This window comes from Roseomonas sp. USHLN139, from assembly GCF_037145735.1.
Classification (GTDB): domain Bacteria; phylum Pseudomonadota; class Alphaproteobacteria; order Acetobacterales; family Acetobacteraceae; genus Pseudoroseomonas.
Map to the genome: position 1 here is coordinate 388,748 of NZ_JBBCWY010000001.1, position 885,535 is coordinate 1,274,282.

An 885,535-nucleotide genomic window follows, 5' to 3' on the forward strand; every position below is an offset into this window, starting at 1 on the left:
TTCTTCACCAGCCAGGAGCCCTGGGTCCCGGCATGCAGCGTGAATTTTTCCGCGCCCGCGTCGTATTCTGCCAGTGCCGCGCGGCCCTCCATGCTGGCGACGACGACGCGGTTGTTCACCACCTCGAGCTTCGTCACATGCGCGGCCTGCGCGAAGAGCGCGTCGGTCGCCGCCTTGTCGCCGGTCTCCCAGTCGAAGCACAGGTTGTTCGGCGCGGTGTCCCAGACCTGCGGCTGGCCGGGGTCGGTGGCCCGCGCCAGCTCGGTGCAGGCGGGCAGGATGTCATAGTCGATCATCACCGCCTCGGCCGCGTCGCGCGCCTGGCCCATGCTCTCGGCGACGATGAAGGCCACCGGGTCGCCGACATGCCGCACCTTGCCGGTCGCCAGCCCGTAGCGCGGCGTGTTGGCGCGCGGCGAGCCGTCGCGGTTCTTCATCGGGATGGCGCAGGGGATCTCGCCCAGCCCCTCATCCAGCCAGTCCTGGCCGGTCAGCACCGCATGCACGCCGGGCAGGGCGCGCGCCTCGGCGGTGTCGATCGACAGGATGGTGGCATGGGCATGCGGGCTGCGCAGCACATAGCCGTGCAGCTGGCCGGCCACCGCGATGTCATCGGTGTAGCGGCCGCGCCCCTGCAGCAGGCGAGGATCCTCGATGCGGCGGACCGCCTGGCTCAGGCCGAATTTGGCCATGGCTGTTCTCCCTTGGATGTTTCACGACCGTCCCGGGATGATCATGGGGTGGCCCGGGGCAGGCCCGCAAGCGGCAAGGCGATGACCCGGCCGGGACAAAACGGGGGATTGCCCTGCGGCGCCGCCGGGTTCAGCTTCCGCCGCCATGTGGTTCCCTGCCCCCCGCCCGCTGACGCCGCGGCTGCTCAGCCGCCTGCCCGACCGCCACCGCACGCCGCGCCGCACCGCCTGGTCGGATGCCAATCGCGGCGGCGCCCTGCTGCACAGCTTCCTCGAAGGCCCCTGCTTCGACGCCACCGGCGCGCTGCTGGTGGTCGACATCCCGAACGGCCGGGTGTTCCGCGTCGGCCCGCGCGAATGGGACCTGGTCGCCGAATATGACGGCTGGCCCAATGGCCTGGCCGCGGGCAGCGCCGGCAGCCTGCTGCTGGCCGACCACCGGCACGGGCTGCTCAGCCTGGACCCGGCGACCGGCAGCATCGCGCCGCTGCTGGAGACGGTGCATTCCGAGGGCTTCAAGGGGCTGAACGACGTGGCCGTGGGCCCCGAGGGGCAGATCCTCTTCACCGACCAGGGCCAGACCGGGCTGCAGGACCCCTCGGGGCGGCTGTGGCGGCTCTGGCCGGATGGCCGCGTCGAGAAGCTGATCGGCAACGGGCCCAGCCCGAACGGCATCGCCCTCGACCGCGCCGGCACCCATGCCTATGTCGCCATGACCCGTTCCTGCGAGGTCTGGCGCTTCGCGCTCCGCCAGGAACCCTTCGTCGGCAAGGCGCAGTGCTTCGTGCGGCTGCCGGGCGGCACCATGGGGCCGGATGGGCTGGCGCTGGACGCCCGGGACCGGCTCTTCGTCGCCAATCCGGGGCATGGCATGGTCTGGGGGACGGATCCGCACGGACGGCCCGTCTTCGCCATCGACTGCACATCCTTCGGGCGGCTGCCGACCAACCTCTGCTTCGGGCCGGATGGGACCACCCTGCTGATCACCGAGAGCGAGAGCGGCAGCATCCTCGCGGTCGATATTCCGCAGCAGTAAGCCAGCAAGGGCGGGGGAAGGTATTCCCCCGCGGCCCCCTTCTATTTCTGTCAGTTGGGAGCGCCGCCGGCGCGCCGCCGCTCGGCGAGGACGAACAGCGCGGTGCCCAGCAGCACGGCCACCGCCAGGAAGGCCATGGCGGGGCCCGGGCCGCCCATCCAGCCGCTCGCCGTCTGCAGCACCGCGCCGCCGAAGAAGAAGGAAAAATTGGCGGCGGCCAGGGCCTTGCCGGTTTCCTCCGGCCGCACCGCGGCCCGCGCCACGGCGAAGATCAGCGGCTGGATGGCGATCGACAGGCCGAAGCCGAACAGCAGCACGGCATCCCCGGCCGGCGGCAGCATCGGCACGCCCAGCAGGCGGCTGAGCCAGCCCTCGGGGCCCCCGCCGGCCACCGCCAGCAGCAGCAGCCCGGCCATCCCATGGCCGAGCGCCAGCAGCACCCGCCGGTGCCCGACCCGCCGGTCCAGCACCCCCGCCAGCGCGGGACCCACGATCAGCGCCAGGGTGGCAATGAACAGAAGATTGCCCGCCTCGATGCGGGGCAGGTGCTTCACCTCCATCAGCCAGGGCCCGCCCCAGAGGCCGCGCACGCCGATGATCACCGCGAAGGAGGCGAAGGCCAGCAGCATGCTGCCGCGCAACGCCCGGCTGCGGCCGAGGCGCAGCACCGCTCGCGTGTCCTCGGCCAGTGTCGGCTTCGGGCCGGGCGAGGGGGCGGGGCGCGGCACCAGCCAGGCGACCAGCGCCGCGACGGCCACCGCCATCGCCGCCGAGGCCCAGAAGCCGGCGCGCCAGCCGTGATGCTCGACCAGCCAGGCCAGGGGGCTCGCCGAGAGCAGCATGCCGAGATTGCCCACCGCCTGGATCAGCCCGGACCACAGCCCGAACTTCGCCGGGGTGAGCAGCCGCGCCGCCAGGGTCATCGGGCAGAGCAGCATGCCGCAGCTGCCGATCCCCAGCACCACCTGGGCCAGCAGGAAGCCGCCCGGCCCACCGACCAGCGCCGCGATCACCGCGCCGATGCCCACCGTCGCCAGCAAGGTCAGGGAGACCGGCCGCACGCCGAAGCGGTCGAGTGCGACGCCGAGCGGGATCTGCCCGGCAGCGAAGGCGAAGTGATAGGCGCCGGTCAGGCTGGCCAGCCCCTCGGCGGAGACGCCCAGATCACCGGCCAGCAGGTCGGCCGAGATCGCCGGCAGGGTGCGCAGCAGATTGGACAGCATATGGCCGCAGGCCAGCGCCAGCAGCGGCGCCACGAAGGCCGCCGAGGCCTCGCGCGTGTTCATCGACCGTTTCCCCACCCGTCTTTCGGCAAGGTGTGGACCGGATGCGGCGCCCGGCCAAGGGCGGCCGGCGCGGGTCAGCTCTTCAGGAAGCGGGGGCCGGTCGGGGCGCGGTGACCGCGACGCGGCACCAGATGGCCAGCGCCGCCATCAGCAGGCCGGCGACGCCGAAGGCCAGGCCATAGCCGCCGCGCGCCAGCAGCGCGCCGAAGCAGACCGAGCCCAGCCCCTGGCCGAGGAACAGCGCCATGGCGAAGGCCGAGACCGAGGTGGCGCGGGCTTCCGGCAGCGCCTCGGTGGCGCGGGCCTGCAGCACGCCGTGGAACATGAAGAAGAACAGGCCGGTGGCCGCCTGGATCGCCGCCACCGCCTGCCAGCTCGGCGCGATGGCCAGCAGCAGCAGCGACAGCGCCACCAGCAGCCCGCCGAGCAGCGCCAGCAGCGCCTCGCCGAGGCGCGGGATCAGCAGGCGCGCGATGCGGGTATAGAGCAGCGACCCCAGCCCGAAGCCGGCGACGACGAGGCCGGCATGCCAGGGCTCCAGGTGGAAGGACTGGATCAGGTAGGAGCCGATGAACGGAAAGGCGCCGCCGAACAGCAGCAGCCCGTCCAGGAAGGCGGCCAGCAGCAGCCGCCGCCCGGTCTGCCGCCGCAGCAGCAGGGCGTAGTTGGCGAAGCCCGAGCCGGTGGTGCCGGCCACCCCGGTCTGCCACAGCCGCCGGCCCAGCTTGAAGAAGATGGCCGCCGCCGCCGTCAGCGCCACGCCGCCGACCAGGATGAAGACGGCGCGCCAGCCGAAGACCTGGCCGATGCTGCCGGAGATCGGGCCGGTCAGCAGCTGCGCCATCACCATGCCGGTCATGAAGCGGCTGAGCGTCGCCTGGCGCTGCGCATAGGGGACATTGTCGCCGATCCAGGCCATGGCCAGCGGGATGATGGCGCCGCCGGCGGCGCCCGTCGCGGCGCGCAGCGCGATCAGCGGCGTCATGGCGCCGGCCAGCGCGCAGGAGGCCATCATCAGCCCGTAGAGGGTCAGGCCGATGGTCAGCACGCGCAGCTTGCCGAAGCGGTCGCCGAGCGGGCCCAGGATCACCTGGCACAGCCCATAGGGCAGGGCGAAGGCGGTGATCAGCACCGCGACCTCGGCCACCGTGACGCGCAGCTCGGCGGCGATCAGCGGCAGCACCGGGTCGAGCAGGCGCATGCCGCAGCCGGTGGCGAAGGCCGCCGCGGCGAGCAGCGGCAGGATGCGGACGGCGGAAGCCTCGGTGGCGGCGGGGGCGCTCATCCCGCCACCCGGCGGCGCGCGGTGCCGTGACGGGTGGGGGCCGTCCCGCCGCGCGGGATCACGCCGCGTCGGCCGCGGGCTTGAGGTGGGCGGCCAGCGCCGGCATCTCGGCGGCGGCATCGGAATTGCCGCGGCTGCGCTTCGCCCGCTCGCTCTCGGTCTTCAGCTGGCCGCAGGCGGCCAGGATGTCGCGCCCGCGCGGGGTGCGGATCGGCGAGGCATAGCCGGCATCCTGCACGATCCGCGCGAAGCGGTGGATCGCGTTGTTGGACGAGGTCTCGTAGGGGCTGCCGGGCCAGGGGTTGAAGGGGATCAGGTTGACCTTGGCGGGCAGGCCGTGGAGCAGGCGGACCAGCTCCCGCGCATCGGCCTCCGAGTCGTTGATGCCCTTCAGCATGACGTATTCGAAGGTGATCCGCCGCGCGTTGGAGGCGCCGGGATAGCGGCGGCAGGCCGCCATCAGCTCCTCGATCGGGTATTTCCGGTTCAGCGGCACGATCTCGTCGCGGATCTCGTCGCGCACCGCGTGCAGCGACACCGCCAGGCCGACGCCCAGCTCCTCGCCGCAGCGGTCCATCATCGGCACCACGCCGGAGGTGGAGAGGGTGATGCGCCGGCGCGACAGGCCGATGCCCTCGCCATCCATGATGATGCGCATCGCCTTGGCGACGTTCTCGTAGTTATAGAGCGGCTCGCCCATGCCCATGATGACGATGGTCGACAGCAGCCGCGGCGTGCCGTCGGTCGGGCTCGGCCATTCGCCGTAGGAATCGCGCGCCGCCATGAACTGGCCGACGATTTCGGCGGCGCCCAGGTTGCGCACCAGCTTCTGCGTGCCGGTGTGGCAGAACTTGCAGGAGAGCGTGCAGCCGACCTGGGTGGAGATGCAGACGGCGCCGCGATCCTCCTCCGGGTCGGGGATATAGACGGTCTCGACCTGCTGGTTGTCGCGGAAGCCGAACAGCCATTTCCGCGTGCCGTCGGTGCTGGTCTGCTCCAGGTTGACGCCGGGGCGGCCGATGACGAAGCGCTCGGCCAGCTTGTTCTGCAGCGGCCGCGCGATGGTCGACATCTTCGAGAAGTCGGTGGCGCCCTGGTGGTAGATCCAGTGCCAGAGCTGCTTGGCGCGGAAGGCCTTCTCGCCGATCGCCAGCATCTCGGCGACCAGCTCCTCGCGCGACAGACCGACCAGCTCGCGCCGGCCGTCCGGCAGGGTCGCCGGCGGCGGCGCGAACAGCGCGGCCTTGGCCATGATGCGGGCGCGCTCGGCCTCGTTGAGGTCCGGGCCGGCAGCAGGCGCGGCAGCGGGGCTGATCTGGTTCATGGCGTCCTGAAAAAATCCCTGGGCCCGGCGGCGGAGGGGCGGCGGCGGATCAGCGGCGGCCGGCCGGGCATTCCTTGCTGATGGCGTCATAGGCGGCGCTGAAGCCCGACAGCGAGAAGGTGTCGGTCGCCGTGCCGCGGCCCTGCGGCCCCTGGCCCTTGGCCACCGCCTGCGCGCCGCCGCGGAAGCTGGCCACCGCCTTGGCGCCCTCGCGGGCGAAGGCATTGTCCTGGGCGGTGTAGAAGTCGATCTCGGTGCTGCCCACCGACACCGAGACATCGGCGTTGCGGGCATAGGTGTAGCCGGCGCGCAGCGCGACCTGGTCGCGGCCCTGCGGGCGGTGCGTCACCGTCAGCATGACATTCTGCCGGGAACCGGCGCCTTCCGACTTGGAAGCGCGGGTGAAGGCGTAGCAGACCTTGCGGCCGCCCTCCATGTAGGTCGCCGCCGTCCATTCCTGGAAGGTGCCGAGCGCCTGCGGGCGCTGCTGGGCATGGGCAGGGGCGGCGAGGCCGGCCATCAGGCCGAGCGCGACGCCGAGCGACAGCAGGGGAGCGGGAAGCCGGGTCATGCGCGTCACATAAGGCTTCGGCCCCGGATGCTGCAACCGCGCAATTCCCCTGTCCGGCCTGCATTTTTGTCAGATGGCGCCTTCCGTTGTCAGGCGCCGGTATCGCCCGGGGCTACCGGGCCGGCGGCCACAGCACCTTGTCGCGGTAGTTGCACAGCTCGCGCGCCACGCAGTGCCAGCATTCCGGCGCGCGCGCCTTGCAGATGTAGCGCCCGTGCAGGATCAGCCAGTGATGCGCGTCGCGCAGCAGCTCGGCCGGCACGCGCTGCATCAGCGCATCCTCGACCGCCCGCGGGGTGCGGCCGGGGGCGAGGCCGGTGCGGTTGCCCAGGCGGAAGATATGGGTGTCGACCGCCATCGCCTCCTCGCCGAAGGCCACGTTCAACACCACGTTGGCGGTCTTCCGCCCGACCCCGGGCAGCGCCTCCAGCGCGGCGCGGTCGGCCGGCACCGCGCCGCCATGCCGCTCCAGCAGCAGCCGCGACAACGCCACCACGTTCTTCGCCTTCGACTTCCACAAGCCGATGCGGCGGATGTGCTCGGCCACGCCCTCCTCGCCCAGCGCCACCATCTTCTCCGGCGTGTCGGCCACCGGGAACAGCGTGGCCGTGGCCTTGTTGACCGAGACGTCGGTCGCCTGGGCGGAGAGCGCCACCGCCACCAGCAGCGTATAGGGCGAGGAGAATGCCAGCTCCGTCTCCGGCGCCGGATTGGCCGCGGCCAGGGCGCGCACGAAGGCCGCCGCCTGCTGGGCGTTCATCCGCCGGGCACGGCGCGGCGCCTCGGCCGTGCCATGCAGCGGTTTCTTCGCGACTCGGGCCGGCTTCGGCGCCGGCGCCACCGGGTCGGCGGCGGCAGCGCGCGGCAGCGGGGCCGGCTGTTTCGGGGGCAGCGTCATCAACTCACTCGGCGCATGGCAGGGGCCTCCGAAAAAACGGCTCGCCGGGCGGGGCGCCATCCTATGTTAGCCGGCGATGTCCGCCGTGCCACTCCCCGGGCCCGAGCCCGTGCCGCAGCCCGAGCCCATCCTCTTCGAGGCGGTCAGCACCCCGCATCGCAGCTTCCGCCCGCGCGGCTTCCTGGTCCTGGCCGGACTGGCGCTGGCCTGGGCGATCGGCGGCGGCGTGGTCTTCCTGACGCTCGGCGCCTGGCCGGTGGTGCCCTTCCTCGGGCTGGAGATCATTGGCGTGCTGGCCCTGGTGGTGCTGCACCACCGCGCCTCGGCCCGCGCCCGCGAGGTGGTCTCGCTCTCCGCCGGCCGGATCCGCGTCCGCCGCACCGATGCCCGCGGCCGGCGCGAGGAAGCCGCCCTCGATCCCTACTGGACCCGCGTCGCCTGGGACGAGCGGCAGGGGCTGGCGCTGGTGCAGCGCGGCCGCCGCGTCGCCATCGGCCGCTTCCTCTCCGAGGAGGAGCAGCAGGACCTGGCGGCGACGCTGCGCGAGGTGCTGCGCCGCTACCGCGAGCCGGTCTTCGACAACCCGCAGCTGCGCGAGCCTTCCTGATGTTTTTCTCAGGCATTTGGTTGTATGAAGCAACCAAATGCCTGGGAGATGCCGCGCCGTGGAGCCTTTCATCGAGCCGATTCGCGCCGCCTCGCGCCAGCTTGTGCGGGAGCTCGGCTTCCTGCGCCCTGGCCTGGCCGGCACCGCGCTGCCGCCTTCGGCGGTGCATGCGCTGATCGAGCTGGGCCGGGGCGAGGGGCTGACCGCCCAGCGCCTGGCCGGCCGGCTGGGGCTGGAGAAGTCCAGCATCAGCCGGATGCTGGGCAAGCTGGTCGCCGCCGGGCTGGTCGCCGAGACGCCCGATCCGGCCGATGCCCGCGCCAAGCGGCTGGCGTTGACCGCCGAGGGCGCGGCGCGGCTGGCGGCGATCCATGGCTTCGCCCGCCGCCAGGTGGCCGCCGCCCTGGCGCGGCTGCCGGAGGGCGCGGGCGACACGGTGCTGCAGGGGCTGTCGCGCTATGCCGAAGCCCTCGGCGCCGAGCGCCTCCGGCCGGCCCCGACAGAGATCCGCGCCGGCTGGCAGCCCGGGCTGCTGGGCCGGATGCTGTCGCTGCAGGCCGCCTTCTATGCCCGCCATCACGGCTTCGGCGCTGCCTTCGAAAGCGTCGTCGGCCGCGGCATGGCGGATTTCTGCGGCCGGCTGGGATCGGGGCGGTGCCAGCTCTGGGGCGCCTGGCAGCCGGGCCTGCCCGAGGCGCTGGGCGGCATCGCCATCGATGGCGAGGATCTGGGCGAGGGCCGCGCGCATCTGCGCTGGTTCATCCTGGCCGAGGCGGCGCGCGGCAGCGGCACCGGCCAGCGGCTGCTCGCCGAGGCCCTGGCCTTCGTCGATGCGGAAGGCTTTTCGGAGACCCGCCTCTGGACGCTGCGCGGCCTGGACGCCGCCCGCCGCCTCTACGAGGCCGCGGGCTTCTCCCTGGCGGAGGAATTCCAGGGCGACCAATGGGGCCGGGTGGTCACCGAGCAGGTCTGGGTCCGCCCGCGGCCCTAGGACAGCGCGTTCCGAAAGGCTGGCCGGGATCCCGCCCGGTGCCGCACATAAAAGCAGCGCGACCCGGAAGGTCGCGCTGCTGTCTGGCCGTTTCGCCCGTGGCCGCCACCTGGACACGGCAGTCTGGCAGAAAGAAGAAGGGGGTCTGGGGGAATTCTTCCCCCAGCCTTTTCCTGGTCTCGCCTCAGCCGAGACGCTCGCCATGCAGCGAGACGTCCAGGCCTTCGCGCTCTTCCTCTTCCGTCACGCGCAGGCCGACGATCAGGTCGACCACCTTCAGCAGGATCCAGCTGCCGATCGCCGTGAAGACGAAGGTCGCCACCACCGCGTAGACCTGCAGTAGGAACTGGTCGAAGGAGCCGACGATGCCCTCCGGCAGGGCCGGCGTCGCCGAGAGCGGCCCATAGGCGAAGATGCCGGTCAGCAGCGCGCCGACGATGCCGCAGATGCCGTGCACGCCGAAGGCGTCCAGGCTGTCATCATAGCCGCACCAGTGCTTCAGCGCGGTGGCGCCCCAGAAGCCGGCCAGGCCGGCGATCAGGCCGATGATCAGCGCCGGCACCGGCAGCACGAAGCCGGCGGCCGGGGTGATGGCGACCAGGCCGGCCACCGCGCCGGAGATGGCGCCGAGCACCGAGGGCTTGCCCTTGGTCAGCCATTCGGCGGCGACCCAGGCCAGCGTCGCGCCGGCGGCGGCGATCTGCGTCACCAGCATGGCCATGCCGGCGCGGCCGCCGGCGGTCGCGGCGGAGCCGGCGTTGAAGCCGAACCAGCCCACCCACAGCAGCGCCGCGCCGATCACGGCCAGGCCCAGGTTGAAGGGCGACATGTTCTCGGTGCCGAGGCCGGTGCGCTTGCCCAGCACCAGGGCGGCGACCAGGCCGGCGACGCCGGCATTGATGTGGACCACGGTGCCGCCCGCGAAGTCGAGCGCGCCCAGGGCGAAGATCCAGCCATTCGGGTGCCAGACCCAGTGGGCGACCGGGCTGTAGATCAGCAGCGACCACAGCACGGTGAACAGCGCCAGCGCGCTGAACTTCATGCGGTCGGCGACCGCGCCGGTGGCCAGCGCCGGGGTGATGATCGCGAACGTCATCTGGAACATGACGAAGATCGTCTCGGGCACCGTGAAGGCCACCGCGCCGTCGCCGCTGCCCAGCGTGAAGGGCTTGTCCCAGTTCTCGGCGATGCCCGAGAGGAAGATCTTCGACAGGTCGCCGATATAGGCGCCACCCTCGCCGAAGGCGAGGCTGTAGCCGGCCACCATCCAGATCACGCTGCACAGCGCGGCCAGGAAGAAGGACTGCATCATCGTGGCCAGCACGTTCTTCTTGCGGACCATGCCCGCATAGAACAGCGCCAGGCCCGGGATGGTCATCATCAGCACCAGGGCGGTGCTGGTCAGCATCCAGGCGGTGTCGCCCGCATTCACCGTCGCTTCCTCCTGCGCGAAGGCGGGCGCCGCCATCAGCAGGGTGGGGAGCAGCGCAGCCGCGCCGCGCGCCAGGATTCGCATATTCCTCGGTTCCATCGTCTTCTGGTTGGGGAGCGGCATCACAGCGCTGAGTCGTCGGTCTCGCCGGTGCGGATGCGCAGCGCGCGCTCCACGTCCAGCACGAAGATCTTGCCGTCGCCGATCTTGCCCGTGCGGGCGGTGGACGCGATCGCTTCCACCACCGCGTCGACCAGGTCGGCGGGCACCGCCACCTCGATCTTCAGCTTGGGCAGGAAGGACACGTGGTACTCCGCGCCGCGGTAGATCTCGGTCTGGCCCTTCTGCCGGCCAAACCCCTTCACCTCGGTCACGGTCAGCCCCTGCACGCCGAGCGGGGTGAGCGCCTCGCGCACCTCGTCCAGCTTGAAAGGCTTGATGACGGCCATCACCAGCTTCATGCGCTGCGGTCCCCTCAAGTTATTCCGCGTAGCTGCCGCTTCTGATGCGAGCGCCGTGCCACAGGCGGTTACACGGTGATTCCGCGGGCGGATCACCTGGCCCGCCTGCCGTTGCGGCGGATGCATGCTCAAATTTCAGGCAGTGCTGCCCTGGGCGCGCGCGGCCTTCCGGCGAGGCGCCCCAGGCGCCACAATGGCGGCATGACCGAAGCCGCCGAGACCCCGTCCCCTGCCACCCTGATCGAGGTGGCGGTCTGCATCATCGGCGCCGGCCCGGTGGGGGCGACGCTCGCCGCCCGCCTGGCCAGCGCCGGCCTGCCCACCGCCGTGGTGGACCATGCTGGCCTGCCGCCGATGGAGCTGCCGGAATTCGACGGCCGCGCCTATGCCATCGCGCTGTCCAGCCGCCGCCTGCTCGATGCCGCCGGAATCTGGGACCGGCTGCCCTGGGCGCCGGGCCCGATCACCCGCATCCGCTGCACCGACGGCGCGCCGGGCGAGGCCGCGAGCCGGCTCCGCCTGCATTTCGATGCCGCGGAAACCGGCACCGAGGCCTTCGGCTGGATGGTCGAGGCCCGCGCCCTGCGGATGGCGCTGAACGCGCGGATGCAGTCGCTGGCGCATCTGACCGTCCGCGCCCCGGCGAAGGCCGAGGTCACCCGCACGCCGGAGGGCGCCGAGATCCGCCTCTCCACCGGCGAGCTGATCCGCGCCCGCCTGGTGGTCGCCGCCGAGGGCCGCCGCAGCCGGCTGCGGGAGCAGGCCGGCATCGGCATCGCCACGCATGACTATGGCCAGCTCGGCCTGGTCGGCGCCGTCGCCCACGAGCTGCCGCACGGGATGATGGCGCTGGAGCATTTCCTCCCCCACGGCCCCTTCGCCCAGCTGCCGCTGGCGCCGACGCCCGAGCACCCCAACGCCTCGGCCATCGTCTGGTCGGAGAAGCGCGGCATCGCCGAGCGCATGCTGGCCCTGCCCGACGAGGAATACGGCCGCGAGATCCAGCGCCGCATGGGCGACCACCTGGGCAAGGTGACGCCGATCGGCCGCCGCTGGTCCTACCCGCTCTCGGCCATGCACGCGCTGCGCTACACCGACACGCGCCTGGCCCTGATCGGCGACGCGGCGCACGGCATCCATCCGATCGCCGGGCAGGGGCTCAACCTCGGCTTCCGCGATGTCTCGGCGCTGGCCGACCTGCTGCTGGGCTCGGGCGCCGATCCGGGCTCGCCGGAGTTGCTGGCGCAGTATCAGGCGGCGCGGCGACCGGACGCCCTGGTGATGATGGGCGCCACCCACGCGCTGGAAAAACTCTTCGGCAACCGCTTCCCGCCGCTGCGGCTGGCGCGGCGCCTCGGCATGGCGGCGGTCGACCGGATGCCAACGCTGAAGCGGGCCTTCGCTCAGCGGGCCATGGGCGTTACCGGGGCGCTGACACAGTAAAGCTCGGGGGCGCCGCCCCCGAACCCCCGCCGGGGGGATGGTATCCCCCCGGACCCCGCCGTCAGTCAGCCACCGCGGGCATGGTCAGGGTCGACGGCCCGCAACACGTATTCATCCAGGTTCGGCGAATACAGGTCCCACAGCCGCGACAGCGCGCCGATCGGGTCGGGGTCGTTGTCGATCCGCAGGTCGGCATAGGGAAACGACTCCTCGTGCACGATCAGCAGCACGGCGGAGACCAGCGGCCGGCCCTCGCCGCCGGCCGCCTCGCCGGCCTTCAGGGCGGCCAGCAGGCGGTCGCCCAGATGGCGCTCCGGCTCGGCCACGAAGGCGGCGACCATGGCGGCGGGGATCTGGTCGCTGACCAGGATATTGCCGATCGCCACGCAATCCGCCCCATGCGCGTCATTATGCGCCGGCTTCACCCGCGCGCCGTGGAAATGCGCGGTGCGGCCGGCGGCATCGATCGCCGCCAGCTGGCGATAGCCGTGATAGGGCGTGCTGGCCTCCAGCGCCGCGATCGTCTCCTGCGCGCTGCAGCCGCTGCGCAGCAGCTCCACCCCGCGCGGCCCGAGCCGCGGATCGGTGCGGTGCTGCGTCAGCACCCCGCCCACCTTGGGCGCCAGGAAGGGAACGCGGGAGCCGATGGACAGGCCGGAGGTGGTGGCCACGGCGCCGAACTGGCCGGTGCGCGCGCAACGGCCGATCAGGGAGAAGGTCATGGCGCGGCATTCAAGGGCCGCGGCGCCGGCTTGTCCATCCGCTGACCCGGCTTTGCCCTGGCGGCGGCTGTCGCCCCATGCCAGCATCGTTGCACGGTGGTGATGATCGATCCGGGGGGATCATGCCGCGGGGGGGATGGAAGTGGGGCCTGGCGATCGCCGCCCTGCTGGGGGTGGCGTCGGCCCGGTCGGAGGAGATCCCGGCCAGCGGCAGCGATTTCGGCGGCGCCGGCCTGCTGGAGATGCGCAATGCCCGATTCCGCGAGGACGGCACGCTGGAGGTCGGCGGCGCGCTGCGCCACCAGCGCCGCTTCTGGTTCGTCAATTTCCAGGCGCTGCCCTTCCTGGAGACCACCTTCCGCCTGACCGAGCGCCTGGACGGCACCACCGGCCAGGGCATGACCACCGACCGCGCCTTCGACCTGAAGCTGCGCCTGGTCGAGGAAAGCGAGACCTGGCCCGCCATCGCCATCGGGCTGCAGGATTTCATCGGCACCGGCCTCTATGCCGGCGAATACATCGTCGCCTCGAAGCGCTGGCACGGCTTCGACCTGACCGCCGGCCTGGGCTGGGGGCGGCTGGGGACGGGCGGCGAATGGACCAGCCCGCTGGCGCTGGGCGACAGCCGCTTCCGCACCCGCCCGCGCGATGTCGGCCGCGGCGGCAGCCTGCAGACCGGCCTGTTCCGCGGCGAGGATGTTTCTCCGTTCTTCGGTGTCGAATACTCGGTCCCAGCCATCCCGACCCCCTGGGGCGCTCTCGACGGGCTGAGGGCCAAGGTCGAATGGAGCGGCGACACCCTGCGCGACGAGCGCGGCGGCTATCCCGCCCGCCGCGCCCATCTGCGTGGCGAGGTCGACAGCCGGGTGAATTACGGCCTGCACTGGGCCAATGAGCATATCGAGGCCGGCATCGCCTGGCTGCACGGCACCGACTTCCTGTTCCGGCTGTCCTTCCGGCTGAACCCGGCCGACCCGCCCGCCGCGCCCCTGCCGCCGGCGCCGCCGATGCCCGCCCGCGCCCCCGCCGCGCCGCGCGACGAGGCCGCCACCGCCGAGGCCGTCTTCGCGGCCCTGCAGGAGGCCGGCTTCCTGCCGCTGGCCTATGCGGAGGAGGGCGGCACCGCGGAACTGGCGCTTGCCGGCGGCGACTATCGCGCGCTGTCGCAGGTGGCGTCGCGCGTGCTGCGGGCGGTGCAGCCGGCCCTGCCGCGCGACATCGAGATGCTGCGGCTGCGCTGGTGGCAGGCCGGCGTCGAGGTCGCCGTGCTGGAAATCCCCCGCGCCGCCCTGGAATCCGTCGCCCGCCACCGCGCCGCGCCCGAGGAAGCCTGGGCCACCGCCCGCCTGCTGCCCGCGACCGGCGCCATCACCCCGGGGGCGGTGGAGAACGAAGGCCCGTTCTGGAGCTGGCAGGCCGGGCCGCGGGTGAACCTTGCGCTCGGCGACCCGTCGCGGACGCTCCGCTGGCAGGCGGGCGTGGCGCTGGGCGGGCGGATCGAGCTCGGCGCTGGCTGGGCGCTGGCGGGATCGCTGCAGCAGGCGCTGCTGGGCAATCTGGAGGGCGGCCTGCCCTCCGACAGCCGGCTGCCGCATGTCCGCAGCGACTATGCCCGCTATGCCCGCGAGGGCGGCACCGCGCTCTCCACCCTCTATGCCGAGCGGCTCTGGAACGCCGGCCCCGACCTCTTCGCCCGCGCCAGCGCCGGCTATCTGGAGCCGATGTTCGCCGGGTTTTCCTCGGAGATCCTGTGGCGGCCGCAGGACAAGCCCTATGCGCTCGGCCTCGACCTGAACTGGGTGACGCAGCGTGCCTTCGACCAGAAGCTGGGCCTGCGCGACTATTCGGTCGTGACCGGCCATGCCAGCCTCTATGCCGAGCTGCCCTGGTGGAACCTCTACGGCATTCTCCGCGCCGGGCGGTATCTCGCCGGCGACTGGGGGGTGACGGTGGAGCTCGGCCGCCGCTTCGATTCGGGCATCGAGGTCGGCGGCTTCGCCACCTTCACCGACGTCTCCGCTGCACGTTTCGGCGAGGGCTCCTTCGACAAGGGGATCTATGTCCGCATCCCACTCGACCTGTTCGGCCGCGCCAGCTGGGCCCGCGGCACCGCGCTGATCCGCCCCGTGCAGCGCGATGGCGGCCAGCTTCTCTCGGTCGACAACCCGCTCTGGGAGGTCACCCGCGACGGCCGCGCCGATGCCCTGGCGCGCGGCATGGCCGGCTTCGGCCGCTGACATCCCCGCCGCCCGCATTCCCGCCATCGCCGCCGCGACGCTTGACCGCGCGGCCCGGCATCCCGACTCTAGCGGGCGACGCAATGCGCGCGGGCCGCTCCCGGCCGGGCGCGCCAGGAACCTGAAGCATGAGCGAACTCACCAAGGCTGTCAGCGACGAGAGCTTCAAGCAGGACGTGCTGGAGGCCTCTGGCCCCGTGCTGGTCGATTTCTGGGCCGAGTGGTGCGGCCCCTGCCGGATGGTGGCGCCGATCCTCGACGAGATCGCCGCCGAATATGCCGGCAAGCTGACCGTGGCCAAGGTCAATATCGACGAGAACCCGATGACCCCCAACGACTTCGCGGTCCGCGGCATCCCGACCATGATCCTGTTCAAGGACGGCAAGCCGGTCGAGACCAAGGTCGGCGCCATGCCGCGCAGCCAGATGAAGGACTGGATCGCCGGGGCCCTGGCCTGATCCTTTTGTCTGTTCGGGGCCGGTCGCTGCGCGCGGCCGGCCTCGCGCTTCTCCTGGGCCTGGGGCCGCCGGTGGCGGCCTGTGCCCAGGCGCCTTCGATGTCGTCGCCGCTGCCGCCGGGTCCGGTGCAGAGCGAGGCTGCCCGCTTCCGCCTGCAGCCCTTCGCGCAGGGCCTGGAGCACCCCTGGGGCGCCGCCTTCCTGCCCGATGGCAGCCTGCTGGTCACCGAGCGCCCCGGCCGCCTGCGCCTGGTCTCGCCCGAGGGCCGCGTCTCCCCGCCGATCTCGAATGTCCCTGCTGTCGCCGCCTCCGGCCAGGGCGGGCTGCTGGACATCCAGCTGGCCCCCGATTTCGCCACCACCCGCGAGCTGTATTTCTGCGCCGCCGCCCCGGCCGGTGGCGGCAGCCTGACCCGGCTCTACCGCGCCCGCCTGGCCGCCGATGCCCGCGCGCTCGACGCGGTGCAGCCGATCCTGGATGCCGGCCCGGCCCAGCCCGGCAACGGCCATTACGGCTGCCGCATCGCCTTCGACGCCGAGGGTCTTCTGTACCTCACCACCGGCGACCGGCAGCGCGTCTCGGAGCGCGCCCAGGACCTGGGGGACCTGGCCGGCAAGCTGCTGCGCCTCGACCGCGCGGGGAAGCCGGCGCCGGGCAATCCCTTCCTCGGCCGCGACGGCGTCCGGCCGGAGATCTACGCCTATGGCCTGCGCAGCCCGCAGGGGCTGGCGGTCAACCCGGCCACCGGCAGCCTGTTCGAGGTCGAGATGGGGCCGCGCGGCGGCGACGAGGTCAACCTGCCGCGCCCCGGCGCCAACCTCGGCTGGCCGGTGGTCGGCCACGGCCGGGCCTATAGCGGGTTGCCGATCCACGAGGCCGAGAGCCGCGAGGGGATGCAGGACCCCGAGCGCTTCTGGGTGCCCTCGATCAGCCCCTCGGGCGCCGGCTTCTACACCGGCGACGCCTTCCCGGCCTGGCGCGGCAACCTGTTCCTGGCGACGCTGAGCAGCGCCGGGCTGCTGCGCCTGACGCTCGATGGCGACCGCGTGGTCGCCGAGGAAAGGCTGCTCTGGGGCCAGATCCGGCTGCGCCACGTGCTGCAGGGGCCGGACGGCTTTCTCTACGTTCTGACCGACGAGGCGCGCGGCCGGGTGCTGCGGCTGGTCCCGGCCGAATAGCTACTTCAGCTGGCTGTCCTTGCTGCCGCGGCGGTTGATGCCGAAGGCGGCGGGACGGGCATCGCGCTCCGACTGGCAGGGGACGCAGGTGCGGGCATTGGGCAGCGCCCGCCGCCGCGCCTCGGGAATCTCCTCGCCGCACTCCTCGCAATGCAGGTTGCCGCCGCCGGGAACGGCCAGCCGGGCGCGGGCGCGCAGCACCGCGTCGCTGACCGTGTCGTCGATCTGGTCCTGCACCGCCCCGTCCGGGGCCCAGCCGCTGGCCATTTTCTTCAATCCTCCGGCACGGAATGTGGGGAGGGGGCTACTTCCGCACCACCCCCGCCACGAATTCCGTCACCGCCGCCACCGCCGCGGCGCGGGCCTGGGGGTGGCCGCCAACCTGTGGGCCGAGCTGCACGCAGGCATCGGTGTAGCTGAACACCGTCCCCGTCGCGGTGTTGATCAGCTGGCCCGGGGCGCGTTCCTCGATCGAGCAGTCGCGCACCGTCTGCGACTGCGGCGTCACCACCGCCGCGTCGGTCAGCGGCGTGTCGAAGCCGTGATGCGCGCCGGGATAGCTGGTCACCGTGATGTCGACGCCCGCTGCCTTCAGCCGCTCGGCCTGGGCGGCGCAGCTCCGCAGCGGGTTGTAGTCGTCGGCCTCGCCATGGATCAGGCGGATGGGCGCGGCGACCGGCTTCACGTCGTCGATGTAGCGGGTGGCGCAGTCGGGATAGAAGGGCACATAGGCGGCGAAGCCGATGCCGCTGCGGTTCCACATCTGATGGAAACGGGCGAGCGCGGCATAGAAGGCCGCCTGGCCGCCGCGCGAGAAGCCCAGCAGCACGATCCTCTGCGGATCGACGCGCGGGTGCTTCGCCAGGATCTCCAGCGAGCGGTAGATGTCGACGATCAGGTTCAGCCGGCCGAGCCGCGCCTGGTCGGCCGAGGTGCTGACCAGCCCGCGCCCGGTGAAGCCGTCGATGGCGAAGGTCGAGATGCCGCGCGCGGTGAACTGCGCCGACCACATCTCGATATTCGGCCCGATGCCGCCCGAGCCGTGCATCAGCACCACCACCGGCAGCCGCCCCGTGCCCTGCGCCACGCGCAACTCGCCGGCGACAGTGACCGGGGTGGCGCCGCCAGCATCGCCGGTGAGGAACTGGGCGTCGCTCAGCGTCAGCGAGGGGATCGGGTGCAGCTCCACCCGGCTGGCGATGGCGGCTTTGTCCTGCGCCGCGGCGGCGGTGGCGAGGCCGGCCGCCAGCAGCAGCCCGGCGGCGAGGGGGCGGAAAGCGCGCAGCATTCTGGTCGTCTCCCTGGACGGCGCCGGGGCTCGTTGCGGCCCCGGTCAGGCCGCCAGCAAAGCCTCTTTCCGGGACCGATGCCAGGGTGCCGCGATCATCCCCGCGCGATGGCGATGCCGCGCCCGGCGAAGAAGCGGTCGAAATCCTCGGGCGACAGCCGCGCATCCGCCTGCGCCGCCGCGTCATGGCCGGAGGGGTTGTGGAAGACGATCTCCTCCGGGGTCGCCGCGGTGACCAGCACCAGGTGGCCGCCACGGCTTTCGGGATGGCGCTCCGGCCAGCGGATGTCCTTGTGCACCGAGGCGATGAAGAATTCCTGCTCGGCCAGCAGGGCAGGGAGGTCGGCCGCGGTCAGGTCGAGGCGGATCTCGCCGGCGATCCCGAAGCGGTCGGCGATGAAGGGCAGCAGGGGGGCGTAGATCAGCCCCCGGATGCTGCCGTCCGGCTGCTCGACATAGCCGCCGGCCGCGGTCGCGCCGCGCGCGAGCTCCATCATGCGGGGCAGCGGGGAGACGCCGCGCGCCGCCAGGATCATGCGCAGGCAGGCCATGCCGCACAGATGCCCGGCCCAGCGGGCATAATCCTCGACCGTCGCCGCGCCGGAGCCGCGCCAGGCCGGGTCGCGCAGCAGGGCGCGCTCGGCGCCTTCCGCCACGACGGCCAGCGTCATGCCGGGGGTCTCCCACTGGCTGAAATAGGGGACGGGGCGATGGAGCGGGCGGTCGGGCATGGCGCCGAGAAAGACGCCGCCCGACCGCCCCGTCAAGGTTGCCGCCGCCCGGTCAGGCGGAAGCTGTGCGCCGCCGCGCCGCCAGCGCCCAGAGCCGCGGGCCGACCAGCCCGATCAGCGCCAGGATCAGGATGCAGAGCGAGACCGGCCGGGTGATGAAGGTCGACCAGTCGCCCTGGCTGATGGTCAGCGCCTGGCGCATCGCCTGCTCGGCCATCGGGCCCAGGATCATGCCGATCACCACCGGGGCGGTGGGGAAGTCGAAGCGGCGCATGAACATGGCGATGATGCCGATGCCGTAGAGCAGCACCAGGTCGACCACGCTGTTGCTGATGCCATAGGTGCCGATGGTGGCGAAGACCAGGATGCCGGCATAGAGCTGCGGCTGCGGGATCTTCAGGATGCGCGCCCAGAGCCCGACCAGCGGCAGGTTCAGCACCACCAGCATGATGTTGGCGACATAGAGCGAGGCGATCAGCGTCCAGACCAGCTCGGGCTGGCTGGTGAACAGCATCGGCCCCGGCTGGATGCCATAGGACTGGAAGGCCGAGAGCATGATCGCCGCCGTCGCCGAGGTCGGCAGGCCGAGGGTCAGCATCGGCACCAGCACGCCGGCGGCGGCGGCGTTGTTGGCCGCCTCCGGCCCGGCGACGCCCTCGATGGCGCCGGTCGTGCCGAACTCGTGCAGATGCTCCTTCTTCACCAGCTTCCGCTCGGCGAAGTAGCTCAGCATGGTCGGCATCTCGGTGCCGCCGGCCGGCATCACGCCGAAGGGGAAGCCCAGGCAGGCGCCGCGCATCCAGGGCCAGAAGCTGCGCTTCCAGTCCTGCCTCGACATCATCAGCCTGCCGACCTCGCGCACCTCCTGCTTGCCTTCGACATGGCGCCAGGCGAGGTAGAGCGTCTCGCCCACCGCGAAGAGCGCGACGGCGACCAGGACGACGTCGACGCCGTCCAGCAGCTCGGGGATGCCGAAGGTCAGGCGCGGCTGGCCGGTCTGCAGGTCGATGCCGATCAGCCCGATCAGCAGGCCGAGGCCGAGCGAGGTCAGCCCGCGCAGCGCCGAGCCGCCGAGCACCGCCGAGACGGTGACGAAGCACAGCACCATCAGCGAGAAATACTCGGCCGGCCCCAGCTTCAGTGCCAGTTCCACCACGATCGGCCCGAGGAAGGAAATCCCCAGCGTGCCGATGGTGCCGGCGACGAAGCTGCCCACCGCCGCCGTCACCAGCGCCGGCCCGGCGCGGCCGTGGCGCGCCATCTTGGCGCCTTCCAGGGCGGTGATGATCGAGCCGGATTCGCCCGGCGTGTTCAGCAGGATCGAGGTGGTCGAGCCGCCATACATGGCGCCGTAGAAGACGCCGCAGAACAGGATGAAGGCGCCGGTGGCCGAGACCTGGAAGGTGATCGGCAGCAGCAGCGCGATGGTCAGCGCCGGGCCGATGCCCGGCAGCACGCCGATCGCCGTGCCGAGGAAGCAGCCGAGCAGCGCCCAGCCGAGATTGGTCAGCGTCAGCGCATGGCCGAAGCCCATGCTGAGGCCGGCGAGGGAGTCCATCTCAGAGGATCCCTTCCAGGATGCCGGCGCCGATATTGACGCCGAGCAGCTTGTCGAAGGCCAGGAAGGCGCCGAGCGTCACCACCAGCCCGATGCCGAGGTCGCGCAGCGGCCGGCGGCTGCCGAAGGCGGCGGCAACCAGCACGAATTGCGCGGTGGCGGCGAAGACGAAGCCCAGGCTGTCGATCAGCACCAGATTGGCCAGCAGCCCGGCGCCGAGCAGGCCCAGCGCGCGCCAGTTGGTCGGCGGCGCGTCCTGCATCTCCTCGAGGTCTTGCGACCAGCCGCCGCGCAGCGCCTTCAGCGTCAGCCCGGCGCCGACCGCGACGACCAGCGTGCCCACTACATAGGGCATGAATTTCGGCCCGACCTGGGCATAGAGCGGGGTGACCGGGATGGCGACGGCCTGCCACAGGCAGAGCAGGCCGAGCGCCAGCACGAAGAGCCCGACGATCAGGTCGGGCCCGGCCGCCGGCCAGGAGAAACTCCCGGGGCGGCCCGCATGCGCGGCCATCAGATGAGGCCGACCTCGCGCAGCACCTCGGCGGTCGCCGCCTCGTCGCGCTTGAGGTATTCGGTGAAGGCGTCGCCGCCGAGGAAGGCGTCCTCCCAGCCCTGGCGTTCCATCATCTCCTTCCAGGCCGGCAGGGCGTGCAGGTCGGTGACGAAGCGCAGCAGCTCGGCCCGCGTCTCCGGCTTGATGCCGGGCGGGCCGAACACGCCGCGCCAGTTGCCCAGCGCGATGTCGATGCCGCTTTCCTTCAGCGTTGGCACGTCGGGCAGGCTGCGCGCCTCGCCGGAGGTCGCCAGCGCCCGCATGCGGCCGGCCTTGATCTGCTCGGCGAATTCGGAGACGCCGGAAATGCCGGCCTTGACCTGGGCGCCGAGGATCGCCGCCTGGGCCGGGCCGCCGCCGGCGAAGGCGACGTAGGAGGCGTCCTTGGCCGAGCGGCCCTGGCTCTTCAGCAGCAGGCCGAGCAGGATGTGGTCGATGCCGCCGGCGCTGCCGCCGGCCACCGAGGTGCCGCCCGGATTGCTCTTCAGCGCCTCCAGGAAGCCCTTGAGGTCCTTGATGTCGCTGCTGGCGGGCACCACGATGATGCCGGGCTCGGTGGTCATCCGGGCGATCGGCGTGACGTCCTTCAGCCCGACCGGCGACTTGTTGGCCAGCACCGAGCCGACCATGACGGCGCCGCCGATCATGATGCTGCCCTCGCGGCCGCGGCGCTGCTGGATGAAGCGCGGCAGGCCGACGGTGCCGCCGGCGCCGCCGACATTCTCGAACTGGAAGTTGCTGACCAGCCCGGCCTGGCGGGCCACCTGCTCGATGGCGCGGCCGAGCCCGTCCCAGCCGCCGCCGGGGCCGGCGGGGACGAAGACATGCAGGGAGGCGAAGCGCTGCTGCGCGCGGGCGGGGAGGGCGAGCCAGGGCAGGGTCAGGCCGGCGGCCGCCGCCGTCAGGATATTGCGACGCAACATGGGACGTTTCTCCGGTAGCATACGTTTCTGGAAACCAGCCTGTGCGATATCCGCGCCACGGCAAAGCGCAAAATGAACCGGCCCGGCCGGCCCCCGCTTGCACCGCAGCATCCCCCCCCGCATGCTGCCGCGAGGCCCGGGCGCGGCGCTGTCGCGGTGGCGGCGTCGGGCGCGCGGGCGAGGAATTCTCTGGATGCGGTTTCGCGTGGGGGTGGTGCTGGCCCTCCTCCTGGCACCATGGCAGGCCGCCACCCCGGCCTGGGCGCAGCGCGCCGCCTCCCCGCCGGCGGCGTCCGGCGGCGCCGCCAGCCAGGGCACCAACCAGGGCGCCAATCAGGGCAGCGGCCAGGGCAGCGCTCAGCAGCGCGCGGCGCAGGACCGCGAGGCGCTGATCGTCAACGAGCTGGGCCTCGGCCTGCGCGAGCTCTACATCGCCCCCGCCGGCAGCGTGGAGCCCGGGCCCGACCGGCTCGGCCAGGACACCCTGCCGACCGGTGCCTCGCTGCGCGTCGGCCTCGGCCGGCAGCGGCTCTGCCTGTTCGACGTGCGCGCCGTGCTGGCCGATGGCAGCGCCGAGGAGAAGCGCGGCGTCGACCTCTGCCGCAACAGCCGCGTCACCTTCGGCGACCCGACCGCACCGCTGCGCGAGGCGCAGGTGGTCAACGACACCGACCTGACGATGCGCGAATTCTACGCCATGCCCTCGGCCGTGCCGGGCCGGGGCGCGGCCAATCGCGGCCCCGACCGGCTGGGCGCCGACATGGTCGGGCCGGAGGCGACCTTCACGCTGCGGCTCGGCCGCGCCCGCGAATGCCTCTACGACATGACCGCCGTCTATGAGGACGACACGCTGGAGGAGAAGCGCCGCGTCGATCTCTGCCGGCGCAGCCGCGTGGTCTTCGGCGACAGCACCATCCCCTGGCGCGAGGTCGAGGTGGTGAACGGCACCCAGCGCACGCTGCGCAGCCTCTATGCCGCGCCGCTGCCGGCACCGGGCGCCGCGGCGCCGGCGCCGCCCGCCACGGCGGAGGAGCGCGAGGAGCGCTGGGGCCCCGACCGGCTCGGCCAGATCACCGTCGGCGCCGGCGAGACCTTCCGCCTGCGCCTGCGCCGGCAGAGCTGCCAGGCCGACCTCCGCGTCGTCTACAATGACGAGCAGGCCGAGGAGAAGAATGCCGTCGACCTCTGCAGCGGCGCCAAGGTGGTGTTCGACGGCGGCGGCATCCAGCGCCAGCCGGAACGCGCCTTCACCCTGGTCAACCGCCATGGCGCGCCGGTGCAGGAGCTCTACGCCTCCAGCGTCGACGACACCGACTGGGGCGACGACCGGCTGCCCGGCGGCCCGCTGGAGCGCGGCGGCCGTTTCGAGGTGACGCTCCGTGCCGGCTGCGAGGTCGACCTGCGGGTCGTCTTCGGCAATGGCGGGGCGGAAGAGCGTCGTGGCGTCAATATCTGCGACAACGGGCTGATCGTGGTGCGCCCCGGCTGGACGCTGGCCGAGCGCCTCGACCAGGGGGCCGGCGCCATCGAGCAGGGCCCGCCGCGCGAGGGCAGCGTGCGCTTCCGCAACAGCGGCCCGGCGCCGCTGGTCGAGCTCTATGTCGATGCCGCCGGTGCGCCGCGCGGCGCCGACCGGCTGGGGGCGACCGTGCTCGGCCGCGGCGAGACGCTGGACTTCCAGCCGCCCGAAGGGGTGGGCTGCACCGGTCATCTGCGCGCCGTCTTCCGCAACGGGCTGGAAATCGACCGGCCGGATTTCGCCCTGTGCAGCGGCACCGAGGTCCCCCTCCCATGATTCTTTTTTCTGGCAAGGGCCGCTCGATGGCGGCCCTTGGCGTCGCGCTGCTGGCCGGCCTCGGTTGCGTCCCGCCTGTTCATGCCCAGCCTGCCGCCGCGCCCACCGCGACCGCCCAGCCCGGCCTGCTGCCGGTGCCGACCGCGCTGCGCGGCGCCTGGTTCGACGGCGAGTGCACCGCGCCGCGCGCCATGCTGCAGGTCACCGCCCGTGCCGTGGTGCGGCTTCCCGCTGACGCGCCGGCCCGGCTGATCCGCTTCGGCGAGACGCGGCGCCAACAGGCCGGGGACCAGGCCGAGTGGCATGTCGGCATCGGCCGTGGCGCCGAGGCGCCGCGCATCCTGCTGCGCGGCGACGGCCAGGCGCTGCAGACCGCCGAGCCCGACGCCAAGCTGCGCGACGACCGCCTGCCCGGCGACACCCCGGTGCTGTCCTGGCACCGCTGCCCGAGCCCGCCGCCCGCCTTCGCCGCGCTGCATGGCGAGGGCCTGGCCTTCCTCGGCTCGCTCGAGGTGCTGGAGGCGGCCTGCGGCGGCGCCTCGGCCAGCCCGGCCGGCTGCGTCGCCGCCATCGTCGGCGAGGGCGACGTCTCCGGCGACAGGCTGCTGTCGGTGGCCGAGATCGCGCGGATGGTGCGCGGCATGACCTGGGTGCTGGCGGCGGCCGAGGATGCGGCGCCGGAAGGCGTCATGGCCGCCGGTGGTGGCGGGCTGCTGGCCGGCGTCGCCATCGCCCGCTTCGCCATGGAAAGCCTCGACTATGACGGCGACGGCAAGCTTTCCGCCGCCGAGCTCGGCCAGGACCGTGCCGGCTTCGCCCGCGCCCTGGGCAGCGAGGCCGGCCGGCCGCTGCGCCTGGAGGGCGTGCAGGAAGGCGTGACGCTGCTGCGCACGCTGCTCGACAGCACCATCCTCGGCCAGTAGCCGCGCTCAGTCCTTCGGTGGCTCCTGGCGGGCGCCGTCGAGCAGGGCGTTGCGCCGCGCCTCGGCCTCGGCGTCGCGGGCGCGCTCGGCCTTGCTGCGGCCGAACTTCTCGCGGTTGACGGCGGCCTGGCGCTCGGCCGCGGCGCGGGCCGCGGCTTTCCGCCGCTGGTTGAGGTTGACGATCTCTGCCATGCACGGAGGATAGGGCCGCACGCCGCTTCCGGGAATGGCCCGGACCCCGAGGAGAGTCGCATGCAGATCGAACTGGCCGCCGCCGACGGGCACCGGCTCTCCGCCTGGCGGCTGGGCCCGGACAGCGCCCGCTGCGGGCTGGTGGTGGTACAGGAGATCTTCGGCGTGAACCGCCACATGCGCCGGGTCTGCGAGCGATTCGCCCAGCAGGGCTATGCCGTCATCGCCCCGGCGCTGTTCGATCGCGCGCAGCCGGGGGTCGAGCTGGGCTATGCGCCGGAAGACGTGAAGCAGGGGCTGGCGCTGCGCGGCGCGATCGAGCCGGCCGCCACCCTGCTCGACATCGAGGCCGCCGCCGCCGCGCTGCGCGCCGGGCTGGGGCAGGGGGCGAGGCTCGGCATCATCGGCTATTGCTGGGGCGGCAGCGTCGCCTGGCATGGCGCGACCCGCTCCGAGGTGTTCGGTGCCGCGGTCGGCTATTATGGCGGCGGCATCGCCGCGGCGAGGGACGAGACGCCGCACTGCCCGGTGCAGCTGCATTTCGGCGAGGCCGACCAGGGCATCCCGATGGCGGATGTCGCCGCCATCCGCGCCGCCCAGCCGGAGGTCGAGGTCTTCACCTATCCGGGCGCGCCGCACGGCTTCGCCTGCGAGGAGCGCGGTGCCTACAGCCCGGCCGATGCGGCGCTGGCGGAACAGCGCGCGCTCGGCTTCCTGGCGCGCCATCTCGGCGGATGATCACCTATATCGTCACCGTGGTGGTGATCCTGGCGGCGCTGGCGGCGCTGCCGCTGTGGCATGCCCAGGGTTTCGACGCGCCGCCGGTCGCCATGTGGACGCTGCTGGCCGTCGCCGCGGTGGTGATGATCTTCAAGGGGCGCAAGGACTAGGCAGGGGCGGCAACGCCCTGCTGCCGCGCCCGGTGGGGGGGGGTGCCCTTCAAGCGGCCCAAGGAACAGAAAAAAGAAGGGGTCCAGGGGAATTCCTTCCCCTGGCCTGCCCTTTTCTTCTTTCTTTCTTACTCCGCCGGCGCCGCCGCGTTCGTCGCCCAGAGTTCCGGCTTCAGTTCTTCCTGGCGGTCCGGGAAGAATAGGGCGCAGACCAGGGTGATGCCGCCGAAGCCGGCCAGCACCAGGATGGTCAGGGCCAGGTTGCCGGTCGCCTCGTGCAGCAGCCCGACCACGGGGGCGGCGGCTGCGGCGCCGAGGAAGCCCACGAAGAAGCGGATCGAGTAGAGCTTCACCCGCAGCGCGGGGGCGATGTAGCGCGCCGTCATGGTCTCGTTCACCGTGACCTGGCCGAAGATCGAGGCGGCGAGCAGCGCCGCGATCGGCAGCACCATCCAGCCCTGGGCGAAGGCCAGGGCCAGCATGGCGGGCACCTGCACCATGGCCATCGGCAGGAAGACCCGCTTCAGCGTGCTGCGGTCGATCATCCGGCCGACGGTGAACTGGGTCAGCCCGCCGCAGAGGGTCACCAGGAAGGCCAGCGTGCCGATCACCGGCAGCAGGTCGGGGCTGCCGGCCAGGCGCTCCTCCATCAGCTTGGGCAGCAGCAGGGTGAAGGCGTTGAACACCAGGCCGGAGGCGGCGGCGATGGAGAGCAGCACGACCACCGCGCGCTTCACCACGGCCGGCGGGATGGCGGGGAAGGGCCGGGCCGGGCCGCGCGCATTGGCCATGTCGATGGCCGGCTCGCGCCAGTAGAGCAGGCCCAGCGCCATGCAGGCGACGCCCGGCACCAGGAAGGCCCAGCGCCAGCCGAAGGAGATCGCCAGGGCCGCCGTCAGCACCGGCGCCAGCGCCACGCCGAAATTGCCGAAGACGCCGTTCAGCCCGACGGCGCGGCCGACCTTGTCGCCGGCGGCCTCGACCAGCATGGCGGTGCCGATCGGGTGGTAGATGGCGGCAAACGCCCCCATCCCCGCCAGCGCCGCCGCCAGCAGGAAGGGCGTCGTGGTCAGGCCGGCCAGCGCCATGCAGGCGCCGGTGCCGAAGAAGAAGCCCAGCATCAGGCTGCGGCGGCCGAGCTTCTCGGCCAGCCAGCCCATCGGCAGGGCGCCGACGCCATAGACCACGAACATGGCGGTGCCGAGCGCCATGATCGGCCCGTATTCGGCACCGAAGCGGGTCGGGTCCTGCTGCACCATGCCGAGCACGGCGGTGGCCAGGATCAGCAGGCTGAAATGGGTGATGCTGTGGGCCGCGTTGATGAAGGCGATCTGACGCGTCGCGGGATGCAGGGCCATGGGGGCGCTTCCGGTCGGGAACGAGGGTCGGACGGCCATTTCGCTTGCCGTCGCGTCAGCCGAGGTTATCCTGACCCGGAAACGACATCCGGCCAGATCATGTCGCCACCCGGCCAAATGCCGCCGCATCCGGTGCTGAACCTGCCGCAGGAGGCGGTGGACCGCCCGCTGGCCGGCTTCCGCCGCGACTATGCCGATGGCGAGGGCGCCGCCCGCCACGCGCACCGCCGCGCCCAGCTGATCTATGCCAGCCACGGGGTGATGCGGATCGCCACCGACACGGCCGCCTTCGTGGTGCCGCCCGGTCGCGGGCTCTGGGTGCCGGCCGGGCTGCCGCATGCGGTGGCGATGCAGGGCCGCGTCGCCATGCGCGCGCTGTTCCTGCGCGAGGATGCCGCCCGCGCCGGGCCGGGCGGCGTCACCGTGCTGGTCGTCTCGCCGCTGCTGCGCGAGCTGATCCTGGCCGCCTGCGACGAGCCGCCGGACTGGGACCCGCAGGGCCGCGGCGGCCCGCTGGCGGCGCTGATCCTGGACGAGATCGCCCGCGCCGACCGCCTGCCGCTCGGCGTGCCGCAGCCGCGCGACCCGCGGCTGCTGCGGCTGGTGGCCGCCCTGCAGGCGCGGCCGGCCAGCGACCTGACGCTGGAGGGCTGGGCGGCGACGGTCGGCGCCAGCGCCCGCACCCTGACCCGCCGCTTCCGTGCCGAGACGGGGATGAGCTTCGGCGCCTGGCGGCAGCACTGGCGGCTGGCCGAGGCGGCGGCGCTGCTGGCCCAGGGTGCGACGCCGGCGCGGGCGGCGGCGGCGGTGGGCTATGCCAGCGCCTCGGCCTTCGGCGCCGCCTTCCGCGCGGCCTTCGGCGGCACGCCGGGGGGGAAGGGCGGCCTTCGGCCGCGCCCCGCCCCGCCGCAGGACGGCTGAGCTTCTGCGGCCCGGCCCCTTTCCCGCGGCGGGGCCAGGCGCCATTGTCGGCGGCATCATGCTGCGTCTGCTGGGCCTTCTCCTGCTGCTGTCGCTGCCGGCCGCGGCCGCCGCCGCGTCGGACCCGCCGCGCGCGGCGCCGGTCGCTGTTCAGGCTGCCGCGGGCCCCGCTGCGGGCCATGCCGGGCCGGTGCAGGCGCTGGCCGTGCTGCCGCAGGGCGGCGTGGTCTCCGGCGGCGCCGACGGGCTCCTCTACCTCTGGTCGGCCGACCTGGCCGTCGCCCGGCCGCTCGCACCCGCCGCCACGGCGCCGGTGCTGGCGCTGGCCGCGCTGCCCTCCGGCGGCTTCGCCAGCGGCGGCCAGGATGGCGCGCTGAGCCTCTGGGGCGACCCGCCCGGCGACCATCCCGCCCTCCGCCTGGAGGAGCATGCCGGCCCGCTGGTCGCGCTGGCCGCGCAGGCGGGGCTGCTGCTGTCGGCCTCGGCCGATGGCACCGCCCGGCTGTGGCAGCCCGGCCAGCCGCCGCGCCGGCTGGAGGGCCATCGCGGCCCGGTCACCGGCGCCGCCTTCCGCGCCGACGGCCTGCCGGTGACGGCGGGGGGCGATGGCCAGCTCCTGGGCTGGCCGGCGGGGGAGGCGGGCGGCGTGGCGCGGCCGGTGCTGCTGGCCAGCTTCGGCGTGCCGCTCTCCGCCGTGCTCGGCCTGCCGGGCGGGCTGCTGGTGGTCGCCGGCACCGACGGGCTGCTGCGGCTGCTCGCCATGCCGACGGCGGCGCCGGCCGCCGCCGCCCTGGCCTCCACCGGCCGCCATGTCGAGGCCGGGCGCGGCCCGCTGGCGGGGCTGGCGGCCAGCGCCGATGGCAGCCTGCTGGCGGCGGCCGGACCGGGCGGCGGCCTGTCGGTCTGGAGCCTGCCGGAGGGGCGGCTGCGGCACAGCCTGGCCTCGGGCGGCGTCGCGGTCGGCAGCCTGGCCTTCAGCCCCGACGCGGCGCTGCTCTATGCCGGCGGCGCCGATGGCCGGCTGCGCGCCATCGATCTGCAGCGCGGCGTCGTGCTCGGCCCGGCGGCGGCTGCCGGCAGCCCGCGCCCGGCCCGGCCGGCGGCGATCGACATGGAGGGGGCGCGGGTGTTCCGCGGCTGCGGCGGCTGCCACAGCCTGTCCGCCCCGCCCTCCGGCGCGGCCGAGCTGAAGGCCGGCCCGCATCTCGGCAAGCTCTTCGGGCGGCCGGTGGCGGGGGTGGCGGGCTATGCCTATTCCGGGGCCCTGGCCCGCAGCCAGGGCATCTGGACGAAGCAGGCGCTGGCCGATCTGCTCACCGGGGGCGCCGAGGCGCCGCCGGTCGCGCATCCCGCCCCCGCCCCTGCGGTGGAGGAGGCGGAGGATCTGGCGGCCCTGCTGCGCTTCCTGGAACAGGCGACGAAGGACTGAGCCCTCATGGGGAATGACGCGCCGCGGCAAGCGCTGGTCGAGGAAACGGGCGCGGCCATCGCCGCCGCCGGCTATGCGTCGCTGCCGGCGGCGCAGGCCGCCACGCTGTTCGGCGCCACGCCCGGCGGCGCCGACTGGCAGGCCTTCGCCGCCAGCTGGGGCGCGCTGGAGCCGGACCGGCACATGGCCGATGGCGGGCGCTACCGGCTGCGCCGCCATGCCGTCTTCGCGCTGCGGGCCGGCGACCCGGCGCTGACCCGCGCGCCCGACCAGCCGCATTACCAGGCGCGCGTCTTCAACCAGCTCAATGGCGGCATCGAGCGCTGGTTCGCCCCGGTGACGCCGGAGGTCTCGGCCGGCCCGGCGCTGGCCGCCCTGCTGTCCGGCGCCCGCGCCGTCTTCGACCAGGTGGCGCCGGGCGCCGACTGGCATGTCGAGATGCACCAGTTCCGCATCCAGGCGCGGCCCGACGAGGCCGGCAAGCCGACGCCCGAGGGGATGCACCGCGACGGCGTCGACTATGTGCTGGTCGCCATGGTCGGGCGCGAGAACGTCGCCGGCGGCGTCACCGGCATCCGCGTCGACGGCCAGCCCGGCGAGCAGAGTTTCACGCTGGAGAACCCGATGGACAGCGTGCTGCTGGACGACCGGCGGGTCTGGCACGGCGTGACGCCGATCGCGCCGCTCGATCCGGCCCGGCCCGGCCATCGCGACGTGCTGGTGCTGACCTTCCGCAAGGCCTGAGCCGCCGCCGGAACGCTTGCTTCCGGCGCGGCGATGGCCTAGACCGCGCCCCGCGCTGGCACCCCTGGAGGCCGGCGTCATCGCGTTTGGGCATTCGCCTGGCGCGGATTTTGGCAGGCGCCCCGGCCACAGGCCGCGCGGGCGCCACAGCAAGCGGAGCTTAGCATGGTCCAGACCATTCGGATCGAGGCCGAGGCGCGCGAGCGGGCCGGTAAGGGGGCGGCGCGCGCGACCCGGCGTGATGGGCGCGTGCCCGCCGTCATTTACGGCGCGAAGCAGGAGGCTGTCCTCCTCTCGCTCGACCCGCGCGACGTCATGAAGGAAATGCACAAGGGCGGCTGGCAGTCGCACCTCTATGAGGTGGCGGTGGCCGGCGGCGCGACCGAGCGCTGCCTGATGCGCGAAGTGCAGTTCCACCCCGTCAAGGACACCCCCGTCCACGTCGACTTCCAGCGCCTCGCCGCCGGTCAGATGATCCGCGTGAAGGTGCCGGTGGTGTTCCTGAACGAGGAGACCGCGCCGGGCGTCAAGGAAGGCGGCGTCGTCAACATCGTCCGCCGCGACCTGGAAGTCCTGTCCGACCCGGATCAGGTGCCCGACCAGTTCGAGATCGACCTGGCCGCCGCCGTGATCGGCGACAGCCTGCGCTGGTCGAACGTCGTCGACCACAAGGGCACCAAGCCGGTGATCGTCGGCCGTGACTTCGTCGTCGCCACCATCGCGCCGCCGACGGTCGAGGAGGAGGTGATCATCGCCGCCCCGGTCGCCGCGCCGGACGCCAAGGGCAAGAAGGGCGGCAAGGCTGCCGCCCCGGCCGCCGCCGCGAAGAAGAAGTAAGCAGGGTTCGTCGCGGTGCTGCTCTGGGTCGGCCTCGGCAATCCCGAACCGGGCCAGGCGCGGCACCGCCACAACATCGGCTTCATGGCGCTCGACGCCATCGCGCGCCGCCACGGCTTCACGCCGTGGCGGCAACGTTTCAAGGGGCTGGTCTCGGAAGGCGTCATCGGCGGGCAGAAGCTGCTGCTGCTGAAGCCGCAGACCTACATGAACCTCTCCGGCGAGGCGGTGCAGCCGGCCGCCGCCTTCCACAAGATTCCGCTCGACGGCATTACCGCCTTCCATGACGAGCTCGACCTCGCCCCCGGCAAGATCCGGGTGAAGAAGGGCGGCGGTGCGGCCGGCCATAACGGGCTGCGCGACATGGACCGGCGCCTCGGCGCGCCCGACTACTGGCGCATCCGCCTCGGCATCGGCCATCCGGGGATGAAGGAAAAGGTCACCGGCCATGTGCTGGGCAATTTCGCCAAGGTGGACACCTGGCTGGAACCCATGCTGGATGCGGTGGCGGAGGCCGCGCCCCTGCTCGTCCGTGGCGAGCCGGAAGCCTTCATGACCCGCGTGGCCCTGCTGACCCAGGAGAGCTGAGACAATGGCGATGGAAGACGCGGCGGCCGATCTGGCGGCGGAATTCGGCGGCCCCGGCCCCGAGGACATGGCCAATGGCGCCGCCGCCCTGGCCGCGGCCCTGCTGTCCCAGGCGCATGTCCTGGCCGGCACCGCCGCGGCGCTGGAAGCCAGCGACACCGGGCACAAGGGCGCCATCGAATCGGCGGCCAACCGCGCGGCGCTGGCGCTGGCCATCGCCCAGGCGCTGTCCGAGGCGCCGCGCCAGGCGCGGCCCGGACTGATCGCAGCCGCGGCCAAGTCGCTGGATGTCTCGGTTTCGGCCGCCATCACCCAGATCCGCGCGGCGGCCCTGGCGCTGCCGACCGACGATGCCTCGGCGCGCATCTCGGCGGCGCAGCTGGCGGCCGAGATCGCGGCGGCGCTGTAGGAGCAAAGGCTGGGGGAATGAATTCCCCCAGACCCCCATCTTTTTTCTATTCATTAGGCCGTTCAGGGACCTGCGCCCGACCAGGCCAGCATAACCCTGAGAGAATGCAACAATGGGCTTCAATTGCGGGATCGTCGGGCTGCCGAACGTGGGCAAGTCCACCCTGTTCAACGCGCTGACCCAGACGGCCGCGGCCCAGGCGGCCAACTACCCCTTCTGCACCATCGAGCCGAATGTCGGCCGCGTCGCCGTGCCCGACCCGCGCCTGCAGGTCATCGCCCGGATCGGCAAGAGCCAGAAGATCGTCCCCACCAGCCTGGAATTCGTCGACATCGCCGGCCTGGTGCGCGGCGCCTCGCGCGGCGAGGGGCTGGGCAACCAGTTCCTGGCGAACATCCGCGAGACCGACGCCATCGTCCACGTCCTGCGCTGCTTCGAGGATGGCGACGTCACCCATGTCGAAGGCTCGGTCGACCCGATCCGCGACGCCGACACCATCGAGACCGAGCTGATGCTCGCCGACATGGACAGCCTGGAGAAGCGCCTGACCGGCCTGGTCAAGCGCGCCCGCAGCGGCGACAAGGAGGCGACCGGCCAGGCCGCGCTGATCGAGCCGATCCTGGCCGGGCTGCGCGACGGCAAGCCCGCCCGCTTCTCGATCCCGAAGGGCGAGGAGGAGGCGGTGCGCCGCCTGCAGCTGCTGACCAGCAAGCCCGTCCTCTATGTCTGCAACGTCGAAGAGGCGAATGCGGCGACCGGCAATGCGCACAGCGCCAAGGTGTTCGAGCGCGCCAAGGCCGAGGGCGCCAAGGCGGTCATCGTCTCCGCCGCCATCGAGGCCGAGATCAGCCAGATGGACGAGGCCGACCGCGGCGAGTTCCTGGAGGGCCTGGGCCTGGCCGATTCCGGCCTGGATCGCGTCATCGCCGCCGGCTACGGCCTGCTCGGCCTGATCACCTACTTCACGGTCGGCCCCAAGGAGGCCCGCGCCTGGACCATCATCCGGGGCATGAAGGGGCCGCAGGCCGCCGGCGTCATCCATGGCGATTTCGAGCGCGGCTTCATCGCCGCCGAGACCATTGCCTATGACGACTACGTGGCGCTGGGCGGCGAGCAGGGCGCCAAGGAAGCCGGCAAGATGCGCATCGAGGGCAAGGAGTACGTGGTCAAGGACGGCGACATCATGCTGTTCCGTTTCAACGTCTGATTGCTCGGCGGCGCGGCGCAGTTACTTCGCCGTGCCACTGACTTCGCGCTAGGGCTGCCGCAAGGCTCTTGGTAGAAGAGGGGCCCGGTCCGCAAAGGACCGGGCTTTTTCCTTCCCGGCCACCAGAGCCATTTCCCAGAACCATTTCCTTGCGTCTCGACCCTGCGACCCTCCTGCTGGTCAGCACCCTGCTCAGCCTGCTGCTCGGCGGCCTGTGGATCGGATTGTCGGTCGACCGGCACCGGATCGGCGGCCTGCGCGAATGGGGGCTGTCGCTGCTCTGCTTCGGCCTCGGCACCGCGCTGCTCGGGCTGCGCGGCACGCTGCCCGACCGGATCTCCATCGACCTCGGCAACCTGGTCATCCTGGCCGCCATCGGCCTGGGCTGGCAGGGCGCCCGCCGCTTCGACGGCCTGGCCGCGCCGCACTGGCCGCTGCTGCTGGGCGGCCTGCTCTGGCTCGGCCTGCGCCAGGTGCCGGGACTGGCCGACGCCGTCGAGATGCGGGTCATCATCATGTCAGTGCTGGTCTCGCCGCTGCTGCTCGGCACCGCCTGGACCTTCTGGCGCGGCCGCGCCGACAGCCTGGTCTATCGCGGCTTCCTCGGCCTGGCCTTCGCCCTGCAGGGCGGGCTGACCCTGCTGCGCATTCCCGCCGCCCTGCTGCAGGATGGCTGGCATCTCACCCCCAGCCTGCCCGATGCCGCCTTCCCCAAGGTCATCGTGCTGCAGTCGATGATGCACGGCATCGCCACCAGCTTCGTGCTGCTCGCCATGTTCCGCGAGCGCGGCGAGCGCCGGGCGCTGGCCGCCGCCGCCGCCGCGCGTGAGGCCGCCGAGCAGGCCAGCCAGGCCAAGTCCCGCTTCCTGGCCCGCATGAGCCACGAGCTGCGCACGCCGCTGAACGGCGTGCTCGGCCTGTCGCAGCTGCTGGCCGCGCGTCCCGACCTGACGGCCGAGGCGCAGAGCCAGATCGCCGTCATCCACCGCGCCGGCCAGCATCTGCTGGCGCTGGTCAATGACGCGCTCGACCTGGCCCAGGTCGAGGCCGGCCGCCTGACCCTCTCGGCCGCGCCGGTGCCGCTGCGCGCCCTGGTCGATGGCGCCATCGCCCTGGTGCAGCCCGAGGCCGCCCGCAGGCGCCTGGCGCTGCGCGTCGACAGCGCCCCCGACACGCCGGCCGCGGTGCTGGGCGATGCCCGCCGGCTGCGCCAGGTGCTGCTGAACCTGCTGGGCAATGCGGTGAAGTTCACCCCCGCCGGCGGCACCGTGCAGCTGCGCCTGGCGCCGCTGCCCGGCCAGGGCCTGCGCCTCGAGGTGATCGACACCGGCCCGGGCATCCCCGCCGGCCAGCGCGCCCGGCTGTTCCAGGATTTCTCCCGCCTGCCGCAGGACCGCCCGCATGGCGAGACCGAAGGCACCGGCCTCGGCCTGGCGATCTCCGCCGGCCTGGTGCAGGCCATGGGCGGCCGCATCGGCGTCGCCGCCGGTCCCGGCGACAGCGGCAGCCGCTTCTGGGTCGAGGTGCCGCTGCCCGAGGCCGTCCTGCCGCCGCCCGCGCCGGTCCCCGCCGCCGCCGCCCGCCCGGTGACGCCGCGCCGCGTGCTGGTGGTCGACGATGTCGCGGTGAACCGCCTGGTCGCCCAGGCCCTGCTGGAGGCCGATGGCCACGCCGTGCTGCTGGCCGACAGCGGCGAGGCGGCGCTGGCCCTGCTGGAGGCCGGCGCCCAGGTCGAGGTGGTGCTGCTCGACCTGCAGATGCCCGGCCTGGACGGGCCGGAGACCGCCCGCCGCCTGCGCGCCCTGCCGCGCGCCGGCGCGCCGCTGGGCATCATCGCGGTCAGCGCCGCGGGCATGGCGGAACGCGCCGCCTCCCTGGCGGCGGGCATCCATGCCCATCTGCCGAAGCCGATCGACCGCCTGGCGCTGGCGGCGGCGCTGGCGGCATTGCCGGAAGCGGCGGAGTAGGGCGGGCGAGGGGGCCGTGTCCGTCGCGGCCTGCCGCCCTCCTGCCCTTTACGGCCCCCACTTCTGGAACGGGTCCTCCAGCCGCCGCCAGCCCTTCTCCCCCAGCGCCATTTCCGTCGCCGTCAGCAGGCAGGCCTCCAGCCCCGCGCGGAGCGCTGCCTCGTCGAGCTCGATGCCGATGAAGACCAGCTCCTGGCGGCGGTCGCCATGCGGCTCCTGCCAGTTGGCCTTGACCGCGGCGCGCCAGGCGGGGTCGGCGGGCCAGTCCTCCGGGGATGTCGCGGCCCACCAGTGGCCGGCGGGCTCGTGGCGGCCGATGCGGCCGGCGAGCTGCCAGCTGCCCGCCCAGCCCATCCGGCTGGCCAGCCAGAAGAAGCCCTTGGCGCGCAGCACGCCGGGCAGGTCGCTCTCGATGAAGGCCTTGAAGCGCGCCGGGTGCAGCGGGCGGCGGGCGCGCCAGACGAAGTGGCGGATGCCGAACTCTTCCGATTCGGGGAGGTGGTCGTGGCTGAGCGCCTGCGACCAGCCGGCCGCCTGGCTGGCCGCCGCGAAGTCGAAGCGGCCGGTGCCGAGCAGGCGTTCGATCGGCACCCGGCCCTGCTCGGCCAGGATCAGCTCGGCCTTCGGGTTCAACCCGCGCAGCAGCGCCAGCAGCCGGTGCCGGTCGTCGGCATCGATCAGGTCCAGCTTGTTGACGACGAGGCAGTCGGCGAACTCGACCTGCTCGACCAGGAGGTCGACCAGCAGGCGGCGGTCCTCGGGGCCGGCGGTCTCGCCCAGGCTCTCCAGGCTTGTCGCGCTGGCATAGCCGGCGAGGAAGGCGCCGGCATCGACCACGGTGACCATGCTGTCCAGCCGCGCGACATCGGCCAGCGAATGCCCCTGCTCGTCGCGGAAGTCGAAGGTGGCGGCGACCGGCATCGGCTCGGCGATGCCGGTGCTCTCGATCAGCAGCGCGTCGAAGCGGCCCTCGGCGGCCAGCCGCGCCACCTCCTGCATCAGGTCCTCGCGCAGCGTGCAGCAGATGCAGCCATTGGTCATCTCGACCAGTTTCTCCTCGGTGCGCGACAGGCGGCCGCCCTGCTCGACCAGCGCGGCATCGATGTTCACTTCCGACATGTCGTTGACGATGACGGCGACGCGCCGGCCCTCGCGATTGGCCAGGACGTGGTTCAGCAGCGTCGTCTTGCCGGCGCCAAGAAAGCCGGACAGCACGGTGACGGGCAGGAGCTTGCTCATGGGGCAGGGATCCTCAGGGGAGCGTCTCGAGGCGCAGCAGCAGGCGGGGCGGGCTGCCGGGCGAGGCGGACAGGGCAGGGGAGGGCGGCGGGCGCAGCTTCCAGGCGCCGCGCAGCAGCAGCACGCTGCCGGTCGCGGCCTGGCGGATCTCGGCGCCGGTGGCCTCCGGTGGGCCAGGGGCCAGCCATTGCGTCGCCGGGCCGCGATAGGTGCAGAGCAGGGTCAGCCCCGGCCCGCTGTCGCGGAATGCCGGGGCGGGCTCGGGGCAGGGGGCCTCCAGCCGGGCGCGCAGCTGCGGCCGGCCGGCGAATCCGGCGAGCAGCAGCGCCAGCCCGCCGAGCTCGGCCAGCCAGGCCTGCGGCAGCGGCGCCTGGGCGAGCAGCGAATCGAGCAGGGCGGTGGGTTCGCCCTCGGCTTCCAGGCGGGCGCCGGCCTGCAGCATTTCTCGCGCGCCGCGACGCAAGGGTGCGGGCAGCGGGCGGTCCCACAGCAGCAGCCCGACCTCGGGGCGCAGGAATTCGCCCAGCACGGCCGAATCGCGCCCGGCGACCACGCTGCGCCGCGGCAGGGAGACCCAGGAGGCTTCGCTGAACAGGCTCATAGGAAAGTAATAGTATAACATAACAGAACGGGCAAGCGGTGCCGCCTGGCCTCCCTGGCCCCGGAAAAGCCCCCCGGGCCACCCGGCGCAGCCCCGAATCGCAAGCCTCGCATGGCCTTGCGCTGCCTCGGCGATGGACATGGGACCGTCACGTTGCTACCACCCGCCCGTCCCTCGCCGGGCCTGACTTGCGCCCCGCCTTTGCGCCAGGGTCCCGCTGCCCGGAGATGCCTCGCCCCATGAAAATCGTCGCCTGCAACAGCAACCGCCCGCTCGCCGAGGCGGTCGCCGCCGCGCTGAACCTGCCGCTCACCCAGGCCTCCATCCGGCGCTTCGCCGATATGGAAGTCTTCGTGGAGATCCATGAGAACGTCCGCGGCGAGGACGTCTTCGTGGTGCAGAGCACCAGCTACCCGGCGAACGACAACCTGATGGAGCTGCTGATCACGCTGGACGCGCTGCGCCGCTCCAGCGCCAAGCGCATCACGGCGGTCATTCCCTATTTCGGCTATGCCCGGCAGGACCGTAAGTCCGGCAGCCGCACGCCGATCAGCGCCAAGCTGGTGGCCAACCTGATCACCGAGGCCGGCGCCGACCGCGTCCTGACGCTGGACCTGCATGCCGGCCAGATCCAGGGCTTCTTCGACATCCCGGTCGACAACCTCTTCGCCGCGCCGCTCTTCGCGCGCGACATCCTGGAGCAGTACAAGGGCCGCGACCTGATGGTCGTCTCCCCCGATGTCGGCGGCGTCGTCCGCGCCCGCGCCATCGCCGCCCGGCTGCACACCGACCTGGCCATCATCGACAAGCGCCGCCCGCGCGCCGGCGTCTCCGAGGTGATGAACGTCATCGGCGACGTGGAAGGCCGCGACTGCATCCTGGTCGACGACATCGTCGATTCGGGCGGCACCCTGTGCAACGCCGCGGAAGCCCTGCTGAAGAACGGCGCCAAGTCGGCCTCGGTCTATGTCACGCACGGCGTCTTCTCCGGCGGCGCGGTCGCCCGCATCGGCGCCGCGCCGATCGAGCGCATGGTGGTCACCGACAGCATCCAGGCGACCGAGGCGGTGCGCGTCTCCTCCAACATCCGGCAGCTGACCATCGCGCCGCTGCTGGCCGAGGCGATCCGCCGCATCACCGAGGAAAGCTCGGTCTCCAGCCTGTTCAACTGAGAAGGGGCGCGGCGCGATGGAGCTGATCCTGCGCGCCGCGACCGCGGCTGACCGCGAGGCCCTGGTCGAGCAGTTCCAGGGCCTCAACCGGCATGAGGCCGGGATCACCGGCGACCGCCTGGGCGACCGCGAGACGGCCATCGCCTCGCTCGAGGTGGCCGAGGCCAGGGTCGCCCGCAGCCAGGGCCATGCCCTGGTCGCCGAGCGGGAGGGCGCCGTCCTCGGCCACTGCTTCCTGACCTTCGAGCGCCACCCGCCCTATGTCACCGAGCGCGACTACGCCTATGTCGCCGAGCTCTACGTCCGGCCCGAGGCGCGCAGCCTCGGCATCGGCACCGCCCTGCTGGCCGAGGCCGAGCGCCTCTCCCGCGCCCGCGGCATGAAGCGGATGCTGATCGGCGTGGTGGTCGGCAATGACCGCGCCCAGGCCGCCTATCAGCGCTTCGGCTTCTCCCCCTATACCACCGAGCTGATCAAGCCGCTGGGCTGAGGCTGGCGCCGCGGCGCTGGCAGCGGTAACCATCCGCCCATCCCGCTGAGGTCAGGAGCCGCGCCCTTGCCCGACACCCCGGAACCGGTGCGCTACGTCGCCAAGAACATGCGCCTCGACCTGCGGCTGATCGCCGGGATGATCACCCCCGGCGCCCGCGTCCTCGACATCGGCTGCGGCGATGGCGCGCTGCTCGACCACCTGACCCGGGAGAAGCGCGCCGACGCCCGCGGCATCGAGATCGACATGGCCCAGGCCACCGCCGCGGTGGCCCAGGGCCTGGCGGTCATCCATGGCGACGCCGACAACGACCTGGCCTTCTACCCCGACGACGCCTTCGACTTCGTCGTGCTCTCCCGCACCATCCACGCCGTCGAGAAGCCGCGCGAGGTGCTGCGCCAGATGCTGCGCATCGGCCGCCACGCGGTCATCTCCTTCCCGAATTTCGGCCATTGGGAAGTGCGGCTGAAGCTGGTGCTGACCGGGCGGATGCCGATGACCGAGACCTGGGGACGGCCCTGGTACGAGACGCCCAACATCCACCCCTGCACCATCCTGGACTTCGTCGACCTCTGCGAGCGCGACGGCTACGCGATCGAGCAATGGCTGGCGGTCGACGAGAAGGGCGCGCGGGCGCCGTGGAAGAAGTCGGTCAGGCTGGCGAACTTCTTCGGGGAGCAGGCGCTGTTCCTGCTGAAGAAGAAGGATCAGGGGCTCCGCCCCTGAAACCCCGCCGGGGGCATTGAATGCCCCCGGACCCCCACATTCAGGCCATCGCGCCGCGGGCGGCGATGGGCCACAGACACTCCACGCGACCACCCCGCACGCCGACGAACCAGTCGTAGCGGTCGATCGTCGGGTCGCAATGGCCAGGGACCAGGCGCAGCTTCTCGCCCAACGCGGGTGCGGCGCCGTCTTCCACCCGCAGGTTGCCGTGCTCGTCGGAGGCGCCGACATAGCGCAGGCCGGGGCGCTGCCAGGGCCTGGCGAAGCCGCTGTCGGTGGGCAGCGCCTTGTGGCCGGCATCCAGCACGGCGAAATCGGCGCGCGGCCGGCTCATCACCTGGGCCAGCACGAAGAGCGCGTGGCGGAAGGGCGGCGCCTCCTCGTTCGCGGCATAATCGGCATCCATGAAGGCATAGGAGCCGGCCTGGATCTCGTTGTAGACGCCGCTGGCCGCCTCATGCCGGAAGGTGCCGGTGCCGGCACCGCCGATGATGGCGCAGTCCAGCCCCTGCTGGCGCAGCTGCTCCACCGTGCGCCGGGTCTGCTCGATGGCGCCGGCGATGGCCTCCGCCCGGCCGGCGGGGGTGCGGATATGCTGGGCGCTGCCGTGATAGGCCTGCAGCCCGCCAAAGATCAGATGCGGGCTGGCTGCGATGCGCTGGGCGAGCGCCACCGCCTCCGGCCCCGGTGGCACGCCGCAGCGGCCGGCGCCGACATCGATCTCCACCAGCACGGTCATGCGCAGGCCGGCGGCCTCGGCGGCCTGCTCGATCAGCGCGACGGCCTCATGGTTGTCGGCGCAGAGCGCCACCTTGCTGAGTCGCGACAGCGCGGCCAGGCGGGCTAGCTTGCGGGGCGAAACCACCTCGTTGCTGACCAGGATATCGGTGACGCCGCCCCAGGCCAGCGCCTCGGCCTCGGCGACCTTCTGCACGCATTGGCCGACGGCGCCGCGGCGCATCTGCTGCAGCGCCACGATCGGCGATTTGTGGGTCTTGGCATGGGCGCGGAGCTTCGTGCCCGTGGGCGCCAGGAAGCCGGCCATGGCGTCCAGATTGGCCTCGAAGGCGTCGAGGTCGAGGATCAGGGCCGGGGTATCGACCTCATCCTCGCGCATGCCGGGTTCGGCAGGGGGACGTTGCAGCATGGGAGGGGCCTCGCGCAAAGAAGCAAAGGCTAGCCCTGCTGCGCGCTGCCGACCACCCGCCCTTGAAGGCGGGGTCCGGGGGGATACCATCCCCCCGGCGGGGGTCCAGGGGGCAGAGCCCCCTGGCCTTGGCTTCAGTGCCCGGCGTTCTCGCCCGAGAAATCCGGTGCGGCCAGGCCCGAGGCCTCGACCTGCGCCGCAATATCCTTCTTCAGCCGCTCAAGCCCTTCCTCGGTCTTGGCCTCGGCGCGGGCCACCAGCACCGCCTGGGTGTTGGAGGCGCGCAGCAGCCACCAGCCATCCTCGGTCAGCACGCGGACGCCGTCGACGTCGTTGACCTTGGCGCCGGCCTTGGCCAGGCGTTCCTTGACCTCGGTGATGACGCCGAACTTGCGCTCGTCGGGGCAGTCGAAGCGCAGCTCCGGCGTGTTCAGCACCTGCGGCAGGCCGGCGCGCATCTCGGCCAGCGACTGGTCGGCGCGGGCGACGATGCCCAGCAGGCGGATCGCGCCGTAGAGCGCGTCGTCGAAGCCGTACCACTTGTCGGCGAAGAAGATATGGCCCGACATCTCGCCCGAGAGCGGCGCCTTGGTCTCGGCCATCTTCGCCTTGATCAGCGAATGCCCGGTCTTCCACATCAGCGGCGTGCCGCCGGCCTTGGCGACCTCGTCGAACAGCACCTGGCTGGCCTTGACGTCGGCGATGATGGTGCCGCCCGGATGCGCCTTCAGCACGTCGCGGGCCAGGACCACCAGCAGCTGGTCGCCGAACAGCATGTTGCCTTCGCCGTCGACCGCGCCGATGCGGTCGGCGTCGCCGTCGAAGGCGATGCCGAGGTCGGCGCCCTGCTTCTTCACCTCGGCGATGATCTGCGCCAGGTTCTTCAGCACGGTCGGGTCGGGGTGGTGCGCCGGGAAGGTGCCGTCGATCTCGCCGTTGATCACGGTATGCTCGCCGGGCAGCTTGGCGACCATGCGCTTGGTGACCTCGGCGCCCGAGCCATTGCCCGGATCCCAGACCACCTTCAGCGCGCGCTCGCCGCCGTCATAATCCTTCAGCAGGCGGGCCAGGTAGGCGTCGGCGACATCGACCTTGGTCGAGCTGCCCGAGGCTTCCGGCACCACGTCGCCGGCCTCGGCCATGCGGCCGATCTCCTGGATCTGCTGGCCGAAGAACGGCTTCTTGCCCAGCATCATCTTGAAGCCGTTGTAGTCCGGCGGGTTGTGACTGCCGGTGACCATGGCGGCGCCGTCGGCGCCCAGCTCATAGGCCGCGAAATACAGCATCGGCGTCGGGCCGCAGCCGATCCGCGCGACCTCGAGGCCGCAGGCGACCAGGCCGGCGACCAGCTGCGCCTCGAGCTCCGGCGAGGAGAGGCGGCCGTCATAGCCGACCGCGACCTTCTTGCCGCCCTGGCGGACGACGATGCTGCCGAAGCAGCGGCCGATGGCGAAGGCATCCGCCCCGGAGAGGGTTTTGCCGACGATGCCGCGGATATCGTATTCGCGCAGCGAGGTCGGGTGGAACGCGTGGTGGAAAGCAGACATCCAGTGTTCCTTTGGGAAATCAGGGGCGGCCGATGGAGGAATAGTCGAAGCCGGCCTCGCGCATCGCCTCGGGATCCCAGACGTTGCGCAGGTCGCAGACGACCTTGCCGGCCATGGCGGCGCGGAGCTTCTCGGGGGAGAGGGCGCGGAACTCGTTCCACTCGGTGATCAGCACCAGGGCGTCGGCGTCCCTGGCCGCGTCGAGCGCGCTGTCGGCCCAGTGCACGCCGCCCGGCAGCGATGGCTTGGCGTGGCTCGGCTGCGGGTCATAGGCGCGGACCGTGGCGCCGGCGGCGATCAGCGCCGGCAGGATGACCAGCGACGGCGCATCGCGCATGTCGTCGGTCTCCGGCTTGAAGGTGACGCCGAGCACGGCGATGGTCTTGCCGCCGACCGAGCCGCCGCAGGCGGCGATGACGCGCTCGGCCATCTGCGCCTTGCGCGCCTCGTTAGCGGCGATGGTCTGCTCGACGATGGTGGCCGGCGCGCCGAGCTCTTGCGCGGTGCGGGCCAGGGCCAGGGTGTCCTTCGGGAAGCAGGAGCCGCCATAGCCCGGGCCGGCATGCAGGAATTTCCTGCCGATGCGTCCGTCGAGCCCCATGCCGCGGGCCACGTCATGGACGTTGGCGCCCGCCTTCTCGCAGAGGTCGGCCATCTGGTTGATGAAGGTGATCTTCACCGCCAGGAAGGCGTTCGCCGCGTACTTGATCAGCTCGGCGGTCTCGATGGCGGTGGCCACGACCGGGGTCTCGATCAGGTAGAGCGGGCGATAGAGCTTCTTCAGCACCGTCAGCGCGCGGTCGGAATCGACGCCGACGACGACGCGGTCCGGCCGCATGAAGTCGCCGATGGCATTGCCCTCGCGCAGGAATTCCGGGTTCGAGGCGACCTCGATCTCCAGGTCCGGCCGCGCCTTGCGGACGATTTCCTTCACTTTGCGCCCGGTGCCGACGGGAACGGTCGACTTCGTCACCAGCACGATCGGGCCCTCGGCCGCCAGCGCCACCTGCTCGGCGGCGGCGAAGACATAGGACAGGTCGGCATGGCCGTCGCCGCGCCGGGTCGGCGTGCCGACAGCCAGGAAGACGGCCTCGGCGCCGCGGACGGCTTCCTTCAGGTCGGTGGTAAAGGTCAGCCGGCCATCGGCGACATTCTCGGCGACGAGCTTGTCGAGGCCGGGCTCATAGATGGGGATGCGGCCCTCGCGCAGCGCCTCGATCTTGCTGATCTCGGTATCGACCACGCAGACATCGGTGCCGAACTCGGCGAAGCAGGCTCCGGAGACCAGGCCGACATAGCCGGCCCCGATCATGGCGATGCGCATCGGGCCGCGTCCCTCAGACGTATTTCGGCAGGAAGTCGTGCACCGCCTGGGCCAGATCCGGGCGCTGCAGCGCGAAGGCGATCTGCGCCTCGAGATAGCCGATCTTGTCGCCGCAATCGAAGCGCCGGCCCTCGTAGCGCAGGCCGTGGAAGGGCTGGGTGCCGATCAGCTTGGCCATGGCATCGGTCAGCTGCACCTCGCCGCCGGCGCCCTTTTCCATCATCGCCAGGAAGGGCAGCACCTCCGGCATCAGCACGTAGCGGCCGATGACGGTCAGGTTGGAGGGGGCGACCTCGGGCTTCGGCTTCTCGACCAGGCCCTTGACCGAGACCAGCCGGCCCTTGTCCTCGGCCACGTCCAGCACGCCATACTTGTTGACGCGCTCCATCGGGACTTCCTCGATGGCCACGACATTGCCGCCGGTCTCGTAATAGGCCTCGGCCAGCTGCTGGGTGCAGGAGGTCTTGCACAGCATCAGGTCGTCGGGCAGCAGGATGGCGAAGGGGTCGTCGCCGATGAAGGAGCGGGCGCACCAGATGGCGTGGCCGAGGCCCATCGGCACCTGCTGGCGGACCGTGGTGATGCTGCCCGGCAGCTGCGACTGGCGGCGCAGGTCTTCCAGCACCTCCTGCTTGCCGCGCTCCTCGAGGGTGCGCTCCAGCTCGTAGGCGACGTCGAAATGCTCGACGATGGCGGTCTTGCCGCGGCCGGTGACGAAGCAGAACTGGTCGATGCCGGCGGCGCGCGCCTCTTCCACCGCATACTGGATCAGCGGCTTGTCGACGACCGGCAGCATCTCCTTCGCCAGCGCCTTGGTCGCGGGCAGGAACCGCGTACCCAGACCGGCAACGGGCAGCACGGCCTTCTTCAGGGGTTTGGTCACAGGGCAGGTCCTCCTGGCTAAGGTCGCGCCATCCCAGCATGGGGAAGCGGCGGAATCATGGCTGCTGCGCAGAATTGCCACGGCGTTAACACGGCGGCAATTCGCCGTTCCGCGCCAAAACGATGAACTTCGCCCGAGCAGAAGCTTGTCCGCAGTGCTTGGTTGCGCGAAGGCCTGAAAAAACCAGGGGATAACGCGCGCGGCGGGCAAAAGATCAGCGGTGTCGAAAACATTGCCGCGCGGATCGCGCGTCGATTCTGCGGCCCGCGAGCAGGATGATCCCCGAAAGCCTGGCTTCCGGGGATCATTGCTTCATTTGGGCTTAACCTAGTTTAAGTTCAGCCTCCTTCGACAGGGTTCAGGCCTGGGCCGAGGCCAGTGCCGTCAGGTTGGCGATGCCGCGCGCGGTGACGCTCGGCACCAGGACATGGATCGGCTTGGCCATGCCCAGCAGGATCGGGCCGAGCTGCAGGCCATCCGCCGCCGCCTTGACCAGGTTGTAGGCGATGTTCGCCGCGTCGAGATTCGGCATGACCAGCAGATTGGCCGATTCGGTCAGCGGGCTGTCATGCACCGCCTTGTCGCGGATCGCCGGCACCAGCGCCGCATCGGCATGCATCTCGCCATCCACCTCGAGATCGGGGGCGGCGGCCTGGATCAGCTTCAGCGCCTCGCGCATCTTCCGCGCCGAGGGGGCCTGGCTGGCCCCGAAGGAGGAATGCGACAGCAGCCCGACCTTGGGGGTCATGCCGAAGGCGCGCACCTGCTCGGCCGCCAGCAGCGTCATCTCCGCCACCTGCTCGGCGGTCGGATCGACCAGCAGATGGGTGTCGACGAAGAACAGCGTCCCCGCCGGCAGGATCACGCCGGTCAGCGCATAGACCCGGCTGGCCGAGGGATGCTTGCCGATGACGTCATAGGCCTGGTGCCAGGTGCGCATCCACTCGCCCTGGCCGCCGACCAGCGCGGCATCGACCTGGCCGGCTTCCAGCAGCAGGGCGGCGGCGACGCTGGGGCGGGTGCGGACGAAGCGCTCGCAGGCATCCGGCGGCACGCCGCGGCGCCCCACCTTGCCGCGGTAGATCTCCACCAGCGGCGCGAAGAGGGCATGGTCCTCGGTCGGGTCGACCACCCGGACGCTCTCGGAGAGGTCCATGCGCAGGCCCATGGCGCGCACCTTGGCCTCGATCACCGCGCGGCGGCCGACGAGGACCGGCTCGGCCATGCCGTCATCCAGCACGGTCTGCACGGCGCGCAGCACGCGCTCATCCTCGCCCTCGCCATAGGCCACGCGCTTCGGCGCCTTGCGGGCGGCATGGATCACCGGGCGCATCAGGTCGCCGGAGCGGTAGACGAAGCGCTCCAGCGTCTCGCGATAGGCCGGGAAATCGGTGATCGGCCGGGCGGCGACGCCGGAATCCATGGCGGCGCGGGCGACGGCCGGGGCGATCTCCAGGATCAGCCGCGGGTCGAAGGGCTTCGGGATGATGTAGTCGGGCCCGAAGACCGGCGCCTGGCCGCCATAGGCCGCGGCCACCACCTCGGAGGCCTCGACGCGGGCGAGGCGGGCGATCGCCTCGACGGCGGCGACCTTCATCTCCTCGTTGATCGTGGTCGCCCCGGCATCGAGGGCGCCGCGGAAGATGAAGGGGAAGCAGAGGACGTTGTTGACCTGGTTCGGATAGTCCGAGCGGCCGGTGGCGACGATCGCGTCCGGCCGGGCGGCGCGCACCGCCTCGGGCAGGATTTCCGGTTCCGGATTGGCGAGCGCCAGCACCAGCGGCTTCGGCGCCAGCAGCGGCAGCCATTCCGGCTTCAGCACGCGCGGCGCCGAGAGGCCGAGGAAGACATCGGCGCCGGGCAGGGCGTCGGCGAGCGTCCGCTGCTCGGTCTCGCGGGCGTAGCGGTCCTTGTAGGGGTCCATCAGCTCGTTGCGGCCGATATAGACGACGCCCTTGATGTCGGTGACCGTGATGTTCTCGCGCTTCGCGCCCATCGCCACCAGCAGGTCGAGGCAGGCCAGCGCCGCGGCGCCGCCGCCGGAGGTGACGATCTTCGCCTCGGCCAGCGCCTTGCCCTGCACCAGCAGCCCGTTGCGCACGGCGGCGGCGACGATGATGGCGGTGCCGTGCTGGTCGTCATGGAAGACCGGGATCTTCATCCGCTCGCGCAGCGTCTGCTCGATGATGAAGCACTCGGGGGCCTTGATGTCCTCGAGGTTGATCGCCCCGAAGGAGGGCTCGAGCACCGCGACCGCGTCGATGAATTTCTGGGGGTCGCGCTCCTCGACCTCGAGGTCGATGGAGTCGATGCCGGCGAACTTCTTGAAGAGGACCGCCTTGCCTTCCATCACCGGCTTCGAGGCCAGGGCGCCGATGGCGCCGAGGCCGAGCACGGCGGTGCCATTGGTGATCACTGCGACCATGTTGCCGCGGGTGGTCATCTCATAGGCGGCGCGGGGGTCCTCGGCGATCGCCTCGCAGGCGGCGGCGACACCGGGGGAATAGGCCAGGGCCAGGTCGCGCTGGGTCGCCATCCGCTTGGTGGCTTCGACGCTCAGCTTCCCGGGGCGGGGCAGCCGGTGATAGTCGAGCGCGGCTTTGCGAAAATCCTCGTCCATTGGCACCTCCGTGCCCCGGACGATGACGGAGCCGGCGGCGGGCCACAAGGGACCTGGACCGGATGGCAAGCGGGGCGATTAGGGGAAATATGCGGCCAAGAAGATTCGAACTTCCACGGGGTTGCCCCCACCAGCACCTCAAGCTGACGCGTCTACCATTCCGCCATGGCCGCACAATGGTAATGTATCGACAGGGACGGGCGTATAGCGAAGGAATGCCCGGTCGGCAACGCCCCGCGGCAAACTTCCGGTGGATATTTCGCCGGGATGTGGCATCTCCGCCGGCATGACGACCGAGATCCCGCTGGCCGCCGCCCTCGCCGCCGGGGCGGAACCGCCCGCCCTGCCGCCCGCCTCGCCCTTGGAATGGCGGGTGGAGGAGGGGCTGACCGACTATCCCGCCGCGCTCGGCGCCATGCAGGCGCGGGTCGCCGCGATCCGCGCCGGCACCGCGCCCGAGCAGGTCTGGCTGGTCGAGCACCCGCCCAGCTACACCGCCGGCACCTCGGCCAGCCCGGCCGACCTGGTCGATCCGCGCTTCCCCGTCTATGCGGCGGGACGCGGCGGGCAATGGACCTATCACGGTCCCGGCCAGCGCACCGGCTATGTCCTGCTCGACCTGCAGCGGCCGCATGGCCGCGTGCCGGCGCGCGACATCCGCGCTTATGTCGAGGGGCTGGAGGAGTGGATGATCCGCACCCTCGACCGCTTCAACGTCAAGGGCGAGCGGCGGGCGGGCAGGGTCGGCATCTGGGTGGCCGAGGGCGGCGGGCGCGAGAGCAAGATCGGCGCCATCGGCGTGCGGGTGACGCGCTGGGTCAGCTGGCACGGCATCGCGCTGAACGTCGAGCCGGAGCTGTCGCATTTCGCCGGCATCGTGCCCTGCGGCATCCGCCAGCATGGCGTGACCAGCCTCTGGGCGCTGGGCGTCACCGCCACCATGGCGGAGGTCGACATCGCGCTGCGCGCCTGCTGGGACGAGGTCTTCGGCGAGACGGTGGCCTGACGGCGCGGCGCGGCGGCCGGATCAGCCGTGCAGCAGCAGCCAGCCGATGACAGCGAGGCCGGTCCAGCTGGCGGCGAGAAGGCCCAGCAGCCCGGCCCAGTTGATGTCGCGGCCCGGATTGGCGAGGGCCGGACCGGGCAGTCTCGGGGTGTAAAGCGGCGAGGCGCTCATCCTGGACTTCCTTGGACCTGAAGGGGCAGGGCCAGCCTAGCGGCGCGATCGTCAAAATAATGAGAATTGCCGCGGCATTTCGATCCTCTTCGTCAAGTCGGCGTGGGGATCGGTCTCGTTATCCGGCCGCCGGGCCGGCCGGACCTGCTTCCGCCTGATGCGTTGCGACCCCCCAGGCCTCGTGCGATCATCCTACCTGTCCAAGAAACAGGAGATGTCCATGCCCCGCCTTGCCGCCCTCCCTCCGCGAGGCCGCACGGCATGAGCGCCGCCCCGCTGCCCGCCGAGGGCCCGGCCCTGCCGCGCTACGACCCCGCCGCGCTGCGGCAGGCCGGTGCCGCGATCTTCGTGGCGCAGGGGGTGCCGGCGGACAAGGCCGCGGTGATGGCCGAGGTGCTGGTCGAATCCGACCTGATGGGCCACATCACCCATGGCCTCGGCCTGATGCCGAAATACCTGGACGACCTGGCCGCCGGCCGCATGGCGACCGAGGGCGAGCCCGAGGTGGTCAGCGACCGCGGCGCCTGCCTGACCTGGAACGGCCGCGGCCTGCCCGGCGGCTGGCTGACCATGAAGGCGCTGGAGATCGGCATCGCCCGCGCCCGGCAGCACGGCACCGCCAGCATCGCCATCGGCAACAGCCACCATATCGGCTGCCTGGCGGTCTATCCGGCCCGCGCCGCCGCGCAGGGCATGATGTGCATCCTGCACAGCAGCGCCCCCGGCACCGCCAGCGTCGCCCCCTTCGGCGCGCGCCAGGGCGTGCTCGCCCCGGACCCGGTCTCGGCCGGCTTCCCGACCGGCGGCGTGCCGGTGGTGACCGATATCAGCGCCTCGATCACCACCAACAATATGAGCCTGCGGCTGATCGCCCAGGGCGGCCGCTTCCCGCAGAAATGGCTGCTCGACGCCGAGGGCACGCCCACCGACGACCCGGCCGCCATCACCCAGGGCGGCACCATCCTGCCCGCCGGCGGCATCGACCACGGCCAGAAGGGCTATGGCTGGGCGCTGATGACCGAGGCGCTGACCCAGGGCCTGGCCGGCTACGGCCGCGTCGAGAAGCCGGCCGGCATGATCGCCGGCGTCTTCCTGCAGGTGATCGACCCGGAGGCCTTCGCCGGGCTCGACGCCTTCACCCGGCAGACCGGGCACACCGCCGCCGCCTGCCGCGCCGCGGCGCCGCGGCCGGGGCTGCCGCCCGTCAGGCTGCCGGGAGAGAAGGGGCTGAAGCACCGGGACCAGGCCCTGAAGGAGGGCGTCGCCCTCGCCGCCGGGATCATGGAGGCGCTGAAGCCGATCGCCGCCAAGGCCGGCGTCACGCTGCCGGAGCCGATCTAGAAGTAAACAAGAAAGCGGCGGGGGGAGGTATCCCCCCGCTCCCCCTTCTATTTTCGTTAATTAAGAAAAGATCCAAGGAAGTTGCGGGAACATGTCGATCATCGATCTCTCGGCGAAGCGGCTGAACGGGCCCGTCATCCGCCTGCACCCGAATGACAACGTCGTCGTCGCCCGCATCCCGATCGAGGCCGGCACCTCCATCCCCGGCGAGAACATGCTGGCGCGCGAGGCGGTCACGCCCGGCTACAAGCTGGCCACCCGCTACCTGCGCAAGGGCGAGCCGATCCTGAAATACAACGTGACCATCGGCTTCGCGGCGGAAGACACCCCCGCCGGCACGATGATGCACGGCCACAACATCACCTTCACCGAATTCGACCGCGACTATGCCATCGGCGCCGACTACCAGCCGCTGGCCATGGTGCCGGAGGCCGAGCGCGCCACCTTCCAGGGCATCGTCCGCGAGGACGGAAGGGTGGCCACGCGCAACTACATCGGCATCGTCTCGACGGTGAACTGCTCGGCCACCGTGGTGCAGTCGATCTCCGACCACTTCAATGCCGAGCGCATGGCCGAATTCCCCAACGTGGATGGCGTCGCCGCCTTCACCCACCAGACCGGCTGCGGCATGGAGCTCTCGGGCGAGCCGATGCAGCTGCTGCGCCGGACCCTGGCCGGCTATATCCGCCATCCGAACATCTATGGCGTCATCGTCATCGGCCTGGGCTGCGAGCGCAACCAGATCGACGGGCTGATCAAGGAGCAGGGGCTGCAGGCCGGGCCGAAGCTGCGGCATTTCGCCATGCAGGATATCGGCGGCACGCGGAAGAGCATCGATGCCGGCATCGCCATGGTGCGCGAGATGCTGGCCGAGGCCAACCAGGTGACGCGCCAGCCGGTCTCGGCCAGCCATATCAGCGTCGGCCTGCAATGCGGCGGCTCGGACGGTTTCTCGTCGATCACGGCGAACCCGGCACTGGGCCATGCAATGGACATCCTGACCCGGCATGGCGGCACCGCCATCCTGTCGGAGACGCCGGAGATCTATGGCGTCGAGCACACCCTGACCCGCCGCGCCGTCAGCCAGGAAGTGGCCGAGAAGCTGATCGAGCGCATCCGCTGGTGGAAGGACGACTATGCGCTGGGCCGCGACACGCAGATCAACGGCGTGGTTAGCCCGGGCAACCAGGCCGGCGGGCTGGCGAACATCTTCGAGAAGTCGCTGGGCTCGTCGATGAAGGGCGGCACCGGGCCGCTGATGGAAGTCTATAAATACGCCGAGCCGGTGACGACCAAGGGCTTCGTCTTCATGGACAGCCCGGGCTTCGACCCGGTCTCGGCGACGGGGCAGATCGCGGGTGGGGCCAATGTGGTGTGCTTCACCACGGGGCGCGGCTCGATGTTCGGCTGCAAGCCGGTGCCTTCGGTGAAGCTGGCGACCAACACACCGATGTATCGCCGGCTGGAGGAGGACATGGACATCAATTGCGGCGAGATCCTGGACGGGACCGCGTCGCTGCAGGAGATGGGCCAGAAGATCTTCGAGCACATCCTGCGCGTGGCCTCGGGCGAGCCGACGAAGAGCGAGGAACTCGGCCTCGGCCGCCACGAGTTCGCGCCCTGGATCATCGGCATCACTGGCTGATCGAAGGCGGGGTCCGGGGGGATACTATCCCCCCGGCGGGGGTTCGGGGGCGGAGCCCCCGAGCTTTCTTTCTTAAAGAAGTTCTTCCAGCGTGTTGGTCAGCGTCGCGATGTCCTGGTCGCGCGACAGCCGGTGGTCGCCGTCCTTGATCAGGACGACCTTGGTGTCGTTGGACCCGATGTGGTCCGCGATCCTGATGGCCGTCTGCCACGGCACTTCCGCGTCGCGCATGCCCTGCAGTAGGCGGACCGGCCCGGCGAAGGGCAGGGGGGCGTTCAGCACGCGCTGCTGCTTGCCGTCCTCGATCAGCTGGCGGGTGATCGGCACCGGCGGGCCGTAGGGGCTGTCGAGGTGGATGATGCCGTCGCGCAGCAGGGCTTCCTGCTGGGCCGCGGAAAAATGCGGCCACATCAGGTCCTCGGTGAAGTCCGGCGCCGCGGCGATGCCGAGGATGGCCTGGATGCGGTCGGGCATGCGGCGGCTGAGCAGCAGGCTGATCCAGCCGCCCATCGAGGAGCCGACCAGGATGAGCGGCCCGGTGGTCAGCTTCTCCAGCAGGATGGCCGCATCTTCTGCCCAGCTGCCGATGCAGCCATTCTCGAAGGAATCGTCGCTGGCGCCGTGGCCGGCATAGTCGAAGCGCAGGAAGGCCTGGCCCTGGGCCGCGCACCAGTCGCGCAGGGCGAGGGCCTTGCTGCCCTCCATGTCGGAGCGGAAGCCGGCCAGGAAGACGACGGTCGGCCCGTCGCCCTCCAGCCGCGCCCAGGCCAGGTGGGTGCCGTCGCCGCGGTCGAGGCGGCCGGCGGTCTCGGCGTCGAGCAGCGGCTCGCTCATGCGCGCGGCAGGCCGCGGCGGGCGAGGTTGGTCATCAGCGCGCCGATGCCGAAGGTCCAGGGCGGGCATTCATCGGTGCGGCGGACGGTGTTGCTCAGCGCGCCGAGGCGCGGGCTGGCGATGCGCACCACGTCGCCCATGCGGTGGGTGAAGCCGGCGCCGGGCGCGCCGCGGTCCTTGGAGGGCGAGAAGGGGGTGCCGAGGAACAGCGCCGCGCCGTCCGGATACTGGTGGTGGGCGTTCAGCATCTGGCCGACCAGGTCGGTCGGGTCGCGGCTGATGCTGCCGACCAGGCCGCTCTCGTCCAGGGAGAAGCCGTCCTCGCCGGTGATGGTCAGGCGGATTTCTGCCTTCCGGATGTCCTCGATACCGAAGTCTTCCGCGAAGAGGCGGATCGCCGGGCCGATGGCGCAGGCGGCGTTGTTGTCCTTGGCGCGGCCGAGCAGCAGGGCGGAGCGCCCCTCGACGTCGCGCAGGTTGACGTCGTTGCCGAGCGCCGCGCCGACGATGGTGCCGGCCGCGTTGACCGCGAGGACCACCTCGGGCTCCGGGTTGTTCCAGTCGCTGCCGGGATGGATGCCGATCAGCGCGCCGGAGCCGACGGCGGAAAGCGACTGGCCCTTGGTGAAGACCTCCGCATCCGGGCCGATGCCGACCTCGAGATACTGGCTCCACCAGCCGCGGGCGATCAGGTTCTCCTTCAGGGCCATGGCCTCGGCGCTGCCGGGGCGGAGGGCGGCCAGGTCGTCGCCGATGATGCCGCGGATCTCGCCGCGCACCCGCTCGGCCTGGCTGGCATCGCCGCGGCAGCGTTCCTCGATCACCCGCTCCAGCATCGAGCGGGCATAGGTCACGCCGCAGGCCTTCAGCGCCTGCAGGTCGAAAGGGGCCAGCAGCCGGTAGGGGCCCTCGCCCGCCAGCAGCGCCGGCAGGTCGAGCGCCAGCGGCTCGCCCTCGGCGCCGATGGCGCTGACCGGGTCGGCGCCGTTCAGCCAGGTGCTGACGGTGCCATAGGCCGGGGTCATGTCCATCACCTGGCCGCCGGAGATGGCGAGCGCCAGCGGCCCCTCGGGCCCCTCGGCGCGCAGCGCGAAATGGCCGTCGCGCCAGTCGGACGGCAGAGCGGTGGGGGCGGCGGGGTCGGGCTGGGTCATGCGGCGATGTCCTCCATTTCCGGCTTTCTCGTAATCCTAACCGATGGCGCTTGCCATCCGCCCCGCGGCGATGAAAGCATAACATCACAACCGGCGAAGCCGGGACCGGGGAGGAGTATGACGATGTCCGAGTTCACGCGGCGCGATGCGCTTCGTGCCGGCCTTTTGGCCGTGCCTGTCCTTGCCGCGCCGCCGCTGGTGGCCCGGGTCGGCGCCCAGCAGGCCTTCGACTGGCAGCGCTTCAAGGGCGAGAAGGTCGAGGCCAGCCTGACCTCCAACCCGCGCTCCTCCCTGCTGATCCAGCACCAGCGGGAGTTCGAGGAACTGACCGGCATCAAGGTCGGCGCCGAGCAGATCCCGGAGCAGCAGCACCGGCAGAAATTCGCCATCGAATTCGCCTCCGGCCGGCCCTCCTTCGACGTGGTGGGCATCAGCCTGCACGTCAACAAGCGCCAGGTCGGCCGCGCCAAGTGGTGCGCCGACATCAAGCCGATGCTGCAGGATGCCACGCTGACGGCGCCGGATTTCGACTTCGCCGATTTCGGCGAGGGCGCGGTCGCCTATTCGACCCAGGCGGATGGCCGGATGGACACCCTGCCGGAGTTCACCGACTACTTCATCCTCTACTACAACAAGGACCTGCTGGCGGCGAAGAACATCGCCGTGCCGAAGACCTTCGATGAGCTCTACACCGCGGCCCGCGCGCTGACCGACCCGGCGAAGCAGCAATACGGCTTCGTCGGCCGCGGCCTGCGCAACGCCAATGTGGTGCTGTGGAGCTCCTTCCTGCTCGGCACCGCGCAGCGCGACACGGTCAGCGCCGACATGAAGCTGCTGACCGACACGCCGGACGCGGTCTGGGCCACGCAGATGTACCAGAAGCTGATGCGCGACTGCGCCCCGCCGGGCAATGTCGGCTTCAACTGGAACGAGTGCCAGACCACCTTCATGCAGGGCCGCGCCGCCTTCTGGATCGATGGCGTCGGCTTCGCGGCGCCGCTGGAGGACAAGACCCGCTCCCGCGTCGCCGGCAAGGTCGGCTATGCGGTGGTGCCGGCCGGCCCGGCGCACCACCATTGCGCGCTGTTCGGCACCGCCTTCGGCATCAGCGAGCAGAGCCGCCGCAAGGGCGCCGCCTGGTACTACCTGCAATGGGCCAGCGGCAAGGCGAACCAGCTGCGCTACCTGACCTCGGGCGCCGGCGCCCCGGCCCGGCGCAGCCCGTTCAGCAACGAGGAGGCGATCAGCAGCAGCCGCTTCCCGCGCGACTTCTTCACCACCCTGTCGGAGAGCGCCCGCATCGCCCGCCCCGGCCTGCCGGAGATCGTCCCGGTCACCGAGTTCCGCGATACCCTGGGCACCGCGCTGACCAACACCATCGGCGGGGCCGATCCGGCGGCCGAGCTGAAGCGCGCCACCGACGCCTTCCGCCCGGTGCTGGAGCAGTCGGAGCGCGCCACCTGATGGCTGACGGGGCCACCGCCCTGCCGGGAGGGGCGGCCACCGCGGCCGCCGCCCCGCGCCGCCGCAACTATGCCCGCCGCTATGGCTGGTTCATCGTCCCCGCCGGCATCGTGGTGCTGGCGGTCATCCTGTTTCCCTGGGCCTTCACCCTGTTCATGTCGGCGCATGAATGGAAGATCGGCGGCGGCCATCATTTCGTCGGGCTGGACAACTACCGCAAGCTGTTCACCGACGACCGCTTCCTCTGGTCGATCGCGCGGACGCTGTATTTCACGGCCCTCGCCGTGATCCTGCCGATGGTCTTCGGCGTGGTGGCGGCGCTGGTCTTCGCCCGCAACTTCCCGCTGCGTGGCCTGGCGCGGACCATCTTCATCCTGCCGATGATGGCGACGCCGGTGGCGGTGGCGCTGGTCTGGACGATGATGTTCCACCCGCAGCTCGGCGTGCTGAACTGGATCCTGACCCAGTTCGGCATCCCGCCCAGCATGTGGATCTACGACGCGAAGACCGTCATCCCGACGCTGGTCATGGTCGAGGTCTGGCACTGGACGCCGCTGGTCATGCTGATCGTGCTCGGCGGCCTGGCCTCGCTGCCGATCGACCCCTATGAGGCGGCCAAGATCGACGGCGCCAATGCCTGGCAGTCCTTCCGCCACATCACCTGGCCGCTGCTGCTGCCCTTCATCGTGGTGGCGCTGATCATCCGCACCATCGACGCGCTGAAGGCCTTCGACACCATCTATGTCATCACCCAGGGCGGCCCCGGCACCAGCAGCGAGACCATCAATATCTTTCTCTATCTGCAGGGCTTCGCCTACTACAACATGGGCTATGCCAGCGCCGTGGTGGTGGTGTTCTTCCTGCTCATCGTGTCCCTGGCGGCGTTGCTGCTCTGGACCCGCAACCGGGTGAAGGACGCGGCATGATGCGCATCCTGGAAAAGCTCGGCTTTGCCCTGACGGTGCTGATCCTGGTCTCGCCCGGCGCCATGGTCTTCCTCTGGATGCTGTCGCTGGCGCTGAAGACCGAGCTCGACAACACCGCCTGGCCGCCCGTCTTCATCCCCGACCCGCCGGTCTGGGACAACTTCTTGTCCGTTTTCGCCCGCAACGATTTTCTTCTCTATACCTGGAACAGCGTGGTGACGTCGTTCAGCGCCACCGGCCTGGCCCTGCTGATCGGCGTCCCCGCCGGCTACGGCATCGCCAAGATGCGCGCGACGAGGGCGGCCATGCTGATCCTGATCGCCCGCATCACCCCGGGCCTCTCCTACCTGATCCCGCTCTTCCTGCTGTTCCAGTGGCTGGGCCTGACCGGCACGCTGACGCCGATCATCATCACCCACCTGGTCATCACCGTGCCCATCGTGGTCTGGGTCATGATCGGCTTCTTCGAAGGCCTCCCCGCCGAGCTGGAGGAAGCCGCCCTGGTCGACGGTGCGACCATCTGGCAGGCCTTCCGCCACGTCGCCTTCCCGCTGGCCCGGCCGGGGATCACGGTGGCGACGATCCTCTCCTTCATCTTCTCCTGGAACAACTTCATCTTCGCCATGGTCCTGGCCGGGCGCGAAACCCGCACCCTCCCCGTGGCGGTGAACAACATGCTGACCTTCGAGCAGATCTCCTGGGGACCCCTCGCGGCGGCCGCCCTGCTGGTGACCCTGCCGGTGCTGCTGCTGACCCTCGCCGCGCAGAAGCAGATCATCGCGGGGCTCACGGCAGGGGGCGTCAAAGGCGGGTAGAAAGGTTCCGGGGGCATTGAATGCCCCCGGGCCCCCGCATCACCGGCCGTGACACGCGCAGCACCAAAGACTGCACCCCCGTCAGGGCAGCACGGCGGGACGACAGGCTGGTCAGGCACCCAGCCTGCCGGTATGCCAAAGCCCATGTCCACCAGGCCCGCCATCCTCCAGCTGCTGCCCGCCCTGAACAGCGGCGGCGTCGAACGCGGCACCCTGGAAATCGCCGAAGCCCAGGCCGCGGCCGGATACTACCCCATCGTCGCCTCCGCCGGCGGCCGCCTGGTGCCCGCCCTCGAAGCCCTCGGCGCCACCCACGTCACCCTGCCGCTGACCGGCAAGTCGCCCTTCGCCTGGGCCGCCAATGCCCGCGCCCTGCAGCGAGTGATCCGCAGCCACGGCATCCGCCTGGTCCATGCCCGCTCCCGCGCCCCCGCCTGGGCCGGCCTGTCGGCCGCGCGCCGCGAAAACATCCCCTTCGTCACCACCTATCACGGCGCCTACAACGAGAATTTCCCCGGCAAGCGCCTCTACAACTCGGTCATGGCCCGCGGCGACCGCGTCATCGCCATCAGCCATTTCATCGCCGATCTCATCCAGGCCCGCCACGGCACCGATCCGTCGCGCATCCGCATCATCCCGCGCGGCGTCGACCTGCGCCTCTTCGACCCGGCCATGGTGGCGCCGGACCGGATCGAGGCGCTGCGCCAGGAATGGGACATCCCGCGCGACCGTGCCGTCCTGCTGCTGCCCGCCCGCATCAGCCGCTGGAAAGGGCAGGGGGTCCTGCTCGACGCCCTCGCGACAATGGAAGAAAAGCCCTTCGCCATCCTGCTCGGCGACCATGGCCGCGGCGCCTATGCGGAAGAGCTGCGCCGCCGCATCGCGGCGCTGGGCCTGACGCGGGACGTCGCCATGCCCGGCCACACCGGCGACATGCCCGCCGCCCTGCTGCTGGCCGACCTGGTGCTGCACGCCTCCACCGACGCCGAGGCCTTCGGCCGTAGCGTCGTCGAGGCCCAGGCGATGCGCCGGCCGGTCATCGCCGCCGATCTCGGCGCCCCGCGCGAGACGGTGGCGCAGGGGATCACCGGCTGGCGCGTCCCGCCGGGCGACCCGGCCGCCCTGGCCGAGGCCATCCGCGCTGTCCTCGCCCTGCCCGAGGCCGCCCGCGCCGCCATCGGCGACGCCGCCCGCGCGGCGGTGCAGCGCGACTACACCACGGCGGCGATGCAGGCCTCGACCATCGCCGTCTATCGGGAGCTGCTCGGCGCATGACGACGCGCATCCTGGTCATCAAGCTGGCGGCGCTCGGCGACTTCGTGCAGGCCTTCGGTCCCTTCGCCGCCATCCGCGCCCACCATCCCGGCGCCGAGATCACCCTGCTGACCACCAGGCCCTTCGCGGCGCTGGCGGAAAAATCGCCCTGGTTCGACCGCGTCTGGGCCGATGGCCGGCCGTCCTGGGGCGACCTGCGCGGCGTCGCCTCGCTGGCATGGCGGCTGCGCCGGGCGGGCTTCGACCGGGTCTATGACCTGCAGACCTCCAGCCGCTCCTCGCGCTACCGATTGTTCGTCGGGGCGCGCGCCGAATGGTCGGGCATCGCCGCCGGCGCCAGTCACCCCCATGCCAATCCGCGGCGCGACGCGATGCACACCGTGGAGCGCCAGCGCGAACAGCTGGAGATGGCCGGGATTTCCGCCTTCCCGCCGCCCGCCCTGGACTGGCTGGCGGGCGACCTGTCGTCCTTCGCGCTGCCCGACGAATTCTTCCTGATGATCCCCGGCGCCTCGCCCGGCCGCCCCGGCAAGCGCTGGCCGGTCGGGCATTTCGGCGACCTCGCCGCAGCCTCCGACATCCCCGCGGTGATCCTGGGCGGGCCGGCGGAAAAGGAGCTGGCGGCGCGCATCGCGGCGGCCGCGCCCTCGGCCATCGACCTGACATCGCGCACCGACCTGACCCAGATCGGCGCGCTGGCCCGGGAGGCGCGCTACGCCATCGGCAACGACACCGGCCCGACCCATCTGGTGGCCGCCGCCGGCTGCCCGACCCTGGCGCTGTTCGGGCCGGAGAGCGACCCCGCCCTCTGCGCCCCGCGCGGCCCCGCGGTCGCCGTCGCCCGCGGCCTGCCCATGGCCGACCTCTCGGTCGAGGCGGTGCGCCGGGCGCTGGCCAGCCTCGGCGCCTGACCCGGCCTCAGGGCAGCGGCGAGATCGTCCGCTTCAGGCTGCGCAGCGCGAAGGCGGTGCGGGTGTGGCGCACGCCCGGCAGGCGGTAGAGCTTCTCGCGCAGCAGCGCCTCGTAGCCGGCGGTGCCGCCGACCGCCGCCTTGATCAGATAGTCGTATTCGCCGGTGGTGAGGTGGCATTCCAGCACCTCGGGCATGTCCTGCACCGCCTGCTCGAAGCGGGTCAGCGCCGCCTCGTCATGCTTCTCCACCATGATCTCGACGAAGACGGTGTCGGGCAGGCCGAGCTGCGCCTGGTCGAGCAGCGCCACATAGCCCTGGATCACCCCCGTCTGTTCCAGCCGCCGCACCCGGGTCCAGCAGGGCGAGGGTGACAGGCCGACCTCGGCGGCCAGCTCGGCATTGGTCAGCCGGGCGTTGCGTGCGAGCGCCCGCAGGATGCGGTGGTCGGTCTGGTCCATGGGCGAACTCTCGTCTCAGGCGGCGGGGCGTGCCGCGGGGCAGCGGGCGGAGGTCGTTGTCCGGCAACCTGGCAGGTCAGGCGCGAGTCTAGGACGGCGCCCGCCGGAAAGGGGGCAAATTTCTGCCACGTTCAGGCTATAGCCCGGTGCCAGGGCAGTGTCGGACCAACCAGCGGTTGTGATCGACACTGCAACATTGACAGCGGAGGTCATTTGCTCACAGCATCGGGAGGAGAGGGGACGGCAATGCGCCTGCATGGCTATCGCCGCTGTGTTGCAACCTGGCGCGTCCAGATCGCCCTCGCCCTGAAAGGGCTCGAGGTCGAGAAGCTGCTGCGCGACCCGTCCGACGAGATGCCTGCCGCCGGCCTGCCGCAGGGCCCGGCGCCGGTCCTGCAGCTGCCCGATGGCACCACGCTGCACAATGCCACCGCCATCCTGGAATGGCTGGAGGAGATCTGGCCCTCGCCGGCGCTGCTGCCGCCCGACCCGGCCACCCGCGCGCGGGTCCGCGCCTTCGCCCAGGCGGTTGCCGGCGAGGTGGAAATGCTGCACCACCCCCGCATGCTGGCCCGCCTGCGCGCCACCGGCGCTTCCGAGGGCCAGGCCCAGGGCTGGGCCCGCCAGGCCATCACCGAGGGGCTGGAGGCCGGCGAGGCCCTGCTCGACCATGCCGCCGGTCCCTTCTGCTTCGGCGACACCCCCGGGCTGGCCGACATCCACCTGGTGCCGCAGCTGCAGATGGCGCGCCGCTTCGGGGTGGAGCTCGTCTTCCCGCGCCTGATGGCCGCCGAGGCCGCCAGCCTGACCCTGCCGGCCTTCCACGCCATCCTGCGGGAGACGCAGCATGCCTGATCGCTTGGTCTGCAGCCTGCGGTTGTGCATGCGCCGCTTCTACGCGTCATCCGGCGCGGTGGCCAGCATCGGCTTCGCCATTCTGGCGAGTGCGCTGCCGGGCGCCCCGGCCCGGGCGCAGCAGCCGCTGCGCGCCATCGCCGTCCCCGCCGAGGCCGGCATCGTCATCCCGCCGCGCGGCCAGGACCGGCCGCGGCTGGTGGCCCCGCCCGCCGGCAGCGGCGCCGCGGCACCGGGCGGCAGTGCCGGTCACGGTGCGCTGGCAGGGGGCGTGCTGGCGGGTGGCGCGGTGGCCGAGGCGGCCGCGCCCGTCCTCCTGGCGCCGGCGACGGGCATCGGGCTGGCGGCGCCGCTCGGCATCGGCCTGCCGCTGGCGGCGGCGGCGCTGCTCGGCACCGGGGCGATCGGCGGCGGCTCGGGAGGTTCCTCGGGGGCGGCCACCGCCCCGTCCTCGGGCGGGGCGCCGGCCCGGACCAGCCGCTGATCCGGCGTGGCGGCCGGGCCAGGCGCGGCGGAATATTGGCCCTGGCGTGACCATGGCCGTTGACGGGGGGCGCGCCCCGTCGCATTGCCTGCTGCCAGCGCGCCGTGGCCATCCCTGATGCCGGGATCCACAACCACGGACCGGGAGAGGGAGTTCGGGGTGATGGCGACACGGGATGGCGCCCTGGCGCGGGCGGCGCGCTGCTTCGACGAGGGCGGCTTCGCGGCCCGGCTGGGCGCGCTGGTGGCGATCCCCTCGACCTCGCAGGAGGAGCAGCACGCGCCGGCGCTCGCCCGCTACCTGGCCGAGGGCATCGCCCCCTGGCTGGCCGAGATGGGCTTCTCCCATGCGATCCATGCCAATCCGGAGCCCGGCTTCGGCCCGATCCTGCTGGCCACCCGCATCGAGGATCCGGCGCTGCCGACCGTGCTGCTCTATGGCCATGGCGACACCGTCGCCGGGCTCGCGACGCAATGGTCCGACGGCATCCCTCCCTGGGCGGTGACCGATCGCGGCGACCGCTGGTACGGCCGCGGCACCGCTGACAACAAGGGGCAGCACGCCATCGACCTGGCCGCGCTGCAGGCGGTGCTGGAGGAGCGCGGCGGCCGGCTCGGCGCCAATGTCAAGCTGGTGCTGGAAACCGCCGAGGAGCGCGGCAGCAAGGGCCTGCGCGATTTCGTCGCCGCCCATGCGGCGGAGCTCTCGGCCGATGCGCTGATCGCCTCCGACGGGCCGCGCGTCGAGCCCGGCCTGCCGACCATCGCGACCGGCACCCGCGGCACCTGGCATTGCGACCTGGTGGTGCGGCTGCGCCAGGGCGGCGTGCATTCCGGCCATTGGGGCGGGCTGACCACCGATCCGGCGATCCTGCTGGCGCATGCGCTCTCCACCATCATGGACCGCAACGGCAAGATCCTGGTGCGCGGCTGGCTGCCAGGCGACGGGCTGGGCAGCGGCGTGCCGGCCGCGGTGCGCGCCGTGCTGGAAGGCTGCCCGGTCGGCGGCGGCGACGGCGCGGCGACCATCGACGAGGGCTGGGGCGAGCCCGGCCTGACCCCGGCCGAGAAGATCTACGGCTGGAACAGCTTCATCGTGCTGGCGATGACCAGCGGCGTGCCGGAGAACCCGGTCAATGCCGTGGCGCCCGATGCCCGCGCGCATTGCCAGATCCGCTACACCGTCGACAGCGATCCGGCCGAGTTCGGCGCGGCGCTGCGCCGCCACCTGGACCAGCACGGGCTGGAGGCGGTGGCCATCGAGAATGCCGCCATCCGCATGCCGGCCAGCCGCACCGCGCCCGACCATCCCTGGGTGCGCTGGGCCCAGGCCAGCATGCAGCGCAGCCTCGGCCAGCGGGTGCAGATCATCCCCAACAGCAGCGGCGGCCTGCCGGGCGACGTCTTCGTCGACCATCTGGGCGTGCCGCTGGTCTGGGTGCCGCACAGCTACAATGGCTGCAAGCAGCACGGCCCGGACGAGCACCTGCTGAAGGCCCCGGCGCGGGAGGGGCTGCTGGCCTTCGCCGGGCTGTGGTGGGACCTGGGCGAGGCCGGCACCCCGCCGCGCAGCTGATCAGTCGCCGAGCGCGGCCTCGGCCAGCAGCCAGTCCTGGAAGGACTGCAGCGCCGGGGTCATCGCCCGCGAGCGCAGCCGGGTCAGCCAGTAGCTGCCCAGCGCCACCTCCTGCGCGAAGGGCCGCACCAGCCGCCCCGAGCGCAGGTCGCGGGCAAACAGCCGCGCCGGCAGCAGCGCGACCCCCGCCCCCTGCGCCGCCGCCTCGGCCAGGGCCAGCGAGGAATCGAACAGGAAGCCGCGCAGCGCCGGGCAGGGCAGGTCCAGCGCGCCGAACCAGCGCGCCCATTCATCGGCGCGGTAGGAGCGCAGCAGCGTCTCGGCGGCGAGGTCTTCCGGCCGCCTGAGCCGCGGGGCCAGCGCCGGCGCGCAGGCCGGGGCGAGGGGGGCGGCAAACAGCTCCACCGCCTCCGTCCCGTGCCAGGCGCCGTCGCCGAAGCGGATGGCGCCGTCCAGCCCTTCGCCCGCCAGGTCGACCCGGTTGTTGTTGGTCTGCAGCCGCAGGTCGATGAAGGGATGCGCGGTCCGGAAGCGCTCCAGCCGCGGCAGCAGCCAGCCGACGGCGAAGCTGCTGACCACGCCGAGCGTCAGCACCTCGTGCAGCCGGCCGCCCTCGAAGCGGTCCAGCGTGCCGGCGATGCGGCGGAAGGCCTCGGCGATCTCGGGCAGCAGGGCGGCGCCCTCATCGGTCAGCGCCAGGCCGCGCGGCAGGCGGCGGAACAGCGCGACACCCAAATTTTCCTCAAGGCTCTTCACCTGATGGCTAATGGCGGCCTGGGTGACATGCAGCTCCAGCCCCGCCTTGGTGAAGCTGAGATGGCGGGAGGCCGCCTCGAAAGCCCTGAGCGCGTTCAGGGGCAGATGGGTGCGCATCGCTTCATGCCCAAATTTTTCTGAGGTTTCGCCCGAGATCTCCCCGTTTGTCGAGGGGGCTCGCGCCGGCCAGTTTGCCGCCGCACCGAACCGGAGGACGACCCGATGACCATCCCTCGCCGCAGCCTGCTCGCCGCCGGCCTGGCCCTCGCCACCAGCCCCGCCCTGGCGCAGCCCGCCACCCCCCTGGAACGGCGCCTGGCCCAGATCGAGGCGCGCAGCGGCGGCCGCCTCGGCGTCGCCATCCTGGTGGCCGGCACCAGCCGCCACGCCGGCCACCGTCTCGACGAGCGCTTTCCCCTCTGCAGCACCTTCAAGGCCCTGGCCGCCGCCGCCGTGCTGGCCCGCGTCGATGCCGGGCAGGAGCGGCTCGACCGCCCGGTGCGCTTCACCCGCGAGCAGGTGGTGGCCTATTCCCCCGGCACCGAGGCGGGCGCCGGCGGCCCCGGCCTGCCGATGCGCCATCTCTGCGAGGCCGCCGTCACGCTGAGCGACAACACCGCCGCCAACCTGATGCTGGACAGCCTGGGCGGCCCCGCCGGCCTGACCGCCTGGCTGCGCGGCCTGGGCGACGCCACCACCCGCCTCGACCGCATGGAGCCGGAACTGAACGAGGGCACCCCCGGCGATCCGCGCGACACCACGAGGCCGCTGGCGATGAGCCAGACCCTGGAGAAGCTGATCCTCGGCGAGGCCCTGAAGCCCGACAGCCGCGCCCTGCTGACCCGCTGGCTGGTCGAGAACAAGACCGGCGACGAGCGCCTGAAGGCACAGCTGCCGGCCGGCTGGCGCGCCGGCGAGAAGACCGGCACCGGGCCGCGCGGCAGCACCAACGATGCCGGGATCCTGTGGCCGGCGGACGGCTCGGCGCCGCTGCTGGTCTCGGCCTATCTGACGGGAACCTCAGCCCCCCTGGCTGCCCGCAACGCGGCTCTCGCCGAGGTGGGGAAGGCAGTGGCAGAGTTCTATAAAGCCGTTTGAAGGACAAGGAAGATTGGCAAGGTCGGGGGAATGAATTCCCCCGCGCAAACGTATACGTTTGCGCCCATCTTCTTTCTGTCAGACTGCCGTGTCCACGTGGGGACAGTAGGTGAAACGGCCCGGTGGCAGCGCGACCTGTGAGGGTGCGCTGATTTTGTATGACGGTGTCCCGCGACCCGTCATAAAGCGCTGCCCGTCAAACGGCCAACAGAACAGAAAAAAGAAGGGGTCCAGGGGAATTCATTCCCCTGGCCTGCCCCTGTCTTCTCTTACGACCCCTGTCTTCGCTTACGACCGTCGCAACACCAGCGCCGTGATGTCATCCGCCTGCGGCGCCCCGTTGACGAAGGCTTCGACGGCGTGGAGCAGCGCCTCGACCACGCTGGCCGCCGGCCGTGTGGCGCAGGGTTCGAGGGCGGCTTCCAGCCTTTCGCGGCCGAAGAAATCGCTGTGGGCGTCCTCGGCCTCGGTGACGCCGTCGCTGAACAGCAGCAGCGCCTCGCCGGCGGCCAGGGACAGCGGATCGCTGCCATAGGGGTAGTCTTCCAGCGCGCCCATGGCGGGCTGGCGGGTCAGGCCGGTGAGCGGCGCGATGCCGGTGGCGGAGAGGCGATAGGGCGCCTCGTGGCCGGCGACGCAGATGCGGCCCTCGCCGGTGGTGGCGTCGAGCACGGCGAGCGCGATGGTGACGAAGGTCAGGCTGTCATTGTCGCGCGCCAGGTCGTCATTGGCGCGGGTGATGATCGCGGCCGGGTCGGGGGTGGTGCCCCCGGCGGCGAGCAGCACGGCGGCGGCGCGGATCAGGCCCAGGCTGCGCGCCATGGTCAGGCCGGCCGGCGCGCCCTTGCCGGAGACGTCGGCGACCGTGATCAGCAGGGTGTTCGGGTCGATGCGGAAGGCGTCGTAGAGGTCGCCGCCGACCTGGCGCGCCGGCACCATGGCGGCGCAGAGGTCGAGGCCGGTGGGCGCGATGGCGCGGAAGTCGCGCGGCACCAGGGAGAGCTGCGCGGCGCGGGCGGATTCGAGCTCGGCCTCCAGCAGCGCCAGGCGCTGGTCGGCGAGGTCGCGCAGCCGCTTCTTCTCCAGCACCGCGCCGAGCCGGGCGCGCAGCAGCGGCAGGTCGAAGGATTTCGGCAGGTAGTCCTCGGCGCCGAGCTCGATGCAGCGGACGATCTTCTCCATCTCGGTCAGCGCCGAGATGACGATCACCGGGGGGGCGGCGCCGCGGGCGGCGTGCAGCTGCTCCAGCACCGCGATGCCGTCGAGCCTGGGCATCTCCAGGTCCAGCAGCACCACGTCGAAGCGCTGGCGCTCGATGGCGGCCAGGCCCTGCTCGCCATCCTCCGCCATGGTGATGTTGGCATAGCCCAGCTCGCCGAGGCGCCGCTTCAGCATCAGCCGGTTGAAGCTGCTGTCGTCGACGATCAGCAGGGCGACGTCGCCCTGACCCTCCAGCGTGGCGCTCATGCGCCCTGTCCTTGGATGCCTTGGCCGGCCATGCTTTCCACCGTGTTCCTTGTCTCGGTCGCCAGTTTCGCCAGGTCGATCATGGTCACGGTGATCTCCTCGGCCGCGGTCGCGTTGGACTGGCCGATCCGGGTCAGGGTGCCGACGCGCGCATGGATGTCGGTGACGGTGGCCTGCTGCTGCTCCATCGCCACCGCGATGGCGCCGGAGAGGCGGGCGCTCTCGGCCACCAGCCGCTCCAGCGCGTCCATGTCCTCGCCGACGGCCGCCGCCGTGCCGCTGCCCTCGCGGGTGCGGCGGCCGGCGATCAGCACCACGTCGGCGATCTCCTGCGCCAGGCTTTCGCTGCTGGCGGCCAGCGCCCGCACCTCCTCGGCGACGACGGCCAGGCCGCGGCCATGCTCGCCGGCGCGCGCCGCCTCGATCGCCGCGTTGATCGCCAGGATGTTGGTCTGCGTCGCGATCTTGGCGATGGTGCCGGCGATGCGCGTCACCCGCTCGGTGTCGTCGCCGACCGCGTCGACCAGCTCGATCAGGCTGCGCACCTTCACCAGGTTGATGCCCAGAAGGTCCTTCGCGTGCTGCGCCTGGTCGTTCGAATCGGCGGTGGTGCGCACCACCTCGCGGATGGCGCTGGCCGATTGCGACAGCGCCTCGGCCACCTGGCGCAGCTCGGAGAGCTGGGTCATCGAGCCGTCGCTGACCTGGCCGATGGCATCCGAGGCCTGGGCGGTGGCCACCGCGGTGCGGCGGGCGTTCTCGGCCGCCTGCTCGGACAGGCTGCGGCTGGCCTGCAGCCCCTGCTTGAAGACGACGACGGCGCGCGCCATCTCGCCCAGCTGGTCGGCGCGCGCGGTCTCCGGCACCGCCTGGTCCAGCCGGCCGCGCGCCAGCCCGTCCATGGCGCCGGCGATGCGGCTGAGCGGGCGGGCGATGAGGGCCACCAGCACCACCAGGATCAGCGCGCAGCCGGCGAGGCCGGCGATGCCGGCGGCCAGCACGATGCGGCGGGCCTGCTCGGCCAGCTCGCGGGCATCGTGCAGGCTGGCATCGCCGCGCTTCTGGACGAAGTCGCGCGCCGCATTGGCCACCCGCGTGTAGGTGGTCATGTAGTCCAGCCATTCCTCCTGCAGCGGGCCGAAGGCGGCGCGCTGGCGGCTGGCGAAGGCGCTGCGCACCTGCTCGACGAAGCCGGGCATGCGGGCGGCCATGTCGCGCCCGCCGCTCATCAGGATCGGGTCCAGCTCGGCGCCGAGCAGCTCGTTGACGCGGTTGAAGCTGGTCAGGATCCGCTCCGAGCCGCGCACCATGCGGGGTGCGGCCGGCACCGGCTGCAGCACGCCGGCGATGACGCTGGCGAAGCCGGCGGAGAAGTCGGCGACATGCTGGGTCAGTTCGTCGACGGCGGCATCGGCGCTGCGGTCGCGCACGCCGATCTGCTCGATGAAGGCGGCCTGGCGCTGGCCGGTGACCAGCGCCGTGCCGCTGAGCAGCAGCACCACCCCCAGCATCAGCGCGGCGACCAGCCCGGCGCGGGTGCCGATGCGCCCGGTCCAGGCGGCGAGCCGGCCGCGGCGCGCGCCGCCGCGCAGCGTCCCGCCGCGCGGCGGAGGGGCGGCAGGGGCGGGCAGGACCGGTTCGGCGGGCGGGGTCGCGGACATTCTGTTCCCGGACGGAAAGCAGGCCGCAGGCTACCGCCTCCACGGGGGGCGCGCCAAGCGGCGGGCGGCGGAAGTGATGCGCGGGCGGCGGCTTTGCGGGTTGCCGGGGGGCGCCACGGGGGCAAAGCTGGCCGGGTCCAAGCAAGAAACGGAGGGCCGATCATGGCCGATGCCGCCGCCTATCCCTTCACCGCCGCCGATCTGGAGGCGCTGCGCGCCTGGGACACGCCGACCATCTGCAATGCGCTGGAGCTGGTGGCGCCGGAGCGGCGCGGCCATGGCTACACGCTGCGCCCGCTGGTCGCCGCCGATGTCACCCTGAAGCCGGTCTGCGGCCTGGCGCGCACCGGCACCATCCGCGCCGCCGCCCCCTCCGGGCGCCTCGCCGAGGTCGATCGCGGCATCCGCACCGGCTGGTACGAATATGTGGCGCAGGCCGCCATGCCGACCGTCGTGGTGCTGCAGGACCTGGACGACACGCCGGGCTATGGCGCCTTCTGGGGCGAGGTGCACAGCGCCGTGCACAAGGCGCTGGGCGCGCAGGGCTGCGTCACCAATGGCTCGTTCCGCGACATCGACGCGCTGGCGCCCGACTTCCAGATCCTGGGCATCGTCAATCCGAGCCATGCCTATGTCCACATGGTCGGCTATGGCCAGGAGGTGTCGGTTCATGGCATGGCCTGCGCGCATGACGCCGTGGTGCATGCCGACCGGCACGGCGCCGTGGTGATTCCGCATGCGGTGGTGCGGCAATTGCCGGCGGCGATCGAGCTGGGCGCCCGGCGCGAGAAGGTCATCCTCGACCTGTGCCAATCCGACCGCTTTTCCGTGGCGGCGCTGAAGGAGGCGCTGTCGCGGGCCCAGGAGATCCACTGACCCCATGACGACCCCTGTCCGTCTTCCTGTCCTCCTGCTGGCACCGCTGGCCTTCGCAACGTCAGCCCTGGCGCAGGAGGATGGCTGGTCGCGCTTCCTGCCGGAGACCGCCCCCGGCATCGTGGCCTGCCTGGAAGGCGAGGCGGGGGCCGCCGCCACCGCCGCCCTGCCGATGAATCGCGGCCGGGTGCTGGTGCGGATCACCCGCCGGGACGGCGACCGGCTGGAATGCGTGGCCGAGCTGGGCGCCCCGGGGAGCCGCGCCCGGCGCGAGCAGAGCCGCAGCGTCGGCGCCGCCCCGCCGCTGCCGGGCGAGGACGCCCAGCGCCTGAGCCTGGCGCCGCTCTGCCCGGGTGCGGCGCCGGTGCCGCAGGCGGCGGGGCTTTTTCTGAATCCGCCTGGTTGCCGGTAAGGCCCGCCGCGCCCGGAAAGGGCGCGGCGGCACATGCCGAGAAATTATTGCGAAAACAAATGTTAACGGATGGACAGATTTGGCGGGGCCCGTTAGGACAGTCTGATAATAAAGATTTCTTCGCAGGGAAGTCCGGATGACTGGAATTTTGGACGCGATCGGCCGCCGCCACGGAACCGACAAGGCTTCCGACCGGAATGACTTTCTTCGTTTCTACGAACCCTTCGTGGCGCCGATGCGCGACCAGCCGGTCAAGGTGCTGGAGATCGGCGTGCTGGGCGGCGGCTCGGTGCGGATGTGGCGCGACTACTTCGCCAATGGCCAGGTGATCGGCGCCGACATCAACGAGGCGGTGCGCGCCTATGCCGGCGAGCGGCTGTCCATCGAGATCGCCGACCAGAGCAGCCTGGAGGACATGCGCCGCCTGGCGGCCATGGGGCCCTTCGACCTGATCATCGACGACGGCTCGCATGTCTGGAAGCACCAGATCGACAGCTTCAACACGCTGTTCCCCTCGCTGCGGCCCGGCGGGCTCTACATCATCGAGGACCTGGACACGAGCCATGGCCGCTACATCCCCGATTATTGCGGCGGCGGCGGCCCCTCCTGCATGCAGTACCTGCAGACGCTGAGCGACTGGGTGGTGGGCTGGCGCCAGATCGACGGCATCGAGGCCAATGAGGAGCTGCGCCGGCTCTGGCCGATGGTCGACTACACCGCCTTCTACCGCGGCACCGGCCTGATCCGCCGCAAGTACTGACGCGCGGCGGCCGCACCGCCTGCCGCCGTTCCCCAGGGCGCGCGGCTTGGCGGCCTGCCGCCGCTGCGCCAAGCTGGCCGCGGGCGGATGGGTCCGATCACGGGGTGGGCGAGGGGCGATGGACGGCAGGAACGGCGCTGCGGTGATGCAGGAAGCGGCGAGGGAAGCGGCGAGGGAGGCGATCGGTCCCGTCCGCCCCGAATGGACCGACCACTACGGCCACATGAACATGGCCTTCTACCTGGTGGCCTTCGACATGGCGACCGACCTGCTCTGGCCGCGGCTGGGGCTGGGGCCGGCCTTCCGCGCCCAGGGCCTTGGCACCTTCGCCGCCGAGAGCTGGGTCGCCTATCAGCGCGAGGTGCTGGAGGGCATGCCGCTGGCTGCCAGCAGCGAGGTGCTGGCGCATGACGCCAAGCGGCTGCTGCTGCGCCACCGGCTGTTCCATGCCGAGGAAGGCTGGCAGAGCGCCGAATGCGAGTTCCTGTTCCTCTGCGTCGACCTGGAGAAGCGGAAGGTCGCCGCCTGGCCCGAGGCGGTCCAGGCGGCCTTCGCGGCGCAGGCCGGCGGGGCACCGACGAAACGCCTGTCGCTGCAGCGGCCTTAACCCGGCGATAAGCCAGCCCCCCTAGCTTGCGCCGAAACCGCGGGCGGGGGGGCGATTCTCGGATGGTGGAGGCTGGGCCAGGACAGGCCGGCGGCGGGACGGCGGCACCGCCGGCACGGGCCGCCTTCGACGCCGCCACCCTGCCGCTCGACCGGCTGACCACGCCGCTCTGGGTCTATGACATCGACCGCGGCCGGGTGATCTGGGCGAATGCCGCCGCGCTGCTGCTCTGGCAGGCCGCGAGCCGGGAGGAGCTGGCGGCGCGCGACCTCGGCCGCGAGCTCTCCGCCGCCGTCTCCCGCAAGCTGCGCCAGTACCAGGAGGATTTCATCGCCTGCGACGCCAGCTTCGTCGAGGTCTGGACGCTCTATCCGAATGGCCGCCCGCGCCCGGTCACCGCCGCCTATCGCGGTCTGCGCCTGGCGGATGGTCGCATGGGCATGCTCTGCGAGGCGCTGGGCGATGTCGAGGCGCGCGCCGACACGCTGCGCAGCGCCGAGGCGCTGGTGCATACCTCGGTGATGATCGCCCTCTACGACCATGCGGGCGAGCTGCTCTACCGCAACCCCGCCGCCCGCGCCGCCCTGCCGCCCGGCGGCGCCAGCTTCGCCGCCCGCTTCCTCGACGGGGCGGCGCGCGAGGCGATGCAGGCGGCGCTCGACCAGGCCGGCGAGGCGCGCCTGGTGGCCCAGCTGCGCACCGCTGGCGGGCCGCGCTGGCACGACATGACGCTGCGCCGCTGCCGCGATTCGGCGACCGGCCGTCCGGCGCTGCTGGTCAGCGAGGTGGATATCTCCGAGCTCAAGGAGGCCGAGCGCAAGGCCGACTACCTGGCCACCCATGACAGCCTGACCGGCCTGCCCAATCGCGCCTCGCTGCAGCCGATCTTCGACCGGCTGCGGGCGCAGGCGGACCGGGAGGGCGGCGGCATCGCCCTGCTGTTCATCGACCTGGACGGCTTCAAGCCGGTCAACGACGTCTTCGGCCATCCGGTCGGCGACCGGCTGCTGGTGGTGGTGGCGCAGCGGCTGCGCGCCTGCCTGCGCGCCGGCGACGGCGTCGTCCGGCTCGGCGGCGACGAGTTCCTGCTGCTCATCCGCCGCCCACCGGAGGCCGGGCTGGCGGGCGGGCCGCAGGCGGGGATCGACGCGCTCGCCGGCCGCCTGCGCGAGGCGCTGTCGCAGCCGATCCAGCTGGCCGCGCACCGGCTGCAGGTGACGCCCTCGATCGGCATCAGCCTCTATCCCGAGCACGCCGCCGAGGTGGAGCTGCTGGCGCAGCAGGCCGATCTCGCCCTCTACGAGGCCAAGGCCGCCGGCCGCAACGTCTGGCGCTACTTCCTGCCGCAGATGGAGCAGCGCGCCCGCGACCGCCTGACCCTGGAGGAGCAGCTGCGCGCCGCCCTGCGGCAGGACGGGTTCTTCCTGCTCTTCCAGCCGCGGCTGTCGGTGCGGGAGGGGCGGGTGCTCGGCGCCCAGGCGGTGCTGCGCTGGCGCCACCCGCAGCGCGGCCCCATCGACCCCGAGGATCTGCTGCGCGTCTGTGCGGCGCCCGGCCTGCTCGACCCGCTGGGGCAGTGGCTGCTGCTGTCCGCGGCGCGGCAGCAGGCGCGCTGGGCCGCCCAGGGCTTCGGCGCGGTGCTGGCGGTGAAGCTCTATCCGCGGCTGTTCCGCGCCGCCGACGGGCTGGCCCTGCTGCAGCGCATCCTGGACGAGAGCGGCTGCGACCCGCGCCGCCTGGAGCTCGAGGTCACCGAGGCGATGCTGGCGGCCGAGCCCGCCGAGCGGGTCCGCGCCCGCCTGGTCGCGCTGCGCGCCATGGGCTTCCGCCTGGCGGTGGAGAGCTTCGGCAGCGGCCCGGCCAGCCCGGTGGCGCTGCGCAGCTTCCCGCTGGACCGGCTGAAGCTGGCGCCCGCCGGCCTGCCGCCGGAAGCGGCCGGGCTGGTGGCCTCGCTCGGCCGGCTGCTGGGGGTGCCGATGCTGGCGGAGGGGGTGGAAAGCCTGGAGCAGCTGGAATGGCTGCGCGCCGAAGGCATCGACGACTACCAGGGCGAGCTCTGCAGCCCGCCCTTGCCACCGGAGGAAATGGCCGCGCTGCTGCGGGCGGACCGGGAATGGGTGCTGCCGGTGGAGGAGAAGAGCCTGGGCAGGCCAGGAGAATGAATTCTCTTTCTGTTGGCCGTTGAATGCCCAGCCGCTGCACCACGGAGGGCATCACGTCGGGAAGCTATTTCAAAAAAATCAGCGCATCCCCAAAGGTCGCGCCGCCGATTGGCCGTTTCACGTCCTGTCCCCACGTGGACACGGCAGTCCGACAGAAAAAAGAAGGGGTCCAGGGGAATTCATTCCCCTGGCCTGCCAAAATCTTCCCTCAGTTCTTCTCGATATTCCAGAACACCATCACCGGCGCGTTCAGCACGCCGCTGATGTTGCTGCGCCGGGCATAGGGCTGGTCGAACTGCCCCAGCACGCGATAGGGCTGCGACGCCGCCAGCCTTGCGTGCAGCGCGTTCAGCGCCGCCTTGCGGCTGGCCTCATCCACCGCATCGACCACGGCGCCGCGCAGGCGTTCGGCCTCGGCGTCGCAGGGCCAGCCGGCCCAGGCGCGCTCGCAGGCGCTGTTGGTGCCGATATTGGTCACCGGCGACTGCATGGTGCCGCCCGAGGCCGTGGTGACGAACAGGTTCCAGCCGCCCTGGTCCGGCGGGTCGCGCCGCGGCTGCCGGCTGGTGACATTGCCCCAGTCGGCGAATTGCAGGTCGACGTTCAGGCCGATCTTCTGCAGCGAGGCGGCGGCGACCTCGGCCATGCGCCCGATCGCCGGGATGTCGTGCGAGGAGATCATCACCACCCGCTCGCCCTTGTAGCCGCTCTCGGCCAGCAGCTGGCGCGCGCGTTCCAGGTTCGGCGTGGCGTAGTCCGCCGTGCCCGCCTCGGTGCCGTTCGGGCCGCCGCAGATGAAGAAGCTGGCGCAGCGCTTCCACCATTGTTCGTCGCCATAGCCGGCGGCCATGAAGTCGCCCTGGTCGGTGGCATAGGCGAGCGCCAGGCGGGCGCGCGGGTCGTTGAAGGGCGGGTGCAGGTGGTTCGGCCGCAGCATCGCCTGGTTGGCCAGGCTGGCATAGCGCTCGACGGCGATGCCGCGGCTGCGGCTGATCACCGGGATCAGGTCCTGGCTGGGCTGTTCCCACAGGTCGATCTCGCCGGTCTGCAGGGCGGCGGCCGCCGTCGCCGGGTCGGGCATGATGTGCCACTCGACCCGGTCCAGCTTGACCACGCGGCCGCCGGCCAACCCGTTCGGCGGTTCGGCGCGGGGGACGTAATCCGGGTTGCGGTCGTAGACGATGCGGGCGCCGCTGCGCCATTCGGCGCGGTTGAAGCGGAAGGGGCCGCTGCCGATGGTCTCGGTCACCGGGCGGGTGGGGTCGGTGCTGGCGTCGCTCTCGCGCATGATCGCCGGGATCTGGCCGGTGGCCGAGCCCAGCGCGAAGGGCACCATGCCCATTGGCCGGTGCAGCCGCAGCGCGAAGCGGCGCTCGTCGATCACCTCCAGCGCCGCGGTGTATTCGGCCAGCTTCACGCCGACCGTGTCGCGCGCCATCCAGCGCTTCAGCGAGGCGACGACGTCGCGGCTGATGACCGGCTGGCCGTCATGGAACCGCAGCCCCTCGCGCAGGCGGAAGTTCCAGGTCAGGTTGTCGGCCGCGGTCTCCACCTGGTCGACCATCTGCGGCTGCGGGTTCAGCTGGCTGTCCCAGGCGAACAGCGTCTCGTAGAGCATCAGCCCGTGCATGCGGGTGATGGTGATCGAGGCGAAGACCGGATCGAGCGTGCGCAGATCGGCATGCGGCGCGACGCGCAGCACGCGGCTGGCCGGCGGCGGGGCGGTCTGCGCCGCGGCCGGGAGGCCCCAGGCCAGGGTTGCACCGGCCAGCAGCAGGCTTGCGAGGCGTGGGCTTTTCATCAGCGCGGATCCCGGACGTTCTGGGGCCGGAAGTGCAGCACCCGCGAGCGGTGGCTGGCAAGCCGCAGCGATCCGTCCGCCTGCAGCCACAGGCAGGGCCGGTGCCGCCAGGGCCCGTGCTTCAGGTCGGCCAGGGCGCGGCCGCCGGGCAGCGGCGTCAGCCGGCTTTCGGCGCCGAGCCCGCCCGGCCCGGGCATCCGCGCCGTGCCGTCCGCGCGGATCTCGATCCGGCTGCCGTAGTCAGGCTCTTCCCAGACTCCCACCAGCCGCGGGTCGAGCGGCGTGCCGGCCGGCATCTTCTCCAGCCGCCGCGCGACGCCGCCGATTCGCCCTTCCAGCCGCGTGTCGCCCTGCGCCTGGAGAGCGATGTCGAGATAGGCGGGGATGCTGCGCAGCATGCCGTCGCGGCCCTGCAGCAGCCGCTCGAAGCCGCCCATGACGCTGATCGAATCCGGCCCGAGCTCGGCCCAGAACGGGCCCTCCGCCTCGGCATAGAGGCCGGGTGTCAGCGCGGCCGGCACCGGCAGCGGCTCGCCCAGCAGCGCCGCCAGCACGGTCAGCGCCGGCCAGAGCGCATCCTCCTCGCGGTTGGTCAGCACCACCACGCCGACGCCCTGATCGGGCGCCATCAGGAGGTGGTTGCGATAGCCCGGCAGCGAGCCGCCATGCCCGATAATCCGCACCTGCCCCAGCCGCGTCTCCACCAGGCCGAGGCGATAGACGCTGTCGCTGCCATCGGCGAAAGGCCGCGGCGCGGTCAGCCGGTCGAGCATCCCGGCCAGCGGCCCGGCGCCCGACAGCAGCGCCGCGCCCCATTTCGCCAGGGTCGCGGCGCTGGCCACCAGCCCGCCCGATGGCGAGAAGTGCATGCCGTAGCGGCCGCGCCGCCAGGACAGACCGTCCCACCAGTAGCCGGTGGCCAGGTCGCGCAGCGGCTCGGTCTCGTCGGCCGGGAAGCCGATCCGCAGCCCCAGCGGCGCCAGCAGCCGCCGCTCCAGCGCCGCGCGATAGGGGGTGCCGCGCTGCGCCTCCAGCACCGCCTCGGCCAGCCGCCAGCCGGTGTTGGAATAGGCCATCTCCTGCCCCGGCGGCGCGCAGAGCCCGGGCAGGCGCTTCAGCAGCGCCATCACCTCCTCCCGCGCCAGGCTGGCGGTATAGGGAATGCCCTGTTGCCACAGCACCTCCATCATGTCCGGCAGCCCGCCGGTCATGTCGAGGGCCCGGCCCAGCGGCACCGTGCCCACCGCCTCCGGCAGGCCGTCGACCAGGCTGCCCAGCGGCGCCTGCATCGACAGGCCCTCCAGCAGCAGGGTCGCCGCCATGAAGTGCTTGCTGATCGAGGCCAGCCGGTTCTCGCTGTCCGGCGTGAAGGGCACCGACAGCTCGAGGCTGGCATAGCCGCCGGCGCTGGTGGCCTTGATGCCGGCGGCATCGAACAGGACGATGGCGCCGCCGGGGCCGCGCTCCTCCGACCATCGGCCGGCGATGGCGGCCGCTTCGGCGCTGGCACGGTTCCAGACCATGGACGTCCCTCCTGGCATTCCGCGAGGAGCGTCGCGCCGGGACGCGAGCAAGGCAAGGCTGGGGGCACCGCCCCCAGACCCCCGCCGGGGGGACCGTGTCCCCCCGGACCCCGCCATCAATCGGCAGGGGACAGGGCGCGCAGGCTCGTTAGGACCTCGCGGATCAAGGGCATGCCGACACGCTCCGGGTCGGTCATCAGCGATTCCGGGTGGAACTGCACGGCGGCCAGCGGCAGCGTGCGATGCTCGATCGCCATGATCACGCCATCCTCGGTCTCGGCGGTCGCCTCCAGCACGGCCGGCAGCGCCAGGCGCCGGGCCTGCAGCGAATGATAGCGACCGACGGTGAAGCGCGGCGGCAGGCCGGCCAGCAGCCGGCCGCCGGTGCGCCGCACCGGGGAAGGCTTGCCATGCATCGGCACCGCCAGCTGGTCCAGGCTGCCGCCGAAATACTCGACCATCCCCTGCAGGCCGAGGCAGACGCCGAAGCCCGGCAGCCCGCGTGCCAGCATCAGGTCGAGTGTCTCCGACATGGCGAAATCCGCCGGGCGCCCAGGCCCCGGGGAAAGCAGCACCAGGTCCGGCGCCGCCGCCTCGCGCAGCGCGGCGCGCGCCAGCTCCGGCCGCAGCGTGCGCAGTTCGGCCCCGGCCGCGCGGAAATAGCCGGCCAGGGTATGAACAAAACTGTCCTCGTGGTCGACCAGCAGCACGCGCGGGCCGGCGGCGCGCGGCGCGGCGGCGACGGCGGCCGTGGTGGCGGCCGGCGCGCCCTCGCCGCGGATGGCGGCGAACATGGCGCTGGCCTTCAGGCGGCATTCCGCCTCCTCCGAGGCCGGGTCGCTGTCATGCAGCAGCGTGGCCCCGGCGCGCACCTCGGCGATGCCGTCCTTCAGGCGGATGGTGCGCAGCGTCAGGCCGGTGTTCATCTGCCCGTCGAAGGTGAAGCGGCCGATGGCCCCGCCATACCAGCGGCGGGCCGAGCGTTCCTCCGCCTCGACATGGCGGATCGCCCAGGTCTTCGGCGCCCCGGTCACCGTCACCGCCCAGGCATGCGACAGGAAGCCGTCCAGCGCGTCGCGGCCGGGCAGCAGCCGGCCCTCCACATGGTCGACCGTGTGGATCAGCCGCGAATACATCTCGATCTGCCGGCGGCCGATGATGCGGACGCTGCCGGGGAGGCAGACGCGCGACTTGTCGTTGCGGTCGACGTCGGTGCACATGGTCAGCTCGCTCTCCTCCTTGCCAGAGTTGAGCAGGGTGCGGATGTTCTCGGCATCCTCCAGCGCGTCGCGACCGCGGCGGATGGTGCCGCTGATCGGGCAGGTCTCGATGCGGTCGCCCTCGACGCGCACGAACATCTCCGGCGAGGCCGCGACCAGGAACTCGCCCTCGCCCAGATTCATCAGCGCGCCATAGGGCGAGGGATTGACCCGCCGCAGCCGCTCGAAGACCGCGCTGGGCGCATCGGGGCAGGCGGCCGCGAAGGTCTGGCCGAGCACCACCTCGAACAGGTCGCCGCGCGCGAAGGCGGCCTGCGCGCGCTCGACCATGGCGGCGTATTCGCCGGGGCCATAGTCGCTCTCGGCCGGCGTGGCGTTGGACCCGGCGCGGAAGGGGTCGGCGGGCGTGGCGCGGGGCAGGGCGTCGGTCGCCGCGTCCCCCACGGAAAAATCGTAGCGGTGCAGCGTGGCGGCGCCGGCCAGGTGGTCCACCACCAGGATCTCGTCCGGCAGATAGAGGACGAGGTCGCGCTGGTCCCCGGCGCGCGGCAGGCGCAACTGCATTGGTTCGAACTGGAAGACCAGGTCATAGCCGAAGGCGCCATAGAGCCCGAGATGCGGGTCGGCCGCGCTGGCGAAGAGGTCGCGGATCGCCCGCAGCGCCGAGAAGACCGAGGGCAGGCGGGAGCGTTCTTCCTCCGGCAGCCGCTCGCTGGGGGTGCGGATGGTGAGCGTCACCGCCTCGGCGTCGGCAGCGAGGCTCTCCGTCTCCGGCAGGGCGCGCAGCGCGGCGGCGAGCGGGGGCAGCAGCAGCGCACCACGGGCGTTCAGCGCGGCGATCCGCATCGAGCGGCCGCGCGCGGTGACCATCAGCGGCGGGTCGCAGAAACCCAGGTCCCAGCGGGTGTAGCGCCCGGGAAATTCGAAGGAGGAGGACAGCAGCACGCCGCGCTGCCGGTCCAGCCGTTCGGCCAGGGCCTGGCGGCTGCCGGCATAATCGGCGGCGGTAGCGCTGTGCCGGACGGTGATGCCGCCGGCGGTGGTGAATTCGCGGGGGAAGGGGGCTTGAGGCACGGGGGGATCTCTCCGGAGGGGGCGCCTCGCGGGATCCAGGGGGGGCTTCGTGTCGTCAGTTCAGTCGCAAAAAAAGCCGCCCGGGGATCTCCGAGGCGGCTTGGAAACAGGAAAACGCGGCCGCCTTATGAGAGGGGCCACCACCAACGCTGCGCGGGGTTTCGCGTGTTCATGGGGCAAGCCTAGGCCCGGCGCGCGGCCGCCGGCAAGGGGACTCGTGCAGGGTCCCGGTGATTGCCAGGAAAACAATGGCTTGGAGGCAGGCTCCGAAAGGAGATTGATTCCCCCACCCCCAGCCGCTAGAACCCGCCGACCCAGGCCCTGCCTGGAGTCTCTCTGTCGGCACCTCCCGGTGAGGTCCGGCTCCGTCGCTCCCCGAAGGCTCGGGCAGCGGCGCATTTTGTTATGGGCGGGCGCCAGCCCGCAGGAAAGGAACACGACCGCCGATGTTCGAGGCGCTGTCGGGCAAGTTGAACGGGGTTTTCGACCGGCTGCGCCGCCGTGGCGCGCTGACCGAGGACAACGTGAACGAGGCGCTGCGGGAGGTCCGCATCGCGCTGCTCGAGGCCGACGTCGCCCTCCCGGTGGTCAAGGACCTGGTCAACAAGGTGCGCGAGCGCGCCGTCGGCCAGGAGGTCATCCGCTCGGTCTCGCCGGCCCAGCAGGTCATCAAGATCGTCAATGACTGCCTGGTCGAGGCGCTGGGCGGTGGCGAGGGCGTCGAGCACGTCCCCGGGCTGAACCTGAACGCCGCGGCGCCGGTCGCCATCCTGATGATCGGCCTGCAGGGCTCGGGCAAGACCACGACCTCGGGCAAGATCGCGCTGCGGCTGCGCGGGCGGGACAAGAAGAAGGTCCTGCTGGCCAGCCTGGACGTGCACCGCCCGGCCGCCCAGCTGCAGCTGGAGACGCTGGCGAAGCAGGCCGGCGTGACCTCGCTGCCGATCATCGCCGGCCAGACCCCGCTGCAGATCGCGGCCCGCGCCATGCAGGTCGCCCGCGGCGAGCTCTACGACGTCGTCATCCTCGACACCGCCGGCCGCCTGTCGATCGACGAGGCGCTGATGGCCGAGGTGGCCGAGGTCAAGGCCGCCACCAAGCCCCACGAGAGCCTGCTGGTCGTCGACGCGATGACCGGCCAGGACGCCGTCAACACCGCGCGCATCTTCAACGAGCGCGTGGGCCTGACCGGCATCGTCATGACCCGCGTCGACGGCGATGCCCGTGGCGGCGCGGCGCTGTCGATGCGTGCCGTCACCGGCGCGCCGATCAAGCTGCTGGGCGCCGGCGAGAAGCTGGACGCGCTCGAGGATTTCCATCCCGACCGCATCGCCGGCCGCATCCTCGGCATGGGCGACATCGTCTCCCTCGTCGAGCGCGCGGCGGAGACCATCGACAAGGCCGAAGCCGAGAAGCTGGCCGCGAAGATGCAGAAGGGTCAGTTCGACCTGGAAGACTATGCATCCCAGCTGAAGCAGATCGGCAAGATGGGCTCGCTGTCGGGCATCCTCGGCATGCTGCCCGGCATCGGCAAGATCAAGTCGCAGATCGAGGATGCCAACCTCGACAACACGGTGCTGAAGCGTCAGGCCGCCATCATCGGCAGCATGACGCCCAAGGAACGCCGCAACCCCGACCTGTTGAAGGCGAGCCGCAAGCGGCGCATCGCCGCCGGTTCGGGGACCACGGTGCAGGATGTCAACCGGCTGCTGAAGCAGTTCGAGGACATGTCCGCGATGATGAAGCGGATGAACAAGCTCGGCCAGAAGGGGCTGATGCGCGGCGGTTTGGGCGCGCTTCTCCCCGGTGCCGGGGGCAAACGCCCCTTCTGATCCACGCTCAAGACAAATAGGACTGACGACTTATGGGCCTGAAGATCCGTCTCGCTCGCGCCGGCGCCAAGAAGCGCCCCTACTACCACATCGTGGTCGCCGACAGCCGCTCGCCGCGCGACGGCCGCTTCATCGAGAAGGTCGGCAGCTACAACCCGATGCTGCCGGCCGACCATGCCGAGCGCGTCCGCCTGTTCGGCGAGCGCATCACGCATTGGCTGCAGCATGGCGCCGTCGCCACCGACCGCGTCGCCAAGTTCCTCGGCAAGGCCGAGCTGGCGCCGATGCCGGTGTTCCGCGAGCAGCCGAAGCAGTCCGCGCCGAAGAAGAAGGCGCAGGAGCGCGCCGCCGCCGCCGCGGCGGCCGGCTGAGCCGCACCGGGCAGGGGCCTGACGCGCCATGGCGGACAAGCGCATTCTGGTGGGGGAGATCGGCCGGCCGCACGGGGTCCGTGGGCTGGTCCGCGTCCAGTCCTTCACCGCCCAGGCGGCGGATATCGCCACCTATGGCCCGCTCTCGGACGAGAGCGGGGAGAAGCGCTATGCCCTGCAATGGCTGCCGGGGGGCCTCGCCCGGATCGAGGGCGTCAGCGACCGCGACGCCGCCGCGCGCCTGACCGGCACCCGCCTCTACGTGCCGCGTGACCGCCTGCCGGCGCCGGAGGAGGAGGAGTTCTACCTCGCCGACCTGGTCGGGCTGGCGGTGCGCGACCGCGAGGGCCGGGCGCTGGGCGCCGTGCGCAGCGTCGAGGATTTCGGCGCCGGCAGCTTCCTGACCATCGTCGACGAGCAGGGTCGCGAGACCCTGCTGCCCTTCACCCGCGCCGTGGTGCCGGTGATCGCCGTCGCCGAGGGTTATCTGCTGGTCGAGCCGCCGGCCGAGGGCCAGCTGCCGCCGGAGGTCATCGCCGCCGCGGAAGCCCGGCCCGCCGCCGATGGCGACGAGGCTGCCGTCCCCGTGGCCGGGGCCTCGGCGCCGCTGCACGCCCTGCCGCGCCGGCAGGACGCGCCGAAGCGCAGCGGCCCGCGCGGCCCGCGCGGCGGTGCCGCATGAGCTGGCACGCCACCGCCCTGACGCTGTTCCCGGAGATGTTCCCGGGCTCGCTCGGCCAGTCCCTGGCCGGCCGGGCGCTGCGCGAGGGGTTGTGGCGGCTGGACGCGCGGCAGATCCGCGACTTCGCCCTCGATAAGCACCGCACGGTGGACGACACCCCCTGCGGCGGCGGCGCCGGCATGGTGCTGCGGCCGGATGTGGTGGATGCCGCCTGCTTGGCGGCGCTGGCCGAGGGGGCGGATCGCCCCCTGGTCTACCTGACGCCGCGCGGAAAACTGCTCGACCAGGCGCTGGTGCGGGATCTGGTGGCGGGACCGGGGGTGATCCTGGTCTGCGGCCGCTACGAAGGTCTCGACCAGCGGGTGATCGAGGCGCGCGGCATGCGCGAGGTCTCGATCGGCGACTATGTGCTGTCCGGCGGCGAGCCGGCGGCGCTGGTGCTGCTCGATGCCTGCGTCCGGCTGCTGCCCGGGGTGATGGGGGGCGCGGAAAGCGCCGCCGAGGAAAGCTTCTCGGCCGGCGCCCCGCTGCTGGAATACCCGCAATACACGCGGCCGGTGGAGTGGCAGGGGCGGGCAGTGCCCGAGGTGCTGCTCTCCGGCCATCACGCGGCGGTGGCGCGGTGGCGCCGGGAGATGGCGGAGCGGGCGACGCGCGAGCGGCGCCCCGACCTCTGGGCCCGGCAGGGTGAGGGCGTGGCGGCCAAGGCTTCGGCCGGCTGAGGCTCTAGGGGCCCGGGCCGGTCTCGGATTTTCAGGATTGAACGGGTGGCCAGGCGCCGCCCACCAGGATTGTCGAGAGGACCATAACTATGAACCTGCTGCAGCAGTTCGATGCGGAACAGCGCACCCGCCTGCTCGAGGCCCGTGCCGTGCCGGAATTCGCCGCCGGCGACACCGTGCGCGTGATGGTCAAGGTCGTCGAGGGCGAGCGGACCCGCACCCAGGCCTATGAGGGCGTGGTGATCGCCCGCTCCAACAAGGGCCTGCACAGCAACTTCACGGTGCGCAAGCTGTCCTACGGCGAGGGCGTCGAGCGCGTCTTCCCGCTGTACAGCCCGAACGTCGCCGAGATCGCCGTGCTCCGCCGCGGCAAGGTGCGTCGCGCCAAGCTGTATTACCTGCGTGGCCGCACCGGCAAGTCGGCGCGCATCGCCGAGAAGGCCGCCCCGCGCGCCAAGGCTTAACTTCTACTGGGTTCCGGCGCCTCGATGGGGCGCCGGGGCCGGTCGAGGGTTGAGCCTTGCTCCGGTCGCAGGCCGGGACGGCCTGCGGCGAATGGCTCGCGCAGTTTCCTTGCGCGAGAAGCGCGCTATATATGGTTTTGTTGTGCGGTGACCCCTTGCAGGGGAAGCCGATGCGACGGAAAAGACAGGGGTCCGGAGCGCGCCGAGCGCCTCCCGGCCCTGTTTTTTCCAGGCTTACCGGCCGCGCCAGGGGATGCCTCCCCCTTCGCAGCGGGCTGCCCGGATAGAGATATCAGGGTTCCGGGGGATGCCTCCCCTCTGGACCATCGCGACCTCCGGGTGGCGCTGGGCCCCCAGCCCCACGGCCACGCGGATGAGTGAACCATCTGCCAAGAGGAATGCCGCCGATGTCGGCCACGAAGCCGCGCACGCTCTACGACAAGATCTTCGACGCCCATCTGGTCGAGACGCTTCCGGACGGCACCGCGCTTCTCTACATCGACCGGCACCTCGTGCATGAGGTGACCAGCCCGCAGGCCTTCGAGGGGCTGCGCCTGGCGAAGCGCCCGGTGCGCCGCCTGGACGGCACCATGGCCGTGGTCGACCACAACATCGCCACCGATGCCTCGCGCTATACCGGCATCGAGGATCCCGAGAGCCGCACCCAGGTCGAGACGCTCGAGAAGAACGTCGCCGAATTCAACGTCCCCTATATCCCGCTGACCGACGCCCGCCAGGGCATCGTCCATGTCATCGGGCCGGAGCAGGGGCTCTCCCTGCCGGGGATGACCATCGTCTGCGGCGACAGCCACACCTCGACGCATGGCGCGCTCGGCGCGCTGGCCTTCGGCATCGGCACCTCCGAGGTCGAGCACGTGCTGGCGACCCAGACCCTGCTGCAGAAGCGCGCCAAGAACATGCGCGTGACGGTGGAAGGCACCCTGCCGGTCGGCTGCACCGCCAAGGACATCGTGCTGGCGATCATCGGCAAGATCGGCACCGCCGGCGGCAATGGCCATGTCATCGAATTCGCGGGCTCGGCGATCCGCTCGCTCGACATGGCCGGCCGCTTCTCGGTCTGCAACATGTCGATCGAGGCCGGTGCCCGGGCCGGCATGATCGCCCCCGATCAGACCACCTTCGACTATGTGCGGGGTAGGCCCTTCGCGCCGAAGGAAGAAAGCTTCGACCGCGCGGTCGAATGGTGGAAGACCCTGCCCTCCGACGAGGGCGCGGTCTTCGACAAGGAGGTCTTTCTCGACGCCGCCGAGATCGTGCCGATGGTCTCCTGGGGCACCAGCCCCGAGGACGTGCTGCCGATCACCGCCGCCGTGCCCGACCCCGAGAGCGGCGCCGACGAGGCCCGCCGCGCCCAGCTGCGCCGCATGGTCGAGTATATGGGCCTGACCCCGGGCCAGAAGCTGACCGACCTCAAGGTCGACGTGGTCTTCATCGGCAGCTGCACCAACAGCCGCATCGAGGACATGCGCGCCGCCGCGCAGATCGCCCGCGGCCGCCGCGTGGCCGAGGGCGTGCGCGCCATGGTGGTGCCCGGCTCCGGCCTGGTGAAGCAGCAGGCCGAGCGCGAGGGGCTGGATGCCATCTTCCGCGAGGCCGGCTTCGAATGGCGCGAGGCGGGCTGCTCGATGTGCCTCGGCATGAACCCGGACAAGCTGACCCCGGGCCAGCGCTGCGCCTCGACCAGCAACCGCAATTTCGAGGGCCGCCAGGGTCCGGGCGGGCGCACCCATCTCTGCTCGCCGGCCATGGCCGCCGCCGCCGCGGTGACCGGCTTCCTGACCGACGTGCGGGAGATCGTGTGACATGGACGCCTTCACCACGCTGACCGGCATCGCCGCCCCGTTGCCGATGGCCAATGTCGACACCGACAAGATCATCCCGGCGCGCTTCCTGAAGACCATCGCCCGCACCGGGCTGGGCAAGTCGCTCTTCGCCAATCTCCGCTACAACGAGGATGGCAGCGAGAACCCGGATTTCGTGCTGAACCAGCCGCCCTACCGCCAGGCGGAGGTGCTGATCGCGCACGAGAATTTCGGCTGCGGCTCGTCGCGCGAGCACGCCCCCTGGGCGCTGCTCGACTTCGGCATCCGCTGCGTCATCGCCCCCGACTTCGCCGACATTTTTCATAATAACAGCTTCAAGAACGGCATTCTGCCGGTGAAGCTGCCGCGGGACGTCTGCGACCAGCTGATGGAAGATGCCAAGCTGGGCGCCAATGCGCGGATCACCATCGACCTGGAGCGGCAGGTTGTCGTCCGGCCCAATGGGGAAGAAATCCCCTTCGAGATCGATCCGCTGCGCCGTCACCTGCTGCTGAACGGCCTCGACGATATCGGCCAGACCATGCAGCAGGCCCCGGCGATCGACAGTTTCGAGGCGCGGCAGCGCGCGGCGCAGCCCTGGCTGTACCGCTGAGCCGACGGCGCAGGTCCCGGCGAGTTCCACGGAAGGAAGCGACTGACAGATGACGGCGAACAAGAGGCTGCTGGTTCTCCCCGGCGACGGCATCGGGCCGGAGGTGATGCGCGAGGTGCGCCGCGTCATCGAATGGATGGACCGCCGCCGCCATGTCAGCTTCTCGCTCGAGGAAGGCCTGGTCGGCGGTGCCGCCCTCGAGGCCGAGGGCTCGCCCTGCCCGGACAGCACGGTCGAGCGCGCCCTCTCGGCCGACGCCGTGCTGTTCGGCTCGGTCGGCGGCCCGAAGTGGGACACCCTGCCGTTCGACAAGCGCCCCGAGCTCGGCATCCTGCGGCTGCGCAAGGAGCTGGGGCTGTTTGCCAATCTGCGCCCGGCGCTGGTGCTGGAGCCGCTGGTCGATGCCTCCAGCCTGAAGCCCGAGATCGTCCGCGGCCTCGACCTGATGATCGTCCGCGAGAGCACCGGCGGCATCTATTTCGGTGAGCCGCGCGGCGTCGAGGTGATGCCCAACGGCAAGCGCCGCGGCATCGACACCGAGGTCTATACCGAGGACGAGATTGCCCGCGTCGCCCGCGTCGCCTTCGACCTGGCGAAGAAGCGCACCGGCAAGATGACCAGCGTCGAGAAGGCGAATGTCATGCAGTCCGGCCGCCTCTGGCGCGCCGTGGTCTCCGAGATCGGCCGCGCCGAATACCCGGAGGTCGAGCTGAGCCACATGTACGCCGACAACTGCGCCATGCAGCTCTGCGCCCGGCCGAAGCAGTTCGACGTCATCCTCGCCAGCAACATTTTTGGCGACCTGCTTTCCGACCTCGCGGCGGCTGCCACGGGATCGCTGGGCATGCTGCCCTCGGCCACGCTGGGCGCGGTGGATTCCTCGGGCCGCCGCCACGCGCTCTACGAGCCGATCCATGGCTCGGCGCCGGACATCGCCGGCAAGGGCATCGCCAATCCCTGCGCCCAGATGCTGTCCTTCGCCATGCTGCTGCGCTGGTCCTTCGGCATGGAGGAGGATGCGAAGATGGTGGAGACGGCGGTGGAGAAGGTGCTGGCCGGCGGGTTGCGTACCGCCGACATCATGGGCCCCGGCACCGCGCGGGTCGGTACCAGCGTGATGGGCGACGCCATCCTGCGCGAGCTGGACAAGATCGCCGCCTGATCCGCGGCCGGCCTGTCCGGATCCGCTGCCACGCTGAAGGGGCGGGAAGGGGGAAACCCCTTTCCGCCCTTTCTGCATTCCGCCGCAGGCCCGATCGTTGCGCGGGCGGCGGGCCCTGAAAAAAATGACAAAAAATCGCGGCGGGCCTGTTGCGTCCGCGCCGGCCGGCGGCTATTTCCCCGCCACTGGCCGGCGCCCGTAGCTCAGCTGGATAGAGCACCAGACTACGAATCTGGGGGTCAGGAGTTCGAATCTCTTCGGGCGCGCCAGTCACTCTTCGATGCGACAGCATCCGGAAAGGAGCTGAGGGATCAAACCCTCGGCTCCTTTTTTTTTATGGCTCGGCCGGCACGGGCCGCCGCTCAGCCATGCTTTGCATCGCGCCGCCGGACATGGTCGAGTGTGAAGCCATGTCTGTCTTCCTCAGCCTGATCAGCCTGGGTGGCGCCGTCGCGCTGCTGCTCTGGGGCACGCGCATGGTGCAGACCGGCGTGCAGCGCGCCTTCGGCGCCCGGCTGCGCGGCCTGCTGGCGCGCGCGCTGGGCACCCGCTTCCAGGCCTTCCTGGCCGGCATCGGCGTCACCGCCCTGCTGCAGAGCAGCACCGCCACCGGGCTGATGGTCACCGCCTTCGCCGCCGAGGGGCTGGTCGGGCTGATGCCGGCGCTCTCCGTCATGCTGGGCGCCAATCTCGGCACCACGCTGATCGTCCAGCTGCTCAGCTTCGACGTCACCGCGCTGTCGCCGGCGCTGATCCTGGCCGGCTTCCTGCTGTTCCGCCGCAATGCCGCCAGCCTGCTGCACGATCTGGGCCGCGCCATCATCGGCCTCGGCCTGATGCTGCTGGCGCTGCACCAGCTGCTGCTGCTCTTCGCGCCGGTCGAATCCGCCCCCGCCCTGCGGCTGCTGTTCCGCATGGTCGGCGAGGCGCCGGGCGTGGCGCTGCTGCTGGCCGCGGTGCTGGCCTGGGCGCTGCATTCCTCGGTCGCCGCCGTGCTGCTGGTGATGTCGCTGGCCGGCCATGGCGTGCTGCCGCTGCCGGCGGCGCTGGCCATGGTGGTCGGCGCCAATCTCGGCAGCGCGCTGAACCCGCTGCTGGAGGGGCTGGGCCGCGCCGACCCGGCCGGGCGCCGGCTGCCGCTGGGCAATCTGCTGAACCGGCTGCTCGGCCTGGCCCTGGCCATGCCGCTGCTCGGGCCGCTGGCGGCGCTGGTCGCCTGCGCCTCGCCCGATCCGGGGCGCGGCGTGGCGCTGTTCCACACCGGCTTCAACCTGGCGCTCGCCCTGCTCTTCCTGCCGCTGCTCGGCCCCTATGCGCGGCTGCTGCAGCGGCTGCTGCCGCCGCGCCAGGACCCGGACGATCCCTCCCGCCCGCGCTACCTGGACGGCGCGGCGCATGAGCTGCCGGCGGTGGCGCTGGCCGCCGCCGGGCGCGAGGCGCTGCGCCTGGCCGATCTGCTGGAGGAGATGCTGCGCAGCGCGCGCGCCGTGCTGGACCGGCCGGAGGCGCGCATCCCGCCCGGCCTGGCCGCGACGGAAGCCGCCATCGACCGGCTGAACGGCGCCATCAAGGCCTATCTGGCGCAGCTCGACGCCGAGGCGATGGATGCCGAGGACCATCGCCGGCTGCAGGCCGTGCTGCTCTTCGCGACGCATCTGGAGCAGGCGGCCGACATGGTGCAGCGCGGGCTGCTGCCGCATGCGGCGCGCCCGCGCAAGCGCGGCCTGCCGCTGCCCGCGCCGGCCCGGGCCGAGGTGTTGGGCTGGCTCGACCGGGTGCTGGGCAATCTGCGCATCGCCGGCGCCCTGCTGATCACCGAGGATGCCCGCGCCGCCCGCCAGCTGGCCGAGGAGAAGGCGGTGTTCCGCGACATGGAGGCCGCCGCCACCGGCGCGCATTTCGCCCGGCTGCGCGACGCCAGCCGGGTCGAGGCGGAGGCCAGCGCCCTGCAGCTCGACCTGCTGCGCGACCTGAAGCTGGTGAACAGCCACGTCGTCGCCGCCGCCGCCTATCCGCTGCTGGAACGCGACGGGACGTTGCTGTCCAGCCGGGTCGCCCTGGCCGCCGCGGACGAGTCCTGACCGGCCGGCCTCCGGCGCAGGTCAGGCCCGCGAAAATATCTCACGGCCATGCTCCGGCTCGACCAGGGCCGTGGATAACCGCGCCCAGGCCCGGAATCCCTGGGATTCGCCGGCAGCCCGGCCTGTGAATGAATCGGGCGTCAAAGAAAATCTGGGGGGAGGGGAGACAACCGACCCACCAGATATGGGTTGATGCCAGCGGCGGCCCGGTGCAAATCTGCCCCCCGCGCCCCCCGGCTGCTGTGCCCCTGCTTCCGCCTGTGCCTGCCCGATGCGCCCCCCTTACCGCCCACTGCCAGGGAATTTTCCGCCGTGCTCGATGCCGTTCAGCTTGCCGATGACATCCAGCTTGCCGGCCATGGCCAGGTGCGTGTCGACCGCTCGCGCGACGCGCTGCTGACCGATTTCGGCAAGGCGACGCTGGATGACCGCTATCTGCTGCCGGGCGAGTCCTACCAGGACCTCTTCGCCCGCGTGGCCAGCGCCTATTCGGACGACAGCGCGCATGCCCAGCGCATCTACGACTATATCTCCCGCCTCTGGTTCATGCCGGCGACGCCGGTGCTGTCCAATGGCGGCACGACGCGCGGCCTGCCGATCTCCTGCTTCCTGAACGAGGCGAATGACAGCCTGAACGGCATCGTCGACCTCTGGAACGAGAATGTCTGGCTGGCCTCCAAGGGCGGCGGCATCGGCTCCTACTGGGGCAACCTGCGCTCGATCGGCGAGAAGGTCGGCCAGAACGGCAAGACCAGCGGCATCATTCCCTTCATTCGCGTGATGGACAGCCTGACGCTGGCCATTTCCCAGGGTTCTCTCCGCCGTGGCTCGGCGGCGGTCTACCTGCCGGTCTCGCATCCCGAGATCGAGGAATTCATCGACCTGCGCCGGCCGACCGGCGGCGACCCGAACCGCAAGGCGCTGAACCTGCACCATGGCGTGCTGGTGCCCGATGCCTTCATGCGCGCGGTCGAGGCGGACGAGGAATGGGCGCTGACCTCGCCCAAGGATGGCGCGGTGGTGCGCAAGATCTCGGCGCGCTCCCTGTGGATCCGCATCCTGATGGCGCGCATCGAGCAGGGCGAGCCGTACATCATCTATTCGGACGCGGTGAACAACGCGCGGCCGGAGCACCACAAGCTGTCGGGCCTGGAGGTGAAGACCTCCAACCTCTGCTCCGAGATCACCCTGCCGACCGGGCGCGACCAGCATGGCAAGGAGCGGACCGCGGTCTGCTGCCTGTCCTCGCTGAACCTCGAGACCTGGTTCGCCTGGAAGGATGAGAAGCACTTCATCCCCGACGTGATGCGCTTCCTCGACAACGTGCTGCAGAGCTTCATCGACCTGGCTCCCGACAGCATGGCGCGCGCCAAGTACAGCGCGATGCGCGAGCGCTCGGTCGGCCTCGGCGTGATGGGCTTTCATTCCTTCCTGCAGGCGCAGAACGTGCCGTTCGAGAGCGTCATCGCCAAGGTCTGGAACAAGCGGATGTTCAAGCACATCCGCGAGCAGGCCGATGTCGCCAGCCGCCAGCTGGCCGAGGAGCGCGGGCCCTGCCCGGATGCCGCCGAATACGGCTTCATGGAGCGCTTCTCGAACAAGATGGCGATCGCGCCGACCGCGTCGATCAGCGTCATCTGCGGCGGCGCCTCGCCGGGCATCGAGCCGATCGCGGCCAATGTCTACAACCACAAGACGCTGTCGGGCAGCTTCATCGTCCGCAACCCGTATCTGAAGGCGCTGCTGCAGAAGCACGGCCGCGACGACGACGAGACCTGGACCAACATCACCGTCACCAAGGGCAGCGTGCAGCACCTGGACTTCCTGGACGAGCAGGAGAAGGCCGTCTTCAAGACCGCCTTCGAGCTCGACCAGCGCTGGGTGGTCGAGCATGCCGCCGACCGCACGCCCTTCATCTGCCAGAGCCAGTCGGTGAACCTGTTCCTGCCGGCCGACGTGCACAAGCGCGACCTGCACCAGATCCATTTCCAGGCCTGGAAGAAGGGCGTGAAGTCGCTCTACTACTGCCGCAGCCTCTCCATCCAGCGCGCCGACACGGTCAGCGAGAAGGTCTCGGTGCAGCCCGCCCTGGGCTTCGCCGCCGCCAACAGCGTCGAGGCGGTGCTGCCGATCCCGGTGGCCCGCACCCGCGCGGTGGCCGGCCAGGCCAGCTCGACCGATTACGAGGAATGCCTGGCCTGCCAGTAGCCTAAAGCCGGTCGCCTGAGGCGCGGCGGAACCGGCCAGCGGCCGGCGCCGCCACGGCTTTTTCTGCCGATCCGGGCGGGGCCGCTGCCGCGGGGATGAGCACTTCTTGCCGGGGGCCAGGCCCCGCGACCGAAGGGTGCGGCCTGCGCGTCCATGGCAGCGCCGGGCTTATCCGGCGCTCAGGCCGGGTGCGTCATCCGGCGCGGAGCGCAGCAGTGCCGGATAGCGCATCTCCAGCTCCGCCACCGCCGCCCGCTCACCCAGCTTCTGCCGCCCGGCCGCCAGGGCGAGATCGGCGTGGCGTTGCAGCCCCGCGCGGCGCGCCGGCGCCCGCTCCACCGTGGCCACGGTGCCGAGGATCTCCATCAGCCGCAGCAGCACGGCCGGCGAGCCCGCGCCATTCTGCCGGATCATGTGGAACATGGCGTCCAGCAGGCCATCATAATCCACCGCATGGCGGAACAGGACGACGCGCCCGTCGCGGAGCACGGCGCTGCCCGGCAGGTGGCGCTCCGTCATGCCGCAGAGCGCATCGCCGAAGCGGTCGAGCACCGCGATGGCCGTGAACGGGTCGTTGATGCCGGGTGACAGGGCCCGGACCGCGACCTCGGCCAGCTGCCGCACGGCGAATTCCAGGTCCTGCGCGGCGGCCCGCCGGTCGCCCAGGCTCATGGCGTCCTGCACCCGCTGCACCGCCCCTGCGGCCAGCGCCGGCGGCGACACCCGGGCCACGGTGGTGCCGGCGAAGACATAGTCGCCGGGGCGCACCAGCAGGGTCAGGGTGGCGCCCTGTTCCGCCGCCCAGTCCGCGAGGCCGTCCTCGCCCAGCGCCCGCAGATAGCCGCCAGCCCCGGCGGTGACCGCCTGTCCCTCCGGGCCGGGACCGACCGGCCCGGGATCCGGCTTGTCGAGGGTCAGCCGGGCGAGCGCCTCGCGCAGCTCCGCATGGACCGTGCCGATCACGGTCTCGACGTTGATGCCGGAGGCGATGTGGTGGACGAACCAGGTCAGCGTCCCGACGCAGAGCAGGGCGAGGAGAAGGGCGCCGGTGACCCCGAGATGCGGCACGAAGGTGCCTTCCTCGACGGCGCGCACCGTCCGCAGCACGACCAGGGCATAGACGAAGGTGCCCAGGAAGACGCCGAGCGCGACCTGGTTGCCGGCGTCGCGCACGAAGTTCCGCAGCAGCCGCGGCCCCATCTGGCCGGAAGCGAGGGAGAGCGCGGCCACCGTGATGGAGAAGGTGGTGCCGGCGACGCCGATCACCGAGGTGGCGATGGCGCCCAGCAGCGCCCGGGCGCCCGCTTCGCCGCCGGCATAGAGCCAGCTCTCGGGCAGCAGGGAGCGCGCCGCGTCCCACTGCTCGATCCAGACCGCCGTCTCGCCGAGCAGCAGGCCGAGGAGGGTGAGGAGCGCCGGCCGCAGCCAGAAGGCATCGCCCAGGGCTTCCAGCCGCTCGCGCAGGCTGGTGCTCATGGCACATGGCCTGGCGCCGGCCGCGGCTGCCGCGAGCCGGCGCCCTGCCGCGCCCCGGCGGATGCGAGAGCCGCCATGGCGATGTCGATCATCCTGTCGTCCTTCCCTGGCTGGCGGCGCCCGAGGCACCCTGGTCCCGCCCGCGTGCCGCGCCGTCGACGGGGCCGCCGCCGGCCGGCTGCACGCGCGCCATGCTCCCCGCCGGCCTGCCGCCCTGCAGGTCGCAACGGCGGGCCGCCACGAAAGTTGAAGGTTCGCCTGCCCGAAGGCGCCGGCCGCCCGGTCAGGCCGCGTCCGGCAGCGGCAGCCCGGCGAGGAAGGCCTGCAGCGCGCTGCGGCCGGCTTCGCTTTCCTCGAAGGCGAAGTGCAGGCCGGCGGCATCCTGGCGCAGCGCCCGGGCCGCCAGGTCGCAGGCCAGGCCGGGCACCCGCAGTCGCAGCACCTGGCCCGGGTGGACCCAGGGGGGCACCTCCAGGCAGCAGCCGCCGCCCAGCGAGAGGTTGGTCAGCCGCGCCGGGCCGCGCTGGCCCTCGGCCGTCAGCTCGACCGGCAGGGCCAGCGTGTGGCGCTGGTCGAGGCGCCGGTCGGCGTCCGGCGTGGCGGTGCGGACGATGCGCACCAGCACGCCCAGCATCTCGTCGATGGCGCCGCGCGCCCCGGCGGCCTCGTGGCGCATCGAATCGGCCTGCGCGCCGGCGCCGTCCATCGAGGCCGCCACGGCGCCGACCTCCCCGGCGACGCGGCGGGCGGCGCCGGCCGCGCGCTCCACGGTGGCGGCGATCTCCTGGGTGGCGGCGGATTGCTGCTCCACCGCGGCGGCGATGGCGGCGGAGGTGCCGCCGATCTCCGCCACCGCGCGGCACATGTCGCGCATGGTGGCCACGGCGACGCCGGTCGCCTGGCCGATCTCGCCGACCTGGCGGCTGATCTCCTCGGTCGCCCTGGCGGTCTGGCTGGCCAGGTTCTTCACCTCCGAGGCGACCACGGCGAAGCCCTTGCCGGCCTCGCCCGCCCGCGCCGCCTCGATCGTCGCGTTCAGCGCCAGCAGGTTGGTGCGGCTGGCGATGTCGGCGATCAGCCGCACCACCTCGTCGACCCGGCCGGCGGCATGGCTCAGCCCGTCCATCACCGCGCCGCTGGCCTGGCCGCGCTCGGCGGCGGTGCGGGCGATCGCCGAGGCGGCGGCGACCTGGCCGGAGATCTCGCGGATGGCGGCGGAGAGCTGCGCCGTCGCCTCGGCCACCGCATCGGTGCCGTGCAGCGCCTCGGCCGCCAGCCGGCTGACCGAGGCGCTGCGCCCGGCCACCTCGGCGGTGGTGGCGGCGACCGCCTCGGCCGCCTGCGACATGGCGCCGGCGCGGGCGCCGATCTGCCGCACGGTCTGCCCGGCCTCGGCCTCCACCCGCTCGGCCATGGCGCGCACCGCCTGGCGCTTGGCCTCCTCGGCGGCGCGGCGCTCCTGCTCCTGGGCCAGGCGCAGCTGCTCGGCCTCCCGCATGTGCTGGCGAAGGATGCCGACGGCCCGGGCCATGGCGCCGATCTCGTCGCGCCGGCCGCTTCCCTCGATCGCCGCGTCGGTGGCGCCGCGCGCCAGCTGGTGCATGGCCTCGCCCAGCCGCAGGATCGGCCGCGCCAGGCTGCCGCCGACCAGCAGGCTGAGCGGCAGCACCGCCAGCAGGGTGCCGCCCAGCACCAGCAGGCTCTTGCGCTCCAGCCGCAGGCTGGTGGCGAAGGCCTCCTCAGCCGGCACCCGCACCAGGCTGGACCAGCCGAGCCCGGGATAGCCCAGCGCGCCCTCGCCGCGGGCATAGCCGGTGACGCTGTCCTGCCGCAGGGTCCGGTCCTCGCCGACCAGGGCGCCGCGGCGGCCGGCCACCGCCTCGCGCGCCGCCGGCTCGCCCGCCTGCGCCAGGTCGCGCTGGCCGATCACGCTGAAATCCCGCTGGTAGGGGCCGGGCCGCCGCCGCGGGGCGAGGTCGACCAGCACGCGGCCCTGCGCGTCCAGCACGGTCAGCTCGGCGCGCGGCATGCCCTGGCCGGCGAGCCGCTGGTAGAAATCCTCGACGATGGTCTCCACCAGGTCGAAGCCGGCGAAATTGACCCAGACGCCCAGCAGCTCCCCGGCCAGGTTGCGCACCGGCGCGGCGAAGCGGAGGCTGTAGCCGTCCTCGCCCGGATAGGCCTGCTGCACCGGCGGGGCGCGGTCCGGCGCCTCCACCACCGTCCCGGTCAGGCCCTGCGGCCCCTCCAGGAAGCGCCCGGCCAGCGCGTCGCGCAGCCAGGCGGCGCCGGCGAAGGACTGGCGGTACAGCGCCTCGCTGGCGATCGGCTTGCCCTGCGCGTCATGCGCATTGACCGCGAGCACCTCGCCCTGCGGGCTGACCAGCAGGGTCAGCTTGTACAGCCCATAGGTCGCGACATACTGGTCCATGATGCGGACCAGCGGATTGGCATCGCCCGGCCGCCGCCAATGCGCCGGGTCGTGCGCCACCGGATTGAGGCCGAAGGCCTGCACGTCGCCGTAGCGCTCGAACAGGTTGCGGTCGACGATGTCGTTCAGCGTGACCGCCGCCTCCATCAGCCGGCTCATCGGCCCCTCGCGGATCGCCGCCTGCTCGCTCTGCAGGAAGCCGGCGAGCACGAGGCAGGGCACCAGCCCGAAGGCCAGCAGCAGCGCCATGATGCGGACGCGGATGGTGAGGCGGGGCAGGGACATCCGGCAGGGCCCTCCTGGTCACCCGCAGTCTCGCAGGCCTGCCTGGGGGAATCATTAGCGGCCAAGCCCGCGCCGGTGCCTCAGCCTCCCCCCTCGACGGCCGCCCCGCGCCGCTCCCTATTCGGCCGGGGCCGCCGCGGCCGCCTGGGCGCGGCCGAGCTGCAGGCGCTGGCGGCGGTGGCCGAGCTGCTGGTCGGCGACGACGCCGAGCAGGATGACGCCGCCCATCACCGCGAAGTTCAGCGAGGAGGGGATGCCCAGGATGTTCACCAGGTTCTGCAGGATCTGCAGCAGCACGGTGCCGAGCACGATGCCGAGGATGCTGCCCTCGCCGCCGCGCAGCGAGCAGCCGCCGAGCACCGCGGCGGCGATGGCATAGAGCTCGTAGAAATTGCCGAAGGAGGAGGGCGAGACCGAGGCGGTGTAGAAGACCAGCAGCACCCCGGACAGCCCGGCCAGGGCGCCGCCCAGCAGGTAGGCGCCGGTGATCACCTTGTTGGTGTCGATGCCGGAATGCCGCGCCGCCTCCTCGTTGCGGCCGACCGCGTAGAGGTAGCGGCCGAAGACGGTCCGGTGCAGCACCACCGCCATGATGCCGGCGACCACCAGCAGGATCAGGAAGGGGTGCGGGATGCCGAAGCTGCGGCCCGAGGCCAGCCAGGTGATGGTGTCGATGTCGCCGGCATAGCCGAAGCCGCTGGTCGAATCCTCGGTGTAGTAGCGGGCGATGCCGCGATAGATCAGCAGCCCGCAGAGGGTGACGACGAAGGGCTGCAGCCGGAGCCGCGTCACCAGCAGCCCGTGCACCAGGCCGAGCAGCAGCCCGAGCCCGATCACCGCCAGCACCGCCAGCGGCCAGGCCAGCTCGAAGTTGACCAGCAGGTCGACCAGCACCACGCCGAGCAGCGCGAACATCGAGCCGACGGACAGATCGATGCCGCCGGTGATGATGATCAGCCCCTGGCCGATGGCGAAGATGCCGAACAGGCCGATCAGGTTGGCCATGTTCAGCAGGTTGACGCCGGAGAGGAAGAGCGGGTTCAGCGCGGCGGTGATGCCGCCGATGACCACCAGCAGCACGGCCAGGCCGAGTTCCTTCTTGCTCATGCGGGCTCCCTTTCATGGCCGATGGCCAGCCGCAGCACCGCCTGCTCGCTGAAGGCGTCGCGGTCCAGCCCGCCGCTGATGCGGCCCTCATGCATCACCAGGATGCGGTCGCTGACGCCCAAGACCTCCTCCATGTCGGAGGAGATCATCAGGATGGCGACGCCGCGATCCGCCAGCGCCCGCATCAGCGCATAGATCTCGCCCTTGGCGCCGACATCGATGCCGCGGGTCGGCTCGTCGAACAGGATGACCTTCGGCGCCATGCTGAGCCACTTGCCCAGCACCACCTTCTGCTGGTTGCCGCCCGACAGCGTGCCGGCCCGCATCCGGCAATCCGGCACCTTGATGCGCAGCGCCGCGCGCTGCGCCTCGGCGGCCCGGCCCTCGGCGGCGCGGTCGATCAGCCCGGCATGGGCATAGCGCCCGGCGCTGGCGAGCGTGATGTTCTCGACGATCGGCATGTCGAGCACCAGCCCGTCCTGCTTGCGGTCCTCCGGCACCAGGTAGATCCCGGCCGCCACCGCGTCACCCGGCCGGCGGATCGACAGCGGCCGGCCGTCGAGGCGCAACTCGCCGGCCAGCGGCGGGTCGATGCCGAACAGCGCGCGGGCCAGCGAGGTGCGCCCGGCGCCGACCAGCCCGGCCAGGCCCAGGATCTCGCCGGGCCGCAGCTCGAGGTCGAGGCGGCAGCCGGGAAAGGCGCCGGTGACCAGGCCGCGCACTGCCAGCCCGCCGGGGCCGGGCGGGCCGGCGGGCGGCGTGTAGAGGGCGCGCAGCTCGCGGCCGATCATCAGCCGGATCATCGCCGCGTGGCTGATCTCCTCGCGCGCCAGGGCGCCCGCCAGGCGGCCGTCGCGCAGGCAGACGACGCGGTCGGCGACGTCGAGGATCTCGCCCAGCCGGTGGGTGATGTAGATCAGCCCGGTGCCACCGGCGCGGAGTTCCCGCAGCACGGTCAGCAGCCGCGCCGTCTCGGACAGCGTCAGCGAGGAGGTGGGCTCGTCCAGGATGATGATGCGCGCCTCGGCCGCCAGGGCGCGGGCGATCTCGACCAGCTGCCGCTGGGCGATCGACAGTTCCGCCAGCGGCGTGCCCGGGCCGAAATCGGCGCCGAGCCGGTCCAGGATGGGCTGCACCCGTTCATGCGAGGCCCGCCGGTCGACAATCGCGAGAGGTCCGAAGCGGCGCGGCTCGCGGCCGAACAGCACATTGGCGGCGACATCGAGATTGTCGAAGAGGCTGAGCTCCTGGTGGACGAAGGCGATGCCGGCGCGGGTCGCCTCGGCCACGTCCCAGCGGTCGCGGGGCTGGCCGTCGAGGCGGATCACCCCCTGGCTGGGCGGCACGACGCCGCCCAGGATCTTCATCAGCGTGGATTTCCCGGCGCCGTTCTCGCCGATCAGGCCGAGGATCTCGCCGGGGCCCAGGGCCAGGCTGACCTGGTCCAGCGCCCGCACCCCGGGATAGGTTTTTCCAATTCCCTCCAGCTCCAGCAAGGGCGCCATGCGTCAGGCTCCGCGCAGCAGGTCCCGCATCGACTTCTGGAAGTCGGCCACATTGGATTTGTCGATGATGCGGGTCGGGATGATGATCTGCTTGCTGGCCGGGATGAAGGACTTGTCGCCCGCCAGCACCTTCACCATGCCGACCATGCTCTGGTAGCCGAACTCGAAGGGCTGCTGCACCACGGTGCTCTCGATGGTGCCGTCGGCGACGCCGCGCAGCGTCAGCGCATCCTCGTCGAAGCCGACGATCTTGACCCGGCCCTCGCGCCCGGCGCCCTTCACCGCCTGGTAGATCTGCGGCGTGTTGTAGGCCCAGAGCCCGACCAGCAGGTTGATGTCGGCATAGCGGGCGAGCACGTCCTCGACATTCCGCTTGGCGCGGGCGATGTCGCTCTCGTCGGTGCGGATGTCGACGATGCCGATCTCGCTGCCCTGCAGCTCCTCGCGGATGCCCTGGACGCGCTCGCGGGCATTGTCGGCATCCATGGTGCCGACGAAGAGCATGGCCTTGCCGCCCTGCGGCAGCGCGCGCTTCATCTGCTTGCCGGCCTCGCGGCCCGCGGCCACGTTGTCGGTGCCGATATAGACCATGCGGTTGCTGGCCGGCGCGTCGCTGTCGCTGGTGAACAGGATCGACTGCGCCGCCACCCGGTTCAGCATCTCGGTCGAATTGGCCGGGTTGATCGGCGAGATGGCGATGCCGGCGACGCGGCGGGCCAGCAGCTCGTCGACGATGCGGCGCTGCTCGGCGGCGGAGGCCTGGCCGGGCACGATCATCTCCATGGCGAACTGGGGATGCTCGCGATTGGCCTTCTCGATGCCGCGCTTGCAGATGGTCCAGAAATCGGCCGAGACATTGACGATGAAGGCCAGGCTCTTCCTGTCCTGCGCCGTGGCCGGGCCGGCCAGGGAGCCGAGGGCGAGCGCGGCCGGTGCGGCCAGCAGGGTGCGCCGTTGCATCACTTCCGTTCCTCCCATCGGGCCACGTTGACTGGCCTCGATTTTCTCTCAGGTGGAAAACGCTAGCAGAGGCTTTGCTTCGTTGCGCGCACGAAGTGGAGAGCTTGCGCCGGATTCATGTCCAGCCGCCATCGACCACGAATTCCTGGGCGGAGCACATGGCGGAGGCGTCAGAACCCAGGAACAGCGCCATCTCGGCGATATGCTCGGGGCGGACGCGGCCGGCCAGCGCCTGGCCGGCATCGATCTCGCGCTCGGCCTCCGGCGTCACCCACAGCGTCAATTGCCGTTCGGTCATCACCCAGCCGGGGACCAGGGTGTTGACCCGGATGTTCTGCTTGCCGAAGTCGCGCGCCAGGCCCCGGGTCAGCCCCTGCATCGAGGCCTTGGCCATGGTGTAGGCCGGCATCCCCCCCTGGCGCAGCTTCCAGGAGACCGAGCCGAAATTGACGATCGAGCCGCCGCCGGCGCGCTGCATCATCGGGATCACCGCCTGGGCGGCGAAGAAGACCGGGCGCATGTTCACCGCGATGCGGTCGTCCCAGTATTCCGGGGTGACGCTCTCCACCGCATGGCGCTCGTCATGCGCCGCATTGTTCAGCAGCACGGTGATGTCGCCCTGGCGGGCCGCGGCTTCCGCCACCGCGGCGCGCAGCCGGCCGATGTCGCGCAGGTCGCCTTCGAGGAAGAGGGGGGTGTGCGGCACGCCCTCGGCGGCGATGGCATCGACCAGCGCCCGGCTGGCCTCGGCCGCGATATCGATGAAGGCGACGCGGGCGCCCTGCTGCGCGAAGGCGCGGGTCAGCGCCGCGCCGATGCCGCTGCCGCCGCCGGTGATGAACACGCTCCGGCCCGCGAGGTCCGGGTAGATCGCCTTGCGCTGCATCTCTTGTCGGTGCCTCCCTGCTTTCCAGGAAGACTGGGATCGCCGGCCCCGCTTGGCAATCGCGCTGGCGGACACGGCCGCGCGCGCGGGCAAAGATGGCGCCGTCTTCACCCGGCGGACAGCCTGGCTCAGGGGCCCGGCAGGCGGCGATGCCCTCACTCCAGCAGGATGCCGAGCTCCTTCGTGACCTTGCCCCATTTGTCGATCTCGGCGCCGACGAAAGCCGTGTAGTCGGCCGCGCCGCGCTGGCCGGGGGCATAGCCCGAGGCCGCGAAGCGCTCGACCAGGGCGGGCTCGCGCAGCGCCTCGGCCACCGCCGCCTCCAGCCGGGCGGCGATCGGGGCCGGCAGGCCGGCCGGACCCGAGAGGCCCATCCAGCCCTCGGCGGAGAAGCCGGGGAAGCCAGAGGCCGCGACGGTCGGCGCCTCCGGATAGAGCGGGGAGGCGGCCGTCCCGGTGGTGGCCAGCACCCGCAGCTTGCCGGCGCGGACATGCGGCAGGGCGACATCGACATTCAGCATGGCCACGCCGACCTGGCCGGCGATGACATCGGTGATGGCCGGCGCGGCGCCGCGATAGGGGATGTGCATCAGCTCCACCCCCGCCGCGCGCATCAGCATGGCCATGGCCAGGTGCCCGGAGGAGCCGCTGCCGGGGCTGGCGAAGCTGAGGCTGCCCGGCTTCTCGCGCGCCATGGCCAGCAGCTCGGGCAGGGTCCGCGCCGGGAAGTCGGCCGCGACCACCAGCGCATTGGGCACGCTGGCCAGCTGCGCGACATGGGTGAAGGAGGTGCGGGAATCATAGGGCATCGAGCGGTACAGCCCGTGATTCATCGCGTTCTGCCCGTTGCCGGAGACCAGCAGCGTATAGCCGTCCGGCGCCGCGCGGGCGACGGCCGCCGCGCCGATATTGCCGTTGGCGCCGGGGCGGTTCTCCACCACGAAGGGCTGGCCCAGGCTGCGCGACAGCGCCTGCGCCACCAGCCGGCCGACCACGTCGTTGCTGCCGCCGGGCGGGAAGGGGACGATGACGGTGACGGCGCGCTCCGGCCAGGTGGCGGCGCGCAGCGGCCGCACCAGGGCGCCGGCGGCGGCCGCGCCCAGGATGGCGCGCCGGGTGAGCTTCTTGGTCATGCTTGTTTCCTCCGGTTCAGGCGACGCAGCGGAAGGTCTCGGTGATCCAGGGGCGCAGCGCCTCGGCGTCGAGCTCGAGGCCGGTGCCGGGGGCGTCGGGCACGGCGATGCAGCCATCGGCCCCGATCGTCACCGCGCCGCCGAGGTCGAGCAGCGGGTTGGCCGAGGCATCGACCTCGATCCAGGGATAGGGGGCGAAGCCGCCGCCGCGCCGGGCCGGCAGGATGGCGGCGGCCTGCAGCGCGGCGCGCATGTTCACGCAGGTGCCGAAGACATGCGGCATCACCGGCAGGTCGTGGGCGCCGGCCAGCGCCGCGATGCGCTGGAAGCCGGTATAGCCGCCGCAGACCGTCAGGTCCGGCTGCAGCACGGCCAGCGCGCCCGCCGCCAGGAAGTCGCGGAAGGCGGCCGGGCTGGCCAGTGCCTCGCCGCCGGCGATGGGGGTGCCGGTGGCGCGGGCGACGGCGGCATACCCCGGAAAGTCTTCGGGCTGGACCGGCTCCTCGATCCAGAGCAGCCCGGCCTCCTCCATTCGGCGCGCCGAGGAGATGGCGGCGCTCGCCGTGTAGCCCTGGTTGATGTCGACCATCAGCGAGACCTCGGGCCCGACCTGCCGGCGCAGCGCCAGGGCCATGGTGCCATCCGCCCGCGGCGAGACGCCGGCGCGCGGCTTCACTGCGCGGAAGCCGCGGCGCAGGAGGCCCTCCACCTCGGCGGCATAATGGCCATAGGGATCGGCCGCCTCGGTGATGAAGGGGGCGCTGGCATAGGCCGGCAGGCGGCTGCGCAGCGCGCCGCCCAGCATCTCGGCGACGCTGATGCCCTGCGCCCGGGCGGCCAGGTCGTGCAGCGCCATGTCGACGGCCGAGATCGCCATCATCCCGGGGCCGCGCCGGTCATAGCCGAGCGTGCCCAGCATGGCGTCGTAGAGCCGGCCATGCTGCCGCGGCGACCGGCCCAGCAGGATCGGCGCCAGCCGGGTGCGGATCAGGGCCGCGGCGGCGGCCGGCGAGGCGAAGACCTCCCCCCATCCCCGCGCGCCGCTGTCGGCGATCAGCTCAACGAGCAGAAAATCGCGGCGGCGGATCATCCGGGTCGCATTGCCGATGGCCGGGCTGGGCGCGAAGCCCAGCAGATGGCCGCGGATTTCTGTCAGTTGCACGGCGGAGGGCGTCCTGGCGTTTCCGGTCCGGCTCTGCGGCCGGAACGCAGGGAGGTTGGCGTGGGCCGATCGATGTGCGCCAATGCCGTTTCGTACAGGGTTCATGCCGGCGGGTTATGATCTTCGACCTCAGGGAAATGGCGGTGTTCCGCCGGGTGATGGAGCTGGGCAGCGTCACCGCCGCCGCCGCCGCGCTGAACGTGTCGCAGCCGGCGGTCACCCGGATGCTGCAGAAGGCCGAGCAGCGCCTGGGTTTTTCTCTGTTTATCCGTGAGAAGCGGCGCCTGCGCCCGACCCCCGAGGCGCAGCTGATGTTCCCCGAAACGCTGGGCGCCTTCGCGGCGCTGGAGCAGGTGCAGCGCCTGGCCGGCGAGCTGCGCGCCGGGCGCGCCGGTATCCTGGCGATCTCCTGCATCCCGGCGCTGGCGGCCTCGCTGCTGGCGCCGGCGATCCAGCGCTTCCGGGCGCGCCGGCCGGAGGCCTCGGTCACGCTGCAGAGTTTTGGCGCGCATGAGGTCATCGAGAGAATAGCGGCGCAGAAGGACGACCTCGGCTTCATCATCGGCCCGGTCGGCCATGACGCGCTGCTGGTCGACGAGCTCGGCACCAGCGAGCTGACCTGCCTGCTGCCCCCTGACCACCCGCTGGCGCTGAAGAAGAGCCTGGGCCCGGCCGAGCTGGCGGGGCAGCCGCTGCTCTGCCCCGGCCGCCACCTGGTGCTGGGCGAGCAGCTGGCCCGCGCCTTCGCCGAGGCCAATTTCCCGTTCCGCATCGCGGTCGAGGTGTCGCAGGCCGAGGCCGTCTGCGCGCTGGTCCGGGCGGGGGCGGGAATCGGGCTGCTGAGCGGCTTCGGGCTGCGCGGGGCGAAGCCGGCGGACCTGGTGGCGCGGCCCTTCCGCCCGGCCATCGTCAGCACCGCGCGGCTGCTGCGGCCGCGGCTGCGGCCGCTGTCCCGCCTGGCCCAGGGCTTCGTCGAGGCGCTGGGCGAGGGTTAGCGCGTGAGGGGGCGGGGCAGAAGCGCCGAGCCGCCGGGACCCCGCGATCGGGCGCAGGGCAGGGCCGCCTTGGCCCGCTTCGCCGGAAGGCAAGGTGCCCTGGCGCAGCGGTCCTGCGCGGCTGTCATGCGCCCCCCCGCTGTTGCGTGGCACCGGCCGGGTTTGCTCTAAGCTGCCCGCATCGCTGGCCGCCCCCGGAGTCGCCTCCACGGTCGCGCCAGACCCTATTCGCCTGCCGGAGAGACCCACGCATGTCCGAGACCAGCGCCGCGCCCGAGAAGATGGACCTGCTGACCGCCAACCCGGTCTACAAGCCCTTCCGCTATCCCTGGGCCTACGAGGCCTGGATGACGCAGCAGCGCGTCCACTGGCTGCCGGAAGAAGTGCCGATGGCCGATGACGTGAAGGACTGGCAGAAGAACCTGACCGAGGCCGAGCGGAACCTGCTGACGCAGATCTTCCGCTTCTTCACCCAGGCCGATGTCGAGGTGAACAACTGCTACATGAAGCACTACAGCCAGGTCTTCAAGCCGACCGAAGTGCTGATGATGCTGTCCGCCTTCTCGAACATCGAGACGATCCACATCGCGGCCTATTCGCATCTCCTCGACACCATCGGCATGCCGGAAATCGAGTACACGGCATTCCTGAAGTACAAGGAGATGAAGGACAAGTACGACTACATGCAGTCCTTCTCGGTCGAGAACAAGACCGAGATCGCCAAGACGCTGGCCGCCTTCGGCGCCTTCACCGAGGGCCTGCAGCTCTTCGCCTCCTTCGCCATCCTGATGAACTTCCCGCGCTTCAACAAGATGAAGGGGATGGGGCAGATCGTCTCCTGGTCGGTGCGCGACGAGACGCTGCACTGCCTCTCCGTCATCCGGCTGTTCCGCACCTTCGTGCAGGAGAATCCGGAGATCTGGACGGAGCAGCTGAAGGCCGAGCTGGTGGGCATCTGCACCACCATCGTCGAGCACGAGGACGCCTTCATCGACCTGGCCTTCGAGCTGGGCGGCGTGCAGGGCATGACCGCCGAGGACGTGAAGCAGTATATCCGCTTCATCGCCGACCGCCGGCTGCAGCAGCTCGGCCTGGAGCCGCACTACAACACCGACAAGAACCCGCTGCCCTGGCTGGACGAGATCCTCAACGCCGTCGAGCACATGAACTTCTTCGAGGGCCGCGCCACCGAGTATTCCAAGGCCTCGACCGCCGGCACCTGGGAAGAGGCCTTCGCCGACGGCGTCTTCGTCGACAAGCAGCCGGAAGGCGAGATCTTCCGGTAACAGGCTGGCCTCCGGGCCTGTCGCTGCTAGGCTGGGGCCTTTCCAGGTCCCAGCCGACGCCGCCGATGCCCGAGACCTCCTGGAGCAGCTACGCCGATTTCTACCGGCGCTCCCCCTATGGCGTGTTCCCGCAGGAGCATCGCCGCTCGCCCGGGCAATTGCCCTGCCAGATGATCCTGGTGGAGCAGGGGCCGCATGCCTTCTCCGACCCCGAGCTCTCCGAGACGGTGCTGGCCCTGCCGCTGGCGGTGCCCGGGCGCTGCCGCTGGGCCTGGCGGATCGGCGCGCACCGCCAGGCGCAGCAGGCCGAGCCCGGCCGCATGCTGGTGGTCCCCGCCGATGTGGAAAGCCATTGGGAGGTCGATGGCAGCCGCCGCATCCTGATCCTCTCGGTGCCCAATGCCACGCTGCGCCGGCTGTTCGGCCGTGACTGCCCGGCCGATATCGGCCAGGCCTTCCGCAGCCTGTCGGAGGCCACCTGGGCCGACCCGCTGGTCGAGGCGCTGATGCGCCAGCTCTGGCAGGGGCTGGACGGCGAAAGCCCCGGCCAGGCCCGCGCTTACCTGGTCGATGGTCTGCTGACCGCGCTGCTCTCCCAGCTGCTGATCCGCGCGGGAACGCGCCTTGAAGCCCAGAAAGAAATCGCCCTGCCGCCCTGGCGGCTGCGCCGGGTGCGGCATTTCGCCGAGGCGCGGCTGGGCGAGAGCCTCAGCCTCGACGACCTGGCCGCGGCTGCCGGGCTTAGCCGCCGCCATTTCGCCCGCAGCTTCCACCAGGAGACCGGGCAGACGCCGCATCGCTGGCTGATGCAGCGCCGGCTGGAGGCGGCGCAGGCGCTGCTGCGCGACACCGCCGAGCCGATCGGCGCCATCGCCGAGCGCTGCGGCTTCTCCAGCCAGAGCCACCTGACGGCGGCGCTGCGCGCGGCCACCGGCCTGACCCCGCTGCGCTGGCGCCACCGCCTGGGCTGAGGCCTCAGCCCTTCTCGACGCCCCAGAAGGTCGGGAAGCCCTTGCCGACGCCCTTCAGCGAGGTCCGGTAGCTGGTGGCGAAGATGTACTGGCCGAGCGGAACGTAAGGAACATCCTGCAGTGCCTGGAGCTGGATCGCCTCGGCGACCTTCTGCTGCGCGCCCCGGTCGGGGGCGGCGATCCACTCGCTGCGCAGCGCCTCGATGCGCTCGCTGGTCGGCCAGCCGGGGGCGGCGGCGGCACCGTTGCTCCACAGCGTGGTGTTGGTCACCGGGCTGGCCTGGTCGAGGCCGCCGGTGAAATAGGCGGTGGCGTTCCAGCCGCCTTTGGCCACCGGCTCCTTGCTGGCGCGGCGCTGGATCAGCGTGCCGAAATCGGTCGCCACGTAATCCAGCTTGAAGCCCAGCTTGGTGAACAGGTCGGCGGCGACCAGGCCGATGGCGTTCAGGATCGGCAGGTCGGTCGCCGCCAGCAGGGTGACGGGGGCGCCGGCGAAGCCCGCCGCGGCGATCTCGGCCCGCGCCTTGTCCAGGTCGCGCGGGCCGGTGATCGCCTCGAGGCCGGCCGGGTTGGCCATCGGCGTCTCCGGGCTGAAGAAGCCCACCCCCTCGCGCCAGGCGCTGCGGTCGTCGCCGACGGCGGCCTGCATGAAATCAGCCTGGTTGACCGCCATCAGCAGGGCGCGCCGCACCCGCGCGTCGTTGAAGGGCGGGTGCAGGTGGTTCAGCCGCAGGATGCCGATATAGCCGTTGGGGTCCTGCACCTCGACCTTCAGCGCGCGGTCGCGCCGCAGGATCGGCAGCAGGTCGGGCGGCGGCAGCTCCCACCAGTCGATGCCGCCCGAGCGCAGCGCGCCAGCGGCCGCGGTCGGGTCCGGCATGGTGGTCCATTCCACCCGCTCGACCAGGGCCCGCTTCGGCCCGGCCATGAAGCTCGCCGTGCCCTGGCGCGGCACATAGCCGTCGAAGCGCTGGTAGAGGTTGCGGGCACCCGGCACCCGCTCCCCGGCCAGGAAGCGGAACGGGCCGGAGCCGACCATTTCCGTCACCTGCCTGAAGGGATCGGTCTCGGCCAGGCGCTGCGGCATGATGACGCAGAGATTGTTGGTGCCCTTGCCCAGCGCATCCGGCAGTTGCGGGAAGGGGGTCTTGAGGCGGAACAGGATGCTGCGGTCGTCAGGCGCCGATAGCTCGGCAGTCGCCGCCAGCAGCCGCTGGCCATAGCCGTCGCGCACGCCCCAGCGGCGGATGCTGGCCACCGCGTCGCGCGCCAGCACCGGGGTGTCGTCGTGGAAGCGAAGCCCCTCGCGCAGCGTCAGCTTCCACTGCAGCCCGTCGGCCGAGACCTCATGCCCCTCGACCATCTGCGGTTGCGGGACATAGCCGGCATCGTGGCCATAGAGCGTGTCGAAGACCAGCATGGCGTGGTTGCGGGTGACATAGGCCGTGGTCCAGACCGGATCGAGCACGGCGAGGTCGGCATTCGGCACGAAGCGCAGCAGGCGCGCCTCCTGGGCGAGGGCCAGGCGCGGCGCCGCGAGCGGCGCGGCGAGCGCCCCGGCGGCGAGGCTGCCCAGCAGCTGGCGGCGGGTGGTCATGGGTGGCGATCCTTGGCAGGGAAGACGGGTTAGAAGCGGTAGAGCCGCGCCGCATTGTCGTGCAGCAGGGCGCGCTGCTCGACCGCCGGCAGGCCGGCGATGCCCTGGCGGAACAGGGCGAGCGCCGCGGCATAGCTCGTGTCGCGCCGCGCCACCGGATAGTCGGAGCCCCAGAGGCAGCGCGCCGCGCCGAAGGCGGCGAGGCAGGGGTCCAGCACCTCATGCGCCGCGGAGGCCACCGGCGCGGACAGGTAGCGCGGAAAGTTCGACAGCTTCAGGTGGATGTTCGGCTGCTGCCCCATGGCGGCCAGCCCGTCGCGCCAGCGGGCGATCCCCGCCGCGTCGCGGTCCATCGGCGAGCCGCAGTGATTGACCACGATGGTGAGCCCCGGATGCCCGGCCGCCAGCCGCGCAACGTCCTGCGCCGCCCAGGGGTTCATCAGCAGCTCGAGCAGGAAGCCATGCCGGGGCAGCAGGGACAGGCCGCGCTGCCAGGCCTCGGTCTCCCAGTATTTCTCGGCGCTCCAGCGCTGCGCCGGGTCGGGATGCCAGCGCAGGGTCTGGCGGATGCCGGCCACCCGGCCATGCGCCGCCTGCGCCGCCAGGATCTCCCCGGCGCGCGGATCCTGCAGCCTGCAGCCGGCGACGCAGCGGGCGGCGATGCCGTCGCGCAGCGGCAGGCTGTCGAGCCAGGCGGTCTCCTCCACCGGGTCGCGCGCCGGGTCCCACAGCGCCTCGACATGCACGCTGCCGACCACGCCGCTGCCGGCGGCATCGCGCGCGAAATCGTCGACCAGGTAGTCGCGGCGGAGATAGGCCAGGTCGCCCAGCGCGGTCACCCCGCCGTCCGGCGCCAGCCAGGGATGGCGCCGCATCGACAGGTCCCAGAGATGGTGGTGGCTGTCGATCACCGGGCCGCCATCCGGCGGTGGCGCGGCGGTATCGGCGGTGGGCGTCTGGGCGGCGGCCATGGCGGGCACTCCTGCGGTCGGGCGGAGTATGCGACCCGGCCCGGGGGGCGGCTATGCGCGGCAGGCCACCGCTGTCACCGCCGTGCCATTTTTGCCCGGGGCCGGCAGGCCGCTGGCGCTTTGCTGACAGCCATGGCACGGCCGGGACAGCGCCGCCGCCGCCGCCGCGCTATGCAGGGCGCCCAGAGCCCGCAACCCGCCGATGGAGGCCCCCATGGATGCCGTGACCACCCCGCGCTGGGCGCAGCGCATGCGGCAGGTGCAGCCCAATGCCATCGGCGAGCTGCTGCGGCTGGGCGCGGCGCCGGGGGTGATGTCCTTCGGCGGCGGCTATCCCGATGCCGGGCTGTTCCCGCTGGCCGGGCTGGAGGCGGTGTTCCGCGAGGCCATCGCCGGCGACGGCGCCGCCACGCTGCAATACGCGACGCCCGAGGGCCAGCCGCGGCTGCGCGCCCAGATCGCCGCGCGGATGGCCGCCGACGGCACGCCCTGCGCGCCCGGGGAGGTGCTGGTGCTGCAGGGCGGCCAGCAGGGGCTGGACCTGGCCGGGCGGCTGCTGCTGGACCCGGGCGACGTGGTGGTGACCGAGGACCCGACCTTCCTGGGCGCGCTGATCGCCTTCGACCCCTGCCAGCCGCGCTATGCCGCCGTGCCGATGGATGCCGAGGGGATGGACACCGAGGCGCTGGAGGCGGTGCTGAAGGCGACGCCCAGAGCGCGGGTGATCTACACCATCCCGGATTTCCACAACCCGACCGGCGTGACGATGAGCCTGCCGCGCCGGCAGCGCCTGCTGGAACTCGCAGAAGAATTCGACCTGATGGTGATCGAGGACACGCCCTACCGGCCGCTGCGCTTCGCCGGCGAGGCCCTGCCGACGCTCAAAAGCCTGGATCGCAGCGGCCGGGTGATCTTCCTCGGCAGCTTCTCGAAGATCCTGGCGCCGGGGCTGCGGCTGGGCTGGGCGGTGGCCTCGCGCCCGGTGATCGAGCGGCTGACCCTGCTGAAGCTCGCCGCCGACACGCAATGCAGCACGCTGAACATGGCGGCGGTGTCCCTGTTCCTCGAGCGCTTCGACATCGAGGCCCATATCGCCACCCTCCGCAGCACCTATGCGGCGAAGAAGGAACGTATGCTGGGGGCGATCCGGCGGCACTTCCCGCAATCGGTGACCTGCACCGATCCGGAGGGCGGCCTGTTCACCTGGGCGACCTTCCCCGAGGGCTTCGACGCCACCGCCTTCATGCGCGACCACGCGCTGCCCGAGGCGCGCGTCGCCTATGTGCCGGGCGCCAGCTTCTTCCCCGTCGTCCCGCGGCCGAACCACGCCCGGCTGAGCTATTCCGCCCCTGACCCGGAGACCATCGAGCGCGGCATGGCGGCGCTCGGCGGGCTGCTGAAGCGGCACCTCTAGGGCGCCCGGCCTCCGGCCGAATGCCGGCAAGCCGCCCCGGCGGCTTGTTCGACCGCAGGCTGCGCGCCTTCCGGCAAACCCGCCGCCCGCCATCACGGGCCGGCGCGCGGCCGCGGCCAGGACAAAGCGTCCCCTTTCAAAGCCGCGCGCATCGGCTAAACGGGGCGTCATGCAACGTCTCGTCCGCGCCCTGGTCCTGGTCCTCATCCTCGGTCTCGCCGGCCTCTGGGGGGTGGCCTGGTTCGGCCGCCAGCCGGGCGAGCCGCTGGGCGATGCCTTCCTGCGCCAGCTGGCCGCGCTGACCGGCGGCGAGGCGCCGGTGCCGGTCTCGGCCGGCGGCATGCAGCTGCCCCAGGGGCTGGCGCTCGGCGGCGCCTGGTCGGCGGTCGACCAGGACGGCAAGCCGGTCACCCAGGCGAATTTCGACGACACGCTGATGGTCGCCTATTTCGGCTATTCCTTCTGCCCCGATGTCTGCCCGACCGAGCTCGGCTCGATCGCCGCCGCGATGGACAAGCTGACCGCGGCGGAGCAGGCGCGCGTCACCCCGGCCTTCTTCACCGTCGATCCGGAGCGCGACGACCCGGCGCAGATGAAGCTCTATGTCACCAACTTCCATCCCCGGATGGTCGGGCTGACCGGCAGCGTCACGCAGGTGGCGGAGACCGCCCGGCGCTTCCGCGTCTTCTATTCGAAGGTGAACCGGCCGGAGATGTCCGAATACCTGATGGACCACTCGTCCTTCATCTATCTGATCGGCCGGGAGGGGAGGGTGCGGGCGCTGCTGCGGCCGCAATCCAGCCCGGAAGCCATTGCCGAGGCGGTGCGCGGGCAGCTGGCCCAGCGCTGAGCCGGCGCGGGCCTGGCGGTAAGGTGTTACGCGCAGCTTCATGAACAAAATTAAGAACCTATTCACGGATCTGTGCATCATGCACAGGGTCGAGTAGGTTCACCGTTCAGCGAGTCGGCCCGGTCTTATGAAAAAGGCAGGTACTGTGGAATATCCCGGCGTGGCGGCAGCATGAGGAGCAACATGACGATGGCCGATGAATGGTCCGAGGTGCGGACCGTCGCGGAGACCCTGCGGCCTCCCCCTCAGGTTGCGCCCCGGCACACTCGCCGGCTGTCGGACAAGATCCTGATCGCCTTCCATCAGGCCTGCGACCAGAGTGACTTCGAGGTGGCGGAAGAGCTGCTGCGCATCCTGGAGACCATGGTGACGCGGCGTCCGAGCGTGCCGGACCAGAACCGCCGCAAGAACATGGAGACGCTGGTGGCGGCGCATGAGCGGCTCTGGCTGCTGCGCCATCCGGAGCCGGGCAACTAGGCCCGGCCAGGCGCGCCCGCTGCCGGGCGCCACACGGATTCCAGGGCCCGGGCAGCATTGCTCCGGGCCTTTTTTACGTCCCCATGATGTAAATATACCGCGAGGAACCGGCGGGGCGGGGCAATTGACACACGATCGGGATGCGTGATTTGCTGCCGGCACGGCCAGCGCAAGGTGAAGATCTCCCGATGACAACCACGATCGCCGACGGCTTCTGGGGCGCGGTGGGCAATACCCCGCTGATCCGGCTGAAGCGCGCCTCCGAGGAAACCGGCTGCGAGATCCTGGGCAAGGCCGAGTTCATGAATCCCGGCGGCTCGGTGAAGGATCGCGCGGCGCTCGGCATCCTGCAGGACGCGGTCGAGCGCGGGCTGCTGGTCCCCGGCCAGCCCGGCACCGTGGTCGAGGGCACCGCCGGCAATACCGGCATCGGCCTGGCGCTCGCCGCCAATGCGCGCGGCTGGAAGAGCGTCATCGTCGTGCCCGAGACGCAGAGCCGCGAGAAGCTCGATTTTCTCCGCATGATCGGCGCCGATCTGCGGCTGGTGCCGGCGCGGCCGTTCAGCGACCCGGGCAATTACGTGCATGTCTCGCGCCGGCTGGCCGAGGAGACCGGGGCGGTCTGGGCCAACCAGTTCGACAACCTGGCCAATGCCCGGGCGCACGAGGCCACCACCGGCCCGGAGATCTGGGCGCAGACCGGCGGTCGCATCGACGCCTTCACCTGCGCCTGCGGCACCGGCGGCACGCTGGCCGGCATCGCCCGGGCGCTCAAGGCGCAGGATGCGCGGGTCAGGATCGTGCTGGCCGATCCGGAGGGCAGCGCGCTGGCCCCCTGGGTGACCACCGGCACGGTCAAGGCCAGCCCGGGCAGCTCGATCACCGAGGGCATCGGCCAGGCCGCGCGCGTGCCCGGCAACCTGCAGGGCGCGCCGCTCGATGGCGCCGAGATCATCCCCGATGCCGAGGCGCTGCGCTGGGTCTTCTCGCTCCTCATCGAGGAGGGGCTGTCGGTCGGCGGCAGCGCCGGGCTGAACGTCGCCGCGGCGGTGCGCGTCGCCCGGGCGATGGGGCCGGGGCACACCATCGTCACCATCCTCTGCGACGGCGGCGCCCGCTACCAGTCGAAGCTGTTCAATCCCGACTTCCTGCGCGACAAGAACCTGCCGCTGCCGGCCTGGCTGGCCTGACCGCGAAAGCGGGCCGGGACCACGCCCTCCCGACTTTTTTGTCCGCCGTGATCGACAGGCGATACCCCCGGCCTTGGCCTGACCCGGCTTTGGCGGCAGGCTTCCGGCCATTCGCTGGATCCCGGCCGGCGCGGCGAGCGGCGCCGAGCGGGGTCCGGCTTGTGGCTTGAGCGGTATGCGCGCCTTCGGCGGGTCCGCCTCAGGCGATCACGCGCGAGGGAGAGACGCCGGTGAACGGAGCCGAAAGCCTGGTCCACACGCTGCTGAAGAGCGGCGTGGATGTCTGTTTTGCCAATCCTGGCACCAGCGAGATGCATTTCGTCGCCGCTCTCGACCGGATCCCCGGCATGCGCTGCGTGCTGGGGCTGCAGGAGAACATCGTCACCGGCATGGCCGATGGCTATTTCCGCATGGCCGAGAAGCCGGCGGCCACCCTGCTGCATTGCGGCCCCGGCCTGGCCAATGGCCTGGCCAATCTGCACAATGCCCGGCGCGCGCGCAGCGGCATCGTCAATGTCGTCGGCGACCAGGCGACCTATCACCGTCCCTTCGACGCGCAGCTGACCGCCGACACCGAGGGCTGGGCCCGCCCGGTTTCCGGCTGGACCCGCACCGCCGTCGATTCGAAGCAGGTCGGCGCCGATGCCGCGGTCGCCGTGCAGGCGGCGCGCAGCGCCCCGGGCCAGATCGCGACCCTGATCCTGCCGGCCGACACCGCCTGGAACGAGGGCGGCCAGCCGGCCGAGGCCCTGCCGGTGCCGCCGGCGACCGCGCCCGACCCGCATGCGGTGCGCAACGCCGCGCGGATCCTGCGCGAGAAGAAGAACGTGCTGATCCTGCTGGGCGGCATCGGGCTGCGCGCCGAGGCGCAGGCGCTGGCCTATCGCGCGGCGACCGCCACCAACCAGCGCGTGCTGGCCGAGATGTCGAATGCCCGCGTCCAGCGCGGCCGCGGCCGCATGCAGCTGGAGCGCGTGCCCTATCCGGTCGACATGGCGATCGACGCGCTGAAATGGGTCGAGCATCTGATCCTGGTGAACGCCAAGGCGCCGGTCGGCTTCTTCGCCTATCCGGGCAAGCCGAGCCGCCACTATCCCGAGACGGCCGAGGTGCATGTCCTCTCGCGCTACGAGGAGGATGGCATCGCCGCGCTGCAGGCGCTGGTCGACGAGCTCGGCGCCGCGCCGGCCGAGATCCCCGATCCCGGCCCGCGCCCCGAGGCGGCGAAGGGCGCCCCCACGCCCGAGGGCCTGGCGCGCACCATCGCCGCGCTGATGCCGGAAGGCACCATCATCGCCGATGAGAGCGTCTCCTTCGGCCGCGGCTTCTACAAGGAGACGCATGCGGCGCCGCCGCATGACTGGCTGTCGATCACCGGTGGCGCCATCGGCTGCGGCATGCCGCTGGCCACGGGTGCTGCGATCGGCGCCGGCGGGCAGCGCCGGGTGATCAACCTGCAGGCCGACGGCTCGGGCATGTACACGCTGCAGGCGCTGTGGACCCAGTCGCGCGAGAAGCTGCCGGTGACCACGATCATCCTGGCCAACCGCAAGTACCAGATCCTGCTCGGCGAGTACCAGAATGTCGGCGCCAATCCCGGCCCGACGGCGATGGGCATGCTCGACCTCAGCAACCCGACGCTGGACTGGGTGAAGCTGGCCAATGGCATGGGCGTCGAGGCGGCGCAGGCCACCTCGCTGGAGCAGATGGCCGACCTGCTGGCGCAGTCCTGCGCCCAGAACGCGCCCTTCCTGATCGAGCTGGTCATCTGACCGCCGCGCTCCGGCGCCGTCGCCAAGGCAGCGCCGGATTCGCAACTGGAATCGCAAGGGGAGGGCGCCTTCGGGCGCCCTTCCTGCGTTTGGAGGCCGGGCAGCGCGGCGAGTCGTGCCGGGAGGGGAATTTTTCTTTCCTTTTCCATCAATAGCTTGGCGGCGAGGCGCTCGGCAGGAGCGATCTTTTTTGCCGGTGCCCGCACATCGCGCTTGACGGCGGCCTCCTGCAGGTCTTAATTGCGAATAACTCGCAGTTGCAGACGAGCGCTGGCGGAGGGCGGTTCACTACCGTCCCACCGCAATCCGGATCCCGCATTCTCCCCGGGCCTCCGCCGGCGCTTTCGAACTTCTGCGGGACACCGGTCCTGGCCTGCAGGGGAGGCCATGACCGGGAGCGGACCGAGGGGATCGACCGCACTATGCGAACCGGTCGTTCCAGCCGCGCGGCGCCTGAAGGGGGACGCCGCCGGTTACTCAATTTGCACGCGGGCAGGGCGTGCAACCTCGGTCCGCGCCCCCTTCCTTCGATCCTCTTCGATGCGTTTTCCGGGCCGGGGCAGGGTGGCGCGGCGCGCGACAGCGTCTAGGCTGGCCGCGTCCAAGAACCGCTTGAGGAAATCCATGCCCTATCTGATCGAGACCTGGGACAAGCCCGACCATCAGGCGCTGCGCCAGGCGACGCGGGCCGAGCATCTCGACTATCTCGACGGCGTCGTCGACAAGCTGCTGGCCTGCGGCGCCAAGCTGAAGGATGACGGCAGCGATGCCGGCGGCGGCTTCTACATCGTCGATGTCGAGACCCGTGCCGAGGCCGAGGCGCTGATCGCCGCCGATCCCTTCGCCAAGGCCGGGCTGTTCGAGAAGGTGGTGATCAACCGCTGGCGCCGCGCCTATCTCGACCGCAAGAGCTACCTGCCGCCGCGGTAGCCCCTCAGGCCTCCTTCGCCGCCAGGCTGGTCACCCGGCGCCGGCCGGTATTGTCCAGCGTCGTGGCGCGCGCCTCCAGCGCCGCCGCCAGGGCCGGGTGATCGTGGCGGCGGGCGACCGCCGCCAGCGCCTGGTGCCAGCGCGGCGAGCGCGACCGCCGCCAGCGCAGCAGCGCCCGGAGCCCCGCCGCGTCCCGCGCCCAGACCCGGTCCAGCGCCTGCCGCAGCACCTGCGCCTGGCCGAGCAGGAAGATCGACTGGCCCTGCAGGAAGGGGGCGGCGACCAGGGCGGCGCCGGCGGCGGCCAGCAGCGGGCCATGCCCGGCCTCGGCGCTGCCCCAGGGGTCGTAGATGGCGGCGCTCCATTCCGCCAGGTCGCGGCGGTGCAGCCACATGTCGGGATGCAGCGCGGCCCTGAAGTGGCTGCGGTAGCGCCGGTCCCAGGGCACGGCCGCCGGATCGATGCTGGCCGGTGGCGAGACCGCCAGCGCCCGCTGCAGCCCGAGCCGCCGGCCATGCTTCAGCGCCGCGAAGCCGCCCATGCCATGGCCATAGCCGAGCCGTCGGCCGCGGCCGATCCCGGCCAGGGCGAGCGCGGCGCGGCGCAGGCTGGCGGTCGGGTACCAGTTCTCGCGCTTGGCGACGAAGCCCAGCGCGTCAAGGCCCAGCCGCTCCACCGCCGGCTGCGCCCAGAAGCGCCCGGGCTCCGGCCGCGTCGCCAGGCCGCCGAAGGTCACCAGCGTGTAGTCCGAGGCGCCGGGCCGGTAGAGCACCAGCATCTCGGCATCCTCGTAGACGAGTTCAGGGGAAACAGACTCAGGCGGCATGCCGGGTCCCAGCCAGACGATGGGCCGCAGCTTAGCCGCTCCGGCGGGCGGAGGGCAGGGCGCGGCGCTCCCCGCCAGGCAACTGCGGCGGGGGCGGCGCCGTTTCCTCCCGCGACAGCCGCCCCCGCCCCCGGGGCCGGCGACCGAAGGAGCAAGCCGCATGCGACTGACCCCCCTCCTGCTGGCCGCCTCGCTGATCGGCGGGACGGCCCTGGCCCAGACGGCGCCGACGCAGAGCACCCCGCCCGCCAGCCAGCCGATGCCCGCCACCCCCGCGCCCTCCGCAGCCCCGCGGACCGGCGAGGGCAGCGCCGAGACGCTGCGCAACAACGCGGCGACCCGGGCGCTGGACCGCGCCGCCGGCACCGATGTCTCCGGCGCCTATCCCGGGCAGCGCGACGGCACGCCGGCCAATCCGCCGGGCACCGCGGCCAGCCGCGCGCTCGACCGGGCGGCGGGCACCAACACCTCCGGCGCCTATCCGCAGCAGTCGGACGGCACGCCCGCCAATCCGCCCGGCACCGCGCTGGGCCGCGCCCTCGACCGCGCCGAGGGCGACAACAGGGCGGGCGGCGCGCCGGCGACGGCGCCCACCACGCCGCCGGCCCGCTGAGGGCTGGCGAAACCTGCGGCGCGCCGGGGACGGGTTCGCTCCAGGCGCCCGTGGGCGGAAATTCATCCCTGGCGGCTTGCTGATCGGCGCGGCTTTTCGTTACGGTTCCGGCGAACGCAACGGGAGTGCCGCGGATGTCCGACCAGCAACTGGCCGAGGGGCGCGAGGTGGCGCGGCTGGCCGGCCGCGTCGCCGAGCTCGAGGACCAGCTGGCCCGCATGGAGGCCATGCTGGCGCAGAAGCTGGACCGCCTCGCCAGCCGGCAGGAGGAGATCGGCGGCTTCCTGATCAAGCGCGCCAACCGGATGGCCGAGGCGCAGAGCCTCTATCTCGGCGACCACACGGCGATGACCTTCCTGGAGAGCGGGCATCGCATCTATGTCGACACCCGCAGCCGCGACATCGGCATCCACCTGCTGGCCTCGGGCCGCTGGGAGAGCCAGTACACCAAGCTGTTCCGCTCGCTGGTGAAGCGCGGCGACACCGTGCTCGACATCGGCGCCAATCACGGCTTCTACGCCATCCATGCGGCGACGCTGGTCGGCGCCACCGGCCGGGTCGAGGCCTTCGAGCCCAATCCGCATCTGGCGGGGCTGGCCACCGCCTCGCTGCGCACCAATGGCTTCCGCTGGGCCAAGCTGCACCCGGTCGCGGTCGGCGAGGCCAAGGGCCAGGCCGAGCTCACCTTCAACGTCGACATGCCGGGCGGCGGCAATATCCGCGCCCCCGGCGGCGCCGCGAAAGGCTCGGTCGCGACGGTCGAGGTGGTCGCGCTGGACCAGCTCTTCCCCGACCCGGCCTTCCGCGTCGACGTCATCAAGATGGATGTCGAGGGCTATGAGGGCCGGGCGCTGCGCGGCATGGAGGCGATCCTGCGCCGCTCGCCGCAGGTGAAGATCCTGATGGAATTCTCCCCCGTGCTGCTGGTGCGCGGCGGCATCGACGCGGCCGGCGTGGCGGAATTCCTGCAGGGGCTGGGCTTCCAGGCCTGGTCGATCGGGAATGACGGCCAGACCCAGCCGTTGCCCTGGGACACGCTGACGGCGAAGGGCACCAAGTCGCAGAACATCCTGGTCGCCCGCGGCCTCTGAGCCGCGGCGCCGGCGGCAGGCTGCCGGTCTTCAGGAAATCTTGGCGTCGTGCGGAGCATCGTGCCGGGGCTTCCGGCATGAAGGTCGACGATGCGCCTGTTCCTCAATCTCTCGGTCGGCGTGAAGATGGGCCTGGCGGCCGCCCTGGTGGTCGCCCTGCTGCTGGCCCAGGGCGTGCTGCTGCAGGGCCGCGTGGCCGAGCTGCGGCTGCGCGGCGCGCAGCAGGCCGCGACCGGCGAGATCAACGGCCTGCTGCACGCCGCGCTGGGCCAGGTGATGACCGCCGACCTGGCCGCGCTGCGGCTGCGCCTGGCGCAGACGCCGGCGCAGGCGGCGGCAGAGGGGGCGGCGGCGGCGGCGGCGCTGCAGGAGGCGCGGCAGCAGCTGGAGCGGGCGGTGCGCGACACGCCGGGCGCCGGCTCGCGCCAGGCCGGCGCGCCGCTGCCGGCGATGGTCGGCGACTATGCCACCGAGACCGGGCGGCTGGTGGCGCTGCGGCAGGCGCTGCTGCTTCTGCGCAACGACCGCCTGGTCGAGGCGGGGGGCGAGTTCGAGCGCCAGCATGAGGCGACGCTGGCCAATCTCACGCTCGACCTGCGCGATGCCGAGCTGCGCGAGGAGGTGCGCGGCCGGCTGATCACCTATGGCAATGCGGTGGCGCTGCTGCGCCGCGGCACCGAGCGCTATCTCAGCACCGAGACCGCCGAGGAGGCGCGGCTGCTGCGCCGGGGCATCGCCCAGCAGCGGGTCTATGGCCGCGGCCTGGGCGCGCTGCGCGGCCTGCCGCCGGCCTATGCCGAGGCGCTCGCCGCGCTGCTGCGCCAGGGCGAGCGGCTGGCCGGCGTGGCCGAGGCGGTGCTGGAGGCGAATGGCCGCATGGCCGGGCTGGTGGAGCAGGAGCTGGCGCCGCGCCGCGCCGCGCTGGAGGCGGCGCTGCACGCCTTCGACGACCGGCTGGACGCCGAGGAGGAGGAGGCGGTCGAGGCCGCCGCGGCGGCGCAGGCGGCGCTGGCCTTCTGGTCGCCGGTGCTGGGCGCCGCCATCGCCATGCTGCTGGTGCTGACCAGCCTGGCCACGACCCGCGCCATCGCCGTGCCGCTGCGCCGGCTGTCCGGGGTGCTGGCGCGCATCGCCCGGGGCGAGGCGGTGGCGGAAGCGGCGCTGGGGCGCCTGGCCACCCGGCGCGACGAGATCGGGCTGATCGCCGGCGCGGTGGAGCAGCTGCGCGGCACCGTTGCCGAGGCCTTCGAGCAGGGCCAGATGATCGGCCAGATGCCGCTGGCGGTGATGCGCGTGGCGCCGGTGGCGCCCTACCGCGTGACCTTCGCCAATCCCGAGATGCTGCGGCTGCTGGAGGCGCTGCGCCCGGTGCTGGCCTGTGCGCCGGAGGCGGTGGCCGGCCAGCCGGTGGCGGCGCTGCACCCCGAGGCCGGGGCGCGGATCGCCGCCCTGCTGGCCGAGCCGGCGCGGCTGCCGCTGCGCGAGCGGCTGCGGCTCGGCGGCGAGGTGATCGACCTCGAGGTCACGGCGATGCGCGACGCCCAGGGCGTCTACCGGGGGCCGATGCTGTTCTGGAAGCCGGCGACCGAGCAGATGCGGCTGGCCGATGCCTTCGAGCGCGATATCGGCAGCGCGGTGCAGGAGGTGGCCGGCGGCACCGCGGCGCTGCTCGCCTCCTCGCAGCAGCTGGCCGAGGCGGCGGCGGCCTCGGGGCGGGAATCCGGGATGGTGGCCGAGGCGGCGGAGCGCGCCCAGGCCGATGTGAACACGGTCGCCGCCGCGGCCGAGCAGATGGCCGCGGCGGTGCGCGAGATCGCCCGCCAGGTCGAGGAGGCCGCCGGCATTGCCGGCCGCGCCGTGCGCGAGACCCGCGCCACCGATGTCAGCGTGCGCGACCTGGCCGATTCCTCGCGCCGCATCGGCGACGTGATCGCACTGATCAGCAGCATCGCCGGGCAGACCAATCTGCTGGCGCTGAACGCGACGATCGAGGCGGCGCGGGCGGGCGAGGCCGGCAAGGGCTTCGCCGTGGTCGCCTCGGAGGTGAAGAACCTGGCCAGCCAGACCGCCCGCGCCACCGAGGAGATCGGCGCGCAGATCGCCGGCATGCAGCAATCGACCCGCCAGGCGGTGGAGGCGATCCGCGCCATCGCCGGCACGGTGGAGCGCACCAGCGAGATCGCCAATGCGATCGCCCAGGCGGTGCAGCAGCAGGACATCGCCACCCAGGAGATCGCCCGCAGCGCCGCCCAGGTGGCCGAGGCGACCGGCACGGTCGGCCGCCGCATCGGCCTGGTGCGCGCCGCCTCCGAGCAGACCGGCCAGGCGGCCGAGGGGATGCGCCGGGTGGTGCAGGGCGTCGCCCACCAGGCCGACGTGCTGCGCGAGCAGGCCGGGCAGTTCCTGCAGGCGGCGGTCCGCTAGATCGCTTGACGAGACTCGCAGAAACAAAAGCCTGGAGGGGCTGAAGTGCGCCAGGGCGAACGGAAACCGCTCCAGGGCGGCCCGTGGCGGCGGGCGGGGTTCAGCTGCGCAGGATCGTCGACATCGTCTCGTCGTTGACCATCACCGCCATGATCGGCAGGGCGATGAAGGCGTCGAGCGCGGCGTAATGGCGCGACAGCTCGACATCGAGCGCGGTGTTGCGCCAGTTCCTGCCCGGGTTCCGGGCATAGCGGGCGGGCAGGCCGCTCAGCGGCAGGCAGCGCTGCAGCAGCCGGCGCGCGCCGCGCGGCGAGACCGAGTAGAGGCCGAGCCCGGCGGCCGAGTGCAGCGGCACCAGCGCCGGCCGCTGGCGGCTGGCGCGGAACGGCGCCAGCCCCTCGCCCAGGATCAGCTTCGACAGCGGCGGCCCCTGCAGCACCACCGGCAGGCCGCCGATCGCCGGCACCAGGCCGACCGGCCAGTTGTCGTTGTGCGACCACAGCACGACGTCCCACTCCGGCAGCGCGGCCAGCGCCGCCGCGGCGACGGCGTGGAAATCCGGGCGGATGACCGCATCATCCTCGGCGATATGCATCACCCGCTCGTGCCGCATGCCTTGCTGCCACAGCGCCATGTGCGAGACGGCGCTGCCGCAGGCGCCGGCGCTGTAGCGCAGCCCCGGCGCGAACAGCCCCTCCGCCTCGCAGCGCGCGCGGTCGAGCAGGCGGCCGTCGCAGGCGGGCACGCGTTCATAGGCCAGGCCGGGATTGAGTTTCTCGAACAGGGCGAAGCGCTCGGGCGTGCGGTCGAGGCTGATCACCCGGATGGGCTGGTCCACGTCTGGCTCCGCGAAACGATGGTCACGTCGCGGCACTGATAGGCGGGATGGAGGGAATTTCATACCGGTCCCGCCAGGAAAATCCCGGCGGCCGGCGGGCGCTCACAGGCCGCGCAGCCGCGCCGCCAGCGTCGCCGCATAGTTGTCGGTCATGCCGGCGACGAAATCGACGGCGCAGCGGATGGTCTCGCTGGCCGTCATGGCCGGGCGCGGATGGTAGTCCTGCATCAGCGACAGCGCCTGGCGCGGCCGCAGCTTCATGCGGGCGATGTCCTTGTCCGGGCTCTGCGCATAGGCCAGGCAGGCCTCGAGGAAGACGGTCAGCGTCTTCTCCAGCGTGTCGCGGGCGCCGATCTCGAACTCCACCTTGCGGGCATGCAGGTAGAGCACCTCGCGGTTGGTGCGGCGGATGGCGTCGAAGGCTTTCGGCAATTCGCCGCCGCAGAGATCGAGCAGGCCTTTGCGCAGCGGCATCCCGCCCGCCAGGATCGCCGCGCGATGCTCGAGGAAGCAGGTCTTCAGCGCGCCGATCATCTGGCCCGCCGCCCGCGACCGCAGCAGCGCCAGCTTCTGCGGCACGCTGTCTTCCGCCTGCAGCCGCGCGCGGTCGATCCTGGCGACCGGCAGCACCAGCTGCTCGTACTGGTCGTAGGAAAGGATCTGCAGCTCGACCGCGTCCTCGAGATCGGCCAGGCCATAGGTGATGTCGTCCGCCGCCTCCATCAGCCAGACCGCCGGATGGCGGGGCAGCGGGCCGGCCAGGCCGCATCGGTCGGTCACCGCGGCGAAGGCGGCGGCCTCGGTGGCAAAGGCGTTGAACTTGACGCCGGGGCGGCCGTCGCGGGCGGCGCGCGGGTCCTGGCCGCTCCAGGGATACTTGATGAAGGCGGCCAGGCTGGCGAAGGTCAGCTGCAGCCCGCCGCGCTCGCGATAGCCGTCGGCCGCGGTCAGGATGCGGAAGCCCTGGGCATTGCCGTCGAAACAGGCCAGGTCGGCATCGAGCTCCAGCCCGCTGGCCGCCCCCGGTCCCGCCAGCCATCCGGCCATGAAATCCGCGATGACCTCCTCGCCGGCATGGCCGAAGGGCGGGTTGCCGATGTCATGCGCCAGGCACACCGCCTGCACCAGATAGCCCAGGTCGTCCGGCGTCTGCCCCGCCGCCGCCAGCTCGCCCCGCAGCTCGGAGCCGACGGCGAAGCCCAGCGAGCGGCCGATCGAGGCGACCTCCAGCGTGTGCAGCAGGCGGTTGCGCACATGCGGGTTGCTGATCAGCGGATGCACCTGGGTCTTCTGCTGCAGCCGGCGGAAGGGGCGGCTGAAGACGATGCGGTCCTGGTCGATCTGGAAAGGGTTTCTTCCAGTCGCAAGCCGCGGTTCCAACCCGGGAAAACGGCCGGCGTGGAACAGCGCCGGCCACTCCATGGCGGTCAGCCGCGCATCCGGGCGACGGTGGCGGTGGTGGAATTGCCCGGCAGCAGCGCCGCCAGCTTCACCACGCCGCCCCATTCCTGCACCAGCTCGCCGCCCACCACCTGGTCGACGCGGTAGTCGGCGCCCTTCACCAGCACGTCGGGGCGCAGCAGGTGGATCAGCTCGACCGGCGTGTCCTCCTCGAAGATGGTCACCAGGTCGACGGTGGCCAGCGAGGCCAGCACGGCGGCGCGCGCCGCCTCCGGCTGGATCGGCCGGGTCGGGCCCTTCAGGCGCTTGACGCTGGTATCGGCGTTCAGCCCGACCACCAGCCGGTCGCACCAGCTGCGCGCCTGCTCCAGCAGGTGCACATGCCCGGGATGCAGCAGGTCGAAGCAGCCATTGGTGAAGCCGACGCGCCAGCCGCGCTGGCGCCAGCGCTCCACCTGCTCCGCCGCCGCGGCGCGGCGCAGCACTTTTCTCAAGGCGCCGCGCTCGGGGGTCAGGGCCTCGAGCAGGTCGGATTCGCGGGCGACCGCCGTGCCGACCTTTCCGACGACCAGCCCACCGGCGATGTTGGCGATGCGCGCGGCCAGCGGCAGCGAGAGCCCCGCCGCCATGCCGGCAGCCAGCACGGCGACCGCGGTGTCGCCGGCGCCGGAGACGTCATGCACCTCCGGCGCCTCGGCCGGGAAATGATGCACCTCGTCGCCCTCGAGCAGGGTCATGCCGTCCTCGGAGCGGGTCACCAGCACGGCGCCGAAGCCATGCCGGGCCTGCAGCGCCCGGGCGGCCGCGACGATCTCCTCCTCCGAGTCGATCGGCAGGCCGCTGGCCAGCGCCAGCTCCGCCCGGTTCGGCGTGATGATGTCCGCCCCGGCATACCGAGAAAAGTCCTCGCCCTTGGGGTCGACCACGACGCGGCGGCCGGCCGCCTTGGCGGCGGCGATCAGCCGCTGCGGCACGTCGCCGGCGAGCACGCCCTTGCGGTAGTCGGACAGCACCATGACCGAGGTGGCGGCCACCGTGTCGGCGGCGATCCGCACCAGCCGGTCGGCCAGGCGCTGGTGGATCGGGCGCGCGATCTCATGGTCGGCGCGCAGCATCTGCTGGCCGGCGGCGATGAAGCGGGTCTTGGTGGTGGTGGCGCGGCCGCCCTGCACCAGCAGCCAGGGCTCGACGCCCGGCTGGCCGCCGACCAGGCCGGTCAGGTCGGAGCCCGCCTGGTCGTCGCCGACCACGGAGAGGAAGGCGACCGCGGCGCCGAGCGCGGTCAGGTTGCGCACCACATTGCCGGCGCCGCCCGGCATGGCGACCTCGCGTTCCACCGCCAGGACCGGGACCGGCGCCTCCGGGCTGATCCGCTTCACCGCGCCATAGACGTAGCGGTCGAGCATGGCGTCGCCCACCACCAGCACCGAGGCGCGCTTGAGCTGCTTCACCGCCTCGGCGAGGTCGGTATCGATCTCGGAGGCCGTCTCGCCAGCGGGTGTGGCGGCCGGACCGCTGGCGGTCTGGCCGGGGAGGGGAGCTTCCCCGGAGGCGGGCGCGGGCGCGCGGTCCGGAAGGGCGGCCCGGGGGCCGGAAGGGGGCACGGGGCCTTGCATTGGCATGGTGCCTAGCGCAGCGGAGCCGCCACGCGCAAGGCGCCGCCTCTATGCCGAGAGGAAACGCAGGCTTGCGGCCTCCAGCACCAGGCAGGTCAGCGGCCCGCCGGCGACCGCCCCGGTATCGATGCCGATGCGATTCGCCCGCCGCTCGGGCGCGCGGCAGGGGGTATGGCCATGCACGATGATGGCCGGCAGCGGCCGCGGCCAGGACAGGAAGGGTTCGCGGATCCAGAGCATGTCCTGGGCGCGCTGCGCCGCGATCGGCTTGCGCGGATCGATTCCGGCATGGACGAAAAGATAGTCGCCGGCCTGCCAGCTCAGCCGCAGCCCCTCCAGGAAGGCGCGGTGGGCGGCGGGCAGCGCCAGCCGGCCGCTGGCCGCCGCGCCATAGCTGTCCAGCGTGGCGTCGCCGCCATTCCACAGCCACAGCTCCTCGGCGGCCGAGCCGGGGCCTTCCTGCAGCGCCGCCCGCATCATCGCCTCGTGGTTGCCCATCAGGTCGATGCGCTCGGCCGCGGGCAGCGGGCCCGGGCCGGCCAGCGCCTCGATCACCGCGGCGCTGTCCGGGCCGCGATCGACATAGTCGCCGAGATGCAGCAGGGCGCAGCGCGCGGCGGGGCGGGCCCGCCAGTCCTCGGCAATGGCGGCGTGCAGGGCGAGCAGGCGGGTCGCGCAGCCATGCACGTCGCCGATCGCATAGACCCTCAGGCCTTCCGGCAGGCGGCCGGGGGCGGCGTATTCCATCGCATGCCTTCCGGCGGGATGCCGCTTCCAACGCGCCGGAGCGGCGGCGGTTGAGCCAACCCCTCCGCCGCTTCCGCTCAGATCTTCTGGCGCCGTGCCTGGTAGCGGGCCTGGGCCGCCATGCGCACGCCCGCATTGGGCGCGCCGAACTGCCGGTAGCCGCCGCGCCGCTCGACGATCTCGAAGAAGAAGCGATCGGCGAAGCTGGCGGTATAGGCATGGGTGAAGACCCCGCCCTCGGCATCCTGGTCGTGCAGCAGGTTCAGCGACTTCAGCTCGTCGAGGCGGGCCGGATCGAGGCCGAAGCGCGCCTCCAGGTCGTCATAGTAGTTCTCGGGGATCGGCAGCAGCGGCGCGCCGCGCGCGGCCAGCTGCCGGGCGGTGGCCGCCGCATCCTCGGTCAGGAAGGCGATGTGGTGGACGCCGGCGCCGGCGACGGCGGAGACGAAGCGGCCGGTCGCCGTCTCGCGCGCCTCGGAGACGTTCAGCGGCAGGCGCAGCGCCCGGTCCGGCGTCACCATGGCGCGGGAGCGCACCAGGCCGCGCGGATCCGGCAGCTCCCACAGCCCTTCCGGCTCCATGCCGAAGACGGCGCGGTAGAACAGCACGAAGCCGTCCATCTGCCCCGGCGTCAGCGCCTGCGCCACATGGTCGATCGAGAGCAGCCCCGGCCCGGCGGCATCGACGCCGGGAATCAGAAAGAAATCATCCTCCCAGAAGGAACGCTCGCCGGGGCGGTTCTCGACCAGGCAGACCAGCGAGCCGTCGGGGGCGCGCAGGGAGGGGATCGGCCGCTCGCCCTCGCCGCGCGGCTCGTACCAGGTGGAGCAGCGCAGCGCATCGGCCCGCGCCAGCGTCGCCTCGGCATCCGCCACCGCCAGCGCCATGGCGCAGACCGAGGCGCCATGCATCTCGAAATGCCCGGCCGCCGCGCTGTCCGGCTCGGCGTTCAGCACCAGGCTGACGCCGCCCTGGCGGTACAGCTCGACGGCCTTCGAGCGGTGCCGGCCCGCCAGCCGGAAGCCCAGCGTGCCGAGGAACTGGGCGAGCTCCTGCCGCACCGGCTCGTTGACGGCGAATTCCAGAAACTCGACGCCGCTGCAGGGAGAGACCGGGGGCAGGGCGGTGGCGGCGACCGTCGGCTGCGCCTCGCTCTCCACCAGGATCAGCGAGCGCAGCCCGTCGCGCGCCGTCTGCCGCACCGGGGCGGCGCGGAACTCGTCGTTGAAGATTTCCAGCGACAGCGGCCCGGCATAGCCGCTGTCCAGCACCGCACGGGTGAAGCCGGCGACATCGAGCTGGCCCTGGCCGGGGAAGTTGCGGAAGTGGCGGCTCCAGTTCAGCACGTCCATGTCCAGCCGCGGCGCATCCGCCAGCTGCACGAAGAAGATCTTTTCGCCCGGCACCTGCGCGATGCCGGACGGGTCGTCGTTGATCGACAGGGTGTGGAAGGAATCGACGATCAGCCCCAGCGCCGGATGGTCGGCGCGCTGCACCACATCCCAGGCCTGGGCCCAGCGGTTGATGTGCCGGCCCCAGGCCAGCGCCTCGAAGCCGACGCGCAACCCGCGGCGCTGCGCGCGCTCGGCCATCTCGTGCAGATCGGCCGCCGCCCGCGCCGGGTCGTCGATCGCGGCCGGCTGCACATTGCTGCAGACCAGCACCAGGTCGGTGCCCAGCGCCTGCATCACGTCGAACTTGCGCTCGGCCCGGTCCATGTTGCGCGCGCGCTGCGGCTCGGGCATCGCCTCGAAGTCGCGGAACGGCTGGAAGATCGGGATGCTCAGCCCAAGGTCGGCGGCCAGGCGGCGGATCTCGGCGGGCGAGCCGTTGAAGGTCAGCAGATCATTCTCGAAGATCTCGACGCCGTCGAAGCCGACCGCCGCCGCCGCCTCCAGCTTGTCCGGCAGATCGCCGCTCAGGCAGACCGTGGCAATGCAGCGGGACCGGGCCATCGACAAAAACCTCCTAAAAGCAAAGCAAGGCCGGGGGGAAGTATCCCCCCGGACCCCCTTCTATTTCTGTCAGGACGTCACCGCCGATGGCGGTGCCGCGCCCTACTCCAAAGTGATCCCGCGCGAGCGGATCACCTCGCCCCATTTGGCGCTTTCCGCCGAGAGATAGGCGGGCCAGGCGGCCGAACTGCCGAATTCCGGGAAGATGGAATTCTGCTTCAGCCGCTCCGTCACCTCGGAGGCCTTCATCGTCGCCTCGGTGGCCGCGGAAAGCCGGGCGATCACCTCGGCCGGGGTGCCGGCGGGCGCCAGGATGGCGAATTCGGAGGCGCATTCATAGCCGGGCAGCCCGGCCTCGGCGATGGTCGGCACCTCCGGCACCAGCGGGTTGCGGGTCTTGCTGGAAACGCCCAGCACCGTGACCTGCTTGGCGGCAATCAGCGGCAGCGCGGTCACCGCATCGACGAAGGCCATCTCCACCTCGCCGGCGATCAGCGCCTGCACCGCCGGCGCGCCGCCGCGATAGCTGACATTCTGCACCTCGATGCCGGTCTCGCGCAGGAACAGCTCGGTCGCCAGATGCGCCGAGGAGCCGGCGCCCGAGGAGGCATAGCTCATCTTGCCCGGCCGCGACTTGGCCAGCGCCACGAAGCCCGGAATGTCCTTCACGCCGAGATTGTTGTTGATGCACAGGAAGATCGGCGTGGTCGCCACCTTGCCGATGCCGGCGAAGCCCTTCTCGTCGTCATAGCCGCGGTTCGGGAAGAGGTGCCGCGCCATGGCGAAGGTGCTGTTGACGCCGAGCAGCAGCGTATAGCCATCGGCGCGCGCCCGGGCCACCGAGGCATGGCCGATCGTGCCGCTGGCGCCGGGGCGGTTCTCCACCACCACCTGCTGGCCCAGCTCCTTCGACAATTGCTGCGCCAGCACGCGGGCCACGAAGTCGGTGGAGCCGCCGGGGGCCCAGGCGACCACCAGCGTGATCGGGCGGGTCGGGAAATTCTGGGCCTGGGCCGCGCGCGGCAGCAGCGCGCCGCCGGTGGCCACCAGGCCGAGCGAGGCGGCCAGCCCCTGCGTCAGGCCACGACGGGTGAAGGTCATGCTTTCCTCCGGTGCTTCGGCACTTGCTTGGACGAATTGCTGTTGGAAGCGTACGTACCAGATAGTACATTAGCCTCGCAAGCTCAAAGCCGGTGCGGCCGGCTCCGGGACAACGAGGAAGCCAGCATGATCGCCCAGCCCGTCGCCGCCAATGATTCCTCGCCGCTGGCGGGGCTGCCGCCGGCCTTTCTGGTCGGGCTGATCGGCAGCGGCATCCAGGCCTCGCGCTCGCCGGCGCTGCATGAGCGGGAAGGGGCGGCGCAGGGCCTGCGCTACCTCTACCGCCTGTTCGACCTCGAGGTGCTGAAGCGCGGGCCCGAGGCGCTGCCCGAGCTGCTCGCCATGGCCGAGGCGCTGGGCTTCGCCGGGGTCAATGTCACCCATCCCTGCAAGCAGGCGGTGCTGCCGCTGCTGCACGAGGTCTCCGACGACGCCCGCGCGCTGGGCGCGGTGAACACGGTGGTGTTCAGGGACGGCCGCCGCATCGGCCACAACACCGACCATTCCGGCTTCGCCGAGGGCTTCCGCCGCGGCCTGCCCGATGCGGCGATGGGCGAGGTGGTGCAGCTCGGCGCCGGCGGGGCGGGGGCGGCGGTGGCGCATGCCGCCATGACGCTCGGCACCGGCCGGCTGACCCTGCTGGACATGGACCCGGCGCGCGCCGCGCAGTTGGCCGCCGCGCTGTGCGAGCGCTTCGGCCGCGGCCGCGCCGTGGCCTCGACCGACATCGATGCCGCCATGGCCCGCGCCCATGGCCTGATCCATGCGACGCCGACCGGCATGGCGAACTATCCCGGCCTGCCGCTGCCGGCTGGCCTGCTGCGCCCGGCGCTCTGGGTCGCCGAGGTGGTCTATGTGCCGCTCGAGACCGCGCTGCTGCGCGAGGCCCGCGCCCGTGGCTGCCGCACCGTCGATGGCGGCGGCATGGCGGTGTTCCAGGCGGTCGGCGCCTTCCGCCTGTTCACCGGGCGGGAGCCGGACGCGGCGCGCATGCTGGCGCATTTCCACGCGATGGTCTGATAAAAACTTTCTTCTCCTTGGCTTCAGACTTCGTAAACCCATTCCATGGCACCCAGGCGGGGGACGAGGCCGGCAGAACCCGCTCTCCCCGCCGCCCAGCCTTCTTTCCACCTTGCTAAAGGCATCGCTGGAAGCCTCCTCAACGGGTTGAGAGGTTCCCATGCTTCCCGTCTCCGCCGTCACCAGCCAGCAGGGCCTGATGGAATTCTGGGCGCAGCTGCGCGCCCGGGCCGAGCAGGCCGCCCAGACCGCCGGCGGCACCACCACCGACAGCACCGCCGATCCGGCGACCACCGCGCCCGGCACGGTGGTGGCCCCTGGCGTCGCCACCCCGGACAGCGCCACCCGCTACAGCGACGAGACCGAGGCGCTGCTGGTCGCGCTGCAGAGCGGGCCCGGCAGCGCGCCGCCCCCGGCGCCGCCCCCCGGTCCACCGCCAGCGCCGCCGCCGGGAGGGCCGCCACCCGCCGCCGCCGCTGACGGGGAGAACGCCACCGGCGCCATCGCCGCGCTGAAGGCCCTGCTGGAGGCGCTGCAGGCCCAGGCTGAGGAGGAGGCCCAGGCCGGGGCGGCCGGCGTGGAGAGCAGCCCCGGCGACGACGCCCTGGCAGAGGCTCAGGCCCGCAACGCCACCCCGCCCGAGGCCAGCCCGATCGGCCAGGTGCAGGGCCTGCTGCAGAGCATCGTCGGCCAGCTGCAGGCCGACCAGGCCAGCGGCGCCGAGCGCCGCGCCGAAGCGCCGCCGGAGCGGGAAGCGGATCCCGACCGCGGCTTCCGCCAGCGCGCCTTGGCGGAGGCCGCCCGCGCCTATGCCGCGCAGCAGGAGGAAGGCCCGGGCGCCACCGCCACCTCGATCTTCGTCTGAGGGCTCAGGCCGCGTCCGGCGTGACGGCCACGTAGCGCAGCACCGCCTCGGCGATCATCTGCCGCTGGCTGGCGGTGCGCGCGGCCGCCGAGAGGTCGACCCCGAAGATCGCCCCCAGCGTGTGCCGGTTGGCGACCCGGTGGAAGCAGCTGCCATTGATCAGGATGTGCAGGTCCAGCGGGTCGATCCCGGCGCGGAACAGCCCCGCCGCCTCGCCCCGCGCCAGCAGCCCGCGCAGCAGCCCGATCACCGCGTCGTTGCGGCCGCGCAGCGTCGGCGACTGGGCGATATGCGCCGCCGCATGGATATTCTCGACCGAGACCAGGCGGACGAATTCCGGATGCTCGGCATGGTAGTCGAAGGTGGTCTCGACCAGCCGGCGCAGCGCCTCCAGCGGCGGCAGGTCGTCGAGCCGCAGCCCGGCCTCGGCGGCGCGGATGCCGCCATACATCTCCTCCAGCACGGCGGCGAAGAGCTGCTCCTTGCTGCCGAAGTAGTAGTAGATCATCCGCTTGGTGGTCTGCGTCCGCGCGGCGATCTCGTCCACCCGGCCGCCGGACAGGCCCTTCTCGGAGAACTCGGCGATGGCGGCATCGAGGATGCCGCGCCGGGTCTGCTCCGCATCCCGCGGCCGCGGCGTGGTCTTCGCCATCTGCATTGCCTGCCCGTCCCCCTGAACTATCCGGTTCGGCCATAGCATGGGTGCGCCCTGCAGGTCGCGCCGTGGCTGGGCCGTTTCACGTCCTGTCGCCATGTGGAGGCGGCAGCATTTCCAGAAAAAAGAAGGGGTCCAGGGGAATTCATTCCCCTGGCCTGCCTCTGTCTTCGCGTCAGACCTTCTCGATCACCATCGCGATGCCCTGGCCCACGCCGATGCACATGGTGACCAGCGCATAGCGCCCGCCGCGGAGATGCAGCTCCTCCACCGCCGTCTGCACCAGCCGCGCGCCCGACATGCCGAGCGGGTGGCCGAGCGCGATGGCGCCGCCATTCGGGTTCACGTGCTCGGCGTCGTCGGGCAGGCCGAGGTCGCGGGTCACGGCGAGCGCCTGGGCGGCGAAGGCCTCGTTCAGCTCGATGACGTCCATCTGGCCGAGGGAGAGGCCGGTCTTCTCCAGCACGCGGCGGGTGGCGGGGGCCGGGCCGAAGCCCATGATGCGCGGCGGCACGCCGGCGGTGGCGCTGGCGACGATCCGGGCGCGCGGCGTCAGGCCGTGCCGGCGGGCGGCTTCCGCCGAGGCCAGCAGGATGGCGCAGGCGCCGTCATTGACGCCCGAGGCATTGCCGGCGGTGACCGACCCGCCTTCCTTGCGGAAGGGGGTGCCGAGCTTCGCCAGCGCCTCCAGCGTGGTGTCGGGGCGGAGGTGCTCGTCCTGCGAGACGATCACCGGCTCGCCCTTGCGGCGCTTGATCTCGACCGGGACGATCTCGCGCGCGAAGCGGCCGCTGTCCTGCGCCTTCTTCGCCCGCTGCTGGCTGCGGAACGCGAAGGCATCCTGGTCGGCGCGGCTGATCTGGAAGTCGGCGGCGACGTTCTCCGCCGTCTCCGGCATGGAATCGACACCGTATTGCGCCTTCATCAGCGGGTTGACGAAGCGCCAGCCGATGGTGGTGTCGTAGATCTCGGCCGCACGCCCGAAGGCCTCGGCCGACTTGCCCTGGACGAAGGGGGCGCGGGTCATGCTCTCGACGCCGCCGGCCAGCATCAGCTCGGCCTCGCCGGACTTGATGGCGCGGGCCGCGATGCCGGTGGCGTCCATGCCCGAGCCGCAGAGCCGGTTGACCGTGCTGCCCGGCACCGTGTCGGGCAGGCCGGAGAGCAGGCTGGCCATGCGGGCGACGTTGCGGTTGTCCTCGCCGGCCTGGTTGGCGCAGCCGAAGACCACGTCGTCCAGCGCCGACCAGTCGAGCTCCGGATGGCGCGCCATCAGGGCGACGATCGGCACGGCGGCCAGGTCGTCGGCGCGCACCGCGGCCAGCGCGCCGGCATAGCGGCCGATCGGCGTGCGGGCAGCGTCGCAGAGGAAGGCATCACGCATCAGGCAGTCTCTCCAGGCTCGGAACCAGGCTGGGCCATCCGCAGGGGCGCGTCGGTGCGCGCCTGCAGCTCTTCGAAGCTCAGGCCGGGCGCCATCTCCACCACCGCGAAGCCCTGGGGGGTGACGTCGAGCACGGCCAGGTTGGTATAGACGCGGCGCACCGCGCCCATGGCGGTCAGCGGATAGCCGCAGCGCTTCACCAGGCGCGGGGCGCCGTCCTTGGTGGTGTGCTCCATCACCACCCAGAGGCGCTTGGCGCCGGCCGCCAGGTCCATGGCGCCGCCGACCGCGGGCGCCGTGTCATTGGCCGAGGTCGCCCAGTTGGCGACGTCGCCATTCTCGGCCACCTCGAAGGCGCCGAGCACGCAGAGGTCGAGATGCCCGCCGCGGATCATGGCGAAGCTGTCGGCATGGTGGACATAGGCGCCGCCGCGCAGCAGCGTCACCTGCTGCTTGCCGGCATTGATGAGGTAGGGGTCGGCATCCTCGGGCGCCGGGGCCGGGCCCATGCCGAGCACGCCGTTCTCGGAATGGAACACCACCTCGCGGCTGGCGGGGACGTAGTCGGCGACCATGGTCGGGATGCCGATGCCGAGGTTGACGTACCAGCCCTCGGGAATGTCCTGCGCCACGCGGCGGGCCATGTCCTTGCGGGAGAGGGGGGCGAATTGGGTCTCGCTCATGGTTCTCGTCTCCTCAGGCGGCGGTGCGGGGCAGCTGGATGACGCGGTCGACGAAGATGCCGGGCGTGGCCACGGCCTCCGGGTCCAGCGTGCCGAGGGGCGCGATCTCATCCACCTCGACGATGGTCAGCTTGGCGGCCATGGCCATCACCGGGTTGAAGTTCCGCGCGCTGCGGCGATAGGTCAGGTTGCCCCAGCGATCGGCCATATGGGCCTGGACCAGCGCCACATCGCCGGGCAGGGCATTCTCCAGCACGCACATCTTGCCGCCGAACTCGGCCACGGGCTTGCCCTCGGTCAGCAGCGTGCCGTAGCCGGTCGGCGTGTAGAAGGCGGGCACCCCGGCGCCGGCGGCGCGCATGCGCTCGGCCAGCGTGCCCTGGGGGACGATCTCCAGCTCCAGCTTGCCGGCCTTGTAGAGCTCCTCGAAGACCACCGAGCCGGCGCTGCGCGGGAAGGAGCAGATGATCTTGCGCACCCGCCCGAGCTCCATCAGCCGCGCCAGGCCGACGCGCCCGGTGCCGGCATTGTTGGCGACGACGGTCAGGTCGGAGGCACCCTGCTCGATCAGCGCGTCGATCAGCGTGTCCGGCTGGCCGACCGAGCCGAAGCCGCCGACCAGGACGGTCGCGCCATCGGGGATGCCTTGCATCGCCTCGGCCATGTCTCGGACGATCTTGTTGATCATACGTTCCTCGCTGTTGCTTCGGGCGCGCCGCAGGCAGGGGCGGCGGGTTCTTGGGCGGCCGGACCGGGCCGCGGCACGACACTAGGTCCGGCCTTCCCCGGCCGGCAACGCCGTGCGCTATCCGCACATCGCAGCCGCCCGGCGGCAGGGCCAGGGGCCGACAGGGGCTTGACGCGGCTCTCACGTTCTCGTGATGATGAACTGTTGTCCATTCGTCACAATTGCGGCTGATTTGCCACAATTCGCCCCGATTTTGGCATGGCGCCGCCGGATGAGGGCGGCGTGCCCGCCTGCTCCGCACGCCGCCCCTGCCCGGGCGGCGGCGGCCCGCATCACGGGGCGGGCGGTGGGCGGAAACGGCGCCCTGCGCTACACACGGGCCGCAGGGCACCACAGGGACGCGCGCCGTTGCGCGCGGGGACAGGGGTTATTCGATGGCGTTGAATGCTTCCGGCGAGCGCTTCATTCCCGAGGCGTATCACGGCGAGATCGCAGTCGAGCATTATCATCGCTATCTTTTCGCCCGCGAATTCGTGGCCGGGCGCGACGTTCTCGATATCGCCTGCGGCGAGGGCTATGGCAGCGCCCTGCTGGCCGAGCTGGCCAGCCGCGTCACCGGCGTCGACATCGACCGCGAGGCGGTGCAGGCCGGGCAGCAGCGCTATCCGCGCGGCAATCTCGACTTCATGCTGGGCGACTGCCTGCGCATCCCGCTGCCGGATGCCAGCGTCGACGTGGTGGTCAGCTTCGAGACCATCGAGCATGTCGACGAGCACGAGGCGATGCTGGCCGAGCTGAAGCGCGTGCTGCGGCCGGGCGGGCTGCTGATCATGTCGAGCCCGGACAAGTACCGCTATTCGGAGCTGCCCCGGCACAGCAACCCGTTCCACGCGAAGGAACTCTACGCCCACGAATTCGCCGCGCTGATGAAGCGGCATTTCCGCAACCTGGCGATGGCCGGGCAGCGCTCGATGTTCGGCTCCGGCCTGTTCTTCGAGCAGGGCGTCGCCGCCGCGCTGAGCTTCGAGCGCGAGGCCGGCCGCTTCCAGCGCGCCGCCGGCATCCCGGCCGCCATGTACTGCATCGCCGTCGCCTCCGACGCGGCCCTGCCGCCGCTGTTCAACGGCGTGCTGATCGAGACGGTCACCGCCAGCGACGCCGTGGTCAATGTCGAGGCGAAGCTGCGCGAGCGCGAGGCGGAGCTGCAGGAACGCGCGGCGGAGCTGGCGGCGATGGCCGGCAGCGTCGGCGAGGCGCAGCAGCAGGGCGTGGCGCTGCAACGCGACATCGACCGGCTGCAGAAGGCGCTGGCCGAGCAGCGCCGCCTGGCGAATGCCGTCACCGCCCGGCTGGAGGCCGAGCGGCAGCGGGCCAGCGCCATCGAGGCCAGCACCTTCTGGCGCGCCAGCGCGCCGGTGCGCCGGCTGCTGGGCAAGATGCCCGGCCTGCGCCGCGTGGTGCGCAATGCGCTGCGCAGCCTCTACCATTCGCGCCGCACCCTGCGGCACCGCCGGATGACGCGCGCCCGCCAGGCCAGCTACCAGCCGCTGGTCACGGTGATCGTGCCCAACTTCAACCATGCCCGCTTCCTGCCGCAGCGCATCGACAGCATCCTGAAGCAGGGCTACCAGAATTTCGAGCTGCTGATCCTCGACGACGCCTCCACCGACGACAGCGCCGCGGTGATCGAGCGCTACCGCCAGGCGAATCCCGACAAGATCCGGGTGATCCGCAACGAGCAGAATTCCGGCAATGTCTTCCGCCAGTGGAAGCGCGGCATCGCCGAGGCGCGCGGCGAGCTGATCTGGATCTGCGAGAGCGACGATTTCGCCGAGCCCGACTTCCTCGAGAGCCTGGTGCCGGCCTTCCTCGACGAGAGCGTGATGATCGGCTTCGGCCGCATCCAGTTCGCCGACCGCGACGGCAAGCCCTATGCCGGGCTCGACGGCTATCGCGAGCGCGCCGAGCCGGGGATCTGGAACGCGCCGCTGGTGCGCCCGGCCAAGGCCTGGTTCGACCATGCCTTCGGCGTCAACAACGTCATTCCCAATGTCGGCGGCTGCCTGATCCGCAACCAGCCGATCGAGGAGGAGATCTGGCAGGAGGCCACCACCTACCGCATCCTCGGCGACTGGTATCTCTACGCCATGCTCGGCCGCGGCGGCCGGATGGCCTTCGAGCCGCAGGCGGTCACCTATTTCCGCCAGCATGGCGACAACACCTCGGTCAGCAGCTTCACCACCGCCGCCTACTACACCGAGCATGAGCGGCTGGTGCGGCTGCTGCGGCACCGCTGGGGCATCCCCGACGCGACGGTCGAGCGCTTCGCCAATGGCGTGCGGGCGCAGTTCGACTATGCCAAGGCGGCGGCCTCGCTCGGCGCGCTGGAGCGGGTCTTCGACACCGACCGCGCGCTGACCACGCCGCGCGGCCAGCGCCACGTGCTGATGGTCATCCTCGGCTTCTACCTGGGCGGCGGCGAGCTCTTCCCGATCTACCTGGCCAACCAGCTGGTGGCCGAAGGCCACACGGTCTCGGTGCTGGCGCTGCAGCCGCATGACTGGAATGCCGGCATCCGCAACCAGCTCGACCGCCGCATCGCCGTCTATGACGCGGCGACGGTGCGCAAGATCGGCCCGCGCCCCTTCATCGAGGAGATCGGCGCCGATGTCGTCCATTCGCATTTCGTCGGCGCCGAGGGGCTGTTCTTCAGCGAGGGCCAGGACGTGCCCGACGTGCCCTATGTCGTCACGCTGCACGGCTCCTACGAGGTCAGCAATCTCAGCGCCGAATTCGTCAGCACCGCGGCGCATCGCGTCAGCCACTGGGTCTATCTGACGCGCAAGAACCTCGACCACCTGCAGGTGCTCGATGCCGCCGAGCGGGCCCGCCTCTCCACCTCCTGCATCCCGAACGGCATGCCGCTCGACCCGCGGCCCTTCCCGCAGAGCCGCGCCGATCTCGGCATCGGCGAGGGCGACCTGGTCTTCGCCCTGGTCTCCCGCGCCATGAAGGAGAAGGGCTGGGAGCCGGCGATCCAGGCCCTGGCCCAGGCGCAGCAGCGGCTGGCGCGGCAGGGCAGCGCACGCCGGCTGCATCTGCTGCTCTGCGGCGCCGGGCCCGAGGCCGACCGGCTGAAGCCGCTCTATGCGCAGATGCCCAATGTGAAGTTCCTCGGCTTCCAGGACTGCATCCACGGCGTCTACCGCCTGTCGGATTGCGCCATCCTGCCGACCCGCTTCCAGGGCGAGAGCTTCCCGCTGACCCTGATCCAGGCGATGCAGGTGGCCCGCCCGGTGATCGGCAGCGATGTCGGCGAGATCAGCCGCATGCTGATCCGCGACGACCGGCAGGCCGGCATCGTGGTGGCGCCCGAGGCCGATGACGGGGCCTTCGTCGCCCTGCTCGCCGAGGCGATGGTCGCCATGGCCGACGACGCCGCCCGCGCCGCCTTCGGCCGGGATGCCGCCGAGCTGGGCGAGAGCTTCGGCATGGCGACGGTCTCGGCCGCCTATACCGCCTGCTACGAGGAGGCGATCGCCCGCCACGGCATGGTCGCCTCGCCTGTCGGCGCCAATGCCTGGCCGGCGGTCGCCTGATCTCTGTCGGGCGGCCGGCTTCGCGGGGCGGCGCTGGTCCCGGCACAGTGTCGGAAAGCGGCCTGGGGGGAACCTCCAGGCCGCTGCCGGTTCAGGCCCGCGGCGCCGCGCCGATCAGGGCATAGAGAAAAACCTGGTCGGCCAGGCGCTGGCGCTGCAGCCCGCTGCGCGCCAGCAGCGCCAGGCGGGGGCCGCGCGGCAGCTGCGGCAGCGGCCGCAGCCGGGCGACCAGGGCGCGGTTCTCGGGGGTCAGCAGCGGCGAGGCCGCCTCCAGCGCCGCCAGATGCGCGGCCAGCGTGGTGGCGAAGCGCGCCGCCCCGCGCTGCAGCGCTCCGCGCGCCCGGCCGAGCACCGAGCCGGCACTGCCGACGCTGTTGCCGCCATGTTGGCGGTAGAGGATGGCGGGCTGCGGATCGGCCATGATCGCGCCACCCGCGCCGGCGACCAGCAGGTGGCACCACCAGTCGTGCATCGAGGCCGCCGGCATCGGCGGCGCCGCCAGCACCAGCCGGCGGGCGGCGGCGTTCAGCATCACCGTGCAGCCGACCGCGATGTTCTCCACCAGCGCGTTGCGCAGCCCGGGCGGGCGGCGGAAGGCAGGCGACAGGCCGATCGGCCGCAGTTCCGCATCGACCAGCTGCTGCCGCGCGCAATAGAGCGCCGGGCGGTCCGGATCCTGCGCGGCGATCCAGGCCCAGGCGCGCGCCAGCTTCTCCGGCAGCCAGACATCGTCCTGGTCGCAGAAGGCAAGGGCCGGCGCGTCCCCGGGGGCGGCCGCCAGCAGCCGCATGAAGCTGCCGCCCGGGCCCTGGCGGCCGGCGCCGTCCTCCAGCCGCCGCGCGCCGCGGAAGGCCTCCAGCAGCGCGACGGTGCCATCGGTGGAACCGTCGTCGCGCCACAGCAGGCTCCAGGGCGGCGCGTCGCGCTGGGCGGCCAGGCTGTCCAGCTGGGCGGGCAGGAAGCGGGCGCCGTTGTAGGTGGCGAGCAGGATCGGCAGGGGCGTCATCGCCGCCAGCCATAGGCGGTGGGGCGGGGCAGGGGAAGCGTCAACCCGGGATGGTCCGGCGCAGCTCGGCCGCCGCCGCCAGCAGCGCCGGCAGCAGCTTCTGTTCCACCACCGCGTCGCTGGCGCGCGCCGTCTGCACGCCGATGTTCATCGCGGCGACGCAGCGGCCGCGCTGGTCGCGCACCGGCACGGCGAGCGAGCGCAGGCCGAGCTCCAGCTCCTCCTCGACCAGCGCATAGCCGCGGGCGCGCGCCTCGGCGACGGCGGCGCGGATGGCGGGGCGGGTGGTGCGGGTATGCGCGGTCAGCGCCTCGGGCGTCAGGCCGGCCAGCAGCTGCTCCATGCTGCCCTCGGGCAGGGCGGAGAGCAGGGCGCGGCCCAGCGCCGTGCAATGCGCCGGCAGCCGGCTGCCGACCGAGAGGCTGACCGACATGATCCGCCGCGTCGAGGCGCGGGCGACATAGACCACCTCGGCCCCATCCAGGATGGCGGCCGAGCAGCTTTCGCCAGTGGCCTCGCGCACCGCCTCCAGCTGCGGCTGCAGCAGCTCGGGCAGGCTGGCGCTGGACAGCCAGGCGCCGCCGAGCCGCAGCACCCGCGGCGTCAGCCGGAAGCCGCGCCCGTCGCTCTCGGCATAGCCGAGCGCGACCAGGGTCAGCAGGCAGCGCCGCGCGCTGGCCCGGGTCAGGCCGGTGGCGCGGGCGATCTCGGCGATGCTGGCGCGCGGGCGGCCGTGGTCGAAGGCCTCGATCACCGCCAGCCCGCGCGACAGCCCGCCCAGCAGGTCGCGCGGATCGGGTTTCTGCGCGGGAGGGCGCTTCATGCGCGCGACCTCGTCACCTCGGCGGCGACCTGGACCAGCTGGGCGCGCAGCCAGGCATGGCGCGGGTCCTGCTGGTCGCGGCGGTGCCAGGCCATGTAGAGCGGCAGCCGGTCCAGCGGTTCCTCGCCGGCGCCCGGCAGCGGCGGCAGCCTGACGCTGGCCAGCCCCGCCAGCCCGCCATGCCGCAGCAGCCCGGGCAGGGTCGCCAGCATCTCGCCGCCGCGCAGAAAGGAGAAAATCCCGGTGAAGCCGGGGACGCGCAGCGCGATGTCGCGGGCGATGCCCTCGGCTTCCAGCCGGCGGTCGAATTCCAGCGGCTCGCCCTCGGGGTGGAGGACGGTGATGTGGCGGGCGGCGAGATACTCCGCGGCGTCGCGCGGCGCGGCGCGGCAGGCCGGGTCGTAGAAACAGGCATAGCGGTCGGTCAGCAGCCGCTTCTGCAGGATGTCGGTGCCGGAAGGCGGGATCGGGGTGATGATCAGGTCGCAGCCGCGCTCGCGCAGCAGGGCGGCCGAGGGCGCGCCGGAGGGCACCACCAGCAGGCTGACCGAGGCCACCGCCGCGCGCAGCCGGGCGAAGAAGGCCGGCAGCAGCAGGTCGCGCTGGAAGTCGTTGGCGGCGATGGTCAGCGACAGCCGGGCGCTCTCGGGGCGGAAATCCGCCGGCCGCGCCAGCCCCTGCAGCCCGTCCAGCAGCGCCTGGGCCTGGCCCGCCAGGCTGCGGGCATGCGGCGTCGCGGTGATGCCGCGCCCCGATTTGACGAAGAGCGGGTCGCCCAGCAGGCCGCGCAGCCGGATCAGCCCGTGGCTCGCCGCCGACTGGCTGAGGCCGAGGCGGTTGGCCGCGCCGGTGACCGAGCCCTCTTCCAGCACCGCCAGGAACAGCCGCAGCGCATGGCCATCCAGCGCCAAAGCATCGATGCCATTCATGCATCATATGCTAGCAACCCGGTTCCTTCATGGAAACGCCCGGCGCAGACTGCCCGGCCCAGACTGGCGTCATGCGGGGCCCCTGCCCGCGGAGGAAACACGATGTCCCACACCACGCTGCCCGCGGGTGGCGGCTCCAATTTCGGCCCTGCCTCGGCGGGTGACGTGATCAAGCGCGATCGCGCGCTGCATGCGCCCGCCTTTACCCCCGGCTACAAGACCAGCGTGCTGCGCAGCCCGCGCTTCGCCCTGGTCTCGCTGGAGCCGGGACCGGGCGAGAATGCCGGCCCCCGGTTTGACGCGAAGATCCTGGCGCCGCTGGAGAACGACCTGATCCGCAACTACGCCAAGACCGGCGAGGCGGTGGGCGAGCGCATCATCGTCTTCGGCAAGGTGCTCGACGAGACCGGCCGCCCGGTGCGCAACACCCTGATCGAGGTGTGGCAGGCCAATGCCGGCGGCCGCTACCGGCACAAGAACGACGCCTACCTCGCCGCGCTGGACCCGAATTTCGGCGGCGCCGGCCGCTGCATGACCGATGACGACGGCAACTATTTTTTCAGGACGATCCGGCCGGGTCCCTATCCCTGGCGCAACCACGGCAGCGACTGGCGGCCGGCGCATATCCACTTTTCCCTGTTCGGCGACGCCTTCGCCCAGCGGCTGGTCAGCCAGCTGTATTTCGAGGGCGACCCGCTGGTGCCGCTCTGCCCGATCCTCGGCACCCTGCCGGACCAGGCGGCGCGCGACCGGCTGGTGGCCAGGCTCGACATGAAGATGAGCGTGCCCTTCGATTCGCTGGCCTACCGCTTCGACATCGTGCTGCGCGGGCGGCGGCAGACCTTCTTCGAGAACAAGCCGGAGGGGCACTGAGCCATGCCTGTGGAATACCTCAAGGAAACCCCGTCGCAGACCGGCGGCCCCTATGTCCATATCGGCACCATGCCGGCCTTCGCCGGGCTCGAGATCCGGCAGGACGAGCAGCAGCACGTCATCCCCGGCCCGGGCGAGCGGGTGAAGCTGGTCGGCGTGGTCTGGGACGGCTCCGGCCATCCGGTGCGCGACGCCATGCTGGAGCTCTGGCAGGCCGACAGCGCCGGCCGCCACAACGCGCCCGATTTCTCCGGCTGGGGGCGCGCCGCCGCCTCGTCGGAAACTGGCGAATGGGAATTCGACACCATCCGCCCCGGCATGGTGCCCTGGCGTGACGGCACGCCGCAGGCGCCGCATGTCTCGCTGCTGATCTTCGCCCGCGGCATCAACATCCACCTGCACACCCGCCTCTATTTCCCCGAGGATGCGGCGGCGCTGGCGGCCGACCCGGTGCTGCGCGCGGTGGAGCAGACCGGCCGCCGCGCCACCCTGGTGGCGCAGCGGGTCGAAGGGGGCGAGGTCCCCACCTATCGCTTCGACATCCGCCTGCAGGGCGAGGGCGAGACCGTTTTCTTCGACATGTGAGCTCGGCTAGCCTCTCCCGGAAAACCGGGAGGGGCGCATGCCGCGCAGGACGCAGGTAGGGATCATCGGCTGCGGCCCGGCCGGGCTGTTCCTGGCGCATCTGCTGGCGCGCGCCGGCATCGACAGCGTGATCCTCGAGGCCCGCTCGCGCGCCGCCATCGAGGGCACCATCCGCGCCGGTGTGCTGGAGCATGGCGTGGCGGCGCTGATGCAGGAGCTCGGCCTGGCGGAGCGCATGCTGCGCCAGGCGGACCGCCATGAGGGCATCACCCTGCAATGGCGCGGCCAGCGGCTGCACCTGGATCTCGCCGCGCTCACCGGCAAGGCGGTCACCGTCTATGCCCAGCACGAGGTGCTGAAGGACCTGGTGGCGGCGCGGCTGGCGGCGGCCCCCGGCTCGATCCTGTTCGACGCGCCGGCGCGGGCGGTGGAAGGGATCGAGGGCGACCACCCCGCCATCCTTTTCGAGACGCCGGAGGGCGGCGCTGAGCGGCTGGACTGCGACCATATCGTCGCTGCCGACGGTTTCCACGGCATCGGCCGCGCCGCCATCCCGGCGGCCCTGCGGCAGGAAGACGAGAAGCAGTATGGCGTCGGCTGGCTGGGGGTGCTGGTGGAGGCGCCGCGCTCCTGGCCCGAGCTGATCTATGCCAGCCAGGGCGACGGCTTCGCCCTGCTGTCCACCCGGTCGCCCACGGTGCAGCGGCTCTACCTGCAATGCGATCCGGCCGATCCGGTCGGGGCCTGGGACGATGCCCGCATCTGGCGCGAGCTCGATTCCCGCCTGGCGACCGATGGCTGGACGCTGACACGGGGAAAAATCTTCCAGAAATCGGTGATCCCGCTGCGCAGCTTCGTCTGCGCGCCGCTGCGGCATGGGCGGCTGTTCCTGGCCGGCGACGCCGCCCATATCGTGCCGCCGACCGGGGCCAAGGGGCTGAACCTGGCGGTGGCCGATGTGCTGCTGCTGTCGCGCGCCCTGGTCCGGGCGGTGCGGCGCGGCGATGCCCGGGGGCTGGACCGCTACAGCGACGCGGCCCTGGCCCGTGTCTGGCAGGTGCAGCGCTTCTCCGCCTTCATGACCCGGATGCTGCACCGCCTGCCGGGCGAGACGCCCTTCGACACCCGGCTGCGCGAGGCGCAGCTGGAACAGATCGCGCTCTCCCCCGCCGCCGCCACGGCGCTGGCGGAAAGCTATGTCGGGCTGCCGCTGCCGCCAGAGGAATGAGGCCAGAGGAATGAGGCCAGAGGAATGATGTCAGAGGAATGAGGTCAGAGGAATGAACGCGGCGGAATGAGCGGGCTCAGGCCCCGATCGCATTGTCCTCCGCCAGCAGGCGGCGGCGCGGCAGGGTCAGCCAGGCGCGGGCGCCGATGCCCTGCACCGCCTCGATGGTCAGCTCGCCCTCATGCGCGTGCAGCAGCTGGCGGGCGACCATCAGGCCGAGATTGAGGCCGCGGGTGCCCTGGCCGTCGCTGGCGGCGCCGAGATCCTCGGCGGCCAGGCCGGCGCCCTCATCCTCCACGGTGATCGCCACCGTCTCGGCGCTGCGCACCAGCTGCAGCACGATCGGGTCGCCCTCCCTGGTATGGCGCACGGCGCGCGTCAGCACCTGCACCAGGGCGCCGCGCAGCGCCCGCGGATCGGCCAGCAGCACGGCGTTGTCCAGCCCCTCGCCGATGCGGAACTCGCGGCGGCCGGGGGCGAGGGTGAGGGAGACCTGCTCGACCGCCTGGCGCAGCAGCGGCGCCAGCGGCGTCGGGCTGTCCCTGACCACGCGCGGCCCCGCCTGCTGGGCGGCGACGTCGTGCACATCGGCGGCCAGGCAGAGCAGGGCGCGGGCATGCGTCTCGATCTGCGGGTCGGGATGGGCGGTGGAGCGGCCCATCAGCGTCAGGCCGAGCCCGCGCAGCTCCTGGGCCACCAGGTTGAACTGCCGGCTGCGGTCGGAGAGCTCATGCGCCATGCGGGCGGCACGCGCCTCGGCGCGGTGGCGGCGGAAGGCCTGCCACAGCAGCAGCACGGCCAGCGGCGCCAGGAAGAGGGGGATCGAGAGCCAATAAGAAGACATGCGCTCATGCTGCGCGATGTCGCCTAAGGCTTCGTGAAGATGGCAACGCAAAACGCGCCGGACGGGTGTCCGGCGCGTTTCGAAATTCGTCGGCGGTGTACCACCCCCGGGGGGGCGCTACCGGAAGAGGTCAGGCGGCGGCGGGAACCGCGGCGGCCTTCTTCTCCTGCGCCTTCTGGATGCGGCGCTTCAGGGTCAGCGCCTCCGGCGGCAGGTTGCGGTTCGGCGTGCCGAGCAGGAAGGAGTCCAGGCCACCATTGTGCTCCACCGTGCGGATGCCGTTGGTGGAGATGCGGATCTGCACCGAGGTGCCGAGCACGTCGGAGAAGAACGAAGTCTCCTGCAGGTTCGGCAGGAACCGGCGACGGGACTTGTTGTTGGCGTGGCTGACGTTGTTGCCCGTCAGCACGCCCTTGCCGGTGATGCCGCAACGGCGAGCCATGGCGCTACCCTTCAAAAGACGATCGGGGTCGCGGCAGGCCGCGGACCCAATATGAAAAACAGACCGGGCGTATGGCCCGGCCCTGGGGGAGAGTCAAGGATTCGAGCCGCCCCGGCGGCGATCTTCCCCGGAAAATCCGGGGCGATCGTCAGGAATTCGGCACCGACTGGCGCATTTCCGCCAGCTCGCCGGATTCGACCGAAGCCAGCGCGCTGCGCAGCACATTGGCGATGGCCTCGTCGCGCATGCTGCGGGCCATCAGCCCGAGCGCGCCGCCGAGCAGGGCGGATGCCACCGAGATCGGCGCGATCTTCTGCTCCAGCATGTATTCGATGGCCTTGTCGACCACGGAGCCGGCATGGCTGAGGTCTTCGGGGGCCACCCCCTGGGGGTCGAGTTGCATCTGATGCCCTCCTGATACGGTCAGTCACACGCCGGGCAGCACATAGTCGCGCCACGGCCCCGGCAAAAGGCCCCGCCGCGCAGATCAGCCGCGCGGCCCGGCAGAAAGCCCCCGCCGCGCCCGGCGCGGCGGGGAAGGCAGAGGTCAGCGGCGCGGATCATGCGCCGGGGCGCGGCCCTCATCGGCCTCGACCCCGGCGGCGCGGGCGGCGGCCTGGGCGGCGGCGGCGGCCTCGGCGGCAGCGACCGCCTCGGACTGGCGGCGCCACATCTGGGCATAGAGGCCGCCCTTGGCCATCAGCTCGACATGGCCGCCGCGCTCGGCGATCTGGCCGTCCTGCAGCACGATGATCTCGTCGGCCTCGACCACGGTGGAGAGGCGATGGGCGATGACCAGCGTGGTGCGGCCGGTGGAGACCCGCTTCAGCGCCGCCTGGATCTCCTGCTCGGTGCGGGTGTCGAGGGCGCTGGTCGCCTCGTCCAGGATCAGCACGCGCGGATCCTTCAGGATGGTCCGCGCGATGGCCACCCGCTGCTTCTCGCCGCCGGACAGCTTCAGGCCGCGCTCGCCGACCCGGGTCTCGTAGCCCTCGGGCAGCTTCATCACGAAGTCATGCACCTGGGCCAGGCGGGCGGCGGCCTCGACCAGCTCGGGCTCGGCATCGGGCCGGCCATAGGCGATGTTGTAGCGGATGGTGTCGTTGAACAGGACGGTGTCCTGCGGCACCACGCCCACGGCCTGGCGCAGGCTCTCCTGGGTGATGCCGGCGATCGGCTCGCCATCCAGCAGGATGCGGCCCGATTGCGGGTCGTAGAAGCGGAACAGCAGGCGGGAGATGGTCGACTTGCCGGCGCCCGTCGGACCCACGATGGCCAGCGTCTTGCCGGCCGGCACGGTGAAGGAGACGCCCTTCAGGATGGTGCGGTCGGGGCGGTAGCCGAAGCGGACATCCTCGAAGACCAGCTCGCCGGGGCCGGATTTCAGCGGGGTGGCGTCGGCGGCGTCGGCCACCTCCTGCTTCTCCCGCATCAGGGTGAACATCTCTTCCATATCGACGAGCCCCTGCTTCAGCTCGCGATAGACAAAACCCAGGAAATTCAGCGGCAGGTAGAGCTGGATCAGGTAGGTGTTGACCAGCACGAAGTCGCCGACCGACATGCGGCCGGCGGCGACGCCCTGGGCCGCCATCAGCATCACCGCGGTAAGCCCGATGGCGATGATCGCCGCCTGGCCCATGTTCAGGTAGTTCAGCGTCACCTCGGAGCGGGTATAGGCCTGCTCGTAGCGCGCCAGCGTCGCGTCGTAGCGGCGCTCCTCATGCTTCTCGTTGCCGAAATACTTGACCGTCTCGTAGTTCAGCAGGCTGTCGATGGCCTTGGTATTGGCCTCCTGGTCCATGGCGTTCATCGCCCGGCGGAAGCGCAGCCGCCAGTCGGTGAAGATCAGGGTGAAGGCGATGTAGAGGCCGATGGTGCCCAGCGTCACCAGCGCGAAGGACAGCTCGAACATCCCCCAGAGGATGCCCGCCACCAGCAGGATCTCGATCAGGGTGGGGATGATGTTGAACAGCATGAAGTCGAGCACGAAGTTGATGCCGCGCGTGCCGCGCTCGATCACCCGGCTCATGCCGCCGGTCTGCCGGTCCAGATGGAAGCGCAGCGACAGCGCATGCAGGTGGCGGAAGACGTTCAGCGCGATCACCCGCCCGGCGCGCGCCTGCACCTTGGTGAAGATGGCGTCGCGCAGCTCGGCCATCCAGGAGCTGGTCACCCGCAGCAGGCCATAGCCCAGGATCAGCGCCACCGGCACGGTGACCATGGCCGCCGCCGTCCCCGCCTTGGGGCCGAGCGCGTCGACGGCGCGGGCATAGACGATGGGCACGATCACATTGGCGCCCTTGGCGGCCACCATCAGGATCAGGGCGATGACGACGCGGGCACGCAGCGCGGTCTGCCCGGGGGGCCAGAGATAGGGCGCGAGCGTCAGCAGCGTGGCGAAATGGCCACGCGGCCGCGCCGGCGCAGCAGGGGAAGCTGTCACGGGGGGTCGTCTCCAGTTGTCCCGGGTTACATGGCCGGACTTGCCGGGGCGGAAAACCCCGGTGTCATGACAACCCGGCCATGAAGCGCGCCCATGGCCAGGCCGTCGACCCGGCCATTGATCCCCTGGGCCGCCCCTTGCCTCGGCGCGGCGCCGGCGCGAGACAGGGGGCATGGATGGATTCGCCCGGCATATCGCCGCCTGCAACAACCTGGCCTCGCCGGCCGGCTATCTCCCGTTCCGCATCGGCGCCGAGCAGGTCGGCTGGCTGGAGCCCGACCTGGCGCGCTGGCTGGCCTATCGCCCGCGCGACTTCCATTTCGACGCCGAGGGGGTGTCGCTGCCGGCGCGGCTGCGCAGCCGGGCCGCGCGCGAATCGATCCTGGCCGATGCCGCCATGGGGCTGGAGAAGGCCGGCTACCTGAAGCTGCGCGACGAGCTGTTCGACGTCCGCGCCACGACCGACGGGCCGGTGCTGGCGACGCTGGACCGCGGCGCCATCCCGGCCTTCGGGGTGATCGCGCAGGGCGTCCACCTGAACGGGCTGGTGCGCCGCGCCGACGGGCTGCATCTCTGGCTGGGCAAGCGGTCGCGCGCCAAATCGGTCGCCCCCGGGCAATGGGACAATATCGTCGCCGGCGGCGCGCCGGCCGGGCTGACCATGGAGGAGACCCTGGTCAAGGAGGCCTCGGAGGAGGCCGGTCTGGCGCCCGAGCTGACCGCCCGGGCGCGGCGGGTCAGCGCCCTGTCCTATGTGATGAAGACGGCGGAGGGGATGCGGCGCGACACGCTGCATGTCTTCGACCTCGACCTGCCCGAGGATGTCGAGCCGGTGCCGCATGACGACGAGGTGGAGCGCTTCGAGCTCTGGCCGATCGCCCGCGTGCTGGAGCTGGTGCGCGACAGCGACCAGGTGAAGTTCAACGTCAATCTGGTGCTGATCGACCTGTTCCTGCGCGAGGGGCTGATCGACGCGGCGAGCCAGGAAGGCCGGGTGATGGCGGCGGCGCTGCGCGCCTGAGCGGCCTCACGCCGCCCGGATATCGCCCAGGAAAGCATCCATCCGGCCGCGCAGATCCTCGGCGCGGCGGGCCAGCTCGCCGGCGGCGGCGCGCACCTCGCCGGCGGCGCTGCCGGTGCGGCCGGCATCCTCGCTGACGCCCTCGGCATGGCGGGAGGCGGCCTGGGTGCCGCGCGCCGCCTCGGCCACCGCCCGGCCGATCTCCTGGGTGGCCTCCGCCTGCTGGCCGGCGGCCTCGGCCACATGCGCCGTCGCGGCGTTCAGCGCCTCGATGATGCGGGCGATGTCGCCGATCGCCTGCACGGTGCGCTGGGTCTCGGCCTGCATGGCGCCGATCTGCTGGCCGATTTCCTCGGTGGCGCGCGCCGTCTGGGTGGCGAGGTTCTTCACCTCGGAGGCCACCACGGCGAAGCCCTTGCCGGCCTCCCCGGCGCGCGCCGCCTCGATGGTGGCATTGAGGGCGAGCAGATTGGTCTGGCCGGCGATGCTGTTGATCAGCCCGACCACCTCGCCGATGCGGCCGCCCGCCTCGGCCAGGCCGCGCACGGTCTGCTCGGCGCGGCCGGCGGCCTCGGCGGCGGCGCGGGCCTGGCTGGCGCCGTCGCGCACCTGCCGCGCCACCTCGGCGATCGAGGCGGTCAGCTGCTCGGTCGCCGCCGCGACGGTCTGCACATTGCCGCTGGCCTGGCCGGCGGCGCCGGCCACCGCATCGGCATGGGCGCGCCCGTCGGCGGCGATGCCGGCCATGCCGGCGGCGGTGGCGTCGAGCTCGGTGGCGGCGGCGGCGACGACGCGCAGCACGCCGGCGGTGTCCTCCTCGAAGCGGGCCAGCAGGGCAGAGACCCGCTGCGCCCGCGCCAGCTCGGCGCGCTGGCCCTCCTGCTGCGCCGCCTGCATCTCCAGCCGCTGCTCGGAGCCCTGGCGCAGCGTCTCGACGGCGCGGGCCATGGCGCCGAGCTCGTCGCCGCGCTGCCGGCCGGGGATCTCCAGCGCCAGCTCCCCCTCCGCCAATCGGCCGAGCAGCCGGGTCAGCCCGTTGATCGGCCCGACCAGCCGGCGCAGCAGCAGCGCCAGGCTGCCCGCCGCGATGCCGAGGATCGCCAGCAGCATGGCGCAGGCGATCAGGAAGCCGGTCCGGGCCGCGCCGGCATGCTCGTCCGCGGTGCGCAGCGCGTCGTCCAGCGCCACGTCGCGCAGCGCCAGCAGCTCGGCCTGCATCGGCGTGGTCCAGCGGCGCATGGCGGCGAGCTCCTCCGGCCAGTCGGGCAGGCCGCCGGCCCAGGCGGGCAGCACGCGGTCCAGCAGGGCGCGCAGCCGCGGCAGCACCGTCTCCTGCATCAGCGCGACATGGCGGCGCAGCGCCGCCTGCAGCGCGGCATTGTCGGCCATCATGGCGGCGAGCCGCGTCGCCTGGGCGGCGGCGGCCTCGGCGCGGCCGAGCTGGCCCAGCACCGTCTCGTAGCCGGCGCGGTCGATCGGCCGGCCGGCGCGCCAGCCCAGGATGGCGGAGACGCTGCGGCCGACCTGGTCGCGCTGCTCCATCACCGCGGTGGCGAGCTCGATCGGCGGCAGCAGCTCGGGCTGCAGATCGGCCAGCCGGTTGGCCACCCGGGCGCCGAGCTGCGCCAGCCCGCCCACCAGGGCGACCCGCGCCTCGGCCAGGTCGGCGGGCAGGGCGGCGTCGCGGGCGGCCGGCGGCAGGGACCAGCCGGTCTCGGCGCGGCCGCGCAGCCCGGCGATCCGCGGGCCGACCTGGCGGGCCAGCGCCAGCTCCGGCGGGTCGCCGGGGGTGGCGGCGGGCAGGCCGGCCAGCAGGGCGGCCAGCAGCCGGTCGGTGACGGGGGTGGCCTGGCGCAGCGGCGCCAGGTCGGGCTGGGCGGCGAGGATGCTGGTGCTGAGCTGGCCGATCTCGACCGCCAGCGCGGTCTGCAGCCGCTGGGTCGTGCTGATCAGCGTGGCGTCCTGGTGGGCGCGGACCGCGTCATCCCAGGCGCCATAGGCCCGCGCCGCCAGCCAGGCGCTGGCGACGATGCCGGGCAGGCTGACCACGCCGAAACCGGCCAGGAACAATGTCCGGATGCGCATCGCCTGCCCCGCCCTGGAAAGAGCGGCAGGCAAGCACGGCGAAGCCTAAGGCTTCGTGAGCAACGGGCTCAGCGCAGCGGCGTGGCGGTCACCCCGCCGCTCGGCTGGTAGGCCGGCGGCGCCTGGTAGCCGGGCGTCTGGAAGCTGGACGAGGGCTGCTGCTGCGCCGGCGCCACCTGGGGCGCCACCTGGCCGCCGAAGCGCAGCAGCGCGCCGCGCAGCGGATCGGCGCCCGGGTTGTGCGCCGCCATGTCCACTACCAGCTGCCGGGCGCTGTAGTCCTGGCCGTAATAGGCGCGGTTGGCGTCGCTGCGGGCGCTGATCAGCGAGCCGTCGAGCGCGATGCCGGCATAGAGGCCGCGGGTCTTGGCGAAGGTGACGATGTCGGCGCCGACCGCCGCCGTGGTCGAGCCGGCGATGCCGCCGCCGATCGTCGCCACCGCGATCGAGGCATCGGCGCCGACCTTGAACTGGCTGTCCATCAGGGCGGAGAGGCCCTTGTCGGTCAGCACCATCATCATGACCATGGCGTCCTGCACGCCGATCTGGAAGCCGATGCTGCCGCTGCCCAGGCTGTAGAAGGCGGGCGACGACCAGGAGCCGGCGCCGTCGCGGGCCAGCAGCAGGCAGGAGCCGCCCTGGCCGCCCAGGATGAAGCCGGCGCGGAAGATGCGCGGGCAGACCATCACGGCGCGGGCCCGGCGCAGCAGGGTGATGGCGTCGTTGAAATGGGCGGCATTGCCGTCGCCGGCGCCGAGCATCTCCTGCACGGCCAGGGTCGAGCGGTCGACCAGCGCCTGCTCCTCGACCTGCGCCGCCGCCGGGCGGGCGAGGGCGAGCAGGGTGGCGCCGGCCAGGGCCAGGGCGCGGGCAGGGGCAGGGATCGAGGAAAAGATCGACCGGCGCATGAACGTCCTCCGCCAAGCTGTTGGGGAGACATGAACTCCCGGCCCGCCCAAGGCAAGCCCAACTTGTGCGGAGCGGGGGCGTCGCGGCGCCGGGTCAGCGATGAAATACTGGTGTGGAGGGGCGCGCTACCGAAAGCGCGCCGCCGCCAGCCAGGGTCAGGCCGGCAGGCCCGGCTCCTCATTGACCGACATCACCCGCCAATGCCCGTCCTGGTTCTCCAGCCGGGTGAGGGAGAGATTCTTCACCGAGAACTGGAAGGCCTGGTGCGGGTCGAGCCTCAGCGCATGGGCGATGGCGGCGCGGATCGAGCCGCCATGCGCCACGATCACCACGTCGCCGCCGGCATGGGCTTGCGTCATCTCCTCCAGCGCCGGGCCGATGCGGGCCACCACATCCTCGAGGCTCTCGCCGCCGGGCGGGCGCTCGAAGGCGCCATGCGGCCAGAAGGGATGCGGCGGGTCGCGCAGCATCGCCGTTATCGCCTCGTGGCTGAGGCCCTGCCACTGGCCGAGATGCTGCTCGGCGAAGCGCGGCTCGACGGTGAGCGGCGCCTCCGGATGGCCGGCGGCGAAGATGGCCGCCGCCGTGGCGCGGGTGCGCGACAGATGGGTGTGGAACCAGCGCGCGCCGGCGGGCAGCCGCCCGGCCAGCCAGCGATAGGTCGCCGCCTCCTGCGCCATGGCGAGGGCGCAGACGGCGACATCCATGTCGCCATACATGACGAGGCGCGCCGAGGGCTCGACGACGGCGTGGCGGATCAGGAAGAAGCGGGTCTGGGTCACGCCGCCGGCTGTAGCGGGTTTACCGCCGGGCGTGAATGGTGCCCCCCTCGCGTCTTCACCGGATCTTCACCCCTGGCCGGCAGAATGCCCCGGACGGCCCGGCGCGGGGTAGATCGAACCGCCTGCCGCCGCCACCCGCCCCAGGACGGGGCTGCAGGAGCGCAAGATGCCCAAGCCGCCGGAAATGCCGCGCCCGACGCCTGCCGAAACCCCCGCCGCGGAGCCGGCCCCACAGGGGGCGGGCGACGCCAGCTTCGCGCAGCACGGGCTGGAGCATCTGGGCGTCGCCGCGCTGGAGGGCGAGGGGCTGGCCCTGCCGGCCTGGGCCGACCATGCCGCCAGCCTGGCCTTCAGCATGCGCCTGCCCGGCTGGCCGGAAGCGCCGGAGCCCAATGCCCTGCTGTCGCTGGCCGCCACCATGGCGCTGCGGCTCAGCCTGCACGGCACCGGCGGCATCGGCTTCGACACCAGCGCCATCCTGAGCGAGGACGAGCCCTCCGCCGGGACGGTGCCGGGCGAGCCGCGCCCGCCCGGCGGCGAGCGCTTCTGGTTCGGCTGACGGAAAGGGGCGCGCGGCGGGGGGGCTATTCGCCCAGGTTGCTCAGCGCGCCGCTGCGCCGGGCGGCCTCGAACTGCCCGATGAAGACACGGCCGAGCAGCGCCAGCCAGACCGCGTCGAGGGCGAAGGCGGCCAGCAGATGGCCGGTATCGATCCGGCCTTCCAGCAGCACGGCGCGCATGCCCTCGAAGACATGCGCGGCGGGCAGGGCGCTGGCCAGCCATTGCAGCGGCACCGGCAGGGTGGCCATCGGGTAGAAGACGCAGGCGAAGGGCGTCAGGCCGAACAGCACCGACCAGGCCAGCGGCTCGGCCCCCGCCCCGTGGCGCAGGATCATGGCGGTGACGCCCAGCGCCACGGCCCAGCCCATCATCATCAGCGCGGCGAAGAATAGCACCACCACCGGGCCCAGCGCGAAGAGCCCGAAGCCGTAGAGCAGCCAGGCCAGCAGCACCGCCGGCAGAACGCCGAAGAGCATGCGCAGCGTGCTCATCGCGATCAGCCCGGCCACCAGCTCGCGCGGGCGCAGCGGGCTGACGAAGAGATGGCCCAGGTTGCGGCTCCAGACCTCCTCCAGGAAGGAGAGGGCGAAACCCATCTGGCTGCGCAGCGCCACCTCCCAGAGCAGCACGCCGCCCAGCAGGATGCCGGCGGCGACGCTGGCGGTGTTCTGCTGCACGCCGGCCAGGTAGGCGGTGACGAAGCCCCAGACCAGCATCTGCAGCACCGGCCAATAGGCCAGCTCCAGCAGCCGCGGCCAGGAGCGGCGGTAGAGCGCCAGATGCCGATAGACCAGGCCCCAGACCCGCCGCGCGGCGCCGCTCATGCCGAGGCCCTCCGATCACGGGCAATGTCCAGAAAAACATCCTCCAGGCTGTCGCGGCCGAAGCGGGCGACCAGCGCGGCCGGGCTGCCCTCGGCCACCAGCCGGCCGCGCTTGAGCATCAGCACATGGTCGCAGAGCCGCTCGACCTCGGCCATGTTGTGGCTGGCCAGCAGGATCGAGCAGCCGGAGGCGGCGCGGTAGCGTTCCAGCCAGCTGCGCACCCCGTCGCCGGTATCGGGGTCGAGGCTGGCGGTGGGCTCGTCCAGCAGCAGCAGCTCCGGCCGGTTGATCAGCGACTTCGCCAGCGCCACCCGGGTCTTCTGGCCGGCGGAGAGCTGCCCGGCCGGGCGGTCCAGGATGTCTGTCAGCTGCAGCTCCGCCGCCAGCTCGGCGATGCGGGCCTCGGCGTCGCGGACGTTGTAGAGATGGGCATAGACCCGCAGGTTCTCCGCCACGCTCAGCTTGGCCGGCAGCGCCACATAGGGCGACGAGAAATTCATCCGGGCGAGCGCCGCGAACCGGTCGCGCGCCATGTCGTGGCCGAGCACGGTGATGCGCCCCTCGCTCGGCACCAGCAGGCCGAGCAGCATGGCGATCGTCGTGCTCTTGCCCGCCCCGTTGCCGCCCAGCAGCCCCCAGGTGCTGCCGCGTGGCTGGGCGAAGCTCAGGCCCTCGACGGCGAGCGTTGCGTCATAGCGCTTGGTCAGGCCCTCGGCCCGGATCACGGCGTCCTGCATGCCCGTGCAGAATAGGATGGCGAAGCCGGAGTTTCCCAGGGCCGGCGCCGGGGCAGGGCGCGGCAGCCATGCGGGCGGGTGGCTTGGCCGGGCGCGCGGCCGCGTGGCATACCGGATTCCCTTATATTGCGTCGCACCACGCCGGGAGCCTGCCATGCCCCTCTCCCCGCCCGCCGCGCGCCGGCCGCTGCACCGGCGCGTCATCGAGATGCGCGGCTATGCCCGCGACGACGGGCTGTTCGACATCGAGGGGCATCTGGTCGACACCAAGGACCAGGGCTTCACCACGATCGACCGCGGCGTTGCCCCGGACGAGCCGCTGCACGGCATGCGCATCCGCCTGACCATCGACGACGAGATGCTGATCCATGCCTGCGAGGCGGTGACCGAGCAGAGCCCCTACCGCATGTGCCCCGATGCCGCGCCCAATTTCGCCCGGCTGGCGGGGCTGCGGATCGGTGGCGGCTTCAACCGCGCGGTGGCCGAGCGGGTCGGCGGCACGCTGGGCTGCACGCATCTGCGCGAGATGCTGGCGCAGCTGGCGACGGTGGCCTTCCAGACCACCTACGAGTCGCGGCGGGCGAAGCGCGGCGACTGGCGGCCGGGCGACAAGCGGCCGGCGCTGGTCGGCACCTGCCTGGCCTATGCCGAGGACAGCCGCATCACCGCCACCAACTGGCCCGGTTTTCTGCCAGTGCCGGCGAAGCCGTAGGGCCCTCCGGCGCCCCGCCGCCCCGCCCTGGCCCCGGCCGAGTGCCGGAACCAGCCTGGCCAAGCGAAGGCGGCAGCCCGAAAAAGAATCAATCGGCGGAAAAGAAGTCGCGGAGCCAGCGGCGGAAGGGGGAGAGGGGGGCCTGCTCCTCGGCCAGCAGCTCGGCCGAGGGCGGGCCCAGCCGCTTGTGGATCGCCTGCACCTTGGCGTCGTCCGGCAGCAGGGTGGCGGCCTGCATCGCCACCTTCTGCGCCGCCACCAGCTGGCCGCTGCGCTCCAGCGCGCGGGCCAGGCCGATGAAGGCGGGGCCGCTGTCGGGGGTCAGGCCAAGGACGCGGCGGAAGATCGGCTCGGCCTCGGCCGGCTCGCCGACATAGAGCAGCAGCTGGCCCAGCCACAGGCAGGTCTCGGCATCGACCTCGGGGTCTTCCAGCAGGCGGCGGGCCATGGCCACCGCCTCGGCGCGGTCGCCGCGGGCGGCCAGCACCTGGCTGAGGCCGAGCAGCGCCTTGGGATGCGTCGCCTCATGCTGCAGCACGGCGCGGAACTGGGTCTCGGCCTCGTCGGCACGGCCGGTGTTCAGCAGCAGCTGCGCCAGGTGCATGCGCAGCTTCAGGTCGGCGGGGATGACCTGCACGCCCTGCTGGCAGAGCGAGACCGCCTCGCCCAGCCGCTTCTGCCCGCCGAGGCAGAGGCTCAGCCCGATATAGGCGTTGCCCAGATCGGGCCGCAGCGCCAGGGCGGCGCGGAAGATCTTCTCCGCCTCGGGCAGGTCGGCGAGGGCGACCATCAGATGGCCGGCCCGCGCCATCAGCCCGGCATCCTGCGGCCAGGCCTTGGTCTGCAGCAGCACGATGTTGCGGGCGCGGCGCGGCAGCTTGCGGGCGCGCAGCTCGCCGACCCGCAGGGCCAGCTGGCGCTGCAGGTCGCCGCTCAGGATGCCGCGCGACAGGCCCAGCCGCCGGGCCCGCTTCCATAGCCGGTTGGCCAGCCGGACATGGCCGTGGCGGAAGGCGGCATTGGCGACGTGGCGGGACCAATGCGGGCTGACATGGCGGCGGGCGCGCATCACGGCGGCGAGCTGCGGCAGGTCGCGCGCCAGGATCAGCTGCAGCACCTGGCCGAGGAAGCGGCTGTCGACCAGCAGCCAGATCGCCGCATGGCTCATGAAGGGGGTGCGCAGCCAGTGCACCCCGGCATCGCGCACCAGCAGGCCGGACTGGCCATTGTCCTCGGCCATGTAGGGGTCGGCCAGCATGACGGCGAAATCGCCTGCCTCGCCGGGGGCGACGGCCATGCCGGCATGCAGCGCCGGGTCGAAAAAGCGGTGGAAGCGGGTGTCCCAGGGGCAGTCGGCCGGGTCGATGGTGGCCTGCGGGCAGACCGCCAGGCTCTGCCCGCAGCCTAGCCGCGCCGCATGCTTCAGCGCCGCATAGCCGCCCATGCTGTAGCCATAGGCGATGGCCGGGCCCTGGAAGGCGGCCCGCACCGCCGGCGCCGCCGCCTCGACCGAGGCCACCGGGAACCAGTTCTCGCGCTTCGCCACCAGGCCGATGGTGTTGAGGCCGAGCTTCTCCGCCGGCTCCTGCCCCCAGACGGCATCGCCGCGCGGGCGGAAGGTCAGGTCGGCGAAGGTGACCAGGGTCAGCGCGCTCTCGGCCGGCCGGTGCACCACGAGGATGTGCTCGTCCTCGTAGAGGATGATGCCGGGGACCGGCTCCTGCGCCGGTGCCGCGGGCCTGGGCGCGGCTTTTCCGGCCTCAACGGCCATCCGCCGCCTCCTCGGGCGTCAGCAGCCGCAGCGACAGGGCGTGCAGCCCGCCGGCGAATTCGGGGGCCAGGGCGGCATGCACGGCGCGCGAGCGTGCCACGCGGTTCATGCCGCGGAAATCGGGCGTCACCAGGCGCAGGCTGTAATGCGTCTCGCCGCCCGGCCGGGCGCCGGCATGGCCGGCATGCTGGTGGCTGTCGTCCTGCAGGACCGCCTCGGCGGCGGCGAAGGCGCTGAGCAGCAGGGTGTGGATGCGTTCGGCGCGTGTCGACATGGCTTCGGGGTTTTCCACGGCGGGCAACGCCTGCCAAGCGAAAGGTTTGCAATCTGCCGCCTTGCGGCCTCCGCGATCCGCGACCATAAACCTGCAAATGGCCCGCCGCGGCGAACGTCCCCGAACCGACAGCTCCACCCCCTTCAGGCCGTGCGATGCGCCCGGCTGCGAAGCGCCGGGCGAGTTCCGCGCACCGCGTGATCGTTCACGGCTGCGTGATTACCACCATTTCTGCCTGGAGCATGTCCGCGCCTACAACCAGGCCTGGGACTACTACAAGGGCATGAGCGCGGACGAGATCGAGGCCAATCTGCGCGAGGACACCAGCTGGCAGCGGCCGACCTGGCCGCTCGGCCGGCTCGGCGCCCAGCGCAAGCTGAACCCCGAGATGTTCCGCGACCCCCTCGGCCTGTTCGGCCAGGCGCCGCCGACGCCGCGCAAATCCGCCAAGGAGGCGCCGCCGGAGCTGCGTGCCGCGCTCGACATGCTGGGGCTCGGCTGGCCGCTGGAGAATGACGCGCTGCGCGCCCGTTACAAGGAGCTGGCCAAGCGCTACCATCCGGACACCAATGGCGGCGACAAATCCGCCGAGGACCGGCTGAAGGACATCAACCGCGCCTACAGCCTGCTGCGCAAGCGGCTGGCCAGCCAGACCGCCGAGGAGGGCCGCGAGGCCGCCCCCGGCGGCACCAGCCGCGCCGCCTGACGCAGCGCCGGCCCGAACGAGCGAGAGAACAGACCCGATCGCGTCAGCCCCGAGCCTGCGGTTTGCCGCCGCGGGGCGCGCCACGAGAGCCGAGAGCAAGAGAGCCCGAATGACCAAGGTCGCCACCCTTTCCGACGTCCGCCCCACCTCCTCCATCGACCTTCCGGACATCACCGTGAAGGTGCGCGAGGTGTTCGGCATCGACAGCGACCTGGAGGTGCCGGCCTATTCGATCCGCACCGAGCACGTGCCCGAGGCCGATCCGACCTACAAGTTCGACCGCGACACCACGCTGGCGATCCTGGCCGGCTTCGCCTTCAACCGCCGTGTCATGGTCCAGGGCTATCACGGCACCGGCAAGTCGACGCATATCGAGCAGGTCGCCTCGCGCCTCAACTGGCCCTGCATCCGCGTCAACCTGGACAGCCACATCAGCCGCATCGACCTGATCGGCAAGGACGCCATCGTCCTGAAGGACGGCAAGCAGGTCACCGAGTTCCGCGAGGGCATCCTGCCCTGGGCCCTGCAGCACCCCTGCGCCATGGTCTTCGACGAGTATGACGCGGGCCGCCCGGACGTCATGTTCGTCATCCAGCGCGTGCTGGAGGTCGAGGGCAAGCTGACCCTGCTCGACCAGAACCGCGTGATCCGGCCGCACCCGGCCTTCCGCCTCTTCGCCACGGCGAACACCGTGGGCCTGGGCGACACCACCGGCCTCTACCACGGCACCCAGCAGATCAATCAGGGCCAGATGGACCGCTGGAACATCGTCGCCACCCTGAACTACCTGCCGCATGCGCAGGAAAGCGCCATCGTCGCGGCGAAGATGAACATCGCCGAGGGCGACACCGCTGGCCGCAAGCGCATCGAGGCCATGGTGGCGCTGGCCGACCTGACGCGGGCCGGCTTCATCGCCGGCGACATCTCCACCGTCATGTCGCCGCGCACCGTCATCACCTGGGCCGAGAACGCCAAGATCTTCGGCGATGTCGGCTTCGCCTTCCGCCTCTCCTTCCTCAACAAGTGCGACGAGGCGGAGCGGTCGACGGTGGCCGAGTACTACCAGCGCTGCTTCAACGAGGAAGTGCCGACGGGGCTGCTCGTTCGCAAGAACTGACGCCGAGGCCAGGAGGGGCGCCGCCCCTCCTGGACCACCCCGCCGGGGTGACAGGATCACCCCGGACCCCGCCTTCTATCGGGAGCCCGTGCGCGCATGAGCGGCAGCAAAGACCTGACCCGTCAGGAAGAATTCAAGCGGGCGACCGCCGGCACCCTCCGCGCCATGGCGAACAGCGCCGAGGTGCAGGTGGCCTTCCAGCCCGGCCCCTCCGGCCTCGCCGGCAAGCGCGCCCGCCTGCCGCTGCCGACCCGCGCCCTGCCGCCGGCCGAGATGGCGCGCCTGCGCGGCGCCGCCGACGCCATCGCGCTGCGGCTGCGCCACCATGACGAGGCGGCCCATGCCGCCCGCACCCCCTCGCGCCGCGAGGCCAAGGAGGTGTTCGACGCCCTCGAGCAGGCCCGCGTCGAGGTGGTCGGCAGCCGCGCCATGCCCGGCGTCGCCGCCAATCTCTCCGCCCGCCTGGCCGAGACCTGCGAGGCCGAGGGCTACGACCGGATGACCCGCAAGGACCAGCTGCCGCTGCCGGCGGCGCTGTCCCTGCTGGCGCGCGAGCGCCTCTCCGGCGAGCCGGTGCCCGCCGCGGCGCAGCGCATCCTCGAGCTCTGGCGCGACACGCTGGGCGACAAGGCGGAAGGCGCGCTGAACGAGATGGCCGCCGCCTCCGACGACCAGGAAGGCTTCGCCCGCGCCGCCCGCAAGCTGCTGACCGCGCTCGACCTGGCCGAGGCCGAGGTGGAGGCCGAGGCCGAGGAGGACGAGGAAGGCGAGGAGGGCGCCGAGAGCGCCAGCCAGGAGCAGAACTCGGCCGAGGGCGAGAGCCAGAGCGAGGAATCCGACCCGACGCTGGGCGCCCAGCCCGAGACCATGCAGGGCGAGGGCGCCGAGGAGGAGGGCGAGTCGGAGGAGGAGGAAGGCGTCGCCGCCGAAGGCGAGGACCGCCCCGGCGGCCCGCAGCAGCGCCGCGAGACCCCGGCCGCCGACGATGCCAGCGTCTACCGCGCCTTCACCCGCAAGTTCGACGAGGAGGTCCTGGCCGAGGATCTCTGCGACGCCGAGGAACTGTCGCGGCTGCGCCAGCAGCTCGACCAGCAGCTCTCCCACCTGCAGGGCGTCGTCTCCAAGCTGGCCAACCGGCTGCAGCGCCGGCTGCTGGCGCAGCAGCAGCGCGCCTGGGAATTCGACCTCGAGGAAGGCCAGCTCGACGCCGCGCGGCTGGCCCGCATCGTCGTCAACCCGATGCTGTCGCTGTCCTACAAGCGCGAGCGCGAGGCGGATTTCCGCGACACCGTGGTCAGCCTTCTGATCGACAATTCGGGCTCGATGCGTGGCCGGCCGATCTCGGTCGCGGCCATGTGCTGCGACATCCTGGCCCGCACGCTGGAACGCTGCTCGGTCAAGGTGGAGATCCTGGGCTTCACCACCCGCGCCTGGAAGGGCGGGCAGAGCCGCGAGCGCTGGGTGCAGGAGGGCAAGCCGCGCAATCCGGGCCGCCTGAACGACCTGCGCCACGTGGTCTACAAGCCGGCCGACGCGCCCTGGCGCCGCGCCCGCAAGAATCTCGGCCTGATGCTGCGCGAGGGCCTGCTGAAGGAGAACATCGACGGCGAGGCGCTGGAATGGGCCTACAAGCGCCTGCTGGCCCGGCCGGAGAAGCGCCGCATCCTGATGGTGATCAGCGACGGCGCCCCGGTCGATGACAGCACGCTGTCGGTCAACCCGGGCAACTACCTGGAGCGGCACCTGCGCAAGGTGATCGGCGAGATCGAGGGCCGCCCCTTCGCCGAGCTGATCGCCATCGGCATCGGCCACGACGTCACCCGCTACTACCGCCGCGCCGTGACCATCGTCGATGCCGAGGAGCTGGGCGGCACCATGATGAAGAAGCTCGCCGAGCTGTTCGACGAGGATGCCGCCGCCGCCTTCCAGCGCGCGGCCACCGAGCGGGCACCCATCCTGGCGTGATCCACTTCAACCGCCGCAGCCTGCTCCTGGGCGCCTTGGGCCTGGGCGGGCTCGGCGCCTGGGGGGCGCGGGCGGTGATCCGCGGCCGCGCCCCGGCCGCCCGTCCCGTGCCCGCCCTGCCGCAGCCGGAGGGCAGCCCGCTGGTGGCCCGCGGCATGCTGCAGCTGAACAACGGCGCGCTGGGCTCGGGCGGCTGGTCCGGGCTGCATATCGGCGACGACCTGCAGCTCACCGCCATCAGCGACCTCGGCTACTGGCTGCAGGCCCGGCTGCTGCTGGCGGCGGACGGCATGCCGCAGGGGCTGGACCGGGTTCGCCACGGCGCGCTCGACGATGGCTTCATCGACAGCCCGCCCGGCCGGCTGACCAGCGATGCCGAATCCCTGGCCCGCCTGCCCGACGGCTCCTGGCTGATCGGCTTCGAGCGCTGGCACCACGTCACCCGCCATGAGCGCATCGATGCCCCCGGCACGCTCTGGCCGATGCCCGCCGACCTGCGCAACGCGCCGCTGAATGCCGGGCTGGAAAGCCTGGCGGTGCTGGCCGATGGCCGCGTGCTGGCGATCAGTGAGGGCCTCTGGACCGGCCCGCAGGGCTGGCCGCGCGCCTGGATCGGCGGCCCGGGCCATTGGCTGCCCGTCGGCTACCGCCCGCGCGACGGCTATGTGGCAACCGATGCCTGCGGCCTGCCGGATGGCAGCGTGCTGGTCACCGAACGCGCCTTCAACTACCGCCAGTTCTTCCGCGGCCGCCTGGTGCGCATCCCGGCGGCGATGATCGCGGCGGCGCAGGAAGACACCCTGCTGCAGGGCGAGCTGCTGACCGAGGAACTGCCGCACGAGAACTGGGAAGGCGTCACCAGCTTCCGCCACAACGGCCAGACCTGGATCGCGATGGTCACCGACGACAACGAAATGTTCTTCCAGGAAGGACTGCTGGCGTTTTTCACCCTCGAGGAAGGTGCCTGAAGGCAGGGGTAGGCCAGGGGAATGAATTCCCCTGGACCCCATCTTTTTTCTGTTCTGTTGGCCGTTCAGGGCCCGCGCCTCATCTGTCCTGTCGCCAGGGCATCACGGCGGGACGCCATTCCATGAAAGCAGCACAACCTGGCAGGTCGTGCTGCCGCTGGGCCGTTTCACCTGCCGTGATCACGTGGACACGGCAGTCTGACAGAAAAAAGAAGGGGGTCTGGGGGAATTCATTCCCCCAGCCTTCTTCCTTGTCTTCGCTTACCCCTGCGCCCCTTCCGACCGCAGCAGCGCCTCCACCAGGGCCGGATCCACGTCCCCCTTGGTGAAGGCCTGGCCCGGCCCGCGCAGCAGGACGAAGCGCAGCGCGCCGTCGCGCACCTTCTTGTCCTTGCGCATGCGGGCCATCAGCGCGGCGAGGGTGAAGCGGCGCGGCAGGTGGGACAGGCGGGCGGGCAGGCCGACCGCCGAGAGATGGGCTTCCACGCGCTCGGGCAGGCTGGCCTCGCAGAGGCCCAGGATCACCGAGAGGCGGGCGGCCAGGCCGAGGCCGATGGCGACGCCCTCGCCGTGCAGCAGGCTGCCGTCATAGCCGCATTCGGCCTCGATGGCATGGCCGAAGGTATGGCCGAGGTTGAGCAGGGCGCGGCCGCCCTCGGGGCTTTCCTCGCGCTCGTCGGCGGCGACCACGGCGGCCTTCAGGCGGCAGCTTTCGAGGACGGCGTGGCGCAGCGCCGCGGCGTCGCCGGCCACCGCCTTGGCGCCATGGGCCTCGCACCAGTCCCACAGCGCGCCCTGCAGCAGCCCGTGCTTGGCGACCTCGGCATAGCCGGCGCGCAGCTCGCGCGACGGCAGGGTGGTCAGCACGCCGGTATCGGCGAGGACGATGCGCGGCTGGTGGAAGGCGCCGGCCAGGTTCTTGCCGGCGCGCAGGTTGATGCCGGTCTTGCCGCCGACCGAGCTGTCGACCTGGGCCAGCAGCGTGGTCGGGATCTGCACGAAGGGCAGGCCGCGCAGCGCGCTCGCGGCCGCATAGCCGGCCAGGTCACCGACGACGCCGCCGCCGAGCGCCACCACCGCCGTCTGCCGGTCGATCCCGGCGGCGAGGAGATCCTCCATCAGCGTGCCGAACTGGGCAAAACTCTTGGAGGCCTCGCCGGGGGGGACGGTCAGGCTGGCGCGGATCTCGAAGCCGGCCTCGCGCAGCCCGGCTTCCAGCGTCGGCAGGTGCAGGGCAGCGACGCTGGCATCGCTGACGATGGCGACGCGGCGGGCCGGCAGGGCGGGCGCGATCAGCCCGCCGGCGCGGGCCAGCAGGCCGTCGCCGACCACCACCTCATAGGCGCGGCCCGACAGCGGCACGGGCAGGCGGGCAGGGGGGGTGTGGTCGTGCAAGGCAGCCTCGACGCGGTCGGTGGTGGTTTCGGGATTCTCGTCGAGGCAGTCGATCACCAGGTCGGCCTCGGCATAGAGCGGGTGGCGCGCGGCCATCAGCCGGGTCAGCACCTCTTCCGGGTCCTTGTTCAGGAACATCGGCCGCGTGGCGCGGCCGGAGACGCGCGGCAGCAGCACCGGCACGGTGCAGCGCAGCCAGACCGCCAGCGCGCCGGAGTCGCGGATGGCGCGGCGCGTCTCGGCATCGGCATAGGCGCCGCCGCCGGTGGCCAGGATCAATGGCGGGCCGGCGAGGAGGCGGCCGATGACGCGGCGCTCGCCCTCGCGGAAATGCGGCTCGCCATAGCGGGCGAAGATCTCGGTGATCGGCTGGCCGGCGGCGGCCTCGATCTCGGTGTCGGCGTCGCGGAAGGGCATGCCGAGCCGGGTCGCCAGCCGCTTGCCGATCGAGGACTTGCCGGAGCCGGGCATGCCGATCAGCACCACGGCGCGCGGCAGGGGGCGGCTAAATCGGTTGGCGGCGATCGGAAGCACCGCGGGCGCCGGCTCCATCAGGGGCGCGGCGGGCGGTTCGGGGGCCGTCGTTGCGGCGGGCGGAATGATGGCAAGGCCGAGGTTGCGTGACACAAGGGCGGAAGGTAGCACAAGATTCCACGCGCGCAGGATACCCCCGGGCACCATGTTTCGCCGTCCTTTGCTCCTCCTCGTCTCCGTTCTGGTCCTGGCGGCGCTCGCCGGCCTGCTGGTGCTGGGCGCCTTCCCGCCGCCGGTGAACCAGCAGGCGGTGGAGCGCACCCTGCCGAACGAGCGCTTCGGCACCCGCTGAGCCACGGCGGCGCCATGGACCGCCACCTCGAGGCCTTCCTGGAAATGCTGGCGGCCGAGCGTGGCGCCGCGCGCAACACGCTCGCCGCCTACCAGGCCGACCTCGAGGATTTTCTGTCGTTCGCCCGCCGCAAAGGCGGTGACCTGCTGGGCGCGCAGCCGGAGCTGCTGCGCGCCTATCTGGCCGGGCTGACCGATAGCGGGCTGTCGCCGCGCACCGCGGCGCGCCGGCTCTCGGCGCTGCGGCAGTTCTACCGCTTCCTGGCCGGCGAGGGGGTGCGCGCCGACGACCCGACCGAGCTGCTCGACCGGCCGCGCCAGCCGCGCTCGCTGCCCAAGGCGCTGCGCGCGGCCGAGGTCACGGCGCTGCTGGAGGCCGCCGGCACCCTGCCGGGCAAGCGCGGGCCGCTGGCGGTGGCGCTGCTCGAGCTGCTCTACTGCTCGGGGCTGCGCGCCTCGGAGCTGGTCGGCCTGCCGCGCCAGGCGCTGGCGGTGGACCAGCCGCTGATCCTGGTGCGCGGCAAGGGCAACAAGGAGCGGCTGGTGCCGATCTCCGGCCGGGCGCGGCGGGCGGCGCTGGCCCTGCAGGAGGCGAAGAAGCCCTCCAAATGGCTGTTCCCCTCGCATGGCGCCTCGGGGCACCTGACGCGGCAGAGCCTGCTGCTGGTGGTCAAGCAGGCGGCACTGGCGGCCGGGCTCGACCCGGCGCGGGTCAGCCCGCATGTGCTGCGCCATTCCTTCGCCAGCCACCTGCTGGAGGGCGGCGCCGACCTGCGCGCCCTGCAGATGCTGCTGGGCCATGCCGACATCGCCACCACCCAGATCTACACCCGGGTGCTGGAGGAACGGCTGAAGGCCCTGGTGGAGACCCACCATCCCCTGGCGGAAGTGGCCGAATCATAAGGCTCTGGTCTTGCCGGGCGGTCTGCGCTAGGGCAGCCCGGTTCCGCCGCCTCTTGTTGCGGTGCATGCACAGACGGGATCGCGATGCGTCACTTCCTGGACTTCGAGAAGCCGCTTGCCGAGCTTGAGGGCAAGATCGAGGAGCTGCGCCGCACCACCGATGCCGGCGGGATCGACGTGGCCGAGGAAGTCGGCCGCCTGTCGGACAAGGCGGAGAAGCTGCTGCAGGCAACCTATGCCAAGCTGACGCCCTGGCAGAAGACGCTGGTGGCCCGCCATCCCGACCGGCCGAAATGCCTGACCTATGTCGAGGCGCTGATCGAGGGCTTCGTGCCGCTGGCTGGCGACCGCGCCTTCGCCGACGACGCCGCGGTGATCGGCGGCATGGGGCGCTTCCGCGGCCGCGCCGTGATGGTGCTGGGCACCGAGAAGGGCACCGACACCGACAGCCGGGTGAAGCACAATTTCGGCATGGCCCGCCCCGAGGGCTACCGCAAGGCGCGACGGCTGATCGAGCTGGCCGGCCGCTTCGGCCTGCCGATCCTGTCCTTCGTCGACACCGCCGGCGCCTTCCCCGGCATCGAGGCCGAGGCGCGCGGCCAGGCCGAGGCCATCGCCCGCTCGATCGAGGCCTGCCTGGACGCTCCCGTCCCGGTGGTCGCGACCATCATCGGCGAGGGCGGCTCGGGCGGCGCCATCGCCCTGGCCGCCGCCGACCGCGTGCTGATGCTGGAGCATTCGATCTATTCGGTGATCAGCCCCGAGGGCTGCGCCTCGATCCTGTGGCGCGACGCGGCGCAGGCCAGCACCGCGGCCGATGCGCTGAAGCTGACGGCGCAGGACCTCTCGCGCCTGGCGTTGATCGACGCGGTGGTGGCCGAGCCGCTGGGCGGCGCGCATCGCGACGCGGCCGCGGCGATCGCCGCCGTCGGTGACAAGGTGGCGGAATGCCTGGAGCCGCTGCTGGCGCTCGATGGCGGCACGTTGCGCGCCCGCCGCCGCGACAAGTTCCTGGAAATGGGCCGCCACGGCGTGGCCTGAGGCGGTGTGGCCTGAGGGCAGCGTGGCCTGACGGGGGCCGCCGCCTCACTGCACCGGCAGGAGCAGGTCGCAGGCGGTGCCCTCCGGCGTCTGGCGGATCTCGAAGCTGGCTTCGAGCTGCGCGGCCAGCGTCTTGACGATCCGCAGGCCCAGGCTCTGCGTGGTCTCCAGGTCGAAGCCTGGCGGCAGGCCGGCGCCGTCATCCAGCACGGTGAGCTGGATCCTGTCCGGCGCCAGCTGGCGCAGGCTGATGGCAATCTTACCCTCTCCGCGATGCGCGAAGCCATGCTCCAGCGCGTTGGACACTAGCTCCATCAGGATCAGCGCCATCGGCACCGTCTGCTCCGGCGGCAGCAGCAGGCTGTCGGCCTGCAGCGTCACCTTGACGCCGGTGGCGCCGGCGGCGTGCAGCACGTCGTCGCACAGCTGGCCGAGGAAGGTGCCGAGCTGCACGCGCTGCCCCGAGGGGTCCTGCAGCCGGCGGTGGATGCGGCCGATCAGCTCCAGCCGGGTGGCGGCCTGGTCGATGATGCGGCGGGCCTGCTCGTCGCGCACGGCGCCGCGCTGCAGCGACATCAGCGCGCCGATCACCTGCAGGTTGTTGGAGACGCGGTGCTGCAGCTCCTGGAACATCACCTCGCGGCTTTCCGCCAGCTGCTGGCTCAGCTCCCGCTCGCGGGACTGGCGGGCACCCTCGGCGCGCAGGCGCAGCAGCGCCTCCTGCATCAGGTGGATCAGCAGCACGTCGACGCTGACGATGACGGCGTAGAAGCCCAGCGCCACCAGCGTGCTGTCGTCGACGCCGAAGCTGTAGAGCGGGGTGATGAAGAAGTACCAGGCGGCGATGCCGGAGGTGATGGCGGCGGCCACGCCCGGCCACAGGCCGGCGATGAAGGTGGTGATGATCACCGCCGGGAAGAAGGTGAGGAAGGGAAAGCCCGGCGGCAGCAGCGGCCCGATCTTCAGCCGGACCAGCAGCGCCACCAGGAAGGTCACGACCGTGAAGCCCCAGCGGAACAGGGCCGAGCGCGGGCGGATGCCAAATTCCAGCAGCTGGCGCAGGCGGTTCAGCATTGGCGGGTCCGGGGGCGCGGGGGAGAGGGCGGGTAGCCGCGGCGCAGGGCCCGTGGCGCCCGGCGGGCGGACGGGTCCTGGCACTTCCGCCCGCGCCGGCCGCCAGGGCGGCGGGGCGGGCGGGCGATCAGCTCCGGTAGGAGCCGTTGATGTCGATGTAGCCGTGCGTCAGGTCGCAGGTCCAGGCGGTGGCCTTGCCTTTGCCCAGGCCGATATCGACGGCGATCTCGATCTCGCGGCCCTTCATGTGCGCGACCACCGGGGCCTCGTCATAGCCGGGCACCACGCCGCCTTCCTTCGCCATCCAGGTGCCGCCGACGGCCACCGAGAGCAGGTCGCGGTCGGCCGGCTCGCCGGCCTTGCCGACGGCCATGACGATGCGGCCCCAATTGGCGTCCTCGCCGGCGATGGCGGTCTTCACCAGCGGCGAATTGGCGATCGCCATGGCGATCTTCTGCGCCGAGCGGCCGGTGGTGGCGCCGGTGACGTCGATGCGGATCAGCTTCTGCGCGCCCTCGCCATCGCGGACGACCTGCAGCGCCAGGTCCAGCAGCAGCTCGTTCAGCGCGCGGGCGAAGTCCTTCAGCATGGCGCCGCCCTCGGCGGGGACGCGCGGATGCTTCACCTGGCCGGTGGCGAAGACCAGCACCGTGTCGCTGGTCGAGGTGTCGGAATCCACCGTGGTGCGGTTGAAGCTGGCATCCGTGCCCTTCTTCAGCATCGCCTGCAGGGCGGCGGCCGGGATCTTGGCGTCGGTGGCGATGAAGCAGAGCATGGTCGCCATGTCGGGCGCGACCATCCCCGAGCCCTTGGCGATGCCGGCGATGGTGACCTCGGCCTCGCCGATCTTCGCCTTGCGGACGCAGCCCTTGGGGAAGGTGTCGGTGGTCATGATGCCGCGGGCGGCGCCGTCCCAGGCGTCTTCCGAGAGCTGGCCGTGCAGCGCCGGCAGGGCGGCGGTCAGCTTGGCATGCGGCAGGGTCTCGCCGATCACGCCGGTCGAGGCCAGGAAGACTTCCTTCGGCTTGCAGCCGAGCAGCGCCGCGGCGGCATCGGCGGTGGCCTGGACGGCCTCGCGGCCGGGCTTGCCGGTGAAGACGTTGGCGTTGCCGGCATTGACCACCAGGCCGCGTGCCTTGCCGCTCTTCAGCGCCGTCCGGCACCAGTCCACCGGGGCGCCCGGGCACTTGTTGCGGGTGAAGACGCCGGCGACCGTGGTGCCGGGCGCGAATTCCATGAAGGTGAGGTCGTTGCGGCCCTTGTAGCGGATCCCCGCCGCCGCGACGCCCAGCCTGACGCCGGCGATCGGCGGCATCGCGGGCATCGGCACCGCGAGGGGAGAGACGGGGAGATCCTTGCCGGCCATGGGGCGGTCCTTGTGTCGGTCGCGCAAGGGCGGCGGGGTGCCGCCCGGAACCCCGGAACAGGGGTCCTGGCCTTCTAAAGCAGAACGGCCGCGGGCGAAAACCCGCGGCCGTCCGTTTTCAGACTGTGTCCCGGTTCAGCGCCGGGCGGGGGGCGTCGCCGCCGGCGGCGAGGCGCCGTCCATCAGCGAGGGGGCGGCGGGCGTCGCGGCGCGCGGCGTGCCGTCCATGTTGAAGCGCTCGACCTTGGCGGCGGCCTGGATGCGCTCGACGGCGGCGTTCACCGCCTCCTCGAAGGCGGCCTGGCGCAGGCTCTCCAGGCTTTCCTGGAAAGTCGGCGCCGGGGCGGTGCGGCGCTCCTCCACCTTGATGATGTGCCAGCCGAAGGCGGTCTTCACCGGCTCGGCCGAGATCTCGCCGGGCTTCAGCGCGAAGGCCGCCTCGGCGAATTCAGGGACCATGTCGCCCTTCTTGAAGAAGCCCAGATCGCCGCCCTGCTCGGTGCCGGGGCCGGTCGAGAGGCGGCGGGCGAGGGCCGCGAAATCGGCGCCGGGCTTGCGCGCCTCGGCGAGCGCCGCGCGGGCATCGGCCTCGCTCGAGGTCAGGATGTGGCGCGCATGCACCTCCTCCTCGCCCGGCTTGCCGGCGATTTCCTTCTCGTAGCGGGCGCGCAGCGCCGCCTCGGTCAGGGCCGGGGCGATCTCGCGGCGCAGCAGGGCCTGCTGCAGCTGCTCGTCCTCGGCGCGGCGGATGGCGGCGCGCACCGCCTCGTCCTTGTCCAGGCCCTGGGCGCGGGCGGCGCTGACCAGCGCGCGCTGGGCGATCAGCTGGTCCAGCACCAGCGGGAAGAGCATCGGCATCGGCGCGGCGCGCAGCTCGGCCGGCAGCTCGGCCAGCGCCGCCTGCACGTCGGACAGCCGCAGCTCCTGCCCGTCGACCCGGGCCACCACCGGGTTGCCGGCCGGGACCGCGGCCTGGCCCGGCGCGGTGCCCGGGGCGGCGGCGGCCGGCGGCTGGGCCGGGGCGGCGGGGCTGGCCGGCGCCGGGCCTGGCGTCCCTGGAGCGGGCGTCCCGGGGGTTTGCGCCACCACAGCGACCGAGGCCAGCAGCAGGACGGAGAGGGAGGGGAGGAAAAAACGCATTCGGGGCATTTGCCTTCGCGGCTGGACGCTTCAAGGGCGGAAGCGCGCCAAAATGGCCGAAGCGGCGGGGTTCCACAATCGCGCGCCCCGTAACAGCTTCGCCGGACCGTTGCGGCCTGTAACCGGTCCCGTATCGGCCGGTCCGTTGTCTTTCGTGCAGCGCCAGCGCCGCCTTTCCAGGCTGTCATCCCGGCTTTCGTTGACCCGGTGCCGGGTGGCGCCTATCTGTTCCGACCAAAGCAGCCTGTTGCCCGCCCCCGGCGGGTCCGGAGGCCTTGCCCCCCTGCCGGATGGCCCGGCGGGCGGGGCCTCTCCGGCACAGCCCCGCACCGCCCGGTCCGGGATGCGGGGAAGTGCAAGCGGCCCTCGGAGAGTTTCGACACAGCATGTTCGCCCGCCTCGCCCGCGCCATCTTCGGCACCTCGAACGACCGCGTGCTGAAGCAGTTCAGCGCCCGGCTGCCCGCCATCGCGGCCCTGGAGCCGCAGATCTCGGCGCTGTCGGATGCCGATCTCCAGGCCCAGACGCCCAAGCTGCGGGCCCGGCTGGAGGCCGGCGAAAGCCTCGACGCCATCCTGCCGGAAGCCTTCGCCACGGTGCGCGAGGCCTCGAAGCGCACCCTCGGCATGCGGCATTTCGACGTGCAGCTGATCGGCGGCATGGTGCTGCATTCCGGCCGCATCGCCGAGATGAAGACCGGCGAGGGCAAGACCCTGGTCGCGACGCTGCCGGTCTACCTGAACGCCCTGGCCGGCAAGGGCGTGCATGTCGTCACGGTGAACGACTACCTGGCCAGCCGCGACAGCGCCCAGATGGGCCGGCTCTACGGCTTCCTCGGCCTCACCTGCGGCGTCATCGTGCACGGGCTGACCGATATCGAGCGGCGCGACGCCTATGCCTGCGACATCACCTACGGCACCAACAACGAGTTCGGCTTCGACTACCTGCGCGACAACATGAAGTACCGGCTGGACGAGATGGTCCAGCGCGACTTCAACTACGCCATCGTCGACGAGGTCGACAGCATCCTGGTGGACGAGGCGCGCACGCCCCTCATCATCTCGGGCCCGGCCGAGGATTCCTCCGACCTCTACCGCGCGGTCGACGCCGTCGTCCGCGAGATGGTGAAGGACAAGGAGACCTTCGAGAAGGACGAGAAGCTGCGCACCGCGGCGCTGACCGAGGGCGGCTCCGAGAAGGTCGAGCAGATGCTGCGCGACGCCGGGCTGCTGACCGAGGGCGAGCTCTACGACTTCCACAACGTCACCCTGGTGCATCACGTCAACCAGAGCCTGCGCGCCCATGTCCTCTTCGCGCGCGACGTCGACTACATCGTCAACCGCGAGGGCAAGCTCGTCATCATCGACGAGTTCACCGGCCGCATGATGGAAGGCCGCCGCTACTCGGAAGGCCTGCACCAGGCGCTGGAGGCCAAGGAAGGCGTCGAGGTCCAGCCCGAGAACCAGACGCTCGCCTCGATCACCTTCCAGAACTATTTTCGCCTCTATCCGAAGCTGTCCGGCATGACCGGCACGGCGTCCACCGAGGCCGACGAATTCGCCGAGATCTACAAGCTGGAAGTGGTCGAGATCCCGACCAACGTGCCGGTCTCGCGTATCGACAGCGACGACGAGGTCTATCGCTCGGCGGCCGAGAAATACGCCGCCGTCGCCACCCTGGTGAAGGAGGCGCAGGCGCGCCATCAGCCGGTCCTGGTCGGCACCACCAGCATCGAGAAGTCGGAGCTGATCTCCGAGCTGCTGAAGGCGCAGGGCGTGCCGCACCAGGTGCTGAACGCCCGCTACCACGAGCAGGAGGCCGGCATCATCGCCCAGGCCGGCCGGCCCGGGGCGGTCACGATCGCGACCAACATGGCCGGCCGCGGCACCGACATCAAGCTCGGCGGCAATGCCGAGATGCTGGCCGAGCAGGGCTTCCCCGAGCCGCATGAAGGCCCCGATTTCGAGGCGCACCTGGCCGATGTCCGCGCCCAGGTGAAGGCCGACGAGGCCATCGTCAAGCAGGCCGGCGGCCTCTTCGTCATCGGCACCGAGCGGCATGAATCGCGCCGCATCGACAACCAGCTGCGCGGCCGCTCCGGCCGTCAGGGCGATCCGGGCGCCAGCCGCTTCTTCCTGTCGCTGGAAGACGATTTGATGCGCATCTTCGGCTCCGAGCGGATGGGCGGGATGCTGCAGAAGCTGGGCCTGAAGGACGGCGAGGCGATCATCCATCCGTGGATCAACCGCGCGCTGGAGAAGGCCCAGAAGAAGGTCGAGGCGCGCAACTTCGACACCCGCAAGAACCTGCTCAAGTACGACGACGTCATGAACGACCAGCGCAAGGAGGTCTATGCCCAGCGCAAGACCTTCATGCAGGCCGCCGACGTCTCCGAGACCATCGAGGAGATGCGCCGCGAGACGGTGGCCGACATGGTCGCCCGCGCCATCCCCGAGAACGCCTATGCCGAGAACTGGGACCTGGTGGGCCTGCAGAACAAGGTGCTGACCGAGTTCGGCCTGGACCTGCCGATCGAGGCCTGGGGCAAGGAGGAGGGCATCGACGAGGTGCAGGTGCGCGAGCGCCTGGAAGCCGCCGTCGACCAGGCCGCCGCCGCCCGCGCTGCCAATATCGGCCCCGACCTGATGCGGATGGTCGAGAAGTCGCTGCTGCTGCAGGTCTTCGACGCGGTGTGGAAGGAGCACCTGCTCGCCCTCGACCACCTGCGCCAGGGCATCGGGCTCCGCGCCTATGGCCAGCGCGACCCGCTGAACGAGTACAAGTCGGAAGCCTTCGCCCTGTTCAACACCATGCTGCAGGATCTGCGGGAGCGCGTGACCTCCCTGCTGCTGCGCGTGGAGCTGAGCCCGAACGCGCCGCCGCCCTCGCCCGAGCCGGTGATGGTGACCGACATGCGCCACCCGGAGCCCGACGGCTTCGGCGGCCCGGCGGCCGGCTGGGACCACGCCCCGGCCGAGGCCGGCTTCGCCCCCGCCCTGCCGCGCGAGGTCGAGGGCGTCGATCCGCAGGACCCCGCCACCTGGCACCGCACCCCGCGCAACGCCGCCTGCCCCTGCGGCTCGGGGAAGAAGTACAAGCATTGCCATGGGCGGAACGGGTAAGCAGAGAAGGTCTTGAAGGCTGGGGGAATGAATTCCCCCTTTCTTTCAGACTGCCGTGTCCACGTGGCGACAGTACGTGAAACGGCCCGGCGACAGCGCGACCTTTGAGGTCGCGCTGTTTTCATATTCGGCGTCCGCCGCGATGCCCTGGTGTTGCCTGTGGTGCGGCGCCGGTCCTGCCACGGCCGATGAACAGAAAGAAGAAGGGGTCCAGGGGAATTCATTCCCCTGGCCTGCCATTCCCCTGGCCTGCCTCTGTCTTCTCTTCAACCGCTGTTCGCGATCCCCGCATGATGCTGTTCCAGCCAGCCATGGACGGCGCCTGTCAGGGCGCGCGCCACCTGGGCGCGGTAGGGGGCGCGGTTCAGGGCGGCCTCGTCGCGGCGGTCGCTGAGGAAGCCCATCTCGACCAGCACGCTGGGCACGTCGGGCGCCTTCAGCACCGCGAAGGAGGCCTGGCGGTGGGTGTTGGGCAGCAGGGTGATGCTCTGGCCCAGGTTGGACACCACGAAGCGCGCCATGCGGGCCGAGCCCACCTTGGTCTCCTGGCGGACCAGCGAATAGAGGATGCGCTGCACCTCGGGCGAGACGTCGGGGATGCGCAGGCCGCCGGCGGCATCCGCCCGGTTCTGGCTCTGCGCCAGCCGGGCCGAGAGCGCGTCGGAGGCGCGGTCGGCCAGGGTATAGACGCTGGCGCCGCGGGCGCCGGGGGCGCTGTCGGCGTGCAGCGACATGAACAGCGTGGCCTCGCGGCGGCGGGCGATGTCGACCCGGCCATCCAGCGGGATGAAGACGTCGCGCGAGCGGGTCAGCACGACGCGGCAGCGGCCGGCGGCTTCCAGCTGCTTCTTCAGCTCCAGCGCCGCGGCCAGGGTGATGCGTTTCTCATGCGTTCCGCCGACGCCGATGGTGCCGGGGTCCTTGCCGCCATGGCCGGGGTCGATGACGATCACGGGCAGGCTGCGGGCCGGCGCGCGGGCGGTGGCGGTGGCGCCCATCCGCCCCTGGGCGATGCGGCCCTGCGCCAGGCGGGCGAAGCCGGGGGCGGTGCCGGGGCCGAGCTCGACCACCAGCCGGCCATCGACGGTGGCGGCGTTGCGGATGGAGACCGGGCCGGACAGGTCGATCAGCAGGCGGCGGTTGGGCGCGTCCCAGCGGGCGCCGCGGGCCGGGCCGAGGCCGGGCAGGCGGGCCGGGCCGCGCCAGGTCACGCCGGGCAGGCTGACGATCAGCCGCATCGGCCGCTGCGTCGCGGAGAGGCGCCAGCTGGTGGCGCTGTCGGCTTCCAGGATCAGCCGGGTGCCGTCGGCGCTGCGCTCGAGCCGGGCGCCGGTGACGGCGGCCAGGGCCTCGCCGGGCAGGATCAGGGCCGGCAGGCCCAGGCCGATCAGGCCGAGGCCGGCGCGCAGCAGGCCGCGGCGGCCGGATGCCATGCCGTCGGCGTCGTCGGGCTGGTCAGGCATGATGGCTCTCCCCCTTCAGGCCAGGGGCGCTGCCGGCGGGCTTCCCCCTCCCGCTGGTGCGCCGGGGCAGGGACCGGCCGGCGCGGCGGGCGCGGCGATCGCCGGGCGGCTTGTGGAAAAAACCACCGCCACCGGGCCGGCCCCAAGGGACCGCAGGCTCCTGAGCGCAGCATCTATCACGCCAGAGCTTGGTGATCACGGCATTACTTCATGTAACATCTGAACGTTGCAATGCCTTGTGGAAGGGGAGGGTGGCGCCTATGGTGCCTTGCCCCGGCGGCTGGTGCTGTCCGGTGGAGGTTCCGGGCGCGGCCGTCCGGCCCGATTCTGCCCTTCGCCGCAGCATGGCGGGGCCTGACAGCGCGGTTTTCCGCGCCGCGGGACCCGGCTTTTGCAGGGAGGGGAGGGATCCGGCGCGGCCCATGGTTCCTGGCAAGGGTGGCCCGTCGAGGATGGGCCGGACCCGGCTTCGCCAGGTGCTGCATCCCGCTCCGCCGGTGCTGGCATGAAGGCGCGGAAGGATGGCGTGGCCCGAGGGCCAGCCGCCTGGCCGCGCGGCCGCTGGCCCGTTCCATGCCCGATGGGCGCCGTGTGGCGCCCGGGCATGCCCCGGGGCTCGCGCGCGGCGCGCTCAACAAGGGTCCCCCCTTTTCCGGGGCGCGGCCCGCCGAGACGAGAGGTCGGAACCAGAGCCGCATGGCCAGCTTGCCGCCCTGCCGCCTGTGCGACCCCGCTGCCTCGGGCCTGCCCACCCATTGCCGCCGCCGGCTGCGCGACCGCGCCGGCGGCCTGGAGCATCCCGGTTCATGACCAAGCGCATGCTGATCGATGCATCCCACGCCGAAGAGACTCGCGTGGTGGTGCTGGACGGCAACCGGCTCGAAGAATTCGATATCGAGACCGAGCACAAGCGCCCTCTCAAGGGCAATATCTACCTGGCCAAGGTGGTTCGCGTCGAACCCAGCCTGCAGGCCGCCTTCGTGGAATATGGCGGCAACCGCCACGGCTTCCTGGCCTTCGGCGAGATCCATCCCGACTATTACCAGCTGCCGGTCGCCGACCGTGAGCGGCTGAACGCCCTGCAGGCGGCCGAGGCCGCCGAGGAAGAGGACGAGGACGGCGAGGAGGTCTCCGAGGCCGAGGCCGACGCCATGGTCGCCGCCATCGAGAAGATGGCCGATGCGGACCAGGCGGAAGCCGCCGCGGCCCCGAAGGGTGAGGCCCCGGCTGGTGAGGCTCCCTCTGGCGAGCCGGAGGACGGTGCCGACGGCGCCACCCCGCGCGCCCAGCCGATGGCCGCCGAGGAGAGCCGCCAGGCCGCCCCGGCCGAGGCGCTGCTGGCCGGCGACGGCGCGGCCGGCCTCGAGGATGGCGAGATCACCGGCGAGGCCGGGTCCGAGACCGACGAGCCGGAGGAGGCCGAGGGCCGCGCCCCGCGCCAGAAGCCCGAGACCTTCAACGGCCGTGGCAGCAAGGGTGGCGAGGACGAGGAAGGCGGCCGCGAGGAGCGCCGCATCACCCCGCGCTTCCTGCGCCACTACAAGATCCAGGAAGTGATCCGCCGCCGGCAGATCATGCTGGTCCAGGTCGTCAAGGAGGAGCGCGGCAACAAGGGCGCGGCGCTGACCACCTATATCAGCCTGGCCGGCCGCTTCTCCGTGCTGATGCCGAACAGCCCGCGCGGCGGCGGCATCTCGCGCAAGATCACCTCGGTCGCCGACCGCAAGCGCCTGCGCGAGGTGATCGACGACCTGAACATGCCGCGCGGCATGAGCATCATCGTCCGCACCGCCGGCGCCGGCCAGCCGAAGCCCGAGATCCGGCGTGACGGCGAATACCTGCTGCGCCTGTGGGACGACATCCGCGAGCGGACGCTGCAGTCCACCGCGCCGGCGCTGATCTACGAGGAAGCCGACCTCATCAAGCGCTCGATCCGCGACGTCTTCGGCCGTGACATCGAGGAGATCCAGGTCGAGGGCGAGGACGCCTTCCGCCAGGCGCGCGACTTCATGCGCATGCTGATGCCGCAGAACGAGCGCAAGATCCGGCTCTACCGCGACCAGAACGTCTCGCTCTTCGCCCGGCACGGGGTGGATGCGCAGCTCGACGCCATGATGTCGCCGACGGTGCAGCTGAAGTCAGGCGGCTATATCGTCATCAACCAGACCGAGGCGCTGGTCGCCGTCGACGTGAACTCGGGCCGCTCGACGCGCGACCGGCACATCGAGGACACCGCGCTGCGCACCAACCTGGAGGCCGCCGACGAGGTCGCCCGCCAGGTGCGGCTGCGTGACCTGGCCGGGCTGATCGTGATCGACTTCATCGACATGGAATCGTCGCGCAACGACGCCCAGGTCGAGCGCCGCCTGAAGGAGGCGCTGAAGTTCGACCGCGCCCGCATCCAGGTCGGCCGCATCAGCCATTTCGGCCTGCTGGAGATGAGCCGCCAGCGGCTGCGCCCCAGCCTGACCGAGCATTCCTTCGTCACCTGCCCGCATTGCCAGGGCATGGGCCTGGTGCGCAGCCCGGAGAGCGCCGCGCTGCAGGTGCTGCGCCAGATCGAGGAGGAGGGCGCCAAGCGCCGCGCCGCCGAGATCCTGGTCGCGATCGCGCCGGACCTGGCGCTGCACATCCTGAACCGCCGCCGCGACCGGCTGTCGGCCATCGAGGCGCGCTACGGCATGGCCGTGGTCTTCGAGGGCGATGCCAAGCTGCACGGCTCGGCGATCCGGATCGAGCGCCTGCGCGCCCAGACCCAGGTGGAGCCGCCGACGGCGCCGGCCGCGCTGCGCATGGACTACGCGCCCGAGGCCGAGGAGATCGCCCCCGTCGCGGTCGCCGCCGTCCCCGTGGCCGCCGAGCCGCGTGCCGAGGTGGCGGGTGAGGCTGCCCGGGGCGAAGGCCGCCCCGAGCGGGCCGAGGCCGCGGGCGAGGAAGGCAATGGCAACCGCCGCCGCCGCCGCCGCCGCCGCCGTGGCGGTCGCCGCGAGGATGGCGCGCCGCTGAACGGTGCCCAGGGCGGTGCCGAGGGCGACGAGCAGGAGGCTGACGACGAGGCCGAGGCGGAGGCGCCCGAGGACGCCGCCGGCGAGGCCGCGCCGCTGGCCGCCGACACCGCCGGCGAGGCGGGCGGCGAGGCCGAGAGCGATGCCGAGCAGGACCTGCCGGCGCAGCTCGAGGCCGAGTTCCGCTCGCGCCGCCGGGGCCGCCGGGGCGGCCGTCGCCGCGACGGCGAGGCGCTGCCGCAGGATCGTCAGGACCGTCAGGACCGGCCGAGCCCCGCGCCGCGCCATGACGCGCCGGCGCCGCGCTATGCCGGCCCGACGCCCGCCGATCCCTTCGCGGGCACGCTGGACGACATCTTCGACGCCATGGCGGCGGCCGAGGAAGCGGCCCAGCGCGCCGCGGCTCCCCGCGTGCCGGCGCCGGTCGCGACGCCCGTCGCGCCGGTGGTGACGGTGGCCCCGGCCGCCGCGCCGGTGGCGGAGGTGCCGGTCGAGGCCGCGCCGGTCACGCCGGCCGTGGAGGCCGTCGTCGAGGCGGCGCCGGTGGAAGCGCCGGTGGAAGCCCTGGCGGAAGCCCCGGTGGAAACCGTGGCGGAAGCCCCGGCGGCCCCGGTCGAGGAAGCCGCGCCGGCCCCTGCCAAGCGCAGCCGCAGCCGCAAGAAGGCCGAGCCCGTCGAGGCCGTGCCGGAAGCGGTCGCCGCGCCGGTCGCGGAAGCGGTGGCCGAGCCGGCCGCCGAAGCCCCGGCCAAGCCGAAGCGCAGCCGCAAGAAGGCGGATGCCGCGGCCGTCGTGGCACCCGTGGAGGCCGCCCCCGCTGAGGCAGCCGCGACGGTTGCGGCAGCGCCGGTCGAGGCCGCCCCGGTCGAGGCGGCGCCCGCCGCCAAGGCCCCGGCCCGGCGCAGCCGCAAGAAGGCCGACGCCGCGCCGGCCGAGGCGGTGGCGGAAGCCGCTCCGGTGACCGCGGCGCCGCCCGCCGCAGCGCCTGTTGTCGAGGCGCCGGTCGTCGAGGCGCCGGCCGCCCCGGTGGCCGAACCGCCGGCGGCCGCGCCTGCGGCGGCCGAGCCGGTGGCCGCCGCCCCGGTGCAGCCGAAGCTGGTCGAGGCCGCCGCCGACGCGCCGAAGAAGCGCGGCTGGTGGAAGCGCTGATGCGTTCTCGGTCCCCGCGGCGGCGCGCGTCGCCGCCGCGGGGGCCGGCCCGCTCTCGCAACCCCCGCCTGGCTGCCCGCCCATGACCACCGAGCTGGATTTCGCCCCGCTGCGCACCGAGCGCCTGACGCTGCGCCCGCTGCGCGCCGAGGACGCCGCCGAGCTGCACCGGCTGATCAACGACTGGGAGGTCGTGCGCTGGCTGTCGCGCGTGCCCTTCCCCTATCCGCGCGAGCTGGCGGATGACTGGATCGCCTCCACCCACCGCCAGCTGGCCGAGGGCAGCGCCTGGCACCTGGCCATCGTCGGCCAGGATGGCGACACCGAGGTGCTGGTCGGCTGCGTCGGCCTGACGCGCGAGGCCGACAGCCGCCGCGCCGAGCTCGGCTACTGGGTCGGCCGCCGTTTCTGGGGCCATGGCGTCGCCGCCGAGGCCGCCGGCCGGCTGGCGCGCTGGGGCCTGGCGCATCTCGACCTGGACCGCATTTTTGCCCATGTCCTCGAAGAGAACCTTCGCTCCGGCGCCGTGCTGCAGCGGCTGGGGATGAAGGAGACCGGCCGCGCCGAGGCGCATTTCCTGGCGCGCAACGGCCGCCTGCCCGTGCTCTGCTTCGAGGGCGGGCGCGAGGACCTGACCGAATTCCCGCCCGCGGTCGAGCCGGTGGTCTCCGCCGCGGCCGCCGTGGCGGCGGATGCCAAGCCGATGCTGCTGGTCGCCGCCTGCGCCCTGGTCGATCCGGATGGCCGCGTGCTGCTGGCGCGTCGCCCGGAAGGCAAGCCGATGGCCGGCCTCTGGGAATTCCCGGGCGGCAAGCTGGAGGCCGGCGAGACGCCGGAGGACGCGCTGATCCGCGAGCTGCGCGAGGAGCTGGGCATCGACGTCTCGGCTGCCTGCCTGGCGCCCTTCACCTTCGCCAGCCACGATGCCGGACGCTTCCACCTGCTGATGCCGCTCTATCTCTGCCGCCGCTGGGAGGGCACGGTGACGGCGCGGGAAGGCCAGGCGCTGGCCTGGGTCCGCCCCAACAAGCTGTCCGACTACGCCATGCCGCCGGCCGACAAGCCGCTGGTCGCGCTGCTGCGGGATTTTCTCTAGGCCGGGACGGGCCGCCGGTCGCGGCCCCCCTTCCGCCGCGGCCCGATCGGCCTAGGATCGGCGCGACACCGACACGCGGAACGCGCCATGACCAATCCGACGGCCTGCCTGCTCATCATCGGCAACGAGGTGCTCTCGGGCCGCACCCAGGATGCCAACCTGAAGTTCCTGGCCACCCGGCTGGGCGAGATCGGCATCCCGCTGCGCGAGGTCCGCGTCATCCCCGACGTGCCCGAGACCATCATCGGCACCGTCAACGAGGTGCGGGCGAAGTTCGACCATGTCTTCACCACCGGCGGCATCGGGCCGACGCATGACGACATCACCGCCGAATGCATCGCCGCCGCCTTCGGCGTGCCCTGGGAGCCGCATCCCGAGGCCTGGGCCCGGCTCGAGCAGCACTATGCCCGGCAGACCCCGCCGGCCGAGTTCAACGCCGCCCGCCAGCGCATGGCGACCATGCCGCGCGGCGCCCGCCTGATCGACAACCCGGTCTCCATCGCGCCCGGCTTCATCATCGGCAATGTCCATGTCATGGCCGGCGTGCCGCGCATCATGCAGGCGATGTTCGAGGGCCTGGCGCCCAGCCTGCAGGGCGGCACCCCGGTGCAGTCGCGCAGCGTGCACGCCCGCGGCATGCTGGAAGGCGCCATTGCCGAGGGCCTCGGCCAGATCCAGAAGGATTTCCCGGAGCTCGACATCGGTTCCTACCCCTTCTACCGCCCGGAAGGCGGTGGCGTGGCGCTGGTCGCCAAGGGCACCGATGCCGCCCGCCTCGACGCGGCGGCGGCGGCGATCACGGCCTTCATCGCGGGGCTGGGGCATACGCCGGTGGTGGGCGAGCCTTCGTAAGGGAAGGGCTTGTCAGAGAAGCCATAGGCAGGCTGGGGGAATGAATTCCCCCCGCAAACGTATACGTTTGCGCCCATCTTTTTTCTGTTCTGTTGGCTGTTGAGAGCCCAGCCGCTTCACCAGATGCGACACCAGGGCATCATTCGGCGCATCCTTGCAGGTCGCGCCGTCGCCGGGCCGTTTCACGTCCTGTTTCCACGTGGACACGGCAGTCTGGCAGAAAAAAGAAGGGGTCCAGGGGAATTCATTCCCCTGGCCTGCCCAAAGCCTAAAGAAGAAACTCTGTCTTCGCTCTCTCGCAGATTCCCTTGATCTGCGCTGCCAGACTCCCTGGCACCGGGATGCCGAGATCCAGGCGGCGGGCGTGTTCCGCCTGTTCGGGATCACCCGGCACCAGCACGGGTTCGTCGGCCGAGGCCGGCGGCGTTGCGCGCATGATCGCGGCGAAGCTTTCGAGATCCGTGTTGAATTCGCCGGGTTCACGGAAGGCGGCCGGGTCGATGGCCAGGAAGACGTGGCCGACATTGTCGGGCTGGCCGGGCCGGGTGTCGCGCACCGGCAGGGCGCCGCCGGTCAGCGTGCCGGCCAGGATCTGCACCATCATCGCCAGGCCGTAGCCCTTGTGGCCGGCGGTCTCGGCGCGGCCGCCGAGCGGCGTCAGCCCGCCCTCGGCGCGGTGGAACAGGTACTGCATGCCCTCGGCCGCGTCGGTGACGGGGCGGCCGGCGCCATCGACCACCCAGCCTTCCGGCAGCGGCCAGCCGTTCAGGGCATAGACCTTCACCTTGTTGCCGGCGGCAGTGGTGCTGGACATGTCGAGCACGAAGGCCGGCTCGTTGCCCTGGCCGGGCGCGGCGACGGCCAGCGGGTTGGTGCCCAGCATCGGCTGCGCGCCGCGCGCCGGCACCGCCAGGATGCTGCGCGCGGTGGTCATCACCATGCCGATGGCGCCGCGGCGGGCGGCGCGGCGGGCGTAGCAGCCGGCGGCGCCGAAATGGTGCGAGTTGCGCACGCCGACCAGGCCGACGCCCTGGGCCAGCGCCTTGTCGGTGGCCAGGTCCATGCCCCAGGCGGCGACCGGATGGCCGAGCCCGGCGGCGCCGTCGAGCAGCGCGGTGCAGCCGTTCTCGCGCAGGACCCTCGGCGTGCCGTCGAGGCGCAGCACGCCCTCGGCGCGCAGCTTCTCGTACATCGGCAGCATCGACAGGCCGTGCGAATCGATGCCCATCAGGTCGCTCTCGACCATGAGGGCGGCGGTGGTGGCGCGGGGCCCGGGCGCCATGCCCCAGGCGGCGAGGATTTCCTCGATTTGACGCCGAAGGGTGGGCGCGGGACAGCGCGGCGCGTCGGTCTCGGGCATCTTCTTGTGCTTTGTTCAGTCGTCGAGGAAGCGGGCGAGGCGCACCGCGGTATGGCCGCGCATGGTCCGCGGCGAGGGCATCACCAGCAGGCAGTCGTCATGCGGCGTGCGGATCTCGGTCTCGCCGTCGAGGGCGAGCAGCGTGTTGCGCTCGGGGATGACGCTGCCGCCGCGGAAGTTCTGCACGAAGCCGAAGGAATGGGTGCCCGCGATGACGGTGCGGGTGACCTCGGCGGCGCGGGCGCGCGGATGCTCGATCGGGCCGCCCGGCAGCAGGCCGGTCTCGCGCAGCAGCGCGGTGGCGCAGGCCTCCAGCGTCGCCAGGGTGGCGGCTTCCCAGTGCTGCCCGGCCTCGACGAGGAGGGCAGTGCGCCGGCTGCCCTCGGCGGTGAAGGCGGCATGGTCGATCAGCCGGCGGCCGGTGCTGTGGCCGGTCTGGTCGGAGACCACCAGCGGCGGCACGCCGAGCTTCTGGCCGAGCTCCCGCGCCCGGCGGCTGCCGCCGGCCAGCATCAGCGGGTCGGAGGGCCAGAGCATCGAATGCAGGTCGAGCAGCACATCGATCCCGGCCAGCAGCGGCCGCAGCTCGCGGGCGCGCCTGAGCTCGGCGCTGTCGCGCGGGCCGTCCAGCACCTTGTCGCACCAGACCCGGTTCAGGTCCTCGTCGACGAAGCGGCTGAGCGTCGGGTCGGCCGGGTCGAAGCGGGCGAAGGCGGCGAGATTGGCCAGGATCAGCGTCAGCCGGCCGCGCGCCGGGCGCAGCCCCTGTTCCAGCCAGCGCGCCAGCAGCAGCCCGCCGGCGATCTCATTGCCATGGATCAGCCCGACCAGGGCGACATGCGGGCCCGGCTGATCGGATGCAAAGCTCCAGACGCCGGGCAGCAGGTTGCCGGCGGCCCAGGGGCGCAGGTCCGGCACCGGCAACTCGACCGGAAACTGCGGCAGGAAGGCGCGCGCCCCTGCTGTCACGTGTCGGCGGCGCCGCGCGCGCGATGGTTCGGCGAAGCGCCAGGCTGCGTCGGCAAGGCCGTCCCCCACTGCTGTCCCGCGGCAACTCTATACGCAGGTGCGGGATCGGCAACCGGGGGGAGGCGCGGTCCGGTTCAGCCCCCCTGGCGCGCTTCCTGCCGGGCCTGGGCGACCAGGCTCTGAAGGGTCGGCAGGTCGACGGCGCCGGGCACCAGGGTATGGCCGATGACCAGCGCCGGCGTGCCCTCGATGGCCAGCGCCCGCGCCAGGCCGAGATTGTGCTGCAGCCGCGCCAGGATCGCCGGGTCCTCCATGTCGCGCTTCACCCGCGCCCAGTCGATGCCGAGCTTCTGCGCCTCCGCCTGCAGCGCGGCTTCCGTCGGCTCGCCGCGCAGCTGCATCAGCGCGTCCTGGAAGGCGGCGTACTTGCCCTGGCGCTGCGCGGCGAGCAGGGCGCGGCTGGCGACCACGCTGGCGGGGCCCAGGATCGGCAGGTCCTTCATCACCACGCGGATCTGCGGATCGGCGCGCAGCAGGGCCTGCAGCGTCGGGTGCAGCGCCTTGCAGTAGCCGCAGCGGGCGTCGAAGAACTCGACGATGGTCAGGTTGCCCTGCGGATTGCCCTTCACCGGGTCGGCCGGGTCGGCCAGCAGCGCCTCGCGCTGGGCCAGGATGGCGCCGCGCTGCGCGGCCGAGCGGTCGCGGGTCTCCGCCTCCTGCATCGCCGCCAGCGCCTCGCGCAGGATCGAGGGGTCGCGCTTCAGCGCGTCGCGCAGCACCTCCACCACCTCGGCCCGCTGCAGCGGCGTCAGGCCCGGCGGGGATTGCCCCTGTCCCTGGGCGGCCAGCGGGGTGGCGAGGGCGGCGCAGGCGGCCAGGGCCAGGACGAGGCGGCGGGCCGCCGGAACAAGCATTATCACGCGCAGTCCATCTCCGCCTCGGGTGGGGTTTCCAGCGCCATCATCGGCCAGCCGGCGCGGCGGCGCCAGGATGCAGCCCCCCCTGCTTTGCGCACCCCCCCTGCTTTGCGCAGATGTGATCCGGCAGGCCGCCCGCCGCCGGATCGGGGCCATCGCGTGGTTGCCGCTCGCGGCGAAGGCGTCTATGGCGCGGCTTGCGGAATCGGCCGGCCTTCCCGCAGGGGTGCGACGGGCCGGCAGCAGCGGAGTATGATCGCCAGCATGAGCAGCATCGCGCGCAACCGGCCGGGCCGCCCGTCCAGCCTCGAAGCCCTTTCCCCGCGGCGCCGGCCGGGCGGGCGCCTGGCGCTCGTCGGCCTGCTGGCGCTGACCGGCTGCGGCACGGTGAACAACGTCCTCGGCAGCGTCGCCGGCGGCGGTGGCCCGGCCGAGGGCCAGCTCGGCTATGTGCAGGGCTTCCTGGGCGGCGCGGTGGCCGACGAGCCGCGCGCAGCGCTGGTCGCGCGCGACGTGCTCTCCAGCGGCGGCACCGCGGTCGATGCGGCGGTGGCGGCCGGGTTCACCCTGGCGGTGACGCTGCCGTCGCGCAGCGGCCTCGGCGGCGGCGGCGCCTGCCTGGTCTATACCCATGCCCGCAACGCCACCGAGGCGGTGCTGTTCCAGGGTGCCGCCACGACCGCCAGCGGCCCGCGCGCCGATCGCCCGGCCGCCGTGCCGATGCTGGCCCGCGGCCTGTTCGCGCTGCACACCCGCGCCGGCCGCCGCCCCTTCGAGGAGCTGGTGGTCCCCGCCGAGCAGCTGGCCCGCTTCGGCGCCTCCACCTCGCGCGCGCTGGCGCAGGACCTGGCCAGCGTCGCCGGCCCGCTGCTGGCCGATCCGGCCGCCCGCGCCGTCTTCGCGCCGGCCGGCACGCCGCTGCGCGAGGGCGAGACGCTGCTGCAGCCTGACCTGGCCACGACGCTGGCCAGCCTGCGCACCGCCGGCGTCGGCGACCTGCACCAGGGCGCGCTGGCCCGCCGGGTCGAGCAGCTCTCGGCCCAGGCCGGCGGCCCGATCCGCGTCGAGGAGCTGCGCGCCGCGCTGCCCGCCTTCGCCCCGCCGCTGCAGATGAGCGTCGGCAATGATCTGCTCTCCTTCCTGCCGCCGCCGGCCGATGGCGGCCTGGCCGCCGCCGTCGCCTTCAAGGCGCTGCAGGGCAATGCCAGCACAGAGGCCGCCGGGCAGCAGGGCCTGGCCGCCGCCATGGCCTGGCGCCAGGGTGGCCGCGACGCGGCGTCGCTGCTGGCCAGCCCGCCCGCGGGGGGCGCCGGCCTGCCGGTGCTGCCGGCCTCGGCCAGCCTGGTGACGCTGGACCGCGAGGGCAATGCGGTGACCTGCGCCTTCAGCCTGAACAACCTGTTCGGCACCGGCCGCGTGGTGCCGCAGCTGGGCTTCCTGCTGGCCGCCGCCCCGGCGCGCGGCCGGGTCGAGCCGCCGCTGCTCTCGGCGGTGCTGGCGCACAACGCCTCGCTGAAGGCCTTCCGCTATGCCGGCGCCGGCACCGGCCAGGCCGAGGCGCCGCTGGCCGCCGCGCTGCCGGCCGCCGCCCATCTGCTGGGCCGCCAGCCGGTCGCGGCCGCGGTCGCCGCGGTGCCCGAGCCGGGGCGGGCGAATGCCATCGGCTGCACCGCCTACATGCCCGGCCGACCCGACCAGTGCAGCGCCGCGGCCGATCCGCGCAGCGCCGGCCTGGCGGTGGCCGGCCAGCAGTAAGGCCGGCCCCGTGCTGAAGACCGGCCGCGGCGCCGAGGCGCCGCCCTTCCTGGTGATGGATGTCATCGCCGCGGCCAATGCGCGGGCCGCCGCCCTGCCGCCCGGCAGCCCCGCCGTGCTGCGCATGGAGGTCGGCCAGCCGGCCACCGGCGCGCCGCGCAGCGCGGTGGAGGCGGCGATGCGCGCCCTCTCGGCCGGCGAACCGATGGGCTATACGGAGGCCTTCGGCCTGCCCTCGCTGCGCGCCCGCATCGGCCGGCACTATGCCGACAAGTATGGCGCGGTGGTGCCGGCCGGGCGCGTCGCGGTCACCGTCGGCGCCTCGGGCGCCTTCCCGCTGGCCTTCCTGGCGGCCTTCGACCCGGGCGACCGGGTGGCCATGGCGGCGCCCTTCTACCCGCCCTATGCCAATATCCTGACCTCGCTCGGCATGGTGCCGCAGCTGCTGCCCTGCGACGCCTCGACCCGCTTCCAGCCGACCATCGCCATGCTGGAGGCGCTCGACCCGCGCCCCGAGGGGCTGATCGTCGCCTCGCCCTGCAACCCGGCCGGCACCATGCTGACGCCGCAGGAGCTGGAGGCGATCGCCCGCTGGTGCCATGCCAAGGGCGTGCGGCTGATCTCGGACGAGATCTATCACGGCCTGTCCTACGGCATGCCGGAGGCGACGGCGGCCAGCTACAGCGACAGCGCCATCGTGGTGAACAGCTTCTCCAAGTATTTCTCGATGACCGGCTGGCGGATCGGCTGGCTGGTGCTGCCGGAGGACCTGCTGCGCCCGGTCGAATGCCTGGCGCAGAACATGGTCATCAGCGCGCCGCACATCGCCCAGCTGACCGCCGAGGCCGCCTTCGACTGCGTCCCCGAGCTGGAGGCCAACAAGGCGCGCTATGGCCGCAACCGCGCCGCGTTGCTGGCCGGGCTGCCGGCGGCCGGCTTCAACCGGCTGGCCGAGGCGGATGGCGCCTTCTACCTCTGGGCCGATATCGGCCATCTCAGCAATGACAGCGTCGCCTTCGCCGCCCGCATGCTGGCCGAGGCCGGCATCGCCGCGACGCCGGGCGTCGATTTCGACCGCGATCGCGGCCGCCGCTTCCTGCGCTTCTCCTATTGCGGGGCGGAGGCGGCGATGGCCGAGGCGCCGGCGCGGCTCGCCGCCTGGCTGAAGCGGTAGCGCAACCAAGCGGGCCGGGCATCGTTCCCTCTGCCACAGCAGAGGAGGATGCGTCGCATGACCCCCAGCCCATCCCAGGGCCTGCCCGGCTTCCTGACCCGGCGACCCCTGTTGCGCGCCGTGCGCGAGGCCGTGGCGGCCACGCCGGCCGCCGGCGACGAGAAGAAATAGGCGGCCGCGCGACGCGGCCGGCGTTATTCGCTCTGCAGGAAGAAGCGCTGCACGCGGCCCATCAGCTCGCGCAGGTCGAAGGGCGGCGGCGGTTCGCCGCCCTGCTCGGGCGGCATCCGCGCGGCGAAGGCGGCCAGCGCCGCCGGCGTCTCGGCCAGCCGCAGCTCGCGCGGCGGCGCCTCGGCCGTTGCGGCGCCCAGCCCCAGCACCCGGATCAGCACCCGGTCGGCCCCGGCCAGCTCGGCCGCGGCGCGCGGCGAATCATCCGGCCGCGGCGCGCAGACCACGCTGCGGCCTTCCAGCGCGCAGGGCATCTCGAACATCGGGTGCGGCGGGAAGCGCAGCTGCACCGTCCCGGTCAGCGCCAGCAGCCCGCGCGCCGGGGTGTCGAGGCCGAGCTCGCGCGCGGTGACCACCGGCACCAGCCGGCCGCGCCGCGCCGAGACCTCCAGCGCCAGGGCGCCCTGGCCGGCGCTGGCCGGCTCCACCGGCGTCTCGTGCACCATGCGGCACTGCGCCTTGTCGGTCATCGGATCGGCGGTGCAGGACAGGATCCAGGGGCCATGGCTGTCGCTCGCCGCCGCCGCGGGCAGGGCGGCCAGCGGCACCAGCAGGGCAAGGATCCGCGGGGCGAGGGTGGCGGTGCGGCGCATGCCGCGCAATGTAGGAAGGCAAAGGGGAATCCGCCATGAACAGAATCGCCTTGCCGGATGGCACCACCGTTCCCGCGCTCGGCCAGGGCACCTGGAAGATGGGGGAGCGCGGCGCCGACCGCGCCGCCGAGGCGCGCAGCCTGCGGCTCGGCCTCGATCTCGGCCTGACGCTGATCGACACCGCCGAGATGTATGCCGATGGCGGCGCCGAGGAGGTGGTGGCCGAGGCCATCGCCGGCCGCCGCCAGGAGGCCTTCCTGGTCAGCAAGGCCTATCCGCAGAATGCCTCGCGCGCCCGGCTGCCGCGCGCCTGCGAGGCCAGCCTGAAGCGGCTGGGCACCGATGTCCTCGACCTCTACCTGCTCCACTGGCGCGGCAGCGTGCCGCTGGAAGAGACCGTGGAAGCGATGGAGAAGCTGGTCGCCCAGGGAAAGATCCGCCGCTGGGGCGTCTCCAACCTCGATGTCGAGGATCTGGAGGAACTGGGCGAGGGGCTGTCCGCCTGCGCCACCGACCAGGTGCTCTACAACCTCGAGGCGCGCGGCGTGGAATTCGACCTGCTGCCCTATGCGGCGCGGCTGAAGATGCCGGTGATGGCCTATTCGCCGGTGGGGCAGGGCGGCGCGCTGCTGCGCCACGCCGCGCTGCGGCGCATCGCCACGCGGCACGGCGCCAGCCCGGCGCAGATCGCCCTGGCCTGGACGCTGCGCGGCCCCGGCGTGATCAGCATCCCCAAGGCCAGCTCGGAAGCGCATCTGCGGGAGAATGCCGAGGTCTGGAAGATCGTGCTGACGCCGGAGGATCTGGCCGAGCTAGACACCGCCTTCCCGCCGCCGAAGCGGAAGCAGTCCTTGGCAATGCTCTGACGCGCCCTATCCTGCGGCCGTGACTGTTCAGCCCGCCCTGGCGCCCGCCCTGCTGCTCGGCCTGCTGCTGCTGGCGGCGCTGATGGCCCTCGCCATGCCGCTGCTGGCGCCGGCTCCCCGCCGGCGGCTGGGGCGGCTGGTGCCGGCCGGCTGCGGCGTGGCGGCGCTGGGGCTGGCCGGCTGCGCGGCCGCGGCGCTCGCCCTCGGCGCGCCGGAGCCGCTGCTGCTGCCCTTCGGCCCGCCCTGGGGCCCGATCAGCCTGGCGCTGGACGGGCTCTCGGCCTGGTTCCTGCTGCTGCTCGGCCTGTCGGGCGCCGCCTGCGCGGTCTTCGCCCTGCTGCGCGAGGCCGCGCTGCCGCCGCGCCAGGCGGCCGGCCTGCCGCTGCTGCTGGCCGGTCTCGCCCTGGCCCTACTCGCCGCCGACGGTTTTTCTCTGCTGCTCGGCCTCGGGCTGGCGGCGCTGGCACTCTGGCTGCCGCTGGCCGCCGGCGAGGCCGAGGACGCCGCCCCCCGTGTCGCCGCCGGCCTGGCCCTGGGATTTTCGCTGTTCGGCCTGGCCTGCCTGGCCACCGCCATCGGCCTGCTGGCCGGGACGGCGGGCGACCTGTCCTTCGCCGCGCTGCGCGCCGCGCCGCCGCAGGGCTGGCAGGCCGCCGCGGTCATGGCGCTGGTGATGCTGGGGGCGGGGGCCGGCGCCGGGCTGCTGCCGCTGCATGGCTGGCTGCCGCTGCTGCAGCCGCAGCTGCCGGCCTCGACCGCGGCGCTGCTCTCAGCCGTCGCCGGCAAGGTTTTTCTCTATGTGGCCGCGCGGCTGCTGCTGGATCTCGGCGGGCCGGCGCAGCCGCTGGGCTGGGGGGTGCCGCTGCTGGTTATGGGCGCGGCGACCGCCGTCTTCGGCGCGCTGCGGGCGACCCAGGAAGGCGATGCCCGCTCGATCCTGGCCTGCGCCGGGCTCGGCCATCTCGGCCTGGTGGCCATGGCCTTCGGCCTCTCGGCCAGCCTGCGCGCGGCCGATCTCGGCGCGCTTTCGGCGCTGGCCGCCGGGGCCGGGCTGCTGCACGCGCTGGGCCATGGGCTGTTCCAGACCCTGCTGACCCTGGTCGCCGGCGAGATCCAGCATGCGGCCGGCTCGCGCCGGCTCGACCGGCTCGGCGGCCTGATCCATGCCATGCCGGCGGTGGCGCTGGCCGCCATTGCCGGCTGCGCCGCCGCCGCCGCGCTGCCGCCGATGGCGGGTTTCGCCGGCAACTGGCTGCTGCTGCAGGCCCTGCTGGCCGCCTGGCGGGTCGGCGAGCTCGGCTTCCAGGTGCTGGTCGCCGCCGCCGTGGCCTCGGTCGGCGTCGCCGCCTCGCTCGGCGCGCTGGCCATGCTGCGCTTCTGGGCGCTGGCCTTCCTCGGCCGGCCGCGCGCGCCGCGCACGCTGGGGGCGCAGGAGCCGCCGCGACTGCTGCGGGCGCTGTTCTTCGCGCTGGCGGGGGCGGCCGGCGGCATTGGCATCCTGCCCGGCCCGCTGCTGCAGCTGGCGGCCCCGGCGCTCTCCCTGGTCAGCGGCCATCCCGGCCCGGCCGAGATCGGGGTCTGGTCGGTCAGCGCCGCCGCCGCCGCCTCCGACTACCGGCCGCTCGGCATTGCCCTCCTCCTGGCCTTCGCCTTCCTGGGCCTGGTCGCCCTGCTGCGGCAGATCTCGCCGCGTGCCACCGTGCGCGGGCCGGCCTGGGATGGCGGCTTCGCCGCGCCGCCGCCGCACCTGCCCTTCGGCGAGCCGCTGACCCAGCCCAGCGCCCTCGGCTTCGCCCAGCCGCTGCGCCGCATGCTGGCCCGCCGGCTGCTGGCGGCGCGCGAGACGATCACCTGGCCGCCGCCCGGCGACACCGCGCCGGCCCGGCTGGACAGCCATTTCCACGACCCGCTGCTGCCGGCCCTGCTGGCGCCGCTGCTGCGCGCCCGCGACGCCTGCGCGGCCCGGGCCGAGCGGCTGCGCGACCTGTCGATCCGCCACCTGCTCGGCCTGGTCTTCTTCCTGATCCTGGCCCTGTTGGCGCTGCTCGCCTGGTGGGGGGGCGGGGCATGACCTGGCTCGCCGGCCTGCTCGCCCAGCTGCTGCACCTGCTGCTGATGCTGGCGCTGGCCCCGCTGCTGCTCGGCTGCATCCGCATCCTCGAGGCGCGGCTGATGGGCCGGCGCGGGCCGCCGCTGCTGCAGCCCTGGCGCGACCTGCTGAAGCTGCTGAAGAAGCGGCCCGTTTTGGCCGAGAACGCCTCCGTGGTCTCCGCCGTCACCCCCTATGTCGGGCTGGCGGCGACGCTGGTGGCGGCCTGCCTGGTGCCCGGCTTCGCCCGCGACATGGCCCTCTCGCCGCTGGCCGATCTTCTGCTCGTCGTCGGGCTGCTGGCGATCGCGCGCTGCGCCCTGGCGCTGGCCGCGCTCGATATCGGCAGTGGGCTCGGCGGCCTGGGTGCCGCCCGCGCCATGTCCTTCGCCGCCTTCGCCGAGCCGGCCTTCCTGCTGGCGGTGATGGGCTTCGCCATGCTGGCCGGCAGCACCAACCTGGACGCCATCGGCCTCGCCCTGCAGGAGGGCGCGCCGGGGCCGCGCATCTCGCTGGGCCTCGCTTTGGTGGCGCTGCTGGCGGTGGCGCTGGTGGAGAATGGCCGCGTCCCCCTCGACCAGCCGCTGGACCATCCGGCCGGGGCGCCGGCCGTCACCCTGCTGCAGGGGGCGATGCTGCTGGAGGCCTCGGGCCGGCACCTGGCGCTGTGGCAGATGACCGCGGCGCTGCGGCTGACGCTCTGGCTGGCGCTGCTGGCCGCGCTCTTCCTGCCCTTCGGCATCGCGCCGGCCGATGCCGGGCCGCTGGCCTGGATGCTGGGCCTGGCGGTCTGGCTGCCCAAGCTGCTGCTGCTGGCGCTGCTGCTGGCCGTCTTCGAATCCGCCATCGCCCGGATGCGCGTCTTCCGCGTTCCCGAATTCCTCGGCGCCGCGCTGCTGCTGGCGCTGCTCGGGCTGGTCTTCCTGTTCCTCTCGACGGGGCTCGCATGAACGCCGGCGGCTGGCCCTATGACGTGGCGCATATGCTGGGCGGCGGCGTGCTGCTCTTCTCCTTCGTGCTGCTCTACCAGCGGCGGCTGGCGGCGCTGGTCTCCGGCTTCGCGACCCAGGGCGCGCTGCTGGCGCTCGCCATCGCCTGGCAGGGCTTCTTCCAGGACGCGCCGCTGCTGGTCGTGACGGCGATCATGTCCGGCGCGGTGAAGGCCGTCGCCATCCCGATCGCGCTGCGCCGGCTGCTGCGGCATCTCGGCCTGCAGCGCGAGCTGGAACCCGGCCTCGGCGTCGGGCCCAGCCTGGTCGCCGGCGTCGGGCTGGTGACGCTGGCCATCCTGGTGGTGCTGCCGGCCACCGCCGGCGCCGCCCCCCTGGCGCGCGAGGACCTGGCCATCTCGCTCTCGGTCGTGCTGCTGGGGATGCTGATGATGATCACCCGGCGCCATGCCATCAGCCAGGGCATCGGCCTGCTCAGCCTGCAGAACGGGCTGGTGCTGGCGGCGACCGGCGTGCCCGGCCTGCCGCTGGTGGTCGAGCTCTCCACCCTCGTCCTGGTCGGCGCCCTGGTCGCCGTCGCCGGCTTCTTCGCGCTGCGGCTGCGGCAGGATCTTGGCGCGCTCGACCTGTCGCGGCCACGGCCGCCGGGGGAGGCGACGGAATGACCTACGCCCCCCTGGTCCTGCTGCACCTGCTGGCGGCCCTCGTCCTCGGCTTCCTGCCGCGGCCGCGCTGGGCCGGCTTCGGCAATCTGGGCGTGACGGCCCTGGCCCTGGCCTCCGCGCTGGCGCTCTCGGCGGCGCCGCAGGAGGTGGACGGGCTGCTGCATCTCGATGCGCTGACCCTGTTCCTCTCGCCGCTGGTGGCGCTCGTCGGGCTCTCTGCCGCGGCCGCCTCGCTGGCGACGCTGCCGGCCGAGCGGCTCAGCCCGCGCGCCGGCCGCGCCTATTTCGCCGGCTTCCAGATCTTCCTGGGGGCGGCGCAGCTGGCGCTGCTGGCCGACAACCTCGTGCTGCTCTGGGCCGCGCTGCAGGCGGCGGTGATGGCGGCGGTGCTGCTCTCGGCCCTGAAGCGCGGCCCGGCGGCGGTGGGGGCGGCCTGGAAGCTGCTGATCCTGGGCGGCGTCGGCATCGCGCTGGCGCTGTTCGGCACCATCCTGCTGGCGCTGGCCGCGCAGCCCTATGCCGGCGGCGGCGAGGCGTCCCTGTCCTTCACCGCCCTGCTGCGCGTCGGGCGGGAGGCGGATGGCGGGCTGCTGACGCTGGCCTTCGTCTTCCTCCTCGTCGGCTATGGCAGCATCGCCGCCCTGGTGCCGCTGCAGGGCTGGCTGGCGGATGCCACCGCCGAGGCGCCCGCCGCCGTGCCGGCCCTGCTCAACACCGTGCTGCTGGTCGCCGCCCTGCACGCCATCCTGCGCGCCCGCGCCGTGGTGGCGCTGAACCCCGAGGTGGTGGCGCCGGGGACGCTGATGATGGCGCTGGGCCTGGCGACGCTGTGGCTCGCCGGCCTGTCGCTCTGGCGCCGGCGCGATGCCGGGCGCTGGCTGGCCTGGATCGGCATCGCGCAATCGGGGCTGGCCGCCTTCGCCTTCGGCCTGGGCGGGCCGGCCGCCATCGCCGGCATCCTGCTGCTGCTGGGCCAGGGGCTGCTGCTCGGCGGGCTGGCCCTGGCGCTGGCCGAGGCGCGGCTGATGCGCGGCGCGCAGCAGCTTGCCGCACTCGCTGGCCTCGCCGCCTCGCGGCCCTGGCTGGGGGCGGGGGTGGCGCTGGCGCTGCTCGGCCTGGCCGGCCTGCCGCCCTTCTCCGGCTTCGCCGCGCAGTTCCTGCTGCTGCAGCAGGTGGCGGCGCGGCTGCCCTGGCTGGCGCTGCCGCTGGTGCCGGGGCTGCTGCTGGTGGCGCTCGCCCTGGTCGCGCGGCTGCAGGCGCTGTGCTTCGGCCCGCCCGCGCCGGCCGCGCCGCCGCTGCTGCCGCCGCCGCCCGGCGAGCTCGCCGCGCCCTGGGCGATCGGCCTGCCGCTGGCGCTGCACCTGGCGCTGGCCCTGGCGCTCGGCCTGTTCCTGCCGCCGCCGCTGCGCGACGCCCTGGCCGCGGCGGCGAGGGTCGTGCAGTGAGCGGCCCGGCCTCCCGCCTGATCCTCTCGGCCGCGCCGCGCGGGGCGGGGCTCTTCACCCTCGACGCCGCCGCCTGGGCGGCGCTGCCCGCCGCCCTGCGGCAGGAGCCGGAGCTGGAGCTGATGGCGCTCTGGGCCGATGGCGCCTGGGTCCATGCCGCCTTCCGCAGCGCGGCCGCGCCGGCGCCGGTGGTCGCCAGCCTCATGGTCGAGGGCGATCGCTTCCCGGCGCTCTCCCCGGCCCGGCCCGGCGCCGCCTGGTTCGAGCGCGCCATCGCCGATCTCTGGGGCTGGCAGGCCGAGGGCGGTCGCGATGCCCGGCCCTGGCTGGACCATGGCCGTTGGGCGGTGCGCGCGCCGCTCTCGCCCGCGCCGCCGCCGCGCATCGGCGAGCCGCCGCAGCCGGTCTTCCTGCCGGCCGAGGGCGAGGGGGTGCACCAGTTCCCGCTCGGCCCCGTCATGGGCAGCCTGGGCGAGCCGGCGCATCACCGCTTCCAGGTTCTGGGCGAGGCGATCGTCCGGCTGGAGCTGCTGCTGGGCTATACCCACAAGGGCCTGCCGGCGCTGTGGCGCGGCCAGCCGCCGCTGCGCGCCGCGCCGCTGGTCGCCCGGCTGTCGGGCGATTCCACCCTGGCCCATTCCTGGGCTTTCGCTGGGGCCGTCGAGCGCGCGCTGGGCGTCGAGGTGCCGCCGCGCGCCGTGGCGCTGCGCGGCGTGCTGGCCGAACTGGAGCGGCTGGCCAACCATCTGCGCGACATCGGCGCGCTCAGCGGCGAGGCCGGCTTCGCCTGGCCGCAGGCGCGGCTGGGCGCGCTCTGCGAGGTGCTGCTGCGCGCCTCCCAGGCCGCCTTCGGTCACCGGCTGCTGATGGACCGCGTCATCCCCGGCGGGCTGGCCGCCGATATCGCGCCGGACGGGCGGGAGGGGCTGCGCGCCGCGCTGCGCCTGGTCGCCGCCGAGCTGCCGGCGATCCGCGACGTGCTGGAGGAGCATGCCAGCCTGCAGGACCGGATTTCCGGATGCGGCGTGCTGAAGCCGGAATGGGCTTCCCTGCTCGGCGCCGGGGGTGTTGTCGGGCGCGCGGCGGGGCGCGGCTTCGATGCGCGGCGCGACTTGGCCTATCCGCCCTATGACCGGCATCCGCCGGCGGTGCCCCAGGCCAGCGCCAGCGATGTCGAGGCGCGGCTGACGCTGCGCTGGGAGGAGATCCTGGTCGGTCTGCCGCTGATCGAGGCGCTGCTCGACAGTCTGCCGGCCGGCGAGGTCTGCGTGCCGCTGCCGGCCCGCGGCGGCGAGGCCTCCTTCACCGTCGAGGGCTTCCGGGGCGAGGTCTTCTGCTGGGTGGCGCTGGACGAGGCCGGGCTGGTCGCCGGCTGCTTCCCGCGCGATCCCTCCTGGCTGCTCTGGCCGCTGCTGGAGGCCGCCATGGAGAACAATATTCTGGCCGACCTGCCGCTGATCAGCCGCAGCTTCAACGCCTCGGTCAGCGGGGTGGACCTGTGACGCCGCGGGAGGAGTGACAGAAAATGCTATGGCCCCGCCTGGCGCGCAGCCTGCTGCGCCGCCCGCTGACCGATGCCGCCGTGCCGCCGCTGCCCGAGACGGTGGCGGCGCTGACCGAGCGGCTGGAGGCCGCCGCGCGCGGCCGCCTGGGCCGGAGCCTGGCCATCCGCGCCCTCAATGCCGGCTCCTGCAATGGCTGCGAGCTGGAGCTCGCGGCGCTGCAGGGCGTGGTCTACGACCTGGAGCGCTTCGGCCTGCGCTTCGTCGAAAGCCCGCGCCATGCCGATGTGCTGCTGGCCACCGGGCCGGCGGTGCGCAACATGAGCGAGGCGCTGCTGCGCGCCCATGCCTGCATGCCCGAGCCCGGCTGGGTGGTGGCGGTGGGCGATTGCGCGCTCGATGGCGGGCTGTTCCGCGACAGCTATGCGGTGGCGGGCGGGGTCGGCGCGGTGCTGCCGGTCGACCTGGTCATCCCCGGCTGCCCGCCCAGCCCGGCGCTGGTGCTGGAAGGCCTGCTGGCACTGGTCGAGGCCGAGGCCTGAGCAAAAAAAACGGCCAGGAGTCCTTCAGGACCCCTGGCCGTCGACCGCGCCGGGAGGACGCGGCCCCGACGACGCTCTGCCGGGAAACGAGCGCCGCCGAATGGCTTGTGGGAGGCCTCAGCCGGCCACGCGCGGGGTGCGGTGGCGGCGGGCCTGGGCGTGGCGGGTGCGGTGCTGGCCGCGCTTCGCCACATGGCGGCGATGATGCCGGGCGCTGGCCTGCTGCTCCGTCCGGGTGGAGGCGGCAGTGCGGGCCTCGGCAGGGCTGCTGAAGCTGGGCAGCGCCAGCGGGGCGGCCAGCACGGCAAGGGCGAACAGAAGGCGGAGCGGGCGGAGCATGATGCGTTTCCTGAAGGGAAGGGGAGAACTCCCCCTTCACCCGACAGGATCGCAGGCGCCGGCTGACGCCAGGATGGGCCCCTGCTGAATTAACGTTAATTCTTCGATTCGGTCGCTCAGGCGATGATTCGCCAGGGGAAAACCGGCGGCGGAATGCTGCGCCTGCTCAGAGCAGGCAGAGCGCCGTCAGCTCCTGCCGCAGCTTCTCCGGCAGCTCGTCGACGCCGGAGGAATCCGCCGCCCCGCTGCCGAGATCCGCCGGCGCCGCCTCGGCCGCCAGGTAGCGCCAGCCCTGGAACGGCCGCATGGCGCGGGCGGCCACCGCCACCAGCTCGGGGTCCAGGATCAGCGCGGCATGCGGCGTGCCGTCATTGCCGGCCTCGCTGCGGATGTCGAGGATGCGCTGCCGCACGCAGACATAGCCCGCCACCACCCAGTAGAGCGAGCCGCCGTCCAGGATCTCCTCGGCGCGCTTCGGATGCATCCGCGTCAGGTGGCGCAGCGGCGGGTCGAGCGCCAGCCGGCGCGCCTGGCCGGCGCGCAGCGAGGCAACGTCGCGAGGCCCGACGCAGAGCTTGATCATGTGCAGCACGCCGCCTCAATTGCCCCTGGCGGCGCCGTCCCGCAAGGCCCGTCCGGCGGGCGCGATGCGCAGGGCTGCCCTCCGCCGGCCGGCGGTGCCCGGGGGTAAGCCCAGGGGTGGGCCCAGGGGCGGGCCAGCCGGCAAAGTGGTTGCGCCGGGTTCGGCAAGGGCGGTAAGCCACGCCACTTTTCGCCGCGCCCGGCCGCGCCAGGCCCGCCGGCATCCACCGCCGGAACGAGGAATCACATCATGGGCTATCGGGTCGCGGTCGTCGGCGCCACCGGCAATGTGGGGCGCGAGATCCTCAAGACGCTGGCCGAGCGCAAGTTCCCGGTGGGCGAGGTGATCGCGCTGGCCTCCGGCCGCTCCGCCGGGCAGCAGGTCTCCTTCGGCGAGGACCAGGTGCTGAAGGTGCAGAACCTGGAGAAGTTCGACTTCGCCGGCACCCATATCGGCCTGTTCTCGCCCGGCGCCTCGGTCTCGGCGGTGCATGCGCCGCGCGCCGCCGCCGCCGGCTGCGTCGTCATCGACAACACCAGCCAGTTCCGCATGGACCACGACGTGCCGCTGGTGGTGCCGGAGGTGAACCCCGGCGCGCTGCGCGGCTTCCGCAAGCGCAACATCATCGCCAACCCGAACTGCTCGACCATCCAGATGGTGGTGGCGCTGAAGCCGCTGCACGACCTGGCGCGGATCAAGCGGGTCGTCGTCTCGACCTACCAGTCGGTCTCCGGCGCGGGGAAGGAGGCGATGGACGAGCTCTTCACCCAGACCCGCGGCATCTTCGTCAATGACGCGGCGACGCCCGAGGTCTTCACCAAGCCGATCGCCTTCAACTGCATCCCGCACATCGACAAGTTCATGGAGGACGGCTTCACCAAGGAAGAGTGGAAGATGGCCGTCGAGACCCGCAAGATCCTCGACCCCGACATCCAGGTCGTCGCTACCTGCGTCCGCGTCCCCGCCTTCATCGGCCATGGCGAGGCCGTCCACGTCGAGTTCGAGCGGCCGATCACCCCGCAGCAGGCCTGGGAGGCGCTGCGCGAGGCGCCGGGCATCACCGTGCTCGACCAGCGCGAGGATGGCGGCTACGCCACCCAGGTGGACATCGCCGGCGAGGACCCGGTCTTCGTCTCCCGCCTGCGCGCCGATCCCACCGTGCCGCACGGCCTGGCCTTCTGGTGCGTCGCCGACAACCTGCGCAAGGGCGCGGCGCTGAACGCGGTGCAGATCGCGGAAGAACTGGTGCGGCAGAACCTGCTGCTGCGCGAGCCGGCCTGACGGGAAGACAAGGGCAGGCGAGGGGAAGGAATTCCCCTCGACCCTTTCTTTTTTCTGTTCTTGGGCGCTGGTTTGTGGGGCTTTTCTCTCACGGGCCTGTGATGCCCTGCCTCGACTTGGCCATGGCAGCGCCGCATCTTTGTCCTGCATCCCGGCCAGGGTTACCGCGTTGTCATCCGGCAAGGAGGATTGAGCATGCGGAAGACCCTGATTCGCGTTGGACTTGTCGCCGGCATGGGGCTTGGCCTGGTGGCCTGCACCGATCCCTACAACCCGGGCCAGCGCGCCATCGGCGGCGGCCTGCTCGGCGCCGGCGCCGGTGCGGGTGTCGGCGCCCTGACCGGCGGCAATGCCGGCACCGGCGCGCTGATCGGCGGTGCGCTGGGCGCCGTGGGTGGCGCCGCGACCACGCCGCAGCGGCCCTATCACGGCTACTGACCGCAGGGTGGCCGCTGGCCACCGAGTCGGGAAGCTTAGGCATCCACCCATCGGCAAGGCCGATGGGTGGTTTTTGTTGTGCGGGGCCGGCCGGCCAGAGGGCTGGCCGGACCTGCCCACCGGGGCGCGGCGGCGAAAAGCGGCCCCCGGCGCTTAACCGATGCTTTTCCGGGCTGTGTCATGCAGGGTCGGCGCGTTGACGCTGCACGGCAGCGCACCATAAAAGGTCGTGCACCGCCCCTGTCCGGTCGCTGCCCAGGCCGGGCGCGGGGGCGTCTCAAAATGTGGCGGAGCGGGATCGGTCCATGTCGAGTATGAAAGACGCGCGCGAGGCGACCTATGTGGGCCGCCGTACCGACGGGACGCGCATCCAGCGGCCGATGTCGCCGCACCTGCAAGTCTACGACATGGTGCAGATCACCTCCGGCCTGTCGATCCTGAACCGCGCCACCGGCGTGGCCTGGACGGTGGGCTCGGTCTTCCTGGTGTGGTGGCTGATGGCCGCCGCCTCGGGGCCGCAGGCGCTGGGCAAGGCGCAGTGGTTCTTCAGCTCCTTCCTGGGGATGCTGGTGCTGGCCGGGATGACCGCCGTGGCCTGGTTCCACACCTTCGCCGGCCTCCGCCACCTGATGTGGGACGCCGGCCATGGCTTCGACATGCCGTCGACCTGGAAGTCGGGCAAGGTCCTGATGGTCGCGACCGGCGTCGCCACCGTGCTGACCTGGCTCATCGCCCTGATCTCCTGGTAAGCGGGACGCACCGACCATGAGCGAACAGAATCCCGTCCGGCTGCAGTCCCCGCTCGGCCGCGTGCGCGGCCTGGGCTCCGCCCGGGGCGGCACGCATCACTGGTGGATCCAGCGCGTCACCTCGATCGCGCTGCTGCCGCTGACCATCTGGTTCATCCTCTCCATCGCCCTGCACACCGGCTCGAGCCATGCGCAGGTCGTGGCCTGGATCGGCCACCCGCTGAACGCGGTGCTGCTGATCTCCTTCATCCTGATCTCCTTCCAGCATGCCGGGGCCGGCATGCAGGTGGTGCTGGAGGATTACGTGCGCGGCGAGATGCCGCGGATGCTGTCCATCCTGGCGGTGAAGGCCCTGTGCTGGCTGCTGGCCCTGCTGGCGGCGCTCTCCGTGCTGCGGATCGCCCTTTGATGGGCGCGGCCGGCCTGCCCGCCGGCCCTGCGGTGCCCGCTGGCACGGCGACGCCTTGCGCGATGCGGGAGCAGACCGATGTATGGGCGCCGCTGCTGGCGGCACCGCACCCGGCGGCTTCTGCCGCCATGATGAACTGCCCGGCGGCGCCTGCCGCAGCCATGAACTAACGGACGGATCGGGACGATGAACGCGATCACCATGCCCTCCTCGGGCGCCTACCGCGTGGTGGACCACACCTACGACGTGGTCGTGGTGGGAGCCGGCGGCGCCGGGCTCCGCGCGACCTTCGGCATGGGGGCGGCCGGCCTGAAAACCGCCTGCATCACCAAGGTCTTCCCCACCCGCAGCCACACCGTGGCGGCCCAGGGCGGCGTCGGCGCCGCGCTCGGCAACATGGGCGAGGACAACTGGCGCTGGCACATGTACGACACCGTCAAGGGGTCGGACTGGCTGGGCGACCAGGACGCCATCGAATACATGTGCCGCGAGGCGGTGCCGGCGATCATCGAGCTCGAGCATTTCGGCGTGCCCTTCTCGCGCACCGAGGACGGCAAGATCTACCAGCGGCCCTTCGGCGGCCACATGCAGAACTACGGCAAGACCCCGGCCATGCGCGCCTGCGCCGCGGCCGACCGCACGGGTCATGCCATCCTGCACACGCTGTACCAGCAGTCGCTGAAGCATAACTGCGAGTTCTTCGTCGAATACTTCGCCCTCGACCTGATCATGGACGAGGAAGGCGCCTGCCGCGGCGTGATGGCCTGGAACCTGGAAGACGGGACCATGCACCGCTTCCGCGCCCAGACCGTGGTGCTGGCCACCGGCGGCTATGGCCGCGCCTATTTCTCCTGCACCTCCGCCCATACCTGCACCGGCGATGGCGGCGGCATGGTGCTGCGCGCCGGCCTGCCGCTGCAGGACAATGAGTTCGTGCAGTTCCACCCGACCGGCATCTACGGCTCCGGCTGCCTGGTGACCGAGGGTGCCCGCGGCGAGGGCGGCTACCTGACCAACTCCGAGGGCGAGCGCTTCATGGAGCGCTATGCCCCGACGGCGAAGGACCTGGCGTCGCGCGACGTCGTCTCCCGCGCCATGTCGATGGAGATCCGCGAGGGCCGCGGCGTCGGCCCGCACAAGGATCACATCCACCTGCATCTGGAGCATCTCGGCGCCGAACTGCTGCATGAGCGGCTGCCGGGCATCTCCGAGACCGCGAAGATCTTCGCGGGCGTGGACGTGACCAAAGAGCCGATCCCGATGCTGCCCACCGTCCACTACAACATGGGCGGCATCCCGACGAACATCCATTGCGAGGTGCTGGCCGCGACCGGCACCGACCAGGATCGCGTGGTCCCCGGCCTGATGGCGGTGGGCGAGGCGGCCTCGGTCTCGGTGCATGGCGCCAACCGCCTGGGCACCAACTCGCTGCTGGATCTCGTGGTCTTCGGCCGCGCCGCGGCGCTGCGCGCCACCGCCACCCTGAAGCCGGGCGCCACCCAGGCGCCGCTGCCGGCCAAGGCCGGCGAGAAGGCGCTGGACCGTCTCGACAAGGTCCGCCACGCCAAGGGCAGCACCTCGGTCGCCGAGCTGCGGCTGACCATGCAGCGCACCATGCAAACGCATGCGGCAGTGTTCCGCACCTCGGAGCTGCTGAAGGAAGGCTGCGAGAAGATGGCGAAGGTGGCCGCCGGCTACAGCGACATCCGCATCGCCGACCGCTCGCTGATCTGGAACAGCGACCTGGCCGAGGCGATGGAGCTGGACAACCTGATCGGCAATGCGCTGACCACCGTGGTCGGCGGCGAGGCCCGGCACGAGAGCCGCGGCGCGCATGCCCATGAGGATTATCCTGAGCGCGACGACGCCAACTGGATGAAGCACACGCTCGCCCGCGTGGACGAGAACTACAAGGTGTCGCTGGATTATCGCGACGTGAAGATGCGGACCCTGACCAACGAGGTCCAGGTCTTCCCGCCCAAGCCGCGCGTGTACTGAGGAAGGAGCGGGACCATGGCCACTTTCACCCTGCCCAAGAACTCGACCATCGGCACCGGTCAGACCTACCGGGCCGAGGCCGGCGCCAAGAACGTCAAGTCGTTCAAGATCTACCGCTTCGACCCCGATACGGGGGAGAATCCGCGCTACGACACCTATGAGCTCGATCTCGACAAGTGCGGCCCGATGGTCCTGGACGCGCTGATCAAGATCAAGAACGAGGTCGACACGACGCTGACCTTCCGGCGCTCGTGCCGCGAGGGCATCTGCGGCTCCTGTGCGATGAACATCGACGGGATGAACACCCTGGCCTGCCTCAAGCCGATCGAGGAAGTGGCCAAGAAGGACGTGCGCATCACCCCGCTGCCGCATATGCCGGTGGTGAAGGACCTGGTGCCCGACCTGTCGCACATCTACGCCCAGCTGCGCTCGGTCGAGCCCTGGCTGAAGTCCGACACCCCGCCGCCGCCGGATGAGGAGCGCCGCCAGTCCAAGGAGGAGCGCGCCAAGCTCGACGGGCTGTGGGAGTGCATCCTGTGCTTCTGCTGCTCCACCGCCTGCCCGAGCTACTGGTGGAACGGCGACCGCTATCTCGGCCCGGCCGTGCTGCTGCAGGCCTATCGCTGGATCGCCGATTCGCGCGACGAGGCGACCGGCGAGCGGCTGGACAATCTGGAAGACCCGTTCCGGCTGTATCGCTGCCACACCATCATGAACTGCGCCGCGACCTGCCCGAAGGGCCTGAACCCGGCGGCGGCGATCGGCAAGATCAAGCAGATGATGGTCGAACGCCAAGGCTGACGAGGATGTGGGGGTCCGGGGGCATTAATGCCCCCGGCGGGGGTCAGGGGGCAGCGCCCCCTGGCCTTTTTTTATGTCTAGCTGCCGGTCACCGCCAACCCGGCCCCTGCCTCGGGCTCGTCCTGCAGGAGCGAGGTGGCCGCCGTATGGTTCATGATGGTCGACACCTTGCCGCCCTCGACATCGGCGACGGCGCTGAGCGGCAGGTATTTGTGCTGCCCGTCCGGCGAGGAGTCGCGGGTCAGCTTGATGAAGTCGCCGGCCAGGTGGTCGACCCGGCCCAGCGGGGTGCCGCAGGAGGCGACCACCTCGGCGTGTTCCTGGATCATGCTCCGGTCGATCATCGCAGGCTCTCCCTGGTGGTTGCTGTCACCAGGTAACGCCGCGACCGGCCGGAGGATGCGGCGGACCGGTTCCGCGCACATCCCCCATCGACGGCATGAAACCATCATTCTTTCCGTGGGTTGTGCTTTACAGTGAAGACGCGGTTGCCGCATCGGCCCTGACAGGCTATGCCGCAACGCGATGGATGGCCCCATGAAGCCGGGGGAGGCCGCTGGCCTCCCGTCCTACGCCGAAGGACCACTCCCCGCCTACCGTGCGAAGGTGGCGGCGGGTGAACTGCGTTCCGACCCCGCCCAGGCGTTTGCCGCCGAGACCCTGCAGGATCTCTGGCGCCGCACACGCGGCTACGAGCCGAAGCACGAGCCGCCCACCAAGGAGGGCGGCGGCTTCATGTCCCGCTTCCTGCGCCGCAAGCCGGTCGAGGAAGCCCCGGGCAACGCCCCCCAGGGACTCTATCTGGTTGGCGAGGTCGGCCGCGGCAAGTCCATGCTGATGGACCTGTTCTTCGCCTGTGCCGATGTGCCGCGGAAGAAGCGGATCCACTTCCACCAGTTCATGCAGCAGTCGCACCAGCGCATCCATGCCTGGAAGAAGCAGCATGGCGACACCCAGGACCCGATCCCGCCGCTGGCCGACAGCATCACCGCCGAGGCCTCGCTGCTCTGCTTCGACGAGTTCCAGGTGCATGACATCGCCGATGCGATGATTCTGGGCCGGCTGTTCGAGGCGCTGTTCGCCCGCGGCACGGTGATCGTCGCCACCTCGAACACCGCGCCGGACGACCTGTTCAAGGGCAAGCCGGGGCGTGACGCCTTCCTGCCCTTCATCGCCCTGATCAACAAGCATGTGGCGGTGCTGCAGCTGAAGTCGCAGCAGGATTATCGCCGCGACCGCATCCAGGGGCTGCCGACCTGGCACGCGCCGATCGATGGCCGCGCCGAGCGGGCGCTGGACGCCGCCTTCAAGGAGTTGACCGGCCGCCCGCATGGCGCGCCGGAGGAGATCGAGGTGCTCGGCCGCCGGGTGCGGGTGCCGCAGGCCGTGGGCGGCGTTGCCCGGGCCGATTTCGAGGATCTCTGCGGCCTGCCGCTCGGGCCGGCCGACTACCTGGCGCTGTCGACCCATTTCCACACCCTGGTGCTCGACGGCGTGCCCCGGCTGGGGCCGGACAATTTCGACCGGGCCCGGCGCTTCATCACCCTGGTCGACACCCTCTACGAGCATCGCTGCAAGCTGGTCGCCTCGGCCGCCGCGGTGCCGGACCAGCTCTACGAGCAGGGCGAGAACGCGGCGATGTTCCAACGCACCGCCTCCCGCCTGATGGAAATGCAAAGCCACGACTATCTGGGCCTGCCGCACCTCACCTGAGGCTGCGGCAGCGTGTCATAAGGAAGCTCGCATGCGATTGATCCCGCTCTGCCTCTTGGGCCTGCTGACCCTGGCGCTGGTGCCTGCCGCGCTGGTGCCGACGGCCGAAGCCGCCGGGGCGCGGACCGAACGCAATGCCGGCAAGGCGGGCAAGGCCAGCGGCAGCGCCGCGCGTGCCGCGGCGCCGGCCCGGCAGCAGGCCAGCGTCGCCCGTGGCAATACCCGCGCCGCCGTGGCGGCCGCCCCGGCCCGCGGCAGCCGCGCGGCCGTCAGCCGCGCCTCGGCCAAGCCGATGGCGCCGGCGCGGCGTGGGGCCGCCCTGCAGCGCACCGCCAGCCGCCAGCCGGCGGCGCGCGGCGGCCAGCGCGAGGCGGTCCGCCGCGTGGTCGGCCCGCGGCTGACCTCCTGGCAGGCCGGCCTGCCGACGGCGGCGGGCGAGCAGCGCGAATGCCCGGTCGGCACCATGTCGACCCTGGCGCGTGGCCATGATGATGTGGTGCGCTGCCTGCCGCTCTGAGCGGGTTTCTGGTCGTTCCCCGGGCCGGCGGCCCCCGGACGCCCTGTTTCGGCCCTGCGCGGCCGTGATCAGCCACCCGGCCGCGGCATAGCGGCCGGCCACCGCCCTGCACCCCGGACAGGGGCCAGGGCATCGGGAGGTCTCTGGCGGACTCCCCCGGCTCCCGGCCTGCGCCGCGGGGCAGGGGGCGGCCGCTTCGTCGCGGCTGCCTGAATCTGACACGCCACCGCCTTGTCGGGCGGGGTGTGGGGGAGTAGGTAGCCACGCAAGTTTCCAGATACCGCCTTCGCTTGAACGCTCGGGAAGGATGATCCTCATGGCCCGCAAGAAGATTGCGCTGGTTGGCGCCGGCAACATCGGTGGCACCCTCGCCCACCTGATCGGCCTCAAGGAACTGGGCGACGTCGTCCTGTTCGACGTCTTCGCCGGGGTTGCCGCCGGCAAGGCCCTCGACATCATGCAGTCGGGCCCGGTCGACGGCTTCGACAGCAAGATGGTCGGCGCGGCCGATTATGCCGCGATCGAGGGCGCCGACGTGGTGATCGTCACCGCCGGCTTCCCCCGCCTGCCGGGCATGACCCGCGATGACCTGCTGACCAAGAATGCCGAGGTCATCACCAAGGTGGCCGAGGGCATCAAGACCTATGCCCCCAACGCCTTCGTCATCTGCATCACCAACCCGCTCGACGTGATGGTGTGGGTGCTGCAGCAGAAGTCCGGCCTGCCGGCCGAGAAGGTCGTCGGCATGGCCGGCGTGCTCGACTCCGCCCGCTTCCGCATGTTCCTGGCCGAGGAGTTCGGGGTGTCGGTCGAGGACGTGACCGCCTTCGTGCTGGGTGGCCATGGCGACACCATGGTGCCGCTGACCCGCTACTCCACCGTCGCCGGCATCCCGGTGCCCGACCTGGTGAAGATGGGCTGGACCACCCAGGAGAAGATCGACGCCATCGTCACCCGCACCGCCAATGGCGGCGGCGAGATCGTCAAGCTGCTGGAGAAGGGCTCCGCCTTCTACGCCCCGGCCGCCTCGGCGATCGCCATGGCCGAGAGCTACCTGAAGGACAAGAAGCGCGTGCTGCCCTGCGCCGTGCTGCTGAGCGGCGAATACGGCATGAGCGACTTCTATGTCGGCGTGCCGGTGGTGATCGGCGACAAGGGCGTCGAGAAGATCGTCGAGGTCCAGTTCACGCCGGAAGAAAAGGCCGCCTTCGACAAGTCCTGCGACGCGGTGAAGAAGCTGATCGCGGACTTCAAGAAGCTCGGCGTCTGATTCCCCCTCGGGAGCGGGCCGCGGGGCCGGCTCCCGGGACCTAAATGTCGGGTCGGGGCAGCTCCCGGCCTGTTGGCCCATGCAGAGGGTGAACGGATGAACATCCACGAATACCAGGGCAAGGAGCTGCTGAAGCGCTACGGCGTGGCAGTTCTCGAGGGCCATGTCGCCTGGACCGCCGCCGAGGCGGAGGAAGCGGCGAAGAAGCTGCCCGGCCCCGTCTATGTGGTGAAGAGCCAGATCCATGCCGGTGGGCGTGGTGCCGGCCGCTTCAAGGAAGACCCGAACGGCAAGGGCGGCGTCCGCGTCGTCAAGTCGGTCGCCGACGTGAAGGCCGCCGCCGAGGCGATGATCGGCAAGACCCTGGTGACCAAGCAGACCGGCGAGGCCGGCAAGCAGGTCAGCCGCGTCTATGTCGAGGATGGCTGCGACATCAAGCGCGAGCTCTATCTCTCGCTGCTGGTCGACCGTGACACCTCGCGTATCGTCATCATGGCGTCCACCGAGGGCGGCATGGAGATCGAGGAGGTGGCCGAGAACCACCCCGAGAAGATCCTGAAGGCGGTGGTCGACCCGGCCTCGGGCGTCTCCGGCTTCCACTGCCGCAAGCTGGCCTTCGGGCTCGGCCTGGAAGGCAAGCAGGTCGCCTCCTTCACCAAGTTCGTCACGGCGATGTACACCGCCTTCGTCGAGCTGGACTGCGCCATCGTCGAGATCAACCCGCTGGTCGTGACCGGTGCCGGCGAGATCGTGGCGCTGGATGCCAAGGTGTCCTTCGACGACAACGCGCTGTTCCGCCACAAGGATCTCGAGGCGCTCCGTGACGACACGGAGATGGACCCGAAGGAGCTCGAGGCGGTCAAGCACGACCTGAACTATGTGGCGCTCGATGGCGAGATCGGCTGCATGGTGAACGGCGCCGGCCTGGCGATGTCGACCATGGACATCATCAAGCTCTACGGCTCCTCGCCCGCCAACTTCCTCGATGTCGGCGGCACCGCGACGGCCGAGCGCGTCACCGAGGCGTTCCGGATCATCACCTCCGACAGCAACGTCAAGGCGATCCTGGTCAACATCTTCGGCGGCATCGCCAAGTGCGACATGATCGCCAATGGCATCGTCGTCGCCGCCAAGAACCTGACCCTCTCGGTGCCGCTGGTCGTGCGCCTCGAGGGCACCAATGTGGACCTCGGCAAGAAGATCCTGGCCGAATCCGGCCTGGCGATCATCCCGGCCGACAATCTGGCCGACGCCGCCGAGAAGGTGGTCCGCGCCGTGAAGGGAGCCAAGTAAGATGGCCATCCTCGTCGACGCGAACACCAAGGTGATGACCCAGGGCTTCACTGGGTCGCAGGGCACCTTCCACGCCGAGCAGGGCATCGCCTATGGCTCGAAGTATGTGGGCGGCGTGACCCCGGGCAAGGGCGGCCAGACGCATCTCGGCCTGCCGGTGTTCAACACGGTCGCCGAATGCGTGGAAGCCACCGGCGCCAATGCCTCGGTCATCTACGTGCCGCCGCCGTTCGCCGCCGACTCCATCCTGGAGGCGATCGACGCCGAGGTGCCGCTGATCATCTGCATCACCGAGGGCATCCCGGTGATCGACATGATCAAGGTCAAGCGGGCGCTGTCCGGCTCCAAGTCGCGGCTGATCGGCCCGAACTGCCCGGGCGTCATCACCCCCGACGCCTGCAAGATCGGCATCATGCCGGGCCATATCCACAAGCGCGGCTCGGTCGGCATCGTCTCCCGCTCGGGGACGCTGACCTATGAGGCGGTGGCCCAGACGACAGCGGCCGGCCTCGGCCAGTCGACCTGCGTCGGCATCGGCGGCGACCCGGTCAAGGGCACCGACTTCACGGAAGTCCTGGAGATGTTCCTGGCCGACCCCGAGACCCAGTCGATCATCATGATCGGCGAGATCGGCGGCCAGTCGGAGATCCAGGCCGCCGAGTTCCTCGGCCGCGAGAACAAGCCGGGCTCCAAGGGCTACAAGCCCGTGGTCGGCTTCATCGCCGGTGCGACCGCCCCTCCGGGCCGCCGCATGGGCCATGCCGGCGCCGTCATCTCCGGCGGCAAGGACACCGCCGAGGCGAAGATGGCCGCCATGCGCGAGGCCGGGATCCATGTCGCCGAGAGCCCCGCGGCGCTCGGCTCGACCATGGTGAAGGCGCTGCGCGGCTGATGCCGGAGCGAGGCGCGCAAGGGGACGGCCAACGACGCGGGTCTGCCATGCAGGCCCGCGGCGGCGACCTGCAACTTGCCGCCTTTTACCATTATGTTATCCAGCGCCGTCCCTATATCCGGGGCGGCGTTGGCGTTTTCTGACGCCCCGCTGTGAGCTGACCGCCGTGCCCGAGGAAGGCGCGGGCGAGGAGGATAAGATGGCCGGTATCGACATCCTGGCAAGCGTGATGACGGGGGCGAATGCCACCTTCCTTGCCGATCTGTACGCGCGCTGGGTGGAGCGGCCGGACAGCGTGGACGCCTCCTTTCAGGAGCTCTTCGCGGCGCTGAACGACGACGCCAAGGCGGTGCTGCATGACGCCAGCGGCGCCTCCTGGGCGCCGCGGCCGAAGGGCGGCTTCGCCCCCGAGCCCGAGGCGCCGAAGGCCGATCCGAAGAAGGGCGGCAAGCCCGGCGCCCCCGCCGCGGCCGCTCCCGGGGTGGACCCGGCCGCCGCGCGGCAGCAGGCGCAGGACGCGATCCGCGCGCTGATGCTGATCCGCGCCTATCGCGTGCGCGGCCATCTGGAGGCGCAGCTCGACCCGCTGCACCTGCAGACGCCGAAGCCGCATCCGGAGCTGGACCCGAAGAGCTACGGCTTCAGCGAGGCCGATCTCGACCGGCCGATCTTCATCGACAAGGTGCTCGGCCGCGAGACGGCGACGCTGCGCGAGATCGTCGGCATCCTGCGGGCGACCTATTGCGGCCCGATCGGCGTCGAGTTCATGCATATCCAGGACCCCGAGCAGAAGTCCTGGATCCAGCAGAAGGTCGAGGGCGCGCCCTGGACCACCGCCTTCGACGCGGCGGCCAAGAAGCAGATCCTGCAGCAGCTGACCGAGGCCGAGGGCTTCGAGGCCTTCTGCGCCCGCAAGTATGTCGGCACCAAGCGCTTCGGCCTGGAGGGTGGCGAGGTCACCATCCCCGCCGTGCAGACGGTGATCGAGGCGGTGGCCGCCGAGGGCGTCGGCGAGATCGTCATCGGCATGGCGCATCGCGGCCGGCTGAACACGCTGGTCAACGTGGTGAAGAAGCCCTTCACCAAGGTCTTCGCCGAATTCAAGGGCATCTCGGCCAATCCGGACGACGTGCAGGGCTCGGGCGACGTCAAGTACCACCTGGGCACCTCCACCGACATCGAGATCGGCGGCCGGACGGTGCACCTGTCGCTGCAGCCGAACCCGTCGCATCTCGAGGTCATCGACCCGGTCGTGGTCGGCAAGGTGCGGGCGCGCCAGGACATGGCGGGCGACACCAAGGGCCGCCGCAGCGTCATGGGCATCCTGCTGCATGGCGACGCCGCCTTCGCCGGCCAGGGCGTGGTCTATGAGACCCTGGCGATGAGCCAGCTGATCGGCTACCGCACCGGCGGCACCGTCCACGTCATCACCAACAACCAGATCGGCTTCACCACCGTGCCGGCGCATGCCTATTCGGGCCTGTACTGCACGGATGTGGCGAAGTCGGTGCAGGCGCCGATCCTGCACGTCAATGGCGACGACCCGGAGGCGGTGGTCTTCGCCGCCCGCATGGCCGCCGAGTACCGCATGAAGTTCGGCGCCGACGTGGTGCTGGACATCGTCTGCTACCGCCGCCACGGCCATAACGAGACCGACGAGCCGGCCTTCACCCAGCCGATCATGTACGGCCGGATCAAGGAGCTGAAGACCACCCGCACGCTCTATGCCGAGCGTCTGGCGGCCTCCGGCGCGCTGCCGGCCGAGGACAGCAAGGCGATGCTGGACGCCTTCTACGCCCAGCTTGAGGAGGCCTACCAGGCCGCCCAGACCTTCAAGCCGAACAAGGCCGACTGGCTGGAAGGCCATTGGTCGGGGCTGAAGGCCGCCGGCTCGGATGACGAGGAGAAAGAGGACGGCACCGCCGTCGACCTCGAGACGCTGCGCGAGGTGGGCGCCGCCCTGTCCCGCGTGCCGGAGGGCTTCGCCGCCAATTCCAAGATCGTCCGCCAGCTCGAGGCGAAGAAGAACGCCATCGAGAGCGGCGAGGGCATCGACTGGGCGACCGGCGAGGCGCTGGCCTTCGGCAGCCTGCTGCTGGAAGGCCACCGCATCCGCCTCTCGGGCGAGGATGTGCAGCGCGGCACCTTCAGCCACCGCCACTGCGTCCTGGTCGACCAGAACAGCCAGGCGGAATACGTGCCGCTGAACAACATCCGCGACGGTCAGAAGCGGATGGAAGCCTTCAACTCGCTGCTCAGCGAGATGGGCGTGCTCGGCTTCGACTATGGCTATACGCTGGCCGATCCGAACACCCTGACGCTGTGGGAAGGCCAGTTCGGCGACTTCGCCAATGGCGCCCAGGTGGTGATCGACCAGTTCATCGCCTCGGCCGAGACCAAGTGGCTGCGCATGTCGGGCCTGGTGATGCTGCTGCCGCATGGCTATGAGGGCCAGGGTCCGGAGCATTCCTCGGCCCGCCTCGAGCGCTACCTGCAGCTCTGCGCCGAGCGCAACATGGCGGTCTGCAACTTCACGACCCCGGCCAATTACTATCATGCGCTGCGCCGGCAGCTGAAGCGCAACTACCGCAAGCCGCTGATCGTCATGACGCCGAAGTCGCTGCTGCGGCACAAGCTGGCGGTCAGCAGCCTGGCCGAGTTCGCCACCGGCAGCAGCTTCCAGACCGTGCTGCCCGAGGCGGATGCGATCGGCCCGGCCGACAAGGTGAAGCGCGTCGTGCTCTGCACCGGCAAGGTCTATTACGACCTGCTGCAGGAGCGCCGCGACAAGAAGATCGACGACATCGCCATCGTGCGGCTGGAGCAGATCTATCCCTTCCCGCGCCTGTCGCTGGCGCGCGTCCTGGGCGAGTACAGGAACGCCGAGATCGTCTGGTGCCAGGAGGAGCCCGAGAATATGGGCGCCTGGACCTTCGTCGACCGGCGCATCGAGAAGGTGCTGAAGGAGCTGGGCCACAAGACCCAGCGCCCCGCCTATGTCGGGCGCGAGGAGGCGGCGAGCCCCGCCACCGGCTCGGCCAAGGTGCATCAGCAGCAGCAGGAAACCCTGGTTCGCCAGGCTCTCGGCCTGGCATAAGCCGCTCCCATCAGGCGCGGGGCCCCGCTGCGGCGGCGCTCCGCGCCTCCGTTTTTTTCAGAAGCTGACCTTTAGCACCGGCAAAGAGGCGACGGCAGAATGACCGATATTGTGGTGCCCCCCCTGGGCGAGAGCGTCTCCACCGCGACCATCGCGAAGTGGATGAAGAAGGCCGGTGAGGCTGTCGCGGCCGACGAGCCGCTGGTGGAGCTGGAGACCGACAAGGTCACGGTCGAGGTCAATGCGCCCTCCGCCGGCGTGTTGGAATCGATCGTCGCCGAGGAAGGCGCCGAGGTCGAGCCGGGCGCGGTGCTGGGCGTGATCGCCGCCGGCGCCGGTGCCGCCGCGCCGAAGGCCGCGGCGCCCGCGCCGGCTGCCGCCCCCGCCGCCCCGAAGGTCGAGGCGCCGCGCGCCGAGACCGGCCCGGTCGCCCGCCCGGGCGCCCCCTCGGCGCATGCGCCGCTGCCGGCCGCCGCCAAGATGATGGCCGAGGCCAATGTCTCGGCCGAGCAGATCGGCGCCGGCACCGCCAAGGACGGCCGCATCAGCAAGGGCGACGTGCAGTCCTTCCTGGCGCAGCCGGCCCCGGCTGCCGCCAAGGCTGCCGCGCCCAAGGCGCCGCGCGCGCTGGAGAGCGGCGAGGAGCGGGTGAAGATGACCCGCCTGCGCAAGACCATCGCCGTCCGGCTGAAGGAGGCGCAGAACACCGCCGCCATGCTGACCACCTTCAACGAGGTGGACATGGGCGCGGTGATGGCGCTGCGGAACGAGTACAAGGACGTCTTCGAGAAGAAGCAGGGCGTGAAGCTCGGCTTCATGTCCTTCTTCGTGAAGGCCTGCGTCGCCGCGCTGAAGGAATTCCCGGCGGTCAATGCCGAGATCGACGGCGACGACCTGGTCTACAAGAACTTCGTCCACATGGGCATCGCGGTCGGCGGGCCCTCGGGCCTGGTCGTCCCCGTGCTGCGCAATGCCGACCAGATGTCGTTTGCCGGCATCGAGAAGGCCATCACCGGCTTCGGCAAGCGCGTCCGCGACGGCCAGCTGAAGCTCGAGGAGATGGCGGGCGGCAGCTTCACCATCACCAATGGCGGCATCTACGGCTCGATGATGTCGACGCCGATCCTCAACCCGCCGCAGTCGGGCATCCTCGGGATGCACTCGATCAAGGAGCGGGCGATGGTGGTCAACGGCAAGATCGAGATCCGGCCGATGATGTACCTGGCGCTGTCCTATGACCACCGGATCGTCGACGGCAAGGAAGCCGTCTCCTTCCTGGTGCGCGTCAAGGAGAGCATCGAGGATCCGCGCCGGCTGATGCTGGACGTCTGATCCCGCCCGGCTCCGGGAACGGGGTCGGAAACGGGGCCAGGGTCGCGCGAGCGGCCCTGGCCCTTTTTCGTGTCAGTCGATGCTGAGATTGAGCTTGGCCACCATGTCGCGCTCATAGGCGACGCGCTGCACGGTGAAGCTGCGATAGCTCTCGGTGTCCATGTAGGCGAGCGGCATGTCCCAGCGCTCGCGCACGGCGGTGTTCTCCGGGCTCATCAGCGCCGCCTTCATCGCGTCGTGCAGCGCCCGCACCACGCCCGGATCCATGCCCTTCGGCCCGACCAGCCCATAGGGCGAGGTCACCGCCATATCGATGCCCAGCTCCTTCAGCGTCGGCACATCGGGGAAGCGCCTGGCGCGCTCCGGCGACCAGACGCTGAGCAGGCGGAACTGCCCGGCCTCGACCTGCGGCACCCAGGCGGAGCTGTCGGCGATGCTGTCGATCTGGCTGCCGAGCAGCGCCGTGACGCCCTCGGTGCTGCCGCGGAACGGCACATGGGTCAGCTGGATGCCCAGCCTATTGCACAGATCCTCCATCGCGATGTGGTTGCTGGTGCCGATGCCGCTGGTCGAATAGGTCAGGTGGCCGGGCCGTGCCTTGGCCGCCGCGACGTAATCGGCCCAGGAGCGGATCGGGCTGTCGGAGCGCACCACCACGCCGAACAGCCAGCCGGTCAGCCCGATGATCTGGGTGAAATCCTCCACCGGATCCCAGGAGCGCGCCTTGGTCATGAAGGGGTGGCGCAAGACCGAGAGGTGCTGCTGCGCCAGGGTGTAGCCGTCGGGCTGGGCCTGCAGCAGCGCCTGCGCCGCCAGCAGGCCGCGCGCGCCGGAGCGGTTCTCCACCAGCACCGTCTGGCCCATCAGCTTGCCGGCCAGGTCAGCCAGGCTGCGCAGCTGCGCATCGGCCGAGCCGCCGGGCGGCCAGGGCACCATCAGCCGGATCGCCCGGGCCGGGTAGCCCTGGGCGATCGCCGGCCGGGCGAGGGGAGCCAGCAGCGCGGCGGGAAGCGCCAGCGCCGCGCGCCGCGGCCAGGCGCCGCGCGTCGGTCGGGTCATCGAGTATCCTCCCAATGCGGCGCCTGTGGCCGGCGCCGTCGCCGGGAAGGGTGGCAGAAGCCGCGGCGGGAATGCAATTTTTCCGGCAGCTGGCAGCGACGCGGCGCGTGTGCCAGGGGGGGCATGCCAGGCGGGCGTGCCAAGCTGGCGGCCGGGCCACGCGGCCGGTCCGACCCGCCTTCCTCCCGGCCCTGGGGCGGCTTGATCGCGCGGGCGAATGCCTGCCCGGCGCCGCGGCCCCTTGCGAGCCCGGCGCCGCCGCGCCAGTTTGCGGGCCATCCATTGCCAGGCAGGATCTTCGACCCATGTCCGACAGCTTCGACCTCATCGTCATCGGCGCCGGCCCCGGTGGCTATGTCTGCGCCATCCGGGCCGCGCAGCTCGGCATGAAGGTGGCCTGCGTCGAGAAGCGCGAGACGCTGGGCGGCACCTGCCTGAACGTCGGCTGCATCCCCTCCAAGGCGATGCTGCAATCCTCGGAAGCCTTCGAGGAGACCAAGCACAAGTTTGCCGACCACGGCATCCTGGTCGATGGCGTCAAGCTGGACCTGGCGCGCATGCAGGCGCGCAAGGGCGAGGTGGTCGGTGCCAACGTCAAGGGCGTCGAGTTCCTCTTCAAGAAGAACAAGATCACCTGGCTGAAGGGCGCTGGCAGGATCGTGGCCCCCGGCCAGGTCGAGGTCGCCGGCCAGACCTATGCCGCCAAGAACATCGTCATCGCCACCGGCTCGGACAGCGCGCCGCTGAAGGGCGTCGAGGTTGACGAGAAGCAGATCGTCACCTCGACCGGCGCGCTGGAGCTGGAGAAGGTCCCCGGCCACCTGGTGGTGATCGGCGGCGGCGTCATCGGCCTCGAGCTCGGCAGCGTCTGGAAGCGGCTCGGCGCCGAGGTCACCGTGGTCGAGTATCTCGACCGCCTGGCCCCCGGCATGGATGGCGAGACCGCCAAGCAGTTCGAGCGGGTGCTGACCAAGCAGGGCTTCAAGTTCAAGCTGAAGTCCAAGGTGACCGCCGCCGCCAAGACCGCCGAGGGCGTCACCCTGACGATCGAGCCCGCCGCCGGCGGCGCGGCCGAGGAGCTGAAGGCCGATGTGGTGCTGCTGGCCATCGGCCGCCGCGCCTATACGGAAGGCCTGGGCCTGGCCGAGGTCGGCGTCGCCCTGGACGAGCGCGGCCGGGTCAAGACCGATGGCCATTTCGCCACCAACGTCCCCGGCATCTACGCCATCGGCGATGTCATCGCCGGCGCCATGCTGGCCCACAAGGCCGAGGATGAGGGCGTTGCGCTGGCCGAGATCCTGGCCGGGCAGAAGGGCCATGTGAACTACGGCGTGATCCCGGCGATCGTCTATACCTGGCCCGAGATCGCCAGCGTCGGCGAGAGCGAGGACGAGCTGAAGGCGCGCGGCCAGGCCTATAAGGTCGGCAAGTTCCCGTTCCTGGCGAATGGCCGGGCGCGCGCCATGGGCGACACCGACGGCTTCGTGAAGATCCTGGCCGACAAGGAGACCGACCGCGTGCTGGGCTGCCACATCCTGGGCCCGGATGCCGGCACGCTGATCGCCGAGGTCGCCATCGCCATGGAATTCGGCGCCTCGGCCGAGGATGTGGCGCGCACCTGCCACGCCCATCCGACGCTGAACGAGGCGGTGAAGGAAGCGGCGCTGGCCGTCGACGGCCGCGCCCTGCACATCTGAGCCGACCGGGAAGGGGCGCCGCGCCCCTTCCCACCCCGCGAGGCGCCCATGTCGAAATCCACGCCCGCGACCCTCGCCGCCCAGAAGGCCGGCATCGCCTTCACCCTGCACGCCTATGACTACGACCCCGAGGCCGAGAGCATCGGCCTGCAGGCGGCCGAAGCCCTGGGCGAGCCCCCCCGCCGCGTCCTGAAGACCCTGATGACCGAGGTCGATGGCCGGCCGGTCTGTGTCGTGCTGCCCTCCGACCGCGAGGTCGCGATGAAGAAGCTGGCCGCCGCCGCCGCGGGCAAGTCGGCCGCCATGATGCGCGTCCCCGATGCCGAGCGGCTGACCGGCTACCGCGTCGGCGGCATCAGCCCCTTCGGCCAGAAGAAGCGCGTCGCCACCTTCGTCGAGAGCGCGGCACTGTCGGAACCCTATGTCTTCGTCAATGGCGGGCAGCGCGGGCTGCAGATCCGGCTGAGCCCGGCTGACCTGCTGGCGGCGCTGGGGGCGAAGGCGGCTGTGATCGCCGGGTGACACCCGACGGCTTTGTCACGCAGCGTTACGATCCTCTCTTTTCCGTGAGTTCTGCCTCGGTCATAGCGGCAGGACACCCTTCCGCCTGAAGGTCAGAATGGCCGGGCGCGCGGCGGTGCCAGTCACCCAGAGGCTCCCATGATGATGCTGCCCCGTTCTGCCGCCCGCCTGGCCCTGTTGGCCGGCCTGGCGCTGCTCTCCGCCTGCGGCGCCGCGCCCGGCACCGATTTCTCGACCCGCAGCCAGAAGATCACGCTGCAGACCGAGCCCGGCGGCGCGCAATGCAGCCTTCAGCGCAATGGCGAGGCGCTGGCCGAGATCAATCCGGCGCCGCAGCAGATCACCGTGACGCAGAGCCGCCGCGACATCGCCGTGCTGTGCCGTCACCCAGGCTACCGGGACACCGCTGCGGTCCTGGAATCGACCATGATCGACATCACGCCGGTGCATATGCTGGGGCTGGGAATGGCTGGGGTCATGGCGCATACCGCCGCCGGCAACTTCAACCGCTACCCCGAGGAGACGACGGTCGCGCTGCTGCCGCTGGCCTTCGCGGACACCGCCGCCCGCGACAGTTTCGTGGCGGCCCGCAAGGCCGAAATCGCCACCCGCGCGGCGGCCGCGGAACGCCGCATCGCCCGCAGCTGCACGACCCCGGATTTCTGCCGCCTGGAGCGCGAGAATGCCGAGGCCGACCAGCAGACCCGGCTGGCCAAGCTCGAGACCGAGATCGCGGCGATTCCGGTTCAGTAAGCCCGGCTCAGCAGGCAAGGCCAGGGGAAGGAATTCCCCTGGACCCCATCTTTTTTCTGTTCGATGGCCGCTGCCGGCGCTGCTCTACCCCGCCCGCGGATGCGCCTTCTGCCAGGTCTCCAGCAGCTTCGCCGAATCGACGCTGGTGTAGCGCTGGGTGGTCGACAGGCTGGCATGGCCCAGCAATTCCTGGATCGAGCGCAGATCGCCGCCCGCCCCCAGCAGATGGGTGGCGAAGGAGTGGCGCAGCGCATGCGGCGTCGCCGATTCCGGCAGCCCGGCCAGGCGGCGATAGGTGCGCAGCGCCCGCTGCGCCATGCCGGCATCCAGGCGGCCGCCGCGGGCGCCGAGGAACAGCGGCTGCTCTGGCGGCGGATGGCCGCGCGCAGCGAGATAGGCACTGACCGCCCGCTCGACCGCGGGCAGCACGGGGACCAGGCGCTGCTTGTCGCCCTTGCCGCGCACCTTCAGGCCGATGCCGGCACGCGGCGCCTGGCCGACATTGAGGTCCAGCGCCTCCGAGATGCGCAGCCCGCAGCCATAGAGCAGGGTGAAGAGGGCAGTGTCGCGCAGCGCCAGCAGGGAGGAGTTCTCGACGCTGCCGGCCTCCTCGATCACGTCGCGGGCCTGGTCGGGGGTCAGCGGGCGCGGCGCGGGCGGCGTCACCTTGGGGCCGCGCAGCCCGGCCAGCGCCAGCGGCTGCAGGCCGTGGTGGCGGGCGAGAAAACGGAGAAAGCCGCGGATCGCGGCCAGCTGGCGGGCGCGGGTGGCGGCGCTGACCCCGTCGCGGGTGGCGCGCTCGGCCATGAAGCTGCGCAGATCGGCGGGGCGCAGCGCCTGCAGGGCGGCCAGGTCCGGCTCGGCGCCCAGGTGGCGGGTCAGGAAGCCGAGGAAATCGGCCAGGTCGGCGCCATAGGCGGCGAGGGTGTGGCGGCTGGCGCGGCGCTCGCGCTCCAGCCAGTCGAGCCAGAGGCCGCGCGCGGCGATGCCCGTGAGGCGGGGATTGTTCATCGCAGCAGCGCCGCGGCCAAAGCACGCGCCAGGAACTGCAGATGCGGCGTGGCGCCGCGCGCCGGCAGGTCGCCGGGGTTGCGGGCGCCGAGCACCAGCAGGGCAGGGGCGCCGGGCAGCGGCAGCCGGGCCAGGGCGTCGCAGCAGACCAGCGGCGCGGCCTCGGCATGCAGCAGGGCCAGCTCGGTCGGCGTGGCGCGGCGCAGCGCGTCGCGGCCGGCCGGCAGCAGCCGGGCGACGCTGCCGGGCGGCAGGGTCAGCCGGTGGTCGGCGGGCGTGCCTTCGTCGGCGATGGCGCAATGCGCCAGGCCCAGCAGGTCCGGCCATTCCTGGCGGACGGTCTCGGGCGGGTCGCGGCTGGGGATCAAAGCAAGGACGGCGGCGCGGGTGCGGGCGGAGAAGCCGTCGCTCTCGCGGGCGGTATCGGCCAGGGCGCGGGAGGCCGCGCGCTCGGCGGCCAGCATCGCCGCCATGTGGTCGGCCAGCCCCTCGCCATGGATGCGGCGGGGCGGGCTGAGCATCCGGTAGAGCTCCGGCTGCTGGGCCAGGAAGTCGGGGTGCTTGCGCAGCCAGGCGGCAACCGTGTCGCCGTCCATCACGGTCTGTTCCAGAGGTGGCCGGGGCGAGAAACGCGCGCCCCGGCCCGTTCCTATCAGAGGATGCTCTGCCCCGTCTTCTTCCAATCGGCCAGGAAGGCTTCCAGGCCGCGATCGGTCAGCGGGTGCTTGATCAGCTGGCGGATCACCGCCGGCGGCAGGGTGGCGACATCGGCGCCGATCCGGGCGGCCTGGGCCATGTGCAGCGGGTGGCGGATCGAGGCGACCAGCACCTCGGTCTTCAGGTCCGGGTAGTTGCGGTAGATCTGCACGATGTCTTCGATCAGCTGCATGCCGTCCTGCGCCAGGTCGTCGAGCCGGCCGACGAAGGGCGAGATGTAGGTGGCGCCCGCCTTGGCGGCCAGCAGCGCCTGCACCGGCGAGAAGCACAGGGTGACGTTCACCGGGGTGCCTTCCTCGGTCAGGGTGCGGCAGGTGCGCAGGCCCGCCTCGGTCAGCGGCACCTTGACGCAGACATTCTCGGCGATGCCGCGCAGGAAGCGGCCCTCGGCCAGCATGCCCTCATAGTCGGTCGCGGTGACCTCGGCCGAGACATGGCCCGGGGTGACGGTGCAGATCTCGGCGATCACCTCGGCCATGTTGCGGCCGGACTTGGCGATCAGCGAGGGGTTGGTGGTCACGCCGTCGACCATGCCGAGCTCGGCAAGCGCGCGGATTTCGGACACCTCGGCGGTGTCGACGAAGAACTTCATGTCGGGATTCCCCTGCGGCGGCACGGCGCGGGCGCCGTGGCGATGACCTGCGAGGCCGCCCTTGTAGCGGAGAGAGGGTGTTGAACGAAAGGCCGTGCCGCCCGACAAAGGCGGCATGGCCCGTCTGCGTGTCCTGCTGCCCTTGCCGCTCGCCGGCGCCTATGACTACCGCGTCCCCGCCGGCTGGGCCGAGGCGCCGGTGGCCGGCAGCTTCGTCGAGGTGCCGCTGGCCGGGCGCAGCATGATCGGCGTGGTCTGGGATGGCGCGGCCGATCCCGACCTGCCGGAGAAGAAGCTGCGCGACATCCGGGCGGTGCTGGACGTCCCCCCGATGACGGCGAGTTTGAGAAAGTTCGTCGACTGGGTGGCGGCCTATACGCTGAACCCGCCCGGCGCGGTGCTGCGCATGGCGATGAGCGCGCCTTCGGCGCTGGAGCCGCCGGCCTCGAAGGCTGGCTGGCGCCTCTCGGCCGCCGGCCAGCGCGCCAAGCGGGGCGAGGGGAAGCTGACAGAGACCCGGCGCCGGGTGCTGGACGCGATCGAGCCGGGCGACGTGCAATCGGCCGCCGCCATCGCTGCCGAGGCCGGCGTCTCCTCCGGCGTGGTGCGCGGCATGGCCGAGGCCGGGCTGCTCGAATCGGCGCTGATGCCGGCGGGCGAGGCCTTCCCGACCCCCGACCTGACCCGCCCCGGCCCGCTGCTGGGCGGCGAGCAGCAGGGGGCGGCGGCGGCGCTGCGCCAGGCGACGGCGGCGCGGGCCTTCGGCGTGACGCTGCTGACCGGCGTCACCGGCTCGGGCAAGACCGAGGTCTATCTGGACGCGGTGGAGGAGTGCCTGAAGCTCGGCCGCCAAGCGCTGGTGCTGCTGCCGGAGATCGCGCTCTCCACGCAATGGCTGGAGCGCTTCGAGCGCCGCTTCGGCGTGCCGCCGGCGCTGTGGCATTCCGAGCTCGGCAGCCGGCGGCGGCGCGACACCTGGCGCGCGCTGGCCGAGGGCCGCATCCAGGTGCTGGTCGGCGCCCGCTCGGCGTTGTTCCTGCCCTATCCCGATCTCGGCCTGATCGTCGTCGACGAGGAGCACGAGACCGCCTTCAAGCAGGAGGAGGGCGTCGTCTACCACGCCCGCGACATGGCGGTGGTGCGCGCGCGGCTGTCGCAGGCGGCCTGCGTGCTGGTCTCGGCGACGCCGAGCCTCGAGACCCTGACCAATGCCGAGACCGGGCGCTATGCGGCGCTGCACCTGCCGGTGCGGCATGGCGGCGCCTCGATGCCGGCGGTCAGCCTGATCGACCAGCGGGCGACGCCGCCGGAGCGCGGCCGCTTCCTCAGCCCGCCGCTGGTCGAGGCGGTGAAGGCCACGCTGGCCGAGGGGCAGCAGGCGATGCTCTTCCTCAACCGCCGCGGCTATGCGCCGCTGACGCTCTGCCGCAGCTGCGGCCACCGCATGCGCTGCCCGAATTGCAGCGCCTGGCTGGTCGAGCACCGGGTGCGCCGCTGCCTGCAATGCCACCATTGCGGCCATGCCGAGCCGATCCCGCCGAACTGCCCGGAATGCCATGCCGAGGCCAGCCTGACCCCGCTCGGCCCCGGGGTGGAGCGGGTGCAGGAGGAGGCCGAGCTGCTGTTCCCCGAGGCCCGCCGGCTGGTCATGGCCTCCGACACCATCGCCGGGCCGGCGGCGGCGGCGGAGGCGGCGCGCGCCATCGCGGCGCGCGAGGTCGACCTGATCATCGGCACCCAGATCGTCGCCAAGGGCTGGCACTTCCCGCATCTGACCCTGGTCGGCGTGGTCGATGCCGATCTGGGCCTGGCCGGCGGCGACCTGCGGGCGGCCGAGCGCACCGTGCAGCTGCTGCACCAGGTGGCCGGCCGGGCGGGGCGCGCCGAGGCGCCTGGCCGCGTGCTGCTGCAGAGCTGGAGCCCCGACCACCCCGTGCTGGAGGCCCTCGTCGCCGGCGACCTGGACGGCTTCATGGCGGCGGAGGCCGAATCGCGCCGTCCCGGCCACTGGCCGCCCTTCGGCCGGCTGGCGGCGCTGATCGTCAGCGCCGAGGACGAGCGCGAGGCCGACCGGGTAGCGCGCGACCTCGGCCAGACCGGGCCGCAGGGGGAGGGGGTGCAGGTGCTGGGCCCGGCGCCGGCGCCGCTGGCGCTGCTGCGCGGAAAACACCGGCGGCGGCTGCTGCTGAAGGCGCGGCGCGACATCGCCGTGCAGCCGCTGCTGCGCGAATGGCTGGGGCGGGTGACGATCCCGGCCTCGGTCCGCGTCCAGGTTGACGTCGATCCGGTCAGTTTTCTCTAGGCGCCTGATTTCCGCCGGAATCGGGCTGCCGCGGTAGCGCTGGGCGATTTCTCGCTGGAGGCGGTTGAAAGCCCGGCGGGGCGGCCGAGATAGGGGTGCTGGCCAGAAAGCGGTTCCGGGCAACAAAATGTGCCCATCCGGTGAAACGCTGGTAACGAATCCGCCGCAGCCCCCGTTGCCGCCAAGCAATCCCCTGTGTTAATGCCGGGCCGCCGCAGCGGGCCTCGTCCGCTCGCGTCGAAATCATGTCCATCCGCCGCCAGACCGACGAGTCGGTCGCGCGCGCGGCAGGACGCCGGGAAAGCAAGAGAACGGGATCCTCCGTGGCCTCCGAAGCGACCAACGTCTCGCCGAACGCGACCCATCCCTCTGGCCTCGCCCAGCGCTATGCGCTGGCCCTGCTGGAGCTGGCGAAGGACAACAAGGCGGTCGACGCCGTCGCTGCCGAGCTGGACAAGCTCGGCGGGCTGCTCGCCCGCGACGCGGCCTTTGCCGCCTTCATCAATGACCCGCGGCTGGACAGCGTTGCGCAGAAGCGCGGCGCCTTCGCCGTGCTGGAGCGTGCCGGGGTGTCGGGCGATGTCCGCAACCTGGTCGGCGTGCTCATCGCCAATCGTCGCCTCGCGGCCCTGCCGCAGGTGCTGAACGCCTTCGGGCTGCTGCTCGCTGAACAGCGTGGCCAGCAGACCGCCGAGGTGACCACCGCCCATCCGCTGACCGACGTCCAGCGCACGCAGCTCGCGGCGCGCCTGACCGAGGCCGGCTATTCCAACGTGAAGCTGGTCGAGCGCCTCGATCCCACCCTGCTGGGTGGCCTGGTCGTCCGCCTCGGGTCCCGCCTCTACGACAGCTCGATCCAGTCCAAGCTGCAGCGTCTGCAGTACGCCATGAAGGGGGCCGCCTGATGGAAATCCGTCCCGCCGAGATCTCGGAGATCCTGAAGCAGCAGATCGCCGGCTTCGACGCCGAAGCGAATGTTGCCGAAGTCGGCACCGTCCTGACCGTTGGCGACGGCATTGCCCGCGTCTACGGCCTGCAGAATGTCATGGCCGGTGAGCTGGTGGAGTTCCCCTCCGCCGGCCTCAAGGGCATGGCGCTCAACCTCGAGACCGACAATGTCGGCGTCGTCATCTTCGGTGACGACAGCGGCATCCGCGAGGGCGACAGCGTCTCGCGCACCGGGGACATCGTCTCCGTGCCGGTCGGCAAGGGCCTGCTCGGCCGCGTGGTCGACGGCCTCGGCAACCCGATCGACGGCAAGGGCCCGCTGGTCGACGTGACCAGCACCCAGGTCGAGGTGAAGGCGCCGGGCATCATCCCGCGCAAGTCGGTGCATGAGCCGATGCAGACCGGCATCAAGGCGATCGACGCCCTGATCCCGATCGGCCGCGGCCAGCGCGAGCTGGTCATCGGCGACCGCCAGACGGGCAAGACGGCTGTCATCATCGACACCATCCTGAACCAGAAGGCGATCAACGCCGGCACCGACGAGAGCAAGAAGCTCTACTGCATCTACGTCGCAGTGGGTCAGAAGCGCTCGACGGTCGCCCAGCTGGTCCGCACCCTGGAAGAGAACGGCGCGCTCGAGTACTCGATCGTCGTCGCCGCCACGGCCTCCGACCCGGCGCCGATGCAGTTCCTGGCGCCCTACACCGGCTGCGCCATGGGCGAGTTCTTCCGCGACAGCGGCCGCCACGCCGTCATCTTCTACGACGATCTGTCGAAGCAGGCCGTGGCCTACCGCCAGATGTCGCTGCTGCTGCGCCGTCCGCCGGGCCGCGAGGCCTATCCGGGCGACGTCTTCTACCTGCACTCCCGCCTGCTCGAGCGCGCGGCGAAGATGGGTGAGGCCGCCGGCCTCGGCTCGCTGACCGCGCTGCCGGTCATCGAGACCCAGGCGGGCGACGTCTCCGCCTACATCCCGACCAACGTGATCTCGATCACCGACGGCCAGATCTTCCTGGAGACCGAGCTGTTCTTCAAGGGCATCCGCCCCGCGGTGAACGTCGGCCTCTCCGTTTCCCGCGTCGGCTCCGCCGCGCAGGTCAAGGCGATGAAGCAGGTCGCCGGCAAGATCAAGCTGGAGCTGGCGCAGTACCGCGAGATGGCGGCCTTCGCCCAGTTCGCTTCCGACCTCGACGCCTCGACCCAGGCCCTGCTGGCCCGCGGCGCGCGCCTGACGGAGCTGCTGAAGCAGCCCCAGTTCAAGCCCGTCTCGATCGAGGAGCAGGTGATCTCGCTCTTCGCCGGCGTGCGCGGCTACCTGGACAAGGTGCCCGTGAACAAGGTCGGTGCCTTCGAGGCGCAGCTGCTGTCGTCGATCCGCGCCAACGCGCCGGAGATCGCCGAGAGCATCCGCGACAAGAAGGAGATCACCAAGGAGAACGAGGCCAAGCTGGTGTCCTTCATGGACGGCTTCGCCAAGTCCTTCGCGGCCTGAAGGTAGGCTCAAGGGAGTAATCCATGGCCAACCTGAAGGAGCTCCGGGGGCGCATCAACAGCGTCAAGTCGACCCGGAAGATCACCCAGGCGATGAAGATGGTCGCGGCGGCGAAGCTCCGCCGCGCCCAGTCCCAGGCGGAGGCGGCACGCCCCTATGCCGAGCGGATGGCGCGCATGCTCGCCTCGCTCGGTCAGGCGGTGGCCGGCAACCCTGACGCGCCGAAGCTGCTGGTGGGCACCGGCTCCGACCAGGTCCATCTGCTGGTCGTGGTGACCGCCGATCGCGGCCTCGCCGGGCCCTTCAACACCAATGTGGGGCGCCATGCGCGCAACCACATCCGCAAGCTCGAAGCTGCCGGCAAGACGGTCAAGATCCTGACCGTCGGCCGCAAGGGCGCGACCTACCTGAAGCGCGAGTTCGCCAGCCGCATGGCTGGCGAGATCACCTTCCAGGGCAAGAAGCGCGTCGGCTTCGAGGATGCGAACGCCATCGCCGAGCGCCTGACCGGCATGCTCGAGGCCGGCGAGTTCGACGTCTGCACGCTGATCTACAACCGCTTCCGCAGCGTGATCAGCCAGATCCCGTCGGACCAGCAGCTGATCCCGGCCGAGCTGCCGGTGGCGGCGGCCGAGGCCCCGAGCGGCGAGGCGCAGGCCTGGTACGAGTACGAGCCGGACGAAGCCACGATCCTGGCGCAGCTGCTGCCGAAGAATCTCGCGATCCAGATCTATCGCGCGATCCTCGAGAGCGCCGCCGGCGAGCATGGTGCGCGGATGAACGCGATGGACAACGCGACCCGCAACGCCGGCGACATGATCAACAAGCTGACCCTGACCTACAACCGTACGCGTCAGGCGAACATCACCCGCGAGCTGATCGAGATCATCTCGGGTGCGGAAGCCCTCTGAGGGGAATGAGCACAGCCATGAAGAACAACGTTGGCAAGGTCACGCAGGTCCTCGGCGCTGTCGTGGACGTGCAGTTCCCCTCCGAACTGCCGCGCATGCAGAACGCCCTGCAGGTGAAGATCGGCGACCGCACCCTGGTGCTGGAAGTCGCGCAGCACCTCGGTGAGCGCACCGTGCGCACCATCGCCATGGACACCACCGACGGCCTGGTCCGCGGCGCCGAGGTGGTCGACACCGGGGCCGGCATCGCCGTGCCGGTCGGCGAGGGCACCCTCGGCCGCATCCTGAACGTCATCGGCGAGCCGATCGACGAGCGTGGCCCGGTGAAGGCCGAGAAGACCTACACCATCCACCGCCAGGCCCCGGCCTTCGAGGACCAGGCCACCTCGGCCGAGATCCTGGTCACGGGCATCAAGGTCGTCGACCTGATGTGCCCCTACCTGAAGGGCGGCAAGATCGGCCTGTTCGGCGGCGCCGGCGTCGGCAAGACCGTCACCATTCAGGAACTGATCAACAACATCGCCAAGGGCCATGGCGGCGTCTCCGTCTTCGCCGGCGTCGGCGAGCGGACCCGCGAGGGCAACGATCTCTACCACGAGATGATCGATGCCGGCGTCATCAAGCTCGGCGAGGACGGCTCGACCGAAGGCTCGAAGGTCGCCCTGGTCTATGGCCAGATGAACGAGCCGCCGGGTGCGCGCGCCCGCGTCGCCCTCTCGGGCCTGTCCATGGCGGAATACTTCCGCGATGAGCAGGGCCAGGACGTGCTCTTCTTCATCGACAACATCTTCCGGTTCACCCAGGCTGGCGCCGAGGTGTCGGCGCTGCTCGGCCGTATTCCTTCGGCCGTCGGCTATCAGCCGACGCTGGCGACGGACATGGGCGCGCTGCAGGAGCGCATCACCTCGACCAAGAAGGGCTCGATCACCTCGGTCCAGGCCATCTACGTCCCGGCCGACGATCTGACCGACCCGGCGCCCGCCACCTCCTTCGCCCACCTGGACGCGACCACCGTTCTGTCGCGCTCGATCGCCGAGCAGGCGATCTTCCCGGCCGTCGACCCGCTGGACTCCACCAGCCGTGCGATGGACCCGCGGATCCTGGGCGAGGAGCACTACAACACCGCCCGCGAGGTGCAGCGCATCCTGCAGACCTACAAGTCGCTGCAGGACATCATCGCCATCCTGGGCATGGACGAGCTGTCCGAGGACGACAAGCTGATCGTGGCGCGTGCGCGCAAGATCCAGCGCTTCCTCAGCCAGCCCTTCCACGTGGCCGAGGTCTTCACCGGCACCCCGGGCGTCTTCGTCAAGATCGAGGACACCGTCCGGTCGTTCGCCGCCATCTGCAAGGGCGAGTACGACCACCTGCCGGAAGCCGCCTTCTACATGGTCGGCACCATCGAGGACGCGGTGAAGAAGGCCGAAGGCCTCAAGGCCGCGGCCTGAGGCATCGATAGGGAGCTGACCCATGGCGACCTTCGACCTTGAGCTGGTGAGCCCGGAGAAGCTGCTGCTCTCCCGCCCCGTCGAGATGGCGATCATCCCGGCGGCGGAAGGCGAGATGGGCGTGCTGCCCGGCATGGCGCCGATGATCGTGGCCCTCAAGGGTGGCGTCATCCGCGTGCAGGAGAACGGCGCGATCACCGAGAAGCTGTTCGTCATGGGCGGCTTCGCGGAAATCACGCCGACCCGGGTGACGGTGCTGGCCGACGAGGCCACGCCGCTGGCCGAACTGTCGCGCGGCGAGGCCCAGGCGCGGGTGAAGAAGGCCGAGGCCGACTACAACGCCGCCGCCACCGCCGCGACGCCCGAGGAACGCGAGGCCGCCATGGACCGCCTCCTCGCCGCCCGCGAGATGGAGCAGGCCGCGGAAGCCGCCTGATCATCCTCCCGGCGATGGATTGAATGAGCCCCGGGCCGAAAGGTCCGGGGCTTTTTCGTCTCCAGGGGCATCGGCGTGCCAGGGCATCCTGACAGGAGGCGGTTCTGTGACGATGCGCTCACCCTTCTATGAAGGGTGCGAACGGTTCTCATTTGTTGCGGCAGGCGGGGCGGAACCGATAGCCTCGGCGCCTCGCCGCAGCATGCCGGAGGTTTTCCTGAACCCCAATTTCTCTCCCCGGCCATGGGGAGCCCCGGCGCTGGCCCGGCGCGGCCTGCTGCTGGCCGGCAGCGGCCTGGTCCTGGCCGGCGGACGGCGCGCCCAGGCGCAGGACCAGCGCCTGCCCGAGGCGATGCGGGCGATGACCGGGCTGGGCGAGGTCGCCCGCGCCCGCGGCATCAGCTTCGGCGCCGCCATGCTGACCCAGCTGCTGCAGCGCGATCCGGCCTATGAGGCGGCCTTCGCCACTGAGGCCGCGGTCATCGTCCCGGAATGGGAGGGCAAGTTCGCCGCCCTGCAGCCGGAGGAGGGGCGCTTCGACACCGCGCCGCTGGATGCGCAGCTGCACTGGGCGCAGCAGCGCGGGCGCACGCTGCGCGGCCATGCGCTGATCTGGCACGAGAGCCTGCCGGGCTGGGCCGAGCGGGCGCTGGCCGAGGGGCGCGACCGCGCCCTCGGTGTCATGGCGGCGCATTTCGACCGGGTGCTGAACCATGCCCGCGGCCAGATCCGCGACTGGGACGTGGTGAACGAGCCGATCGCCACCGCCGGCGACCGGCTGCGCGACACGCCCTGGCTGCGCGCGCTGGGGCCGGACTATATCGACATCGCCCTGAGGATGGCCCGCGAGCGTGACCCGACGCTGCGCCTCGTGCTGAACGAATACGGCTTCGAGGAGGAGGTGCCGGAGGCGTTGCTGAAGCGGCAGCAGCTGCTGGCCCTGCTGCGCGGCCTGCTGGAGCGCAAGGTGCCGCTTGATGCGCTGGGCATCCAGGGGCATCTGCACCTGTCGCGGCCGTTCAACGCCGCCTCCTTCGCCGGCTTCCTGGCCGAGGTGCGCGCGCTCGGGCTGCAGGTGCTGGTCACCGAGCTCGACATCCGCGAGACCTGGGACGCGCCGCAGGAGATCGCCGCGCGCGACGCGCTGGTGGCCGAGCGCACCTATGCCTTCGTCTCCACCGCGCTGGAGGGTGGGGCGCGGACGGTGCTCAGCTGGGGCCTGTCGGACCGGAATTCCTGGCTGGCCAGCACGCCCGCCGTGGCCATGGGGCAGGGGCGGGTGCATCGCGGCCTGCCGCTCGACGATCATGGGCAGCGCAAGCCGATGTGGCAGGCGCTGGCCCGCGCTTTCCGCGGCGGCAGCTGAACGGGCAAGGGGGGGCGACAGCGGCCGCCATCCGGTGTTTGCTCTGGCGGCGTTCAAAATGCCTGCTGGAGCCGTGATGGACCTCGCCTCTCTCGAAACCCCCGTGCCCGTGGTCGACCTCGATGTGGTCGAGGCGAACCTGAAGCGCATGCAGGACTATTGCAACCGGCATGGCCTGGCGCTGCGGCCGCATATCAAGACGCACAAGATCCCGGCGCTGGCCCAGCGCCAGGTCGAGCTCGGCGCGCAGGGCATCACCTGCCAGAAGCTGGGCGAGGCCGAGATCATGGTCGATGCCGGCCTGACCGATATCTTTATCAGTTATCCGCTGATGGGGGAGGCGAAGGCCAGGCGGCTGGCGGCGCTCGCCCCGCGGGCGAAGATGCGGGTGGCCATCGACAATCCGATCGCCCTGGCCACCGCGGCCAGCGCCGCGCAGCAGTCCGGCGCCGAGATCGGCGTGGTGATCGAGTTCGACAGCGGCGCGGCGCGCACCGGTGTCACCTCGGTCGATGCCATGCTGGACCTGGCCGAGGCGGTGCGCGCGACGCCGGGCCTGCGGCTGGACGGGCTGATGACCTATCCGCTGAGCACGGCCAGCGCCGATTTTTTGGCCGTCGCCCTGCCGCAGCTGGCGGCGCGCGGCATGGCCGCCCCGGTGCTGACCGGCGGCGGCACGCCCAATGCCTTCCATGCGCATGAGACCGCGCCGATCAACGAGCTGCGGGTCGGCACCTATATCTACAACGACCGCATGATGGTCGCCGCCGGCCATGCCGGCTGGGATGACTGCGCGCTGCACCTGCATGTCACGGTGATCAGCCGGCCGACCGAGGACCGCGCGGTGATCGACGGCGGCAGCAAGAGCTTCGCCGCCGACATCATGCCGGCGGGGGTGCAGGAGGGGTATGGCTATTTCCCCGACTATCCGGAAGCCAAGCTCGAGCGGCTGAGCGAGGAGCACGGCATGGTCGACCTGTCCGCCTGCGCCAGGAAGCCGGCGCTGGGCGAGCGGCTGCGCGTGGTGCCCAACCATGTCTGCCCGGTCAGCAACCTGCATGACCGCATCGCGCTGGTGCGCGGCGGCGAATTCCAGGGTTTCGTCGAGGTCGCCGCGCGCGGCCGCACCGTCTGAGGGAGGGAAGACCGATGAGCGATTCCGAGGCGCGCCTGGCGGCGCTGGGCCATGAACTGCCGGTGGTGGGCAAGCCGCTGTTCAACTACGTGCCCTTCAAGCGGGCCGGCGACGTCGCCTATCTCTCCGGCCAGGTGCCGCGCTTCGCCGATGGCAGCCTGACCACCGGCAAGGTGGGCGAGGCGCTGAGCCTGGAGGAGGCGCAGAAGGCCGCGGTGCTCTGCGGCTTGCACCTGCTGGCGGTGGCCAAGGCGGCGGCCGGCTCGCTGGAGAAGGTCGAGTTCCTGAAGCTCTTCGGCATGGTCTATGCCACGCCGGAATTCGGCCAGCAGCCGAAGGTGATCGACGCCTGCTCCGAGCTGCTGGTGCAGGTGCTGGGCGAGCGCGGCCGCCATGCGCGCTCGGCCATCGGCATGGGTTCGCTGCCGTCGAACGTGCCGGTCGAGATCGAGGCGGTGATCCGCATCCTCGACTGAGGCGGAGCGGGCCGGGGGGGACCAACCCCCCCCGGGGCCGGTCAGGCCTGCAGGTGGCTGGCCAGGAAGCGCAGCACGGCCTCGTAGACGGCCCGCTTGTTGTGGCGCTTGGTGAAGCCGTGGCCCTCGTCGGCGAAGGTCAGGTATTGCACCGCGATGCGGTTGGCCTGCAGGGCGGCGACGATCTGCTCGCTCTCGGAGGGCGGCACGCGCGGGTCGGTCAGGCCCTGCGCCACCAGCAGCGGGCAGCGGATGCGCGCCGCCTGGTGCAGCGGCGACAGGCGGTGCAGCAGCGCCGCATCCTCGACCGGATGGCCGTATTCGGCGGCGCGATGACCAATGCGCCAGGGGCCGGTGTTGCGGAAGAAGCTCTGCCAGTTGGCGATGCCGTAGAAATCGACGCCGCAGGCCCAGAGCTCGGGATATTCGGTGGTGGCGGCCAGCACCATCCAGCCGCCATAGCTCTGACCCATGATGCCGATGCGGGTGCCGTCGACCTCGGCCAGCGTCGCCAGATGCGCATGGGCGGCGGCCAGGTCGGCGACGCTGTCCAGCCGCTTCTCGCGGTCGTCCAGCGCGGCATAGCCGACGCCATAGCCGGTCGAGCCGCGCACATTCGGCACCAGCACGCCGATGCCCTGGGCCAGGATGCATTGCAGGTCGGCGCGCCAGTTGGGCAGCGCCTGCATCGCCGGGCCGCCATGCACCCAGACCAGCATCGGCCAGCCCTCGGCCGGCATCGTCCCCTCGGGCAGGGCGAGGAAGGCCGGGATCTGCCGGCCGTCGAAGGTGGGGAAGGCGATGGTCTGCCAGTCGCGCAGCCCCTCGGGCGGGGTGGCGCCGTGCAGCAGCCGGGCCGGCGCACTGTCCAGCCCCGCCGCATAGAGCGCCGAGGGTGCGCTGAACCGCGCCAGGTCGAAGACGATTTTTCCCCCGTCGGGCGACCAGGAGAGCTTGGTGATGACGCCGGCCGGATGCTCGGGCTCGGCCACCACCACGCCCTCGGCGTCGAGCAGGCGCAGCCGCGAATAGCCGCCCTCGTTCACCACCACGGCCAGATGCCGCTGGTCGGGCGAGACCTCCAGCTTCTCGACATCCGCCTCGGGGCCGTAGAGCAACTCGGGCGCGCTGCCCTCCCGCTGGACGGCCACCGCCAGGAAGTCGCGCCCGCGATCGGTGAGCAGCCAGTACCCGCTGCCATCCGCCCGGGCGCGCGGGTTCAGGTGGCGGGCATCGCCGTCATGCGGGGTCAGCTCCGCCACCGCGCCGCCCTCGACCGGCACCCGCAGCAGCGTCGCCTCGAAGCTGCGCGGCGCGGTGGCCAGCAGCAGGGCTTTCCCGTCCGCGCTCCAGCCGAGCAGCTCGTGCGGGCCCTGCCGCTCGGCGACGCAGCGGGCCGCGCCGGTGGCCAGATCCAATACCCAGGCATCGCTATGGGCAGGGTCGCGGCTGTTGGCCGTGTAGGCGATGCGCGTCCCGTCCGGCGAGACCGCGCCCCAGCCATGGATGGTGCGCGGATCGGCGGTCAGCGGCCGCGCCTCGCCCTCGGGTGGCAGGTGATAGAGCTGAAAGCGCTCGTCGCCGGCGCCGTCGCGGCCGAAGATCGCGCCGCCATCCGGCAGCCCGGCGACGAAGGCCACCGCATCGGCATGCGCCGTGCGCTGCCGCGGCCCGCCGCCCCCGGCGGCAAGCTCGAAGACCTGGGCGGAGCCGCCGCTGTCCTGCAGGAAATACAGCCGCCCGTCGCCGGCATGGGCGGGCAGGGTGGCGGCCGAGGTGGCGAGCAGGCGCTCGAGCAGCGAGGCGGTGTTCATGGCGGGGAGCCTGGACCCGAAATGCGCATCCGCCAAGCGGTGCACGCCATGGCCAGCGGGCGCTGCTCGGACTAGTCTCCGCGCGCCATGCGCTATGTCTCGACCCGGGGCCAGGCCCCAGCCCGCGATTTCGAAGGCGTCCTCCTGGCCGGTCTGGCCGAGGATGGCGGCCTGTTCATGCCCGAAACCTGGCCGGAGCTCTCGGCGGCCGAATGGCGCGCCCTGCGCGGCCGGCCCTATGCCGAGGTGGCGGCCCATCTGATGGCCCGCTTCACCGGCGAGTCGCTGCCGGAGGCCAAGCTGCTCGAGCTGGCCCACCGCGCCTATGCCGGCTTCGGCAGCGCGGCGACCGCCCCGCTGGTCCAGCTGGAGCCGCAGCTCTTCGCCCTCGAGCTGTTCCACGGCCCGACGCTCGCCTTCAAGGACATGGCGATGCAGATGCTCGGGCAGCTGTTCGACCATGTGCTGGCCAAGCGCGGCGAGCGGGTGACCATCGTCGGCGCGACCTCCGGCGACACCGGCTCGGCCGCCATCGAGGCCTGCCGCGACCGCGCCGCCATCGACGTCGTCATCCTGCACCCGGAGGGCCGCACCAGCGAGGTGCAGCGCCGGCAGATGACCACGGTGCTGTCGCCCAACATCCACAACATCGCCGTCCAGGGCAGCTTCGACGACTGCCAGGACCTGGTGAAGGCGATGTTCAACGACGCGCCCTTCCGCCAGGAGATGCAGCTCTCGGCGGTCAACTCGATCAACTGGGCGCGCATCGCGGCGCAGGTGCCCTACTACGCCTATGCCGCGCTCGCGCTCGGCGCTCCCGACCGGCCGGTGGCCGTCGCCGTCCCCACCGGCAATTTCGGCAATGTGCTGGCCGCCTGGGTCGCCCGCCGCATGGGCCTGCCGATCGAGCGGCTGATCATCGGCGCCAACCGCAACGACATCCTGGCCCGCTTCATCGCCGGCAACGACATGTCGATGCAGGCAGTGGCGCCCTCGCTCTCCCCCAGCATGGACATCCAGGTCTCGTCCAATTTCGAGCGCCTGCTGTTCGAGCTGCTCGGCCGTGATGCCGCGGCGACCGCGACCACCATGCAGCGCTTCCGCGCCGAGGGCCGCATGCCGGTGCCCGACGCCGCCTGGAAGCAGGCGACCAGCCTGATCCGCGGCTTCACCGTCAGCGACGAGGCGACGCTGGCGGAAATCCGGCGCCTGCACCGCGAGGGCGGCTATCTGGCCGATCCGCACACGGCGATCGGCATCGCCGCCGGCCGCGCCCACCTGCCGGAGGACAAGGGCATCCCGGTGATCGTGGCGGCCACCGCCCATCCGGCGAAGTTCCCCGACGCGGTGGAAAAGGCGACCGGCTTTCGCCCACCGCTGCCGCCGCGCATGGCCGACCTCTACGACCGCGAGGAACGTTTTTCCGTGTTGCCGAACGATCTGGGGCAGATCGAGGGTGCCGTGCGGGGGCATGTGCGGCGGAATACGTAAGAGAAGGCAGGGCTTAAGGTCGGGGGAATGAATTCCCCCGAACCCCCTTCTTTTTTCTTTCGGACTGCCGTGTCCACGTGGAGGCCACAGGCGAAACGGCCCAGCCACAGCGCGACCTGACAAGGTGTGCTGTTGGCGTCCCGCCGTGTCCAGGGGAATTCATTCCCCTGGCCTGCCCCTGTCTTTGCTGACCTACCCCGGCTGATCCGGAAGCCTCAACGGCGTCACCTCCACCATGGCGACGCCTTGCCGGAGCATCCCGAGCTGCGCGGCCGTCCCCGGGCTCAGGTCGATGACGCGGTTGCGCAGGTGGGGGCCGCGGTCTTCGATCGTCACCACGGCGGTGCGGCCGTTGGCGAGGTTCTTCACCCGGGCGACGGTGCCCAGCGGCAGGGTCCGGCTGGCGGCGACCGCGGCGTTGCGGTTGAAGCGGCGGCCATTGGCCATGCGTCGCCCGTGGAAGCGGTTGGCGTAGAAGGAGGCGCGGCCGCGCTGCACGCGGGGTGCCGCGTGGTGGTGGCGCTGGCTCTGGGCCTGGGCGTCGCGGCGCGGGCTCTTGCCCTCGGCGGCGGGCACGAGGCCCAGCATTCCAAGTCCCAGGGATAGCGCGGCCAAGGCAGCCGCGCGGCGGATGACACGCATGGCACTCCCCCTCTGTCGGTCCCGTCCTCTTCCTCAGATGGGGTGTCAGGGTCGTCCGCCAAAGGCCAGACGGATCAACAGCTTTGGCGCGAGGGATTGCGTTACCGTTTGCGGGCAGGGCAGCCTTGACCGCAATGCCCGGCAACGGGGTCGCAGAGCGCGGCTATAGCCCTTACATTGTTGCTCAACGACAGCAGCGCGCCCAACCTGCCGGGCGTGCCCCAGGGAATTCTGAACCATGTCTGATGCGGTGCGGCTGACGCGCCTTCCCAATGGACTGACCATCGTCTCCGAGGCCATGCCGCGGGTCGAGACCGTCTCCATCGGTGCCTATGTCCATGCCGGCACGCGCGACGAATCGGCCGCCGAGAACGGCGCGTCGCATTTCCTCGAGCACATGGCCTTCAAGGGCACCGCCAAGCGCGACGCCGCCGCCATCGCCCGCGAGATCGAGAATGTCGGCGGCCACCTGAACGCCTACACGGCGCGGGAGAACACCGCCTACTACGCCAAGGTGCTGAAGGAGGATACGGGCCTGGCCGCCGACATCATCGGCGACATCCTGACCCATTCGACCTTCACGCCCGAGGAGATGGAGCGCGAGCGCGGCGTCATCCTGCAGGAGATCGGCCAGGCCAACGACACGCCGGACGACATCGTCTTCGACCATTTCCAGGCGACCGCCTATCCCGACCAGCCGATGGGCCGCCCGACGCTGGGCACCGAGGCCAGCGTCAGCGGCATGGGCCGCGAGGTGCTGACCGAGTACATGCGCCGCCATTACGGGCCGAGCCGCATGGTGGTCGCCGCCGCCGGCGCGCTGGAGCACGACAAGCTGGTCGGCCTGGTCGAGAAGCACTTCGTCGACCTGCCGCTGGTGGCGCCGAGCCCGGCCGAGGTCGCCCGCTATGGCGGCGGCGAGTTCCGCGAGGAGCGCGAGCTCGACCAGGTGCATGTCGTGCTCGGCTTCGAGGCCGATGCGGTGGCGACGCCGATGCACTACCCGACCATGCTGCTCTCCACCCTGCTGGGCGGCGGCATGTCGTCGCGCCTGTTCCAGGAGATCCGCGAGAAGCGGGGCCTGGTCTATTCGATCTATTCCTTCGCCCAGCTGTTCCGCGACAACGGCCTCTTCGCCGTCTATGCCGGCACCGGCGAGGACCAGGCGGCCGAGCTGGTGCCGGTGGCGCTGGAGGAGCTGCGGCGCGTCCAGCACGACGTCACCGAGGAGGAGCTGGCCCGCGCCAAGGCGCAGCTGCGCGCCTCGGTGCTGATGTCGCTGGAATCCACCGGCAGCCGCTGCGAGCAGCTGGCCCGGCAGATCCAGGTGCATGGCCGCATCATCCCGGTCGAGGAGACCAAGGCCAAGATCGCCGCGGTGACGGTGGAGCAGGTGCAGGCGGCGGCGGCGAAGATCTTCCGCTCGCGCCCGACGCTGGCGGCGCTGGGTCCGGCCGGCAAGGTGCCGGGCCTGCCGAGCATCGCGGAGAAGCTCGCCGCATGAACCGGCTCGAGCGGCTCGAAACCCTGGTCGCCGCGGCCCGCGCCGCGGGGGCCGAGGCCGCCGATGCGCTGCTGATCAGCGGCACCTCGCTGGCCGTGCAGTGGCGCCTGGGCAAGCTCGAGCAGCTCGAGCGGTCGGAGGGGCTGGACCTCGGCCTGCGCGTGCTGGTGGGCAAGCAGCAGGCCATCGTCTCGGCCACCGACGCCGATCCGCGCGGTTTCCAGGCGCTGGCCGAGCGCGCCGTCGCCATGGCCCGCGCGGTGCCCGAGGACAGCTTTGGCGGATTGGGCGAGTTCCATGCCGCCCTGCCGCGCGACCTCGATTTGGCCGATGCGGCCGAGCCCGATGTCGAGGCGCTGATCGCCCGCGCCCGCACCGCCGAGGAGGCCGCGCTGGCCGTCGCCGGCGTCACCAACAGCGAGGGGGCGGACGCCAGCTATTCGCGCACCGGCATTGCCCTGGTCAGCTCGAACGGCTTCGCCGGCGACTATGCCCGCACCGGCCATTCGACCTCGGTGACGGCCCTGGCCGGCAGCGGCACCGGCATGGAGCGCGACTACGACCATTCCAGCGCCGTCCATCTGGAAGACCTGGAAGACCCCGCCAGCCTCGGCCGCAATGCCGGCGAGCGCGCCATCCGCCGGCTGAACGCCACCCGGCCGAAGACCGGCAAGCGCCATGTCATCTACGACCCGCGCGTCGCCGGCTCGCTGATCGGCCACCTGGCCTCGGCGCTGAACGGGGCGGCGGTGGCGCGCGGCACCTCCTTCCTGCGCGACCGCATGGGGCAGCGCGTGCTGTCCGAGGGTCTTTCCCTCCGCGACGACCCGCTGCGGGTGCGCGGGCTGCGCTCCCGCCCCTTCGACGGCGAGGGCATGCCCGGCGCCCCCCTGGCCCTGGTCGAGGACGGCATCCTGGCCAGCTGGGTGCTGGACTGGCGCAGCGCGCGGCAGCTCGGCCTGCGCTCCACCGGCCATGCCAGCCGCAGCATCTCCGGCCCGCCGGCGCCGGCGACCACCAATCTGTGGCTCGAGGGCGGCCAGGGCCCGGCCGCCGCGCTAATGGCCGATATCGACGACGGCATCTATGTCACCGAGATGATCGGCATGGGCGTCAACGGCGTCACCGGCGACTACAGCCGCGGCGCCGCCGGCTTCATGATCCGGGGCGGCCAGCTGGCCGAGGCGGTCTCCGGCATCACCATCGCCGGGAACCTGAAGGACATGTTCCTGCGCCTGCGCGCGGCGGGGGATCTGAGGTTCCGGCGGGGGACCGATGCGCCGACGCTGCGGGTGGATGACCTGACGGTCGCCGGAGCATAAGCGAAGGCCGGGGGAACTGAGTTCCCCCGGACCCCCACATTCATGGCGCCAGTTGATGGCGCGGGTCTGGGGGCGGCGCCCCCAGCTACTTCGCCCAGCCCTTGTACCGGCTGAACTCTGCGACCAGCCGCTCATAGATCGGCCTGCGGAAGGCCACCACGATCCCCGGCAGCTCCTCGAGATCCGCCCAGCGCCAGGCGTTGAACTCGGGATGCAGGTCGAGGTCCAGGCGGATGGCGCTGTCCTCCCCGGTGAAGCCGAGCGCGAACCAGCGCTGCTTCTGGCCGCGATACTTGCCGCGCAGGGCCTTGCCGATCAGCTCGGCGGGCAGGTCGTAGGTCAGCCAGTCCTCCACCTCGCCGAGGATGCGCGCCTCGGCGGTGCCGATCTCCTCGGCCAGCTCGCGCAGCACGGCATCCGCCGGGTCCTCGCCCTCGTCCAGCCCGCCCTGGGGCAGCTGCCAGGCATCGGCCGCGACATCGGCGCGGCGGGCGATCAGCACCTGTCCGGCGCGGTTGAACAGCACGGCGCCGACATTGCGGCGATAGGGCAGGTCGGACATCGGGCAGCGGCCTCACAGCGTGATGGCTTGAGGCGGAATCGCCGACAAGCCTGAATCACGCGATCAAACAAAGTGCTGGAGCGGATTGCCCGCGTCCTTCCGCGGGCCATCCGCTCTAGCGGGAGGCGGAGGGCGAAGGGCCGCGCAGCGCGGCGCTGGCCGGGGCCAGCACCAGGCCGCGCGCCTCGAGGCCGGCGGCCCAGGCGGCGATGCGGTCGACCAGCAGCGGGGCGGGCTCGGCGGCCAGGCCGATGGCGCTGCCGTTGCGGCGGGCGATCTGCTCGAGGGCGGCCAGGCGGCGCTCGACCTCGCCGCGGGTCAGCGGCTCGTCCAGCACCAGGTCGATGGTGGCGCCGGCGCCATCCAGCGGCGGCGCGGCGCCGGGACGGGCATCGAGATAGAACAGCCCGCGGGCCTGGACCTCCTCCTGCACCGCCTCCAGCTGGCCGGCCTCGGCGGCGAAGCGCTCGCCGCGCTGGTTGCCGAGCGCGCCGACGACACCGGCATAGCCGGCGATGCGGCCCATGGCGCGGTGCAGCAGCTCGAGATTCTCCCAGAGCTTCAGGCCGGGGCGCAGGCTGTGCTCGCCCGCCTCGCCATTGGCGGAATCCAGCGGCAGGCCGAGCAGCACCTCGCGGCCGCCGGCGCGGGCCTGGGCCAGCAGCAGGTCGGGGCGCATGGCGGCGGGGCTGAAGGCGGCGGTGACGGCCGGCGGCAGGCGGCGCAGCGCCTCCTCCGAGCGGGTCGGCGAATTGCCGAAGCCGCCGATGACGAGCGCGATGCGCGGCCGGCGCTCGGCCGCGTCGAAGGGGCGGGCATAGAGCTGGCGCGGCTCGCGGCCATCGGTGGTGACGCGCGGCAGGCCGCCGAAGGGCGAGGCTTCCAGCAGCGCCGGATCGGGGGCCGGGATGGCGACCGCCGGGCTGCTGTCGGCATGCGGGGCGAAGGGCGGCGGCGGCGGTGCGTCGGGCGGGGCGGCCAGCGGCTCGGCCGGGCTGGCGGGGGGCAGGGCGGCACTGACGATGCCGCTCTCCTCCGGGTCGGGCGGCGCCAGCGCGGCGGCCGGCGGCTCGGCCGGGATGGCGGCATTCGGCGGCGGCAGGGCAGCGGCGAAGGCGGGCGGCGGCGCGGCGCTGGCGGGCGGCGTCACCATGGTCACCGCGGCGGCGCCCTCCGGGTTCAAGGCGGTGGCAGCCGGGGCCGTGGCAGCCGGGGCGACGGCCCGCGGCGCGCGCTGCGGGGCGGTGGCGACCGGCGCGGGGGGCGGCAGCGGGGTGGCGGGCTGGGCGGGGGGCAGGCTCTGCATCGCGGCCAGGCTGCGGCTGGGGGCGGCGGGTTCCGGCGGGCCCAGGCGGTGCAGGGTGGCGATGGTGCAGGCGGCGCCGCCCAGCACCAGCAGCCAGAAGCCGCCCAGCGCGCGCCAGGCCAGGCGGTTGCCCGGGTCCGGCGCGGCGGTGGCAGGCAGGGGGGCGAGCGCCCGGCCGATATCCCGGCTGGGCGCCGCGCCGATGCGGCTGGAGGCGGCGGCGCCGGAAGCGGCTTCCCCGGAACGGTTCGAGGTCGCCATGGCGGCGTCGCCTTCCTTCTAGCCCGGGCCGGTCACCGCGCCGCGCGGCGCTGCGGGTCGGCGGCCGACCAGGCGCGCAGCAGGCCGGCGGCCTGCTGCAGCTGGAAGTCGGTCTCCGGCTTGGTCGGGTCGAAGGCCGGCGCGCCCTCGGGCGGCAGGCGGCTGACCTTGTCCTGCACGCCGGCCGGCAGGTTCAGCGGCGGCAGCGGCGGCGCCTCGGTGCTGCCATTGGTGCCGTTGTCGTTGCGCAGCGCGCGGCGCAGATCGGCCTCGCGGTCGCGCAGCGGGGCATTGCCTTCCTCGCGGGTGGCCAGCACCTCGATGTCGGGCGTGATGCCGGTCGCCTGGATCGAGCGGCCCGACGGCGTGTAGTAGCGCGCCGTGGTCAGGCGGATGGCGCCATTGCCGGGGATCGGCATGACGGTCTGCACCGAGCCCTTGCCGAAGGACTTGGTGCCCAGCAGCACGGCGCGGCGATGGTCCTGCAGGGCGCCGGCAACGATCTCGGAGGCCGAGGCGGAGCCGCCATTGATCAGCACGATGACCCGCAGCCCGTCGGCGATGTCGCCCGGCTTGGCGTTCCAGCGCTGCGCGTCGTCGGGGCGCCTCGCCCGTGTGGAGACAATCTCGCCGCGCTCCAAAAAGTCGTCCGAGACCTGCACGGCCTGGTCGAGCAGCCCGCCCGGATTGTTGCGTAGGTCGAGGATCAGCCCCTTCAGGTTGTTGCCGGCCTGCTGGCGCAGCGTGCTGACGGCACGGCGCAGCGCGCCCTCGGTCTGCTCGTTGAAGGAGGAGAGGCGGACATAGCCGACATCCTCGCCCTCCATGCGGAAGCGGGCGACCTGCGGGCGGATCACGTCGCGGGTCAGGCTGAGCTCGATCGGCGCCTCGGTGCCGGGGCGGCGGATGGTCAGCTTGATGCTGCTGCCGCGCTCGCCGCGCATCTGCTCGACCGCTTCCTGCAGGGTCAGGCCCTGGACGGAATTGCCGTTCAGATGGGTGATCAGGTCGCCCGGCTTGACGCCGGCCTTGGCGGCCGGGGTGTCGTCGATCGGCGAGATGACCTTGACGTAGCCGCCCTCCTGGCTGACCTCGATGCCGAGGCCGCCGAACTCGCCGCGGGTCTGCACCTGCATGTCGCGGAAGGAGCGCGCGTTCATGTAGCTGCTGTGCGGGTCGAGGCCCTGCAGCATGCCATTGATCGCGGATTCGATGACCTCGCGGTCGTTCACCGGCTCGACATACTCGGCGCGGACCCGCTCGAAGATATCGCCGAACAGGTTCAGCAGCCGGTAGGTCTCGGCGCGGTTGCCGGCCTCCTGGGCAAAGGCGGACACCACGGGCGGCATCACCACCGGGCCGAGCACGGTGCCGGCGACGAAAGCCGCCCCCACCACGCCGACCATGCGCATCTTAGGCTTCATGCGGTGACCCCTCATGCCGGTCAACGATCCTTCTGCCGCGAGCATTCGACGGCCTAGCGAGACACCTTAGAGCGGCTTCCTGTGCAAGGGGCAAATTGAAACCTTTTTCGACAATCCCGTGTGCCGCCCTTCGCCGCCGGGTGGCGCCTCTGCCTCTCCAAGATTGCCCCAGACTGCCAGAAATCCAGCATGGCCCGGCCTGCCGCCGGTCCGCATGACCTAAACTTAACCCGCCCGCCCTGCCTCCAGCCGCCTCAGCCCCGCGCGCGGAACCAGCCCTTGGGATCGACGGGGGTGCCGTTGCGGCGCAGCTCGACATAGAGCGAGGCGCGGCCATTCTCCTCGGCGGCGCCGAGCTGGCCGACCGGCTCGCCGGGCAGCACGCGGGCGCCGGTCTCGGCGTCCAGCCGGTCGAGGCCGGCGAGGACGAAATGCACGCCGCCGCCGCAATCGACGATCACCAGCTTGCCGTAGGAGCGGAACGGGCCGGCGAAGGCGACGCTGCCCTGGCAGGGGCTGACCACCCGGGCGCCGGCCGGCGCCGCATAGGTCAGGCCGCGCGCCGGGCCGCCGGCGCCGCTGTCGCCGAAATCGCGCGACAGCGTGCCTGCCACCGGCACGGCGCGGCCGCCGCTGGCGGAAGGGGCAGGACCGGGTGCGGGCAGTGCCGCCTGGCGGGCGGCCTCCAGCTGGCGGGCCTGCTCGCGCCGCTCGACCGCGGCCTGCTCGCGGGCCAGCGCCTCGCGCTGGGCGGCGTCGCGGGCGGCGCGCTGGCGGGCGGCCAGCGCCTCGGCCTCGCGCTCGGCCTGCAGGCGGGCGGCGCGCTCTGCGGCCAGGCGCTCCCGCTCGGCGCGGGCCTTGGCCTCGGCCTCGGCCCGCGCCCGGGCGCGCTCCAGCCGCTCCATCATCTCGCGCAGGTCGCCGGCGCGGGCGGCGGTGGTGGCGGCCTCGCGCGCCGCCTCCTTCTCCTCCTCGGCAAGCGCGCTGCGATGGGTGCGGGCCTGGGCCAGCGCCGCCTCCACCGCCGCCGCCGCGGCGCGCACCTCGGCGCGCGCCTCGGCCAGATGCGCGGCCTCGGCCTCCGCCTTGCGGCTGGCCTCGGTGGCGACCAGCTGGGCCTGGCGCAGCGCCTCGGCCTCAGCGGAGAGGTGGCGGGTCAGGCTGCGCAGCACCAGCGCGCCGCGCAGCGCATCCTCGGGCGAGCCGGGCACCGCCAGCAGCGTCTCGGAGGGATACTGGCTGAGCCGGCGCATCAGCGGGACCAGCGGGGCCAGCGCCTGGGCACGGCGGCTGAGATCGACGATGGCGGCGTCGCGCACCTTCGCCGCCTCGGCAGCGGCGGCCTCGGCGGCATCGGCGGCGCTGTCGGCGGCCACCGCCCGGCGGCCGGCCTCGGCGCGCTGCTGCGCCAGGGCGCGCTCGGCCTCGGCGGCGGCGCGGGTTGCCTCGGCGGCGGCACGGGCGGCGGCCTGCGCCTCCTGGGCACGGGCCTCAGCGTCGCGCAGGCTGCGTTCCGTCGGCGCGGCACGGTGCCCCTGGGCCAGGACCGGACCCGCCAGCAGCAGGGGGAGGAGCAGCGCCGCCCCCTGCCAGGCGCGGCCGCTGACCCGGGGCAGGGGCAGGCTCAGTCGATCAGGCTCCGCCCGGTCATCGCCGCCGGCTGCGCCAGGCCGAGCAGCTTCAGCAGGGTCGGCGCCACATCGGCCAGCCGGCCCTCGTGCAGCCGGGCCCCGGCCGGGCCGCCGACCAGCATCACCGGCACGACATTGGTGGTGTGCGCGGTATAGGGGCCGCCGGTCGCCGGGTCCTTCATCAGCTCGGCATTGCCGTGGTCGGCGGTGACCAGCAGGGCGCCGCCCTGGGCGGTGACGGCGGCCTCGATCCGCGCCAGCCCGGCATCGACCGCCTCGCAGGCGCGGATGGCGGCGTCGAGGCTGCCGGTATGCCCGACCATGTCGGCATTGGCGAAGTTCAGCACCACCAGGTCGAATTTTTCCGAGTTGATGGCGGCGACCGCCTTGGCGGTCAGCTCGGGCGCCGACATCTCCGGCTGCAGGTCGTAGGTGGCGACCTTGGGGGAGGGGACCATGATCCGCTCCTCGCCGGGATAGGGGGTCTCCTCGCCGCCGTTCAGGAAATAGGTGACGTGCGGGTATTTCTCGGTCTCGGCCATGCGCAGCTGGGTCAGGCCGGCCTTGGCGACCACCGCGCCCAGGATGTCCTGCATCGACTGCGGCGCGAAGAGGGTGGCCAGGTGCGGCGCCAGCGCGGTCGAATATTCGGTCATCATGGCGGCGCCGGCCAGGGCCGGGCGGCGCGCGACGAAGCCGTCGAAGCCCGGCAGCAGCAGCGCGCCCATGATCTGCCGCACCCGGTCGGCGCGGAAGTTGAAGCAGAGCAGCCCGTCGCCATCCCGCATCCCCGCATAGCCGCCGATGACGCTGGCCGGGATGAACTCGTCGGTCTTGCCGGCCTGGTGCGCGGCGGCGATGGCGGCGGCGGCCGTGTCGGCCCTGGCGCCGACGCCCTCGACCATGGCGTCATAGGCCTGGCGCACCCGCTCCCACCGCTTGTCGCGGTCCATGGCGAAGTAGCGGCCGGTGACGGTGGCGATGCGCGCGCCCGCCGGCAGCGCCGGCTCGAACTCGGCGAGATAGGCGGGGCTGGCCTCCGGCGGCGTGTCGCGCCCGTCGGTCCAGAGATGCAGCGCCACCGGCACGCCGGCGCCGGCGAAGGTCTTTGCCAGGGCCAGCGCATGCCGCTGGTGGCTGTGCACGCCGCCCGGCGAGAACAGCCCCATCAGGTGCAGCGTGCCGCCGCTGGCCTTGAGCTTGTCCACCAGCCCCGTCACCGCCGGCAGCGAGGAAATGCTGCCATCGGCGACCGCCGCGTCGATCCGCGGCAGGTCCTGCATCACCACCCGCCCGGCGCCGAGATTGAGATGCCCGACCTCGGAATTGCCCATCTGCCCGTCCGGCAGCCCGACATCATGCCCCGAGGTGTGCAGGAAGTTCCGCGGCGAGGTCGCCCACAACCGGTCGAAGCAGGGCGTCCTCGCCTGCCGCACCGCATTGTCGGCGCTGTCCTCGCGCCAGCCCCAGCCGTCCAGGATGACGAGCATGACGGGCTTGGGTCGGGACATGGCATCTCTCCGCGAGGTTTTGCCGAGGGATAGACCCTGCGGCGGCATTTGCGAAGGATCAGAAAGGCAGGAAGATCAAGGGTTGAAGGCTGGGGGAAAAATGAATTCTTCCCCCAGACCCCCATCATTCTTCTCTTTCAACGGCCGTCACGTGACCTGCTCTTCAACGAGAGCGGCACCAGGGCAACACGGCGGGACGCATTTTCATGAAAACGGCGCTCGCCTGCGGGTCGCGCTGACCTGTGGCCGTTTCACGTCCCGTCACCACGTGGACATGGCAATCAGACAGAAAAAAGATGGGGTCCAGGGGAATTCATTCCCCTGGCCTATCCAACTCTTCTCGTCAGGCCGGGATCTGCAGATCCGACGCCGGCGGCAGGAACTGCGGCAGGTACATCTCGCCGGCCTTCAGCTCGGTGGTGATGTTGAAGGCGCCGCGGATGGTCTCGATGGCGGCCTGGACCTGGGATTCCGGCAGGTTGCCGTAGCCGCCGGACAGCGCCTGGGGCGTGCGGATGAAGCCGAAATTGGCCATCATCCGGGCCTTCTCCACCTCGCGCGGGGTGGTGGCGTCGCGCTTCACCAGGGCGGCGATGGCGGCGTCGGGGTCCTTCCAGGCGGCGTCGTGGCCGCGGGCGATGGCGCGGATCATGCCGGTCACCACCTTCGGATTGGCTTCCGCATGGCTGCGCTTGCAGAGCAGCGCGGTGGAGAGCAGCGCCACGCCGGCATCCGAATAGCGCAGCGAGACCACGTCCGACTGCGGGATGCCCAGGCTGCGCAGGCTGAACACGCCGGAGACCTCGAAGCCGGTGATGGCATCGGCCTCGCCGCGCACCAGCATCGGCTCGCGCAGCTGCGGGGTGACGGTCAGCCAGTTGATGGTCGCGGCATCGATGCCGGCGGCCTTGGCATAGGCGGGGAACAGCTGGCGGGCCGAATCGCCCTCCGGCCCGGCCAGCTTGCGGCCTTCCAGCTGCTTCGCGGTGGTGATGCCGCTCTTCTTCAGGGTCATCACCGCCAGCGGGCTGCCCTGCTGGATGACCATGGTCGCCACCAGCTCCGGCGCCTGGCCGGACAGGCGCAGGCGGATGGCCGGCGACAGGTCGGCGATGCCGAACTCATAGGCGCCGCTGGCCACCTTCACCGGCGTGTCGCCGGAGCCGAAGCCGCGGTCCATGGTGACGTTGAGCCCTTCCTCGCGGAAGAAGCCGCGCTCCAGCGCCAGCAGGAAGGGCGCCTGCGGGCCCTGGAAGGCCCAGTCCAGGCAGAACTTCACCGGGGTCAGCGAGCCCTGGGCGCGCAGCACGGCGGGGCTGGCGAGCAGCAGGGCGGCGCCGGCCAGGCCGCGGCGGGTGAGGGTCATGGGTGTCGGTGCTCCCGGATCGGCGGTGCTTGCTGGAAGGGGCGCTTTATGGCGAGGCGGGACGGGCGGTTACAAGCGGGAAAGCTCTGCCAACAGAAAGGGCGCGGCTTGCGCCGCGCCCTGGTCCGTCCTGCCGGGTGCGAGGCCCGGGCGTCAGCCGGGCTGCTGGATCGCCGAGAGCTGCCAGGCGCCCTGGCCCTGGCGGCGGAAGGTCCAGTGCTCGACCGCCTGGCTGCGCCGGTCGGGGCTGCCCTCGACCACCCGGCCCTGGTTGTCCAGGGTGATGTCGATCAGGCTGAAGCGCATCGCCACGGTGGCGAAGTCGACGCCGTTCTCGCTCCAGGCTTCCGCCAGGTCGCCCTGCTCGAGCTTCACGTCGCGGGTCTCGTTGCGCCAGCCGCGGGCGTCGAGGTCGCGCAGATCCTGGGCGAAGAAGCCCGCCATCTCCGGCGTGGCCAGGCGCTGCAGCGTCGCCTCGTCGCGCCGCGACCAGGCGGCGTTGACGTCGTAGAGCATGCTCTCGAAGGCGTTGAAGTCCTGCGGCGTGACCTGCAGCGGCTGGGTGCGCGGGGCGGCACCGCCCATGGCGGGGCGGGCCTCCTGCTGCATGTCGCGCTGCATCGCGTTCGGGTTCGGGCCGCCGGCCATGGCCGGCTGCTGGCGGTTGCGGAACAGCTTCATGGCGAAGCGGACCAGCAGCACGACCAGCGCCACCTGGATCAGCAGGCCGAGCACGCCGCCCAGGCCCGAGATGCCGCCGAACAGCCCGTTGCCGAACAGCAGGCCGCCCAGGCCGACGCCGATCAGCCCGCCCAGCATGGCGCCGCCGAAGCCGCCGAACAGGCCGCCGCGCGCCGGCTGGGCCGGGGCGGCCATGCCGGGACGCGCCGCCTGCTGCTGCGGCGTCGTGGTGCGCTCCATCGGCCGCGCGCCTTCCGGGGCGGTGCGCGTCACGGGAGGCGGGGAATAGGTGCGGCTGCCGCGGCTGCCGGAGCTGGAGCCGCCGCCGGGGCGCGCTTCCGCCAGGGCAGGACCCAGGATCAGGGCAAGGGCAGCAAGGCCGGCGAGCAGGCGGGCTCGTCCGCGCATGAGGCGATTCCTCCGGGTCTTCATCATCGTCCGATCATATAGGCATTACCGGCGTGTAATCCATGGGGATGAATCGCGTCCTTCCGGCGGGCAGGCCAAAAGGACTCACGCCCCCGTGAGCAACGCCGGATCATGGCATGGGGATCCATCGGATGGGCAACGAAGCCGGGATTTTTTTGGGCCGCCCCCCGGCTGCGTCACAGCCGGCGTCACATCGCTCATCTGGGTATGCCGCGGCGCCGGGTCCAGGGCGGCGCGGCCTTCGATGCTGGCCAAAGCCGCGCCGATCGCGCATAGCGCCGGCGGCCGGCAGAACGGGCGCGGCAAAGGATACGGGACGGATGCAGCAGGGACCGGGGGCATGAAGCTGCGCTGGCGGCTGGAGGCCTGGGGGGCGCGTGCCGCCCTGGCGCTGGGACGCGCCCTGGGCATGCGGGCCGGCTCGGCGCTGGGCGGCGCGGTGACGCGGGCGATCGGGCCCTGGCTGCCGGTGTCGCGCGTTGGCCGGCGCAACCTGGCGCTGGCCTTCCCCGAGCGCGATGCCGCCTGGCGCGAGGCGGTGCTGAAGGATGCCTGGGAGAATCTGGGCCGCAGCATGATGGAGCTGCCGCATCTGCCCGGCCTGCCGCGGACGGAATCAGGCCCGGGCTGGGAGCTGGTCGGCGCCGAGAACATGCCGGCCGGGGCGCGGCAGCTGGTCTTCTTCTCGGCGCATATCGGCAATTGGGAGGTGCTGCCGCTGGCGGCGCAGGCCTTCGGCCTGACCATGGGCAGCCTCTACCGCGCGCCGGACAATCCGCTGGTCGATGCCGTGGTGCGGCAGATGCGCGAGGGCGGCGCCGAGCTGCCGCTGTTCCCGAAGGGCAGCCGCGGCGCCCGCCAGGCGCTGAAGCACCTGGCCGGCGGCCAGGCGCTGGGGCTGGTGGTCGACCAGAAGCTGAACGAGGGGATCGAGCTCGACTTCCTCGGCCAGCGGGCGATGACCGCGACCGCCCCGGCCGAGCTGGCGCTGCGCTTCGGCTGTCCGCTGATTCCGGTCCATGTGCAGCGGATCGAGAAGAACCGCTTCCGGGTGGTGGTGGAGCCGCCGCTGGCCTTCCCGGCCACCGGCGACAAGGCCGAGGACGTCCGCCTGCTGATGCAGCAGGTCAACGACCATATCGGCGCCTGGATCCGCGCCCGGCCGCAGGACTGGCTATGGCTGCACCGGCGCTTCCCGCGCGAGATCTACCGGACGAAGTAAGGCTGCGTCAGCCGACGACCAGGATGGCGCCGGCGGCGTAGAGCCGCTCGCGCAGGCCGGGATCGGGGGCCAGCACCACCACCCGCGGGGTGCGGTGGCGCCATTCGGTGGCGCTGACCCGCCGCGGCGCGGCGGAGGCCAGCTCGGCATCGTCGAACAGGGCAACCACCGGCGATTCGATGAGCCCGGCATTGCGCAGGGTGTCGTGCGGGGCCGAGGGGCGGGGCAGGGGCGCGGAAAGGGTCATGGCGGCGCTCCCCATGCCGCCCGCATGCTTACCGCTTGATGAAGGTGCCGCGGAATTTCGGTGGCGTTTCCGCAGGATGGATCTCTGGCCGCCGATTAGCCCTGCGGCGGCAGCAGCGGCTGCGGGTCCAGCGCGGTCGCCAGCCAGTTCATCCCCAGATGCAGATGCGGCCCGGTCACCCGGCCGGTGGCGCCGGTCTGGGCGATTCGCTGGCCGCGCCCGACGGTCGCGCCATTCGCCACCTCCAGCACCGAGAGATGGGCATAGAGGCTGACCACCCCATGCCCGTGGTCGAGCAGGATGGTGTTGCCGGTGAAATACAGGTCCTCGGCCAGGACGACGCGGCCGGCGCCCATGGCATGGCAGGGCGTGCCGGTCGGCACCGCGATGTCGAGCCCGAGATGCGGCGCCCGCGCCTCGCCGTTCAGGATGCGCTGGCTGCCATAGACGCCGCTGATGCGGCCGCGCGCCGGCCAGACGAAGCCCTCGGCGAAGTGGGGCAGGGCGCTGTCGATCTTGCGCACCACGGCGATGCGCTCGCGCTCGGCCTTGATGCGGGCCAGCTGCTGCGGGTTCGGGCTGACCATCGCCGGCGGCAGGCCGGTCAGGCGCTGGATGTCCCAGTCGCGCGTCCGGATGGCGAGCTCGCGGCTCTCCTGGCGGCCATCGGGGGCGATGGCGACCAGCCGGGCGGAAGGACCCGCATCGCGGCCGAAGCCGATGACGAACTGCCCGTCGGGGGCCACCGAGACGGCGCGGCCGTCCAGCGTCACCCGGCTGCCCGGCGGCACTTTTCCCAGCGCCATGCCGCCCTGGGTCAGGCCGTCATCGCCGAGGCTGAGCAGGCGGGAGACGGTCGGGCCGGCGGTGCGGGCCTCGCTGCGCTGCGCCTCGGCGCCTTCGCAGCCGGCCAGCAGCAGGGCAGGGGCAGCGGCCAGGAACAGGCGGCGCCTCACAGCAGCGACCCCTGGTCGGGCTTGGCCGCGGGCCGGCGCGGCTTCTTCGCGGCGGGGGTCTCGGGAAAGGTGTCGGCGGTGACCATGCGGTTGCCATCCTGCAGCGTCAGTTGCAGCCGGTCGCCCTCGGCGATCGCGGCGGCGGTGGTGACGGGCCGGCCATCCTCGTGCCGGACCAGCGCGAAGCCGCGCGCCAGCACCCCCTGGTAGGAGGCGCCCTCCAGCCGCGCGGCCAGGCCGGCCAGGCGCAGCGTCGCCTCGCGCAGCCGCGACTCGATGCGCGAGGCCGGGTCGGGCAGGCGGTGCAGCGCGTTCTGCCGCCGGTCCAGCAGCCGGCGCAGCGCGGCGCCGGCGCGGGCCTCGGCCAGGCCCAGCGCGTGGCGATGCGCGGCCAGCGTCTCGCGCGGATGCGGCAGGCGCGGGGCCAGGGCGTCGAGCTGCCGGCGCTTGGCGGCGAGGAAGGCGCGCGGCGCCAGCGACAGGCGCTCGCCACGGTCGTCGAGGCGCTGGCGGGCGGCGCCGACCAGGCCGGGCAGGTCGGGCATCCGCGCCTCGACGCGGGACAGCCGCAGCCGGGCGCGGTCGGTGGCCACCTGGCCCGATTGCAGCAGCCGCGCCGCCGTCTGCGCCAGGGCGGCCATCATCTCGGCCCGCGAGGGAACCGCCAGTTCCGCCGCGGCGGTGGGGGTGGGCGCGCGGCGATCGGAAACAAAATCGATCAGGGTGGTGTCGGTCTCGTGGCCGACGGCGGAGATCAGCGGGATCGGGCAGGCGGCGACGGCGCGCAGCACGGCCTCGTCGTTGAAGGCCATCAGGTCTTCCAGGCTGCCGCCGCCGCGCGCCACGATCAGCACCTCGGGCTGCGGCAGATGCGCCGGCAGCCGTGAAAAACCCTCGATGGCGGCGGCGATCTGCTCGGCGGCGCCCTGGCCCTGCACGGGGACCGGCCAGAGCAGGATCTGCCGCGGGAAGCGCCGCGCCACCGTGGTGCGGATGTCCTGGATCACCGCGCCCTTCTCGCTGGTGACCACGCCGATCACCTGCGGCAGCCGCGGGATGTCCTTCTTGCGGTCCTCGTCGAACAGGCCCTCGGCGGCGAGCTTCCTGCGCAGCGCGTCGATGCGGGCCAGCAGGGCGCCCTCGCCGGCATATTCCAGCCGGTCGATAATCAGCTGGTAGTCCGAGCGCTCGCCATAGGAAGAGACCTTGCCGGTGGCGACGACCTCGACGCCGTTCTCCGGCTTCAGCGACAGGCGCGGCACGGCATAGCGCCAGATGATGCCGCGAATCTTGGCGCCCTCGTCCTTCAGCGCCAGGTAGATATGGCCGGAGGGATAGGCCTTCAGCTCGGTGATCTCGCCGCGGATGCGGACGCGGGCGAACTCGCCCTCCAGCGTGCGCTTGATCGCGGTGCTGATCTCGCTGACCGAGAATTCCGGCGTGTTGCCGCGGGGGGGCGCTTCGGCGTCGCTGTCCATCAGGGCGGCAGACTAGACCCGGCGGCGGGCGGGGCCAAGACAGGGACCGCTGGCGCGGGCGTGACCGGCCGCCGGCTGGGCGCGCCCCGGTGCCCCGGCTAGCCTGCCGGCATGTCCGATGACGCCGTCCTGCGGGCGCTGCATGAAGGCCTGACCCGCCGGCCGATGCCGGAGACGGTGGCCGGCCGGCTGCTGGCGCTGTCCTGCATCCAGGCGGCGCCGGTGCTGGCCGGACAGCTGGCCGCGGTCGCGGCCAGCCGCCCGCGCTTCAGCTTCCTGCCCGATGACTGGGCCGAGCCGGTCGCCCCCGCCCGGCAGATCGCCAGGGCGCTCGAGCTGTTCCCCGGCGTCGAGGGCCTCTCCCCCGCCGAGCGCGACCCGGCGGCGATCGAGGCCTTCATCGCCCGCCTCTCCGCCGCCATCGCCAAGCCGCCGCGGCGGAACAGTGTCCGCCGCGACCGGCTGGACCGGGTCGGCCGGGCCGCGGCCGGGCTGCAGCTCGGCGCGCATGCCTATACCAAGCGCTTCCGCTTCCTGGCCCGGCTAGAGGCGCATTTTTCTGTCTATTGCCAGGAACGGCGGCGCCTGGCCTGGCGGCGGCTGGGCAAGCTCGGCCTGGTGGAGGGGATCGCTTTCGAGGGCTTCGCCGCCGGCCCGGCGGCGGCGGCCTTCATCGCCTATTACGCCGCCCGCCGCGGCTTGCGCAGCGCCTTCACCAGCGGCCCGCAGGTCCGGCCCTTCGACGAGCCCGCCGCCGCCCTGCTGCGCCTGGCCGAGGCCGACCCGGCCACCGACTGGGCGCTGGTCGCCCGCCTCCATCCCGCGCCCGAGGTGCTGGCCCGGCTCACCCCCGACCAGCGCGGCGCCCTGCTGGCCGAATGGACCGCCGCCCTGGCCGGCCTCGCGGAGGAACTGGAAAGAACCTGGCGCCGCAGCCGGTTCGACTTGAAGGACATGGTGGTGGGGCGGGGCGATGATTCCTCGACCTGGAACCTGCTGGCCCAGGCCTGGAACAGCGCCCGCGCCGCCTGGTTCTCCCTCCTGGAGGCCAGCGGCCAGGCAGGGCTGCTGGAGGCCTGCTGCCCCGGCAAGGTGATGCGGCTGATGGCGGCCGATGTCGCCGCCTGGCATCGGGCTGATGGCGGCGGGCTGCATCCCGACACGGTGGTCTGGCGCGCCCTGCCGCCGCCCTGGGCGGTGCTGCGCGGCGAGGCCTTCTGCCCGCGCGCCCAGGTCGAGGCCGCCTGCCACGCGGCCGGCATCGACGGCCAGGACTCCGGCTGGGTCGCCGCCCGCCTGCCGCCGGAGCCGGTGCCCTTCACCCCGACGCCCGAACTCGTGCACGGTGTCGAGGTGGGGGCGCCCGGCCTTGCCTTGCTGCTGCGCAAGCGCGGCGTATTCTCCGGCAAGGCGTCCCGCCCGGTGCCGCCCTCGGCACCACCCTGACGGATGGCGTAGCTCAGTGGCAGAGCGGCCGGCTCTCGGACCGGCTGGACGGAGGTTCGAGCCCTTCCGCCATCCACCCTTCCCATGCTAGCGGGCGCCGCGCGCAGCGAGGGGTATGCAGGCATGAAGGTTCTTCTGGTGGGCGGCGGCGGCCGCGAGCATGCCCTGGCCTGGGCGCTGACCGGCTCCGGCCTGCTGAGCAGGCTCTGGGTCGCGCCGGGCAATGCCGGGATCGCCGAGATCGCCGAATGCGTCGCCATCGGCGCCGAGGATGTTTCTGCTCTCGTCGCCTTCGCACAGCAGCAGGCGGTCGACCTGGTGGTCGTCGGCCCCGAGGCGCCGCTGACGCTGGGCCTGGCGGATGCCTGCGCCGCGGCCGGGCTGCGCTGCTTCGGCCCCTCGGCCGCGGCGGCGAAGCTGGAGGGCAGCAAGACCTTCACCCGCGAGGTCACCACCGCCGCCGGCGTCCCGGGCGCCGAATGGGCGCAGTTCACCGAGGCCGCGGCCGCCCGCGCCTATGTCCGCGAGAAGGGTGCGCCGATCGTGGTCAAGGCCGATGGCCTGGCCGCCGGCAAGGGCGTCGTCGTCGCCGCGACCGTCGAGGAGGCCGAACAGGCCATCACCGAGATCATGGAGGACCGCGTCCATGGCGCGGCCGGCGCCTCGATCCTCATCGAGGAATGCCTGCTCGGCCAGGAGATCTCCTTCTTCGCCCTCTGCGACGGGGAGACGGCGCTGCCGATGGCGGCGGCGCAGGACCACAAGCGGGTGGGCGATGGCGATGTGGGGCCGAACACCGGCGGCATGGGCGCCTATTCGCCGCCCCCCGCCTTCACCCCGGCGCTCGAGGCCGAGGTGATGGACCGCATCATCCGCCCGACGCTGAAGGAAATGGCGAAGCGCGGCACGCCGTTCCGCGGCGTGCTCTTCGCCGGGCTGATGCTGACCGAGGCCGGGCCGAAGCTGATCGAATACAATGTCCGCTTCGGCGACCCGGAATGCCAGGTGCTGATGCTGCGGCTGCAATCCGACCTGCTGGCGGCGCTGCTGGCCGCCTGCGACGGCGAGCTCGACCGCTTCACCCTGCGCTGGTCGGCCGAGGCCGCCATGGTCGTCGTCATGGCCGCGCGCGGCTATCCCGGCGCCTATGCCAAGGGCAGCGTCATCGAGGGGCTGGAGCAGGCGGCGCAGGTTCCCGGCGCCCAGCTCTTCCATGCCGGCACCGCCCGCAACGCGCAGGGCGACCTGGTGGCCAGCGGCGGCCGGGTGCTGGGCGTCGCCGCCAGCGGCGCCACGCTCGCCGCCGCCCGCGACGCCGCCTATGCGGCGGTCGAGGCAGTGCGCTGGCCCGAGGGCTTCTGCCGCCGCGACATCGGCTGGCGCGCGCTGGCGCATTGAGCCGGCCGCAGCGTCGATCCAGGGGGGCGACCCAGGGGACTGATCCACGGGACTGATCCCCGCGACTGATCCAAGGCGCCGGCGATCCGGCCGGCCCTTAACGCCCATTTCACCGCCCGCGGCGAGAATGGCATAGTGACGCCATGCCGCCGGGGCCAGAAGGCCATCCGGCGGGCAGGACGCAGGGGCCAGACATGCCGTACCGGGACAGGGCGACGTCCGACACGCCGGCAGGGACGAAGCCGGCCGGGATCCTGCGGCACCGCGCCGTGGCCGACGCCGCGGCGCTGGTCTTCGTCGCGGTCGTCCTCTCCTGGCTGGCGATCGGCTACGACGTCTTCGACACCGCGCATGACTATTCGCACCAGCACGAGGCGCTGCGGCTGGACGAGATCTTCGTCATCCTGGTGATCGCCGGCTGGTGCAGCTTCGTCTATGCCATCCGCCGCCTGCTCGACGTGCTGCGCGAGCGGCGCGAGCGGTTGCGCGCCGAGGGCGATGTCAGCTGGCTCGCCGTGCACGACCCGCTGACCCGCCTGCCCAACCGCCGCGGGCTGGAGCAGCGGCTGGAACGGCCCAGCCCGATCGTCGGCGGCGTCCTCTATATCGATCTCGACGGCTTCCGCGCCATCAACGAGCTGCATGGCCATGCGCTGGGCGATGCGCTGCTGGCCGAGATCGCGCTGCGGCTGCGCCAGCTCTTCCCCACCGGCTGGATCGGCCATCCGGGCGGCGATGAATTCGTCGTCGTGCTGGAGGGGGTGGCGCTGCCGGTGATGCAGCAGCATGCGGCGCGGGCGCTGCGCAGCCTGACCCGCCCGGCCCGGCTGCAGGGCCAGCGGGTCGAGGTCGGCGTCAGCATCGGCCTGGCCGCCCTGCCGCAGCATGGCGAGACGCTGCGCGCCGTCTTCGCCTGCGCCGAGACCGCCATGCAGGCCGCCAAGCAGGAGACCCGCAACGCGCTGCGCCTCTACGAGCCCTCGATGCGCGAGCGCCAGGCCAGCCGCGCCTGGATCGAGCTGGCGCTGCGCGAGGCGGTGCAGAACGAGGTGATCGCGCCGCGCTACCAGCCGCAGGTCGACCTGAAGACCGGGCATCTCGCCGGCTTCGAGGCGCTGGCCCGCTGGCGCGCCGAGGACGGCAAGATGGTGCCGCCCGATGTCTTCATCGCCACGGCCGAGCGGCTGGGCCTGATCGACCGGCTCAGCGAGCAGCTGCTGAAGCGCGCCTGCCGCGATGCCGCCGCCTGGCCGGCACCCCTGCGCCTGGCCTTCAACCTGTCGCCGCTGCAGCTCTCCGATCCGCGGCTGGCCGAGCGGATCATCGCCATCATCCACGAGGCCGGCCTGGCGCCGGAGCGGCTGGAGGTGGAGATCACCGAGGGCGCGCTGATCCGCGAGGCGGCGGTGGCGCAGGACACGCTGGACATGCTGCGCGCCGCCGGGGTGCGGGTCGCGCTGGATGATTTCGGCACCGGCTATGCCAGCCTGTCGCAGCTCGCCCGCTTCAGCTTCGACATGATCAAGATCGACCGCTCCTTCATCCGCCGCATGGTGGCGGAGGAGAAGCAGCTGAAGATCGTCAAGTCGATCCTCGGCCTCGGCCAGGGCCTGGGCATCGAGATCACCGCCGAGGGCGTCGAGGAGGCCGACCAGGCCGAGTTGCTGCGCAGCCTCGGCTGCCATATCGGCCAGGGCTATCTCTTCGGCGCCGCCATCACCCCGGAGGAGGCGGCGGCGCTGGCCGGCCGCAAGGGCGAGATCGTCCTGGCGGCCTGAGCCTCGGACCGAACCAGGGCGCGGGCCAAGCCGCGCCTCGGGCCAGGCTGAGCCTCAGGCCAGGCTGAGCTTCAGGCCGGCGCGGCCGGGGCCTCGCTGCGCAGCGCCGCCAGGAAGACCTCGAAGGCCAGCCGGGCGCCGGCCTCGGCAGCGGGCCAGCGGGCCGGGTCGGGCAGGGCGGCCTCCAGCCCGGCCAGGAAGCCCGGCCAGCCGCTGGCCGCCCCGGCCGGCTGGTGCGCCAGATAGGCGGCCGGCGCCGCCGCCGGCAGGCCGCGCCGCAGCATGGCATTGCCCAGCCGGGAGCCCTCCATCACATAGGCGGCGCCCAGCGCGGCGGCCTGGCGATCCGCGCCGGGCAGGGCGACGGGCAGCGGCGCCGGCGCCGCCTCGCCCAGCGCCGCCAGATCGGCCTGCAGCGCCGGCAGGCGGCGGCGCGCCGGCCAGTCCAGCCAGGCCGCCTCGCCCAGCGCGGCGCCGATCGCCGCCTCCAGCCCGGGCAGGGCGCGGGCATGGGCTCGCAGGAAGGCGGCATGGCCGGCGGCCGAGCCCAGGTCATGGGCGCTGCCCAGGGCGTCGGCCTCGGCATGCAGCGGGCCGGTGGCGGCGCGGAGCTGCCAGCGCAGCCCGGCCTTGCGCGGGTCGGCGGGCATCGGATCAGGGGTCATGCAGCGGGGATCATCCGGGACTGGCGGTCGTTCTGGGCGCCGGAACATGGGGTTGCGCGCCGCGCCACGCCAGACGCCGCGAATGCGGGGCAGGCCGGCGGCGGCGCCATGGCCTTGCGCGGCGCCCCCGCCGCCGGGTTATGCTGCGGCAGGTCCGGCCATAAGAGCCGGTCGCTGGAGGACGAATGACAGGAAAGACGACGCGTCGCGGGGCGCTGATGATGGGTGCTGGGCTGGCCTCGGCCGGTCTGGCATCGGCTGGTCTGGCCGGCGCCCTGGCCCGCCCCGCCCTGGCGCAGGGCCATTTCCCGGCGCGCCCGATCCGCATGCTGGTGCCCTGGGGTGCCGGCGGCACCACGGATGTGCAGATGCGCGCCTTCGCCGAGGGCGCCTCGCGCCGGCTGGGCCAGCCGGTGGTGGTGGAGAACCGCTCGGGCGCCGGCGGCATCCTCGGGCCGCAGGCGCTGCTGAACGAGAAGCCGGACGGCTACACCATCTCGCAGATGCCGATCAGCGTCTTCCGCTATCCGCACATGGCCGCCAAGCCGCCCTTCGACCCGGCCAAGGACTTCACCTGGATCAGCCACCTCACGGGCTATCTCTTCGGGGTGGTGGTGCGGGCCGACGCGCCCTGGAAGACCTTCGGCGAGTTCCTGGCGGATGCGAAGAAGAACCGCGGGAAGATCACCTACGGGACGCCCGGGGTGGGGACCTCGCTGCACATCACCATGGAGCAGATCGCCGGGCAGCAGGACATCGAATGGGTGCATGTCCCCTTCCGTGGCTATGCCGAGAATGCGACCGCCCTGCTCGGCGGCCAGATCGACGCGCTGGCCGACAGCTCCGGCTGGTCGGAGATGGTGCGCGACGGCAGGCTGCGCCTGCTGGTCACCTGGGGGCCGACGCGGGCCAAGCGCTTCCCCGACACCCCGACCCTGAAGGAGGTCGGCATCGACCTGGTCTCCACCTCGCCCTATGGGGTGGCCGGGCCGAAGGGGATGGACCCGGCCGTGGTGCGCGTGCTCGACGCCGCCTTCCGCGAGGCGGTGAACGACCCGCAGCATGTGGCGGTGCTCGACCGCTACGACATGCCGGTGATCTACATGAACCCGGATGAATACGCCGCCTTCGCGCTGAAGACCAACGAGGAGGAACGCGCGATGATCCAGAAGCTGGGGCTGAAGCTCTAGGCCCCGCCGTCACCCTGCCGCGGCGTTGCAGCATGGCCGCCGCGGCACCATCCTTCTGGTCGGTCTTCGCCGCCAGGAGCGACACGCATGGATATCCCGCAGCCCGAGCATCCGGTGCCGGAGGACGCAGCCTGGCGGCCGGAGGGCTGCCGGCGGGTGGCGCTGGTGCTGCAGGGCGGTGGCGCGCTCGGCGCCTACCAGGCCGGGGTCTATGAGGCGCTGCACGAGGCCGGCATCGCGCTGGACTGGATCGCCGGCGTCTCGATCGGCGCCATCAACGGCGCGCTGATCGCCGGCAACCCGCCCGAGCGCCGGATCGCGGCACTGCGCGCCTTCTGGGAGAAGATCACCGACAACCGGGTGGAGAACCAGCTCTGGGGCCCGCTGCCGGATGGCGACTGGTTCCGGCAATGGCGGCACGAGGCCTCGGCGGCGCTGACCATGCTGCAGGGCCAGCCCGGCTTCTTCACCCCGCAGGTGCCCAATGCCTGGTTCTCCGCCCCCGGCGCGAAGACGGCGACCAGCCTCTATGATTCGTCTCCCCTGAAGGCGACGCTGGAGGAGCTGGTCGATTTCGACCTGCTGAACGACCGGCGGATGCGCTTCGCGGTCGGCGCGGTGAATGTCGGCAGCGGCAATTTCGCCTATTTCGACAGCGGCCGGATGCGGCTGACGGTGGCGCATGTCATGGCCTCGGGCGCGCTGCCGCCGGCGCTGCCGATGGTGCCGGTCGGCACCGACTACTACTGGGATGGCGGGCTGGTCTCCAACACGCCGCTGCAGCACCTGCTGGAGAACCTGGAGAGCCGCAACACCCTGGCCTTCCAGGTCGACCTGTTCAGCGCCCGCGGCGCCGTGCCGCGCTCGATGCCCGGCGTCATGGCCCGCGAGAAGGACATCCGCTACAGCAGCCGCACCCGCGCGGTGACCGATTTCCACCGCCGCATCCGCGACCTGGAGGTCGAGCTGCAGCGCGCCCTCGACCAGATCCCGCCCGACCGGCTCGACGCCCGCCAGCAGGAACTGAAGAAGCGGCTGGAGCGGCTGCCGGAGGTGGTGATCCTGCAGCTGATCTACCGCCAGCAGGCGCATGAGGGGCAGGCCAAGGATTACGAATTCTCGGCCGCCACCATGCGCGCGCACTGGGCCAGCGGGCTGGCCGACACCCGCGCCACGCTGGAGCGCGGCCACTGGCTGGTCATGCCGCCGCCGGGCAGCGGCATCCAGGTCCATGACGTCCACCGCCCCTGAGCCGACCCAAGCCGAGAACCGGAAAAAAATGGCCTTCCTGCTGAACCTGCTCTGGAACATCCCCGGCCTGGGCTTCATCCCGGCGCTGATGTGGCTCTTCGCCTCGGTGCTGATGGCGCTGACCATCATCGGCATCCCCTGGGCCCGCGCCTGCCTGATGCTCGCCGGCTACAGTTTTCTGCCCTTCGGCCAGACCCTGGTCTCGCGGGATGAGCTGACGGGGCGGGGGTCGCTGGGCACCGGGCCGCTGGGGATGCTGGCGAACATCATCTGGTTCCTGGTCGCCGGCATCTGGCTCTGCGTCGCGCATCTGACGCTGGCGGCGGCGGCGGCCGTCACCATCATCGGCCTGCCCTTCGCCTGGGCGCATCTGAAGCTGGCCGCCGCCTCGCTGGCCCCGGTCGGCAAGCGCGTCGTCCCCGGCGAGGTGGCCGAGGCCATGGCGCTGCGCCGCGGCGGCGACAGGCTGGACCGCTGGCGCCGGTGAGCGATGTCGACATCCTCATCGTCGGCGCGGGCGCGGCCGGCATTGCCGCCGCCCGCGCCGCGCGGCAGGCCGGGCGCAGCGTCCTGCTGCTGGAGGCGCGCGACCGCGCCGGCGGCCGGGCGCGGACCGACCTGACGACGCTGGGCGCACCCTTCGACCTGGGCGCCACCTGGCTGCACGAAGCCGGCGCCAATCCGCTGACCCCGCTGGCGGCCGCCGCCGCCTCCGACCACGACGCCCCCTTCGACCATGACACGGTGCGCAGCCATCGCTGCCTCCTTGGCGACCGGATGGCGACGGCGGCGGAGATGGCCGAGTACGACGCCGCCTATGGCCGCTTCCATGCCCATCTGGCGGCGCGGCGGGCGCCCGGCCGCTCGGCCGGGGCGGTGGCGCCGCGCGGCGGGCCCTGGGATGCCACCATCGCCCATTGGGAGGGCGAGGTGATCTGCGCCGCCCCGCTGGCCGCCATGGACCTGGACGATTTCCTCGACACCCAGCTGTCGGGGCCGAACCTGCTGCTGCCCGGCGGGCTGGGGCCGCTGCTGCAGGGCCTGGCCGCCGGGCTGCCGATCCGCCTCGGCGCGGTGGTGCGGCGCATCGACTGGGGCGGGACGCGGATCGCGGTGGAGGGAGATTTCGGCCGGGTGACCGCCGGCGCCGTGGTGGTGACCATCCCGACCAGCCTGCTCGCCGCCGGGGCGATCCGCTTCGACCCGCCCTTGCCGGCCGAGACCCTGCAGGCGGCGCATGACCTGCCGCTCGGCCTGCTGTCGAAGATCGGGCTGAAGGCCAGCGGCGCCGACCGGCTGGACCTGCCGGATTTCGGCGGGCTGGAGCGCCGGGTGGACGACCCCGCCGAGCCCGCCATGAGCTTCGTCGCCTGGCCCTTCGGGCGCGACCACCTGATGGGCTTCCTGGGGGGCGAGGCAGCCTGGGCGCTGTCGGGACAGGGGAGCGCCGCGCTGCAGGCGCATGCCCTGGCCGAGCTGCGCCGCGCCTATGGCGGCCGGGCCGACCGGGCGATCCGCGCCGATCTGGCGGCGATGCATGACTGGGGTGCCGATCCCTTCGCCCGCGGCGCCTATTCCCACGCCCGGCCGGGGCGGGCCGCGGCCCGGGTGACGCTGGGGACGCCCTTGCAGGAGGGGCGGCTCTGCTTCGCTGGCGAGGCCTGCCACCCGCGCTATGCGGCGACGCTGGCCGGTGCCTGGGACAGCGGGTGCCAGGCGGCGGCAGCCGCCCTCGCTGCAACGGGTCCGGCAGCGGCCGCCTTCGCTGCAACAGAGCGTGTCAGCGGCGGGCTTTGATGCCCAAGGTTTCATGACGGCAGGCTGACTGGGGGTTAACGCGGCCCGGCCGCTGGCTTATTTCATCCGGTGCATGAGCGAGACGGCAGACCAGGCAACGGCCCCGGCGGGCTTCGACCGCGAGGGGGATATCCTGCGGCTGCGCGGCCCGCTGACCACGCGCGCCACCGGCCGGCTGTGGCAGCCGGTGCTGCGCGCGGCCGCGGGCGCGCGCCGGCTCGACCTCTCTGGCCTGACCGCGCTGGACAGCACCGGCGCCGCCCTGGTGCTGGAATGCGCCAGCGCCTGCACGGACCCGGAGATCCAGGGCGCCAGCCCGCCGGTCGCCGCCGTGCTGGACCGCGCCCGCAAGGCCCTGGCCGCCCCGCGGCCGCCCCGGCCCCCGCCGCGCCTGCCCTTCATCGCGGCGGTCGGCGCCTGGGGCGTCGGGCGATTGAAGGAAATACGTGCCGCCGCCGGCTTCCTGGGCGAGACGGCGGTGATGACGGCGGCCACCCTGCCGCGCCCGGCGCGCCTGCGCTGGGCCGACCTGCTGCGCCACCTGGACGAGGCCGGCTTCCGCGCCTTCCCGCTGACCCTGCTGCTCGGCGCGCTGATCGGCGTCATCCTGGCCTTCCAGTCCTCGATCCCGATGCGGCAATACGGGGCGGAGATCTACATCCCCTCGCTGGTCGGCATCTCCCTGATCCGCGAGCTCGGGCCGCTGATCGCCGCCGTCATCCTGGCCGGCCGCACCGGCAGCGCCTTCGCCGCCGAGCTCGGCACCATGACGGTGAACGAGGAGGTGGATGCGTTGCGCGTCATGGGCATCGACCCGATGGTCATGCTGGTGCTGCCGCGGCTGCTGGCGGCCATGCTGGTCATGCCGGTGCTGGCGCTGATGATGAACCTGGCCGGGCTGGTCGGCATGGGCGGGGTGATGAGCGCGCTCGGCTATCCGCCGCCGCTGGTGCTGAACCAGCTGGCGCAATGGCTGACGCTGGGCTCGCTGCTGGGCGGCCTCGGCAAGTCGGTGGTCTTCGGCATGGTGATCGCCGGCATCGGCTGCCGCGCCGGGCTGCAGGCCGGGCGCGGCCCGCGCGCCGTGGGTGACGCCGCCACCCAGGCGGTGGTCGGCGGCATCGTCGCCACCGTGGTGCTGGACGGTCTCTTCGCCATTCTCTTCTATCGGCTGGGCTGGTGAGCATGGCGGCTTTCCAGGATATCCAGCGGCGCCAGGTCGCCGACCCGGTGGTCGCCGCCGAGGGCGTCGCCATGGCCTTCGGCAGCAATGCCCTGTTCAGGGACGTCACCTTCAGCGTGGCGCGCGGGGAAGTCTTTGTCATCCTTGGCGGCTCGGGCTGCGGCAAGTCCACCCTGCTGAAGCTGCTGATCGGGCTGTACCGGCCAACCGCCGGAAAGATCGGCATCCTCGGCGAGCCGCTGATGCAGACCCAGGGCGCGGCGCGGCGGGAGCTGCTGACCCGGCTCGGCGTCATGTGGCAGTCGGGCGCGCTGTTCGGCTCGATGACCCTGCTGGAGAACGTCATGCTGCCGCTGGAGGCGCATACCGCGCTGCCGCGCGCCGCGCGCGAGCAGGTGGCGCGCGTCAAGCTCGGCCTGGTCGGGCTGTCGGATGCCGCCAACCGGCTGCCGGCGGAAATCTCCGGCGGCATGGCCAAGCGCGCCGGCATCGCCCGCGCCATGGCGCTCGACCCGCCCCTGCTGTTCCTCGACGAGCCCTCCGCCGGCCTCGACCCGATCACCTCGGCCGGGCTGGACCAGCTGATCAAGGAACTGGCCCGCGACCTCGGCACCACCTTCGTGGTGGTGACGCATGAGCTGCAGTCGATCCTGGCGATCGGCGACCGCTGCATCATGCTCGACAAGGCCGCCCGCGGCATGATTGCCGAGGGCGATCCGCGCGCTCTGCGCGACCACGCGACGCATCCCACGGTGCGCGCCTTCTTCCGCCGGGAGGCGCCCGCCGCATGACCAGCTCCACCAGCCTCTATGTCCGCGTCGGCGCCCTGATCCTGGTGGGTCTCGCCCTGGCCCTGGGCTTCGTCCTGTTCCTGACCGGCGGCCGGCTGACCCGCTCCACCCTGGTCTTCGAGACCTATCTGCAGGAGAGCGTCATCGGCCTCGAGGTCGGCGCCCCGGTGCGCTACCGCGGCGTGCAGATCGGCCAGGTCAGCCAGATCGGCCTGGTCAATGCCGAATACCCGCCCAGTAGCCGCAACCAGGCGATGGAGGCTTTCCAGCTGGTGCTGGTCCGGCTGGCGCTCGACCCGCAGAAGGCGACCATCGACACGCCGGAGCGGGCCGAGGCCTCGGTGCAGCGCGGGTTGCGCGCCCGGCTGTCCAGCCAGGGCATCACCGGCGTCGCCTATATCGAGCTCGACTTCGTCAGCCCGACCCGCTTCCCGGCGCGCGAGGACCTGCCCTGGCAGTCGGCCTATCCGGTGATCCCGGCCATGCCCTCCACCGTGGCGCAGGTGCAGAATGCCGCCGAGGCGATCCTGGCGCGCATCCAGAACGCGCCGCTGGAGGAGCTGATGGGCGACATCACCGAGATCGTCGCCCTGGTGAAGGGGCAGCTGCAGAATGGCGACGCGGCCAGGGTGCTGGCCGAGGCCTCGGCCACCATGTCCAGCCTGCGCCGCACTGCCGAGGGCACCGACCTGCCCGGGCTGGTGGCCGATCTGCGCGGCACGGTGACCGAGCTGCGCGGCCTGGTGGGCGGCCCCGAGGCGCGCGCCACCCTGGCCAATGTCAGCGGCGCGGCGGAGGAGATGCGGCGCAGCCTGTCCCGCCTGCCGCAGGCCATCACGGCGCTGGAGCAGACACTACGGACCGCCCGCAACACCACCCAGGACGCCAATGCCGACCTGGCGCCGCTGCTGCGCGACCTGCGGGCGGTTGCCGGCAATCTGCGCGATACCACCGAGGCGCTGCGCCGCGCGCCCGGCCAGGCGATCTTCGGCGCACCGCCGCCGGCGCCCAACTACCGCTGAGGAGGGCTCGTCCCATGAACCGCCGCTTCGCTCTGCTGGCCCTGCCGGCGCTGGCCGCCTGCAGCGTCCTGCCCGACCGCCCCTATGTCGAGGTGCGCCGCTTCCCGCTGGTCCCCGGCCGCGATCCGGCGGCGCCGATGCCGCCGCGCAGCGGCCGCCGCCGCGTGCTGCTGGTGCGGCTGATGCGCGCGGCCCCCGGCCAGGACAGCCGCGGGTTGCGCAGCCTGCGCGCCGATGGCACCGAATCGCTCGACTACTACGCCGAATGGAGCGCCCCGCCGGCCGAGCTGGCGGAGGAGGCGCTGCGCCGCTGGCTCTCCGCCGGCGGGCTGTTCGGCGCCGTGGTCGCGCCGGGCACGCGGGCGCGCGCCGATCTGGTGCTGGAGACCGAGCTGACCGCGCTGCTGGCCGATCTCGGCAGCGGCCAGGCGCGCGCCGGCCTCTCCGCCGTGCTGCTGCGGGAAGGCGAGGGGGGGCCGACCCTGGTGACCCAGCTGGCGGTAACCGGCACCGCGCCGATCCCGCCCGGCCCGCGCGGCCCCGAGGTGCTGGCGGCGGCGATGACCGACGCCTTCGCCGCGGCGCTCGGCGCGCTGGAGCGGGGCCTCGCCCCCTTCGCCTGATCGCGCGGGCGCCTGCTCCCGACAATTTTCGCGGGCTTCCCTGGCCGGCCGGAAGGCGGCGCCAGGGGAGGGCGGGAGCCTTTTTCCCCTTCTATCCGTTTGTAAAAAGAAGATTTCTGAGCGCTCGGCCTCGCGCGGCTGTGCTGCACATCCCTGCGAGGATTCTTGAGCGCCTGCTTCTTTCGCTCACGAATCCGTGTGGCCTTTTAACCAGGCGCTTACCTCTCATCGGGTAATTCTCACCGCGTGAGACAAGCCGAGGGCCTGGATAATTTCATGCGACAAGCCGGTCGTGCCGCCGATTGCTGGGACGAAGTCTGGGATGCCTACGAGGCCCGGAACCGCCCTTCTGCCAGCCCCGAGTCGGTGCCCGACCCGATCCATGCCGGCCCGGCGCGCCGGACCGGCCGGCCAGGGCGGATCGCAGCGCTCCTGCTGCTGCTGCCACTGCTCGGCCTCCTGCTGCTGGCCGGTCCGGCCCGGCCGGTCGCCGCCTTCGCCGGGCTGGTGCTGAACAACAGCCCCGCCGAGCTGCTGGCCGGGCTGCCCCTCGCGCCCGGCTTCCGCATCGCCGCCGAGCCGCGCCGCGCCGCGCCGGAAGGCGGCGACGCCTCCCGCTACATGGCCATGCTGTCGGAGGAGCTCTCGGCCGGCTGGCAGGACCCCGAGGCCCTGCGGCGCGTCGTCGAGGCGCGCCAGGCGCCGGCGCCGCTGCTGCGCGACGCCACGGTCGTCCCGCTGGAGCGGCTGCGGCAGCGGCAGCTCACCGGCCTCTACAGCGCCCGGCTGGAGCTCGCCCCGCGCGAGGGCGCCGGCAGCCTGGGGCTGGACCTGGCCTGGCGCGACGGCGCCTGGCGCGTCATCCGCATGGCCTGGCTGGGCTGAGCCGCCCGGCCGGCGACGCCGCCCCGGCAAAAAAAAGCCCCGGCCGATCCGGCCGGGGCGGTTGGCCTTCCCAGGGGAAGGGCGAGGCTCAGAAGCGGTAGCGGACCGCGGCACCCACGATCCAGGGATCCAGATCCGCCCGCGCCCCGATGGCGCCGCCATTGACCGAGACGTCGGGCCGCAGGAACAGCTTCTTGACGTCGAAATTGATGCCCCAGCTCGGGCTCACCTCGTAGTCGACGCCCATGTTCAGCGCCCAGCCCCAGCTGTTCTCCACATCGACCTTGGTCACCGGCGGCGTCCGCCCGCCGCCCTCGTTGTAGAACAGCGTGTAGTTGATGCCGGCGCCCACATAGGGGCTGACCCGCGACTGCGGCAGCGGATGGTACTGCAGGGTCAGGGTCGGCGGCAGCGCCCAGACCCGCCCCAGATCGACATCGCCCAGCGCCGAGCCGCGCACCCGCACGTCATGCCGCGACGTCGCCGCGATCAGGTTCAGCGCGATATTGGGCGTGACGAAATAGGTGACGTCGAGCTGCGGGGTCACCGTGTTCGACGCATCCGGCTTGCCGCCGATCGCATCCACCCGGCCGCCGCTCTGCGGCAGCACGCCGATGGCGCCGAACCCCACCACGATGTCGCCCGCCTGCTTGCCACGCAGCGGCTCCTGCGCCATCGCCGGCGCCGCCGCCATCGCCAGGACTGCCAGGGCGCCACAAACCGTCTTCTTCACGACCGCAAACCTTCCTTTCAACGTGGAAGGGGGTCTACCGCCGCCGGCAAGACGAGACCTTGATCTGGATCATTCGGAAGCAAGGCCGGGGAAAGAATTTCCCGGGCCCCTTCTTTTTTCTATTTCACAAGAAACGAATACATCATTCGGGCTTGATGCCGGCGACCTGGATCACCTGCCGCCAGCGCGCGATCTCCGCCTGCTGGAAGCGGGCATAGGCCTCCGGCGTGTTCGCCACGATGGTGAAGCCGATCTGCTCCAGCCGCGGCTTCACCTCCGGATGCTGCAGCGCCTCGGCGACGGCGGCGTGGATCTTCGCCTGCAGCGCGGGCGGCATGCCGGCCGGCGCCATCACCGCCTGCCAGCTGGTCACCACGAAGTCGGACAGCCCCGCCTCGGCCGAGGTCGGCACCTCGGGCAGGATCGGATGCCGCTGCGCATCGGTCACCATCAGCGCCTTCAGCCGGCCCGACTGGATATGCGCGGCCACCGTGCCGAGATTCTGGAACGACATCTGCACATTGCCGGCGATCAGGTCGGTCGCCGCCGCCGCCCCGCCGCGATAGGGGACATGCGCCACGTCGACGCCGACCCGCTGCTTGAACAGCTCGGCCGTCATCTGGTCCGAGGAGCCGACGCCGCTGGTCGAATAGCTGGCCTTGCCCGGATTGGCCTTCAGCCAGGCGATCAGCCCGGCCGTGTCGGTGGCCGGCACCCGCTCCGGATTGATCACCAGCACGTTGGGCGTCGTCACCGCCAGGGTGATCGGCGCGAAATCCTTGACCGGGTCGTAGCCGAGGTCGGGGCGCAGCGCGGCATTGATGGCATAGACGCCGATCGAGCCGACCATCAGCGTCTGCCCGTCCGGCTCGGCCCGCGCCAGCACGCGGCCGGCGATCTCGCCATTGGCGCCGGCCCGGTTCTCGGCCACCACCGTCTGGCCGATGGTCTGGCTCATCCGGGTCGCGATCGCCCGGGCGACGATGTCGCTGGGCCCGCCGGCGACGAAGGGCACCAGCATGGTGACGGGGCGGCTCGGCCACACGGCCGGTTGCGCCAGCGCGCCACGCGCCCCCGGAATCAGCGCGAGCGCGGCGGCGCCCAGCAAAGGACGACGGTTCATCGGACTTCTCTCCCGAACATTCTTATACTTGTCCGATAACATGACATGGACGGGAGGTGGCTTTCAATCCATGCCGGCCGCGCCGCCGGCCCTGTCTTGCCGCTCTCGCCGGGGGACGATAAGCCGGGCGGCGACCAACAGGGTGAGACCATGGCGACCGACCTCGACATCGCGCGCGCGGCCAAGCTGCTACCGATCCAGGAGATCGCCTCCCGCGCCGGCATCCCGGCCGAGGCGCTCGAGCCCTATGGCCGCTACAAGGCCAAGATCGGCCTCGACTTCCTGCGCGCGCAGGAGGGCAACAGGCAGGGCGCCCTGGTCCTGGTCACCGGCATCAACCCGACCGCCGCCGGCGAGGGCAAGACCACCACGACCGTCGGCCTGGGCGACGCGCTGAACCGCATCGGCACGCGCGCCATGATCGCGCTGCGCGAGCCCTCGCTCGGCCCCTGCTTCGGGGTCAAGGGCGGCGCCACCGGCGGCGGCTATGCCCAGGTGCTGCCGATGGAGGAGATCAACCTCCACTTCACCGGCGACTTCCACGCCATCACCGCCGCCAACAACCTGCTGGCGGCGATGATCGACAACCACATCTACTGGGGCAACGAGCTGGGCATCGATGCCCGCCGCATCTCCTGGCGCCGCGCCATCGACATGAACGACCGCGCGCTGCGCAGCGTGAATGCGGCGCTCGGCGGCGTTGCCAACGGCTTCCCGCGCGAGGACGGCTTCGACATCACCGTCGCCTCCGAGGTGATGGCCGTCTTCTGCCTGTCGAAGGATCTGGCCGATCTGCAGGAGCGGCTGGGCCGCATCATCGTGGCGCAGTCGCGCGACGGCCGCAGCATCACCGCACGCGACCTGAAGGCCGATGGCGCCATGGCCGCCCTGCTGCGCGACGCGCTGTCGCCCAACCTGGTGCAGACGCTGGAAGGCTCGCCGGCGCTCGTCCATGGCGGGCCCTTCGCCAACATCGCGCATGGCTGCAACAGCGTCATGGCGACGCGGCTGGCGCTGCAGCTGGCCGATGTCGTGGTCACCGAGGCCGGCTTCGGCGCCGATCTCGGCGCCGAGAAGTTCCTGGACATCAAGTGCCGCTCGGCCGGCCTCGCCCCCTCGGCCTGCGTCGTGGTCGCGACGGTCCGCGCGCTGAAGCTGCATGGCGGCGTCGCCAAGTCGGCGCTCGGCACCGAGGATGTCGCCGCCGTCGAGCGCGGCATCGCCAACCTCGCCCGCCATGTGCAGAACATGCAGAAGTTCGGCCTGCCTGTCGTCGTGGCCCTGAACAAGTTCACCTCCGACACCGACGCGGAAGTCGCGGCCGTCCGTGCCGCGATGGCGAAGCTCGGCACCGAAGCCATCCTCTGCACCCATTGGGCCGATGGCGCGACCGGCGCGGAGGAACTCGCCCATGCGGTGAAGCGGATCATCGCTTCCGGGGCCGCGAAGTTCGAGCCGCTCTACAACGATCACCTGTCGCTGACCGGCAAGATCGAGACCGTGGCGCGCGAGATCTACCATGCCGCCGGGGTGTCGATTCCCCCGCCCGTCGCGGCGAAACTGAAGAAATTCGAGGAGGCCGGCTTCGGCCATGTCCCGGTCTGCATCGCCAAGACGCAGTATTCCTTCAGCGCCGACCCGACGCTGATGGGCGCGCCGGAGGGCCATGTGCTGCCGCTGCGCGAGGTGCGGCTCTCGGCCGGCGCCGGCTTCGTCGTGGCGATCGCCGGCGATGTCATGACCATGCCCGGCCTGCCGCGCCGCCCGGCCGCCGAATCCATCGGCCTCGACGCCGAGGGCCGCATCGAGGGCCTGTTCTGAGCCTGCTGCAGCGGGCGAGCGCGCTGCACGCCGCCGGCGACCTGCCGGCGGCCGAGGCGCTCTATGCCCGCATCCTGGCGCAGGAGCCGGACGAGCCCAATGCGCTGAACCTGCTCGGCACCCTCAAGCGCCAACAGGGTTTTCTTTCGGTTGCCGTCCCGTTGGTCCGGCGGGCGCTCGCGCTGCGGCCGGGGGCGCCGGTCTTCCAGGCCTCGCTCGGCGCGCTGCTGGCCGAGACCGGCGCGCTGGAGGAGGCGGTTTCTCTCCTTCGCCAGGCCACGGCGCAGCGCCCGGATGACGCGCTCAGCCTGCGCAACCTGGGCCAGGCGCTCTGCGGGCTGGGCCAGGCGCGGGCGGCGCTGGCGCCGCTGCGCCGCGCGGTGAAGCTGCGCCCCGATGCCGCGGCGCAACTGGCCCTGGCCCATGCCTGCCGCGAGGCCGGCGCCCTGCCGGAAGCCCGTGCCGCCGCCGAGGCCGCCGCCCGTGACCCGGAATATGCCGAGCAGGCGCGCTTCCTGCTGGCCGCCCTCGGCGCCGCGGCGGCGCCCGACCGCGCGCCGGCCGGCTATGTGCGCGACCTCTTCGACCAGTATGCGCCACGCTTCGAGGAGGAGCTGACCGGGAAGCTCGGCTACCGCACGCCGGCCGCGCTCGCTGACCTTCTGCGCGAGGCCGGGGTGGCGGCGGACCGCAGCCTCGACGTGCTCGATCTCGGCTGCGGCACCGGCCTGTCGGGCCGCGCCCTGGCGCCTTTCGCGCGGCGGCTGGAGGGGCTCGACCTGTCGCCGCGCATGCTGGCCGCGGCCGCCGAGGCAGGCGGCTACGACGCGCTGCACGAGGCCGACCTGCTCGACTTCCTGCCCGCCCATCCGGCGCGCTTCGACCTAGTCGCGGCGGCCGATGTGCTGAACTACCTGGGCGCGCTGGACGGGGCGCTGGCCGCCATCGCCGGCGCCCTGAAGCCCGGCGGCCTCGCCGCCTTCAGCCTGGAGCTGGGCACGGTCGCGCCCTTCGCGCTGGGCGAGGGGCTGCGCTACCGCCATGCGCCGGCCGCCCTGGCGCCGCTCTGCGCCGCGGCCGGGCTGGTGCCGCTGGCCGAACGCCGCGCCGTGCTGCGCGAGGAGCGCGGGGCCCCGGTCGATGGCCTGCTGATGGTGCTGCGGCGCGCCGCGTAACACCTTACGCGGAATGCAATTTTTTGCCGCGGTCACGCCACCTATTTATGTGTTGTTAAAGAAAAGCACCTCAGATTGACGAGGCCAGCGCGGAATCTGGAGCCGGGAGAAAGGCTTCGGACCGGAGTTTCGGCGAAGCTTTTCGTTCGGGCGACCGGGTTTCCGAAGGATGCAAGACGGTGTCGACACTGGTGCTGGAATTGCGGCAGGGGGACCTGCTGGTGGTCAACGGGGCGCCGCTGCGCTTCCGCAACCGGGCGCGCATCGAGCTGACCAGCCGGGCCCGCTTCCTCTTCGGCAAGCAGATCATGACGCCGGAACTGGCCACCACCCCGGCCCGGCGGATCTATTTCGCCATCCAGACCGCCTATATCGGCAATGAGGAGGAGCGCGAGCGCGGCCTGGAGCTCGCCCGCGACCTGATCGCCGAGTTCCAGGAGGTCACCACCTCCGCCATGGTGCGGGAGGCGCTGGATTCCGCCCTGACCCTGGCCGAGCAGGATGAATGCTACCAGGCGCTGAAGCTGGTCCGCCGCATCATGCAGCACGAGGATGCGGTGCTGCGCAGCGCCGGCGGCCTGCCGGCGGCGGCGCCCGACCCGGCCGGCGTCGCGGCGGCCGGCCCCGGCGCCGCCTCCGGCGCGGTCGCCTGAGGCCTGCCGCCATGGCGACGCATGGCGATCCGTCTTTGCTGGTGGGCGCCGCGGCGGCGGGGGCCGGCACGGCTGGTGGCACCGCCACGCCGCTCTCCGCCCGTGCCGCCGAGGCCGCGGCCTTCGCCGATCTGGCGGAGGAACTGCGCGTGCTGCGCGACGGCCGCCACCCCGACCCGGCGGCCGCGCTGGCGCGGGCCGGCGCCCTGTGGCGCGCCGTGCTGCTGGCCTGCGGCGCCGAGGGGCCGCTGCCCGACAGCCTGCGCCAGGGCGTCGCCCGGCTGGCGCTGGCGATGCTGGTCGAGCTGGGCAAGCCCGCGCCCGACCTCGGGCTGATGCTCGGCATCGCCGAGACGCTGCAGGCCGGCCTGACCGACCTGAACTGAGGCTGGCGCCCCCCCCCGCCGCCCGACACCGGAGGGCGGCCCTGGAAAAAATCAGCTGGGCTGCCAGGCGAGGCGGCGCAGCAGCCATTCGCGATAGGCCAGCACCGCATCCGACGCCGGGCAGAGCGCGGCCATGATCGCCCGCGCCTCGGCGCCGACCAGGGCCGGGGAGGCGGCGCCCTCGGCCTGCGGGGTCTTCTCTTCCTCTTCCTGCCAGCGCAGCGCGGCGCGGCGCCAGGCGGCCACCGAATCCGCCGGCGTCAGCCCGGGCAGCATCAGCGCGGCGCGCAGCCGCAGCGCGGCGAAGCCGGCCTGGGCGGCGGCCAGCGCCGCCGGGCGCGTCGCGGCGCTGCTGGCCGGCAGCAGCTCGGGATGGTCGCGCCGGGCCGGGGTGTCGAGCTCCAGCCAGGGGGTCAGCCCGAACTGCCGGACGCGGGTCTGCGGCGTCGGATCGGCCATCACCAGGGCATCGGCCTCGCCACGGCCGATGGCGGCGGCGGCGGCGGTGCCCGAGAGGCCGAAGACCGGCACCGCCGGGAAGCCCAGCAGGTCGAGCGCCAGCAGCGCCGCCGCCTCCGGCGATTCGGGCCCGGCGAGCGCCAGCCGCAGCGGCTGCGCGGCGCGCGGCGGGATGAAGACGCCGCGCCCGGCCAGCACCGCGCCCTGCCAGGCGACGCAGAGCGGCAGCCAGGCTTCCGGCTCGTATTGCGCGCGGCTTTCGCCGACCAGGCGGGCATGCGCCGCCAGCCCCGGCAGCACCAGCAGGGTGCGCCCGTCGCCGGCCTCCAGGGTCGCGAAGCGGTTGGCCGCGGTGACGCCGTCCGGCCCGCCTAGCACGGTGGTGCGCAGGGCGACGGCATGCGGCAGGCCGCGCACCAGCCCGGCGGCCAGGCTGCGTGCCCAGACCGCGGCGGGCCCGCCCTCGGGACCGGGCAGCAGCAGGGTGGCGCTGTCCGGCAGCGGCGGGGCGGTGGCAAAGGCGGGCGCCTGCGCCGCTGCGGCGCGCGGCAGCCCCAGGCTGGCCAGCGTGCCGAGCGCCAGGGCGCGGCGGGAAAGCGGCGTCATGCCGGTGTCATGCCAGGGCGCCGCGGCGGGAAAAAGGCAGCGCAGGCCGCGCCGGTCATTCCCGCCCCCTCTCGCTCAGTCGTCGTAGGCGACAAGGGTTTCGACCGGCGCATCGATCCGGGCGCGGCCGTTCAGGAAGGTCAGCTCGATCAGCGTCGCGACCATCGGCACCTCGGCCCCGGCCTGGCGCAGCAGGGTGACGCCCGCCGCCATGGTGCCGCCGGTGGCCAGCAGGTCGTCCAGCAGCACGACGCGGTCGCCGGGCTTCACCGCATCGGCCTGCATCTCGATGCGGTCGGTGCCGTATTCGAGGTCGTAGTCATAGCCGATGGTGGCGCCGGGCAGCTTGCGCGGCTTGCGCAGCATGATGAAGCCGAGGCCGAGCTCCAGCGCCATCGGCGCCGCCATCAGGAAGCCGCGGCTCTCGATGCCGGCCAGCAGGGTCGGCCGGGCCGGGCGGATGCGCTCGGCCAGCAGGTCCATCGCCGCCTTCCAGGCCGGGCCGTGCCGCAGCAGGGTGGAGATGTCGTAGAACAGGATGCCCGGCTTCGGGAAATCCGGGATGCCGCGGATATGCGCCTTCAGGTCGAAGGCGGCATTGGCGGCGGGAGCAGGGGACGCAACAGAGGGCTGGCCGGGCATCGTGGTCTTTCGGTCAGGTCGGCGGGTCGGTCCCACGGGGTCGGTCCCAGGGGGTCGGTCCAGGGGGCCGGTCCCACAGGGTCGGTCCCACGGGGTCAGTCCCACGGGGTCGGGCACGCTGGCGCGGGCGCCGGGCGTGGAGGCGCGGGGGCGGGTTCGGGCGGACACTAGGCGTCCCGGCGCCGCGCTGCAACGCAACTCCGCCACGCGGCGGCTTGGCGAAAGCGGCGGGCCATGCGACAGGCTCGGCCCATGTCGCGCAAGTGGATCGCCCTCCTCGCCGCCCTGGTCGGCCTCAGCCTCTATCTCTGGGCCGTGCTCTGGCTGGGCGACCATGTGCAGCAGTGGCATTGGGCGCTGCAGATTCCCTTCTTCGTCACGGCCGGGATCGCCTGGGCCTTCCCGATCCGGCGGCTGATGTTCTGGGCCGCCGGGAAATAGGGGGACCCTTCCCGGATCCCCCGCCGCCCCCGATCAGAAGGCGCGGCTCAGCGTCGCCATGGCGCGGGAATCGCACAGCTTGGTGCCGGCGAAGCATTCGCTCTTCGACAGGTCGGTGTCGTAGTAGCCGACCGTCAGGGTGAAGCCGCCGACGATCTCGCGCGACACCGCCACCGACCAGTTGGCATAGTCCGGCGCGCCGTAGCGGGTGTTGCGGTCGATCCACTGGTAGCCGTAGCGGCCGGCCAGGGTGAAGCCGAAGGGCAGGGTGACGTCGGCGCCGCCCTCGAGATAGATGGCCGAGCCGCTCTCGTAATAGAAGTTCGGCGACCAGGCGGCGGTGGCGACCAGCTTCACCGGGTCGAGGGTGTAGCTCGCCTTGGCGATGGCCTCGACGTAGTTGTAGTCATAGCCGCCGGTCGGCGCGTCATAGCCGGGATAGGTGTAGTAGACGCCGCCCAGGTCGATGCTGGCGCCCGCCACCTCGAAGCGATAGCCGGCCAGCAGGTCGAGCTCCTGCCGGGCATTGCTGCCGGGGAAGGTCACGTTGCTGCCGAAGGCGCCGATATAGAGGCCGCTCTCATGCTGCGCGTCGAGCGTCAGCTGGATGGCCGGCCGGTTGCGGGTCTGGCTGATGCCGCGGAACAGGTAGTCGGTGCCGACGGCGGGCGTCACGGTCACGGTCGTGGCCAGGCTGTCGATCGTGGTCTGCGCCGCGGCGGGCAGGGCCAGCGGCAGAATGCTCAAGGACAGGGCAGAAGCAAGGACCAGAGATGGCTTCATGGCGGGGTTCCCTCCAGCCGTCGGCCTCGTGCCGCCGCTGGTGACCGGTCGCGAAGCAAGATCTGTGCAAGAAACCAACGACCCGGCCTGGCCGCGGCAATTTTTGGCGAAGCGCCGTCCGCCTGGGGCCCCTGAACGGAAAAACCCCGCCGGCCCGTGAGGGCGGCGGGGTTTTCGGAACCGGCCGGTTCAGTTGGTCGGAGCGAGAGGATTCGAACCTCCGGCCCCTGCGTCCCGAACACAGTGCTCTACCAGGCTGAGCTACGCTCCGTCGTCCCGGCCGATCCGCCCTCGGGGGTGATCCCCTTGGGCTGGGCCGGGCGTATAACCCCGCCTGAGAGGGTCGGCAAGGGCGCCCCTGCGCTTTTCTTTGAAGAATTCCGCGCCCGCAAGGAGATGCCGCGAAAACCGGCTGCCAAGCGGCGCGGCGCATGATCTTATCGCGGCACGCGCGGCCGCCTGCCTCCTGCCCCTGGGATGGCGTCGCCCGGGCGTCCGGGCGCCCCTGCCGGCGCCCGGCAGACGCTGGAGAATGCGGAAGAATGCGGATGACCCGAATCCTGCCGGCCAGGCGGTCCCTGGCCCGATGCGCGCTGGCCGGCGCCCTGGCGCTGGCGACCGTGCTGCCGGCCGCCCTGCCGCAGCCCGCCCAGGCTCAGGCCCAGGCTGACCCGATCGCCGAGCGCAAGGCCGGCTTCAAGCGGATGGGCGGCCATCTGGAGGCGATCAAGGCGCTGCTGGACAATCCGGCCGGGCTGCGCGCCGAGGCTGGCCGCGCCGCCGACATGCAGGCCTTCTTCACCGGCGTGCCGGCCCTGTTCCCGCCCGGCAGCGACCAGGGCGAGACCCGCGCCCTGCCGGCGATCTGGTCCGACCGCGCCGGCTTCGAGGCGGCGGCCGGCGGCGCTGCGGCGGCGGCGGCGAAGCTGCAGCAGGCGATGGCCGGCGGCGACACCAGCGCGGCGGCGGGCGCCTTTCGCGAGCTCGGCGCCAGCTGCGGCACCTGCCACCGCGGCTATCGCGGCCGCTGACCGCCGCCGGACCGGGGGGTGGGGGGCGGGGAAGGGCGGTGTCCTCCCCCGTCGCCGGCCAGGCTCAGCCCAGCCGCGACACCCCCCAGACGATCGCCGCCGCGAGGCCAGCGAACAGGGCGCCGCGCCAGAGCGGGGCGAAGCGCGGCGCGGCGGTGCCTTCCGGCAGGCGCTTGTTGCCGGTCACCATCGGCCGCACCAGGTCCTGCCGCTTGGCCAGGGCGTAGAGCAGCACCGCCGCTACGTGCAGCCCGACCAGCGCCAGGATCAGGTTGAAGTTCCAGCCATGCAGCGTGGTCAGGAAATAGCTGGTCTCGCCCGAGACGAAGCCGGCCAGCGGGCCGCGGGTGAGGATGTCGTCATCGGCGAAGAGGCCGCTGCCCGCCTGCAGCAGCAGCGCCGCCAGCAGCGCCAGCACCATCCAGCCGCCGGCGGCATTGTGGCCGATCTCGCGGTCCGGCTCGCGCCGGAACAGATGCCGCAGATGCCCGAGGGCGGCTGCCGGCGAGCGCAGGAAGCGGCCGAAGCGCGCCGTCTCGGAACCGAGGAAGCCCCAGGCGAGGCGGAACAGCAGCCAGGACAGGACCAGGTAGCCGCTGGTGACATGCAGCTCCATCCGCCCGGTCTCGGCGCTCCACCAGGACAGGCCGATCAGCCCGGCCACCAGCCAGTGGCCGGCGCGCACCCAGCCATCCCAGACCTTGACCTTCACCAGGGCCATCCCGCCGCTCCGTCCTCGTGATCCCGCGCCCGATCAGAGGCCGACGGGACACACTCGGCAAGCGCTTTCGCCGCGCCGTGAAACCGCTCTTGTCCTGCGGGGGCCACCGCGCCTAGTTACGAATCCATGATGGACCGTAAACGCATGGGATTGGCGGTGCTTTCCGTCGCGGGCGGCCTTGCCGCCATCGGCAGCACCGCCTGGTGGCTGACCGCCGGGGGCACCACCCCGGGCGCGGCGCCGCAGCCCCTGCCGCCGACGGTCCGGGCGCCCTCGACGGTGGCGCCGCCCGCTGCCGCCGCCGCCCCGGCGGCAGCGGCCCCTCCGGCGACCTCCCAGGCGGCCAGCGCCGCGGCCGGGGCGCCGGCCGCCGCCGCGACCGCGCGCGCCGTGGAACCCAGCTTCGACGTCGCCCGCATCGGCGCCCGCGGCAGCGCCGTGGTCGCCGGCCGCGCCAGCCCCGGCGCCGAGGTCTCGCTGCAGGATGGCAGCCAGGAGCTCGGCCGCGCGCGCGCCGATTCGCGCGGCGAATGGGTGATCCTGCCGGCCGAGCCGCTGCGCCCCGGCGCGCATGAGCTCTCCCTCAATGCCCGCACGCCCGAGGGCGAGCGGCGCGGCCGCGACACGGTGGTCGTCGTGGTGCCGGACACCGCGGCGCCGGCCGCCGTGGTGCCGGATACCGGGCCCGCCCGGCCGGCCGCCATCGCCGCCGCCGCGCCGCCGGTCCCCCCGCCCGCCGCCGGTCCTGCCCCCGATCCCGCTGCCGATCCCGCCCCCGGTCCGGTCGCCGTGCTGCTGCCCGCCCCGGGCGCGACGGCCGCCCCGCGCCTGCTGCAGGGCGAGATGCCGCTGCCGCGCCCGGTCGCCAGCAATGGCGCGCCGGCCGCCGCGGCGCCCGCCCGGCGCGGCCTCGGGCTCGATGTCGTCGACTACGAGGATGATGGCGACATGCGCTTCGCCGGCGCCGCCCCGCCGGGCGCCGTGGTGCGGCTCTATGTCGACCAGGCGCATGCGGGCGACGCCGCCGCCGATCCGGACGGCCGCTGGAGCCTGACGCCCGCCGAGGCCGCCCAGCCGCAGCCGGGCCTGCACACGCTGCGCCTGGACCAGATCGGCCCGCGCGGCCAGGTGACGGCGCGGCTCGAGCTGCCGTTCCAGCGCGAGGCCCGCCAGACGGTGGCCGCCGAGGGCCGCGTCACCGTGCAGCCCGGCAACAGCCTGTGGCGCATCGCCCGCGCCAGCTATGGCCGCGGCATGCGCTACACCGTCATCTACCGCGCCAACCGCGACCAGATCCGCGACCCGACGCGGATCTATCCCGGACAGGTCTTCGTCCTGCCGCCCAGCTGACGTCATCCCCCGGCGGAAACCGCCCGCCTTCCTGCCGCCGGCCGGCCGGTAGCGCGCGTCAGGGTTGTTTGCCGCCCCGCGACAGACCATAACCGCAGGCATCATGGCGCTCCTCGAAAGCCTTCGCATGGTCCTGGCCCCGCCGCATCCGGCGGGCCGGCCCTTCATCATCGGCGGCGCGGCGGTGGCCGTGGTCGGTCTCCTCGGCGGCGGTCTGGTCGGCGGCTCCTGGCTGTTCTGGCTGGGCCTCGGCTTCACCCTGTTCTGCCTCTACTTCTTCCGGGATCCGGAACGGGTGGTGCCGGACCGGCCGGTCTTCGTGGCCCCGGCCGACGGCCATGTGGTCAGCATCCGCCCCGCCGTGCCGCCGGCCGAGCTCGGCCTCGGCGACGCGCCGCGCTGGCGGGTGGCGATCTTCCTCTCCGTGCTCGACGTGCACGTGAACCGCAGCCCCTGCACCGCGACCGTCACCCGCATCGCCTACCATCACGGCAAGTTCCTCAGCGCCAACATGGACAAGGCCAGCACCGACAACGAGCGCAACGCGCTGGCCATGCGCCTGCCCGACGGGCGCGAGATCGCCGTGGTGCAGATCGCCGGGCTGATCGCGCGGCGCATCCTCTGCGACGTGCGCGAGGGCGACCAGCTGCGCGTCGGCGAGCGCTTCGGCATCATCCGCTTCGGCAGCCGCACCGACCTCTATCTGCCCGAGGGCGTCCGCCCGCTGGTGGTCGAGGGCCAGACCATGATCGGCGGCGAGACCGTCATCGCCGACCTGACCCCGCCGCCCGAGCCGCCGCCCGCCGCCCGCTTCGTCATGCCCGGCGAGCCCGCCTGATGCAGCGCCCGCCGCGCCCCCGCCGCTTCCGCTTCGCCGCGCGCCAGCGTCCGCGCTTCCAGGGCCAGTCCTTCAACCGGCTGATCCCCAACATCATGACGCTGCTCGGCCTCTGCGCCGGGTTGATGGCGATGCGCTTCGCGCTGGAGGCCCGGTGGGAGCCGGCGGCCGGCCTGATCATCCTGGCCGGCGCCATCGACGGGCTGGACGGCCGGCTGGCGCGGCTGCTGAAGGCCACCAGCCGCTTCGGCGCCGAGTTCGACAGCCTGGCCGACTTCCTGTCGTTCGGCGTCGCCCCGGCGATGATCTTGTATCTCTGGACCATGCATGACTACCGGGGCCTCGGCTTCGTGCCCTGCGTCATGTTCGCGGTCTGCATGTCGCTGCGTCTGGCCCGCTTCAACGCCACGCTGGATGCCGGCCCGGTGCCGCTGACCGGCCCGGCGCCGAAGCCGGCCTATGCGCAGAGCTTCTTCACCGGCGTCCCGGCGCCGGCCGGGGCGCTGCTCGGGATGTTCCCGATCTTCGCCTCGCTGGCCTTCTCCGGCTGGGGCTGGGACGGGCTGGCGGGCGCGGTGCGCCACCCGCTCTTCGTCGGCGGCGTGCTGATCGGCACCGCGCTGATGCTGGTCAGCACCTTCCCGACCTGGTCCTTCAAGAACTTCAAGGTGCGGCGCGAATACATCCTGCCGCTGCTGCTCTCGGTCGGTGCCTATGCCGCGCTGCTGGTCAGCGAGCCCTGGGCGGCGCTGGCCGCGGCCGGGCTGATCTATGTCTCGATGCTGCCCTTCTCGCTGCGCTCCTACATCCGGCTGAAGCGCGAGGCGGAAGCCATGATCGAGCCGGTGGCCGCGACCCCGGCCGAGCCGCCGCCCGCCGCCTGACGTGACCGGTGCGGCGCCGCGGACCGCTGCGCCGCGCCGCCGAACCGTCTATGCTCGGACGCGGCCGCGCGGAGCTGCCGGCGGCCGAGGGGAAGCAGGCGGTGGACCGGCCGGAGGCCTTGCAGCGAGATCTGCCTGACCGTGCAGGGCCCGGTCGTGGCCTGCTTGTGGCCGGCGATGCCTGACCCGGGCCGTCCCCGGCGCGGCCTGCGCGTCGTCTGGCGCCGCAACAGCCTGCCGGGGCTGGAACGGGTGGCGCTCGGCTACGGCCCGCCGCCACCGCCGGCCAATGACACCGGGCCGCTGCCACGCTGGCAGCCGCCGCCCGTCCTGCCGGTGCCGCCCGCTCCGGCGCCGCGCGGCCTGGGCCTGGATCTCGTCCTGGCGCTGATCGTCATCGCGGTGATGCTGCTGCTCGCCGGCCTGCGCTTCTGACCGGCCTGCGCTTCTGAGTGCCGGCGCCGGGCCGGTCTTGGCGGCACGCGGATTCAGCACTCGGTAAATCTCCTCTCCGTAACGTGAGTTCGACGGCGAGACCGGAAGGTCCGGGCATTGCCGCCGTGCCGGGAGAGGGATGCGGAAATGCGGGGTGCGGCCATCGGACGGCGGGCCTGGCTGGTGGGCGGGGCAGGGGCGCTGCTCTCGGCCTGCGCTGGCCCGGCGGCATGGGAGGCCCGCGGCACCCCGGCCGAGCGCATTGCCGCCACCGGCTTCGCCGTGCTGCAGCAGGAGGGTGCCGCGCGCGGCAGCGCCGTGGGCTTCGGCAGCGATGCCGTGCTGACCTGCGCCCATGTGCTGGGCCGCCAGGAGCAGGGCTTCTCGCTGCGCCGTGGCGACGGTGCCGAGGCGGCGGCCACGCTGGTCGGGCGCAGCGCGCGCATGGACCTGGCGGTGCTGCGCGTCGCCCCCGGCTTCCTCGACGCCCCGCCGGTCAGGCCCGGCCCGCTGCCGAGTGCCGGCGAGGCGGTCTGGGCCGCCGGCGCCCCCGGCTTCGGCGCCGCCATCGCCGCTGGCCGGGTCGAGGCGCCGGATGCCGAGATGCCCGGCTATGGCCGCGGCTTTACCGCCCGGCTGCCGGCGCTGATGGGCTATTCCGGCGGCCCGGTCGTCGACCGCCAGGGCCGCCTGCTGGGCCTGACCGCCGCCCTGCCGGAGGGCGGCCGGGCGGCGCTGCTGGCGCTGCTGACCGGGGCCGACCTGGACGGGATGCTGCGCCGCGACCGGCAGGTCTTCGTGCTCTCCATCCACCGCGCCCAGGCCGAGGCGGCGCGGCTGCTGGAGGGCCGCAAAGCGGCGTGATGCGGCACCGCGGCAGCGGCGATTAGGCTGGACTTCTTACGGCGCCGTCACGCAGGCTTCACCGCAATCAACCAGGGCGTGAAGCGGCTGCCGGCCGCTTCTCCCGCACAGGGAGGCGTGTTCATGACCATCGCCAGAATCCTGAACAGCAAGGGCTCGCAGGTCGTCTCCGTCGGCCCCGCCGACGATGCGGTGGCGGTGGCCCGCACCCTGGCGCAGCACCGCATCGGCGCCGTGCTGGTGCGCGATGCCGGCGGCCAGGTGCTGGGCATCGTCTCGGAGCGCGACATCGTCCGCGCCCTGGCCAGCCAGGGCGCCACCAGCACCGCGCTGCAGGCGCAGCAGCTGATGACGCGGGTGCTGCACACCATCACCCCCACCACCCAGATCGGCGAGGCGCTGGCGATGATGACCGATCGCCGCGTCCGCCACCTGCCGGTGCTCGAGCAGGGCGGCGGCCTGGCCGGCATGATCTCGATCGGCGACCTGGTGAAGGCCCGCATCGCCGAGGCCGAGCAGGAGGCGCAGGCGCTGCGCGAATTCGTCACCTCGACCGGGTGAGGCTTTGCCGCGGGGCGCGGCATGCCGCCCCGATCCGCTTGGCCGGAGGATCGCGGGCGCCGGCCCCGATGCGGCCTCTTGGCGCCGCTTGAGGCGTGCTTCCGCTGCAGCGGCTCGACCGGCTCGGTCCCTGGCCCCGGCCTCTCCCCTGCCTTTCCGATTCATGGCCGAAATTTCCTGCCCTCCGGCCGAGCGCCAGCACAACCTTGTGGCCTCGGTCGCGTTCATTGCGCACCAGTCATAGGGAGTGACCAGCATGCGACTGCAGATTCTCGGCGCCGCGGCGCTGTCCCTGGCCCTGGCGGCCTGCGGCACCAATGAACGCGATCGCGTCCAGGGTGGCGCGGCCGCGGGCGCCGCCACCGGCGCCGGCGTCGGCGCCTTCGGTGGGCCGGTGGGCGCGGCCGTTGGCGCGGTGGTCGGCGGCGGCGCCGGCGCGGTGACCGGCTACACCACCTCGCCCTCCGACGTGAACCTGGGCAAGCCGGTCTGGCGCAACCCGGAGGTCCGCACCCCGCTGGACGACAACCAGCGTGCCGGCCGCCGCAGCGCCACCACCCGGTCGAGCGCCACCCGCGCCAGCGCCCGCAGCAACAGCGACGGCGCCTATATGGGCGGCGGCATGGTGGTCGAGCAGGGCGGCACGCCCGCCAGCCCCAACCCCATGGGCAGCAGCCCGATGACCGGGCCGGCTGGCGGCACCGCGCCGACCCCGGTCAACCCAGCGCCGCGCAGCATGCCGTAACACGGCACGGGGGCCTCATCTGCAGGCCTTTGACCGACGCGGGGCTCGCGCCTGGCGTCCGCCTGGCCGCTCTGCACCGCCTTGCCGTGGTGCGGACGGCAACCGCCTGGCATCGACGTCGTTAGCGGGGCAGGCTGCAGCCTTGTCTCCCGGCGAGACCACTTGGCCTTGCCAGCAGGTTTCCCCGGCTTCGGGCCCGGGGCGGCCCGCCAGCAAAGGTCCGACCCTTATTCTGGCAGAAGCTGAGGAAAACCCGCGATGAAGCCTCCGATCCACGTCACCCGCCCCGCCTGGCTGACCGAGTTCCAGGCCTTCATCATGCGCGGCAGCGTGGTGGATCTGGCGGTGGGTATCGTGATCGGCGCGGCCTTCACCGGCATCGTCAACTCGCTGGTGCAGGACCTGATCAACCCGGTGATCGGCCTGCTGATCGGCGGCGTCGATTTCTCCAATGTCTTCGTGGTGCTGAGCGGCGAGCGCGGCCCCTCGCTGGAGGCGACGCGCCAGGGCGGCGCCGCGGTGCTGGCGGTGGGCAAGTTCATCAATGCCATCATCAGCTTCCTGATCGTCGCCATGGCGATCTTCTGGCTGCTGCGGGTGCTGACCAAGCTGCGGCTGCATGCCAGGGCCCAGGCCGCCGGCCCCAGCGCGCAGGAGAAGCTGCTGGCCGAGATCCGCGACCTGCTGCGCGACGGCCGCCCGGCCACGCCGGCAACCCCGCCGGCCGCGCCGCCGCCCACCCTGCCGCCGTCCAGCCTGCCGCCGCGCTGAGGCTCGCGGCCGGGCGAAGGGTCTGATAGAGGGCCGAGATGCGCTTCAACCATCCCCCTACCGTCGAGGATCTGCAGGAACTGGCGGAGACCGCCTTCGCGGCGATCCCGGAACAGCTGCGGGAGGCGGTGCGCGGCACCGCCATCCTGGTCGAGGAAGTGCCCGACGAGGCCACGCTGGAAGCGCTCGACCTGCAGCACCCCTGGGAGTTGACCGGCCTCTACCGCGGCACGCCGCTGACCGAGAAGAGCGTGCTCGGCGTCGCCGCCGAGCCCGACATGATCTTCCTCTACCGCGAGCCGATCCTGGTGGAATGGATCGAGACCGGCGAGGACCTGTTCCGCCTGGTCCGCAATGTGCTGATCCACGAGATCGCGCATCATTTCGGCTTCAGCGACGACGATATCGCGCGGCTCGAGGACGAGGGCTGAGGCGTCAGGCCGCCGGCCCGTCCGGGGGATCGAGCGCCGCCGCCACAGCTTCGCGCAGCGCCGGCAGCGCCTCCGCCTCGAACCAGGGCCGCGCCGCGGCCCAGACCCGCGTCCGCCAGGAGGGATGCGGCAGGGCGAAGAAGCCGCGGCGCCGCAGCGCCGCATGGTCCTGCACCGTGCCGGTCAGGTCCCGCGCCGCCGCCGGGCCGAGCCGGCTGGCAATGGCATGGCGGCCCAGCAGCAGGGTCAGCCGGATCTCCCGCAGCGGCGGCGCCAGGCGCGGATGCCAGAGCGGCGCGCATTCCGGTCGGGGCGGCGCGTCGCCGCCGCGCGGCAGCCGGCCCGGATAGCACAGCCCCATCGGCAGGATCGCCAGCGCCGGCCCGTAGAAGGCGTCGCGGTCCAGCCCGAGCCAGTTGCGCAGCCTGTCGCCCGCCTTGTCATTCCAGGGAATGCCGCTGTGATGCGCCTGGGTGCCCGGCGCCTGGCTGACCAGCAGCAGCCGCGCCCGCGGGTCCAGCTGGAAGATCGGCCGCGGCCCCAGCGGCAGATGCGGCGCGCAGAGCCGGCAGGCGCGTGCCGCCGCGGCGGCCTCGGCCAGCGCCGCCGCCGGCGTCAGGCCCATCGGGCCAGCAGTTCCTCGACCATCGCCGGCACCAGCGCCGTCGCCGGTCCCTGGCGGCTCTCGTCGAACAGATGGCTGCCCAGGCTGGGCTCCAGGTTCAGCTCGATCCGCTCGGCCCGGCCGCGCAGCGCGGCGACGAAGCCGGCCGCCGGATAGACCTGGCCGGAGGTGCCGATCGACAGGAACAGCCGGCAGCCCGCCATCGCCTGCTCGATGCGCGCCAGCCCGCGCGGCGTCTCGCCGAACCAGACGATGTCAGGCCGCAGCCGGCCGGTCACGGCGCAGGCCGGGCAGGGGGTCTCGACCGAGAGGTCGCCGCGCCAGGCCTGCTGCCGCCCGCAGGCGGTGCAGCGGATCCGGCCGAGCTCGCCATGCAGGTGCAGCAGCGCCGGCGAGCCGGGCATCGCCCGGTCGTGCAGGTCGTCGACATTCTGCGTCACCAGCAGCGCCGGCGCCGGCCAGGCGGCGAAGAGCCGCGCCAGCGCCAGGTGCGCGGCATTGGGCCGGATCGCCGGATCGGCCAGCTGGGCGCGGCGGGCATTGTAGAAGCGGTGCACCAGGACAGGGTCGGCGGCGAAGGCCTCCGGCGTCGCGAGTTCCTCGACGCGGTGGCGCTCCCAGAGGCCGTTCTTGTCGCGGAAGGTGGCCAGGCCGGATTCGGCGGAGATGCCGGCACCGGTCAGCACGATCAGGGGTGGGGCGGACATGGCCGGCAGGATCGCGGGCCGGGCCGGGCGCGGTCAAGCCGCCGGGGAGTTGCAGGGGAGCCGCGGGGAAGCCGGACCGCCCTGCCGTGCAGGGCGGTCCGGCGACCGGTCAGTGGTGGTGGCCGCCGGCCGCGCCGCCGGCGGGGCGGTAGCCCGCGGCCTCGACGGCCAGCTCCACCGTGACCTCGCCACCGCGGGCGAAGACCAGGGTGACGGGCACGCGCTGCCCCTGCACCAGCGCCTCCTTCAGCCCGATCAGCATCAGGTGGTAGCTGCCGGGGGTGAAGGCGATCTCGGCGCCGGGGGCGATCTCGACGCCGCCCTCGACCTCGCGCATGCGCATCACGTCGCCGTCGCGGACATGGCTGTGGATCTCCACCGCGCGGACGATGGCGGCGCGGGCGGCGACCAGGCGGTCGGGCGTGCTGCCGGTGTTCTTCAGCGTCATGAAGCCGGCGCCGGTGCCACGCGGCGGCGCGGCGCGGCTCCAGGGATGGCCGATGGCGATGTCGCCGACGGTATAGCCATGCGCGGCCGCGGCGCGCGGCAGCAGCGGGAGGAGGGCGGCGCCGGCAAGCATGCCGAGCAGCGGGCGGCGGGAGAGGGCCATGGTCTGGACGTCCTGGGAGGGCCGCGGCAGGCAGCAGCGCGGCCGTGAATGGAAAAGAAACGTAACGGCGGGATCGATCTCAGACGGCCATGGGCGGGGCACGGGCGGCGAAGGCGGCGACGCGGCCGGCGGCAGCCGGCAGGCCGGGCGGGGCCGGGGGGCGGGCGCCGGCGGCGAGCTGCCAGCGCGGCAGCGGCAGCCGCGGCGGATCGGGCAGCCAGGCCTGCGGCAGGGACTGGGCCGCCGCGCAGAAGCCGGGCTCGCCATGCTCCGCCGGGGCGGGCGTGTCGCCGGCGTCGCCGCGCAGGCCGTCCGGGGTGCAGATCGGCAGGGCGATGCCAAGCCGCGCCCAGCCTTGCGCCACCTCCGCCGCGAAGCCCGCGACGGCGCCGGCCGGCCGCGCCAGGCGCAGGCAATGCGCCGGCGCCGCGACGCTCTGCCCGAGCAGCGTCAGCGCGAAAAGGCTCAGCAGCAGGAGGCGCCAGGGATGTCGCCGCATCACGGGCGCTGGCCTAGACCAGGATGCCCCGGCTGGAAAGCGGGCATCCGGTCCGGCCGCGCGGCCTCAGAGGCCGGCAGCCCCCGCCGGCAGGCCCTCGGCGCCGCTGGGCGGCCGCGCCAGCGGATAGTCGACCTCCGCCTCGTAATGCGCCTGCTCCTTGCCGAGGCGGGAGGAGAACAGCGAGAAATGGTCGATCGGCACCGGCTCGGTGCGGAACAGGTTGTGCGCCTGGACGAAGCTGATCAGCTTGTCCGGCGCCGCCCGCTCCGTGCGCGCCAGCGTCACATGCGGGGCGAAGCGGCGCCGCTCCGGCGGCAGGCCGGCGCGCTGCAGCGCCGTCTCCACCTTGGATTGCAGGTGCAGCAGCCGCTCGCTGCGCTCGACCTTGAGGTGCAGCGAGGTGATCCGCCCGGCCTTCTCGAAGATGTCGAGCCCGGCCAGCGACAGCGCGAAGGGCTTGGCGCGCAGGCCGGCCAGCGCCTCGTCGACCTCGTCGGCCTGCCAGCCTTCGATCTCGCCGATGAAGCGCAGCGTCAGGTGGTAGTTCTCAGGCGCGACCCAGCGTGCGCCGGGAATGCCGCCGGCGAGATCCGCCAGCTGTTCCCGCAGGGGATCGGGCAGGGCCAGGGCGACGAACAGGCGTGGCATGGTGGCTCAACCTCCCTGCACCTTGGACAGAAGCGCCCGCATGGCGGGAAGCATGCGGCGTGCCACTTCCTGCACGCCGGCCGGGTTCGGATGGATGCGGTCGGCCTGGTTCAGCGCCGGGTCGCCGGCCACGCCGTCCAGCAGGAAGGGATAGAACACGGCCTCGGGGTGCTCGGCTGCCAGTTTCCTGAAGGTCTCCGAGAATTCACGTCCGTAATCGGCGCCCAGATTGGGCGGCGCCAGCATGCCGGCCAGCAGCGTGGGCAGGCCGCGTGCCTGCAGCCGCGCCAGGATATCGGCCAGATTGGCGTAGGATTCGGCAGGCGGCAGGCCGCGCAGCCCGTCATTGCCGCCGAGCGCCACCACCACCGCCTGCGGCTGGTCGGCCAGCGCCCATTCCAGCCGGGACTTGCCGCCGGCCGTGGTGTCGCCGGAGACGCCGGCCTCGATGACCGTGACGTTCAGCCCGGCCGCCTTCAGTGCCGCCTCGAGCTGCGCCGGCAGCGCCTCGGGCTTCGCTAGCCCATAGCCGGCGGTGATCGAATCACCCAGCATCAGCACCCGGATCGGGGTGCCCGCGGGGGCGGTCTGCGCCGCCGATCCCTGTGGCCAGGTGACAGCTGAGACAGAAAGAAACAATCCTAGGCCCAGAAATGCCCTTCGCACTGCGACGCGGCGGCCATATCTGCGGGTCATGCCGGACGTACCAGACGCCATCCTCTCCCCCGCGACAGCGCCCCGGACCGGGGCGGGTAGCGACCCCCGCCTGATCACGGCGCGGGGTCTGACCCTCAAGGTGGCGGCGGCGGGGGGGGAGGTCAACATCCTCCGCGGCCTTGATCTGGATGTGCAACGGGGCGAGGCGGTGGGCCTGGTCGGCCCCTCCGGCTCCGGCAAGACCTCCTTGCTGATGCTCCTCGCCGGGCTCGAAAAAGCCACGGGTGGCGAGCTGCATGTGGCGGGCGAGAACCTGGCCGCCCTCAACGAGGATGCGCTGGCGCGCTTCCGCCGCGACCATCTCGGCATCGTCTTCCAGGCCTTCCACCTGATCCCGACCATGTCGGCGCTGGAGAACGTCGCGGTGCCGCTGGAATTCTCCGGCCGTGCCGATGCCTTCGACCGTGCCCGGCTGGCGCTGCGCCGCGTCGGCCTCGGCCACCGGCTGGACCACTACCCCGGCCAGCTCTCGGGCGGCGAGCAGCAGCGCGTGGCGCTGGCCCGCGCCGTCGTCGGCGAGCCCAGCCTGCTGCTGGCCGACGAGCCCACCGGCAATCTGGACGGCGCCACCGGCCAGGCGGTGATGGACCTGCTGTTCGGGCTGCGCGACGAGCTCGGCACCACGCTGCTGCTGATCACCCATGACCCGCTGCTGGCCGCGCGCTGCAGCCGGCGCCTGCGCATGGCCGACGGGCTGCTGGTCGCGGACGACAGGACGTGAGCAGCACGGGCTATGGGGCCAGCCTCGCTCTCGGCGCCCGCTTCGCGCGGCGGGAGCTGCGCGGCGGCATCAAGGGCCTGCGCATCGTCCTCGCCTGCCTGGCGCTGGGCGTTGCCGCCATCGCCGCCGTCGGCACGCTGCGCGCGGCGACCGAGGCGGGGCTCGCCGCCGATGGCGCCCGCATCCTCGGCGGCGACGTGGCGGTGCGCATCGCTTCCCTGCCCATGCCCGAGGCGACGCAGGGCTGGATCCGCGACCAGGGCGCGACGCTGTCCTCGGTCGTCGAGATGCGCGCCATGGCCGTCGCCCCGTCCGGCGAGCGCAGCCTGGTCGAGCTCAAGGTGATCGACGGGCAGTATCCGATCTATGGCGCGCTGGAACTCGATCCGCCCCTGCCGGCCGGCCAGGGCCTGGCCGCCGGCGACGTCGCGCTGGAGCCGCTGGTGGCCGAGCGCCTCGGCCTCGCCCCCGGCGACCGGCTGCGCCTCGGCGAGGCCAGCTTCCGCCTGGCCGGGCTGATCCGCTCGGAGCCCGACAAGGTGGCCAGCCCCGCCATCCCCGGCCCGCGCGCCATGATCCCGATGGCCGACCTGCCGCGCACCGGCCTGATCCAGCCCGGCAGCCTGGTGCATTACGAATACCGCATCGGCCTGCCGCCCGGCGTGCCGGTCCAGACCTTCATCCGCGCGCTGCGCACCGCCGGCCAGGATGATGGCGGCTGGCGCATCCGCGCCGCCGGCGAGGCGGCGCCAGGGGTCAACCGCTTCCTCGACCGCGCCGCCTCCTTCCTGACGCTGGCCGGGCTGACCGCGCTGCTGGTCGGCGGCATCGGTGTTGCCACCGGCGTGCGCGCCTGGCTGGACCAGCGGGCCCGCACCATCGCGACCCTGCGCTGCCTCGGCGCGCCGTCGCGCGTCATCTTCCTGACCTACCTGATCCAGGTGGCGGCGCTGTCCGCCGTCGGCATCCTGGTCGGGCTGGTGGCGGGGCAGGGGCTGACCCTCCTCGGCGCCCAGGCCTTCGCCGATGCCCTGCCGGTGCCGCCGCAGCTCGGCATCTATCCCGGCCCGCTGGCCGAGGCCGCGCTCTACGGCGCGCTGACCGCGCTGGCCTTCGCCCTCTGGCCGCTGGCCCGCGCCCGCGAGATCCCCGGCGCGGCGCTGTTCCGCGACACCGTGCAGCGGACCGCGGTGCGGCCGCGGCTGAAGCTGCTGGCGGTCAATGTGCTGGCGGTGGTGGCGCTGGTCGCGCTGGTCATCGGCAGCGCCGAGCAGCCGGCCTTCGCCGCCGGCTTCTGCGCCGCCGCCGGCGCCACCCTGCTGCTGTTCCGCCTGGGCGCCACGCTGCTGATGCGGCTGGCGCGTGGCATGAAGGGCAGCGGCAACCCGGCCTGGCGGCTGGGCCTGGCCAATCTGCACCGCCCCGGCGCGCCGACCGCGCTGCTGCTGGTGGCGCTGGGCATCGGCCTGACCACGCTCTCGGCGGTCGCCATGATCGAGGGCAATCTGCGCCACCAGCTCAGCCAGCAGCTGCCGGGCGCGGCACCCAATTTCTATTTCATCGACATCCAGTCCGACCAGGCGGCGCGCTTCGACGCACTGGCCGCCAGCCTGCCGGGCGTCACCGAGGTGAAGCGCGTGCCCTCGCTGCGCGCCCGCATCACCGCCGTCATGGGCGTGCCGGTCGAGCAGATGCAGGTGGCCGAGGACAGCCGCTGGGCGCTGCGCGGCGACCGTGGCCTGACCTATGCGGCGACGCCGCCCGAGGGCACCCGGCTGGTCGGCGGCGAGTGGTGGCCGGCCGACTATCGCGGCCCGCCGCTGCTCTCGCTCGATGCCCGCCTGGCCGAGGGCTGGGGGGTGGCGATCGGCGACACGGTGCGGCTGAACGTGCTGGGCCGCGACCTCGACTTCCGCATCGCCAATCTGCGGCAGATCGAGTGGCAGGGGCTGGGGCTGAACTTCGTGCTCGTCGCCTCGCCGGGGCTGCTGGAGGCGGCGCCGCACACGCATATCGCAACGGTCCGTGGCGACGCGGCGCGCGACTCGGCGGTGCTGCGCGCCATCACCGACGCCTTCCCGAATGTCTCGGGTATCCGCGTGCGCGACGCGCTGCAGGCGGTGACCGGGCTGCTAGAGCGGCTGGGCGTCGCGCTCTCGGCGGTCTCCGGCCTGACCCTGGTGGCGGGCGGGCTGGTGCTGGCCGGCGCCATGGCGGCCGGGCAGCGCCGCCGCATCCGCGATGCCGTGGTGCTGAAGGTGATCGGCGCCAGTCGCGGCCAGATCCGCCGCGCCTGGATGGTCGAGTTCGGCCTGGTCGGGCTGACCGCCGGGCTAATCGCCGCCGCCTGCGGCACCGCGGCGAGCTGGGCGGTGGCGCATTACGTCATGCGCACCGACTGGACCTTCCTGCCGGGCACGCTGGCGGCCACCATCCTGGGCTGCACCGGCCTGACCCTGGTACTGGGCTATGCCGGCACCGCGCTGGCGCTGCGCGCCCGCGCTGCGCCCTTGCTGCGCAACGAGTGACAGGGCAGGAGAGACAGGCAGGCGACAGGGATAAAGAATCTGCAAGGGCGCCCGGCCTGGCTTGGGTTTGCCGTTGATCCAGATTACCGATAGTCCATATACATCACTGACCCGCGGATTCTCCGCGCTGGGAGGAGTTTCGAACGCTATGGCCTCTGGTCCCGACTATCGTTACACGACGGGCGCGCCCGGCTGGGGCCGCGTGGCGACGGCCGACGCGGCCGCCGTCGATGCCGGGCTGCGGTCCTACATGCTGCGCGTCTACAACTGGATGGCGTCGGGCTTGGTCCTGACCGGCATCGTCGCCTACCTGATCGCCAACACCGGCGCGGCGGACCTGTTCTACACGGTCGTCCGCACCTCGCGCGGCGTGGCGACCCAGCCGACCATCCTCGGCCTCGCCGCCATGTTCGCCCCGCTCGCCTTCGTGCTGGTCCTCTCCTTCGGCGTCAACCGGATGAGCAAGATCTCGGTGCAGGCGCTGTTCTGGGTGTTCTGTGCGGCGATGGGCGCCAGCATGGCGAACATCTTCCGCATCTATGTCGGCAGCTCGATCGCCAGCACCTTCTTCATCACCGCCGGCATGTTCGCGGCCGTCAGCCTCTACGGCTACACCACGAAGGCCGACCTGACGAAGCTCGGCGCCTTCATGATGATGGGCCTGATCGGCATCATCATCGCCAGCCTGGTGAACATGTTCATCGGCAGCGGCATGATGGCCTTCGTGATCAGCGTCATCGGCGTCGTGGTCTTCGTGGGCCTGACCGCCTACGACACGCAGCGCATCAAGGCGGACTACCTGGAGTTCGCCTATGCCGAGGGCACCGATGAAGCCGCCAAGCGCAGCGTCTTCGACGCGCTGGGCCTGTACCTGAACTTCATCAACCTGTTCCAGCTGCTGCTGCAGTTCATCGGCGTCCGCCAGCAGGATTGATCTGTCGGTTGATGGCGGGCGATGCCCGCCATCGGCGACCCGTTCGAAAAGAAACCCCGGAGGGCGCGGCCCTCCGGGGTTTTTTCGTCCCGAAGGCGCCCCGTCAGGGGCGCCCGGGCCCGTCAGCCCTGCTTCAGATGCTCCAGCAGCTTGGTCATGGCGGCGTTCTTGTCGCTGCCGTCGATCGCCGCGACCTCGGCCGCCAGCCGGTCCATGGCCAGCTCGTAGATCTGCCGCTCCGAGAAGGACTGGTCGGGCTGGCCGGCATTGCGGTGCAGGTCGCGCACCACCTCGGCGATCTGCACCGGGTCGCCGCTGTTGATCTTCTGCTCGTATTCCTGGGCGCGGCGCGACCACATGGTGCGCTTGATGCGGGCGCGGCCCTTCAGCGTCTCCAGCGCCTCGCCCATCATGTTGGTGCCGGCCAGCTTGCGCAGGCCCGAGGAGGCCGCCTTGTTCAGCGGCACCCGCAGCGTCATGCGGTTCTCCTCGAAGGTGACGATGATCACCTTCAGCTCGGTGCCGGCCACCGACATGGTGTCGATGCCCTGCACCTGGCCGACGCCATGCGTCGGATAGACCACGTGGTCGCCAGCCTTGAACTCGCTGCCTTGGTTGCCGAGCGGCTTGGGCGGCGGCACCGGGCGGGAGGGCCCGGCGGTCACGCCGCTGTCGGTGGGAGGGGGGGAGGAAGGGGTTTCAGCCATGCCAGGTCGACATCCGGGGTAATGACGGTGGAAGGATCGGCGGGAGGATCTGGGTTCGGCCGCAGCCGGGTCGGAGGGCGAAGGGGGTGGATCGCGCGCCGGCCGGTGGCTTCATCCGCTCTCAACTCCTGCGAGGCCAGGCCCGGCGCTGCGGCCGGGACAGGAAGCACCACCGCTGCCCCTCTCGCGGATCCCGTCGCCGGAGGCGGCCCATGACGCGCGGCACGCGATAGAAAGGGTGGGATCGTGCCGCGGAACGGCAAGCTTCCCTGTTGGGGAAGCTAGCAGAAAAAACCGCGCGCGTCACCCATGCCGGCCCGACGGGGCAGGCGGACAGCGCGCGGCGGCGGGCAGCGGGATCAGACGCTGCCGGGGTTGGGGTCGAAATACTGCTTCTTGTCGGGCTTGCCGTTCCATTCCTCGGCATCGGCCGGCGCGTCACCCTTGCGGGTGATGTTCGGCCATTGCTGGGAATAGGTGCGGTTCAGCTCGGCCCAGTCGGCGGCCTTGTCGTCGCTGTCGGGGAAGATTGCCTCGGCCGGGCATTCCGGCTCGCACACGCCGCAATCGATGCATTCGTCCGGATGGATGACCAGCATGTTCTCGCCCACGTAGAAGCAGTCCACCGGGCAGACTTCCACGCAATCCATGTACTTGCAGCGAATGCAGTTCTCGGCGACGACGTAGGCCACGATCCGGATCCCTCTGGCGCGACATTCGGGCGCCTGATCCCCAGGCGATGCGCGGCGCAGAGATGGCCCGATGCCACGCCAGGCGCAACCTTCTTTTCCGCACGCCCGGCCCGCGTCGGGGCCGGGCCCGGGCGCTCAGCCGGAAAGCGGCGGCGAGGGTGGCTCGGAGAGGTCCTCGTAGAGGCCGCGCGCCTCGGGGGCCGGGCCGCGCCGGGCGGCCAGGGCCAGGACGCGCCAGACCTTCAGCACGCCGTGCGGCCCGCCCAGCGCCAGGGTGATGACATCACCGGGGCGCAGCCGGGCATGCGCCTTGTCGACCGGCTGGCGGTTCAGCCGCAGCCGCCCCGCCTCGATCAGCCGGGCGCAATCCGCGCGGGTCTTGGCCACCCGCGCGCACCACAGCCATTTGTCGAGTCGCTGCCAGTCCCGGTCCTCGGCTTCCGCCATGGCCGGGCGCGCCTCAGTCCTTGCCCAGCTTCAGCCGGGCCAGCACCGCGAAGGGGCTGTCGGGATCCGGCCCCTTGCCCTTGGCGGGGCCGCTGTCGAAGGAGAAGGAGCGCGGCTCCTGCCCGCGATCGTCGCGGCCACGGCGGTCGCCGCGCGGCGGACCATCGCGGCGGTCACCCCGCGGGGGGCCATCGCGGCGGTCGCCGCGGGGCGGCCCATCGCGACGCTCGCCGCGCGGGGGACCATCGCGACGCTCGCCCTGCGGACGATCCCCCTGCGGACGATCGCCCTGGGGGCGCGGGCCGCGCGGCGGGCGCGGGCCACGGTCGGGACGCGGCGCTGCGGCCTCGCCCTCGGCCGGGGCGGCGGCACCCTCGGCGGGCGCCTCGCCGGTCGCCGAGGCGGCGTCGCGCGGCGGGCGCGGGCCGCGCTCGGGGCGGCGGTCGCCCTGCGGGCGGCGGTCACCGCGATGTTCACCCGGACGGTGGCGCGGGCCGCGCTCCTCGCGCCGGGCGCTGACCATGGTGGGGCCGGGCGGGCCGAAGGCGTCCTCGGCCAGCGGCTCGGCCGGCAGCAGGCGGAAGCCCAGCGTCTGCAGCACCGCCGGCAGGATGTCGGCCTTGACGCCGAGCCGGCTGGCGACATCCGTCGGCAGCATGGCGGGCGCCCGGCGGGTCAGGTGGCCGAGCTCGCCGGCGACGCGCTCGGCGACATCGAGCCGCAGCAGCACGGGACCGGCCGTGACCCAGCCCATGGTCTCGGCGAAGCCTTCCGGCCAGCCCTCGGGGGGCGGGACGGAGACCAGGCCGCCACCGGGGACGCTGGGGACGTCGCAATCGGCCTTCAGCGCCCAGAACTGGGCGCGCAGCGCCATCGGCCGGGGCTTCAGCACCTCGGGCAGGTAGAGCGCGAAGCGGCCGGCGCGGATGCCGATCGCCTTCAGCTTCTGCCGCAGCTCGGGGTTGACCTCGCCCTCGGTGCCACCGGGCACCAGGCCCAGGAACTCGCGCAGGCGGAAGGCCGGACCGCGCAGCGCGCCATCCTCGGCCGCCTTGGCCTCCACCGTGTCGAGCGCGGCGAATTCGCGCTTGATCATGGCCTCCAGCCAGGTGGCCAGCCGGGCGCGGATGCGCTCCTTCTGGGCCCCCTCCAGGAAGTCGGAGTCGAGCGCCTCCACCAGCGGCTTGTCCGGGGTGGGTCCGGGTCGCAGACGGGCGACCTCGGCACCGTTCCAGGTGATCCGATGGGAGGGCGTCAGGGCGAATGCGTCGTCGGACGCGGTTTCGATCTCAGTCACGCGCTTCGGCATCTCACTCTGCAGGGCACGGCGGGCGGCACGCAGGACAAGCTTGCGCTCCTCCCCATTACCCGCAGCGGCATCGGGTTCAAACATGAAACCCGTCACATGGCCAACCGGATGGCCTTCAACCACCACCTCACCCTGGCGGGTGACGGCGGACAGCAGCTCTTCGGCCGTGTCGTCGAGACGGCGGATCAGATGCGCGGCGCGCCGGTCCACGAAGCGGGCGGTCAGCCTTTCGTGCAGCGCGTCGCTCACCGCATCCTCGGCGGCACGGGCCTCGTTCTGGAATCGCAAGGCATCGCGCATCCAGTCGGCCCGTGCGGCAACATAGGTCCAGACGCGGATCGCCGATAGTCGCGCCATGAGCGTATCGAGGTCGCCCTCGGTATTTGCGCATTGGGCGATCTGGCCGGCCACCCAGTCGCCGGGCAGGTGCCCCTCCTTCGCCAGATGGGCGAAGACCCGGGCGCAGAAGCGGGTGTGGCTGTCATCCGACAGCTTGCGGAAGTCGGGGATCTGGCAGGCGTCCCAGAGCAGCCGCAGTCGGGCGCGGCCCTGGGCCAGTTTTCTCACTTCCGGATCGCGCGACAGCGCGGCCAGGGTGATGTGGTCGGTGGCGTCATTGCCCTTCGACAGGCCGGGGCGGGGCGGCGGCGCGGCCAGGCTGTCCAGCAGCGCGTCGATGCTGGTCATGTCGAGCGCCGCATTGCGCCAGGCCAGCGTCATCAGCGCCTCGAACTGGTGGCCCTCGATCTTGGCCACCATCTCGTCGGGCAGCGGCGGGCAGTCGGCGGTGACGCCGAAGCTGCCGTCGCGCATGCCGCGCCCGGCGCGGCCGGCGATCTGGGCGGCCTCCTGAGGCGTCAGGATGCGCGGGCGGTGGCCGTCGAACTTCTGCAGGTTGGCGAAGGCGACATGGTCCACATCCATGTTCAGCCCCATGCCGATGGCGTCCGTCGCCACCAGGAAATCGACCTCGCGGTTCTGGTAGAGCGCCACCTGGGCATTGCGGGTGCGCGGCGAGAGGCGCCCCATCACCACGGCGCAGCCGCCGCGCCGGCGCCGGATGGCCTCGGCGATGGCATAGACCTCGCTGGCGGAGAAGGCGACGACGGCCGAGCGCGGCGGCAGCCGGGTCAGCTTGGCCGGGCCGGCATAGGACAGTTCCGACAGCCGCGGCCGGGTCTCGATCTCGGCCTGCGGCACCAGGCGCTGCAGCAGCGGGCGGATGGTCTCGGCGCCGAGGAACATGGTCTCGACCAGGCCGCGGGCGTTCAGCAGCCGGTCGGTGAAGACATGGCCGCGATCCGGATCGGCGCAGAGCTGGATCTCGTCGACGGCGACGAATTCGGTGCGGCGGTCGAGCGGCATGGCCTCGACCGTGCAGGCGAACCATTTCGCCTCGGCCGGGATGATCTTCTCCTCGCCGGTGATGAGCGCGACGTGGCGCGGCCCCTTCACCGCGACCATGCGGTCGTAATTCTCCCGCGCCAGCAGCCGCAGCGGGAAGCCGATGATGCCGGAGGCATGCGCCAGCATCCGTGTGATCGCCAGATGCGTCTTGCCGGTGTTGGTCGGGCCGAGCACGGCCTTGACCCGCGCCGGGAACATCGCCGAGGCACCGTGGGCGGAAGCGTCATGGGAGGGGAGGCGAAGGGCCATCGCGCCCTTAAGTGACGCCTCGCGCCCCGCGTTGCAACCAGGGGGGCCGACGCGGCGCCGCAGGGCAGGGGCCGAATCGCCGCCCGCCCCATGGACTTCGCCCGCCGGCCGCGCCGAGAATGCGGCTCCTGCCGCAGCGGTTCCCGGCCATCCACGCTCTGCCCTACCTCGCGCTCTATGGCGCCATCTTCGCCGGCATCGGCGTGGTGCAGCCCTTCCTGCCGGCCTTCCTGGGATCGCGGGGGCTCACCGCCGAGCAGATCGCGCTGGCGCTGGCGCTCGGCTCCGGCGTGCGGCTGGTCGCCGGCCCCGCCGCCGGCCGCTGGGCCGACAGCCTGTCCGACCCGCGGCTGCTGCTCGGCCTGATGGCGCTGGTCGCCGCCGCCGCCGCCAGCGGCTTCCTGGTGGTGGCCGGCTTCCTCGGCTTCCTGGCCGCGCAGCTGCTGCTCAATGCCGCCAGCGCGCCGCTGGTGCCGCTGTCCGACACGCTCTGCCTGGCCGCCGCCCGCGACGGCCGCTTCGACTACGGCCCGGTGCGCGCCGGCGGCTCGGTCGCCTATATCCTGGCCGCCATCCTGGCCGGCTGGCTGGTCGGCCGGTCCGGCTATGGCATCGTGCCCTGGCTGATCGCCGCGCTGATGCTGGCCAGCCTGCTGGCCGCCATGCTGCTGCCGCGCCCCGTGGCCGCCGGCCCGCGCCGCGGCAGCGGCGGCTTCCGCGCCACGCTGCGCCTGCCCGGCTTCGCCCGGCTGCTGATCCTCTCCGGCCTGATCCAGAGCAGCCATGCCGCCTATTACGGCTTCGGCAGCATCCACTGGGCCGCCGCCGGCCATTCCGCCTCGACCATCGGCCTGCTCTGGGCCGAGGGCGTGGTCGGCGAGGTGATCCTCTTCTACCTGGGCCGCCACCTGGTCGGCCGCATCGGGCCGCGCGGCCTGGCGCTGCTGGCGGCCGGCAGCGGCGTGCTGCGCTGGACCATCCTGTCCAGCACGACCTGGCTGCCCGCCCTGGTTGCCACCCAGTGGCTGCACAGCTTCACCTTCGGCGCCCAGCACCTGGCGGCGATGCACCTGCTGTTGCGCCTGGTGCCGGCCAGCCAGACCGGCACCGCCCAGTCGCTGCACGCGGCGCTCGGCGTCGGGCTGATGACCGGCGCCATGACGCTCGCCTGCGGGCCGCTCTATCGCAGCTTCGGCGGCGGGATGTTCTGGGTGATGGCGGGGCTTTGTGCCCTGGCGATCCCCCTGGCCTTGTCGTTGCGGCTTCCAGAGAAGGGAGTGGCCAGGCTAGCGGAATGAATTCTTTTGAATTGCCATGTTCACGTGAAGATGGCGGGCGAAATGGCCCTGCGACAGAATGGCCTTCCGGCAGGCGCCGGTTTCGTGGAATGACGTCGGGCCGTGATGCCCTGGTGTCGTTTCTTGTGAGGCGGCTGGGCGCGCAACGGCCAACAGACAGAAAAAAGAAGGGGGTTCGGGGGAATTCATTCCCCCGACCTTACTCCGCCGCCTTCGCCTGCTCCGCCAGCACCTCCAGCGGCCAGGCGGGCGCGGCGGCGCTGATCCAGGCGGAGCCGCTCCAGCGGCGCGGCTCGATGCGGGCGTGGCCGTCCTGGATGATGATGCGGTTGTAGGCGTTGGATTCGCCGCGCAGGCGGGTGGAGATGGCCGAGCCGGCCTGGACCACCAGCAGTTCCGGCCGGTCATGGCCGCCGGGGCCGGTGGTGCGGCTGGTGCCACGGTGCAGCCGGACATAGCCGCGGTGCAGGTGGCCGGACAGGATCAGCCGCACGCCGGCGGCCTGCAGCTGTTCCAGGGCCGGGGCGGCGCGCTGCGCCAGCGGGGTGTCGGGCGCGTCTTCCGGGGCCAGGAAGGGGTGGTGGGCGACGACGATGCGGAACAGGCCGGGCGGCAGCTCGTCCAGGCGGCGCAGCAGGCGCTTCATGCGGCTGCGCTTGGCGCGGCCTTCCTCCCAGGACAGGTGCAGGCCGCCGCGCACCACGGTGTTCAGGCCAATCACCGCCATGTGGTCGTCGCGCCAGACCGGCTCTGTCTCGCCGCCGACGAAGCGGTGCCAGCGGCCGAAGGGGTGCAGGAAGCGCTCCCACGGCCAGTAGTTGGTGATGTCGTGGTTGCCGGGGACGACGATCTGCGGCGCCTTCAGCTGGCCCATGAAGCGGCAGGCCGCCTTGTACTCGCGCGAGCGGGCCCGCATGGTCAGGTCGCCGCTGATGACGATCAGGTCGGCCGGGTCGCTGTTCAGCGTCTCGATCAGGGCGTCGCAGACCTGCTGGTCCACCCGGCCGAAATGCAGGTCGGAGATATGGTCGATGCGGCGGGGCAGGGTCATGCCAGCGGCTCCTCCAGGGCAGGCGCGGCGCGCGGCGGGATGGCGGCGGCCGGCGCGGCCACCTCGGCCGGGGCCAGCACGCGCAGCGCGCCGGGGTGGATGCGGTAGCGCAGCGGGGTCTCGAGCAGCAGGGCCTCGCCATCATTCATCACCCGCAGATGGCGGCGGCGGCTGAGGATGGAAAGGGCCGGGGCGGTTTCGGTGATCAGGCCGGGGCGGTGGCGCCAGCGGCCGGCGGCCATGGCCAGCAGCAGGCGCAGCACCCACCAGACGCCGAACCCCTGCGCGACATGCAGGCTCAGGCGGCCGCCATCGAGGCGCGGGCGGTGGAACATGTGGCCCGGCGCATCGGCGTATTCGTTGCTGACCACCGACAGGGCCCGGGTCCAGGCGCGGCGTGGCGGGCCGTCGCCGAGCTGCCAGGCGAGGCGGAGCGGGGGGTGGTGCCAGAAGGCCCGCAGCGCCGCCACCGCCATGCGCCAGCGCGCCGCCAGCCGCCCGTCGCCGCGCAGGCGCTCGCGGTGCAGGCCGAGGCGGTTGGGCAGCCCGACGACCGACTGGCAGAGGAAGATCTCGCCATTCACCTCGGCCAGGTCGATGGCGCGGGTCTCGGCCTGGCCCAGGGCCAGGGCGGCCTCCACCGGGTCGAGCGGCAGGCCGAGGTCGCGCGCCAGCAGGTTCATGGTGCCGAGCGGCAGCACGCCGAGCGCGACGCCCGTGCCGGCCAGCCGCGCCGCAGCGCTGCGCAGCGTGCCGTCGCCGCCGCCGACGATCAGCACCGGCGCGCCCCCCGCCAGCGCCGCGTCGAGTCGCCCGGCGAGGTCGGGTGCCGCATCCTCGGCCACGGTGTCGAGGGTGAAGCCGGCCTGGCGCAGCGCCGCCACGATGCGCCCCGCAAGAGCCGGCTGGCCCAGCAGTGTGCCGGAGCGGGGATTGAGCAGCAGGGTCGCGCGCATGCCGGGCCTCGGTTGGTGCGCGGCTAATGCGGCGCGGTGGAGGCGGGTTGCGACGCTTCAGCCATCCTTCACATCTGCGGCATGACACTGCCGTTATCCGAAGGTGGAAAGGGGTGGGGATGCGCGCGCGCGGATCGGTGGTGTCACTGCTGGCGGCGGTGTTCGCCGTGCCGCTGCTGGGCTGCCTGGCGCTGGCCGGGCTGCTGCTGCAGGACTCCATCACCCGGCTGGGCGAGGCCCGCACCGCCGTGGCGGTGGCCGAGGTGGACCGCGTGCTGTTCCGCGCCAGCCAGCAGGTGCGGCTGCTGACCGGGCCGCTCGGCACCGCGCTGCTGTCGCAGGAGGACGCCCAGGGCGCGGTGCGCGACGGGCGGGCCGAGGCCGAGCGCTGGCTGGGCGCGGCGCGGGAGGCCGTCGCCTCGCTGGGCTGGGCCGAGCTGGCGCAACCGCTGGCCGCGCTGCAGGCGAGCGGCGAGGGGGTGAAGCGCAGCCTCGGCCTGGCCGAGCAGCTGGCGGCGCAGCCGCGCGCCGCCCGCAACCTGGCCACCCTGCAACCGCTGACCAGCGCCGTGGCCGATGCCGGGGAGAAGCTGACCGACCTCTCCCTTGTCGTCAGCACCCGGATGCGGCTGGTCGATGGCGGCTTCGCCGAGCTGGTGGGCATCCGCCAGCAGGCCTGGGCGGCGCGCTCCGCCTATGGGCGGCAATGCTCGCTGCTGCGGGCCAACATCGCCTCCAGCCAGCCGCTCAGCCCGGCGATGCAGAGCGAGCTGGTGTCGCTGCGCAGCCGGGCCATGGTCGGGCTGGACGGGCTGGAGGACCTGCTTGGCCGGCCCGGCGCCGATCCGGGGCTGGTGCGCGCGCTGGAGAGCGCCAAGACCGAGGTGACGGAGGCGACACGCTGGATGGATGGCGTGCTGGCCCGGCTGGATGGCAGCGGCCGCGCCGCCGCCCCGGCACAGGAATGGACGCAGCGCTGCAACGCGCCCTTCGCCACCATCGTGGGCATCGGCAATGCGGCGCTGGACGCCGCCGTGGCCCACGCGCAGGCGCTGGAGGGGGAAAGCTGGCGCCACATGGTGGTGGCGCTGGCGCTGATGGGCGGCACGCTGGCGGTGGGCGCGGTGGCGGTGCTGCTGCTGCTGCGCCGGCTGGCCCGCCCGGTGCTGTCGCTGCGCGAGGCGGTGGGGCGGCTGGCGCGGCAGGACTACGCCACCCCGGTGCCGCGGCCGCGCGCCGAGGATGAGTTCCGCCGCATGGCCGAGGCGCTGGAGGCGCTGCGCCTGGGCGCGCAGGAGGCCGAGGCGCTGCGCGCGCAGCAGCAGGAGCAGCAGCGCGCCGAGCTGACGCGGGCCGAGATGGTCTCCGGCCTCTGCACCGATTTCGAGGGCAGCGTGCGCACCGCGCTGGGCGAGCTGGGCGCCGCCGGCGGCAGCCTGCACGGCACCGCCGGCAGCCTGCGCGAGCAGGCCGGGCGCACCGGGGAGCAGGCGCGCGCCGCGGCGCATTCCGCCGACGGGGCGCTGGAGAACGTCAACACCGTTGCGGCGGCGACCGAGGAGCTGGGCGCCTCGATCCGCGAGATCGCCCAGCGGGTGCAGAACTCCGCCACCGCCACGCGCGAGGTCTCGGCGCAGACCGAGCGCACCGGCGCCGTGGTGCTGGAGCTGAAGAGCGCGGCCGAGCGCATCGGCGAGGTGGTGGAGCTGATCCGCCGCATCGCCGGCCAGACCAACCTGCTGGCGCTGAACGCCACCATCGAGGCGGCGCGGGCGGGCGAGGCCGGCAAGGGCTTCGCCGTGGTCGCCTCCGAGGTGAAGAACCTGGCCACCGAGACCGCCAAGGCGACGGATGGCATCGCCCAGCTGGTGACCGAGATCCAGGGCGCCACGGGCTCCGCGGTGGAGGCGATGCGCGCCATCGCCGATGGCGTCGCCGGCATCGACCAGTCGGCCAGCGCCATCGCCGCGGCGGTGGAGCAGCAGAGCGTCGCGACGCAGGAGATCGCCCGCAGCGTGCAGCTGGCCGCGCATGGCACGCAGGAGGTGACGCAGACCATCGCCGGGGTGGCGGAGGACAGCGCCGCCACCGGCAGCTCCGCCGCCACCGTCTTCGCCGCGGTGGAGGAGCTGCGCGCCGTCGGCGGCAAGCTGCAGCGGCAGGTGGACGGTTTTCTCTCCGCCGTGCGCGCGGTCTGAGCGGGGCGGGCAGGCGCGGCGCCGCCAGAGGATCTTGCCTATGCTCATCCCCCCGCAAACCCGGAGCCCTGCCAGCCGGCGGCACGAATTGCGCGCGCCGAAGGCATGAGTGGCGCGCGGCGGCACCGGCGGCAGGCGATCAAAATTTCTCGTGCTGTTTTCAGCGGTTGTTTACCAGCGCCGGCGAGGATGCCGCTGCCCGCCAGGAAGGAGGGCGCCCCATCCACGATCCAGGAAAGCCTCCTTCATGAGCTGGACCTTCGGCCGCCCGCTGACCGCTCGCAACACCTTCCGCGGCCTGATGGCCCTGCCCTGGGCGGCGCCGCTCTTTGGCAAGCTGCGGCTGCAGCGCCCGCAGAGCTGATCCCGGCCGGCGCGCGCCAGCGCCGGATCTCCCTGGCCATCCTCCAACGAAAAAGGGACGCCGCGGCCAGGCCGGGCGTCCCTTTCTCTGTTCAGCCGCGCCGGATCAGGCGGCCTTGGCCATGTTGCGCAGCACGTAGTGCAAGATGCCGCCGTTCTTGTAGTACTCGACCTCGTCGGCGGTATCGACGCGGCACAGCACCTGGGTCCGGGTCTCCGTCCCGTCGGGGCGGGTGATCACCATGTCCAGCAGCATGCGCGGCGCCAGCTTCTCGAGACCCTCGATGGCGATGGTCTCCTCGCCGGTTAGGCCGAGCGTCTCGCGGTTCTCGCCTTCCTTGAAGACCAGCGGCAGCACGCCCATGCCGACCAGGTTCGAGCGGTGGATGCGCTCGAAGCTCTCGCAGATCACCGCCTTGACGCCGAGCAGGAAGGTGCCCTTAGCCGCCCAGTCGCGCGACGAGCCGGTGCCGTATTCCTTGCCGCCGAAGATCACCAGCGGCACGCCCTCCGCCTTGTACTTCATGGCGACGTCGTAGATCGGCGCCACCTCGCCCGAGGGGTAGTGCTTGGAGATGCCGCCCTCGATGCCGGGCACCATTTCGTTCTTGATGCGGATATTGGCGAAGGTGCCGCGCATCATGACTTCATGGTTGCCGCGGCGCGAGCCGTAGCCGTTGAAGTCGGCCGGGCGGACCTGGTGCTCCATCAGGAACTCGCCGGCGGGCGACTTCGCGCGGATATTGCCGGCGGGCGAGATGTGGTCGGTGGTGATCGAGTCACCGAGCTTGGCCAGGATCCGCGCGCCCGAGAAGGAGGCGATCGGCGCCGGGGTCGGCTCCATGCCCTCGAAATAGGGCGGGTTCTGCACATAGGTGGAGCCGGAGTTCCACTTGTAGGTCTCCGAGCTGGCATCGACCCGAATCGCCTGCCACTGCGCCGGGCCCTTGAAGACGTCCGAATAGCGCTCCTGGAACATCTCGCGGGTGACCACGGCATGGACGGTGTCCTGCACCTCCTTGGTGGTCGGCCAGATGTCCTTCAGATAGACCGGCTGACCGTCCTTGCCGGTGCCGATCGGCTCCTTGGTCAGGTCCTTGGTGATGGTGCCGGCCAGCGCATAGGCCACCACCAGCGGCGGCGAGGCCAGGTAGTTGGCGCGGACATTGGCGTGGACGCGGCCCTCGAAATTGCGGTTGCCCGAGAGCACCGAGGCGCCGACCAGCTTGTTGTTCTCGATGGCGTCGACGATGGCGTCCGGCAGCGGGCCGGAATTGCCGATGCAGGTGGTGCAGCCATAGCCGACCGTCTGGAAGCCCAGCGCGTCCAGATGCGGCGTCAGGCCGGACTTGGCCAGATATTCGGTGACCACCTGCGAGCCGGGGGCCAGCGAGGTTTTCACCCACGGCTTGGTCGTCAGCCCCTTCTCGTTGGCCTTCTTGGCCACCAGCCCGGCGGCGACCAGCACATAGGGGTTGGAGGTGTTGGTGCAGGAGGTGATCGCCGCGATCACCACGTCGCCATGACCGAGGTCGAAATTGGCGCCAGCCACCGGCACGCGCAGATCGGCCTGGTCGCCCGGCACGCCCATGGTGCCGGCCGCCAGGTCCTTGGCGAAGGAGGCGGCGGCATTCGACAGCGCCACCCGGTCCTGCGGCCGCTTCGGCCCGGCCATCGAGGGCTCGACCGTCGACATGTCGAGCTCCAGGGTGTCGGTGAAGACCGGATCGGGGCTGTCGGCCTCGCGGAACATGCCCTGGGCCTTGAGGTAGTCGCGCGCCAGGTTGATGCGGTGCTCATCGCGGCCGGAGAGGCGCAGATAGTCGAGCGTGACGTCGTCGACCGGGAAGAAGCCGCAGGTCGCGCCGTATTCGGGCGCCATGTTGCCGATGGTGGCGCGGTCGGCCAGCGCCATCTCGGCCAGGCCCGGCCCGAAGAACTCGACGAACTTGCCGACCACGCCCTTCTTGCGCAGCATCTGGGTCACCGTCAGCACCAGGTCGGTGGCGGTGACGCCCTCGCGCAGCTTGCCATGCAGCTTGAAGCCGATGACGTCGGGGATCAGCATGGCAATCGGCTGGCCGAGCATCGCCGCCTCGGCCTCGATGCCGCCGACGCCCCAGCCCAGCACGCCCAACCCGTTGACCATGGTGGTGTGGCTGTCGGTGCCGTAGCAGCTGTCCGGATAGACGAAGGTCTCGCCGGCATCGGTCGCCGTCCAGGCCACCTGCGCCAGGTATTCCAGGTTCACCTGGTGGCAGATGCCGGTGCCGGGCGGCACGACGCGGAAATTGTTGAAGGCCTCCTGGCCCCAGCGCAGGAACTCGTAGCGTTCGCCGTTGCGCTCGAACTCGACCTCGACGTTCTTCTGCAGGGCGGTGGGGGTGGCCGAGAAGTCGACCATGACCGAGTGGTCGATGACCAGGTCGACGGGGACCAGCGGGTTCACCTTGCGCGGATCACCGCCCAGCTTGACGATGCCGTCCCGCATCGCCGCCAGATCGACCACGCCGGGGACGCCGGTGAAGTCCTGCATCAGGATGCGCGCCGGGCGGAACGGCACCTCCTTGCTGCTGCGGCCTTCCTTGACCCATTCGGCGATCGCCTCGGCGTCCTTCACCGAATAGGCGCGGCCGTCCTCGAAGCGGAGCACGTTCTCCAGCAGCACCTTCAGGCTGTAAGGCAGCCGGCTGAGGTCGCCGAGCTGCTTCGCCGCCTCGGGGAGGCTGAAATAGTGATAAGTCTTTCCGTCCACTGTCAGCGCCTGGCGCGCCTTGAGGCTGTCCTGCCCGATCATACGCATGGTCCGGGGTCCCTCACTTTTTGCTGCGAACTCTGCCGTTTATACATAGGGCGGCCCCCCGGTCTATCGGAGGGGAGAGGACAGGGTGCCCGTGCTGGAAGCCAAAGACATAGCCGTCCTGCGGGGAGAGCAAGTCGTCTTCCTTGGCCTGAGTTTCATCGTCTCGCCGGGCGAGGCAATTCTCCTGACGGGTGCCAATGGTGCCGGCAAGTCGACGCTGCTCCGCCTGCTGGCCGGGCTGATCCCGCTGGCCGAGGGTGATCTGACATGGGAAGGCCAGCCGGTCTTGTCCGATCCGGCCGCGCATGCGGCGCGGCTGCGCTACCTGGCGCATGCCGATGCGCTGAAGCCGAGCCTGAGCGTCGAGGAGAATCTGCGCTTCTGGGCGCAGCAGGGCGGCGGCGACATCGCCGAGGCGCTGGCGGCGGTCGACCTGCTGCCCCTGGCGGAGCTGCCCGCGCGGCTGCTCTCGGCCGGCCAGAAGCGCCGCCTGGCGCTGGCCCGGCTGGCGCTGGCCCCGGTGCCGCTCTGGCTGCTGGACGAGCCCTCGGTCGGGCTCGACACCGCCTCGATCGACCGCTTCGGCGCGCTGCTGGCGGCGCATCGGGCGCGCGGCGGCATGGTGCTGGCAGCCACCCATGTGGCACTGCCGCTGCCCGGCGCGCGCGAGCTGCGGCTGGGGAGGCCGGCATGATCGCCCTGCTGCGGCGCGAGCTGCTGCTCGCCGCCCGCCACCCGGCCGATACCCTGGCCGCATGCCTGTTCTTCCTGCTGGTCACGGCGCTGTTCCCCTTCGGCGTCGGCCCGGCGCCGGAGACGCTGGCGCGACTCGCCCCGGGCGCGCTGCTGGCCGCCGCGCTGCTGGCCGCCCTGCTGCCGCTCGACCGGCTGTTCGGCGCCGATGCCGAGGATGGCTCGCTCGACCAGCTGCTGCTCTCGGGCCTGTCCGGCACGCAGATCGCCGCGGTGAAGGCGCTGGCGCATTGGCTGACCACCGGGGCGCCGCTGCTGCTGGCCACCCCGGTGGCGGCGGCCATGCTGAGCCTGCCGGAGGCCGCCTGGGGCGTGGCGATGCTGGCGCTGGGGCTGGCGACGCTGATCCTCTCGCTGCTCGGCACCGCGGGCGCCGCGCTCACCCTGGGGGCGCGTCGCGGCGGCGTGCTCCTGCCGCTGCTGGTGCTGCCGCTGGCCATCCCGGCGATGATCTTCGGCGCGGCGGGGATCGAGGCGGCGGCCAGCGGGGTGAACTGGAAGCCGTTCCTGATGCTGCTCGGGGCCTTCGCCGCGGCGGCGGCGCCACTGGCGCCGCTGGCGGCAGGGGCGGCTCTTCGGGCGGACTGAAGAGAAGACAGAACAGAGAAGATTCCGGGGGGATAGTATCCCCCCGGACCCCGCCGTCAGTTGGCGCCAGGAGGCCCCAGGCGGGACGCAAAATGAATGTGGGGGTCTGGGGGCATTCAATGCCCCCAGATTCTTCCCTTAAATTTCTCTATTCTGCACTGCGCCTTGGCCTTCCCAGCAGCTCCCGCACCGCGCTCGGCACGTCGTGGCGCCCCGCCAGCAGCTCGCAGACCGCCGCGGTGATCGGCATGTCGACGCCGGCGGCCCGGGCGCGGGCCAGCAGGGCAGGGGCGGTGGCGACGCCCTCGGTCACGCTGTTCCGCGCCGCCAGAATATCGGCCAGCGTCTGCCCCTGCCCCAGGGCGAAGCCGAGGGAGAAGTTGCGGCTGCCGGGGCCGGTGCAGGTCAGCAGCAGGTCGCCCAGGCCCGACAGGCCGGCCACGGTGTCGGCGCGGCCGCCCAGCGCCTCGGCCAGGCGGGCGATTTCCGACAGGCCGCGGGTGACCAGGGCGGCGCGGGCGTTCTCGCCCAGGCCCGCGCCCATCACCGCGCCGGCGGCGATGGCGATGACGTTCTTGGCGGCGCCCCCGACCTGGGCGCCCACCGGGTCGTCCTGGCCATAGAGCCGGAAGGCGGGGGTGGCCAGGCGGGCGATGGCGGCCTCGCGCAGCGCCTCGTCGCGGCTGGCCACCACGGCGGCGGCGGGCAGGCCGGCGGCGACCTCGGCGGCGAAGTTGGGGCCGGAGAGGATGCCGGCCGTCACCTCGGGCCGGATCCGCGCCAGGCTTTCCAGCGGGAAGAGCAGCCCGTCGGCCGTCACCCCCTTGGCGGCGACCAAACTGGGCGGCAGCGGCGGAAAGCCAGCGAGCGTCGCGGCCAGGTGCTGGGCGGGGACCACCAGCAGGGCCAGGGTCGCGCCCGCCAGCGCCGCGGCCGGGTCGGCGGTGACCTCCAGCCCCTCGGGCAGCGGCACGCCGGGCAGGTGGGCGGCGTTCTCGCGCGCGCGCGCCATCTCGGCCGCGCGCCCCGGGTCGCGCGCCCAGAGGCGGACGGGGCCGCCGGCACGGGCGGCCTGGAGGACCAGCGCCGTGCCCCAGGCGCCCGCGCCGATCACCGCTATACGGTCCATGCCCGGCCTATTCCTCGGCGATGCGGGTGACGGCATAGCCCTGGCCGGGCTCGCCATCGCCGAGGCGGTCCAGCAGGGCGGCCAGGATGGCCTCCGCCTCCTCCTCGAACTTCCAGGGCGGGTTGACCACCACCAGGCCGCAGCCGTTCAGCCGCTGCGGGTCGGTGGGCTCGCGCAGCCAGAGCTCGAGCGCCAGGATGTCGCGCACGCCGCTCTCGGCCAGGGCGGTGTGGAAGGCGCGGACGGGGGTGCGGTGCTTGATCGGGTACCAATGCGCCTGCACGCCGGCGCGGAAGCGGTGGGCGACGGTGGCCAGCGCCTCGGCCATGCGGTCGAACTCGCCCTCCAGCTCGAAGGGCGGGTCGACCAGGACCAGGCCACGCTTCTCGGCGAAGGGGGTGAGGGCGGTCAGCGCCTCCCAGGCATCGCGCTTGTGCACCGCCGTCTGCGGATCGCCGCGGAACAGGGTGCGCAGGGTGGCATGGTCCTCCTCATGCAGCTCGCAGAGGACGAGGCGGTCGCGCGGCCGCAGCAGCATGCGCACCAGGCTGGGGCTGCCGGGGTAGCGCGGCGGGAAGCCGGCGCGCTTCAGCAGGGCGATCCAGTCGGCCAGCGGGCCTTCCGAGATGTCGAGCAGCCGGCCGACGCCGCGCTTCCATTCGCCGGTGCGCTCGGCCTCGCTGCCGGTCAGGTCGTAGCTGCCGATGCCGGCATGGCTGTCGAGCACGCGGAACGGGCTGTCCTTCGCCGCCAGCCGGCGGATCAGCGCGACGACCAGCGCGTGCTTCATGCAGTCGGCGAAATTGCCGGCATGGAAGGCGTGGCGATAGTTCATGCGGCCTGCACCCCGGTCAGCTCGGCGAGCGGCCAGCGCGGCCGCGGGGCGTGGTCCAGCGGCTCGGTCAGGCCGGCGCGCAGCCGTTCGATGCCGGCCCAGGCGATCATCACGGCATTGTCGGTGCAGAGCCGGATCGGCGGCGCGATCAGCGGCAGGTCAGCGCGCGCCGCCTCGGCCGTCAGCGCCGCGCGCACCCCCTGGTTGGCGGCGACGCCGCCGGCCACCACCATGGCGGTGGCGCCCGGCAGCATGGCCAGCGCGTTGTGGGCGCGGTCGGCGAGGACGGCGGCCACCACATACTGGAAGGCGGCGGCCAGGTCGGCGCGGTCCTGCTCGGTCTGCAGCTTCGGGATCGACTGCGCGACGGCCGTCTTCAAGCCACTGAAAGAGAAGTCGCAGCCGGGGCGGCCGAGCATCGGGCGGGGCAGGGGGAACTTCTTCGGGTCACCGGTCTGCGCCAGCTTCTCCAGCGCCGGGCCGCCGGGCCAGGGCAGGCCCATCAGCTTGGCGGATTTGTCGAAGGCCTCGCCGACCGCGTCGTCCAGCGTCGAGCCCAGGCGGCGGTAGCGGCCCAGCCCCTCGACGGCGACGCATTGGCAATGCCCGCCCGAGAGCAGCAGCAGCAGGTAGGGAAATTCGACGCCGCCCTCGACCAGGCCGGGGATCCGGGCGGTCAGGGCATGGCCCTCCAGGTGGTTCACGGCCACGAAGGGCAGGCCCTGCGCGATGGCCATGCCCTTGCCGAAGCTGGAGCCGACGATCAGCCCGCCGATCAGCCCGGGGCCGGCGGTGGCCGCGATCCCGCCCAGCTGGTCGGGCGAGACGCCGGCCTCCGCCATCACCGCGGCCGCCAGCGCCGGCAGATGCGCCAGATGGGCGCGGGCCGCGATCTCCGGCACCACGCCGCCGAAGGGGGTGTGCTCGGCCAGCTGGCTGCGCACCGCTTCCGCCAGGATGCGGCCATCCGGCGCCAGCAGCGCCGCCGCGGTTTCGTCGCAGCTCGCCTCCAAGCCCAGCACAGGTCCCTCGATAGCCGCCGATCGCATCCGTTCTTGCCTTCCCCATGCCGGGCGGTGGTTCTATGACGCCCGCATGTCCTTTGCCCACCCCGTCCTGCCGCTTGCCCCGGCGGGCGCCTTCGCCCTGTCCTGCGCCATGGCCCCGGCAGATCTGCGGGCCGGGGCGGGGCATGCCACCACCGCCGGCGCCCCGGCAAGGGGCGTCGCCTCCGGCGGGCCGGTGAAGCCGCATGCGCGCCGGCCGCTGCCGCTGCGCGTCGGCACCCGCGGCTCGCCGCTGGCGCTGTGGCAGACCCGCACCTTCCTCGACCTGGTGCTGCATTTCTGCCCCGTCCTGCGCAATGCCAAGGCCTTCGAGGAGCATGTGATCGCGACCTCGGGCGACCGCATCCAGGACCGGCGCCTGGCCGATATCGGCGGCAAGGGCCTCTTCGCCAAGGAGATCCACGAGGCGCTGCTGGACGGCCGCATCGATTTCGCCGTGCACAGCCTGAAGGACCTGGAGACCGAGCTGCCGCCCGGCATCGTGCTGGCCTGCACGCTGAAGCGGGAGGATGCGCGCGACGCGCTGGTGCTCGGCCCCGAGGCGCCGCAGAGCGAGCCCGGCGACCCCTTCGGCGCCATCCCCGCCGGGGCGCTGATCGGCACCGCCAGCCTGCGCCGCCAGGCGCAGCTGCTGCATGCCCGCCCCGACCTGAAGGTCGGCATGATCCGCGGCAATGTCGGCTCGCGCCTCGCCAAGCTGGCGGCCGGCGACTGCCAGGGCACGCTGCTGGCGCTGGCCGGGCTGAAGCGCCTCGGCCTTGAGGAACATGCCAGCGTGGTGCTGGACGCCGATGCCATGGTGCCGGCCGCCGGCCAGGGCATCGTCGGCGTCACCGTGCGCGAGACCGACACCGAGCTGCATGAGCTGCTCTCCGGCATCGAGGACCGCTCGGCCCGCGCCGTCTCCCGCGCCGAGCGGGCGATGCTGGCCGCGCTCGACGGCTCCTGCCGCACGCCGATCGGCGGCCATGCCCGCATCCTGCCGACCGGCGAGCTGCACCTGACCGGGCTGATCGCCCGCCCCGACGGCAGCTTCCTGCTGAAGCGCAGCCTGCATGGCGCGGCGGCCGATGCCGAGCGCCTGGGCCGCGAGCTGGGCGACAGCCTGCGCGCCGACAGCCCCGCCGACATCTTTTCCAGCTAGCCCGCGGGCAGGGTGGATCGGATGCGGGACAGGCCCGGCATCCTGGTGACCCGGCCGGAGCCGGGCAACGCCGAGACCGCCGCCGCGGTGGCGGCGCTGGGCTGGCAGCCGGTGCCGGCGCCGGCGCTGGTGCTGTCCCCGGTCCTGCCCGAGGGCTGGCGCGCGCCGCCCTGCCAGGCGCTGCTGCTGCCGAGCCGCGCCAGCGCCCGCGCGCTGGCCGGCCGGATCGACCCGGCGCTGCCGCTGCTGGCGGTCGGCCGCGGCACCGCCGCCGAGGCGCGCGCCGCCGGTTTCCTGTCCGTCATCGAGGCCGAGGGCGATGCCGTCTCGCTCGTGGCGCTGGCCGCCGAGCGGCTGGACCCCCGCCGCGGCGCCCTGCTGCTGGCGGCCGGCCGTGGCTACAGCCTGCCGCTGGCGGCCGCCCTGCGCGCCCGCGGCTTCGCCGTACAGCGGCGCGCCGTCTACGCAGCGGCCGCCGCGACCAGCCTGCCGCCGCCGACAATTCTCGCGCTCCAGGCCGGAATCGTCCACGGCGCCCTGTTTCTGTCGCCCCGTTCGGCCCAAGTGACGCAGGCCTTGCTGGGCCGCGCGGCCCTGGGCGAAACCGTGCGTGGCATGGTCGCGTTCGCGCTGTCGTCCCGGATCGCCGGGCGGCTGGCGGACATGCCATGGCAAGAGATCCGTGCTACGCGGGAGCCCGATCCCGCGGCGCTGCTGGCCCTGCTTGGCCCGGCGCCGCACCAGGCTTCCGGCCAGCCCGGCCCATTGACCGGAGAAGAGGGGCAGACGAGACGATGAGCGACACGCCGAAAGACAGCCCCCAGGGTGATCGTGGTGATCGTGATCAGGCGCGCGAGGCGAATCGCGACCGCACCCCGCCCGGCCGCAAGAACCCGACCGTCCCGCCGCGCGCGCTGAGCGCCGGGCTGGGCAGCCCCGCCCCGGCGGAGACGCCGAAGCCGGCGGCCCCTGCGACGCCGGGCCCCACCGCTTCGGCCGCCGCCGCGACGACCCCTGCCGCCTCGACCGCCCTCGCGACTCCTGCCGCATCCTCGGCGCCTGCGACGCCGGCCGCGCCGAGCGCCGCCACGCCGAGCCCTGCCACGCCGACCCCTGCCGCGCCGAGCCCTGCGGCACCGTCGCCGGCCGCTTCGCCGAGCCCCGCCGCCCCGCCGGCGCGCGAGCCCCTGCGTCCGGCGGCCGCGACCCCGGCCGCCACCCCGGCCGCCCCGGCGCCCCGTCCCGCCGCCTCCGGCCCGCCGGCCGGCGCCAGCCTGCCGCCTCGCCCGGCGACGCCGCCGGCCGCCGCCGCCGCCACCCCGCCGCAGCCGCCGCGCGCGGCGCCGCCGCAGCCCAGCACCCGCCAGCGGCTGGAGCACTGGGCCCTGCCGGTCGCCTGCCTGGCCGGCGTCTTCGCGCTGGTCGCGCTGGGCGTCGTGCTGTCGCGCGGCCCGGCCGAGCCCGGCGTTCCCCCGGGCCGGGTCGAGGCGCTGGAGCAGCGCCTGGCCCAGCTGCAGCCGCTGGCCGACCGCCTGGCCGCCAGCGAGGCCGCGCTGACCGAGATGCGCCAGGGGCTGCAGGCGCAGCAGGAGGCGGTGCAGGCCCAGCGTGCCGCCGCGCAGACGCAGCAGGCCGAGGCCGGCCAGGCGCTGCAGGCGCTGCGCAGCCAGGTCGAAGGGCAGCGCAGCGACCGCGAGGCGCTGGCCCGCGCCGCCGATGCCCGCATCGCCGAAGCCGAGAACGCGCTGTCGCAGCGCATCACCGGGGCCGAGGCGCAGCTGGCCCAGCGCGTCGCCGCCGCCGAGGCCGCGCTGAACCCGCGCTTCGCCGCGGTCGAGAGCGCCATGCAGCAGCGCATCGCCGCCGCCGAGGAAGCCGCCCGCCAGCGCATGGCCGAGCGTGACCGCCAGCTCGACGCCCGCTTCACCGTGGTCGAGCAGCGCGAATCCCGCCTGACCGCCGCCGAGCGCCGGCTGTCGCAGCTGGTCGCCACCACCGCGACGGCGACCGCGCTGCAGGCCGGCAAGCCGCTTGGCCAGGCGCTGTCCGGCCTGCCGGGCGAGGCGCCGGCCGCGCTCGCGCGCTATGCCACGGCGGTGCCGCCGACCGAGGCCTCGCTGCGCCTGTCCTTCGAGGAGGCCGCCCGCGCCGCCCGCGCCAAGGCCGAGCCCGCCACCGAGGGCCAGGGCCTGCTGGAGGCCGCCGCCACCCGCCTGGGCAACCTGGTCACCGTCCGCCGTGGCGAAACCGTGGTCTGGGGCGACGGCATCAGCGGCGAGCTGGAGATCGCCCGCCGCGCGCTCGACGCCGGCGACCTGCCCGCCGCGGTGCAGCGCGTCGAGGGCCTGCCCGAGCCGGTGCGCGCCGCCATGGCGCCCTGGCTCGACCAGGCGAAGGGCCTGATCGCCGCGCGCGGCGCGCTGGATGCGCTGCGCAGCGGGGGGCAGGGCTGATGCGTCGCGCCATCTGGCTGCTGCTGATCTGCCTGGTCACGGTCGGCGTCGCCTGGGGGCTGATGCGGCTCGGCGGCAATGTCGAGTTCCGCGTCGCCGACTACGAGGTCTATGTCTCGCTGCCGGTGCTGCTGATCCTGACCGTGGTCACCTTCCTGGTGCTGCACGGGCTGATCACCGGCTTCCGCAGCCTGGTGAACTGGCCGGCCCGGGCGCGCGCCCGCCGCGCCGCCCGCCGCCGCGAGCGTGGCGACGCCATGCTGACCCGCGCCCTGGTCTCGCTGGCCGCCGGCACCACGGAGGCCGCGCGCAGCGAGGTGCGCAAGGCGCGCGACCTGCTGGGCGACACGCCGCAGCTGCTGCTGCTGACCGCCGAGGCCGAGCGCATGGCCGGCAACGAGGCCGCCGCGACGCAGGCCTTCGAGGCGCTGGCGCAGCGCGACGATGCCCGCTTCCTCGGCCTGCGCGGGCTGCTGCGCCAGGCGATCCAGCGCGGCGACTGGCCCGCCGCGCAGCAGCTGGCGCGCGAGGCCGAGGCGGCCCAGCCCGGCGCCGCCTGGCTGCGCAGCGAGCGCGCCATCCTGGCCCAGCGCACCCAGGACTGGCGCGAGGCGCTGGCCCTGGCCTCGCCGGAGACGCCGCGCGCGCCGCTGGCCATGGCCGCCGCCACCCAGGAGCCCGACCCGGTGCGCGCCGCCGAGCTGGAGAAGCAGGCCTTCCAGGCCGATCCCGGCTTCGCCCCGGCGGTGCTGGCCCATGCCGCGCGGCTGCAGGCGAACAACAGCACCCGCAAGGCGCGCGCCGCGCTGGAGCTCGGCTGGGCCACCCAGCCGCAGCCGCAGATCGCCGAGGCCTATCTGGCTGGCGAGGCCGATCCGCTGGCCCGCGTCAAGCTGGCCGAGACGCTGGTGCACAAGAACCGCGAGCATCCGGAAAGCCGGCTGCTGCTGGCGCGGCAGTCGCTGCAGGCCGGGCTGACCGGCCGTGCCCGCACCGAGCTGGAGGCGCTGACCGCCGCCGGCACTGCCGATGCCCGCGCCTATCTGGCGCTGGTGGAGCTGGAGCAGCTCGAGCAGGGCGACACCGCCCTGGCGCGCGCCGCCGAGGCCAAGTGGCTGCGCGCCGCCACCGCGGCCCGGCCGGAGCCGCGCTGGCGCTGCGGCCAGTGCGGCACGGTGCATGAGCGGTGGATGCCGGTCTGCTCGTCCTGCAACACGGCGGGGCGGATCAGCTGGGGCTAGCAGCCCGGGGAGCAGTCTCCCCGGGGGCGCCCGCCCCAAGGCAGGCGAGGGGGCGGCAGGCGAGGGGGCGAAGGCCCCTGCAGCCTCTGGCGGATCGGCACGGGCCGGCCCGTGCCGGCCGCGGGCGCTGAGGCGGCGCTCCGGCACCGCCAGGGCACGGCGCCAGGGCCGTCCGGCCTGCCCAGGACGCCTTGCCCCTCAGTGAGTCCTGAAAGGATGCGCCAGCAGCAGCCCGCGCCGCCGGAAGGCCATGCCGACGGCCAGGCCGGGCACCATGGCGGCATGCGCGGCGCTGGTCGGCAGCAGGCGCAGGAAGCCGGCCAGGGCCTCGCGGCGCGGGCTGCGCTGGCTCAGCGCGAAGGCCAGGAGAAGACCGGGTTCCTCGCCGGTCAGCCGCGGCTGCAGCGGGTTGCCGAGGCCGAAATCGCCCAGGCGCAGCACCGCGTCGAGCCAGGGCGCGGCCTCGCCCAGATCCTCGGCGACCAGCGTCAGCCGGGCGGCGGCGAGCGCGGGACGGCCGCGCTGCGCCGCCTCGGACCAGCGGCGCATCGCATCCAGCAGCAGGGACTCGGCGGCCGGCAGGGTCTCCGTGCCGGCATCGGTCCAGGGCCAGGTGGGCAGGCCGTGCGTCGCCATGCAGGACTCTCCGAATAGGGACGGCCCAGGCTGCCGCATCTGAGAATCAGTCGCAAGTTATTCCGGGCGCCCTGATCCCGGAACCGTCTGGTGTCGGGCGGCCTCAGTGACCCATGGCCTCGTCGCGGTGATGTCCGTCCATGCCGACGGCCATGACCAGGTCGGCGCGGTCGATGGCATGGCTCTCCAGCAGCTCCGTCCAGTGGCCCAGGGTCACCGGGTCCATCTCGGTGGCATGGGCGTGGCGATAGACGGCGGCGACGAAGTCGCGGTCGCTCTCATCGGCATGGGCCAGCTGGTATTCGTCGCTGCGCAGGATGGCCTCGACCAGGCCGCGCGCATCGAGCTCGCCGCTGGCCAGCGCATGGCCCCAGCGCGCCAGGTCCCCGGCATCCGGCGGGCGGTCCAGCAGCGTGTCGCAGGCCAGGGCGATCAGCTGGTTGACCGCGGCGCCGGCGGGCAGCACCGGCTCGGTGATCGGCGGGGTGGTCAGCGGGCCGGTGATGTGCAGCTCGACCGGCATGTCGTCATCGGCCAGGCCGCCGGCCACCTGCTGCAGCATGTGCAGCAGCAGGCCGCCATCGCGCTGGGCCAGCGTCGCCTGGACCTCGCCATCGCCGAGCAGGCCGCGCAGCGCATCGGTCAGATCGACGCCATCGGCCATGCCGCCGGACCAGAGCAGCAGCACCGGCCCCTGGCCGGCATGGCCGGGCGCCGAGGCGTCGATATGCACCACCTCGCTGGCGCCCGCCATCTCCGGCAGGGTCAGCCGGCCGGAAGCCAGGTTCTGCTGGTCCTGCGGCGTCAGCCAGAGCAGCTCGCCGCTGGAGACCGAGACATGGGTATGGCCGAAGGCGTCGGTGACGTTGCGCTCGGCCTGCCAGGCCAGCTTCAGGCTGCCCAGCAGCGTGTCCGAGGCCTGGGCGACGAGATGCACCGCCGCCTCGGGCGGCGCCGGGACAGGGATGCCGCCGGCATCCGGCGCGCCGGGCCAGGGCGGGAGTGGAGGCGGGGTCACGGGGGTCTCCGGCAGGGTGACGACGGGGGGCGGGACGACCTCGGGCGGCACGGTGACGACCGGCGGGACGGGGGCGGGCGGGGAAGGTTGCTCTGGCGGCGATGGCGGCGGCGGCGCCGGGGTGGGGGCCGGGTCGACCCAGTCGGGCGGCACGTAGACGGCGGGCGGGGCGGCGACATCCTCCACCGAGCTGGTGTTCAGCACCTGCACGTTGAGGATGAAATTGGCTTCCTGCTTGCCGTCGGAGACCTCGATCATCACCGGGCGGGTGGTGCCGCCCTCGCGCAGCAGGTCGACGCCGTCGCGCAGCTTCAGGACATTGCCGTTGACCACCTCGAAATAGGCCTCGTCGGGCCAGAGCACGCGATAGGTCAGGTTGGCCTTGGGCGTGTCGCTGTCCTTGCCGAACAGGGTGCCGATGACGCCGCCGATATCGGTCTCCAGCACCGAGCCGCCGGCGGAGAAGCTGAGCTCGTAGGGCGGGTTGTCGTCGACGTTCAGCAGGGTGACGCCCCAGCTCTGGCCGCTGTCGATCCAGCCGGCGGCGGTCTTCACCTGCAGGCCGAAGGCGAAGACCGGGGCGGTGGCGAGGGAGAAGGCCTCGCGGTCGAGGGCGCCGACCGGCAGGATGGTGACCGAACCCGTGCCCGCATCGAGCACCGCCTCGAAGCGGTTGGCGCCGCTGCCGGTCAGCCTGACATCGATGATGCCGGTCAGGCCGGACAGCGCCAGCTTCGCCACCCAGTCGCCGGGACGCGCATTCTCGTAGATGGTGTCCGGGACCTCGCCCGAGACCAGCAAAGGCATCGGCCTGGCCGCCTCTCTTCCACTCGGCGGCGGCAGGATCGGCGGCGGGTGTTGCGCGAAGCCTAAGTGCTGGTGCCTCAGCCCCGCAGCAGGCGCAGGGCCAGCCCGGCCAGCACCAGGGCGTTCAGCCCGAAGAGCAGCGCGCTGGCCTGCCGCAGCCGGGGCCCGGCACGCCGGGCCAGGAAGCGGCCGAGCAGGGCCAGCGCGATCAGCGCCGGCATGGTGCCCAGGCAGAAGGCGGCCATGGCCAGCGCCCCGCCGGCGGCACTGCCCGCCGCCGCCGCCGCCGCCAGCGCGCCATAGAGCAGGCCGCAGGGCAGGCCCGCCAGCAGCAGGCCGAGGCCGAAGCCGCGCCAGCCCTGAGGCTCGGCCAGCAGGAAGCGCAGCAGCCTGGCGGGGGGGGCGAGGCCGGGAACCGCAGGCAGCGGCATGGGCAGTCCCAGCCGCGCCCCCGCTTGGCCCAGCATGGCCAGCGCCGCCAGCAGCAGCAGGGCGGCGGGCAGCCGGCCGCCAGTCTCCGGCAGCCGGCCCAGCAGGCCGCCGGCCAGGGCGCCGAGCGTCGCATAGCCGGCCAGCCGCCCGGCCTGGTAGGGCAGCAGCGCGGCGCCGGCCAGCCGGGCGACGATGCCGCCCTCGGCGCCACGGCCGGTCGCGGCCTGGGCCAGCACGAAGGGCGCGCACATGCCGGCGCAATGGGTCAGCCCGCCGGCCAGCCCGGCGAGCAGCAGGGCGAGCAGCAGGGCCGCGGCCTCCTCGGCCCCGGGCAGCGCCAGCGCATGCAGGCAGTCGGCGATCATGCCGGCCGGCTTAGGCGCTCCCCGGCCAGGCCGCCTTGCGCCAGATCAAGGGATGCGGCCGTCGATCCAGTCCTGCCGCCGCAGCCGGTAGAGCAGCTGGCGGCGCTTCGGATGGCCCTCGGGCAGGCGGGGATGCTCGAAGCTGCCGGCGCGGCGCATGGTCAGCCGCTCCATCAGCGCCCAGGAGCGGAGATTGTCCGGCACGGTGAAGGCGACGATCTCGGGGAAGCCGCGCGGGCCGAAGCCATGGGCGAGGGCGATGCGTGCCGCCTCCTCGGCCAGGCCCTGGCGCTGGTAGGCCGGGTTCAGCCGCCAGCCGATCTCCACCGGCGGGTCGGCGGGGTTTTCCCAGGGAATGTGGTCCCAGGAAATTCGCGCCAGGCCGCAAAGGCCGACCAGGCCGGGCCGGTCGTGCAGCTCCAACGCCCAGAAGCCGAAGCCATGGGTGGCGAAGTGATCCTGCAGCCGGGTCAGAAAGAGATCCGATTCCGCGCGCTCCAGCGGCGCCGCGAAGTATCGCATGACGATCGGGTCGGCGTTCATCGCGGCGAAGGCCTCGCGGTCCTCGTCGCGCCAGGGCCGCAGCCGCAGCCGCGGGCCGTTCAGGGTGGCGGGGGCAGGGGGCGATTCGGACATGACCGCCCCAGGCTAGACGGCTTCCCCGCCGCGCCGAAGGGGGTATGGTGGCGGCCAAGGAGGAGATCGAACATGACAGCAGCGCCGGTTGCCTGGCCATCCGTCGAGGAGCTTGCCGCCCGTATCCCGGATGGGGCGATGGTGGCGCTGCCGCCGGACAATTCCCTGCCCTCCGTCGCCCTGGCCAAGGCGCTGATCCGGCGCGGGGTGAAGGGGCTGCGGCTGCTCGGGGTGCCGGTCTCGGGCTTCGCCACCGACCTGCTGATCGGCGCCGGCTGCGTCGCCGAGGTGCAGACCAGCGCGGTCAGCCTGGGCGAGGCCGGCTTCGCGCCGCGCTTCACCGCGGCGCTGAAGGAAGGGCGGATCCGCGTCCGCGACGCCACCTGCCCCGCCATCCACACCATGCTGCAGGCGGCCGAGAAGGGCGTGCCCTTCATGCCGCTGCGCGGCCTGATCGGCAGCGACATCCTGGCCAACCGGCCGGACTGGCGCGTCATCGACAATCCCTTCGCCGAGGGCGGCGATCCGATCGTGCTGCTGCCCGCGCTGTCGCCGGATTTCTGCCTGTTCCATGCGGTGATGGCCGACCGCGAGGGCAATGTCTGGCTCGGCCGCCGGCGCGAATGCGCGACGCTGGCGCATGCCTCGCGCGAGGCGCTGGTCACCGTCGAGCGCTTCTTCGACGGCAATCTGCTGGAGGATGAGCGCTATGCCCCCGGCACCATCAGCGCCACCTATATCGGCGGCGTGGCGCTGGCCGAGCGCGGCGCCCAGCCGGTGGCGCTGCTCGACGAATACGGCTTCGATGCGGCTTACGTCGCGGGCTATGCCCGGGCGGCCAAGACGCAGGAAGGCTTTGACAATTGGCTGGCCGCCGAGCTGGCAGGCGCGGAGAAGGCAGCGTGATCCAGCCCGAGGAACGCCTGGCGGCGGCGCTGGCCGCGCTGATCCTGGACCCGGCCGCGCCGCCGGCCCGCCACATCGCGGTGGGGGCGGCCTCGCCGATCCCGGCGGCGGCCTGCTGGCTGGTGAAGAAGCAGGGCCATCCGGTGCGGCTGTCGCTGCTGCACAAGCGCAGCGGCAATCCCTTCACCGAAGGCTCGCGCGAGCTGTTCGACCTGACCGGGCAGGGCCGCATCGACCTGTTCTTCCTGGGCGGCGGGCAGATCGACGGGCAGGCGAACATCAACCTGATCGGCACCGGCGACTGGCCGGGGCAGGGTACCCGCTTCCCCGGCAGCTTCGGCAGCGCCTTCATGTATTTCATGACGCCGCGCACCATCCTGTTCCGCGAGGAGCATTCGCCGCGCGTGCTGGTGCCGCAGGTCGACAACATTTCGGCCCCTGGTGTCTCGGCCCCTGGTGTGTTCCGGCGCGGTACCGCCCAGGCGCTGGTCACCGGCAAGGGTATTTTTTCATTCGACCCGGCGAAGGCCCGCTTCTCGCTGGCCTCCGTTCATCCGGGCGAGGATGCCGCCAGCATCCGCGCCGCCACCGGCTTCGACTATGACGAGCCGTCCAGCGTGCCGCTCACCGCCGACCCGACGCCGGAGCAGCTTGCCCTGCTGCGCGGGCCGGTCTGCGACGAGATGCTGGAAACCTACCCCGAATTCTGTGCCCGCGTGTTTGCAAGGAAGGCTGCCGCATGACTGACGCTGTTCCCATGGCCGAGGGGAAGGGGCTGGCGCGCTCCGCCGGCGCGCTCGCCGGGCTGAAGGTAATCGATCTGACGCGGGTGCTGGGCGGCCCCTATTGCACGATGATCCTGTCCGACCACGGCGCCGAGGTGATCAAGGTCGAGCCGCCGCAGGGCGACGAGGTGCGCGAATGGGGCCCCCCGTTCCAGGGCGATGCGGCCAGCTATTTCATCGGCGTCAACCGCAACAAGCAGTCGATCGCCCTCGACCTGGGCAAGCCGGCGGGGCGCGAGGTGCTGCTGCGGCTGCTGGAAGACGCCGACGTGCTGGTCGAGAACTTCAAGCCCGGCTCGATGGAGAAATGGGGCCTGGGCTATGATGAAGTCCTGAGCAAGAAATTCCCGAAGCTGGTGCATTGCCGGGTCTCCGGCTTCGGCGCCACCGGGCCGCGCGGTGGCCTGCCGGGCTATGACGCCATCATCCAGGCGATGGTGGGGCTGATGTCAATCAACGGCACGCCGGAGACCAGCCCGGTGCGCATGGGCACGCCGATCGTCGACCTGGCGACGGGGCTGTATTCGTCGATCGGCATCCTGATGGCGCTGCAGGAGCGGGCGCGGTCGGGGCAGGGCCAGTATGTCGACATGACGCTGCATGATTGCGGCATGGCGCTGCTGCACCCGCAGGCCGCGAACTTCCTGCTGAACGACAAGCGGCCGAAGGCGACCGGCAACCCGCATCCGAACATTTCTCCCTATTCGGCGTTCAAGACGGCGAGCTGCGAGATCTTCGTGGCCTGCGGCAACGACCCGGCCTTCAAGAAGTTCTGCGCCTTCCTCGGCCTCGGCGGGCTGCCGGAGGATGCGCGGTTCCGCAGCAATGGCGACCGCGTCGTCAACCGCGACGCGCTGACCGAGATCCTCGAGGCGCGGCTGGCTTCCGAGGACGGGCATGATCTGTGCGACCGGCTGCTGGCTGCCGGTCTGCCTGCCGGCCCGGTGCTGAACGTGGACGAGGCCTTGTCGCAGCCGCACACGGCGCATCGCGAGATGGTCACCGAGCTCGGCGATTTCCGCGCGCTGGGCACGCCGATCAAGCTGTCGCGCACGCCGGGCGGCACCCGCGCCGCGCCGCCGGCCTTCAACCAGCATGGCGATGCCGTGCTGTCGCGCCACGGTTTCTCGGCGGATGAGATCGCGTCCCTGAAGGCCGATGGCATCCTGGTCGAGCGCCGCCGCTAAGCTTTTCTCTTTCCGGAAGAAAAAAGATGGGGGTCTGGGGGAATTCCTTCCCCCAGACTTTTTTTACTTTTGGGTGGTGCCAATGACGTCCCGCCAATGGATGCTGCTGCTGCTGTTGTCGCTGGCTTTCGGCGGCAGCTTCTTCTTCATGGCGGTGGCCGGTGCCGCCTGGCCCCCTTTCACGGTGGTCTTCGCGCGTGTCCTGCTGGCGGCGGGGATGCTGTGGCTGGTGCTGGCCGTCCGTGGCGAGCGCCTGCCCCCGACCGGCCCCGTGCTGCGCGCCTGCCTTGTCATGGCGCTGCTGAACAACCTGATCCCCTTCAGCCTGATCGTCTGGGCGCAGCAGAGCATCCCGAGCGGCCTGGCCAGCGTGGTCAATGCCGCGACCCCGGTCTTCACCGTGCTGGTGGCGCATCTGCTGACCAGCGACGAGAAGCTCAGCGGGATGCGGCTGGCGGGGGTGCTGGCGGGCGTCGCCGGGGTCGCGGTGCTGGCCGGGCCGGCGGCCTTCGGCGCGGGGGCGGAATTCTCTGCGATCCTGGCCGGGCTGGGGGCCTGCCTGTCCTATGCCTTTGCCGGCATCTATGGCCGGCGCTTCCGGCGGCTGCAGGTGGCGCCGCTGGCGGCGGCGGCGGGGCAGACCACCGCCAGCACGCTGCTGGCGCTGCCGCTGATGCTGTTCTGGGACCGGCCCTGGCTGCTGCCGATGCCGGGGCCGGGCGTCTGGCTGGCGGTGCTGGCGCTCGGCCTGGTCTCCACCGGCATCGCCTATGCGCTGTATTTCCGGCTGCTGGCCGAGGCGGGGGCGACCAATACCGCGCTGGTGACGCAGCTGGTGCCGGTGATGGCGATCCTGCTGGGCGTGGTCTTCCTGGGCGAGAGCCTGCTGCCGCGGCATCTGGCGGGGATGGCACTGATCGCCGTCGGCTTCTGCCTGATCGATGGCCGGCTGTTGCGGCGGGGCGCGGCCTGACACGCGGCCTCCGGTCAGCGCCGGGTGGCACTGACCGGGTGGCGCTGACCCTGTGGGCCGGCAGGCTGCCCGTGCCTCAGGCCGCCTGGATGCCCTTGAGGAAGCGGTCGACGCCGGAATTGAGCGAATCGGTGGTCTGGGCCACCTCGCTGGAGGCGGCCCGCAGCTGGTCGGCGGTGCGGCCGGTGGTCTCGGCGGCACCCTGCACCACGCTGGTCTCCCGCGAGACGGCGGCGGCGGCCTGGGCGGTGCCGGCGATGGTGCGGGCGATCTCCTGCGTCGCGGCGCCCTGCTGCTCGACGGCGGCGGCGATGGCGGCGGCGGTCTGGTCGATCTCGGAGACGACGCTGGCGATGCTGCGGATCGCCTCCACCGCCAGGCCCGTCGCGCCCTGGATGGCGCCGACCTGCTGGCCGATCTCCTCCGTCGCCTTGGCCGTCTGGCTGGCGAGGTTCTTCACTTCCGAGGCGACGACGGCGAAGCCCTTGCCGGCCTCGCCGGCGCGGGCCGCCTCAATGGTCGCGTTCAGCGCCAGCAGGTTGGTCTGGCCGGCGATGTCGGCGATCAGGCGGACGACGTCGCCGATGCGGTTGGCGGTGTCGGCCAGCTCGCGCATCGTGCGGTCGGTCCGCTCGGTCTCGCTGACGGCGTTGCGGGTGACCTCGGCGGCGCGTCCGACCTGGCGGGTGATCTCGCCGATCGAGGCGGTCAGCTCCTCGGTGGCCGCGGCCGCGGTCTGCGCGTTGGAGGAGACGCTCTGCGAGGCCTGGGAGAGGGTGGTGGTCAGGCGGGTGGCGTCCTCCGCGCTGCGGGTCATCTCGCTGGAGGTGCCGGCCAGGCGCTGGGCGGCGGCGTGCAGGGCGGAAAGGCCGCGCCTTGTCTCCTCGCCGAAGCTCCGCACCATGGCGTCGACGCGCTGGCCGCGCTCACGCCCCTGCTGGTCGCTGCGGGCCTGTTCGGCGGCCAGCCGCTCGGCCTCGCGCACCTTGGTGCGGAAGACTTCCAGCGCCTTGGCCATGGCGCCGATCTCGTCGGGGCGCTCGCGGTCGGCCGCGCCGATGGTGACATCCAGGTTGCCGCTGCTCATTGCTTCCATGCTGCCGGTCAGGCGCTGCACCGGCAGGCTGATGCCGCGCACCAGGCTGACCGCCAGCAGGCCGATCAGCAGCGTGCCCAGCAGCAGGGTGCCGCTGATCATCCAGAAGGCGCTGGAATAGGTGGCGCCGGCCAGTGCCGCGGCGGCTTGGCCGCCGTCGATGTTGAAGCGGCGCAGCGCCTGCAGGGCCTGGGCGAAGTTGCGGAAGCTGTTCTGGCCGGCGTTATCGATCATCCGGCTGGCGTTGGCCTGATCGCCGCTGCGGCTGGCTGCCAGGATGGGCCCGACATTGCGGAAGTATTCGCTCCAGCTGCGGTTGACGGTGTCGAAGAGTGCACGCTCCTCGGCGCCGGCGATCAGCGGCACATAATCGGCCAGCGCCTTCTCGACCTGCTGGCGCTCGGCCTCGATGTAGCGATCGGTCTCGGCTATGGCGGCGGCCTCGGTCTGCAGCACGTGGCGGACCACCAGCTGCCGCAGCCGCAGCGCCGTCTCGGTCGCCGTCGAGATCTGCGTCAGGCTGGGCAGCCAGTTGGTGGCCATGTCCGCCGCCGCCTCCTGCACGGTGCTGAGGCGCTGCAGAGCGAAGCCGCCAAGGCCGGCGAAGCTCAGCAGGATGACGGAGAGCGCAGCGATCAGGCGGGTCTTGAGGGTCATGGGACTCGGGCCAGGGATTGCTGCCCGAAGCCTGCCCGCAAACCGGTAAAAATCAGGTGCAGCGGCGGGGGCGCGGTGCCGCCGCTTGTGCCGGCGCCGCGGGTCCTCGCCGCGGCGCCGATCCGGCGGCCTCAGCCCAGGGTGCGGGCCAGCAGCTCGGCGGTGCGGCCATTGGCGATGGTGGCGGCGCGTCCGTCCCAGCTATGGCCGCCCATGCGGGCGAAGGCATGGTCAACGCCGGGATAGACATGCACCGCCGCCTCGGCCTTGCCGGCCAGGCCCTGCTGGATGGCGCTCCGCGCCTCGGCGGGCACGAAGCGGTCGAGCTCGGCGATGTGCATCAGCAGCGGGTTGCTGATGCGGTCGGCGCCGGCGACCAGCCCCTCGATGCCCACGCCATAATAGGAGATATTGCAGTCGGCGTCGGAGTCGGTGGCCATCATGAAGGCCAGCCTGCCGCCCAGGCAGAAGCCCATGGTGCCGGCCTTGCCATTGCAGCCGGGCATCACGCGGACGGCGGCCAGCGTCGCCTTCAGGTCCTCGACCCCCTTGGCCTGGTCGAAGCCGTTCATCAGCGCGAAGGCCTGGTCCCATTCCTCCTTGCTGCCATCGGTCAGCTGGATGCCGGGGGACTGGCGCCAGAACAGGTCGGGGCAGATGGCGATGAAGCCCATGTCGGCGACCCAGTCGGACAGCGCCCGCATGGCGTGGTTCACGCCGAAGATTTCCTGGATCATGACGACCGCGCCGGTCGGCACCGTCTTGGGCATCGCCAGATAGGCGGCGAAGCTGCCGCTGCCGTCGCTGGCCGGGATGGTGATCTCGGGCATTCTTGCGGTCCTTCCAGAGAGGCGGGCAGGATAGCCGGAAGCGGGCAGGGCGGAACCCCATCGCAGCATTGTCACGCAGCGGCATGACGGATGGCCTGTCACCGGGGGGCGTGCCATCATGCCCGCTTCCGCTGCTTGCAGAGAATGCCGATGCCCGTCTCCCGCCCCGATTTCCGCGAAGCCATGGCGCGCCTGGGCGCGGCGGTGAACGTCATCACCAGCAGCGGCCCGGCCGGCCGCGCCGGGCTGACCGCCAGCGCCGTCTGCTCGGTCACCGACGAGCCGGCGACGCTGCTGGTCTGCATCAACCGCAACAGCACGCAATATGCCGCCTTCAAGCAGAATGGCGTGCTCTGCGTGAACGTGCTGGCCGGCGGGCAGCAGGAGATTTCCAACCATTTCGCCGGCGCCACCGGTGCGGTGACGGCCGAGCAGCGCTTCCAGATCGGCGCCTGGAGCACGCTCGAGACCGGCGCCCCGGCGCTGGAGGGTGCCGCGGTGTCGCTCGACTGCGTGATCGACGAGGTGCTGGAGAAGGGGACGCATGGCGTGTTCTTCGCCGCCATCCGCGCCATCCGGTTGGGTGACAAGGCGCCGGCGCTGATCTGGTGGCAGCGCGACTACCACCACCTGCCGCACCCCGCCGCCTGATGCTTCTCTCGGTTGTGGCAGCCTCGGTGGGCTGCCACGGCCGGGCGCGGCGTCAGGCCTCGGCGATGATCTCGCGCACCAACGGATAGACCTCGTTGGCCCAGCGGCGGCCGCTGAAGACGCCGTAATGGCCGGCGCCGATCTGCAGGTGGTTGCGCTTCATGGTGTGGGGCAGGTTGCTGCAGAGGTCGAGCGCCGCCGCCGTCTGGCCGATGGCGCAGATGTCGTCGCGCTCGCCCTCGACGGTCAGCAGCCGGGTGCGGCGGATCGCCTCCGGCCGCACCGGCCGGCCGCGATGCGTCATCCGGCCAACCGCCAGCTCATGCTCCTGGAAGACGCTTTTCACCGTCTCCAGGAAGAACTCGGCGGGCAGGTCCATGACGGCGAGATATTCGTCGTAGAAGCGGCGATGCGCGTCGGCCAGCTCGGAATCGCCGCCGACCAGGTTGCGGAACTGCTCGAGATGCGCGTTGACGTGCCGGTTCATGTTCATCGACATGAAGGCGCTGAGCTGCAGCACCCCCGGATAGACCTTGCGCCCGCCGCCCTGCAGCCGCCAGGGCACGGTGTGGATCAGGTTCTTCTCGAACCAGTCGATCGGATGCTCCTGCGCCAGCGCATTGACCTTGGTCGGCAGGATCCGGGTGTCGATCGGCCCGGCCATCAGCGTCATGCTGTGCGGGGTGGCGGGGTTGCGGTCCTCCGACATCAGCGCCACCGCGGCCAGCACCGGCACCGCCGGCTGGCAGACCGCCAGCACATGGCCGCCCGGCCCAATCGCCTCCTGGAAGGCGATGACATGGTCGACGAACTCGTCCAGCCCGAAGCGGCCCGCCGACAGCGGCACGTCGCGGGCATTGATCCAGTCGGTGATGTAGACGTCGTTCTCGGGCAGCAGCACCTGCACCGTGCCGCGCAGCAGCGTCGCGAAATGGCCGGAGATCGGCGCCACCACCAGCACCTTCGGCTGCGGCACCTCGACCGCCTTACGGAAATGCAGCAGCCGGCCGAAGGGGGTGGCCAGCGCGACCTCCTCGGTCACCGCCACCTCCTCATTGCCGACGCGGACGGTGGTGAAGCCGAAGGGCGGCCGCTCATGCGTGACAGCGGCGGTGCCGAGCAGCTCGAGAGCGGCGGTGAGCTGCCGCAGGGCGAAGGTCTCGGGCCGCCCGGTGTCGAACTGCCGCAGCACCGCGCCGGTGCCCCGGGCGAACTGCCGGAAGGGAGCCATCAGGTCCTGCTGGGCCTGATACAGCTGGTACATCATCCGTGAGAAGCCTTTCCGCGCGCAATGGCCAAGCCGCAGTATTCCGGCCGGCTTCCTGCCGCCGCCTCGGCGAACGGTAACGAAAATGTTCCCTCGCCGCGAGGGGCATGTTGACCGGGCATAGATGACCATTTCGTCAATCGTAGAGCGCGCCTAAGGTTGCACCGTCATCGCGTGGGAGTGTTCCGTATGGCCGAGGCCCGCCTCCTGATCAGCAGTCGAAACTACTCCTCCTGGTCGCTGCGCGGCTACCTGCTCTGCCGCATGGCGGGGCTGACCTTCACCGTGGAGACCGCTCCCGCCGACGATCCTCAGGCCCGGGCCGAGTTGCTGTCGCGCAGCTCCACCTTCCGCCTGCCCTGCCTGGTGCGCGGGCCGGTGAAGATCTGGGACAGCCTGGCCATCGCCGAACAGCTGAACGAGGAATTCCCCGAGGCGCATCTGCTGCCCGAGGGGCGCGTCGCCCGCGCCCATTGCCGCTCGATCGCCGGCGAGATGCATGGCGGCTTCACCGCGCTGCGCGCCTCGCTGCCGCTGAACATGCGCGCCCGCCGCCCGGGCTTCCGCGTCTGGTCGGGCCCGGCCGCCGATATCCGCCATATCCAGGACATCTGGGAGGATGCCCTGGCCCGCTCCGGCGGCCCCTGGCTGTTCGGCGCGCGGCCCTCGATCGCCGATGCGATGTATGCCCCCGTCGCCAGCCGCTTCCTGACCTATGGCGTGACGCTGCCCGGCCCCGCCGCCGCCTATCAGGAGAAGCTGCTGGCCTGGGCGCCGATGGTCGAATGGATGGTCGAGGCCGAGCGCGAGCCGGAAGCGCTGGCGGAGATCGAGGGGGACTTCTGACGGCCCTTCCGCTGGCCGACGGGCTGCCGCCGGCGGCTGCGGCCCGCGCCGCCGCGCGCCGGGCCGGGCGGCAGCGCCGGGACCGGCGTCAGACCGACTCCCCCGCCGCCCAGCCGCTCGCCCAGGCCCACTGGAAATTATAGCCACCCAGCCAGCCGGTGACGTCCACCGCCTCGCCGATGACATGCAGCCCCGGCACCGCCTCGGCCGCCATGGTCCGCGAGGAGAGGGCGGCGGTGTCGACCCCGCCCAGCATCACCTCGGCCTTGGCATAGCCCTCGGTACCGGAGGGCGAGAGCGGCCAGTGCGACAGGGTCTGGCCGACCCGGCGCAGGTCGCGGTCGGTCTGCCGGGCCATCGGCGCATCGGGCAGCCAGGCGGCGGCCAGCGCCTGGGCCAGCCGGGCCGGCAGCACCTCGCCCAGCACGGTGCGCGGCTCCGCCTTGTGGCGGGACTGTTTTCTGTCGATCAGCAGCGCCTGGGCGTCCTGGCCGGGCAGCAGATCGAGGGAAATCGCCTCGCCCGGATTCCAGGCCGAGGAGACCTGCAGGATCGCCGGCCCTGACAGCCCGCGATGGGTGAACAGCACCGCCTCGGGGAAGCGGTGCCGACCGGCCCGGGCGATGGCGGGAACCGCCAGGCCCGAGAGCGGCCGCATCAGCTCCAGCAGCGCGCCGTCGAAGGTCAGCGGCACCAGGCCGGGGCGCGTCTCGGTCAGCGCCAGGCCGAAGCGGCGGGCGATGTCGAGCGACAGGCCGGTGGCGCCCATCTTGGGAATGGAGAGGCCGCCGGTCGCCAGCACCAGGGCGGGCGCCGCGAAGACGCCGCGGTCGGTGGTGACGGTGAAGGCATCGGCCCGGGCGACATCGGTGACGCGATGGCCGAGGCGGAGCTCGACGCCGGCGGCCGCGCATTCGGCCAGCAGCATGGCGACGATCTGCCGCGCCGAGCCGTCGCAGAACAGCTGGCCCAGCGTCTTCTCGTGCCAGGCGATGCGGTGCTTCTCCACCAGGGCGATGAAATCGGCTGGGGTGTAGCGGCGCAGCGCCGATTTGCAGAAATGCGGATTGGCGGAGAAGAACCGCTCCGGCGTGGTGCCGGTGTTGGTGAAGTTGCAGCGCCCGCCGCCGGAAATCAGGATCTTCGACCCCGCCTGCGGCGCATGGTCGAGCACCAGCACGCGCCGGCCGCGCTGCCCGGCGCGCATCGCCGCCATCAGCCCGGCCGCCCCGGCCCCGAGCACCACCACGTCATAGGTCTGCATGGCGCGGCTTTAGCGGATCGACCGGGGGGAGCGCCAGCAGAAGCCATCTCCCGGAAACTATCCCCAGAACAGGTGGACGAAGCTGGGGATAAGCCGCCGGACGGCATGGGGATGGCGGCGGAGCTTTCCTGAACCTTTGCGTCCGGGACAGGGGGTCCCTGGGAAGGCCCGCCGGCGATGTTGCGTTCCTGCACCATGCCCCGCCGGCGCCCCCTGCGCGGCGCGTGCGGGCGCCGCGCGGCCCGCTAGAAGAAGCCCTTCAGCCGGGCCATGGCGATGGCGGCCAGGCTGGGGGCGTCCACCAGCACGTCGTCGCGGATCATCGCTTCCACCTCGGCCAGCGGAAAGTGGCGGCAGACCAAGTCCTGCTCGGTGGCCTCGCGCTGGTGGTCCTGCTGGCTCAATTGCGTCGCCCAGAAGATATGCCCGCGTTGGTTGCAATACCCGGCGCCCTGCAGGATGCCGCCGATCCGCACCAGGCTCTGCGCGACCAGCCCGGTCTCCTCGCGCAGCTCGGCGGCGGCGAGCCGGGCCGGATCGGTATCGGGTGCCGTTTCCCAGGTGCCCATCGGCAGCTCCCACTGCCGCTGGCGGACCGGGTAACGATATTGTTCAACCAGCGTCAGCCCCCCATCGTGCCAGGGCAGCAGCACCACGAAGTCGCTGCGTTCGACCACGCCATAGAGCCCGTCGGTGCCGTCGGCGCGGCGGATCACGTCCTCCCGCACCCGCAGCCAGCGGTTCTCATAGGCGATCCGGCTGGAGACGGTCTCGATCTCACTCGTCATGCACTTCGATCCTTACGCAACCGGTTTCAGGAAACCTCTGCCCGCGCCATCGGTTGTCCTGCCGCACGAAGCGCAGCAAAGGAGAAACGCCAATGGCTGTCTATATCGGTACCGGCGGTGACGATCGTCTGGTCGGCACGAATTCCGATGACACCTTCGCGGGCGCCGCCGGCAACGACTTCATCGAAGCGCGCGGCGGCAACGACCTGATCGATCCCGGCTGGGGCAATGATCGCGTCGAAGGCGGCGACGGGCGTGACACCGTCAAGGTCATGGGCGACCAGCAGCAGTACGAGGTCTTCCGTTACGACAACGAAGGCGTTGTGCGTGGCCCTGACGGCGTCGACACCCTGCTCGATGTCGAGGCGGTGCAGTTCACCGGCGTCGGCGGCACGCTTGACCTCAAGGACGTGAACGAGTTCTTCTCGTACTCCTACATCGCCTCCTACACCGACCTGACCCAGGCTTTCGGCGCCAATGCCGGGGCCGGCTGGGCCCATTTCCGCGACAATGGCGCGGCCGAGGGGCGCAGCATCTCCTTCGACGGCAATTCCTATCTGGCCGCCAACACCGATGTGCTGGCCGGCTGGGGCGCCAATGCCGATGAGGCCGGCGCCAAGCACTTCCTGGAATTCGGCCGCTTCGAGGGGCGCGAGACCGAGTTCAAGGCGCTGTCCTACGTCGCCAGCTATGACGATCTGCGCCAGACCTTCGGCACCGACGATGCCGCGGCCGCGACGCAGCACTTCGTCCAGGACGGCTTCCGCGAAGGCCGCACGGTGACCTTCAGCGGCCTGGAATACGTCGCCTCGAACGTCGATCTGCGCGAGGCCTGGAACGGCCTCGACAAGATGGACATCGAGAATAACGGTGCCGCCCACTACATCGACTTCGGCATCACCGAGGGCCGCCAGACGACCTTCGACTCGCTGCAGTATCTGGCGAGCCATACCGACCTGATCGACGGCTACGGCCAGGCCGGCAATGCGGCGAAGATCGCCGACCTCGCCGCGCTGCACTACATCGACTTCGGCGCCGACGAGGGCCGCACCGAGGACCGCTTCAACGAGCAGTCCTATGTCGCCATCAACAAGGATCTGGCCGGCCTCGACGCCGACCAGCTGGCGCTGCACTGGATCCAGCACGGCATGGCCGAGGGCCGCACTGGCGCCTACGACCCCGTGATCGCCTGACGGCAGGCTGGCCCGGCTTCGGCCGGGCCGGATTTCTGCGCAGGGCGGAGCCTGTTCCGCCCGACCGCGCCCCGGCGAAAGCCGGGGCGTTTTTTCATGGCCACGACGCGGAGGGCCGTACCATCCCCAGCAGGCGTGCCCGAGCCGCCCTGGCTTGCTGCAACCTGCCGACCGCTTGCCCTGGCAAGGCTGACGGCATCAACCGTGCAAACGCCCCGCCCGATCCCGCCATGGCAGAACCCTGGCGACAGGCGATGTCAGCGCAATTTTTGATATGAAAGAAATGGTGCCCAGAGCCGGAATCGAACCAGCGACACTGCGATTTTCAGTCGCATGCTCTACCAACTGAGCTATCTGGGCCCATAGAGAAGCGCCTCGAGAGGCGCCGTCGGCAGATGGCGGGGAGATACCGGACGGCGCGGCGCCTGTCCAGCACCCAAAACCGATTGTTTTGCAGACGTGTGAAATGGCCGCGCCAGGGCTGCCGGATCAGGGCTGCTCCTCGGGTTCTTCCTCTTCGACGGGCCGGCCGGGGATGGCATAGCCGCCATTCAGCCAGCGGCCGAGATCGACCTGCTTGCAGCGGTCGGAGCAGAAGGGGCGGTGGGCCGGCTCGCTGGGGCGGCCGCAGACCGGGCAGCGCGGGCGGGGCTTCGGAGGGGCGGTGTCACTCGGCATGGACATGTTCCTGGCCGGGGGGGCAGAGCGGGTCGGCGCGCAGCGCCAGGGCGCCGGCGCGGTCGGTGAAATCGTCCAGGGCGCCGGTGGCCTCCGACAGGGCGGCCAGCACGGCGGGTGCGGCGGTCAGCGTCAGCCGCGCGCCCGGCCGGCGGGCGGCCTCGGCCACCCCGCGGCGCAGGGCGGCCAGGCCGCGGGTGAGCGGCGAGGGCGGCGCGCCCAGGATCTCGTGCAGCGGCGTGTGCACCCGGCGGCGCTGCAGCTCGATCAGGCCGAGGCCGGTCAGGCCGATCAGCTTCAGCGCCGGGTCGGCGGCGACCAGCGGCGCCAGGCCGGGCAGCAGCTCGCGGCGCCGGGCGATGGCCATGCCGGCCATGTCGACCAGGATGGCGCCGGCCAGGTGGCGCAGCCGGATCTGCCGCAGCGCCTCGGCCAGGGCGGCGGCGTTCAGCGCCCTGTGCGCTGTGGCGTCGCGCCCGCCGGCCAGGGCGCCGGCATCGATGTCGATGGCCAGCAGGGCCGGCGTCGGGTGCAGCGTCAGCCGCCCGCCGCCGGGCAGCGCCACGGCCATGCCGGCCAGTTCCTCGAATGCTTCCTCCAGCGCCTCGTCGAAGGCGGGGGTGGAGGAGAGCTGCACCCGCGCCGCGCCCAGCACCCCGCGCAGCCGCGCGGCGGTGGCGGCGTGGTCGGTAACCAGGGTCGCCTCGGGGTGCTGCGCGGCCAGGCGGATCGCCGTCTCCGGCCCGCGGGACAGCAGCCGGAGCGGACCGGTGACCGCCTCGGGGGCAGGGCGGGCGGCCAGGCGCGGGCCCTTGCCGCCCTGCGCCGCACGGGTGACGGCGACGCGCAGCCAGTCGCCCTCGCCACGCCCCTTGCCGCCCTCGGAATCGGGCAGGAAGCCGGTCTCGCCGCCGGCCATGGCCAGGAAGACGCCGCCCATGGCAGGGGCGCGGGCGGTGACGCGCGCGACATGGAGATCGCCCAGCCCCTCGGGCCGGTGCGGCCGCTCGACGAAGGCCGCCTCCAGCACGTCGCCCCGGCGCAGCGCCACACGCCGCTCGCCGGGGGAAACGGACAGGAAGATCAGGGGCGGAGCCACCCGATGCCCCGCAGCAGCTGGGCGGTCTCGTGCAGCGGCAGGCCGACCACGTTGGAATGGCTGCCGGAGAGGAAGCGCACGAAGGCCTCGGCCGATTCCTGGATGGTGTAGCCGCCGGCCTTGCCCTGCCATTCGCCGCTGGCGAGATAGGCCCGGGTCTGCGCCTCGGTCAGGCGCTGGAAGCTGACGACGCTTTCCACCACCCGGGTCAGCAGCCGACCATCGGGCAGGCCGAGCGCCACCCCGGTATAGACCCGGTGCCGCCGGCCGGAGAGCAGGGCCAGGCAGTCGCGCGCCTGTTCCTCGGTCTCGGCCTTGGGCAGGATGCGGCGGCCGACGCCCACCACCGTGTCGGCGGCCAGCACCAGGGCGGCCGGCTCGGCGGCCATGACGGCGCGGGCCTTGGCCTCGGACAGGCGGCCGGCCAGGCGGCGCGGCAGCTCCTGCTTCAGCGGCGTCTCGTCGATGTCGGGGGGGCAGACGCGCGCCGGCACGACGCCGATCCGCTTCAGCAGATCCAGGCGGCGCGGGCTGCCGCTGGCGAGCACCAGCGGCGGGCGGGCATCAAGCAATTCGGGGGCCGCGAGGCCCGCCACGGACATTACTTGAACCGGAAGGTGATGCGGCCCTTGGTCAGGTCGTAGGGCGTCATCTCGACATTGACGCGGTCGCCGGCCAGCACGCGGATGCGGTTCTTGCGCATCTTGCCGCTGGTATGGGCCAGGACCATGTGCTCGTTGTCGAGCTTCACCCGGAACATCGCGTTGGGCAGAAGTTCAACGACCTGGCCGCTGAACTCGATCATATCTTCTTTCGACATCAGACCTCTTCATTGCGGCAGGCGACGCGGGTTGCGCCGGACATCTCCGCTTCGGACGTGGGGGAACGGCCGCCGCAGAACCTGCGCCGGGGCATTCGTGGCGAGAACATGATGGTCCGGCCGCGGCTGGTCAAGGACGACCCGCGCGCGGCAGCCCAGGCCGCGACGCGGGGACGGTGCCGCGCCGCAACGACATCGCCTGTTCATCGCGTGACCTGCCGTCGGCCGTAGGCCGGCTGAGGCCGCGAAGGCGGCCCGCGCCGCATGGCGCGCCAGCCAACGCGCCGCATGGCGCGCCAGCCAAGCCCGCGGAGGCGGGCGCCGGCGCCTGAGGCCAATCAACCAAGCCGCAGGCTGATGCTGCGGGCATGGGCGGAGAGCCCTTCCGCCTCGGCCAGCGCCACCGCGGCCGGGCCGATGGCTTCCAGGCCGCGGCGCTCGGCGCTGATCCAGGTGGTCCGCTTCAGGAAGTCGAAGACGGACAGGCCGGAGGCGAAGCGGGCGGTGCGGCCGGTCGGCAGCACGTGGTTGGGCCCGGCGACGTAGTCGCCCAGCGCCTCCGGGCAATGCGTGCCCAGGAAGGCGGCGCCGGCATGGCGGATGCGGGCGAAGAGGGGGCCGGGCTCGGAGACCATGATCTCCAGATGCTCGGGCGCCAGGCGGTCGACCAGCCGCGCGCCTTCCTCCCAGTCATGCACCACGATGATGGCGCCGTGGCGGCGCCAGCTCTCGCTGGCGATGGCGGCGCGCGGCAGGGTCAGCAGGGCCTCCTGGACGGCATGCTCGACGGCATTGGCCATCTGGTGGCTGGTGGTGATCAGGATCGACTGGGCGCTCTCGTCATGCTCGGCCTGGGCCAGCAGGTCGATGGCGATCAGCGCCGGGTTCTGGCTGGCATCGGCCAGCACCACCACCTCGGAGGGGCCGGCGATGCTGTCGATGCCGACGCGGCCGAAGACCTGGCGCTTGGCCTCGGCGACATAGGCATTGCCCGGGCCGACGATGCGGTCGACCGGGGCGATGGTCGCGGTGCCCCAGGCCAGCGCGGCAATGGCCTGGGCGCCGCCAATTCGAAAAATCTCGGTCACCCCGGCCCGGTGGGCGGCGGCGAGGACCAGGTCGTTCAGCACGCCGTCCGGGGTGGGCACGCACATGGCGATGCGCGGCACGCCGGCGACGCGGGCCGGGATGGCGTTCATCAGCACGGAGGAGGGATAGGCCGCCTTGCCGCCCGGCACATAGAGGCCGACCGCGTCGATCGACCCCCAGCGCAGGCCCAGCGTCAGGCCGAGCGGATCGTCGAGCTCGACATCGCGCGGCAGCTGGGCGGTGTGGAAGCGCTCGATCCGGGTGGCGGCGAGATCCAGCGCGTCGAGCAGCTCGGGCGCGCAGCGGGCGCGGGCGGCGTCGATCTCGGCCTCGCTGACGCGCAAGGCCGCGGCGTCCGCCGGCTTCCAGCGGTCGAAGCGGCCGGTCAGGTCGAGCAGCGCGGCATCGCCCCCGGCGCGGACCTCGGCGATGATGCTGGAGACGGCGGCGTCGACCCTGGTCGTGGTCTCCCGCGCCTGGTCGAGCAGGGCGGCGAAGCCGGCCTCGAAGCCGGCATCGGCGGAATTGAGGCGGATCATGCGGCCACCTTGTCGAGCGCTGCGCGGAAGCGGGACAGCCAGTCGCCGATCGCCTCGGGCCGGGTCTTCAGCGCGGTGCGGTTGACGATCAGGCGGGAACTGATCTGGGCGATCACCTCGGTCTCGGCCAGGCCATTGGCCTTCAGCGTCGAGCCGGTCTGCACCAGATCGACGATCAGCCGGGCGAGGCCCAGCGAGGGGGCCAGCTCCATGGCGCCGTTCAGATGCACCACCTCGGCCTGGATGCCCTTGGTCGCGAAATGGCGGCGGGCGATGTTCGGATACTTGGTCGCCACCGCGATGCGGGAGCGGCGGCCGAGCGTCTCGGTCGCGGTCTCGCCCACCGGCTCGGCGACCGACACCCGGCAGCGGCCGATGCCGAGGTCGAGCGGCGCGTAGATCTCGGGATAGTCGAATTCCATCAGCACATCGGCGCCGCAGATGCCGATCTGGGCGGCGCCGAAGGCGACGAAGGTGGCGACGTCGAAGGAGCGGACGCGCACCACGTCGAGCGCCGGGTCGTTGGTCTCGAAGCGCAGGCGGCGGCTGGAGCCGTGGAAATCGGCGGCCGGCACGATGCCGGCGGCGCCGAGCAGGGGCGCCAGCTCGTCCAGGATGCGGCCCTTGGGCAGGGCCAGGACGAGAGGCTGGTCGCCGGCGAGGGTGCCCCGGTCGGGGCTGGCGAGGGGCTGGTCCATGGCGGGTTGTATCACCGGAAGGGGGCCGAAGCCATGTCAGTCGCCATGTCAGCCTGGCATGCGTTCGATGTCGGCGCCGACCGCGGCCAGCTTCTCCTCGATCCGCTCATAGCCGCGGTCGAGGTGGTAGACGCGGTTGACGATGGTCTCGCCCTCGGCGGCTAGCGCCGCGATGATCAGCGAGACCGAGGCGCGCAGGTCGGTGGCCATCACCGGGGCGCCGGACAGCTTGGCGACGCCACGGACGATGGCGGAGGAGCCGTGCGCGTTGATCCGCGCCCCCATCCGGGTCAGCTCGGGGACATGCATGAAGCGGTTCTCGAAGATCGTCTCGGTGATCATCGAGGCGCCGTCGGCCACCGCCATCAGCGCCATGAACTGCGCCTGCATGTCGGTGGCGAAGCCGGGGAAGGGCTCGGTCATCACGTCGACGCCGTGCAGCCCGTTCAGGCGGCGGCAGCGCACGCCATCGGCCTCCTGGATCATCTCGACGCCGGCCTCGCGCAGCGAGCGGGTGCAGGCGCCGAACAGCTCCAGCGTCATGCCCTCCAGCAGCAGCTCGCCGCCGGTGATGGCGCCGGCGCAGGCGAAGGTGCCGGCCTCGATGCGGTCGGGCAGGATGGCATGCGTCGTGCCGTGCAGGCTGTCGACGCCGTGCACGGTCAGGCGGTCGGTGCCCTCGCCCTCGATCTTCGCCCCCATCGAGACCAGGCATTTCACCAGGTCGGTGATCTCCGGCTCGCGGGCGGCGTTGACCAGCTGGGTGGTGCCCTCGGCCAGCGTCGCCGCCATCAGCAGGTTCTCGGTGGCGCCCACCGAGACCTGCGGGAAGATGATGCGGGCGCCCTTCAGGCGGCCTTCAACCTGGGCGTTGATATAGCCGGCCTCGAGGTCGATCACCGCGCCCATCTGCTCCAGCCCCTTCAGGTGCAGGTCGACGGGGCGGGTGCCGATGGCGCAGCCGCCGGGCAGCGAGACGCGGGCCTGGCCGAAGCGGGCCAGCAGCGGGCCAAGCACCAGGATCGAGGCGCGCATCTTGCGCACCAGGTCATAGGGCGCCTCGAACTGGGTCGCCGGCCCGTCCAGCAGGATCTGCCGCGTGGTAGTGTCATGCTCGACCGTCAGCCCGTGCTGCGCCAGCAGGTGGCCCATGGTGGCGACATCGGCCAGGGCCGGGGCGTTGGTGAGGACCACCGCCTGCTCGGTCAACAGGGAGGTGGCCATCAGCGGCAGGGCAGCGTTCTTGGCGCCGCCGATGGCGATGCGCCCCTCGAGCCGGCGGCCGCCCTGCAGACGAATGCGATCCATCGGAGCCGATCCTTACAGCCGCGGCAGCGCGACGCCGCGCTGGCCCATGTATTTGCCGCGCCGGTCGGCATAGGAGACCTCGGGCTCGCCGGCGCCCTGCAGGAACAGGAACTGGCAGATGCCCTCATTGGCGTAGATGCGCGCCGGCAGCGGCGTGGTGTTGCTGATCTCGATGGTGACCTGGCCTTCCCATTCCGGCTCCAGCGGGGTCACGTTGACGATCAGGCCGCAGCGCGCATAGGTCGACTTGCCCAGGCAGATCACCAGCACGTCGCGCGGGATGCGGAAGTATTCGACCGTGTGCGCCAGCACGAAGGAGTTCGGCGGGATGATGCAGGTCTCGCCCTTGCGGGTGACGAAGCTGTCATCGGAGAACTTCTTCGGGTCGACCAGGGCATTGTCGACATTGGTGAAGACCTTGAATTCGTCGGCGACGCGGGCGTCGTAGCCGTAGGAGGACAGGCCGAAGGAAATCACCCCCTCGCGGCGCTGGCTCTCGACGAAGGGCTCGATCATGCCGTGCTCCGTCGCCATGCGGCGGATCCAGCGGTCGGGCATGATGGGCATGAGGGCGTTCCGGACTGCGGCGTGGGGCGCCGGGATAGCCCAGCGGGTCCTGGCCGGCAACCAGAGCTTACGGAGAGGTATCCTGTGGCGCGGGCTTGGCCGCGGCGGCCTCTTCCTCGGCACGGCCGCGGCTCTGCGCCTTGCGGCGGCGCAGATTCTCCCGCAGCGCGGCGGCGCGGCGCGCCTCGCGCTCCTGCCGGGCGGCGCTGGCGGCGGAGGGGGCAGGGGTCTGGTCGTCGGGCGGGGCGGGGGCGTCGGTCGGCATGGGGGCTCGGGGCGCTGCGGGCAGGGCGCCAGGATAGCGCCGCCGCGCCGGCCGGCAAAGCGCCGCCCGGGGTGGCGCCCCCGACGGGCGCCCCAGGCAGGACATCCGGACCAGATGCCTGGACAAAATGCCTGGACAAAATGCCGCCCGGCGCCCCGATGACAGGCGCCGCGCAACCTTGCTAGTCTGGGAAGGTCATGTCCTCGCCCGCCCGGTCGCTGCTACGCCTGCTGGCCCTGCTGCTGTTGCTGCAGTGGGGGGCGGGGCTGTGGCCGCATCTGGGGGGGATGGCCGGCACCGCCCAGGCGGCCGAGACCATCGTCATCTGCACGCCGGACGGCTTCCACAACCTGCGCCTCGGCCCCGACGGCCAGGCGCTGCCGGAGGAGCCGTCCGGCCTGCCCAAGGCCGCCGGCTGCTGCCAGCTGTGCCAGGCGCCGCTGACCGGGGCCGATCTGGTGCCCGGCCCGGTGCTGCCGGCGCCGCGTCTGGTGGCCGGCCCCGCCATCGCCATGGCCGCCCAGGTCCGGGCGCTGAGCTTCGCGCCGCCGCCGGCGATCCGCCATTCGCGGGCGCCGCCCCGGGCCTGAAGACCCCCGACCCGTCCGGCGCCCGAGCGGCGCCGATCCGTCGTCCTCTTCAGGATCCGTTGCACCATGCCTGCCACCCCATCCCGGGAAGCCGGGGCCGCGCGCGCCAGCCAGGCCGCCGAGCTCAAGGCTTTCGTCACGCGGCTGCATTTCTATGTCGGCCTGTTCGTCGGCCCCTTCCTGCTGGTCGCCGCGCTGACCGGCGTTCTCTACGTCCTCACCCCGCAGCTCGAGGACCGGCTCTACCGCGATACGCTGACCGCGGCCGATCCCGGCCCGGCCCGGCCGCTGGCCGAGCAGGCCGCCGCCGCCCAGGCGGTCGCCGGGCCCGAGGCGCGGCTCTTCGCGCTGCGCCCCGCCACCGCCGAGGGGCGGACCACGCGGGTGATGTTCATCGTCCCGGGCCTCGGCGACTCCGAAAGCCGCGCCCTCTTCATCGATCCCGCCAGCCTGGCGGTGCGCGGCGACATGACCGTCTATGGCACCAGCGGCGTGCTGCCGCTGCGCACCGCCATCGACTACCTGCACCGCAACCTGATGCTGGGCGAGGCAGGGCGGCTCTACAGCGAGCTCGCCGCCTCCTGGCTCTGGCTGCTGGCGCTGGGCGGCGTGCTGATGTGGGCCTGGCGGCGCACCGGCCGCCTGGCCCGGCAGGCGCCGCAGAATGCCCGGCTGCGCACCCGCAACCGGCACGGCGTCACCGGCGTGGTGATCGCGCTGGGGCTGCTGTTCCTCTCGGCCACCGGCCTGACCTGGTCGCAAGGGGCAGGCGGGCGGATCGACGCGCTGCGCGGCGCGCTCGGCTGGGTGACGCCGGCGGTGACGCTGACCCTGGCCGAGGCCCCGGCTGCGGCGCCGGACCCGCATGCGCATCACCATGGCGGCGGCGCCCTGCCGGCGGCGCCCGCCGCACCGGACGCGGTGGCGCAGCTGGATGCCGTGCTGGCGGCCGCGCGCGCCGCCGGGATCGATTCCGCCTTCGTCGAGATCCGCCTGCCGCGGCCGGGGCGGGCCTGGCTGGTGCGGGAATACGACCGCTCCTGGCCGACCCAGGTCGATACCATCACCCTCGACCCGCGCGACCTCTCGGTGACGAGCCGGGCCGATTTCGCCACCTTCCCGATCGTGGCGAAGCTGATCCGCTGGGGGATAGACGCCCATATGGGGGTGCTGTTCGGCCTGCCGAACCAGCTGCTGATGGCGGCCATCGGCCTCGGCCTGATCGCCGCGACGCTCTACGGCTACCGCATCTGGTGGCAGAGCCGGCCGGCGCCGGGGGCGCTGCCGCGCAGCCTGACGCTCGCCTGGCTGCGGCTGTCCTGGCGCTGGCGCGGCACCGTCGCGCTGCTGGCGCTGGGCATCGGCTGGGCGCTGCCGATGGCGGGGCTCAGCCTGCTGCTGTTCTGGGGGGTGGATGCGGCCCGCTGGGCCCTGGCCCGCCGCCGCTTCGCCGTCTTGCCGGCCGAATAATCCGGTCGGGAAGGGGCGCGCCCGCGGGCGCGTCCCGCGGCCCCGCGCCGGGCGGCAGACACAAAAAAAGCCGCGGCGAGGCGCGACTTGCATCATTCATCAAGAAAGGGAGGCATCAAGAAAAGGGGGGTGGTGCTGCTAGAGAGGATTGAACTCTCGACCTCTCCCTTACCAAGGGAGTGCTCTACCACTGAGCTACAGCAGCTTACCGCCGTGGAAGCGAGGCGCTCTCTACGGGGCGGGCGGCGTCGGCGCAACCCCCTTTTTGCGCGGAGCGCGGAAAAGCACCCCGGAGCGGCGTGCCGGTCAGGGCTTGAAGCCGACTTCCTCCAGCGCCTCGCCGATGGCGAGGTAGCGGTCGGCGACGCGGTCGGCCTGCGGGGCGAGCTGCTGCGCCAGCAGGCCGGAGGCGGCGGAGATCAGCAGCAGCACCAGGAGCTGCAGCCGCAGCGCCACGCGGCGGATGCGGGCTCCCAGGCTGCGATGCGGGGTTGTTCTCGGCATGGCGCGGCAACGCGGGCCCCGGCCGGATCGTTGACCGGCCGGAGCGCACATCGCTGCGAGAAGGTGCCGCTCAGGCGCCGGGCTCGCCGAAGCGGCCGCCCTTGCGGAGCGCCTCCCACAGGCCGAGGGCGGCGATCGCCAGGTTGGGCAGCGCCGTCTGCAGCTCGGCCGAGACGCTGACGCCGAAGCCGGCGCTGAGCATCAGGAACAGCCCGCGCCAGGTGCTGGGCTGGGTGATCTGGGCGCGCAGCCAGCTTTCCATCGCCGCTCCTCCCTCAGCTGCCGGTGACGGTGACGGCCTCGGCCGGCACGGTGACGGTGCCGGGACCGGAGACGGCGGCGGTGGTGGCCAGCAGGCCATAGGCCAGCGCATTGCCGCCGGTCGCCGCGTCGTAGAGGCCGATATGGGTGAGGTTGCCGGCGGCGGCGCCAAAGACGAAGCGCACCGTCTCGACATTGCGCTGCTGGCCGGTGCCGGTGAAGGTCACCCGCTGCCGGGTATAGCCATTGCCGACCGGCTCGCCGGTCAGCCCGGCGGCGCCGCCGCCGGAGCCCAGCGCCAGGAAGATGGTGGTCGGCAGCGCCGGCGCCCGGCCGCAGAGCGCGCGGGCCAGGATGTTCTTCGCGTAGTCGGTCAGGACGGGCATGCGGGCTTGTTCCCTTTCGAGGAGGCGGGGGAGCGGCTCAGGGCGCCGAGAGCGCCTGGAGCATGGCGTCGGGCAGGCGCACCGGCCGGTAATCGAGCAGCGCCAGCTCGCCATTGGCGGCCTGGGTCAGGGCGGCATTGCCATGGCCGGCCAGCAGCCGGGTCAGGCCGGCGGGCAGCGCAGCCGTGGCCGTCTGCACCGCGCCGCCATTGAGGCAGAGGGCAAGCTCGGTGCCGGACCAGGCCAGCGCGGCGCGGAAGGCGGTGCCGGCGACCATCGTGCCGCCGGCCAGCGTCGCCAGCGTCGCGCCGCCGCCGATGGCCAGGGCCTGGATGGCGCTGCCACCGGCGGCGTTGCGCAGCACCAGCCGGTTGGTGTCGCTGCCATCGTCGAGCTGCAGCAGCCCGGCCGGCGTGCTGCCCGCCGGGCGCGGCAGCAGCGCCTGCAGCAGCAGCGTGCCCTCGGGGCCGAAGCCGCCGGCGGGCTGCCAGGCGGGCGCGTCGGCGGCACGGCTGGCGGCGGCCGGCGTCCCGGCCGCGGGCAGGATCGGCGAGGAGGCGAAACCCGCCTTCTCGAGCTGCGGCCAGCCCAGGCGGATGGTCAGGTCCACCACCTCGGCATTGGCGATGTTGGTGCGGAACAGCAGCAGCAGCCGCCCCGTGCTGGCGCTGGCCAGCGTCCGGGTGTGCGACCAGCGCTGGCCGCGCAGCGGGGCGCTGGTCACCGCCCGGATATCGGCGCCGCTTTCCGACAGGAAGCCGCCGACGGCGGTGTATTCGATCAGCAGGGCCTGCACGATGCCGGCCGGCAGCGCGCCGGCGGCGATCCGGGCGAAGAAGCTGCCGGTCCAGGTCTCGCCCTGGGCGGCCACCACCCGGGTGGCCGCCTCGAACTTCACCTGCACCTGGCCGGCCGCCGTCGCGGTGCCGGAGAGACGCCAGTCGGTGAAGGGGATGTTGTCCTCGACGCCGGTGCCGGCGAGGGCGAGCGACAGGCCGGCGCTGTTGAAGGTGGTCCAGGTGGTGGGCGGCGTGCCGGGGGTGCCGGCCACCGCGCCCTCGGCGCGCGGATTGCGCAGCAGGTTGCCACGCGCCTCCTCGACCAGCAGGCGGCGGGCCGGGCCCTGGAAGCGCGGCGTGTCGGCCGCTGCCGGCTGCCAGAGTCCGGCCGCGTCCTGCGCCAGGGCGGCGCCGGCACGGCTCACCGCCAGCCGCTCGGTGAAGCCGGGGCCGAGCAGGCGCAGCGCCGTCTCCGGCGTCACCGCACCGGCCATCGGGGTGTGCTGGAACATCAGGGCGCCCCCGCGCCGGTCAGGTGGCAGATGCGGGTGGTGCCGCCATCGGGCGAGTAGAGCAGCAGCGTCGCCACGCCGCCGGCGCGGATCCTGGTGAAGCCGTCGCTGTTGCTCGGCGTGCTGCCGGTGAAGCCCGACAGGGTGAGGCCGAGGTCGGCGCCGGTGCGGTTGACCACGCTGCAGGAGAAGCCGTCGCCGGTGCTGGCCCAGTTGATCGACAGCGTGGTGCCGGGATTGGCGATCAGCAGCCGGGCATTGTGGCTGGCCTGGTTCAGCGCGGTGGCGCCCGAGAGCAGCACGGTGGCCAGCCGCCGGTCGGTGAACTGCGCGTCGACATATTGCCGCGTCGCGGCGTGCAGCGCCGCGGTCGGGTCGGCGGCCAGCACCAGGGGGCCGGTCGCGACGGTCAGCGTGCCGTTGCTGGCCAGCCGCAGCCGCTCGGTGGCGGTGGTGCCGCTGCGGGTCTCCAGCAGCAGGTCATTGCCGGCCACGGTCAGCTGCGCCACCGGGTTGTTGGCGCTGTTGGCCAGCGTCACCTGCGCCCCGTCGCTGCCGCCGCGGCGGTGGATGTTCACCGCGCCGTCGGTATCGGCCGAGAGCCGCGTCTCGATCGCCGCCGAGGCGGAGACCGAGGCGAGCTCGACCCGGCCGGCGGCGATGCGCTGGGTGGTCGGGCTTGCCGGCACCGGCCGGTTGCCCAGCAGCTGCAGCCGCTGCATCGCCGCCGCATTGTCGGCGGTGAAGGTGACCGCGCTGGTGTCGCAGCCATTGACGATCAGGCTGCCGGTGCTGGCGCCCAGATGGATCGCGCTGATCGAGACATTGCTGGTGCCGGGCGCGCCGGTGAAGTCGCAGCCGACGAAGGAGAGCTGGCCGCTCAGCACCTCGGCGATGCGGCGGGCGCCGCCGGTGACATCGACGCCGATGATCTCGTGCTGCTCGGTGCCGGTGGTGCTGACCTGCACCGAGCAGCCCTTCGACGAGATGAAGCCGCCGACGACCTTGTTGCGCAGCGAGGTACCGGCGATGCGGATGCCGATGGTGGTCGGGTCCGCCATGTCGTTCCAGCCATCGGTGCCGATGTTGTTGAAGTGCCCGGCATGCACGGCGTTGCGGATGTCGAAGCCGATCTCGTGGCCGTATTCGAAGCAGTTCTCGAAGCTCGCCATGTCGGCGTCGTTGACCACGAAGGCGATGCCGAGGCGGCGGTTCGGGTTGATGTAGACCGCGCCGCCCGAGCTCCAGGCGCCGGCGAAGGCGCTGCCCTGCAGGTCGAGCCGGCTGCCGTCCACCACGGTGACGATCCAGCGGCCGTAGCAGGCCGGCGCGCCGCTGCTGCGCACCTCGGCCACGTTGATCATGTCGCCGGTGGCGAGGCCGTGCGGGCTGGCGGTGGTCAGGCGGAACAGGCCGCTGCCGTTGTTCTCGACGGCCGCGATCGGCAGGCGGGTGTTCGACCAGCTGCGCGCGGTGGTCAGCAGCGGGTGCCAGTTCACCTCGCTGACGCGCGAGACGTCGAAGGAGCGGCCGAGATAGAGGCCGTTGGTGCAGTCGCCCAGGATGTCGCTGATCCGCACGCGGGCATTGCCGTCGCTGTAGATGCCCCATTCGAAGCCGAGGATCAGCAGCCGGCTGAGCGAGCTGTCGGCACCGTTGCCGGCGCTGGCGCCGGCGGCGCCATTGCCGAGGGTGACGGCGGTGCCGGCGAAGGCGGCGGCCTCGTCCAGCCCCTGGCGCAGCGTCGTCGCCCGGTTCATGCCGGTGCGCAGGATGGCGACGCCGTGCACGCCGCCATTGCGCTGCACCCGGATGGTATAGGCCGGGTTCAGCAGGATGGCGTAGCGGAGCGTGGCGTAGTCGCTGTTCATGCGGAAGCCGCCCTGGTGCGGCTGGCCCTGCAGGATGACGTTCTCCCGCACCAGCAGCTCGCCGCTGTTCACCAGGTAGCGGCGCGGCCCCAGCATGACGGTGCCGCCGCCGAGCGCGGCGGCGGCGGCGATCGCCGCGTTGATCGCGGCGGTGTCGTCGGTGCTGCCGTCGCCGACGGCGCCGAATTCACGCACATGCAGCGGCCGCTCGGCCAGGATGCCGCTGCGCAGCTGGGCGATGGTGGTGCGGCGGGTCTCGCCGGAGACCAGGCCGCCCTGCACCACGGGGGCGATGTCCTGGTCGGAGATGCTGCCGACCACGGGCAGCTCGGTGATCTTCTTGTCGGCCATCGTCGGAGGGATCCTTGGCGCGAGCGCGGGGAGGGCGGCGACGGAAGGGGGGCGGGGCGCGTGGTCAGCTCACAGCAGCAGCTCGCCGCCCTCGCTGCCGACCAGGCTCAGCCCGGCCTCGGTCAGCAGCGCATAGGGCTCGGTCACCACGAAGGAGGACGAGGTCTGCGTCGCCAGCGGCTCGGCCGCGTCGGCCACCCGGATGCGATAGCCGCTGCCGGGCGAGGGGGCGGTAAAGTCGATGCTGGCGCTGCCGGCCGAGACGGCGACCGTGGTCGGTCCCGCGATCGCCGTGCCGGCGGCGTTGAGCAGGCTGAAGATCACCGAGCTGACCGGGCCGCTGGTCCTGGCCGCGGCGGTGAAGACGCGGCCGACATAGAGGCCGCTCGGCAGCGGATCGAGCGCGACGCTGCGGGTCTGCGCGGTGACCGCCTCGATCGTCATCTCGAACAGCAGCGCCACCTCGACATTGATGCGGATCGGCGCGGCGGTGGCGCTCAGGACCAGGCCGTTGCCGACATTGCCATTGGCCAGCACCGGCATCAGCACGATGGCGTCGGCCGCTTCCAGCAGGATCACATGGCCGGGCTTCAGGCGGCTGATCGCCGCGGTGAAATAGCCTGGGGCCAGCACCGCGGCGCGGGTGTCGGTGGTGATGTAGAGCCAGAGGGTGAAGCTGTCGGTGTTGGCGAGCGCGGTGAGGCCGCGGGCATCGAAGGGCATGCGCGTCTCCTGCTGGATCGGCGGACCGAAGGCCCCGGACGCGAAAAGCCCGGCACTGCGGGGGCAGGGCCGGGCTCGGTCGCCAGGGCGGGGGGAGGGATGGGTCGGGTGGGCGGGCAGGCGGCAGGCGCAGTTCGCCCGCTGACGGATTAGGAATTAAATACGTTGCTGGATGAAGTCAAGAAAAAAATCCTATAACGGCCAGGATGACGCCGGGGCTCTGCTTGGCCCGTGGACCGCCGGGCGGACGGCGCGTAGGTTTCCTGCCTCCGGCGCCGCCGCCCCTCCAGCCCGCAGGAATGACCGCATGCTTCGCCGCCTGCTCGCCGCCGCTCTTCTGGCGGCCCCCTTCCTGGCCCTGCAGCCCGGCGGCACCGCCGCCCAGCAGCCCGGCGGCGCCGCCGCCCAGCAGGCCGGCCCGCCCGCCGCGCCGGCGTCGGGACAGACCGTGCTGAACGTCTACAACTGGTCGGACTATATCGACCCCTATGCCATCGCCCGCTTCCAGCGCGAGACCGGCATCCGCGTCCGCTACGACGTCTTCGACAGCCTGGAGACGCTGGAGGGCAAGCTCTCGGCCGGACGCTCCGGCTATGACGTGGTGGTGCCGACCAGCGAGCCGAGTTTCTCCCGGCTGGTCCGGGCCGGCGCCCTGCGGCCGCTGGATCGGGCGGCGATCCCCAACTGGGGCAACCAGGACCCGACCCTGCTGCGCCAGGTGGAAAGCTCCGACCCCGGCAACCGGCATGGCGCCATCTATCTCTACGGCACCATCGGGCTGGGCATCCGGCCGGACAAGCTGCGGGAGTTCGCCCCCGATGCGCCGCTCGACAGCCTGGACCTGCTGCTGAAGCCGGAGAATGCGCGGCGCCTGGCGCGCTGCGGCATCGCGGTGATGGATTCGGCGATCGACGTGATGCCCAGCGTGCTGCGCTGGCTGGGCCGCGACCCCAACACCGCCGAGCCGCGCGACCTGCGCGCCGCCGAGGACGCGCTGCTGGCGATCCGCCCGCAGATCCGCGCCATCACCGCCAGCGGCAACCTGATGGACGCCCTGGCCAATGGCGAATACTGCGTCGTGCTGACCTATAGCGGCGACGTCATCCAGGCCCAGGCGCGCGCCCGCGAGGCCGGCCGCGGCGTGCAGATCGGCTATGTGGCGCCGAAGGAGGGCGCGCAGCTCTGGTTCGACATGCTGGCCATCCCGGCCGATGCGCCGAACCCGGAAGCGGCGCAGCGCTTCATCGACTTCCTGCTGCAGCCCGACGTGATGGCCGGCATCACCAACCAGGTGCGCTACCCCAATGCCGTCCCGGCCTCGCGCCCGATGGTGGAGGCGGCGGTGCGCGACGACCCGAATGTCTATCCGACCGCCGAGGCGCTGACCCGCACCTTCACCGTCAATGCCCTGGCGCCGGCGGCCGAGCGGGCGCGCAGCCGCAGCTGGGGCCGCTTCAAGGCCGGCCGCTGACGTGCTGCTGGCGCTGCAGGGGCTGAGCAAGCGCTTCGGCGCGACGCTGGCGCTGGATGATCTCGACCTCGCCGTCTCGGGCGGCGAGTTCCTGACGCTGCTCGGCGGCTCGGGGTCGGGGAAGTCGACCCTGCTGCGGGTGATCGCCGGCTTCGAGGCCGCGGATGCCGGGCGGATCCTGCTGGAAGGCCGCGATTTGGCGCCGCTGCCGCCGCATGCGCGGCCGCTGAACATGATGTTCCAGTCCTATGCGCTGTTCCCGCATCTGAGCGTCGCGGAAAACGTCGCCTACGGCCTGAAGCGCGACGGCGTTGCCAGGCCCGAACGCGCCCGCCGGGTCGAGCAGGCCCTGGCCATGGTGGGATTGGAGGGCTTCGGCGGACGGATTCCGCAAAAGCTGTCGGGCGGGCAGAAGCAGCGCGTCGCCCTGGCGCGCGCCCTGGTCAAGCGGCCGCGGCTGCTGCTGCTGGACGAGCCGCTGGGCGCGCTCGACGCCAATCTGCGCGAGCGCACCGGCTTCGAGCTGCGCGCGCTGCAGCGCGAGACCGGGGCCGCCTTCATCATGGTCACCCATGACCAGCAGGAGGCGCTGGCGCTGGCCGACCGTGTTGCCGTGCTGGAGGGCGGGCGGCTGGTGCAGCTCGGCCCGCCGCGCGCCGTCTATGACCGGCCCGCCACCCGCTTCGTCGCCGGCTTCCTGGGCGGCGCCAATGTGCTGGAGGGGGCGCCGGACGGGCAGGGCGGCTTCGACTGCCCCGGGCTCGGCATGACGCTGCATCCGGCGGCCGCCATCCCGGCCGGTTGCCGCGCCTGCGCGCTGCGGCCGGAGCGCATCGCCCATCTCGCCGCCGCCGGCCGCCCCAACAGCTTCGAGGGCCTCGTCGAGGAGGTGGCCTTCCGCGGCGATGACAGCCTGCTGCTGGTGCGCGCCCCCGGCGGCGCCCTGCTGCGCGTCGGCCATGCCGAGGAGGACGGCCCGCCGCCCGACCGCGGCAGCCGCATCGCGCTGGGCTGGGAGGCGGCGGCGCTGGTGCCGCTGGCCGGCTGATGCGGCGCCTGCTGCCACAATTGTTGCCATGGACGGCCGGCGCCTGGCTGGCCGCCTTCGTCGCCGCCCCGCTGCTGGTGGTGCTGGTCCTGGCCCTCTCCACCGCCGCCGAGGGCGTGCCGCCCTTCGCGCTGCCCTGGGTCGGGGGCCTCAGCCTCGACGCCTTCACCCTGGTGCTGACCGACCCCTTCTATGTCGAGTCGCTGGGCGGCGCGCTGCTGGTGGCCGGGGGGGCGGCGACGCTCTGCCTGCTGCTGGCCTTCCCGATGGCGCTGGGCCTGGCGCGGGCGCGGCCCTCCTGGCGCGGGCCGCTGCTCTTCGCCCTGCTGCTGCCCTTCTGGACCGGCTTCCTGCCGCGCATCGGCGCCTGGATCGGCCTGCTGCGCGACGAGGGCTGGGTCAATGGCGTGCTGCAGACTCTCGGCCTGATCGAGGCGCCGCTGCCGCTGCTCTATTCCTGGCCGGCGCTGTTCCTCGGCATGCTGCACGCCTATCTGCCCTTTGCCGTGCTGCCGCTCTATGCCTCGCTGTCGCGGCGCGACACGGCGCTGGAGGAGGCGGCGGCCGATCTCGGCGCCACCCCGGCGCGGGTCTTCGCCAGCATCACCCTGCCGCTGGCGATCCCCGGCGCGGCCGCGGCCTTTCTGCTGGTCTTCATTCCGGCCGCCGGGGAATACGTCATCCCCGAGCTGCTCGGCCCGCCCGGCACGCCGATGGTCGGCCGCGTGCTGTGGCAGGAATTCTTCCAGAACCGCGACTGGCCGACGGCGGCGGCGCTGGCCGTGCTGCTGCTGGCGCTGCTGCTGGCGCCGATCCGCCTCTTCCAGCGCCTGGGCACCGGCCGGTGAGAAGCGGCAGGCTGGCCGCCGCCTTCCTGGCCCTCGGCCTCGGCTTCGTGTGGCTGCCGGTGCTGCTGCTGGCCCTCTATGCCTTCAGCGCCGACCGGATTCCCTTCCAGTGGGGCGGTTTTTCCCTCCACTGGTTCCGCGTGCTGGCCGCCAATGACCGCCTGGTCGAGGCGGCGCTGCTGTCGCTGCGCGTCGCCTTCGGCGCGGCGACGCTGGCGGTGCTGCTGGGCGGCAGCTTCGGCCTGGTGCTGGCGCGGCGCGGGCCGTTCCGCGGACGGGCGATCTTCGGCGCGCTGGCCGGGGCGCCGCTGGTGCTGCCCGACGTGGTGATCGGCCTGGCGCTGCTGCTGTTCTTCGTGCTGCTGCAGGGGGCGCTGGGCTGGCCGGCCGAGCGCGGCGCCAGCACCATCCTGCTGGCGCATGCGACGATCGGCGCCGCCTATGCCGCCGTGCTGGTCCAGGCCCGCCTGGCCGAGCTGGCGCCGGAGCTGGAGGAGGCCGCCCGCGACCTGGGCGCGACGCCGGCCACCGCCTTCCGCACCGTCACCCTGCCGCTAATGGCGCCGTCGCTGGCGGCCGGCTGGCTGCTGGCCTTCACCCTGTCGCTGGACGACGTCGTGGTGGCCAGCTTCGTCTCCGGCCCCGCCGGCACCACCCTGCCGATGCAGGTCTTCTCCATGCTGCGTCTCGGCCTGACGCCGGAGGTCAATGCGCTGGCCTGCGTCATCCTCGCGCTGGGGGCAGGGGCGCTGGCGGCGGCGCTGCTGCTGCAGGCCGGCTTCCGCCGCCGCACCCGCGCGGAGTAGGGCCCGGCGGCGCGCCCCCGCCCGGCGGGTTCCCTGGCCGGGCGGCGTTCAATTCGGTCAGCGACAGGTTGTCGCGCCGCGGACAGGGGCGTAGGGTCCGGCCGTCTTTTTTGTGACCGGATCGCCATCGCCATGTCCCTGACCGCCGAGCGGCTCGACCGCATCTCGCCCTCGCAGACCATTGCCATCTCCGCCAAGGCGCGCGCGCTGAAGGCCGAGGGCCGCAACATCATCAGCCTCTCGGCTGGCGAGCCGGATTTCGAGACCCCGCGCAACATCAAGGACGCGGCCATCGCGGCCATGGAGCGGGGCGAGACGCGCTACACCGACGTCTCCGGCACCAAGGCGCTGCGCGAGGCGGCCGCCGCCTATTTCAAGCGCGAGCACGGCATCGACTACTCGGCCGAGGAGATCGTCGTCTCCACCGGCGGCAAGCAGGTGATCTTCAACGCCATGCTGGCGACGATGAACGCCGGCGACGAGGCGATCATCCCCGCCCCCTGCTGGGTCTCCTACCCGGACATCGTGGCGCTGGCCGATGGCAAGCCGGTGATCGTCCCGGCCGGGCAGAACCAGGGCTTCAAGATCACGCCCGAGCAGCTCGAGGCGGCGATCACGCCGAAGACCAAGTGGCTGATCCTCAACAACCCGTCCAACCCGACCGGCGCGGCCTATAGCGCGGCCGAGCTGAAGGCGCTGGCCGAGGTGCTGCTGCGCCACCCGCAGGTCTGGGTCTTCACCGACGACATCTACGAGAAGCTGGTCTATGGCGGCTTCAAGTGCAGCACCATCGTCGAGGTGGAGCCGGCGCTGCGCGACCGCACCATCACCATGAACGGCTGCTCCAAGGCCTGGGCGATGACCGGCTGGCGCATCGGCTTCGCCGGCGCGCCGCTGAAGCTGGCCAAGGCGATGGACAAGCTGCAGAGCCAGTCGACCTCCTCGACCTCCTCGATCAGCCAGGCCGCCGCGGTCGAGGCGCTGAACGGCCCGCAGGATTCGGTCGAGACCATGCGCGTCGCCTATGAGCGCCGCCGCGACCTGGTGGTCGGCCTGCTGAACCAGGCGCCGGGCATCCACTGCCTGACGCCCGAGGGCGCCTTCTACGTCTTCCCCTCGATCCATGGCTGCCTGGGCAAGACCAGCGCCGGCGGCCGCCGGATCGAGACGGACGAGGATTTCGTCACCGCGCTGCTGGAGGAAGAGGGCGTCGCCGCCGTGCACGGCTCGGCCTTCATGTTCCCCGGCCATTTCCGCATCAGCTACGCGACCGACGACGCCTCGCTGACCGAGGCCTGCACGCGCATCCAGCGCTTCTGCGCCGGCCTCAAGTAAGGTGACGACCCCGGAGGGGCGGGATCTCCCGCCCTTCCGCTTCCAGCCGGCGGCGGAGGCGGATTTCGAGCGGCTGCTCGACCTCTCGGTCCGCACCATGCGGCCGCAGCTGGAAGCCATCGGCCGCTGGGACCCCGCCCGCCGCCGCGCCCGCATGCGCGCGGCCTTCCGCCCCGCGGCGACCCGCCTGATCGAGGCCCCCGATGGCAGGCTGCTGGGCTGCGTCACGGTCGACGACCATGCCGACCACCGCGAGGTCTCGCAGCTCTACCTGGAGCCCGACGCGCAGGGCGCCGGCCTCGGCCGCGCCGTGATGCTGGCGATCATGCGGGAGCGCGACCACCTGCCGCTGCGGCTCGAGGTGCTGAAGGGCAGCCGGGCGCGTGCCTTCTATGCGCGGCTGGGCTTCGTCACCACCGCCGAGCAGGAATTCGACTGGGCGATGGAGCTGCCGCCGCGACGCTGAGCGCCCTCAGCGGATCAGCAGCATGCCCACCACGGCGCCGTCGCGCATGTCGAAGCGCGGCACGGCGCCATCCTCATGGCCGTAGAGCAGGCCGCGCACGCCGCCCTGCAGCGCCACCTCGCGCGCCGGCGGGCCGTGTCGGCGCAGCACGCTGCTCGCCGTCTGGGTCGGCCGCACCCCGCCCAGCCTGCCGGCGAAGCCCTCCTCCAGCAGCAGGCCGCGCACCACGCCCGCGCGGTCCAGATAGGCGGTGACGCCGGGGCCGAGCGGCAGCCGCGCCTGCAGCGGCGAGGCCTCGGGCGCGCCCTCCAGCGGCTCGGGCCGGTCCGCGAGGCCGAGGCGGGCGCGCAGCGCCTCGCCCGTCTCGCCCAGCGCGGCGGGGGCGCCCTCGAGCTGCCAGGGCGGCGGGCCGGGCTGCGCCGGCCCGGTGCCGAAGCGTTCCTCCCGCGCCGCCTGGATGATGTCGGCCAAGTCGCGGTCGCGCAGCGCCTGTTCAGCGAGATCCTGCATCAGGCTGCGGGAGGCTGCCGCGCTGCAGGCCGGCGGCGTCGCCGAGCGCGCGCCGTTGCCGGCGGCGGCGACCTCGGCGCGCTCGGCCTCGGAGAGCCAGGCCGGCAGCGGCGCCACCGCCAGCCAGGCATGGCGGTGGCAGAGCGTGGCATAGGCGATGTGCTCCTCGGTCTGTGCCCGCAGCCGCCGGGAGACCGTCAGGAACTCGTCGCGCAGCACCACCTCGTCGAGGATCGGGCGGCGGGCGCTGGCGGCCAGGCGGGCGCGCTCCGCCTGGCTCAGCCCGGCGGCCGGGTCCGGCGCCGGCGGCCCGAGCAGCGCCGCCTGGAGGCGGTCCAGCGACAGGATCTCGGCCGAGACGGCGGCCTGGAACAGGCAGAGCGGCAGGGCAAGCAGCGCCAGCGCTAGGCGGGGCGTCCGGCGCGGCCGCTCGCGCAGGATACCGACGGCCAGGCCGAGGCCGGCCAGCGCCATGGCCAGCCCGCCCAGGTTGAAGCGGCTGCCGCCGACCAGCTCGCCATTGACCCGCAGCTCGTTGCTGGCGCCGAGGAACAGCCAGAAGGGCAGCAGCGCCAGGGCGATGGCCAGCAGGGGGCGGCGCAGGTCGCGCCAGGATGTCTTGGTCAAGAGTCCGCCTCGCTCTCGGTTGGCGCTGGCTGATACAGCCGGTAGCGCGGCCGGCCTCAGCCTTCCGCCGGCGGCTCGCAGAAGCGCAGCGAATTGCCGAAGGGATCGCCGACGGTGAGCATGCGGCCCCAGGGCAGCGTCTCCAGCCCCGGCCGGGCATGGCGATACTGGCGGGCGGTCAGCTCGGCGTGGAAGGCCTCGATGCCGGCCATGCGGATGAAGACCGTGGCGCCCGGGCAGGCATCGCCGTGATGCTCGGTCAGGTGCAGCAGCAGGGCGCCGCGGCGGATCTGGACATAGAGCGGCAGGTCGGGGGCGAAGCGGTGTTCCCAGTCGAGGCTGAAGCCCAGGAAGTCCAGGTAGAATTCCCGCGCCTTGGCCTCGTCGAAGCTGCGCAGGACCGGGATGGTGGCCAGGAAGGCCGGATCGGTGCTCATGGCCCGCATTCTGGCCCGGCCGCCGGCGCGGGAAAGCGCTTTCTGCCGCGGCCCGCGGTGAAAGCAGGCCGGTTCTGCGCTTTGCACCCGCCGGGTGGCCTTGGCGCGGCGGTCAAGCCTCTCTAGGCTGCGCCACCGCCGAAGTTCCCGGAGAAGTCTGAGCCATGCCTGCCCTTGCTGGTCGCCTGAAGGATATCGCCGTTTCCGCATCCGTCGTCATGGGCACCCGCGCCCGTGAGCTGGCGGCCGAGGGCAAGAAGGTGATCAGCCTCGCCGCTGGCGAGCCGGACTTCGCCACCCCCGCCCATGCCATCGAGGCGGCGCACCAGGCGGCGCTGGCTGGCGACACCAAGTACCCGCCGACCGATGGCACCAAGGCGCTGAAGCAGGCGATCCAGAAGAAGTTCAAGCGCGACAACAACCTCGACTACGCGCTGGACGAGATCCTGGTCGCCAATGGCGGCAAGCAGATCATCATGGACGCGCTGCTGGCCACCTGCGACGCCGGCGACGAGGTGCTGATCCCCGCCCCCTACTGGGTCAGCTACGCCGACATGGCGAAGCTCGCCACCGCCACGCCGACCTTCGTCAACTGCCCGCAGAACAACGGCTTCAAGCTGCGGCCGGAGGATCTGGAAGCGGCGATCACGCCGAAGACCAAGTGGCTGCTGCTGAACTTCCCGTCCAACCCGACCGGCGCCAGCTGCTCGCGTGCCGAGATGCGCGCCATCGCCGACGTCATGCTGAAGCATCCCGACGTCTGGATCCTGACCGACGACATGTACGAGCACCTCGTCTATGACGGTGGCTTCTGCACCATCGCCGAGATCGAGCCGGCGCTGAAGGACCGGGTGCTGACCGTCAACGGCGCGTCCAAGTCCTATGCCATGACCGGCTGGCGCGTCGGCTTCGCCGGCGGCCCGAAGCCGCTGATCAAGGCGATGGCGAACATGCAGGGCCAGCTGACCAGCGGCATCAGCACGATCAGCCAGGCGGCGACCGTCGCCGCCCTGGAAGGCCCGCAGGACCTGCTGGCCGAGCGCGCCGCCATCTACCGCGAGCGCCGCGACCTGGTGGTCGAGATGCTGGCCGAGGCGCCGGGTCTGTCCTGCCACAAGCCGGAAGGCGCCTTCTACGTCTATCCGAACATCGCCGGCTGCATCGGCAAGACCAGCCCGGGCGGCCGCAAGATCGAGACCGACACCGACTTCGCCCTCGCGCTCCTGGAGGAGAAGCTGGTCGCCACCGTGCAGGGCACGGCCTATGGCATGAGCCCCTATATCCGCATCTCCTACGCGACGGACACCGAGAGCCTGCGCGAGGCCTGCACGCGGATCCAGGAGTTCTGCCGGGCGCTTTCGTGAACAAGCCGATCGGCACGGCGCGGCCGGCGGCGGAAATCCGCGCCGGCCGGGACGAGGATGCGGCGGATTACATCCGCCTCATCGGCGACGCCTGGGGCGAATATCCGAACTGCATCCTGGACGTCGATGGTGAGGTGCCGGAGCTGCGCGCGCTGGCCAGCCATTTCGAGGCCTCGGGCGGCGCGGTCTGGGTGGCGGAGCGGGGCGGCCGGGTGACCGGCATGGTCGCGACCCGGCCGCTCGGCTCGGACGATGCCTGGGAGATCTGCAAGATGTATGTCGAGCAGGCGGAGCGGGGCAGCGGCCTCGCCCATGTCCTGCTGGGCGGCGCCGAGAACTATGCCCAGGCGCAGGGCGCGCAGCGCATCGTGCTGTGGACCGACACCCGCTTCGACGCGGCGCACCGCTTCTACGAGAAGCGCGGCTATGTCCGGGCCGGGTCGATCCGCATCCTCGACGACCTCTCGCATTCGCTGGAATTCCGCTACGCCAAGCCGGCGCATGGGCTGGTGATCGAGGCGCTGGACGCCGCCGCCGCCGCCAGCGCCGAGCGCAACCTGGCCGATATCCTGGCGGCCTGCGTCGCCGATGGCGCCAGCGTCGCCTACCAGGCGCCGCTCTCGCCGGAGACGGCGCGCAGCTTCTGGCGCAAGACCTCGGGCGATGTCGCCATGGGCAACCGGCTGCTGCTGGTCGCCTGGCTGGACGGGCGGATGGCGGGGACGGCGCAGCTGAACCTGGCCATGGCCGAGAACCAGACGCACCGCGCCGTGGTCGACATGCTGCTGGTGCATCCGGAGTATCGCCGCCGTGGCGTCGGCCGCGCGCTGATGCGGCGGGCGGAGCAGGCGGCGCGCGGCATCGGCCGGTCGCTGCTGACGCTCGACACCCGCGCCGGCGACGAGGCCGAGCGGCTGTACCGCAGCCTGGGCTGGGTCGAGGCCGGGCGCATCCCCGCCTTCGCCCGCAATGCCGACGGCACCTTCGGCGACCAGCTTTTCTTCTACAGGTCGCTGTGACGTCTCCTGCCTTCTGCCGGATGATGGCGGCCTACAACAGCGCGATGAACCGGCGCTTCTACGCCGCCGCCGCGGGGCTTTCCGAGGCGCAGCGGCGGGAGGAGCGCGGCGCCTTCTTCGGCTCGCTGCAGGGGACGCTGTGCCACCTGGCCTGGGCCGACACGATCTGGCTGCACCGCTTCACCGGCAGCCCGCCGCCGCCGGTCGGCATCGCGCAGAGCGCCTCGATGATCGGGGATTTCGCGGCGCTGCGCCGCGAGCGCGAACGGCTGGACGGGGTGATCGAGGGCTGGGCCGCCGGGCTGACGCCGGCGATGCTGGAGGGCGACCTCGTCTATTACAGCGGCGCCCTGGGGCGGGAGATCCGCCGGCCGATGGCGCTGCTGGCGGCGCATCTGTTCAACCACCAGACGCATCACCGCGGCCAGGCGCATGCGCTGCTGACCGGCTTCGGCGCGGCCACCGGCGACACCGACCTGCCGGCGATTGTGCCGCAGGGCCTGGAACCCTAGGCCGGTCCAGGCGGTTCCTTCGGCGACACCGCAGAAGGAGAGACCCATGCCTGCCATCAAGGAAGCGAAGATCCTGATCCTGGCCACCGACGGTTTCGAGGAATCGGAGCTGATGGTGCCGCTGGAGAAGCTGCGCGCGCAGGGTGCGGCGGTGCATGTCGCCGCCCCGGCCAAGACCCGCGCCCCCGGCCAGATCACCGCCTGGGACGGGATGAAGGAGCCGGAGGACTGGGGGCGGTCGGTACCCGTCGACCGTCCGCTGGCCGAGGTGAAGGCCGATGACTACGACGCCATCGTGCTGCCGGGCGGCGTGCTGAACCCCGACCACCTGCGGGTGGATGCCCAGGCCATCGCGCTGGTGCAGGACTTCGCCGCCAAGGGCAAGGTGGTCGCCTCGATCTGCCACGGTCCCTGGATCCTGGTCGAGGCCGGGCTGGCCAAGGGGCGCAAGATGACGTCCTTCAGCTCGATCAAGACCGATGTGCAGAATGCCGGCGCCACCTGGCTGGACCAGGCGGTGGTGACCGACAAGGGCATTGTCACCAGCCGCTCGCCGGACGATCTGGATGCCTTCGTGGCGAAGATCGTGGAAGAGGTGCAGGAGGGCAGCCACGGCGCCCGCCGCGCCGCTTAACGATCAGAAAAAAGAAGGGGTTCCAGGGGAATTCATTCCCCTGGCCTCGCTTACTTTTCGAAGAACCCCATCGCCGCCTCCAGCACCTCGCCGGGCGCTTCCTCCGCCAGATAGTGCCCCGAACGGATGGCGTGCCCGGCCACCCTGCCCGAGGTGTAGCGCTGCCAGAGCTCCACCGGCGCATACCACTGGCCGATCTTGCCTTTCGCCCCCCAGAGCACCAGCATCGGACAGGCCACCTTCTCGCCGGCCGCGCGGCTGGCGCGGTCATGCTCGAGGTCGATGCTGATGGCGGCGCGGTAGTCCTCGCAGATGCTGACGACGGTGCCGGGCTGGCGCAGGGCGGCGAGATAGTCGGCGCGGGCCTCGGGATGGAAGAAGCTGCGGTCCTTGGGCTCGCGGCTGGTGTGCAGGTCGAACCAGTCCTCCACGTCGCGCAGGATCAGCCGTTCCGGCAGGTCATGCGGCTGGGCCAGCCAGAACCAGTGGTAGTAGCCCAGCGCGAAGGCCATGTCGGTGCGCTCGAAATGCTCGATGGTGGGCACGATGTCGAGCACCGCCAGGCGCTGCACGGCTTCCGGCGCGTCGAGCGCCAGGCGGTGCGCGACCCGTGCGCCGCGGTCATGCGCCAGCACCTGGAAGCGCTCATGCCCGAGGTCCTGCATCAGCTGCAGCAGCTGCCGCGCCATCGCCCGCTTCGAATGCGCCGCATGGTCGGCAGAAGGCAGCGGCGACTGGGAAAAGCCGTAGCCGCGCAGATCGGGGCAGATGACGGTGAAGCGCTCGGCAAGCGCCGGCGCCACCTTGTGCCACATCGCATGGGTCTGCGGATTGCCGTGCAGCAGCAGCAGGGGCGGGCCCTTGCCGCCGCGGCGCAGGCGGACGGTCTCGCCCGCCACCTGCCGTTCCTCGAGGGTGAAGCCGGGGAAGAACATGGCCGTCTCCTTGATGGGCATCAGACCTCGGCGGCGGCCGTCAGAATTCCAGGCCCAGAACGGTCCAGACGCCGAGCAGGATGCCGAGCGCCGAGAGCAGCATCGACAGGCCGGGCCAGATGGCCTTGGGGCCGCGCGCCGCGAGCAGCACGTTGAAGGCCAGCGACAGGCCGAAGCCGAGCAGCACCGTCAGCAGCGGCCGCTGGTAGGCGCCCCAGAGCAGCAGGCCGATCCAGAGATAGAAGGCCAGGCGCGACAGCAGCCGCCAGGCCAAATCGGCGGCCTCCGAAGCCGGGCGCAGCTCGGGGACATTGGCGCGCGTGTTGATGAAGGCGCCCCCCGACAGCAGCATCAGAGCAGGAAGGAAGGTGTCCATGGCTGCGGCGGTAGCCCGCGGCCGGCGGCTTGCCAAGACCGAAAGCGCAACGGTGCCGGGCGGCCGGCCGGCGTCAGCCGTCGCTGCAGCAGGGCTCGCTGGGGCCGGCGCAACGGCCGCCGCGCAGCAGCAGCGGGCAATAGGGGCATTCCTGGCGGTCGGGCAGGCGGTAGAGCAGGCAGCAGGTCTTGCGCCAGCGCTGCGGCCCGGCGGGGCCGTCCACCGTCTGCATCGGGTCGTGCAGCGGATTGGCGCTGCCATCGGGCAGGTGGGTGGCCTCGACCATGACCTGGCCGGCAAAGGCCGCCTCCGGGTCGATGCCGGGCGTGGTGGCGGCCTCGCGCACGATCCAGGCGAAATAGCCCGCCGCATTGGCCCAGAGCACCTTGGCCGAGACCCTGCCCTCGGCGGCCCAGTGGGCGATCAGCGGCGCCAGGTGGTCGCGCAGCAGCGGCGCGAAGCGGTCGAAGGGCTCGCGCGGCGCCGCGCAGCGCTCGCCGGCATGCGGCAGCGCCACCGCCGAGGGCAGGCCATCGGGCTTCAGCAGCACGGCCCCCTGGTCGGCGGCCAGTGGCAGGCGGCGATGCGCCAGCATCAGCGTCAGCACCACCGGCGGGATCAGGGTGTAGAAATAGTAGCGGCTCCAGAGCGAGAGCATGGCACGGCGGTCCGGCGCGGCGCTGTCGCCGCCCTTCGGCGATGCCATGCCGCCGACCAGCCGGTCCACGGCGCCGCGCGCCAGCAGGCTGGCAAGCGGGATGCCGTCCTGGCCCGGCGCGCCGAGCGGGACCAGGCCGGTGCCGCCGCGGGCGAGCTCGCCGGTCAGGAAGGGGAAGGGGGTCACGCCGCGGCCTGCCGGGACGGCGGGACGGTGCGGCAGGCGGGCACAGGGAGGGCCAGGCAGCGTGTCACGGCCCCGAGCTAGCTCAGATGATAATGCCTCGCAATAGCGAAAATACCGCGGCGGGGCCGGGCGTGCCGCGGCCGGCCGCCGGGCTAGAGGATGACCTTCCGCTTGGCCCGGCGCAGCAGCCAGCCCTGCAGGCCCGGGGCGCGGTCGATGGCATCGGTCAGGGCCTTGAGCGCCGCTTCCGCCCGCCCCCGGGCCAGCACCGCCTCCACGGCCTGGCCGCGGGCGACCATCCGCTCCTCCTCCAGCGTGGCGAGGCGGCGGGCGAGGACGGCGCCGCCCTCTCCCTGCTTCTGCAGCAGTTCCTGCAGCAGGGCGCGGGCTTCCTCCGCCTCGCGGCGCAGCCGGTCGAGTTCGCCTGCATGGGCCGCCGGCGCCTCGGCGGGGCGCTGCGCTGCGCGCTGGCCACGGGACTTCGGCATGCTCCTGGAACGGCCACGACCCATGCGAATGCTCTCCCCCTGCGGCATCGGGCGGGCCTAGCGGGTGGGGGAGGGGGTGGAAAGGCGAAGGTGCCTCAAAGGGTCGAGAGGCGCGGGCAGTAGCCGGCGAGTGGCCGGCCGCGGCATTTTCCTCCTGCGCATGACGGCATGAAAGCCGCCATGCGCAGGGTTGTCGCCGGTTACCGGCTGGCGGGCGCCGCCGGCGCTGCCGGGGCCGCCGTGGCGACCGGCACCTGGGAGGCCGACAGCGTCGGCGGCAGCAGGGCAGGGGCGGCGGGGGAGCCCGGCTGCAGCGGCACCATCGTGATGTTCACCGGCGTGTCGTACTTGTTGTCGGCGCCGGACATGCTGTCGATCGCCCAGCCGATGCCGCCGCCCAGCAGGATGTTGCCGACGGTGGCGCCGGCGACCCCGGACTTGTTGAAATGCGAGGCCTGCTGATAGCCGTTCATGACGCAGAGAATGGTGATGTCGTGCTTGCTCTTCTGAACGAGCACCGAACCCGGGGTGGCGGCGATGGTGCCGATGTTGATGTTTTCCCGGTAGAGGCCGCAGGTGGCACCGGCCGGATTGGTATTCACCATGATGTTCTGCGACGTGCCATCCACGATGGACGAGCAGCCAGCCAAGGTCACCATCAGTCCCAGTGCAGCAAGAACGCGCATCGCCATCTCCATGACGATGCCGCAATGATGACATCGTCACTATTCCGTAAATAGTGCGCGTCATGCAAATTTCTGCCGTGGCCCTGCCGGTGTGGCCGCTGTGCCACTCCTGCGATGGGCAGCCATTTGGCCAAAAAAAAGGCCGCCAGCCCGAGGGCAGCGGCCAAGTCATACAGGGAGGCTTCACGTCTGGGAGACGAAGGATCCAAAGACCCTTTCCGACCTAGTCGCCGGATGCCCCTTATTTAGTCCTCCCTTGGCCATGCGCCCAGGCGCAAAAAGGCCAGTCACCCATGCGAATGACGCATGGTTAAGATTCGCGGTCAGCTGGAATGCTGCAGGGCCGCCAGTTCCGAGACCAGGAAGTCGCGGAACACGCCGACGCGCTTTGAATGCCGCATCTCCTCCGGATAGACGAAATAGGCGTCGATCCGCGGGGATTTCAGGTCGGCCAGCACCGGCACCAGGTCGCGCAGGTCGTCGCCCATGTAGTCGGGCAGGGCGGCGATGCCGAGGCCGGAGCGCACCGCATGCAGCATGGCCGGCAGCGAATTCACCTCGACCGCGGCGCGGCGCGGGCTGCCGGGGCGGCGGCCAGCTTCCAGCAGCCAGTTGATGCTCTCCACCGGCGGGCGGTAGTCGCCATAGACGATCAGCCGGTGCGCATCGAGATCCTCGGCGCGCTGCGGGATGCCGGCGCCCTTCAGGTATTCGGCCGAGCCGACGATGCGCCAGCCGAAGGTCGCCACATGCCGCTGGATCAGGTCCGGCTGCTTCGGCGGATGCATGCGGATGGCGACATCGGCCTCGCGCATGGCGAGATCGAGGTCGGCATCGTCGAGCAGCAGGGTGACGGTGACGTCGCCATGCAGCCCCATGAACTTGCGCAGCCGCGGCGCCAGCCAGGTGGTGCCGAAGCCGGTGGTGGTGGTCACCTTCAGGCGCCCCGCGGCACGCTCGCGGCTCTCCGTCAGCAGCGCTTCGGTCATGGCCAGCTTGGCGAAGACCTCCCGCACCGTGCGGTTCAGCGTCTCCCCCTGCTCGGTCAGGATCAGGCCGCGCGCATGGCGGTGGAACAGCGGAACCTGCAGCGCCTCCTCCAGCGCCTGGATCTGGCGCGAGACGGCGGACTGGCTGAGGTTCAGGGATTCGCCGGCATGCGTGAAGCTGCCGGCCTCGGCGACCGCGTGGAAGACGCGGAGCTTGTCCCAGTCGAGCGGCATGGCGTCAGGCTGCCTGTTCTTGGGTGTCGGCCTCGTGGAGCGCCAGGAATTTCTCGGCCTCCAGCGCGGCCATGCAGCCGGTGCCGGCCGCGGTCACCGCCTGGCGGTAGATGCGGTCCTGGACATCGCCGGCGGCATAGACGCCCTCCAGGCTGGTCCGCGTCGAATCGGGTGCCGTCACCAGGTAGCCCTCCGCATCCATCTCCAACTGCCCCTTGAACAGGCTGGTGGCCGGGGCGTGGCCGATGGCGACGAACACCCCGTCCACCGCCAGCTCCCGCGCCTCGCCGCTCTGACGGTCGCGCAGCGCCAGCGCCCGCGCAACCGGTGTCCGGCCGCTGCTGTCCGCCAGCACCGATTCGGTGAGAGTATTCCACAGGATCGTGACATTCGGCTTGGCGAACAGCCGCTGCTGCAGGATCCGCTCGGCGCGCAGGCTGTCGCGGCGGTGGATCAGCGTCACCTGGGCGGCGAGGTTCGACAGGTAGAGCGCCTCCTCCACCGCCGAATTGCCGCCGCCGATCACCGCGACATGCTTGCCGCGATAGAAGAAGCCGTCGCAGGTGGCGCAGGCCGAGACGCCGAAGCCCGAGAGCTCCTTCTCGCCCGGGATGCCCAGCCACTTGGCCTGGGCGCCGGTGGCGATGACCACGGCCTCGGCCTCGTAGCGGTCGCCCGAATCGCCGAGCGCGACGAAGGGGCGCTTCGACAGGTCGATGCTGGTGATCAGGTCGTAATGCAGCTTGGCGCCGACATGCTCGGCCTGCTCGCGCATCTGCTCCATCAGCCAGGGGCCCTGCACCGGCTGGGCGAAGCCGGGATAGTTCTCGACCTCGGTGGTGATGGTCAGCTGGCCGCCCGGCTGCATGCCGGCGACGATCATCGGTGACAGGCCGGCACGCGCGGCATAGATCGCCGCGGTGTACCCGGCAGGGCCGGCACCGAGGATCAACAGGCGGGTGCGGTGCAGTTCGGGCAAGGGCTTGGTCCTGAAAACGCTCTGGTCGGGCAGGATATCGGAAAGATCGGCTTTTCCCGCAAGGCGATGCCTTGAACAGAGTGGCTCGTGCAAGGATATTGCGCCTAGAACGCCGCGCGAGCAACGAAACGGTTCCGATGAAGCCCGAAACGACCGATAACCTGGATGCGGTGGACCGGCAGATCCTGGCGGAGCTGCAGGAAGACGGCAGGATGACGAATGTGGAGCTGGCCCGCCGGGTCGAGCTCTCCGCCCCGCCCTGCCTGCGCCGTGTCCGCCGGCTGGAAGAATCCGGGATCATCCGCGGCTACCATGCCGATATCGACCCGGTGGCGCTGGGCTGGGAAATCACCTTCTTCGCGCTGGTCGGCCTGGAATCCCAGAAGCACGCCATCCTCTCCGCCTTCGAGCAGGACGTGATGTCCTGGCCGGAAGTGCGCGAATGCCACATGATCCGCGGCGGCGGCGACTTCCTGCTGCGCCTAGTGGCGCGCGACACCGCCCATGAGAACGCCCTGACCAACCGCCTGACCGCGGCGCCGAATGTCGGCCGGGTCAGCACGCTGCAGACCATCCACACCGCCAAGGACGTTCCCGGGGTGCCGCTGGAAGGCGTGAAGCCAGGGCAGGGGTAGCTGAAGACAGGGGCAGGCCAGGGGAATGAATTCCCCTGGATTTTTCTGTCTGTTGGCCGTTTAGCGCCCAGCCGCATCACCAAAGGCGATATGCGGGCAGCGCGGCGGGACGCCGTCTCATAAAATGGCGCAGCCTCGCAGGTCGCGCTTCGGCTGGGCCGTTTCACGCACTGTCACCACGTGGACACGGCAGTCACCGCAGAAAGAAGAAGGGGGTCCAGGGGGAATTCATTTCCCCTGGCCTTAACCTTGTCTTCTCTTCAGCCCCGCCTGACCACGTAATCCCCGGCTTCCATCGCCGCGATGATGGCGTTGCCCTGGGCGGCGTCGCGCACCTCGATCATCAGCTCCAGCTCGGTCGACTGCACGGTCGGCGCGCCGAACAGCTGCTGGTGCTTCACCTCGATGACATTGCCGCCGGCATCGGAGATCCGCTTCGAGATATCCGCCAGCACGCCCGGCCGGTCGGGGATGTCGAAGGTCAGGCGCAGGATGCGGCCGTCGCGCAGCAGCTGGCGCAGCAGCACGTTGGACAGCGCGCGGGCATCGATATTGCCGCCGCAGACCGGCGTGCCGACGCGCCGGCCAGCGAAGCGGGCCGGGTGGGTCAGCAGCGCGGCGACGCCGGCGGCGCCGGCGCCCTCGGCCACCACCTTGGCGCCCTCGGCCAGCAGGGCGACCGCCTGCTCGACGGCGCGCTCGGGCACCACCAGCACCTCGATGCCGAGCTGCTTCAGCAGGGCATAGGGGCGCTCGCCGACGTCGCGCACCGCGATGCCCTCGGCGATGGTCGGGCCGCCGACGGCGACCGGCTGGCCGGCCAGGCGCTGCGCCATGGCGGGATAGCCCTCGACCTCGACGCCATAGACCTTGAGGCCCGGATTCAGCTCCAGCGCCGCGGCGGCGCAGCCGGCCAGCAGCCCGCCGCCGCCGACCGGGAAGACCAGCGTGTCGAGGCCGGGCACGTCCTCCAGCATCTCGATCGCCATGGTGCCCTGGCCCGCCATCACCCCGGGATCGTCATAGGGGTGGATGAAGGTCAGCCCGTCGCGGAGCGCCAGGGCATGGGCATGGGCGGCGGCCTCGGCCAGGGTCTCGCCGTGCAGCACCACCTCGGCGCCCCAGCTCTCGGTGCGGACGACCTTGGTGGCGGGGGTGAAGCGCGGCATGACGATGGTGGCGCGGATGCCCAGCAGCTGGGCATGGCGGGCCACCGCCTGGGCATGGTTGCCGGCCGACATGGCGATGACGCCGGTCGCCTTCTCGCGCGGCGTCAGCAGCGCGAGGCGGTTGGCCGCGCCGCGCTCCTTGAAGGCGCCGGTGGCCTGCAGGTTGTCGAGCTTCAGCCAGGCCTCGCAGCCGGTCGCGCGGCCGATGACCGGCGCCGGCACCGTCGGCGTGCGCAGCACCGCGCCCTTGATGCGGGCGGCGGCGTCGCGGATGTCGGCAAGACGGATGGTCGGCGGCGGCGGCAGCTCGGCTGCCAGACCGGCGACGGGCGACGACACGCCGCCCAGACCACGGCTGGTCATCTTAGTGGAAGCGGACCTTGGCGATCTCATAGGCGCGGGCGCCGCCGGGCGCCGGCACCTCGACCGAATCGCCGACCTTCTTGCCGAGCAGCGCCTTGGCCAGCGGCGAGGAGATCGAGACCGAGCCCTGCTTCGTGTCCGCCTCATGGGCGCCGACGATGCGGTAGGTCTTCTCCTCCTCGGACTCCTCGTCGATGATCGTGACATAGGCGCCGAAGCGGACCTGGTCGCCGGCCAGCTTGGAGATGTCCATCACCTCGACCGAGGGGACGACCGATTCGAGCTCGGCGATGCGGCCTTCGATAAAGGACTGGCGCTCGCGGGCGGCGTGGTACTCGGCGTTCTCGGACAGGTCACCATGTTCGCGCGCCTCGGCAATCGCCCGGATGACGGCGGGGCGTTCTTCCGACTTCAAATGCCGCAGCTCGTCCTCCAGCTTGGCGAGGCCCTCGGCGGTCATCGGGAACTTCTGCACGGCAGTCCCTTCCTTCATACGCGGCAAAGCCGCCGGACGATGCGCCCGGCGGCATGGCGGCGCCGGGAATCCGGCACCGGATGGAAAACCAGAATCGGGCGAGGCCCGCTGGAAAGAGCGGCCCCCGGCCCGCCAGGCCAAAGATTAGGCCCGGCTCTCGACCGAGGGGAAGAAGAGCAGCGGGCGGGACAAGGTTTCCCCGTCCCGCCCCGCCCTTCTCTCAGAACGAAGGGGGAAAATAGGCCTGGAGCGGCGCCACATCAAGGGTTCCGGCCTTCAGCGCCGCGATCGCATGCACCGCCGCCCGGGCGCCGGCCATGGTCGTGTAGTGCGGAATGCCGTGAGTCAGTGCGCCGCGGCGGATGTCGAAGCTGTCGGCGACGGCCTGGCCGGTGCCGGTGGTGTTGATCACCATCTGGATCTCGCCGTTGCGGATGGCATCCACGCAGTGCGGCCGGCCTTCCATCACCTTGTTCACCACCGAGACGGCAAGACCCGCCTCGCGCAGCGCCGCCGCGGTGCCGCGGGTGGCCAGCACCTGGAAGCCCATGTCGATCAGCCGGCGGGTGAAGGAAATGGCGGCCTTCTTGTCGCCCTCCTTGACCGAGACGAAGACCGTGCCGCTCTCCGGCAGCTTGACGCCGGCGCCGAGCTGCGACTTGGCGAAGGCGCGCTCGAAGGAGGCGTCGAGGCCCATCACCTCGCCGGTCGACTTCATCTCCGGGCCGAGGATGACGTCGACATTGGGGAAGCGGTTGAAGGGGAAGACCGCTTCCTTGACCGCGACGTGGCGGCTGATCGCCTCGTCATCCAGCTTGAACTCGGAGAGCTTCGCGCCGGCCATGACGCGCGCGCCGATCTTGGCCACCGGCACGCCGGTCGCCTTGGCGACGAAGGGCACCGTGCGCGAGGCGCGCGGGTTCACTTCGAGGACAAAGATCTCGCCGTCCTTGACGGCGTACTGGACGTTCATCAGGCCGCGCACCTTCAGTGCCTTGGCCATCGCCTCGGTCTCGGCCTTCAGCTCGGTGATGACCGAGGGCGGCAGCGAATAGGGCGGCAGCGAGCAGGCGCTGTCGCCGGAATGGATGCCGGCTTCCTCGATATGCTCCATGACGCCGGCGACATAGACCTCACCCGCCTCGTCGCAGATGCAGTCGACATCGACCTCGATCGCGTCCTGCAGATACTGGTCGATCAGGATCGGGTTCTCGCCGGAGACCTTCACCGCCTCCTGGCCGAAGCGCAGCAGCTGCTCCTTGTTGTAGGCGATCTCCATGGCGCGGCCGCCGAGCACGTAGGAGGGGCGGACGACGACCGGGTAGCCGATGCGCTCGGCCTCGACCACCGCCTCGTCCAGGGTGCGGACGATGCCGTTCTGCGGCTGCTTCAGGCCGAGGCCCTTCAGCAGCTGCTGGAAGCGCTCGCGGTCCTCGGCGATGTCGATCGCCTCGGCGCTGGTGCCGAGGATCGGAATGCCGGCCTTGTGCAGCGCCTGGCTCAGCTTCAGCGGGGTCTGGCCGCCATACTGCACGATGCAGCCCAGGATCTCGCCCTTCTCCTGCTCCTTGCGGATCAGGCTGACGACATCCTCGGCGGTCAGCGGCTCGAAATACAGGCGGTCGGAGGTGTCGTAGTCGGTCGACACGGTCTCCGGGTTGCAGTTGACCATGATGGTCTCGAAGCCCGCCTCGTTCAGCGCGTAGCAGGCATGGACGCAGCAATAGTCGAACTCGATGCCCTGGCCGATGCGGTTCGGCCCGCCACCCAGGATGACGATTTTTTTCGAGTCTGTCGGACGCGACTCACATTCCGGCGTGCCGAAGCCACCTTCATAGGTCGAGTACATGTAGGGCGTGTCGGAGGAGAACTCGGCGGCGCAGGTGTCGATGCGCTTGTAGACCGGCAGCACGCCGAGGCTCAGGCGCTGCGCCATCACCGCGCCCTCGCTCTGCCCGGTCAGCGCGGCCAGGCGCTTGTCGGCGAAGCCCATCGCCTTCAGGCGGCGGAAGCCGGTGGCATCCTTCGGCAGGCCCTCGGCGCGCACGGCTTCCTCGGCCTGCACGATCTTCTCGATCTCGCGCAGGAACCAGGGCTCGAAGCGGCAGGCCTCGTGGATCTCCTCCACCGTCAGCCCGGCGCGGAAGGCCTGCGCCACGTTCAGCACGCGGTCCGGCTTCGGCGTGGCCAGCGAGGCGATATGCGCCTCCTTCGAGCCATCGCCCGGCGGCGGCAGGTCGTCCAGGCCCGACAGACCCGTCTCCAGGCTGCGCAGGCCCTTCTGCAGCGCCTCGTTGAAGGAGCGGCCAATCGCCATGGCCTCGCCCACCGACTTCATCGAGGTGGTCAGCGTCGCCGGCGTGCCCGGGAACTTCTCGAAGGTGAAGCGGGGAATCTTCACCACGACATAGTCGATGGTCGGCTCGAAGGCGGCCGGCGTGACCATGGTGATGTCGTTCTTCAGCTCGTCCAGCGTGTAGCCGACGGCGAGCTTGGCGGCGATCTTGGCGATCGGGAAGCCGGTCGCCTTCGAGGCGAGCGCCGAGCTCCGCGAGACGCGCGGGTTCATCTCGATGACGACCATGCGGCCATCGACCGGGTTGATGCCGAACTGCACATTGGAGCCGCCGGTATCGACGCCGATCTCGCGCAGGCAGGCGATGCTGGCATCGCGCATGCGCTGATACTCTTTGTCGGTCAGCGTCAGCGCCGGCGCCACGGTCACCGAGTCACCGGTGTGCACGCCCATCGGGTCCAGGTTCTCGATCGAGCAGACGATGATGCAGTTGTCCGCGGTGTCGCGGACCACCTCCATCTCGAATTCCTTCCAGCCCAGCACCGACTCCTCGATCAGCACTTCGCTGGTCATCGAGGCGCTGAGCCCGGCGGTGACGATCTGCTCGAACTCCTCGCGGTTATAGGCGATGCCGCCGCCGGTGCCGCCGAGCGTGAAGGAGGGGCGGATGACGCAGGGCAGCTTGACCTGCTCGAGGCCGGCGCGGGCTTCCTCCATCGTGTGGGCGATGTGGCTGCGCGGGCTCTCGATGCCGATCTTGGTCATCGCGTCGCGGAACTTCAGCCGGTCCTCGGCCTTGTCGATGACCTCGGCCTTGGCGCCGATCAGCTCGCAGCCATACTTCTCAAGGACACCGGCCTCGGCCAGCTTCAGGGAAGTGTTCAGCGCGGTCTGGCCGCCCATGGTCGGCAGCAGCGCGTCCGGCCGCTCCTTGGCGATGATCTTTTCCACCATCTCGACCGTGATCGGCTCGATGTAGGTGGCGTCGGCCAGGCCCGGGTCGGTCATGATGGTGGCCGGGTTCGAGTTCACCAGGATCACCCGGTAACCTTCCGCCCGCAGCGCCTTGCAGGCCTGGGCGCCGGAATAGTCGAACTCGCAGGCCTGGCCGATGACGATCGGGCCGGCGCCGATGATCAGGATGGATTTGATGTCGGTGCGCTTCGGCATGTCGGGTCGCTCATTCGGTTGGGCGGGCCGGGGTGTGAAGCCGGCCGGCGGGCCGCGAAGGAAATCAGGTCGGGAAGGCGGAACCAGGGAAACCAGGGCTAGAAAGTCATCGCTTGCTCTGCAGGGCGAGGCTGACGGCCAGCCCGCCCAGCACGCCGCCCATGATCCAGCGCTGCAGCGCCGCCCAGCGCGGGCGGCCGGAGAAGAAGCGGGCGACCCCGCCGGCGCCGACCACCAGGGCGGCATCGGCGAGGGTGGCGACGGTGATCTGCACCAGCCCCAGCGTGACCCCCTGCCAGAACAGCGAGCCCAGCGCCGGGTCCATGAAGGGCGGCATGACGGCGACGTAGAAGATCGCCACCTTGGGGTTCAGCAGGGCGGTGGCCATGCCGACGGCGAAGAGCCTGCCGTCGCGTTCCGGCGGCAGGGGACGCGGCGCGAAGAGCGGCTGGCCGCCCGGCCGCAGGCTCTGCCAGGCGAGCCAGCCGAGATAGGCTGCCCCGCCCAGCCGCAGCACGTCATAGGCGTAGGGAATGGCCAGCAGCGCCGCGGTGACGCCCGCCGCCGCACCCAGCATGATCACCAGGCTGCCGGCCTGGCAGCCGGCCAGCGAGACCAGCCCGGCCCGCGGCCCCTGCGCCACCGAGCGCGACACCAGGTAGAGCATGTTCGGCCCCGGCGTGATCGCCAGGCCGAGCGCCAGGACCGAGAAGGTCAGCAGGGTGGCGGCGGACAGCATCGCGACGCCTCAGCCGTGCACCGACAGGCCGCCATCCACCGGGATGGCGGTGCCGGTGATGAAGACGCTGGCGTCGCTGGCCAGGAAGGCGGCGATGCCGGCGAAATCGGTGGGCTGGCCCCAGCGCTTCTGCGGCGTGCGCGCCAGGACATGGGCGTTCAACTGCGGCATATCAGGAGCTCTTGCGGTTTGCGGGTGGCCAGACCTGGTTGACCATGTGGAGCAGCAGAAGGCAGGGCAGCTGAGACAAGGCCGTTAAACCAATCAAAAAGGCCGATGCTTTATCATTGTTGAGCGGGACTGAGCCCATGCGATAGGTCGCTACCGCTGAAAGCGTGAGGGCAACAGAAAGTGCCATCCCAGTCGGCAAAAGCCTACGCAGACCCACGAAAAGCAGCCCCAGGCAAACTCCGTAAGGCACACCCAGAAACATGATGGCCGTCAGAATCATCAAACTGAGCCACAAAAAGGCCGCAGCAAGTTCGTCAGCGGGGATGCCGCTGATCAGAAAGGCAATGAACATCAGTGAGCCCAGGACGTAGGGTAGGCAGGCGTCGAGACGTGCAGGCCACCCAGTGCGGAGCTTGGGCGGCATCGGCGTCCGATCAACTGTGTCCCTGATGTCCTGCATGGCCGCGCGGTCAGCCGTGCACCGACAGGCCGCCATCCACCGGGATGGCGGTGCCGGTGATGAAGGCGCTGGCGTCGCTGGCCAGGAAGGCGGCGATGCCGGCGAAATCGGCGGGCTGGCCCCAGCGCTTCTGCGGGGTGCGGGCCAGCACGCTGTCGTTCAGCTGTGGCATGTCACGCTTGGCGCCCGCCGTCAGCTCGGTCTCGATCCAGCCGGGCAGCAGGGCATTCGCCGTGATGCCATCCTGGCCCCAGGCGACCGCCAGGCTGCGCACATACTGCACGATGCCGCCCTTGCTGGCGCCATAGGCCGGCGACAGCGGCAGGCCGAAGATCGACATCATCGAGCCGATGCAGATCACCCGCCCATGCCCGCTGGCCTTCAGCGCCGGATAGGCGGCCCGCGTCAGCCGCATCACGCTGGTCAGGTTGGTGTCGAGGACGGTCGCCCAATCCTCGTCCGTCACCTCCTGCGGCAGGCGGCGGAGATTGGTCCCGGCATTGTTGACCAGGATGTCGAGCTGCCCGCCGGTCCGTTCGAGAATCTCGGCCAGGGCGCGGGCAGGGGCCTCGGGTGGCGTCAGGTCGGCGATGACGGAAAAGGAGTCGCCGCCCAGCTCCGCCACCGCGGCCGCATTCTTGGCCGCGTTGCGGCCGACCACGGCGATGCGCGCGCCGGCCGCGGCCAGGCCGCGCGCCATGCCGAGGCCGATGCCGCCATTGCCGCCGGTGACGAGCGCGACGCGCCCGGTCAGGTCGAACATCCCAGCCATCCGTGTCTCTCCCTTCGCCTGGCGGCTGCTGGAGGATCAGGCCGCCTTGTGCTTCTCGATCATCTCGACAAAGCGGTGGAAGAGATAGTGGCTGTCGGAGGGGCCCGGGCTGGCTTCCGGGTGGTACTGCACCGAGAAGGCCGGGCGGTCGGTGGCCGCGATCCCCTCGTTCGAGCCGTCGAACAGCGAGACATGGGTGACGGTCACATTCGCCGGCAGCGACTTCTCGTCGACGGCGAAGCCGTGGTTCTGGCTGGTGATCTCGACCCGGCCGGTGGTCAGGTCCTTCACCGGCTGGTTGGCGCCACGATGGCCGCGCTCCAGCTTGAAGGTCTTGCCGCCGAGCGCGAGGGCCAGCAGCTGGTGGCCCAGGCAGATGCCGAAGACCGGCTTGCCGGCGTCCAGCACACCCTGGATGGCGGGAACGGCATAGACACCCGTCGCCGCCGGGTCGCCGGGGCCGTTCGACAGGAAGACGCCATCCGGGTTCTGCGCCAGGATCTGCTCGGCGGTGGCCTCGGCCGGCAGCACCGTCACCTCGCAGCCGGCATCCGCCAGGCAGCGCAGGATGTTGCGCTTGGCGCCGTAGTCGACGGCAACGACCTTGTGCTTCTTCGCCGGCGCCAGGTCATAGCCCTGGCCCCAGGACCACAGCCCCTCGCTCCAGCCATAGGACTGGCGGCAGGTCACTTCCTTGGCCAGGTCCATGCCCTCGAGCCCCGGCCAGCCGGCGGCCTGCGCCTTCAGGGCGGGGATGTCGAAGCGGCCATCGGCGGGGAAGCACAGCACGCCGTTCGGCGCGCCGCCGTCGCGGATGCGCGCGGTCAGCGCGCGGGTGTCGACGCCGGCGATGCCGGGGATGCCGAAGCTCTTCAGCCAGGCGTCGAGATGCTTGGTGGCGCGGTAATTGGCCGGCTCGGTCACGTCCAGCTTCACCACCAGGCCGCGCGCGGCCGGGGTGATGCTCTCCAGGTCTTCCTGGTTGGCGCCGACATTGCCGATATGCGGGAAGGTGAAGGTGATGATCTGCCCGGCATAGGACGGATCGGTCAGGGTCTCCTGGTACCCCGTCATGCCGGTGTTGAAGCAGATCTCGCCGGTGCCCTTCTCGCTGCCCGGGGTGGTGTGCGCGCCGAAGCCGCGGCCCCAGAAGACGCGGCCATCGGCCAGCACCAGGGCGGCGGTGGCGCCGGCGGGCGGCTGCTCGGCGTCGGTGGGGGTGGCGGCGGGGGCCATGCGCGTCTCCGGGCTGGGGTCGGGCTGCGGGGTGGAGGGGGTGGGGCTGAGCGCCGCCAGCGACAGGCCGGTGGCGGCGATGATCGCCGGCCAGTGCTTGGCGGGAATGGCGCGCGCCTGGCGCCATTTGCGCACCGCCTCGGTGCCGACGCCGCAGCGCTCGGCCACTGCCTCGGGGCCGCCCATCAGGGCGATGATGTCTTCCACGGACCGCATGCCCGCCTTATGTGGGAAAAAATTTCCGGACGCCACCGGATTTCGCCAAGCCGGTGGGAAATTTCTTCCCAGGCTGCCAACTCGCGCCGGCGGCCGGGCCGCGATATATGTCCGCGCAAGAGACATGGAGATCCCCACATGAGCCTGCGCCAGCGCTTCACCGAGGAAATGAAGGCCTCCATGATCGCCAAGGATGCCCCGCGCACCTCGGCCATCCGCATGATCATCGCCAAGCTCAAGGACACCGACATCGCCGCCCGCCCGGCCGTCGAGCAGGTGCCGGAGGAGCAGATCATCGCCATGCTCCGCTCCATGGTGAAAAGCCGCCGCGAGAGCGTCGAGATGTACACCCAGGGCGGCCGCCAGGAGCTGGCCGACAAGGAAAGCGCCGAGATCGCCGTGATCGAGAGCTTCCTGCCGCAGCAGATGGACGACGCCGCCATGCAGGAAGCCGTCGCCGCCGCGGTCGCCGAGAGCGGCGCGACCTCGATCAAGGACATGGGCAAGGTCATGGCGGTGCTGAAGGGCAAATATGCCGCCACCCTCGACATGGCCAAGGCAGGGCCGATGGTGAAGGCGGCGCTCAACTAACGGCTTATGAGAGGGGCTCTGCCCCTCTCAAACTCTCCCCGCCAGGAACCTGAGGTTCCTGGACCTCCCACGGAGAAAACACGGCTTGTCGCTGCCGCCGAACTTCCTCGACGAGCTCAGGCTGCGAACGCCCCTCGCGCCTCTCATCGGCCGTGCCACCAAGCTGACCCGCGCCGGCCGCCAGTGGCGCGGCTGCTGCCCCTTCCACGGGGAGAAGTCGCCGTCCTTCTACGTCTATGACGACCACTACCACTGCTTCGGCTGCGGCGCGCATGGCGACGCCATCGCCTTCGTCATGCAGAACCAGGGCGCCAGCTTCCCCGAGGCGGTGGAGCGCCTGGCCGCCGAGGCCGGGCTCGAAGTGCCCAAGGCCACCCCGCAGCAGGCCCGGCGCGAAGCCAAGCAGCGCGACCTGCACGGCGTCCTGGACGCCGCCGCCGAGGCCTTCCAGCGCCGCCTGCGCCTGCCCGAAGGCCGCCCGGCGCTCGACTACCTGCTGCGCCGCGGCCTGACCGAGGAAACCATCAAGAAATTCGGCCTGGGCTGGTCGGGCGGCGGCCGCGGCGTGCTGGCGGCCGACCTGAAGCCGCTCGGCATCGAGCCGCGCCAGCTGATCGAGGCCGGGCTGATGCGCGAGAACGAGGGCGACGCGCCGCCCACCGACCTCTACTTCAACCGCGTGATGTTCCCGATCCGCGACCGCCGCGGCCGCATCATCTCCTTCGGCGGCCGCATCCTCGGCGACGGCCAGCCGAAATACGTCAACGGCCCGGAGACCGAGCTCTTCTCCAAGCGCCGCAACCTCTATGGCGTCGAGCTCGCCCGCGACGCTGCCTTCCGCGGCGCCCCCGTGCTGGTGGTCGAAGGCTACATGGACGTCATCGCGCTGCACCAGGCGGGCTTCGGCGGTGCCGTGGCGCCGCTCGGCACCGCGCTGACCGAGGACCAGCTGGCCGAGCTCTGGCGCCTGGCGCCGCAGCCCCTCCTCTGCTTCGACGGTGATACCGCCGGCGCCAAGGCGGCCGCCCGCGCCGCCGAGCTGGCCCTGCCGCTGCTGGCGCCCGAGCGCAGCCTGTCCTTCGTCAGCCTGCCCGCCGGCGAGGACCCCGACACCCTGGTCAAGCGCGGCGGCCCGCCGGCCTTCCGCGCCGTGCTCGACGCCGCCAAGCCGCTTTCCGACGTGCTCTACGGCATGGTCGCCCGGAAATTCCCCGGCACCACCCCGGAGGCCCGCGCCGCGCTGCGCCACGAGCTGGAAGCCTCGGCCGCCCGCATCCCGGACAAGCTGCTGGCCGGCGAATACCGCCGCGCGCTGCTCGACCAGTTCTTCGCCGCCAACCGCCGGCCGGCCCCCGCCTTCGCCCCGCGCGGCGAATGGAAGGGCAGGGGCGGCAAGGCCGCGCCACGCCCGGGCATCCCCGGCTTCACCCCGCCGCGTGATCCGGTCGACCTGTCGCAGGTCCGTCAGGAGCAGGCGCGCTGCCTGCTGGCCATCACGCTCGCCCATCCCTGGCTGCTGCCCGAGGTGGAGGAGGCCTTCGCCGCCCTCGAGCTGCCCGACGGTCTGCCCGCCCGGCTGCAGCAGGCGCTGCTCGCATGGCACCATGCCGGCCACCTGCCGCATGGCCATCAGGGCGACCAGGGCGCCGGCCCGCTTGACGCCGCGGAGCTCGCGCGCCACCTGGAGGAGGTCGAAGCCGAGGGCCTGGCCTGGCTGCGGCAATCCGCGCGGCTGCTGCCGGCGGCGGCGGCGCCGGAGGCCCTGCCGAAGCTGGTCGCCGACAGCTGGTGGTATTTCTTCGGCCGCTTCCGTGGCGAGGCCGCCCTCCAGGCCGAGCGCCAGGCGGCGCTGCAGGACCTGGCCACCACCGGCAATCCGGCAGCGCAGACCCGGCTGATCCGGCTGAACGAGCTGATCGCCGCGCAGCGCCGCGGCGAGTTCGAGGATGCCGGCGGCGAGGACGCCCTCTGACCGCGGCGCCGGGCCGGCCGCGTTGCCGGTCGGGGAGGGTCTGGGACCGATATCGCCGGCCTGTGGCGGGGATGGTCTCCTCGCCGGGCTTGGCGGTTGGGAAAGGGCTTTGCTCTAGAGGCAGCGGGAAGGCGCGCGGCGCAGGGCTTTCGGGCTTTCGCCCCGCCGCTCTTGTCTTGGCGGGGGGCGGGGCGTTATGGCCGCTCTCTGTCATGTCGGCCCCCTGCATTGCTTACGGTGGGCGGGGCCGCTAGGACCAGGATGGCATAACCGGCAAAAACCGGTCCCGGCGAGCACTTGCCGGGCGGCGTCAGACGGAGCGGATCGGCATGGCGAGCAAGGTCGCGAACGGCACCGACACTGTCGAGAACCGCGATGAGGCGGTGGAAGGGGCGCTGCTCGATACCCAGTCCGCGGCGTTCAAGAAGCTGATCGCCCGCGGCAAGGAACGCGGCTACGTCACCTATGATGAACTGAACCAGGCGCTCCCCACCGAGCAGCTGTCCTCCGAGACGATCGAGGACAACATGGCCATGCTCAACGACCTCGGCATCAACGTGGTCGAGGCCGAGGAGAACGAGGAGGCCGAGGGCAAGGCGACCCCGGCCAAGGCCGAGGGCTCCGAGGAAGAGGAAGAGGAAGAGAGTTCCGGCAATGTGGACGAGGAGAGCCTCGGCCGCACCGATGACCCCGTCCGCATGTACCTGCGCGAGATGGGCAGCGTCGAGCTGCTCTCGCGCGAGGGCGAGATCGCCATCGCCAAGCGCATCGAGGCCGGGCGCGACATGATGATCGGCGGGCTCTGCGAGAGCCCGCTGACCTTCCAGGCCATCCTCACCTGGCATGACGCGGTCAAGGAAGGCCGCATGCTGCTGCGCGACGTCATCGACCTGGAGGCGACGGCCGCGGCCGACAGCCCCGACGTGCCGCCGCCGAGCGAGGCCGAGGAATTCGAGGAGGGCGAGGAGGGCGAGGGCGTCGGCCTGTCGCTGTCCGCCCTCGAGGAGAAGCTCAAGCCCGAGGCGCTGGTCGCCTTCGAGGCGATCGAGGATCTCTATGGCAAGCTGCAGAAGCTGCAGGCCAAGCGCATGGAGGCCTATGCGGCGGGCGAGGAATTCGCCGTCCGCACCGAGAAGACCTATGAGAAGCACCGCCTCGAGCTGGTCGCGCTGGTCGAGAAGGTGCAGCTGCACAACAACCGCATCGAGGAGCTGGTCGACCAGCTGAAGGGCCTGAACCGGCGCATCACCGGCTTCGAGGGCCAGGTGCTGCGGCTCGCCGAGGCCAGCCGCGTCAAGCGCGAGGACTTCCTGCAGCACTGGCGCGGGGCGGAGATCGACCCGGCCTGGTTCGACCGGATCTCCGGGCTCACCGCCAAGTCCTGGAAGAACTTCATCGAGCGCTCGCGCGACGATGTCGAGCAGATCCGCACCCAGCTGGCCAACACCGCCGCGCTGACCGGCCTGCCGGTCGACGAGTTCAAGCGGGTCTATTCCACGGTCAGCCGCGGCGAGCGCGACATGACCCAGGCGAAGAAGGAGATGATCGAGGCCAACCTGCGCCTCGTGATCTCCATCGCCAAGAAATACACCAACCGGGGCCTGCAGTTCCTGGACCTGATCCAGGAGGGCAATATCGGCCTGATGAAGGCGGTCGATAAGTTCGAATACCGCCGCGGCTACAAGTTCTCGACCTATGCGACGTGGTGGATCCGGCAGGCGATCACCCGCTCGATCGCCGACCAGGCGCGGACCATCCGCATCCCGGTCCACATGATCGAGACCATCAACAAGCTGGTCCGCACCAGCCGCCAGATGCTGCACGAGATCGGCCGCGAGCCGCAGCCGGAGGAACTGGCCGAGAAGCTCGGCATGCCGCTGGAGAAGGTCAGGAAGGTCCTGAAGATCGCCAAGGAGCCGATCTCCCTCGAGACGCCGATCGGCGACGAGGAGGACAGCCATCTCGGCGACTTCATCGAGGACAAGGCGGCGATCATCCCGCTGGATGCCGCCATCCAGTCGAACCTGCGCGAGGCGACGACCCGCGTGCTGGCCAGCCTGACGCCGCGCGAGGAGCGGGTGCTGCGCATGCGCTTCGGCATCGGCATGAACACCGACCACACGCTGGAAGAGGTCGGCCAGCAGTTCAACGTGACGCGCGAGCGCATCCGCCAGATCGAGGCCAAGGCGCTGCGCAAGCTCAAGCACCCCAGCCGCTCGCGCAAGCTGCGCAGCTTCCTGGACAACTGACATGGCGCTCTCGCTGGTCGAGCCCGCCATCCGGGTGGTGGTGGATGTCACCTTCCTGCGGATGGCGGCGCCGCCCGGCGATCCAGCCCCGCCGCTGCCGGCCGGGCTGCGCCTGGTGCGGCTTGGCCACTGCACCGTGCCCTTCTACCGCTACCTCTACAACACGGTGGGGCAGGACTATGTCTGGTGGCTGCGCCGCGCCGCCGGCGATGCCGAGCTCGCCGCCATCCTGGGCGACCCGGCGGTCAGCATCCACGTGCTCTACAGCGATGGCGAGCCCGCCGGCTTCTTCGAGCTGGAGCGCCGCGCCGCCACGGCGACCACCAACATCGCCTATTTCGGCCTGATGCCGCACATGGTGGGCAAGGGGGCGGGGGCCGCCTTCCTGCGCGCCGCCGTCGACCTGGCCTGGGACGGCGCCAGCCTGGTGACGGTGAACACTTGCACCGCCGATCATCCGCGCGCCCTGCCGAACTACCTGGCCGCCGGCTTCACCAAGCTGCGCACCGTGCGCGAGGTCTGGCCGGTGCCGGTCCGCCTGGGGCTGAACGTGCCGCCGCGGCTGCTGGCCTGACCAGGCCGGCGGGCCGGGGCTCCTAAGCCTCCGCTAACCGCGCCCGGGCCATCCTTGCGGACCGCCGCCGCCGATCGGCGGCTGTCCGGAGGCGCCTCCTTGCCCGCAGACCTTTCCGCTTCCGGCCGCCCCGTCGCGGCCGCGCCCCGCACCGCCTCCCGCCGCGGCCTGCCGCTGCCCTGGCGGCTGGCGGCCATCGCCCTGCTGGCCCTGCTGGCGCTCGGCGCCCTGGCGGGCCTCGCCGCGCGTCGCCAGTCGGCCGTGCTGGAGGAGGGGCGGGTGGCGCTGCTGCGCGCCGTGGTCGACAGCGTGCTGGCCATCGCCGCGCGCGAGGCGGCGGAGGAGCAGGCCGGCCGGCAGAGCCGCGCCGAGGCCCAGGCCGCCACGCTGCGGGCGGTGCGGGCGCTGCGCTACCGCGGCGAGGAATATGTCTTCATCACCGACATGACGCCCCGGGTGGTGCTGCATCCGATCCGCCCGGCGCTGGAGGGGCAGGAGGTCGGCGCCACCCGCGACCCGACCGGCTTCCCGCTGTTCCAGGCCTTCGTCGACGTGGTCCGCGGCTCCGGCCAGGGGCTGGTGCCCTATCTCTGGCCGCGCCCCGGCGCCGAGCAGCCGGTGGAGAAGCTCAGCTTCGTGCAGGGCTTCGCGCCCTGGGGCTGGGTGGTCGGCACCGGCATCTATGTCGACGACCTGCGCGCGGCGCAGCGCGAGCAGCTCTATGCGCTGGGCGGCCTGGCGCTGGGCGTCGGCCTGGCGCTGCTGCTGCTGGCGCTGCTGATCGGCCGCGGCATCACCCGGCCGCTCGCGGCGCTGGAGCGGCGGATGCGCGGCCTGGCCGCCGGCGAGCATGACACGGCGGTGCCCGGCCTCGGCCGGGGCGACGAGATCGGCCGCATGGCCGAGAGCGTCGAGGTCTTCCGGGCCGCGCTGCTGGACGGCGAGCGGCTGCGCGCCGAGCGTGAGGCAGGCCGCCACCAGGCGGAGGCGCTGCGCCAGGCCGCGCAGCAGGGCATGGCGCAGGAGGTGGAGGCGGCGCTGGGCAGCGTCGCCGCCGCCCTGGCGCAATCGGCGGCCAGCCTCAGCGCGGCGACCGGCAGCATGGCGCGCAGCCGCGACCAGGTCGCTGGCGAGCTGGCCGGCGCGGGCGATGCGGCGGGCCGCACCGGCACGCATGTCGAAGCGGTGGCGGCGGCGGCCGACCGGCTGGCGCAGTCGGTCTCGGCCATCGCCGCGCGGGTGACGGAAAGCGCCCAGGCGGCCGGCCGCGCCACCGCCGAGGCGCGCGCCGCCGACGAGACCGTCGGCAGCCTGGCGGAGATGGCCCGGCGCATCGGCGACGTGGTGAAGCTGATCAGCGACATCGCCGGCCAGACCAATCTGCTGGCGCTGAACGCGACGATCGAGGCGGCGCGCGCCGGTGAGGCGGGGCGCGGCTTCGCCGTGGTCGCCAACGAGGTGAAGGGGCTGGCCGGCCAGACCGCCCGCGCCACCGAGGAGATCGGCGCGCAGATCGGCGCCATGCAGCGCGCCACCGCCCAGGTGGTCGGCGCCATCCGCAATGTCGGTGGCGCCATCGAGCAGGCCAATGCGATCGGCGAGGCGATCGCCGCCGCCGCGGCCGAGCAGGGCCAGGCGACCGGCGCCATCCTGCGCCATGTCGCCGAGGCGGGCGAGGGCACCGACAAGGCGGTGGCGCGCATGGCGGCGGTGGACCGCTGCATGGCGGCCGATGCGGCGGCGCTGGAGGGAGTGCGCCAGGCCGGCGCCGCCGTGGCGGCCCAGGGCGAGGCGCTGCAGATGGCGCTGAGCGGGTTGCTGCTGCGGCTGCAGGCCGGCGGCCCCGCCGCGGCTTCCCCGCGCGGTGCCCGCGCGGCCTGAGGCCTCAGCCGGCGGCCGGCTTGTCGGGGGCGGAAGGCGGGGCGGCGGGCGCCGCCGCCATGGCCGCGCGCGCCTCGGCGACCGTCCTTTCCAGGAAGTCGAGCAGCGCGGCGCGATCGGCGGTGGCGGCGCGCACCGTCTCGATCTCCTTCGGCACGGGCAGGCCGAGATGGCGCATCAGCCCGCAATACATCAGCACCCGGTCGTCGGAGTCGAGTTTCTGGCGCCCCAGCGCGCGCTCCACATCCAGCTCGATGCGCTCGAGACGGGCCGCCGGGTCGCGCTCGGTGGAGCGCAGGATCTGCCGGATGAAGGAGGAGCCGGGACCGTTGATGAAGCGCGGGTGCTCGTGGCGGAAGGCGGCGGTCAGCGTCGGGTCCGCCTTCAGCACGCTGTGCAGCAGCTGCTGGTCGCCCGGCGTGTCGTACCATTTCTCCGCCTGGCGCAGCTTCTCGAGCTTCACCGTCTCCAGCTTGGCCAGCCAGGCGCGGGCGATCGTCCGGGTGTGCGGATGTGCGCAATTGGCGAAGAAGACGCCGTCATTGACGTCCCAGGGCGCCTCGGTCGCGCCATGGGTGAAGACGAAGGAGGTCTCCGCGCAGCTCTGCAGATAGGCGCGGATATCGTAGCGCGGGTCGACGACATAGGCGTCGGAATCGAGGTGCAGGTACCAGCCCTCGAATCCCAGATCCAGCATGTCGTTCAGCAGCAGGATGCGGTTGTAGCAGGCATGCCAGGCGTGGAAGCCGCGCATGATGCCATGGAAGCAGGTGTAGCGGATATCGTGCCGCAGGCAGAAGGCACGGTTCAGCTTCGCCGTGCTGCGCAGCATGGTGAAGTAGTTCACCGGGTCGGCCGACTGGAACAGGACGATGTCCTGCTCGGGCTTGAGCTTCAGCATGGCTGTCCCCCGGCGACACGCCGCCGGGGGACAGCGTCCCCCGGCAACGGACGGGAATTACTTGGCGGCGGCGATCTGGCGGGCCAGGATCTCGGCGGCCTGGGTGGCGTTGCCCCAGCCCTTCACCTTTACCCACTTGCCCGGCTCCAGGTCCTTGTAGCGGGTGAAGAAGTGCTCGATGGCGTCGCGCGTGATCTTCGGCAGCTCGTCCACTTCCTTCACGTCGGTGAAGGCGGTGTGGATCTTGTCATGCGGCACGCAGACCAGCTTCTCGTCCTGGCCGCTCTCGTCTTCCATGAACAGCACGCCGATCGGGCGGGCGCGGATCACGGCGCCGGGCACCACCGGGGCCGGGGCCAGCACCAGCGCGTCGGACGGGTCGCCATCATCGGCCAGCGTGCCGGGGATGAAGCCATAGGCGGCCGGATAGGCCATCGGGGTGAACAGGAAGCGGTCGACGAAGATCGCGCCGCTCTCCTTGTCGACCTCGTACTTCACCTGGCTGCCTTGCGGGATCTCGATCACGACATTGATGTCGTGCGGCGGGTTCTTGCCGGTGGAAAGCTTGGTCACGTCCATGGTGGCGGCGTCCGTTTCGTGGCGAGGTGGCTGAGGCTGTTAGCAAAGCCCGGGCCCAGCGGCAATTCGCCCGCCGCGCGGCCGGCCCGGCGTCGCTCCCCCTTGCCGGCCGCCCCCCGGCCCGCGCACCATGGGCCCGCCGGCGCCGGGGACCACCACCCGGGGCGAGGCGCCGCCGAGGGGGGAAAGCTGCATGACCACGCGCCGTTCGCTGCTGGCCACGGGCCTCGCGGCCCCGCTGCTGCTGTCCGCGGGCATCACGCCGCTGCGGGCGCAGGGCGCTTCCGCCCTCGGCCTGGTCGAGCGCCGGGAATTCGCCTTCCAGGCCTACCAGACCCGCGGCGGCGCCAGCCTGCCGGCGGTGCGCACCGGCTACCAGACCGCCGGCACGCTGAACGCCGCCGGCGACAATGCCGTGCTGATCACCCATTTCTTCAGCGGCAATGGCCAGGCCTTCGGCCAGGCGGCCGCCAATGCGCCGCCCGGCTGGTGGGATTCGATCATCGGCCCGGGCAAGCCGATCGACACCGGCCGGTTCTTCGTGGTGGCCAGCGACAGCATGGCCAATCTGAATGCGCCCGACCGCTGGACGGTGACCACCGGCCCGGCCTCGACCAATCCCTCGACCGGGCGGCCCTGGGGCATGGGCTTCCCCGTCGTCTCGATCCGCGACTTCGTCGAGGTGCAGAAGCGGCTGCTGGACAGCCTGGGCGTGAAGAAGCTGGCCCTGGTCGCCGGCCCCAGCATGGGGGCGCTGCAGGCGATCGAATGGGCGGCCGCCTATCCGCAGATGGTCGAGCGCGTCATGCCGGTCATCGGCACCGGCGAGATCGATGCCTGGCTGGGCGGCTGGCTCGACCTCTGGGCGGCGCCGATCCGCCAGGACCCGGCCTGGCGCGGCGGCGACTATTACGGCCAGGGGCGCGAGGCGCCGCTGCGCGGCCTGACCGAGGCGCTGAAGCTGGTCACGCTGCATTCGCGCGACCGCGGCTGGGCGGCGCAGTTCACCCGCCGGGCCGCCGAGGGCCAGGATCCGGCCCGGCGCCTGCAGGACCGCTTCGCCCTCGACGCCGCGCTGGAGACGGCCGCCGCCGCCCGCGCCCGCCAGTCGGACGCCAATTCCTTCCTCTATCTGGTGCGCGCCAACCAGCTTTTCCTCAATGAATATGACAGCCTCGACGCGGCGCTGGCGCGCAGCCAGGCCCGCTGGCTGCTGCTGCCCAGCCAGGGCGACCGGCTCTTCACCGCCGACTACGCCGCCGAGCTGCTGGCAGCGCTGCGCCGCGCCGGCCGCCCCGTCGCCGAGCAGCGCCTGACCGGCGAGCAGGGCCATCTGGAGGGCGTCACCGGCATTGCCCAGGCGTCGGAGGCCATCCGCGGCTTTCTCGCCTGAGAGTTTTTCGCCGCGGCACATTTCAAAGCCGGGCCCGATGCTTTAACTGGGGCTGGAGGCCGGGATCGCGGCCTCCCCCTTCGGATGCGCCTGTAGCTCAATGGTTAGAGCGGGCCGCTCATAACGGCTTGGTTGCGGGTTCAAGTCCTGCCGGGCGCATGTCTTTCCTGGAGGCGGCGGGCCTCGCGGCCGGCGGGCTGCGAACCCCTTTGCATCCGGCCTCAAATTTGCGAGAGATGGCGGCAGTGTCCCAGCACCCTTCCTGAACGGGGGGTGCCGTCCTGGAGTCGCCGTGTCCGCCAGCCTGCCGCTGCCGCGCCCTGATCCTCTTTTCGGCAGCCTGCGTCCGAACGGTTTCCGCGTCGAAGGCCGTGCCGCGCGCCGCGACGAGTCCGGCTGCCCCGCCTGGGCCCGCGGCCGGTCGCTCGGCTTCTGGCTGGGCGCCAACCTGGCGGTCATGCTGGCCTATCTGGCACTGGGCTGGGCGGTCGGCCGCTTCTTCGCCGCCTTCGGCCTGTTCCCGGCGCCGATCTGGCTGCCGGCCGGCCTGGCCGCGACCGCCGCCATGCTGGGCGGCTGGCGCCTGCTGCCGGGCATCTTCCTGGGCTCCTTCGCGGTCAATGCGGCGGTCTTCGAGGGCGGCGCGGCGCTGGCGGCGGTCATCTCGCTGGGCAATGCGCTGGGGCCGCTGGCCGGCGCCCGGCTGACCCGCGCCTTCCGCCCGGCCACCGGCCTGTTCACCCGCTTCCGCGGCGTCACCGCCTTCCTGGCCGGCGCCGTGCTGCTGCATGCCATGCTGACCGCGACCATCGGCAGCCTCGGCCTCTGGTGGCTGCAGGGCGCGGCCCCGGCGGAACTGCCGGCGCAGTGGAGCCGCTGGCTGCTCTGCGATGCCGGCGGCACCTTCTATTTCGCCCCCTCGCTGCTGCTCTGGCTGCAGGTGGAGCGCACCCCGGATGGCGGCCCCGGCCGGCTGCCGCTGCTGGATGGCGCCGTCTGGCTCGGCACCGCGCTGCTCGGCGCCGGCCTCTTCGCGCTGAAGCTGCCGCCCGGCCTGCCGGCGGCGCAGCTGGTCTTCCTGCTGGCCGTGCCGCTGTCCTGGATCGCGCTGCGCATCTCGCTGCGCGCCGCCTATACCCTGCTGACCCTGCTCTGCGTCATCGCCTCGGCCGGCACCGTCGCCGGCTTCGGCCCGTTCCAGAATGGCGGCGGCGGCAACCCGATGCTCTCGGTCGGCATGCTGATCGTGCTCTGCGCCATGAACGTGCTGACCCTGCAGGCCCTGGTCAGCGAGCGCCGCGAGGCCGAGGCGGCGCTGGCCGCGGCCAATCAGGGGCTGGAGGCGCGGGTCGCCGAGCGCACCGCCGCGCTGCGCCGCCAGGCCGAGACCGACGGGCTGACCGGCATCGCCAACCGCCGCAGCTTCCTCGACCAGGCGGCCTCCGCCTTGCGGCGGGAGCAGGCGGGGCAGGGCGCCTTCGCCCTGGTCGCCTTCGACCTCGACCACTTCAAGGCGGTCAATGACGGCGCCGGCCATGCCGCCGGCGATGCCGTGCTGCGCCTGGCGGCCGAGCGCAGCGCCCGGCGGCTGGGCGAGGGGGCGCTGTTCGGCCGGCTGGGCGGCGAGGAATTCGCCGTCGCCCTGCCGGGCGCCGGGCTGGCCGCGGCCGTGGCCGTGGCCGAGCGGCTGCGCGGCGCCCTGGCCGGCATCGCCCTGCCGGCGGCCAGCCTGTCGGAGCCGATCCCGGGCAGCGGGCAGCTCACCGCGAGCTTCGGCGTGGTCGAGGCGCGGCCGGGCGAGACCTCGCTGGAGGCGCTGCTGAAGCGCGCCGACCTCGCCCTCTACGCCGCCAAGGCGGCCGGCCGCGACCAGGTGCGGCTGGGCTGATCCGCCGTCGCGGACGCCCGGCGCAGGGGAGCCGCGCAACCCTGACGCTTGGCGCGCGGCCCGGCGCTGGGTAGAACGGCCCCCAAACTCGATTCCGACGCCCATACCTTCTGCCCGGGGATCCCGCTGCCATGGCCGCTCACCAGTACGTCTACGTGATGAAGGATCTCACCAAGTCCTACCCGGGCGGGCGCGAGATCTTCAAAGGCATCACCCTCTCCTTCCTGCCCACCGCCAAGATCGGCGTGCTCGGCCCGAACGGCGCCGGCAAGTCGACCCTGATGCGGATCATGGCGGGGCAGGACAAGGAGTTCGGCGGCGAGGCCTGGGCGGCCGAGGGCGTCAAGATCGGCTATCTGAGCCAGGAGCCGCAGCTCGACCCGACCAAGACCGTCGGCGAGAACGTCATGGAGGCCTTCGGCGACCTGAAGGCGCAGCTCGACCGCTTCAACGAGATCTCCATGGCCTTCGGCGAGGAGATGACCGAGGAGCAGATGAACGCGCTGCTGGCCGAGCAGGCCGAGCTGCAGGAGAAGATCGACGCCGCCGAGGGCTGGGACCTCGACCGCACCATCGACATCGCCCTCGACGCGCTGCGCGCGCCGACCGCCGACAGCGGCGTGACGACGCTGTCGGGCGGCGAGCGCCGCCGCGTCGCGCTGTGCAAGCTGCTGCTCGAGAAGCCCGACCTGCTGCTGCTCGACGAGCCGACCAACCACCTCGACGCCGAGAGCGTGTCCTGGCTGGAGAAGACGCTGCGCGAGTTCCAGGGCGCCGTGCTGATCGTCACCCATGACCGCTACTTCCTCGACAACGTCACCAACTGGATCCTCGAGGTCGATCGCGGCCGCGGCATCCCCTATGAGGGCAACTACTCCGCCTACCTGAACGCCAAGCGCAAGCGCCTGCAGCAGGAGGAGAAGGAGGAGAGCTCCCGCCAGCGGCAGCTGGCCGAGGAGCAGGAGTGGATCGGCCGCAGCCCGGCCGCGCGCATGTCCAAGTCGAAGGCGCGCATCGCCGCCTATGAGGAACTGCTGGCCAAGAGCCAGGAGCGCGCGCCCGACCCGACCGAGATCCAGATCCCGCCGGCCCCGCGCCTGGGCAATACCGTCATCGAGGCGGAGGGGCTGCGCAAGGGCTTCGGCAACGAGCTGCTGATCGACAACCTGTCCTTCAAGCTGCCGCCCGGTGGCATCGTCGGCGTCATCGGCCCGAACGGCGCCGGCAAGTCGACGCTGTTCAAGATGATCACCGGCAAGGAGACGCCGGATGCCGGCACGCTGAAGGTCGGCGAGACCGTCAGCCTGGGCTATGTCGACCAGAGCCGCGACACGCTCGACGACAAGCGCACCGTCTGGCAGGAAATCTCCGACGGCCAGGACATGATCATGATGGGCAAGCGCGCGGTGCCGAGCCGCGCCTATGCCGCCGCCTTCAACTTCAAGGGCGGCGACCAGCAGAAGCCGGTCGGCGTGCTGTCGGGCGGCGAGCGCAACCGCGTGCACCTGGCCAAGATGCTGCGCGACCCGCACAACGTCATCCTGCTCGACGAGCCGACCAACGACCTCGACGTCGACACGCTCCGCGCGCTGGAAGAGGCGCTGGTCGAGTTCGCCGGCTGCGCCGTGATCATCTCGCATGATCGCTGGTTCCTCGACCGGCTGGCGACCCACATCCTCTCCTTCGAGGGCGACAGCCACGTCGAATGGTTCGAGGGCAACTATCAGGCCTATGAGGCGGACCGACGTCGACGCCTTGGCGCGGCGGCCGATCAGCCGCACCGGATCAAGTACCGGCCGCTCACCCGGTAAGCGGATGGACGGCCTTGCGCGGGTGGAATCCCCGCAGACGGTGCGCACGTCGCGGCTGACGCTGCGCCCCGTCGGCCCGGCCCATCTGGCCGATCTCATTGCGCTGAAAGGCGACGAGGCCGCCTTCGGGCTGATGCTGAACGGCATCCGTCCGCCGGAGGCCGTCGCCCGCGAGCTGGAGGCGGAGATGGCCGCCTGGGCGCGGCACGGCTATGGCACCTGGGCGGTGCACCGGGCGGAGGATGAGGCCTTCCTCGGCATCGTCGCCCTGGAAGAGCGGCCGGATGGCCGCGGCATCGCCCTCCGCTTCGCGCTCTGGCCGCATACCCGCGGCCGTGGCTATGCGCGCGAGGCCGCCCGGGCCGCCCTGGCCTTCGGCCATGGCAGCGCCGCCCTGCCGCGCATCGTCGCCATCGCCCGCGAGGACAACCTCGCTTCGCGCGCGGTGCTGGAGGATCTCGGCCTGCGGGCGGTGGAGGACTTCCCGCGCGGTGGGGTGCGCATGCTGGTCTATGAAAGCCTGCACCCCGCCGGCCAGGCTGCCCCATTTCCGCCGTAATAAGACGCCGCGCTCAAGCCTGAGCGCGGCGTCTCCATTTGTGTCCAGTGGGTTACAAGGAATGACGAAGGGATAAGAATAAGGCAGGTCTGCCTTATTTGTGTTGAAGCCAGGGCGGGCTTGGCGGTATCGACCGCGCAGGGAAGGCGAACGGGCCAGGGTTATCGAGGAGGCCCGGATGATTCTGTCGCGATATTTCGGTCTGGTAGTGGCCGGCCTGCTGGCGCTCGGCGCCGCGCCCGCCCAGGCACAGGACGCGCCGGGCTATTCGCTGCGCGCGGCCTTCGGCGGCGCCGTGCCCTTCGCCCGCAAGGATTCCTACGTCGTGGCCAATCTCGCCGGCGAGAAGGGCGGCAAGCTCGCGCTGGCCAGCAGCCTGCCGCTGGCCAGCCTGCGCAGCCCGATCTTCGACGCCCGCCCGCAATACGTGCTGGGCGGCGATCTCGCGCTCGGCGATTTCGGGCCGGGCCGGCTGTCGCTCGACGGACAGATCGCCGCCGGGGCGGAGAAGGTGCCGGACGAGCCGCGGCCGCTGCTGGGGCTGGCGCGGCTGCGGTTGGTGTTCTGATGGCGCGCCGGCGCCACAGGCGGGACGCCACATGAATGTGGGGGTCTGGGGGCATTCAATGCCCCCAGAATCTTCCCTTCAGATCCCTCTTTTCTTCCGCATCAGCCGCATCCCCAGCAGCGCCCCGCCGATGACCAGGAAGGACAGTGCCGTGGAGACGGTGCCGAGCGCGTAGAGCACCGGCGTCGTCACCGTCGTGGTCATGCCGAGGATTTCCAGCGGCAGGGTGTTGCCGCTGCCGGCGGTCAGCAGCGTGCGGGCGAATTCATCGAAGGACAGGGTGAAGCCGAACAGCGCGATGCCGACGACACTCGGCGCGATGATCGGCAGCACGACGTGCCAGAAGGACTGCCAGGGGGTGGCCCCCATGTCGCGGGCGGCTTCCTCCCAGGAGCGGTCGAAGCGGTTGAAGACGGCGAACATGATCAGCAGGCCGAAGGGCAGGGTCCAGGTCAGCTGCGCGCCGAAGGCCGAGGAATACCAGGCCGGTTCCCATTCCATCAGGTTGAACATCAGCCCGATGCCCAGGCCGACCAGCAGCGAGGGCACGATCAGGCTGGCGATGGTCAGGTAGAACAGCAGGGTGCTGCCGGCGAAGCGGCGGCGGAAGGCCATGCCGGCGGCCAGCGACACTACCACGGTGGTGGCCGTCACCATGGCGGCCAAGATCAGCGTCCGGGTCATGGCGGCGCCGAGGTCGCCCACCGCCTGCGGCTGGAACAGCCGGCCGAACCAGTGCAGCGAGACGCCGTTCATCGGGAAGGTCAGTCCGCCATCCGGTCCCTGGAAGGACAGGATGGTGATCGTCAGCGTGGGGCCGTAGAGGAACAGCATGAAGGCGCCGAACAGGGCGCCGAGCAGCAGGCGGGCGACGCGGCCGGGCATGGCGTCAGAGCTCCCGCCGGATGTCGACGATGCGCAGCATGGCGGCGACCACCAGCAGGACCATCAGCAGCAGGCCGACGGCATTGGCGGCGGCGGCCGGATACTGCATGGCGCCGTACTGGTTGCTGATCATCAGCCCGACCGAGGCGCTCTGGCCGCCGCTCATCAGCCGCACGGTGGCGAAGTCGCCCATCACCAGCACGACGACGAACAGGCTGCCGATGCCGATGCCGGGCTTGGCCAGCGGCAGGATGACGCACCACAGCGTCTGCCAGAAGCCGGCGCCCATGTCGCGCGCCGCCTCCAGCAGGCGGCGGTCGATGCGCATCATGCTGTTGAAGATCGGTACCACCATGAACAGCGTGTAGAGGTGGACGAAGGCCAGGATCACCGAGAAGTCCGAGAACAGCAGGAATTCCAGCGGCTGCTCGATGGCGCCGATGCCGATCAGCGTGCTGTTCAGGATGCCGTTGCGGCCCAGGAAGGGCACCCAGGCGATCATGCGGATCAGGTTAGAGGTCCAGAAGGGCACGGTGCAGAGGATGAACAGCACCATGCGCAGCGTCGCGCTCTGCACCACGAAGGCCAGGTAATAGGCGATCCAGAAGCCGATCCCCAGCGTCACCGCCCAGGTGATGCCGGCGAACCAGACCGTCTTCAGATAGGTCTGCCAGGTGACCGGGGAGGTGAACAGCTCCTGGTAGTTGGTCAGCACGAAGGCCGGGATCAGGCTGAAGGCGTCGTAGTCGTAGAAGCTGACGACCACCAGCATGCCCACCGGCACCAGCAGGAAGACGGCCAGCACCAGGGCCAGGGGCGCGGTCTGGATCCAGGGGAAGAGGCGGGTCATCGGCGCTCCGGGCCAGCAGAAGAACGGGCGGAGGCGACGGCCCCCGCCCGCGGGCTTATCGCCCTCAGGCGGCGATGAACTCGTTCCATTTCTGGACCATGTAGCGGTCCTCGCCCATCACCGAGTTCCAGCAGACCACGCGGCCCATGCGCTCCTGGAAGGAACCGCCGTCGCGCACCGCGCCGGCCTTCTCCATCACCTTGCCATCGGGGGCGATGATGTCGCTGGAGGCCGGCTTGCCCTCCATCCAGTAGCCCCACTCGTTCTCGGTCATGAAGGTCTTCGCCGTGTCGAGGACCGCCGAATAGTAGCCCTGGCGGTTGAGGAAGGCGCCGACCCAGCCGGAGAGGTACCAGTTCAGGTATTCATAGGCCGCGTCCAGCTGCAGCCCCGACAGGTGGCGCATCAGCCCGAGGCCGGAGCCCCAGGCGCGGTAGCCCTCGGCCAGCGGCTGGTAGGTGCAGGGGATGCCGCGCGAGCGCACCGCGGTCACCGCCGGCGACCACATCGACTGGATCACCACCTCGCCCGAGGCCATCAGGTTGACGCTCTCGTCGAAGGTCTTCCAGAAGGCGCGGAACTGGCCGGCGCGCTTAGCCTCGATCAGGAAGGCGACGGTCTTGTCGATCTCCGCCCGGGTCATGTTGCCCTTGTCGGCGTATTTCACCAGGCCGGCGCTCTCGGCGACCATGGCGGCGTCCATGATGCCGATGCCCGGGATGTTCAGGATGCTGGCCTTGCCCTTGAAGGCGGGGTCCAGCAGGTCCTTCCAGTGGGTGATCGGCCGGCCGACCAGGTCGGGGCGGATGCCCAGCGTGTCGGCATTGTAGATGGTCGGCAGCAGGGTCATCAGCGGCGTGCGCTGGCTGGCGAAGCTCTTGGCGGTGGCGTTCTCGACGAAGCCCACCGAATAGGGGCTGGTGCCCTGGGCCACGGCGCTCTGCGGGGTCAGCTTCCCCGTGGTGAAGATCGGCACGATCTTGTCGGCCAGCTTGATCTTCGTGGTGTCGATCGGCTGCATCACGCCGGTCGGATAGACCTTCTTGATGCTGAAATACTCGATGTCGGCGATGTCGAAGCTGCGCGACTGGGTGGCCGCGCGCTGCGCCACCGCATCGGTGTCGGTCACCGTCAGCTGCAGGGTGAAGCCGAGGTCCTTCTTCACCTGCTCGGCGATCGGGTTCAGGCCGGAGACGCCGGTGCCGAGCTGGCGCAGCGTGATGTTGCGGATGTTCTGCGCCCAGATGGTCGGGAAGCCGGTGACGGCCCCGCTGCCCAGCGCGGCACCCGCCAGGGCGAGCGCGCCACGGCGGGTGAGGGAGGTCTGCTTGCTCTCGGTCATCGTGGACGCGCTCCTGTCGGGAGGACGGGGTGGGGTTCTTCAGGCGTCCTCGGGCAGGGGATGCGCGTCCTGCGCCTCCCAGCCGAGGGAGGCGGCATCGCCGGGGGCGACGGGCGCCGCGTGGTAGCGGGCATCGGGCAGCAGCGCCTCGGCCGGCTGGCCATCGGCCAGGGCCAGGACGACGCGCACCGCCGCACCCTGGTACTCGACCGCGGTGACGCGGCCGGGCAGGCCGGGGGCGCCCTCGCCGGGGGCCAGCCAGCTGCGGTCGGTGCGCACGGCGTAGCGGCCGGAATCGAGGCGGATCACGTTGTGGCCGCCGATGAAGCGGGCGACGAAGGCGCTGGCCGGGCGCTCGAAGATCTCGCGCGGCGGGCCGGCCTGGGCGATGCGGCCATGATCCATGACGACAGCGATGTCGGACAGCGCCATCGCCTCCTCCTGGCCATGCGTCACATGGATGAAGGTGATGCCGAGCTCGCGCTGCAGCCGCTTCAGCTCCTCGCGCATCTGGCCGCGCAGGAAGGGGTCGAGCGCCGAGAGCGGCTCGTCCAGCAGCAGCACCTTGGGCCGGGTGATCAGCGCACGGGCCAGGGCGACCCGCTGCTGCTGCCCGCCCGAGAGCTGCGCCGGCAGCCGGTCGGCCATCTTCTCCAGTTGCACCAGGCGGAGATACTCGCCGGCCTTGGCCAGCCGCTCGGCCTTGGCCACCCCGCGCATGCGCAGGCCGAAAGCGATATTCTCCAGCGCGCTCAGGTGCGGGAACAGGGCGTAGGACTGGAACATCATCGCCGTGCCGCGCTCGACCGGGGCCAGGTCGGTGACATTGCGCCCGGCCAGCAGGATGTCGCCGGCCGAGATGCTCTCATGCCCGGCGATCATCCGCAGCGTGCTGGTCTTGCCGCAGCCGGAGGGGCCGAGCAGGCAGCAGTAGCTGGCCGGCGGGATCGCCAGCGAAATCCCGTCCACCGCGATGGCCGTGCCATACCGCTTGGTGACGCTGATCAGTTCGACATCCGCGCGCAATCGCCTGGCCTCGTCCCGGGTCGTTTCCTGGACGCAGTATGCAAGCAGCGCACCAGCCACCGGCAATCCCGCTTTTCGGAACCTTTTGGCTTGGCCGGGAAGCCGCTGCCTGCGGCGGGGGCAACCGCGGCCGGCGCTGCCTTCGCGGACGGCATTCCTGCCACATGATGGGAATCCGTCGCCTTGTACGACGTATTATCCCCTATTCTGATGATGCTCTTGCCCCTGGGACCGGCTGCAATCACAGCAAGGAGAGCGCATCATGCCGGACGCGACGCTGACCACAGGGCCTGGGGCTCATCTGGATCTGTCGGATCGCCAGGGCCTGAACGAGGTGCTGGACGAGCTGGTGGAGCAGGCCTGGGAACCGGGTTGGGCCCCTGCCGTGCTGCGGCGGCTGGTGGAGCTCTGCGCCCGGCTGCACGCCGCCCACGACGTCACCGGCTGGGCCGAGACCTGTGCCCTGCTGCGCGCCCATCCGGTGCAGCGGCTGATGCTGGAAGACCCGCTGATCGCGGAAAGCCAGGGCGCCTATGGCCCGCAGACCGCAATCGGACCGCATCCCACCGTGCTGGACCTGCTGCTGGAGCATGAGCAGGCGGCGGGCCTGCTCGGCCGGCTGTCGCGCGCCGGGCGCGACCTGTTCACCGCCACCAGCGAGCTGGGCTATCCGGCGGCGCTCCGGGCGCAGACCCGCTTCCTGGCCCGCGTCGTCGACGGCATGGCGGAGCGGCGGCCGCAGCTCGAGGTGCTGACGCTCGGCGCCCAGCATCTGCGCGAGGCCGGCTTGGTCACCAGCGGCCATGCCCTGGCGCGCTGGGTGGCGCAGGAGGCCGAGGCCGAGACGCTGGGCCGGCTGCGCCGCGGCCTGCCGCCCGGGCTGCCGGTGCGCGGCCTGCGCTGCGGCCTGGCCTATTTCGTCCGCCGTCCCTATCTGCGCGGCTGCTTCGACCTGATCATGCTGCCCGAGATGCCGGCCGCGCCGACGCCGGAGGCGCTGGTCGACGCCGCCTTCGCCGCGCTGAAGCCGGGCGGCGTGCTGCTGGTCGGCAGTGCCGCCACGGCGCCGGTCGAGGCGGCCTGGATGGAGGTCTATCTCGGCTGGCAGCCGCATTGGCGCGGCACCGAGGAGATGGAGGCGCTGCTGGCCGTGCCGCCCGCCCGCGACCTGGCGCGCGGCCAGGTCTTCCACAGCCTCGACGGGCGGCGGGTCTATGCCCGTCTGGAACGCCGCCGCTGACCATGCTGCCCTTTCCATGAAAAAGGCCGGCCCCGCGCGGGGACCGGCCTTTTCCTTGAGCGGAGAGCGGAGGGCCTAGCGGCCTTCGCGCGCGGCCAGCTGGGCGATCTGGTTGCGCATGGCATCCAGCAGCGGCGCCACCTTGCCGCCATTGCGGCTGATGACGGCCGAATACTCGCTGCGCTGGGTCAGCCGCAGCGAGGTGCCCTCGGCGATCACATCCACCACCTTGGGCTGGCCGCCGACATCGCCGACCCGCCAGTCCAGGCTGAAGGCGGCCGAGTTCGGCCGCTCGATGATGGTGTTGACCAGCGCGTCGTCCTCGGTGCGCTGCTGGCTGCGGCCCAGGCTGAAGCGCACACCCTCATACTCGCCGAAGCGGGCGGAGAGGTTGCGGATCAGCGTCTCCTCGAACAGCTTCATGTATTCCTGCTGCTCGGCCGGCGAGGCGGTGCGCCACCAGCGGCCCAGGATGAAGCGGCCGACGCCCTCGACATCCACGGCCTTGCGCAGCACGGCGGCGACGCGCTGGCGGCGCTGCGCCACGGCCTGGTTGGCGTTGATGACGGAGACCAGCTCCTGGCCGGTCGTCTCGATGAAGCCGGCGGCGCGGGTGATGTCCATCTCGGCCCGGGCCGGACGGGCGCCGAGGGCGAGGAGGGCAGGGGTAGCCAGCGCGGTGGCCAGCAGGGAACGGCGAAGCATCCTGTTCTGTCTCTTCTCAAGGGGCCGGTCGCCGGCTGCCCCGGGCCGCCGGCCGGCACGGTCCGACATCAGTTGCGCGGCGGCGCCTGCACCCCGGCGCCAGCACCGAAGCCGGTGCCGGTGGCATTGGCCGGGGCCGGCCGGTCGCCGCCATTGCGGATTTCCTGCGCGCGGCGCTGGCGATAGGCGCTGCGCAGCGTCGCATAGGGGTCGAGGCTGGTCTCGTTGACGGCGTCGATGGCGTCCAGCAGCCCCTCACGCGTGTCGACGATGGTCAGACCCGTCTGCACCCAGCCCAGCGTCTCCAGCGTGTTGTCGCCATTGGCCACCACCCAGGTCACCGGGTTGGCTGCGATGTCCACACCAAACCCCAGAAGGTCGCGCGGGTTGCTCGGCCCCAGCACCGGGATGAAGAGGAAGGGCCCTTCGCCCAGCCCCCAGACCGCCAGCGTCTGGCCGAAATCCTCGGAATGCGGCGGCAGGCCGAAATCCTTGGCGACGTCGAACAGGCCGCCGATGCCCAGCGTGGTGTTCAGCAGGAAGCGGCCCAGCGTTTCGCCGAAGCGCTGCGTCTCGCCCTGCAGGCCGTCATTCAGCAGGATGACGGGGCTGCGCAGATTGGCCAGCACGTTGCGGATGCCGCCGCGCACCGGCTGCGGCAGGACGAACCGATAGGCCTGGGCCACCGGGCGCAGCACCACGGTGTCGATGCCGGTATGCACCGAGTACATCGCGCGGTTGAACGGCTCGGCCGGGTCGTTGGTCTGCTCGTATTCGGCCACGGCCTCCGGCTCGTCAGCCGGCGGCCGGGTGGCGCAGGCGGACAGGGCCAGGAAGCCCAGCATCAGGAGGAGCGGGCGGCGAAGGGAGGTCATGGGCGCGACGTTCCTGGGGGCGGCGAGGGGGACGGGCTGGAGGCGGCGTGAAGGCGGATCGAGAACTGGCGTGCCCAAGGTTGGGCGGCAAGAGGCCGGACGGCAAGCACGCCGCCGCGTTCCCGGCGGGGACTGGCGGTCACATCCGGGGCAGCAGAACGGCTGATAGCATAGCTGATCGCAGGGCTGATAACATACATGCAGGGATGAATGTAAGGGACGGCCAAAGGCCAAGCTTGGGAGACAACGCGGCCTGGGCCGTTTGGATGCCTGATCCCATTCATTTCCGCACCGAGGTGAAGTAAGGGTGACGCCATGAACCACCTTGCCGACCATGCCGCTGCCGGCGGCGCGCCCCAGGGCAACGCCACGGGCACCCTGCAGCGCTGGCTGACCGGCCCGCGCGTGGCCGGCCTGCCGGTGCCCACCGAGCTGCCGCCGCCCGCCCTGTCCTTCGAATTCTTCCCGCCGCGGACCGAGGCGCTGGAGCAGCAGCTCTGGACCAATATCCGCCGGCTGGAGCCGCTGGCGCCGCGCTTCGTCTCGGTGACCTATGGCGCCGGCGGCACCACCCAGGAGCGCACCCACGCGACGGTGGCCCGCCTGGTGCGCGAGACCAGCCTGACGCCGGCCGCCCACCTGACCTGCGTCGGCGCCAGCCGGGACGAGGTGGACGAGGTCGCCCGGCAGTACTGGGATGCCGGGGTGAAGCACATCGTCGCGCTGCGCGGCGACGCGCCAGCCGGCGAGGCGGGCTATACCCCGCATCCGCAGGGCTATGCCTATGCCGCCGACCTGGTGGCCGGGCTGAAGCGGATCGGCGATTTCGAGATCTCGGTCGCCGCCTATCCGGAGACGCATCCGGCCGCCAGCTCGGCCGAGAGCGACCTCGACAACCTGAAGCGCAAGATCGACGCCGGCGCCACCCGCGCCATCACCCAGTATTTCTTCGATACCGAGGTCTTCCTGCGCTTCCTCGACCGGGCGCATGCGGCAGGGATCACCGTGCCGATCGTCCCGGGCATCCTGCCGGTGTCAAATTTCAACCAGGTGAAGAAGTTCTCGGCGATGTGCGGCACCTCGGTGCCGGGCTGGATGGGCAAGCTGTTCGAGGGCCTGGACGAGGATCCCGACACCCGCCGCATGGTGGCCGCGGCCCTGGCCGCCGAGCAGGTCCGCCTGCTGCAGGCCAATGGCGTCGACGAATTCCATTTCTACACGCTGAACCGCGCCGACCTGACCTTCGCCATCGCGCATATCCTGGGCGCGCGGCCGAAGCCGGTCTGACGCGGGGCGTCCCACGCTGCCACGGCCCGCGGCAGCATGAATGGAAAGAGAAGAAGTGGGTTTGGGGGAATTCATTCCCCCAAGCTTGCTTTTTCTTCCCTCAGGCAATCCGCCGGTAGATCGGCTTCAGCAGGAACGGGCTGAGGAACAGCGGAAACTGGCACAGCGCGAAGAACAGCAGGATTCGCGCATCCGTCGTGGCCGGCAGCACGGCAAGGTAGAGGGCCATGTTGCGGTTGCCCGAGAGCAGCCCCGCCGAGAGCGCCAGCCCGCGCCCGGCCGGCGCCAGGGCCAGGGCGGTGACCAGGTTCAGCCCGGCGCTGCCGGCAAAGGCCAGGAGGATGCCGCCCATGACGAAGGCGGGCTCGGCCAGCAGGCGGGCCAGCACCCCGTCCATCACCCCGAAGCCGTAGAGCACCACCAGCAGCACCACGGCGCCATCCACCGCGCGGCCCCAGCGGCGCAGGCGCTCGGGCCCGGCCAGCCGGCGGATCGCCAGCGAGAGCAGCAGCGGCAGGCCGACCACCAGGGCGAGCCGCCCCATCAGCGCGGCCACCGACAGCGACAGGTCGATGCCGAGCAGGCCCAGCGCCAGCGGCGGCGCGGTGAAGGGCACCAGCAGGGTGGAGAGCAGCGAGGCGACCAGGGCGATCTCGCCGTCGAGTCCCACCAGCCGGGCGAAGGCGGGGGAGGAGGTGGCGGCGCAGCCGGTCGCCATGATCACCAGCGCGGCGCCGAGCGGCCCCTCGAGGCCGGTGGCCAGCCCGACGGCGCGCACCCCCGCATAGGCCAGCAGCGGGCAGGCCAGCAGCAGCCAGGCGAGCAGGGCGATGATCATCAGCGGCCGCCGCAGATAGGACAGCACCTGGGCGAAATCGACGCGCAGCAGGATCAGCGTCATCAGCAGGGCGACGGTCGGCGTCACCACGTCGCGCAGGGCGCTGGCCAGCGGCGGCAGCAGCAGGCCGGCGAAGATGCTGACGGCGAGCAGGGTGCCACCCTGGCGCGCGGCGCCTTCGAGGAGGCGGATCGGCAGGCTCAGGATGGCGGCATCCCCCGACAGGATGGGCGGCCGAAGGTTGGCCGCGTTCGCTCATCGTTCTATATGCCAGGGGTGACGCCGCCAATCCCACGCCCCCTCCGGTCCCTCTCCCTGGTGCTGCTGCCGCTGCTGGCCGCCGCGGCGCTGCTGACGGCCGGGCCGGCGGGGGCGGCCTGCAACGACCCTGCCGCCGCCCGCGTCGACTGGCGCCGCTGCCTGCAGGACGGGCAGGACCTGTCGGGCGCCGACCTGTCGGGGGCGGTGCTGCGCGATGCCAGCTTCGCCCGCGGCAGGCTGGTCGGCGCGAATCTCAGCGGGGCGGAGGCGCCGGATGCGCGCTTCACCTCGGCCGATGCCCAGGGCGCCGATTTCTCCCGCGCCGTGCTGCGCGGGGCGGATTTCACCCGCACCCGGCTGGTCGATGCGACATTCATCGGCGCCGACCTGCGCAACGCCCGCTTCTTCCGCGCCGACCTGACCGGCGCCAAGCTGACCGGCGCCCTGCTCGCCGGTTCCGACCTTTCCACCGCCACCCTGGACGGCGCGCTCTGGGTGGACGGGCAGAAGCGCTGCGCCGCCGGTTCCGTGGGGGCCTGCCAATGACCGACCTGTCGATGACCACCCCGCCGCCGCCGGGCGACTATCTGGACCGGCTGAACCCCGAGCAGCGCGCCGCCGTCGAGACGGTGGACGGCCCGCTGCTGGTGCTGGCCGGCGCCGGGACCGGCAAGACGCGGGTGCTGACCACCCGCTTCGCGCATATCCTGATGACCCGCCGCGCCTTCCCCAACCAGGTGCTGGCGGTGACCTTCACCAACAAGGCGGCGCGCGAGATGCGGGAGCGCGTCTCCTCCATCCTCGGCCATCCGGCGGAGGGGCTGTGGCTCGGCACCTTCCACGCGCTCTGCGCCCGCATGCTGCGCCGCCATGCCGAGCTGGCCGGGCTGACCAGCAATTTCTCCATCCTCGACACCGACGACCAGATGCGCCTGCTGAAGCAGGTGATGGAGGCCGGCGGCATCGACATGAAGCGCTGGCCGCCGCAGGGGCTGATGGCGGTCATCCAGCGCTGGAAGGATCGCGGCCTGACGCCGGCGCGGATCACCGCCGAGGAGGATTCGGACTTCGCCGGCAACAAGGCGCGCGCCCTCTATGCCGGCTACCAGGAGCGGCTGAAGCAACTGAACGCCGCCGATTTCGGCGACCTGATGCTGCATGTGGTCGAGGTGCTGCGCGGCCACCCCGAGGTGCTGGCGCAGTATCACCGCATGTTCCGCTACATCCTGGTCGACGAGTACCAGGACACCAATACGGTGCAGTATCTCTGGCTGCGGCTGCTGGCGCAGCGCCCGGCACCGACGCCCAGCAACATCTGCTGCGTCGGCGACGATGACCAGTCGATCTATTCCTGGCGCGGCGCCGAGATCGAGAACATTCTTCGATTTGAGAAGGATTTTCCGGGCGCGGCGATCGTGCGGCTGGAATCCAACTACCGCTCCACGGCGCCGATCCTGGCGGCGGCGTCCGGACTGATCGCCAAGAACAGCGGCCGGCTGGGCAAGACGCTGCGCCCCGGCCGCAAGGATTCCCGCGGCGACAAGGTGCAGGTGGTCTCGCTCTGGGACTCGGTGGAGGAGGCCCGGATGGTGGGCTCCCGCATCGAGGCGCTGCGCCGCGACGGGCACGACCTGGCGGAGATCGCCATCCTGGTGCGCGCCGGCTCGCAGACCCGCGCCTTCGAGGAGCGGCTGATCACGCTCGGCATCCCCTATCGCGTGGTCGGCGGCCAGAAATTCTACGAGCGGGCCGAGATCCGCGACGCCATGGCCTATCTGCGCGTGGTCAACCAGCCGGCCGACGACCTGGCCTTCGAGCGCATCGTCAACACGCCGAAGCGCGGGTTGGGCGACACCACGATGCGGCAGATGCACGAGCTGGCGCGCGATGCCGGCATTCCGCTGCTGGCCGCCGCGCATCGCCTGGTGGAGGAGGGGGCCATGCGCCCGAAGCCGCGCCAGGCGCTCGGCGAGCTGCTGACCGGCTTCGGCCGCTGGCGCGAGATGCTGCCCGGCGAGGGCCATGTGGTGATGGCCGGCACCATGCTGGACGAGTCGGGCTATACCGACATGTGGAAGCAGGACAAGACGCCCGAGGCGCCGGGCCGGCTCGACAACCTCAAGGAGCTGCAGCGCGCGCTGGGCGAGTTCGAGACGCTGGCCGGCTTCCTCGAGCATGTCGCGCTGGTCATGGAGAATGACGAGCAGGCGGAGACGCGCCGCGTCAGCCTGATGACGCTGCATGCCGCCAAGGGGCTGGAATTCGACACCGTCTTCCTGCCCGGCTGGGAGGAGGGGCTGTTTCCCAACCAGCGCGCCCTCGACGAAGGCGGCGAGAAGTCGTTGGAGGAGGAACGGCGCCTCGCCTATGTCGGCATCACCCGGGCGCGCAAGCGCTGCATCATCAGCCATGCGGCGAACCGGCAGCTCTACGGCAACTGGTCCAGCGCCATCCCCAGCCGCTTCCTGGAGGAGCTGCCGCCCGACCATGTCGAGCAGGAGGGCAATGTCAGCCGCCGCCAGCCGATGGCCGCCATGCCCTCGGCCTTCTCCGGCCAGTTCCCGCTGATGGCGCGCCGCCCGCCGCGGGTGATCGAGGCCGGCGCCTGGGAGGTGTCGGAGCGCCCGGCAAAAACCGCCGCGATGGCGGTCGGCACGCGGGTGTTCCACCAGAAATTCGGCTATGGGCGCGTTGTGGCCGCGGATGACAACAAGCTGGACGTCGAATTCGACAAGGCGGGGCGTAAACGCGTGCTGGACAGTTTCGTGGAAAAGGCCTGATGAACCGCCGCCATCCCCCCCTGCTCGAGACCCTGACCATCGACGGCCTGCCGGAAGAGGCGGTGCCCTTGTTCGAAGCGGCGCTGCAGAGCGTCTGCCCGACGGTCGGCTACTTCAAGGACGACCCCACCGACACCTGGGGCCTGGAAGCGGTGCGCGAGCTGAACCAGGGCGACGAGGAGCTGCTGCCGGCCCTCGTCCTGGCGGCGGCGCTGGCCGGCATCGAGCTGCCCGAGCTGAAGCGCGCCCCGGTCGAGGCCGATGGCTGGCTGGCCCGCACCGTGCAGGCCTTCCCGGAGCAGGAGATTGGCGGCCGCGTGCTGATCCGCCCGACCCATGTGCCGGACCGCCCGACCTATGGCCGCACCGTGCTCAAGCTGGATGCCGGCCTGGCCTTCGGCTCGGGCGAGCATGGCTCGACCCGCGGCTGCCTGATCGGCTTCGAGGGCATGGCGCATCGCCGGCCGCGCGCGATCCTCGACATCGGCACCGGCTCCGGCATCCTGGCCATGGCGGCCGCCAAGCAGCTGAAGCGCCGGGTCCAGGCCACCGATATCGAGCCCTGGAGCGTGCGCATCGCCCATGACAACGCGGTGATGAACGGGCTGCGCAACCTGCTGCAGTCGCGCCTGGCGGATGGCTGGAAGCACCGCGCCGTGCGCGCCGGCTGCTACGACCTGGTCTTCGCCAATATCCTGGCCCGCCCGCTCTGCAGCATGGCCAAGCAGCTTGCCGACCACCTGAACCCGCGCGGCACGGCGATCCTGGCCGGGCTGCTGGGCACCCAGGTGCGCATGGTGCTGGCGGCGCATCGCCGCGCCGGCCTGGTGCTGGAGCGCCGCATCGACCAGGGCCACTGGTCGGCGCTCGTCCTGCGCAAGCGCTGAGCCTTCCCGACCCCTGGAATCAGAACCGCCCTGCACCGGGGGAAGGGGTGCAGGGCGGTCTGGAACGAACCGACGCCGGGGGGAGGGGGGGGAGGAAGCGCCGGTCCGTGTAGTCTCTGTGCCATACAACCCGGAAATCGGCGGGTGGTTGCGGCGGGTCGCATTTTTTTCCTTGCCTGCGGCTTTGACGCCGCAGTTAGCCGTGTGTCATCTGGGTCGGGATGTGCAGCGGGGGCGATCCGATGGACCGCCCCCGCGCCAGATCAGTCAGTCAGCCAGGCCAGGGCATTGCCCCGGCCCTGCCCGCCTTCAGGCGGCGGCGGCGCGGCCCTGCGGCATGCTGTTCGCGGCCAGCTTAGCGCGGGCCTCGAACTTCTCCTCGAAGACGCGCGGGATGTCGCCGCGGTTCAGGCCGATATCGGCCAGCTCGCGGTCGCTCAGCAGCGACAGCTCGTCATAGATGCGGCGGCGACGGGGAAATTCCACGACGGCGCGGAAGGCGGCGGTCGCGGCCTTGCGGATCCACTGGCCGATCGCCTCATCCCGGACCTGCATCGCCTCCAGGGCGATGGTCTGCGCCGAGCTCATGCTCATGGCGGCGGCGGGGATGGCGGAGTCGAACTCCGGCTTGGTGATGCGGGCGTCCATTGTCTAGCGTTCCAACACTACGCGCCGGGGCGGTCCGTGGGACTGGCTCTTGCCGTCGACCACCCGCCCCTCTGCGGTGGCCATGATGTAGTCTGCGGCGGGACCGAACAGCAGCGCTCAGCTAGAAGCCTAGCCATGCGCTGTTCGCATCGGTACCTATGGAAACATGTTCTTAACGGGATGCTCATCCAAGTGACACACGCCGTTGCCCCGACCGAGACGCAACCCTGGGACGGCCGCCGCCTGCAGGCCCTGCGGCGCGAGCTGCTGCGCGCCGGCGTGGACGGCTTCCTGGTGCCGCGCAGCGACGAATATCTCGGCGAATACGTGCCGCCGAGCGGCGAGCGGCTGGCCTGGATCAGCGGCTTCACCGGCAGCGCCGGCCTGGCCATCGTCACGGCGTCCCAGGCGGTGCTGTTCACCGATGGCCGCTACACCACCCAGGCGGCGGCGCAGCTGGACGCGGCCTCCTGGCAGATCCGCCACCTGACCGAGGAACCGCCGCAGGACTGGCTGGCCGAGCATGCCGCCGGGCTGCGCATCGGCTTCGACCCCTGGCTGCACCCGCAATCGGCGATCGACAAGCTGGGCACGGGGGCGACCCTGGTGCCGCTGGTGGCCAATCCGCTGGACGCCGCCTGGACCGACCGTCCGGCGCCGCCGCTGGCCCCGGCGGTGCCGCAGCCGGCCGAATTCGCCGGCCGCGATTCCGGCGACAAGCGGGCCGAGGCGGCGGCGGCCCTGCGCGCCGCCGGCGAGGCCGCGGCGGTGCTGGCCGATCCGCATTCCCTGGCCTGGCTGCTGAACATCCGCGGTGGCGACCTCGACCACACGCCGCTGGCGCTGGGCTTCGCCCTGCTGCGCGACGACGCCTCGGTCGAGCTGTTCATGGCGCCCGAGAAGCTGGACGAGGCGGTGCGCCGGCATCTCGGCAATGCGGTGGCCACGCATCCGCCGGCGGCGCTGGCCGGGCAGCTGGCGAAGCTGGCCGGCCAGCGGGTGCGCATCGATCCGGACATCACCCCGGTCTGGTTCGCCGCCACCCTGACCGAGGCCGGCGCCCGGGTGCAGCATGGCGAGGATCCCTGCCGCCTGCCGCGCGCCTGCAAGAACCCGGTCGAGCAGGAGGGGGCCCGCCAGGCGCATCGCCGCGACGCCCAGGCGCTGGCCCGCTTCCTGGCCTGGTTCGACGCCCAGGCGGTCGGCCAGACGGAAATGCGCGCCGCCGAGGTGCTGCTCGGCTTCCGCCAAGCCCTGCCGCGCTTCCGGGCGGAGAGCTTCCCCGCCATCTCCGGCGCCGGCGAGAATGGCGCCATCATCCACTACCGCGCGACCGCGGCCACCGACCGGGCGATCAAACCGGACGAGGCCTATCTGATCGACAGCGGCGGGCAGTTCACCGACGGCACCACCGATGTCACCCGCACGCTGTGGACCGGCCCCGGCCCGGCGCCCGAGGCGCTGCGGCAGCGCTATACCCGGGTGCTGCAGGGACATATCTCGCTGGCAGTCCTGCGTTTCCCGCATGGCATCGCCGGCAACCATATCGATGCCGTGGCGCGGGCGCCGCTGTGGCAGGCGGGGCTCGACTATGACCATGGCACCGGCCATGGCATCGGCAGTTTCCTGTCGGTCCATGAGGGGCCGGTGAGCATCAGCCGGGCGGCCAGGCCGGTCGCCATCCAGCCGGGCATGATTCTCTCCGACGAGCCCGGCTACTACCTGCCGGGGGCCTATGGCATCCGCATCGAGAACCTGCTGCTGGTGCAGGAGGCCGCGCCCCAGCCCGACCAGAAGAAGCGGTTCCTCCAGTTCGAGACGCTGACCCTGGCGCCCTATGACCGCCGGCTGATCGCGCTGCCGCTGCTGTCCCCGGCGGAGATCCGCTGGATCGACGCCTATCACGCCCGCGTCCTGGCCGAGGTCGGGCCGGCGCTGGAGGCAGAGACCGCCGCCTGGCTGCGCGCCGCCTGTGCGCCGCTGCAGGGCTGAGGCCGGTGGCCACGGCGCTGGGCGGCCAGCGGGTGCTGCTGGCCTATGGTCTGCTGGGCGAGGGCATGGTGCGGCTCGGCCTCGACTACATGGCCGGCCAGCTGCGCTGGCTGCAGGCCAGCGGCGCCGAGGCCAGCGTCGTCGCCCTGCCCACCACCGCCCGCATCGCCGACAATGCGGGCCGGATCGCCGCCGCGCTGCAGGCGGACGAGCGGCCGGCGCTGCTGGTGGCGCACAGCAAGGGCGGGCTGGAGGCCCTGGCCGCCCTGCTGGACCCGGGCGTGGCGCGGCACTGCCGCGGGCTGCTGACGCTGCAATCGCCCTTCTACGGCTCGCCGGTGGCCGATGCGGTGCTGGCGCGGCCCTGGCTGCAGCGCGGGCTGGCGAGGCTGGTGCGGCTGGCGGGGCTCGGCGCCGGCGAGGGGCTGGACGACCTCTCCACCGCCGCCCGGCATCGCTGGATGCAGGAGAATGCCGCGGCGGTGGCGGCGCTGACCGCGCATCTGCCGGTGCTCAGCATCGCCTCGGCGGTGGGGGAGGAGGCGGTGGGCCCCGACCGCCGCTACCTGGCGCTGGCCCGCTGGATGGCGGGCGAGGGGCAGGGGCCGAATGACGGGCTGGTCTCGGTGGCCTCTGCCCTGCTGCCCGGGGCGCGGCACCGGGTGGTGCGCGCCGGGCATCGCGGGCTGGTCTCGGCCGGGCGGGGGCGCGACCCGATCGGGGTGCTGGAGTCCGGCCTGACGGCGCTGCTCAGCCCGGCGTCCCTTCCTGAGGTTCTTCCGGGGCCGCTTCCGGCATAGGCGGCAGCCCGGCCATCTCCCGCCAGGCCGCCTCGGTCAGCGTGGCGACGCCGAGCTCCGCCGCCTTCTTCGCCTTCGACCCGGCATCGGCGCCGACAATGACGAAGTCGGTCTTCTTCGAGACGCTCTTGGTCACCTTGGCGCCGAGCCGCTCGGCGACGGCCTCGGCCTCGTCGCGCGAGGTGGCGGCGAGCGTCCCGGTGAAGACCAGCACCTTGCCGGCGAAGGGACTGTCGCTGGCGGAGAAATCCTCGGCATCCTCCGGCGTCACCTGCCCGGCCAGATCGGCCAGCGCGTCGCGGTTGTGCTTCTCGGCGAAGAAATCGGCGAGCTCGGTGGCGATGGCCGGGCCGATGCCCTGGATCGAGCCCAGCTCCTCCCGCGCCTCGGAGCCGACCACCGTGGCCGCCAGCATCTTCTCCCGCCACTGCGCCAGCGAATGGTAGTGGCGCGCCAGCAGCTTGGCGTTCTGCTCGCCGATGCGGCGGATGCCGAGGGCGAAGATGAAGCGCTCCAGCGGCACCCTTCTGCGGGTCTCGATGGCGGCCAGCAGGTTGGCGACCTTCTTGCTGGCCGCGCCCTTGGCGGATTTGCCCCAGCCTTCCCAGCCGCGCATCTGCTCGGCATGCTCGGCAAGCCTGAAGATATCGGCGGGGCTTTTCACGAGTCCTGCCTCGTGAAGGGTGAGAATATTCTCCTCGCCCAGCCCCTCGATATCCATGGCGTTGCGGGCGACGAAGTGCTTCAGGCGCTCGACGGTCTGGGCCGGGCAGATCAGCCCGCCGGTGCAGCGGCGCACCACCTCGCCCTCCGGCCGCACCGCGTGGCTGCCGCAGGCTGGGCAGGTGTCGGGGAAGACGAAGGGCTGGCTGTCGGCCGGCCGCTTCTCCGGTACCACGCTGACGATCTGCGGGATGACGTCGCCGGCGCGCTGCAGCACCACGGTGTCGCCGATCCGCACATCCTTGCGGGCGATCTCGTCCTCATTGTGCAGCGTCGCGTGCTGCACCATGACGCCGCCGACATTGACCGGCTGCATCACCGCGCGCGGCGTCAGCGCGCCGGTGCGGCCGACCTGGATCTGGATCTCCAGCAGGGTGGTGGTGGCCTGCTCGGCCGGGAACTTCCAGGCGATGGCCCAGCGCGGCGCGCGGCCGACGAAGCCTAAGCGGCTCTGCCAGTCCAGCCGGTCCAGCTTGTAGACCACGCCGTCGATGTCATAGGGCAGGCCGGCGCGCTTTTCGCCGAGTTCCACCTGGAAGCTTTCCGCGGCGGTTTCATCGTCCAGCAGGCGGGACAGCGGATTGACCGAGAAACCCCATTCCGTCAGCCGCGCCAGGTAGCCGGAATGGGTCTCCGCGACCGGCTCGCTGGATTCGCCCTGGGCATAGACGAAGAGCTGCAGCGGGCGGCTGCGGGTGATCTCCGGATTCAGCTGCCGCAGCGAGCCGGCGGCGGCGTTGCGCGGATTGACCGGGATGCGGATCGCCTCGCCGACCTTCTCGCCGCGCGCGCGGCGCTGCTCGCGCTCTTCGTGCAGCCGGCTTTGCTCGGCGTGGAACGACAAAAAGTCGGCCTTCGACATGAAGACCTCGCCGCGGATTTCGATGCGGTCGGGGAAGGGCGCCTTCAGCTTCCGCGGCAGGATACCTTCGTCGAAGGTCTCGAGATTGCGCGTGATGTCCTCGCCGACGGTGCCGTCGCCGCGGGTGGCGCCGCGGGTGAAGACGCCGTTTTCGTAGAGGAGATTGACCGAGAGCCCGTCGATCTTCGGTTCGGCCGCGAAGGCGAGCACTTCCTCGGCCGGCAGCTTCAGGAACCGCCGGATGCTCTTGGCGAATTCCGAAAAATCCTCGGCGGAGAAGGCATTGTCCAGGCTCAGCATCGGCGTGCCATGCCGGGCCTTGGCGAAGCCGGCGGCCGGCTCGGCGCCGGGGGTGGCCTCGCTCGGGCTGTCGGCCCGCTTCAGCGCCGGGAAGCGCGCCTCGATCGCCGCGTTGCGCCGGCGCAGCGCATCGTATTCGGCATCCGCCATCACCGGCTGGTCCTGCTGGTGATAGGCGATGTCGGCGGTGGCGATCAGCTCGGCCAGGCGCGCCAGCTCGGTGGCCGCCTCGGCCTCGGTGATCGTCTCGACCGGGATGAGGTCCGGGGGCAGGGTGTCGGTGGGGCGCGCGGCGGTCATGCTGCCTCCCCTAACGCAGCGGCCGGCCCGCTGGAAGCAGGCGACAGGCGCGGGCAAGAATTGCACGAATTATTGCTGGTCAGCGGCGGAATGTTGTGCTTCCTGCGCCGTCTACGCAAGATCCAGACCACGGAAACGCCCCATGCGCCGTCGCGCCCTGTTCCGCCAAGCCGGCTTCGCCGGTGCCGCCACCGCCGCCTCGGCGACGCTCGCCATGCCGGCCATCGCCCAGTCCAGCCCGGCGCTGCGCTGGCGGATGACCTCCTCCTATCCGAAGTCGCTGGAGACCATCTACGGCACCGGCGAGGTCTTCGCCCGCATCGTCGCCGAGCTGACCGACAACCAGTTCCGCATCAGCGTCTTCGGCGCCGGCGAGATCACGCCGCCGCTGCAGGCGCTGGACGCGGTGCAGGCCGGCACCATCGAATGCGCGCACACCACCAGCTTCTTCTACACCGGCAAGAACGAGGCCTTCGCCATCGCCACCGGCCTGCCCTTCGGCCTGAACACCCGGCAGCAGGAGGCCTGGCTGTACCAGGGCGGCGGTATCGAACTGCTGAACGCCTTCTTCGCCAAGTACAACGTCTTCGGCCTGCCGCTGGGCTCGACGGGGGCGCAGATGGGCGGCTGGTTCCGCAAGGAGGTGCCGACGGCGGCCGACCTCAAGGGCCTGAAGATGCGCATCGGCGGCCTGGCCGGCCAGGTGCTGGAGCGCCAGGGCGGCGTGCCGCAGCAGCTGGCGGGCGGCGACATCTATCCGGCGCTGGAGCGCGGCACGATCGATGCCGTCGAATGGCTCGGCCCGGTGGATGACGAGAAGCTGGGCTTCGTCCGCGTCGCCCCCTTCTACTACTACCCCGCCTGGTGGGAGGGCGCGGCCAATACCCAGTTCTTCTGCAACCTCGACCAGTACAATTCGCTGCCGAAGCACTACCAGGCGGCGATCCGCTCGGCCTGTTCGGAAGCGACCAAGTGGATGGTGGCGCGCTACGACACCAACCACCCGGCGGCGCTGCGCCGGCTGGTGGCGCAGGGCGCCAAGCTGCGCGGCTTCTCCCGCGACATGCTCGACAGCTGCGCCCGCACCTGGGAGACGCTGGAGGCCGAGATCGTCGCCCGTAACCCGGATTTCGCCGCGATCCATGCCAGCTGGGCCAAGGGCCGCGACGACATGCGGCTGTGGCACCGGATTTCCGAGCTGACCTTCGACAACTACATGGCGCAGCTCTCGGCGCGCCGCTGAACCAGACCGGGGAGGGCGACCTCCCCGGTTCAGGCGGTCTTCAGCGCAGCAGCGAATCCGCCGCCGCCCGCGCCGCCTCGGTCACCGTCTCGCCGGCCAGCATGCGGGCCAGCTCCTCGCGGCGGGCGGCGGGGTCCAGCGCCTCGACCCGCGTCTCGGCGCGGTCGCCGCGGACGCCCTTGGCGACCCGCCAGTGCTGCGCGCCGCGCGCGGCGACCTGCGGGGAATGCGTCACCACCAGCACCTGCAGCCGCTCGGCGACGCGGGCCAGGCGCTCGCCCACCGCCGCGGCGGTGGCGCCGCCGATGCCACTGTCGACCTCGTCGAAGACCAGGGTCGGCACCGGCGAGCCACGGGCCAGCACCACCTTCAGTGCCAGCATCAGCCGCGACAGCTCGCCGCCCGAGGCGATTTTTTCCAATTGTCCCGGCTTCTGGCCAGGATTGGTCGAGACCAGGAAGGTGACCCGGTCCTGGCCATCGGCCGCCCAGGCGCGCTCCTCGCGCGGCTCCAGCGCGATATGCAGCCGGGCGCGCTCCAGCTTCAGCGGCGCCAGCTCGCCGGCCACCGCCTTCTCCAGCCGGCCGGCGGCGGTGCTGCGCGCCGCGGTCAGGGCCTGCGCCTCGCGCACATAGGCGTCGCGCGCGGCGGTGGCGGCGGCCTCCAGGGCGGCGGCGCGCTCGGCGCCGGCATCCAGCGCCGCCAGCCGGGCCGAGAGATCCTGCAGCAGGCCCGGCAGCTCGACCACGGCGACGGCATGCTTGCGCGAGGCGGCGCGCAGCGCGAACAGCCGCTCCTCCACCTGCTCCAGCCGGCGCGGATCGGGGCCGAGCTCGCTGGTCAGCCGCTCCAGCAGGCCCTCCGCCTCGGCCAGCGCGTCCTGCGCCTGACCCAGCGCGGCCAGGATCGGGGTGGCTTCCTCGTTGGGGGCGGGCAGGCGCTCCAGCGCGCGGGCGGCGGCGCGCAGCGCGGCGGCCGGGCCGGTGCTGCCGCGGCGGTCGCGCGGCTGCAGCTCGGAGAGGGCCGAGGCCACCGCCTCGGCGCGGCGCTCGCCCTGCTGCATGGTCTGGCGCTCGGCCGCCAGCGCGTCCTCCTCGCCCTCGACAGGCGCCAGGAGGGAAAGCTCCTCGACGGCGTGGCGCAGCCATTCCTCGTCGCGCTGGGCCTGGGCGATGGCCTCCTGGGCCTCGCGCAGCGCCCGGTCGGCGGCGCGCCAGCCGCGGAAGGCCTCGGCCACCTTGCCGCGGCGCGACTCGAGCCCGCCGAAGGCATCCAGCAGGCTGGCATGGGTGGCGGGATCGGCGAGGCCCACCTGGTCGTGCTGGCCCTGCACCTCGACCAGCAGCGCGCCCAGCCGCTTCAGCAGGGTGACGCCCACCGGCTCGTCATTGGCGAAGGCGCGGGAGCGGCCATCGGCCTGGACGACGCGGCGCAGCACCAGCTCGTCCTCGGCGCCGATGCCCTGCTCGGTCAGCAGCAGGCGGGCGGGATGCTCGGGCGGCAGGTGGAAGCAGGCGGCGACCGAGGCCTGCGCCTGGCCGCTGCGCACCATGCCGGCCTCGGCGCGCTGGCCGAGGGCCAGGCCCAGGCTGTCGAGCAGGATCGACTTGCCCGCCCCGGTCTCGCCGGTCAGCACGGTGAGGCCGGCGCCGAGGGAGAGGTCCAGCCGCTCGATCAACACGACGTCGCGAATGGCGAGCGAGGTCAGCATGGCGGCTGGCGGTCAGTTCGGTCCGCGGCTCAGAACACCGAGTTCCAGGCACGCGAGAGGAAGCCCGGCCGCTCGTCACCCGGCGCCGGCGGGGCGCCATCGACCAGCAGCGCGTAGGAATCCTGGTACCAGCGGCTGCCCGGGTAGTTGTGGCCGAGCACGCTGGCGGTGCGCTTCGCCTCCTCGGTCAGGCCGAGGGCCAGGTAGATCTCGGTCAGGCGGTGCAGCGCCTCGGGCGTGTGGTTGGTGGTCTGGAAATCGTCGACCACGCGGCGGAAGCGGCCGATGGCGGCGGAATAGAGGCCGCGCGCCTGGTAGAAGCGGCCGATGTTCATCTCGCGCCCGGCCAGGTGGTCGCGCGCCAGGTCCATCTTCAGCCGGGCATCGCGGGCATAGGCGCTGTCGGGAAAGCGGTTGACCACGTCCTGCAGCTGCGCCAGCGCCGTCTCGGTGCCGCGCTGGTCGCGCTCGGCATCGACGATCTGCTCGTAGTAGCTGAGCGCGCGGAGATAGTAGGCATAGGCGATGTCGCGGTGTGCCGGGTGGAGCTGGATGAAGCGGTCCAGCCCGCCGATGGCCTCGGTGTAGCGGTTGCGCATGTAGTCCGAATAGGCCGACATCAGCTTCGCGCTGGTCGCCCAGGTGGAGTAGGGATGCTCCCGCTCCACCGCGTCGAACATCTCGCCCGCCTGCTGGTAGCGTTCCTGTCGCAGGGCATCGATGCCGGCGGCATAGATCGCCTCAGGCGACTGGTTGGCCACGGCGGTGGCCGAGCTGGGACGCAGCGAAGCGTCCTTGCCGTCCCATGCGCTGCAGGCGCCCGCCAGGAGCGGCGCGGCCAGCAGCAGGGACAGGCGGAGGGTCCGGTTCAGACGGGTGCGCATTGCGCTGGCTCTATACCACGGGGCGGGGGCAGGGCGGCAAGGGGGCGGCCTCACCTTAGCGTTCACCGAGTGTTGCCCAGGCCGCCATCGGCCGGCCACGCGGCATCCGTAAACGGAAAAACCGGCGCGGGGGGAGCCGCGCCGGTTTCGGGGGGCTGGCCCGGGGGAGGGCCAGCACGGGGGAAGCATCGCCCTGCCGCGGCACAGGCCCGCGGCGGCGCCAGTGGCTCAGGCGGCGACCGGCTCGGCCTGGCGGCGGGCGGGGGCGCGGGTGGAGAAGGCCGGCACCAGCGCCTCGTCGGCCCAGCGCCAGGCGGCGGCATCGGCGAAGAGCGCGCGCAGCAGCCGGTTGTTCAGCGCATGGCCCGAGCGGCTGCCGCTGAAGCGGGCCGAGAGCGGCGCGCCGGCGAGCGCCAGATCGCCCACCACGTCCAGCAGCTTGTGGCGGACGCATTCATCGGCATGGCGCAGCCCGCCCGGGTTCAGCACCAGCGGCCCGTCGACGACGACCGCATTGTCCAGGCTGCCGCCCTGGGCCAGGCCGGCGGCGCGCAGCCGCGCCACGTCCTCGGCCAGGGTGAAGGTGCGCGAATCCGCGAGCGTCGCGCGGAAGGAGGCCTCGGTGACGCGCAGGGTGAGCTGCTGGCGGCCGATGGCGCTGGAGGGGAAATCGATCTCCAGCGCGGCCTCGAAGCCCGGAGTGGCGATCGGCTCGAGCTGCGCCCAGGCGGCGCCCGGCGCCTCGCTCTCCTGCACGCGGACGGTCTTCAGCACCTCGATGCTGCGGCGGGGCAGCATCGAGCTCACCACGCCGGCGCAGTCGATCAGGAACAGGAAGGGCGCCGCCGAGCCGTCCAGGATCGGCACTTCCGGCCCGTCCACCTCGATCACCGCATCGTCGATGCCGCAGGCGGCCAGCGCCGCCATGACATGCTCGATGGTGCCGAGGCGGGCCTGCGGCTGCCCCGGCAGCATGATCGCGGTGCAGAGGCGGGTGTCGAAGACCAGGTCGTAGCGCGCCGGGATCTCCAGGCCGAGATCGCTGCGGCGGAAGACGATGCCGTCACCGGCAGCGGCGGGATGCAGGGTCAAGCTGGCGCGGCGGCCGGAATGCAGGCCGACACCGACGCAGCCGATCGGCGCCTTGAGCGTCCTGCGCCGTTCCATGCCTGCCGCCAGAAAACCGTCCATCATTGCCCCGATACGATCTGCTTCGGAAACGCATCGTCGGGCGGGAAGGCTGCCGGATGGTTCCGTCAGCATCTAGATGACACCGCCTTCCGGCCCCGGCGAGTCAACGCTTATTTCCGATTATTTCCCGCGAAGTATTCTTCCTATTGCGCTGATTGAAAGAGCTTTTTTGCGATGCAGCAGGGGCTGCAGGGCGAGAAATCCAGAGGCCTTGTGACAGCGGCGCCTGAAGCAGCCGTGAAGCCAGGCGGGCATGAAAAAACCCCGGACCTGGCGGTCCGGGGTTGTCTCTCCTGCTACCGCGACAGCGTCGCGGCCAGGCCCAGGGCCTGCTCAGTTGCTCTGGCGGCGCAGGAAGGTCGGGATGTCCAGACCCATCTCCTCGGCCGGCGGCTGCGCCGGGGCGGCCGGCGCCGGGCGCGGGGCGGGGGCCGGCGCGGCCTGGCGCGGCGCGGCGGCCGGGCCGCTGTCGCCCTCGGCACCCAGGCTGCGGCGCATCAGCCCGGTGGCCATGCGGAACAGACCGCCACCGGCGCGCGGCGCGGAGACCGGCGGCGGGGCCGAGGGACGCGGCGCGGCGGAGGGGGGGCGCATCGACTCGCCGTGATGCGCCAGCGGCGCCGGCATGTCCTCGGGCGAGGGGGCGTCGACCGGCTGGGCCGCGGGCGCCTCGAAGGAGACCGGCGGATTGACCGGCGCGGCCGGCGCCGGGGCGGCGGCGGGCCCGCCCTGGACCGGCGCGGCCTGGCGCAGCTGCGGCGGCATGCCGGCCGGCAGGCGCGGCGCGGTGGCCTGGGCACCGGCGCGGACCGGCTGCGGCATGGCCGGGCGGGCGGTCGGCGCGCCGGGCACGCCGCGCGGCGCGGCGGCGGCCGGGACCTGGGCGCTGGCGACGGCCTGCACCGGGGCACCGCCGCCGACGGCGACCAGCTTCGGCCGCTCGGCGGCACCGGCTTCCGGCAGGGCGTCTATACCGGTGGCGACCACCGAGACGCGGAGCCGGCCGTTCATGTCCTCGTCGACCGAGGAGCCGAAGATGATGTTGGCTTCCTCATCGACCTCGCGGCGGATGCGATTCGCCGCCTCGTCGACCTCGAACAGCGTCATGTCGTAGCCGCCGGTGATGTTGATCAGCACACCCTTGGCGCCGAGCATCGAGGTGTCCTCGAGCAGCGGGTTGTTGATCGCGGCCTCGGCGGCCTTGACGGCGCGGTCCTCGCCCTCGGCCTCGCCGGTGCCCATCATCGCCTTGCCCATCTCGGCCATGACGGTGCGGATGTCGGCGAAGTCGAGGTTCACCAGGCCCGGATTGACCATCAGGTCGGTGACGCCGCGCACGCCCATGTGCAGCACGTCATCGGCCATCTTGAAGGCCTCGGCGAAGGTGGTGCGCTCGTTCGCCTTGCGGAAAAGGTTCTGGTTCGGAATGACGATCAGCGTGTCGACATAGGTCTGCAGCTCTTCCAGACCCGCTTCCGCCGCGCGCTTGCGCTTCGGTCCCTCGAAGTCGAAGGGACGCGTCACCACGCCCACCGTCAGGATGCCCCGCTCGCGCGCCATGCGCGCGATGACCGGTGCCGCGCCCGTGCCCGTGCCGCCGCCCATGCCCGCCGTGATGAAGACCATGTGCATGCCTTCGAGATGGCGCGCCAGATCCTCGGTCGCCTCTTCCGCGGCGGCGCGGCCGATCTCGGGCTTGGCGCCGGCGCCGAGGCCCTGCGTCAGATGCGGCCCGAGCTGCACGCGGCGTTCCGCGCGGCTGTGCACCAGTGCCTGCGCATCGGTGTTGGCGACCAGGAACTCGACGCCGTCGAGTCCCATGGCAATCATGTTGTTGACAGCATTGCAGCCGGCGCCGCCGACACCGACCACCGTGATTCGCGGGCTGAAATCCGTGTGCTGCTGGCGCGGGATGGTCAGGTTCAGCGTCATGGCAGCGTGTCTCCTCGGGGTGCGGGCATAGGGTGTCGCGGGCAGGGCATAGTTTGCCTCAGACGCGATCGCGAAGCCAGTTGACGAAGCGGGCAAATCGACCGTTTCCGCGATCAGGCCCGGGATCGATGTCGAGCAGGGGACGGCCTTCGCCGGTTCCCCAGGCAACGAGCCCGAGCGTCGTCGCAAAATCGGGCCCTTGGGCGGATTCGGGCAGGCCGCGAATGGGCGCGGGGCGTCCGAGCCGCACCGGTCTGTCCAGGATCTGCGCGGCAAGTTCGCGCAATCCGACAAGCTGGCTGGCGCCGCCGGTCAGCACGACTCGCGCGCCGGCATCGCGGCCGAGTGCCGCGGCATCCAGGCGATCGCGCACCAGCTCCAGCGTCTCCTCGATTCGCGGCCGGATGATGTTGATCACCGTGCTGCGCGGGATGCTGACGAGATGGTCCTCGTCCTCGCCCACCTGCGGCACCATCACCATGGCCTTGGCATCGTCGCCGCCATCGAGCGCGCTGCCATCGAGGATCTTGATGCGCTCGGCATGGGCGATCGGCGTCGCCAGGCCGCGCGCCAGATCATTGGTCACCTGCCAGCCGCCCACCGGGATCTGCGCGGTGTGCAGCAGATGGCCCTCGCCATAGACGGCGATGCTGGTGGTGCCGCCGCCCATGTCGACGACGGTGGCGCCGAGCTGACGCTCGTCCTCGACCAGCACCGACAGCGCCGCGGCATAGGGGGCGGAGACCAGCTCCTCCACCTCGAGGTCGCAGCCATGCAGGCAGACGCCAAGGTTGCGCAGCGAGGCCGAGGCCGAATCGACCAGGTGCAGCTGCGCCCCCAGCGTCTCGCAGATCATGCCGCGCGGATCCTCGACGCCAGGCGTCGCGTCGATGACGAAGCCGAGCGTCGCGGCATGCACCGTCTCGCGCCCTTCATCGGCGGCGCGGCGGCGGCTCTCGTTCAGCACGGCGCGCAGATCGACATCGGTGACGCCGCGCCCGCCGATCGGCCACTGGATCGTCATCAGCCGCGAATCCGGCTGGCCGCAGCTGAGGTTGACGATCGCGCCGGTCAGCTTGATCTCCGCGGCTTCCTCGGCCTGGGCGACGGCGGCGCGGATGCACTGCTCCGCCTCCTGCATGTCGACGATGTTGCCGCCCTTGATGCCGCGGGCGCGCTGCCAGCCGCAGCCGAGCACGCGCGGCTGGCCGTCGCCCTCGTTGCGGGCGATCAGGCAGACGATCTTGCTGCTGCCGATATCCAGCACGCCATAGGGGCCGCTGCGCGCGCGGCGCCGGCGGGCCGCGGCGGCGGGCGGGTTCTCGGCGGGCGGGGCGACGCGCAGCAGCTTGCTCATCCGCGCGAGCTCCCGCGGCGGCCGCGCGGCTCGGCGGCCGCCGGCTCCGGCACGCTCTGCTGGCGCACCACCAGGCGATCCGGCAGGCGCAGGTCGATGGCGGCAACCGGGCGGTCCATCAGCGCGCTCGAGCGCTGCAGCTCCGCCAGCCGCTTCACCGCCGCATCCTCATGCGCCTCGGGCAGCAGCACGTCGGTGCCGTTGTGCAGGCGGAGATTCCAGCGCCGCTCGCCGATCAGCACCAGCGCCTGGACGCGGCGCTGCACCTCGGGCTCGCTCTTCAGCGCGTCGTAGAGCGCCGCACCCTGGCGGTGCGCGCCGTCGCCGACCAGCAGCGGCAGCGGGCCGAAGGCGTCCAGCGTGTCGGCCGAGACGACGCGGCCATCGCGGTCGACCACGGCGAACTCGCCATTGTGCTGCCAGATGGCGAAGGGCTTGCGCTCATGGATGGTGATCTGGATATGGCCGGAGAGGTTGCGCTGCACCTCGGCCTGTTCAATCCAGGCGATGCTTTCCAGCCGCGCCTTGGCCTGGCTCGGCGAGAAAGCCAGCAGCGGGTCGCCGTTGCGCACGCCGATGGCGGCGCGGATCAGCTCGCGCGGCGTGTTCTGCTGGCCGCGCACGACGATCTCGGTGACGGTCAGCCCGGCATTGCCGGCGATCTCCGAGACATTCTCGGCCAGGAAGGAGAAGCGCCCCGCCGGGTCGAGGGCGCTGACCACCACCGCGCCGGCGCCGAGGGCCGCGAGGCCGGCCAGGCCGAACAGCGCCGGGCGCAGCATGGGCCGCTGCCGGCGCAGCCAGAGGCGCAGGCTGCTCGGCCGCTGCGGCGCGGCGCGGCTCGGCCGGCCGCCGTCGCTGGAGAGGCGGGTGCGGTCCTCGGGACGGAGCCGGGCGTTACGGGCCATGTCGTGCCTCCCGCACCAGCCAGGCGCAGAGCTCGGGGAAGTTGATGCCGACATGCGCGGCCTGCTCGGGCACCAGGCTGGTGCGCGTCATGCCGGGCTGGGTATTGACCTCGAGCAGCGCCAGCCGCCCGCTCGCGTCGTCGTAGCGGAAATCGGCGCGGCTGACGCCGCGGCAGCCCAGCGCCTGGTGCGCGCGCAGCGCCGCCGCCATGGCCGCCTCGGCGATGTCGGCGGGCACGCGGGCCGGGATGGTGTGCTGGCTGCCGCCATCGGCATATTTCGCGTCATAGTCGTAGAAGGCGTGGCCGGTGCCGATCTCGGTCACCGCCAGCGGCCGGTCGCCCATCACGGCGACGGTCAGCTCGCGGCCGGCGATGAATTCCTCGGTCATGATGCGGTCGCCGAAGCGCCAGGCGCGGGCGATCTCGGCGCGGCGGTTGTCGCCTTCCTTCAGGATCTCGACCCCGACCGAGGAGCCCTCGTTCACCGGCTTGACCACATAGGGGCGGTCGAGCGGATCGGCGGCCTCCAGCTCGGCCGGGCTCACCACGCGGTGCTCGGCCAGCGGCAGGCCATGCGCGGCGAAGACCGCCTTGGCCGCCGCCTTGTCCATGGCGACCGAGGAGGCGCGCACGCCGGAATGGGTATAGGGGATGCCGAGCCAGTCGAGCACGCCCTGCACGCAGCCATCCTCGCCGAAGCGGCCATGCAGCGCGTTGAACACCGCGTCCGGCTTCGCCGCCTGCAGCGCCGCGATCAGCACAGGCAGGTCGCCGCCGACCTCGACCGGCGTCACGCGGAAGCCGGCCTCCTGAAGCGCGGCGATGACCTGGGCGCCGGTCGCGAGCGAGACCTCGCGCTCGGTGGAGATGCCGCCGAAGAGAACCGCGACGTGGTTCATGCCGGGAACTCCCCGATGCGCTTGATTTCCCATTCCAGCGTCACCCCGCTCTGCGCCGCGACCCGGGCGCGGACGGTCTCGCCCAGGCTTTCCAGATCGGCGGCCGTGGCACTGCCGAGGTTGAGCAGGAAGTTGCAGTGCTTTTCCGACACCTGCGCGTCGCCTTCACGCAGGCCGCGGCAGCCGGCGGCATCGACCAGCGCCCAGGCCTTGTGGCCCTCGGGGTTCTTGAAGGTCGAGCCGCCGGTGCGGGCGCGCACCGGCTGGCTTTCCTCGCGCGCGGCGCGGATGGCGTTCATCGTCCGGGCGATCGCCGCGGCCTCGCCGGGGACGGCGCGAAAGCGGGCGCGCACCACGATACCGTCCTGCGGCAGGGCGGAATGGCGATAGGTGAAGCCGAGTTCCTGCGCCGTCAGCCGGACCAGGCCGGCAGGCGTCGCCACCTCGGCCCAGTCGAGGACGTCCTTGATCTCGGCCCCGTAGGCGCCGGCATTCATCGCGACCGCGCCACCAATGGCGCCGGGAATGCCGCAGAGGAATTCGAGGCCGGCCAGGCCGGCGGCGGCGGCGTGCTCGGCGACCGTCGCATCCAGCGCCGCGGCACCGGCGATCATCCCCTCGCCATCGACCAGGATGTCGGAGAAGCCGCGCGCCAGCTTGACCACGATGCCGCGCACCCCGCCATCGCGCACCAGCAGGTTGGAGGCGGCGCCGATCACGGTCAGCTTCAGGTCGCGCGGCCGGTCGCGCAGCAGCAGGAGAAGATCATCGACATCCGCCGGGCGCACCAGCAGCTCGGCCGGGCCGCCGGTGCGGAACCAGGTCAGCGGCGCCAGCGGCGCCTCCTGCTGGACGCGGCCGCGCAGCGGCGGCAGGGCTGCGGGCGACAGGTCCTGCATGGCGCGGGTCACCGGCTCCCCCCGGCGGCGCGCGGGCCGCGCGGCTGCAGCGCCGTCAGCTTCTCCGGCAGGGCATGCGCCCAGGCAGTGATGTTGCCGGCGCCGAGGCAAATCACGTAGTCGCCCGGCTTGGCGATGGCGTTGATCATCTCCGGCAGGCTGTCGGGGCCGGGGAGCGGCACGACGCTGCGATGGCCGTGGCTGCGCAGCCCGTCGACCAGGCTGTCGCGGTCGGCGCCGGGGATCGGCTGCTCGCCGGCGGCATAGACATCGGCGACGATCACCGTGCCGGCGTCATTCATGCACTGGCAGAATTCCTCGAAGAGCTGCTTCAGCCGCGAATAGCGGTGCGGCTGCACGACGGCGATGACGTCGCGCGCGCCGGCCTGGCGGGCGGCCTTCAGGACGGCGGCGATCTCCACCGGGTGGTGGCCGTAATCATCGATGATCTGCACGCCATTGGCCTCGCCCACCCGGGTGAAGCGGCGCTTGACGCCCTTGAAGCCGGCCAGCGCCGAGCGGATCGTGCCCTCGTCGATGTCCATCTCGATGCCGACCGCGATGGCGGCCAGGGCGTTCTGCACATTGTGCTGGCCGAGCATCGGCAGGCGCATCGGCTTCAGGCTGCGGCTGCGGCCCGTGGCGCGGTCCTGCACGGTGACCTCGAAGGTCGCACCCATGCGGTCGGTGATCAGCCGCTCGGCCCGCACATCGGCCTGCGGCGAGAAGCCGTAGGTAATCATGCGGCGGTCCACATGCGGGATCATCGCCTGGACATTCGGGTGGTCAGCGCAGAGCACCGCGAAGCCGTAGAAAGGAATATTGCCGACGAACTGGGCGTAGCCCTGCTTCATCGCCTCCTCGGTGCCCCAGTGGTCGAGATGCTCGGCATCCATGTTGGTGACCACTGCGGCGACCGCCGGCAGGCGCAGGAAGGAACCGTCGCTCTCATCCGCCTCGACCACCATCCAGTCGCCCTCGCCGAGGCGGGTGTTGGTGCCATAGGCGTTGATGATGCCGCCATTGATGACGGTGGGGTCGAGCTTGGCGGCCTCCAGCACGGTGGCGACCAGCGAGGTGGTGGTGGTCTTGCCATGCGTGCCGCCGATGGCGATGCCCCATTTCAGGCGCATCAGCTCGGCCAGCATCTCGGCGCGGCGGACGACGGGGATCAGCCGCTGGCGCGCGGCGACCACTTCCGGATTGTCGCGCTTGACCGCGGTCGAGGTGACGACGACCTGCGCCGCGCCCAGATTCTGCGCGTCATGCCCGACATTGACGGAAATCCCGGCGGCGCGCAGCCGCTCGACATTGTAGCCCTCGGCGATGTCGCTGCCCTGGACGCTGTAGCCGAGATTGTGCAGCACCTCGGCGATGCCCGACATGCCGATGCCGCCAATGCCGACGAAGTGGATAGGACCGATATTGAGCGGCAGGGCGCGCATGCTACTGGACTTCCTGAAGTCGGCGCTGGTCGGCGCGGGCAAGGACGAGATCGGCGAGCCGCGCCGCGGCATCGGGTGCGGCGAGAGCGGCCGCGGCGGCCGCGGCGCGGGCCAGGGCTGCGGGGGACTCAAGCAGATCGGCGAGGCGTTCCGCCAGGGCCTGCGGCGAACAATCGGCCTGCGGCATGACGATGGCCGCGCCATTGGCCGCCAGCGCGCGCGCATTGGCGCTCTGGTGGTCATCGATCGCACTCGGCAGCGGCACCAGGATGGCGCCGCGCCCGGCGCAGGCCAGCTCGGCGACGGTCGAGGCGCCGGCGCGGGCGACGACCAGATGCGCCGTGCCATAGAGGCCGGCGACATCGCCGAAGAAGGGGGCGAGTTCCGCCGGCACGCCGAGCGCCTCATAGGCGGCGCGCACGCGCGGCAGGTCCTCGACGCGGCATTGCTGGACCACGGACAGCCGCTGGCGCAGCGGCGCCGGCAGCAGGCCGATCGCTTCCGGCACGACATCGGAGAAGATCCGCGCGCCCAGGCTGCCGCCCAGCACGAAGAGCCGCATCGGGCCCTGCGGCGTGGTGAAGCCCTGGCCGGCGAGCGCCGCCAATGCCGGGCGCACCGGATTGCCGACGATGGCGGTGGTGGTGCCGGCGGGGATGCGGCTGGTCTCGGCGAAGGCCAGGGCCAGCACATCGGCGCCGCGCGCCAGCAGCCGGTTGGCGCGGCCGAGCACGGCGTTCTGCTCGTGCAGGATGGTGGCCGGGCGCTGCCCCAGGCTGCGCGCCGCCAGCAGCGGCGGCACGCAGGGATAGCCGCCGAAGCCGACGACGGCGGCCGGGCGCAGCCGCTGCAGCAGGCGGCGGGCCTGCAGGGTGCCGGCGGCCAGCGCCATGGCGCCGCGCGCGGCGCGGGCGAGGCCGCGGCCGGCGAGGCCCGCGCCCTGCAGCACGAAGCGCTCGGCATCGGCGAAGGCGGGGCTGGAATAATCGGCGCTGCGCGCATCGGTCATCAGCGCGATGCGGTGGCCGCGGCGCTGCAGCTCCGCCGCCAGCGCTTCCGCCGGGAAGAAATGCCCGCCGGTGCCGCCGGCGGCGATGACGATGGTGCGGGAGGCCGAGGTCATTCCTCCTCCATCCGCGCCAGGCGCCGGCGGGTCAGCGCCAGCAGCATGCCCATGCCGAGCGCCACCGCCACGACCGAGGAGCCGCCATAGGAGATGAAGGGCAGCGTCATGCCCTTGGTCGGGATCAGGTGCAGGGCAGAGGCCATGTTGATGAAGGCCTGCAGGCCGAACTGCGTCAGCAGGCCGGTGGCGCCGAGGATGATGAACATGTCCTTCTCGCCGAGCAGGCGCAGCAGCCCGCGCAGCACGACGAAGCCGAAGACGGTCAGGATCAGCAGGCAGATGGCCAGGCCGAATTCCTCGCCGGCGACGGCGAAGACGAAATCGGCATGGGCGTCGGGCAGCATGCCCTTCAGCCGCCCCTCGCCGGGGCCGACGCCGAGCAGCCCGCCATGGCCGAAGGCCTCCATGGCGACGGTGACCTGGTAGGTGTCGCCGGCGGCGGGGTCGAGGAAGCGGTCGATGCGCGACTGGAAGTGCGGCAGCACGAAATAGGCGCCGATGCCGCCGACCACGCCGAGCACGCCGCAGAGGCCGACGATGAACAGGTTGACGCCGGCGACGAAAAGCTGGGCGAAGAACACCGAGGCGACGACCATCAGCATGCCCATGTCCGGCTGCTTGGCCAGCACGCCGGCGACCAGCAGGAACAGGGTGCAGGCGGCGGCCGTCGCGCGGATGCCGAGCGTCTTGCCCTCGGCCAGCAGCCAGGCGGCGACCACGGCGAAGCAGGGCTTGAGGAATTCCGAGGGCTGCAGCGTCATGCCCGGCAGATGCAGCCAGCGGCGCGCGCCCTTGATCTCGACGCCAATCGAGAGCGTCGCCAGGGTCATCAGCAGGGCGCCGGCGAAGCCCAGCAAGGCCAGGCGCCGCACCATCTTGATCGGCAGCAGCGAGATGGACACCATCACCCCGGTGGCGATGGCGAGAAAGAAGACCTGCTTCAGGATGAAGAGGTCGCGCGAGGAGGCGCCGATGCGCTCGGCGACGCCCGGGCTCGCGGCCAGCAGCATGACATAGCCGAAGCCGACCAGCGCCAGCAGGGCGGCGAGCGTCCAGCGGTCGACCGTCCACCACCAGCGGCCGAGGACGGAGGTATCGGCGCGCGAGAGGGCCATCACACGGTCTCCGGCAAGGCGGCGACCAGGGCGCGGAAGGCGTCGCCCCTGGCATCGAAGCCGCTGAACTGGTCGAAACTGGCGCAGGCGGGGGAGAGCAGGACAACCCCCACCCCCTCGGCGCGGGCGGCCGCGAGCGCGGCCGGCACCGCCGCCGCCAGCGTGCCGAGGATCGCGTGCGGCACGCCATGCGCGGCCAGCGTCGCGGCAAACTCCGGCGCGCACTGGCCGATCAGCAGGGCGCGGGCGATGCGCGGGAAGAGCGGCGCGAGCGGCTCGATGCCGCCCTGCTTCGGCACGCCGCCGGCGATCCAGACCAGCCGGTCGTAGCTGGCCAGCGCCGGCGCGGTGCTCTCGGCGTTGGTCGCCTTGCTGTCATTGACGAAGAGCACGCCATCGCGCGTGCCGACCCGCTCCTGCCGGTGCGGCAGGCCCGGATAGGTCCGGAGGCCGGCGGCAATCTCGTCCCGGGTCAGGCCGAGCGCCAGCGCCGCGGCCGCGGCAGCGGCGGCGTTCTGCGCATTGTGCGGGCCGGGCAGGGCGGGCGCGGCGTCGAGATCGGCGATGACGCCGGCCGCGTCGCGCAGCGCGCGGCCCTCGGCCCAGACGCCACCGGGCTGGGCGGCCTTGCCCGAGATCGGCACGACCCGCGCCACGCGGCGCGCGGCGAAGCGCGGGCCGGATTCGTCATCCATGCCGATGACCGCGACGTCGTCCGGGTTCTGGTTGTCGAAGACATGCGCCTTGGCGGCGGCATAGCCGGCCATGTCGCCATGCCGGTCGATATGGTCCGGCGTCAGGTTCAGCTGGATGGCGATGTCGAAGCGCAGCCGCTCGGTGCGCTCCAGCATGTAGCTCGACATTTCCAGCACATAGGTGCCGTCGTCGCCGAGCAGCGGCAGGCCGAGCGCCGCCGGCCCCAGATTGCCGCCGACCTCGGTGGCGAAGCCTGCCTCGCGCAGCAGGTGGTGCAGCAGCGCGGTGGTGGTCGACTTGCCGTTGGTGCCGGTGACGCCGACGAAGCGCGCCTTGCTGCCGGCGGCGCGGACGGCGCGGTAGAGCAGCTCGGCATCGCAGAGCACCGGCACGCCGGCGGCACGCGCCGCGACGGCGGCCGGATGCGCCTTCGGGCGGATGTGCGGGATGCCGGGCGAGAGCAGCAGCGCGTCAAAGGGAAAGCCCTCGGCCTCCGCCGGATTGCCGACCGGCAGGCCGGCGGCGACCGCCGCCTCCCGGCTGGCGGCATTGTCGTCCCAGCACAGGACGGAAGCGCCCCAGCCGATCAGGCGGTGGGCGGAGGGCAGCCCGGCGCGGCCGAGCCCGACCACCGCCAGCCGCTGGCCGGCGAAGGGCTGGAAATCAGGCGCGTTGCGGCGGGCTGCGGCGTTCATCTCAGCGGATCTTCAGCGTGCTGAGGCCGACGAGGGCCAGGATCATGGCGATGATCCAGAAGCGGATGACGATGGTGGGCTCGGCCCAGCCCTTCTTCTCGAAATGATGGTGCAGCGGCGCCATCAGGAAGACGCGGCGGCCGGTGCGCTTGAACCAGAAGACCTGGATGATCACCGAGACGGTCTCGACGACGAAAAGGCCGCCGACGATGGCCAGCACCACCTCGTGTTTGGTGGCCACCGCCACGGCGCCGAGCGCGCCGCCCAGCGACAGGCTGCCGGTGTCGCCCATGAAGACCTTGGCCGGCGGCGCGTTGAACCACAGGAAGCCGAGGCCGGCGCCGACCAGGGCCGAGCAGAAGACGGCGAGCTCGGCGGTGCCGGCGACCGGGTTCAGCTGCAGGTAGTCGGCGAAGATGCGGTTGCCGACCAGGTAGGAGATCAGGCCGAAGACCGCGGCGGCCAGCATCACCGGCACCGTGGCCAGGCCATCCAGCCCGTCGGTCAGGTTCACCGCATTGGAGGCGCCCATCATCACCAGCATGCCGACCAGCGGGAACAGCAGGCCGAAATTGATCAGCGCCTCCTTGAACACCGGCATGGCCAGCTTGTCGGCCAGCGCGCCCGGCATCAGCGAGGTGATCCAGATGGCGGCGACCAGGCCGACGCCGGCCTGCACCACCAGCTTGGTGCGGCCGGAGACGCCCTTGGTGTTGCGCTTGGTGACCTTCAGCCAGTCGTCCCAGAAGCCCAGCGCGCCATAGCCCAGCGTCACCAGCAGCACCGCCCAGACGAAGCCGTTGCGCAGATCAGTCCAGATCAGCGTCGAGGCGGTCAGCGCCACCAGCATGAGCATGCCGCCCATGGTGGGCGTGCCCTTCTTGGTCAGCAGGTGCGAATCCGGCCCGTCGGTGCGGATCGGCTGGCCGCCATTCTGGAAGCTCTTCAGCCAGCGGATCATGGCGGGGCCGAAGAACAGGCTGATGAACAGCGCCGTCATGCAGGCCGCGCCGGCCCGGAAGGTGACGTAGCGGAACAGGTTGAACAGGATGAACCCGTCCGCCGACTGGGACAGGAAAGTGAAGATCATGACTGCGCCCCTTCGCGCGCCGCCGGCGCGGAACCGGGCAGCGCCGATGTCAGGGCCCGGACCACCACCGCCATGCGGCTGCCCAGGGACCCCTTCACCAGAATGACATCGCCCGGACGCACGGCCTGCCGCACCAGCGGGGCCAGTTCATCGCTGCTGTCCCGATGCGCGGCCCGCCGGTTCTCCGGCAGGGCGTCAAACAGGCCGCGCATCAGTGCACCGCAGCAAAATACCATATCCGCCGCGGCCAGCACATCTGGCAGCAGGGATGCATGCAGCGCGGGGCCGTGCTCGCCGAGCTCCCGCATGTCGCCCAGGACAGCAATGCGGCGCCCGCCGGGGCCAGGATGCTGGCTGCCCAGCACGCCGAGGCCGGCGCGCATCGCCGGCGGCTGGCCATTATAGCTGTCATCGATCAGCAGGGCCGATCCACCGTCGAGCGCGAGGCTCACGCGCCCGCCGCGCCCGGCGCCCGGACGAAATTCCGTTAATGCGGCCAGAAAGCCAGCGCGGTCGGCGCCCAGCGCCTCGGCCACCGCGACGGCGGCCAGGGCATTGATCGCCAGGTGCCGGCCGGGGGCGGCCAGCGGCAGGCGCGCCTCGCTGCCGCGCAGCGACAGCAGGGCCTCGCCGGATTCGGGGGCGCCGCGATAGTCGAGCAGGCGGTAATCGGCGGCGGCATCGGCGCCGAAGGTGATGACGGTCAGCCCGGCCTCGGTCGCGCGGCGGGCGAGGTGGGGGAAGCTGGCCGAATCGCGCGGCAGCACCACCGGCGCGCCGGGCGCGAGGCCCTGCATGATGTCGGCCTTCTCCTCGGCGATTTCTTCCAGAGAGCCGAGATGGCCGATATGTGCGGCCTCCACCGTGGTGATGGCGGCGACATGCGGCGCAGCGAGGCGGGCCAGCGGCGCGATCTCGCCGCGGTGGTTCATGCCGATCTCCAGCACGCCATAGGCGGCGTCGCGCGGCATGCGGGCCAGCGTCAGCGGCAGGCCCCAATGGTTGTTGTAGCTGGCCACCGCCGCATGGGTCGGCGCCAGCGCCGCGAGGCCGTGCCGCAGCATCTCCTTCGTCGTGGTCTTGCCGACGCTGCCGGTGATGGCGGCGATGCGTGCCCGGCTGCGGGCCCGGCCGGCGGCGCCCAGCGCGCGCAGGCCTGCCAGCGTCTCGCCCACGCGCAGCAGCGGCGCATCGGCGGCGACCCCTGGCGGGTCGCGGTCGACCAGGGCAGCGGCGGCACCGCGCGCCAGGGCATCGGCGACGAAGTCATGGCCGTCGCGGGCGTCGCGCAGCGCGACGAAAAGCTCGCCCGGGCCGGTGGCGCGGCTGTCGATGCCGACGGCCTGGATCGCCAGCCCGTCCGGGCAGCGGCCGCCGGTCGCCGCGCGCAGCTCGTCCGAGGTCCAGAGCGGGAGGGTGGTCATGCCGCCGCCCCCAGCACCTGGCGCACCGCGGTGGCATCGTCGAAGGGATGCGTCACGCCGCCGATGGTCTGGCCGGGCTCGTGCCCCTTGCCGGCGACCACCAGCACGTCGCCCGGGCCCAGCGCCTCGATCGCTGCGGCGATGGCGGCGGCGCGATCGCCGATCTCGGTGACATCGACCGCCGCCGCCATGCCGGCGCGGATGGCGGCGCGGATCGCCGCCGGCTGTTCGCTGCGCGGATTGTCGTCGGTGACGATGGCATGGTCGGCCAGGCGCGCGGCGATCTCGCCCATCAGCGGGCGCTTGCCGGTGTCGCGGTCGCCGCCGGCGCCGAAGACGACATGCAGCCGGCCCTCGGCATGCGGGCGCAGCGCGGTCAGCAGCCGCTCCAGCGCGTCTGGGGTATGGGCATAGTCGACATAGACGGCCGCGCCGTTCGGCAGGCGGGCGGCCAGCTCCATCCGCCCGCGCACGCCCGCGAGCCGCGGCAGCAGCGCCACCACCTGGTCGGCGGCCATGCCGGCGGCGACGGCCAGGCCCGCCGCCAGCAGCACATTGTCGGCCTGGAAGCGGCCGGGCAGCGGCAGGGCCAGCTCGACGGGACGCCCGAAGACGGAGAGCGCCAGATGCTGCCCGTCGGGGCGCGGCATGTAGGAGAGCAGGCGCAGCGCCTCGCCGGCCTCGCCCACGGTCAGCAGCCGCAGATGGCGGCGGCGCGCGACGGCCTGCAGCGCCTGCAGCATCTCCGGCGCCATGTCGGCATTGACCACGGCGCCATCGCCCTGGTCGAGCAGCGTGTCGAACAGCCGCAGCTTGGCCGCCGCATAGCCGGCCATGCCGCCGTGATAATCCAGGTGGTCGCGGGTCAGGTTGGAGAAGCCGGCGGCGGTCAGCAGCAGCCCGTCCAGCCGGCGCTGCTCGAGACCGTGCGACGAGGCCTCCAGCGCGACCCGCTGCACGCCGGCCTGGGCGAGCTCGGCCAGCATGGCATGCAGCGCGACCGGGTCGGGGGTGGTCTGCGACGGCGTCGCCGGGAAGCCCGGCGCCACCAGCCCCAGCGTGCCGAGCGAGGCCGCCTTGCAGCCCGCCAGCGTCCAGATCTGGCGCAGGAAATCGACCGTGCTGGTCTTGCCGTTGGTCCCCGTCACCGCGACGGCGATGCCCGGCTGCTGCGCGTAGAAGGCGCCGGCCATGCGGGCCAGCGCCCGGCGCGGATCGGCATCCAGCAGCAGCGGCCGCGGCGGCACGCCGGGCGGCCAGTCGGTGCCCTCGGGCGCCAGCACGGCGCCGGCGCCGCGCGCCACCGCCTCGGCGATATAGGCGCGGCCATCGGCGCGCACGCCCGGCAGGGCGGCGAAGAGGAAGCCGGGCGTCACCGCCCGGCTGTCCGCGGTCAGCCCGGCGATCTCGATGGCCGGGGCGGCGCCGATGCTCGGATGGGTTCCGGGCGAGCGGCGCATCAGGTCACCGAGCCGCATCGATCCGCTCCACCTGCCGCTGCAGGGCAGGGTCGAGCGCGGTCAGCCGCAGCGGCACCGGCGGCGGCAGGTTGCCGGGGCGGGTCGGGATCGGCACGGCGCCGCGCGGCACCACCGGCGGCGCCGCATCGCCGCGCGGCGCGGCGGTCGGCTGCTGCGGCGTCGCCGCACCACGGCCTGGGGCGGTGCCCGGGGCACTGCCGGGCCGGCTGGCGGCCGGCGCGACGCTGCCGGCATTGCCGCCGCCGGCGGTCGCCGTGCCCGGGGTGGCGCGCGGCCGGCCCGGCTGCAGCGGGATCGAGGTGGCGGCGATGATCGCCGGATTGGCCGGGTCCTCGGGCACCAGGCCCAGGATCGGCGCGATGCGGGTCAGCACGCGGCCGGCGGCCGGCGCCGCGACCCAGCCGGCCGTCGCATAGCCATGGCTCGAGGCATTGGCCGAGGGCTCGTCGACCATGATGTACATGGCGTAGCGCGGGCTGGGCATCGGGAAGGCGCCGACGAAGGCGGCGATGCGCTTGTTCATCAGGTAGCCGCCGCGCGGGCCGGTCTTCTGCGCCGTGCCGGTCTTGCCGCCGAGGAAATAGCCCGGCACCTCGGCGCTCTTGGCGGAGCCGTCGGTGACGACGAGGCGCATCAGCCGGCGCATGATCTCGCTGGTGCGCTCGCTGATGATGCGGGTGCCCTCGCGCTGCGTGCCGGGCGGCACCGCCATCAGCGTCGGCTGGCGCAGGATGCCGCCATTGGCGATGGCGGAGACGCCGGTCACCACATGCAGCGGGGTCACGCTGATGCCGTGGCCGAAGGAGATCGTGTACATGTTGATGTCGCGCCAGGCATTGGCCGGCGGCACCAGCGGCAGGGCGGTCTCCGGCAGCTCGACCTGCTGGCGCGACAGCATCCCCGCGCGGCCCAGGAACTCACGCTGCCGCTGCGGCCCGAAGGTCTCCGCCATGTGGGCGGCGCCGAGATTGGACGAATAGGCCAGCATCTCGGGGAAGGTGATCCAGCGGTTCTTGCCCTTGTAGTCGCTGATCGTGAAGCGGCCGTAGCGGATCGGCCGCGAGGCGTCGAAGCTCGAGGTATAGACATTGGCCGTGCCGTATTCGAGCGCGGCGGCGGCGGTGAACAGCTTGAAGGTCGAGCCCGGCTCGTAGACGCCGACGGTGACGCGGTTGAAGCGCTGGTCGGGGGTCGCGCCCCCGACATCGCTGGCGTCGTAATCCGGCAGGCTGACCATGGCGACGACTTCGCCGGTGTTGACGTCGAGCACCACGCCGGCGCCGCCGATGCCGGTGAAGTCGCTGATCGCCTGGCTGACCGCGTCGCGCAGCGCCAGCTGCACGCGGACGTCGATCGACAGCCGCAGCGGATCGCCGCGGTTGGTGCGCAGCTGCTCGTCGAAGCGGCGCTCGACGCCGGAGATGCCGTTGCCGTCGACATCGACATTGCCGAGCACGTGCACGGCGGCGCGGCCCTGCGGATAGTAGCGGCGCTCCGCCTCCTCGAAGTCGAGGCCGGCGATGCCGAGGTTGATCACGCCCTGCTGCTCGCGCGGGGTCAGCGCGCGGGCGACATAGACGAAGCCGCGGTCGCCGGAGAGCCGCTCGATCAGCTTCTCGCGGTCGAGCTGCGGCAGCACGGTGCGCAGCTTGTCGGCGACCTCGACCGGGTTCGGGATGACGCGCGGATTGGCCACCAGCGCGGTCACCGGCAGCGAGATCGCCAGGATCTCGCCGTTGCGGTCGGTGACCGGGGCGCGGCTGGCGACATGCGCCGCCGGCGGCTGCATGGCGCGCACCGCGGCGTTCAGTCGCTTCGGCTCGGCCGGTGCGATCACGGTGGACCATGTGGCCTTCATGGCGACGGCCAGGAACAGCGCGCCGAAGCCCAGCGCCGCCACCACCAGCCGGCCGCGGCTGCGCTCCAGCTGGGCGCGGCGGGCCAGGTCGGGCTGGGTGACGCGCACGGTCACCGCCGGCGAGGGCGTCGGCTCCAGCAGCTCGGGCGCGCCGGCATGCAGGCGGCGCAGCGGCGGCGAATCGGGCGAGGGCGGCGGCAGGTGGGTCATGGCCGGCTCACTGGTTCCAGGCGCCGCGGACCGGCACGGGCGCGGCCAGCGGCACCGGCGGCGCCAGGCTGCTGCCGCCGGCCATACCAAGCGCCGAGCCGCCATTCGGGATCGTCGCCGCGTTCGCCCGGCCGATCGGCAGATGCGCGGCGGTGCGCAGCAGGCCGGGCTCGGGGCGCGGCTCGGGGCGCGGGGTGGCGCGGGCCTCGGCGATCATCGGCACGGGCGCCGGGCGCGGCGCGGCCAGCGAGACGGTGGCGCGCGGCTCGGGACGCGACTCGGGGCGCTCGACCGCGCGGGCTTCCTGCCGGGGCTCCGGGCGCGGCGCCGGGGCATGCACCACCCGCGGCTCGGCGCGGGCGACGCGCACCGGCTCGGGGCGGGACTCGGCATGCTGCGCGGCGGCGGCGACGGCGCGGGCCGCCGGCATGGCGACGGCGACCGCGGCCGGCGCGGCGATCGCGGCGCCGGCGACCAGCGCCTGCACCGCGTGGCCGCCCGGCGTGGCATTGGCCACCGCCGTGTCGGGCGCCGAGCCGAACAGGCTGACCGGCCCGGCGAAGGCGACCGCCTGCGGCAGGCGGCGCTCCAGATCGCCCATGCGCAGGAACTGGGCCGGCGCCATGGTCTCCAGCGGCAGGTGCTGCTGGGTCACCTGGCGCAGCCGCTCCGGCTCGTTCAGCAGGGCCCATTCGGCGCGCAGCACCTGGCTGCGCTCGCGCGCCACCTCGATGCGCTTGTTCACGTCGCGCAGCTCGCGGTCCAGCTGGGTCGCGACCTCCTCGGCCCGGTAGACGTGCCAGCCGACCAGGCTGAAGGCGGCGATCGCAAGCACGGTCAGGGGGCGGAACATCAGGCCGTCTCCAGTTTCTCAAGCGCCCGAAGCCGGGCGGAGCGGGCGCGCGGATTGACCGAGAGCTCGGCCTCCCCGGGACGCTGGGCATTGTTGGTAACAAGGCGGAAGCCGGCCTGGCGGTGGCCGCCGAGCAGCGCCGAGGGATCGTGGCGCGAGGTGCCGGGGGCGCGGCCGGCGGCGGCCTGCATGAAGCGCTTGACGATGCGGTCTTCCAGCGAATGGAAGGCGACCACCACCAGCCGCCCGCCGGGCGCCAGCAGCGAGGCGGCGGCGGCCAGGCCGCGCTCGACCTCGCCGAGCTCGTCATTGACCTTCAGCCGCAGCGCCTGGAAGGAGCGGGTGGCGCTGTCGATGCCGGACGGGTCGCGCGGCATCACCGAATGGATCACCGAGCGCAGCCGGCCGGTGGTCTCGATCGCCGATTCCCTGCGGGCGGCGACGATGGCGCGGGCGATCCGGCGCGAATGCCGTTCCTCGCCGAGCTCCCAGAGGATGGTGGCGATCTCGGCCTCGGGCAGGCGGTTCACCAGGTCGGCGGCGGAAGGCCCGGCCTTCTCCATCCGCATGTCGAGCGGGCCGTCGAAGCGGAAGGAGAAGCCGCGCTCGGCCTGGTCGAGCTGGAAGGAGGAGACGCCGAGGTCGAGCACCACGCCGTCGAGCTGCGCGACGCCGCGCTCGGCCATCAGCTCGACCATCTCGCCGAAGCGGCCCTCGACCAGCCGCAGCCGCGGCGCGAAGGCCGCGACCAGCGCCGCGCCGCGGGCGATGGCGTCCGGGTCGCGGTCGGTGGCGTAGAGAGTGCAGCCGGCCGCCTGCAGGATGGCGCGGGCATAGCCGCCGCCACCGAAGGTGCCGTCGAGATAGGTGGCGCCGTCGCGCGGGGCGAGGGCGTGCAGCACCTCGGCCAGCATCACCGGCACATGGCCGGGGTTGGGGCCGGGATCGGCGGCCATGGCGGGCGCCAGGGACTCGGTCATTCGCCGGCTCCCGCGCGCTGCGGTGCGGCACCCATGGCGCCACCCGGCAGGGTCAGGCCGCGCTCGCGGGCGCGGGCGCGCGCCTCCTCGGTGCGGCGCTTGGCCGCCGCCGGCTCCCAGAGCTGGAAGATGCGGCCAAGGCCGACGAAGGCGATGGTCTCGCCCAGCCCGGCATGGGCGATGAGCTCCTCGGGCAGCATGATCCGGCCTTCACCATCGGGACGCATCGGCCAGGCATCGGCGAAGAGGGCCGCCGCCATGTCGTCCTGCGCGTCAGAAAAAATGTCGTAGTTGTCGAGGCCGCCGCTCATCGCCTCGAAGGCCGGCAGCGGCCAGGCCTCGATGCAGGCCATGCGATGGGACGGCCGCAGGACCACCTCCTCGGTGCCCAGCCGGGTCAACTCCGCACGGAAGGGCGCCGGGACGGAGACCCGCCCCTTGCGATCCAGCCGATTGGTGTGAGTTCCCATAAACCGGGTCATCGATGCCGCCCTGGCCCCCCTGCGGCGGTGATCAAGCAAACGATCAGGGAAGCGGCCGGCGGGGCCCCCCGACCCCGCCAGCTCACCCGACCATCCCCTAAACCAATCCTTCGCCCCCCCGAGCTCCGGATCGTTCATGGGATGCCATGGGATATCATGGGTTCTCTCTGGGCAGCAAGGGTAAAACCCCGTTAAAGGCCCAGGCCAAAAGCAAAGAAAACAGGAAACTAGAGCGTGGAGTGCCACAGCGATGTCATCACTGTTGGCATTGTGAGGGAATTGGGAAAAAGCGTCAGACGGCCTGTAAGCCGGGTTCAGTCCACCCTGTCGGCAATGCCGGCAGGATGGGGCGACCATTCCTCTGGGACATGCCTCGCGGCATGCCTCTCGCGGCCAACCCGGGTGACAGGACGGGAAACGTCCCCGCGGTCGAGTCCCTCGCGGGACTTCCGCTGGCCACCCCTATTCGGCCTTGCTCCCGGTGGGGTTTACCGTGCCGCCCCTGTTGCCAGGGGCGCGGTGCGCTCTTACCGCACCGTTTCACCCTTACCAGCGCGGCAAGCCGGGCTGGCGGTCTGATTTCTGTGGCACTTTCCCTGAGGTCGCCCTCGCTGGCCGTTGACCAGCACCGTATTCCCGTGGAGCCCGGACTTTCCTCCAGCCCTGGAACCAGTCCAGGACCAGCGGCCGCCCGGCCGTCTGACGCGACGCGCCATGTGCGCTGCCGGCCGGGGCGCGTCAATGGGAAAATTCAAGCTTTTCAGGGAAGAGAAGAATTGGCAGGGCGGGGGAAGAATGAATTCTTCCCCCGGACCCCCATCATTCTTTTCTGTTAACGGCCGTTGCCGGAACAGCGCCATTACTGGCATCGGTACCAGGGCAGCAGCGCGGGACGATGGTTTTTACTCAGCGGCGATTCGCGCCGGTGGCTGGCGCGGCAGCACTGTCAGAAAGAAGAAGGGGTCCAGGGAAATTCATTCCCCTGGCCTGGCTTACTTCTCCGCCATTTCCGCCACGGCCTCGAGCCGCAGCAGTGTGCCCGAATCCGCCCGGCCGGTGATGGCTTCCTGGCGCCAGTGGCGCTGGAAGGCGGTCAGCACGGTCGCCAGCGCCACGCCCTCCAGCGGGAAGCCGATTCGCCCCAGCAGCGCCGCCGCGCGGGCCTCGCCGCCGGGAACGGCGGAGAGGTCGCGGCCGTCCACCTCGGGCCAGAGGCCGATGCCCAGCGCCGCCAGCCCCTGCCAGTCGAACAGCTCGCCCGGGTCCTCCTTGCGGTCGGGGGCGATGTCGCTATGCGCCACCACGTTGCGGGCCGGGATCGGATGGCGGCCGAGGATCTCCAGGCAGATCTCGGCGACGGCGGCCATCTGCAGCGCCGGGAAGGGGCGGTAGCCCCATTCATGGCCGGGATTGACGATCTCGATGCCGATGCTGCGGGCGTTCAGCAGGTTGTGGCCGCGCCAGAAGGAGGCGCCGGCATGCCAGGCCCGCCGTTCCTCCGGCACCAGCCGCCAGACCAGCCCGTCCTCCTCGACCAAATAGTGGCAGGAGACCGGGCGCAGCGGCGCCGGCGGGGCGGGGTCGCAGAGCCGGTCCAGCGCCGCGGCGGCCGAGGTCATGCCGGTGTAGTGCAGCACCAGCGTGTCGACCGGCGTGCCCTCCGGCCGGGCGTCGTGGTTCGGGCTGGGGCGCTCGCGGCAGGGCAGGGCGGGCGGCATGCCGGGACGGCCGCCGGCGGCTGCCGTCACAACCCGCGCTCGCGCTTGATGCGGTCCCAGGCGGCGTTGATCTCGGCGACCCGGGTCGAGGCGCGGCGCATCAGCGCCTCGGGCACGCCACGGGCGGCCAGGCTGTCCGGGTGGTGCTCGCGCATCAGCTTGCGCCAGGCCAGCCGCACCTCCTCGTCGGTCGAGCCGGGGGCGACGCCGAGCACGGCATAGGCATCCGGCGTCGCCGGCTGCGGCGGCGGCATGCTGCGGCCGCTGCTGGCGCGCTCGCCGCTGGCCTCGTCCAGGCGGAAGGCCTGGCGGGTCTTGGCCAGGAAGACCGCCTCGCCGCGGGTCAGCGGCCCGTCGGCGCGGGCGATGTGGTGCAGGGCGGAGAGCACCTCCTCCAGCATCGGCCGGTTGTCGTTGAAGGCCTCGCCCATGCGGGCGGCGAAGGGCTCGTAGCCGGTGCTGTCCTCGCGCGCCTTGTCGAACAGCAGCCCGACCTCGCGCTGGTTCTCGACCGGGATGCGGAAGGCGCGCTTGAAGGCGTCGATCTCCTCCCGCTTCACCGGCCCGTCGCACTTGGCCAGCTTGGCGGAGAGCACGATGACGCCGATCGAGAAGAGCTGGTCCTTGTTGGTGATGCGCGCCAGCGCCTCCGGCCGGGCGTCGATCTCCGGTGCCTGGGTGCTGCCCTCGTCGGCGGCATGGCCGAGCGCGGCCCCCACCACGGCGCCGAAGGGCCCGCCCATGGCGAAGCCGGTCATGCCGCCCAGAATCTTGCCCCAGATGCTCAAAGGCGCTCCGTCTTCCCGGCCCCGCGCCGCCGCGGAAGGCACGTTGTCCAGCATGGCAGATGGCGGGGTGCTTGTCGCGCGCCAGCCTCGCGGCCGGGCGATTGATAGGCGGCGCACCCTGACGATACAATGACCATCATGCTCCCCGCCGCAGGAGGCCGCCCTGGCCGTCGCGCCTGACGACGCGCTGGCCGCCGCGGCGGCATCCGGCGCGGTCCTGGCAAGGCTTTTCGACACCCCGGCGCTGGTCGACGGCACCGCCTGCCGGCAGCGCCGGCTGCCCGATCATGTGCTGGATTTCTTCCCCGGCGGCCCTTCGCTGGTGGTGGTCTTCGAGGATGCGCGCGGGCCGGTGCTGAAGCCCGATCCGCTGCGCGACGTCCCCGGCGCCCGCTTCCTGCGCAAGGAGGGGCATTCGGTGCTGGCGGTGAAGACGCTGCGGCGCGACTGGTTCCGCGCCGCCGCGCTCTGGGCGGCGATGCGGGCGCTGGTGGCGGCGGGCTTCTTCGCCGGCTTCGGCCGCGTCGTCTTCCACGGCTCCAGCATGGGCGGCTATGGCGCCCTGGTGTTCTCCGCCCTGGTGCCGGGTTCGCTGGTGCTGGCCTATGCGCCGCAGACCACGCTGGACCTCCGGCGGGTGCCCTGGGACCGGCGCTATCCGGTCGGCAGCGCCGAGGACTGGTCCGATCCGCTGAGCGACGCGGCGGTGGCCGCGGCCGCCGCGGCCCGGGTGGTGGTGGTCTATGATCCGTTCGAGCCGAGCGATGCGCGGCATGTGGCGCGGCTCGGCACCGGCAATCTGCTGGCGCTGCGGCTGCCCTTCTGCGGCCATCTGCCGGCGGCCATGCTGCAGGGCTGCGGCCAGCTGCGCCCGGTCTGGCGCGCCTTCCTGGCCGGCACGCTGGATGCCGCCGGCTTCGCCCGGCTGGCGCGCGGCCGCCGCGGCCTGGCCAGTTACTGGCTGCATTTCGGCCAGGCGGCGCGCTGGCCGGCGGTGAAGGCCGCCTGCCTGGCCCGGTTCGAGGCGATCGAGCCGGCCACCGCCGAGGCGCTGCTGCTGCGCGCCGAGGTGGCGCTGGCGGCCGGCGATGCCGCGGCGGCCGAGGCGGCGGCGCGCCAGGGCCTGGCGCTGCAGCCGGGGCTGCGCCCGCTGGCCGAGCGGCTGCTGGCCGCGCTGGAGCACCAGGGCCGCCTCGACGAGGCCCTGGCGGTGGCGCTGGCGGCGCTGGCCCGCGCCCCCGGCCAGGGGTCGCTGGTGCTGGCGGCGGCGCGGCTGCACCTGGCGCTGGGCGAGCCGGCGGCGGCGCAAGCGCTGGCCCGGGCCGCGCTGGCGGCACAGCCGGGGCAGGAGCGGCTGCGCCAGCTGGTCCGGCAGCTCGACGCCGCGGATCACGGCCGCGAACCGCCGCTGGTTGCGCGGCTGGTCATCCCGCGGTGATAAGCCAGGCCCAGGGTGTTCGGCCCCGGCTGTCCGCGGACGGGGCGGGGACGGGGGCGGTGCGGCGGCGCATCGTTGACGCTTGATCGACAAATAGCCCATGTCGGGTGGCGCGGGATTCGAGAGGTTGAAGGATCATGGCGGGCTGGCAGTTCCGGATCGATCGCGGCGTCGCCACGCCGGGCCCCGAAACGGTCTGCGGCGGCAGCGGCGCCCCGGCGGTGCAGACCGCATGAGCAATCCGGAGATCCTCAAGCCGCGCGATCCGGGGCGGCCGGCCCGCGCGGTGCGCGGCGCCGGGGCCGCCGGCGGCCCAGGCCAAGCGGAGAGTCGCGCAGCTTGAGCCCGCCGCCCGCCGATCCGGCAAGCCCGACCGAGTCCCGCCGGCCCTCGCGCCTGCTGCGGGCGGGCGTCGTCGCCCTGCTGCTGCTGCCGGTGCTGCTGCTGGCCGCCCTGTGGTACGGGCCGCGCTTCACCGACTGGAACGAGCACCGCGACCGGCTGGCGATCCTGGCTGCCGGGCGCCTCGGCCAGCGCGTCACCCTGGCCGGGCCGGTGCAGCTGACCCTGCTGCCGCAGCCGATGCTGGAGGCCGGCGGCGTCACCATCGGCGGCCCCGACGACGATATCTCCATCAAGGCCCGCGCGCTGCGGCTGCGGCTGGACCTGCCGGCGCTGCTCGGGCTGCGGCTGGAGCCGCGCGAGGTGGCCCTCGTCGGCGCCGAGGTGCGGCTGCCCTGGCCGCCGGTGCCGGCCGGCGGCCAGCCCTTCCGCCCGCCGCCCTGGCTGACCGGGCTGCAGGGCCGCATCCAGGATTCGCGCATCGTCATCGGCCAGGTGGTGCTGGAGCGGGTCGATGCCGACCTGGCCGCCGTCACCGCCAGCGAGGCGCTGCGCATCCAGGGCCGCTTCCGCTGGCGCGCCACCGACGTCAATTTCGACACCACCCTGGGCCGCGCCGGCTGGGACGGCGTCGCGCCGCTGGCGCTGACCCTCTCGGCCGCGCGCGCTTCCGCCTCGGCCAGCGGCGTGCTGCTGCCGGAAGGCGGCTTCGAGGGCACGGTGCAGGGCGGCGGCAGCGACCTCGCCGCGCTGCTGCCCGCCCCCTCCGGCAGCTTCCGGCTGCGCGGGCGCCTCTCCGTCACCGCCGACCTGCTGACCGCCGACGAGCTGACCCTGGACCTGGCCGGCAGCCCGGCGCGCGGCGCGGCGACGCTGCGGCTGGTGCCGGCGCCGCGGCTCGACCTGGCGCTGGTCACCGGCAAGCTGGAGCTCGACCCCTGGGTCGCGGCGCTGCGCGGCGCCGGCAGCCTGCCGCTGCCCTTCGGCCTCGACCTCTCGGCCGAGGCGGCGGGCTTCCGCGGCCTGACGCTGCGCCGGCTGCGCGGCGCCGCCTTCCTGGAAGGCGACCGGCTGACGCTGACCGATATCGGCGCCGTGCTGCCGGGCGAGACCGAGATCGAGCTCTCCGGCACCACCACCACCATCCGGCCCGCCGCGCCGGCCAATGGCGCGCCGGCCGTGGCCGGCCAAGCCGCCGCCCCGCCGGCGCCCGCCGCCGCGCCGGGGGGCCGGCTGGAGGCGGCGCTGCGCTTCCGCGGCGCCACGCTGCGCGCCACGCTGCAGGCGCTCGGCCTGCCGATGGAGGGGATCGAGCCGACCCGGCTGCGCGCGGGCGAGGGCCGGCTGCGGCTGACGCTGGACGACAACCAGCTGGCGGTGCCGGAATTCACCGGCGTCATCGATGGCGGCCGCATCTCCGGCGCCGGCGTGCTGCGCTTCGGCGCCCGTCCGGCGCTGGGCCTCGGCCTCAACATCGAGAAGCTGCCGCTGGATGGCTGGATGCCGCCGGGGACGCTGGCGCAGCTCGGCTGGGCCGGGCTGGCGCAGCGGCTGGCCGGGATCGATGCCAATCTGCGCCTCTCGGCCGAGCAGGCGAGCTGGCAGGGGCTGGCGATCCAGGGGCTGTCCGCCGATGCGGCGCTGGAGAATGGCCGGCTGACCGCCCGCCGCCTGTCGGGCCGCCTGGCCGAGACCGAGATGGCGCTGTCCGGCGTCGCCCAGCTCGGCGCCACCCCGCGGCTGACCGACCTGGCGCTGGAGCTCTCCGCCCCCAGCGCGGCGCCGCTGCTGGCGCTGCTGCCGGGCAGCTGGCCGGGCAACCTGCCGATCGCCCAGGCCGGGATCTCGCTGCGGCTGGCGGGCAGCGGGCCGGCCAATGCGGTGGCGCTGCGCGGCGGCTTCGACCTTGGCGACCTGAAGGCGGAGCTGGCGGGCAGCCTGGATCTCGGCCTGCCGCGCTATGCCGGCACGCTGACGCTGCGCCATCCCGGCGCGCCGCGGCTGCTGACCGAGGCCAGCGGCCTGACCCCGCCCGCCTGGCTGGGCGAGGGCTCGCTGTCGCTGATCAGCACCCTGGCGCTGACCCCGCAGGACCTGTCGGCCGAGAGCTTCGACCTGGTCGCCGCCGGGCTGCGGATCGGCGGGCAGCTGTCGCTGACCCGGCGGGGCGGCCTGCCGCGCGTCACCGGCAGGCTGGCGGCGGAGCGGCTGCCGCTGCCCGGGCTGGACCTGGCCTCGCGCGAGCCTTTGCCGCTCGAGGCGCTGGGCGCGCTGGAGGCGGAGCTGGCGCTCTCCGCCCAGTTCCTGGAGCCGGCCGGCCTGCCCGACCTGTCCCAGGCGGCGGCGACGCTGCGGCTGCGCAACCGGGTGCTGGAGATCGAGGGGCTGGAGGCGCAGCTGCAGGGCGGCCGGCTGCAGGCCTCGCTGCGGCTGGACAGCGCCGCCAGCCCGCCCTCGCTGGCGCTGGAGGGCAAGCTGGCCGGTGTCGCGGTCAATGCGCCGCTGGCCGGCCTGCCGCTCGACCTGACCGCCGGCCGCCTCGAGGGCGAGACCGCGCTGCGCGCCAGCGGCCACAGCGCCGCGGCGCTGCGCGCGACGCTGGAGGGGCAGGCGCGGCTGGCGCTGCGCGACGGCGTGCTGGCCGGGGTCGATCTGCGCGGCGCCTATGCCGCCGCCGAGCGCGACCTCTCGCCGGCCGCCGAGGCGGCGCTGCGCGCGGCGCTGCTGGGCGGCGCCACCGCCTTCGAGGCGGCCGATCTCCAGCTGCGCCTGCAGGCCGGGCGCGCGGTGCTGGAGCAGGGGCGGATGGCCATGGCGGAAACCCCGGGGGCCAGCCTGTCGGGCGAGCTGGACCTGGCGCGTGGCGGGCTGGACCTGCGCCTGGCGCTGGTCGAGGCCGATCCGCAGGCGCCCTCGATCGGGCTGCGGCTCAGCGGGCCGCTGCAGGCGCCGCGCCGGGTGGTGGAACTGGCCGACTGGCTGCGCTGGCGCGCCGACCGCTAGCGGGTGGCCGCCACCGTCAGGACGCTGCGGCTCTCACCGGTCATCTGGCCCGTCTGGCAGGCAGTCGGCCGCTAACCCTGGCTGCGGCGCAGCGCCTCGACCCGCAGCGCGCTGGCCAGCGGCAGGTCGGGCTCGGCACGGCCGGCGTCGATGCGCTGGACCAGCGCCGAGAGGGTCAGGCCGTCGGCCTGCGCCAGGCGTTCCAGCGCGGTCCAGAAAGGCGCTTCCAGCGCCACGCTGGTGCGGTGTCCCGCCAGGGTGAAGGAGCGCTTCAGCAGATGTCGTCCTGTCATCCTACCCCCTTTGGCAATCCCCTGGGCCGGGCCTCGCCGGCGGCGACCACCCTGTCGGCAGCCTTGATGCCGCAGGATCATGGCGCAGCTTTGGTAACGACAAGGCTTCACGAAGGCGGGGCGGGGCGCCTTCCGGTGCTCGCCGGCCGGGATGACGGCATGAAAAAGGGCCGGGGAAGCAGCTTCCCCGACCCGCAGGCTGGCTCGGACGCGCCGAGGGCGGGCTGGGCTTACCAGCCGTAGCCGTAGCCATAATACCGGCGCGGCGGCGGCGGCGGCGCGTAATAGGCCACCGGCGGCGGCGCGTAATAGGCGACGGGCGGCGGCGGCGGCGCATAGACGACCGGCGGCGGCGGGGCGTAATAGGCCACAGGAGGCGGCGGCGGCGGCGCGTAATAGGCGGGCGGCTGCGAGGCGATGGCGCCGCCGACCAGCGCACCGACCGCCAGGCCGCCGATGATGCCGGCCGCGACCGCGCCGCCGCCGCCACCACCATGGCGGTGCCAGTCGCCGGCCTGGGCGGCGGGGGAAGCAAGGCCCAGCGTCGCCGTGGCGGCGCCAGCCAGGACCAGCATGCGGATCGAATTCTTCATGTCGCCCTCCGGGCTTGATGACCCGGATTATAGCACCGATCGTCGCCAGATTATGGCAGAGACGCGGTAGGATCGTGGCCGCACCGACCGGGGCACCGGGCCGCGAGCGTCATCAAAACATTGATAAAAAACAAACAAATTCGGCGCGGGATACCGTCCCGCGCCGGGGTCGCGCCGGCTCAGGCGCGGGCGCCGTAGGTGGCCAGCTCGATCAGATTTCCGTCAGGGTCGCGGCAATAGACCGAGGTGATCGGGCCGAGCGCGCCGGCCTTGGCCACCGGCCCCTGCTCGATGGTGACGCCGCATTCATGCAGGTGGGCCACCACGTCCTGGGCGGTGACGGCGACGACGAAGCAGAGGTCCTGGCTGCCCGGCGCCGCGGCCGGGCCGGTGAACCATTCCTCCTGCGTCGCCGTGACCGGGCGCAGGTTGATCTTCTGGCCGCCGAACTTCAGGGCGGTGCGGCGGCCCTCGCCGAAGGTGTCGCGGTCCATGCCGAGGACGCGCTGGAACCAGGAGGCGGTGATCTCCACGTCCCGGCAGGTGATCACCAGATGGTCCAGCCGGTCTACCGCGAAGCGCATCAATCCTGTCTCCCGGAATAGGCGGCCCCGGCGCCGATGCGCGCGGTGACCTCGATCTCGATCCGCATGGCGTCGGTCTGCAGCCCGGCATGGATCAGGGTCGATGCCGGCCGCGCATTGCCCAGGCAGCGGCGCGTCACCGGCCAGCAGGGCTCCCAGTCCTCGCGCCGCGGCACGATGTAGGTGACCCGCACCACATCCTCCATGCTGGCGCCGGCTTCCGCCAGCGCCGCCTGGATGTTGCGGAAGGCCTGCTCGCACTGCTCGGCCACGCCCTCGGCGATGGTCATGCTGGCGTAGTCATAGCCGGTGGTGCCGGCGACATAGACCGTGTCGCCGACCAGCACCGCGCGGGAATAGCCGATCTCCGCCTCGAAGCGGCTGCCGGACGAGATCAGGCGTTTCTGCATCGCCGCTCACTCCAGCCCGTCATAGAAGTCGTTGCCCTTGTCATCGACGACGATGAAGGCCGGGAAATCCTCGACCTCGATCTTCCAGACCGCCTCCATGCCGAGTTCGGGGTATTCCAGCACCTCGACCTTGCGGATGCAGTCCTGGGCAAGGCGCGCCGCCGGGCCGCCGACCGAGCCGAGGTAGAAGCCGCCATGCGCCTTGCAGGCATTGGTCACCGCCTTCGAGCGGTTGCCCTTGGCCAGCATCACCAGGCTGCCGCCCGCCGCCTGGAAGGCCGCGACATAGCTGTCCATGCGCCCCGCCGTGGTCGGGCCGAAGGAGCCGGTCGGCATGCCTTCCGGCGTCTTGGCCGGGCCGGCGTAATAGACCGGGTGGTCCTTCAGGTATTGCGGCAGGCCCTGGCCGGCATCGAGCCTCTCCTGCAGCTTGGCATGGGCGATGTCGCGGGCGACGACGATGGTGCCGGTCAGCGAGACGCGGGTCTTCACCGGATGCTTCGACAGCTCGGCGCGGATTTCGTCCATGGGGCGGTTGAGGTCGAGCTTCACCACCTCGCCGCCCAGGATCTCGTCTGTGGTCTCGGGCAGGAAGCGGGCCGGGTCGTGCTCCAGCGCCTCCAGGAACACGCCCTCCGGCGTGATCTTCGCCTTGATCTGCCGGTCGGCCGAGCAGGAGACGCCGATGCCGATCGGCAGGCTGGCGCCATGCCGCGGCAGCCGGATTACCCGGACATCGTGGCAGAAATACTTGCCGCCGAACTGGGCGCCGATGCCGAGATTCTGCGTCAGCTTGTGGACTTCCTGCTCCAGCTCGCGGTCGCGCAGGCCGTGGCCGGAGCGGTCGCCGCTGGCCGGCAGCTCGTCGAGATAGCGGGTGGAGGCGAGCTTCACCGTCTTCAGCGTGGTCTCGGCCGAGGTGCCGCCGATGACGATCGCCAGGTGGTAGGGCGGGCAGGCCGAGGTGCCCAGCGTCCTGATCTTCTCCTCGAGGAACTTCAGCAGCTTGTCCTTGTTCAGCACGGCGCGGGTCTGCTGGAACAGGAAGGTCTTGTTGGCCGAGCCGCCGCCCTTGAGGACGAACATCATGTGGAACTCGTCGGCCTTGTAGTCGCCGGGCGAGGCATAGATGTCGAACTGGACGGGCAGGTTGTTGCCGGTGTTCACCTCCTCGTACATCGAGAGCGGCGCCATCTGCGAATAGCGCAGATTGGTCTCGGTGTAGGTGCGGTGGACGCCGTAGGAGAGCGCCTCCTCCTCGTCGCCCTCGACCCAGACGCGCTGGCCCTTCTTGCCGAAGACGATGGCGGTGCCGGTGTCCTGGCACATCGGCAGCACGCCGCCGGCGGCGATCGAGGCGTTCTTCAGCAGGTCGAGCGCCACGAAGCGGTCATTGGCGCTGGCCTCCGGGTCCTTCAGGATCTTGGCCAGCTGCTCCAGGTGCCCGGGGCGCAGGAAGTGGGACACTTCCTTGCAGGCGGTGAAGGCCAGTTCCTCCAGCGCCTTCGGCGAGACCTTCAGGACGGTCCTGCCCTCCACCTGGATGGTGCGGACGCCCTCGATCTCCAGCTTGCGGTAGGCCGTCTTCTCCGGCCCCAGCGGCAGCATCGGGCTGTAGCGGAAGCTCTCCGGCCGCTGCGAGACCGGCATGCCGGCATCGGTATCGGCCAGCGGCGTGTCGGCCAGCGGACCGGCGGCGGCGGGCATGCAGGAGTCAGGGGCAGAGGTCATCGGGCGCGCTCCGGCAGGGGGCGGATTCGGGCAGCATCGATGTCGGCGAGATCGGCATCGGGCAGGACGGGAACAGAAGGCCCGGCGCCGCGGACCGCCGGGCAGCAGGCCGGCCGGCAGCGACGTCGATGGCGCAGCAGGTAGCGCAGCGCCCGGCCGAAGCCAACCGCAAAGGGGGCGCCGACCGCCGGTGCCCGCCAGGGGAGCGCCGTTGCCGGCGCCCCCGCCGCCCCGTCCGGGCCGGTTCAGGCGGCGCGCAGCCCTTCCAGGAAGCGCATCACCTGCTGGCGCAGCTCGCCGGCCTGGCCGGACAGCGCCCCGGCGGCGCCGGTGATCTGGCCGGAGACCTGGCCGGTGCGCTCGGCCGAGTTGTTGACCGTGGCGATGGTGGCGGAGACCTCCGCCGTGCCGGTCGCCAGCTGCTGCACGCTGCGGGCGATCTCGGCGGTGGTGGCGCCCTGCTGCTCGACCGCGGCGGCGATGGCGGCGGAGGCGCCGTTCAGGTGGTCGATGGTGCCGGCGACGCCGGTGATGGCCTGCGCCACGCCGTCGGTCGCCTGGCGCACGGCGGCGATCCGGCTGGTGATCTCCTCCGTCGCCTTGGCGGTCTGGCTGGCCAGGGTCTTCACCTCGGAGGCGACGACGGCGAAGCCCTTGCCGGCCTCGCCGGCGCGCGCCGCCTCGATCGTGGCGTTCAGCGCCAGGAGATTGGTCTGCCCGGCGATGTCGCTGATCAGCTTGACCACGTCGCCGATGCGGCGGACGTCCTCGACCAGGCTGGCCACCACCGTGGTCGCGCCGCGCGCCTGGCCCATCGCGGTGCCGGTGGCGTCGGTCGAGCGCATCACCTGCTGGCTGATCTCGCGGATCGAGGCGGCGACCTGCTCGGTGGCGCTGGCGACGGTCTGCACATTGCCGCTGGCGGTGGCGGCGGCGGCAGCGACGCTGACCGATTGCTGGCTGGTCTCGCCGGCGGCGGCGTCCATGTTGCGGGCATCCTGCTGCAGCTGCTCGGCGGCGCCGGCCAGGCTGGCGACGACGCCCAGCACCTCGGTCTCGAAGGCGGCGGCCAGGCGGGTGCGGGTGGCCTGCTGCTCGGCCTCGGCCTGGCGCACGGCATGGATGTCGACCAGCGAGCCGCAGGCGCGGCGCGGCTTGCCCTGGCGGTCCATCATCACGCCGCCGGTGGCGCGGAACCAGCGCCAGCTGCCATCCTTCACCTTCAGCCGGTAGACCACGTCATAGCTGTCGCCGCTGGCCAGCGCCTTGCCGAAGGCGGCGAAGGTCGGCGCCGCATCCTCCGGATGCAGCCGGTCCGACCAGGACTGCATCACATTGGGGAATTCGGCCTCGCTGGCGAAGCCGCAGAGCCGGCGGAATTCCGGCGACCAGGTCCAGCGCGCCTTGGGGTGCGTGGCATCGCCCTCATGCAGGATGGCGTCCCACAGCCCGACGCCGGCATGATTCGCCAGCACGTCCAGCCATTCGCTCTTCTCGACCATCGCGGCCTTGTTGGAACGCAGGAAAGCCATGCCGCAACCTCGGATCTACAGCGCGACCGCCCTGGAACGGGATTGTCCGGGGGCATCCGTCACGGGAGGGGAGGGGTCCTGGCGGCCTGATCGTGCCTGTCGGCGACTCGGCCAGGTCTGCGGACCCGTGCCGCGGAACGTGTCCGGTAAATCTTGCCGTGTTATGACCGGCCGCGCGGCAGGCGTTCCGGCGGGGCGGTGTCCGGGAGACAGGTGTTCCGGAGAAGGGCGCCCCCGAGGGGGCGCCCTGGGGGAGGCGCCCGGCCGCGCTCAGTCGCGGGCGGGGCGGCGGCGGAAGGCGTCGAGGCTGACCACCTGCGCCGGACCCTCGGGCTCGGGGCGCTCGGCCTCGGGCTCCGGCGTGGCGGGCAGCAGGGTGGCCGCCGATTCCGCCTCGCCATTGGCGGCCATCGGCTCGGTCTCGGCCGAGGGGAAGCGCAGCCCGACCCGCACATAGGGGTCCCAGAAGGCGGTGATCGCCGAGATCGGGATCACCAGCGTCGCCGGCACGCCGCCGAAGGACAGGCCGGCGGTGATGAAGTCCTTCTCGCGGTTGACCTTCAGGTCCCAGAACTGGTGCTGCAGGACGATGGTCATCTCTTCCGGGTAGCGCACCTTCAGGTGGTTCGGAATCGCCACCCCCGGGCGGTCGGTGCGGAAGGTGACGTAGAAATGGTGCTCGCCCGGCAGGCCGTGCTCGCCGGCATGTTCGAGGGCGCGCAGCGCGACCTCGCGCATCGCCTCTTCGGTCCAGCGGTCGTAGGGGAGCAGGCTCTCGACCTGCTTGGTGTCATCGGTCATCAGCTTACCCCGGCCGGACGCCGCAGGGCGGGCGTCCCAATTGGCGGGCATCTACCGGTTCCCGCACAGCACCGCAGAGCAATACCGGATGCGGCCCCCGGACGGAAAGTGGCCAGCCGATAAATTATACCCGGTCTGGACGGGAAACAGTCCGCTAACCGGACCAGATGGCTGGGCAAAGTGGGGGGATTCTGTTGCCCGGTTCCCCCCGGACCGCGCTTACCTATTGTTAGGCAGCGAGCGCCACGGTCTCGCGACCGTTATCGTTGGCACTTGTGATATAGCCCGATGACGGCGGTACAATGCCGGGCAAAAGACATGGCTTTACCACGCGCGTCGAGCCTGTTTCGTCCCCGCAAGCGCCGCCCCACGATCCGGGGTCGGTAGATGCTGGTGGAGACGCCGGGCACTGCCCCCGGGTCCGCAACGCTTATTCCACATGCCGTTTATCGCCATAGTCATCCGAGGATGACACCGCAGATATAGGCCGGCTCCCGGCGGAAATCCAGGGGCCGGCAGGCCAGCTTGCTACAAGGCGCGGCCGATCGCGTCGCCGGCCTTCAGCGCCGCGACCACCGCGGCCGGGCTGACCGGGTAGGGGGCGTTGTGGATGGTCTCGCCCTCGGCGCAGGCGGCGGTGGCGACCTCCAGCAGCTCGGCATCGGTCACCGCGGCCAGGCCGATGCCGGCCAGCGTGGTGGGCAGGCCGACCGCGGCGCAGAAGCCATAGACCTCCTCCACCAGCGCCGGCGGGCGGCCGCCCAGGATGGTCAGCGCCTGGGTGCCGATGGCGACCTTCTCGCCATGCCAGAAGCCATGCGTGCCGTGCAGCCGGGTCAGCCCGTTATGGATGGCATGCGCGGCCGAGAGCCCGCCGCTCTCGAAGCCCAGGCCGGAGAGCAGGGTATTGGCCTCGATGATGCGCTCCAGCGCCGGGGTGACGACCTGGCGCTCGCAGGCCCTGAGCGCCTGCTCGCCATATTCGAGCAGGGTGTCGTAGCAGAGCCGGGCCAGGGCATGGGCCGTGGCGCCGCCGGGGCGGCCGGTCATGTTGCCGGCGCCCTTGACCCGGGCATCCTCGGCCTCGAACCAGGTGGAGAGCGCGTCGCCCATGCCAGCCACCAGGAAGCGGGCCGGGGCGGCGGCGATCAGCGCGCTGTCGACCAGCACCACCTGGGGGTTCTGCGGCAGGAAGAGATAGCGCTGGAAGGCGCCCTCCGGCGTGTAGATGACCGAGAGCGCGCTGCAGGGCGCATCGGTCGAGGCCAGCGTCGGCACGATGATGACCGGGACCCGCAGCGCATGGGCCAGCGCCTTGGCGGTGTCGAGCGCCTTGCCGCCGCCGATGCCGATGATCAGGTCGCTGCCCTTGGCCTCGGCGATCGCCTGCAGGCGGGCGATCTCCGGGTCGCAGCATTCGCCGCCGAAGGTCTCTCGGGCGATGGCCAGGGTGGTGATGGCCTCCAGCCGGGGGGAGACGAGGGAGGCGATGGCGCGATCGATCAAGGCGAGGGGGGCCTTGCCGAGGCGGGCGGCCTCCTCGCCCAGCAGGTCGAGGGCGCCGGCGCCCTGGACGTAGCGGCCCGGGAAGATCGAGGTGGTGATCATGTTCTTGGCCCTTCGCTGAATGACGATTCCTTCATGCGCCCCCCGGCGGGGCGCCGGCCTTGAGACAGATCATGCCCTGGGGAAATTCGGGATCACGGCGGTGCGAGGTGCGCTGCTGGGCTGCGTCGGAGGGCATCGACCGAGGGGGGTTCACCCGCTAAACCCGTCGCCGCATGCAGACTGAGGGCGAGCACCGATGGCATTGACCGACGCGCAGAGGCTGGAACTGGCAGAGGCGCAGTCGGCCCGTGCCGAGACCCGCCGGCCGACCGTGCCGGCGCTGGAGAAGATGCTGTTCGAGGCGCTGCCGGTGCTCGACCACGGCTTCGTCCGGGTGATCGACTACATGGGTGACGACGCGGCGGTGGTGCAGGCCGCCCGTGTCTCCTATGGCCGCGGCACCCGCGCCGCCAACGAGGACCGCGGCCTGATCCGCTACCTGATGCGGCACTGGCACTCGACGCCGTTCGAGATGTGCGAGGTCAAGTTCCACGTCAAGCTGCCGATCTTCGTGGCGCGGCAGTGGATCCGGCACCGCACCGCCAACGTCAACGAATACTCGGCGCGCTACTCGATCATGGACCGGGAATTCTACATCCCGGCGCCGGAGCAGCTGGCGGCGCAGTCGGCCAGCAACCGGCAGGGCCGCGGCGCGGTGCTGCAGGGCGCCGAGGCGGCCGAGGTGCTGGACCTGCTGCGGCGCGACGCCAGCCAGACCTATGACCACTACGCGCAGATGCTGAACGAGGGCGAGGACGGCCAGCCGGCCGATCCGTCGCGCCAGGGGCTGGCGCGCGAGCTGGCGCGGATGAACCTGACGCTGAACACCTACACCCAGTGGTACTGGAAGACCGACCTGCACAACCTGCTGCATTTCCTGCGGCTGCGGGCGGATGCGCATGCGCAGTACGAGATCCGCGTCTATGCCGAGGCGATGATGCAGGTGCTGGAGGCCTGGGTGCCGACGGTGGCCGAGGCCTTCCGCGACTACCGCCTGGGCGCGGTGACGCTGTCGGCGCAGATGCTGGAGGTGACCCGGCGCATCCTGGCCGGCGAGGCGGTGGAGCAGACCGGCAGCGGGCTGTCCAAGCGCGAATGGCGCGAGCTGATGGAGATGCTCGGCCGCCCGGTCTGAGCGCCGAGGTTCCGAGCCGCCCCGCCGATGGCCACGCCACCCGCCGCGCGCCCGAAGCCGCCTGCCGCCCGGCCCGCCGCCGGACGGGGCGGGGCGGGGCGTCCCGGCGGCAGGGTGGCCCGGCGCAGCCTGCGGCAATTCTTGCGCGACTTCCCCTGGCGGCGGTGGCTGGCCGTCCTCATCTGCGTGGCGGTGCTGCTGGTGGGCGTGCCGCTGGCGGTGGCGCTGGTGGGCGACCTGGGCGCGCTGCTGCTGCTGGTGGGGGTAGGCGGTTTCGCGCTCGGCCGCGCCACGGCGCCGCGGCCGCGGCCGCTGCCGGCCGCGCCGCGCAAGAAGGGGAAGGGGTGAGCCATGTTGTGGCTGCTGCTGATCGTGCTGCTGGTCTTCGGCTTTCCGATGATGCTGCTGTTGGCGGCGCTGTCGGTCAGCCTGTGGCTGGTGGGTGCCGTGCTGGGCCTGGTCTGGGCGGTGCTGACCTTCCTGCTGCATGACGCCGCCGTGGCCCTGCTGGTCGTGGCCGCGTTGTATCTCGGCTACCGCATGGGCCAGAAGCGCCAAGCCGAGCAGCGCCGCCTGTCCTGATTTTCTGTCTGACAGAAAAAGATGATGGGGGTCTGGGGGAAGAATTCATTCTTCCCCCAGCCTTGCTTATTGGGCGCCCCGTATCCGGCTGAGATCGAACCGCTTCATCAGCTCCGTCAGCACATTGGCATCCGCCAGCCCTTCGCCTTCCAGCTTGATCAGCGTGCTGCCGCTGACCAGGGTGATGGCCCCTGACTTCTGCTCGGTGTCGAAGCGCAGCAGGGCGGTCTCGCCGCCGATGCGGATGCGGCGGTCGCCCGGCTGCATCATCATCGGGTTGGTCACCATCGCCGCCATGCCCTGGACCATTGGCGAATCGGCCATGATCTGCGCGGTGATCTGGGAATCGACCTCGCCGACCGTCCGCGTGTAGCGGCACTCGACCATGACGCCGCCGCCCATCATCTGGGCGGCCAGCGCCGCGCCGGCGCTGTCGGTCTCCGCCTCCTCCAGGGTCCAGCCTTCGGGGGCGGCGGGGAAGAAGGCCTGGAAGGCCGCGCGGCGGCGCAGGTCGACCTCGCGCAGCGCATAGACCAGCTCGTTCGAGGCGCCCTTCAGGTCGCCGGCGGCATAGAGCTGGCGGGCGCGGTCGATAGCGTCGGTGGTGTCGTCGGCGCGGGCCGGAAGGGTGGCGAGCAGCAGCATCGCGGGCAGCAGCAGGCGGCGCATCATGGCGGGGCGTTTTCTCCGGGGTGGCGGGCGGCCGCAGGCTGGCCGCGCCGCCCGCCCCGGGGAAGGGCCGGAACCGTCACGCTTGCGAGACGGCGATCACTCCACGACGAAGCGCGGGGCGGGGGCCGGGCGGCGGTGGCCCAGCTTCTCGCGCAGCCGCGCCGCGATCTGGCGGTAGGTGGCGGCCTCGTGGCTGTCGGGGCGGGCGCCGACGACCGGGGTGCCGGCGTCGGAGAGCTCGCGGATCTCCAGCTTCAGCGGCAGCTCGCCCAGGAATTCCACGCCCATCCGCTCGGCCTCGGCGCGCGCCCCGCCATGGCCGAAGGGCTCGCTGCGATGGCCGCATTGCGGGCAGCAGAAGAAGGACATGTTTTCCACCAGCCCCAGCACGGGGACCTGCACCTTCTCGAACATGCGGATGCCGCGGCGGGCGTCGATCAGCGCCACGTCCTGCGGCGTCGAGACGATGACGGCGCCGGCCAGCGGCACGCGCTGGCTCATGGTCAGCTGGGCGTCGCCGGTGCCGGGCGGCATGTCGACCACCAGCACGTCGAGCTTCCCCCAGTCGACCTGGCCCAGCATCTGCTCCAGCGCGCCCATCACCATCGGGCCGCGCCAGATCATCGGCGTCTCCTGTTCCACCAGGAAGCCGATCGACATGGCCTTCAGCCCCCAGGCCTCGATCGGCTGGATGCGGCCTTCCGACGAGCGGGGGCGGGCGCTGGTGCCGAGCATCTGCGGCAGCGAGGGGCCGTAGATGTCGGCGTCCAGCAGGCCGACCGCCAGGCCCGAGGCGGCCAGGGCGACGGCCAGGTTCACCGCCGTGGTCGACTTGCCGACGCCGCCCTTGCCGGAGGCGACCGCCAGCACCGCGCCGACATCGGGCAGCAGCATCTGGCCCTGGCCGGGGGTGGGGCGGGTGGCCCGTGCCGTGCCCGGGGCCGGGCCGGCGGCCGGGCCATGGCTGTGCCCGGGGCCATGGGAATGTTGTCCTTGCGCTGGCCCCGTCTGGATGTCGCGATGGGCGGTCAGCACGCAGGTGGCGGAGAGCACGCCGGGCACCGCGCCGGCCGCCTTTTCCGCCGCGGCGCGCAGCGGCTCGAGGGCGCGGGCGCGCTCGCGCGGCACCTGCAGCGCGAACTGAACCAGGCCGTCACGGGCGGAAAGCCCCTGCAGCATGCCGTTGGAGACCACGTCCAGGCCCGTCTCGGGGTCGCGCACCCCCGCCAGGGCCTGGCGCACGGCAGCGGCCAGAGTGTCGGACATCGCTTGAAAACCCCCTTCAGCCGGACAATATCGGCCCCGCCCCCGCTGATTACGCTTTGCTCATGCATTGCGTCCGGCCTGGACAGGGCGACATATGGTCCGGCCCTGTTCGCCCATGCACGTCCCGTGCGCAAGCGCCCTTGGCCGGAAGCACGAGAGAGACGGGAGCGCACCGAGACGATGCCGTGGAATACGAATGGCGGATCCGGCCAAGGAGGCAGCCCATGGGGCAATCCACGCCCCGGCGGGCCTTGGGGCCAGCCGCCTCAGGGGGGTGGCGGTGGCCGCGGACCCGGCGGCGGTTCGGGCGGTCCTGACCTCGACGAGGCGATGCGCCGCGCCCAGGAGGCGTGGCGGCAATACGGGCCCGGCGGCGGCAGCGGCCGCTGGATCGGGCTGGGCCTGGCCGCGCTCCTGGTCGCCTGGGCCGCCAGCGGCATCTATCGCGTGCAGCCGGACGAGCAGGGCGTGGTGATGCGCTTCGGCGCCTTCAACCGCACCGAGCCCTCGGGCCTGCGCTACCGGCTGCCCTGGCCGGTGGAGAGCGTGACCACGCCGCGCGTCACCCGCATCAACCGCATCGACATCGGCTTCCGCGCGGCGAACGACACGCCGCTGACCCGGCCCGTCTCCGCCCGCGACGTGCTGGAGGAGAGCCTGATGCTGACCGGTGACGAGAACATCATCGACATCGACTTCGCGGTGTTCTGGCAGATCCGCGACGCCGGCGAATACCTGTTCAACACCCGCAACCCGGACCAGACGGTCAAGTCGGCGGCCGAGAGCGTGATGCGCGAGGTGGTCGGCCAGACGCCGATCCAGCCGGCGCTGACCGAGGCGCGCGCCGATATCGAGCAGCGGGTGCGCACCGGCGTGCAGTTCATCCTGGACCAGTACAAGTCCGGCATCGAGCTGACCCAGGTGCAGCTGCTGAAGGTCGATCCGCCCTCCGAGGTGATCGACACCTTCCGCGACGTGCAGCGCGCCAATGCCGATCGCGAGCGGCTGCGCAACGAGGCCGAGGCCTACCGCAACGACATCATCCCGCGCGCCCGCGGCGAGGGCCAGCGGATGATCCAGGAGGCCGAGGGCTTCAAGGAAAGCCAGATCGCCCGCGCCCGCGGCGAGGCGTCGCGCTTCACCAGCGTGCTCTCCGCCTACCAGGTGGCGAAGGACGTCACCGTGCGCCGGCTCTACCTGGAGACCATGGAAGAGATCCTGCGCCACAACCCGAAGCTGGTGATCGACGACCGGCTGCAGGGGGTGGTGCCCTATCTGCCGCTGGACGGCGCCCGTCCGGCCGCGCCGGCCGCCGCGGCCCGTCCGCCGGTGCCGCCGCAGCAGCTGACGCCGCAGCCGGCTGCCCCGGCGCCACGCCCGGTGCCGCAGGGAGGCGCCCGATGAACCGCCTGATGCTGCTGGGGGGCGCTGCCGTCATCGCGCTGGCCGCCGCCGCCTCCTCGCTGTTCACCGTCTACCAGACCGAGCAGGTGCTGGTGACCCGCTTCGGCCAGCCGGTGCGGGTGATCAACGACCCCGGCCTGCACGTGAAGATCCCCTTCGTCGACACGGTGATCAGCTTCGATCGCCGGCTGCTCGACTTTGACGCCGGCGGCGAGGAGGTCATCCTCGGCGACCAGCGCCGGCTGATCATGGACAGCTTCACCCGCTTCCGCATCACCGACCCGCTGCTGTTCTTCCAGACGGTCGGCGCGCAGGAGGCGGGGATCCGCGCCCGGCTGTCCTCGATCGTGGTCTCGTCGCTGCGCCGCGTGCTGGGCAATGAAAGCCTGCTGGCGGTGCTGTCCTCGGACCGCGCCCGGATCATGACCGAGATCCGCCGCCAGGTGAACGACGAGGCGCTGCGCTTCGGCGTGGCCGTGGAGGATGTCCGCATCCGCCGCGCCGACCTGCCGGAGGAGAACACCCAGGCGATCCTGTCGCGGATGCAGTCGGAGCGCGAGCGCGTGGCCCGCGAGGCGCGCGCCGAGGGCGCCGAGGTCGCCGCCCGGGTGCGTGCCGGCGCCGACCGCGAGCGCACGGTCATCCTGGCCGAAAGCCAGGCCCAGGCCGACACGCTGCGCGGCCAGGGCGAGCAGGAGGCGATCCGCCTCTTCGCCGACGCCTTCCAGCGGGATCCGGAGTTCTACAGCTTCTACCGCTCGATGCAGGCCTATCGTCAGGCCTTCTCGGAAGGCGAGACGCGGCTGGTGCTGACGCCGGATTCGGAATTCTTCCGGTATTTCCGGCAGAGCCAGCCGGGCACCCCGCTGCCGGGCCTGACGGTGACGCCGGCCCTGCCGGGCGGCGCCCCCGCGACGGCGCCGGCCGGGACGCCGGCGGCGGCCGTGCCGGCGCCGGCACCGGTGCGGCCGGTCACCCCGGCGCCCGAGCCGCCGGCCGCCGCGCCGACCCCTGCGCCTGGCCCTGCGCCGAGTTCGGCGCCGGCCGCCGCGCCGGCCCCGGTCAACTGACGGCAGAGGCCCGGGCGGGACATCCCCGCCCGGGCCGCTTTCCCGCATGACCCTGTTGCAGCTTCTCGCCGGTGCCTGCGCCTTCCTGGCGTTGGAGGGCCTGCTCTACGCCGCCTTCCCGGTGGCGATGCGGCGGATGCTGGCCTCGACCCTCGCCTTGCCGCCCGAGCGGCTGCGGCTGGTCGGCCTGGTCGTCGCCGCCTTCGGCATCGGCGTGGCCACCCTGCTAACCCGCTGATCCCCCCGGCAGGCCGCCGGCGGGCCGCCGCCACATGGCGCTGCCGTCATGAAAGGTCACGAAAGCTGCAGGGAGGCTTTTTGACACAGGTTTTCCCGCGCCCGGCCCGGCTGCTCCCCTTCCTGTCATGCCGGCGCGGCCTTATGTCGGAACCACCGCCGTGCGGCTCCCCGCCCGGATCCTGTTCGCTGCAAGCGAGGTTTGCCCGATGCGTCTCGCCACCCTCCTACTGAGCGCCACCGTGCTGACGGCGCCGCTCGCCCTTTCCGGGGCGGCTCTGGCGCAGTCCTCCCCGGCCGCGCCGCCGGCCGCGACCCCGGCGCAGCCGCCGACCCCGGCGCCGAACGCGGCGCCCGCCCCGGTCGCGGCGACGCCGGAAAGCTTCGCGCCGCTGGCCCGCCGGCTGCTGCCCTCGGTGGTCAATATCCAGACCAGCCAGACGCTGCAGGCGCGCGGCGGCCGGCCGGATGCGCCGGAAATGCCGCAGGCCCCGCCGGGCAGCCCCTTCGAGGAGCTGTTCCGCGACTTCTTCGAGCGCAACCGGCCGCCCGGCGGCGGCAATGCCCGCCCCGGCCAGCCGCCGCGCCGGGCGCAGAGCCAGGGCTCGGGCTTCATCATCGACGCCTCCGGCATCATCGTGACGAACAACCACGTCATCGACGGCGCCGACGAGATCAACGTGGTGCTGCAGGACAACACCACGCTGCGGGCCGAGCTGGTGGGCGTCGATCCGCGCACCGACCTGGCCGTGCTGCGGGTGAAGTCGGAGAAGCCGCTGCCGGTGGTGCCCTTCGGCGATTCCGACCATGCCGAGGTCGGCGACTGGGTGCTGGCGATCGGCAATCCGCTCGGCTTCGGCGGCTCGGTCACCTCGGGCATCGTCTCGGCGCGCGGCCGCAACATCAATGCCGGCCCCTATGACGACTTCATCCAGACCGATGCCGCCATCAACCGCGGCAATTCCGGCGGCCCGCTGTTCAATGTCCGCGGCGAGGTGATCGGCATCAACACCGCCATCGTCTCGCCCTCCGGCGGCTCGATCGGCATCGGCTTCGCCATCCCGTCGAACCTGGCGAAGAACGTGGTGGCGCAGCTGCGCGACGGCGGCCGGGTGCGGCGCGGCTGGGTCGGCGTCAACATCCAGCAGGTCACCGACGAGATCGCCGAGAGCCTGGGCCTGCAGGGCGGCACCCGCGGCGCGCTGGTCGCCCGCGCCCAGGAGGACGGGCCGGCGGCCAAGGCCGGCATCCAGAACGGCGACGTCATCCTGCGCTTCAACAACCAGGATGTGCGGGAGATGCGCAACCTGCCGCGCATCGTCGCCGAGACCGCGGTCGGCACCAAGGCGCCGGTCACCGTCTGGCGCGGCGGCCGCGAGCACCAGCTCGAGATCACGGTGGCCGAGCTGCCGAACGAGCCGCAGCAGGCCTCCGCCCCGGCCGCCACGCCCTCGCGCCCCGGCGCGGTGGTGGAGCTCTCGGGCCTCGGTCTGAAGGTCGCAGCCATCTCGGCCGAGACCAAGGAGCGCTTCAGCCTGCGCGACGATGCCCGCGGCGTGGTGGTGACCGAGGTGACGCCGGGCAGCAATGCGGCCGAGCGCGGCATCGCCGCCGGCGACATGATCGTCGAGGTGCAGCAGAACCGCGTCACCAACCCGCAGGAAGTGCAGGAGCAGCTGACGCGGCTGCGCCGGCAGAACCGCCCGAGCGCGCTGATGCTGATCGAGAACGGCCAGGGCCAGCGCTTCGTGCCGCTGCGCATCACGCCGGAGCGCGGCAACAGCCCGGGCTGACCGGCCTGCGATCGCCAGGAACAGGGAAGGGGGCCTCGCGGCCCCCTTTTTCGTGGGTCGCGGCTTTACGAGACGAATTCGGCCGCGCGATACCCCTGGGCGAAGAGAAGAGCCCGAAGGTCGTTATGATCCACCCGCACCCGCGCGGCGGCCGCCACGATCGGCTTGGCGTGATAGGCGACGCCGAGGCCGGCCGCGCCGATCATCGCCAGGTCGTTGGCGCCATCGCCCACCGCGACCGCCGCCGAGAGCGGCAGGCCGAGCTCGGCGCAGAGCCGCTTCAGCGTGGTCAGCTTGGCGTCGCGGTCAAAGACCGGCTCGGTGACGGTGCCGAGCAGCACCGTGCCGTCGTCCTCCAGCACATTGGCGTGGTGGCTGCTGAAGCCGAGCTTCTCCGCGACCCGGCCGGTGAACCAGGTGAAGCCGCCGCTGGCCAGGGCGCAATGCGCGCCATTCGCCCGCATGGTGCGGACCAGCTCGGCCGCGCCCGGCATCGGATGGGTCTGCGCCCAGGTGGCCTCCAGCGCCTCCAGGGAAAGGCCCTTCAGCATGGCCACCCGCTCGCGCAGCGCCGTGGAGAAATCGATCTCGCCATTCATGCTGCGCCGGGTGATGGCGGCGACCTGCTCGCCGAAGCCGGCATAGGCGGCCAGCTCGTCCAGCGTCTCGCTGGTGACGATGGTGCTGTCCATGTCGGCGATCAGCAGCCGCTTGCGGCGGCCTTCCACCGCCTGCGCCACCGTGTCGACGGCGGCGCCGTCGAGCGCCGCGCGGGCGGCGGCCTCGGCCTGCTCGGCGGCCAGGCCCTCGAAGGGCAGGTCGACGGCGCTGTCCTCGGCCAGCCAGTCGGCCGGGCCCAGCGAGGCGCCAAGGGCGGTCAGCGCGTCGCGGACGCGGGTGACGGGGGACGCCGGCAGTTCGCCTGCGGGCGCGATCAGGGTGAGGACATGCTGCATGCGGGGCGGAAGATGCCCGCGGCCGCATGACGGATCAACCTTTCGCCCTGTTCGTCGCCGGCCCCACCGCCAGCGGCAAGTCGGCCCTCGCTTTGGGCCTGGCCGAGCGCCTCGGCGGCGTGGTGATCAACACCGACAGCATGCAGGTCTATGCCGGGCTGGCAGTGCTGACGGCGCAGCCCTCGGCCGCCGAGCAGGCCGCCATCCCGCACCGTCTCTATGGCGAGCGCGACCCGGGACAGCCGGCCAGCGCCGCCTGGTGGCGCGGCCGGGCGCTGGAAGAGATGGTGGCAGCGAAGGCGGCCGGGAAGCTGCCGATCCTTTGCGGCGGGACGGGGATGTATTTCCGCATCCTCGCCGAGGGCCTGGCCGAGGTGCCGCCGATCCCGCCCGAGGCCCGGGCTGAGGCGCGCGGGCTGCTGGCCGAAGAGGGCCCGGCGGCGCTGCATGCCCGGCTGGCCGCCGTGGACCCGGAAACGGCCGCGCGGCTGCGCCCCTCCGACAGCCAGCGCCTGGCCCGCGCCTACGAGGTCTGGCGGGGCACCGGGAAGGGCCTGTCGGCCTGGCAGGCGGAATCGGGCGGCGCCCCGGCGCCCTGGCGGTTTGCCGCGATCCGGCTGGACCCGCCGCGCGACGCCCTGCGGGAGGCGATCGCGCAGCGCTGGGCGGCGATGATCGAGGCGGGCGCGGTGGCCGAGGTCGAGGCGCTGCGGGCGAGGGGGCTCGACCCCGCTTTGCCGGCGATGCGCGCGCATGGCGTGCCGGAGCTCTTGGCCATGCTGGCGGGCACCATCGACCTGGCCGAGGCGGGACGCCGCGCCTGCCTGGTCACCGGCCAGTACACCAAGCGGCAGGCGACCTGGTTCCGGCATCAGACCCTGGTCCCCGGCGATGATGCCCCCCGCCAGACGCATACGATCCATGCGCGGGTGCGTGATCTGGAGCAATTTTCAGAAAGTCAGAGGCAGGAAATTTTCGCTTTTGTTTGTTCGCGCGTTGACGCGGCGGGTGAGCGCGCGTAGATCGGGGGCCGGAACCGCCGGGTGCGGACAGGCATGGCAGCATGCCGCCGCTCCGCCCGGCCAGCACAAACAGGAAGCCAGGCATCATCATGTCCTCCGCCACCCTTCCCGCCGCATCCGACACCCAGTCCCTGACGGGTGCCGAGATCGTCCTGCGCGCGCTGAAGGAGCAGGGCGTCGAGGTTATCTTCGGCTATCCGGGCGGCGCCGTCCTTCCCATCTACGACGCCATCTTCAACCAGAACGCCATCCGCCACATCCTGGTCCGCCACGAGCAGGCGGCGGTGCATGCGGCCGAGGGCTATGCCCGCTCGACCGGCAAGGTGGGCTGCGTGCTGGTGACCTCCGGCCCCGGCGCTACCAATGCGGTGACCGGGCTGGTCGACGCGCTGCTGGACAGCATCCCGCTGGTCTGCCTGACCGGCCAGGTGCCGACCCATCTGATCGGCAACGACGCCTTCCAGGAGGCCGACACCACCGGCATCACCCGGCCCGCCACCAAGCACAACTACCTGGTCAAGCAGATCGACAAGCTGGCCGAGACGGTGCACGAGGCCTTCTACGTGGCGCGCTCCGGCCGCCCGGGCCCGGTGGTGATCGACCTGCCGAAGGACATCCTGATCGGGAAGGGCAGCTACAAGCCGGCGCCCGAGACCGTGCACCGCTCCTACCGCCCGCAGGTCGAGCCGGAGGCGGCGCAGATCGCCAAGGCCGTCGCCCTGCTGAAGGGCGCCAAGCGCCCGGTGGTCTATGCCGGCGGCGGCGTGATCAATGCGGGCCCCGAGGCCTCGGCGCTGCTGACCAGGTTCACCCGCATGGCCGGGCTGCCGATCACCAACACGCTGATGGGGCTGGGCTGCTACCCGGCGAGCGACCCGCAGTTCCTGGGCATGCTGGGCATGCACGGCACCTACGAGGCGAATCTCGCCATGCACGGGTGCGACGTGATGTTCAACATCGGTGCCCGCTTCGACGACCGGGTGACCGGGCGGCTGAACGCCTTCGCGCCGAACTCGCTGAAGATCCACGCCGATATCGACCCCTCCTCGATCAACAAGAACGTCAAGGTCGAGGTGCCGATCGTCGGTGACGCCGCTGCCATCCTGCGCGCGCTGATCGCCGCCTGGGAGGCTGACCGCGCCGAGCAGGACCGCGCCGCGCTGGCCGCCTGGTGGCGCCAGATCGACGAATGGCGCGGCCAGAAGTGCCTGGCCTATGTCCAGGAAGGCAGCATCATCAAGCCGCAGCACGCGGTGAAGCGGCTCTACGAGCTGACCCAGGCCTCCGGCAAGGAGACCTTCATCTCCACCGAGGTCGGCCAGCACCAGATGTGGGCGGCGCAGTATTTCGGCTTTGAGAAGCCGAACCGCTGGATGACCTCGGGCGGGCTCGGCACCATGGGCTATGGCCTGCCGGCGGCGATGGGCGTGCAGGTCGCGCATCCGGACGCGCTGTGCATCGACATCGCCGGCGAGGCCTCGATCCTGATGAACATCCAGGAGATGGCGACGCTGGCCCAGTACCGCCTGCCGGTGAAGGTGTTCATCCTGAACAACCAGTACATGGGCATGGTGCGGCAGTGGCAGGAGCTGCTGCATGGCGGCCGCTATTCCGAGAGCTACTCGGCGGCGCTGCCCGATTTCGTCAAGCTGGCCGAGAGCTTCCACGGCGTCGGCCTGCGCGCCGAGAAGGCCGACGACCTCGACCGGGTGATCCGCGAGATGATCGCCATCGACCGCCCGGTGATCGTCGATGTCGCGGTCGACGAGAAGGAGAACGTCTTCCCGATGATCCCGTCGGGGGCGGCGCATAACGAGATGCTGCTGGCCTCCAACCAGATCTCCGGCGGACGCGGCGTGACCGATGAGGGGACGGCGCTGGTCTGACGGCCGCGCCAACCGCCTCGCCTTCCGCCACGCCCACGCGCTTTCCGCAGGACTTCCCATGCCCGACGCTTCCGACATGACGCAGCGCGCCGCGACCATCGCGGTGCTGGTGGAGAACGAGGCCGGCGTCCTCGCCCGCGTCATCGGCCTGTTCTCCGGCCGCGGCTACAACATCGACAGCCTGACCGTGGCCCCGGTCGACGCCGAGGGGCGCCTGTCGCGCATCACCGTCGTCACCTCGGGCACCGAGATGGTGATCGAGCAGATCAAGGCGCAGCTCGACCGGCTGGTGCCCGTCCACAAGGTCGCCGACCTGACCCTGGAAGGCCCGCACCTGAACCGCGAGCTGGCGCTGATCAAGGTGGTGGGCAGCGGCTCCGCCCGGCAGGAGGCGCTGCGCCTGGCCGATGCCTTCCGCGCCCGCGTGGTCGATGCCACCACCGAGAGCTTCGTCTTCGAGATGACCGGCAGCGGCGAGAAGCTGGATGCCTTCATCAACCTGATGCGCCCGATCGGCCTGGCCGAGGTTTCCCGCACCGGTGCCGTGGCGATCGCCCGCGGCACCTCGAGCCTGACCGCCTGACCTGACGGGAGGGGCCCTAGCGCCCCTTCCGCCGCGTGATTGTCCAACCCAACCGGGGGAGTGCGCCAGAGATGCGCGTCTATTACGACCGTGATGCCGATGTGGGCCTGATCAAGGGCAAGAAGGTCGCCGTCATCGGCTTCGGCAGCCAGGGCCACGCCCATGCGATGAACATGCGCGATTCCGGCGTGGCCGAGGTCGTCATCGGCCTGCGCCCGGGCGCCTCGCAGAAGAAGGCCGAGGCCGCCGGCTTCAAGGTGCTCTCCCCGGCCGAGGCCGCGAAGTGGGCCGATCTGGTCATGGTGCTGACCCCGGATGAGGGCCAGGGCGACCTGTATCGCGACCACCTGCACGCCAACATGAAGGAAGGCGCTGCTCTGGCCTTCGCGCATGGCCTGAACGTGCACTTCAACCTGATCGAGCCGCGCGCCGACATCGACGTGTTCATGATCGCGCCGAAGGGCCCCGGCCACACGGTGCGCGGCGAGTACCAGAAGGGCGGCGGCGTGCCCTGCCTGGTGGCCGTCCACCAGAACCCCTCGGGCAATGCGCTGGAGATCGCGCTCTCCTACGCCTCCGCCGTCGGCGGCGGCCGCTCGGGCATCATCGAGACGACCTTCAAGGAAGAGTGCGAGACCGACCTGTTCGGCGAGCAGGTCGTGCTCTGCGGCGGTCTGGTCGAGCTGATCAAGGCCGGCTTCGAGACGCTGGTCGAGGCGGGCTATGCCCCCGAGATGGCCTATTTCGAGTGCCTGCACGAGGTGAAGCTGATCGTCGACCTCATCTATGAGGGCGGCATCGCCAACATGAACTACTCGATCTCGAACACCGCCGAGTATGGCGAGTACGTGACGGGTCCGCGCATCATCACCGCCGAGACCAAGGCCGAGATGAAGCGCGTCCTGAATGACATCCAGTCGGGCAAGTTCACCCGCGACTGGATGCTGGAGAACAAGGTCAACCAGGCCTCGTTCAAGGCGACCCGCCGCCGCCTGGCTGAGCACCCGATCGAGGAAGTCGGCACCAAGCTGCGCGGCATGATGCCCTGGATCACCAAGGGCGCGCTGGTCGACAAGACCAAGAACTGATTTTCTTTCAGAACAGAAAGAAGATGGGGGTCCGGGGGAATTCATTCCCCCGGCCTTTTTTTATACGGTGGGGAGAAGCGCGATGCAGCTGGGCTACACCATCCTCTATGTTGCCGACGTGGAGGCGACGCTGTCCTTCTACGAGCGCGCCTTCGGCCTGACGCGGCGCTTCCTGCATGAGAGCGGCCTGTATGGCGAGCTCGACACCGGCGCCACCACGCTCGCCTTCGCCGGCGAGGCGATGGCCGCCCTGAACGGCGCCGAGATCCGCCCCAACCGTGCCGCCGAGCCCGCCGCGGGTTTCGAGGTGGCCTTCGTCACCGCGGACCCCGCCGCCGCTTATGCGACGGCCCTGGCTGCCGGCGCCACCGGCGTCACGCCGCCGTCGCAGAAGCCCTAGGGCCAGGTGGTCGGCCATGTCCGCGACCTGAATGGCTGCCTGGTCGAGCTCTGCTCGCCCATCCCGCGCTGAGGCCTGCAACTGCCGGCCCCGCAGCCCGTTCCAGCAGGGCTCGAGCATAGCGGGGAAGTCATGCGGCTGTTCGGTTGCGAGGTCTGCGGCCAGCTTTTGTATTTCGAGAACACGCAATGCGTGCGCTGCGGCGCCACGCTGGGCTACCTGCCGGCGCGAAACCGGCTGACCGCGCTCGATCCCGACGAGGCCGGGGAGGGGATGCCGGGGACCCCCACGCCGGAGGGTGCCCTGGCGCAATCCGTCGGTGCCGCGACCGAGGCCGAGGATGCCGCCGACGCCCCGGAGCCGGACACGCTGTGGCGCCCGCGCGCCGCGCCGGAGGCGCTGCACCGCTTCTGCGACAATGCCCGGCACAAGGCCTGCAACTGGCTGGTACCCGCCGAGTCGGCGGCGCGCTTCTGCGAGGCCTGCCGGCACAACCGCACCATTCCCGACCTGTCCGATCCCGGGAACCTGGCGCATTGGCAGAAGATCGAGGCGGCCAAGCGCCGCGCCTTCTACAGCTTCCTGCGGCTCGGCCTGCCGCTGGTGGACCGCGTCGAGGATCCGGAGAACGGCCTGGCCTTCGACTTCCTGGCCGATGCGCCGGATGGCAGCGAGAAGGTCATGACCGGCCATGACAACGGGCTGATCACCCTGGCCCTGGCCGAGGCGGACGATGCCGAGCGCACCCGCCGCCGCACCGCGATGGGCGAGCCCTACCGCACGCTGCTCGGCCATTTCCGCCATGAATCCGGCCATTACTTCTGGGATCGGCTGGTGCGCGACGGCGGCCGGCTGGAGGAATGCCGCGCCGTCTTCGGCGACGACAGCCAGGATTATGGCGCCGCCCTGCAGCGCCATTACGAGCAGGGCCCGCCGGCGGACTGGCAGGAGAATTTCGTCAGCACCTATGCCACTGCCCACCCCTGGGAAGACTTCGCCGAGACCTGGGCGCATTACCTGCACATCGTCGACACGCTGGAGATGGCGCGCGCCTTCGGCATCGGCATCGACCCGGCGGTGGACCGCCGCGACGAGCTGACCGCCGAGGTCGATTTCGACCCCTACCGCGCCACCCGCATCGAGCCGGTGATGGAGGCCTGGGTGCCGCTGACCGCCGCGGTGAACAGCCTGAACCGCTGCATGGGCACGCCCGACCTCTACCCCTTCGTCCTCTCGCCGGCGGTGGTGGCGAAGCTGGCCTTCATCCAGTCGCTGGTGCACCCGCCGAAGGCGTGACGCGCCGATTGACCCGGAGGGCGGGGGCGCGGCAGGCTCATGGCCATGAGCAAGCTCGCCCCCGACAGCGGCTATCCGCGTGACTTCCTGGGCTATGGCCCGACGCCCCCGAACCCGCGCTGGCCGGGCGGGGCGAAGCTGGCCCTGTCCTTCGTGCTGAACTACGAGGAGGGCGGCGAGAACACCGTCCTCAACGGCGATGCCGGCAGCGAGATCTTTCTCAATGAGACCCCCGGGGGGAACCCTGTCCTGGGGATGCGCGACATCGGCAAGGAGAGCCAGTTCGACTATGGCGCCCGCGCCGGCGTCTGGCGCGTGCTGCGCCTCTTCGCCGAGCGGAACATGAAGCTGACCGTCTATGGCGTCGGCCGCGCCCTCGAGCTCAATCCCACTGCCGCCCGCGCCTTCGTCGAGGCCGGGCATGAGGTGGCCAGCCATGGCTGGCGCTGGATCAACTACCAGCATGTCGACGAGGCCACCGAGCGCACCCATATCGCCGAGACGGTGGCCACCATCGACCGCCTGACCGGCCGCCCGCCGGTCGGCTGGTACACCGGCCGCATCAGCGAGCAGACCCGCCGCCTAGTCGCCGAGCATGGCGGTTTCCTCTACGACAGCGACGCCTATGACGACGATCTGCCCTACTACGTGCCGGTGAACGGCAAGCCGATGCTGGTGATCCCCTATACGCTCGACAACAACGACATGAAGTTCGCGGTGCCGCCCGGCTTCACCAGCAATGACGGCTTCGAGCAGCACCTGACCGATGCCTTCGATTTCCTGATGAAGGAGGGCGAGACGGCGCCGAAGATGATGAGCGTCGGCCTGCATTGCCGCCTGGTCGGCCGCCCCGCCCGTGCCGCGGCCCTGGCGCGGTTCATGGACCATGTCGCCAGGCGCGACGACGTCTGGGTGGCGACGCGGGAAGAGATCGCGAAGCATTGGTGGAAGGTGCATCCGCCGCAGCAAGGCTAGGCGGAGGAAGGTTGGGGGAATGAATTCCCCCAAACCCCCATCTTTTTTCTGTTCATCGGCCATGGGCAGACCAGCGCCGATCGACACGCTTCGCGAATGTTTCCGGGCGGGGCGCATTTTCATAATTTAATCACTCGGTCACCGGTCGCGCTGTTGCAGGGCTTTCACGACCCTCGTCACCACCGGCCGGCGGCAGCCTGACAGAAAAAAAAAGGGGTCCAGGGGAATTCCTTCCCCTGGCCTGCCCAGACCCCCTTGCTTCACGCAGCGCAACACGCCTAACGTCCTTCCTATGAACGCCCCCGCGCGCATCACTGGCCTGCAGAACGGCTCCGCCGCTGCCAGCCTGCGCGCGCTTTCTGGCCTCCTTCTCCTTCGACTTAGCCGCCCCTGGGCGTGACGCCCGGCTGACCAGGCCGGCATCGCTCAGGGGGAACCCCTGGCGCCGCGCGCGCCTGTGACGGAAACGGTAGAGTCAGAACGAAGGAACGCCCCTCATGGCCATCAATCACCCCAGCTTCGGCACCATCGACGACAAGCGCGTCATCGTCTTCGACACCACGCTGCGCGATGGCGAGCAGTCGCCCGGCTTCTCCATGAACCTGGAGGAGAAGCTGCGCATGGCCGAGGCCCTGGCCGAGCTGGGCATCGACGTCATGGAGGCCGGCTTCCCGATCGCCAGCCAGGGCGATTTCGACAGCGTGCTGTCCATCGCCCAGCGCTTCGCCAAGGACGGTCCGGTGGTCTGCGGCCTGTCGCGCTCGGCGCCCGGCGACATCCTGCGCGCGGTCGAGGCGGTGAAGCCCGCCGCCCGCCAGCGCATCCACACCTTCCTGTCCACCTCCGACCTGCACATGCGCGTCAAGCTGCGCATGAGCCGCGAGGAAGTGCTGGAGGCGATCCAGAAGTCGGTCTCGCTGGCCCGCAATCACGTCGCCGATGTCGAGTGGTCGGCCGAGGATGGCAGCCGCACCGACCCGGAATTCCTGTGCCGCTGCGTCGAGACCGCGATCAAGGCGGGGGCGACCACGATCAATGTGCCCGACACCGTGGGCTATGCCGTGCCGGCCGATCTGGCGCGCATCTTCGCCATGCTGCGCGAGCGGGTGCCGGGCGCCGATGGCGTGATCTTCTCGACCCACAACCATGACGACCTGGGCCTGGCGGTGGCCAATACCCTGGCCGCGCTGGATGCCGGCGCCCGCCAGGTGGAAGCTACCATCAACGGCATCGGCGAGCGCGCCGGCAATGCCAGCCTGGAGGAGGTGGCGATGGCGCTGCGCACCCGCGCCGACGTCATGCCGTATTCCACCAACATCGTCACCACGAACATCCTGAAGACCAGCCGCCTGCTGGCCACCATCACCGGCTTCGACGTGCAGCCGAACAAGGCGATCGTCGGCCGCAATGCCTTCGCCCATGAGTCCGGCATCCACCAGGACGGCGTGCTGAAGGACAAGACCACCTACGAGATCATGACGCCGGAATCGGTGGGCTGGGCGACCAACTCGCTGGTGCTGGGCAAGCATTCCGGCCGCGCCGCCTTCCGCGACAAGCTGGCGACGCTGGGCTACAGCCTGGGCGACAACCAGCTGAACGACGCCTTCCGCCGCTTCAAGGACCTGGCCGACCGCAAGAAGACCGTCTTCGACGAGGACATCACTGCCCTGGTCGATGACGAGGTGGTGCGCGCCCAGGACCGCATGAAGCTGCTGGCGCTGACGGTCGCCACCGGCATGGGCACCCGCCCGACCGCCTCGCTGGCGGTCGAGATCGACGGCGAGAAGGTCGAGGCGGTGGCCGGCGGCGACGGCGCCGTGGATGCCACCTTCAACGCCCTGCAGCAGGTGGTGCCGCACAGCGCGGTGCTGAAGCTCTATGCCGTGCAGTCGGTCACCGGCGGCACCGATGCCCAGGCCCGCGTGACGGTGCGCCTGGAGGAGGGCGGCAAGCTGGTCGATGGCCAGGGCGCCGACACCGACACCATCATCGCCTCGGCCCGCGCCTATGTGCATGCGCTGAACAAGCTGCTGGCCAAGCGCGCCCGCACCGCGCCGCCCGAGATCATGCGGGCGTAGTTCTGCCAGTCGGGGCCGCCCTCGGTAGGGCGGCCCCGGCCGGATCGCGGCCTCAGGCCGCCTGGCGCAGCCAGTCCATGCTGGTGCCGAACAGGTAGCGCATCAGCCCGACCGTCAGCCGCGCCGTGCGGTGCTGCTGGTCCAGCGCCGGATTGACCTCGACGATGTCGAGGCTGAGCATCCGGCCGCTGGCAGACACCATCGACAGCGCCTCCGCCGCCTCGGAAGGCTCCAGCCCGCCGGCCACCGGCGTGCCCGTGCCCGGTGCATGCGCCGGGTCGACCACGTCGATGTCGAAGCTGACATGCAGCAGCCCGTCCTCGGCCGCGACGCGGTCCAGGAAGCCGGCCAGCGCCGCCATCCCGTCCCGCCGCATCGCCGTGACCGACACCGCCTGCACGCCGCGGGACGCCATCAGGGCGGCCTCCTCCGCGTCCAGGTCGCGCGCGCCCAGCACCATGACGCGGCTCGGCTCGACCAGGGCCGGGGCGTCCTCGCCCCAGACGGCGCCGAGGCCGGGCTCGCCGCAGAGCGCGGCCAGGCTCATCCCGTGCACATTGCCGGTGCCGCTGGTCGCCGGCGTGTTGAAGTCGCCATGCGCGTCCATCCACAGCACGAAGAGCGGACGGCTGAGCCGCGCCGCATGGTCGGCCGCCGCCGCCACCGAGCCCATCGGCAGGCTGTGGTCGCCGCCCAGCAGCACGGGCATGCCGCCCTCGGCCAGGATCGCCACCGCCTGGGCGCGCACCGCCTGCACCCAGCCGGCGATCACCGGCAGGGAATGCGCGGCGTGCCCCCTGTCGGCGCCGGCCACGGCCAGCACCTCGGCGGGGGTCACGTCGCCGCGGTCCACGGCGCCCTGGCCCAGGGCGGCCAGCAGGCCGGCGCCGCGCAGCGCCAGCGGGCCGCCGGCCGCGCCCCGGCGGCTCGCCCCCAGATCCATGGTCGCGCCGAAGCTCATCGGCTGCGCCGGGGAAACCTGCCAGGCAGGGATACGAACAGTGTTCACCATATCGTCCTCCATCCAGCCCGTTTCCGGGGGAGCGGGAATATGATGGACGAGGTGTTCAGCTTACAGCCAGAATTTTGCGCAAACGGGCCGGTCGATCGCGCAAAGTGATGTGTCACATTGCGCGAATCGTCAGCCCTTGCGGCGGGCGAGCAGGAGATTGCTCTCGCTGTTCGCCACCCCCTCGATCTGGCGGATCTCGCGCAGCGCCGCGTCGAAGGCCTCCAGGCTGGCCACCTCCAGCTCCAGCACCAGGTCCCAGCGGCCATTGGTGGCATGGATGGCGGTCACCGAGGGCAGGCCCTGCAGCCGGCGGGTGATGCGGTCGGTCGAATTGCCGTCGATCTCGACCATGGTGATGGCGCGGATCGGCGCGATCTCCGCCTCTGGCCGCAGCACCACGGTGAAGCCCTGGATCACCCCACGCTCCAGCAGCTTGTCGATGCGCGCCTTCACGGTGGCGCGCGACAGGTCCAGCGCCGCCGCCAGGCTGGTCAGCGGCTGGCGGGCATCGGCGCGCAGCAGGGCGAGCAGCGCGCGGTCGGTCTCATCGAGGACGGTCATGCCCTGCCAGGATAGCGGCCGCCCGCGGCTTGGCGGAAGCCCGGGCCCGCCATAGGCTCCCGCCCGATCAAGGGAGACCGACGAAGAATGACCCTGCTGCTCGAAGCCGTCGATGCCCGCGGCGTCGCCACCCTGACGCTGAACCGCCCGGACCGGCACAACGCCTTCGACGATGCGCTGATCGCCGCGCTGAACGACAGCCTGGCTCGGCTGGCGGCCGATCCGAAGGTGCGCGTCGTGGTGCTGGCCAGCACGGGGGGCAGCTTCTCCGCCGGCGCCGATCTCGGCTGGATGAAGCGCATGGCCAGCCAGAGCCAGGCGGAGAACGAGGCCGATGCCGCGCTGATGGCGGCGATGCTGCATGCCCTCGACCGCCTGCCGAAGCCGACCATCGCGCTGGTGCAGGGCAGCGCCTATGGCGGCGGCGTCGGGCTGGTCGCCTGCTGCGACATCGCCATCGGCACGCCGGCGGCGCGCTTCTGCCTGAGCGAGGTCAAGCTCGGCCTGACGCCGGCGACCATCAGCCCCTATGTCATCGCCGCGATCGGCCCGCGCCAGGCCCGCCGCCTGTTCATGACGGCGGAGGTCTTCTCCGCCGAGACCGCGCAGTCGATCGGCCTGCTGCACCAGGTGGTGCCCGAGGCGGAGCTCGCCGCGACTGGCGAGGGGGTGGTGGCCAGCCTGCTGCGCAATGCTCCTGGCGCGGTGGCGGCGGCCAAGGAGCTGGTCTTCCTGGCCGAGGGCCGCCCGGTGGATGCGCCGCTGTCGGCCGAGACCAGCCGTCGCATCGCCGAGCGTCGGGCATCGGAAGAGGGCAGGGAGGGAATTGCCGCCTTCCTGGAAAAGAGGAAGGCCCCCTGGTTCGTCTGAAGGTCGCGCCGGCGATGGGCTGTTTTAAGGGCCGTCTTCACCTGGACACGGCAGTCCGAAAGAAAAAAGAAGGGGTCCAGGGGAATTCATTCGCCTGGTCTTTCCTGTTTTACTTTCTTTATCGCCCTGCGATATTCCTCTGATCTCAAGCAAATGCTTGTCACGCCCCCGTGACGCAGGCATAGACACCGCTGGGAGAAAAAAGCCGGTCCCTGCCATCAGAAGGAAGACCCCCATGCTGCGACGCAGCCTCTTGCAGGGCCTCGGGGCCGCTGCCCTGGCGCCGGCCGTGGTTCGGGCCCAGTCGGCCACCACGCTGCGCTTCATCCCCCAGCTGGACCTGGCCTATCTCGACCCGGTTTTTTCCACCGCCTATGTCAGCCGCAACCACGGCTACCTGGTCTTCGACACGCTCTATGGCGTCGACCAGAACTTCGCCGCGCATCCGCAGATGGTCGCCGGCCATGTCGTCGAGAATGACGGGCTGCTGTGGAAGCTGACGCTGCGCGACGGGCTGGTCTGGCATGACGGCGAGCGCGTGCTGGCGCGCGACTGCGTCGCCTCGATCCGCCGCTTCGCCAGGCGGGATTCCTTCGGCGAGGCGCTGATGGCGGCGACCGAGGCGCTTTCGGCCCCCGACGACCGCACCATCCAGTTCCGGCTGAAGAAGCCTTTCCCGCTGCTGCCGCTGGCGCTGGGCAAGCCGGGCTCGCCGATGCCGGCGATGATGCCGGCGCGGCTCGCCGAGACCGACCCCTTCAAGCAGGTCACCGAGATGGTGGGCTCTGGCCCCTTCCGCTACCTGGCGGAGGAGCGGGTGCCCGGCGCGCGCAATGCCTACGCGAAGTTCGACCGCTACCAGCCGCGCGCCGATGGCCCGCTGGGCTGGACCGCGGGGCCAAAGGTCGCGCATTACGACCGCCTGGTCTGGACCACCCAGCCCGATGCCGGCACGGCCGCCAATGCGCTGCTGACCGGCGAGCAGGACTGGATGGAATATGCCTATCACGACGTGCTGCCGCTGCTGACGCGCAACCGGCAGATCCGCGTGACCACGCCGGACCCGACCGGCTTCGTCACCATGCTGCGGATCAACCACCTGCAGCCGCCCTTCGACAATCCGGCGATCCGCCGCGCGCTGTTCGGCGCCGTCGACCAGCGCAGCTTCATGGAGGCGGTGGTCGGCAACGACACGGCGATGTACCGCACGCCGCTCGGCTTCTTCGCCCCCGGCACGCCGATGGCGACCACCGAGGGGCTTGGCCCGCTGCAGGGCCCCCGCGACTACGACAAGGTCAGGAAGGAGATCCTGGCAGCCGGCTACAAGGGCGAGAAGGTGGTGCTGCTGGTGCCGGCCGACTCCGTCGGGCTGAAGGCACAGGGCGATGTCGCCGCCGACATGATGACGCGGGCCGGGCTGAACGTGGACTATCTGGCCACCGACTGGGGCACGCTGCTGGCCCGCCGCAACCGCAAGGACGCGCCCGAGGCCGGCGGCTGGAACGCCTTCGTCAGCTCCTGGGCCGGGGCCGACTGGCTGAATCCGGCGGTGCATCTGGCGCTGCGCGGCAACGGCACCTCCTATCCCGGCTGGTCGGTCAGCCCGCGCACCGAGGCGCTGCGCCAGCAGTGGTTCGAGGCCGCCGACCTGGTCGCGCAGCAGGCGATCTGCCGCGAGATCCAGAAGGTGAGCATGGAGGAGGTACCCTACTACCCGCTCGGCAACTACATCCAGCCGACGGCGCATCGCGCCAGCGTCACCGGCGTGCTGCCCGGCTTCGCCACCTTCTGGAATGTCCGGCCCTCCTGAACCGGCGGCCCTGAAACGACGAAAGCCGGAACCTGGGTCCCGGCTTTGCCGAAGGCGCGACGAAAGGCTATGTCTGTCGCGCCTCTCCGCGATGACTCAGCGCCAGGCGGGACGGCCGAGATTGACCGTGTTCGGGCCGGTCACGGCGCCACCGAGCGCGCCGGCCGCACCGCCGATCAGCGCGCCGGCACCGGCATTGCCGGAGAGCGAGCCGACAGCGGCGCCGGCGCCGGCACCAAGCAGGCCGCCGGAGGCGGCGCGGTCACCGGTGGAATAGCCGCAGGCGCCCAGGCCGATGCTCGCCAGGGCCAGGAGGGCAATGGAGGTCTTGCGCATGGGTGATATCCTCGGGTTCGAAAGCTGCGTGCACCTGTAACGCGGCCGGGCTGTGAAGGTTGCGTCACCGGCGGCACCCCGCGCCGGATTGGCGCTTGAGCGGGAGGGCCGGGGAAGGTAATCCACGGCGCCTTCGCTCCGCCCACCTGCCTGGGCGCGCGCCGGTGCCTCAACGGCTGCTGACTCCTGGAAGGTTCGCTGCATGTTCTCTCGCCTGTTCGGCTTCCTCTCCGCCGACATGGCCATCGACCTCGGCACGGCCAACACGCTGGTCTATGTCAAGGGTCGTGGCATCGTGCTGAACGAGCCTTCGGTCGTCGCCATCGCCGATATCCGCGGCCGCAAGCAGGTGCTGGCGGTGGGGGAGGAGGCCAAGCTGATGCTCGGCCGCACTCCCGGGAACATCGCCGCGATCCGGCCGCTGCGCGACGGCGTCATCGCCGATTTCGAGGTGGCGGAGGAAATGATCAAGCATTTCATCCGCAAGGTGCACAACCGGCGCTCCTTCGCCTCGCCGATGATCATCGTCTGCGTGCCCTCCGGCTCCACCGCCGTCGAGCGCCGCGCCATCCAGGAATCCGCTGAATCCGCCGGCGCCCGCAAGGTGCTGCTGATCGAGGAGCCGATGGCGGCGGCGATCGGCGCCGGCCTGCCGGTGACCGAGCCCTCCGGCAGCATGATCGTCGATATCGGCGGCGGCACCACGGAAGTGGCGGTCATCTCGCTCGGTGGAATCGTCTATGCGCGCTCGGTGCGCGTCGGCGGCGACAAGCTGGACGAGGCGATCATCAGCTACATCCGCCGCCAGTTTAACCTGCTGATCGGCGAGAGCACGGCGGAGCGGATCAAGATGGAGATCGGCGCCGCCGCCATGCCGGATTACGGCGAGGAAGGCCCGCTGACCGAGGTCAAGGGCCGCGACCTGATGAACGGCGTGCCGCGCGAGGTGGTGGTCAGCCAGCGCCAGATCGCCGAGTCGCTGGCCGAGCCGGTGACCCAGATCGTCGAGGCGGTGAAGGTGGCGCTGGAGAACACGCCGCCCGAGCTCGCCGCCGACATCGTCGACAAGGGCATCGTGCTGACCGGCGGCGGCGCCCTGCTGCAGCGGCTCGACCAGGTGCTGCGCGAAGCGACAGGCCTGCCCGTTTCCGTGGCAGAGGAGGCGCTGGCCTGCGTGGCGCTGGGCACCGGGCGGGCACTTGACGAGATGAAGCGGCTTCGCCACGTCCTCTCCTCCATGTATTAAAGGCCTTCGCCCGGCCGGTCCGGGCGGATGGAGGCTGCGTGATCCGTCTCAGCATTCCTCTGCGTCAGGCGCTGTCGCGCCTGACCATGCCGGTGCTCATCGCCGCCGCCTTCGGCACCATGCTGCTGGGCAAGGCCGACACCGTGCTGGTCGAGCGCGGCCGCATGGCGCTGGCCGATACCCTGGCGCCGATCTATGCCGTGGTGGCCGAGCCGATGGGCGCGCTGCGCGACGCGGTGCAGGACCTGCGCTACCTGGCCTCGATGCGCGCCGAGAATGTCCGCCTGCGCGAGGAGAATGAGCGGCTGCACCGCTGGCAGGCGGCGGCGCTGGCGATGGAGGCCGAGAACGGCCTGCTGCGCCGGCAGCTGCACTACATGCCCGAGGCGCAGGCCAGCTTCCACACCGCCCGCGTCGTCGCCGATGCCGGCGGCACCTATGCGCGCGCCGTGCTGCTCTCGGTCAATCCTGGCGTCAGCCTGCGCAAGGGCCAGGTGGCGCTGGACGAGCGGGGCCTGGCCGGCCGCGTCACCGAGGTCGGCAACCGCTCGGCCCGCGTGCTGCTGGTCACCGACATGAACAGCCGCATCCCGGTGGTGCTGGAGGGCAGCCGGTCGCGCGCCATGCTGGCCGGCACCAATGGCCAGCGGCCGCGGCTGCAGCACTGGCCGGAGGGCCAGCCGCCGCAGAATGGCGAGCGCGTCGTCACCAGCGCCGAGGCCGGCGTCTTCCCGGCGGGGCTCCCGGTCGGCGTGGTGCGCTGGAGCGAGGGCGGCGCGCCGGAGGTCGAGCTCTATGCCCGGCTCGACAGGCTGGACCTGCTGCGGATCTTCGATTTCGGCCTGACCGGCATCCTGCCGCCCGAGGCGGTGGCCCGGCCGGAGCCGCGGCCGCGGCGCTGAGCCGCGCCCGACCGCGTCAGGCGACAGCATGCAGGAGCAGCGCAGGGTGAAGGGGCGGCCGCAGCCGCCCATGGGGCTGCTGCGGCGGCTGGATGCCATCGCCCGTGCCGCCTTCCCCGCGGTGACCACCGTGCTGCTGATGGTGCTGACCTCGACGCCGGTCGGCCTGCCCTCGGCGTTGCCGGCGGTGACGCTGGGCTGCGTCTTCTTCTGGTCAGTGTTCCGCCCCGCCGCCATGTCGCCGCCCATCTGCTTCGGCATGGGGCTGTTGCAGGATCTGCTGGGCTTCGCGCCGCTCGGCACCGGTATCCTGACCCTGTTGCTGGTGCACGGCCTGGCGCTGCGCTTCCGCCGCTTCCTGGTCCGCCAGTCCTTCCTGCTGGTCTGGCTGATTTTTTCTGGTTTTGCCGCCGGCACCGCGGCGCTGGGCTTCGTCCTGGTGACGGTGCTGAACCTGCGGCTGCCCGCGGTGGCGCCGGCGCTGGTGCAGTTCGCACTGAGCGCCGGCTTCTATCCGGCGATCGCGGCGCTGCTGACCCGGCTGCACCGGGCGATGCGCCGGGCCGAGGATCTGGCCTAGCTCCGTTTCCGGCGGCAGAAGCCGGCCGCTTCGGGTAACATCTTGTTTTCTGTGTTCTTGTCCCGATCTGGCGGACAGGACGGGGTTGGGTTCTGGCGATGGCCTTCGGGGGACAGCGGTGAGCAAGCGGGACGAGGAGCGGCGTTCGAGCATCTTCACGCGGCGCGCCCTGCTGCTGGGGGCGGGGCAGCTCGGGCTGTTCGGCTTCCTGGGCTTCCGGCTGCAGAAGCTGCAGCTGGAGGAGGGCGAGCGCTACGCCACCCTGGCCGAGGAGAACCGCGTCTCCACCCGGCTGCTGGCGCCGCCGCGCGGCCGGGTGCTGGACCGCGCCGGACGGGTGGTCGCCGCCAACGACCTGAACTGGCGCGTGCTGCTGACCGCCGAGCAAACCCAGGACGTCTCCGCCACGCTGGAGACGCTGAGCCGCCTGCTGCCGATGTCGGAGGCCGAGCGCGCCCGCATCGAGCGCGACATCCGCCGCCGCCGCCGCTTCGTCCCGGTCGTCGTGCGGGAATTCCTCTCCTGGGAGGAGATGGCGAAGATCGAGGTCAATGCCCCCGACCTCCCGGGGATCAGCGTCGATGTCGGCACCACCCGCTTCTACCCCTATACCGAGCACCTGGCGCATGTGGTCGGCTATGTCGCGCCGCCGGCCGAGCGCGACATCGATGGCGACCCGCTGCTGGCGCTGCCCGGCATCCGGGTCGGCCGCTCCGGCATCGAGCGGCACCATGACAAGCTGCTGCGCGGCCGCGCCGGCACCGTGCAGATGGAGGTCAATGCCGTTGGCCGCGTCATCCGCGAGCTCGACCGGCGCGAGGGCGTGCGCGGCCAGGACCTGCAGATCTCGATCGATGCCGAGCTGCAGAAGGTGGTGCGCGAGCGGATCGAGGAAGGCACCAGCGTCGTCGTCATGGACGCGCGCAATGGCGAGGTGCTGGCCATGGCCAGCCAACCCAGCTTCGACCCCAACCTGTTCAGCTCCGGCATCTCCAACGCGCAATGGCGCGAATGGACCCGCAACCGCGCGACGCCGCTGATCAACAAGACCACCAACGGCCTCTATGCGCCGGGCTCCACCTTCAAGATGATCGTGGGCCTGGCCGCGCTGGACGCGAAGACCGTCACCCCGGGCGAGCGGGTCTTCTGCCCCGGCCATTACGACCTGGGCGACAGCCGCTTCCACTGCCACAACCGCTATGGCCATGGCAGCCAGGACCTGCGCGGCGCGCTGAAGCATTCCTGCGACGTCTATTTCTACGAGGTCGCCAAGCGCACCGGCATCGACCGCATCTCCGCCATGGCGCGGCGCTTCGGGCTCGGCGTCGACCTGGAGATCGAGCTGCCGGGCACCCGCAGCGGCTTCGTGCCCACCCGGCAATGGCGCATCGACCAGGGCAAGCCGTGGAATCTCGGCGACACGGTGGTGCATGGCATCGGCCAGGGCTTCTACCAGATGACGCCGCTGTCGCTCGCCACCATGACGGCGCGGCTGGCGACCGGCCGCGCCGTGCAGCCGCATCTGACGCGCGCCCTGGATGGCCGGACGCAGCGCGGCATCCGCGCCGAGGACTGGCCGAGCCTGGGCATCCCCGAGCGCGACCTGAAGCTGGTGCGCGAGGGCATGTGGGCGGTGGTCAACGAGGAGGGCGGCACCGGCAGGACCGCCAAGATCCCGGGCAATCTCGGCGTGCTGGCCGGCAAGACCGGCTCGGTGCAGGTGCGCCGCGTCTCCCGCGAGCAGCGCGAGAGGGGCTTCCGCGTCGAGAACCAGCCGCGCGAATGGCGGCCGCATGCGCTCTTCGTCGCCTTCGCCCCCTATGACAATCCGCAATACGCCATCTCGGTGGTGGTCGAGCACGGCACCAGCGGCTCCGGCGCCGCGGCGCCGCTGGCGCGCGACGTGATGGTCGAGGTGATGAACCGGCTGCGCCCGCCGCCTGCCACCCCGCCCGCCACGCCGCCCGCCGCCACGCCGCCCGCCGCGCCCCAGGCCAATGGCCTGCCGCCGGCCCGCACCACCGAGGCGCTGCGTAGCCCGCAGCAGCTTGCCGAGGGCGCCCGGCCGCCCGCCGGTCCGCCGGAGACGCCCCGCCGATGATGGTGCCCGCCCGATGATGGTCTTCGAACGCCGCCTGCTGACCCGCGACCGCGGCGCCGGCGTGCTGGAGAAGCTCTGGCTGATCCCCTGGAGCTTCGTCTTGCTGCTCTGCGCGGTCGCCGCGGTGGGCTATGTGGCGCTCTATTCGGCGGGCGGCGGTGCGGCCGAGCCCTATGCCAGCCGCCACGCCCTGCGCTTCGGCTTCTGCCTGGTGATGATGCTCTCCATCGCCATGATCGACATCCGGGTGATCGCCAAGCTGTCCTGGGCCGGCTGGCTGGCGGGCCTCGGCCTGCTGGTGCTGGTCGCGGTGCATGGCCAGGTGGGGAAGGGGGCGCAGCGCTGGATCGAGCTCGGCCCGATCCAGCTGCAGCCATCCGAGCTGATGAAGATCATGCTGATCCTGGCGCTGGCCCACTGGTTCCACCGCGCCAGCTGGGAGCGGGTCGGCAACCCGCTGTTCCTGATCCCGCCGGTGGTGGCGGCGCTGATCCCGGTCGGGCTGATCCTGAAGCAGCCGAATCTGGGCACCGGGCTGATCACCCTGATGGTGGGCGGCGCCATCTTCTGGGCGGCCGGCGTGCGCTGGTGGAAATTCGCCATCCTGATCGGCGCCGCGGCCGGCATCGCGCCGATCGCCTACGAGCACCTGCACGACTACCAGCGCGCCCGCATCCAGACCTTCCTGGACCCGGAGAGCGACCCGCTCGGCGCCGGCTACAACATCATCCAGTCGAAGATCGCGCTGGGCTCGGGCGGCATCTGGGGCAAGGGCTTCCTGCAGGGCACCCAGGGCCACCTGAACTTCCTGCCCGAGAAGCAGACCGACTTCATCTTCACCATGCTGGCCGAGGAATTCGGCCTGGTCGGCGCCATGTCGACGCTGGCGCTGCTGGCGCTGGTGGTGGGCTTCGCGCTGCTGGTGGCGCTGCGCTGCCGGCACCAGTACGGGCGGCTGGTGGCCATCGGCCTCGGCGTCAATTTCTTCCTCTATGTCTTCGTCAACATCGCCATGGTCACCGGCAGCATTCCGGTCGGCGGCGTGCCGCTGCCGCTGATCAGCCATGGCGGCTCGGCCATGCTGACCACCATGCTGGGCTTCGGCCTGCTGATGTCGGTCTGGGTGCATCGCAATGCAGAATTCAGCGCGGCACGCGACTGAGGGGCTTGCGCTTGGCCAGGGATCGGGTAAAAGCCCGCCTCACCTGAGCGGGGCGGCCGACCGAGCCCCGCAGCGGTGGGGCGCATAGCTCAGTTGGTAGAGCAGCTGACTCTTAATCAGCGGGTCCTAGGTTCGAGCCCTAGTGCGCCCACCAACCCACCTCAGAACCGGTCAAGCCGTGAAGGCGCCTTCGGGTTCCCTCAAGGCTGGGGCGCATAGCTCAGTTGGTAGAGCAGCTGACTCTTAATCAGCGGGTCCTAGGTTCGAGCCCTAGTGCGCCCACCAACCCAGTCCCTCCCTTTTCCCTGTCGATCCAGAACGCAGCCGAGTGGCAGCGCGATCAGAGCGCGCGCGCTTCGGCGGCCTCGATCCGTTCATCCCATTCCTGGGCGCGCAGCAGCGCATCGGCCCGCGCCTGGCGCAGCGAGGAATAGGGGCGGCCTGCCTGTCCATCGACCTCCAGCGTATAGGGCTGGGCACGGCCGATATGCAGGCGGATCCGGATCGGATAGCCGCTGAGGCAGAGGGTGAGGTCGGACACCTTGGTGATCCAGGCACGGGGGTGACGAGGATCCGCGGTGCCGCCGGGGGGGAGACATCCGTTCACCCGCGTATTCCAGCAGGCCCGCTGCGCCCGGTGCAAGTGAAGACCGCAAGGCGCAAGCCCGCCGCCCGACCGCGTCCAGGGCACCGCCCCGCGCGCTAAGCCGCTCGCATCGCTCTGCAATCGCCGTGATATCCAGGCAGGCCGCGCCGCCGGGTCGCGTGGATATGATCGGGAGGTTCTGATCCCCTGCGAGCGACAGCCGCTCCCGACTGCAACAGGCCGCCTAGGGCCAGGTTCCCGCAGCAGCGCAAGGGGCAGAGGAAAAAGCGATCCTGGGCGCCGTTCAGCTGGCGCGGCGCATGGCCGGCATGCGGCTCTCGATCAGGGCCGCCTGCACGCGCTGCTGCAGCCCGGGCAGGGCAGCGAAGAGCTGGCCCTCGGCGGCCCGCGCAGCCGGATCGGTGGCAATGAAGCGCCAGCCCCCGTCCTGGGTGACCGCGACGCCAATGAAACGGCCGTCGATGACGACGGGCCGGGATCTGATCATGACACAAGATTTCCTGGGGCTCTCCTGGAAGACCAGAAGGGGCCGGGGGTGGGTCGGCAAGGCTGTCTGAAGGCGCCGCGAGGCCGGGAAGGGCCGAAGGGCGGCGGTGAGATGCCCCTTCCATACACCGGAAGCAAGCAGCGGCGGCAGGAATAAACCGAATGTGTACCATGCCGGCAACGAGGCTCTGGTGCAGAGCGCGGCAACAATTGTGCAACGCAAAATAAAGCCGGCAGCAGATCCAGGGCGTTGCAGTATAGGGCCCGCCCGGATCACCGCATGACGGCTGGATCGAGAAGCGGGAGCAACGGCCCGACAGCGACGGGCGCGGCCTGGGCGGCCCGGCAGGTGCTGCCAGCCAGGCCTGGAGATCAGGCGGCCGGGCCGCGGGGCCTGCCTGCCCGGTGCGGACCGGGCAGGGCCGATAGTCGGTCCTGGGTTCAGGCGGGGAAGGCGGTCGAGGACGCGCCAGCTGGCGCTAGATCTCCACCCACTGGCGCAGCAGGTTGTGGTAGGCGGCCGTCATGCCGAGCACGCCGGGATGGCTGTCCGGCAGGTCGGCGCGGATCTTCATGATTGACTGGTCCATCTCGAACAGCAGCCGGCGCTGGCTGTCCTCCTTGATCATCGACTGGGTCCAGAAGAAGGAGGACCAGCGGCTGCCGCGCGTCACCGGCTCGACCCGGTGCAGGCTGGTGGCCGGATAGAGCACCATATGGCCGGCCGGCAGCTTCACCCGCTGCGTGCCATAGGTGTCCTCGATCACCAGCTCGCCGCCGTCATAGTCTTCCGGATCGGTCAGGAACAGCGTCGAGGAGACGTCGGTGCGGATGCGCATATTGGCGCCGGGCACGAAGCGGATGGCGTTGTCGACATGCGCGTGGAAGGTCATGCCGACGTCGTAGCGGTTGAACAGCGGCGGGAAGACCCGGAGCGGCAGCGCCGCGCTGGTGAACATCGGGTTCAGCCCCAGCGCCTGCAGGATGATGTCGCCGAGCTCGCGCGCCTGGCGGGAATTCTCCGGCACCTGCAGGTTCAGCTTGGCCTTGCCGGACTGCTCGCCGGCGGTGACGCGGCCATCCACCCATTCGGCCGCCTCCAGCACGCGGCGGCAATGGGCGACCTGCTCGGGGGTCAGGACATTCGGGATATGCACCAGCATGGGCGGGCTCGCTCTGGCGAAGGGGTCGGTTGATGCGGCAAAGGGGAGCCGCGTTGCGGCTCCCCCCTGGTCAGGCCGGCGAAAGGCGGCCCGGTGTCAGAACTCGGCGGCCACCGTGAACAGCACGGTGCGTCCGGCGGAGGGGATGACGCGGCTGCCGAAGACGGCGTCGTAGTTCAGCGCGTCGCCCAGGTTGTAGCCGTTCACCTGCACCCGGAGCCGGTCGTTGATCCGGTGCGAGACCATGGCGTCGACCGAGAAGTTCGACGGCGCCTCGGCGGTGTTGGCGGCATTCAGGAAGACCTGGTCGCGCCAGGTGATGCCGCCGCCGATGGTCAGGTTCCAGGGCAGGCCCTTGTTGATCTCATAGGTGGTCCAGACGGCGGCCGCGTTCTCCGGCACATACTGCACGCGCTTGCCGACATTCGCCGCCGTGTTGGACTTGCGGGTCTCGCTGTCCATCCAGGTGTAGTTGGCGATGATGTTCCAGGCCGGCGTGATCTGGCCGGTGATGCCGATCTCGACGCCCTGGTTGCGCTGCTCGTCGCTGCTCTGGATGATGTTGCCGCTGACCGGATCGGTGCCATTGGCGTTCGACTTCTCGATCCGGTACAGCGCGCCGTACAGGCCGAGGCGGTTGTCGAAGAAGCCCAGCTTGGCGCCCAGCTCCCACAAAGTGTTGCGCTCGGGGTCGAGGCTCGGCTGGAAGTTGGTGACCGTGCTGTTCTGCGTGGTGAACAGCGCGCCCGGCGGCGTCGTCGAGGTCGAGTAGGTGGCGTAGAAGGTCTGCGCCGGGGTCGGCTGCCAGACGATCGAGGCGCGCGGATCGACCACCGTGTGGTCGGCATTGATGTCGTTGCGGACGCCGGTCGCCAGCGTCACCGCCTCGTGGTCGACCTCGAAGCGGCTGACGCGGACGCCGCCGATCAGCGACAGCTCCGGGGTCAGCCACAGCCGCTCGTTCAGGAAGCCGGCATAGGTGGTGATGCCGGTCTCGCGCGTGTTGCTGGCCGCGCCGCGCGTCAGGTTCAGGTCGCTGTCGCCGCCGAAGATCGAGGCGGTGCCGCGGCTGGTCAGATAGCCATAGCCGGTGCGGTCGACATTCTCGTAGGAGACGTCGATGCCGGCGACCAGCTCGTGGCGGAAGGCGCCGGTGGTGAAGCGCGCCGTCGCCTGCGCCACGTTCTGGATCGCCCAGCTTTCCTGGTGATAGGGCGCGCTGGCACCGCTGATCGTCGCCGTGGCGGGCTGGCGCGTGCGGAAATTGCCGATGCAGGTCACGTCGCAGCTGGGGATCGAATAGGCGAAGTCACGGTCGATCAGGCTGAGGCGCGTGTCGTTGCTCAGCGTCAGCCAGTCATTCGCCTTGTGCGACAGCCGGGCGGTCAGCATGTCCAGCTGCACCTTGTCGCGGTCGCTGTCGGTGCCGTACCAGGTGCCGCGCGGCAGGCCGTATTCGGTCGCCGGCCGGCCGATCGTCGTGCCGCGCGGCGTCACCACCGGCACGCCCGCATCGGTCGTGTTGTTGTACTGGTAGTGCTGGTAGTGCAGCGAGAAGGTGGTGTCGGTGCCGAGGCCGAAGGCGATCGACGGCGCGATGCCGAAGCGCCGGCTGTCGACGTCGCTGCGCCCGACCGTGCTGCTGTACTGCCCCATCAGGTTCAGCCGGATCGCGCTGGTCTCGCCGATCTGCTGGTTGATGTCGAGCGTGCCGCGGGCGAAGGGCCCCATGCCGCCGGTCGCCGTCATGCCGTAGCTGTTGCCGAGCTGCGGCAGCCGCGTGTTCACCGCGACGCCGCCGCCGACCGAGCCGGTGCCCAGCGCGAAGCCCGACGGCCCCTTGATGACCGAGACGTCCTCATAGGTGAAGGCGTCGCGCGTATAGGCGCCGAAGTCGCGCAGCCCATCGACATAGATGTCGTTCTGCGCCGCGAAGCCGCGGATGCGGAACTGGTCGCCGTTGACGCCGCCATTGCCCTCGCCGATCGAGGCGGTGATGCCGGGGACGTTGCGCAGCGCCTGTTCCAGCGTGGTGACGTTCTGCTGCTCCAGGATCTCGCGCGGCACCACGTTGATGGTCTGCGGCGTGTCCTGGACGGTGCCCTGCAGCCGGCCGACCGGGGCCTGGCGCTGCAGCGTGTTGGCGGGGGCGGAGCCCTGCACGTCGACGGCGGGCAGCGCGGTGGCGCCGGGCAGGCTGCCGGGGGCGGTGCCGGCGCTGCCCTGCGCCAGCGCCGCGCCCGGCAGGCCCAGCGCCATGCCGGCCATCCAGGCAGCCGTCGAGGCGGCCGTCGAGACGGAATGCCGCGAAGCGGAAGAGGTGCTCATCGGGAATCCTGCGAATGAGAATGCTTCTCATCTCTTATGTATCGCCTGGTAACCGGTCAATGGCCTTTGGCGCCGCCCGGCCCCAAACTTGCAAATGCGACTTTTTTGCAATACTTCAGAGCCCGCGCCGTGCAGGGCAGGGTGGCGGCCCCTCTGTCGCCCAGCCACCTCGGAAAGCAACCACAGGAGCACCGCCCGATGCAGCGCCGCAGCCTGGCCGCCGGCCTCTTCCTTGCCCCGCTGATGGCGCCGCTCCTGTCCGGTCGCGCCCTGGCCCAGGGCACCGCCCCCGAGCAGCGCGCTGTGCGCCGTTTCTACGCCGATCTCGGCCAGGCCATGTTCGAGGATGCGGTCGCCGCCGCGAGGCAGCTGCAGGCGGCGGTGGCCCGCTTCCTGGCCGCCCCCTCCGAGGCCGGGCTGGCCGAGGCCCGCCGCGCCTGGATCGCCGCGCGCGAGCCCTACATGCCGACCGAGGCGCTGCGCTTCGGCAACCCCGAGATGGACGAGCGCGAGGGAAAGGTGAACGCCTGGCCGCTCGACGAGGGGCTGATCGACTATGTCGATCCCCGCTACGGCACCGAGTCCGACGAGAACCCTCTCTATGCGGCGAACATCATCGCCTCGCGCAGCCTGAAATTCGGCGACGAGACCCGCGACCTCTCCACCCTGACGCCCGAGCTGATCGAGGGCCTGCACGAGGCCGCCGGCGTCGAGGCCAATGTCACCATCGGCTACCACGCCATCGAGTTCCTGCTCTGGGGCCAGGACCTGAACGGCACCGGCCCGGGCGCCGGCGACCGCAAGTTCACCGACTACACCACCGCCGACCATGCCGACCGCCGCGGCCAGTATCTTAAGATCGTCTGCGACCTGCTGCTGCGCGACCTGCAGGACATGCTCGACCAATGGCTGCCCGGCGGCGCGGTCCGCCAGCGCCTGGCCGCCAGCGCGCCGGCCCAGGTGCTGACCGTCATGCTGACCGGCATCGGCAGCCTCTCCTACGGCGAGCTGGCCGGCGAGCGCATGAAGCTCGGCCTGATGCTGCACGACCCGGAGGAGGAGCATGACTGCTTCTCCGACAACACCCACGCCAGCCATCGCGGCAATATCCGCGGCATGGTCGCCGTCTGGCGCGGCGAATACCGGCGCCTCGACGGCTCGACCATTCGCGGCGCCAGCCTGCGCAACCTGGTCGACCGCACCGACCGCCGCCTGCGCGAGGAGATGGACGCCCGTTTCGCCGCGACCGAGGCCGCCTTCGACGCCATCGTCCGGCGCGCGGAGACGAAGGAGGCCTACGACCAGATGCTCGCGGAGGGGAACAGGGAAGGCAACGCCACCCTCCAGGCCGGCATCGACGCCCTGCTGGCCCAGACCCGCAGCATCGAACGCGTCGTCGCCGCCATGAAGCTGCCCGCCATCAGCCTGGAAGGCTCGGACAGCCTCGATGAACCGGGCAAGGTCTTCCGGTAGGAAGGCCAGGGGGAATGAATTCCCCCTGGAACCCCCTTCTTTTTTCTGATGCACGGCCGTTTCACGACCATCGCGGCCATGGCCGCCGCAGCCTGGCTGCTCGGTGGGACGCCGGCAGGCGGCCAGGACCTGCGCAACAGTTACCGCCAGCCGGCAGCCCCGCAGGGACTCGACTTCCGGCTGGGCGACAGCATCTTCCGCAAACTCTGGGTCCAGGCGCCCAGCTCGACCAGATCCTCGGACGGGCTGGGGCCGCTCTACAACGCTCGCTCCTGCGCCGCCTGCCACACCCGCAACGGCCGCGGCCCGCTGCCGCAGGGGGAGGAGCCGCCGCTCTCTCTGCTGTTCCGCACCTCCATCCCGCCGCAAGGCGCCAGCGGCCCCACGCCGGAACCCACCTACGGCCTGCAGATCCAGCCCCTCTCGGTGGCCGGCCTGCGCGGCGAGGGCAGGGTGGTCACCACCTGGCAGGAAACCCCCGTCACCCTGGCCGATGGCAGCAGCGTCAGCCTGCGCAGCCCCAGCTACCGCTTCACCGACCCGGCCTATGGCGCCCCCCACCCGGGCATGGAGCTTTCCCCCCGCCAGGCCCCGTCGCTGATCGGCCTGGGCCTGCTGGAGCGCGTCCCCGAAGCAGCCATCCTGGCGCCGCGCGACAACCGCGACGGCATCCGCGGCCGGCCGAACCATGTCTGGAGCCCGTCGCGCCAGGAGATGATTCTGGGCCGCTTCGGCTGGAAGGCTGCCGAGCCGACGCTGGACGACCAGGTGGCCACCGCCTTCGCCAATGACCTCGGCCTGTCGACGCCGCTGCGGCCCGCCCCCTGGGGCGACTGCACCGCGCGCCAGCCGGAATGCCGCGCCGCCCCGCACGGCCTGGCCCCCGGCGAGGCCAGCGAGGTCGCGCCCGCCCTCTTCGACCTGGTGCTGGCCTATCTCCGCAACCTTGCCGTGCCGCCCCGCCGCGACGCGGACAATCCCCAGGTCCGGGCGGGCGAAGCCGTCTTCGGCGCGATCGGCTGCGCCGCCTGCCACCGCCCCGCGCTGGCGCCGGGCGTCGCCGCCTATACCGACCTGCTGCTGCACGACATGGGGCCGGGCCTCGCCGATGGCCGCCCCGACGGGCGGGCGGGCGGCCAGGACTGGCGCACCGCCCCGCTCTGGGGTCTCGGCCTGGCGGCGGCCGTCGCCGGCGGGCCGGTCGGCTATCTGCATGACGGCCGCGCCCGGTCGCCGCTCGAGGCCATTCTGTGGCATGGTGGCACCGCGCAACCGGCCCGCGACCGCGTCCTCGGCCTCTCGCCCGCCGATCGCGCGGCTCTCCTGGCCTTCCTGGATTCCCTGTGATGTCCCTTTCGCGCCGCTCCCTCCTGCTCCTCGCGGCCCCGATCCTGGCGATCCAGGCCCCGCTGCCCGCCATGGCGGCCCCGGACGAGGCCGGCTTCCGCGCGCTCAACCGCGCCGCGGTCGAGCAGGTGCTGCTGCCCGCCTATCGCCGCTTCGCCGAGGCCACCGCCAACCTGGCCGCCCGCCTCGACACCCTGGCCCGCACCCCGGCCGAGCAGGCGGCGCTGCTCGCCGCGCGCCAGGGCTTCGCCGAGGCCTTGCTGGCCTGGGAGGCGGTGCAGCACCTGCGCTTCGGCCCCGCCGAGCTGTTCAGCCGGCAGGAGCGCATCCAGTTCTGGCCCGACCCGCGCAATGCCATCGGCCGGGATCTCGCCGCTGCCATCGCCGCCCGCGATCCCGCGGCGCTGGAGGCCCGCGCCAATTCCCTGGGCCAGGTCACCACCCAGGGCCTGCCCGCGCTGGAGCGGCTGATCCAGGGCGAGGAGGCGGTGGCGCGGCTGCGCGCCGGCGACGCCGAGGCCGGCTACCGCGCTGCCCTGCTGCGCGCCATCGGCGGCAATCTGGCGACCCTGGCCCAGGACCTGCTGGCCGGCTGGACCGGCGGCGAGCAGCCCTTCGCCCGCGTCCTGGCCGAGCCGCGCAGCCCCTATGCCACGCCGCGCGAGGCGACGCTGGAACTGTTCAAGGCGCTCTATGCCGCGGTGGAGCTGGTGGCCGACCGCAAGCTCAGCCGGCCGCTGGGCAGCAGCCCCTCGACCAGCCGGATGCAGCTGCTGGAGGCCTGGCGCAGCGGCCTCTCCGGCCAGGCGATCCAGGCCAACCTGGCCGCCGCCCGCGCGCTCTGGGGCACCGCCTTCGCCCCCGCCGTGCAGGGTGTCGACGCCGAGCTGGCCGGCTTGCTGACCCGCGCCTTCGACCAGGTGAACGCCACGGCGGCGGCGCTGCCGCTGCCCCTGGAGGAGGATTTCGGCATCCAGGGCCGGCGCGATGCCGCGCTGCAGCTGCAGAAGGAGGCGGCGGCGCTGAAGCTGCTGCTCGCCACCCGCCTGCCGCCGGCGCTCGACATCCCGCTCGGCTTCAACGCCCTGGACGGGGACTGACCGGCATGCGCCGCCGCGACCTGGTGCTCGGCGCGCTGCTCGCCGGCCTGCCGCTGACGGCGCGGGCGGAGGCCGAGGGCCTGGTGCTCGGCGCCTGGCGCGACGCTGCCGGCACCGACCATGCCGGCGGCTTCCTGCCGCAGGATGGCCGCACGCCGCTCGACCTGCGGCTGGCCGCCCGCGCGCATGGCTTCGCCGCGCATCCGACGCGGCCGCAGGTCGTCGTCTTCGGCCGCCGCCCGGGCTGGGAGGCGCTGGTGGCCGATCTCGCCCGCGGTACGCTGACCCACAGCTTCGCGCCGCCCGAGGGCCGGCATTTCAACGGCCATGGCCTCTTCGCGCCGGATGGCCGGCTGCTCTACGCCACCGAGACCCGCTTCGAGGACGGCGCCGGGCTGATCGGCGTCTATGACGCGGCCGACGGCTTCCGCCGCGTCGCCGCCTTCGAGACCGGCGGCCGCGACCCGCACGACATGCGCCTGAGCCCGGATGGCAGCGCCCTGGTCGTCGCCAATGGCGGCATCCTGACCCATCCCGACGCGCCGCGCGCCAATCTCGACCCGGCCGGGATGGACCCGTCGCTGGTGCATCTCGACCCCCGCAGCGGCCGGCCGCTGCACGCCGCCCGCTTCGGCCCCGACATGAACCGGCTGTCCATTCGCCACCTCGCGCCGGTTCCCGGCGGCACCGCGGTCGCCATGCAGTATGAGGGCGAGGAGACGGCCCGGATGCCGCTGCTGGCGCTGCAGCGCGGGGCAGGGGGGCTGCAGCCGCTCGACCTGCCGGAGGCGCTGCGGGCCGCCTGCCGCAACTACATCGGCAGCGTGGCGACCGACAGCGCCGGCCAAGTGGTCGCGGCCACCAGCCCGCGCGGCGGCCTGGCCCTGTTCTGGGATCTCGACGACGCGCGCGCCCTCGGCGCGGTGCGGCTGGAGGATGTCTGCGGCGTGGCGCCCTCCGGCCGGCCGGGCGGCTTCATCCTCTCCGGCGGCCGCGGCGCCCTGGTGGCGGTCGATGCCCGCCGCCTGGCCTGCCAGCCGATCGCCGGGCCGCGCGGCGCCTGGGACAATCATTTGTTTCGGGTCGGTTAAAGAAGCGACAGGGTGGCGCCGGGTTCTCGCGGCTATGCCGTGAAAACCCTGTGCAAAAGCCTGGGGGAACCCTAAATGCCCCGCTTATGAGCGAAGACCTGCCGTCCCCCCCGTCCTCCGACATCCTGGCCGATCTGTTCGACGGCTACCGCCGCTTCCGCGCCGAGGTCTGGCCGGAGCGCCGCCGCCTGTTCCAGTCGCTGGCCCGCGACGGGCAGAGCCCCAAGGCCCTGGTCATCGCCTGCTCGGACAGCCGCGTCGATCCGGGCATGGTGTTCAATGCCGCGCCCGGCGAGCTCTTCATCGTCCGCAACGTCGCCAACCTGGTGCCGCCCTACAATCCCGATGGCGACTATCACGGCACCTCCGCCGCGCTGGAATTCGCCGTCTGCGTGCTGCAGGTGCCGCGCATCGTGGTGCTGGGCCATGCCATGTGCGGCGGCGTGCAGGCGCTGCTGCGCGGCTTCCCCGTCGGGGCGCAGGATTTCGTCGAGCCCTGGATGAACGGCATCGCCGCCGAGGCGCGCGCCCGCACCCTGCAATGCGTCGCCGCCGATGCCGAGGAGGCGCAGGCGCAATGCGAGCTGGAGACGGTGAAGCTGTCGCTGCGCAACCTGATGAGCTTCCCCTGGGTGGCCAGCCGGGTGCGCGATGGCAGCCTGACCCTGCATGGCGGGTCCTTCGACATCCGCAGCGGGATCCTGTCACATCTGTCTGATGACGGCAGCTTTAAGCCCCTGAATTGATTGTAAGGCCGGAATTCGGACGTAATCCCCCCGCCTGATGGAAGGCGGCCAGCGTTAGCGCGGCAGGGTGAAACCCTGTCATTCCTCGCGCGTTCGCTGGTCGCCGCCGAAGGGGGAGTGCCTGCCGTGAACCGCCGCGACGCCTTGCTTGCAGCCTTGTCGCTGTCCACCGTCTTCCTGGCGGAGGAGACAGCCCATTTTTCCGAAGCCCAGGCGGCCGCGCCCGATGAGACGCGCTTCGACCCCGGCACGGTGCGGGAACAGGCCCGCGCCATGGCGCAGCAGCCCTTCAAGGCGCCGCCCGAGAGCCTGCCCGGCCCGCTGGCCGACCTGACCTACGACCAGTACCGCGACATCCGCTACCGCCCGGCCCAGGCGCTGTGGCGCGCGGAGGGCCTGCCCTTCCAGATGCAGATGTTCCACCGTGGCTTCCTCTACAAGCCGCGGATCGACATGTTCGAGGTCTCCGGCGGCATGGCGCGGCCGATCCGCTACAACACGGAAATGTTCGACTTCCAGAACATGCCGCGCCCGGCGCAGGAGGATATGGGCTTCGCCGGCTTCCGCTTGCACGGCCCGATCAACCGCAACGACTATTACGACGAGATCGTCGCCTTCCTCGGCGCCAGCTACTTCCGGGCGGTCGCCCGTGGCCAGATCTATGGTCTTTCCGCCCGCGGCCTCGCGGTGGGGACGGGCGATCCCAAGGGGGAAGAGTTCCCGGTCTTCCGCGCCTTCTGGATCGAGCGCCCGCGCGAAGGCGTCAACTACATCACCGTGCACGCCCTGCTGGACAGCCCCTCCTGCACCGCGGCCTTTCGCTTCGGCATCCGTCCCGGCCGCAGCACGGTCTTCGACGTCGAGGCGACGATCTTCCCGCGCACCGACATGGCCACCGTCGGCATCGCGCCGCTGACCAGCATGTTCTGGTTCTCGCCGCTGAACCGCACCGGTCGCGACGACTGGCGCCCGGCGGTGCATGACAGCGACGGGCTGCTGATGTTCACCGGCCGTGGCGAGCGCCTGTGGCGGCCGCTGAACAATCCGCGCGACCTGCAGATGTCGGCCTTCGGCGACGTCAATCCGCGCGGCTTCGGCCTGATCCAGCGCCGCCGCGACTTCGCCAGCTACCAGGATCTCGAGGCGCGCTACGAGAAGCGGCCGAGCCTCTGGATCGAGCCGATCGGCGACTGGGGCGAGGGCGCGGTGCAGCTGGTCGAGATCCCGACCACCGGCGAGATCCACGACAACATCGTCGCCTTCTGGCGCCCGAAGGAGCCGCTGAAGGCCAAGGGCGAATACCGCTACACCTTCCGCCTGCACTGGACCGACGAGGCCCCGGGCAACCCGGAGATCGGCCGGCTGATGGCGACCCGCTCCGGCGCCTCCTGGACCCAGGGCGGCCGGCTCTTCGTCATCGACGCCCAGGGCGGCGCGCTGGACAACCTGGCGGCCGATGCCAAGCCGGAGCTGATCGTCACCGCCAACCGCGGCGAGGTCCGCAACCCGGTCGCCCAGCGCAACCCGGAAAGCGGCGGCTGGCGCCTGAGCTTCGATCTCTTCCCCGGTGACGCGCGCGAGGTCGAGTTGCGCGCCGACCTCAAGGTAGCCGGGGAGGCAGTGGCCGAGACGCTGCTCTATCGTTGGACGGCGTGAGCCAGGCGGGCGCCCCCGCCGCGGCCTCGGCCGCTGCCCCAGGGGGCAACCCCGGGGCCGCCCCGGGGGGCGTGATGGCCGAGGGCTGGCACGCCCTGCCGCCCGAGGCGCCGCTGGCCATGCCGGTGCAGTCGCTGAAGGCCCGGCCGCAGAAGCGGACGGGCGGCATTCCCTCCCGCCCGATGGCCAGCGGGCTCAGGCGCCTGCTGGTCATCGGCGGCGCCATCCTGCTGACGGCCTTCGCGACGCGCGAGATGTGGCTGGTGCTGAACAGCGGCAGGCCGACGCCGCTGCAGGCCTTCGTGCTGCTGCTCTTCGTCGTGCTCTTCGCCTGGATCGCGCTGTCCTTCACCAGCGCCTGCGCCGGCTTCCTGCGGTTGATCGCGGGACCCGACCGGCGGCTGGGGATCGCGCCCGATGGCCCGCCGCCGATGCCCGGCGTCAAGACCGCGCTCCTGATGCCGACCTACAACGAGGATCCGGCGCGCATCATGGCCGGGCTGCAGGCGATCCATGAATCGCTCGCCGCCGCCGGCGCCACCGACCGCTTCGACATCTTCATCCTCAGCGACAGCACGCAGGCGGAGGCCTGGATCGCCGAGGAAGCCGCCTATCTGGCGCTGCGCGCCCGGCTGGGCGAGCCGCCGAACCTGTTCTATCGCCGCCGCCCGAAGAACACGGAGAGGAAGGCCGGCAACATCGCCGAATGGGTGCGGCGCTGGGGCGGCGCCTATCCGCAGATGCTGGTGCTCGACGCCGACAGCGTGATGGAGGCCGACACCGTGCTGCGCCTGGCCGATGCCATGGAGCGCCACGCGGATGTCGGCCTGATCCAGACCCTGCCGATCATCGCCGGCGGCAACACGCTCTTCGCGCGGATGCAGCAATTCGCCGGCCGGGTCTATGGCCCGCTGATCGCCGAGGGCATCGCCTGGTGGCATGGCGCGGAGGGCAACTACTGGGGCCACAACGCCATCATCCGGACGGAAGCCTTCGCCAGCGCGGCCGGCCTGCCCGACCTGCCGGGGAGAAAGCCATTCGGCGGCCACATCATGAGCCACGACTTCGTCGAGGCGGCGCTGCTGCGCCGGGCCGGCTGGGCGGTGCACATGGTGCCCTGGCTGCGCGGCACCTATGAGGAAAGCCCGCCCTCGCTGATGGACCTCGCCATCCGCGACCGCCGCTGGTGCCAGGGCAATCTGCAGCACGCCGCCGTGCTGCCGGCGCGCGGGCTGCACTGGGTCAGCCGGCTGCACCTGCTGACCGGCATCGGCAGCTACATCACCGCGCCGATCTGGCTGGTCTTCCTGGTGGCCGGCGTGCTGCTGGCCATCCAGGCGCGTTTCATCCGGCCGGAATACTTCCCCGCTGGCCCCAGCCTGTTCCCGGCCTGGCCGGTGGTCGATCCGGTGCGCGCCATGTGGGTCTTCATCGGCACCATGGCGCTGCTGCTGGCGCCGAAGCTGATGGCCTGGATCGCCCTGCTGTTCCATGCCCGCGACCGTCGCGGCGCCGGCGGCATGGTCCGCGCCTTCCTGTCGATGATCGTCGAGACCCTGGTCGCCGGCCTGCTGGCGCCGGTCACCATGCTGACCCAGTCGGTCGACGTCATCGCCATCCTGATGGGTCGCGATTCCGGCTGGAACGCGCAGAAGCGCGACGATGGCAGCGTGCCCTTCGGCCAGGTGGTGCGGCTCTACTGGAAGCACACCCTGTTCGGCCTGGTCTTCGGCTTCGCCGCCTGGCTGGTCTCGCCCTATCTGGCGCTGTGGATGTCGCCGGTGGTGATCGGCCTGGCGCTGGCCATCCCGCTGGCCGCCTTCACCGCCCGCCGCGGCCTCGGCGTCGGGCTGCGCCGCCTCGGCCTGCTGCTGACGCCGGAGGAGCATGACACCCCCGCCGTGCTGATCCGCGCCCGCGCGATCCATGCCGGGCTGCAGGAGATCCCGGCGACCCCGGTGCGCGGGCTGTTCAGCGATGCGGCGCTGCTCGCCGCGCATCGCCGCATGCTGCCGCCGCCGCGCCGGCCGGGGCAGGACCCCTTCGACGCCAACCTGCTGGTCGGGCTGGCCCGGCTGGAGGAGGTGGCCTCGCTGGACGAGGCGCTGCGCCAGCTGCCGAAGCAGGAGCTTGCCGCGGTCCTGGCCGACCGGCGGGGCGTCGACAAGCTGGAGGCGCTCAGCCGCGCCTGAGGCGAGGGGGGCCAGTTTCCTGGCCCCCCTCCGCGCCCGGTCCCGTCGCTGGCGGGGCGCCGCTCAGCCGTGGCGCTTGAGCACCGCGACCCCCGCCAAGGCCGCCGGCCAGAGCAGCAACCGGTAGGAATCCTCGCCGGCCAGGCCATCCTCGCTGAGACGGTCCAGGCCGCGGCACAGCAGCCGCACCCGCAGCGGCCCCGCCGGCACCGGCAGCCGCGCCGCGGTCGGCAGGTAGTCGGTGCCGCCGGCCAGGATCAGCATGCCGCGGCTCTCCAGCGAGGCCTCCACCGCATGGTCCACGCCGCCGAGGTCGAGCGCCGGCTCGGCCGGCAGCAGCTCGGCTGCGACCGGGACCTGCATGTTGCGCGCGGTGGCGAAGGCCAGCAGCCCGGGCATCGCCACCACCCCATCGGCCAGGGTGGCCTCGTCCCAGGGCGGGGCCGGGCGCTCGCGCAGCGCGGCGTCCTGCAGCAGGAACTGGAAATAATCGGCGAAGATCGGTCCGTCGTGCAGCAGCGTCATGCCCGCATGAAAGGCCGGATCAGGGCAGCGGATCCACCGAGCGGTCCATCAGCATCTCGTCATAATAGGTGCTGCCCAGCTTCAGCCCGCGCCGCTCCAGCCCGTACTGGCGAAAGCCGGCCGCCTGATAGACCCGGATCGCCGCCTGGTTGCTGGCGACCACGGTCAGGCGGATCGCCTCGACCTGGCCGCGGGCGGCGAGCACCACCTGCTGCACCAGCGCCGCCGCCAGCCCGCTGCCGCGCGCATCCGGCCGGACATACATCCCCCAGAGCACGCCGCGATGCCGCTGCTTCGCCGCCGGCGGCACCATGAAGCCGGCGACCCCGTCCAGCCCGGCGCCGAAGACCGAGCCGCCGATGATCGTGTTGGCCTCCAGGCGGCGGGCGAACCAGTCGAGCGGCTTGTCGGCCTCGTCCTCCCAGGCGGCGGCGAAGGCCTCCGGGTGGCATTCCAGCCCCTCCAGCCGCAGCTCGCGATAGGCGGCGGCATCGGCCGGCAGCAGGCGGCGCAGCGCGACGGCAGGGCGCATCGCCGCGCTCAGCCCAGCCGGTCGATCGTCGTCCGGGACATCTCGTCGGTGGTCTTCAGCACCGCGAGATTGGCCTCGTAGGCGCGCTGCGCCAGCATCAGGTTGACCTGGTCGGCGACCGGGTCCGACCCGCCGTCGAGCGCGACCACCGGCACCTCTGGCAGGGCATCGCCGGTCACCACCGCCTGGGTGGCGCCATAGGAGGCGATGTTCTGGGCGGTCTGCGCGACGCTCTGCTCGGCGCGGCGGGCGCCGCCGAGGGCGGAAAGGCTGGCGCCGGACAGGCCTGAACCAGGCAGGCCGGACGGGCCGAGGGGGGAGAGGGACATGGTCTCGTCCTAGGGCACAAAAGCTTGCAAGTGGTTAAGAACGGGCCGCCGGATATCGACAAGGCGGCGCGCTGGACGCACCCTGCCGGTCGCATACTGCCGCATCCTGCCACCCCTTGTCTTGCCTATCCGGCGCGGAGACCGTCCATGCAGAATACCCAAGAAATCTGGCGCCTGGTCGAGGACCATCAGGACGACCTGATCGGCCTCAGCGACCGCGTCTGGGAGATGCCGGAGCTGGCCTATGCCGAGCACCGCTCCGCTGCCGAGCACCGCAGGATGCTGGAGGAGAAGGGCTTCCGCATCACCGACAATGTCGCCGGCATCCCGACCGCGCTGATGGGCGAGGCCGGCGAGGACGGCCCGGTGATCGCCATCCTCGGTGAATACGACGCGCTGCCCGGCCTCAGCCAGGAGGCCGGCATCGCCGAGCACCGGCCGGTCGAGGGCCAGGGCGGCGCCGGCCATGGCTGCGGCCACAACCTGCTGGGCGCCGGCGCGCTGCTGGCGGCGACGGCGGTGAAGGACTTCCTGGCGAAGAACGGGTTGAAGGGTCGCGTCCGCTACTATGGCTGCCCGGCGGAAGAGGGCGGCGCCGCCAAGGCCTTCATGGTGCGCGACGGTGCCTTCAAGGATGTCGACATCGCCATCTCCTGGCACCCGGCGCCGTTTGCCGCGGTGAACGAGGCGAAGTCGCTGGCCAATTGCCGCATCGACTTCTCCTTCGTCGGCCGGTCCAGCCATGCGGCGGCGGCGCCGCATCTGGGCCGCTCGGCGCTGGATGCGGTCGAGCTGATGAATGTCGGCGTCAACTACATGCGCGAGCACATGCCCTCCGACGCGCGCATCCACTATGCCTATCTGGATGCCGGCGGCATCGCGCCGAACGTGGTGCAGGGCACCGCCAAGGTGCGCTACCTGATCCGCGCCACCGACCTGCCGGGGCTGCAGCAGCTGATCACCCGGGTCCGCAAGATCGCCGATGGCGCCGCGCTGATGACCGAGACGACGGTGACCACCAAGACCGTCTCGGCCGTTTCCAACCTGCTGGGCAACACGCCGCTCGAGCGCAGCATGCAGGACCAGCTGGAGCGGCTCGGCCCGCCGCCCTTCGACGAGGCCGACCGGGCGCTGGCCGCCGAGTTCCAGAAGACGCTGTCGGACGAGGACATCGCCAGCGCCTTCCGCCGCATGGGCGTGCCGGTGCGGCGCGGCGTGCCGCTGGCCGATGAGATCATCCCGCTCGAGGCCAAGGGCGCGGCGATGGTCGGCTCGACCGATGTCGGCGACGTCTCCTGGGTGGTGCCGACGGTGCAGGCGCGCGGTGCCACCTATGCCATCGGCACGCCGGGCCACAGCTGGCAGCTGACCGCGCAGGGCAAGTCGGCGCTGGCCCACAAGGGCATGGTGCATGTGGCCAAGGTGATGGCGGGTGTCGCGGTGGATGCGCTGCAGGACCCGCAGCTGATCGCCAAGGCCAAGGCCGACCTGGCCGCCCGCACCGCGGTCGACCCCTATGTCTGCCCGCTGCCCGACGACCTGGTGCCGCCGATCAAGATGGCGATGCCCAACTGACAGAAATAGAAGGGGGTCCGGGGGGATACCTCCCCCCGGCCTTGCCTAAAGAATCTTCGCCTCAAACGGCGGCAACAGGTCCGGCGCCTCGAATTCAAGAACCCAGAGATCCGGGTCCCGCTTCACCTGCCGCGCCACATAGGCCTCGGCCTCGGGTTCCGGCACCGGGTCCTTGCCGGTCCCGCGCATCCAGGCCGCCCGGCCTTCGCCGTCGCGCACCTGGGACAGCACCATGCAGCCCGCGCGTCCGCGCAGCACGCAGAGGATGCCGCCCGAATCCGGGTCGCCCTTGCGCAACACCATGCCGGGCTGGCCGGCGATATCGGCCAGCCGCAGGGCCATCTGGGCCCAGAGCCCGGCCTTCACTTTCGCTTCCATCCCCCTAGCCTGACGCCGGCGGAGCGGGATGCAAGCCCTGGTTCGCACGGGCCCCGCTTCTGCCGGACGCGGGCGGCAAAATGCGCTTGCGATCCTGGCGCCGGCGCGGCAAGCACCCGCTGGCTGGGATCGATGCGGGGGTTTTCGAGCGATGGCGGTTCAGGTGCAGGAACGGGCGAAGATGACCGAGGGTCAGCGCGCCTATGAGGCGAAGCGCGCGGCCAAGGCCGGCGTCAGCCTGGAGAAGTGGCTGTCGATGAAGGTGCAGGAGCGCGAGCAGCTGGTGGCCAAGGCGACCGCCGCGACCGCGCCGGCCAAGAAGCCCGGCTTCTTCGCCCGGCTGATGGAGCGCGCCACCAAGCCGATCGGCTGAGCCATCGCGGAGCGGGCGGTGCACCCTGCCGGCCAGGCGGCCGGCGGCCACCGCGCGCTCACAGCATCCGCCGCAGCGTGTCGTCGCCGCGGCGGCGATGGTGCCAGAGCGCGGCGGCGGCGTGCAGCGCCACCAGCCCGCCCAGCGCCAGCGCCATCCAGCCGTGCAGGGCGGTCAGCCGCGGCGCCAGCGCCTCGTCCGGGCCGATCGGGCTGGGGATCGGCAGGATGCCATATGCGGTCAGCGGGAAGCCCCAGGCATTGGTGGCCAGCAGCCCGACCACCGGCATCGCCAGCAGCAGGGCGTAGAGCGCCGCATGGGTGGCCCAGGCCACGCGGTGCAAGGGCGCCGGCAGGGCCGGGGTGATCGGCGGCGGCGGATGCCGCAGCCGCCAGAACAGCCGCAGCAGGGTGACCGGCAGCAGGGTCAGCCCGATGCTTTCATGCAGGTTGTACAGAAGCAGCTTGAAGGCCTCGTCCTCGGGGGCCGCCCAGCCCAGCCAGAGGCCGAGAAGACCCACCAGGATGAGCGCCAGCACCGTCGCCCAGTGCAGCAGCCGGGCCAGGGCGGTATAGCGGGACGCAGGCGGGGCAGGGGTGCGCATGCGGGGTCCTCCGTTGACGGATGATGCACCGATGATCGCGGCGCATGCGGATTGGAGCATCGATCCGCGCAAGCGCTGGGTCAGCATTGCGCGACGGCGGCGCAAGCCCCGCGGCGGCGTCGAATGGCGCGCCGAGGCGCCCCGGCCGGTGGGCGACCCCGCCGTGCTGACCGCCGGGCTGCTGGCCGAGGGGGTGGCGCTGGCCTTCGGCCTCGACCTGCCGCTGGGCCTGCCGCGCGGCTTCTGCGCCGGCCGCCGGGAGGCGGATTTCCCGGACTTCCTGCGCGGGCTGGTGGCGCGGCCCGATTTCTTCCTGGTCAGCCCGACGCTGGAGACCGTCTCGCCCGAGCGCCCCTTCTATCCGTCGCGCGGGGTGAAGGGGATGACGCGGCTGGCGCATGCGGCGGCGCTGGGGCTGGAGGATGCGTCGGCGCTCAGCCGGCTCTGCGACCGCGCGACGATGGAGCGGCCGGCCGGCGCCCCGGTGTTCTGGACGCTGGGCGCCAACCAGACGGGGAAGGGGGCGATCGGCGCCTGGCGGGACTGGCTGGCGCCGGCGCTGGCGGGCGGCGCGCCGCTGGCGCTCTGGCCGTTCCAGGGCGGGCTGCACGCGCTGCTGGCGCCGGGCCGGGCGGTGCTGGCCGAGGTCTATCCGGCGGAGGCGATGCGCCATCTCGGCGTGACGCTGCCGGGCAGCAAGCGGCTGCCCTCGGCGCGGCGGGCGGCGGAAGGCGCGCTGGGCGCGGCGATGGCGCGGCTCGGGGTGCGGCCATCCGCGGCGCTGAAGCAGGCGATGGCGGCGGGGTTCGGGATGGATGCCGCCGGCGAGGACCGGTTCGACAGCCAGCTCGGCCTGCTCTGCCTGATCGCGGTGCTGGAGGGCGCGCGGCCCGACTTCATCCCCGACGATCCCTGGGTGCGGCGCTGGGAAGGCTGGGTGCTGGGGCAGACGGCGCTGCCGCGCCCGGGACCGGGCGGGACGCCGGCGGCAGGATAGCCGCCAGCGTCACGTCACCGCGTCAGGCGCGGCCGTAGGTGTCCTCGAAGCGGACGATGTCGTCCTCGCCGAGATAGGAGCCGGACTGCACCTCGATCAGGGTCAGCGGGATCATGCCCGGATTCTCCATGCGGTGGACGCAGCCGAGCGGCAGGTAGATCGACTCGTTCTCGCGCAGCATGATGCGCTCGGCATCGCGCTCGACGATGGCGGTGCCGGCGACCACCACCCAGTGCTCGGCGCGGTGGAAGTGCTTCTGCAGGGAGAGCTTCTCGCCCGGCTTGACCGAGATCTTCTTCACCTGGAAGCGGTCGCCCTTGATCAGCCCCTCGTAATGGCCCCAGGGGCGGTACATGCGGCGATGCTCGCTGGCCTGCGGATGGCCCTCGGCCTTCAGCTGCTCCAGCAGCTTCTTGACGTCCTGGGCGCGGTCGCGGTGCATGGCCAGCACGGCGTCGTCGGTGACGACGAGCACCGCATCCTCCAGCCCGACGACGCCGGCCAGGATCCCCTCGCTGCGCACGTAGCAGTTCTTCGCGTCATAGAGGGCGACCGGGCCCTTGGTGGCGTTGCCGGCGGCGTCCTTCGGCGAGACCTCCCACAGCGCCGCCCAGGAGCCGACATCGGACCAGCCGAGATCGGCCGGCACCACGGCGGCATGGGCGGTCTTCTCCATCACCGCATAGTCGATCGAGATGTCTGGGGCGGCGGCGAAGGCCGCCGGGTCGAGGCGGATGAAGTCGAGGTCGCGGGTCGCGCCCTCCACCGCGCTGCGGACGGCGGCCAGCAGCTCGGGGGCCAGGCGCTCCAGCTCGGCCAGCAGGGTGGCGGCGGTCGCCACGAACATGCCGGAGTTCCAGAGATGCCGGCCCTCGGCCAGGAAGCGGGCGGCGGTCGCGGGATCGGGCTTCTCGACGAAGCGGGCGATGGCGGCGACGCCCTCCAGCCCGTCCAGCGCCGGCCCGGCCTCGATATAGCCGTAGCCGGTCTCGGGGGCGGTGGGCTTCATGCCGAAGGCGACGATGCGGCCGGCGCGGGCGGCGGCGGCGGCGCGGGCCAGCGCCTCGTGCAGCGCCGGCGTGTCGCTGATCGCCGCATCGGCGGCCATCAGCCAGAGCACGTCATGCGGATCGGCTTCCTGCGCCAGCAAGGCGGCGGCGGCGATGGCGGGGGCGCTGTTGCGCGCCACCGGCTCGAGCACGATGCGGGCGTCCTTGACGCCGGCCTCGCGCAGCTGCTCGGCGACCAGGAAGCGGTGCGCCTGGTTGCTGATCACCAGCGGCTCGGCGAAGCGGGCGCCGGTGGCGCGGGCGACAGTGTCCTGCAGCATGGTCCGCTGCGACAGCAGCGGCCAGAACTGTTTCGGGAAGGCCTCGCGCGATAGCGGCCACAGCCGGCTGCCGGTGCCTCCGCACAGGATTACCGGAACGATGCGGCGCTGCGCATGATCAGCCATCAACCCACTCCATGCCCGAATAGCGCAAGCATACGCCAAGCCGGCCAAAAGAAAAGCCGCCCCGGTTTTTCAACCGGAGCGGCTTCATGACAATTGCGGCAGAGGTAACCGGCGGTCAGCCCGCCATCGCCGCTTCCTTCTTCTTGCGCAGGCCGGGCAGCAGCATCAGGCCGAGCGCCAGGGCGGCGACCACCAGCAGGGTGGCGCTGATCGGGCGCTGCATGAAGATCATCGGGTCGCCACGCGACAGCAGCATGGCGCGGCGCAGATGCTCCTCCATCATCGGGCCAAGGACGAAGCCGACCAGCAGCGGCGCCGGCTCCATCTTGATCTTGGCGAAGACGTAGCCGAGGACCGCGAAGAACACCGTCTGGTAGACGTCGAAGACGCTGTTGTTGATCGAGTAGACGCCGATTGCGCAGAAGGTGAGAATCGCCGGGTACATGTACTTGTACGGCACCTGCAGCAGCTTCACCCACATGCCGATCATCGGCAGGTTGATGACCAGCAGCATGACGTTGCCGATCCACATGGAGCAGATCAGGCCCCAGAACAGGTCGGGCTGCGCCTCGACCATGCGCGGGCCCGGCTGGATGCCCTGGATGATCAGCGCGCCGACCATCAGCGCCATCACGGCGTTGGAGGGGATGCCCAGCGTCAGCAGCGGGATGAAGCTGGTCTGCGCGGCCGCGTTGTTGGCGGCTTCCGGACCGGCCACGCCCTCGATGGCGCCGTTGCCGAACTCGTTGCGGCCCTTCGACATCTTCCGCTCCATCATATAGGAGCCGAAGGAGGCGAGGGACGCGCCGCCGCCCGGCAGGATGCCGAGGACGGAGCCGATGACGGTGCCGCGGATCACCGAGGGGGTGGCGCGCTTCCACTCTTCCTTGGTCAGGAACAGCGAGCCCACCTTGGTCGAGAGCACGCTGCGGACCTCGGGGTTCTCGAGGTTCAGGATGATCTCGGAGATGCCGAAGACGCCCATGGCGATGGCGGCGAAGTTCAGCCCGTCGGACAGCTCGGGGATGCCGAAGGTGAAGCGCTGCTGGCCGGTCTGCACGTCGGTGCCGACCAGGCCGAGCGCCACGCCCAGCACCACCATGCCGACCGACTTGATCACCGAGCCCTGCGCCAGCACGGCCGAGATGATCAGGCCGAGCAGCATCAGCGCGAAGTAGTCGGCCGGGCCGAAGGAGAGGGCGACCTCGGTGAGCAGCGGGCCGGAGGCGGCGACCAGGATGGTGGCCACCGAGCCGGCGAAGAAGGAGCCCAGCGCCGAGATGGCCAGCGCCGCGCCGGCGCGGCCGTTGCGCGCCATCTTGTAGCCCTCCAGCGTGGTCACCACGGAGGAGACCTCGCCGGGCAGGTTCAGCAGGATGGCGGTGGTCGAGCCGCCATACTGCGCGCCGTAGTAGATGCCGGCGAGCATGATGATGGCGGTGGTCGCCGGCTGCCCGAAGGTGATGGGCAGCAGGAGGGAGATGGTGGCGACCGGGCCGATGCCCGGCAGCACGCCGATGGCGGTGCCGATCAGCGCGCCGAGCAGGGCGAAGAGAAGGTTATCAAAGCTGAGCGCGACGCCGAAGCCGTGCGCCAGATTGGCAAGAAGCAGTTCCATGGTGTCTTCGCGCCCTCAGAAGACCGGCCAGACATTCACGCGGATGTCGAGCTCGTAGATGAAGACCCACCAGCACAGCGCCAGCAGGAACACCACGCAGGCGGCGACGCCGAGCGGCCGGTGCGTCGGGTCGGCAAAGGCGGAGACGACCACGAGCGCGGTGATGGCCAGCATCAGGCCGCCCTGTTCCAGCAGCACGCCGAAGATGCACATGGCCAGCAGGATCATCGCCAGCGGGCGCCAGGCCGGGCTGATCGCCAGCACGGCGAAGCCGATGCTCAGGGCGATGCCCAGCGCATACCAGTTGGCCTGCAGCGCCGGCATGGCGGCCAGCAGCGGATAGGCCACGAGCGTCACGCCCATGCCGACGAACAGCGTGACGAAGTCGATCTTCGTCCACTTCTCCAGCGGGTCGGAGCCGCCGAAGAGGGAAGTGCCGAGCACGATGGCACCCAGGCCGAATTCCAGCCAGAACACGAGCATCGGCATGTAGCCGGGGCCCATGCGTCGCGCCGAGCCTAGTGTGTGCTCGGTGTTCAGCCACAGGCCGATGACCGCCAGAGCCAGCAACAAGATGCCGGAGGCAAGGTCTTTTGCGTTGATCCTCATGCCGATTCCTTCTTGAACCCCACGCGCGGCAGGCACGCGCCCGTCATCGTCACCATGCGAAAGGCCACGGCACCGCGCCGCAGCCGCCTGGCCTTGCGGCCAGCCGAGATCGAGGGCCCCGCGCCGAGGCGCAGGACCGGTCGAGGTCAGAATGCAGGCTGTGCGTCAGGTGACACGCCACCAAGGACCGGAAGCGACCAACAGGCCTCCTGGTCCGGAATCACTGCCAGACCGGCCGATCCGGAATCGCTCCAGATCCGGATTAACGGTGCCGGCACCCAATTCCACCCCTCCCCCCGATGCGGATTGCGGGGCAACCTATGGCACGGAAATGTGCGGCGGCAAGGCGCCATCCATTCATTAACAAAAGTTCACGTTCGCTGCGACGCAACAAACGATACCGCTGCCCTGCCGCCTCTCGCTGAAACGGGAAGTTCTCCACGATGACAAACGAATTTCTGTTCAATGACCCCGCCGGCCCCTTGCGCGAGGCGGCGGCGACCCTGGCGCCGCAGCTGATCGCGCTGCGCCGCGACATCCACGCGCATCCGGAACTGGCCTTCGAGGAAGTGCGCACCGCCGGGCTGGTCGCCGCCGAGCTGTCGCGGCTGGGAATCGCCCACCGCACCGGCATCGGCCGCACCGGCGTGCTGGGACTGATCGAGGGCGGCCAGCCGGGGCCGACGCTGGCGATCCGCGCCGACATGGACGCGCTGCCGATCCATGAGGAGACCGGGCTGCCCTTCGCCTCGTCGGTGGACGGCAAGATGCATGCCTGCGGCCACGACATCCACACCGTCACCCTGCTCGGCGTCGCCGCCATCCTGAAGGAGCTGGCGCCGCGCCTGGCCGGCCGCGTCGTGCTGGTCTTCCAGCCGGCGGAAGAAACCCTGCAGGGGGCGGCGGCGATGATCGCCGATGGCGCGGCCGAGGGCATCGACATGGCGCTCGGCTTCCACAACCAGCCGGAATACGCAGTCGGCCGATTCGCCTATGTGCGCGGCGCCTGCCTGGCGGCCTCCGACCTGTTCGACCTGACGCTGCGCGGCCGCTCGGGCCATGCGGCGCATCCCTATGCCGCGGTCGATCCGATCGTGGCGGCGGCGCATTTCGTGACCCAGGCGCAAACCGTCGTGTCGCGCGAGGTGAAGCCGCTGCATCCGGCGGTGGTCACCATCGGCCAGTCGGTGGGCGGCACCACCTATAACATCATCCCCGAGCGGGTGTCGCTGAAGGGCACGGTGCGCACCCTGCACACCGAGGCGCGCGACCTGGCCGAGGCGGCGCTGCGCCGGCTGATCGCCGGCATCGAGACCGGCATGCGCGTCTCGGCGACGCTGGAATACCGCCGCATGGTGCCGCCGCTGGTCAATGCCGACAGCGTGCTGGAGCCCGCGCTGGCCTCGCTGAACGCGCAGTTCGGCGCCGAGGCGGTGTCCGAGGGCCAGCCCAGCATGGGCTCCGAGGATTTTTCCGCCTTTGCCGAGCGCGTCCCTTCGGTGCAGCTGTCGATCGGCTCCGGCACCGCGGGCCGCGACGACCGCCTGCACAATGCGGACTACCAGCCGGACGAGGGCTGCATTCCGGCCGGCGTCGAGGCGCTGTCCCGGGTGGCGCTCGATCTCCTGACGCGCCGCTGAGGATCAGAAAAAAGATGGGGGTCCGGGGGAATTCCTTCCCCCGGCCTTTTTCTTTTCTTGAGTAGGACGGGTGACATGAAGATTTGCGTATTCGGTGCCGGTGCGATCGGCGGTCATGTGGCGGCCCGCCTGGCCTTGGGCGGTGCCGAGACCTCGGTCGTCGCCCGCGGCGCGCAGCTGGCCGCCATCCAGGCGGACGGCCTGACCGTCGAGGCCCCCGACGGCACCCACAATCTGCGCGTCGCGGCCGGAAGTGCCGCCGAGCTCGGCCCGCAGGATGCGGTGATCGTGACGGTGAAGGCGCCGGCGCTGCCGCAGGTGGCCGAGGCGATCGCGCCGCTGCTGGGGCCCGACACCACGGTGGCCTTCGTGATGAACGGCATCCCCTGGTGGTATTTCGACCGCCATGGCGGCCCGCTTGACGGCCGCCGCCTGCCGGTGGTCGATCCGGGCGAGGCGCTGCGCCGGGCGGTCGGCATCGAGCGGACGCTGGGCGGCGTGGTCTATTCGGCCTGCACGGTGACCCGCCCCGGCGTCATCAAGGCCGAGCACGCCAACAACCGGGTCATCCTGGGCGAGATCGACGGCCGCGATTCGCCGCGCGCCCGGGCGATCGCGGCCTTCCTGACCAAGGGCGGCATTTCCGGCGAGGTGACGGGCGAGATCCGCCGCGAGATCTGGATGAAGCTGATGGGCAACCTGGCGCAGGGGCCCTTCACCATCTTGTCGCGCCAGGGCATGGCGGGGACGCTGGCCGATCCGGCGGTGCGCGCCGCCATCCGCCGCGCGATGGAGGAGGCGATGGCGGTGGCCGCCGGCCTCGGCCAGGGCTTCGAGTTCGAGCTGGACAAGCGGCTGGCCGGCTCGGCCAAGCTGGCGCACAAGCCGTCCATCCTGCAGGACCTGGAGCTGGGGCGGCCGATGGAGATCGACGCGCTGTTCCGCGTGCCGCTGGAGCTGGCGCGGCTGGCCGGGGTCGAGACGCCGACGCTGGACCTCTCGGTCGCGCTGGCCACCCAGGCGGCGACGGCGGCCGGGCTCTACACCCCCGCCGCGGCCTGAGGGGCGAGCGCCATGGCCCGGACGGCGTCCGGGCTGTGGCCGGCCTCGCGCAGCGCGGCCAGGGTTGGGGCCCTGTCGCGCTTCGACAGCCGCCTGCCATCGGCGCCGAGCAGCAGCGGATGGTGGGCACAGCGCGGCGCCGGCCAGCCCATCAGGTGCTGCAGCAGCCGGTGCAGGTCGGTGGCCGGCAGCAGGTCCACGGCGCGGGTGATGCAGGTGACGCCCTGCAGCGCATCGTCATGGGTGACGCAGAGATGGTAGCTGGCCGGCGTGTCCTTCCGCGCCAGCACCACGTCGCCGAAGCGGGCAGGGTCGCAGCGCCGGCGCTGCCCGTGCTCCAGGAAGGCGAGGGGGCCGCGCGTCCGGGCCAGCGCCGCCGCCATGTCGAGGCGGAGCGCATAGGCATCCCCCGAGGCGATCCGGTCGGCCCGTTCGGCGGGCGACAGCCGCCGGCAGGTGCCGGGATACAGAAGACCATCGGGGCCGTGCGGGGCATGGCCGATGGCGGCGACCTCGCGGGCGATGTCGGCGCGGGTGCAGAAGCAGGGATAGAGCAGGCCCTCGCCCGAGAGCCTTTCCAGCACGGCGCGATACTCGGCAAAATGCTCGGACTGGATGCGGACGGGGCCGTCCCAGTCGATGCCCAGCCAGGCCAGGTCCTGCAGGATGCCGGTGGTGAATTCGGGGCGGCAGCGGACCGGGTCGATATCCTCGATCCGGAGAAGGAAGCGGCCGCCGGCCTCGCGCGCGGCGCGCCAGCCCCGCAGGGCGCTGTGCGCATGCCCCAGATGGAGCGCGCCGGTGGGGCTCGGGGCGAAGCGCGTGACGAAGGTTGCGGCCATCACCGATCGCGCGTAGCGGATGCGGCCTGACCGCAGCAAGGGGGGCGCCGCATGGCCGCATTGGATGGATTGCGCTGGGGACCGGCCTCGGGCGGCGCGCCGAAGCTGATCGTCTTCCTGCTGCACGGCTATGGCGCCGATGCCAACGACCTGATCGACCTGGCCCCCGGCTGGGGGCGAAGCGTGCCCGAGGCCCTGTTCATCGCCCCGCACGCGCCGCTGCCCTGCGAGGCCGGGCCCTATGGCCGGCAATGGTTCAGCCTGCAGGACCGCAGCCCGGCCCGGCTGCTGGCCGGCATCCAGGTCGCCCGCCCGCTGCTGGACCGCGCCATCGCCGCGGAATGCGCCGCCGCCGGACTGCCGGAATCCGCCGTCGTGCTGATGGGCTTCAGCCAGGGGGCGATGATGGCCCTCGACACCGGGCTGCGCCGCGCCGTGCCGCCGGCCGCCATCCTCGCCTATTCCGGCCGGCTGATCGCGGAAGACCTGCTGGCGGCCGAGCTCAGGGGCCGCCCGGAGGTGCTGCTGGTCCATGGCGAGGCCGACGAGGTGGTGCCCGTCCAGGCCAGCCGCTCGGCCGAGGCGGTGCTGCGCGCGGCAGAGGTGCCGGTCGAGGCGCTCTACGTGCCGCGGCTCGGCCATGGCATCGACGATGCCGGCCTGTCCTTCGGCGGCCTGGCGCTGCAGCGCGCCGCGGCCGGGCTGGAGGCGCCTTCCGCCTCCTGAAGCGCCCGCCTGGGTGACAGCCCCGTGAAACCCGCGCGGCCGGATGTTGCACCGGCTGCCGGGGGCTGGCATGACTCCATCGCACACCGGCGGCGCCACGACATCTGGGGCCTGCCCGCCCGGTCCGGCCCCAGGGGTTGAGGCGCGCAGCTTGAAAGGAGCGGCGCTTGCCTGACGGGTTGGCTGTTTCCGGCCAGGGTGGGACTGTCCCGCCCGGCCAGGGTGGAGGTCCGGGTGCCGCCTTCGGCAGCTTCCCGGCGCTGGTGCTGAACGCCGATTTCCGGCCGCTCTCCTATTTCCCGCTATCGCTCTGGTCCTGGCAGGATGCGGTGAAGGCGGTCTATCTCGATCGCGTCTCGGTGCTCTCCGAATACGACACCATGGTGCGCTCGCCGCGCCATGCCGTGCGCCTGCCCAGCGTCATCGCGCTGCGCGAATACATCCCCTCGGCCCGGCGCCCGGCCTTCACCCGCTTCAACGTCTTCCTGCGCGACAGCTTCTCCTGCGTCTATTGCGGCGAGGAGCGGCCGACCCAGGAACTGACCTTCGACCACGTCATCCCGCGCAGCCGCGGCGGCCGCACCAGCTGGGAGAACGTCGTCACCGCCTGCGGGCCCTGCAACCTGCGCAAGGGCTCCAGGCTGCCGGCCGAGATCCGCATGTTCCCGCGCCGCGAGCCGCGCCAGCCGACCGGCTGGGAACTGCAGGACAACGGGCGGATGTTCCCGCCGAACTACCTGCATGAGAGCTGGCGGGATTATCTGTACTGGGATACCGAGCTCGAAGGCTGAGAAAGCAAGGCCAGGGGAAGGAATTCCCCTGGACCCCTTCTTCTTTCTGTCGGTGCTGCCGCGCGCGACAGCTCAGGCGCGGGGCAGACGGCGCAGCAGCTCGGGGGGCAGCTGCTGTTCCTCGGGGGCTTGCGCGGGAGGGACGGCGGCGGGCTCGGCGGGCAGGCCGAGCAGGCTCTCGATCGCCTTGCCGCCGAATTCGGCGACCACCCGCTGCACCAGCTCCAGCTGGTCGGGGCGGTGGCCGGTCACCATCTGCACCCGCACCACCTGGCCCTGCAGCCCCGTCGCGCAGGTCAGGTTGCGCAGCACGCTGTCCCGGCCCAGCAGGCGGATGTCGACGCAGCGCAGCAGCGGCTGCCCGCCCTGCCGCCCGATCGAGAAATCGCTGCCGCGCTCGGCGCGGATCTGCGGCAGGTTGCCGGCGAAGCCGAACATCGCCGTCGCCTCGGCATTCAGCACCGCCCGCACATCCAGGGAATCGGGCGTGTCGGTCAGCCCCTGCACCGCCGGGCGCGGCTGCACCGTCACCCGGATCAGCGGGCCCTCGCTGCCGCCGGCGCGATAGGCCCGCGCCAGCATGCCGGCCGGCGGCGCCGGCGAGGCCTCCGCCGGGACGGCGACGAAATCATTGATCCGCCCGGGAAGCTGGTCGAGCAGCGCCTGCCGCGGCTGCGCCGCCTCCCGCCCGGCGCAGGCGGCGGTCAGCAGCAGGAGCAGCAGCGCAATCGGGCGGAAGGGCATGGGCCGGGTCCAGGCAGAGGCCCAGGCATCATGCGCCAGCGAAGCGCCCCCGTCAGCGTCCTTCGGCACCGCCGCCGGCGCGCCGCGTCGCGAACCACAGCGTCAGCCCGCCGAGGCCGAGCGCATAGAGCAGGTTCATCGCCGCCATCGACAGCGGCAGGCCGGGGATCAGGAAGGTCGGCTCGTCACAGGGCTTGGCCGGAGCGGCGGCCAGGCTGTTCATCATCTCCTCCACCGTCCGCGCGGCGCCGGCATGCGGCGCCGCGCAGCCGGGCAGGGGGGAGGGCCACCATTTGAATTCGACGCCGACATGCACCGCGGCGACCACGGCCGAGGCCAGCACGGCGATGCCGGCGAGTCCTGTCAGCACCCGGGCCAGCTTCGGCTGGCGCATCGCCATCACCGCCATCAGGGCGAGCAGCGCCGCGACCCAGTAGGGGCCGCGCTGCCAGAGGCAGAGCAGGCAGGGGTTCAGCCCGCCCCAGCGCTCGGTGGCCATGGCCAGCAGCGGGGCGGCGGCGGCGAGCAGCGCCACCAGCAGCGAGAGCGGCATCAATCCTCGTTCGGGTCCAGCAGCTGGTCCATGGCGCGCGACGGCTCGGCGCAGGCCTGGCCGACCACCCGCGCCGGCACGCCCGCGACGGTCGAGCCCGCCGGCACCGGCTTCAGCACCACCGAGCCGGCGGCGATGCGGGCGCAATGCCCGACCTCGATATTGCCCAGCACCTTGGCGCCGGCGCCGACCAGCACGCCCTGGCGGATCTTCGGATGGCGGTCGCCGCTCTCCTTGCCGGTGCCGCCGAGCGTGACACCCTGCAGGATCGAGACATTGTCCTCGATCACCGCGGTCTCGCCGACCACCAGCCCGGTGGCGTGGTCGAGGAAGATGCCGCGGCCGATCCGCACCGCCGGGTGGATGTCGGTCTGGAACACCACGGAGCTGCGCGACTGCAGCCAGAGCGCCAGGTCGCGCCGCCCCTCGACCCAGAGCGCATGTGCCAGGCGATGCGCGCAGAGCGCGTGGAAGCCCTTGTAGTAGAGCAGCGGCTCCAGCGCCCGGCTGGTCGCCGGGTCGCGGTCGACCACCGCCATGATGTCGCTGCGCACCGCCTCGCGCAGCGCCGGGTCCTCCTCCAGCGCGCGCTCCAGGCTGCGGCGCAGCAGGGTGCCGGGCAGGTCGGCATGGTCCAGCCGGTCGGCGACGCGGCTGGAGAGCGACGATTCCAGCGTGCCATGCTGCAGCACGGCGGCGTGCAGGAAGCCGGCCAGCTCCGGCTCGCGCAGCGCCGCGGCCTCGGCCTCCTGGCGGATCCGCGACCAGACCGGGTCGAGCATGCCAGGGGCCTCGCGAAGTCCGTCGCGATCACCATCCGGCGGCGTCGGGGTGGGCAGAACCTGGTTCATGCAGAAGCTCCTGACGCGGCGCGCCCCGCCCGCTCCGCACCGGAGACGCCAGGACGGGCCGCCGCAAGGGTCGCGGGGCCTTTGACCGGAACCTTGTCCCGTCCGGCCGCCGGGTCAAGCGCCAGGGCGGCTGGACCGTGCGGCGCCGCACGCATAGCGTGTCGCCGATCTCTGGCAGGAGTCCAGCATGCCCATTCTCTGGGGCCGTCCCAACAGCAGCAACGTGATGAAGGTGATGTGGCTCTGCACCGAGCTCGGCCTGGCGCATGAGCGGCGCGATGCCGGCGGCGCCTTCGGCCTGACCGCGGAGCCGGCCTTCCGGGCGATGAACCCGAACAGCCTGGTGCCGGTCTGGCAGGAGGATGACGGCTGGGCGCTGTGGGAGAGCAACACCATCCTGCGCCACCTGGCCGCCACCCGCCCGGGCGGCGCGGCGCTCTACCCGGCCGATGCCCGCCGCCGCGCCGCGATCGAGCGCTGGATGGACTGGCAGCTGGCGCATCTGGCCGCGCCGATGACGACGATCTTCTTCACCCATGTCCGCATCCCGGAGGCCGAGCGCGACTGGCCGGCGACGGAGGCGGCGCGGGTCCGGGCCGCTGGCCTGTGGCAGATGGTCGAGCGGCAGCTGGAAGGACGCGACTTCCTGGAGGGCGACTTCAGCCTGGCCGATATCGCCCTCGGCATCTTCGCGCATCGCTGGTTCGCCCTGCCGATCGAGCGGCCGGACCTGCCGAATCTGCGCGCCTGGTACGACCGGCTGCGGCAGCGCCCGGGCTATGCCCCGGTCCTGGCGCCGATGACCTGAAGCGGGCCTCCGGCGACGGCGCGGCTTCCGCCGTCCCGTGCAGATCAGGCCCAGCTGCCCCCGTGACGGAGGCTTCCGCATCGGCTATTGCGGAAGCACCGCGCGGGTGTGGTGAAATGGTAGACGCGCCGGACTCAAAATCCGGTTCCGAAAGGAGTGTCGGTTCGAGTCCGACCACCCGCACCACCCGCCTTCCGCACCGCCTGTGTTGCGGAACCGGCCTGCCACCTTGCCAGCGCCGGCGTGGCCCCCGGCAAAGGCCGGACCGGATCGGTCACCCTTTGGCACCCTCTCCTCGCTGAAGGCGCCGCCCTATGGCGGCCTCCCCCTCAGCGATCGGTCAGCCGCAGCTCGATGCGGCGGTTGCGCGCCAGGGCCTCCGGCGAATCGCCGGCCTCCAGCGGCTGGTATTCCGCGAAGGCGGTGGCGGCGACGCGGTTGGCCGGCAGGCCCTCGCCGATCAGCAGCTGCGCCACGGCGATGGCGCGCGCCGAGGACAGCTCCCAGTTGCTGGCGAAGCGGCCGCCACCGCGGATCGGGCTGCGATCGGCATGGCCGTCGACCCGCAGCACCCAGGCGAGCTCGGGCGGGAACTGCCGGCTGATCTCCAGCAGCACCTGCGCCAGGGCGCGCAGCTGTTGCTGGCCGCTGGCGGAGAGATCGGCGCTGCCGACCGGAAACAGCACCTCGCTCTGGAAGACGAAGCGGTCGCCGACGATGCGCACTTCCGGGCGGTCGCCCAGCACGCTGCGCAGCTTGCCGAAGAAGTCCGAGCGGTAGCGCTGCAGCTCCTCGACGCGCGCGGCGAGCGCGGCGTTCAGCCGCTGGCCCAGCGCGCTGATCTGCGCGTCCTTGTCGCGGCCGGCGGCCTCCTGCGCGTCGAGCAGCCCGGCGACGCGCGACAACTCGGCGCGCAGCTCGGCCAGGCGCTGGGTCAGCAGGGCGACCTGGGCGCGGGCGCTCTCGGCCAGGCGGGCATGCTCGCCGCCCTCGGCCTCGGCGCGGCGCTGTGCCTCGCCGGCGGTGGTGGCGGCGGTCTCGGCGCGGCGCTGGGCCGCGGTGGCGCTGGCGGCGGCGGCTTCGGCGGCGCTGCGGCGGGCGGCCTCGGCGGTGGCCAGCGCCTCGGCGGCGCTGCGGGCCTGCTCCTGCTCGCCGGCCCGGGCGAGGGCGGCGGCGGCGCGCTTCTCCAGCTCGTCGCGCAACGCGGTCAGCTGCTGCACCTGCAGGGTCAGCCGGGCGACGTCGGCCAGCCGCGCCTCGATGGTGGCGCGGTCGGCGGTCACCGTCTGGTTGATCGTCTCCAGCTCGCGCCGCAGCATCGCCAGCGCCGCCTGGGCGGCGGCGAGCTGGGCGCGGGTGTCGGCCAGCTGCGCCAGATTGCCGTCGCGCGCCGTCTCGGCGCTGCCGGCGCGGGACTGGGCGGCGGCCAGCTGGCTGCGCGCCTCGGCCAGCGCGGCGCGCTCGGCCTCGAGCGCGCGGCGCGTCTCGGACAGGTCGCGCAGGGCCTGGGCGCTGCCGCCGCCGATCGCCTCGGCGCGGGACTGCGCCTCGGCCAGGCGCTGCTCCAGCGCGGCGATGCGGGCGGCGGCGCCGCCGGCCGAGAGGTCGAGATCGGCCAGCCGCGCGGCCAGCCGGTCGCGCTCGCCGCGCAGCGCGTCGCGCTCGGCGCCCTGGCGGTCGCGCTCCTCGCGCAGGCCGGTGAGCTGGGAGAGGGCGGTGTCGCGCGCCGCGGCGGCGCCGCGCAGTTCTTCCGTCAGCCGCGCCAGATTGCCGCGCAGTTCCTCGCCCTGGCCGCGTTCGAGGGCCAGCAGCTCGGCCAGCTCGGAAACCTGCCGGTTCAGCCGGTCCAGCGCCTGGTCGCGCGACGACAGCGCGACCGACAGAAATCCCTGAGCAAGCACGAAGACGAGAAGAACAAAAATGATGACCATCAGCAGGGTGGACAGGGCGTCCACATAGCCGGGCCAGGCATTCGGCTGCTCCCGCTGGCCGCGGCGTCCGAGGGCCATGGGTCAGGCTTTCCCGACGGAGAGGCACCGCATCAGCGCGGGCCTTCCTCGGCCAGCGCCGCGATGGTGCGAGCCAGGATCTTGATCTCGCCGCGGATCTCGGCGGTGGACTGGGCGCGGCCCTGGGCCACGTCCTCGCTCATCCGCGCCAGATAGACCTCGATGTTGCGCAGATGCGCGCGCGAAGCATCGTCGATCGCCGGGGCGGCATGGGCGGCGACATGGGCGGCCTGCGCCTGCGCCTCGGTCAGCCGCGCGATGGCGGGCGCCAGGCCAGACTGGGCTTCCGCCATGCGCTGCATCAGCACCTGGTTGGCGCGCATCTGGTCGGCCATGATCGACAGCCGGTCGGTCAGCGTGTGCAGCGCCTGGGAGGAGGCGGCACGCCCTTCCTCGCCGCGCGCCATGATGCGCTGCAGGTTCTCGAGATTCTCCGCGGTCTGCTCCAGCAGCGCCTGGACATAGGCGGGGATCGAGCCGCCGGCCTCGCCATCGCCGCCGAGCACGCCGGAGGAGAGGCGGGTGACGCCGGCCAGCCATTCCTCCAGCTCGGAATAGAAGCGGCTCTGCGCCTGGCCGGCGGTGAGGTCGAGGAAGCCCAGCACCAGCGCGCCGGCGAGGCCGAGCATCGAGGAGGAGAAGGCGATGCCCATGCCGGAGAGCGGCTGCGCCAGGCCGGATTTCAGCTGGTTGAACAGCTGGTTCAGGTCGCCCGAGCCGACCGACATCGAGTTGATTACATCGGCGACCGCGCCGATGGTCATGATCAGGCCCCAGAAGGTGCCGAGCAGGCCGAGGAAGATCGACAGCCCGGTCATGTAGCGCGACAGCTCGCGGCTCTCGTCCAGGCGGGAGGCGATGCCATCCAGCAGGCTGCGCATCACCGGGGCCGAGATCGACAGCCGGTCGCCGCGCCGCGCCGCGATCATCGAGGCCATCGGCGCCAGCAGCCGCGGCTCGGGGCGGGCGGCGGCGCCGGGCTTGGGGGCGCGGAAGCCCTCCAGCCACTCGACCTCCGGCTTCAGGCTGAGCACCTGGCGGATGTTCCAGCCCACCCCCAGCAGCAGCACCACCAGGATCACCGCGTTGAGCAGCGGGTTGGCGGCGAAGGCATTGGCCAGCTCGGCCGAGAGCATGGCGCAGAGCGCCAGCACGGCGGCGAGGAAGACCAGCATCCGCAGCAGGTAGTGGGTCGGGCGGGTCATGGGCGGCTCGGGCTCTGGTTCTGGGAGGCGCTGGAAGCACGGCGGCCGCTGGGTGGCAGCAGCTCGATGGCGTCGCGGGCGTCGACGGTGCGGCCGAGCGGGCGGATGTCGATGCGCGTGCCGTCCAGCCCGCCCTGCTCGAGGATGCGGCGGATCGCCTGGCCATGCGCCAGCGAGTCGCGGCGCGCCAGCGAGACGTCCTCCTCCGGCCGGGCCACCTGGGCGATGATGGTGACGCGGCCCTCGGTATGCTCGGCCAGCCAGCGGGCGATGCCGGTCAGCGCATTCTGCACCGCCGCATCGGCCTGGCCGCGGGCGAGGCCGCCGGTCAGCCGCCAGCCGCCGGCGGGCAGCGCCTCGATGCCGCGCGCCAGCGGCAGGCTGGGCTGCGGCAGCGGCTCGGCGGGACGCGGCGGCTGATTCAGGTCGGGCGGCTGGGGGGCGGCGGCCGGCGGATCGGGCGGCAGCGGCGGCTCCGGCATCGCTGCCGTGGCGGCGCCGTTGCCATTGCCCGGGACGGCCTGCGCCTGGGCCTGCACGGCCGGCAGGACGACGAGCAGGCCGGCCAGGACCAGGAAGGGAAGAGGGGGAAGAGCGCGCATTCTGCGCGGCACCCTAGACCACAACCCCGGTCGCGGGAAACGCGGCGCGGCCACCAGAATCGCGGCCGGCCGCGGATTTCCGGCGGCTTTCGCCAGCGAGGTGCGGGATCAGCCCTCGGCGCGGGCGCGCTGGATGGCGGCGATGCCCTCGTTGACCACCTCGCGCAGCTTCGGCTGCAGCAGCGGGTTGCCGGCGATGACATTGCCCGAAGGGTAGGGGTCGGCGCCGTCCATGTCGGTCGCCCAGCCGCCGGCCTCCTTCAGGATGATCAGCCCGGCGGCGATGTCCCACTTGTTGAGGCCGAGCTCCCAGTAGCCCTCGTAGCGGCCGGCCGCGGTCCAGGCCAGGTCGAGCGCGGCGGCGCCCATGCGGCGGACGCCGGCGACCTGCGGCATCACCTTGGCGAGGATGGCGCTGAACTCGGCCTTGCGCGGGATCTTGGCGAAGGGGATGCCGGTGGCGAAGACCGCCTGGATCATGTCGCGGCGGCCGGAGACGCGCAGGCGCCGGTCGTTCAGGAAGGCGCCGACGCCCTTCTCGGCCCAGAACAGCTCATCGGCGGCGGGGTTGTAGATGACGCCGGCGACGATCTCGCTGGTGGTCTCGGTCAGCCGCTTCTCGATGCCGATGGAGACGGCCCAGTGCGGGATGCCGTGCAGGAAGTTGGTGGTGCCGTCCAGCGGGTCGATGACCCAGCGCCATTCCCAGTCGGCGCTGCCGCTCTCGCCCTGCTCCTCGCCGAGGAAGGCGAAGTTCGGCCGGGCGCGGCCGAGCTCGGCGCGCAGCGTCTCCTCGGCGCGCAGATCGGCCTGGCTGACGAAGTCGCCCGGGCCCTTCATGCTGACCTGGAGCTGCTCGACCTCGCCGAAATCCCGCAGCAGGCGCTTGCCGGCCTTCTGCGCGGCGGCGACGACGACGTTGAGGGCGGGCGAGAGGCGGGCAGAAGGGGCCACGGCGGGGCACTCCGGAAGCGGGGGATCGGGTCGTCTGAAACAACGGGGAGGGTCGGGGGGCAGCCAGGGGGGCCTGAAGGGCCCCCCGCAGTCAACGAGGCGCTGAGCCTCAGCCCTTGGCGCGCTCGACGTAGGAGGCGTCCTCGGTCTTCACCACGATGCGCTCGCCGGCGGTGATGAAGGGCGGCACCATGGTCTTCACGCCGTTCGACAGCACGGCCGGCTTGTAGGAGGAGGAGGCGGTCTGCCCCTTCACCACCGGATCGGCCTCGACGATCTCGAGGGTGACGTGCTGCGGCAGCTCCATCGCCACCGGCTCGCCCTCGATCAGGCGGGCGGAGACGGTCATGTTCTCGGCCAGGAAGGGCAGGCGGTCACCCAGGATGGCCGAGGGGACCAGCGTCTGCTCGAAGGTCTCGGGATCCATCAGCACCAGGTTGTCGCCGTCGGCGTAGGAGTAGGTGAACTCCTTGTCCTCGGTCATCAGGCGCTCGACGGTGTCGGCGGTGCGCCAGCGATCATCCTTCTTGGTGCCGGTCTTGATGTCGCGCATCTCGACCTGGATGAAGGCGCCGCCCTTGCCCGGGGTGATGATCTGGATCTTGAGCACCGTCCAGCGCCGGCCCTCGTATTCGATGACCTGACCGGGGCGCATCTGATTGGCCTGCTGCTTCATGGGCGGGGCACCTGTCTCTGGCGGAGGCTTGAAGGAACGAACGGCCGCCCCGACAGAAGAGCGCTGCAGGGAAGCCGCTTCAGCCCCGGACCCTGGCGGGCACGGGGGCGCGAATGGGCCGGGGGTTTAGCCTGCCCGGGGGGGGCGCGGCAATGGGGCCGCGGCACGGCGCGGCAGGCATGCAGCCCCCGCAAGGCCTGCGCTCCGACCGGCCGAGGCGGCGCTCGCGCCGATGTGCGGCGGCGGCGGAGCGGCCGACGGGCCGGGCACGCAGCGGTGACCGGGCAGGGCCTCGACGGCCCGTCCCGGCTGCCGCCATGGTCGGGGTCCGAGGCGGAACCACCCGGGGGAGAGAGTGAACGGTCGATGCGACGCGCCCTGAGGCGCCGGCCTGCCGCGCTGGCGCTGCTGCTGCCCCTGCTCGGCGCCGGCTGCGACGACGCGCCCTCGGGGCCGATGCCGCTGGCGGAATGGCAGCGCAGCGGCGTGGCGCGGCGGCCGCTGCCGACCGGTCAGGGCGTCACCCTGCAGGTGCCCGAGCTGCCGGGGATGGGCTGCCTCAGCACCGCGCCGCCCGAGGCCATGGCGATCTGCCAGTTCCGCCTCGACGAGCGCAGCGGCCGGCTGCTGCCGCCCGGCCGCGCCGAGGCCGAGGCGCTGCAGGTGACCATGCTGTTCCTGCCCGGCTTCTACCGCACGCACCGGCTGTTCTCCCGCGCTGCGCCGCAGGACTGGGCACCGCTGCCCGGGGAGTCGTCGCAGGCCGCGGTGCAGGGGGCGCTGGAGGGGATGGCGGCCGGCCGCCGCTATGCCGTCGGCTGCTGGCAGCGCGAGGCGACGGCGCCGCTGGGCCCCTTCGCCTGCGCCCTGGCGGTGGAGGGGCTGCGCATCGGCTCCAGCCTGGTCGAGTTCGCCGCGCCGCCACCGGCCGAGCCGCAGCGGCGCGCGGCCGAGGCCGCCACCGACCCGCGGGCCGGCCAGGCGATGCTGATCGACCGCGCCCGGGTCGAGCGGCTGGTCGGCCTGGTCGCCGCCATCGACCGCAGCTTCGAATGACGCCGGCTCAGCTGGCGACGTGGCCGAAGATCGCCCGCATCAGCGCATAGAGCGCGCCGCCGACCAGGAAGCCGACCAGGGTGCCGTTGATGCGGACATATTGCAGGTCGCGTCCCACCCGCAGCTCGATCTTCTCGACCACCGTGGCGGTGTCCCAGCGGGCGACCACGCCGGCGATGAAGTCCGACAATTGCGCCTGGGCCGAGGGCAGGGCGGCGCGCGCGGCGCGGGTGGCGAAGCCGTTCAGCCGGTCTCTCGCCGCGGCATCCTCGGCCAGCAGGGTGCCGAGATTGGCGAAGAGGCCGGCGACCAGCGCGGCGCCGCGCCCCTCCGGCGCGCCGGCATCGGCGGCGACCATCGCCTTCAGCCGGCCCCAGAGATCCATCAGCCAGGCGCTGACCGTCGGATGCGCTACCGCCTCGCGCAGCGCGCGGCCGATCGCGGCGGCGCGCTCGGGGTCGGTCTCCAGGCGCTCGATCTCGGCTGAGAGCCAGGTCTCGAAGGCCTGGCGCAGCGTGCTGTCGCCCGGCTCGACCTTCTCCAGCTCCTGGTTGATGGCGGTCAGGATGCGGCGCGCGACGGTGCCGCCGGCCAGCCAGCCGACGAAGGCGCCGCCCTCGGCGCGGACGCGGGCCTGGATGGCGGCGCGCAGATCCTCCTCCTTCGCTGCCAGCAGCGCCTTCATCTGCTCCAGCGCCAGGCCGAACACCGCCTGGTGCTGGCCGCCGGCCATCAGCGCGCGCAAGGCGCGGGCCAGCAGCCGGGCCGAGCCGGGGCCGGAGACCAGCCGCGGCAGCAGGCGGCTCAGCAGGCGCCGCGCCCGGCCATCCTCCAGGCTGTTCAGCAGGGCGGGCAGGCTGGCGGCCAGCGCCTCGGCGGCGGGGCGGCAATTCTCCGGGTCGGAGAGATAGCGGCGCAGCAGCCCGGCCAGGTCGATGCGGGCCATCACCCGGTCGAGCTCGGCCTCGGTGAAGACGTGGTTGGCGACGAAGCGGCCGAGGCCGCGGCCCAGCCTTTCCTTCTGCCGCGGGATGATGGCGGTGTGCGGGATCGGCAGGCCCATCGGCCGGCGGAACAGCGCGGTGACGGCGAACCAGTCGGCCAAGCCGCCGACCAGCCCGGCCTTGGCCGAGGCCTGCAGCAGCGACGTCCAGTAGCCGGGCGGCAGGGCGTAGGCGCCGAGCATCAGCCCGCCCATGCCGGCCAGCAGGCCGGTGGCCAGGCGGCGGTGCCCGGCCAGCCGGCGGCGCAGCTCGGCCTCGGAATCGGCGAGGGGGCCAGGGGGCGTACCAGGGGCAAGGCCTGGCGGCAGGGGCGCGGATCCATCCATCGTCGCGGAAGGTAGTGTCGGCATGGCCCCGGCGGGAGGCGCCCCCGGCTGACTTTCCCTCCATCGCGGCCGAGCCATGCGCGGGCGAGGCTTGTCCTGCCCTGGGGAAATGTTATCTCGTAACAGCATGAGCCTCTCGCCCCGTCCTCTGTTCGCCGATCCCCTGGCGCTGTCCGCCGGCACGCCCGCGCGGCTGGCGCTGGCCGCGCTGCTGCTGGCGCTGCTCTGGGGCGGCGTGGCCTGGGCGCTGCTGGCATGAGCTTCGAGATCTCCCTGTCCGACCTGACGCTGACGCATGGGCGCCGGGCGGCGGTGCACCACTGCTCGGGCCGCTTCGCGCCGGGCAGCCTGACCGCCATCGTCGGGCCGAACGGGGCCGGCAAGTCGACGCTGCTGCGCGCCATCGCCGGGCTGCATGCCGGCATGGAAGGCCGGCTGCAGGCGCCGCCGGCAGGGATCGCCCTGCTGCCGCAGGCGGCGGCGCTGGACCGGCAGTTCCCGATCTCCTGCCTGGACGTCGTGCTGTTCGGGCACTGGTCGCGGGCCGGGGCCTTCCGCGCGCTGACCCGCGCCGAGAAGCAGGCGGCGCAGGACGCCCTGGCCGCGGTCGGCCTGGCGGGCTTCGAGTCGCGGCTGGTCGGCAGCCTGTCGGTCGGGCAGTTCCAGCGGGTGCTGTTCGCGCGGCTGCTGGTGCAGGACGCGCCGGTGATCCTGCTGGACGAGCCGTTCAACGCCGTCGATGCCCGCACCGCCCATGACCTGATCGGCCTGGTGCGGCGCTGGCATGGCGAGGGGCGCACCATCCTGGCGGTGCTGCACGACCTGGAGCTGGTGCGCGCCGAATTCCCCGAGACGCTGCTGCTGGCGCGCGAGCCGGTGGCCTGGGGCCCGACCGCCGAGGTGCTGACGGCCGCCAACCGCATGAAGGCGCGGATGATGGCCGAGGCCTGGGATGCCGAGGCCGAGGCCTGCCGGCGCGACGCCGCCTAGCGTCAGGATATGTTCGACCTCTCCCTCGCCGATCTGCTCTGGGCGCCCTTCGCCGAGTTCGGCTTCCTGCGCCGCGCGCTGGTGGGCTGCCTGGCGCTGTCGCTGGCGGCGCCGCCGCTCGGCGTCTTCCTGGTGCTGCGGCGGATGAGCCTGACGGCCGATGTGCTGGCGCATGGCATCCTGCCGGGCATCGCGGCGGGGTTCCTGGTCGCCGGGCTCTCGGTCACCGCCATGTCGATCGGCGGGTTGGTGGCCGGGCTGGTGGTGGCGCTGGGGGCAGGGGCGATCAGCCGCGCGACCAATGGCCGGGAGGATGCGGCGCTGGCCGCGCTCTACCTGGTGGCGCTGGCACTGGGCGTCACGCTGATCTCGACGCGGGCCGGATCGGTCGAGCTGTCGCATCTGCTGTTCGGCAGCGTGCTCGGGGTGGATGACCCGGCGCTGTTCATGATGGCGGGGATCGCCAGCCTGACGCTGGTGGTGCTGGCCTTCGCCTGGCGGCCGCTGGTGCTGGAATGCTTCGACCCGGGCTTCGCCGCCGCCGCGCGGGCCAGGGGCGGGCTGTGGCACATGGTCTTCCTGGGCCTGCTGGTGCTGAACGTGCTGGCCGCCTTCCAGGCGCTGGGCACGCTGATGGCCGTGGGGCTGATGATGCTGCCGGCGGTGGCGGCGCGCTACTGGGCGCGCAGCGTCGGCGGGCTGGCCTATGTGGCGGCCGCCGTGGCGCTGGTCTCGAGCTATCTGGGCCTGCTGCTGTCCTACCATCTGGACCTGCCGAGCGGCCCGGCGATCGTGCTGGTCTCGGGCGGCTTCTGGGTGGTCTCGGTGCTGTGTGGCCGCGTCGACGGCCTGGTCTTCCGTTTCGTGCGCCGCCGCCACCTGGCGGCTTAAGGAACAGAAAAAAGATGGGGGTCCGGGGGAATTCCTTCCCCCGGCCTTTCCTCTAGGCTGCCGGAGTCTTTGGTCGGGAGCTTTGTTCGATGACCCTTCCCATTCTCCGTCTCGCCGAGGAGCAGCGCCTGTCCGGCGCCACCGTGGCGAATGGCTTCGTCTTCCTGGCCGGCCAGGTGGCCGATGACGACAGCCTGGATGCCGAGGGCCAGACCGCCGACATCCTGGCACAGATCGATGCGCTGCTGGCCGCGGCCGGGGTCGACAAGCGGTCGCTGCTGCAGATCCAGATCGTGCTGGCCGACATTGCCGATGCGCCGGCGATGAACCGCGCCTGGGATGCCTGGCTGGACCCGGCGCACAAGCCGGCGCGAATGACGATCCAGGCGCCGCTGGTGAACCCGAAGTGGAAGGTGGAAATCACCGGCGTGGCGCTGGCGAAGGCCTGACATCCAGCGGGTGGCGGGGATTTAACCCCGCGTTCAGAAAGCCCGCAGGGTCTTGTATAAGAGAGCGTTTTTGCCCCCTGGCCCAGCGGCCAGGGGGTTTTCGCAGGGTGGCCGAGCATGACGCGGCCCGGGCAGCGGCGTTAGGCGTGCCGCAGGCCGTGGCCCGGCGGTTCCGGGGCGGCCGGCGGGACGTCCTCCAAAGCAGCAATGATTTCCGGTCCAGAATGCCCCGCGGCGCAGGTCGCGCGGGCGGCCAGGGCGGAGCCTGCGCGCTTTCCGGGGGATGTCCGCGACCAGGTAGCGAAGGACTGGAACGATGCTGAGGCGCTGGCTTGGCCTGCTCTATGTGCAGGTGCTGATCGCGATCGTGCTGGGCGTGCTGGTGGGCGCGCTCTATCCGGCGACGGGGGCTTCGCTGAAGCCGCTGGGCGACGCCTTCGTCAAGCTGATCAAGGTGGTGATCGCGCCGGTGGTGTTCTGCACCGTGGTGCATGGCATCGCCAGCGTGCGCGACGCCAGCAAGGTCGGCCGCGTCGGGCTGAAGGCGATCCTGTATTTCGAGGTGGTCTCCACCTTCGCCCTGGTCATCGGCCTGATCGTGGCCAAGGTGCTGAAGACCGGGTCGGGCTTCAACATCGACCCGGCGCAGATGGACGCCCGCGCGATCCAGGGCTTCACCCAGCGGGCGCAGAGCGACAGCGTCGTCGCGCATCTGATGAACATCATCCCGGACACCTTCTTCGGCGCCTTCGTCAATGGCGACCTGCTGCAGGTGCTGTTCCTGGCGGTGATCACCGGCTTCGCCATCAACGCCCTGCCGGAGAAGATGCGGGTGCCGGTGGCGCATGCCATCGACCATCTCTCGGCGATCTTCTTCGGCATCGTGAAGATCGTGGTGAAGGCGGCCCCGCTCGGCGCCTTCGGCGCCATGGCCTTCACCATCGGGCAATACGGCATCGCCTCGCTGCTGCGCCTGGGCGAGCTGGTGGCGACCTTCTACCTGACCTCGATCCTCTTCGTGCTGCTGGTGCTGGGCAGCATCGCCCGGCTCTGCGGCTTCTCGATCCTGCGCTTCCTGAACTACATCCGCGAGGAGCTGCTGATCGTGCTCGGCACCTCGAGCAGCGAGAGCGTGCTGCCGCAGGTGATGCGCAAGATGGAGCGGCTGGGCTGCGCGCCGAACGTCGTCGGCCTGACCGTGCCGCTGGGCTACAGCTTCAACCTGGACGGCACCAATATCTACATGACCCTGGCGACGATGTTTCTGGCATACGCCACCAACACGCCGCTGACGCTCGGACAGGAGCTGACCATTCTTCTCGTCGCCATGCTGACCTCGAAGGGGGCGTCGGGCGTGACGGGGGCGGGGTTCATCACCCTGGCGGCGACGCTGTCGGTGATCCCGGACATTCCCATCGCGGCGCTCGCCGTGCTGATCGGCATCGACAAGTTCATGAGCGAGTGCCGGGCGCTGACCAACCTGGTCGGCAATGGCGTCGCCTGCGTCGCCATCAGCCGCTGGGAAGGCGAGCTGGACCGCGACCGTCTGACGCAGGAGCTGGCTGCCGGGCCGCAGCCGGAAGAGGCCAAGGCCGCCGCCTGACCAGCCGCTTCCTCTGCCACCCAGGGACCGGTCTCAGGCCGGGGAGGACAGCCTCCCCGGCCTTTTTTCTTGTTGTTTTTCAACCTGCGAAAGAAATCTCGCGGGCTCGTGATCGGTGCTTCCGTTGGGGACGCGAAGCGGGCATGCTCGCCCCGGCACGGCCCCGCCTTGGCCGCGCTTCCGCCGCAATGCCGGGACAGCCTGACGCCTTCACGAGAGATCCTGCCACCCCGATGCCCGCTTCCGAGCTGCCCCCGAGCAAGAGTACCTCCTGGCAAGGCAAGCGCGTCCTGGTCACCGGCGGCGCCGGCTTCCTGGGCAGCGGGCTGTGCCACGCCCTGCAGGGCCTCGGCGCCGAGGTCACCGCGCTGGATGCCATGCTGCCGGAGGGCGGCGCCAACCGCGCCAACCTGGCCGGCAGCGGCATCCGCCTGGTCGAGGCCGATCTGCGCGAGGCCGAGCTGGCGCCGCTGGCCGAGGGGCTGGACGCCGTCTTCAACCTGGCCGCCCAGACCAGCCATGCCGGCTCGATGCAGGACCCGCTGGGGGATCTCGCGACCAATGGCATGGCGCAGCTGCGGCTGATCGCGGCACTCCGCGCCGGCTCGCCGCAGGCGGTGGTGGTGCATGCCTCCACCCGGCAGTTCTATGGCCGTCCGCGCTACCTGCCGGTCGACGAGAAGCACCCGATCAATCCGCCCGACGCCAATGGCGTCTCCAAGCTGGCCGGCGAGCAGTACTGGCTGATGGAAGGCCGCGTGCATGGCCGGCCGGTGGTCTCGCTGCGGCTGACCAATTGCTACGGCCCGCGGCTGCGTATCCGCGACGCCCGCCAGACCTTCCTGGGCATCTGGTTCCGCCGCCTGCTCGAAGGCGAGGCTTTCGAGGTCTGGGGCGGCGAGCAGCTGCGCGACCTGGCCTATCTCGACGATGTCGTCGCCGCCTTCCTGGCCGCCGCCGAGACCCCTGGCTGCGCCGGCCAGGCCTTCAACATCGGCGGCGCGCCGCCCGTGTCGCTGCGGCAGCTGGCCGAGGCCGCGGTCGCCGCGCATGGCGGCGGGAATTTCGTCACCAGGGAATTCCCCGCCGACCGCGCGCCGATCGACATCGGCAGCTTCCACGCCGATGACAGCGCCTTCCGCGCCGCCACCAGCTGGGCCCCGAGAATTCCGCTGGCGGAGGGGCTGCGCCGCAGCCTCGACTGGTTCCGCCCGCGGCTCGCCGACTACGCGTGACAACCACCAGCCAGCGCGCCCGAAATGGCGACAGGTACCGAGGAGATGGGCAGATGGACATGCCCGTGATCACCGTCCCCCAGGCCGACCCCGGCGCCGCCTACCGCGCCCATCAGCCGGCCATCGACGCCGCGCTGCAGCGGGCGCTGAGCTCCGGCTGGTACATCCTGGGGGCGGAGGGCGCCGCCTTCGAGCGTGAATTCGCCGAATGGCTGGGCCTGCCGCGCGCCGTCGGCTGCGCCAATGGCACCGATGCGCTGATGCTGGTGTTGCGCGGCCTGGGCATCGGCCCGGGCATGACGGTCGCCACCGTCTCGCACACCGCGGTCGCGACGGTCGCCGCCATCGAGATGGTGGGTGCCACGCCGCTGCTGCTCGACATCGATCCCGACACCTACACCATGGACCCGGACGAGCTGGCCGCCGTGCTGGAAGACCCGCCGCCGGGCCTGCCGCCGATCCGCGCCGTGATCCCGGTGCATCTCTATGGCCAGGCCTGCGCCATGGGCCCGATCATGGAGGCCTGCCGCGCCGCCGGCGTCTTCGTCATCGAGGACTGTGCCCAGGCGCATGGCGCCACCATCGACGGCCGCGTCGTCGGCACGATGGGCGATGCCGCCGCCTTCAGCCTGTATCCGACCAAGAACCTGGGCGCGCTGGGCGATGCCGGCATCCTGGCCTGTGCCGATCCGGAACTCGCCGACCGCATCGCCGCCATCCGCCAGTATGGCTGGAAGCACCGCTACCTCTCCGACAGCATCGGCGTGAACAGCCGGCTGGACGAGGTGCAGGCCGCCGTGCTGCGCGTCCGCCTGCCGTTGCTGGCCGCCGGCAATGCCCGTCGCGCCGCCATCGCCGACGCCTATGACGCGGCGCTGGCCGGCAGCCGCATCGCGCCGCCGGTCCGCCGCGCCGGCGCCGGCCATGTCTTCCACCAGTATGTCATCCGCAGCGACGACCGCGACGAGATGGCCGCCCGCTTGCGTGCGCTGGGGGTCGGCTCGGGCATCCACTACCCGGTGCCGGTTCACCTGCAGGGCGCCTATGTCGGCCGCACCCCCGTCGGCCCCGCCGGCTGCGCGGAGACCGAGGTCGCCAGCCGCGAAGTGCTGAGCCTGCCGATCTTCCCGGAACTCTCCGACGCCCAGGTGGAGACGGTCTGCTCGGCGTTGCGGATCGTGGCAGGCTGAAGCAAAGCGATCGGGTTAGGTCGGGGGAATGAATTCCCCCGAACCCCCATCTTTTTTCTGATCATCGGCTGTGGAGCGACCGGCGCTTCATCCGAGCCCACGCCAGGGCATCACGGCGGGACGCTGTTTTCATGAACGGCCCTCGCCGACAGGTCGTGCTGCAGCGTGGCCGTTTCGCCTGCCGTCCCCACGTGGACATGGCAATTAGACAGGAAGAAGAAGGGGTCCAGGGGAATTCATTCCCCTGGCCTTTGCCTTGCCTTCCTGTCTATACGGCCCGCCATCGCTCACCCTGGTGGATAGAAACCTCCCGATGCTGCGACTGCACGAATTGAAGCTGCCTCTGGACCATGCGCCGGAGGCTCTGCGGCAGGCCGTTCTCGACCGTCTCGGCATTGCCGAGGCCGAGCTGCTCGACCACCATGTCTTCCGCCGCGGCTATGATGCGCGGAAGAAGCACGCGATCCTGCTGATCTACACGCTGGACGTCACCCTGCGCGACGAGGCGCCGGTGCTGGCGCGCTTTGCCCGCGACCCGCATGTCGGGCCGACGCCGGACACCAGCTACCGCTTCGTCGGCCGCGCGCCGGCGGGCGAGACGCGGCGGCCGCTGGTCATCGGCGCCGGGCCCTGCGGCCTGCTGGCCGGGCTGGTGCTGGCGCAGATGGGCTTCCGGCCGATCATCCTGGAGCGCGGCAAGGAGGTGCGGGAACGCACCAAGGACACCTGGGGCCTGTGGCGCCGGTCGGAGCTCAACCCGGAATCCAACGTGCAGTTCGGGGAGGGGGGCGCGGGCACCTTCTCGGACGGCAAGCTCTACAGCCAGATCAAGGACCCGCAGCACCACGGCCGCAAGGTGCTGGAGGAATTCGTCCGCGCCGGCGCGCCGGAGGAGATCCTGTTCCTCTCCAAGCCGCATATCGGCACCTTCCGCCTGGTGCAGATGGTCGAGCACATGCGCGCCGAGATCGAGAGCCTGGGCGGCGAATACCGCTTCGGCACCCGGGTGACCGACTTCCTGGTCGAGACCGCGGCCGATGGCGCGCGGCAGATCCGCGGCGTGGCGCTGGCCGATGGCGGCACCATCGAATCCGACCATGTGGTCCTGGCGATCGGCCACAGCGCGCGTGACACCTTCGAGGCGCTGCTGGCCAGCGGCGTCTATATGGAGGCCAAGCCCTTCTCGGTCGGCTTCCGCATCGAGCACCCGCAGCGCATGGTCAACGAGTGCCGCTTCGGGCCTTCCGCCGGCAACAAGCTGCTGGGGGCGGCCGACTACAAGCTGGTGCACCATGGCAGCGACAACCGCTCGGTCTACAGCTTCTGCATGTGCCCGGGCGGCACGGTGGTCGCCGCCACCAGCGAGCCCGGCCGCGTCGTCACCAACGGCATGAGCCAGTATCAGCGCGCCGAGCGCAACGCCAATGCCGCCATCGTCGTCGGCATCGAGCCGGAGCGCGACTATCCGGGCCATGTGCTGGCCGGCGTCGACTTCCAGCGCCGGCTGGAGGAGGCGGCCTTCGTCGCCGGCGGCGGCGACTACCGCGCGCCGGCCCAGACGGTGGGCGACTTCCTGGCCGGGCGGCCCTCCACCAGCCTCGGCGACGTCGAGCCCAGCTACAAGCCGGGGGTGACGCCGACCGACCTGGCCTCCTTCATGCCGCCCTTCGTGATCGCCGCCATCCGCGAGGCGCTGCCGGCCTTCGACCGCCAGATCAAGGGCTTCGCCCGGCCGGACGCGGTGATGACGGGGGTGGAGACGCGCACCTCCTCGCCGGTGCGGATCAAGCGCGGCGCCGACGGGCAGAGCCTGAACACCCGCGGCCTGTTCCCGGCGGGCGAGGGCGCGGGCTATGCCGGCGGCATCCTCTCGGCCGGGGTGGATGGCATCAAGATGGCCGAGGCGGTGGCGCGCAGCATGCTGGGGCTGGACAGCGGCCTGAAAAGCGCCGCCTGACGCGGTTTTCCCCGCGGGAAGGCGGGGCGAAAAGCGAAGGAAACGGTGGCTTCGCCCTCGCTTCGGCACCGCTTTTGCCGCATTCTCACCAAAATGCGAGGTGAGCCTCGCCGGGTCAGGGCGGCTGCTGCCGCCGCCGGCCGAGAGTGAGGGGGGTATCGCTTGAGCTTCAGCTTCCCAGGGGCGCCGCAGGAGCTGGCGCCCGGCCGTCCGCGGCTGAGCGCCGAGCTGCGCCGCACCGCCCTCTGCCTCGGCATCGTCGCCGCCTGCCTGGGCATGGTGCTCTTCGCCCTGCTGCGCACGCCGATGAAGGACGACCTGGCCTGGCTGCTCTGGGTCGCCGGCCAGTGGCTGCGCGGCCAGGAGCTGTATATCGACCTGGTCGAGGTCAATCCGCCGCTGATCATCTGGCTCAGCGCCATCCCGGTGATGCTGGCCGATCTGACCGGGCTGACCGCCAAGCAGGTGGCGCTGCCGATGATCGCCGCTGGCGCCCTGGCCTCGGCCTGGACGGTGGCCGGGCTGCTGCGCGGCACCTCGCCGGTCTTCGACCGCCGCCCCGCCACCTTCGCCGCCATCGCCAGCGTGCTGCTGGTCATGCCCGGCGTCGAGTTCGGCCAGCGCGAGCACCTGATGGTCATCGCCGTGCTGCCGCACCTGGCGCTGCTGATCCGCACGCTGGAGGGGCAGAAATCCTCGCTGGGCCTGTCGCTCGGCGCCGGGGTGCTGGCCGGGCTCGGTGTCGCGCTGAAGCCGCGCTACGTCATCTGCCTGGGCGCGGTGGAGCTGGCGGGCTGGCTGCATCGCGGCTTCCGCATCCGCCTGGCGCCGCTGGTGGCCGGGCTGGCGGGCCTGCTCTATCTGGCCAGCATCGTCTGGTTCGTCCCCGCCTTCATCGAGCGCGCCGTCCCCCTGGCGCTGACCCTCTATGGCGGCACCGACACCGGCCCGCTGCAGCTCGCCCGCGAATCCTGGGTGCTGCTGCTGGGCCTGGCCACCTGCCTGGTGCTGACCTGGCGCACCGATCGCGGCGGCGCCGCCTCCGGCGTCATGCTGGTGCTGACCGCCTTCGCCGCGGCCGCCACCATCGCCATGTTCATGGACGGCAAGAACTGGTTCTACCACCGCATCCCGGCGCTGATGGCGGTGACCTTCGCGCTGGTCTTCTGGTGCGCCGACGTGGCCCTTCGCCGCGGCCCGGCGCTGCGCTTCCGCTGGGCGCTGCTGGCGCTGGCCATGCTGCCGCTGACCCTCTACGTGCAGCAGACCTCCGGCCGCATCTATGAGCGCCTGGTCCTGGCCGTCGAGCCCGACCAGACCACCGAGGTCCGCCTGGAGCGCCTGATCCGCCGCGAGAAGGTGCGCAGCTACATGGCCTTCTCCGAGTGGATCGGGCTGGGCTTCCCGGTGGTGAACAACACCAATGTCACCTGGGCCTCGCGCTTCGACTCGATGTGGGCGCTGCGCGGCGAGATCTGGCGCGCCCGCCAGGATGGCGGCGTGGCGCCGGATGAATGGCCGATCCGCCACTGGGTGGTGCAGGACTTCATGGAAGGCTGCCCGGACCTGGTCGTCGTCGACCGCCGCGGCGAGGCGATGAACTACCCCGCCATCCTGTCCCAGGCCAATGCCGGCTTCGCGGCGATCTGGGCGCGCTACCGGCAGATCGCGACCGTCGATGGCCTGCAGGTCTATCGGCGACAGGGCGAGGGCTGCGGGGATGCGGCGGGGCTGGGGTGACGGGAAGACAGGGGCAGGCCAGGGGAATGAATTCCCCTGGACCCCTTCTTTTCTCTGTTCACCGGCCGTGACCTGACCTGCGCCTCACCGGCGCCGTTGCCCGAGCATCACGGCGGGACGCCGTTTTACAAAACAGGTCGCGCTGCCGCTGGGCCGTTTCACGTCCTGTCTTCACGTGGACACGGCAGTCACCCCAGGAAAAAGAAGGGGGTCTGGGGGAATTCATTCCCCCAGACTTCCGCCTGTCTTCTCTTCAGATCCCGGCGCTATCCAGCTTCAGGATCGCCCGCGCCAGCGCCTGGGCGCGCGGCACGAAGGAAGCGACTTCCAGGTATTCCTCCGGGCTGTGCGCCTTGCCGCCGACAGGCCCGACGGCGCAGAGGGTGGGCGCGCCCACGGCGGCGGTGAAGCCGCTGTCGGCGCAGCCGCCGGCGAATTCGCCCATGGTCTCGAAGCCGCTCTCGGCGGCGGCGGCCTTGTACAGGCCGAAGACGGCGTCGGTGCCGGGGTTCTGCGCCAGCGGCAGGAACTCGCCGCGGATGGTCAGCGTCGCGCGGGTGCCGGGGACATGGGCCTTGTCCACGATGGCGTGGATGCGGCCCATGATGTCGTCGCGGTCCTCGGGGTGGATGTAGCGCAGGTCGATCTGCCCCTGCGCCCAGGGCGCGACGGTGTTCACCGACTGGCCACCGGAGACCAGGCCGACATTGAGCGTGATGCCGCGCGGAATGTCGGTCAGCGCGTGGATCGCCTGGATCTTGCGGGCCAGCTCCTCGATGGCGCTGATGCCGGCCTCGAAATTGCCGCCGGAATGGGCCGCCTTGCCCTCGATGTCGACCACCATGAAGACGCCGCCCTTGCGGCCGGTGACCACCGCGCCGGAGGGGCGGCCGGGCTCGGAGTTGAACACCACGCGGGCGGTGCGGGCGGTGGCCTCGATGACGGGCCGGCCCTCGGGGGAGCCGATCTCCTCGTCGCCGGTGAACAGGCCGACCAGCGGGCCGGGGGCGCCGCCGAACTGCGCGAAGGCGGCCATGACGAACAGGTTCTGCACCAGCCCGGCCTTCATGTCGCAGACGCCGGGGCCGGTGGCGATGCCGTTCTCGACCTTGAAGGGGCGGCGCTCCGGCTCGCCCTTGGGGAAGACGGTGTCGCGGTGGCCCATCAGCACGATGTTCTGGCGGGCATTGCCGCTGGCGGTCGCGTCGCCGCCGGCGACCGTGGCGCGCAGGCAGTCGCCGTGCTTCGCGCCGGCGATGGTCTCGACCGGGATGCCGTAGCGCTCGCAGAAGGCCTTCACCCGGGCGCCGACCGCATCGACGCCGGCCTTGTCGTAGCTGCCGCCGTCGATGTTCACCATCGCCTCGAGCTCGGCCAGCATGGCGTCCTGCTGGCTGGCCAGCCATTCGGTGATCTGGGTCTCGGTGCTCATGCGGCCGCGTCTCCATGGCGTTCGGGGCGCGCAGGGTGACCGCTTTCGCCCCGGCCGTGAAGCCGGCGGCGGCGAGAAAGCCCGGCATGGCGTGGCGGGACGGCGCGCGGTATGCAGCGAGGCGGGGAGCGGGGGAGAGCGGAGCGGGATGATGCGAGGGAAGCCGTGGCCGCTGCTGGCCGCCGCCCTGGTGGTGCTGGCGGTCTCGCTCGGCCTGCTGGTCGCCAGCCAGGTTTCTGCGCAGCTCCACGCCAATCGCCAGGCGGTCTGGCACAGCTTCCGGGTGGCCGATGTGACGCGGGCGCTGCTCTCCGCGGTGCAGGACGCCGAGACCGGGCAGCGCGGCTATATCCTGACCGAGCGCGAGAGCTATCTCGGCCCCTACGAGGCGGCGGAAAGCCAGGTGCCGGAGCTGCAGCGGCAGCTGCTGGAGCTGCTGGCCGGCAATACCGCGCAGCGCTTGCGGGCCGAGCGGCTGCAGGTCCTGGTCGACGACAAGATGGCCGAGCTGGCGGAGAGCCTGACGCTCAGCCGCAACCAGGGCTTCGCCGCCGGCCGGGCGCTGGTGCAGACCGACCGCGGGCGCGAGCTGATGTTCTCGATCCGCGGCGCGGTGGAGTCGATCCTGGCCGAGCAGCAGGCGGCGCTGGGCCAGCAGGTCGAGGCGGCGGACCGGACCCAGGATGCCAGCCTGCGGGCGGCGCTGGGCGGGATCGCGCTGTCGCTGGGGGCGATCCTGGCGGGGACGCTGCTGCTGCTGCGCAACAACACGCGGCTGAAGCGCACCGAGGCCGCGCTGGCCGAGCAGGGCGCGGTGCTGCAGGCGACGCTGGACCATATCCAGGATGGCGTCGCCGCCTTCGATGCCGGCGGCGCCCTGGCGGCCTGCAACCGGCAGTTCTTCACGCTGCTCGACTTCCCGCAGGCCTTGATGCGGATCGGCACGCCCTTCTCGGCCTTCCTGGCGATCGACCGGCGGCGCGACACGCCGGTGCTGGCGGCGCCCGACCGGATGCGCGGGCCGGCCGGCAGTGGACAGCAGCTGTCGCTGTCGCAGGCGGGGCGGGAGCTCGAGATCTATCGCAATGCCATGCCGGAGGGCGGCTTCGTCATCTCCTGCATCGACGTCACGCGCCGCGCCCAGGCCGAGGCGATCCTGCGGCAGACCCAGAAGATGGAGGCGATCGGCCAGCTGACCGGCGGGGTCGCGCACGATTTCAACAACATGCTGCAGGTGGTCAGCGCCAATCTGGAGATGCTGGGCCGGGCGCTCGGGCCGGAGCATCCCGGCCGGCGGCATCTGGGCCATGCGGTCTCGGGCGTCATGCGCGGGGCGCGGCTGACCGCGCAGCTGCTGGCCTTCGCGCGGCGGCAGCCGCTGGACCCCCGGGTGATCCAGCCCGGCCGGCTGGTGCGGGAGATGGCCGACCTGCTGCAGCGGACGCTCGGCGAGCGGATCGCGGTGGAGGCGGTGGTCGCGGGCGGGCTGTGGAACACCCAGGTCGATCCCGGCCAGCTCGAGAATGCGCTGCTGAACCTGGCGCTGAACGCGCGCGACGCCATGCCGGAGGGCGGCAAGCTGACCATCGAGGTCGCCAATGCTGCGCTCGACGAGGCCTATGCCGCCGGCCATCTGGAGGTGGAGCCGGGCCAGTATGTGATGCTGGCGGTCAGCGACAGCGGGGCCGGCATGGCGCCGGCGGTGATGGCCCGCGTCTTCGAGCCCTTCTTCAGCACCAAGGAGGAGGGGCAGGGCACCGGCCTCGGGCTCAGCCAGGTCTATGGCTTCGTCAAGCAGTCGGGCGGGCATGTGAAGCTCTACAGCGAGCCCGGCCAGGGCACGGTGGTCAAGCTCTATCTGCCACGCTCGCGCCGGATGGAGGACCAGCTGGGCCCCGGCGCGGCCGGGCCGGTGGTGGGCGGCAGCGAGACCATCCTGGTGGTGGAGGACGATGCCGAGCTGCGCGAGGCGGTGGTGGAGATGCTGCAGGGCCTGGGCTATCGCGTGCTGCGGGCCGAGCATGCGGAGGCGGCGCTGACCGTGCTGTCCAGCGGCGTGCAGGTCGACCTGCTGTTCACCGATGTGGTGATGCCGGGGCCGGTGAAGACGCGGGAGCTGGCGCGGCGGGCACAGGACATGATGCCGGGCCTTAAAGTGATCTACACGAGCGGCTATACTGCCAATGCCATCATTCACGACGGACGGCTGGACGAGGATGTACAATTGCTGAGCAAGCCTTATCGCCGGGAAGACCTGGCCCGCCATCTGCGCCGCGCACTGGGCACGGCCGCGCCCGAGCCCGCGCTGCTGGCCGCGGCGGCGATGGGCGGCGGCGGCGAGGCGGCCGGGGCGGCCGGCGAGACGGCGATCGGCTGGCCCGAGGGCACGGTCGCCCTGGTGGTCGAGGACGACCCGCTGATCCGCATGAACCTGGTGCAGATGGTCGAGATCATGGGCCTCGCCCCGGCCGAGGCCGGCAAGGCCGAGACGGCGCTGGCCTGGCTCGACCGCAACCCGCGGCCCGCGCTGCTGATCACCGACCTGACGCTGCCGGGGATGGACGGCATCGCGCTGGCGGCCGAGGCGCGCCGCCGGCATCCCGGCCTGCCGGTGCTGCTGGCCACCGGCCATGCCGAGGGCTCCCTGGCGATCCCGCCGGAGCTGTCGGAGGGCCTGGGCTTCCTGGGCAAGCCCTTCGCGATGCTGCAGCTGGAGCGGGCGCTGAAGGCGCTCTGGGCCAAGACCCGCTGAGGGCCAAGACCCGCTGACCGCGGCGGGCGGCGGAGCGCCGCCCGCTTCCCCGGCTAGTGGTGATGGTGCTGGCAGCCCTCCGGCCGGGCCACCGGCACCGCCGCCGCCTTCTCGATCACCCGCGCCGCGCGCAGGCAGAGGTCGTCCTTGTGCTGCGCCGCCGCCAGCTGCACGCCGCGCGGCATGCCCGCCTCGTCGAGGCCGAGCGGCACGGTGATGGCCGGCTGCCGGGTCAGGTTGAAGGTGAAGGTCCAGGGCGCCCATTGCTGCCACAGCGCCTCGGTGGGGTTCAGCGTCGGCGCATCGGCGGCGAAGGCGGCGGTCGGCGTGGTCGGGCAGAGCACCAGGTCGTAATCCTGGTGGAAGGCGGCCATGGCATGGGCCGCCTCGGTGCGCAGCGCCTCGGCGCCCAGATAGTCGATGGCGGACATGCCGCCCTCGCGCGCCGCGACCTCCTCCAGCCCGCTGTCGAGCAGGGCGCGCTGGCCGGGCTCCATGGTGGTGACCAGCCGGGCCAGCGCCACGCCCCAGACGCGGCCGAAGATGGCGCGGGTGTCGGGCAGCACGGGGTCGGCCTCTTCGACGATGGCGCCCTGCTCGGCCAGGATGCGGGCGGCCGCCTGCACCGCGGCCTCGCCCTCGGCATCGACGGGCGGCGCGAAGCCCAGGCGGCGGACCACGGCCACGCGCAGCCCGGCGACCCCCGTCTCGATCTCGGCGCGCCAGTCGCGCGGGTCGTCGGGCAGGCAATAGGGGTCGCGGCTATCGGCGCGGGCCATGGCCGAGAGCATCAGCGCCGCATCGCGCACGCTGCGCGTCATCGGCCCGGCGCAGGAGACCTGGCCGAAGGCGGAATGCGGCCATTGCGGGATGCGGCCATAGCTGGGCTTCAGCCCGACCAGCCCGCAATAGGCCGCCGGGATGCGGATCGAGCCGCCGGCATCTGTCCCCACATGCAGCGGCCCGAAGCCGGCCGCCCCCGCCGCGCCCGCGCCGGAGGAGGAGCCGCCCACCGTGCGCTCCGGGTTCCAGGCATTGCGGCTGATGCCGTGCAGCGGGCAGTCGCCGGGGGTCTTCCAGCCGAATTCGGTGGTGGTGGTCTTGCCCAGGATGACGGCGCCGGCGGTGCGCAGGCCGATGACGGCGGGGGCGTCCTCCGCGGCCGGGGCGCTGGAGGTGGTCTTGCTGCCGCGGCGGGTGGGCAGGCCCTGGACGTTGAGCAGGTCCTTGATCGTCACCGGCACGCCGTCCAGCGGGCCGATCGGCCGGCCGGCGGCCCAGCGGGTGGCGGATTCGCCGGCCTGCTTCAGCGCGCGCGGGTTCAGCGTGGCGAAGGCATTGACCCAGGGGTTGTAGCGCGCCACGCGCTCCAGCACCGCCTGCAGCGCCTCGACCGGGGAGAGGCGGCGGCTGGCATAGAGGGACAGAAGCTGCTCGGCCGACATCAGGGCCGGATCGGTATCGGACATGCGCGCTCTCAAGGGATTGGTTGGGCGCAAGATGGCGCCGCGGGCCGCCCGAGGAAAGGGCGGCTGCCCCGCTTGGCGCGCTGTCCGTCAGGGCGCAGAGTGCGCCCCCTTCGCCGACAGGAGACCCGCATGGCCGATCAACCCGCCGCCCAAAAGCCCTGGGAATGGGACGAGCCCACCTGGCGCAAGATCGTCGGCCGCGCCTATGGCGGGCGCAGCCTGCAGCCGCAGGCCTGGCCGAACGGCGCGCGCTGCGCGGTCGCGCTGTCCTTCGACGCCGACCATGAGACCATCCCGCTGCGGGATTCCGACGAGAGCCCGATGCGCATCAGCCAGGGCCAGTATGGCGCGCGCCAGGGCGTGCCGCGCATCCGCCGGCTGCTGGACCGGCACGGCGCCAAGGCGACCTTCTTCTACCCCGCCGTCTCGGCGCTGCTGCATCCGGAAGAGGTGCGGGCGGTGGCCGAGGAAGGCCATGAGATCGGCATCCATTCCTGGATCCACGAGGCCAACACGACGCTGCCGCCTGGCGTCGAGCGCGAGCTGACGCTGCGCGCCGCCGAGACATTGGAGAAAGTCTCCGGCCAGCGCCCGGTCGGCATCCGCACGGCGAGCTGGGATTTCTCGGTCGACACCATGTCGATCATCCGCGAGATGGGGCTGCTCTATGACAGCTCGCTGATGGCCGATGACGAGCCCTATGAGTTGACCGTCGATGGCCAGCCCACCGGCATCGTCGAGCTGCCGCCGGAATGGATCCGCGACGACGCGGTCTATTTCAACATGGTGCGCTTCTCGGCGCTGCGGCCCTACACGCCGCCCTCCGCCGTGGAGGAGATCTTCAAGGCCGAGTTCGACGGCGCCTATGCCGAGGGCGGCCTGTTCCTGCTGACCATGCACCCGCATGTCATCGGCCATCGCAGCCGCATTTCCCTGCTCGACCGCGTGGTCGAGTACATCAAGGGGCATGAGGGCGTCTGGTTCGCGACCCATAAGGAGATCGCGGCCTGGTGCAAGCAGCAGGGCGGGCTCTGATCCCGTGACCGACCCCGGATTCCGCTTCCAGCCCAACCCCCGGCATGGCGTGCCAGGGATCGTGGTGCTGCCGGAATCCGGGTTCCGCCGGGCCTCGGCGGCGATCGCCTCCTGGGCGGCGCCGGCCGATGCGGCGGCCTCGACCATCGATCCCTGGATCGCCGCCGCCCATGCGGTGACGCGGCTGCTGGCGGCGGAACTCGCCCGGCGTGGCGAGGTGCTGGCGGCGGCGCCGGCCGGGCTGCTGGCGGGGGCGCATGCCAGGGCGCTGGCCGGCGTCACCGTCGCGCTCGCCGGCAGCGAGGCCTTCCGAACAGCGGCGGCCGAGGCAGTGCGGCGCTGCGGGGCGACGAGCCGCACGGTGCCGGCCGGGGAGGACCATCCGCTGCTTCTGGCCGATACCGCCTGGACCGGCTTCACCGAGCCGCCGCGCGACGTCATGCAGGCGCAGCGCTGGCAGGTGGCGCAGTGCCTTGCCGACGACGTGCCTGACCTTCTGGTGGTGGCCGATGGGGCAGGGGGCCTGGCCGCCGCCGCCGCCGTGCAGATCCGCGCGCAGAGGCTGCCGACGCGGCTGGTGGTGGCGCAGCCCGCCGGGCGCGCCTGGCTGGCCGACGCGCTCGCCGCCGGCACGCTGCCCGACCTGCCGCCGGGTGAGGCCAGCCTGCTCGCCTGGCAGGAGCTGGAGCGCAGCGCCTTCGCGGCCGTCGTGGTGCCGCCGGCCAGCGATTCCCTGGCCCCTGCCGCCGCGCGCTGGCTCGAGACCGGCGCGCTGCCCGGGCTGCAGCCCGGCGGAAGGACGTGGGCCCTCGGCTGAACAGCGCGCTGTCTCCCGACTGTCATGCAACCGTAAAGCCGCTGTGATGCAGCGCCGCTAATCCCCGCCGCGATCCGGCCGGCCGAACCGGCCTGCCATCCTTTGGGGGTTCGCATGAAGTTCACGATCGCGGCGCTCGTCGCCGGCCTGGCGCTGTCCGTCGGCGCGCAGGACGCCGAGGCCCAGACCCGCACCCGCTTCACCTGGTGGTACGGGCTGAGCGGCCAGCTCGGCGAGGTGATGGAGAACTACTGCAAGAACTTCAACGCGGCGCAGAACGAGTACGAGATCGTCTGCACCAACCAGAACAGCTACGACCGCGCCCTGCAGAACACCATCGCCGCCTTCCGCGCCGGCGAGCACCCGACCATGGTGCAGGTCTATGACGTCGGCACCACCGACCTGATGCTGTCCGGCCAGTATCTGCCGGCCCGCCAGCTGATGAGCGAGAACGGCTACAGCGTCCAGTGGGACAACTACATCTCCTCGGTCGGCAACTACTACGCCACCAGCAAGGGCGAGATGCTGTCCTTCCCCTTCAACAGCTCGACCGCGGTGATGTACTGGAACGCCGGCGCCTATCGCGCCGTCGGCCAGGAGAAGCCGCCCGAGACCTGGGAAGAGGTCGAGAAGGCGGCCCGCGCGCTGAAGGCGCAAGGCCATGCCTGCCCGATTGCCATCGACTTCGACAGCTGGCAGCACTGGGAACAGTTCAACGCCATCCACAACCTGCCGATGGCGACGCAGCAGAACGGCTTCGGCGGGCTGAACGCCGAGGTGCAGATCGCGCCGCTGTTCCGCCGCCATGCCAACAACCTGATGGCCTGGCAGAAGGAAGGGCTGGTGCAGATCCGCACGCCGCAGGGCGGCCGCGGCCTGGCCGACAGCTTCGCCCAGGGCGAATGCGCGATGATGATGGCCTCCATCGCCAACCACGTGGCGATCGGCCGCACGGCCAAGCAGGGGCTGGAATGGAATGTCGGCATGCTGCCGCTCTATGCCGGCCATGCCCGCACCAACAGCATGGTCGGTGGCGCCAGCCTCTGGGTGCTGAAGGGCCGCCCGGCGTCCGAGTACAAGGGCGCCGCCGCCTTCCTGGCCTTCATCGCCAAGCCGGAGCAGGAGCAGTTCATGGTCTCCAACACCGGCTATATCCCGGTGACGCGGACCGGCTTCGAGAGCATCAAGGCCAGCGGCTTCTACGACCAGCCGCAGAATCGCGGCCGCGAGGTCGCGATGACCTCGCTGCTGGTGACCGAGCCCACCGAGAATTCGCGCGGCCTGCGCCTCGGCAACTTCACCCAGATCCGCGCCCTCTACGCCAATGAGATGGCCGCCGCCTTCTCCGGCCAGAAGAGCATGGACCAGGCGCTGAACGACCTGCAGGCCGAGAGCAACCGCCTGCTGCGCCGCTTCGAGCAGACCTATCGCGGCCGCCAGCTGCCCTGATCGGACATCGCTGCACCGCCCCGCGCGCCATTCCCGGCGCGCGGGGTTCTCGCTGCCCTGAACAGGGAAAAGAGCTTTGGAACGCCGCGCCACCTTCCGCACGCCGCTGCTGCCCTGGCTGCTGGTCCTGCCCCAGCTGCTGATTATTTTCGTGTTTTTCTACTGGCCGACGGGGGAAGCCTTCGTCTGGGCCTTCACGCTGGAGCAGCCCTGGGGCGGCGGCCGTGAATGGGTCGGCTGGCAGAATTTTTTCGAGGTCTTCAACAGCGCGCATTACTGGTCGTCGGTGAAGGTCAGCATCGTCTATGCGCTCGGCACCTCGATCCTGGCGATCGGCGCCGCGCTGCTGCTGGCGCTGTTCGTCGACCGCGAGGTGCGCGGCAGCCGGCATTGGCGGGTGGCGCTGATCTGGCCCTATGCCATCGCCGCCCCCGCCATCGGCATGATCTTCCGCTTCGTCTTCGACGCGCGCGCCGGCATCTTCAGCGTGCTCAACACGATCTCGCCCAATGCCTGGGATCCGTCGCTGAACGGGACGCACGCCATGCTGATGCTGATCCTGGCGGGCGCCTGGCAGCTGGTCGCCTATAATTTCGTCTTCTTCCTGGCCGGGCTTCAGTCCATTCCGCGCGCCTTGACGGAAGCGGCGGCGATGGACGGCGCGGGCCCGATGCGGCGGATGCGCGACATCCAGGTGCCGCTGCTGGCGCCGACCTTCTTCTTCCTGCTGGTCATCAACCTGACCGACAGCTTCACCAACAGCTTCGGCCTGGTCGACATCATGACCGCCGGCGGCCCGGCGCGGGCCACCGACCTGATGGTCTACAAGATCTATGCCGACGGCTTCAAAGGCCTCGATTACTCCGGCGCCGCGGCGCAGAGCATCGTGCTGATGGGGCTGATGGTCCTCCTCACCTTCATCCAGTTCCGCTTCGTCGAGCGGAAGATGCATTACCGCTGAGGACCCGCCGCCATGGTCGAACGCCGTCCGCTGCTGGACCTCTTCACCCATATCCTTCTGTTGCTCTCGGCTGTCGCCCTGCTGGTGCCGGTGTGGCTGGCCTTCGTCGCCGCGACGCATGACATCGCCGGCGTCAACCGCGTCCCCATCAACTGGCTGCCGGGCCCGTACTTCCTCGACAACCTGTCGGAGGCCTGGACCCGCGGCGGCTTCGCCTCGCGCTTCACCACCAGCCTGGTGGTGGCGCTTGGCGTGACCGCCGGCAAGATCATCCTCGCCATGCTGGCCGCCTTCGCCATCGTCTTCTTCCACTGGCGCCTGCGGCTGGTGGTCTTCTGGCTGATCTTCATCACCCTGATGCTGCCGCTCGAGGTCCGCATCGTCCCTACCTATGCGGTGGCGGCGAATGCGCTGCGCCCCTTCCAGGCGATCCTCGACGTCACCGGCCTGACCGCGCTGATCCAGATGATCAGCGGCATCCAGATCGACCTGCAATGGCGCCTGCTGAACAGCACCGCCGGGCTGATCCTGCCGCTGATCGCAACGGCGACCGGCACCTTCCTCTACCGCCAGTTCTTCCTGACCATCCCGGAGGAGCTGGTCGAGGCCGCCAAGATGGACGGCGCCGGGCCGCTGCGCTTCCTGCGCGACGTGCTGGTGCCGCTGTCGGGCACCACCATGGCGGCGCTGGCCACCATCCTCTTCGTCTATGCCTGGAACCAGTATCTCTGGCCGCTGCTGGTGACCACCGAGCCCGAGCGCGCCACCGTCATGGTGCAGCTCTCCCGCATGGTGCCGCGCGGCGACGGCGCCCCCGAATGGAACATCGTCATGGCCGGCGCCCTGCTGGCCATGCTGCCCCCCCTCGCCATCGTCATCCTGATGCAGCGCTGGTTCGTGCGCGGCCTGGTGCAGACGGAGAAATGAGCATGCACGCCATCGAGTTCAGCGCCGCCCGCAAGGTCTATGGCAGCAGCACCGCCATCCACGATGTCGACCTGGCGCTGCCGGAAGGCGCCTTCATCGTCATCCTCGGCCCCTCGGGCTGCGGCAAGTCGACGCTGCTGCGCATGATCGCCGGGCTGGAGACCATCTCCGGCGGCGAGCTGCGCATCCACGGCGCCCGCATGAACGAGCGCGAGCCGAAGGATCGTGGCTGCGCCATGGTCTTCCAGAACTACGCGCTCTATCCGCATATGACGGTGGCCGAGAACATCGCCTATCCGCTGAAGGTTGCGGGCCTCGGCAAGGCCGAGCGCCAGGCGCGGCTGGCCGAGGTGGCCAATGCGCTGGAGCTCTCCGCGCTGCTCGACCGCCGCCCGGGCCAACTCTCCGGCGGCCAGCGCCAGCGCGTCGCCATGGGCCGCGCCATGGTCCGCCGCCCTAAGGTCTTTCTGTACGACGAGCCGCTGTCGAACCTCGATGCCAAGTTGCGGGTGCAGATGCGGCTTGAGCTGCGCCGTCTGCACGAGCAGCTCGGCGCCACCTCTGTCCTGGTCACGCATGACCAGCAGGAGGCGATGACCTTGGCCGATCACCTCGTCGTGATGAATGCCGGCCGCGTCGAGCAGACCGGCACCCCGCGCGCCGTCTATGAGCGCCCGGCCTCGCTCTTCGTCGCCGGCTTCCTCGGCGCCCCCGCCATGAACCTGATCCCCGCCGAGCTGATGCCGGGCGGCGAGGTGGTGAAGCTCGCCGGCGGGCCGCTGCTCCGCCTCGCTGGCCGCATCGTCCATCGCAATGCGGCGGTGACGCTGGGCATCCGCCCGGAACATGTCACCGGCGGCCCGATCGAGGCGGAAGTGACCATGGTCGAGGATCTTGGCAGTTCGGCGCTGGTTCATGCCCGATTGCCGGGTGGCACCGGCATCGCCTGCCATGTGGCGGCCGAGGCGGCGCCGGGGCGCGGCAGCCGGATCGGCCTGGAGATGCCGGCCAACCGCCTGCATCTTTTCGACACGGTCAGCGGCGAGCGGCTGGAGCTGGAGAGCCTGCGCCCCGCTGAAACATCGCCGGGGCTGGACTTTGCCCCCAGCGCAGCACGATAAAGCGGCCAGGAACGTAACCTGGGAATGACATGATGCTCATGAATCGCCGCAAGCTGTTTGTCGCCGGTGCCGGCCTCGCTGCCCCGGCCCTGCTGCCCTCCGGCTTGCGCGCGCAGGGCTCCTGGCCGAGCCAGCCGATCCGGCTGGTCGTGCCCTTCTCGGCCGGCGGCCCGACCGACATCCCGGCCCGCCTGATCGCCGATGAGCTGTCGAAGATGCTGCCGCAGCGCGTGATCGTCGAGAACCGCACCGGCGCGGGCACGGTGGTCGGCGCCGATGCGGTGGCCAAGGCGCCGAAGGACGGCCACACCCTGCTCTACACCACGATCGCCCAGGCGGCGATCCGCGCCATCTATCCGAGCCTGCCCTTCGACCCGGTCACCGACTTCACCCCGGTGGCGCTGGCCGGCACCATCCCGATGCTGCTGATGGTCAACAAGAACGTGCCCGTCAACAGCCTTGCCGAGCTGATCGAGCTCTTCAAGAAGAACCCGGGCAAGTACGACTATGCCAGCACCGGCAATGGCGCCGCGCTGCACCTGGCCAGCGAGCTGTTCCTGCGCCAGGCCGGCGGTCTGAAGGTCAACCACGTGCCCTATCGCGGCTCGGCCGCCGCCATGCCCGACCTGCTGAACGGCACCGTCACCATGATGCTGGACGTGGCCAACAGCGCGCTGCCCTTCGTCCAGCGCGGCGAGGTCAAGGGCCTGGCGATCTCCTCGGCGCAGCGCATGCCGCAGCTGCCCAACCTGCCGACCTTCCAGGAGGCGGGCGTGCCCGGCTACGAGGCCTATACCTGGCACATGATCCTGGCGCCCGCCGGCACGCCGGAGCCGATCGTGACCAAGATGAACCAGGCGGTGAACCAGGTGCTGGCGATGCAGTCGGTGCAGACCAAGCTGGCCGACCTGACCATGACGACGCGCAGCGACAGCACGCCGGAATCGGCCAGGAAGTACCTGACCGACGAGATCGCCAAGTGGGAGCCGATCATCCGCGACGCCGGCATCAAGGCCGATTGATTTCAACGCTGCCGCCGTCTTGTGGAGATGGCGGGTGCGGCACTCGGCGAGGGGCGCGACCTTCGGGGTCGCGCCCTTCTGCGTTCAGAGCGAGGGCAGGGGGGTGGCCACCGCCGCCGTGTCCGGGAAGATGGTGACCAGCCGGCCGCCCTGCCACTGCGCCAGCACCGGCTGCGGCGCCAGGTTCTGGCCGTTCTCGTCGAAATCGGCCGGCCAGCCCAGCGGCGCGGCCTGCGCGTCGAGCTCGAGGCCGATCACCGCGGCGCGGATCTTCTCGCGCTCCAGCGAGCCGGCGCGGTGCAGCGCCTCGAGGAACAGCCGGGCGCCGGCGGCATTGGCCAGGCTGTGGCCGGAGCGCGGATCATGCCCGTATTTGGCGCGATAGGCCTCGGCCAGGGCGCGCGCCTCGGCCCCCATGCGGCCGGCGACGGCATAGGGCGGGAAGTCGACCGTCATGACCCCCTCGAAGGCGGGGCCCAGCGCCTGCGCGGTGTCGGCCAGGCTGTAGCCGCCGCCGGCGCCGAGCACCATGCGCGGCCGCCAGCCGGCCTCGCGCATCGCCCGGAACAGCAGCATCACCTCCGAGGCGTGGCCGGCATGCAGCAGGATCTGCGCATCCGCCGTGCGCAGCCGCTGGACCAGCGCCGGGATGTCCTGCCCGCCGGGCGCATAGCCGAAGCGCCCCAGGAAGCCCGCCTGGCCCTGCAGCCCGGCCTCCTGCGGTCCGGCGACGCTCTGCCCATAGGCGGCGTCCTCGTGCAGGATGGCGATGCGCAGCCCCGCCAGCGGCGTCTGCCACAGCGCCGGCAGCAGCCAGCGGGTGGCGCGCAGGCTGAGCGCCGCGAAGTCGCTGCCGCGCGGGCAGGAGCGGAACAGGTAGCGGAAGCCGCGCGTGGTGATCGAATCGCCGATGGCGCCGAGCTCGAAATAGGGCAGGCCGGTCAGCTCAGCGGCCTGGCTGGCCGCCAGCGACAGCGGCGAGGCGCAGGTGCCGAAGACCGCCGCCACCCGCTCGGCCGGGCGCTCGGCCTGCACCAGCCGCCGCACCGCCTCGCCGGCCTGGGCCGGGTCGGTCGCCTCGGCCTTGACCAGGCGCAGCGGCCGGCCCTGCACGCCGCCGGCCTCGTTGCGCGCCTCGACCGCCAGCTCCAGCCCGCGGAAGCTCTCGTCGCCGAGCAGCGCCAGGGGGCCGGCAAAGGGATAGACCGCGCCGAGGCGCAGCTCGGCCGCGCCGGCGCTGCGCGGCGACTGCGCCAGCGCCGGCCGCGCCAGCCCGGTCATGGCCAGCCCGGTCATGGCCAGCCCCGCCGTTGCCAGACCGGTCGCCGTCAGGGCCGCGCCCTGCAGCAGGCGGCGGCGCTCCAGCGGCGCCGGCGTGGCACCGGAACCCTCGCCGGCCTGCCTCGCCGGCCATCCCGTCGCGCGACCGGGCGGATGCATCATCGTGACATGCTCGTGCTTGGCTTGACGGGAGGCGGCCGGGCGCCGACCCTCGCGACCCTGCCACACCCATGGCCGCAAGGAAACGACCCAGCATGACGACCCTGCCGCAGGAGATGACCTTTATCGCCCATGGTGAGGGTGGCGGGCCCGAGGTGCTGGTGCCGGCGCGCGGCCCGGTGCCGTCGCCCCAGCCGGACGAGGTGCTGATCCGCGTGCTCGCCACCGGCGTCAACCGCCCCGATGTGCAGCAGCGCAAGGGCGCCTATCCGCCGCCGCCCGGCGCCAGCCCCGTCATCGGCCTGGAGACGGCGGGCGAGGTCGCCGCGGTCGGCGCGGCGGTGACGCGCTACAAGGTCGGCGACAAGGTCTGCGCGCTGACCAATGGCGGCGCCTATGCCGAGTATTGCACCGCTCCCGAGGCGCAGACGCTGCCCTGGCCGGCCGGCTTCGACGCGCTGCAGGCGGCCGCCCTGCCGGAGACCTTCTTCACCGTCTGGGCCAATGTCTTCGGCCATGGCCGCCTGGCCGCGGGCGAGACGCTGCTGGTGCATGGCGGCACCTCCGGCATCGGCGTCACCGCCATCCAGCTGGCCAAGGCCTTCGGCGCGACGGTCTATGCCACCGCCGGCAGCGCGGAGAAGTGCCAGGCCATGCTGGATCTCGGCGCCGATGCCGCGATCAACTACAAGACCCAGGATTTCGCCGCCGAGGTGAAGACGCTGACCGGCGGCCGCGGCGTCGACGTGCTGCTCGACATGGTCGGCGCCGATTATTTCCAGCGCAACCTGCGCTGCATGGCGAAGGACGGGCGGCTGGTGCTGATCGCCTTCCTGCAAGGCCACGAGGCGGAGAAGGTCGACCTGCGGCCGATCATGCTGAAGCGGCTGACGGTGACCGGCAGCACCATGCGGCCGCGCACCACCGCCGAGAAGGGCGCCATCGCCGCCGAGCTGGAGGCCAAGGCCTGGCCGCTGCTGGCCGAAGGGCGCTGCAAGCCGGTGATCCATTCGGTCTTCCCGCTCGACCAGGCCGCTGCCGCGCATGCGCTGATGGAAAGCAGCACGCATATCGGCAAGATCCTGCTCGATCTGTCGAAATAACCACCCGCAACACCTGGCCGAGTCTGCCCACCCCTGATGCTGAAACTGGCCGACCTGCGCCTGCTGCTGATCGCCGTGACCCTGTTCGGCGGTGCCTGGCCCGTGACCAAGGCGGCGCTGGCCGATGCCACGCCGCTGTGGTTCGCCGTCTCCCGCACCCTGCTGGGGGCGCTGGTGTCCGGGATCGGGCTGGCGGCCATGCGCCAGCTCAGCTTCCCGTCGCGGCAGGACTGGCCAGCCGTGCTCGGCGTCGGGCTGCTGCAGCTGGGCTGCTTCTTCGCCCTGACCCACCTGGCGGTGGCGCTCGTCCCCGCCGGGCGCACCGCGGTGCTGGCCAATGTCACCATCTACTGGCTGGTGCCGATGTCGGTGCTGTTCATGGGCGAGAAGATCTCGCCCCGGCGCTGGGCTGCGGCGGGGCTGGGTCTCGCCGGCGTCGCGGCGCTGTCGGGCCCCTGGGCGGTGGACTGGCGCGATCCCGACATCCTGCTCGGCCACGCCATGCTGCTGCTGGCGGCGCTGCTCTGGTCCTGCGCCATCATCGTCACCCGCCGCTTCCCGCCGCGCACGACGATGCTGGCCAACCTGCCCTGGTGCTTCCTGCTCGGCGGGCTGGTGCTGGTGCCGATGGCCATCGCCATGGAACCCACCGGCGGCATCGGCCCGGGCGCCTACTGGCATGCCGCGCTGATCGGCTGCATCGTGGCGCCGATCGGCACCTGGGCCGTCATCGAGGCCGGGCGCCGGCTGCCCGGCGCCGTCTCCTCGGTCGGCTTCCTGCTGGCGCCGGCGATCGGCGTCTTCGTCTCCACCCTCTGGCTGGGCGAGCCGGTAGGCTGGGACGTCATCATCGGCGGTGCGCTGATCGGCGCCAGCGTCGTCGTCGCCACCCGCGGCTAGGAGGGCCTTCCCGCATGCAGCTCCGCGCCGTCGAGATGGGCGAAGGCCGCCCCCTGGTCCTGCTGCACGGCCTGTTCGGCCAGGCGCAGAATTTTTCGGCCGTGCAGAAGACCCTGGCCGCGAACGGCCGCCGGGTGATCGCGCTCGACCTGCGCAACCACGGCCAGTCGCCGCATGACGCCGTCATGGACTATCCGGCCATGGCCGCCGACGTGGCCGAGACGCTCGACGCCCTGCTCGGCGACCAGCCCGTCGACCTGCTCGGCCATTCGATGGGCGGCAAGGTGGCCATGACGCTCGCGCTGTCGCGGTCCGCCCGCGTCGCCCGTCTGGTGGTCGCCGACATCGCCCCCGTCGACTACCCACCCGCCTTCCGCCCCTATGCCGCCGCCATGCAGGCCATCCCCCTGCATGACGGCCTGACCCGCCGCGAAGCCGATGCTGCCCTGGCCGAGGCCGTCCCCAACCCCGGCGTTCGCGGTTTCCTGCTGCAGGGCCTGCGCTTCGACCCGCCTGGCTGGCGCATCGGCCTGGACGCGATCGCCGCTGGCCTGCCGGCGATAGAGGCCGCGCCGCCCTTCGCCGCCGGTGCCCGCTTCGACGGCCCGGTGCTGGCGCTGGGCGGGGAGAAATCGGACTACATCCGGGACGAGACGCGCCCGGTGTTTCGTGAATACTTCCCGGCGGTCCGCTTCGGGACGGTCAAGGGCGCCGGGCACTGGCTGCACGCCGAGCAGCCGGAAGGCTTCGTGGCGGCGGTGGAGATGTTTCTCAAGTAAGAAAGGCTAAGGCCAGGGGAAGGAATTCCCCTGGACCCCTTCTTTTTTCTGTCAGATTGCCATGTCCACGTGGTGACGGGACGTGGCCCGGCCCAGCCTCCAAACGGCCAACAGAACAGAAAAAAGAAGGGCGCAAACGTGTACGTTTGCGGGGGGAATTCATTCCCCCAACCTTCAGATCGCCGCAGGCGCCTTGAACCTGTTCTCCTTGGCCAGGTCGGCGGCCCGCCACAGGTACCAGGCCGCCGCCGAGCGGAAGGGGGCCCAGGCCTCCCCGATCGCCGCCAGCGCCTTGGGCTTCGGCTGGGCCTCGAGGCCCGCCGCCACGCGGTAGCCTTCGCGGACGCCGAAATCGTCGACCGGCAGAACATCGCCGCGGCCGAGGGTGAAGATCAGCAGCATCTCCACCGTCCAGCGGCCGACGCCGCGGATGGCGACCAGGCGCTGGATCAGCTCCTCGTCCGGCAGGCGGGTGGCGGCGCGGCGGGTGGGGACCAGGCCGCCCACCGATTTCAGCGCGATGTCACGGATGGCGGCGCATTTGGCGCCGGAGAAGCCGCAGCCGCGCAGGGCTTCCTCGGGCAGCGCCAGGATGCCCTCGGCATGCGGGAAGTCCTGGCCGGGGAAGAGGGCGATCAGGCGGGTCAGCATGGCCTCGGCGGCGCGGCCGTGGACCTGCTGGTGGGCGATGGCGCGGACCAGGGCCTCGTAGGGCTCGCGGGTCAGCGGCTTCAGCGTCATGGCGCCGACCTGGCGCACCACGGGGCCGAGCACCGGATCGGCGGCGAGATGGGCGCGGGCGGCGCGCGGGCTCAGGCCGTTGGCGGCGGGGCGGGAGGGGGCAAGCATGGGCCGGCATGCTGCGGCGCGGGCGGCAGCGCGGCAAGGGGCGTCAGGCCGGGTCCCCGGCGAACTCAGCGGCGGCCTGGCGCAGCTGGCGGATGAAGTCGCGCGCGGCGGGGGCGGCCTCGTTGCGGCGATAGGCGGCGGCGATGTCGGCCAGGATCGGCGCACCGGAGAGCGGCCGGTAGCACAGGCCCGGCAGCTGCACGCAGGCGCGCAGCGAGGCCGGCACCACGGCGACGCCGAGGCCGAGCCCCACCAGGCTGGCCACCGCCACCAGGTCGCGCCCGCGATGCGCCAGACGAGGCGTGAAGCCGCCGCGGGCGCCGAGCTGCTCGGTGAAATGGTGGAAGCCGGCGCGCTCGGGGTCGGGGGCGATGAAATCTTCTTCCGCCAGCGCATCGGCGGCGATGGCGGGGAGCGCCGCCAGGGCGTGGCTGTCGGGCAGCGCGATCAGCAGCGTCTCGCGCAGCAGGCGCAGCGCGGTGACGCCGGGCGGCGCGATGAAGGGCGGGCGGATGAAGGCGACATCCATCTCTCCGGCGGCGACGGCCTCGACCTGGGGGACGGTCTCCATTTCCTGCAGGCGCAGCAGCACCTCGGGATGCGCCCGGCGCCAGTCGCGGATGCAGGCGGCCAGCACGCCGGAGAAGGCGGCGGAGGCCGCGAAGCCGATGGTGACGATGCCGCGCTCGCCGCGCCCGGCCTGACGGCCGACGCGCTCGGCGCGCTCGAGCTGGCGCAGCGCCGGGACGGCCTCGGCCAGGAACAGGGTGCCGGCATCGGTCAGCGCCACCTCGCGCTTGCTGCGGCGGAACAGGCGGGCGCCGAGATGACGCTCCAGCGCCTGGATCTGCTCGGTCAGCGAGGGGGCCGAGACGCCGAGCCGTTCCGCCGCGCGGGCGAAATGCAGGGTCTCGGCGACGGCGAGGAAGGCGCGGAGATGGCGCAGCTCCAAGGGGCAGGCTCCGGAGGGAAGTTGGGCAGCGCCGAAGCATCCTGCCGGCCGGCGCCGGGCGGCAGACTAGCACGGCACGTGCCAGCTGCCGCGCGGCGGGAGGGCGCCGGTCAGATGCCGCCCTTGCGCTCCGGCAGGGCGCCGGTGCCGCCCTGGGCCGGCTTCTGCTCCTTCGGGTCGACCGGGCGCCCGGCGGGCGGCGTGCCCATCTCGCGGAACGGTGCTTCGGTGCCGGTCGTGTCGGATTGCGGATTCTTGTCTTCGGCCATGGCGGCAATGCTCCAAGCTGTGCGCTGGAGCAACGGGCGGCGCGGCACAGGGTTCCGCGCGCCAGGCAGGAGGGCAGGGAGATGCAGTACCAGGGCGGCTGCCATTGCGGGGCGATCCGCTATGTCGCGACCGGCGAGCCCTACAACGCCACGGCCTGCCACTGCCTGGATTGCCGCCGCTCCAGTGGCGCGCCCTTCATGGCCTGGTTCAGCATGGCGACACGGGACTTCGCGGTGACGCAGGGGGAGATGGCGCTCTATGCCTCCAGCCCCGGGGTGCAGCGCGGCTTCTGCGGCGCCTGCGGCACCAGCCTGACCTATCTGAACCCGGCGCTGGGCGAGGTCGATGTCAGCACCGCGACGCTGGACGACCCCTCCGCGCCGGCGCCGCGCGACCATATCTGGGTGCAGAGCCGCATCCCCTGGGTCGAGCTCGGCACCACCCTGCCGGCGCATGCCCGCAACCGCGACGGTTCCGGCTGATCAGCCGCGCGGCGCCAGCAGGATGATCCCGGCGCCGACCAGGCAGAGCGCGGCGCCGGCCAGGTCGAAGCGGTCAGGCCGCATGCCCTCGACCAGCCAGAGCCAGGCCAGCGAGGCGGCGATATAGATCCCGCCATAGGCGGCATAGGCGCGGCCGGCCGCCGCGCTGTCGACCAGGGTCAGAAGATATGCAAAGGCGATCAGCGAGAGAAAACCGGGCAGCAGCCACCAGGGGCTGCGGCCCAGTTTCAGCACCGCCCAGAAGGCGAAGCAGCCGGTGATTTCCGCCAGGGCGGCCGCGCCGTAGAGGATCGCGAGCCGCCCCATGGCGTTTCCCTCAGCCGTGCTTGATGGCGATGGTCTTCAGCGAGGCGAAGCCGGCCAGGGCGGCAAAACCCTTCTCGCGGCCATGGCCGGAGCGCTTCACGCCACCGAAGGGCAGTTCCACGCCGCCGCCGGCGCCGTAGTTGTTGACGAAGACCTGGCCGACCTTGATCGCCTTGGACAGCCGCATCGCCCGGCCGATATCGGCGGTCCAGACGCCGGCCACCAGGCCGAACTGGGTGCCGTTGGCGATGGCCAGCGCCTCGGCCTCGTCGGTGAAGCGGATCGCCGTCAGGACCGGGCCGAAGACCTCTTCCTGGGCCAGGCGGTGGGTCGGCGCCACATCGGCCAGCAGGGTCGGCTTGACGTAGAAGCCGCCCTCCGGGGCGTTGGAGGCAATGCGGCCCTGGCCGGCGAAGCGCAGCCCGTCGCCCTTGGCGAAGTCGAGGAAGGCATTGACCCGCTTCTGCTGGTCGGCGTTGACCACCGGGCCCAGGTCCATGTCGCGCTCGGCGGGGCCGGCTTCCAGCCGGTCGAAGCGGCCGGCCAGCTCGCCGACGAAGCGGTCGAAGACCGAGGCCTGCACCAGCACCCGGCTGCCGGCCGAGCAGGTCTGGCCGGCATTCTGGATGATGCCCGCCATTACGGTGGTGGCCGCCGTGTCCAGGTCGGCATCCTGGAACACCAGCTGCGGGCTCTTGCCGCCGAGCTCCAGGGTGACCGGGATGGTGTTCTTCGCCGCCGCCGTCTGCACCAGCGTCCCGACCTCCGGGCTGCCGGTGAAGGAGAGATGGCTGATCGCCTTGTGCGAGGTCAGCGCGGCGCCGGCCTCCTCGCCCAGGCCCGTCACCACGTTCAGCGCGCCTTCCGGGAAGCCCGCCTCGGCGGCCAGCTCCGCCAGCATCAGCGAGGAGAGCGAGGCGTCCTCGGCCGGCTTCAGGATGCAGGCATTGCCCATCGCCAGCGCCGCGCCGACCGAGCGGCCGACGATCTGCATCGGATAGTTCCAGGGCACGATATGGCCGGTGATGCCATGCGGCTCCCAGACCGTCATGACCGTCATCCCCTCGGCATAGGGGATGGTGTCGCCATGCATCTTGTCGGCGCTGCCGCCGTAGAACTCGAAATAGCGGGCGCAGGCGACGGCGTCCTGGCGGGCCTGGCGGATCGGCTTGCCGACGTCGCGGCTCTCGGCCTGGGCCAGCGCCTCGGCGTCGCGCAGGATCAGCACGGCCAGCTTGTTCAGCAGGCGGCCGCGTTCGGTGGCCGACATCCGGCCCCAGGCGCCGTCCAGCGCGCCCTGGGCGGCGGCCACGGCGGCGTCGATCTCGGCCTGGCCGCCACGGGCGATGCGGGCGAAGACGCCGCCGTCGGAGGGGTTGATCACCGGCAGGTGCTGCTCGGCCGCGACGCTGCGGCCGCCGATCCAATGCCCGTAGGTCTGCATGGCGGAAATCTCCTGGCTCGTTCGGCGCGTGGTCTAGGCCAGAACGCGCAGCCGGGAAATCCGTCCGGCGCCCGGATCGGCGTGATATCCTGTCAAGAATGACGCCATCGGCGACCGGATCTACCGCGGCAGGGCCAGCTCGATCGCCAGCGTCGCCCAGCCGATCAGCAGCACGGCGAGGATCGAGGGCAGCAGCAGCCGCCAGACGGCGCCCGGCCGGGCGCTGCCGCCGGCCAGGCTGCAGACCATGGCGGTGACCGCGAAGCTCATCCCCGCCGCCGCCGCGCCGGCGAAATTGTGCAGCCCGGCGGCGAGCGCCAGCGGCAGCCCCGCCGCCTGGCCAAGCGCCGCCTGCACCGGCATCAGCGCCGCGTTGGAGCCGACATTGCTGCCGGTCACCGCCCCCGAGACCAGGCCGAGCACCGGCATGGCATAGGCCGCCGCCGGTCCCATGGCGGCGGCGGCGGCCTCTGCCAGGCTGGCGGCGATGCCGGCGCCGGCCAGCCAGCGCCCAAGCAGCACGTAGAGCAGCATCGCCAGCGCCGGCCGCCGCGCCCGCCCCATGGCGCCCGCGAAGGCGCTGACGGCCCCCGGCCGCAGCAGGAGCAGCAACAGGGAGAAGACCCAGAGGACGACGGCGACATGGGTGATCGGGAAGGCCGGCAACTCGGCGAAGGGCCGCACCGCCGGCGCCCCCTGCCAGGAGCGCGCCAGCAGCAGCGCCGCCGTCAGCCCGGCCCAGGGGGCGAGCGAGGCCAGCGCCCGCCGCCAGGCGGCCGGCCCGCGCGGCGGGTCCAGCCGCCAGAGGACATACAGAAGGGGAACCCCGGTGCCGATGATGCCGGCCACCTCGAAGGGCAGGAAGAGATTCACCGCCAGCAGCAGGGCGGCCATCAGCGCCATCATGCCGAGCTGCGCCAGCCTCTCTGGCATCGGCACCGCGATCCCGGCCGCCCGGCACAGCCGCCACAGGACGGGCGCCAGGCAGAGCAGCCAGGCGGCCTGCGGCCAGGCGGTGGCCAATGCCACCTGCTGCGCCGGCAGCCCGATCAGCGCCGCGCCCAGCGCCGTGCCCGGCCCCAGCCCGCCCCAGGGCACCATGACCAGGGCCAGCAGTGCCATCGCCGCCGCCGGCGCGCCGCCCAGCCCCATCCGCCGCAGCTGGGCGAGCGCGAATACCGCGCCCACCGCGAAGCCGGTGACGCTCTCGACGAAGGCGCCGCCCAGCAGGGTGGCGGCGAAGATGCGGCGCGGCGTGGCCTCCGCCGGCGCCTGGCCGGCCGGGGCCAGCCGGGTGACGGCGGCGTGGAAGATCAGCCCGCCGGCCAGCACGCCGATCGGCTGCAGCGCCAGGAAGGTGGCGCGCAGGCTCTCCATCCCGAGGAAGCCCGCCAGCTCGTGGCCCGCCGGCAGGGTCAGGGCGATGGCGGGCAGGCTGGCGGCCAGGGCGGCCAGGCAGGCCGGCACCGGCCCGGCGCGGCCGGAGAGCAGGAGCGCGAGCAGCAGCAGCAGCGGCGCGGATTGCAGCAGCAGGAGCATGGTGGCTGCATCCTTCCTGAGCAATGCGGTCGGCGCCAGGGGGGAAGGGCGGGGCAGGGCCCGCCAATCCCCCTGGCCTCGCTGCCGGAATGGCCGCAGCATCGCGGGCCATGAGCCTGTTCCTCCTGAAGCGCCTGGGCGCCGCGCTGCTGGCCATGTGGGTGATGAGCCTGCTGGTCTTCATCGGCGTCTTCGCCATCGGCAATCCGATCGACGTGCTGATCAACCCGGCGGCCGACCAGCGCATCATCGCCGAGACCATCGCCCGCTACGGCTTCGACCAGCCGCTCTGGGCGCAGTATCTGCGCTTCCTGAACGGGCTGCTGCACGGCGATCTCGGCCGCAGCTTCGTCTTCAACGAGCCGGCCCTCGCCCTGATCGCCGGCAAGCTGCCGGCGACCCTGGAGCTGGCGCTGAGCGCCATGCTGATCGCGGTCGTGTTCGGCCTGCCGCTCGGCCTCTATGCCGGGCTGCGGCCGCGCGACCTGCCGGCGCAGGGCATCATGGCGGGCTCGATCCTCGGCTTCTCGCTGCCGACCTTCTGGGTCGGGCTGATGCTGATCCTGGTGTTCAGCGTCGAGCTCGGCTGGCTGCCCTCGGGCGGCCGCGGCGAGACGGTGCGGGTGCTCGGCATCGAATGGAGTTTTCTCACCGTCGACGGGCTGTATCACCTGATCCTGCCGGCGACGAACCTGGCGCTGTTCAAGCTGTCGCTGATCATCCGCCTGACGCGCGCCGGCATCCGCGAGACCATGCTGCAGGACTACGTCAAGTTCGCCCGCGCCAAGGGCGTGCGGCCGGCCCGCATCGTCGTGGTCCACGCGCTGCGCAACATCCTGATCCCGATCGTCACCGTCATCGGCCTGGAATTCGGCAGCGTCGTCGCCTTCGCCGTGGTGACCGAGACGATCTTCTCCTGGCCCGGCATGGGGCGGCTGATCATCGAGAGCATCCAGACGCTCGACCGGCCGGTCATGGTGGCCTACCTGATGCTGGTGGTGGCGATGTTCATCCTGATCAACCTGGCCGTGGACGTGCTGAACAGGCTGCTCGACCCGCGGCTGAGGCAGCGCTGATGTCGGGCCTCGCCAGGCCGGTCTCGCCGGCGCGGATGTTCTGGCGCGAGTTTGCCGAATCGCGGCTGGCGCTGCTCGGCCTGGCGCTGGTGGCGGTCATCGTGCTGGCCGCCGTCACCGCGCCCTGGATCGCGCCGCAGGACCCCTATGACCAGGCCGGGCTGTCGCTGCTCGACGCCCGCCTGCCACCGGGCAGCGAGGGCTCGGGCGGCTATGTCCACTGGCTCGGCACCGACGCGGCCGGGCGCGACGTGCTCTCGGCCATCCTCTACGGGCTGCGCACCTCGATCTTCGTCGCCGTCGCCGCCGGGGCGGTGGCGCTCTGCCTCGGCACCCTGGCCGGCCTCTTCGCCGCCTGGCGCGGCGGCTTCGCCGAGCAGCTGGTGATGCGCCTGGTCGACCTGCAGCTGTCGCTGCCGGCCATCCTGCTGGCGCTCGTCCTGGTCGCCGCGCTGGGGCAGGGGACGCAGCAGGTGGTGATCGCCCTGGTCGCCGCGCAATACGCCTATTTTGCCCGCACCGCGCATGGCGCGGCCAGCGCCGAGCGCCACCGCGACTACATGGACGCCGCCCGCGTCCTGGCGCTGCCGCCGGCGCGGCAGATGCTGCGCCACCTGCTGCCCAATGTGCTGCCGCCGCTGATCGTCGTCGCCACCGTCCAGGTGGCCAATGCCATCGCCATCGAGGCCACCCTGTCCTTCCTCGGCGTCGGCATGCCGGTGACCGAGCCCTCGCTCGGCACGCTGATCGCCAACGGCTTCCAGTTCATGCTCTCCGGCCGCTACTGGATCAGCGTCTATCCCGGCCTGGCCTTGCTGGCGCTGATCATCGGCATCAATCTGGTCGGCGACCAACTGCGCGACGTGCTCAACCCGCGGCTCCGCAAGTGATGTGAGAAGGCCGCCGGCGTCGTGCCTGATGAAGGGAGACGACGCCGCATGGCCGCATCGAACACCGTTTCACTGGTAGCCCCCCGCAAGATCCTGGTGGGCGGGGGCGCGCTGCAGCAGCTGCCGGCGCTGCTGCGCGAGCTCGGCCTGGCGCGGCCGCTGGTGGTGACCGACCCCTGGATCGTCTCCTCCGGCATGATCGACCGGGTCTTGGCGCCGCTGGCCGAGGCCGGCATCGGCGCCCGCGTCTTCTCCGAGACCGTCGCCGACCCGACCGACACCGTGGTCGAGGCGGGCCTGGCCATGCTGAAGCGCGGCGGCTTCGACTGCCTGGTGGGCTTCGGCGGCGGCAGCCCGATGGACACGGCGAAGGCCATCGGCATCCTCGCCGCCGCCGGGCCCGGCCAGCATCTGCGCGACTTCAAGGTGCCGGCCAGCGCCGACCGCGCCGCCCTGCCGCTGGTCTGCATCCCGACCACGGGGGGCACCGGCAGCGAGGCCACCCGCTTCACCGTCATCACCGACACGGCGCATGACGAGAAGATGCTGATCGCCGGCCTCGGCGCCCTGCCGACCGCGGCGCTGGTCGATTACGAGCTGACCTTCAGCGTGCCGCCGCGCATCACCGCCGATACCGGCATCGACAGCCTGACCCATGCGCTGGAGGCCTTCGTCTCCCGCCGCGCCAATCCGCTGGCCGATCTCTACGCCACCGCCGCCATGCGCCTGATCAGCGGCAACCTGCGCAAGGCCTATGCCGCGCCCCGCGACGCCGTGGCCCGGGCCGGGATGATGGAGGGCGCGATGCTGGCGGGGCTCGCCTTCTCCAACAGCTCGGTGGCGCTGGTGCATGGCATGTCGCGGCCGCTGGGCGCGCATTTCCACGTGCCCCACGGCCTGTCCAACGCCATGCTGCTGCCCGCCGTCACCCGCTTCAGCCTGCAGGCCGCCCAGTCCCGCTATGCCGAGGCGGCGCGCATCATGGGCCTCTCCACCGGCGACGACGCGACCGCCGCCGCCGCCCTGCTGGCCGAGCTGGAAGCGCTGAACCGGGAACTGGGCGTGCCGAGCCCGCGGCAGTTCGGCATCGACGAGGCCGATTTCCGCCGGCTTCTGCCCAGGATGGCCGAGCAGGCGCTCGCCTCGGGCAGCCCGGGCAACAATCCGCGGCAGCCGGAGGCGTCGGAGATCATCGGGCTGTATGAGGAAGCCTTCGGGTAAAAGAAGAAAGGCCAGGGGAAGGAATTCCCCTGGACCCCATCTTTTTTCTATCCATTCAGGTGGCGGTGCGTCCAATGCCGGGTACTGGCCCAGGTCGGCAGCGCCGCCGCCGTCAGCGGCCGGCTGATCGCATAGCCCTGCGCATTGTCCACGCCGGCCGCGGCGACGGCGCGCCACAGCCGGCTGTCGCTGACGCCCTCGGCGGTCACGGTCATGCCCTGGGCATGGGCGCGGCGCACCAGCATGGCCACCTCGGCCCGCGCCCGGTGGCTCTCCGGCATCGCCGCCACCAGCGAGCGGTCCAGCTTGATCCCGGCAAACGGCAGGTCCAGCAGCGCCACCCGCTCGTCCCGCAGCCCCATGTCGTCGACCAGCACCGGCAGTCCCAGCGCCCGGCAGCGATGCAGCGCCCGGCGCAGCGCGCTGCGGTCGCGCACCGGCGTCGTCTCGGTCAGCTCCACCATCAGCGCATCGGCCGGGAAACGCGCCGCATCGCGCAGCGCGCAGAGCCGCTCCGGCATCCGCCGGTCCAGCAGCAGGTCGAGCGGCAGGTTCAGGCTGAGCGCCGCACCCAGGCGGCGGATGATCGGGCCGAGCTCGGCGAAGGCCGCCCGTGCCACGGCGACCGACAGCGCCCGCGCCTGGCCGCTGCGCTCGGCCAGCGGCACGAAGCTGTCCGGCCCCAGCGGCACGTCGCCCTTCGGCTGCCAGCGCGCCAGCCCCTCGACCAGCACCGGCCGCTCATCGGCGACGCGCAGCACCGGCTGGTAGCGCACGCTGATCTCGCCCCGGGCCAGGCCGCGCGCCAGCACCATCGGATCGGTGACCGGCGCCGGGCCGGGGGCGGGGATGGCGCGCAGCGCCGCGGCCAGATCCGAGGCCCGCGCCGGCACGCCCGGTCCGCAGGCATCCTCCTGCACCACGATCAGCCCGGTGGCGACGAAGGGGTCCTGGGCGGTGGCCATCAGCGCCGGCCAGGCCTTGCCGGCCGCCGAGGGCTGGCAGACCAGGTGCCGCGCTGGATCCTCGGCGGTAAACAGGTGGCGCAGCGCCTCGCGCCCGGAGGCAAGCTGCCGCGGCGGACCGCCGGCCATGCCGTGCAGCGCCTGCAGCACCGCCGGGTCGCGCGCAAGCAGCAGCGTATGCTCTGCTCGGCCGAGGACCGGGGTGGCTTGCGGAGGCATGCGGATTCCTTCCGGCATTCACGCCGTCGCAATCTACTTAGACCGGAGCCGACAAAATGCCAAGATTTGTCTTAATATTAGGACATTCTCTCGGAAGCTGGGTATTCTGCAACCACAGATGGTCCTGAAAACGTTTCCGGCCGGCCCTTGCAGGGGCCGGCCGGAATGCTTTCTCGCCGGAATCGGCGAATGTCAGCCGATCGGGACCAATCCTCTTGGCCTTGTGATCAGCCGGCGCCTTTGCCGGCGGTGATCGGCTTGGCGACCGGCGCCTCGACGCCCCGGCGCAGCTTGTTCTCGCCCAGGTGCAGCAGGATCGGCGCGGCGATGAAGATCGAGGACGAGGTCGAGGCGACGATGCCGAAGACCATGGTCCAGGCGAAGCCGGCCAGGGCGTCGCCGCCGAACAGCGCCAGCGGCAGGGCCGAGAGCAGCAGCGTCATCGAGGTGCCCAGCGTCCGGTTCATGGTCTCGTTGATCGACCGGTCGATCAGCGCCTCCAGTGGCATCGCCTTGTACTTGCGCAGGTTCTCCCGCACCCGGTCATAGACCACGACCTTGTCGTTGACCGAGAAGCCGATGATGGTCAGCACCGCGGCCACCGTCGTCAGGTTGAACTCGATCCGGGTCACCGCCAGGAAGCCCACCACCTTGGTGGTCTCCAGCAGCAGGGTGACGATGGCGCCGATGGCGAACTGCCATTCGAAGCGGAACCAGATATAGGCCATCATCGCCAGCATCGAGACGCCCAGCGCGATCAGGCTGCCGGTGAAGAGCTCTGCGCTGACCCGGTTGCCCACCGCCTCGGTGCGCAGCAGCCTGGTGCCCGGCGTGATCTGCTCCAGCGTGGCGCGGATGCGGTTGACGGCGTTCTGCGTCGCCGCCTCGTCGCCCTGCACCGGCAGGCGCAGCAGCACGGTGGAGGCGTCGCCGAACTCCTGCACGCCGACATCGCCGAGGTCGAGGCCGGAGACGCCGCTGCGGATGGCGGCCAGGTTGGCGGCGGCCGGCGTGCGGACCTCCATGATGATGCCGCCGCGGAAGTCGATGCCCTTCTCCATCCCCGGATAGAAGGCCAGCACCAGCGACAGCACCGACAGGATGATGGAGAAGGCGATGCCGAAGCGGCGCCCCCGCATGAAGGGGATCTTGCTGTCATCCGGGAACAGGCGGAACAGCGGACGGGACAGGAACATGGGTCGTATCCCCTCTCAGACCGGCAGCGTCTTGGGACGGCGGGCGCGGTACCAGGTGGCGACGAACAGCCGCACCAGGGTGGTCGCGGTCCACATCTGCACGATGGTGCCGATGGCGACCGTCACCGCGAAGCCGCGCACCGGCCCCGAGCCGAAGCCGTAGAGGCAGGCCATGGCGATCAGGTTGGTCAGGTTGCTGTCCAGGATGGTGCCGGACGCCTTGCTGAAGCCGAGCTCCAGCGCATTGACCGGCGGCTTGCCCTGCCGGGCCTCCTCGCGGATGCGCTCGTTGATCAGGATGTTGGCGTCGAGCGCGGTGCCCAGCGTCAGCACCACGCCGGCGATGCCGGGCAGGGTGATGGTCGCCTGCAGCACCGACAGCGCCGCCAGCATCAGCAGCAGGTTCACGAACAGCGCGATATTGGCGAACCAGCCGAGCAGGCCATAGGCCAGGCCCATGTAGAGGAAGACGAAGGAGGCGCCGACCGCCAGGCTGATCAGCCCGGCCCGGATCGCATCCGCGCCGAGCTCGGGGCCGACGGTGCGCTCCTCGACCACGGTCAGCGGGGCGGGCAGGGCGCCGGCGCGCAGCAGCACCGCCAGGTCATTGGCCGAGGCCGCGGTGAAATTGCCGCTGATCTGGCCGCGCCCGCCGGTGATCGGCTCGTTGATCCGCGGCGCGGTGATCACCTTGTTGTCCAGCACCACCGCGAAGGGGCGGCCGGTATTCTGCCGGGTGATCTCGGCGAAGCGGCGGGTGCCGACCGAATCGAAGCTGAAATTCACCACCCACTGGCCGTTGCGCCCGTCCTGGCCGGCGCGCGCGTCGGTCAGGTTGGCGCCGTCCACCTCGATGCGGCGGCGCACGGCATAGCGCTCGCCAGGCGATTCGCCGGGCAGGAACTCGACCCCCGGCGGCGGCACGGCGGCCGAGGTATTGGCGGTGTCGTCGACCAGGCGGAAGGTCATCCGCGCGGTACGGCCCAGCAGCTCCTTGATCCGGTTCGGATCCTCGAGGCCGGGCAGCTGCACCAGGATGCGGCTCGACCCCTGGCGGGCGATCTGCGCCTCGGAGACGCCGGTCTCGTCGATGCGGCGGCGGACGATCTCCACCGACTGCTCCACCGCGCCGCTGGCCCGGGCGCGCATGGCGGCCTCGGAGAGCGTCGCGGTGATGCTGCCATCCGGCTGGGCGGCAATCTCGACATCCGGGGCGGTGGCGCCGGCGCCGACCGGCACCGGATTGGCCAGCTCCCGCAGCGCGGCCAGCGCCGCCTGCTGCTGGCCGGCATCGCGCAGCCGCAGCACCAGGCGGTTCGCTGCCGGCTCCGGCTGCAGCGCCACATAGCCGATATTGGCCTGGCGCAGCCGGGTCCGGGCGCCATCCGCCAGACCCTCCAGCCGCTCCCGCGCCACCGCGCTCAGATCGACCTCGAGCAGCAGGTAGGACCCGCCCCGCAGGTCGAGGCCGAGCGAGACCTGCCGCGCCGGCAGCCAGGACGGAATGGCGGCGCGCGGGAACAGGTTGGGCAAGGACAGCAGCACGCCAAGCAGGATGACGCCAAGGATGGCGGCGACCTTCCACCGCGCGAAATACAGCATGGCCGAAGAGGCCCCCCGATCTAGAGGGTGCGGAAAATGCTGGGTCGCGCCCCCCGATGCAACCCACCATGCATCGTCCGAGACTCTCTGCTACATGCGCCGCACCATTCCACCGGACGGGACAGGGTCATGCGGCTGAAGCTTGGCATTCTGGGGGCGGGGCATTTCGGCCGGTTCCACAGCCTGAAGGCGGCCCGCGCCGCCCAGGGCGAGGGGCGGGTCGAGTTCCTGGGCCTGGCCGATCCGGACCCCGCCCGCGCCGCGCTGGTCGCCGGCGAGGCCGGCTGCCGCGCCTGGGACAGCGCCCAATCCCTGATGCAGGCGGCCGATGCGGTGATCATCGCCGCGCCCACCGCCTTCCACCACGACCTGGCCGCCCAGGCGCTGGCCGCCGGCTGCCATGTCTTCGTCGAGAAGCCGATCGCCGCCAGCCGCGCGCAGGCCGACGCCCTGGTCGCCCAGGCCGCCGCCGCCGGCAAGGTCCTGCAGGTCGGCCATGTCGAGCGCTTCGGCGCCGGGCTGATGACGCTGCAGGGCAGCGCCGGCGTCGGCCGGCCGCTCTATATGGAGGCGGTGCGCATCGCCCCCTTCCGGCCGCGCAGCCTGGACGTGACCGTCATCCTGGACCTGATGATCCACGACCTGGACCTGGTCCTCTCGCTTGCCCGATCCGAGCTGGTCGCCGTCGAGGCGGTGGGCACCGCCGTGGTCTCCCCCACCATCGATATCGCCAATGCCCGGCTGCGCTTCGCCAATGGCGCCCAGGCCACCATCACCGCCAGCCGCGCCAGCCTGAAGATGGAGCGCCGCCTCCGCGTCTTCGGCAGCGAGGGCTATGCCAGCCTCGACTTCCTGGCGCGCGAGCTGAAGCTGGTCCGCAAGGGCCAGGGCCAGACGCTGGAACAGATCCCCGGCCATGGCATCGAGACGCTGGCCTGGACCGACCGCGACAACCTGGAAGCCGAGCAGGCCAGCTTCGTCGCAGCCTGCCTGGACGGGGCGAAGGTGGTGGTCGACGGGCACGCCGGCCGGGCGGCGTTGGACGCGGCCTTGCGGGTCGAAGAGGCCGTGGCAGCCAGCCTGAAAGCAGCCAGCGTCTGAAAAGACAGGGCAGGCCAGGGGAATGAATTCCCCTGGACCCCTTCTTTTTTCTTTCGGACTGCCGTGTCCACGTGCAGACGGGACGTGGCCCTGCCCAGTGTCGGCACGACCTTTGATCCGGCACTGATGTATTTAAAACAGCGCCCCACCGTGATGCCTGGGTGAGGATGCCGGTAAAGCGCCGGCCTGTTCACGGCCGGTGAACAGAAAAAAGAAGGGGGTTCGGGGGAATTCATTCCCCCGACCTGCTCAGACCCTTCACTTGTCTTCGCTGACTTCCGGCATCGGCGGATCCAGCTCTTCCGGCCGTCCGCGCTTCATCCGCCCGCGGGACAGTTCGGTGACCACGCCGTGCAGGGTGCGGAGTTCCTGCTCGGTCACCTCGCCGCGCTGGAACCAGTGGCGCAGGTTGCGCACCATCCCCGGCCGCTTCGGCAGGTTGTCCAGGAAGCCGCAGGCGTCCAGCTCCGCCGTCAGCCGGCCGAGGAAGCCTTCCAGCTCGCCCTTGGTGGCCACCCGGGTCTCGTTGGTCATCAGCAGGCGGGGTGGCGTCCTGTCCTCGGCGGCGTTCCACCATTCATAGGCCAGGATCATCACCGCCTGGGCCAGGTTCAGCGACATGTGGTCCGGGTTCAGCGGATAGCGGACCAGGGTGTCGGCATGGGCCAGGTCGTCGTTTTCCAGCCCGGCGCGCTCGGGGCCGAACAGGATGGCGGCGCGCTTCTCCTGGCCGCGGCAGATCTCCACCAGGTCCTCGGCGGCGGCGCGGGCGGTGCGCAGGGGGACGACGACGTGGCGCGGGCGGGGACAGGTGGCGAAGACGCGGTGGCAGTCGGCCACCGCATCGGCCACCGTCTCGTGCACCGTCGCCGCGTCCAGGATGCGGTCGGCACCCGACGAGACGAACCAGGCGCGCTCCAGCGGCCAGCCGTCGCGCGGCGCCACCAGCCGCAGGTGGAACAGCCCGCCATTGGCCATGGCCCGCGCCGTGGTGCCGATATTCTCGGCCAGCTGCGGGCGCACCAGCACCACGATCGGGCTCTCGCCGGGGAGCGGCTTCAGGTCGGCGCCACCATCGCGGCCGGTCATGGGCAGGGTCATCCTTGCGGGAAGCTATGAATCAGCGCCCCCCGATAGCCGCCCGGCGCCGGCCGCGAAAGAGCCGATCGCGGCTCAGCGCGGCCGGGCGAGGAAGGCGCGCAGCTCGGCGATCTCCTTCTCCTGGGCTGCGATGATCTCCTCGGCCATGCGGCGCATGGCTGGGTCGCGGCCGTGCCGCAGCTGGATGCGCGCCATGGCGATGGCGCCCTCGTGGTGCGGGATCATGCCGGCGGCGAAGTCGCGGTCGGCGTCGCCGGTGAAGCGGACGGCGCCCATGGCGCGGTGCATCGCCTCGTTGGCGGCCTGGAACTCCCGCGTCGAGGGGGAAGTGGTGGCGGCGGCGGGCGCGCCATGGCCGGCATGCTGGGCGAGGGCCGGGGTGGCGAGCAGCCCGGCGAGCAGCGCGAGCGAGGCGAGGCGACGGAGGGGGGGGCGGGGGCGGAAGGGCATGGCGGAAGGCTCCTCGAAGGGGGATGGCCGAGGCTGCCGCCTTCCCATGGGGGGAAGGCAAGCGCCGCATCCGGTCACGGCCCCGCGCAAAGTGTAACGTCGCGCTGGCGCAGCCGCCGCGCCGCGCCACATGATGGCCACCCCTGCTTCCTGGACGACTGCATGTCGCTGCCGCTTTCCCTGCCGCCCCTGGCTGCCCCCTGGCGCGACCGCCAGGGCAGCTTTTCGCCCTTCAAGCTGGCGGTGCTGGCCGCGCTCTTCGTCCCGGGCCTCTGGCTGGCGGCGCAGGCGACGCAGGGCCAGCTCGGCGGCCGGCCGATCATGGAGGCGATCCATTTTTCCGGCCTCTGGGCGGTGCGCATCCTCTGGCTGTCGCTGCTGGTGACCCCGGCGCGGCAGCTGCTGCGCTGGCCGAAGCTGATGCTGGTGCGCCGCATGGTCGGGCTGGGGGCGCTGGCCTATGCGCTGCTGCACCTGGTGCTCTATGCGGCCGACCTGAAATGGGATCTGGTCCGGCTGGTCAGCGAGATCGCGCTGCGCATCTACCTGACCATCGGCTTCCTGGCGCTGCTGGGGCTGGCGGTGCTGGGGGTGACCTCGACCGATGGCTGGGTGAAGCGGCTGGGCGGGCGGCGCTGGGCGGCGCTGCACCGGGTGGTCTATGGGCTGGCGGCGCTGGCGGTGGTGCATTTCGCCCTGCAGTCGAAGATCGACGTCACCGAGGCGGTGCTGATGGCCGGGCTGCTGCTCTGGCTGCTGGGCTATCGCCTGCTGGCGCCGAAGGGCGGCGCGCCGGGGCTGGGGCGGCTGGCGCTGCTGGGGATCGGCGCGGCGGTCGGCACGGCGCTGATCGAGGCGGCCTGGTACGGGGTCGCCACGGGCGTGCCGCCGCTGCCGGTGCTGGAAGCCAATCTGGATGTCGAATTCGGGCTGCGGCCGGCGCTCTGGGTCGGGATCGCGGCGGCGGGGATGCTGGCGCTGCGGGTGGCGCGCGGCTCAGGCAGCAGGAAGAAGAAAGCAAGAGCGGGGGAATGAATTCCCCCGCGCCCCCATGTCACCGGCCGTTTCAGGGCCGGCGCTGAAATCTCAGGCCTTGCGCCAGGTGGTGCCGCCGGCACCGTCCTCCAGCACCACGCCCTGGGCGGCCAGCTCGTTCCGGATGCGGTCGGCCTCGGCCCAGTCCCTGGCGCGGCGCGCGGCCAGGCGCGCCTCGATGGCGGCCTCGATGGCGGCGCTGTCGTCGGTGCCGGCCTGGCGCCAGGCGCGGGCGTCGCTGCCCAGCAGCCCCAGCACCGACGCCGCCTGGCGCAGCGCGGCCGCCGCCTGGCCCGAAGCCGCAGTCCAGTCGCGGCCGACCCGGTGCAGCACCGTGGTCGCCGAGCCGCCCACCGTCGCCACATTCTCCAGCGTGCGCAGGTCGCGCAGCCGGGCCAGGGCGAGGGGGGTGTTCAGGTCGTCGGCCAGCGGCTCCAGCGCCCATTCGGCCATCTCGGCCACTAGCGCGTCATCCTCGGCGGGCACCGGCAGGTCGCGCGCCAGCAGCGCGTAGAAGTCGTCGAGCTCGCCCTTGGCCTCGTCCAGCCGCTCCACCGTGTAGTCGAGCGCGGCGCGGTAATGCGTCTTCAGCAGCAGCAGGCGGAAGGCTTCGCCCGCCCAGGCACCGCGCGCCAGGATGTCGCGCACCGTCAGGAAATTGCCGAGCGACTTCGACATCTTCTCGCCGTTCACCAGCAGCATGCCGTTGTGCAGCCAGGTGCGGGCGAAGCGGGAGCCGGGGAAGGCGCAGACCGACTGCGCCACCTCGTTCTCGTGATGCGGGAAGAGCAGGTCATGCCCGCCGCCATGGATGTCGAAATCCGGGCCCAGATAGCGCCAGGACATCGCCGAGCATTCGATATGCCAGCCCGGCCGGCCGCGGCCCCAGGGGCTGTCCCAGCCCGGCAGGTCGTCCGCCGAGGGCTTCCACAGCACGAAGTCGCCAGCCTCGCGCTTGTAGGGCGCGACCTCGACCCGGGCGCCGGCCAGCATCTCGTCCGGCGAGCGGCCGGAAAGCGCGCCATAGCCGGGGAAGCTGGAGACCGAGAACAGCACATGGCCCTCGGCGGCATAGGCATGGCCATTGGCGATCAGCCGCTCGATCAGCGTGATCATCTCGGCGATGTTGTCGGTCGCCCGCGGCTCCTCGTCCGGCGGCGCGCAGCCGAGCGCCGCCATGTCGCGGTGGAAATCCGCCGTGGTGCGCGCGGTGATGGCGCCGATCGGCTCGCCGCTCTCCTGGCTGCGCGCGTTGATCTTGTCGTCCACGTCGGTGATGTTGCGGACATAGGTGACCCGCTCGAAGCGGCGGCGCAGCAGGCGCGCCAGCACGTCGAACACCACCACCGGCCGGGCATTGCCCAGATGCGCCAGGTCATAGACCGTCGGGCCACACACATAGAGGCGCACATGCTGCGGGTCGAGCGGGACGAAGCTCTCGCGCTGGCGCGTGGCGCTGTTGTGGAAGGCCAGTTCGGTCATCACTCTGCCTTGTCGGGGGTGGTCGCTTCGGGGGATCCGGGCCGGCGGGCCGGACGGGGCAGGTGCGCCGGAATGCCCCCCGCCGTCAACACGGATTAAGCCCGGCAGACCGCCGAAGCCACCGAAAAGCCGGGCCCTATTCCCCCGCGGCCCGTGCCGGGACCGGGGGCGGCGGCGGTGTCGAAGCGGCACCGGGCGGCAGCAGGTGGAGGGCGGCGAACTGCTCGGGCGGCACCGGCCGCCCGAAATAGTAGCCCTGCGCCTCGGCATAGCCCTCCTGCCGGAGGATGTCGGCCTGCTCGGGCGTTTCCACCCCTTCGGCATTGGCCCGGATGTTCAGCGTGCGGCTCAGCTGCACCACCGAGCGGACGATGGCCAGGGCACTGGCATCCTCCACCATGCCCTGGACGAAGCTGTGGTCGATCTTGATCTTGTCGAAGGCGAAGCGCCGCAGATAGGCCAGGCTGGTATGGCCGGCGCCGAAATCATCCATGGCGATCCGCACCCCCAGCGCCCGCAGCCGGGCGAGGGTGGCCAGCACCGCCTCGGTATCCTGCAGCAGCAGGCTTTCGGTGATCTCCAGCTCCAGCCGTTCCGGCGCCAGGCCGGAGGCGCGCAGCACCACCTCCACCGTGTCGCAGAAATCGCCATGGCGGAACTGCATCGGCGAGACATTGACCGCCACCACCAGCGGCGCCGGCCAGCGCGCCGCCTGGTGGCAGGCCGCGGTCAGCACCCAGGCACCCAGCGGCAGGATCAGCCCGGTCTCCTCGGCCAGGCCGATGAAGCTGCCGGGCGAGACCGGGCCATGGCCAGGCCGGTTCCAGCGCAGCAGCGCCTCCGCCCCGCTGACCCGGCCGCTGCGCAGATCGATCAGCGGCTGGTAGTCGACGCGGAACTGCTCCCGCGCCACGGCGCGGCGCAGATCCTGCTCCAGCGCGCGGCGCTCCTGCAGCCGGGCGTTCATCTCGGGGGCGAAGAAATGGAAGCGGCCGCGCCCGGCCTGCTTCGCCTGGACGGTCGCCACATCGGCGTCATGGATCAGCCCGGCCGGATCCTGGCCGGGCTTGCCGAGGGCAATCCCGATCGAGACGCCGATGGTCAGCTGCGTGCCGTTCAGGTCGAAGGGGACCGCCAGCAGCGCCAGCAGCCGCTCCGCCAGGCGGCCGGCGCCCTCGGGCTGCGGCGCGCCGGCCTGGATGATGGCGAATTCATCGGCGCCGAGCCGCGCCAGGCTGTCGCAGCCGCGCAGCCCCTGGGCCAGCCGCCGCGCCGTCGCGCGCAGCAGCGCATCGCCGGCGGCATGGCCCAGCGCGTCGTTGACCTCCTTGAAGCGGTCGAGGTCGAGGCAGAGCAGCGCCACCCCGCCGCCATCGCGGTTGGTGCGCAGCAGCGCCTCGGCCAGCTTCTCCTGGAAGGCGGTGCGGTTCGACAGGCCGGTGAGCATGTCATGCGTGGCCAGATAGGCGGCCCGCGCCAGCGCCTGGTCCAGCAGCCGCATCGGCAGCAGCCGCAGCAGCATCCAGCAGCTCAGCCCCACCCCGGCGCAGATCAGGCCGATCAGCGCCGTCTCCTGCACCAGGCCGCGGATCGAGCGGGTGACCTCGACCTCGGCCAGGGTCAGGGCCGGGGCGTGGGCGTGGGCGGGGGCCTGGGCCTCGCCATGCACCAGCGCCCGGCGCACCAGCAAGGGCCCCTGCAGCGGTGCCGCCGGGCCGGAACTGGCCAGCACGCGGCCATCGGGGGTCAGGATGCGGCGCTGCTCCACGCCGCCCTCGATCTCCGGGCTGCCCAGCGCCAGCTGCAGCCCCTGCAGCCCGCCGGTTTCCTGGAGCCGCCAGGACAGCCGGCTGATCTCCAGCGCCAGCCGCCCGGCGCGCCCTTCCAGCGAGCCCTGCGCGTGCGACAGCCCGGCCAGGAAGTAGCTGGCCGGCGGGACGATCGCCAGGGCCAGCGCCGCCGCCGCCGCCAGCATCGACATCAGGATGATCAACGGCGTGGTGTGGCGGTTCAGCCCCGCCATCCGCGGCTCCGGGCTCCGCCGGGGGAGAAGACGATGAAGAAGGCGAGGGAGAGGACGGGGGGAGGGGCCTGCCGGCCCCGCTGTGCCATCCGGCGTTCCATCCGGCACCTCGTCCGCCGCGGCGGGCCGAGTCGGGGTGGAAGGGGCGAGGCTGGACGGCATAGCGGGCTCCCGGGGGAAGGCGGGCGCGCAAAGCCACCCGACAGGACCGGCTCAAGCCTCCCGCATATTCCTTGAGATCGGATGAAGTGAGGGGGCGGGGGCCGGATCGGGCTGCGCCAGCAGGTCGCGGATCTCGCGCAGCAGCGCCTCGGCCGGGCGCGACAGCGGCAGGCGGCTGGCCCAGAAGGCGCTCGCGGTGACCCGGATGGTCGGCTCGAAGGGCAGCACCGCCAGCGGCTGGCGGCGGTGGCGCGCCGAGAAGGGGTCGACCACCGCGATCCCCACCCCGGATTCGGCCAGCGCCCGCGCGGTGTCGGTGTAGCGGACCTCGACCGCCGGCTGGAACGGTTCGCGCGCCTCGGCGAAGGCCTGGCGGATCGCCTGGCCCATCCGTGTCCCGGCCTCCAGCGCGATGAAGGGCCAGGGCCGCAGCAAAGCAGGGCTGGCCACCGGCTCGCGCGCCAGCGGATGGTCGGGGGTGCAGACGCAGACCATGCGGCTCTCGGCCAGCGGGCGGACCGCCAGCCCCGGCCGCTCCTCCAGGCTGAGGCCGACGCCGAGCTCGGCCAGCCCGCCCTCGACCCCCTCCACCACCTCGTCGAGGCGGCGGACGTCGAAGGTGATGCGCAGCCGCGGCTGCCGCGCCAGCATCCGCGCCAGCGCCTGCGGGATGGCGCCATGGCCGAGCGGCGGCGTCGCCAGCAGCCGCAGTCGCCCGGTCTTGTCCTGGCGCAGCTCCTGCAGCCGTGCCTCCAGCGCCGCGTGCTGGGCGAAGAGCGGCTCGGATTCGGCATGGATCAGCCGCGCCGCCTCGGTCGGGAACAGCCGGTTGTTGATCCGCTCGAACAGCGGGAAGCCGAGCTGCGCCTCCAGCTGCTTGACCGCGTTGCTGACCGCCGGCTGCGACATGCCGAGCAGCCGCCCGGCCGCCATGGTGGTCTGGTGGCGGATGACGGCCCGGAGGATTTCGAGCTGGCGCAGGGTCATGATTTGGGCAGGGTATAACCAGTTCGAATGATTTCCCGCAAATCATCATCACCCCGAGAATTGATCTGCCCAAGGCTTGTGCGAAGATGCCGCCATCCCGAGGCCAGCCGAGGTTCTGCCCATGCCCCGTATCCTGCGTATCGCCGCCGCCCAGATGGGTCCGAACCAGCGGGCCGACAGCCGCGCCGCCATCCTGGCCCGGATGATCGCCCTGCTGGAGCAGGCGGCCGGGCAGGGCGCGAAGCTGGTGGTCTTCCCCGAGCTCGCCTTCACCACCTTCTTCCCGCGCTGGCTGCTCGAAGGCGCCGAGCTCGAGCAGTATTACGAGCATTCGATGCCGAACCCCGAGACCCAGGCGCTGTTCGATCGCGCCAGGGAACTCGGCGTCGGCTTCTATGTCGGCTATGCCGAGAAGACCGCCGAGGGGCAGCACTTCAACACCGCGATCACCGTGGGTCCGGATGGCGCCGTGCTGCAGAAATACCGCAAGGTGCATCTGCCGGGCTCGGTCGAGCCGCGCGAGGGCGCGCGCTTCCAGCAGCTGGAGAAGCGCTACTTCGAATATGGCGACATGGGCTTCCCGGCCTTCTACGGCCCGGAGAGCTGGGGCGCCCCGATCATGGGTCAGCTGATCTGCAACGACCGCCGCTGGCCCGAGGCCTGGCGCGTCTATGCGCTGCAGGGCATGGAGCTGATGGTGGTCGGCTACAACTCCGCCGCCTATGACCCGAATGGCGGCGACACCGAGGACCAGGGGCTGCGCACCTTCCACTCGCAGCTGGCCGCCCAGTCCAACGCCTACATGAATGCCTGCTGGGCGGTGGCCGTCGCCAAGGCCGGCGACGAGGACGGCTCCGGCCTGATCGGCGGCAGCTGCATCGTCGACCCGAACGGCCGCATCGTCGCCGAGGCGAAGACGCTGGGCGACGAGGTGGTCGTCGCCGATTGCGACCTGGATTTGGTGCAGCAGGGCAAGCAGAAGATGTTCAACTTCGCCGCCCATCGCCGCCCCGACATGTATGCGCTGATCACCGAGCGCACCGGCGCCGAGCCGCCGAAGCGCTAGTTTCCGTCGGTTCCGGGACCCGAGGGGTCCCGGGTTCCGCTGACTGACGACTGCCGCCCCCCCCCGCCGTGGGGGCGGCGCATCCTTATGACGGGGGGAGCCCGCTGCCATGCCCGCGCCCAATGCCGCCGCCGCGCTGCCGGACATCGCCCATTACACCCATGTGCCCAACCGGCACTGGGGGCGCTGGCTGGCGGTCGCCATCATCCTCCTGCTGATCGCCGGCCTGGCGCGCGCCTTCGCCGTCGGCCAGATCGAATGGGACTTCGTCGGCCGCTTCTTCACCGCGCCGGCCATCATGACCGGCCTCACCAACACGCTGTGGATGACACTGGGCGCCATGGCGCTGGGCATCGCGCTGGGCGTCGTCACCGCGGTGATGCGGATGTCGCCCAACCCGGTGCTGCAGGGCGTCGCCATGGGCTACACCTGGTTGTTCCGCGGCACGCCGGTGATCCTGCAGCTGCTGCTCTGGTTCAACCTGGCACTGATCTTTCCGCGGCTGGGCTTCGGCGACTGGTCGGTGCGCACCGTCGACGTGATGACGCCGGCGCTGGCCGCACTCCTCGGCCTCGGCATCAACCAGGGCGCCTATACCTCGGAAGTGATCCGCGCCGGCATGCTCTCGGTCGATGCCGGCCAGTACGAGGCGGCCAAGGCGATCGGCATGACCCGGCTGCGCGCGCTGCGCCGCATCATCTTCCCGCAGGCGATGCGCGTGGTCATCCCGCCCCTGGGCAACGAATTCATCGGCATGGTGAAGCTGACCTCGCTGGCCAGCGTCATCCAGTTCGCCGAGATCCTGCACGCCGCGCAGAACATCTACTACGCCAATTCCCGCGTCATCGAGCTGCTGATCGTCGCCGCCATCTGGTACCTGATCATCGTCTCGGTCCTGACGCCGCTGCAGATGCTGCTGGAACGCCGTTTCGCCCGCGGCGCCGGGGGTGCCCGATGAACCATTCTTCCGCCCTTCCGCTGGTCTCGATCGTCGACGTCCGCAAGAAGTTCGGCGATTTCCAGGCGCTGGCCGGCGTCTCGCTCGATGTCCGCGCCGGCGAGGTGCTCTGCATCATCGGCGCCTCCGGTTCCGGCAAGACCACGCTGCTGCGCTGCGTCAACCAGCTGGTGACCATCGACAGCGGCGCCATCTGGGTCGATGGCGAGCTGACCGGCTGGCGCATCGACGGGACGAAGCTGCACGCCCTGCCGGAGAAGGAGGTCGCCCGCCAGCGCCTCTCCACCGGCATGGTGTTCCAGCGCTTCAACCTCTTCCCGCACATGACCGCGCTCGAGAACATCATCGAGGGGCCGGTGCAGGTGCAGAAGCGCAACCGCGCCGAGGCGGTGCGCGAGGCCGAGGCGCTGCTCACCCGCGTCGGCCTCGCCGACAAGGCCGGCTCCTACCCGGCCAACCTCTCCGGCGGCCAGCAGCAGCGCGTCGCCATCGCCCGCGCGCTGGCGATGAAGCCCAAGCTGATGCTCTTCGACGAGCCGACCAGCGCCCTCGACCCCGAGCTGGTGGGCGAGGTGCTGGCGGCGATGAAGGAGCTGGCCGCCTCCGGCATGACCATGATCGTCGTCACCCATGAGCTGGGCTTCGCCCGCGAGGTCGCCGACCGCGTCGTCTACATGGACCGCGGCGCCATCGTCGAGCAGGGCCCCGCCGCCGAGGTGCTCGGCAACCCGCAGGAGCCGCGGCTCCGCGCCTTTCTTTCCGCTGTCATTTCCTGAAGGAAGCCTGTCCATGCTGAAGAAACTGGCGCTGGCCGCCACCGCCCTGGCGCCGCTGGTCATGGGTCTCGCCGCCCAGGCCGCCGAGCTGCCCTCCCACATCCGCTCGCGCGGCGCGATCATCGCCGCCGTGGTGCCGAACTACCCGCCGCTGGAGATGCGCGACCCGCAGACCAATGCGCTGACCGGCTTCGACATCGAGCTGGGCGAGGCGATCGCTGCCAAGCTCGGCGTCAAGATGCAGTGGCAGGAGACCAGCTTCGACCAGATGCTGGCCTCGGTGCGCACCGGCCGCGTCGACATCATCCTCTCCGGCATGTCCGACCTGAAGACCCGCCAGGACACGGCCACCTTCGTCGACTACCTGCGCTCGGGCAGCCAGTTCTTCACCCAGGCCAGCCGCGCGGCCGAATTCCCGACGCCGGAAGCGCTCTGCGGCAAGCGGGTTGGCGCCAGCCGCCGCACCGCCCTGCCCAACGACATCAAGACCTACAGCGACGCCAATTGCGTGGCCAAGGGCCGCCCGGCGATCGAGTACGTGCCCACCGAAGGCTCGGCCGATGCCCGCACCCAGCTGCGCCAGGGCCGCATCGACGCCGCCATGCAGGGTGGCGAGACGCTGCCCTACATCCAGGGCCTGGAGCCGAACACCTACGCCCTGGTCGGCGAGCCGGTGCGCTTCACCCTGATGGGCATCGCCACCGGCAAGGACGAGGCCGGGCTGCAGCAGGCGCTGGTCGAGGCGCTGAAGGGCCTGATCGCCGACGGGACCTATGCGAAGCTCGCCGCCAAGTGGCAGCTGACCCCCAGCATGATCCCGGAAGTGCAGATCAATGGCGGCAACTGATGGGTCGCTGAAGGCAGGGCTCGACGCCCTGCCGCTGCTGCCGGCCAACCGCGCGCCGCTGGCCCCGGAATATCCGTGGCCGGCGGGGCAGAAGGCGGCGATGTTCCTGTCCTTCGACGTCGATGCGGAAAGCGCCTGGACCGCCAAGGACCCGGCCCGCTACGGCGAGCTGGTGACCATGTCCTTCGGCGGCTACGAGGCGCGAGTCGGCACGCCGAAGCTGCTGCAGCTGCTGCGCGAGCTCGGGCTGAAGGCGACCTTCTTCATCACCGGCTGGTCGGTCGAGGCGCATCCGGCGATGTGCGAGGCCATCCTCAAGGACGGCCACGAGATCGGCCATCACGGCTTCCACCATGTCATGCCGCAGCCCGGCGACCCGATGCTGGTGGAGGAGGTCGATCGCGGCCTCGAGACGCTGAAGCGCCGCCTGGGCGTGGTGCCGAAGGGCTACCGCGCCCCGTCGGGCGAGTTCTGCGAGGCGCTGCGCGTCCTGCTGAAGGATCGCGGCCTGGTCTATACCTCCTCCTTCCGCGACGACGTCCGGCCCTATCGCCACCTGCTGGCCGACGAGACCCTGGGCCTGGTCGAGCTGCCGGTGACCGCCTGCTACGACGACTGGCTGCTCGGCCTGTCGCATCGCTACAGCCGCCACACCCTGCTGTCGCGCGAGCAGGTCCTCTCCATCTGGACCGACGAGCTGGCAGAGATCCGGGAATGGGGCGGGATGGTGACCACCGTGCTGCACCCGCAATGCAGCGGCCGTCCGATGCGCCTGAAGCTGCTGCGCGAATTCCTGCAGCACACCCAGGCGCTGCAGGATGTCTGGATCGCGACCGGTGCCGAGATCGCCGAGCACTTCATCGCCTGCGAAGGCAACCCGGCCTGACGTGACGACCCGGGGCGGCCCAAGGCGGCCGCCCCCACCGACAAGAACAGAAAAGCACGGCGAGCTTCCTGAGGAGACTGGACTTGAACCCGATCAAGCACCTGCTCGCGGCCGGCCTCGCCGTCGCTCTGGGCGTCGCCCCCGCCATGGCCCAGAGCCTGCCGGAGGCCATCCGCAGCGCCGGCTTCCTCCGCGTCGGCATCGAGGCGACCTATCCGCCGATGGCCTACAAGGACCCCGCCACCAACGAGCGGCGCGGCGTCAATGTGGACCTGGTCACCGCCATCGGCCGTGACCTGGGCATCGAGATCCGCTGGGAGGAAATGTCCTTCGAGCAGATCATCAACTCGCTGACCACCGGCCGCATCGATTTCAGCGGCACCTCGATGACCGACCTGCCGGCGCGGCGCGAGAAGCTTTCCTTCGTCGACTACATCACCACCGGCGGCCAGCTCTTCACGACGCAGGCGCTGTCCGCCAGCATCCGCGAGGCCCTCGACTTCTGCGGCAAGGCGGTCTCCACGCCGCGCTTCACCAACTACTTCCCCTCCGCCCAGGCCTGGAGCGAGAAGAACTGCGCGGCCGCCGGCCGCCCGGCGATGAACGTCGTCGGCAGCAACGGCGCCACGGCCTCGCGCACCGACCTGCGCCAGGAACGCAGCCAGGGCGCCATCCTGGGCGCCGAATTCGTCGCCCACCTGCAGATCCAGGAGCCGGGCGTCTGGGCGGCGGTCGGCCAGCCGATCACCAGCAACCTGTCGGGCCTCGCTTTCCCGAAGGACAGCACCGGTCTGCGCGACGCCATCGCCGCCTCGCTGTCGCGGCTGATCGCCAACGGGACCTATGCGGACATCCTGAAGAAGCACGGGATCGCTGCGCAGGCGGTCTCCGCCATCACGATCGACGCCGGGCAGCCGTAAGAAGACGGGGGGCGCTGCCCCCCGACCCCCGCCGGGGGGATCGTATCCCCCCGGACCCCGCCTTCAGTCAGGATCCGCGCCATGCTCATCACCAACGCCGCCCTCGTCACCTGCAACGACAGCCGCGAGGTGATCGCCCACCAGGCCATCCTGATCCGCCAGAACAGGATCGCCGAGATCGGCGACAGCAAGACGCTGGAAGCCCGGCACCCGACGGAAGAAAAGTTCGACGCGACCGGGCTGGCGGTCACGCCGGGCCTGGTCAACGCCCATACCCACACCGTGCTGACCGCGCTGCGCGGCACCGTGGAGGATTGGGAAGGCGACGTGATCTACGGCTACATGTCGCCGATCTCCTACGCCATGACCGGCGAGGAACGCGCGACCATGGCCATGCTCGGCTGCCTGGAAGCGATCCGCAGCGGCACCACCACGCTGGTCGATCCCTTCCGCCATGTCGCGACCTACGGCAAGGCCATGGCCTCGACCGGCCTGCGCCTCTGGCTGTCGGAAAGCTGCGCCGACATCGACACCCGCAAGATCCGCCACGGCGACTATTCCGAGGACGCGGCCTTCGGCGCCCAGTTCCTCGACCGCGCCGAGGCCATGATCGAAAGCCTGCACGGCAGCCACAACGACCGCGTCCGCTGCCAGGTCGCCGCCCATGCGCCGGACAACTGCTCGCCGCGCATGCTGCGCCAGCTGCTCGACCTGGCCGCCCGCCACAAGCTGACCCGCACGGTGCATCTGTCGCAGAGCCCCGGCGAGGTGAAGGCGGTGCGCGCCGCCCGTGACGCGACCTCGGCGGAATATCTCGACCGCGAGGGCTTCCTCGGCCGCGACCTGACGGCGGCGCATTGGACCTTCTGCACGGAGTCCGACATCGCCCTGTTGGCCGAACGCGGCGTCACCATGGCGCACACGCCGGCCAGCATCAGCCGCCGCCGCGGCATGCACCAGGCGAAGCTCGGCCTGATCCGCGATGCCGGCGTGCGCGTCGCCTTCGGCACCGACAACATGACCGAGGACATGTTCCAGGCCATGAGCATCGGCTCCCTGCTGCACCGCACCGGCCGCGGCCGCGCGACCGAGGGCGGTGTCACCCCGGGCCCGCAGGCGATCCTGGACGCGGTGACGCGCGACGCCGCCGGCAGCGTCGGGGCAGGGGAGGAGATCGGCAGCATCGAGCCCGGCAAGAAGGCCGATCTGACCTTTATCGACCTGAACACCCCGGCGATGCGCCCGGTCGTGCGCCTGGTCTCCAACATCGTCCATTACGGCCATCCGGGCGTGGTGCATTCCGTGATGGTCGACGGCGACTTCGTCATGCGCGACCGCCGCGTGCTGACCGTCGACGAGCCCGCCTTGCTGGCCGAGGCGCAGGCGGTCACCGAGCGGGTCTGGGGCCGGATGATCGAGCAGAACCCGGACCTGGCGAAGACGCCCGACCCGCTGCCCTGGTTCCAGATCTAGCGAAACGCGGGCGCGCCCACCGGGGCGCGCCCAATTGGAAAATCAGTCGGCGCGGGCGCCGGAATCGCGGACCACCTGCTGCCACATCGGCCGTTCCCGCGTGGCGCGCGCCGCCGCATCTTCGGCGCTGGCCCACAAGGCCGTCGCACCGCCCTGGATGAAGCGCTTCTGCATCGCCTCGTCCTCGGCCACCCGGCGCATGGCGCCGTTCAGCTTCTCGATGATGGCGGGCGGCGTGCCGGCAGGGGCCACGAAGGCGCCCCAGACGCTGACCACGAAATTGGGCACGCCCGCCTCGACCATGGTGGGGATGTTGGGCAGGGTCGGCCAGCGTTCGGCGCCGGTCACTGCCAGGCCGCGCATCCGCCCCTCCTGGATCAGCGAGATCTGCGAGGCGAGGTTGTCCAGCGCGACATCGACATCGCCGGCCAGCAGCGCCGGCACCACCTGCGCCGCGCCGCGATAGGGGACATGGGTCGCCTTCACCCCGGTGCGGCCGAACAGCATGGCGCTGGAGAGATGCGTCGTCTGGCCGATGCCGGTGGAGGCATAGGTGATGCCCTCCGGCCGCGCCTTGGCCCAGGCCAGGAACTCGTCCAGGCTGCGCGCCTGGTTGTGCGCCGGCGCCACCACGGCGATGTTCGGCGTGTCCCAGGCCAGGCCGATCGGCAGGATGTCCTTCGCCGTGTCGAAGGGCATGCTCTGGAACAGGAACTGGTTGATGGCCATGATGCTGGCCGTCACCGCGCCGATCGTGTAGCCGTCCGGCGCCGCCTTGGCGACCGCGTCGGTGCCGATATTGCCGCTGGCGCCAGGGCGGTTCTCGATCACCACCGGCTGGCCGAGGCTCGCCCCCATCCGCTCGGCATAGAGCCGGCTGAGCACGTCGGTCGAGCCGCCCGGCGGATAGGGCACCACCATGCGGATCGGCTTGGCCGGCCAGGCGGGTTGCGCCAGCGTCGGACGGGCGAGCGCCCCGGCGGCGGCGGCAAGGGGCAGCGCCAGCAGGCTGCGGCGGTGGGTCATCGTCTCGTCACTCCCGGTCTCACGCCGTCTGCGCGGCGTCGGCGGGCAGCATCGGCCAGGCCGGGCGCGGCTGTCCAGCGCCCTTCAGCCCCCCCTTCAACCCGGGCGGGGCAGGGCGCTGCCATCGACGCGGAACAGGTGGCAGGCCTCGGGCGGCAGGTGCAGCCGGCCGGGGGTGCCGCGGCGCAGGCGGCCGCCTTCCGGGATGCGCGCGGTCAGCAGCGTGCCGTCGGGCGCGCGCAGATAGGCCAGCTGCTCCTCGCCGAGCTCCTCCACCACCTCGATCGGCCCGGCGATCGCCGGGTCTTCCCCATCGAGGCGCAGATGCTCGGGCCGGATGCCGAGCGTCAGCGCCTCGCCGGGCTGGGCGCTGGCGCGGTCCACCGGCACCGCCAGGCTGCCGCCGCCGGGCAGCAGGACGGTGACGCGGTCGCCGTCGCTGGCCTCGGCATGCACGGCGAAGAAATTCATCCGCGTCGCGCCGATGAAGCCGGCGACGAAGAGGTTGCGCGGATGCCGGTAGAGCTCCAGCGGGCTGCCCACCTGCTCGACCCGACCGGCATTCAGCACGACGATGCGGTCGGCGAGCGTCATCGCCTCCACCTGATCGTGGGTGACGTAGATCATCGTGGTGTTCAGCGACTGGTGCAGCCGCGCGATCTCGATGCGCATCTGGCCGCGCAGGCTGGCATCGAGATTCGACAGCGGCTCGTCGAACAGGAAGACCCGGGGCTCGCGGATGATGGCGCGGCCGATCGCCACCCGCTGCCGCTGGCCGCCCGAGAGCTGCTTCGGCAGCCGGTCCAGCAAGGGCGTCAGCTCCAGGATGCGCGCCACCTCCTGCAGCTTCTCCTCGACCGCGGCGCGCTGGCTGCGCTTGGCCTGCAGGCCGAAGGCGATGTTCTGCCGCACCGTCATGTGCGGGTAGAGGGCGTAGGACTGGAAGACCATGGCGATGCCGCGCTCGCGCGGGGCCTTGGCGGTGACGTCCTCGCCGCCGATGCGGATGCTGCCGCCCGAGACGCTCTCCAGCCCGGCGACCAGCCGCAGCAGCGTCGACTTGCCGCAGCCGGAGGGGCCGACGAAGACGCAGAACTCGCCATCGGCGATGTCGAGGTCGACGTCGCGGATGATCTCGTTGCCGTCGAAGCGCTTGCGCAGGCCGCGCAGTTCCAGGCTGGCCATGGGGATTTCTCCTGCGGTTCAGCCCTTCACCGCGCCGGCGGTGAGGCCCGAGACGATCTTGCGCTGGAAGGCGACGACCAGCGCGACGATCGGGATGGTGACGATCACGGAGGCGGCCATGACCAGCCCCCAGGGCAGCTCCTGCCGGCTGCCGCCGCTGAGCAGCGCGATGGCCACCGGCACGGTCCGCGTCTCCTCCGACAGGGTGAAGGTCAGGGCGAAGAGGAACTCGTTCCAGCTGACGATGAAGGCCAGCAGGGCGGTGGGGGCGAGGGCCGGCCAGAGCAGCGGCAGCAGCACCCGCGTCAACACGGTCAGCGCGCTGGCGCCGTCGGCATAGGCGGCCTCTTCCAGCTCCTTCGGCAGCTCGCGCATGAAGGTGGTCAGCACCCAGACGGTGAAGGGCAGGGTCAGCATCAGATTGGCCAGCATCAGCCCGGGCAGGGTGTCGTAGAGGCCGAGGCTACGGATCAGCTCGAACATGCCCGACAGCACGGCGACCTGCGGGAACATCGAGACGCCGAGGATGGTCAGCAGCAGCGCGTAGCGGCCGCGGAAGCGCACCCGCCCCAGCGCATAGGCGGCGCCGACCGCCAGCAGCAGCGAGACGCCGGTCACCGTCGCCGCCACCAGCACCGAGTTCAGGATGGTCCGGCCGAAATCCTGCTGGGTGAAGACCAGCGCGTAGTTCCGCGGATCGAAGGCCTCGGGCAGCATCGCCGGGATGAACAGGAAGCTGCCGCTGCGGAAGGAGGTGACCAGGGCGTGGTAGAAGGGGAACAGCGCGAAGGCGCCGATCGCCAGCAGCAGCAGCGCGAAGCCGAGATGGCGGATGAAAGGCATCACCGGGCGGCCTCGCCATCCAGCTTCAGCCGGCCCAGCAGCACCACCGACAGGGTCAGCAGCGCGATCACCAGGAACAGCAGCGTCGAGGCGGCCGCCCCCTGGCCGACATCCTGGAACTCCACCAGCAGCTGCCGCGCATAGACCGACATCGACATGGTGCCGGCCGAATTGGCGGTCAGCACATAGATCAGGTCGAAGACCCGCAGCGCGTCGAGCGCGCGGAAGATCAGCGCGACGGTCAGCGCCGGGCGGATCAGCGGCAGGGTGACGCGGAAGAAGACGCGGACCGGGTGGATGCCGTCGACGCGGGCGGCCTCGTAGCAGTCGGTCGGCAGCATCTGCAGGGCGGCCAGGATCAGCAGCGCCATGAAGGGCGTGGTCTTCCAGACATCGACGATGACCACGGCCCAGAGCGCGGTGTCGGGCTGCGCCATCCAGGCCACCGGCGCGTCGATCAGGCCAAGCCCCATCAGCGCATGGTTGATGACGCCGAACTGGTCGTTCAGCATCCAGGACCAGATGCGGGCCGAGACGATGGTCGGGATCGCCCAGGGGATCAGCACCACGGCCCGCACCAGGCCGCGCATCGGGAAGCGCGCATTCAGCGCCAGCGCCACGACCATGCCCAGCACCGCCTCCAGCCCGACCGAGACGAGGGCGAACCACAGCGTCCGCCGCACCGCCCCCCACCACAGCGGGTCGGCCAGCACGCCGAGCCATTCGCCCTCGTAGCGCTCGAGATAGTTGGCGAAGCCGATGAAGCCCGCCGCGTCGAGCCGGCCGAGCTCGGCATCGGTCAGGCTGAACCAGATGGTGCGGGCCAGCGGCCAGCCTGCGACCGCCAGCAGCACCACCAGGGTGGGCGCCAGGAACAGCCAGGCGGCGCGGATGCGGGCGCGCACCAGGCCGGATTCGACCGGCCGGCTGGCCGTGGACCCGGTCGCCGCCGGCCCGGTCGCGAGCGGCCTGGTCGCCAGGGGCCCGCTCACCAGCCGCGCCGTCCGATGCGCCGCAGGTCGTGGGCCAGGCCCTCCAGCGCCGGATCCGCCTGCTGCCGCCCGGCCAGCACCGCGTGCACCCGGGTCCAGAAGGCGTTGGAGACGCGGTTGTACTTGCTGCCCGCCGCCAGCGAGGGCCGCGCCACCGCGCCGCTGAAGCTGGGGAAGAGGGTGCGGAAGAAGGGATTGGCCGCCAGCACCTCGGCATCCTCGTAGAGCGCGGGCAGGGTGGGGTTGTAGGCGGCGGCCACGGCGCGGCGCTTCTGCTCGGCAGGGCCGGTGAGGTACATGACCAGCGCGGCGGCCTCGGCCGGGTGGCGGGAATAGCGCGAGACGCCGAGGTTCCAGCCGCCCAGCACCCCGGTGGGCGCGTCGCCGGACTCCCGCGGCAGCGGCGCGATGGCCACCTTGCCGCGCACCGGGCTGTCCTCGCCCTGGGCCAGGGCCCAGGCATAGGGCCAGTTGCGCATGAAGACCGCATGGCCCGACTGGAACAGGCCGCGCGCCTCCTCCTCGGTATAGGTCAGCACGCCTTCGGGGGCGATGTGGCCGATCCAGCCGCCGGCGCGGGCCAGGGCGTCGCGCGCCGCGGCATTGTCGATGGTGATATGACCCTGGCGGTCGAGGATCGTGCCGCCGCCGGCGCTGGCCACCCATTCCAGCGCATTGACCGTCAGCCCCTCATAGGCGCGGCCCTGGAAGACATAGCCCCAGAGCGCCGGGCCCCCTCGCGGGTCGCCCTGCGCCGCGGCACGCTCGGCCTGCTGGATGAAGGCCGCCGTCTCGGTCAGCTCCTCCCAGGTCGCCGGCACCGCGCGGCCATGCTTCTCCAGCAGGTCGCGCCGGTAGAACAGCACGCCGGCATCGGTATAGAGCGGCATGGCGATCAGCCGGCCCTCGACCGTGTTGTTGGCGATGATGGCCGGGAAGTGCTGCGCCTCGGCGCCATCCGAGAAGGGCTTCAGGTCGATGAAATGCCGGCCGAGGATGCCGGGCCAAACCACGTCGATCTGGTAGATGTCGATCTGCGGCGCGGCGCCGGCCAGCATCATCTGGTAGAGCGCCAGCCGCTCGCTGGCCGAATTGGGCACCGAGACGATCTTCACGCTGTGGCCCGACTGCCTCGCCCAGGCCTCCGCGCCGTCGCGGCAGAGCTCGAGCTCCTGGCCGAGCGCGCCGCAGGAGATGGTGACCTCCACCGCCGCCGCCGGCCGCGGTGCCGCGACCAGGCCAAGGCCGGTGGCCAGCAGCAGGGCGAGGCAATGTCGGATCATCGGCATCTCCTTCCGGATTTCGGGACAGGGCGCCGGATTGGCACCGGTACCGCGCGGCATGGGACCGATGCGGGGGAGGGATGCCTAGGGCTAAACGCCATGGCCCTGTCGGACAACCCGAGGACGGGTGAGGGTCAAGCCATTGTGACGCGGGGGCTGCGACAAAAAAGGCCGGGCCCCTGCGGTCCCGGCCCCGGGCGGCCTGCCAGAAAAGGCGGCTTAGCGGATGGTGTAGGTGCTGACCTCGCAGACATTGACGCCGCGCCGTTCGATGCGCTGGCCGCCCTGCAGGATGGTCAGGAAGTCGAAGACGCAGGCGCCCGTGCCATCGTCGATGTTGATCGTCACCGAGTGGCCGGGCTCCAGCACGTCATTGCCCAGGATGTCCTCTTCCCAGCTCGAGCGCTTCGAGTTCGAGGCGTGGAAGGAGACGATGGTGCTGCGCGAGGCATTCACCAGCTGGACCCGGCGATCCTGCGCCTCGGCCGGGGAGGGCGCGAGGCTGAGGGCGGCGGTGGCGGCGATCAGGGAGGCTGCGAGAAAACGGCGAAGCATGACTCGGCTTTCCAAGGGTTGGCCTTGCCATTCTGCCGCGCTTTCGCTGCGCCGTCGCTGGGGTTCCGATACGTTTTTGGGCCTGAACCGCAAATTTGCGACTGCGAACAAGGGCTTGTGACCTGCCTTGCTCACTTTTCAGACAGTGCGGCCCAGGGTGTGCCTTTCCCTGAAAACGGGAACGGCGGAGGCGGGCTGGGGGGCCACGCTCCGCCGATGGGGTAGGCGTCGTCTCAGGGGGAGGGAAGCAGCGCGGCTTACCAGCGGCCGTAGGAGCCCATGCTCAGGGTGCTGCGCTCGCCATAGCTGTTCCAGGCGGCCTGCGTCTCGGCGCGATCGGCCTGGGCAGCGTCATCGCGGGCGCGGTCGGCGGCGATGCTGGCGACGCGGCGCTCGGAAACCAGATCCTGGGCGGGCTGCTTACGGAAGAACATGGCGACCTCCTGCTTCTGCGCCATATTTGCGGCAAGGGGCCGCCATATTCCAGACACAAAATCGCCAGGACGGCACATTTCCGCCTTAATTCTGCCTTGATTGCCGCCGGCGCGTGGATAACGTGCTGAAAGGCATGGTAATTGATGGAAAGTCGCCGACCACTTTTCCAAGCTATGACATGGCATTTCGGGCCGAATTGGCGTGAAAGATTGGTATAGGATCGGATGGAAATCGGGCGACTCCTCCCCCGATTGGCCTGCGCCGTAGAGATCACGGGCCGTTTTACTGCGCCGGTTTTTCGGGCTGACCGCGCCAGCCGCGATCATCCCGCAGGCTGCGGGCTCTTTCCGGGACAAGGTCCTGCCATGATTCGGAGAGGTCGCCAGACGCGCCGGCGGCCTCCTGCCACATTCTGCCGCAATGTGGCGCCAATCCTGCCGCGCCCCGGCAAGGAGCCACCGCTTTCCGAGGAACTGGCGTGGTCAGGGCCCACCGCAGCCAGAGGCGGCGAGCGGCCTGCCTGGCGAATGGCTTCCCGCCACGGCCAGGGCGCCACTGCCGCAGCGGCCGATCAGACGACGTCCTGGCTCATTTCCGGGGAGGCCACGAAGACCGCGGCGCAGCATGGCAGGACAGGGAAGGGGGGCGCCGGAAGGCGGGACCACCGAACCGCCGCGCCCTGTCTTCGCCAGTCTGTGGAAAGCATCGCGAGAGGGAGAAGGGTCAGGGGACCAACACAGGTCCGGTCAAACCGCTGGGGCTTGATCCAACCACCCTTCGATGTCGCAGTCGCCGGTTGAAAAGCCCACCGCGCCAGCAAGTCTTAGTTCTTGCTTCGGCTATCGCAGATTGTGCGGAGGTGGCTGGGGAACCTGGATTCGAACCAAGACTGCCCGAGTCAGAGTCGGGAGTTCTACCGTTAAACTATTCCCCAACGGCGTGGGCGGGGAAATAGCACCGGGTCCGGGGGCTTGCAAGGGGTCCGATCGAAGGTTTCGCATCGCGGGATAAATTTGCTTGCCCCGGGCCCCCCGCCGCCCAATCATAAGAGAGCCCCCCGAAGCCGCCCCTGCCCAGGCCGCTTGGGAAAGGCCCGAAACCATGCCCGATATCGTGTCGAATCCTGCCGTCGCCTCGCCCAGCCTCCCCTCCGGGGCCGCGCATGGTGCCTTTGCCGCCATCGACCTCGGCACCAACAACTGCCGGCTGCTGGTGGGCATCCCGACGCAGGCCGGCTCCTTCCGCGTCCTCGACAGCTACAGCCGCGTCGTCCGCCTGGGCGAGGGGCTGATCACCGAGGGCCGCCTTTCCGAGACCGCGATGGACCGCGCCCTGGTGGCGCTGCAGGCCTGCGCGCAGAAGCTGCTGCGCCGGCCGCTGAAGCGCCTGGTCGCCGTCACCACCGAGGCCTGCCGCCGCGCTGCCAATGGCGCTGCCTTCGTCGCCCGCGCCCAGGCCGCCACCGGCCTGCCGATCCGCATCATCTCGGCGCGGGAGGAGGCGGAGCTGGCGATGGAATCCTGCGCCCCCCTGCTGCGCCCGCAGGACCGCCGCGGCCTGCTGTTCGACATCGGCGGCGGCAGCACCGAGATCGCCTGGATCCGCGGCGCCGGCGACAGCGCCCAGGGCCGCGCCGAGCTGATCGGCTTCATCTCGCTGCCCTTCGGCGTGGTGACCCTGGCCGAGCGCATGGGCCAGGGCTGCTACACCCCCGAGGGCTTCGACCGCGTCGTCGACGAGGTGGCCGAGCACCTGGCCCGCTTCGACCGCGTCCACAGCATCGGCCGCGAGATCCGCGACGGCGGCGTGCGCCTGATGGGCACCAGCGGCACGGTGACCACCCTGGCCGGCGTGGCGCTGTCGCTGCCGCGCTATTCGCGGCCGCTGGTCGATGGCCGGGTGCTGCCCTGCGAGGATGCGGACCAGGCGCTGCGCGACCTGTTCACGCTGGGCCGCGAGGGGCTGCGCCAGCATCCCTGCGTCGGCCCCGAGCGCGCCGATTTCGTGCTGCCGGGCTGCGCCATCTATGCCGCCATCCGGCGGGTCTGGCCGTCCTCCTGCGTGACGGTCGCGGATCGCGGGCTGCGCGAAGGGATGCTATTGCGCATGATGCGCCAGGATCGCAGCCCGCCGCGGCGGAGCAGCCCGCCCTGGCGTGTCGCCAGCCAGCCGGCGCCCTGACGCCTTCAGTAGACGGGAATACCAGCAGTGAAATCGCCGACCGACGGGGCGCGTGGCCTGACCACGCGGCTGCGCACCGCCAAGGGCCGCACCACCGCCAGCCAGAAATGGCTGGAACGCCAGCTGAACGACCCCTATGTCCGCGCCGCCAAGGCGGCCGGCTGGCGGTCGCGCGCCGCCTTCAAGATCATCGAGCTGGACGAGAAGTACAAGCTGTTCCGCCCCGGCCAGCGGGTGGTCGATTTGGGCGCCGCCCCCGGCGGCTGGACCCAGGTGGCGGTGCAGCGGGTCGGCGACCGCGGCAAGGTGGTCGGCCTCGACCTGCTGCCGATGGACGTGATCCCCGGCGCCAGCCTGCTGCAGGGCGATTTCGAGGATCCGGCGGTGGAGCAGGCCGTGCTGGACGCGCTGGACGGCCCGGCCGACCTGGTGATGTCCGACATGGCGCCCAACACCACCGGCCACAACGCCACCGACCATCTGCGCATCCTGAACCTGATCGAGCTGGCGCTGCATTTCGGCTCCAAGGTGCTGGTCCCCGGCGGCGCCTTCGTGGCCAAGGTCTTCCAGGGTGGCACCGAGCGCGAGCTGCTGAACTGGCTGAAGCGCGACTTCGCCTCGGTGAAGCACGCCAAGCCGCCGGCCAGCCGCAAGGACAGCGCGGAGATGTATGTCGTGGCGCAGGGGTTCCGCGGCGAGAAGCCAGAGTAAAGGCCAGGGGAATGAATTCCCCTTTTCTTTCGGACTGCCGTGTCCAGGTGGCGACAGGACGTGAAACGGCCCGGCCAAAGCGCGACCTCTAAGCCGCTGCTGGTTAAAAGAGCCTGATTCCCGCCGTGATGCCCGGGTGTCGCTGCCGGCGCAGGCACGGGTCCCTGAACGGCCGGTCACCAGAAGAAAGAAGGGGGTCTGGGGGAATTCATTCCCCCGGCCTTCTCCCTGAAACTTTCCTGCCTTCACCGTGACCGCACGCAACCCAGCCTCCCGCGCAGCAGGCTTGCAGGCGGGGTCGATTCTGCGATAGGGGGACGCGCCAAGGCTGCGGAACGCGCCTCAAGAGTTCTGCGAAAGGCTCCTGCCATGGCACCCGACACCATCCCGACCGACGGCCCCGCTGAGCGCGGCGCCGCGCCGCGTCGTACCCTCATCGCCGAGGCCTATGCCTTCGACGATGTCCTGCTGGTCCCCGCCTATTCGACGGTCCTGCCCAACCAGACCGACACCCGCACCCGGCTGACGCGGGAGATCACCCTGAACATGCCGGTGATCTCCGCCGCCATGGACACGGTGACCGAGGGTCCGATGGCGATCGCCATGGCCCAGGCGGGCGGCATCGGCGTCATCCACAAGAACCTCACCGCGGAGGAGCAGGCTGCCGCCGTCCGCCAGGTGAAGAAGTTCGAGAGCGGCATGGTGGTGAACCCCGTCACCATCCATCCCGACCAGACGCTGGCCGAGGCCCAGGCCCTGATGGCCGCGCACCGCATCAGCGGCATCCCGGTGGTCGAGCGCGACAGCAAACGGCTGGTCGGCATCCTGACCTATCGCGACGTCCGCTTCGCCACCGACCCCAGCATCCGCGTCTATGAGCTGATGACCCGCGAGGGGCTGGTCACCGTCACCGGCGACGTCTCGGCCGAGAAGGCGCGCTCGCTGCTGCACAAGCACCGCATCGAGAAGCTGCTGGTGGTCGACGATGCCTATCGCTGCATCGGCCTGATCACCGTCAAGGACATGGACAAGGCCCAGGCCAATCCGAACGCCGCCAAGGATGCGATGGGCCGGCTGCGCGCCGCCGCCGCGACCGGCACCGGCGAGGACGGCTTCCGCCGCGCCGAGCTGCTGGTCGGCGCCGAGGTCGATGTCATCGTCGTCGACACCGCGCATGGCCACTCGGCCGGCGTGATGAAGTCGGTCGAGCGCATCAAGCGCCTGTCCAACAGCGTCCAGGTCATCGCCGGCAATGTCGCGACCCCGGAGGCCGCCCTGGCGCTGATCGAGGCCGGCGCCGACGCGGTGAAGATCGGCATCGGCCCGGGCTCGATCTGCACCACGCGGATCGTCGCCGGCGTCGGCGTGCCGCAGCTGACCGCGGTCATGGAAAGCGCCGCCGCCGCGCATGAAAAGGGCGTGCCCGCCATCGCCGATGGTGGTGTCCGCTCCTCCGGCGACCTGGCCAAGGCGATCGCCGCCGGCGCCGACTGCGTCATGATGGGCAGCATGTTCGCCGGCACCGACGAGGCCCCCGGCGAGGTTTTCCTCTATCAGGGCCGTTCGTATAAGTCCTATCGCGGCATGGGCAGCCTCGGCGCCATGGCGCGCGGCTCGGCCGACCGCTACTTCCAGGCCGAGGTGCAGGACAGCCTGAAATTCGTCCCCGAGGGCATCGAGGGCCGCGTCGGCTACAAGGGCCCCGTCGGCAATGTCATCCACCAGCTGGTGGGCGGGCTGCGCTCGGCGATGGGCTATACGGGCAACGCCACCATCGCCGACATGCAGCAGAACTGCACCTTCCGCCGGATCACCGGCGCCGGCCTGCGCGAGTCGCATGTCCACGACGTGGCCATCACCCGCGAAGCCCCCAACTACCGCCAGGAAGGTTAATTTTTCTGGGGGCCGGGCCGATGGCCCGGCCCACGTATCTCACGGCCTCGGTGCTCCACCGGGGCCGCGCCTTTTTCAGGATGCCCCCGCCGCCATGACTCCTTCCGCCCGGATCGCCGCCACGGTGGCGCTGCTCGGCGACGTGGCCGCCGCGCCCCGCCGCCCTGCCGACGCCACCTCCAACGCCTTCTTCCGCGAGCGCCGCTATATCGGCAGCGGCGACCGCCGGGCGGTGGCCGAGCGCGCCTGGAGCGTGCTGCGGCAGAAGCTGCGGCTCGACTGGCACCTGGCGCAGCTGAACATGCCCTCGACCCCGCGCATGCTGATCATGGCGCATCTGCTGCTGGTCGAGCGCTGGACGATCGACGGCGTGCTGCAGGCCTTCCCCGGCGGCCGCTTCAATGCCGGCCCGCCCGACCCGGGCGAGATGGCGGTGATCAAGGCCCTGGCCGGCAAGCCGCTGTCGGAGGAGGGCCAGCCGGCCGCCCCCCGCTTCAACCTGCCCGACTGGGCGCTCGAGGGTTTCCAGGCGCGTTTCGGCGACGAGCTGCCGGCCGCCGCCGCCGCCATGGACCAGTCGGCGCCGCTCGACCTGCGCGTCAACCTGCTGCGCGGCACGGTGGAGCAGGCGGCCGCGGCGCTCGCCGCCGAGGGCATCCCGACCGAGCGCATGGCCTATTCCCCCTGGGGCCTGCGCATCCCCGACCGCCGGCCGATCCTGGCGAGCAAGGCCTTCACCGACGGCCTCATCGAGATCCAGGACGAGGGCAGCCAGCTGATCGCGCTGCTGACCGGCGCGAAGCCGGGCATGCGGGTGGTCGACTACTGCGCCGGGGCCGCCGGCAAGACCCTGGCGGTCGCCGCCATGATGGGCAATCGCGGGCGGATCGTGGCCTGCGACGTGTCCTCGGTCCGGCTGGAAGGCGCGGTCAAGCGCCTGCGCCGCGCCGGCGTCGACAATGCCGAGCGGCATCTGCTGGTCGCCGGCGACCGCTGGGTGAAGCGCCGCGCCGGCCAGTTCGACCGCGTGCTGGTCGACGCCCCCTGCAGCGGCACCGGCACCTGGCGCCGCAATCCGGACGCGCGCAGCCGCACCACCGCGCGTGACCTGGCCGAGCTGGTCACCAAGCAGCGAGAAATCCTCGATCACGTCGCCGAGCTGGTGCGCCCCGGCGGCAGGCTGGTCTACGCTACCTGCTCGGTGCTGCCCGCGGAGGACGGGTCCCAGGTCGAGGCTTTCCTGGCGCGCCATGCCGATTACGAGACCGTCCCCCTGGCCGAGGCCTGGGCGGAAGCGGCCGGCGGCATCGCCCAGGAACTGCCCGCGCCCCCGGGCCCCGGCCCCTTCATGGAGCTGGCACCGCACAGCCATGGCACGGACGGCTTCTTCGCCGCCGTGCTGCGTCGGAAGCAGTAGGCCGCACCGGAGTCGCCGGCGCGGGCGCCGGGGGCGAGGGGGAAGCCAGCGTCGATGATCAGCATCCGACGGGCGCTTCCCGCCGACGCCCCGGCCATCGCCGCCGTGCATGTCAGCGCCTGGCGCAGCACCTATGCCGGGCTGCTGCCCGATCCCTACCTGGCCGCGCTCTCCGAGGCGCGGCTCGCCGCCTTCTACCGCCGCGGCCTGGTCGAGCGGCGCCATGGCGAGGCGCTGTTCGTCGCCGTCGCCCGCGACCGGCCGGACGGGCTGGGGCAGGTGGTCGGCTTCGCCTCCGGCGGCCGGGCCCGGCGCGGCGGCTCCGCCGGCGCCTGGGCGGAGGGCGAGATCGCCACCCTCTATCTGCTCGACGACTGGCGCGACCAGGGGATCGGCCGCCGGCTGCTGCGCGCCGCCGCGGCGCATCTCGCCGCCATCGGCTGCGAGTCGGCGATGCTCTGGGTGCTGACCGGGAATCCGGCGCGCTGGTTCTACCAGCATCTGGGCGGGCGCCGGGTGGCGGTGGAGCTCACCCGGGTGGGCGGGCAGAATGTCGAGCAGAGCGCCATGCTCTGGGACCCCATCGCGCTGCTGCTCGAGGCCACGATTCGGGCCTGAGCAGGGCGCTGCCACCAGCACAAGCTGTGGCATAAAAGACGCACCGAATTGAAGCTTTTGCGCCACACCCGCCGTTGCGGTTGACGCCGGCCGGCCATCCCGGTTTTGTTGCAAACAGAAGGGGTTGCAGGGGGTTTCAACTGCCATGGGCCGCGCTCGGACATGAATACCATCACGCGCGCGCAACTGGCCGAGGCCATCTATGCGCAGGTCGGTCTGTCGCGCAACGAAAGCGCTGCCTTGCTGGAGGACGTGCTGGAGCGCGTCTCTGCCGCCCTCGAGGCCGGGCGGCCGGTGAAGATCTCCGCCTTCGGCACCTTCTCGGTGCGGCAGAAGGGAATGCGGGTCGGGCGTAACCCGAAGACCGGTGTCGAGGTGCCGATCATGCCGCGCCGTGTCCTGTCCTTCCGCCCCAGCCAGGTGCTGAAGGGGCGGCTGAATGGCGAGACCGTCGCCGACGACGAGGAATGACCCGCCATGCCGCAGTCCTTCGGACTCCGATCGGCGCGCGGCAGGGCCGGCAGGCCGGGGTGTGAGCGATGAATGACGGGGTGCCTTCGATGGTTGACGATGCGGAGGCTCCGGGCCGCCCGCGCAAGGCGCCCACCGCCTTCCGCACCATCAGCGAGGTGGCGGAGGACCTGCAGATCCCGCAGCACGTGCTGCGCTTCTGGGAGACCAAATTCCCCCAGCTGAAGCCGCTGAAGCGCGGCGGCGGCCGCCGCTACTACCGGCCCGAGGATATCGCGCTGCTGCGCCGCATCGGCGACCTGCTCTATACCCAGGGCTATACCATCAAGGGCGTGCAGCGGCTGCTGCGCGACAATGGCGCCGAGCTGCCCGAGGCCGAGCCCGCCGCCGAGATGGCGGAGGAGGCCGAGGCGGCGCTGCCCGAGGCCGGCCATCATGCGCTGAAGCGCGCCATCGCCGAGCTCGAGGCGCTGGCCGCCGAGCTGCGCCAGCTCGCTGCCCCGTCGCAGGGCAACTGACGGACCGGATCGGCCGACGTGATCGGCCGATCAGCGGCGGATAAGTCGCGATCCAGCGCGGCAGGGGGGTTGAGGGCGCGCGGCCCCGATGCTATTGCCCCCCGCACCGGAGCGTAGCGCAGTCTGGTAGCGCACCAGTCTGGGGGACTGGGGGTCGTGGGTTCGAATCCCGCCGCTCCGACCAAATACCCTGAGAAACGGCCCTGCATCCCACGATGCAGGGCCGTTTTCCGTTCGGCCGGCTTTTGGTCAGCCGCCTTTTCGTCAGCCGGCCTCGTCCGCCTCGCTGTCGGGCCGCTCCAGCACCACCGCGACGGCGGCCGCCAGATCGCTGCGCCGATAGGGCTTGCGCAGCACCGCCGCCGCCTGGCCGGCCAGGCCCTCGGCGCCCTCCGCCATCTCGTGCCCGGCGATGAAGACATAGGGGACGCCCAGCGCCGCCAGGCGTTCGGCGATCGGGAAGGCCTCGGTGCCGCCGAGCTTCACGTCCAGCACCGCGGCGCTGAGCTGCGCCGAGACCAGCGGCATGGCCTCCATCGGGCTGCGCGCCGGGCCGACCACGATGCAGCCCAGCTCGCGCAGCAGATGCGCGGCCTCCATGGCCGTCAGCGCCTCCTCCTCGACCAGCAGCACGCGCGGCGCCGGGCCGATCGGCAGCGAGGTCATCGCGCTGCCCTGCGGCGCCGGCTCGGCGGCGGTCAGCGGCGCGCGGCCCTCCGGCACGGTGTCGAGCGGCGGCAGGATATGCCGCGCCGGCAGCCGCAGCACCAGCCGCAGCCCCGCCATGCGCCATTCGACCTGCAGCGCCCCGCCCAGCTGCCGCTCGGCCAGCTGGCGGATCAGCCGGCCGCCGAAATGCTGCTGCGCCGGTGGCAGCAGCAGCGGCGGGCCGCCGCGCTCGCTCCAGACCAGCCGCAGCACCGCCTCGCCCGGCGGCTGTTCCCAGCCCAGCACCACCTGGCCGTCCGGCGTGCTCAGCGCGCCATGCTTCACCGCATTGGTCATCAGCTCGTGCAGCAGCATGGCCAGCGGCTGCACCGCGGTGGCCGCCAGGCGCACCGCCGCGCCCTCCAGCGCCACCCGCGCGGCATGCGCGGCGAGCTCGCCCTCGGCCACGGCGCGCAGCGAGGCGCCGTCCCAGGATTCGCGCGCCAGCAGCGAATGGGCGCGCGCCATGGCGGCGATGCGGCCCTCGGCGCTGGCGGCGAAATTGGCCGGCGGCACGTCGCGCGGCGCCAGCCGCACCAGCGACAGCGCCACCGCCAGCGCGTTCTTGGCGCGGTGGTCGACCTCGCGCATCAGCAAGGCCTGGCGCGCCTCGCTGTCGCGCTTGGCGATGGCGCGCAGATGCAGCGCTTCGCCGACGCGCGTGAGGCTGCTCCGGGCCGAGGCCACCTCGCGGATCGCGGCGGTGGGCCGGCTCGGCGGCGGCGCCTCGGCCAGCGCGACCGCGGCGGCATCGCGCCCCAGCCCCTCGACCTCCTGGCCCAGCCGCCGCCCTAGGCGCAGCGCCAGCATGGCCGGCAGGCCGAGCGCCAGCATCCCGCCCACCGCGGCGAGGCCGAGCGCGCGCCATTGCGGCCCGTCCACCTCGGCGCGCGGCGCGGCATAGGCCACGCTCCAGGGCACGGTGCCCAGCCGGCGCAGCGCGCCATAGACCTCGTGGCCGCCGCGCGTCTCGGCGCTGACCAGGGTGGCGTTGGAATCGCGCGCCATCTGGAAGTCGAGCACCGGCTGGCTGGCCAGCTGGCCGAGGAAGCGCGGCGTGTCGTGCGAATGCGCGACGACGGCGCCGCCACGGTCGACCACGCTGGCGATCCAGCCGGGCGGCGGCTGCTGCTCGACCAGCACCTCGGCGATCCGCTGCGGCTGCATCACGGCGACCAGCACCGCCACCACCTGCTGCTGCCGCAGCACCGGCAGGCTGAGGGCGATGCGCCAGCCGGGATCCTCGGCCGTGCGGTAGAGGTCGGAGACCCGCGGCCGGCGCTGCTGCAGCAGGCGGCTCCAGATCTGCGCGAAATCGGCGCCGCTGCCCTCGGCATGGGGGGCATATTCCAGCCGCTCCAGCCGGGGCAGGGGCGTGCCGGCGGGATAGGCGGTGTTCATGACCTGCCGCGGCATGCGGGCATCGGGCGCCAGCAGGACCAGCCGGCGCAGCCCGCTGGTCGGCCGGTCGAGCAGGGCCTCGGCCTGGAGGCGGAAGCCGTCCACCGACTGGCCGCTGCCGTCGTCGAGCAGCGCCGCGTCGAGCATCGGCGAGGTCGCCAGCGCGTCCAGCGCCGCGATGCCGGCGCGCAGCTCGCGGTCGACGGCCAGTTGCAGCGCGCGTCCGGTATGCTGCATGCCGCGCAGCACCTCGGCACGCTGCTCCTGCGCGGTCCAGACGGCCAGCGCGCCGGTCAGCAGCACCAGCGGCAGGGTGACAGCCATCACCAGCCGCAGCAGCTGCATGCGGAAGCGCAGCGGCCGGCGGGGGCGCGTCCGGCCGGGTTGCGGCCATCGGGCGGCATGGGCCTCGGCCCTGGCCGCGGCGGGACCCGGTCCGGGGCGGTCCGGCACGGCCGGGTCCGCCGCCTTGTCGGATCCAGGTATCATCGGGATTGTTGTCCCACTTCTCCGTCGTTCCAGGATGGATCGCTCCTGCGCGCCTGCAGGGCTGAACGCGGGGCAGCGGCGCGGCGGGGACAACTTTACCGCGAGAAGAGGCCGGTGTGCTTAACGATCTGGCGATTTTTCAGGCAAGAGGCAAGATTTTCATCAGACGAAAATCATCGAGGCCGCGCCAGGGGCAGGGAGGGGTGTTCCGGCCCTGCAAACCGGCCTCTCCGGCGCGCCGACGCCGTTTCGCGGCGGCAACCGGCGGTTGTGGCGCCGGCCGGACGGGGCGCCGGCCGGGCCCTGCGGCCCGCCCGGCTCGGCTCACGGTCGTTCAGGCCATGTTCACCATGATGGTCTTCTTGTGGGTGAAGTGCTCCAGCATCGATTCGAGGCTGGCCTCCTTGCCCAGGCCCGAGGCCTTGACGCCGCCATAGGAGAGGTTGGGCTGCACCACCAGGTTCTGGTTGACCTGCACTAGGCCTGCCTCGATGCGGTGGGCGAAGGTCATGGCGATCTTCAGGTTGTTGGTCCACAGGCTGGCGGCCAGGCCGAACTCGGTGTCATTGGCCTCGGCCAGCACGGCCTCCGCATCGTCGAAGGGGAAGATGCAGGTCACCGGGCCGAAGATCTCCTCCCGGACCAGCCGGCTGTCCTTGGTCAGGCCGGTGAAGATATGCGGCTGGATGAACAGGCCCTTCTTCAGCGCGGCATCGGCCGGCATGGCCGAGCAGGCGCGGCCGGTGGCGCCGGCGGTGGCCTTGCCCTCGTCGATGAAGGTCTTCACCTTCTCGAACTGGCCGGGCGAGATGATGGTGCCGATATCGGTCTTCTCGTCCAGCGGGTCGCCCATCACCATGGCGTCGACCCGCTTCGCCATCTCGGCGACGAAGCGGTCGAAGATCGGCCGCTCGACGAAGATGCGGCTGGCCGCCGTGCAGCTCTGCCCCTGGCGGGTGAAGCGCATCGAGGTCAGCGCGCCGGCCACCGTCTTCTCGAAGTCGCAATCGGCGAAGACGATCATCGGCGACTTGCCGCCGAGCTCCAGCGTCACCGGGATCAGCTTCTCGGCGGCGGCGCGGTAGATGATCTTGCCGGTCTCGACCGAGCCGGTGAAGGTCACCTTCTTGACCAGCGGATGCGCGACCAGCGGCGCGCCGCATTCCGGCCCCTGGCCGGAGAGGATGTTGAACACGCCGGGCGGCAGCACGCGGTTCATCAGCTCGGCGATGCGCAGCACGGCGAGCGGCGCTTCCTCCGCCGACTTCACCACCACCGCATTGCCGGCGACGAGGGCGGGCGCCACCTTCAGCGCCAGCAGCATCATCGGGATGTTCCAGGGGATGATGGCGCCGACCACGCCGAGCGGCTCGCGCACCGTGATGTTCAGCACCTCGGGGCCGAAGGGCACGGTCTCGCCCTTGATCTCGCCGCCGAGGCCGCCGAAGAACTCGAAGATGTCGGCGACGTTGTTGGCCTCGACCCGGCTCTCGGTGCGCAGCGCCTTGCCGGTCTCGAGCGCGACGAGGCGCGCCAGCTCCTCGACATGGGTGCGGATCAGCTGCGCCGCTTGGTGCACCAGGGCGCCGCGCTTGCGGGCCGGGACCTTGGCCCATTCTTTCTGGGCACGCGCCGCGTCGGCGACCGCCGCCTCGACATCGGCGGCATCGCCGTCGGCGGCTTCGGCCACCGTCTCGCCGGTCGCCGGATTGACCACGGCGAAGGTGCGGCCGGAGGCCGCCGGCGCATAGCGGCCGCCGATGAAATGCGCGCCGGACAGGGCGCGGGCCAGGGCGTGCGGGTCGTTGCTGGGGGCTGCCGGGGTCGGCATCGGACGGTCGAGCATGGGCGGCGTTCTCCCGGAAGATTCGGTGTTGTGGCGGGGCAGGCAAAGCCGGGGCGCGGCTGCCACCCGGCGCAGGGCCGGGACCATGCGCCGGCGGCGGCCGGCCCGCAACCCTGGCGCCACCCCGGGCGCTACCCCTGACGCTGCCCCTGGGGCGGGCGCGGCCGCGCTTGAAGCGCCGGGCCCGATCGGGGACGATGCCGCAGATGTTGGCCGGCAGGCGCGGGATACCCTCCGCCGGCCGGTGGCGCGTCGTCGCATCATCGCCGGGCGGGGCCTTGCGCCGGCCCGGCGGTCGCGGCGGCCCTGGCGGGAGACGAGAAGGGGCATGGAATGACAGCCGCCCATCCGGCGCGGCCCGGCCGCCATCCCGGCGAAAGCCGTGCCGCGTCCCAGCGTCCTGAGCCCCAGCGCCTTGAGTCCCAGCGCCTTGAGCCTCAGTGCCGGGAGGCGGCGCCCGAGCAGGGCGTCGCGCTGCTCGACCCGCAGGGCCGGGTGCTGGGCTGGAACGAGGCGGCCGCGCGGCTGCTCGGCTGGCCGGCCGGGGCGCTGCCGGGCCGGCCGCTTGCCAGCTGCTTTCCGCCCGAGGCCGGGCTGGCCGGCCGGGCCGAGCGGCTGCTGCGCCAGGCGCTGGACGGGGCGGGCCAGGCGCAGGCCGAGTTCTGGCTGCGCCGGCGCGACGGGGCGGGCCGGCTCTGCGGCCTGACGCTCAGCCCGTTGCGCGATGCGGCGGGTGCGGTGCTCGGCCTCGCCCTGACGATCCGCGACCTGGGCGCCGGCCATGTCCCGGAGGCGGCGCTGCACGCCAGCGAGGCGCAGCTTGCCGGCATCATGCGCTATTCGGCGGTCGGCATGGCGCTGATCGGCCTGGACGGCGCTTGGCTGGAGGTCAACCGCGCCGTCTGCGAGCTGCTCGGCTATACCCGCGAGGAGCTGACCAGCCTGACCTTCCAGTCGCTCACCCATGCCGCGGACCTGGCGGCCGATCTGGCCCAGGTCAGGGCGATGCTGGCCGGGCGGATCGACAGCTACCGGATGGAGAAGCGCTACCGCCGGCGCGACGGCACGCTGGTCTGGGGGCTGCTCAGCGTCTCGCTGGCGCGCGACCCGGCCGGGCGGCCGCAGCACTTCATCGCGCAGATCCAGGACATCGACCGGCTGAAGCGCGCCGAGGCGGCCCTGCACGAGGAGCGCGACCGGCTGCAGGTGACGCTGGGCTCGATCGGCGACGGGGTGATCACCACCGACGCCCAGGGCTTCGTCACCTTCCTCAACCCGGTCGCCGAGGCGATGACCGGCTGGCCGCTGGACCAGGCGCTGGGCCGGCCGATCGAGGCGGTGTTCGACATCGTCGCGCCGCAGACCGCGCTGCCGCTGGACAATCCGGTGCGCCAGGCCCTGGCCGAGCAGCGGGTGCTGCATCTCCACCAGCAGGCGCTGCTGGGCCGCGCGGTGCCGGGCCGGGCGGCCGGCGAGGCGGCGGCCGAGGCGCCGCCGCGGCGCCTCGACATCCAGCATTCCGCCGCCCCGATCCGCGACAAGGCGGGCCGGGTGATCGGCGCGGTGCTGGTGTTCCAGGATGTCAGCGCGCTGCGCAGCATGCAGCGCGAGCTGGAGTTCAGCGCGCTGCACGATGCCCTGACCGGCCTGCCCAACCGCCGGAAATTCGAAGCAGTGCTGGTCGAGGCGGTGGAATCGGCGCGCGAGCGCGGCCTCGAGCACGCGCTCTGTTTCATCGATCTCGACCGCTTCAAGATCGTCAACGATACCGCCGGCCATGCCGCGGGCGACGCGCTGCTGCGGGCGGTGGCCGGGCTGCTGTCGCAGGAGCTGAGGCCGCAGGACCTGGTGGCCCGCCTCGGCGGCGATGAATTCGCCATCATCCTCTTCGACCGCCCGGCCGAGAGGGCGATGGCCGAGCTCGACCGGCTGCGCTTCGCCATCGCCGCGGTGCCCTTCCTGTGGGAAGGCCATGCCTATCCGATGACCGCGAGCATGGGCGTGGCCGCCATCACCGCCGCCTCCGGGACGCGCAACACGGTGATGAAGCAGGCCGATGTCGCCTGCTATGCCGCCAAGCATGCCGGGCGCAACCGGATCATCGCCTATGCGCCCGATGCCCGCGAGGGCGCCGACCGGCACCGCGAGATCATCATGGCGGCCGAGCTGCGCGAGGCGCTGCGCGAGGGCCGCTTCCGGCTGCACGCGCAGCGCATCCTGGCCATCCGCCCCGGCGGGCACACCCATCACGAGCTGCTGCTGCGCCTGGTGGCGCGCGACGGCAGCCTGGTGCCGCCCGCCCTGTTCATCCCGGTGGCCGAGCGCTACGACCTGATGGCCGAGCTCGACCGCTGGGTGCTGGCCGAGGTGCTGCAGCGCCGCGCCCCGGCGCTGGCCGCCGTGCCGGACCTGGCGCTGGCCCTCAACATCTCCGCCAATTCGCTGAACGAGCCCGGCTTCCTGGCCTTCTTCCTCGGCCTGCTGGAGGCCTCGCCGCTGTCGCCCGCCATGCTGACGCTGGAGATCACCGAGACGGCGCTGGTCGCCAACATCGAGCAGGCGCGCGGCATCATCGACCGCATCCGCGCCCAGGGCTGCCGGGTGGCGCTGGATGATTTCGGTGCCGGCCTCTCCTCCTTCGGCTATCTGCGCGCCTTCCGCGTCGACGGGCTGAAGATCGACGGCACCTTCATCCGCAACCTGCCCGACAGCCCGATCGACCTGGCGATCGTCCGCTCGATCACCCGCATCGCCCGCGAGATCGGCGCCATGACGGTGGCCGAATTCGTCGAGGACGTGGCGATCCTGGACCTGCTGGCCGGCATCGGCGTCGACTGCGCCCAGGGCCATGCCATCGGCCGGCCGCAGGAGCTGGACCTGCTGCTGCCGCAATGGCTGGCGGCCGGCAGCGCCGGCGGCGGCCGCGCCGCGGCACCCGGCCCCGCGCGCCCGCGCAGGCCGGGTGGCGGGATCGCCGCGAATCTGGCTTGATGCGCGACCGCCCCGGGGTGACACCCGGGTGTCACCGGTGACGAACGAGAAGACCAAGGAACGAATTGATGACGGAACCGACCGGCCCGCTGAAGGGCCTGCGCGTGGTGGACCTGACCCGGGTGCTGGCAGGCCCCACCTGCACGCAGATGCTGGGCGACCTCGGCGCCGACGTCATCAAGATCGAGCGGCCGGAGGCCGGCGACGACACCCGCGCCTTCGCGCCGCCCTATGTGCCGAAGACCAAGGAGAGCGCCTATTTCGTCGGCGTGAACCGCAACAAGAAGTCGGTGACCATCGACATCGCCCAGGCCGAGGGCCAGGCGATCGTCCACAGGCTGCTCGAGGGCGCCGACATCCTGGTCGAGAACTTCAAGGTCGGCGCGCTCGCCAAGTACGGCCTCGGCTGGAACGAACTGAAGGAAAAATATCCGCGGCTGATCTACTGCTCGATCACCGGCTTCGGCCAGACCGGGCCCTATGCGCCGCGCCCCGGCTATGACGCGCTGATCCAGGCGATGGGCGGCGTCATGTCGCTCACGGGTGACCCCGAGGGCGAGCCGCAGAAGGTCGGCATCCCGGTCGCCGACCTCTTCGCCGGCCTCTATGGCACCATCGGCATCCTGGCGGCGCTGCGCCACCGCGAGGCGACGGGCCAGGGCCAGCAGATCGACATCGGCATGCTCGACACCCATGTCGCCTGGCTGGCCAACCAGGGCATGAACTACCTTGCCACCGGCGAGAACCCGCCGCGGCTCGGCAACCAGCACCCGAACATCGTGCCCTACCAGGTCTTCCCGACCGAGGATGGCTACATGGTGCTCTCGATCGGCAACGACCCGACCTTCGAGCGCTTCTGCAAGAATTTCGCGCTGGAGCATCTGCTCGCCGACGAGCGCTACGCGACCAATGCGGCGCGCGTCGGCAACCGTGCCCTGGTGACCGAGACGCTGACGGCGGTGACGAAGACCAAGCCGACCAAGGTCTGGATCGAGGCCCTCGAAGCCCTGAAGATCGGCTGCGGCCCGATCAACACGCTGAAGGACGTCTTCGCCGATCCGCATGTGGTGGCGCGCGACATGGTGGTGCGCATGCCGCATGCCTCGGGCGAGGAGGTCACCGTCATCGCCAATCCGGTGAAGCTCTCGGCGACGCCGCCGGACTACCGCCTGGCGGCGCCGGTGCTGGGCCAGCACACCGACGACGTGCTGGCGGGGCTCGGCTACGACGCCGCGGCGATCGCGGCGCTGCGCCAGGGCGGCATCGTCTGATGCGTGCGGGGCAGGGGGCGTGACGGTGTCCGCCCCCGAGCCCCGCCTCGGCGCGCTGCGCGTGCCGCTGCCCGCCGGTGGCCTGGCGGCCGGCAGCCTGCTCCTGGGCGCCGTCGACGTGCGCTGGGTGGAATGGGGGCCGCCGGACGGCGCGCCGGTGCTCTGCCTGCACGGGCTGTCGCGCAACGGCCGCGACTTCGACGCCCTGGCCGGCGCCCTGGCGGCCGAGGGCCGCCGCGTCCTCTGCATCGATATGCCCGGCCGCGGCCTGTCCTCCTGGCTGGCCGATCCGCGCCTCTATGCGGTGCCGAACTATGTCGCGCTGCTGCAGCCGCTGCTGCGCGGGCTGGGCCGGCCCTATGACCTGGTCGGCACCTCGATGGGCGGGCTGATCGGGCTCGGCCTGGCCAGCCTCCCCGGCCAGTCGCGCCGCCGCGCCAGCCTGCGGCGCCTGGTGCTGAACGATGTCGGCGCCGCCATCCCGGCCGCGGCGCTGGCCCATATCGGCGCCGCCCTGGCCGGCAGCCCGGATTTCGCCTCGCTGGCCGAGGTGGAGGCGCATCTGCGCCGCATCCATGCCGGCTTCGGCGCGCTCTCCGACGCGCAATGGCGGCATCTGGCGACGCATTCCGCCCGCGCCCTGCCGAATGGCCGGCTCGGCCTGCACCACGACCCGGGGATCGGCCGGGCGCTGGGGCCGGCGGTGGCGGATGTCGCGCTCTGGCCGCTCTGGACGGCGCTGCGCCTGCCCGTCCTGCTGCTGCGCGGCGCCGAAAGCCCGCTGCTGACGGCCGAGACCGCGGCGCGCATGGCCGGCCGCCCCGGCACCACGCTGGTCACCTTTCCCGGCTGCGGCCATGCGCCGGCGCTGATGGCGGCGGAGCAGATCGCGACGGTGGCCGGCTTCCTGCGATAGAGCGTGATGGCTTGACGCGGAATCGCCGAAAAGCCTGAATCGCGCGATCAAACAAGATGCTCGAGAAGATTGGCTGCGTCCTTCCGCAGGCCATCTGCGAGAGCGGAAACCATTACCGCCAAGAGCACGTTTCCCCGGCATCGCCCGCCGCCTGATGCGGCCGGCCGAGGAGACCCCCGATGATCAAGCTGACCCGTCGCGCTGGCCTGATGCTGCCGCTGGGCCTGATGGCCGCCTGCGCCGCGCAGCCCGAGATGCTGCCCCCCTCCGACCCGACCGGCCGTGCCGAGCCGGAGATGCGCGCCCTGCTCGACAGCCTGCAGTCGCTGCGCGGCAAGCCGATCGAGACGCTGAGCCCGGCGGAGGCGCGGATGCAGCCCGGCATGGCCGATGCGGTGAAGGCGCGGCTGCGCCAGCTTGGCCGCCCGGTGGCGCCGCGTCCGGTGCCGGTGGTGCAGGACATCGAGATCCCGGGCAATGGCGGCCCGCTGCCGGCCCGCGTCTATATCCCGGTCGAGCCGCCGCGCGCCGGCCAGCCGGCCCGGCCGCTGATGCCGATGATCGTCTACTACCATGGCGGCGGCTTCGTGATCGGCTCGCTCGACGCCTATGACGCCTCGGCCCGCGCGCTGGCGATGGAATCGCAGGCGGTGGTGATCGCGGTGCATTACCGCCAGTCGCCGGAGCACAAGTTCCCGGCGGCGCATGAGGACGCCTATGTCGCCTATCGCTGGGCGCTGCAGAACGCCGCCCAGTTCGGCGCCGACCTGACCCGCGTCGCCGTCGTCGGCGAGAGCGCCGGCGGCAATCTGGCGATCAATGTCGCCATGGCGGCGCGCGAGGCGCGTGCCCCGCTGCCGGTCGCCATGGGCCTGATCTACCCGGTGGCGGGCACCGACATGACGACGCCCTCCTACCAGGCGAATGCCATGGCCAAGCCGCTGAACGCGGCGATGATGCAGTGGTTCGTCAACCACTACACCAACAGCCCGGCCGAGCTGCAGGACACCCGGCTGAACGTCTATGGCCGCGCCGAGCTGGCCGGCCTGCCCAAGGCGATCATCATCACCGCCGGCATCGACCCGCTGCAGAGCGACGGCATGCTGCTGGCGCAGCGCCTGCAGGCGCGCGGCGTGTCCGTGGTGGCGCAGGACTATCCGACGGTGACGCACGAATTCTTCGGCGTCGACCCGAACCTGCTGGCCACCGCCGGCGCGGCGCAGCGCTTCATGGCGGGCGAGCTGCGCTCGGCCTTCGCCCTGCCGGCGCCGGCCGTGGTGGCGCCCGCCCCGACCCGCCGCATGCGCTGATCGCAGGGGGACGGAGCCGGGGGAAAACCCGGTCCGTCCGCCGGCTGGTCTACCGGAACCCCCGGCGTCGCGAGAGCGGCGCCGGGGTTTTTCGTGGGGCTTTCGGGGAGCGCGGGGGCCTCAGCGCCAGTGACCGGGCACCCAGGCCCAGCCGGCATTGCCCCAGGCCCAGTGGCCATGCACCCATTCGGCGCCGCGCACCGGCCGCAGGATCCAGCGGCCGCCGATCCATTCATAGGCGGCGCCGTTCCAGTGCCAGTGGCCGGGCTGCCAGACATAGCGCTCCGGCATCGGCGGCGGCGGCAGCGGCGCCTCGCGGCGCAGCTCCGGCACCGGCGGATAGGGCGGCGGCGCCGGCTGGGCGCAGGCGGTGGCGACGGTCAGCCCGGCCACGGCCAGGCCCTGCAGCAATAGGCGGCGGATCATGGGGCAACTCCCTCTCGCATCAGGCGACCCATGTCCTGAAGCTGGGCGGCCGCCCCGCCCCGGCCAAGTGAAGGCCGGATGTCTTCGCCGCAAGCTGCGCCGCTCAGCCGGCCTTCAACCGCTTGGCCGCCTCGACCGCGAAATAGGTCAGCACGCCATCCGCCCCGGCGCGCTTGAAGCCCAGCAGGCTCTCCAGCATCGCCTTGTCGTGGTCCAGCCAGCCATTCCGCACCGCGGCCATGATCATCGCGTATTCGCCACTGACCTGGTAGGCGAAGGTCGGCACCGCGAAGCGGTCCTTCACCCGGCGGACGATGTCGAGATAGGGCATGCCCGGCTTGACCATCACCATGTCGGCGCCCTCGGCCAGGTCGAGCGCCACCTCGCGCAGCGCCTCGTCCGAATTGGCCGGGTCCATCTGGTAGGTCTGCTTGTCGCCCTTCAGCGCACCGCCCGAGCCCACCGCGTCGCGGAACGGCCCGTAGAAGGCCGAGGCATATTTGGCGGCATAGGACATGATCCGGGTGTGCATCAGGCCCTGCGCGTCGAGCCCGCGGCGGATGGCGCCGACCCGGCCGTCCATCATGTCGGAGGGGGCGATGACGTCGATGCCGGCGGCGGCCTGGTTCACCGCCTGGGCCACCAGGATCTCGACCGATTCGTCGTTGGCGACATAGCCGTCGCGGATCACCCCGTCATGGCCATGGTCGGTATAGGGGTCGAGCGCCACGTCGCCGACCAGGCCGAGATCGGGGAATTCCTTCTTGAGAAGCCGCGCGGCGCGGCACATCAGGTTCTCGGGGTTCTTCGCCTCGGTCCCCTCGGCATCCTTCAGCGCGGGCGGCGTCATCGGGAACAGCGCGATCGCCGGGATGCCGAGCGCGGCCGCCGGCGCCACATGCGCCGCCAGCCGGTCCAGCGTCACCCGCTGCACGCCGGGCATCGAGCCGACCTCCGTCGTGCCGGCGCTGCCGTCCATGACGAAGATCGGCCAGATCAGGTCATCCACCGAGAGGCGGTTCTCCGCCACCATCCGCCGGGTCCAGGCATCGTGACGGTTGCGGCGCGGCCGGATCGTCGGGAAGGCACCCGGCGGGGCGGGGAAGGGGGCTTGCGGCATCGGCGGCTCCGGCGGTGGCGAAGCCTGGTCGGGATCGGCCAGGACGGATGCTCCCCGGCGGCCAAGGGCCGGGGAGGGCGCGACCACTCCTGCCACGCGCGCCCCGCCGGAGGGAAGAGGCGGTCGCCGCAGGCCAGCCGCCCATCCGTGCATGGCGGCGATTTCAGCAGCGCCCGGCCGCGACCGGTGCCAGGCTCCGCCCCCATGCTTCGTCCCCTCCGCCTGGCGCTGCTGCTCGCCCTGTCGCTCGCCCCCTTCACCGCTGCCAGGGCTGCCCCCGGGGCCGCCGAGCCGCGCCCGGTCACCCTGCCCGGGCCGGACGGCCTGGCGCTGCAGGCGCTGCTGCTGCTGCCCGAGGGCGGCGCCCCCGGCATTCCGGTGATCGCGCTGCATGGCTGCGGCGGGCTGGCCGGCCGCGACGGCAGGACGATCCGCCTCGGCGCGCGCGAGCGCGACTGGGCGGCGCGGCTGCTCGCCGCCGGACACCCGGTGCTGTTCCCGGAGAGTTTTCTCAGCCGCGGGCTGGGCCCGGCCTGCGGGGTACGCGACTTCCCGGCCGGCGGCGAGGTGCGCGGGGCCGATGCCCTGGCGGCGGCGGCCTGGGCGCGGGCGCAGCCCTGGGCGGCGCCGGGCGGGGCGCTGCTGCTCGGCTGGTCGCATGGCGGCAGCACGGTGCTGGCCGCGGCCGCCGCGGCGCCACCGGGGCTGATCCGCGGCGGCGTTTCCTTCTACCCCGGCTGCGGCCCGTCGCGCCGGGCGTGGGCCGAGGCGCGGGTGCCGCTGCTCCTGCTGCTGGGCGCCCGCGACGACTGGACGCCGCCGGCGGCCTGCCATGCCTGGGCGGCGATGCAGCCGGCGGGGCGGGTCGGCCTCCAGGAATTCCCGACCGCCGGCCATGGCTTCGACGCGCCGGGCGAGGCGCCGCGCGAGAGAAGCCTGCCCGACGGCCGCCGCGTCACCGTCGGGCCCGACCCGGCGGCGCGGGCCCTGGCGATCCCGCGGGCGATGGATTTCCTGGCCATGCTGGCGCGGTAGCGGGCTTCGTCAGCCGAGGCCGAAGACCAGGGACTGGTGCACCGCCGCCCCGGCCATGGCGCCATCGCCCACGGCGAGCGACACCGATCCGGCCGCCCGCGCCGCGTCGCCGCAGGCGAAGACCCCCGGCACGCTGGTCGCCTTGCGGGCATCGGTGCGGAGGAAGCGGCCCATCGGCCCCTCTTCGAGCGCGCAGCCGAGCCCATGGGCCACGGCATTGGCGAAATCGGTCCGCGGCACCAGGAACAGGCCGGCCAGCGCCACGGCGCGGCCATCCGCCAGCTGCAGCGTCGCGCGATCGCCGCCGACGGACAGCACTGGCGTCGCCTCGATGGCGACCCCGCGCGCCGCCAGCCGTGCCCGCTGCTCGTCATCGGGATGATACCGGCCCTGGGTGAAGAGCGTGGTCGGGCCCCATTCCGGGATCAGCATCGCCTGGTGGAACCAGGCGTCGCTGGTCGCCAGCACGCCGAGCGGACCCTGCGCCAGCTCGTAGCCGTCGCAGTAAGGGCAGAGGAAGACGCTGATTCCCCACCGCTCGCGCAGGCCCGGCAGCGCCGGCAGCGTGTCGGTCACCCCGGTGGCGAGGACCAGCCGCCTGCCATGCCGCTGGCTGCCGTCCTCCAGCCGCAGCGTGAAGCCTTCGTCCACGATGGCCGCGGTCTCGGCGGTCGCCCCGATCCAGGTAACCGTCGGGTAGCGCAGCAGCTGCTGCCGGGCGCGGGCGGCGATGCCGTCCGGCGTCTCGCCATCCTGGGTCAGGAAGCCGTGCGAATGGGCGGCGAAGCGGTTGCGGCGCTGTCCTGCATCGACCACCAGCACCTGGCGCCGCGCCCGGGCCAGCTGCAGCGCGGCGGCCATGCCGGCATAGCTGCCACCGATGATGAGGGCGTCATGCAGCATGGGTGGTGTTCCTGTCCTGGCCGCCCTGCGCCACCAGGCGGCGGTGGAAATCGGCCGAGAGCGCGGCCAGGGTGACGTCGCCGAGCCGCTGCACCAGCAGCGCCTCGGCCGCCTGCAGCGCTTCGGCCAGCGCGCCGTTCACCGCCTGCTCGACCAGACAGGCGGGGTTCTCGCTCTTGTGGCCGATGGCGAAGACCGGCGGCGCGCCCAGTGCCTCGTGGATGTCGCGCAGCGTGACCGTCTCCAGGTCGCGCGCCAGCCGCCAGCCGCCGCCATGCCCCTTGTCGGAGCGCACCAGCTGCATCTCCCGGAGCCCGGCCATGGTGCGGCGGGCCACGGCCGGGTTGGTGTTCATGCAGCGCCCGAGCGCTGCGGAGGTCATCGGCCCGTCATGCTCCGCCATGTGCAGCAGGGCGTGCAGAACGGCCGAGAGACGGCTGTCACGGTTCATGTATCTTCAATTGATACATGAAATCGCCTGCGTCAAGCCCGACCATCCCGCAACCATTCCGCCCTCGCGGGCCCGGGTTGCGCCCAAGCCTTGGGGGTCTCGGTTCCACCGATCAACAAGGCGTGGTAACGGGGGCGCCATGAACCCGGCCGAAACCCCCATCGCCCTCGGCGCCGACCATGCCGGCGTCGCCCTCAAGGACAGCCTGCGCGCCGCGCTCGAGGCGGCCGGGCATCCGGTCGTCGATTTCGGCGCGCATAGCGGCGAGAGCTGCGACTACGCCGATTTCGCCCATCCGGTGGCCGAGGCGGTGACCACCGGCCAGGCGCGGTTCGGCGTGCTGGTCTGCGGCAGCGGCATCGGCATGGCGATCACCGCCAACCGGCATCCGGCGGTGCGCGCGGTCGTGGTGCACAACACCACCGAGGCACGGCTGACCCGGGCGCATAACGACGCCAACATCGCCTGCTTCGGGGCGCGGACCATCGGCGCGGAAGTGGTGCTGGATGCGCTGTCCACCTTCCTCGCGACCCCTTATGAAGGCGGCCGGCACGATCGCCGCATCGCCAAGATGACGCCGCCCGCCCTGGCCGGCGCCCGGCCCCAGGAGGTCTGATCCGATGAACGAGCTGTCCCCCGCGCCACTCGCCACCCGTTTCTTCTCGGCCCCCCTGGATGAGGCCGATGCCGACATCGCCCGGCTGATCGGCCAGGAGCTGGTCCGGCAGCAGGACGGCATCGAGCTGATCGCCTCGGAGAACATCGTCTCCCGCGCGGTGCTGGAGGCCCAAGGGTCGATCCTGACCAACAAGTATGCCGAGGGCCTGCCGGGCAAGCGCTACTACGGCGGCTGCGAGTTCGTCGACGAGATCGAGACGCTCGCCATCGAGCGCGCCAAGGCGCTGTTCGGCGCGGCCTATGCCAATGTGCAGCCGCATTCCGGCGCCCAGGCCAACCAGGCGGTGTTCTTCGCGCTGATGCAGCCGGGCGACACCTTCATGGGCCTGGACCTCGCGGCCGGCGGCCACCTGACGCATGGCTCGCCCGCCAACCAGTCGGGCAAGTGGTTCAAGGTCGCCCCCTATACCGTCGACCGCGAGACCGGCGTGATCGACATGGAGGAAGTGGCCCGCATCGCCCGCGAGAGCCGCCCCAAGGTGATCGTCGCCGGCGGCTCGGCCTATTCGCGCGCCTGGGACTTTGCCCGGTTCCGCGCCATCGCCGACGAGGTCGGCGCCTTCTTCATGGTCGACATGGCGCATTTCGCCGGTCTGGTCGCCGGCGGCGCGCATGAGAGCCCGGTGCCGCACGCCCATGTCGTCACCACCACGACCCACAAGACTCTCCGTGGCCCCCGTGGCGGAATGATCCTGACGAATGACGAGGCGCTGGCCAAGAAGATCAACTCGGCGGTCTTCCCCGGCCTGCAGGGCGGCCCGCTGGAGCATGTCATCGCCGCCAAGGCGGTGGCCTTCGGCGAGGCGCTGCGCCCCGATTTCCGCGCCTATGCCCACCAGGTGGTCGCCAATGCCAAGGCGCTGGCCGAGGAGCTGGTCGCCCAGGGCGCCGGCATCGTCACCGGCGGCACCGACAACCACCTGATGCTGGTCGACCTGCGCCCGCTGAACCTGACCGGCAAGGCGGCCGAGGCGGCGCTGGGCCGCGCCCACCTGACCTGCAACAAGAACGCCATCCCCTTCGACCCGGCCAAGCCCTTCGTCACCTCGGGCATCCGCCTCGGCACGCCGGCGGGCACCACCCGCGGCCTCGGCGAGGAAGAGTTCCGCCAGATCGGGCGGATGATCGGCCGCGTGCTGCTCGGCCTGTCGCGCGCCAACGACCCCGAGGGCAATGCCGCCGTGGAGGCCGAGGTGGCCGCCGAGGTGCATGCCCTCTGCGACCGCTTCCCGATCTACCGGGCCTGAACCGGCCAGGTCGGGGAAGCCCCGGATGCGCTGTCCCTTCTGCGGCAGCGAGGACACCCAGGTGAAGGACAGCCGCCCCGCCGATGACGGGGCGGCGATCCGCCGCCGGCGGTCCTGCCCCTCCTGCGGCGCGCGCTTCACCACCTTCGAGCGGGTGACGCTGCGCGAGCTGACGGTGGTGAAGTCCGACCAGCGCCGGGTGCCCTTCGACCGCGACAAGCTGGCGCGCTCGATCCGCATCGCGCTGCGCAAGCGCCCGGTCGACGAGGACCGGGTGGAGCGCATCGTCACCGGCATCCAGCGCCGCCTGGAAGCCGAGGGCGAGAGCGAGATCACCAGCCGCACCATCGGCGAGATGGTGATGGATACCTTGAAGGAACTCGACCAGGTGGCCTATGTGCGCTTCGCCTCGGTCTATCGGAACTTCGGAGAGGCCAGCGATTTCAGGGCCTTCCTCGGTTCCCTCGATGTCGGCAACGACCAGGACAAAGGCTGAGCGCAGCGTGGTCAAGCTTTCCCATCCGGCCGCCCTCGGCGCCGGGGTGTCGGCCGTGGCGCTCGCCTCGGTCCGCGCCGAACCGGGCCTCGTCATCCGCGCCGCCGGCTTCGCCGACCGCCCGGCCCTGGCCGTGCTGGCCGCCGCCGCCTTCGCGCAGGGCGCCACCGCGCTGCTGCCGGCCGGGCTGCGCCGCAGCGCCGATGCCGCCCGCTTCGAGGGCCTCTTCGCCGAGGCGGCGGCGCAGGGCGCCACCCTGCTGCTCGCCGAGCGCGACGGCCGGGCGCTGGGCTGCGTGCTGGCCGAGCCGGTCCTGGCCGGCCCGCCGGGTTCGACCGCCCGCCTAACCGGCGTCTGGGTCTGCCCGGCCGTCACCGGCCAGGGCATCGGCTCGGCGCTGCTGCGCGCGCTGGAAGAGCTGATGGCGGCCGCCGGTGTCGGCTCGCTGCGGGTGCGGGTGCCGAGCGGGCATCTGCGGGCGCTCGGCCTGTTCCGCCGCCGCGGCTATGCCATGCAGGCCGCCGGCCGCCGCACCGAGCCGGTGCTGCAGGTCACCCTGCCGCACAGCGTGCTGGCCAAGCCGCTGCTGGCGCGCCCGGTGCTCGACGCCGCATGACCAGGCTGCCCGGCACGCCCGATCCGCTCCAGGACGCGGCGCTGATGCGCGCCGCGCTGGCGCTGGCCGCGCGGGGCCTGGGCAATACCTGGCCGAACCCCTCGGTCGGCTGCGTCATCACCCGCGAGGGTGAGGTGGTCGGCCGCGGCTGGACCGCGCCGGGCGGCCGCCCGCATGCCGAGACCCAGGCGCTGAAGCGGGCCGGCCATGCCGCGCGCGGCGCCACCGCCTATGTCACGCTCGAGCCCTGCTGCCACTGGGGCCGCACGCCGCCCTGCACCGATGCGCTGATCGCCGCCGGCGTCGCGCGGGTGGTGGTGGCGATGCGCGACCCCGACCCGCGCGTCGATGGCGGCGGCCTGGAGAAGCTGCGCGCCGCCGGGATCGACGTCACCGTCGGCCTGCTGGAGGCCGAGGCGCGGGCGCTAAATGCCGGCTTCGTCAAGGTCGCGACGCGCAACCTGCCGCTGGTCACGCTGAAGCTGGCCTCGACGCTGGACGGCCGCATCGCGACGCGGACCGGCGAGAGTCAGTGGATCACCGGCCCCGCCGCCCGCCGTGCCGCCCATGCGCTGCGCGGCCGGCACGATGCGGTGCTGGTCGGCAGCGGCACCGTGCTGGCCGACGACCCCGAGCTGTCCTGCCGGATCCCTGGCTTCGCGCCGGTGCCCACCGTCCGCGTCGTCGCCGATGCCCGGCTGCGCACGCCCGCCTCCGCCCGGATGCTGCGGGAAGGGCAGGGGCCAGGGAAGGGGCCGGTCTGGATCGCCACCCGCCCAGGCCATCCGGAAGCCGCGCTGGCCGCGCTGCGGGCGGCCGGTGCCACCCTCCTCGAGGTCGCGCCCGACGCCTCCGGCCAGGGGCTCGATGCCGGCGCCCTGCTGCGCGCGCTGGCCGCCCGCGGCCTGACCCGGATCCTGGCCGAGGGCGGCGCCGGTCTCGCCGCCGCGCTGCTGCGCCAGGCCGGGCTGGTCGACCGGCTGGCCTGGTTCCATGCCCCCGCGGTGATCGGCGGCGACGGGCGGGCGGCGCTGGACGCCTTGCCGCTGGAGCTTTTGTCCGCCATGCCCAGATATCGCCGCATCGCCCTGGCGACGCCCGGGCCCGACCTGCTCAGCGAATTCGAGGCTGCCTGACATGTTCACCGGGATCATCACCGCCACCGGCACCGTTGCCGCCATCGAGCCGATCGGCGCCGGCCACGACATGCGGCTCGCCTTGGCCACGCCGCAGGGCTGGCTGGCCGGCGCCGAGATCGGCGCCTCCATCGCCTGCTCCGGCTGCTGCCTGACCGTGGTCACGCTGGAGGAGAACCGCTTCACGGTGGAGGTCTCGGCCGAGACTCTGAGCAAGACCACGCTCGGCCAGTGGCGCGAGGGCAGCCGCATCAACCTCGAGCGCGCGCTGAAGATGGGCGACGAGATGGGCGGCCATGTCGTCTCCGGCCATGTCGATGGCGTGGCCGCGCTTCTTTCGGCGACCCACGAGAACGGGTCGCTCCGTTGCCGTTTCCGGCTGCCGAGCGAGCTGGCGCGCTTCGTCGCCCAGAAGGGCTCGATCACCATCGAGGGCGTCTCGCTGACGGTGAACGAGGTCGAGGGGCTGGATTTCGGGGTCAACCTGATCCCCCATACCGCCGCCGTGACCACGCTGGGCGAGCTGGCGCCGGGCCGACAGGTGAATATCGAGATCGACATGCTGGCGCGCTACGTCGCCCGGCTGCGGGAGTTCAACGCATGACTGTCCAGACGCAGCAGACCTCCTTCGCCGACTTCATCAGCCCCACCGAGGAGCTGCTGGAGGAGGCCCGCCGCGGCCGCATGTTCATCCTGGTCGATGACGAGGACCGCGAGAACGAGGGCGACCTGGTGATCCCGGCGCAGTTCGCGACGCCGGATGCCATCAACTTCATGGCCCGCCACGCCCGCGGCCTGATCTGCCTGGCCATGGCCAAGAGCCGGGTCGAGCAGCTTGGCCTGCCGCTGATGGCGCAGAGCAACGGCACCCGGCACCAGACCGCCTTCACCGTCTCGATCGAGGCGCGGGAAGGGGTGACCACCGGCATCTCGGCTGCCGACCGCGCCCGCACGGTCGCGGTCGCCATCAACCCGGAAAGCCGCCGCGACGACATCGTCACCCCGGGCCATGTCTTCCCGCTGGTGGCGCGCGAGGGCGGCACGCTGGTCCGCGCCGGCCATACCGAGGCGGCCGTGGACTTCTCGCGCCTCGCCGGCCTGAACCCCGCCGGCGTGATCTGCGAGATCATGAACGAGGACGGCACCATGGCCCGCATGCCGGACCTGGTGGCCTTCGCCCAGCATCACGGGCTGAAGCTCGGCACCATCGCCGACCTGATCGGCCATCGCCGCCGCACCGAGCGGCTGGTCAAGCGGGTCGAGGATTCCCGCCTGACCGACCTGCCCGGCGGCGAGTGGCGCGTCGTCGTCTATGCCAACACGCTGGAATACGGCGAGCATGTCGCGCTGGTGAAGGGCGACCTGGCGCGGCCCGGCCCGGTGCCGGTGCGCATGCATGCGGTGAACCTGTTCACCGACATCGTCGGCACCAGCGGCTCGGGCGAGCTGCACCGCGCCATGGCCGCCATCGCCGATCTCGGCCGCGGCGTCGTGGTGCTGATCCGCGACGTCAAGCCGACCTCGCTCTCCGAGCGGCTGCGCGCCGGCCGCGCCCGCGGCCCCGGCGCGGAGCTGCGCGACTACGGCATCGGCGCGCAGATCCTGGCCGATCTCGGCGTGCGCGAGATGCTGCTGCTGACCAACCATCCCAAGGCCATTGTCGGGCTGGAAGGCTACGGGCTGACCGTGGCCGAGACCCGCCCCATCGAGGAAGCAGGCGCCGCATGAGCACCGCCGACGCGCCGGAACGCGCCATCCCCACCATCCCCGGCCGCCCGCCGCGCATCCTGCTGATCCAGGCCCCCTATTACGAGGCGGTCGTGGGCGGCATGCGCCGTGGCGCCGAGAAGATCCTGACGCAGATCGGCGCCAGCATGGACGTCGTCGACGTCGCCGGCGCCTATGAGCTGCCGGCGGCGCTGCGCATGGCGATCCGCCGCTCGGCCGAGGCCGGCACCATCACCTGGGACGGCTTCCTCCTCCTCGGCTGCGTGGTGAAGGGCGAGACCGACCACTACCAGTTCATCTGCGACGCCGTCTGCCAGGGCGTCATGGACATCAGCGGCGAGACCGGCGTGCCGCTGGGCTTCGGCCTGCTGACCGTTGAGAACCTGGCCCAGGCCGAGGCGCGCAGCGCCGACGACCACCACAACAAGGGTGGCGAGGCGGTGCAGGCCGTGCTGCAGCAGATCATCCTGGCGCGCCGCTGGGGGCTGGCATGAGCGACACCCCGAAGGGCGCGCCGAAGAAGCCCGCCCCGAAGCAGCCTGTCGCCGGCCGCCCGCGCACCGGCTCCCGCGTTGCCGCCATCCAGGCGCTGTTCCAGTCCGATATCAACGCCGAATCGGCCGAGACCGTGCTGGACCAGTTCGTCCGCTTCCGCATCGGCCCCGATGCCGGCGGCTTCGAGGATGGCCGCATCCCACTGGCCGACGTGCCGCTCTTCACCAAGGTGGTGCGCGGCGTGGCCGGGCAGGGCGAGACGCTGGACGCGATCCTGCAGGGCCACCTGCAGGGCGAATGGACCGTCCCCCGGCTCGACCCGGTGCTGCGCGCCCTGCTGCGCGCGGCGGCCTACGAGCTCTCCGCCGGGGCGGAGCCGCCGGCCCGCGTCGTGATCAACGAATACATGGACATCGCCCACGGCTTCTTCTCGGGGGAGGAGCCGCGGTTTGCCAATGGCGTGCTCGACGCCATGGCGCGGTCGCTCAGGGCGGGCGAGTTCCAGAAGTAGGCAAAGCAAGGCAAGGCTGGGGGAAGGAATTCCCCCAGGCCCCCTTCTTTTTTCTGCCCGTTAAGGCAAGGAGGCGACAGCCATGACGCTTCCTGCCGAATTCTCCCTCATCGCCCGACATTTCGCGCCGCTCGCGTCGCCCGGCGGCCTCGGGCTGACCGATGACGCGGCCCTGCTGACGCCGCCGCCGGGGCGCGAGCTGGTGCTCGCGGCGGATGCCATGGTCGCCGGCGTCCACTTCCTGCCCGACGACCCGGCCGAGACCATCGGGCGCAAGCTGCTGCGCAGCAACCTCTCCGACCTGGCCGCCATGGGCGCGGCGCCGCTCGGCTATCTGCTGACCGTCGGCCTGCCGCGCGGCACCCCCGATGCCTGGATCGAGGGCTTCGCCGCCGGCCTGGCGCTGGACCAGCAGGAATTCGGCCTGGGCGTGCTGGGCGGCGACACCGTCTCGACGCCCGGGCCGATCCACCTGTCGCTGACCATCCTCGGCCATGTCGCCCCCGGCACCGCGCTGCGGCGCGACGGCGCCCGGCCGGGCGACGAGATCTGGGTCTCGGGCAGCATCGGCGACGGCTATCTGGGCCTGGCCGTGCTGCAGGGCCGGCTGCCGATGGAGGCCTTCCTGGCCGAGCGCTACCGGCTGCCGCGGCCGCGGCTGGCGCTGGGCCTCGGCCTGGTCGGGCTGGCGCATGCCGCGATGGATGTCTCGGACGGGCTGCTGCAGGATCTCGGCCATCTCTGCCGCGCCAGCCGGCTGGCCGCCCGGATCGAGGCGGCGGCGGTGCCGCTCTCGGTCCCGGCCGCGGCGCTGGTCGCGGCCGATGCCACGCTGCGGCCGAAGCTGCTCACCGGCGGCGACGATTACGAGCTGCTATTCGCCGCGCCGCCGGAGGCCGGGCCCGCCATCGAGGCACGGGCGCGCGAGGCCGGCGTCGCGGTCACCCGCATCGGGCGTTTCGCCGCGGGCGAGCCGGCGGTCGCGGTGGTGGACGAGGCGGGCGTCGCCCTGCCGGCCGGGCCGGGCGGCTGGAGCCACTTCTGACACGAAAACAGCGCGACCTGTCAGGTCGCGCTGTCGAGGGGCCGTTGCACGTCCTGTCGCCACCTGGACACGGCAGTCTGAAAGAAAAAAGATGGGGTCCAGGGGAATTCATTCCCCTGGCCTTTATCCGGTTTTACCGCCCCGGACCGCCGCCCGGACCCGCATCCTGGGCGGTCAGCCCGCCCGCACCGACGCGGCCGATATTGCCGAACAGCGCCTGCAGCACGGTGCGCTCGGTGCCCGGCACCGGGGTGGTGCGCTCGACCATGCCGACATCGGTCCGCATGTCGCCTTCGCCCAGCTCGCGGATCTGGCGCAGGGTGCCGCCATCGTCGAAGGTCATGACCACGACGCGCTGGTTCTCGACCGCGCCATGGCTGCCGGGGCGCAGCCGGGTGGTCGCGCTGATATAGTACCAGTGGTTGCGGTCGAAGGTGCCGGTGGCGCTGGGCGGGCCCAGCAGCGCCTGCACATCGGCCTGGGTCTGCACGCCGGGCGAGAGCTGCGCCAGCAGATCCGGATCGGCCTTGTTGCCGCGCTGCACCGGCGGCGCCTCGAAGACCGAGCAGCCGGCGGCGGGCAGCGCCAGGGCGAGGGCGAGCAGCGCCGCCCGGGCGCGGCTGCGCGTCGGCCGGCGGTTCAGCTTGCTGCAGGAGGTGTCGCTGGTCACGGGCGCCCAAATTCCTCTTGGCCAGGCCCCGCGCGCCGTCGGATTGACCGGCGCGGGGATGCAGTCCATCTGCATGCCCGATTGCCACCGCCCCGCACCGGGGTCAACCGGCGCCTGCATGCGCCGCCATTGGGGAGCCGTTCCGACCATGGCCCTGTTCGGCCTGTTCCGCCGCCGACCGCATGAACGGACGGGTTTCGAGCTGTATGGCGCCGCCGTGCGCGCCGCCCGCCATCCGGCCTTCTTCGCGCGGCTGGGCGTGCCCGACACGCTGGACGGCCGCTTCGACCTGATCGGCCTGCAGGTGGCCCTGCTGATCCGCCGGCTGCACCGCGATCCCGACCGGCGCGGCGCCGCCCTGGCCCAGGCGGTGTTCGACGCCATGTTCGCCGACATGGATTTCAACCTGCGGGAAATGGGCGTGGGCGACATGTCCATCGCCCGCCGGGTGAAGACCATGTGGGAGGCCTTCCACGGCCGGGCCCAGGCCTATGAGGCGCCGCTCGAGGCGGGCGACCCGGTGGCGCTGGCCGCCGCCCTGGCCCGCAATGTCTGGCGCGGCACCCTGGCCGATGGGGCGGCGGAGCCCGCCGCCCTGGCCGCGCTGGCCTTCTCCACGGATGCCCTGCTGGCGCGGCAGGGGATGTCCCAATTCCTGGCTGGCGAGGCGCGCTTCGCCGCCCCCGAGGATGCTTCGTCATGACCACCCCTGATCCGGTCCTGGAATTCTCCCGCACCCTGCCCTGGGGGGCGATCGGCCCCGAGGGGCGCCGCCAGGCCTGGACCGCGACGCCCGCCGAATGCGCGGCGCTGGCGAAGCGCTTCGACATCCCGGCGATCCATGCCTTCTCGGTCGAGCTGCAGCTCGAGCATGAGCGCGGCGGCACCATCCGCTGCCGCGGCCAGCTGAAGGCGCAGGTGGTGCAGAGCTGCGTCGTCACGCTGGAGCCGGTCGAGCAGGCGGTGGAGGAGGCGGTCGACCTGCGCATCCTGCCGCCGGGGCGCGACGCCACCGATGATCCGGAAGGCCCGGACGAGATCGAGACCGAGCGCGGCAGCATCGAGCTGGGCGAGCCCCTGGCCGAGCAGCTGTCGCTGGCGCTCGATCCCTATCCGCGGGCCCCGGGCGCCGTCCTGCCGGAGGCCGACCTCGATGACGAGGAGGACGCCGCCGCGGCAGAGGCGCCGGCCCGGCCCAACCCCTTCGCGGTGCTGAAGGGCGGAAAGAAATAGGCCAGCGGCAGCCTGGCCGGCACTGCCGGCCGGGCCGCCCCTGCGGCGCAGCATCGCCGGCCGGTCAAGCCTCCGTTGGGCCCTGCGGATAAGGCATCGTCAGCCCTTTCAAGCCTCTCCACCGGCGCGTAACAACGGTGTATCAAGACTGGCGGGGGCGGACGGCCCCCTGTTATGGAGGCGTCATGCGCCGCAGAGACCTGTCCGCTTTGCTGTTCACCCTCGGCCTGCCGGTCCTGGGCCTGCCCGCGCTGAGCGGTCCGGCCCTCGCCGCCGCGCCGGTGCCGGCGGGCGCGGCGCAGCCGGGCTGGGAGGCGCTGCTGCGGCTGGCCGCCCGGCTGCGGGCGCTGGACGCGGACGGGCTGACGCCGCGCTACTACGACATCCCCGAGGATGCGCGCGCCGCCGCCGACCCGAACGGCTATGTCGCCGCGCTCTATGCCGCGGCGCTGGCGGCGATGACCGACCTGCTGCAGGGCCGGGTGCGCGAGATCGCCGGCCGCCCCGACATCCGCCGCGAGCCGCCGCCGCTGGCCGCGTGGCAGACCAGCCTCTATGGCAGCGCCGAGCCGGCCGAGGTGATCGAGCGCGCCGCGCTGTTGCCGCCCGACATGCCGGCGCTGCGCCTGGCGCTGCAGGCCGCCCGCGCCCGGGTCGAGGCCGGCGGCTGGCCGACCATCCCGGCCGGCGTCGGCACGCTCGACCCCGGCATGGAGGATGCCCTCCGCATTCCCGCGCTGCGCGGCCGCATCGCCGCCGACGACCAGGAGCTGGCCGCTGCCATCGCCGCGGCGCCGGAGATGGCGCAGGCGCCGCTCTATGATGCGCCGCTGGAGGCGGCGGTGCGCCGCTGGCAGACGGCGAACGCCCTGGAAGCCGATGGCCGCGTCGGCCCGGCGACGCAGCGCCTGCTGAACCGCCCGGCCGAGGCCTGGCTGGGCCAGATCCGCGTGGCGATGGACCTGCGCCGCGGCCAGGGCGCGCCGCCGCCGGGCCGCCGCATCGAGGTGAACATCCCCGAATTCCGCCTGCGGGTGATGGAAGGCAACCGCCAGACCATGAGCATGGCGGTGGTGGTCGGCAAGCAGGCGCGCGCCACGCCGCCGCTGAACGTCCGCATGACGGCGGTGCAGTTCAACCCGCCCTGGGGCGTGCCCGAGCGCAATGCCCGCGAGGACCTGCTGCCGAAGTTCCGCCGCGACCCCCGCGCCATGATGGAGAAGGGCTTCCGGCTGTTCACCACCGTGGGTGGCGAAAGGGTGGAAGTCGATCCGACCACCATCGACTGGTCCAGCCTGAACGCCCGCAACTTTCCCTACTATGTCCGGCAGGATGCCAGCGATGTCAGCGCGCTGGGGCGGCTGAAATTCGTCATGCCGAATGGCGACGACATCTACCTGCACGACACGCCGGACCGGCATCTGTTCGGCCGCGCCGACCGCGCGCTGTCCTCCGGCTGCATCCGGCTGAGCCAGCCGATGGAGCTGCTGGAGCTGGTGCTGGACGGCGTGCCGGGCTGGGACCGGGCGCGGGCGCAGCGCGCGCTGGACAGCCGGCAGACCAGCTTCGTCGGCCTGCCGCGCACCATCCCGGTGCGGCTGGCCTACAACTCCGTCGTGGTGGAGCAGGGGCGCGTGCGCATCCACCAGGACATCTACGGGCTGGACGCCGCCTATCAGCGCCTGCTCGACCAGCGCCGCCCGGCGGTCGCGCCCGTTGCCCCGCCCGCCAGCGCCGGCACGCCGGTGGCGCGCAGCACGCCGCGGCCCGAAGCCACCCGCAGCGAGACGGCGCGCAGCGAGACGGCCCGGCCCCAGCCGGTCCGCGCCGCCGCCACCCCGGCGCGGGCCGAGGGTGTCTCCGCCCGTGCCCAGGCCACCCCCACGACCCCATCGAGTACGACAATCGAGTGATGCTGTTCCGACGCTTCGCCACGCCCCGTCCCGCTGTTCCCCGGCATGCCGCCGGCGACTGCCCCTGCTGCGATCCGGCCATGGCCGGGCGGCGCGAGGTGATCGCCGCGGGTCTCGGCCTGCTGGCCTGCGCCGCCGTGCCGGGATCGGCGCGCGCCGTGACCCTGCCGCCGGTGCGCAGCATCAAGGTGGAGCGCAGCTATACCGAGGACAGTTTCGAGGGCGTCTATTTCCGCGACGGCCGCTATGACCGCGAGGCGCTGCACAAGCTGGACTGGGTGTTCCGCGACCTCTCCGCCGCCGAGGTGACGCCGATGGACCCGCGGCTGTTCGACGTGCTGAGCGCGGTGGCCGGCCGGCTCGACGCCGCCGAGGCTTTCGTCATCTCCAGCGGCTACCGCACGCCGGAGCACAATGCGCGCAATGTGCGCCGCGCCGGCGGGGCTTCCGCCGTGTCGCTGCACATGTCGGGCATGGCGGCGGATTTCCGCCTGCCGGGGCGCGACCCCTATGGCGTGGCGCGGACGGCGGCGCAGATGCAGGTGGGCGGCGTCGGCCTCTACCGCCGCGAGGGTTTCGTCCATCTCGACTGCGGGCCGCCGCGGCGCTGGTGAGGGAAGGGGCCGCGAGGCCCCTTTTTTTCAGGCCGCCAGCTCGAGCAGCGCCGCCGCCAGCACCCGCGTCCCCTTCGCCAGCTGCTCCGGCGTCGAATATTCCGACGGGTGATGGCTGACGCCGTCGCGGCAGGGCACGAAGATCATCCCCGAGGGGCAGAGCGGCACCAGGAACTGCGCGTCGTGGAAGGCGCCCGAGGGCATGCGCAGCGGCTTCAGCCCCTGGGCCAGGGCGGCGCGCTCGATGGCGCCCGGCACCTCCGGCTGGAACTCGACCGGCAGGGCGAAGAAACGCTCGGTGACCGTGGCGCGGCAGGCTTTCAGCGCCGCCTGGATGACGCCGGGGATGGCGGCGCCGCGCGCCAGCAGCACGTCCTTGTCCGGGTGGCGGAAGTCGATGGTGAAGCGGGCGCGGTCGGCCACCGTGTTCGAGGAATTCGGCGACACCTCGACCTTGCCCACGGTGAAGCGCAGCACGTCGGCCGGGTCGTGCATCAGCTGGTTCAGCGCATTGATGGCGCGCACCATGTCCTGCACCGCGTCCTGCCGCTGCGACAGCGGGGTGGTGCCGGCATGGTCGGTCTTGCCCTCGATCTCGACCAGGAACCAGCGGCTGCCCTGGATGCCGGTGACCACGCCGATATCCAGCCCGCCGGCTTCGAGGCGCGGCCCCTGCTCGATATGCGCCTCGACATAGGCATGCGGGCGATAGGCGCCGAGCGGCCGGCGCGGCAGGTCGGCCTCGAGCGCCAGGTGTTCGTCGAGCGCCGCGCGGAAGGGAATGCCCTCGGGATCGAGCACCGCGTCCCAGGTGTCGGGTTTCGCGAAGCCGGACCAGGCCATGCTGCCCATGCAGCCGGGGGCGTAGCGGCCGCCTTCCTCGTTGGTCCAAGCCACCACCTCGATCGGGCGGCGGGTGGCGATGCCGGCCTCGCGGATTGCCTGCACCGCCTCGAGGCCTGCCAGCACGCCCCAGATGCCGTCGAAGCGGCCGCCATTCGGCTGGCTGTCCATGTGGCTGCCGGTCAGCACCGGCGCGGCCTCGGGATCGGTGCCCTCATGCCGCAGGAAGAGGTTGCCCAATTCGTCGGTGCTGACCGTGAGGCCCAGCGCCTCGGCCCAACTGATAAGAAGGCGGCGCGCCTCGCGGTCCAGCGGCGACAGGCAGGGGCGGTTGACCCCGTCGCCCGGGATGGCACCGAGCCTGGCCATCTGCATCAGCCGGTCCCATTGCCGCGCCTCGTCCACCGCCGCGATCAGGTTGGGTGCCACGCTCTCGCTCATGATCCGCGCCTTGCCGTTTCTCCCCGGTATTCCTGACAGGCGCCCGGCGAAAGGCAACGGGGGGCGCGCGGCTTGACCCCCTGGCCCGCCGCATGCTGAGAGGCGAGGGCGAGGCCACGTCCTCCTCCCTGGCGGGTCCCCCCCTGCGGATCGAAGTCCGGGACGGCCCGGCGGTGCTTCTGCAGGGAGGCCGCCATGGCCTGGATTCTGTTGACGATCGCCGGCCTGTTCGAGGTGGTCTGGGCCACCGCGATGAAGCAGTCGGCCGGCTTCACCCGGCTCTGGCCCAGCCTCATCACCTTCGCCGCCATGCTGGTCAGCTTCGGCCTGCTGTCCTGGTCGATGCGGGTGCTGCCGCTGGGCACCGCCTATACCCTCTGGACCGGCATCGGCGCGGTCGGCGCCTTCACCATCGGCGTGCTGTTCCTCGGCGAGGCGCTGACGCCGCTGCGGGTGCTGGCCGCCCTGATGATCGTCGGCGGGCTGGTGCTGATGAAGCTGTCCAGCCCGCAGTAACCGTCGTCAGTCGGGACCGTCGACTTCCCGCAATTTCCCGCCCTCGATGCGCAGGAAGCGGGTGCCGAGGCGGGCGATGCAGTGCCGGTCATGCGAGACCAGCAGGCAGGCCGCCTCGGCCTCCAGCACGGCCTCTTCCAGCGCCTCGCGGCCGGGGATGTCCAGGTGGTTGGTCGGCTCGTCCAGCAGGAAGAAATTCGGCGCCTGCAGCCGCAGCGCCAGCAGCCCCAGCCGCGCCCGCTGCCCCGGCGACATTTTTTTCAATTCCCGCTGCTGGTCGGGCACCGGGATGCCGGCGCCGGCCAGCAGGCGGCGGGCGGCCGCGTCGCCGCCGCTGGTCAGGCCAGCGATCAGCCGCTCGGCGCTGCTGTCGGGCGGCAGATGCGCCAGCCCCTGGTCCAGGTAGCCGGGGCGCAGCGCCGGGCTCGCCGCGATGCCAGGCCGCGGGCTGGCGATGGCCTGGCGCAGCAGCTGCAGGAAGCTCGACTTGCCGCTGCCATTGGCGCCGAGCAGCACCAGCCGCTCGCCGGCGCCGATCGCCAGCGCGCCGCTGCGGAACAGGCGCTTGCCGTCGGGGGCGGTGACCCATTGGTCCTCGACGGTCAGCAGCCGCTTCGCATGCAGCGCGCCGACGGCCAGCCGGATCGTTCCGGCCCGCGGCGCGGCGGGCGGGGGCGGCGCCGAGGCCTCGACCACCGCGGCGCGCCGGCCGAGCTGTGCCGATTTCCGCAGCGCCGTGTCGCTGCGCCGGTTGACCCCGACATTCTTCAGCTCGGCGGCGGAGCGGCGCAGGCGGTCGGCCTCGCCAGCGGCGCGCGCCGCCCGCCCGGCCTGGGCCTCCGCGCGCGCCGCCAGCAGCTGCACCGCCCGGGCATAGGGCGCGGGCGCCAGGAAGGAATCGGCCGGCCGCAGGAAGAGGGTGCGCGGGCAGGCCTCGTCGAGGAAGGCGCGGTCATGGCTGGCGACCACCAGGGCCGGCGCGCCGGGGGCGGTGGCCCAGCGGGTCAGCAGGTCGATCTTCGCCAGGTCCAGGTGGTTGGTCGGCTCGTCCAGCAGCAGCAGCGCCGGATCGGCCAGGAACCCGCGCGCCAGCAGCGCCAGCCGCTGCCAGCCGCCGCTGAGCTGTCCCAGCGCCGTCGCGCGCAGCGCCTCGGGGGCTTCCAGCTCCTCCAGCATGGCCTCGGCCCGCCAGGCGCCGTGGGCGCGCTCGGCCGGCGGGATGGCGCGGCGCAGCGCCTCGGCCAGCGTCAGCCCGGCGAGCGCCTCGGGCAGTTCCTGCGGCACCAGCAGCGCGGTGGCGCCGCGCGCCAGGGTCAGGCGGCCGGCGGTCGGCGCCTGCTGCCCGGCCAGGCAGCGCAGCAGGGAGGATTTGCCGGCACCATTGATGGCGACCAGCCCCAGCCGGTCGCCGGCGGACAGGGAGAAGCTCAGGGCATCGAACAGCGGCGCGAGCGACAGAGCGCTGGCTTGCAGCAACATCGTGAAGAAATCCGATCAGCGGCGGGCCCGATGGCCAGCCATCGCCGCGTCCCCTGGCGGCGACACGGCCCCGAAGGGCAGGAAGCGGGGCTGGTTCAGCCCGGTCCGCTGGCCTGCCCCATGACGATAGCCTGCCATGGGGCGGGGAAGGGCCCGCGCGGCGTATGCTGGCCGTATGACGTCATGCGGCCCTCCTGCGGCGCGGGGTGATCGGTGACGGCAGCCTAGCGCCGCCCGGCCGGGGCGGGAAGCCCCGCGGCTTTATCGCTTGCTTAAGCGCGCCCGGCGACCCTCTGCCGCCATTTGCTGCGGCCCCCGCGATGAACCCTTCCACCCTGCGCCGGCAGGCCCTGCTGCTGATGCTGTTTCTCGCCCTCGCGGTGATCGCCGCGGAGGCGTGGAACTATGCGGCGGGCCGCCGGCACGAGATCGTCTCGATCCAGGAGGGCATGGCCAATCTGGCCCGCTCGGTCGCGCAGGAGACCGAGAGCAGCATCGCCATGGCCGATGTGGCGCTGATCGGCTTCGCCCAGGCCATGCAGTCCGACAGGGCGGCGCTGGACCGGGTGCAGGGCCATCTCTGGAGCCAGCTGGAAACCCAGCCCCTGCTGCGCGGCCTGGCGCTGCAGGATGCCGAGGGCCGGCTGCTGGCCGGCCTCGCCGCGCGTGGCGGCGTGGTGCAGCCCGACACGCCCGTGCTGCTGGCGCCGGCGGCCGAGCTGCAGCGGCATCTGACGCGGCCCGGCTGGCAGCTGCTGGTCGGCGCCCCGCAGCGCGTGCCGGGCGGGGAGGACTGGATCATCCCGCTGTCGCGCCGCTTCGAGGATGCCGATGGCCGGCTCGCCGGGCTGGTGGTGGCGGCCCTCGACCTCGGCGCGCTGGAGCAGCGGCTGGGCGGCTTCGCTCTCGGCCGGCGGGGCTCGATGATGTTGATCCGCGACGACGGGCTGCTGCTCGTCCGCTTCCCCTCGCTGGTCAGCGCCTTCGGCCGCCGCTTCGACTTCGCCCAGCATGACGAGGCCGGGCCGGGCGATCCCAGCGGCCGCACCGACTACATCTCGCCGATCGACGGGCGGCGGCGCATTGGCGCCTACCACATCAGCCCGACCTACGGCATCGGCGTCGGCGCCGCCCGCGAGCTGCAGGAGGCGCTGGCCGCCTGGAAGCTGCGCGCCTGGGCCAGGCTGGCGGTGATGGCGGTGCTGCTGATCGCCTCGCTGACCCTCGGCCTGCACCTGATCCGCCAGGTGCTGCGGCGCCAGGCCGCCGAGCAGGCGCGGCTGGCCAGCGAGGCGCATTTCCGCCTGCTGGCCGAGCATGCCTCGGACATGGTTGCCCGGCTCGGGCCGGACGGGCGCTTCCGCTACGTCTCGCCGGCGGCGCAGCGGCTGATCGGCGTGCCGCCCGAGGCGCTGCTCGGCCGGCCGATCGCCGATGTCGCGCTGGAGGAGGACCGGCCGGCCCTGGCCATGGCGCTGGCCGAGGCCGACCACCCCGGCCACCGCGGCCAGGTCGCCTTCCGGGTCGCGCGCGACGACGGCGCCACCGCCTGGATCGAGACCACGCTGCAGCGGGTGCAGGAGAGCGGCGAGGGCGCCGGCTATGTCACCGTCTCGCGCGATGTCACCGACCGCCGCGCCCTGGAGGAGGAGCTGTCGACGCGGGCCACCACCGACGGGCTGACCGGGCTGGCCAACCGCCGGCACCTGGACGAGGCGCTGGCGCGCGCCTGGCAGCAGGCGGTGGAACGCGGCGCGCCGCTGGCCGTGCTGCTGCTCGACATCGACCATTTCAAGCTGTTCAACGACCAGTATGGCCACCAGGCGGGCGATGCGGCGCTGCGCGCGGTGGCCGCAGCCATCCGCCGCTGCATCCGCGACAAGGACGATGTGGCGGCGCGCTATGGCGGCGAGGAATTCGCCGTCATCCTGCCCGGCGCCGAGGCCGCCGGCGCCGCCCGCGTCGCCGAGCGGGTGCGCCAGGCGATCGCCGGGCTGGCCATCCCGCATGTTCGCCATCCGCTCGGCCATGTCACCACCAGCATCGGCATCGCCGCCTGGTGCCCCTCGGCGCCGGCCGACATGGCCGTCTCCACCGGGCCGGAGCAGCTGCTGGCCGCCGCCGACGCCGCCCTCTACGAGGCCAAGCGCCAGGGGCGGAACCGCACCATCGCCGCCTGAGCGCCCCCTTACGGCTTGTTCGGCCTGGCCAGCAGGAAGTCGAGGTCGCAGCCCTCATCGGCCTGCAGCACCTCGCGGCGGTACAGCCGGGCATAGCCGCGCGGCGGCTCGGCGGCGGTGGCGGCTTGCGCGTCGCGGCGGCGCTGCAGCTCGGCCTCGTCCACCAGCAGGTCGATGCGGCGCTGCTGCACCGACAGGCGGATGCGGTCGCCGTTGCGCACCAGCGCCAGCGGCCCGCCCGAGGCGGCATCCGGCGTCACATGCAGCACGATGGTGCCATAGGCGGTGCCCGACATGCGGGCGTCGGAAATCCGCACCATGTCCTTCACCCCCGCCCGCGCCAGCTTGGCCGGGATCGGCAGGTAGCCGGCCTCCGGCATGCCCGAGGGCGACAGCGGCCCGGCATTCTGCAGCACCAGGAAATCATCCGCCGTCGCGTCGAGGTCCGGGCTGTCGATGCGCTGCGCCAGATCCTCCAGCGAGCTGAAGACCACGGCGCGGGCCTCCTTCTCGAACAGCGTCGGATCGGCCGCCGCCCGCTTCAGGATGGCGCCGCGCGGTGCCAGGCTGCCGAAGAGGGCGACCAGCCCGCCCTGCGGCTGCAGCGGCTCCTCCCGGGTGCGGACCACGTTGCGGTCGACATAGCCGGCCGGCTGCGCCAGCCGCTCGCCCAGCGTCTGGCCGGAGACGGTCAGGGCGTCGAGATGCAGCAGCGGCTTCAGCTCGCGCAGCACCGCGCCGATGCCGCCGGCCACATGCAGGTCTTCCATGTAGAAGGGGCCGGTCGGCTTCAGGTCGACCAGCACCGGGGTGGTGTCCGACAGTTCGTTCAGCCGGTTCAGGTCGATCTTGATGCCCGCCCGTCCGGCGATGGCGGTCAGGTGGATGATGGCATTGGTCGAGCCGCCGATCGCCAGCAGCAGCCGCAGCGCGTTCTCCACCGATTTCTCGGTGATGATCTGGCTCGGCCTGATCTTCTTCGCCGCCAGCATCATCGCCGCCTTGCCGGAGGCCTCGGCCGCGCGGATGCGGTCGGCATGCACGGCGGGGATGGCGGCGGTGCCCGGCAGCATCATGCCCAGCCCCTCGGCCAGCGAGGCCATGGTGCTGGCGGTGCCCATCACCGCGCAGGTGCCGGCGGTGGTGGCCAGGTTCTCCTCGACCTCCTCGATGGTGGTCTGGTCGATCTCGCCGGCGCGGTACTTGGCCCAGAAGCGGCGGCAATCGGTGCAGGCGCCGAGCCGCTCGCCGCGCCAGCGCCCGGTCATCATGGGCCCGGTCACCACCTGGATGGCGGGAACATCGGCCGAGACCGCGCCCATCAGCTGCGCCGGCACCGTCTTGTCGCAGCCGCCGACCAGCACCACCGCGTCCATCGGCTGGCCGCGCACCATCTCCTCGGTGTCCATGGCCATCAGGTTGCGGAAGAACAGGCTGGTCGGGTTGAGGAACACCTCGCCCAAGGAGATCGTCGGGAACTCCAGCGGCAGCCCGCCGGCGGCCAGCACGCCGCGCTTCACCGCGGTGACCAGCTCCGGCACCAGCCGGTGGCAGTTGTTGAATTCCGAATAGGTGGCGGCGATGCCGATCACCGGCTTCTTCATCAGCTCGCGCGAATAGCCCATGGCGCTGGCCATCGACAGCCGCAGGTAGCGGGCGAAATCCATGTCGCCGTAATTGGTCAGGCCGCGGGTCAGGCCGACGGGTTCTTGCTTCTCATCGCTCATGGACGGTCTTCCTCAGGGGTCGGAGGGGCGGGCAGGGGAATCAGGCGGACAGGAAGGCGGCCTGGGCGCGCAGATAGGCCTGGCGGGACGGCGCCAGGTGGTTGCCGCAGAGCCGCGTCAGGCCCTCGCGGTCGCCGCTGGCCAGCGCCGCCAGCATCGCATGGTGCTCGTCGCGGGCGCGGGCCAGGGCCGCCGGGTCGGGGAAGGCGGCGAAGCGAATGGCATGCGCCCGCTGCGCCAGCCGCTCGATCGCCTCGGCCAGGAAGGCATTGCCGCAACGGGCGAAGAAGCCGCGGTGGAAGGCGAGATTCGCCCGGAAGGCCGCCCGCGCATCGCCCGCTGCCACCGCCGCGTCATGCGCCGCCTGCAGCGCGCGCAGGGCGGCGAGCTCGGCCTCGGGCAGGGGCAGCGGCATCTGCTGCGCCGCCTGCCGCTCCAGCAGGTCGCGCAGGGCATAGAGCTGCTCGACCTCGGCCAGGCTGTAGGCCTTGACCAGCGCGCCGCGGTTGGGAATGCGCTCGATCAGCCCGATCCCCTCCAGCAGGGTGAGGGCAGCGCGGATATTGTGCCGGCTGGCGGCGAAGCGCTCGGCCAGTTCCTCCTCGATCAGCCGCTCGCGCGGATGCAGCCGGCCGAAGACGATGTCCTCTTCCAGGGCCGCGGCGATGGCGGCGGGCAGCGGGGTCGGCGCCTCGGCGCGCAGGGCCTGCGGCATCGGAGTCTCCGGGATGGGTCCGGGCCTAGCCTAATCGGCGACGGGATTGTCGACAATCCGGTTGACTCACCCATGTTCCGGCTTCGACACTGGCGCCCAGAAGAAGAACCCATGGAGGAAGTCCCGATGCGCAATCCCCTGTTGCGGCATCCCGTGTCCCGTCGTGCCTGGCTGGCCGCGCCCGCCCTGCTGCTGGCCCGCCCGGCCAGCGCCGCCGAATTCCCCGACCGCACCATCACCATCGTCGTGCCCTTCGCCCCGGCCGGCGCCACCGACCTCGCCGGCCGCGTGCTGGCCGACCGGATGGGCCCGCTAATGGGACCGCAGGGCCGCGTGGTGGTGGAGAACAAGCCGGGCGCCGGCTCGGCGCTGGGTGCCGAATATGTCCGCCGGGCACGGCCGGACGGCTATACCCTGCTGGTCGGCTCCGCCTCGACCCTGGCGGTGGCGCCCGCCGCCCAGCCCGCCGTCGCCCGCTACAACCCGGCCGAGGATTTCTCCCCGATCGCCATCGTCGGCACCAGCGCCCTCGGCCTGGTGGTCCCCACCGCCTCCGGCATCAAGTCGATCCCCGAGCTGGTGCAGAAGCTGCGGGCCGATGGCGGCAAGCATGGCTATGCCAGTTCCGGCGTCGGCGGCGTCTCGCATCTGGCCTCGGCGCTGTTCAGCAAGCTGGCCGATGCGCCGGCCAACCACATCCCCTATCGCGGCGGCAGCTCGGTCGCCGAGGCCCTGCTGAAGCAGGAGGTGCTCTTCGCCGTCGACCAGATCGCCTCGATCGTCGGCCAGATCCGCGACGGGCAGCTCACCCTGCTGGCGGTCACCACCGCCACCCGCGACCGCAGCTTCCCGAACGTGCCGACCCTCGCCGAGGCCGGGGTCAAGGAATACGAGCTCTCCACCTGGACCGCGCTGGTGGCGCCCAAGGACACCCCGGCCGAGGTGGTCGCCCTTCTCAACCGCGCCGCCAATGGCGCGCTGCGCGAGGCGGCCGTGCGCGAGCGGCTCTCCACCAGCGGCACCGATCCGCGCGACGACAGCACGCCGGAGACGACGAAAGCCTTCCTCGCGGCGGAATTCGCACGGTTCAAGGGGGTCGTGGAGCAAACGGGGCTGAAGATCGAATGAGCCAGCAAGGCCGGGGGAAAGTATTCCCCCGGTCCCCCTTCTGTCAGTCGGCAGCAGCCATCAGCAGGGCAGTGCGCATCGCCTGCTCGCTGTCGAGCCAGCCGGTCTCGTTGTCGTCGGCGGCGAGCGTCAGCCCCTCGGGCGACAGCACATGCTTCACCTGGGCGTCGCGCCAGGCCTTCTGGCCGCGCTTCGCCAGCCCATGCGCCAAAGCACGGGCCAGGCGCAGCACCATCGCCCGCTCGGCCACCAGCTGGGCGGCGGCCGCCACCGCCTCGGGCTCGGCCTCCGGCGGCGCCAGCGCCCGCAGCCGCTCGGCCAGCAGCCCGACCGCCGGATAGGCGAGGTTCACATGCAGCTGGTGCGTCTCGGCATAATAGGCCGCCGCCCGCTCGGCGAGGTCGCGGTCGGCGATCTCCTGCGCGTCGCGCAGCAGCACCAGCGCCGGTGGCACCTCGAAGACCGGACCCGGGGGCGGACCCGGTGGCGAGCTAGGCGGCGCGGCGGCATCGGTGGCGGCGCGGGGCGCGGCAGGCGCCGCGGCGGCCACGGCCGGCTGGGCGCGCGGCCGCAGCCGCGCCACCTCCAGCCGCTCCAGCAGCTCCTGCATGGTCTGCCGGGCTTCCTCGGCATAGAGCGCCTCGGGCTGCGCCTCGGCCAGCTTCGCCGACAGCCAGCGTGGCAGGTGCTTCGCCAGCAGCCCGGCGAAGTCGAGCAGCCTGACCTGCGCCTGGCTGCCGCCGCGATAGCGCAGGAATTCGCGATAGGCCTCGGGCTGCACCGGATAGGTGTCGGGCAGCTCGACCAGCAGGCTGACGTGGCGCGACAGGAAGGGGATGCCGAAGCCCGGCGCCTCCCGCCGCCAGGCGGCGCCCCAGAGCAGGCCGTAGATCTCGTCGCGATGCACCACGGCGCCGAGGCTCTTGCGCGCCTCGGCCAGGCTGGCCTCGGGGTCGAAGGCATAGTGCAGCACCGTGCCGTCCGGCAGCCGCACCGCCTCGTAGCCGGCGCCGTCCTCTGGCCTCAGGGCGGCCAGCCGCGCCGCCAGGCTTTGCACCGCGACCGCCGCCTTGTTGCCGGCGACGCCGGGCTGCAGCACCACCTCGATGCCGGCGGGAAAGCGGAAGAAGCGGTGGGTGATGGTGTGCGGCAGCCAGCGCGGCGAGACCTTGGGCTGGCCGTGATAGGGGTCCAGCGTGGTGTCCTGCCCCGGCGCCTGGCCGAGCAGCACCACCTCGGTCCAGTCGGCGGCCGGGTCGCGGCCCTCGGCGCGGGCGGCCGTGGTCGCCGGGATCACGTCGGCCATCGCGCCCTCCGGCCCGGGGCGCCGCAGCCGGCCATAGACGCCCTCGAACCGGCCGATCACCACCTCGTGGACCGCGCCCTCATGCGCCGAGCGGTAGCGCAGGCCGCGGGTGTTGGAGGGCAGCGCCGCCACCTTCGCCCCCATGCCGAAATTGCGGTCGAGCCCGGTCTCCTTGCGGATCGAGGCGGCGATGTCGCCCATGGCGAAGAGCTCGGGCCCGGTCATGCCGCGGCCGCTGTTCCAGATCGCCAGCTTGCGGGTGCCCTCCACCGGCAGCGCCGAGAATTCCACCCGCCGCTGCCCTTCCGGCGCGGTGGCGGCCGCCTCCAGCGCGTTCTGCAGCAGCTCGCGGATCATCATCGTCCTCGGGCAGCGCTCGATCATCGAGGCGACGAGGAAATCCTCGTCCTGCACCTTCAGGCGGGTGACCTTGGCGTCGCGGCTCACGGCGTCTCCTTCCGGGGAACTTGTCGGCGAGGGGCGCCGGCGGCACCCTCAGATTCGATCAGCCGCGCCCGATTGCAAGCAGGATGCCCGCATGAGCCAGGCCAGCGCCCTTTCCACCCATGTCCTGAACACCGCCGAGGGCCGCCCGGCCGCGGGCGTCGCCATCGAACTCTGGCGGATGGATCCGGCGCCGCAGCGCGTCGCCGCCGCGGTGACCGATGCCGATGGCCGCCCCGGCGCGCCGCTACTGCCGCCCGAGGCGTTCCGCCCCGGCCGCTACGAGCTGCGCTTCTTCATGGGCGACTATTTTGCCGGGCGCGGCATCGGCCCGGCCGAGCGCTTCCTCGACGTTGTCACCGTCGCCATCGGCCTGGCGGCGGGGCAGGGGCATTACCACGTGCCGCTGCTCTGCTCGCCCTTCTCCTACACCACCTATCGCGGCTCGTAGGGGGAGGGGTCGTCGAGCTCGGGCGGCGGCCGCGCCGCCGGGTCGCGGGCGATCAGCCCGGCATCATTCTCGGTGAATTTGCCGACGCGCGCGCCGACCGGCCAGCAGGCAAGATCCTCGGCCGGGCTCGGACGCAGCAGCGGGCGCGGATCGCCTTCCGCCTCGCCGAGCCAGAGCGGCCAGTCCTCCCGCGCCAGGATCACCGGCATGCGGTGGTGCACCAGCGCCTGCTTGGCATTGGCCTCGGTGGTGACGATGGAGAAGGTCTTCAGCCAGGTGCCATCCGGCTGCTGCCAGCCTTCCCACAGCCCGGCCAGCGCCATCGGCTGCCCCAAGCGCAGCGCGACCGCATAGGGCTGCTTCCGGCCGTCCTCCTGCCGCCATTCATAGAAGCCGTCGGCAGGCACCAGGCAGCGGCGCCTGAGGAAAGCCTCGCGGAAGGAGGGCTTGGTGTCGATGCCGTCGGCGCGGGCATTCATCAGCCTGGCCGCGCCGGAGGCATCCTTGGCCCAGCGCGGCACCAGCCCCCAGCGCAGGACGTCGAGGTGGCGGGCGCCGCTCTGCGGATTGCGCCGCAGCACCGGCGCCTGCTGCGTCGGCGCCACGTTCCAGGAGGGCGCCGCGTCATTGGGCAGTGGGGTGTCGACCTCGAAATAGGCGGCGAGGTCGACGATCTCCTTCTGCCGGAAGTAGCGCCCGCACATGTCTTTCGGACTGCCGTGTCAGCGTGGCGAGGACGGGCGGGCCGGCCCGGTCATGGCACGACCTGACAGGTCGCGCCGCGGCCGCGCGCCGCGCCCGTCCTTCCCACCCACGGCGCGGCCGCCCGACCGAGTCACTTCGGCAGCAGCTGCTCGGCCAGCGTCGCGAAGAAGCTGGCGCCGACCGGCAGGATGGCGTCGTTGAAGTCATACTTCGGATGGTGCACCTGCGGGTCGCCGGCCGACTTGCCACCGCCCAGGAACAGATAGGCGCCGGGCTTCTCGTTCAGCATGAAGGCGAAATCCTCGCCGCCCATGGTGGGCTTCGGCAGCTCGGCCACCTTGCCCTCGCCGGAGACGGTGCCGGCGGCGCGGATGGCGAGCTTCGTCGAGGCCTCCTCGTTGATCGTCGCCGGATACATGCGGGTGAACTTGACGTCGGCGCGGGCGCCATAGGCGGCGGCGATGCCGGTGGCGAGCTCGGTCACCTTGCTCTCCAGCACGTCGCCGATCTCCGGCTTGAACCAGCGCGCGGTGCCGTGCAGGCGGACGCTTTCGGGGATGACGTTGAAGGCATGGCCGCCGGTGATGCTGCCGATGGTGACCACGCCGGCCTCGACCGGCTCGATGTTGCGGGCGACGATCGACTGGAAGGCGGTGACGATCTGCGCCGCGATCACCACCGGGTCGTTGCCCTGGTGCGGCATGGCGCCATGCGCGCCCTTGCCGGTCACCGTGATGTCGATATCGGCGACGGCGGCCATCAGCGGCCCGACGCGCCAGGCGAATTCGCCGGCCGGCAGCGACGGCCAGTTGTGGATGCCGAAGACGCGGTCGACGGGGAAGCGGTCGAACAGGCCCTCCTTCACCATCACCTCGGCGCCGCCGCCGGATTCCTCGGCCGGCTGGAAAAAGACATAGACGGTGCCGGCGAAGTTGCGGGTCTCGGCCAGGTACTTGGCCGCCCCCAGCAGCATCGAGGTATGGCCGTCATGGCCGCAGGCATGCATCTTGCCCGGGATGGTGGAGGAATAGGCGACGCCGCTCTCCTCCAGGATCGGCAGCGCGTCCATGTCGGCGCGCAGGCCGATCGCGCCCCCGGGGGCGCTGCCGCGGATCACGCCGACCACGCCGGTCTTGGCGATGCCGGTCACCACCTCGTCGACGCCGAAGCTCTTCAGCTTCTCGGCGACGATGCCGCTGGTCCGCACCTCCTCGAAGGCCAGCTCCGGATGGCGGTGGAAGTCCTGGCGCCAGGCGGTCATTTCGTCGTGGAAGGCGGCGATGCGGTTTAGCACGGGCATGGGCGGTGTTCCGGCAGTTCTGGATCGGGTGGCCGACAGCTTTGCGCCACGGGGCGCGGCCGGCAAGCCCACCCCTCGGCAAAGACCGCGCCGGCCCCCATATCCAGCGGGATGATCCGACGCCTGCTGGCCTGGCTGCTGCTCCTGCTCCCGCTGCTGGCGGGCATCGCCTATTGGCAGGGGGTCTGGCGGCCGCCGCCGCGCTGGGACCCGGCCGCGCCCCTCGACTTCCGCGCCGAGCCGAATTTCCTGACCGGCCTGAAGCTCGCCCGCCTGCAGAGCCAGCCCGAGAGCTGCTTCGCCGCCTTCGCGGCCTCGGAGATGCCGGTGGCCCGCGTCGCCGACCGGGAGTCGGGCCAGGGCTGCCCGATCCGCAACGCGCTGCGGCTGCAGGGCTCGCAGGTGGAATTCTCCCCCAACCGCCCGGTGGTGACCTGCCCGCTGGCCGCCGCCTGGGCGCTGTTCGAGCGCCATGCGCTGCAGCAGGCCGCCCTGGCCCATCTGGGCAGCCGGGTGACGGCGGTGCGCCATCTCGGCAGCTACAACTGCCGCAACGTCTATGGCCGGGCGCAGGGCCGCCGCAGCCAGCATGCCACCGCCAATGCGCTGGACATCGCCGGCTTCACCCTGGCCGATGGCCGCAGCGTGATGCTGCCGCGCGACTGGGATGCCGCCGATGGCCGCGGTGCCTTCCTGCGCGCCGTGCGCGACGGCGCCTGCCGCAGTTTCCGGGCGGTGCTGGGGCCGGACTACAACGCCGCCCACCGCGACCATTTTCATCTCGATCGCGGGCCCTGGACGCGCTGTTCCTAGCAGGGGCGAGGGCGGCCAGACGGCTCGCCAGCCCCCACGCGGTCCTGATTCGCCGCGAATTTCTTTGCCAATGGCGCGCTTTTGCCCGCCATGCCTTCCGCCAGCCCGAAAATTAATCAAGTAAAATCAGTATGTTATGCGACTTTTGACGCACCCTGGAAATGCGGTATCTCAATACCACAGCTTTTTCCCTTGACCCCCAGACGCCCAGCAGGGATAAGGCGCGCCTCTTACAGGACTAAGCAGAAGCCGATCATGCTGACCACGCAGACCCGCTCGCTGAAGCCGGCGGAGGTCAAGAAGGGCTGGGTGTTGATCGATGCGGAGGGCCTCGTGCTCGGCCGCCTCGCCACCATCGTTGCCAATCGCCTCCGCGGCAAGCACAAGCCGCAATTCACCCCGCATGTCGACTGTGGCGACCATGTCGTCATCGTCAACGCCGAGAAGGTCCGCGTGACCGGTAACAAGGCCGAGCAGTCGGTCTTCTACTGGCACACCGGCTATGCCGGCGGCATCAAGGAGCGCACCATGCGGGAGCGCCTCGAAGGCCGCTTCCCGGAGCGCGTCATCGAGAAGGCCGTGGAGCGCATGATCACGCGCGGTCCGCTCGGCCGGAAGCAGATGAAGAACCTGCACGTCTATGCCGGTGCCGAGCACCCGCATGCCGGCGCGCAGCCCCAGTCGCTCGACGTCGCCGCCCTGAACCGCAAGAACAAGGTGGCTTGATTATGAGCGAGCAGACCACCGCCTCCTCCCTCTCCGAGCTGAAGAACCTGGTTGCCGGCACCCCGGCTGCTGGTGAATCGTCCGCTCCGCGGGAGCCGAAGCGCGACCAGTTCGGTCGCTCCTACGGCACCGGCCGCCGCAAGAACGCGATCGCCCGCGTCTGGATCAAGCCCGGCAAGGGCGAGATCCTGATCAACGGCAAGAAGCAGAGCCAGTATTTCGCGCGCCCCGTGCTGCGCATGCTGATCGCTCAGCCCTTCCTGGTGACGGACCGCTACCAGCAGTTCGACATCTACGCGACCGTGGTCGGCGGCGGCCTCTCCGGCCAGGCCGGCGCGGTGCGCCACGGCCTCAGCCGCGCCCTGGTCAACTATGAGCCTGCCCTGCGTGGCATCCTCAAGAAGGCCGGCTTCCTGACCCGCGACCCGCGCGTCGTCGAGCGGAAGAAGTACGGCAAGGCGAAGGCGCGACGCTCCTTCCAGTTCAGCAAGCGCTGACGCTGGGCGGACCGGCGTTCGCGCCGGTCCGTTCGAGGACTGTTTATCGGCAAGGGCGGGTCCGCAAGGACCCGCCCTTTCTGTATGCTCTGACACCGTCTCCGACCCTGAAGGAGGGCCTCATGGCCAAGGGTTCACTGCCTGCCATCTTCATCGACGGCGAAGCCGGCACCACGGGCCTGGGCATCCGCCAGCGCCTCGAGGCCCTGCCGGGCATCGTGCTCCGCTCGATCGATCCAGCGCGCCGCAAGGACCCCGAGGCCAAGCGCGCGCTGATGGCGGAAGTCGACCTGGTGGTGCTCTGCCTGCCCGATGCCGCCGCCAAGGAGGCCGCCGCCATGGCCGCCTCGCTCGGCCAGGATGCGCCGAAGCTGCTCGACGCCTCCACCGCGCACCGCGTCGACCCGGCCTGGGCCTTCGGCTTCCCCGAGCTGAACCCGGCCCAGGCGGCCAGGGTGGCGGCGGCGCAGAATGTCGCCAATCCGGGCTGCTACCCGACCGGCGGCATTGCCCTGCTGCGGCCGCTGGTCGATGCCGGGCTGCTGCCCCCTGACCACCCGGTCACCGTCAACGCCGTCTCCGGCTATTCCGGCGGCGGCAAGGCGATGATCGAAAGCTATGAGGGCGGCAGCGCGCCGGCCTTCGAGCTCTACGGCCTCGGCCTCGAGCACAAGCATGTCCCCGAGCTGCAGCTCTATTCCGGCCTGACCCGGCGGCCGATCTTCGTGCCCTCCGTCGGCCACTACCGCCAGGGCATGCTGGTCTCCATCCCGCTGCATCTCGACATGCTGCCCGGCACGCCCAGGGCCTCGCAGCTGGAGGCGGCGCTGGCGGCCCATTACGCCGGCTCCGAATGGGTCAAGGTCGTGCCCACCGCCGGCAGCGCCAAGCTCGAGCCCGAGGCGCTGAATGATACCAACGCCATGGAGCTGCGCGTCTTCGGCAATGACGACCGGCACCAGGCGGTGCTCGTCGCGCGGCTCGACAATCTGGGGAAGGGGGCGTCGGGGGCGGCGGTTCAGAACATCCGGATCATGCTGAACCTGCAGGCGGCGCAGGCAGCGGCGGCATAAAGCAGAAAAAGGGCCGGGGAGAAGGTATTCTCCCCGGACCCCTCATCTATTTCTGTAAGAAAGCAAGAAGACCCCACCAACCCAGAAGGGAACGCGTCCAGACCATGGCTCCGCTCTATCCGTTTGAAGGCCGCATGCCGGCCATCGATCCCACCGCCTTCGTCGCCCCCTCCGCCGCCGTCATCGGCGATGTCGAGCTCGGCGAGGACGCCTCGGTCTGGTATCATTGCGTGCTGCGCGGCGACACCAACATCATCCGCATCGGCGCCCGCACGAATATCCAGGACGGCACCATCGTCCACGTCAACGCCGGCAAGTTTCCCGCGTTGATCGGCAACGACGTCACCGTCGGCCATGCCTGCATCATCCATGCCTGCACCCTCAAGGACCGCGCCTTCGTCGGCATGGGCGCCACCGTGCTCGACGGCGCGGTGATCGAGGAGGGCGGCATGCTGGGCGCCGGCGGGCTGCTGGCGCCGAACAAGCGCATCGGCCCGAACGAGCTCTGGCTCGGCTCGCCGGCGCGCCTGGCCCGCGTGATGACCGCCGAGGAACGCGCCCAATGGGACAAGACCGCCGTGCATTATGTCGAGCTGGCCAAGCGGCACCGCACCTCGCTGGCCACCTGAGGCGCCGGCGGGCGGGCCGGCTTCTCCCGGCCCTGCTGCTGGCCCTGGCGGCCGGCTGCGCCGCGCCGCCGCCGCCGCCCGCCCGCCTGCCGCCGGCCCTGCTGCAGGGACCGGCGGTGGCCGGCGCGCCCAACCCGACCACCGCCGCCCTGCGCGGCGCGGCGGCCGCCTTCGCCGCGCCGGTGCGGCTGCAGGGCCGGCCGTCGCTGGCGGCGCTGGCGGTGGCGCAGCTCGAATACCTGGCCGTCGAACTGCCCTCCGGCCGCGTCTCCGGCGATATCGGCATGATCGCGCCGATGCTGCAGGCCGCCCGCAGCGAGGTGCGCGCCTGGCTCGATATCGACGAGGCGGTGCCGCCACAGCAGGTGATCGACGCCATGGCCGCCGCCGCCAGCGCGCCCGGCGGTGAGCCGGCGGCGGCCGGGCAGATCCCGCCCGCGCTCTCCGCCGCCGGGCCGGAGGCGCTCTGGCGCCGGCTGGGCGCCATGCCGCGGCTGCCGCAGGCCAATGCGGCGACGCGGGCGGCGCTGCGCTACTGGGAATTCGGCCCGATGGAGGATTTCGACATCGGCTTCCTGCGCCGCTAGGGCCGCCGGGTGGGGTGGGGCGCTTCGGGTCTTCCGGCGCGCCTCGCGCGCGAGGTTTGGCGAAGCGGCGGGGCTGCGGCAGAATGGGGCGGAACCCCGACGGAGTGCCCGCCATGCGTCTTGCCCGAATTCCGGTCCTCCCGGCGCTGCTGGCGGGGGCGCTGCTGCTGCCCGGCTGCGCCGAGCTGCGCACCCCGCGGCCGCGCGTCGAGCTGCCGCTGGAGCTGGTGCAGGGCCCGGAGGATCCGGTGCGCAATGCGACGCGGCTGGCGGCCGCCGCCTTCGACAACCAGGGCGCCGGGCTGGAGGGCCGCCCCGCCGAGACCGCCCGCGCTGCCGCCCGCCTGGAGTACCTCGCCCAGGTGCTGACCACGGATGCGCGCTATGCCGCGCTGCCGCCGGGCCTGGCGATGTCGCTGCGCGGCGCCGTGCGCGAGGTGCGGCAGGCCATCGGCATCTCGGCCACCGCGCTGCCCGAGCAGGTGATCCCGGCGCTGGCCAGGGCCGCCGGCGTCATCGAGGCGAAGGGCGATACCGCGGCGGCGCTGCCGGGCGCGATGTTCCAGGCCGGCCCGGCGCTGACCTTGCAGCGCCTGGGCCAGCCCGGGCCGCTGCCCGAGGCCGCCATCGCCACCGGCCGCACCCAGGAGGCCATCGCGGCGCTGGACCGCAGCGATGGCTGGGGCGGCGCGCGCGACACCGATCCCCTGCGCTGAGGCGTCGGGTGCCGCCGCTCTTTTCCCTCCCTTAATCCGGATTCGCCATTCTTCCTGTCGACATCAAGGAAGAATGTAATGCCTTTCCGGTCGCTGCGGGCGCGGATGGTGCTGGCGATCCTGGGCGCCAGCCTGGGGGCCTCGCTGCTGCTGACGCTGGTGGGTGCGCTGCAGCGCGATGCGGCGGAGGAGCAGGAGCTGGCGCGGCGCATGGTGCAGCTGCGGCAGAGCCTGATGCTGTCGCTGGGCGAGGAGCAGCGCCTGGCGACGGCGCTGGGCAGCACGGTGGCGAACGCGCCCGCCGTGGTGGCGGCGCTGCGGGACGGCAACAAGGCCGCCTTGCAGGCGGAGACGGCGGCCGTGTTCCAGGACATGGCGCAGCGTTTCGGCCGGGTGATCCTGACCTTCGCCGATGCCGGAGGGACGGTGCTGCTGCGTGCGCACGACCCGGCGGCCTCGGGCGACAATTACCGCGACCGGCGCACCACGGTGCGGGAGGCGCTGTCGCGCGCCGCGCCGGTGGCGGGGCTGGAGCCCGGGCGCGACAATATCAGCGTCTTCGCCGTGACGCCGGTCTCCGTGGGCGGGCGCGTGGTCGGCGTGGTCGATCTCGGCATGGCGCTCGGCGACAGCCTGGCGGCGCGGATGAAGGCGCTGAGCGGGGCGGAGGTCGCCATCTACCGCGTGAACGCCGGCAGCCTGGCGCCGATCGGCTCGACCACCGGCGGGCAGGGGCTGCTGTCGCCGGCGCAGCGCGCGGCCGGGCTGCAGGCGGCGCAGGCGCAGACGGTGTCCTGGCGCGGCGCGCGGATGCAGGCGGCGACCGAGGCCCTGCGCGGCATCGACGGCCAGGTGCTGGGGCTGATCGAATATGGCGTCGATATCGAGGCCCGGCTGGCCGCCAGCGACCGCACCGACCGCGACGCGCTGCTGATCACCCTGGGCACGGCGCTGCTGGCGCTGCTGGCCGGCTGGTGGCTGGCGGCGCGGCTGGCGCGCCCGCTGGCGGCGCTGGCCGAGGCGGCGCGGCAGCTGGCCGGCGGCCAGACCGCGCTGGAGGTGCCGGGACGCGCCCGGCGCGACGAGATCGGCGCGGTCGCCCAGGCGATGGAGGTGCTGCGCCAGGGCACCGTCGAGGCGGAGGCGATGCGCGCGGACCAGGCGCGGCAGCGGCAGCGGGTGGAGGTGGAGCGGCGGCAGGCGACGCTCGACCTGGCCGGCCAGGTCGAGGCGCGGATCGGTGCGGTGAGCGAGGAGCTGGCGCAGAGCGCCACCCGGCTGCAGCGCAGCGCGACCGCCCTGCTCGCCAGCATCGAGACGGTGGGCAGCCGCGGCGCCGGCGCGGCGCAGGGGGCGGACCTGGCCTCGACCAATGTGCAGACCGTCGCGGCGGCGGCCGACGAGCTGAACGCCGCCATCTCCGAGATCACCCGCCAGGTGGCCGAGGCCGCCAGCGTCGCCCGCCGCGCGCTGGAGCGCAGCAGCGCCGCCGATGGCACGGTGCGGCAATTGTCCTCGAGCTCCGAGCGGATCGGCGAGGTCGTGCAGCTGATCGGCGACATTGCCGGGCAGACCAACCTGCTGGCGCTGAACGCCACCATCGAGGCGGCGCGCGCCGGCGAGGCGGGGAAGGGCTTCGCCGTCGTCGCCAGCGAGGTGAAGAACCTGGCGGCGCAGACCGCCCGCGCCACCGAGGAGATCAGCGCGCAGATCGCCGGCATGCAGCAGGCGGCGCAGCAGGCGGCCGGCGCCATCAGCGGCATCGCCGGCGTCATCGCCGAGGTCGACCATATCGCCGGCAGCATCGCCGCCGCGGTCGAGCAGCAGGGCGCCGCCACCCGGGAGATCGCCCGCAACGTGCAGGAGGCCGCCGATGGCACCAGCCGGGTGACGCGGGAGGTCGAGGGGGTGAGCAGCGCCGCCGCCGGCGCGGCCGAGGCGGCGGCCGGGCTGGACCGGCTCGGCCGCGACCTGGGCCAGCAGGGCGGCACGCTGCGCAGCGAGCTGCAGGCGCTGCTGGCGCAGATGCGGGCGGCCTGACGCACCGGTCCCGGGCTGCGGCCCGGAACACCGGCGCCGAAGGCTGGTGCCGCCTTTCCTGCCGGCAGGTGGAAAGGCCGGCGCGGTGGGGCACCAGGATGTGGCGCGGCGGCCATAGCGGCGGCGCCATCGGCGGCGTGGCCGCCATGCCCCTTCATGTCGGCCGCGCGATGTGCAGAATGCCTCTCTCTTTCGTGAGCGTGGAGAAGCCCGTGCAGCGTCGCAGTTTCCTGGCAGGGGTGGCCGGCCTCGCCACCGTTGCGGGCGGCCCGGGCGCGGGCGGCCTGGCGCGGCCGGCCCTGGCGGCGGGCGAGTCCCGCCAGGTGCTGCGCTTCGTGCCGCAAGGCGACCTGCGCGTGCTGGACCCGCTGGCCACCACCGCCTATGCGACCCGCAACCACGGCCATCTGTGCTGGGACACGCTCTACGGGCTGGATGCCGAGCTGCGCCCGCAGCCGCAGCTGGCCGAGGGCCATGCCGTCGAGAATGATGGCCGGCTCTGGACCTTCACCCTGCGCCAGGGCCCGCGCTTCCATGATGGCGAGCCGGTGCGGGCGCAGGACGCGGTGGCCTCGATCCGCCGCTGGATGCTGCGCGACCTGCACGGCCAGACGCTGGCGACCCGCCTGGAAGACATCCGCGCGCTGGACGACCGCCGCTTCGCGCTGCGGCTGTCGCGGCCCTTCGGGCTGATGCTGGACGCGCTGGGCAAGGCCTCGACCTATCCCTGCTTCATCTACCCCGAGCGTTTCGCCCAGCAGGACCCGTCGCGCGCCTTCACCGAGGTGGTCGGCAGCGGCCCCTATCGCTATGTCGCGGAGGAGCGGGCGCGGGGCAGCCTGCTGGTCTATCGCCGCTTCGAGGGCTACAGCCCCGCCCGCGGCGCCGTCAGCCTGACCGCCGGGCCGAAGCTCGCCCTGTTCGAGCGGCTGGAATACCGCCACATCCCCGACGCCGCCGCGGCGGCCGAGGCGCTGCAATCCGGCCAGGTGGACTGGTGGGAGCAGGTGGCGCCCGACCTGCGCCCGGTGCTGAAGCATGACCGCAGCCTGGCCATGGACCGGCTCGCCATGGGCGGCACCGTCGCCATGCTGCGGGTCAACCAGCTGCACCCGCCCTTCGACAATCCGGCGCTGCGCCGCGCGCTGCTGCCGGCGTTGCGGCAGGGCGACTTCATGACCGCCATCATGGGCGACAACCGCGAGCTCTGGCGCGAGAATATCGGCTGCTTCCCGGAAGGCAGCCCGATCGCCTCGGAGGCCGGGCTCGAGGCGATCACCGGCCCGCGCGACGTCGAGGCCGCGCAGCGCGCCGTGAAGCGCGCCGGCTACCAGGGCGAGAAGGTCGCGGTGCTGCACCCGACCGACGTGGTGAACAACAGCAACCTGACCGCGGTGGCCACCGACCTGTTCCAGCGCGTCGGGCTGAATGCCGAGACGGTCAGCTGCGACTGGGCCGGCTTCCTGCAGCGCCGCGCCAGCCGCGCCCCGGTGGCCGAGGGCGGCTGGAGCGCGCTGGTCGTGCTGTTCGGCGGCATGGACCTAGCGACGCCCGCTGGCCACCCCCTGCTGCGCGCCAATGGCGAGCGCGCCTGGTTCGGCTGGCCCGACAGCCCGAAGCTGGAGGCGCTGCGCGACCGCTGGTTCGATACGCCCGACCTCGCCGCGCAGCAGAAGCTGGGGCGCGAGATCCAGCGGCAGTTCTTCCAGGACCTGCCCTATTATCCGCTCGGCCAGTACATGAACGACAGCGCCTGGCGCACCTCGCTCTCGGCGCCGCGGCGCGGCATGGTGCTGCCGCTGAACGTCAAGCGGGTCTGAACCGGCGCCGTTGACCAGGGCGTTTTTGCATCGCAGCATCCTCCGATCCTGTTGATCGGATCCTCGACGATGATTCTCCGCCGCCGCAGCCTCCTGGCGACGCCCGCCCTGCTGCCTGCCCTTAGCCTCGGCCATGGCGCCCGGGCGCAGGGCGCCGCCTGGCCGACCCGGCCGGTGCGCATGATCGTGCCCTTCGCGGCCGGCGGCAGCACCGATGTCTCGGCCCGCATGATCACGCCGAAGATGTCGGAGATCCTGGGCCAGAGCGTCGTCATCGAGAACCGCGCCGGGGCCGGCGGCACCGTGGGCTCCGACGCGGTGGCCAAGTCGCCGCCCGACGGCAGTACTTTCCTGATGGGCACTATCTCGACGCATGTGCTGGCGGTCGGCCTCTATGGCGCGCGGCTGCCCTATGACCCGGAGCGCGACTTCGTCGCCGTCGCGCCCACCGTGCTGGTGCCGATCTGCATCACGGTCCATCCCTCGCTGGGCGTGACCACGCTCGCCGAGTTCATCGCCCTGCTGAAGGCCAATCCGGGCAAGTACAGCTATGGCACCGGCGGCGCCGGCGGCTCGGCGCATATCGCCGCGGTCAGCTTCCTCAATGCCATCGGCGCGCAGGCCGAGCACATCCCCTATCGCGGCAGCGCGCCGATGCTGTCCGACCTGCTGGCCGGCCAGGTGGCGGTCGGCTTCGACACGCCGGCGCTGATCGCGCCGCACCACAAGTCGGGCGCGCTGCGCTGCCTGGCCATCGCCACCGACGCGCATTCCACCCTGATGCCCGAGGTGCCGACCGCCGCCGAGGCCGGCCTGCCCGGCTATCGCGCCTATAGCTGGTTCGGCGTCTTCGCGCCCGCCGGCACGCCGGCGCCGATCGTGCAGAAGATGAACGCCGCGGTGCGCGCCGCGGTGGAGGAGCCGGAGACCGCCCGCAAGCTGCGCGAGCTGGAGCTGCCGCCGATCGAGAAGGGCTCGCCCGCCGAGTTTGCCGCATTCTTGAAGGCGGAGCTGGCGCTCTGGGTGCCCTTGGTCAAAGCCTCCGGCGCCACGGCGGACTAAGAGGGAGGGGCGGAGAGCTCATCCCGCCCCCTCTTCTTGCCGCAGGAGTGCCCATGGCCGCCATGCCCGACCCGACCCCCACCACGCCGGCGCGGGTCCGGCGCCTCGGCTGGGCGCTGCTCGTGATCGGCGGGCCGCTGCTGCTGCTGATCATCCTCTTCGCCCTGCCGCTGCTGGGCAATCTGGTCGGGCTGCTGACCCTGCCGAAGCTCGCCGACTGCACCCAGCAGGCCGGCAGCTTCACCCATTGCTGGCTCTGGGGCGAGGATGTCGCCGAGATCGTCAATGGCTATGCCATCGGCATCTTCCTGGCCGGGCTGATCAACCCGATGCTCTTCATGAAGCTGCTGGCGACCTACCTGCACCCGCTGCTGGTGCTGGCCTGGGCGGTGGGAAGCCTGTGGCTGGCGGCGCGATGGCTCAAGGGCCGCAAGGCGCTAAAGGCCGGGAAGTGAGGAAAGCCAGAATTCTTCCCTCAGCTTCATGACATGGCGCTCCCCCACGGGTCGCGCTGCCGCCTGGCCGTTTCACGTCCCGTCGCCACGTGGACACGGCAGTCTGACAGAAGGAAGAAGGGGTCCAGGGGAATTCATTCCCCTGGCCTTGCCCTGTCTTCTCGTCAGCAGACTTCCGGCAGGAACACCCGGCTTGGCACGACGAACTCGTCCTGTGCCGCCACGGTCAGGATCTCGCGCGACGCCGCTTCCGAGGTGCGGCGCAGCAACCCGTAGATCGACGAGGCGGCCGCCCCCAGCGCGGCGCTGGCCTGCCCGGTCTTCAGGCGGTGGAACAGGAACAGCGCCGCGATGGCGTCGCCGGCGCCGTTCACCGAGAGCGGCAGCATCGGCGTGCGGATGCGGTGGAACTGGCCGCCCTCGGCCGCCAGCATCTCGATCTGGTCCTCCGGCGTCTCGGCCACCTTCAGCGAGGTCACCAGCACGCAGCGCGGGCCACCCGGCGCCATGCGGGCCTGCAGGGCGCGCGCCGCCGCCTTGGCCTCGGCCAGCGTGGTGACCGGCTGGCCGGTCATCCATTCCAGCTCGAACTGGTTCGGCGTGATGATGTCGGCGGCCGGGATGGCGCGGTCGCGCATGAATTCGGGGATGCCGGGGCGGACGAAGACGCCGCGGCCGACATCGCCGATCACCGGATCGCAGCAATACAGCGCCTGGGGATTGGCCGCCTTGACCCGGGCGCTGGCCTCCAGGATGGCTTCGCCGATGGCGGCGTCGCCCATGTAGCCCGAGAGCGTCGCGTCGCAGCGGGGCAGGGCGCCGCGATCCTCGATCCCCTGCACCAGGTCGCGCACCAGATCCGCTCCGAAGACCTGGCCGCGCCAGCTGCCATAGCCGGTGTGGTTGGAGAACTGGACGGTGTTCACCGCCCAGACCTCGGCCCCCAGCCGCTGCAGCGGGAAGACGGCCGAGGCATTGCCGACATGGCCGTAGGCGACCCAGGACTGGATGGACAGGATGTTCATGCGCCGATCTTCCTCAGCGGGGCGGTGCTTCCGCTCTAGGATCGGGGGGGCGCAGGGTCAATCCGGGCGGCCCGGCGGGCACCGGCGGTTTCGGTTGCCAAGGCCCTGGGGCGCCTGTAGAAGCGGCGCTTCCGTGCGGCCGGTCGGCATCGGCTGCTCCAGACAGAGAAGCAATCGCCATGAAGCCCGATATCCATCCCGACTACCACGAGATCACCATCATCATGACCGACGGGACGACGTACAAGACGAAGTCCTGCATGGGCAAGGAAGGTGACACGCTGCGCCTGGACATCGACCCGAAGTCCCACCCGGCCTGGACCGGCGTGCAGCGCGTGATGGACACGGGCGGCCAGATCGCCAAGTTCAACAAGCGTTTCGCCGGCATCGGCGCCCGCAAGGCCTGAGCCTGCGGCAGGCTTCCCGCGCCAGGGGCGCGGGGATCGTGAAAAAAAACGCCGTCCCTCGCTTGAAGCGGGGGGCGGCGTTTTCCATTTGGAGCTCTGTCAGCGGCGCCCGGTTGCGGGGCTGCTGGCGCGGTTCACCAGGCTCTGGGCTGCCCGATCGGGGGCCCGTCGCATGCCGGGAATCGCAACGCCAACGGACCCTTGCTTTTGAGGAGGCTCCAGTGATGACTGCTTTCGACACCGCCCCGCTTTTCCGCTCCGCCATCGGCTTCGACCGCATGACGCGGCTGCTGGACTCGGTCCGCAATGCCGCGGACAGCAATTCCTACCCGCCCTACAATATCGAGAAGACCGGTGAGGACGCTTATGTCCTGACCATGGCCGTGGCCGGCTTCGGGCCGGAGGATCTGGAGATCAACGCCCAGGACAATGTCCTGGTGGTCACCGGCAAGTCCTCCCAGCCCGAGAGCGAGGAGCGCCGCTACCTCTATCGCGGCATCGCCGGCCGCGCCTTCGAGCGCCGCTTCGTCCTGGCCGACCATATCCAGGTGAAGGGCGCCGACCTGGTCAATGGCCTGCTGCACGTGGCGCTGCAGCGCGAGGTGCCGGAGGCGCTGAAGCCGCGCCGCATCGAGATCGCCTCGGCGGCGCCGCGCCAGCCGGTGATCGAGGGCAAGGCGCAGCAGCCCCTGGCGGCGTAACCAAGGAACGGGCTTGTCCGGACGTGGCGGCCGGGGTGGCGACACCCCGGCCGTTTTTGCGCGTCCTCGGGCCGGGCAGGGGTTGCGGGGCAGGGGGCGGCACCCGAAGCTGGGCCTTCTCCTGCCGTCGGACTGCCGCGCCCCATGTTCCAGGACCGCCAGAAGGCCACCACCGTCGCCGCGCTGGGCATCGCCCAGACCCTGGCCTGGGCCTCCTCCTACTACCTGCCGGCGATCCTGGCGCGGCCGATGGCGGCCGAGCTCGGCCTGTCGCCCTCCGCCATCTATGGCTGGTTCTCGGCGGCGCTGCTGCTGACCGCGCTGCTCGGCCCAGTGGTCGGCCGCGCCATCGACCGGCGGGGCGGCCGCCCGGTGCTGGCCCTGTCCAACCTGGTCTTCGCCGCCGGGCTGCTGCTGCTCGGCACCGCGCAGGGCCAGGCCGGGCTGGGCGCCGGCTGGCTGCTGCTCGGCATCGGCATGGCGCTCGGCCTCTATGACGCGGCCTTCGCCACGCTGGCCGGGCTCTATGGCGCCGCGGCCAAGGGGCCGATCACCGGGGTCACGCTGTTCGCCGGCTTCGCCTCCACCATCGGCTGGCCGCTGACCACGCTTCTCGAGGCCGAGATCGGCTGGCGCGGCGCCTGCCTGGCCTGGGCGGCACTGCAGCTGCTGCTCGGCCTGCCGCTGAACCGGCTGCTGGTGCCGCCTGCCCCGCCGCCGGCGCCGAAATCCACCGCCACCGGCGAGGCCGCGCCGGCGCCGGCCCATGCCATGCTGGTGATCGGCTTCGTCTTCGCCGCCACCGGCATCGTCACCGCCGCCGTCGCCGCCCATCAGCCGGCGCTGCTCGCCGCGGCCGGCGCCTCGCCGGAGTTGGCGCTGCTGGCCGCCTCGCTGACCGGACCGGCTCAGGTGGGGGCGCGGCTGCTGCAATTCGGCCTGCTGGGCAATCTGCACCCGCTCTGGACCTCGCGCTTCGCCTGCGTGATGCAGGGGCTGGGGACCGCGGTGCTGCTCCTGCTGGGCGGGCCGGCGGCGGTCGCCTTCACCCTGCTCTATGGCGCCGGCAACGGGCTGCACACCATCGCCCGCGGCACCCTGCCGCTGGCGGTCTTCGGCCCGGTGGGCTTCGGCCAGCGCCAGGGGCTGCTCTCCGCCCCGGCGCGGCTGCTGCAGGCCGGCGCGCCGCTGGCCTTCGGCCTGCTGCTGGAGGGCTACGGCGCCATGGCCGGGCTGGCCGGCATCCTGGCGCTCTGCCTGGCGGCTTTCGCCGCGCTCTTCGCGCTGCGGGTCCGCTGACGGCGCAGGGCTGCCCGTCCTCTTCGCACTTGCGGAATGCGAGGCGGACGCGCATATGAGCGCCGTCGGCATCCTGCGGAACCCGTGGCGATTCCGGCGCGCCCTGGTCGCGTGAACGGTTGGCTCGCTCGCTGAAGCGGCCGCCCAGGCCAGGGCCCCGGGCTTTACGCCCCCGGCGCTTTCCCTCGGTACGACCCATCCACGCGGGGCGTCCTGACCCGCCCCCGGCGTGGCCTCAGGCGCACGCCCGATTCTGGATGTTTTGATGACCGATTTCGCTTCCCTCGGCCTGGCCGAACCGCTGCTGCGTGCCCTCGAGGCCGAAGGCTACACCACCCCCACCCCGATCCAGGCGCAGGCCATCCCGCTGGTCATGCAGGGCCGCGACCTGCTGGGCATCGCCCAGACCGGCACCGGCAAGACCGCCGCCTTCGCCCTGCCGCTGCTGCACCACCTGGCCGACCGCAAGGCGCCGCCGCCGCGCGGCGGCTTCCGCGCGCTGATCCTGTCGCCGACGCGCGAGCTGGCCTCGCAGATCCATGACAACATCCGCTCCTATGGCCGCTTCCTCGGCCTGACCTCGACCGTCGTCTTCGGCGGCGTCGGCGCCAAGCCGCAGATCCGCGACCTGGCCCGCGGCGTCGACATCCTGGTGGCGACCCCGGGCCGCCTGCTCGACCATGTCCAGCACGGCGCGGCGCGCATGCAGGGCGTCGAGGTGCTGGTGCTCGACGAGGCCGACCAGATGCTGGACCGCGGCTTCTGGCCGGCGATCCGCAAGCTGACCGGGCTGATGTCGAAGAACCGCCAGACGCTGTTCTTCAGCGCCACCATGCCGGCCGAGATCGCCAAGATCGCCAACGAGATGCTGAAGGACCCGGCCCGCGTCTCGGTGACGCCGGTCGCCTCGACCGCCGAGCGCGTCGACCAGAAGCTGATCCATATCGACGCCAGCCAGAAGCGCATCCTGCTGACCGAGATGCTGCGCGACCTGCCGATCGGCCGCGCCCTGGTCTTCGCCCGCACCAAGCACGGCGCCGACCGCGTGGTGAAGCACCTGAACACCGAGGGCATCAACGCCCACGCCATCCATGGCGACCGCAGCCAGGGCCAGCGCGAGCGGGCGCTCTCCGAGTTCCGCACCGGTCGGGCGCCGATCCTGGTGGCGACCGACATCGCCAGCCGCGGCATCGACGTCGATGGCGTGACCCATGTCTTCCAGTTCGACCTGCCGGACACGCCCGAGGCCTATGTCCACCGCATCGGCCGCACCGCGCGCGCCGGCGCCTCGGGCGAGGCCATCACCTTCTGCGCCCCGGACGAGGTGGCGAAGCTGAAGGCGGTCGAGAAGCTGATCGCCATGCGCATCCCGGCCGAGGACCGCCGCAGCGATGCCGGCCGCGCCGAGGCCGCCTCGGTGGTGCCGAAGGCCAAGCCGAAGCCGCGCGGGCGCCGGCCGATGGGTGCCCCCGGGGGGGCGCCGCGCCAGGGCGCGCCGCGCAATGGGGCGCCGCGGGGGCCGATGCCGGCCGGCGGCGGCGGCGGCGATGGGCCGCGCCGGCGGCCGATGGCGGCGCGCTGAAGCAAAGCAAGGCCAGGGGCGCTGCCCCTGGACCCCGCCGGGGGGACAGTGTCCCCCCGGACCCCGCCGTCATAAAAGCGTCCCGGGCCGGTTGCCCAAGACCGACAACGGAGACAGGCTCAGCCCACCACAACGCTGGATGAGCCATGCCGACCGAACACGACAACCGCGTCGAGACGATCTCCGCCGACGCGACCCAGTGGCGCCGCCACCTGCACGCCAATCCCGAGCTGTCCTTCCAGGAATTCAAGACCAGCGACTTCGTCGCCGAGAAACTCGCCAGCTGGGGCATCGAGGTGACCCGCGGCATCGCCGGCACCGGCCTGGTCGGCACGCTGCGCGGCAAGCGGGCGGGCAACTCGCCCCGCGCCATCGGCCTGCGCGCCGACATGGACGCCCTGCCGATGACCGAGGCCACCGGCCTCGACTATGCCAGCCAGACCCCCGGCGTCATGCATGCCTGCGGCCATGACGGCCACACCACCATGCTGCTGGGTGCCGCGCGCTACCTCGCCGAGACCCGCGACTTCGCCGGCACCGTCCACTTCATCTTCCAGCCCGCCGAGGAAGCCGGCGGCGGCGGCCGGGTGATGGTGGAGGAGGGGCTGTTCGACCGCTTCCCCTGCGACGCCGTCTTCGGCATCCACAACGACAGCGCCATGCCGCTGGGCAAGTTCACCGTGACCCGCGGCATCACCAATGCGGCGGCCGACACCGTGACGCTGCGCATCAAGGGGCTGGGCGGCCATGCCGCGCGGCCGCATGCGGCGATCGACCCGGTGCTGGTCGCCAGCCACATCGTCGTTGCCCTGCAGAGCGTCGTCGCCCGCCGTGTCGATCCACTGGATTCGGCGGTGCTCTCGCTCTGCAGCATCCATGGCGGCACCGCCTGCAACGTCATCCCCGACGAGGTGGTGATCCAGGGCACCATCCGCACCCTGAAGCCGGCCACCCGCGACGCCATGCAGCGCCTGCTGACCCAGGTGGCGACCGCGACCGCCGAGGCGCATGGCGCCAGCATCGAGATCGACTACGAGCGCGGCTATCCGTCCGTGGTCAACAGCGACGAGCCGGTCGAGCGTGCCCGCCTGGCCGCGGTGGCCCTGTCCGGCGAGGAGATGCTGATCCGCGAGCGCGCCCCGACCATGGGCGGCGAGGATTTCTCCTACATGGCCAACCGGGTGCCGGGCTGCTTCATCCGCCTCGGCCAGGTGGATGACGACAAGACCTTCCCCGTCCACCACGTGAAGTACGACTTCAACGACAAGCTGCTGCCGACCGGCATCGCCTTCTGGGCCTCGCTGGTCGAGCAGGAGCTGGCCCTTCAGGATTGAGCCACGCCGGGAGCGGACAGCGTCCGCTCCCCCTGAAAGAAATCAGTCGGTCGCGATGACCTTGACGTAGCTGCCGGGCGCGTCCTCCAGCGCCGGCAAGCCGCCGCTGCCGGGGATGCGCGCCGGCACCTGCGCCTTGTCCAGCGCCGAGACCCAGCGGTGCCAGTCCGGCCACCAGGAGCCGGCCAGCTCGGTGGCGCCGGCGAACCAGGCATCGGGCTCGGCCGGCTGGCTGTCCGAGACCCAGTGGCTGTACTTCCCCGATTCCGGCGGGTTGGCGACGCCGGCGATATGCCCCGAGGCGGCGAGCACGAAGCGCACCGGGCCCTGGTAGATCTGCGTCGCGCGATAGGTGCTCTTCCAGGGCGCGATATGGTCCTCGCGGGTCGAGAGGATATAGGTCGGCAGCTTGATCTTGGTCAGGTCCAGCGGCACGCCGCCCAGCGTCACCCCGCCCGGCTTCACCAGGTCGTTCTGCTGGTACATCCGCCGCAGGTAGAAGCTGTGCATCGCCGCCGGCATGCGGGTGCTGTCGTCGTTCCAGTAGAGCAGGTCGAAGGGGAAGGGCTCCTGCCCGAGCAGGTAGTTCTGCACCACGAAGGACCAGATCAGGTCGTTGGCGCGCAGCATGTTGAAGGTCGCGGCCATCTCCCGTCCCTCCAGATAGCCGCGCTTCTGCATGCGGTCCTCGAGCGACTGCAGCTGTTCCTCGTCGATGAAGACCGAGAGCTCGCCCGCTTCCGCGAAGTCGACCATGGTGGTGAAGAAAGTCGCCGACTTGATGCGGCTGTCCTTCCTGACCGCCATATGCGCAAGCGTCGAGGCCAGCAGCGTGCCGCCGAGGCAGTAGCCGATGGCGTTGACCGCCTTCTCGCCGGTCGCCTTCTGGATGGCGTCGAGCGCGGCATAGACGCCCTCGATCATGTAGTCCTCGAAGCTCTTCTGCGCGAGCGTCTCGTCCGGATTGACCCAGGACACCATGAAGACGGTGTGCCCCTGCGCCACGGCCCATCTGACAAAGCTGTTCTTCGGGCGCAGGTCGAGGATGTAGAATTTGTTGATCCAGGGCGGCACGATCAGCAGCGGCCGCTTCAGCACCGTCTCGGTCGCCGGGCTGTACTGGATCAGCTGCATCAGCGCATTCTGATAGACCACCTTGCCCGGCGAGACGGCGATGTTCTCGCCGATCTGGAACTTGCTCTCGTCGGTCATGCGGATGCGCAGCTTGCCCTTGCCGCGCTCCAGGTCGGAGAGCAGGTTCTGCAGGCCCCGCAGCAAATTCTCGCCGCCGGTCTCGGCGGTGCGGCGCAGCACCTCCGGATTGGTCATCAGGAAGTTCGACGGGCTCATCGCATCGACGAATTGCCGCGTGTAGAAATCGACCTTCTGGGCGGTCTTCGGGTTCAGGTCGTCCGCCGCATGCGCCACGTTGGTGAAGTAGCGCGCCGAGAGCAGGTAGGACTGCTTGATGAAGTCGAAGACCTCGTTGTCGCGCCAGGCCTCGTCCTTGAAGCGGCGGTCCTTCGGGTCCTCGGCGATCACCGGCGGGATGTCGCCATCGCCCCACATGCGCCGCGCCGTGTTCTGCCACAGCGTCAGGTAGTCCTGCCAGAAGCCCAGCTGCGCCTGCACCAGCCGCGCCGGATTGGCCATCAGCCGCGCCGTCATCTCCATGAAGGCGCTGCCGATATGGCTGGGGTCGGGGCTGCCGGGGGTGGCCTCGGCCTCGCCTGCCTGGCGCTTCAGGAAGTCGGCGACGATGCGCTGCCCGCGCTCCGCCACATCGGCCATGGTGCGCGACACCAGAGCGGGATCCGGCAGGCGGAAGGCGCCCGGGTCCTGGGGGGTGTCGTCCTGAGCCATGCTGTCCTCCGCGCCCTGGGCGCCTGGTGTCCTGCGATTCCTGACCGCGCTTGGGGCTTGCGCCCTTCGCATCATGGCCGCACCGCGCGGTGAAAGCCATTCTTCTGGGTTAATCTCCGCAGCCTCCGCGGCCAGGCCCGCGCTGCCGCACTTTCCCGCCCCCCCGCTTTCGGGCTAAGCCCCCTGGGGTGCCCGACAGGAGGCGCCGCAGGTGAAGGGGCCGATTGCGATGCAGCAGATGACCGGGCCAAGCCGCCGGCCGCGTGCCGCCAGCCGGATCGCCGCGCTGGCCCTGCTGCCGCTGCTCGCGGCCCCGCTGCTGGGCGGCTGCGTCGGCTCGCCGGCCGAGGGGCCGCGCGAATTCTGGAACAATGCCTTCGGCGAGCCGCTGCAGGGCAGGCCGCTGCCGCCCGGCACCGACGGCGCCTATCCCAACCTGGCCTCGGTGCCGCCGCAGCCGCCGCGCGGCGCCGCCTCGGCGCGCGAGGCGCTCTCGGCCGCCCTGGCCGAGGCGCGCGGCCAGTCGCGCGAGCCGATCATCCCGGGCCGCCCGGTGCCGCCGCCGCCCAGCGGCGCCCAGGGCGAGACGCCGATCCCGCTGAACCCGCCCGCGCCGCCGCGGCTGGCCAGCGCGCCCCCGGTGCGCCCGATGGCGCCGGGCGAGGGCAACCTGCCGAACGACCCGGCCCTGCCGGCCGATCCTGGCCAGGCGCCGGGCCTGCCGCCGGCCGAGATGCTGGCCCCCGCGCCGGGCGGCCCGCCGCCGCCGGCCCGTGGCCTGGGCCCGGCGCCGGCCGCGCCGGATCCGGGCGCCGTGCCGCCGCCGCCGCGGTTCTGATTCCGCCCCTCCGGTTCCGCTGAGGGGCGATCTGCCCTATCCTGGCAGGCTGCCGCCGCAGCTTTCGCCGCTTCTGTTGGACATCAGGTCATGACCGAGGACTTCCACCGCATCCGCCGCCTGCCGCCCTATGTCTTCGCCGAGGTGAACCAGGCAAAGGCCAAGGCACGCGCCGCGGCGGAGGACATCGTCGACCTGGGCATGGGCAACCCCGACAGCCCGACGCCGCCGCATATTGTCGCCAAGCTGATCGAGGCGGTGCAGAACCCCGACACGCATGGCTATTCGGCGTCGAAGGGCATCCCCGGCCTGCGCCGGGCGCTGGCCGCCTATTACGCCCGCCGCTTCAACGTCGAACTCGACCCTGAGACCGAGGTGGTGGCGACGCTGGGCTCGAAGGAAGGCCTGGCCAATCTCTCGGCCGCCATCACCTCGCCGGGCGACACCATCCTGGTGCCCAACCCGAGCTATCCGATCCACCAGTTCGGCTTCATCATCGCCGGCGCCTCGGTCCGCTCGATCCCGCATGCCCCGGGCGAGGAGATGCTGCAGGCGCTCGACCGCGCGGTGCGGCATTCGGTGCCGAAGCCGACCGCGCTGATCGTCAACTTCCCGTCCAACCCGACCGGGCTGATGGCCGGGCTCGATTTCTACCGCGAGATCATCGCCTTCGCGAAGAAGCACGAGATTTTTGTTCTTTCCGACCTGGCTTACGCGGAACTGTATTACGGGGATAAGGTGCCGCCCTCGATCCTCGAGGTGCCGGGCGCCAAGGACGTGGCGGTGGAATTCACCTCCATGTCGAAGACCTACAACATGGCCGGCTGGCGCATGGGCTTCGCCGCCGGCAACCGCAAGCTGATCGCCGCGCTGACCCGGGTGAAATCCTATCTCGACTACGGCGCCTTCACGCCGATCCAGGTCGCCTCGGTCGCCGCGCTGAACGGGCCGCAGGACTGCATCGAGGACATGCGCCGCCTCTACCGCGAGCGCCGCGACGTCCTCGTCAAGGGGCTGAAGCAGGCCGGCTGGGACGTGCCCGTGCCGGAGGCCGGCATGTTCGTCTGGGCCGAGATCCCCGAGCGCTTCCGCGCCCTCGGCTCGGTCGAGTTCAGCAAGCTGCTGCTGAACAAGGCCAAGGTCGCCGTGGCCCCGGGCCTCGGCTTCGGCGAGCATGGCGACACCCATGTCCGCATCGCCATGGTCGAGAACACCCACCGCATCCGCCAGGCGCTGCGCGGCATCCGCGGCTTCCTGGCCACCGACAATGGCGGCCCCGCCGCCGATTCCTCCGCCTCCGCTGAACTGGTAAAAGAATGACCCGTCCGCTTTCCGTCGCGGTCGCCGGCCTGGGTACGGTCGGCGCCGGCCTGCTCACCCTGCTGCGCGACAATGCCGAGCTGATCGCCGCCCGCGCCGGCCGGCCGATCGTGGTCACCGCCGTCGCCGCGCGCGACCGCAACCGCGACCGCGGCGTCTCGCTGGACGGGCTGCGCTGGTACGAGGATCCGGTGGCCATGGCCGCCGATGCCCAGGCCGATGTCATCGTCGAGCTGATCGGCGGCAGCGAGGGCCCGGCCCGCGCCCTGGTCGAGGCGGCGCTGGCCGCCGGCAAGCCGGTGGTGACCGCCAACAAGGCGCTGCTGGCGCTGCACGGCACCGCGCTGGCCGAGCGCGCCGAGGCGGCCAATGTGCCGCTCGCCTATGAGGCGGCGGTGGCGGGCGGCATCCCGGCGATCAAGGCGCTGCGCGAGGGGCTGGCGGCGAACGGCATCCGCCGTGTCACCGGCATCCTGAACGGCACCTGCAACTACATCCTGACCTGCATGCGCGAGCAGGGCCGCGAATTCGGCGATGTCCTCGCCGAGGCGCAGAAGCTCGGCTATGCCGAGGCCGATCCCTCCTTCGACATCGACGGCGTCGATGCGGCGCACAAGCTGGCGATCCTGGCCGCGCTCGCCTTCGGCCGGCCGGTCGATTTCCCCGCCGTGCATGTCGAGGGCATCCGCGCCGTCTCGGCGCTCGACATCCGGCTGGCCGACCAGCTCGGCTACCGCATCAAGCTGCTGGGCATCGCCGAGCGCACCGAGGCGGGCGTCGCCACCCGCGTGCATCCCTGCATGGTGCCGGCCAGCCACCCGATCGCCCGCGTCGATGGCGTCTTCAACGCGGTGGTCGCCGAGGGCGATTTCGTCGGCCGCGTCGTGCTGGAAGGCCGCGGCGCCGGTGCCGGGCCGACCGCCAGCGCGGTGGCCGCCGATCTGATCGACATCGCCCGCGGCCGCGCCACGCCGGTCTGGGGCGCCGCCGGCGCGGCGCTGAAGAGCATCGCCGCCGAGCCGATGGAGCACCACCACGGTGCCTACTACCTGCGGCTGATGGTGCTCGACCGCCCCGGCGTCATCGCCGACGTCACCGGCGTGCTGCGCGACCATGGCGTCAGCCTGGAATCGATGATCCAGCGCGGCCGCGCCCCGGGCGAGGCGGTGCCGGTGGTGCTGACCACCCATGCCTGCCGCGAATCCGCGATGCGCGCGGCGCTGTCGCGCATCGCTGCCCTCGAGGCGGTGCTGGAACCCCCGGCGCTGATCCGCATCGAAACCTTCTGAGCAGCGTTACCGGGGCAGTCCACGCGGCCCCGGCCTTCTCGATGACGTCTTCTCGATGACGTCTTCTTCCTGATGACGAGCCCGGCCCAAACAGGAGCTTCCATGCGCGACACCATCCCCGTCGACCGCAACCTTGCCCTCGAGCTGGTGCGGGTCACCGAGGCGGCAGCCCTGGCCGCCAGCCGCTGGATCGGCCGCGGCGACAAGAATGCCGCCGATGGCGCCGCGGTGGACGCCATGCGCCGCGCCTTCGACACGGTGGCCATCAGCGGCACCGTCGTCATCGGCGAGGGCGAGATGGACGAGGCGCCGATGCTCTATATCGGCGAGAAGATCGGCACCGGCGGTCCCAAGGTCGACATCGCCGTCGATCCGCTGGAAGGCACCACGATCTGCGCCACCGGCGGGCCGAACTCGATCGCGACGCTGGCCGTCGCCGAGGATGGCGGCTTCCTGCACGCGCCCGACATCTACATGGACAAGATCGCGGTGGGCCCGGGCCTGCCGGCCGGCGTGGTCGATCTCGACGCCTCGGTGGAGGAGAATCTCCGCGAGCTGGCCAAGGCCAAGAAGAGCGAGATCAACGATCTCGTCGTCTGCATCCTCGGCCGCGACCGGCACAAGGACATCATCAAGGCCTGCCGCGCCGCCGGCGCCCGCATCATGCTGATCCCCGACGGCGACGTCGCCGGCGTCATCGCGGTCAGCCAGCCGGAAGCCGGCGTCGACCTGTATCTGGGCTCGGGCGGCGCGCCGGAGGGCGTGCTCTCCGCCGCCGCGCTGCGCTGCATCGGCGGCCAGATGCAGGGCCGGCTGCTGTATGAGGATGACAGCCAGATCGCCCGCGCCCGCGAGATGGGCCTGACCGATCCGCACCGCAAGCTGAGCGCCGAGGACATGGCCAAGGGCGACGTGATGTTCGCGGCGACCGGCGTCACCTCCGGCCCGATGCTGCGCGGCGTCCGCCGCAGCGCCACCGTGGCCTATACGCATTCGATCATCATGCGCAGCAAGACCGGCACGGTCCGCTACATCGAGGCGCACCACAACTTCTCCCTGAAGCCGCGCGCCTTTGTCGATTGATCTGCCCGTGAACGACCCGGCGGAGGGGGCGGTGCTTGGCGTCGCCCGCTCCGCCCTCGGCCGGCGCTGGGTCTGGCGCCAGGGTGATGCCCGCATCGGCATGGCCATTGCCCAGCGCCTGGAGCTGCCCGAGCTGCTCGGCCAGCTGCTGGCCGCCCGTGGCGTCGGCGCCGACCAGGCCGCGCTGTTCCTGGAACCGACGCTGCGCGCCCTGATGCCCGATCCCTCGGTGCTGATGGACATGGACCGCGCCGCCGCCCGCCTGGCCCAGGCCGCGCGCGACCGCGAGCCGGTGGCGGTGTTCGGCGATTACGACGTCGATGGCGCCTGCGCCGGGGCGCTGATGACGCGCTTCCTGCGCGAGCTCGGCTGCCCCGTCCGCGCCTATGTGCCCGACCGGCTGAAGGAGGGCTACGGCCCTAACCCGACCGCCGTTGCCGCGCTCTGCGCCGAGGGCGCCACCCTGCTGGTCTGCGTCGATTGCGGCATCGCGGCGCATGACGCGCTGGCCGCCGCCCAGGGCCGCGCCGATGTGGTGGTGCTGGACCACCACAAGGCCGAGGGCCCGGTGCCGGTGGTGGCCGCCGCCGTCAATCCGAACCGGCTGGATTGCGAATCCGGGCTGCGGCATCTCTGCGCCGCGGCCGTCAGCTTCATGGCCGCCGTCGCAACCCTGCGCGAGCTGCGCCGCACCGGCTTCTTCGAGGGCCGCTCACCGCCCGACCTGCTCGGCTTCCTGGATCTGGTGGCGCTGGCCACGGTCTGCGACGTCATGCCGCTGGTCGGGCTGAACCGCGCCTTCGTCACGCAGGGCCTGAAGGTCATGGCGCGTGGCGAGCGCCCCGGCATCGCCGCCCTGCTGGACGTCGCCCAGGCGCGCGAGGCGCCCTCGGCCTATTCGCTGGGCTTTCTGCTCGGCCCGCGCATCAATGCCTCGGGCCGCATCGGCGAGCCGGATCTGGGGCTGAAGCTGCTGGCCTGCGACGACCCGGTGGAAGCCCGCGTCATGGCCGAGCGGCTCGACCTGGTGAACCGCCGCCGCCAGGAGGTGGAAAGCGAGGTGCTGGCCGCCGCCTTTGCCCAGGCCGAGGCCCAGGCGGAGGCCGGCCATCCCGCCCTGCTGATCGTCGGCGAGGGCTGGCATCCCGGCGTCGTCGGCATCGTCGCCGGGCGCGTGAAGGAAAAATTCAACCGGCCGACCTGCGTGGCGGGCGTGTCGGAGGGCCTGGCCAAGGGGTCCGGCCGCTCGGTGCCGGGTGTGGACCTGGGCGCTGCCGTCATCGCCGCGCGCCAGTCGGGCCTGCTGGCGACCGGCGGCGGCCATGCCATGGCGGCCGGCTTTTCCTTCAGCCTGGACCGGCGTGAGGAATTCCACGCCTTCCTCAACGAGCGCCTGGCGCATGCCGCCGAACTGCCCGGCAGCGCCGATCTGGTGGTCGATGGCACGCTGTTGCTGCCGGCGGCAAATGCGGCGCTGGCGCAGCAGGTGGCCCGCCTCGGCCCCTTCGGCGCCGGCAACGAGGAGCCGGTCTTCGTCTTCCCGCGCGTCCGCATCGCCCGCGCCGATAGGGTCGGCAAGGAGGGCAATACCATTCGCGCCTTCCTGGAAGGCGAGGGGGGAGGGCGGCTGAAGGCGGTCTGCTTCCGCGCCAAGGAGGGCCCGCTGGCCGAGCTGCTGCTGAACAGCCGGGGCAGCCCGGTCCACCTGGCCGGGGTGCTGCGCGCCGAGACCTGGAACGGCACCACCAGCGCCAGCCTGCATGTGCAGGACGGGGCGCCCGCCTGAGGGCCGGTGGCGTCCAGCCAGTGGCTGGGCGCCCCAGGAGCTGGGCCTGCGGCGGCGCTGGCAGGCACGCGCAGCCTGACGCATGCACCAGGACGGCCGAAAAGGACCACGGAGGTAAGGCAGGCAGTCCGGAGAGGAGAAGAGCAGGACACATCGCCGGATGCGTGCCGGCGAAGGTGGCCCTCAGGGCCGGTCCTGGAAGAATGGCATCCCCAACGGGATTCGAACCCGTGTTACCAACGTGAAAGGCTGGTGTCCTAGGCCTCTAGACGATGGGGACAAGGCCATTTTGCGTCGCCGCCGGGCAGCAGATGGACTGCCTGTCGGGACGGGCCGCTTACTAACGCAGCGGGCGGCCAGCGTCCAGCCCCGCCGGACCGGGGATGTGCAGAAAGCGCCGAATTTTCCGGTCGGTCCGCGGGGCAGCGATCCACCCGGCCGCTGCCAGGGCCAGCCATAATGCTGCCTTTTTTCGCGACCCCCGCAGCAACCTGTGATAGGAACCCGGCGTTCTGAAGCCATCGACTCACGCAGCGATTGTGACGAAGAGGTCGCAGATGCGGAACTTCCTGCCCATGCTCCTGGTGGCGGCTGGCCTGTGCAGCGCTTCCCTGATTGCCGGCACCGTGCTGGCCCAGAACACCCTGCTGCAGCAGGCCAGCGAGCTGATGCGGCTGGACGGTCTGCAGGATGACGGTCTGCAACGCCTGGCGCGCCAGGGCGGCGAGCCGTCGCGCGGCGCGCAGCTCGCCGGCCAGCTGGACGGGGTGCTGGTCAGCCCGGCCAACGCCGCCCCGCGCTGATTCTCGCGAGGTGCCGATCGCCGGCTGACGGCCGGGCCTGACCCTCTCCACCGGTCCTGCGAGGCCGGTCCTCCCCTGATTGCCAGATTCCTCCGCGCGCCTATCCTGGCTGCGGATCTCCACAGGGGGATCCGCGGCCGACGCTTGCGTCGGGCAGGGGGAGGGTCGTGGCGGCATGGAGGCAGCAAGGGAAGCACCGGGGCCCGACCTCGGGACGGCACCGCCGCCGGACTGCCTGCAGCTTTTCCTCGGCTTCCTCGGACTGGGGCTGATCGGCTTTGGCGGTGTGCTGCCGATGGCGCGCAGCATGCTGGTCGAGCGGCGGCGCTGGCTGACCGCCGAGCAGTTCACCGAGATGCTCGGCCTCTGCCAGTTCCTGCCGGGCGGCAATATCATCAACCTCTCGGTCGCGGTGGGGCTGGATTTCCGCGGCATCCCCGGGGCGGCGGCGGCGCTGTTCGGCCTGGTCGCCGGGCCCACCGCCGTCGTCATCGGCCTGGGCGTCGTCTATGACCGCTACAGCGACGATCCGATGCTGCAGCATCTCTTCGCCGGGCTGGCCGCGGCGGCGGCCGGGCTGCTGGTGGCCACCGCGGTGAAGATGCTGGTGCCGCTGCGCCGCAACCTGCCGGCGCTGCTGGTGGTGGCGCTCAGCATCATCGCCATCGCCTGGCTGCGGCTGCCGCTGCTGCCCAGCATGATGCTGCTGGCGCCGCTCAGCATCTTCCTCAGCTGGCGCTTCCCGGCCGGGGCACTGCGGCGATGAGCACGCTTGTCGCGCTGGCGGTGATCTTCACCCAGCTCTCGCTGCTGGCCTTCGGCGGCGGCAACACCATCCTGCCGGAGATGCAGCGCCAGGTCGTGCAGGTGCATGGCTGGATGTCGGCGCAGGATTTCTCGGCGCTCTTCGCCCTGGCCCAGGCGGCGCCGGGGCCGAACATGATGGTGGTGCCGCTAATCGGCTGGCACGTCGCCGGCTGGCCGGGGCTGCTGGTCTCCTCGGTCGCCAAGTTCGGGCCGTCCTCGCTGCTGACCGGCGTGGTGCTCGGGCTGTGGCGGCGCTTCAAGGACCGGCCCTGGCGCCGCGTGGTGCAGAGCGGCCTGGTGCCGATGACGGTCGGCCTGGTCGCCGCCAGCGCCATCCTGATCACCCAGGCCACCGACCACAGCTGGGGGCTGTTCCTGATCACCGGCGTGGTCGCCGCCGCCAGCCTGGGGACAAAGCTGCATCCGCTCTGGCTGCTGGCCGGCGGCGCGGTGGCGGGGCTGGCCGGGCTCGGCGCCGCCTGATCAGTCGCGCCGCGGCGCCGGCCGGCCGCGCGGCTGGCGCTGCGCCGGGGTCGGGCGCCGCACCGGATGGCTGATGCGCCCCTCGGGCTTGTCCTGCTCGAAGGCCAGCTTGCTGGCCGGTTGCCGGCAATGGCGGCAGCGCAGCCGGCCGGCCAGGTCGCGCACCGTCATCTCGCCGCGGGCTTCCAGCACCTCTTCCACGCAGAGCAACTTCTCCCGCGGGCAGCCGGGATTGCCGCAGCGGGTGCGCAGCGCCCAGCCGCGCCAGTAGGAGAGCGGGCTGTCCAGCATGCGATCGGCCGTCGGGCCGACGAAGGGCAGGGCGGCATCGGCATAAGCGAGGCGGTTGGACATGGCCTGGCTCCCTCGGCGGCGTCTGGGGGAGGGGGAGTGAAGCCGCCGGTGTCCCGGAAGATAGGAATGGAACAGACCAAGAACAAGAAAAATCCGCCCGGCGCGGGGGCGCGGCGGCTCAGGCCACCGCGCGCCGCCGCTGCCGGCGCTGCCGCAGCCGCTCCAGCGCCAGGTAGATGACCGGCGTGGTGTAGAGGGTGAGCAGCTGCGAGACGAGCATGCCGCCGATGATGGCGATGCCCAGCGGCTGGCGCATCTCGGCCCCCGTCCCGGTGCCGAAGGCCAGCGGCACGGCGCCGAACAGCGCGGCCAGCGTGGTCATCAGGATCGGCCGGAAGCGGTCGCGGCAGGCGGCCAGGATCGAGGCCTCGGCATCCGCCCCTTCGTCGCGCGCATGTTCGAGGGCGAAATCCACCATCATGATGGCGTTCTTCTTGACGATGCCCATCAGCAGGATGACGCCGATCAGCGCGATCACGGTGAAGGGCGTCCCGGTCGCCAGCAGCGCCAGCAGCGCGCCGATGCCGGCCGTCGGCAGGGTCGACAGGATGGTCAGCGGGTGCAGGTAGCTCTCATAGAGCACGCCCAGCACGATATAGATCGACAGGATCGCCGCCAGGATCAGCAGCGGCTGGTCGCGCGAGAAGGCCTGGAAGGCCGCGGCATTGCCGCCGTATTCCGAGCGGATGCCGGCCGGCAGGTCGAGCGTCGCCTCCACCTCGCGCAGCCGCGCCTGCGCCTCGCCCAGCGAGACATTGCCCGGCAGGTTGAAGCTGATCGAGGCCGCCGGGAACTGGCTGCGATGGGTGACGCGCAGTGGCGCCATGTCGCGGGTCAGCCGGGCCACCGCCGTCAGCGGCACCTGTGCCCCGTCGCGGCCGGGCAGGAAGATGCGCGCCAGCTGCGTCGCATCCTGGGTCATCGCCGGGTCGATCTCCAGCACCACATTGTACTGGTTGCGGGTGGCGTAGATGGTCGAGACCTGGCGCTGCGAAAAGGCGTTGTTCAGCGCCGCCCCCAGCGCCGTCATCGAGACGCCGAGGCGGGCCGCCGCGTCGCGGTCGACGACCAGCTTGTTGACCAGCCCGCCGCGCTCCTGGTCGGAGGAGACGTCGAAGAAGCCGGGCGTGGTGCGCAGCGCCTCGACCATCTGGTTCGAGGCCTCGCGCAGCGCGTCCAGGTCGCTGCCGAGCAGCACGAAGGAATATTGCGAATCCCCTGGCCGGCCACCGATGAACAGGTCCTGCTGGGAGCGCAGGAAGACCGAGGCGCCAGGGATCCGCCCGAGCGGCGCGCGCAGCCGGTCGATCACCTGGGCGGCGGTGACGCCGCGCTCCTCCACCGGCTTCAGGGTGATGTAGAACTGGCCGGAATTGCTGCCCGATCCGCCGAAGCCGCCGCCGATCTGGCCGCCGATGCTGGCGATGGCCGGGTCGCGCAGCAGCACCGCCGTCACCTGCTCCATCAGGCCGCTCATCCGGGCGAAGGAAGTGTCGGGGGCGGCGCGAACGGAGCCCGCCAGCAGGCCGGTATCCTGCTCGGGAAAGAAGCCCTTCGGCACCACCATATAGAGCCAGACGGTCAGCCCGACGAGGCCCAGGCAGAACAGCAGCATGGTCTTGCGCCAGCGCAGCACCACCCTGAGGCTGCGCATATAGCCCGAGACCACGGCGTCCATGGCGCGCTCGAAATGGCGGCCGAACCAGCCGGGCGGGCGTTCCTGCTCGCCGCGGTCGAGGCGGGCGGCCAGCATCGGCGTCAGCGTCAGCGACAGCACCGCCGAGATGGCGACCGCGATGGCCAGCGTCGCCGAGAACTCCCGGAACAGCCGGCCGACGATGCCGCCCATGGCCAGCAGCGGCACGAAGACGGCGATCAGCGAGACGGTGATCGAGACGATGGTGAAGCCGATCTGCCGCGCCCCTTCCAGCGCCGCTTCCATCGGCGCCAGGCCGCGGGCGCGCATGCGCGCCATGTTCTCCAGCATGACGATGGCGTCGTCGACGACGAAGCCGACCGAGATGGTCAGCGCCATCAGCGAGAAATTGTTGAGCGAATAGCCCAGCTGCCAGATGACGAAGAGCGTGCCGAACAGCGACAGCGGCACCGTCACGCTGGCCGCCAGCACGGGCCCGAGCCGGCGCAGGAAGACCGCCACCACCATGACCACCAGGGCGATGGTGATCAGCAGGGTCAGCTCGACCTCCTCGACACTGGCATGGATGGTGCCGGAGCGGTCGCTCATCACCTCGATCCGGGTGCCGCCGGGCACCCAGGATTGCAGCTTCGGCAGCATGGCCTGCACGCCGTCGACGACATCCAGCACATTGGCGTCGGCCTGCTTGAAGACCATCATCAGGATGGCCGGGCGCTGGTTGAACCAGGCGATCTGCCGGCTGCTGGCGGCGCCCTCGCTGATTCGGGCGATGCGGGAGAGGCGCAGCAGCGCGCCGTCCTGCGCCTGCACCGACAGCGTCTCGTATTGCGGCGCGCGGCTGAGGCGGTCGTTGACCCGGATGCTGGCCGCCTGCTCCTCGCCATCGATCAGCCCGACCGGCTGGGTGACATTGGCCGCCTGGATGGCGGTGCGGATGTCGTCCAGCGCCAGGCCGGCGGCGGCGGCGGCGTTCGGGTCGACGGCGATGCGCACGGCGGGCTTGGCGGCGCCCGCCACCTGCACCTGGGCGACGCCCGGGATCTGCGACAGGCGCTGCGCCACGATGCTGTCGGCGGCGTCATACAGCGCGGCCCGCGTCAGCGTGTCCGAGGTCATCGCCAGGATCAGCACCGGCGCATCGGCCGGGTTGACCTTGCGCACCGAGGGCGGGTTGGGCAGGCCGGCGGGCAGGTCCTCGCGCGCCGCGTTCACCGCCGCCTGCACGTCGCGCGCGGCGCTGGCCTGGGTGCGCGACAGGTCGAACTGGATGATGATGTTGCCGCTGCCGGTCGAGGCCGAGGACGTCATCTCGGTGATGCCCTGGATGCCGCCGATATGGCGCTCCAGCGGCGCGATCACCGTCGCCGCCAGCGTCTCCGGATTGGCGCCGGGCTGGTTGACGCTGACGAAGAGGGTGGGCAGGTCGACCCGCGGCATGGCGGAGACCGGCAGCTCCTTCAGCGCCATCAGCCCGGCCAGCAGCAGGCCGAGCGACAGCAGCAGCGTCGCGATCGGCCGCCGCACGAAGGGGGCGGAGATGTTGAAGCTGGCCATGCTACTCGGCCGCGCCCGGCTGCGGATGCGCCTGCCAGCGCCGCGCGATCGCCTCGCGGATTTTTTCCAAGGCCAGGTAGATGGCGGGCGTGGTGTAGAGCGTCACCAGCTGGCTCAGCAGCAGCCCGCCGACGATGGAGACGCCGAGCGGCAGGCGCAGCTCCGACCCCGTGCCCGATTGCAGCACCAGCGGCAGGGCGCCGAGCAGGGCGGCGGCGGTGGTCATCATGATCGGCCGGAAGCGCATCAGGCTGGCCTCGACGATGGCGTCATAGGCCGGGCGGCCATGGTCGCGCTGCGCCTCCAGGGCGAAGTCGATCATCATGATGGCGTTCTTCTTGACGATGCCCATCAGCAGGATGATGCCGATCAGCCCGACCACCGACAGGTCCAGCCCCCAGATCCGCAGCGCCAGCAGCGCCCCGATGCCGGCCGAGGGCAGGGTGGAGAGGATGGTGATCGGGTGGAACAGGCTCTCATAGAGAACGCCGAGCACGATGTAGATCACCACCACGGCGGCCAGGATAAGCCAGGGCTGGCCGGCCAGCGCGCTGTTGAACTCGGCGGCGTCGCCGGCGAAGCGGCCGGTGATGGTCTCGGGCAGGCCGATCTGCTGCTCGGCGGCGCGGATCGCCGTGACCGCCTCGCCCAGCGACAGGCCAGGGGCCAGGTTGAAGCTGAAGGTCACCGCCGGGAACTGGTTCTCGCGGGTCACCAGCAGCGGGCCACGGCCGCGGCCGACGCTGGCGACGGCGCCAAGCGGCACCTCGATGCTGTCGCGCCCGGTGACGCGCAGATTGGCGAGCAGCGCCGGGTCCGGGGCGGTGGCGCCGGCCAGCTCCAGCACCACGCGGTACTGGTTGCTCTGGCCATAGATGGTCGAGATCTGCCGCTGGCCGAAGGCATTGTAGAGGGCATTGTCGATGGCCTGCAGCGTCACGCCGAGCCGTGCCGCCGCGTCGCGGTCCACGGTGACCTGCAGCTGCAGCCCGTCCTCGCGCTGGTCGCTGGCGATGTCGCGCAGGCCCGGCATCGCCTGCATCGCCTGCAGCATGCGCGGCGCCCAGGCCGAGAGGGTCGCGGCATCGGCGTCGAACAGCGTGTACTGGTACTGGGTGGTGGCGACGCGGGCGCTGATCTGGATGTCCTGCACCGCCTGCGGCCAGCTGGCCAGGCCCGGGATGCCGTCCAGCTTCGGCTGCAGCCGGTCGATCACCGCCTGGGCGTCCTCGCGCTCGCCGCGCGGCTTCAGCACCGCCATGATGCGGCCGGTGTTCTGCGTGGTGTTGACCGAGCCGGCGCCGGCCACCGCGGTGACCGAGGCGACCGCCGGGTCCTGCCGCAGCACCGTCGCCGCCTCGCCCAGCAGGCGGGAGACGCGGGCGAAGGAGGCATCCTGCGGCGCCTCCGCCGTGATGCGGATCAGCCCGGTATCCTGCACCGGCAGGAAGCCCTTGGGCATGACGACATAGAGCCAGGCGGTGGCGACGACCGAGAGGGTGGCGATGGCCAGCGTCAGCGCCTGGTGGTTCAGCGACCAGCGCAGCGAGCGGCCATAGCCCTGGCGCATCCGCTCGAAGCCGGCCTCGGTCCAGCGGATGGCGAAGTTCGGGCGGCGCTCGCCATGCGGGCGCAGCAGCAGCGCGCACATCATCGGCGTCAGCGTCAGCGACACCACCAGCGAGACGAGGACAGCCGCCGTCAGCGTCTCGGCGAACTCCCGGAACAGCCGGCCGACCACGCCCTCCATGAACAGCAGCGGGATGAAGACGGCGATCAGCGACAGGCTGAGCGAGACGATGGTGAAGGCGATCTGCTTCGCCCCCTCGAAGGCCGCCTCGAGCGGTTTCTTCCCTTCCTCCATCAGCCGGACGATGTTCTCGATCATGACGATCGCGTCGTCGACGACGAAGCCGGTGGCGACGACCAGCGCCATCAGCGAGAGATTGTCGAGCGAATAGCCCATCAGCGACATCACGCCGAAGGTGCCGATGATCGACAGCGGCAGTGACACGGCGGGCACCAGCGTCGCCCGCCCGCTGCCCAGGAACAGGTAGATCACGGCGACGACGAGGGCGACCGACAGCACCAGGGTGAACTGCACCTCATGGACGCTGGCGCGGATGGTCTCGGTGCGGTCGCTGACGACGGCGAGCTCGGCGCCCGGCGGCAGACCGGCCTGCAGGCTCGGCAGCAGGGTGCGGATGCGCTCCACCGTCTCGACGATATTGGCGCCGGGCTGGCGCTGCACGTCGATCAGCACGGCGGGCCGGCCATTGAACCAGGCGCCGTTGCGGTTGTTTTCCAATCCGTCGGTGGCTTCGCCGACATCGCGCAGCCGGACCGGCGAGCCGTTGCGCCAAGCGAGAATGATGTCGCCGAAGGCGGCCGGGGCGGTGATCTGGTCGTTGGCCTCGATGGTCGAGGCCTGCAGCGGCCCGTCCAGCGAGCCCTTCGGCGAATTCTGGTTGGCGGCGACGATGGCGGTGCGCACCGTCTCCAGCCCGATGCCATAGGCGGCGAGCCGTGCCGCATCCAGCTTCAGCCGCACGGCCGGGCGCATATTGCCCTGCACGGTGACGCGGCCGACGCCGCTGGCCTGGGCCAGGCGCTGCGCCAGCAGCGTGTCGGCGACGTCGCTGAGCCGGGTAATCGGCAGGCTGTCGGAGGTCAGCGCGAAGGTGATGATGGCGGGATCGGCCGGGTTCACCTTCGAATAGACCGGCGGATAGGGCAGGGTGCTGGGCAGCGTGCCGCGCGCCGCGTCGAGCGCCGCCTGCACGTCCTGCGAGGCCGCGTCGAGGCTTTTCTCCAGGTCGAACTGCAAGGTGACGCGGGACACGCCGGGCCCGCTGACCGAGCTCATCGTGGTCAGGCCGGAAATCTGCGCGAATTGCCGCTCCAGCGAGGCGGTGACCAGCACGGCCACCGTCTCCGGCGAGGCGCCGGGCAGCTGCGTCACCACCTCGATGGTCGGGAAATCGACCTGCGGCAGGGCAGAGACCGTCAGGCGCAGATAGCCGAAGGCACCCCAGAGCAGCATGGCGACCGCCAGCAGCGTGGTCGCCACCGGCCGCGCGATGAAGGGGGCGGAGAGGTTCACTTCGCCGTCTCCTCAGCGCGATTCGCGGCGCCGGGCGGGGCGCTCGCCGCTGGCCGGGGCCGGGTTCTGCGGATTGCCGGCGCCGGGCTGGGCGCCCTCGCCAGGGGCGGCGACGCCGCCGGCCGCACCGCCCGCGCGGACCTCGGCGATGCGGCTGCCATTGTTCAGCCGCTGCGCGCCGGAGGTGACGACGCGCTCGCCGGGCTGCAGGCCGGACTGGATCGCCGCCTCGCTGCGGGTCGTGGCGCCCAGCGTCACGTTGCGCTGCTCGATCGTCGAATCTTCCTTGGCCACGAAGACAAAACTGCCGGCGGGGCCCTGCTGGATGGCGACCAGCGGCACCACCAGCGCGTCGCGGATGGTCTGCACCGGCAGCCGCAGGGTGACGAAGGCGCCGGGCCAGAGCTGCCGCCGCTCGTTCGGGAAGCTGGCCTTGACCGCAATGCTGCCGGTGGTGGCATCGACCAGGTTGCCGACGGTCAGCACGGTGCCGCGCTCGGCCGCCTGGCCGGGACCGCCGGGCGCGCTGGAGGGGGTGGGCACCGTCTCCACCGGCACGGCCCCGGCCTGCATGGCGGCGAGCAGCCGCGGCAGCTCCTGCTGCGGCAGGGTGAAGTTCACCGCGATGGGCGCGAACTGCGCCAGCGTCACGATGCCGTTGGTGTCGCCGCTGGCCACCAGATTGCCGATATCGACGGCGCGGATGCCGACGCGGCCGGCGAAGGGCGCGCGGATCACCGTGTCGTCCAGCTGGGCGCGGGCATTGTCGATCGCCGCCTGGTCCTGCTGCAGCTGCGCCTCGTACATGGCGACCTGGGCGCGCTGGGTGTCGACCTGCTGGCGGGCGACGCCATTGGCGCGCAGCAGCCCCTCGTAGCGCTGCAGGTCGAGCCGGGCATTGGCGAGCTGCGCCGCGTTATAGGCCTTCTGCGCCACCGCCTGGGCCAGGGCGGCGGCATAGGTGCGGTCGTCGATGCGGGCCAGCACCGCGCCCTTCTCCACCTCCTGCCCCTCCTGGAACAGGATCTCCATCAGCTGCCCGGAGACCCTGGAGCGCAGCGTCACCGTGTTCATCGCCTGCACGGTGCCGAGCGCATCCAGCGTCAGCACCAGGTCGCGGCGGCTGGCGGTGCCCAGCGTCACCGGCACCGCCATGCCGCCGGCACCGCCCGGGCCGCGCCGGCCGGCCGCGGCCGGCGCGGCCGCCTGGCCCTCGGCGGCGGGCGCCATGCGGGTCTTCCAGTAGTAGTAGCCACCGCCGCCGAGGATCGCGAGGCCGGTGAGGACGAGGAGCGTGCGGGGAAGGGCCATGGTCGGCAGCGATCCGGTATCAGCGCCAGCCGCCGCCCAGGGCGCGGAACAGGCCGGTGGCGGCCTGCAGCCGTGCCAGCCGCGCCTCCACCAGGCTGTTGCGCGCCGAGAACAGCGTCTGCTGGGTGTTCAGCAGGGTGATCAGGTTGATGGTGCCGAGGCGGAGCTGCGCCTCGGCGATCTCGGCGGCGCGCGCCGCCCGGCTGGCCGCCTCGCCGCGCAGCCGCTCCTGCTGCGTCGTCTCGCGCAGCGCGACCAGCGCATCCTCGACATCGCCGAGCGCGGTCAGGATGGCGGCGCGGTAGCGGGCCAGCAGCTCCTCCGCCTGCGCCTCGCTGAGCGCCACCTGGCCGCGGCGGCGGCCGCCATCGAACACCGACTGGGTGACGCTCGCCAGCAGGGACCAGACCTGCTGCTCCGGCCGCAGCAGGGTGCCGAGCACGGCCCCCGACACGCCGGCCTCGGCCGAGAGGCTGAGGCTGGGCAGCAGCGCGGTGCGGGCCACGTCGATATCGGCCTGGGCGGCGGCCAGGCTGGCCTCGGCGGCGCGCACGTCGGGCCGGCGCGCCAGCAGCTCGGCCGGCTGGCCGGGGCTGGTGGTGGGGATGGTCAGGCCGGCCAGCCCGTCGCCCGCCACCGCCACCGCCTGCGGCGGCTGGCCGGTCAGCAGGGCGATGGCGGTGACGCCCTGGTCGATCGCCTGGCGCAGCGCGGGCAGCGCCGCCTCCTGCTGCGCCACCACCGTCTCCTGCTGCGCCAGGTCCAGCCCCGTCGCGGTGCCGGCGGCGACCTGCTGGCGGATGACGCTCAGGATGCGGCGCGCGGCCTCCAGATTCTCCGTCTGCACCCGCAGCTGCTCGCGGTCGGCCAGCAGGGCGAAATAGGTATTGGCCAGCGAGGCCAGCGCGGAAATGCCGGTGGCGGCGGCGTCGAAGCGGGCGGCGTCGAGGTTGCGCGCCGCGGCCCGCTGCCCGGCGGCATTGCCGCCCCAGAGGTCGACCTCGTAGCTGGCCGAGAGCGAGGCGCCGTAGCTGTTGCGCGTCCGCCCGTTGCCGGCCGAGCGGCCGCCGCTGCCGCCGGCCGAGACCTCGGGCAGCAGGCTGGCGCCGGCGACGCGCAGCGAGGCATCGGCCTGGCGGATGCGCGCCTGGGCGGCGGCGATGTCGAGGTTGCCATTGGTCGCCGCCGTGATCAGCCGGTCGAGCTCGCGGCTGCCGAAGCCCTGCCACCAGAGCGGGTCGGGCCATTGCGCCGGGGTCTGGCCGGCATGGCGGAACTGCCCGGCGATGGCGACAGCGGGGGCGGGCGCGTTGGAGGCGGTGGCGCAGGCGGCCAGCGCCAGCGGCAGCACCAGCAGCAGGGCCCGCGCGGGGCGGGGGCAGCGCGGCGTCGTCGGGACCATGCTCAGTTGTCGCCCCGGCTGCGGCGGGCGGCCTCGCGGCGGCGGCGGGAATCCTCGGCCAGGCGGTGGCGCCCCTCCGGCGAGAGGCTGGTGAAGGCGTCGATCAGATTGTCCTCCAGCGCGATGCTGAACTGCTGGTACTCGTCGCGGGCGCGGGCCATGGCGGCGCGCAGCCGGGCGGGGTCGAAAGGCTCCTGGCCGAGCTCCTCCTCGGCGGCGGCGCGGGCGGCGCGCTGGCGCTCCAGCCGCTCCAGCACGGCGGGGCGGCCGGCGTCGAGGATGGCGGCGAAGCGGGCGCGGTCGGCCTCGGGCACCAGCGCCTCCATCTGGCGGTGCACGGTGGCGAGCTCCGGCCGGCGGCCCTGCGGCTTCGGCGCGAAGACCAGCAGCCCGCCGAGCACCAGGTTCAGCGCCAGCGAGGCGCCGAGCGCGGTGGTCAGCCAGGTGGTGCGGGAGAGGCGTCTCATTCGGCATCCCCCAGGGCCAGCGCCACCACCAGGCGGGGCGCCAGCAGATCGCCCTGATTGGCGGCGGCATTCCAGGGCGTGCCGCTCCAGGGCCCGTAGCCCCAGGGATTGGCCGCCGGGAACTGCAGCCACAGGGCACAGGCCAGCAGGGCGGCGGCGGCGCCGAGGCCGGCCGGCAGCAGCGGCCGCAGCCAGCGCGTGGCCCAGGGCTCGCGCGCCGGCAGCGGCATCCGGGCGATCCGCGCGGCGACGCCGGCGCGCATCCGGGCGATGGCCGCCGGATCGGCCGGCGGCAGGCTGGCGGCCAGCGCGGCGGCCAGCTGCAGCTCGCGGGCGGCCGGGTCGCGCGCCAGCAGGGCCAGGGCCGCGGCCCGGCACGCGGCCGGCCAGCGCGCCGGCAGCGGGCCGTGCTGCGCCAGCAGGTCGGCGAAGGAAGAAAGCTGCATGGCGGGCCTCCTCAGCCCAGGGCCGCGAGGCGCGCCGCGAGGAAGCGGCGGGCGCGGTGCAGCAGCCCTTCCACCGCGCGCTCGGAGGTCTCGAGGATGGCGGCGGTCTCGGCGCCGCTCAGCCCCTGGTCGTGCGCCAGGGCCAGCGCCGCCCGCTGCCGTTCGGGCAGGGTCTCCAGCGCCGCCTGCAGCGCGCGCATCTGCTGGCGCAGCGCCAGCGCCTCCTCGGGCGTCGCGGCGGGGTCGGCCAGGGTCTCCAGCAGCGCCTCGGCCGCGGCGGTCGCCACGGCCGGGCGGCGGCGGGTGTGGTCGATCGCCAGGTTGGTGGCGATCCGGTACAGCCAGGTGCCGAAGCGGGCGCGCCCGGGGTCGAAGCGCGCGGCCTGCTGCCAGGCGCGCAGCAGGGCTTCCTGGGCGATCTCCTCGGCCTCGGCGGCGCTGCCGGTGATGCGGGCGGCCAGCGCATGCAGCCGCGGCAGGTGGCGCCCCGCCAGCATGTTGAAGGCCAGGCGGTCGCCGCCGGCGCTCCAGCCGATCAGCACCTCGTCCGAGGCCGCCGCGTGGTCGCGCGCCAGCCGCCGCCCGGGCAGGGCGGGGTTCAGCGGGGCCGGGTTCAGGCGCAGGACGCCGGTCCAGCGCCGGAAAGGGGTGCCGGCCAGGCCGGACAGGAGAGAAGGGGACATCGATGGTGCTCTCGTCCCCTCTGATACGCTGGCATTCCTTGCACCCCACGCCGCCTTCGGAGAAATTTCTTCGTGCAAGAATGGGGCGCCAGCAAGGCTGCCGCTCGCGCCGCCGGGCGGCCTTCTTAAGCTGATCTTAGCCTTGGGCGGCGAGGCTGGCCGCGGGGCCGCCCTGGCGGGTCCGTCGTGACGCCGGGGCGGCCCGGGATGCAATGGAAAGAGCGGCCGGCGGCTGGCACAGGCCGCCGCGACCGCCGGCGGGGCGCAAGGCATGCAGGATGGCGGCTGGCAAGGTGGCGGCGGATCCCCGGACACGGCCGCGCCGGCGGAGAGGGCCGCCGGCGCGCGCGACGGGGGGCAGGGGCGCCGCCTTGCCGGGCTGCGCGGCTGGCTGTCCTGGCCGCTCACCCGCCGCGCCGCCGCCCGGCTGCGCAGCCGGCACCGGCCCTCGCCGCTGCCGATGCGGCTGCTCTTCTGGGCGGTCATCCTGCTGCCCGGCAGCATCCTCGTCGTGCAGTCCTGGCAGGCCTGGCAGCAGAGCTGGTCCGAGGCCTCGCATGAGATGGAGCGTTCGGCCGCGGCGGCCGCGGAATATGCGCGCCGGGTGCTGGATGGCCATCGCCTGCTGGCGCAGCGTGCCAACGACCTGCTGATCGGCCTGTCCGACCACACCATCCGCCAGGAGGAGGCGGCGATCAGCAGCCAGCTCGCCCAGCTGGCCGAGGAGGCCGGCGGCAGCCCGATGCTGTCGGTCAGCGTCTTCGACAACGAGGGCGAGCCCCTGGTCAGCGGCAGCCTGCTCGGCCTGCCGCGCGACGGCCGCTATGCCGGGCGCGACTACAACCGCCTGCTGCGCAACATGCAGCGGCCGCGTGCCGTGCTGAGCGGCCCCTATGAGGGCCATGTGACCGCCCGCCGCTTCTTCGCGGTCAGCCTGCGGCGCGAGCACAGCGGCAATGCCCGCCCGGTCGGCGCCTATGACGGGGTGATCAATGTCACCATCCGCTCCGCCGAATCCTCCGAGGCGCTGCAGCGGCTGCTGAAGAATCCGGCCGACCAGCTGGCGCTGCGCCGCGCGGACGGCGCCGCCCTGGCGCAGACCGGGTCCGACGACGCGGCCTGGGCGGTGGCGCAGCCCCTGCTGCTGCCCCGGATGCAGGCCGGCGCGCGGGGGGGCGAGCTGCGCCGGCCCTGGTCGCGCGAGGCCGGGCAGAGCGTCGTCGTCTTCCACGCCGTCGAGGGCTGGGACGCCTATGCCGTCGCCACCCGCCCGCGCGCCGAGATCATCGCCACCTGGCTGAGCGCGGTCTGCGGCTTGCTGATCTTCGGCCTGCCCTCGATGCTGGCGCTGCTGGTCCTCGTCCTGGTGGTGCGCCATGGCCAGGCCTTGATGCTGAGCCACAATGCCGGTCTCGAGCAGCGCATCGCCGAGCGCACGGCGGCGCTCGCCTCGAGCGAGGAACGGCTGCGCCTGGCGCAGGAAGCCTCGGGCATCGGCGTCTGGGAGCAGGAGCTCGGCCCCGGCGGCCGCGCCATCTGGTCGGCCGAGCAGTACCGTCTGCTCGGCCTCGACCCGGAGGCCGGGCCGGTCGGCGCCCGCCGCCTGCTGCGCATGATCGAGCCCACCGATCGTTGGGCGGTGCTGCGCGCGCTGCGTGGCCGCACGCCGCAGGCGCATCTGCGGCTGAAGCGGGCCAGCGACGGGGCGATGCGCTGGCTGGCGGTCAGCGGCGTGCGCGTCCCCGCCGGGGCGGGACGGCCGGCCCGGCTGATCGGCATCGCCGCCGACATCACCGAGCGCCATGCCAATGCCGAGGCGCTGCGCGATGCCGAGATGCGCTACCGCGCGCTGTTCGAGGTCTCGCCCTTCGCCGTCTTCATCCTCGACCCGCAGACCGACGCCATCCTGGACGTCAACGCCCGGGCCTGCTCCGACTACGGCTACAGCCGCGAGGAATTCCGCCGCCTGTCGCTGCAGGACATCGAGGCGCGCGAGGTCGAGGAGCCGCGCGGCCCGCTGGCCGCCGCCATCGCCAGCAGCGCCGCCGCCGTCGCCGCCGGGGTGGCGCCGCTGCCGCGCGTTGGCCTGACGCCGGGCGCCCTGCCCGAGACGCCGCTGCCGGGGCAGGGGCCCTCTGCCCTGCCGGGCGTCACCGCCACCCGCGCCGCCACGGCCGTCGCCGGCCTGGCCGCCGCCCCGCCCGCCGCTTCGCCCCGTCCGCGCGGGCCGCGCGAGGTGCAGGAATACGAGACCCGCTACCGCACCCGCAGCGGCGCGCTGCGCGACGTGCTGGTGCGCGTGCAGGGGGTGCATCTGCGCGGCCACAACGTCTCCTACGCAGCGCATATGGACATCACCGCCCGCAAGCGCGCCGAGGAGGAGCGGCTGCTGCTGGCGCGCGAGGTCGACCACCGCGCCAAGAACGTGCTGACCCTGGTGCAGGCGGCGCTGCGGCTGACGCCGAAGGAGGATGCCGCCGCCTATACCTCGGCGGTCGAGGGCCGCGTCATGGCGCTGGCCCGCGCCCATACCCTGCTGGCCGAGGCCTATTGGACCGGCGCCGAGCTGCGCGCCCTGCTGGAGGGCGAGCTGACCGCCTTCCTGGCGCCGGTGGACGGGCAGGACATGCCGCAGGTCACGCTGGAAGGGCCGCCGGTCATGCTGCCGCCGGCCGCCGCCCAGGGGGTCTCCATGGTGCTGCACGAGCTGGCCACCAACGCCACCAAGCATGGCGCCCTGTCGCGGCCGGGCGGGCGGGTCAGCGTGCGCTGGATGCTGAAGGAACCGGCGGGCCGCCTGACGCTGCACTGGAGCGAGGCCGGCGGCCCGCCGGTCGAGGCGCCGCCGCAGCGCCAGGGCTTCGGCTCGCGCATGGTGGAGGCGACCATCCGGCGCCAGCTCGGCGGCGTGGTGCGCCGATCCTGGCGGCGCGAGGGGCTGGAATGCGAGCTCGAGCTGCCGTTGCGCCATCCCGGCCGGCGCGACGCCGCCTGACCTCCCCGCGCGGTCGGCCGGGGAGCGGCGCGGGGGCCGCGACGACAAAGGCGACGCAACGTCCGGCCGCGGCCCGGGTTGGTGTTTGACCCGACCAGCCGGGTCCGCTAGGCCGGGCGGGACGCTGGGCGGCATGACTTCAGGGCCGTCGCGGAGGGACTGGGGCGAGGCTCGTCGAAAAAACCTGCCAAAGTCTTTCCAAAAAAGTCACAGACGTGTGAAATAACAGTTCCCTCAAGGCGGGAATCTCCGCATCGTTCGTTCCACTGGACCAAGCCGGGAGGAAAGACAGCGTGGCCGAGTTCTGGTCGGATTGGGGTATGCTGGCTTATCTGGCCGCAGCCGCCTGGGCGTTCTTCGAGGGCGAGACTTTCGTGATCCTGGCCGCCGCCGCCGGGCAGGCCACCGGGCTGATCAACCCCTGGATCCTGATGGTTTCGGTCTGGATCGGCTCCTTCCTGGGCGACCAGCTCTGGTTCACCCTGGGCCAGCGCTATGGCGTGCGCGCCCTGCGCAAGCTGCCGGCAGCTGAGAAGAAGGTGGCCCAGGCGCTGCGCTTCCTCGACAAGTACGGCACGCTGTTCGTCCTGACCTTCCGCTTCGTCTACGGGGTGCGCAACGTGGCCTCGGCCGCCTGCGGCATCGCCGGCATGTCGCGGGTCCGCTTCGCCTCGCTGAACTTCATCGCCGCCGGCATGTGGGCGGCCTCCTTCGTCGCCGCCGGCTGGTTCGCCGTCGCCTGGCTGGGCGAGGAGAACACCCGCCACGCCCTGGCCGGCATCGGCATCCTGGTGATCGGCTTCCTGCTCTACAAGCTGGTGCGCTACTGGCTGCGCCCCAAGGCGCCGCCGGCCGAGGCCGAGCTGCCGCCGGTGGCCCGCACCCATCACCTGACCCGCATGACTCCGACGGAGGCGCCGGCCAAGAAGGACGCCACGCTGAAGCGCGTGGCCGTCTGAACGCCGCGGGGCAGCGCCGCCCCGCCGTTTCGTCCCGGTAAATTTCGCAGCCTGCGCCGGTGACTTCCGCTGCCGTGCCGCGTTCCTCCGGCGCAGCGTGAGCGGAGGGTCTGGATGCGGCGTCGCGGTTGGTGGAAGGCAGGGCTGGCCACGGCCCTGGTCCTGATGGTTTCGGCCTGCGCCTCGGCCCCGCCACCGCCCCGGCCCGACAGTGTCGGACAGCTCTCGCCCTGGCGCGCCCGCATCGCCGGCGCCGCCCTGGCCGAATGGCAGGCCTGGGGCCAGCTCACGGTCGATGGCTGGCCCGAGGCGCTGCCGCGCGAGCCCGATCCCCGCCTCTTCGACCGCGTCCTGACCTATTGGGGGGCCGTGCCGGCGGAGGGGCCAATGGTCATCCGCCGCCACCAGGAGACGCATGACGCCCTGCTGGCCGGGCTGCAGGAAGGCACCGCCGAGCCGGCCGCTTTCGGCACCGCGCCCCCCGCCCCGGCGGCATTGCCCTCGATCTCGCTCTGGGCCTATCCGGCCTGGTCGGCGGCCTTCATCAGCCATGTCATGGCCACCGCCGGCGTGCCCAGCTTCACCTTCACCCCGGCCGCGGCCCACGCCCACTATATCGACAACCTGCTGTGGCAGGCGCAGTCGAACCCGGATCAGGCGCCCTTCCGGCCGCATGCGCCGGCGGATTATGCGCCCCGGCCGGGCGACCTGCTCTGTGCCGACCGCTCCCGCGTCCCGCTGCTGCACTGGCAGGACCGCCTGGCCGAGGGCGGCCAGTTCCGCCCGATGCACTGCGACGTGGTGGTGGCCAGCGGCGGCGGCCTGGTCCAGGCGATCGGCGGCAACGTGCTCGACGCGACCGTGCTGCGCCGCTTCCCGGCCGATGCCCAGGGCCGCGCCCTGCCGCCGCCCTACGACAAGGCGCCGTTCATGCTGGTTCTGGAGAACCGGCTGGATCACGGGAGATAAAGCGAAGACAGGGCAGGCCAGGGGAAGGAATTCCCCTGGACCCCTTCTTCTTTCTGTCGGATTGCCATGTCCACGGGGCAACGGGACGTGGCCCGGCCCGGCAGCCGCGCGACGGTCTGGGTCTGCCGCCCGCTACTCCGCCGCCAGCAGGCGGATCGCCGACGGGTCCAGCACCCGCATCCGCCCGTCCGGCTCCAGCATGTCCATCCTGGCCAGCCAGGCCTCGAATTCCGGGGCGGGGCGCAGGGATTGCAGCTGGCGCAGCGCCAGGATGTCGTGGAAGGACAGGCTCTGGTAGTTCAGCATGATGTCGTCGGCGCCCGGCACGGCGATCAGGAAGTTGACGCCGGCATTGCCCAGCAGCGTCATCAGCGTGTCCATGTCGTCCTGGTCGGCCTCGGCATGGTTGGTGTAGCAGACATCGACGCCCATCGGCACGCCCAGCAGCTTGCCGCAGCAATGGTCCTCGAGGCCGGCGCGGATGATCTGCTTGCCGTCATAGAGATATTCCGGGCCGATGAAGCCGACCACGGTATTGACCAGCAGCGGCGCGAAGGCACGGGCGACACCATAGGCGCGGACCTCGACGGTCTGCTGGTCGATGCCGTGATGCGCCTCGGCTGAGAGCGCGGCACCCTGGCCGGTCTCGAAATACATCACGTTCTGCCCGACCGTGCCGCGCTTCAGCGACAGCGCCGCCTCCTCGGCCTCCTTCAGGATCGACAGGGAGACGCCGAAGCCGGCATTGGCGGCCTCGGTGCCGGCGATCGACTGGAACACCAGGTCCACGGGCGCGCCGCGGTTGATCATCTCCAGCGTGCTGGTGACATGGGTCAGCACGCAGCTCTGCACCGGAATGGCATGGCGCTGGCGCAGCCGGTCCAGCATTTCGACGAGGGCGATGCCGTTGGGGACATTGTCGGTCGCCGGGTTGATGCCGATCACCGCATCGCCGCTGCCCAGCAGCAGACCGTCCAGCGTCGCGGCGGCGATGCCGGCCATGTCGTCGGTCGGGTGGTTGGGCTGCAGCCGGCTGGCCAGCCGCCCCTCCAGCCCGAGCGTGGTGCGGAAGGCGGTCACCACCCGGCATTTGCGCGCCACCACCATCAGGTCCTGGTTGCGCATCAGCTTGGAGACGGCGGCCACCATCTCCGGCGTCAGGCCGGGGGCCAGGGCGGCCAGCGCCGCGCTGTCGGCCGCCGGCGACAGCAGCCAGTCGCGGAAGGCGCCCACCGTCATGCTGCGGACCGGCGCGAAGGCGGCCGGGTCATGGCCGTCGATGATCAGCCTCGTGACCTCGTCCCGCTCGTAGGGGACCAGCGCCTCGTTGAGGAAGGCGGCCAGCGGCAGGTCGGCCAGCGCCATGCGGGCGGCGACGCGGCGGGCATCGCTCTCGGCGGCGAGCCCGGCCAGCTCGTCGCCCGAGCGGCGCGGCGAGGCGGCGGCCAGCAGGGCGCGCAGATCGGCAAAGACATGGCGCTCGCCCCCGGCCAGGCTGCTGCGTCGCGTCATGGCCGGGGTTCTCCTTCTGGCGGTCAGCCGGGCTCCGCGCCGGGCGGGGTGGTGTCGCCCTCGCCGAGGGCGCGCTGCAGCAGCACCACATCCAGCCATTCGCCCTGCTTGCGCCCGACCGAGCGCAGCACGCCGACCTGGCGGAAGCCGGCCGCCTCGTGCAGCTTCACCGAGGCGATATTGGCGCTGTCGCCCACCACCGCGATCATCTGCCGCAGGCCCAGCGCCGTGCAAGCCTCGAGCAGCGCCTCCAGCAGCCGGCGGCCGATCCCCTGGCCGGCAGCCTCGGCGGCGACGTAGATCGAATTCTCCACCGTGTCGCGATAGGCGATGCGCGGGCGATAGGCGCCGGCATAGGCATAGCCGAGCACCACGCCCTCCCGTTCTGCCACCAGATAGGGCATGCCGGCCGCGACGAGGGCAGCATGACGGCGCTGCATCTCCTCCAGCGGTGGCGGGCTGATCTCGAAGGAGGCGCGGCCGGTGGCCACGTGGTGGCCGTAGATCGCGGTGATCGCGGGCAGGTCGGCGGCGGTCGCCGGGCGGATATGGGTCATGGCGGGACCGATCCAGGCAAGTTCCGTGCCTGATCCTGGCCGCTTTCGCGCAGCCAGTCCAGGGCGCCCAGCCCGGCGGCGCGGCCGGTGGCGAAGCAGGCCTGCAGCAGGTAGCCGCCGGTCGGCGCCTCCCAGTCCAGCATCTCGCCGGCGGCGAAGATCCCGGGCCGCGCACGCAGCATGAAGCGCGGGTCCACGGCATTGAAAAGAATCCCGCCGGCGGAGGAGATGGCGCGCTCCAGCCCCTGGGTGCCGGTCAGCCGCAGCGGCATCCGCTTCACCAGCGCCGGCAGGGTCTCCTGCGCGGCGCCGGCATGCAGCGCCTCCTGCACCAGGGCGATGCCGACCGGGGCCAGGCCGACCGCCTTGCGCAGGAAGGCCGAAAGCGACTGCCCGCGCCGCGGCGCCGCCAGCCGGCGCGCCAGCTCGGCCGCCTCCAGGTCGGGCCGCAGGTCGAGCTCCAGGAGGCAGGAACCGTCGCGGGCGATGGCCTCGCGCAGCGGCGCGGCCAGGGCATAGACGGCGCCGCCCTCGATGCCGTCGCGGGTCAGCATGGCCTCGCCGCGCCGGGTCTGGCCGGCGAAGCTGAGGGCAATGCGCTTCAAGGGCGTGCCGGCGAAGCGCTCGACCAGATGCGCCGACCAGTCGATGCGGAAGCCCATATTCGCGGGGCGCAGCGGCGCCACCGGCACATCGGGCAGGGCGGCGGTCCAGGACCCGTCGGCGCCCAGCCGCGGCCAGGAGGCGCCGCCGAGCGCCAGCACCACCGCATCGGGCGTCGCGGTGACCTCGCCCTCCGGGGTGGCGAAGCGCAGCCCGCCTGCCGCCGCAAAGCCCAGCCAGTCATGCCGCGTGCGGATCTCGACGCCGGCGGCGGACAGCCGGGCCAGCCAGGCGCGCAGCAGCGGCGAAGCCTTCATCGCCTTCGGAAACACCCGGCCGGAGCTGCCGGTGAACAGCGGCTGGCCCAGCCCCTCGGCCCAGGCCATCAGGGCGGCGGGCGGGAAGGCCTCGAGGGCGGCGGACAGGGCGGGCTCGGCCGCGCCGTAATGGCGGCGGAAGCCCGGCATCGGCTCGGAATGGGTCAGGTTCAGCCCGCCGCGCCCGGCCATCAGGAACTTGCGGGCCGGCGAGGGCATGCGCTCGAAGACCAGGGCGCGGCCGCCCTGGGCGGCGATCGCCTCGGCGGCCATCAGCCCGGCGGGGCCGGCGCCGAGCACGGCGATCCAGGGGGAGGGGGGCAGGGGCATCACGCCGGCCTTATGCCATGCGCCGTGCAATTCGCCCATTGGCAGGCGGCGCCGCCCGGCCTAACCCGCTGAGCCCTGGCTTTTCACCCGATCCGGATGCGCCGACGATGACCTCGACCGATGCCGCCCCCCGCGGCGCCTATGTGCTGACGCTGCATTGCGCCAACCGTCCGGGCATCGTGGCGGCGGTCGCCACCGCGCTGTTCGAGGCCGGCGGCAATATCCAGGAAGCCCAGCAGTTCGACGACACGGCGACGCACCGCTTCTTCATGCGCGTTGTCTTCGACGTGGCGGCCGATAGCGCCATCGAGACGTTGCAGCAGGCGGTGACGCCGGTGGCGCAGCGCTTCGGCATGGGCTGGACGCTGCGGCCGAAGGGGGCGAAGCGCCGGGTCATGCTGCTGGTCAGCAAGTTCGACCATTGCCTGGCCGACCTGCTCTACCGCTGGCGCATCGGCGAGCTGCCGATGGAGCTGTCCGGCATCGTCTCCAACCATCCGCTGGAGACCTATGCGCATCTCGACTTCACCGGCGTGCCCTTCCACCACCTCCCCGTGACGCGGGCGACCAAGATGGAGCAGGAGGCGGAGATCTGGCGCCTGTTCCAAGAAAGCGGCTCGGACCTGATGGTGCTGGCCCGCTACATGCAGGTGCTCTCCGACGGGCTGGCGGCCAAGTTGCCCGGCCGCTGCATCAACATCCACCATTCCTTCCTGCCCGGCTTCAAGGGCGCGCGCCCCTATCACCAGGCGCATGCCCGCGGCGTCAAGCTGATCGGCGCCACGGCGCATTTCGTCACCGCCGATCTCGACGAGGGCCCGATCATCGAGCAGGACGTCGAGCGCATCAGCCATGCCGACACCGCCGAGGACCTGATCCGCAAGGGCCGCGACATCGAGCGCCGCGTGCTGGCCCGCGCCATCTCCTTCTACCTGGAAGACCGCATCATCCTGAACGGCAACAAGACCGTGGTCTTCACGGGCTGACCGAGAAGCGGGCGCGATAGGCGGAGGGCGTCACCCCCATCGCCGCCTTGAACTGCTGGCGCATGGCGAGCGCGCTGCCGAAGCCGCACTCCTCCGTCACCCGCTGCACCGGGTGGCCGGCTTCCAGCAGCGCGCGGGCCTGGGCGACGCGCTCGGCCAGCAGCCAGGCGCCGGGGCTCTGGCCCAGCGTCGCGCGGAAATGCCGGTGCAGCCCGCGCGGGCTGAGCGCCGCGGCGCGGGCCATGCGGGCGATGTCCCACTCCTCCGCCAGCGATCCGCGCACCCGGTCGAGCAGCGGCGCCAGCAGGCTGCCGCCGCCGCGCGCAGGCGGCACCGGCCGCTCGACGAACTGCGCCTGGCCGCCCTGGCGCTGCGGCGGGATGACCAGCCGCCGCGCCACGGCATTGGCCTTGGCCGCGCCGAAGTCGCGGCGCACCAGATGCAGGCAGAGGTCGAGGCCGGCCGCGCTGCCGGCCGCCGTCAGCACCGAGCCCTCGTCGACATAGAGGACGTCCGGCACCAGGGTCAGCCCCGGATGCCGTTCGGCGAGCGCCGGGAAATAGCGCCAATGGGTGGTGGCGCGCCGCCCCTCCAGCAGCCCGGCGGCGGCCAGGACAAAGGCGCCCGAGCAGAGCGACAGGATCCGGGCGCCGTTGCCATGCGCTTCCCGCAGCGTGTCGCACAGCGCCGCGGGGACGGGCTCCCCGACCCCGCGCCAGCCGGGGATGATGATGGTCCCGGCCGCGCGGAGCAGTTCGGCGCCACCCTCGGCCAGCACCCGGATGCCGCCCTGGGCGCGCAGCGGCCCGGGCTCCAGGCTGGCCACGGCGCAGCGATACCAGTCCTCGCCGAATTCCGGCCGGGGCAGGGCGAAGACCTCCAGCGCGCAGCCGAACTCGAAGGTGCAGAGCCCGTCATAGGCCAGCACCACGACGCGGGTGTTGAGGGGCGTCTCTGGCATGATCCGGACCATAGGCGGCATTCCTGCCACTCACCAGCGCGGCCTGTGGCGCGGCAGGATCGGCGGCGTCACAGGAGCCCTCCCGCCATGAACAGCGTCACCGCCATCCCCGCCGCCCCCTCTGCCGACGCCGCGGCGCATTTCGCCCGCCGCCTGTCGCTGGAGACCGATTGCGCCGATGTCTCGGCCGCCCTGGCCTCCGGCGCGCCGGGCTTCGTGCTGCTCGATGTGCGGGGTCCGAAGGCCTTCGCCCGCGGCCATGTGCCGGGCGCGGTCAACCTGCCGCATGCCGCGATCACCGCCGAAAGCCTGGAGGGGCACCCGGCGGACACGCTCTTCATCGTCTATTGCGCCGGCCCGCATTGCAACGGCGCCGATCGCGGCGCGCTGCGGCTGGCGCGGCTGGGCCGTCCGGTGAAGCTGATGATCGGCGGCATCACCGGCTGGATCGACGAGGGCTTCGCGCTGGAGGGCAGCGGCGCCGCGCCCGGCTGAACCCGGCGGCCGGAGGCCCCGCGCCGCTCAGTCCACCTTGACCCGCGGCGCATTGGCCTTGCGCAGCAGATCGGCCAGCCAGAACATCAGCGAGCGCCAGAAGCCATGCAGCCCGAGCTGGTGGCGGCGGTAGAGCGAGGCATAGGAGAACTGGGCGAAGCGGCCCTGGATGAAGGTGCTGTCGCCCAGCAGGCCGAGCCGGCCCAGGCTGCCGAAGGCGTTGTAATGGCCGATCGCCACCAGCGCGCCACCATGGCGGTAGTGGAAGTCGGGCAGGGGCTTGCCGTCCAGCCTGGCCTCCAGCCCGCGCGCCAGGTGCTCGGCCTGCTGCTGCGCCACCTGGGCGGTGGCGGGCAGCGCGCGCGCCTCGCCCTCCGGCACCAGGAAGGCGCAGTCGCCGAGGGCGAAGACATGCTCGTCGCGCGTCGTCTGCAGCGTTGGCCGCACCACCAGCTGGCGCGACCGCGCGCTCTCCAGCCCGTCGAGCCCCTCCAGGAAGGCGGGCGCCTGGATGCCGGCGGCCCAGACCTTCAGCGGCGCCGGGATGCGGCGGCCATCCTGCAGATGCATCGCCCCGGCATCCACCGCCACCACCTGGGCGCCGGTCAGCACCGTCACCCCCTGGCGGCGCAGCTCGCGCTGGGCGGCGTCCGCCACCCGCTCGGGCAGGGCGCCCAGGATGCGCGGCGCCGTCTCGATCAGCGTCAGCCGCAGCCGGCGCCGCAGATTGCCGAAGCCATAGCCGGCGGCGAAGTCGAGCGCCGTGTTGATCTCGGCCGAGAGCTCGACCCCGGTGGCGCCGGCGCCGACGATGGCGATGTCCAGCGTCGCCTCCTCCGGCCCTGCCAGGCAGCGGATGACGTCGCTGCGCAGCGCCGTGTTGAAGGCCTCGGCCTGGGCGCGGCTGTCGATGAAATGGCAGTGCTCGCGCACGCCGGGAATGCCGAAATCGTTGGCCCGGCTGCCCACGGCGATGATCAGCGTGTCGTAGCCGAGGCTGCGGGCCGGCAGGATCTCCGCCCCGTTCGGGTCGCGCAGCGGGCCGAGCTGCACCTGGCGGGCGGCGCGGTCCAGCCCGACCATCTCGCCCGGCCAGTAGCGGAAATGGTGGCGGCTGGCCTGCACCACGAAGCTGACCTGTTCCTGGCCGGAATCCAGCGTGCCGGCGGCGACCTCGTGCAGCCGCGGCTTCCAGATATGGCTGGCGTCGCGGTCGACCAGCAGGATCTCGGCGCGACCCTCCCGGCCAAGGCGCCGTCCCAGCCGCGTCGCCAGATGCACGCCGCCGGCGCCGCCGCCGATGATGACGATCCGATGCGGGGTCGCGGGCATGGGCAGGCTCCTGGCTGAGGGGGCGAAAGAAAAAGAGCCCGCGGGAAGGCTATTCCCCCGGGCTCGTCGGTGTCAGGCGGGGCGGACGGCCCGGTGGGGCTCAAGGCCCGAAGCCCCGAGCCCCGGGGGCCGGCCGCCGCGGCTCAATGCTGGCCGCCCGCCGCCTGGCCTCCGGCCTTCGGCGTGTCGCCATGGGCGTGGTGGCCCCGGCCGAAGCGGCGGTGCGTCGCCTCGCGCATCCGCTGGAACACGACGTAGAGCATCGGGATCATGAAGATGCCGATGGTGGAGGCCGCGATCATGCCGGCGAAGACCGGCGTGGAGACGGCGCGGCGCGCCAGCATCGAGGCGCCGCTCGCCCAGACCAGCGGCACCAGGCCGAGGATGAAGGCGATCGAGGTCATCATCACGGCGCGGAAGCGCAGCTTGGCGCCCTGTGCCGCGGCTTCGACGATGTCGAGCCCGGCCTCGCGTTGCTCCTTGGCGAATTCGACGATCAGGATGCCGTTCTTCGCGGCCAGCGCGATCAGCACGATCAGGCCGATCTGCGCGTAGAGGTCCATCGGCATGCCGGCGATGAACAGTGCGCCGACCGCGCCCAGCACGCCGACCGTGACCGAGAGCAGCACGGGGATGGGAATGACCCAGCTCTCGTAGAGGCCGACCAGGAAGAGGAAGGCGAAGAGCACGGCCAGCGCCAGGATGGCGCCGGTCTGGCCCGCCGCGCGCTGCTCCTGGAAGGAGGTGCCGGTCCATTCGAAGGTATAGCCGTTCGGCAGGCTCTGGTTGGAGATCCGCATCATCGCCGCCATCGCCTCGCCCGAGGAGACGCCGGGCTTGGGCGAGCCGCTGATGGTGATCGCGCGGTAGTTGTTGTAGCGGCTGATGAACTGCGGCCCCACCACGGTGCGCTCCGAGGCGATCGAGCGCAGCGGCACCATGACGCCGCGGCTGTTGCGGATCTCGATCTTCCAGAGGCCGGTGACGTCGCGGCGGTCGGCCGCCTCGCCCTGGATCTGCACCTGCCAGGTGCGGCCATAGAGGTTGAAGTTGTTGACGAAGCTGCTGCCCAGCGTCGCCTGCAGTGTCGAGAAGACATCGGTCATCGACAGGCCCAGCGCCTGCGCCTTGTCGCGGTCGATGTCGAGATAGAGCGAGGGCGAGCGGGCGCTGAAGGTCGAGAAGACCTGGGCCAGCGCCGGGTCCTGGTTGGCCGCGCCGAGCAGCGCGCCGAGCACCCCGGCCATGTCGGCCGGCGCCGCGCCGGTCAGGCTTTCCAGCTGGTACTCGAAGCCGCCGCCGGTCGAGAGGCCGATGATCGGCGGCAGGTTGATCGGGATGATCTGCGCGCCGCGGATCTGCTGGCTCTCGCCGAAGATCCGCCCGATCAGCGCGTTGACGTTGTCGCTGGCGGCCGGGCGCTGGGCGAATTCCTTCAGCTGCACGAACATGGTGCCGGAGGAGGAGCTGTTGCCGCCGTCGAGCAGCGAGAAGCCGATGATCGACACGGCGTCGCGCACCTGCGGCATCTCCTTCAGCCGCTGCTCCATCTGCGCCACCACCTCGCTGGTGCGGGCGACCGAGGCGCCGTCGGGCAGCTGGAAGGCGATGATGAAGGCACCCTGGTCCTCGGAGGGCAGGAAGCCCGAGGGAATGCGGCTGGCGATGGTGAAGGCGCCGAAGCCGAAGGCGCCGACCAGCAGGATCGAGACGATGCCCAGCCGCAGCAGCCGCCGCACCAGCCCGGCATAGCCGTCGCGCACATTGTCGATGCGCCGCGACACCCAGGCCATGATGCCCTTCTTCGGCCCGCTATGCCGCAGGAAGACGGCGCAGAGGGCGGGGGAGAGCGTCAGCGCGTTGATCGCGGAGATCACCATGGCGGCGCTGATGGTCACCGCGAACTGGCGGAACAGCTCGCCCGACAGGCCGGGGATGAAGCCGATCGGCACGAAGACCGAGAGCAGCACCAGGGTGATGGCGATGATCGGCCCGGTGATCTGCGCCATCGCCTTCTTGGTGGCGTCCGCCGGGCTGAGCTCCGGCTCCTCCTCCATCACGCGCTCGACGTTCTCCACCACGACGATGGCGTCGTCGACGACGATGCCGATCGCCAGCACCATCGCCAGCAGCGAGACGGTATTGGCCGAATAGCCCATCACCAGCAGGATGGCGAAGGTGGTCACCAGGCTGACCGGCACGGCAATGATCGGGATCAGCGTCGCGCGGATGTTGCCGAGGAACAGGAAGACCACCACGGCCACCAGCACGAAGGCCTCGGCCAGGGTCTTGATGACCTCGTGGATGGTATCGTTGACGAAGATGGTGGTGTCGAAGACCGGGCGGATGGTCATGCCCTCGGGCATGCGGGCGCGCACCCGGTTCAGCGTCGCGTCGATGGCGGCGGCCGTCTGCACGGCGTTCGCGCCGGGGGCCAGGTAGATGCCGATGCCGACGCCGTCCTGGCCGTTCAGGCGGGTGCGGCTGTCCTGGTTCTGCGCGCCAATCTCGACACGCGCCACGTCGCGCACGCGCAGCACCGAGCCGTCCGGATTGGCGCGCAGCACGATATTGCCGAACTGCTCCGGGCTGGAGAGCCGGCCCTGCGTCTGCACGTTGATCTGGGTCTGCTGGTTGTTCGGCACCGGCTCGGCGCCGAGCCGGCCGGTCGGCGCCTGCACGTTCTGCGCCCGGATGGCGGCGGCAACGTCGGAGGGCGTCAGGTTCAGGCTGACCAGGCGCTGCGTGTCGAACCAGATGCGCATCGCGTAGTTCTGCCGGCTGAACAGCGAGGCGGAACCGACGCCCGTGGTGCGCGACAGCTCGTCCAGCACGTTCAGCGTGGCATAGTTGGTCAGGTAGAGCGGGTCGTAGCCGCGCTCCGGCGTGTCGGCATAGAGGAACAGCACCTGCAGGATCGAGGAGGAGCGCTTCTCCACCCGGATGCCCTGGGCCTGCACCTCGGAGGGCATCAGCGCCATCGCCGCCTGGACGCGGTTGTTGACGTTGACGGTGTTGATGTCCGCGTTGGTGCCGAGCTCGAAGCTCACGACCAGCGAGTAGCTGCCGTCGGAGCCGCTGTTGCTCTTCATGTAGATGGATTTGTCGACGCCGACGATCTGCGCCTCGAGCGGCTGCGCGACCGCGGCCTCGACCACCTCGGCGGAGGCGCCGGGATAGGTCGCGCTGACCTGCACCTGGGGCGGCACGATGTCGGGGAACTGCGACACCGGGATGCGCGTCATCGACAGGGCGCCGGCGATGGTCATCACGATCGCGATGACCACCGCCAGGCGCGGGCGGTTGACGAAGATGGCGGAGAACAAGGTCTCAGCCTCCCTGGTTCGGGCGGGCGCCCTGGTTGCCGCCGCCCGGGTTGCCGCCGGCCGGGCCATTGCCGCCCGGCTGGTTGGCGGGGGCCGGGTTCACCGGCTGGCCGGGGCGGACGCGCTGCAGCCCGTCGACCACGACCTGCTCGCCCTCCTTCAGCCCGTCCTCGATCACCGCGCGCTCGGGCGTCGAGTTGCGGCCCATCCGCACGGTGCGGCGCTCCGCCTTGTTCTCGGCGCCGATGACATAGACGAAGTCGCCGCGGGCGTCGCTCAGCACCGCGGCGCGGGTGATGGTCAGCGCCTGGATCGGCTCGATCGCCTCGACGACGACGTTGACGATCTGGTTGGCGGTCAGCTCGCGATAGCCGCCCTGGGTCGGCGGATTGGGGATGGTGCCGCGCAGCAGCACGCTGTCGGTGTCGCGGCCGACATCGATGTCGACGAAGTTCAGCGTGCCGGTCTGGCCATAGACCCGGCCGCCCGGCAGCCGCACCCGCAGCTTCACCGCGTTCAGCCCGCCGCGCTCGGCATAGCGGGCGCGCACATCGGTCAGCGTCCGCATCGGCACCGTGAAGCTGACATACATCGGGTCCTGGCTGACGATGCTGGCCAGCGCGCCGGAGGAGGGGGTGACCACATTGCCTTCGGTCACGCTGGCGCGGCCGATGCGCCCGGTGATCGGCGCGCGGATCTCGGTATAGTCCAGGTTGATCTGCGCCTGGCGCACCGAGGCCTGTGAGGAGAGCAGCTGCGCCTGGGCGCTGCGCTGGGCGGCGAGGGCCGTGTCGACGTTGGAGCGCTGCCCGGCCACCGTGTTCAGCAGGGCCTGGGCGCGGGCCAGGGTGATGTTGGCATTCTGCAGCTGGGCATCGGCCTCGGCCACCGAGGCGCGGGCGATCTGCAGCTGCGCCTCGAAGGGGCCGCGCTCCAGCCGGAACAGCAGGTCGCCCTGCTTCACCTCGGCGCCTTCCTCGAATTCGCGCTTCTCCAGGAAGGCGGTCAGGCGGGGCATCAGGTCGACGCGCTGCATGGCGTCGATGCGGCCGATGAACTCGTTGGTCTCGGTCACCGCGCTGCGGGTCACCGGGGCCACGCCGACCGCGGGAGGCTGGCCGCCGGGCGCCTGGGCGAGCGCGAAGCGGGGCAGCAGGGGCGCGGAAAGAAGGAACAGGCCGAGTGCGGCCATCCCGCGGCGGTGCAGGAGCTGCATGGAACCTCCAGAGATGCGATCCGCGGCGCAGGCTGCGGCTTGTAAAGATACCTTCACGTATGTATATAAAGCCCGGGATTACCTTGCCGCAAGGTGGAAATGGCGCGTCGCACCAAGCAGGAAGCCGATGAAACGCGTGAGGCGCTCCTCGACGCGGCGGAGGAGGTCTTCCTTGAGCGTGGCGTCGCCCGGGCTTCGCTGGATGAGGTGGCGCGCGTCGCCGGCTGCACCAGGGGGGCGGTGCACTGGCATTTCCGTGATAAGCTCGGCCTGTTCCTCGCCCTCGACGAGCGGCTGGTGCTGCTGCAGGACGAGCTGAAGCGGCGGCTGCTCTGCGGCGGCACCACGAATTCACCGCTGCGTCACATGGCCGAGGCCATCACCGGCGCCATGGTCGACCTCGAACAGAATCCGCGCCGCCGCCGGCTGCTGACCATCATGCTGCAGCGCTGCGAGTATGTGGCCGAGATGGCGCCCGCGCTGCAGCGCCGGCGCGAGGCCGACCAGCAGGTCCGCGCCAAGCTGCGCGACCAGTTCCAGATCGCCGCCGATCTGGGCGAGATGTCGAGCGCCTGGACGCCGGAGCGCGCGGCGCTGTTCCTGCACGCCCTGATCAGCGGCTTCCTCTACGAATGGCTGCGCGGGGAGGCCGATTTCACCCTGTCGGGCGAGGTGAGCAGCGCGGTGCGCGGCTTCCTGTCCTGCGCCGTCGCCAAGCCCGGCACAGCTCCCTTCTGCTGAGGATCCATCCCGCATGCGTCTTTCGCTTCCGGCGCCTCCTGCGGCGCCTGTCCCGCTGACCTCCCGCACTGGCCGGCTTGTGCCGGCGCTGCTGCTGCTGCCGGCGCTGCTGGCCGGCTGCGCCGGCGCCGCGCCGGCCGGCTCCTCCGCCGCCCGCACCGCCGATGTGCCCGGCCTTCCCTCGGGCAGCACGGTGGAGACGCTCCGCGGCAGGCCCGCCCTGGGCGAGCCGCTGCGGCCGGAGCCCGGCAATATCTGGGCGGACGGGCTGACCCCCTCGGCGGCCGCGCCGGCCCCGCTCGGCGTCCCGGGCAAGTGATCCCGCTTTTCCGCTGCCACCCTCCTCGCTGAAAGACCGCGGTCGATGAATCCCTTGCGTATCCGTCAGGCGCTGCTGGCCGCGACCGTGCTGGTCCCTGTCGCCCTGGCGCCGGCCGCCGGCTGGGCCCAGTCCCTGCAGGAGGCGCTGAGCCAGGCCTATGCGAACAACCCGACGCTGCAGACGGCGCGCGCGCAGCTGCGCGTGGTGGACGAGAACGTGCCGCAGGCGCTGGCCGGCTGGCGGCCCAGCGTCACCATCGCCGGCAACGCCGGCTATGTGAACGGCACCACCCGCTCGCGCGGCATCTATGCCGATGCCGACCGGCAGACCGCCGGCGTCAGCGCGACGGTGACGCAGCAGCTCTACAATGGCGGCCGCACCGTGGCCTCGACCCAGCGGGCCGAGAACCAGGTGCTGGCGCAGCGCGCCCGGCTGCTGTCGGCCGAGCAGCAGGTGCTGTCCGACACCGTCGCCGCCTATGTCGCGGTGATCCGCGACCAGGAGACGCTGCGGCTCAACGTCAACAACGTCCAGGTGCTGCAGCGCCAGCTCGACGCCACCAACGAGCGCTTCAGGGTCGGCGAGATCACCCGCACCGACGTCGCCCAGGCGGAGAGCCGGCTGGCCGGCGCCCGCGCCCAGCGCGCCAGCGCCGAGGGCAATCTGCAGACCAGCCGCGCCACCTTCCGCCGCACCACCGGCCTGTCGCCGGAGCGGCTGACCGCGCCGCAGCCGCTGGGCATGCCGGTGAAGGACGGGCGCGAGGCAGCCGAGCTCGCCATGCGCAACAACCCGGCGGTGGTCGCCGCGCTGTTCGACGAGGCCGCGGCGCGCGACGCCGTCGACGTGCAGATGTCCGCCCTGCTGCCCTCGGTGAACGTCCAGGCCCAGGCCTTCCGCAGCGACAACGCCAATACCCCGCACACCCGCGGCACCGGCGAGCAGATCACCGCCAACCTCTCCGTGCCGCTCTACCAGGGCGGCGCCGAGCATTCGGCGGTGCGCCAGGCGCGGCAGGATGCGCAGCGCTACCGCCAGGTGGTGGACGACAACCGCCGCCAGGTGATGCAGCAGGCGACCCAGGCCTGGGAGACGCTGCAATCGGCCCGCGCCCAGGTCGACAGCGTGCGGGCGCAGATCCGCGCCGCCGAGATCGCGCTGGACGGCGTGCAGCGCGAGGCGGTGGTCGGCAGCCGCACCACGCTCGACGTGCTGAACGCCGAGCAGGAGCTGCTGAACGCCCGCGTCAGCCTGGTGCAGGCGCTCGCCAATGTGGTGACCGCCAGCTACAACCTGGCCGGCTCGGTCGGGCGGCTGACCGCGCGGGACCTGGCGCTGCCGGTCGCGCAGTATGATATGGAAGCCTATTACCGGACGGTGCGCACGCGCTGGTTCGGCACCGGCGACCTGAATACCCAGCAGCCGGTCAGCGACAGCCTTCCGGTCCAGCCTTGACCGGGGCGGGCCGCCGCCCTCCCGCCGCCCGCCTGGCTCAGGCGGGCTTGCGGGGCGGCAGCGGCTTCAGCGTCAGCTTGTAGAGCCGCATCGACCAGGGGCTGCGCAGTGCGCCGGCCCCGGCGTCGAACAGCGAGTAGAAGCTGGGGCGATGCAGCAGCAGCTGCGCCTCGCCCTGGCGGAAGGGGACATCGACCAGCAGCGGCGCCGCCGGATCCCCGGCGCGGGCCAGCAGGCGCGGCTTGCGGCCCGGCTCGGGCGCATAGGCGCCGATCGCCTGTTCCTCCGGCGCCGCCACCACGCTGCCGGCAGGCGGCAGGGCGAAACGCAGCCGCAGCCGCAGCCGGCCGATGGCCTCCACCCCGCCCTCGGGCGGCGTCGTCGGGCGCAGGCGCAGCAGGGCGAGCGGCCCGGCCTGCACGGCATTGCCCACGGCGCGCGCCTCGGCCCCCAGCAGCGTCGCCTCCCAGCCTTCGGGGCTGGCCATCGGCACGCTCTGGTTCGGCGCGGCCAGCAGGTGGTCCAGCGTGTCGCGCCCGAGCGGCGCCAGCCCCTCGCGCAGCCGGCCGAGCAGGGTCAGGCTGCGCGGCGGCGGCGCGATCGGCGCCTGGCGGGCATAGTGCAGGAAGCGGTCGGCCGCCTCGCGCTCGCCGGCATAGAGGTGGCGCCGCGCCGCCAGCATGCTGAAGGCCTGGCAATGGCTGAAGGCCAGGTAGGCGCCGGCGGCGGCGGCCACCGCGGTCAGCGGCGCGCCCTCCAGCAGCCGGTCGAGCACCCGGTTGAAGCGCCCCGCCTGCTTCAGGAAGGCGCCGAGCTCATGCCCGCCATCCGGGCAGATGAAGACCTGTGGCCAGCCCTCGGCCTTGAAGGCCTCGGCATTGGCGACGTCGATCACGTCGAGATCGCCGAACAGGCAGAGGAAGCGCCGCGGATCGCCGGTCATCACCGCATCCGGCCGCGGCACCGGCTGCTCCTCCTCGAACCAGCGCTGGTAGCGGATGATCGCCGGGCCACGCCTGGCGAGATCGACCGAGACCGGCGGGCAGAGCGCCATGACCCGCGCCTCGGGCAGCAGGGCGCCGACCAGCAGCGCCCCGAAGGCGCCCATGCTGACGCCCAGCACGGTGGCCCGCTCATAGCCGCCGGCGGCGACCTGCCGGCGCAGCGCGGCGGCCATGGCGTCCCAGCCCGGCTCGGCATTGTACCAGCTCTGCCGCTGGTCGCGCAGGAACAGCCGGTCAATCCCCGGCCGCGCCATCAGCGAGGCGTGGAAGTCGAAGGCGGTGATCGGCTCTCCGGCGCGGCGCAGCCCGGTGACGGCGATGACCAGCTGCCGGGCCGGCGCCTCGGCGGCGGGCGCGAATTCCAGTTCATAGCCGTCGAAGGCCTGCAGTCCGGGCTGCAGGGCGCTGCGCTCCACGATCAAGTCGGCCGATCCCGTCCAATGGCGCGCCCGGGCGGCGAGGGAGCCGCCGGGGCGCGGGCCGCTGTACAGCGCGAACCAGACCGTTGTGCAAGCTTGGCCGGGTGGCGCGGCGCCCTCAGCCGGCCAGCCCCTGCACGAGTCGGGCGAGGGAGAGCGAGGCGGTCAGCCCCGGGCTCTCGATGCCGAAGAGGTTGATCAGCCCGGCGCGGCCATGCGTCTCTGTGCCCTGGATGACGAAATCCTGCCCCGGCTGGCCGGGGGCGACGATCTTCGGCCGGATGCCGGAATAGCCGGGCTGCAGCGCGCCTTCCGGCAGGCCGGGCCAGTAGCGGCGGATGGCGGCATAGAAGCTGTCGCCGCGCCGCGGATCGACCTCGTAGTCGATGCTGTCGATCCATTCGACATCGGGGCCGAAGCGGCACTGCCCGCCAAGATCGATGGTCAGGTGGGTGCCGAGGCCGCCCGGCACCGGCACCGGATAGATCAGCCGCGAGAAAGGCGAGCGCCCGGCCAGGGTGAAGTAGTTGCCCTTGGCATAATAGGTCGGCGGCACATGGGCGGCCGGCATGCCTGCCAGCTTGCCGGCCAGGCGCGGCGCGTGCAGCCCGGCGGCATTGACCAGCAGCCGGCAGCGCAGCGACATCGGCTCGGCGCCGCCGACCTCGAGCTCGGCGCCTTCCTCGACCAGCCGGCCGCCGAGGACGGGGCTGTGGAAGACGAAGGTGGCGCCGGCATTCTCGGCATCGCCCTGCAGCGCCAGCATATAGGCATGGCTGTCGATGATGCCGGTGGAGGGGGAGAGCAGGGCGGCGGTGCAGTGCAGCGCCGGCTCCATCGCCAGCGCCTCCTCCGGCTCGACCAGCCGCAGGTCGGGCACGCCATTGGCCGCCGCCCGGGCCTGGATCGAGGCCAGCTTGCCGCGCTCCTCGGCATCCGTTGCCACGATCAGCTTGCCGCATTGCGCATGCGGCACGCCGCGCTCGGCGCAATAGGCGTAGAGCAGGTGCTTGCCCTCGACGCAGGCGCGCGCCATCAGGCTGTCCTTCGGGTAATAGATCCCCGCATGGATCACCTCGCTGTTGCGCGAGGAGGTCTCGGTGCCGATGCCCTCGGCGGCCTCCAGCACCAGCACCTCGCGCCCGGCGAGCGCCAGTTCGCGGGCCACGGCCAGCCCGACCACGCCGGCGCCGATGACGATGCACTCCACCTCTTCCACCCGGCCGCTCCTTCTCGAATCCTCGTTGCCGGCAGTCTTGCCCCCGATGCGGCGGGCTGGCCATGGTGGGGGACGCGAAAAATACCGCTTTGCGCGGGATTGCCGGCTGGTTTTCGCCGGGTTTTCCCGGACTTTCCCCGGGGCGTGACGCGGCGATGCTTGACGCGGCCGGCGCCGGGCGGCACGGAGCCGCATGGCCGCTCCCCCGCTTCTGCTGCTCCAGGACACCCGCCTCGGCTTCGGCACCACGCCGCTGCTGCTGGGCTCCACGCTCTCTGTGTCGCCCGGCGAGCGGGTGGCGCTGATCGGCCGCAACGGCTCCGGCAAGTCGACCCTGCTGAAGATCGCCGCCGGGCTGGTGCAGCCCGATTCCGGCAGCCGCTTCGTCCAGCCCGGCGCCACGCTGCGCTACCTGGAGCAGGAGCCCGACCTCTCTGGCTACGCCAATGTCATGGCCTATGTGATGGCCGGGCTGGGGGAGGGCGACGACGAATACCGGGCGCATTACCTGCTGGAGCAGCTCGGCCTCACCGGCGAGGAACTGCCGAAGAACCTCTCGGGCGGCGAGGCGCGGCGGGCGGCGCTGGCCCGCGCGCTGGCCCCCAGCCCCGACATCCTGCTGCTGGACGAGCCGACCAACCACCTCGACCTGCCCGCCATCGAATGGCTGGAGCAGGAGATCGGCTCGATGCGCTCGGCCCTGGTCCTGATCAGCCATGACCGCCGCTTCCTCGAAACCATGACGCGGGAGATGGTCTGGCTCGACCGCGGCATCACCCGCCGCCTGGCCCGCGGTTTTTCCCACTTTGAGACCTGGCGTGACGAGGTCCTGGAGCTGGAGGAGAAGGAGGCGCACAAGCTCGACCGGCAGATCGCCCGCGAAGAGGACTGGATGCGCTACGGCGTCACCGCCCGGCGCAAGCGCAATGTCCGCCGCGTCGCCGAGCTCGCCGGCCTCCGCCAGCAGCGCCGCGACCGCCGCGCTGCCCAGGGCGGGGTGAAGATGGCCGCCGCCGAGGGCGAGGGCTCCGGCAGCCAGGTGGTCTCGGCCGAGGGCATCTCGAAATTCTACGGCGAGCGCGCCGTGGTGAAGGATTTCTCCACCCGCATCCTGCGCGGCGACCGGGTCGGGATCGTCGGGCCCAATGGCGCCGGCAAGACCACGCTGCTGTCGATGCTGACCGGCGTGCTGGCGCCGGATTCCGGCGAGATCAAGCTCGGCACCAACCTGCAGATGGTGACGCTGGACCAGCGGCGCGAAGCGCTGGATCCCTCGATGACCGTCTCGGCGACGCTGACCGGGCAGCGCGGCGACCAGGTCTGGGTCAATGGCCAGCCGCGCCACGTCATCGGCTACATGAAGGATTTTCTTTTCCTGCCCGAGCAGGCGCGCACCCCGGTCTCGGCGCTGTCGGGGGGCGAGCGCGGTCGCCTGCTGCTGGCGCGCGCCTTTGCCACCGCCTCCAACCTGCTGGTGCTGGACGAGCCGACCAACGACCTGGACCTCGAGACGCTCGACCTGCTGCAGGAGCAGATCGCCGATTACGGCGGCACGGTCATCGTGGTCAGCCATGACCGCGACTTCCTCGACCGGGTGACCACCAATGTCATCGCCTGGGAAGGCGAGGGGCGCTGGCAGGATTATGCCGGCGGCTATTCCGACATGGTGGCGCAGCGCGGCCATGGCGTGCGGGCGCGTGCCGATGCCCAGCCTGCCCCCGCCGCGAAGCCTGCGGAGTCGAAGCCTGTCGCCGCCGCACCGGCGGCGGCGGCCCGGAAGAAAATGTCGTTCAAGGACCAGCATGAGCTGGAGACGCTGCCGGCGAAGATGCGCAAGCTGGAAGCCGAGGCCGCGAAGCTGAAGGAAATCCTGGCCGATCCCGGGCTCTACAGCCGCGACAAGGCGCGTTTCGACAAGGCCAGCGAGCTGCTGGCCCGGACGGAGACCGGCCTGGCGGAGGCGGAGGAGCGCTGGCTGGAGCTGGAGATGCTGCGCGAGGAAATGGGGGGCTGAACCGGCCCCCGGCCTTGGCCAGAGCGTGATGGCGTGAGGCGGCACCGCCGAACAGCCTGGAACAGGAAGCCGGCGTGGATTGCCTGCGTGCTTCCGCAGGCAATCCGCTCTAGGCGGCGCGGACCGACAGGCCGTGGCGCGCTTCCTGGGTGCGGAAGCGCACCTCGCAGGCCAGGCCCTCGGCCTCGAAGCTGAGCCGCACCTGGGTGCCCGGGCCGAGGTCATAGCCCAGGCCGCGCTCCAGGAAGCGCAGGCCGAAGCCCTGGCGCAGCGGCCGGCCGGCCAGGCGGGGGCCGCCCTGTTCGCGCCAGGAGAGCCGCAGCGCGCCATCGGGCAGGCAGTCCCAGCGCAGCGTCACCTGGCCGCCGCCGCCCAGCGCCCCGTGCCGGGCGGCGTTGCTGGCCAGCTCGGAGAGCGCGATGACCAGGGCCTGGGCCTGGCCGGGGCGCAGCAGCAGCCCCTCCGGCCCCTCGATCCGCAGCCTTCCGCTGGCCTGCCAGGGGCCGAGCGCCGCCTGCACGGCGGCCGACAGCGTCGCCTGCGACCAGCCGACCGAGGCCAGCAGCTCGTGCGAGCGCGACAGCGCGCCGAGACGCGCCGAGAAATCGGCGGCGAAGCGCTGCGGGTCGAGCGCCGCGCCGCGCAGCGTCTGGGCGGCCAGCGACTGCACGGTGGCCAGCGTGTTCTTCACCCGGTGGTTCAGCTCGCCCACCAGCTCGTCGCGCCAGGCGTCCTGGGTGGCGCGCTCGGTGACATCGGTGATGATCAGGCAGAGATGCGGCACGCCGCGGACCGGTTCGGCGGCCGCCGCGGAGGGCGGCAGCAGCAGCTCGGCCGCCAGGTGGTAATGGCGGTCGCCGCCCGGCGCGGTCACCGACCGGCCCGCCAGGCCGCTGCCCTGCGCCAGGGCCGCGCGCAGCTCGGCCCCGATCGCCGCATGCAGCCAGGGCAGGGCCTGGGCCAGGCTCTGGCCGGACAGCGCGGATTCGGGGATGCCGGCCAGCTGGGCGAAGCGGGCATTGCCGGCGGCGATGGCCAGGCTGCCGTCGAGCAGCGCCATGCCGATTGGCACCGCCTCGGCCACGGCGCGGATCTGCGCCTGGGCCTCGGCGGCGCGCCGCGCCTGGGCCTGGGCCTCGCGCCGCGACTGGCGCAGCGTCAGGCCCAGCAGGATGGCCGCCGCCGCCGCGCTGCCCAGGGCGGCCAGCAGGCCGTTGCGCTGCCGGGTCAGGTCCTGCTGGCGCAGCAGGGCGACGCGGCCCTTCAAGGCTTCTTCCATGGCATTGGCGGCCCCATGCAGGGCCTGGTGCGCCGCGTCGTTCTCCGCCGCGGTGAGGCCGTTGGCCAGGCGCAGCCGCAGCAGGGCCTGCGGCGGGGCGAATTCCGGATAATCGGCGGCCAGCCGTTCCAGCACGGCCAGGGCGGCGGTCGCCTCGGCACGGACCAGCCGGGCGGGATGATCGGAGAGCAGCGCTTCCGCCTTCAATCCCTCGTCGAGCGCCCGGATCTCCCGCAGGGTGGCCTCGCTATGGGCGAGGCGGAATGCCAGGAAGGCGAAGCTGGCGGCCAGCAGGGCGAAGGCCAGCCAGGCCATCGACCCGCCGGCCAGGGTGAAGGCTTGTCGCATCGGGCCGGGCGGCCGGGCGGGGGCCGCGGCGGCATCCGGGCACGCCGGGGCGCGGCGCCCTGGCAGGCTCCTGGGGGCGGCAGGCTGCACGGGCGCCTTCCTCCGGTTTTTTTGATTGTTTGCCGAACGTTTCCCATCTACCGCCCTCCCGCCAGCGCCCGGTTGGGTCCTGGTGGCGGAGCTGGAGCGCTGGGGCAGCAGCGCGGCGTGTCCAGCCCGCATCCTCGGCCAAGGGGAGCAGTGAAGCGCGGCATGAGTTAATAGAAGCGTTCTTTTGCGCGCGACGGGAGAGATTTTTTCGATTCAGAGCGATTCGACACCGAAATATTATCACGAAAGAAGCGTTTGATGGGCGCGGAGTGACGCCGTTCCTCGCGCCCGGCCTCGGACTTTTGCGGGAGATGCCCTCTTGGCTGCTGACGATGATGACGAGGGGGAAGATGCCCCCCCCGGCCTGCCGCCCGGCACGCCCTTCTACATGACGCCCGCCGGCCATGCCGGCCTGCAGGCGGAGCTGACCCGGCTGTGGAGCCAGGAGCGGCCGAAGGTGGTGGAGATCGTCTCCTGGGCGGCCAGCCTCGGCGACCGCAGCGAGAATGCCGACTACCAGTACGGCAAGAAGCGGCTGCGCGAGATCGACCGCCGGGTGCGCTTCCTGCGCAAGCGGCTGGAACGGGTGCAGGTGGTCGACCCGGCGGCGCAGCCGCGGCGCGACCAGGTCTTCTTCGGCGCCACGGTGACCTACGCCCGCGAGGATGACAGCGAGGTCACCATCACCATCGTCGGCGTCGACGAGACCGACCTGGAGCGCGGCCATATCAGCTGGGTGTCGCCGATGGCGCGCGCGCTGCTGAAGGCGCGCGTCGGCGATCTGATCCGCGTGCGCACCCCGGGCGGCGTCGAGGAGATCGAGGTGGTCGGCATCGCCTATCCGCCGGCCGCCTGACCGACCCGCGCCGCGATCCGCAGGGGCGGGGCCATCATCGCGGAGAAATTCGCCACCCCGCCCTTGCTTCCTTCATTTCACCGGCGTCATGCTGCGGGTGTTCCGCAGCCTCCCCGAAAGCCCGCGTCGAATGTCGCAGAATATCCTCCGCCCGCCCGCGGCCACGGCGCGGCGTGGCTGGCGTGACCTCTCGCCCGTGCTGCGCGGGATGGTCTGGATGGCGCTGTCGGGCCTGCTGTTCAGCCTGCTCAACGCCATCATGAGCGGCATGACGCGGGAGATGCATTCCTTCCAGGCGCAGTTCCTGCGCTACTTCTTCGGCTTCCTGGTGATGGTGCCGCTGTTCTGGCGCGACGGCGTCGCCAGCTACGCGCCGAAGGGCGTCTCGGGGCAGCTGTGGCGCGGCGTGGTGCACACCGCCGGGCTGCTGATGTGGTTCCTGGCGCTGCCGCATATCCCACTGGCCGATGTCACGGCGCTGGGCTTCACCGGGCCGATCTTCATCATGATCGGCGCCGTGGTCTTCCTGAAGGAGAAGGTGGTGCTGGGCCGCTGGATCGCCGCCGGCTTCGGCCTGGTCGGCGTCGCCATCGTGCTGGGGCCGAAGCTCTCGGGGGGTGGCGGCATCTGGACCCTGGTGATGCTGGGCTCCTCGCCGCTGTTCGCCGCCTCCTTCCTGATCACCAAGGCGCTGACCCGGCGCGACCGGCCGGAGGTGATCGTCATGTGGCAGGCGATCACCATCTCGCTCTTCACGCTGCCCTTCGCCCTGGCCTTCTGGGCCTGGCCGAGCCCGACCCAGCTGGCCTGGTTCGCGGTAGCCGGGCTGCTCGGCTCGGGCGGGCACTGGGCGCTGACCGAGGCCTTCCGCCTCGCCGATGTCTCGGCCACCCAGCCGGTGAAGTTCCTCGACCTCGCCTGGGCGGCGATGCTGGGCTTCCTGCTGTTCGGCGACATCCCCGGCTGGACCACCTTCGCCGGTGCCGCGGTGATCTTCGGCTCGGCCACCTGGATGGCGCGGCAGGAAGCCCGCCGCGCCTGATGTGACCCGTCAGTTGCTGGACACGCCCGCCAGCACCAGGATCGAGGCCAGCGCCGTCGACATGCCCTTCACGCTCTGGGTCTTCTCGACGTCGATCCACTCTTCCAGCGAATGCTCGCGGCCGCCCGCGCAGCCGGTGCCCAGCGTCACCGCCGGCAGCCCCAGGCTGATCGGGATGTTGCTGTCGGTGGAGGAGGCCGCCGTCTCCAGCGTATAGCCCTGGGCCTGGATCACCGACGCGGCGACGCGGGCGATGCGCGACTCCTTCGGCGTCACCCCGGCCGGGCGGTCGCCGATCTGCTTCAACTCGACGGTGATCTCGCCACGCGAGGTGTCGCGGGCGGCGTTCTCGTCCGCCGCCGCCTGGGGCAGGGTTGCCAGGAAGCGGGCCTCCAGCGTCGCCAGCACCTCGGCCGAGGCCGAGCGCAGGTCGACTTCCATCCACATGGTCTCCGGGATGGCATTGATCGACGTGCCGCCGCCGATCTTGCCGATCGAGAAGGTGGTCTTGGGCGAGGCGGGGACGCGGATGCGGCCGAGATCGTCCATGGCGCGGGCGAGCGCGAAGGCCGGGTTGACCAGGCCGAAGGCGCCGAAGGAATGGCCGCCCGGGCCGCGGAAGGTGACGCGGTAGCGCTTCGAGCCGACGGCGGCATGCACCAGCCGCGCCGGGTTCAGCCCGTCCAGCGCCACGAAGCCGGCGACCTTGTCGCGCCAGCGGTTGGCGCGGAAGAAATACTTCACGCCGCGCAGATCGCCGGCTCCTTCCTCGCCGACCGAGGCCAGGAACAGGATGCCGGCGCGGGTGCGGATCTCCGCCTTGTCGAGGGCGCGCGACAGCGCCAGCAGCAGGGCCAGGCCGCGGGTGTCGTCGCCGACGCCGGGGGCGCGCAGGATGTCGCCCTCGCGCTTCACCGTGACATCGGTGCCGGCCGGGAAGACCGTGTCGAGATGCGAGCAGAGCACGATGACTCCCGCCTCGGGGTCGGTGCCGGGGCGGTAGGCCGTGACATTGCCCTCCGCATCCGTCTCGACCTGCTCGACGCCGTGCTGGCGCAGCAGGTCGGCATAGGCGGCCGCGCGGACCGCCTCGCCGAAGGGGGGGGAGGGGATCTGGCAGAGGGTGATCAGCTGCTCGACGAAATTCTCGTGGTCGGCCTCGAGGGCAGCGGCGGCGCGCTGGAAGGCCGGGCTGTCCAGCATGGCGCGGGCCTCGGCCGCGGTGTCGCCGCCCTCGGTGGCGGCGAGCAGGGCGCGGAGCGCGGGGTCGGCGGGAAGGGTCATGGCTACCTCGGGGCGGCGAAAGGGCCGGGACGTTCCCCCCGCGCCAGAGCCTGGTCAAGAGTCAGAAAAAAGAAGGGGTCCAGGGGAATTCCTTCCCCTGGCCTTGCCTGCTGTCAGGTCCCCACCCGGAGCGGCGCGGACAGTTTCCGCAGCGCCGCGATCACCGACAGCGCCGTGATCTTCCCGGTCCGCGGATTGTCTGACGGCACGTTCTCGATGGTCATCGAGAAGCGGGCCGAATCCGCCTCGACCGTGATCGAATGGGTGTTGAGGGTGAGGTCCGGATCCGCCCAGATTTCCAGCCGCGTCCGGTCCGGTCCGATGCCGGCGAGGGACAGCGCCACCGCGACGTTCAGATTGGCCGGGAAGCCGCGCGCGGCCTCGCGCGCGCTGCCCTCGAAGAGGCGCAGCGGCGCGGTCAGGGCGGCGATATCGATGCCCTGCTCCGCCAGGTAGGGTGCGCCGAGCAGGCCCTTGACCGGCTTGCGGGTGACCATGCGGACGGCATGGATCTCCCCCTCGGCCGCCGCCGCGACGGCGTCGAGGCCGAGCAGGGCGCCGGTCGGCACGATGATCTGGCCATGGTGCTGGCGGGCCAGCTCGACCAGCTGCGGCTCCGACAGCAGCGCCCCGGCGGAGAGCACCATCAGCTTCTTGCCATGCTGCAGCACCGGCGTGGCGATCCGCGCCAGCAGCGCCGCGGGGGCGCATTCCACCACCAGGTCGGCCTGCGGCTCGAGGTCGCCGAGCTCGAGCACGGGCACCGGGTAGCGCAGCCCCTGCAGGCGGCGGGCGGCGGCGGGGCGGTCACGCGCGGCGACGGCGACCAGCTCGCAGCCGGGAATGCCGGCATCCAGCGCCTGGGCGACCCGCAGCCCGACCGCGCCGAGCCCGGCAATGGCGATGCGCAGCGGCCGGGGGCGCGGCTGGGTGATGGCATTCATGCGACGGCTTCCTCTTTGCGGCGCAGCAGAACCCCGGGCGGGCGACCTGTCCAGGGGGCCGCGTATCGCCCCGGGCCGGCGAGGGGCTGCGGCATCCCGGTGGCCGGCATGGGGGTACACGCCGGCCGCCGGGGCGGCGGCCTGGCGGGAAAGCCGGCCGCGAAGCGCGGGCCGTCAATTGGGGGGACGGCCTCGCCATGGCGGCAAGGTAATGGTCCCGCCCTGGCTTGCCAAGCCGAGGGAGGCACGGCGTCGGGCCGGGATGATCACGTCTCGTTCACGCAACGGGCTGCGACCGGCAGGCCGGCCCAGAAAAAACCCCGGAACCTTGCGGTTCCGGGGTCCTGCGGCCCGATCGTCCGGGCTGGTTCAGCCGGCGGCTTCCGGCGCGTGGTGGCTCTCCCCATCGCCATCCGGCCCTTCCTCGGGCTTGGGCAGGGCGGGCAGGGGGGCCTCGATGAACTCGAAGGTCAGGGCATCGTCCTTCATGCCGACCTTCACCGCGCCACCCTTGGCCAGCTTGCCGAAGAGCAGTTCCTCGGCCAGCGGCTTCTTGATGTATTCCTGGATGACGCGGGCCAGCGGCCGCGCGCCATAGAGGCGGTCGTAGCCCTTCTCCGCCAGCCACTCCTTGGCCGCCGAGGAGAGCTCGATCGTGACGTTGCGGTCGGCGAGCTGCGCCTCCAGCTGCATCACGAACTTCTCGACCACGTTGCCGACGATCTCCGGCGTCAGGTTGCCGAAGGGGACGACGGCGTCCAGGCGGTTGCGGAATTCCGGCGTGAACAGCCGCTTCACCGCATCCTCATCCTCGCCCGTGCGCACCTCGCGGCCGAAGCCGATGCCGTTCTTGGCCATGTCCGAGGCCCCGGCATTGGTGGTCATGATCAGGATGACGTTGCGGAAGTCGACGATCTTGCCGTTGTGGTCGGTCAGCTTCCCATGGTCCATGACCTGCAACAGGATGTTGTAGAGGTCCTGATGGGCCTTCTCGATCTCGTCCAGCAGCAGCACGGCATGCGGATGCTGGTCGATGCTGTCGGTCAGCAGCCCGCCCTGGTCGAAGCCGACATAGCCCGGCGGCGCGCCGATCAGCCGGCTGATGCTGTGCCGCTCCATGTATTCCGACATGTCGAAGCGGATCAGCTCGATGCCCAGCGTCTTGGCCAGCTGCTTGGCGACCTCGGTCTTGCCGACGCCGGTGGGACCGCTGAACAGGTAGTTGCCGATCGGCTTCTCCATGTCGCGGAGGCCGGCGCGGGACAGCTTGATCGCGGCCGACAGCGCCTCGATCGCCTGGTTCTGCCCGAAGACCATGGCCTTCAGGTCGCGCTCCAGGTTGCGCAGCGTCTCCTTGTCGTCGGAGGAGACCGACTTGGGGGGAATGCGCGCGATCTTGGCGACGATATCCTCGACATCCTTCAGGGTGACGGTCTTCTTCCGCTTCCCTTCCGGCTGCAGCATGCGGGAGGCGCCGACCTCGTCGATGACGTCGATCGCCTTGTCCGGCAGCTTGCGGTCATGGATGTACTTGGCCGAGAGCTCGACGGCGGCGCGGATCGCCTCCGGCGTGTACTTGACCTTGTGGTGCTTCTCGTAATTGGTCTTCAGGCCGGTGAGGATCTTCACCGCATCCTCGACCGTCGGCTCGTTGACGTCGATCTTCTGGAAGCGCCGGACCAGCGCCCGGTCCTTCTCGAAATAGGTGCGGTATTCCTTGTAGGTGGTCGAGCCGACGCAGCGCAGCGTGCCCTGGGCCAGCGCCGGCTTCAGCAGGTTCGAGGCGTCCATGGCGCCGCCCGAGGTGGCGCCGGCGCCGATCACCGTGTGGATCTCGTCGATGAACAGGATCGAGCCGGGCTGCTGCTCGAGCTCGTTCACCACGGCCTTCAGCCGCTCCTCGAAGTCGCCGCGGTAGCGGGTGCCGGCCAGCAGGCTGCCCATGTCGAGGGCGAAGATGGTCGACTTGGCCAGCACCTCGGGGACGTCGCCCTCGATGATGCGCTTGGCCAGGCCCTCGGCGATCGCCGTCTTGCCCACGCCGGGATCGCCGACATAGAGCGGATTGTTCTTGGTGCGGCGGCAGAGGATCTGGATGGTCCGCTCGATCTCGCTGTCGCGGCCGATGAGCGGGTCGATCTTGCCCTGCTGCGCCTTCTTGTTGAGGTTGACGCAGTAGTTGGACAGCGCGTCCTGGCCGCGCCGGGCGCCCTGCGGCTTCTCCTCCTTCTCGCCGGGCTCTTCCGACCCCGGCGCCGAGGCCGTGGGCGGGCTGCCCTGGACCGGGCGGCTGGTCGAGCGGCCGGGCGCCTTGGCGATGCCATGGCTGATGAAGTTCACCGCATCCAGCCGGGTCATGTCCTGCAGCTGGAGGAAATAGACGGCATGGCTTTCCCGCTCGCTGAACAGGGCGACGAGCACATTGGCGCCCGTCACCTCGTCGCGGCCGGAGGATTGCACATGGATCGCCGCGCGCTGCACGACGCGCTGGAAGCCCGCGGTCGGCTTCGGGTCGCCGGAGCGCTCCGTCACCAGCCCGGCCAGGTCCTTGTCGAGGAACTCGGCCAGGTCGCGCTTCAGCTTGTCCTGGTCGACCCCGCAGGCGCGCAGCACGGTGGCGGCGTCGGTGTCGTCGACCAGGGCGAGGAGCAGATGCTCCAGCGTGGCGTATTCGTGGCGGCGCTCATTGGCGAGCGCCAGCGCGCGGTGGAGCGTCTGCTCGAGATTGCGGGACAGCATGAATGTGACGCTCCCCTTCGATGGCGATGCCGGAGGACCCGGAGGAGGGAGCCGGCACCGCGCAGAGACAGGCCTCGCGGCCCTAGATAATCGTTATGTGGTTCCGCCAGATCGATACGGCGAGGGTCAGTCTAAGTTTCAGCAGGTTACACAGGTATGAGCGGGCGCCGCATCATTCCTTTTCAATGGTGCACTGGAGCGGATGCTGATTCTGCCGCGCCAGGTCCATCACCTGGGTGACCTTGGTCTCGGCCACCTCATAGGTATAGACGCCGCAGACGCCGACGCCGCGGCGGTGCACATGCAGCATGATGCGCGTCGCCTCCTCGCGGTTCTTCTGGAAGAAGCGCTCGAGCACATGCACGACGAATTCCATCGGCGTGTAGTCGTCGTTCAGCATCAGCACCTTGTACATGGCCGGCTTGCGCGTGCGGGTGCGGGTCTTCACCACCACGCCGGTGTTGCTGCCGTCCTGGTTGCCGCCGTCGCCGCCATGGCCGGCATCGCCGGGGTTCTGCGGCCCGGACGGCTCGTTCCCCGCCGCCTGGATCGCCAGCGACGCGGGAATCGTCTCGGGGTGCTGGTCCTGTTCCGTCATGCTGCCGCCGGCCTGCAGATTGTCTGCTGCACCAAGATCCATCTTCCCCTCTGGGCCGCCCCCATCTAGGCAGCGGCCCGAAGCTTTGCCAACCCGGGCCCCGCCGGCCCGAATGGCCGGCGCGGCAGCGGGTCTGCTGCGATAGGGCAGGATATCGGACTGCCGGGGCGGAGGTGAAGGGCCGCGCGCCTCATGGCCTGTGGAAAAGCGCCGTGAAACCGCCTTCGGGCCCGCATTCCAGCCCCTCCGGCGGGGCGGGCGCCCGGGACTTGACCATTGGCCGCCGCGCCCCATGGCGCCGTCCGGCGGGCCGGCGAGGCGCCGCCGCCCCGGCCATGAAAAAAAGGCCGGCCCCGGGATTTTCCCAGGGCCGGCCCATCGTCGATCAGAGGCGCCGGCCGCCTGCGGTGCGGCCGGCCAGGTCGGATCCGAGGATCAGACCAGGTTGGTCGGGCGCGAGAACTTCTCGACCGCCAGCGTCATGCGGGCGGCGATCGGGGCGGAGGACTGCTCGGCCAGCTTGAAGGCGGCCTCGTTCAGGCGGGTGGCCTCGGCCATCGACTTCTCGAGCTGCGCCTTGGCGAAGCCGGCCTGGATCTCGGCCGCTTCCTTCAGGCTCTTCACCGAGGACAGCGCCTTGGCATTGGCCACGGCCTGCTCGTTCAGGCCCTGCATCACGGCGAAGGCCTGCTTGCTCAGGTCCTGCAGGCCGGTGATGTAGGTCTGGGTGGCCTTGGTCAGCGCCTCCAGATTGCCGCGGCCGAACTCAACGGCCTCCTCGGTCGCCTTGTAGAAGCCCTCGGTGCCGCGCGTGATCTGGTCCATGCTCTTCTCCATAGCCGTGCGGGTCTCTGCCGCACTGGTTGCGATCGTTTTGGTCGCCGATCCGGCCGCGGGGGCGGCCGCCGGAAGGGAGCCCGGGGAAATGTCTGCTGTCGCTGCGGGCGGAGCCGGAAGCTCCGTCCGGGGGGCGGCCAGCACCGCCGCCACTCCCTGGCTGACCACCTCGGCCACCTTGTCCGCCTCGGCGGCGACGGTCGCCGCCACCTCGGTGCTGGCAGCCGAGAGCGCGGGGGAGGGCAGCTCCGGCCCGGCCGCGCGGGCGGCAGGCTTCGGCTTCTCGGTCCCGGGCTTGATGGTCTTTGGCGCGTTGGCCATGCAGCTCCTCCTCCTCTCCGGCCACCGGGCCCGCCGGCGGTCAGCCGGGACGGGACGGGCAGCGCAGCTCGGTCATCGCTTGACAAGGCCGGACCGGAGCTGCGCGGGACCAGACTTGATGCCCCACCGTGTTGCGGTGCAGCATAGGGACGATATGGCAATGAAAGCGCCGCTTGTCCAGCACTTTTTTGCGTTGCAGCATGACCCTTTCGGGAAGCGGTTCCAGACGGGGTTCCGGGTCCTGCCGCGCGGTGCCGCGGCTTGCGCGGCGCGTCGTGCCGGCAGATGCCAGACCGCTTAAACGACGGAGGTTAAGTCGTTGGCGAAGGTCGCGGTTCCCGTTTGGTTCCCGATGACAGCACGACGAAAATTCTCCTATCATGCCGCCTCTCGCTGGGGGGCGAGGTGGCTGCATTGGGGGATCGGATGCAACTTGCGCGCGTGGTTCGTCGGCTGGGACTCCTGGCCGCATCAACGGTACTCCTTGCCCTTCCGGGGGTCGCCCAGGCACAGATCGGCAGCGAGCGGTATTCGTCCGTCGTTCTCGACGGTCAGACCGGCCAGGTGCTCTTCGGCAGCAATGCGGAGGCCCCGCGCCATCCGGCCTCGCTGACCAAGATGATGACCCTTTATATGGTGTTCGACGCGCTGCGCAGCGGCCGGCTGAGCCTCGATCAGCGTCTCGAGATGACACCGACCGCCGCCGCCCGCCCGCCCTCCAAGCTCGGCCTGCCGCCGGGCCGCACCATCACCGTCGAGAACGGCATCTACGCCCTGGTCACCAAGTCGGCCAACGACGTCGCCTCGCTGTTCGGCGAGACGCTGGGCGGCGGTGACGAGCAGCGATTCGCCCAGCTGATGACGCTGCGCGCCCGCGCGCTGGGCATGACCGGCACCACCTTCCGCAACGCCTCCGGCCTGCCCGACATCGAGCAGATCACCACGGCGCATGACATGGCCACGCTGGGCCGCCGGCTGCAGCACGACTTCCCCGAGCGCTACCACTATTTCGGCACCCGCACCCACCAGATGGGCAGCATCAGCCTGCGCAACCACAACCGCATGCTGGGCGAGTACGAAGGCGTCGACGGCATCAAGACCGGCTATATCAATGCCTCCGGCTTCAATATCGTCACCTCCGCCAAGCGCGACAACGTCCGCCTGGTGGTCGCGGTCTTCGGCGGCAATTCCTGGGTCGAGCGCGACCGCCATGCCGGCGCCCTGCTCGATCGCGGCTTCGCCCAGATGGGTGTCGGCCCCGGCAGCCCGGGCCTGATGGCCAGCGCCGGCGCCGTGGCCGCGACCGGCGCGGTGACCGCCGCTGCCGTCCGCCGCGTCCGCAGCCCGGCGCTGATCGCCCGCGCCGCCGCCGCCGAGCCGCCGGCCAGCCGCCGCGTCGCCCTGGCCTCGGTGACGCCGGTCAAGCCGCGCCCCGGCAGCCGCGCGGCCGCCCCGGCCCGCCGCACCGTGGTCGAGCAGGGCGATGGCGGCAGCCGCGTCCGCGCCGCCGTCCGGCCCGTCGCGGCCCGTGCCGCCACCCCGGTGCGCGCCGCCGCCACCCCCGCCAAGCCCGCCGCCCGCGTCACCCCGGCGCCTGCCCGCAGCGAGCGCCGGCCCACCCGCTGAACCGGCGCGTGACCGCCTGAGGCGGCGCCGCCGCAAGGCCGGATCACCCGCCGGAAACGACCCTGGCGGGTCGCCTGTCGCGACCCGTCACATTTCCTCACCCGGCACGGCCGGGGCGGCAATGCCGCTGTTACATCGGCTCCCCAGCTTCTCCCTCAGGCGGCACCCCGCCGCATTGCTTCAGGAGGAGCTCCCGCCATGAACCGCTTTCTCACCCTCGGCCTGCTCGGCGCCGGCCTCGTCGCCACCAGCCTGCCGGCCTTCGCCCAGGCGCCGGCCGCCGCGCCGCAGTCCCAGGCTCCCCAGGCTCAGGCTCCCCAGTCGCAGACGCAGGTCGAGCGCGGTCCGCGCGGCCCGGCCCGGCTGCTCGCCATGGCCGATGCCGATCGTGATGGCCGCGTCACCGAGACCGAGGCGCTCAACGCCCTCTCGGCCCGCTTCGCCGAGGCCGACACCAACAAGGATGGCGGCCTGACCCGGGAGGAGGTGACCGCCTTCCTGCAGAGCCAGTGGCAGGCTCACCGTCCGGAAGGCGAGCGCCGCGCGCCCTCCGATCGCGCCCGCCAGGGCATGCAGAACCGCCTCGACGCCATGTTCCGCGCCGCCGATGCCGATCGCGACGGGCGGGTGACGCTGGACGAAATGCGGCCGATCGCCCTCGCCCTGTTCCGGGCGGCGGACAAGAACAATGACGGGGCGCTGGAAGCCTCGGAGCTGCGCGGCGATCGGCATCGCCGCTAGGCCGTAAAAAAGGCCGGGGGAAGGAATTCCCCCGGACCCCCAGCTTCTTTCTGGTCCACAATCGGCGCCCATGGCCAGGGACCACGACAGAATGCGCGCTGCCTATCTTTCCGCCCCGATCAACGCCCTGCTCGACGGCCTCTACGAGGGCACGGCGACGGTGGCCGATATCCTCGGGGAGGGCGATCTCGGCCTCGGCACCTTCGAGGACCTGGACGGCGAGATGGTGGTGCTCGACGGCCGCGCCTGGCAGGTCGACAACCACGGCCAGGCCCGCGAGGTCGATGGCGCCGCCCGCACCCCCTTCGCCTGCGTCGCGCCGTTCCGCGCCGACACCACCGACCAGGTGCCGCCCGGCACCGGCATCGAGGCGGCCATCACCGGGCTGATCCCCTCCGCCAACATGCTCTACGCCATCCGCATCGAGGGTGTCTTCGAGGGGCTGCGCGTCCGCAGCGTCCCGCGCCAGGAAGCCTATACGCCGCTGGTCGAGGTGGCGAAGCAGCAGGCCACCTTCGACTTCGCCGAGGCGGAAGGCACCCTCTGCGGCTTCTGGACGCCCGCCTTCCTGCACAGCGTCGCCGTGCCCGGCTGCCACCTGCATTTCCTCGACGCGCGGCGCGAGCGGGGCGGCCATCTGCTGTCGGGCCGTATCCGGGAGGCCAGCATCGCGCTGATGCACCTGCCGCGCCTCAACATGGCCCTGCCGATGACGCTGGATTTCCTGACCGCCGATCTGGGCCGCGACAGCCAGGCCGAGCTCGGCGTGATCGAGAAGGAGGGCTGAACAGCCAAAAGGCCCGGTCGCGCGAGCGACCAGGCCTTTTTGGAGGAACCCCGATGGTGGGCGCGACAGGGATTGAACCTGTGACCCCCGCCGTGTGAAGGCGATGCTCTACCGCTGAGCTACGCGCCCATCGTGGGTGAGGCGCTTACTAAGGGGAGGGCGCTGGGCCGTCAAGCGGTCGTGTTGAATATTCCCCCCTTCTAACAAGGCCTTCGCGACGCCATGTGCGTCCTCATGAGATGGCGCCCCGCTGCCCTGCTGCTGTCGCTGTTGGCCCTGCCCACGCTGGCGCGGGCGGAGCCGCTTCGGGCGGTCTATGCGGTCCAGGCCGCCGGCCTGCAGGTCATGCGCGTCGAGGTGATCTTCGACCTCGACAACCCGGCGCGCTACCGCATCGAGAGCAGCTTCCGCTTCACCGGCATGGCCGGCTGGTTCGCCAGCGGCCGCCAGGCCAGCCGGGTCGAGGGCGTCTGGGCGCAGAACGCGGCGCGCCCGGTGCGCTATGTCGGCGACGGGCTGTGGCGCGGCGAGCCACGCCAGGTGGTGCTGGAATATCCCGGCAACCAGCCGGTGGCGCGGCTGATGGTGCCGGCCGAGGATCCCGACCGCGAGCCGGTGCCCGAGGCGCTGCAGCGCGGCACGGTGGATTCCCTGACCGCCCTGGCGCAGCTGACGCGCAACCTGGCCACCACCGGCCGCTGCGAGGGCCGCGCCGCCATCTTCGACGGCCGCCGCCGCGCCGACATGGCCGCGCGCACCCTGGGCCGCGACCTGTTGACGGCGCAGGGCGGCTCCTGGGGCGGGGAGGCGGTGCGCTGCGGCTTCGAGGCACGGCAGCTGGCCGGCTTCAAGCGCGATGACGGCCCCGAGGCGCGCGAGCCGCAGGAAGGCCTGGCCTGGATGGCCGCGCCCCTGGCCGGGGCGCCGATCATCCCGGTGCGGGTCGAGATGCCGGGCCGCTGGCTCGGCCGCCTGACCGCGCTGCTGGTCGAGGTCAAGCCCGCCCAGCAGCAGGCCCAGCTGCGCTAGCCCAGCTGCGCTAGCCCAGCTGCGCTAGCCCAGCGCCGCGCGGATCAGCGCCGGCAGGTCGGAGGGGCTGGCCGCGACCGGCGCGCCCTCGGCCATGGCCGGCAGGCCGTAGCCATAGGCGCAGAAGATCGCCGGCAGCCCGGCGCCGCGCCCCGCCTGCACGTCATTATGGTGGTCGCCGACCATCACCGCGGCCCTGGGCGTGCCGCCGGCGGCCTGCAGCGTCGCCAGCACATGCGCCGGGTCCGGCTTGCGGACGGGGAAGCTGTCGCCGCCGCCGAGCGCCGCGAAGCGATGGTCGATCCCCAGCGCCGCCAGCAGCAGCCGCGCCGCCTTCTCCGGTTTGTTGGTGCAGACGGCCAGCGCCCAGCCCTCGGCGGCGAGGGTGTCCAGCACCGCCTCCATGCCCGGGAACAGCCGGGTGTGGACCGCCGCATTGGCCTCGTAATCGGCCAGGAAGGCCGGCATCGCGGTCGGGTCCGGCGCCAGGCCGCGGGCGGCGAAGGCGCGCTGGATCAGCACCGGCACGCCATCGCCGATGAAGCGGGTCACCTCCTCCAGCGTGAAGGGGGGCTGGCCGCGCGCCGCCATCATGCGGCAGAGCGCGGCATGGATGTCCGGCCGGCTGTCCACCAGCGTGCCATCCAGGTCGAAGATCACGGTGCGTGTCGTGGGGGCTTGCATGGTCCCGGCTTGTGCCATGTTTCGCGCGGCAATGCGATGTGACGCCGTATCCTCTTGCCCTGGCTGGGCTTTGCTTGGCAGATGCCGGTCATGCCCGCTGCAGCCATCCTCCTCGCCGCCGGTCTCGGCACCCGCATGAAAAGCCGCCTGCCCAAGGCGCTGCACCCGCTGGCCGGCCGGCCGATGCTGAACCACCTGATCGCCGCCTGCGAAGGCGTCTTCGACCGGCTGGTCGTCGTGGTCGGCCCCGACATGCCGGCGCTGGAGGCCGCCGCCCGCCCGCATGCGACCGTGGTGCAGGCCGAGCGCCTGGGCACCGGCCATGCCGCGCTCCAGGCCTTTCCCCTGTTGGCCGACTTTGAAGGGGACGTCGCCGTCCTCTATGCCGACAACCCGCTGATCACCCCCGGGACGCTGCAGCGCCTGCGCGCCGCCCGCGACCATGCGGGCCTGGCCCTGCTGGCGATGCGTCCCGCCGACCCGGCGAAGTATGGCCGCGTGCTGCAGGACGCTGCCGGGAATGTCACCCGCATCGTCGAATTCGCCGATGCGAATGACGAGGAACGCGCCGTCGGCCTGTGCAATGCCGGCGTGCTCTGCGCGCCCGCGCCAAAACTGCTCGGCTGGCTGCGGCAGGTCCGCAACGACAACAGGGCGGGCGAATACTACCTGCCGGATGTCGTGCCGCTGGCCGTCGCCGATGGCGACCGCGTCGCCGCCGTCGAGGCGCCCGAGGCGGAGCTGCGCGGCATCAACAGCCGGGTCGAGCTCGCCGCCGCCGAGGCCGAGATCCAGGCCAGGCTGCGCCGTGAGGCCATGGAGCAGGGCGCGACCCTGATCCAGCCGGATTCGGTGGTCTTTTCCCATGACACGCGCCTCGGCCGCGACGTGACGGTGCAGCCGCATGTCGTCTTCGGCCCTGGCGTCACCGTGGAAGACGGCGTCGAGATCCGCGCCTTCTCGCATCTGGAAGGCTGCGTGGTGCGGGAAGGGGCGCTGGTCGGCCCCTATGCCCGGCTGCGCCCCGGCACCGATGTCGGCCCCCGCGCCCATATCGGCAATTTCGTCGAGCTGAAGAACGCTGCGATTGCCGAAGGCGCCAAGGCCAACCACCTGAGCTATATCGGCGATGCCAGCGTGGGCGCCGGCAGCAATATCGGCGCCGGCACCATCACCTGCAATTACGACGGCTTCGCCAAGCACCGCACCACGATCGGCGCCGGGGTCTTCGTCGGCTCGCACACCACGCTGGTGGCGCCGATCGCGCTCGGCGACGGCGCGATGACGGCGGCCGGCTCGGTGCTGACCAAGGACGTGGCCGCCGACGCGCTGGCCTTCGCCCGCGCCCGGCCCGCCGAGAAACCCGGAGCCGCCGCCGCCTTCCGCGCGGCGCGGCGCAAGGAGACGAAGTGAATGTGCGGCATCGTCGGCGTCGTCGGGCGCGAAGCGGCAGCCCCCCGCCTGCTCGAGGCGCTGCGGCGCCTGGAATACCGCGGCTATGACAGCGCGGGCATCGCCACCCTGGTGAACGGCCATGTCGAGCGCCGCCGCGCCGAGGGCAAGCTGGTCAACCTGGCCCATGTCCTGGACGCCCAGCCGCTGGAGGGCACCACCGGCATCGGCCATACCCGCTGGGCCACGCATGGCGCGCCGACCGAGCGCAATGCGCATCCGCACGGCACCGCCCGGGTCTCGGTGGTGCATAACGGCATCATCGAGAATTTCGCCGAGCTGCGCGCCGAGCTCGAGGCCGAGGGCATCGAGTTCGAGACCGAGACCGACACCGAGGCCGTCGCCAAGCTGCTGGATTTTCTGCTCGGCCAGGGCGACACGCCGGAACAGGCCGTCTCCAAGACCCTGAAGAAGATCCATGGCGCCTTCGGCCTGGCGATGGTCTTCGCCGGCCATCCGCGCAAGCTGATCGCCGCGCGCCAGGGCAGCCCGCTGGCGGTCGGCTTCGGCGACGGCGAGATGTTCATCGGCTCCGACGCGCTGGCGCTGGCGCCGATGACCCGCCGCATCGCCTATATGGAGGAGGGCGACTGGGCCGTCCTCGACGACCATTCAGCAAGATTCTTCGACGCCGAGGACCGGCCGGTCGAGCGCCCGATCAAGCTGACCGCGCTCTCCGGCGCCGCGGTGGGCAAGGGCAACTACCGGCACTTCATGGAGAAGGAGCTGCACGAGCACCCCGTCGTGCTCGGCGACACGCTGCGCCAGTATATCGACCCGGCCAGCCGCGCCGTCGCCCTGCCGGCGCTGCCCTTCGACCCGGTCGCGGTGCCGAAGATCTCTTTCAGCGCCTGCGGCTCGGCCTTCATCGCCACCCAGGTGGCCCGCTACTGGTTCGAGCAGGTGGCGCGCCTCCCGGTCGACACCGATGTCGCCAGCGAGTTGCGCTACCGCGACCCGCCGCTGCCGGTGGGCGGCGCGGCGCTGCTGGTCAGCCAGTCGGGCGAGACCGCCGACACCCTCGCCGCACTCCGCCTGCTGAAGTCGCGCGGCCAGCATGTCCTCTCGGTGGTCAACGTGCCGGAAAGCACCATGGACCGGGAGAGCGACGGCACCCTGCTGACCGTCGCCGGCCCCGAGATCGGCGTGGCCTCGACCAAGGCCTTCACCGCGCAGCTCGCCGTGCTGGCCAGCCTGGCGCTCGGCTTCGGCCGCGCGCGGGGGACGCTCTCCGCCGCCGAGGAAGCGCGTCTCACCGCCGCCCTGCTGGAAGTGCCCGGCCATGCCGCCGAGCTGCTGGAGCAGGGCCTCGGCGAGATGATGGAGATCGCCCGCGAGGTCGCCGCCGCCCGCGATGTCCTCTTCCTGGGCCGTGGCTCGCTCTACCCCATCGCCCTGGAGGGTGCGCTGAAGCTGAAGGAGCTCAGCTACATCCATGCCGAGGGCTATGCCGCCGGCGAGATGAAGCACGGGCCGATCGCGCTGATCGACGCCTCGGTGCCGGTGATCGCCCTCTGCCCCTCGGGGCCGCTCTTCGAGAAGACGGCGTCGAACCTGCAGGAGGCGGCGGCGCGCGGTGGCCGCATCATGGCCTTCACCGATGCCGAAGGCGCCCCGGCGCTCCGCCGCTTCGCCGAGCGCGTGGTGGTGCTGCCCAGCGTCGACCCCTTCGTGGCGCCGATCCTGCACGCCATCCCGGTGCAGCTGCTGGCCTATCACGTGGCGGTGCTGAAGGGCACCGATGTCGACCAGCCGCGCAACCTGGCCAAGGCGGTGACCGTCGAGTAGCGACCGTCCGCCGCCGCTGTCAGGCGGCCGCGGCCAGCGGGGCGGGCCGCGCCGGCGGGCTGGCCTTCTCCTGCCGCCGGGTCAGGTAGCGGAAGCGCACGGTCAGCGCATGCACGTCCTCGCGGCGGTTCAGCAGCAGCCGGCTGACCTGCAGGCTCTCCACGCCTTCCGGCACGTTGTAGCGGAAGGCCAGCGTCTCCTCGCGGCCGCGCGGCGCCGGCCGGCGGCCGAAGCGGCCGAGCAGCCCGTCGAGCTGCGCCAGCGCCGGCTCGCCGAGCGGCAGGCGCACCTCCCATTCCTGCAGCTCGAGCACGGCATCGGGGCTGGTGCCGTCCCATTCCAGCCCATCGGCGCGGATGGCGACGGCCAGGCCCATCGGATCGGCGGACTGGCGCGGCAGGCCCTGGCAGCCGAGCAGCGCCGGCCAGAGCAGCCTGGGCCGTGCCAGCGCCGCCGGGGGCGGCCGCACGGCCAGGGTGAAGATCTGGCTGGCGCCGCCGCCATGGGCCACCAGCCGGTGGCGGATCATGTCGCGCCGGGTCACGGCGGCGACCCGGGCGCGCACCGCCTGGGACAGGGCGGGCGAGGGGCGGCGGTGGCCCATCAGCAGCAGCGCCACCGCCGCCTGCACCGTCCAGGCCGAGGCCAGCCGGGCCGCCTTCTGGATGCGACGGTCGGCGGCGCCGCGCGCCTGGGCGAAAGCCTCCGCCTCGGCCTCGGCCGAGACCTGCGGCGCCTGGCGCAGCGCCAGCATCTGCTGGTGCCGGGCGCGCAGCCGGGAGGAGAGCAGCCCGCCGAGCCAGGCGAAGAACAGGGAGCGCCCGCGCAGCCGTTCCTGCGCCAGCCAGACGCCCATGCGCTCGACATAATGCCGCTCGGCCGCCTCGATGTCGGCGAAGCCCGCGGCCATCGCCGCGAGGCTGTCGCGGAAGGCCTCGAGGGCCGGGCGCCGCGGCTGGGCGGTCGCGGTCAGCACATGCCCGTCGATGGCGAGCTCGCCGTGGCCGGGGAAGGCCTCGGCGAAATCTTCGGCGATCTCCTGGCTGGACTGGACATGCGACAGCCATTCCTGGTCGGAGACGATCCAGCTCGGCGCGGTCCTGTCGTTCAGCATCATGACGCTCCTGGCAGCGCCCCGGGCCGGGGGGCGGCAAGGGACAGGCCGGGCTTGTGCCGCTTCCTGTCGCGGGGGCTGTCCGGCGGCCTTCGGCGCACCAAGGAAGCGCCGGCCTGCGGGGGGCCTCGCACCGCCCCCCGGCCACTCTCCGGCTTCGCGTCCCGATTACATTCCGGCGATAAACCTCGCAATAACGTCAATCAGAAGTTGTGTGCCTCAGGCGGCGCGGTACCGCTCCAGCCAATGGGCATAGGGGGCGGGCAGGGTCCAGGACGGCTTCTCGACGCCCAGCTGCTTGGCGGCGAAGAATGGCCAGTGCGGGTTCTCCAGCATCGGCCGGCCCAGCATCACCAGGTCGACCTGGCCCTTCTCGAGCAGGGATTCGGCCATCTGCGGCGTGCCGATATACCAGCTGGTGGCGGTGGGCAGGCCGGTCTCGCGCTTCATCCGACCGGCGGTCTCGCCCATGAAGCCGGGGCCCCAGGGCACCTTGGCGGCCGGCGTGTTGAAGCCGATCGAGACGTCGAGGAAGTCGAGCCCTTCCTGCTGCATGGCGCGGGCGAGGCTGGCGGCCTCCTGCTGCATTGTCTCGTCATCGCCGTCGAACTCGATGACGCTGAAGCGGGCCGAGAGCGGCAGATGCGCCGGCCAGACCTTTCGCACCGCCCGGACCGTCTCCAGCAGGAAGCGGCCGCGGTTCTCGGCCGAGCCGCCATAGGCGTCGGTGCGCTGGTTCGAGTGCTTCGAGAAGAAATTCTGCGCCAGGTAGCCATGCGCGAAGTGCAGCATCAGCCATTCGAAGCCGGCCTCGCGCGCCCGCTCGGCGGCGGCGACGAAATCGGCCTGGACGCGGGCGATGTCCGCCAGCGTCATTTCCTGCGGCGTCCTGGACAGCCCGCCGCCGAAGGCGACCGGGGAGGGCGCGATGGTCTGCCAACCGCGCGGATCGCCCTCGGCGATGTGGTCGTCGCCCTCCCAGGGGCGGTTGGCGCTGGCCTTGCGCCCGGCATGGCCGATCTGGATGCCGGGCACCGCGCCGGCCGCCTTGATCGCCGCCGCCACCGGCCGGAAGGCCTCGCGCTGCGCGTCGTTCCAGAGGCCGGTGCAGGCCGGGGTGATGCGGCCCTCGGGCGAGACGCCGGTGGCCTCGACCACCACCAGCCCGGCGCCACCGCGGGCGAGGGCGGTGTAATGCGCCTGGTGCCAGTCGTTCGGCAGGCCGTCCTCGGCGGAATACTGGCACATCGGCGAGACCGCGATGCGGTTGCGCAGGGTCACGCCCTTCAGGGTATAGGGTTCGAAGAGATGGGGCATGGCGGATCCTCGGGGGAAGGGGGGTGGCGGCGATGCACGCCGCGGTCGGCGCCTTAGTTCCATCAAACTCGAATTAATGGCAAGCCCGGCGGGGGCATGCCAGAGGAGCCTGACGCCCATGGCGGCGATGAAGCACCCGGAGGCCTCCGAGTTCCGCCTGGAGAAAGTGCTGCATGCGCTGAGCGACGGCGTCCGCCTCGGCATCGTGCGGCAGCTGGCGGCGGAGGGCGAGGCGAGCTGTGCCGCGCTGGATGGCGGCCGGCCGAAATCCACCGTTTCGCATCACTTCCGCGTGCTGCGCGAGGCCGGGCTCGTCCGCACCACCCCTTTCGGCGTCACCCACATGAACACGCTGCGCCGGGCGGAGATGGAGGAGCGCTTCCCCGGCCTGCTGGAGGCGGTCCTGGCGGCGGCGCGCGGCTGATCTGCACCGGTCAGGCTGGCGGGCGGCGCCGCGCCTGATTATGCTGCGCTGCAACATCGCCCTTTCGCGGAGACCCTGCCGCCATGGCTGCCCCCCAGCCTCCCGCCCCCGATCGCCGCGTCCCCGGCTGGACCCGCCTGGCCCGCACCGAATTCATGGCCCGCCGCTATCTCGCCAGCCGGGGCAGCGCGCCGATGGTGGAGGACCCGCTGCGCACCGCCCTGCCGCAGCTGCGGCACGAGGTGGCGCAGTGCCGCCGGCTGGCGCGCCTCGACCTCGGCCTGGCCGCCGCCCTGGTCAGCCTGGCGCTGACCGTCATCGGCACCGTCTGGCTGGCGCCGCTGCATGGCGGGATCCTGCTGGTGCTGGTCTATCTGCACCTGGTGCCGCTGCTCGGCCTGGCGGTCGTCGTCTGGGGCGCCATCGTCATGGAGAGGTCCGGCCCCCGCCTGGTCGTCGCCCGCCGCATCGCCCAGGCGCTGCAGGACCGCGCCTGGCTGGAGGCCCTCGACCTGGCGGTACAGGGCCTGCCGGGCGGCCCGGCGGAAGCGGTGGCGCCCGGCGCCTGATTGCGATAGAATTGTTAACGGCGCTTCTCCGGTAAGGAGGGCGACTCGAGATCGGCGGCGAAGACAGCCGTCTCCGGCACCCTGTGCCGGTTCGCGCCTGGCGGCAAAAACCGCCTCCCCAGGCCTGTAAACCCCGCCGTGATGGCGGGCGTTCCAGTGATCCCGCATCGCTGCAGCGCCCCTGTCGCGCCCCGGAGGAGGACCAGGCCATGTCGAGCAGCATTTCCGCGATTTCCAGCAGCCAGCAGGCCCGTTCAGCCACGCTGCAGCTGTCGCCCCGCTACAGCCGCACCAGCCCGGAGGCCGACCAGGGCCAGGCGGCCGATGCCACCAGCCAGACCCAGGTGATCGGGCTGCGCACCTCGGCGCTGGGCGACGATCTGCTGGCGGCGCTGCTGACCGGCGATGGCGGCGAGTCCTCCACCGGCGCCAGCACCAGCCTGACCAGCAGCGCCGAGGGGGTCAGCCGCGCCGCGATGGCCGAGCTCGAGGACCAGGGCGACAACACCGCGCGGCTGATGTCGCAGCTGGGCGACTGGCGGCTGAGCGACCGCGCGCCCAGCGGCGAGACGCCCGGCGGGCTGGATGCGCCCTCCGGCCCCTTCGGCAACCGCCCGCCGCCGCCGCCCGGCGGCGCCGTGCCGGAGGCCGATGCCGCCGCGACCAACGAGACATCGACCGGCGCCCAGGGCAGCCTGGAGGCGACCGGCAGCGACGCCGCCGACAGCTACGCGGCGCGCCGCCAGCAGATCACCGACTCGCTCTATGCCGCCGTCGCCGCCTATGCGACCGGCAGCTCCGCCACCATGGGCTCGCTGGCCTCGGTCGAGGTCTGACGAGCGGCGCGGCCGCGGCCGCCATCACGCGAAAGGGCCCCGGGGAATCGCTTCCCCGGGGTCCTTGCCGTTCAGCCTGGATCGCGCTGCGGTCAGATGCGGCCCATCAGCAGCAGGACCAGCAGGATCAGCAGCACCAGGCCGAGACCGCCGGACGGGCCGTAGCCCCAGCCGCTGCTGTAGCCCCAGCGCGGCAGCGCGCCGACCAGCAGCAGGATGACGATGATCAGTAGAATCAGGCCCATGGATGTCACTCCCTCGGATTTCCGTCCAGCTTGCGCCGTGCGGGTTGAACGCGGCGGAACGGTAGAATGTTGCGTGCCGGCGCGCTTATTCGGCATGCGGCCGGGCTGACAGCGGGCACGGGCCTGCCTAACTTCCCCAGCACCAGACGGCTGCCGGCACACGGCGGGCCGCCACTCTCGGGAGGAGGAACGCCATGCTCGATGCGGTGACCAAGCTGGTCCTGAAGGACCCCGACCTGCTGCGGCAGGCCAATTACATCGACGGCCAGTGGGTCAAGGCCGACAGCGGCAAGGTGCTGGAGGTGAAGAACCCCGCCACCGGCGAGCTGGTCGGCACCATCCCGGCAATGGGCCAGGCCGAGACCCGCCGCGCCATCGAGGCCGCCCATGCCGCCTGGCCCGCCTGGCGCGCCATGCTGGCCAATGAGCGCGCCGCCATCCTGAAGAAGCTCGCCGCCCTGATGCTGGCGAACACCGAGGATCTGGCCGCCATCATGACGGCCGAGCAGGGCAAGCCCTATGCCGAGGCCAAGGGCGAGGTGGCCTATGCCGCCAGCTTCATCGAGTGGTTCGCCGAGGAAGCCCGCCGGGTGAATGGCGAGACCATCCCGCAGAACGCCAAGGGCCGCCGCATCCTGGTGACCAAGGAGCCGGTGGGCGTCTTCGCCGCCATCACGCCGTGGAACTTCCCGGCCGCGATGATCACCCGCAAGGCCGGCCCGGGCTGGGCCGCCGGCTGCACCGGCGTGATCCGCCCGGCCAGCCAGACGCCCTTCTCGGCGCTGGCCATCGCCGTGCTGGCCGAGCGCGCCGGCATGCCGAAGGGCGTCTGCAACGTCATCACCGGCCCGTCCTCCGGCACCGGCAAGGAGCTGACCGGCAACCCGCTGGTGCGCAAGCTGTCCTTCACCGGCTCCACCGAGGTCGGCCGCGTGCTGCTCGAGCAATGCGCCCAGACCATCAAGAAGACCTCCATGGAGCTCGGCGGCAACGCCCCCTTCATCGTCTTCGACGACGCCGACCTGGACGAGGCGGTCAAGGGCGCCATGGCGTCGAAGTACCGCAACACCGGACAGACCTGCGTCTGCGCCAACCGCGTCCTGGTGCAGGAAGGGGTCTATGACGCCTTCGCTGCCAAGCTGAAGGCCGCGGTCGAGGGGCTGAAGGTCGGCAATGGCATGGAGGAGGGGGTCACCCAGGGCCCGCTGATCAATGCCGATGCGGTGAAGAAGGTGCAGGAGCACATCGCCGACGCCCTCGCCAAGGGCGCCAGCCTGGTCACCGGCGGCAAGCCGCACGCCAAGGGCGGCAATTTCTTCGAGCCGACCGTGCTGGCGAACGTGCCCCACGAGGCCGCCATCTTCCGCGAGGAAACCTTCGGCCCGGTGGCGCCGCTGTTCCGCTTCAAGACCGAGGAAGAGGCGATCCGCCTGGCCAATGATACGGAGTTCGGCCTGGCGGCGTATTTCTACGCGCGCGACGTCGGCCGCATCTTCCGCGTCGCCGAGGCGCTGGAATACGGCATCATCGGCATCAACGAAGGCATCATCTCGACCGCCGAGGCGCCCTTCGGCGGCTTCAAGCAGTCGGGCCTGGGGCGTGAGGGCTCGACGCACGGGATCGACGAGTATCTCGAGACCAAGTACCTCGCCCTTGGTGGCATCGGCGGCTAAGGCAAGCGAAGGCCGGGGGAACTGAGTTCCCCCGGACCCCCACATTCATCGGGGCAGACCGGCGCGGCCTTGACGAAAAACCAGCGGCGTCCCTTCTTGCCTGCGAGCAGAGACAGGGACGCGGCCCGATGAGCAGCTACGACTTCGACCTCTTCGTCATCGGCGGTGGCTCCGGCGGCGTGCGCTGCGCCCGCATCTCGGCCGGCCACGGCGCCCGCGTCGCGGTGGCGGAGGAACGCTTCTGGGGCGGCACCTGCGTCAATGTCGGCTGCGTGCCGAAGAAGATCATGGTCCACGCCGCCGAATACGGGCAGTGGGCGCACGATGCCCCGGCCTTCGGCTGGACCGGGGCGCAGCCCGGCGCGCATGACTGGACCACGCTGGCCACCGCCCGCGATGCCGAGGTCGCCCGGCTGAATGCCATCTATTCCCGCCTGCTGACCAATGCCGGCGTCACCAGCTTCAATGCCCGCGCCACCTTCCTCGACGAGCACACCCTCGATGTCGGCGGCCAGCGCGTCACCGCCGAGCGCATCGTCATCGCCGTCGGCGGCCGGCCGCAGCGCCCCGACATCCCCGGCGCCGAGCTCGGCCTGGTCTCCGACGACCTCTTCACCCTGAAGCAGAGGCCGCAGCGGATCGTGGTGGTGGGCGGCGGCTATATCGCCCTCGAATTCGCCTCCCTGCTGCGCGGGCTGGGCTCGGAGGTGGACCTGCTCTACCGCCAGCCGCTGCCGCTGCGTGGCATGGATGGCGACCTGCGCGCCGCCATGGCCGAGGCGCTGGAGAACCAGGGCATCCGCCTGCATCCCGGCCAGATGCCGGCGAAACTGGAGCGCGGCGCCGATGGCGTGCTGCGCCTGACCACCGAGGCCGGCATCGTGCTGGAGACCGACCAGGTGATGTTCGCCACCGGCCGGGTGCCGCACACCGATGCGCTCGGGCTGGAGAAGGCGGGCATCAGGACCGGCGCCTCCGGCTGCGTGCCCGTCACGCTGGAGCAGGCCACCACCCAGCCGCATATCTTCGCCATCGGCGACGTCACCGACCAGCTGAACCTGACGCCGGTCGCCACCGCGGTGGGCCATGCCCTGGCCGACACGCTGTTCGGCGGCCGGCCGCGCCAGGCGAGCTTCCAGAACGTGCCCACCGCCATCTTCACCTCGCCGCCGGCGGCGACCGTCGGCCTGTCGGAAGAGGCAGCGGCGGCGCAGGGCCCGATCGACGTCTATGTCGCCCGCTTCACGCCGATGCGCCACACCATCAGCAAGGCGCCGCGCAAGACCCTGATGAAGCTGGTGGTCGCCCGCCGCACCCAGCGCGTGATCGGCGCCCATATGCTGGGCGAGGACGCGGCCGAGATCATGCAGGGCATCGCGGTGGCCATCGTCGCCGGCGCCACCAAGGAGGATTTCGACCGCACCATCGGCATCCATCCGACCGCGGCCGAGGAATTCGTCACGCTGCGCACGATCACGCGGCAGGTCGGATAAGCGCCGGGCTCAAGCCGGGGCATTCAACCCGGCCCCGTTCCGGGCCATGATGGCGGCATGGCTCCTCCTCCGAACGCAGCCATCGGCTTCGCGGCCGATGGTTTCCAGACCGACCGCGCCCGCCTGATGGGCCGCCATGTCGCCGGCGACGGCTTTCTCCGCGGCCTGATCCGGCATGGCGGGCTGGACCGGCTCTCCGCCTATCTGCTGGCCCCCGGCGATGCACCGGTCTTCGAGCAGCTCGCCCGCAAGGCCGGCGCCACCATGCCGCTGGAGGCCATCGCGCCGCAGCGCCTGGACCGGCTGGCCGCGCTCGGCACGCTGATGCTGCCGGGGCCGGAGGTGGCGTCCTTCGCCCGCGCCCGGCGCTTCGCGGGCGCGACCGCCTATTCGGTGGTGGGGGTGACGCACACCACCGCCTCGCACGGCGCCATGGAATCGATCGCCGATCTGCTGGGCGGCCCGGCCGAGCCCTGGGACGCGCTGATCTGCACCTCCCGCGCCGTCGCCGCCACCGCCCGCAGCCTGCTGGAGGCGGAGGCAGCGCAGCTGCGCGAGCGGCTGGGTGCCCAGCGCTTCCCGCTGCCGCTGCTGCCGGTGATCCCGCTCGGCGTCGATTGCGCCGCCTTCGCCCCGCCGCCAAGGGCGCGGGCGACCTGGCGGGCGCGGCTGGGCATCGCCGAGGACACGGTGGTGGTGCTCTCGCTCGGCCGGCTGTCCTGGCACGCCAAGGCGCATCCGGTGGCGCTGTTCGGCGCGCTGGGCCGGGCGGCGCGGCGGCCCGGCGCGCCGAAGCTGCATTGCGTGCTGGCCGGCTGGTTCGCCCATGACGAGCAGGAGGTGGCGCATCGCGGCATGGCCCAGGCGCTGGCGCCGGAGGTCGGCCTGTCGATCATCGACGCCCGTTCCAGCGAGAGCCGCCAGGGCCTGCACGCCATGGCCGATATCTTTGCCCTGCTGGTCGACAACATCCAGGAGACCTATGGGCTGGCGCCGGTGGAGGCGATGGCGGCGGGGCTGCCCGTGGTGGTCAGCGACTGGGACGGCTTCAAGGACACCGTGCGCCATGGCGAGGACGGCTTCCGCATCCCCAGCTTGATGGCGCCGCCGGGCAGCGCGGCCGACCTGGCGCTGCGCCATGCGACCGGGGCGATGAACTACGACCATTACCTGGGCGCCTCGACCCAGCTGGTCGCGCTGGACATCGCCGCCGGCGCGGAGGCCTTCGCCACCCTGGCCGGCGATGCCGGATTGCGGCGGCGGATGGGGGCGGCGGCGCAGGCCCGCGCGCTGCAGCAGTTCGACTGGCGGGTGGTGATCGGCCAGTACCAGGCGCTCTGGGCCGCCCTGGCGGAGCGGCGCGGCGCGGCCGGCGCCGGCGCGAGCCGCCTCGATCCGCGCTTCGCCGACCCGACCGAGGCCTTTGCCGCCTATCCCAGCGCGGCGCTGGCGGGCGAGATGCGGGTGGCGGCCGATCCAGCGGCGGTGGCCTCGATCGAGGCGCTGGTGGCGGTGCCCGGCGGCCTGCATCGCGCGGGCGGCGGGCTCGGGGTCGAGGGGCTGGCCGCGATGCTGCACCGGCTGCAGCAGGAGGGGCCGCTCACCGTGGCGGCGCTGCTGCCGCAGGAAGGCCGCGCCGCGGCGCTGCGCGGGCTGATCTGGCTGATGAAGTCCGGCTTCGTGCGCCGCCTGCCGCCCGCCTGAATCGAAAGGGGGCGGGCCCTATAGGCCCACCCCCCAGGTCGTCCCGACCGCTCAGCGCCGGAACCAGCGCCCCCACGCGAAGGCGGCAGCCCGAAAGAAAATCAATTCCAGCCGGCGCGCTGGAGGATCTGCAGGGCCTCCGGCGTGCGGTCGAGATTGCCGGCGGCATTGACCGGCTCGGCGCGGAAGCTGCCGAGGCCGGCCAGGATCGGGTGCAGCGGCGCCCCGGCGACCACCGGGAATTCCATGTTGCCTAGCGCGAACATCTCCTGGGCGCGGTGGGTGGTCATGAACTCCAGGAAGCGGAGGGCATTGGCCTTGTTCGGCGCATGGGCGGCGAGGCCGGCGCCGGAGATGTTCACATGCGTGCCGCGGTCGCCCGCGCCCTGGTTCGGGAAGATCACGCCGATCCGCTTGAACAGCGCCTGGTCCTCGGGCTTGTCGGAGCGGCCGACCAGGCCGAGGTAGTAGCTGTTGGCGATGGCCAGGCCGCACTGGCCGGAGGGGATGGCGCGGAACTGGTCGCGGTCGCCGCCCTGCGGCGGACGGGCGAAATTGGCGACCACCCCGCGGGCCCAGGCCTCGGTCTTCTCCGGGCCATCGGCGATCAGCAGCGCGGCGGCCAGGCTGGTGTTGTAGGGATGCGCGCCGCTGCGGGCGCAGACCATGCCCTTGAAGCGCGGATCGGCCAGGTCCTCGTAGCGGGCGAGGCCCTCGGGCGCGCCCTTCTCGCGGTCGTACATGATCAGCCGGGCGCGCTGCGACACGGCGAACCAGAGGCCCTGCGGGTCGCGCAGCGCGGCGGGGACGCGCTCATTGACGGTGGCCGAGTTGTGCGCGGCCAGGATGCCGGCCTGGGCCGCGCGGGCCAGGCGGGCGGCGTCCACCGTCATGAAGACATCGGCCGGGCTGTTGGCGCCCTCGTTGCGGATGCGCTCGATCAGCTGGTCCGCCTGGCCCTCGATCACCCGCACGCGGATGCCCGTCTCCTTGGTGAACTCCTCGTAGAGGGCGCGGTCGGTGTCGTAGTGGCGCGCCGAATAGAGGTTGATCTCGCCGGCGCCCTGGGCGCGCAGCGCGACCGGGGCCGAGAGCGCCAGCGCGCTAAGCGCGGCGAGGAGGGGGCGTCGGAACATGGGGCGTCTTTCCTCGGATGACCGGCCGTTCAGTCCCGGCCGGCGCCCCGATGCCTAGGCCAATTGAGAAGGACTCGCAAGATAATCCCGGCGCCGCCTCAGCTTGCCAGCAGGATGCGCAGCGGCCAGGCCCCCTCCGCCAGCCGCAGCGCCGGGCCGGCGGCGACCGCTTCGCCGGAGACCAGGTCGCGCCAGGCGGTGGCGGCCAGATCGGTCGGCAGCGGCAGGCTGGCCTCGCCCCAGGCCGCCGCGCCCGGCAGGGTGGTCGCACCGCCCGGCAGGCCGCGGATCGGCACGGCGACCAGCAGCGCCTGGCCGCCATGGCGGCGCAGGAAGGCCAGCGTCCCGGCGGGGGCCTGCAGCGGCTCGTGGCTGCCGTCGCGGAACAGCGCCGGATGCGCCGCCCGCGCCGCGAGCAGGGTGGCGATCAGCCGCTGCTTGATGGCGCCATCCTGCCAGCCCGCGAGCAGATCCTCCGGGCTGCGGGCGGCCTCCAGCGCCGCGCGGCGGGCGTCGTAATCCACCGGCCGCCGGTTGTCCGGATCGACCAGCGAAAGATCCCAGAACTCGGTGCCCTGGTAGAGATCGGGGGCGCCGGGCACGGTCAGCCGCAGCGTGGTCTGCGCCAGGCTCTTCAGCGCGCCGGGGGCGGCGAGGCGGGCGGCGAAATCCTGCAGGCCGCGCGCCAGCTCGGGATGGCGCGCCGGATCGAGCACCGCGCGCAGGAAATCCTGCGCGGCGCCCTCGTAAGCCTCGTCCGGCATGGCCCAGCCGGAGCGGCGCTTGGCCTCGCGGATCGCCTTCTGCTGCCAGCCCTGCAGGCGCTCGGTCCAGGCTTCGACCGCGGCGCGGTCGGCAACGTCGAGCCCGACCGGCCAACTGGCGAGGATCATCTGGAACAGCATGGCGGCATCGGCGGGCTGCGGCGCCGGGCCATCGGGCAGCTGCTGCACCAGCGGCTGGCTCGCCGCCAGGAAGCCGCGCAGCGCCGCCGCCCAGTCATCCGGCATTTCCGACAGCGCGGCGAGCCGCATGCGCAGATCCTCGCCGCGCTTGTGGTCATGTGTCGCGGTGGCCAGCAGCGCGTCCGGGAAATCCTGGCCGCGGGCAGCGGAAAGCTGGTGGAAGCCGTCCGGCGACAGCGAGAAGAGGCCCGGGTTGGAGCCGACCTCGTTGCGCGACAGCAGCCGGCCGTAGCGATAGAAGGCGGTGTCCTCGACCGACTTGGCGGCGGTGGGGGAGGAGAGCTGCTGGAAGCGCTGGCGGGCGGCCAGCAGGTCGCGGCGGGCGGCACCGGCGGGGTGGTTGCGCGGGCGGTCCTCGGCCAGCCAGAACAGCAGATGCGACAGCACGGCATGGTCGGTCGGGTGGAGCTGGGCACGCGCGGCGCCGGCGGCCTCGGCCAGGATGCGCTGGTCCTGCTGCGACGGCTCGCCGGTGCGGACATAGACCCGGTAGACCGGCATGTGCAGCAGCAACTGCGCCAGCACGCGGCGGAGGGCATTGAAGGAGAAGTCGCGCGAGCGGAGATGGCCACGCGCCAGCCGGTGCAGCGCGCGGGCGGCGGCGTCCAGCTCGGCGGCCAGGTTGTCGCGCAGGATCTGCTTGCGGGCGGCGAGCTCTTCCGCGTGGAAGTCACGCTCGCTGCCGGTCACCTCGCGCCACAGGGCGGAGAGCGGCGCCTCGCCGGCCGGGTCGTGCAGCAGCGCTCCGACCTGGTCCATGAAGTCGTAGCCGGTGGTACCGTCGGTGGTCCAGCGCGCCGGCATCGCCTCGCCGGCGGCCAGGATCTTCTCGACGACGACATAGGGCTCGCCGGCCGGGGCCCCGGCCGGGCGATGATGCGCCACGGCGGCCATGCGGCGGCGCAGCTTGCGGCAATAGCCGGCCGGATCGGCCAGGCCATCGACATGGTCGATGCGCAGCCCGTCGATCAGCCCCTCGGCATAGAGGCGCAGCAGGAAGGCGTGGCTGGCGTCGAAGACCTTCGGGTCCTCGGCGCGCAGGCCGGCGAGGCCGGTGACGTCGAAGAAGCGGCGCCAGTTGATCTCGTCGGTTGCCGTGCGCCACCAGGCGAGGCGGTAGTGCTGGCGCTCCAGCAGGCCATGCAGGCGGGCGGTGCCGGTCAGGCTCTTCGGGTCATGCGCCTCCAGCGCGCCGCGCTCGCCAAGGATGTGGTCGGCATCGCCCTGGCGGACGGGGAAGCGGTTGTCGAAATAGGCGACGGACAGGCCGGTCGGGCCCTCGGCGACCAAAGAGAGCTCGCCCTCGGCCAGCGCCTCGCCATAGGGGCGGCCAAGGAAGGGCGCCAGGATCTTGCCGTTCAGCAGGGGGTCAGGGCTGTCCCAGTCGATGTCGAAGAAGTCGGCGTATTGGCTGTCGCGGCCCTTGGCAAAGACATCCTGCCAGTAGGGGTTGTGCGGGCCGTCGACGCCCATGTGGTTGGGCACGATGTCGAGCAGCAGCCCGAGCCCGTGCTGGCGCAGCGCGGCGACCAGACGGCGCAGCGCCGGCTCGCCGCCCAGCGCCGGATTGATCGCGTCATGGCCGGTATTGTCATAGCCATGCGTCGAGCCGGGCGCCGCCGGCAGCAGCGGCGAGGCGTAGAGATGGCTCACCCCGAGCCGCGCCAGATAGGGCACCAGCGGCACCGCGTCATCGAGCGTGAAGCCGGCATGGAACTGCAGGCGGTAGGTCGCCCGGGGGCGGGTTTCGGCGACGGGAGCAGCGGCGAGGCGCGCCAGGGACATCAGGGGGCTCTCCGCGCCCGCGCCAACCCGCGCAGACGCTGTTCGATCGCGGGATCCTGGAACATCCGCTCGACCGGAGGGGCGAGGCGTCGGCGCCAGTTGGGATGTTCCTCAACGGTGCCGGGCAGGTTGGGTTGCTCGACGGCGGCGACGGCATCCTCCAGCGGCAGCAGCGCCAGCGCGCAGCGGGCCCGGCCGATATGCGCGGCGGCCGCATCGGCGACGCGCGCGGCCTCCTCCGGGCCCGGTACCGGCCCCTCGGCGACGCCCGACCGGCAGAAGGCATCCCAGAGCAGCGGCCGCTCGGCGGCGCGCGTCTCCGCCAGGCCGGGGATGGTGTGGCCGAGCTCCTCGCGCCAGGCCAGGTCGCGCCCCTCCCACCAGCCGGCGACGGTCGGCAGGTCATGGGTCGAGGTCATGGCGACCGCGCCGGCGCTCCAGCGCTGCGGCGGGATGAAGTCGGCCAGCTCGCCCTTGGGAGGCTCGGTCTGCTCGAACCACATGACGCGCATGCCGGCGATCCCGGCGCGCTCCAGCTGCGGGCGGAAGCCCTCGGGCACGGTGCCCAGATCCTCGCCGATGGCGACGGCGCCGTGGCGGGCGGATTCCAGGGCCACCAGCCGCAGCAGGTCGCGCAGCGGATAGCGGATGTAGCAGCCCTGGTCGGGGCTCGCGCCCTCCGGCACCAGCCAGAGCCGGCGGAGGCCCAGCACATGGTCCAGCCGCACGCCGCCGGCATTGCGGAAAGCGGTGCCCAGCATCTCGCGGAAGGCGGCGAAGCCGTTGGCGCGTAGCCCGTGCGGCGAATAGGTGGTGATGCCCCAGCCCTGGCCACGGCGGTTGAAGATGTCGGGCGGCGCGCCGACCTCGACGCCCTGCAGGAACTCGTCCTGGCGCGACCAGGCATCACTGCCGCCGCCATCGACGCCGATCGCCAGGTCGGCGATCAGCCCGATGCGGGCGCCGGCCTCGCGGGCGGCGTGCTGGGCCGCGGCCAGGCCGCGATCGGCCTGCCATTGCAGGAAGGCGTGCCAGTCGACCTCTTCCGCGTGCTGGCCAGCGAAATCGGCGACGGCGGCGCTGTCCGGGTCGCGCAGCGCCGCGCCCCAGGCGCGCCAGTGGAAGGCCTGCGGGTCACGCGCCAGCTGCACGGCCTGCAGCGCCTCGAAGCGGGCATGGCGCTCCAGCGCGGCGCCGCCCTCGGCGCGGAAGGCGGCGAACTCGTCGCGCAGGCTGGCCGGTGCCTGGGCCTGGAACACCTCGAAGATCTGCCGCAGGCGGGCCAGGCGAGCGGCGGTGGCGGCCGGCCAGTCGATCAGGTTCAGCGCCTCCAGCCGGCTCCATTCCTCGGCCAGCGCCGGCGGGAAGGCGGGGGTCAGCTCGCCCAGCAGCATCTCGGCATCGGCGTGGCGGACGTCGAGCCGCAGCCGGCTGGAAGGCGCATAGGGGCTGAAGCGCGTCGGCACCGCGGTGAACTGGGCATGCACCGGGCTGAGGGCGATGGCATCCGCCCCCTGGCCGGCGGCGCCGACGGCGAAATCGGCCAGCGCGGTGTAGTCGCCGAAGCCACCATCGCCGGTGCGGCGCAGCGAATAAAGCTGCACCGCCAGGCCCCAGGCGCGGCCATCCGGGCAGGCATCCGTCAGGCGCCGGCCATGCTCCGGCGCGACGGCCAGGGTGATCCGATGCCCGGCGGTCTCCAGCTGGTAGTAGCCGGGCAGGGCCGGCGCCAGCAGGGTGGCGCCGCCCGGGGCGGGCTGGCTGCGGCCCTCGACGCTGGTGCCGTCCTCGGCGGTCAGGCGGTAGCGGTCGGGGGCGAGCCGCAGGGCAACCGGCAGGCCGGGATCGGCGGTCAGCAGCGGCGGCTGCACCCGGTGTGCCTGCCGCCACTGCGCCATGCTGTCGCGCAGCTGGGCATCGTCGGCCACCGGCAGGCCGAGCGCGCCGAGGACGTGGCGCAGCGTCTCCGGCGTGGTCTCCCGCCGCTGGCCGGTGGCGTCGTGCCAGTCCAGCATCAGCCCGACGGCACGCGCCAGGCGGCGCAAGGCGGTGTCGCTGTTCATCCGGCGGGTTCCTGCAGCCAGGCGAGGGCGGAACGGGGCGGCAGCTCGCCACCGCGCGCGGCCTCCCCGGCATGGGGGGTGGAGGCGGCGATCATCTCGCCGGGGAAATGCGGGCAGGGGAGGGATTCCTCCCCGAACTGCGCGGCGACGCTCAGCACCGAGCCATCGGCCAGGCGCCATTGCGCCCGCACCCCATGCTCGCCCAGCGCCGCGGCACCGAGCGACTGGGCACCGGCCAGATGCCGCGCCAGCTTCCTGCGCCGCGTCTCCAGCAGGAACCGGCAGAAAGCCTCGGCCTCGGCATTGGCGGGGTGCTCGCGGTCGCCGGGCTGCGGGCTGCTGGCGGCGAAGGTCTTCGGGTCGTTGGGATCGGGGATGCGCTCGCGCCGCTCGGGATCAGCGAAGCTGGCGAAGCGGGCGAATTCCTTGCGGCGCCCTTCGCGCACGGCGGTCGCCAGCTCAGGGCTGCCGAAGCCGGTGAAGAACAGGAAGGGACGCTCGGCGGCGTATTCGTCGCCCATGAACAGCATCGGCACCGGCGGGGTCAGCAGCAGCACCAGCAGCGCGGCGCGGACATTGTCCGGCGGCGCCAGCGTGAAGATGCGGTCGCCGAAGGCGCGGTTGCCGACCTGGTCATGGGTCTGCAGCGAATTGACGAAGGCCGAGGCCGGCAGATGCCCGCTCGGCGTGCCACGCGCATGGCCGAGATTCGTCGATTCCTCGCCCTGGTAGACGAAGCCCTCGGCGAGGGCGCGCGCCAGCCGCTCAGCCGGGGCGTCGGCGTAGTCGGCGTAATAGGCCTCCTCCTCGCCGGTCAGCAGGACATGCAGGCAGTGATGCGCATCGTCGTTCCACTGCGCCTCGAATTTCTTCTCCAGCAGCGCGGCGTCGTTGCGCTCGTTCTCCAGCACCAGATAGACCGGACGGCCCGCGGTGGCGGCGCGGACCCGCTCGGACAGCTCGGTCAGAAACGTCTCGCTGGTGATGGCGTGGACGGCGTCGAGCCGCAGCCCGTCGAAGCGGTATTCGCACAGCCAGAAGATGGCGTTCTGGATGAAGAAGTCGCGCACCGCGTCGTGGCGGAAGTCGATGGCGTCGCCCCAGGGGGTCGAGATGTCGCTGCGGAAGAAGTCCGCCGTGATGGCGTGCCAGTAATTCCCGGCCGGGCCGAAATGGTTGTAGACCACGTCCAGCATCACCGCGATGCCCTGGCCATGCGCCGCGTCGACCAGCGCCTTCAGCTCGTCGGGCGTGCCGTAGGTCTCGTCCGGCGCATAGGGCAGCACGCCGTCATAGCCCCAGTTGGCGCTGCCGGCGAAGTCGTTGACCGGCATCAGCTCGATGGTGTTGACGCCGAGCGCCGCCAGCCGCGGCAGCTCCGCCATGACGCCGCGGAAGCCGCCCAGCGCGCCGACATGCAGCTCATAGACCACCGATTGCGGCCAGGGGTGCGCGCGCCAGTCGCTGTGCTTCCAGCGATAGGCGCCGTGATCCTGCACCACGCTCCAGCCATCGACATCGCCATCCTGGCCCTGGCTGGCGGGGTCGGGGACATTCGGCCCGTCGCCGAGGGCGAAGCGATAGCGCGTGCCGGCCGGCGCCTCGGCCTCGACCTGCCACCAGCCTTCCGCCAATGGCTGCATCGGCAGTGGCGGCTGGTCGCGGCGCAGCAGGGTGACCTCCGGCTGGCCCGGTGCCCAAAGGCGGAAGCGGCAGAGGCCGCCCGGGATCGGCCAGGCGCCGAACTGGTAGTGCTCGCTCATGCGGCTTGCTCCTGCCGCAGCGGCCAGGCGGCGAGCAGCCGGGCGGCACGGGCGGCAACGGTGATGGTGGGGTGGTCGAGCGGCGCTTCCGGGGCGTCCGGCGCGTCGCTGTCGAGCAGGGAGATCCAGGGCAGGTCCGGGCCGGGCAGGGTGACCTCGCAGGGCTGGTCGCCGGCATTCAGCACCAGCAGGGTCACCTCGACGGCCGGCGGCTCGGTGCCGCGGCGGGGCGTGTCGTCCCGGGCGCCGGCGCGGCGCAGCTGCAGCACCCGGCCGGCGGGATCGTTCCAGGCGTCCGGCGTCATCGGCTGGCCGGCCGCGTCGAACCAGCCGATGTCGCGGAGGCCGGGCAGCGGCTCGGTGAAGCCGTGCAGGAAGACGGCGCTGCGCAGCGTCGGGTGGCGCCGGCGCAGCATCGCGGCGCGGGCGGTGAAGCGGGTCAGCGCCTCGCCCTCGGGCGTCGCGGCCAGGTCCCAGTCGAGCCAGGAGATCGAATTGTCCTGGCAATAGGCGTTGTTGTTGCCGCGCTGGCTGCGGCCGAACTCGTCGCCGCCCAGCAGCATCGGCGTGCCGTGGCTGGCGAAAAGGGTCAGCAGCATCGCGCGCTTCAGCCGGGCGCGCGTCTCCAGGATGGCCGGATCGTCGGTCGGCCCCTCGACGCCCCAGTTGGCGGAGAAATTCTCGCCATGGCCGTCACGGTTGCCCTCGCCATTCGCCATGTTGTGGCGCTCGGTGAAGCTCACCAGGTCCTGCAGGGTGAAGCCGTCATGCGCGGCCAGGAAGTTGATGCTGGCCCAGGGGCGCCGCCGCCGCCGGTCGAACAGATCGCCCGAGGCGGTCAGCCGCGCCGCCAGGTCGGGACGCATGAAGTCGTCGCCGCGCCAGTAGCGCCGCACCCCGTCGCGGTAGCGGTCGTTCCATTCGGAGAAGCCCGGCGGATGCGCGCCGAGCTGGTAGCCGCCGGGGCCGATATCCCAGGGCTCGGCGATCAGCTTGAGGCGCGACAGCACGGGATCCTGGCGGATGGCGTCGAAGAAACCGGAACCGGGGTCGAAGCCATGCCCCTCCCGCCCCAGGGTGGAGGCGAGGTCGAAGCGGAAGCCATCGACCCGGAAGGCGGTGGCCCAGTAGCGGAGGCTGTCCATCACCATCTGCAACACCCGGGGGTGCGAGAGGTTGACGGTGTTGCCGCAGCCGGTCTCGTCGATGTGCCGCCGCTCCTCGCCGGGCACCAGGCGGTAGTAGCTGGCATTGTCGAAGCCGCGCCAGGAGAGGGTGGGGCCGAGCGCGTCGCCCTCGCAGGTGTGGTTGTAGACCACGTCGAGGATCACCTCGATGCCGGCGGCATGCAGGCGGCGGATCGCCACCCGGATCTCGTCCAGCGCGCCGGTCGCCAGATAGGCCGGCTCGGGGGCGAAGAAGGAGAGGGTGGAATAGCCCCAGTAGTTGCGCAGCTTGCGTTCCACCAGGAAGCGGTCCTGGCAGATCGCCTGCACCGGCAGCAGCTCGACCGCGGTGACGCCGAGACGCTGCAGATGCTCGATCACCGGCGGGCTGGCGAGGCCGGCGAAGCTGCCGCGCTCGCGCGGGGCGATGTCGTCGCGGCGGATGGTCAGGCCGCGCAGATGCGTCTCGTAGATCAGCGTGCGGTCCCAGGGCACGGAGGGCGGGCGGTCGTCGCCCCAGTTGAAGGCGTCGTCCACCACCACCGATTTCGGCATGGCGGCGGCGCTGTCGCGGCGGTCGAAGCTGAGATCGGCGCGCGGCGTGCCGATGCGGTGGCCGTAGAGCGCGTCCGACCAGCGCAGGCTGCCGTGCAGCTGCTTGCCATAGGGGTCGAGCAGCAGCTTGTGCGGGTTGAAGCGGTGGCCGTGCTCGGGCTGGTAGGGCCCGTGCACGCGGAAGCCGTAGATCAGCCCCGGCCGCGCTTCGGGCAGGTAGCCGTGGAACACCTCGTCGGTGCATTCGGGCAGCGGCAGGCGGGCCACTTCCCGCCGGCCGGCCGCGTCGAACAGGCAGAGATCCACCTGGGTGGCATGCGCCGAGAAGACGGCGAAGTTGACGCCGAGCCCGTCCCAGCTGGCGCCGAGCGGATCCGGCCGACCCGGCAGCAGCCAGTCGGGAAGCAAAGGCAAGTCAGCCCTCCATCGGGGTCAGCACCAGGGTGGCGAGGCCGGGCAGCTGCAGGTCGAGCGAGTCGTCGAGCCCGTGCGAGCCGGCGCCCGTCGCATGCACCATGCCGCCATTGCCGTTGTTGGCGCCACCGTAGATGGCCGCGTCCGAGTTGAAGATTTCCTTCCACTGGCCGCCAAGCGGGACGCCGACGCGATAGCCCTGCCGCAGCACGGGCGTCATGTTGCAGACGACCAGGGCCGGGGCGGTGCCCTCCGGCCCCAGGCGCAGGAAAGCGAAAACGCTGTTCTGGCGGTCGTCGAGCACCACCCAGCGGAAGCCGCTCTCCTCGCAGTCGAGGGCATGCAGGGCAGGGATGTCGCGGTAGAGCCGGTTGAGGTCGCGCACCAGCCGCTGGATGCCGGCATGCGGCGCCTGGTCCAGCAGGTGCCAATCGAGCGAGCGGTCGTGGTTCCACTCGCGGGCTTGCGCGATCTCGCCGCCCATGAACAGCAGCTTCTTGCCCGGATGAGTCCACATGAAGCTGAGATAGGCGCGCAGATTGGCGAATTTCTGCCACTCGTCGCCCGGCATCTTGCCGATCAGCGAGCCCTTGCCATGCACCACCTCGTCATGGCTGAGCGGCAGCATGAAGCGCTCGGAGAAGGCATAGACCAGGCCGAAGGCGATGCCGTCATGATGGTACTGCCGATAGACCGGCTCCATCTCCATGTAGTGGAGCGTGTCGTGCATCCACCCCATGTTCCACTTGAAGTCGAAGCCGAGGCCGCCCTCGGAGGCCGGGCGGGTGACGCCGGGGAAGGCGGTGCTTTCCTCGGCGATCAGTAGCTTGCCGGGGCAGCGCTCCTCGATGATTCTCGAAAGCTCCTGGAGGAAGGAAATGCTCTCCAGGTTCTCGCGGCCGCCATGGATGTTGGGCACCCATTCGCCGTGCTTACGGCTGTAGTCGCGGTAGAGCATCGAGGCCACGGCATCGACCCGCAGCGCGTCGACGCCATAGGTCTCCAGCCAGTGCAGGGCGCTGCCGATCAGGAAGTTGCGCACCTCGCGACGGCCGAGGTTGTAGATCAGCGTGTTCCAGTCCTGGTGGAAGCCCTCGCGCGGATCGGCATGCTCGTAGAGCGCCGTGCCGTCGAAATGCGCCAGCCCATGGCTGTCGGTCGGGAAATGCGCCGGCACCCAGTCGAGGATGACGCCGATGCCGGCCTCGTGCAGCCGCTCCACCAGCCGGGCGAAATGCTCCGGCGGGCCGAGCGCGGCCTGCGGCGCGTATTGCCCGAGCGGCTGGTAGCCCCAGGAACCGCCAAACGGGTGCACCATCACCGGCAGGAACTCGACATGGGAGAAACCCATGCCGGTGAGATAGGGGATCAGCCGGTCGCCGAGCTCTTCCCAGGACAGCTCGCGGTTGCCGTCGCCGCGCATCCAGGAGCCGGCATGGACCTCATAGACCGAGATCGGCTGGCTGGCGGCCGGGCCTGACCGGGCCGGCAGCGGCGCTGGCGGGCGGAAGCCGGCCGTGTCGGCGACGATCGAGCCGGTGGCCGGCGCGACCTCCGCCTGCCAAGCGAAGGGATCGGCCTTCAGCGGCAGGATGGCGCCATTCGGGTCCAGCACCTCGTATTTGTAGATCGTCCCCGGCCCGATATCGGGCAGGAAGATCTCCCAGATGCCGGGGCCGTGGCGCAGCCGCATCGGGTTGCGGCGGCCATCCCAGCCGTTGAAGTCGCCGACCACCGAGACGCGGCGGGCATTCGGCGCCCAGACGGCGAAGCGGGTGCCACTGATGCCGTCGATGGTCATCGGATGCGCGCCCAGCGTGCGGCCGATATCGCGATGCGCGCCTTCGCCCAGCAGGTGCAGGTCGAGCTCGCCGAGCAGCGGGGCGAAGGCATAGGCGTCCGCCGCCTCCTGCACCGCGCCACCCCAGTCGATGCGCAGGCGGTAGGGCGTGCCGGCGGGCAGTGGCCCCTCGAACAGCCCGCCCGCATGGGTTGGCGACAGCGGCGCCACGGCATCGCCAGCGACGGCCGAGACCGCCTTGGCGCCCGGCAGCAGCACGCGCAGCCAGCCCTGGCCGTCAGGCCCCTGCTGCGGGCCCAGCAGGGCGAAGGGATCGCCGTGCCTGCCCTCGACCAGGGCCGCCATCGCCTCCGGCGCCAGGGTGGCCGGCGCCAGCTTCAGGGGCGGCGGGGTGGCCGGCTGGTTCGGATTGGCCATGCCTCGTCACTCCTTGGAAGGGCTGGAGCCCAGGATCGTCGCGCTCAGCCGCGCCAGGCCGTGCAGGGGAATCGGCAGCCAGCCGGGGCGGTTGGCGGCCTCATAGCAGATCTCGTAGGCCGCCTTCTCCAGCAGGAAGAGATCGAGCAGCGCCGCCTCGGCCTCGCCCGCCACCCAGGGGCGCGGGGTCTCGGCATGCACGGCGCGGTAGGCGCCAAGGAAGGCGGCGCCGGCCTGGCTGCGGAACTCCTCCAGCAGGGCCCCGCGGCGTCCGGTCTCCTCGCCGCTGCTGGACTCGCTCTCCGGGCGCGCGCTGGCCACCGCGTAGTCGAAGGAGCGCAGCAGCCCCGCCACGTCGCGCATCGGCGAGGATTTGGCGCGGCGCTGCTCCAGCGACTTGGCCGGCTCGCCCTCGAAGTCGATGATGCAGGCATCGCCCTGCACCACCAGCACCTGGCCGAGATGGAAATCGCCATGGATGCGGGTCTGCAGCGCGCCCTCGCCGGCGGCCGCGAGGCGGTCGATGGCGGCCGAGAGCGCCGCCTTCTGCGCCAGCAGCTGCGCGGCGGCCTCGGCATCGGCCTGGCTGGCCCAGTCGCGCGGCGCCGACAGCGCCTTCAGCGCCGCCTCGAGCTGCGTGCGGGCGCCGCGGGCCCAGGCCTTGGTCTCCCGCGCCGTGGCCGGCTCGGGGTTGAAGGCCGGGTCGTCGCTCGCCTCGGCCAGCACGGCATGCATCTCGGCCAGCCGCTGGCCCAGCGCGCTGGCGAAGACGGCATAGCCGTCGAAGATGTCCTTCTGCTCCTCGGCGGAGGATTCCGCGACGGCCATCTCGCCGACGGTGCGCTGCAGGAAGTCGGTCGTCCAGCCCCAGCCATCGCCCTGGTTGCGCACGAAGCCCTGGACGACGACCAGGGTGCGCGGCGTGCCGTCGGCGCCGATGCGCACCACCTCGCCCAGCAGCGGCGCCGTCTGGCCGAAGCCGCGCTCGGTCAGGTGGCGGGTCATCTCGGTCTCGGGGCTGATGCCCTCGGTGACCCGGCGCACCAGCTTCAGCACCGCATGATCGCCGATGATCAGCGAGGAGTTGGACTGCTCGGCCGAGAGGCGGCGGATCTCCGCATCGGCCGGGATGCTGGCGGCGTCGAACTGCGAGGTCGGCAGGAAGCGGATCTCGCCTTCCGACAGCGGCATCACCGCGCTTTCCGCCAGGCCCTTCAGCACGCCGGTGGGCAGCGCGTCGAGGGCGAAGGCATCGGTCAGCACGCCGACGCGGCGGCCGCGGCGGACGCGGGCGAGGGCGAGCTGCTGCGGCAGGGCGCTGCTGCCCGCCTCATCCTCCCAGGCGATGCCGAGCGGCAGCAGGTAGCGGGCGCGGCCATCGCCTTCCGTCACCTCGACCTCGGCCAGCAGCACCTCGACGGTGGTGTCGGCCAGCGCCTCGGCGAAGGCCAGGTGCGGATCGGCCGGCGGGCCGTCCTTGCCGGCGAACCAGCGGCGCTTGGCGAGGTATTGCGGCAGGGCGTCATGCTCGATCACCCGGCGCGGCGCCGCGGCCAGCACATCGGCCAGGCCGCCGCGCAGCACCAGGGTGGAGAGTTCGGACATCGCTTCAGGGGCGGGCGTGTGCCAGCTGGGCATGGCGACCTCGGTTGCCAGGAGGAACCAGTAGAAGCCATAGGGCGGCAGGGTCAGCAGATAGGTCAGCTGGCCGATCGGCGGGAAGGTCGAGCCGCCGACCAGTTCCACCGGCACGCGGCCGGCAAACTGTGCCAGGTCCAGCTCCACCGCCTGCGCCGTGCGCGACAGGTTGCAGACGCAGAGGATGGTCTCGCCCTCGTATTCGCGGAGATAGGCGAGGATCTTGCGGTTGCCCGGGTAGAGATAGCCGAAATTGCCGCGGCCGAAGGACTGGTGGCGCTTGCGCACCGCCAGCATGCGCCGGGTCCAGTTCAGCAGCGAATGCGGGTCGGCCGACTGCGCCTCGACATTGACCGCCTGGTAGCCATAGACCGGGTCCATGATCGCCGGCAGCACCAGGCTGGCCGGGTTGGCGCGGGAGAAGCCGCCATTGCGGTCGGGCGACCATTGCATCGGCGTGCGCACGCCGTCGCGGTCGCCGAGATGGATGTTGTCGCCCATGCCGATCTCGTCGCCGTAGTAGAGCACCGGCGTGCCGGGCATCGACAGCAGCAGGGAGTTCATCAGCTCGATGCGGCGGCGGTCATGCTCCAGCAGCGGCGCCAGGCGGCGGCGGATGCCGAGATTGATGCGCGCCCGCTTGTCGGCGGCGTAGGTGTTCCAGAGATAATCCCGCTCCTTGTCAGTCACCATCTCCAGCGTCAGCTCGTCATGGTTGCGCAGGAAGATGGCCCATTGGCAGTTCTCCGGGATCTCCGGGGTCTGCCGCAGGATGTCGGTGATCGGGAAGCGGTCCTCCTGCGCCATCGCCATGTACATGCGCGGCATCAGCGGGAAGTGGAACGACATGTGGCATTCGTCGCCATCGCCGAAATACTGCTGGGTGTCCTCCGGCCACTGATTGGCCTCGGCCAGCAGCATCTTGCCGGGGGCATGGGCATCCAGCGCGGCGCGGATCTTCTTCAGGACGACATGCGTCTCGGGCAGGTTCTCGTTGTTCGTGCCGTCGCGCTCGATCAGGTAGGGAATGGCGTCCAGCCGCAGCCCGTCGACGCCCGCATCCAGCCAGAAGCGCATGACGGAGAGCACCTCCTTCAGCACCTGCGGATTGTCGAAATTCAGGTCCGGCTGGTGGCTGTAGAAGCGGTGCCAGAAATAGGCGCCGGCCTCGGCGTCCCAGGTCCAGTTCGACTTCTCGGTATCGAGGAAGATGATGCGGGTGCCATCATACTTCTTGTCGGTGTCCGACCAGACGTAGAAGTCGCGATGCACCGAGCCCGGCTTCGCCTTGCGCGCCCGCTGGAACCAGGGGTGCTGGTCCGAGGTGTGGTTGATCACCAGCTCGGTCACCACGCGGATGCCGCGGGCATGCGCCGCCTGGATGAAGCGGCGGATATCGGCCAGCGTGCCGTATTCCGGATGCACCGCCTTGTACTCGGCGATGTCATAGCCGTCGTCGCGGCGCGGCGAGGGGTAGAAGGGCAGCAGCCAGACCACGTCGACGCCGAGCGTCGCGATATAGTCGAGCTTGGCGATCAGTCCCGGCAGGTCGCCCACGCCATCATCGTTCGAATCGAAGAACGACTTGATGTGCAGCTGATAGATCACCGCATCCTTGTACCAGAGCGGATCGGCCGGATACTCGGGCAGCGCGGCATGGGTGCCGGCGGTGGCGGTGGGCAGGACGGCAGCGGCCTCGGCGGCCTTCATCTTACGCGGCATGATCGGTCAGGCCTTGTCGGCGGCGCTCAGGCGCCAGATGGCGAAGGGCAGGGCGTGCGGGTCGAGGCGGAGATGGCGGTGCGAGCCCTCCCAGACCTGCTCGCCGCCGGCCACCAGGTCCTCGGCCCGGAAGGGCCCGCCCGGCGGCAGCTCGAAATGCGTCTCCAGCGGCTGGTTCGGGTCCATGCTGACGGCCACCAGCACGGTGTTCTCGCCGCCTGGCGTGCGCTTGACGAAGGTCAGGATGCCCTCGTGGTTGGAGCGCAGGAAGCTGGTGCCGAGATGGGTGTGCAGCGCTGGATTCTCCTGCCGGATGCGGTTCAGCATGGTGATCTCGGGGACGATATTGCCCGGGCGGTCATAGTCCCAGACGCGGATCTCGTATTTCTCGCTGTCCAGGTATTCCTCCTTGCCCGGCGCCAGCGGCGTCGCCTCGCAGAGCTCGAAGCCGTTATAGACGCCCCAGAGGCCCGACAGGGTGGCGGCGAGACCCGCGCGGATCAGGTGGCCAGGCCGGCCGCTGGTCTGCAGGAAGACCGGGTTGATGTCCGGCGTGTTGACGAAGAAATGCGGGCGGAAGAAGTCGCTGACCGGGGCCTTGTTCAGCTCCTCCAGGTAGTCGCGCATCTCCCAGGCGGCGTTGCGCCAGGTGAAGTAGGTGTAGCTCTGCGAGAAGCCCACCTTGGCCAGGCGGTACATCACCTTCGGCCGGGTGAAGGCCTCGGAGAGGAAGACCGCGTCGGGGGCGTGGGCGCGCACCTCGCCAATCATCCATTCCCAGAAGGGCAGCGGCTTGGTGTGCGGGTTGTCGACGCGGAACAGGCGGATGCCGTGGCGCACCCAGAACAGCACCGAATCACGCAGCGCCAGCCAGAGCGAGGGAATGGCGCCCGGCGCATAGAACTCGACGTTGACGATGTCCTCGTACTTCTTCGGCGGATTCTCGGCATAGCGGATGCTGCCATCCGGCCGCCAGTTGAACCATTCGGGATGCTCGCGCAGCCAGGGATGGTCGGGCGAGCACTGGATGGCGAAGTCCAGCGCCAGCTCCAGCCCGTGATCGGCGGCGGCGGCGATCAGCCGGCGGAAATCCTCGAAGGAGCCGAGCTCGGGATGCAGCGCCTCATGCCCGCCCTCGGCGCTGCCGATGGCATAGGGGCTGCCGGGATCGGTCTCGGAGGGTGTCAGCGTGTTGTTGCGGCCCTTGCGGTTCTTCTTGCCGATCGGATGGATCGGCGGGAAGTAGAGCACGTCGAAGCCCATCGCCTTCACCCGCGGCAGCGTGCCGATGACATCGTCGAAGGTGCCGTGGCGGTGTGTGTCGCCGCTCTGCGATCTCGGAAAGATCTCGTACCAGGCGGAGAAGCCGGCGGCGCGGCGCTCGGCCTCCAGCGGATAGTCGCGCGTCTGCAGCCGGTGCGCCTTCGGATCGGCCTCGCGCATCAGCTGGCGCAGCGGCGCCGAGAGGAAGAGCTGCACGGCCTCGGCGTCGCCCAGCTCCGGCAGGCGGTCGATCACCGCCTGCAGCGCCGCGCGGCGATCCGCCGGCAGGGCGGGCAGGGCGGCTTCCAGATGCGCCACCCCCTCGCGCCGTTCCAGCGCGACGGGCACGCCGGCCGCCTGCTTCTTGCCGATCTCGTCGCGGAATTCCTCGAAATGGTCGACCCAGGCCTCGACGGCATAGACATGCCGGCCGACGCGCTCGGGCAGGAAATGCGCGACCCAGATGTCGTTGACGGTATGCTCCATCGGTTCGATGCGCCATTCGGCCTCGTCGGCCGGCCGCCAGAGCAGTTGCGCCGCCAGCTTGCCATGGCCGTCGGTGAAGATGTCGGCGCTGACCTCGACGGCCTGGCCCACCGTGCGCTTCACCGCGAAGCGGCCGTCATCGACGGCGGGCTTCACCGCCTCGATGGCGATGCGCGGCGCGGCGGTGGCGGCCGCCACCGACTCATCCTCGGCGGGCAGCGGCGCCTGCACGCCCGGGGCTTCCTGAAGGGTCATGCAACGCACCTCTCCGGGGGCCAGCACCAGCCCCCCCTGATCCAGGCTGCCGGGCGGCAAGGCCCCCGGACGGTCGAGCAGCCCCAGCGCCTGGCCGGCGGACAGCCGCACCGGCCGCGCCAGCGAGGCATTGGCCAGGATCATGCGGCGTCCGGCCGGCACCTCGCGCAGCAGCGCCAGCGGCGCGCCGGGGGGGGACAGCCGGCGCGGCGGCGCGGCGCTGCGCAGCAGGGCATCGCCCGCCCGCGCGGCATTGGCGGCGCGCACCGCCGCCGTGAGATCGAGCCGCGGCGCCTGCGCCAGGGCGGCGAAGGCCTCGGCCTGTCCGCTGCCGCCGCCGGCGCGGTGCGGGTCGCCATATTCGAAGCCCATCGGCATCAGCCAGGCCCGGCCGGTGGCCGCGGCGAAGTCGAGCGCGCGCCGCGCCGCCCGCAGCGCCAGCCGGCGGTCGGCATGGCGCGCCGCCAGCCGTGCCCCGAACGGCTCCTCCGGCGCCATCACCAGCGGCGCGATGGCGGCCAGCCGGGCGACCTCGTCGCTCCACCAGCCGGCCGAGAAGTCCCACCAGGGCAGCGAGGGGGCCACCAGGTCAAAGCCGGCGCCGGCCAGGCCGTCGATCGGCGCGCCGGGCGTCCAGCCGATGAAGACCAGGCCAGGATGGCGCTCGCGCAGCGCGGCGATGCGGCGGGCCAGGAAGCCGGCCGGCGCGGCGCCGGGATCGAGGCAGCGGAAGCCTGCCACCCCGGCCGTCGCCCATTCGTCCAGCCGCTCCTGCCACCAGAGGCCCAGCCCCTCGGGCAGCGGGCTGGCCAGCCGGGCGGCGGCCTCCATCCCGGCCGGACGGCGCGGGTCGGGCGGCAGGTCGGATTGCGCCTGCTGCCAGGCGCCGTGCTGGCGCAGCGGCGCGGCATCGGCGGCCAGCCGCAGCGGCGCCCAGTCCAGCAGGGTGGCCAGGCCGGCGTCGCGGGCTGCCCCGGTGATGCGGCGCAGCCCGGCCAGAGCCTCGCCGCCGCCCAGCGCCGGATGCAGCCGGGTGGGATCGCGCAGCAGCAGCGGCCCGTCGGCCGCGCCCTCGAAGGGCGGCGCCAGGCAGATCGCGTCGAAGCCCAGCCCGGCGATCCGCTCGAGCTGCGCCGGCCATGCGTCCAGTGGCCCGGCGGCCAGGGGGTTCAGGTGGTAGAGGGCCTGCGGAAGAACGACATCGGGCAAGGGGGACGGATCCTTTTCGCCTTTTTCCGGGGAGCGGCCCCCAAGGCTGGTCGCGGGGGCCGGCGAGCGAGACACCAGACAAAGCGCGACGGGAACGCCGCCACGGGATGCAGCCCGCCGCCAGGGAGGAAGTCTGCCGGGCCAACGCTGCGATTCCGGCAAGGTTGCGTCCGGGCGCGGCCATTTCACGGAGCTTAAACCCCGCCGCGGCGGACCATTCCGCACGCTTCCGTGCAGCGTCAGCGGAGCAAACTTTCGCCCCCGGTCGCGCGTTGGCGGGGGCGTGAGACGTCACTGGGAAGGGGCCGCCATGCCATGCCACCACCGGACGCCGGCGCCCTGCGCCTGCGGCTGCCGAATGGGCATGCGCCCATGCTGAGGCTGGTCCCGCGCGCGGATAGCGCACCCCAATCGGCGCCGGTCCCGGCCGAGGCGGCGACGCTGGCCGACCGCTACGGCACCATCCGCCGCCATACCGAGCAGCTGGCCGCGCCGCTGACCGAGGCGGACCAATGCGTGCAGTCGATGCCCGATGCCAGCCCGACCAAATGGCACCGCGCCCATACCAGCTGGTTCTTCGAGACCTTCCTGCTGGTGCCGCATCTGCCGGGCTACCAGCCCTTTGACCCGCTCTTCGCCTATCTGTTCAACTCCTATTACGAGCAGGCCGGGCCGCGGCATGCCCGCGTGCATCGCGGGCTGCTGACCCGGCCCTCCGCCGCCGCCGTCGGCGACTACCGCGCCCATGTCGATGCCGGCATGGCGCGGCTGCTGGCGGGCGGGCTGGCCCCTGAGGTCGCCGAGCTGGTCGAGCTCGGCCTGCAGCACGAGCAGCAGCACCAGGAGCTGCTGATCACCGACCTGCTGCATGCCTTCTCCTTCCACCCGGCCAAGCCGGCCCTGGCGCCGGACTGGCAGGAGCCGCCGGCGCTGGGCGGCCGCCTGCTGAAGCCGCTGGAAGGCGGCATCACCCGCATCGGCGCGCTGCAGACCGGCTTCGCCTTCGACAATGAGCGGCCCTGCCACGACGCCCTCGTCGCGCCCTTCCGCATCGCCGAGGGGCTGGTGACCAATCGCGAATGGCTGGAGTTCATCGCCGATGGCGGCTACCGCCAGCCGCTGCTCTGGATGTCGGAGGGCTGGGCGGCGGCCCAGGCCGCCGGCTGGCAGACCCCGGAATACTGGCAGCGCGAGGCCGATGACGCGCCCTGGCAGCTGTTCACCCCGGGTGGCCTGCGGCCGCTCGACCCCGGTGCGCCGGTCCGCCATGTCAGCTGGTACGAGGCCGATGCCTTCGCCCGCTGGGCCGGCAAGCGCCTGCCGACCGAGGCCGAGTGGGAGACCGCCGCCCGTCGCGACCAGATCGAGGATGCCGGCCGCTTCGTCTGGGAATGGACCGGCTGCGCCTACCGTCCCTATCCGGGCTTCCGTACCGCCGAGGGCGCGGTGGGCGAGTACAACGGCAAGTTCATGATCAACACCATGGTGCTGCGCGGAGGCTCGCTGGCGACGCCGCCCGGGCATGCGCGGCTGACCTATCGCAATTTCTTTCATCCGGACAAGCGCTGGCAGTTCACGGGCCTGCGCCTGGCCGCGGAGGCCTGAGACCGATGCATCCGAAGCCCGACCTGCTGCGCAGCGCCGCCAGTGCCTTCGATCCCGTCGTCGCGCAGACCGCGCTGGACGGCCTGACCGCGCCGCGCAAGACGCTGCCGCCGCATCTGCTCTACGATCCCGAGGGCTGCCGGCTGTTCGACGCCATCACCACCCTGCCGGAATACTACGTGACCCGCACCGAGCTCGCGCTGCTGCGCCAGGTCGGGCCGGAGATCGCCGGGCTGGTCGGGCCCGGCGCCTCGGTGATCGAATACGGCGCCGGCTCGGTGACCAAGGCGGCGCTGCTGCTGGAGGCGCTCGAGCGCCCGGCCGCCTATGCGCCGCTCGACATCGCCGAGGTCGCGGTCGAGGGCACGGTGCGCGCCATGCGCAAGCGCTTCCCGCAGATCGCGCTGCATCCGATCGTCGGCAATTTCATGGAGCCGATCGCGCTGCCCGAGGTGCCGCGGCCGCTGCTCGGCTTCTTCCCGGGCTCGACCATCGGCAATCTCGACCGCCCCGCCGCCATCGCCTTCCTGGCGGCGGTGAAACAGAGCCTGGGGCAGGGGGCGCGCTTCCTCGTCGGCGTCGACATGCCGAAGGATCCGGCGGTGCTGGTGCCGGCCTATGACGATGCCGCCGGCGTCACCGCCGCCTTCAACCTCAACCTGCTGCACCGGCTGAACCGCGAGGCGGCGGCCGGCTTCGACCCCGCTGCCTTCCGCCACGAGGCGCGCTGGAACGCGACGCACAGCCGGATCGAGATGCATCTCTGCAGCCGCGCCAGCCAGTCGGTCTCGGTGGCCGGGCAGCCGATCCGCTTCGCCGCCGGCGAGACAATCCATACCGAGAGCAGCTACAAGCATGCCCGCGGGGCCTTCCTGGAGATGGCGCGCGCCGCCGGCTGGGAGAGCGAGGCCTGCTGGACCGATCCGGCGCAGTACTTCTCCCTGCATTTGCTGCGCTGACCGGCCGGCACCGGGGACAGCAGAAAGGCCGGAGGGGATGCCCCTCCGGCCTTTCTTTCTGTCGCGGCGCGCGCGCCGGTTCAGTAGCGGCGCAGGCCCCCCCGCAAGCTGCCGCGCAGCAGCCGGGCGGTCAGCACGGAGACGGCAGTGACCGCCACGGCCGACAGGATGGGATTGGAGACCACCGGCTGGGTCAGCCGGTTGAAGCGGGCGATCAGCCCGCTGCCGGTGTTGGCGGCCGGCACCAGGTCGGTGCTCTCGCCATCATCCAGCATGGCGGCATAGCGGTCGCGCGTCGCGCGCACCTGGCGGTGCTGGCGCTGCAGCAGCTGGCGCGCCTCGGCCGGCAGCTCGGCATCCAGCGCCTCGTCATAGGCGTCTTCCAGCGCCGCCTCGCCACGCACCACCTCGCGCAGCACGCGCGCACGGCCCTGGCCGAACAGGCTGCCCTTCAGGTCGAGGAAAACGCGATGCGCGGCGCCCAGCGTGCTGCCGCCCTTGCGCGGCGCCTCGCCCTTCTGCCGCAGCAGCGCATCGACTTCCTGCGCCATGCGCTCGCGCTTCTCGGCGAGCTCGGCGAATTCGATGCGCAGGAAGCGATCGGCCGTCAGCCGCCGCCCCTGGTCGTAGCCGATGTGGCTGTCATGCAGATAGGCGCTGAGATGGCGCAGCGCGGCCGGCTCGATGCCGTCCGCGGCGGCGACCATATTCTCCGGCAGGTTCACTTTGTTCATCCTTGCCTCCTTCCAGGCCGCGGCGGGCGGGAGGTCACCCCCGGCGCGGCAGTGTCTGGGGCATCAACGCGCCAGGCCGGCGATCGTTCCCGGCAAGGCCGAGGTTCAGGCGCGGCGGACGGCCTTGCCCGTGGCCTTGGCCGCCGGCTTGCGGGCGGCCGTGCGCCCGGTGGCGCCTTTGCGCGCGGGGGTCTTGGCGGGAGCGGCCTTGGCAGCGGAAGGCTTGCTGGCGGATGTCTTGCCCGAGGACGACCTGGAAGAGGAAGCCTTGTTCCCGGCAGCCTTGCCCGAGGCTGTCTTGCCCGAGGCTGTCTTGCCCGAGGCTGTCTTGCCCGAGGCCGTCTTGCCCGGGGCGCTCCTGCCGCCGGCCCGCAGGCTGCGCCGCAGGGCGGTCATCAGGTCGATGACATTGTCCTCGGAGGGTTCCTCGGCCTCGGGCTCCGGTTCCTGGCCCTCGGCCCTCGCGGCGATCAGGGCCCGCAGCTTGGCCTCGTAGCGATCCTCGGCATCGGCGGGATCGTAGTCGCCCTGCTTCTCCTCGATGATCTGCCGCGCCAGCCGCACCATCGCGCGGTCCGGCCGGCTCTCGGGGATCTCCGAGAAGGCTTCCTCGGCCGGGTGGAGGTCGCCTTCCTCCAGCAGGGTCTGCAGCAGGAGGCCCTTGCCCGAAGGCCGCAGGGCCACCGCCCGCTCGCGGCGGAACAGCACCAGCCGGGAGAGCGCCACCAGCCCGCTATCGGCCAGGGCCTGACGCAGCACAGCATAGACCTCGGCCTCGTCGGCACCGTCGGGCACCAGGTAGTAGCCGGCATCGACATGCAGCGGGCCGATCTCGGCGGCGGGGACGCATTTGCCGATCACCAGGTTGCGGCTGCTCTCGACGCGGACGGCGTCGAAATCCTCCTCGCCCAGCAGGATATGCTCGCCCTTGGCATGCTCGTAGCCGCGCACCAGCGTGCTGCGGTCGACCGCACGGTCGGTGCCGGCATCGACGGGCTGCATGCGCACCCGGTTGCCGGTCTTCGGATTGATCAGGTGGAAATGCAGGTTGTTGCGTTCATGCCGCGCCGGCAGCAGCGCCACCGGGCAGGAGACCAGCGCCAGCCGCAGGGTGCCGCGCCAGAGGGGACGTCCCGGGGCGCGGCGCTCGCTCACCGGCGGCTCTCCACCCTTCTCAGCGCCGGGTCTCGGGCGGCGGGTCCTGGGGCTCGGCCTTGCCATAGCTGTTTTCCGGCTGCTGGCGGTTGGCCGTCGGCGGCACCGGGCGCGGCTCGGGATCCTGGCGCGGCGGCGCCTCGGGCGGCGGCGGGGCAGGGGGCGGCGGCGGATTGGCCGGCTGCTCAGGGATGCTGGGCGGCTGCTGCGGCGTCTCGGGAGACAGCGGCACCGACTGGGCCTGGGCCGAATGATCGTCGCGGGTGAAAGCGGTCATGGTCAGGGTCTCCTCAGGGCGCCGGCGGCAGGGATCAGGAGGCTGCGGCAGCCAGCGGCCGGGCCGTCATCTCGACGAGCTCGCGCGGCAGGGCCTCGCGGCCGGCAGCGCCCTCGGGGGCGGCCGGCGTCACCAGCCGGGGCCAGGCGCCGCGATGCGTGGCCAGGCGTTCGGCCAGGTCGCGGCGCAGGGCGTAGGACGGGCTGTCGGCGGGCGAGCGGCTCTTCAGCGCGGCGTCGAAGATGGTCATGGTCGGGTTCCGCAGAGCGCAACAGAGGGCAGGAGAAGCAGAGGCCTGGCGGAAGCCCGGCCGACCACGCGAGGGCCGGGGCAGGGCATCCGCCAGGGAAATGGCGCTTTCAGGCTTCGCTGTCCGGCGTGGCCGAGCCGGTCGCGGCCTCGCCCTCGCTGCGCGGGCCGGTCTTGCTGTGGGTGGCCTGGCCACCCTTGCGCCCGGCCTTGGCCGCCAGGCTGCGGTCGCGCGAGAAGGAGCGGTCCGCCGCCTGCACCGCCTGGCCACCCTTGCGGCCGGCCTCGGCGGCCAGGGAGGGATCCTGGGCGAAGCTGCGCTTCGCGGCGGGCACGCTCTGGCCGCCCTTGGAGGCGATGCTGCGCTGCTTCTCGGCATCCATCGAGGCGAAGCCTTGCTTGCCGCCGCTGCGTGTCTGGCTCATCGGTATCATCCTTCCACAGGCCCGGAGGGGCTCATCGCGTTGAGAGAGGGCCCGCCACCGCGCGGAACGTTCCAATGGAGCGCGCCGCAAGGCCCAGGCTCCCTAACAACCGGGCGGCCACGGCCAAGTTCCGCTCGCCCGGAAAGCCGGGGGCAAAAACCGCAGGGCTCACGCATGCGTGCTCGGTCATGGCGCCCTGGCTCAGGTGCTGAGCACGGCGGAGAGGATGAAGCCGAGCACGACCAGGATCAGCGAAATCAGCAGCACCCAGCGCATGCGGCCGAGCGTCACGCCCTGGCGGGCCTGGGTCGTCTCGATCGGCTTTTCGGGCATCGGCACCTCGTGGTGTCCGGGGGGCGGGTCGATCGCGCGCTCGCGCATCGGCCTGGTGTCGCTGTCGGCCATGGGCAGGGCTCCTCCTTCCCGTATTGGGCAACCCGGATGCTTGTCGGGATCACCGAGGGAAAAGCAGAAGCGGTGCGGGAGTTGCGCCAGGACGGCGGTTTTTCGGAACTCCGGCAGTACTGGCGCGTTCTGCCGAAATGGAACCAAACCATCAGGAGGTCTCGATGTCCCAAGCTGATGCTTCCGGCGCCCCCGGCGGTGCTCCCGCTGGCGCGCCGCTGATCGCCTCCGACCGGGTCGAGGGCACCGCCGTCTATGACGCCATGGGCAATCGCCTGGGCTCGGTGGAAACGCTGATGATCGACAAGATGACCGGCCACGTCGAATACGCCGTGTTGTCGTTTGGCGGCTTCCTCGGCCTCGGCAGCTCGCATTATCCGCTGCCCTGGGCCCGGCTGCGCTACGACACGCGCCTGGGTGGCTATGTGACCGATATCACCGAGGCGCAGCTCGCCGAGGCCCCGTCCTTTCCGCGCGACGAGACCGTGGACTGGTCGGACAGCGGCTGGGGCGAACGGCTGCGCGGGCATTATGGCGCAACGCCCTATGGCTCCCGCGACGGGCTCTGAGAGGTCCGCCATTCTAGGGACGGGGATGGGCCGCAGGGCGCATCCCCCGGTGCGGGGCCATGGTGCCGGCGGCGCAGCCCCGGGCGCGGTGCCCGCCTAGCCGACGAGGCGGCGGCGCTCTTCCAGCGACGTGCTGCGGTGGAAACGCGGCGTGTCCTTGCCCTCGCCCTTGTTCTCCGCTTCGAGCAGGGCGAAGAGCGCGGCGCGGGCGCGATGCACACGGCTCTTCACGGTGCCCACCGCGCAGCCAAGGATGCGGGCGACATCCTCGTAGGGCATGCCCGAGCCGGCCACCAGCGCCAGGATGGAGCGGTGGTCCTCCGGCAGGCTGTGGAAGATGCGCTGGAAGTCGGTGAGTTCCAGGCCTTCATCCTGCCGGGCCGACACCGCCACGCGCTCCAGCGCCGTATCGTCCATCTCCTGCGTCAGCCGCCGCTTGGCGACGAACTCGTTCAGGAAGCGGTTGCGCAGGATGGTGAAGGCCCAGGCCTTGAAGTTGGTGCCCTGCTGGTAGCGATCCGCCGAGTTGATCATCCGCAGCACCGCATCCTGTACCAGATCATCGGCATCGTGCCGGTTGCGGGTCAGCGAGCGCGCATAGGCGCGGAGATCGGGCAGGCAGCCGAGCAGCTCCGCTTCGATCGCGCGCGCCTCGGGCGAGGGCGATGTCGATGACCCCGATTGTACCGTGGCCTCTTCCTGCATCGCCGCATCCGATTCGCCAGGGCGCTGCATCGCCGCGGTGGCACGATCCGGCGCAGCGGCATCGTTCACGACTTCGTCGGTTACCGCCGCCTTCTGCGCGCTGTCGGTGGCAGCCGCTTCCGTCTGCAAAGGAGCGCCCGAGGGGCCGTTTGCATCGGGCTCGACCATGGTGATGTCGATCCTGTGCATGATGGCCTGCGGTTCGGGGAAATTGTCGCGGGGCATTGCCGCGTAAACGCCATGGCAGGGAGGTGGTTGCCGAAGCGTTAGGCGCGGGCGTTGCGGCGGCGCCTCATGACAGCCCGGTGGTGGATGTTGCAGCTGCACAAAACCACGGGACTCCGAGACGTGAACACAACACTAATATGCCCCGCGCGGACGCCGCATGGCCTGCCGGTGGTCGGTGGGGGGCGTCCCGCGCCTGATGGCCCCTGGCCGTCGCAGCAGGAGAGTTCCTTCATGTTCCTCGATCGTCCCGTCGCCGCCCCGAGCATCCCTGCCAGCAACACCGTGCGCGAACTCGATGCGCGCTTTGACAATCTGGATGTCCGGCTGGAATCCGACAGCCGCAGCCTGTGGTGCACGATGCGGCCGCAGGGCCGGCCCAGCTACACCATGGCGCTGATGCAGGACGTGCATGCGATGCAGCACCATGTCACCAGCGCCTTCGCCGCGGCCGCGGCGGCCGGTCAGCAGCGCCCGGCCGACTGGTTCGTCATGGCCTCCGCCGTGCCCGGCATCTACAATCTCGGCGGCGACCTGGCGCATTTCGGCGAGCGCATCCGCGCGCGTGACCATGCCTCGCTGGTGCGCTACGGCCATGTCGCGGTCGAGGCGATCCACCGCAACCATGTCGCCTTCGACCTGCCGATCGTCACCATGGCGCTGGTGCAGGGCGATGCGCTGGGCGGCGGCTTCGAGCACGCGCTGTCCTTCGACCTGATCGTCGCCGAGCGCTCGGCCAAGATCGGCCTGCCGGAAATCCTGTTCAACATGTTCCCCGGCATGGGCGCCTACAGCTTCCTGTCGCGCCGCATCGATCGTGCCAAGGCCGAGGCGCTGATCACCTCGGGCCGCATCCACACCGCCGAGGAGCTGCACGCGATGGGCGTCGTCGACGTGCTGGCCGAGGATGGCGAGGGCGAGGTGACGGCGCGCGACTACATCGCCCGGCATGGCCGCAAGCACAATGCGCACCTGACCATGTATCGCGCGCGGCGCCGGGTGAACGGCGTCTCGCTGGCCGAGCTGCGCGACGTGGTCGAGATGTGGGCCGAGGCGGCGATGAACCTGGGCGAGGCCGACCTGAAGAAGATGGGCCGCCTGGTCGCCGCGCAGGAGAAGCGCCTGGCCGGCACCGCCTCGCCGGGCCTCGCCGTCGCCGCCGAGTGAGCCGGGCGGTGATACCGATGGCAAGGCTGCAGGCCGGGCCGGCCGGGGCAAGAAGCCCCGCGGCCCGGCAGCGGGCGGCGGCGTCAGCAGTCAGGGGAATGTCGGTCAGGGCGCCCGGCAGGGCGGGTGCCATGACCGGGAAGAGCGCTTGCAGCACCCTCCGCGGCAGGGCCGAAGACCGGCTCAGCCGCGGTGGCTCTGGCTGCCGGCCTCCGGCAGCAGGGCGTGGCGGGTGCGGTCCAGCTCGGCCCGGGCCCGCGCCAGCAGCTCGGGGGCCTCGCGCAGCAGCTCGTCGCGCGACAGCTTGCGCCACTCGCCGCAGAGCCGCGTCAGCCCGATGGCGCCGATATTCGCCGCCGAGCTGCGCAGCGCATGGGTCTCGGCCTGGAAGCGGACATGCTCCCCGGCCGCCGCCGCCTGGCCCAGCGTCTCGATCAGGCCGGCGGCATCCGCCAGGAAGTCGGCGGCCAGCCCCGCCAGGAACTCCTCGCCGCCGAGCTGGCGCAGGTTCTCCACCGTCTCCGGATCGATCGCCGGCTGGGTCGGGCGGAAGCGCGGGTGGGAGGTGATGTCGGCAATGCCGGGCGCCTCCTCCTCGGGCAGGGCGGCGCTGGGCAGCGGCGCGCGGCGCGCCCCGGGCAGCGGCGCCCGCGCCGCCTCGGCGACGATGCGCAGCAGGTCCTCCGGCTGCACCGGCTTGGTGACATGCCCATCCATGCCGGCGGCGCGGCAGCGATGCGCGGATTCCTCGGTGGCATCGGCGGTCAGCGCCAGGATCGGCAGATGCGGCTGGCCGAGCGCCATGACGCGGAACATCTTGGTCGCCTCGATGCCGTCCATCTCCGGCATGTTGACGTCCATCAGCACCAGGTCGAGCCCCTCCGCCTCGCGCTCCAGCAGGTCGAGCGCGGCGTCGCCATTCTCGGCCAGGCAGACCTCGTGCCCGGCGCTCTCCAGGATCTTGGCGAAGACGCGCTGGTTGACCCGGCTGTCATCCGCCACCAGCACCCGCAGCTTGCGGTCGGCTGCCACCGCCAGGCGGGGCGGCGCGGCGGCGGGCAGCGCCCCGGCCGGCGCCGGGACGGGGCTGGCGGCCTCGCCCACGAGGCCACGGCCCGGTGCGATGCCGAGCGCCAGGCGCAGCGCGGCGGCCAGCTCGGCGCCGTCGGCGCTCTCCGGCAGCAGCAGCGCGCTGGCGCGACGCAGCGTCAGCGGCGGCAGGCCGACCGCCTGGCCGCCGAGCAGCAGCCGGGCATAGGGCAGCTCCTCCGGCAGGGTGGCGGCCAGCTCCGGCAGGGCGGCGAGATGCGCCAGCAGCAGCGCCTGGCCGGGTGGCTGGCCGCGCAGCAGGTCGAGCGCCGCCTCCGCGGTGGCCGCCGGGCGGGTGACCAGGCCGAGGGCGCCGAGCCGCTCGGCCAGGGCGGCGGCGCGCACCGGCGCCGCGTCCAGCAGCACCAGGCTGACACCCTCGAGCGAGGCGGTGGGCGCCTCGGCGACGCTTTCCACCCGGATATCGAAGAAGAAGGTGCTGCCGAGGCCGAGCGCGGAGCGGACGCCGATGCTGCCGCCCATCAGCCCGACCAGCTGGCGGCAGATGCCGAGCCCCAGGCCGGTGCCGCCGAAGCGGTTGATGATCGAGCTGTCGGCCTGGGTGAAGTTCTCGAAGATGCGCGCCTGCGCCTCCTCGGCGATGCCGATGCCGGTGTCCGAGATCTCGGCCGTCAGGCGCAGCCGGCCGGGGCCGGTCGGGACGGCGTCCAGCGCCACCGTCACGCTGCCCTCGGCGGTGAACTTCACCGCATTGCCGGCGAGGTTCAGCAGCACCTCGAGCAGGTGGCGGCGGTCGCCGCGCAGCCAGGGGGGCGTGCGCGACGTGATGTGCAGGTGGAACTGCAGCCCCTTGTCGCGGCATTGCGCGGCCAGCAGGGCGCGCAGCTCGACCAGCAGCTCGGCGGTGTCGAAGGCGACCGTCTCGCTCGGCATCCGTCCCGCCTCGATGCGGGACAGGTTCAGGATGTCGTCGATCAGCGCCAGCAGCGAGCGGGCGGCGCTGTCGACGGTGCGCGCCATCTCCTGCTGCTCGGCATCCAGCCGCGTGCCGCGCAGCAGGCCGCCCATGCCGATGATGGCGTTGAGCGGGGTGCGCAGCTCATGGCTGACGCTGGCCAGGAACAGCGACTTGGCGCTGCTCGCCGCCTCGGCCTGCTGGCGCGCGGTGTTCAGCTTGCGGATCAGCGTGCCGGCATAGAGCGGCAGGATCAGCAGGCCGATCCACAGCCCGACCGCCAAATGCAGGGTCTGCTGCCAGAACTCGGTGGTGGCGATCACCGCGCCGAAGCCGGCCAGCGCCGCCAGCATGGTGATGCGCAGCGCCGGCAGGCCGAAGCGGAAGCCGTTGCCGAAGACCACCCAGAGATAGATCGGGAAGAAGGCCGCCACCGGCTCGCCGCCCAGATGCAGCTGCCAGGAGGTGAAGCCGCAGTCGAGCAGCACGGCGAAGAAGCGGCGTCCCGCATTGGCGGCGGGGAAGACCAGGATATGCGCCAGCACGCCGATCGCCAGCGTGAAGAAGGCCGCCATGCTGAGCAGGGCTTCCTGGCTGCCGCCGGAGGCCAGCACGGCCAGCAGCACGCCGCCGCCGAAGACCAGCCGGTTCAGGCTCATCTCGTGCTCGCTGTCCGGCCGGTTGCGCAGCCGATGCAGCAGAAAGCGCCAGGCCTGGGCGAGGCGGCCGGCACGCGGCGGCGGGGCGGCAGCGAGGCGGGCCGCGTCGGAGGAGGCGGTAGGCGGGCCGTCTGGGTTCATGTGCCGCTCGCAGCCCCGTGCATGCTCAGTCGCGGGAACCGGCGGTCGCGGGGCGCGTCACCGGCGGGTTTGGTACGGCTTCGTTATCGATAACCCGGGAGGCTGCCTTGCCCGAGGACGGCGCGGACGGCAAGGGGGGACGCGCCGGCGGCGGCAGATCGAGCGGCAGCACTGGTGGTGGCGGCTCCTTGCCGGGGCGCTCCAGCGGCACCACCAGCTCGCGCTCGCCGCGGCGGCGGGCCTGCGGCTGGCGCAGCAGCTGGGCGAAGGTCCCGGCCGGGACCGCCTCGCTGAAATAGAAGCCCTGCACCTCGTCGCAGCCCTCGCTCGTCAGCCGGGCGAGCTGCGCCTCGTTCTCCACCCCCTCGGCGATCACCTGCAGCCGCAGCATGTGGCCGAGCTCGACGATGGTGCGGACGATGGCGGCGTCGTTCGGCTCGCTGGTCATGCCGCGCACGAAGGACTGGTCGATCTTCAGCCGGTCGACCGGGAAGCTCTTCACGTAGTTCAGCGACGAGTAGCCGGTGCCGAAATCATCGACCGAGATGCGGATGCCGAGCGCCCGCAGCGCCTGCAGCCCGGCCACCGTCTCTGGCGCCTGGTCCATCAGGATGCCCTCGGTCAGCTCGAGGTCGAGCAGGTCCGGCTCCAGCCCGGTCTCCTCCAGGACGCGGATCACCAGGGCCTGGACGTCCTGCCGGCGGAACTGCACCGGGGAGAGGTTCACCCCCATGCGCACCGGCGGCAGCCCGGCCTCGCGCCAGGCGACCGCCTGGCGGCAGGCCTCGACCAGCACCCATTCGTTGATCGGCACGATCAGCCCGGTCTCCTCGGCGATCGCCAGGAAGGTGCCGGGGGTGGAGAGGCGCTGGCCGGAGCGGCGCCAGCGCAGCAGCGCCTCGGCCCCGGTGATGCGGTTGGTGCGCAGGTCGACCTGCGGCTGGTAGTGCAGCACGAACTCGCCGCGCGCCAGGCCGGCGCGGAGATCCGCCTCGATCTGCATCGCCTCGCGGGCGCGGGCGTCCATGGCGGCGGCGAAGAAGCGCCAGGCGTTCCGCCCCTCGGCCTTGGCGCGGTACATGGCCAGGTCGGCATTGCGCAGCAGCTCGTCCGGATCGGTGCCGTCGCGCGGATAGAGGGTGATGCCGATGCTGGCGCCGGCCGAGAGGCTGTGGCCCTCGCAGAGCACCGGCTCGGAGAGCGCGGCGATCACCCGGCCGGCCAGCGCGTCGGCCTCCTCGGCGCCGTTGATGCCGGTCTGCACGATGGCGAATTCATCGCCGCCGAGGCGCGCCACGATGTCGTCCTCGCGCACCGTCGCCTTCAACCGCTGCGCGACCGCGCGCAGCAGCTCGTCGCCCAGATGGTGGCCGAGCGCGTCGTTCACCGCCTTGAAGCGGTCGAGGTCGAGGAACAGCAGGGCGAAGACATGGTCGCCCCGGCGGCCGCGGGCCAACTCGCGGCGCAGCCGGTCGCGCAGGAAGGCGCGGTTGGGCAGGCCGGTCAGCGCGTCGTGATGCGCCATGTGGCCGAGGCGTCGCTCGGCCAGCTTGCGGTCGGTGATCTCCAGCGAGGTGGTCAGCACCGAGACCACCTCGCCGCGGGCATTGTGCAGCGGCGCCTTGGTGGTGACGAAGATGCGCGGCTGCCCCTCGGGCGAGGTGGTCTCCTCCTCGCGGCCGGGCAGCGCCATGCCGGTCTCGAAGACCAGCTGGTCGAGGGCGCGCGAGCGCAGCGCCCGCTCATGCCCGAACAGCCGTTCGATGTCGTGGCCGACCAGCGCGTCGGGCGGCTGGCCGACGAAGCTGGCCTGGGCGGCGTTGACGAAGACGCAGCGGCCATGTCGGTCGGCGGCGCTGATCATCGCCGGCACCGTGTCGATCACCTGGGCGAGCGCGGCCCGGCTGTCGCGCAGCAGCTCCTCGTGCGAGCGCGCCGTGTGCTCCAGCTCCTGCTCCAGCGATTCGGCGCGGCGCTCGATCACCTGCTGCTGCCAGCGCATGCGCAGCAGGTTGCGGGCGCGCGTCAGGAACTCGTAGTGGTCGACCGGGCTGAGCAGGAAATCGGTGGCGCCGGCCTCCAGCGCCCGCATGCGATAAGCGCGGTCGTTATAGGCGGTGATGACGATCACCGGCACGTCGACCACCGAGGAGGCGGTGCTACCGGCCGGCTTCAGCCCGCGCAGCCGGCGGGTGAATTCGGCCCCGTCCATCTCCGGCATGCGGAAGTCGGTCACCACCAGATCGACGCTGTTCTGCGACAGCCAGCGCAGCGCCTCGTGCGGATCGCCGAAGGCCTGGACATGAACATCCTTGTCCAGCGACAGCGCCAGCCGGGCGAAGATGTCTCGGTTGGTCGTCCTGTCGTCCAGGATCAGGATCGTAGCCATATCGCTCCGTCGCGCACGGAAAGGACGCCCCAAGAGACGCCGGGGGGATCGAACCGGCCGCGGCGGGGGGCCAGGGCCAGGCGGGGGGGTGAACACGGGCGCCTCGCGGCGAATTTCCTAAGCTTGCACGTTCATGGGGTGCTTGTCGCCCTGCACGGAGCCGCCTCGCACGGCAAAACTTGCACGGCAAGCCGCGCATGGCTGAGCAAGGCCTGCCGCATGGCGGCGCACGGCGCCGCGAAAAGGCCAAGTCCAAGGCCTCGTTGCAGAAGCGGCTTCCGTGGCTTGCCGCCGGGCAGGGGGGTCTGTAGCGTCCCGGCGGGCACCGCCCCGGCACCCTGTCCGAGCCCCTCGACCGCGCGCAAGGAGAAGCCCCGTGACCGATCTGTCCCGCCGCCCCGTCCCGCCGCTGGCGACCGGCTGAGCGCCATGGGCCGCATCCTCTACGAGCTGGCCGGCGCCGATCCGGCCCGTCGCTTCAGCCCCTATTGCTGGCGCATCCGCATGGCGCTGGCGCATAAGGGGCTGGAGGCGGAATGCCGTCCGTGGCGCTTCACCGAGAGCCAGGCGATCGCCTTCTCCGGCCAGGACAAGGTGCCGGTGCTGGTGGATGGCGAGAGGGTGGTCAGCGATTCCTGGGCGATCGCCGCCTATCTGGACGCCGCCTATCCCGATCGCCCGGCGCTGTTCCCCGGCCATCCGGCGGCCAGCCGCTTCACCGCGCTCTGGGCCGACACCACGCTGAACAGCCAGCTCGCCCGGCTGATCGTCAGCGACATCCCCGGCTGGCTGGCGCCCGAGCACCGCGAGTATTTCCGCGCCAGCCGCGAGGCCCGCTTCGGCATGTCGCTGGAGGCGGTCACCGAGGGGCGCGAGGCGCGGCTGCCGGGCTTCCGCGCCAGCCTGGCGCCGCTGCGCGCCCTGGTGCGGCTGCAGCCCTATCTCGGCGGGGAGCGGCCGGATTACGGCGACTACGCGGTCTTCGGCAGCCTGCAATGGGCGCGCTGCGTCTCCAGCCTGCCGCTGCTGGAGCGCGAGGACCCGCTGCATGGCTGGCGCAACCGCATGCTGGACCTGTTCGGCGGGCTGGCCCGCGCCGCGCCGGCCTGCGACACCGATTGAGCATGCCGCGCCCACCGCTGCCCCGCCGCCAGGCCCTGCTGCTGGGCGGCACGCTGCTCGGCCCGCTGGCGCGGCCGGCGGCGGCGCAGAGCGGCTTCTACGCCGTCGCCCTGGGCGACGACCCGTGGCAGGCGCTGCTGCAGCGCGTCCGGGGCCAGGTGGTGCATTTCCATGCCTGGGCCGGCGACGCGCCGACCAACGCCTATATCGCCTGGGCCGCCGCCCGGCTGCGGGTGCTGCACGACATCACCCTGCGGCATGAGCCGGTGGACGATGTCGGCGCCCTGCTGGCTCGGCTGGTGCCGCCGCCGGCCGCCGGCGACGCGGCAGGCCCCACGGCAGGCCCCACGGCAGACCCGGCGGCGACCGCCGCGGAGGCGGCGTTGGCCGACCGGCTCGAGGCTGCCCCCGCCGCGGCCGATCCGCCGCTCGACCTGTTCTGGTTCAACGGCCCGCATGTGCTGAGCCCGGCGCAGCGGGCCAGCCTGCGCCCGGTGGCCGAGGCGCTGCCGAATTTCCGCCTGGTCGATACCGAGGGCAAGCCGGGCACGGTCACCGACTTCGCCCTGCCGGTCGAAGGCCGCGCCGTGCCCTGGCGGCTGGCGCAGGCGGTGTTCCTCTACGACAGCGCCCGCGTGCCGCATCCGCCGCTGTCGATGCTGGCGATGCCCGACTGGGCGCGGGACCATCCGGGCCGCCTGACGCATCCGCAGCCGCGCGACCCGCTGGGCGCTGCCTTCCTGAAGCAGGCGCTCTACGAGATGGTGCCGCATGAGGGGGTGCTGGCCCGGCCGGCCTCGGACGACAATGTCGCCCTGGTCACCGCGCCGCTCTGGGAATGGTATGGCGCGCTGCGGCCGCATCTCTGGCAGCAGGGCCGCCGCTTCCCCGAGGATGCGCTGGCCCAGGGCCGGCTGCTGCAGCAGGGCGAGCTCGATCTCGGCATCTCGCTGAACCCGGGCGAGGCCTCGATGGCCATCGCCGCCGGCCTGCTGCGCGAGAGCATCCGCTCCTACGTGCCGACCCGCGGCAGCATCGGCCAGGCCTCGTTCCTGGGCATCCCCGGGCAGGCCCGCCAGCCGGAAGCGGCGATGGTGGTGGCGGACTTCCTCCTGTCGCCCGAGGCCCAGGCCGAAGCCCAGGACCCCGCGGTGCTGGGCAGCCCGACCATCCTGGACCTGGCCCGCCTCGACCCGGCCGACCGCCGGCGCTTCGAGAGCCTGCCCGCCGGCGTCGCGACGCTGAGCAATGCCGCGCTGGGCGCCTCGCTGCCGGAGCCGCATCCGTCCTGGGGGACGCGGCTGGCGGAGGAATGGGAGAGAAGGAAGGCGGGCAGGGAAGGCTAGGCGGCAGGCTGGGGGAATGAATTCCCCCAGACCCCCATCTTCTTTCTGTCTCTCGGCCGTTTGGAGGGGCGTGCCTGATGCCGTCGGCACCAGGGCATCGCGGCGGATTTTACGAAGCGGCGGCGATCGCCGCGTTCATCGCCCGCACGCCGGCGGCAGGGCCGTCCGGATGGTTCCATACCGCTCCCACCACCGCGAGGAAGTCGGCGCCGGCCTGGACGAGCGGGGCGCAGTTCGTGGCGTTGATGCCGCCGATCGCCACCGAGGGCAGCTCGAACATCTCGGTCCACCAGGCCAGGATCTCCGGCTCGGCGTGGTGCTCGACATTCTTGGTGCTGGTGGGGAAGAAGGCGCCGAAGGCCACGTAGTCGGCGCCGAGCTCGCCGGCCTGCATCGCCAGATGGCGGCTGGCATGGCAGGTGATGCCCAGCATCATGTCGGGGCCCAGCAGCTTGCGGGCCGCCGCATGGTCGCCGTCCGTCTGGCCCAGATGGGCGCCGTCGCAGCCGGTCTTCTTGGCCAGGTCGGCGCGGTCGTTCAGCAGGAAGGCCACGTCGCGCGACTGCGCCACCGGCCGCAGCACGTCAATCGCCCGCTTCAGCGCGTCGTCGGACAGGTCCTTCAGGCGCAGCTGCACGGCGGCGACATCGCCGGCATCGAGCGCCGCGGCCAGGATGTCGGCGAAGCTGGCCGGCTCCAGCGCGGGGGGCGTGACGAGATAAAGGCGGCAGCCGGTTTCCCGGTTGCCGCCCTGCTCCTCCGCCGGCTTGGCGGAGCGTGGCATCAGCCGGCCGACTTGTAGACGGCGATGATGTCGGACAGCAGCTTCAGCGCTTCCGCCTTGGGGCGCTGGAAGGTGTTGCGGCCGATGATCGAGCCGTTGCCGCCACCCTGGTGGATGCCGCGCGCCATCTCGACCATGGCTTCCGCCGTGCCGGCCTCGCCGCCCGAGAAGACGACCAGGCGACGGCCGCCGAAGCAGGCGTCGGTGATGTGCTTGATACGGCTCGCCAGGGTCGAGGCGTCGACCGGGTTCTTCTCGTAGGTCTTCTTCGCCGCGTCGAGCGAGATGACGTCCGTCGGCGGCTTCACCTTGATGATGTGGGCGCCGAGCAGCGCCGCCATGTGCGCGGCATAGGCGCAGATGTCGAGCGCCGTCTCGCCGGCCTTGTCCAGCATCGGGCCGCGCGGATAGGACCACACGACGACGGCGAGGCCGGCGGCCTTGGCCTCCTCCGACAGCTCGCGCAGCTCTTCCATCAGCTCGAACTGGTATTCCGAGCCCGGGTAGATGGTGAAGCCGATGGCCGAGCAGCCGAGGCGCAGCGCGTCGGCGACGGTGCCGGTGACGGCCTGGTCCTTGGTGGTCGACAGCGAGTTCGAGCTGTTGACCTTCAGGATGGTCGGGATGGCGCCGGCATAGGTGGCGGCGCCGGCCTCGATCATGCCGAGCGGCGCGGCATAGGCGGAGAGGCCCGCCTCGATCGCCAGCTCGAAATGGTAGCGCGGGTCATAGGCGGCGGGGTTCGGCGCGAAGCTGCGGGCCGGACCGTGCTCGAAACCCTGATCGACCGGCAGGATGACCAGGCGGCCGGTGCCGCCGAGCTTGCCTTCCATCAGGATGCGGGCGAGGTTCGCCTTGGTGCCGGGGTTGTCGCTCTCATACCAGGAGAGGATTTCCTTGACGCGGCGTGTCAGCTTCATCGTTCCGTCCTTCCGTTGCGGCGGGGTTGCACCGGCTTTAGCCGAGGCGGCCGGCACTGTCACCTGCGGCGCTACCCCACCAAATGGCGATTTTTTTGGCCTCCAACGCGGTTTTTCGCGCAACTTTTGCCGCAATTGCGTCTGCCGCGCCGTTTTCACGCGCGGCGCAGGGCGTGGCCTGCGGCCCGCCAGGCTCCCGCTCGAGCGACAGGCTGGGCGGGGCGGTGGGCCACAGCGGCAACCCGGCCTCGGCCGCCGCGCCGCGCACCGCCTCGAAGGCAGGGCAGGGGGCCAGCACCACGGCGCCCAGCCTGGTCGTGTCGTGGCCGACCGCCCCCAGCGCGGCCAGCGCCAGGCCGGGGGCGGCGCCGCAATCGAGCACCGGCAGCACCGGGATGCCGGGCACCTCGGCCCGGGCCGCGGCGATCAGCGCCAGGAACAGGGGCGCGCCGAGCCAGCCGGCCGCCGCGGGCGGCGAGACCAGCGGCACCGGCCCCGGCAGGCCGAGCGCATGGGCGACCCGCAGCGCCAGGACAGCGTCGCCGGCGTCCCGCACGATCACCCCGCGGAGTCGTGATGGGTCGCTGGCTGAAAGTCCCGCCGGCCCCATGGCCGCCTTGCTGCGCTCCTGCATTCCCCGCCGCCCCCGAAGTCCTGGCCGATCCGCAATCGGTTGCCGACCATACGTTGACCCTGGCCGCGCCCGCCGCGTAAAGCCTGATGGCATGAATTCCTACGGCGCGAGCGAAGGCGAGAGCATGAGCAGCGATGCGGTGAGCGAGGCCACCGCCCGGCTGGAGCGGGCGGTCGGCCGGCTGGCCATGGTCCTGGCGCGACAGCCCGCCCCGGCCGAGACGGCCGGCCCGGCGGTGCCCGGCGGCGTGCCGCCAGAGGCGGTGGCGGCACTCTCGGCCCGGTTGGACGAGACGCTGGTCCGGCTGCGCGGCGCGCTGGCCGAGATCGAGGGTGCCGAATCGACGGCCCCGCCACAGGATGACGAGCCGGGCGAGGATGAGCCCGGCGACGACAGCAAGGGGAGCTGAGCTTGGGTCAGGTCACGGTTCGCGTCGGCGGCTACACCCACCCCGTCTCCTGCGAGGACGGACAGGAAGCGCATCTGATCGCGCTGGCGGCCGAGGTCGACCGCCGCGTCGCCTCGATCCGCGCCATGGGCGGGCAGTTCGGCGAGAGCCGGCTGCTGCTGCTGGCCTCGCTGCTGCTGGCGGACGAGATCCACGACCTGCGCGTGGACCTCTCCCGCGCCAAGGCGGCGCCGCCCGGCGCGGCCCCCGAGATCGACCCGCTGCTCGCCGAGCGGCTGGGCCGTCTCGCCGAGCAGATCGAGGGCATTGCAGCCTCGCTCGACCAACCCTAAATGTGGCCTCGCGGAGCTGCCAGGTGCGTCAGGCAATTTATCCCTGGGGCCAATAAGCATCCTCCGGGAGCTGGCTCTGACCGGATCTTGGTCCGGTTATCTGGTGCCCACCTGCTAACGCAGGCCTTAGGAGGATAATACGCCAACGGCCATGGTGGCTCCGCACGTCATCCCGCTCACCCCTGCCGCCGATCCGCCGGAGCTTGCCGCCGCCAAGGCCGCGCTGCGGCAATCGGCGCTTCTGGCGCGTGGCGCGCTGGACCCGGCCGGCGCCGGGGAGGCGCTGGCGGAGGTCATCCTGGCTGCCTGCCCGCCGCCGCCCGGCGCCATCATCGGCGGCTTCTGGCCGATGGGCGCCGAGATCGATGTCCTTCCCGTTCTCCGCCGTCTGGGCGAGGCGGGCCATCCGCTGGCCCTGCCGGTGACGCCGCCGCGCGGAAAACCGCTGGAATTCCGCGCCTGGCGCTTCGGCGAGGCGCTGGTTCCCGGCCGCTTCGGCACCTCGATCCCCGAGGCCGGCGAGATCGTCCGCCCCGACTGGCTGCTGCTGCCGCTGCTGGCCTTCGACCGCCGCGGGGCGCGGCTCGGCTATGGCGGCGGCTATTACGACCGGACCCTGGCCGGGCTGCCGGGGGCGCGGGGCATCGGCGTCGCCTATGCCGCCCAGGAAGTGCCGGCGGTGCCGACCGGCGACCATGATTTCTCTCTCTTCGGCATCGCCACCGAGGCGGGCTTCATCGCCACCGGCCCGGCGTCTCCTGAAAGGTCCTGAGCTTTGCGTATCCTGTTCCTGGGCGATGTGGTCGGGCGGTCCGGCCGCGACGCCCTGACCGCCGGCCTGCCTGACCTGCGCGCCCGGCTGCGCGCCGACCTGGTGGTGGTGAACGCCGAGAATGCCAGCCATGGCTTCGGCGTCTCGCCCGACATGGTGCGCGCCTTCCTGGCGGCCGGCGCCGATGTGCTGACGCTCGGCAACCACAGCTGGGACCGCAAGGAGCTGATCCCCTATATCGACGGCGAGCCGCGGCTGATCCGCCCGCTGAACTACCCGCCCGGCACGCCCGGCCGCGGCGCCACGGTGGTCGACGTTCCCGGCGGCCGCAAGGCGCTCGTGATCAACGTCATGGGACGCCTGTTCATGGAGCCGCTGGACGATCCTTTCCGCGGCGCCCAGGCGGAGCTGGCGAAGCACAAGCTTGGCGCCGGCGGCAGCGTCCAGGCCATCCTGGTCGACATCCATGCCGAGGCGACCTCGGAGAAGATGTCCTTCGCGCACAGCTTCGACGGCCGGGTCAGCCTGGTGGTGGGCACCCATACCCATGTCCCTAGCGCCGATTACCGGATCCTGGAGAACGGCACCGCCTACCAGACCGATGCCGGCATGTGCGGCGACTATGACAGCGTCATCGGCATGCAGAAGGGCCCGGCGGCGCTGCGCTTCTGGAAGAAGGTGCCAGGCGAGAAGCTGGCGCCGGCCGAGGGGGTCGCCAGCCTCTCCGGCCTGTTCGTCGAGACCGACGATGCCACCGGCCTGGCGCTGCGGGTCGCGCCGGTCCGGCAGGGCGGGCTGCTGTCCCAGGCCTTCCCCGACTTCTGAGCCGCGGCCCTGCTATTCGCCCGGCCCTGCTATTCGCCCGGCCCTGCTATTCGCCCGGTGCGGCCGGCGGCCGTGCCGGACCGGCCATCCGCTGCAGCACGTCGTCGCGCCAGACCAGCCGGTGCGCCAGGGCCATGGCGACATGGCCGGCGATCAGCGCCAGCAGCGCCCAGGCCAGCAGGCCGTGCGCGGCATGGGCGGGCGCCGTCATCCAGCCGATCGGCCCGCCCGGGAAGCCGTCGAACAGCGGGATGCCGAAGGGCGCGAAGGGGCGGCCCGAGCCATAGGCGCGCAGCAGGGCGAGCGCCGGCACCACCAGCATCAGTGCATAGATCGCCAGATGCCCGGCCGTCGCCGCGCGGCCCAGCCAGCCCTTCTCCTGCGGCGGCCTCTGCGGCCGGTTATACAGCCCCCAGGCGCCGCGCAGCAGGAGCAGGAGCAGCAGCAGCGTGCCCAGCGCGGTATGGCTGCCGACGAAGAAGCCGGCGACCGGCCCGCGCCCCAGCAGGTTGCGCAGGATCATGCCGAGGAACTGCCAGGCGAAGAGCGCCGCCATGCCCCAATGCAGGATGCGGGTGATCACGCCGTAGCGGAGCGGGGTGTCGCGCCAGGTCAGGGCCAAGGCAAACCCTCCAATTGCTGTGCCCTGATTTTGGCGAGGCCTGGGCTTGGCGGAAAGGGGCGCTGACCCGCCCGTTGCGCATTGCAACATGCGGGGCGGTCGGCCCGCCCGGCCATGGCATCGCCGCCCGGCCACGTCCCCGGCGGGGAATCACCTCAAGAGAGCATTCGGCCGTATTTCGGGGCCGGCACGGTGTCGTCTTCGCGGGCGTCCAGCAGGCCCTGGGTATGCGCCTCCAGCAGCTCGCCGGAAATTCTTGTGACGGCTGGCCCCTCGCCTTGGCGGGGCGGCGGCGGTATAGGACGGCAACCCCGGAACATCATGAGAATCCCGGAGAGAGCGCGTGGCCGGCCATTCCCAGTTCAAGAACATCATGCACCGCAAGGGCGCGCAGGACGCCAAGCGCGCGCGCGCCTTCGCCAAGCTGATCCGCGAGATCACGGTAAGCGCCCGCCAGGGCCTGCCCGATCCCGCCTTCAACCCGCGGCTGCGCTCGGCGGTCCAGGCGGCGCGCGTCGCCAACATGACCAAGGACACCATCGACCGCGCCATCAAGAAGGCCAGCGGGGCGGCGGGCGGCGAGGATTACGTCGAGGTCCGCTATGAGGGCTACGGCCCGGCCGGCGTCGCCATCATCGTCGAGACGCTGACCGACAACCGCAACCGCACCGCCTCCGACATCCGCTCGGCCTTCTCCAAGTATGGCGGCGCGCTGGGCGAGACCGGCTCGGTCTCCTTCCAGTTCGAGCGCAACGGCGTGGTCCGCTACCCGGCCGCCGCCGCCGATGCCGAGGCCATGCTGGAGGCCGCCATCGAGGCGGGCGCCGCCGATGTCGAGAGCGGCGAGGATGGCCACGAGGTCCGCACCGCCATCGAGGACCTCTTCTCCGTCCGCGATGCCCTGGAAGAAAAATTCGGCCCGGCCGAGAGCGCCAAGCTGGAATGGCGCCCGAATGTCAGCGTCGAGCTGAACGAGGAGCAGGCGCGCTCGGTGCTGAAGCTGGTCGATGTGCTCGATGAGCATGACGACGTGCAGACGGTCACCGCCAATTTCGAGGTGCCCGAGGCCGTGCTGCAGAAGCTGTCGGACTGAGCATGGCCCTGCTGCTGGGCCTCGATCCCGGGCTGCAGCACACCGGCTGGGGCGTGGTGGAAAGCGCCGGCAGCCGGCTGCGGCACGTGGCCGACGGGGTGATCTCGACCACCACCGAGCTGTCGCTGGCCGAGCGGCTGTGCCAGATCCACCGCGCCCTGAACGCGCTGATGGACATCTGGAAGCCGGACGAGGCGGCGGTGGAGCACACCTATGTCAACAAGAACCCCGGCGCCGCGCTGAAGCTCGGCCAGGCGCGCGGCGTGGTGCTGCTGGCCCCCGCCATGGCCGGGCTGCCGGTCGCCGAATACCAGGCGATGGAGGTCAAGCGCGCCGTCGTCGGCACCGGCCATGCCGACAAGATCCAGGTGGCCGAGATGGTGCGCCGGCTGCTGCCGGGGGCGACGCTGAGGCGCGCCGACGCCTCCGACGCGCTGGCGGTGGCGATCTGCCACGCGCATCACCGCGGCACCCGGATGATGCTGGCCAAGGCCCAGGGAATCAAAGGCCTGGTGGCGCGATGATCGGCAAGCTGACCGGCAGGCTGGACAGCACCTTCGACGGCGGCTGCATCTTCGACGTCAATGGCGTCGGCTACCTGGTCTTCTGCTCGGCGCGGACGCTCACCGCCCTGCCGGCGGCGCCCGGCATCGGCGCCCTGCTGATCGAGACCGTGGTCCGCGAGGACGCCATTCTTCTCTATGGTTTCGCCGATGCCACCGAGCGCGACTGGTACCGCACGCTGACCGCCATCCAGGGCGTCGGGCCGAAGGTGGCGCTGGGCCTGCTCTCGACGCTCGCGCCGGCCGACCTGGCGCGGGCGATCATCGCCGGCGACAAGGGCGCCATCAGCCGTGCCCCCGGCATCGGCGCCAAGCTGGCCATGCGGCTGGTGGCCGAGCTGCAGGGCAAGGTGGGCTCGCTGCCGACCGGTCCGGGCTTCTCGCCCGGCACCGTCACCATCGCCGCGCAATTGCCGCCGGCCGACCAGGCCCAGGCGGATGCCATCTCGGCGCTCACCAATCTCGGCTGGAAGCGGCCCGAGGCCAGCGCCGCCGTCAACCGCGTCGCCAAGCGGCTGGGCGAGGGGGCGGAGCTGGAGCCGCTGATCCGCGAGGCCCTGAAGGAGCTCGCCCCCCGATGACCTGTTTCCATCCGGCGCCCTGGGGCTGAGACGATGAGCGAGCGGATCGCCGATCCCCAGCGGACCGAGGAGGATGCGGCCGAGGCCACGCTGCGGCCGCAGACCCTCGACGACTTCACCGGGCAGAAGTCGCTGCGCGAGAACCTGTCGATCTTCATCCAGGCGGCCAAGGCGCGCGGGGAAGCCCTCGACCATGTGCTGCTGCACGGGCCCCCGGGCCTGGGCAAGACCACGCTGGCCCAGATCGTCGCGCGCGAGATGGGGGTGGGCTTCCGCGCCACCTCCGGCCCCGTCCTGCAGAGGGCCGGGGACCTGGCCGCGATCCTGACCAACCTGCAGCCGCGCGACGTGCTGTTCGTCGACGAGATCCACCGCCTGCAGCCGGCGCTGGAAGAGACCCTCTATCCGGCGATGGAGGATTTCCAGCTCGACCTGATCATCGGCGAGGGGCCGGCGGCGCGCACCGTGCGCATCGACCTGTCGCCCTTCACCCTGGTCGGCGCCACCACGCGCGCCGGGCTGCTGGCCACCCCGCTGCGTGACCGCTTCGGCATCCCGCTGCGCCTGCAATTCTACACCCCGCAGGAACTGCTGCTGATCGTCCGCCGTGGTGCGCAGAAGCTGGGCTTCTCCCTGTCGGAGGAGGGGGCGGAGGAGATCGCCAACCGCTCGCGCGGCACGCCGCGCATCGCCGGCCGGCTGCTGCGCCGGGTGCGCGACTTCTCCCTGGTGTCCGGCCATGCGGCGGACCGAGCCATGGCGGATGGCGCGCTGCTGCGGCTCGAGGTCGACAGCAAGGGCCTCGACCAGATGGACCGCCGCTACCTCCGCCGCATCGCCGAGCACCATCATGGCGGCCCGGTCGGCGTCGAGACCCTGGCCGCGGCGCTGGCCGAGGGCCGCGACACCCTGGAAGAAGTCGTGGAACCCTTCCTGATCCAGGAAGGCTACGTGCTGCGCACGCCGCGCGGCCGCGTGCTCGGCGATCTGGGCTGGAAGCATCTGGGCCTGGCCCCGCCGCCGGGCAGCCAGGCCGACCTGCTGGGCGGCGGGCCTTGAGCCTGGCCGCGGCGCCCACGCCGGCCTCCCCCTGGCCGCATCGCTGGCCGGTCCGGGTCTATTTCGAGGACACCGATGCCGGTGCCATCGCCTATCACGCGAGCTATCTCCGCTGGGCAGAGCGGGGGCGCACGGAATCCTTACGTGCCATAAACTTGCCGCATCAAGTTATGATAGAACGTCACGCTTCGATGCTCGTGGTGCGGCGCATTGAAGTGGAGTATGTGGCGCCCGCGCGGCTCGACGAATCGCTGGTGGTGGAAACCACCCTGCGCCGATTCGGCGGCGCCTCGCTGGAACTCGCCCAGGACATCCGCGACGAGGCGGGCGGCACCAAGGCGCGGCTGATCGTCGGCCTGGTCTGCGTCCGCGCCGACGGGATGCGTCCGGTGGCGGTGCCCGAGCCCTGGCGCGCCGCCTTCAAGGCGGCGCTGCCGGGCTGAGGCGGTTTTTGGCGGGTCTTTCCTCAGGGGTCTTTCCCAGGGGGCGGGCCGGCGTGATGGGACAAAAGCCGGCGGGCGCCCTTGCGGGGCGCCTGGCCGGCCTCTGCGTGACGAAGCCGCCCTGGCTGGGACCGGGCGGGTGACAAGAGGAGATTGCCGTGGGTGACAGCGTGACCGCGTCCAACCTCGGCCAAGTGGCGCACGACCTGTCGCTCTGGGGCCTGTTCCTGCAGGCCGACTGGGTGGTGAAGACCGTGATGCTCGGGCTGCTGCTGGCCAGCGTCTGGGTCTGGGCCGTGGTCTTCGAGAAGATCACCACGCTGCGCCGCGCCAACAAGGCGGCCGATGCCTTCGAGGACCGCTTCTGGTCCGGCGGCAGCCTGGAGACCCTGCACCAGCAGGAGGGCGAGCGCCCGACCCACCCGATCGCCGCCGTCTTCGGCGCGGCGATGCGGGAATGGGAGCGCAGCTCGACCCGCCAGCCGGACGCCGTGCAGCTGGCCGGCATGCAGCAGCGCGCCGAGCGCGCCATGAACGTGGCCATCCAGCGCGAGATGGACCGCATGGAGCGCTGGATGGTGTTCCTGGCCTCGGTCGGCTCGGTCGGGCCCTTCGTCGGCCTGTTCGGCACCGTTTGGGGCATCATGAACAGCTTCTCGGCCATCGCCGGCATGCAGAACACCAACCTGGCGGTGGTCGCCCCCGGCATCGCCGAGGCGCTCTTCGCCACCGCCATCGGCCTGGTCGCCGCCATCCCGGCGGTGCTCGCCTACAACAAGATCACCACCGACCTGGCGCGTTTCGCCGGGCGGCTGGAGGGCTTTGCCGCCGAGTTCGGCGCCATCCTCTCCCGCCAGGCCGAGGAGCGGGGCTGACGCCATGGGCATGTCGACCGGAGGCGGCAAGGGCCGCGGCCGCTACCGCGCCATGGCCGAGATCAACGTGACGCCGCTGGTCGACGTCATGCTGGTGCTGCTGATCATCTTCATGGTGGCGGCGCCGCTGATGACGGTCGGCGTGCCGATCGACCTGCCCAAGACCAATGCCAGCGCGCTGAACCAGGAGACCGAGCCGCTGACCATCTCGGTCAATGCCGAGGGCCGCATCTTCCTGCAGGAGACCGAGGTGCCGATCGAGAACCTGGTGGCGCAGCTCCAGGCGATCATGCGCGAGCAGCGGCCCGGCGCGCCGGAGCGCCGCATCTTTGTGCGCGGCGACCGCGGCATCAATTACGGCCGGGTGATGGAAGTCATGGGCACCGTCTCCTCCGCCGGCTTCACCAAGGTGGCGCTGCTGGCCGAGCAGCCCTCGGGCGCGCCCGCCCGCCCGGCCACCGCCGCGCCTGCCACCGCCGCGCCCGCCGGCCGTCCTGCCGCGCCGGCGCCTGCGCAGCCGCAGCAGCCGCCGCGGCGTTGACCTCTTAAGGATCACGGCACCTCCCCATGGCCCGCTATGGCCTCCGTTTCTGGGCTGGGATCTCCTTCGCGCTGCATGCGCTGCTGGGGCTGATGCTGCTCATCCGCCTTCCCGGCCGGGAGATCCCGCCGCCGCAGGAAGCCGTCGCCGTCGAGCTGGTGACGCCCGACATGCCGCAGCTCGCCCAGGCGCCGCTGCCGCTGCCGGTGCCCGCGCCGCCGGCCGAGCAGACCCCGACCCCGTCGCCCAGCCCGTCGAGCGAGCCGTCCCGCCCGACGCCGCCGACCCCGCCGCCGCCACCTCCGCCGCCGCCGCCCGCGCCGACCCCGCCGCCCTCGCCGACGCCGCCCACCCCGACGCCGGCCCCGGTGCCGCCGAGCCCGGCGACGCCGCCGACGCCGCCGCCCACCGCGCCGACGGTGGCGCCGATCCCGGCGCCGCCGCCACCGGCGCCGCAGCAGGCCGCGCCGCGCCCGACGCCGAGCACGCCGCCGGCGCCGACCCCGCCGCCCGCCGCGGTGGCCGAGCTGCCGACCCCGCCGCCGCCGGCGCCCGCGCCGCCGCAGCCGGCCGAGCGGCCGCAGCCGCCGAGCCCGCCCGCGCCGCCGCAGCCGCAGCAGGCCGAGCGCCAGCCGGAGCGCCCGACGCCGCCGCAGCAGCAGCAGGCCGCCGCCCAGCAGGGCCCGGCCCTGCCGATGCCGCCGCCGCCGGCGCCGCCGGCCCCGCCCACGCACAATCCGGGGCCGCCGAGCACCGCCGCGCCGTCGCGCGAGCAGACCACGCAGCCGGGCACCGGCCAGACGCCGGCCACCCGCAACACCGCCGAGCGCAGCCAGTCGGTGCTCTCGACGCTGGAGCGGCTGCGCGCCGCGCAGCAGCAGAACGAGCCGCCACGCGCCCGGGCCAATCCGGGCGGCACGCCGGCCGCCGGCGGCGGCGCGCCCTCGGGCGCGGCGCTGCTGACGGCGGGCGAGGTGCGCGGCGTCTCCGAGCGGATCAGCGAATGCTGGTCGGTCGATGCCGGCATGCTCGGACTTGACCAGATCGTGGTCGAGCTGCGGGTGGACATCGATCCCGCGGGCGTCATACGCAACGTCCGCGCGGCCAATGGCGTTCCTTCCGACCCGCGCGCCCGCGCGGTGTTCGAAAGCGCCCGCCGCGCCCTGCTGGACCAGAAATGCAGCCCATTGCCCGTACCGCGCGAGAAGATCCCGTCGCTGAACTCCGCGATCTTCCGATTCAACCCGAGGGGCCTTGTCCGATGAACCAGCCTGTCCAGGTCGATGCCAACCTCTCCCGCCGCCTGGCGCTGCTGGGCTTCGGCAGCCTGCTGGGCCTGCCCTCGCTGGCCCGCGCCCAGGCGCCGGCGCCCGGCGGCACCGCGGCCGGCGGCCAGGTGATCGACATCACCCGTGCCCGCACCGATCCGATCCCGATCGCGCTGCCCGATTTCGCCGGCTCCTCCGGCGCGGCGCAGCAGCTCGGCCAGAACATCACCCGGGTGATCACCAACAACCTGCGCAATTCCGGCCTGTTCCGCCCGGTCGAGCGCGCTGCCTATATCCAGACGCCGGAGGCCGCCGCCGGCGCGCCCCGCTTCCAGGACTGGCGGGTGATCGGCGCCCAGGCGCTGGTGACCGGCCGCGCCGAACCGCAGGGCGACCGCTCGCGCATCGAGTTCCGCCTCTGGGAGGTGGGCTCGGAGCAGCAGCTGCAGGGCACCGCCTACACGGCGAACGCCGCCAACTGGCGGCAGATCGCCCATGTCATCTCCGACGTGATCTATGAGCGGATGCTGGGCGAGAAGGGCTATTTCGACACCCGCATCGTCTATATCGCCGAGAGCGGCCCGCGCGACCGCCGCACCCGGCGGCTGGCGATCATGGACCAGGATGGCGAGAACCATCGCTTCCTGACCGATGGCAGCTTCCAGGCGCTGACGCCGCGCTTCCATCCGAATGCGCGCCAGATCGCCTTCATGTCCTACAACAACAACCAGCCGCGGGTTTACCTGTTCAACCTGGACAGCGGCCGGCAGGAAGTGCTGGGCAATTTCTCGGGCATGACGCTCAGCCCGCGCTTCTCGCCCGATGGCCGCAGCGTGGTGCTGTCCTCGGTGCGCGGCGGCGACGCCAACATCTATGTCGTCGACCTGGCGTCGCGGCGCGAGCGGCAGCTGACCTCGGGCGGCGGGCTGGACGTTTCGCCGTGCTATTCGCCGGACGGCACCCAGATCGTCTTCAACTCCGACCGCGGCGGCGACCAGCAGCTCTATGTCATGGATGCCGGCGGCGGCGGCGCGCGCCGGATCTCCTTCGGCAATGGCCGCTACGCCACCCCGGTCTGGTCGCCGCGCGGCGACCTGATCGCCTTCACCCGCATCTCCGGCGGTCGCTTCGGCATTGGCGTGATGCGGCCCGACGGTTCGGGCGAGCGCATCCTCTCCGAGGGCTGGGCGATGGAAAGCCCGACCTTCGCGCCGAATGGCCGCGTGCTGGCCTTCTACCGCGAGAGCCAGGCGCGCGACACGCGCGGCGGCGGCTATTCGGCGCGCATGGCGATGATCGACATCGCCGGCTTCAACGAGCGCCAGATCGTCACGCCGACCGACGCCACCGATCCGAGCTGGTCGCCGCTGCTGTCCTCGTGACCGCCAGCCCCCCGCGCCATGCCTCTGGCGCGGGAGGGGGCGAGGGGCCGGCACAGCATTTCTGAAAATCCTTGCGGGGTGGCGGAGGAATCCCTTCGCCGCCCCGCGTCGTATTAACCTATTCTTGCAATGAGCCGTGCCAGGAGCCTTGCGCCGCGCGAGGGGCAACCATTCCAGCTGTGGTGAATTGTCTGCCTTGAACGCGCCCCAATCGCAGCGTAACCGCGGCCGTAACCCGACCTTCGATGATGGGAATCGACAAATGCAGATGAAGCTCCTCGGCGCTCTCGCCGCCGCCGCCCTGCTCGCCGCTTGCGCGAGCGAGGACAATTCCGGCGCCGCGACCGGCGCGGGCGCCGCCGCCGGCGGCACCGGCATGACCTCCGGCGCCGTGCGCCCGGGCAGCCAGGAAGATCTGGTCGCCAATGTCGGCGACCGCGTCTTCTTCGACACCGACAGCAGCTCGGTGCGCGGCGACCAGCGCGCCACGCTGGAGCGCCAGGCCGGCTGGCTGGCCCAGTACCCGCAGGTCCAGGTGGTCGTCGAGGGCCATGCCGACGAGCGCGGCACCCGCGAGTACAACCTGGCCCTCGGCCAGCGCCGCGGCAATTCGGCCCGCGACGGGCTGGTGGCGCTCGGCGTCTCCTCCGCCCGCGTCAGCGTGATCTCCTACGGCAAGGACCGTCCGGCCGCCCTGGGCTCGACCCCGGACGCCTGGGCGCAGAACCGCCGCGCCGTGACCGTCGTCCGCTAAGGACGCGGCCAGATCGTCCGCTAAGGACGCGGCCAGATCGTCCGCTAAGGACGCGGCCAGATCGTCCGCTAAGGACGCAGCCAGCCCGGCGTGTTGACGCTGGGCTGAACGGCTGGGAAAAAGCGGCGGTCTCCGCGAGGGTGGGGACCGCCGTTTTCGTTGCCCCGCCGTGATCCCTCATCGTGATCTCTCCCGGCGCCGCCCCGGATCGCCGTCCCGGAAGGATATGGCCATGCTCCGCAAGCTCCTGCTCCTCGCGCCGCTGCTGCTGCCGCTGGCCGCCCATCCGGCCGCCGCGCAGATGGAAAGCCGCGAGGGCATCGCCCTGCAGAACCAGATCCTGCAGCTCCGCCAGGAGCTCGACCAGGTGCGGCGCTCGGGTGGCGGCGGCGGGGCCTATCCGGCGCCCGTGCCGGTGGCGCCGCCCGGCCGCGGCGGCGCGCCGGCCGGCTCGCCCGAGCTGATGAGCCAGCTGCTCGACCGCATCAGCCAGCTGGAGGACGAGACGCGCCGGCTGCGCGGCCAGGCGCAGGAGACCGAATACCGCAACCGCACGCTGCAGCAGGCGGTCGAGAAGCTGCAGGGCGACATGGACTACCGGCTGCAGCAGCTGGAGCAGGGCGGCGCGGCCCGTCCCGCCGCGCCGGCCGCGGCACCCCGCCAGCGCAGCGAGGCCGATCCGGCGCCCGCCGCCCCGGCGGCGCCGGCCGCCGCCGCTGCCGCCACGCCGCGCACCGCCGAGCGGGCCCTGGCCGATGGCCAGGCGGCGCTCGGCCGCCGCGACTATGGCGCGGCCGAGGGCGCGGCGCGCGAGGTGATCGCCACCCGCAACAGCGCCCGCGCCCAGGATGCGCAGATCCTGCTGGGCGACGCGCTGCTCGGCAAGCGCGACTTCCAGAACGCGGCGCTGGCCTATGACGATGCCTATCGCCGCAACCGCAGCGCCTCGCGCGCGCCGGAAGCCATGCTGGGCCTGGCCAATTCCTTCCTCGGCTTCGGCGCCAAGCGCGAGGCCTGCGCCACGCTCAACGACCTGCGCAGCGAATTCCCGCGCCTGTCCGGCAACATGGCCAGCCGCGCCGCCGAAAGCCGCAAGCGCGGCGGCTGCGGCTGACGCCGGCCACCGGGGCCTTCTTCCCGGCGCTGGCGGCGCTCGGGCCGTTCGGCGCCGCGCCACGCCTGGCCGCCGGCGTCTCCGGCGGGCCGCATTCCCTGGCGCTGGCCCTCATCGCCCATGATTTCTGCCGGGCGCGGGGCGGCGACCTGCTGGCCCTGGTCGTCGACCATGGCTTCCGCGCCGAGAGCGCGGCCGAGGCGCGCTGGACCGTCGAGACTCTCCAGACCCAGGGCATCGCCGCCCGGCTGATCAGCCTGGGCCTGCCGCGCGGCCCGGCGCTGCAGGAACGCGCCCGCACCGGCCGGCTGGCCGCCATGCTTTCCTGCTGCGCCGAGACGGGACGGCCCTGGCTGCTGCTCGGCCAGCACCGGCTGGACCAGGCGGAGACGCTGCTGTTCCGGGCATTGCGCGGCAGCGGCGAGGTGGGGCTGGCCGGCATGGCGGCCGCGCGCGCCACACCGGAGGCGATGATCCTGCGGCCGCTGCTCGGCACCCCGCCGGCGGCGCTGGAGGCGCTGCTGGCGGGCCGCTGCATCCATCCCCTGCGCGACCCGTCCAACGAGGATCCGCGCTTCGCCCGGGTGCGGCTGCGGCGGTCGCTGGCCGATCCGGGCGGGGAGGGGGCGGGGACACAGGCGCTCGCCGAGGCTGCCGCCGCCTTTGCCCGCCGCCGGGTCCGGCAGGAGGCGGCGGTGGCGGCGCGGCTGGCCGCCTGCTGCCGGCTCGACCCGGCCGGCTGGGCTTTCGTGCTTCCAGAGGCGCTGGGCGGCGATGCGGTTGCCGTCGCGGCGCTGGCGGCGCTGGTCCGGCTGGTGGGCGGCGCCGAGCACGCCCCGGCCCAGGCGCAGACCCGTGCCCTGCTGGCCCGTGGCGGCGGCACCTTGCACGGCGTTCATTGGCAGGCGGGCTGGCTGCTGCGCGAGCCCGCCGCCTGCACGCCCGCGATCGCCGCGGTGGACGGCGCCTGCTGGGACGGCCGTTGGCGGCTGGCGGGCACGCCGCCGGCGGGCTGCCACCTCGGCGCCCTGGGCGCTGCCCGGGCGGGGGCGCTGGACCGGAAGGCCCGTCGCGGCTGGCCGGCGCGGCTGCTGGCCGGGCTGCCGGCGCTGTGGAATCCGGCCGATCCGGCGGGCAGGATCTGCGTCCCCGCCCTGTCGGACGAGGCCCCGCGGGGCTGGCGGCTGGATTTTTTGCCTGCCGGGGGGGCGCTCACGGGCTATAAAGCGGCGGAAAAAAGATTTGGGTAAAAGATGACGCCACGGCCATGGTTTCAGAACGGGCCAGGGCGTCCTATCTTCTCATGGCGCTGGGCCGGTACCCTCCCGCCGGCCGGCACACGGATGGGAACCGCACGGTGAACAATTTCGGCCGCAACCTGGCGCTCTGGGTGATCGTGGCGCTGCTTCTGGTGGCGCTGTTCAATCTCTTTCAGCCCTCTTCCTCCACCCGCCAGACCGGCCAGATGGTCGCCTACAGCGACTTCCTGAACGAGGTGAATGGCGGCCGGGTCCGCGACGTGACCATCCAGGGTCGCACGCTGACCGGCCAGCTGGCCGATGGCCGCAGCTTCAGCACCTACACGCCCGAGGACCCGGCCCTGGTCAGCCGCCTGACCGACAAGGGCGTCCGCGTCGTGGCCAAGCCGGAGGAGAGCGACGTCAACCCGCTCTTCCACTACCTGCTCTCCTGGTTCCCGATGCTGCTGCTGATCGGCGTCTGGATCTTCTTCATGCGCCAGATGCAGGGCGGCGGCGGCCGCGCCATGGGCTTCGGCAAGTCGCGCGCCCGGCTGCTGACCGAGAAGCAGGGCCGCGTCACCTTCGAGGACGTCGCCGGCATCGACGAGGCCAAGGGCGAGCTGGAGGAGATCGTCGACTTCCTGCGCGACCCGCAGAAGTTCCAGCGGCTTGGCGGCAAGATCCCCAAGGGCTGCTTGCTGGTCGGCCCGCCCGGCACCGGCAAGACGCTGCTGGCCCGCGCCATCGCCGGCGAGGCGAATGTGCCCTTCTTCACCATCTCGGGCTCCGACTTCGTCGAGATGTTCGTGGGTGTCGGCGCCAGCCGCGTGCGCGACATGTTCGAGCAGGGCAAGAAGAACGCCCCCTGCATCATCTTCATCGATGAGATCGACGCGGTCGGCCGGCATCGCGGCGCCGGCCTCGGCGGTGGCAATGACGAGCGCGAGCAGACCCTCAACCAGATGCTGGTCGAGATGGACGGCTTCGAGGCGAATGAGGGTGTGATCCTGATCGCCGCCACCAACCGCCCGGACGTGCTGGACCCGGCGCTGCTGCGGCCCGGCCGCTTCGACCGCCAGGTGGTGGTGCCGAACCCCGACGTGTCGGGCCGCGAGAAGATCCTCCGCGTCCACATGCGCAAGGTGCCGCTGGCCTCGGACGTCGATCCCAAGGTCATCGCCCGCGGCACGCCCGGCTTCTCCGGCGCCGACCTGGCCAATCTGGTGAACGAGGCGGCGCTGCTGGCCGCCCGCTCCGGCCGCCGCACCGTCGGCATGTATGAGTTCGAGCAGGCCAAGGACAAGGTCATGATGGGCGCCGAGCGCCGGTCGCTGGTCATGTCCGAGGACGAGAAGAAGATGACGGCCTATCACGAGGCCGGCCATGCCCTGGTCGCCATGCACGAGCCGGAATGCGACCCGGTGCACAAGGCGACCATCATCCCGCGCGGCCGGGCGCTCGGCCTGGTGATGTCGCTGCCGGCCGGCGACCGCTATTCGAAGCACAAGTCCAAGCTGAAGGCCGAGCTGTCGATGGCCATGGGCGGCCGCGTCGCCGAGGAGCTGATCTTCGGCGCCGACAAGGTCTCCAACGGCGCCTCGGGCGACATCAAGATGGCCACCAACCAGGCCCGCATGATGGTCACCGAATGGGGCATGTCCGAGAAGCTCGGCATGATCGCCTATAGCGACAACAGCCAGGAGGTCTTCCTGGGCCATTCCGTGACCCAGTCGAAGAACGTCTCCGAGGCGACGGCGCGGGAGATCGACAGCGAGGTCCGCTCGATCATCGACGAGGCCTATGCCCGGGCCAAGCACACGCTGCAGACCAATATCGAGGAGCTGCATGCCCTGGCCAAGGGCCTGCTGGAATACGAGACCCTGTCGGGCGACGAGATCCGCACGGTGATCAAGGGCGAGCCGGTGGTGCGCAACCGCCCCGACGAGCCCACCTCCTCGGGCCGCGGCAGCGTGCCGAGCTCGGGCCGGCCGACCCGGCCGCCGGGCGGTGGCTTCGGCAACCCGGCGCCGCAGCCGGGGGCGTAAGGCCACGCTTCGGCCTGACGGCCGGTAAAAATTGCGTTAAAGAAAGGGCCCCGGCAACGGGGCCCTTTTTCTTTGCCTGGAGCGGCGGCGATGAGCGAGCGTTGGTTGGAGCCCCTGGGCCTCCTGCATGGGCCGGCGGCCAACCATGCCCTGCGCGACGGCCTGGCCCTGCCACTGTCCGGCGGCCCGGCGGTCTTCACCCTGCTGCGGCTGATCGAGGATGGGCAGGAGCTGGGCCTCTGCCCGGCCCAGGCGGTGCCGGAGGGCTGGGAGGCGCTGCTGCCGCCGCTGATCCGCCGCCCGCTGCCCTTTGCCGGCCTGCCGCAGGACCGGCCGCTGGTCATGGGCATCGTCAACACCACGCCCGACAGCTTCTCCAATGGCGGGCTGCATCTCGACCCCGCCGCCGCCATTGCCGCCGGCCATGCCATGCTGGAGGCCGGCGCCGACATCCTGGACATCGGCGGCGAGAGCACCCGGCCCGGGGCCGCGCCGGTGACGCCCGAGGAGGAAATCGCCCGCATCCGGCCGGTGGTGCGCGAATTGGCCAAGGCGGCGGTGGTCAGCATCGACACCCGCCATGCCGCCACCATGCAGGTCGCCCTGGACGAAGGGGCAGAAATTGTTAATGATGTGAGTGCGCTGCGGCAGGACGCCCGCTCGGTGCGGGTCGTGCAGGAAGCGCGGGCGCCTGTCATCCTGATGCACATGCCGGTGCTCGACCCGCGCCGCATGCAGGACCATACCGGCTATGACGACGTGGTGCTGGAGGTCGCGCGCTTCCTGCGCCAGCGCGTCGAGACCGCCGAGGCGCTGGGCATCCAGCGCGGCCGCATGGCGATCGATCCCGGCCTCGGCTTCGGCAAGACCGCGGCGCAGAACCTGCAGATCATGAACCGCCTGCCGCTGCTGGCCTCGATCGGCTGCCGCATCCTGGTCGGCGCCTCGCGCAAGCGCTTCGTCGGCGAGGTCACCGGGGTGCAGACCCCGGCCGAGCGGCTCTCCGGCTCGGTGGCCGTCGCCCAGGCGGCGGCGGCAGGGGGGGCGGCGATCATCCGTGTGCATGACGTCGCCGAAACGGTGCAGGTGCTGCAGATGTGGCGCGCCTGCGCCGAGGGCTCGCTGCCCGATACAGCCGAAAGCTGACCGGCCGGGTGGCCCGCCGGGCGTGTATTGTTTTCCCGTTAACCTATGTCATTTCTTCTGTGGTGCCGGCGGGTCAAGACCGGGCGTCGAAATATCCGGACAAGTTTCGCGTGTCGCGCGCCGGGCGCGAAGGCTGGTATGAGGGCGCAATCCAGCGCCGGCCGTCGTTGCCGGGGCCGCAGGGACAGGGCGTGAAGGTGGTTCGGGAATGAGTGAAGCGGTGCGTCGTCTCTTCGGCACGGACGGGATCCGGGGGGTCGCCAACCGGGCGCCGATGGATGCCTCGACGGCGCTGCGCCTGGGCCAGGCCGCCGGGCGCTTCTTCAACCGCGGCTCCTATCGCCACCGCGTGGTCATCGGCAAGGACACCCGCCTCTCTGGCTATATGCTCGAGCCGGCGCTGACCGCCGGCTTCGTCGGCGCCGGCATGGACGTGGTGCTGGTCGGCCCGCTGCCGACGCCGGCCATCGCCATGCTGACCCGGAGTCTCCGTGCCGATCTCGGCGTGATGATCTCGGCCAGCCACAATCCCTTCGAGGACAATGGCATCAAGCTGTTCGGCCCGGACGGGCTGAAGCTGTCGGATACCGAGGAGGCGCAGATCGAGGCGCTGATGGCCGCCGATCTCAGCGCCCAGCTGGTCGGCCCCTCGCGCCTCGGCCGGGCCAGCCGGCTCGAGGACGCGCCCGGCCGCTATATCGAGGCGGTGAAGGCCAGCTTCCCCAAGGGCCGCAGCCTGTCCGGCATGCGCATCGTCATCGATTGCGCGCATGGCGCCGGCTACAAGGTGGCGCCCACCGTGCTCTGGGAGCTCGGCGCCGAGGTGGTGCCGGTCGGCGTCGCCCCGGACGGCTTCAACATCAACCGCGAATGCGGCTCCACCGCGCCGGCCCGCATGGCCGAGCTGGTGCGCGAGCGCCGCGCCGATCTCGGCATCGCCCTCGACGGCGACGCCGACCGCCTGGTGCTGGCCGACGAGAAGGGCCAGATCGTCGATGGCGACCAGATCCTGGCGGTCATCGCCCAGTCGCTGCAGGAGCAGGGCCGGCTGCAGGGCAACGCGGTGGTCGCCACCGTCATGTCCAATCTGGGCCTTGAACGTTTCCTTCACGGTCGTCGCCTGAAACTGCTGCGCACCAAGGTAGGGGACCGCTACGTGTCGGAGCGGATGCGCGAGACTGGCTGCAACCTCGGCGGCGAGCAGTCGGGTCACATGATCCTCAGCGATTTCGGCACCACCGGCGACGGGCTGATGGCGGCGCTGCAGGTGCTGGCCATGCTGGCCGAGGAAGGCCGCCCCGCCAGCGAGATCTGCCGCCGCTTCACGCCGCTGCCGCAGCGCCTGGTCAATGTCCGCTATGCCGGCGCCAGCCCGCTGCAGGATCCGGCGGTGCAGGCGGCGATCGCCGCGGCCGAGCAGCGGCTGGAGAAGCGCGGGCGGGTGCTGATCCGCCCCAGCGGCACCGAGCCGGTGATCCGTGTCATGGCCGAGGCGGAGGAGGAGAGCATCGTGGAAGAGACCGTGCATGAACTGGCGGCGCTGATCCGTGCCCGCGCCGCCGCCGGCGCGGTCGCCGAGCGCCCCACTCCCGAGGACAAGGTCGCCGAATTCGCCGGGGAGGCCGGCTGATGCGCGGCCGCGTCCTGATCATCGCCGGCTCCGATTCCGGCGGTGGCGCCGGCATCCAGGCCGATATCAAGGCCTGCACCGCGCTGAACGCCTATGCCGCCACCGCCATCACCGCGCTGACCGCGCAGGACACGACGGGCGTCCATGGCGTGATGACGGTGCCGCCCGACTTCATCCGCCAGCAGATCCGCCTGGCGCTGCAGGATATCGGGGCGGACGCCATCAAGACCGGCATGCTGGCCGACAGCACCACCATCAACGCCGTCTGCGACGCGCTGGCCGAGCATGGCCGCCGCGTGCCGCTGGTCGCCGATCCGGTGATGGTGGCCAAGGGCGGCCAGGCCCTGCTCGACAAGGCCTCGGTCGAGACGCTGAAGCGCCGCCTGCTGCCCTTCGCCGCGCTGCTGACCCCCAATATCCCGGAGGCCGAGGTGCTGTCGGGCATGCATATCGGCACCGTCGAGGAGATGGAGGCGGCGGCCGAGATGATGCTGACGCTGGGCGTTCCCGCCGTGCTGCTGAAGGGCGGCCACCTGCCGGGCAACCGGCTGGTCGACCTGCTGGCCACCGAGGACGGCATCGAGGTCTTCGAGAGCGAGCGCATCGAGAGCCGCCACACCCATGGCACCGGCTGCACCCTGGCCTCGGCCATCGCCGCCGGCCTGGCCCAGGGCCTCGGCCTGCGCGGCGCCGTGGTGCGCGCCCGCGCCTATGTCCAGGAGGCGCTGCGCGCCGCCCCGGGCTTCGGTCGCGGCCATGGCCCGCTGAACCACGCCGTCACCGTCGATCCGGAGCGGCTGTCGGCGCTGGTGTGACAAGCCTGGGCCTGGCAGGGCAGGGGTGAGCGCATCCCAGTCCTGCCACGGCCGCGCTGGCGCGGGGAAAGGGTTTCGGCGATAGCGGAAACGCGCCGTCGGGAAACCAAGCCATGCCCCAGAAGCTCGCTGTCTATCAGGTCGACGCCTTCGCCGACCGCCCCTTCGCCGGCAATCCCGCCGCCGTCGTGCCCTTGCAGGAATGGCTGCCGGACGCGCTGATGCAGGCCATGGCGGCCGAGCACAATCTCAGCGAGACCGCCTTCTTCGTGCCCGACGGACCGGGCCGCTGGCATCTGCGCTGGTTCACCCCGCGCCTCGAGGTGCCGCTCTGCGGCCATGCCACCCTGGCCACCGCCGCGGTGCTGGCCGGCGAGCTCGGCGTCCAGGGCGACATGGAATTCCGCACCGCCTCCGGCCTGCTCGGTGTCAGCCGGGAAGGCGGGCGTTTCGTCCTCGATTTCCCGGCCAATCCGCCGCGGCGGGCGACGCGCGTGCCGCCCGGCCTGGCGGCCGCGCTGGGCGCCGTGCCGCGCGAGGTCTGGAAGGCGCGCGACTGGATCTGCCTCTTCGACAAGGCCGAGACGGTGCGCGCGCTGCAGCCCGATCATGGCCGCATCGCCACCCTGCCGGACGAGGCGGTGGGCGGCGCCGCCGCCCGGGTCATCGCCACCGCCCCCGGCGATGACGGCGTGCACGACGTCGTCTCCCGCTACTTCGCCGCCCGCGTCGGCATCGACGAGGACCCGGTGACCGGCGCCGCCCATGTCCAGCTGGTGCCCTTCTGGGCCGACCGGCTGGGCCGCGAGAGCCTGGTCTGCCGCCAGGCCAGCGCCCGGGGCGGCACCCTCTGGTGCGAGCGCCGCGGCGATCGCATCCGCATGGGCGGCACCGCCGTGCTCTACGCCCGCGGCGAGATTTTTCTGTCTGACACGATCTGACGACCGACTGGAGCCCTCGCCATGGCCAATCCGAAGCCTGCCAGCCTGCCGGAAAACCCCTGCTTCTCCTCCGGCCCCTGCGCCAAGCGTCCGGGCTGGTCGCTCTCGGCCCTGGAGGGCGCGCTGCTCGGCCGCAGCCACCGCGCGCCGGCGCCGAAGGCCCGCCTCGCCGAGGTCATCGCGCGCAGCAAGGCGGTGCTCGGCATGCCGGAGGGCTGGCGGCTCGGCATCGTCCCCGCCTCCGACACCGGCGCGGTGGAGATGGCGCTGTGGTCGCTGCTGGGGCCCCGCGGCGTCGACGTGCTGGCCTGGGAGAGCTTCTCCGCCGAATGGGCCAATGACATCACCAGGCAGCTGCCGCTGCCCGATGTCCGCCTGATCCAGGCGCCCTACGGCGGCATCCCCGACCTGGCCCAGGCCGACCCCAAGCGTGACGCCGTCTTCGTCTGGAACGGCACCACCTCCGGCGTGCGCCTGGCGGATGCCGGTTGGATCGCCGCCGACCGCGAGGGGCTGACCATCTGCGACGCGACCTCGGCCGCCTTCGCCATGGAACTCGACTGGGCGAAGCTGGATGTGGTGACCTGGTCCTGGCAGAAGGCGCTGGGGGGCGAGGCCGGCCACGGCATGCTCGCCCTCTCGCCCCGCGCCGTCGCCCGCCTCGAATCCTACACCCCCGCCTGGCCACTGCCGAAGATCTTCCGCATGACCAAGGGCGGCAGGCTGATCGAAGGCATCTTCGAGGGCGACACCATCAACACCCCTTCCATGCTCTGCGTCGAGGACGCCATCGACGGGCTGCGCTGGGCGGAATCGGTGGGCGGCCTCAAGGGCCTGATCGCCCGCACCGAAGCCAACCTGGCCATCATCGCCGACTGGGTCGCGACGCAATCCGACTACGCCTTCCTGGCCGGGGAGGCGCGCCATCGCTCGCCCACCTCCATCACCCTGAAGCTGGTGGCACCCTGGTTCACGGCGCTGGACGCCAAGGCGCAGGCCGAGGTCAGCAGGAAGATCGCGAAGCTCCTGGAACAGGAAGGGGCGGGGCTCGATACCGCGCCCTACCGCGACGCACCCCCGGGCCTGCGCATCTGGGGCGGGGCGACCGTCGAAGCGGAAAACCTCCGCCGCCTGATGCCCTGGATCACCTGGGCGACCCGCGAAGTCCAGTAAGACAGCATGGGGGCTCCGCCCCCAAACCCCCGCCGGGGGGATAGGATCCCCCCGGACCCCGCCATTCATCAGCAATATTCTCCGATGAATCGAATGAAGGCGGAAAATTCTTCTGACGCGGCGAAATCCTGGCCGCAACTTCGGTAAGAACCTCTGACCCAATCGACCTAAGCTCTCCGATAGAAACCCGGAGAGCAGGCCGATGCGCCTCACCACCCGCTGGCTGCCCGTCTGCCTCTTCCTCTGCGCCCCGCTCTTCTTCGCCAGCAACATGGTGGCCGCCCGCTGGCTCTCCGGCTCGGTGCCGCCCGTCACCCTGGCCTTTGGACGCTGGACCGTCGCCGCGCTGCTGCTGCTGCCGGTCGTCTGGCCGCTGCTGCGCCAGGGCGTCCTGCGCACCGTTCCGGCCGGGCTGCTGCTGCTGCTGGTCCTGCTCGGCGGCGTCGTCAGCGTGGCGCCCCAGTATGGCGCCGCCGCCTATACCTCCGCCGGCAACATCGCCCTCATCGCTGCGCTCACCCCGCTGCTGGTCGCCATCATAGAGCGGCTGGTCTGGGGCATCGCCCTGCGCCCCGCCATGCTCGCCGGCATTTCCCTTTCGTTTGCCGGCGTGCTGGTCGCCGCCTTCCGCGGTGACATGGCGGCGCTGCTGCGCTTCGAGTTCAACCCGGGCGATGCGCTGATGCTCTGCGCCATCCTCGCCTGGGCCGGCTATACCGCGCTGCTGCGCCACCGCCCCGTGGCCCTGCCGCCGCTGCTGCTGCTCTGGGCCGTGGCGGCGGGCGGCGCGCTCTTCCTGGTCCCGGCGGTGCTGCTCGAATGGGGCCATCGCGGCGTGCCGCATCTGGGCGCCCAGGCCTTCTGGGGGATGCTCTTCCTCGGGCTCGTCGCCGGGATCGGCGCCTATGGCCTCTTCGCCCGCTGCGTCCAGACCTTCGGCGCGGCGCGGGCCAGCATGGCCATGTACCTGGTGCCGGCCTATGCCCTGGTCCTCGGCGCCACCCTGCTGGGCGAGAGCCTGCACGCCTACCACGCCGTCGCCATGGCCCTGGTCCTCGGCGGCGTCGCCCTCGGCACCCTGCGCCTGCCCGCGCGCCTGGCCAGCCCGGGACATCGCGCCGCCACTGCCTGAGCGGCGCGCCGGCGCATCATCGTGCCGTTTGCGCATGGCCGCCTGCGCCCGGCGCGGTGTCGCCCCTGGCCCGATTGTTCTATAGCTCCGCCCCCCGAACAGGAGCGCGGAATGACGGTCGGCATCGAGATGGGCGAGACCACCAGCGGGCAGCCCGGTCTGCTCGACCTGGAGGAGCTGCTGGCCACCCGTCTCCTGGTGCAGGGCAATTCCGGCTCGGGCAAGTCGCATCTGCTGCGTCGCCTGCTGGAGCAGTCGGCCCCCTGGGTGCAGCAGGCGGTGATCGACCCCGAGGGCGATTTCGTGACGCTCGCCGACCGCTTCGGCCACCTCGTCATCGACGCCGCCGAGCACAACGAGGCCGCGCTGCAGCGCGCTGCCGACCGGGTGCGCACCCACCGCGTCTCGGTGGTGCTCAACCTCGAGGGGCTGGATGCGGATGGCCAGATGCGCCACGCCGCCGCCTTCCTGGGCGGGCTGTTCGATGCCGAGCGCGACCACTGGTCGCCGATGCTGGTGGTGGTGGACGAGGCGCAGCTCTTCGCCCCCGCCGCCGCCGGCGAGGTCTCGGACGAGGCCCGCCGCGCCTCGCTCGGCGCCATGGCCAACCTGATGTCGCGCGGCCGCAAGCGCGGGCTGGCCGGCGTCATCGCCACCCAGCGCCTGGCCAAGCTGGCCAAGAACGTCGCTGCCGAGGCCTCCAACTTCCTGATGGGCCGCACCTTCCTCGATATCGACATGGCGCGCGCCGCCGACCTGCTGGGCATGGAGCGCCGCCAGGCCGAGATGTTCCGCGACCTGCCGCGCGGCAGCTTCGTGGCGCTCGGCCCGGCCCTGTCGCGCCGCCCGCTCGCCATCCGCATCGGCGCGGTCGAGACCGAATCGCGCGGCAGCAATCCCCGCCTGTTGCCGCTGCCGCAGACCGCGCCCGAGGAGGCCCGCGACCTGGTGATGGCCGCCGCCACCGCGCCCGAGCCCCTGCGCCTGCCGCCGCGCCGCCCGCCGCCGATGCCGGCGCCCGACATCCTGGCCCAGCTCGCCCAGGCGCGGCCGGCCGTTATCGCGGCGCCCCCCGCGCCGGAGCCGACGCCGGAGGAGCGCGCCGCCCGCAAGCGGCAACTCGAAAAAATCCTGCAGCAGGTGCTGTCGGAGCCGGAGGCCGCCTTCCGCAGCGTCAGCGTGCTCTACCAGGACTTCCTGGTGCGGCTGCGCATCCATGCGGTGCCGGGCAAGCCGCCGGAGATCCCGGCCTTCCGCCGCATGCTGGCGGTGGCGCGCGCCGGCATCAGCGCCGAGGCGGCCGAGGGCGAGGATTGGCGCGCCATCGAGGCCCGCGCCGCGACGCTGCCCGAGGATGTGCAGGGCGTCTATCTGCTGGTCGCCCGCGCCGCGCTGGAGCGGCTGCCCTGTCCCTCGGATGCGACCATTGCCCAGGCCTATGGCACCCGCTCGGTCGGCCGCGCCCGGCGCGTGCTGGCCTATATGGAGGAGCAGGGCGCCGTGGTGCTGCGCCCCGACGCCCGCGGCCTGCGCATCCTCGCCCTGGTCGGCCTGGCTTTCGAGACCGCGCCGGGCGACCCCAACGCCGCCTGATCAGCGCGGCGGGGTGGCGCCGCGCGCGACCGCCATGAATTCCGCCTGGCGCGTCGCGAAGGAGGCTTTCTCCCCGACGCAGACCGTGGTGGTGCGGCCCTTCGGCGTCTCCAGGATGACGAAGAAGGAGCGGATCTCGCGCGAGCGGGGCGGCAGGCGCGGATCGGGCTTGAAGTCGGCGGTCATGGCGAAGCCGATCGTCGCCGCGTCATGGTCGAAGCGCTCGGCCGAGACCACGTCGTAGATCGTGCTGGTCAGCGTCTTCCGGGCGATCTCCTGCCAGCCCGGGCTGGCGGTCAGCGCATTGATCTGCGCCTGGCTGAGCTGGGCATTCTGCGGCGCCGGCGTGAAGGCGACCTGGCAGCCGGTGTCCTGGTCCTCGGGCTTCTTGACCTGGAAGCGCGCCTGCTGCGGCGCGCTGGCCGGCATCACGCTGGCCTCGTAGCCGGGCGGCGGATTGACGGCCAGGCCGCTGGCCGCGTCGCGCAGCGGCGCCGCCAGGGCGGGTCCGGACAGCAGCGCGGCGGTGAGCAAGCCTGCGGTCAGGCGATGGACGGTCTGCGGCATGGCTTTGCTCCGGGGCCTCTCTGGATGGCCCGGTCCTAGCAGCGGCTTGTGGCGCGCGCAGGGCAGGGGGCCGTCACGAATGCGCGGTCATCCCTGGTTCGGCAGGGCCAGGGCATCGCGCACGACGGAGCGGAACTCGCGCCGGTGCAATTCGCGCAGCACCAGCAGTGAGGCGATGATCAGCGCCACCGGGTGCAGGATCCAGGCCAGCGCGGCGAGGCCGAAATAATAGGCGCGCAGCCCAGTGTTGAAATGCCGCGCCGCCCGGTTGGCGACCTCGGCGGCGATGGCCGCGGCCGGCTCGCCCGCCGCGCCCTCCGGCAGGCCGCCGACGCAGATGCTGCAGTAGTTGAACTGGCGCAGCGCCCAGGTCAGCTCGAAGAAGGCGCGCACGAAGATCAGGATCAGCAGGAAGATCCGCATCTCCCAGGCGACGCTGTCCTGCGGCACCTCGGCGAAGGGCACGGCGCCGAAGATGCGGCTGCCGAGCTCCGGCGAGCCCAGCATGGCCACCAGCGCGCCCAGGATGAAGATGCTGGTATTGGCCAGGAAGGAGGTCGAGGTCATCAGGTTGCCGATGATGCTGATATCGGCGATCCGGTTCTCCCGGTACGGCACCGCGCGCATCCAGCGGCGGCGATGCTGGTCCATGGCGGCGATGACGCTGCGCGCATGGATGCGGGGCACGCGGTCGACCACCGCGGCATAGCCGATCCAGCAGGCGAGGAAGACGGCCAGGGCCAGTCCGTCGAGCGGGGAGAGGGGCAGCAGCATGCGGCGCAGGATAGCGCCGCGCGGCAGGGGCAGCGAGCAGCCGGGCGCCAGGTGACGAAAAGAAAAGGGGCCCCGGAGGGCCCCTTTGAAGCTCATCGCCGGCGCCCATCGGGCGCCAGCAGCAAGTAGAAGATTAAGCCATCTTCTTCTTCAGGTTCTCGTCCAGCTTGGCGAGGAAGTTCTGGGTGTTCAGCCAGGGCTGGTCCTTGCCGATCAGCACGGCCAGGTCCTTGGTCATGTGGCCGCTCTCCACCGTCTCGATGCAGACCTGCTCGAGCGCGTTGGCGAAGTCGACCACGTCCTGGGTGCCGTCGAACTTGCCGCGATAGGCGAGGCCGCGGGTCCAGGCGAAGATCGAGGCGATCGGGTTGGTCGAGGTCTCGCGACCCTTCTGGTGCTCGCGGTAGTGGCGGGTCACCGTGCCGTGCGCGGCCTCGGACTCGACCGTGTTGCCATCCGGGGAGAGCAGGACCGAGGTCATCAGGCCGAGCGAGCCGAAGCCCTGCGCGACGATGTCGGACTGCACGTCGCCATCGTAGTTCTTGCAGGCCCAGATATAGCCGCCTTCCCACTTCAGGGCGGAGGCGACCATGTCGTCGATCAGGCGGTCCTCATAGACCAGGCCGCGCTTGTCGAACTCGGCCTTGAACTCGGCGTCGAAGATCGCTCGGAAGATGTCCTTGAAGTTGCCGTCATAGGCCTTCAGGATCGTGTTCTTGTGCGAGAAGTACACCGAGTAGTTGCGCGCCAGCCCGTAGTTGAACGAGGCGCGGGCGAAGCCCTCGATCGAGGCGTTCAGGTTGTGCTGCATCATCGCCGCACCCGGACCCTTGAAATCGAACTGGCCGATTTCCTGGGTGGTGCCGTCGGCGGCGGTATAGGTCATCTTGACGGTGCCGGCGCCCGGCACCTTCATCTCGACGGCGCGGTAGATGTCGCCATAGGCATGGCGGCCGACGACGATCGGCTTCGACCAGTGCGGCACCAGGCGCGGCACGTTCGAGCAGATGATCGGCTCGCGGAAGATGGTGCCGTCGAGGATGTTGCGGATCGTGCCGTTCGGCGACTTCCACATCTTCTTCAGGTTGAATTCCTTCACCCGCGCCTCGTCCGGGGTGATGGTGGCGCACTTCACGCCCACGCCATACTGCTTGATCGCGTGCGCCGCATCGACGGTGACCTGGTCGTCGGTCTGGTCACGGTACTCGACGCCGAGGTCGTAGTACTTCAGGTCGATGTCCAGGTAGGGATTGATCAGCTTGTCCTTGATGAACCCCCAGATGATGCGGGTCATCTCGTCGCCGTCGAGCTCGACGACGGGGGTCTTCACTTTGATCTTGGCCATGCCGGTCCTCGTCTGGACAGTTTTTGCTGGCTGCCGGCCCGGCCGCCAAGGCGGCCGCCGCGGGCTCGGGGCCAGGGGCGATCGGCTCGGCGCAGGCTGGCCGCGCGACGGCGCGGACAATCGCATCCGGGGCGGGAGGCGGCAAGGGGTGCCACGGCGGCCGGCGTGTCACGCGGCACTAACGCCGGCCGGCCGGCGGCGCCGGGCGCGGCCGTCCCGGTGGCCTTGCCCAGCGGCATTTCGACAAGAGTTCGAGACGGGATGCACAGCGGCACGCCGGAGCCTGGTCTAAACTGCGGTCCAGCGGCGGGACTGCCTGCCGGGACCGTTCCCCCGCGGCGCCCGGGCTCCCCCGGTCGGGCTGCCGCCCGGCCCGTCAGGCCCGCTGCCCGGCTGGCCGGTCCCCCCGGCCAGCCCTTCAGGTTCGCCGCCGCCGTCCCCGAGGGGCGGTGGCGGCGGCCGGCCTACCAGCGGCGCCCGTAGCCATGCCCGTATTGCGGCCGGCCGTAATAGCCGCCGCCACCCCGGCCATAGCCGTAGCCATAGTCCCGGCGCGGCGGGCGGCGGTAATGGCGGTCATTGTTGTCCTGCGCGGCGGCGACGGCGAGGCCGGTCACCAGCGCCGCGCCGGCGCCCAGCGCCACCGTGCTGCCCCAGTCGGTCGAGCCGTCCGGATTCTGGCAGCCGCCGAGCACCAGCGCGGCGGCGAGGGCGAAAGCGGGGAGGATGGGTCGCATCGGGGGGGCATCTCCTTCCTATGCGACCGATTCTGTCCCCGCCGTAAGGCATTACAATGGCGCAATGGGGCGCCGCTGCCTCGTTTCGCCATCAACTGTGGCAGAGCGGCTGTCGCCCCGCCGGCCTGCTCAGCCGCGCGGGCCGGAGAAGGCGTTGAAGGTCTGCAGCGTATAGGTGTCCTTGACGCCGGCGACGGTCTGCACCCGCTCGACCACGAACAGGCCGATATCCTGGTCGGGTTCCAGGTAGAACTTGCCGAGCAGGTCATACTGGCCGGAGGTGGAATGCATCTCCGACAGCTCGGGGATGGTGTCGGCCATCTCGCGGGCCACGGCATAGGCCGAGCCCATCTCGCATTTGATCATGACGAAGATGGCGCGCATGGGGTTCTGCTCCTGGCTGTCGGGGCGTTTCTGCGCCAGCCCCGGCGGTGGCGGCAAGGGGCAAAGCCGGGGGCGTGAATTCCCCGCCGGCCCAGTAGCCCTGTCCGGCCGGCTCGGCTAGCTTGCCCCCCGGTTGTCCGATGACTTGCCGTAGGGAAACGTTGAAGATGGATGGGATGAGCACCGCGACCCGCACCGGCGGGCAGCTCCTGGCGGATGCGCTGGTGGCCCAGGGCGTCACGCACGCCTTCTGCGTGCCTGGCGAATCCTATCTGGACCTGCTCGACGGCCTCTATGCCAATGCCGACAAGATCAACCTGACCACCTGCCGCTTCGAGGCGGGGGCGGTGAACATGGCCGAGGCGCATGGCAAGCTGACCGGCCGCCCGGGCGTGGCGCTGGTCACCCGCGGCCCCGGCGCCTGCCATGCCGCGATCGGCGTGCATGTGGCGATGCAGGACAGCACGCCGATGGTGCTGATCGTCGGCCAGATCCCCTTCGCCGAGACCGATCGCGAGACCTTCCAGGAGGTCGACTATCGCCGGATGTTCGGCTCGGTCGCCAAGTGGGTGACGCAGATCGACGATGCCGCCCGCATCCCCGAGCTGATGGCGCATGCCTTCGACGTCGCGACCAGCGGCCGCCCCGGCCCGGTGGTGATCGCCATCTCCGAGGAGATGCAGAAGGTCCGCGTCGCCGTCCCCGATATCGGCCCGGCCAAGGTGTCGGCCGCCTATCCCTCTCCGGCGGCGCTGGACGAGATGGTGGCGCTGCTGGATGCGGCCGAGCGTCCGCTGGTCGTCCTCGGCGGCTCGCGCTGGACCGCCGAGACGCGCCGCATCGTCCGTGACTTCTGCGTGGCGCGCGACCTGCCGGTCTCGGTCGCCTTCCGCCGCCAGAGCCTGTTCGACTGCACCCTGCCGAATTATGCCGGCGATCTCGGCGTCGGCGCCGATGCCGGGCTGATCGCCAAGGCGAAGCAGGCCGACCTGATCCTGGCCATCGGCACCCGCATCGGCGAGCCGGTCAGCCAGGGCTATACCCTGTTCGACATGGCCGGGCAGGGCGGGCAGAAGATCGTCCACATCCATCCCGACCAGGCCGAGATCGGCCGCGTCTATCGCCCGGCGCTGGGCATCACCGCCGAGGTGAATGCCTTCGCCGAGGCGCTGGCCAAGGTCGCGGCCCCCGCCGGCAAGCCGCGCTGGTCGGCCTGGACCCAGGAGGTCCACGCCGCCCGCGTCAAGCAGGCCGAGGCCCCGGACTATGCCGGCCCGCTGAACCTGGCGCGCGAGCTGCAGGCGCTCGAGAAAATCCTGCCGGCGGACACCATCTTCACCTGCGACGCCGGCAATTTCGCCACCTGGCCGAACCGCTTCATGCATCCGACCGAGCAGCAGGAGTTCCTCGGCCCGACCAACGGCGCCATGGGCTATGCCGTGCCCGCCGCGATCGGCGCCAAGATCAGCTTCCCCGAGCGCACCGTGATCGGCCTGGTCGGCGATGGCGGCTTCCTGATGACGGGCCAGGAGATCGCGACCGCCTTCCAGGCCGGCGTCGCGCCGGTGGTGCTGGTGTTCAACAACGGCATGTACGGCACCATCCGCATGTACCAGGAGCGCGCCTATCCGGGCCGCGTCTCCGGCACCCGGCTGACCAACCCGGACTTCGCCAAGTTCATCGAGAGCTTCGGCGGCCATGGCGAGACGGTCGAGCAGGATGGCGAGCTGGTGCCCGCCTTCCAGCGCGCGGTGGCCAGCGGCAAGCCGGCGGTGATCGAGATCCGCACCAATCCGGAGCAGATCACCAACCGCGCCACCATCGCCGATCTGCGCGCCCTGGGCTCCGGCCCGAAGCACTGAGCGCCGGCCCGGTCCGACGGGCATCATCGAAGGGGCGCGTCCTGCGGGGCGCGCCCTTTTTTGTGTCAGTCGCCGATGGCGACGCCCTCGCGCCGCGGGTCGGCGCCGCCGAGCAGGCCCTGCGGCGTCACCCGGATTGCCTGCAGGCCGGAAGGCATCGGCTTCACCTCGACCCGATGGCCGCGCGCCTGCAGCTCGCCGGCCAGGGCGTCACTCTCCAGCTCGGCGGCGCCGCCCAGCGTGCCGACGCGGCGCAGCGACACCGCCGCCTGCGGGTCCAGCCCCCAGTCGAGCAGCCCGACCAGCGTCTGCGCCACATAGCCGATGATGCGCGCGCCGCCCGGCGAGCCGACCGCCGCCGCCAGCCGCCCCTCGCCATCGAAGACCAGGCTGGGCGCCATCGAGGAGCGGGGCCGCTTGCCGCCCTCGACCCGGTTGGCGACCGGGCGCCCGTCGAGCTCCGGCCGGAAGGAGAAGTCGGTCAGCTGGTTGTTCAGCAGGAAGCCGCCGACCATCAGCCGGGCGCCGAAGGCATCCTCGACCGTGGTGGTCATGCTGACGGCATTGCCGGCGGCGTCGATCACCGAGAGATGGCTGGTGCCGTGCTCCGGCTGCTCGGGCTGCGGCGCCAGGGTGACCTGGCGCCAGCGCGGATTGCCCGCCCGCGGCGCGGGGTTGGCGCGGTCGCGGTCCACCAGCTGGGCGCGGAGCGTGAGATAGGACTCCTCGATCAGCCCGGCGACCGGCACCGGCGTCACATCGGCATCGGCCAGATAGAGGTTGCGGTCGGCGAAGGCCAGGCGGCCGGCCTCGACCAGCAGATGCGCCGCCTCCGGCCCGTCGGGTGCCAGGCGCGGCATCGGGAAGTGCTCGAGGATGCCGAGGATCTGCGCCATGGCGACACCGCCCGAGGAAGGCGGCGGAAAGCCGCAGACCCGCCAGACCCGGTAGGGCGCGCAGAGGGCAGCACGGCGCTTGGCGACATAGCCGGCGAGGTCGGCCTCGGTCATGCCATTGCCGGCGCCGCCATGCCGGGCCACGGCGGCGACGATGGCGGCGGCCAGCGGCCCCTGCTGCAGCGCCTTCGCGCCCTCCGCCGCCACCTGCCGCAGCGTCGCCGCCAGGGCCGGGTTGCGCAGCCGGTGCCCGGCCGGCCAGGGCGCGCCGTCGGGCGCCAGGAAATAGGCGGCGGCGGTCGCATCCTGGCGCAGCCGCCCGGCCTCGGCGGCGATCAGCCCGGCCAGGCGCGGCGAGACGGGGAAGCCTTCCTCGGCCAGGCGGATCGCATCGGCGAAGAGCTCCGCCCAGGGCAGCCGGCCCTCGACCCGGTGCGCGGCCTCCAGCATCGGCAGCACGCCGGGCACGCCGACGCTGCGGCCCGACACCACGGCCTCGTAGAAGGGCAGCGGCGTGCCGTCGGGGCGCAGGAACAGGGCAGGGGTGGCGGCGGCCGGTGCCGTCTCGCGCCCGTCCCAGGCGTCGAGCCGTGCCGCCGCCCGGTTCCAGTGCAGCATCAGGGCGCCGCCGCCGATGCCCGAGCTCTGCGGCTCGACCAGGGTCAGCACCGCCTGGATCGCCACCGCCGCATCGACGGCGCTGCCGCCGCGGCGCAGCACGGCCAGCCCGGCCTCGGCGGCCAGCGGATGCGCGGCGGCGACCATCTGCCGCTCGGCGCGGACGGGGGCGCGGACCGAGGCGAGGGCGCCGGGGGCGGAGACGACATCCTGCGCCAGCGCCGGGCCGGCCAGCAGCAGGAAGACACAAGACAGCAGGCGGCGGCGCATGGCAGGACTCCCGAACGAGGCCGGCCCAGGCTTGCATCCCGCCGCCGCCCCGTCACCTATCCAGGGTGAGAGGACCACAGCATGCCCCAGGACGACGCCCCTCCGGGTATCCGGAAAAAACTGGTCGAGACCAAGCAGGCCTGGGCGCGGGAGGGCCGGCTGCTGACCGGCCAGGCCGCGCCGCCGGAACAGCGCCTGCCGCCCGGGCAGCGGCTGGTCACCGACTGGCCGGTGCTCGATCTCGGCATCCAGCCGGAGGTGACACAGGAAAAATTCCGCCTGACTTTGGACGGGCTGGTGGAGAACCCGGTCACCCTCGACTGGGCCTGGCTGCAGGACCTGCCGCAGGAAGAGCGGCTGAACGACATCCACTGCGTCACGCAATGGTCGCGCTACGACAACCGCTGGCAGGGCGTGCCGGTGGCGGCGATCCTGGACCTCGCCCGGCTGAAGCCCGGGGCGCGCTTCGTCCGCTTCGAGGCGCATGACGGCTACACCACCAACCTGACGCTGGAGGATTTCGCGCGGCCCGAGAACCTGCTGGCGCATTCCTGGGACGGCGCGCCGCTGAGCCGGCAGCATGGCGGCCCCTTGCGCGTGCTGGTGCCGCATCTCTACCTGTGGAAGAGCACCAAATGGGTGCGCCGCATCAGCTTCCTGGCGAAGAACGCGCCCGGCTTCTGGGAAGAGCGCGGCTACCACGACCGCGGCGATCCCTGGATGGAGGAACGTTATGGCTGAGCTCACCCGCCGCGGCCTGCTGGCCGCCGCCCCCTTGCTGGCTGCCGCCCCGCTGCCGGCTGCCGCTGCACCCGCCGAGGCCGGCGGCCACGGCTTCCGCTTCGAGAGCATCGAGGGCGGCGAGATCGACCTGGGCACCTGGCGCGGCAAGCCGGTGCTGGTGATCAACACCGCCAGCTTCTGCGGCTTCGCCCGGCAGTTCGCCGGCCTGCAGGCGCTGCACGAGCGCTACGGCCCGCGCGGGCTGCTGGTGCTGGGCGTGCCGTCGAACGACTTCAACCAGGAAGCCGCCGACCGCAACGCCATCAAGGATTTCTGTGAGAACACCTTCGGCGTCGCCTTCCCGATGGCGGCGCCCTGCCATGTGAAGGGGCCGCAGGCGCACCCCTTCTTCGCCTGGGCGGCGGCGCGCAGCACGGCGCCGCGCTGGAACTTCTTCAAGTATCTGGTGGCGCGGGACGGGCGGCTGCTGCAGGCCTTCCCGAGCAATGTCGAGCCGGATTCGGCCGCGCTGACGGCCGCCCTGGACGGCGCGCTGGTCGGCTGAGCCTGCCATTCCAGGCGGCGCCGCCACGCAACCCCGAAGGTCGCGCCGTCGCCGGGCTGCTTCGTCCCTCGTGGCCCCATGGACAGGGCAATCCGACAGAAAAATCCAGGGGAATGCCTTCCCCTGGTTCTGATCCCTGCTACGCCCCGAAGCGGTTCGAGCGCGGGAAGCCGTTCGGCGGCTGCTTGCCGGCGCCGGCGCGGTTGCCGCGCCAGGTGGTCAGGTCGGTTTCCAGCCGCACCCGGTCGCCGATCTTCCAGCTGAGGCCCTCGGTGCCGGTGAAGGTCTTCACATCGGCCAGGCCGCCATCCTTGTAGCCCTGTAGGGCGACGCCGCGGCCGCGCACCATTTCCGGCACCTGTTCCAGCGGGAAGACCAGCAGCTTGCGGTTCTCGCCGATGATGGCGACCGAATCGCCCTCGACCGGGATCAGCCGGGCGGCCTCGGTCGGGCTGTCGACCAGCAGCACCTGCTTGCCGGTGCGCTTCTCGGCCAGCAGGTCGTCGGACTTGACGATGAAGCCGCGGCCGTCGCTGGCGGCGACCAGGAACTTCTTCGCCTCCTTCCAGACGAAGAGGGTGACGACCTCGTCCTCGTTGGTCAGGTCGACCATCAGGCGCAGCGGCTGGCCGTCGCCGCGGCCGCGCGGCAGGGTGTCGGCCTTCAGGGTGAAGCACTTGCCGTTGGTGGCGAAGAGGCAGAGCCGGTCGGTGGTCTCGGCGTGCAGCGCGATGCGCAGCTTGTCGCCTTCCTTGAACTTGTGCTCGGTCTCCGGCGGCTGGTGGCCCTTCACCGCGCGGATCCAGCCCTTTTCCGACAGGATGACGGTGATCGGCTCGCGCTCGACGAAGGCGCGCTCGTCGATCACCACGGTGGCGGGCGCCGCGTCGATGGTGGTGCGGCGGCGGCCGATCGCGGTCTCCTCGCCGAAGCGGGCGCGGGTGGCCTCGACCTCCTCGGCGATGCGGTTCCAGCGCTTGGTCTCGCTGCCCAGCAGCGCCTGCAGCGACTTCTGCTCGGCGGTGAGCTTCTTGTGCTCCTTGCGGATCTCCATCTCCTCCAGCTTGCGCAGCGCGCGCAGCCGCATGTTGAGGATGGCTTCCGCCTGGGTGTCGGTCAGCTCGAAGGCGGCGATCAGCGCCGGCTTCGGGTGGTCCTCCTCGCGGATGATGCGGATCACCGCGTCGAGGTTGAGATAGACGATCAGATAGCCCTCGAGGATCTCGAGGCGCCGGGCGATGGCGGCCAGGCGGTAGTTGCTGCGGCGGACCAGCACCTCGTGCCGGTGGTCTAGCCAGCTGCGCAGCACCTCCTTCAGCCCCATGACGCGCGGGGTGCGGCTGGCATCCAGCACGTTCATGTTCAGCGAGAAGCGCGATTCCAGCGGGGTCGCGCGGAACAGCGTCTCCATCAGCACGGCGGGCTCGACGGTGCGGCTCTTCGGCTCCAGCACGATGCGGACGACATCGGTGCTCTCGTCGCGGACATCGGCCAGCAGCGGGAGCTTCTTCTCCTCCATCAGCTGGGCGATCTGCTCGATCAGGCGGGACTTGGCGACCTGGTAGGGGATCTCGGTGACGACGACCTGCCAGGCGCCGTTCTTCAGCGCCTCGCGCTCCCAGCGGGCGCGGATGCGGAAGCCGCCGCGGCCGGTGACATAGGCCTCGCGCACCGCCTCGGGGCTTTCGACCAGCAACCCGCCGGTCGGGAAGTCGGGGCCGGGGACGTGGCGCAGCAGGTCGGCGACCTCGGCCGCCGGGTTGCGGATCAGCTCGAGGGCGGCGGCGCAGAGCTCGCCGGCATTGTGCGGCGGGATCGAGGTCGCCATGCCGACCGCGATGCCGGCCGCGCCATTGGCCAGCAGGTTCGGGAAGGCGGCGGGCAGGACGATCGGCTCCTGCTCCTCGCCGTCATAGGTGGCGCGGAAATCGACGGCGTCCTCGTCGATGCCTTCCAGCATGGCGCGGGCGATCTCGGTCAGCCGCGCCTCGGTGTAGCGCATGGCCGCGGCGTTATCGCCGTCGATATTGCCGAAATTGCCCTGGCCCTCGACCAGCGTGTAGCGGGCGGCGAATTCCTGGGCCATCCGCACCATGGCCTCGTAGATCGAGGAATCGCCATGCGGGTGGTACTTGCCCATGACGTCGCCGACGATGCGGGCGCATTTCTTGAAGCCAGCGGTGGGGTCGAGGCGCAGCTGGTGCATCGCCCAGAGCAGGCGGCGGTGCACCGGCTTCAGCCCGTCGCGCACATCCGGCAGCGAGCGCGCCGTGATGGTCGACATGGCATAGGCCAGGTAGCGCTCCGACAGCGCCGCCGACAGGTTGGTCGGCTTCACCGCCCCGCCTTCGGGAAGCGTGTTGATGTCGTCGGGCATGGGCACTCCGCTGCAGTCGACTGAAGAGGGCGTCGGCGCCGTCGGCGGCCGGGACGGGCCGGGGGCACCTGCGGGGGCTAGCGCAGCCGGGCCGCCAATGCCAGCGCTGGCTTGCTTCTACCCCTGAACATAGCATGAACTTCCGGCGATGCCAGCCGCCACGCCCACGCCACACGATTCCGGGAGCGCCGGTCGCACAGGATCGACGCCCCGCGCCCTGGACCGCAAGTTGCCCGCACAAGCAGAGCTGTCCCGCCCAGGAAGGCAGGGATGGCCACCGGGAAACAGCGATCCAGGAAGGAGCCGCGCATGAGCGCCAGCGCCGCGCGTCACGACGATCCCTATCACCTCGACCCTGCCGCCGTGCAGGAGGCGCCGACCGGCTGGGGCGCGTCGCTGAAGCATCTGGGGCCGGGGCTGATCCTCAGCGCCTCGATCGTCGGCTCGGGCGAGCTGATCGCCACCACCACGCTCGGCGCCAAGGCCGGCTTCGCGCTGCTCTGGATGGTGATCTTCTCCACCTTCGTGAAGGTGGCGGTGCAGGTCGAGCTGGCGCGCTGGACCATCTCCACCGGCCAGCCGGCGCTGACCGGCTACAACAAGCTCGGCCCGCATGTCGCCGGGGTGGGCTGGATCAACCTGCTCTGGGCGCTGATGGCGCTGTCGAAGCTGCTGCAGATGGGCGGCGTGATCGGCGGCGTCGCCATCGCCTGCTCGATCCTGCTGCCGCTCGGCGGGCCGCCGATGGAGACGACCTCGATCACCGTCTGGACGGTGATCGTCGCGGTCGGCAGCATCGCCCTGCTCTGGTCGAACAGCTACAGCCTGATCGAGAAGGGGGCGACGGCGCTGGTCGTGGTCTTCTCGCTGGTCACCATCGCGATCGCCCTCGGCCTGCCCTTCACCCCCTATGCCTATGGCATGGACGATATCGCCACCGGCCTGGCCTTCACCATCCCGGCCGGCGCCATCGGCGCCGCCATCGCCATGTTCGGCATCACCGGGGTCGGCGCCGACGAGCTGACCTTCTACACCTACTGGTGCGTCGAGAAGGGCTATGCCCGGCATGTCGGCCCGAATGACGGCTCGGCGGCCTGGAAGCGCCGGGCGCAGGGCTGGATCGGCGTGATGTACAAGGACGCCTTCGTCTCCTGGTGCATCTACACCTTCGGCACGCTGGCCTTCTTCCTGATGGGCGCCGCCGTGCTGAACCCGCAGGGCCTGGTGCCGCAGGGCAACGAGATGATCACCGCCCTGTCGCGCATGTACACCGACACGCTGGGCGACTGGGCCGGCATCCTGTTCCTGCTTGGCGCCATCGCGGTGCTCGGCTCCACGCTCTGGGCGGCGGTGCCGAGCTGGTCGCGGATGTACGTCAACCTCTTCGCGGTGATGGGCATGCTGGACTGGCACGACCCGGCGCAGCGGCTGCGCTGGATCCGCGGCTTCACCATCGGCCTGCCGCTGGTCTGGGGCCTGGCCTATCTCTTCGTCCGCTCGCCGGTGCTGATGATCCAGATCGGCGGGGCGGCCACCGGCGTCTTCCTGCTGGCCGCCGTCGTCGCCGTCTGGCACCTGCGGCAGACCGAGACCGATCCGGCGATCCGCGGCGGCTCGGCCTTCAACGCGCTGCTCGCGGTCAGCAGCGTCGCGATCGTCCTTCTCGGCGCCTATACCGGACTCAGCGTCTTCGGCGTCGTGTGATGCCGGGGGGGCGGCGCCGCTGCCCCCCTTTCGTCAGGCCAGGCAGGCGTCGAAATGGCGGGCGACCGCCTGGACATGCGGCTCGGTGATCATGCTCAGATGGTCGCCGGGCGCCTCCAGCACCACCAGCCGGCCGCCGCCGATCCGGCGCCAGACCGGCTCGGGGTCGAATTCCCCGGCCAGGCCGGCGCGGATGAAGACCAGCCTCCCGTCATAGGCGCCCGGCTTGTAGTGAGTGAAGGCGGTCAGCGCCGCGCCGCGCACCGCGCGCAGCGCCGGCGGCAGATGGGCGTCGCCGATCTGCGCCCCGGCCAGGTCCGGCCGCAGCGGCGCCCGGCCCAGCCGGATGCGCAGCCGGTCCAGCATCACCCGGCCCTTGTCGACCAGATAGCCGAGCCGCTCCGCCGGCGGGCGGCGCAGCACCCCCTGCAGATGGCGCAGCGGCCGCATCAGGCGGTAGCGCAGCCATTGCCGCCCGGGCAGGAAGCGCGCATGCACCAGCGTGTCGATCATCAGCACCTGGTCGACCGCCTCGCCCTCGGCGCGCAATTGCCGGGCGATCTCGAAGGCGACCATGCCGCCGAAGGAATGGCCGCCCAGCGTGTAGGGCCCCTCCGGCTGCACCTGGCGGATCAGCGCGAGGTAGTCGCGCGCCATGGCGACGATGCAGCTGTGCGGCGGCTGCCCGGCCTGCAGCCCGCGCGCCTGGATGCCGACCAGGGGACGCCGGCTGGCCAGCGCCTTCTGCAGCGGCGCCAGGTCGAGCACCGCGCCGGACAGGCTGTGGATCATGAAGAGCGGCCGGCCCTCGCCGCGCTGCAGATGCACCACCTGGCGCGGGCCCTCGGGCAGCGGCGCGCCGAGCGCCGCGGCCAGGTCGCGGAAGCGGGCGCCCTGCAGCAGCAGGGTGGCCGGCAGGTCGATCCCGGTCAGCCGCTGCAGCTCGGAGAACAGCCGCGCCGCCATCAGCGAGCTGCCGCCCAGCTCGAAGAAATCGTCCTCCGGGTCGATCTCCGCCATGCCGAAGATCTCGCTCCAGACGGCGCGCAGGACTTCCTCCGGCTCCTGATCCAGCGGCGCGGCGCTGCCGGTGGCGGCGCGCGGCCGCAGCGCCGGATGGGCGCGGAGCTCCTCCAGGCAGTCCGGATTGGCCAGCGCGCCGAGGTTGCGCGGGGCGAGGCCATTGACCAGGTCGGTCACCGCCGCCTCGGACTGCTTGCCGCTGCTGGTCAGCGGCAGGGCCGCGACCGGCAGGATCAGCGCCGGCACATGCGCGGCCGAGGCCTCGCGCGCCAGCACGCGGCGGATGCGCCCAGTCAGCGCCGAGGTCAGCGAGACCCCGGGCCGCAGCACCACCAGCAGCAGCAGCCGGCCCTCGGCGAATTCGGCCGGGGCGCGCTGCTCCACCGCCATGACGCCGGCGAGCTCCGGCCAGCCGGCCAGCAGGCGGTAGATCTCGGCGGGACCGACGCGGATGCCGCGGATGTTCAGCACCCCGTCGGAGCGGCCATGCAGCCGGATGCCGCCCGTCGGCCCGATCGCCACCCGGTCGCCCTGGGTCCAAAGCCCTTCGTTCTGCGCGAAATAGGCCCGGTGGAAGCGCGCGCCGTCCGGATCGTTCAGGAAGCCCAGCGGGCGGGAGGGGAAGGGGGTGGCGCAGACCAGCTCGCCGACCGGGGCATCCGGCGTCGCGCCCTCGGCGCGGATGTCCATGGCGAGGCTGGCGCAGGGGCTTTCGCCGGCGCGCACCGGCAGGTCCGGCCCGCCCAGCACGAAGCAGCCCAGGATGTCGGTGCCGCCGGAAATGGAATGCAGCGGCACGGGCTTCACGCAGTCCCAGACCCAGGCGAACTGGTCGTCCTGCAGGATCGAGCCGGTGGAGAGCACCAGCCGCAGATCCTGCAGCGCATGGCTCGCCGCCGGCACCAGCCCGGCATTGGCCGACAGCCGCAGATAGGGCGGGCTGGTGCCGAAGACCGTGACCTTCTCCGCAGCGACGATGTCCCAGAGGGTGGGCGCCGCGACCGGCCCGTCATAGGCCAGGATGGCGGCGCCGCTGGCCAGCGCCGAGATCTGCCAGTTCCACATCATCCAGGCGCAGGAGGTCTGGAAGAACAGCCGGTCGCCGGGCCGCAGATCGGCATGCAGCCGGTGTTCCTTCAGATGCTCCAGCAGCGCGCCGCCGGCGCCGTGCAGGATGCATTTCGGCCGCCCCGTGGTGCCGGAGGTGAACATGATCACCAGCGGCTGGTCGAAGGGCAGCTGCGGCCAGTCCGCCTGCAGCAGCGGCGCGCCTTCCAGCATTTCCGCCAGGGTCGTGGCGGGCAGGGCGAAACCGCCGGTGGCGCCCTCGTCCAGCGCGACGATGCCGCGCAACGAGGGCAGCGCCGCCGCGATGCGGGCGATGCGCTCGGGCAGCGGCAGGCCGGTGTCGAAGGGGCGCGGCGCCAGGCTGGCGAGGAGCAGGCTCGGCTCGATCTGGCCGAAGCGGTCGATCACCGCCTCCGCCCCCATCTCGGGCGCCGCCGTGGACAGGCTGGCGCCGAGGGCGGCGGCGGCCAGGAAGACCACCACCGCTTCCGCGCCGTTGCGGCTGACCATGGCCAGCCGGTCGCCGGGGCCGATGCCGAGGCGGCGCAGCCCGCCGGCGACGCGCTCCACGCGGTCGCGCAGCGCGCCGCGGGACAGGCGCTGCGCGGTGCCGCCCTGCGGCAGCGAGATCAGCGCCGGCAGGGCATCGTCGAAGGCGGGGGAGAGCAGGTTGTCGGCGACGTTCAGGCGCAGGCGCGGGAAGAAGCACGCGGTCTCGATCGCCTCGCCGGCGCAGACCGGCAGGGCATCGCCGCTGTGGCGCAGCCCCGACCAGGCGAGGAATTCCCCCCAGAAGCCGCGGAAGTCGCCGATCGACCAGGCCTGCAGCGCGGCCTGGTCGGCGAAGGGCTGCTCCCGGCGCCCGGCCAGGAACTGGCAGAACTGGCGCAGCTGCGACGGGCCGCCGGGCCGCGGGGCGGGGAACAGGATGCGGCCGGCCGCGGGTTCCTTCCGGGCGAGGAAGGGCTGGGCGGCGGCATCGAGGCGTCCATAGGCCATGGCGTTTCGGATCCCGTGTCGGCGGACCCGGGAAGAATATTGCCAAAAAGCAATATTAACCAATTATAAATCGAGACGTTTTGCCAGTTTTCGCGCTTTTTCTTCAGAAGGTATTTTTATTTATTCAAGATTTTACATTATTTTGAGGAAATTATTGCGCGTTTTGAGTGTCGGGTGTCCACCGCCTGACGACGATCTCGCTGAACGGCCGCCGGGCGCCGCGCCTAGCGCGGTGACCGCAGCCGGGCCAGCTCGTCCTTCAGCTCGGCCAGAATCGCCTGCTGCGCCTCGAGCTGGGCATGCAGCCCCTCGATCCGCATCCGGTCGAGCTTCTCGTGCAGCGCCATGATCTCGATCTCCGCCTTCAGATTGACCTCGTAGTCATGCGCCGCCACCAGCCGGTCCTTCGCGCTCTGGCGGTTCTGGCTCATCATGATGATCGGCGCCTGCAGCGCGGCGACCATCGACAGCAGCAGGTTCAGGAAGACGAAGGGATAGGGGTCGAAGGGCCGTGTCAGCAGCACGGCATTCATTCCCACCCAGATCAGCAGCACGCCGACGCAGATCAGGATGAAGGTCCAGCTGCCGCCGAAGCTGGCGACGCGGTCGGCGATGCGGTCGCCGAAGGACAGGCGCTCGGCGAAGGCCTCGTTGGTGTCGTGGCTGAGCGGACGGCGCGTCAGCGCGCGGCAGAGCGCGCGGTGCTCGGCCTCGCCGATCGTCGCATGCCGGCCGAACCAGCGCTCGGCCAGCGCCCGGTATTCGGCGCTGTCGGGATCGGGGGCCTGGTCGCTCATGGACGCACCTCGGGGGAAGCCGGAAGAGAATCACCGCGGAACCAGGCGCCGAGCGCCAGCCAGGGGCGGGCATCCCAGAAGCGGCTGGCCTGGCCGCTGGTCGAGGGCAGCACCCAGACCGGCGGGAAATCCGGCGGCGCCTCGGCCCGGCCATAGGCCAGGCTGCCGGTCGGCCGGCCGAGGAAGGCGGCGGCCGGCGCCTTGGCGGTGAAGGCCAGCGCCGCCGGCCGCACCGCGCGCACCCGCGCCGCGAAGCCGGCCGGGTCATAGGCGCCCTTGGGCAGCTGGTCGTCATTGCCGAAGGCGTGCTTGGCCATGTCGGTCAGGCCGATGCCGTGGCGCAGCAGCTCGGGATATTCGGCCGGTCGCAGCTGCCGCGGCGTCAGCCCGGCCTCGAACAGGATGCGCCAGAAGCGGTTGCCGGGATGCGCGTAATAGGCCCGCCGCGCCGCCGAGACGGCGCCGGGGGCCGAGCCGCAGAAGACCAGCCGCAGCCCCGGCACCAGCAGGTCGGGCAGCACCGGCTCGGTCATGCCGGGGCTCCGGGAATGAGGTTGGCGACGCGGTCGACCAGCCGGCTCCGCGCCGCCGGGACCGGGCGGTGCCGCCCGCCGAACAGGTCGCGCGCCAGGAAATGGCCGGTCAGGGCCAGACCCTTCAGCCATTCCGCCGGGTCGCGCTCGTCCTGGCCGCCCTGCAGGAACAGCGGCAGCGGCAGCAGCCGGTCGCGATAGGGCTCGGCGGCGGCGCGGCTGACGGCGCGGCCGGTGCGCGGCGAGACATGGGTCAGGTCGTCGCGGCTGCCGGTGACGGCGCAGGCGGAGAGGTCGAGGGCGAAGCCCAGGCTTTCCAGCAGCAGCGCCTCGTAGCGCACGTAATCCGCCAGCAGCGCCGGCGCGCCGCGGCCGAGACCGGCCATCAGCGCCAGCAGTCCCGAGAAGACCCGCGGCTGCGGTTCGCGCTCGGGCAGGGCGTCGAGGGCCAGGGCGCAGGCGGCGTTGAGGAGCGCCAGCGTCAGCCGCTCGTCGAGCGCCAGCGCCGCGGTCGGATGCACCATCTCGCCGCGCAGCGCGCCGAGATGCTCGGCCTGGCGCCCGGTCCAGCGCGCCTCGACCAGGTTGCCCCGCTGCCACAGCCCGGCCTGGGCGCGCGAGGCGCCGCCATGCGCCAGCCCGGCATGGCGGCCGTGTTCCTCGGTCAGCAGCTCGACGATGGCGCCGCCCTCGCCATGCGGGCGGGCCTCCAGCACGATGGCGGGGGCCTGCCACTCCATCAGGAAAGGGCGGAGGCGTTAGCCGGCATCGTCCAGGCCGATGGCGCGCAGCCGCGCCCGTTCCTCGTCCCAGCCATGGCGTTCCTTGACGTTCAGGAACAGGTGGACGCGGCGCTCCAGCAGCCGCTCGAGCTCGGAGCGGGCCCGCTTGCCGATCTCGCGCACGCGGGCGCCGCCATCGCCGATCAGGATCGCCTTCTGCGTGGCGCGGCCCACATAGATGGTGCAGTCGATCCGCACCGAGCCGTCGCGCCGCTCCTGCCACTGCTCGGTCTCGACCGTTGCGTGGTGCGGCACTTCCTCATGCGTCTGGCGCAGGATCTGCTCGCGCACGATCTCGGCCGCCAGCATCCGCTCGGGCAGGTCGGAGAGCTCGTCCTCCGGGAACAGCCAGGGGCCGTAGGGCAGCCGGCCGGCCAGCGCCTGCAGCAGCCGGTCGAGCCCGTCGCCGGTCTCGGCGCTGATCATGAAGGTCTCCTCGAAGGAGAGCTGCTCGTTCAGCGAGGCGGTCAGCGGCAGCAGCCGCTTGGTGTCGATCAGGTCGGACTTGTTCAGGACAAGCCAGATGGGAACCCGCGACCGCTTAAGAACAGAAATAATCGACTGCACCGCCTCGGTCATGCCGGCGCGGGCATCGACGATCAGCAGCGCGACATCGGCATCCTGGGCGCCTTCCCAGGCGGCGGCGACCATGGCGCGGTCCAGCCGCCGGCGGGGGGCGAAGATGCCCGGCGTGTCGGTCAGCACGATCTGCGTCTGGCCCTGCATCACCACGGCGCGGATGCGGAAGCGCGTGGTCTGCGGCTTCGGCGAGACGATGCTGACCTTGGTGCCGGCCAGGCGGTTGACCAGGGTCGACTTGCCGGCATTCGGCGCGCCGACCACGGCGACCAGGCCGCAGCGGGTCTGGCCCGGGATCGGCGCCTCGGCGGCGGGAGAGGCCGGGGGAGCAGGCGGGGGGGGAGGTGTTTCGTCGGTCATGATGCTGTGCTGCTGTCCATTGCCGCCAGCCAGGCCTCGGCGGCGGCCTGCTCGGCGGCGCGCTTGGAATCGCCCTGGCCCTGCGCCTCGCGCCCGCCGGCCCGCACCGCCACCACGAAGAGCGGCTGGTGCGAGGGGCCGGAGGCGGAGACCAGGCGGTAGGCGGGGAGGCCCTCGGCGCGGCCGAGCGTGTGTTCCTGCAGCCGGCTCTTGGCTGACATGGGGGGGGTGTGGTCGGCTTCCAGGAAGCCCGGCCATTCGGCACGGATGAAGCGGCGCGCCGGCTCCAGGCCGCCATCGAGATAGAGGGCGCCGATCAGCGCCTCGGTGGCATCGGCGATGACCGTGGCGCGGCCGCGCAGGCCGGTGCGGCCCTCGGCCGGGGGGATGCGCAGCGCGGCGGGCAGGCCGATCGCCTCGCCGACCTTGGCCAGGGTCTCGGCGGCGACCAGGACGGAAAGCCGCTTGCCTAGCGCGCCTTCGCGCTCGTTGGGGAAGCGCTCGGACAGCCATTCGGCCATCACCAGCGCCAGCACGCGGTCGCCGAGGAATTCCAGCCGCTCGTTGGAATCGAGCATCTGCCGGCGCGGATCGGCGGCCGAGCGATGTGTCAGGGCCTGCGACAGCAGGCCCGGGTCGTTGAAGCGATGACCCAGCCGGGACATGAAGCCGGCCCCGGCCGGCAGCGCGGGACCAGCGTTGCTCATGCGAACCGGGTCCTCACCGCACCGCCGAGAACAGGCGGTTCCAGCGGATGGCAAACGGCCAGGCCCAGACTTCCCACCAGGCAGCTGTGCCGTCGACGCTGAAGAAGATCATCTCGGCGCGGCCGACCAGGTTCTCGACCGGGACGAAGCCCACCGCGTTCATCTCGCGGCTGTCGAGGCTGTTGTCGCGGTTGTCGCCCATGGCGAAGACATGGTCGGGGGGCACGACGAATTCGGCGGTGTTGTCGTAGGGCCCGTCGTCGGAGGCCTCGAGGATCTCGTGGCGGACGATCGCGCCGGTGCCGGCCGGCGGCAGCGCCTCGCGGTAGCGGCGGACGGTCATGCGCGGCCCGTCGCCCTCGACCGTGTAGAGGCCGAGGCTCTCGCGCGGCACCTCGGTGCCGTTCAGGAACAGCCGGCCGCCGCGCATCTGGATGCGGTCGCCCGGCAGGCCGATGATCCGCTTGATGTAGTCGGTGCTGTTGTCGCGCGGATACTTGAAGACGGCGACGTCGCCGCGCGCCGGCAGCGCGCCCATCACCCGGCCCTCGAACAGGTTCGGGCTGAACGGCATCGAATGCCGCGAATAGCCATAGGCGTATTTCGAGACGAACAGGTAGTCGCCCACCAGCAGGGTGGGGATCATGCTGCCCGAGGGGATGTTGAAGGGCTCGAAGGCCACGGTGCGGATGCCGATGGCGATGAGCCCGGCATAAACCACGGTCTTGATGCTTTCGAGCCAGCCGCCCGTTTTCTTGGTCATCGGAGGGTTTGCGCGAGGCCCCGCTTCGGTACGCCGCGCCAGCCGCCGCGACCCAGAGGGGGGGTAGAGCGCGGCTCTGCCCCGGATGTCAAGGAAAGCTCCGCCGGCCGAGGTCTGGAGCGCGCTGCCCTCATGCCGCGGCGGCACCGGCCAGGCCGAAGGCCCGGGCCAGCAGGCGGATGGAGTCGCGCCGCGCCGCCGGGTCGTGCACCGGCGTCAGCACGGCCACCTCCTGCGCGCCGAGCTCCTCCGCCAGCGCCTCCAGCCGGGCGCGGACCCGGTCCGGCGTGCCGATGAGGGCGCGCGCCTGCATCCGCTCGATCTTCTGCCGGTCGGCCTCGGAATAGGGGTGGGCGGCGGCCTCCTCGGGGCTGGGCAGCGGCGGGTAGATGCCGCGGTCGCGCGACAGCCGCCACAGCGCGCGCGAGGAGAAGAGGCGCTGCGCCTCGGCCTCGGTCCCGGCGCAGAGGGCGAAGACCGCCAGCGCCGCATGCGGCGCCTGCAGCCGGCCGGGCAGGGGGCGGAAACTCTGGCGATACTGCGCCAGGGCGAGTTCCGCCCCGCCGCCATCGGTGATGAAATGCGCGAAGCAATAGGGCAGGCCCAGATAGCCGGCGAGCTGCGCGCCGTATTCCGAGCTGCCCAGCATCCAGACCTCCGGCCGGGTTGGCACCTCGGGCTGGGCGCGGATGCTGGCGAAGGGGTGGTTCACCGGCAGCCCGTCGCCAAGCCAGCCCAGCACCTCCTGCACCTGGGCGGGGAAGCGGTCGGCGCCGCTCTGCGCGGCGGCCGGGTTCAGCGCATAGGCGGTGCGCCCGTCGCTGCCCGGCGCCCGCCCCAGGCCGAGATCGATCCGGCCGGGCGCGATCGCCTCCAGCACGCGGAACTGCTCGGCCACCTTCAGCGCCGCGTAATGCGGCAGCATGACGCCGGCCGAGCCGATGCGGATGCGCCGCGTGGTGGCGGCGATGGCGGCGATCAGGATCTCGGGCGCGCTGCCGCCATGGCTCTCGCTGTTGTGGTGCTCGGCCAGCCAGTAGCGGGCATAGCCGAGTTCGTCGGCCAGCTGGGCAAGGGCGAGGCTTTCACGGATCGCCGCATCGGCGCCGCGGCCGCTGGCGATGGTGGACTGGTCAAGGATCGACAGGGCGATGGCCATGGCGCCGAGCTTACAGCAGGGCGGCGCGATGCCCAGGGGGATACCCAGGGGGGATGCCCAGGGGGATGCCCAAGCAGGAAGGCGCAACGCCGGGGGCAATCTCCCGTGACCAGGCGCGCGCTGCGGCGTTACCCGTTGCGGGTGGCTGGAATTCGCGGCGCGGGCCGCCCAAACTGCAGCCGAATCGCCGTAGGGAGTGCCGACGATGCGCCATCAGCCGATGCAAGGGGCCGGGCTGACCCGCCGCGCCAGCCTTCTGGCCATCCCCGCCCTGGCGCTGGCCGGCGCGGCCCCGTCCCAGGCGCAAGCCCAGGGCCAGGCCGTCACCGTCGGCTCCAAGCTCGACACCGAGGGCGCGCTGCTCGGCGAGATGATCGCCCAGCGGCTGGAGGCCGAGGGCGTCACCATGAACCGCCGCCTGCAGCTCGGCCCGACGCGGATCGTCCGCCAGGCGCTGCTGGCCGGCGAGCTCGACCTCTATCCCGAATACACCGGCAATGGCGCCTTCTTCTTCCAGATGGAAAGCGACCCGGCCTGGCACGACCCGTCCGCCGCGGCCGAGAAGGTCCGCGCGCTCGATCTGGAGCGCAACAAGCTGGTCTGGCTGCGCCCGGCGGCGGCCAACAACACCTGGGCCATCGCGCTGCGCCAGGATGTGGCGAAGCAGGCCGGGCTGACCTCGCTGGACGGGCTGGCCGGCCATATCGCCAAGGGCGGCGCCTTCAAGCTGGCGGCCTCGGCCGAATTCGTCGAGGGCCCGGCGGCGCTGCCCGCCTTCCAGAAGACCTATGGCTTCACCCTGCCGCCCGAGCGGCTGCTGGTGCTGGCCGGCGGCGACACCGCGGTGACCATGCGCGCCGCCGCCGAGAAGCTGAACGGCGTCAATGCCGCCATGGTCTATGGCACCGACGGCGCCATCCAGGCGCTCGACCTGGTGGTGCTGGCCGATCCGAAGGGTGCCCAGGTGGTCTATCAGCCGGCCCCCGTGGTGCGGCAGGTGGTGGCCGAGCGGCTGCCGAAGCTGGGCGAATGGCTCGACCCGCTCTTCGCCTCGCTGTCGCTGGAGGTGCTGCAGAAGCTCAATGCCCGCATCGTCGTCGATGGCGAGGCGCTGCGCGCGGTGGCGGCCGCCCATCTGAAGGGCCTGTCCCGCTGAGCCTGGCGCTGGCCCGGGCTGACGCGGCGCCCGCCGCCCAGCCGGGCCGCGGCGCGCCGGCGGCGGCGGTGCTGGCGGCGCTGGCGGCGGCGGCGCCCTTCGTGCTCGGCCTGCTGTCCCTGGCGCCGAACCGGCTGCTGAGCCCGCGCCCCGCCGGCCTGCCGCTGACCACGCCGGTTCTTTTGTCTGTTGCGGTCTTCCTGCTGGCCGGGCTGGGCCTGGCGCTGGCCGCCTGCCGCGCCCGCAGCCTGCGCCTCGCCGAACTGTTTTCGGCTGCCATGCTGCTGGCGCTGCTGGCGACCGCCGGCCTGGCGGCGGCAGCCCTGCTGCGCGACGCTTCCGCCGCGGCCCGCGCCATGCCCGCCGCCGGCTTCTGGATCTCTTTTCTGGCGGTCTGCCTGGCAGGGGGCGCGGCGGCGGCTGGGCGCGGCGCCGCGCCCGGCCTGTTCTGGGCCGTCAGTCTGCTCGGCGGCAGCGCGCTGCTGCTGGGCGGCGGGCTGGACTCGCTCTCCCTGCTGAGGGAGGCGGCGGCGCGCGGCCCCGAGATTCGCGCGGCGCTGGCCCAGCACCTGGCGCTCTCCGGCGGCGCCTTTCTTCTCGCTCTGCTGGTGGCGGCCCCCGCCGCGCTGCTGGCGCTGCGCCATCCTCGCGCCGAGACAGCGCTGATGGGCGCGGCCAATGCGGTGCAGGTGGTGCCCTCCATCGCGCTGTTCGGCCTGCTGATGGCGCCGCTCGGCGCGCTGGTGGCGTTCTTCCCGGGGCTGCGCGAATGGGGCATCGGCGGCATCGGCCCGGCCCCGGCGCTGCTCGGGATTTCCGCCTATCTGCTGCTGCCATTGGCTTCCAGCTTCCTGGCCGGACTTCGGCTGGCCTCGCCAGCCTTGCTGGAAGCGGCCGCAGGGCAGGGGATGACACCAGGACAAGTCCTGGCCGCGGTGCGTCTGCCGATGGGCGCCGGCGTCATGCTGGGCGGGCTGCGGCTGGCGGCGGTGCAGGCGGTGGGGCTGGCGACGCTGGCCGCGCTGATCGGCGGCGGCGGGCTGGGCGCGCTGATCTTCCAGGGCATCGGCCAGCTGGCCGCCGACCTGATCCTGCTCGGCGTGCTGCCGGTGGTCGCGCTGTCGCTGGCGGCCGATGCGCTGCTGGCCGGCGCCCAGACCGCGCTGGAGAGGCGGGCATGATCCGCTTCGAGGCCGTCTCCCGCCGCTTCGGCCAGGGCCGCCCGGCCGTGGACCGCGTCACCCTGGAAGTGCCGGCGGGGCAGATCGGCGTGCTGCTGGGCGAGAGCGGCTCCGGCAAGTCGACCCTGCTGCGCATGGCCAACCGCCTGGTCGAACCTGATGCCGGCCGCGTCCTGGTCGCCGGGCGCGACATCGCCGGGCAGCCGGTGGAGGAACTCCGCCGCGGCATCGGCTATGTCATCCAGTCGGTCGGGCTGTTCCCGCACTGGACAGTGGCGCGCAACATCGCGACCGTGCCGCGGCTGCTCGGCTGGGAGGCTGCGCGGATCGCCGCCCGGGTCGATGCGCTGCTGCGGCTGGTCAACCTGCCGCCGGAGGAATTCCGCGACCGGCTGCCGGCCGAGCTCTCGGGCGGCCAGGCGCAGCGCATCGGCCTGGCCCGGGCGCTGGCCGCCGATCCGCCGCTGCTGCTGATGGACGAGCCCTTCTCCGCCCTCGACCCCGGCACCCGCCGCGACCTGCAGGCCGAGCTGCGCCGCATCCATGCCGAGACCGGCAAGACCATCCTCTTCGTGACCCATGACGTCGAGGAGGCGCTGGTCCTGGCCGACCGCCTGGCCGTGCTCGACGGAGGGCGCCTGCTGGCCGAGGGCGCGCCGCGCGACCTGCTGGCCGAGGGCGCCGGCCCGGAGATCCGCCGCCTGTTCGGCGAGAGCGGTCTTGCGCTGCACCGCCTGGCCACCCGCCCGGCCGCCGCGCTGGCGACGCCCGGCGACACCGCCGCCCTGCCGGTCCTGCCCGAGGGCGCCACGCAGAAGGAAGCCCTGCTGCTGATGCTGGAGCAGGGCCAGCCGGCGGTCGCCATCGCCCCCGATGCGCTGCTGCGCTGGGACGATCTGGTGCGCGCCCGATGAGACGCGGCCTCGTGCCGCTGTTCCTCAATGGCCTGGCCTTCATCGCTGCGCTGGCCGTGGCGCCCTATAGCGGCCCGCTCTGGCGCTGGCTGTTCCCGGAGCTGCAGCGGCCGCTCTGGGAAAGCCGCTCCTGGTTCGCGCTGCTGGCCGAGCATCTGGCGCTCTCCCTCGGCGCCGCGCTGCTGGCCGGGCTGATCGGCATCGGCGCCGGGGTGCTGGCCACCCGTGGTGCCGGGCAGCGGCTGCGGCCGCTGTTCGACGCGCTCTTCGCCCTGGCCCAGGCGGTGCCGCCGATCGCCGTCATCGCGCTGGCCCTGCCGCTGCTCGGCTTCGGCGCGGCGCCGACCCTGCTGGCCCTCGTCCTCTATGCCGTGCTGCCGGTGCTGCGCGCCGCCATCGCCGGGCTGGAATCGGTGCCGCCCGCCGTGCTGGATGCCGCCCGCGGCACCGGCATGGGGCGACTCCGCATCCTGGCCGAGGTGGAATTGCCGCTGGCCCTGCCGGTGATCGGCGCCGGGCTGCGGGTGGCGCTCGTCCTCGCCATCGCCACCACGGCGGTCGGCGCGGTGGCCGGGGCGCAATGCCTGGGCACGCCGATCGTCACCGGGCTCGCCAATGGCAATGCCGCCTGGGTGCTGCAGGGGGCGATCTTCACCGCCTGGCTGGCGCTGATCGCCGATCGCGGATTGCGCTGGGCCCTGGCCTGATGAGCCCCGCCGCGGGGCGGCCGGGATCATCCCGCGCCGCCGGGCCGGGGGACAGCCGCCCCCGGCCCGATGACGGCCTCAGGCCACCGGCAGCTCCACCGCGTATTTCGACACCTCCGGCACGCTGCGGATCATCTTCTTCTCCGCCAGGAACCTCGCAAACCGCTGGTAGCGGTTGGCATCCAGCGCCGCCGGGCTGAGCGAGAAGCGGTTCAGCGTGTCGCGGAAGGCGCGGCGGTTGAGCTCGTTGTCCAGCTCGCGGCGGGGCCCCGCGATGAACATCTTCCAGCTTTCCTCGGCATTGTTCACCAGGAAGGTGGTGGCGCCTTCCAGCGCGTCCATGAAGCGGCGCAGCGCCGGGTCGCGCACGCGGTCGGTGTGCGCGACATAGATCAGCTCGTCATAGATCGGCATGCCGTGCTGCTCGGGATAGAAGGCGCGGCCGGGGCGCTTCTCGATCTCCATCTGGTGCAGCTCGAAATTGCGGAAGCCGCCCAGGATGGCATCGACCTGGCCCGACATCAGCGCGCTGGACAGGCCGAAATTGACGTTGACCAGCGTCACGTCCTTCGACGACAGGCCGACGGTGCCGAGGATGGTGTCGACCGCGACCTCCTCGAAGCCCGCCGTGCTGAAGCCGATCTTCTTGCCGCGCAGATCGGTCAGCGCCTTGATTGGGCCGTCGCGCAGCACCGACAGGGTCGAGAGCGGCGTGGCCACCAGCGTGCCGACGCGGGCCAGCGGCAGGCCCTGGTCGACCGCCAGATGCAGGTTCTTCTGGTAGTAGACGCCGAGATCCGCCTGCTTCGCCGCCACCATCCGCGGCGGGTCGTTCGGGTCGGCCGGCGCGATGGTGCGCACCTCCAGACCGGCGCGGGTGAAGAAGCCGGCCTCCTGCGCCACCACGATCGGCGCGTGGTCCGGATTGACGAACCAGTCGAGCAGCAGGGTCAGCTTGGTCGTGCCCTGCGGTGCCGGCGCGGGCGTCTGGGCCATCGCGGCCGAGGCGGGCAGGGCAAGGGCGGCCAGCGCCGGCAGCGCCCGGCGGGGAAGCATGGTCATGGCGTTTCTCCGTCGTTCTCGGACAGTTGGTCGGGCTGCCAGGGCAGCAGCGCCCGCAGCAGCCGGTCGGTGGCGAACCACAGCGTCATGGCCATGGCGGCCAGGATGACGAGGGCGGCGAACATCATGTCGGTCTGGCTGCGGCCATTGGCCTGCAGCATCACGTAGCCGAGCCCGGCCGAGGCGCCGACCCATTCGCCGACCACCGCGCCGATCGGCGCGACCGCGGCGGCGACGCGCAGGCCCGAGGCCAGGCCGGGCAGGGCGGCCGGCACCCGGATCCGCCACAGCACCGCGGCGCGCGAGGCGCCCATGGTGGCGGCCAGGTCCAGCCACCCAGGCTCCGTCCGCCGGAGGCCATCGTAGAAGGCGGTGGCCACCGGAAAGAAGATGATGATGGTGGCCATGGCGATCTTGCTGGCCAGGCCGAAGCCCAGCCACAGCGTCAGCAGCGGCGCGATGGCGAAGACCGGAATCGCCTGGCTGGCGATCAGCAGCGGCAGCAGCCAGCGCCGCCCGCCGCGCCAGGCCGAGAGCAGCAGCGCCACCGCGCAGCCCAGCAGCGTCCCCAGCAGCAGCCCCAGCAGGATTTCCGTCAGCGTCGTCAGCGCATGGCCGTAGAGGATGTCGAAGCGGGTCCACAGGACTTCCGCCACCCGCAGCGGCGCCGGCAGCAGGAAGGGCGGCACCTCCGACCAGCGGACGAAGCCTTCCCAGAGCAGCAGCAGCCCGGCGAAGGCGAGCAGCGCCCTCATGCCGCCTCCGCCAGCCGTTCGAGCAGCGCGGCCTGGGCGGCCAGCACCTCGGGGTCATGCGCGGCGCGCAGCGGCGGGTGATGCGGCATCGGCAGCGCCTCCGGGATGGCGCCCTCGGGGCCGGGGCGCAGCACCAGGATGCGATGCGCCAGGCGCAGCGCCTCCAGCGGGTCATGGGTGACCAGCAGCACGCTGCGCCCGGCGAGCAGCCCGCTGGCCAGGTCCTGCAGCCGGTGCCGGGTCGGCGCGTCGACGGCCGAGAAGGGCTCGTCCATCAGCACGAAGGGGCGGTCTTCCATCAGCGTCCGGGCGAGCGCCGCGCGCTGTCGCATGCCGCCCGACAGCGCATCGGGCCGGGCCGCCTCGCGCCCCGCCAGGCCGACGGCGGCGATCAGGGCGCGGGCCCGGTCGCGGTCCGGCCGGGCATGGCGCAGCCGCGCGCCCAGGCAGACATTGTCTTCCAGCGTCAGCCAGGGGAGCAGCAGGTCCTGCTGGCCCATCCAGGCGATGCGCCCGGCCAGCGTGCCGCCATCGCCCAGGGTCAGCACCATGCCGGGGGGGGCGGGCAGCAGCCCGGCCAGCAGCCGCAGCAGGGTGGATTTGCCGACGCCCGACGGCCCGAGCAGCGCAGTCACCTCGCCCGGCGCCACGTCCAGGGAGAAAGACCCCAGCACCGGCCGGCCGCCGAGGCGGAGTCCGGGCAGGGCAAGGCCGAGCGCAGGCGGCATTGGCAGACCTCCGATCCCTTCGCCGGCATGACCCGGATCAGGTTCAAGGGGTCGCAGGGCCCATCCCTGCCTCTCAGCCTGTCAAGACAGGCTCCCCCCGGATGCGGTGTTTCTAGGCATGGCCGTCGGTTTCACGCAAGTTTCGTGATGCCGTGATGGCTTGCCAGCGCTGCGCGACTGCGCTTCGAGGACGGCGATGACGCAGCATGCCCGTCCCGGCCCCTGGCTGATCGGCTCCGAGATCTACCGGAACTCCAGCTATGGGCCCGGCCATCCGCTGGCCATCCCGCGCGTCTCCACCACGCTGGACCTGATCGCGGCGCTGGGCTGGCTCGACCCGGCGCGCTACCGCGACAGCCCGATGGCGACGCCGGCGCAGCTCGCCCGCTTCCACCACCCGGATTACATCGCGGCGCTGCAGGCGGCCGAGGCGGCGCAGGCGGTGCCCGACGCGGTGCGCGACCGCTTCGACCTGAATGCCCGTGGCAACCCGGTCTTTCCCGAAATCTTCCGCCGCCCCGCCACCGGCGCCGGGGGCGTGCTGCTGGCGGCACAGCTGACCGCGCAGGGCGGCAGCGCGCATGTCCCGGGCGGCGGGCTGCACCATGCGAAGGCCGACCGGGCCAGCGGCTTCTGCTTCCTCAATGACGCCGTGCTCGGCCTCTATGCCTGGCTGGACCAGGGGCTGGAGAACCTTCTCTACATCGACATCGACGCGCATCACGGCGATGGCGTGCAGGAGGCCTTCGCCGAGGACCCGCGGGTCTTCACCCTGTCGATCCACGAGGCCGGGCGCTGGCCCTTCACCGGCGCGCTGGACGACCGCGCCGGCGGCCATGCCCGCAACATCCCCGTGCCCGCCGGGCTGAACGACGTCGAATTCTCCTATCTGTGGCAGCAGGCGGTGCTGCCGCTGGTCCGCCACCTGCGTCCCCAGGCCATCATGCTGCAATGCGGCGCCGATGCGCTGGAGGAAGACCCGCTGGCCCGCCTGTCGCTGTCCAACAACGCGCATGTCGGCGCGGTGGCCACGCTGCGCGACCAGGCGCCGCGGCTGATCCTGCTGGGCGGCGGCGGCTACAATCCCTGGACCGTCGCCCGCTGCTGGGCCGGCGCCTGGGGCGCGCTGAACGGGTTCTCGCCGCCCGCCCGCCTGCCGGATTCTGCGGAGAAGATCCTGCGCGGCCTGACCTTCCACCGCGCCGCCGGCCGCAACCCGCCGGAGACCTGGTTCACCACCCTGCGCGACGCCCCGCGCCCCGGCCCGCTGCGGACCGAGATCCGCCATCTGGCCGCCGCCACGCTGCAGGACCTGCCAACCCCCACCCGAGTTATGCCATGATGCCCGCCATGCGCCGCCGCACCCTGCTCGCCCTGATGGGGCTTGCCGCCATGACCGCCTTCCAGGCTTCCTCCGCCGCCGCCCAGGACGGGCCGCAGCCCCGCCTGCCGACCGAGCCCCTGACCATCGTCACCCGCGACGGCACCCGCCATGCCTTCACGGTGGAGATGGCCTTGAGCCCCGAGCAGCAGACCGTCGGGCTGATGTTCCGCCCCGAGGTGAAGCCGGATGAGGGCATGCTCTTCGACTGGGGCCAGCCGCGCGAGAGCGCCATGTGGATGCGCAACACCATCACCGCGCTGGACATGGTCTTCATCACCCAGGACGGCCGCATCCACCGCATCGCCGAGCGCACCGTGCCGCTCAGCCTGGCCACCGTCGATAGCCGCGGCCCGGTCCGCGCCACGCTGGAACTCGCCGCCGGCACCGCCGCCCGGCTGAACCTGCGCGTCGGCGACAAGGTCGAGCAGCGCATTTTCGGCACGGGGCGTTAAGCTTTATCAACTTATCGGTTTATCGTGTCGTTGTTATCTTGTAATGACTCTGCCGGGGCGCCGCCGCGCCCCGGAGGAGCCCTGACCCATGGTGACGCTGACCGGCTCGATCCTGGCCGACCGCCTGACCGGGACGGCGCGCGCCGACACGATCTCGGGCGAGGCGGGGGATGACATCCTCTCCGGCGGCTCCGGCGACGACCTGCTGGAGGGCGGCGCCGGCAACGACCAGCTCAATGGCGGCGGCGGCGCCGACCGCATGACCGGCGGCACCGGCGACGATCTCTACCTGGTCGACCAGATCGGCGACGTGGTGGTGGAGCTGGCGGGCGGCGGCATCGACACCGTCCGCGTCACCGGGATGGCTACCTACACGCTGGGCGACAATCTTGAGCGCCTGGTGGTGGCCTTCAACGGCGCCTTTGCCGGCACCGGCAATGCGCTGGCCAACCGCCTGACCGGCGGCGCCTTCGCTGACCGCCTGCTGGGGATGGCCGGCGACGACACCCTGCTCGGTGGCGGCGGCGACGACATCCTCGAAGGCGGCGCGGGCAACGACATCCTCAGCGGCAATGCCGGCGACGACCGCATGCTCGGCGGCCCCGGCGATGATTTTTTCAACGTCGAGCAGGCCGGCGACGTCGTCGTGGAGCTCGCCAACGAGGGCATCGACACCGTTCGGGTTCTGGGCCTCGCGGCCTATACCCTCGGCGACAACGTCGAGAAGCTGATCTGGGCGGGCAGCACGGCCTTCGCCGGCACCGGCAACGCGCTGGGCAATGCCCTGACCGGCAACACCGGCGCCGACCGTCTCTCCGGCCTCGGCGGCGACGACCTGCTGCGCGGCGGCGCCGGGGATGACGTGCTGCTCGGCGGCGACGGGCTCGACACCCTGCGCGGCGAGGCCGGCAGCGACCGGCTGGAAGGCGGCGAGGGCGACGACCGCCTCGATGGCGCCGCCGGCAACGACACCCTGCTGGGCGAGGCGGGTGTCGATGTCCTGCTCGGCGACGACGGCAACGACACCCTCGATGGCGGGATCGGCAACGACCGCCTGCTGGGCGGCGCCGGCAATGATCTCCTCTCTGGCGGCGAGGGCCATGACACGCTCGATGGCGGCCCTGGCGCCGACCGGATGGAGGGGGGCGCCGGCAATGATCTCTACTATGTCGACCACCAATCCGACCTGGTGGTGGAGGCCGAGGCGGCCGGCATCGACACCGTCCTCTCCCTGGGCCTGTCGGCGCTGACCCTCGCCGACAATGTGGAAAACCTGACCAACCGCGTGGCCGTCGCCTTCACCGGCACCGGCAATGCGCTGGCCAACCGCCTGACCGGCAACAGCCTGGCCGACCGGCTCGATGGGCTCGCCGGCAACGACACCCTCTCCGGCCTGGATGGCAACGACCGGCTGGAAGGCGGCGAGGGCGACGACTACCTGGTGGGTGGCGCCGGCAATGACAGCCTGCTCGGCGGGGTGGGGACCGACAGGCTCTATGGCGGCACCGGCAACGACCTGCTCGAGGGCGGCGACGGCAACGACTACCTCTACGGCGATATGGGCCGCGACACCCTGCGCGGCGGCGCCGGCAACGACCGCCTCGACGGCGCGGCCGGCGCCGACCTGATGGAAGGCGGCGAGGGCAACGACACCTACCTGATCGACGATGTCGCCGACCGTGTCGTCGAGCTGGCCAATGAAGGCACCGACATCCTCTCGGTCCGGCTGGCCGCCGCCTACACCATGCCCGCCAACACCGAGACCATGATCTTCACCGGCGCCTCTGGCTTCGCCGGCACCGGCAACGACGCCGACAACAGCCTCACCGGGGGCGCGGGCGACGACACCCTGGCCGGCCGCGGCGGCGACGACCTGCTGCGCGGGGGCGCTGGCCAGGACCGGCTGGTCGGCGGCGACGGCCAGGACCGCCTGCTCGGCGAGGCCGGCGACGACTGGCTGCAGGGTGGCGAGGCGGCCGATATCCTTTCCGGCGGCGACGGCAATGACCGGCTCGAAGGCGGGGCCGGGGACGACATCCTGCAGGGTGGCCGCGGCGATGACCTGGCCTTTGGCGGCGCGGGGGAGGACACCTTCACCTTCCTGCGCCAGGGCGGCGGGCCGAACCTGCACACCTATCACCTGACCATCGCCGACTTCGTCGCCGGCCAGGACCGCATCCTGCTGCCCCTGCCGGCCAGCCGGCAGGCAGAGCTGCAGATCACCGAGAACAGCGCCGGCACCACCATCACCTGGCCCGATGCGGATGGCGGGGCCTGGATCATCACGGTGCTCGACCACACCGCCGCGGAGCTGAAATTCGGGGTGGATCTTATCTGGAAGTAAGTAAGCACCGGGGGCATTGAATGCCCCCGGACCCCCACATCAGAAAGCCAGCAGGACCGTCTCGCCCAAAGCGGGGGCGCGGAATGCTTCGTCCGCCAGGCCGGCCGCGGAGCGGGCGCGCGCCAGCTCGACGACCGGGGCGTCGATGCCCTCCTGCGTCAGCTTGAAGGTGCCGAAATGCATCGCCAGCGCGCGCTCCACCCGGGCGGCGAGAAAGGCCTGCACCGCCTCGGCCGGATTGACATGCACCTTGCTCATGAACCAGCGCGGCTCATAGGCGCCGATCGGCAGCAGGCCGAGGGCGAACGGCCCCAGCCGCGCGCCGATCTCGGCAAAATGCGGCCCCCAGGCGGTGTCGCCGGCGAAATAGATCCGCGCCCCGCTGCGCCCCTCCAGCACGAAGCCGCCCCACAGCGCCTGCCCCCGGTCGCCCATGCCGCGCGCCGAGGCATGCTGCGCCGGCACGTAATGCACCGGCAGGCTGCCCAGCGATCCCCCTGGCAGCAGCGCCGGCTGCCACCAGTCCAGCTCCAGCACATCCTCCATCCCGTGCTTCGCCAGCAGCCCGGCATTGCCCAGCCCGGTGATGATGCGCGGGCTGAAGCGCGCCTGCAGCCGCTTCAGCGTCGGGATGTCGCAATGATCGTAGTGGTTGTGGCTGATCAGCACCGCGTCGATCTTCGGCAGCAGGTCGAAGCCCAGCCCCGGCGCCCGCACCCGCTTCGGGCCGGCGAAGCCGAAGGGGCTGCAGCGATCGCTCCAGATCGGGTCGATCAGCAGGTTCGGCCCGCCCGCCACCTGGATCAGGAAGCTGGCATGGCCGAGGAAGGTGATCGAGGCATGGCCGGGCGGCGGCGCCATGGGCACCGGCTGCGGTGGGTCCTCGATCCAGTCGGGCCAGGGCGCGCCGCCGCCCTCCCGCATCATCTTCCAGACCGCGGCCAGCTCGTGGCCGGCCGGCGATCCATCGGGGTTGAGAAACACGCGCCCCTGGCGCTGCGCCCCCTTGGGGGGCGTCAGCGCCGGCTGGCGCGGTTGCGGCGCAGCATCATCCTTCATCCGGGCATGGCTACGCCGAGCCGGCCGGCCAGGTCCAGGATGAACTGCCAGGCCACCCGGCCCGAGCGGCCGCCGCGCGTCACCGACCACTCGACGGCGCCGCGATGCAGCTCCTCGGCCGAGACCGGCAGCTTGAGGCTGGCCGCATAGGCCTCGACCATGGCGAAATAGGTTGCCTGGTCGGCATTGTGGAAGCCGATCCACAGCCCGAAGCGGTCGCTGAGGGAGACCTTCTCCTCCACCGCCTCGCCGGGATTGATCGCGGTGCTGCGCTCGTTCTCGATCATGTCGCGCGCCATCAGGTGGCGCCGGTTGCTGGTGGCATAGAACAGCACATTGGCCGGCCGCCCCTCGATGCCGCCGTCGAGCACCGATTTCAGCGCCTTGTAGTCCTGGTCCTCGCGCTCGAAGGACAGGTCGTCGCAGAACACCAGGCTGCGCCGCGGGCTGTCGCGCAGGATGTTCAGCAGCTCCGGCAGAGTCTTGATGTCTTCGCGCTGGATTTCGATGAGAGCCAGGCTGCCCGGGACTTCGGCATTGGCGGCGGCGTGGGTCGCCTTCACCAGCGACGACTTGCCCATGCCGCGCGCGCCCCAGAGCATCGCGTTATTGGCCGGCAGGCCGCGGGCGAAGCGAAGGGTATTCTCCAGCAGCAGCGCCTTGGCCCGCTCCACCCCCTGCAGCAGGCCGATCTCGACGGCCGCCACCCGCGGCACCGGCGCCAGCCGGGCGGGGAGGCCGCCGGGCGCCGCCGGATGCCAGACGAAGGCATCGGCGCCCGTCAGATCGGGCCGGGCCGGCGGCGGCGGGGCCAGGCGCTCCAGCGCCGCGGCGATGCGGAGAAGGCTGGGCAGCAGCGGGTGGTCGGCGTGTGACAAACTGTTCGCTCCCTTGGGGCCTGGCCGCGAAGTGTTGACGGCAGGGGCGGGGAGGCTAGTTTCGCCCGCCAACCCCGGCAAGACGGAAGCCAAACGATGTTCATCTCCCCCGCCTATGCCCAGGACGCCGCCGGCGGCGCGGTCGGCATGGTCATGCAGCTCGCGCCCCTCATCCTGATCTTCGTGGTGTTCTACTTCCTGCTGATCCGCCCGCAGCAGAAGCGCGCCAAGGAGCACCGCAGCATGCTCGGCCAGCTGAAGCGCGGCGACCGCGTCATCACCGCCGGCGGCATGATCGGCACCGTCGCCCGGGTGAAGGAAGGCTCGGAGGAGATCGAGATCGACCTGGCGCCGAACAACACCCGCGTCACCGTGGTGCGCAGCACGATCAGCACGCTGATCCAGCCGCCCTCGACCGCCGCCAACGACGCCAAGCCGGGCTGATTTTCGGCCAGTCGGCAAAAAGAAACCCGGGTGCCTCACGGCGCCCGGGTTTTTTTTCGATCTCCGGGCGCCACCGGCGCCCGGAAACCGGGAGAAGAATCAGGCCGACTGGCCGGTCTTCAGGCCGCCCGAGGACAGCAGGCTCTCGACCACTTCCCAGTTGACCAGCTTGTTCAGGAAGTTCTCGAGGTAGTTCGGGCGGACATTGCGGAAGTCGAGGTAGTAGGCGTGCTCCCACACGTCGGCGCCGAGGATCGGCGTGCCCTCGCCGGTCGAGATCGGGTTGGCGCCATTGGCGGTCTTGGTGACCTTCAGCTTGCCGCTGGCATCGACGATCAGCCAGGCCCAGCCCGAGCCGAACTGCGTCACGCCGGCCTGCTTGAAGGCCTCCTTGAACTGCGCCAGGCCGCCGAAATCCTCGTTGATCTTGGCGCCGATCTTGGCCGGCAGGCTGTCGCCGCCGCCATTCGGCGTCATCACCTGCCAGAACAGGCAGTGATTCCAGTGCTGGCCGGCCTGGTTCAGCACCGGCAGGCCGTCGGGGCCGGCCTTGCCGGCCTCGGCGACGATCTGCTCCAGCGACTTGCCGGCCAGGCCCTTGCTCTCGACCAGGCCGTTCAGCGCCGTGACATAGGCATTGTGGTGCTTGCCGTGATGCAGCTCCAGCGTCTCCTGGCACATGCCGGAGGCGGCGAGGGCGGAAACGTCATAGGGCAGGGGCGGAAGGCTGAAAGCCATGGGGCGTTCTCCCGAAGGGATGTCCGAATCGGACGAGGCAGGCTGTGTGGGGCACCGCGCGTGCGGTGCCCGGCCACCGAACAGCTAGGCGTGCCCCTGTGATGCGTCAAGCAAGCGGGATGGCTGTTGCGTGGCACGGAACTGTGTTCATAACCCTGCAATGGCCGACCCTGCTGCGCTCTCCCCGCTCGCCGAGCTTGCCCGGCGCAATGACCCCGACCGCTTTCTCTGCGCGCTCTTCGCCCCGCCGGCGCAGCGCGAGACGCTGTTCCTGCTGATCGCCTTCAACCATGAGCTCGCCCGCGCCCGCCAGGCGGCCAGCAACAGCATGACCGCGCTGATCCGGCTGCAATGGTGGCGCGACGCGGTGGAGGAGGCGGCGACCGACGCCGCGCCGCGCCGCCACGAGGTCGCGACGCCGCTGGCCGCCGCGCTGCGCGAAGGCCGGCTGGAGGCGGCGACGCTGCAGGGCATGATCGACGCCCGCGAGGCCGAGACCGAGGAGGAGATCCCGAGCCTGCCGGCGCTGCTCGCCTATCTGCGCGGCTCGGCCGGCGGCTTCGCCGTCGCCGCCGGCCGCGCGCTGGGCGCCGGGCCGGAGCACCTGGCCGGGCTGCAGGCGCTGGGCGCCGCCTTCGGCATGGCCGCCCTGCTGCGCGGCATCCCGGCCCAGGCGATGCAGGGCCGCAGCCTGCTGCCCGCCGACCTGCTGGCCGAGCACGGCCTGACCCCGGCCGACATCGCCCGCGACCCGCGCCAGGACGGCACCGCCGCCGTGGTGCGGCAGCTGGCGGGCGAGGGGCAGCGCCTGCTGGCCGAGGGGCGGGGCCGGCTGAAGGGCCTGCCGCGGCCGGCCCTGGCCGCCGCGCTGCCGGCCCGGCTGGCGGCCTGCGACCTGGCCCGGCTGGCCTCGGCGGCCAACGACCCGGCGCAGCCGCCGCCGCCGCGCGGCCTGGGCGACCGGCTGGCGGTGATCTGGGGCGGCCTGCGCGGGCGGGGATGAATCATCACCTGGGATGATGGTGACTATCCGCTATCCGCGTTTCCAAATGATCGGTCAAAGGTCCATCTTTCCCTCAGACGGCGGGGCACCCCCGCCACCCTGACGAGAAGACAAGGATCCGATCATGACCCGCTTTGCCGCCATCCCCGCCCTGATGCTCGCCGCCGGCCTGGCCCTGGCCCCCAGCCTGTCCCAGGCGCGGGACCTGATGGAGAACACCAACAACGCCTCGGCGACCGGCAGCCCCTTCGCCTATTCGATGCAGGTAAGCCGCGACCATGACCAGGGCCTGCCGCTGAAGGTCGGCAATTCCGCCACCCCGAGCGAGCAGCCGGCCCGCCTGGCCAGCACCACCATCCGCCACGCGCCGCTGCCGCTGGTGGTGGGCAACAGCGCCGGCACCAGCAGCTTCGGCGGCTGATCCCTTCCTCGGCGCTGAACAGAAGCCGGCCTTCGGGCCGGCTTTTTTCATTCCGCCGCGCCGGACCAGCCCTGGCTGCGCACCACCGTGCGGATGGCGAAGGCGGACTGGATGCGGGCGACGCCGGGCATCCGCGACAGCTGCTCCTTGTGGATGCGCTCGTAATCGGCGGCATCCCGCGCCTCGACCCGCAGCTGGTAGTCGGCCGAGCCGGTCATCAGATAGCATTCGCAGACCTCGGGGCAGGCGCGCACCGCCGCCTCGAAGCGGTTGAAGGCGTCCTCCGTCTGCCGCTCCAGGGTGATCTGCACGATCACCGTGGATTTCGCCTGCGGCACCGCCTCCTCAATGATCGCGGTATAGCCGCGGATGATGCCGCTGCCCTCCAGCAGCCGCAGCCGCCGCAGGCAGGCCGAGGCCGAGAGGCCGATCGCCTCGGCCAGCGCCGCATTGCTCATCCGCCCGTCGGCGCGCAGCAGGCGCAGCAGTTTGCGGTCCAGGGCGTCCAGGGCGGGCTGCTGCATTTTCTTCGACGGTTTCGCAGGATCTTCGAAAGATGATCCGAGAATTCGCACCATCTTGCGCCGATCGCAAGCACCTGCCGTCGAATCCGGCCTAGCATCAGCTCTTGCCCCGGGCGCAGGACGCCCAGCGCGGGCGGAGCGGAGCGGCGATGAAGGTTCTCATTCTCGGTGCCGGCGTGGTCGGCGTCACCTCGGCCTATTACCTGGCGCGCGCCGGGCACGAGGTGGAGGTGGTGGACCGCCAGACCGGCGCCGGCCTGGAGACCAGCTTCGCCAATGCCGGCCAGGTCTCCTTCGGCTATTCCTCGCCTTGGGCCGCCCCCGGCATTCCCTTCAAGGCGCTGAAATGGATGTTCCAGCAGCACGCGCCGCTGGTGGTCCGCCCGAAGCTCGACCCGCAGCAATGGTCCTGGCTGCTGCAGATGCTGAAGAACTGCACGGCCAAGGCCTATGAGACCAACAAGTCCCGCATGGTGCGCGTCGCCGACTACAGCCGCAGCGCGCTGGCCGATCTGCGCACCGAGACCGGCATCGAATACGACCACCGCGAGCGCGGCACGCTGCAGATCTTCCGCACCCAGAAGCAGCTCGACCATGTCGGCGACGACCTGAAGGTCCTGAAGCAGTACGACGTGCCCTATGAGGTGCTCGATGCCGCCGGCTGCGTCGCGGCGGAGCCCGCGCTGGCCCGCGTGCAGGAGAAATTCGTCGGCGGCCTGCGCCTGCCGCAGGACGAGACCGGCGATGCGCATCTCTTCACCCAGCGCCTGGCCGCCATCTGCCAGGACATGGGCGTCACCTTCCGCTATGGCACGAAGATCGAGCGCCTGGCCCTCGACCAGGACGACATCCTGGGCGTGGTGACCGACCAGGGGCTGCTGACCGCCGACCGCTATCTCCTGGCCCTGGGCAGCTATTCGCCCCAGCTCCTGGCGCCGCTGCGGCTGAACCTGCCCGTCTATCCGGTGAAGGGCTATTCCATCACCATGCCGGTGGTGGATTCCGAGGCCGCGCCCGTCTCCACCGTGATGGACGAGACCTACAAGATCGCCATCACCCGCCTCGGCGACCGCATCCGCGTCGGCGGCACCGCCGAGATCGCCGGCTTCGACCTGCGCCTGCATGACGAGCGGCGCGATACGCTGCTGCATTCGGTGATGGACCTCTACCCGCAGGGCGGCGATCCGGCACGCGCGCTGTTCTGGTGCGGCCTGCGCCCGATGACGCCGGACGGCACGCCGATCATCGGCCCGACCCGCTACAGCAAGCTGTTCCTGAACACCGGCCACGGCACGCTCGGCTGGACCATGTCCTGCGGCAGCGGCAAGCTCGCGGCAGATCTAGTGACGGGGCAGCGTCCGAACATCCAATACGAAGATCTGGCGCTGTCGCGCTACGCAGCGTGAAGTTAGAAACCGGGTAGGCCAGGGGAATGAATTCCCCTGGACCCCTTCTTTTTTCTGATGACCGGCCGTGGGCTGACCAGCACTTCAATGAAGCCGACACCCAGGCATCACGGCGGGACGCCATCATACAAAGACAGCGCGACCTGACAGGTCGCACTGCGCATTGGCCGTTTCGCCCGTGTTCTCCACGTGGACACGGCAGTCTGACAGAAAGAAGATGGGGGTTCGGGGGAATTCATTCCCCCGACCTGTCCAACTCTTCTCTTCAGGCCCCCACGATCACCGACCCGCCAAACGTCTTGTCGCAGAATTCCTTCACCGCCGGGTCGGCATAGGCGCGGGCCAGCTTCGTCGCCCAGGGCTTGGCCTCGTCGCCCTCGCGGGTCACCACCAGCACGGTATAGGCGCTGTCCGCGCCCTCCACCGCCAGGCCTTCCTTCAGCGGGTTCAGGCCGGCCGGCACCGCGTAGTTGCCGGTGATGGCCGCGGCGTCCACGTCCTGCAGGCTGCGGGCGATGGAGGCCGCCTCCAGCTCGACGATGCGGATGCGCTTCGGGTTCTCGGTGATGTCGGCGATGGTGGCGCGGTAGTCGGCGCCCGGCTTCAGGCTGAAGACGCCGGCCTTGGCCAGCAGCAGCAGGGCGCGACCGCCATTGGTCGGGTCGTTCGGAATGGCGACGCGGGCGCCGTTCGGCAGGTCGGCCAGCTTCGTGTACTTCTTGCTGAACACGCCCATCACCGTCAGCACGGTCTTGCCGACGACGGCGAACTTGTAGCCACGCTGCTGCCGCTGCGCTTCCAGGAAGGGCAGGTGCTGGTAGGTGTTGACGTCGATCTCGCCGGCCGCCAGCGCCACGTTCGGCTGAATGAAGTCGGCGAACTCGGTGATCTTGATCTGGAAGTTGTCGCGCGCCAGCACGTCGCGCACGACCTCCAGCACCTGGCCGTGCACGCCGGCGGTGACGCCGACGCGCAGCGGCCGGGCGGCCGTGCCGAATTCCGCCGCGCCCTGGGCCAGGGCGGGCAGGCGAAGCGCCGGCAGCAGCAGCGCGCCACCGGCCAGGATCAGGGAGCGTCGGTTCAGCATGGCATCGGTCCTCCGGGTCGGGGAATGGCTCAGAAGGCGGGGATGACGGAGCCCTGGAAGGTGTCCGCCACGAACTTCTTCACCTCGTCATTCTGGTAGGCGGCCAGCAGCCGCTTCACCCAGGGCGCCTCGCGGTTGTCGCGGTGCACGGCGATGAGGTTGGCATAGGGGCTGTCGCCGCCCTCGATGGCTATGGCGTCGCGCACCGGGTTCAGCCCGGCCGGGATGGCGAAGTTGGTGTTGATCGCCGCGGCGTCGAGCTCGTCCAGGGTGCGCGGGATCTGCGCCGCCTCCAGCTCGATGATGCGCAGCCGCTTCGGGTTCTCGACGATGTCGGCGACGGTGGCGCGGAAATCCGCGCCCGGCGTCAGCTTGAAGGCGCCATTGGCCGCCAGCAGGGCGAGCGCGCGGCCGCCATTGGTCGGGTCGTTCGGCACCGCGACGCGGGCGCCGTTCGGCAGATCGGCCAGCGTCTTCAGGCGGCGCGAATAGACGCCCATCGGGAAGATCATCGTCTTGCCGACGGCGACCAGCGGCAGGTTGCGGTCCTTCACCGCCTGGTCGAGGAAGGGCTGGTGCTGGTAGCAGTTGGCATCCAGATCCTTGGCCGCCAGCGCCGCGTTCGGCGTGATGTAGTCGGTGAAGGGCACGATCTTCAGGACCAGCCCGTCGCGGGCGGCGATCTTCTCGACGAATTCCAGCACCTGGCTGTGCGGGCCGGCGGTGGCGCCGATCTTCAGCGGGCGGGCGGCGCTGCCGATTTCGGCCGATTGCGCGAAGGCGGGCAGGGCGGGCAGCGCCAGGGCGGCGCCCAGCAGCGTGCGGCGGTTCAGCGACATTGGCGTTCTTCCTTTATTCTTCAGGCACGAATCAGCGGCGGCGGATGCGGCGGACGATCCAGTCGCCGAGCGACTGCAGCCCCTGCACGAAGACGATCAGCACGACGACGACGCTGGCCATCACCTCGGGCATGAAGCGCTGGTAGCCGAAGCGGATGCCAAGGTCGCCGAGCCCGCCGCCGCCGACCGCGCCGGCCATGGCCGAGTAGCCGACCAGGCTGACCAGGGTGACGGTGATGGCGGCGATCAGCCCGGGCATCGCCTCAGGCACCACCACCTTGACCAGGATCTGCAGCCGCGTGGCGCCCATGGCGCGGGCGGCCTCGATGACGCCGCGATCGACCTCGCGGAAGGCGGTCTCGAACAGCCGGGCGATGAAGGCGGTGGCGGCCAGCGCCAGGGGGACGATGGCGGCGGTGGTGCCGATCGAAGTGCCGGCGACCAGCCGGGTGAAGGGCACGATCGCCACCATCAGGATGATGAAGGGCGTCGAGCGCACGGCATTGACCAGCAGGCCGAGCGGCCGGTTGGCCAGCCCGTTCTGCGCCAGCCCGCCGGGGCCGGTGGCATAGAGCAGCAGCGCCAGCGGCAGGCCGAGCAGGATGGCGACGGCGGCGGCGCCGCCGACCATGGTCAGCGTCTCGAGGGCGGCATCGACGAAGAGCTGCTCGAGCGCGGGGGAGAGCCAGGGGATCATGTCAGTGGCCCTCCACCGCAGAGTCAGGGATGGGGGTGATGCCGAGGCCGAGCTCGGCGAACCAGGAAAGCGCCGCCTCGATGCGGTCGGGCGCGCCATAGGCGGCCAGCGCCATGATGCCGAAGGGCTCGCCGGCGATCTCGTCGATGCGGCCGGAGATGATGTTCAGGTCCAGGCCGAAGCGGCGCGAGGCCTCGCTAATCACCGAGCGCGTGCTGTTCGGCCCGGCGAAGAGCACCTGCAGCAGCCGCCGCGCCTCGCCGGGGCCGGGCGCGGGCAGGCGGGCCACGGTGCCGGGCGGGATCGAATGGCCGATGGTGTCGGCGATGAAGCGGCGGGTGGTCGGATGAGCAGGGCGGGTGAAGACGTCGAAGACGCGGCCCTCCTCGATCACCTGGCCGCGCTCCATGACGGCGACGCGGTCGCAGATCTCCTTCACCACCGCCATCTCATGGGTGATCAGCAGCACGGTCAGGTCGAGCTGGTCGCGGAGCGTCTTGATCAGCCCCAGGATCTCCTGGGTGGTCTCCGGGTCGAGCGCGCTGGTGGCCTCGTCGCAGAGCAGGATCCTCGGGCGCGGCGCCAGGGCGCGGGCGATGCCGACGCGCTGCTTCTGCCCCCCCGACAGCTGCGCGGGATAGTTCTTGGCCTTTTCCGCCAGGCCCACCAGGGCGAGCGCTTCCTCGACGCGGCGGCGACGCTCGGCGGTGGCGACGCCGGCCACCTCCAGCGGGAAGGCGACATTGTCGGCGATGGTGCGCGAGGCCAGCAGGTTGAAGTGCTGGAACACCATGCCGATGCCGCGGCGGCGTTCGCGCAGCGCGGCGTCGCCCAGGCTCAGCAGCTCCTCGCCCAGCACCCGGACCGCGCCGCTGTCCGGCCGCTCCAGCAGGTTCACGCAGCGGATCAGCGTGGATTTGCCGGCGCCCGAGCGGCCGACGATGCCGAAGATCTCCCCGGGCGCGACCGCGAGCGAGACGCCGTCCAGCGCCCGCACCGGCGTGCCGCCGGCGGTGGAGAAATGGCGCCGCAGATCCGTCAGCCGGATCGCGGCCTCGGGAATGGCGGTTCCGCCGGGCGGGACGCCCGGCGTGGCAACGGCAGCAGACATGGCAGTTCCGGCAGTTCTGGAGCGGGGAGGCGAAGGGGCGGGGCCGCGTCCGGCGCGGCCTCAGCTCAGGGACAGGGGATGCGACACATCATGGGCACCTCGGGGCTCTCCAACAGGGTCGGATGGTCCACGAAGCGACCAAGGCCCGCGGCATCATGCCCGCGGGACCGCTGCCCGGCTTCCTGGCGCTTTAGCACTTGGTGTCGCGGCGCAAGCTGCATCCGTCAAATCCCCGCGGGAAGCGATAGTGCGCTTCCGCTGCGGAGAATGGGGAAACCACAGCCAGGGCGCAAGCGCCGATCCGCCCGATGGATTGCCATGGGTCCATGCGCGATCTGCATGGCTCACCTCCGTTTGCGCGCGAGGCGTGCAAAGGGATGGCAAAGCCTGTAGAAGGCCGCCTGTTCGAGGCCGACCGGCGTATCACCGCCTCATGGCCTTTCCCTGAGCGCGGCACCCGACCGACGGGTGCGCCCCTCCCCATACTCCGGTGGAATTCTCGAAAAACATGCCTTTTCCTGCGATGCCCGAAGCGATCCTGCGCGCCCTGACCGAGCGCGGCTATGCCGAGCCGACCGGCGTGCAGGCCGCGGTGCTGGAGCCCGAGACGGCCGGCCGTGACCTGCTGGTCTCGGCGCAGACCGGCTCCGGCAAGACCGTGGCCTTCGGCCTGGCGCTCGCCCCCGAACTGATCGGCACGGCCGAGCGGATGCCGCCCGCCGGCGCGCCGCTGGCCATCGTCGTGGCGCCGACACGCGAGCTGGCGCTGCAGGTCCGCACCGAGCTCTCCTGGCTCTATGCCGCCGCCGGCGGCAAGGTCGTCAGCTGTGTCGGCGGCATGGACCCGATGGTCGAGCGCCGCGCCCTGGCGCAGGGCTGCCATATCGTCGTCGGCACCCCCGGCCGCCTCTGCGACCACCTGAACCGCGGCAACCTGCAGCCCGAGGCGGTCCGCGCCGTGGTGCTGGACGAGGCCGACGAGATGCTCGACCTCGGCTTCCGCGAGGAGCTGGAGGAAATCCTCGGCGCCGCGCCGGAGGATCGTCGCACGCTGCTGTTCTCGGCCACCGTGCCGCGCGAGATCGCCCGCCTGGCCGAGAGCTTCCAGAAGGACGCGCTGCGCCTCGAGGTGAAGACCGAAGGCGGCCAGCACGGCGACATCGCCTACCAGGCGGTGATGGTCGCGCCGCATGACGTGGAGCGCGCGGTGGTCAACCTGCTGCGCCTCTCCGACAGCCCGCGCGCCATCGTCTTCTGTTCGACCCGCGCGGCGGTGGCCCGTCTCCAGGGCAACTTGGCCGAGCGTGGCTTCTCCGCCGTTGCGCTGTCCGGCGAGCTGTCGCAGGCCGAGCGCTCGCGCGCCCTGCAGGCGCTGCGCGACGGCCGCGCCCAGGTCTGCGTCGCCACCGACGTGGCCGCCCGCGGCATCGACCTGCCGGATCTCGGCCTGGTCATCCATGCCGAGCTGCCGAAGGAGCCGGAGACCATGCTGCACCGCTCCGGCCGCACCGGCCGGGCGGGGCGCAAGGGCACCTCGGTGCTGATCGTGCCGCCGAGCCGCCGCCGTCTGGCCGAGCGCCTGCTGATGGGCGCCCGCGTCCAGGCCGAATGGGTCAGCGCCCCCGCCGCCGAGGCGATCCGCGAGCGTGACGCCGCCCGCCTGGCCGAGCAGACCCGCCTGCTGCTGGCCGAGGAGGCGACGCCGGACGACCTCTCCGTCGCCCGCGCCCTGCTCGAAGGCGGCGCGACCCCCGAGGCCCTGGCCGCCGCGCTGGTCAAGGTGCTGCGCGCGCCGCTGCCGGCGCCCGAGGAGATGAGCGCCTTCGACGCCGAGCGCCGCCCGGTGCGCGAGCGTGTCGCCGGCCCCGAGGGCGAGGGCGTCTGGTTCCGCATGAATGTCGGCCGTGACGGCAATGCCGATCCGCGCTGGGTGCTGCCGTTCCTCTGCCGCCGTGGCGGGGTGCAGCGCAACGAGATCGGCCGCATCCGCATCCTCGGCCGCGAGACCCAGTTCGAGGTGGCGAGCTATGCCGCCCAGAAATTCGCCGCCGCGGCGCGCAAGCCGGATGGCGAGGATCCGCATATCCGCGTCGAGGCGCTGCCGGAGGGGCCGTCCGCCGGCGGTGGCTATGGCGGCGGGCATGGTGGCGGCGGGCGCCCGCCGGGCGGCCCGGGCCGCTCCTATGGCGGTGCCGCTGCCGGGGCGGGCGCACCGCGCAACCGCTTCCATGCCGAGCGGCAGCGGCGTGCCGCCGGGCGTTAATTTTTCACGCCGGACGAATCGACGGCCGAAGCGCGGCGACAGTCTCCAGGGCTGTGGCTGAAGCAGGGCAGGGTCCGGATCAGGGCCGGGAAGAGCGATCTTCCCGGCCTTTTCCATGCCGCCAACCCGTTGCGAAACCGAGCTGAGTCCTGGCCGTAATTCCAGCGATTTCAGCGGCTGGGCGGGGCCGCTTCACCCACCGCCGGATCGGTGACTTCGCAGCCTCGGCCTGCAAAGAAGACCGCGCAGGTCCACTCTCTCGCTGCCGCTTGATCGGTCCCACGGAAAAGAGATTGGCGCAACGCCGACCGGCCCCGCATCGTCAGCTTCAACAAGCTGTGCGGTCGGCCTGGCCCGGCCTGCAGCGCGGCCGTGCCCCTGCTAAGCGCTCCTCCAGGGATCGTCGGCGCGGGTCGCGGCGGTCGAGAGCGTCAGGTTCAAGCAATGGTGTTCCTTGCAGCGCAGGGAGAGGTCTGGATGCCTTGGGAAGAGCGGCCCGAAACGGATCCGCTCGATGCATTGGCGCTGGACCGTCTCGGCCTCGCCGCCCCGCTTTTGGGGGCGACCGGCTGGATCGACGATCTCGCGCGACTGGTCGCGATCGACACCGCCGCGCCGCCGGGCCAGGGCTATGGCGCCTTCGCCGCCCTGCTGCAGGACATGTTCGCCCCGCTCGGCTTCGGCCTGCGTCGCCTGACGATGCCGGAGGAAGCCCTGTCGGGCGCGCCGGACGGTGGCCCGCGGATCAATCTGATCGCCAGCCGGCGCAGCGGCCGCCCGGTCTGCTGCCTGCATTTCCAGATGGACACGCCGCCCGCCGGCCCCGGCTGGAGCCGCCCGCCGCTGACGCTGACCCGCCAGGGCCACCTGCTCTACGGGCTGGGCACGCGGCGGATGAAGGGGGCGATCGCCGCGGTCTGGGCGGCGCTGCGGGCCGCCGACGCGGTCGGGCTCGGGCTGCGCTTCGACCCGCTGCTGGTCTTCACCACCGATGGCGGGCAGGGCGCCAACCCGCATGCCGGGCTGCGCCACCTGGCCGAGCAGGGGGTGCTGGAAGGCCATCTGGTCTCGCTCGGCGGGCTGGCGGCGCCGCGGCTCTGGACCGGCAGCCCGGCCTGCCTCGACCTTGAGATCCGCATCCCCGCCGGCGCCGGCGCCGCCGAGGCCGCGCTGCCGGTGCTCTCCCGCCTGACCGCGCTGCAGGGGCAGCTGGGCCAGGGGACGGATTGCCGGAACGAGGGGCCGCGGCTGTCGATCACCACGGTCAGCGCCGAGCAGGCGGTGGACCGTTCTAACGCCTTCTGCAGCCTGGGGCTGCACCGCCGCCTGGGCGCCGGCGAGACGCGCGAGAGTATCCTGGCCGAACTCGACGCGGTGCTGCGCGACGTGCTGCCGCCCGGCCACACCGCCACCATCCGCGAGGTGGCGGCGATCCCCGCCGTGACCGAGCCGCATCGCGGGCCGAATGCCGGGCGCTGGCAGCAGGCGATGCGCTGGGGTTTCGGCTTCGGCCCCGAAGCCTTCCGCGAATATGGCGGCGCCGCGCCCTCGGCCCTGGGCTTCGTCCAGCAGGCCGGGGTGTCGGAAATCCTGCAGGCCGGGCTGCAGCGCCTGGGCCAGCCCGCCCAGGGCCCGGACGAATGCACCAGCATCGACGATGTCGAGGCGCTGGCGCGCGCGCTGCTGGCCTATCTGGCCGACGTGCCCGAATTCCCCTCGTTCTGAGGGCTCTCGCCCTGAGGCCGCCTCAGCCGGGCTCGCTGGCGGAGAGGCGGCCGGCCAGCCGCGCGTAGCGGTCGCGGCTGGCGGTCAGGTGCCGGCGCATGGCGCTGCGTGCCGCCGCCGCCTGGCCGCCGCTGATGGCGGCGAAGATCCGCGCATGCTCCTCCTGCACCCGGGCGAGATAGGCGCTGCGCGCCTCGGTCTCCTCCAGATAGGGCCGCACCGTCTGGCGCGGGATCAGCATGGGGCCGAGGAATTCCAGGAAGCGCGGGAAGAAGCCGTTGCCGGTCGCGGCGAAGATGGCGCGGTGGAATTCGAGGTCCTGGGTCACGGCGCTGTCGCCGGCCTGCACCGCGACCTCGAAGGCGGCGGCCGCCTGGGCGATGCGGTCCAGCGCCGCGGCGTCGCGCCGCTCGGCGGCGAGGCCGGCCGCCTCGGTCTCGATGGCGATGCGCAGCTCGATCACCTGCAGCACGTCGTTCAGCGAGCGCATCTCGCCCGGATCGATGCGCACCTGACCGCGGGCGGAAGGATCGGCCACGAAGGCGCCGACGCCCTGGCGGGTCAGCACCAGCCCCTCGGCGCGCAGCGCGGCCACCGCCTCGCGCACCACGGTGCGGGAGACGCCGGCCTGCCGCATCAGCGCCTGCTCGGTCGGCAGCCGGTCGCCGGGGCGCAGCCGGCCCGCGCGGATCTCGGCGGCCAGCCGGCGGACCAGCTCGGCGGTCAGGTTGGCGGGCGGGGCGAGGGGCGAGAGCTCGATGCCATGCGCCCCCGAATTGCGTCCGTCCATGCTGGCTCTGGCCTCCTGCCGGGGGCATCCGCCCGTCTGCCGAAGCGTATGATTATCATACGAGCCGCCACAAGGCGAGGAGCACGCCCCGCCGGCGGCGCTCAGGGGGCGGGACGGACGCTGGTGGCCAGCGTCATCTCGTCGGTGCGCGCCTCATAGGCCAGGCCGCGCCGCATGGCCCAGCTGTTGACCTGGAAATACAGTGGGATCAGCGCGGTCTGGTCGCGGATCGCGGCGCGCGTCGCCTGGCGGGTCAGCTCGGCCCGCTCGGCATCGTCCATGGTCTGGCGCGCCTTCTGGATCAGCCCGTCGATGTCGGTGTTGCTGAAGCGGCCGCGATTGGCGGTGCCAAGGCCGAGCGCCGGGTTCCAGGAATGGATCTGCGTCTCCAGCATGCCCAGCACTTCCGGATTGGGCGAGAAGCCGGCCAGGTTGACCGAGTATTTCAGCTGCGCCGCCTCGGCCAGCCAGACGCCGCGCGGCCGGGTCTCGACCGTCGCCACCAGGCCGAGCCGGGTCCACATCTGGGCGATCGCCTGGACCACCTGCTCGTCATTGACGAAGCGGTCGTTCGGGCCGTTGACCTGCAGCGCGAAGCCCTGGGGATAGCCGGCCTCGGCCAGCAGCTTCCGGGCCCCCTCGAGGTCGAAGGGCTGCGGCGTCATGTCGGGGGCGGTGCCGAAATAGCCGGCGGGGCCGAGATCGCCGGCCGCCGTCGCCTGGCCCTGCAGCACGCGGGCGACCAGCGCCTCGCGGTTGATCGCCATGGACAGCGCCCGGCGCACGCGCGGGTCGCGCAGTGGATTGGCGATCGGGCCGCCGCCGCGCGCCTGGACATGCGGGCTGGCCTCGCGGTCGCTGTCCAGCGTCAGGAACAGCAGCCGGTTGGAGGGGCTTTCCGCCGTGGCGAAGCGCGGATTGGCGGAGAACTTCCTCATCTGGTCAGGCGGGACGATCTCGATCAGGTCGACATCGCCGGCCTCCAGCGCCGCGGCGCGGGCGCCGGCATTGGCGATCGGGCGGAACTCGACGCGGGCGAAGGCCGGGGCGGGGCCGGCGAAGCCAGGGTTGCGCTCCATCACCAGCGGGCTGCCGGGCTGCCAGGAGACATGGCGATAGGGGCCGGTGCCGATCATCGCGCGGCCGGCATTGTAGTCAGCGGTGGTCGCCGCCTCGCCATGCTGCTTCGAGACGATCATGACGAGGGAGAGATAGTTGGGCAGCAGCGGCGTCGGCTGATGGGTGCGCAGCCGCAGGGTGCGGGCATCCACCGCCTCCACCGCCGCAATGGGGCGGGTGTAGGCGCGGAAGGAGGAGGGCGAATGGGGCACGTCGCCGGCGCGGGACAGGGTGAAGGCCACATCCTCGGCGGTGACCGGGGCGCCGTCCTGGAAGCGCGCCGCCGGGTCGAGGGTGAATTCCCAGGTCAGCGCATCCACCGCGCGCCAGGCGGTGGCGATGGCCGGCTGCAGCCGCTGGCGGTGGTCCTGCTGCAGCAGCGGCTGGAAGACATGGCGGCTGAAGGCGATGTTGGTGATCAGGCTGGCATAATGCGGATCCAGGCTGGTCGGGCCGGATTCCACGCCGATCCGCAGCAGGTCCTGGCTTCCCTGGCTGCTCTCCTGGGCCCCCGCCGGGGTCGTGGCGAGGCTGAGGAGAGCGGCGGCGGCGAGCAGGGCGCGGCGCAGGCTGGGCATCGGCGGCTCCGGGGCGGCAGGGGCGTGTCCGGTGGCCCGGCGCGCCGCAAACTGCCATGCTGCAGGGCCGGCCGCAACGCGGGCCGGCTGCCTCTGCCCTGCCCCTGCCGGGCCCCTGCCGGATGCCGACCATGACCGCCACGCTGCCTCGCCCTGTCCTGCTGGACTGCGACCCCGGGACCGACGACGCCCTCGCGCTGTGGCTGGCGCTGGCCGCGCCGGAGATCGATCTGCGCCTGGTCACCGTGGCCGGCGGCAATGTCGGGCTGGCGCGGACCCTGCCCAATGCGCTGGCGCTCGTCGGCCTGGCGGGCGGGCGGGTCCCGGTGGTGGCGGGGGCCGACCGGCCCCTGCTTGGCCGGTTCCGCGACGAGGCCGCGGTGCATGGCGCCGACGGGCTGGGCGGCGTCGTGCTGCCGCCGGGCCCGGCGGCCACGCCCGGCCTGGCGATGGACGCGATCCGCGCCGCCCTGCGCGCGGCGGCGCCGGACAGCGTGACGCTGGTCGGCCTCGGCCCGGCCACCAATTTCGCCCTCGCCCTGGCGGCGGAGCCGGCGCTGCGCGACCGGGTGGCGGAGATCGTGCTGATGACCGGCGCGCTGGGCGAGGGGAACTGGAGCGCCGCCGCCGAGTTCAACGCCGCGATGGACCCGGAGGCGCTCGCGATCCTGCTGGCCTGCGGGCGGCCGGTGACGCTGGCGACACTGGATCTAACGGCGCAGGCCTTCGTCACCCCGGCACGGATCGAGGCGCTGCGGGCGGCGCCGGGCGGTGCCTGCCTGCGGGCGGCGGCGGATATCCTGGCCAGCGTGCCGCCGTCGCGCCGCTTCGGCTTCCGCGGCGTCGCGCTGCACGATCCCTGCGCGGTGGCCTGGCTGCTGGCGCCGGCGCTGTTCACGGCGCGGGCGGTGGCGGTGGCCGTGGTGCTCGACGGGCCGGATCGCGGGCGGACGCGGATCGACCGCTGGGGGCGGGACCAGGGCGCGGCGCTCAACGGGCGCTTCCTGGAAACCCTCGATGCCGAGGGCTTCTTCGCCCTGCTGGCCGCGCGCCTGGGGGCCTTGCCCTAGTCTCGTGCCTGGCTAGGCGGCCTCGGGGCCCCCGCTGCTGCGCTGGCTGGTCTGCCGCCGGACCCAGGCGCGCAGCGCCGGCAGCGTCTCCTCCAGCGCCGCCCGGGCGCTGTCGAGCGCGGGGCCGGGGGCATTGCCCTGGGCCAGGCTGCGCTGGATCTCCTCCAGGGCGCGCGCCAGGCGGCGGGCGCCCATGGTGCGGGCGACGCCGAGCAGCCGGTGGGTGGTGGCGCGGATCTGCGCGAGGTCGGGATGGGCCAGCAGGGCGCCCAGATTGTCGCGCCCGCGTTCGAGCTCGGCGACGAATTCCACCAGCACGGCCGGGGCGGCGGGGCCGAGATCGGCGATCAGCGCCTCGCCGGCGGCGGCGTCGAGCAGCGCCAGGCTGGCGGTGGCCTGCTGCAGCCCCGTGGCATCGCCGGCCGGGCGGGCCTGCAGCTCGGCATACTGGCGGACCATGCGCAGCAGGGTGTCGCGGTCGATCGGCTTGGCGAGATGCCCGTCCATGCCGGCCGCCCGGCAGGCCTCGACCTGCTCGGGCATCGCCGAGGCGGTGACGGCGAGCACCGGGACACCGTTGCGCGGCGGCGGCAGGGCGCGGATGCGGCGGGTCGCTTCCAGCCCGTCCATCACCGGCATCTGCAGGTCCATCAGCACCAGGTCGAAGCTGCCCTGCTGCACCGCGGCCAGGGCCACGGCGCCATCCTCGACGCAGGTCACGTGGTGGCCGGCGCTGGTCAGCATGGCGCGGGCGACCAGCCGGTTGGCGGGCACGTCGTCGACCACCAGGATCTGCAGCGGTACGGGCGCGCCGCGCGGCGCGGCCTCGGCGGCCGCGGCCCGGTCGGTGGCGGGGCCGGCCAGGGCAGCGGCCAGCCCGGGCTCGGCGAGGGGCAGCGGGGCGGCCGGCAGTGGCAGCTCGACCCAGAAGGTGGCGCCGCGGCCGGGCTCGCTGTCGCAGCCGATGCGGCCGCCCATCAGCTCGGCCAGCTGGGCGGCGATCGACAGGCCGAGGCCGGTGCCGATGCCGAATTCCTGCGAGGGCGCGCCGGGCGTCGCCAGCTGCACGAAGTCGCGGAACAGCAGGTGGCGCTGTTCGGCCGGCACGCCAGGGCCGGTGTCCTCGACCTCGAGGCGCAGGCCGGGGCCGGGGCTCAGCGGCTGGGCGCGCAGCGTCACGCGGCCGCCCACCGGCGTGAACTTCACCGCGTTGGACAGCAGGTTCAGCAGCAGCTGGCGCAGCCGCATGGCATCGGCCTCGATGGCGGCCGGGCATTCCGGCGCCACGTCGAGCACCAGGCGCAGGCTCTTGCGCTGCACCTCGGGCATCAGCAGCGCGGCGCTGCGCTCCAGCAGCGGGGCGAGGGCAGTGGGCGCGGTGGCGAGCTCCAGCTTGCCGGCGGCGATCTTGGAGAGGTCGAGCAGCCCGTTGACCAGCTCCAGCAGATGGCGCGCCGCCTCGTTCAGGGTGCGCAGCTGCTCGCGCTGGTCGGGCGCCAGGCGCGGGTCGTTCAGCAGCACCTGGGCGAAGCCCATGACGCCGTTCAGCGGCGTGCGCAGCTCGTGGCTCATGCGGGCCAGGAACTGGGTCTTGGCGTCGGCGGCGGCGGCGGCGGCGTCGCGCGCGGCGGCCAGCTCCTCCATGGCGCGCTTCAGCTCGGTGATGTCAGTGCGGATGCCGACGGTGCCGCCGCCCGGCGTCGCCCGCTCGGTGATCAGCACCCAGCGGCCATCGGGCAGCAGCCGCTCCATCGGCGGGTTGTCGCCGCGGTGCCAGCGCCGCATGTCCTGCAGGAAGACGTCGAGATCCTCGCCGGCCTGCGGATACTGGCCGCGATAGAAGCCCTCGCGCATGATCTCGTCGAAATGCCGGCCCGGCTCGATCACCGCGGCGCTGACCCGGTAGAAATCCTTGTAGCGGGCGTTGCAGGCCACCAGCCGGTCGTTGGCGTCCCACATGACGAAGCCGTCGGACATCGAGTCCAGCGCGTTCTCCAGCATGGCGCGCCAGCGGCTGCGCTCCGCCTCGACCTTCTCCCGCTGGCGCATGGCGAGCAGCAGCGCGGCGGCGAGCGCGGCCACCAGGGCGGCGAAGGCCAGCGAGATGGCCAGCGCCCGGGTGCGCTCCTTCTCCCAGTCGGCCAGGGCGCTGGACAGCTTCATGCTGGCCGAGAGCGACAGCGCCGGATAGAGCAGCGGCCGGACCGCGGTGATGACGCGGTCGCTCTCGAAGCGGCTCTCGGTCTGGATGGCGGCATTGCCGCCGGTCTCGGCCAGGCGCAGCGAGGTGGCGGGCGACAGCCGCGTGCCGATGCGGGTCTCGTCATGCGGCAGGCTGGCCAGCAGCGTGCCGTCGTCGCGCTCCAGCGTGATGCGCAGGCCGGCACCCTCGCCGCCGACCGCCAGCAGCGAGCCGATCACCGGCACCGGCATCTCGGCCACCGCCAGCAGCGGGCCGTATTCCGGGACGGTGACGCGGCGCGCCATGAACAGCGACCACTCGCCGGAGGCCGGGTTGCGGAACGGTCCGCCGATCAACACGGCGCCCGGTCGCGGCGCGCTCTCGAAGAAGGCGGTGTTGACGGCGAAGGGCAGCGGGCGGCGGCGCGAGACGGTCAGGCCGGTGGCCACCGGCATGCCGTCGGCGCCGATCAGCAGCACGTCGCGGAAGGTGAAGTTCTGGTTGTTCAGCTCGCGCAGCACGCGGTTCATCGCGCCCGGATCGGGCCGGCCGTCGACCGAGAGCGGCGCCAGGATGGCGGGCAGCCCGGCCAGCATGGCGTCGACCTGGACGAAGGTGCGGTTCAGCGAGGCCTCGACCGCGCGGGCGATGCGGTTGACGGTGTCGGTGCTGCTGCCGATCGCCGCCTCGCGCGCGCGGCCGACCAGCAGCGAGGTCGCGAACCACTGCGCCGCCAGCAGCGCGGCGGCCGCCAGCAGGATGACCCAGCGGATGCGGCGGAACTGCTGCATCTCAGTCGCCGCCGCGGGTCATGATGCCGAGCGTCGGGCCGAGATAGGTGTTCCAGGCCTCGGCGCAGTCGCTGCCGCAGCGGTCGACCCAGCGCGGCAGCACGGTCGCGGTCAGCAGCGAGCGGCGGCGCTCGTTGTCGGCCGGCGTCACCGGCACCACCGTCATGCGGCCGCGCCGGCCGGTCGTGCAGGAGGGCTTGCCGACGGCGCAATCGAGCCCCTCGCCGGTCTCGCGGTCGGCGCCGTCCCAGATATCGCGCTCCAGCTCGGCCAGGCCGCTGCGGATGGTGGTGCGCACCGCCTCGGGCAGGGCCTCCCAGGCCGCCAGATTGGCGCCGAAGATCGAGACGCCCCAGGTCAGCGCCAGCGGGCTGACATGGCTCGTCACCTCGTGCAGCCCGATGGCATTGCCGGAGAGCGTGCCGGTGACGGCGCATTCGACGACGCCGGCGCGCATCGCGGGGACGATCTCGGCGAAGGGGATGACGACCGGGGTGGCGCCCAGCGCCTCGAAGAGCTCCGCCTGGCCGACCGAGGAGGTGCGGATGCGCCGCCCGGCCAGGTCCGCCAGCCCGCTGAAGGGGCGCGAGCACCAGGTGACCTGGGCGGGATAGGTATAGACCGAGAGCAGCTCGACGCCGTAGCGCTCGCGCAGCAGCTCCCGCATATGCGGGCGGTAGAGCCGCACCGTCTCGCGCAGCTTGGCGATGTCGGGATTCAGCGCCGGCAGGTCGATGGCGTTGAACTCGGGCTCCTCGCTGCTGACCACGGCGACCAGCGCGGTGCCGAAGGGCACGACGCCGAGCCGCATCAGCGGCAGGATCTCCTCCGCGCGGAAGCCGGCGCGGTCGAAGGGGGCGATCTCGGCGGTGACGCGGCCGCCGGTCAGCTCGCTGAGCTTCTGCCGCCAGAAGGGTTCCTCGTAGCGCGTGTACTGCGAGACATTGGCGAGGCCGCCGATGATCTTGAGCTGGATGCGCTCGTTGCTGTCGGCCGGCGCCTGGGCCAGGGCGGGGGCGGCGGCGGGCCCCGCCGCCGGCGCGGTCGCGGCCAGGCAGGCCAGCCCGGCCGCGGCCAGCAGCCGGCGCAGGCGGCCAGGACCACGGCCGCGACCGGGCTGGCGGGCGAGCGAAGGCGGAGAGGGCAGGGACGCTCGGGGCATCATGTCATCCTGTGGCGCCGCGGCGAGCGGAGACAAGTCGGTCATCGAATCGGCGCCGGGCACCGGCCGGCGCAGCGTTCCCTGGGGATGCGGGGCACCGCATCGCTGCGCCGCCAGGTCGCGACCCGGCGCAGTCGCAGGACACGATGGCAGCGATGAAGCTGGGCATAACCGGCCGCGCCGCGTCCAGCGCGATTTGACCGATCGGCCAGGAAAATTGCGACGCTTCTCGGATCGCCGCCACCGCCGCGGACGATCATGCCGGCGGGCGGCACCGCCCTCGAAGCCCGCGGCCGGCACCGGGGCAGGGGCAGGGGCATGGCCGGGAGCGGCCGGGCCAGGGTCGGGGCAGCCGGGCTCGATCAGGCCAGGCGGGCACGAATCCACGCCTCGGCCTCGGAGGACAGCCCGACCAGGGTCGGCTCGGCGAGCGGCGTGACCAGCAGCGCGCCGTCATAGCCGGCACGGCGCATGGCGCCGCGCAGATGTTCGGCCAGGTAGCGGGCGGAGACGGCGCTTTCGACCAGCAGCGAGCCGGGGAAGGTCAGGTGCGATTCGGCGAGCTGCCAGACAGCGTCCTCCAGCGCCGTGGCGCCGTCGGGCGCCTGATCATGGGCAACCAGCAGAAGGGGCATGACCCGACCTCGCGGAGAATTTTGATGAGTGTAAATGGCAAGCGAAGGGAGCGCCAGCAGGCTTCCACCACCCTGTCACGGCCCTGCCGCGCCGGAGGGCTTGCCGCGGCCGGCGCCGCGCGGCAGAGCGGGGGACATGTCGACCCCCCTCCCGGCCTCGCCCGCCGCCCTGTCCCGCACCGCCATCGTCAGCCATCGCGGCGGCGCCTTCCTGTGGCCCGAGAACAGCCTCGAAGCCTTCCGGCAGAGCCTGGCCCTGCCGCTGGAGCAATGCGAATGCGACGTGCATCTCAGCGCCGACGGGGTGCCGGTGGTGATCCATGACGCGACGCTGAACCGTACCACCGAGGGCCAGGGCCCGGTGGCGGCGCTGACTGCCGCGGAGCTGACCCGCCTGCGGCTGCGCGGCGCCGGGTCGCTGCGCATCCCGACGCTGGCCGAGGTGGCCGCCCTGTTCCGCGGCAGCCGCCAGCAGCTGCAGGTCGAGGTGAAGGTGGCGCCGGGCGCCAAGCCCGACCCGGCGCTGGTCGCGGCCAGCCTGGCGGTGCTGGAGGCGGCCGGGATCCGGGCGCAGGTGCGGATCATCGCCTTCGAGGCGGAGCTCGCCGCGGCAGCCTTGCGCGCCGGCGGGCTGGCGGGGGTGATCTGGCTGTTCGAGCCGCGGCTGATCGAGGCGGTGGGGCAGGAGGGCATCATCGGCGTCGCCCGCGCGCAGGGCTTCGACTTCGTCGAGACGCATATTTCCGCCCTCGACGAGCCTTTCGTGGCGCGGCTGCGCGCGGCCGGGCTGAAGGTCGGTGCCTGGGGCGCCAACCACGCCCCCACCATCCGCAAGGCCTTCTCGCTCGGCCTCGACGCCATGGCCACCGACGACCCGGTGCTGGCGCTGCAGCTCCGGTCCTAAGGCGCGGCCAGGATTCCGGCGCAGGCTGCCGGCATCCGCGGCGCCGGGCCGGGCGGGCGCGGCTTCGGCGGCTGCCGCGCCTCGGCCGAGAACCACCAGTCGAGGCTGGCGTCGCAGCCGGTGCCGGCGGGGACCGGCGCCTGGTCGTGGCAGTCGCCCTGGCCGGGCGGGCAGCGCAGGCGGACGTGGAAATGCTCGTCATGGCCGCGCCAGGGCCGCAGCTTGCGCAGCCAGGCGGCGTCCGGCTGCTGCCGGCAGATCGCCTGCTTGATGGCGGGATTGACGAAGATCCGGTCGACCCCGGGATGCTCGGCCGCCAGGCGCAGCAGGGCGACATGGCGGGGGGTGAACTGCGCCGGGTCGATGTCCATCCCATCGGCGCGGACCAGCGAGGCGACGGCGATCTGCTCGCGCTGCGCTGTGGTCAGGGCCGGCTTCGGCCGCAGGTCGAACCAGATATCGGCATCCAGCCCGATCTGGTGGCTGGCGTGGCCCCAGGGCAGCGGCCCGCCGCGCGGCTGGCCGAGATCGCCATACCAGAGGGCGGGCAGCCCCGCCGCCTGGGCCCGCGCGCCGAGGTCGCGCAGATAGGCGGTCAGCGCCGGATGCCCCCAGAAGCGGTTGCGCGACAGCCGGACCATCTGGAAGCCGGGGCCGGATTCTGGCATCGCCTCGGCGCCGCCGATGCAGCCGAGGCCATGCGCGCCCACCACATGCGGCGCCCCGGGCGCCGGCCCGCGCGCCGCCGCCCAGGCCGAGGCGCGCGGCGGATCGGCGGCCAGCGCCGCGCCGCCGGCGGTGCCAAGGGCCACGACGCCCAGGAAAGCCAGCAGGGCGCGGCGGACGCCCTGACGCAGCAAAACCAAGCCGGTCAGCCGGAGAAGCGGAAGGAGCCGGGCACCGCCTCGGGCTCGGGCTTGGCATCGGGCGCCGCGGCACCCTGCTGCGCCTGCTTCACCTTGGCATCGATCTGCTTCAGCAGGGTCAGCAGGCTGTTGGCAAAGGCGGGCAGCTGCACCACGGGGATCATCAGCTGGCCGCAGGGCACCGGCTTGCCGTCGGCGCCGGTCTGCGCCAGGCCGATCCGGGTGACGCCGTAATTCACGCTGGCTTCCAGGATTCCGTCGGCGAAGAGCACGGGCTGGTCGGGCATCGGGCGGGATTCTCCTAGGGACGCGGCGGGCGGCAGGATGGCCGACCTTCCGGCGGCCATCCTGGCGGCTTCGCCCGCCGCAGGCAAATGACGCGCGCGGGCTACTGCTCGCGGAAGGCGCGGTGGAAGCTGTCGAGCACCGGCTGCATCATGTAGCGGAAGAAGGAGCGCGAGCCGGTCTGGATCTGCGCCTCGACCGGCATGCCGGGGCGCAGCTCGACATGCTCGAGCCGGCCGAGCTGGTCCTGGTCGATGACGATCTGCACCCGGTAGTGGCTGGCCCGCGTCCGGTCGTCGAGGGTGACGTCCGAGGCGACGAAGCTCACCTTGCCATCTAGGAAGGGCACCAGCCGCTGCTTGAAGGCGGGCAGCCGCACCTCGGCCAGCAGGCCGGGATAGACCACGTCGATGTCGTTGGGCGACAGCTGCACCTCGGCCACCAGCCGGTCGGTCGAGGGCACCAGCTCCATCACCGGCTCGCCGGGGCGGACCACGGCGCCGATGTTGAAGAACTTGCTGCCCAGGATGACGCCATCCTCGGGGGCGATGATCTCGCGCCGGGTCGCCACGTCGCGGGCGGCGCGCAGCTTCTCGGCGGTGTCGTTCAGCCGGGTGCTGTTCTCCCGCGCCTCGGTGCTGATCTCCGACATCCGCTGGTCGCGGGTCTGCCGCATCTGGTTGCGCGCCTCCTCGGCCGAGGCGCGGGAGCGCTGCACCTGGCCGTTGAGGTCGACCATGTTGCCCTCGAGCGAGGCGACATTGCGCTGCAGCGACAGCAGCCGCGGCATGCGCTCCAGCCCCTGGCGGACCAGGTCGACGACGCTGGCCTCCTCGCGCTTGATCAGCTCGAGCTGCCGGCGCTGGCTGTCGATCTGGCCGAAGGCCGAGGTGGCGGCGGCCTCGTGCTGGGCGATGCGCGCCTCCAGCACCATCAGCGAGCTCTGCAGATTGGTCTGCCGGGCGGCGAAGAGGGTGCGCTGCCCGGTCATGATCTCCTGCACCCGCGGATCGGTGCTGGAGAGCATCTCGGCCGGGAAGCGGATATCGGCGGCGCCGGCGGCCTCGGCGGCGAGGCGGGCCTCGGTGGCCTTCAGCGCCCAGTACTGGCTCTGCAGCGCCTCGAAGCTGCTGCCCGACTGCACCTCGTCGAGCCGCATCAGCACCTGGCCGGCCTTCACCCGGTCGCCGTCGCGCGCCAGGATCTCGCGGACGATGCCGCCTTCCAGGTGCTGGATGGTCCGCCGGCTGCCTTCCGAGCGGATCTGGCCGGGCGCGATGGCGGCCTCGGCCAGCGGCGCGGTGAAGGACCAGGCGGCGAAGCCACCGACGAAGAGGGCGGTTGCCGCCAGGCCGAAGAGCAGCGTGCCGCGGGTGCGCGGCCGCGCCGCGTCCGGCGCCAGGTCGGGGGCGACCGGCGGCAGCGCGCTGATCGGGCGGTCGAGCGCGCCGCCCTGGGGAGTGGTGGTGATGCTCATGCGGCACCTCCGGGCTGGCTGGCGAGGCGGGGCGTGGGCTGGGCCGGGATCTCGGCGGGGCGCGGGCCCATCAGCCGCTTCAGCACCTCGGCGCGCGGGCCGAACATCTCCACGGCGCCTTCCTTCAGCAGCAGGACCTTGTCGACATTCTGCACCAGCTGCGGCCGGTGCGAGACCAGCACGACGGTGCAGCCATTGGCCTTCAGCCCGTCCAGCGCCTTCTGCAGCGCCGCCTCGCTGTCGCCGTCCAGGTTGGAATTGGGCTCGTCGAGCACCACCAGCTTGGGCTGGCCGAACAGCGCGCGGGCCAGGCCCAGCATCTGCCGCTGGCCGCCCGAGAGGTGCTGGCCGCCATCGCCGATCTCGGTGTCGTAGCCCGAGGGCAGGCGCAGGATCATGTCATGGCAGCCGGCCAGCTTGGCGGCGGCGAAGACATCCTCGGGCGTGGCATCGCCCATGCGGCCGATATTGGCGAAGACGGTGCCGTCGAACAGCTCGACATCCTGCGGCAGGTAGCCGACATGGCGGCCGAAATCCTCGCGCTTCCAGGTATAGACGTCGGCGCCATCCAGGCGGACCGAGCCGGCGGAAGGCGCGAGGGTGCCGATCAGCAGCCGGATCAGCGTGGTCTTGCCGGCGGCCGAGGGGCCGATGATCGCCAGGCTCTCGCCAGCGGCCAGGCCGAAGCTGACGCCCTTGATGATCGGCACGGTCTGGCCGGGCAGGCCGAAGGTGACGCGCTCGGCGGCGAGCTTGCCGGTCGGCTCGGGCAGCGGCAGGCCGGGCGGGCGCAGCCGCGGCATGGCCAGGAAGGAGGAGAGGCGCTGCAGCGCCTGGCGCGCCTGCACCAGCCCCTTCCAGCCGCCGATCAGCTGCTCCACCGGGGCGAGGGCGCGGCCCATGATGATCGAGCCGGCGATCGAGGCGCCCGAGGTCAGCTGCTGCTGCAGCACCAGGTAGGCGCCGACGCCGAGGATGGCGAGCTGCACCGTCAGGCGGAAGAACTTCGTCAGGGAGAGAAGAATGGCGGCGCGGTCGGCGGCCTGCTCCTGCGGCGCGACCGTCTCGGCCACGCCGCTGCGCCAGCGGCGCATCACCGCCGGCATCATGCCCATGCTGTCGATCACCTCGGCATTGCGGCTGAGCGCATCGACCCGGCGCTGCCCGGCCATGGCCGCGGTGTTCGCCTTCTTCAGCAGGTTCGAGGTGGTGACCTCGTTCAGCAGGGTCAGGATGAACAGCAGCACGGCGCCGCCGAGGGCGATCAGCCCCATGACCGGGTGCAGCAGGAAGATCGCGGCCAGGTAGATCGGCACCCAGGGCACGTCATAGACGGCCAGGGCGCCCGGCGAGGCCAGCCAGGAGCGGCAGAAGCCCAGGTCGCGCAGCGCTTCCATCCGGTAGGGACGGCCGCGCAACTGCGATTCGAGGCCGCGCTCGAAGCCCTCGGGGGCGACGCGGGCCTCGATCCAGGCGGCGCAGCGCTGCATGACGCGGCCGCGCACCGCCTCCAGCACCGCCAGCAGGGCCAGGGCGGAGAGGGCGATCAGGGTCAGGAAGAGCAGGGTATCGAGGCTGCGGGTGGCCAGCACCCGGTCGAAGACCTGCATCATGTAGAGCGAGACGGTGAGCTGCAGCAGGTTGACGATGCCGCTGAACAGGCCGACGGCGATGAATTCCCGCCGGCAGGCCTTGATCGCGCGCGACAGCGGCGTCGGCTCCTGCTGGCCCGGCATGGCCTGGCGCGGGGCGAGGGCCATGGCGGTCAGCCCACCACCGGCAGGCGGCCGAGCCAGCCGGCGGCGATGGCGATCCAGCCGAGCCCGCCGGCCAGCAGCGTGGCGACGAAGCCGGCGGCGACCAGCGTGGCGAAGCCCGGCGGCGGCTTCAGCCCGGCCAGGGCGCTGCGGGTGGCCTCCTGGCGGATGCTCTCGGCATGGTTGTGCAGGTGGCGGAAGGACCATTCGCCGAGCAGCTTCTCCGCCTCGGCCCGGCGCTGCGGCAGCCGCGTGGCAGCCTCGTCGCCGGCTTCCTGGGCCAGCGCGAAGGCCAGCAGCGCGGTCACCCGGTCGCCGCCGGGCGCCTGCACCAGCTCGCGCCAGACCGGCGGCAGCGCGGTGGCGGGCCTGCTGCCCGGGGCAGCGGCCGCGGCGGCGGCCGCCGGGGGGACGTCGGAACCGGCGTCGGGGGCCACATCGGGCCGAAGGGGGTGGGGCGCGGACATGCCGACGACGACTCCAGACTAATGGGGCCCAGGGCTTGCGGGCCGGACCGATGTTTAGGCCGATCCGCCGGGCCGCAACAGGGCGACCCGACACGGTGCGATGGTATCAGGCCATCGCCTGCAACAAGATGGCCTCGGGCAATGCAGTATTCCGGCCGCCGACTGCCTTGGGCCGCCGGTCAGGATGCTGATGGCCTAAGGCAGATTTATGACCGGGCTATTGCCCGCCCGGCCCGGTCGGGGCGCGGCGTCTGGCCACCCCGGTCAACCGGGAAGCCCGTCCCCGGTTTCCGCCATCCTAGCGCCGGCGGGGGGCAGAGGGGTAGCGGCCCGGTGGCAACCCGGCCCTGCAAGGGCGAGATAGGCGATGCGCCGGGCCTCCTGCCGGCCCCGGGTGACGGTGTCCAGGATCAGGCCGACGGCGAGGGCGAGAAAGCTGAGCTGCAGGCAGCAGACCGAGGCCAGGAAGGTGGGCAGCCGCGGCACCAGCCCGCTCTGCAGGTAGGTGGCGAGGACCGGCGCGAACAGCGCCGTGGCGGTCAGCAGGAACAGCGCCGCCAGGGCGCCGAAGAAGGGCAGCGGCCGCTCGCGCTGCAGCAGGGCCAGGATGGTGGCGAGGATCCGCGCGCCGTCGCGGAAGGTGCGCAGCTTGGAGGCGGAGCCCGCCGGCCGCGCGCCATAGGCCGAGCGGATCTCGCCCACCGGCATGCGCAGCTCCAGCGCGTGCACGGTGAGTTCGGTCTCGATCTCGAAGCCGCCGGAGAGCGCCGGGAAGGACTTGACGAAGCGGCGCGACAGCAGCCGGTAGCCGGACAGCATATCGGCCTGGCGGCGGCCGAAGATGCTGCCCACCAGCCCGGTCAGCAGGCGGTTGCCCCAGGCGTGGCCGGGGCGGTAGGCGGCCTGGTCCTGCCCGACGCGGACCGCCGTCACCATGTCCAGCCGCTTCTCCAGCGCCAGCGCGACCATGGCCGGGGCATCGGCCGCGTCATAGGTGCCGTCGCCATCCGCCATCAGGTAGAGATCGGCCTCGATGTCGGAGAACATGCGGCGCAGCACATGGCCCTTGCCCTGCAGCGGTTCCTCGCCGAGTTGGGCGCCGGCGGCCCGGGCGGCCTGCAGCGTGCCGTCGGTCGAGTTGTTGTCGTAGACATGGATCTCCGCCCCCGGCAGGGCGGCGCGGAAGGCCGCGACCACCCCGCCGATCGCCACCGCCTCGTTGCGGCAGGGCAGCAGCACGGCGATGCGGGGCGCAGCAGGGCAGGGGCTGGACATGGCGGCTCCGGCGCAGCGGTCTGCTCCCGACATGGGGTCGATCAGCCGGCGCGGAAGACGAAGCGGCGGCTGAGCAGGAAGTTCCCGGCCATCCCGGCCAGCGACCCGGCGGCCACGCCCAGCACCGGATGCGCGGCGGCCAGTGGCACCGTGCCGACCAGCAGGGCATAGGTGCCGTAGTTCACCGCGAAGCCGGCCAGGTTGACCAGCAGGAACAGCGCCCATTGCCGCGCCGCCGGGGCGCCGGTGGCGCGGAAGGTCCAGGCCCGGTTCAGCGCCCAGTTGCCCGAGGCCGCCGCGACATAGGACAGCACGCGGCCGAGATAGAGGCCGGCGCCGAGCTGCAGCGCGGCATAGAGCACCGCGGTGTCGACCAGGAAGCCGATCGTGCCGACCACGCCGAAGCGCAGCAGCTGGCCGAGCAGCGCCACGTGGCCGGGGGAGAGGGGGAGGCTTCGCATGCCCTCCCCTTAAAGCCCGGCCCGGCCCGCCGCGGCAAGGCGGGCTGAATTCCGCAGGAAGCACCGGGTTTCCGCGGGGCGGCCCCTTGCATCCTCGCAGGCCCTCGGCTTCCCTTCGCCGCGCAAGATCGGGCCGAAGGCCCCCGGGGAGACCGAGAATATGTTCCGACGCCAATTGCTCAACGGCGCCGCCGCCATCGTCGCCGGCGCCACCGGCCTGCCGCGGCTGGCCCAGGCGCAGGGGGCCGCCGCCCCGGCTGCCCCGGCGCCCGCCGCCCCGCGCGTGCTGAAGTTCATTCCCCAGGCCGACCTGGCGGTGGCCGACCCGATCATCACCACCGCCTATGTCTCGCGCAACCACGGCTACCTGATCTGGGACACGCTCTACGGCTTCGACCAGGACTACAAGCCGCAGCCGCAGATGGTGCAGGCGCACACCGTCTCGCCGGACGGGCTGCAGGTCACCCTGACGCTGCGCGACGGGCTGAAGTTCCATGACGGCGCGCCGGTCACCGCCAAGGACTGCGTCGCCTCGATCCGCCGCTGGGCGGCGCGCGACGCGCTGGGCCAGGTGATGGTGGCGACGCTGGCCGAGGAGGCCGGCAAGCCGACCGGGATCGCCGCGCCCGACGACAAGACCATCACCTTCAGCTTCAAGAAGCCCTTCCCGCTGCTGTTCGAGGCGCTGGGCAAGCCGGCGACCCCGGTCTGCTTCATCATGCCCGAGCGGCTGGCAAAGACCGACCCGTCGGTGCCGGTGAAGGAGATGATCGGCTCCGGCCCGTTCCGCTTCAAGGCGGATGAGCGGGTGCCCGGCGCCAAGATCGTCTATGAGCGCTTCGCCGACTACGTGCCGCGGAGCGGGGGCGACATCTCCTGGACCGCCGGGCCGAAGAAGGCCAATTTCGACCGCATCGAATGGACCGTCATGCCGGATGCGGCGACGGCGTCCAACGCGCTGCAGAATGGCGAGGCCGACTGGTGGGAGCAGCCGCCGGGCGACCTGCAGGCCCTGCTGCGCCGCAACCGCAACATCAACCTGGAGATCCAGGACCCGACCGGGCTGATGGCCATCGCGCGGTTCAACCACCTGCACCCGCCCTTCAACAACCCGGCGATCCGCCGCGCGCTGCTCGGCGCCGTCAACCAGGCCGATTTCATGACGGCGGTGATCGGCACCGACAAGAGCCTGTGGCGCGAGAATGTCGGCATCTTCACCCCCGACACCCCGCTGGCCAACGACGCCGGCATGGAGGTGCTGACCAGCCCGCGCGACTACGAGAAGGTCAAGCGCGACTTGGCGGCCGCCGGCTACAAGGGCGAGAAGGTGGTGCTGATCGCGGCCGCCGACTTCCCCTCGCTGAACGCGCTGGCCCAGGTCGGCCACGACATGCTGAAGAAATGCGGCATGAACGTCGAGTTCGTCTCGACCGACTGGGGCAGCGTGGTGCAGCGCCGCGCCAGCAAGGAGCCGGTCGAGAAGGGCGGCTGGTCGATGTTCTTCACCTTCTGGGCCGGCGTCGACATGTTCAACCCGGGCGTGCAGCAGGCGCTGCGCGGCCATGGGCAGTCCGCCTGGTTCGGCTGGCCGACGGCGCCGAAGCTGGAGGAGCTGCGCACCGCCTGGTTCGAGGCGCCCGACCTGGCCGCGCAGCAGGAGATCGCCCGCAAGATCCAGCTGCAGGCCTTCGAGGACGTGCCCTATCTGCCCTGCGGCCAGTACTTCCAGGCCTGGGCCTATCGCCGCAACCTCAGCGGCGTGCTGAAGGGCCTGCCGATGTTCTGGAACGTGCAGCGCAGCTGACCTAACAGGACTGCAATCCGCTTGGGCATCTGCCCTTCGCAGGTGCAGCAGGGCGGGCGGGGAGCAACCCCGCCCGCCTTTTTTCTGCCCTAATGCCCTTGCGGCCGCGTCGCTCTGCCTGTTCCATCCCGCCTGCAGGTGAGGCCCGCGAGGGCGACAGGCGGCGGGCGACGGGGAATACCCCGCGCCGCCGCGGCAGCGAGGGAGAGAATGGGGCATGAGAAGACGCGGATTCCTGGCCGCCGGCGCCGGGCTCGGCCTGGCGCCGGCGCTGGCCCGGCCGGCCGTCGCGCAGAATGCCGCCGCGCAGGTGCTGCGGGTCATCCCGCAGGCCAATCTGACCAGCCTCGATCCGTTCTGGACCACCGCGGTGGTCACGCTGAACCATGGCTACCTGGTCTATGACACGCTGACGGCGGTCGATTCCAAGGGCGTGCCGAAGCCGCAGATGGCCGAGGGCTGGGAGGTCGCGGAGGATGGCCGCGCCTGGACCTTCACCCTGCGGCCGGGCCTGCGCTTCCACGATGGCGCGCCGGTGCTGGCGCGCGACTGCGTCGCCTCGGTCACCCGCTGGGCCAAGCGCGACGCCTTCGGCCAGGTGCTGTGGATGGCGGTGGACGCCCTGGAGGCGCTGGACGACCGCCGCCTGCGCTTCCGGCTGAAGGCGCCGTTCCCCTATCTGGCGCTGGCACTGGGCAAGAGCTCCTCGCCGGCCTTCATCATGCCGCAGCGGCTGGCCGAGGTGGATGCCTTCACCCAGATCCGCGAGGCGGTGGGCAGCGGCCCCTTCCGCTTCATCGCCAATGAGTGGAATCCCGGCCAGAAGGCGGTCTGGGAAAAATTCGCGCAGTATGTGCCGCGGGAAGAGGCAGCCGACGGGCTGGCCGGCGGCAAGCTGGCCAAGGTGCCGCGCGTCGAGTGGACGGTGATCAGCGATCCGGCGACCGCGGCGGCCGCCATGTCGACCGGCGAGCAGGATTACTGGGAATACCCGCTGCACGACCTGCTGCCGATGCTGAAGCGCTCGCGCGACCTGGTGGTGCAGCAGCGGCTGACCGAGGGCACCTATGGCTGCCTGCGCCTGAACCACCTGCAGAAGCCCTTTGACAACGTCGGCATCCGTCGCGCCGTCGCCATGGCGGTGGACCAGCGCGACTATCTGCGCGCCGTCGCCGGCGAGGGGACGGACGCCTGGGGCGAATGCCCGGGCGTCTTCACCTGCGGCACGCCGCTGTCGAACGAGACCGGCAGCGAGATCCTGAAGACGCGCAATGTCGAGCAGGCGCGCGCCGCCCTGAAGGCGGCCGGCTACAATGGCGAGCGCGTCGTGGTGGTAGCGCCTGGCGATTACCCGCAGATCAACGCGCTGTCCCTGGTCACCGCCGATTTGCTGCAGCGCATCGGCATGAATGTTGAACTGGTTTCAACGGATTGGGGCACTTTGGTGCAGCGGCGCACGAGCCGCGAGCCGGTCGAGAAGGGGGGCTGGAGCGTCTTCCACACCACCTCGCCGGGCACCTCCTTGAACCTGCCGCCGATCCATCTGATGCTGCGCGCCAATGGCAAGGATGCATGGTTCGGCTGGCCCGACGACCCCGAGATCGAGCGGCTGCGCGCGGCCTGGCTGCAGGCCGCCGATGCGGCCGAAGGCAAGCGCATTGCCGACGCGCTGAATGCCCGCGCCATGCAGACCATCCCCTACATCCCGCTGGGCTTCTACTGGCAGCCCTCGGTCTGGCGCCGTGGCCTCGCCGGGGTGCAGCCTTCCTCCTCGACCACCTTCTGGAACATCGAGAAGACGTAGCGGTCCCACGCCGCAAGTGGCACGCTATGTGCGGGGGCGATCGCAGCGGGCGGAGCGGCAGCTTCGCCGGGGTGGTCGCCGCTCCGGGCTGGTCCCCGGATGGACGACAAGAAAACGGCCGAATGGCCGCGCCGGTACAGGGCAGGCGGGAACTTCCTCCGCCAGGGCATCAAGGGAGCGGCCGCAACAGGCCGCGGGGCTGGGAGACGAAGGGTATGACGATCGAGCGACGTTCCCTCTTCAAGGTCGCGGGAGCCTCGGCGCTGGCCGCCGGCGGGCTGGCGGGCCTGGCGGCGCCGGCGCTCGCGCAGGCGGGGGGCGCCGGGGCCCGCACGCTGCGCTTCGTGCCGCAGGCCAATCTGGCGAATTTCGACCCGATCTGGGGCACCCAGTATGTCGTGCGCAACGCCGCCATGCTGGTCTGGGACACGCTGTACGGCCTGGACGAGAAGCTGGTGCCGCAGCGCCAGATGGTCGAGCAGGAGGAGGTCTCCTCCGACGGGCTGACCTGGACCTTCAAGCTGCGCGAGGGGCTGAAGTTCCACGACAACGCGCCGGTCACCGCCAAGGACGTGGTCGCCAGCCTGGCCCGCTGGGCGGTGCGCGACCCGATGGGGCAGATGATCCGCGCCATCCAGAACGAGCTGGTGGCGGTCGACGACCGGACCTTCCGCTGGGCGCTGAAGTCGCCCTATCCGAAGATGCTACTGGCGCTGGCGAAGAACAACGCGCCCTGCAGCTTCATCATGCCGGAGCGGATCGCCAAGACCGATCCCTTCACCCAGATCACCGAATATGTCGGCTCCGGCCCGTTCCGCTTCGTGCGCGAGGAATGGGTCCCCGGCGCCCGCGCGGTGTTCCAGAAGTTCGACGGCTACGTGCCGCGCGCCGAGCCGGCCTCCTGGATGTCGGGCGGCAAGAAGGTGATGGTCGACCGCGTCGAATGGGTGGTGATGCCCGATCCGGCGACGGCGGCCGCCGCCCTGCAGAACGGCGAGGTCGACTGGTGGGAGAACCCGATCTCCGACCTGGTGCCGCTGCTGAAGCGCAACCGCAACATCAACATCGACATCGCCGACCCGCTGGGCAATGTCGGCAGCTTCCGCATGAACCACCTGCACGCGCCCTTCAACGACGTGCGCGCCCGCCGCGCCGTGCTGATGGCGCTGAGCCAGGAGGACTACATGCGCGCCCTGGTCGGCGACAATGCCGACCTGTGGAAGCCGATCCCCTCCTTCTTCACGCCGGGCACGCCGCTCTACACCGAGGCGGGCGGCGATATCCTGAAGGGGCGGCGCGACTATGACGGCGCCAAGAAGCTGCTGGCGGAGGCCGGCTACAAGGGCGAGCCGATCACCATCCTGGTGGCGCAGGACCAGCCGATCACCAAGGCCTTCGGCGATGTCAGCGCCGACCTGCTGAAGCGGATCGGCATGACCGTCGACTTCGTCGCCACCGACTGGGGCACGGTCGGCAGCCGCCGCGCCATGAAGAACCCGCCCAGCCAGGGCGGCTGGCACATTTTCCACACCTGGCATGCCGGGGCTGACTGCATCAACCCGGCGGCCTATACCGCGCTGCGCACCAATGGCGACGGCGCCTGGTTCGGCTGGCCGAAGAGCGAGGCGATCGAGGCGGCGCGCGACGAGTGGTTCGCCGCTCCCAACCTGGAGGCCGAGAAGGCGGCTGTTGCCAAGATGAACAAGGAAGCCATGGATTTCGGGCTGTATGCGCCGACCGGCTTCTTCCTGTCCTACCAGGCCTGGCGGAAGAACGTGAGCGGTGTCGTCAAGGCACCCATCCCGTTCTTCTGGGGCGTCACCAAGAGCTGATCGAAGAGCATGTTCGCCTACATCATCCGACGTGTCCTGGCGACCATCCCCGTGATGGCGATCGTCGCCTTGTTTGTCTTCAGCCTGCTCTACATCGCCCCCGGCGATCCGGCGGCGGTCATTGCCGGCGATCAGGCCACGCCGGCTGATGTGGAGCGGATCCGCGCCAGCCTCGGCCTCGACCGCCCCTTCCTGGTGCGGTTCGGCGAGTGGGTGTTCCGCATCCTGCAGGGTGACCTCGGGGTGTCGATCTTCACCAACCTGCCGGTCACCCGCATGATCGCGCAGCGCGTCGAGCCGACGCTGTCGCTGATGGTCGTCACCCTGATCCTGGCGATCAGCATCGCCGTGCCGATGGGCGTCGTCGCCGCCTGGAAGTCGGGCAGCTGGATCGACCGCTGCGTCATGGGCTTTGCGGTGCTTGGCTTCTCGGTGCCGGTCTTCGTGGTGGGCTACCTGCTGGCCTACTACTTCGCCCTCGAGCTCGACTGGTTCCCGGTGCAGGGCTACACGCCCTTCGAGCGCGGCTTCGGCCCCTGGCTGTCCAACCTGGTGCTGCCGGCCGTGGCGCTGGGCGGCGTCTATATCGCGCTGATCGCCCGCATCACCCGCGCCACCATGCTGGAGGTCCTGCAGCAGGACTACATCCGCACGGCGCGCGCCAAGGGCGCCAACCAGGCCACCATGCTGTTCGTGCACGCGCTGAAGAACGCGGCCGTGCCGATCGTCACCGTCATCGGCATCGGCGTCGCCCTGCTGATCGGTGGCGCCGTGGTGACCGAGAGCGTCTTCGCCATCCCCGGCCTCGGCCGGCTCACGGTCGATGCCATCCTGCGTCGCGACTATCCGGTCATTCAGGGCGTGGTGCTGCTGTTCTCCTTCGTCTACGTGCTGGTCAATCTGCTGATCGACCTGAGCTACACCCTGTTCGACCCGAGGATCCGGTATTGAGCACTTCCCTCCAGCCCTCCCGGGCGGCTCCGGAGGGCGTCGCGGCCGCGGCGCCCCTGCCGGACATCATGCAGCCGAAGCAGGCGCGCAAGGGCTTCCTCGGCTACCTGCTGCGGCATCCGACCATCGCCTTCGGCGGCTTCCTGCTGCTGCTGATGTTCTGCATCGCCATCTTCGCGCCCTTCCTGTTCACCAAGGACCCGACGGCGCTGGCGCCGGTGATGCGCACCCGCGACCCGTCCGCTGCGCACTGGTTCGGCACCGACATGCTGGGCCGCGACGTCTATAGCCGCGTGCTCTACGGCACCCGCGTCTCGCTGATGGTGGGCTTCGGCGTCGCCATCTGCGCCTCTGTGCTCGGCCTGACCATCGGCCTGGTCTCCGGCATGGTGCGCTGGGCCGACAGCATCATCATGCGCGTCATGGACGGGCTGATGTCGATCCCCTCGATCCTGCTGGCGATCGCGCTGATGGCGCTGACCCGCGGCTCGGTCGGCAACGTCATCCTGGCGATCACCATCGCCGAGATCCCGCGCGTCTCGCGCCTGGTGCGCGGCGTCGTGCTGAGCTTGCGCGAGCAGCCCTATGTCGATGCCGCGATCGCCTGCGGCACCCGCACGCCGGTGATCATCTGGCGCCACATCCTGCCCAACACCCTGGCGCCGATGACCGTGCAGGCCACCTATATCTGCGCCAGCGCGATGATCACCGAGGCGATCCTGTCCTTCATCGGGGCCGGCACGCCGCCGATCATCCCGTCCTGGGGCAACATCATGGCGGAGGGCCGCGCGCTCTGGCAGGTGAAGCCGTATATCGTCTTCTTCCCCGCCGTCTTCCTCTCCATCACCGTGCTGGCGGTGAACCTGCTGGGCGACGGCCTGCGGGATTCGCTCGACCCGCGGCTCGCGAAGCGGGTGTGACCAGAATGGCCCTCCTCGAAGTCGACAACCTGCAGACCCACTTCCGCACCCCCGATGGCGGCGTCAACCGCGCCGTCGACGGGCTCAGCTTCAGCGTGGAGGCGGGGCAGACCGTCGCCATCGTGGGCGAATCCGGCTGCGGCAAGTCGGTCACCTCGATGTCCATCCTGCGGCTGATCCCCGAGCCGCCGGGCAAGATCGCCGGCCAGATCCGCTTCAACGGCAGGAACCTGCTCGATCTCTCCGACCGCGAGATGCGCGCCATCCGCGGCAACGAGATCAGCATGATCTTCCAGGAGCCGATGACCTCGCTGAACCCGGTGCTGACCATCGGCGCCCAGATCGGCGAGGCGCTGCGGCTGCACCAGGGCCTGTCGCGCGGCCAGGCGGAGGCCAAGGCGGTCGAGATGCTGACCCTGGTCGGCATCCCGGCGCCCGACAAGCGCGTCAAGGAATACCCGCACCAGCTCTCGGGCGGCATGCGGCAGCGCGTGATGATCGCGATCGCCTTGGCCTGCAACCCGAAGCTGCTAATCGCCGACGAGCCGACCACCGCGCTCGACGTCACCATCCAGGCGCAGATCCTCGACCTGATGCGCGACCTGAAGCACCGGGTCGGCGCCGCCATCGTGCTGATCACCCATGATCTCGGCGTCGTCGCCGAGGTCGCCGAGCGGGTGATCGTCATGTATGCCGGCCGCAAGGTGGAGGAGGCCCGGGTCGAGGACCTGTTCCGCGCGCCGAAGCATCCCTACACCCAGGGCCTGCTGGGCGCGGTGCCGAAGCTCGGCTCCTCGCTCGACGGCTCGACCGAGCGCCTGGCCGAGATCCCCGGCCTGGTGCCCAGCCTGAAGCAGAAGATCCAGGGCTGCGTCTTCGCCAGCCGCTGCCCGCAGGTGACCGAGCTGTGCCGCGCGGTGGCGCCGGCGCTGGAGGAGAAGGCGCCGGCCCATATCGCCGCCTGCCATTACGCGGTGAAGGAGGCCGTCCCGGCATGAGCACCACCCTCGCCAAGCCCATGCCGCGCCATGCCGGTGCGCTGCTCGAAGTGAACGACCTGAAGAAGCACTTCCCGATCAAGGCGGGCTTCTTCGGCGGCACCACCGGCCATGTCTATGCGGTCGACGGCGTCTCCTTCCACATCGAGAAGGGCGAGACGCTGTCGCTGGTGGGCGAATCCGGCTGCGGCAAGTCGACCGTCGGCAAGGCGCTGCTGCGGCTGTTCCCGCCGACGGCGGGGCAGGTGGTGCTCGACGGGCAGCGCATCGACGATCTGTCGCAGGGCAAGCTGCGGCCGATCCGCCGGCGGGTCGGCGTGGTCTTCCAGGACCCGTTCTCCAGCCTGAACCCGCGCATGCGGGTGAAGGACCTGCTCGCCGAGCCGATCCGCAACTACGGCCTGGCGAAGGACAGCGCCGACCTCGACGAGCGGGTCGCCAAGCTGATGGACACCGTCCGCCTGCCGCGCGACGCGGTGAACCGCTGGCCGCATGAATTCTCCGGCGGCCAGCGCCAGCGCATCTGCATCGCCCGCGCGCTGGCCGGCGAGCCCGACCTGATCATCTGCGACGAGGCGGTCTCGGCGCTCGACGTCTCGGTCAAGGCGCAGATCGTCAACCTGCTGCAGGACCTGCAGAAGGAGCTCGGCCTGGCGCTGCTGTTCATCAGCCACGACCTGGCCATCGTCGAGCACATGACGCATCGCGTGGCGGTGATGTATCTCGGCAAGATCGTCGAGATCGCGCCGCGGCGCGAGCTGTTCTCGGCGCCGAAGCATCCCTATACCGAGGCGCTGCTCTCCGCCGTGCCGGTGCCGGAGCCGGGGGCGGCGCGCCAGCGCATCGTGCTGAAGGGCGACGTGCCCAGCCCGATCAACCCGCCGAAGGGCTGCCGCTTCCACACGCGCTGCCCCTATGCCTTCGACCGCTGCCGGACCGACGAGCCGCAGCTGCAGCAGACCGAGCCGGGGCAGTGGGCCGCCTGCCACCTGCACGACCTGCCGGCGGCGCAGAACCCGCTGGCCCGCAGCGCGCCGCTGCTGGCCTCCTGAGCCGGTTTCGCTGAACCAGGACCGGCCCCGGGGGAGCGATCCCCCGGGGCTTTTTGTTGGTTATATATTGCAAATGCCTCGCAATTGCGATAACCGAGAGAAGAACCTGCCAAGCGGCCGCTTGACGGGCCGTGGTCGGTTGGGGGAGCCTTGCCATTCAGGGACGCTGCGGGGCGCGGCGCCTTTTGCATGGGGAGAGGCGGCATGCCGCAAGTCACGCTGGCCGTGAATGGCACCAGCCACACGGTGGAGGTCGAGGCCCGGACCCTGCTGGTCGAGGTTCTGCGCGAGACGCTGCGGCTGACGGGGACGCATGTCGGCTGCGACACCAGCCAATGCGGTGCCTGCGTCGTGCATCTGGATGGCGACAGCGTGAAGGCCTGCACCATCCTGGCGGTGCAGGCCGAGGGCGCGAAGATCACCACCATCGAGGGCCTGGCCGCCGCGGACGGCACGCTGCACCCGATGCAGGAGGCCTTCCGCGAGTATCACGCGCTGCAATGCGGCTTCTGCACGCCGGGCATGGTGATGAGCGCCATCGACCTGGTGAACAAGCATCCCCAGGGCCTGTCGGAGCAGGAGATCCGCGAGGGTCTCGAAGGCAATATCTGCCGCTGCACCGGCTATCATAACATCGTCAAGGCGATCGCCGCGGCGGCCGAGGTGATGCAGGGCCGCGCCGGCACGCTCGCCACCGCGGCCGAGTGAGGGGAGGGGCGCCATGTACGACTTCACCTACCACAAGCCTGGCTCGGTCGCCGATGCGGTGGCCATCCTGGCGGCCGATCCGGATGCCAAGCCGATCTCCGGCGGCATGACGCTGCTGCCGGCGCTGAAGCACCGGCTGAACCGGCCGACCGCGCTGGTCGACCTCTCGGGCATCGCCGAGCTGCGCGGCATCCGCCAGGAGGGCGGCGCGCTGGTGATCGGCGCCATGGTCAAGCATTACGAGGTGGCGACCGACCCCCAGGTGATGGCGGCAATCCCGGCGCTGGCGCGGATGGCCTCGACCATCGGCGACACCCAGGTGCGCAACCGCGGCACCATCGGCGGCAGCCTGGCCAACAACGACCCGGCTGCCGACTATCCGGCGGCGGCGCTGGCGCTGCGCGCAACGCTGATCACCGACCGCCGCCGCATCAGCGCCGACGATTTCTTCCAGGGCATGTTCACCACCGCGCTGGAGCCGGACGAGCTGCTGGTCGCCGTGTCCTTCCCGGTGCCGCAGAAGGCCGGCTATGCCAAGCTGCGCAACCCGGCGAGCCGCTATGCGATGGCCGGCGTCTTCGTGGCGCAGGGCCCGCAGGGCGTCGGTGTCGGCGTCAACGGCGCCGGCCCCTGTGCCTTCCGCCAGGTCGAGATGGAGGCGGCCCTGTCGGCCGCCTGGTCGGTGGAGTCGGTGGCGGCGGTGAAGCAGTCGCCCGACGATCTGAACAGCGACATCCATGGCAGTGCCGAGTACCGCGCCAATCTGGTGACGGTCATGGCCAAGCGCGCGGTCGCCGACGCCGGCTGAGGGCGTCGCCGCCGGCGCGCCCGTAAACCGACAGAAAGAGAAGGGGGTCCGGGGGAATTCATTCCCCCGGGCTCTTTCTTTTTCCGCCGCCCGGCGCGAGACAGCGATGGGTTGGTGTCAGGGTCGGATCTCCATGCAGCAAGAGCATGTCGTCATCATCGGTGCGGGCATCGTCGGTGCCGCCACCGCCCTGCAGGCGCTGAAGGCCGGCTATCGTGTCACCATCCTCGATCCCGGCGAGCCCGGCGGCGAGCAGGCGGCGAGCTATGGCAATGGCGCCTGGCTGTCGCCGCAATCGGTGATCCCGCCGGCCGGCCCCGGCACCTGGAAGAAGGTGCCCGGCTATCTGCGCGATCCGCTGGGTCCGCTAGCGATCCGCTGGCGCTATCTGCCGAAGGTGCTGCCCTGGCTGGCGCGCTATCTCTGGTCGGGCTGGACCGAGGCCAAGGTGCTGCGCATCGCCCGGGCGCTGCAGCCCCTGCTGGCCGATGCGCCGGCGCGGCACCAGGCGCTGGCCGAGGAGGCCGGGGTCGGTCATCTGATCCAGCGCACCGGGCTGATGTACATCTATCCCGACCGTGCCGCCTACGAGGCCGAGGCGCTGGGCTGGCGGGTCCGGCGGCAGCTCGGCTTCGCCTGGCGCGAGGTGGAGCGCGACGAGCTGCGGCAGCGCGAGCCGGCGTTGGACCCGCGCTACGGCTTCGGCGCGCTGTTCGAGCAGGGCGGGCATTGCCGCGATCCCGGCGCCTATGTCGCGGCGCTGGTGCAGCTGGCACAGCGGCAGGGCGCGGTGCTGGAGCGGCAGGCGGCGACCGGCTTCCGCGTCGAGGGCGGCCGGCTGCGCGCGGTGCTGACCGGGTCCGGCGAGATCGCCGCCGACAAGGCGGTGATCGCCGCGGGCGCGCGCTCGAAGGCGCTGGCGGCGGCGGCCGGCAGCCGGGTGCCGCTGGAGACCGAGCGCGGCTATCACGCGGTGCTGGCCGCGCCCGAGGTCGGGCCGCGCATTCCGCTGATGCCCTCGGACGGCAAGATGGCGGTCACCATGACCGAGGGTGGGCTGCGGGTCGCCGGCCAGGTGGAGATCGCCGGCCTCGAGGCGGCGCCGAACTGGAAGCGCGCGGAGATCCTGCGCGACTACCTGCTACGCGCCTTTCCCGGCCTGCCGCGCACGCTGCCGGCCGAGCGGATCAAGGTCTGGATGGGGCACCGGCCCAGCATGCCGGACGGGCTGCCCTGCCTCGGCACGGCACGGGACTCGGCCGACGTGGTGCTGGCCTTCGGGCATGGCCATGTCGGCCTGGTGTCGGGGCCGGCCACGGCCGAGGCCGTGCTGGCGATCCTGCAACGGCGCGCCTCGGATATTGCTCTGGAAGCCTTCGATCCGCGCCGATTCGACTAGCAATCGTGGCGCAGGGGTGCGACAGTGTAGTTAGTCGGTTCTGCATCCCGTGGGGCCGCGCACTTTTACGGATTATAGACGCAGTGCTTCCGGATAACGATTCGCAGGGCAGCGCCGGGGCCATCGAGGCCGAGGTCAAGTGGTACAACGGTCGCAAGGGTTTCGGCTTCGTGCTGGGCCCGGATGGCCAGGATGTGTTCTTCCACGCCTCGGCTCTGACCGAGGCCGGGATCGAACCGCCCGAGACCGGCGACAAGCTGGTCTGCGAGATCGGCACGGACCGTCAGGGCCGCCGGCTGGTCACCAAGATTTTTGAGCGGAAGCTTGGCCCGGGTGCTCCGGCCGGCGGCGACCGCCCGCGCCGCGACTTTGGCGCCCCCGGCGGCTTCGGCGATCGCCCGCCGCGTCGCGACTTCGGCGACCGTCCCCCGCGCCGTGACTTCGGCGACCGTGGCGGCTTCGGTGGTGGTTTCGGTGGTGGTGGCTTCGGCGATCGTCCGCCGCGCCGTGACTTCGGCGCCCCGGGCGGCTTCGGCGATCGTCCGCCGCGCCGTGACTTCGGCGCCCCGGGTGGGTTCGGTGGTGATCGCGGCGGCTTCGGCGGCGGCGACCGTGGTGGTTTCGGCGGTGGCGACCGTGGCGGCTTCGGCGCCCCGCGTTCCTTCGGCGACCGTCCGCCGCGCCGCGACTTCGGTGGCCGCGACGAGGGTGGCCCGACCGAGTCCGTGAACGGCACCGTGAAGTGGTTCGACCAGGTGCGTGGCTTCGGCTTCGTCACCCCCGATGACGGTGGCGCTGACGTCTTCCTGCACAGCTCGGTGCTGCAGCGCGCCGGCAAGCAGGATGTGCAGCAGGGCGAGAAGCTGGCGCTGGAGGTCCGTCAGGGCCAGCGCGGCCGCCAGGCGGTCATCCTGAAGGGCTGATCCGGCCCGCCCTGCTCTCGGGCAGGGTACACGGAAGCGTGTTGACCCTCGGCGCTCTTGGCGCCGGGGGTTTTTTCATGATTCAGCCTTCGTTCAGCATCCTGCGGCCACACTCCCGCGACAGCCGGCGCACCGGCGCGAGGGAAGAGCCCCATGATCGTCGAACCTGGATTCTCGCCATCCACGCCCACTGGCCCTGCGGGAGGGATTGGCCCCGCCGCTGCGCGGGAGATGGGGGGGGCGGGTCTGGCGGCGACGGCGCGGCTGGATGGCATCCTCTCCTTTGGCCGGCAGCTCAGCAGCGCCAAGGCCCTGCTGGATATCGTGCGGCAGGTGCTGGACGACATCTCGGTGATGGTCGACGAAGCCAGCCGCATCCTGGGCGTGCTCAGCGAGCCGGGGCTGCCCGCCTCGTCCTGGGACGCGGCGACGCTGCGCTACCAGCATGCGGTGCATGAGGTGGTCGGGCTGCTGGCGGCCTCGCGCAATGTCGGACAGATGCTGTTGCAGGGGGAGGATGGCCAGGGGCTGGTGGCCACCGGGCTGCAGCGGATGGAGCGGATCGCTGCCCTGCTGCCGCGGGTGCCGGCGGACCATCACGCGGCGCATCAGGCGGCGGAGAATTTCGCGCCGGTCCAGCGCAGCCTGGAGGAGGCCCGCAGCCGCCTGGAGGAGGCGCATCGCTCGGTGGAGGCGCAGCTGGCCATGGCGCTGGAGCGGATGGACGACGAAAGCGCCGCGCTGGGGGCGATGGAGGATACCGATGTGCTGAAGGAGGCCGCGCGGCTGCAGGCGCTGCAGATCCGTCAGCAGCTGGCCGGGCATGCGATCGGGCTGGGCGCGCTGGTGCCCCGATGCCTGCAGGATCTGCGACATCTTTGAGCAGAACGGGGCTCGGGGAGCGGATTTTGCGGAATGAAGGGGTTCAAGGCAGACGGATCGTAAGGATAACCTGCCGGTAAGAAATCACCGCAGGATGTGCGTAACCATGCGTCGTCGTCTTTTCGGTCTGGCCGTTGCCGGGCTGCTGCCGCTGCTTTCCTCTCCCGCTACCCTGGCGCAGGAGGCACCCTGGCCGAACCGCCCGATCACCCTGATGGGCGGCTTCCCGAATGGCTCCGGGGTCGACATCTATGCGCGGAAGCTGGCCGAGCCGCTGTCCAAGGTGCTCGGCGTGCCGGTGGTGGTGGACAACCGCTCCGGCGCCGGGGGCAATATCGCCAGCGACTTCGTCGCCAAGGGGCGGCCGGATGGCTATCTCTTCCTGTTCGGCACGGCGGGGACGCACGCGATCAACGCCACGCTCTACCGCAACCTGCCCTTCGACGTGGTGAAGGACAGCACGGCCATCACCCATTTGGGCGACGTGCCCAATGTGCTGACGGTCAGTGCCGAGAAGCGGCCGCAGCTGAACAGCTGCCAGGCGGTGCTGGCGGCGGCGCGGGCGCGGCCGGGGGCGCTGAACTATGCCTCGACCGGCAATGGCGCCTCGACGCATCTGGCCGGGGCGCAATTCGCCCAGACCGCCGGTATCGACATCGTGCATGTGCCGTTCCGCGGCCAGCCCGGCGCGCAGACCGCGCTGCTGGCCGGCGATGTCGACCTGTTCTTCAACCAGTCGGGCCCGGCGATCGGCTATATCGGCCAGGGTCAGGTGCGCGGCCTGGCGGTGACCACGGCGCAGCGCCTGCCGGCGCTGCCCGAGGTGCCGACGGTGGCCGAGGCCTGCGGCCTGCCCGGCTTCGACAGCAGCACCTGGTATGGCATCTTCGCGCCGCCCGGCCTGCCGACAGCGATCGCCGAGCGGATGAATGCCGAGATCCAGAAGATCATCGGCACCGCCGAGTTCAAGAAGTGGCTGATCGAGACCCAGGGCATCACGCCGAGCACGCTGACCATGCCGGCGCAGTTCCGGGCCCTGCAGGAGCGCGACATCGCCCGCTGGGCCGAGGTGGTGCGCCGCTCCGGTGCCCAGGTCGACTAAAAGAATAAGAATAGATGAAGGGGGCCTGGGGGAAGAATACCTTCTTCCCCCAGTTCTTTTTTGCCTACCCACGCCCGACGAAAGGCATCTTCGTCGCCATGATCGTCATGAACTGCACGTTGGTATCCAGCGGCAGCGAGGCGATCTGGACGACGGCATTACCGACATGGCGGGCGTCCATGCGCGGCTCGACCATCATGGTGCCATTGGCCTGGGGCACGCCCTTGGTCATGCGGTCGGTCATTTCCGTCGCCGCATTGCCGATATCGATCTGGCTGCAGGCGATGTCCCACTTGCGGCCGTCAAGGCTGATCGACTTGGTGAGACCCGTGATGGCGTGCTTGGTCGCCGTATAGGGCGCCGAGCCCGGCCGCGGCGCATGCGCGCTGATCGAGCCGTTGTTGATGATGCGGCCGCCGACCGGGTCCTGGTGCTTCATGATCCGATAGGCTTCCTGGGCGCAGAGGAAGGCGCCGTTCAGGTTGGCCGCGACCACGCCGAACCAGTCCTCATGGGTGAGCTCGTCGAAATCGACCGAGGGGCTGCCGCGCCCGGCATTGTTGAACAGCAGGTCGAGCCGGCCCCATTTCTGCTTCACCGCGGCGAACAGCGCCGCCACCGAGGCCGCGTCGCCGACATCGGTCGCGACCGGCAGGCAGCGCTCGGCCGCGGCACCGGCGGCCGCCTGCGTCGCCTCGAGCGCCTCGGCGCGGCGGCCGGCCAGGGCCACGCTCCAGCCGGCTTCGAGCAGCGCAAGCGCGGCGGCGCGGCCGATGCCGCTTCCCGCACCGGTGACGACGGCGATCTTGCTCATGGACATTTCTTCCTTCATGCAGTCCTGGGTCGGCCGCAGGGTGCGGCCAGCGGCCCGGGAGCGCAAGCCACCCTCAGGCTTGGTTCCGGCGATGACCTGCGGCCCGGCGCGGGGCCGCGAAGGAGCCTGCCGAATGAAGCAACCGACCCAGCCTGTCCGGCTTGCCGGGACCCTGGCCGCCCTGCTGCTGGCGCTGCCGGCGGCCGCCCAGCAGCCGGCGCCGGCGCAGCTGCGGCCGCAGCGGGACGTCGCGGTGACCTATCGCCTGACCACCGGCAACCGGCCACCGCAGACGGTCACCGCCAGCTGGCTGACCACGGCGCAGCGGCTGCGGGTCGAGCCGCCGGGGCTGCCCGGCTGGATCCTGCTCGACCTGCCGTCGAGCCAGGCGCGGATGGTGATGGACAGCACGCGGATGGTGGTGCGGCTGCCGGGCAAGGGCCCCTGGCCGATGCTGGACCGCCTGCCGCCCGGCGCGCGGATGACGGCTGCGGGCAGCGCGACGGTGGCCGGCCTGCGCTGCACCAACTGGCAGGTGGCCAGCCGCGAGGGGAATGGCGAGGTCTGCCTGACCGCCGACGGGGTGATGCTGCGCGGCAGCGGCGTGCATGACGGGCAGCAGGGCAGCCTCGAGGCGACCGCCGTCGCCTATGGCGCGCAGGATCCGGCCCGCTTCCAGGTGCCGCCGGGCTACCAGGCGGTCAGCCTGCCGCAGGGATTGCCGCCCGGGCTGATCCCGGGGCTGCGCTAGCCGAGCGCAGCACGGACGGTCAGGCCGCCTTCACCAGGGGCAGGGCGGCAGGCGCAGCGCCCGCTCCAGCAGGTGCGAGGGCAGCAGGCCGGCGACCCCGGTGCCCAGCTGGCCGGGCGGCGCCGGGAAGTGCTGGCCGGGCGGCAGGTCGAGGCGGAGCTCGGCCTGGAAGGCGGGGCCCAGCCCTTCGACCAGCAGATGGGCGAAGTCGGGATCGAACTGGGTGCCCGAGCAGGCCTCGACCTCGGCCAGCGCGGCGGCGACCGACAGGGTGGGGCGGTAGGCGCGCCCTGGCTCGATCATCGCCACGAAGGAATCGGCGACACAGACGGCGCGCGCCAGCGGCAGCAGCCGGTCGCCGGGCAGGCCGGTGGGATAGCCGCCACCCTGCCAGCGCTCGTGATGGTCGCGGGCCGCCGCCACCACCGGCTCGGGGAAGCGCAGCGCGGCCAGCGTCTCGGCGCCGGTGACCGGATGCGCGCGGATCGCTTGCATCTCCGGCTCGGTCAGGCCGCGCGGCGCCTCCAGCAGGGACAGCGGCAGGAACAGCTTGCCCAGATCGTGCAGCAGGCCGGCGGAGACCACGAGCGCAGCGTCGCCCATCGCCTCGGGCCGCCGCGACCACATGGCGAGCAGCACGGTGGCCACCCGCACCGAATGATCCGCGGTCGCGGGATGGTGCCGCCGGAGGGCCGCCAGCAGCCGCAGACTCTGCCGGGGCAGGTCCTTCGGCACCTCGGCAGCCCCGCCCTGCCGCGGCAGCGCTGCCTGCGCCTCCAGCATGGCGTTGCACATCTGCATGCCCGCAGAGATAGCAGAAACGTGACCAACCTGTCTTGTGGGTAAGTACTGAGAAAATCACCTCTCGCAAAAGTTGTAATCGAGAAGAGATGCTCAGGCCGCGCCCGCCGGATGCAGCAGCGCGGCCAGGCGGGTGCCCAGTTCGGCCGTGCTCACCGGCTTGGCCAGCAGCGGCAGAGCACAGGCCGGCCCCGCTTCCTCCGGCTGCGGCGTGAAAGCGGAGACCAGCAGCACGGGCAGTCCCGGCTGGCGGGTGCGCAGCTCGGCGGCGAGCCGCACCCCGCTCAACCCGCCCGGCAGCACCACATCGCTCAGCAGCAGGTCCGGCCGGGTGCCCTCGGCCAGCGCGGCCAGGGCGGCAGGCCCGTCGGCGACGGCGGTGACGGCATAGCCCAGCGCATGCAGCTGCCCGGCCATGCGGGCGCGCAGTGGCGCCTCGTCCTCGACCAGCAGGACATGGGCCGCCAGCGGCGCGCGGGGCGGCGGGGCCGGGCCGGCCGGCAGCAACAGGGTCAGGTGCCAGCCAGCCGATGGCCCCTGCGGCGGCACGGCCTCGGCGCGCAGCAGGCCGCCCTGGCGGCGGGCGAAGGCCGCGATGGCCCCGAGGCCCGCCTCGGAGAGCGGCTCGACCGGGCCGGGCCGGGCGACCCAGCCGGGCGGGCCGCGGCCTTCCAGCCGCAGCGCCAGGACTGGCACGGGCACGGGCACGGCATCGGCCTCGTCCGCGCCGGCCGCCGGCAAGGCCGCGCGGCTCTCCTCCACGCTCAGCGCCAGGCGGCCACCGGGCGGCAGCAGCTCGGCGAGATGGCCCAGCATGCCGAACAGGGCATCCTCCAGCGCGGCGGGGGCCAGCATCGGCCGTGGCAGCCCCTCCGGCGCCGCCAGTGTCAGCGTCAGCGCGGGCGCCACGGCGCGGCGCAGCGCCGGCAGGACGTCGCGCAGGCGGGCGGCCAGATCGGTGGGCTGCGGCGGGCGCGGATAGGGCCGGGCCATGTCCTGCAGCCGGTTCCACTGCGCCGCGCCCAGCGCCGTGGCCGCCGTGATCTGCCGCGCCAGCCCGGCCAGGTCCGGGGCGCTGTCGCGCAACGCCGTCTCCAGCGTCTCCGCCTGGCCGGCGACCTGGGCCAGCAGCGCCCGCACCTCGGCGCCGAGCCGGCCCGCCATCCGCCCGGCCAGCGCCAGCCGCCGCTGCTGCAACCGGCGCGCCGGCGGCGCCGGCGCCTCGGCCAGCGGCCGCAGGTACAGCGCCACGCCATCGCCGGCCGGATGGGCGATCAGGCGGAAGCTGCGGTCCAGCGCCGACAGGCTGGCCTCGAAATCGGCCGATTCGGCGCGGGCGGCGACGCGGTGCAGCCGGGTGAGGGCGCAGCCGGCGGCCAGCTCGGGCAGGCGCTGCCACAGCACCGCGCCCTGCAGCGGCCGCGCGGCATCGCCGAGCAGCCGCCGCGCCGCGCCATTGGCATAGGTGATGCGCCAGTCGAGATCGAGCGCCAGGAAGCCGTCATCGAGGGATTCGAGCACCGCCTCGACGCGGGCGCGGCCGCTCTCGGCCTCCTCCACCGCGGCGCGCAGCGCGGTGATCAGGCCGCGGTTGCGCAGCGCGATCTCGGCCAGGCGCGCCAGCGGCTGCAGCGTGGCGATGTCGTCGGCGCTGAAGCCCGCGGCCTCCGGCCCGGCCAGCAGCAGCAGGCCGAGCGGCGCCCCTTCGGCATCCTGCAGCGGCAGGGCCAGGACCGGCAGGCGGCCGAGCGCGGGGTCGCCGGGCAGGGCCAGGGGCGAGGGGCCGGCGGCCAGCGCGGGGGTGGCGGCCAGGGCCAGCAGCCGGCTGCGCTCGGCCTCGGGCAACACATGGCCGGGGGCGAGGTCGAGCGCCGGGCGGCGCGGCATGCCATCCTGCAGCGCCACCGTGGCAAAGGCCGCGCCGCCCGCCTGGCGGGCCAGCCGGGCGATCCGCTGCAGCATGTCCGGCAGCTCGCCCTGCAGGCCGATCTCGGACGAGGCCTGCGCCAGCCCCTCCAGCCGGCGGGTGGCGGCGGTCTGGCTGGCCAGGCGCCGGCCGGCCTCGCGCAGCAGCAGCCAGGCCCCGGCGCCGATCGCCAGCAGCGACAGGCCGGTCAGCAGCACCGCCCAGCGCGCCCGCCGCGCCCAGGGCGCCAGGGCCGCGGCCTCGAGCTGGGTGGCCAGCTGGATCGCCGGCAGGCTGGGCAGCGCGGCGGCGACCGCGAAGGCCGGGCCGGCGGGCAGGTCGAGCGCGCCGTGCCAGGGCCGCGGCCCGACGACGCGGGCCTCCTCGGGCAGGCCGGGCAGCGGCAGGCCCAGCAGCTCGGGCCGCGACGGCAGGCTGGCCAGCAGCCTGCCGCGGCGGTCGAGCAGCGCCAGCCCGCTGCCGGGCGGCAGGCCGATCCGGGCATAGCCTGCCTCGACCAGGCGCAGCGGCAGCAGGGCGATGCCGATCTGGCCGTCGGGCAGGCGGCGGAGCAGCGGCAGCAGCGGCCCGACGGTGCTGCGCAGCGGTGCCGCCATGCTCAGCTCCGGCGCCGGGGAGAGCGCGGCCAGGCTGGCGGTCAGCGGCGTTAGATCGGGCGCGGCGAGGTAGCGGGCCGCCAGCGGCGTCAGCAGCTGCAGCCCGCCGGCCGGATCGGCCATGGCCAGGGCGGCCCCGACCGGCGCGGCGCGCTCGCGCCGCTCCAGCACCGAGGCGGCGGTGCCGGGCTCGGCCGGCAGTGTCTGCAGGCTCTGCAGCAGCCGGTCGAGGCTGCCCAGCAGCGTCGCCGCCTGGTCGGCCATGGCGGCGGCCCAGGCGCCGGCCGCCTCCTCGGCGACGCGGGTGGAATTGCGGTGATCGAGCCAGAGCGTGGCGGTGAGCCCGCCGGAAAGCAGCAGGGTAATCGCCGCCACGGCCGCCAGCCCGCGGCGCCGCCAGCGATAGGCCGGCGGCGGCTGCGGGGAAGGGGCGGGGCGCGCCGGCAGAGTCATGCGAGGCGACGAAGGCCCTCAGGCCATCGGCGGGCGTTCGAAGGCAGCCATGCGCGACAGCAGGGTCAGCGCGGCGGCATAGTAGTGCGGGGCCTGGCGGACCTGCGGCAGCTCCTCGGCGCGCGCCCGCGGCTGGCCGACCAGCTGGGCGACGGCGCGCATGCCGTGGTCGGCCGGATAGGGCGAGACGCCATTCGTGCCGAACTCGGTCCAGGCCGGCATGGCGACCGGCGAGGAATGCCAGAAGGAGAGCGCCGCCTGCGCCGCCGGCTCGTCGCCGAGTCCGGCCCAGGCGAGATAGAGCGGCACCCGCACGGCGTCGTAGGAGAAGCGCGGCGGCCAGCCCCAGGCGGGCTTCGGCCGCTCGCCCATGGCGACCCGCACCCAGTCGGCCGGCAGGCCCCAGCGGCCGAAGCGCGCCTCGCGCAGCAGCTCGAGGCCATGCCGGTGGAGGTCCATCCAGCGGCCTTCCGGCATCAGCGCGGCCAGCGCCGGGAAGGCGGGGAAGACATAGTAGGAGGGGTTCACCACGACATAGCCGGAATGCTCGAAGCCATAGGCGGCCGGCAGCAGCACGGCCCGTCCGTCGACCTCGCGCACGCAGAGCCGGTGCAGGTCGCGGGCGATCGCCCGCGCCTCCTCCATCAGCTCCGGCCGCTTCCAGCGCTTGGCGGCGCGGTACAGCGCCCAGGCCATGCAGAGATCGCCGTCGGTGGCATTGTTCATGTCCTCGACCGGGCGCGAGCGGTTCGGCTTCCAGCTCCAGGCCGAGAGGGTGTCGTAGGGCCGCCGCATGGTGGTGCGGGTCCAGTTGTGGACCCGGTCGAAGGTGGCCTCGTCGTCGAAGGCGGTGGCCAGCAGCATGGCCCAGCCCTGGCCCTCGGAATGCGACTGGTCCTTGTTGCCGGTATCCACCACCCGGCCCGCCTCGGTCATGTAGATGCGCTTGAAGTCGGCCCATTCGGCCGGCTCGCCCATGGTCGGCTCGACGGCCAGCTCGGCATGGCCGGAGAGGCGCGGCGTCGCGGTCAGCACCAGGGCACTGAAAGCAAGCAGGCTGCGCCGCTTCACGGGGCCGGGCATGGGGTGTCCTCGCGTGTGCCGGGAGCCATTCCCCGGCGCTCTGATAGCAACTCGTTTACCGTTGCATCCTATGCGAGCACAAGCCTTTGTGTGGTCGATACGACAATGGCTGCTCCGCTGAATTTACAGGGGTTTTTCAGCGGTTCTGGAGCAACCTAAGGTTGTCCCGGGCGTTCATGGGGGCCGGCCTTGCGCCCATCCTGCAGGCCCTGCGCCAGCACGAGGGCGAGGGCGAGGCTGCACAGCCACCAGCTCTGCCAGGCGCCGAAGCTGGCCAGGAAGGTGACGAATCCGGACACCAGGCTGCCCAGCGCGCCGGCGCCCAGCGGCATCAGCCCCGCCTGCATGGCCAGCAGCATCACCGCCGCCGCCGCCAGCAGGCTGCCGATGGTGCCGAGCTCCAGCCGCAGCTGCAGCGGGCCGTTGTGCGGGTGCAGCGGCATCAGCTTCACATGCGGCGCGGCGAACCAGTCGAGCAGCGCCGGGCTGGTCACGCCGATCGCGGCCAGGCGGTCGGGCGACGGCCGGTCGTCGCCGCCGGGCAGGGCGCGCGACGCCTCCATGCCCCAGCCGAGCAGCGGCCGCTCTGCCGCCCGCTCGGCGCCGAACTGCCAGATCACCAGGCGGTGGATGGCGGAGGGGGGCAGCCGCTCGGCGACCGGCGCCACCTTCTGCAGCAGGGCCGGCAGCAGCGGCGGCGTCGCCAGGATGATGGCGGCCAGCGCCAGCCCGAGCACCGCCGCCAGCCGCCCCGGCGCCCAGCGCTGCAGCAGCGCCGCCAGCCCGGCCGCGGCCAGGCCGGCGATGACGGCGATCCGCGCGGTGTCGCCGGGCACGGCGAGCAGCAGCAGCGCGCCGGCCAGCGGCAGGGCGATCCGCGCGGCGCGGCCCCAGGGGGTGGCCGCCAGCAGCGGCAGCAGCAGCGCCATCACCGAGGCCGCCGGCTTCAGCCCGAAGGCCAGCTGCGGCGTCGGCTCGGCCAGGCCGCGCACCGCCGCCCGCAGCGCCGAGCCGGAGAGATGGTCGGCCAGGGCGAGGCCGAGGCCGAGGAACAGGCCGGCGACCAGGGCATGCGGCAGGGGGGCGCGCGCCTCGGGCCCGCTCTGCGCCACGGCGCGCGCCGCGGCGGCGGCCAGCAGCACCAGCCCGGCGAAGGCCAGCCCGTCCTTCAGGGCGCGCGCCGGCTCCGGCGCCCAGGCGGCCGAGGCGGCGCCCCAGAGGCCGAGCAGCAGCCCGAGCCCCAGCGCCGCCTGGCCGGGCGTGGTCCCACTCCCCAAGCGGAGCGGCCAGGGCCAGCGGCCGCTCTCGCGCCGCGCCAGCAGCACGGCGGCGACCAGGGCGACCAGGCCGATCGGCGCCATGGCCTTGGATTGCAGCACGGCGACGGTCGGCGCCAGCAGGGCGGCCAGCAGGATCGGCGCCGTGGGCGCGGTCCAGATGATGCGGGGCAGGGCCATGCTCAGGCGGCCGTGGCTTGCAGGGCGGCGGCGCGCGGGCTGTAACCGCGCAGAGTCGAGGCAGGAGAGAAAAGCATGCGGCCGGTCCTGAAGCGATGCGAGGGGGGCGCAGGATACGCGCCGGCGCCGTCTGCCCCAAGGTGCGGCGCTTGAGGCGCCCCGTCTTCGGGGTGCTGGCCATCGCTGCCGTCATGGCCGCGGTGCTGCTGGCCATGGGACGGGTGCCGATCTGCAGCTGCGGCGAGGTGCTGCTCTGGTACGGCCAGGCCGATGGGCCGGGCAATTCGCAGCACATCGCCGACTGGTACACGCCCAGCCACATCATCCACGGCTTTCTGTTCTTTGCCGCCCTGGCCTGGGTCAGGCCCGGCTGGTCGGTCGGCGCGCGGATGGTGGTGGCCAGCCTGGTCGAAGCCGCCTGGGAAGTGGCGGAAAACTCGCCGATGGTGATCGACCGCTACCGCGAGGCGACGCTGGCCGCCGGCTACCAGGGCGACAGCGTGCTGAACTCGCTGGCCGATCTCGGCTGGATGCTGCTGGGCTTCGCCATCGCCGCGCGGCTGCCCTGGAAGGCGACCCTGGCGCTCGGCGTCTTCTTCGAGCTGCTGGCGCTCTATGCCATCCGCGACAACCTGACCTTGAACGTGCTGATGCTGCTCTGGCCGGTCGAGGGCATCCGCGACTGGCAGGCGGCCGGCTAGAGACGGGCCGGGGGGGCTGCCTACTCCTTGTAGGCCGGCTCCTCCCGGTCGAGGATGCGGCGCCAGGCGTCGAGATGCAGCCGGGCGTCCATCCGGTCGCCCCAGGGGCCGCGATGGTGGCGGCGCAGCCCCTCCGGCAGGCGGTGCAGCGGCTGGCCGGTCTGCAGCGCCGTCAGCTGCACCATCGCTGTGCGCTCGGCGAAATAGCATTCGTCGAAGGCGTCCTCCACCCGCGGGCCGACCACGGTGACGCCATGGCCGCGCATCACCATCACCGTCTTGTCGCCCATCAGCCGGGCGATGCGGTCGCCTTCCTCGTTCTGGTGCACCGGCTCGTCGCCCTCGTGGTCATAGACGATGCGGTCGTTCAGCAGCAGGTTGTTGTGGTGCGACAGCGCCAGCTCGGTGTCGCGCAGCAGCGACAGCGCGGTCAGCCAGCGCGGATGCACATGGATGACGCAGGCCGCCCCCGGATTCTGCACATGGATCCGCGCATGGATATGGAAGGCGACCTTGCGCAGCTCGCCACTGCCCTGCAGCACGCGCCCGTCCAGGTCGCAGATGATCAGGTCGCTGGCGCGCAGTTCCTGGAACAGGTAGCCGCGCGGGTTGATCAGGAAGCGCGGCGGTCCTTCGCCCGGCAGCATCAGGCTGTTGTGGTTGCCGATCTGCTCGTTCCAGCCGAGCCTTGCTGCAACGCGGAACACCGCCGCCATGTCGCAGCGCAGCGCCCATTCGCGCTCCTCGGCGGCACTGTCGGTCAGCTTCTGGATGGCCACGCTCATGTCGAAGGCCTCGCTCTGTGCGCCGGGCAGACTGCACGCGAAGCGCCGCGCTGACCAGGGTGTTCGCGCAACGACCTGAAAGACGATGCCGAAGACAGGGGCTTTCCGAACCCCGCGGGCCGCGCAAGACTGCATCCCTGCCGCCGATGGAGAGAGCGCATGCGCATTCCCCCGCACCGCAGCATGGGATTCTCCCGGCCATGACGGCAGCGCCGCGCGAGCTGCCGATCACCGGCTATCTCGACCGCTTCTCCCGCCGCCCCGGTGAATCGCTGGCGGTGCAGGTGAGCGTGCCCAGCGGCGCCCGCTACCGCGCGCGGCTGCTGCGGGTGATCAGCGGCGATCCCAACCCGGCCGGCCCCGGCCTGCGCTTCGAGGATCTCTCGGCGCGGTTCGATGCCGAGTTCCAGGGGCGGCACCAGCCGATCCAGCTCGGCTCCTGCGCCGTCATCCCCTCCGGCCCGCGACGGGGCCCGGGCGCGGTGACCTGGACGGTGCTGGCCTGGGCCGGCGCGCTGCCCCAGGCACCGGCGGCGCTGCTCAGCGAGGCGCAGGGCGGCCGTCGTGTCACCCTGGCGCTGGGGCCGCAGGGGGCGGTGGCGCGGCTGGCGCAGGATGGCGCGGTGCGCGAGGTGGCGACCGGCGTGCCGCTGGCGGCGCGCGGCTGGTACCGGCTCTGGCTGTCGCTGGATGCCGAGGCAGGCCGCCTCTGGCTCGGCCAGGTGCCGCTGAACCCGGCCTCGGGCGGCACCGCCGTGCTGCGCGAAGGGCTGCAGGGTTTCCTGCCGGTTTCCGGCGGCGGCGAGGTGCTGGTCGGCGCGGAGCGGGAAGCGGGCATGCTGGCGCACCACTTCACCGGCAAGCTCGAGGACCCTGCCATCCTCAGCGGCACGCGCGAGACCTGGCCGCGCCCGCTGGAGAACCCCGCCGCGCCGCTGGCGCTGTGGGCTTTCGCCGAGAACATCGCCAGCCAGACGGTGCTCGACACCGGCCCCCAGGCCTGCCACGGCCGGCTGCTGAACGTCCCCACCCGCGCGGTGGTCGGCGCCCGCTGGTCAGGGGACGAGATGTGCTGGCGCCACGCGCCGCGCGACTATGCCGCCATCCATTTCCACGCCGACGACCTGGGCGATTGCGGCTGGCAGTCGGACTTCCTGTTCCGCATCCCCGATGACCTGCGCAGCGGCGCCTATGCGCTGCGGCTGACCTGTGCGGAGGGCGAGGATTTCCTGCCCTTCTACGTGCTGCCGGCACGCGGGGCGAAGCCGCGCGCCAAGGTGGCCTTCCTGGCCTCGACCTTCACCTACCAGGCCTATGCCAATCATGCGCGCGGCAATGCCGATGCCGCCTATCGCGCCCGCGTCGCCGCCTGGGGCGCCTATCCGCACAACCCCGATGATTTTCCGGTCTATGGCCGCTCCACCTACAACCGGCATCCGGACAATACCGGCATCGCCTTTTCCTCGCGGCTGCGGCCGATCCTGACCATGCGGCCAGGTTTCCTGACCTTCAATGACGCGCAGGGATCGGGGCTGCGGCACTATCCGGCCGACACGCATCTGCTGGCCTGGCTGGAGACGCAGGGGATCGATTTCGATGTGGTCACCGACGAGGACCTGCACGAGGAGGGCGCCTCGCTGATCGCGCCCTACAAGGTGGTGCTGACCGGCTCGCATCCCGAATACCACACGGCCCAGACGCTCGATGCGCTGGCGGCCTTCACCGCGACGGGCGGAAAGATGGTCTATCTGGGCGGCAACGGCTTCTACTGGCGCATCGCCTGCGTCCCCGAGCTGCCCGGCATGATCGAGCTGCGCCGCGCCGAGGGCGGCATCCGCGCCTGGGCGGCCGAGCCGGGCGAATACTACCACCAGCTGGACGGCGCCTATGGCGGGTTGTGGCGGCGCAACCGCCGGCCGCCGCAGGCGCTGGCCGGCGTCGGCTTCTCGGCGCAGGGGCTGTTCGAGGGCACCTGGTACCGCCGCGTCGAGGCCGGGCTGACGCCGGACTTCGCCTGGGTCTTCGAGGGCGTCGAGGAGGAGAGGATCGGCGATTACGGGCTGTCCGGGGGCGGTGCCGCCGGCTTCGAGCTCGACCGTGCCGATGCCGCGCTGGGCTCGCCGCCGGGCACCGTGGTGCTGGCGCGCTCGGTCGAGCCGCCATCCTCCTTCATCACCGTGCCGGAGGAACTGCTGTCGCATCTGGCCACCGTCTCCGGCGAGCCGCCCGAGGCGTTGAAGCGCGGCGAGCTCGCCTATTTCGAGACGCCCGGCGGCGGCGCGGTCTTCGCCGTCGGCTCCATCACCTTCTGCGGCAGCCTGTGGCGCGACGACGGCTTCCACGGGCCGGTCAGCCGGCTGCTGCTGAACGTGCTGCGCCGCTTCATGGCATGACGATCATGAAATAGAGTTGACGCCGCAACGCCCTGCTTCGAAGCTGTCCCCGAGGCTTCAAAAGAAACGACGACACAACTGGGGATTCTCGCGATGCAGCGATCCTTGCTGGCGTCCTGTCGCCCTGCGGCCGCCGTGGCCCTGGGCTTTGCCTTGGCGGCAGCGTCCGCCGCGACGCCGGCCACCGCCGCGCCCTTCCAATGCCCGCAGCGCGGCGGCGACCTGGTCTTCGGCCAGGAAGCCAATGTCAACAGCCTGGACCAGATGACGTCCAGCACCATCTCCACCCGCAACATCGCGATGAACATCTACGAATCGCTGGTGACGCGCGACGAGAACAACCGGCCGATCCTCGAGCTGGCCGAGAAGATGGTCGAATCCGACGACCATCTCACCTATACCTTCACGCTGCGCAGCGGCATCACCTTCCACAACGGCAAGCCGATGACCTCGGCCGATGTCGCCGCCTCCTTCGACCGCTACAAGCGGATCGGGTTGCAGCGCAGCACGCTGGACAATGTCGACCGCTGGGAGACGCCGGACGCCGCCACCTTCGTCATCCGCATGAAGGTGGTGCAGCCGACCTTCATCGAGGCGCTGTCCTCCTTCAGCGTGCCGATCGTCATCATCCCCGCCGAGCACAAGGATGATGCGCCGCAGCAGCTGCGCCCGGTCGGCACCGGCCCCTTCCGCCTGCTGGAATTCACCCCGGGCGCCCAGGCGCGGCTCGGCCGTTACGACGGCTACAAGCCGAACACCGCCTATGAGCAGGCGACCGGCTTCGGCGGCTACAAGCTGGCCTGCCTCGACACCGTGACCTTCCGCATCGTCACCGAGGCTTCCGCCCGCGTCGCCGGCCTCGAGACCGGCGAGCTGCAGGGCGTCGAGGACGTGCCGACCAAGTCGGTCGCGGCACTGCGCGCCAACCGCAACGTCACCGTGCTGCCGCTGGAGAACTGGTGGATCCAGATCGCCCTGCCCAACACCGCGACACCGCCCACCGACAACCTGAACTTCCGCCGCGCGGTGCAGGCGGCGCTGGGCGCCGAGGACATCATGGATGCCGCGACTGACGGCAATTTCCGCCTGAACATCGGCTTCCAGTTCCCCAACCAGCCGAGCTACACCGACGCCGGCAAGCAGTTCTACAACATCAACGATATTGCCGCCGCCAAGCGCCTGCTGGCGCAGTCGCCCTACAAGGGCGAGCCGATCACCATCCTGACCAACCGTGACTATCCGGCGATGTACAATGCCGCGCTGGTGATGCAGCAGCAGATGAAGGCCGCCGGCATCAATGCGCAGCTGCGCGTCGTCGACTGGCCGACCTCGGTGCAGATGTCGCAGAAGGTGAACAGCGACGAGTGGCATTTCTTCCACTCCGGCTGGGGCACGCAGCCGGCGCTGGGCGCGCTGGCCACCATGCAGTTCCTGGCCTCGCCCGGCGCCAACTACCGGCCGCGCGACGACCGTGGCGACCCGGATGTCGAGGCCGCCTGGAACGACATGAACACCAAGCCGACGGAAGCCGAGCGCAACGCCGCCTTCGCCCGCATGCAGCAGCTGGTGATGGAACGCGCGCTGGCCTATCCCTTCGGCTCGCTGACCAAGGTGCAGGCGACGCGGGCCAATGTGAAGGGCTTCCGCCCCTTCCGCATCCCGCGCTTCTCGAACGTCTGGATGGAGCGGTGAGGGAGGCGGCTGAGGGCGCGGCGCCATGATGGGCGTCGCCCTGCGGCGGCTGGCCAGCGCCTTGCCGGTGCTGCTGCTGGTCAGCCTGATCACCTTCGGCATGATGCGGCTGATCCCGGGCGATCCGGCGGCCGCCATCGCCGGCCTCTCCGCCACGCCGCAGCAGGTGGCGCAGATCCGCGCCGATCTCGGCCTCGACCAGCCCTTCCTGGGGCAGCTGCTGCACTGGTATGGCGGGCTGCTGCAGGGCGATCTCGGCCGCTCCATCCTGATGGGGCGCGGCGTCTTCGCCGTCACCATGGAGCGGCTGCCGGTCACCCTCGGCCTCTCCGCCTATGCGCTGGTGCTGACCCTGCTGATCGGGCTGCTCTGCGGCATCGCCGCGGCGCTGAAGCAGAACACCCTCATCGACCAGCTGGCCATGGTCTTTGCCATGATCGGCATCTCGGTGCCGAGTTTCTTCCTCGGCCTGGTGATGATCATCGTCTTCGCCGTCCATCTCGGCTGGTTGCCGACCGGCGGCTATGTGCCTTTCGCCCAGGACCCCTGGGGGTGGTTCCGCAGCGTCACCATGCCGGCGATCTCACTCGCCTTGCTGCAGGCCGGGCTGCTGGCGCGCATCACCCGCTCCACCATGCTGGAGGTGATGCGCCAGGACTATATCCGCACCGCCCGCGCCAAGGGCCTGCCCTATCACCAGGTGGTCTTCCGCCATGCCCTGGCGAATGCGCTGATCCCGATCACCACGGTGGTCGGCATCATCATCAGCCTGCTGCTCTCGGGCGCGGTGGTGACCGAGGCGCTGTTCTCCATCCCCGGCATCGGTCAGCTGCTGACCCAGGCGGTGCTGAACCGCGACTATCCGATGGTGCAGGGCGGGCTGCTGCTGGTCACCGGCTTCCTCGTCCTCGTCAATATCGGCATCGACCTGCTCTATGCCGTGCTGGATCCGCGGGTGCGCTATGAGTGAGGTTCTTCCCCTGGCCGCCGCGCCCGAGGCGGCGGAACGCGCGCCGAAGCGCTGCCACCCGGCGCTCGCCGCGCTGAAGCGGCTGTTCCGGCACCGGCTGTTCCTGACCGGCCTGGTCCTGTTCGGCATCATCGCCTTCCTGGCCGCTGCCGCGCCCTGGATCACCACGGCCGATCCGAACCGCCTGTCGATGCGCAACAAGTTCCTGCCGCCGGGCGGCGACTACATCCTGGGGACCGACAATTTCGGCCGCAGCCTGTGGTCGCGCGTGGTCTGGGGCGCGCAGCTCTCGGTGATCATCGGCATCTCGGTGGTGGCGCTGAACGCTGTCTTCGGCACCTTGATCGGCGCGCTGGCCGGCTATTTCCGCCGCATCGACAATGTGCTGATGCGGGTGAACGACGCGCTGATGGCCTTCCCGGCCATCCTGCTGGCGATCGGCGTCACGGCGATGCTCGGGCCCTCGACGATGAACGTCATCCTGGCGCTGGGCATCGTCTATGTGCCACGCACGGCGCGCATCGTCCGCGCCTCGGTCATCGTGCTGCGCGAGATGGAATACGTGCAGGCCGCGGTCGCCGCCGGCGCCGGCCATTGGCGCATCCTGCGGCACCATATTCTTCCTAATGCCATGGCGCCGATGATCGTCCAGCTCTCTTTTCTGTTTGCCTACGCGGTTCTTTCCGAGGCGACGCTGTCCTTCCTCGGCCTCGGCGCGGTGCCACCGACGCCGACCTGGGGCAATATCATGGCCGAGGGGCGCGACTTCATGCGCGACGCCCCCTGGATCATCGCCATCCCCGGCGTCGCGCTGATGATCACCGTGCTCGGCCTCAACATGCTGGGCGACGGATTGCGCGACGTGCTCGACCCGCGGCTGAGGATCCAGCAATGAGCCTGCTCGAGATCCGCAACCTGACCACCGCCTTCGGCACCGAAAGCGGCCAGGTCACCGCCATCGAGGATGTTTCTTTCAGTATCGAGCCAGGGGAGATCCTGGGGATCGTCGGCGAGTCCGGCAGCGGCAAGAGCGTCACCGCGCTGACGGTGATGGGGCTCCTTCCGCGACCACCCGCGAGAATCCTGTCAGGCTCGGTGATGTTCGACGGCCAGGACCTAACGAAGCTGTCGGAGCGGCAGTTGCAGAAGATCAGGGGCCCGGGGATCGCCATGATCTTCCAGGAGCCGATGACCTCGCTCAACCCGGTCTTCCGCATCGGCGAGCAGATCATGGAGACCATCCGCGCGCATGAGCGCCTGTCGCCGCGGGCGCTGCGGGAGCGTGCCGTCCAGCTGCTGGCCAAGGTCGGCATCCCGTCGCCCGAGCGGCGGATGGACGACTATCCGCACCAGCTCTCCGGCGGCCAGCGGCAGCGCGTGATGATCGCCATCGCGCTCGCCTGCAATCCGCGCCTGCTGATCGCCGACGAGCCGACCACCGCGCTCGACGTCACCATCCAGGCGCAGATCCTCGACCTGCTGATGGACCTGCGCGACGAGTTCGGCATGGCCATCATGATCATCACCCACAACATGGGCGTGGTGGCGGAAACCGCCGACCGCGTGCTGGTCATGTATGCCGGCCGCATCGTCGAGCAGTCGCCGGTCGAGCGCCTGTTCGACGCGCCGCTGCATCCCTATACCCGCGGCCTGCTCGACTGCGTGCCCTCGCTCGACCATGACCGGCCGCGCCTGGTCGCCATCCCGGGCAGCCTGCCGGAGCCGGCGCGCCGCCCCTCCGGCTGCCGCTTCCGCCCGCGCTGCGGCCATGCGGTGCCCGCCTGCGCCGAGACCCTGCCGATCCTGGCGGAGCACGGCCCCGCCCATGCCGCTGCCTGCATCCGCCTGCCGGAGATCGCTGCCCCCATGGCCGAGCCCGCATGATCCGCCCGCTGATCGAGGCGGCTGCCCTCTCCAAGCATTTCCACGTGGGCCCCGCCGGCTGGTTCGGCCGGCGCCTCGGCGGCGCCGTGCTGCGTGCCGTCGACGATGTTTCCCTCAGCATCATGCCGGGGGAGACCCTGGGCCTCGTGGGCGAATCCGGCTGTGGCAAGTCGACCCTCGGCCGGCTGCTGATCCGCCTGCTGGAGGCCAGCGACGGCAATGTCCTGTTCGACGGCGCCGACATCATGGCGCTGCCGCCGAAGCAGCTGCGCGAGACCCGGCGCGGCATGCAGATCGTCTTCCAGGATCCCTATGGCGCGCTGAACCCGCGCATGACGGTCGAGGACATCGTCATGGAGCCGCTGGTCATCCACGGCGCCAAGGCGGATGCCGCCGCGCGCGACAAGGTGGCGGCGATGCTGGAGCGGGTGGGCCTCTCCGCCCGCGCTGCCTCGCGCTTTCCGCATGAATTCTCCGGCGGCCAGCGCCAGCGCATCGGCATCGCCCGCGCGCTGATCCTGCGCCCGCGCTTCATCGTCTGCGACGAGGCGGTCTCGGCGCTCGACGTCTCGGTGCAGGCGCAGATCGTCAACCTGCTGCAGGACCTGCAGCAGGAGATGGGGCTGACCTACCTGTTCATCGCGCATGACCTGTCGGTGGTGCGCCACATCTCCGACCGCGTCGCGGTGATGTATCTCGGCCGCATCGTCGAGCTGGCGCGCAAGGAGGAACTCTACGCCGCGCCGATGCATCCCTATACCCAGGCGTTGCTGGCTGCCGTCCCCGCGCCGCATCCGGCCGGGCGCACGGCGCGCCGCGCGGCCCGTCTGCGCGTCGCCGGCGACATGCCCAGCGCCATCAACCCGCCGCCCGGCTGCCGCTTCCACACCCGCTGCCCGCACGCCATGGCGATCTGCCGCGAGGTGGCGCCGCCGCTGGCCGAGACCAAGCCGGGCCATCTCGCCGCCTGCCATCTGCTGACCAAAGCCCATTGAACGCCGGAGCCAACCGCGCCATGCCCGACCCCCGCAAAAGCCGCATCCTCTGCGACGTGGATTTCGACAGGGATGGCGTCCAGCACGGCTTCCTGCGGCTGTTCCATTCCAGCCATGCCTCGGCCTATGGCTTCCTGCCGATCCCGATCGTCGTTATCCGCAACGGCGAGGGGCCGACCGCGCTCTTCGTCTCCGGCAACCATGGCGACGAATACGAGGGCCAGGTGGCGCTGGCCAATCTGGTCAAGCGCCTGACGCCGGACGCCATCAAGGGCCGCGTCATCATCCTGCCGACCGCGAACTATCCGGCCGCCATGGCCGGCAACCGCGTCTCGCCGATCGACAACCTCAACCTCAACCGCATCTTCCCGGGCGATCCGGACGGCTCGGTCACCCAGCAGATCGCCTATTTCATCGCGACCGAGCTGATCCCGCGCGCCGACCTGATCTGCGACCTGCATTCCGGCGGTTCCTCGCTGCTCTACGTGCCCTGCGTTCTGACCAGCCAGGTGCCCGACCCCGCGCTCTATGCGAAGCACATGGCGGCGCTGCGGGCCTTCGGCGCGCCGCTGGCCTATGTGCAGGGGCGCGCCCAGGGGCAGGGCGGCAACCAGACGCTGGGCGGCTATGCCGAGACGCTCGGCATCCCCTCGCTCGGCAGCGAGCTCGGCGGCGGCGGCTGCGTCACCCCGGCCGGCCTGCGCATCGCCGAGCGCGGGGTGAACAACCTGCTCGTCCATCTCGGCATCCTGCCGGAGAGCGCGCGGCTCGCGGGCGAACCGACCGAGATCTTCGGCCTCGCCGGCCAGGACCACTTCGTCTACACGCCAGAGGCCGGCGTCTTCGAGCCGCTGGTCGAGCTGGGCGACCGCGTGAAGGCCGGCCAGCCGGCGGCGCGGATCCATTTCCCGGAGACGCCCTGGGCGCCGGCGGTCGAATGCGCCTTCCTCAGCGACGGCTTCGTGCTGTGCAAGCGGCAGCCGGGTCGGACAGTGCGGGGGGATTGCCTGTTCGTCCTGGGCGGCGCGTTCCAGGAGTAGGGCAGGGGCAGGCCAGGGGAATGAATTCCCCTGGATCACTTCTTCTTTCTGTCCTCGGCCGTGACCGGGCCAGCGCCAGAACACGGGCGATGCCAGGGCCGCGCGGCGGGGCGCGTTTCACCTCCGGTCTCAACCTGGACACGGCAGTCCGAAAGAAATCCGATCTGTCATACCGCCGTCACGGCGACGTCGCACAGCTCCGATAAGGCCTCCCCTCGGATGCAACGCCCAGCTCGCCGGTCGCGGACTCGGAGCCTGGGCCCAGCCGAGGGAAGCCGGAATGCCGCCGAGCCCCGCCACGCGCCGTTATCGGTCGCTGTTCATTTCCGACACCCATCTCGGGCAGCGCGGCTGCCGGGTCGACCTGCTGCTGGAATTCCTCAACGAGGTCGAGTGCGAGCAGCTCTATCTGGTCGGCGACATCGTCGATGGCTGGCGCCTGAAGCGCTCCTGGTACTGGGATGCCGGGCATGACCAGGTGATCCGCAAGGTCCTGTCGATGGCCAAGCACGGGACCCGGGTCATCTACATCCCGGGCAACCATGACGAGGTCTTCCGCGACTGGGCGGGGCCGGAATTCCAGGTCGCCGGCATCGCCCTGATGAAGGAGGCGGTCCACACCGCCGCCGATGGCCGACGCTTCCTGGTCATCCATGGCGACGAGTTCGACAGCGTGGTGCGCTATGCCACCGTCATCGCGCATCTGGGCGACTGGGCCTATGACGCGGCGCTGGCGGTGAACCGCTGGTTCAACGCCGTGCGCCGGCGCCTGGGCTATCCCTACTGGTCGCTCAGCCAGTGGCTGAAGCGCCAGGTGAAGGAGGCGGTGAAGGCCATCGACCGCTTCGAGGTGGCGCTGGCCGAGGAAGCCCGCCGCCGCGGCCTGGATGGCGTCATCTGCGGCCATATCCACCACGCCGAGATGCGCCAGGTGAACGGCATCACCTACATGAATGACGGCGACTGGGTGGAGAGCTGCTCGGCCCTGGTCGAGCATGCCGATGGCCGCTTCGCCCTGGTCGACTGGGCCGCCGAGCACCGCCGCCGCCACAACGCCCCCCCGCGCGCCCTGCCGGCGCCGGTCGCGGTCGCGGCCGAGTAGCGCCCGGTGCGGCTGCTGCTGGTCACCGATGCCTGGACGCCGCAGGTCAATGGCGTCGTCCGCACGCTCAGCACCGTGGCCGAGACGCTGACGCGCGGCGGCGACAGCGTCACGGTGATCAGCCCCGACCGCTTCGGCAGCCTGGCCGTGCCGGGCGAGCCGGGGCTGCGGCTCGCCTTGTTCCCGCGCCGCCGGCTGGCCGCGATGGTCGAGCAGGCGCGGCCGGACGCGGTGCATATCGCCACCGAGGGGCCGCTGGGCTGGGCGATGCGGGCGCTGTGCCGCCGCCGCGGCTGGCGCTTCACCACCGCCTTCCACACCCGCTTCCCCGACTATCTGGCGGCGCGCTTCCGGGTGCCGCCGGCCTGGTCCTGGCCGGTGCTGCGGCGCTTCCACGCGGCGGCGGCGGGCACCTTCGTCGCGACCGAGAGCCTGCACCGCGAGCTCGAGGCGCAAGGCTTCGGCCGGCTGCGCCACTGGTCGCGCGGCGTCGACACCGCGCTGTTCAGGCCCGGGCCCCACGACGCCTTCCCGGATCTCCCCCGCCCGATTTTTCTTCATGTCGGCCGGGTGGCGACGGAGAAGAACATCGAGGCCTTCCTGGCGCTGGACCTGCCGGGCTCGAAGCTGGTGGTGGGCGACGGGCCGGCGCGGGCCGCGCTGCAGCAGCGCTTTCCCCAGGCGCATTTCGCCGGTTTCCGCCATGGCGCGGCGCTGGCCGCCGCCTATGCCGCGGCCGATGTCATGGTGTTTCCCTCACGCACCGACACCTTCGGCCTGGTGCTGCTGGAGGCGCTGGCCTGCGGCACGCCGGTCGCCGCCTTCCCGCAGCCGGGGCCGCTGACCGTGCTGGGCGACGCGCCCGTCGGCGCCGTCGACGAGGACCTGCGGCGCGCCTGCCTCACCGCGCTGGGCGCCGACCGCGAAGCCTGCCGCGCGCGCGCCGAGGGCTTCAGCTGGCAGGCCTGCGCCGCGCAGTTCCGCGCCCAGCTGGTCTCGCTGCGCGGCGAGCTGCCCGCCGGCCTCGTGGCCGCCGGCTGAGCCGCCTCAGGCGGGCAGGGACGGCCAGTCCTCCGGCGACTGGATGGCGCTCCAGGCCCGCTGCCGGGCTAGGTTCGGGTCCATGCCCAGGCTGAAGGCGGCCTCGGTCCAGCGGCGGCGGCGCAGCCCGGTCACCGGCTTGCCGGCGCTGTTGCGGTAGATCCGGAACAGCTCGGCCGCCGACCGCCAGTCATGGCCGTTCACCAGCTTCAGCAGGCTGGGTGCCGCCACGGTCAGCGCGCCCAGATTGTTGGCCAGCAGGATCAGCGCCGCCGCCTGGCGCGGGGTCAGCGGCGCGGTGACCGCCTGGGCGACCAGCAGCGCCGCCTTGTCCAGGTCACGCTGCGCCAGCCGCTCGGCCGTGGCGCGGTCGATCGCCGGGCCGCCGAGCCAGACCGGCGTGCCGTCCAGGTAGCTGCGGCTGCCGATGCCGATGGTCGGAAAGCCGAAGCCGTCATTGTAGGGGGTCAGCACGCAGCCTTCGAAGGCCTCGGACAGGGCCACGGCCTCGGCCGGCACGCCGCCCTCCCAGACTTCTTCTTGTTCGGCCACCGCCGTGGGTGCCGTCTGCAGCAAGCCGCCCATCGCCGCCTCCCCGGTCAAGGTCAAGACGGCCGCAGCAGAGCATAACGATTAACGTTCCGTCAACGAATCAAAGAGGGCCGGTCGGCGTGTAGCGCCAGATGCTGGCGGGGGGGAAGTTGCGCGGCGTCCAGGCGCGGCGCTCGGCCTGCAGACCCAGCCGGCGCCAGGGCAGCGGCGAGGTGATGCAATAGGTGTAGAGCAGGAAGGCCTGGCCCGGCGCTACCGCCTCGACGCTGCGCAGGAAGCGGCGCTGCTTCTCCAGCGGCAGCAGCACCAGCGGGATGCCGCAGATCGCCGTCGCGATGCGGTGGTGCGCCTCGGGCGGAATGCAGCCGGCCAGGTCGAAGGCATCGCCGCAGACCACCCGCACGCCGGGCAGGGTATCGCGCAGATGCGCCGCCATCTCCGGCACGATCTCGACCACGATCAGCCGCTCGGCCGGCACGCCGCTCTCCAGCAGGGCGCGGGAGACCACGCCGGTGCCGGCGCCGAGGTCCAGCACATAATCCTGCGGCCCGCGCCGCACCTCGCGGGCGATCCGCCGGCAGAGGCTGGGCGAAGAGGGCACCACCGAGCCCATCTGCAGCGGATTGGCCGACCAGCGCTTCAGGAAGAGGGCGGCATTGGCGGTGTGCTGGCGGGCGATGCGGGGCAGGGCGTCGGGCATGCGGCGACTCCGCGAAGGGGCAGACGCCCCCTGTTGGACCCGGCCCGGCGACAGCGGCGTGGCGGTGCGGTGACAGTCCCGCGAAGCCGCGGCCTAGCCTTGCGGCTCCTGCTGCGGCGGGCGGCCGCGCAGCAGCGCCAGCAGCCGCTGCGGCAGCGGCTCGGCACGATCCTCGACGAAACGCTGGCGCAGCTTGTCCTCCAGCCAGGCGGCCGCGGCCTCCGGCTGCGTCACCGGGTCGGGGCAGGGCGGCTCGGCCGCGGCCGGCGCGCCCGCCGGCAGGGGGGAGAGGCGGTCGTCGCTGCCGGCGGGTTCCATCGTGCCACTCCATCAAGGCGCCGTGAGCTTAGCCTTGGGCGGCGCTTTGCTCGACCGGAAAAATCGCGGCGGGGGAAGGGCGCAACCCGGCCTGCACGCCATCGGTTCTCTCCTGGCAGGCGCCCGGCCACGGCGGCGGGGCGCGCAACGGGAGGAACCCGCCATGGCAGACCCGACGAAGCAGGAACAGGGCGGCAAACCGGCCGGGAAGGACCGTCCGGCCGAGCATCACCGCCCCGCGAAGGGCGAGGACGCGAAGCTGGAACGCGCGCTCGAAGACACCTTCCCGGCCAGCGACCCGCCGGCACAGTCCAGCCCCGGCACCAACACGGTGGGCTGGGAGGAGCCGCTCAACGACGGCACCCGGAAGGACTGAGCCACGCGGCTACCGGCTTTCGGCATCCAGGTCGAAGGCCGGGGCCTCGCGCAGGGCCTCGCGGGTCATCGCCCCCTCCAGCCGGGGGGTGCCGTGCGGGCCGGGCAGGAAGCGGATCTCGGCCATGGGCACCGCCACGTATTTGGTGCCGACGCCGAGGAAGCCACCCACCCCCAGGATCAGCGAGGCGACGCGGCCTTCCTCCAGCAACATCATGTCGACGACCGCGCCGATCTGTTCGCCGGCCGGGTTGAACACGGGGCTGCCGATCACCCGGCTGGCGCGCCAGCCAGGCTGCGGCTCGGCCAGCGACAGGGCGGCCGCCGCTGGGGAGGGGGGCGATTCGGCCCGCAGGGGAGACGGCGCGACAAGCCGCAGCGCCACCAGGAGCGCCAGGGCCGCGGTCATGATCGGGCGATGCATGGCGTTTTTCTCCTGGCAGTCCGTATCATGACGCGACGGCGATACTGGCGAAAAGCCCAGCCCCCGCCGCGGGTTCCAGCGTTTGCAGGGCCCGGCGCCCGCCAAGAGGACGGGACAACCGGATGACTGGCCCGCCAGGTCTAGGGGGCCGTCATCGAAGCTTCATATTTCTGAAATAGAACCGTCGCTCCTCCGTCCTAGAAGGCGCTCGACCGAACCGGCCGGACCGGCTGCCACCAGCGGACACCGGAAGGCCCCAAGGACGGAGAGACAAGGTGAGCAATCGGATTCTGGCCCTGGCGGCCGGCCTCGTGGCGTCGATCAGCCTCTCGATGGGCGCTGTCGCGCAGCAGGCCACCATCACCGGGGCCGGCGCGAGCTTCCCGAACCCGCTGTACCAGAAGTGGGGCGAGGCGGCCCGCTCGGCGATCAACATCCAGCTCAACTACCAGTCCGTCGGCTCGGGCGCCGGCCAGGCGCAGATCCGCAACCGCACCGTCGATTTCGGCGCCTCCGACGCGCCGATGACCGCCGAGCAGCTGCAGGAGCACAACCTGCTGCAGTTCCCGGCCACCATGGGCAGCCTGGTCGCCATCGTGAACGTCCCCGGCGTCGAGGACCACAAGATGCGGCTGACCGGCGAGGTCCTGGCCGACATCTACCTGGGCAAGATCACCAAGTGGAACGACCCGCGCCTGGTCGAGATGAACCCGGGCCTGACCCTGCCGAACCTAGCGATCGCCCCGGTCTATCGCGCCGACGGCTCGGGCACGACCTTCGTGTGGGTCTCCTACCTCTCCGCCGTCTCCGGCGACTTCAAGAGCCGCGTCGGCGTCGGCACCTCGGTGCGCTGGCCCTCCGGCACGGGCGCCCGCGGCAATGAAGGCGTCGCCGGCACCGTCCGCAACGTCCGCGGCGCCATCGGCTATGTCGAGCACGCCTATGCGATGCAGAACAAGCTGGTCACCACCCAGCTGCGCAACCGCGCCGGCAACTACGTGATGCCGACGACCGAGGCCTTCCAGGCCGCCGCCGCCAATGCCGACTGGACCGCGCCGAACTTCGCCGCCAGCCTGATCGACACCCAGGGCGCCACCTCCTGGCCGATCGTCTCGCCGACCTTCATCCTGCTGCCGCGCAACCCGACCGACGCCACCCGCGCGCAGAACGTGATGAAGTTCTTCGACTGGGCCTTCCGCTCGGGCGACGCCACCGCCACCGAGCTCGACTACATCCCGGTGCCGGAAGCGGTCGAGAACGCCATCCGCGCCGCCTGGGCGACCATCCAGGTCGACGGCAAGCCGGTCTGGCCGGCGAACTGAGCCCGCTGACCGGCGGCCTGGCCACGGTCTGACGACAGCACGGGCGGGCGGCGCCGCAGGGTGCCGCCCGCTTCCGCCAACCGGCCGGGGCGGTTAAGCCCGGCCTCCCAGGGATGCGGCCGCCGGCGAGGCCGGCCCGTCCAGCCGCCGGGGGCGACCCGGAACCCGCGACCCGGAGCGCGATCTTGCCGCCGTCCGCCACCCTGACCCACGACGCCGCCAGCGGGTCCCCGCCCGGCCTCAAGCGCGGCAACGCCTCCGGCGCGATGGGCGACGCCATCTTCGCCGCCGCCTGCCGCGGCGCCGGCCTGCTGGTGCTGGCCCTGCTCGGCGCCATCATCATCGGCCTGTTCATCGGCGGCCTGCCGGCCTTCCGGGCCTTCGGCCCCGGCTTCGTCTTCTCGACCGAATGGGACCCGGTGCAGGAGGTGTTCGGCGCCGGCGTCTCGATCTACGGCACCGTCATCACCGCCGTGCTGGCGCTGCTGCTGGCCGTGCCGCTGGCCTTCGGCGTCGCCTTCTACCTGACCGAGCTGGCGCCCGCCTGGCTGCGCCGCCCGGTCGGCACCGCGGTCGAGCTGCTGGCCGCCGTCCCCTCGATCATCTACGGCATGTGGGGCTTCTTCCTGATCGTCCCCTTCATGGCCCAGACGGTGCAGCCCTTCGTCATCGACACGCTGGGCGAGCTGCCGGGGATCGGCTTCCTCTTCGCCGGCCCGCCCTTCGGCACCGGCATCTTCACTGCGGCCCTGATCCTGGCGATCATGGTGCTGCCCTTCGTCGCCGCCACGATGCGCGACGTCTTCGAGACGGTGCCGGCGGTCTACAAGGAAAGCGCCTACGGCCTCGGCTGCACCCAGTGGGAAGTCGTCCGCAGCGTCGTGCTGCCCTATACCCGCATCTCGGTGGTCGGCGGCATCATGCTGGGCCTCGGCCGGGCGCTGGGCGAGACCATGGCGGTCACCTTCGTCATCGGCAATGCCAACCGCATCTCGACCAGCCTGTTCGGGCCGGGCAACACCATCGCCTCGGTGATCGCGCTGGAATTCGGCGAGAGCGAGCTCGGCAGCCTGAAGCTCTCGGCGCTGCTGGCGCTGGGCTTCCTGCTCTTCGTCATCTCCTTCATCGTGCTGGCGGCCTCGCGCTTCCTGCTGCGCCAGCGTCGGAAGGCCTGAGCCCATGAGCGCCACCACCCACGCCGCTCTGCCCAAGGCTGGCCTGCCGGGCGGCCCCGCCAAGAACCTGGCGGTCGCCGCCGCCCTCGGCCGCCGCCGCCGCGCCACCGCGCTGGTCGTGAAGCTCGCCTGCTACGCCGCCACCGGCATCGGCCTGGTGCTGCTGCTGTCGATCCTCGGCACGCTGTTCTGGAACGGCTTCACCGCCCTCTCGCCGCGGGTCTTCACCGAGGTCACCAAGCCGCCGGGCTCCGAGGGCGGCCTGCTGAACCCGATCATCGGCAGCCTGATCCAGGCCGGCATCGGCACCCTGATCGGCACGCCGATCGGCCTGCTGGTCGGCACCTACCTGGCCGAATACGCCAAGGGCTCGCCGCTGGCCAATGCGGTGCGCTTCGTCTCCGACATCCTGCTCTCGGCCCCCTCGATCCTGATCGGCCTGTTTGTCTATCAGATCCTGGTGGTGCCCTTCGGCGGCTTCTCCGGCTGGGCCGGCTCGATCGCGCTGGCGATCATCGTCATCCCGATCGTGGTCCGCACCACCGAGGACATGCTGCGGCTGCTGCCCGACACGCTGCGCGAGGCGGTGATCGGCCTGGGCGCGCCGAAGTGGAAGATGATCACCCTGGTCTGCTGGCGCGCCGCCGCCTCGGGCATCGTCACCGGCGTGCTGCTGGCGGTGGCCCGCGTCGCTGGCGAGACCGCGCCGCTGCTCTTCACCTCCCTCGGCAACCTGAACTGGTCGCTCAGCCTTTCCGGGCCGATGTCCAGCCTGCCGATCACCATCTACTCCTACGCCGGCTCGCCGTATCAGGACTGGATCGCCCTGGCCTGGGCGGGTGCGCTGATCATCACCCTCGGCGTCCTCGGGCTCAACATCGCAGCGCGCACGCTGCTGCGCCGCAAGTGAGGCAGATCATGAGCGCTTCCATGACCCAGACCGTCGACGCCATGCCCGGCCTGCAGGCCCGCAGCGGCGAGGCGCTGAACCCGGCCCGCATCGCGGTGCGCAAGCTCGACTTCTACTACGGCGACCACAAGGCGCTGAAGTCGATCGACTTCGACCTGCCGGACCGCCAGGTGACCGGCATGATCGGCCCCTCGGGCTGCGGCAAGTCGACGCTGCTGCGCGTGCTGAACCGGATGTACAGCCTCTATCCGGGGCAGCGCGCCACCGGCCAGGTGCTGCTCGACGGCAAGAACATCCTGGACGACGATGTCGACATCAACGCGCTGCGCTCGCGCGTCGGCATGGTGTTCCAGAAGCCGACGCCCTTCCCGATGACCATCTATGAGAACATCGCCTTCGGCATCCGCCTGCACGAGAAGCTGAACAAGGCGCAGATGGACGAGCGCATCGAATGGGCGCTGACGCGGGCCGCCATCTGGGGCGAGGTCAAGGACCGGCTGAACAGCTCGGCCATGGGCCTCTCCGGCGGCCAGCAGCAGCGGCTCTGCATCGCCCGGACCATCGCCGTGCGGCCGGAAGTGATCCTGCTGGACGAGCCGACCTCGGCGCTCGACCCGATCTCCACCCTGAAGATCGAGGAGCTGATCGACGAGCTGAAGCGTGACTTCACCATCGCCATCGTCACGCACAACATGCAGCAGGCGGCGCGCTGCGCCGACCAGGTGGCCTTCTTCTACCTCGGCGAGCTGATCGAGGTGGCGCCGGCGGAAGAGATGTTCACCGCGCCGAAGCAGAAGAAGACCCAGGAATACATCACCGGCCGGTTCGGCTGATCGGGGCTGTCATGGAAACCTTGCAGAGCGAGCATATCGTGAAGTCCTACGAAGAACAGCTCAAGCGCCTGCGTGACATGGTCGCCCGCATGGGCGGCCTGGCCGAGCGCCAGGTGGCCGACGCCGCCGCCGCGCTGATCCGCCGCGACACCGAGCTGGCCAGCGCGGTGGTCGGCCGCGACGGCGAGATCGATGCGCTGGAAACCGAGATCGAGAATTTTTGCGTCCGCCTGCTGGCGCTGCGCCAGCCGATGGCCTCCGACCTGCGGCTGATCGTCGCCGCCATGAAGGTGTCCACGGACATCGAGCGCATCGGCGACTACGCCCGCAACGCCGCCAAGCGCGCCATCGTCGTCTCGCAGCAGCCGCTGCTGGGCAGCCTGAACGGCTTCCAGTGGATGGCCAAGCTGGTGCAGGAGAACCTGAAGGACGCGATCGACGCCCTGGTCAAGGAGGATGCCGTCGCCGCCGAGCGCGTCTGGGGCGCCGACGCGCCGGTCGACGACATCTACAACGGTATCTTCCGCGAGATGCTGACGCACATGATGGAGGACCCGCGCAACATCACCGCGGCGACCCATCTGCTGTTCATCGCCAAGAACTTCGAGCGGATCGGCGACCACGCCACCAACATCGCCGAGACCGTGCATTACGCCGTGCTCGGCCACACGCTGCCGGAGGACCGGCCGAAGTCGGACAGCTCCGCCTATACCGTCGTCCGCCCGCCCGTCTGACCGCCTGAGGAGAGCATTTCCCGATGGCCGAGCTGCATTCCGGCATGTCGCGTCCCACCATCCTGGTGGTCGAGGACGAGGCGCCGCTGCTGACCCTGCTGCGCTACAACCTGGAGAAGCAGGGCTTCCGGGTCGATGAGGCCGCCGACGGCCAGGAAGCCCTGATGCGGGTGGCCGAGGCGCCGCCCGACCTGGTGCTGCTGGACTGGATGCTGCCGGCGCTCTCGGGCCTCGAGGTCTGCCGCCAGCTGCGCCGCCGCCCCGATACCCGCGACCTGCCGATCATCATGGTCACCGCGCGCACCGAGGACCAGGACGCCGTCCGCGCCCTCGACACCGGCGCCGACGACTATATCGCCAAGCCCTTCGTCATGGACGCGCTGATGGCGCGTATCCGGGCGCTGCTGCGCCGCTCCGGCGGCGTCGCGACCAAGGGCGTGCTGGCCTGGCAGGACGTGTCGATGGACCAGGACGCGCACCGCGTCACCCGCAACGGCCGCGCCCTGCATCTCGGCCCGACCGAGTACCGCCTGCTGGAGTTCTTCCTGCAGCACCCGGGCCGGGTCTTCTCGCGCGAGCAGCTGCTCGACGCCGTCTGGGGGCGTGACATCCATGTCGAGCCGCGCACCGTCGACGTCCATATCCGCCGCCTGCGCAAGTCGGTGAACGCCGATGGCGAGGTGGATATCATCCGCACCGTCCGCTCGGCAGGCTACGCGCTGGATCTGGAGCACGCCTGAAGGGAAGAAAGGGGCAGGCCAGGGGAATGAATTCCCCCGCGGCGCAGTGCGCCGCGCCCGTTCTTTTTTCTGTCTGACTGCCGTGTCCACGAGGAGACGGGACGTGAAACGGCCAGTGCACAGCGCGACCTTCCAGGTCGCGCTGTCTTTGTGCGATGCTTTGGCGACGGCGCAGGTAAGGCGGCGGCCCACGAACGGCCGGTGATCAGAAAGAAGATGGGCGCAACCGTATACGGTTGCGGGGGGAATTCATTCCCCCAGCCTTTGCCTGTCTTCTCTGCTCAGACAGTGACCTCCCCCAGCAGCAGCGTCTGCCGCCGGATCAGCCACACCGCCCGCTCGAACAGCGTGGTGACGCGGAACAGCAGGCTCTGGTCTTCCGGCGTCAGGGCTTCGGTCGTCGACACCCGGCGGCGCAGCTGGTCCATCATCTCGGAGCGGTCGGCCGAGAGCTCGCGCAGCATCGCCAGGTCGTCGCTGTCGCCCCCGCTGCCGACTTCCTCGAGCTGCAGCAGCAGAAGGTGCAGCGCCTCGGACAGCTGCAGCACGCGGCTGGCGACCGGCGCCTGGGACGGGCCGGCGGCGGCGATGGCGAAGTCGCCGATGGTCTCGCGCAGCGCCGCCAGCAGCTCGTTGCGGTTCTCCAGCAGCACGGCGCGGTCCAGCGTGCCGCGATCCGGGTCGCGCGCCAGCAGCTCGGCCAGGAAGGCCTTGGTGGCCTGCTCGACGCTGGCGGCGGCGGCCAGCTGGGTGGCGACCGGCGGCATCGCCGGGCTGGCCTCCGGCACCGGGCTCAGAACCGGGGCCAGCAGGCCGGGCAGGCGGGCGGCCAGGCCGGCCTGCTCGCGCTCGACCAGGTCGAGGGCGCTCGGCGGGTCGTCGAGCGCCTGGTCGTAGAGGAAGCGCGGGCGGCCGAGCGCCTCGGCGGGCGTCGCCGGCGACAGGCGTTCCAGCAGGGCGCGCATCGGCCGGCCGAGCGGCGCCAGGGCGAGGGCGGTCACCACCTGGAAGATCAGGAACAGCCAGCCGATGCGCTCCGGCAGGCGCTCGGCCAGCTGCCCGGTCAGCCAGAGCACCAGCGGGATGCCGTGCTGCTCCAGCACGAACAGGCCGAGGAACAGCAGCGTGCCGATCACCTTGAACAGCGTCTGGAACCAGGCGAGCTGGCGCGCCGAGCCGGACAGGTTGCCCGACAGCAGCAGCACCGACAGCCCCGAGCCGAGCGAGGCGCCATAGACCACCATCACCGTCTGCTCGAAGCCGAGCAGGCCGAGGCCGGCCAGGGTGATCGCCAGGATCGAGACGGTGGAGGAGGATTGCGCGACGATGGTGACGACGACGCCGACCAGGAAGGACGGGGTGAGGGCGCTGCCGGAGAAGGCCAGCAGCTCGCGCACCAGCGCCAGGTCGCGCAGCGGCGCGGCGCCGGCCTTGATGGTGGCCAGCCCCAGGAACAGCAGCCCGAGCCCGGCCAGCGCCCCCAGCAGCGGCCGCAGCCGACCGCCATGGTCGATGCCGAAATAGCTGGCGAAGCCGACCAGGCCGAACAGCCAGAGCACGGCCAGCCGCAGGTCGATGGTCGCCAGCAGCACCAGGCCGGCGGTTCCCGCATTGGCCCAGGCCAGCGCCGGCAGGGCGCGCGCCAGCGGCAGCAGCCCGGCGGTATAGAGGCTGGTGGCGATGAAGGTGACGGCGTTGGAGCTCTGCGTCAGCGCGCCAAGCAGCAGGCCGGTGCCGGCGGCCGAGACCGGGCCGCGGGTCGCCCGCCGCATGGCGCCGCGCAGCCGCGGGCCGGCCATGGCCTGCAGCCCGTTGCCGACCCCCTTGATGCCGAGGAAGAACAGGCCGAGGCCGCCGAACAGGCTGGCGAAAAGGTCCATCAGGCGGGGCTCTCAGGCGGGGCGGCGGGTGGCGAGGGTCAGCAGCAGCGCCAGCACCAGCAGCAGCCCGCCGCCCGAGCCGATCAGCAGCAGGCGGCGGGTCTCCGCGTAGCGCGCGGCGGAGTCGCGCAGCATGGCCTCGCGGCTGGCCTGGACGGCGCCGGCGATGGCCTCGGCGGCGGCGTCCAGCTTCTGTTCCAGCGCGCGGTCGACGCCGCGCACCCGGTCATCGATGGCGCGCGGCCCCTCCGGCGTGGCCGGGTCGGCGCCGGCCAGGGCCTCGGCATAGCGGGCGGCCAGCGCGGCATGCTCGGCGGCCAGGGCCGGCAGCGGGGCGCCGGCCTCCCCGGGCAGGCGCGGCGCCGCCTCGGCCAGCCGCTGCAGCAGGCCGGCGGTGCGCGTCTGCTCGGCCAGGAAGCGGTCTTCCAGCGCCCGCCGGCTGGCCGCTTCGCGCGAGCGCAGCAGCAGGTTCTTCCATTCCTGCACCTGGCGCTTGAAGCCGGTCTCCGCCCGCCGGCCGGTGTCGAGGACGGCCTGCAACTCGGCCAGCTCGGCCGAGGCGGCGCGGTGGGCGGCATCGGTCCGGTGCAGGGCGAAGAGGCCGAGCCCGGCCATGCCGAGCAGCACCAGCATCACCAGCCCGCCCAGCATCAGGCGCATGCGCATCGGTGGGATGTCCCGGAATGCCTCGCGACCTGTCATGAAACCGTCACGAAGCGTCTGTTTTCAAAAAGGAAAGCCTGCCGGCGGCCGGCGCCGGCATCGATGCCGCGCGGGCTTGTCCGCGTCAAGCGCGCGGCCGCCTGAGGCCGGTGATGGCTGCCGTCCTGACAAGCGCCGCGCGGGGCGGTAATCTGGCGCCGACATTCCCGCCCGAGTCGAGAGGAAGGCAGCCGGACATGGCGATGAGCACGCAACTGGCGCTGCGGCTGCGGCCCGAGGCGGAGGCGGTGCCCGAGCTGCTGGACCGGCTGGAGGCCTTCGCCGAGGAGGCGGAACTGCCGCCCGGCATCGCGCATCGCCTGGCGCTCGTCGCCGAGGAGCTGGTGGCCAATGTCGCCATGCACGGCCAGGGCGCCAGCTTCGTCGAGGTCGTCCTGCAGCAGGAGGGCGACGGGCTGCACCTGCTGATCACCGATGACGGCCCCGCCTTCGACCCGCTGGCCGAGGCGGCGCCCGACACCGACACCGCGCTCGAGGAGCGCGAGATCGGTGGCCTGGGCATCCATTTCGTCCGCAAGATGGTCCGCAGCCTGGACTATCGGCGGCAGGACGGTTGCAACCGCCTCGCGGCGGTGCTGGACGCGGGCTGAAGCGCGCGGCACTTTGGCGCCACGCGTCAGAGACGATTGAGAGACGCAAAGAGGAGCGTGACGAGTATGCAGATCGCCGAGATCAAGTCCGGGACCGTGACGGTCGCCGCCTTCGAAGGGCGGCTCGACACCGCCACCGCCGCGGCGGCGGAGAGCAAGCTGCTCGCCCTGCTGGAGGAAGGCGGCGTGGTCGCCGACCTGGAGGGGGTGCGCTATGTCTCCTCCGCCGGGCTGCGCGTGCTGCTGAAGGCCGCCAAGCAGGCCAAGACCGCCGGCAAGCCCTTCAGCGTCTGCGGGCTGCAGGCGCCGGTGCGCGAGGTCTTCGAGATCTCCGGCTTCGACAAGATCATCCCGGCCTATGCCACCCGCGCCGAGGCGCTGGCCGCCTGATCCCGCGCCGGCGGACGCCCTTCCTTCCGGGGGCGGCCGCCGGGCTTTCCCGGCCGGAGGCATGATGCAGGGATCTCCCGCCTCCACGGGCTTGCAGGCCAGCCTGCTGGACGGGCTGGCCCGGCTCGCCGGCCTGGCGCCGAGCGAGGTGCTGCTCGGCCGGCTGCGCCGCGCCGCCCTGCTGCTCGCCGGCATGACCGAGGCGCGGCTGCCGCCCGCCGATCCCGAGGATCCCTTCTGGGCCGCGCTGCTCGACGCCGTCACCGTGCAGGAGACGCGGCTGTTCCGCGCCGCGGCGCAGCTCGAGGCGCTGGCCGCGCTGGTCTTCCCCGGCCTGCGCGATCTCTCCCGCCCGCTGCGCCTGCTCTCCGCCGGCTGCGCCACGGGGGAGGAGGGCTGGACGCTCGCGGCCCTGGCCGGCGAGGCCGGCTTCGCCGCCGAGGTCACCGGCATCGACCTCTGCCGCCCGGCCCTGGCCCGCGCCGCGACGGGCCGCTTCCCGCCCGGCCCGCCCGATCCGCTGCGCGACGTGCCCCTGGCCTATCTGCGGCATTTCCTGCGCCTGCCCGATGGCGGGGCGCGCGCCGAGACGCCGCCGGGCGTCACCGTGTCCTGGTCGCGGCAGAACCTCTGCGGGCTGGCCGTGCCGCAGCAGGGCTTCGACATCATCCTGTGCCGCAACGTGCTGATCTACCTGACCGAGCCCGCCCGCGCCGCGGTGCTGCAGGGGCTCGTCGCGCGGCTGGTCCCGGGCGGCGCGCTGCTGCTGGGCGCGACCGACGCGCCGCCGCCCGGCCTCGGCCTCGTCCCCTGGGCGCCGACGCAGCCCTCGCTGTGGCGGCGGGCATGAGCGCGCTGCTGGCCGGCGGCCGCGCCTGGCGGCTGCCCGAGGGCGTGGAGGCGGTGCCGCCGCTGCGCCCGCGCCCGCTGCCCGGCGCCGCGCCGGGGCTGCTCGGCCTGGCGCTGCAGGGCGGCCAGCTGCTGCCCGTGCTGGCGCCGGGCGGCGCCGCCGGCCCGGTCTGGCTGCTCTGCCCGGCGGGCGAGGCGGGCGGGCGGCTGCTGCTGACCGGCGAGGCGCTGCTGGCCGAGGCCCCGGCGGATGCCCAGCCGCTCGAGCTGCCGCCGGCGCTGCTCGGCCTGGCGCCGGCCGCTGCCGTGGCGCCGCTGCGCGTCGCCGCCGCGGGGCCCGCCGCAACGCCGCACCCGGTCGCCGAGCGGGCGCAGGCCAGCCGCCTGGGCCTCGGCCTGGGCGGCGGCCGGATGCTGCTGCCGCTGGCCTGGCTGGCGCGGGTGGTGCCGATGCCGGCGCTGGCCCCGGCGCCGGGCCTGCCGCCGGGCGCGCTGGGGCTGGGCCTGGCCGCCGGGCTGGGCGCCGGCGAGGGTGCGCCGGTGCTGGTGCTCGACGCCCGCAGCCTGGATCCGGCGCTGCCGGAGGGCCGCGACGCGCCGCTGCTGGCGGTGCTGGCGATCGATGACCGGCTGTTCGGCCTGCCCTGCGACCGCGCCCTGCCGCTGACGGCGGCGCAGGCCGGCGCCTTCTCCGCCATGCCGGCCGGGCAGCTGGCCGATGTCCTGGCCGCCGCGCCGGCGCTGCGCCGCCTGGCGCCGCCGCACCATGCGCGGCCCTCGCCGCCCGCGGTGCCAACCCGCAGCCTGATGCTGGCCCGCGCCGGCACCCAGCTTTTCGCGCTGCCGCTCGAGGAGGTCGCCGGCGTCGTGCCGCCGCAGGTCCCGGCACCGCTGCCGGCGGGGCTGGCCGTGGACGCGCCGGACGGCGTGGTGGCGCATCGCGGCGACGTGCTTCCCGTGGCCGATGCCGGCCATGCCCTGGGCGGGGCGCCGGTGCTGGCGCCGGGCCGGGCGGTGCCGCTGCTGCGCCTGGCCGGGCCGCAGGCGGTGGCGCTGGCGGTGACCGCGGTGCTCGGCCTGCGCGCCGTGCCGCTGGCCGGCATGGTGGCGCTGGAGGAGGGCGGCATCGTCGCCGCGCTGCTGCCCTTCCAGGGCCTGCCGCTGCCGGTCTGCCGCGCCGGGCCGCTGGCCCGCGCGGCGGCCCAGGCGCCGCCGGACAGGATGCCCGCGTGATCCGCGTCCTGGTGGTGGACGACAGCGGGTTCATGCGGCTGGCGCTGAAGCGGATCATCGAGGCGGATGGCGACCTCCGGGTGGTGGGCGAGGCGGCCAATGGCGCGACCGCGCTGGAACTGGCCGCGCAGCTGCGCCCCGATGTCGTGGCGCTCGATGTCGAGATGCCCGGCATGGACGGGTTGGAGGTGACCGAGCGGCTGATGCAGCTGCCGGCGCCGCCCGCCATCGTCATGGTCAGCCACCATACCCGCGACGGCTCGGAGGCAGCGCTGGCGGCGCTGGCGCGCGGCGCCGCCGATTACCTGTGGAAGGGCTCGGCGCTGTCGGGCCTGGATCTCGGCCAGATCGACCGCGAGCTGCGCGGCCGGCTGCGGCACTGGGCCGGGCAGCGCGCCCGCGCCCGCACCGAGGGCGAGAGCCCGGCCGCGGCGCCGCTGCCGCTGGCGGTGCTCGACCCGCCGCCAGCACTGCCGCCGCTGCGGCGGCTCGGGGCCTGCGACGTGCTGCTGCTCGGCGCCTCGACCGGCGGGCCGGATGCGGTGGCCGAGTTCCTGGCCGCCGCCGGGGTGCTGCCGGTGCCCTGCCTGGTGGCGCAGCACATGCCGGCCGATCTCGGGCCGGATTTCGTCCGCCACTTGGCGCGGCGCAGCGGGCTGCCGGTGCGCCTGGGCGAGCGCGGCCTGCACCCGCTGGCGGGCGAGGTGGTGGTGCTGCCGGGCGGCACCGATGGCCATCTGGCCCGCGCCGCCGATGGCGGCTTCCTGCTCCGGCTGGCCGCCGGCCCGGGGCCGGTGCACCCCTCGGTCGACCTGCTGTTCCAGTCGGCGGCGCTGGTCGCACGGCGCGCCATGGCCGTGGTGCTGACCGGCATGGGGCGCGATGGCGCGGCGGCGGCGGTGGCGCTGGCGGCGCGCGGCGCGCTGCTGCTGGCGCAGACGGCGGAGAGCTGCGTGGTCGCCGGCATGCCGGTGGCCTTCGCCGAGGCCGCCCGCGCCCATGGCGCCGAGGTGGAGCTGGCGACCCCGACGGCGCTCGGCCGCCGCGCCGCCCGGCTGCTGGCGCGCTGAGCCAAGCTCAAGGATGAGCCCTGGCGACAGGGGCCGCAAAACCGGTCATGCTGCCGCCGCGTTCCGGGCAAGGGACGCATCGGATGGAGCAGGGCATGGCGGAGCCGCTGGACCCGGAACTGCTGGAGGCCTTCCTGCCGGAATGGCTGGAGGGCGCCGTGGACCTGGCCGCGGCGGCGACGCCGGAGGCCGCGCAGCGCATGGTCGACCGGCTGCGCGCCATGGCCGCCGCCTTCGGCATCGCCTCGCTGACGCGCATGCTGGAGCCGGCCGCTTCCCTGCTGGAGGAGCCGGGCCTGCCCGGCATCCCGGCGCTGGGCGAGGCGCTGGCGCGGCAGGCCGAGGCGATCGCCGCCACCGGCCATGACCTGCCGCCGCCGGACGCCGCGCCAGCCCCGCCGCCTTCCTTCCCGGAGGGGCCATCGCCGGACCTGCCGCCGCCCACGCGGCCAGCCGCCGCCGCGCCCGCCCAGGCCCCGCGCATCCGCGCCCTGGTGGTCGACGACAGCGCCATGATGCGCCGGCTGGTGCGCGAGACGCTCTCGGCCGATGCGGATTTCACCGTCGTCGGCGAGGCCGGCGATGGCCGCGCCGCGCTCGGGCTGATGGCCGAGCTGAAGCCCGACCTGACCATGCTGGACATCGAGATGCCGGTGCTGGACGGCATCGGCACGCTGCGCGAATGGGCGCTGGCCGGGCATGGCGCGGTGGTGATCGTCTCCTCCGCCGCGCGGCCGGGGACGGAGCTCGCCGTGCTGGCGCGGCGGCTGGGGGCGGCGGCGGTGGTCGGCAAGCCCTCCGGCGCCTTCAGCCCCGATCTGCGCGACCGCCAGGGCGATGCCATCCTGCGCGCGGCGCGGCGGGCGGTCGGCCTGCCGGCGCCGCTCGGCGCGGAGGGCTGAGGCGATGCTGGGCGATGACGACGCGCTCTGGGGCGAATTCGCCGCCGAGACGGAAGAGCATCTCGACACCATCGAGGCGGTGCTGGGCAGCGGCGCCGCGGCGCTGGAGCGCGAGCAGGTCAACACGCTGTTCCGCGCCTTCCACAGCCTGAAGGGCATGAGCGACGCGCTGGGCGCCCCCGGCATGAAGAACGTCGCCCATGTCGCCGAGGATATCCTGGGGAATGCCCGTTCGGGGAAGCTGGTGGTCGATGCGGCGGTCAGCGGGGTCCTGCTCGGCGCGGTGGATGCGCTGCGGCGGCAGCGGGCGGCGGTGCTGGCGACGCATCAGGACATGCCCGCCGATCCGGCGCTGATCGCGCAGCTGCAGCGCATCGCCGGCGGCACCGCACCGACCCCGCCCGCGCCCCGCCCGCCGCCGCCCCCGGCGGCGGCACCGGAAAAGAATCCGCTGGTCGGGGTGGTGGCGTCGCGGGTGCTGGCGGCGGTGCCGATGCTCGGCCATCTGGCCGGCGAGACCGTCGCCGCGCGCGACCCCTTGGCGCTGCAGGAGGTGGAGGCGCTGGCCGAGGCGGCGGCCCTGCTCGGCCTGCCGCGGCTGGCGGCCGGCTTCGCGACGCTCGTCGAGGCGGCCGGCAGCATCGCTGGCCTGCCGGCGCTCGGTCTGCTGCGCCGCCAGCTGGAACGGCTGGAGGAGCTGGCCGGCGAAAGCGCCGGCGCCGCCGAAATCCCCGGTGCGACGCGCGGCGAGCTGGCGCCGCGGCTGGCCGGCCTCGCCGTGCGGCTGGCGGCGCTGACCGAGGGGCATGGCGACGCGCCGGCGCTCGCCGCGGCGGCGCGGGCGGCGGCGGCGGCGGCCTGCGCGCTGGGGCAGGAGGCGCTGGAGACCCTGCTGCTGACGCTGGAGGACCTGGCCGACCGGGCGGCCGACCCGGATGCGGCCGCCGTGCTGGCGATCCAGGGCCCGGCGCTGGCCGAGCGGCTGCAGGCGGCGGCCGAGGGCGAGCCCCTGGCGCCGCGCGCCCTGCCGCCGGCCGAGGCGGCGGCCGAGGCGCTCGACCCGCGCCTGCCGCCGGCCTTCCGCGGCAGCATGGGGGCCGCCGCGCGCGGCCGGGCGCTGGCGGCGCTGGCGGCCGGGCAGCGGCTGTTCGTCGCGCGGCTGGCGCTGGGCCAGGAAGCCGCCATCGAGAACGCCATCGGCGCCTGGCTGCACGAGGAGGCGGAGGTGCTGGCCAGCCGCAACCTGCCGCCGCCCGCGCCTGGCCTGGCCGCCGAGCTGGAGACCCTGTTCGCCAGCGGCGCCGAGCTGTCGCTGCTGCAGGCGCATGCCCGGACGCTGGACCCGGAGCACCGCGTGCTGCGCGACCTGGCGCTGCTGCCCGAGGGCAGCGTCGAGCAGGCCGAGGCCGGCCCCGTCACCATGCGGGTGCGGCAGGAGACCATCGACGGCATCATCAACCTGCAGGCCGAGGTGCGCGCCGCTGCCCTGTCGCTGTCGGAGACGCTGCAGGAGGGCGGTGGCCGCGGCGCCATCGGGCGCCTCGCCGCGCTGGAGCAATGGCTGCCCGGCAATGTCGCGCCGCATCTGGCGCAGGCGCTGGAGCGGCTGCGGCGCGTGCAGGATTCGATGGAGGCGGCGGAAAGCCGGCTGACGCTGTCGCTGCGCCGGCTGGACGAGGCGGTGATGGAGCTGCGCGTCGTGCCCATCGGCACGCTGTTCTCCCGGCTGCCCCGGGTCGCGCGGGCGGTGGCGCGGGCCAGCGGCAAGGAGGTGGAACTGCTGCTGGAAGGCCAGGAAGTCGCCATCGACCGCAGCCTGGTCGAGCTGCTGGCCGATCCGCTGCTGCATCTGGTGCGCAACGCCGTCGACCACGGCATCGAGGACCCGGCGGCGCGCGCGGCCGCCGGCAAGCCGGCGCGCGGCACGCTGAAGATTTCCGCCGCCCGGCGCACCGGGCAGATCCGCGTGCGGGTCTCCGATGACGGCGCCGGCATCGACCGCGACCGGGTGCTGGCGCGGGCGATCGCGCGCGGCCTGATCGGCCCGGCCGAGGCAGCGCGCCTGTCGCCCGACGAGGTGCATGGCCTGCTGTTCCGCCCGGGCTTCTCGACCGCCGAGACGGTGACGGAGACCTCCGGCCGCGGCGTCGGGCTGGATGTGGTGCAGGACGCCGTGCGCCGCGCCGGCGGCACGCTGGACGTCACCAGCGAGCCCGGCCAGGGCAGCAGCTTTTCGCTGCGCCTGCCGCTGACGGCGGCGGTGCAGACCGTGCTGCTGGTTGAGGTCGGCGGCCATCCTTACGCGCTGCCCGCCGGCCGCGTCGATTCCGTGGTCGAGCGCGACGCCCTGCCGCCCGGCGCCGAGCTGCGCCGCCTTTCCGAGCTGCTGAACCTGCCCGCCGCCGAGGAGACCGGCGAGGGCGCCATCGTCATGCTGCGCAGCGGCGGGCGGGTGCTGGGCCTGGCGGTGGACCGGGTGCAGCGGCGCTCCGACCTGCTGCTGCGGCCGATGCACCCGGCGCTGGCCGGGCTGCCGGGCGTCGGCGGCGTCGGCGTTCTGGGCAATGGCGAGCCGGTGGTGCTGCTCGAGCCGGACGGGATGTGATGCCGCTCAGGGCCGCCAGGGCAGGGTGCCCGGCGGCAGTTTTTTGGCGAATGCCGTCGCCAGCAGCATCAGCGCGGCGGTGACAAGAAGCGCCAGGCAGCTGGTCGCCGCGGCCTGCGGGCCCTGGCCGGCATCCTGCAGGTTGAAGACCAGCACCCCCAGCGTCTGGCTGCCCGGCCCATGCAGCAGGGCGCTGACGGTGACCTCGTTGACCGCCATCAGCAGGACCAGCAGCCCGCCCGCGCCCAGCGCCGGCGCCAGCAAGGGCAGCTGCACCCGCCACAGCCGCCGCAGCGCCCCGGCGCCGAGCGACTGCGCCGCGCGGTCCAATGCCGGGTCCAGCCGTGCCGCCGCTGCCGCGACCGGCCGCAGGGCCAGCGCCTGGAACCGCGCCAGATACGCAAAAAGAATCAGCCCCAGCGTGCCATAGACCGCGCCGCCGCCGGGCAGCCCGAGCACCAGCAGGATCACCGAGACGGCGGTGCAGGCGCCGGGCAGGGCATAGGGCAGGTCGACGCCGAGCGTCGCCCAGCGCACGGACCGGCGGTGCTGGTTCAGCGCGACCGGCAGCGCCGCCAGCGCCAGGAGCAGCGCGGCGCCGCCCGCCAGCAGCAGCGAATGGCCCAGCGCCGGCAGGGTCTGCGCCCCCGGCGCCAGGCTCGCCGCGAAATGCCGCAGCGTGGCATTGCCCGCGGTCAGCGGCACGCCGGTCGCCGGCGCCAGCGCGGTGCAGAGCAGCGCCGCCAGCGGCAGCGCCAGCACTGCCAGCAGGTAGAGCAGCAGGATCGGCAGGGCGAGGCGGGTGGCGGCGTTCCCGGGGGCGGGCCGCAGCGCGCGCCCGTTGCTGCTGCCCCAGGCACCGGCGCGGGCGGCGGCGAATTGCAGCCACAGCCCCGGCAAGGCCAGGGCCGCCAGCAGCAGGGACAGCGCCGCCACCTCGGCCAGCGCCGCCGGACCGATGGAAGAAAGCTTCTGCCAGATCAGCAGAGTCAGCAGCGGGTAGCGGCCGGGGATGCCGAGCAGCGCGGCGATGCCGAAATTGCCGAGCGCGGCGACGAAGGCCAGCCCCATCCCGGCCAGCAGCCCCGGCAGCAGCAGCGGCGCCACCACCCGGCGCAGCGTCGCCGCCGGCCCGGCGCCCAGGCTGCCGGCCGCCGAAAGAAACTCGCCCGGCAGCCGGCGCGCCAGGCCGGCGATGGCCAGCAGCACCAACGGGGCGCCCTGGATGCCCAGCAGCAGGATCATGCCGCCGGGCCCGTAGAGCGGGTTCGGCGTGCCCAGCGGCGGCGCCAGGTCCAGCGCCAACAGCAGGGCGGAGGAGGGGCCGCCGAGCTGGCTGAAGCCCAGCGCCATGATCTGCGGCGGCACCAGCAGCGGCAGGACGCTGGCGAACAGCAGGAAGGAGCGCGTCGGCAGGGCGTGCAGCAGCAGCAGCCAGGCCTGGGACGCGCCCAGCAGGCCGGCCAGCAGCGCCGCGCCGCCGGCGACGAACAGGCTGCGCCCGGCGGCCCGCCAGATGCCGGGATCGGCGGCGAGCGCCGGCAGCGCCGCGCCGGGCGCCTCGGCCAGCAGGCGCAGCGCCGGCGCCAGGCCGATCGCCGCCAGCCAGAGCAGCGCCGCCCAGGCCAGCGGCGGCAGTGTCTCGCGGTTACTGGCCGACAAGGCTGGCGAAGCGACGGAGGTCGGCGGCGAGGCTCGCGCTGGCGGCCGCGACGTCGAAGGGCAGCAGCTTCAGCGTCTTCGGGTCGGGGAAGCCGGCCGGCGGGGCGACCTCCGGATCGGCGGGCAGGAAACCCTGCTCGGCCGCCAGGGCCTGCCCCTCCGGCGAGAGCAGAAATGACAGGAAGGCCGCCGCCGCCTCGGGATTGCGGCTGGATTTCAGGATGGCGGCGGGCTCGGTGATGGCGCTGACGCCCTCGCTCGGCGTGATGAAGCGCAGGGGGGCACCCTGGGCGGCTTCGCGGATGGGCAGGTAATCGACGATGATGCCGAAGGCGCGCTCGCCGCCGGCGACGGCCTGCAGCACGGCGCCGTTGCCGCCGCGCGGCTGCAGCCCGGCCGCCGCCAGCTTCTCCCAATAGGCCCAGCCCAGCGCCGGCGACTGTGCCACCGCCTGGACATGGATCGCCGCCGCGCCGGAGACGGCCGGGGAGGGCATGGCGGTCAGGTTGCGCGCGGCGGGCTTCAGCAGATCGGCCCAGGCCGCCGGCGCGAAGGGGGCGCGGGCATGGGCGACGATGCCGGTGGTCAGCAGCTTGGTGGCGAAGTAGCAGCGGTCGGGGTCATGGCGTTCGGCGGGGACGCCGCCGAGCGCGACCTCGGGGCTCGGCCGCAGCAGGCCCTCGCGCTTCAGCCCCTCGAAGGTCAGGCTGTCGGCCAGCAGCAGCACATCGGCCTTCGGCGCCCCGGCGGCGAGCTCGGCGCGCAGCCGCGGCAGGATCTGGTTGGTGCCGCCACGGATCCACTCCACCGTGACGCCAGGGTGGCGGGCGCGGAAGGCGGCCACCGTCTTCGCCGCATCGGGCTCCAGCTGGCTGGTATAGAGGGTCAGCCGGCCGCCCAGGCCCTGGGCGCGCAGCAGGGACGGCATCGCCAAGGGGGCCAGAAGCCCGAGCTTCAGGAAGCCTGCGCGCCGCATCATCGAATATTCCCCCCCTCTGGGCCGAAGCCGCCTCCCTACCGCCGCCGCGGCCGCTCGGGCAGGGGGGGCAGGTGAAGTTTCGGTGACGGTCCCCCCATGTTTACAGGCCATCGGTGCGATCTTATGACGAAGCTTCCCGCCGAGGTGCCAGAAGGCCCCGGCGGAAAGGCACCAACGGGAGGGCTGCAGGCGATGGATACGGACAACGACATCCTCTTCGACCGGCTGGAGGGCGGGATCGCCCGCGTCACCTTCAACCGGCCGCAGGCCCGCAACGCCTTCACCTTCGCCATGTATGAGCGGCTGGCCGCCTTCTGCCAGGAGGTCGCCGAGGACAAGTCGGTCCGCGCCATCATCCTGACCGGCTCGGGCGACAAGGCCTTCGCCGCCGGGACCGACATCAACCAGTTCCGCGCCTTCAAGTCCCCCGAGGACGCCATCGCCTATGAGGAGCGGGTCGGCCGCGTCATCGCCACGCTGGAAGCCTGCCCCAAGCCGACCATCGCCGCCATCGCCGGCGCCTGCACCGGCGGCGGCGGCGCGCTGGCGGCCGCCTGCGACATCCGCATCGGCGCCGCCAATGCCCGCTTCGGCTTCCCGATCGCCAAGACGCTGGGCAACATCCTGTCCATGGGCGCCTTCTCCCGCCTGGTCGCCCTGATCGGCCCGTCGCGCGCCAAGGAGATGATCTTCACCGCCCGCCTGGTCGAGGCCGAGGAAGGCAAGGCGATCGGCCTGCTGCACGAG

Annotated in this window: 800 protein-coding genes, 14 tRNA genes, 3 other RNA genes, 2 pseudogenes and 1 riboswitch (2 of these 820 cut by a window edge); of the genes and pseudogenes, 441 read left to right on the forward strand and 378 right to left on the reverse strand. The window is 72.0% G+C overall.

Translation table 11 applies throughout. The features are described 5' to 3' along the window. On the reverse strand, nucleotides 1–692 hold the beginning of the coding sequence (locus tag WFI16_RS01800; protein WP_419896078.1) for a xanthine dehydrogenase family protein molybdopterin-binding subunit. 1,630 nt of this gene lie to the left of the window's left edge; only the first 692 of its 2,322 coding nucleotides appear in the window; its start codon is at nucleotides 690–692; its stop codon lies beyond the left edge, outside the window. A gap of 145 nt (nucleotides 693–837) precedes the next feature. On the opposite strand from WFI16_RS01800, the gene WFI16_RS01805 reads away from it, so the two are divergent. Next, nucleotides 838–1,728 (forward strand): SMP-30/gluconolactonase/LRE family protein, encoded by an 891-nt coding sequence (locus WFI16_RS01805; RefSeq protein ID WP_419896079.1) that lies wholly within the window; start codon nucleotides 838–840, stop codon nucleotides 1,726–1,728. A 50-nt stretch (nucleotides 1,729–1,778) separates the two neighbouring features. Here WFI16_RS01805 and WFI16_RS01810 read toward each other — a convergent pair whose 3' ends face one another. The 5 genes from WFI16_RS01810 to nth form a co-directional block, all read right to left on the reverse strand. Continuing rightward, nucleotides 1,779–3,014: an MFS transporter gene (locus WFI16_RS01810; protein WP_419896080.1), complete on the reverse strand. Its 1,236-nt coding sequence runs from the start codon at nucleotides 3,012–3,014 to the stop codon at nucleotides 1,779–1,781. Nucleotides 3,015–3,096: 82 nt separating this feature from the next. Then, complete coding sequence (locus WFI16_RS01815) at nucleotides 3,097–4,299, reverse strand: MFS transporter (RefSeq protein WP_419896081.1); 1,203 nt, start codon at nucleotides 4,297–4,299, stop codon at nucleotides 3,097–3,099. Between the two features lie 58 nt (nucleotides 4,300–4,357). After that, nucleotides 4,358–5,623: a 23S rRNA (adenine(2503)-C(2))-methyltransferase RlmN gene (rlmN, locus tag WFI16_RS01820; RefSeq protein WP_419896082.1), complete on the reverse strand. Its 1,266-nt coding sequence runs from the start codon at nucleotides 5,621–5,623 to the stop codon at nucleotides 4,358–4,360. 49 nt (nucleotides 5,624–5,672) lie between these two features. Continuing rightward, complete coding sequence (locus WFI16_RS01825) at nucleotides 5,673–6,194, reverse strand: invasion associated locus B family protein (RefSeq protein ID WP_419896083.1); 522 nt, start codon at nucleotides 6,192–6,194, stop codon at nucleotides 5,673–5,675. 112 nt (nucleotides 6,195–6,306) lie between these two features. Beyond that, nucleotides 6,307–6,954, reverse strand: a complete 648-nt coding sequence (gene nth, locus WFI16_RS01830; RefSeq protein ID WP_419897134.1) for an endonuclease III — start codon at nucleotides 6,952–6,954, stop codon at nucleotides 6,307–6,309. A gap of 214 nt (nucleotides 6,955–7,168) precedes the next feature. Between nth and WFI16_RS01835 the strand changes: the two genes are divergently transcribed. Both WFI16_RS01835 and WFI16_RS01840 read left to right on the forward strand, forming a co-directional pair. Then, complete coding sequence (locus WFI16_RS01835) at nucleotides 7,169–7,699, forward strand: DUF2244 domain-containing protein (RefSeq protein ID WP_419896084.1); 531 nt, start codon at nucleotides 7,169–7,171, stop codon at nucleotides 7,697–7,699. A 58-nt stretch (nucleotides 7,700–7,757) separates the two neighbouring features. Next, nucleotides 7,758–8,690: a helix-turn-helix domain-containing GNAT family N-acetyltransferase gene (locus WFI16_RS01840; RefSeq protein ID WP_419896085.1), complete on the forward strand. Its 933-nt coding sequence runs from the start codon at nucleotides 7,758–7,760 to the stop codon at nucleotides 8,688–8,690. Between the two features lie 184 nt (nucleotides 8,691–8,874). Here WFI16_RS01840 and WFI16_RS01845 read toward each other — a convergent pair whose 3' ends face one another. Continuing rightward, nucleotides 8,875–10,245, reverse strand: coding sequence for an ammonium transporter (locus WFI16_RS01845; protein ID WP_442970624.1), 1,371 nt, complete (start codon nucleotides 10,243–10,245; stop codon nucleotides 8,875–8,877). Further along, the gene (locus WFI16_RS01850; RefSeq protein WP_419896087.1) at nucleotides 10,245–10,583 is read right to left on the reverse strand and encodes a P-II family nitrogen regulator; all 339 of its coding nucleotides are present in this window, start codon (nucleotides 10,581–10,583) and stop codon (nucleotides 10,245–10,247) included. Before WFI16_RS01850 ends, WFI16_RS01845 begins: the two co-directional genes overlap by 1 nt. Before the next feature lie 201 nt (nucleotides 10,584–10,784). On the opposite strand from WFI16_RS01850, the gene WFI16_RS01855 reads away from it, so the two are divergent. Next, nucleotides 10,785–12,026, forward strand: a complete 1,242-nt coding sequence (locus WFI16_RS01855; RefSeq protein ID WP_419896088.1) for a UbiH/UbiF/VisC/COQ6 family ubiquinone biosynthesis hydroxylase — start codon at nucleotides 10,785–10,787, stop codon at nucleotides 12,024–12,026. A gap of 65 nt (nucleotides 12,027–12,091) precedes the next feature. Here WFI16_RS01855 and WFI16_RS01860 read toward each other — a convergent pair whose 3' ends face one another. Beyond that, nucleotides 12,092–12,748 (reverse strand): DUF1028 domain-containing protein, encoded by a 657-nt coding sequence (locus WFI16_RS01860; protein ID WP_419896089.1) that lies wholly within the window; start codon nucleotides 12,746–12,748, stop codon nucleotides 12,092–12,094. 122 nt (nucleotides 12,749–12,870) lie between these two features. On the opposite strand from WFI16_RS01860, the gene WFI16_RS01865 reads away from it, so the two are divergent. The 3 genes from WFI16_RS01865 (at nucleotide 12,871) to WFI16_RS01875 (ending at nucleotide 16,621) form a co-directional block, all read left to right on the forward strand. Further along, the gene (locus WFI16_RS01865; RefSeq protein ID WP_419896090.1) at nucleotides 12,871–14,985 is read left to right on the forward strand and encodes a YjbH domain-containing protein; all 2,115 of its coding nucleotides are present in this window, start codon (nucleotides 12,871–12,873) and stop codon (nucleotides 14,983–14,985) included. 128 nt (nucleotides 14,986–15,113) lie between these two features. Next, the gene (gene trxA / locus WFI16_RS01870; protein ID WP_419896091.1) at nucleotides 15,114–15,443 is read left to right on the forward strand and encodes a thioredoxin TrxA; all 330 of its coding nucleotides are present in this window, start codon (nucleotides 15,114–15,116) and stop codon (nucleotides 15,441–15,443) included. 98 nt (nucleotides 15,444–15,541) lie between these two features. Then, a complete protein-coding gene (locus WFI16_RS01875; protein ID WP_419896092.1) occupies nucleotides 15,542–16,621 on the forward strand; it encodes a PQQ-dependent sugar dehydrogenase in 1,080 nt (359 codons plus the stop codon). Here the strand turns inward: WFI16_RS01875 and WFI16_RS01880 are convergent, their stop codons facing one another. The 6 genes from WFI16_RS01880 to WFI16_RS01905 all read right to left on the reverse strand — a co-directional run bounded on the left by WFI16_RS01880 (nucleotide 16,622) and on the right by WFI16_RS01905 (nucleotide 21,677). Continuing rightward, the gene (locus tag WFI16_RS01880; RefSeq protein WP_419896093.1) at nucleotides 16,622–16,888 is read right to left on the reverse strand and encodes a DksA/TraR family C4-type zinc finger protein; all 267 of its coding nucleotides are present in this window, start codon (nucleotides 16,886–16,888) and stop codon (nucleotides 16,622–16,624) included. 37 nt (nucleotides 16,889–16,925) lie between these two features. Continuing rightward, nucleotides 16,926–17,909, reverse strand: a complete 984-nt coding sequence (locus tag WFI16_RS01885; protein WP_419896094.1) for a dienelactone hydrolase family protein — start codon at nucleotides 17,907–17,909, stop codon at nucleotides 16,926–16,928. Nucleotides 17,910–18,004: 95 nt separating this feature from the next. Then, the gene (locus WFI16_RS01890; RefSeq protein ID WP_419896095.1) at nucleotides 18,005–18,676 is read right to left on the reverse strand and encodes a hypothetical protein; all 672 of its coding nucleotides are present in this window, start codon (nucleotides 18,674–18,676) and stop codon (nucleotides 18,005–18,007) included. Nucleotides 18,677–18,692: 16 nt separating this feature from the next. After that, nucleotides 18,693–20,198 carry a tripartite tricarboxylate transporter permease gene (locus tag WFI16_RS01895; RefSeq protein WP_419896096.1) on the reverse strand — a complete coding sequence of 502 codons (1,506 nt, stop codon included), beginning with the start codon at nucleotides 20,196–20,198 and terminating at the stop codon, nucleotides 18,693–18,695. A gap of 1 nt (nucleotide 20,199) precedes the next feature. After that, nucleotides 20,200–20,712, reverse strand: coding sequence for a tripartite tricarboxylate transporter TctB family protein (locus WFI16_RS01900; RefSeq protein WP_419896097.1), 513 nt, complete (start codon nucleotides 20,710–20,712; stop codon nucleotides 20,200–20,202). Further along, a complete protein-coding gene (locus WFI16_RS01905) occupies nucleotides 20,712–21,677 on the reverse strand; it encodes a Bug family tripartite tricarboxylate transporter substrate binding protein (protein ID WP_419896098.1) in 966 nt (321 codons plus the stop codon). The genes WFI16_RS01900 and WFI16_RS01905 overlap by 1 nt, the downstream gene beginning before the upstream one ends. A 193-nt stretch (nucleotides 21,678–21,870) precedes the next feature. Here WFI16_RS01905 and WFI16_RS01910 point away from each other — a divergent pair, with 193 nt between their 5' ends. After that, nucleotides 21,871–23,472 (forward strand): hypothetical protein, encoded by a 1,602-nt coding sequence (locus WFI16_RS01910; RefSeq protein ID WP_419896099.1) that lies wholly within the window; start codon nucleotides 21,871–21,873, stop codon nucleotides 23,470–23,472. After that, on the forward strand, nucleotides 23,469–24,395 hold the full coding sequence (locus WFI16_RS01915; RefSeq protein WP_419896100.1) for a hypothetical protein: 927 nt from the start codon (nucleotides 23,469–23,471) through the stop codon (nucleotides 24,393–24,395). Before WFI16_RS01910 ends, WFI16_RS01915 begins: the two co-directional genes overlap by 4 nt. Before the next feature lie 6 nt (nucleotides 24,396–24,401). On the opposite strand, the gene WFI16_RS01920 is transcribed toward WFI16_RS01915, so the two are convergent. Next, nucleotides 24,402–24,587, reverse strand: coding sequence for a DUF4169 family protein (locus tag WFI16_RS01920; RefSeq protein ID WP_419896101.1), 186 nt, complete (start codon nucleotides 24,585–24,587; stop codon nucleotides 24,402–24,404). 60 nt (nucleotides 24,588–24,647) lie between these two features. On the opposite strand from WFI16_RS01920, the gene WFI16_RS01925 reads away from it, so the two are divergent. Beyond that, a complete protein-coding gene (locus tag WFI16_RS01925; protein WP_419896102.1) occupies nucleotides 24,648–25,325 on the forward strand; it encodes a dienelactone hydrolase family protein in 678 nt (225 codons plus the stop codon). Then, nucleotides 25,322–25,477, forward strand: a complete 156-nt coding sequence (locus tag WFI16_RS01930) for a hypothetical protein (protein ID WP_419896103.1) — start codon at nucleotides 25,322–25,324, stop codon at nucleotides 25,475–25,477. Before WFI16_RS01925 ends, WFI16_RS01930 begins: the two co-directional genes overlap by 4 nt. 128 nt (nucleotides 25,478–25,605) lie before the next feature. Here the strand turns inward: WFI16_RS01930 and WFI16_RS01935 are convergent, their stop codons facing one another. Continuing rightward, nucleotides 25,606–26,835, reverse strand: a complete 1,230-nt coding sequence (locus WFI16_RS01935; RefSeq protein ID WP_419896104.1) for an MFS transporter — start codon at nucleotides 26,833–26,835, stop codon at nucleotides 25,606–25,608. Between the two features lie 117 nt (nucleotides 26,836–26,952). On the opposite strand from WFI16_RS01935, the gene WFI16_RS01940 reads away from it, so the two are divergent. From WFI16_RS01940 to WFI16_RS01975, 8 genes are all read left to right on the forward strand, one after another. Continuing rightward, entirely contained in the window at nucleotides 26,953–27,756 is an 804-nt protein-coding gene (locus WFI16_RS01940) for an AraC family ligand binding domain-containing protein (protein ID WP_419896105.1), read from the forward strand. Between the two features lie 58 nt (nucleotides 27,757–27,814). Beyond that, nucleotides 27,815–29,185, forward strand: a complete 1,371-nt coding sequence (locus tag WFI16_RS01945; protein WP_419896106.1) for a hypothetical protein — start codon at nucleotides 27,815–27,817, stop codon at nucleotides 29,183–29,185. A gap of 6 nt (nucleotides 29,186–29,191) precedes the next feature. Continuing rightward, the gene (locus WFI16_RS01950) at nucleotides 29,192–29,929 is read left to right on the forward strand and encodes a 2OG-Fe dioxygenase family protein (RefSeq protein WP_419896107.1); all 738 of its coding nucleotides are present in this window, start codon (nucleotides 29,192–29,194) and stop codon (nucleotides 29,927–29,929) included. A gap of 165 nt (nucleotides 29,930–30,094) precedes the next feature. Beyond that, nucleotides 30,095–30,766, forward strand: coding sequence for a 50S ribosomal protein L25/general stress protein Ctc (locus tag WFI16_RS01955; RefSeq protein WP_419896108.1), 672 nt, complete (start codon nucleotides 30,095–30,097; stop codon nucleotides 30,764–30,766). Nucleotides 30,767–30,781: 15 nt separating this feature from the next. Next, the gene (gene pth, locus WFI16_RS01960) at nucleotides 30,782–31,354 is read left to right on the forward strand and encodes an aminoacyl-tRNA hydrolase (RefSeq protein WP_419896109.1); all 573 of its coding nucleotides are present in this window, start codon (nucleotides 30,782–30,784) and stop codon (nucleotides 31,352–31,354) included. A 4-nt stretch (nucleotides 31,355–31,358) separates the two neighbouring features. Beyond that, on the forward strand, nucleotides 31,359–31,763 hold the full coding sequence (locus WFI16_RS01965; RefSeq protein WP_419896110.1) for a hypothetical protein: 405 nt from the start codon (nucleotides 31,359–31,361) through the stop codon (nucleotides 31,761–31,763). Between the two features lie 112 nt (nucleotides 31,764–31,875). Further along, complete coding sequence (gene ychF / locus WFI16_RS01970; protein ID WP_419896111.1) at nucleotides 31,876–32,970, forward strand: redox-regulated ATPase YchF; 1,095 nt, start codon at nucleotides 31,876–31,878, stop codon at nucleotides 32,968–32,970. A gap of 149 nt (nucleotides 32,971–33,119) precedes the next feature. Beyond that, a complete protein-coding gene (locus WFI16_RS01975) occupies nucleotides 33,120–34,937 on the forward strand; it encodes an ATP-binding protein (protein WP_419896112.1) in 1,818 nt (605 codons plus the stop codon). 48 nt (nucleotides 34,938–34,985) lie between these two features. On the opposite strand, the gene zigA is transcribed toward WFI16_RS01975, so the two are convergent. Both zigA and WFI16_RS01985 read right to left on the reverse strand, forming a co-directional pair. Beyond that, entirely contained in the window at nucleotides 34,986–36,176 is a 1,191-nt protein-coding gene (gene zigA, locus WFI16_RS01980) for a zinc metallochaperone GTPase ZigA (RefSeq protein WP_419896113.1), read from the reverse strand. 13 nt (nucleotides 36,177–36,189) lie between these two features. Then, on the reverse strand, nucleotides 36,190–36,777 hold the full coding sequence (locus tag WFI16_RS01985) for a DUF1826 domain-containing protein (protein WP_419896114.1): 588 nt from the start codon (nucleotides 36,775–36,777) through the stop codon (nucleotides 36,190–36,192). A 239-nt stretch (nucleotides 36,778–37,016) separates the two neighbouring features. On the opposite strand from WFI16_RS01985, the gene WFI16_RS01990 reads away from it, so the two are divergent. The 3 genes from WFI16_RS01990 (at nucleotide 37,017) to metW (ending at nucleotide 39,165) form a co-directional block, all read left to right on the forward strand. Further along, complete coding sequence (locus tag WFI16_RS01990) at nucleotides 37,017–37,949, forward strand: ribose-phosphate pyrophosphokinase (RefSeq protein WP_076958585.1); 933 nt, start codon at nucleotides 37,017–37,019, stop codon at nucleotides 37,947–37,949. 16 nt (nucleotides 37,950–37,965) lie between these two features. Next, complete coding sequence (locus tag WFI16_RS01995) at nucleotides 37,966–38,439, forward strand: GNAT family N-acetyltransferase (protein ID WP_419896115.1); 474 nt, start codon at nucleotides 37,966–37,968, stop codon at nucleotides 38,437–38,439. Between the two features lie 108 nt (nucleotides 38,440–38,547). Beyond that, a complete protein-coding gene (gene metW / locus WFI16_RS02000) occupies nucleotides 38,548–39,165 on the forward strand; it encodes a methionine biosynthesis protein MetW (RefSeq protein ID WP_419897135.1) in 618 nt (205 codons plus the stop codon). A gap of 40 nt (nucleotides 39,166–39,205) precedes the next feature. Here the strand turns inward: metW and WFI16_RS02005 are convergent, their stop codons facing one another. From WFI16_RS02005 to WFI16_RS02030, 6 genes are all read right to left on the reverse strand, one after another. Then, nucleotides 39,206–40,312: a DSD1 family PLP-dependent enzyme gene (locus WFI16_RS02005; RefSeq protein ID WP_419896116.1), complete on the reverse strand. Its 1,107-nt coding sequence runs from the start codon at nucleotides 40,310–40,312 to the stop codon at nucleotides 39,206–39,208. A gap of 134 nt (nucleotides 40,313–40,446) precedes the next feature. Continuing rightward, nucleotides 40,447–41,859, reverse strand: coding sequence for a phosphoglucomutase/phosphomannomutase PgmG (pgmG, locus tag WFI16_RS02010; protein WP_419896117.1), 1,413 nt, complete (start codon nucleotides 41,857–41,859; stop codon nucleotides 40,447–40,449). Between the two features lie 19 nt (nucleotides 41,860–41,878). Further along, nucleotides 41,879–43,183 (reverse strand): UDP-glucose dehydrogenase family protein, encoded by a 1,305-nt coding sequence (locus tag WFI16_RS02015; protein WP_419896118.1) that lies wholly within the window; start codon nucleotides 43,181–43,183, stop codon nucleotides 41,879–41,881. Between the two features lie 13 nt (nucleotides 43,184–43,196). Further along, complete coding sequence (gene galU / locus WFI16_RS02020; RefSeq protein WP_419896119.1) at nucleotides 43,197–44,066, reverse strand: UTP--glucose-1-phosphate uridylyltransferase GalU; 870 nt, start codon at nucleotides 44,064–44,066, stop codon at nucleotides 43,197–43,199. 358 nt (nucleotides 44,067–44,424) lie between these two features. Then, complete coding sequence (locus WFI16_RS02025; protein ID WP_419896120.1) at nucleotides 44,425–46,686, reverse strand: NADP-dependent malic enzyme; 2,262 nt, start codon at nucleotides 46,684–46,686, stop codon at nucleotides 44,425–44,427. A 90-nt stretch (nucleotides 46,687–46,776) separates the two neighbouring features. Then, nucleotides 46,777–46,859, reverse strand: a tRNA-Leu gene (locus WFI16_RS02030). A gap of 113 nt (nucleotides 46,860–46,972) precedes the next feature. Between WFI16_RS02030 and lipB the strand changes: the two genes are divergently transcribed. Next, nucleotides 46,973–47,692 (forward strand): lipoyl(octanoyl) transferase LipB, encoded by a 720-nt coding sequence (gene lipB / locus WFI16_RS02035; protein ID WP_419896121.1) that lies wholly within the window; start codon nucleotides 46,973–46,975, stop codon nucleotides 47,690–47,692. Between the two features lie 21 nt (nucleotides 47,693–47,713). Here the strand turns inward: lipB and WFI16_RS02040 are convergent, their stop codons facing one another. Continuing rightward, nucleotides 47,714–47,863 carry a hypothetical protein gene (locus tag WFI16_RS02040; RefSeq protein WP_419896122.1) on the reverse strand — a complete coding sequence of 50 codons (150 nt, stop codon included), beginning with the start codon at nucleotides 47,861–47,863 and terminating at the stop codon, nucleotides 47,714–47,716. 261 nt (nucleotides 47,864–48,124) lie between these two features. Here WFI16_RS02040 and WFI16_RS02045 point away from each other — a divergent pair, with 261 nt between their 5' ends. Next, the gene (locus WFI16_RS02045) at nucleotides 48,125–49,204 is read left to right on the forward strand and encodes an Ldh family oxidoreductase (protein ID WP_419896123.1); all 1,080 of its coding nucleotides are present in this window, start codon (nucleotides 48,125–48,127) and stop codon (nucleotides 49,202–49,204) included. 91 nt (nucleotides 49,205–49,295) lie between these two features. Then, nucleotides 49,296–50,849: a UxaA family hydrolase gene (locus WFI16_RS02050; RefSeq protein WP_419896124.1), complete on the forward strand. Its 1,554-nt coding sequence runs from the start codon at nucleotides 49,296–49,298 to the stop codon at nucleotides 50,847–50,849. 72 nt (nucleotides 50,850–50,921) lie between these two features. On the opposite strand, the gene WFI16_RS02055 is transcribed toward WFI16_RS02050, so the two are convergent. Together WFI16_RS02055 and WFI16_RS02060 are read right to left on the reverse strand one after the other, a co-directional pair. Continuing rightward, complete coding sequence (locus tag WFI16_RS02055; protein ID WP_419896125.1) at nucleotides 50,922–51,683, reverse strand: alpha/beta hydrolase; 762 nt, start codon at nucleotides 51,681–51,683, stop codon at nucleotides 50,922–50,924. Beyond that, nucleotides 51,680–52,837 carry a fumarylacetoacetate hydrolase family protein gene (locus WFI16_RS02060; RefSeq protein ID WP_419896126.1) on the reverse strand — a complete coding sequence of 386 codons (1,158 nt, stop codon included), beginning with the start codon at nucleotides 52,835–52,837 and terminating at the stop codon, nucleotides 51,680–51,682. Before WFI16_RS02060 ends, WFI16_RS02055 begins: the two co-directional genes overlap by 4 nt. A 123-nt stretch (nucleotides 52,838–52,960) precedes the next feature. On the opposite strand from WFI16_RS02060, the gene WFI16_RS02065 reads away from it, so the two are divergent. The 5 genes from WFI16_RS02065 (at nucleotide 52,961) to WFI16_RS02085 (ending at nucleotide 58,228) form a co-directional block, all read left to right on the forward strand. Next, the gene (locus tag WFI16_RS02065) at nucleotides 52,961–54,301 is read left to right on the forward strand and encodes an ABC transporter substrate-binding protein (protein ID WP_419896127.1); all 1,341 of its coding nucleotides are present in this window, start codon (nucleotides 52,961–52,963) and stop codon (nucleotides 54,299–54,301) included. Continuing rightward, nucleotides 54,301–55,227, forward strand: coding sequence for a carbohydrate ABC transporter permease (locus tag WFI16_RS02070; RefSeq protein WP_419896128.1), 927 nt, complete (start codon nucleotides 54,301–54,303; stop codon nucleotides 55,225–55,227). The genes WFI16_RS02065 and WFI16_RS02070 overlap by 1 nt, the downstream gene beginning before the upstream one ends. Then, a complete protein-coding gene (locus WFI16_RS02075) occupies nucleotides 55,227–56,042 on the forward strand; it encodes a carbohydrate ABC transporter permease (RefSeq protein ID WP_419896129.1) in 816 nt (271 codons plus the stop codon). Before WFI16_RS02070 ends, WFI16_RS02075 begins: the two co-directional genes overlap by 1 nt. Before the next feature lie 144 nt (nucleotides 56,043–56,186). Continuing rightward, nucleotides 56,187–57,317, forward strand: a complete 1,131-nt coding sequence (locus WFI16_RS02080) for a glycosyltransferase family 4 protein (protein WP_419896130.1) — start codon at nucleotides 56,187–56,189, stop codon at nucleotides 57,315–57,317. Then, the gene (locus tag WFI16_RS02085) at nucleotides 57,314–58,228 is read left to right on the forward strand and encodes a glycosyltransferase family 9 protein (protein WP_419896131.1); all 915 of its coding nucleotides are present in this window, start codon (nucleotides 57,314–57,316) and stop codon (nucleotides 58,226–58,228) included. Before WFI16_RS02080 ends, WFI16_RS02085 begins: the two co-directional genes overlap by 4 nt. Nucleotides 58,229–58,235: 7 nt before the next feature. On the opposite strand, the gene WFI16_RS02090 is transcribed toward WFI16_RS02085, so the two are convergent. Then, on the reverse strand, nucleotides 58,236–58,688 hold the full coding sequence (locus tag WFI16_RS02090; protein WP_419896132.1) for an Lrp/AsnC family transcriptional regulator: 453 nt from the start codon (nucleotides 58,686–58,688) through the stop codon (nucleotides 58,236–58,238). A gap of 246 nt (nucleotides 58,689–58,934) precedes the next feature. On the opposite strand from WFI16_RS02090, the gene WFI16_RS02095 reads away from it, so the two are divergent. The 3 genes from WFI16_RS02095 (at nucleotide 58,935) to WFI16_RS02105 (ending at nucleotide 61,602) form a co-directional block, all read left to right on the forward strand. Beyond that, complete coding sequence (locus WFI16_RS02095) at nucleotides 58,935–59,543, forward strand: glutathione S-transferase N-terminal domain-containing protein (RefSeq protein WP_419896133.1); 609 nt, start codon at nucleotides 58,935–58,937, stop codon at nucleotides 59,541–59,543. Beyond that, nucleotides 59,536–60,027 carry a hypothetical protein gene (locus WFI16_RS02100; RefSeq protein ID WP_419896134.1) on the forward strand — a complete coding sequence of 164 codons (492 nt, stop codon included), beginning with the start codon at nucleotides 59,536–59,538 and terminating at the stop codon, nucleotides 60,025–60,027. The genes WFI16_RS02095 and WFI16_RS02100 overlap by 8 nt, the downstream gene beginning before the upstream one ends. A 162-nt stretch (nucleotides 60,028–60,189) precedes the next feature. Next, nucleotides 60,190–61,602 (forward strand): M20/M25/M40 family metallo-hydrolase, encoded by a 1,413-nt coding sequence (locus tag WFI16_RS02105; protein ID WP_419896135.1) that lies wholly within the window; start codon nucleotides 60,190–60,192, stop codon nucleotides 61,600–61,602. Here WFI16_RS02105 and WFI16_RS02110 read toward each other — a convergent pair whose 3' ends face one another. Continuing rightward, a complete protein-coding gene (locus tag WFI16_RS02110) occupies nucleotides 61,603–62,475 on the reverse strand; it encodes a LysR family transcriptional regulator (protein ID WP_419896136.1) in 873 nt (290 codons plus the stop codon). Between the two features lie 105 nt (nucleotides 62,476–62,580). On the opposite strand from WFI16_RS02110, the gene bla reads away from it, so the two are divergent. After that, on the forward strand, nucleotides 62,581–63,456 hold the full coding sequence (gene bla, locus WFI16_RS02115; RefSeq protein ID WP_419896137.1) for a class A beta-lactamase: 876 nt from the start codon (nucleotides 62,581–62,583) through the stop codon (nucleotides 63,454–63,456). Between the two features lie 288 nt (nucleotides 63,457–63,744). On the opposite strand, the gene WFI16_RS02120 is transcribed toward bla, so the two are convergent. Both WFI16_RS02120 and WFI16_RS02125 read right to left on the reverse strand, forming a co-directional pair. Further along, complete coding sequence (locus WFI16_RS02120; RefSeq protein WP_419896138.1) at nucleotides 63,745–64,923, reverse strand: PP2C family protein-serine/threonine phosphatase; 1,179 nt, start codon at nucleotides 64,921–64,923, stop codon at nucleotides 63,745–63,747. After that, nucleotides 64,920–66,584 carry a methyl-accepting chemotaxis protein gene (locus WFI16_RS02125; RefSeq protein ID WP_419896139.1) on the reverse strand — a complete coding sequence of 555 codons (1,665 nt, stop codon included), beginning with the start codon at nucleotides 66,582–66,584 and terminating at the stop codon, nucleotides 64,920–64,922. Before WFI16_RS02125 ends, WFI16_RS02120 begins: the two co-directional genes overlap by 4 nt. Nucleotides 66,585–66,746: 162 nt before the next feature. Between WFI16_RS02125 and WFI16_RS02130 the strand changes: the two genes are divergently transcribed. The 5 genes from WFI16_RS02130 (at nucleotide 66,747) to WFI16_RS02150 (ending at nucleotide 71,401) form a co-directional block, all read left to right on the forward strand. Further along, nucleotides 66,747–67,460, forward strand: coding sequence for an RraA family protein (locus WFI16_RS02130; protein ID WP_419896140.1), 714 nt, complete (start codon nucleotides 66,747–66,749; stop codon nucleotides 67,458–67,460). 4 nt (nucleotides 67,461–67,464) lie between these two features. Then, on the forward strand, nucleotides 67,465–67,872 hold the full coding sequence (locus tag WFI16_RS02135; protein ID WP_419896141.1) for a hypothetical protein: 408 nt from the start codon (nucleotides 67,465–67,467) through the stop codon (nucleotides 67,870–67,872). A 136-nt stretch (nucleotides 67,873–68,008) separates the two neighbouring features. Then, nucleotides 68,009–68,632, forward strand: coding sequence for a class I SAM-dependent methyltransferase (locus WFI16_RS02140; RefSeq protein WP_419896142.1), 624 nt, complete (start codon nucleotides 68,009–68,011; stop codon nucleotides 68,630–68,632). Nucleotides 68,633–68,750: 118 nt separating this feature from the next. Further along, nucleotides 68,751–69,239, forward strand: coding sequence for an acyl-CoA thioesterase (locus WFI16_RS02145; RefSeq protein WP_419896143.1), 489 nt, complete (start codon nucleotides 68,751–68,753; stop codon nucleotides 69,237–69,239). A gap of 62 nt (nucleotides 69,240–69,301) precedes the next feature. Further along, nucleotides 69,302–71,401, forward strand: a complete 2,100-nt coding sequence (locus WFI16_RS02150) for a putative bifunctional diguanylate cyclase/phosphodiesterase (protein ID WP_419896144.1) — start codon at nucleotides 69,302–69,304, stop codon at nucleotides 71,399–71,401. A gap of 208 nt (nucleotides 71,402–71,609) precedes the next feature. Here the strand turns inward: WFI16_RS02150 and WFI16_RS02155 are convergent, their stop codons facing one another. The 3 genes from WFI16_RS02155 to WFI16_RS02165 all read right to left on the reverse strand — a co-directional run bounded on the left by WFI16_RS02155 (nucleotide 71,610) and on the right by WFI16_RS02165 (nucleotide 77,019). After that, nucleotides 71,610–73,202 (reverse strand): ABC transporter substrate-binding protein, encoded by a 1,593-nt coding sequence (locus WFI16_RS02155; protein ID WP_419896145.1) that lies wholly within the window; start codon nucleotides 73,200–73,202, stop codon nucleotides 71,610–71,612. After that, on the reverse strand, nucleotides 73,202–74,725 hold the full coding sequence (locus WFI16_RS02160) for a serine hydrolase domain-containing protein (protein WP_419896146.1): 1,524 nt from the start codon (nucleotides 74,723–74,725) through the stop codon (nucleotides 73,202–73,204). The genes WFI16_RS02155 and WFI16_RS02160 overlap by 1 nt, the downstream gene beginning before the upstream one ends. A 116-nt stretch (nucleotides 74,726–74,841) precedes the next feature. Continuing rightward, a complete protein-coding gene (locus WFI16_RS02165; RefSeq protein ID WP_419896147.1) occupies nucleotides 74,842–77,019 on the reverse strand; it encodes an anthranilate synthase component I in 2,178 nt (725 codons plus the stop codon). A gap of 446 nt (nucleotides 77,020–77,465) precedes the next feature. On the opposite strand from WFI16_RS02165, the gene ffh reads away from it, so the two are divergent. From ffh to WFI16_RS02220, 11 genes are all read left to right on the forward strand, one after another. Continuing rightward, nucleotides 77,466–78,851: a signal recognition particle protein gene (gene ffh, locus WFI16_RS02170; RefSeq protein ID WP_419896148.1), complete on the forward strand. Its 1,386-nt coding sequence runs from the start codon at nucleotides 77,466–77,468 to the stop codon at nucleotides 78,849–78,851. A 32-nt stretch (nucleotides 78,852–78,883) separates the two neighbouring features. Next, the gene (gene rpsP, locus WFI16_RS02175) at nucleotides 78,884–79,222 is read left to right on the forward strand and encodes a 30S ribosomal protein S16 (RefSeq protein WP_419896149.1); all 339 of its coding nucleotides are present in this window, start codon (nucleotides 78,884–78,886) and stop codon (nucleotides 79,220–79,222) included. 28 nt (nucleotides 79,223–79,250) lie between these two features. Continuing rightward, nucleotides 79,251–79,904, forward strand: a complete 654-nt coding sequence (gene rimM / locus WFI16_RS02180; RefSeq protein ID WP_419896150.1) for a ribosome maturation factor RimM — start codon at nucleotides 79,251–79,253, stop codon at nucleotides 79,902–79,904. Beyond that, nucleotides 79,901–80,626 carry a tRNA (guanosine(37)-N1)-methyltransferase TrmD gene (gene trmD, locus WFI16_RS02185; protein ID WP_419896151.1) on the forward strand — a complete coding sequence of 242 codons (726 nt, stop codon included), beginning with the start codon at nucleotides 79,901–79,903 and terminating at the stop codon, nucleotides 80,624–80,626. Before rimM ends, trmD begins: the two co-directional genes overlap by 4 nt. An 89-nt stretch (nucleotides 80,627–80,715) precedes the next feature. Next, entirely contained in the window at nucleotides 80,716–81,090 is a 375-nt protein-coding gene (gene rplS, locus WFI16_RS02190; protein ID WP_419896152.1) for a 50S ribosomal protein L19, read from the forward strand. 407 nt (nucleotides 81,091–81,497) lie between these two features. After that, entirely contained in the window at nucleotides 81,498–82,913 is a 1,416-nt protein-coding gene (gene leuC / locus WFI16_RS02195) for a 3-isopropylmalate dehydratase large subunit (RefSeq protein WP_419896153.1), read from the forward strand. 1 nt (nucleotide 82,914) lies between these two features. After that, on the forward strand, nucleotides 82,915–83,526 hold the full coding sequence (gene leuD / locus WFI16_RS02200; protein ID WP_419896154.1) for a 3-isopropylmalate dehydratase small subunit: 612 nt from the start codon (nucleotides 82,915–82,917) through the stop codon (nucleotides 83,524–83,526). A 49-nt stretch (nucleotides 83,527–83,575) separates the two neighbouring features. Then, a complete protein-coding gene (leuB, locus tag WFI16_RS02205; protein ID WP_419896155.1) occupies nucleotides 83,576–84,688 on the forward strand; it encodes a 3-isopropylmalate dehydrogenase in 1,113 nt (370 codons plus the stop codon). Nucleotides 84,689–84,880: 192 nt separating this feature from the next. Next, nucleotides 84,881–84,957, forward strand: a tRNA-Arg gene (locus WFI16_RS02210). A gap of 141 nt (nucleotides 84,958–85,098) precedes the next feature. Then, entirely contained in the window at nucleotides 85,099–86,769 is a 1,671-nt protein-coding gene (locus WFI16_RS02215) for a Na/Pi cotransporter family protein (protein WP_419896156.1), read from the forward strand. A 312-nt stretch (nucleotides 86,770–87,081) separates the two neighbouring features. Then, nucleotides 87,082–88,977 (forward strand): ribonucleoside-diphosphate reductase subunit alpha, encoded by a 1,896-nt coding sequence (locus WFI16_RS02220; protein WP_419896157.1) that lies wholly within the window; start codon nucleotides 87,082–87,084, stop codon nucleotides 88,975–88,977. Between the two features lie 168 nt (nucleotides 88,978–89,145). On the opposite strand, the gene WFI16_RS02225 is transcribed toward WFI16_RS02220, so the two are convergent. The 8 genes from WFI16_RS02225 to WFI16_RS02260 form a co-directional block, all read right to left on the reverse strand. After that, nucleotides 89,146–90,453, reverse strand: a complete 1,308-nt coding sequence (locus WFI16_RS02225; protein WP_419896158.1) for a DUF2254 domain-containing protein — start codon at nucleotides 90,451–90,453, stop codon at nucleotides 89,146–89,148. Between the two features lie 283 nt (nucleotides 90,454–90,736). Continuing rightward, nucleotides 90,737–93,169, reverse strand: a complete 2,433-nt coding sequence (locus WFI16_RS02230; RefSeq protein WP_419896159.1) for a methyl-accepting chemotaxis protein — start codon at nucleotides 93,167–93,169, stop codon at nucleotides 90,737–90,739. A gap of 117 nt (nucleotides 93,170–93,286) precedes the next feature. Next, nucleotides 93,287–94,276 carry an ABC transporter permease gene (locus WFI16_RS02235; RefSeq protein ID WP_419896160.1) on the reverse strand — a complete coding sequence of 330 codons (990 nt, stop codon included), beginning with the start codon at nucleotides 94,274–94,276 and terminating at the stop codon, nucleotides 93,287–93,289. After that, nucleotides 94,273–95,781, reverse strand: a complete 1,509-nt coding sequence (locus WFI16_RS02240) for a sugar ABC transporter ATP-binding protein (protein WP_419896161.1) — start codon at nucleotides 95,779–95,781, stop codon at nucleotides 94,273–94,275. Before WFI16_RS02240 ends, WFI16_RS02235 begins: the two co-directional genes overlap by 4 nt. 3 nt (nucleotides 95,782–95,784) lie before the next feature. Continuing rightward, nucleotides 95,785–96,741, reverse strand: a complete 957-nt coding sequence (locus WFI16_RS02245) for a sugar-binding protein (RefSeq protein WP_419896162.1) — start codon at nucleotides 96,739–96,741, stop codon at nucleotides 95,785–95,787. Nucleotides 96,742–96,856: 115 nt separating this feature from the next. Beyond that, nucleotides 96,857–97,627 carry an SDR family NAD(P)-dependent oxidoreductase gene (locus WFI16_RS02250; protein WP_419896163.1) on the reverse strand — a complete coding sequence of 257 codons (771 nt, stop codon included), beginning with the start codon at nucleotides 97,625–97,627 and terminating at the stop codon, nucleotides 96,857–96,859. Between the two features lie 155 nt (nucleotides 97,628–97,782). Beyond that, nucleotides 97,783–98,760: a Bug family tripartite tricarboxylate transporter substrate binding protein gene (locus WFI16_RS02255; RefSeq protein ID WP_419896164.1), complete on the reverse strand. Its 978-nt coding sequence runs from the start codon at nucleotides 98,758–98,760 to the stop codon at nucleotides 97,783–97,785. A 16-nt stretch (nucleotides 98,761–98,776) separates the two neighbouring features. Then, on the reverse strand, nucleotides 98,777–99,922 hold the full coding sequence (locus tag WFI16_RS02260; RefSeq protein WP_419896165.1) for a mandelate racemase/muconate lactonizing enzyme family protein: 1,146 nt from the start codon (nucleotides 99,920–99,922) through the stop codon (nucleotides 98,777–98,779). Nucleotides 99,923–100,038: 116 nt separating this feature from the next. Here WFI16_RS02260 and WFI16_RS02265 point away from each other — a divergent pair, with 116 nt between their 5' ends. From WFI16_RS02265 to WFI16_RS02275, 3 genes are all read left to right on the forward strand, one after another. Then, nucleotides 100,039–100,917, forward strand: coding sequence for a LysR family transcriptional regulator (locus WFI16_RS02265; protein ID WP_419896166.1), 879 nt, complete (start codon nucleotides 100,039–100,041; stop codon nucleotides 100,915–100,917). Nucleotides 100,918–101,168: 251 nt separating this feature from the next. After that, on the forward strand, nucleotides 101,169–102,203 hold the full coding sequence (locus WFI16_RS02270) for a ribonucleotide-diphosphate reductase subunit beta (RefSeq protein WP_419896167.1): 1,035 nt from the start codon (nucleotides 101,169–101,171) through the stop codon (nucleotides 102,201–102,203). Between the two features lie 65 nt (nucleotides 102,204–102,268). After that, entirely contained in the window at nucleotides 102,269–103,174 is a 906-nt protein-coding gene (locus tag WFI16_RS02275) for an AraC family transcriptional regulator (protein WP_419896168.1), read from the forward strand. 4 nt (nucleotides 103,175–103,178) lie between these two features. Here the strand turns inward: WFI16_RS02275 and WFI16_RS02280 are convergent, their stop codons facing one another. Beyond that, nucleotides 103,179–104,771: an ABC transporter substrate-binding protein gene (locus WFI16_RS02280; RefSeq protein WP_419896169.1), complete on the reverse strand. Its 1,593-nt coding sequence runs from the start codon at nucleotides 104,769–104,771 to the stop codon at nucleotides 103,179–103,181. A gap of 29 nt (nucleotides 104,772–104,800) precedes the next feature. Continuing rightward, nucleotides 104,801–105,742, reverse strand: a complete 942-nt coding sequence (locus WFI16_RS02285; protein ID WP_419896170.1) for an amidohydrolase family protein — start codon at nucleotides 105,740–105,742, stop codon at nucleotides 104,801–104,803. Nucleotides 105,743–105,956: 214 nt separating this feature from the next. Between WFI16_RS02285 and WFI16_RS02290 the strand changes: the two genes are divergently transcribed. The 6 genes from WFI16_RS02290 (at nucleotide 105,957) to WFI16_RS02315 (ending at nucleotide 112,375) form a co-directional block, all read left to right on the forward strand. Then, nucleotides 105,957–107,156, forward strand: a complete 1,200-nt coding sequence (locus WFI16_RS02290) for an aminotransferase-like domain-containing protein (RefSeq protein WP_419896171.1) — start codon at nucleotides 105,957–105,959, stop codon at nucleotides 107,154–107,156. A 169-nt stretch (nucleotides 107,157–107,325) separates the two neighbouring features. Further along, complete coding sequence (locus WFI16_RS02295; RefSeq protein ID WP_419896172.1) at nucleotides 107,326–108,006, forward strand: SCO family protein; 681 nt, start codon at nucleotides 107,326–107,328, stop codon at nucleotides 108,004–108,006. Between the two features lie 183 nt (nucleotides 108,007–108,189). Then, on the forward strand, nucleotides 108,190–108,483 hold the full coding sequence (locus WFI16_RS02300; protein ID WP_419896173.1) for a hypothetical protein: 294 nt from the start codon (nucleotides 108,190–108,192) through the stop codon (nucleotides 108,481–108,483). 188 nt (nucleotides 108,484–108,671) lie between these two features. Further along, on the forward strand, nucleotides 108,672–109,673 hold the full coding sequence (locus WFI16_RS02305) for a cysteine synthase A (RefSeq protein WP_419896174.1): 1,002 nt from the start codon (nucleotides 108,672–108,674) through the stop codon (nucleotides 109,671–109,673). Nucleotides 109,674–109,903: 230 nt separating this feature from the next. Beyond that, nucleotides 109,904–111,445 carry an acetolactate synthase large subunit gene (locus tag WFI16_RS02310; RefSeq protein ID WP_419896175.1) on the forward strand — a complete coding sequence of 514 codons (1,542 nt, stop codon included), beginning with the start codon at nucleotides 109,904–109,906 and terminating at the stop codon, nucleotides 111,443–111,445. Between the two features lie 624 nt (nucleotides 111,446–112,069). Next, on the forward strand, nucleotides 112,070–112,375 hold the full coding sequence (locus tag WFI16_RS02315) for a YciI family protein (protein WP_419896176.1): 306 nt from the start codon (nucleotides 112,070–112,072) through the stop codon (nucleotides 112,373–112,375). A gap of 4 nt (nucleotides 112,376–112,379) precedes the next feature. Here WFI16_RS02315 and WFI16_RS02320 read toward each other — a convergent pair whose 3' ends face one another. Continuing rightward, the gene (locus WFI16_RS02320; RefSeq protein ID WP_419896177.1) at nucleotides 112,380–113,201 is read right to left on the reverse strand and encodes a hypothetical protein; all 822 of its coding nucleotides are present in this window, start codon (nucleotides 113,199–113,201) and stop codon (nucleotides 112,380–112,382) included. A gap of 160 nt (nucleotides 113,202–113,361) precedes the next feature. On the opposite strand from WFI16_RS02320, the gene WFI16_RS02325 reads away from it, so the two are divergent. From WFI16_RS02325 to WFI16_RS02335, 3 genes are all read left to right on the forward strand, one after another. Further along, the gene (locus WFI16_RS02325) at nucleotides 113,362–113,814 is read left to right on the forward strand and encodes a hypothetical protein (RefSeq protein ID WP_419896178.1); all 453 of its coding nucleotides are present in this window, start codon (nucleotides 113,362–113,364) and stop codon (nucleotides 113,812–113,814) included. Between the two features lie 134 nt (nucleotides 113,815–113,948). After that, a complete protein-coding gene (locus WFI16_RS02330; protein WP_419896179.1) occupies nucleotides 113,949–114,905 on the forward strand; it encodes an FkbM family methyltransferase in 957 nt (318 codons plus the stop codon). 90 nt (nucleotides 114,906–114,995) lie between these two features. Further along, nucleotides 114,996–117,329, forward strand: coding sequence for a methyl-accepting chemotaxis protein (locus WFI16_RS02335; protein WP_419896180.1), 2,334 nt, complete (start codon nucleotides 114,996–114,998; stop codon nucleotides 117,327–117,329). Between the two features lie 100 nt (nucleotides 117,330–117,429). Here the strand turns inward: WFI16_RS02335 and WFI16_RS02340 are convergent, their stop codons facing one another. From WFI16_RS02340 to WFI16_RS02365, 6 genes are all read right to left on the reverse strand, one after another. Then, on the reverse strand, nucleotides 117,430–118,167 hold the full coding sequence (locus tag WFI16_RS02340; RefSeq protein ID WP_419896181.1) for a glycosyltransferase family 25 protein: 738 nt from the start codon (nucleotides 118,165–118,167) through the stop codon (nucleotides 117,430–117,432). Nucleotides 118,168–118,269: 102 nt separating this feature from the next. Beyond that, the gene (gene dgt / locus WFI16_RS02345) at nucleotides 118,270–119,589 is read right to left on the reverse strand and encodes a dGTP triphosphohydrolase (protein WP_419896182.1); all 1,320 of its coding nucleotides are present in this window, start codon (nucleotides 119,587–119,589) and stop codon (nucleotides 118,270–118,272) included. A gap of 5 nt (nucleotides 119,590–119,594) precedes the next feature. Then, nucleotides 119,595–121,184, reverse strand: coding sequence for a D-glycero-beta-D-manno-heptose-7-phosphate kinase (rfaE1, locus tag WFI16_RS02350; RefSeq protein ID WP_442970626.1), 1,590 nt, complete (start codon nucleotides 121,182–121,184; stop codon nucleotides 119,595–119,597). Between the two features lie 48 nt (nucleotides 121,185–121,232). Further along, entirely contained in the window at nucleotides 121,233–121,931 is a 699-nt protein-coding gene (locus WFI16_RS02355) for a metallophosphoesterase (RefSeq protein WP_419896183.1), read from the reverse strand. A gap of 77 nt (nucleotides 121,932–122,008) precedes the next feature. Then, a complete protein-coding gene (locus WFI16_RS02360) occupies nucleotides 122,009–123,886 on the reverse strand; it encodes a bifunctional sugar phosphate isomerase/epimerase/4-hydroxyphenylpyruvate dioxygenase family protein (RefSeq protein ID WP_419896184.1) in 1,878 nt (625 codons plus the stop codon). Nucleotides 123,887–123,988: 102 nt separating this feature from the next. Beyond that, nucleotides 123,989–124,987 (reverse strand): Bug family tripartite tricarboxylate transporter substrate binding protein, encoded by a 999-nt coding sequence (locus WFI16_RS02365; RefSeq protein WP_419896185.1) that lies wholly within the window; start codon nucleotides 124,985–124,987, stop codon nucleotides 123,989–123,991. 126 nt (nucleotides 124,988–125,113) lie between these two features. Between WFI16_RS02365 and WFI16_RS02370 the strand changes: the two genes are divergently transcribed. Together WFI16_RS02370 and WFI16_RS02375 are read left to right on the forward strand one after the other, a co-directional pair. Continuing rightward, complete coding sequence (locus WFI16_RS02370) at nucleotides 125,114–126,007, forward strand: shikimate dehydrogenase (protein WP_419896186.1); 894 nt, start codon at nucleotides 125,114–125,116, stop codon at nucleotides 126,005–126,007. A 160-nt stretch (nucleotides 126,008–126,167) separates the two neighbouring features. Beyond that, nucleotides 126,168–126,872 (forward strand): hypothetical protein, encoded by a 705-nt coding sequence (locus WFI16_RS02375; RefSeq protein WP_419896187.1) that lies wholly within the window; start codon nucleotides 126,168–126,170, stop codon nucleotides 126,870–126,872. 4 nt (nucleotides 126,873–126,876) lie between these two features. On the opposite strand, the gene WFI16_RS02380 is transcribed toward WFI16_RS02375, so the two are convergent. From WFI16_RS02380 to WFI16_RS02395, 4 genes are all read right to left on the reverse strand, one after another. Further along, a complete protein-coding gene (locus WFI16_RS02380) occupies nucleotides 126,877–127,524 on the reverse strand; it encodes a TetR/AcrR family transcriptional regulator (protein WP_419896188.1) in 648 nt (215 codons plus the stop codon). A gap of 178 nt (nucleotides 127,525–127,702) precedes the next feature. Next, nucleotides 127,703–128,911 (reverse strand): 3-oxoadipyl-CoA thiolase, encoded by a 1,209-nt coding sequence (pcaF, locus tag WFI16_RS02385; RefSeq protein WP_419896189.1) that lies wholly within the window; start codon nucleotides 128,909–128,911, stop codon nucleotides 127,703–127,705. Continuing rightward, nucleotides 128,911–129,594, reverse strand: a complete 684-nt coding sequence (locus WFI16_RS02390; protein ID WP_419896190.1) for a 3-oxoacid CoA-transferase subunit B — start codon at nucleotides 129,592–129,594, stop codon at nucleotides 128,911–128,913. The genes pcaF and WFI16_RS02390 overlap by 1 nt, the downstream gene beginning before the upstream one ends. Before the next feature lie 13 nt (nucleotides 129,595–129,607). Next, nucleotides 129,608–130,282, reverse strand: coding sequence for a 3-oxoacid CoA-transferase subunit A (locus WFI16_RS02395; protein ID WP_419896191.1), 675 nt, complete (start codon nucleotides 130,280–130,282; stop codon nucleotides 129,608–129,610). A gap of 434 nt (nucleotides 130,283–130,716) precedes the next feature. Here WFI16_RS02395 and WFI16_RS02400 point away from each other — a divergent pair, with 434 nt between their 5' ends. After that, the gene (locus tag WFI16_RS02400) at nucleotides 130,717–133,881 is read left to right on the forward strand and encodes a glycosyltransferase (protein ID WP_419896192.1); all 3,165 of its coding nucleotides are present in this window, start codon (nucleotides 130,717–130,719) and stop codon (nucleotides 133,879–133,881) included. 91 nt (nucleotides 133,882–133,972) lie between these two features. Here the strand turns inward: WFI16_RS02400 and WFI16_RS02405 are convergent, their stop codons facing one another. Genes WFI16_RS02405 through WFI16_RS02415 form a run of 3 tightly spaced genes read right to left on the reverse strand, consistent with a single transcriptional unit; the run spans nucleotide 133,973 to nucleotide 136,639 of the window. Next, a complete protein-coding gene (locus WFI16_RS02405) occupies nucleotides 133,973–134,887 on the reverse strand; it encodes a glycosyltransferase (RefSeq protein ID WP_419896193.1) in 915 nt (304 codons plus the stop codon). Between the two features lie 40 nt (nucleotides 134,888–134,927). Next, nucleotides 134,928–135,710: an IclR family transcriptional regulator domain-containing protein gene (locus WFI16_RS02410; RefSeq protein ID WP_419896194.1), complete on the reverse strand. Its 783-nt coding sequence runs from the start codon at nucleotides 135,708–135,710 to the stop codon at nucleotides 134,928–134,930. Continuing rightward, nucleotides 135,707–136,639 carry a LysR family transcriptional regulator gene (locus tag WFI16_RS02415; protein ID WP_419896195.1) on the reverse strand — a complete coding sequence of 311 codons (933 nt, stop codon included), beginning with the start codon at nucleotides 136,637–136,639 and terminating at the stop codon, nucleotides 135,707–135,709. Before WFI16_RS02415 ends, WFI16_RS02410 begins: the two co-directional genes overlap by 4 nt. 102 nt (nucleotides 136,640–136,741) lie before the next feature. Here WFI16_RS02415 and pcaH point away from each other — a divergent pair, with 102 nt between their 5' ends. The 3 genes from pcaH to WFI16_RS02430 are packed head-to-tail and all read left to right on the forward strand — an operon-like array spanning nucleotide 136,742 to nucleotide 139,325. Next, a complete protein-coding gene (gene pcaH, locus WFI16_RS02420) occupies nucleotides 136,742–137,512 on the forward strand; it encodes a protocatechuate 3,4-dioxygenase subunit beta (protein WP_419896196.1) in 771 nt (256 codons plus the stop codon). A 3-nt stretch (nucleotides 137,513–137,515) separates the two neighbouring features. Further along, nucleotides 137,516–138,097: a protocatechuate 3,4-dioxygenase subunit alpha gene (gene pcaG, locus WFI16_RS02425; protein ID WP_419896197.1), complete on the forward strand. Its 582-nt coding sequence runs from the start codon at nucleotides 137,516–137,518 to the stop codon at nucleotides 138,095–138,097. Between the two features lie 37 nt (nucleotides 138,098–138,134). Next, the gene (locus tag WFI16_RS02430; RefSeq protein ID WP_419896198.1) at nucleotides 138,135–139,325 is read left to right on the forward strand and encodes a 4-hydroxybenzoate 3-monooxygenase; all 1,191 of its coding nucleotides are present in this window, start codon (nucleotides 138,135–138,137) and stop codon (nucleotides 139,323–139,325) included. A 76-nt stretch (nucleotides 139,326–139,401) separates the two neighbouring features. Here WFI16_RS02430 and WFI16_RS02435 read toward each other — a convergent pair whose 3' ends face one another. From WFI16_RS02435 to WFI16_RS02450, 4 genes are all read right to left on the reverse strand, one after another. Then, entirely contained in the window at nucleotides 139,402–140,169 is a 768-nt protein-coding gene (locus WFI16_RS02435) for a sensor histidine kinase (protein ID WP_419896199.1), read from the reverse strand. Between the two features lie 130 nt (nucleotides 140,170–140,299). Further along, entirely contained in the window at nucleotides 140,300–140,611 is a 312-nt protein-coding gene (gene rpmB, locus WFI16_RS02440; protein ID WP_419896200.1) for a 50S ribosomal protein L28, read from the reverse strand. 148 nt (nucleotides 140,612–140,759) lie between these two features. Then, on the reverse strand, nucleotides 140,760–141,014 hold the full coding sequence (locus WFI16_RS02445) for a hypothetical protein (protein ID WP_419896201.1): 255 nt from the start codon (nucleotides 141,012–141,014) through the stop codon (nucleotides 140,760–140,762). Nucleotides 141,015–141,158: 144 nt separating this feature from the next. Continuing rightward, nucleotides 141,159–143,054, reverse strand: a complete 1,896-nt coding sequence (locus WFI16_RS02450; protein WP_419896202.1) for an ABCB family ABC transporter ATP-binding protein/permease — start codon at nucleotides 143,052–143,054, stop codon at nucleotides 141,159–141,161. Nucleotides 143,055–143,226: 172 nt separating this feature from the next. On the opposite strand from WFI16_RS02450, the gene WFI16_RS02455 reads away from it, so the two are divergent. Next, nucleotides 143,227–144,075: an NUDIX hydrolase gene (locus WFI16_RS02455; RefSeq protein WP_419896203.1), complete on the forward strand. Its 849-nt coding sequence runs from the start codon at nucleotides 143,227–143,229 to the stop codon at nucleotides 144,073–144,075. 6 nt (nucleotides 144,076–144,081) lie between these two features. Here the strand turns inward: WFI16_RS02455 and WFI16_RS02460 are convergent, their stop codons facing one another. From WFI16_RS02460 to WFI16_RS02470, 3 genes are all read right to left on the reverse strand, one after another. Continuing rightward, nucleotides 144,082–146,160, reverse strand: coding sequence for a methyl-accepting chemotaxis protein (locus tag WFI16_RS02460; protein ID WP_419896204.1), 2,079 nt, complete (start codon nucleotides 146,158–146,160; stop codon nucleotides 144,082–144,084). Between the two features lie 68 nt (nucleotides 146,161–146,228). After that, a complete protein-coding gene (locus WFI16_RS02465; protein ID WP_419896205.1) occupies nucleotides 146,229–147,068 on the reverse strand; it encodes a lipid-binding SYLF domain-containing protein in 840 nt (279 codons plus the stop codon). A 156-nt stretch (nucleotides 147,069–147,224) separates the two neighbouring features. Then, nucleotides 147,225–147,851 (reverse strand): histidine phosphatase family protein, encoded by a 627-nt coding sequence (locus WFI16_RS02470; RefSeq protein WP_419896206.1) that lies wholly within the window; start codon nucleotides 147,849–147,851, stop codon nucleotides 147,225–147,227. 166 nt (nucleotides 147,852–148,017) lie between these two features. Here WFI16_RS02470 and WFI16_RS02475 point away from each other — a divergent pair, with 166 nt between their 5' ends. Then, nucleotides 148,018–148,410: a hypothetical protein gene (locus WFI16_RS02475; protein ID WP_419896207.1), complete on the forward strand. Its 393-nt coding sequence runs from the start codon at nucleotides 148,018–148,020 to the stop codon at nucleotides 148,408–148,410. A gap of 25 nt (nucleotides 148,411–148,435) precedes the next feature. Here WFI16_RS02475 and WFI16_RS02480 read toward each other — a convergent pair whose 3' ends face one another. Together WFI16_RS02480 and WFI16_RS02485 are read right to left on the reverse strand one after the other, a co-directional pair. Beyond that, nucleotides 148,436–149,236, reverse strand: a complete 801-nt coding sequence (locus WFI16_RS02480) for an ABC transporter permease (protein ID WP_419896208.1) — start codon at nucleotides 149,234–149,236, stop codon at nucleotides 148,436–148,438. Further along, the gene (locus WFI16_RS02485; protein WP_419896209.1) at nucleotides 149,233–149,973 is read right to left on the reverse strand and encodes an ABC transporter ATP-binding protein; all 741 of its coding nucleotides are present in this window, start codon (nucleotides 149,971–149,973) and stop codon (nucleotides 149,233–149,235) included. The genes WFI16_RS02480 and WFI16_RS02485 overlap by 4 nt, the downstream gene beginning before the upstream one ends. A 154-nt stretch (nucleotides 149,974–150,127) precedes the next feature. Between WFI16_RS02485 and WFI16_RS02490 the strand changes: the two genes are divergently transcribed. After that, the gene (locus WFI16_RS02490) at nucleotides 150,128–150,685 is read left to right on the forward strand and encodes a DUF2889 domain-containing protein (protein ID WP_419896210.1); all 558 of its coding nucleotides are present in this window, start codon (nucleotides 150,128–150,130) and stop codon (nucleotides 150,683–150,685) included. 88 nt (nucleotides 150,686–150,773) lie between these two features. Here the strand turns inward: WFI16_RS02490 and WFI16_RS02495 are convergent, their stop codons facing one another. Together WFI16_RS02495 and WFI16_RS02500 are read right to left on the reverse strand one after the other, a co-directional pair. Further along, the gene (locus WFI16_RS02495; protein WP_419896211.1) at nucleotides 150,774–152,456 is read right to left on the reverse strand and encodes a tetratricopeptide repeat protein; all 1,683 of its coding nucleotides are present in this window, start codon (nucleotides 152,454–152,456) and stop codon (nucleotides 150,774–150,776) included. Then, entirely contained in the window at nucleotides 152,446–152,730 is a 285-nt protein-coding gene (locus WFI16_RS02500) for a BolA family protein (protein WP_419896212.1), read from the reverse strand. The genes WFI16_RS02495 and WFI16_RS02500 overlap by 11 nt, the downstream gene beginning before the upstream one ends. 97 nt (nucleotides 152,731–152,827) lie before the next feature. On the opposite strand from WFI16_RS02500, the gene WFI16_RS02505 reads away from it, so the two are divergent. The 4 genes from WFI16_RS02505 (at nucleotide 152,828) to WFI16_RS02520 (ending at nucleotide 157,486) form a co-directional block, all read left to right on the forward strand. Next, on the forward strand, nucleotides 152,828–153,436 hold the full coding sequence (locus WFI16_RS02505) for a J domain-containing protein (RefSeq protein ID WP_419896213.1): 609 nt from the start codon (nucleotides 152,828–152,830) through the stop codon (nucleotides 153,434–153,436). 109 nt (nucleotides 153,437–153,545) lie between these two features. Then, nucleotides 153,546–154,553, forward strand: coding sequence for a cobaltochelatase subunit CobS (gene cobS, locus WFI16_RS02510; RefSeq protein WP_419896214.1), 1,008 nt, complete (start codon nucleotides 153,546–153,548; stop codon nucleotides 154,551–154,553). Nucleotides 154,554–154,649: 96 nt separating this feature from the next. Next, a complete protein-coding gene (gene cobT, locus WFI16_RS02515) occupies nucleotides 154,650–156,518 on the forward strand; it encodes a cobaltochelatase subunit CobT (RefSeq protein ID WP_419896215.1) in 1,869 nt (622 codons plus the stop codon). Next, nucleotides 156,515–157,486: an esterase-like activity of phytase family protein gene (locus tag WFI16_RS02520; protein ID WP_419896216.1), complete on the forward strand. Its 972-nt coding sequence runs from the start codon at nucleotides 156,515–156,517 to the stop codon at nucleotides 157,484–157,486. The genes cobT and WFI16_RS02520 overlap by 4 nt, the downstream gene beginning before the upstream one ends. 261 nt (nucleotides 157,487–157,747) lie before the next feature. Here WFI16_RS02520 and aroB read toward each other — a convergent pair whose 3' ends face one another. Then, entirely contained in the window at nucleotides 157,748–159,433 is a 1,686-nt protein-coding gene (gene aroB, locus WFI16_RS02525) for a 3-dehydroquinate synthase (RefSeq protein ID WP_442970628.1), read from the reverse strand. A 127-nt stretch (nucleotides 159,434–159,560) separates the two neighbouring features. Here aroB and WFI16_RS02530 point away from each other — a divergent pair, with 127 nt between their 5' ends. From WFI16_RS02530 to WFI16_RS02540, 3 genes are all read left to right on the forward strand, one after another. Continuing rightward, nucleotides 159,561–159,707 carry a hypothetical protein gene (locus WFI16_RS02530; RefSeq protein ID WP_419896218.1) on the forward strand — a complete coding sequence of 49 codons (147 nt, stop codon included), beginning with the start codon at nucleotides 159,561–159,563 and terminating at the stop codon, nucleotides 159,705–159,707. 14 nt (nucleotides 159,708–159,721) lie between these two features. Continuing rightward, complete coding sequence (locus WFI16_RS02535; RefSeq protein WP_419896219.1) at nucleotides 159,722–160,609, forward strand: site-specific tyrosine recombinase XerD; 888 nt, start codon at nucleotides 159,722–159,724, stop codon at nucleotides 160,607–160,609. Between the two features lie 84 nt (nucleotides 160,610–160,693). Continuing rightward, on the forward strand, nucleotides 160,694–161,650 hold the full coding sequence (locus tag WFI16_RS02540; protein ID WP_419896220.1) for an acetyl-CoA carboxylase carboxyltransferase subunit alpha: 957 nt from the start codon (nucleotides 160,694–160,696) through the stop codon (nucleotides 161,648–161,650). A 45-nt stretch (nucleotides 161,651–161,695) separates the two neighbouring features. Here the strand turns inward: WFI16_RS02540 and WFI16_RS02545 are convergent, their stop codons facing one another. The 3 genes from WFI16_RS02545 to WFI16_RS02555 form a co-directional block, all read right to left on the reverse strand. Beyond that, nucleotides 161,696–162,724 (reverse strand): sensor histidine kinase, encoded by a 1,029-nt coding sequence (locus WFI16_RS02545; RefSeq protein WP_419896221.1) that lies wholly within the window; start codon nucleotides 162,722–162,724, stop codon nucleotides 161,696–161,698. Between the two features lie 127 nt (nucleotides 162,725–162,851). Further along, entirely contained in the window at nucleotides 162,852–164,090 is a 1,239-nt protein-coding gene (argJ, locus tag WFI16_RS02550; RefSeq protein WP_419896222.1) for a bifunctional glutamate N-acetyltransferase/amino-acid acetyltransferase ArgJ, read from the reverse strand. Between the two features lie 135 nt (nucleotides 164,091–164,225). Next, nucleotides 164,226–165,230, reverse strand: a complete 1,005-nt coding sequence (locus WFI16_RS02555; RefSeq protein WP_419896223.1) for a peptidylprolyl isomerase — start codon at nucleotides 165,228–165,230, stop codon at nucleotides 164,226–164,228. Between the two features lie 386 nt (nucleotides 165,231–165,616). Here WFI16_RS02555 and secA point away from each other — a divergent pair, with 386 nt between their 5' ends. Continuing rightward, nucleotides 165,617–168,352 (forward strand): preprotein translocase subunit SecA, encoded by a 2,736-nt coding sequence (gene secA, locus WFI16_RS02560; protein WP_419896224.1) that lies wholly within the window; start codon nucleotides 165,617–165,619, stop codon nucleotides 168,350–168,352. Nucleotides 168,353–168,618: 266 nt separating this feature from the next. Here the strand turns inward: secA and WFI16_RS02565 are convergent, their stop codons facing one another. Further along, nucleotides 168,619–169,815 (reverse strand): N-acetylmuramoyl-L-alanine amidase, encoded by a 1,197-nt coding sequence (locus WFI16_RS02565; RefSeq protein WP_419896225.1) that lies wholly within the window; start codon nucleotides 169,813–169,815, stop codon nucleotides 168,619–168,621. Nucleotides 169,816–170,621: 806 nt separating this feature from the next. Between WFI16_RS02565 and WFI16_RS02570 the strand changes: the two genes are divergently transcribed. The 3 genes from WFI16_RS02570 (at nucleotide 170,622) to WFI16_RS02580 (ending at nucleotide 175,914) form a co-directional block, all read left to right on the forward strand. Then, nucleotides 170,622–173,966, forward strand: a complete 3,345-nt coding sequence (locus WFI16_RS02570; RefSeq protein WP_419896226.1) for an Rne/Rng family ribonuclease — start codon at nucleotides 170,622–170,624, stop codon at nucleotides 173,964–173,966. 82 nt (nucleotides 173,967–174,048) lie between these two features. Next, nucleotides 174,049–175,062, forward strand: a complete 1,014-nt coding sequence (locus WFI16_RS02575) for a bifunctional GNAT family N-acetyltransferase/(deoxy)nucleoside triphosphate pyrophosphohydrolase (RefSeq protein WP_419896227.1) — start codon at nucleotides 174,049–174,051, stop codon at nucleotides 175,060–175,062. An 87-nt stretch (nucleotides 175,063–175,149) separates the two neighbouring features. Further along, nucleotides 175,150–175,914, forward strand: a complete 765-nt coding sequence (locus WFI16_RS02580; protein WP_419896228.1) for a competence/damage-inducible protein A — start codon at nucleotides 175,150–175,152, stop codon at nucleotides 175,912–175,914. Nucleotides 175,915–176,182: 268 nt separating this feature from the next. Here WFI16_RS02580 and WFI16_RS02585 read toward each other — a convergent pair whose 3' ends face one another. The 3 genes from WFI16_RS02585 to WFI16_RS02595 all read right to left on the reverse strand — a co-directional run bounded on the left by WFI16_RS02585 (nucleotide 176,183) and on the right by WFI16_RS02595 (nucleotide 179,157). Further along, complete coding sequence (locus WFI16_RS02585) at nucleotides 176,183–177,274, reverse strand: Ldh family oxidoreductase (protein WP_419896229.1); 1,092 nt, start codon at nucleotides 177,272–177,274, stop codon at nucleotides 176,183–176,185. A 15-nt stretch (nucleotides 177,275–177,289) separates the two neighbouring features. Then, nucleotides 177,290–178,243, reverse strand: a complete 954-nt coding sequence (locus WFI16_RS02590; RefSeq protein WP_419896230.1) for a succinylglutamate desuccinylase/aspartoacylase family protein — start codon at nucleotides 178,241–178,243, stop codon at nucleotides 177,290–177,292. Nucleotides 178,244–178,377: 134 nt separating this feature from the next. Further along, nucleotides 178,378–179,157, reverse strand: coding sequence for a DsbA family protein (locus tag WFI16_RS02595; protein WP_419897137.1), 780 nt, complete (start codon nucleotides 179,155–179,157; stop codon nucleotides 178,378–178,380). Nucleotides 179,158–179,424: 267 nt separating this feature from the next. Between WFI16_RS02595 and WFI16_RS02600 the strand changes: the two genes are divergently transcribed. Together WFI16_RS02600 and WFI16_RS02605 are read left to right on the forward strand one after the other, a co-directional pair. Next, complete coding sequence (locus WFI16_RS02600; protein WP_419896231.1) at nucleotides 179,425–180,915, forward strand: gamma-glutamyltransferase; 1,491 nt, start codon at nucleotides 179,425–179,427, stop codon at nucleotides 180,913–180,915. 55 nt (nucleotides 180,916–180,970) lie between these two features. Then, a complete protein-coding gene (locus WFI16_RS02605) occupies nucleotides 180,971–182,089 on the forward strand; it encodes a pyridoxal phosphate-dependent aminotransferase (protein ID WP_419897138.1) in 1,119 nt (372 codons plus the stop codon). Between the two features lie 194 nt (nucleotides 182,090–182,283). On the opposite strand, the gene WFI16_RS02610 is transcribed toward WFI16_RS02605, so the two are convergent. Beyond that, on the reverse strand, nucleotides 182,284–182,913 hold the full coding sequence (locus tag WFI16_RS02610) for a hypothetical protein (RefSeq protein ID WP_419896232.1): 630 nt from the start codon (nucleotides 182,911–182,913) through the stop codon (nucleotides 182,284–182,286). A gap of 35 nt (nucleotides 182,914–182,948) precedes the next feature. Between WFI16_RS02610 and WFI16_RS02615 the strand changes: the two genes are divergently transcribed. The 7 genes from WFI16_RS02615 to WFI16_RS02645 are packed head-to-tail and all read left to right on the forward strand — an operon-like array spanning nucleotide 182,949 to nucleotide 190,972. After that, on the forward strand, nucleotides 182,949–183,779 hold the full coding sequence (locus tag WFI16_RS02615) for an aldo/keto reductase (RefSeq protein WP_419896233.1): 831 nt from the start codon (nucleotides 182,949–182,951) through the stop codon (nucleotides 183,777–183,779). Between the two features lie 19 nt (nucleotides 183,780–183,798). Further along, on the forward strand, nucleotides 183,799–185,850 hold the full coding sequence (locus WFI16_RS02620) for a proton-conducting transporter transmembrane domain-containing protein (protein WP_419896234.1): 2,052 nt from the start codon (nucleotides 183,799–183,801) through the stop codon (nucleotides 185,848–185,850). Beyond that, nucleotides 185,847–186,818 carry a respiratory chain complex I subunit 1 family protein gene (locus WFI16_RS02625; protein WP_419896235.1) on the forward strand — a complete coding sequence of 324 codons (972 nt, stop codon included), beginning with the start codon at nucleotides 185,847–185,849 and terminating at the stop codon, nucleotides 186,816–186,818. The genes WFI16_RS02620 and WFI16_RS02625 overlap by 4 nt, the downstream gene beginning before the upstream one ends. Beyond that, the gene (locus WFI16_RS02630) at nucleotides 186,815–187,483 is read left to right on the forward strand and encodes a hydrogenase-4 component E (protein ID WP_419896236.1); all 669 of its coding nucleotides are present in this window, start codon (nucleotides 186,815–186,817) and stop codon (nucleotides 187,481–187,483) included. Before WFI16_RS02625 ends, WFI16_RS02630 begins: the two co-directional genes overlap by 4 nt. Then, entirely contained in the window at nucleotides 187,480–188,928 is a 1,449-nt protein-coding gene (locus WFI16_RS02635; protein ID WP_419896237.1) for a proton-conducting transporter transmembrane domain-containing protein, read from the forward strand. Before WFI16_RS02630 ends, WFI16_RS02635 begins: the two co-directional genes overlap by 4 nt. Beyond that, complete coding sequence (locus tag WFI16_RS02640; protein ID WP_419896238.1) at nucleotides 188,925–190,430, forward strand: hydrogenase large subunit; 1,506 nt, start codon at nucleotides 188,925–188,927, stop codon at nucleotides 190,428–190,430. The genes WFI16_RS02635 and WFI16_RS02640 overlap by 4 nt, the downstream gene beginning before the upstream one ends. Nucleotides 190,431–190,453: 23 nt before the next feature. Continuing rightward, nucleotides 190,454–190,972, forward strand: a complete 519-nt coding sequence (locus WFI16_RS02645; RefSeq protein ID WP_419896239.1) for an NADH-quinone oxidoreductase subunit B family protein — start codon at nucleotides 190,454–190,456, stop codon at nucleotides 190,970–190,972. 117 nt (nucleotides 190,973–191,089) lie between these two features. Here WFI16_RS02645 and WFI16_RS02650 read toward each other — a convergent pair whose 3' ends face one another. Then, nucleotides 191,090–191,311: a hypothetical protein gene (locus WFI16_RS02650; RefSeq protein ID WP_419896240.1), complete on the reverse strand. Its 222-nt coding sequence runs from the start codon at nucleotides 191,309–191,311 to the stop codon at nucleotides 191,090–191,092. A gap of 166 nt (nucleotides 191,312–191,477) precedes the next feature. Beyond that, a complete protein-coding gene (locus WFI16_RS02655) occupies nucleotides 191,478–191,903 on the reverse strand; it encodes a DUF1489 family protein (protein ID WP_419896241.1) in 426 nt (141 codons plus the stop codon). Nucleotides 191,904–192,143: 240 nt separating this feature from the next. On the opposite strand from WFI16_RS02655, the gene WFI16_RS02660 reads away from it, so the two are divergent. The 6 genes from WFI16_RS02660 (at nucleotide 192,144) to WFI16_RS02685 (ending at nucleotide 197,570) form a co-directional block, all read left to right on the forward strand. Further along, nucleotides 192,144–193,175, forward strand: coding sequence for an aspartate-semialdehyde dehydrogenase (locus WFI16_RS02660; protein WP_419896242.1), 1,032 nt, complete (start codon nucleotides 192,144–192,146; stop codon nucleotides 193,173–193,175). 195 nt (nucleotides 193,176–193,370) lie between these two features. Continuing rightward, nucleotides 193,371–193,613, forward strand: a complete 243-nt coding sequence (locus tag WFI16_RS02665; RefSeq protein ID WP_419896243.1) for a hypothetical protein — start codon at nucleotides 193,371–193,373, stop codon at nucleotides 193,611–193,613. A gap of 305 nt (nucleotides 193,614–193,918) precedes the next feature. Continuing rightward, nucleotides 193,919–194,362 (forward strand): succinate dehydrogenase, cytochrome b556 subunit, encoded by a 444-nt coding sequence (sdhC, locus tag WFI16_RS02670; RefSeq protein WP_419896244.1) that lies wholly within the window; start codon nucleotides 193,919–193,921, stop codon nucleotides 194,360–194,362. 16 nt (nucleotides 194,363–194,378) lie between these two features. After that, nucleotides 194,379–194,771 (forward strand): succinate dehydrogenase, hydrophobic membrane anchor protein, encoded by a 393-nt coding sequence (sdhD, locus tag WFI16_RS02675; protein WP_419896245.1) that lies wholly within the window; start codon nucleotides 194,379–194,381, stop codon nucleotides 194,769–194,771. Nucleotides 194,772–194,957: 186 nt separating this feature from the next. Beyond that, nucleotides 194,958–196,769, forward strand: a complete 1,812-nt coding sequence (gene sdhA / locus WFI16_RS02680) for a succinate dehydrogenase flavoprotein subunit (protein ID WP_419896246.1) — start codon at nucleotides 194,958–194,960, stop codon at nucleotides 196,767–196,769. 15 nt (nucleotides 196,770–196,784) lie between these two features. Then, nucleotides 196,785–197,570, forward strand: coding sequence for a succinate dehydrogenase iron-sulfur subunit (locus tag WFI16_RS02685; protein WP_419896247.1), 786 nt, complete (start codon nucleotides 196,785–196,787; stop codon nucleotides 197,568–197,570). 77 nt (nucleotides 197,571–197,647) lie between these two features. Here WFI16_RS02685 and WFI16_RS02690 read toward each other — a convergent pair whose 3' ends face one another. Beyond that, nucleotides 197,648–197,914, reverse strand: a complete 267-nt coding sequence (locus tag WFI16_RS02690; protein WP_419896248.1) for a DUF2171 domain-containing protein — start codon at nucleotides 197,912–197,914, stop codon at nucleotides 197,648–197,650. A gap of 181 nt (nucleotides 197,915–198,095) precedes the next feature. On the opposite strand from WFI16_RS02690, the gene zapE reads away from it, so the two are divergent. From zapE to odhB, 7 genes are all read left to right on the forward strand, one after another. Continuing rightward, nucleotides 198,096–199,283, forward strand: a complete 1,188-nt coding sequence (zapE, locus tag WFI16_RS02695) for a cell division protein ZapE (protein ID WP_419896249.1) — start codon at nucleotides 198,096–198,098, stop codon at nucleotides 199,281–199,283. 31 nt (nucleotides 199,284–199,314) lie between these two features. Beyond that, complete coding sequence (locus tag WFI16_RS02700) at nucleotides 199,315–199,800, forward strand: hypothetical protein (protein WP_419896250.1); 486 nt, start codon at nucleotides 199,315–199,317, stop codon at nucleotides 199,798–199,800. Between the two features lie 316 nt (nucleotides 199,801–200,116). Next, complete coding sequence (gene mdh / locus WFI16_RS02705; RefSeq protein ID WP_419896251.1) at nucleotides 200,117–201,070, forward strand: malate dehydrogenase; 954 nt, start codon at nucleotides 200,117–200,119, stop codon at nucleotides 201,068–201,070. 96 nt (nucleotides 201,071–201,166) lie between these two features. After that, a complete protein-coding gene (gene sucC, locus WFI16_RS02710; RefSeq protein WP_419896252.1) occupies nucleotides 201,167–202,363 on the forward strand; it encodes an ADP-forming succinate--CoA ligase subunit beta in 1,197 nt (398 codons plus the stop codon). A 1-nt stretch (nucleotide 202,364) separates the two neighbouring features. Next, the gene (sucD, locus tag WFI16_RS02715) at nucleotides 202,365–203,255 is read left to right on the forward strand and encodes a succinate--CoA ligase subunit alpha (protein ID WP_419896253.1); all 891 of its coding nucleotides are present in this window, start codon (nucleotides 202,365–202,367) and stop codon (nucleotides 203,253–203,255) included. Between the two features lie 199 nt (nucleotides 203,256–203,454). Further along, a complete protein-coding gene (locus WFI16_RS02720) occupies nucleotides 203,455–206,352 on the forward strand; it encodes a 2-oxoglutarate dehydrogenase E1 component (protein ID WP_419896254.1) in 2,898 nt (965 codons plus the stop codon). Between the two features lie 99 nt (nucleotides 206,353–206,451). Further along, the gene (gene odhB / locus WFI16_RS02725) at nucleotides 206,452–207,684 is read left to right on the forward strand and encodes a 2-oxoglutarate dehydrogenase complex dihydrolipoyllysine-residue succinyltransferase (RefSeq protein WP_419896255.1); all 1,233 of its coding nucleotides are present in this window, start codon (nucleotides 206,452–206,454) and stop codon (nucleotides 207,682–207,684) included. A gap of 72 nt (nucleotides 207,685–207,756) precedes the next feature. Here odhB and WFI16_RS02730 read toward each other — a convergent pair whose 3' ends face one another. After that, the gene (locus WFI16_RS02730) at nucleotides 207,757–208,743 is read right to left on the reverse strand and encodes a tripartite tricarboxylate transporter substrate binding protein (protein ID WP_419896256.1); all 987 of its coding nucleotides are present in this window, start codon (nucleotides 208,741–208,743) and stop codon (nucleotides 207,757–207,759) included. Between the two features lie 305 nt (nucleotides 208,744–209,048). Here WFI16_RS02730 and lpdA point away from each other — a divergent pair, with 305 nt between their 5' ends. The 3 genes from lpdA (at nucleotide 209,049) to WFI16_RS02745 (ending at nucleotide 211,715) form a co-directional block, all read left to right on the forward strand. Further along, a complete protein-coding gene (lpdA, locus tag WFI16_RS02735; protein WP_419896257.1) occupies nucleotides 209,049–210,440 on the forward strand; it encodes a dihydrolipoyl dehydrogenase in 1,392 nt (463 codons plus the stop codon). A 48-nt stretch (nucleotides 210,441–210,488) separates the two neighbouring features. Beyond that, entirely contained in the window at nucleotides 210,489–210,962 is a 474-nt protein-coding gene (gene ybaK, locus WFI16_RS02740) for a Cys-tRNA(Pro) deacylase (RefSeq protein WP_419896258.1), read from the forward strand. A gap of 144 nt (nucleotides 210,963–211,106) precedes the next feature. After that, on the forward strand, nucleotides 211,107–211,715 hold the full coding sequence (locus tag WFI16_RS02745; protein WP_419896259.1) for a hypothetical protein: 609 nt from the start codon (nucleotides 211,107–211,109) through the stop codon (nucleotides 211,713–211,715). Between the two features lie 84 nt (nucleotides 211,716–211,799). On the opposite strand, the gene WFI16_RS02750 is transcribed toward WFI16_RS02745, so the two are convergent. The 3 genes from WFI16_RS02750 to fsa are packed head-to-tail and all read right to left on the reverse strand — an operon-like array spanning nucleotide 211,800 to nucleotide 214,035. Beyond that, complete coding sequence (locus WFI16_RS02750; protein ID WP_419896260.1) at nucleotides 211,800–212,726, reverse strand: tyrosine recombinase XerC; 927 nt, start codon at nucleotides 212,724–212,726, stop codon at nucleotides 211,800–211,802. Continuing rightward, nucleotides 212,723–213,322, reverse strand: a complete 600-nt coding sequence (locus WFI16_RS02755; protein ID WP_419896261.1) for a DUF484 family protein — start codon at nucleotides 213,320–213,322, stop codon at nucleotides 212,723–212,725. The genes WFI16_RS02750 and WFI16_RS02755 overlap by 4 nt, the downstream gene beginning before the upstream one ends. A 56-nt stretch (nucleotides 213,323–213,378) precedes the next feature. Continuing rightward, on the reverse strand, nucleotides 213,379–214,035 hold the full coding sequence (fsa, locus tag WFI16_RS02760) for a fructose-6-phosphate aldolase (protein WP_419896262.1): 657 nt from the start codon (nucleotides 214,033–214,035) through the stop codon (nucleotides 213,379–213,381). A gap of 115 nt (nucleotides 214,036–214,150) precedes the next feature. Here fsa and WFI16_RS02765 point away from each other — a divergent pair, with 115 nt between their 5' ends. The 9 genes from WFI16_RS02765 (at nucleotide 214,151) to WFI16_RS02805 (ending at nucleotide 224,549) form a co-directional block, all read left to right on the forward strand. After that, the gene (locus WFI16_RS02765) at nucleotides 214,151–216,337 is read left to right on the forward strand and encodes a primosomal protein N' (RefSeq protein ID WP_419896263.1); all 2,187 of its coding nucleotides are present in this window, start codon (nucleotides 214,151–214,153) and stop codon (nucleotides 216,335–216,337) included. A gap of 323 nt (nucleotides 216,338–216,660) precedes the next feature. Continuing rightward, complete coding sequence (locus WFI16_RS02770) at nucleotides 216,661–217,242, forward strand: F0F1 ATP synthase subunit delta (RefSeq protein ID WP_419896264.1); 582 nt, start codon at nucleotides 216,661–216,663, stop codon at nucleotides 217,240–217,242. Continuing rightward, a complete protein-coding gene (gene atpA, locus WFI16_RS02775; RefSeq protein WP_419896265.1) occupies nucleotides 217,242–218,777 on the forward strand; it encodes a F0F1 ATP synthase subunit alpha in 1,536 nt (511 codons plus the stop codon). The genes WFI16_RS02770 and atpA overlap by 1 nt, the downstream gene beginning before the upstream one ends. A 23-nt stretch (nucleotides 218,778–218,800) precedes the next feature. Further along, nucleotides 218,801–219,688, forward strand: coding sequence for a F0F1 ATP synthase subunit gamma (locus WFI16_RS02780; protein WP_419896266.1), 888 nt, complete (start codon nucleotides 218,801–218,803; stop codon nucleotides 219,686–219,688). Between the two features lie 17 nt (nucleotides 219,689–219,705). After that, nucleotides 219,706–221,136: a F0F1 ATP synthase subunit beta gene (gene atpD, locus WFI16_RS02785; protein ID WP_419896267.1), complete on the forward strand. Its 1,431-nt coding sequence runs from the start codon at nucleotides 219,706–219,708 to the stop codon at nucleotides 221,134–221,136. A 22-nt stretch (nucleotides 221,137–221,158) separates the two neighbouring features. Further along, a complete protein-coding gene (atpC, locus tag WFI16_RS02790) occupies nucleotides 221,159–221,572 on the forward strand; it encodes an ATP synthase F1 subunit epsilon (protein ID WP_419896268.1) in 414 nt (137 codons plus the stop codon). A gap of 202 nt (nucleotides 221,573–221,774) precedes the next feature. Further along, nucleotides 221,775–222,938: an endo-1,4-beta-xylanase gene (locus WFI16_RS02795; protein WP_419896269.1), complete on the forward strand. Its 1,164-nt coding sequence runs from the start codon at nucleotides 221,775–221,777 to the stop codon at nucleotides 222,936–222,938. Nucleotides 222,939–223,014: 76 nt separating this feature from the next. Continuing rightward, the gene (locus tag WFI16_RS02800) at nucleotides 223,015–224,073 is read left to right on the forward strand and encodes an alanine racemase (RefSeq protein WP_419896270.1); all 1,059 of its coding nucleotides are present in this window, start codon (nucleotides 223,015–223,017) and stop codon (nucleotides 224,071–224,073) included. A 14-nt stretch (nucleotides 224,074–224,087) separates the two neighbouring features. Beyond that, on the forward strand, nucleotides 224,088–224,549 hold the full coding sequence (locus WFI16_RS02805) for a RidA family protein (protein WP_419896271.1): 462 nt from the start codon (nucleotides 224,088–224,090) through the stop codon (nucleotides 224,547–224,549). A 41-nt stretch (nucleotides 224,550–224,590) separates the two neighbouring features. Here WFI16_RS02805 and WFI16_RS02810 read toward each other — a convergent pair whose 3' ends face one another. Further along, nucleotides 224,591–226,363 carry a S9 family peptidase gene (locus tag WFI16_RS02810; protein WP_419896272.1) on the reverse strand — a complete coding sequence of 591 codons (1,773 nt, stop codon included), beginning with the start codon at nucleotides 226,361–226,363 and terminating at the stop codon, nucleotides 224,591–224,593. Between the two features lie 87 nt (nucleotides 226,364–226,450). On the opposite strand from WFI16_RS02810, the gene thrC reads away from it, so the two are divergent. After that, complete coding sequence (gene thrC / locus WFI16_RS02815) at nucleotides 226,451–227,854, forward strand: threonine synthase (RefSeq protein WP_419896273.1); 1,404 nt, start codon at nucleotides 226,451–226,453, stop codon at nucleotides 227,852–227,854. A gap of 192 nt (nucleotides 227,855–228,046) precedes the next feature. Here thrC and WFI16_RS02820 read toward each other — a convergent pair whose 3' ends face one another. Further along, a complete protein-coding gene (locus WFI16_RS02820) occupies nucleotides 228,047–228,442 on the reverse strand; it encodes a septal ring lytic transglycosylase RlpA family protein (protein ID WP_419896274.1) in 396 nt (131 codons plus the stop codon). 292 nt (nucleotides 228,443–228,734) lie between these two features. Here WFI16_RS02820 and WFI16_RS02825 point away from each other — a divergent pair, with 292 nt between their 5' ends. Beyond that, nucleotides 228,735–230,000: a M16 family metallopeptidase gene (locus WFI16_RS02825; protein WP_419896275.1), complete on the forward strand. Its 1,266-nt coding sequence runs from the start codon at nucleotides 228,735–228,737 to the stop codon at nucleotides 229,998–230,000. Further along, on the forward strand, nucleotides 229,997–231,322 hold the full coding sequence (locus WFI16_RS02830) for a TldD/PmbA family protein (RefSeq protein ID WP_419896276.1): 1,326 nt from the start codon (nucleotides 229,997–229,999) through the stop codon (nucleotides 231,320–231,322). Before WFI16_RS02825 ends, WFI16_RS02830 begins: the two co-directional genes overlap by 4 nt. Nucleotides 231,323–231,407: 85 nt before the next feature. Here the strand turns inward: WFI16_RS02830 and WFI16_RS02835 are convergent, their stop codons facing one another. The 7 genes from WFI16_RS02835 to WFI16_RS02865 all read right to left on the reverse strand — a co-directional run bounded on the left by WFI16_RS02835 (nucleotide 231,408) and on the right by WFI16_RS02865 (nucleotide 240,472). Further along, nucleotides 231,408–231,884, reverse strand: a complete 477-nt coding sequence (locus tag WFI16_RS02835) for an RNA pyrophosphohydrolase (RefSeq protein WP_419896277.1) — start codon at nucleotides 231,882–231,884, stop codon at nucleotides 231,408–231,410. A gap of 115 nt (nucleotides 231,885–231,999) precedes the next feature. Then, nucleotides 232,000–233,451 (reverse strand): divergent polysaccharide deacetylase family protein, encoded by a 1,452-nt coding sequence (locus tag WFI16_RS02840; RefSeq protein WP_419896278.1) that lies wholly within the window; start codon nucleotides 233,449–233,451, stop codon nucleotides 232,000–232,002. Nucleotides 233,452–233,483: 32 nt separating this feature from the next. Beyond that, nucleotides 233,484–234,875, reverse strand: coding sequence for a S41 family peptidase (locus WFI16_RS02845; protein WP_419896279.1), 1,392 nt, complete (start codon nucleotides 234,873–234,875; stop codon nucleotides 233,484–233,486). Between the two features lie 254 nt (nucleotides 234,876–235,129). Then, nucleotides 235,130–236,251, reverse strand: a complete 1,122-nt coding sequence (locus tag WFI16_RS02850) for a murein hydrolase activator EnvC family protein (protein ID WP_419896280.1) — start codon at nucleotides 236,249–236,251, stop codon at nucleotides 235,130–235,132. A 248-nt stretch (nucleotides 236,252–236,499) separates the two neighbouring features. After that, nucleotides 236,500–238,017: a 2,3-bisphosphoglycerate-independent phosphoglycerate mutase gene (gpmI, locus tag WFI16_RS02855; protein WP_419896281.1), complete on the reverse strand. Its 1,518-nt coding sequence runs from the start codon at nucleotides 238,015–238,017 to the stop codon at nucleotides 236,500–236,502. Nucleotides 238,018–238,360: 343 nt separating this feature from the next. Beyond that, a complete protein-coding gene (locus WFI16_RS02860) occupies nucleotides 238,361–239,383 on the reverse strand; it encodes an ABC transporter substrate-binding protein (protein ID WP_419896282.1) in 1,023 nt (340 codons plus the stop codon). A 153-nt stretch (nucleotides 239,384–239,536) separates the two neighbouring features. Next, nucleotides 239,537–240,472: a TIM44-like domain-containing protein gene (locus WFI16_RS02865; RefSeq protein WP_419896283.1), complete on the reverse strand. Its 936-nt coding sequence runs from the start codon at nucleotides 240,470–240,472 to the stop codon at nucleotides 239,537–239,539. A 361-nt stretch (nucleotides 240,473–240,833) separates the two neighbouring features. Between WFI16_RS02865 and WFI16_RS02870 the strand changes: the two genes are divergently transcribed. After that, the gene (locus tag WFI16_RS02870; protein WP_419896284.1) at nucleotides 240,834–241,715 is read left to right on the forward strand and encodes a lysophospholipid acyltransferase family protein; all 882 of its coding nucleotides are present in this window, start codon (nucleotides 240,834–240,836) and stop codon (nucleotides 241,713–241,715) included. A gap of 7 nt (nucleotides 241,716–241,722) precedes the next feature. Here WFI16_RS02870 and WFI16_RS02875 read toward each other — a convergent pair whose 3' ends face one another. From WFI16_RS02875 to xseA, 3 genes are all read right to left on the reverse strand, one after another. Next, a complete protein-coding gene (locus tag WFI16_RS02875; protein ID WP_419896285.1) occupies nucleotides 241,723–241,962 on the reverse strand; it encodes a hypothetical protein in 240 nt (79 codons plus the stop codon). A 95-nt stretch (nucleotides 241,963–242,057) separates the two neighbouring features. After that, on the reverse strand, nucleotides 242,058–242,918 hold the full coding sequence (locus WFI16_RS02880) for a M23 family metallopeptidase (RefSeq protein ID WP_419896286.1): 861 nt from the start codon (nucleotides 242,916–242,918) through the stop codon (nucleotides 242,058–242,060). After that, complete coding sequence (gene xseA / locus WFI16_RS02885) at nucleotides 242,915–244,396, reverse strand: exodeoxyribonuclease VII large subunit (RefSeq protein ID WP_419896287.1); 1,482 nt, start codon at nucleotides 244,394–244,396, stop codon at nucleotides 242,915–242,917. The genes WFI16_RS02880 and xseA overlap by 4 nt, the downstream gene beginning before the upstream one ends. 111 nt (nucleotides 244,397–244,507) lie before the next feature. Here xseA and WFI16_RS02890 point away from each other — a divergent pair, with 111 nt between their 5' ends. From WFI16_RS02890 to WFI16_RS02905, 4 genes are all read left to right on the forward strand, one after another. Continuing rightward, nucleotides 244,508–245,842: a hypothetical protein gene (locus WFI16_RS02890; RefSeq protein ID WP_419896288.1), complete on the forward strand. Its 1,335-nt coding sequence runs from the start codon at nucleotides 244,508–244,510 to the stop codon at nucleotides 245,840–245,842. Between the two features lies 1 nt (nucleotide 245,843). Then, nucleotides 245,844–245,918 (forward strand) — tRNA-Glu (locus WFI16_RS02895). 47 nt (nucleotides 245,919–245,965) lie between these two features. Beyond that, nucleotides 245,966–247,240, forward strand: coding sequence for a phosphoribosylamine--glycine ligase (gene purD / locus WFI16_RS02900; RefSeq protein ID WP_419896289.1), 1,275 nt, complete (start codon nucleotides 245,966–245,968; stop codon nucleotides 247,238–247,240). Between the two features lie 194 nt (nucleotides 247,241–247,434). Continuing rightward, on the forward strand, nucleotides 247,435–249,018 hold the full coding sequence (locus WFI16_RS02905) for a putative bifunctional diguanylate cyclase/phosphodiesterase (protein ID WP_419896290.1): 1,584 nt from the start codon (nucleotides 247,435–247,437) through the stop codon (nucleotides 249,016–249,018). 71 nt (nucleotides 249,019–249,089) lie between these two features. Here WFI16_RS02905 and WFI16_RS02910 read toward each other — a convergent pair whose 3' ends face one another. Then, nucleotides 249,090–249,683, reverse strand: a complete 594-nt coding sequence (locus WFI16_RS02910; protein ID WP_419896291.1) for a biliverdin-producing heme oxygenase — start codon at nucleotides 249,681–249,683, stop codon at nucleotides 249,090–249,092. Nucleotides 249,684–249,868: 185 nt separating this feature from the next. On the opposite strand from WFI16_RS02910, the gene WFI16_RS02915 reads away from it, so the two are divergent. From WFI16_RS02915 to WFI16_RS02955, 9 genes are all read left to right on the forward strand, one after another. Next, complete coding sequence (locus WFI16_RS02915) at nucleotides 249,869–250,873, forward strand: tripartite tricarboxylate transporter substrate binding protein (RefSeq protein ID WP_419896292.1); 1,005 nt, start codon at nucleotides 249,869–249,871, stop codon at nucleotides 250,871–250,873. A gap of 87 nt (nucleotides 250,874–250,960) precedes the next feature. Then, the gene (locus tag WFI16_RS02920) at nucleotides 250,961–252,124 is read left to right on the forward strand and encodes a patatin-like phospholipase family protein (protein ID WP_419896293.1); all 1,164 of its coding nucleotides are present in this window, start codon (nucleotides 250,961–250,963) and stop codon (nucleotides 252,122–252,124) included. Nucleotides 252,125–252,152: 28 nt separating this feature from the next. Further along, nucleotides 252,153–252,611: a YccF domain-containing protein gene (locus tag WFI16_RS02925; protein ID WP_419896294.1), complete on the forward strand. Its 459-nt coding sequence runs from the start codon at nucleotides 252,153–252,155 to the stop codon at nucleotides 252,609–252,611. Further along, nucleotides 252,608–253,921, forward strand: a complete 1,314-nt coding sequence (locus WFI16_RS02930; RefSeq protein WP_419896295.1) for a flavin monoamine oxidase family protein — start codon at nucleotides 252,608–252,610, stop codon at nucleotides 253,919–253,921. The genes WFI16_RS02925 and WFI16_RS02930 overlap by 4 nt, the downstream gene beginning before the upstream one ends. A gap of 73 nt (nucleotides 253,922–253,994) precedes the next feature. Further along, complete coding sequence (locus WFI16_RS02935) at nucleotides 253,995–255,104, forward strand: ABC transporter permease (RefSeq protein WP_419896296.1); 1,110 nt, start codon at nucleotides 253,995–253,997, stop codon at nucleotides 255,102–255,104. Between the two features lie 2 nt (nucleotides 255,105–255,106). Next, nucleotides 255,107–255,895, forward strand: a complete 789-nt coding sequence (locus WFI16_RS02940; RefSeq protein ID WP_419896297.1) for an ABC transporter ATP-binding protein — start codon at nucleotides 255,107–255,109, stop codon at nucleotides 255,893–255,895. Continuing rightward, on the forward strand, nucleotides 255,892–256,917 hold the full coding sequence (locus WFI16_RS02945) for an MlaD family protein (protein WP_419896298.1): 1,026 nt from the start codon (nucleotides 255,892–255,894) through the stop codon (nucleotides 256,915–256,917). The genes WFI16_RS02940 and WFI16_RS02945 overlap by 4 nt, the downstream gene beginning before the upstream one ends. Nucleotides 256,918–256,931: 14 nt before the next feature. Next, nucleotides 256,932–257,540 (forward strand): hypothetical protein, encoded by a 609-nt coding sequence (locus WFI16_RS02950; protein WP_419896299.1) that lies wholly within the window; start codon nucleotides 256,932–256,934, stop codon nucleotides 257,538–257,540. Between the two features lie 276 nt (nucleotides 257,541–257,816). Next, entirely contained in the window at nucleotides 257,817–258,425 is a 609-nt protein-coding gene (locus WFI16_RS02955) for a hypothetical protein (RefSeq protein WP_419896300.1), read from the forward strand. A gap of 88 nt (nucleotides 258,426–258,513) precedes the next feature. On the opposite strand, the gene WFI16_RS02960 is transcribed toward WFI16_RS02955, so the two are convergent. Continuing rightward, on the reverse strand, nucleotides 258,514–259,158 hold the full coding sequence (locus WFI16_RS02960) for an OmpW/AlkL family protein (RefSeq protein WP_419896301.1): 645 nt from the start codon (nucleotides 259,156–259,158) through the stop codon (nucleotides 258,514–258,516). A 142-nt stretch (nucleotides 259,159–259,300) separates the two neighbouring features. Continuing rightward, nucleotides 259,301–260,281: a Bug family tripartite tricarboxylate transporter substrate binding protein gene (locus WFI16_RS02965; RefSeq protein ID WP_419896302.1), complete on the reverse strand. Its 981-nt coding sequence runs from the start codon at nucleotides 260,279–260,281 to the stop codon at nucleotides 259,301–259,303. Between the two features lie 150 nt (nucleotides 260,282–260,431). On the opposite strand from WFI16_RS02965, the gene WFI16_RS02970 reads away from it, so the two are divergent. The 4 genes from WFI16_RS02970 to WFI16_RS02985 all read left to right on the forward strand — a co-directional run bounded on the left by WFI16_RS02970 (nucleotide 260,432) and on the right by WFI16_RS02985 (nucleotide 264,316). Further along, nucleotides 260,432–262,102: a formate--tetrahydrofolate ligase gene (locus WFI16_RS02970; protein ID WP_419896303.1), complete on the forward strand. Its 1,671-nt coding sequence runs from the start codon at nucleotides 260,432–260,434 to the stop codon at nucleotides 262,100–262,102. A gap of 5 nt (nucleotides 262,103–262,107) precedes the next feature. Beyond that, nucleotides 262,108–263,277, forward strand: a complete 1,170-nt coding sequence (locus WFI16_RS02975) for a class I SAM-dependent DNA methyltransferase (RefSeq protein WP_419897139.1) — start codon at nucleotides 262,108–262,110, stop codon at nucleotides 263,275–263,277. A 179-nt stretch (nucleotides 263,278–263,456) separates the two neighbouring features. Next, nucleotides 263,457–263,930, forward strand: a complete 474-nt coding sequence (locus WFI16_RS02980; protein WP_419896304.1) for a flagellar biosynthesis repressor FlbT — start codon at nucleotides 263,457–263,459, stop codon at nucleotides 263,928–263,930. A gap of 11 nt (nucleotides 263,931–263,941) precedes the next feature. Beyond that, nucleotides 263,942–264,316 (forward strand): flagellar biosynthesis regulator FlaF, encoded by a 375-nt coding sequence (locus WFI16_RS02985; protein WP_419896305.1) that lies wholly within the window; start codon nucleotides 263,942–263,944, stop codon nucleotides 264,314–264,316. 51 nt (nucleotides 264,317–264,367) lie between these two features. Here the strand turns inward: WFI16_RS02985 and WFI16_RS02990 are convergent, their stop codons facing one another. Beyond that, a complete protein-coding gene (locus WFI16_RS02990) occupies nucleotides 264,368–265,381 on the reverse strand; it encodes a hypothetical protein (protein ID WP_419896306.1) in 1,014 nt (337 codons plus the stop codon). Nucleotides 265,382–265,456: 75 nt separating this feature from the next. Next, entirely contained in the window at nucleotides 265,457–266,023 is a 567-nt protein-coding gene (locus WFI16_RS02995; protein ID WP_419896307.1) for an adenine phosphoribosyltransferase, read from the reverse strand. A gap of 252 nt (nucleotides 266,024–266,275) precedes the next feature. On the opposite strand from WFI16_RS02995, the gene WFI16_RS03000 reads away from it, so the two are divergent. Beyond that, nucleotides 266,276–266,464, forward strand: coding sequence for a DUF2842 domain-containing protein (locus tag WFI16_RS03000; RefSeq protein ID WP_419896308.1), 189 nt, complete (start codon nucleotides 266,276–266,278; stop codon nucleotides 266,462–266,464). 33 nt (nucleotides 266,465–266,497) lie between these two features. On the opposite strand, the gene WFI16_RS03005 is transcribed toward WFI16_RS03000, so the two are convergent. After that, complete coding sequence (locus WFI16_RS03005) at nucleotides 266,498–267,247, reverse strand: TorF family putative porin (RefSeq protein WP_419896309.1); 750 nt, start codon at nucleotides 267,245–267,247, stop codon at nucleotides 266,498–266,500. 194 nt (nucleotides 267,248–267,441) lie between these two features. Then, nucleotides 267,442–267,518: transfer RNA gene (locus WFI16_RS03010), tRNA-Pro, on the reverse strand. Between the two features lie 271 nt (nucleotides 267,519–267,789). On the opposite strand from WFI16_RS03010, the gene WFI16_RS03015 reads away from it, so the two are divergent. Beyond that, nucleotides 267,790–268,278, forward strand: coding sequence for a c-type cytochrome (locus WFI16_RS03015; protein ID WP_419896310.1), 489 nt, complete (start codon nucleotides 267,790–267,792; stop codon nucleotides 268,276–268,278). 64 nt (nucleotides 268,279–268,342) lie between these two features. Here the strand turns inward: WFI16_RS03015 and WFI16_RS03020 are convergent, their stop codons facing one another. Further along, nucleotides 268,343–268,999, reverse strand: coding sequence for a cytochrome b/b6 domain-containing protein (locus WFI16_RS03020; protein WP_419896311.1), 657 nt, complete (start codon nucleotides 268,997–268,999; stop codon nucleotides 268,343–268,345). Nucleotides 269,000–269,128: 129 nt separating this feature from the next. Between WFI16_RS03020 and WFI16_RS03025 the strand changes: the two genes are divergently transcribed. The 9 genes from WFI16_RS03025 to WFI16_RS03065 all read left to right on the forward strand — a co-directional run bounded on the left by WFI16_RS03025 (nucleotide 269,129) and on the right by WFI16_RS03065 (nucleotide 275,878). After that, nucleotides 269,129–270,349 (forward strand): LysM peptidoglycan-binding domain-containing protein, encoded by a 1,221-nt coding sequence (locus WFI16_RS03025; protein ID WP_419896312.1) that lies wholly within the window; start codon nucleotides 269,129–269,131, stop codon nucleotides 270,347–270,349. A gap of 103 nt (nucleotides 270,350–270,452) precedes the next feature. Further along, complete coding sequence (locus WFI16_RS03030) at nucleotides 270,453–271,187, forward strand: phosphatidylserine decarboxylase (protein ID WP_419896313.1); 735 nt, start codon at nucleotides 270,453–270,455, stop codon at nucleotides 271,185–271,187. Next, on the forward strand, nucleotides 271,187–272,071 hold the full coding sequence (locus WFI16_RS03035; protein ID WP_419896314.1) for a CDP-alcohol phosphatidyltransferase family protein: 885 nt from the start codon (nucleotides 271,187–271,189) through the stop codon (nucleotides 272,069–272,071). The genes WFI16_RS03030 and WFI16_RS03035 overlap by 1 nt, the downstream gene beginning before the upstream one ends. A 177-nt stretch (nucleotides 272,072–272,248) precedes the next feature. Further along, nucleotides 272,249–272,506, forward strand: a complete 258-nt coding sequence (locus WFI16_RS03040; RefSeq protein ID WP_419896315.1) for a hypothetical protein — start codon at nucleotides 272,249–272,251, stop codon at nucleotides 272,504–272,506. Nucleotides 272,507–272,653: 147 nt separating this feature from the next. Beyond that, nucleotides 272,654–273,370, forward strand: coding sequence for a S1 family peptidase (locus WFI16_RS03045; RefSeq protein WP_419896316.1), 717 nt, complete (start codon nucleotides 272,654–272,656; stop codon nucleotides 273,368–273,370). 123 nt (nucleotides 273,371–273,493) lie between these two features. Continuing rightward, nucleotides 273,494–273,931 carry a CBS domain-containing protein gene (locus WFI16_RS03050; RefSeq protein WP_419896317.1) on the forward strand — a complete coding sequence of 146 codons (438 nt, stop codon included), beginning with the start codon at nucleotides 273,494–273,496 and terminating at the stop codon, nucleotides 273,929–273,931. A gap of 256 nt (nucleotides 273,932–274,187) precedes the next feature. After that, complete coding sequence (locus tag WFI16_RS03055; protein ID WP_419896318.1) at nucleotides 274,188–274,676, forward strand: hypothetical protein; 489 nt, start codon at nucleotides 274,188–274,190, stop codon at nucleotides 274,674–274,676. 258 nt (nucleotides 274,677–274,934) lie between these two features. Further along, nucleotides 274,935–275,447, forward strand: a complete 513-nt coding sequence (mscL, locus tag WFI16_RS03060) for a large-conductance mechanosensitive channel protein MscL (RefSeq protein WP_419896319.1) — start codon at nucleotides 274,935–274,937, stop codon at nucleotides 275,445–275,447. 38 nt (nucleotides 275,448–275,485) lie between these two features. Continuing rightward, a complete protein-coding gene (locus tag WFI16_RS03065; protein WP_419896320.1) occupies nucleotides 275,486–275,878 on the forward strand; it encodes a metallopeptidase family protein in 393 nt (130 codons plus the stop codon). A 4-nt stretch (nucleotides 275,879–275,882) separates the two neighbouring features. Here the strand turns inward: WFI16_RS03065 and WFI16_RS03070 are convergent, their stop codons facing one another. From WFI16_RS03070 to WFI16_RS03095, 6 genes are all read right to left on the reverse strand, one after another. Further along, the gene (locus tag WFI16_RS03070; RefSeq protein ID WP_419896321.1) at nucleotides 275,883–276,503 is read right to left on the reverse strand and encodes a uracil-DNA glycosylase family protein; all 621 of its coding nucleotides are present in this window, start codon (nucleotides 276,501–276,503) and stop codon (nucleotides 275,883–275,885) included. Further along, on the reverse strand, nucleotides 276,494–277,210 hold the full coding sequence (locus tag WFI16_RS03075) for an NAD-dependent deacylase (RefSeq protein WP_419896322.1): 717 nt from the start codon (nucleotides 277,208–277,210) through the stop codon (nucleotides 276,494–276,496). Before WFI16_RS03075 ends, WFI16_RS03070 begins: the two co-directional genes overlap by 10 nt. Before the next feature lie 109 nt (nucleotides 277,211–277,319). Next, nucleotides 277,320–277,820 (reverse strand): copper chaperone PCu(A)C, encoded by a 501-nt coding sequence (locus tag WFI16_RS03080; RefSeq protein ID WP_419896323.1) that lies wholly within the window; start codon nucleotides 277,818–277,820, stop codon nucleotides 277,320–277,322. 79 nt (nucleotides 277,821–277,899) lie between these two features. Then, nucleotides 277,900–278,319, reverse strand: a complete 420-nt coding sequence (locus WFI16_RS03085; protein WP_419896324.1) for a hypothetical protein — start codon at nucleotides 278,317–278,319, stop codon at nucleotides 277,900–277,902. A 66-nt stretch (nucleotides 278,320–278,385) separates the two neighbouring features. Continuing rightward, nucleotides 278,386–278,970, reverse strand: coding sequence for an RNA 2',3'-cyclic phosphodiesterase (thpR, locus tag WFI16_RS03090; RefSeq protein ID WP_419896325.1), 585 nt, complete (start codon nucleotides 278,968–278,970; stop codon nucleotides 278,386–278,388). A gap of 6 nt (nucleotides 278,971–278,976) precedes the next feature. Next, complete coding sequence (locus WFI16_RS03095; RefSeq protein WP_419896326.1) at nucleotides 278,977–279,525, reverse strand: arylesterase; 549 nt, start codon at nucleotides 279,523–279,525, stop codon at nucleotides 278,977–278,979. A 139-nt stretch (nucleotides 279,526–279,664) separates the two neighbouring features. On the opposite strand from WFI16_RS03095, the gene WFI16_RS03100 reads away from it, so the two are divergent. The 3 genes from WFI16_RS03100 (at nucleotide 279,665) to WFI16_RS03110 (ending at nucleotide 283,870) form a co-directional block, all read left to right on the forward strand. Continuing rightward, nucleotides 279,665–280,408: an ABC transporter ATP-binding protein gene (locus WFI16_RS03100; protein ID WP_442970629.1), complete on the forward strand. Its 744-nt coding sequence runs from the start codon at nucleotides 279,665–279,667 to the stop codon at nucleotides 280,406–280,408. Then, nucleotides 280,405–282,936, forward strand: a complete 2,532-nt coding sequence (locus WFI16_RS03105) for an ABC transporter permease (protein ID WP_419896327.1) — start codon at nucleotides 280,405–280,407, stop codon at nucleotides 282,934–282,936. Before WFI16_RS03100 ends, WFI16_RS03105 begins: the two co-directional genes overlap by 4 nt. A gap of 148 nt (nucleotides 282,937–283,084) precedes the next feature. Beyond that, entirely contained in the window at nucleotides 283,085–283,870 is a 786-nt protein-coding gene (locus tag WFI16_RS03110) for a Bax inhibitor-1/YccA family protein (RefSeq protein WP_419896328.1), read from the forward strand. A gap of 122 nt (nucleotides 283,871–283,992) precedes the next feature. Here the strand turns inward: WFI16_RS03110 and WFI16_RS03115 are convergent, their stop codons facing one another. From WFI16_RS03115 to WFI16_RS03130, 4 genes are all read right to left on the reverse strand, one after another. Beyond that, nucleotides 283,993–284,577: a CarD family transcriptional regulator gene (locus WFI16_RS03115; protein WP_419896329.1), complete on the reverse strand. Its 585-nt coding sequence runs from the start codon at nucleotides 284,575–284,577 to the stop codon at nucleotides 283,993–283,995. 359 nt (nucleotides 284,578–284,936) lie between these two features. Beyond that, the gene (gene fdxA, locus WFI16_RS03120; protein ID WP_419896330.1) at nucleotides 284,937–285,269 is read right to left on the reverse strand and encodes a ferredoxin FdxA; all 333 of its coding nucleotides are present in this window, start codon (nucleotides 285,267–285,269) and stop codon (nucleotides 284,937–284,939) included. A 135-nt stretch (nucleotides 285,270–285,404) separates the two neighbouring features. After that, nucleotides 285,405–285,716, reverse strand: a complete 312-nt coding sequence (locus WFI16_RS03125) for an RNA-binding S4 domain-containing protein (RefSeq protein WP_419896331.1) — start codon at nucleotides 285,714–285,716, stop codon at nucleotides 285,405–285,407. Between the two features lie 13 nt (nucleotides 285,717–285,729). Then, on the reverse strand, nucleotides 285,730–288,681 hold the full coding sequence (locus tag WFI16_RS03130) for a helicase-related protein (RefSeq protein WP_419896332.1): 2,952 nt from the start codon (nucleotides 288,679–288,681) through the stop codon (nucleotides 285,730–285,732). A gap of 119 nt (nucleotides 288,682–288,800) precedes the next feature. Between WFI16_RS03130 and WFI16_RS03135 the strand changes: the two genes are divergently transcribed. Beyond that, on the forward strand, nucleotides 288,801–289,979 hold the full coding sequence (locus tag WFI16_RS03135) for an MFS transporter (RefSeq protein ID WP_419896333.1): 1,179 nt from the start codon (nucleotides 288,801–288,803) through the stop codon (nucleotides 289,977–289,979). 199 nt (nucleotides 289,980–290,178) lie between these two features. Here WFI16_RS03135 and WFI16_RS03140 read toward each other — a convergent pair whose 3' ends face one another. Beyond that, the gene (locus WFI16_RS03140; protein WP_419896334.1) at nucleotides 290,179–291,030 is read right to left on the reverse strand and encodes a metallophosphoesterase family protein; all 852 of its coding nucleotides are present in this window, start codon (nucleotides 291,028–291,030) and stop codon (nucleotides 290,179–290,181) included. Then, nucleotides 291,027–291,986: a diacylglycerol/lipid kinase family protein gene (locus WFI16_RS03145; RefSeq protein WP_419896335.1), complete on the reverse strand. Its 960-nt coding sequence runs from the start codon at nucleotides 291,984–291,986 to the stop codon at nucleotides 291,027–291,029. The genes WFI16_RS03140 and WFI16_RS03145 overlap by 4 nt, the downstream gene beginning before the upstream one ends. 119 nt (nucleotides 291,987–292,105) lie before the next feature. Between WFI16_RS03145 and WFI16_RS03150 the strand changes: the two genes are divergently transcribed. Continuing rightward, complete coding sequence (locus WFI16_RS03150) at nucleotides 292,106–294,184, forward strand: methyl-accepting chemotaxis protein (protein WP_419896336.1); 2,079 nt, start codon at nucleotides 292,106–292,108, stop codon at nucleotides 294,182–294,184. A 469-nt stretch (nucleotides 294,185–294,653) separates the two neighbouring features. On the opposite strand, the gene acnA is transcribed toward WFI16_RS03150, so the two are convergent. After that, nucleotides 294,654–297,350 carry an aconitate hydratase AcnA gene (acnA, locus tag WFI16_RS03155; RefSeq protein WP_419896337.1) on the reverse strand — a complete coding sequence of 899 codons (2,697 nt, stop codon included), beginning with the start codon at nucleotides 297,348–297,350 and terminating at the stop codon, nucleotides 294,654–294,656. A gap of 91 nt (nucleotides 297,351–297,441) precedes the next feature. Between acnA and ccmA the strand changes: the two genes are divergently transcribed. Both ccmA and ccmB read left to right on the forward strand, forming a co-directional pair. Beyond that, the gene (gene ccmA, locus WFI16_RS03160) at nucleotides 297,442–298,044 is read left to right on the forward strand and encodes a heme ABC exporter ATP-binding protein CcmA (protein ID WP_419896338.1); all 603 of its coding nucleotides are present in this window, start codon (nucleotides 297,442–297,444) and stop codon (nucleotides 298,042–298,044) included. Beyond that, nucleotides 298,041–298,691: a heme exporter protein CcmB gene (ccmB, locus tag WFI16_RS03165; protein ID WP_419896339.1), complete on the forward strand. Its 651-nt coding sequence runs from the start codon at nucleotides 298,041–298,043 to the stop codon at nucleotides 298,689–298,691. The genes ccmA and ccmB overlap by 4 nt, the downstream gene beginning before the upstream one ends. A gap of 148 nt (nucleotides 298,692–298,839) precedes the next feature. Here the strand turns inward: ccmB and WFI16_RS03170 are convergent, their stop codons facing one another. The 3 genes from WFI16_RS03170 to tsaD are packed head-to-tail and all read right to left on the reverse strand — an operon-like array spanning nucleotide 298,840 to nucleotide 301,704. Continuing rightward, nucleotides 298,840–299,820 carry an NAD(P)H-dependent glycerol-3-phosphate dehydrogenase gene (locus WFI16_RS03170; RefSeq protein WP_419896340.1) on the reverse strand — a complete coding sequence of 327 codons (981 nt, stop codon included), beginning with the start codon at nucleotides 299,818–299,820 and terminating at the stop codon, nucleotides 298,840–298,842. A gap of 7 nt (nucleotides 299,821–299,827) precedes the next feature. Next, nucleotides 299,828–300,655, reverse strand: coding sequence for a 23S rRNA (adenine(2030)-N(6))-methyltransferase RlmJ (locus WFI16_RS03175; RefSeq protein WP_419896341.1), 828 nt, complete (start codon nucleotides 300,653–300,655; stop codon nucleotides 299,828–299,830). Continuing rightward, nucleotides 300,652–301,704, reverse strand: coding sequence for a tRNA (adenosine(37)-N6)-threonylcarbamoyltransferase complex transferase subunit TsaD (tsaD, locus tag WFI16_RS03180; protein WP_419896342.1), 1,053 nt, complete (start codon nucleotides 301,702–301,704; stop codon nucleotides 300,652–300,654). The genes WFI16_RS03175 and tsaD overlap by 4 nt, the downstream gene beginning before the upstream one ends. Before the next feature lie 46 nt (nucleotides 301,705–301,750). On the opposite strand from tsaD, the gene hemC reads away from it, so the two are divergent. The 4 genes from hemC to WFI16_RS03200 are packed head-to-tail and all read left to right on the forward strand — an operon-like array spanning nucleotide 301,751 to nucleotide 306,560. Then, nucleotides 301,751–302,866 carry a hydroxymethylbilane synthase gene (gene hemC, locus WFI16_RS03185; protein WP_419896343.1) on the forward strand — a complete coding sequence of 372 codons (1,116 nt, stop codon included), beginning with the start codon at nucleotides 301,751–301,753 and terminating at the stop codon, nucleotides 302,864–302,866. Between the two features lie 21 nt (nucleotides 302,867–302,887). Then, on the forward strand, nucleotides 302,888–303,664 hold the full coding sequence (locus WFI16_RS03190) for a uroporphyrinogen-III synthase (protein ID WP_419896344.1): 777 nt from the start codon (nucleotides 302,888–302,890) through the stop codon (nucleotides 303,662–303,664). Beyond that, nucleotides 303,661–305,319 carry a COG4223 family protein gene (locus WFI16_RS03195; RefSeq protein ID WP_419896345.1) on the forward strand — a complete coding sequence of 553 codons (1,659 nt, stop codon included), beginning with the start codon at nucleotides 303,661–303,663 and terminating at the stop codon, nucleotides 305,317–305,319. Before WFI16_RS03190 ends, WFI16_RS03195 begins: the two co-directional genes overlap by 4 nt. Beyond that, nucleotides 305,319–306,560 (forward strand): heme biosynthesis HemY N-terminal domain-containing protein, encoded by a 1,242-nt coding sequence (locus WFI16_RS03200; protein ID WP_419896346.1) that lies wholly within the window; start codon nucleotides 305,319–305,321, stop codon nucleotides 306,558–306,560. The genes WFI16_RS03195 and WFI16_RS03200 overlap by 1 nt, the downstream gene beginning before the upstream one ends. Before the next feature lie 198 nt (nucleotides 306,561–306,758). On the opposite strand, the gene WFI16_RS03205 is transcribed toward WFI16_RS03200, so the two are convergent. From WFI16_RS03205 to WFI16_RS03220, 4 genes are all read right to left on the reverse strand, one after another. Continuing rightward, nucleotides 306,759–307,196, reverse strand: a complete 438-nt coding sequence (locus WFI16_RS03205; RefSeq protein ID WP_419896347.1) for a hypothetical protein — start codon at nucleotides 307,194–307,196, stop codon at nucleotides 306,759–306,761. A 103-nt stretch (nucleotides 307,197–307,299) separates the two neighbouring features. Then, the gene (locus WFI16_RS03210) at nucleotides 307,300–309,021 is read right to left on the reverse strand and encodes a DUF4214 domain-containing protein (RefSeq protein ID WP_419896348.1); all 1,722 of its coding nucleotides are present in this window, start codon (nucleotides 309,019–309,021) and stop codon (nucleotides 307,300–307,302) included. A 77-nt stretch (nucleotides 309,022–309,098) separates the two neighbouring features. Then, on the reverse strand, nucleotides 309,099–309,818 hold the full coding sequence (locus WFI16_RS03215) for an urease accessory protein UreH domain-containing protein (RefSeq protein ID WP_419896349.1): 720 nt from the start codon (nucleotides 309,816–309,818) through the stop codon (nucleotides 309,099–309,101). A gap of 45 nt (nucleotides 309,819–309,863) precedes the next feature. Further along, on the reverse strand, nucleotides 309,864–310,454 hold the full coding sequence (locus WFI16_RS03220; protein WP_419896350.1) for a GNAT family N-acetyltransferase: 591 nt from the start codon (nucleotides 310,452–310,454) through the stop codon (nucleotides 309,864–309,866). Between the two features lie 72 nt (nucleotides 310,455–310,526). Here WFI16_RS03220 and WFI16_RS03225 point away from each other — a divergent pair, with 72 nt between their 5' ends. The 4 genes from WFI16_RS03225 (at nucleotide 310,527) to WFI16_RS03240 (ending at nucleotide 314,305) form a co-directional block, all read left to right on the forward strand. Next, a complete protein-coding gene (locus tag WFI16_RS03225; protein ID WP_419896351.1) occupies nucleotides 310,527–311,360 on the forward strand; it encodes a CoA transferase subunit A in 834 nt (277 codons plus the stop codon). Then, the gene (locus WFI16_RS03230) at nucleotides 311,357–312,103 is read left to right on the forward strand and encodes a CoA-transferase (RefSeq protein WP_419896352.1); all 747 of its coding nucleotides are present in this window, start codon (nucleotides 311,357–311,359) and stop codon (nucleotides 312,101–312,103) included. The genes WFI16_RS03225 and WFI16_RS03230 overlap by 4 nt, the downstream gene beginning before the upstream one ends. Further along, the gene (locus WFI16_RS03235) at nucleotides 312,100–313,332 is read left to right on the forward strand and encodes a CaiB/BaiF CoA transferase family protein (protein WP_419896353.1); all 1,233 of its coding nucleotides are present in this window, start codon (nucleotides 312,100–312,102) and stop codon (nucleotides 313,330–313,332) included. Before WFI16_RS03230 ends, WFI16_RS03235 begins: the two co-directional genes overlap by 4 nt. Before the next feature lie 82 nt (nucleotides 313,333–313,414). Next, on the forward strand, nucleotides 313,415–314,305 hold the full coding sequence (locus WFI16_RS03240) for a DMT family transporter (RefSeq protein ID WP_419896354.1): 891 nt from the start codon (nucleotides 313,415–313,417) through the stop codon (nucleotides 314,303–314,305). A gap of 76 nt (nucleotides 314,306–314,381) precedes the next feature. On the opposite strand, the gene WFI16_RS03245 is transcribed toward WFI16_RS03240, so the two are convergent. Next, on the reverse strand, nucleotides 314,382–316,058 hold the full coding sequence (locus tag WFI16_RS03245) for a methyl-accepting chemotaxis protein (protein WP_419896355.1): 1,677 nt from the start codon (nucleotides 316,056–316,058) through the stop codon (nucleotides 314,382–314,384). Nucleotides 316,059–316,189: 131 nt separating this feature from the next. After that, nucleotides 316,190–316,888 (reverse strand): dienelactone hydrolase family protein, encoded by a 699-nt coding sequence (locus tag WFI16_RS03250; RefSeq protein ID WP_419896356.1) that lies wholly within the window; start codon nucleotides 316,886–316,888, stop codon nucleotides 316,190–316,192. A 150-nt stretch (nucleotides 316,889–317,038) separates the two neighbouring features. Between WFI16_RS03250 and WFI16_RS03255 the strand changes: the two genes are divergently transcribed. Next, nucleotides 317,039–317,539, forward strand: coding sequence for a flavin reductase (locus tag WFI16_RS03255; protein ID WP_419896357.1), 501 nt, complete (start codon nucleotides 317,039–317,041; stop codon nucleotides 317,537–317,539). Between the two features lie 52 nt (nucleotides 317,540–317,591). Here the strand turns inward: WFI16_RS03255 and WFI16_RS03260 are convergent, their stop codons facing one another. After that, a complete protein-coding gene (locus WFI16_RS03260) occupies nucleotides 317,592–318,803 on the reverse strand; it encodes a polyhydroxyalkanoate depolymerase (protein ID WP_419896358.1) in 1,212 nt (403 codons plus the stop codon). Nucleotides 318,804–318,995: 192 nt separating this feature from the next. On the opposite strand from WFI16_RS03260, the gene WFI16_RS03265 reads away from it, so the two are divergent. Beyond that, nucleotides 318,996–319,652 (forward strand): glutathione S-transferase, encoded by a 657-nt coding sequence (locus tag WFI16_RS03265; protein ID WP_419896359.1) that lies wholly within the window; start codon nucleotides 318,996–318,998, stop codon nucleotides 319,650–319,652. A gap of 88 nt (nucleotides 319,653–319,740) precedes the next feature. Here WFI16_RS03265 and WFI16_RS03270 read toward each other — a convergent pair whose 3' ends face one another. After that, nucleotides 319,741–320,916, reverse strand: coding sequence for an NAD(P)/FAD-dependent oxidoreductase (locus WFI16_RS03270; protein ID WP_419896360.1), 1,176 nt, complete (start codon nucleotides 320,914–320,916; stop codon nucleotides 319,741–319,743). A gap of 245 nt (nucleotides 320,917–321,161) precedes the next feature. Beyond that, nucleotides 321,162–321,704 (reverse strand): NUDIX hydrolase, encoded by a 543-nt coding sequence (locus tag WFI16_RS03275; protein ID WP_419896361.1) that lies wholly within the window; start codon nucleotides 321,702–321,704, stop codon nucleotides 321,162–321,164. Between the two features lie 92 nt (nucleotides 321,705–321,796). Between WFI16_RS03275 and WFI16_RS03280 the strand changes: the two genes are divergently transcribed. After that, nucleotides 321,797–322,897 (forward strand): hypothetical protein, encoded by a 1,101-nt coding sequence (locus WFI16_RS03280; RefSeq protein ID WP_419896362.1) that lies wholly within the window; start codon nucleotides 321,797–321,799, stop codon nucleotides 322,895–322,897. A 284-nt stretch (nucleotides 322,898–323,181) separates the two neighbouring features. Here the strand turns inward: WFI16_RS03280 and WFI16_RS03285 are convergent. The 10 genes from WFI16_RS03285 to WFI16_RS03330 form a co-directional block, all read right to left on the reverse strand. Next, nucleotides 323,182–323,257 (reverse strand) — tRNA-Phe (locus WFI16_RS03285). Between the two features lie 129 nt (nucleotides 323,258–323,386). After that, complete coding sequence (gene yacG / locus WFI16_RS03290; protein WP_419896363.1) at nucleotides 323,387–323,575, reverse strand: DNA gyrase inhibitor YacG; 189 nt, start codon at nucleotides 323,573–323,575, stop codon at nucleotides 323,387–323,389. Continuing rightward, a complete protein-coding gene (locus WFI16_RS03295; RefSeq protein WP_419896364.1) occupies nucleotides 323,565–324,674 on the reverse strand; it encodes a ribonuclease E/G in 1,110 nt (369 codons plus the stop codon). The genes yacG and WFI16_RS03295 overlap by 11 nt, the downstream gene beginning before the upstream one ends. Then, nucleotides 324,659–325,270 (reverse strand): Maf family protein, encoded by a 612-nt coding sequence (locus WFI16_RS03300; protein WP_442970630.1) that lies wholly within the window; start codon nucleotides 325,268–325,270, stop codon nucleotides 324,659–324,661. Before WFI16_RS03300 ends, WFI16_RS03295 begins: the two co-directional genes overlap by 16 nt. A 5-nt stretch (nucleotides 325,271–325,275) precedes the next feature. Continuing rightward, entirely contained in the window at nucleotides 325,276–325,494 is a 219-nt protein-coding gene (infA, locus tag WFI16_RS03305; protein ID WP_007003972.1) for a translation initiation factor IF-1, read from the reverse strand. 338 nt (nucleotides 325,495–325,832) lie between these two features. Beyond that, nucleotides 325,833–327,122 (reverse strand): histidinol dehydrogenase, encoded by a 1,290-nt coding sequence (gene hisD, locus WFI16_RS03310; RefSeq protein ID WP_419896366.1) that lies wholly within the window; start codon nucleotides 327,120–327,122, stop codon nucleotides 325,833–325,835. Further along, nucleotides 327,119–327,820, reverse strand: a complete 702-nt coding sequence (hisG, locus tag WFI16_RS03315; RefSeq protein WP_419896367.1) for an ATP phosphoribosyltransferase — start codon at nucleotides 327,818–327,820, stop codon at nucleotides 327,119–327,121. The genes hisD and hisG overlap by 4 nt, the downstream gene beginning before the upstream one ends. A gap of 48 nt (nucleotides 327,821–327,868) precedes the next feature. Continuing rightward, entirely contained in the window at nucleotides 327,869–329,128 is a 1,260-nt protein-coding gene (gene murA, locus WFI16_RS03320) for a UDP-N-acetylglucosamine 1-carboxyvinyltransferase (protein ID WP_419896368.1), read from the reverse strand. Between the two features lie 12 nt (nucleotides 329,129–329,140). Then, the gene (gene dcd, locus WFI16_RS03325; protein WP_419896369.1) at nucleotides 329,141–329,695 is read right to left on the reverse strand and encodes a dCTP deaminase; all 555 of its coding nucleotides are present in this window, start codon (nucleotides 329,693–329,695) and stop codon (nucleotides 329,141–329,143) included. A gap of 67 nt (nucleotides 329,696–329,762) precedes the next feature. Next, nucleotides 329,763–329,960: a hypothetical protein gene (locus WFI16_RS03330; protein WP_419896370.1), complete on the reverse strand. Its 198-nt coding sequence runs from the start codon at nucleotides 329,958–329,960 to the stop codon at nucleotides 329,763–329,765. Nucleotides 329,961–330,157: 197 nt separating this feature from the next. On the opposite strand from WFI16_RS03330, the gene WFI16_RS03335 reads away from it, so the two are divergent. Continuing rightward, on the forward strand, nucleotides 330,158–330,550 hold the full coding sequence (locus WFI16_RS03335; protein ID WP_419896371.1) for a DUF2946 family protein: 393 nt from the start codon (nucleotides 330,158–330,160) through the stop codon (nucleotides 330,548–330,550). 66 nt (nucleotides 330,551–330,616) lie between these two features. After that, nucleotides 330,617–332,020 (forward strand): PepSY-associated TM helix domain-containing protein, encoded by a 1,404-nt coding sequence (locus WFI16_RS03340; protein WP_419896372.1) that lies wholly within the window; start codon nucleotides 330,617–330,619, stop codon nucleotides 332,018–332,020. Nucleotides 332,021–332,150: 130 nt separating this feature from the next. Here WFI16_RS03340 and WFI16_RS03345 read toward each other — a convergent pair. The 7 genes from WFI16_RS03345 to WFI16_RS03375 all read right to left on the reverse strand — a co-directional run bounded on the left by WFI16_RS03345 (nucleotide 332,151) and on the right by WFI16_RS03375 (nucleotide 337,407). Further along, nucleotides 332,151–332,225, reverse strand: a tRNA-Thr gene (locus WFI16_RS03345). Nucleotides 332,226–332,326: 101 nt separating this feature from the next. Continuing rightward, nucleotides 332,327–332,524 (reverse strand): hypothetical protein, encoded by a 198-nt coding sequence (locus WFI16_RS03350; protein ID WP_419896373.1) that lies wholly within the window; start codon nucleotides 332,522–332,524, stop codon nucleotides 332,327–332,329. Between the two features lie 70 nt (nucleotides 332,525–332,594). Next, nucleotides 332,595–332,786, reverse strand: a complete 192-nt coding sequence (locus WFI16_RS03355) for a hypothetical protein (protein WP_419896374.1) — start codon at nucleotides 332,784–332,786, stop codon at nucleotides 332,595–332,597. A gap of 13 nt (nucleotides 332,787–332,799) precedes the next feature. After that, the gene (locus WFI16_RS03360; protein WP_419896375.1) at nucleotides 332,800–333,171 is read right to left on the reverse strand and encodes a phage tail fiber protein; all 372 of its coding nucleotides are present in this window, start codon (nucleotides 333,169–333,171) and stop codon (nucleotides 332,800–332,802) included. A gap of 37 nt (nucleotides 333,172–333,208) precedes the next feature. Next, nucleotides 333,209–334,462: a phage head spike fiber domain-containing protein gene (locus tag WFI16_RS03365; RefSeq protein WP_419896376.1), complete on the reverse strand. Its 1,254-nt coding sequence runs from the start codon at nucleotides 334,460–334,462 to the stop codon at nucleotides 333,209–333,211. After that, nucleotides 334,462–336,684, reverse strand: a complete 2,223-nt coding sequence (locus tag WFI16_RS03370) for a glycosyl hydrolase family 28-related protein (RefSeq protein ID WP_419896377.1) — start codon at nucleotides 336,682–336,684, stop codon at nucleotides 334,462–334,464. The genes WFI16_RS03365 and WFI16_RS03370 overlap by 1 nt, the downstream gene beginning before the upstream one ends. A 69-nt stretch (nucleotides 336,685–336,753) precedes the next feature. Continuing rightward, on the reverse strand, nucleotides 336,754–337,407 hold the full coding sequence (locus WFI16_RS03375) for a hypothetical protein (protein ID WP_419896378.1): 654 nt from the start codon (nucleotides 337,405–337,407) through the stop codon (nucleotides 336,754–336,756). 307 nt (nucleotides 337,408–337,714) lie between these two features. Between WFI16_RS03375 and WFI16_RS03380 the strand changes: the two genes are divergently transcribed. The 6 genes from WFI16_RS03380 (at nucleotide 337,715) to WFI16_RS03405 (ending at nucleotide 343,381) form a co-directional block, all read left to right on the forward strand. Further along, nucleotides 337,715–338,878, forward strand: a complete 1,164-nt coding sequence (locus WFI16_RS03380) for a polyamine ABC transporter substrate-binding protein (protein ID WP_419896379.1) — start codon at nucleotides 337,715–337,717, stop codon at nucleotides 338,876–338,878. Nucleotide 338,879: 1 nt separating this feature from the next. Next, nucleotides 338,880–339,926, forward strand: a complete 1,047-nt coding sequence (locus tag WFI16_RS03385) for an ABC transporter ATP-binding protein (protein WP_419896380.1) — start codon at nucleotides 338,880–338,882, stop codon at nucleotides 339,924–339,926. Beyond that, complete coding sequence (locus WFI16_RS03390; protein ID WP_419896381.1) at nucleotides 339,926–340,774, forward strand: ABC transporter permease; 849 nt, start codon at nucleotides 339,926–339,928, stop codon at nucleotides 340,772–340,774. Before WFI16_RS03385 ends, WFI16_RS03390 begins: the two co-directional genes overlap by 1 nt. Beyond that, complete coding sequence (locus WFI16_RS03395; protein ID WP_419896382.1) at nucleotides 340,771–341,580, forward strand: ABC transporter permease subunit; 810 nt, start codon at nucleotides 340,771–340,773, stop codon at nucleotides 341,578–341,580. Before WFI16_RS03390 ends, WFI16_RS03395 begins: the two co-directional genes overlap by 4 nt. 132 nt (nucleotides 341,581–341,712) lie before the next feature. Next, the gene (locus tag WFI16_RS03400; RefSeq protein ID WP_419896383.1) at nucleotides 341,713–342,915 is read left to right on the forward strand and encodes a pyridoxal phosphate-dependent aminotransferase; all 1,203 of its coding nucleotides are present in this window, start codon (nucleotides 341,713–341,715) and stop codon (nucleotides 342,913–342,915) included. A gap of 1 nt (nucleotide 342,916) precedes the next feature. Beyond that, nucleotides 342,917–343,381: a GNAT family N-acetyltransferase gene (locus WFI16_RS03405; RefSeq protein WP_419896384.1), complete on the forward strand. Its 465-nt coding sequence runs from the start codon at nucleotides 342,917–342,919 to the stop codon at nucleotides 343,379–343,381. 6 nt (nucleotides 343,382–343,387) lie between these two features. On the opposite strand, the gene WFI16_RS03410 is transcribed toward WFI16_RS03405, so the two are convergent. Together WFI16_RS03410 and WFI16_RS03415 are read right to left on the reverse strand one after the other, a co-directional pair. Continuing rightward, nucleotides 343,388–344,518 (reverse strand): hypothetical protein, encoded by a 1,131-nt coding sequence (locus tag WFI16_RS03410; protein ID WP_419896385.1) that lies wholly within the window; start codon nucleotides 344,516–344,518, stop codon nucleotides 343,388–343,390. Between the two features lie 56 nt (nucleotides 344,519–344,574). Further along, on the reverse strand, nucleotides 344,575–344,955 hold the full coding sequence (locus tag WFI16_RS03415; protein WP_419896386.1) for a glyoxalase superfamily protein: 381 nt from the start codon (nucleotides 344,953–344,955) through the stop codon (nucleotides 344,575–344,577). A gap of 164 nt (nucleotides 344,956–345,119) precedes the next feature. Between WFI16_RS03415 and WFI16_RS03420 the strand changes: the two genes are divergently transcribed. Genes WFI16_RS03420 through WFI16_RS03435 form a run of 4 tightly spaced genes read left to right on the forward strand, consistent with a single transcriptional unit; the run spans nucleotide 345,120 to nucleotide 348,484 of the window. After that, nucleotides 345,120–346,319, forward strand: coding sequence for a pyridoxal phosphate-dependent aminotransferase (locus WFI16_RS03420; protein ID WP_419896387.1), 1,200 nt, complete (start codon nucleotides 345,120–345,122; stop codon nucleotides 346,317–346,319). After that, nucleotides 346,316–347,338, forward strand: coding sequence for a GNAT family N-acetyltransferase (locus tag WFI16_RS03425; protein ID WP_419896388.1), 1,023 nt, complete (start codon nucleotides 346,316–346,318; stop codon nucleotides 347,336–347,338). The genes WFI16_RS03420 and WFI16_RS03425 overlap by 4 nt, the downstream gene beginning before the upstream one ends. A 23-nt stretch (nucleotides 347,339–347,361) precedes the next feature. Beyond that, nucleotides 347,362–347,850 (forward strand): DinB family protein, encoded by a 489-nt coding sequence (locus WFI16_RS03430; protein WP_419896389.1) that lies wholly within the window; start codon nucleotides 347,362–347,364, stop codon nucleotides 347,848–347,850. Between the two features lie 46 nt (nucleotides 347,851–347,896). Next, the gene (locus WFI16_RS03435) at nucleotides 347,897–348,484 is read left to right on the forward strand and encodes a type 1 glutamine amidotransferase domain-containing protein (protein WP_419896390.1); all 588 of its coding nucleotides are present in this window, start codon (nucleotides 347,897–347,899) and stop codon (nucleotides 348,482–348,484) included. A 50-nt stretch (nucleotides 348,485–348,534) separates the two neighbouring features. Here WFI16_RS03435 and WFI16_RS03440 read toward each other — a convergent pair whose 3' ends face one another. The 7 genes from WFI16_RS03440 to trxB form a co-directional block, all read right to left on the reverse strand. Further along, nucleotides 348,535–349,419 carry an alpha/beta fold hydrolase gene (locus WFI16_RS03440; protein ID WP_419896391.1) on the reverse strand — a complete coding sequence of 295 codons (885 nt, stop codon included), beginning with the start codon at nucleotides 349,417–349,419 and terminating at the stop codon, nucleotides 348,535–348,537. Nucleotides 349,420–349,459: 40 nt separating this feature from the next. Next, complete coding sequence (locus WFI16_RS03445; RefSeq protein WP_419896392.1) at nucleotides 349,460–349,795, reverse strand: multidrug DMT transporter permease; 336 nt, start codon at nucleotides 349,793–349,795, stop codon at nucleotides 349,460–349,462. 73 nt (nucleotides 349,796–349,868) lie between these two features. Next, the gene (fhuF, locus tag WFI16_RS03450; protein ID WP_419896393.1) at nucleotides 349,869–350,639 is read right to left on the reverse strand and encodes a siderophore-iron reductase FhuF; all 771 of its coding nucleotides are present in this window, start codon (nucleotides 350,637–350,639) and stop codon (nucleotides 349,869–349,871) included. Between the two features lie 152 nt (nucleotides 350,640–350,791). After that, nucleotides 350,792–351,127 (reverse strand): hypothetical protein, encoded by a 336-nt coding sequence (locus tag WFI16_RS03455; protein ID WP_419896394.1) that lies wholly within the window; start codon nucleotides 351,125–351,127, stop codon nucleotides 350,792–350,794. A gap of 200 nt (nucleotides 351,128–351,327) precedes the next feature. After that, nucleotides 351,328–351,825, reverse strand: coding sequence for a hypothetical protein (locus tag WFI16_RS03460; protein WP_419896395.1), 498 nt, complete (start codon nucleotides 351,823–351,825; stop codon nucleotides 351,328–351,330). Between the two features lie 311 nt (nucleotides 351,826–352,136). Then, on the reverse strand, nucleotides 352,137–353,036 hold the full coding sequence (locus WFI16_RS03465) for a LysR family transcriptional regulator (RefSeq protein WP_419896396.1): 900 nt from the start codon (nucleotides 353,034–353,036) through the stop codon (nucleotides 352,137–352,139). A gap of 4 nt (nucleotides 353,037–353,040) precedes the next feature. Continuing rightward, nucleotides 353,041–354,015 (reverse strand): thioredoxin-disulfide reductase, encoded by a 975-nt coding sequence (trxB, locus tag WFI16_RS03470; RefSeq protein WP_419896397.1) that lies wholly within the window; start codon nucleotides 354,013–354,015, stop codon nucleotides 353,041–353,043. A gap of 137 nt (nucleotides 354,016–354,152) precedes the next feature. Between trxB and WFI16_RS03475 the strand changes: the two genes are divergently transcribed. After that, nucleotides 354,153–354,650 (forward strand): Lrp/AsnC family transcriptional regulator, encoded by a 498-nt coding sequence (locus WFI16_RS03475; protein ID WP_419896398.1) that lies wholly within the window; start codon nucleotides 354,153–354,155, stop codon nucleotides 354,648–354,650. Between the two features lie 260 nt (nucleotides 354,651–354,910). On the opposite strand, the gene WFI16_RS03480 is transcribed toward WFI16_RS03475, so the two are convergent. From WFI16_RS03480 to carA, 8 genes are all read right to left on the reverse strand, one after another. Beyond that, nucleotides 354,911–356,182, reverse strand: a complete 1,272-nt coding sequence (locus tag WFI16_RS03480) for a threonine ammonia-lyase (RefSeq protein ID WP_419896399.1) — start codon at nucleotides 356,180–356,182, stop codon at nucleotides 354,911–354,913. Nucleotide 356,183: 1 nt separating this feature from the next. Beyond that, nucleotides 356,184–356,657, reverse strand: coding sequence for a transcription elongation factor GreA (greA, locus tag WFI16_RS03485; protein ID WP_419896400.1), 474 nt, complete (start codon nucleotides 356,655–356,657; stop codon nucleotides 356,184–356,186). Between the two features lie 220 nt (nucleotides 356,658–356,877). After that, nucleotides 356,878–360,123 carry a carbamoyl-phosphate synthase large subunit gene (carB, locus tag WFI16_RS03490; protein WP_419896401.1) on the reverse strand — a complete coding sequence of 1,082 codons (3,246 nt, stop codon included), beginning with the start codon at nucleotides 360,121–360,123 and terminating at the stop codon, nucleotides 356,878–356,880. 106 nt (nucleotides 360,124–360,229) lie between these two features. Beyond that, a complete protein-coding gene (locus tag WFI16_RS03495) occupies nucleotides 360,230–360,862 on the reverse strand; it encodes a LysE family translocator (RefSeq protein WP_419896402.1) in 633 nt (210 codons plus the stop codon). Between the two features lie 9 nt (nucleotides 360,863–360,871). After that, a complete protein-coding gene (locus WFI16_RS03500; RefSeq protein ID WP_419896403.1) occupies nucleotides 360,872–361,033 on the reverse strand; it encodes an SDR family oxidoreductase in 162 nt (53 codons plus the stop codon). A 1-nt stretch (nucleotide 361,034) separates the two neighbouring features. Then, on the reverse strand, nucleotides 361,035–361,457 hold the full coding sequence (locus WFI16_RS03505) for a hypothetical protein (RefSeq protein WP_419896404.1): 423 nt from the start codon (nucleotides 361,455–361,457) through the stop codon (nucleotides 361,035–361,037). Nucleotides 361,458–361,503: 46 nt separating this feature from the next. Beyond that, nucleotides 361,504–362,256, reverse strand: coding sequence for an SDR family NAD(P)-dependent oxidoreductase (locus tag WFI16_RS03510; RefSeq protein WP_419896405.1), 753 nt, complete (start codon nucleotides 362,254–362,256; stop codon nucleotides 361,504–361,506). 45 nt (nucleotides 362,257–362,301) lie between these two features. Beyond that, a complete protein-coding gene (gene carA, locus WFI16_RS03515; RefSeq protein ID WP_419896406.1) occupies nucleotides 362,302–363,717 on the reverse strand; it encodes a glutamine-hydrolyzing carbamoyl-phosphate synthase small subunit in 1,416 nt (471 codons plus the stop codon). 138 nt (nucleotides 363,718–363,855) lie between these two features. Between carA and WFI16_RS03520 the strand changes: the two genes are divergently transcribed. The 5 genes from WFI16_RS03520 (at nucleotide 363,856) to WFI16_RS03540 (ending at nucleotide 370,984) form a co-directional block, all read left to right on the forward strand. Beyond that, nucleotides 363,856–364,308 (forward strand): GatB/YqeY domain-containing protein, encoded by a 453-nt coding sequence (locus WFI16_RS03520; protein WP_419896407.1) that lies wholly within the window; start codon nucleotides 363,856–363,858, stop codon nucleotides 364,306–364,308. A gap of 85 nt (nucleotides 364,309–364,393) precedes the next feature. Further along, nucleotides 364,394–366,280 (forward strand): DNA primase, encoded by a 1,887-nt coding sequence (gene dnaG / locus WFI16_RS03525; RefSeq protein ID WP_419896408.1) that lies wholly within the window; start codon nucleotides 364,394–364,396, stop codon nucleotides 366,278–366,280. Between the two features lie 329 nt (nucleotides 366,281–366,609). After that, nucleotides 366,610–368,529: an RNA polymerase sigma factor RpoD gene (gene rpoD, locus WFI16_RS03530; protein WP_419896409.1), complete on the forward strand. Its 1,920-nt coding sequence runs from the start codon at nucleotides 366,610–366,612 to the stop codon at nucleotides 368,527–368,529. Between the two features lies 1 nt (nucleotide 368,530). Next, complete coding sequence (locus WFI16_RS03535; RefSeq protein ID WP_419896410.1) at nucleotides 368,531–369,103, forward strand: GNAT family N-acetyltransferase; 573 nt, start codon at nucleotides 368,531–368,533, stop codon at nucleotides 369,101–369,103. Between the two features lie 99 nt (nucleotides 369,104–369,202). Beyond that, complete coding sequence (locus WFI16_RS03540; protein WP_419896411.1) at nucleotides 369,203–370,984, forward strand: cache domain-containing protein; 1,782 nt, start codon at nucleotides 369,203–369,205, stop codon at nucleotides 370,982–370,984. A gap of 4 nt (nucleotides 370,985–370,988) precedes the next feature. On the opposite strand, the gene WFI16_RS03545 is transcribed toward WFI16_RS03540, so the two are convergent. Together WFI16_RS03545 and ppa are read right to left on the reverse strand one after the other, a co-directional pair. Next, nucleotides 370,989–371,885 carry a hypothetical protein gene (locus WFI16_RS03545; protein WP_419896412.1) on the reverse strand — a complete coding sequence of 299 codons (897 nt, stop codon included), beginning with the start codon at nucleotides 371,883–371,885 and terminating at the stop codon, nucleotides 370,989–370,991. A gap of 57 nt (nucleotides 371,886–371,942) precedes the next feature. After that, nucleotides 371,943–372,464: an inorganic diphosphatase gene (gene ppa, locus WFI16_RS03550; RefSeq protein WP_419896413.1), complete on the reverse strand. Its 522-nt coding sequence runs from the start codon at nucleotides 372,462–372,464 to the stop codon at nucleotides 371,943–371,945. Between the two features lie 193 nt (nucleotides 372,465–372,657). On the opposite strand from ppa, the gene WFI16_RS03555 reads away from it, so the two are divergent. From WFI16_RS03555 to WFI16_RS03580, 6 genes are all read left to right on the forward strand, one after another. Continuing rightward, the gene (locus WFI16_RS03555) at nucleotides 372,658–373,857 is read left to right on the forward strand and encodes an E22 family MetX-like putative esterase (protein ID WP_419896414.1); all 1,200 of its coding nucleotides are present in this window, start codon (nucleotides 372,658–372,660) and stop codon (nucleotides 373,855–373,857) included. 86 nt (nucleotides 373,858–373,943) lie between these two features. After that, nucleotides 373,944–374,016 (forward strand) — tRNA-Ile (locus tag WFI16_RS03560). Nucleotides 374,017–374,149: 133 nt separating this feature from the next. Then, nucleotides 374,150–375,745, forward strand: a complete 1,596-nt coding sequence (locus WFI16_RS03565) for a GGDEF domain-containing protein (RefSeq protein ID WP_419896415.1) — start codon at nucleotides 374,150–374,152, stop codon at nucleotides 375,743–375,745. Nucleotides 375,746–375,876: 131 nt separating this feature from the next. Further along, nucleotides 375,877–377,556: an energy-dependent translational throttle protein EttA gene (ettA, locus tag WFI16_RS03570; RefSeq protein WP_419896416.1), complete on the forward strand. Its 1,680-nt coding sequence runs from the start codon at nucleotides 375,877–375,879 to the stop codon at nucleotides 377,554–377,556. A 4-nt stretch (nucleotides 377,557–377,560) separates the two neighbouring features. Next, entirely contained in the window at nucleotides 377,561–378,115 is a 555-nt protein-coding gene (locus tag WFI16_RS03575) for a GNAT family N-acetyltransferase (protein WP_419896417.1), read from the forward strand. 178 nt (nucleotides 378,116–378,293) lie between these two features. Beyond that, nucleotides 378,294–378,683 (forward strand): hypothetical protein, encoded by a 390-nt coding sequence (locus WFI16_RS03580; protein ID WP_419896418.1) that lies wholly within the window; start codon nucleotides 378,294–378,296, stop codon nucleotides 378,681–378,683. A gap of 78 nt (nucleotides 378,684–378,761) precedes the next feature. Here the strand turns inward: WFI16_RS03580 and WFI16_RS03585 are convergent, their stop codons facing one another. The 4 genes from WFI16_RS03585 to WFI16_RS03600 all read right to left on the reverse strand — a co-directional run bounded on the left by WFI16_RS03585 (nucleotide 378,762) and on the right by WFI16_RS03600 (nucleotide 382,786). Then, the gene (locus WFI16_RS03585) at nucleotides 378,762–379,568 is read right to left on the reverse strand and encodes an ABC transporter permease (protein WP_419896419.1); all 807 of its coding nucleotides are present in this window, start codon (nucleotides 379,566–379,568) and stop codon (nucleotides 378,762–378,764) included. Between the two features lie 4 nt (nucleotides 379,569–379,572). Further along, a complete protein-coding gene (locus WFI16_RS03590) occupies nucleotides 379,573–380,418 on the reverse strand; it encodes an ABC transporter permease (RefSeq protein ID WP_419896420.1) in 846 nt (281 codons plus the stop codon). Nucleotides 380,419–380,482: 64 nt separating this feature from the next. Next, complete coding sequence (locus WFI16_RS03595; RefSeq protein WP_419896421.1) at nucleotides 380,483–381,760, reverse strand: ABC transporter substrate-binding protein; 1,278 nt, start codon at nucleotides 381,758–381,760, stop codon at nucleotides 380,483–380,485. Between the two features lie 39 nt (nucleotides 381,761–381,799). Further along, a complete protein-coding gene (locus tag WFI16_RS03600; protein ID WP_419896422.1) occupies nucleotides 381,800–382,786 on the reverse strand; it encodes an ABC transporter ATP-binding protein in 987 nt (328 codons plus the stop codon). A 262-nt stretch (nucleotides 382,787–383,048) separates the two neighbouring features. On the opposite strand from WFI16_RS03600, the gene WFI16_RS03605 reads away from it, so the two are divergent. Beyond that, nucleotides 383,049–384,026, forward strand: a complete 978-nt coding sequence (locus WFI16_RS03605; RefSeq protein ID WP_419896423.1) for a hypothetical protein — start codon at nucleotides 383,049–383,051, stop codon at nucleotides 384,024–384,026. A 75-nt stretch (nucleotides 384,027–384,101) separates the two neighbouring features. Here WFI16_RS03605 and WFI16_RS03610 read toward each other — a convergent pair whose 3' ends face one another. Both WFI16_RS03610 and WFI16_RS03615 read right to left on the reverse strand, forming a co-directional pair. Then, nucleotides 384,102–384,731 carry an MlaC/ttg2D family ABC transporter substrate-binding protein gene (locus WFI16_RS03610; RefSeq protein WP_419896424.1) on the reverse strand — a complete coding sequence of 210 codons (630 nt, stop codon included), beginning with the start codon at nucleotides 384,729–384,731 and terminating at the stop codon, nucleotides 384,102–384,104. Nucleotides 384,732–384,799: 68 nt separating this feature from the next. Beyond that, on the reverse strand, nucleotides 384,800–385,606 hold the full coding sequence (locus tag WFI16_RS03615) for an MlaA family lipoprotein (RefSeq protein ID WP_419896425.1): 807 nt from the start codon (nucleotides 385,604–385,606) through the stop codon (nucleotides 384,800–384,802). 315 nt (nucleotides 385,607–385,921) lie between these two features. Between WFI16_RS03615 and metF the strand changes: the two genes are divergently transcribed. Next, the gene (gene metF, locus WFI16_RS03620; RefSeq protein WP_419896426.1) at nucleotides 385,922–386,893 is read left to right on the forward strand and encodes a methylenetetrahydrofolate reductase; all 972 of its coding nucleotides are present in this window, start codon (nucleotides 385,922–385,924) and stop codon (nucleotides 386,891–386,893) included. Between the two features lie 100 nt (nucleotides 386,894–386,993). On the opposite strand, the gene WFI16_RS03625 is transcribed toward metF, so the two are convergent. Beyond that, entirely contained in the window at nucleotides 386,994–387,818 is an 825-nt protein-coding gene (locus WFI16_RS03625) for a hypothetical protein (protein WP_419896427.1), read from the reverse strand. 231 nt (nucleotides 387,819–388,049) lie between these two features. Between WFI16_RS03625 and WFI16_RS03630 the strand changes: the two genes are divergently transcribed. From WFI16_RS03630 to WFI16_RS03640, 3 genes are read left to right on the forward strand one after another with little or no spacing between them, the layout of a single operon-like run. Then, nucleotides 388,050–388,538: a pentapeptide repeat-containing protein gene (locus tag WFI16_RS03630; RefSeq protein ID WP_419896428.1), complete on the forward strand. Its 489-nt coding sequence runs from the start codon at nucleotides 388,050–388,052 to the stop codon at nucleotides 388,536–388,538. Beyond that, nucleotides 388,535–390,772 (forward strand): ATP-dependent helicase, encoded by a 2,238-nt coding sequence (locus WFI16_RS03635; protein WP_419896429.1) that lies wholly within the window; start codon nucleotides 388,535–388,537, stop codon nucleotides 390,770–390,772. The genes WFI16_RS03630 and WFI16_RS03635 overlap by 4 nt, the downstream gene beginning before the upstream one ends. Then, nucleotides 390,772–391,659, forward strand: coding sequence for a 50S ribosomal protein L11 methyltransferase (locus WFI16_RS03640; RefSeq protein ID WP_419896430.1), 888 nt, complete (start codon nucleotides 390,772–390,774; stop codon nucleotides 391,657–391,659). The genes WFI16_RS03635 and WFI16_RS03640 overlap by 1 nt, the downstream gene beginning before the upstream one ends. Nucleotides 391,660–391,968: 309 nt before the next feature. On the opposite strand, the gene WFI16_RS03645 is transcribed toward WFI16_RS03640, so the two are convergent. Next, complete coding sequence (locus tag WFI16_RS03645) at nucleotides 391,969–392,307, reverse strand: DUF1127 domain-containing protein (protein WP_419896431.1); 339 nt, start codon at nucleotides 392,305–392,307, stop codon at nucleotides 391,969–391,971. Nucleotides 392,308–392,499: 192 nt separating this feature from the next. Between WFI16_RS03645 and WFI16_RS03650 the strand changes: the two genes are divergently transcribed. Then, complete coding sequence (locus tag WFI16_RS03650; protein WP_419896432.1) at nucleotides 392,500–394,299, forward strand: aminopeptidase P family protein; 1,800 nt, start codon at nucleotides 392,500–392,502, stop codon at nucleotides 394,297–394,299. A 5-nt stretch (nucleotides 394,300–394,304) separates the two neighbouring features. Next, entirely contained in the window at nucleotides 394,305–395,099 is a 795-nt protein-coding gene (locus tag WFI16_RS03655; RefSeq protein WP_419896433.1) for a hypothetical protein, read from the forward strand. Here WFI16_RS03655 and ligA read toward each other — a convergent pair. Further along, on the reverse strand, nucleotides 395,050–397,284 hold the full coding sequence (gene ligA / locus WFI16_RS03660; protein ID WP_419896434.1) for an NAD-dependent DNA ligase LigA: 2,235 nt from the start codon (nucleotides 397,282–397,284) through the stop codon (nucleotides 395,050–395,052). The two genes, WFI16_RS03655 and ligA, sit on opposite strands and share 50 nt — an antisense overlap. A 142-nt stretch (nucleotides 397,285–397,426) precedes the next feature. Here ligA and WFI16_RS03665 point away from each other — a divergent pair, with 142 nt between their 5' ends. Beyond that, nucleotides 397,427–398,527 carry a TRAP transporter substrate-binding protein gene (locus WFI16_RS03665; RefSeq protein ID WP_419896435.1) on the forward strand — a complete coding sequence of 367 codons (1,101 nt, stop codon included), beginning with the start codon at nucleotides 397,427–397,429 and terminating at the stop codon, nucleotides 398,525–398,527. A 40-nt stretch (nucleotides 398,528–398,567) separates the two neighbouring features. Here the strand turns inward: WFI16_RS03665 and recN are convergent, their stop codons facing one another. From recN to WFI16_RS03775, 22 genes are all read right to left on the reverse strand, one after another. Continuing rightward, on the reverse strand, nucleotides 398,568–400,238 hold the full coding sequence (gene recN / locus WFI16_RS03670; RefSeq protein ID WP_419896436.1) for a DNA repair protein RecN: 1,671 nt from the start codon (nucleotides 400,236–400,238) through the stop codon (nucleotides 398,568–398,570). A gap of 29 nt (nucleotides 400,239–400,267) precedes the next feature. Beyond that, nucleotides 400,268–401,122 carry an outer membrane protein assembly factor BamD gene (locus tag WFI16_RS03675; RefSeq protein ID WP_419896437.1) on the reverse strand — a complete coding sequence of 285 codons (855 nt, stop codon included), beginning with the start codon at nucleotides 401,120–401,122 and terminating at the stop codon, nucleotides 400,268–400,270. Between the two features lie 228 nt (nucleotides 401,123–401,350). Further along, entirely contained in the window at nucleotides 401,351–402,289 is a 939-nt protein-coding gene (gene lpxC, locus WFI16_RS03680; RefSeq protein WP_419896438.1) for a UDP-3-O-acyl-N-acetylglucosamine deacetylase, read from the reverse strand. A 357-nt stretch (nucleotides 402,290–402,646) separates the two neighbouring features. After that, the gene (gene ftsZ, locus WFI16_RS03685; RefSeq protein ID WP_419896439.1) at nucleotides 402,647–404,245 is read right to left on the reverse strand and encodes a cell division protein FtsZ; all 1,599 of its coding nucleotides are present in this window, start codon (nucleotides 404,243–404,245) and stop codon (nucleotides 402,647–402,649) included. 58 nt (nucleotides 404,246–404,303) lie between these two features. Continuing rightward, nucleotides 404,304–405,602, reverse strand: a complete 1,299-nt coding sequence (ftsA, locus tag WFI16_RS03690; protein WP_419896440.1) for a cell division protein FtsA — start codon at nucleotides 405,600–405,602, stop codon at nucleotides 404,304–404,306. Further along, complete coding sequence (locus WFI16_RS03695; protein WP_419896441.1) at nucleotides 405,599–406,510, reverse strand: cell division protein FtsQ/DivIB; 912 nt, start codon at nucleotides 406,508–406,510, stop codon at nucleotides 405,599–405,601. The genes ftsA and WFI16_RS03695 overlap by 4 nt, the downstream gene beginning before the upstream one ends. Next, nucleotides 406,500–407,411: a D-alanine--D-alanine ligase gene (locus WFI16_RS03700; protein WP_419896442.1), complete on the reverse strand. Its 912-nt coding sequence runs from the start codon at nucleotides 407,409–407,411 to the stop codon at nucleotides 406,500–406,502. Before WFI16_RS03700 ends, WFI16_RS03695 begins: the two co-directional genes overlap by 11 nt. Next, nucleotides 407,408–408,310: a UDP-N-acetylmuramate dehydrogenase gene (murB, locus tag WFI16_RS03705; RefSeq protein ID WP_419897141.1), complete on the reverse strand. Its 903-nt coding sequence runs from the start codon at nucleotides 408,308–408,310 to the stop codon at nucleotides 407,408–407,410. The genes WFI16_RS03700 and murB overlap by 4 nt, the downstream gene beginning before the upstream one ends. 8 nt (nucleotides 408,311–408,318) lie before the next feature. Continuing rightward, the gene (gene murC / locus WFI16_RS03710) at nucleotides 408,319–409,755 is read right to left on the reverse strand and encodes a UDP-N-acetylmuramate--L-alanine ligase (protein ID WP_419896443.1); all 1,437 of its coding nucleotides are present in this window, start codon (nucleotides 409,753–409,755) and stop codon (nucleotides 408,319–408,321) included. A gap of 1 nt (nucleotide 409,756) precedes the next feature. Further along, the gene (gene murG / locus WFI16_RS03715; protein WP_419896444.1) at nucleotides 409,757–410,878 is read right to left on the reverse strand and encodes an undecaprenyldiphospho-muramoylpentapeptide beta-N-acetylglucosaminyltransferase; all 1,122 of its coding nucleotides are present in this window, start codon (nucleotides 410,876–410,878) and stop codon (nucleotides 409,757–409,759) included. Continuing rightward, nucleotides 410,875–411,999 (reverse strand): FtsW/RodA/SpoVE family cell cycle protein, encoded by a 1,125-nt coding sequence (locus tag WFI16_RS03720; RefSeq protein ID WP_442970631.1) that lies wholly within the window; start codon nucleotides 411,997–411,999, stop codon nucleotides 410,875–410,877. Before WFI16_RS03720 ends, murG begins: the two co-directional genes overlap by 4 nt. Beyond that, nucleotides 411,996–413,387, reverse strand: coding sequence for a UDP-N-acetylmuramoyl-L-alanine--D-glutamate ligase (murD, locus tag WFI16_RS03725; RefSeq protein WP_419896446.1), 1,392 nt, complete (start codon nucleotides 413,385–413,387; stop codon nucleotides 411,996–411,998). The genes WFI16_RS03720 and murD overlap by 4 nt, the downstream gene beginning before the upstream one ends. A gap of 1 nt (nucleotide 413,388) precedes the next feature. Continuing rightward, a complete protein-coding gene (mraY, locus tag WFI16_RS03730; RefSeq protein ID WP_419896447.1) occupies nucleotides 413,389–414,477 on the reverse strand; it encodes a phospho-N-acetylmuramoyl-pentapeptide-transferase in 1,089 nt (362 codons plus the stop codon). Then, the gene (murF, locus tag WFI16_RS03735; RefSeq protein WP_419896448.1) at nucleotides 414,474–415,901 is read right to left on the reverse strand and encodes a UDP-N-acetylmuramoyl-tripeptide--D-alanyl-D-alanine ligase; all 1,428 of its coding nucleotides are present in this window, start codon (nucleotides 415,899–415,901) and stop codon (nucleotides 414,474–414,476) included. The genes mraY and murF overlap by 4 nt, the downstream gene beginning before the upstream one ends. Continuing rightward, nucleotides 415,898–417,361: a UDP-N-acetylmuramoyl-L-alanyl-D-glutamate--2,6-diaminopimelate ligase gene (locus WFI16_RS03740; protein WP_419897142.1), complete on the reverse strand. Its 1,464-nt coding sequence runs from the start codon at nucleotides 417,359–417,361 to the stop codon at nucleotides 415,898–415,900. The genes murF and WFI16_RS03740 overlap by 4 nt, the downstream gene beginning before the upstream one ends. A 4-nt stretch (nucleotides 417,362–417,365) precedes the next feature. After that, a complete protein-coding gene (locus tag WFI16_RS03745) occupies nucleotides 417,366–419,450 on the reverse strand; it encodes a peptidoglycan D,D-transpeptidase FtsI family protein (protein ID WP_419896449.1) in 2,085 nt (694 codons plus the stop codon). Nucleotides 419,451–419,457: 7 nt separating this feature from the next. Further along, a complete protein-coding gene (ftsL, locus tag WFI16_RS03750) occupies nucleotides 419,458–420,303 on the reverse strand; it encodes a cell division protein FtsL (protein ID WP_419896450.1) in 846 nt (281 codons plus the stop codon). Continuing rightward, nucleotides 420,303–421,259: a 16S rRNA (cytosine(1402)-N(4))-methyltransferase RsmH gene (gene rsmH / locus WFI16_RS03755; protein WP_419897143.1), complete on the reverse strand. Its 957-nt coding sequence runs from the start codon at nucleotides 421,257–421,259 to the stop codon at nucleotides 420,303–420,305. The genes ftsL and rsmH overlap by 1 nt, the downstream gene beginning before the upstream one ends. A gap of 20 nt (nucleotides 421,260–421,279) precedes the next feature. Then, nucleotides 421,280–421,765, reverse strand: coding sequence for a division/cell wall cluster transcriptional repressor MraZ (gene mraZ / locus WFI16_RS03760; RefSeq protein ID WP_419896451.1), 486 nt, complete (start codon nucleotides 421,763–421,765; stop codon nucleotides 421,280–421,282). Nucleotides 421,766–422,053: 288 nt separating this feature from the next. After that, nucleotides 422,054–422,468: RNase P RNA component class A (rnpB, locus tag WFI16_RS03765), an RNA gene on the reverse strand. 289 nt (nucleotides 422,469–422,757) lie between these two features. Then, on the reverse strand, nucleotides 422,758–423,483 hold the full coding sequence (locus WFI16_RS03770; protein ID WP_419896452.1) for an N-acetylmuramoyl-L-alanine amidase: 726 nt from the start codon (nucleotides 423,481–423,483) through the stop codon (nucleotides 422,758–422,760). A 26-nt stretch (nucleotides 423,484–423,509) separates the two neighbouring features. Further along, a complete protein-coding gene (locus WFI16_RS03775; RefSeq protein ID WP_419896453.1) occupies nucleotides 423,510–424,271 on the reverse strand; it encodes a TerB family tellurite resistance protein in 762 nt (253 codons plus the stop codon). A gap of 289 nt (nucleotides 424,272–424,560) precedes the next feature. On the opposite strand from WFI16_RS03775, the gene WFI16_RS03780 reads away from it, so the two are divergent. Together WFI16_RS03780 and WFI16_RS03785 are read left to right on the forward strand one after the other, a co-directional pair. Beyond that, the gene (locus WFI16_RS03780) at nucleotides 424,561–425,709 is read left to right on the forward strand and encodes a tetratricopeptide repeat protein (RefSeq protein WP_419896454.1); all 1,149 of its coding nucleotides are present in this window, start codon (nucleotides 424,561–424,563) and stop codon (nucleotides 425,707–425,709) included. Between the two features lie 339 nt (nucleotides 425,710–426,048). Further along, entirely contained in the window at nucleotides 426,049–429,054 is a 3,006-nt protein-coding gene (locus WFI16_RS03785) for an AsmA family protein (RefSeq protein ID WP_419896455.1), read from the forward strand. Between the two features lie 71 nt (nucleotides 429,055–429,125). On the opposite strand, the gene WFI16_RS03790 is transcribed toward WFI16_RS03785, so the two are convergent. The 9 genes from WFI16_RS03790 to WFI16_RS03830 form a co-directional block, all read right to left on the reverse strand. After that, the gene (locus tag WFI16_RS03790; RefSeq protein ID WP_419896456.1) at nucleotides 429,126–429,347 is read right to left on the reverse strand and encodes a ribbon-helix-helix domain-containing protein; all 222 of its coding nucleotides are present in this window, start codon (nucleotides 429,345–429,347) and stop codon (nucleotides 429,126–429,128) included. Nucleotides 429,348–429,577: 230 nt separating this feature from the next. Then, nucleotides 429,578–429,940, reverse strand: coding sequence for a hypothetical protein (locus WFI16_RS03795; protein ID WP_419896457.1), 363 nt, complete (start codon nucleotides 429,938–429,940; stop codon nucleotides 429,578–429,580). Nucleotides 429,941–430,119: 179 nt separating this feature from the next. Further along, nucleotides 430,120–430,524 (reverse strand): VOC family protein, encoded by a 405-nt coding sequence (locus WFI16_RS03800; RefSeq protein WP_419896458.1) that lies wholly within the window; start codon nucleotides 430,522–430,524, stop codon nucleotides 430,120–430,122. Then, the gene (locus WFI16_RS03805) at nucleotides 430,524–430,934 is read right to left on the reverse strand and encodes a RidA family protein (protein WP_419896459.1); all 411 of its coding nucleotides are present in this window, start codon (nucleotides 430,932–430,934) and stop codon (nucleotides 430,524–430,526) included. The genes WFI16_RS03800 and WFI16_RS03805 overlap by 1 nt, the downstream gene beginning before the upstream one ends. A 6-nt stretch (nucleotides 430,935–430,940) precedes the next feature. Then, nucleotides 430,941–432,584 (reverse strand): fumarate hydratase, encoded by a 1,644-nt coding sequence (locus WFI16_RS03810; protein ID WP_419897144.1) that lies wholly within the window; start codon nucleotides 432,582–432,584, stop codon nucleotides 430,941–430,943. Nucleotides 432,585–432,910: 326 nt separating this feature from the next. After that, a complete protein-coding gene (locus tag WFI16_RS03815; protein ID WP_419896460.1) occupies nucleotides 432,911–434,197 on the reverse strand; it encodes a methyl-accepting chemotaxis protein in 1,287 nt (428 codons plus the stop codon). Between the two features lie 270 nt (nucleotides 434,198–434,467). Further along, nucleotides 434,468–434,998 (reverse strand): SspB family protein, encoded by a 531-nt coding sequence (locus tag WFI16_RS03820; protein WP_419896461.1) that lies wholly within the window; start codon nucleotides 434,996–434,998, stop codon nucleotides 434,468–434,470. Nucleotides 434,999–435,177: 179 nt separating this feature from the next. Beyond that, nucleotides 435,178–435,510, reverse strand: a transfer-messenger RNA (tmRNA) gene (gene ssrA, locus WFI16_RS03825). Nucleotides 435,511–435,526: 16 nt separating this feature from the next. After that, nucleotides 435,527–436,606 carry a glycerol dehydrogenase gene (locus WFI16_RS03830; protein WP_419896462.1) on the reverse strand — a complete coding sequence of 360 codons (1,080 nt, stop codon included), beginning with the start codon at nucleotides 436,604–436,606 and terminating at the stop codon, nucleotides 435,527–435,529. Between the two features lie 196 nt (nucleotides 436,607–436,802). Between WFI16_RS03830 and thyX the strand changes: the two genes are divergently transcribed. From thyX to WFI16_RS03845, 3 genes are all read left to right on the forward strand, one after another. Continuing rightward, a complete protein-coding gene (gene thyX, locus WFI16_RS03835) occupies nucleotides 436,803–437,741 on the forward strand; it encodes an FAD-dependent thymidylate synthase (RefSeq protein ID WP_419896463.1) in 939 nt (312 codons plus the stop codon). A gap of 141 nt (nucleotides 437,742–437,882) precedes the next feature. Further along, nucleotides 437,883–438,089: a hypothetical protein gene (locus WFI16_RS03840; protein WP_419896464.1), complete on the forward strand. Its 207-nt coding sequence runs from the start codon at nucleotides 437,883–437,885 to the stop codon at nucleotides 438,087–438,089. 3 nt (nucleotides 438,090–438,092) lie between these two features. Beyond that, nucleotides 438,093–438,323, forward strand: coding sequence for a hypothetical protein (locus WFI16_RS03845; protein ID WP_419896465.1), 231 nt, complete (start codon nucleotides 438,093–438,095; stop codon nucleotides 438,321–438,323). Between the two features lie 66 nt (nucleotides 438,324–438,389). On the opposite strand, the gene WFI16_RS03850 is transcribed toward WFI16_RS03845, so the two are convergent. Together WFI16_RS03850 and WFI16_RS03855 are read right to left on the reverse strand one after the other, a co-directional pair. After that, nucleotides 438,390–438,995: a hypothetical protein gene (locus tag WFI16_RS03850; protein WP_419896466.1), complete on the reverse strand. Its 606-nt coding sequence runs from the start codon at nucleotides 438,993–438,995 to the stop codon at nucleotides 438,390–438,392. 96 nt (nucleotides 438,996–439,091) lie between these two features. Then, complete coding sequence (locus WFI16_RS03855; RefSeq protein WP_419896467.1) at nucleotides 439,092–440,261, reverse strand: Mrp/NBP35 family ATP-binding protein; 1,170 nt, start codon at nucleotides 440,259–440,261, stop codon at nucleotides 439,092–439,094. A gap of 330 nt (nucleotides 440,262–440,591) precedes the next feature. Here WFI16_RS03855 and hflK point away from each other — a divergent pair, with 330 nt between their 5' ends. The 4 genes from hflK to WFI16_RS03875 all read left to right on the forward strand — a co-directional run bounded on the left by hflK (nucleotide 440,592) and on the right by WFI16_RS03875 (nucleotide 444,765). Next, on the forward strand, nucleotides 440,592–441,665 hold the full coding sequence (gene hflK / locus WFI16_RS03860; RefSeq protein WP_419896468.1) for an FtsH protease activity modulator HflK: 1,074 nt from the start codon (nucleotides 440,592–440,594) through the stop codon (nucleotides 441,663–441,665). Continuing rightward, nucleotides 441,662–442,735 (forward strand): protease modulator HflC, encoded by a 1,074-nt coding sequence (gene hflC / locus WFI16_RS03865; protein WP_419896469.1) that lies wholly within the window; start codon nucleotides 441,662–441,664, stop codon nucleotides 442,733–442,735. The genes hflK and hflC overlap by 4 nt, the downstream gene beginning before the upstream one ends. A 46-nt stretch (nucleotides 442,736–442,781) precedes the next feature. Next, a complete protein-coding gene (locus tag WFI16_RS03870) occupies nucleotides 442,782–442,973 on the forward strand; it encodes a DUF2065 domain-containing protein (protein ID WP_419896470.1) in 192 nt (63 codons plus the stop codon). A gap of 208 nt (nucleotides 442,974–443,181) precedes the next feature. Beyond that, nucleotides 443,182–444,765, forward strand: a complete 1,584-nt coding sequence (locus WFI16_RS03875; protein ID WP_419896471.1) for a DegQ family serine endoprotease — start codon at nucleotides 443,182–443,184, stop codon at nucleotides 444,763–444,765. A gap of 65 nt (nucleotides 444,766–444,830) precedes the next feature. Here WFI16_RS03875 and serB read toward each other — a convergent pair whose 3' ends face one another. Further along, a complete protein-coding gene (gene serB, locus WFI16_RS03880) occupies nucleotides 444,831–445,721 on the reverse strand; it encodes a phosphoserine phosphatase SerB (protein WP_419896472.1) in 891 nt (296 codons plus the stop codon). A 26-nt stretch (nucleotides 445,722–445,747) separates the two neighbouring features. Between serB and miaA the strand changes: the two genes are divergently transcribed. From miaA to WFI16_RS03920, 8 genes are all read left to right on the forward strand, one after another. Beyond that, nucleotides 445,748–446,743, forward strand: coding sequence for a tRNA (adenosine(37)-N6)-dimethylallyltransferase MiaA (gene miaA, locus WFI16_RS03885; protein ID WP_419896473.1), 996 nt, complete (start codon nucleotides 445,748–445,750; stop codon nucleotides 446,741–446,743). A gap of 89 nt (nucleotides 446,744–446,832) precedes the next feature. Next, a complete protein-coding gene (locus WFI16_RS03890) occupies nucleotides 446,833–448,629 on the forward strand; it encodes an acetolactate synthase 3 large subunit (RefSeq protein WP_419896474.1) in 1,797 nt (598 codons plus the stop codon). A gap of 58 nt (nucleotides 448,630–448,687) precedes the next feature. After that, entirely contained in the window at nucleotides 448,688–449,212 is a 525-nt protein-coding gene (gene ilvN / locus WFI16_RS03895; RefSeq protein ID WP_419896475.1) for an acetolactate synthase small subunit, read from the forward strand. 71 nt (nucleotides 449,213–449,283) lie between these two features. Beyond that, complete coding sequence (ilvC, locus tag WFI16_RS03900; protein WP_419896476.1) at nucleotides 449,284–450,300, forward strand: ketol-acid reductoisomerase; 1,017 nt, start codon at nucleotides 449,284–449,286, stop codon at nucleotides 450,298–450,300. Nucleotides 450,301–450,382: 82 nt separating this feature from the next. Further along, on the forward strand, nucleotides 450,383–450,700 hold the full coding sequence (locus WFI16_RS03905) for a VOC family protein (RefSeq protein WP_419896477.1): 318 nt from the start codon (nucleotides 450,383–450,385) through the stop codon (nucleotides 450,698–450,700). A gap of 132 nt (nucleotides 450,701–450,832) precedes the next feature. Beyond that, the gene (locus WFI16_RS03910; protein WP_419896478.1) at nucleotides 450,833–451,996 is read left to right on the forward strand and encodes a zinc-binding metallopeptidase family protein; all 1,164 of its coding nucleotides are present in this window, start codon (nucleotides 450,833–450,835) and stop codon (nucleotides 451,994–451,996) included. A gap of 45 nt (nucleotides 451,997–452,041) precedes the next feature. Then, on the forward strand, nucleotides 452,042–452,971 hold the full coding sequence (gene puuE, locus WFI16_RS03915; RefSeq protein ID WP_419896479.1) for an allantoinase PuuE: 930 nt from the start codon (nucleotides 452,042–452,044) through the stop codon (nucleotides 452,969–452,971). 497 nt (nucleotides 452,972–453,468) lie between these two features. Continuing rightward, complete coding sequence (locus tag WFI16_RS03920) at nucleotides 453,469–455,049, forward strand: 2-isopropylmalate synthase (RefSeq protein ID WP_419896480.1); 1,581 nt, start codon at nucleotides 453,469–453,471, stop codon at nucleotides 455,047–455,049. A gap of 52 nt (nucleotides 455,050–455,101) precedes the next feature. On the opposite strand, the gene WFI16_RS03925 is transcribed toward WFI16_RS03920, so the two are convergent. Then, nucleotides 455,102–456,073, reverse strand: a complete 972-nt coding sequence (locus tag WFI16_RS03925) for an arginase (RefSeq protein WP_419896481.1) — start codon at nucleotides 456,071–456,073, stop codon at nucleotides 455,102–455,104. A gap of 117 nt (nucleotides 456,074–456,190) precedes the next feature. Beyond that, nucleotides 456,191–456,622, reverse strand: coding sequence for an Lrp/AsnC family transcriptional regulator (locus WFI16_RS03930; RefSeq protein ID WP_419896482.1), 432 nt, complete (start codon nucleotides 456,620–456,622; stop codon nucleotides 456,191–456,193). Nucleotides 456,623–456,709: 87 nt separating this feature from the next. On the opposite strand from WFI16_RS03930, the gene WFI16_RS03935 reads away from it, so the two are divergent. After that, a complete protein-coding gene (locus tag WFI16_RS03935; RefSeq protein WP_419896483.1) occupies nucleotides 456,710–457,492 on the forward strand; it encodes an enoyl-CoA hydratase-related protein in 783 nt (260 codons plus the stop codon). 235 nt (nucleotides 457,493–457,727) lie between these two features. Then, entirely contained in the window at nucleotides 457,728–459,302 is a 1,575-nt protein-coding gene (locus WFI16_RS03940) for an ABC transporter substrate-binding protein (RefSeq protein WP_419896484.1), read from the forward strand. Between the two features lie 96 nt (nucleotides 459,303–459,398). On the opposite strand, the gene WFI16_RS03945 is transcribed toward WFI16_RS03940, so the two are convergent. Then, complete coding sequence (locus tag WFI16_RS03945) at nucleotides 459,399–459,638, reverse strand: YMGG-like glycine zipper-containing protein (RefSeq protein ID WP_419896485.1); 240 nt, start codon at nucleotides 459,636–459,638, stop codon at nucleotides 459,399–459,401. A gap of 202 nt (nucleotides 459,639–459,840) precedes the next feature. On the opposite strand from WFI16_RS03945, the gene WFI16_RS03950 reads away from it, so the two are divergent. The 7 genes from WFI16_RS03950 (at nucleotide 459,841) to WFI16_RS03980 (ending at nucleotide 465,914) form a co-directional block, all read left to right on the forward strand. Beyond that, complete coding sequence (locus tag WFI16_RS03950; RefSeq protein ID WP_419896486.1) at nucleotides 459,841–460,884, forward strand: rod shape-determining protein; 1,044 nt, start codon at nucleotides 459,841–459,843, stop codon at nucleotides 460,882–460,884. A gap of 38 nt (nucleotides 460,885–460,922) precedes the next feature. Further along, a complete protein-coding gene (mreC, locus tag WFI16_RS03955) occupies nucleotides 460,923–461,786 on the forward strand; it encodes a rod shape-determining protein MreC (RefSeq protein WP_419896487.1) in 864 nt (287 codons plus the stop codon). Between the two features lie 28 nt (nucleotides 461,787–461,814). Beyond that, complete coding sequence (locus tag WFI16_RS03960; protein WP_419896488.1) at nucleotides 461,815–462,366, forward strand: rod shape-determining protein MreD; 552 nt, start codon at nucleotides 461,815–461,817, stop codon at nucleotides 462,364–462,366. Nucleotides 462,367–462,484: 118 nt separating this feature from the next. Further along, complete coding sequence (gene mrdA, locus WFI16_RS03965) at nucleotides 462,485–464,467, forward strand: penicillin-binding protein 2 (RefSeq protein WP_419896489.1); 1,983 nt, start codon at nucleotides 462,485–462,487, stop codon at nucleotides 464,465–464,467. Nucleotides 464,468–464,483: 16 nt separating this feature from the next. Beyond that, nucleotides 464,484–465,629 carry a rod shape-determining protein RodA gene (gene rodA, locus WFI16_RS03970; protein WP_419897145.1) on the forward strand — a complete coding sequence of 382 codons (1,146 nt, stop codon included), beginning with the start codon at nucleotides 464,484–464,486 and terminating at the stop codon, nucleotides 465,627–465,629. A gap of 78 nt (nucleotides 465,630–465,707) precedes the next feature. Next, nucleotides 465,708–465,783: transfer RNA gene (locus WFI16_RS03975), tRNA-Lys, on the forward strand. 55 nt (nucleotides 465,784–465,838) lie between these two features. Next, nucleotides 465,839–465,914, forward strand: a tRNA-Lys gene (locus WFI16_RS03980). A 55-nt stretch (nucleotides 465,915–465,969) separates the two neighbouring features. Here the strand turns inward: WFI16_RS03980 and WFI16_RS03985 are convergent. From WFI16_RS03985 to WFI16_RS04000, 4 genes are all read right to left on the reverse strand, one after another. Next, nucleotides 465,970–466,170, reverse strand: coding sequence for a hypothetical protein (locus WFI16_RS03985; RefSeq protein WP_419896490.1), 201 nt, complete (start codon nucleotides 466,168–466,170; stop codon nucleotides 465,970–465,972). Nucleotides 466,171–466,519: 349 nt separating this feature from the next. After that, nucleotides 466,520–466,723, reverse strand: coding sequence for a hypothetical protein (locus tag WFI16_RS03990; protein WP_419896491.1), 204 nt, complete (start codon nucleotides 466,721–466,723; stop codon nucleotides 466,520–466,522). 478 nt (nucleotides 466,724–467,201) lie between these two features. Next, nucleotides 467,202–467,885, reverse strand: coding sequence for a Fe2+-dependent dioxygenase (locus tag WFI16_RS03995; RefSeq protein ID WP_419896492.1), 684 nt, complete (start codon nucleotides 467,883–467,885; stop codon nucleotides 467,202–467,204). 96 nt (nucleotides 467,886–467,981) lie between these two features. Beyond that, nucleotides 467,982–470,213: a TonB-dependent receptor gene (locus tag WFI16_RS04000; protein ID WP_419896493.1), complete on the reverse strand. Its 2,232-nt coding sequence runs from the start codon at nucleotides 470,211–470,213 to the stop codon at nucleotides 467,982–467,984. A gap of 198 nt (nucleotides 470,214–470,411) precedes the next feature. Here WFI16_RS04000 and WFI16_RS04005 point away from each other — a divergent pair, with 198 nt between their 5' ends. The 7 genes from WFI16_RS04005 (at nucleotide 470,412) to mdoH (ending at nucleotide 479,818) form a co-directional block, all read left to right on the forward strand. After that, nucleotides 470,412–471,686: an imelysin family protein gene (locus WFI16_RS04005; RefSeq protein ID WP_419896494.1), complete on the forward strand. Its 1,275-nt coding sequence runs from the start codon at nucleotides 470,412–470,414 to the stop codon at nucleotides 471,684–471,686. A gap of 78 nt (nucleotides 471,687–471,764) precedes the next feature. Continuing rightward, entirely contained in the window at nucleotides 471,765–473,033 is a 1,269-nt protein-coding gene (locus WFI16_RS04010; protein WP_419896495.1) for a di-heme oxidoreductase family protein, read from the forward strand. Continuing rightward, entirely contained in the window at nucleotides 473,033–474,133 is a 1,101-nt protein-coding gene (locus WFI16_RS04015) for an imelysin family protein (RefSeq protein ID WP_419896496.1), read from the forward strand. The genes WFI16_RS04010 and WFI16_RS04015 overlap by 1 nt, the downstream gene beginning before the upstream one ends. Nucleotides 474,134–474,138: 5 nt before the next feature. Further along, nucleotides 474,139–475,224 (forward strand): DUF1513 domain-containing protein, encoded by a 1,086-nt coding sequence (locus tag WFI16_RS04020; protein ID WP_419896497.1) that lies wholly within the window; start codon nucleotides 474,139–474,141, stop codon nucleotides 475,222–475,224. A gap of 86 nt (nucleotides 475,225–475,310) precedes the next feature. Next, a complete protein-coding gene (locus WFI16_RS04025; protein WP_419896498.1) occupies nucleotides 475,311–475,970 on the forward strand; it encodes a carbonic anhydrase in 660 nt (219 codons plus the stop codon). A 126-nt stretch (nucleotides 475,971–476,096) separates the two neighbouring features. Continuing rightward, nucleotides 476,097–477,626, forward strand: coding sequence for a glucan biosynthesis protein (locus WFI16_RS04030; RefSeq protein WP_419896499.1), 1,530 nt, complete (start codon nucleotides 476,097–476,099; stop codon nucleotides 477,624–477,626). Nucleotides 477,627–477,700: 74 nt separating this feature from the next. Then, nucleotides 477,701–479,818, forward strand: a complete 2,118-nt coding sequence (gene mdoH / locus WFI16_RS04035) for a glucans biosynthesis glucosyltransferase MdoH (RefSeq protein WP_419896500.1) — start codon at nucleotides 477,701–477,703, stop codon at nucleotides 479,816–479,818. A gap of 63 nt (nucleotides 479,819–479,881) precedes the next feature. Here mdoH and WFI16_RS04040 read toward each other — a convergent pair whose 3' ends face one another. The 3 genes from WFI16_RS04040 to WFI16_RS04050 are packed head-to-tail and all read right to left on the reverse strand — an operon-like array spanning nucleotide 479,882 to nucleotide 481,204. Beyond that, nucleotides 479,882–480,343 (reverse strand): hypothetical protein, encoded by a 462-nt coding sequence (locus WFI16_RS04040; RefSeq protein ID WP_419896501.1) that lies wholly within the window; start codon nucleotides 480,341–480,343, stop codon nucleotides 479,882–479,884. Between the two features lie 19 nt (nucleotides 480,344–480,362). Beyond that, a complete protein-coding gene (locus WFI16_RS04045; RefSeq protein WP_419896502.1) occupies nucleotides 480,363–480,875 on the reverse strand; it encodes a GNAT family N-acetyltransferase in 513 nt (170 codons plus the stop codon). Between the two features lie 8 nt (nucleotides 480,876–480,883). Further along, the gene (locus tag WFI16_RS04050) at nucleotides 480,884–481,204 is read right to left on the reverse strand and encodes a flagellar basal body rod C-terminal domain-containing protein (RefSeq protein WP_419896503.1); all 321 of its coding nucleotides are present in this window, start codon (nucleotides 481,202–481,204) and stop codon (nucleotides 480,884–480,886) included. Nucleotides 481,205–481,351: 147 nt separating this feature from the next. Between WFI16_RS04050 and WFI16_RS04055 the strand changes: the two genes are divergently transcribed. Beyond that, the gene (locus WFI16_RS04055) at nucleotides 481,352–482,779 is read left to right on the forward strand and encodes a M20 family metallopeptidase (protein ID WP_419896504.1); all 1,428 of its coding nucleotides are present in this window, start codon (nucleotides 481,352–481,354) and stop codon (nucleotides 482,777–482,779) included. Between the two features lie 45 nt (nucleotides 482,780–482,824). On the opposite strand, the gene WFI16_RS04060 is transcribed toward WFI16_RS04055, so the two are convergent. After that, nucleotides 482,825–483,157 (reverse strand): DUF1491 family protein, encoded by a 333-nt coding sequence (locus WFI16_RS04060; RefSeq protein WP_419896505.1) that lies wholly within the window; start codon nucleotides 483,155–483,157, stop codon nucleotides 482,825–482,827. 181 nt (nucleotides 483,158–483,338) lie between these two features. On the opposite strand from WFI16_RS04060, the gene WFI16_RS04065 reads away from it, so the two are divergent. After that, nucleotides 483,339–483,530, forward strand: a complete 192-nt coding sequence (locus WFI16_RS04065) for a hypothetical protein (RefSeq protein ID WP_419896506.1) — start codon at nucleotides 483,339–483,341, stop codon at nucleotides 483,528–483,530. Nucleotides 483,531–483,588: 58 nt separating this feature from the next. Here WFI16_RS04065 and WFI16_RS04070 read toward each other — a convergent pair whose 3' ends face one another. Continuing rightward, nucleotides 483,589–484,134, reverse strand: a complete 546-nt coding sequence (locus tag WFI16_RS04070) for a cytochrome b (RefSeq protein ID WP_419896507.1) — start codon at nucleotides 484,132–484,134, stop codon at nucleotides 483,589–483,591. Nucleotides 484,135–484,165: 31 nt separating this feature from the next. Here WFI16_RS04070 and WFI16_RS04075 point away from each other — a divergent pair, with 31 nt between their 5' ends. Further along, nucleotides 484,166–485,131, forward strand: coding sequence for a hypothetical protein (locus WFI16_RS04075; RefSeq protein WP_419896508.1), 966 nt, complete (start codon nucleotides 484,166–484,168; stop codon nucleotides 485,129–485,131). 22 nt (nucleotides 485,132–485,153) lie between these two features. Here the strand turns inward: WFI16_RS04075 and WFI16_RS04080 are convergent, their stop codons facing one another. From WFI16_RS04080 to WFI16_RS04090, 3 genes are all read right to left on the reverse strand, one after another. Next, nucleotides 485,154–486,587, reverse strand: a complete 1,434-nt coding sequence (locus WFI16_RS04080; RefSeq protein WP_419896509.1) for a mannose-1-phosphate guanylyltransferase/mannose-6-phosphate isomerase — start codon at nucleotides 486,585–486,587, stop codon at nucleotides 485,154–485,156. 115 nt (nucleotides 486,588–486,702) lie between these two features. Then, nucleotides 486,703–488,205 carry a tripartite tricarboxylate transporter permease gene (locus tag WFI16_RS04085; RefSeq protein WP_419896510.1) on the reverse strand — a complete coding sequence of 501 codons (1,503 nt, stop codon included), beginning with the start codon at nucleotides 488,203–488,205 and terminating at the stop codon, nucleotides 486,703–486,705. Between the two features lie 15 nt (nucleotides 488,206–488,220). Beyond that, nucleotides 488,221–488,814 carry a hypothetical protein gene (locus tag WFI16_RS04090; RefSeq protein WP_419896511.1) on the reverse strand — a complete coding sequence of 198 codons (594 nt, stop codon included), beginning with the start codon at nucleotides 488,812–488,814 and terminating at the stop codon, nucleotides 488,221–488,223. Between the two features lie 443 nt (nucleotides 488,815–489,257). On the opposite strand from WFI16_RS04090, the gene WFI16_RS04095 reads away from it, so the two are divergent. Then, nucleotides 489,258–490,454: a M20 metallopeptidase family protein gene (locus WFI16_RS04095; protein ID WP_419896512.1), complete on the forward strand. Its 1,197-nt coding sequence runs from the start codon at nucleotides 489,258–489,260 to the stop codon at nucleotides 490,452–490,454. Nucleotides 490,455–490,529: 75 nt separating this feature from the next. After that, entirely contained in the window at nucleotides 490,530–491,516 is a 987-nt protein-coding gene (locus WFI16_RS04100; protein ID WP_419896513.1) for a ketopantoate reductase family protein, read from the forward strand. On the opposite strand, the gene gluQRS is transcribed toward WFI16_RS04100, so the two are convergent. Beyond that, nucleotides 491,495–492,358, reverse strand: a complete 864-nt coding sequence (gluQRS, locus tag WFI16_RS04105) for a tRNA glutamyl-Q(34) synthetase GluQRS (RefSeq protein ID WP_419896514.1) — start codon at nucleotides 492,356–492,358, stop codon at nucleotides 491,495–491,497. The genes WFI16_RS04100 and gluQRS overlap by 22 nt on opposite strands. A gap of 51 nt (nucleotides 492,359–492,409) precedes the next feature. Here gluQRS and WFI16_RS04110 point away from each other — a divergent pair, with 51 nt between their 5' ends. Together WFI16_RS04110 and WFI16_RS04115 are read left to right on the forward strand one after the other, a co-directional pair. Next, nucleotides 492,410–493,084, forward strand: a complete 675-nt coding sequence (locus WFI16_RS04110) for an alpha/beta hydrolase (RefSeq protein WP_419896515.1) — start codon at nucleotides 492,410–492,412, stop codon at nucleotides 493,082–493,084. A 260-nt stretch (nucleotides 493,085–493,344) separates the two neighbouring features. Next, complete coding sequence (locus tag WFI16_RS04115) at nucleotides 493,345–493,875, forward strand: HNH endonuclease (RefSeq protein ID WP_419897146.1); 531 nt, start codon at nucleotides 493,345–493,347, stop codon at nucleotides 493,873–493,875. 72 nt (nucleotides 493,876–493,947) lie between these two features. Here the strand turns inward: WFI16_RS04115 and WFI16_RS04120 are convergent, their stop codons facing one another. From WFI16_RS04120 to cysE, 3 genes are read right to left on the reverse strand one after another with little or no spacing between them, the layout of a single operon-like run. Next, nucleotides 493,948–494,619, reverse strand: a complete 672-nt coding sequence (locus tag WFI16_RS04120) for a hypothetical protein (protein ID WP_419896516.1) — start codon at nucleotides 494,617–494,619, stop codon at nucleotides 493,948–493,950. Between the two features lie 52 nt (nucleotides 494,620–494,671). Beyond that, the gene (locus WFI16_RS04125) at nucleotides 494,672–495,172 is read right to left on the reverse strand and encodes a disulfide bond formation protein B (RefSeq protein WP_419896517.1); all 501 of its coding nucleotides are present in this window, start codon (nucleotides 495,170–495,172) and stop codon (nucleotides 494,672–494,674) included. Continuing rightward, a complete protein-coding gene (gene cysE, locus WFI16_RS04130) occupies nucleotides 495,172–496,023 on the reverse strand; it encodes a serine O-acetyltransferase (protein ID WP_419896518.1) in 852 nt (283 codons plus the stop codon). Before cysE ends, WFI16_RS04125 begins: the two co-directional genes overlap by 1 nt. Before the next feature lie 187 nt (nucleotides 496,024–496,210). Between cysE and WFI16_RS04135 the strand changes: the two genes are divergently transcribed. Continuing rightward, nucleotides 496,211–496,831 carry a glutathione S-transferase family protein gene (locus tag WFI16_RS04135; protein WP_419896519.1) on the forward strand — a complete coding sequence of 207 codons (621 nt, stop codon included), beginning with the start codon at nucleotides 496,211–496,213 and terminating at the stop codon, nucleotides 496,829–496,831. Between the two features lie 102 nt (nucleotides 496,832–496,933). After that, a tRNA-Leu gene (locus WFI16_RS04140) sits at nucleotides 496,934–497,017 on the forward strand. Nucleotides 497,018–497,160: 143 nt separating this feature from the next. Here WFI16_RS04140 and WFI16_RS04145 read toward each other — a convergent pair. From WFI16_RS04145 to efp, 5 genes are all read right to left on the reverse strand, one after another. After that, entirely contained in the window at nucleotides 497,161–498,840 is a 1,680-nt protein-coding gene (locus tag WFI16_RS04145; RefSeq protein ID WP_419896520.1) for a peptidoglycan -binding protein, read from the reverse strand. Between the two features lie 32 nt (nucleotides 498,841–498,872). Further along, nucleotides 498,873–500,045 (reverse strand): flagellar motor protein MotA, encoded by a 1,173-nt coding sequence (locus WFI16_RS04150; RefSeq protein ID WP_419896521.1) that lies wholly within the window; start codon nucleotides 500,043–500,045, stop codon nucleotides 498,873–498,875. Beyond that, entirely contained in the window at nucleotides 500,042–500,647 is a 606-nt protein-coding gene (locus WFI16_RS04155; protein WP_419896522.1) for a hypothetical protein, read from the reverse strand. Before WFI16_RS04155 ends, WFI16_RS04150 begins: the two co-directional genes overlap by 4 nt. Before the next feature lie 108 nt (nucleotides 500,648–500,755). Continuing rightward, on the reverse strand, nucleotides 500,756–501,601 hold the full coding sequence (locus WFI16_RS04160) for an inositol monophosphatase family protein (RefSeq protein ID WP_419896523.1): 846 nt from the start codon (nucleotides 501,599–501,601) through the stop codon (nucleotides 500,756–500,758). 109 nt (nucleotides 501,602–501,710) lie between these two features. Then, nucleotides 501,711–502,277: an elongation factor P gene (gene efp, locus WFI16_RS04165; RefSeq protein ID WP_419896524.1), complete on the reverse strand. Its 567-nt coding sequence runs from the start codon at nucleotides 502,275–502,277 to the stop codon at nucleotides 501,711–501,713. A gap of 366 nt (nucleotides 502,278–502,643) precedes the next feature. Between efp and WFI16_RS04170 the strand changes: the two genes are divergently transcribed. Continuing rightward, nucleotides 502,644–503,333 carry a hypothetical protein gene (locus WFI16_RS04170; protein WP_419896525.1) on the forward strand — a complete coding sequence of 230 codons (690 nt, stop codon included), beginning with the start codon at nucleotides 502,644–502,646 and terminating at the stop codon, nucleotides 503,331–503,333. Between the two features lie 7 nt (nucleotides 503,334–503,340). On the opposite strand, the gene WFI16_RS04175 is transcribed toward WFI16_RS04170, so the two are convergent. Continuing rightward, complete coding sequence (locus tag WFI16_RS04175; RefSeq protein WP_419896526.1) at nucleotides 503,341–504,663, reverse strand: DUF445 domain-containing protein; 1,323 nt, start codon at nucleotides 504,661–504,663, stop codon at nucleotides 503,341–503,343. 127 nt (nucleotides 504,664–504,790) lie between these two features. Here WFI16_RS04175 and WFI16_RS04180 point away from each other — a divergent pair, with 127 nt between their 5' ends. The 9 genes from WFI16_RS04180 (at nucleotide 504,791) to WFI16_RS04220 (ending at nucleotide 514,718) form a co-directional block, all read left to right on the forward strand. Further along, complete coding sequence (locus WFI16_RS04180; protein WP_419896527.1) at nucleotides 504,791–504,922, forward strand: hypothetical protein; 132 nt, start codon at nucleotides 504,791–504,793, stop codon at nucleotides 504,920–504,922. After that, the gene (locus WFI16_RS04185) at nucleotides 504,919–505,653 is read left to right on the forward strand and encodes a metal ABC transporter ATP-binding protein (protein WP_419896528.1); all 735 of its coding nucleotides are present in this window, start codon (nucleotides 504,919–504,921) and stop codon (nucleotides 505,651–505,653) included. Before WFI16_RS04180 ends, WFI16_RS04185 begins: the two co-directional genes overlap by 4 nt. Nucleotides 505,654–505,662: 9 nt before the next feature. Continuing rightward, nucleotides 505,663–506,544, forward strand: coding sequence for a metal ABC transporter permease (locus WFI16_RS04190; protein ID WP_419896529.1), 882 nt, complete (start codon nucleotides 505,663–505,665; stop codon nucleotides 506,542–506,544). Between the two features lie 89 nt (nucleotides 506,545–506,633). Then, nucleotides 506,634–506,993 carry a RidA family protein gene (locus WFI16_RS04195; RefSeq protein WP_419896530.1) on the forward strand — a complete coding sequence of 120 codons (360 nt, stop codon included), beginning with the start codon at nucleotides 506,634–506,636 and terminating at the stop codon, nucleotides 506,991–506,993. A gap of 316 nt (nucleotides 506,994–507,309) precedes the next feature. Continuing rightward, nucleotides 507,310–508,596 (forward strand): dicarboxylate/amino acid:cation symporter, encoded by a 1,287-nt coding sequence (locus WFI16_RS04200; RefSeq protein WP_419896531.1) that lies wholly within the window; start codon nucleotides 507,310–507,312, stop codon nucleotides 508,594–508,596. Between the two features lie 233 nt (nucleotides 508,597–508,829). After that, nucleotides 508,830–509,831, forward strand: coding sequence for an NAD-dependent epimerase/dehydratase family protein (locus tag WFI16_RS04205; protein ID WP_419896532.1), 1,002 nt, complete (start codon nucleotides 508,830–508,832; stop codon nucleotides 509,829–509,831). 53 nt (nucleotides 509,832–509,884) lie between these two features. Next, complete coding sequence (locus WFI16_RS04210) at nucleotides 509,885–511,021, forward strand: DegT/DnrJ/EryC1/StrS family aminotransferase (protein ID WP_419896533.1); 1,137 nt, start codon at nucleotides 509,885–509,887, stop codon at nucleotides 511,019–511,021. A 313-nt stretch (nucleotides 511,022–511,334) separates the two neighbouring features. Next, a complete protein-coding gene (locus tag WFI16_RS04215) occupies nucleotides 511,335–512,978 on the forward strand; it encodes an NAD(P)/FAD-dependent oxidoreductase (RefSeq protein ID WP_419896534.1) in 1,644 nt (547 codons plus the stop codon). Between the two features lie 162 nt (nucleotides 512,979–513,140). Beyond that, a complete protein-coding gene (locus WFI16_RS04220; protein ID WP_419896535.1) occupies nucleotides 513,141–514,718 on the forward strand; it encodes a hypothetical protein in 1,578 nt (525 codons plus the stop codon). A 253-nt stretch (nucleotides 514,719–514,971) separates the two neighbouring features. Here WFI16_RS04220 and WFI16_RS04225 read toward each other — a convergent pair whose 3' ends face one another. Further along, nucleotides 514,972–516,150, reverse strand: a complete 1,179-nt coding sequence (locus WFI16_RS04225) for a M20 family metallopeptidase (RefSeq protein WP_419896536.1) — start codon at nucleotides 516,148–516,150, stop codon at nucleotides 514,972–514,974. A 151-nt stretch (nucleotides 516,151–516,301) separates the two neighbouring features. Here WFI16_RS04225 and WFI16_RS04230 point away from each other — a divergent pair, with 151 nt between their 5' ends. After that, entirely contained in the window at nucleotides 516,302–518,902 is a 2,601-nt protein-coding gene (locus WFI16_RS04230) for a response regulator (protein WP_419896537.1), read from the forward strand. Nucleotides 518,903–518,955: 53 nt separating this feature from the next. Here the strand turns inward: WFI16_RS04230 and WFI16_RS04235 are convergent, their stop codons facing one another. Further along, on the reverse strand, nucleotides 518,956–520,371 hold the full coding sequence (locus tag WFI16_RS04235) for an amidase (RefSeq protein ID WP_419896538.1): 1,416 nt from the start codon (nucleotides 520,369–520,371) through the stop codon (nucleotides 518,956–518,958). A gap of 129 nt (nucleotides 520,372–520,500) precedes the next feature. Between WFI16_RS04235 and WFI16_RS04240 the strand changes: the two genes are divergently transcribed. From WFI16_RS04240 to WFI16_RS04270, 7 genes are all read left to right on the forward strand, one after another. Continuing rightward, nucleotides 520,501–521,406, forward strand: a complete 906-nt coding sequence (locus WFI16_RS04240) for a polysaccharide deacetylase family protein (RefSeq protein WP_419896539.1) — start codon at nucleotides 520,501–520,503, stop codon at nucleotides 521,404–521,406. A 4-nt stretch (nucleotides 521,407–521,410) separates the two neighbouring features. Further along, nucleotides 521,411–522,223: a hypothetical protein gene (locus tag WFI16_RS04245; protein ID WP_419896540.1), complete on the forward strand. Its 813-nt coding sequence runs from the start codon at nucleotides 521,411–521,413 to the stop codon at nucleotides 522,221–522,223. A gap of 114 nt (nucleotides 522,224–522,337) precedes the next feature. Continuing rightward, a complete protein-coding gene (locus WFI16_RS04250; protein WP_419896541.1) occupies nucleotides 522,338–523,672 on the forward strand; it encodes an extracellular solute-binding protein in 1,335 nt (444 codons plus the stop codon). A gap of 76 nt (nucleotides 523,673–523,748) precedes the next feature. Then, nucleotides 523,749–524,633 (forward strand): ABC transporter permease subunit, encoded by an 885-nt coding sequence (locus WFI16_RS04255; protein ID WP_419896542.1) that lies wholly within the window; start codon nucleotides 523,749–523,751, stop codon nucleotides 524,631–524,633. A 12-nt stretch (nucleotides 524,634–524,645) separates the two neighbouring features. Further along, nucleotides 524,646–525,560 (forward strand): ABC transporter permease subunit, encoded by a 915-nt coding sequence (locus WFI16_RS04260; RefSeq protein ID WP_419896543.1) that lies wholly within the window; start codon nucleotides 524,646–524,648, stop codon nucleotides 525,558–525,560. Then, a complete protein-coding gene (locus tag WFI16_RS04265) occupies nucleotides 525,557–526,681 on the forward strand; it encodes an ABC transporter ATP-binding protein (RefSeq protein WP_419896544.1) in 1,125 nt (374 codons plus the stop codon). The genes WFI16_RS04260 and WFI16_RS04265 overlap by 4 nt, the downstream gene beginning before the upstream one ends. Nucleotides 526,682–526,710: 29 nt before the next feature. Then, nucleotides 526,711–527,703 (forward strand): Bug family tripartite tricarboxylate transporter substrate binding protein, encoded by a 993-nt coding sequence (locus tag WFI16_RS04270; protein WP_419896545.1) that lies wholly within the window; start codon nucleotides 526,711–526,713, stop codon nucleotides 527,701–527,703. Between the two features lie 84 nt (nucleotides 527,704–527,787). On the opposite strand, the gene WFI16_RS04275 is transcribed toward WFI16_RS04270, so the two are convergent. Beyond that, nucleotides 527,788–529,146 (reverse strand): ABC transporter substrate-binding protein, encoded by a 1,359-nt coding sequence (locus WFI16_RS04275; RefSeq protein ID WP_419896546.1) that lies wholly within the window; start codon nucleotides 529,144–529,146, stop codon nucleotides 527,788–527,790. A gap of 92 nt (nucleotides 529,147–529,238) precedes the next feature. On the opposite strand from WFI16_RS04275, the gene WFI16_RS04280 reads away from it, so the two are divergent. From WFI16_RS04280 to WFI16_RS04290, 3 genes are read left to right on the forward strand one after another with little or no spacing between them, the layout of a single operon-like run. Further along, nucleotides 529,239–530,246 (forward strand): NAD(P)H-quinone oxidoreductase, encoded by a 1,008-nt coding sequence (locus WFI16_RS04280; RefSeq protein WP_419896547.1) that lies wholly within the window; start codon nucleotides 529,239–529,241, stop codon nucleotides 530,244–530,246. Between the two features lie 36 nt (nucleotides 530,247–530,282). Next, nucleotides 530,283–531,146, forward strand: coding sequence for a DMT family transporter (locus tag WFI16_RS04285; RefSeq protein WP_419896548.1), 864 nt, complete (start codon nucleotides 530,283–530,285; stop codon nucleotides 531,144–531,146). Nucleotides 531,147–531,160: 14 nt separating this feature from the next. Further along, nucleotides 531,161–531,925: an alpha/beta fold hydrolase gene (locus WFI16_RS04290; protein ID WP_419896549.1), complete on the forward strand. Its 765-nt coding sequence runs from the start codon at nucleotides 531,161–531,163 to the stop codon at nucleotides 531,923–531,925. A 174-nt stretch (nucleotides 531,926–532,099) separates the two neighbouring features. Here the strand turns inward: WFI16_RS04290 and WFI16_RS04295 are convergent, their stop codons facing one another. The 3 genes from WFI16_RS04295 to WFI16_RS04305 form a co-directional block, all read right to left on the reverse strand. Further along, nucleotides 532,100–532,774 (reverse strand): DNA-3-methyladenine glycosylase family protein, encoded by a 675-nt coding sequence (locus WFI16_RS04295; protein ID WP_419896550.1) that lies wholly within the window; start codon nucleotides 532,772–532,774, stop codon nucleotides 532,100–532,102. 43 nt (nucleotides 532,775–532,817) lie between these two features. Further along, nucleotides 532,818–533,726: a LysR substrate-binding domain-containing protein gene (locus tag WFI16_RS04300; protein WP_419896551.1), complete on the reverse strand. Its 909-nt coding sequence runs from the start codon at nucleotides 533,724–533,726 to the stop codon at nucleotides 532,818–532,820. Nucleotides 533,727–533,836: 110 nt separating this feature from the next. Continuing rightward, nucleotides 533,837–533,995, reverse strand: a complete 159-nt coding sequence (locus WFI16_RS04305) for a hypothetical protein (protein WP_419896552.1) — start codon at nucleotides 533,993–533,995, stop codon at nucleotides 533,837–533,839. Nucleotides 533,996–534,076: 81 nt separating this feature from the next. On the opposite strand from WFI16_RS04305, the gene WFI16_RS04310 reads away from it, so the two are divergent. Further along, a complete protein-coding gene (locus WFI16_RS04310; protein ID WP_419896553.1) occupies nucleotides 534,077–534,478 on the forward strand; it encodes a GFA family protein in 402 nt (133 codons plus the stop codon). On the opposite strand, the gene WFI16_RS04315 is transcribed toward WFI16_RS04310, so the two are convergent. From WFI16_RS04315 to WFI16_RS04325, 3 genes are all read right to left on the reverse strand, one after another. Beyond that, nucleotides 534,479–534,805, reverse strand: a complete 327-nt coding sequence (locus WFI16_RS04315) for a YnfA family protein (RefSeq protein WP_419896554.1) — start codon at nucleotides 534,803–534,805, stop codon at nucleotides 534,479–534,481. It lies immediately after the preceding gene. Between the two features lie 10 nt (nucleotides 534,806–534,815). Then, nucleotides 534,816–536,249, reverse strand: coding sequence for an aldehyde dehydrogenase family protein (locus WFI16_RS04320; protein WP_419896555.1), 1,434 nt, complete (start codon nucleotides 536,247–536,249; stop codon nucleotides 534,816–534,818). Between the two features lie 120 nt (nucleotides 536,250–536,369). After that, entirely contained in the window at nucleotides 536,370–537,788 is a 1,419-nt protein-coding gene (locus tag WFI16_RS04325) for an L-lactate permease (RefSeq protein WP_419896556.1), read from the reverse strand. A 110-nt stretch (nucleotides 537,789–537,898) separates the two neighbouring features. On the opposite strand from WFI16_RS04325, the gene WFI16_RS04330 reads away from it, so the two are divergent. From WFI16_RS04330 to WFI16_RS04340, 3 genes are read left to right on the forward strand one after another with little or no spacing between them, the layout of a single operon-like run. Continuing rightward, nucleotides 537,899–538,864: an ABC transporter permease gene (locus WFI16_RS04330; RefSeq protein ID WP_419896557.1), complete on the forward strand. Its 966-nt coding sequence runs from the start codon at nucleotides 537,899–537,901 to the stop codon at nucleotides 538,862–538,864. Continuing rightward, the gene (locus WFI16_RS04335) at nucleotides 538,864–539,754 is read left to right on the forward strand and encodes an ABC transporter permease (RefSeq protein WP_419896558.1); all 891 of its coding nucleotides are present in this window, start codon (nucleotides 538,864–538,866) and stop codon (nucleotides 539,752–539,754) included. The genes WFI16_RS04330 and WFI16_RS04335 overlap by 1 nt, the downstream gene beginning before the upstream one ends. A 48-nt stretch (nucleotides 539,755–539,802) precedes the next feature. Beyond that, entirely contained in the window at nucleotides 539,803–540,975 is a 1,173-nt protein-coding gene (locus WFI16_RS04340; protein WP_419896559.1) for an iron-containing alcohol dehydrogenase, read from the forward strand. A 47-nt stretch (nucleotides 540,976–541,022) separates the two neighbouring features. On the opposite strand, the gene WFI16_RS04345 is transcribed toward WFI16_RS04340, so the two are convergent. From WFI16_RS04345 to secD, 3 genes are all read right to left on the reverse strand, one after another. Then, nucleotides 541,023–542,159: an EAL domain-containing protein gene (locus tag WFI16_RS04345; RefSeq protein WP_419896560.1), complete on the reverse strand. Its 1,137-nt coding sequence runs from the start codon at nucleotides 542,157–542,159 to the stop codon at nucleotides 541,023–541,025. A 227-nt stretch (nucleotides 542,160–542,386) separates the two neighbouring features. Next, the gene (gene secF / locus WFI16_RS04350) at nucleotides 542,387–543,355 is read right to left on the reverse strand and encodes a protein translocase subunit SecF (protein WP_419896561.1); all 969 of its coding nucleotides are present in this window, start codon (nucleotides 543,353–543,355) and stop codon (nucleotides 542,387–542,389) included. 15 nt (nucleotides 543,356–543,370) lie between these two features. Then, complete coding sequence (secD, locus tag WFI16_RS04355; RefSeq protein WP_419896562.1) at nucleotides 543,371–544,957, reverse strand: protein translocase subunit SecD; 1,587 nt, start codon at nucleotides 544,955–544,957, stop codon at nucleotides 543,371–543,373. A gap of 129 nt (nucleotides 544,958–545,086) precedes the next feature. Here secD and WFI16_RS04360 point away from each other — a divergent pair, with 129 nt between their 5' ends. Then, nucleotides 545,087–546,058, forward strand: a complete 972-nt coding sequence (locus tag WFI16_RS04360; protein WP_419896563.1) for a Gfo/Idh/MocA family protein — start codon at nucleotides 545,087–545,089, stop codon at nucleotides 546,056–546,058. A 258-nt stretch (nucleotides 546,059–546,316) separates the two neighbouring features. Here WFI16_RS04360 and WFI16_RS04365 read toward each other — a convergent pair whose 3' ends face one another. Next, complete coding sequence (locus WFI16_RS04365; RefSeq protein ID WP_419896564.1) at nucleotides 546,317–547,147, reverse strand: RNA methyltransferase; 831 nt, start codon at nucleotides 547,145–547,147, stop codon at nucleotides 546,317–546,319. Nucleotides 547,148–547,231: 84 nt separating this feature from the next. After that, on the reverse strand, nucleotides 547,232–547,609 hold the full coding sequence (gene copM / locus WFI16_RS04370; RefSeq protein ID WP_419896565.1) for a CopM family metallochaperone: 378 nt from the start codon (nucleotides 547,607–547,609) through the stop codon (nucleotides 547,232–547,234). A gap of 162 nt (nucleotides 547,610–547,771) precedes the next feature. On the opposite strand from copM, the gene WFI16_RS04375 reads away from it, so the two are divergent. Continuing rightward, complete coding sequence (locus tag WFI16_RS04375; RefSeq protein ID WP_419896566.1) at nucleotides 547,772–548,644, forward strand: sulfite oxidase heme-binding subunit YedZ; 873 nt, start codon at nucleotides 547,772–547,774, stop codon at nucleotides 548,642–548,644. A 51-nt stretch (nucleotides 548,645–548,695) separates the two neighbouring features. Here WFI16_RS04375 and cysS read toward each other — a convergent pair whose 3' ends face one another. The 3 genes from cysS to WFI16_RS04390 form a co-directional block, all read right to left on the reverse strand. After that, entirely contained in the window at nucleotides 548,696–550,126 is a 1,431-nt protein-coding gene (cysS, locus tag WFI16_RS04380) for a cysteine--tRNA ligase (RefSeq protein ID WP_419896567.1), read from the reverse strand. 136 nt (nucleotides 550,127–550,262) lie between these two features. After that, nucleotides 550,263–552,149, reverse strand: a complete 1,887-nt coding sequence (locus tag WFI16_RS04385; RefSeq protein ID WP_419896568.1) for a putative bifunctional diguanylate cyclase/phosphodiesterase — start codon at nucleotides 552,147–552,149, stop codon at nucleotides 550,263–550,265. 213 nt (nucleotides 552,150–552,362) lie between these two features. Continuing rightward, nucleotides 552,363–553,298: a LysR family transcriptional regulator gene (locus WFI16_RS04390; protein ID WP_419896569.1), complete on the reverse strand. Its 936-nt coding sequence runs from the start codon at nucleotides 553,296–553,298 to the stop codon at nucleotides 552,363–552,365. 121 nt (nucleotides 553,299–553,419) lie between these two features. Between WFI16_RS04390 and WFI16_RS04395 the strand changes: the two genes are divergently transcribed. The 7 genes from WFI16_RS04395 to WFI16_RS04425 all read left to right on the forward strand — a co-directional run bounded on the left by WFI16_RS04395 (nucleotide 553,420) and on the right by WFI16_RS04425 (nucleotide 560,224). After that, nucleotides 553,420–554,364, forward strand: a complete 945-nt coding sequence (locus tag WFI16_RS04395; RefSeq protein WP_419896570.1) for an N-carbamoyl-D-amino-acid hydrolase — start codon at nucleotides 553,420–553,422, stop codon at nucleotides 554,362–554,364. A 109-nt stretch (nucleotides 554,365–554,473) separates the two neighbouring features. Continuing rightward, a complete protein-coding gene (locus tag WFI16_RS04400) occupies nucleotides 554,474–555,322 on the forward strand; it encodes an amino acid ABC transporter permease (RefSeq protein ID WP_419896571.1) in 849 nt (282 codons plus the stop codon). Next, nucleotides 555,319–556,098: an amino acid ABC transporter ATP-binding protein gene (locus WFI16_RS04405; protein WP_419896572.1), complete on the forward strand. Its 780-nt coding sequence runs from the start codon at nucleotides 555,319–555,321 to the stop codon at nucleotides 556,096–556,098. The genes WFI16_RS04400 and WFI16_RS04405 overlap by 4 nt, the downstream gene beginning before the upstream one ends. 13 nt (nucleotides 556,099–556,111) lie before the next feature. Then, nucleotides 556,112–556,945: an ABC transporter substrate-binding protein gene (locus tag WFI16_RS04410; RefSeq protein WP_419896573.1), complete on the forward strand. Its 834-nt coding sequence runs from the start codon at nucleotides 556,112–556,114 to the stop codon at nucleotides 556,943–556,945. Further along, nucleotides 556,932–557,831, forward strand: coding sequence for a polysaccharide deacetylase family protein (locus WFI16_RS04415; RefSeq protein ID WP_419896574.1), 900 nt, complete (start codon nucleotides 556,932–556,934; stop codon nucleotides 557,829–557,831). Before WFI16_RS04410 ends, WFI16_RS04415 begins: the two co-directional genes overlap by 14 nt. A gap of 83 nt (nucleotides 557,832–557,914) precedes the next feature. After that, on the forward strand, nucleotides 557,915–558,751 hold the full coding sequence (locus WFI16_RS04420) for an ABC transporter substrate-binding protein (protein WP_419896575.1): 837 nt from the start codon (nucleotides 557,915–557,917) through the stop codon (nucleotides 558,749–558,751). A gap of 81 nt (nucleotides 558,752–558,832) precedes the next feature. Further along, the gene (locus tag WFI16_RS04425; protein WP_419896576.1) at nucleotides 558,833–560,224 is read left to right on the forward strand and encodes an amidohydrolase family protein; all 1,392 of its coding nucleotides are present in this window, start codon (nucleotides 558,833–558,835) and stop codon (nucleotides 560,222–560,224) included. Nucleotides 560,225–560,266: 42 nt separating this feature from the next. Here the strand turns inward: WFI16_RS04425 and WFI16_RS04430 are convergent, their stop codons facing one another. The 8 genes from WFI16_RS04430 to WFI16_RS04465 form a co-directional block, all read right to left on the reverse strand. Further along, nucleotides 560,267–561,250, reverse strand: coding sequence for a Bug family tripartite tricarboxylate transporter substrate binding protein (locus tag WFI16_RS04430; protein WP_419896577.1), 984 nt, complete (start codon nucleotides 561,248–561,250; stop codon nucleotides 560,267–560,269). A 96-nt stretch (nucleotides 561,251–561,346) separates the two neighbouring features. Next, nucleotides 561,347–562,435, reverse strand: a complete 1,089-nt coding sequence (locus WFI16_RS04435) for an ABC transporter ATP-binding protein (protein ID WP_419896578.1) — start codon at nucleotides 562,433–562,435, stop codon at nucleotides 561,347–561,349. Between the two features lie 18 nt (nucleotides 562,436–562,453). Beyond that, the gene (locus tag WFI16_RS04440; RefSeq protein WP_419896579.1) at nucleotides 562,454–563,278 is read right to left on the reverse strand and encodes a carbohydrate ABC transporter permease; all 825 of its coding nucleotides are present in this window, start codon (nucleotides 563,276–563,278) and stop codon (nucleotides 562,454–562,456) included. Further along, nucleotides 563,278–564,270, reverse strand: a complete 993-nt coding sequence (locus WFI16_RS04445; RefSeq protein ID WP_419896580.1) for a carbohydrate ABC transporter permease — start codon at nucleotides 564,268–564,270, stop codon at nucleotides 563,278–563,280. The genes WFI16_RS04440 and WFI16_RS04445 overlap by 1 nt, the downstream gene beginning before the upstream one ends. Then, nucleotides 564,267–565,553 (reverse strand): ABC transporter substrate-binding protein, encoded by a 1,287-nt coding sequence (locus tag WFI16_RS04450; RefSeq protein WP_419896581.1) that lies wholly within the window; start codon nucleotides 565,551–565,553, stop codon nucleotides 564,267–564,269. The genes WFI16_RS04445 and WFI16_RS04450 overlap by 4 nt, the downstream gene beginning before the upstream one ends. 219 nt (nucleotides 565,554–565,772) lie before the next feature. After that, a complete protein-coding gene (locus tag WFI16_RS04455; protein ID WP_419896582.1) occupies nucleotides 565,773–566,108 on the reverse strand; it encodes a hypothetical protein in 336 nt (111 codons plus the stop codon). Nucleotides 566,109–566,365: 257 nt separating this feature from the next. Further along, on the reverse strand, nucleotides 566,366–566,542 hold the full coding sequence (locus tag WFI16_RS04460; RefSeq protein ID WP_419896583.1) for a hypothetical protein: 177 nt from the start codon (nucleotides 566,540–566,542) through the stop codon (nucleotides 566,366–566,368). A gap of 861 nt (nucleotides 566,543–567,403) precedes the next feature. Further along, nucleotides 567,404–567,477 (reverse strand) — tRNA-Gln (locus WFI16_RS04465). A gap of 167 nt (nucleotides 567,478–567,644) precedes the next feature. Here WFI16_RS04465 and WFI16_RS04470 point away from each other — a divergent pair. From WFI16_RS04470 to WFI16_RS04505, 8 genes and pseudogenes are all read left to right on the forward strand, one after another. Further along, on the forward strand, nucleotides 567,645–568,724 hold the full coding sequence (locus WFI16_RS04470; RefSeq protein ID WP_419896584.1) for a Ppx/GppA phosphatase family protein: 1,080 nt from the start codon (nucleotides 567,645–567,647) through the stop codon (nucleotides 568,722–568,724). Nucleotides 568,725–568,751: 27 nt separating this feature from the next. Then, nucleotides 568,752–569,435: an RlmE family RNA methyltransferase gene (locus tag WFI16_RS04475; protein ID WP_419896585.1), complete on the forward strand. Its 684-nt coding sequence runs from the start codon at nucleotides 568,752–568,754 to the stop codon at nucleotides 569,433–569,435. Nucleotides 569,436–569,804: 369 nt separating this feature from the next. After that, nucleotides 569,805–571,328, forward strand: a complete 1,524-nt coding sequence (guaB, locus tag WFI16_RS04480) for an IMP dehydrogenase (protein ID WP_419896586.1) — start codon at nucleotides 569,805–569,807, stop codon at nucleotides 571,326–571,328. A 94-nt stretch (nucleotides 571,329–571,422) separates the two neighbouring features. Beyond that, the gene (locus tag WFI16_RS04485) at nucleotides 571,423–572,745 is read left to right on the forward strand and encodes an RsmB/NOP family class I SAM-dependent RNA methyltransferase (RefSeq protein WP_419896587.1); all 1,323 of its coding nucleotides are present in this window, start codon (nucleotides 571,423–571,425) and stop codon (nucleotides 572,743–572,745) included. 54 nt (nucleotides 572,746–572,799) lie between these two features. Further along, nucleotides 572,800–573,363 (forward strand): GNAT family N-acetyltransferase, encoded by a 564-nt coding sequence (locus tag WFI16_RS04490; RefSeq protein ID WP_419896588.1) that lies wholly within the window; start codon nucleotides 572,800–572,802, stop codon nucleotides 573,361–573,363. Between the two features lie 162 nt (nucleotides 573,364–573,525). After that, nucleotides 573,526–573,834: an integration host factor subunit alpha gene (locus WFI16_RS04495; RefSeq protein WP_419896589.1), complete on the forward strand. Its 309-nt coding sequence runs from the start codon at nucleotides 573,526–573,528 to the stop codon at nucleotides 573,832–573,834. A gap of 68 nt (nucleotides 573,835–573,902) precedes the next feature. Continuing rightward, nucleotides 573,903–574,247 (forward strand): annotated as a pseudogene (locus tag WFI16_RS04500) (MerR family transcriptional regulator); the annotation flags it as partial. 212 nt (nucleotides 574,248–574,459) lie between these two features. Next, nucleotides 574,460–574,536, forward strand: a tRNA-Pro gene (locus WFI16_RS04505). 80 nt (nucleotides 574,537–574,616) lie between these two features. Here WFI16_RS04505 and WFI16_RS04510 read toward each other — a convergent pair. Beyond that, on the reverse strand, nucleotides 574,617–576,806 hold the full coding sequence (locus WFI16_RS04510) for an HWE histidine kinase domain-containing protein (RefSeq protein WP_419896591.1): 2,190 nt from the start codon (nucleotides 576,804–576,806) through the stop codon (nucleotides 574,617–574,619). A gap of 478 nt (nucleotides 576,807–577,284) precedes the next feature. Next, complete coding sequence (locus WFI16_RS04515; RefSeq protein ID WP_419896592.1) at nucleotides 577,285–578,796, reverse strand: aldehyde dehydrogenase family protein; 1,512 nt, start codon at nucleotides 578,794–578,796, stop codon at nucleotides 577,285–577,287. Between the two features lie 333 nt (nucleotides 578,797–579,129). Between WFI16_RS04515 and WFI16_RS04520 the strand changes: the two genes are divergently transcribed. From WFI16_RS04520 to WFI16_RS04535, 4 genes are all read left to right on the forward strand, one after another. Continuing rightward, nucleotides 579,130–581,787, forward strand: coding sequence for an EAL domain-containing protein (locus WFI16_RS04520; protein ID WP_419896593.1), 2,658 nt, complete (start codon nucleotides 579,130–579,132; stop codon nucleotides 581,785–581,787). A 68-nt stretch (nucleotides 581,788–581,855) separates the two neighbouring features. Further along, the gene (locus WFI16_RS04525) at nucleotides 581,856–583,058 is read left to right on the forward strand and encodes a CaiB/BaiF CoA transferase family protein (protein ID WP_419896594.1); all 1,203 of its coding nucleotides are present in this window, start codon (nucleotides 581,856–581,858) and stop codon (nucleotides 583,056–583,058) included. Nucleotides 583,059–583,083: 25 nt separating this feature from the next. After that, on the forward strand, nucleotides 583,084–583,974 hold the full coding sequence (locus WFI16_RS04530) for an alpha/beta fold hydrolase (RefSeq protein ID WP_419896595.1): 891 nt from the start codon (nucleotides 583,084–583,086) through the stop codon (nucleotides 583,972–583,974). A 179-nt stretch (nucleotides 583,975–584,153) separates the two neighbouring features. Next, nucleotides 584,154–585,284 (forward strand): alpha/beta hydrolase, encoded by a 1,131-nt coding sequence (locus WFI16_RS04535; protein ID WP_419896596.1) that lies wholly within the window; start codon nucleotides 584,154–584,156, stop codon nucleotides 585,282–585,284. A gap of 120 nt (nucleotides 585,285–585,404) precedes the next feature. Here WFI16_RS04535 and WFI16_RS04540 read toward each other — a convergent pair whose 3' ends face one another. Both WFI16_RS04540 and hemB read right to left on the reverse strand, forming a co-directional pair. After that, nucleotides 585,405–585,710: a hypothetical protein gene (locus WFI16_RS04540; RefSeq protein ID WP_419896597.1), complete on the reverse strand. Its 306-nt coding sequence runs from the start codon at nucleotides 585,708–585,710 to the stop codon at nucleotides 585,405–585,407. A 103-nt stretch (nucleotides 585,711–585,813) separates the two neighbouring features. Then, a complete protein-coding gene (hemB, locus tag WFI16_RS04545; protein ID WP_419896598.1) occupies nucleotides 585,814–586,830 on the reverse strand; it encodes a porphobilinogen synthase in 1,017 nt (338 codons plus the stop codon). 204 nt (nucleotides 586,831–587,034) lie between these two features. Here hemB and WFI16_RS04550 point away from each other — a divergent pair, with 204 nt between their 5' ends. Next, nucleotides 587,035–587,865 (forward strand): dienelactone hydrolase family protein, encoded by an 831-nt coding sequence (locus WFI16_RS04550; RefSeq protein WP_419896599.1) that lies wholly within the window; start codon nucleotides 587,035–587,037, stop codon nucleotides 587,863–587,865. 9 nt (nucleotides 587,866–587,874) lie between these two features. On the opposite strand, the gene WFI16_RS04555 is transcribed toward WFI16_RS04550, so the two are convergent. Next, nucleotides 587,875–588,768: an NAD(P)/FAD-dependent oxidoreductase gene (locus WFI16_RS04555; RefSeq protein WP_419896600.1), complete on the reverse strand. Its 894-nt coding sequence runs from the start codon at nucleotides 588,766–588,768 to the stop codon at nucleotides 587,875–587,877. Then, complete coding sequence (locus WFI16_RS04560) at nucleotides 588,758–589,219, reverse strand: Rrf2 family transcriptional regulator (protein WP_419896601.1); 462 nt, start codon at nucleotides 589,217–589,219, stop codon at nucleotides 588,758–588,760. Before WFI16_RS04560 ends, WFI16_RS04555 begins: the two co-directional genes overlap by 11 nt. A gap of 139 nt (nucleotides 589,220–589,358) precedes the next feature. Between WFI16_RS04560 and rpiB the strand changes: the two genes are divergently transcribed. From rpiB to thiL, 10 genes are all read left to right on the forward strand, one after another. Then, nucleotides 589,359–589,835, forward strand: coding sequence for a ribose 5-phosphate isomerase B (rpiB, locus tag WFI16_RS04565; RefSeq protein ID WP_419896602.1), 477 nt, complete (start codon nucleotides 589,359–589,361; stop codon nucleotides 589,833–589,835). Nucleotides 589,836–589,839: 4 nt separating this feature from the next. Next, a complete protein-coding gene (gene glyA / locus WFI16_RS04570) occupies nucleotides 589,840–591,144 on the forward strand; it encodes a serine hydroxymethyltransferase (protein WP_419896603.1) in 1,305 nt (434 codons plus the stop codon). A 25-nt stretch (nucleotides 591,145–591,169) separates the two neighbouring features. Next, nucleotides 591,170–591,640, forward strand: coding sequence for a transcriptional regulator NrdR (gene nrdR, locus WFI16_RS04575; protein WP_419896604.1), 471 nt, complete (start codon nucleotides 591,170–591,172; stop codon nucleotides 591,638–591,640). A 7-nt stretch (nucleotides 591,641–591,647) separates the two neighbouring features. After that, nucleotides 591,648–592,256: a GNAT family N-acetyltransferase gene (locus WFI16_RS04580; RefSeq protein ID WP_419896605.1), complete on the forward strand. Its 609-nt coding sequence runs from the start codon at nucleotides 591,648–591,650 to the stop codon at nucleotides 592,254–592,256. After that, on the forward strand, nucleotides 592,253–593,392 hold the full coding sequence (gene ribD / locus WFI16_RS04585; protein WP_419896606.1) for a bifunctional diaminohydroxyphosphoribosylaminopyrimidine deaminase/5-amino-6-(5-phosphoribosylamino)uracil reductase RibD: 1,140 nt from the start codon (nucleotides 592,253–592,255) through the stop codon (nucleotides 593,390–593,392). The genes WFI16_RS04580 and ribD overlap by 4 nt, the downstream gene beginning before the upstream one ends. A 1-nt stretch (nucleotide 593,393) precedes the next feature. After that, nucleotides 593,394–593,996 carry a riboflavin synthase gene (locus WFI16_RS04590; RefSeq protein WP_419896607.1) on the forward strand — a complete coding sequence of 201 codons (603 nt, stop codon included), beginning with the start codon at nucleotides 593,394–593,396 and terminating at the stop codon, nucleotides 593,994–593,996. Beyond that, nucleotides 593,993–595,120, forward strand: coding sequence for a 3,4-dihydroxy-2-butanone-4-phosphate synthase (gene ribB / locus WFI16_RS04595; protein WP_419896608.1), 1,128 nt, complete (start codon nucleotides 593,993–593,995; stop codon nucleotides 595,118–595,120). The genes WFI16_RS04590 and ribB overlap by 4 nt, the downstream gene beginning before the upstream one ends. Then, complete coding sequence (gene ribH, locus WFI16_RS04600; protein WP_419896609.1) at nucleotides 595,117–595,614, forward strand: 6,7-dimethyl-8-ribityllumazine synthase; 498 nt, start codon at nucleotides 595,117–595,119, stop codon at nucleotides 595,612–595,614. The genes ribB and ribH overlap by 4 nt, the downstream gene beginning before the upstream one ends. After that, nucleotides 595,611–596,126: a transcription antitermination factor NusB gene (nusB, locus tag WFI16_RS04605; RefSeq protein ID WP_419896610.1), complete on the forward strand. Its 516-nt coding sequence runs from the start codon at nucleotides 595,611–595,613 to the stop codon at nucleotides 596,124–596,126. The genes ribH and nusB overlap by 4 nt, the downstream gene beginning before the upstream one ends. Before the next feature lie 82 nt (nucleotides 596,127–596,208). Next, complete coding sequence (thiL, locus tag WFI16_RS04610; RefSeq protein ID WP_419896611.1) at nucleotides 596,209–597,171, forward strand: thiamine-phosphate kinase; 963 nt, start codon at nucleotides 596,209–596,211, stop codon at nucleotides 597,169–597,171. 133 nt (nucleotides 597,172–597,304) lie between these two features. Here the strand turns inward: thiL and WFI16_RS04615 are convergent, their stop codons facing one another. Then, on the reverse strand, nucleotides 597,305–597,841 hold the full coding sequence (locus WFI16_RS04615) for an outer membrane protein assembly factor BamE (protein WP_419896612.1): 537 nt from the start codon (nucleotides 597,839–597,841) through the stop codon (nucleotides 597,305–597,307). Nucleotides 597,842–597,989: 148 nt separating this feature from the next. Here WFI16_RS04615 and WFI16_RS04620 point away from each other — a divergent pair, with 148 nt between their 5' ends. From WFI16_RS04620 to WFI16_RS04635, 4 genes are all read left to right on the forward strand, one after another. Then, on the forward strand, nucleotides 597,990–598,544 hold the full coding sequence (locus WFI16_RS04620) for a ubiquinol-cytochrome C chaperone family protein (protein ID WP_419896613.1): 555 nt from the start codon (nucleotides 597,990–597,992) through the stop codon (nucleotides 598,542–598,544). Continuing rightward, on the forward strand, nucleotides 598,541–599,074 hold the full coding sequence (locus WFI16_RS04625) for a YceD family protein (protein ID WP_419896614.1): 534 nt from the start codon (nucleotides 598,541–598,543) through the stop codon (nucleotides 599,072–599,074). Before WFI16_RS04620 ends, WFI16_RS04625 begins: the two co-directional genes overlap by 4 nt. Before the next feature lie 185 nt (nucleotides 599,075–599,259). Next, the gene (locus tag WFI16_RS04630; RefSeq protein ID WP_419896615.1) at nucleotides 599,260–600,987 is read left to right on the forward strand and encodes a L,D-transpeptidase family protein; all 1,728 of its coding nucleotides are present in this window, start codon (nucleotides 599,260–599,262) and stop codon (nucleotides 600,985–600,987) included. Further along, nucleotides 600,987–601,601, forward strand: a complete 615-nt coding sequence (locus tag WFI16_RS04635; protein WP_419896616.1) for a YcbK family protein — start codon at nucleotides 600,987–600,989, stop codon at nucleotides 601,599–601,601. The genes WFI16_RS04630 and WFI16_RS04635 overlap by 1 nt, the downstream gene beginning before the upstream one ends. 27 nt (nucleotides 601,602–601,628) lie before the next feature. On the opposite strand, the gene WFI16_RS04640 is transcribed toward WFI16_RS04635, so the two are convergent. Beyond that, nucleotides 601,629–602,885 carry a M20 family metallo-hydrolase gene (locus WFI16_RS04640; RefSeq protein ID WP_419896617.1) on the reverse strand — a complete coding sequence of 419 codons (1,257 nt, stop codon included), beginning with the start codon at nucleotides 602,883–602,885 and terminating at the stop codon, nucleotides 601,629–601,631. A gap of 195 nt (nucleotides 602,886–603,080) precedes the next feature. Between WFI16_RS04640 and WFI16_RS04645 the strand changes: the two genes are divergently transcribed. Continuing rightward, on the forward strand, nucleotides 603,081–603,401 hold the full coding sequence (locus tag WFI16_RS04645) for a DMT family transporter (protein WP_419896618.1): 321 nt from the start codon (nucleotides 603,081–603,083) through the stop codon (nucleotides 603,399–603,401). Between the two features lie 6 nt (nucleotides 603,402–603,407). On the opposite strand, the gene WFI16_RS04650 is transcribed toward WFI16_RS04645, so the two are convergent. After that, the gene (locus WFI16_RS04650; RefSeq protein ID WP_419896619.1) at nucleotides 603,408–604,880 is read right to left on the reverse strand and encodes an ATP-binding cassette domain-containing protein; all 1,473 of its coding nucleotides are present in this window, start codon (nucleotides 604,878–604,880) and stop codon (nucleotides 603,408–603,410) included. A 320-nt stretch (nucleotides 604,881–605,200) separates the two neighbouring features. Here WFI16_RS04650 and WFI16_RS04655 point away from each other — a divergent pair, with 320 nt between their 5' ends. Then, nucleotides 605,201–607,060, forward strand: coding sequence for a diguanylate cyclase domain-containing protein (locus WFI16_RS04655; protein ID WP_419896620.1), 1,860 nt, complete (start codon nucleotides 605,201–605,203; stop codon nucleotides 607,058–607,060). Between the two features lie 8 nt (nucleotides 607,061–607,068). On the opposite strand, the gene WFI16_RS04660 is transcribed toward WFI16_RS04655, so the two are convergent. After that, nucleotides 607,069–608,787, reverse strand: coding sequence for an IlvD/Edd family dehydratase (locus WFI16_RS04660; protein ID WP_419896621.1), 1,719 nt, complete (start codon nucleotides 608,785–608,787; stop codon nucleotides 607,069–607,071). A 40-nt stretch (nucleotides 608,788–608,827) separates the two neighbouring features. Continuing rightward, complete coding sequence (locus WFI16_RS04665) at nucleotides 608,828–609,502, reverse strand: GntR family transcriptional regulator (protein WP_419896622.1); 675 nt, start codon at nucleotides 609,500–609,502, stop codon at nucleotides 608,828–608,830. Between the two features lie 126 nt (nucleotides 609,503–609,628). On the opposite strand from WFI16_RS04665, the gene WFI16_RS04670 reads away from it, so the two are divergent. After that, nucleotides 609,629–610,630, forward strand: coding sequence for a Bug family tripartite tricarboxylate transporter substrate binding protein (locus WFI16_RS04670; RefSeq protein ID WP_419896623.1), 1,002 nt, complete (start codon nucleotides 609,629–609,631; stop codon nucleotides 610,628–610,630). Between the two features lie 43 nt (nucleotides 610,631–610,673). Here WFI16_RS04670 and WFI16_RS04675 read toward each other — a convergent pair whose 3' ends face one another. Beyond that, on the reverse strand, nucleotides 610,674–612,383 hold the full coding sequence (locus WFI16_RS04675; protein ID WP_419896624.1) for an ATP-binding protein: 1,710 nt from the start codon (nucleotides 612,381–612,383) through the stop codon (nucleotides 610,674–610,676). A 91-nt stretch (nucleotides 612,384–612,474) separates the two neighbouring features. Here WFI16_RS04675 and uraH point away from each other — a divergent pair, with 91 nt between their 5' ends. Then, nucleotides 612,475–612,831, forward strand: coding sequence for a hydroxyisourate hydrolase (gene uraH / locus WFI16_RS04680; protein ID WP_419896625.1), 357 nt, complete (start codon nucleotides 612,475–612,477; stop codon nucleotides 612,829–612,831). Here uraH and WFI16_RS04685 read toward each other — a convergent pair. Continuing rightward, nucleotides 612,816–613,535, reverse strand: coding sequence for an SOS response-associated peptidase (locus tag WFI16_RS04685; protein ID WP_419896626.1), 720 nt, complete (start codon nucleotides 613,533–613,535; stop codon nucleotides 612,816–612,818). The two genes, uraH and WFI16_RS04685, sit on opposite strands and share 16 nt — an antisense overlap. A gap of 131 nt (nucleotides 613,536–613,666) precedes the next feature. Next, nucleotides 613,667–614,836 (reverse strand): M20 aminoacylase family protein, encoded by a 1,170-nt coding sequence (locus WFI16_RS04690; protein WP_419896627.1) that lies wholly within the window; start codon nucleotides 614,834–614,836, stop codon nucleotides 613,667–613,669. 111 nt (nucleotides 614,837–614,947) lie between these two features. Between WFI16_RS04690 and WFI16_RS04695 the strand changes: the two genes are divergently transcribed. The 11 genes from WFI16_RS04695 (at nucleotide 614,948) to WFI16_RS04745 (ending at nucleotide 625,254) form a co-directional block, all read left to right on the forward strand. Beyond that, nucleotides 614,948–615,649 (forward strand): extensin-like domain-containing protein, encoded by a 702-nt coding sequence (locus WFI16_RS04695; protein ID WP_419896628.1) that lies wholly within the window; start codon nucleotides 614,948–614,950, stop codon nucleotides 615,647–615,649. A gap of 255 nt (nucleotides 615,650–615,904) precedes the next feature. Further along, nucleotides 615,905–616,375: a 50S ribosomal protein L13 gene (gene rplM / locus WFI16_RS04700; RefSeq protein WP_419896629.1), complete on the forward strand. Its 471-nt coding sequence runs from the start codon at nucleotides 615,905–615,907 to the stop codon at nucleotides 616,373–616,375. Nucleotides 616,376–616,377: 2 nt separating this feature from the next. Then, the gene (gene rpsI / locus WFI16_RS04705; protein WP_419896630.1) at nucleotides 616,378–616,872 is read left to right on the forward strand and encodes a 30S ribosomal protein S9; all 495 of its coding nucleotides are present in this window, start codon (nucleotides 616,378–616,380) and stop codon (nucleotides 616,870–616,872) included. 122 nt (nucleotides 616,873–616,994) lie between these two features. After that, nucleotides 616,995–617,945 (forward strand): N-acetyl-gamma-glutamyl-phosphate reductase, encoded by a 951-nt coding sequence (argC, locus tag WFI16_RS04710; protein WP_419896631.1) that lies wholly within the window; start codon nucleotides 616,995–616,997, stop codon nucleotides 617,943–617,945. 134 nt (nucleotides 617,946–618,079) lie between these two features. Further along, on the forward strand, nucleotides 618,080–618,574 hold the full coding sequence (locus WFI16_RS04715; protein WP_419896632.1) for a gamma carbonic anhydrase family protein: 495 nt from the start codon (nucleotides 618,080–618,082) through the stop codon (nucleotides 618,572–618,574). After that, entirely contained in the window at nucleotides 618,508–619,161 is a 654-nt protein-coding gene (locus tag WFI16_RS04720; protein WP_419896633.1) for a hypothetical protein, read from the forward strand. The genes WFI16_RS04715 and WFI16_RS04720 overlap by 67 nt, the downstream gene beginning before the upstream one ends. A 113-nt stretch (nucleotides 619,162–619,274) precedes the next feature. Continuing rightward, nucleotides 619,275–619,877 (forward strand): hypothetical protein, encoded by a 603-nt coding sequence (locus WFI16_RS04725; RefSeq protein WP_419896634.1) that lies wholly within the window; start codon nucleotides 619,275–619,277, stop codon nucleotides 619,875–619,877. Nucleotides 619,878–619,955: 78 nt separating this feature from the next. After that, nucleotides 619,956–621,917 (forward strand): methyl-accepting chemotaxis protein, encoded by a 1,962-nt coding sequence (locus WFI16_RS04730; RefSeq protein WP_419896635.1) that lies wholly within the window; start codon nucleotides 619,956–619,958, stop codon nucleotides 621,915–621,917. A 212-nt stretch (nucleotides 621,918–622,129) separates the two neighbouring features. Next, the gene (locus tag WFI16_RS04735; RefSeq protein WP_419896636.1) at nucleotides 622,130–623,737 is read left to right on the forward strand and encodes an ABC transporter substrate-binding protein; all 1,608 of its coding nucleotides are present in this window, start codon (nucleotides 622,130–622,132) and stop codon (nucleotides 623,735–623,737) included. A gap of 69 nt (nucleotides 623,738–623,806) precedes the next feature. Further along, a complete protein-coding gene (locus WFI16_RS04740) occupies nucleotides 623,807–624,799 on the forward strand; it encodes a Bug family tripartite tricarboxylate transporter substrate binding protein (RefSeq protein WP_419896637.1) in 993 nt (330 codons plus the stop codon). A gap of 53 nt (nucleotides 624,800–624,852) precedes the next feature. Then, nucleotides 624,853–625,254, forward strand: a complete 402-nt coding sequence (locus WFI16_RS04745; protein WP_419896638.1) for a hypothetical protein — start codon at nucleotides 624,853–624,855, stop codon at nucleotides 625,252–625,254. A gap of 164 nt (nucleotides 625,255–625,418) precedes the next feature. Here the strand turns inward: WFI16_RS04745 and pdxY are convergent, their stop codons facing one another. Further along, a complete protein-coding gene (gene pdxY, locus WFI16_RS04750) occupies nucleotides 625,419–626,279 on the reverse strand; it encodes a pyridoxal kinase PdxY (protein ID WP_419896639.1) in 861 nt (286 codons plus the stop codon). A gap of 179 nt (nucleotides 626,280–626,458) precedes the next feature. Here pdxY and rpmE point away from each other — a divergent pair, with 179 nt between their 5' ends. The 5 genes from rpmE (at nucleotide 626,459) to WFI16_RS04775 (ending at nucleotide 631,602) form a co-directional block, all read left to right on the forward strand. Next, the gene (rpmE, locus tag WFI16_RS04755) at nucleotides 626,459–626,686 is read left to right on the forward strand and encodes a 50S ribosomal protein L31 (protein ID WP_419896640.1); all 228 of its coding nucleotides are present in this window, start codon (nucleotides 626,459–626,461) and stop codon (nucleotides 626,684–626,686) included. A 224-nt stretch (nucleotides 626,687–626,910) separates the two neighbouring features. Then, nucleotides 626,911–627,387 carry an Hsp20 family protein gene (locus WFI16_RS04760; RefSeq protein WP_419896641.1) on the forward strand — a complete coding sequence of 159 codons (477 nt, stop codon included), beginning with the start codon at nucleotides 626,911–626,913 and terminating at the stop codon, nucleotides 627,385–627,387. Nucleotides 627,388–627,531: 144 nt separating this feature from the next. Next, a complete protein-coding gene (locus WFI16_RS04765; RefSeq protein WP_419896642.1) occupies nucleotides 627,532–628,686 on the forward strand; it encodes an MFS transporter in 1,155 nt (384 codons plus the stop codon). A 265-nt stretch (nucleotides 628,687–628,951) separates the two neighbouring features. Beyond that, nucleotides 628,952–630,268 (forward strand): DEAD/DEAH box helicase, encoded by a 1,317-nt coding sequence (locus WFI16_RS04770; protein WP_419896643.1) that lies wholly within the window; start codon nucleotides 628,952–628,954, stop codon nucleotides 630,266–630,268. Between the two features lie 146 nt (nucleotides 630,269–630,414). Continuing rightward, nucleotides 630,415–631,602 (forward strand): M20 aminoacylase family protein, encoded by a 1,188-nt coding sequence (locus WFI16_RS04775; RefSeq protein WP_419896644.1) that lies wholly within the window; start codon nucleotides 630,415–630,417, stop codon nucleotides 631,600–631,602. 42 nt (nucleotides 631,603–631,644) lie between these two features. Here WFI16_RS04775 and WFI16_RS04780 read toward each other — a convergent pair whose 3' ends face one another. Beyond that, nucleotides 631,645–633,465: a PHA/PHB synthase family protein gene (locus WFI16_RS04780; RefSeq protein WP_419896645.1), complete on the reverse strand. Its 1,821-nt coding sequence runs from the start codon at nucleotides 633,463–633,465 to the stop codon at nucleotides 631,645–631,647. A gap of 211 nt (nucleotides 633,466–633,676) precedes the next feature. Between WFI16_RS04780 and WFI16_RS04785 the strand changes: the two genes are divergently transcribed. The 5 genes from WFI16_RS04785 to recJ all read left to right on the forward strand — a co-directional run bounded on the left by WFI16_RS04785 (nucleotide 633,677) and on the right by recJ (nucleotide 639,781). Then, nucleotides 633,677–634,303, forward strand: coding sequence for a hypothetical protein (locus tag WFI16_RS04785; protein WP_419896646.1), 627 nt, complete (start codon nucleotides 633,677–633,679; stop codon nucleotides 634,301–634,303). Between the two features lie 90 nt (nucleotides 634,304–634,393). Then, nucleotides 634,394–635,623: an LL-diaminopimelate aminotransferase gene (locus WFI16_RS04790; RefSeq protein ID WP_419896647.1), complete on the forward strand. Its 1,230-nt coding sequence runs from the start codon at nucleotides 634,394–634,396 to the stop codon at nucleotides 635,621–635,623. Then, nucleotides 635,620–636,912 (forward strand): homoserine dehydrogenase, encoded by a 1,293-nt coding sequence (locus tag WFI16_RS04795; protein ID WP_419896648.1) that lies wholly within the window; start codon nucleotides 635,620–635,622, stop codon nucleotides 636,910–636,912. Before WFI16_RS04790 ends, WFI16_RS04795 begins: the two co-directional genes overlap by 4 nt. Before the next feature lie 102 nt (nucleotides 636,913–637,014). Next, a complete protein-coding gene (gene glpX / locus WFI16_RS04800; protein WP_419896649.1) occupies nucleotides 637,015–637,995 on the forward strand; it encodes a class II fructose-bisphosphatase in 981 nt (326 codons plus the stop codon). A 7-nt stretch (nucleotides 637,996–638,002) separates the two neighbouring features. Further along, nucleotides 638,003–639,781 carry a single-stranded-DNA-specific exonuclease RecJ gene (gene recJ / locus WFI16_RS04805; RefSeq protein ID WP_419896650.1) on the forward strand — a complete coding sequence of 593 codons (1,779 nt, stop codon included), beginning with the start codon at nucleotides 638,003–638,005 and terminating at the stop codon, nucleotides 639,779–639,781. A gap of 204 nt (nucleotides 639,782–639,985) precedes the next feature. Here the strand turns inward: recJ and WFI16_RS04810 are convergent. Next, nucleotides 639,986–640,061 (reverse strand) — tRNA-Glu (locus tag WFI16_RS04810). Nucleotides 640,062–640,356: 295 nt separating this feature from the next. Between WFI16_RS04810 and WFI16_RS04815 the strand changes: the two genes are divergently transcribed. The 3 genes from WFI16_RS04815 to WFI16_RS04825 all read left to right on the forward strand — a co-directional run bounded on the left by WFI16_RS04815 (nucleotide 640,357) and on the right by WFI16_RS04825 (nucleotide 641,874). Continuing rightward, on the forward strand, nucleotides 640,357–640,584 hold the full coding sequence (locus tag WFI16_RS04815; protein WP_419896651.1) for a hypothetical protein: 228 nt from the start codon (nucleotides 640,357–640,359) through the stop codon (nucleotides 640,582–640,584). Nucleotides 640,585–640,759: 175 nt separating this feature from the next. After that, nucleotides 640,760–641,350 (forward strand): chromate transporter, encoded by a 591-nt coding sequence (locus tag WFI16_RS04820; RefSeq protein ID WP_419896652.1) that lies wholly within the window; start codon nucleotides 640,760–640,762, stop codon nucleotides 641,348–641,350. After that, nucleotides 641,347–641,874: a chromate transporter gene (locus WFI16_RS04825; RefSeq protein ID WP_419896653.1), complete on the forward strand. Its 528-nt coding sequence runs from the start codon at nucleotides 641,347–641,349 to the stop codon at nucleotides 641,872–641,874. Before WFI16_RS04820 ends, WFI16_RS04825 begins: the two co-directional genes overlap by 4 nt. Here WFI16_RS04825 and WFI16_RS04830 read toward each other — a convergent pair whose 3' ends face one another. The 8 genes from WFI16_RS04830 to WFI16_RS04865 all read right to left on the reverse strand — a co-directional run bounded on the left by WFI16_RS04830 (nucleotide 641,875) and on the right by WFI16_RS04865 (nucleotide 652,851). Beyond that, nucleotides 641,875–642,228, reverse strand: a complete 354-nt coding sequence (locus tag WFI16_RS04830) for a hypothetical protein (RefSeq protein ID WP_419896654.1) — start codon at nucleotides 642,226–642,228, stop codon at nucleotides 641,875–641,877. 118 nt (nucleotides 642,229–642,346) lie between these two features. Continuing rightward, nucleotides 642,347–645,439 carry an efflux RND transporter permease subunit gene (locus tag WFI16_RS04835; RefSeq protein WP_419896655.1) on the reverse strand — a complete coding sequence of 1,031 codons (3,093 nt, stop codon included), beginning with the start codon at nucleotides 645,437–645,439 and terminating at the stop codon, nucleotides 642,347–642,349. Nucleotide 645,440: 1 nt separating this feature from the next. Beyond that, the gene (locus WFI16_RS04840; protein WP_419896656.1) at nucleotides 645,441–648,542 is read right to left on the reverse strand and encodes an efflux RND transporter permease subunit; all 3,102 of its coding nucleotides are present in this window, start codon (nucleotides 648,540–648,542) and stop codon (nucleotides 645,441–645,443) included. Nucleotides 648,543–648,554: 12 nt separating this feature from the next. After that, nucleotides 648,555–649,853, reverse strand: a complete 1,299-nt coding sequence (locus tag WFI16_RS04845; protein WP_419896657.1) for an efflux RND transporter periplasmic adaptor subunit — start codon at nucleotides 649,851–649,853, stop codon at nucleotides 648,555–648,557. A gap of 19 nt (nucleotides 649,854–649,872) precedes the next feature. Continuing rightward, nucleotides 649,873–651,255, reverse strand: coding sequence for an efflux transporter outer membrane subunit (locus WFI16_RS04850; protein WP_419896658.1), 1,383 nt, complete (start codon nucleotides 651,253–651,255; stop codon nucleotides 649,873–649,875). A 2-nt stretch (nucleotides 651,256–651,257) separates the two neighbouring features. Continuing rightward, entirely contained in the window at nucleotides 651,258–651,722 is a 465-nt protein-coding gene (locus WFI16_RS04855; protein ID WP_419896659.1) for a periplasmic heavy metal sensor, read from the reverse strand. Then, complete coding sequence (locus tag WFI16_RS04860; protein ID WP_419896660.1) at nucleotides 651,719–652,168, reverse strand: hypothetical protein; 450 nt, start codon at nucleotides 652,166–652,168, stop codon at nucleotides 651,719–651,721. The genes WFI16_RS04855 and WFI16_RS04860 overlap by 4 nt, the downstream gene beginning before the upstream one ends. A gap of 11 nt (nucleotides 652,169–652,179) precedes the next feature. Next, nucleotides 652,180–652,851: a sigma-70 family RNA polymerase sigma factor gene (locus WFI16_RS04865; RefSeq protein WP_419896661.1), complete on the reverse strand. Its 672-nt coding sequence runs from the start codon at nucleotides 652,849–652,851 to the stop codon at nucleotides 652,180–652,182. Between the two features lie 271 nt (nucleotides 652,852–653,122). Here WFI16_RS04865 and WFI16_RS04870 point away from each other — a divergent pair, with 271 nt between their 5' ends. From WFI16_RS04870 to WFI16_RS04880, 3 genes are all read left to right on the forward strand, one after another. Continuing rightward, nucleotides 653,123–655,846 (forward strand): PAS domain S-box protein, encoded by a 2,724-nt coding sequence (locus WFI16_RS04870; protein ID WP_419896662.1) that lies wholly within the window; start codon nucleotides 653,123–653,125, stop codon nucleotides 655,844–655,846. Between the two features lie 320 nt (nucleotides 655,847–656,166). After that, a complete protein-coding gene (locus tag WFI16_RS04875) occupies nucleotides 656,167–656,805 on the forward strand; it encodes a DedA family protein (RefSeq protein ID WP_419896663.1) in 639 nt (212 codons plus the stop codon). Nucleotides 656,806–656,919: 114 nt separating this feature from the next. Continuing rightward, a complete protein-coding gene (locus WFI16_RS04880) occupies nucleotides 656,920–657,774 on the forward strand; it encodes a DUF2272 domain-containing protein (protein WP_419896664.1) in 855 nt (284 codons plus the stop codon). A 132-nt stretch (nucleotides 657,775–657,906) separates the two neighbouring features. Here the strand turns inward: WFI16_RS04880 and WFI16_RS04885 are convergent, their stop codons facing one another. Genes WFI16_RS04885 through WFI16_RS04895 form a run of 3 tightly spaced genes read right to left on the reverse strand, consistent with a single transcriptional unit; the run spans nucleotide 657,907 to nucleotide 661,093 of the window. Then, on the reverse strand, nucleotides 657,907–659,286 hold the full coding sequence (locus tag WFI16_RS04885; RefSeq protein ID WP_419896665.1) for an ethanolamine ammonia-lyase subunit EutB: 1,380 nt from the start codon (nucleotides 659,284–659,286) through the stop codon (nucleotides 657,907–657,909). 23 nt (nucleotides 659,287–659,309) lie between these two features. After that, a complete protein-coding gene (locus WFI16_RS04890; protein ID WP_419896666.1) occupies nucleotides 659,310–659,843 on the reverse strand; it encodes a GNAT family N-acetyltransferase in 534 nt (177 codons plus the stop codon). Beyond that, nucleotides 659,840–661,093 carry a TIGR03862 family flavoprotein gene (locus tag WFI16_RS04895; RefSeq protein WP_419896667.1) on the reverse strand — a complete coding sequence of 418 codons (1,254 nt, stop codon included), beginning with the start codon at nucleotides 661,091–661,093 and terminating at the stop codon, nucleotides 659,840–659,842. Before WFI16_RS04895 ends, WFI16_RS04890 begins: the two co-directional genes overlap by 4 nt. Nucleotides 661,094–661,200: 107 nt before the next feature. On the opposite strand from WFI16_RS04895, the gene purU reads away from it, so the two are divergent. Next, nucleotides 661,201–662,079, forward strand: a complete 879-nt coding sequence (purU, locus tag WFI16_RS04900; protein ID WP_419896668.1) for a formyltetrahydrofolate deformylase — start codon at nucleotides 661,201–661,203, stop codon at nucleotides 662,077–662,079. Here purU and ftrA read toward each other — a convergent pair. Further along, nucleotides 662,069–663,040, reverse strand: a complete 972-nt coding sequence (gene ftrA, locus WFI16_RS04905; protein ID WP_419896669.1) for a transcriptional regulator FtrA — start codon at nucleotides 663,038–663,040, stop codon at nucleotides 662,069–662,071. The two genes, purU and ftrA, sit on opposite strands and share 11 nt — an antisense overlap. Nucleotides 663,041–663,127: 87 nt before the next feature. On the opposite strand from ftrA, the gene WFI16_RS04910 reads away from it, so the two are divergent. After that, nucleotides 663,128–663,535 carry a rhodanese-like domain-containing protein gene (locus tag WFI16_RS04910; RefSeq protein ID WP_419896670.1) on the forward strand — a complete coding sequence of 136 codons (408 nt, stop codon included), beginning with the start codon at nucleotides 663,128–663,130 and terminating at the stop codon, nucleotides 663,533–663,535. A gap of 27 nt (nucleotides 663,536–663,562) precedes the next feature. Here the strand turns inward: WFI16_RS04910 and WFI16_RS04915 are convergent, their stop codons facing one another. From WFI16_RS04915 to WFI16_RS04925, 3 genes are all read right to left on the reverse strand, one after another. Continuing rightward, nucleotides 663,563–664,867 (reverse strand): NAD(P)/FAD-dependent oxidoreductase, encoded by a 1,305-nt coding sequence (locus WFI16_RS04915; protein ID WP_419896671.1) that lies wholly within the window; start codon nucleotides 664,865–664,867, stop codon nucleotides 663,563–663,565. 143 nt (nucleotides 664,868–665,010) lie between these two features. Beyond that, on the reverse strand, nucleotides 665,011–668,193 hold the full coding sequence (locus WFI16_RS04920; RefSeq protein ID WP_419896672.1) for an efflux RND transporter permease subunit: 3,183 nt from the start codon (nucleotides 668,191–668,193) through the stop codon (nucleotides 665,011–665,013). A gap of 4 nt (nucleotides 668,194–668,197) precedes the next feature. Continuing rightward, nucleotides 668,198–669,409 carry an efflux RND transporter periplasmic adaptor subunit gene (locus WFI16_RS04925; protein ID WP_419896673.1) on the reverse strand — a complete coding sequence of 404 codons (1,212 nt, stop codon included), beginning with the start codon at nucleotides 669,407–669,409 and terminating at the stop codon, nucleotides 668,198–668,200. 99 nt (nucleotides 669,410–669,508) lie between these two features. Here WFI16_RS04925 and WFI16_RS04930 point away from each other — a divergent pair, with 99 nt between their 5' ends. The 3 genes from WFI16_RS04930 to WFI16_RS04940 are packed head-to-tail and all read left to right on the forward strand — an operon-like array spanning nucleotide 669,509 to nucleotide 671,927. Then, nucleotides 669,509–670,150: a TetR family transcriptional regulator gene (locus tag WFI16_RS04930; RefSeq protein ID WP_419896674.1), complete on the forward strand. Its 642-nt coding sequence runs from the start codon at nucleotides 669,509–669,511 to the stop codon at nucleotides 670,148–670,150. Nucleotides 670,151–670,163: 13 nt separating this feature from the next. Then, nucleotides 670,164–670,469, forward strand: coding sequence for a hypothetical protein (locus tag WFI16_RS04935; protein WP_419896675.1), 306 nt, complete (start codon nucleotides 670,164–670,166; stop codon nucleotides 670,467–670,469). 45 nt (nucleotides 670,470–670,514) lie between these two features. Then, on the forward strand, nucleotides 670,515–671,927 hold the full coding sequence (locus WFI16_RS04940; protein ID WP_419896676.1) for a TolC family outer membrane protein: 1,413 nt from the start codon (nucleotides 670,515–670,517) through the stop codon (nucleotides 671,925–671,927). A 37-nt stretch (nucleotides 671,928–671,964) separates the two neighbouring features. Here the strand turns inward: WFI16_RS04940 and WFI16_RS04945 are convergent, their stop codons facing one another. Beyond that, nucleotides 671,965–673,353 (reverse strand): hypothetical protein, encoded by a 1,389-nt coding sequence (locus WFI16_RS04945; RefSeq protein WP_419896677.1) that lies wholly within the window; start codon nucleotides 673,351–673,353, stop codon nucleotides 671,965–671,967. Between the two features lie 115 nt (nucleotides 673,354–673,468). After that, a complete protein-coding gene (locus WFI16_RS04950; RefSeq protein ID WP_419896678.1) occupies nucleotides 673,469–674,569 on the reverse strand; it encodes an NAD(P)/FAD-dependent oxidoreductase in 1,101 nt (366 codons plus the stop codon). Between the two features lie 193 nt (nucleotides 674,570–674,762). On the opposite strand from WFI16_RS04950, the gene WFI16_RS04955 reads away from it, so the two are divergent. After that, entirely contained in the window at nucleotides 674,763–676,583 is a 1,821-nt protein-coding gene (locus WFI16_RS04955) for an ABC-F family ATP-binding cassette domain-containing protein (protein WP_419896679.1), read from the forward strand. A 109-nt stretch (nucleotides 676,584–676,692) separates the two neighbouring features. On the opposite strand, the gene WFI16_RS04960 is transcribed toward WFI16_RS04955, so the two are convergent. Beyond that, the gene (locus WFI16_RS04960; protein ID WP_419896680.1) at nucleotides 676,693–678,210 is read right to left on the reverse strand and encodes a sensor histidine kinase; all 1,518 of its coding nucleotides are present in this window, start codon (nucleotides 678,208–678,210) and stop codon (nucleotides 676,693–676,695) included. A gap of 478 nt (nucleotides 678,211–678,688) precedes the next feature. Here WFI16_RS04960 and greB point away from each other — a divergent pair, with 478 nt between their 5' ends. Beyond that, nucleotides 678,689–679,156 (forward strand): transcription elongation factor GreB, encoded by a 468-nt coding sequence (gene greB / locus WFI16_RS04965; protein ID WP_442970652.1) that lies wholly within the window; start codon nucleotides 678,689–678,691, stop codon nucleotides 679,154–679,156. Between the two features lie 130 nt (nucleotides 679,157–679,286). Further along, nucleotides 679,287–680,198 (forward strand): DMT family transporter, encoded by a 912-nt coding sequence (locus WFI16_RS04970; RefSeq protein ID WP_419896682.1) that lies wholly within the window; start codon nucleotides 679,287–679,289, stop codon nucleotides 680,196–680,198. A gap of 9 nt (nucleotides 680,199–680,207) precedes the next feature. Here WFI16_RS04970 and WFI16_RS04975 read toward each other — a convergent pair whose 3' ends face one another. The 5 genes from WFI16_RS04975 to WFI16_RS04995 all read right to left on the reverse strand — a co-directional run bounded on the left by WFI16_RS04975 (nucleotide 680,208) and on the right by WFI16_RS04995 (nucleotide 686,921). Then, the gene (locus WFI16_RS04975) at nucleotides 680,208–681,482 is read right to left on the reverse strand and encodes a M20/M25/M40 family metallo-hydrolase (protein ID WP_419896683.1); all 1,275 of its coding nucleotides are present in this window, start codon (nucleotides 681,480–681,482) and stop codon (nucleotides 680,208–680,210) included. A 113-nt stretch (nucleotides 681,483–681,595) separates the two neighbouring features. After that, nucleotides 681,596–682,426, reverse strand: a complete 831-nt coding sequence (locus WFI16_RS04980; RefSeq protein WP_419896684.1) for an aspartate dehydrogenase — start codon at nucleotides 682,424–682,426, stop codon at nucleotides 681,596–681,598. 369 nt (nucleotides 682,427–682,795) lie between these two features. After that, nucleotides 682,796–685,165: an ATP-dependent Clp protease ATP-binding subunit ClpA gene (gene clpA, locus WFI16_RS04985; protein WP_419896685.1), complete on the reverse strand. Its 2,370-nt coding sequence runs from the start codon at nucleotides 685,163–685,165 to the stop codon at nucleotides 682,796–682,798. 172 nt (nucleotides 685,166–685,337) lie between these two features. Beyond that, on the reverse strand, nucleotides 685,338–685,763 hold the full coding sequence (clpS, locus tag WFI16_RS04990; protein WP_419897147.1) for an ATP-dependent Clp protease adapter ClpS: 426 nt from the start codon (nucleotides 685,761–685,763) through the stop codon (nucleotides 685,338–685,340). 435 nt (nucleotides 685,764–686,198) lie between these two features. Further along, nucleotides 686,199–686,921, reverse strand: coding sequence for a phasin family protein (locus WFI16_RS04995; RefSeq protein ID WP_419896686.1), 723 nt, complete (start codon nucleotides 686,919–686,921; stop codon nucleotides 686,199–686,201). A gap of 426 nt (nucleotides 686,922–687,347) precedes the next feature. Here WFI16_RS04995 and WFI16_RS05000 point away from each other — a divergent pair, with 426 nt between their 5' ends. The 3 genes from WFI16_RS05000 (at nucleotide 687,348) to budA (ending at nucleotide 690,075) form a co-directional block, all read left to right on the forward strand. Then, nucleotides 687,348–688,547: a D-alanyl-D-alanine carboxypeptidase family protein gene (locus tag WFI16_RS05000; RefSeq protein ID WP_419896687.1), complete on the forward strand. Its 1,200-nt coding sequence runs from the start codon at nucleotides 687,348–687,350 to the stop codon at nucleotides 688,545–688,547. Between the two features lie 198 nt (nucleotides 688,548–688,745). Then, nucleotides 688,746–689,288 (forward strand): EF-hand domain-containing protein, encoded by a 543-nt coding sequence (locus tag WFI16_RS05005; RefSeq protein WP_419896688.1) that lies wholly within the window; start codon nucleotides 688,746–688,748, stop codon nucleotides 689,286–689,288. A 91-nt stretch (nucleotides 689,289–689,379) separates the two neighbouring features. Further along, the gene (gene budA, locus WFI16_RS05010; RefSeq protein ID WP_419896689.1) at nucleotides 689,380–690,075 is read left to right on the forward strand and encodes an acetolactate decarboxylase; all 696 of its coding nucleotides are present in this window, start codon (nucleotides 689,380–689,382) and stop codon (nucleotides 690,073–690,075) included. A gap of 54 nt (nucleotides 690,076–690,129) precedes the next feature. Here the strand turns inward: budA and WFI16_RS05015 are convergent. Next, nucleotides 690,130–690,204: transfer RNA gene (locus WFI16_RS05015), tRNA-Val, on the reverse strand. Nucleotides 690,205–690,309: 105 nt separating this feature from the next. On the opposite strand from WFI16_RS05015, the gene WFI16_RS05020 reads away from it, so the two are divergent. Further along, nucleotides 690,310–691,104 carry a DUF3108 domain-containing protein gene (locus WFI16_RS05020; protein ID WP_419896690.1) on the forward strand — a complete coding sequence of 265 codons (795 nt, stop codon included), beginning with the start codon at nucleotides 690,310–690,312 and terminating at the stop codon, nucleotides 691,102–691,104. Nucleotides 691,105–691,128: 24 nt separating this feature from the next. On the opposite strand, the gene gph is transcribed toward WFI16_RS05020, so the two are convergent. Then, a complete protein-coding gene (gene gph, locus WFI16_RS05025; RefSeq protein ID WP_419896691.1) occupies nucleotides 691,129–691,764 on the reverse strand; it encodes a phosphoglycolate phosphatase in 636 nt (211 codons plus the stop codon). A gap of 114 nt (nucleotides 691,765–691,878) precedes the next feature. On the opposite strand from gph, the gene glmU reads away from it, so the two are divergent. Next, a complete protein-coding gene (gene glmU / locus WFI16_RS05030) occupies nucleotides 691,879–693,201 on the forward strand; it encodes a bifunctional UDP-N-acetylglucosamine diphosphorylase/glucosamine-1-phosphate N-acetyltransferase GlmU (RefSeq protein ID WP_419896692.1) in 1,323 nt (440 codons plus the stop codon). Then, the gene (gene glmS / locus WFI16_RS05035) at nucleotides 693,202–695,028 is read left to right on the forward strand and encodes a glutamine--fructose-6-phosphate transaminase (isomerizing) (protein WP_419896693.1); all 1,827 of its coding nucleotides are present in this window, start codon (nucleotides 693,202–693,204) and stop codon (nucleotides 695,026–695,028) included. A 19-nt stretch (nucleotides 695,029–695,047) separates the two neighbouring features. Here glmS and WFI16_RS05040 read toward each other — a convergent pair whose 3' ends face one another. After that, entirely contained in the window at nucleotides 695,048–696,142 is a 1,095-nt protein-coding gene (locus WFI16_RS05040; protein ID WP_419896694.1) for a hypothetical protein, read from the reverse strand. A 219-nt stretch (nucleotides 696,143–696,361) separates the two neighbouring features. Next, nucleotides 696,362–697,459 (reverse strand): NADH:flavin oxidoreductase/NADH oxidase, encoded by a 1,098-nt coding sequence (locus WFI16_RS05045; RefSeq protein ID WP_419896695.1) that lies wholly within the window; start codon nucleotides 697,457–697,459, stop codon nucleotides 696,362–696,364. Between the two features lie 118 nt (nucleotides 697,460–697,577). Between WFI16_RS05045 and WFI16_RS05050 the strand changes: the two genes are divergently transcribed. The 3 genes from WFI16_RS05050 (at nucleotide 697,578) to WFI16_RS05060 (ending at nucleotide 699,288) form a co-directional block, all read left to right on the forward strand. Beyond that, nucleotides 697,578–697,883, forward strand: coding sequence for an ArsR/SmtB family transcription factor (locus tag WFI16_RS05050; RefSeq protein WP_419896696.1), 306 nt, complete (start codon nucleotides 697,578–697,580; stop codon nucleotides 697,881–697,883). A gap of 83 nt (nucleotides 697,884–697,966) precedes the next feature. Then, nucleotides 697,967–698,452, forward strand: coding sequence for a hypothetical protein (locus tag WFI16_RS05055; protein ID WP_419896697.1), 486 nt, complete (start codon nucleotides 697,967–697,969; stop codon nucleotides 698,450–698,452). Between the two features lie 209 nt (nucleotides 698,453–698,661). After that, the gene (locus WFI16_RS05060; protein ID WP_419896698.1) at nucleotides 698,662–699,288 is read left to right on the forward strand and encodes a hypothetical protein; all 627 of its coding nucleotides are present in this window, start codon (nucleotides 698,662–698,664) and stop codon (nucleotides 699,286–699,288) included. Nucleotides 699,289–699,380: 92 nt separating this feature from the next. Here WFI16_RS05060 and WFI16_RS05065 read toward each other — a convergent pair whose 3' ends face one another. Next, nucleotides 699,381–699,533, reverse strand: a complete 153-nt coding sequence (locus WFI16_RS05065; protein ID WP_419896699.1) for a DUF3309 family protein — start codon at nucleotides 699,531–699,533, stop codon at nucleotides 699,381–699,383. A gap of 194 nt (nucleotides 699,534–699,727) precedes the next feature. Here WFI16_RS05065 and WFI16_RS05070 point away from each other — a divergent pair, with 194 nt between their 5' ends. From WFI16_RS05070 to WFI16_RS05080, 3 genes are all read left to right on the forward strand, one after another. Further along, nucleotides 699,728–701,206 carry an NAD-dependent succinate-semialdehyde dehydrogenase gene (locus WFI16_RS05070; protein WP_419896700.1) on the forward strand — a complete coding sequence of 493 codons (1,479 nt, stop codon included), beginning with the start codon at nucleotides 699,728–699,730 and terminating at the stop codon, nucleotides 701,204–701,206. A 128-nt stretch (nucleotides 701,207–701,334) separates the two neighbouring features. Continuing rightward, nucleotides 701,335–702,699: a glutathione-disulfide reductase gene (gene gorA / locus WFI16_RS05075; protein WP_419896701.1), complete on the forward strand. Its 1,365-nt coding sequence runs from the start codon at nucleotides 701,335–701,337 to the stop codon at nucleotides 702,697–702,699. Nucleotides 702,700–702,756: 57 nt separating this feature from the next. Continuing rightward, the gene (locus WFI16_RS05080; RefSeq protein ID WP_419896702.1) at nucleotides 702,757–704,403 is read left to right on the forward strand and encodes a glycosyltransferase family 4 protein; all 1,647 of its coding nucleotides are present in this window, start codon (nucleotides 702,757–702,759) and stop codon (nucleotides 704,401–704,403) included. Nucleotides 704,404–704,504: 101 nt separating this feature from the next. Here WFI16_RS05080 and WFI16_RS05085 read toward each other — a convergent pair whose 3' ends face one another. From WFI16_RS05085 to WFI16_RS05120, 8 genes are all read right to left on the reverse strand, one after another. Continuing rightward, nucleotides 704,505–705,539 carry an extracellular solute-binding protein gene (locus WFI16_RS05085; protein ID WP_419896703.1) on the reverse strand — a complete coding sequence of 345 codons (1,035 nt, stop codon included), beginning with the start codon at nucleotides 705,537–705,539 and terminating at the stop codon, nucleotides 704,505–704,507. A 98-nt stretch (nucleotides 705,540–705,637) separates the two neighbouring features. Continuing rightward, nucleotides 705,638–708,289: a malto-oligosyltrehalose synthase gene (gene treY, locus WFI16_RS05090; RefSeq protein WP_419896704.1), complete on the reverse strand. Its 2,652-nt coding sequence runs from the start codon at nucleotides 708,287–708,289 to the stop codon at nucleotides 705,638–705,640. Further along, nucleotides 708,289–710,352, reverse strand: a complete 2,064-nt coding sequence (gene malQ, locus WFI16_RS05095; RefSeq protein ID WP_419896705.1) for a 4-alpha-glucanotransferase — start codon at nucleotides 710,350–710,352, stop codon at nucleotides 708,289–708,291. The genes treY and malQ overlap by 1 nt, the downstream gene beginning before the upstream one ends. Further along, on the reverse strand, nucleotides 710,349–712,115 hold the full coding sequence (treZ, locus tag WFI16_RS05100; protein ID WP_419896706.1) for a malto-oligosyltrehalose trehalohydrolase: 1,767 nt from the start codon (nucleotides 712,113–712,115) through the stop codon (nucleotides 710,349–710,351). Before treZ ends, malQ begins: the two co-directional genes overlap by 4 nt. Then, a complete protein-coding gene (glgX, locus tag WFI16_RS05105; protein ID WP_419896707.1) occupies nucleotides 712,112–714,250 on the reverse strand; it encodes a glycogen debranching protein GlgX in 2,139 nt (712 codons plus the stop codon). Before glgX ends, treZ begins: the two co-directional genes overlap by 4 nt. Before the next feature lies 1 nt (nucleotide 714,251). Next, nucleotides 714,252–716,468 carry a 1,4-alpha-glucan branching protein GlgB gene (glgB, locus tag WFI16_RS05110; RefSeq protein ID WP_442970635.1) on the reverse strand — a complete coding sequence of 739 codons (2,217 nt, stop codon included), beginning with the start codon at nucleotides 716,466–716,468 and terminating at the stop codon, nucleotides 714,252–714,254. Between the two features lie 6 nt (nucleotides 716,469–716,474). Continuing rightward, nucleotides 716,475–719,828: a maltose alpha-D-glucosyltransferase gene (treS, locus tag WFI16_RS05115; RefSeq protein WP_419896708.1), complete on the reverse strand. Its 3,354-nt coding sequence runs from the start codon at nucleotides 719,826–719,828 to the stop codon at nucleotides 716,475–716,477. Between the two features lie 6 nt (nucleotides 719,829–719,834). After that, the gene (locus WFI16_RS05120; RefSeq protein WP_419896709.1) at nucleotides 719,835–723,041 is read right to left on the reverse strand and encodes a maltotransferase domain-containing protein; all 3,207 of its coding nucleotides are present in this window, start codon (nucleotides 723,039–723,041) and stop codon (nucleotides 719,835–719,837) included. A gap of 372 nt (nucleotides 723,042–723,413) precedes the next feature. Between WFI16_RS05120 and egtB the strand changes: the two genes are divergently transcribed. Next, nucleotides 723,414–724,646 (forward strand): ergothioneine biosynthesis protein EgtB, encoded by a 1,233-nt coding sequence (egtB, locus tag WFI16_RS05125; protein WP_419896710.1) that lies wholly within the window; start codon nucleotides 723,414–723,416, stop codon nucleotides 724,644–724,646. A gap of 5 nt (nucleotides 724,647–724,651) precedes the next feature. Next, nucleotides 724,652–725,605 carry an L-histidine N(alpha)-methyltransferase gene (gene egtD, locus WFI16_RS05130; protein WP_419896711.1) on the forward strand — a complete coding sequence of 318 codons (954 nt, stop codon included), beginning with the start codon at nucleotides 724,652–724,654 and terminating at the stop codon, nucleotides 725,603–725,605. Between the two features lie 80 nt (nucleotides 725,606–725,685). Here the strand turns inward: egtD and WFI16_RS05135 are convergent, their stop codons facing one another. From WFI16_RS05135 to WFI16_RS05160, 6 genes are all read right to left on the reverse strand, one after another. Continuing rightward, nucleotides 725,686–726,339 (reverse strand): PA2169 family four-helix-bundle protein, encoded by a 654-nt coding sequence (locus WFI16_RS05135; protein ID WP_419896712.1) that lies wholly within the window; start codon nucleotides 726,337–726,339, stop codon nucleotides 725,686–725,688. Nucleotides 726,340–726,444: 105 nt separating this feature from the next. After that, nucleotides 726,445–727,494: a non-homologous end joining protein Ku gene (gene ku / locus WFI16_RS05140; RefSeq protein WP_419896713.1), complete on the reverse strand. Its 1,050-nt coding sequence runs from the start codon at nucleotides 727,492–727,494 to the stop codon at nucleotides 726,445–726,447. Between the two features lie 19 nt (nucleotides 727,495–727,513). After that, the gene (locus tag WFI16_RS05145; RefSeq protein ID WP_419896714.1) at nucleotides 727,514–727,771 is read right to left on the reverse strand and encodes a hypothetical protein; all 258 of its coding nucleotides are present in this window, start codon (nucleotides 727,769–727,771) and stop codon (nucleotides 727,514–727,516) included. Nucleotides 727,772–727,805: 34 nt separating this feature from the next. After that, nucleotides 727,806–728,021 (reverse strand): hypothetical protein, encoded by a 216-nt coding sequence (locus tag WFI16_RS05150; protein WP_419896715.1) that lies wholly within the window; start codon nucleotides 728,019–728,021, stop codon nucleotides 727,806–727,808. Nucleotides 728,022–728,130: 109 nt separating this feature from the next. Continuing rightward, on the reverse strand, nucleotides 728,131–728,445 hold the full coding sequence (locus WFI16_RS05155; RefSeq protein ID WP_419896716.1) for a general stress protein: 315 nt from the start codon (nucleotides 728,443–728,445) through the stop codon (nucleotides 728,131–728,133). A 201-nt stretch (nucleotides 728,446–728,646) separates the two neighbouring features. After that, complete coding sequence (locus tag WFI16_RS05160; RefSeq protein WP_419896717.1) at nucleotides 728,647–728,850, reverse strand: hypothetical protein; 204 nt, start codon at nucleotides 728,848–728,850, stop codon at nucleotides 728,647–728,649. Between the two features lie 164 nt (nucleotides 728,851–729,014). On the opposite strand from WFI16_RS05160, the gene WFI16_RS05165 reads away from it, so the two are divergent. Next, nucleotides 729,015–729,419: a PRC-barrel domain-containing protein gene (locus tag WFI16_RS05165; RefSeq protein WP_419896718.1), complete on the forward strand. Its 405-nt coding sequence runs from the start codon at nucleotides 729,015–729,017 to the stop codon at nucleotides 729,417–729,419. 96 nt (nucleotides 729,420–729,515) lie between these two features. On the opposite strand, the gene WFI16_RS05170 is transcribed toward WFI16_RS05165, so the two are convergent. Then, nucleotides 729,516–730,349 carry a sigma-70 family RNA polymerase sigma factor gene (locus WFI16_RS05170; protein WP_419896719.1) on the reverse strand — a complete coding sequence of 278 codons (834 nt, stop codon included), beginning with the start codon at nucleotides 730,347–730,349 and terminating at the stop codon, nucleotides 729,516–729,518. A gap of 234 nt (nucleotides 730,350–730,583) precedes the next feature. On the opposite strand from WFI16_RS05170, the gene WFI16_RS05175 reads away from it, so the two are divergent. Next, on the forward strand, nucleotides 730,584–731,516 hold the full coding sequence (locus tag WFI16_RS05175) for a crotonase/enoyl-CoA hydratase family protein (RefSeq protein ID WP_419896720.1): 933 nt from the start codon (nucleotides 730,584–730,586) through the stop codon (nucleotides 731,514–731,516). A gap of 183 nt (nucleotides 731,517–731,699) precedes the next feature. Here the strand turns inward: WFI16_RS05175 and WFI16_RS05180 are convergent, their stop codons facing one another. Next, nucleotides 731,700–734,321 carry a response regulator gene (locus WFI16_RS05180; protein ID WP_419896721.1) on the reverse strand — a complete coding sequence of 874 codons (2,622 nt, stop codon included), beginning with the start codon at nucleotides 734,319–734,321 and terminating at the stop codon, nucleotides 731,700–731,702. Between the two features lie 25 nt (nucleotides 734,322–734,346). Then, nucleotides 734,347–736,710, reverse strand: coding sequence for a two-component system response regulator (locus WFI16_RS05185; RefSeq protein ID WP_419896722.1), 2,364 nt, complete (start codon nucleotides 736,708–736,710; stop codon nucleotides 734,347–734,349). A 429-nt stretch (nucleotides 736,711–737,139) separates the two neighbouring features. Between WFI16_RS05185 and WFI16_RS05190 the strand changes: the two genes are divergently transcribed. After that, the gene (locus WFI16_RS05190) at nucleotides 737,140–737,832 is read left to right on the forward strand and encodes a glutathione S-transferase family protein (protein WP_419896723.1); all 693 of its coding nucleotides are present in this window, start codon (nucleotides 737,140–737,142) and stop codon (nucleotides 737,830–737,832) included. Nucleotides 737,833–737,834: 2 nt separating this feature from the next. Next, a complete protein-coding gene (locus WFI16_RS05195; protein WP_419896724.1) occupies nucleotides 737,835–739,178 on the forward strand; it encodes an ABC transporter substrate-binding protein in 1,344 nt (447 codons plus the stop codon). Between the two features lie 109 nt (nucleotides 739,179–739,287). On the opposite strand, the gene thiE is transcribed toward WFI16_RS05195, so the two are convergent. Genes thiE through WFI16_RS05210 form a run of 3 tightly spaced genes read right to left on the reverse strand, consistent with a single transcriptional unit; the run spans nucleotide 739,288 to nucleotide 741,444 of the window. Continuing rightward, nucleotides 739,288–739,962, reverse strand: coding sequence for a thiamine phosphate synthase (gene thiE / locus WFI16_RS05200; protein ID WP_419896725.1), 675 nt, complete (start codon nucleotides 739,960–739,962; stop codon nucleotides 739,288–739,290). Then, nucleotides 739,962–740,882 (reverse strand): class I fructose-bisphosphate aldolase, encoded by a 921-nt coding sequence (locus tag WFI16_RS05205; protein WP_419896726.1) that lies wholly within the window; start codon nucleotides 740,880–740,882, stop codon nucleotides 739,962–739,964. Before WFI16_RS05205 ends, thiE begins: the two co-directional genes overlap by 1 nt. 37 nt (nucleotides 740,883–740,919) lie before the next feature. Then, nucleotides 740,920–741,444, reverse strand: coding sequence for a hypothetical protein (locus tag WFI16_RS05210; RefSeq protein WP_419896727.1), 525 nt, complete (start codon nucleotides 741,442–741,444; stop codon nucleotides 740,920–740,922). Nucleotides 741,445–741,640: 196 nt separating this feature from the next. Between WFI16_RS05210 and WFI16_RS05215 the strand changes: the two genes are divergently transcribed. From WFI16_RS05215 to WFI16_RS05235, 5 genes are all read left to right on the forward strand, one after another. Then, the gene (locus WFI16_RS05215) at nucleotides 741,641–741,925 is read left to right on the forward strand and encodes a hypothetical protein (RefSeq protein WP_419896728.1); all 285 of its coding nucleotides are present in this window, start codon (nucleotides 741,641–741,643) and stop codon (nucleotides 741,923–741,925) included. A 2-nt stretch (nucleotides 741,926–741,927) separates the two neighbouring features. Further along, a complete protein-coding gene (locus tag WFI16_RS05220; protein WP_419896729.1) occupies nucleotides 741,928–742,257 on the forward strand; it encodes a cell division protein ZapA in 330 nt (109 codons plus the stop codon). A 10-nt stretch (nucleotides 742,258–742,267) separates the two neighbouring features. Beyond that, a non-coding RNA gene (gene ssrS / locus WFI16_RS05225) (6S RNA) lies at nucleotides 742,268–742,422 on the forward strand. Continuing rightward, the gene (locus WFI16_RS05230) at nucleotides 742,409–743,029 is read left to right on the forward strand and encodes a 5-formyltetrahydrofolate cyclo-ligase (RefSeq protein ID WP_419896730.1); all 621 of its coding nucleotides are present in this window, start codon (nucleotides 742,409–742,411) and stop codon (nucleotides 743,027–743,029) included. The genes ssrS and WFI16_RS05230 overlap by 14 nt, the downstream gene beginning before the upstream one ends. A 3-nt stretch (nucleotides 743,030–743,032) precedes the next feature. Continuing rightward, nucleotides 743,033–743,854 carry a TIGR00282 family metallophosphoesterase gene (locus WFI16_RS05235; protein ID WP_419896731.1) on the forward strand — a complete coding sequence of 274 codons (822 nt, stop codon included), beginning with the start codon at nucleotides 743,033–743,035 and terminating at the stop codon, nucleotides 743,852–743,854. A 46-nt stretch (nucleotides 743,855–743,900) separates the two neighbouring features. Here the strand turns inward: WFI16_RS05235 and WFI16_RS05240 are convergent, their stop codons facing one another. Next, on the reverse strand, nucleotides 743,901–744,476 hold the full coding sequence (locus WFI16_RS05240; RefSeq protein ID WP_419896732.1) for a cytochrome b: 576 nt from the start codon (nucleotides 744,474–744,476) through the stop codon (nucleotides 743,901–743,903). Between the two features lie 343 nt (nucleotides 744,477–744,819). Between WFI16_RS05240 and WFI16_RS05245 the strand changes: the two genes are divergently transcribed. From WFI16_RS05245 to WFI16_RS05340, 20 genes are all read left to right on the forward strand, one after another. Continuing rightward, complete coding sequence (locus WFI16_RS05245) at nucleotides 744,820–745,569, forward strand: YebC/PmpR family DNA-binding transcriptional regulator (protein WP_419896733.1); 750 nt, start codon at nucleotides 744,820–744,822, stop codon at nucleotides 745,567–745,569. Nucleotides 745,570–745,571: 2 nt separating this feature from the next. After that, complete coding sequence (ruvC, locus tag WFI16_RS05250) at nucleotides 745,572–746,093, forward strand: crossover junction endodeoxyribonuclease RuvC (RefSeq protein WP_419896734.1); 522 nt, start codon at nucleotides 745,572–745,574, stop codon at nucleotides 746,091–746,093. Further along, nucleotides 746,090–746,713, forward strand: coding sequence for a Holliday junction branch migration protein RuvA (gene ruvA, locus WFI16_RS05255; protein ID WP_419896735.1), 624 nt, complete (start codon nucleotides 746,090–746,092; stop codon nucleotides 746,711–746,713). The genes ruvC and ruvA overlap by 4 nt, the downstream gene beginning before the upstream one ends. Before the next feature lie 33 nt (nucleotides 746,714–746,746). Beyond that, nucleotides 746,747–747,772 (forward strand): Holliday junction branch migration DNA helicase RuvB, encoded by a 1,026-nt coding sequence (gene ruvB, locus WFI16_RS05260; RefSeq protein ID WP_419896736.1) that lies wholly within the window; start codon nucleotides 746,747–746,749, stop codon nucleotides 747,770–747,772. Beyond that, the gene (locus WFI16_RS05265; RefSeq protein ID WP_419896737.1) at nucleotides 747,769–748,215 is read left to right on the forward strand and encodes a YbgC/FadM family acyl-CoA thioesterase; all 447 of its coding nucleotides are present in this window, start codon (nucleotides 747,769–747,771) and stop codon (nucleotides 748,213–748,215) included. Before ruvB ends, WFI16_RS05265 begins: the two co-directional genes overlap by 4 nt. Before the next feature lie 158 nt (nucleotides 748,216–748,373). Next, complete coding sequence (gene tolQ, locus WFI16_RS05270) at nucleotides 748,374–749,090, forward strand: protein TolQ (protein ID WP_419896738.1); 717 nt, start codon at nucleotides 748,374–748,376, stop codon at nucleotides 749,088–749,090. 4 nt (nucleotides 749,091–749,094) lie between these two features. Further along, nucleotides 749,095–749,631 carry a protein TolR gene (gene tolR / locus WFI16_RS05275; protein ID WP_419896739.1) on the forward strand — a complete coding sequence of 179 codons (537 nt, stop codon included), beginning with the start codon at nucleotides 749,095–749,097 and terminating at the stop codon, nucleotides 749,629–749,631. Between the two features lie 26 nt (nucleotides 749,632–749,657). After that, nucleotides 749,658–750,896 carry a hypothetical protein gene (locus WFI16_RS05280; protein ID WP_419896740.1) on the forward strand — a complete coding sequence of 413 codons (1,239 nt, stop codon included), beginning with the start codon at nucleotides 749,658–749,660 and terminating at the stop codon, nucleotides 750,894–750,896. Continuing rightward, nucleotides 750,893–752,281 carry a Tol-Pal system beta propeller repeat protein TolB gene (tolB, locus tag WFI16_RS05285; RefSeq protein WP_419896741.1) on the forward strand — a complete coding sequence of 463 codons (1,389 nt, stop codon included), beginning with the start codon at nucleotides 750,893–750,895 and terminating at the stop codon, nucleotides 752,279–752,281. Before WFI16_RS05280 ends, tolB begins: the two co-directional genes overlap by 4 nt. A gap of 262 nt (nucleotides 752,282–752,543) precedes the next feature. Then, nucleotides 752,544–753,035 carry a peptidoglycan-associated lipoprotein Pal gene (gene pal, locus WFI16_RS05290; protein ID WP_419896742.1) on the forward strand — a complete coding sequence of 164 codons (492 nt, stop codon included), beginning with the start codon at nucleotides 752,544–752,546 and terminating at the stop codon, nucleotides 753,033–753,035. A 232-nt stretch (nucleotides 753,036–753,267) separates the two neighbouring features. Continuing rightward, a complete protein-coding gene (locus WFI16_RS05295; protein WP_419896743.1) occupies nucleotides 753,268–754,149 on the forward strand; it encodes a YbgF trimerization domain-containing protein in 882 nt (293 codons plus the stop codon). Between the two features lie 65 nt (nucleotides 754,150–754,214). Next, on the forward strand, nucleotides 754,215–755,399 hold the full coding sequence (tilS, locus tag WFI16_RS05300) for a tRNA lysidine(34) synthetase TilS (RefSeq protein WP_419897149.1): 1,185 nt from the start codon (nucleotides 754,215–754,217) through the stop codon (nucleotides 755,397–755,399). 107 nt (nucleotides 755,400–755,506) lie between these two features. Further along, entirely contained in the window at nucleotides 755,507–757,435 is a 1,929-nt protein-coding gene (ftsH, locus tag WFI16_RS05305) for an ATP-dependent zinc metalloprotease FtsH (protein ID WP_419896744.1), read from the forward strand. Nucleotides 757,436–757,525: 90 nt separating this feature from the next. Next, nucleotides 757,526–758,581 (forward strand): dihydropteroate synthase, encoded by a 1,056-nt coding sequence (gene folP, locus WFI16_RS05310; RefSeq protein ID WP_419896745.1) that lies wholly within the window; start codon nucleotides 757,526–757,528, stop codon nucleotides 758,579–758,581. A gap of 208 nt (nucleotides 758,582–758,789) precedes the next feature. Further along, entirely contained in the window at nucleotides 758,790–760,211 is a 1,422-nt protein-coding gene (gene glmM, locus WFI16_RS05315) for a phosphoglucosamine mutase (protein WP_419896746.1), read from the forward strand. Then, complete coding sequence (gene thiD, locus WFI16_RS05320) at nucleotides 760,211–761,026, forward strand: bifunctional hydroxymethylpyrimidine kinase/phosphomethylpyrimidine kinase (protein ID WP_419896747.1); 816 nt, start codon at nucleotides 760,211–760,213, stop codon at nucleotides 761,024–761,026. Before glmM ends, thiD begins: the two co-directional genes overlap by 1 nt. Nucleotides 761,027–761,139: 113 nt before the next feature. After that, nucleotides 761,140–761,967, forward strand: a complete 828-nt coding sequence (locus WFI16_RS05325) for a PhzF family phenazine biosynthesis protein (RefSeq protein ID WP_419896748.1) — start codon at nucleotides 761,140–761,142, stop codon at nucleotides 761,965–761,967. A gap of 21 nt (nucleotides 761,968–761,988) precedes the next feature. Further along, a complete protein-coding gene (locus WFI16_RS05330) occupies nucleotides 761,989–763,140 on the forward strand; it encodes a phosphoserine transaminase (RefSeq protein ID WP_419896749.1) in 1,152 nt (383 codons plus the stop codon). 202 nt (nucleotides 763,141–763,342) lie between these two features. Then, nucleotides 763,343–764,272, forward strand: a complete 930-nt coding sequence (locus WFI16_RS05335; RefSeq protein WP_419896750.1) for a DMT family transporter — start codon at nucleotides 763,343–763,345, stop codon at nucleotides 764,270–764,272. A 111-nt stretch (nucleotides 764,273–764,383) separates the two neighbouring features. Further along, nucleotides 764,384–765,865: an ATP-binding protein gene (locus tag WFI16_RS05340; RefSeq protein WP_419896751.1), complete on the forward strand. Its 1,482-nt coding sequence runs from the start codon at nucleotides 764,384–764,386 to the stop codon at nucleotides 765,863–765,865. On the opposite strand, the gene WFI16_RS05345 is transcribed toward WFI16_RS05340, so the two are convergent. The 5 genes from WFI16_RS05345 to WFI16_RS05365 form a co-directional block, all read right to left on the reverse strand. Then, entirely contained in the window at nucleotides 765,866–766,432 is a 567-nt protein-coding gene (locus WFI16_RS05345) for a hypothetical protein (RefSeq protein WP_419896752.1), read from the reverse strand. Between the two features lie 87 nt (nucleotides 766,433–766,519). Then, nucleotides 766,520–767,206 (reverse strand): DUF599 domain-containing protein, encoded by a 687-nt coding sequence (locus WFI16_RS05350; protein WP_419896753.1) that lies wholly within the window; start codon nucleotides 767,204–767,206, stop codon nucleotides 766,520–766,522. Nucleotides 767,207–767,339: 133 nt separating this feature from the next. Next, nucleotides 767,340–768,551: an NADP-dependent isocitrate dehydrogenase gene (locus WFI16_RS05355; RefSeq protein ID WP_419896754.1), complete on the reverse strand. Its 1,212-nt coding sequence runs from the start codon at nucleotides 768,549–768,551 to the stop codon at nucleotides 767,340–767,342. A 464-nt stretch (nucleotides 768,552–769,015) separates the two neighbouring features. Beyond that, on the reverse strand, nucleotides 769,016–769,288 hold the full coding sequence (locus tag WFI16_RS05360; RefSeq protein WP_419896755.1) for a hypothetical protein: 273 nt from the start codon (nucleotides 769,286–769,288) through the stop codon (nucleotides 769,016–769,018). Nucleotides 769,289–769,417: 129 nt separating this feature from the next. Further along, complete coding sequence (locus WFI16_RS05365) at nucleotides 769,418–769,672, reverse strand: Lrp/AsnC ligand binding domain-containing protein (RefSeq protein ID WP_419896756.1); 255 nt, start codon at nucleotides 769,670–769,672, stop codon at nucleotides 769,418–769,420. A gap of 176 nt (nucleotides 769,673–769,848) precedes the next feature. Here WFI16_RS05365 and WFI16_RS05370 point away from each other — a divergent pair, with 176 nt between their 5' ends. Further along, entirely contained in the window at nucleotides 769,849–771,534 is a 1,686-nt protein-coding gene (locus tag WFI16_RS05370; protein WP_419896757.1) for a thiamine pyrophosphate-dependent enzyme, read from the forward strand. Nucleotides 771,535–771,599: 65 nt separating this feature from the next. Here WFI16_RS05370 and ggt read toward each other — a convergent pair whose 3' ends face one another. Further along, nucleotides 771,600–773,318, reverse strand: coding sequence for a gamma-glutamyltransferase (gene ggt, locus WFI16_RS05375; protein ID WP_419896758.1), 1,719 nt, complete (start codon nucleotides 773,316–773,318; stop codon nucleotides 771,600–771,602). Nucleotides 773,319–773,399: 81 nt separating this feature from the next. Here ggt and WFI16_RS05380 point away from each other — a divergent pair, with 81 nt between their 5' ends. Together WFI16_RS05380 and WFI16_RS05385 are read left to right on the forward strand one after the other, a co-directional pair. After that, entirely contained in the window at nucleotides 773,400–774,059 is a 660-nt protein-coding gene (locus tag WFI16_RS05380; RefSeq protein ID WP_419896759.1) for a sulfite oxidase-like oxidoreductase, read from the forward strand. Next, on the forward strand, nucleotides 774,052–774,606 hold the full coding sequence (locus WFI16_RS05385; RefSeq protein WP_419896760.1) for a glutathione peroxidase: 555 nt from the start codon (nucleotides 774,052–774,054) through the stop codon (nucleotides 774,604–774,606). The genes WFI16_RS05380 and WFI16_RS05385 overlap by 8 nt, the downstream gene beginning before the upstream one ends. A 139-nt stretch (nucleotides 774,607–774,745) precedes the next feature. Here WFI16_RS05385 and parC read toward each other — a convergent pair whose 3' ends face one another. Next, nucleotides 774,746–776,983 carry a DNA topoisomerase IV subunit A gene (parC, locus tag WFI16_RS05390; RefSeq protein ID WP_419896761.1) on the reverse strand — a complete coding sequence of 746 codons (2,238 nt, stop codon included), beginning with the start codon at nucleotides 776,981–776,983 and terminating at the stop codon, nucleotides 774,746–774,748. A 309-nt stretch (nucleotides 776,984–777,292) separates the two neighbouring features. Between parC and WFI16_RS05395 the strand changes: the two genes are divergently transcribed. After that, nucleotides 777,293–778,687, forward strand: a complete 1,395-nt coding sequence (locus WFI16_RS05395; protein ID WP_419896762.1) for an Nramp family divalent metal transporter — start codon at nucleotides 777,293–777,295, stop codon at nucleotides 778,685–778,687. Between the two features lie 33 nt (nucleotides 778,688–778,720). Here the strand turns inward: WFI16_RS05395 and WFI16_RS05400 are convergent, their stop codons facing one another. The 8 genes from WFI16_RS05400 to WFI16_RS05435 form a co-directional block, all read right to left on the reverse strand. Then, complete coding sequence (locus tag WFI16_RS05400; RefSeq protein WP_419896763.1) at nucleotides 778,721–781,777, reverse strand: acetoacetate--CoA ligase; 3,057 nt, start codon at nucleotides 781,775–781,777, stop codon at nucleotides 778,721–778,723. 224 nt (nucleotides 781,778–782,001) lie between these two features. Next, entirely contained in the window at nucleotides 782,002–782,574 is a 573-nt protein-coding gene (locus tag WFI16_RS05405; protein WP_419896764.1) for a DUF1003 domain-containing protein, read from the reverse strand. Next, nucleotides 782,571–783,107: a mismatch-specific DNA-glycosylase gene (locus WFI16_RS05410; RefSeq protein WP_419896765.1), complete on the reverse strand. Its 537-nt coding sequence runs from the start codon at nucleotides 783,105–783,107 to the stop codon at nucleotides 782,571–782,573. Before WFI16_RS05410 ends, WFI16_RS05405 begins: the two co-directional genes overlap by 4 nt. Beyond that, nucleotides 783,104–783,847, reverse strand: coding sequence for a DNA repair protein RecO (recO, locus tag WFI16_RS05415; RefSeq protein ID WP_419896766.1), 744 nt, complete (start codon nucleotides 783,845–783,847; stop codon nucleotides 783,104–783,106). The genes WFI16_RS05410 and recO overlap by 4 nt, the downstream gene beginning before the upstream one ends. A gap of 18 nt (nucleotides 783,848–783,865) precedes the next feature. After that, complete coding sequence (era, locus tag WFI16_RS05420; protein ID WP_419896767.1) at nucleotides 783,866–784,828, reverse strand: GTPase Era; 963 nt, start codon at nucleotides 784,826–784,828, stop codon at nucleotides 783,866–783,868. Continuing rightward, nucleotides 784,825–785,535, reverse strand: a complete 711-nt coding sequence (gene rnc / locus WFI16_RS05425) for a ribonuclease III (RefSeq protein ID WP_419896768.1) — start codon at nucleotides 785,533–785,535, stop codon at nucleotides 784,825–784,827. Before rnc ends, era begins: the two co-directional genes overlap by 4 nt. Nucleotides 785,536–785,548: 13 nt before the next feature. Next, nucleotides 785,549–786,298 (reverse strand): signal peptidase I, encoded by a 750-nt coding sequence (lepB, locus tag WFI16_RS05430; protein ID WP_419896769.1) that lies wholly within the window; start codon nucleotides 786,296–786,298, stop codon nucleotides 785,549–785,551. Nucleotides 786,299–786,428: 130 nt separating this feature from the next. Beyond that, on the reverse strand, nucleotides 786,429–787,457 hold the full coding sequence (locus WFI16_RS05435) for an LLM class flavin-dependent oxidoreductase (protein WP_419896770.1): 1,029 nt from the start codon (nucleotides 787,455–787,457) through the stop codon (nucleotides 786,429–786,431). A gap of 205 nt (nucleotides 787,458–787,662) precedes the next feature. Here WFI16_RS05435 and osmF point away from each other — a divergent pair, with 205 nt between their 5' ends. From osmF to WFI16_RS05455, 4 genes are all read left to right on the forward strand, one after another. Then, nucleotides 787,663–788,613 (forward strand): glycine betaine ABC transporter substrate-binding protein OsmF, encoded by a 951-nt coding sequence (gene osmF, locus WFI16_RS05440; protein WP_419896771.1) that lies wholly within the window; start codon nucleotides 787,663–787,665, stop codon nucleotides 788,611–788,613. A 68-nt stretch (nucleotides 788,614–788,681) separates the two neighbouring features. Further along, on the forward strand, nucleotides 788,682–789,794 hold the full coding sequence (locus WFI16_RS05445) for an ABC transporter permease (RefSeq protein ID WP_419896772.1): 1,113 nt from the start codon (nucleotides 788,682–788,684) through the stop codon (nucleotides 789,792–789,794). Further along, nucleotides 789,791–790,708 carry an ABC transporter ATP-binding protein gene (locus tag WFI16_RS05450; RefSeq protein ID WP_419896773.1) on the forward strand — a complete coding sequence of 306 codons (918 nt, stop codon included), beginning with the start codon at nucleotides 789,791–789,793 and terminating at the stop codon, nucleotides 790,706–790,708. Before WFI16_RS05445 ends, WFI16_RS05450 begins: the two co-directional genes overlap by 4 nt. Then, nucleotides 790,705–791,415 carry an ABC transporter permease gene (locus WFI16_RS05455; protein WP_419896774.1) on the forward strand — a complete coding sequence of 237 codons (711 nt, stop codon included), beginning with the start codon at nucleotides 790,705–790,707 and terminating at the stop codon, nucleotides 791,413–791,415. Before WFI16_RS05450 ends, WFI16_RS05455 begins: the two co-directional genes overlap by 4 nt. Before the next feature lie 78 nt (nucleotides 791,416–791,493). Here the strand turns inward: WFI16_RS05455 and WFI16_RS05460 are convergent, their stop codons facing one another. The 3 genes from WFI16_RS05460 to WFI16_RS05470 form a co-directional block, all read right to left on the reverse strand. Further along, nucleotides 791,494–792,477, reverse strand: a complete 984-nt coding sequence (locus WFI16_RS05460) for an ABC transporter substrate-binding protein (protein WP_419896775.1) — start codon at nucleotides 792,475–792,477, stop codon at nucleotides 791,494–791,496. Beyond that, complete coding sequence (locus WFI16_RS05465) at nucleotides 792,474–793,232, reverse strand: ABC transporter permease (protein WP_419896776.1); 759 nt, start codon at nucleotides 793,230–793,232, stop codon at nucleotides 792,474–792,476. The genes WFI16_RS05460 and WFI16_RS05465 overlap by 4 nt, the downstream gene beginning before the upstream one ends. Beyond that, entirely contained in the window at nucleotides 793,229–793,960 is a 732-nt protein-coding gene (locus tag WFI16_RS05470; protein WP_419896777.1) for an ABC transporter ATP-binding protein, read from the reverse strand. Before WFI16_RS05470 ends, WFI16_RS05465 begins: the two co-directional genes overlap by 4 nt. Beyond that, a riboswitch (TPP riboswitch) is annotated at nucleotides 793,957–794,068 on the reverse strand. Its footprint overlaps the gene before it by 4 nt. A gap of 88 nt (nucleotides 794,069–794,156) precedes the next feature. Between WFI16_RS05470 and WFI16_RS05475 the strand changes: the two genes are divergently transcribed. The 3 genes from WFI16_RS05475 (at nucleotide 794,157) to WFI16_RS05485 (ending at nucleotide 798,140) form a co-directional block, all read left to right on the forward strand. After that, entirely contained in the window at nucleotides 794,157–795,302 is a 1,146-nt protein-coding gene (locus WFI16_RS05475) for an acetoin utilization protein AcuC (RefSeq protein WP_419896778.1), read from the forward strand. An 8-nt stretch (nucleotides 795,303–795,310) separates the two neighbouring features. Then, nucleotides 795,311–795,796, forward strand: coding sequence for a DUF192 domain-containing protein (locus tag WFI16_RS05480; protein WP_419896779.1), 486 nt, complete (start codon nucleotides 795,311–795,313; stop codon nucleotides 795,794–795,796). 88 nt (nucleotides 795,797–795,884) lie between these two features. After that, the gene (locus WFI16_RS05485; protein WP_419896780.1) at nucleotides 795,885–798,140 is read left to right on the forward strand and encodes a calcium-binding protein; all 2,256 of its coding nucleotides are present in this window, start codon (nucleotides 795,885–795,887) and stop codon (nucleotides 798,138–798,140) included. A gap of 39 nt (nucleotides 798,141–798,179) precedes the next feature. Here WFI16_RS05485 and WFI16_RS05490 read toward each other — a convergent pair whose 3' ends face one another. Together WFI16_RS05490 and WFI16_RS05495 are read right to left on the reverse strand one after the other, a co-directional pair. Next, nucleotides 798,180–799,199, reverse strand: coding sequence for an MBL fold metallo-hydrolase (locus WFI16_RS05490; RefSeq protein WP_419896781.1), 1,020 nt, complete (start codon nucleotides 799,197–799,199; stop codon nucleotides 798,180–798,182). Then, nucleotides 799,196–800,077 carry an ATP-binding protein gene (locus tag WFI16_RS05495; RefSeq protein ID WP_419896782.1) on the reverse strand — a complete coding sequence of 294 codons (882 nt, stop codon included), beginning with the start codon at nucleotides 800,075–800,077 and terminating at the stop codon, nucleotides 799,196–799,198. Before WFI16_RS05495 ends, WFI16_RS05490 begins: the two co-directional genes overlap by 4 nt. 96 nt (nucleotides 800,078–800,173) lie before the next feature. Between WFI16_RS05495 and yajC the strand changes: the two genes are divergently transcribed. After that, complete coding sequence (gene yajC / locus WFI16_RS05500; RefSeq protein ID WP_419896783.1) at nucleotides 800,174–800,521, forward strand: preprotein translocase subunit YajC; 348 nt, start codon at nucleotides 800,174–800,176, stop codon at nucleotides 800,519–800,521. Nucleotides 800,522–800,620: 99 nt separating this feature from the next. On the opposite strand, the gene WFI16_RS05505 is transcribed toward yajC, so the two are convergent. Next, entirely contained in the window at nucleotides 800,621–801,259 is a 639-nt protein-coding gene (locus WFI16_RS05505) for a superoxide dismutase (RefSeq protein ID WP_419896784.1), read from the reverse strand. Between the two features lie 160 nt (nucleotides 801,260–801,419). On the opposite strand from WFI16_RS05505, the gene WFI16_RS05510 reads away from it, so the two are divergent. Next, entirely contained in the window at nucleotides 801,420–802,262 is an 843-nt protein-coding gene (locus WFI16_RS05510; protein WP_419896785.1) for a squalene/phytoene synthase family protein, read from the forward strand. 124 nt (nucleotides 802,263–802,386) lie between these two features. Beyond that, nucleotides 802,387–802,683: a glycosyl transferase family 39 gene (locus WFI16_RS05515; RefSeq protein ID WP_419896786.1), complete on the forward strand. Its 297-nt coding sequence runs from the start codon at nucleotides 802,387–802,389 to the stop codon at nucleotides 802,681–802,683. Nucleotides 802,684–802,730: 47 nt separating this feature from the next. On the opposite strand, the gene WFI16_RS05520 is transcribed toward WFI16_RS05515, so the two are convergent. Next, complete coding sequence (locus tag WFI16_RS05520) at nucleotides 802,731–803,207, reverse strand: Lrp/AsnC family transcriptional regulator (RefSeq protein ID WP_419896787.1); 477 nt, start codon at nucleotides 803,205–803,207, stop codon at nucleotides 802,731–802,733. A 149-nt stretch (nucleotides 803,208–803,356) separates the two neighbouring features. Between WFI16_RS05520 and WFI16_RS05525 the strand changes: the two genes are divergently transcribed. Continuing rightward, complete coding sequence (locus WFI16_RS05525; RefSeq protein WP_419896788.1) at nucleotides 803,357–804,613, forward strand: D-amino acid dehydrogenase; 1,257 nt, start codon at nucleotides 803,357–803,359, stop codon at nucleotides 804,611–804,613. Between the two features lie 265 nt (nucleotides 804,614–804,878). On the opposite strand, the gene WFI16_RS05530 is transcribed toward WFI16_RS05525, so the two are convergent. Genes WFI16_RS05530 through WFI16_RS05545 form a run of 4 tightly spaced genes read right to left on the reverse strand, consistent with a single transcriptional unit; the run spans nucleotide 804,879 to nucleotide 808,347 of the window. Further along, nucleotides 804,879–805,700, reverse strand: a complete 822-nt coding sequence (locus WFI16_RS05530; RefSeq protein WP_419896789.1) for a MetQ/NlpA family ABC transporter substrate-binding protein — start codon at nucleotides 805,698–805,700, stop codon at nucleotides 804,879–804,881. A 29-nt stretch (nucleotides 805,701–805,729) separates the two neighbouring features. Then, nucleotides 805,730–806,539, reverse strand: a complete 810-nt coding sequence (locus WFI16_RS05535; protein ID WP_419896790.1) for a MetQ/NlpA family ABC transporter substrate-binding protein — start codon at nucleotides 806,537–806,539, stop codon at nucleotides 805,730–805,732. Between the two features lie 31 nt (nucleotides 806,540–806,570). Next, complete coding sequence (locus WFI16_RS05540; protein ID WP_419896791.1) at nucleotides 806,571–807,236, reverse strand: methionine ABC transporter permease; 666 nt, start codon at nucleotides 807,234–807,236, stop codon at nucleotides 806,571–806,573. 1 nt (nucleotide 807,237) lies between these two features. After that, on the reverse strand, nucleotides 807,238–808,347 hold the full coding sequence (locus WFI16_RS05545) for a methionine ABC transporter ATP-binding protein (protein ID WP_419896792.1): 1,110 nt from the start codon (nucleotides 808,345–808,347) through the stop codon (nucleotides 807,238–807,240). Between the two features lie 508 nt (nucleotides 808,348–808,855). On the opposite strand from WFI16_RS05545, the gene WFI16_RS05550 reads away from it, so the two are divergent. Both WFI16_RS05550 and WFI16_RS05555 read left to right on the forward strand, forming a co-directional pair. Further along, entirely contained in the window at nucleotides 808,856–810,610 is a 1,755-nt protein-coding gene (locus tag WFI16_RS05550) for a DEAD/DEAH box helicase (RefSeq protein WP_442970638.1), read from the forward strand. Nucleotides 810,611–811,087: 477 nt separating this feature from the next. Further along, nucleotides 811,088–812,335, forward strand: coding sequence for a M20/M25/M40 family metallo-hydrolase (locus WFI16_RS05555; protein ID WP_419896794.1), 1,248 nt, complete (start codon nucleotides 811,088–811,090; stop codon nucleotides 812,333–812,335). A 22-nt stretch (nucleotides 812,336–812,357) separates the two neighbouring features. On the opposite strand, the gene WFI16_RS05560 is transcribed toward WFI16_RS05555, so the two are convergent. Both WFI16_RS05560 and WFI16_RS05565 read right to left on the reverse strand, forming a co-directional pair. Continuing rightward, nucleotides 812,358–813,125, reverse strand: coding sequence for a FadR/GntR family transcriptional regulator (locus WFI16_RS05560; RefSeq protein WP_419896795.1), 768 nt, complete (start codon nucleotides 813,123–813,125; stop codon nucleotides 812,358–812,360). A 101-nt stretch (nucleotides 813,126–813,226) separates the two neighbouring features. Continuing rightward, nucleotides 813,227–814,822 carry an ABC transporter substrate-binding protein gene (locus WFI16_RS05565; protein ID WP_419896796.1) on the reverse strand — a complete coding sequence of 532 codons (1,596 nt, stop codon included), beginning with the start codon at nucleotides 814,820–814,822 and terminating at the stop codon, nucleotides 813,227–813,229. Between the two features lie 131 nt (nucleotides 814,823–814,953). Here WFI16_RS05565 and WFI16_RS05570 point away from each other — a divergent pair, with 131 nt between their 5' ends. Next, entirely contained in the window at nucleotides 814,954–815,892 is a 939-nt protein-coding gene (locus tag WFI16_RS05570) for a nucleoside hydrolase (protein ID WP_419896797.1), read from the forward strand. A gap of 12 nt (nucleotides 815,893–815,904) precedes the next feature. Here the strand turns inward: WFI16_RS05570 and WFI16_RS05575 are convergent, their stop codons facing one another. The 3 genes from WFI16_RS05575 to WFI16_RS05585 form a co-directional block, all read right to left on the reverse strand. Then, a complete protein-coding gene (locus WFI16_RS05575) occupies nucleotides 815,905–818,865 on the reverse strand; it encodes an ATP-binding protein (RefSeq protein WP_419896798.1) in 2,961 nt (986 codons plus the stop codon). Between the two features lies 1 nt (nucleotide 818,866). Next, nucleotides 818,867–820,027, reverse strand: a complete 1,161-nt coding sequence (locus WFI16_RS05580) for a TRAP transporter substrate-binding protein (protein WP_419896799.1) — start codon at nucleotides 820,025–820,027, stop codon at nucleotides 818,867–818,869. 362 nt (nucleotides 820,028–820,389) lie between these two features. Further along, nucleotides 820,390–820,662 carry a hypothetical protein gene (locus WFI16_RS05585; RefSeq protein WP_419896800.1) on the reverse strand — a complete coding sequence of 91 codons (273 nt, stop codon included), beginning with the start codon at nucleotides 820,660–820,662 and terminating at the stop codon, nucleotides 820,390–820,392. A 136-nt stretch (nucleotides 820,663–820,798) separates the two neighbouring features. Here WFI16_RS05585 and WFI16_RS05590 point away from each other — a divergent pair, with 136 nt between their 5' ends. Then, complete coding sequence (locus WFI16_RS05590; protein ID WP_419896801.1) at nucleotides 820,799–821,566, forward strand: glycerophosphodiester phosphodiesterase; 768 nt, start codon at nucleotides 820,799–820,801, stop codon at nucleotides 821,564–821,566. Here WFI16_RS05590 and mepA read toward each other — a convergent pair. From mepA to WFI16_RS05625, 7 genes are all read right to left on the reverse strand, one after another. After that, entirely contained in the window at nucleotides 821,563–822,432 is an 870-nt protein-coding gene (gene mepA, locus WFI16_RS05595; protein WP_419896802.1) for a penicillin-insensitive murein endopeptidase, read from the reverse strand. The two genes, WFI16_RS05590 and mepA, sit on opposite strands and share 4 nt — an antisense overlap. A gap of 5 nt (nucleotides 822,433–822,437) precedes the next feature. Next, on the reverse strand, nucleotides 822,438–822,719 hold the full coding sequence (locus WFI16_RS05600; protein WP_419896803.1) for a hypothetical protein: 282 nt from the start codon (nucleotides 822,717–822,719) through the stop codon (nucleotides 822,438–822,440). Nucleotides 822,720–822,820: 101 nt separating this feature from the next. Then, nucleotides 822,821–824,194, reverse strand: a complete 1,374-nt coding sequence (locus WFI16_RS05605; RefSeq protein WP_419896804.1) for an HlyD family type I secretion periplasmic adaptor subunit — start codon at nucleotides 824,192–824,194, stop codon at nucleotides 822,821–822,823. After that, nucleotides 824,191–825,954, reverse strand: coding sequence for a type I secretion system permease/ATPase (locus tag WFI16_RS05610; protein ID WP_419896805.1), 1,764 nt, complete (start codon nucleotides 825,952–825,954; stop codon nucleotides 824,191–824,193). Before WFI16_RS05610 ends, WFI16_RS05605 begins: the two co-directional genes overlap by 4 nt. A gap of 5 nt (nucleotides 825,955–825,959) precedes the next feature. After that, a complete protein-coding gene (locus WFI16_RS05615; RefSeq protein WP_419896806.1) occupies nucleotides 825,960–826,418 on the reverse strand; it encodes a hypothetical protein in 459 nt (152 codons plus the stop codon). Between the two features lie 264 nt (nucleotides 826,419–826,682). Further along, nucleotides 826,683–827,693, reverse strand: coding sequence for a glycosyltransferase (locus WFI16_RS05620; RefSeq protein WP_419896807.1), 1,011 nt, complete (start codon nucleotides 827,691–827,693; stop codon nucleotides 826,683–826,685). A gap of 41 nt (nucleotides 827,694–827,734) precedes the next feature. Further along, complete coding sequence (locus WFI16_RS05625) at nucleotides 827,735–828,154, reverse strand: GtrA family protein (protein WP_419896808.1); 420 nt, start codon at nucleotides 828,152–828,154, stop codon at nucleotides 827,735–827,737. 160 nt (nucleotides 828,155–828,314) lie between these two features. On the opposite strand from WFI16_RS05625, the gene WFI16_RS05630 reads away from it, so the two are divergent. The 13 genes and pseudogenes from WFI16_RS05630 (at nucleotide 828,315) to WFI16_RS05690 (ending at nucleotide 843,337) form a co-directional block, all read left to right on the forward strand. After that, the gene (locus WFI16_RS05630) at nucleotides 828,315–829,958 is read left to right on the forward strand and encodes an ABC transporter substrate-binding protein (protein ID WP_419896809.1); all 1,644 of its coding nucleotides are present in this window, start codon (nucleotides 828,315–828,317) and stop codon (nucleotides 829,956–829,958) included. Nucleotides 829,959–830,175: 217 nt separating this feature from the next. Continuing rightward, complete coding sequence (locus WFI16_RS05635) at nucleotides 830,176–831,762, forward strand: ABC transporter substrate-binding protein (RefSeq protein WP_419896810.1); 1,587 nt, start codon at nucleotides 830,176–830,178, stop codon at nucleotides 831,760–831,762. A 215-nt stretch (nucleotides 831,763–831,977) separates the two neighbouring features. Further along, complete coding sequence (locus WFI16_RS05640) at nucleotides 831,978–833,594, forward strand: ABC transporter substrate-binding protein (RefSeq protein WP_419896811.1); 1,617 nt, start codon at nucleotides 831,978–831,980, stop codon at nucleotides 833,592–833,594. Between the two features lie 9 nt (nucleotides 833,595–833,603). Next, nucleotides 833,604–834,545 (forward strand): ABC transporter permease, encoded by a 942-nt coding sequence (locus tag WFI16_RS05645; protein ID WP_419896812.1) that lies wholly within the window; start codon nucleotides 833,604–833,606, stop codon nucleotides 834,543–834,545. Continuing rightward, nucleotides 834,542–835,465, forward strand: a complete 924-nt coding sequence (locus WFI16_RS05650) for an ABC transporter permease (RefSeq protein WP_442970639.1) — start codon at nucleotides 834,542–834,544, stop codon at nucleotides 835,463–835,465. Before WFI16_RS05645 ends, WFI16_RS05650 begins: the two co-directional genes overlap by 4 nt. Nucleotides 835,466–835,470: 5 nt before the next feature. After that, complete coding sequence (locus WFI16_RS05655) at nucleotides 835,471–836,463, forward strand: ABC transporter ATP-binding protein (RefSeq protein WP_419896813.1); 993 nt, start codon at nucleotides 835,471–835,473, stop codon at nucleotides 836,461–836,463. Continuing rightward, entirely contained in the window at nucleotides 836,460–837,515 is a 1,056-nt protein-coding gene (locus tag WFI16_RS05660) for an ABC transporter ATP-binding protein (RefSeq protein WP_419896814.1), read from the forward strand. Before WFI16_RS05655 ends, WFI16_RS05660 begins: the two co-directional genes overlap by 4 nt. A gap of 204 nt (nucleotides 837,516–837,719) precedes the next feature. Beyond that, the gene (locus WFI16_RS05665) at nucleotides 837,720–838,223 is read left to right on the forward strand and encodes a (2Fe-2S)-binding protein (RefSeq protein ID WP_419896815.1); all 504 of its coding nucleotides are present in this window, start codon (nucleotides 837,720–837,722) and stop codon (nucleotides 838,221–838,223) included. A 13-nt stretch (nucleotides 838,224–838,236) separates the two neighbouring features. Beyond that, nucleotides 838,237–839,031, forward strand: coding sequence for an FAD binding domain-containing protein (locus WFI16_RS05670; protein ID WP_419896816.1), 795 nt, complete (start codon nucleotides 838,237–838,239; stop codon nucleotides 839,029–839,031). A gap of 100 nt (nucleotides 839,032–839,131) precedes the next feature. After that, nucleotides 839,132–840,430 (forward strand): annotated as a pseudogene (locus WFI16_RS05675) (NAD(P)/FAD-dependent oxidoreductase); the annotation flags it as partial. 83 nt (nucleotides 840,431–840,513) lie between these two features. Further along, nucleotides 840,514–841,353 (forward strand): cold-shock protein, encoded by an 840-nt coding sequence (locus WFI16_RS05680; protein WP_419896817.1) that lies wholly within the window; start codon nucleotides 840,514–840,516, stop codon nucleotides 841,351–841,353. Nucleotides 841,354–841,584: 231 nt separating this feature from the next. After that, nucleotides 841,585–842,235, forward strand: a complete 651-nt coding sequence (locus WFI16_RS05685) for a hypothetical protein (protein WP_419896818.1) — start codon at nucleotides 841,585–841,587, stop codon at nucleotides 842,233–842,235. A 106-nt stretch (nucleotides 842,236–842,341) separates the two neighbouring features. After that, nucleotides 842,342–843,337: a Bug family tripartite tricarboxylate transporter substrate binding protein gene (locus tag WFI16_RS05690; protein WP_419896819.1), complete on the forward strand. Its 996-nt coding sequence runs from the start codon at nucleotides 842,342–842,344 to the stop codon at nucleotides 843,335–843,337. A gap of 64 nt (nucleotides 843,338–843,401) precedes the next feature. Here WFI16_RS05690 and WFI16_RS05695 read toward each other — a convergent pair whose 3' ends face one another. Next, entirely contained in the window at nucleotides 843,402–844,151 is a 750-nt protein-coding gene (locus tag WFI16_RS05695; RefSeq protein ID WP_442970640.1) for an SDR family oxidoreductase, read from the reverse strand. A gap of 133 nt (nucleotides 844,152–844,284) precedes the next feature. Here WFI16_RS05695 and WFI16_RS05700 point away from each other — a divergent pair, with 133 nt between their 5' ends. Further along, the gene (locus WFI16_RS05700; RefSeq protein ID WP_419896821.1) at nucleotides 844,285–844,902 is read left to right on the forward strand and encodes a hypothetical protein; all 618 of its coding nucleotides are present in this window, start codon (nucleotides 844,285–844,287) and stop codon (nucleotides 844,900–844,902) included. A 30-nt stretch (nucleotides 844,903–844,932) separates the two neighbouring features. On the opposite strand, the gene WFI16_RS05705 is transcribed toward WFI16_RS05700, so the two are convergent. From WFI16_RS05705 to WFI16_RS05720, 4 genes are all read right to left on the reverse strand, one after another. Further along, complete coding sequence (locus WFI16_RS05705; RefSeq protein WP_419896822.1) at nucleotides 844,933–845,703, reverse strand: HD-GYP domain-containing protein; 771 nt, start codon at nucleotides 845,701–845,703, stop codon at nucleotides 844,933–844,935. A gap of 93 nt (nucleotides 845,704–845,796) precedes the next feature. Beyond that, on the reverse strand, nucleotides 845,797–848,679 hold the full coding sequence (locus tag WFI16_RS05710; RefSeq protein ID WP_419896823.1) for a response regulator: 2,883 nt from the start codon (nucleotides 848,677–848,679) through the stop codon (nucleotides 845,797–845,799). An 18-nt stretch (nucleotides 848,680–848,697) separates the two neighbouring features. Next, entirely contained in the window at nucleotides 848,698–849,762 is a 1,065-nt protein-coding gene (locus WFI16_RS05715; RefSeq protein WP_419896824.1) for a glycosyl hydrolase family 8, read from the reverse strand. Between the two features lie 155 nt (nucleotides 849,763–849,917). Then, a complete protein-coding gene (locus tag WFI16_RS05720) occupies nucleotides 849,918–851,219 on the reverse strand; it encodes an O-antigen ligase family protein (protein ID WP_419896825.1) in 1,302 nt (433 codons plus the stop codon). A 149-nt stretch (nucleotides 851,220–851,368) separates the two neighbouring features. On the opposite strand from WFI16_RS05720, the gene WFI16_RS05725 reads away from it, so the two are divergent. Beyond that, nucleotides 851,369–851,920, forward strand: coding sequence for a DUF2585 domain-containing protein (locus tag WFI16_RS05725; protein WP_419896826.1), 552 nt, complete (start codon nucleotides 851,369–851,371; stop codon nucleotides 851,918–851,920). A gap of 20 nt (nucleotides 851,921–851,940) precedes the next feature. On the opposite strand, the gene WFI16_RS05730 is transcribed toward WFI16_RS05725, so the two are convergent. Beyond that, nucleotides 851,941–852,705: a class II aldolase/adducin family protein gene (locus WFI16_RS05730; RefSeq protein WP_419896827.1), complete on the reverse strand. Its 765-nt coding sequence runs from the start codon at nucleotides 852,703–852,705 to the stop codon at nucleotides 851,941–851,943. 200 nt (nucleotides 852,706–852,905) lie between these two features. On the opposite strand from WFI16_RS05730, the gene WFI16_RS05735 reads away from it, so the two are divergent. The 9 genes from WFI16_RS05735 (at nucleotide 852,906) to WFI16_RS05775 (ending at nucleotide 863,822) form a co-directional block, all read left to right on the forward strand. Further along, complete coding sequence (locus tag WFI16_RS05735) at nucleotides 852,906–855,098, forward strand: N,N-dimethylformamidase beta subunit family domain-containing protein (RefSeq protein WP_419896828.1); 2,193 nt, start codon at nucleotides 852,906–852,908, stop codon at nucleotides 855,096–855,098. A gap of 153 nt (nucleotides 855,099–855,251) precedes the next feature. Continuing rightward, nucleotides 855,252–856,790 carry an ABC transporter substrate-binding protein gene (locus tag WFI16_RS05740; RefSeq protein WP_419896829.1) on the forward strand — a complete coding sequence of 513 codons (1,539 nt, stop codon included), beginning with the start codon at nucleotides 855,252–855,254 and terminating at the stop codon, nucleotides 856,788–856,790. 25 nt (nucleotides 856,791–856,815) lie between these two features. Next, a complete protein-coding gene (locus WFI16_RS05745; RefSeq protein ID WP_419896830.1) occupies nucleotides 856,816–857,760 on the forward strand; it encodes an ABC transporter permease in 945 nt (314 codons plus the stop codon). Then, nucleotides 857,753–858,655: an ABC transporter permease gene (locus tag WFI16_RS05750; protein WP_419896831.1), complete on the forward strand. Its 903-nt coding sequence runs from the start codon at nucleotides 857,753–857,755 to the stop codon at nucleotides 858,653–858,655. Before WFI16_RS05745 ends, WFI16_RS05750 begins: the two co-directional genes overlap by 8 nt. After that, the gene (locus tag WFI16_RS05755; protein ID WP_419896832.1) at nucleotides 858,652–859,644 is read left to right on the forward strand and encodes an ABC transporter ATP-binding protein; all 993 of its coding nucleotides are present in this window, start codon (nucleotides 858,652–858,654) and stop codon (nucleotides 859,642–859,644) included. Before WFI16_RS05750 ends, WFI16_RS05755 begins: the two co-directional genes overlap by 4 nt. Beyond that, nucleotides 859,641–860,639 carry an ABC transporter ATP-binding protein gene (locus WFI16_RS05760; RefSeq protein ID WP_419896833.1) on the forward strand — a complete coding sequence of 333 codons (999 nt, stop codon included), beginning with the start codon at nucleotides 859,641–859,643 and terminating at the stop codon, nucleotides 860,637–860,639. The genes WFI16_RS05755 and WFI16_RS05760 overlap by 4 nt, the downstream gene beginning before the upstream one ends. 20 nt (nucleotides 860,640–860,659) lie before the next feature. Further along, on the forward strand, nucleotides 860,660–861,679 hold the full coding sequence (locus tag WFI16_RS05765) for a succinylglutamate desuccinylase/aspartoacylase family protein (RefSeq protein ID WP_419896834.1): 1,020 nt from the start codon (nucleotides 860,660–860,662) through the stop codon (nucleotides 861,677–861,679). A gap of 280 nt (nucleotides 861,680–861,959) precedes the next feature. Further along, nucleotides 861,960–862,781, forward strand: coding sequence for a UDP-2,3-diacylglucosamine diphosphatase (locus WFI16_RS05770; protein ID WP_419896835.1), 822 nt, complete (start codon nucleotides 861,960–861,962; stop codon nucleotides 862,779–862,781). Nucleotides 862,782–862,787: 6 nt separating this feature from the next. After that, entirely contained in the window at nucleotides 862,788–863,822 is a 1,035-nt protein-coding gene (locus WFI16_RS05775; RefSeq protein WP_419896836.1) for a glycosyltransferase family 4 protein, read from the forward strand. A 6-nt stretch (nucleotides 863,823–863,828) separates the two neighbouring features. Here WFI16_RS05775 and WFI16_RS05780 read toward each other — a convergent pair whose 3' ends face one another. From WFI16_RS05780 to WFI16_RS05790, 3 genes are all read right to left on the reverse strand, one after another. Next, on the reverse strand, nucleotides 863,829–864,407 hold the full coding sequence (locus WFI16_RS05780; protein WP_419896837.1) for a lysozyme: 579 nt from the start codon (nucleotides 864,405–864,407) through the stop codon (nucleotides 863,829–863,831). 67 nt (nucleotides 864,408–864,474) lie between these two features. Continuing rightward, entirely contained in the window at nucleotides 864,475–865,074 is a 600-nt protein-coding gene (locus tag WFI16_RS05785) for a class I SAM-dependent methyltransferase (RefSeq protein WP_419896838.1), read from the reverse strand. Nucleotides 865,075–865,167: 93 nt separating this feature from the next. Next, complete coding sequence (locus WFI16_RS05790; protein ID WP_419896839.1) at nucleotides 865,168–865,392, reverse strand: hypothetical protein; 225 nt, start codon at nucleotides 865,390–865,392, stop codon at nucleotides 865,168–865,170. 163 nt (nucleotides 865,393–865,555) lie between these two features. Between WFI16_RS05790 and WFI16_RS05795 the strand changes: the two genes are divergently transcribed. After that, complete coding sequence (locus WFI16_RS05795; RefSeq protein WP_419896840.1) at nucleotides 865,556–865,768, forward strand: hypothetical protein; 213 nt, start codon at nucleotides 865,556–865,558, stop codon at nucleotides 865,766–865,768. Between the two features lie 9 nt (nucleotides 865,769–865,777). Here WFI16_RS05795 and WFI16_RS05800 read toward each other — a convergent pair whose 3' ends face one another. Then, the gene (locus WFI16_RS05800) at nucleotides 865,778–866,191 is read right to left on the reverse strand and encodes a PRC-barrel domain-containing protein (protein ID WP_419896841.1); all 414 of its coding nucleotides are present in this window, start codon (nucleotides 866,189–866,191) and stop codon (nucleotides 865,778–865,780) included. A 275-nt stretch (nucleotides 866,192–866,466) separates the two neighbouring features. Here WFI16_RS05800 and pstS point away from each other — a divergent pair, with 275 nt between their 5' ends. The 6 genes from pstS (at nucleotide 866,467) to phoB (ending at nucleotide 871,905) form a co-directional block, all read left to right on the forward strand. After that, entirely contained in the window at nucleotides 866,467–867,513 is a 1,047-nt protein-coding gene (gene pstS, locus WFI16_RS05805; RefSeq protein ID WP_419896842.1) for a phosphate ABC transporter substrate-binding protein PstS, read from the forward strand. Between the two features lie 185 nt (nucleotides 867,514–867,698). Continuing rightward, on the forward strand, nucleotides 867,699–868,688 hold the full coding sequence (pstC, locus tag WFI16_RS05810; RefSeq protein WP_442970641.1) for a phosphate ABC transporter permease subunit PstC: 990 nt from the start codon (nucleotides 867,699–867,701) through the stop codon (nucleotides 868,686–868,688). 4 nt (nucleotides 868,689–868,692) lie between these two features. Then, nucleotides 868,693–869,598, forward strand: coding sequence for a phosphate ABC transporter permease PstA (pstA, locus tag WFI16_RS05815; RefSeq protein ID WP_419896843.1), 906 nt, complete (start codon nucleotides 868,693–868,695; stop codon nucleotides 869,596–869,598). A 41-nt stretch (nucleotides 869,599–869,639) separates the two neighbouring features. After that, nucleotides 869,640–870,431 carry a phosphate ABC transporter ATP-binding protein PstB gene (pstB, locus tag WFI16_RS05820; protein ID WP_442970653.1) on the forward strand — a complete coding sequence of 264 codons (792 nt, stop codon included), beginning with the start codon at nucleotides 869,640–869,642 and terminating at the stop codon, nucleotides 870,429–870,431. A gap of 11 nt (nucleotides 870,432–870,442) precedes the next feature. Next, a complete protein-coding gene (gene phoU / locus WFI16_RS05825) occupies nucleotides 870,443–871,165 on the forward strand; it encodes a phosphate signaling complex protein PhoU (protein WP_419896845.1) in 723 nt (240 codons plus the stop codon). Between the two features lie 23 nt (nucleotides 871,166–871,188). Continuing rightward, the gene (gene phoB, locus WFI16_RS05830; protein WP_419896846.1) at nucleotides 871,189–871,905 is read left to right on the forward strand and encodes a phosphate regulon transcriptional regulator PhoB; all 717 of its coding nucleotides are present in this window, start codon (nucleotides 871,189–871,191) and stop codon (nucleotides 871,903–871,905) included. A gap of 281 nt (nucleotides 871,906–872,186) precedes the next feature. Here the strand turns inward: phoB and WFI16_RS05835 are convergent, their stop codons facing one another. Together WFI16_RS05835 and WFI16_RS05840 are read right to left on the reverse strand one after the other, a co-directional pair. Further along, a complete protein-coding gene (locus tag WFI16_RS05835) occupies nucleotides 872,187–873,785 on the reverse strand; it encodes a Na/Pi symporter (protein WP_419896847.1) in 1,599 nt (532 codons plus the stop codon). A gap of 12 nt (nucleotides 873,786–873,797) precedes the next feature. Then, the gene (locus tag WFI16_RS05840; RefSeq protein ID WP_419896848.1) at nucleotides 873,798–874,451 is read right to left on the reverse strand and encodes a hypothetical protein; all 654 of its coding nucleotides are present in this window, start codon (nucleotides 874,449–874,451) and stop codon (nucleotides 873,798–873,800) included. Nucleotides 874,452–874,684: 233 nt separating this feature from the next. Between WFI16_RS05840 and WFI16_RS05845 the strand changes: the two genes are divergently transcribed. The 7 genes from WFI16_RS05845 to WFI16_RS05875 all read left to right on the forward strand — a co-directional run bounded on the left by WFI16_RS05845 (nucleotide 874,685) and on the right by WFI16_RS05875 (nucleotide 882,147). Then, the gene (locus tag WFI16_RS05845) at nucleotides 874,685–875,098 is read left to right on the forward strand and encodes an ATP-binding protein (RefSeq protein WP_419896849.1); all 414 of its coding nucleotides are present in this window, start codon (nucleotides 874,685–874,687) and stop codon (nucleotides 875,096–875,098) included. Between the two features lie 66 nt (nucleotides 875,099–875,164). After that, entirely contained in the window at nucleotides 875,165–875,488 is a 324-nt protein-coding gene (locus tag WFI16_RS05850) for an STAS domain-containing protein (protein ID WP_419896850.1), read from the forward strand. Nucleotides 875,489–875,552: 64 nt separating this feature from the next. After that, complete coding sequence (locus WFI16_RS05855; protein WP_419896851.1) at nucleotides 875,553–876,338, forward strand: CheR family methyltransferase; 786 nt, start codon at nucleotides 875,553–875,555, stop codon at nucleotides 876,336–876,338. After that, complete coding sequence (locus WFI16_RS05860) at nucleotides 876,335–877,570, forward strand: chemotaxis protein CheW (RefSeq protein WP_419896852.1); 1,236 nt, start codon at nucleotides 876,335–876,337, stop codon at nucleotides 877,568–877,570. The genes WFI16_RS05855 and WFI16_RS05860 overlap by 4 nt, the downstream gene beginning before the upstream one ends. Further along, on the forward strand, nucleotides 877,567–878,640 hold the full coding sequence (locus tag WFI16_RS05865) for a chemotaxis protein CheB (protein ID WP_419896853.1): 1,074 nt from the start codon (nucleotides 877,567–877,569) through the stop codon (nucleotides 878,638–878,640). The genes WFI16_RS05860 and WFI16_RS05865 overlap by 4 nt, the downstream gene beginning before the upstream one ends. Before the next feature lie 95 nt (nucleotides 878,641–878,735). Then, nucleotides 878,736–879,542 carry a response regulator gene (locus tag WFI16_RS05870; protein ID WP_419896854.1) on the forward strand — a complete coding sequence of 269 codons (807 nt, stop codon included), beginning with the start codon at nucleotides 878,736–878,738 and terminating at the stop codon, nucleotides 879,540–879,542. Nucleotides 879,543–879,546: 4 nt separating this feature from the next. Then, nucleotides 879,547–882,147, forward strand: coding sequence for a chemotaxis protein CheA (locus tag WFI16_RS05875; RefSeq protein ID WP_419896855.1), 2,601 nt, complete (start codon nucleotides 879,547–879,549; stop codon nucleotides 882,145–882,147). A 6-nt stretch (nucleotides 882,148–882,153) separates the two neighbouring features. Here the strand turns inward: WFI16_RS05875 and WFI16_RS05880 are convergent, their stop codons facing one another. Then, nucleotides 882,154–883,809, reverse strand: a complete 1,656-nt coding sequence (locus WFI16_RS05880; RefSeq protein ID WP_419896856.1) for an ABC transporter permease — start codon at nucleotides 883,807–883,809, stop codon at nucleotides 882,154–882,156. After that, nucleotides 883,796–884,788 (reverse strand): ABC transporter substrate-binding protein, encoded by a 993-nt coding sequence (locus tag WFI16_RS05885; protein ID WP_419896857.1) that lies wholly within the window; start codon nucleotides 884,786–884,788, stop codon nucleotides 883,796–883,798. The genes WFI16_RS05880 and WFI16_RS05885 overlap by 14 nt, the downstream gene beginning before the upstream one ends. Nucleotides 884,789–884,980: 192 nt before the next feature. Here WFI16_RS05885 and WFI16_RS05890 point away from each other — a divergent pair, with 192 nt between their 5' ends. Then, nucleotides 884,981–885,535 carry the 5' portion of an enoyl-CoA hydratase/isomerase family protein gene (locus WFI16_RS05890; protein WP_419896858.1) on the forward strand. 234 nt of this gene lie beyond the right edge of the window, so the window shows 555 of its 789 coding nt (coding positions 1–555); it begins with the start codon at nucleotides 884,981–884,983; its stop codon lies off the right edge, out of view.

What these genes read in the sequence shown, in the direction of transcription:
- WFI16_RS04510 (WP_419896591.1), bottom strand. Translation starts at nt 576,806, where the DNA reads ATGCAGCTGCTGCGGCTGGTGATGGCTGTCACCCTGCCGCTGGTGCTG.
- rimM (WP_419896150.1), top strand. Translation starts at nt 79,251, where the DNA reads ATGGCGGACAAGCGCATTCTGGTGGGGGAGATCGGCCGGCCGCACGGG.
- WFI16_RS05365 (WP_419896756.1), bottom strand. Translation starts at nt 769,672, where the DNA reads ATGCGCGCCATCTTCGTCATGATCAAATGCGAGATGGGCTCGGCCTAT.
- WFI16_RS04250 (WP_419896541.1), top strand. Translation starts at nt 522,338, where the DNA reads ATGAAGTTCACGATCGCGGCGCTCGTCGCCGGCCTGGCGCTGTCCGTC.
- WFI16_RS01850 (WP_419896087.1), bottom strand. Translation starts at nt 10,583, where the DNA reads ATGAAGCTGGTGATGGCCGTCATCAAGCCTTTCAAGCTGGACGAGGTG.
- WFI16_RS03675 (WP_419896437.1), bottom strand. Translation starts at nt 401,122, where the DNA reads ATGCGCACCCGTCTGAACCGGACCCTCCGCCTGTCCCTGCTGCTGGCC.
- WFI16_RS03095 (WP_419896326.1), bottom strand. Translation starts at nt 279,525, where the DNA reads ATGCTGGGTGATTCGATCACCGCCGGCTATGGGCTAGCGAAGCCCGAG.
- WFI16_RS04910 (WP_419896670.1), top strand. Translation starts at nt 663,128, where the DNA reads ATGAACAGCGTCACCGCCATCCCCGCCGCCCCCTCTGCCGACGCCGCG.
- WFI16_RS04875 (WP_419896663.1), top strand. Translation starts at nt 656,167, where the DNA reads ATGCTGGCTTATCTGGCCGCAGCCGCCTGGGCGTTCTTCGAGGGCGAG.
- WFI16_RS05770 (WP_419896835.1), top strand. Translation starts at nt 861,960, where the DNA reads ATGCCGCCGAGCCCCGCCACGCGCCGTTATCGGTCGCTGTTCATTTCC.
- WFI16_RS02435 (WP_419896199.1), bottom strand. Translation starts at nt 140,169, where the DNA reads ATGTCTTCTTATTGGCTCTCGATCCCCCTCTTCCTGGCGCCGCTGGCC.
- WFI16_RS02465 (WP_419896205.1), bottom strand. Translation starts at nt 147,068, where the DNA reads ATGCGCCGGTCGATCTTTTCCTCGATCCCTGCCCCTGCCCGCGCCCTG.
- WFI16_RS04795 (WP_419896648.1), top strand. Translation starts at nt 635,620, where the DNA reads ATGACCCGTCCGCTTTCCGTCGCGGTCGCCGGCCTGGGTACGGTCGGC.
- WFI16_RS02940 (WP_419896297.1), top strand. Translation starts at nt 255,107, where the DNA reads ATGGCGGCTTTCCAGGATATCCAGCGGCGCCAGGTCGCCGACCCGGTG.
- WFI16_RS05170 (WP_419896719.1), bottom strand. Translation starts at nt 730,349, where the DNA reads ATGCCCCGCGACAATTTCCCCGAACCGCAGGCCATCATGCACAGGATC.
- WFI16_RS02905 (WP_419896290.1), top strand. Translation starts at nt 247,435, where the DNA reads ATGCCGTACCGGGACAGGGCGACGTCCGACACGCCGGCAGGGACGAAG.
- WFI16_RS03645 (WP_419896431.1), bottom strand. Translation starts at nt 392,307, where the DNA reads ATGGACGCCCGCATCACCAAGCCGGAGTTCGACTCCGCCATCCCCGCC.
- WFI16_RS05690 (WP_419896819.1), top strand. Translation starts at nt 842,342, where the DNA reads ATGCGTCGTCGTCTTTTCGGTCTGGCCGTTGCCGGGCTGCTGCCGCTG.
- WFI16_RS05360 (WP_419896755.1), bottom strand. Translation starts at nt 769,288, where the DNA reads ATGCGACCCATCCTCCCCGCTTTCGCCCTCGCCGCCGCGCTGGTGCTC.
- WFI16_RS03200 (WP_419896346.1), top strand. Translation starts at nt 305,319, where the DNA reads ATGCGTCGCGCCATCTGGCTGCTGCTGATCTGCCTGGTCACGGTCGGC.
- WFI16_RS04190 (WP_419896529.1), top strand. Translation starts at nt 505,663, where the DNA reads ATGTTCGACCTCTCCCTCGCCGATCTGCTCTGGGCGCCCTTCGCCGAG.
- WFI16_RS05085 (WP_419896703.1), bottom strand. Translation starts at nt 705,539, where the DNA reads ATGTTCCGACGCCCCCTCCTCGCCGCGCTTAGCGCGCTGGCGCTCTCG.
- trmD (WP_419896151.1), top strand. Translation starts at nt 79,901, where the DNA reads ATGAGCTGGCACGCCACCGCCCTGACGCTGTTCCCGGAGATGTTCCCG.
- WFI16_RS02355 (WP_419896183.1), bottom strand. Translation starts at nt 121,931, where the DNA reads ATGGAATACGCCGCCCCCGGCCGCCTGCCGGAAGGCCTGAGGGTCTAT.
- lepB (WP_419896769.1), bottom strand. Translation starts at nt 786,298, where the DNA reads ATGACCAAGAAAACGGGCGGCTGGCTCGAAAGCATCAAGACCGTGGTT.
- WFI16_RS03995 (WP_419896492.1), bottom strand. Translation starts at nt 467,885, where the DNA reads ATGCTGGTGCATATCCCGAATGTCCTGACCCCCGAGCAGGTCGCCCAT.
- WFI16_RS03145 (WP_419896335.1), bottom strand. Translation starts at nt 291,986, where the DNA reads ATGCGCGCGACCCTGCTGCTCAATCCCCGCTCCGGCACACTGCTGGGC.
- treY (WP_419896704.1), bottom strand. Translation starts at nt 708,289, where the DNA reads ATGTCCCTGGCGCGCCTCGCCGCTGCTCCCGTCGCCGAAACCCGCCCC.
- WFI16_RS01985 (WP_419896114.1), bottom strand. Translation starts at nt 36,777, where the DNA reads ATGAGCCTGTTCAGCGAAGCCTCCTGGGTCTCCCTGCCGCGGCGCAGC.
- osmF (WP_419896771.1), top strand. Translation starts at nt 787,663, where the DNA reads ATGCGCCATCAGCCGATGCAAGGGGCCGGGCTGACCCGCCGCGCCAGC.
- gorA (WP_419896701.1), top strand. Translation starts at nt 701,335, where the DNA reads ATGAGCAGCTACGACTTCGACCTCTTCGTCATCGGCGGTGGCTCCGGC.
- mraZ (WP_419896451.1), bottom strand. Translation starts at nt 421,765, where the DNA reads ATGACCCGGTTTATGGGAACTCACACCAATCGGCTGGATCGCAAGGGG.
- trxA (WP_419896091.1), top strand. Translation starts at nt 15,114, where the DNA reads ATGAGCGAACTCACCAAGGCTGTCAGCGACGAGAGCTTCAAGCAGGAC.
- fsa (WP_419896262.1), bottom strand. Translation starts at nt 214,035, where the DNA reads ATGAAGTTCTTCGTCGACACCGCCGAGGTGTCCGAAATCCGCGCGCTT.
- WFI16_RS05855 (WP_419896851.1), top strand. Translation starts at nt 875,553, where the DNA reads ATGCAGGGATCTCCCGCCTCCACGGGCTTGCAGGCCAGCCTGCTGGAC.
- WFI16_RS03850 (WP_419896466.1), bottom strand. Translation starts at nt 438,995, where the DNA reads ATGATGCGCCGCCTGCTGCTGCCCGCGATGCTGCTGCTCGCCACCCTT.
- WFI16_RS03805 (WP_419896459.1), bottom strand. Translation starts at nt 430,934, where the DNA reads ATGCAGAAACGCCTGATCTCGTCCGGCAGCCGCTTCGAGGCGGAGATC.
- recO (WP_419896766.1), bottom strand. Translation starts at nt 783,847, where the DNA reads ATGGAGTGGCAGGCCCCCGCCATCGTGCTGGAGGCCCGCCCGCATGGC.
- WFI16_RS04695 (WP_419896628.1), top strand. Translation starts at nt 614,948, where the DNA reads ATGATCCGACGCCTGCTGGCCTGGCTGCTGCTCCTGCTCCCGCTGCTG.
- ribD (WP_419896606.1), top strand. Translation starts at nt 592,253, where the DNA reads ATGACCAGGCTGCCCGGCACGCCCGATCCGCTCCAGGACGCGGCGCTG.
- WFI16_RS04340 (WP_419896559.1), top strand. Translation starts at nt 539,803, where the DNA reads ATGGCCGCATCGAACACCGTTTCACTGGTAGCCCCCCGCAAGATCCTG.
- WFI16_RS04050 (WP_419896503.1), bottom strand. Translation starts at nt 481,204, where the DNA reads ATGTCCCTCTCCCCCCTCGGCCCGTCCGGCCTGCCTGGTTCAGGCCTG.
- WFI16_RS04195 (WP_419896530.1), top strand. Translation starts at nt 506,634, where the DNA reads ATGACCCTTCCCATTCTCCGTCTCGCCGAGGAGCAGCGCCTGTCCGGC.
- WFI16_RS02070 (WP_419896128.1), top strand. Translation starts at nt 54,301, where the DNA reads ATGGCTGACGGGGCCACCGCCCTGCCGGGAGGGGCGGCCACCGCGGCC.
- WFI16_RS04640 (WP_419896617.1), bottom strand. Translation starts at nt 602,885, where the DNA reads ATGAGCGAGAGCGTGGCACCCAACCTGATCGCGGCGGTGGACGAGGCG.
- WFI16_RS03910 (WP_419896478.1), top strand. Translation starts at nt 450,833, where the DNA reads ATGCGGCTGTTCGGTTGCGAGGTCTGCGGCCAGCTTTTGTATTTCGAG.
- ligA (WP_419896434.1), bottom strand. Translation starts at nt 397,284, where the DNA reads ATGACCGCCGCGCGCCCCACCGACACCCTGCCCCCGGACCTCATCCCG.
- WFI16_RS03275 (WP_419896361.1), bottom strand. Translation starts at nt 321,704, where the DNA reads ATGACGAGTGAGATCGAGACCGTCTCCAGCCGGATCGCCTATGAGAAC.
- WFI16_RS05840 (WP_419896848.1), bottom strand. Translation starts at nt 874,451, where the DNA reads ATGCGCATGCGCCTGATGCTGGGCGGGCTGGTGATGCTGGTGCTGCTC.
- infA (WP_007003972.1), bottom strand. Translation starts at nt 325,494, where the DNA reads ATGTCGAAAGAAGATATGATCGAGTTCAGCGGCCAGGTCGTTGAACTT.
- glyA (WP_419896603.1), top strand. Translation starts at nt 589,840, where the DNA reads ATGAACGAGCTGTCCCCCGCGCCACTCGCCACCCGTTTCTTCTCGGCC.
- WFI16_RS05655 (WP_419896813.1), top strand. Translation starts at nt 835,471, where the DNA reads ATGGCCCTCCTCGAAGTCGACAACCTGCAGACCCACTTCCGCACCCCC.
- WFI16_RS03365 (WP_419896376.1), bottom strand. Translation starts at nt 334,462, where the DNA reads ATGTTCCAGCACACCCCGATGGCCGGTGCGGTGACGCCGGAGACGGCG.
- WFI16_RS01930 (WP_419896103.1), top strand. Translation starts at nt 25,322, where the DNA reads ATGATCACCTATATCGTCACCGTGGTGGTGATCCTGGCGGCGCTGGCG.
- WFI16_RS04010 (WP_419896495.1), top strand. Translation starts at nt 471,765, where the DNA reads ATGGCCGCCGCAGCCTGGCTGCTCGGTGGGACGCCGGCAGGCGGCCAG.
- WFI16_RS02535 (WP_419896219.1), top strand. Translation starts at nt 159,722, where the DNA reads ATGGACCGCCACCTCGAGGCCTTCCTGGAAATGCTGGCGGCCGAGCGT.
- WFI16_RS03535 (WP_419896410.1), top strand. Translation starts at nt 368,531, where the DNA reads ATGGCGCTCTCGCTGGTCGAGCCCGCCATCCGGGTGGTGGTGGATGTC.
- WFI16_RS04410 (WP_419896573.1), top strand. Translation starts at nt 556,112, where the DNA reads ATGCTGAAGAAACTGGCGCTGGCCGCCACCGCCCTGGCGCCGCTGGTC.
- WFI16_RS03605 (WP_419896423.1), top strand. Translation starts at nt 383,049, where the DNA reads ATGCCGGACGCGACGCTGACCACAGGGCCTGGGGCTCATCTGGATCTG.
- WFI16_RS05575 (WP_419896798.1), bottom strand. Translation starts at nt 818,865, where the DNA reads ATGCAGCAGTTCCGCCGCATCCGCTGGGTCATCCTGCTGGCGGCCGCC.
- WFI16_RS04525 (WP_419896594.1), top strand. Translation starts at nt 581,856, where the DNA reads ATGACGGAACCGACCGGCCCGCTGAAGGGCCTGCGCGTGGTGGACCTG.
- WFI16_RS03445 (WP_419896392.1), bottom strand. Translation starts at nt 349,795, where the DNA reads ATGGACACCTTCCTTCCTGCTCTGATGCTGCTGTCGGGGGGCGCCTTC.
- ruvA (WP_419896735.1), top strand. Translation starts at nt 746,090, where the DNA reads ATGATCGGCAAGCTGACCGGCAGGCTGGACAGCACCTTCGACGGCGGC.
- WFI16_RS05045 (WP_419896695.1), bottom strand. Translation starts at nt 697,459, where the DNA reads ATGCCCCATCTCTTCGAACCCTATACCCTGAAGGGCGTGACCCTGCGC.
- lpdA (WP_419896257.1), top strand. Translation starts at nt 209,049, where the DNA reads ATGTCCGACAGCTTCGACCTCATCGTCATCGGCGCCGGCCCCGGTGGC.
- WFI16_RS01855 (WP_419896088.1), top strand. Translation starts at nt 10,785, where the DNA reads ATGACCGAAGCCGCCGAGACCCCGTCCCCTGCCACCCTGATCGAGGTG.
- WFI16_RS02570 (WP_419896226.1), top strand. Translation starts at nt 170,622, where the DNA reads ATGACCAAGCGCATGCTGATCGATGCATCCCACGCCGAAGAGACTCGC.
- ftsZ (WP_419896439.1), bottom strand. Translation starts at nt 404,245, where the DNA reads ATGACGCTGAACCTGACCATCCCGCGCCAGCAGCACACGGATTTCAGC.
- WFI16_RS04690 (WP_419896627.1), bottom strand. Translation starts at nt 614,836, where the DNA reads ATGCCCGTGCTAAACCGCATCGCCGCCTTCCACGACGAAATGACCGCC.
- WFI16_RS04170 (WP_419896525.1), top strand. Translation starts at nt 502,644, where the DNA reads ATGCGACGCGCCCTGAGGCGCCGGCCTGCCGCGCTGGCGCTGCTGCTG.
- WFI16_RS05525 (WP_419896788.1), top strand. Translation starts at nt 803,357, where the DNA reads ATGAAGGTTCTCATTCTCGGTGCCGGCGTGGTCGGCGTCACCTCGGCC.
- WFI16_RS01955 (WP_419896108.1), top strand. Translation starts at nt 30,095, where the DNA reads ATGGTCCAGACCATTCGGATCGAGGCCGAGGCGCGCGAGCGGGCCGGT.
- WFI16_RS03075 (WP_419896322.1), bottom strand. Translation starts at nt 277,210, where the DNA reads ATGTCCGCCCCACCCCTGATCGTGCTGACCGGTGCCGGCATCTCCGCC.
- sucC (WP_419896252.1), top strand. Translation starts at nt 201,167, where the DNA reads ATGAACATCCACGAATACCAGGGCAAGGAGCTGCTGAAGCGCTACGGC.
- WFI16_RS02555 (WP_419896223.1), bottom strand. Translation starts at nt 165,230, where the DNA reads ATGCGTTTTTTCCTCCCCTCCCTCTCCGTCCTGCTGCTGGCCTCGGTC.
- WFI16_RS02370 (WP_419896186.1), top strand. Translation starts at nt 125,114, where the DNA reads ATGATCGCCCAGCCCGTCGCCGCCAATGATTCCTCGCCGCTGGCGGGG.
- yajC (WP_419896783.1), top strand. Translation starts at nt 800,174, where the DNA reads ATGTTCATCTCCCCCGCCTATGCCCAGGACGCCGCCGGCGGCGCGGTC.
- rfaE1 (WP_442970626.1), bottom strand. Translation starts at nt 121,184, where the DNA reads ATGCAAGGCCCCGTGCCCCCTTCCGGCCCCCGGGCCGCCCTTCCGGAC.
- WFI16_RS05325 (WP_419896748.1), top strand. Translation starts at nt 761,140, where the DNA reads ATGCCCCAGAAGCTCGCTGTCTATCAGGTCGACGCCTTCGCCGACCGC.
- WFI16_RS05345 (WP_419896752.1), bottom strand. Translation starts at nt 766,432, where the DNA reads ATGCCGCAGACCGTCCATCGCCTGACCGCAGGCTTGCTCACCGCCGCG.
- WFI16_RS05545 (WP_419896792.1), bottom strand. Translation starts at nt 808,347, where the DNA reads ATGTCTGCTGCCGTTGCCACGCCGGGCGTCCCGCCCGGCGGAACCGCC.
- WFI16_RS04780 (WP_419896645.1), bottom strand. Translation starts at nt 633,465, where the DNA reads ATGGCTCAGGACGACACCCCCCAGGACCCGGGCGCCTTCCGCCTGCCG.
- rlmN (WP_419896082.1), bottom strand. Translation starts at nt 5,623, where the DNA reads ATGAACCAGATCAGCCCCGCTGCCGCGCCTGCTGCCGGCCCGGACCTC.
- pstA (WP_419896843.1), top strand. Translation starts at nt 868,693, where the DNA reads ATGAGCGCCACCACCCACGCCGCTCTGCCCAAGGCTGGCCTGCCGGGC.
- WFI16_RS03855 (WP_419896467.1), bottom strand. Translation starts at nt 440,261, where the DNA reads ATGTCCGACACTCTGGCCGCTGCCGTGCGCCAGGCCCTGGCGGGGGTG.
- thpR (WP_419896325.1), bottom strand. Translation starts at nt 278,970, where the DNA reads ATGCCACGCCTGTTCGTCGCCCTGGCCCTGCCCGATCCCCTGCGGGAA.
- WFI16_RS02445 (WP_419896201.1), bottom strand. Translation starts at nt 141,014, where the DNA reads ATGCAACTCGACCCCCAGGGGGTGGCCCCCGAAGACCTCAGCCATGCC.
- WFI16_RS02830 (WP_419896276.1), top strand. Translation starts at nt 229,997, where the DNA reads ATGAACCGGCTCGAGCGGCTCGAAACCCTGGTCGCCGCGGCCCGCGCC.
- WFI16_RS04540 (WP_419896597.1), bottom strand. Translation starts at nt 585,710, where the DNA reads ATGATCCGCCGCCTATTGCTGCAGGGCCTGGCCGTGGCCGGGCTGACC.
- WFI16_RS01845 (WP_442970624.1), bottom strand. Translation starts at nt 10,245, where the DNA reads ATGCCGCTCCCCAACCAGAAGACGATGGAACCGAGGAATATGCGAATC.
- secD (WP_419896562.1), bottom strand. Translation starts at nt 544,957, where the DNA reads ATGCTGTATTTCGCGCGGTGGAAGGTCGCCGCCATCCTTGGCGTCATC.
- WFI16_RS02160 (WP_419896146.1), bottom strand. Translation starts at nt 74,725, where the DNA reads ATGGTCTGGAACCGTGCCAGCGCCGAAGCGGCCGCCATCGCCGGCCGA.
- WFI16_RS05700 (WP_419896821.1), top strand. Translation starts at nt 844,285, where the DNA reads ATGAAGCAACCGACCCAGCCTGTCCGGCTTGCCGGGACCCTGGCCGCC.
- WFI16_RS04320 (WP_419896555.1), bottom strand. Translation starts at nt 536,249, where the DNA reads ATGCAGACCTACGGGCATTGGATCGGCGGCCGCAGCGTCGCGGCCGAG.
- WFI16_RS05780 (WP_419896837.1), bottom strand. Translation starts at nt 864,407, where the DNA reads ATGGGCGGCTTGCTGCAGACGGCACCCACGGCGGTGGCCGAACAAGAA.
- WFI16_RS03615 (WP_419896425.1), bottom strand. Translation starts at nt 385,606, where the DNA reads ATGACCTCCCTTCGCCGCCCGCTCCTCCTGATGCTGGGCTTCCTGGCC.
- WFI16_RS05875 (WP_419896855.1), top strand. Translation starts at nt 879,547, where the DNA reads ATGCTGGGCGATGACGACGCGCTCTGGGGCGAATTCGCCGCCGAGACG.
- WFI16_RS02540 (WP_419896220.1), top strand. Translation starts at nt 160,694, where the DNA reads ATGCGTCACTTCCTGGACTTCGAGAAGCCGCTTGCCGAGCTTGAGGGC.
- WFI16_RS04025 (WP_419896498.1), top strand. Translation starts at nt 475,311, where the DNA reads ATGAGCGAAGACCTGCCGTCCCCCCCGTCCTCCGACATCCTGGCCGAT.
- WFI16_RS04390 (WP_419896569.1), bottom strand. Translation starts at nt 553,298, where the DNA reads ATGACCCTGCGCCAGCTCGAAATCCTCCGGGCCGTCATCCGCCACCAG.
- mscL (WP_419896319.1), top strand. Translation starts at nt 274,935, where the DNA reads ATGAAGCCTCCGATCCACGTCACCCGCCCCGCCTGGCTGACCGAGTTC.
- aroB (WP_442970628.1), bottom strand. Translation starts at nt 159,433, where the DNA reads ATGGAGCCGGCGCCCGCGGTGCTTCCGATCGCCGCCAACCGATTTAGC.
- glmM (WP_419896746.1), top strand. Translation starts at nt 758,790, where the DNA reads ATGAGTGAAGCGGTGCGTCGTCTCTTCGGCACGGACGGGATCCGGGGG.
- clpS (WP_419897147.1), bottom strand. Translation starts at nt 685,763, where the DNA reads ATGACGGAACAGGACCAGCACCCCGAGACGATTCCCGCGTCGCTGGCG.
- WFI16_RS04850 (WP_419896658.1), bottom strand. Translation starts at nt 651,255, where the DNA reads ATGGTCCCGACGACGCCGCGCTGCCCCCGCCCCGCGCGGGCCCTGCTG.
- WFI16_RS03055 (WP_419896318.1), top strand. Translation starts at nt 274,188, where the DNA reads ATGCGACTGCAGATTCTCGGCGCCGCGGCGCTGTCCCTGGCCCTGGCG.
- WFI16_RS05050 (WP_419896696.1), top strand. Translation starts at nt 697,578, where the DNA reads ATGGCGGCGATGAAGCACCCGGAGGCCTCCGAGTTCCGCCTGGAGAAA.
- WFI16_RS02530 (WP_419896218.1), top strand. Translation starts at nt 159,561, where the DNA reads ATGTTTCGCCGTCCTTTGCTCCTCCTCGTCTCCGTTCTGGTCCTGGCG.
- WFI16_RS05475 (WP_419896778.1), top strand. Translation starts at nt 794,157, where the DNA reads ATGACGCAGCATGCCCGTCCCGGCCCCTGGCTGATCGGCTCCGAGATC.
- gpmI (WP_419896281.1), bottom strand. Translation starts at nt 238,017, where the DNA reads ATGTCCCGACCCAAGCCCGTCATGCTCGTCATCCTGGACGGCTGGGGC.
- WFI16_RS03890 (WP_419896474.1), top strand. Translation starts at nt 446,833, where the DNA reads ATGTCCTCCGCCACCCTTCCCGCCGCATCCGACACCCAGTCCCTGACG.
- WFI16_RS03045 (WP_419896316.1), top strand. Translation starts at nt 272,654, where the DNA reads ATGCGGGGTGCGGCCATCGGACGGCGGGCCTGGCTGGTGGGCGGGGCA.
- WFI16_RS04150 (WP_419896521.1), bottom strand. Translation starts at nt 500,045, where the DNA reads ATGACCCGCCCGACCCACTACCTGCTGCGGATGCTGGTCTTCCTCGCC.
- WFI16_RS04635 (WP_419896616.1), top strand. Translation starts at nt 600,987, where the DNA reads ATGCTGTTCCGACGCTTCGCCACGCCCCGTCCCGCTGTTCCCCGGCAT.
- WFI16_RS05550 (WP_442970638.1), top strand. Translation starts at nt 808,856, where the DNA reads ATGCCTTTTCCTGCGATGCCCGAAGCGATCCTGCGCGCCCTGACCGAG.
- WFI16_RS03635 (WP_419896429.1), top strand. Translation starts at nt 388,535, where the DNA reads ATGACCGACCTGTCGATGACCACCCCGCCGCCGCCGGGCGACTATCTG.
- WFI16_RS02565 (WP_419896225.1), bottom strand. Translation starts at nt 169,815, where the DNA reads ATGCCTGACCAGCCCGACGACGCCGACGGCATGGCATCCGGCCGCCGC.
- ftsA (WP_419896440.1), bottom strand. Translation starts at nt 405,602, where the DNA reads ATGAGCAAGCTGCTGCGCGTCGCCCCGCCCGCCGAGAACCCGCCCGCC.
- WFI16_RS04870 (WP_419896662.1), top strand. Translation starts at nt 653,123, where the DNA reads ATGCAGGATGGCGGCTGGCAAGGTGGCGGCGGATCCCCGGACACGGCC.
- WFI16_RS03510 (WP_419896405.1), bottom strand. Translation starts at nt 362,256, where the DNA reads ATGTTCGACCTGACCGGGCGCGTCGCGCTCGTCACCGGCGGCAATGGC.
- ccmB (WP_419896339.1), top strand. Translation starts at nt 298,041, where the DNA reads ATGATCGCCCTGCTGCGGCGCGAGCTGCTGCTCGCCGCCCGCCACCCG.
- WFI16_RS05370 (WP_419896757.1), top strand. Translation starts at nt 769,849, where the DNA reads ATGAGCACCGCGACCCGCACCGGCGGGCAGCTCCTGGCGGATGCGCTG.
- WFI16_RS04655 (WP_419896620.1), top strand. Translation starts at nt 605,201, where the DNA reads ATGAACCCTTCCACCCTGCGCCGGCAGGCCCTGCTGCTGATGCTGTTT.
- nusB (WP_419896610.1), top strand. Translation starts at nt 595,611, where the DNA reads ATGAGCGACACCCCGAAGGGCGCGCCGAAGAAGCCCGCCCCGAAGCAG.
- WFI16_RS02910 (WP_419896291.1), bottom strand. Translation starts at nt 249,683, where the DNA reads ATGACCCCTGATCCGATGCCCGCCGACCCGCGCAAGGCCGGGCTGCGC.
- cysS (WP_419896567.1), bottom strand. Translation starts at nt 550,126, where the DNA reads ATGACCGAACTGGCCTTCCACAACAGCGCCACGCGCCAGCGCGAGAGC.
- WFI16_RS04770 (WP_419896643.1), top strand. Translation starts at nt 628,952, where the DNA reads ATGACCGATTTCGCTTCCCTCGGCCTGGCCGAACCGCTGCTGCGTGCC.
- WFI16_RS05145 (WP_419896714.1), bottom strand. Translation starts at nt 727,771, where the DNA reads ATGACCGCTTTCACCCGCGACGATCATTCGGCCCAGGCCCAGTCGGTG.
- WFI16_RS02505 (WP_419896213.1), top strand. Translation starts at nt 152,828, where the DNA reads ATGGCCCGCCGCGGCGAACGTCCCCGAACCGACAGCTCCACCCCCTTC.
- WFI16_RS05455 (WP_419896774.1), top strand. Translation starts at nt 790,705, where the DNA reads ATGAGACGCGGCCTCGTGCCGCTGTTCCTCAATGGCCTGGCCTTCATC.
- WFI16_RS03390 (WP_419896381.1), top strand. Translation starts at nt 339,926, where the DNA reads ATGCGGCGCCTGCTGCCACAATTGTTGCCATGGACGGCCGGCGCCTGG.
- WFI16_RS01990 (WP_076958585.1), top strand. Translation starts at nt 37,017, where the DNA reads ATGAAAATCGTCGCCTGCAACAGCAACCGCCCGCTCGCCGAGGCGGTC.
- WFI16_RS03030 (WP_419896313.1), top strand. Translation starts at nt 270,453, where the DNA reads ATGGCGCTCCTCGAAAGCCTTCGCATGGTCCTGGCCCCGCCGCATCCG.
- WFI16_RS02245 (WP_419896162.1), bottom strand. Translation starts at nt 96,741, where the DNA reads ATGCAACGGCGCACCCTGCTGGCCGCACCGGCCGCGCTCGCCCTCGGC.
- WFI16_RS02595 (WP_419897137.1), bottom strand. Translation starts at nt 179,157, where the DNA reads ATGCTTGTTCCGGCGGCCCGCCGCCTCGTCCTGGCCCTGGCCGCCTGC.
- WFI16_RS03590 (WP_419896420.1), bottom strand. Translation starts at nt 380,418, where the DNA reads ATGACCCGCCTCTTCCCCTGGATCCAGACCGCGCCCCTGGCCCTGGTG.
- WFI16_RS05870 (WP_419896854.1), top strand. Translation starts at nt 878,736, where the DNA reads ATGGCGGAGCCGCTGGACCCGGAACTGCTGGAGGCCTTCCTGCCGGAA.
- WFI16_RS04005 (WP_419896494.1), top strand. Translation starts at nt 470,412, where the DNA reads ATGCAGCGCCGCAGCCTGGCCGCCGGCCTCTTCCTTGCCCCGCTGATG.
- WFI16_RS04260 (WP_419896543.1), top strand. Translation starts at nt 524,646, where the DNA reads ATGGTCGAACGCCGTCCGCTGCTGGACCTCTTCACCCATATCCTTCTG.
- uraH (WP_419896625.1), top strand. Translation starts at nt 612,475, where the DNA reads ATGAGCCAGGCCAGCGCCCTTTCCACCCATGTCCTGAACACCGCCGAG.
- WFI16_RS05800 (WP_419896841.1), bottom strand. Translation starts at nt 866,191, where the DNA reads ATGCATCGCCCGATCATGACCGCGGCCCTGGCGCTCCTGGTGGCGCTG.
- murA (WP_419896368.1), bottom strand. Translation starts at nt 329,128, where the DNA reads ATGGATCGCATTCGTCTGCAGGGCGGCCGCCGGCTCGAGGGGCGCATC.
- WFI16_RS05605 (WP_419896804.1), bottom strand. Translation starts at nt 824,194, where the DNA reads ATGAGCATCACCACCACTCCCCAGGGCGGCGCGCTCGACCGCCCGATC.
- WFI16_RS05635 (WP_419896810.1), top strand. Translation starts at nt 830,176, where the DNA reads ATGAGAAGACGCGGATTCCTGGCCGCCGGCGCCGGGCTCGGCCTGGCG.
- WFI16_RS03640 (WP_419896430.1), top strand. Translation starts at nt 390,772, where the DNA reads ATGAACCGCCGCCATCCCCCCCTGCTCGAGACCCTGACCATCGACGGC.
- WFI16_RS05785 (WP_419896838.1), bottom strand. Translation starts at nt 865,074, where the DNA reads ATGCCCGACGCCCTGCCCCGCATCGCCCGCCAGCACACCGCCAATGCC.
- WFI16_RS02665 (WP_419896243.1), top strand. Translation starts at nt 193,371, where the DNA reads ATGCGGAAGACCCTGATTCGCGTTGGACTTGTCGCCGGCATGGGGCTT.
- WFI16_RS05165 (WP_419896718.1), top strand. Translation starts at nt 729,015, where the DNA reads ATGTCCCAAGCTGATGCTTCCGGCGCCCCCGGCGGTGCTCCCGCTGGC.
- WFI16_RS05155 (WP_419896716.1), bottom strand. Translation starts at nt 728,445, where the DNA reads ATGAGCCAGACACGCAGCGGCGGCAAGCAAGGCTTCGCCTCGATGGAT.
- atpA (WP_419896265.1), top strand. Translation starts at nt 217,242, where the DNA reads ATGGAAATCCGTCCCGCCGAGATCTCGGAGATCCTGAAGCAGCAGATC.
- WFI16_RS02945 (WP_419896298.1), top strand. Translation starts at nt 255,892, where the DNA reads ATGACCAGCTCCACCAGCCTCTATGTCCGCGTCGGCGCCCTGATCCTG.
- WFI16_RS02110 (WP_419896136.1), bottom strand. Translation starts at nt 62,475, where the DNA reads ATGCGCACCCATCTGCCCCTGAACGCGCTCAGGGCTTTCGAGGCGGCC.
- cobS (WP_419896214.1), top strand. Translation starts at nt 153,546, where the DNA reads ATGACCAAGGTCGCCACCCTTTCCGACGTCCGCCCCACCTCCTCCATC.
- WFI16_RS02730 (WP_419896256.1), bottom strand. Translation starts at nt 208,743, where the DNA reads ATGACCCGACCGACGCGCGGCGCCTGGCCGCGGCGCGCGGCGCTGGCG.
- WFI16_RS02495 (WP_419896211.1), bottom strand. Translation starts at nt 152,456, where the DNA reads ATGGCCGTTGAGGCCGGAAAAGCCGCGCCCAGGCCCGCGGCACCGGCG.
- WFI16_RS05765 (WP_419896834.1), top strand. Translation starts at nt 860,660, where the DNA reads ATGCCCGACCCCCGCAAAAGCCGCATCCTCTGCGACGTGGATTTCGAC.
- tolR (WP_419896739.1), top strand. Translation starts at nt 749,095, where the DNA reads ATGGGCATGTCGACCGGAGGCGGCAAGGGCCGCGGCCGCTACCGCGCC.
- WFI16_RS04590 (WP_419896607.1), top strand. Translation starts at nt 593,394, where the DNA reads ATGTTCACCGGGATCATCACCGCCACCGGCACCGTTGCCGCCATCGAG.
- WFI16_RS03175 (WP_419896341.1), bottom strand. Translation starts at nt 300,655, where the DNA reads ATGAACTATCGCCACGCCTTCCATGCCGGCAATTTCGCCGACTGCATG.
- WFI16_RS05005 (WP_419896688.1), top strand. Translation starts at nt 688,746, where the DNA reads ATGAACCGCTTTCTCACCCTCGGCCTGCTCGGCGCCGGCCTCGTCGCC.
- WFI16_RS04400 (WP_419896571.1), top strand. Translation starts at nt 554,474, where the DNA reads ATGCCCGCGCCCAATGCCGCCGCCGCGCTGCCGGACATCGCCCATTAC.
- WFI16_RS01945 (WP_419896106.1), top strand. Translation starts at nt 27,815, where the DNA reads ATGCTGCGTCTGCTGGGCCTTCTCCTGCTGCTGTCGCTGCCGGCCGCG.
- ftrA (WP_419896669.1), bottom strand. Translation starts at nt 663,040, where the DNA reads ATGCCAGAGACGCCCCTCAACACCCGCGTCGTGGTGCTGGCCTATGAC.
- ychF (WP_419896111.1), top strand. Translation starts at nt 31,876, where the DNA reads ATGGGCTTCAATTGCGGGATCGTCGGGCTGCCGAACGTGGGCAAGTCC.
- thyX (WP_419896463.1), top strand. Translation starts at nt 436,803, where the DNA reads ATGGCATTGACCGACGCGCAGAGGCTGGAACTGGCAGAGGCGCAGTCG.
- WFI16_RS01920 (WP_419896101.1), bottom strand. Translation starts at nt 24,587, where the DNA reads ATGGCAGAGATCGTCAACCTCAACCAGCGGCGGAAAGCCGCGGCCCGC.
- WFI16_RS04155 (WP_419896522.1), bottom strand. Translation starts at nt 500,647, where the DNA reads ATGCGCGCTCTTCCCCCTCTTCCCTTCCTGGTCCTGGCCGGCCTGCTC.
- WFI16_RS03205 (WP_419896347.1), bottom strand. Translation starts at nt 307,196, where the DNA reads ATGGCGACGCACGGCCTGCCCACCTGGCCCTGGACCGATGCCGGCACG.
- WFI16_RS01875 (WP_419896092.1), top strand. Translation starts at nt 15,542, where the DNA reads ATGTCGTCGCCGCTGCCGCCGGGTCCGGTGCAGAGCGAGGCTGCCCGC.
- WFI16_RS02985 (WP_419896305.1), top strand. Translation starts at nt 263,942, where the DNA reads ATGGCGACGCATGGCGATCCGTCTTTGCTGGTGGGCGCCGCGGCGGCG.
- WFI16_RS01885 (WP_419896094.1), bottom strand. Translation starts at nt 17,909, where the DNA reads ATGCTGCGCGCTTTCCGCCCCCTCGCCGCCGGGCTGCTGCTGGCGGCC.
- bla (WP_419896137.1), top strand. Translation starts at nt 62,581, where the DNA reads ATGACCATCCCTCGCCGCAGCCTGCTCGCCGCCGGCCTGGCCCTCGCC.
- leuD (WP_419896154.1), top strand. Translation starts at nt 82,915, where the DNA reads ATGGACGCCTTCACCACGCTGACCGGCATCGCCGCCCCGTTGCCGATG.
- WFI16_RS02580 (WP_419896228.1), top strand. Translation starts at nt 175,150, where the DNA reads ATGACCAATCCGACGGCCTGCCTGCTCATCATCGGCAACGAGGTGCTC.
- WFI16_RS04285 (WP_419896548.1), top strand. Translation starts at nt 530,283, where the DNA reads ATGCTGAAACTGGCCGACCTGCGCCTGCTGCTGATCGCCGTGACCCTG.
- WFI16_RS04745 (WP_419896638.1), top strand. Translation starts at nt 624,853, where the DNA reads ATGGCCGCCATGCCCGACCCGACCCCCACCACGCCGGCGCGGGTCCGG.
- WFI16_RS04215 (WP_419896534.1), top strand. Translation starts at nt 511,335, where the DNA reads ATGCTGCGACTGCACGAATTGAAGCTGCCTCTGGACCATGCGCCGGAG.
- WFI16_RS05400 (WP_419896763.1), bottom strand. Translation starts at nt 781,777, where the DNA reads ATGGCCTATGGACGCCTCGATGCCGCCGCCCAGCCCTTCCTCGCCCGG.
- WFI16_RS05450 (WP_419896773.1), top strand. Translation starts at nt 789,791, where the DNA reads ATGATCCGCTTCGAGGCCGTCTCCCGCCGCTTCGGCCAGGGCCGCCCG.
- WFI16_RS05685 (WP_419896818.1), top strand. Translation starts at nt 841,585, where the DNA reads ATGGGGGGGGCGGGTCTGGCGGCGACGGCGCGGCTGGATGGCATCCTC.
- WFI16_RS02430 (WP_419896198.1), top strand. Translation starts at nt 138,135, where the DNA reads ATGCCGCGCAGGACGCAGGTAGGGATCATCGGCTGCGGCCCGGCCGGG.
- WFI16_RS03520 (WP_419896407.1), top strand. Translation starts at nt 363,856, where the DNA reads ATGAGCCTGCGCCAGCGCTTCACCGAGGAAATGAAGGCCTCCATGATC.
- WFI16_RS02395 (WP_419896191.1), bottom strand. Translation starts at nt 130,282, where the DNA reads ATGATCAACAAGATCGTCCGAGACATGGCCGAGGCGATGCAAGGCATC.
- argJ (WP_419896222.1), bottom strand. Translation starts at nt 164,090, where the DNA reads ATGGCCGGCAAGGATCTCCCCGTCTCTCCCCTCGCGGTGCCGATGCCC.
- WFI16_RS03740 (WP_419897142.1), bottom strand. Translation starts at nt 417,361, where the DNA reads ATGCGCCGCTCGCCCGGAACCCATCCGAGCATCGGCGCCGCCCCGGCC.
- WFI16_RS03360 (WP_419896375.1), bottom strand. Translation starts at nt 333,171, where the DNA reads ATGCCCGTCCTGACCGACTACGCGAAGAACATCCTGGCCCGCGCGCTC.
- WFI16_RS03575 (WP_419896417.1), top strand. Translation starts at nt 377,561, where the DNA reads ATGGACGGCCTTGCGCGGGTGGAATCCCCGCAGACGGTGCGCACGTCG.
- WFI16_RS05280 (WP_419896740.1), top strand. Translation starts at nt 749,658, where the DNA reads ATGGCCCGCTATGGCCTCCGTTTCTGGGCTGGGATCTCCTTCGCGCTG.
- rpiB (WP_419896602.1), top strand. Translation starts at nt 589,359, where the DNA reads ATGAACCCGGCCGAAACCCCCATCGCCCTCGGCGCCGACCATGCCGGC.
- WFI16_RS05350 (WP_419896753.1), bottom strand. Translation starts at nt 767,206, where the DNA reads ATGCTGCTGCCCCTCTCCCCGCTCGACGGACTGGCCCTGGCCGTCTTC.
- WFI16_RS02380 (WP_419896188.1), bottom strand. Translation starts at nt 127,524, where the DNA reads ATGGCGAAGACCACGCCGCGGCCGCGGGATGCGGAGCAGACCCGGCGC.
- WFI16_RS05705 (WP_419896822.1), bottom strand. Translation starts at nt 845,703, where the DNA reads ATGCAGATGTGCAACGCCATGCTGGAGGCGCAGGCAGCGCTGCCGCGG.
- dgt (WP_419896182.1), bottom strand. Translation starts at nt 119,589, where the DNA reads ATGGAGTGGCCGGCGCTGTTCCACGCCGGCCGTTTTCCCGGGTTGGAA.
- WFI16_RS03025 (WP_419896312.1), top strand. Translation starts at nt 269,129, where the DNA reads ATGGACCGTAAACGCATGGGATTGGCGGTGCTTTCCGTCGCGGGCGGC.
- mdh (WP_419896251.1), top strand. Translation starts at nt 200,117, where the DNA reads ATGGCCCGCAAGAAGATTGCGCTGGTTGGCGCCGGCAACATCGGTGGC.
- egtD (WP_419896711.1), top strand. Translation starts at nt 724,652, where the DNA reads ATGCATCCGAAGCCCGACCTGCTGCGCAGCGCCGCCAGTGCCTTCGAT.
- WFI16_RS03665 (WP_419896435.1), top strand. Translation starts at nt 397,427, where the DNA reads ATGCGCCGTCGCGCCCTGTTCCGCCAAGCCGGCTTCGCCGGTGCCGCC.
- WFI16_RS02275 (WP_419896168.1), top strand. Translation starts at nt 102,269, where the DNA reads ATGCCCGAGACCTCCTGGAGCAGCTACGCCGATTTCTACCGGCGCTCC.
- WFI16_RS03135 (WP_419896333.1), top strand. Translation starts at nt 288,801, where the DNA reads ATGCGGCTCCTGCCGCAGCGGTTCCCGGCCATCCACGCTCTGCCCTAC.
- tsaD (WP_419896342.1), bottom strand. Translation starts at nt 301,704, where the DNA reads ATGCGATCGGCGGCTATCGAGGGACCTGTGCTGGGCTTGGAGGCGAGC.
- WFI16_RS03035 (WP_419896314.1), top strand. Translation starts at nt 271,187, where the DNA reads ATGCAGCGCCCGCCGCGCCCCCGCCGCTTCCGCTTCGCCGCGCGCCAG.
- WFI16_RS03950 (WP_419896486.1), top strand. Translation starts at nt 459,841, where the DNA reads ATGTTCTCTCGCCTGTTCGGCTTCCTCTCCGCCGACATGGCCATCGAC.
- WFI16_RS02455 (WP_419896203.1), top strand. Translation starts at nt 143,227, where the DNA reads ATGGATGGATTCGCCCGGCATATCGCCGCCTGCAACAACCTGGCCTCG.
- WFI16_RS03020 (WP_419896311.1), bottom strand. Translation starts at nt 268,999, where the DNA reads ATGGCCCTGGTGAAGGTCAAGGTCTGGGATGGCTGGGTGCGCGCCGGC.
- guaB (WP_419896586.1), top strand. Translation starts at nt 569,805, where the DNA reads ATGGCACCCGACACCATCCCGACCGACGGCCCCGCTGAGCGCGGCGCC.
- WFI16_RS05760 (WP_419896833.1), top strand. Translation starts at nt 859,641, where the DNA reads ATGATCCGCCCGCTGATCGAGGCGGCTGCCCTCTCCAAGCATTTCCAC.
- WFI16_RS04450 (WP_419896581.1), bottom strand. Translation starts at nt 565,553, where the DNA reads ATGATCCGACATTGCCTCGCCCTGCTGCTGGCCACCGGCCTTGGCCTG.
- WFI16_RS02915 (WP_419896292.1), top strand. Translation starts at nt 249,869, where the DNA reads ATGACAGGAAAGACGACGCGTCGCGGGGCGCTGATGATGGGTGCTGGG.
- WFI16_RS03335 (WP_419896371.1), top strand. Translation starts at nt 330,158, where the DNA reads ATGTCCTCGCCCGCCCGGTCGCTGCTACGCCTGCTGGCCCTGCTGCTG.
- WFI16_RS02475 (WP_419896207.1), top strand. Translation starts at nt 148,018, where the DNA reads ATGCCCAAGCCGCCGGAAATGCCGCGCCCGACGCCTGCCGAAACCCCC.
- WFI16_RS02870 (WP_419896284.1), top strand. Translation starts at nt 240,834, where the DNA reads ATGAAGCTGCGCTGGCGGCTGGAGGCCTGGGGGGCGCGTGCCGCCCTG.
- WFI16_RS02645 (WP_419896239.1), top strand. Translation starts at nt 190,454, where the DNA reads ATGCTATGGCCCCGCCTGGCGCGCAGCCTGCTGCGCCGCCCGCTGACC.
- WFI16_RS02490 (WP_419896210.1), top strand. Translation starts at nt 150,128, where the DNA reads ATGCCCCTCTCCCCGCCCGCCGCGCGCCGGCCGCTGCACCGGCGCGTC.
- WFI16_RS04085 (WP_419896510.1), bottom strand. Translation starts at nt 488,205, where the DNA reads ATGGAACTGCTTCTTGCCAATCTGGCGCACGGCTTCGGCGTCGCGCTC.
- WFI16_RS02130 (WP_419896140.1), top strand. Translation starts at nt 66,747, where the DNA reads ATGGCCGATGCCGCCGCCTATCCCTTCACCGCCGCCGATCTGGAGGCG.
- WFI16_RS05640 (WP_419896811.1), top strand. Translation starts at nt 831,978, where the DNA reads ATGACGATCGAGCGACGTTCCCTCTTCAAGGTCGCGGGAGCCTCGGCG.
- WFI16_RS04415 (WP_419896574.1), top strand. Translation starts at nt 556,932, where the DNA reads ATGGCGGCAACTGATGGGTCGCTGAAGGCAGGGCTCGACGCCCTGCCG.
- WFI16_RS01965 (WP_419896110.1), top strand. Translation starts at nt 31,359, where the DNA reads ATGGCGATGGAAGACGCGGCGGCCGATCTGGCGGCGGAATTCGGCGGC.
- WFI16_RS01995 (WP_419896115.1), top strand. Translation starts at nt 37,966, where the DNA reads ATGGAGCTGATCCTGCGCGCCGCGACCGCGGCTGACCGCGAGGCCCTG.
- WFI16_RS03545 (WP_419896412.1), bottom strand. Translation starts at nt 371,885, where the DNA reads ATGCTGAAGCTCAAGCCCGAGCAGGACATCGTCCTGTTCCAGTCGGCC.
- budA (WP_419896689.1), top strand. Translation starts at nt 689,380, where the DNA reads ATGCGCGCTGCCTATCTTTCCGCCCCGATCAACGCCCTGCTCGACGGC.
- WFI16_RS03040 (WP_419896315.1), top strand. Translation starts at nt 272,249, where the DNA reads ATGCCTGACCCGGGCCGTCCCCGGCGCGGCCTGCGCGTCGTCTGGCGC.
- WFI16_RS05845 (WP_419896849.1), top strand. Translation starts at nt 874,685, where the DNA reads ATGGCGATGAGCACGCAACTGGCGCTGCGGCTGCGGCCCGAGGCGGAG.
- WFI16_RS04955 (WP_419896679.1), top strand. Translation starts at nt 674,763, where the DNA reads ATGGCCGCTCCCCCGCTTCTGCTGCTCCAGGACACCCGCCTCGGCTTC.
- purD (WP_419896289.1), top strand. Translation starts at nt 245,966, where the DNA reads ATGAAGGTTCTTCTGGTGGGCGGCGGCGGCCGCGAGCATGCCCTGGCC.
- WFI16_RS02545 (WP_419896221.1), bottom strand. Translation starts at nt 162,724, where the DNA reads ATGCTGAACCGCCTGCGCCAGCTGCTGGAATTTGGCATCCGCCCGCGC.
- treZ (WP_419896706.1), bottom strand. Translation starts at nt 712,115, where the DNA reads ATGAGCGAGCACTACCAGTTCGGCGCCTGGCCGATCCCGGGCGGCCTC.
- WFI16_RS02265 (WP_419896166.1), top strand. Translation starts at nt 100,039, where the DNA reads ATGATCTTCGACCTCAGGGAAATGGCGGTGTTCCGCCGGGTGATGGAG.
- WFI16_RS03260 (WP_419896358.1), bottom strand. Translation starts at nt 318,803, where the DNA reads ATGTACCAGCTGTATCAGGCCCAGCAGGACCTGATGGCTCCCTTCCGG.
- ppa (WP_419896413.1), bottom strand. Translation starts at nt 372,464, where the DNA reads ATGGACGTGACCAAGCTTTCCACCGGCAAGAACCCGCCGCACGACATC.
- WFI16_RS02075 (WP_419896129.1), top strand. Translation starts at nt 55,227, where the DNA reads ATGCGCATCCTGGAAAAGCTCGGCTTTGCCCTGACGGTGCTGATCCTG.
- WFI16_RS05185 (WP_419896722.1), bottom strand. Translation starts at nt 736,710, where the DNA reads ATGGCTACGATCCTGATCCTGGACGACAGGACGACCAACCGAGACATC.
- WFI16_RS04860 (WP_419896660.1), bottom strand. Translation starts at nt 652,168, where the DNA reads ATGCAGCTTTCTTCCTTCGCCGACCTGCTGGCGCAGCACGGCCCGCTG.
- WFI16_RS04080 (WP_419896509.1), bottom strand. Translation starts at nt 486,587, where the DNA reads ATGGCTGATCATGCGCAGCGCCGCATCGTTCCGGTAATCCTGTGCGGA.
- WFI16_RS05020 (WP_419896690.1), top strand. Translation starts at nt 690,310, where the DNA reads ATGAGATGGCGCCCCGCTGCCCTGCTGCTGTCGCTGTTGGCCCTGCCC.
- WFI16_RS05485 (WP_419896780.1), top strand. Translation starts at nt 795,885, where the DNA reads ATGGTGACGCTGACCGGCTCGATCCTGGCCGACCGCCTGACCGGGACG.
- WFI16_RS02295 (WP_419896172.1), top strand. Translation starts at nt 107,326, where the DNA reads ATGCAACGTCTCGTCCGCGCCCTGGTCCTGGTCCTCATCCTCGGTCTC.
- WFI16_RS03495 (WP_419896402.1), bottom strand. Translation starts at nt 360,862, where the DNA reads ATGCTGTCCGCCGCCACCCTGCTGACCTTCTCGGTCCTGGCGCTCGGC.
- WFI16_RS02080 (WP_419896130.1), top strand. Translation starts at nt 56,187, where the DNA reads ATGTCCACCAGGCCCGCCATCCTCCAGCTGCTGCCCGCCCTGAACAGC.
- WFI16_RS04040 (WP_419896501.1), bottom strand. Translation starts at nt 480,343, where the DNA reads ATGACGCTGCTGCACGACGGACCGATCTTCGCCGATTATTTCCAGTTC.
- WFI16_RS02305 (WP_419896174.1), top strand. Translation starts at nt 108,672, where the DNA reads ATGACAACCACGATCGCCGACGGCTTCTGGGGCGCGGTGGGCAATACC.
- WFI16_RS03845 (WP_419896465.1), top strand. Translation starts at nt 438,093, where the DNA reads ATGTTGTGGCTGCTGCTGATCGTGCTGCTGGTCTTCGGCTTTCCGATG.
- WFI16_RS02585 (WP_419896229.1), bottom strand. Translation starts at nt 177,274, where the DNA reads ATGCCCGAGACCGACGCGCCGCGCTGTCCCGCGCCCACCCTTCGGCGT.
- WFI16_RS04290 (WP_419896549.1), top strand. Translation starts at nt 531,161, where the DNA reads ATGCAGCTCCGCGCCGTCGAGATGGGCGAAGGCCGCCCCCTGGTCCTG.
- WFI16_RS03990 (WP_419896491.1), bottom strand. Translation starts at nt 466,723, where the DNA reads ATGATCAGATCCCGGCCCGTCGTCATCGACGGCCGTTTCATTGGCGTC.
- recN (WP_419896436.1), bottom strand. Translation starts at nt 400,238, where the DNA reads ATGCTGACCTCGCTCGCCATTCGCGACGTCGTGTTGATCGAGCGGCTG.
- WFI16_RS05410 (WP_419896765.1), bottom strand. Translation starts at nt 783,107, where the DNA reads ATGACCGAGCCGGTGCTGCCCGACCTGCTGGTGCCGGGGCTGCGGCTG.
- WFI16_RS03800 (WP_419896458.1), bottom strand. Translation starts at nt 430,524, where the DNA reads ATGCGCTTCGCGGTAGACCGGCTGGACCATCTGGTGATCACCTGCCGG.
- murG (WP_419896444.1), bottom strand. Translation starts at nt 410,878, where the DNA reads ATGACCTCGGCCTCCCGCACCATCGTCATCGCCGCCGGCGGCACCGGC.
- metF (WP_419896426.1), top strand. Translation starts at nt 385,922, where the DNA reads ATGAACCACCTTGCCGACCATGCCGCTGCCGGCGGCGCGCCCCAGGGC.
- nrdR (WP_419896604.1), top strand. Translation starts at nt 591,170, where the DNA reads ATGCGCTGTCCCTTCTGCGGCAGCGAGGACACCCAGGTGAAGGACAGC.
- WFI16_RS02255 (WP_419896164.1), bottom strand. Translation starts at nt 98,760, where the DNA reads ATGACCAAGAAGCTCACCCGGCGCGCCATCCTGGGCGCGGCCGCCGCC.
- serB (WP_419896472.1), bottom strand. Translation starts at nt 445,721, where the DNA reads ATGCAGCATGTCCTCACCCTGATCGCGCCCGCAGGCGAACTGCCGGCG.
- pgmG (WP_419896117.1), bottom strand. Translation starts at nt 41,859, where the DNA reads ATGTCTGCTTTCCACCACGCGTTCCACCCGACCTCGCTGCGCGAATAC.
- ruvC (WP_419896734.1), top strand. Translation starts at nt 745,572, where the DNA reads ATGGCCCTGCTGCTGGGCCTCGATCCCGGGCTGCAGCACACCGGCTGG.
- WFI16_RS03330 (WP_419896370.1), bottom strand. Translation starts at nt 329,960, where the DNA reads ATGCCGACCGACGCCCCCGCCCCGCCCGACGACCAGACCCCTGCCCCC.
- tolB (WP_419896741.1), top strand. Translation starts at nt 750,893, where the DNA reads ATGAACCAGCCTGTCCAGGTCGATGCCAACCTCTCCCGCCGCCTGGCG.
- odhB (WP_419896255.1), top strand. Translation starts at nt 206,452, where the DNA reads ATGACCGATATTGTGGTGCCCCCCCTGGGCGAGAGCGTCTCCACCGCG.
- ribH (WP_419896609.1), top strand. Translation starts at nt 595,117, where the DNA reads ATGAGCACCGCCGACGCGCCGGAACGCGCCATCCCCACCATCCCCGGC.
- WFI16_RS02280 (WP_419896169.1), bottom strand. Translation starts at nt 104,771, where the DNA reads ATGACCACCCGCCGCCAGCTGCTGGGCAGCCTCGCCGCCGGGGCGCTC.
- WFI16_RS03210 (WP_419896348.1), bottom strand. Translation starts at nt 309,021, where the DNA reads ATGCCTTTGCTGGTCTCGGGCGAGGTCCCGGACACCATCTACGAGAAT.
- WFI16_RS05195 (WP_419896724.1), top strand. Translation starts at nt 737,835, where the DNA reads ATGCCGCGCCCACCGCTGCCCCGCCGCCAGGCCCTGCTGCTGGGCGGC.
- WFI16_RS04135 (WP_419896519.1), top strand. Translation starts at nt 496,211, where the DNA reads ATGCCCATTCTCTGGGGCCGTCCCAACAGCAGCAACGTGATGAAGGTG.
- murD (WP_419896446.1), bottom strand. Translation starts at nt 413,387, where the DNA reads ATGAACGCCGCAGCCCGCCGCAACGCGCCTGATTTCCAGCCCTTCGCC.
- gluQRS (WP_419896514.1), bottom strand. Translation starts at nt 492,358, where the DNA reads ATGGCCGCAACCTTCGTCACGCGCTTCGCCCCGAGCCCCACCGGCGCG.
- WFI16_RS03050 (WP_419896317.1), top strand. Translation starts at nt 273,494, where the DNA reads ATGACCATCGCCAGAATCCTGAACAGCAAGGGCTCGCAGGTCGTCTCC.
- WFI16_RS02765 (WP_419896263.1), top strand. Translation starts at nt 214,151, where the DNA reads ATGGCCCGTCTGCGTGTCCTGCTGCCCTTGCCGCTCGCCGGCGCCTAT.
- WFI16_RS03170 (WP_419896340.1), bottom strand. Translation starts at nt 299,820, where the DNA reads ATGGACCGTATAGCGGTGATCGGCGCGGGCGCCTGGGGCACGGCGCTG.
- WFI16_RS05215 (WP_419896728.1), top strand. Translation starts at nt 741,641, where the DNA reads ATGAGCAGCGATGCGGTGAGCGAGGCCACCGCCCGGCTGGAGCGGGCG.
- WFI16_RS04960 (WP_419896680.1), bottom strand. Translation starts at nt 678,210, where the DNA reads ATGCGACAAGCCTTCACCCTGGCCGGCGGGTCGATGGCCTGGCTGGCC.
- WFI16_RS02860 (WP_419896282.1), bottom strand. Translation starts at nt 239,383, where the DNA reads ATGACCCTCACCCGCCGCGGCCTGGCCGGCGCCGCCCTGCTGCTCGCC.
- WFI16_RS04365 (WP_419896564.1), bottom strand. Translation starts at nt 547,147, where the DNA reads ATGACCGGCCGCGATGGTGGCGCCGACCTGAAGCCGCTCCCCGGCGAG.
- WFI16_RS04520 (WP_419896593.1), top strand. Translation starts at nt 579,130, where the DNA reads ATGACAGCCGCCCATCCGGCGCGGCCCGGCCGCCATCCCGGCGAAAGC.
- WFI16_RS02780 (WP_419896266.1), top strand. Translation starts at nt 218,801, where the DNA reads ATGGCCAACCTGAAGGAGCTCCGGGGGCGCATCAACAGCGTCAAGTCG.
- WFI16_RS02325 (WP_419896178.1), top strand. Translation starts at nt 113,362, where the DNA reads ATGCGACTGACCCCCCTCCTGCTGGCCGCCTCGCTGATCGGCGGGACG.
- WFI16_RS04440 (WP_419896579.1), bottom strand. Translation starts at nt 563,278, where the DNA reads ATGCCTTTCATCCGCCATCTCGGCTTCGCGCTGCTGCTGCTGGCGATC.
- WFI16_RS03745 (WP_419896449.1), bottom strand. Translation starts at nt 419,450, where the DNA reads ATGACCCACCTGCCGCCGCCCTCGCCCGATTCGCCGCCGCTGCGCCGC.
- WFI16_RS05570 (WP_419896797.1), top strand. Translation starts at nt 814,954, where the DNA reads ATGACCGCCACGCTGCCTCGCCCTGTCCTGCTGGACTGCGACCCCGGG.
- WFI16_RS04775 (WP_419896644.1), top strand. Translation starts at nt 630,415, where the DNA reads ATGCCGACCGAACACGACAACCGCGTCGAGACGATCTCCGCCGACGCG.
- WFI16_RS02805 (WP_419896271.1), top strand. Translation starts at nt 224,088, where the DNA reads ATGAGCGATTCCGAGGCGCGCCTGGCGGCGCTGGGCCATGAACTGCCG.
- WFI16_RS05585 (WP_419896800.1), bottom strand. Translation starts at nt 820,662, where the DNA reads ATGCCCCTTCTGCTGGTTGCCCATGATCAGGCGCCCGACGGCGCCACG.
- WFI16_RS03265 (WP_419896359.1), top strand. Translation starts at nt 318,996, where the DNA reads ATGGCCGAGGCCCGCCTCCTGATCAGCAGTCGAAACTACTCCTCCTGG.
- WFI16_RS03610 (WP_419896424.1), bottom strand. Translation starts at nt 384,731, where the DNA reads ATGCTTCGCCGTTCCCTGCTGGCCACCGCGCTGGCTACCCCTGCCCTC.
- WFI16_RS01880 (WP_419896093.1), bottom strand. Translation starts at nt 16,888, where the DNA reads ATGGCCAGCGGCTGGGCCCCGGACGGGGCGGTGCAGGACCAGATCGAC.
- WFI16_RS05070 (WP_419896700.1), top strand. Translation starts at nt 699,728, where the DNA reads ATGCTCGATGCGGTGACCAAGCTGGTCCTGAAGGACCCCGACCTGCTG.
- parC (WP_419896761.1), bottom strand. Translation starts at nt 776,983, where the DNA reads ATGCCCGACGACATCAACACGCTTCCCGAAGGCGGGGCGGTGAAGCCG.
- WFI16_RS01860 (WP_419896089.1), bottom strand. Translation starts at nt 12,748, where the DNA reads ATGACCTTCTCCCTGATCGGCCGTTGCGCGCGCACCGGCCAGTTCGGC.
- WFI16_RS02865 (WP_419896283.1), bottom strand. Translation starts at nt 240,472, where the DNA reads ATGCGCGGACGAGCCCGCCTGCTCGCCGGCCTTGCTGCCCTTGCCCTG.
- WFI16_RS03125 (WP_419896331.1), bottom strand. Translation starts at nt 285,716, where the DNA reads ATGGCGGAAGCCGAGGACCGGGACTGGCAGCGACTCGACAAATGGCTG.
- WFI16_RS02700 (WP_419896250.1), top strand. Translation starts at nt 199,315, where the DNA reads ATGCGATTGATCCCGCTCTGCCTCTTGGGCCTGCTGACCCTGGCGCTG.
- WFI16_RS04630 (WP_419896615.1), top strand. Translation starts at nt 599,260, where the DNA reads ATGCGCCGCAGAGACCTGTCCGCTTTGCTGTTCACCCTCGGCCTGCCG.
- WFI16_RS05330 (WP_419896749.1), top strand. Translation starts at nt 761,989, where the DNA reads ATGGCCAATCCGAAGCCTGCCAGCCTGCCGGAAAACCCCTGCTTCTCC.
- WFI16_RS02250 (WP_419896163.1), bottom strand. Translation starts at nt 97,627, where the DNA reads ATGCAGCGCAAGGCGATCTACCCGGACCTCGCGGGCCGGAGCGTGTTC.
- WFI16_RS01925 (WP_419896102.1), top strand. Translation starts at nt 24,648, where the DNA reads ATGCAGATCGAACTGGCCGCCGCCGACGGGCACCGGCTCTCCGCCTGG.
- WFI16_RS04670 (WP_419896623.1), top strand. Translation starts at nt 609,629, where the DNA reads ATGCGCAATCCCCTGTTGCGGCATCCCGTGTCCCGTCGTGCCTGGCTG.
- WFI16_RS03140 (WP_419896334.1), bottom strand. Translation starts at nt 291,030, where the DNA reads ATGACCCTGCCCCGCCGCATCGACCATATCTCCGACCTGCATTTCGGC.
- WFI16_RS04495 (WP_419896589.1), top strand. Translation starts at nt 573,526, where the DNA reads ATGAATACCATCACGCGCGCGCAACTGGCCGAGGCCATCTATGCGCAG.
- WFI16_RS03460 (WP_419896395.1), bottom strand. Translation starts at nt 351,825, where the DNA reads ATGGAGATGGCGATGCGCGTTCTTGCTGCACTGGGACTGATGGTGACC.
- WFI16_RS03935 (WP_419896483.1), top strand. Translation starts at nt 456,710, where the DNA reads ATGACCCTGCTGCTCGAAGCCGTCGATGCCCGCGGCGTCGCCACCCTG.
- WFI16_RS04885 (WP_419896665.1), bottom strand. Translation starts at nt 659,286, where the DNA reads ATGACGCGACGCAGCAGCCTGGCCGGGGGCGAGCGCCATGTCTTTGCC.
- WFI16_RS02690 (WP_419896248.1), bottom strand. Translation starts at nt 197,914, where the DNA reads ATGATCGACCGGAGCATGATCCAGGAACACGCCGAGGTGGTCGCCTCC.
- thiL (WP_419896611.1), top strand. Translation starts at nt 596,209, where the DNA reads ATGACGCTTCCTGCCGAATTCTCCCTCATCGCCCGACATTTCGCGCCG.
- WFI16_RS04230 (WP_419896537.1), top strand. Translation starts at nt 516,302, where the DNA reads ATGCGAGGGAAGCCGTGGCCGCTGCTGGCCGCCGCCCTGGTGGTGCTG.
- WFI16_RS04045 (WP_419896502.1), bottom strand. Translation starts at nt 480,875, where the DNA reads ATGCGCCCTGCCGTCGCGCTGCGCCGCCTGCTGCCGGCCGATGCCGCC.
- WFI16_RS04375 (WP_419896566.1), top strand. Translation starts at nt 547,772, where the DNA reads ATGTCGCTGCCGCTTTCCCTGCCGCCCCTGGCTGCCCCCTGGCGCGAC.
- WFI16_RS03150 (WP_419896336.1), top strand. Translation starts at nt 292,106, where the DNA reads ATGCGCGCGCGCGGATCGGTGGTGTCACTGCTGGCGGCGGTGTTCGCC.
- ilvC (WP_419896476.1), top strand. Translation starts at nt 449,284, where the DNA reads ATGCGCGTCTATTACGACCGTGATGCCGATGTGGGCCTGATCAAGGGC.
- WFI16_RS03100 (WP_442970629.1), top strand. Translation starts at nt 279,665, where the DNA reads ATGCCGGACGTACCAGACGCCATCCTCTCCCCCGCGACAGCGCCCCGG.
- WFI16_RS04095 (WP_419896512.1), top strand. Translation starts at nt 489,258, where the DNA reads ATGACAAACGAATTTCTGTTCAATGACCCCGCCGGCCCCTTGCGCGAG.
- WFI16_RS03875 (WP_419896471.1), top strand. Translation starts at nt 443,182, where the DNA reads ATGCGTCTCGCCACCCTCCTACTGAGCGCCACCGTGCTGACGGCGCCG.
- WFI16_RS03110 (WP_419896328.1), top strand. Translation starts at nt 283,085, where the DNA reads ATGGCCTCTGGTCCCGACTATCGTTACACGACGGGCGCGCCCGGCTGG.
- WFI16_RS02650 (WP_419896240.1), bottom strand. Translation starts at nt 191,311, where the DNA reads ATGCTCCGCCCGCTCCGCCTTCTGTTCGCCCTTGCCGTGCTGGCCGCC.
- WFI16_RS04335 (WP_419896558.1), top strand. Translation starts at nt 538,864, where the DNA reads ATGTCGGGCCTCGCCAGGCCGGTCTCGCCGGCGCGGATGTTCTGGCGC.
- WFI16_RS04865 (WP_419896661.1), bottom strand. Translation starts at nt 652,851, where the DNA reads ATGTCCCCTTCTCTCCTGTCCGGCCTGGCCGGCACCCCTTTCCGGCGC.
- carB (WP_419896401.1), bottom strand. Translation starts at nt 360,123, where the DNA reads ATGCCGAAGCGCACCGACATCAAATCCATCCTGATCATCGGCGCCGGC.
- WFI16_RS04790 (WP_419896647.1), top strand. Translation starts at nt 634,394, where the DNA reads ATGACCGAGGACTTCCACCGCATCCGCCGCCTGCCGCCCTATGTCTTC.
- WFI16_RS02795 (WP_419896269.1), top strand. Translation starts at nt 221,775, where the DNA reads ATGCCGGAGGTTTTCCTGAACCCCAATTTCTCTCCCCGGCCATGGGGA.
- WFI16_RS04825 (WP_419896653.1), top strand. Translation starts at nt 641,347, where the DNA reads ATGAGCACGCTTGTCGCGCTGGCGGTGATCTTCACCCAGCTCTCGCTG.
- WFI16_RS02050 (WP_419896124.1), top strand. Translation starts at nt 49,296, where the DNA reads ATGTCGATCATCGATCTCTCGGCGAAGCGGCTGAACGGGCCCGTCATC.
- WFI16_RS02970 (WP_419896303.1), top strand. Translation starts at nt 260,432, where the DNA reads ATGGCGACCGACCTCGACATCGCGCGCGCGGCCAAGCTGCTACCGATC.
- WFI16_RS02150 (WP_419896144.1), top strand. Translation starts at nt 69,302, where the DNA reads ATGGTGGAGGCTGGGCCAGGACAGGCCGGCGGCGGGACGGCGGCACCG.
- secF (WP_419896561.1), bottom strand. Translation starts at nt 543,355, where the DNA reads ATGTTCCTGTCCCGTCCGCTGTTCCGCCTGTTCCCGGATGACAGCAAG.
- WFI16_RS05695 (WP_442970640.1), bottom strand. Translation starts at nt 844,151, where the DNA reads ATGAGCAAGATCGCCGTCGTCACCGGTGCGGGAAGCGGCATCGGCCGC.
- WFI16_RS02005 (WP_419896116.1), bottom strand. Translation starts at nt 40,312, where the DNA reads ATGCTGCAACGTCCCCCTGCCGAACCCGGCATGCGCGAGGATGAGGTC.
- WFI16_RS02300 (WP_419896173.1), top strand. Translation starts at nt 108,190, where the DNA reads ATGACGATGGCCGATGAATGGTCCGAGGTGCGGACCGTCGCGGAGACC.
- WFI16_RS03005 (WP_419896309.1), bottom strand. Translation starts at nt 267,247, where the DNA reads ATGAAGCCATCTCTGGTCCTTGCTTCTGCCCTGTCCTTGAGCATTCTG.
- WFI16_RS02040 (WP_419896122.1), bottom strand. Translation starts at nt 47,863, where the DNA reads ATGAGCGCCTCGCCGCTTTACACCCCGAGACTGCCCGGTCCGGCCCTC.
- rpsP (WP_419896149.1), top strand. Translation starts at nt 78,884, where the DNA reads ATGGGCCTGAAGATCCGTCTCGCTCGCGCCGGCGCCAAGAAGCGCCCC.
- argC (WP_419896631.1), top strand. Translation starts at nt 616,995, where the DNA reads ATGGCCAAGGGTTCACTGCCTGCCATCTTCATCGACGGCGAAGCCGGC.
- WFI16_RS02755 (WP_419896261.1), bottom strand. Translation starts at nt 213,322, where the DNA reads ATGGACGGCGACACGGTTGCCGCCTGGCTGCGCAAGCACCCCGACTTC.
- WFI16_RS02500 (WP_419896212.1), bottom strand. Translation starts at nt 152,730, where the DNA reads ATGTCGACACGCGCCGAACGCATCCACACCCTGCTGCTCAGCGCCTTC.
- WFI16_RS05665 (WP_419896815.1), top strand. Translation starts at nt 837,720, where the DNA reads ATGCCGCAAGTCACGCTGGCCGTGAATGGCACCAGCCACACGGTGGAG.
- WFI16_RS05335 (WP_419896750.1), top strand. Translation starts at nt 763,343, where the DNA reads ATGCGCCTCACCACCCGCTGGCTGCCCGTCTGCCTCTTCCTCTGCGCC.
- WFI16_RS05060 (WP_419896698.1), top strand. Translation starts at nt 698,662, where the DNA reads ATGTCGAGCAGCATTTCCGCGATTTCCAGCAGCCAGCAGGCCCGTTCA.
- acnA (WP_419896337.1), bottom strand. Translation starts at nt 297,350, where the DNA reads ATGCGTATGATCGGGCAGGACAGCCTCAAGGCGCGCCAGGCGCTGACA.
- WFI16_RS04730 (WP_419896635.1), top strand. Translation starts at nt 619,956, where the DNA reads ATGCCTTTCCGGTCGCTGCGGGCGCGGATGGTGCTGGCGATCCTGGGC.
- WFI16_RS05435 (WP_419896770.1), bottom strand. Translation starts at nt 787,457, where the DNA reads ATGGCCATCGCCCTGTCGATCCTTGACCAGTCCACCATCGCCAGCGGC.
- WFI16_RS04980 (WP_419896684.1), bottom strand. Translation starts at nt 682,426, where the DNA reads ATGAATGCCATCACCCAGCCGCGCCCCCGGCCGCTGCGCATCGCCATT.
- WFI16_RS03940 (WP_419896484.1), top strand. Translation starts at nt 457,728, where the DNA reads ATGCTGCGACGCAGCCTCTTGCAGGGCCTCGGGGCCGCTGCCCTGGCG.
- WFI16_RS04915 (WP_419896671.1), bottom strand. Translation starts at nt 664,867, where the DNA reads ATGCCCGCGACCCCGCATCGGATCGTCATCATCGGCGGCGGCGCCGGC.
- WFI16_RS04515 (WP_419896592.1), bottom strand. Translation starts at nt 578,796, where the DNA reads ATGCTCGACCGTCCGATGCCGACCCCGGCAGCCCCCAGCAACGACCCG.
- WFI16_RS04815 (WP_419896651.1), top strand. Translation starts at nt 640,357, where the DNA reads ATGCTCCTGGTGGCGGCTGGCCTGTGCAGCGCTTCCCTGATTGCCGGC.
- egtB (WP_419896710.1), top strand. Translation starts at nt 723,414, where the DNA reads ATGCTGAGGCTGGTCCCGCGCGCGGATAGCGCACCCCAATCGGCGCCG.
- WFI16_RS05465 (WP_419896776.1), bottom strand. Translation starts at nt 793,232, where the DNA reads ATGAGGGCGCTGCTCGCCTTCGCCGGGCTGCTGCTGCTCTGGGAAGGC.
- WFI16_RS04975 (WP_419896683.1), bottom strand. Translation starts at nt 681,482, where the DNA reads ATGACCCTTCCCGCCGACCCCGCGCTCCGCGCCCTGCTCGCCGCCACC.
- murF (WP_419896448.1), bottom strand. Translation starts at nt 415,901, where the DNA reads ATGACCACCCTCCCGCTCTGGACCTCGGACGAGCTGCGCGCGGCGACC.
- WFI16_RS03930 (WP_419896482.1), bottom strand. Translation starts at nt 456,622, where the DNA reads ATGACCGTCCTCGATGAGACCGACCGCGCGCTGCTCGCCCTGCTGCGC.
- WFI16_RS02800 (WP_419896270.1), top strand. Translation starts at nt 223,015, where the DNA reads ATGGACCTCGCCTCTCTCGAAACCCCCGTGCCCGTGGTCGACCTCGAT.
- WFI16_RS02235 (WP_419896160.1), bottom strand. Translation starts at nt 94,276, where the DNA reads ATGAGCAAGAAGGAACTCGGCCTGGCCGTGCTGCTGGTGGTCATCGGC.
- rplM (WP_419896629.1), top strand. Translation starts at nt 615,905, where the DNA reads ATGCTGACCACGCAGACCCGCTCGCTGAAGCCGGCGGAGGTCAAGAAG.
- WFI16_RS03960 (WP_419896488.1), top strand. Translation starts at nt 461,815, where the DNA reads ATGCAGGAGCAGCGCAGGGTGAAGGGGCGGCCGCAGCCGCCCATGGGG.
- WFI16_RS01915 (WP_419896100.1), top strand. Translation starts at nt 23,469, where the DNA reads ATGATTCTTTTTTCTGGCAAGGGCCGCTCGATGGCGGCCCTTGGCGTC.
- leuB (WP_419896155.1), top strand. Translation starts at nt 83,576, where the DNA reads ATGACGGCGAACAAGAGGCTGCTGGTTCTCCCCGGCGACGGCATCGGG.
- WFI16_RS04835 (WP_419896655.1), bottom strand. Translation starts at nt 645,439, where the DNA reads ATGGCCAGCTTCAACATCTCCGCCCCCTTCGTGCGGCGGCCGATCGCG.
- WFI16_RS05080 (WP_419896702.1), top strand. Translation starts at nt 702,757, where the DNA reads ATGGCTCCTCCTCCGAACGCAGCCATCGGCTTCGCGGCCGATGGTTTC.
- WFI16_RS03595 (WP_419896421.1), bottom strand. Translation starts at nt 381,760, where the DNA reads ATGACCGAGAGCAAGCAGACCTCCCTCACCCGCCGTGGCGCGCTCGCC.
- pal (WP_419896742.1), top strand. Translation starts at nt 752,544, where the DNA reads ATGCAGATGAAGCTCCTCGGCGCTCTCGCCGCCGCCGCCCTGCTCGCC.
- WFI16_RS04000 (WP_419896493.1), bottom strand. Translation starts at nt 470,213, where the DNA reads ATGAGCACCTCTTCCGCTTCGCGGCATTCCGTCTCGACGGCCGCCTCG.
- WFI16_RS05540 (WP_419896791.1), bottom strand. Translation starts at nt 807,236, where the DNA reads ATGATCCCCTGGCTCTCCCCCGCGCTCGAGCAGCTCTTCGTCGATGCC.
- WFI16_RS05860 (WP_419896852.1), top strand. Translation starts at nt 876,335, where the DNA reads ATGAGCGCGCTGCTGGCCGGCGGCCGCGCCTGGCGGCTGCCCGAGGGC.
- WFI16_RS05755 (WP_419896832.1), top strand. Translation starts at nt 858,652, where the DNA reads ATGAGCCTGCTCGAGATCCGCAACCTGACCACCGCCTTCGGCACCGAA.
- WFI16_RS04175 (WP_419896526.1), bottom strand. Translation starts at nt 504,663, where the DNA reads ATGGATGGATCCGCGCCCCTGCCGCCAGGCCTTGCCCCTGGTACGCCC.
- pcaG (WP_419896197.1), top strand. Translation starts at nt 137,516, where the DNA reads ATGCCTGTGGAATACCTCAAGGAAACCCCGTCGCAGACCGGCGGCCCC.
- WFI16_RS02405 (WP_419896193.1), bottom strand. Translation starts at nt 134,887, where the DNA reads ATGACGCCCCTGCCGATCCTGCTCGCCACCTACAACGGCGCCCGCTTC.
- WFI16_RS04240 (WP_419896539.1), top strand. Translation starts at nt 520,501, where the DNA reads ATGGCCGATCAACCCGCCGCCCAAAAGCCCTGGGAATGGGACGAGCCC.
- WFI16_RS04430 (WP_419896577.1), bottom strand. Translation starts at nt 561,250, where the DNA reads ATGACCCACCGCCGCAGCCTGCTGGCGCTGCCCCTTGCCGCCGCCGCC.
- WFI16_RS02990 (WP_419896306.1), bottom strand. Translation starts at nt 265,381, where the DNA reads ATGACGCCGCTTTCCCGCCGCGCCCTGGCGCTCGGCACGCTGGCCAGC.
- WFI16_RS04855 (WP_419896659.1), bottom strand. Translation starts at nt 651,722, where the DNA reads ATGAGACGCCTCTCCCGCACCACCTGGCTGACCACCGCGCTCGGCGCC.
- WFI16_RS04065 (WP_419896506.1), top strand. Translation starts at nt 483,339, where the DNA reads ATGACCGAGGGTCAGCGCGCCTATGAGGCGAAGCGCGCGGCCAAGGCC.
- WFI16_RS02950 (WP_419896299.1), top strand. Translation starts at nt 256,932, where the DNA reads ATGAACCGCCGCTTCGCTCTGCTGGCCCTGCCGGCGCTGGCCGCCTGC.
- WFI16_RS02155 (WP_419896145.1), bottom strand. Translation starts at nt 73,202, where the DNA reads ATGAAAAGCCCACGCCTCGCAAGCCTGCTGCTGGCCGGTGCAACCCTG.
- WFI16_RS05795 (WP_419896840.1), top strand. Translation starts at nt 865,556, where the DNA reads ATGGCAGACCCGACGAAGCAGGAACAGGGCGGCAAACCGGCCGGGAAG.
- hflK (WP_419896468.1), top strand. Translation starts at nt 440,592, where the DNA reads ATGCGCCGCGCCCAGGAGGCGTGGCGGCAATACGGGCCCGGCGGCGGC.
- WFI16_RS03795 (WP_419896457.1), bottom strand. Translation starts at nt 429,940, where the DNA reads ATGAAGAATTCGATCCGCATGCTGGTCCTGGCTGGCGCCGCCACGGCG.
- WFI16_RS02360 (WP_419896184.1), bottom strand. Translation starts at nt 123,886, where the DNA reads ATGGCCCGGTCCCGCTGCATTGCCACGGTCTGCCTGAGCGGCGATCTG.
- WFI16_RS02335 (WP_419896180.1), top strand. Translation starts at nt 114,996, where the DNA reads ATGCGCCTGTTCCTCAATCTCTCGGTCGGCGTGAAGATGGGCCTGGCG.
- rodA (WP_419897145.1), top strand. Translation starts at nt 464,484, where the DNA reads ATGGTCTTCGAACGCCGCCTGCTGACCCGCGACCGCGGCGCCGGCGTG.
- WFI16_RS01895 (WP_419896096.1), bottom strand. Translation starts at nt 20,198, where the DNA reads ATGGACTCCCTCGCCGGCCTCAGCATGGGCTTCGGCCATGCGCTGACG.
- WFI16_RS02410 (WP_419896194.1), bottom strand. Translation starts at nt 135,710, where the DNA reads ATGAAGCGCCCTCCCGCGCAGAAACCCGATCCGCGCGACCTGCTGGGC.
- ffh (WP_419896148.1), top strand. Translation starts at nt 77,466, where the DNA reads ATGTTCGAGGCGCTGTCGGGCAAGTTGAACGGGGTTTTCGACCGGCTG.
- WFI16_RS03080 (WP_419896323.1), bottom strand. Translation starts at nt 277,820, where the DNA reads ATGGCCCTCTCCCGCCGCCCGCTGCTCGGCATGCTTGCCGGCGCCGCC.
- WFI16_RS03255 (WP_419896357.1), top strand. Translation starts at nt 317,039, where the DNA reads ATGCCCGTCTCCCGCCCCGATTTCCGCGAAGCCATGGCGCGCCTGGGC.
- WFI16_RS05720 (WP_419896825.1), bottom strand. Translation starts at nt 851,219, where the DNA reads ATGGCCCTGCCCCGCATCATCTGGACCGCGCCCACGGCGCCGATCCTG.
- WFI16_RS02125 (WP_419896139.1), bottom strand. Translation starts at nt 66,584, where the DNA reads ATGTCCGCGACCCCGCCCGCCGAACCGGTCCTGCCCGCCCCTGCCGCC.
- WFI16_RS03340 (WP_419896372.1), top strand. Translation starts at nt 330,617, where the DNA reads ATGCCTGCCACCCCATCCCGGGAAGCCGGGGCCGCGCGCGCCAGCCAG.
- WFI16_RS03475 (WP_419896398.1), top strand. Translation starts at nt 354,153, where the DNA reads ATGAAGCCCGAAACGACCGATAACCTGGATGCGGTGGACCGGCAGATC.
- WFI16_RS05835 (WP_419896847.1), bottom strand. Translation starts at nt 873,785, where the DNA reads ATGGACCTTTTCGCCAGCCTGTTCGGCGGCCTCGGCCTGTTCTTCCTC.
- WFI16_RS03015 (WP_419896310.1), top strand. Translation starts at nt 267,790, where the DNA reads ATGCGGATGACCCGAATCCTGCCGGCCAGGCGGTCCCTGGCCCGATGC.
- WFI16_RS03870 (WP_419896470.1), top strand. Translation starts at nt 442,782, where the DNA reads ATGACCCTGTTGCAGCTTCTCGCCGGTGCCTGCGCCTTCCTGGCGTTG.
- WFI16_RS04315 (WP_419896554.1), bottom strand. Translation starts at nt 534,805, where the DNA reads ATGGGGCGGCTCGCGATCCTCTACGGCGCGGCCGCCCTGGCGGAAATC.
- cysE (WP_419896518.1), bottom strand. Translation starts at nt 496,023, where the DNA reads ATGAACCAGGTTCTGCCCACCCCGACGCCGCCGGATGGTGATCGCGAC.
- thrC (WP_419896273.1), top strand. Translation starts at nt 226,451, where the DNA reads ATGCGCTATGTCTCGACCCGGGGCCAGGCCCCAGCCCGCGATTTCGAA.
- yacG (WP_419896363.1), bottom strand. Translation starts at nt 323,575, where the DNA reads ATGCCGAGTGACACCGCCCCTCCGAAGCCCCGCCCGCGCTGCCCGGTC.
- WFI16_RS04460 (WP_419896583.1), bottom strand. Translation starts at nt 566,542, where the DNA reads ATGTTCTTCCGTAAGCAGCCCGCCCAGGATCTGGTTTCCGAGCGCCGC.
- WFI16_RS05520 (WP_419896787.1), bottom strand. Translation starts at nt 803,207, where the DNA reads ATGCAGCAGCCCGCCCTGGACGCCCTGGACCGCAAACTGCTGCGCCTG.
- WFI16_RS02955 (WP_419896300.1), top strand. Translation starts at nt 257,817, where the DNA reads ATGCGACAAGCCGGTCGTGCCGCCGATTGCTGGGACGAAGTCTGGGAT.
- WFI16_RS01805 (WP_419896079.1), top strand. Translation starts at nt 838, where the DNA reads ATGTGGTTCCCTGCCCCCCGCCCGCTGACGCCGCGGCTGCTCAGCCGC.
- WFI16_RS04760 (WP_419896641.1), top strand. Translation starts at nt 626,911, where the DNA reads ATGACTGCTTTCGACACCGCCCCGCTTTTCCGCTCCGCCATCGGCTTC.
- WFI16_RS04185 (WP_419896528.1), top strand. Translation starts at nt 504,919, where the DNA reads ATGAGCTTCGAGATCTCCCTGTCCGACCTGACGCTGACGCATGGGCGC.
- WFI16_RS02135 (WP_419896141.1), top strand. Translation starts at nt 67,465, where the DNA reads ATGACGACCCCTGTCCGTCTTCCTGTCCTCCTGCTGGCACCGCTGGCC.
- WFI16_RS04020 (WP_419896497.1), top strand. Translation starts at nt 474,139, where the DNA reads ATGCGCCGCCGCGACCTGGTGCTCGGCGCGCTGCTCGCCGGCCTGCCG.
- WFI16_RS03415 (WP_419896386.1), bottom strand. Translation starts at nt 344,955, where the DNA reads ATGAGCACCGATCCGGCCTTCCTGGCCACCATCCCGGTCCTGCGCAGC.
- WFI16_RS03505 (WP_419896404.1), bottom strand. Translation starts at nt 361,457, where the DNA reads ATGCCGCCCAAGCTCCGCACTGGGTGGCCTGCACGTCTCGACGCCTGC.
- WFI16_RS04490 (WP_419896588.1), top strand. Translation starts at nt 572,800, where the DNA reads ATGATCAGCATCCGACGGGCGCTTCCCGCCGACGCCCCGGCCATCGCC.
- WFI16_RS04395 (WP_419896570.1), top strand. Translation starts at nt 553,420, where the DNA reads ATGCCCCGTATCCTGCGTATCGCCGCCGCCCAGATGGGTCCGAACCAG.
- metW (WP_419897135.1), top strand. Translation starts at nt 38,548, where the DNA reads ATGCGCCTCGACCTGCGGCTGATCGCCGGGATGATCACCCCCGGCGCC.
- WFI16_RS05295 (WP_419896743.1), top strand. Translation starts at nt 753,268, where the DNA reads ATGCTCCGCAAGCTCCTGCTCCTCGCGCCGCTGCTGCTGCCGCTGGCC.
- carA (WP_419896406.1), bottom strand. Translation starts at nt 363,717, where the DNA reads ATGCGGTCCGTGGAAGACATCATCGCCCTGATGGGCGGCCCCGAGGCA.
- WFI16_RS03190 (WP_419896344.1), top strand. Translation starts at nt 302,888, where the DNA reads ATGCGGGACAGGCCCGGCATCCTGGTGACCCGGCCGGAGCCGGGCAAC.
- WFI16_RS02925 (WP_419896294.1), top strand. Translation starts at nt 252,153, where the DNA reads ATGGCCTTCCTGCTGAACCTGCTCTGGAACATCCCCGGCCTGGGCTTC.
- WFI16_RS05715 (WP_419896824.1), bottom strand. Translation starts at nt 849,762, where the DNA reads ATGCCCGGCCCCGTGAAGCGGCGCAGCCTGCTTGCTTTCAGTGCCCTG.
- rsmH (WP_419897143.1), bottom strand. Translation starts at nt 421,259, where the DNA reads ATGGCCGCCGATCCCGGCCCCAACCCCGGCCATGTGCCGGTGATGCTG.
- WFI16_RS05355 (WP_419896754.1), bottom strand. Translation starts at nt 768,551, where the DNA reads ATGGCCAAGATCAAAGTGAAGACCCCCGTCGTCGAGCTCGACGGCGAC.
- WFI16_RS03195 (WP_419896345.1), top strand. Translation starts at nt 303,661, where the DNA reads ATGAGCGACACGCCGAAAGACAGCCCCCAGGGTGATCGTGGTGATCGT.
- WFI16_RS03065 (WP_419896320.1), top strand. Translation starts at nt 275,486, where the DNA reads ATGCGCTTCAACCATCCCCCTACCGTCGAGGATCTGCAGGAACTGGCG.
- mraY (WP_419896447.1), bottom strand. Translation starts at nt 414,477, where the DNA reads ATGATCTTCACTTTCCTGTCCCAGTCGGCGGACGGGTTCATCCTGTTC.
- WFI16_RS04200 (WP_419896531.1), top strand. Translation starts at nt 507,310, where the DNA reads ATGCTGAGGCGCTGGCTTGGCCTGCTCTATGTGCAGGTGCTGATCGCG.
- WFI16_RS02095 (WP_419896133.1), top strand. Translation starts at nt 58,935, where the DNA reads ATGCGCCTGCATGGCTATCGCCGCTGTGTTGCAACCTGGCGCGTCCAG.
- WFI16_RS02400 (WP_419896192.1), top strand. Translation starts at nt 130,717, where the DNA reads ATGGCGTTGAATGCTTCCGGCGAGCGCTTCATTCCCGAGGCGTATCAC.
- WFI16_RS05710 (WP_419896823.1), bottom strand. Translation starts at nt 848,679, where the DNA reads ATGACTCTGCCGGCGCGCCCCGCCCCTTCCCCGCAGCCGCCGCCGGCC.
- rnc (WP_419896768.1), bottom strand. Translation starts at nt 785,535, where the DNA reads ATGAGCAACGCTGGTCCCGCGCTGCCGGCCGGGGCCGGCTTCATGTCC.
- WFI16_RS04890 (WP_419896666.1), bottom strand. Translation starts at nt 659,843, where the DNA reads ATGACCCATATCCGCCCGGCGACCGCCGCCGACCTGCCCGCGATCACC.
- WFI16_RS05660 (WP_419896814.1), top strand. Translation starts at nt 836,460, where the DNA reads ATGAGCACCACCCTCGCCAAGCCCATGCCGCGCCATGCCGGTGCGCTG.
- WFI16_RS02480 (WP_419896208.1), bottom strand. Translation starts at nt 149,236, where the DNA reads ATGAGCGGCGCCGCGCGGCGGGTCTGGGGCCTGGTCTATCGGCATCTG.
- WFI16_RS02920 (WP_419896293.1), top strand. Translation starts at nt 250,961, where the DNA reads ATGGATATCCCGCAGCCCGAGCATCCGGTGCCGGAGGACGCAGCCTGG.
- pstB (WP_442970653.1), top strand. Translation starts at nt 869,640, where the DNA reads ATGCCCGGCCTGCAGGCCCGCAGCGGCGAGGCGCTGAACCCGGCCCGC.
- WFI16_RS04070 (WP_419896507.1), bottom strand. Translation starts at nt 484,134, where the DNA reads ATGCGCACCCCTGCCCCGCCTGCGTCCCGCTATACCGCCCTGGCCCGG.
- WFI16_RS04310 (WP_419896553.1), top strand. Translation starts at nt 534,077, where the DNA reads ATGCAGTACCAGGGCGGCTGCCATTGCGGGGCGATCCGCTATGTCGCG.
- WFI16_RS01940 (WP_419896105.1), top strand. Translation starts at nt 26,953, where the DNA reads ATGCCGCCGCATCCGGTGCTGAACCTGCCGCAGGAGGCGGTGGACCGC.
- WFI16_RS05470 (WP_419896777.1), bottom strand. Translation starts at nt 793,960, where the DNA reads ATGCCGCCTGCGCTCGGCCTTGCCCTGCCCGGACTCCGCCTCGGCGGC.
- WFI16_RS04620 (WP_419896613.1), top strand. Translation starts at nt 597,990, where the DNA reads ATGGCCCTGTTCGGCCTGTTCCGCCGCCGACCGCATGAACGGACGGGT.
- WFI16_RS03440 (WP_419896391.1), bottom strand. Translation starts at nt 349,419, where the DNA reads ATGTTCTTCCCCGGCTTCACCCTCGAGGAACGGCAGGTGGCGGGCGAG.
- WFI16_RS03430 (WP_419896389.1), top strand. Translation starts at nt 347,362, where the DNA reads ATGGCGGCCTACAACAGCGCGATGAACCGGCGCTTCTACGCCGCCGCC.
- WFI16_RS04645 (WP_419896618.1), top strand. Translation starts at nt 603,081, where the DNA reads ATGGCCTGGATTCTGTTGACGATCGCCGGCCTGTTCGAGGTGGTCTGG.
- WFI16_RS02090 (WP_419896132.1), bottom strand. Translation starts at nt 58,688, where the DNA reads ATGGACCAGACCGACCACCGCATCCTGCGGGCGCTCGCACGCAACGCC.
- WFI16_RS02065 (WP_419896127.1), top strand. Translation starts at nt 52,961, where the DNA reads ATGTCCGAGTTCACGCGGCGCGATGCGCTTCGTGCCGGCCTTTTGGCC.
- treS (WP_419896708.1), bottom strand. Translation starts at nt 719,828, where the DNA reads ATGCCGCGTAAGATGAAGGCCGCCGAGGCCGCTGCCGTCCTGCCCACC.
- WFI16_RS05340 (WP_419896751.1), top strand. Translation starts at nt 764,384, where the DNA reads ATGACGGTCGGCATCGAGATGGGCGAGACCACCAGCGGGCAGCCCGGT.
- WFI16_RS02100 (WP_419896134.1), top strand. Translation starts at nt 59,536, where the DNA reads ATGCCTGATCGCTTGGTCTGCAGCCTGCGGTTGTGCATGCGCCGCTTC.
- WFI16_RS05600 (WP_419896803.1), bottom strand. Translation starts at nt 822,719, where the DNA reads ATGCCCGACCAGCCCGTGCTCTTCGCCGACGGAATCCTGGAAGCCAGC.
- WFI16_RS04125 (WP_419896517.1), bottom strand. Translation starts at nt 495,172, where the DNA reads ATGCCGCTCTCGCTGCTGGTGGCGCTGCTCGCCGCCGCCGCCCCGCTG.
- leuC (WP_419896153.1), top strand. Translation starts at nt 81,498, where the DNA reads ATGTCGGCCACGAAGCCGCGCACGCTCTACGACAAGATCTTCGACGCC.
- WFI16_RS02835 (WP_419896277.1), bottom strand. Translation starts at nt 231,884, where the DNA reads ATGTCCGACCTGCCCTATCGCCGCAATGTCGGCGCCGTGCTGTTCAAC.
- WFI16_RS04830 (WP_419896654.1), bottom strand. Translation starts at nt 642,228, where the DNA reads ATGTCCAACCGCCTCGCTTATGCCGATGCCGCCCTGCCCTTCGTCGGC.
- glpX (WP_419896649.1), top strand. Translation starts at nt 637,015, where the DNA reads ATGCGCGACACCATCCCCGTCGACCGCAACCTTGCCCTCGAGCTGGTG.
- WFI16_RS02025 (WP_419896120.1), bottom strand. Translation starts at nt 46,686, where the DNA reads ATGGACGAGGATTTTCGCAAAGCCGCGCTCGACTATCACCGGCTGCCC.
- glmS (WP_419896693.1), top strand. Translation starts at nt 693,202, where the DNA reads ATGTGCGGCATCGTCGGCGTCGTCGGGCGCGAAGCGGCAGCCCCCCGC.
- WFI16_RS04560 (WP_419896601.1), bottom strand. Translation starts at nt 589,219, where the DNA reads ATGAACCGTGACAGCCGTCTCTCGGCCGTTCTGCACGCCCTGCTGCAC.
- WFI16_RS04360 (WP_419896563.1), top strand. Translation starts at nt 545,087, where the DNA reads ATGCGGCTGAAGCTTGGCATTCTGGGGGCGGGGCATTTCGGCCGGTTC.
- WFI16_RS04305 (WP_419896552.1), bottom strand. Translation starts at nt 533,995, where the DNA reads ATGGCCGAAGACAAGAATCCGCAATCCGACACGACCGGCACCGAAGCA.
- WFI16_RS04275 (WP_419896546.1), bottom strand. Translation starts at nt 529,146, where the DNA reads ATGATGCATCCGCCCGGTCGCGCGACGGGATGGCCGGCGAGGCAGGCC.
- pcaH (WP_419896196.1), top strand. Translation starts at nt 136,742, where the DNA reads ATGTCCCACACCACGCTGCCCGCGGGTGGCGGCTCCAATTTCGGCCCT.
- WFI16_RS02415 (WP_419896195.1), bottom strand. Translation starts at nt 136,639, where the DNA reads ATGAATGGCATCGATGCTTTGGCGCTGGATGGCCATGCGCTGCGGCTG.
- atpD (WP_419896267.1), top strand. Translation starts at nt 219,706, where the DNA reads ATGAAGAACAACGTTGGCAAGGTCACGCAGGTCCTCGGCGCTGTCGTG.
- WFI16_RS03790 (WP_419896456.1), bottom strand. Translation starts at nt 429,347, where the DNA reads ATGACAGGACGACATCTGCTGAAGCGCTCCTTCACCCTGGCGGGACAC.
- WFI16_RS05590 (WP_419896801.1), top strand. Translation starts at nt 820,799, where the DNA reads ATGTCGACCCCCCTCCCGGCCTCGCCCGCCGCCCTGTCCCGCACCGCC.
- WFI16_RS04555 (WP_419896600.1), bottom strand. Translation starts at nt 588,768, where the DNA reads ATGCTGCATGACGCCCTCATCATCGGTGGCAGCTATGCCGGCATGGCC.
- ftsL (WP_419896450.1), bottom strand. Translation starts at nt 420,303, where the DNA reads ATGTTCCGCCCCCTGACCGTGCTTGCGATCGCCGCCTTCAGCCTGGTC.
- thiE (WP_419896725.1), bottom strand. Translation starts at nt 739,962, where the DNA reads ATGCCACGCTCCGCCAAGCCGGCGGAGGAGCAGGGCGGCAACCGGGAA.
- WFI16_RS05730 (WP_419896827.1), bottom strand. Translation starts at nt 852,705, where the DNA reads ATGAGCGTGGCCATCCAGAAGCTGACCGACAGTGCCGCCGAGGAGCGC.
- WFI16_RS04720 (WP_419896633.1), top strand. Translation starts at nt 618,508, where the DNA reads ATGGGACAAGACCGCCGTGCATTATGTCGAGCTGGCCAAGCGGCACCG.
- lpxC (WP_419896438.1), bottom strand. Translation starts at nt 402,289, where the DNA reads ATGGAACGGCGCAGGACGCTCAAGGCGCCGATCGGCTGCGTCGGTGTC.
- WFI16_RS04090 (WP_419896511.1), bottom strand. Translation starts at nt 488,814, where the DNA reads ATGAGGATCAACGCAAAAGACCTTGCCTCCGGCATCTTGTTGCTGGCT.
- WFI16_RS05790 (WP_419896839.1), bottom strand. Translation starts at nt 865,392, where the DNA reads ATGGAACCCGCCGGCAGCGACGACCGCCTCTCCCCCCTGCCGGCGGGC.
- WFI16_RS02660 (WP_419896242.1), top strand. Translation starts at nt 192,144, where the DNA reads ATGGGCTATCGGGTCGCGGTCGTCGGCGCCACCGGCAATGTGGGGCGC.
- WFI16_RS04895 (WP_419896667.1), bottom strand. Translation starts at nt 661,093, where the DNA reads ATGCCCCTGCCCCCCTCCCCCTGGATCGCCGTGCTCGGCGCCGGCCCC.
- WFI16_RS04205 (WP_419896532.1), top strand. Translation starts at nt 508,830, where the DNA reads ATGCCCGCTTCCGAGCTGCCCCCGAGCAAGAGTACCTCCTGGCAAGGC.
- WFI16_RS05535 (WP_419896790.1), bottom strand. Translation starts at nt 806,539, where the DNA reads ATGTCGCTGAACCGCCGCACGCTGCTGGGCGCCGCCCTGGCGCTGCCC.
- WFI16_RS04685 (WP_419896626.1), bottom strand. Translation starts at nt 613,535, where the DNA reads ATGTGCGGGCGCTACTTCCGGCAGAAGGAGATCGTCGACCTCGCCGCC.
- WFI16_RS05230 (WP_419896730.1), top strand. Translation starts at nt 742,409, where the DNA reads ATGGTGGCTCCGCACGTCATCCCGCTCACCCCTGCCGCCGATCCGCCG.
- WFI16_RS01900 (WP_419896097.1), bottom strand. Translation starts at nt 20,712, where the DNA reads ATGGCCGCGCATGCGGGCCGCCCCGGGAGTTTCTCCTGGCCGGCGGCC.
- ribB (WP_419896608.1), top strand. Translation starts at nt 593,993, where the DNA reads ATGACTGTCCAGACGCAGCAGACCTCCTTCGCCGACTTCATCAGCCCC.
- thiD (WP_419896747.1), top strand. Translation starts at nt 760,211, where the DNA reads ATGCGCGGCCGCGTCCTGATCATCGCCGGCTCCGATTCCGGCGGTGGC.
- WFI16_RS05055 (WP_419896697.1), top strand. Translation starts at nt 697,967, where the DNA reads ATGGCTGCCCCCCAGCCTCCCGCCCCCGATCGCCGCGTCCCCGGCTGG.
- WFI16_RS05735 (WP_419896828.1), top strand. Translation starts at nt 852,906, where the DNA reads ATGACGGCAGCGCCGCGCGAGCTGCCGATCACCGGCTATCTCGACCGC.
- WFI16_RS01865 (WP_419896090.1), top strand. Translation starts at nt 12,871, where the DNA reads ATGCCGCGGGGGGGATGGAAGTGGGGCCTGGCGATCGCCGCCCTGCTG.
- phoB (WP_419896846.1), top strand. Translation starts at nt 871,189, where the DNA reads ATGGCCGAGCTGCATTCCGGCATGTCGCGTCCCACCATCCTGGTGGTC.
- WFI16_RS05180 (WP_419896721.1), bottom strand. Translation starts at nt 734,321, where the DNA reads ATGAACCCAGACGGCCCGCCTACCGCCTCCTCCGACGCGGCCCGCCTC.
- WFI16_RS02820 (WP_419896274.1), bottom strand. Translation starts at nt 228,442, where the DNA reads ATGCTGGGCCTCGTGCCCGCCGCCGAGGGCAAGAGCCCGCGCCGCGAC.
- WFI16_RS05530 (WP_419896789.1), bottom strand. Translation starts at nt 805,700, where the DNA reads ATGCTGAACCGACGCTCCCTGATCCTGGCCGGTGGCGCGCTGCTGCTG.
- WFI16_RS02685 (WP_419896247.1), top strand. Translation starts at nt 196,785, where the DNA reads ATGGCCACTTTCACCCTGCCCAAGAACTCGACCATCGGCACCGGTCAG.
- WFI16_RS01810 (WP_419896080.1), bottom strand. Translation starts at nt 3,014, where the DNA reads ATGAACACGCGCGAGGCCTCGGCGGCCTTCGTGGCGCCGCTGCTGGCG.
- WFI16_RS02635 (WP_419896237.1), top strand. Translation starts at nt 187,480, where the DNA reads ATGACCTACGCCCCCCTGGTCCTGCTGCACCTGCTGGCGGCCCTCGTC.
- WFI16_RS04265 (WP_419896544.1), top strand. Translation starts at nt 525,557, where the DNA reads ATGAGCATGCACGCCATCGAGTTCAGCGCCGCCCGCAAGGTCTATGGC.
- WFI16_RS04225 (WP_419896536.1), bottom strand. Translation starts at nt 516,150, where the DNA reads ATGAGCACCGAGACCCAGATCACCGAATGGCTGGCCAGCCAGCAGGAC.
- WFI16_RS02600 (WP_419896231.1), top strand. Translation starts at nt 179,425, where the DNA reads ATGAGCAGCATCGCGCGCAACCGGCCGGGCCGCCCGTCCAGCCTCGAA.
- WFI16_RS04060 (WP_419896505.1), bottom strand. Translation starts at nt 483,157, where the DNA reads ATGGAAGCGAAAGTGAAGGCCGGGCTCTGGGCCCAGATGGCCCTGCGG.
- WFI16_RS02290 (WP_419896171.1), top strand. Translation starts at nt 105,957, where the DNA reads ATGGATGCCGTGACCACCCCGCGCTGGGCGCAGCGCATGCGGCAGGTG.
- WFI16_RS02610 (WP_419896232.1), bottom strand. Translation starts at nt 182,913, where the DNA reads ATGCGCCGCACCGCCACCCTCGCCCCGCGGATCCTTGCCCTGCTGGTG.
- WFI16_RS03925 (WP_419896481.1), bottom strand. Translation starts at nt 456,073, where the DNA reads ATGGAGGACGATATGGTGAACACTGTTCGTATCCCTGCCTGGCAGGTT.
- WFI16_RS05630 (WP_419896809.1), top strand. Translation starts at nt 828,315, where the DNA reads ATGTTCCGACGCCAATTGCTCAACGGCGCCGCCGCCATCGTCGCCGGC.
- hemB (WP_419896598.1), bottom strand. Translation starts at nt 586,830, where the DNA reads ATGCCGCAAGCCCCCTTCCCCGCCCCGCCGGGTGCCTTCCCGACGATC.
- WFI16_RS03810 (WP_419897144.1), bottom strand. Translation starts at nt 432,584, where the DNA reads ATGCCGGTCTCGCAGCGGCCGGAGAGCTTCCGCTACAGCCCGATGCTG.
- WFI16_RS01910 (WP_419896099.1), top strand. Translation starts at nt 21,871, where the DNA reads ATGCGGTTTCGCGTGGGGGTGGTGCTGGCCCTCCTCCTGGCACCATGG.
- WFI16_RS04280 (WP_419896547.1), top strand. Translation starts at nt 529,239, where the DNA reads ATGACGACCCTGCCGCAGGAGATGACCTTTATCGCCCATGGTGAGGGT.
- WFI16_RS02935 (WP_419896296.1), top strand. Translation starts at nt 253,995, where the DNA reads ATGAGCGAGACGGCAGACCAGGCAACGGCCCCGGCGGGCTTCGACCGC.
- WFI16_RS05620 (WP_419896807.1), bottom strand. Translation starts at nt 827,693, where the DNA reads ATGTCCAGCCCCTGCCCTGCTGCGCCCCGCATCGCCGTGCTGCTGCCC.
- WFI16_RS02625 (WP_419896235.1), top strand. Translation starts at nt 185,847, where the DNA reads ATGACCTGGCTCGCCGGCCTGCTCGCCCAGCTGCTGCACCTGCTGCTG.
- WFI16_RS03945 (WP_419896485.1), bottom strand. Translation starts at nt 459,638, where the DNA reads ATGCGCAAGACCTCCATTGCCCTCCTGGCCCTGGCGAGCATCGGCCTG.
- secA (WP_419896224.1), top strand. Translation starts at nt 165,617, where the DNA reads ATGTTCGCCCGCCTCGCCCGCGCCATCTTCGGCACCTCGAACGACCGC.
- WFI16_RS02365 (WP_419896185.1), bottom strand. Translation starts at nt 124,987, where the DNA reads ATGACCTTCACCCGTCGTGGCCTGACGCAGGGGCTGGCCGCCTCGCTC.
- WFI16_RS03370 (WP_419896377.1), bottom strand. Translation starts at nt 336,684, where the DNA reads ATGGCCGACAAGAAGATCACCGAGCTGCCCGTGGTCGGCAGCATCTCC.
- WFI16_RS05750 (WP_419896831.1), top strand. Translation starts at nt 857,753, where the DNA reads ATGAGTGAGGTTCTTCCCCTGGCCGCCGCGCCCGAGGCGGCGGAACGC.
- WFI16_RS04665 (WP_419896622.1), bottom strand. Translation starts at nt 609,502, where the DNA reads ATGCCGCAGGCCCTGCGCGCCGAGGCGCCGACCCCGCTGCCCGCCGCC.
- rpoD (WP_419896409.1), top strand. Translation starts at nt 366,610, where the DNA reads ATGGCGAGCAAGGTCGCGAACGGCACCGACACTGTCGAGAACCGCGAT.
- WFI16_RS05555 (WP_419896794.1), top strand. Translation starts at nt 811,088, where the DNA reads ATGCCTTGGGAAGAGCGGCCCGAAACGGATCCGCTCGATGCATTGGCG.
- WFI16_RS03270 (WP_419896360.1), bottom strand. Translation starts at nt 320,916, where the DNA reads ATGCAGACCTATGACGTGGTGGTGCTCGGGGCCGGGGCGGCCGGGCTG.
- WFI16_RS02840 (WP_419896278.1), bottom strand. Translation starts at nt 233,451, where the DNA reads ATGGCGACCTCGAACCGTTCCGGGGAAGCCGCTTCCGGCGCCGCCGCC.
- WFI16_RS04940 (WP_419896676.1), top strand. Translation starts at nt 670,515, where the DNA reads ATGAATCCCTTGCGTATCCGTCAGGCGCTGCTGGCCGCGACCGTGCTG.
- WFI16_RS05150 (WP_419896715.1), bottom strand. Translation starts at nt 728,021, where the DNA reads ATGACCATCTTCGACGCCGCGCTGAAGAGCCGCTCGCCCGCCGACAGC.
- ggt (WP_419896758.1), bottom strand. Translation starts at nt 773,318, where the DNA reads ATGCGCCGCCGCCTGCTGTCTTGTGTCTTCCTGCTGCTGGCCGGCCCG.
- WFI16_RS02085 (WP_419896131.1), top strand. Translation starts at nt 57,314, where the DNA reads ATGACGACGCGCATCCTGGTCATCAAGCTGGCGGCGCTCGGCGACTTC.
- WFI16_RS02015 (WP_419896118.1), bottom strand. Translation starts at nt 43,183, where the DNA reads ATGCGCATCGCCATGATCGGGGCCGGCTATGTCGGCCTGGTCTCCGGA.
- WFI16_RS04970 (WP_419896682.1), top strand. Translation starts at nt 679,287, where the DNA reads ATGTCGCAGAATATCCTCCGCCCGCCCGCGGCCACGGCGCGGCGTGGC.
- hisG (WP_419896367.1), bottom strand. Translation starts at nt 327,820, where the DNA reads ATGGACCAGCCCCTCGCCAGCCCCGACCGGGGCACCCTCGCCGGCGAC.
- WFI16_RS05000 (WP_419896687.1), top strand. Translation starts at nt 687,348, where the DNA reads ATGCAACTTGCGCGCGTGGTTCGTCGGCTGGGACTCCTGGCCGCATCA.
- WFI16_RS04535 (WP_419896596.1), top strand. Translation starts at nt 584,154, where the DNA reads ATGATCAAGCTGACCCGTCGCGCTGGCCTGATGCTGCCGCTGGGCCTG.
- WFI16_RS02060 (WP_419896126.1), bottom strand. Translation starts at nt 52,837, where the DNA reads ATGACCCAGCCCGACCCCGCCGCCCCCACCGCTCTGCCGTCCGACTGG.
- WFI16_RS04100 (WP_419896513.1), top strand. Translation starts at nt 490,530, where the DNA reads ATGAAGATTTGCGTATTCGGTGCCGGTGCGATCGGCGGTCATGTGGCG.
- ilvN (WP_419896475.1), top strand. Translation starts at nt 448,688, where the DNA reads ATGCCCGACGCTTCCGACATGACGCAGCGCGCCGCGACCATCGCGGTG.
- hemC (WP_419896343.1), top strand. Translation starts at nt 301,751, where the DNA reads ATGTCCTTTGCCCACCCCGTCCTGCCGCTTGCCCCGGCGGGCGCCTTC.
- WFI16_RS02240 (WP_419896161.1), bottom strand. Translation starts at nt 95,781, where the DNA reads ATGGCGCCCTTGCTGGAGCTGGAGGGAATTGGAAAAACCTATCCCGGG.
- WFI16_RS03225 (WP_419896351.1), top strand. Translation starts at nt 310,527, where the DNA reads ATGACAGCAGCGCCGGTTGCCTGGCCATCCGTCGAGGAGCTTGCCGCC.
- WFI16_RS05065 (WP_419896699.1), bottom strand. Translation starts at nt 699,533, where the DNA reads ATGGGCCTGATTCTACTGATCATCGTCATCCTGCTGCTGGTCGGCGCG.
- WFI16_RS03115 (WP_419896329.1), bottom strand. Translation starts at nt 284,577, where the DNA reads ATGGCTGAAACCCCTTCCTCCCCCCCTCCCACCGACAGCGGCGTGACC.
- WFI16_RS02810 (WP_419896272.1), bottom strand. Translation starts at nt 226,363, where the DNA reads ATGAACACCGCCTCGCTGCTCGAGCGCCTGCTCGCCACCTCGGCCGCC.
- WFI16_RS01935 (WP_419896104.1), bottom strand. Translation starts at nt 26,835, where the DNA reads ATGGCCCTGCATCCCGCGACGCGTCAGATCGCCTTCATCAACGCGGCC.
- WFI16_RS05190 (WP_419896723.1), top strand. Translation starts at nt 737,140, where the DNA reads ATGGGCCGCATCCTCTACGAGCTGGCCGGCGCCGATCCGGCCCGTCGC.
- WFI16_RS04145 (WP_419896520.1), bottom strand. Translation starts at nt 498,840, where the DNA reads ATGGCCCTCGGACGCCGCGGCCAGCGGGAGCAGCCGAATGCCTGGCCC.
- rplS (WP_419896152.1), top strand. Translation starts at nt 80,716, where the DNA reads ATGAACCTGCTGCAGCAGTTCGATGCGGAACAGCGCACCCGCCTGCTC.
- WFI16_RS05745 (WP_419896830.1), top strand. Translation starts at nt 856,816, where the DNA reads ATGATGGGCGTCGCCCTGCGGCGGCTGGCCAGCGCCTTGCCGGTGCTG.
- WFI16_RS03130 (WP_419896332.1), bottom strand. Translation starts at nt 288,681, where the DNA reads ATGGCCCTTCGCCTCCCCTCCCATGACGCTTCCGCCCACGGTGCCTCG.
- WFI16_RS05645 (WP_419896812.1), top strand. Translation starts at nt 833,604, where the DNA reads ATGTTCGCCTACATCATCCGACGTGTCCTGGCGACCATCCCCGTGATG.
- atpC (WP_419896268.1), top strand. Translation starts at nt 221,159, where the DNA reads ATGGCGACCTTCGACCTTGAGCTGGTGAGCCCGGAGAAGCTGCTGCTC.
- rpmE (WP_419896640.1), top strand. Translation starts at nt 626,459, where the DNA reads ATGAAGCCCGATATCCATCCCGACTACCACGAGATCACCATCATCATG.
- WFI16_RS03830 (WP_419896462.1), bottom strand. Translation starts at nt 436,606, where the DNA reads ATGATCACCACCTCGATCTTCCCGGGCCGCTACGTCCAGGGCGCCGGC.
- WFI16_RS04325 (WP_419896556.1), bottom strand. Translation starts at nt 537,788, where the DNA reads ATGCTCCTGCTGCTGCAATCCGCGCCGCTGCTGCTGCTGCTCGCGCTC.
- clpA (WP_419896685.1), bottom strand. Translation starts at nt 685,165, where the DNA reads ATGCTGTCCCGCAATCTCGAGCAGACGCTCCACCGCGCGCTGGCGCTC.
- WFI16_RS03280 (WP_419896362.1), top strand. Translation starts at nt 321,797, where the DNA reads ATGGCTGTCTATATCGGTACCGGCGGTGACGATCGTCTGGTCGGCACG.
- WFI16_RS03245 (WP_419896355.1), bottom strand. Translation starts at nt 316,058, where the DNA reads ATGACCCTCAAGACCCGCCTGATCGCTGCGCTCTCCGTCATCCTGCTG.
- WFI16_RS05385 (WP_419896760.1), top strand. Translation starts at nt 774,052, where the DNA reads ATGGCTGAGCTCACCCGCCGCGGCCTGCTGGCCGCCGCCCCCTTGCTG.
- WFI16_RS04650 (WP_419896619.1), bottom strand. Translation starts at nt 604,880, where the DNA reads ATGTTGCTGCAAGCCAGCGCTCTGTCGCTCGCGCCGCTGTTCGATGCC.
- rpmB (WP_419896200.1), bottom strand. Translation starts at nt 140,611, where the DNA reads ATGGCTCGCCGTTGCGGCATCACCGGCAAGGGCGTGCTGACGGGCAAC.
- WFI16_RS03585 (WP_419896419.1), bottom strand. Translation starts at nt 379,568, where the DNA reads ATGCCCGGCCGCGTCGCCCGCCTGCTGCTCGGCGCCCTGTTCGGCGCC.
- WFI16_RS04765 (WP_419896642.1), top strand. Translation starts at nt 627,532, where the DNA reads ATGTTCCAGGACCGCCAGAAGGCCACCACCGTCGCCGCGCTGGGCATC.
- WFI16_RS05510 (WP_419896785.1), top strand. Translation starts at nt 801,420, where the DNA reads ATGGCCGACCCTGCTGCGCTCTCCCCGCTCGCCGAGCTTGCCCGGCGC.
- WFI16_RS03240 (WP_419896354.1), top strand. Translation starts at nt 313,415, where the DNA reads ATGACGTCCCGCCAATGGATGCTGCTGCTGCTGTTGTCGCTGGCTTTC.
- WFI16_RS03235 (WP_419896353.1), top strand. Translation starts at nt 312,100, where the DNA reads ATGACTGACGCTGTTCCCATGGCCGAGGGGAAGGGGCTGGCGCGCTCC.
- WFI16_RS04330 (WP_419896557.1), top strand. Translation starts at nt 537,899, where the DNA reads ATGAGCCTGTTCCTCCTGAAGCGCCTGGGCGCCGCGCTGCTGGCCATG.
- WFI16_RS05405 (WP_419896764.1), bottom strand. Translation starts at nt 782,574, where the DNA reads ATGAGCGACCAGGCCCCCGATCCCGACAGCGCCGAATACCGGGCGCTG.
- WFI16_RS03000 (WP_419896308.1), top strand. Translation starts at nt 266,276, where the DNA reads ATGTCGCGCAAGTGGATCGCCCTCCTCGCCGCCCTGGTCGGCCTCAGC.
- WFI16_RS05040 (WP_419896694.1), bottom strand. Translation starts at nt 696,142, where the DNA reads ATGCTGAACGACAGGACCGCGCCGAGCTGGATCGTCTCCGACCAGGAA.
- sdhA (WP_419896246.1), top strand. Translation starts at nt 194,958, where the DNA reads ATGAACGCGATCACCATGCCCTCCTCGGGCGCCTACCGCGTGGTGGAC.
- WFI16_RS03220 (WP_419896350.1), bottom strand. Translation starts at nt 310,454, where the DNA reads ATGTCCGAATCGCCCCCTGCCCCCGCCACCCTGAACGGCCCGCGGCTG.
- WFI16_RS01825 (WP_419896083.1), bottom strand. Translation starts at nt 6,194, where the DNA reads ATGACCCGGCTTCCCGCTCCCCTGCTGTCGCTCGGCGTCGCGCTCGGC.
- WFI16_RS05580 (WP_419896799.1), bottom strand. Translation starts at nt 820,027, where the DNA reads ATGCCCCGAGCGTCCCTGCCCTCTCCGCCTTCGCTCGCCCGCCAGCCC.
- WFI16_RS02460 (WP_419896204.1), bottom strand. Translation starts at nt 146,160, where the DNA reads ATGCGCATCCGGACATTGTTCCTGGCCGGTTTCGGCGTGGTCAGCCTG.
- WFI16_RS05175 (WP_419896720.1), top strand. Translation starts at nt 730,584, where the DNA reads ATGTTCCTCGATCGTCCCGTCGCCGCCCCGAGCATCCCTGCCAGCAAC.
- WFI16_RS03905 (WP_419896477.1), top strand. Translation starts at nt 450,383, where the DNA reads ATGCAGCTGGGCTACACCATCCTCTATGTTGCCGACGTGGAGGCGACG.
- WFI16_RS04715 (WP_419896632.1), top strand. Translation starts at nt 618,080, where the DNA reads ATGCCGGCCATCGATCCCACCGCCTTCGTCGCCCCCTCCGCCGCCGTC.
- WFI16_RS02225 (WP_419896158.1), bottom strand. Translation starts at nt 90,453, where the DNA reads ATGAGCACCAGCCTGCGCGAGCGGCTGGAAGCCCTGGGCGATGCCTTC.
- WFI16_RS03435 (WP_419896390.1), top strand. Translation starts at nt 347,897, where the DNA reads ATGCCTGCCATCAAGGAAGCGAAGATCCTGATCCTGGCCACCGACGGT.
- WFI16_RS03580 (WP_419896418.1), top strand. Translation starts at nt 378,294, where the DNA reads ATGATTCTGTCGCGATATTTCGGTCTGGTAGTGGCCGGCCTGCTGGCG.
- WFI16_RS02750 (WP_419896260.1), bottom strand. Translation starts at nt 212,726, where the DNA reads ATGAACAATCCCCGCCTCACGGGCATCGCCGCGCGCGGCCTCTGGCTC.
- WFI16_RS03085 (WP_419896324.1), bottom strand. Translation starts at nt 278,319, where the DNA reads ATGCGGCGACATCCCTGGCGCCTCCTGCTGCTGAGCCTTTTCGCGCTG.
- WFI16_RS04180 (WP_419896527.1), top strand. Translation starts at nt 504,791, where the DNA reads ATGAGCCTCTCGCCCCGTCCTCTGTTCGCCGATCCCCTGGCGCTGTCC.
- WFI16_RS02120 (WP_419896138.1), bottom strand. Translation starts at nt 64,923, where the DNA reads ATGAGCGCCACGCTGGAGGGTCAGGGCGACGTCGCCCTGCTGATCGTC.
- murB (WP_419897141.1), bottom strand. Translation starts at nt 408,310, where the DNA reads ATGCAGGACCTGTCGCCCGCAGCCCTGCCGCCGCTGCGCGGCCGCGTC.
- cobT (WP_419896215.1), top strand. Translation starts at nt 154,650, where the DNA reads ATGAGCGGCAGCAAAGACCTGACCCGTCAGGAAGAATTCAAGCGGGCG.
- WFI16_RS02890 (WP_419896288.1), top strand. Translation starts at nt 244,508, where the DNA reads ATGTCCGATGACGCCGTCCTGCGGGCGCTGCATGAAGGCCTGACCCGC.
- WFI16_RS03695 (WP_419896441.1), bottom strand. Translation starts at nt 406,510, where the DNA reads ATGGCCCGTAACGCCCGGCTCCGTCCCGAGGACCGCACCCGCCTCTCC.
- WFI16_RS02825 (WP_419896275.1), top strand. Translation starts at nt 228,735, where the DNA reads ATGTCTGATGCGGTGCGGCTGACGCGCCTTCCCAATGGACTGACCATC.
- phoU (WP_419896845.1), top strand. Translation starts at nt 870,443, where the DNA reads ATGGAAACCTTGCAGAGCGAGCATATCGTGAAGTCCTACGAAGAACAG.
- WFI16_RS04075 (WP_419896508.1), top strand. Translation starts at nt 484,166, where the DNA reads ATGATCGCGGCGCATGCGGATTGGAGCATCGATCCGCGCAAGCGCTGG.
- WFI16_RS02315 (WP_419896176.1), top strand. Translation starts at nt 112,070, where the DNA reads ATGCCCTATCTGATCGAGACCTGGGACAAGCCCGACCATCAGGCGCTG.
- WFI16_RS04550 (WP_419896599.1), top strand. Translation starts at nt 587,035, where the DNA reads ATGCTTCGTCCCCTCCGCCTGGCGCTGCTGCTCGCCCTGTCGCTCGCC.
- efp (WP_419896524.1), bottom strand. Translation starts at nt 502,277, where the DNA reads ATGAAGCAGCAGGCCAATCAGATGCGCCCCGGTCAGGTCATCGAATAC.
- WFI16_RS05490 (WP_419896781.1), bottom strand. Translation starts at nt 799,199, where the DNA reads ATGAAGGATGATGCTGCGCCGCAACCGCGCCAGCCGGCGCTGACGCCC.
- WFI16_RS04210 (WP_419896533.1), top strand. Translation starts at nt 509,885, where the DNA reads ATGGACATGCCCGTGATCACCGTCCCCCAGGCCGACCCCGGCGCCGCC.
- WFI16_RS03500 (WP_419896403.1), bottom strand. Translation starts at nt 361,033, where the DNA reads ATGCCGCAGTTGAACGCCCATGTCCTGGCGCGCACGCCGCAGAAGCGC.
- pdxY (WP_419896639.1), bottom strand. Translation starts at nt 626,279, where the DNA reads ATGAACATCCTGTCCATCCAGTCCTGGGTCGCCTACGGCCATGTCGGC.
- WFI16_RS02105 (WP_419896135.1), top strand. Translation starts at nt 60,190, where the DNA reads ATGGCGACACGGGATGGCGCCCTGGCGCGGGCGGCGCGCTGCTTCGAC.
- WFI16_RS04405 (WP_419896572.1), top strand. Translation starts at nt 555,319, where the DNA reads ATGAACCATTCTTCCGCCCTTCCGCTGGTCTCGATCGTCGACGTCCGC.
- WFI16_RS04625 (WP_419896614.1), top strand. Translation starts at nt 598,541, where the DNA reads ATGACCACCCCTGATCCGGTCCTGGAATTCTCCCGCACCCTGCCCTGG.
- WFI16_RS04295 (WP_419896550.1), bottom strand. Translation starts at nt 532,774, where the DNA reads ATGCTTGCCCCCTCCCGCCCCGCCGCCAACGGCCTGAGCCCGCGCGCC.
- WFI16_RS02720 (WP_419896254.1), top strand. Translation starts at nt 203,455, where the DNA reads ATGGCCGGTATCGACATCCTGGCAAGCGTGATGACGGGGGCGAATGCC.
- puuE (WP_419896479.1), top strand. Translation starts at nt 452,042, where the DNA reads ATGAGCAAGCTCGCCCCCGACAGCGGCTATCCGCGTGACTTCCTGGGC.
- WFI16_RS05205 (WP_419896726.1), bottom strand. Translation starts at nt 740,882, where the DNA reads ATGAAGCTGACACGCCGCGTCAAGGAAATCCTCTCCTGGTATGAGAGC.
- WFI16_RS05380 (WP_419896759.1), top strand. Translation starts at nt 773,400, where the DNA reads ATGCCCCAGGACGACGCCCCTCCGGGTATCCGGAAAAAACTGGTCGAG.
- WFI16_RS05565 (WP_419896796.1), bottom strand. Translation starts at nt 814,822, where the DNA reads ATGCCCAGCCTGCGCCGCGCCCTGCTCGCCGCCGCCGCTCTCCTCAGC.
- dcd (WP_419896369.1), bottom strand. Translation starts at nt 329,695, where the DNA reads ATGCCCATCATGCCCGACCGCTGGATCCGCCGCATGGCGACGGAGCAC.
- glmU (WP_419896692.1), top strand. Translation starts at nt 691,879, where the DNA reads ATGCCCGCTGCAGCCATCCTCCTCGCCGCCGGTCTCGGCACCCGCATG.
- WFI16_RS04930 (WP_419896674.1), top strand. Translation starts at nt 669,509, where the DNA reads ATGGCGCGTCGCACCAAGCAGGAAGCCGATGAAACGCGTGAGGCGCTC.
- WFI16_RS03355 (WP_419896374.1), bottom strand. Translation starts at nt 332,786, where the DNA reads ATGGAAAGCTGGCTGCGCGCCCAGATCACCCAGCCCAGCACCTGGCGC.
- WFI16_RS03480 (WP_419896399.1), bottom strand. Translation starts at nt 356,182, where the DNA reads ATGACCAGCCGTGGTCTGGGCGGCGTGTCGTCGCCCGTCGCCGGTCTG.
- WFI16_RS03070 (WP_419896321.1), bottom strand. Translation starts at nt 276,503, where the DNA reads ATGGGCCTGACGCCGGCGGCGGCGCTGGCCGAGGCCGCCGCGGCGGCA.
- WFI16_RS04740 (WP_419896637.1), top strand. Translation starts at nt 623,807, where the DNA reads ATGATTCTCCGCCGCCGCAGCCTCCTGGCGACGCCCGCCCTGCTGCCT.
- WFI16_RS05625 (WP_419896808.1), bottom strand. Translation starts at nt 828,154, where the DNA reads ATGCGAAGCCTCCCCCTCTCCCCCGGCCACGTGGCGCTGCTCGGCCAG.
- WFI16_RS02965 (WP_419896302.1), bottom strand. Translation starts at nt 260,281, where the DNA reads ATGAACCGTCGTCCTTTGCTGGGCGCCGCCGCGCTCGCGCTGATTCCG.
- WFI16_RS05395 (WP_419896762.1), top strand. Translation starts at nt 777,293, where the DNA reads ATGAGCGCCAGCGCCGCGCGTCACGACGATCCCTATCACCTCGACCCT.
- WFI16_RS04995 (WP_419896686.1), bottom strand. Translation starts at nt 686,921, where the DNA reads ATGGCCAACGCGCCAAAGACCATCAAGCCCGGGACCGAGAAGCCGAAG.
- xseA (WP_419896287.1), bottom strand. Translation starts at nt 244,396, where the DNA reads ATGGACAGCGACGCCGAAGCGCCCCCCCGCGGCAACACGCCGGAATTC.
- WFI16_RS04015 (WP_419896496.1), top strand. Translation starts at nt 473,033, where the DNA reads ATGTCCCTTTCGCGCCGCTCCCTCCTGCTCCTCGCGGCCCCGATCCTG.
- copM (WP_419896565.1), bottom strand. Translation starts at nt 547,609, where the DNA reads ATGCCCTTCCGCCCCCGCCCCCCCCTCCGTCGCCTCGCCTCGCTCGCG.
- WFI16_RS02745 (WP_419896259.1), top strand. Translation starts at nt 211,107, where the DNA reads ATGCTGCCCCGTTCTGCCGCCCGCCTGGCCCTGTTGGCCGGCCTGGCG.
- zapE (WP_419896249.1), top strand. Translation starts at nt 198,096, where the DNA reads ATGGATGGCCCCATGAAGCCGGGGGAGGCCGCTGGCCTCCCGTCCTAC.
- WFI16_RS05560 (WP_419896795.1), bottom strand. Translation starts at nt 813,125, where the DNA reads ATGGACGGACGCAATTCGGGGGCGCATGGCATCGAGCTCTCGCCCCTC.
- WFI16_RS04235 (WP_419896538.1), bottom strand. Translation starts at nt 520,371, where the DNA reads ATGTCCGATACCGATCCGGCCCTGATGTCGGCCGAGCAGCTTCTGTCC.
- greB (WP_442970652.1), top strand. Translation starts at nt 678,689, where the DNA reads ATGACGCCCGCCGGCCATGCCGGCCTGCAGGCGGAGCTGACCCGGCTG.
- ruvB (WP_419896736.1), top strand. Translation starts at nt 746,747, where the DNA reads ATGAGCGAGCGGATCGCCGATCCCCAGCGGACCGAGGAGGATGCGGCC.
- ettA (WP_419896416.1), top strand. Translation starts at nt 375,877, where the DNA reads ATGGCCGCTCACCAGTACGTCTACGTGATGAAGGATCTCACCAAGTCC.
- WFI16_RS04660 (WP_419896621.1), bottom strand. Translation starts at nt 608,787, where the DNA reads ATGAGCGATGAGAAGCAAGAACCCGTCGGCCTGACCCGCGGCCTGACC.
- WFI16_RS05850 (WP_419896850.1), top strand. Translation starts at nt 875,165, where the DNA reads ATGCAGATCGCCGAGATCAAGTCCGGGACCGTGACGGTCGCCGCCTTC.
- WFI16_RS01950 (WP_419896107.1), top strand. Translation starts at nt 29,192, where the DNA reads ATGGGGAATGACGCGCCGCGGCAAGCGCTGGTCGAGGAAACGGGCGCG.
- WFI16_RS02285 (WP_419896170.1), bottom strand. Translation starts at nt 105,742, where the DNA reads ATGGCCGCCGCCCAGACGCCCACCGCCGATACCGCCGCGCCACCGCCG.
- WFI16_RS04425 (WP_419896576.1), top strand. Translation starts at nt 558,833, where the DNA reads ATGCTCATCACCAACGCCGCCCTCGTCACCTGCAACGACAGCCGCGAG.
- WFI16_RS04270 (WP_419896545.1), top strand. Translation starts at nt 526,711, where the DNA reads ATGATGCTCATGAATCGCCGCAAGCTGTTTGTCGCCGGTGCCGGCCTC.
- sdhC (WP_419896244.1), top strand. Translation starts at nt 193,919, where the DNA reads ATGTCGAGTATGAAAGACGCGCGCGAGGCGACCTATGTGGGCCGCCGT.
- WFI16_RS04470 (WP_419896584.1), top strand. Translation starts at nt 567,645, where the DNA reads ATGCCCGATATCGTGTCGAATCCTGCCGTCGCCTCGCCCAGCCTCCCC.
- WFI16_RS04110 (WP_419896515.1), top strand. Translation starts at nt 492,410, where the DNA reads ATGGCCGCATTGGATGGATTGCGCTGGGGACCGGCCTCGGGCGGCGCG.
- rpsI (WP_419896630.1), top strand. Translation starts at nt 616,378, where the DNA reads ATGAGCGAGCAGACCACCGCCTCCTCCCTCTCCGAGCTGAAGAACCTG.
- WFI16_RS04485 (WP_419896587.1), top strand. Translation starts at nt 571,423, where the DNA reads ATGACTCCTTCCGCCCGGATCGCCGCCACGGTGGCGCTGCTCGGCGAC.
- WFI16_RS04120 (WP_419896516.1), bottom strand. Translation starts at nt 494,619, where the DNA reads ATGCCCTTCCGCCCGATTGCGCTGCTGCTCCTGCTGCTGACCGCCGCC.
- WFI16_RS03420 (WP_419896387.1), top strand. Translation starts at nt 345,120, where the DNA reads ATGCCTGCCCTTGCTGGTCGCCTGAAGGATATCGCCGTTTCCGCATCC.
- WFI16_RS05515 (WP_419896786.1), top strand. Translation starts at nt 802,387, where the DNA reads ATGACCCGCTTTGCCGCCATCCCCGCCCTGATGCTCGCCGCCGGCCTG.
- WFI16_RS04845 (WP_419896657.1), bottom strand. Translation starts at nt 649,853, where the DNA reads ATGGCCCTTCCCCGCACGCTCCTCGTCCTCACCGGCCTCGCGATCCTC.
- WFI16_RS03465 (WP_419896396.1), bottom strand. Translation starts at nt 353,036, where the DNA reads ATGCCGCTCGACTGGGACAAGCTCCGCGTCTTCCACGCGGTCGCCGAG.
- WFI16_RS02615 (WP_419896233.1), top strand. Translation starts at nt 182,949, where the DNA reads ATGAACAGAATCGCCTTGCCGGATGGCACCACCGTTCCCGCGCTCGGC.
- lipB (WP_419896121.1), top strand. Translation starts at nt 46,973, where the DNA reads ATGACGACCGAGATCCCGCTGGCCGCCGCCCTCGCCGCCGGGGCGGAA.
- sdhD (WP_419896245.1), top strand. Translation starts at nt 194,379, where the DNA reads ATGAGCGAACAGAATCCCGTCCGGCTGCAGTCCCCGCTCGGCCGCGTG.
- WFI16_RS03555 (WP_419896414.1), top strand. Translation starts at nt 372,658, where the DNA reads ATGACCACGCGCCGTTCGCTGCTGGCCACGGGCCTCGCGGCCCCGCTG.
- WFI16_RS03400 (WP_419896383.1), top strand. Translation starts at nt 341,713, where the DNA reads ATGTCCCTGACCGCCGAGCGGCTCGACCGCATCTCGCCCTCGCAGACC.
- WFI16_RS02995 (WP_419896307.1), bottom strand. Translation starts at nt 266,023, where the DNA reads ATGCCCGGCCAGCCCTCTGTTGCGTCCCCTGCTCCCGCCGCCAATGCC.
- WFI16_RS01815 (WP_419896081.1), bottom strand. Translation starts at nt 4,299, where the DNA reads ATGAGCGCCCCCGCCGCCACCGAGGCTTCCGCCGTCCGCATCCTGCCG.
- WFI16_RS03815 (WP_419896460.1), bottom strand. Translation starts at nt 434,197, where the DNA reads ATGGCTTTCCTGCGTTCCAACAAGGCCGCGATGGTCGAGAAGAGCGAA.
- hisD (WP_419896366.1), bottom strand. Translation starts at nt 327,122, where the DNA reads ATGATCCGCCTCAATTCCGCCGATGCCGGCTTCGAGGCCGGCTTCGCC.
- WFI16_RS02140 (WP_419896142.1), top strand. Translation starts at nt 68,009, where the DNA reads ATGACTGGAATTTTGGACGCGATCGGCCGCCGCCACGGAACCGACAAG.
- WFI16_RS03375 (WP_419896378.1), bottom strand. Translation starts at nt 337,407, where the DNA reads ATGCCCTTCGATGCCCGCGGCCTCACCGCGCTCGCCAACACCGACAGC.
- WFI16_RS02575 (WP_419896227.1), top strand. Translation starts at nt 174,049, where the DNA reads ATGACCACCGAGCTGGATTTCGCCCCGCTGCGCACCGAGCGCCTGACG.
- murC (WP_419896443.1), bottom strand. Translation starts at nt 409,755, where the DNA reads ATGCGCGCCCTGCCGCTCAATATCGGTCCTATCCACTTCGTCGGCATT.
- WFI16_RS02145 (WP_419896143.1), top strand. Translation starts at nt 68,751, where the DNA reads ATGGACGGCAGGAACGGCGCTGCGGTGATGCAGGAAGCGGCGAGGGAA.
- WFI16_RS02320 (WP_419896177.1), bottom strand. Translation starts at nt 113,201, where the DNA reads ATGCCGCCTGAGTCTGTTTCCCCTGAACTCGTCTACGAGGATGCCGAG.
- WFI16_RS04820 (WP_419896652.1), top strand. Translation starts at nt 640,760, where the DNA reads ATGGAGGCAGCAAGGGAAGCACCGGGGCCCGACCTCGGGACGGCACCG.
- WFI16_RS03215 (WP_419896349.1), bottom strand. Translation starts at nt 309,818, where the DNA reads ATGATCGCCGACTGCCTGCATGCGCTGGCGCTGCCCGGGGCCGAGGAG.
- WFI16_RS03250 (WP_419896356.1), bottom strand. Translation starts at nt 316,888, where the DNA reads ATGCCCGAGATCACCATCCCGGCCAGCGACGGCAGCGGCAGCTTCGCC.
- WFI16_RS04435 (WP_419896578.1), bottom strand. Translation starts at nt 562,435, where the DNA reads ATGGCCAGCCTGGAACTGCGCGGCCTGCGCAAGCGCTTCGACGGCAAC.
- WFI16_RS02375 (WP_419896187.1), top strand. Translation starts at nt 126,168, where the DNA reads ATGCTTCCCGTCTCCGCCGTCACCAGCCAGCAGGGCCTGATGGAATTC.
- WFI16_RS02630 (WP_419896236.1), top strand. Translation starts at nt 186,815, where the DNA reads ATGAACGCCGGCGGCTGGCCCTATGACGTGGCGCATATGCTGGGCGGC.
- WFI16_RS03350 (WP_419896373.1), bottom strand. Translation starts at nt 332,524, where the DNA reads ATGCCGAGAACAACCCCGCATCGCAGCCTGGGAGCCCGCATCCGCCGC.
- WFI16_RS04925 (WP_419896673.1), bottom strand. Translation starts at nt 669,409, where the DNA reads ATGCAGCTCCTGCACCGCCGCGGGATGGCCGCACTCGGCCTGTTCCTT.
- glgB (WP_442970635.1), bottom strand. Translation starts at nt 716,468, where the DNA reads ATGGCCAATCCGAACCAGCCGGCCACCCCGCCGCCCCTGAAGCTGGCG.
- folP (WP_419896745.1), top strand. Translation starts at nt 757,526, where the DNA reads ATGAGCGAGCGTTGGTTGGAGCCCCTGGGCCTCCTGCATGGGCCGGCG.
- WFI16_RS03700 (WP_419896442.1), bottom strand. Translation starts at nt 407,411, where the DNA reads ATGAACCACGTCGCGGTTCTCTTCGGCGGCATCTCCACCGAGCGCGAG.
- WFI16_RS05885 (WP_419896857.1), bottom strand. Translation starts at nt 884,788, where the DNA reads ATGATGCGGCGCGCAGGCTTCCTGAAGCTCGGGCTTCTGGCCCCCTTG.
- WFI16_RS04345 (WP_419896560.1), bottom strand. Translation starts at nt 542,159, where the DNA reads ATGCCTCCGCAAGCCACCCCGGTCCTCGGCCGAGCAGAGCATACGCTG.
- WFI16_RS04385 (WP_419896568.1), bottom strand. Translation starts at nt 552,149, where the DNA reads ATGGCGGGGCTGAACCGCCACACCACGCCGTTGATCATCCTGATGTCG.
- WFI16_RS04055 (WP_419896504.1), top strand. Translation starts at nt 481,352, where the DNA reads ATGCAGAATACCCAAGAAATCTGGCGCCTGGTCGAGGACCATCAGGAC.
- WFI16_RS03455 (WP_419896394.1), bottom strand. Translation starts at nt 351,127, where the DNA reads ATGCCGAAGTCCCGTGGCCAGCGCGCAGCGCAGCGCCCCGCCGAGGCG.
- WFI16_RS02055 (WP_419896125.1), bottom strand. Translation starts at nt 51,683, where the DNA reads ATGAGCGAGCCGCTGCTCGACGCCGAGACCGCCGGCCGCCTCGACCGC.
- WFI16_RS04455 (WP_419896582.1), bottom strand. Translation starts at nt 566,108, where the DNA reads ATGCTTCGCCGTTTTCTCGCAGCCTCCCTGATCGCCGCCACCGCCGCC.
- WFI16_RS02330 (WP_419896179.1), top strand. Translation starts at nt 113,949, where the DNA reads ATGTCCGACCAGCAACTGGCCGAGGGGCGCGAGGTGGCGCGGCTGGCC.
- WFI16_RS05505 (WP_419896784.1), bottom strand. Translation starts at nt 801,259, where the DNA reads ATGGCTTTCAGCCTTCCGCCCCTGCCCTATGACGTTTCCGCCCTCGCC.
- WFI16_RS01835 (WP_419896084.1), top strand. Translation starts at nt 7,169, where the DNA reads ATGTCCGCCGTGCCACTCCCCGGGCCCGAGCCCGTGCCGCAGCCCGAG.
- hflC (WP_419896469.1), top strand. Translation starts at nt 441,662, where the DNA reads ATGAACCGCCTGATGCTGCTGGGGGGCGCTGCCGTCATCGCGCTGGCC.
- WFI16_RS05460 (WP_419896775.1), bottom strand. Translation starts at nt 792,477, where the DNA reads ATGACCATGCTTCCCCGCCGGGCGCTGCCGGCGCTGGCCGCCCTTGCC.
- miaA (WP_419896473.1), top strand. Translation starts at nt 445,748, where the DNA reads ATGACGGATCAACCTTTCGCCCTGTTCGTCGCCGGCCCCACCGCCAGC.
- WFI16_RS03920 (WP_419896480.1), top strand. Translation starts at nt 453,469, where the DNA reads ATGGCCATCAATCACCCCAGCTTCGGCACCATCGACGACAAGCGCGTC.
- WFI16_RS05135 (WP_419896712.1), bottom strand. Translation starts at nt 726,339, where the DNA reads ATGAACAAAGTGAACCTGCCGGAGAATATGGTCGCCGCCGCGGACGGC.
- WFI16_RS03820 (WP_419896461.1), bottom strand. Translation starts at nt 434,998, where the DNA reads ATGACCGATGACACCAAGCAGGTCGAGAGCCTGCTCCCCTACGACCGC.
- WFI16_RS01905 (WP_419896098.1), bottom strand. Translation starts at nt 21,677, where the DNA reads ATGTTGCGTCGCAATATCCTGACGGCGGCGGCCGCCGGCCTGACCCTG.
- mdoH (WP_419896500.1), top strand. Translation starts at nt 477,701, where the DNA reads ATGGCCGAGGGCTGGCACGCCCTGCCGCCCGAGGCGCCGCTGGCCATG.
- pcaF (WP_419896189.1), bottom strand. Translation starts at nt 128,911, where the DNA reads ATGCGTGATGCCTTCCTCTGCGACGCTGCCCGCACGCCGATCGGCCGC.
- WFI16_RS04725 (WP_419896634.1), top strand. Translation starts at nt 619,275, where the DNA reads ATGCGTCTTGCCCGAATTCCGGTCCTCCCGGCGCTGCTGGCGGGGGCG.
- WFI16_RS05610 (WP_419896805.1), bottom strand. Translation starts at nt 825,954, where the DNA reads ATGGCCCTCGCCCCGCGCCAGGCCATGCCGGGCCAGCAGGAGCCGACG.
- WFI16_RS05480 (WP_419896779.1), top strand. Translation starts at nt 795,311, where the DNA reads ATGCGCCGCCGCACCCTGCTCGCCCTGATGGGGCTTGCCGCCATGACC.
- nth (WP_419897134.1), bottom strand. Translation starts at nt 6,954, where the DNA reads ATGAACGCCCAGCAGGCGGCGGCCTTCGTGCGCGCCCTGGCCGCGGCC.
- WFI16_RS02045 (WP_419896123.1), top strand. Translation starts at nt 48,125, where the DNA reads ATGAGCGCCGCCCCGCTGCCCGCCGAGGGCCCGGCCCTGCCGCGCTAC.
- era (WP_419896767.1), bottom strand. Translation starts at nt 784,828, where the DNA reads ATGACCGACGAAACACCTCCCCCCCCGCCTGCTCCCCCGGCCTCTCCC.
- WFI16_RS04935 (WP_419896675.1), top strand. Translation starts at nt 670,164, where the DNA reads ATGCGTCTTTCGCTTCCGGCGCCTCCTGCGGCGCCTGTCCCGCTGACC.
- zigA (WP_419896113.1), bottom strand. Translation starts at nt 36,176, where the DNA reads ATGAGCAAGCTCCTGCCCGTCACCGTGCTGTCCGGCTTTCTTGGCGCC.
- WFI16_RS02845 (WP_419896279.1), bottom strand. Translation starts at nt 234,875, where the DNA reads ATGAAGCCTAAGATGCGCATGGTCGGCGTGGTGGGGGCGGCTTTCGTC.
- WFI16_RS02485 (WP_419896209.1), bottom strand. Translation starts at nt 149,973, where the DNA reads ATGCAGGACGCCGTGATCCGGGCCGAGGGCCTGACCAAGCGCTATGAC.
- WFI16_RS05670 (WP_419896816.1), top strand. Translation starts at nt 838,237, where the DNA reads ATGTACGACTTCACCTACCACAAGCCTGGCTCGGTCGCCGATGCGGTG.
- purU (WP_419896668.1), top strand. Translation starts at nt 661,201, where the DNA reads ATGACCTCGACCGATGCCGCCCCCCGCGGCGCCTATGTGCTGACGCTG.
- WFI16_RS05160 (WP_419896717.1), bottom strand. Translation starts at nt 728,850, where the DNA reads ATGGCCGACAGCGACACCAGGCCGATGCGCGAGCGCGCGATCGACCCG.
- WFI16_RS03770 (WP_419896452.1), bottom strand. Translation starts at nt 423,483, where the DNA reads ATGCCGCCCGCCCTGCCCTGCCGCGAGCGCCCCAGCCCGAACCACGAC.
- malQ (WP_419896705.1), bottom strand. Translation starts at nt 710,352, where the DNA reads ATGAACAGCGACACCGCCTTGCGCCGCCTGGCGCGTGCCGTCGGGCTG.
- WFI16_RS04880 (WP_419896664.1), top strand. Translation starts at nt 656,920, where the DNA reads ATGCGGCGTCGCGGTTGGTGGAAGGCAGGGCTGGCCACGGCCCTGGTC.
- WFI16_RS02270 (WP_419896167.1), top strand. Translation starts at nt 101,169, where the DNA reads ATGTCCGAGACCAGCGCCGCGCCCGAGAAGATGGACCTGCTGACCGCC.
- WFI16_RS02230 (WP_419896159.1), bottom strand. Translation starts at nt 93,169, where the DNA reads ATGTCCCTGCCCCGCCTCACCATCCGCGTCCGCATCATGGCGCTGCTG.
- WFI16_RS02215 (WP_419896156.1), top strand. Translation starts at nt 85,099, where the DNA reads ATGTCTGTCTTCCTCAGCCTGATCAGCCTGGGTGGCGCCGTCGCGCTG.
- WFI16_RS05615 (WP_419896806.1), bottom strand. Translation starts at nt 826,418, where the DNA reads ATGTCCGCGCCCCACCCCCTTCGGCCCGATGTGGCCCCCGACGCCGGT.
- sucD (WP_419896253.1), top strand. Translation starts at nt 202,365, where the DNA reads ATGGCCATCCTCGTCGACGCGAACACCAAGGTGATGACCCAGGGCTTC.
- WFI16_RS02390 (WP_419896190.1), bottom strand. Translation starts at nt 129,594, where the DNA reads ATGAGCGAGACCCAATTCGCCCCCCTCTCCCGCAAGGACATGGCCCGC.
- ybaK (WP_419896258.1), top strand. Translation starts at nt 210,489, where the DNA reads ATGTCGAAATCCACGCCCGCGACCCTCGCCGCCCAGAAGGCCGGCATC.
- WFI16_RS02875 (WP_419896285.1), bottom strand. Translation starts at nt 241,962, where the DNA reads ATGACCCTTTCCGCGCCCCTGCCCCGCCCCTCGGCCCCGCACGACACC.
- WFI16_RS02605 (WP_419897138.1), top strand. Translation starts at nt 180,971, where the DNA reads ATGGATGTCATCGCCGCGGCCAATGCGCGGGCCGCCGCCCTGCCGCCC.
- WFI16_RS03380 (WP_419896379.1), top strand. Translation starts at nt 337,715, where the DNA reads ATGCTTCGCCGCCTGCTCGCCGCCGCTCTTCTGGCGGCCCCCTTCCTG.